This window comes from Neisseria sp. Dent CA1/247 (assembly GCF_022870825.1).
Taxonomy (GTDB): domain Bacteria; phylum Pseudomonadota; class Gammaproteobacteria; order Burkholderiales; family Neisseriaceae; genus Neisseria; species Neisseria zoodegmatis.
In genome coordinates this window covers 346,029-1,268,774 of sequence record NZ_CP091522.1, presented here as the reverse complement: position 1 = coordinate 1,268,774, position 922,746 = coordinate 346,029, and the positions used below count along the sequence as shown (strand labels likewise).

At 50.5% G+C, this 922,746-nt stretch carries 915 protein-coding genes, 17 tRNA genes, 3 rRNA genes, 20 pseudogenes and 1 riboswitch (2 of these 956 running past the window's edge); of the genes and pseudogenes, 437 read left to right on the top strand and 518 right to left on the bottom strand.

Annotated elements, in window-relative coordinates:
* Together LVJ85_RS06325 and LVJ85_RS06320 are read right to left on the bottom strand one after the other, a co-directional pair.
* On the bottom strand, positions 1–427 hold the 5' end (the start) of the coding sequence (locus LVJ85_RS06325) for a DUF3883 domain-containing protein (protein ID WP_244742662.1). 554 nt of this gene lie to the left of the window's left edge; the window shows 427 of its 981 coding nt (coding positions 1–427); its start codon is at positions 425–427; its stop codon lies beyond the left edge, outside the window.
* A 16-nt stretch (positions 428–443) separates the two neighbouring features.
* On the bottom strand, positions 444–1,979 hold the full coding sequence (locus tag LVJ85_RS06320) for a Re/Si-specific NAD(P)(+) transhydrogenase subunit alpha (RefSeq protein WP_244742659.1): 1,536 nt from the start codon (positions 1,977–1,979) through the stop codon (positions 444–446).
* A 268-nt stretch (positions 1,980–2,247) separates the two neighbouring features.
* Between LVJ85_RS06320 and gloA the strand changes: the two genes are divergently transcribed.
* Positions 2,248–2,661, top strand: a complete 414-nt coding sequence (gloA, locus tag LVJ85_RS06315; RefSeq protein WP_244742656.1) for a lactoylglutathione lyase — start codon at positions 2,248–2,250, stop codon at positions 2,659–2,661.
* 68 nt (positions 2,662–2,729) lie between these two features.
* Here the strand turns inward: gloA and LVJ85_RS06310 are convergent, their stop codons facing one another.
* The 6 genes from LVJ85_RS06310 to LVJ85_RS06285 all read right to left on the bottom strand — a co-directional run bounded on the left by LVJ85_RS06310 (position 2,730) and on the right by LVJ85_RS06285 (position 11,534).
* Positions 2,730–3,317: a metallophosphoesterase gene (locus tag LVJ85_RS06310; protein WP_244742653.1), complete on the bottom strand. Its 588-nt coding sequence runs from the start codon at positions 3,315–3,317 to the stop codon at positions 2,730–2,732.
* A 90-nt stretch (positions 3,318–3,407) separates the two neighbouring features.
* The gene (locus tag LVJ85_RS06305; protein ID WP_244742649.1) at positions 3,408–4,907 is read right to left on the bottom strand and encodes an RNA ligase; all 1,500 of its coding nucleotides are present in this window, start codon (positions 4,905–4,907) and stop codon (positions 3,408–3,410) included.
* 318 nt (positions 4,908–5,225) lie between these two features.
* Positions 5,226–5,783 carry a single-stranded DNA-binding protein gene (locus LVJ85_RS06300; RefSeq protein WP_244742646.1) on the bottom strand — a complete coding sequence of 186 codons (558 nt, stop codon included), beginning with the start codon at positions 5,781–5,783 and terminating at the stop codon, positions 5,226–5,228.
* Positions 5,767–7,167, bottom strand: a complete 1,401-nt coding sequence (locus LVJ85_RS06295) for an MFS transporter (RefSeq protein WP_244742643.1) — start codon at positions 7,165–7,167, stop codon at positions 5,767–5,769. The genes LVJ85_RS06300 and LVJ85_RS06295 overlap by 17 nt, the downstream gene beginning before the upstream one ends.
* Positions 7,168–7,418: 251 nt before the next feature.
* The gene (locus LVJ85_RS06290) at positions 7,419–8,051 is read right to left on the bottom strand and encodes a lytic transglycosylase domain-containing protein (protein ID WP_085363750.1); all 633 of its coding nucleotides are present in this window, start codon (positions 8,049–8,051) and stop codon (positions 7,419–7,421) included.
* A 126-nt stretch (positions 8,052–8,177) separates the two neighbouring features.
* Positions 8,178–11,534 (bottom strand): DNA translocase FtsK, encoded by a 3,357-nt coding sequence (locus tag LVJ85_RS06285; RefSeq protein ID WP_304653907.1) that lies wholly within the window; start codon positions 11,532–11,534, stop codon positions 8,178–8,180.
* Positions 11,535–11,878: 344 nt separating this feature from the next.
* On the opposite strand from LVJ85_RS06285, the gene LVJ85_RS06280 reads away from it, so the two are divergent.
* Positions 11,879–13,261 carry a phosphomannomutase/phosphoglucomutase gene (locus tag LVJ85_RS06280; RefSeq protein ID WP_244742640.1) on the top strand — a complete coding sequence of 461 codons (1,383 nt, stop codon included), beginning with the start codon at positions 11,879–11,881 and terminating at the stop codon, positions 13,259–13,261.
* 291 nt (positions 13,262–13,552) lie between these two features.
* A complete protein-coding gene (gene metF, locus LVJ85_RS06275) occupies positions 13,553–14,401 on the top strand; it encodes a methylenetetrahydrofolate reductase [NAD(P)H] (protein WP_244742637.1) in 849 nt (282 codons plus the stop codon).
* Positions 14,402–14,489: 88 nt separating this feature from the next.
* Here the strand turns inward: metF and LVJ85_RS06270 are convergent.
* From LVJ85_RS06270 to leuB, 4 genes and pseudogenes are all read right to left on the bottom strand, one after another.
* Positions 14,490–14,630: pseudogene (locus tag LVJ85_RS06270) on the bottom strand (lipoprotein signal peptidase); the annotation flags it as partial.
* A gap of 11 nt (positions 14,631–14,641) precedes the next feature.
* Positions 14,642–15,205 carry a YceI family protein gene (locus LVJ85_RS06265; RefSeq protein WP_244742634.1) on the bottom strand — a complete coding sequence of 188 codons (564 nt, stop codon included), beginning with the start codon at positions 15,203–15,205 and terminating at the stop codon, positions 14,642–14,644.
* A gap of 164 nt (positions 15,206–15,369) precedes the next feature.
* Positions 15,370–15,936: a peptidylprolyl isomerase gene (locus LVJ85_RS06260; protein ID WP_115133448.1), complete on the bottom strand. Its 567-nt coding sequence runs from the start codon at positions 15,934–15,936 to the stop codon at positions 15,370–15,372.
* Between the two features lie 173 nt (positions 15,937–16,109).
* Positions 16,110–17,180, bottom strand: a complete 1,071-nt coding sequence (gene leuB / locus LVJ85_RS06255; RefSeq protein WP_115133449.1) for a 3-isopropylmalate dehydrogenase — start codon at positions 17,178–17,180, stop codon at positions 16,110–16,112.
* A 126-nt stretch (positions 17,181–17,306) separates the two neighbouring features.
* Here leuB and LVJ85_RS06250 point away from each other — a divergent pair, with 126 nt between their 5' ends.
* The 3 genes from LVJ85_RS06250 to pgeF are packed head-to-tail and all read left to right on the top strand — an operon-like array spanning position 17,307 to position 19,619.
* Entirely contained in the window at positions 17,307–18,095 is a 789-nt protein-coding gene (locus tag LVJ85_RS06250; RefSeq protein WP_244742631.1) for an RNA methyltransferase, read from the top strand.
* Between the two features lie 54 nt (positions 18,096–18,149).
* Positions 18,150–18,803, top strand: coding sequence for a YecA family protein (locus tag LVJ85_RS06245; RefSeq protein ID WP_244742628.1), 654 nt, complete (start codon positions 18,150–18,152; stop codon positions 18,801–18,803).
* Between the two features lie 30 nt (positions 18,804–18,833).
* On the top strand, positions 18,834–19,619 hold the full coding sequence (pgeF, locus tag LVJ85_RS06240) for a peptidoglycan editing factor PgeF (RefSeq protein WP_244742625.1): 786 nt from the start codon (positions 18,834–18,836) through the stop codon (positions 19,617–19,619).
* Positions 19,620–20,097: 478 nt separating this feature from the next.
* Here the strand turns inward: pgeF and LVJ85_RS06235 are convergent, their stop codons facing one another.
* Together LVJ85_RS06235 and LVJ85_RS06230 are read right to left on the bottom strand one after the other, a co-directional pair.
* Positions 20,098–22,377 (bottom strand): NADP-dependent malic enzyme, encoded by a 2,280-nt coding sequence (locus LVJ85_RS06235; RefSeq protein WP_244742623.1) that lies wholly within the window; start codon positions 22,375–22,377, stop codon positions 20,098–20,100.
* A 255-nt stretch (positions 22,378–22,632) separates the two neighbouring features.
* Positions 22,633–24,039 carry a DASS family sodium-coupled anion symporter gene (locus LVJ85_RS06230; protein WP_370686938.1) on the bottom strand — a complete coding sequence of 469 codons (1,407 nt, stop codon included), beginning with the start codon at positions 24,037–24,039 and terminating at the stop codon, positions 22,633–22,635.
* A 481-nt stretch (positions 24,040–24,520) separates the two neighbouring features.
* On the opposite strand from LVJ85_RS06230, the gene LVJ85_RS06225 reads away from it, so the two are divergent.
* Both LVJ85_RS06225 and rtcR read left to right on the top strand, forming a co-directional pair.
* Positions 24,521–25,750 carry an MFS transporter gene (locus tag LVJ85_RS06225; RefSeq protein WP_244742617.1) on the top strand — a complete coding sequence of 410 codons (1,230 nt, stop codon included), beginning with the start codon at positions 24,521–24,523 and terminating at the stop codon, positions 25,748–25,750.
* A gap of 69 nt (positions 25,751–25,819) precedes the next feature.
* Positions 25,820–27,451, top strand: a complete 1,632-nt coding sequence (rtcR, locus tag LVJ85_RS06220; RefSeq protein WP_244742614.1) for an RNA repair transcriptional activator RtcR — start codon at positions 25,820–25,822, stop codon at positions 27,449–27,451.
* Positions 27,452–27,573: 122 nt separating this feature from the next.
* Here the strand turns inward: rtcR and LVJ85_RS06215 are convergent, their stop codons facing one another.
* Together LVJ85_RS06215 and LVJ85_RS06210 are read right to left on the bottom strand one after the other, a co-directional pair.
* Positions 27,574–28,377: an MOSC domain-containing protein gene (locus LVJ85_RS06215; RefSeq protein ID WP_244742611.1), complete on the bottom strand. Its 804-nt coding sequence runs from the start codon at positions 28,375–28,377 to the stop codon at positions 27,574–27,576.
* Complete coding sequence (locus LVJ85_RS06210; protein ID WP_244742608.1) at positions 28,367–29,026, bottom strand: cytochrome b/b6 domain-containing protein; 660 nt, start codon at positions 29,024–29,026, stop codon at positions 28,367–28,369. Before LVJ85_RS06210 ends, LVJ85_RS06215 begins: the two co-directional genes overlap by 11 nt.
* 96 nt (positions 29,027–29,122) lie before the next feature.
* Here LVJ85_RS06210 and LVJ85_RS06205 point away from each other — a divergent pair, with 96 nt between their 5' ends.
* The 3 genes from LVJ85_RS06205 to LVJ85_RS06195 all read left to right on the top strand — a co-directional run bounded on the left by LVJ85_RS06205 (position 29,123) and on the right by LVJ85_RS06195 (position 31,959).
* Complete coding sequence (locus tag LVJ85_RS06205) at positions 29,123–30,016, top strand: NAD(P)H-hydrate dehydratase (RefSeq protein WP_244743089.1); 894 nt, start codon at positions 29,123–29,125, stop codon at positions 30,014–30,016.
* A 329-nt stretch (positions 30,017–30,345) separates the two neighbouring features.
* Complete coding sequence (locus LVJ85_RS06200; RefSeq protein WP_244742605.1) at positions 30,346–30,873, top strand: lectin; 528 nt, start codon at positions 30,346–30,348, stop codon at positions 30,871–30,873.
* Between the two features lie 207 nt (positions 30,874–31,080).
* Complete coding sequence (locus LVJ85_RS06195) at positions 31,081–31,959, top strand: cupin-like domain-containing protein (protein WP_244742602.1); 879 nt, start codon at positions 31,081–31,083, stop codon at positions 31,957–31,959.
* 62 nt (positions 31,960–32,021) lie between these two features.
* Here the strand turns inward: LVJ85_RS06195 and LVJ85_RS06190 are convergent, their stop codons facing one another.
* The 14 genes from LVJ85_RS06190 to cmk all read right to left on the bottom strand — a co-directional run bounded on the left by LVJ85_RS06190 (position 32,022) and on the right by cmk (position 46,336).
* A complete protein-coding gene (locus LVJ85_RS06190) occupies positions 32,022–33,002 on the bottom strand; it encodes a calcium/sodium antiporter (RefSeq protein WP_244742598.1) in 981 nt (326 codons plus the stop codon).
* Between the two features lie 151 nt (positions 33,003–33,153).
* On the bottom strand, positions 33,154–34,611 hold the full coding sequence (der, locus tag LVJ85_RS06185; RefSeq protein ID WP_244742596.1) for a ribosome biogenesis GTPase Der: 1,458 nt from the start codon (positions 34,609–34,611) through the stop codon (positions 33,154–33,156).
* Positions 34,612–34,935: 324 nt separating this feature from the next.
* A complete protein-coding gene (locus LVJ85_RS06180; RefSeq protein WP_244742593.1) occupies positions 34,936–35,565 on the bottom strand; it encodes a tetratricopeptide repeat protein in 630 nt (209 codons plus the stop codon).
* Positions 35,566–36,861, bottom strand: a complete 1,296-nt coding sequence (gene hisS / locus LVJ85_RS06175; RefSeq protein ID WP_244742590.1) for a histidine--tRNA ligase — start codon at positions 36,859–36,861, stop codon at positions 35,566–35,568.
* Between the two features lie 99 nt (positions 36,862–36,960).
* Complete coding sequence (locus tag LVJ85_RS06170) at positions 36,961–37,359, bottom strand: hypothetical protein (protein WP_369695602.1); 399 nt, start codon at positions 37,357–37,359, stop codon at positions 36,961–36,963.
* 75 nt (positions 37,360–37,434) lie between these two features.
* Positions 37,435–38,706, bottom strand: a complete 1,272-nt coding sequence (gene ispG, locus LVJ85_RS06165; RefSeq protein WP_085363774.1) for a flavodoxin-dependent (E)-4-hydroxy-3-methylbut-2-enyl-diphosphate synthase — start codon at positions 38,704–38,706, stop codon at positions 37,435–37,437.
* Positions 38,706–39,641: a helix-turn-helix domain-containing protein gene (locus tag LVJ85_RS06160; RefSeq protein ID WP_244742586.1), complete on the bottom strand. Its 936-nt coding sequence runs from the start codon at positions 39,639–39,641 to the stop codon at positions 38,706–38,708. Before LVJ85_RS06160 ends, ispG begins: the two co-directional genes overlap by 1 nt.
* Positions 39,641–40,405: a type IV pilus biogenesis/stability protein PilW gene (pilW, locus tag LVJ85_RS06155; RefSeq protein WP_244742583.1), complete on the bottom strand. Its 765-nt coding sequence runs from the start codon at positions 40,403–40,405 to the stop codon at positions 39,641–39,643. Before pilW ends, LVJ85_RS06160 begins: the two co-directional genes overlap by 1 nt.
* 1 nt (position 40,406) lies before the next feature.
* Positions 40,407–41,501, bottom strand: a complete 1,095-nt coding sequence (gene rlmN / locus LVJ85_RS06150) for a 23S rRNA (adenine(2503)-C(2))-methyltransferase RlmN (RefSeq protein ID WP_244742580.1) — start codon at positions 41,499–41,501, stop codon at positions 40,407–40,409.
* Positions 41,502–41,627: 126 nt separating this feature from the next.
* A complete protein-coding gene (gene ndk, locus LVJ85_RS06145) occupies positions 41,628–42,053 on the bottom strand; it encodes a nucleoside-diphosphate kinase (protein ID WP_085363778.1) in 426 nt (141 codons plus the stop codon).
* Between the two features lie 78 nt (positions 42,054–42,131).
* Positions 42,132–43,292, bottom strand: a complete 1,161-nt coding sequence (gene zapE / locus LVJ85_RS06140) for a cell division protein ZapE (protein ID WP_244743083.1) — start codon at positions 43,290–43,292, stop codon at positions 42,132–42,134.
* Positions 43,293–43,512: 220 nt separating this feature from the next.
* Positions 43,513–43,821, bottom strand: a complete 309-nt coding sequence (locus LVJ85_RS06135) for an integration host factor subunit beta (RefSeq protein WP_054598636.1) — start codon at positions 43,819–43,821, stop codon at positions 43,513–43,515.
* Positions 43,822–43,830: 9 nt separating this feature from the next.
* The gene (gene rpsA, locus LVJ85_RS06130) at positions 43,831–45,516 is read right to left on the bottom strand and encodes a 30S ribosomal protein S1 (protein WP_115133467.1); all 1,686 of its coding nucleotides are present in this window, start codon (positions 45,514–45,516) and stop codon (positions 43,831–43,833) included.
* Positions 45,517–45,676: 160 nt separating this feature from the next.
* Positions 45,677–46,336, bottom strand: a complete 660-nt coding sequence (gene cmk, locus LVJ85_RS06125; protein WP_244742576.1) for a (d)CMP kinase — start codon at positions 46,334–46,336, stop codon at positions 45,677–45,679.
* 299 nt (positions 46,337–46,635) lie between these two features.
* Between cmk and LVJ85_RS06120 the strand changes: the two genes are divergently transcribed.
* Both LVJ85_RS06120 and LVJ85_RS06115 read left to right on the top strand, forming a co-directional pair.
* Positions 46,636–47,868 (top strand): uracil-xanthine permease family protein, encoded by a 1,233-nt coding sequence (locus LVJ85_RS06120; protein WP_244742574.1) that lies wholly within the window; start codon positions 46,636–46,638, stop codon positions 47,866–47,868.
* Between the two features lie 176 nt (positions 47,869–48,044).
* Positions 48,045–48,320 carry a helix-turn-helix domain-containing protein gene (locus tag LVJ85_RS06115; RefSeq protein ID WP_085363782.1) on the top strand — a complete coding sequence of 92 codons (276 nt, stop codon included), beginning with the start codon at positions 48,045–48,047 and terminating at the stop codon, positions 48,318–48,320.
* A gap of 104 nt (positions 48,321–48,424) precedes the next feature.
* Here LVJ85_RS06115 and LVJ85_RS06110 read toward each other — a convergent pair whose 3' ends face one another.
* The 11 genes from LVJ85_RS06110 to LVJ85_RS06060 form a co-directional block, all read right to left on the bottom strand.
* Positions 48,425–49,636 carry a beta-ketoacyl-ACP synthase gene (locus tag LVJ85_RS06110; protein ID WP_244742571.1) on the bottom strand — a complete coding sequence of 404 codons (1,212 nt, stop codon included), beginning with the start codon at positions 49,634–49,636 and terminating at the stop codon, positions 48,425–48,427.
* Positions 49,637–49,660: 24 nt separating this feature from the next.
* A complete protein-coding gene (locus tag LVJ85_RS06105; protein ID WP_244742568.1) occupies positions 49,661–50,161 on the bottom strand; it encodes a lipoprotein in 501 nt (166 codons plus the stop codon).
* Between the two features lie 229 nt (positions 50,162–50,390).
* On the bottom strand, positions 50,391–50,720 hold the full coding sequence (locus tag LVJ85_RS06100; protein WP_244742564.1) for a YegP family protein: 330 nt from the start codon (positions 50,718–50,720) through the stop codon (positions 50,391–50,393).
* Positions 50,721–50,918: 198 nt separating this feature from the next.
* On the bottom strand, positions 50,919–51,842 hold the full coding sequence (locus tag LVJ85_RS06095) for a GTP-binding protein (protein WP_244742561.1): 924 nt from the start codon (positions 51,840–51,842) through the stop codon (positions 50,919–50,921).
* The gene (locus tag LVJ85_RS06090) at positions 51,833–52,300 is read right to left on the bottom strand and encodes a Fur family transcriptional regulator (RefSeq protein ID WP_244742558.1); all 468 of its coding nucleotides are present in this window, start codon (positions 52,298–52,300) and stop codon (positions 51,833–51,835) included. Before LVJ85_RS06090 ends, LVJ85_RS06095 begins: the two co-directional genes overlap by 10 nt.
* 129 nt (positions 52,301–52,429) lie before the next feature.
* The gene (infB, locus tag LVJ85_RS06085) at positions 52,430–55,228 is read right to left on the bottom strand and encodes a translation initiation factor IF-2 (protein WP_244742554.1); all 2,799 of its coding nucleotides are present in this window, start codon (positions 55,226–55,228) and stop codon (positions 52,430–52,432) included.
* Between the two features lie 12 nt (positions 55,229–55,240).
* Positions 55,241–56,737, bottom strand: a complete 1,497-nt coding sequence (gene nusA, locus LVJ85_RS06080; protein ID WP_244742551.1) for a transcription termination factor NusA — start codon at positions 56,735–56,737, stop codon at positions 55,241–55,243.
* A 40-nt stretch (positions 56,738–56,777) separates the two neighbouring features.
* Positions 56,778–57,209 carry a ribosome maturation factor RimP gene (gene rimP / locus LVJ85_RS06075; RefSeq protein ID WP_115133476.1) on the bottom strand — a complete coding sequence of 144 codons (432 nt, stop codon included), beginning with the start codon at positions 57,207–57,209 and terminating at the stop codon, positions 56,778–56,780.
* 169 nt (positions 57,210–57,378) lie between these two features.
* A complete protein-coding gene (locus tag LVJ85_RS06070) occupies positions 57,379–57,903 on the bottom strand; it encodes a hypothetical protein (protein WP_244742548.1) in 525 nt (174 codons plus the stop codon).
* 414 nt (positions 57,904–58,317) lie between these two features.
* On the bottom strand, positions 58,318–58,482 hold the full coding sequence (locus LVJ85_RS06065; RefSeq protein WP_157739154.1) for a hypothetical protein: 165 nt from the start codon (positions 58,480–58,482) through the stop codon (positions 58,318–58,320).
* Between the two features lie 43 nt (positions 58,483–58,525).
* Positions 58,526–60,457 carry an ATP-binding cassette domain-containing protein gene (locus tag LVJ85_RS06060; protein WP_244742545.1) on the bottom strand — a complete coding sequence of 644 codons (1,932 nt, stop codon included), beginning with the start codon at positions 60,455–60,457 and terminating at the stop codon, positions 58,526–58,528.
* A 305-nt stretch (positions 60,458–60,762) separates the two neighbouring features.
* Here LVJ85_RS06060 and trpB (LVJ85_RS06055) point away from each other — a divergent pair, with 305 nt between their 5' ends.
* Positions 60,763–61,968: a tryptophan synthase subunit beta gene (trpB, locus tag LVJ85_RS06055; RefSeq protein ID WP_244742541.1), complete on the top strand. Its 1,206-nt coding sequence runs from the start codon at positions 60,763–60,765 to the stop codon at positions 61,966–61,968.
* A 103-nt stretch (positions 61,969–62,071) separates the two neighbouring features.
* Here the strand turns inward: trpB (LVJ85_RS06055) and LVJ85_RS06050 are convergent, their stop codons facing one another.
* From LVJ85_RS06050 to hfq, 5 genes are all read right to left on the bottom strand, one after another.
* Complete coding sequence (locus LVJ85_RS06050; RefSeq protein ID WP_085363795.1) at positions 62,072–62,719, bottom strand: deoxynucleoside kinase; 648 nt, start codon at positions 62,717–62,719, stop codon at positions 62,072–62,074.
* A 102-nt stretch (positions 62,720–62,821) separates the two neighbouring features.
* Entirely contained in the window at positions 62,822–63,316 is a 495-nt protein-coding gene (gene folK / locus LVJ85_RS06045) for a 2-amino-4-hydroxy-6-hydroxymethyldihydropteridine diphosphokinase (protein ID WP_244742539.1), read from the bottom strand.
* Positions 63,317–63,328: 12 nt separating this feature from the next.
* Positions 63,329–63,700 (bottom strand): SirB2 family protein, encoded by a 372-nt coding sequence (locus LVJ85_RS06040; RefSeq protein ID WP_244742536.1) that lies wholly within the window; start codon positions 63,698–63,700, stop codon positions 63,329–63,331.
* 60 nt (positions 63,701–63,760) lie between these two features.
* Positions 63,761–64,324 carry a class I SAM-dependent methyltransferase gene (locus tag LVJ85_RS06035; protein WP_244742533.1) on the bottom strand — a complete coding sequence of 188 codons (564 nt, stop codon included), beginning with the start codon at positions 64,322–64,324 and terminating at the stop codon, positions 63,761–63,763.
* 71 nt (positions 64,325–64,395) lie between these two features.
* Positions 64,396–64,677 carry an RNA chaperone Hfq gene (hfq, locus tag LVJ85_RS06030; protein ID WP_085363799.1) on the bottom strand — a complete coding sequence of 94 codons (282 nt, stop codon included), beginning with the start codon at positions 64,675–64,677 and terminating at the stop codon, positions 64,396–64,398.
* A gap of 366 nt (positions 64,678–65,043) precedes the next feature.
* Between hfq and LVJ85_RS06025 the strand changes: the two genes are divergently transcribed.
* A complete protein-coding gene (locus tag LVJ85_RS06025; RefSeq protein WP_244742530.1) occupies positions 65,044–65,250 on the top strand; it encodes a hypothetical protein in 207 nt (68 codons plus the stop codon).
* 89 nt (positions 65,251–65,339) lie between these two features.
* Positions 65,340–65,819 carry a DUF4124 domain-containing protein gene (locus LVJ85_RS06020; RefSeq protein ID WP_244742527.1) on the top strand — a complete coding sequence of 160 codons (480 nt, stop codon included), beginning with the start codon at positions 65,340–65,342 and terminating at the stop codon, positions 65,817–65,819.
* A gap of 145 nt (positions 65,820–65,964) precedes the next feature.
* Here the strand turns inward: LVJ85_RS06020 and pyrC are convergent, their stop codons facing one another.
* The 4 genes from pyrC to LVJ85_RS06000 all read right to left on the bottom strand — a co-directional run bounded on the left by pyrC (position 65,965) and on the right by LVJ85_RS06000 (position 69,053).
* Positions 65,965–67,002, bottom strand: coding sequence for a dihydroorotase (gene pyrC, locus LVJ85_RS06015; RefSeq protein ID WP_244742524.1), 1,038 nt, complete (start codon positions 67,000–67,002; stop codon positions 65,965–65,967).
* An 82-nt stretch (positions 67,003–67,084) separates the two neighbouring features.
* Positions 67,085–67,672, bottom strand: a complete 588-nt coding sequence (locus LVJ85_RS06010) for a hypothetical protein (RefSeq protein WP_244742520.1) — start codon at positions 67,670–67,672, stop codon at positions 67,085–67,087.
* 11 nt (positions 67,673–67,683) lie between these two features.
* Positions 67,684–67,902 (bottom strand): sulfurtransferase TusA family protein, encoded by a 219-nt coding sequence (locus LVJ85_RS06005; RefSeq protein WP_085363804.1) that lies wholly within the window; start codon positions 67,900–67,902, stop codon positions 67,684–67,686.
* Between the two features lie 341 nt (positions 67,903–68,243).
* Positions 68,244–69,053 carry a tetratricopeptide repeat protein gene (locus LVJ85_RS06000; RefSeq protein ID WP_158087794.1) on the bottom strand — a complete coding sequence of 270 codons (810 nt, stop codon included), beginning with the start codon at positions 69,051–69,053 and terminating at the stop codon, positions 68,244–68,246.
* Positions 69,054–69,290: 237 nt separating this feature from the next.
* Between LVJ85_RS06000 and radA the strand changes: the two genes are divergently transcribed.
* Entirely contained in the window at positions 69,291–70,670 is a 1,380-nt protein-coding gene (radA, locus tag LVJ85_RS05995) for a DNA repair protein RadA (RefSeq protein WP_244742517.1), read from the top strand.
* On the top strand, positions 70,667–71,185 hold the full coding sequence (locus LVJ85_RS05990; protein ID WP_244742514.1) for a hypothetical protein: 519 nt from the start codon (positions 70,667–70,669) through the stop codon (positions 71,183–71,185). Before radA ends, LVJ85_RS05990 begins: the two co-directional genes overlap by 4 nt.
* 177 nt (positions 71,186–71,362) lie before the next feature.
* On the opposite strand, the gene LVJ85_RS05985 is transcribed toward LVJ85_RS05990, so the two are convergent.
* The 14 genes from LVJ85_RS05985 to LVJ85_RS05920 all read right to left on the bottom strand — a co-directional run bounded on the left by LVJ85_RS05985 (position 71,363) and on the right by LVJ85_RS05920 (position 80,873).
* Positions 71,363–72,325, bottom strand: coding sequence for an IS110 family transposase (locus LVJ85_RS05985; RefSeq protein ID WP_244743010.1), 963 nt, complete (start codon positions 72,323–72,325; stop codon positions 71,363–71,365).
* A 446-nt stretch (positions 72,326–72,771) separates the two neighbouring features.
* Positions 72,772–73,848 (bottom strand): zonular occludens toxin family protein, encoded by a 1,077-nt coding sequence (locus tag LVJ85_RS05980; protein ID WP_244741629.1) that lies wholly within the window; start codon positions 73,846–73,848, stop codon positions 72,772–72,774.
* Positions 73,845–74,141, bottom strand: coding sequence for a DUF2523 domain-containing protein (locus LVJ85_RS05975; RefSeq protein ID WP_244740057.1), 297 nt, complete (start codon positions 74,139–74,141; stop codon positions 73,845–73,847). The genes LVJ85_RS05980 and LVJ85_RS05975 overlap by 4 nt, the downstream gene beginning before the upstream one ends.
* A 2-nt stretch (positions 74,142–74,143) precedes the next feature.
* On the bottom strand, positions 74,144–75,529 hold the full coding sequence (locus LVJ85_RS05970) for an IgG-binding virulence factor TspB family protein (RefSeq protein ID WP_244742510.1): 1,386 nt from the start codon (positions 75,527–75,529) through the stop codon (positions 74,144–74,146).
* A gap of 94 nt (positions 75,530–75,623) precedes the next feature.
* Positions 75,624–75,932: a hypothetical protein gene (locus LVJ85_RS05965; protein WP_244742507.1), complete on the bottom strand. Its 309-nt coding sequence runs from the start codon at positions 75,930–75,932 to the stop codon at positions 75,624–75,626.
* A gap of 128 nt (positions 75,933–76,060) precedes the next feature.
* On the bottom strand, positions 76,061–76,360 hold the full coding sequence (locus LVJ85_RS05960) for a hypothetical protein (protein ID WP_244740061.1): 300 nt from the start codon (positions 76,358–76,360) through the stop codon (positions 76,061–76,063).
* Positions 76,342–76,728, bottom strand: a complete 387-nt coding sequence (locus LVJ85_RS05955) for a hypothetical protein (protein WP_244740062.1) — start codon at positions 76,726–76,728, stop codon at positions 76,342–76,344. The genes LVJ85_RS05960 and LVJ85_RS05955 overlap by 19 nt, the downstream gene beginning before the upstream one ends.
* 55 nt (positions 76,729–76,783) lie before the next feature.
* Positions 76,784–77,002 carry a major capsid protein gene (locus tag LVJ85_RS05950; RefSeq protein WP_244740064.1) on the bottom strand — a complete coding sequence of 73 codons (219 nt, stop codon included), beginning with the start codon at positions 77,000–77,002 and terminating at the stop codon, positions 76,784–76,786.
* 86 nt (positions 77,003–77,088) lie between these two features.
* A complete protein-coding gene (locus tag LVJ85_RS05945) occupies positions 77,089–77,295 on the bottom strand; it encodes a hypothetical protein (protein WP_244740065.1) in 207 nt (68 codons plus the stop codon).
* Positions 77,296–77,298: 3 nt separating this feature from the next.
* Entirely contained in the window at positions 77,299–77,616 is a 318-nt protein-coding gene (locus tag LVJ85_RS05940) for a hypothetical protein (protein ID WP_244740067.1), read from the bottom strand.
* Positions 77,609–79,021, bottom strand: coding sequence for a replication initiation factor domain-containing protein (locus LVJ85_RS05935; RefSeq protein WP_370686950.1), 1,413 nt, complete (start codon positions 79,019–79,021; stop codon positions 77,609–77,611). Before LVJ85_RS05935 ends, LVJ85_RS05940 begins: the two co-directional genes overlap by 8 nt.
* 473 nt (positions 79,022–79,494) lie before the next feature.
* On the bottom strand, positions 79,495–79,824 hold the full coding sequence (locus LVJ85_RS05930; protein ID WP_255733876.1) for a multidrug efflux SMR transporter: 330 nt from the start codon (positions 79,822–79,824) through the stop codon (positions 79,495–79,497).
* A gap of 42 nt (positions 79,825–79,866) precedes the next feature.
* Entirely contained in the window at positions 79,867–80,166 is a 300-nt protein-coding gene (locus LVJ85_RS05925; protein ID WP_244742500.1) for an AzlD family protein, read from the bottom strand.
* Positions 80,163–80,873, bottom strand: coding sequence for an AzlC family ABC transporter permease (locus LVJ85_RS05920; protein ID WP_244742497.1), 711 nt, complete (start codon positions 80,871–80,873; stop codon positions 80,163–80,165). The genes LVJ85_RS05925 and LVJ85_RS05920 overlap by 4 nt, the downstream gene beginning before the upstream one ends.
* A gap of 164 nt (positions 80,874–81,037) precedes the next feature.
* On the opposite strand from LVJ85_RS05920, the gene trpE reads away from it, so the two are divergent.
* Both trpE and LVJ85_RS05910 read left to right on the top strand, forming a co-directional pair.
* Complete coding sequence (gene trpE / locus LVJ85_RS05915; RefSeq protein WP_244742494.1) at positions 81,038–82,513, top strand: anthranilate synthase component I; 1,476 nt, start codon at positions 81,038–81,040, stop codon at positions 82,511–82,513.
* An 85-nt stretch (positions 82,514–82,598) separates the two neighbouring features.
* Positions 82,599–83,435, top strand: a complete 837-nt coding sequence (locus LVJ85_RS05910) for an abortive infection system antitoxin AbiGi family protein (RefSeq protein WP_244742491.1) — start codon at positions 82,599–82,601, stop codon at positions 83,433–83,435.
* 139 nt (positions 83,436–83,574) lie between these two features.
* On the opposite strand, the gene LVJ85_RS05905 is transcribed toward LVJ85_RS05910, so the two are convergent.
* The gene (locus LVJ85_RS05905) at positions 83,575–83,961 is read right to left on the bottom strand and encodes an MliC family protein (protein ID WP_115133492.1); all 387 of its coding nucleotides are present in this window, start codon (positions 83,959–83,961) and stop codon (positions 83,575–83,577) included.
* Positions 83,962–84,069: 108 nt separating this feature from the next.
* Here LVJ85_RS05905 and LVJ85_RS05900 point away from each other — a divergent pair, with 108 nt between their 5' ends.
* Positions 84,070–84,963 carry a pirin family protein gene (locus tag LVJ85_RS05900; protein WP_244742487.1) on the top strand — a complete coding sequence of 298 codons (894 nt, stop codon included), beginning with the start codon at positions 84,070–84,072 and terminating at the stop codon, positions 84,961–84,963.
* Between the two features lie 78 nt (positions 84,964–85,041).
* On the opposite strand, the gene leuD is transcribed toward LVJ85_RS05900, so the two are convergent.
* From leuD to leuC, 3 genes are all read right to left on the bottom strand, one after another.
* Positions 85,042–85,683, bottom strand: a complete 642-nt coding sequence (gene leuD, locus LVJ85_RS05895; protein ID WP_244742485.1) for a 3-isopropylmalate dehydratase small subunit — start codon at positions 85,681–85,683, stop codon at positions 85,042–85,044.
* A gap of 72 nt (positions 85,684–85,755) precedes the next feature.
* Positions 85,756–85,890, bottom strand: a complete 135-nt coding sequence (locus LVJ85_RS05890; RefSeq protein WP_085363832.1) for an entericidin A/B family lipoprotein — start codon at positions 85,888–85,890, stop codon at positions 85,756–85,758.
* Positions 85,891–86,018: 128 nt separating this feature from the next.
* Positions 86,019–87,425, bottom strand: a complete 1,407-nt coding sequence (leuC, locus tag LVJ85_RS05885) for a 3-isopropylmalate dehydratase large subunit (protein ID WP_085363815.1) — start codon at positions 87,423–87,425, stop codon at positions 86,019–86,021.
* Between the two features lie 304 nt (positions 87,426–87,729).
* Here leuC and gshA point away from each other — a divergent pair, with 304 nt between their 5' ends.
* Entirely contained in the window at positions 87,730–89,070 is a 1,341-nt protein-coding gene (gshA, locus tag LVJ85_RS05880) for a glutamate--cysteine ligase (RefSeq protein WP_244742483.1), read from the top strand.
* A gap of 735 nt (positions 89,071–89,805) precedes the next feature.
* Here the strand turns inward: gshA and rplI are convergent.
* From rplI to rpsF, 4 genes are read right to left on the bottom strand one after another with little or no spacing between them, the layout of a single operon-like run.
* Positions 89,806–90,258 (bottom strand): 50S ribosomal protein L9, encoded by a 453-nt coding sequence (gene rplI, locus LVJ85_RS05875; RefSeq protein WP_244742481.1) that lies wholly within the window; start codon positions 90,256–90,258, stop codon positions 89,806–89,808.
* 18 nt (positions 90,259–90,276) lie between these two features.
* A complete protein-coding gene (gene rpsR / locus LVJ85_RS05870; protein WP_054599043.1) occupies positions 90,277–90,507 on the bottom strand; it encodes a 30S ribosomal protein S18 in 231 nt (76 codons plus the stop codon).
* A gap of 6 nt (positions 90,508–90,513) precedes the next feature.
* Positions 90,514–90,816 carry a primosomal replication protein N gene (priB, locus tag LVJ85_RS05865; RefSeq protein ID WP_370686937.1) on the bottom strand — a complete coding sequence of 101 codons (303 nt, stop codon included), beginning with the start codon at positions 90,814–90,816 and terminating at the stop codon, positions 90,514–90,516.
* A complete protein-coding gene (gene rpsF / locus LVJ85_RS05860; RefSeq protein ID WP_085363818.1) occupies positions 90,817–91,194 on the bottom strand; it encodes a 30S ribosomal protein S6 in 378 nt (125 codons plus the stop codon). It abuts the gene before it with no gap.
* A 184-nt stretch (positions 91,195–91,378) separates the two neighbouring features.
* Here rpsF and dinB point away from each other — a divergent pair, with 184 nt between their 5' ends.
* On the top strand, positions 91,379–92,437 hold the full coding sequence (dinB, locus tag LVJ85_RS05855; protein ID WP_244742479.1) for a DNA polymerase IV: 1,059 nt from the start codon (positions 91,379–91,381) through the stop codon (positions 92,435–92,437).
* Between the two features lie 4 nt (positions 92,438–92,441).
* Here dinB and LVJ85_RS05850 read toward each other — a convergent pair whose 3' ends face one another.
* The gene (locus tag LVJ85_RS05850; RefSeq protein WP_244743072.1) at positions 92,442–92,636 is read right to left on the bottom strand and encodes a lipoprotein signal peptidase; all 195 of its coding nucleotides are present in this window, start codon (positions 92,634–92,636) and stop codon (positions 92,442–92,444) included.
* A gap of 53 nt (positions 92,637–92,689) precedes the next feature.
* Positions 92,690–92,941, bottom strand: coding sequence for a hypothetical protein (locus tag LVJ85_RS05845; protein WP_085363820.1), 252 nt, complete (start codon positions 92,939–92,941; stop codon positions 92,690–92,692).
* Between the two features lie 162 nt (positions 92,942–93,103).
* On the opposite strand from LVJ85_RS05845, the gene LVJ85_RS05840 reads away from it, so the two are divergent.
* From LVJ85_RS05840 to LVJ85_RS05830, 3 genes are all read left to right on the top strand, one after another.
* On the top strand, positions 93,104–93,916 hold the full coding sequence (locus LVJ85_RS05840) for a hypothetical protein (RefSeq protein WP_244742478.1): 813 nt from the start codon (positions 93,104–93,106) through the stop codon (positions 93,914–93,916).
* A 138-nt stretch (positions 93,917–94,054) separates the two neighbouring features.
* On the top strand, positions 94,055–94,525 hold the full coding sequence (locus LVJ85_RS05835) for a DUF3465 domain-containing protein (protein WP_244742476.1): 471 nt from the start codon (positions 94,055–94,057) through the stop codon (positions 94,523–94,525).
* A gap of 70 nt (positions 94,526–94,595) precedes the next feature.
* Positions 94,596–95,588: an asparaginase gene (locus LVJ85_RS05830; RefSeq protein ID WP_244742474.1), complete on the top strand. Its 993-nt coding sequence runs from the start codon at positions 94,596–94,598 to the stop codon at positions 95,586–95,588.
* A gap of 485 nt (positions 95,589–96,073) precedes the next feature.
* Here LVJ85_RS05830 and rep read toward each other — a convergent pair whose 3' ends face one another.
* On the bottom strand, positions 96,074–98,083 hold the full coding sequence (rep, locus tag LVJ85_RS05825) for a DNA helicase Rep (protein ID WP_244742472.1): 2,010 nt from the start codon (positions 98,081–98,083) through the stop codon (positions 96,074–96,076).
* 220 nt (positions 98,084–98,303) lie between these two features.
* On the opposite strand from rep, the pseudogene LVJ85_RS05820 reads away from it, so the two are divergent.
* Positions 98,304–98,387: pseudogene (locus LVJ85_RS05820) on the top strand (IS1595 family transposase); the annotation flags it as partial.
* Here LVJ85_RS05820 and LVJ85_RS13450 read toward each other — a convergent pair.
* Positions 98,354–98,485, bottom strand: a pseudogene (locus LVJ85_RS13450) (IS1595 family transposase); the annotation flags it as partial. The pseudogenes LVJ85_RS05820 and LVJ85_RS13450 overlap by 34 nt on opposite strands.
* 149 nt (positions 98,486–98,634) lie before the next feature.
* Here LVJ85_RS13450 and LVJ85_RS05810 point away from each other — a divergent pair.
* Together LVJ85_RS05810 and LVJ85_RS05805 are read left to right on the top strand one after the other, a co-directional pair.
* Positions 98,635–98,958 (top strand): hypothetical protein, encoded by a 324-nt coding sequence (locus LVJ85_RS05810; RefSeq protein ID WP_244742470.1) that lies wholly within the window; start codon positions 98,635–98,637, stop codon positions 98,956–98,958.
* A 318-nt stretch (positions 98,959–99,276) separates the two neighbouring features.
* The gene (locus LVJ85_RS05805; protein WP_244742468.1) at positions 99,277–99,834 is read left to right on the top strand and encodes a hypothetical protein; all 558 of its coding nucleotides are present in this window, start codon (positions 99,277–99,279) and stop codon (positions 99,832–99,834) included.
* 189 nt (positions 99,835–100,023) lie between these two features.
* Here the strand turns inward: LVJ85_RS05805 and LVJ85_RS05800 are convergent, their stop codons facing one another.
* The 19 genes from LVJ85_RS05800 to LVJ85_RS05710 all read right to left on the bottom strand — a co-directional run bounded on the left by LVJ85_RS05800 (position 100,024) and on the right by LVJ85_RS05710 (position 116,660).
* The gene (locus LVJ85_RS05800) at positions 100,024–101,031 is read right to left on the bottom strand and encodes an IS5 family transposase (RefSeq protein WP_244742466.1); all 1,008 of its coding nucleotides are present in this window, start codon (positions 101,029–101,031) and stop codon (positions 100,024–100,026) included.
* Between the two features lie 125 nt (positions 101,032–101,156).
* The gene (locus LVJ85_RS05795) at positions 101,157–102,401 is read right to left on the bottom strand and encodes a type VI immunity family protein (RefSeq protein WP_244742464.1); all 1,245 of its coding nucleotides are present in this window, start codon (positions 102,399–102,401) and stop codon (positions 101,157–101,159) included.
* A 12-nt stretch (positions 102,402–102,413) separates the two neighbouring features.
* A complete protein-coding gene (locus LVJ85_RS05790; RefSeq protein WP_244742461.1) occupies positions 102,414–103,661 on the bottom strand; it encodes a type VI immunity family protein in 1,248 nt (415 codons plus the stop codon).
* 3 nt (positions 103,662–103,664) lie between these two features.
* Positions 103,665–105,119, bottom strand: coding sequence for a hypothetical protein (locus LVJ85_RS05785; protein WP_244742457.1), 1,455 nt, complete (start codon positions 105,117–105,119; stop codon positions 103,665–103,667).
* Between the two features lie 5 nt (positions 105,120–105,124).
* A complete protein-coding gene (locus LVJ85_RS05780; protein WP_244742454.1) occupies positions 105,125–107,701 on the bottom strand; it encodes a type VI secretion system Vgr family protein in 2,577 nt (858 codons plus the stop codon).
* Between the two features lie 617 nt (positions 107,702–108,318).
* On the bottom strand, positions 108,319–108,531 hold the full coding sequence (locus LVJ85_RS05775; RefSeq protein ID WP_244742451.1) for an AlpA family transcriptional regulator: 213 nt from the start codon (positions 108,529–108,531) through the stop codon (positions 108,319–108,321).
* Positions 108,532–108,624: 93 nt separating this feature from the next.
* Positions 108,625–109,521: a hypothetical protein gene (locus LVJ85_RS05770; protein ID WP_244742447.1), complete on the bottom strand. Its 897-nt coding sequence runs from the start codon at positions 109,519–109,521 to the stop codon at positions 108,625–108,627.
* 2 nt (positions 109,522–109,523) lie between these two features.
* Positions 109,524–109,778, bottom strand: a complete 255-nt coding sequence (locus tag LVJ85_RS05765; RefSeq protein ID WP_244742445.1) for a hypothetical protein — start codon at positions 109,776–109,778, stop codon at positions 109,524–109,526.
* Between the two features lie 223 nt (positions 109,779–110,001).
* Positions 110,002–110,328: a DUF551 domain-containing protein gene (locus LVJ85_RS05760; RefSeq protein ID WP_244742442.1), complete on the bottom strand. Its 327-nt coding sequence runs from the start codon at positions 110,326–110,328 to the stop codon at positions 110,002–110,004.
* A gap of 249 nt (positions 110,329–110,577) precedes the next feature.
* Positions 110,578–110,847 carry a hypothetical protein gene (locus tag LVJ85_RS05755; RefSeq protein WP_244742438.1) on the bottom strand — a complete coding sequence of 90 codons (270 nt, stop codon included), beginning with the start codon at positions 110,845–110,847 and terminating at the stop codon, positions 110,578–110,580.
* A 21-nt stretch (positions 110,848–110,868) separates the two neighbouring features.
* The gene (locus LVJ85_RS05750; RefSeq protein ID WP_244742435.1) at positions 110,869–111,534 is read right to left on the bottom strand and encodes a translocation protein TolB precursor; all 666 of its coding nucleotides are present in this window, start codon (positions 111,532–111,534) and stop codon (positions 110,869–110,871) included.
* Positions 111,534–112,412, bottom strand: coding sequence for a recombinase RecT (locus tag LVJ85_RS05745; RefSeq protein ID WP_244742432.1), 879 nt, complete (start codon positions 112,410–112,412; stop codon positions 111,534–111,536). Before LVJ85_RS05745 ends, LVJ85_RS05750 begins: the two co-directional genes overlap by 1 nt.
* Before the next feature lie 54 nt (positions 112,413–112,466).
* Positions 112,467–112,637, bottom strand: coding sequence for a hypothetical protein (locus tag LVJ85_RS05740; protein WP_244742429.1), 171 nt, complete (start codon positions 112,635–112,637; stop codon positions 112,467–112,469).
* 23 nt (positions 112,638–112,660) lie between these two features.
* Positions 112,661–113,263 (bottom strand): hypothetical protein, encoded by a 603-nt coding sequence (locus LVJ85_RS05735; protein ID WP_244742427.1) that lies wholly within the window; start codon positions 113,261–113,263, stop codon positions 112,661–112,663.
* Complete coding sequence (locus LVJ85_RS05730; RefSeq protein ID WP_244742424.1) at positions 113,260–113,526, bottom strand: hypothetical protein; 267 nt, start codon at positions 113,524–113,526, stop codon at positions 113,260–113,262. Before LVJ85_RS05730 ends, LVJ85_RS05735 begins: the two co-directional genes overlap by 4 nt.
* 29 nt (positions 113,527–113,555) lie before the next feature.
* Positions 113,556–114,641, bottom strand: a complete 1,086-nt coding sequence (locus LVJ85_RS05725) for a DNA cytosine methyltransferase (protein ID WP_244742422.1) — start codon at positions 114,639–114,641, stop codon at positions 113,556–113,558.
* A gap of 347 nt (positions 114,642–114,988) precedes the next feature.
* Positions 114,989–115,138, bottom strand: coding sequence for a hypothetical protein (locus LVJ85_RS05720; RefSeq protein WP_244742419.1), 150 nt, complete (start codon positions 115,136–115,138; stop codon positions 114,989–114,991).
* 30 nt (positions 115,139–115,168) lie between these two features.
* Positions 115,169–115,537 (bottom strand): hypothetical protein, encoded by a 369-nt coding sequence (locus tag LVJ85_RS05715; protein WP_244742416.1) that lies wholly within the window; start codon positions 115,535–115,537, stop codon positions 115,169–115,171.
* A 28-nt stretch (positions 115,538–115,565) separates the two neighbouring features.
* Positions 115,566–116,660, bottom strand: coding sequence for a hypothetical protein (locus LVJ85_RS05710; RefSeq protein ID WP_244742413.1), 1,095 nt, complete (start codon positions 116,658–116,660; stop codon positions 115,566–115,568).
* Between the two features lie 837 nt (positions 116,661–117,497).
* Here LVJ85_RS05710 and LVJ85_RS05705 point away from each other — a divergent pair.
* Positions 117,498–117,815 (top strand): hypothetical protein, encoded by a 318-nt coding sequence (locus LVJ85_RS05705; RefSeq protein WP_244742410.1) that lies wholly within the window; start codon positions 117,498–117,500, stop codon positions 117,813–117,815.
* Between the two features lie 9 nt (positions 117,816–117,824).
* On the opposite strand, the gene LVJ85_RS05700 is transcribed toward LVJ85_RS05705, so the two are convergent.
* The 4 genes and pseudogenes from LVJ85_RS05700 to LVJ85_RS13445 all read right to left on the bottom strand — a co-directional run.
* Positions 117,825–118,112, bottom strand: a complete 288-nt coding sequence (locus tag LVJ85_RS05700; RefSeq protein WP_244742407.1) for an STAS-like domain-containing protein — start codon at positions 118,110–118,112, stop codon at positions 117,825–117,827.
* Positions 118,103–119,026, bottom strand: coding sequence for a hypothetical protein (locus tag LVJ85_RS05695; RefSeq protein ID WP_244742404.1), 924 nt, complete (start codon positions 119,024–119,026; stop codon positions 118,103–118,105). Before LVJ85_RS05695 ends, LVJ85_RS05700 begins: the two co-directional genes overlap by 10 nt.
* Before the next feature lie 54 nt (positions 119,027–119,080).
* Positions 119,081–119,554 carry a S24 family peptidase gene (locus tag LVJ85_RS05690; RefSeq protein ID WP_244742401.1) on the bottom strand — a complete coding sequence of 158 codons (474 nt, stop codon included), beginning with the start codon at positions 119,552–119,554 and terminating at the stop codon, positions 119,081–119,083.
* Positions 119,555–119,569: 15 nt separating this feature from the next.
* Positions 119,570–119,752: pseudogene (locus tag LVJ85_RS13445) on the bottom strand (helix-turn-helix transcriptional regulator); the annotation flags it as partial.
* 105 nt (positions 119,753–119,857) lie between these two features.
* On the opposite strand from LVJ85_RS13445, the gene LVJ85_RS05685 reads away from it, so the two are divergent.
* A complete protein-coding gene (locus tag LVJ85_RS05685) occupies positions 119,858–120,040 on the top strand; it encodes a helix-turn-helix domain-containing protein (protein WP_244742398.1) in 183 nt (60 codons plus the stop codon).
* Positions 120,037–120,186 (top strand): hypothetical protein, encoded by a 150-nt coding sequence (locus tag LVJ85_RS05680; RefSeq protein WP_244742395.1) that lies wholly within the window; start codon positions 120,037–120,039, stop codon positions 120,184–120,186. The genes LVJ85_RS05685 and LVJ85_RS05680 overlap by 4 nt, the downstream gene beginning before the upstream one ends.
* On the opposite strand, the gene LVJ85_RS05675 is transcribed toward LVJ85_RS05680, so the two are convergent.
* Positions 120,183–120,365, bottom strand: a complete 183-nt coding sequence (locus tag LVJ85_RS05675; protein WP_244742392.1) for a hypothetical protein — start codon at positions 120,363–120,365, stop codon at positions 120,183–120,185. The genes LVJ85_RS05680 and LVJ85_RS05675 overlap by 4 nt on opposite strands.
* Positions 120,366–120,514: 149 nt before the next feature.
* Between LVJ85_RS05675 and LVJ85_RS05670 the strand changes: the two genes are divergently transcribed.
* The 43 genes from LVJ85_RS05670 (at position 120,515) to LVJ85_RS05460 (ending at position 150,043) form a co-directional block, all read left to right on the top strand.
* The gene (locus LVJ85_RS05670) at positions 120,515–120,730 is read left to right on the top strand and encodes a helix-turn-helix domain-containing protein (protein ID WP_244742389.1); all 216 of its coding nucleotides are present in this window, start codon (positions 120,515–120,517) and stop codon (positions 120,728–120,730) included.
* Positions 120,727–121,611: a helix-turn-helix domain-containing protein gene (locus tag LVJ85_RS05665; protein WP_244742386.1), complete on the top strand. Its 885-nt coding sequence runs from the start codon at positions 120,727–120,729 to the stop codon at positions 121,609–121,611. Before LVJ85_RS05670 ends, LVJ85_RS05665 begins: the two co-directional genes overlap by 4 nt.
* The gene (locus LVJ85_RS05660; RefSeq protein WP_244742383.1) at positions 121,608–122,093 is read left to right on the top strand and encodes a hypothetical protein; all 486 of its coding nucleotides are present in this window, start codon (positions 121,608–121,610) and stop codon (positions 122,091–122,093) included. Before LVJ85_RS05665 ends, LVJ85_RS05660 begins: the two co-directional genes overlap by 4 nt.
* Positions 122,090–122,311 (top strand): hypothetical protein, encoded by a 222-nt coding sequence (locus LVJ85_RS05655; protein ID WP_244742380.1) that lies wholly within the window; start codon positions 122,090–122,092, stop codon positions 122,309–122,311. Before LVJ85_RS05660 ends, LVJ85_RS05655 begins: the two co-directional genes overlap by 4 nt.
* A gap of 57 nt (positions 122,312–122,368) precedes the next feature.
* Positions 122,369–122,878 carry a RusA family crossover junction endodeoxyribonuclease gene (locus LVJ85_RS05650; protein ID WP_244742377.1) on the top strand — a complete coding sequence of 170 codons (510 nt, stop codon included), beginning with the start codon at positions 122,369–122,371 and terminating at the stop codon, positions 122,876–122,878.
* Positions 122,879–122,957: 79 nt separating this feature from the next.
* The gene (locus LVJ85_RS05645; RefSeq protein ID WP_244742374.1) at positions 122,958–123,257 is read left to right on the top strand and encodes a recombination protein NinB; all 300 of its coding nucleotides are present in this window, start codon (positions 122,958–122,960) and stop codon (positions 123,255–123,257) included.
* Entirely contained in the window at positions 123,257–123,394 is a 138-nt protein-coding gene (locus tag LVJ85_RS05640) for a hypothetical protein (RefSeq protein WP_244742371.1), read from the top strand. Before LVJ85_RS05645 ends, LVJ85_RS05640 begins: the two co-directional genes overlap by 1 nt.
* Complete coding sequence (locus LVJ85_RS05635; protein ID WP_244742369.1) at positions 123,391–123,702, top strand: hypothetical protein; 312 nt, start codon at positions 123,391–123,393, stop codon at positions 123,700–123,702. The genes LVJ85_RS05640 and LVJ85_RS05635 overlap by 4 nt, the downstream gene beginning before the upstream one ends.
* Positions 123,703–123,704: 2 nt before the next feature.
* A complete protein-coding gene (locus LVJ85_RS05630) occupies positions 123,705–124,223 on the top strand; it encodes a hypothetical protein (RefSeq protein ID WP_244742366.1) in 519 nt (172 codons plus the stop codon).
* A 219-nt stretch (positions 124,224–124,442) separates the two neighbouring features.
* Positions 124,443–124,613, top strand: a complete 171-nt coding sequence (locus LVJ85_RS05625) for a hypothetical protein (RefSeq protein WP_244742362.1) — start codon at positions 124,443–124,445, stop codon at positions 124,611–124,613.
* Positions 124,614–124,633: 20 nt separating this feature from the next.
* Complete coding sequence (locus tag LVJ85_RS05620) at positions 124,634–125,047, top strand: hypothetical protein (RefSeq protein WP_244742359.1); 414 nt, start codon at positions 124,634–124,636, stop codon at positions 125,045–125,047.
* Positions 125,048–125,053: 6 nt separating this feature from the next.
* Entirely contained in the window at positions 125,054–126,403 is a 1,350-nt protein-coding gene (locus tag LVJ85_RS05615) for a PBSX family phage terminase large subunit (RefSeq protein ID WP_244742356.1), read from the top strand.
* Positions 126,400–127,866, top strand: a complete 1,467-nt coding sequence (locus tag LVJ85_RS05610) for a DUF1073 domain-containing protein (RefSeq protein ID WP_244742353.1) — start codon at positions 126,400–126,402, stop codon at positions 127,864–127,866. The genes LVJ85_RS05615 and LVJ85_RS05610 overlap by 4 nt, the downstream gene beginning before the upstream one ends.
* The gene (locus tag LVJ85_RS05605) at positions 127,808–128,587 is read left to right on the top strand and encodes a phage minor head protein (protein WP_244742350.1); all 780 of its coding nucleotides are present in this window, start codon (positions 127,808–127,810) and stop codon (positions 128,585–128,587) included. The genes LVJ85_RS05610 and LVJ85_RS05605 overlap by 59 nt, the downstream gene beginning before the upstream one ends.
* Complete coding sequence (locus LVJ85_RS05600; RefSeq protein ID WP_244742347.1) at positions 128,584–129,906, top strand: DUF5710 domain-containing protein; 1,323 nt, start codon at positions 128,584–128,586, stop codon at positions 129,904–129,906. Before LVJ85_RS05605 ends, LVJ85_RS05600 begins: the two co-directional genes overlap by 4 nt.
* Before the next feature lie 2 nt (positions 129,907–129,908).
* Positions 129,909–131,135 carry a DUF2213 domain-containing protein gene (locus LVJ85_RS05595; protein ID WP_244742344.1) on the top strand — a complete coding sequence of 409 codons (1,227 nt, stop codon included), beginning with the start codon at positions 129,909–129,911 and terminating at the stop codon, positions 131,133–131,135.
* Between the two features lie 2 nt (positions 131,136–131,137).
* Positions 131,138–131,617 carry a hypothetical protein gene (locus tag LVJ85_RS05590; RefSeq protein WP_244742313.1) on the top strand — a complete coding sequence of 160 codons (480 nt, stop codon included), beginning with the start codon at positions 131,138–131,140 and terminating at the stop codon, positions 131,615–131,617.
* 3 nt (positions 131,618–131,620) lie between these two features.
* Complete coding sequence (locus LVJ85_RS05585) at positions 131,621–132,622, top strand: major capsid family protein (RefSeq protein WP_244742310.1); 1,002 nt, start codon at positions 131,621–131,623, stop codon at positions 132,620–132,622.
* A 51-nt stretch (positions 132,623–132,673) separates the two neighbouring features.
* The gene (locus tag LVJ85_RS05580) at positions 132,674–133,018 is read left to right on the top strand and encodes a hypothetical protein (RefSeq protein WP_244742307.1); all 345 of its coding nucleotides are present in this window, start codon (positions 132,674–132,676) and stop codon (positions 133,016–133,018) included.
* Positions 133,019–133,023: 5 nt separating this feature from the next.
* Positions 133,024–133,428, top strand: coding sequence for a DUF4054 domain-containing protein (locus LVJ85_RS05575; RefSeq protein ID WP_244742304.1), 405 nt, complete (start codon positions 133,024–133,026; stop codon positions 133,426–133,428).
* The gene (locus tag LVJ85_RS05570) at positions 133,412–133,840 is read left to right on the top strand and encodes a hypothetical protein (protein ID WP_244742300.1); all 429 of its coding nucleotides are present in this window, start codon (positions 133,412–133,414) and stop codon (positions 133,838–133,840) included. Before LVJ85_RS05575 ends, LVJ85_RS05570 begins: the two co-directional genes overlap by 17 nt.
* Positions 133,837–134,217: a hypothetical protein gene (locus tag LVJ85_RS05565; protein ID WP_244742297.1), complete on the top strand. Its 381-nt coding sequence runs from the start codon at positions 133,837–133,839 to the stop codon at positions 134,215–134,217. The genes LVJ85_RS05570 and LVJ85_RS05565 overlap by 4 nt, the downstream gene beginning before the upstream one ends.
* Positions 134,202–134,696, top strand: coding sequence for a hypothetical protein (locus LVJ85_RS05560; RefSeq protein WP_244742295.1), 495 nt, complete (start codon positions 134,202–134,204; stop codon positions 134,694–134,696). The genes LVJ85_RS05565 and LVJ85_RS05560 overlap by 16 nt, the downstream gene beginning before the upstream one ends.
* An 8-nt stretch (positions 134,697–134,704) precedes the next feature.
* A complete protein-coding gene (locus LVJ85_RS05555) occupies positions 134,705–136,183 on the top strand; it encodes a DUF3383 domain-containing protein (protein ID WP_244742293.1) in 1,479 nt (492 codons plus the stop codon).
* A 51-nt stretch (positions 136,184–136,234) separates the two neighbouring features.
* Positions 136,235–136,678, top strand: a complete 444-nt coding sequence (locus tag LVJ85_RS05550) for a hypothetical protein (protein WP_244742290.1) — start codon at positions 136,235–136,237, stop codon at positions 136,676–136,678.
* Positions 136,678–137,079 carry a hypothetical protein gene (locus LVJ85_RS05545; RefSeq protein ID WP_244742287.1) on the top strand — a complete coding sequence of 134 codons (402 nt, stop codon included), beginning with the start codon at positions 136,678–136,680 and terminating at the stop codon, positions 137,077–137,079. Before LVJ85_RS05550 ends, LVJ85_RS05545 begins: the two co-directional genes overlap by 1 nt.
* Positions 137,080–137,102: 23 nt before the next feature.
* Positions 137,103–137,273 carry a hypothetical protein gene (locus LVJ85_RS05540; protein ID WP_244742284.1) on the top strand — a complete coding sequence of 57 codons (171 nt, stop codon included), beginning with the start codon at positions 137,103–137,105 and terminating at the stop codon, positions 137,271–137,273.
* Positions 137,274–137,432: 159 nt separating this feature from the next.
* Entirely contained in the window at positions 137,433–139,751 is a 2,319-nt protein-coding gene (locus LVJ85_RS05535) for a hypothetical protein (protein WP_244742281.1), read from the top strand.
* Between the two features lie 75 nt (positions 139,752–139,826).
* Positions 139,827–140,135 carry a DUF4282 domain-containing protein gene (locus LVJ85_RS05530; protein ID WP_244742278.1) on the top strand — a complete coding sequence of 103 codons (309 nt, stop codon included), beginning with the start codon at positions 139,827–139,829 and terminating at the stop codon, positions 140,133–140,135.
* Between the two features lie 55 nt (positions 140,136–140,190).
* Positions 140,191–140,844: a phage baseplate protein gene (locus LVJ85_RS05525; protein WP_244742275.1), complete on the top strand. Its 654-nt coding sequence runs from the start codon at positions 140,191–140,193 to the stop codon at positions 140,842–140,844.
* A complete protein-coding gene (locus tag LVJ85_RS05520) occupies positions 140,841–141,137 on the top strand; it encodes a hypothetical protein (RefSeq protein ID WP_244742273.1) in 297 nt (98 codons plus the stop codon). Before LVJ85_RS05525 ends, LVJ85_RS05520 begins: the two co-directional genes overlap by 4 nt.
* Positions 141,134–142,027, top strand: a complete 894-nt coding sequence (locus LVJ85_RS05515; RefSeq protein WP_244742271.1) for a hypothetical protein — start codon at positions 141,134–141,136, stop codon at positions 142,025–142,027. The genes LVJ85_RS05520 and LVJ85_RS05515 overlap by 4 nt, the downstream gene beginning before the upstream one ends.
* Positions 142,014–142,748: a Gp138 family membrane-puncturing spike protein gene (locus tag LVJ85_RS05510; RefSeq protein WP_244742267.1), complete on the top strand. Its 735-nt coding sequence runs from the start codon at positions 142,014–142,016 to the stop codon at positions 142,746–142,748. The genes LVJ85_RS05515 and LVJ85_RS05510 overlap by 14 nt, the downstream gene beginning before the upstream one ends.
* Before the next feature lie 10 nt (positions 142,749–142,758).
* The gene (locus LVJ85_RS05505) at positions 142,759–143,109 is read left to right on the top strand and encodes a hypothetical protein (protein ID WP_244742265.1); all 351 of its coding nucleotides are present in this window, start codon (positions 142,759–142,761) and stop codon (positions 143,107–143,109) included.
* Positions 143,106–144,287 carry a baseplate J/gp47 family protein gene (locus LVJ85_RS05500; protein ID WP_244742262.1) on the top strand — a complete coding sequence of 394 codons (1,182 nt, stop codon included), beginning with the start codon at positions 143,106–143,108 and terminating at the stop codon, positions 144,285–144,287. Before LVJ85_RS05505 ends, LVJ85_RS05500 begins: the two co-directional genes overlap by 4 nt.
* Entirely contained in the window at positions 144,284–144,916 is a 633-nt protein-coding gene (locus LVJ85_RS05495; RefSeq protein WP_244742260.1) for a DUF2612 domain-containing protein, read from the top strand. Before LVJ85_RS05500 ends, LVJ85_RS05495 begins: the two co-directional genes overlap by 4 nt.
* Positions 144,917–144,919: 3 nt before the next feature.
* Positions 144,920–146,467, top strand: coding sequence for a tail fiber protein (locus LVJ85_RS05490; RefSeq protein ID WP_244742256.1), 1,548 nt, complete (start codon positions 144,920–144,922; stop codon positions 146,465–146,467).
* Positions 146,468–146,538: 71 nt separating this feature from the next.
* Positions 146,539–147,309, top strand: a complete 771-nt coding sequence (locus LVJ85_RS05485) for a tail fiber assembly protein (RefSeq protein WP_244742253.1) — start codon at positions 146,539–146,541, stop codon at positions 147,307–147,309.
* Positions 147,302–147,802: a hypothetical protein gene (locus LVJ85_RS05480; protein ID WP_244742250.1), complete on the top strand. Its 501-nt coding sequence runs from the start codon at positions 147,302–147,304 to the stop codon at positions 147,800–147,802. The genes LVJ85_RS05485 and LVJ85_RS05480 overlap by 8 nt, the downstream gene beginning before the upstream one ends.
* Entirely contained in the window at positions 147,774–148,841 is a 1,068-nt protein-coding gene (locus tag LVJ85_RS05475; RefSeq protein ID WP_244742247.1) for a hypothetical protein, read from the top strand. Before LVJ85_RS05480 ends, LVJ85_RS05475 begins: the two co-directional genes overlap by 29 nt.
* Positions 148,842–148,888: 47 nt before the next feature.
* Positions 148,889–149,155 (top strand): holin, encoded by a 267-nt coding sequence (locus tag LVJ85_RS05470; RefSeq protein WP_244742244.1) that lies wholly within the window; start codon positions 148,889–148,891, stop codon positions 149,153–149,155.
* Positions 149,145–149,651, top strand: a complete 507-nt coding sequence (locus LVJ85_RS05465; RefSeq protein ID WP_244742240.1) for a lysozyme — start codon at positions 149,145–149,147, stop codon at positions 149,649–149,651. Before LVJ85_RS05470 ends, LVJ85_RS05465 begins: the two co-directional genes overlap by 11 nt.
* Positions 149,648–150,043 (top strand): hypothetical protein, encoded by a 396-nt coding sequence (locus LVJ85_RS05460; protein WP_244742238.1) that lies wholly within the window; start codon positions 149,648–149,650, stop codon positions 150,041–150,043. Before LVJ85_RS05465 ends, LVJ85_RS05460 begins: the two co-directional genes overlap by 4 nt.
* 179 nt (positions 150,044–150,222) lie before the next feature.
* Here the strand turns inward: LVJ85_RS05460 and LVJ85_RS05455 are convergent, their stop codons facing one another.
* The 6 genes from LVJ85_RS05455 to LVJ85_RS05430 all read right to left on the bottom strand — a co-directional run bounded on the left by LVJ85_RS05455 (position 150,223) and on the right by LVJ85_RS05430 (position 153,867).
* Positions 150,223–150,843 (bottom strand): hypothetical protein, encoded by a 621-nt coding sequence (locus LVJ85_RS05455; RefSeq protein ID WP_244742235.1) that lies wholly within the window; start codon positions 150,841–150,843, stop codon positions 150,223–150,225.
* A complete protein-coding gene (locus LVJ85_RS05450; RefSeq protein WP_244742232.1) occupies positions 150,803–151,498 on the bottom strand; it encodes a hypothetical protein in 696 nt (231 codons plus the stop codon). Before LVJ85_RS05450 ends, LVJ85_RS05455 begins: the two co-directional genes overlap by 41 nt.
* A gap of 12 nt (positions 151,499–151,510) precedes the next feature.
* Entirely contained in the window at positions 151,511–151,885 is a 375-nt protein-coding gene (locus LVJ85_RS05445; RefSeq protein ID WP_244742229.1) for a hypothetical protein, read from the bottom strand.
* Between the two features lie 44 nt (positions 151,886–151,929).
* The gene (locus LVJ85_RS05440; protein ID WP_244742226.1) at positions 151,930–152,232 is read right to left on the bottom strand and encodes a hypothetical protein; all 303 of its coding nucleotides are present in this window, start codon (positions 152,230–152,232) and stop codon (positions 151,930–151,932) included.
* Positions 152,233–152,397: 165 nt separating this feature from the next.
* The gene (locus tag LVJ85_RS05435) at positions 152,398–153,600 is read right to left on the bottom strand and encodes an integrase arm-type DNA-binding domain-containing protein (RefSeq protein ID WP_244742223.1); all 1,203 of its coding nucleotides are present in this window, start codon (positions 153,598–153,600) and stop codon (positions 152,398–152,400) included.
* A 176-nt stretch (positions 153,601–153,776) separates the two neighbouring features.
* A tRNA-Ser gene (locus LVJ85_RS05430) sits at positions 153,777–153,867 on the bottom strand.
* A gap of 263 nt (positions 153,868–154,130) precedes the next feature.
* On the opposite strand from LVJ85_RS05430, the gene LVJ85_RS05425 reads away from it, so the two are divergent.
* The 4 genes from LVJ85_RS05425 (at position 154,131) to panC (ending at position 157,855) form a co-directional block, all read left to right on the top strand.
* Complete coding sequence (locus LVJ85_RS05425) at positions 154,131–155,819, top strand: glutamine--tRNA ligase/YqeY domain fusion protein (RefSeq protein ID WP_244743068.1); 1,689 nt, start codon at positions 154,131–154,133, stop codon at positions 155,817–155,819.
* A gap of 151 nt (positions 155,820–155,970) precedes the next feature.
* Positions 155,971–156,046, top strand: a tRNA-Thr gene (locus LVJ85_RS05420).
* A gap of 123 nt (positions 156,047–156,169) precedes the next feature.
* The gene (gene panB / locus LVJ85_RS05415) at positions 156,170–156,958 is read left to right on the top strand and encodes a 3-methyl-2-oxobutanoate hydroxymethyltransferase (RefSeq protein WP_244742219.1); all 789 of its coding nucleotides are present in this window, start codon (positions 156,170–156,172) and stop codon (positions 156,956–156,958) included.
* Between the two features lie 63 nt (positions 156,959–157,021).
* Positions 157,022–157,855 carry a pantoate--beta-alanine ligase gene (gene panC / locus LVJ85_RS05410; RefSeq protein WP_244742216.1) on the top strand — a complete coding sequence of 278 codons (834 nt, stop codon included), beginning with the start codon at positions 157,022–157,024 and terminating at the stop codon, positions 157,853–157,855.
* Positions 157,856–157,918: 63 nt separating this feature from the next.
* Here panC and LVJ85_RS05405 read toward each other — a convergent pair whose 3' ends face one another.
* The 26 genes from LVJ85_RS05405 to LVJ85_RS05280 form a co-directional block, all read right to left on the bottom strand.
* A complete protein-coding gene (locus LVJ85_RS05405; protein ID WP_244742213.1) occupies positions 157,919–159,298 on the bottom strand; it encodes a cell wall metabolism sensor histidine kinase WalK in 1,380 nt (459 codons plus the stop codon).
* 20 nt (positions 159,299–159,318) lie between these two features.
* The gene (gene misR / locus LVJ85_RS05400) at positions 159,319–159,996 is read right to left on the bottom strand and encodes a two-component system response regulator MisR (RefSeq protein ID WP_085363268.1); all 678 of its coding nucleotides are present in this window, start codon (positions 159,994–159,996) and stop codon (positions 159,319–159,321) included.
* Positions 159,997–160,394: 398 nt separating this feature from the next.
* Positions 160,395–162,749 carry an MMPL family transporter gene (locus tag LVJ85_RS05395; RefSeq protein WP_244742210.1) on the bottom strand — a complete coding sequence of 785 codons (2,355 nt, stop codon included), beginning with the start codon at positions 162,747–162,749 and terminating at the stop codon, positions 160,395–160,397.
* Between the two features lie 51 nt (positions 162,750–162,800).
* Entirely contained in the window at positions 162,801–163,445 is a 645-nt protein-coding gene (locus LVJ85_RS05390; protein WP_370686936.1) for a hypothetical protein, read from the bottom strand.
* Complete coding sequence (locus LVJ85_RS05385; protein WP_244742204.1) at positions 163,433–164,476, bottom strand: beta-ketoacyl synthase N-terminal-like domain-containing protein; 1,044 nt, start codon at positions 164,474–164,476, stop codon at positions 163,433–163,435. The genes LVJ85_RS05390 and LVJ85_RS05385 overlap by 13 nt, the downstream gene beginning before the upstream one ends.
* Positions 164,473–164,763, bottom strand: a complete 291-nt coding sequence (locus LVJ85_RS05380; RefSeq protein WP_244742201.1) for an acyl carrier protein — start codon at positions 164,761–164,763, stop codon at positions 164,473–164,475. Before LVJ85_RS05380 ends, LVJ85_RS05385 begins: the two co-directional genes overlap by 4 nt.
* 92 nt (positions 164,764–164,855) lie before the next feature.
* Positions 164,856–166,109, bottom strand: coding sequence for an ABC transporter permease (locus LVJ85_RS05375; protein WP_244742198.1), 1,254 nt, complete (start codon positions 166,107–166,109; stop codon positions 164,856–164,858).
* On the bottom strand, positions 166,106–166,996 hold the full coding sequence (locus LVJ85_RS05370) for an ABC transporter ATP-binding protein (protein ID WP_244742195.1): 891 nt from the start codon (positions 166,994–166,996) through the stop codon (positions 166,106–166,108). Before LVJ85_RS05370 ends, LVJ85_RS05375 begins: the two co-directional genes overlap by 4 nt.
* A gap of 29 nt (positions 166,997–167,025) precedes the next feature.
* Positions 167,026–168,015, bottom strand: a complete 990-nt coding sequence (locus LVJ85_RS05365) for a BtrH N-terminal domain-containing protein (RefSeq protein ID WP_085363260.1) — start codon at positions 168,013–168,015, stop codon at positions 167,026–167,028.
* Between the two features lie 92 nt (positions 168,016–168,107).
* Positions 168,108–168,530 carry a hypothetical protein gene (locus tag LVJ85_RS05360; RefSeq protein WP_244742191.1) on the bottom strand — a complete coding sequence of 141 codons (423 nt, stop codon included), beginning with the start codon at positions 168,528–168,530 and terminating at the stop codon, positions 168,108–168,110.
* Positions 168,531–168,532: 2 nt separating this feature from the next.
* Positions 168,533–169,702, bottom strand: a complete 1,170-nt coding sequence (locus LVJ85_RS05355; protein ID WP_244742189.1) for a beta-ketoacyl-ACP synthase III — start codon at positions 169,700–169,702, stop codon at positions 168,533–168,535.
* A gap of 36 nt (positions 169,703–169,738) precedes the next feature.
* Positions 169,739–170,650 carry a dialkylrecorsinol condensing enzyme gene (locus LVJ85_RS05350; protein WP_244742186.1) on the bottom strand — a complete coding sequence of 304 codons (912 nt, stop codon included), beginning with the start codon at positions 170,648–170,650 and terminating at the stop codon, positions 169,739–169,741.
* A 252-nt stretch (positions 170,651–170,902) separates the two neighbouring features.
* Positions 170,903–171,496, bottom strand: a complete 594-nt coding sequence (locus LVJ85_RS05345; RefSeq protein WP_085363257.1) for an outer membrane lipoprotein carrier protein LolA — start codon at positions 171,494–171,496, stop codon at positions 170,903–170,905.
* Between the two features lie 15 nt (positions 171,497–171,511).
* A complete protein-coding gene (locus tag LVJ85_RS05340; RefSeq protein ID WP_244742184.1) occupies positions 171,512–172,240 on the bottom strand; it encodes a nitroreductase family protein in 729 nt (242 codons plus the stop codon).
* A gap of 43 nt (positions 172,241–172,283) precedes the next feature.
* Positions 172,284–172,721, bottom strand: a complete 438-nt coding sequence (locus LVJ85_RS05335; RefSeq protein ID WP_085363255.1) for a thioesterase family protein — start codon at positions 172,719–172,721, stop codon at positions 172,284–172,286.
* Complete coding sequence (locus LVJ85_RS05330) at positions 172,714–173,658, bottom strand: glycosyl transferase family 2 (protein WP_244742182.1); 945 nt, start codon at positions 173,656–173,658, stop codon at positions 172,714–172,716. Before LVJ85_RS05330 ends, LVJ85_RS05335 begins: the two co-directional genes overlap by 8 nt.
* Positions 173,659–173,674: 16 nt before the next feature.
* The gene (locus tag LVJ85_RS05325) at positions 173,675–174,391 is read right to left on the bottom strand and encodes a glycosyltransferase family 2 protein (RefSeq protein ID WP_244742179.1); all 717 of its coding nucleotides are present in this window, start codon (positions 174,389–174,391) and stop codon (positions 173,675–173,677) included.
* A 30-nt stretch (positions 174,392–174,421) separates the two neighbouring features.
* The gene (locus LVJ85_RS05320; RefSeq protein ID WP_244742177.1) at positions 174,422–174,724 is read right to left on the bottom strand and encodes an excalibur calcium-binding domain-containing protein; all 303 of its coding nucleotides are present in this window, start codon (positions 174,722–174,724) and stop codon (positions 174,422–174,424) included.
* A 248-nt stretch (positions 174,725–174,972) separates the two neighbouring features.
* Positions 174,973–176,688 carry an AMP-binding protein gene (locus LVJ85_RS05315; protein WP_244742173.1) on the bottom strand — a complete coding sequence of 572 codons (1,716 nt, stop codon included), beginning with the start codon at positions 176,686–176,688 and terminating at the stop codon, positions 174,973–174,975.
* 12 nt (positions 176,689–176,700) lie between these two features.
* A complete protein-coding gene (locus LVJ85_RS05310; RefSeq protein WP_054619215.1) occupies positions 176,701–177,183 on the bottom strand; it encodes an SHOCT domain-containing protein in 483 nt (160 codons plus the stop codon).
* 81 nt (positions 177,184–177,264) lie between these two features.
* Positions 177,265–178,251, bottom strand: coding sequence for a Fic family protein (locus LVJ85_RS05305; protein ID WP_244742170.1), 987 nt, complete (start codon positions 178,249–178,251; stop codon positions 177,265–177,267).
* A gap of 179 nt (positions 178,252–178,430) precedes the next feature.
* Positions 178,431–178,970: a septation protein IspZ gene (locus LVJ85_RS05300; RefSeq protein WP_244742167.1), complete on the bottom strand. Its 540-nt coding sequence runs from the start codon at positions 178,968–178,970 to the stop codon at positions 178,431–178,433.
* Between the two features lie 153 nt (positions 178,971–179,123).
* Complete coding sequence (locus LVJ85_RS05295) at positions 179,124–179,369, bottom strand: acyl carrier protein (protein ID WP_244743065.1); 246 nt, start codon at positions 179,367–179,369, stop codon at positions 179,124–179,126.
* A 10-nt stretch (positions 179,370–179,379) separates the two neighbouring features.
* Positions 179,380–179,637 (bottom strand): phosphopantetheine-binding protein, encoded by a 258-nt coding sequence (locus tag LVJ85_RS05290; RefSeq protein WP_054619218.1) that lies wholly within the window; start codon positions 179,635–179,637, stop codon positions 179,380–179,382.
* Positions 179,634–180,392, bottom strand: a complete 759-nt coding sequence (locus tag LVJ85_RS05285) for a 1-acyl-sn-glycerol-3-phosphate acyltransferase (protein WP_244742164.1) — start codon at positions 180,390–180,392, stop codon at positions 179,634–179,636. The genes LVJ85_RS05290 and LVJ85_RS05285 overlap by 4 nt, the downstream gene beginning before the upstream one ends.
* Positions 180,392–181,135 (bottom strand): beta-ketoacyl synthase chain length factor, encoded by a 744-nt coding sequence (locus LVJ85_RS05280; RefSeq protein ID WP_244742161.1) that lies wholly within the window; start codon positions 181,133–181,135, stop codon positions 180,392–180,394. Before LVJ85_RS05280 ends, LVJ85_RS05285 begins: the two co-directional genes overlap by 1 nt.
* Positions 181,136–181,318: 183 nt before the next feature.
* Here LVJ85_RS05280 and LVJ85_RS05275 point away from each other — a divergent pair, with 183 nt between their 5' ends.
* Positions 181,319–181,813: a thioester dehydrase gene (locus LVJ85_RS05275; RefSeq protein WP_244742158.1), complete on the top strand. Its 495-nt coding sequence runs from the start codon at positions 181,319–181,321 to the stop codon at positions 181,811–181,813.
* A gap of 111 nt (positions 181,814–181,924) precedes the next feature.
* On the opposite strand, the gene LVJ85_RS05270 is transcribed toward LVJ85_RS05275, so the two are convergent.
* Both LVJ85_RS05270 and LVJ85_RS05265 read right to left on the bottom strand, forming a co-directional pair.
* Complete coding sequence (locus LVJ85_RS05270) at positions 181,925–182,506, bottom strand: superoxide dismutase (protein ID WP_244742156.1); 582 nt, start codon at positions 182,504–182,506, stop codon at positions 181,925–181,927.
* Between the two features lie 198 nt (positions 182,507–182,704).
* Positions 182,705–183,193, bottom strand: a complete 489-nt coding sequence (locus LVJ85_RS05265) for a DUF456 domain-containing protein (protein ID WP_085363244.1) — start codon at positions 183,191–183,193, stop codon at positions 182,705–182,707.
* Between the two features lie 286 nt (positions 183,194–183,479).
* Here LVJ85_RS05265 and LVJ85_RS05260 point away from each other — a divergent pair, with 286 nt between their 5' ends.
* The 4 genes from LVJ85_RS05260 (at position 183,480) to LVJ85_RS05245 (ending at position 189,588) form a co-directional block, all read left to right on the top strand.
* Positions 183,480–184,454, top strand: coding sequence for a class 1 fructose-bisphosphatase (locus LVJ85_RS05260; RefSeq protein WP_244742153.1), 975 nt, complete (start codon positions 183,480–183,482; stop codon positions 184,452–184,454).
* 236 nt (positions 184,455–184,690) lie between these two features.
* Positions 184,691–186,403, top strand: a complete 1,713-nt coding sequence (locus LVJ85_RS05255) for a proline--tRNA ligase (RefSeq protein WP_244742149.1) — start codon at positions 184,691–184,693, stop codon at positions 186,401–186,403.
* A gap of 163 nt (positions 186,404–186,566) precedes the next feature.
* Positions 186,567–188,618 carry a DNA methyltransferase gene (locus LVJ85_RS13440; RefSeq protein ID WP_370686935.1) on the top strand — a complete coding sequence of 684 codons (2,052 nt, stop codon included), beginning with the start codon at positions 186,567–186,569 and terminating at the stop codon, positions 188,616–188,618.
* 94 nt (positions 188,619–188,712) lie between these two features.
* Complete coding sequence (locus LVJ85_RS05245; protein ID WP_370686952.1) at positions 188,713–189,588, top strand: type IIL restriction-modification enzyme MmeI; 876 nt, start codon at positions 188,713–188,715, stop codon at positions 189,586–189,588.
* A 124-nt stretch (positions 189,589–189,712) separates the two neighbouring features.
* Here LVJ85_RS05245 and LVJ85_RS05240 read toward each other — a convergent pair whose 3' ends face one another.
* From LVJ85_RS05240 to LVJ85_RS05230, 3 genes are all read right to left on the bottom strand, one after another.
* Positions 189,713–190,369 (bottom strand): YceI family protein, encoded by a 657-nt coding sequence (locus tag LVJ85_RS05240; protein WP_244742146.1) that lies wholly within the window; start codon positions 190,367–190,369, stop codon positions 189,713–189,715.
* 276 nt (positions 190,370–190,645) lie between these two features.
* Entirely contained in the window at positions 190,646–191,509 is an 864-nt protein-coding gene (locus LVJ85_RS05235; RefSeq protein ID WP_244742143.1) for an ATP-binding protein, read from the bottom strand.
* A gap of 25 nt (positions 191,510–191,534) precedes the next feature.
* Positions 191,535–192,185 (bottom strand): fumarylacetoacetate hydrolase family protein, encoded by a 651-nt coding sequence (locus LVJ85_RS05230; RefSeq protein ID WP_244742141.1) that lies wholly within the window; start codon positions 192,183–192,185, stop codon positions 191,535–191,537.
* A 221-nt stretch (positions 192,186–192,406) separates the two neighbouring features.
* Here LVJ85_RS05230 and glnD point away from each other — a divergent pair, with 221 nt between their 5' ends.
* A complete protein-coding gene (gene glnD, locus LVJ85_RS05225; RefSeq protein ID WP_244742137.1) occupies positions 192,407–194,974 on the top strand; it encodes a [protein-PII] uridylyltransferase in 2,568 nt (855 codons plus the stop codon).
* Between the two features lie 176 nt (positions 194,975–195,150).
* Here glnD and yfaE read toward each other — a convergent pair whose 3' ends face one another.
* The 6 genes from yfaE to lolA all read right to left on the bottom strand — a co-directional run bounded on the left by yfaE (position 195,151) and on the right by lolA (position 203,691).
* Positions 195,151–195,447, bottom strand: coding sequence for a class I ribonucleotide reductase maintenance protein YfaE (gene yfaE, locus LVJ85_RS05220; RefSeq protein WP_244743060.1), 297 nt, complete (start codon positions 195,445–195,447; stop codon positions 195,151–195,153).
* Positions 195,448–195,828: 381 nt separating this feature from the next.
* Positions 195,829–196,962 carry a class Ia ribonucleoside-diphosphate reductase subunit beta gene (nrdB, locus tag LVJ85_RS05215; RefSeq protein WP_244742135.1) on the bottom strand — a complete coding sequence of 378 codons (1,134 nt, stop codon included), beginning with the start codon at positions 196,960–196,962 and terminating at the stop codon, positions 195,829–195,831.
* Positions 196,963–197,365: 403 nt separating this feature from the next.
* On the bottom strand, positions 197,366–199,645 hold the full coding sequence (gene nrdA, locus LVJ85_RS05210; RefSeq protein WP_244742132.1) for a class 1a ribonucleoside-diphosphate reductase subunit alpha: 2,280 nt from the start codon (positions 199,643–199,645) through the stop codon (positions 197,366–197,368).
* Positions 199,646–200,093: 448 nt separating this feature from the next.
* Positions 200,094–201,581 (bottom strand): cardiolipin synthase, encoded by a 1,488-nt coding sequence (gene cls / locus LVJ85_RS05205; RefSeq protein WP_244742129.1) that lies wholly within the window; start codon positions 201,579–201,581, stop codon positions 200,094–200,096.
* A gap of 104 nt (positions 201,582–201,685) precedes the next feature.
* Positions 201,686–202,687, bottom strand: coding sequence for a branched-chain-amino-acid transaminase (gene ilvE, locus LVJ85_RS05200; RefSeq protein WP_244742127.1), 1,002 nt, complete (start codon positions 202,685–202,687; stop codon positions 201,686–201,688).
* A 383-nt stretch (positions 202,688–203,070) separates the two neighbouring features.
* Entirely contained in the window at positions 203,071–203,691 is a 621-nt protein-coding gene (gene lolA / locus LVJ85_RS05195; protein WP_244742123.1) for an outer membrane lipoprotein chaperone LolA, read from the bottom strand.
* Between the two features lie 221 nt (positions 203,692–203,912).
* On the opposite strand from lolA, the gene LVJ85_RS05190 reads away from it, so the two are divergent.
* Positions 203,913–204,737: a ferritin-like domain-containing protein gene (locus LVJ85_RS05190; protein ID WP_244742120.1), complete on the top strand. Its 825-nt coding sequence runs from the start codon at positions 203,913–203,915 to the stop codon at positions 204,735–204,737.
* Between the two features lie 350 nt (positions 204,738–205,087).
* Here the strand turns inward: LVJ85_RS05190 and LVJ85_RS05185 are convergent, their stop codons facing one another.
* From LVJ85_RS05185 to sdhC, 13 genes are all read right to left on the bottom strand, one after another.
* Entirely contained in the window at positions 205,088–205,621 is a 534-nt protein-coding gene (locus tag LVJ85_RS05185) for an NUDIX hydrolase (RefSeq protein ID WP_244742118.1), read from the bottom strand.
* A gap of 15 nt (positions 205,622–205,636) precedes the next feature.
* A complete protein-coding gene (gene bioA / locus LVJ85_RS05180; protein WP_244742114.1) occupies positions 205,637–206,926 on the bottom strand; it encodes an adenosylmethionine--8-amino-7-oxononanoate transaminase in 1,290 nt (429 codons plus the stop codon).
* 70 nt (positions 206,927–206,996) lie between these two features.
* Positions 206,997–207,680 carry a DNA repair protein RadC gene (radC, locus tag LVJ85_RS05175; RefSeq protein ID WP_244742111.1) on the bottom strand — a complete coding sequence of 228 codons (684 nt, stop codon included), beginning with the start codon at positions 207,678–207,680 and terminating at the stop codon, positions 206,997–206,999.
* Between the two features lie 170 nt (positions 207,681–207,850).
* Positions 207,851–209,281: a dihydrolipoyl dehydrogenase gene (gene lpdA / locus LVJ85_RS05170; RefSeq protein WP_244742108.1), complete on the bottom strand. Its 1,431-nt coding sequence runs from the start codon at positions 209,279–209,281 to the stop codon at positions 207,851–207,853.
* A gap of 72 nt (positions 209,282–209,353) precedes the next feature.
* Positions 209,354–209,608, bottom strand: coding sequence for a hypothetical protein (locus LVJ85_RS05165; protein WP_244742105.1), 255 nt, complete (start codon positions 209,606–209,608; stop codon positions 209,354–209,356).
* Positions 209,609–209,757: 149 nt separating this feature from the next.
* The gene (gene odhB / locus LVJ85_RS05160; RefSeq protein ID WP_115133546.1) at positions 209,758–210,948 is read right to left on the bottom strand and encodes a 2-oxoglutarate dehydrogenase complex dihydrolipoyllysine-residue succinyltransferase; all 1,191 of its coding nucleotides are present in this window, start codon (positions 210,946–210,948) and stop codon (positions 209,758–209,760) included.
* Between the two features lie 63 nt (positions 210,949–211,011).
* Positions 211,012–213,846 carry a 2-oxoglutarate dehydrogenase E1 component gene (locus tag LVJ85_RS05155; protein ID WP_244742102.1) on the bottom strand — a complete coding sequence of 945 codons (2,835 nt, stop codon included), beginning with the start codon at positions 213,844–213,846 and terminating at the stop codon, positions 211,012–211,014.
* A gap of 218 nt (positions 213,847–214,064) precedes the next feature.
* Entirely contained in the window at positions 214,065–215,348 is a 1,284-nt protein-coding gene (gene gltA, locus LVJ85_RS05150) for a citrate synthase (protein ID WP_244742099.1), read from the bottom strand.
* 91 nt (positions 215,349–215,439) lie between these two features.
* On the bottom strand, positions 215,440–215,688 hold the full coding sequence (locus LVJ85_RS05145; protein WP_085363225.1) for a succinate dehydrogenase assembly factor 2: 249 nt from the start codon (positions 215,686–215,688) through the stop codon (positions 215,440–215,442).
* Between the two features lie 2 nt (positions 215,689–215,690).
* On the bottom strand, positions 215,691–216,395 hold the full coding sequence (locus tag LVJ85_RS05140; RefSeq protein WP_244742097.1) for a succinate dehydrogenase iron-sulfur subunit: 705 nt from the start codon (positions 216,393–216,395) through the stop codon (positions 215,691–215,693).
* A gap of 20 nt (positions 216,396–216,415) precedes the next feature.
* A complete protein-coding gene (gene sdhA, locus LVJ85_RS05135) occupies positions 216,416–218,179 on the bottom strand; it encodes a succinate dehydrogenase flavoprotein subunit (protein WP_244742094.1) in 1,764 nt (587 codons plus the stop codon).
* Entirely contained in the window at positions 218,176–218,523 is a 348-nt protein-coding gene (gene sdhD, locus LVJ85_RS05130; protein ID WP_085363222.1) for a succinate dehydrogenase, hydrophobic membrane anchor protein, read from the bottom strand. Before sdhD ends, sdhA begins: the two co-directional genes overlap by 4 nt.
* Complete coding sequence (gene sdhC / locus LVJ85_RS05125) at positions 218,517–218,894, bottom strand: succinate dehydrogenase, cytochrome b556 subunit (RefSeq protein WP_085363221.1); 378 nt, start codon at positions 218,892–218,894, stop codon at positions 218,517–218,519. The genes sdhD and sdhC overlap by 7 nt, the downstream gene beginning before the upstream one ends.
* A gap of 610 nt (positions 218,895–219,504) precedes the next feature.
* Here sdhC and LVJ85_RS05120 point away from each other — a divergent pair.
* Together LVJ85_RS05120 and LVJ85_RS05115 are read left to right on the top strand one after the other, a co-directional pair.
* Positions 219,505–220,485, top strand: coding sequence for a malate dehydrogenase (locus LVJ85_RS05120; RefSeq protein WP_085363220.1), 981 nt, complete (start codon positions 219,505–219,507; stop codon positions 220,483–220,485).
* A 264-nt stretch (positions 220,486–220,749) separates the two neighbouring features.
* Positions 220,750–222,060, top strand: a complete 1,311-nt coding sequence (locus LVJ85_RS05115; protein WP_244742091.1) for a sulfate adenylyltransferase subunit 1 — start codon at positions 220,750–220,752, stop codon at positions 222,058–222,060.
* A gap of 88 nt (positions 222,061–222,148) precedes the next feature.
* Here the strand turns inward: LVJ85_RS05115 and LVJ85_RS05110 are convergent, their stop codons facing one another.
* The 4 genes from LVJ85_RS05110 to LVJ85_RS05095 all read right to left on the bottom strand — a co-directional run bounded on the left by LVJ85_RS05110 (position 222,149) and on the right by LVJ85_RS05095 (position 226,895).
* On the bottom strand, positions 222,149–222,925 hold the full coding sequence (locus LVJ85_RS05110) for a ferredoxin--NADP reductase (RefSeq protein WP_085363218.1): 777 nt from the start codon (positions 222,923–222,925) through the stop codon (positions 222,149–222,151).
* Positions 222,926–223,007: 82 nt separating this feature from the next.
* On the bottom strand, positions 223,008–224,798 hold the full coding sequence (gene msbA / locus LVJ85_RS05105) for a lipid A export permease/ATP-binding protein MsbA (protein ID WP_244742088.1): 1,791 nt from the start codon (positions 224,796–224,798) through the stop codon (positions 223,008–223,010).
* A 222-nt stretch (positions 224,799–225,020) separates the two neighbouring features.
* Positions 225,021–226,433, bottom strand: a complete 1,413-nt coding sequence (gene thrC, locus LVJ85_RS05100) for a threonine synthase (RefSeq protein WP_244742084.1) — start codon at positions 226,431–226,433, stop codon at positions 225,021–225,023.
* 117 nt (positions 226,434–226,550) lie between these two features.
* A complete protein-coding gene (locus LVJ85_RS05095) occupies positions 226,551–226,895 on the bottom strand; it encodes a hypothetical protein (RefSeq protein WP_085363216.1) in 345 nt (114 codons plus the stop codon).
* 191 nt (positions 226,896–227,086) lie between these two features.
* On the opposite strand from LVJ85_RS05095, the gene LVJ85_RS05090 reads away from it, so the two are divergent.
* The 5 genes from LVJ85_RS05090 to iscX all read left to right on the top strand — a co-directional run bounded on the left by LVJ85_RS05090 (position 227,087) and on the right by iscX (position 231,988).
* Complete coding sequence (locus LVJ85_RS05090; protein ID WP_244742081.1) at positions 227,087–228,394, top strand: replication-associated recombination protein A; 1,308 nt, start codon at positions 227,087–227,089, stop codon at positions 228,392–228,394.
* A 216-nt stretch (positions 228,395–228,610) separates the two neighbouring features.
* On the top strand, positions 228,611–230,473 hold the full coding sequence (hscA, locus tag LVJ85_RS05085) for a Fe-S protein assembly chaperone HscA (RefSeq protein WP_244742077.1): 1,863 nt from the start codon (positions 228,611–228,613) through the stop codon (positions 230,471–230,473).
* A 137-nt stretch (positions 230,474–230,610) separates the two neighbouring features.
* Positions 230,611–231,186 (top strand): manganese efflux pump MntP family protein, encoded by a 576-nt coding sequence (locus tag LVJ85_RS05080; RefSeq protein WP_244742074.1) that lies wholly within the window; start codon positions 230,611–230,613, stop codon positions 231,184–231,186.
* 156 nt (positions 231,187–231,342) lie between these two features.
* The gene (gene fdx / locus LVJ85_RS05075) at positions 231,343–231,684 is read left to right on the top strand and encodes an ISC system 2Fe-2S type ferredoxin (protein ID WP_244742071.1); all 342 of its coding nucleotides are present in this window, start codon (positions 231,343–231,345) and stop codon (positions 231,682–231,684) included.
* Positions 231,685–231,793: 109 nt separating this feature from the next.
* Entirely contained in the window at positions 231,794–231,988 is a 195-nt protein-coding gene (gene iscX / locus LVJ85_RS05070) for a Fe-S cluster assembly protein IscX (protein WP_244742068.1), read from the top strand.
* A gap of 83 nt (positions 231,989–232,071) precedes the next feature.
* Here iscX and bioC read toward each other — a convergent pair whose 3' ends face one another.
* Both bioC and bioF read right to left on the bottom strand, forming a co-directional pair.
* Positions 232,072–232,851, bottom strand: coding sequence for a malonyl-ACP O-methyltransferase BioC (bioC, locus tag LVJ85_RS05065; RefSeq protein ID WP_244742065.1), 780 nt, complete (start codon positions 232,849–232,851; stop codon positions 232,072–232,074).
* Entirely contained in the window at positions 232,841–234,001 is a 1,161-nt protein-coding gene (gene bioF / locus LVJ85_RS05060) for an 8-amino-7-oxononanoate synthase (protein ID WP_244742062.1), read from the bottom strand. The genes bioC and bioF overlap by 11 nt, the downstream gene beginning before the upstream one ends.
* 168 nt (positions 234,002–234,169) lie before the next feature.
* Here bioF and LVJ85_RS05055 point away from each other — a divergent pair, with 168 nt between their 5' ends.
* The 5 genes from LVJ85_RS05055 (at position 234,170) to LVJ85_RS05035 (ending at position 238,478) form a co-directional block, all read left to right on the top strand.
* Entirely contained in the window at positions 234,170–234,634 is a 465-nt protein-coding gene (locus LVJ85_RS05055) for a hypothetical protein (RefSeq protein WP_244742060.1), read from the top strand.
* 75 nt (positions 234,635–234,709) lie between these two features.
* Entirely contained in the window at positions 234,710–236,089 is a 1,380-nt protein-coding gene (locus tag LVJ85_RS05050; protein WP_244742057.1) for an MATE family efflux transporter, read from the top strand.
* Positions 236,089–237,126, top strand: a complete 1,038-nt coding sequence (gene murB / locus LVJ85_RS05045) for a UDP-N-acetylmuramate dehydrogenase (RefSeq protein WP_244742053.1) — start codon at positions 236,089–236,091, stop codon at positions 237,124–237,126. The genes LVJ85_RS05050 and murB overlap by 1 nt, the downstream gene beginning before the upstream one ends.
* Positions 237,127–237,221: 95 nt before the next feature.
* Positions 237,222–237,902: a TetR/AcrR family transcriptional regulator gene (locus tag LVJ85_RS05040; protein WP_255733857.1), complete on the top strand. Its 681-nt coding sequence runs from the start codon at positions 237,222–237,224 to the stop codon at positions 237,900–237,902.
* Between the two features lie 213 nt (positions 237,903–238,115).
* Positions 238,116–238,478 (top strand): YkvA family protein, encoded by a 363-nt coding sequence (locus LVJ85_RS05035; protein WP_244742050.1) that lies wholly within the window; start codon positions 238,116–238,118, stop codon positions 238,476–238,478.
* Positions 238,479–238,593: 115 nt separating this feature from the next.
* Here LVJ85_RS05035 and LVJ85_RS05030 read toward each other — a convergent pair whose 3' ends face one another.
* The 4 genes and pseudogenes from LVJ85_RS05030 to fur all read right to left on the bottom strand — a co-directional run bounded on the left by LVJ85_RS05030 (position 238,594) and on the right by fur (position 241,770).
* A complete protein-coding gene (locus tag LVJ85_RS05030; protein WP_085363204.1) occupies positions 238,594–239,091 on the bottom strand; it encodes a prokaryotic membrane lipolipid attachment site family protein in 498 nt (165 codons plus the stop codon).
* Positions 239,092–239,314: 223 nt separating this feature from the next.
* Entirely contained in the window at positions 239,315–240,133 is an 819-nt protein-coding gene (gene dapD, locus LVJ85_RS05025; RefSeq protein WP_085363203.1) for a 2,3,4,5-tetrahydropyridine-2,6-dicarboxylate N-succinyltransferase, read from the bottom strand.
* A 325-nt stretch (positions 240,134–240,458) separates the two neighbouring features.
* Positions 240,459–241,187 carry a leucyl/phenylalanyl-tRNA--protein transferase gene (gene aat / locus LVJ85_RS05020; RefSeq protein WP_244742047.1) on the bottom strand — a complete coding sequence of 243 codons (729 nt, stop codon included), beginning with the start codon at positions 241,185–241,187 and terminating at the stop codon, positions 240,459–240,461.
* An 81-nt stretch (positions 241,188–241,268) separates the two neighbouring features.
* Positions 241,269–241,770 (bottom strand): annotated as a pseudogene (gene fur / locus LVJ85_RS05015) (ferric iron uptake transcriptional regulator).
* Positions 241,771–241,861: 91 nt separating this feature from the next.
* Between fur and LVJ85_RS05010 the strand changes: the two are divergent.
* The 4 genes from LVJ85_RS05010 (at position 241,862) to LVJ85_RS04995 (ending at position 245,973) form a co-directional block, all read left to right on the top strand.
* Positions 241,862–242,293 (top strand): outer membrane protein assembly factor BamE, encoded by a 432-nt coding sequence (locus tag LVJ85_RS05010; RefSeq protein ID WP_244743052.1) that lies wholly within the window; start codon positions 241,862–241,864, stop codon positions 242,291–242,293.
* A gap of 21 nt (positions 242,294–242,314) precedes the next feature.
* A complete protein-coding gene (gene dapB / locus LVJ85_RS05005) occupies positions 242,315–243,127 on the top strand; it encodes a 4-hydroxy-tetrahydrodipicolinate reductase (RefSeq protein WP_085363199.1) in 813 nt (270 codons plus the stop codon).
* A 309-nt stretch (positions 243,128–243,436) separates the two neighbouring features.
* Positions 243,437–244,918: a TolC family protein gene (locus LVJ85_RS05000; protein WP_244742044.1), complete on the top strand. Its 1,482-nt coding sequence runs from the start codon at positions 243,437–243,439 to the stop codon at positions 244,916–244,918.
* Positions 244,919–244,971: 53 nt separating this feature from the next.
* Entirely contained in the window at positions 244,972–245,973 is a 1,002-nt protein-coding gene (locus tag LVJ85_RS04995; protein ID WP_244742041.1) for an HlyD family secretion protein, read from the top strand.
* A gap of 175 nt (positions 245,974–246,148) precedes the next feature.
* Here the strand turns inward: LVJ85_RS04995 and lolD are convergent, their stop codons facing one another.
* Together lolD and LVJ85_RS04985 are read right to left on the bottom strand one after the other, a co-directional pair.
* Positions 246,149–246,838, bottom strand: coding sequence for a lipoprotein-releasing ABC transporter ATP-binding protein LolD (gene lolD / locus LVJ85_RS04990; RefSeq protein ID WP_244742039.1), 690 nt, complete (start codon positions 246,836–246,838; stop codon positions 246,149–246,151).
* Complete coding sequence (locus tag LVJ85_RS04985; protein WP_244742036.1) at positions 246,831–248,081, bottom strand: lipoprotein-releasing ABC transporter permease subunit; 1,251 nt, start codon at positions 248,079–248,081, stop codon at positions 246,831–246,833. Before LVJ85_RS04985 ends, lolD begins: the two co-directional genes overlap by 8 nt.
* Positions 248,082–248,345: 264 nt before the next feature.
* On the opposite strand from LVJ85_RS04985, the gene LVJ85_RS04980 reads away from it, so the two are divergent.
* Positions 248,346–249,284: a bile acid:sodium symporter family protein gene (locus tag LVJ85_RS04980; protein WP_244742033.1), complete on the top strand. Its 939-nt coding sequence runs from the start codon at positions 248,346–248,348 to the stop codon at positions 249,282–249,284.
* Positions 249,285–249,413: 129 nt separating this feature from the next.
* On the opposite strand, the gene LVJ85_RS04975 is transcribed toward LVJ85_RS04980, so the two are convergent.
* Positions 249,414–249,821 (bottom strand): Spy/CpxP family protein refolding chaperone, encoded by a 408-nt coding sequence (locus LVJ85_RS04975; protein ID WP_244742031.1) that lies wholly within the window; start codon positions 249,819–249,821, stop codon positions 249,414–249,416.
* 226 nt (positions 249,822–250,047) lie between these two features.
* Here LVJ85_RS04975 and rpe point away from each other — a divergent pair, with 226 nt between their 5' ends.
* Positions 250,048–250,731, top strand: coding sequence for a ribulose-phosphate 3-epimerase (rpe, locus tag LVJ85_RS04970; protein WP_244742028.1), 684 nt, complete (start codon positions 250,048–250,050; stop codon positions 250,729–250,731).
* A 128-nt stretch (positions 250,732–250,859) separates the two neighbouring features.
* Here rpe and LVJ85_RS04965 read toward each other — a convergent pair whose 3' ends face one another.
* Positions 250,860–251,288: a hypothetical protein gene (locus LVJ85_RS04965; protein WP_244742025.1), complete on the bottom strand. Its 429-nt coding sequence runs from the start codon at positions 251,286–251,288 to the stop codon at positions 250,860–250,862.
* Positions 251,272–252,588, bottom strand: a complete 1,317-nt coding sequence (locus LVJ85_RS04960) for a homoserine dehydrogenase (protein WP_085363190.1) — start codon at positions 252,586–252,588, stop codon at positions 251,272–251,274. The genes LVJ85_RS04965 and LVJ85_RS04960 overlap by 17 nt, the downstream gene beginning before the upstream one ends.
* Before the next feature lie 141 nt (positions 252,589–252,729).
* Here LVJ85_RS04960 and LVJ85_RS04955 point away from each other — a divergent pair, with 141 nt between their 5' ends.
* Complete coding sequence (locus LVJ85_RS04955; protein WP_244742022.1) at positions 252,730–253,101, top strand: Mth938-like domain-containing protein; 372 nt, start codon at positions 252,730–252,732, stop codon at positions 253,099–253,101.
* Positions 253,102–253,519: 418 nt separating this feature from the next.
* On the opposite strand, the gene LVJ85_RS04950 is transcribed toward LVJ85_RS04955, so the two are convergent.
* From LVJ85_RS04950 to LVJ85_RS04940, 3 genes are all read right to left on the bottom strand, one after another.
* Positions 253,520–254,203, bottom strand: a complete 684-nt coding sequence (locus LVJ85_RS04950; protein WP_244742019.1) for a pseudouridine synthase — start codon at positions 254,201–254,203, stop codon at positions 253,520–253,522.
* 150 nt (positions 254,204–254,353) lie between these two features.
* A complete protein-coding gene (locus LVJ85_RS04945) occupies positions 254,354–256,015 on the bottom strand; it encodes an electron transfer flavoprotein-ubiquinone oxidoreductase (protein ID WP_244742016.1) in 1,662 nt (553 codons plus the stop codon).
* Between the two features lie 300 nt (positions 256,016–256,315).
* Positions 256,316–258,067, bottom strand: coding sequence for an alkaline phosphatase family protein (locus LVJ85_RS04940; RefSeq protein ID WP_244742013.1), 1,752 nt, complete (start codon positions 258,065–258,067; stop codon positions 256,316–256,318).
* 335 nt (positions 258,068–258,402) lie between these two features.
* Between LVJ85_RS04940 and lysM the strand changes: the two genes are divergently transcribed.
* Entirely contained in the window at positions 258,403–258,879 is a 477-nt protein-coding gene (lysM, locus tag LVJ85_RS04935) for a peptidoglycan-binding protein LysM (RefSeq protein WP_115133622.1), read from the top strand.
* A 124-nt stretch (positions 258,880–259,003) separates the two neighbouring features.
* Here lysM and LVJ85_RS04930 read toward each other — a convergent pair whose 3' ends face one another.
* From LVJ85_RS04930 to LVJ85_RS04905, 6 genes are all read right to left on the bottom strand, one after another.
* Positions 259,004–259,957 carry a nucleoside hydrolase gene (locus LVJ85_RS04930; protein ID WP_244742010.1) on the bottom strand — a complete coding sequence of 318 codons (954 nt, stop codon included), beginning with the start codon at positions 259,955–259,957 and terminating at the stop codon, positions 259,004–259,006.
* Between the two features lie 156 nt (positions 259,958–260,113).
* The gene (locus tag LVJ85_RS04925; RefSeq protein ID WP_085363184.1) at positions 260,114–260,788 is read right to left on the bottom strand and encodes a hypothetical protein; all 675 of its coding nucleotides are present in this window, start codon (positions 260,786–260,788) and stop codon (positions 260,114–260,116) included.
* 141 nt (positions 260,789–260,929) lie between these two features.
* Positions 260,930–261,433, bottom strand: coding sequence for a Fe-S protein assembly co-chaperone HscB (hscB, locus tag LVJ85_RS04920; RefSeq protein WP_244742006.1), 504 nt, complete (start codon positions 261,431–261,433; stop codon positions 260,930–260,932).
* Between the two features lie 85 nt (positions 261,434–261,518).
* Positions 261,519–261,968: a dihydroneopterin triphosphate diphosphatase gene (gene nudB / locus LVJ85_RS04915; RefSeq protein WP_244742003.1), complete on the bottom strand. Its 450-nt coding sequence runs from the start codon at positions 261,966–261,968 to the stop codon at positions 261,519–261,521.
* 7 nt (positions 261,969–261,975) lie between these two features.
* Positions 261,976–263,394, bottom strand: a complete 1,419-nt coding sequence (locus tag LVJ85_RS04910) for a mechanosensitive ion channel family protein (RefSeq protein WP_244742000.1) — start codon at positions 263,392–263,394, stop codon at positions 261,976–261,978.
* Between the two features lie 180 nt (positions 263,395–263,574).
* Positions 263,575–264,093 (bottom strand): RDD family protein, encoded by a 519-nt coding sequence (locus LVJ85_RS04905; RefSeq protein ID WP_244741997.1) that lies wholly within the window; start codon positions 264,091–264,093, stop codon positions 263,575–263,577.
* A gap of 109 nt (positions 264,094–264,202) precedes the next feature.
* Between LVJ85_RS04905 and LVJ85_RS04900 the strand changes: the two genes are divergently transcribed.
* Together LVJ85_RS04900 and serC are read left to right on the top strand one after the other, a co-directional pair.
* A complete protein-coding gene (locus tag LVJ85_RS04900; RefSeq protein WP_244743049.1) occupies positions 264,203–264,973 on the top strand; it encodes a TatD family hydrolase in 771 nt (256 codons plus the stop codon).
* Positions 264,974–265,283: 310 nt separating this feature from the next.
* Positions 265,284–266,390 carry a phosphoserine transaminase gene (gene serC / locus LVJ85_RS04895; protein ID WP_244741994.1) on the top strand — a complete coding sequence of 369 codons (1,107 nt, stop codon included), beginning with the start codon at positions 265,284–265,286 and terminating at the stop codon, positions 266,388–266,390.
* Positions 266,391–266,486: 96 nt separating this feature from the next.
* Here serC and recX read toward each other — a convergent pair whose 3' ends face one another.
* From recX to LVJ85_RS04880, 3 genes are all read right to left on the bottom strand, one after another.
* The gene (gene recX / locus LVJ85_RS04890; RefSeq protein WP_244743046.1) at positions 266,487–266,936 is read right to left on the bottom strand and encodes a recombination regulator RecX; all 450 of its coding nucleotides are present in this window, start codon (positions 266,934–266,936) and stop codon (positions 266,487–266,489) included.
* Between the two features lie 106 nt (positions 266,937–267,042).
* The gene (locus LVJ85_RS04885) at positions 267,043–267,756 is read right to left on the bottom strand and encodes a phosphoglycolate phosphatase (RefSeq protein WP_244741991.1); all 714 of its coding nucleotides are present in this window, start codon (positions 267,754–267,756) and stop codon (positions 267,043–267,045) included.
* Between the two features lie 182 nt (positions 267,757–267,938).
* Positions 267,939–268,745 (bottom strand): outer membrane protein assembly factor BamD, encoded by an 807-nt coding sequence (locus LVJ85_RS04880; protein WP_244741987.1) that lies wholly within the window; start codon positions 268,743–268,745, stop codon positions 267,939–267,941.
* On the opposite strand from LVJ85_RS04880, the gene rluD reads away from it, so the two are divergent.
* Positions 268,744–269,871, top strand: coding sequence for a 23S rRNA pseudouridine(1911/1915/1917) synthase RluD (gene rluD, locus LVJ85_RS04875; protein ID WP_244741984.1), 1,128 nt, complete (start codon positions 268,744–268,746; stop codon positions 269,869–269,871). The two genes, LVJ85_RS04880 and rluD, sit on opposite strands and share 2 nt — an antisense overlap.
* A 92-nt stretch (positions 269,872–269,963) precedes the next feature.
* Here the strand turns inward: rluD and LVJ85_RS04870 are convergent, their stop codons facing one another.
* The 5 genes from LVJ85_RS04870 to LVJ85_RS04850 all read right to left on the bottom strand — a co-directional run bounded on the left by LVJ85_RS04870 (position 269,964) and on the right by LVJ85_RS04850 (position 275,931).
* Positions 269,964–270,416, bottom strand: a complete 453-nt coding sequence (locus LVJ85_RS04870) for an isoprenylcysteine carboxylmethyltransferase family protein (RefSeq protein WP_244741981.1) — start codon at positions 270,414–270,416, stop codon at positions 269,964–269,966.
* A 35-nt stretch (positions 270,417–270,451) separates the two neighbouring features.
* Positions 270,452–273,574: an ABC transporter ATP-binding protein/permease gene (locus LVJ85_RS04865; protein ID WP_244741978.1), complete on the bottom strand. Its 3,123-nt coding sequence runs from the start codon at positions 273,572–273,574 to the stop codon at positions 270,452–270,454.
* A gap of 111 nt (positions 273,575–273,685) precedes the next feature.
* Positions 273,686–274,048: a hypothetical protein gene (locus LVJ85_RS04860; protein ID WP_244741975.1), complete on the bottom strand. Its 363-nt coding sequence runs from the start codon at positions 274,046–274,048 to the stop codon at positions 273,686–273,688.
* 115 nt (positions 274,049–274,163) lie between these two features.
* Positions 274,164–275,015 carry a CPBP family intramembrane glutamic endopeptidase gene (locus LVJ85_RS04855; protein ID WP_244741972.1) on the bottom strand — a complete coding sequence of 284 codons (852 nt, stop codon included), beginning with the start codon at positions 275,013–275,015 and terminating at the stop codon, positions 274,164–274,166.
* Between the two features lie 79 nt (positions 275,016–275,094).
* Positions 275,095–275,931 carry a CPBP family intramembrane glutamic endopeptidase gene (locus LVJ85_RS04850; protein ID WP_244741969.1) on the bottom strand — a complete coding sequence of 279 codons (837 nt, stop codon included), beginning with the start codon at positions 275,929–275,931 and terminating at the stop codon, positions 275,095–275,097.
* A gap of 57 nt (positions 275,932–275,988) precedes the next feature.
* Here LVJ85_RS04850 and LVJ85_RS04845 point away from each other — a divergent pair, with 57 nt between their 5' ends.
* Positions 275,989–276,555: a hypothetical protein gene (locus tag LVJ85_RS04845; RefSeq protein ID WP_244741966.1), complete on the top strand. Its 567-nt coding sequence runs from the start codon at positions 275,989–275,991 to the stop codon at positions 276,553–276,555.
* 105 nt (positions 276,556–276,660) lie between these two features.
* Positions 276,661–276,912: a hypothetical protein gene (locus LVJ85_RS04840; protein WP_085363173.1), complete on the top strand. Its 252-nt coding sequence runs from the start codon at positions 276,661–276,663 to the stop codon at positions 276,910–276,912.
* Positions 276,913–277,051: 139 nt separating this feature from the next.
* Here the strand turns inward: LVJ85_RS04840 and LVJ85_RS04835 are convergent, their stop codons facing one another.
* From LVJ85_RS04835 to LVJ85_RS04805, 7 genes are all read right to left on the bottom strand, one after another.
* Entirely contained in the window at positions 277,052–277,717 is a 666-nt protein-coding gene (locus tag LVJ85_RS04835) for a glutathione S-transferase (RefSeq protein WP_244741963.1), read from the bottom strand.
* A gap of 33 nt (positions 277,718–277,750) precedes the next feature.
* Complete coding sequence (locus LVJ85_RS04830) at positions 277,751–278,071, bottom strand: TfoX/Sxy family protein (protein ID WP_040666773.1); 321 nt, start codon at positions 278,069–278,071, stop codon at positions 277,751–277,753.
* A 172-nt stretch (positions 278,072–278,243) separates the two neighbouring features.
* Positions 278,244–279,110: an ABC transporter six-transmembrane domain-containing protein gene (locus LVJ85_RS04825; protein ID WP_009115523.1), complete on the bottom strand. Its 867-nt coding sequence runs from the start codon at positions 279,108–279,110 to the stop codon at positions 278,244–278,246.
* A gap of 116 nt (positions 279,111–279,226) precedes the next feature.
* Complete coding sequence (locus LVJ85_RS04820; RefSeq protein ID WP_244741959.1) at positions 279,227–280,993, bottom strand: ABC transporter ATP-binding protein/permease; 1,767 nt, start codon at positions 280,991–280,993, stop codon at positions 279,227–279,229.
* A 150-nt stretch (positions 280,994–281,143) separates the two neighbouring features.
* Positions 281,144–283,363 carry a TonB-dependent siderophore receptor gene (locus tag LVJ85_RS04815; protein WP_244741956.1) on the bottom strand — a complete coding sequence of 740 codons (2,220 nt, stop codon included), beginning with the start codon at positions 283,361–283,363 and terminating at the stop codon, positions 281,144–281,146.
* Positions 283,364–283,679: 316 nt separating this feature from the next.
* The gene (locus LVJ85_RS04810) at positions 283,680–284,078 is read right to left on the bottom strand and encodes a DUF4298 domain-containing protein (protein ID WP_244741954.1); all 399 of its coding nucleotides are present in this window, start codon (positions 284,076–284,078) and stop codon (positions 283,680–283,682) included.
* Positions 284,079–284,132: 54 nt separating this feature from the next.
* Positions 284,133–285,104: an HlyD family secretion protein gene (locus LVJ85_RS04805; RefSeq protein WP_244741951.1), complete on the bottom strand. Its 972-nt coding sequence runs from the start codon at positions 285,102–285,104 to the stop codon at positions 284,133–284,135.
* A gap of 141 nt (positions 285,105–285,245) precedes the next feature.
* Here LVJ85_RS04805 and LVJ85_RS13435 point away from each other — a divergent pair, with 141 nt between their 5' ends.
* The 4 genes from LVJ85_RS13435 (at position 285,246) to LVJ85_RS04790 (ending at position 288,465) form a co-directional block, all read left to right on the top strand.
* Complete coding sequence (locus tag LVJ85_RS13435) at positions 285,246–285,377, top strand: lipoprotein signal peptidase (RefSeq protein WP_370686951.1); 132 nt, start codon at positions 285,246–285,248, stop codon at positions 285,375–285,377.
* Between the two features lie 172 nt (positions 285,378–285,549).
* Complete coding sequence (gene cysT / locus LVJ85_RS04800) at positions 285,550–286,386, top strand: sulfate ABC transporter permease subunit CysT (protein ID WP_244741949.1); 837 nt, start codon at positions 285,550–285,552, stop codon at positions 286,384–286,386.
* A gap of 148 nt (positions 286,387–286,534) precedes the next feature.
* Positions 286,535–287,395 (top strand): sulfate ABC transporter permease subunit CysW, encoded by an 861-nt coding sequence (gene cysW / locus LVJ85_RS04795; protein WP_244741945.1) that lies wholly within the window; start codon positions 286,535–286,537, stop codon positions 287,393–287,395.
* Positions 287,392–288,465: a sulfate/molybdate ABC transporter ATP-binding protein gene (locus LVJ85_RS04790; protein ID WP_244741942.1), complete on the top strand. Its 1,074-nt coding sequence runs from the start codon at positions 287,392–287,394 to the stop codon at positions 288,463–288,465. The genes cysW and LVJ85_RS04790 overlap by 4 nt, the downstream gene beginning before the upstream one ends.
* Positions 288,466–288,736: 271 nt before the next feature.
* Here the strand turns inward: LVJ85_RS04790 and LVJ85_RS04785 are convergent, their stop codons facing one another.
* Together LVJ85_RS04785 and LVJ85_RS04780 are read right to left on the bottom strand one after the other, a co-directional pair.
* Positions 288,737–289,312 (bottom strand): SCP2 domain-containing protein, encoded by a 576-nt coding sequence (locus LVJ85_RS04785; protein ID WP_244741939.1) that lies wholly within the window; start codon positions 289,310–289,312, stop codon positions 288,737–288,739.
* Between the two features lie 86 nt (positions 289,313–289,398).
* On the bottom strand, positions 289,399–290,175 hold the full coding sequence (locus tag LVJ85_RS04780) for an SDR family NAD(P)-dependent oxidoreductase (protein ID WP_244741936.1): 777 nt from the start codon (positions 290,173–290,175) through the stop codon (positions 289,399–289,401).
* A gap of 56 nt (positions 290,176–290,231) precedes the next feature.
* Between LVJ85_RS04780 and LVJ85_RS04775 the strand changes: the two are divergent.
* A pseudogene (locus LVJ85_RS04775) lies at positions 290,232–290,373 on the top strand (lipoprotein signal peptidase); the annotation flags it as partial.
* Between the two features lie 135 nt (positions 290,374–290,508).
* On the opposite strand, the gene bfr (LVJ85_RS04770) reads toward LVJ85_RS04775, so the two are convergent.
* Together bfr (LVJ85_RS04770) and bfr (LVJ85_RS04765) are read right to left on the bottom strand one after the other, a co-directional pair.
* Positions 290,509–290,982, bottom strand: coding sequence for a bacterioferritin (bfr, locus tag LVJ85_RS04770; protein ID WP_085363158.1), 474 nt, complete (start codon positions 290,980–290,982; stop codon positions 290,509–290,511).
* 39 nt (positions 290,983–291,021) lie between these two features.
* Entirely contained in the window at positions 291,022–291,486 is a 465-nt protein-coding gene (gene bfr / locus LVJ85_RS04765; protein ID WP_085363157.1) for a bacterioferritin, read from the bottom strand.
* 460 nt (positions 291,487–291,946) lie between these two features.
* Here bfr (LVJ85_RS04765) and typA point away from each other — a divergent pair, with 460 nt between their 5' ends.
* Positions 291,947–293,758 carry a translational GTPase TypA gene (gene typA, locus LVJ85_RS04760; RefSeq protein WP_244741934.1) on the top strand — a complete coding sequence of 604 codons (1,812 nt, stop codon included), beginning with the start codon at positions 291,947–291,949 and terminating at the stop codon, positions 293,756–293,758.
* A 48-nt stretch (positions 293,759–293,806) separates the two neighbouring features.
* On the opposite strand, the pseudogene LVJ85_RS04755 reads toward typA, so the two are convergent.
* Positions 293,807–293,952, bottom strand: a pseudogene (locus LVJ85_RS04755) (lipoprotein signal peptidase).
* Positions 293,953–294,469: 517 nt separating this feature from the next.
* On the opposite strand from LVJ85_RS04755, the gene LVJ85_RS04750 reads away from it, so the two are divergent.
* On the top strand, positions 294,470–295,789 hold the full coding sequence (locus LVJ85_RS04750; protein WP_085363155.1) for a DUF445 domain-containing protein: 1,320 nt from the start codon (positions 294,470–294,472) through the stop codon (positions 295,787–295,789).
* A 73-nt stretch (positions 295,790–295,862) separates the two neighbouring features.
* Here the strand turns inward: LVJ85_RS04750 and murI are convergent, their stop codons facing one another.
* Positions 295,863–296,672 (bottom strand): glutamate racemase, encoded by an 810-nt coding sequence (murI, locus tag LVJ85_RS04745; RefSeq protein ID WP_244743043.1) that lies wholly within the window; start codon positions 296,670–296,672, stop codon positions 295,863–295,865.
* A gap of 417 nt (positions 296,673–297,089) precedes the next feature.
* Here murI and tsaE point away from each other — a divergent pair, with 417 nt between their 5' ends.
* Positions 297,090–297,560, top strand: a complete 471-nt coding sequence (gene tsaE, locus LVJ85_RS04740; RefSeq protein ID WP_244741930.1) for a tRNA (adenosine(37)-N6)-threonylcarbamoyltransferase complex ATPase subunit type 1 TsaE — start codon at positions 297,090–297,092, stop codon at positions 297,558–297,560.
* The gene (locus LVJ85_RS04735; RefSeq protein ID WP_244741927.1) at positions 297,548–298,843 is read left to right on the top strand and encodes an N-acetylmuramoyl-L-alanine amidase; all 1,296 of its coding nucleotides are present in this window, start codon (positions 297,548–297,550) and stop codon (positions 298,841–298,843) included. The genes tsaE and LVJ85_RS04735 overlap by 13 nt, the downstream gene beginning before the upstream one ends.
* A 68-nt stretch (positions 298,844–298,911) precedes the next feature.
* Here the strand turns inward: LVJ85_RS04735 and LVJ85_RS04730 are convergent, their stop codons facing one another.
* From LVJ85_RS04730 to LVJ85_RS04715, 4 genes are all read right to left on the bottom strand, one after another.
* Positions 298,912–299,538, bottom strand: coding sequence for a hemolysin III family protein (locus LVJ85_RS04730; RefSeq protein WP_244741924.1), 627 nt, complete (start codon positions 299,536–299,538; stop codon positions 298,912–298,914).
* A gap of 265 nt (positions 299,539–299,803) precedes the next feature.
* Positions 299,804–300,241 carry a large conductance mechanosensitive channel protein MscL gene (gene mscL, locus LVJ85_RS04725; protein WP_244741921.1) on the bottom strand — a complete coding sequence of 146 codons (438 nt, stop codon included), beginning with the start codon at positions 300,239–300,241 and terminating at the stop codon, positions 299,804–299,806.
* A 316-nt stretch (positions 300,242–300,557) separates the two neighbouring features.
* Positions 300,558–301,046, bottom strand: coding sequence for a disulfide bond formation protein B (locus tag LVJ85_RS04720; RefSeq protein WP_244741918.1), 489 nt, complete (start codon positions 301,044–301,046; stop codon positions 300,558–300,560).
* Positions 301,047–301,245: 199 nt separating this feature from the next.
* A complete protein-coding gene (locus LVJ85_RS04715; RefSeq protein WP_370686934.1) occupies positions 301,246–302,127 on the bottom strand; it encodes a prephenate dehydrogenase in 882 nt (293 codons plus the stop codon).
* A 279-nt stretch (positions 302,128–302,406) separates the two neighbouring features.
* Here LVJ85_RS04715 and LVJ85_RS04710 point away from each other — a divergent pair, with 279 nt between their 5' ends.
* Positions 302,407–304,197 (top strand): transferrin-binding protein-like solute binding protein, encoded by a 1,791-nt coding sequence (locus LVJ85_RS04710; RefSeq protein WP_244741915.1) that lies wholly within the window; start codon positions 302,407–302,409, stop codon positions 304,195–304,197.
* Positions 304,198–304,438: 241 nt separating this feature from the next.
* On the opposite strand, the gene prpF is transcribed toward LVJ85_RS04710, so the two are convergent.
* Positions 304,439–305,620, bottom strand: coding sequence for a 2-methylaconitate cis-trans isomerase PrpF (gene prpF, locus LVJ85_RS04705; protein WP_244741912.1), 1,182 nt, complete (start codon positions 305,618–305,620; stop codon positions 304,439–304,441).
* A gap of 375 nt (positions 305,621–305,995) precedes the next feature.
* Here prpF and LVJ85_RS04700 point away from each other — a divergent pair, with 375 nt between their 5' ends.
* The gene (locus tag LVJ85_RS04700) at positions 305,996–306,556 is read left to right on the top strand and encodes a hypothetical protein (RefSeq protein ID WP_244741910.1); all 561 of its coding nucleotides are present in this window, start codon (positions 305,996–305,998) and stop codon (positions 306,554–306,556) included.
* Between the two features lie 93 nt (positions 306,557–306,649).
* Here the strand turns inward: LVJ85_RS04700 and folE2 are convergent, their stop codons facing one another.
* Positions 306,650–307,423 (bottom strand): GTP cyclohydrolase FolE2, encoded by a 774-nt coding sequence (gene folE2 / locus LVJ85_RS04695; RefSeq protein ID WP_244741907.1) that lies wholly within the window; start codon positions 307,421–307,423, stop codon positions 306,650–306,652.
* Between the two features lie 329 nt (positions 307,424–307,752).
* Here folE2 and LVJ85_RS04690 point away from each other — a divergent pair, with 329 nt between their 5' ends.
* From LVJ85_RS04690 to LVJ85_RS04685, 3 genes and pseudogenes are all read left to right on the top strand, one after another.
* A complete protein-coding gene (locus LVJ85_RS04690) occupies positions 307,753–308,910 on the top strand; it encodes a PLP-dependent aspartate aminotransferase family protein (RefSeq protein WP_244741905.1) in 1,158 nt (385 codons plus the stop codon).
* 53 nt (positions 308,911–308,963) lie between these two features.
* Positions 308,964–309,170: pseudogene (locus LVJ85_RS13430) on the top strand (DNA helicase UvrA); the annotation flags it as partial.
* A gap of 12 nt (positions 309,171–309,182) precedes the next feature.
* The gene (locus LVJ85_RS04685) at positions 309,183–310,772 is read left to right on the top strand and encodes a P-loop ATPase, Sll1717 family (protein WP_244741902.1); all 1,590 of its coding nucleotides are present in this window, start codon (positions 309,183–309,185) and stop codon (positions 310,770–310,772) included.
* Positions 310,773–310,913: 141 nt separating this feature from the next.
* Here LVJ85_RS04685 and LVJ85_RS04680 read toward each other — a convergent pair whose 3' ends face one another.
* From LVJ85_RS04680 to LVJ85_RS04665, 4 genes are all read right to left on the bottom strand, one after another.
* Positions 310,914–311,561 (bottom strand): ABC transporter ATP-binding protein, encoded by a 648-nt coding sequence (locus LVJ85_RS04680; RefSeq protein WP_244743036.1) that lies wholly within the window; start codon positions 311,559–311,561, stop codon positions 310,914–310,916.
* Positions 311,561–312,235 (bottom strand): molybdate ABC transporter permease subunit, encoded by a 675-nt coding sequence (gene modB, locus LVJ85_RS04675; protein ID WP_244741899.1) that lies wholly within the window; start codon positions 312,233–312,235, stop codon positions 311,561–311,563. The genes LVJ85_RS04680 and modB overlap by 1 nt, the downstream gene beginning before the upstream one ends.
* 108 nt (positions 312,236–312,343) lie before the next feature.
* A complete protein-coding gene (gene modA, locus LVJ85_RS04670) occupies positions 312,344–313,093 on the bottom strand; it encodes a molybdate ABC transporter substrate-binding protein (RefSeq protein WP_244741896.1) in 750 nt (249 codons plus the stop codon).
* Positions 313,094–313,230: 137 nt separating this feature from the next.
* Entirely contained in the window at positions 313,231–313,533 is a 303-nt protein-coding gene (locus LVJ85_RS04665; protein WP_244741893.1) for a DUF2288 domain-containing protein, read from the bottom strand.
* A gap of 309 nt (positions 313,534–313,842) precedes the next feature.
* On the opposite strand from LVJ85_RS04665, the gene LVJ85_RS04660 reads away from it, so the two are divergent.
* The 4 genes from LVJ85_RS04660 (at position 313,843) to LVJ85_RS04645 (ending at position 317,643) form a co-directional block, all read left to right on the top strand.
* On the top strand, positions 313,843–314,571 hold the full coding sequence (locus tag LVJ85_RS04660; protein WP_244741890.1) for a metal ABC transporter ATP-binding protein: 729 nt from the start codon (positions 313,843–313,845) through the stop codon (positions 314,569–314,571).
* A gap of 121 nt (positions 314,572–314,692) precedes the next feature.
* Entirely contained in the window at positions 314,693–315,568 is an 876-nt protein-coding gene (locus LVJ85_RS04655; RefSeq protein ID WP_244741887.1) for a metal ABC transporter permease, read from the top strand.
* 99 nt (positions 315,569–315,667) lie between these two features.
* Entirely contained in the window at positions 315,668–316,579 is a 912-nt protein-coding gene (locus tag LVJ85_RS04650; RefSeq protein ID WP_244741883.1) for a metal ABC transporter solute-binding protein, Zn/Mn family, read from the top strand.
* A gap of 197 nt (positions 316,580–316,776) precedes the next feature.
* Positions 316,777–317,643: a phosphoribosylaminoimidazolesuccinocarboxamide synthase gene (locus LVJ85_RS04645; RefSeq protein ID WP_244741880.1), complete on the top strand. Its 867-nt coding sequence runs from the start codon at positions 316,777–316,779 to the stop codon at positions 317,641–317,643.
* 76 nt (positions 317,644–317,719) lie between these two features.
* Here the strand turns inward: LVJ85_RS04645 and LVJ85_RS04640 are convergent, their stop codons facing one another.
* The 3 genes from LVJ85_RS04640 to LVJ85_RS13340 all read right to left on the bottom strand — a co-directional run bounded on the left by LVJ85_RS04640 (position 317,720) and on the right by LVJ85_RS13340 (position 318,998).
* A complete protein-coding gene (locus LVJ85_RS04640) occupies positions 317,720–317,923 on the bottom strand; it encodes a hypothetical protein (protein ID WP_244741877.1) in 204 nt (67 codons plus the stop codon).
* 82 nt (positions 317,924–318,005) lie between these two features.
* Positions 318,006–318,767, bottom strand: a complete 762-nt coding sequence (locus LVJ85_RS04635; protein ID WP_244741875.1) for a DsbC family protein — start codon at positions 318,765–318,767, stop codon at positions 318,006–318,008.
* Positions 318,768–318,869: 102 nt separating this feature from the next.
* The gene (locus LVJ85_RS13340) at positions 318,870–318,998 is read right to left on the bottom strand and encodes a hypothetical protein (protein WP_255733850.1); all 129 of its coding nucleotides are present in this window, start codon (positions 318,996–318,998) and stop codon (positions 318,870–318,872) included.
* 17 nt (positions 318,999–319,015) lie between these two features.
* On the opposite strand from LVJ85_RS13340, the gene LVJ85_RS04630 reads away from it, so the two are divergent.
* Positions 319,016–319,810: a 3'-5' exonuclease gene (locus LVJ85_RS04630; RefSeq protein WP_244741873.1), complete on the top strand. Its 795-nt coding sequence runs from the start codon at positions 319,016–319,018 to the stop codon at positions 319,808–319,810.
* A 143-nt stretch (positions 319,811–319,953) separates the two neighbouring features.
* On the opposite strand, the gene LVJ85_RS04625 is transcribed toward LVJ85_RS04630, so the two are convergent.
* Positions 319,954–321,027: a sulfate ABC transporter substrate-binding protein gene (locus tag LVJ85_RS04625; protein ID WP_244743033.1), complete on the bottom strand. Its 1,074-nt coding sequence runs from the start codon at positions 321,025–321,027 to the stop codon at positions 319,954–319,956.
* A gap of 246 nt (positions 321,028–321,273) precedes the next feature.
* On the opposite strand from LVJ85_RS04625, the gene LVJ85_RS04620 reads away from it, so the two are divergent.
* On the top strand, positions 321,274–321,834 hold the full coding sequence (locus tag LVJ85_RS04620; protein WP_244741870.1) for a pseudouridine synthase: 561 nt from the start codon (positions 321,274–321,276) through the stop codon (positions 321,832–321,834).
* A gap of 36 nt (positions 321,835–321,870) precedes the next feature.
* On the opposite strand, the gene LVJ85_RS04615 is transcribed toward LVJ85_RS04620, so the two are convergent.
* Entirely contained in the window at positions 321,871–322,500 is a 630-nt protein-coding gene (locus tag LVJ85_RS04615) for a LysE/ArgO family amino acid transporter (protein ID WP_244741868.1), read from the bottom strand.
* A 630-nt stretch (positions 322,501–323,130) separates the two neighbouring features.
* Here LVJ85_RS04615 and LVJ85_RS04610 point away from each other — a divergent pair.
* The 3 genes from LVJ85_RS04610 to LVJ85_RS04600 all read left to right on the top strand — a co-directional run bounded on the left by LVJ85_RS04610 (position 323,131) and on the right by LVJ85_RS04600 (position 325,833).
* Entirely contained in the window at positions 323,131–323,394 is a 264-nt protein-coding gene (locus LVJ85_RS04610; RefSeq protein WP_085363132.1) for a DUF4212 domain-containing protein, read from the top strand.
* A 4-nt stretch (positions 323,395–323,398) separates the two neighbouring features.
* Positions 323,399–325,168, top strand: coding sequence for a sodium:solute symporter family protein (locus LVJ85_RS04605; protein ID WP_115133669.1), 1,770 nt, complete (start codon positions 323,399–323,401; stop codon positions 325,166–325,168).
* Positions 325,169–325,332: 164 nt separating this feature from the next.
* Entirely contained in the window at positions 325,333–325,833 is a 501-nt protein-coding gene (locus tag LVJ85_RS04600; RefSeq protein WP_244741865.1) for a hypothetical protein, read from the top strand.
* Positions 325,834–326,043: 210 nt separating this feature from the next.
* On the opposite strand, the gene ilvD is transcribed toward LVJ85_RS04600, so the two are convergent.
* Entirely contained in the window at positions 326,044–327,906 is a 1,863-nt protein-coding gene (gene ilvD, locus LVJ85_RS04595) for a dihydroxy-acid dehydratase (RefSeq protein ID WP_244741863.1), read from the bottom strand.
* A 392-nt stretch (positions 327,907–328,298) separates the two neighbouring features.
* Here ilvD and LVJ85_RS04590 point away from each other — a divergent pair, with 392 nt between their 5' ends.
* Entirely contained in the window at positions 328,299–330,341 is a 2,043-nt protein-coding gene (locus LVJ85_RS04590; RefSeq protein WP_115133672.1) for an OPT family oligopeptide transporter, read from the top strand.
* Positions 330,342–330,646: 305 nt separating this feature from the next.
* A complete protein-coding gene (locus tag LVJ85_RS04585) occupies positions 330,647–331,381 on the top strand; it encodes an ankyrin repeat domain-containing protein (protein WP_244741860.1) in 735 nt (244 codons plus the stop codon).
* Between the two features lie 248 nt (positions 331,382–331,629).
* Here LVJ85_RS04585 and LVJ85_RS04580 read toward each other — a convergent pair whose 3' ends face one another.
* On the bottom strand, positions 331,630–333,855 hold the full coding sequence (locus LVJ85_RS04580; protein WP_244743030.1) for a DNA internalization-related competence protein ComEC/Rec2: 2,226 nt from the start codon (positions 333,853–333,855) through the stop codon (positions 331,630–331,632).
* A 169-nt stretch (positions 333,856–334,024) separates the two neighbouring features.
* The gene (locus LVJ85_RS04575) at positions 334,025–334,900 is read right to left on the bottom strand and encodes a cation diffusion facilitator family transporter (RefSeq protein WP_244741857.1); all 876 of its coding nucleotides are present in this window, start codon (positions 334,898–334,900) and stop codon (positions 334,025–334,027) included.
* 65 nt (positions 334,901–334,965) lie between these two features.
* Here LVJ85_RS04575 and LVJ85_RS04570 point away from each other — a divergent pair.
* Positions 334,966–335,135, top strand: a pseudogene (locus LVJ85_RS04570) (lipoprotein signal peptidase).
* Between the two features lie 64 nt (positions 335,136–335,199).
* On the opposite strand, the gene LVJ85_RS04565 reads toward LVJ85_RS04570, so the two are convergent.
* A complete protein-coding gene (locus tag LVJ85_RS04565; protein WP_244741855.1) occupies positions 335,200–335,901 on the bottom strand; it encodes a hypothetical protein in 702 nt (233 codons plus the stop codon).
* A gap of 417 nt (positions 335,902–336,318) precedes the next feature.
* On the opposite strand from LVJ85_RS04565, the gene ubiB reads away from it, so the two are divergent.
* On the top strand, positions 336,319–337,830 hold the full coding sequence (gene ubiB, locus LVJ85_RS04560) for a ubiquinone biosynthesis regulatory protein kinase UbiB (RefSeq protein WP_244743026.1): 1,512 nt from the start codon (positions 336,319–336,321) through the stop codon (positions 337,828–337,830).
* Between the two features lie 105 nt (positions 337,831–337,935).
* Here ubiB and pheA read toward each other — a convergent pair whose 3' ends face one another.
* The 6 genes from pheA to LVJ85_RS04530 form a co-directional block, all read right to left on the bottom strand.
* Positions 337,936–339,018, bottom strand: a complete 1,083-nt coding sequence (gene pheA / locus LVJ85_RS04555; protein ID WP_181792175.1) for a prephenate dehydratase — start codon at positions 339,016–339,018, stop codon at positions 337,936–337,938.
* 121 nt (positions 339,019–339,139) lie between these two features.
* Positions 339,140–340,369 (bottom strand): multidrug effflux MFS transporter, encoded by a 1,230-nt coding sequence (locus LVJ85_RS04550; RefSeq protein ID WP_244741853.1) that lies wholly within the window; start codon positions 340,367–340,369, stop codon positions 339,140–339,142.
* 247 nt (positions 340,370–340,616) lie between these two features.
* Positions 340,617–340,820, bottom strand: a complete 204-nt coding sequence (locus LVJ85_RS04545; protein ID WP_244741852.1) for a hypothetical protein — start codon at positions 340,818–340,820, stop codon at positions 340,617–340,619.
* A 369-nt stretch (positions 340,821–341,189) separates the two neighbouring features.
* Entirely contained in the window at positions 341,190–341,510 is a 321-nt protein-coding gene (locus LVJ85_RS04540; RefSeq protein WP_244741850.1) for a rhodanese-like domain-containing protein, read from the bottom strand.
* A gap of 100 nt (positions 341,511–341,610) precedes the next feature.
* Positions 341,611–342,270: a protein-L-isoaspartate O-methyltransferase gene (locus tag LVJ85_RS04535; RefSeq protein ID WP_244741849.1), complete on the bottom strand. Its 660-nt coding sequence runs from the start codon at positions 342,268–342,270 to the stop codon at positions 341,611–341,613.
* A 158-nt stretch (positions 342,271–342,428) separates the two neighbouring features.
* Positions 342,429–342,917 (bottom strand): GAF domain-containing protein, encoded by a 489-nt coding sequence (locus tag LVJ85_RS04530; RefSeq protein ID WP_244743023.1) that lies wholly within the window; start codon positions 342,915–342,917, stop codon positions 342,429–342,431.
* A 283-nt stretch (positions 342,918–343,200) separates the two neighbouring features.
* Between LVJ85_RS04530 and tpiA the strand changes: the two genes are divergently transcribed.
* The 14 genes from tpiA (at position 343,201) to LVJ85_RS04460 (ending at position 354,236) form a co-directional block, all read left to right on the top strand.
* Positions 343,201–343,956, top strand: a complete 756-nt coding sequence (gene tpiA, locus LVJ85_RS04525) for a triose-phosphate isomerase (protein WP_244741847.1) — start codon at positions 343,201–343,203, stop codon at positions 343,954–343,956.
* Positions 343,957–343,961: 5 nt separating this feature from the next.
* Complete coding sequence (secG, locus tag LVJ85_RS04520; protein ID WP_244741845.1) at positions 343,962–344,315, top strand: preprotein translocase subunit SecG; 354 nt, start codon at positions 343,962–343,964, stop codon at positions 344,313–344,315.
* Positions 344,316–344,345: 30 nt separating this feature from the next.
* Positions 344,346–344,431, top strand: a tRNA-Leu gene (locus LVJ85_RS04515).
* A 220-nt stretch (positions 344,432–344,651) separates the two neighbouring features.
* A complete protein-coding gene (locus LVJ85_RS04510; protein WP_244741844.1) occupies positions 344,652–345,869 on the top strand; it encodes an integrase arm-type DNA-binding domain-containing protein in 1,218 nt (405 codons plus the stop codon).
* A gap of 113 nt (positions 345,870–345,982) precedes the next feature.
* Complete coding sequence (locus LVJ85_RS04505) at positions 345,983–346,789, top strand: hypothetical protein (protein WP_244741842.1); 807 nt, start codon at positions 345,983–345,985, stop codon at positions 346,787–346,789.
* A gap of 99 nt (positions 346,790–346,888) precedes the next feature.
* The gene (locus LVJ85_RS04500) at positions 346,889–347,095 is read left to right on the top strand and encodes an AlpA family transcriptional regulator (protein WP_244741840.1); all 207 of its coding nucleotides are present in this window, start codon (positions 346,889–346,891) and stop codon (positions 347,093–347,095) included.
* A gap of 11 nt (positions 347,096–347,106) precedes the next feature.
* The gene (locus tag LVJ85_RS04495; RefSeq protein WP_244741838.1) at positions 347,107–347,400 is read left to right on the top strand and encodes a helix-turn-helix domain-containing protein; all 294 of its coding nucleotides are present in this window, start codon (positions 347,107–347,109) and stop codon (positions 347,398–347,400) included.
* Between the two features lie 15 nt (positions 347,401–347,415).
* Positions 347,416–348,114, top strand: a complete 699-nt coding sequence (locus LVJ85_RS04490; protein ID WP_244741836.1) for a hypothetical protein — start codon at positions 347,416–347,418, stop codon at positions 348,112–348,114.
* Positions 348,115–348,200: 86 nt separating this feature from the next.
* Positions 348,201–348,761, top strand: coding sequence for a terminase small subunit (locus tag LVJ85_RS04485; protein ID WP_244741834.1), 561 nt, complete (start codon positions 348,201–348,203; stop codon positions 348,759–348,761).
* 335 nt (positions 348,762–349,096) lie between these two features.
* On the top strand, positions 349,097–349,309 hold the full coding sequence (locus LVJ85_RS04480) for a hypothetical protein (RefSeq protein ID WP_244741831.1): 213 nt from the start codon (positions 349,097–349,099) through the stop codon (positions 349,307–349,309).
* A gap of 109 nt (positions 349,310–349,418) precedes the next feature.
* Positions 349,419–351,896 carry a TOPRIM and DUF927 domain-containing protein gene (locus LVJ85_RS04475; RefSeq protein ID WP_244741827.1) on the top strand — a complete coding sequence of 826 codons (2,478 nt, stop codon included), beginning with the start codon at positions 349,419–349,421 and terminating at the stop codon, positions 351,894–351,896.
* Positions 351,897–352,577: 681 nt separating this feature from the next.
* Positions 352,578–352,850, top strand: coding sequence for a type II toxin-antitoxin system prevent-host-death family antitoxin (locus tag LVJ85_RS04470; protein ID WP_244741824.1), 273 nt, complete (start codon positions 352,578–352,580; stop codon positions 352,848–352,850).
* Between the two features lie 2 nt (positions 352,851–352,852).
* Positions 352,853–353,269: a type II toxin-antitoxin system VapC family toxin gene (locus LVJ85_RS04465; RefSeq protein ID WP_107875214.1), complete on the top strand. Its 417-nt coding sequence runs from the start codon at positions 352,853–352,855 to the stop codon at positions 353,267–353,269.
* A 421-nt stretch (positions 353,270–353,690) separates the two neighbouring features.
* Positions 353,691–354,236 carry a DNA-3-methyladenine glycosylase I gene (locus LVJ85_RS04460; protein WP_244741821.1) on the top strand — a complete coding sequence of 182 codons (546 nt, stop codon included), beginning with the start codon at positions 353,691–353,693 and terminating at the stop codon, positions 354,234–354,236.
* Positions 354,237–354,315: 79 nt separating this feature from the next.
* Here the strand turns inward: LVJ85_RS04460 and LVJ85_RS04455 are convergent, their stop codons facing one another.
* Positions 354,316–354,627: a PepSY domain-containing protein gene (locus LVJ85_RS04455; protein WP_085363839.1), complete on the bottom strand. Its 312-nt coding sequence runs from the start codon at positions 354,625–354,627 to the stop codon at positions 354,316–354,318.
* A 157-nt stretch (positions 354,628–354,784) separates the two neighbouring features.
* Here LVJ85_RS04455 and LVJ85_RS04450 point away from each other — a divergent pair, with 157 nt between their 5' ends.
* The 3 genes from LVJ85_RS04450 to greB all read left to right on the top strand — a co-directional run bounded on the left by LVJ85_RS04450 (position 354,785) and on the right by greB (position 357,334).
* Positions 354,785–355,942: an MFS transporter gene (locus tag LVJ85_RS04450; RefSeq protein WP_244741819.1), complete on the top strand. Its 1,158-nt coding sequence runs from the start codon at positions 354,785–354,787 to the stop codon at positions 355,940–355,942.
* A gap of 221 nt (positions 355,943–356,163) precedes the next feature.
* A complete protein-coding gene (locus LVJ85_RS04445; protein ID WP_244741815.1) occupies positions 356,164–356,742 on the top strand; it encodes a DUF4126 domain-containing protein in 579 nt (192 codons plus the stop codon).
* 97 nt (positions 356,743–356,839) lie between these two features.
* Positions 356,840–357,334 (top strand): transcription elongation factor GreB, encoded by a 495-nt coding sequence (gene greB, locus LVJ85_RS04440; RefSeq protein WP_085363842.1) that lies wholly within the window; start codon positions 356,840–356,842, stop codon positions 357,332–357,334.
* Between the two features lie 194 nt (positions 357,335–357,528).
* On the opposite strand, the gene LVJ85_RS04435 is transcribed toward greB, so the two are convergent.
* The 4 genes from LVJ85_RS04435 to LVJ85_RS04420 form a co-directional block, all read right to left on the bottom strand.
* A complete protein-coding gene (locus LVJ85_RS04435; RefSeq protein WP_244741812.1) occupies positions 357,529–359,109 on the bottom strand; it encodes an L-lactate permease in 1,581 nt (526 codons plus the stop codon).
* Positions 359,110–359,341: 232 nt separating this feature from the next.
* A complete protein-coding gene (locus LVJ85_RS04430) occupies positions 359,342–360,790 on the bottom strand; it encodes a LutB/LldF family L-lactate oxidation iron-sulfur protein (RefSeq protein WP_244741809.1) in 1,449 nt (482 codons plus the stop codon).
* Between the two features lie 54 nt (positions 360,791–360,844).
* Positions 360,845–361,540, bottom strand: a complete 696-nt coding sequence (locus tag LVJ85_RS04425) for a lactate utilization protein C (RefSeq protein WP_244741807.1) — start codon at positions 361,538–361,540, stop codon at positions 360,845–360,847.
* The gene (locus tag LVJ85_RS04420; protein ID WP_244741803.1) at positions 361,537–362,313 is read right to left on the bottom strand and encodes a (Fe-S)-binding protein; all 777 of its coding nucleotides are present in this window, start codon (positions 362,311–362,313) and stop codon (positions 361,537–361,539) included. The genes LVJ85_RS04425 and LVJ85_RS04420 overlap by 4 nt, the downstream gene beginning before the upstream one ends.
* A 300-nt stretch (positions 362,314–362,613) precedes the next feature.
* Between LVJ85_RS04420 and LVJ85_RS04415 the strand changes: the two genes are divergently transcribed.
* The 6 genes from LVJ85_RS04415 to LVJ85_RS04390 all read left to right on the top strand — a co-directional run bounded on the left by LVJ85_RS04415 (position 362,614) and on the right by LVJ85_RS04390 (position 368,866).
* Positions 362,614–363,402, top strand: a complete 789-nt coding sequence (locus LVJ85_RS04415) for a FadR/GntR family transcriptional regulator (protein ID WP_244741800.1) — start codon at positions 362,614–362,616, stop codon at positions 363,400–363,402.
* 239 nt (positions 363,403–363,641) lie between these two features.
* Complete coding sequence (locus tag LVJ85_RS04410) at positions 363,642–365,474, top strand: lytic transglycosylase domain-containing protein (protein WP_244741797.1); 1,833 nt, start codon at positions 363,642–363,644, stop codon at positions 365,472–365,474.
* Between the two features lie 126 nt (positions 365,475–365,600).
* Positions 365,601–366,371, top strand: coding sequence for an ADP-ribosylglycohydrolase family protein (locus tag LVJ85_RS04405; protein WP_244741794.1), 771 nt, complete (start codon positions 365,601–365,603; stop codon positions 366,369–366,371).
* Between the two features lie 87 nt (positions 366,372–366,458).
* A complete protein-coding gene (locus LVJ85_RS04400) occupies positions 366,459–367,562 on the top strand; it encodes a conjugal transfer protein (protein ID WP_244741791.1) in 1,104 nt (367 codons plus the stop codon).
* Positions 367,559–368,026, top strand: coding sequence for a low molecular weight protein-tyrosine-phosphatase (locus tag LVJ85_RS04395; protein WP_244741788.1), 468 nt, complete (start codon positions 367,559–367,561; stop codon positions 368,024–368,026). The genes LVJ85_RS04400 and LVJ85_RS04395 overlap by 4 nt, the downstream gene beginning before the upstream one ends.
* Positions 368,027–368,389: 363 nt before the next feature.
* The gene (locus tag LVJ85_RS04390) at positions 368,390–368,866 is read left to right on the top strand and encodes a hypothetical protein (RefSeq protein ID WP_085363850.1); all 477 of its coding nucleotides are present in this window, start codon (positions 368,390–368,392) and stop codon (positions 368,864–368,866) included.
* Positions 368,867–369,007: 141 nt separating this feature from the next.
* On the opposite strand, the gene rnhA is transcribed toward LVJ85_RS04390, so the two are convergent.
* From rnhA to LVJ85_RS04365, 5 genes are all read right to left on the bottom strand, one after another.
* Positions 369,008–369,445 (bottom strand): ribonuclease HI, encoded by a 438-nt coding sequence (rnhA, locus tag LVJ85_RS04385; RefSeq protein WP_244741786.1) that lies wholly within the window; start codon positions 369,443–369,445, stop codon positions 369,008–369,010.
* A gap of 78 nt (positions 369,446–369,523) precedes the next feature.
* Positions 369,524–369,898: a VanZ family protein gene (locus LVJ85_RS04380; RefSeq protein ID WP_370686933.1), complete on the bottom strand. Its 375-nt coding sequence runs from the start codon at positions 369,896–369,898 to the stop codon at positions 369,524–369,526.
* A complete protein-coding gene (locus LVJ85_RS04375) occupies positions 369,898–370,101 on the bottom strand; it encodes a dioxygenase (protein ID WP_085363852.1) in 204 nt (67 codons plus the stop codon). The genes LVJ85_RS04380 and LVJ85_RS04375 overlap by 1 nt, the downstream gene beginning before the upstream one ends.
* A gap of 933 nt (positions 370,102–371,034) precedes the next feature.
* Positions 371,035–372,363 carry a DUF3482 domain-containing protein gene (locus LVJ85_RS04370; protein WP_244741783.1) on the bottom strand — a complete coding sequence of 443 codons (1,329 nt, stop codon included), beginning with the start codon at positions 372,361–372,363 and terminating at the stop codon, positions 371,035–371,037.
* A gap of 189 nt (positions 372,364–372,552) precedes the next feature.
* On the bottom strand, positions 372,553–372,807 hold the full coding sequence (locus LVJ85_RS04365) for a helix-turn-helix domain-containing protein (RefSeq protein WP_004282923.1): 255 nt from the start codon (positions 372,805–372,807) through the stop codon (positions 372,553–372,555).
* A 291-nt stretch (positions 372,808–373,098) separates the two neighbouring features.
* Between LVJ85_RS04365 and LVJ85_RS04360 the strand changes: the two genes are divergently transcribed.
* Entirely contained in the window at positions 373,099–373,350 is a 252-nt protein-coding gene (locus tag LVJ85_RS04360) for a hypothetical protein (protein ID WP_244741780.1), read from the top strand.
* A gap of 59 nt (positions 373,351–373,409) precedes the next feature.
* Here the strand turns inward: LVJ85_RS04360 and LVJ85_RS04355 are convergent, their stop codons facing one another.
* On the bottom strand, positions 373,410–374,756 hold the full coding sequence (locus LVJ85_RS04355) for a DUF2868 domain-containing protein (RefSeq protein WP_244741777.1): 1,347 nt from the start codon (positions 374,754–374,756) through the stop codon (positions 373,410–373,412).
* Between the two features lie 188 nt (positions 374,757–374,944).
* On the opposite strand from LVJ85_RS04355, the gene LVJ85_RS04350 reads away from it, so the two are divergent.
* The gene (locus tag LVJ85_RS04350; RefSeq protein ID WP_244741773.1) at positions 374,945–375,139 is read left to right on the top strand and encodes a hypothetical protein; all 195 of its coding nucleotides are present in this window, start codon (positions 374,945–374,947) and stop codon (positions 375,137–375,139) included.
* Positions 375,140–375,178: 39 nt separating this feature from the next.
* The gene (locus LVJ85_RS04345; RefSeq protein WP_244741769.1) at positions 375,179–376,252 is read left to right on the top strand and encodes a hypothetical protein; all 1,074 of its coding nucleotides are present in this window, start codon (positions 375,179–375,181) and stop codon (positions 376,250–376,252) included.
* Between the two features lie 289 nt (positions 376,253–376,541).
* Here the strand turns inward: LVJ85_RS04345 and rpsO are convergent, their stop codons facing one another.
* The 5 genes from rpsO to LVJ85_RS04320 all read right to left on the bottom strand — a co-directional run bounded on the left by rpsO (position 376,542) and on the right by LVJ85_RS04320 (position 380,413).
* On the bottom strand, positions 376,542–376,811 hold the full coding sequence (gene rpsO / locus LVJ85_RS04340; protein ID WP_244741766.1) for a 30S ribosomal protein S15: 270 nt from the start codon (positions 376,809–376,811) through the stop codon (positions 376,542–376,544).
* 223 nt (positions 376,812–377,034) lie between these two features.
* Complete coding sequence (locus LVJ85_RS04335; RefSeq protein ID WP_244741764.1) at positions 377,035–378,276, bottom strand: aromatic amino acid transporter; 1,242 nt, start codon at positions 378,274–378,276, stop codon at positions 377,035–377,037.
* Between the two features lie 194 nt (positions 378,277–378,470).
* Positions 378,471–378,851 carry a hypothetical protein gene (locus LVJ85_RS04330; protein ID WP_244741761.1) on the bottom strand — a complete coding sequence of 127 codons (381 nt, stop codon included), beginning with the start codon at positions 378,849–378,851 and terminating at the stop codon, positions 378,471–378,473.
* Between the two features lie 124 nt (positions 378,852–378,975).
* Entirely contained in the window at positions 378,976–379,593 is a 618-nt protein-coding gene (locus tag LVJ85_RS04325) for a Smr/MutS family protein (RefSeq protein ID WP_244741759.1), read from the bottom strand.
* An 82-nt stretch (positions 379,594–379,675) separates the two neighbouring features.
* Positions 379,676–380,413, bottom strand: a complete 738-nt coding sequence (locus LVJ85_RS04320; protein ID WP_244741756.1) for an SDR family NAD(P)-dependent oxidoreductase — start codon at positions 380,411–380,413, stop codon at positions 379,676–379,678.
* 215 nt (positions 380,414–380,628) lie between these two features.
* On the opposite strand from LVJ85_RS04320, the gene LVJ85_RS04315 reads away from it, so the two are divergent.
* Positions 380,629–381,042, top strand: coding sequence for a hypothetical protein (locus LVJ85_RS04315; RefSeq protein ID WP_244741754.1), 414 nt, complete (start codon positions 380,629–380,631; stop codon positions 381,040–381,042).
* Positions 381,043–381,272: 230 nt separating this feature from the next.
* On the opposite strand, the gene LVJ85_RS04305 is transcribed toward LVJ85_RS04315, so the two are convergent.
* Positions 381,273–382,343, bottom strand: a complete 1,071-nt coding sequence (locus LVJ85_RS04305; protein ID WP_244741751.1) for an AI-2E family transporter — start codon at positions 382,341–382,343, stop codon at positions 381,273–381,275.
* A 239-nt stretch (positions 382,344–382,582) separates the two neighbouring features.
* Between LVJ85_RS04305 and purM the strand changes: the two genes are divergently transcribed.
* Together purM and LVJ85_RS04295 are read left to right on the top strand one after the other, a co-directional pair.
* On the top strand, positions 382,583–383,617 hold the full coding sequence (purM, locus tag LVJ85_RS04300) for a phosphoribosylformylglycinamidine cyclo-ligase (protein WP_244741749.1): 1,035 nt from the start codon (positions 382,583–382,585) through the stop codon (positions 383,615–383,617).
* A 213-nt stretch (positions 383,618–383,830) separates the two neighbouring features.
* A complete protein-coding gene (locus LVJ85_RS04295) occupies positions 383,831–384,067 on the top strand; it encodes a hypothetical protein (protein ID WP_085362885.1) in 237 nt (78 codons plus the stop codon).
* A gap of 63 nt (positions 384,068–384,130) precedes the next feature.
* Here LVJ85_RS04295 and LVJ85_RS04290 read toward each other — a convergent pair whose 3' ends face one another.
* Complete coding sequence (locus LVJ85_RS04290) at positions 384,131–384,970, bottom strand: class I SAM-dependent methyltransferase (RefSeq protein WP_244741747.1); 840 nt, start codon at positions 384,968–384,970, stop codon at positions 384,131–384,133.
* A 227-nt stretch (positions 384,971–385,197) separates the two neighbouring features.
* Here LVJ85_RS04290 and gcvP point away from each other — a divergent pair, with 227 nt between their 5' ends.
* Positions 385,198–388,044, top strand: a complete 2,847-nt coding sequence (gene gcvP, locus LVJ85_RS04285) for an aminomethyl-transferring glycine dehydrogenase (protein WP_244741744.1) — start codon at positions 385,198–385,200, stop codon at positions 388,042–388,044.
* A 423-nt stretch (positions 388,045–388,467) separates the two neighbouring features.
* Here the strand turns inward: gcvP and LVJ85_RS13335 are convergent, their stop codons facing one another.
* The gene (locus LVJ85_RS13335) at positions 388,468–388,590 is read right to left on the bottom strand and encodes a hypothetical protein (RefSeq protein ID WP_255733835.1); all 123 of its coding nucleotides are present in this window, start codon (positions 388,588–388,590) and stop codon (positions 388,468–388,470) included.
* A 137-nt stretch (positions 388,591–388,727) separates the two neighbouring features.
* Between LVJ85_RS13335 and LVJ85_RS04280 the strand changes: the two genes are divergently transcribed.
* Positions 388,728–389,420, top strand: coding sequence for an endonuclease/exonuclease/phosphatase family protein (locus LVJ85_RS04280; protein ID WP_244741742.1), 693 nt, complete (start codon positions 388,728–388,730; stop codon positions 389,418–389,420).
* A 193-nt stretch (positions 389,421–389,613) separates the two neighbouring features.
* Here LVJ85_RS04280 and LVJ85_RS04275 read toward each other — a convergent pair whose 3' ends face one another.
* The 5 genes from LVJ85_RS04275 to LVJ85_RS04255 all read right to left on the bottom strand — a co-directional run bounded on the left by LVJ85_RS04275 (position 389,614) and on the right by LVJ85_RS04255 (position 395,276).
* Entirely contained in the window at positions 389,614–390,477 is an 864-nt protein-coding gene (locus LVJ85_RS04275) for a hypothetical protein (RefSeq protein WP_244741740.1), read from the bottom strand.
* A 182-nt stretch (positions 390,478–390,659) separates the two neighbouring features.
* Complete coding sequence (locus LVJ85_RS04270; RefSeq protein WP_244741738.1) at positions 390,660–391,592, bottom strand: hypothetical protein; 933 nt, start codon at positions 391,590–391,592, stop codon at positions 390,660–390,662.
* 114 nt (positions 391,593–391,706) lie between these two features.
* On the bottom strand, positions 391,707–392,648 hold the full coding sequence (locus tag LVJ85_RS04265; RefSeq protein ID WP_244741736.1) for a hypothetical protein: 942 nt from the start codon (positions 392,646–392,648) through the stop codon (positions 391,707–391,709).
* Positions 392,641–393,807: a hypothetical protein gene (locus LVJ85_RS04260; RefSeq protein ID WP_244741733.1), complete on the bottom strand. Its 1,167-nt coding sequence runs from the start codon at positions 393,805–393,807 to the stop codon at positions 392,641–392,643. The genes LVJ85_RS04265 and LVJ85_RS04260 overlap by 8 nt, the downstream gene beginning before the upstream one ends.
* Positions 393,808–394,013: 206 nt before the next feature.
* Entirely contained in the window at positions 394,014–395,276 is a 1,263-nt protein-coding gene (locus LVJ85_RS04255; RefSeq protein ID WP_244741731.1) for a D-amino acid dehydrogenase, read from the bottom strand.
* A gap of 166 nt (positions 395,277–395,442) precedes the next feature.
* Here LVJ85_RS04255 and LVJ85_RS04250 point away from each other — a divergent pair, with 166 nt between their 5' ends.
* Entirely contained in the window at positions 395,443–395,907 is a 465-nt protein-coding gene (locus LVJ85_RS04250) for a winged helix-turn-helix transcriptional regulator (RefSeq protein WP_085362919.1), read from the top strand.
* Positions 395,908–396,081: 174 nt separating this feature from the next.
* On the opposite strand, the gene LVJ85_RS04245 is transcribed toward LVJ85_RS04250, so the two are convergent.
* Positions 396,082–396,807: a 16S rRNA (uracil(1498)-N(3))-methyltransferase gene (locus tag LVJ85_RS04245; RefSeq protein ID WP_244741728.1), complete on the bottom strand. Its 726-nt coding sequence runs from the start codon at positions 396,805–396,807 to the stop codon at positions 396,082–396,084.
* Between the two features lie 81 nt (positions 396,808–396,888).
* On the opposite strand from LVJ85_RS04245, the gene LVJ85_RS04240 reads away from it, so the two are divergent.
* Positions 396,889–397,677 (top strand): inositol monophosphatase family protein, encoded by a 789-nt coding sequence (locus tag LVJ85_RS04240; RefSeq protein ID WP_244741726.1) that lies wholly within the window; start codon positions 396,889–396,891, stop codon positions 397,675–397,677.
* 447 nt (positions 397,678–398,124) lie between these two features.
* On the opposite strand, the gene ppc is transcribed toward LVJ85_RS04240, so the two are convergent.
* Complete coding sequence (gene ppc, locus LVJ85_RS04235; protein WP_244741723.1) at positions 398,125–400,827, bottom strand: phosphoenolpyruvate carboxylase; 2,703 nt, start codon at positions 400,825–400,827, stop codon at positions 398,125–398,127.
* Between the two features lie 404 nt (positions 400,828–401,231).
* Between ppc and moaC the strand changes: the two genes are divergently transcribed.
* From moaC to LVJ85_RS04215, 4 genes are all read left to right on the top strand, one after another.
* Positions 401,232–401,732: a cyclic pyranopterin monophosphate synthase MoaC gene (moaC, locus tag LVJ85_RS04230; protein ID WP_085362879.1), complete on the top strand. Its 501-nt coding sequence runs from the start codon at positions 401,232–401,234 to the stop codon at positions 401,730–401,732.
* 6 nt (positions 401,733–401,738) lie between these two features.
* Positions 401,739–402,506, top strand: coding sequence for a HesA/MoeB/ThiF family protein (locus LVJ85_RS04225; RefSeq protein WP_244741720.1), 768 nt, complete (start codon positions 401,739–401,741; stop codon positions 402,504–402,506).
* Positions 402,507–402,582: 76 nt separating this feature from the next.
* Positions 402,583–403,587, top strand: a complete 1,005-nt coding sequence (locus LVJ85_RS04220) for an IS5 family transposase (RefSeq protein ID WP_244741717.1) — start codon at positions 402,583–402,585, stop codon at positions 403,585–403,587.
* Positions 403,588–403,630: 43 nt separating this feature from the next.
* On the top strand, positions 403,631–404,437 hold the full coding sequence (locus LVJ85_RS04215) for an integrase core domain-containing protein (protein ID WP_244741714.1): 807 nt from the start codon (positions 403,631–403,633) through the stop codon (positions 404,435–404,437).
* 109 nt (positions 404,438–404,546) lie between these two features.
* On the opposite strand, the gene LVJ85_RS04210 is transcribed toward LVJ85_RS04215, so the two are convergent.
* Positions 404,547–405,209 (bottom strand): OmpA family protein, encoded by a 663-nt coding sequence (locus LVJ85_RS04210; RefSeq protein WP_244741712.1) that lies wholly within the window; start codon positions 405,207–405,209, stop codon positions 404,547–404,549.
* A gap of 265 nt (positions 405,210–405,474) precedes the next feature.
* Between LVJ85_RS04210 and glyQ the strand changes: the two genes are divergently transcribed.
* The 5 genes from glyQ (at position 405,475) to dcd (ending at position 410,144) form a co-directional block, all read left to right on the top strand.
* Entirely contained in the window at positions 405,475–406,380 is a 906-nt protein-coding gene (gene glyQ / locus LVJ85_RS04205; RefSeq protein ID WP_244741710.1) for a glycine--tRNA ligase subunit alpha, read from the top strand.
* Between the two features lie 105 nt (positions 406,381–406,485).
* A complete protein-coding gene (locus LVJ85_RS04200) occupies positions 406,486–406,731 on the top strand; it encodes a 50S ribosome-binding protein YggL (RefSeq protein ID WP_244741708.1) in 246 nt (81 codons plus the stop codon).
* A 7-nt stretch (positions 406,732–406,738) separates the two neighbouring features.
* Positions 406,739–407,248, top strand: coding sequence for a DUF2937 family protein (locus LVJ85_RS04195; protein WP_244741706.1), 510 nt, complete (start codon positions 406,739–406,741; stop codon positions 407,246–407,248).
* Between the two features lie 7 nt (positions 407,249–407,255).
* Positions 407,256–409,316: a glycine--tRNA ligase subunit beta gene (gene glyS / locus LVJ85_RS04190; protein WP_244741704.1), complete on the top strand. Its 2,061-nt coding sequence runs from the start codon at positions 407,256–407,258 to the stop codon at positions 409,314–409,316.
* A 261-nt stretch (positions 409,317–409,577) separates the two neighbouring features.
* A complete protein-coding gene (gene dcd / locus LVJ85_RS04185; RefSeq protein WP_085362872.1) occupies positions 409,578–410,144 on the top strand; it encodes a dCTP deaminase in 567 nt (188 codons plus the stop codon).
* An 80-nt stretch (positions 410,145–410,224) separates the two neighbouring features.
* Here dcd and LVJ85_RS04180 read toward each other — a convergent pair whose 3' ends face one another.
* Positions 410,225–410,425, bottom strand: a complete 201-nt coding sequence (locus LVJ85_RS04180) for a hypothetical protein (RefSeq protein ID WP_115133729.1) — start codon at positions 410,423–410,425, stop codon at positions 410,225–410,227.
* 396 nt (positions 410,426–410,821) lie between these two features.
* On the opposite strand from LVJ85_RS04180, the gene LVJ85_RS04175 reads away from it, so the two are divergent.
* Positions 410,822–410,953 (top strand): DUF3149 domain-containing protein, encoded by a 132-nt coding sequence (locus tag LVJ85_RS04175; protein ID WP_085362918.1) that lies wholly within the window; start codon positions 410,822–410,824, stop codon positions 410,951–410,953.
* Between the two features lie 249 nt (positions 410,954–411,202).
* Here the strand turns inward: LVJ85_RS04175 and mpl are convergent, their stop codons facing one another.
* A complete protein-coding gene (gene mpl, locus LVJ85_RS04170) occupies positions 411,203–412,582 on the bottom strand; it encodes a UDP-N-acetylmuramate:L-alanyl-gamma-D-glutamyl-meso-diaminopimelate ligase (RefSeq protein WP_244741702.1) in 1,380 nt (459 codons plus the stop codon).
* Positions 412,583–413,027: 445 nt separating this feature from the next.
* Here mpl and LVJ85_RS04165 point away from each other — a divergent pair, with 445 nt between their 5' ends.
* Positions 413,028–414,551 (top strand): sodium-dependent transporter, encoded by a 1,524-nt coding sequence (locus tag LVJ85_RS04165; protein WP_244741700.1) that lies wholly within the window; start codon positions 413,028–413,030, stop codon positions 414,549–414,551.
* Complete coding sequence (locus LVJ85_RS04160; protein WP_085362867.1) at positions 414,548–414,640, top strand: methionine/alanine import family NSS transporter small subunit; 93 nt, start codon at positions 414,548–414,550, stop codon at positions 414,638–414,640. The genes LVJ85_RS04165 and LVJ85_RS04160 overlap by 4 nt, the downstream gene beginning before the upstream one ends.
* A gap of 84 nt (positions 414,641–414,724) precedes the next feature.
* On the opposite strand, the gene dut is transcribed toward LVJ85_RS04160, so the two are convergent.
* The 4 genes from dut to LVJ85_RS04140 all read right to left on the bottom strand — a co-directional run bounded on the left by dut (position 414,725) and on the right by LVJ85_RS04140 (position 419,175).
* A complete protein-coding gene (dut, locus tag LVJ85_RS04155) occupies positions 414,725–415,177 on the bottom strand; it encodes a dUTP diphosphatase (RefSeq protein ID WP_085362866.1) in 453 nt (150 codons plus the stop codon).
* Between the two features lie 89 nt (positions 415,178–415,266).
* Positions 415,267–416,565: an adenylosuccinate synthase gene (locus LVJ85_RS04150; protein ID WP_244741697.1), complete on the bottom strand. Its 1,299-nt coding sequence runs from the start codon at positions 416,563–416,565 to the stop codon at positions 415,267–415,269.
* Between the two features lie 13 nt (positions 416,566–416,578).
* Positions 416,579–417,736, bottom strand: coding sequence for an ATP phosphoribosyltransferase regulatory subunit (locus tag LVJ85_RS04145; protein ID WP_244741695.1), 1,158 nt, complete (start codon positions 417,734–417,736; stop codon positions 416,579–416,581).
* 266 nt (positions 417,737–418,002) lie between these two features.
* Positions 418,003–419,175, bottom strand: coding sequence for an alpha-hydroxy acid oxidase (locus LVJ85_RS04140; protein ID WP_244741693.1), 1,173 nt, complete (start codon positions 419,173–419,175; stop codon positions 418,003–418,005).
* A gap of 286 nt (positions 419,176–419,461) precedes the next feature.
* On the opposite strand from LVJ85_RS04140, the gene iscR reads away from it, so the two are divergent.
* From iscR to LVJ85_RS04090, 10 genes are all read left to right on the top strand, one after another.
* Positions 419,462–419,905 (top strand): Fe-S cluster assembly transcriptional regulator IscR, encoded by a 444-nt coding sequence (gene iscR, locus LVJ85_RS04135; RefSeq protein WP_244741690.1) that lies wholly within the window; start codon positions 419,462–419,464, stop codon positions 419,903–419,905.
* 33 nt (positions 419,906–419,938) lie between these two features.
* Positions 419,939–421,153 carry an IscS subfamily cysteine desulfurase gene (locus LVJ85_RS04130; RefSeq protein ID WP_244741688.1) on the top strand — a complete coding sequence of 405 codons (1,215 nt, stop codon included), beginning with the start codon at positions 419,939–419,941 and terminating at the stop codon, positions 421,151–421,153.
* Positions 421,154–421,260: 107 nt separating this feature from the next.
* Positions 421,261–421,971: a hypothetical protein gene (locus tag LVJ85_RS04125; protein ID WP_231990485.1), complete on the top strand. Its 711-nt coding sequence runs from the start codon at positions 421,261–421,263 to the stop codon at positions 421,969–421,971.
* A gap of 187 nt (positions 421,972–422,158) precedes the next feature.
* On the top strand, positions 422,159–422,545 hold the full coding sequence (iscU, locus tag LVJ85_RS04120) for a Fe-S cluster assembly scaffold IscU (RefSeq protein WP_085362860.1): 387 nt from the start codon (positions 422,159–422,161) through the stop codon (positions 422,543–422,545).
* Positions 422,546–422,556: 11 nt separating this feature from the next.
* Positions 422,557–422,823: a DksA/TraR family C4-type zinc finger protein gene (locus tag LVJ85_RS04115; RefSeq protein ID WP_244741685.1), complete on the top strand. Its 267-nt coding sequence runs from the start codon at positions 422,557–422,559 to the stop codon at positions 422,821–422,823.
* A gap of 43 nt (positions 422,824–422,866) precedes the next feature.
* Entirely contained in the window at positions 422,867–423,103 is a 237-nt protein-coding gene (locus tag LVJ85_RS04110) for a recombinase RecA (protein ID WP_244741683.1), read from the top strand.
* Positions 423,104–423,299: 196 nt separating this feature from the next.
* Positions 423,300–423,620 carry an iron-sulfur cluster assembly protein IscA gene (iscA, locus tag LVJ85_RS04105; protein ID WP_244741680.1) on the top strand — a complete coding sequence of 107 codons (321 nt, stop codon included), beginning with the start codon at positions 423,300–423,302 and terminating at the stop codon, positions 423,618–423,620.
* Between the two features lie 131 nt (positions 423,621–423,751).
* A complete protein-coding gene (locus tag LVJ85_RS04100; protein ID WP_115133738.1) occupies positions 423,752–424,288 on the top strand; it encodes an inorganic diphosphatase in 537 nt (178 codons plus the stop codon).
* A gap of 139 nt (positions 424,289–424,427) precedes the next feature.
* Positions 424,428–426,641 (top strand): bifunctional (p)ppGpp synthetase/guanosine-3',5'-bis(diphosphate) 3'-pyrophosphohydrolase, encoded by a 2,214-nt coding sequence (locus LVJ85_RS04095; protein ID WP_244741678.1) that lies wholly within the window; start codon positions 424,428–424,430, stop codon positions 426,639–426,641.
* 148 nt (positions 426,642–426,789) lie between these two features.
* Entirely contained in the window at positions 426,790–427,227 is a 438-nt protein-coding gene (locus LVJ85_RS04090) for a hypothetical protein (protein ID WP_244741676.1), read from the top strand.
* 142 nt (positions 427,228–427,369) lie between these two features.
* On the opposite strand, the gene LVJ85_RS04085 is transcribed toward LVJ85_RS04090, so the two are convergent.
* From LVJ85_RS04085 to LVJ85_RS04060, 6 genes are all read right to left on the bottom strand, one after another.
* Positions 427,370–428,164 (bottom strand): ABC transporter ATP-binding protein, encoded by a 795-nt coding sequence (locus LVJ85_RS04085; protein WP_004286190.1) that lies wholly within the window; start codon positions 428,162–428,164, stop codon positions 427,370–427,372.
* A complete protein-coding gene (locus LVJ85_RS04080) occupies positions 428,161–429,066 on the bottom strand; it encodes an ABC transporter permease (protein ID WP_004283928.1) in 906 nt (301 codons plus the stop codon). The genes LVJ85_RS04085 and LVJ85_RS04080 overlap by 4 nt, the downstream gene beginning before the upstream one ends.
* A 232-nt stretch (positions 429,067–429,298) precedes the next feature.
* On the bottom strand, positions 429,299–430,315 hold the full coding sequence (locus LVJ85_RS04075) for an ABC transporter substrate-binding protein (RefSeq protein WP_244741673.1): 1,017 nt from the start codon (positions 430,313–430,315) through the stop codon (positions 429,299–429,301).
* Between the two features lie 391 nt (positions 430,316–430,706).
* Positions 430,707–432,101 carry a TolC family protein gene (locus LVJ85_RS04070; protein ID WP_244741671.1) on the bottom strand — a complete coding sequence of 465 codons (1,395 nt, stop codon included), beginning with the start codon at positions 432,099–432,101 and terminating at the stop codon, positions 430,707–430,709.
* A 65-nt stretch (positions 432,102–432,166) separates the two neighbouring features.
* Complete coding sequence (locus LVJ85_RS04065) at positions 432,167–434,104, bottom strand: MacB family efflux pump subunit (protein ID WP_244741669.1); 1,938 nt, start codon at positions 434,102–434,104, stop codon at positions 432,167–432,169.
* Between the two features lie 12 nt (positions 434,105–434,116).
* Positions 434,117–435,289: an efflux RND transporter periplasmic adaptor subunit gene (locus LVJ85_RS04060; protein ID WP_244741667.1), complete on the bottom strand. Its 1,173-nt coding sequence runs from the start codon at positions 435,287–435,289 to the stop codon at positions 434,117–434,119.
* Positions 435,290–435,838: 549 nt separating this feature from the next.
* On the opposite strand from LVJ85_RS04060, the gene LVJ85_RS04055 reads away from it, so the two are divergent.
* Together LVJ85_RS04055 and LVJ85_RS04050 are read left to right on the top strand one after the other, a co-directional pair.
* A complete protein-coding gene (locus LVJ85_RS04055) occupies positions 435,839–436,258 on the top strand; it encodes a type IV pilin protein (protein ID WP_244741665.1) in 420 nt (139 codons plus the stop codon).
* A gap of 100 nt (positions 436,259–436,358) precedes the next feature.
* Positions 436,359–436,832: a type IV pilin protein gene (locus LVJ85_RS04050; RefSeq protein ID WP_244741662.1), complete on the top strand. Its 474-nt coding sequence runs from the start codon at positions 436,359–436,361 to the stop codon at positions 436,830–436,832.
* Between the two features lie 139 nt (positions 436,833–436,971).
* On the opposite strand, the gene LVJ85_RS04045 is transcribed toward LVJ85_RS04050, so the two are convergent.
* Positions 436,972–437,047 (bottom strand) — tRNA-Glu (locus tag LVJ85_RS04045).
* 124 nt (positions 437,048–437,171) lie between these two features.
* Between LVJ85_RS04045 and LVJ85_RS04040 the strand changes: the two genes are divergently transcribed.
* Positions 437,172–438,074, top strand: coding sequence for a recombination-associated protein RdgC (locus LVJ85_RS04040; RefSeq protein WP_244741660.1), 903 nt, complete (start codon positions 437,172–437,174; stop codon positions 438,072–438,074).
* A gap of 155 nt (positions 438,075–438,229) precedes the next feature.
* Here the strand turns inward: LVJ85_RS04040 and LVJ85_RS04035 are convergent, their stop codons facing one another.
* Positions 438,230–439,132 carry a Dyp-type peroxidase gene (locus tag LVJ85_RS04035; RefSeq protein WP_244741657.1) on the bottom strand — a complete coding sequence of 301 codons (903 nt, stop codon included), beginning with the start codon at positions 439,130–439,132 and terminating at the stop codon, positions 438,230–438,232.
* 209 nt (positions 439,133–439,341) lie between these two features.
* Between LVJ85_RS04035 and LVJ85_RS04030 the strand changes: the two genes are divergently transcribed.
* Positions 439,342–440,445, top strand: coding sequence for a metallophosphoesterase (locus LVJ85_RS04030; protein ID WP_244741655.1), 1,104 nt, complete (start codon positions 439,342–439,344; stop codon positions 440,443–440,445).
* Positions 440,446–440,531: 86 nt separating this feature from the next.
* Here the strand turns inward: LVJ85_RS04030 and LVJ85_RS04025 are convergent, their stop codons facing one another.
* Positions 440,532–441,851, bottom strand: coding sequence for an MFS transporter (locus LVJ85_RS04025; RefSeq protein WP_244741653.1), 1,320 nt, complete (start codon positions 441,849–441,851; stop codon positions 440,532–440,534).
* 319 nt (positions 441,852–442,170) lie between these two features.
* On the opposite strand from LVJ85_RS04025, the gene recB reads away from it, so the two are divergent.
* The 5 genes from recB to rpoD all read left to right on the top strand — a co-directional run bounded on the left by recB (position 442,171) and on the right by rpoD (position 451,032).
* Entirely contained in the window at positions 442,171–445,788 is a 3,618-nt protein-coding gene (gene recB, locus LVJ85_RS04020) for an exodeoxyribonuclease V subunit beta (RefSeq protein WP_244741650.1), read from the top strand.
* 324 nt (positions 445,789–446,112) lie between these two features.
* Complete coding sequence (gene rpsU / locus LVJ85_RS04015; protein WP_054600191.1) at positions 446,113–446,325, top strand: 30S ribosomal protein S21; 213 nt, start codon at positions 446,113–446,115, stop codon at positions 446,323–446,325.
* A 330-nt stretch (positions 446,326–446,655) separates the two neighbouring features.
* Positions 446,656–447,102, top strand: coding sequence for a GatB/YqeY domain-containing protein (locus LVJ85_RS04010; RefSeq protein WP_244741648.1), 447 nt, complete (start codon positions 446,656–446,658; stop codon positions 447,100–447,102).
* Between the two features lie 69 nt (positions 447,103–447,171).
* On the top strand, positions 447,172–448,947 hold the full coding sequence (gene dnaG / locus LVJ85_RS04005; protein ID WP_244741646.1) for a DNA primase: 1,776 nt from the start codon (positions 447,172–447,174) through the stop codon (positions 448,945–448,947).
* Between the two features lie 126 nt (positions 448,948–449,073).
* Positions 449,074–451,032 carry an RNA polymerase sigma factor RpoD gene (gene rpoD / locus LVJ85_RS04000; protein ID WP_244741644.1) on the top strand — a complete coding sequence of 653 codons (1,959 nt, stop codon included), beginning with the start codon at positions 449,074–449,076 and terminating at the stop codon, positions 451,030–451,032.
* A gap of 69 nt (positions 451,033–451,101) precedes the next feature.
* On the opposite strand, the gene LVJ85_RS03995 is transcribed toward rpoD, so the two are convergent.
* On the bottom strand, positions 451,102–451,740 hold the full coding sequence (locus tag LVJ85_RS03995) for a tetratricopeptide repeat protein (protein ID WP_244741642.1): 639 nt from the start codon (positions 451,738–451,740) through the stop codon (positions 451,102–451,104).
* Between the two features lie 173 nt (positions 451,741–451,913).
* Between LVJ85_RS03995 and LVJ85_RS03990 the strand changes: the two genes are divergently transcribed.
* Positions 451,914–453,605 carry a choline/carnitine O-acyltransferase gene (locus LVJ85_RS03990; RefSeq protein ID WP_244741639.1) on the top strand — a complete coding sequence of 564 codons (1,692 nt, stop codon included), beginning with the start codon at positions 451,914–451,916 and terminating at the stop codon, positions 453,603–453,605.
* Positions 453,606–453,777: 172 nt separating this feature from the next.
* On the opposite strand, the gene LVJ85_RS03985 is transcribed toward LVJ85_RS03990, so the two are convergent.
* Both LVJ85_RS03985 and upp read right to left on the bottom strand, forming a co-directional pair.
* Entirely contained in the window at positions 453,778–454,092 is a 315-nt protein-coding gene (locus LVJ85_RS03985; RefSeq protein WP_244741637.1) for a DUF2322 family protein, read from the bottom strand.
* Between the two features lie 154 nt (positions 454,093–454,246).
* Positions 454,247–454,873 carry a uracil phosphoribosyltransferase gene (upp, locus tag LVJ85_RS03980; RefSeq protein ID WP_054600184.1) on the bottom strand — a complete coding sequence of 209 codons (627 nt, stop codon included), beginning with the start codon at positions 454,871–454,873 and terminating at the stop codon, positions 454,247–454,249.
* Positions 454,874–455,114: 241 nt separating this feature from the next.
* On the opposite strand from upp, the gene cysD reads away from it, so the two are divergent.
* From cysD to LVJ85_RS03920, 12 genes are all read left to right on the top strand, one after another.
* On the top strand, positions 455,115–456,029 hold the full coding sequence (cysD, locus tag LVJ85_RS03975; RefSeq protein ID WP_244741634.1) for a sulfate adenylyltransferase subunit CysD: 915 nt from the start codon (positions 455,115–455,117) through the stop codon (positions 456,027–456,029).
* Between the two features lie 490 nt (positions 456,030–456,519).
* Positions 456,520–457,932: a replication initiation factor domain-containing protein gene (locus LVJ85_RS03970; RefSeq protein ID WP_370686950.1), complete on the top strand. Its 1,413-nt coding sequence runs from the start codon at positions 456,520–456,522 to the stop codon at positions 457,930–457,932.
* Complete coding sequence (locus tag LVJ85_RS03965) at positions 457,925–458,242, top strand: hypothetical protein (RefSeq protein WP_244740067.1); 318 nt, start codon at positions 457,925–457,927, stop codon at positions 458,240–458,242. Before LVJ85_RS03970 ends, LVJ85_RS03965 begins: the two co-directional genes overlap by 8 nt.
* Positions 458,243–458,245: 3 nt before the next feature.
* Complete coding sequence (locus tag LVJ85_RS03960; RefSeq protein ID WP_244740065.1) at positions 458,246–458,452, top strand: hypothetical protein; 207 nt, start codon at positions 458,246–458,248, stop codon at positions 458,450–458,452.
* 86 nt (positions 458,453–458,538) lie between these two features.
* Positions 458,539–458,757 carry a major capsid protein gene (locus tag LVJ85_RS03955; RefSeq protein WP_244740064.1) on the top strand — a complete coding sequence of 73 codons (219 nt, stop codon included), beginning with the start codon at positions 458,539–458,541 and terminating at the stop codon, positions 458,755–458,757.
* A 55-nt stretch (positions 458,758–458,812) separates the two neighbouring features.
* Entirely contained in the window at positions 458,813–459,199 is a 387-nt protein-coding gene (locus LVJ85_RS03950; protein WP_244740062.1) for a hypothetical protein, read from the top strand.
* The gene (locus LVJ85_RS03945) at positions 459,181–459,480 is read left to right on the top strand and encodes a hypothetical protein (RefSeq protein WP_244740061.1); all 300 of its coding nucleotides are present in this window, start codon (positions 459,181–459,183) and stop codon (positions 459,478–459,480) included. Before LVJ85_RS03950 ends, LVJ85_RS03945 begins: the two co-directional genes overlap by 19 nt.
* 127 nt (positions 459,481–459,607) lie before the next feature.
* Positions 459,608–459,931 carry a hypothetical protein gene (locus LVJ85_RS03940; RefSeq protein ID WP_244741631.1) on the top strand — a complete coding sequence of 108 codons (324 nt, stop codon included), beginning with the start codon at positions 459,608–459,610 and terminating at the stop codon, positions 459,929–459,931.
* Positions 459,849–461,459, top strand: a complete 1,611-nt coding sequence (locus LVJ85_RS03935; RefSeq protein WP_370686931.1) for an IgG-binding virulence factor TspB family protein — start codon at positions 459,849–459,851, stop codon at positions 461,457–461,459. Before LVJ85_RS03940 ends, LVJ85_RS03935 begins: the two co-directional genes overlap by 83 nt.
* A 2-nt stretch (positions 461,460–461,461) precedes the next feature.
* Positions 461,462–461,758: a DUF2523 domain-containing protein gene (locus LVJ85_RS03930; protein ID WP_244740057.1), complete on the top strand. Its 297-nt coding sequence runs from the start codon at positions 461,462–461,464 to the stop codon at positions 461,756–461,758.
* Positions 461,755–462,831, top strand: coding sequence for a zonular occludens toxin family protein (locus LVJ85_RS03925; RefSeq protein WP_244741629.1), 1,077 nt, complete (start codon positions 461,755–461,757; stop codon positions 462,829–462,831). Before LVJ85_RS03930 ends, LVJ85_RS03925 begins: the two co-directional genes overlap by 4 nt.
* A gap of 446 nt (positions 462,832–463,277) precedes the next feature.
* The gene (locus LVJ85_RS03920; RefSeq protein ID WP_244743010.1) at positions 463,278–464,240 is read left to right on the top strand and encodes an IS110 family transposase; all 963 of its coding nucleotides are present in this window, start codon (positions 463,278–463,280) and stop codon (positions 464,238–464,240) included.
* Positions 464,241–464,418: 178 nt separating this feature from the next.
* On the opposite strand, the gene LVJ85_RS03915 is transcribed toward LVJ85_RS03920, so the two are convergent.
* Positions 464,419–464,862 carry a DUF4149 domain-containing protein gene (locus tag LVJ85_RS03915; RefSeq protein ID WP_244741627.1) on the bottom strand — a complete coding sequence of 148 codons (444 nt, stop codon included), beginning with the start codon at positions 464,860–464,862 and terminating at the stop codon, positions 464,419–464,421.
* A 142-nt stretch (positions 464,863–465,004) separates the two neighbouring features.
* Here LVJ85_RS03915 and LVJ85_RS03910 point away from each other — a divergent pair, with 142 nt between their 5' ends.
* From LVJ85_RS03910 to kdsB, 5 genes are all read left to right on the top strand, one after another.
* Complete coding sequence (locus LVJ85_RS03910) at positions 465,005–466,576, top strand: YdgA family protein (RefSeq protein WP_244741624.1); 1,572 nt, start codon at positions 465,005–465,007, stop codon at positions 466,574–466,576.
* Positions 466,577–466,752: 176 nt separating this feature from the next.
* A complete protein-coding gene (lpxK, locus tag LVJ85_RS03905; RefSeq protein WP_244741622.1) occupies positions 466,753–467,793 on the top strand; it encodes a tetraacyldisaccharide 4'-kinase in 1,041 nt (346 codons plus the stop codon).
* Positions 467,790–468,350, top strand: a complete 561-nt coding sequence (locus LVJ85_RS03900) for a DUF2059 domain-containing protein (RefSeq protein WP_244741620.1) — start codon at positions 467,790–467,792, stop codon at positions 468,348–468,350. The genes lpxK and LVJ85_RS03900 overlap by 4 nt, the downstream gene beginning before the upstream one ends.
* Before the next feature lie 12 nt (positions 468,351–468,362).
* Positions 468,363–468,545: a Trm112 family protein gene (locus LVJ85_RS03895; protein ID WP_115133761.1), complete on the top strand. Its 183-nt coding sequence runs from the start codon at positions 468,363–468,365 to the stop codon at positions 468,543–468,545.
* A complete protein-coding gene (kdsB, locus tag LVJ85_RS03890; protein ID WP_244741617.1) occupies positions 468,542–469,300 on the top strand; it encodes a 3-deoxy-manno-octulosonate cytidylyltransferase in 759 nt (252 codons plus the stop codon). Before LVJ85_RS03895 ends, kdsB begins: the two co-directional genes overlap by 4 nt.
* A 191-nt stretch (positions 469,301–469,491) precedes the next feature.
* Here the strand turns inward: kdsB and LVJ85_RS03885 are convergent, their stop codons facing one another.
* The 4 genes from LVJ85_RS03885 to nirK form a co-directional block, all read right to left on the bottom strand.
* Positions 469,492–470,427, bottom strand: a complete 936-nt coding sequence (locus LVJ85_RS03885) for a YheT family hydrolase (protein WP_244741615.1) — start codon at positions 470,425–470,427, stop codon at positions 469,492–469,494.
* The gene (locus tag LVJ85_RS03880; protein WP_244741613.1) at positions 470,424–471,074 is read right to left on the bottom strand and encodes a phosphatase PAP2 family protein; all 651 of its coding nucleotides are present in this window, start codon (positions 471,072–471,074) and stop codon (positions 470,424–470,426) included. The genes LVJ85_RS03885 and LVJ85_RS03880 overlap by 4 nt, the downstream gene beginning before the upstream one ends.
* 561 nt (positions 471,075–471,635) lie before the next feature.
* Entirely contained in the window at positions 471,636–472,358 is a 723-nt protein-coding gene (locus tag LVJ85_RS03875) for a formylglycine-generating enzyme family protein (RefSeq protein WP_085362911.1), read from the bottom strand.
* Positions 472,359–472,524: 166 nt separating this feature from the next.
* The gene (gene nirK / locus LVJ85_RS03870) at positions 472,525–474,018 is read right to left on the bottom strand and encodes a copper-containing nitrite reductase (protein WP_085362831.1); all 1,494 of its coding nucleotides are present in this window, start codon (positions 474,016–474,018) and stop codon (positions 472,525–472,527) included.
* A 404-nt stretch (positions 474,019–474,422) separates the two neighbouring features.
* On the opposite strand from nirK, the gene LVJ85_RS03865 reads away from it, so the two are divergent.
* Positions 474,423–476,660 carry a nitric-oxide reductase large subunit gene (locus LVJ85_RS03865; RefSeq protein ID WP_244741611.1) on the top strand — a complete coding sequence of 746 codons (2,238 nt, stop codon included), beginning with the start codon at positions 474,423–474,425 and terminating at the stop codon, positions 476,658–476,660.
* A gap of 233 nt (positions 476,661–476,893) precedes the next feature.
* On the opposite strand, the pseudogene LVJ85_RS03860 reads toward LVJ85_RS03865, so the two are convergent.
* From LVJ85_RS03860 to LVJ85_RS03810, 11 genes and pseudogenes are all read right to left on the bottom strand, one after another.
* Positions 476,894–477,406: pseudogene (locus LVJ85_RS03860) on the bottom strand (YchJ family protein).
* Between the two features lie 290 nt (positions 477,407–477,696).
* Positions 477,697–478,926, bottom strand: coding sequence for an HlyD family type I secretion periplasmic adaptor subunit (locus LVJ85_RS03855; protein WP_085362829.1), 1,230 nt, complete (start codon positions 478,924–478,926; stop codon positions 477,697–477,699).
* A gap of 94 nt (positions 478,927–479,020) precedes the next feature.
* On the bottom strand, positions 479,021–481,171 hold the full coding sequence (locus LVJ85_RS03850) for a type I secretion system permease/ATPase (protein WP_085362828.1): 2,151 nt from the start codon (positions 481,169–481,171) through the stop codon (positions 479,021–479,023).
* Positions 481,172–481,209: 38 nt separating this feature from the next.
* Positions 481,210–482,415 carry a TolC family protein gene (locus LVJ85_RS03845; RefSeq protein WP_244743007.1) on the bottom strand — a complete coding sequence of 402 codons (1,206 nt, stop codon included), beginning with the start codon at positions 482,413–482,415 and terminating at the stop codon, positions 481,210–481,212.
* A 366-nt stretch (positions 482,416–482,781) separates the two neighbouring features.
* The gene (locus LVJ85_RS03840; RefSeq protein WP_085356045.1) at positions 482,782–483,354 is read right to left on the bottom strand and encodes a 50S ribosomal protein L25/general stress protein Ctc; all 573 of its coding nucleotides are present in this window, start codon (positions 483,352–483,354) and stop codon (positions 482,782–482,784) included.
* 67 nt (positions 483,355–483,421) lie between these two features.
* Positions 483,422–484,408, bottom strand: a complete 987-nt coding sequence (locus tag LVJ85_RS03835; protein ID WP_244743004.1) for a ribose-phosphate pyrophosphokinase — start codon at positions 484,406–484,408, stop codon at positions 483,422–483,424.
* Positions 484,409–484,619: 211 nt separating this feature from the next.
* Positions 484,620–484,695: transfer RNA gene (locus LVJ85_RS03830), tRNA-Gln, on the bottom strand.
* Positions 484,696–484,704: 9 nt separating this feature from the next.
* Positions 484,705–484,780 (bottom strand) — tRNA-Gln (locus LVJ85_RS03825).
* A gap of 9 nt (positions 484,781–484,789) precedes the next feature.
* Complete coding sequence (gene ispE, locus LVJ85_RS03820; protein WP_244741608.1) at positions 484,790–485,650, bottom strand: 4-(cytidine 5'-diphospho)-2-C-methyl-D-erythritol kinase; 861 nt, start codon at positions 485,648–485,650, stop codon at positions 484,790–484,792.
* Between the two features lie 21 nt (positions 485,651–485,671).
* Complete coding sequence (lolB, locus tag LVJ85_RS03815; RefSeq protein WP_244741606.1) at positions 485,672–486,262, bottom strand: lipoprotein insertase outer membrane protein LolB; 591 nt, start codon at positions 486,260–486,262, stop codon at positions 485,672–485,674.
* A gap of 104 nt (positions 486,263–486,366) precedes the next feature.
* Positions 486,367–488,214 carry a hypothetical protein gene (locus tag LVJ85_RS03810; protein ID WP_244741604.1) on the bottom strand — a complete coding sequence of 616 codons (1,848 nt, stop codon included), beginning with the start codon at positions 488,212–488,214 and terminating at the stop codon, positions 486,367–486,369.
* A gap of 186 nt (positions 488,215–488,400) precedes the next feature.
* Between LVJ85_RS03810 and LVJ85_RS03805 the strand changes: the two genes are divergently transcribed.
* The gene (locus LVJ85_RS03805; protein WP_244741601.1) at positions 488,401–489,024 is read left to right on the top strand and encodes a CoA pyrophosphatase; all 624 of its coding nucleotides are present in this window, start codon (positions 488,401–488,403) and stop codon (positions 489,022–489,024) included.
* A 105-nt stretch (positions 489,025–489,129) separates the two neighbouring features.
* Here the strand turns inward: LVJ85_RS03805 and prmB are convergent, their stop codons facing one another.
* The 9 genes from prmB to LVJ85_RS03760 all read right to left on the bottom strand — a co-directional run bounded on the left by prmB (position 489,130) and on the right by LVJ85_RS03760 (position 500,485).
* Complete coding sequence (prmB, locus tag LVJ85_RS03800) at positions 489,130–490,029, bottom strand: 50S ribosomal protein L3 N(5)-glutamine methyltransferase (protein ID WP_244743001.1); 900 nt, start codon at positions 490,027–490,029, stop codon at positions 489,130–489,132.
* A 97-nt stretch (positions 490,030–490,126) separates the two neighbouring features.
* Positions 490,127–491,329, bottom strand: coding sequence for a tryptophan synthase subunit beta (gene trpB, locus LVJ85_RS03795; RefSeq protein ID WP_244741598.1), 1,203 nt, complete (start codon positions 491,327–491,329; stop codon positions 490,127–490,129).
* Positions 491,330–491,522: 193 nt separating this feature from the next.
* Positions 491,523–492,140, bottom strand: coding sequence for a phosphoribosylanthranilate isomerase (locus tag LVJ85_RS03790; RefSeq protein ID WP_244742997.1), 618 nt, complete (start codon positions 492,138–492,140; stop codon positions 491,523–491,525).
* 154 nt (positions 492,141–492,294) lie between these two features.
* Positions 492,295–493,698 carry a Trk system potassium transporter TrkA gene (gene trkA, locus LVJ85_RS03785; protein ID WP_244741596.1) on the bottom strand — a complete coding sequence of 468 codons (1,404 nt, stop codon included), beginning with the start codon at positions 493,696–493,698 and terminating at the stop codon, positions 492,295–492,297.
* A 256-nt stretch (positions 493,699–493,954) separates the two neighbouring features.
* Positions 493,955–495,745: a M48 family metalloprotease gene (locus LVJ85_RS03780; protein WP_244741594.1), complete on the bottom strand. Its 1,791-nt coding sequence runs from the start codon at positions 495,743–495,745 to the stop codon at positions 493,955–493,957.
* Between the two features lie 11 nt (positions 495,746–495,756).
* Complete coding sequence (locus LVJ85_RS03775) at positions 495,757–496,359, bottom strand: LemA family protein (RefSeq protein ID WP_244741592.1); 603 nt, start codon at positions 496,357–496,359, stop codon at positions 495,757–495,759.
* A gap of 222 nt (positions 496,360–496,581) precedes the next feature.
* A complete protein-coding gene (locus tag LVJ85_RS03770) occupies positions 496,582–497,628 on the bottom strand; it encodes a hypothetical protein (protein WP_244741589.1) in 1,047 nt (348 codons plus the stop codon).
* 140 nt (positions 497,629–497,768) lie between these two features.
* Positions 497,769–499,490 (bottom strand): arginine--tRNA ligase, encoded by a 1,722-nt coding sequence (argS, locus tag LVJ85_RS03765; RefSeq protein WP_244741587.1) that lies wholly within the window; start codon positions 499,488–499,490, stop codon positions 497,769–497,771.
* 233 nt (positions 499,491–499,723) lie between these two features.
* Positions 499,724–500,485 (bottom strand): excalibur calcium-binding domain-containing protein, encoded by a 762-nt coding sequence (locus tag LVJ85_RS03760; RefSeq protein WP_244741584.1) that lies wholly within the window; start codon positions 500,483–500,485, stop codon positions 499,724–499,726.
* 179 nt (positions 500,486–500,664) lie between these two features.
* On the opposite strand from LVJ85_RS03760, the gene pxpB reads away from it, so the two are divergent.
* The 5 genes and pseudogenes from pxpB to LVJ85_RS13425 form a co-directional block, all read left to right on the top strand.
* Entirely contained in the window at positions 500,665–501,315 is a 651-nt protein-coding gene (pxpB, locus tag LVJ85_RS03755; RefSeq protein WP_244741582.1) for a 5-oxoprolinase subunit PxpB, read from the top strand.
* Positions 501,312–502,241: a biotin-dependent carboxyltransferase family protein gene (locus LVJ85_RS03750; protein WP_244741579.1), complete on the top strand. Its 930-nt coding sequence runs from the start codon at positions 501,312–501,314 to the stop codon at positions 502,239–502,241. The genes pxpB and LVJ85_RS03750 overlap by 4 nt, the downstream gene beginning before the upstream one ends.
* Positions 502,231–502,968 (top strand): 5-oxoprolinase subunit PxpA, encoded by a 738-nt coding sequence (pxpA, locus tag LVJ85_RS03745; RefSeq protein ID WP_244741577.1) that lies wholly within the window; start codon positions 502,231–502,233, stop codon positions 502,966–502,968. Before LVJ85_RS03750 ends, pxpA begins: the two co-directional genes overlap by 11 nt.
* Before the next feature lie 221 nt (positions 502,969–503,189).
* A complete protein-coding gene (locus tag LVJ85_RS03740) occupies positions 503,190–504,380 on the top strand; it encodes an NRAMP family divalent metal transporter (protein ID WP_244741574.1) in 1,191 nt (396 codons plus the stop codon).
* 67 nt (positions 504,381–504,447) lie between these two features.
* A pseudogene (locus LVJ85_RS13425) lies at positions 504,448–504,627 on the top strand (signal peptidase); the annotation flags it as partial.
* A gap of 62 nt (positions 504,628–504,689) precedes the next feature.
* Here the strand turns inward: LVJ85_RS13425 and LVJ85_RS03735 are convergent.
* The 3 genes from LVJ85_RS03735 to LVJ85_RS03725 form a co-directional block, all read right to left on the bottom strand.
* Positions 504,690–505,181, bottom strand: a complete 492-nt coding sequence (locus tag LVJ85_RS03735) for a DUF4375 domain-containing protein (RefSeq protein ID WP_244741572.1) — start codon at positions 505,179–505,181, stop codon at positions 504,690–504,692.
* 74 nt (positions 505,182–505,255) lie between these two features.
* Complete coding sequence (gene lapB, locus LVJ85_RS03730) at positions 505,256–506,425, bottom strand: lipopolysaccharide assembly protein LapB (protein WP_244741570.1); 1,170 nt, start codon at positions 506,423–506,425, stop codon at positions 505,256–505,258.
* Positions 506,426–506,431: 6 nt separating this feature from the next.
* Complete coding sequence (locus LVJ85_RS03725; protein ID WP_244741568.1) at positions 506,432–506,794, bottom strand: lipopolysaccharide assembly LapA domain-containing protein; 363 nt, start codon at positions 506,792–506,794, stop codon at positions 506,432–506,434.
* Between the two features lie 392 nt (positions 506,795–507,186).
* Between LVJ85_RS03725 and LVJ85_RS03720 the strand changes: the two genes are divergently transcribed.
* On the top strand, positions 507,187–507,375 hold the full coding sequence (locus LVJ85_RS03720) for a zinc-finger domain-containing protein (protein WP_085362806.1): 189 nt from the start codon (positions 507,187–507,189) through the stop codon (positions 507,373–507,375).
* 185 nt (positions 507,376–507,560) lie between these two features.
* Positions 507,561–507,908: a hypothetical protein gene (locus LVJ85_RS03715; protein ID WP_115133786.1), complete on the top strand. Its 348-nt coding sequence runs from the start codon at positions 507,561–507,563 to the stop codon at positions 507,906–507,908.
* A gap of 14 nt (positions 507,909–507,922) precedes the next feature.
* Here LVJ85_RS03715 and LVJ85_RS03710 read toward each other — a convergent pair whose 3' ends face one another.
* The 3 genes from LVJ85_RS03710 to LVJ85_RS03700 form a co-directional block, all read right to left on the bottom strand.
* A complete protein-coding gene (locus tag LVJ85_RS03710) occupies positions 507,923–508,384 on the bottom strand; it encodes a hypothetical protein (RefSeq protein ID WP_244741566.1) in 462 nt (153 codons plus the stop codon).
* Positions 508,384–509,688, bottom strand: a complete 1,305-nt coding sequence (locus tag LVJ85_RS03705) for a phosphatase PAP2/dual specificity phosphatase family protein (RefSeq protein ID WP_244741563.1) — start codon at positions 509,686–509,688, stop codon at positions 508,384–508,386. The genes LVJ85_RS03710 and LVJ85_RS03705 overlap by 1 nt, the downstream gene beginning before the upstream one ends.
* Positions 509,689–509,884: 196 nt before the next feature.
* Complete coding sequence (locus LVJ85_RS03700; RefSeq protein WP_244741561.1) at positions 509,885–510,634, bottom strand: amino acid ABC transporter permease; 750 nt, start codon at positions 510,632–510,634, stop codon at positions 509,885–509,887.
* A gap of 390 nt (positions 510,635–511,024) precedes the next feature.
* Here LVJ85_RS03700 and yegQ point away from each other — a divergent pair, with 390 nt between their 5' ends.
* From yegQ to LVJ85_RS03685, 3 genes are all read left to right on the top strand, one after another.
* Positions 511,025–512,380, top strand: a complete 1,356-nt coding sequence (yegQ, locus tag LVJ85_RS03695; protein WP_244741559.1) for a tRNA 5-hydroxyuridine modification protein YegQ — start codon at positions 511,025–511,027, stop codon at positions 512,378–512,380.
* Positions 512,381–512,392: 12 nt separating this feature from the next.
* The gene (gene dtd, locus LVJ85_RS03690; RefSeq protein WP_244741556.1) at positions 512,393–512,854 is read left to right on the top strand and encodes a D-aminoacyl-tRNA deacylase; all 462 of its coding nucleotides are present in this window, start codon (positions 512,393–512,395) and stop codon (positions 512,852–512,854) included.
* A gap of 64 nt (positions 512,855–512,918) precedes the next feature.
* Positions 512,919–513,497, top strand: coding sequence for a hypothetical protein (locus LVJ85_RS03685; RefSeq protein ID WP_244741554.1), 579 nt, complete (start codon positions 512,919–512,921; stop codon positions 513,495–513,497).
* Positions 513,498–513,575: 78 nt separating this feature from the next.
* Here LVJ85_RS03685 and msrAB read toward each other — a convergent pair whose 3' ends face one another.
* The 9 genes and pseudogenes from msrAB to rlmD all read right to left on the bottom strand — a co-directional run bounded on the left by msrAB (position 513,576) and on the right by rlmD (position 522,097).
* Positions 513,576–515,153 (bottom strand): bifunctional peptide-methionine (S)-S-oxide reductase MsrA/peptide-methionine (R)-S-oxide reductase MsrB, encoded by a 1,578-nt coding sequence (gene msrAB / locus LVJ85_RS03680; protein ID WP_244741552.1) that lies wholly within the window; start codon positions 515,151–515,153, stop codon positions 513,576–513,578.
* 243 nt (positions 515,154–515,396) lie between these two features.
* Positions 515,397–516,038, bottom strand: a pseudogene (locus LVJ85_RS03675) (IS1595 family transposase).
* 137 nt (positions 516,039–516,175) lie between these two features.
* Positions 516,176–516,251 (bottom strand) — tRNA-Asn (locus LVJ85_RS03670).
* Positions 516,252–516,369: 118 nt separating this feature from the next.
* Positions 516,370–516,732 (bottom strand): roadblock/LC7 domain-containing protein, encoded by a 363-nt coding sequence (locus tag LVJ85_RS03665; protein WP_085362801.1) that lies wholly within the window; start codon positions 516,730–516,732, stop codon positions 516,370–516,372.
* A gap of 75 nt (positions 516,733–516,807) precedes the next feature.
* Positions 516,808–517,449, bottom strand: a complete 642-nt coding sequence (locus LVJ85_RS03660) for a peptidase M23 (protein WP_085362800.1) — start codon at positions 517,447–517,449, stop codon at positions 516,808–516,810.
* 1 nt (position 517,450) lies between these two features.
* Positions 517,451–517,987, bottom strand: coding sequence for an ATP/GTP-binding protein (locus LVJ85_RS03655; protein WP_085362799.1), 537 nt, complete (start codon positions 517,985–517,987; stop codon positions 517,451–517,453).
* A gap of 21 nt (positions 517,988–518,008) precedes the next feature.
* Positions 518,009–519,103 carry a response regulator gene (locus LVJ85_RS03650; protein WP_244741550.1) on the bottom strand — a complete coding sequence of 365 codons (1,095 nt, stop codon included), beginning with the start codon at positions 519,101–519,103 and terminating at the stop codon, positions 518,009–518,011.
* A gap of 26 nt (positions 519,104–519,129) precedes the next feature.
* On the bottom strand, positions 519,130–520,590 hold the full coding sequence (locus LVJ85_RS03645) for a 23S rRNA methyltransferase (RefSeq protein ID WP_244741548.1): 1,461 nt from the start codon (positions 520,588–520,590) through the stop codon (positions 519,130–519,132).
* Positions 520,591–520,765: 175 nt separating this feature from the next.
* Positions 520,766–522,097 (bottom strand): 23S rRNA (uracil(1939)-C(5))-methyltransferase RlmD, encoded by a 1,332-nt coding sequence (rlmD, locus tag LVJ85_RS03640; RefSeq protein WP_244741545.1) that lies wholly within the window; start codon positions 522,095–522,097, stop codon positions 520,766–520,768.
* 142 nt (positions 522,098–522,239) lie between these two features.
* Here rlmD and LVJ85_RS03635 point away from each other — a divergent pair, with 142 nt between their 5' ends.
* Positions 522,240–523,265 (top strand): L,D-transpeptidase family protein, encoded by a 1,026-nt coding sequence (locus tag LVJ85_RS03635; protein ID WP_244742994.1) that lies wholly within the window; start codon positions 522,240–522,242, stop codon positions 523,263–523,265.
* A 225-nt stretch (positions 523,266–523,490) separates the two neighbouring features.
* Here LVJ85_RS03635 and LVJ85_RS03630 read toward each other — a convergent pair.
* A tRNA-Glu gene (locus LVJ85_RS03630) sits at positions 523,491–523,565 on the bottom strand.
* Between the two features lie 14 nt (positions 523,566–523,579).
* A tRNA-Arg gene (locus LVJ85_RS03625) sits at positions 523,580–523,656 on the bottom strand.
* Between the two features lie 164 nt (positions 523,657–523,820).
* Between LVJ85_RS03625 and LVJ85_RS03620 the strand changes: the two genes are divergently transcribed.
* The 4 genes from LVJ85_RS03620 (at position 523,821) to LVJ85_RS03605 (ending at position 527,852) form a co-directional block, all read left to right on the top strand.
* Complete coding sequence (locus tag LVJ85_RS03620; RefSeq protein WP_244741543.1) at positions 523,821–525,158, top strand: 3'-5' exonuclease; 1,338 nt, start codon at positions 523,821–523,823, stop codon at positions 525,156–525,158.
* 142 nt (positions 525,159–525,300) lie between these two features.
* Positions 525,301–526,095, top strand: a complete 795-nt coding sequence (locus tag LVJ85_RS03615; protein WP_244741541.1) for a Cof-type HAD-IIB family hydrolase — start codon at positions 525,301–525,303, stop codon at positions 526,093–526,095.
* Between the two features lie 245 nt (positions 526,096–526,340).
* Positions 526,341–527,384 carry an alcohol dehydrogenase AdhP gene (gene adhP / locus LVJ85_RS03610; RefSeq protein WP_004282692.1) on the top strand — a complete coding sequence of 348 codons (1,044 nt, stop codon included), beginning with the start codon at positions 526,341–526,343 and terminating at the stop codon, positions 527,382–527,384.
* A 144-nt stretch (positions 527,385–527,528) separates the two neighbouring features.
* Positions 527,529–527,852, top strand: a complete 324-nt coding sequence (locus LVJ85_RS03605) for a cupin domain-containing protein (protein WP_244741539.1) — start codon at positions 527,529–527,531, stop codon at positions 527,850–527,852.
* A 30-nt stretch (positions 527,853–527,882) separates the two neighbouring features.
* Here the strand turns inward: LVJ85_RS03605 and LVJ85_RS03600 are convergent, their stop codons facing one another.
* The 12 genes from LVJ85_RS03600 to LVJ85_RS03545 all read right to left on the bottom strand — a co-directional run bounded on the left by LVJ85_RS03600 (position 527,883) and on the right by LVJ85_RS03545 (position 541,735).
* Positions 527,883–528,191 carry a type II toxin-antitoxin system RnlB family antitoxin gene (locus tag LVJ85_RS03600; protein ID WP_244741537.1) on the bottom strand — a complete coding sequence of 103 codons (309 nt, stop codon included), beginning with the start codon at positions 528,189–528,191 and terminating at the stop codon, positions 527,883–527,885.
* 1 nt (position 528,192) lies between these two features.
* Positions 528,193–529,260 (bottom strand): type II toxin-antitoxin system RnlA family toxin, encoded by a 1,068-nt coding sequence (locus LVJ85_RS03595; protein ID WP_244741535.1) that lies wholly within the window; start codon positions 529,258–529,260, stop codon positions 528,193–528,195.
* Positions 529,261–529,508: 248 nt separating this feature from the next.
* Entirely contained in the window at positions 529,509–532,115 is a 2,607-nt protein-coding gene (gene acnD / locus LVJ85_RS03590) for a Fe/S-dependent 2-methylisocitrate dehydratase AcnD (RefSeq protein WP_244741532.1), read from the bottom strand.
* A gap of 94 nt (positions 532,116–532,209) precedes the next feature.
* Positions 532,210–533,091 carry an EamA family transporter gene (locus tag LVJ85_RS03585; RefSeq protein ID WP_244741530.1) on the bottom strand — a complete coding sequence of 294 codons (882 nt, stop codon included), beginning with the start codon at positions 533,089–533,091 and terminating at the stop codon, positions 532,210–532,212.
* A gap of 365 nt (positions 533,092–533,456) precedes the next feature.
* Complete coding sequence (gene prpC / locus LVJ85_RS03580; RefSeq protein WP_244741528.1) at positions 533,457–534,608, bottom strand: 2-methylcitrate synthase; 1,152 nt, start codon at positions 534,606–534,608, stop codon at positions 533,457–533,459.
* Positions 534,609–534,760: 152 nt separating this feature from the next.
* Positions 534,761–535,642, bottom strand: coding sequence for a methylisocitrate lyase (gene prpB, locus LVJ85_RS03575; RefSeq protein ID WP_244741526.1), 882 nt, complete (start codon positions 535,640–535,642; stop codon positions 534,761–534,763).
* A 509-nt stretch (positions 535,643–536,151) separates the two neighbouring features.
* The gene (locus tag LVJ85_RS03570; RefSeq protein ID WP_244741524.1) at positions 536,152–536,820 is read right to left on the bottom strand and encodes an isochorismatase family protein; all 669 of its coding nucleotides are present in this window, start codon (positions 536,818–536,820) and stop codon (positions 536,152–536,154) included.
* A gap of 680 nt (positions 536,821–537,500) precedes the next feature.
* Complete coding sequence (gene ilvC / locus LVJ85_RS03565) at positions 537,501–538,514, bottom strand: ketol-acid reductoisomerase (RefSeq protein WP_115133802.1); 1,014 nt, start codon at positions 538,512–538,514, stop codon at positions 537,501–537,503.
* A gap of 47 nt (positions 538,515–538,561) precedes the next feature.
* Entirely contained in the window at positions 538,562–538,867 is a 306-nt protein-coding gene (locus tag LVJ85_RS03560; RefSeq protein ID WP_244741521.1) for a putative quinol monooxygenase, read from the bottom strand.
* A gap of 72 nt (positions 538,868–538,939) precedes the next feature.
* Positions 538,940–539,431, bottom strand: coding sequence for an acetolactate synthase small subunit (gene ilvN / locus LVJ85_RS03555; RefSeq protein ID WP_085362783.1), 492 nt, complete (start codon positions 539,429–539,431; stop codon positions 538,940–538,942).
* The gene (gene ilvB / locus LVJ85_RS03550; protein WP_244741519.1) at positions 539,431–541,209 is read right to left on the bottom strand and encodes a biosynthetic-type acetolactate synthase large subunit; all 1,779 of its coding nucleotides are present in this window, start codon (positions 541,207–541,209) and stop codon (positions 539,431–539,433) included. The genes ilvN and ilvB overlap by 1 nt, the downstream gene beginning before the upstream one ends.
* 450 nt (positions 541,210–541,659) lie before the next feature.
* Positions 541,660–541,735: transfer RNA gene (locus LVJ85_RS03545), tRNA-Arg, on the bottom strand.
* 274 nt (positions 541,736–542,009) lie between these two features.
* On the opposite strand from LVJ85_RS03545, the gene LVJ85_RS03540 reads away from it, so the two are divergent.
* Complete coding sequence (locus LVJ85_RS03540; RefSeq protein ID WP_115133804.1) at positions 542,010–542,843, top strand: cytochrome c5 family protein; 834 nt, start codon at positions 542,010–542,012, stop codon at positions 542,841–542,843.
* Between the two features lie 542 nt (positions 542,844–543,385).
* On the opposite strand, the gene LVJ85_RS03535 is transcribed toward LVJ85_RS03540, so the two are convergent.
* Positions 543,386–544,819 carry an NAD-dependent succinate-semialdehyde dehydrogenase gene (locus LVJ85_RS03535; RefSeq protein WP_244742992.1) on the bottom strand — a complete coding sequence of 478 codons (1,434 nt, stop codon included), beginning with the start codon at positions 544,817–544,819 and terminating at the stop codon, positions 543,386–543,388.
* Between the two features lie 204 nt (positions 544,820–545,023).
* Between LVJ85_RS03535 and LVJ85_RS03530 the strand changes: the two genes are divergently transcribed.
* Positions 545,024–546,829: a DUF294 nucleotidyltransferase-like domain-containing protein gene (locus tag LVJ85_RS03530; RefSeq protein WP_244741517.1), complete on the top strand. Its 1,806-nt coding sequence runs from the start codon at positions 545,024–545,026 to the stop codon at positions 546,827–546,829.
* A gap of 13 nt (positions 546,830–546,842) precedes the next feature.
* On the top strand, positions 546,843–547,451 hold the full coding sequence (locus tag LVJ85_RS03525; protein WP_244741514.1) for a 3'-5' exonuclease: 609 nt from the start codon (positions 546,843–546,845) through the stop codon (positions 547,449–547,451).
* A gap of 408 nt (positions 547,452–547,859) precedes the next feature.
* Here the strand turns inward: LVJ85_RS03525 and LVJ85_RS03520 are convergent.
* Positions 547,860–547,944: transfer RNA gene (locus tag LVJ85_RS03520), tRNA-Leu, on the bottom strand.
* A gap of 357 nt (positions 547,945–548,301) precedes the next feature.
* Between LVJ85_RS03520 and LVJ85_RS03515 the strand changes: the two genes are divergently transcribed.
* The 3 genes from LVJ85_RS03515 to LVJ85_RS03505 all read left to right on the top strand — a co-directional run bounded on the left by LVJ85_RS03515 (position 548,302) and on the right by LVJ85_RS03505 (position 550,973).
* Positions 548,302–548,961, top strand: coding sequence for an SCO family protein (locus LVJ85_RS03515; RefSeq protein ID WP_244741512.1), 660 nt, complete (start codon positions 548,302–548,304; stop codon positions 548,959–548,961).
* Between the two features lie 64 nt (positions 548,962–549,025).
* Positions 549,026–549,679, top strand: a complete 654-nt coding sequence (gene hisG, locus LVJ85_RS03510; protein WP_244741510.1) for an ATP phosphoribosyltransferase — start codon at positions 549,026–549,028, stop codon at positions 549,677–549,679.
* Positions 549,680–549,734: 55 nt separating this feature from the next.
* Positions 549,735–550,973, top strand: coding sequence for an NYN domain-containing protein (locus LVJ85_RS03505; protein WP_244741508.1), 1,239 nt, complete (start codon positions 549,735–549,737; stop codon positions 550,971–550,973).
* A gap of 97 nt (positions 550,974–551,070) precedes the next feature.
* Here LVJ85_RS03505 and LVJ85_RS03500 read toward each other — a convergent pair whose 3' ends face one another.
* Positions 551,071–551,409: a YkvA family protein gene (locus LVJ85_RS03500; RefSeq protein WP_244741506.1), complete on the bottom strand. Its 339-nt coding sequence runs from the start codon at positions 551,407–551,409 to the stop codon at positions 551,071–551,073.
* A 151-nt stretch (positions 551,410–551,560) separates the two neighbouring features.
* Here LVJ85_RS03500 and LVJ85_RS03495 point away from each other — a divergent pair, with 151 nt between their 5' ends.
* The 3 genes from LVJ85_RS03495 (at position 551,561) to LVJ85_RS03485 (ending at position 553,716) form a co-directional block, all read left to right on the top strand.
* Complete coding sequence (locus LVJ85_RS03495; protein ID WP_054599619.1) at positions 551,561–551,953, top strand: helix-turn-helix domain-containing protein; 393 nt, start codon at positions 551,561–551,563, stop codon at positions 551,951–551,953.
* 24 nt (positions 551,954–551,977) lie between these two features.
* Entirely contained in the window at positions 551,978–553,273 is a 1,296-nt protein-coding gene (gene hisD / locus LVJ85_RS03490) for a histidinol dehydrogenase (RefSeq protein ID WP_244741503.1), read from the top strand.
* 68 nt (positions 553,274–553,341) lie between these two features.
* Positions 553,342–553,716 (top strand): hypothetical protein, encoded by a 375-nt coding sequence (locus LVJ85_RS03485; RefSeq protein ID WP_244741501.1) that lies wholly within the window; start codon positions 553,342–553,344, stop codon positions 553,714–553,716.
* 75 nt (positions 553,717–553,791) lie between these two features.
* On the opposite strand, the gene LVJ85_RS03480 is transcribed toward LVJ85_RS03485, so the two are convergent.
* The 5 genes from LVJ85_RS03480 to yjgA all read right to left on the bottom strand — a co-directional run bounded on the left by LVJ85_RS03480 (position 553,792) and on the right by yjgA (position 559,128).
* Positions 553,792–554,895 (bottom strand): nitronate monooxygenase family protein, encoded by a 1,104-nt coding sequence (locus LVJ85_RS03480; RefSeq protein WP_244741499.1) that lies wholly within the window; start codon positions 554,893–554,895, stop codon positions 553,792–553,794.
* 294 nt (positions 554,896–555,189) lie between these two features.
* The gene (locus tag LVJ85_RS03470) at positions 555,190–556,080 is read right to left on the bottom strand and encodes an ABC transporter permease subunit (protein WP_085418667.1); all 891 of its coding nucleotides are present in this window, start codon (positions 556,078–556,080) and stop codon (positions 555,190–555,192) included.
* Entirely contained in the window at positions 556,080–557,057 is a 978-nt protein-coding gene (locus tag LVJ85_RS03465; RefSeq protein WP_244741497.1) for an ABC transporter permease subunit, read from the bottom strand. The genes LVJ85_RS03470 and LVJ85_RS03465 overlap by 1 nt, the downstream gene beginning before the upstream one ends.
* An 18-nt stretch (positions 557,058–557,075) precedes the next feature.
* Positions 557,076–558,200 (bottom strand): ABC transporter ATP-binding protein, encoded by a 1,125-nt coding sequence (locus tag LVJ85_RS03460; protein ID WP_244741495.1) that lies wholly within the window; start codon positions 558,198–558,200, stop codon positions 557,076–557,078.
* A gap of 391 nt (positions 558,201–558,591) precedes the next feature.
* Positions 558,592–559,128 (bottom strand): ribosome biogenesis factor YjgA, encoded by a 537-nt coding sequence (gene yjgA / locus LVJ85_RS03455; protein WP_244741493.1) that lies wholly within the window; start codon positions 559,126–559,128, stop codon positions 558,592–558,594.
* A gap of 130 nt (positions 559,129–559,258) precedes the next feature.
* Here yjgA and pmbA point away from each other — a divergent pair, with 130 nt between their 5' ends.
* Complete coding sequence (pmbA, locus tag LVJ85_RS03450) at positions 559,259–560,587, top strand: metalloprotease PmbA (protein WP_244741491.1); 1,329 nt, start codon at positions 559,259–559,261, stop codon at positions 560,585–560,587.
* Positions 560,588–560,761: 174 nt separating this feature from the next.
* On the opposite strand, the gene LVJ85_RS03445 is transcribed toward pmbA, so the two are convergent.
* Positions 560,762–561,196, bottom strand: a complete 435-nt coding sequence (locus tag LVJ85_RS03445) for a DUF4124 domain-containing protein (RefSeq protein WP_244741489.1) — start codon at positions 561,194–561,196, stop codon at positions 560,762–560,764.
* A gap of 257 nt (positions 561,197–561,453) precedes the next feature.
* Between LVJ85_RS03445 and guaB the strand changes: the two genes are divergently transcribed.
* The 13 genes from guaB to tgt all read left to right on the top strand — a co-directional run bounded on the left by guaB (position 561,454) and on the right by tgt (position 573,572).
* Entirely contained in the window at positions 561,454–562,917 is a 1,464-nt protein-coding gene (gene guaB / locus LVJ85_RS03440) for an IMP dehydrogenase (protein WP_244741487.1), read from the top strand.
* Between the two features lie 62 nt (positions 562,918–562,979).
* Positions 562,980–563,291 carry a hypothetical protein gene (locus LVJ85_RS03435; protein WP_244741484.1) on the top strand — a complete coding sequence of 104 codons (312 nt, stop codon included), beginning with the start codon at positions 562,980–562,982 and terminating at the stop codon, positions 563,289–563,291.
* 243 nt (positions 563,292–563,534) lie between these two features.
* A complete protein-coding gene (eno, locus tag LVJ85_RS03430) occupies positions 563,535–564,821 on the top strand; it encodes a phosphopyruvate hydratase (protein WP_244741482.1) in 1,287 nt (428 codons plus the stop codon).
* A 15-nt stretch (positions 564,822–564,836) separates the two neighbouring features.
* Entirely contained in the window at positions 564,837–565,112 is a 276-nt protein-coding gene (ftsB, locus tag LVJ85_RS03425) for a cell division protein FtsB (RefSeq protein WP_085362767.1), read from the top strand.
* Between the two features lie 218 nt (positions 565,113–565,330).
* The gene (gene ptsN, locus LVJ85_RS03420; RefSeq protein ID WP_085362766.1) at positions 565,331–565,780 is read left to right on the top strand and encodes a PTS IIA-like nitrogen regulatory protein PtsN; all 450 of its coding nucleotides are present in this window, start codon (positions 565,331–565,333) and stop codon (positions 565,778–565,780) included.
* Positions 565,781–565,783: 3 nt separating this feature from the next.
* A complete protein-coding gene (gene hprK, locus LVJ85_RS03415) occupies positions 565,784–566,746 on the top strand; it encodes an HPr(Ser) kinase/phosphatase (protein ID WP_244741480.1) in 963 nt (320 codons plus the stop codon).
* Positions 566,727–567,581, top strand: a complete 855-nt coding sequence (rapZ, locus tag LVJ85_RS03410) for an RNase adapter RapZ (RefSeq protein ID WP_244741478.1) — start codon at positions 566,727–566,729, stop codon at positions 567,579–567,581. The genes hprK and rapZ overlap by 20 nt, the downstream gene beginning before the upstream one ends.
* Before the next feature lie 242 nt (positions 567,582–567,823).
* Entirely contained in the window at positions 567,824–568,768 is a 945-nt protein-coding gene (ylqF, locus tag LVJ85_RS03405) for a ribosome biogenesis GTPase YlqF (RefSeq protein WP_244741476.1), read from the top strand.
* Positions 568,769–568,901: 133 nt separating this feature from the next.
* Positions 568,902–569,243 (top strand): hypothetical protein, encoded by a 342-nt coding sequence (locus tag LVJ85_RS03400; protein WP_244741474.1) that lies wholly within the window; start codon positions 568,902–568,904, stop codon positions 569,241–569,243.
* A 72-nt stretch (positions 569,244–569,315) separates the two neighbouring features.
* Positions 569,316–570,281: a GIY-YIG nuclease family protein gene (locus tag LVJ85_RS03395; protein ID WP_244741471.1), complete on the top strand. Its 966-nt coding sequence runs from the start codon at positions 569,316–569,318 to the stop codon at positions 570,279–570,281.
* Between the two features lie 68 nt (positions 570,282–570,349).
* Positions 570,350–570,970, top strand: coding sequence for an SMC-Scp complex subunit ScpB (locus tag LVJ85_RS03390; RefSeq protein ID WP_244741468.1), 621 nt, complete (start codon positions 570,350–570,352; stop codon positions 570,968–570,970).
* A 386-nt stretch (positions 570,971–571,356) separates the two neighbouring features.
* On the top strand, positions 571,357–572,376 hold the full coding sequence (locus LVJ85_RS03385) for a pseudouridine synthase (RefSeq protein WP_244741465.1): 1,020 nt from the start codon (positions 571,357–571,359) through the stop codon (positions 572,374–572,376).
* Positions 572,377–572,456: 80 nt separating this feature from the next.
* Positions 572,457–573,572, top strand: coding sequence for a tRNA guanosine(34) transglycosylase Tgt (gene tgt / locus LVJ85_RS03380; RefSeq protein WP_244741463.1), 1,116 nt, complete (start codon positions 572,457–572,459; stop codon positions 573,570–573,572).
* A 285-nt stretch (positions 573,573–573,857) separates the two neighbouring features.
* Here the strand turns inward: tgt and LVJ85_RS03375 are convergent, their stop codons facing one another.
* The 9 genes and pseudogenes from LVJ85_RS03375 to LVJ85_RS03335 all read right to left on the bottom strand — a co-directional run bounded on the left by LVJ85_RS03375 (position 573,858) and on the right by LVJ85_RS03335 (position 583,025).
* Positions 573,858–575,207: a deoxyguanosinetriphosphate triphosphohydrolase gene (locus LVJ85_RS03375; protein WP_244742986.1), complete on the bottom strand. Its 1,350-nt coding sequence runs from the start codon at positions 575,205–575,207 to the stop codon at positions 573,858–573,860.
* A gap of 212 nt (positions 575,208–575,419) precedes the next feature.
* Entirely contained in the window at positions 575,420–576,262 is an 843-nt protein-coding gene (locus LVJ85_RS03370; RefSeq protein WP_244741461.1) for a RimK family alpha-L-glutamate ligase, read from the bottom strand.
* 69 nt (positions 576,263–576,331) lie between these two features.
* The gene (locus LVJ85_RS03365) at positions 576,332–576,760 is read right to left on the bottom strand and encodes a pseudoazurin (protein ID WP_244741459.1); all 429 of its coding nucleotides are present in this window, start codon (positions 576,758–576,760) and stop codon (positions 576,332–576,334) included.
* Between the two features lie 71 nt (positions 576,761–576,831).
* Entirely contained in the window at positions 576,832–577,599 is a 768-nt protein-coding gene (locus LVJ85_RS03360) for an ABC transporter ATP-binding protein (RefSeq protein WP_085362759.1), read from the bottom strand.
* A 12-nt stretch (positions 577,600–577,611) separates the two neighbouring features.
* Positions 577,612–578,843: pseudogene (locus tag LVJ85_RS03355) on the bottom strand (ABC transporter substrate-binding protein).
* A gap of 11 nt (positions 578,844–578,854) precedes the next feature.
* Positions 578,855–579,928, bottom strand: a complete 1,074-nt coding sequence (locus LVJ85_RS03350) for an iron ABC transporter permease (RefSeq protein ID WP_004285444.1) — start codon at positions 579,926–579,928, stop codon at positions 578,855–578,857.
* 123 nt (positions 579,929–580,051) lie between these two features.
* Positions 580,052–581,176 (bottom strand): ABC transporter substrate-binding protein, encoded by a 1,125-nt coding sequence (locus LVJ85_RS03345; protein WP_004284127.1) that lies wholly within the window; start codon positions 581,174–581,176, stop codon positions 580,052–580,054.
* Positions 581,177–581,460: 284 nt separating this feature from the next.
* A complete protein-coding gene (gene rho, locus LVJ85_RS03340) occupies positions 581,461–582,720 on the bottom strand; it encodes a transcription termination factor Rho (protein ID WP_085362756.1) in 1,260 nt (419 codons plus the stop codon).
* Positions 582,721–582,725: 5 nt separating this feature from the next.
* Positions 582,726–583,025 carry a hypothetical protein gene (locus LVJ85_RS03335; protein ID WP_244741457.1) on the bottom strand — a complete coding sequence of 100 codons (300 nt, stop codon included), beginning with the start codon at positions 583,023–583,025 and terminating at the stop codon, positions 582,726–582,728.
* A 165-nt stretch (positions 583,026–583,190) separates the two neighbouring features.
* Here LVJ85_RS03335 and LVJ85_RS03330 point away from each other — a divergent pair, with 165 nt between their 5' ends.
* The 10 genes from LVJ85_RS03330 to LVJ85_RS03285 all read left to right on the top strand — a co-directional run bounded on the left by LVJ85_RS03330 (position 583,191) and on the right by LVJ85_RS03285 (position 593,685).
* On the top strand, positions 583,191–585,182 hold the full coding sequence (locus LVJ85_RS03330) for a cation:proton antiporter (RefSeq protein WP_244741455.1): 1,992 nt from the start codon (positions 583,191–583,193) through the stop codon (positions 585,180–585,182).
* A 56-nt stretch (positions 585,183–585,238) separates the two neighbouring features.
* Positions 585,239–585,314: transfer RNA gene (locus LVJ85_RS03325), tRNA-Val, on the top strand.
* A 12-nt stretch (positions 585,315–585,326) separates the two neighbouring features.
* A tRNA-Asp gene (locus LVJ85_RS03320) sits at positions 585,327–585,403 on the top strand.
* A gap of 398 nt (positions 585,404–585,801) precedes the next feature.
* Positions 585,802–586,053, top strand: a complete 252-nt coding sequence (locus LVJ85_RS03315; RefSeq protein WP_085362754.1) for an NGO_0222 family membrane protein — start codon at positions 585,802–585,804, stop codon at positions 586,051–586,053.
* The gene (rdgB, locus tag LVJ85_RS03310) at positions 586,046–586,654 is read left to right on the top strand and encodes an RdgB/HAM1 family non-canonical purine NTP pyrophosphatase (protein ID WP_244741452.1); all 609 of its coding nucleotides are present in this window, start codon (positions 586,046–586,048) and stop codon (positions 586,652–586,654) included. Before LVJ85_RS03315 ends, rdgB begins: the two co-directional genes overlap by 8 nt.
* 32 nt (positions 586,655–586,686) lie before the next feature.
* On the top strand, positions 586,687–587,187 hold the full coding sequence (locus tag LVJ85_RS03305; protein WP_244741450.1) for a hypothetical protein: 501 nt from the start codon (positions 586,687–586,689) through the stop codon (positions 587,185–587,187).
* A 96-nt stretch (positions 587,188–587,283) separates the two neighbouring features.
* Positions 587,284–587,775, top strand: a complete 492-nt coding sequence (locus tag LVJ85_RS03300) for a hypothetical protein (protein WP_244741447.1) — start codon at positions 587,284–587,286, stop codon at positions 587,773–587,775.
* A 6-nt stretch (positions 587,776–587,781) separates the two neighbouring features.
* Positions 587,782–588,957: a radical SAM family heme chaperone HemW gene (gene hemW, locus LVJ85_RS03295; RefSeq protein ID WP_244741445.1), complete on the top strand. Its 1,176-nt coding sequence runs from the start codon at positions 587,782–587,784 to the stop codon at positions 588,955–588,957.
* A gap of 259 nt (positions 588,958–589,216) precedes the next feature.
* Complete coding sequence (locus LVJ85_RS03290; RefSeq protein ID WP_244741443.1) at positions 589,217–592,471, top strand: DUF2339 domain-containing protein; 3,255 nt, start codon at positions 589,217–589,219, stop codon at positions 592,469–592,471.
* Positions 592,472–592,677: 206 nt separating this feature from the next.
* Positions 592,678–593,685, top strand: a complete 1,008-nt coding sequence (locus tag LVJ85_RS03285; protein ID WP_244741440.1) for an IS5 family transposase — start codon at positions 592,678–592,680, stop codon at positions 593,683–593,685.
* A 312-nt stretch (positions 593,686–593,997) separates the two neighbouring features.
* Here LVJ85_RS03285 and LVJ85_RS03280 read toward each other — a convergent pair whose 3' ends face one another.
* The 10 genes and pseudogenes from LVJ85_RS03280 to LVJ85_RS03235 form a co-directional block, all read right to left on the bottom strand.
* Positions 593,998–594,183 carry a zf-HC2 domain-containing protein gene (locus tag LVJ85_RS03280; RefSeq protein ID WP_085362748.1) on the bottom strand — a complete coding sequence of 62 codons (186 nt, stop codon included), beginning with the start codon at positions 594,181–594,183 and terminating at the stop codon, positions 593,998–594,000.
* A 28-nt stretch (positions 594,184–594,211) separates the two neighbouring features.
* On the bottom strand, positions 594,212–594,784 hold the full coding sequence (locus LVJ85_RS03275; protein ID WP_085362901.1) for a sigma-70 family RNA polymerase sigma factor: 573 nt from the start codon (positions 594,782–594,784) through the stop codon (positions 594,212–594,214).
* A gap of 101 nt (positions 594,785–594,885) precedes the next feature.
* Positions 594,886–595,626 carry a DUF2063 domain-containing protein gene (locus tag LVJ85_RS03270; protein ID WP_244741438.1) on the bottom strand — a complete coding sequence of 247 codons (741 nt, stop codon included), beginning with the start codon at positions 595,624–595,626 and terminating at the stop codon, positions 594,886–594,888.
* Positions 595,616–596,464 (bottom strand): DUF692 domain-containing protein, encoded by an 849-nt coding sequence (locus tag LVJ85_RS03265; protein ID WP_244741435.1) that lies wholly within the window; start codon positions 596,462–596,464, stop codon positions 595,616–595,618. Before LVJ85_RS03265 ends, LVJ85_RS03270 begins: the two co-directional genes overlap by 11 nt.
* Before the next feature lie 233 nt (positions 596,465–596,697).
* Positions 596,698–596,973, bottom strand: a pseudogene (locus LVJ85_RS03260) (hypothetical protein); the annotation flags it as partial.
* A gap of 112 nt (positions 596,974–597,085) precedes the next feature.
* Positions 597,086–597,430 carry a hypothetical protein gene (locus LVJ85_RS03255; protein WP_244741433.1) on the bottom strand — a complete coding sequence of 115 codons (345 nt, stop codon included), beginning with the start codon at positions 597,428–597,430 and terminating at the stop codon, positions 597,086–597,088.
* 78 nt (positions 597,431–597,508) lie between these two features.
* Positions 597,509–597,970, bottom strand: a complete 462-nt coding sequence (locus tag LVJ85_RS03250; protein ID WP_244741431.1) for a DoxX family protein — start codon at positions 597,968–597,970, stop codon at positions 597,509–597,511.
* A 287-nt stretch (positions 597,971–598,257) separates the two neighbouring features.
* Positions 598,258–599,691, bottom strand: coding sequence for an efflux transporter outer membrane subunit (locus LVJ85_RS03245; RefSeq protein ID WP_244741428.1), 1,434 nt, complete (start codon positions 599,689–599,691; stop codon positions 598,258–598,260).
* Positions 599,692–599,694: 3 nt separating this feature from the next.
* Positions 599,695–602,964: an efflux RND transporter permease subunit gene (locus LVJ85_RS03240; protein ID WP_244741426.1), complete on the bottom strand. Its 3,270-nt coding sequence runs from the start codon at positions 602,962–602,964 to the stop codon at positions 599,695–599,697.
* A 9-nt stretch (positions 602,965–602,973) separates the two neighbouring features.
* A complete protein-coding gene (locus LVJ85_RS03235; protein WP_244741423.1) occupies positions 602,974–604,233 on the bottom strand; it encodes an efflux RND transporter periplasmic adaptor subunit in 1,260 nt (419 codons plus the stop codon).
* A 234-nt stretch (positions 604,234–604,467) separates the two neighbouring features.
* Between LVJ85_RS03235 and LVJ85_RS13410 the strand changes: the two genes are divergently transcribed.
* Positions 604,468–605,106: a TetR family transcriptional regulator gene (locus LVJ85_RS13410; protein WP_085362740.1), complete on the top strand. Its 639-nt coding sequence runs from the start codon at positions 604,468–604,470 to the stop codon at positions 605,104–605,106.
* Between the two features lie 109 nt (positions 605,107–605,215).
* Here LVJ85_RS13410 and LVJ85_RS03225 read toward each other — a convergent pair whose 3' ends face one another.
* Together LVJ85_RS03225 and fba are read right to left on the bottom strand one after the other, a co-directional pair.
* Positions 605,216–605,635 carry an RDD family protein gene (locus LVJ85_RS03225; protein WP_244741420.1) on the bottom strand — a complete coding sequence of 140 codons (420 nt, stop codon included), beginning with the start codon at positions 605,633–605,635 and terminating at the stop codon, positions 605,216–605,218.
* 106 nt (positions 605,636–605,741) lie between these two features.
* Complete coding sequence (gene fba / locus LVJ85_RS03220) at positions 605,742–606,806, bottom strand: class II fructose-bisphosphate aldolase (protein ID WP_244741418.1); 1,065 nt, start codon at positions 606,804–606,806, stop codon at positions 605,742–605,744.
* Between the two features lie 189 nt (positions 606,807–606,995).
* Between fba and LVJ85_RS03215 the strand changes: the two genes are divergently transcribed.
* A complete protein-coding gene (locus tag LVJ85_RS03215; RefSeq protein ID WP_244741416.1) occupies positions 606,996–607,424 on the top strand; it encodes a thioesterase family protein in 429 nt (142 codons plus the stop codon).
* A 72-nt stretch (positions 607,425–607,496) separates the two neighbouring features.
* Here the strand turns inward: LVJ85_RS03215 and LVJ85_RS03210 are convergent, their stop codons facing one another.
* Together LVJ85_RS03210 and LVJ85_RS03205 are read right to left on the bottom strand one after the other, a co-directional pair.
* Positions 607,497–608,423 carry a LysR family transcriptional regulator gene (locus LVJ85_RS03210; protein ID WP_244742982.1) on the bottom strand — a complete coding sequence of 309 codons (927 nt, stop codon included), beginning with the start codon at positions 608,421–608,423 and terminating at the stop codon, positions 607,497–607,499.
* 102 nt (positions 608,424–608,525) lie between these two features.
* A pseudogene (locus LVJ85_RS03205) lies at positions 608,526–608,671 on the bottom strand (lipoprotein signal peptidase).
* A gap of 72 nt (positions 608,672–608,743) precedes the next feature.
* On the opposite strand from LVJ85_RS03205, the gene LVJ85_RS03200 reads away from it, so the two are divergent.
* Positions 608,744–609,061, top strand: a complete 318-nt coding sequence (locus tag LVJ85_RS03200; RefSeq protein WP_244741414.1) for a GIY-YIG nuclease family protein — start codon at positions 608,744–608,746, stop codon at positions 609,059–609,061.
* 49 nt (positions 609,062–609,110) lie between these two features.
* Positions 609,111–609,827, top strand: a complete 717-nt coding sequence (ubiG, locus tag LVJ85_RS03195) for a bifunctional 2-polyprenyl-6-hydroxyphenol methylase/3-demethylubiquinol 3-O-methyltransferase UbiG (RefSeq protein ID WP_244741412.1) — start codon at positions 609,111–609,113, stop codon at positions 609,825–609,827.
* Positions 609,828–609,977: 150 nt separating this feature from the next.
* Here the strand turns inward: ubiG and LVJ85_RS03190 are convergent, their stop codons facing one another.
* Together LVJ85_RS03190 and LVJ85_RS03185 are read right to left on the bottom strand one after the other, a co-directional pair.
* A complete protein-coding gene (locus LVJ85_RS03190; RefSeq protein WP_244741410.1) occupies positions 609,978–610,223 on the bottom strand; it encodes a GlsB/YeaQ/YmgE family stress response membrane protein in 246 nt (81 codons plus the stop codon).
* Positions 610,224–610,530: 307 nt separating this feature from the next.
* Positions 610,531–611,517, bottom strand: a complete 987-nt coding sequence (locus LVJ85_RS03185) for an RluA family pseudouridine synthase (protein WP_244741408.1) — start codon at positions 611,515–611,517, stop codon at positions 610,531–610,533.
* Between the two features lie 582 nt (positions 611,518–612,099).
* Between LVJ85_RS03185 and LVJ85_RS03180 the strand changes: the two genes are divergently transcribed.
* The 4 genes from LVJ85_RS03180 (at position 612,100) to rbsK (ending at position 617,436) form a co-directional block, all read left to right on the top strand.
* A complete protein-coding gene (locus LVJ85_RS03180; RefSeq protein WP_370686930.1) occupies positions 612,100–615,009 on the top strand; it encodes an Rne/Rng family ribonuclease in 2,910 nt (969 codons plus the stop codon).
* A gap of 280 nt (positions 615,010–615,289) precedes the next feature.
* On the top strand, positions 615,290–616,093 hold the full coding sequence (locus LVJ85_RS03175) for a hypothetical protein (RefSeq protein ID WP_244741406.1): 804 nt from the start codon (positions 615,290–615,292) through the stop codon (positions 616,091–616,093).
* A 135-nt stretch (positions 616,094–616,228) separates the two neighbouring features.
* Positions 616,229–616,480 carry a GNAT family N-acetyltransferase gene (locus LVJ85_RS03170; protein ID WP_244741403.1) on the top strand — a complete coding sequence of 84 codons (252 nt, stop codon included), beginning with the start codon at positions 616,229–616,231 and terminating at the stop codon, positions 616,478–616,480.
* Positions 616,481–616,533: 53 nt separating this feature from the next.
* Positions 616,534–617,436: a ribokinase gene (gene rbsK, locus LVJ85_RS03165; RefSeq protein WP_244741401.1), complete on the top strand. Its 903-nt coding sequence runs from the start codon at positions 616,534–616,536 to the stop codon at positions 617,434–617,436.
* 99 nt (positions 617,437–617,535) lie between these two features.
* Here rbsK and LVJ85_RS03160 read toward each other — a convergent pair whose 3' ends face one another.
* From LVJ85_RS03160 to LVJ85_RS03130, 7 genes are all read right to left on the bottom strand, one after another.
* On the bottom strand, positions 617,536–619,326 hold the full coding sequence (locus tag LVJ85_RS03160; protein ID WP_085362727.1) for a 2-isopropylmalate synthase: 1,791 nt from the start codon (positions 619,324–619,326) through the stop codon (positions 617,536–617,538).
* 266 nt (positions 619,327–619,592) lie between these two features.
* On the bottom strand, positions 619,593–620,435 hold the full coding sequence (locus tag LVJ85_RS03155) for a crotonase/enoyl-CoA hydratase family protein (protein ID WP_244741398.1): 843 nt from the start codon (positions 620,433–620,435) through the stop codon (positions 619,593–619,595).
* Positions 620,436–620,599: 164 nt separating this feature from the next.
* Positions 620,600–620,956 (bottom strand): 50S ribosomal protein L20, encoded by a 357-nt coding sequence (gene rplT / locus LVJ85_RS03150; protein ID WP_054599972.1) that lies wholly within the window; start codon positions 620,954–620,956, stop codon positions 620,600–620,602.
* Between the two features lie 12 nt (positions 620,957–620,968).
* Positions 620,969–621,166 (bottom strand): 50S ribosomal protein L35, encoded by a 198-nt coding sequence (rpmI, locus tag LVJ85_RS03145; protein ID WP_004284178.1) that lies wholly within the window; start codon positions 621,164–621,166, stop codon positions 620,969–620,971.
* Between the two features lie 150 nt (positions 621,167–621,316).
* Complete coding sequence (gene infC, locus LVJ85_RS03140) at positions 621,317–621,838, bottom strand: translation initiation factor IF-3 (RefSeq protein ID WP_085362725.1); 522 nt, start codon at positions 621,836–621,838, stop codon at positions 621,317–621,319.
* 171 nt (positions 621,839–622,009) lie between these two features.
* Positions 622,010–623,914 carry a threonine--tRNA ligase gene (thrS, locus tag LVJ85_RS03135; protein ID WP_244741396.1) on the bottom strand — a complete coding sequence of 635 codons (1,905 nt, stop codon included), beginning with the start codon at positions 623,912–623,914 and terminating at the stop codon, positions 622,010–622,012.
* 87 nt (positions 623,915–624,001) lie between these two features.
* Positions 624,002–624,078 (bottom strand) — tRNA-Val (locus tag LVJ85_RS03130).
* Between the two features lie 256 nt (positions 624,079–624,334).
* Here LVJ85_RS03130 and grxB point away from each other — a divergent pair.
* The gene (grxB, locus tag LVJ85_RS03125) at positions 624,335–624,982 is read left to right on the top strand and encodes a glutaredoxin 2 (protein WP_244741393.1); all 648 of its coding nucleotides are present in this window, start codon (positions 624,335–624,337) and stop codon (positions 624,980–624,982) included.
* 84 nt (positions 624,983–625,066) lie between these two features.
* Here the strand turns inward: grxB and ccoP are convergent, their stop codons facing one another.
* Genes ccoP through ccoN form a run of 4 tightly spaced genes read right to left on the bottom strand, consistent with a single transcriptional unit; the run spans position 625,067 to position 628,702 of the window.
* Entirely contained in the window at positions 625,067–626,425 is a 1,359-nt protein-coding gene (gene ccoP / locus LVJ85_RS03120; protein WP_244741391.1) for a cytochrome-c oxidase, cbb3-type subunit III, read from the bottom strand.
* A 30-nt stretch (positions 626,426–626,455) separates the two neighbouring features.
* Positions 626,456–626,623, bottom strand: coding sequence for a CcoQ/FixQ family Cbb3-type cytochrome c oxidase assembly chaperone (locus LVJ85_RS03115; protein ID WP_115133867.1), 168 nt, complete (start codon positions 626,621–626,623; stop codon positions 626,456–626,458).
* Between the two features lie 4 nt (positions 626,624–626,627).
* Positions 626,628–627,239: a cytochrome-c oxidase, cbb3-type subunit II gene (gene ccoO, locus LVJ85_RS03110; protein WP_054599977.1), complete on the bottom strand. Its 612-nt coding sequence runs from the start codon at positions 627,237–627,239 to the stop codon at positions 626,628–626,630.
* Positions 627,240–627,265: 26 nt separating this feature from the next.
* On the bottom strand, positions 627,266–628,702 hold the full coding sequence (gene ccoN / locus LVJ85_RS03105) for a cytochrome-c oxidase, cbb3-type subunit I (protein WP_244741389.1): 1,437 nt from the start codon (positions 628,700–628,702) through the stop codon (positions 627,266–627,268).
* A 323-nt stretch (positions 628,703–629,025) separates the two neighbouring features.
* Here ccoN and LVJ85_RS03100 point away from each other — a divergent pair, with 323 nt between their 5' ends.
* Together LVJ85_RS03100 and LVJ85_RS03095 are read left to right on the top strand one after the other, a co-directional pair.
* Positions 629,026–630,780: a M61 family metallopeptidase gene (locus tag LVJ85_RS03100; RefSeq protein WP_244741387.1), complete on the top strand. Its 1,755-nt coding sequence runs from the start codon at positions 629,026–629,028 to the stop codon at positions 630,778–630,780.
* A gap of 61 nt (positions 630,781–630,841) precedes the next feature.
* Complete coding sequence (locus LVJ85_RS03095; protein ID WP_244741385.1) at positions 630,842–631,273, top strand: TIGR01244 family sulfur transferase; 432 nt, start codon at positions 630,842–630,844, stop codon at positions 631,271–631,273.
* Positions 631,274–631,464: 191 nt separating this feature from the next.
* On the opposite strand, the gene LVJ85_RS03090 is transcribed toward LVJ85_RS03095, so the two are convergent.
* Positions 631,465–633,036, bottom strand: a complete 1,572-nt coding sequence (locus tag LVJ85_RS03090) for an inorganic phosphate transporter (protein WP_244741383.1) — start codon at positions 633,034–633,036, stop codon at positions 631,465–631,467.
* Positions 633,037–633,261: 225 nt separating this feature from the next.
* Here LVJ85_RS03090 and LVJ85_RS03085 point away from each other — a divergent pair, with 225 nt between their 5' ends.
* A complete protein-coding gene (locus LVJ85_RS03085; protein ID WP_244741381.1) occupies positions 633,262–634,365 on the top strand; it encodes an anhydro-N-acetylmuramic acid kinase in 1,104 nt (367 codons plus the stop codon).
* 17 nt (positions 634,366–634,382) lie between these two features.
* On the opposite strand, the gene LVJ85_RS03080 is transcribed toward LVJ85_RS03085, so the two are convergent.
* The 4 genes from LVJ85_RS03080 to LVJ85_RS03065 form a co-directional block, all read right to left on the bottom strand.
* A complete protein-coding gene (locus LVJ85_RS03080; RefSeq protein WP_244741379.1) occupies positions 634,383–635,000 on the bottom strand; it encodes a nucleoside triphosphate pyrophosphatase in 618 nt (205 codons plus the stop codon).
* Positions 634,997–635,839 carry an SDR family NAD(P)-dependent oxidoreductase gene (locus tag LVJ85_RS03075; protein ID WP_244741376.1) on the bottom strand — a complete coding sequence of 281 codons (843 nt, stop codon included), beginning with the start codon at positions 635,837–635,839 and terminating at the stop codon, positions 634,997–634,999. Before LVJ85_RS03075 ends, LVJ85_RS03080 begins: the two co-directional genes overlap by 4 nt.
* A gap of 267 nt (positions 635,840–636,106) precedes the next feature.
* Positions 636,107–636,553: a hypothetical protein gene (locus LVJ85_RS03070; RefSeq protein ID WP_244741374.1), complete on the bottom strand. Its 447-nt coding sequence runs from the start codon at positions 636,551–636,553 to the stop codon at positions 636,107–636,109.
* Entirely contained in the window at positions 636,546–636,923 is a 378-nt protein-coding gene (locus LVJ85_RS03065; protein WP_085362713.1) for a hypothetical protein, read from the bottom strand. The genes LVJ85_RS03070 and LVJ85_RS03065 overlap by 8 nt, the downstream gene beginning before the upstream one ends.
* A gap of 598 nt (positions 636,924–637,521) precedes the next feature.
* On the opposite strand from LVJ85_RS03065, the gene LVJ85_RS03060 reads away from it, so the two are divergent.
* From LVJ85_RS03060 to LVJ85_RS03045, 4 genes are all read left to right on the top strand, one after another.
* Complete coding sequence (locus tag LVJ85_RS03060; RefSeq protein ID WP_244741372.1) at positions 637,522–637,932, top strand: YqaA family protein; 411 nt, start codon at positions 637,522–637,524, stop codon at positions 637,930–637,932.
* Between the two features lie 224 nt (positions 637,933–638,156).
* Positions 638,157–639,170, top strand: a complete 1,014-nt coding sequence (hemH, locus tag LVJ85_RS03055) for a ferrochelatase (RefSeq protein ID WP_244741370.1) — start codon at positions 638,157–638,159, stop codon at positions 639,168–639,170.
* A 146-nt stretch (positions 639,171–639,316) separates the two neighbouring features.
* Positions 639,317–639,655 carry an iron-sulfur cluster insertion protein ErpA gene (gene erpA / locus LVJ85_RS03050; RefSeq protein WP_244741368.1) on the top strand — a complete coding sequence of 113 codons (339 nt, stop codon included), beginning with the start codon at positions 639,317–639,319 and terminating at the stop codon, positions 639,653–639,655.
* A gap of 430 nt (positions 639,656–640,085) precedes the next feature.
* On the top strand, positions 640,086–640,751 hold the full coding sequence (locus LVJ85_RS03045) for a hypothetical protein (protein ID WP_370686929.1): 666 nt from the start codon (positions 640,086–640,088) through the stop codon (positions 640,749–640,751).
* Between the two features lie 370 nt (positions 640,752–641,121).
* Here the strand turns inward: LVJ85_RS03045 and LVJ85_RS03040 are convergent, their stop codons facing one another.
* On the bottom strand, positions 641,122–643,563 hold the full coding sequence (locus LVJ85_RS03040) for a FimV/HubP family polar landmark protein (protein ID WP_244741366.1): 2,442 nt from the start codon (positions 643,561–643,563) through the stop codon (positions 641,122–641,124).
* Positions 643,564–643,799: 236 nt separating this feature from the next.
* Between LVJ85_RS03040 and LVJ85_RS03035 the strand changes: the two genes are divergently transcribed.
* The 5 genes from LVJ85_RS03035 to LVJ85_RS03015 are packed head-to-tail and all read left to right on the top strand — an operon-like array spanning position 643,800 to position 646,614.
* A complete protein-coding gene (locus LVJ85_RS03035) occupies positions 643,800–644,333 on the top strand; it encodes a septation protein A (protein WP_244741363.1) in 534 nt (177 codons plus the stop codon).
* A gap of 4 nt (positions 644,334–644,337) precedes the next feature.
* On the top strand, positions 644,338–644,628 hold the full coding sequence (locus LVJ85_RS03030; protein WP_085362706.1) for a YciI family protein: 291 nt from the start codon (positions 644,338–644,340) through the stop codon (positions 644,626–644,628).
* Positions 644,628–644,900 carry a BolA family transcriptional regulator gene (locus LVJ85_RS03025; RefSeq protein WP_244741361.1) on the top strand — a complete coding sequence of 91 codons (273 nt, stop codon included), beginning with the start codon at positions 644,628–644,630 and terminating at the stop codon, positions 644,898–644,900. Before LVJ85_RS03030 ends, LVJ85_RS03025 begins: the two co-directional genes overlap by 1 nt.
* A gap of 48 nt (positions 644,901–644,948) precedes the next feature.
* Positions 644,949–645,824, top strand: coding sequence for a peptidyl-prolyl cis-trans isomerase (locus tag LVJ85_RS03020; RefSeq protein ID WP_244741359.1), 876 nt, complete (start codon positions 644,949–644,951; stop codon positions 645,822–645,824).
* Positions 645,825–645,846: 22 nt separating this feature from the next.
* The gene (locus tag LVJ85_RS03015; protein ID WP_244741357.1) at positions 645,847–646,614 is read left to right on the top strand and encodes a peptidyl-prolyl cis-trans isomerase; all 768 of its coding nucleotides are present in this window, start codon (positions 645,847–645,849) and stop codon (positions 646,612–646,614) included.
* Positions 646,615–646,790: 176 nt separating this feature from the next.
* Here the strand turns inward: LVJ85_RS03015 and LVJ85_RS03010 are convergent, their stop codons facing one another.
* The 7 genes from LVJ85_RS03010 to pyrF form a co-directional block, all read right to left on the bottom strand.
* Complete coding sequence (locus tag LVJ85_RS03010) at positions 646,791–647,498, bottom strand: GntR family transcriptional regulator (protein ID WP_244741355.1); 708 nt, start codon at positions 647,496–647,498, stop codon at positions 646,791–646,793.
* 197 nt (positions 647,499–647,695) lie between these two features.
* Complete coding sequence (locus LVJ85_RS03005) at positions 647,696–648,115, bottom strand: OsmC family protein (protein ID WP_244741353.1); 420 nt, start codon at positions 648,113–648,115, stop codon at positions 647,696–647,698.
* 6 nt (positions 648,116–648,121) lie between these two features.
* Positions 648,122–648,616 carry a ribonuclease E activity regulator RraA gene (rraA, locus tag LVJ85_RS03000; protein ID WP_244741350.1) on the bottom strand — a complete coding sequence of 165 codons (495 nt, stop codon included), beginning with the start codon at positions 648,614–648,616 and terminating at the stop codon, positions 648,122–648,124.
* 132 nt (positions 648,617–648,748) lie between these two features.
* Positions 648,749–649,750 (bottom strand): ADP-glyceromanno-heptose 6-epimerase, encoded by a 1,002-nt coding sequence (rfaD, locus tag LVJ85_RS02995; RefSeq protein ID WP_244741348.1) that lies wholly within the window; start codon positions 649,748–649,750, stop codon positions 648,749–648,751.
* 154 nt (positions 649,751–649,904) lie between these two features.
* A complete protein-coding gene (locus LVJ85_RS02990; protein ID WP_244741346.1) occupies positions 649,905–650,687 on the bottom strand; it encodes a DUF4328 domain-containing protein in 783 nt (260 codons plus the stop codon).
* A 179-nt stretch (positions 650,688–650,866) separates the two neighbouring features.
* On the bottom strand, positions 650,867–651,850 hold the full coding sequence (gene rfaE1, locus LVJ85_RS02985; RefSeq protein WP_304653906.1) for a D-glycero-beta-D-manno-heptose-7-phosphate kinase: 984 nt from the start codon (positions 651,848–651,850) through the stop codon (positions 650,867–650,869).
* A 56-nt stretch (positions 651,851–651,906) separates the two neighbouring features.
* Positions 651,907–652,647 (bottom strand): orotidine-5'-phosphate decarboxylase, encoded by a 741-nt coding sequence (gene pyrF, locus LVJ85_RS02980; RefSeq protein WP_244741343.1) that lies wholly within the window; start codon positions 652,645–652,647, stop codon positions 651,907–651,909.
* Positions 652,648–652,853: 206 nt separating this feature from the next.
* On the opposite strand from pyrF, the gene mnmC reads away from it, so the two are divergent.
* Both mnmC and LVJ85_RS02970 read left to right on the top strand, forming a co-directional pair.
* A complete protein-coding gene (mnmC, locus tag LVJ85_RS02975) occupies positions 652,854–654,551 on the top strand; it encodes an FAD-dependent 5-carboxymethylaminomethyl-2-thiouridine(34) oxidoreductase MnmC (protein WP_244741341.1) in 1,698 nt (565 codons plus the stop codon).
* A gap of 1 nt (position 654,552) precedes the next feature.
* Entirely contained in the window at positions 654,553–654,738 is a 186-nt protein-coding gene (locus tag LVJ85_RS02970) for a hypothetical protein (protein WP_244741339.1), read from the top strand.
* A 399-nt stretch (positions 654,739–655,137) separates the two neighbouring features.
* On the opposite strand, the gene LVJ85_RS02965 is transcribed toward LVJ85_RS02970, so the two are convergent.
* The gene (locus LVJ85_RS02965) at positions 655,138–656,181 is read right to left on the bottom strand and encodes a DUF2157 domain-containing protein (RefSeq protein WP_244741337.1); all 1,044 of its coding nucleotides are present in this window, start codon (positions 656,179–656,181) and stop codon (positions 655,138–655,140) included.
* 336 nt (positions 656,182–656,517) lie between these two features.
* On the opposite strand from LVJ85_RS02965, the pseudogene LVJ85_RS02960 reads away from it, so the two are divergent.
* Together LVJ85_RS02960 and LVJ85_RS02955 are read left to right on the top strand one after the other, a co-directional pair.
* Positions 656,518–658,850, top strand: a pseudogene (locus LVJ85_RS02960) (TonB-dependent hemoglobin/transferrin/lactoferrin family receptor).
* Between the two features lie 66 nt (positions 658,851–658,916).
* Positions 658,917–659,522, top strand: coding sequence for a biliverdin-producing heme oxygenase (locus LVJ85_RS02955; RefSeq protein ID WP_244741335.1), 606 nt, complete (start codon positions 658,917–658,919; stop codon positions 659,520–659,522).
* 238 nt (positions 659,523–659,760) lie between these two features.
* On the opposite strand, the gene LVJ85_RS02950 is transcribed toward LVJ85_RS02955, so the two are convergent.
* The 5 genes from LVJ85_RS02950 to LVJ85_RS02930 all read right to left on the bottom strand — a co-directional run bounded on the left by LVJ85_RS02950 (position 659,761) and on the right by LVJ85_RS02930 (position 666,107).
* Positions 659,761–660,657 (bottom strand): DUF1853 family protein, encoded by an 897-nt coding sequence (locus LVJ85_RS02950; protein WP_244741333.1) that lies wholly within the window; start codon positions 660,655–660,657, stop codon positions 659,761–659,763.
* 97 nt (positions 660,658–660,754) lie between these two features.
* Positions 660,755–662,545 carry an aminopeptidase P family protein gene (locus LVJ85_RS02945; protein ID WP_244741331.1) on the bottom strand — a complete coding sequence of 597 codons (1,791 nt, stop codon included), beginning with the start codon at positions 662,543–662,545 and terminating at the stop codon, positions 660,755–660,757.
* Between the two features lie 24 nt (positions 662,546–662,569).
* Entirely contained in the window at positions 662,570–664,021 is a 1,452-nt protein-coding gene (locus tag LVJ85_RS02940) for an oligopeptide:H+ symporter (RefSeq protein WP_244741328.1), read from the bottom strand.
* A 437-nt stretch (positions 664,022–664,458) separates the two neighbouring features.
* Positions 664,459–665,142: a hypothetical protein gene (locus LVJ85_RS02935; RefSeq protein ID WP_244741326.1), complete on the bottom strand. Its 684-nt coding sequence runs from the start codon at positions 665,140–665,142 to the stop codon at positions 664,459–664,461.
* Positions 665,143–665,297: 155 nt separating this feature from the next.
* Positions 665,298–666,107: an RNA methyltransferase gene (locus LVJ85_RS02930; RefSeq protein ID WP_244741324.1), complete on the bottom strand. Its 810-nt coding sequence runs from the start codon at positions 666,105–666,107 to the stop codon at positions 665,298–665,300.
* Between the two features lie 149 nt (positions 666,108–666,256).
* Between LVJ85_RS02930 and LVJ85_RS02925 the strand changes: the two genes are divergently transcribed.
* Together LVJ85_RS02925 and LVJ85_RS02920 are read left to right on the top strand one after the other, a co-directional pair.
* Entirely contained in the window at positions 666,257–667,045 is a 789-nt protein-coding gene (locus LVJ85_RS02925; RefSeq protein ID WP_244741321.1) for an inositol monophosphatase family protein, read from the top strand.
* A 125-nt stretch (positions 667,046–667,170) separates the two neighbouring features.
* A complete protein-coding gene (locus tag LVJ85_RS02920; protein WP_304653908.1) occupies positions 667,171–668,019 on the top strand; it encodes an RnfABCDGE type electron transport complex subunit B in 849 nt (282 codons plus the stop codon).
* A 314-nt stretch (positions 668,020–668,333) separates the two neighbouring features.
* On the opposite strand, the gene LVJ85_RS02915 is transcribed toward LVJ85_RS02920, so the two are convergent.
* Positions 668,334–668,813 (bottom strand): peptidylprolyl isomerase, encoded by a 480-nt coding sequence (locus tag LVJ85_RS02915; RefSeq protein WP_085357505.1) that lies wholly within the window; start codon positions 668,811–668,813, stop codon positions 668,334–668,336.
* 469 nt (positions 668,814–669,282) lie between these two features.
* On the opposite strand from LVJ85_RS02915, the gene LVJ85_RS02910 reads away from it, so the two are divergent.
* The 3 genes from LVJ85_RS02910 to LVJ85_RS02900 all read left to right on the top strand — a co-directional run bounded on the left by LVJ85_RS02910 (position 669,283) and on the right by LVJ85_RS02900 (position 671,918).
* Complete coding sequence (locus LVJ85_RS02910) at positions 669,283–669,588, top strand: hypothetical protein (RefSeq protein WP_244741317.1); 306 nt, start codon at positions 669,283–669,285, stop codon at positions 669,586–669,588.
* Between the two features lie 205 nt (positions 669,589–669,793).
* Positions 669,794–671,167 carry an FAD-binding oxidoreductase gene (locus LVJ85_RS02905; RefSeq protein WP_244741315.1) on the top strand — a complete coding sequence of 458 codons (1,374 nt, stop codon included), beginning with the start codon at positions 669,794–669,796 and terminating at the stop codon, positions 671,165–671,167.
* A gap of 121 nt (positions 671,168–671,288) precedes the next feature.
* The gene (locus tag LVJ85_RS02900; protein ID WP_244741313.1) at positions 671,289–671,918 is read left to right on the top strand and encodes a glucose-6-phosphate 1-dehydrogenase family protein; all 630 of its coding nucleotides are present in this window, start codon (positions 671,289–671,291) and stop codon (positions 671,916–671,918) included.
* A gap of 238 nt (positions 671,919–672,156) precedes the next feature.
* Here the strand turns inward: LVJ85_RS02900 and LVJ85_RS02895 are convergent, their stop codons facing one another.
* The 4 genes from LVJ85_RS02895 to LVJ85_RS02880 form a co-directional block, all read right to left on the bottom strand.
* A complete protein-coding gene (locus LVJ85_RS02895; RefSeq protein ID WP_244741311.1) occupies positions 672,157–672,846 on the bottom strand; it encodes an LrgB family protein in 690 nt (229 codons plus the stop codon).
* Positions 672,846–673,184 (bottom strand): CidA/LrgA family protein, encoded by a 339-nt coding sequence (locus LVJ85_RS02890; protein ID WP_244741309.1) that lies wholly within the window; start codon positions 673,182–673,184, stop codon positions 672,846–672,848. The genes LVJ85_RS02895 and LVJ85_RS02890 overlap by 1 nt, the downstream gene beginning before the upstream one ends.
* 248 nt (positions 673,185–673,432) lie before the next feature.
* A complete protein-coding gene (locus LVJ85_RS02885) occupies positions 673,433–673,645 on the bottom strand; it encodes a hypothetical protein (protein ID WP_244741306.1) in 213 nt (70 codons plus the stop codon).
* A gap of 11 nt (positions 673,646–673,656) precedes the next feature.
* Positions 673,657–674,241: a C40 family peptidase gene (locus tag LVJ85_RS02880; protein ID WP_244741304.1), complete on the bottom strand. Its 585-nt coding sequence runs from the start codon at positions 674,239–674,241 to the stop codon at positions 673,657–673,659.
* Between the two features lie 188 nt (positions 674,242–674,429).
* On the opposite strand from LVJ85_RS02880, the gene LVJ85_RS02875 reads away from it, so the two are divergent.
* Positions 674,430–676,076, top strand: coding sequence for an AarF/ABC1/UbiB kinase family protein (locus LVJ85_RS02875; RefSeq protein ID WP_244741302.1), 1,647 nt, complete (start codon positions 674,430–674,432; stop codon positions 676,074–676,076).
* A gap of 103 nt (positions 676,077–676,179) precedes the next feature.
* Here the strand turns inward: LVJ85_RS02875 and pepN are convergent, their stop codons facing one another.
* From pepN to LVJ85_RS02860, 3 genes are all read right to left on the bottom strand, one after another.
* Positions 676,180–678,810: an aminopeptidase N gene (pepN, locus tag LVJ85_RS02870; RefSeq protein WP_244741299.1), complete on the bottom strand. Its 2,631-nt coding sequence runs from the start codon at positions 678,808–678,810 to the stop codon at positions 676,180–676,182.
* Between the two features lie 239 nt (positions 678,811–679,049).
* Positions 679,050–679,808 (bottom strand): factor H binding family protein, encoded by a 759-nt coding sequence (locus LVJ85_RS02865; RefSeq protein WP_244741297.1) that lies wholly within the window; start codon positions 679,806–679,808, stop codon positions 679,050–679,052.
* Between the two features lie 531 nt (positions 679,809–680,339).
* Positions 680,340–681,527 carry a family 20 glycosylhydrolase gene (locus LVJ85_RS02860; RefSeq protein WP_244741295.1) on the bottom strand — a complete coding sequence of 396 codons (1,188 nt, stop codon included), beginning with the start codon at positions 681,525–681,527 and terminating at the stop codon, positions 680,340–680,342.
* A 310-nt stretch (positions 681,528–681,837) separates the two neighbouring features.
* Between LVJ85_RS02860 and LVJ85_RS02855 the strand changes: the two genes are divergently transcribed.
* Positions 681,838–682,443: a glutathione S-transferase N-terminal domain-containing protein gene (locus LVJ85_RS02855; protein WP_244741293.1), complete on the top strand. Its 606-nt coding sequence runs from the start codon at positions 681,838–681,840 to the stop codon at positions 682,441–682,443.
* 47 nt (positions 682,444–682,490) lie between these two features.
* Complete coding sequence (locus LVJ85_RS02850) at positions 682,491–682,946, top strand: ClpXP protease specificity-enhancing factor (protein ID WP_244741290.1); 456 nt, start codon at positions 682,491–682,493, stop codon at positions 682,944–682,946.
* Positions 682,947–683,062: 116 nt separating this feature from the next.
* Here LVJ85_RS02850 and LVJ85_RS02845 read toward each other — a convergent pair whose 3' ends face one another.
* Positions 683,063–683,905: a class II glutamine amidotransferase gene (locus LVJ85_RS02845; RefSeq protein WP_244741288.1), complete on the bottom strand. Its 843-nt coding sequence runs from the start codon at positions 683,903–683,905 to the stop codon at positions 683,063–683,065.
* A gap of 260 nt (positions 683,906–684,165) precedes the next feature.
* On the opposite strand from LVJ85_RS02845, the gene obgE reads away from it, so the two are divergent.
* From obgE to LVJ85_RS02830, 3 genes are all read left to right on the top strand, one after another.
* Positions 684,166–685,320 carry a GTPase ObgE gene (gene obgE / locus LVJ85_RS02840; RefSeq protein ID WP_244742969.1) on the top strand — a complete coding sequence of 385 codons (1,155 nt, stop codon included), beginning with the start codon at positions 684,166–684,168 and terminating at the stop codon, positions 685,318–685,320.
* A 137-nt stretch (positions 685,321–685,457) separates the two neighbouring features.
* Positions 685,458–686,177, top strand: coding sequence for a type VI secretion system amidase effector protein Tae4 (locus LVJ85_RS02835; RefSeq protein ID WP_244741286.1), 720 nt, complete (start codon positions 685,458–685,460; stop codon positions 686,175–686,177).
* Complete coding sequence (locus LVJ85_RS02830) at positions 686,177–686,563, top strand: hypothetical protein (RefSeq protein WP_244741284.1); 387 nt, start codon at positions 686,177–686,179, stop codon at positions 686,561–686,563. Before LVJ85_RS02835 ends, LVJ85_RS02830 begins: the two co-directional genes overlap by 1 nt.
* Before the next feature lie 44 nt (positions 686,564–686,607).
* Here LVJ85_RS02830 and LVJ85_RS02825 read toward each other — a convergent pair whose 3' ends face one another.
* From LVJ85_RS02825 to LVJ85_RS02790, 8 genes are all read right to left on the bottom strand, one after another.
* Positions 686,608–687,852 carry a type VI immunity family protein gene (locus tag LVJ85_RS02825; RefSeq protein WP_244741282.1) on the bottom strand — a complete coding sequence of 415 codons (1,245 nt, stop codon included), beginning with the start codon at positions 687,850–687,852 and terminating at the stop codon, positions 686,608–686,610.
* Between the two features lie 3 nt (positions 687,853–687,855).
* The gene (locus tag LVJ85_RS02820) at positions 687,856–689,310 is read right to left on the bottom strand and encodes a VRR-NUC domain-containing protein (protein WP_244741279.1); all 1,455 of its coding nucleotides are present in this window, start codon (positions 689,308–689,310) and stop codon (positions 687,856–687,858) included.
* A 5-nt stretch (positions 689,311–689,315) separates the two neighbouring features.
* A complete protein-coding gene (locus tag LVJ85_RS02815; RefSeq protein ID WP_244741277.1) occupies positions 689,316–690,896 on the bottom strand; it encodes a type VI secretion system Vgr family protein in 1,581 nt (526 codons plus the stop codon).
* Positions 690,897–690,974: 78 nt separating this feature from the next.
* Positions 690,975–691,373 carry a hypothetical protein gene (locus LVJ85_RS02810; RefSeq protein ID WP_244741275.1) on the bottom strand — a complete coding sequence of 133 codons (399 nt, stop codon included), beginning with the start codon at positions 691,371–691,373 and terminating at the stop codon, positions 690,975–690,977.
* Positions 691,370–692,992 (bottom strand): LysM peptidoglycan-binding domain-containing protein, encoded by a 1,623-nt coding sequence (locus tag LVJ85_RS02805; RefSeq protein ID WP_244741273.1) that lies wholly within the window; start codon positions 692,990–692,992, stop codon positions 691,370–691,372. The genes LVJ85_RS02810 and LVJ85_RS02805 overlap by 4 nt, the downstream gene beginning before the upstream one ends.
* 325 nt (positions 692,993–693,317) lie before the next feature.
* Complete coding sequence (locus tag LVJ85_RS02800; RefSeq protein WP_244741271.1) at positions 693,318–694,877, bottom strand: TerC family protein; 1,560 nt, start codon at positions 694,875–694,877, stop codon at positions 693,318–693,320.
* Positions 694,878–695,126: 249 nt separating this feature from the next.
* A complete protein-coding gene (gene queA / locus LVJ85_RS02795) occupies positions 695,127–696,179 on the bottom strand; it encodes a tRNA preQ1(34) S-adenosylmethionine ribosyltransferase-isomerase QueA (protein ID WP_244741269.1) in 1,053 nt (350 codons plus the stop codon).
* A 140-nt stretch (positions 696,180–696,319) separates the two neighbouring features.
* Complete coding sequence (locus LVJ85_RS02790) at positions 696,320–698,470, bottom strand: right-handed parallel beta-helix repeat-containing protein (protein WP_244741267.1); 2,151 nt, start codon at positions 698,468–698,470, stop codon at positions 696,320–696,322.
* Positions 698,471–698,910: 440 nt separating this feature from the next.
* Here LVJ85_RS02790 and LVJ85_RS02785 point away from each other — a divergent pair, with 440 nt between their 5' ends.
* Positions 698,911–699,537: an alpha-ketoglutarate-dependent dioxygenase AlkB gene (locus LVJ85_RS02785; RefSeq protein ID WP_244741265.1), complete on the top strand. Its 627-nt coding sequence runs from the start codon at positions 698,911–698,913 to the stop codon at positions 699,535–699,537.
* A gap of 80 nt (positions 699,538–699,617) precedes the next feature.
* Here LVJ85_RS02785 and LVJ85_RS02780 read toward each other — a convergent pair whose 3' ends face one another.
* Entirely contained in the window at positions 699,618–700,655 is a 1,038-nt protein-coding gene (locus tag LVJ85_RS02780) for an ABC transporter ATP-binding protein (protein WP_244741263.1), read from the bottom strand.
* Positions 700,652–702,265, bottom strand: a complete 1,614-nt coding sequence (locus LVJ85_RS02775; protein ID WP_244741261.1) for an iron ABC transporter permease — start codon at positions 702,263–702,265, stop codon at positions 700,652–700,654. Before LVJ85_RS02775 ends, LVJ85_RS02780 begins: the two co-directional genes overlap by 4 nt.
* Positions 702,266–702,537: 272 nt before the next feature.
* Between LVJ85_RS02775 and LVJ85_RS02770 the strand changes: the two genes are divergently transcribed.
* The gene (locus LVJ85_RS02770; protein WP_370686949.1) at positions 702,538–703,527 is read left to right on the top strand and encodes a Fe(3+) ABC transporter substrate-binding protein; all 990 of its coding nucleotides are present in this window, start codon (positions 702,538–702,540) and stop codon (positions 703,525–703,527) included.
* A gap of 179 nt (positions 703,528–703,706) precedes the next feature.
* A complete protein-coding gene (locus LVJ85_RS13405; protein ID WP_304653905.1) occupies positions 703,707–705,440 on the top strand; it encodes a hypothetical protein in 1,734 nt (577 codons plus the stop codon).
* A gap of 95 nt (positions 705,441–705,535) precedes the next feature.
* On the opposite strand, the gene LVJ85_RS02760 is transcribed toward LVJ85_RS13405, so the two are convergent.
* Together LVJ85_RS02760 and LVJ85_RS02755 are read right to left on the bottom strand one after the other, a co-directional pair.
* Entirely contained in the window at positions 705,536–706,282 is a 747-nt protein-coding gene (locus tag LVJ85_RS02760) for a 1-acyl-sn-glycerol-3-phosphate acyltransferase (protein ID WP_244741257.1), read from the bottom strand.
* Between the two features lie 121 nt (positions 706,283–706,403).
* A complete protein-coding gene (locus LVJ85_RS02755) occupies positions 706,404–707,156 on the bottom strand; it encodes a GNAT family N-acetyltransferase (RefSeq protein WP_244741255.1) in 753 nt (250 codons plus the stop codon).
* A 458-nt stretch (positions 707,157–707,614) separates the two neighbouring features.
* Between LVJ85_RS02755 and LVJ85_RS02750 the strand changes: the two genes are divergently transcribed.
* Complete coding sequence (locus LVJ85_RS02750; RefSeq protein WP_244741253.1) at positions 707,615–709,006, top strand: chloride channel protein; 1,392 nt, start codon at positions 707,615–707,617, stop codon at positions 709,004–709,006.
* Positions 709,007–710,227, top strand: coding sequence for a bifunctional glutamate N-acetyltransferase/amino-acid acetyltransferase ArgJ (argJ, locus tag LVJ85_RS02745; protein WP_244741251.1), 1,221 nt, complete (start codon positions 709,007–709,009; stop codon positions 710,225–710,227).
* 92 nt (positions 710,228–710,319) lie between these two features.
* Here argJ and fnr read toward each other — a convergent pair whose 3' ends face one another.
* Positions 710,320–711,054, bottom strand: coding sequence for a fumarate/nitrate reduction transcriptional regulator Fnr (gene fnr / locus LVJ85_RS02740; protein WP_244741249.1), 735 nt, complete (start codon positions 711,052–711,054; stop codon positions 710,320–710,322).
* A gap of 207 nt (positions 711,055–711,261) precedes the next feature.
* On the opposite strand from fnr, the gene hemN reads away from it, so the two are divergent.
* Positions 711,262–712,671, top strand: coding sequence for an oxygen-independent coproporphyrinogen III oxidase (hemN, locus tag LVJ85_RS02735; RefSeq protein ID WP_244741246.1), 1,410 nt, complete (start codon positions 711,262–711,264; stop codon positions 712,669–712,671).
* A gap of 78 nt (positions 712,672–712,749) precedes the next feature.
* Here the strand turns inward: hemN and LVJ85_RS13320 are convergent, their stop codons facing one another.
* Complete coding sequence (locus LVJ85_RS13320) at positions 712,750–712,884, bottom strand: hypothetical protein (RefSeq protein ID WP_255733832.1); 135 nt, start codon at positions 712,882–712,884, stop codon at positions 712,750–712,752.
* 105 nt (positions 712,885–712,989) lie between these two features.
* On the opposite strand from LVJ85_RS13320, the gene LVJ85_RS02730 reads away from it, so the two are divergent.
* On the top strand, positions 712,990–713,235 hold the full coding sequence (locus LVJ85_RS02730; protein ID WP_085364373.1) for a DUF1289 domain-containing protein: 246 nt from the start codon (positions 712,990–712,992) through the stop codon (positions 713,233–713,235).
* Between the two features lie 162 nt (positions 713,236–713,397).
* Here LVJ85_RS02730 and LVJ85_RS02725 read toward each other — a convergent pair whose 3' ends face one another.
* On the bottom strand, positions 713,398–714,240 hold the full coding sequence (locus tag LVJ85_RS02725; protein WP_244741244.1) for an OmpA family protein: 843 nt from the start codon (positions 714,238–714,240) through the stop codon (positions 713,398–713,400).
* 58 nt (positions 714,241–714,298) lie between these two features.
* Positions 714,299–725,317: a YadA-like family protein gene (locus LVJ85_RS02720; protein ID WP_244741241.1), complete on the bottom strand. Its 11,019-nt coding sequence runs from the start codon at positions 725,315–725,317 to the stop codon at positions 714,299–714,301.
* Positions 725,318–725,872: 555 nt separating this feature from the next.
* Between LVJ85_RS02720 and thiE the strand changes: the two genes are divergently transcribed.
* The 12 genes from thiE to LVJ85_RS02660 all read left to right on the top strand — a co-directional run bounded on the left by thiE (position 725,873) and on the right by LVJ85_RS02660 (position 734,621).
* Positions 725,873–726,529 (top strand): thiamine phosphate synthase, encoded by a 657-nt coding sequence (gene thiE, locus LVJ85_RS02715; protein WP_244741239.1) that lies wholly within the window; start codon positions 725,873–725,875, stop codon positions 726,527–726,529.
* Positions 726,530–726,623: 94 nt separating this feature from the next.
* Positions 726,624–727,301, top strand: coding sequence for a tRNA (adenosine(37)-N6)-threonylcarbamoyltransferase complex dimerization subunit type 1 TsaB (tsaB, locus tag LVJ85_RS02710; RefSeq protein WP_244741237.1), 678 nt, complete (start codon positions 726,624–726,626; stop codon positions 727,299–727,301).
* Positions 727,298–727,738, top strand: a complete 441-nt coding sequence (rimI, locus tag LVJ85_RS02705; RefSeq protein ID WP_244741234.1) for a ribosomal protein S18-alanine N-acetyltransferase — start codon at positions 727,298–727,300, stop codon at positions 727,736–727,738. The genes tsaB and rimI overlap by 4 nt, the downstream gene beginning before the upstream one ends.
* Positions 727,732–728,508: a uracil-DNA glycosylase family protein gene (locus LVJ85_RS02700; protein WP_244741231.1), complete on the top strand. Its 777-nt coding sequence runs from the start codon at positions 727,732–727,734 to the stop codon at positions 728,506–728,508. Before rimI ends, LVJ85_RS02700 begins: the two co-directional genes overlap by 7 nt.
* Before the next feature lie 99 nt (positions 728,509–728,607).
* The gene (locus LVJ85_RS02695; RefSeq protein ID WP_115133926.1) at positions 728,608–728,754 is read left to right on the top strand and encodes a lipoprotein signal peptidase; all 147 of its coding nucleotides are present in this window, start codon (positions 728,608–728,610) and stop codon (positions 728,752–728,754) included.
* 133 nt (positions 728,755–728,887) lie between these two features.
* Positions 728,888–731,155 (top strand): bifunctional acetate--CoA ligase family protein/GNAT family N-acetyltransferase, encoded by a 2,268-nt coding sequence (locus LVJ85_RS02690; RefSeq protein WP_244741227.1) that lies wholly within the window; start codon positions 728,888–728,890, stop codon positions 731,153–731,155.
* A 56-nt stretch (positions 731,156–731,211) separates the two neighbouring features.
* Positions 731,212–731,460, top strand: coding sequence for a 30S ribosomal protein S16 (gene rpsP / locus LVJ85_RS02685; protein ID WP_085364364.1), 249 nt, complete (start codon positions 731,212–731,214; stop codon positions 731,458–731,460).
* An 18-nt stretch (positions 731,461–731,478) separates the two neighbouring features.
* Positions 731,479–731,988 (top strand): ribosome maturation factor RimM, encoded by a 510-nt coding sequence (gene rimM, locus LVJ85_RS02680; RefSeq protein WP_244741225.1) that lies wholly within the window; start codon positions 731,479–731,481, stop codon positions 731,986–731,988.
* A complete protein-coding gene (gene trmD, locus LVJ85_RS02675) occupies positions 731,988–732,740 on the top strand; it encodes a tRNA (guanosine(37)-N1)-methyltransferase TrmD (protein ID WP_244741223.1) in 753 nt (250 codons plus the stop codon). The genes rimM and trmD overlap by 1 nt, the downstream gene beginning before the upstream one ends.
* Positions 732,741–732,756: 16 nt before the next feature.
* Positions 732,757–733,122 carry a 50S ribosomal protein L19 gene (gene rplS / locus LVJ85_RS02670; protein ID WP_244741221.1) on the top strand — a complete coding sequence of 122 codons (366 nt, stop codon included), beginning with the start codon at positions 732,757–732,759 and terminating at the stop codon, positions 733,120–733,122.
* A 120-nt stretch (positions 733,123–733,242) separates the two neighbouring features.
* Positions 733,243–734,250, top strand: a complete 1,008-nt coding sequence (locus LVJ85_RS02665) for an IS5 family transposase (RefSeq protein WP_244742966.1) — start codon at positions 733,243–733,245, stop codon at positions 734,248–734,250.
* A 185-nt stretch (positions 734,251–734,435) separates the two neighbouring features.
* Positions 734,436–734,621 (top strand): hypothetical protein, encoded by a 186-nt coding sequence (locus tag LVJ85_RS02660; RefSeq protein WP_244741218.1) that lies wholly within the window; start codon positions 734,436–734,438, stop codon positions 734,619–734,621.
* Between the two features lie 430 nt (positions 734,622–735,051).
* Here the strand turns inward: LVJ85_RS02660 and LVJ85_RS02655 are convergent, their stop codons facing one another.
* The 6 genes from LVJ85_RS02655 to LVJ85_RS02630 all read right to left on the bottom strand — a co-directional run bounded on the left by LVJ85_RS02655 (position 735,052) and on the right by LVJ85_RS02630 (position 741,119).
* Positions 735,052–735,363 (bottom strand): helix-hairpin-helix domain-containing protein, encoded by a 312-nt coding sequence (locus LVJ85_RS02655; RefSeq protein ID WP_095197808.1) that lies wholly within the window; start codon positions 735,361–735,363, stop codon positions 735,052–735,054.
* A gap of 377 nt (positions 735,364–735,740) precedes the next feature.
* Positions 735,741–735,853, bottom strand: a 5S ribosomal RNA gene (gene rrf / locus LVJ85_RS02650).
* Between the two features lie 138 nt (positions 735,854–735,991).
* Positions 735,992–738,878: ribosomal RNA gene (locus tag LVJ85_RS02645) — 23S ribosomal RNA — on the bottom strand.
* A 327-nt stretch (positions 738,879–739,205) separates the two neighbouring features.
* A tRNA-Ala gene (locus LVJ85_RS02640) sits at positions 739,206–739,281 on the bottom strand.
* 49 nt (positions 739,282–739,330) lie between these two features.
* Positions 739,331–739,407, bottom strand: a tRNA-Ile gene (locus tag LVJ85_RS02635).
* 171 nt (positions 739,408–739,578) lie between these two features.
* Positions 739,579–741,119 (bottom strand): 16S ribosomal RNA (locus LVJ85_RS02630).
* The 16S, 23S and 5S rRNA genes sit together here with 2 tRNA genes alongside, the layout of an rRNA operon.
* A gap of 389 nt (positions 741,120–741,508) precedes the next feature.
* Here LVJ85_RS02630 and thrB point away from each other — a divergent pair.
* The gene (thrB, locus tag LVJ85_RS02625; protein WP_244741216.1) at positions 741,509–742,432 is read left to right on the top strand and encodes a homoserine kinase; all 924 of its coding nucleotides are present in this window, start codon (positions 741,509–741,511) and stop codon (positions 742,430–742,432) included.
* Between the two features lie 175 nt (positions 742,433–742,607).
* Here the strand turns inward: thrB and LVJ85_RS02620 are convergent, their stop codons facing one another.
* Positions 742,608–743,336, bottom strand: coding sequence for a YebC/PmpR family DNA-binding transcriptional regulator (locus LVJ85_RS02620; RefSeq protein ID WP_115135045.1), 729 nt, complete (start codon positions 743,334–743,336; stop codon positions 742,608–742,610).
* 216 nt (positions 743,337–743,552) lie between these two features.
* On the opposite strand from LVJ85_RS02620, the gene hslO reads away from it, so the two are divergent.
* Complete coding sequence (hslO, locus tag LVJ85_RS02615) at positions 743,553–744,479, top strand: Hsp33 family molecular chaperone HslO (RefSeq protein ID WP_244741214.1); 927 nt, start codon at positions 743,553–743,555, stop codon at positions 744,477–744,479.
* Between the two features lie 108 nt (positions 744,480–744,587).
* On the opposite strand, the gene LVJ85_RS02610 is transcribed toward hslO, so the two are convergent.
* Entirely contained in the window at positions 744,588–746,045 is a 1,458-nt protein-coding gene (locus tag LVJ85_RS02610; RefSeq protein WP_244741212.1) for a TrkH family potassium uptake protein, read from the bottom strand.
* 151 nt (positions 746,046–746,196) lie between these two features.
* Positions 746,197–746,850 carry a ribosome biogenesis GTP-binding protein YihA/YsxC gene (yihA, locus tag LVJ85_RS02605; RefSeq protein WP_244741209.1) on the bottom strand — a complete coding sequence of 218 codons (654 nt, stop codon included), beginning with the start codon at positions 746,848–746,850 and terminating at the stop codon, positions 746,197–746,199.
* Positions 746,851–746,994: 144 nt separating this feature from the next.
* On the opposite strand from yihA, the gene LVJ85_RS02600 reads away from it, so the two are divergent.
* The 6 genes from LVJ85_RS02600 to secB all read left to right on the top strand — a co-directional run bounded on the left by LVJ85_RS02600 (position 746,995) and on the right by secB (position 754,036).
* Positions 746,995–747,618 (top strand): cytochrome c, encoded by a 624-nt coding sequence (locus LVJ85_RS02600; RefSeq protein WP_244741207.1) that lies wholly within the window; start codon positions 746,995–746,997, stop codon positions 747,616–747,618.
* A 166-nt stretch (positions 747,619–747,784) separates the two neighbouring features.
* Entirely contained in the window at positions 747,785–749,803 is a 2,019-nt protein-coding gene (locus tag LVJ85_RS02595) for a cytochrome c biogenesis protein ResB (protein WP_244741205.1), read from the top strand.
* 70 nt (positions 749,804–749,873) lie between these two features.
* Positions 749,874–751,073: a c-type cytochrome biogenesis protein CcsB gene (gene ccsB, locus LVJ85_RS02590; RefSeq protein ID WP_244741202.1), complete on the top strand. Its 1,200-nt coding sequence runs from the start codon at positions 749,874–749,876 to the stop codon at positions 751,071–751,073.
* A gap of 302 nt (positions 751,074–751,375) precedes the next feature.
* Positions 751,376–753,091 (top strand): single-stranded-DNA-specific exonuclease RecJ, encoded by a 1,716-nt coding sequence (recJ, locus tag LVJ85_RS02585; RefSeq protein WP_244741200.1) that lies wholly within the window; start codon positions 751,376–751,378, stop codon positions 753,089–753,091.
* A 189-nt stretch (positions 753,092–753,280) separates the two neighbouring features.
* Positions 753,281–753,547, top strand: a complete 267-nt coding sequence (gene grxC / locus LVJ85_RS02580) for a glutaredoxin 3 (protein WP_244741198.1) — start codon at positions 753,281–753,283, stop codon at positions 753,545–753,547.
* Between the two features lie 54 nt (positions 753,548–753,601).
* Positions 753,602–754,036 carry a protein-export chaperone SecB gene (secB, locus tag LVJ85_RS02575; protein WP_085356032.1) on the top strand — a complete coding sequence of 145 codons (435 nt, stop codon included), beginning with the start codon at positions 753,602–753,604 and terminating at the stop codon, positions 754,034–754,036.
* 268 nt (positions 754,037–754,304) lie between these two features.
* Here secB and LVJ85_RS02570 read toward each other — a convergent pair whose 3' ends face one another.
* The 8 genes from LVJ85_RS02570 to LVJ85_RS02535 all read right to left on the bottom strand — a co-directional run bounded on the left by LVJ85_RS02570 (position 754,305) and on the right by LVJ85_RS02535 (position 762,866).
* Positions 754,305–757,130 (bottom strand): valine--tRNA ligase, encoded by a 2,826-nt coding sequence (locus LVJ85_RS02570; protein WP_244741195.1) that lies wholly within the window; start codon positions 757,128–757,130, stop codon positions 754,305–754,307.
* Between the two features lie 105 nt (positions 757,131–757,235).
* A complete protein-coding gene (locus tag LVJ85_RS02565; protein ID WP_244741193.1) occupies positions 757,236–758,912 on the bottom strand; it encodes a formate--tetrahydrofolate ligase in 1,677 nt (558 codons plus the stop codon).
* Positions 758,913–759,042: 130 nt separating this feature from the next.
* Complete coding sequence (locus LVJ85_RS02560; RefSeq protein WP_054599660.1) at positions 759,043–759,339, bottom strand: DNA-binding transcriptional regulator; 297 nt, start codon at positions 759,337–759,339, stop codon at positions 759,043–759,045.
* A 261-nt stretch (positions 759,340–759,600) separates the two neighbouring features.
* Positions 759,601–760,425: a type I methionyl aminopeptidase gene (gene map / locus LVJ85_RS02555; protein WP_255733900.1), complete on the bottom strand. Its 825-nt coding sequence runs from the start codon at positions 760,423–760,425 to the stop codon at positions 759,601–759,603.
* Between the two features lie 59 nt (positions 760,426–760,484).
* Positions 760,485–761,117 (bottom strand): hypothetical protein, encoded by a 633-nt coding sequence (locus tag LVJ85_RS02550; RefSeq protein WP_244741191.1) that lies wholly within the window; start codon positions 761,115–761,117, stop codon positions 760,485–760,487.
* A 106-nt stretch (positions 761,118–761,223) separates the two neighbouring features.
* Positions 761,224–761,829: a BON domain-containing protein gene (locus LVJ85_RS02545; protein WP_115135067.1), complete on the bottom strand. Its 606-nt coding sequence runs from the start codon at positions 761,827–761,829 to the stop codon at positions 761,224–761,226.
* Between the two features lie 92 nt (positions 761,830–761,921).
* Entirely contained in the window at positions 761,922–762,515 is a 594-nt protein-coding gene (locus LVJ85_RS02540) for a phosphoheptose isomerase (protein WP_244741189.1), read from the bottom strand.
* A 3-nt stretch (positions 762,516–762,518) separates the two neighbouring features.
* Positions 762,519–762,866: a YraN family protein gene (locus LVJ85_RS02535; RefSeq protein ID WP_085363548.1), complete on the bottom strand. Its 348-nt coding sequence runs from the start codon at positions 762,864–762,866 to the stop codon at positions 762,519–762,521.
* Positions 762,867–762,917: 51 nt separating this feature from the next.
* On the opposite strand from LVJ85_RS02535, the gene rsmI reads away from it, so the two are divergent.
* Complete coding sequence (gene rsmI / locus LVJ85_RS02530; RefSeq protein WP_244742963.1) at positions 762,918–763,787, top strand: 16S rRNA (cytidine(1402)-2'-O)-methyltransferase; 870 nt, start codon at positions 762,918–762,920, stop codon at positions 763,785–763,787.
* A 64-nt stretch (positions 763,788–763,851) separates the two neighbouring features.
* On the opposite strand, the gene LVJ85_RS02525 is transcribed toward rsmI, so the two are convergent.
* From LVJ85_RS02525 to LVJ85_RS02515, 3 genes are read right to left on the bottom strand one after another with little or no spacing between them, the layout of a single operon-like run.
* The gene (locus LVJ85_RS02525) at positions 763,852–763,998 is read right to left on the bottom strand and encodes a lipoprotein signal peptidase (RefSeq protein ID WP_244742960.1); all 147 of its coding nucleotides are present in this window, start codon (positions 763,996–763,998) and stop codon (positions 763,852–763,854) included.
* A gap of 59 nt (positions 763,999–764,057) precedes the next feature.
* Positions 764,058–765,473, bottom strand: coding sequence for an efflux transporter outer membrane subunit (locus LVJ85_RS02520; protein WP_244741187.1), 1,416 nt, complete (start codon positions 765,471–765,473; stop codon positions 764,058–764,060).
* A 58-nt stretch (positions 765,474–765,531) separates the two neighbouring features.
* Positions 765,532–766,023, bottom strand: a complete 492-nt coding sequence (locus tag LVJ85_RS02515; protein ID WP_054599653.1) for a MarR family winged helix-turn-helix transcriptional regulator — start codon at positions 766,021–766,023, stop codon at positions 765,532–765,534.
* Between the two features lie 858 nt (positions 766,024–766,881).
* Positions 766,882–766,926, top strand: a riboswitch (PreQ1 riboswitch).
* A 3-nt stretch (positions 766,927–766,929) separates the two neighbouring features.
* Between LVJ85_RS02515 and queF the strand changes: the two genes are divergently transcribed.
* Both queF and LVJ85_RS02505 read left to right on the top strand, forming a co-directional pair.
* Positions 766,930–767,406: a preQ(1) synthase gene (gene queF / locus LVJ85_RS02510; RefSeq protein WP_115135075.1), complete on the top strand. Its 477-nt coding sequence runs from the start codon at positions 766,930–766,932 to the stop codon at positions 767,404–767,406.
* A gap of 127 nt (positions 767,407–767,533) precedes the next feature.
* Positions 767,534–768,214, top strand: coding sequence for a 7-cyano-7-deazaguanine/7-aminomethyl-7-deazaguanine transporter (locus LVJ85_RS02505; RefSeq protein WP_244741185.1), 681 nt, complete (start codon positions 767,534–767,536; stop codon positions 768,212–768,214).
* Positions 768,215–768,259: 45 nt separating this feature from the next.
* Here the strand turns inward: LVJ85_RS02505 and LVJ85_RS02500 are convergent.
* Together LVJ85_RS02500 and LVJ85_RS02495 are read right to left on the bottom strand one after the other, a co-directional pair.
* Positions 768,260–768,334: transfer RNA gene (locus tag LVJ85_RS02500), tRNA-Arg, on the bottom strand.
* Positions 768,335–768,347: 13 nt separating this feature from the next.
* Positions 768,348–769,322, bottom strand: coding sequence for a polyprenyl synthetase family protein (locus LVJ85_RS02495; RefSeq protein ID WP_115135079.1), 975 nt, complete (start codon positions 769,320–769,322; stop codon positions 768,348–768,350).
* A 224-nt stretch (positions 769,323–769,546) separates the two neighbouring features.
* Here LVJ85_RS02495 and rplU point away from each other — a divergent pair, with 224 nt between their 5' ends.
* From rplU to ubiM, 3 genes are all read left to right on the top strand, one after another.
* The gene (gene rplU, locus LVJ85_RS02490; RefSeq protein WP_095197892.1) at positions 769,547–769,855 is read left to right on the top strand and encodes a 50S ribosomal protein L21; all 309 of its coding nucleotides are present in this window, start codon (positions 769,547–769,549) and stop codon (positions 769,853–769,855) included.
* 19 nt (positions 769,856–769,874) lie between these two features.
* Positions 769,875–770,147, top strand: a complete 273-nt coding sequence (gene rpmA, locus LVJ85_RS02485; protein ID WP_004284028.1) for a 50S ribosomal protein L27 — start codon at positions 769,875–769,877, stop codon at positions 770,145–770,147.
* A 307-nt stretch (positions 770,148–770,454) separates the two neighbouring features.
* Positions 770,455–771,639 carry a 5-demethoxyubiquinol-8 5-hydroxylase UbiM gene (gene ubiM, locus LVJ85_RS02480; RefSeq protein ID WP_244741183.1) on the top strand — a complete coding sequence of 395 codons (1,185 nt, stop codon included), beginning with the start codon at positions 770,455–770,457 and terminating at the stop codon, positions 771,637–771,639.
* A gap of 211 nt (positions 771,640–771,850) precedes the next feature.
* Here ubiM and LVJ85_RS02475 read toward each other — a convergent pair whose 3' ends face one another.
* The 4 genes and pseudogenes from LVJ85_RS02475 to LVJ85_RS02460 all read right to left on the bottom strand — a co-directional run.
* Positions 771,851–772,678: an undecaprenyl-diphosphate phosphatase gene (locus LVJ85_RS02475; protein WP_244741181.1), complete on the bottom strand. Its 828-nt coding sequence runs from the start codon at positions 772,676–772,678 to the stop codon at positions 771,851–771,853.
* Between the two features lie 70 nt (positions 772,679–772,748).
* Positions 772,749–773,465: a thiol:disulfide interchange protein DsbA/DsbL gene (locus LVJ85_RS02470; RefSeq protein WP_244741178.1), complete on the bottom strand. Its 717-nt coding sequence runs from the start codon at positions 773,463–773,465 to the stop codon at positions 772,749–772,751.
* A 16-nt stretch (positions 773,466–773,481) separates the two neighbouring features.
* Entirely contained in the window at positions 773,482–774,315 is an 834-nt protein-coding gene (locus LVJ85_RS02465; RefSeq protein WP_244741176.1) for an SPOR domain-containing protein, read from the bottom strand.
* Between the two features lie 111 nt (positions 774,316–774,426).
* A pseudogene (locus LVJ85_RS02460) lies at positions 774,427–775,074 on the bottom strand (ATP-binding protein); the annotation flags it as partial.
* A 235-nt stretch (positions 775,075–775,309) separates the two neighbouring features.
* On the opposite strand from LVJ85_RS02460, the gene LVJ85_RS02455 reads away from it, so the two are divergent.
* The 7 genes and pseudogenes from LVJ85_RS02455 (at position 775,310) to LVJ85_RS02425 (ending at position 782,082) form a co-directional block, all read left to right on the top strand.
* Positions 775,310–775,966, top strand: a complete 657-nt coding sequence (locus LVJ85_RS02455; protein WP_244741174.1) for a TnsA endonuclease N-terminal domain-containing protein — start codon at positions 775,310–775,312, stop codon at positions 775,964–775,966.
* On the top strand, positions 775,953–777,857 hold the full coding sequence (locus LVJ85_RS02450; RefSeq protein ID WP_244741172.1) for a Mu transposase C-terminal domain-containing protein: 1,905 nt from the start codon (positions 775,953–775,955) through the stop codon (positions 777,855–777,857). The genes LVJ85_RS02455 and LVJ85_RS02450 overlap by 14 nt, the downstream gene beginning before the upstream one ends.
* 15 nt (positions 777,858–777,872) lie before the next feature.
* Complete coding sequence (locus LVJ85_RS02445; protein WP_244741170.1) at positions 777,873–778,757, top strand: TniB family NTP-binding protein; 885 nt, start codon at positions 777,873–777,875, stop codon at positions 778,755–778,757.
* Complete coding sequence (locus tag LVJ85_RS02440) at positions 778,754–779,833, top strand: TniQ family protein (RefSeq protein ID WP_244741168.1); 1,080 nt, start codon at positions 778,754–778,756, stop codon at positions 779,831–779,833. Before LVJ85_RS02445 ends, LVJ85_RS02440 begins: the two co-directional genes overlap by 4 nt.
* 27 nt (positions 779,834–779,860) lie before the next feature.
* Complete coding sequence (locus tag LVJ85_RS02435) at positions 779,861–780,181, top strand: hypothetical protein (RefSeq protein ID WP_244741166.1); 321 nt, start codon at positions 779,861–779,863, stop codon at positions 780,179–780,181.
* Positions 780,182–780,333: 152 nt separating this feature from the next.
* On the top strand, positions 780,334–781,224 hold the full coding sequence (locus LVJ85_RS02430) for a hypothetical protein (RefSeq protein ID WP_244741164.1): 891 nt from the start codon (positions 780,334–780,336) through the stop codon (positions 781,222–781,224).
* 273 nt (positions 781,225–781,497) lie between these two features.
* A pseudogene (locus LVJ85_RS02425) lies at positions 781,498–782,082 on the top strand (IS1595 family transposase).
* Here LVJ85_RS02425 and LVJ85_RS02420 read toward each other — a convergent pair.
* Complete coding sequence (locus LVJ85_RS02420) at positions 781,993–782,181, bottom strand: hypothetical protein (RefSeq protein WP_244743258.1); 189 nt, start codon at positions 782,179–782,181, stop codon at positions 781,993–781,995. The pseudogene LVJ85_RS02425 and the gene LVJ85_RS02420 overlap by 90 nt on opposite strands.
* 155 nt (positions 782,182–782,336) lie before the next feature.
* Between LVJ85_RS02420 and LVJ85_RS02415 the strand changes: the two genes are divergently transcribed.
* From LVJ85_RS02415 to LVJ85_RS02400, 4 genes are read left to right on the top strand one after another with little or no spacing between them, the layout of a single operon-like run.
* Complete coding sequence (locus LVJ85_RS02415) at positions 782,337–782,525, top strand: hypothetical protein (protein ID WP_244741160.1); 189 nt, start codon at positions 782,337–782,339, stop codon at positions 782,523–782,525.
* Between the two features lie 50 nt (positions 782,526–782,575).
* Positions 782,576–783,718: a ThiF family adenylyltransferase gene (locus LVJ85_RS02410; RefSeq protein ID WP_244741158.1), complete on the top strand. Its 1,143-nt coding sequence runs from the start codon at positions 782,576–782,578 to the stop codon at positions 783,716–783,718.
* Positions 783,711–784,790, top strand: a complete 1,080-nt coding sequence (locus LVJ85_RS02405) for a ThiF family adenylyltransferase (protein WP_244741156.1) — start codon at positions 783,711–783,713, stop codon at positions 784,788–784,790. Before LVJ85_RS02410 ends, LVJ85_RS02405 begins: the two co-directional genes overlap by 8 nt.
* Positions 784,780–786,894, top strand: coding sequence for an ATP-binding cassette domain-containing protein (locus LVJ85_RS02400; RefSeq protein WP_244741153.1), 2,115 nt, complete (start codon positions 784,780–784,782; stop codon positions 786,892–786,894). The genes LVJ85_RS02405 and LVJ85_RS02400 overlap by 11 nt, the downstream gene beginning before the upstream one ends.
* A 230-nt stretch (positions 786,895–787,124) precedes the next feature.
* Here LVJ85_RS02400 and LVJ85_RS02395 read toward each other — a convergent pair whose 3' ends face one another.
* The 4 genes from LVJ85_RS02395 to LVJ85_RS02380 all read right to left on the bottom strand — a co-directional run bounded on the left by LVJ85_RS02395 (position 787,125) and on the right by LVJ85_RS02380 (position 792,832).
* Positions 787,125–788,219, bottom strand: a complete 1,095-nt coding sequence (locus LVJ85_RS02395) for a PoNe immunity protein domain-containing protein (protein ID WP_244741151.1) — start codon at positions 788,217–788,219, stop codon at positions 787,125–787,127.
* Between the two features lie 17 nt (positions 788,220–788,236).
* Positions 788,237–789,658, bottom strand: a complete 1,422-nt coding sequence (locus tag LVJ85_RS02390; protein ID WP_244741149.1) for a hypothetical protein — start codon at positions 789,656–789,658, stop codon at positions 788,237–788,239.
* A 1-nt stretch (position 789,659) separates the two neighbouring features.
* On the bottom strand, positions 789,660–792,272 hold the full coding sequence (locus tag LVJ85_RS02385) for a type VI secretion system Vgr family protein (RefSeq protein WP_244741147.1): 2,613 nt from the start codon (positions 792,270–792,272) through the stop codon (positions 789,660–789,662).
* A 146-nt stretch (positions 792,273–792,418) separates the two neighbouring features.
* A complete protein-coding gene (locus LVJ85_RS02380; protein ID WP_082403087.1) occupies positions 792,419–792,832 on the bottom strand; it encodes a helix-turn-helix domain-containing protein in 414 nt (137 codons plus the stop codon).
* Positions 792,833–793,072: 240 nt separating this feature from the next.
* Here LVJ85_RS02380 and LVJ85_RS02375 point away from each other — a divergent pair, with 240 nt between their 5' ends.
* Together LVJ85_RS02375 and LVJ85_RS02370 are read left to right on the top strand one after the other, a co-directional pair.
* On the top strand, positions 793,073–793,438 hold the full coding sequence (locus LVJ85_RS02375; RefSeq protein WP_244741145.1) for a hypothetical protein: 366 nt from the start codon (positions 793,073–793,075) through the stop codon (positions 793,436–793,438).
* 153 nt (positions 793,439–793,591) lie between these two features.
* Positions 793,592–794,164: a hypothetical protein gene (locus tag LVJ85_RS02370; RefSeq protein WP_244741143.1), complete on the top strand. Its 573-nt coding sequence runs from the start codon at positions 793,592–793,594 to the stop codon at positions 794,162–794,164.
* A 292-nt stretch (positions 794,165–794,456) separates the two neighbouring features.
* Here the strand turns inward: LVJ85_RS02370 and LVJ85_RS13315 are convergent, their stop codons facing one another.
* From LVJ85_RS13315 to LVJ85_RS02320, 11 genes and pseudogenes are all read right to left on the bottom strand, one after another.
* Positions 794,457–794,585 (bottom strand): hypothetical protein, encoded by a 129-nt coding sequence (locus LVJ85_RS13315; RefSeq protein WP_255733831.1) that lies wholly within the window; start codon positions 794,583–794,585, stop codon positions 794,457–794,459.
* A gap of 25 nt (positions 794,586–794,610) precedes the next feature.
* Entirely contained in the window at positions 794,611–795,003 is a 393-nt protein-coding gene (locus tag LVJ85_RS02365; RefSeq protein WP_244741141.1) for a hypothetical protein, read from the bottom strand.
* Between the two features lie 222 nt (positions 795,004–795,225).
* Positions 795,226–795,447, bottom strand: a complete 222-nt coding sequence (locus LVJ85_RS02360; RefSeq protein WP_244741139.1) for a hypothetical protein — start codon at positions 795,445–795,447, stop codon at positions 795,226–795,228.
* A complete protein-coding gene (locus tag LVJ85_RS02355; RefSeq protein WP_244741137.1) occupies positions 795,444–797,135 on the bottom strand; it encodes a hypothetical protein in 1,692 nt (563 codons plus the stop codon). Before LVJ85_RS02355 ends, LVJ85_RS02360 begins: the two co-directional genes overlap by 4 nt.
* A gap of 48 nt (positions 797,136–797,183) precedes the next feature.
* A pseudogene (locus LVJ85_RS02350) lies at positions 797,184–798,029 on the bottom strand (YifB family Mg chelatase-like AAA ATPase); the annotation flags it as partial.
* A 15-nt stretch (positions 798,030–798,044) separates the two neighbouring features.
* Complete coding sequence (locus LVJ85_RS02345; RefSeq protein ID WP_085363537.1) at positions 798,045–798,326, bottom strand: accessory factor UbiK family protein; 282 nt, start codon at positions 798,324–798,326, stop codon at positions 798,045–798,047.
* A 116-nt stretch (positions 798,327–798,442) separates the two neighbouring features.
* Complete coding sequence (locus LVJ85_RS02340) at positions 798,443–799,855, bottom strand: amino acid permease (RefSeq protein WP_244742957.1); 1,413 nt, start codon at positions 799,853–799,855, stop codon at positions 798,443–798,445.
* 239 nt (positions 799,856–800,094) lie between these two features.
* Entirely contained in the window at positions 800,095–801,837 is a 1,743-nt protein-coding gene (locus LVJ85_RS02335) for a bifunctional alpha/beta hydrolase/class I SAM-dependent methyltransferase (RefSeq protein WP_244741135.1), read from the bottom strand.
* Between the two features lie 71 nt (positions 801,838–801,908).
* Positions 801,909–802,529, bottom strand: coding sequence for a DUF2238 domain-containing protein (locus LVJ85_RS02330; protein WP_244741133.1), 621 nt, complete (start codon positions 802,527–802,529; stop codon positions 801,909–801,911).
* A 109-nt stretch (positions 802,530–802,638) separates the two neighbouring features.
* Positions 802,639–803,241, bottom strand: coding sequence for a CDP-alcohol phosphatidyltransferase family protein (locus LVJ85_RS02325; protein WP_244741130.1), 603 nt, complete (start codon positions 803,239–803,241; stop codon positions 802,639–802,641).
* Between the two features lie 268 nt (positions 803,242–803,509).
* Positions 803,510–804,826 (bottom strand): M23 family metallopeptidase, encoded by a 1,317-nt coding sequence (locus tag LVJ85_RS02320; protein WP_244742953.1) that lies wholly within the window; start codon positions 804,824–804,826, stop codon positions 803,510–803,512.
* A 1,101-nt stretch (positions 804,827–805,927) separates the two neighbouring features.
* Here LVJ85_RS02320 and LVJ85_RS02315 point away from each other — a divergent pair.
* Positions 805,928–806,914: a hypothetical protein gene (locus LVJ85_RS02315; protein ID WP_244741128.1), complete on the top strand. Its 987-nt coding sequence runs from the start codon at positions 805,928–805,930 to the stop codon at positions 806,912–806,914.
* A 293-nt stretch (positions 806,915–807,207) separates the two neighbouring features.
* Here LVJ85_RS02315 and LVJ85_RS02310 read toward each other — a convergent pair whose 3' ends face one another.
* Positions 807,208–807,924 carry a helix-turn-helix transcriptional regulator gene (locus tag LVJ85_RS02310; protein ID WP_244741126.1) on the bottom strand — a complete coding sequence of 239 codons (717 nt, stop codon included), beginning with the start codon at positions 807,922–807,924 and terminating at the stop codon, positions 807,208–807,210.
* A gap of 234 nt (positions 807,925–808,158) precedes the next feature.
* Here LVJ85_RS02310 and LVJ85_RS02305 point away from each other — a divergent pair, with 234 nt between their 5' ends.
* The 24 genes from LVJ85_RS02305 to LVJ85_RS02195 all read left to right on the top strand — a co-directional run bounded on the left by LVJ85_RS02305 (position 808,159) and on the right by LVJ85_RS02195 (position 819,046).
* Complete coding sequence (locus LVJ85_RS02305) at positions 808,159–808,401, top strand: helix-turn-helix transcriptional regulator (RefSeq protein WP_244741123.1); 243 nt, start codon at positions 808,159–808,161, stop codon at positions 808,399–808,401.
* Between the two features lie 39 nt (positions 808,402–808,440).
* Entirely contained in the window at positions 808,441–810,474 is a 2,034-nt protein-coding gene (locus tag LVJ85_RS02300; RefSeq protein WP_244741121.1) for a Mu transposase C-terminal domain-containing protein, read from the top strand.
* Between the two features lie 27 nt (positions 810,475–810,501).
* Positions 810,502–811,392: an AAA family ATPase gene (locus LVJ85_RS02295; protein WP_244741119.1), complete on the top strand. Its 891-nt coding sequence runs from the start codon at positions 810,502–810,504 to the stop codon at positions 811,390–811,392.
* A gap of 93 nt (positions 811,393–811,485) precedes the next feature.
* Positions 811,486–811,725, top strand: coding sequence for a hypothetical protein (locus tag LVJ85_RS02290; RefSeq protein ID WP_244741116.1), 240 nt, complete (start codon positions 811,486–811,488; stop codon positions 811,723–811,725).
* A 167-nt stretch (positions 811,726–811,892) separates the two neighbouring features.
* Entirely contained in the window at positions 811,893–812,024 is a 132-nt protein-coding gene (locus LVJ85_RS13310; protein ID WP_255733829.1) for a hypothetical protein, read from the top strand.
* Between the two features lie 52 nt (positions 812,025–812,076).
* The gene (locus tag LVJ85_RS02285) at positions 812,077–812,541 is read left to right on the top strand and encodes a hypothetical protein (RefSeq protein WP_244741114.1); all 465 of its coding nucleotides are present in this window, start codon (positions 812,077–812,079) and stop codon (positions 812,539–812,541) included.
* A gap of 14 nt (positions 812,542–812,555) precedes the next feature.
* Positions 812,556–812,873, top strand: a complete 318-nt coding sequence (locus LVJ85_RS02280; protein ID WP_244741112.1) for a hypothetical protein — start codon at positions 812,556–812,558, stop codon at positions 812,871–812,873.
* A 19-nt stretch (positions 812,874–812,892) separates the two neighbouring features.
* Positions 812,893–813,063 (top strand): hypothetical protein, encoded by a 171-nt coding sequence (locus LVJ85_RS02275; protein ID WP_244741110.1) that lies wholly within the window; start codon positions 812,893–812,895, stop codon positions 813,061–813,063.
* Positions 813,060–813,878, top strand: coding sequence for a hypothetical protein (locus LVJ85_RS02270; RefSeq protein WP_244741108.1), 819 nt, complete (start codon positions 813,060–813,062; stop codon positions 813,876–813,878). Before LVJ85_RS02275 ends, LVJ85_RS02270 begins: the two co-directional genes overlap by 4 nt.
* A 15-nt stretch (positions 813,879–813,893) precedes the next feature.
* Positions 813,894–814,292 (top strand): hypothetical protein, encoded by a 399-nt coding sequence (locus LVJ85_RS02265; protein ID WP_244741106.1) that lies wholly within the window; start codon positions 813,894–813,896, stop codon positions 814,290–814,292.
* A 136-nt stretch (positions 814,293–814,428) separates the two neighbouring features.
* Positions 814,429–814,596: a hypothetical protein gene (locus LVJ85_RS02260; protein ID WP_244741104.1), complete on the top strand. Its 168-nt coding sequence runs from the start codon at positions 814,429–814,431 to the stop codon at positions 814,594–814,596.
* A complete protein-coding gene (locus tag LVJ85_RS02255) occupies positions 814,589–814,804 on the top strand; it encodes a hypothetical protein (RefSeq protein WP_244741102.1) in 216 nt (71 codons plus the stop codon). Before LVJ85_RS02260 ends, LVJ85_RS02255 begins: the two co-directional genes overlap by 8 nt.
* 13 nt (positions 814,805–814,817) lie before the next feature.
* Positions 814,818–815,345, top strand: coding sequence for a host-nuclease inhibitor Gam family protein (locus LVJ85_RS02250; RefSeq protein ID WP_244741099.1), 528 nt, complete (start codon positions 814,818–814,820; stop codon positions 815,343–815,345).
* Positions 815,345–815,524 carry a hypothetical protein gene (locus LVJ85_RS02245; RefSeq protein ID WP_244741097.1) on the top strand — a complete coding sequence of 60 codons (180 nt, stop codon included), beginning with the start codon at positions 815,345–815,347 and terminating at the stop codon, positions 815,522–815,524. Before LVJ85_RS02250 ends, LVJ85_RS02245 begins: the two co-directional genes overlap by 1 nt.
* Positions 815,525–815,574: 50 nt before the next feature.
* Positions 815,575–815,868 (top strand): hypothetical protein, encoded by a 294-nt coding sequence (locus tag LVJ85_RS02240; RefSeq protein ID WP_244741094.1) that lies wholly within the window; start codon positions 815,575–815,577, stop codon positions 815,866–815,868.
* A gap of 6 nt (positions 815,869–815,874) precedes the next feature.
* On the top strand, positions 815,875–816,081 hold the full coding sequence (locus tag LVJ85_RS02235) for a hypothetical protein (RefSeq protein ID WP_244741092.1): 207 nt from the start codon (positions 815,875–815,877) through the stop codon (positions 816,079–816,081).
* A gap of 12 nt (positions 816,082–816,093) precedes the next feature.
* The gene (locus LVJ85_RS02230) at positions 816,094–816,306 is read left to right on the top strand and encodes a hypothetical protein (RefSeq protein WP_054599802.1); all 213 of its coding nucleotides are present in this window, start codon (positions 816,094–816,096) and stop codon (positions 816,304–816,306) included.
* A 131-nt stretch (positions 816,307–816,437) separates the two neighbouring features.
* Complete coding sequence (locus tag LVJ85_RS02225; RefSeq protein WP_244741090.1) at positions 816,438–816,860, top strand: gp16 family protein; 423 nt, start codon at positions 816,438–816,440, stop codon at positions 816,858–816,860.
* Complete coding sequence (locus tag LVJ85_RS02220; protein WP_244741087.1) at positions 816,850–817,278, top strand: Mor transcription activator family protein; 429 nt, start codon at positions 816,850–816,852, stop codon at positions 817,276–817,278. Before LVJ85_RS02225 ends, LVJ85_RS02220 begins: the two co-directional genes overlap by 11 nt.
* Before the next feature lie 175 nt (positions 817,279–817,453).
* A complete protein-coding gene (locus tag LVJ85_RS02215; protein WP_244741084.1) occupies positions 817,454–818,002 on the top strand; it encodes an N-acetylmuramoyl-L-alanine amidase in 549 nt (182 codons plus the stop codon).
* Positions 818,002–818,220, top strand: a complete 219-nt coding sequence (locus LVJ85_RS02210) for a hypothetical protein (RefSeq protein WP_244741082.1) — start codon at positions 818,002–818,004, stop codon at positions 818,218–818,220. Before LVJ85_RS02215 ends, LVJ85_RS02210 begins: the two co-directional genes overlap by 1 nt.
* On the top strand, positions 818,220–818,453 hold the full coding sequence (locus LVJ85_RS02205; protein ID WP_244742950.1) for a hypothetical protein: 234 nt from the start codon (positions 818,220–818,222) through the stop codon (positions 818,451–818,453). Before LVJ85_RS02210 ends, LVJ85_RS02205 begins: the two co-directional genes overlap by 1 nt.
* Positions 818,434–818,844 (top strand): class A beta-lactamase-related serine hydrolase, encoded by a 411-nt coding sequence (locus LVJ85_RS02200; protein ID WP_244741079.1) that lies wholly within the window; start codon positions 818,434–818,436, stop codon positions 818,842–818,844. The genes LVJ85_RS02205 and LVJ85_RS02200 overlap by 20 nt, the downstream gene beginning before the upstream one ends.
* Positions 818,845–818,863: 19 nt before the next feature.
* Entirely contained in the window at positions 818,864–819,046 is a 183-nt protein-coding gene (locus LVJ85_RS02195; RefSeq protein ID WP_244741077.1) for a hypothetical protein, read from the top strand.
* Positions 819,047–819,094: 48 nt separating this feature from the next.
* Here LVJ85_RS02195 and LVJ85_RS02190 read toward each other — a convergent pair whose 3' ends face one another.
* Positions 819,095–819,274 (bottom strand): YegP family protein, encoded by a 180-nt coding sequence (locus LVJ85_RS02190; protein ID WP_244741075.1) that lies wholly within the window; start codon positions 819,272–819,274, stop codon positions 819,095–819,097.
* 12 nt (positions 819,275–819,286) lie between these two features.
* Between LVJ85_RS02190 and LVJ85_RS02185 the strand changes: the two genes are divergently transcribed.
* From LVJ85_RS02185 to LVJ85_RS02165, 5 genes are read left to right on the top strand one after another with little or no spacing between them, the layout of a single operon-like run.
* Entirely contained in the window at positions 819,287–819,505 is a 219-nt protein-coding gene (locus LVJ85_RS02185; protein WP_244741073.1) for a hypothetical protein, read from the top strand.
* Entirely contained in the window at positions 819,502–819,849 is a 348-nt protein-coding gene (locus LVJ85_RS02180; protein ID WP_244741071.1) for a hypothetical protein, read from the top strand. The genes LVJ85_RS02185 and LVJ85_RS02180 overlap by 4 nt, the downstream gene beginning before the upstream one ends.
* 5 nt (positions 819,850–819,854) lie before the next feature.
* Entirely contained in the window at positions 819,855–820,109 is a 255-nt protein-coding gene (locus LVJ85_RS02175) for a hypothetical protein (protein ID WP_370686948.1), read from the top strand.
* A 5-nt stretch (positions 820,110–820,114) separates the two neighbouring features.
* Positions 820,115–820,330: a hypothetical protein gene (locus LVJ85_RS02170; RefSeq protein WP_054599793.1), complete on the top strand. Its 216-nt coding sequence runs from the start codon at positions 820,115–820,117 to the stop codon at positions 820,328–820,330.
* A 3-nt stretch (positions 820,331–820,333) separates the two neighbouring features.
* Complete coding sequence (locus tag LVJ85_RS02165) at positions 820,334–820,843, top strand: DUF1804 family protein (RefSeq protein ID WP_244741067.1); 510 nt, start codon at positions 820,334–820,336, stop codon at positions 820,841–820,843.
* Here LVJ85_RS02165 and LVJ85_RS02160 read toward each other — a convergent pair.
* Complete coding sequence (locus LVJ85_RS02160; RefSeq protein WP_244741064.1) at positions 820,837–821,028, bottom strand: hypothetical protein; 192 nt, start codon at positions 821,026–821,028, stop codon at positions 820,837–820,839. The two genes, LVJ85_RS02165 and LVJ85_RS02160, sit on opposite strands and share 7 nt — an antisense overlap.
* A gap of 11 nt (positions 821,029–821,039) precedes the next feature.
* On the opposite strand from LVJ85_RS02160, the gene terL reads away from it, so the two are divergent.
* The 26 genes from terL to LVJ85_RS02030 all read left to right on the top strand — a co-directional run bounded on the left by terL (position 821,040) and on the right by LVJ85_RS02030 (position 844,469).
* Positions 821,040–822,689 (top strand): phage terminase large subunit, encoded by a 1,650-nt coding sequence (terL, locus tag LVJ85_RS02155; RefSeq protein WP_244741061.1) that lies wholly within the window; start codon positions 821,040–821,042, stop codon positions 822,687–822,689.
* Positions 822,689–824,257, top strand: a complete 1,569-nt coding sequence (locus LVJ85_RS02150) for a DUF935 domain-containing protein (protein ID WP_244741059.1) — start codon at positions 822,689–822,691, stop codon at positions 824,255–824,257. Before terL ends, LVJ85_RS02150 begins: the two co-directional genes overlap by 1 nt.
* On the top strand, positions 824,244–825,563 hold the full coding sequence (locus LVJ85_RS02145; RefSeq protein ID WP_244741057.1) for a phage minor head protein: 1,320 nt from the start codon (positions 824,244–824,246) through the stop codon (positions 825,561–825,563). Before LVJ85_RS02150 ends, LVJ85_RS02145 begins: the two co-directional genes overlap by 14 nt.
* 132 nt (positions 825,564–825,695) lie before the next feature.
* Positions 825,696–826,112 (top strand): phage virion morphogenesis protein, encoded by a 417-nt coding sequence (locus LVJ85_RS02140; protein WP_244741055.1) that lies wholly within the window; start codon positions 825,696–825,698, stop codon positions 826,110–826,112.
* Positions 826,113–826,322: 210 nt separating this feature from the next.
* A complete protein-coding gene (locus tag LVJ85_RS02135) occupies positions 826,323–827,381 on the top strand; it encodes a phage protease (protein WP_244741053.1) in 1,059 nt (352 codons plus the stop codon).
* A gap of 2 nt (positions 827,382–827,383) precedes the next feature.
* Positions 827,384–828,292, top strand: coding sequence for a Mu-like prophage major head subunit gpT family protein (locus LVJ85_RS02130; RefSeq protein ID WP_244741050.1), 909 nt, complete (start codon positions 827,384–827,386; stop codon positions 828,290–828,292).
* Between the two features lie 66 nt (positions 828,293–828,358).
* Positions 828,359–828,739 carry a hypothetical protein gene (locus LVJ85_RS02125; protein ID WP_244741048.1) on the top strand — a complete coding sequence of 127 codons (381 nt, stop codon included), beginning with the start codon at positions 828,359–828,361 and terminating at the stop codon, positions 828,737–828,739.
* A 3-nt stretch (positions 828,740–828,742) separates the two neighbouring features.
* Positions 828,743–829,165: a gp436 family protein gene (locus tag LVJ85_RS02120; protein WP_244741046.1), complete on the top strand. Its 423-nt coding sequence runs from the start codon at positions 828,743–828,745 to the stop codon at positions 829,163–829,165.
* Positions 829,155–829,805: a DUF1834 family protein gene (locus LVJ85_RS02115; protein ID WP_244741044.1), complete on the top strand. Its 651-nt coding sequence runs from the start codon at positions 829,155–829,157 to the stop codon at positions 829,803–829,805. Before LVJ85_RS02120 ends, LVJ85_RS02115 begins: the two co-directional genes overlap by 11 nt.
* Positions 829,802–829,999, top strand: coding sequence for a DUF2635 domain-containing protein (locus LVJ85_RS02110; protein ID WP_244741042.1), 198 nt, complete (start codon positions 829,802–829,804; stop codon positions 829,997–829,999). Before LVJ85_RS02115 ends, LVJ85_RS02110 begins: the two co-directional genes overlap by 4 nt.
* Before the next feature lie 2 nt (positions 830,000–830,001).
* Positions 830,002–831,411 (top strand): phage tail sheath subtilisin-like domain-containing protein, encoded by a 1,410-nt coding sequence (locus tag LVJ85_RS02105; RefSeq protein WP_244742947.1) that lies wholly within the window; start codon positions 830,002–830,004, stop codon positions 831,409–831,411.
* A gap of 63 nt (positions 831,412–831,474) precedes the next feature.
* On the top strand, positions 831,475–831,852 hold the full coding sequence (locus LVJ85_RS02100; RefSeq protein ID WP_244741040.1) for a phage tail protein: 378 nt from the start codon (positions 831,475–831,477) through the stop codon (positions 831,850–831,852).
* A gap of 6 nt (positions 831,853–831,858) precedes the next feature.
* Entirely contained in the window at positions 831,859–832,284 is a 426-nt protein-coding gene (locus LVJ85_RS02095) for a hypothetical protein (RefSeq protein ID WP_244741038.1), read from the top strand.
* A gap of 257 nt (positions 832,285–832,541) precedes the next feature.
* Positions 832,542–833,168 (top strand): hypothetical protein, encoded by a 627-nt coding sequence (locus LVJ85_RS02090; protein WP_244741036.1) that lies wholly within the window; start codon positions 832,542–832,544, stop codon positions 833,166–833,168.
* Between the two features lie 79 nt (positions 833,169–833,247).
* Positions 833,248–835,410: a PRTRC system protein F gene (locus LVJ85_RS02085; RefSeq protein ID WP_244741034.1), complete on the top strand. Its 2,163-nt coding sequence runs from the start codon at positions 833,248–833,250 to the stop codon at positions 835,408–835,410.
* Entirely contained in the window at positions 835,410–836,741 is a 1,332-nt protein-coding gene (locus LVJ85_RS02080; protein WP_244741032.1) for a DNA circularization protein, read from the top strand. Before LVJ85_RS02085 ends, LVJ85_RS02080 begins: the two co-directional genes overlap by 1 nt.
* Positions 836,731–837,876 carry a phage baseplate assembly protein gene (locus LVJ85_RS02075; RefSeq protein WP_244741030.1) on the top strand — a complete coding sequence of 382 codons (1,146 nt, stop codon included), beginning with the start codon at positions 836,731–836,733 and terminating at the stop codon, positions 837,874–837,876. The genes LVJ85_RS02080 and LVJ85_RS02075 overlap by 11 nt, the downstream gene beginning before the upstream one ends.
* Entirely contained in the window at positions 837,873–838,541 is a 669-nt protein-coding gene (locus LVJ85_RS02070; protein ID WP_244741028.1) for a phage baseplate assembly protein V, read from the top strand. The genes LVJ85_RS02075 and LVJ85_RS02070 overlap by 4 nt, the downstream gene beginning before the upstream one ends.
* A gap of 100 nt (positions 838,542–838,641) precedes the next feature.
* Complete coding sequence (locus tag LVJ85_RS02065; protein WP_002217228.1) at positions 838,642–838,989, top strand: phage GP46 family protein; 348 nt, start codon at positions 838,642–838,644, stop codon at positions 838,987–838,989.
* Positions 838,990–839,014: 25 nt separating this feature from the next.
* Complete coding sequence (locus LVJ85_RS02060) at positions 839,015–840,070, top strand: baseplate J/gp47 family protein (protein WP_244741026.1); 1,056 nt, start codon at positions 839,015–839,017, stop codon at positions 840,068–840,070.
* Entirely contained in the window at positions 840,067–840,630 is a 564-nt protein-coding gene (locus tag LVJ85_RS02055) for a YmfQ family protein (protein ID WP_244741023.1), read from the top strand. The genes LVJ85_RS02060 and LVJ85_RS02055 overlap by 4 nt, the downstream gene beginning before the upstream one ends.
* Before the next feature lie 3 nt (positions 840,631–840,633).
* The gene (locus LVJ85_RS02050; RefSeq protein ID WP_244741021.1) at positions 840,634–841,992 is read left to right on the top strand and encodes a tail fiber protein; all 1,359 of its coding nucleotides are present in this window, start codon (positions 840,634–840,636) and stop codon (positions 841,990–841,992) included.
* Positions 841,993–842,062: 70 nt separating this feature from the next.
* Positions 842,063–842,833, top strand: a complete 771-nt coding sequence (locus tag LVJ85_RS02045) for a tail fiber assembly protein (RefSeq protein ID WP_244741019.1) — start codon at positions 842,063–842,065, stop codon at positions 842,831–842,833.
* Positions 842,826–843,287, top strand: a complete 462-nt coding sequence (locus tag LVJ85_RS02040; protein ID WP_244741016.1) for a hypothetical protein — start codon at positions 842,826–842,828, stop codon at positions 843,285–843,287. The genes LVJ85_RS02045 and LVJ85_RS02040 overlap by 8 nt, the downstream gene beginning before the upstream one ends.
* Before the next feature lie 151 nt (positions 843,288–843,438).
* Positions 843,439–843,555 (top strand): Com family DNA-binding transcriptional regulator, encoded by a 117-nt coding sequence (locus LVJ85_RS02035; RefSeq protein WP_082403005.1) that lies wholly within the window; start codon positions 843,439–843,441, stop codon positions 843,553–843,555.
* Positions 843,556–843,632: 77 nt separating this feature from the next.
* A complete protein-coding gene (locus LVJ85_RS02030) occupies positions 843,633–844,469 on the top strand; it encodes a hypothetical protein (RefSeq protein ID WP_244741014.1) in 837 nt (278 codons plus the stop codon).
* Between the two features lie 98 nt (positions 844,470–844,567).
* On the opposite strand, the gene orn is transcribed toward LVJ85_RS02030, so the two are convergent.
* From orn to LVJ85_RS02010, 4 genes are all read right to left on the bottom strand, one after another.
* Entirely contained in the window at positions 844,568–845,143 is a 576-nt protein-coding gene (orn, locus tag LVJ85_RS02025) for an oligoribonuclease (RefSeq protein ID WP_244741012.1), read from the bottom strand.
* Positions 845,144–845,243: 100 nt separating this feature from the next.
* Entirely contained in the window at positions 845,244–845,420 is a 177-nt protein-coding gene (locus tag LVJ85_RS02020) for a hypothetical protein (protein WP_244741007.1), read from the bottom strand.
* Positions 845,410–845,979 (bottom strand): hypothetical protein, encoded by a 570-nt coding sequence (locus LVJ85_RS02015; RefSeq protein WP_244741005.1) that lies wholly within the window; start codon positions 845,977–845,979, stop codon positions 845,410–845,412. The genes LVJ85_RS02020 and LVJ85_RS02015 overlap by 11 nt, the downstream gene beginning before the upstream one ends.
* A gap of 375 nt (positions 845,980–846,354) precedes the next feature.
* The gene (locus LVJ85_RS02010) at positions 846,355–847,230 is read right to left on the bottom strand and encodes a Slam-dependent surface lipoprotein (protein ID WP_244741002.1); all 876 of its coding nucleotides are present in this window, start codon (positions 847,228–847,230) and stop codon (positions 846,355–846,357) included.
* Positions 847,231–847,535: 305 nt separating this feature from the next.
* On the opposite strand from LVJ85_RS02010, the gene cysE reads away from it, so the two are divergent.
* Positions 847,536–848,339 (top strand): serine O-acetyltransferase, encoded by an 804-nt coding sequence (gene cysE, locus LVJ85_RS02005; protein WP_085363528.1) that lies wholly within the window; start codon positions 847,536–847,538, stop codon positions 848,337–848,339.
* Positions 848,340–848,390: 51 nt separating this feature from the next.
* Here the strand turns inward: cysE and LVJ85_RS02000 are convergent, their stop codons facing one another.
* Positions 848,391–848,546, bottom strand: a complete 156-nt coding sequence (locus LVJ85_RS02000) for a lipoprotein signal peptidase (protein WP_244742944.1) — start codon at positions 848,544–848,546, stop codon at positions 848,391–848,393.
* Positions 848,547–848,827: 281 nt separating this feature from the next.
* Between LVJ85_RS02000 and LVJ85_RS01995 the strand changes: the two genes are divergently transcribed.
* Positions 848,828–850,351 (top strand): fumarate hydratase, encoded by a 1,524-nt coding sequence (locus LVJ85_RS01995; protein ID WP_244741000.1) that lies wholly within the window; start codon positions 848,828–848,830, stop codon positions 850,349–850,351.
* 94 nt (positions 850,352–850,445) lie between these two features.
* On the opposite strand, the pseudogene LVJ85_RS01990 reads toward LVJ85_RS01995, so the two are convergent.
* Positions 850,446–850,585 (bottom strand): annotated as a pseudogene (locus LVJ85_RS01990) (lipoprotein signal peptidase); the annotation flags it as partial.
* 50 nt (positions 850,586–850,635) lie between these two features.
* Between LVJ85_RS01990 and LVJ85_RS01985 the strand changes: the two are divergent.
* Positions 850,636–851,463 carry a DUF695 domain-containing protein gene (locus tag LVJ85_RS01985; RefSeq protein ID WP_244740997.1) on the top strand — a complete coding sequence of 276 codons (828 nt, stop codon included), beginning with the start codon at positions 850,636–850,638 and terminating at the stop codon, positions 851,461–851,463.
* A 190-nt stretch (positions 851,464–851,653) separates the two neighbouring features.
* Positions 851,654–852,049, top strand: coding sequence for a rhodanese-like domain-containing protein (locus LVJ85_RS01980; protein ID WP_244740995.1), 396 nt, complete (start codon positions 851,654–851,656; stop codon positions 852,047–852,049).
* A 100-nt stretch (positions 852,050–852,149) separates the two neighbouring features.
* On the opposite strand, the gene fumC is transcribed toward LVJ85_RS01980, so the two are convergent.
* The 30 genes from fumC to rplC all read right to left on the bottom strand — a co-directional run bounded on the left by fumC (position 852,150) and on the right by rplC (position 869,120).
* The gene (gene fumC / locus LVJ85_RS01975) at positions 852,150–853,538 is read right to left on the bottom strand and encodes a class II fumarate hydratase (RefSeq protein ID WP_244740993.1); all 1,389 of its coding nucleotides are present in this window, start codon (positions 853,536–853,538) and stop codon (positions 852,150–852,152) included.
* A gap of 181 nt (positions 853,539–853,719) precedes the next feature.
* Entirely contained in the window at positions 853,720–855,132 is a 1,413-nt protein-coding gene (gene cysS / locus LVJ85_RS01970) for a cysteine--tRNA ligase (protein ID WP_244740991.1), read from the bottom strand.
* Between the two features lie 538 nt (positions 855,133–855,670).
* Entirely contained in the window at positions 855,671–856,045 is a 375-nt protein-coding gene (rplQ, locus tag LVJ85_RS01965) for a 50S ribosomal protein L17 (RefSeq protein ID WP_085363520.1), read from the bottom strand.
* 24 nt (positions 856,046–856,069) lie between these two features.
* Positions 856,070–857,056: a DNA-directed RNA polymerase subunit alpha gene (rpoA, locus tag LVJ85_RS01960; protein ID WP_115135159.1), complete on the bottom strand. Its 987-nt coding sequence runs from the start codon at positions 857,054–857,056 to the stop codon at positions 856,070–856,072.
* Positions 857,057–857,081: 25 nt separating this feature from the next.
* Positions 857,082–857,702 (bottom strand): 30S ribosomal protein S4, encoded by a 621-nt coding sequence (gene rpsD / locus LVJ85_RS01955; protein WP_115135161.1) that lies wholly within the window; start codon positions 857,700–857,702, stop codon positions 857,082–857,084.
* An 18-nt stretch (positions 857,703–857,720) separates the two neighbouring features.
* Positions 857,721–858,116 (bottom strand): 30S ribosomal protein S11, encoded by a 396-nt coding sequence (gene rpsK / locus LVJ85_RS01950; RefSeq protein ID WP_054599895.1) that lies wholly within the window; start codon positions 858,114–858,116, stop codon positions 857,721–857,723.
* 19 nt (positions 858,117–858,135) lie between these two features.
* The gene (gene rpsM, locus LVJ85_RS01945; protein ID WP_054599894.1) at positions 858,136–858,498 is read right to left on the bottom strand and encodes a 30S ribosomal protein S13; all 363 of its coding nucleotides are present in this window, start codon (positions 858,496–858,498) and stop codon (positions 858,136–858,138) included.
* Between the two features lie 63 nt (positions 858,499–858,561).
* Positions 858,562–858,675 carry a 50S ribosomal protein L36 gene (gene rpmJ, locus LVJ85_RS01940; protein ID WP_003697674.1) on the bottom strand — a complete coding sequence of 38 codons (114 nt, stop codon included), beginning with the start codon at positions 858,673–858,675 and terminating at the stop codon, positions 858,562–858,564.
* A 14-nt stretch (positions 858,676–858,689) separates the two neighbouring features.
* Positions 858,690–858,908 (bottom strand): translation initiation factor IF-1, encoded by a 219-nt coding sequence (infA, locus tag LVJ85_RS01935; RefSeq protein ID WP_003684714.1) that lies wholly within the window; start codon positions 858,906–858,908, stop codon positions 858,690–858,692.
* An 11-nt stretch (positions 858,909–858,919) separates the two neighbouring features.
* Positions 858,920–860,233 (bottom strand): preprotein translocase subunit SecY, encoded by a 1,314-nt coding sequence (gene secY, locus LVJ85_RS01930; RefSeq protein WP_115135165.1) that lies wholly within the window; start codon positions 860,231–860,233, stop codon positions 858,920–858,922.
* 13 nt (positions 860,234–860,246) lie between these two features.
* Complete coding sequence (gene rplO / locus LVJ85_RS01925; RefSeq protein ID WP_085363569.1) at positions 860,247–860,681, bottom strand: 50S ribosomal protein L15; 435 nt, start codon at positions 860,679–860,681, stop codon at positions 860,247–860,249.
* A 2-nt stretch (positions 860,682–860,683) separates the two neighbouring features.
* A complete protein-coding gene (gene rpmD / locus LVJ85_RS01920; RefSeq protein ID WP_085363516.1) occupies positions 860,684–860,869 on the bottom strand; it encodes a 50S ribosomal protein L30 in 186 nt (61 codons plus the stop codon).
* Positions 860,862–861,383 carry a 30S ribosomal protein S5 gene (gene rpsE / locus LVJ85_RS01915; RefSeq protein ID WP_085363515.1) on the bottom strand — a complete coding sequence of 174 codons (522 nt, stop codon included), beginning with the start codon at positions 861,381–861,383 and terminating at the stop codon, positions 860,862–860,864. The genes rpmD and rpsE overlap by 8 nt, the downstream gene beginning before the upstream one ends.
* 18 nt (positions 861,384–861,401) lie before the next feature.
* Positions 861,402–861,755 carry a 50S ribosomal protein L18 gene (gene rplR, locus LVJ85_RS01910; protein ID WP_085363514.1) on the bottom strand — a complete coding sequence of 118 codons (354 nt, stop codon included), beginning with the start codon at positions 861,753–861,755 and terminating at the stop codon, positions 861,402–861,404.
* A 14-nt stretch (positions 861,756–861,769) separates the two neighbouring features.
* Positions 861,770–862,303: a 50S ribosomal protein L6 gene (gene rplF / locus LVJ85_RS01905; protein WP_244740988.1), complete on the bottom strand. Its 534-nt coding sequence runs from the start codon at positions 862,301–862,303 to the stop codon at positions 861,770–861,772.
* Between the two features lie 16 nt (positions 862,304–862,319).
* The gene (rpsH, locus tag LVJ85_RS01900; RefSeq protein ID WP_085363512.1) at positions 862,320–862,712 is read right to left on the bottom strand and encodes a 30S ribosomal protein S8; all 393 of its coding nucleotides are present in this window, start codon (positions 862,710–862,712) and stop codon (positions 862,320–862,322) included.
* 14 nt (positions 862,713–862,726) lie between these two features.
* On the bottom strand, positions 862,727–863,032 hold the full coding sequence (gene rpsN, locus LVJ85_RS01895) for a 30S ribosomal protein S14 (protein ID WP_054599887.1): 306 nt from the start codon (positions 863,030–863,032) through the stop codon (positions 862,727–862,729).
* A gap of 3 nt (positions 863,033–863,035) precedes the next feature.
* Positions 863,036–863,575: a 50S ribosomal protein L5 gene (gene rplE, locus LVJ85_RS01890; protein WP_085363510.1), complete on the bottom strand. Its 540-nt coding sequence runs from the start codon at positions 863,573–863,575 to the stop codon at positions 863,036–863,038.
* 9 nt (positions 863,576–863,584) lie between these two features.
* Positions 863,585–863,908, bottom strand: a complete 324-nt coding sequence (gene rplX / locus LVJ85_RS01885; RefSeq protein WP_085363509.1) for a 50S ribosomal protein L24 — start codon at positions 863,906–863,908, stop codon at positions 863,585–863,587.
* A gap of 12 nt (positions 863,909–863,920) precedes the next feature.
* A complete protein-coding gene (rplN, locus tag LVJ85_RS01880; RefSeq protein ID WP_054599884.1) occupies positions 863,921–864,289 on the bottom strand; it encodes a 50S ribosomal protein L14 in 369 nt (122 codons plus the stop codon).
* Between the two features lie 229 nt (positions 864,290–864,518).
* The gene (gene rpsQ / locus LVJ85_RS01875) at positions 864,519–864,782 is read right to left on the bottom strand and encodes a 30S ribosomal protein S17 (protein WP_085363508.1); all 264 of its coding nucleotides are present in this window, start codon (positions 864,780–864,782) and stop codon (positions 864,519–864,521) included.
* A complete protein-coding gene (gene rpmC, locus LVJ85_RS01870) occupies positions 864,782–864,973 on the bottom strand; it encodes a 50S ribosomal protein L29 (RefSeq protein WP_085363507.1) in 192 nt (63 codons plus the stop codon). The genes rpsQ and rpmC overlap by 1 nt, the downstream gene beginning before the upstream one ends.
* The gene (rplP, locus tag LVJ85_RS01865) at positions 864,973–865,389 is read right to left on the bottom strand and encodes a 50S ribosomal protein L16 (RefSeq protein WP_054599881.1); all 417 of its coding nucleotides are present in this window, start codon (positions 865,387–865,389) and stop codon (positions 864,973–864,975) included. The genes rpmC and rplP overlap by 1 nt, the downstream gene beginning before the upstream one ends.
* Positions 865,373–866,074 (bottom strand): 30S ribosomal protein S3, encoded by a 702-nt coding sequence (gene rpsC, locus LVJ85_RS01860; RefSeq protein WP_054599880.1) that lies wholly within the window; start codon positions 866,072–866,074, stop codon positions 865,373–865,375. Before rpsC ends, rplP begins: the two co-directional genes overlap by 17 nt.
* 9 nt (positions 866,075–866,083) lie before the next feature.
* A complete protein-coding gene (gene rplV, locus LVJ85_RS01855; RefSeq protein ID WP_244740986.1) occupies positions 866,084–866,413 on the bottom strand; it encodes a 50S ribosomal protein L22 in 330 nt (109 codons plus the stop codon).
* 8 nt (positions 866,414–866,421) lie between these two features.
* Positions 866,422–866,700 (bottom strand): 30S ribosomal protein S19, encoded by a 279-nt coding sequence (gene rpsS / locus LVJ85_RS01850; protein ID WP_002215422.1) that lies wholly within the window; start codon positions 866,698–866,700, stop codon positions 866,422–866,424.
* A gap of 5 nt (positions 866,701–866,705) precedes the next feature.
* Positions 866,706–867,539 carry a 50S ribosomal protein L2 gene (gene rplB, locus LVJ85_RS01845; RefSeq protein WP_085356006.1) on the bottom strand — a complete coding sequence of 278 codons (834 nt, stop codon included), beginning with the start codon at positions 867,537–867,539 and terminating at the stop codon, positions 866,706–866,708.
* Between the two features lie 5 nt (positions 867,540–867,544).
* Complete coding sequence (gene rplW, locus LVJ85_RS01840) at positions 867,545–867,859, bottom strand: 50S ribosomal protein L23 (RefSeq protein ID WP_197697455.1); 315 nt, start codon at positions 867,857–867,859, stop codon at positions 867,545–867,547.
* Entirely contained in the window at positions 867,856–868,476 is a 621-nt protein-coding gene (gene rplD, locus LVJ85_RS01835; protein ID WP_244740983.1) for a 50S ribosomal protein L4, read from the bottom strand. Before rplD ends, rplW begins: the two co-directional genes overlap by 4 nt.
* Positions 868,476–869,120: a 50S ribosomal protein L3 gene (rplC, locus tag LVJ85_RS01830; RefSeq protein WP_115135179.1), complete on the bottom strand. Its 645-nt coding sequence runs from the start codon at positions 869,118–869,120 to the stop codon at positions 868,476–868,478. The genes rplD and rplC overlap by 1 nt, the downstream gene beginning before the upstream one ends.
* A 439-nt stretch (positions 869,121–869,559) precedes the next feature.
* Between rplC and LVJ85_RS01825 the strand changes: the two genes are divergently transcribed.
* Together LVJ85_RS01825 and LVJ85_RS01820 are read left to right on the top strand one after the other, a co-directional pair.
* Positions 869,560–870,945 (top strand): GntP family permease, encoded by a 1,386-nt coding sequence (locus LVJ85_RS01825; protein WP_244740981.1) that lies wholly within the window; start codon positions 869,560–869,562, stop codon positions 870,943–870,945.
* An 18-nt stretch (positions 870,946–870,963) separates the two neighbouring features.
* Positions 870,964–871,485, top strand: a complete 522-nt coding sequence (locus LVJ85_RS01820; RefSeq protein WP_244740978.1) for a gluconokinase — start codon at positions 870,964–870,966, stop codon at positions 871,483–871,485.
* 53 nt (positions 871,486–871,538) lie between these two features.
* Here the strand turns inward: LVJ85_RS01820 and LVJ85_RS01815 are convergent, their stop codons facing one another.
* The 8 genes from LVJ85_RS01815 to LVJ85_RS01780 form a co-directional block, all read right to left on the bottom strand.
* Positions 871,539–872,189 (bottom strand): site-2 protease family protein, encoded by a 651-nt coding sequence (locus LVJ85_RS01815; protein ID WP_244740976.1) that lies wholly within the window; start codon positions 872,187–872,189, stop codon positions 871,539–871,541.
* A 37-nt stretch (positions 872,190–872,226) separates the two neighbouring features.
* Entirely contained in the window at positions 872,227–872,841 is a 615-nt protein-coding gene (locus tag LVJ85_RS01810; RefSeq protein ID WP_244740972.1) for a Type 1 glutamine amidotransferase-like domain-containing protein, read from the bottom strand.
* Positions 872,842–872,880: 39 nt separating this feature from the next.
* Positions 872,881–873,501, bottom strand: a complete 621-nt coding sequence (locus tag LVJ85_RS01805; RefSeq protein ID WP_004285494.1) for an L-threonylcarbamoyladenylate synthase — start codon at positions 873,499–873,501, stop codon at positions 872,881–872,883.
* A 195-nt stretch (positions 873,502–873,696) separates the two neighbouring features.
* Positions 873,697–874,068 carry an adhesin gene (locus LVJ85_RS01800; RefSeq protein ID WP_244740970.1) on the bottom strand — a complete coding sequence of 124 codons (372 nt, stop codon included), beginning with the start codon at positions 874,066–874,068 and terminating at the stop codon, positions 873,697–873,699.
* Positions 874,069–874,344: 276 nt separating this feature from the next.
* Positions 874,345–875,181 (bottom strand): PHP domain-containing protein, encoded by an 837-nt coding sequence (locus LVJ85_RS01795; protein ID WP_244740968.1) that lies wholly within the window; start codon positions 875,179–875,181, stop codon positions 874,345–874,347.
* A gap of 57 nt (positions 875,182–875,238) precedes the next feature.
* Positions 875,239–875,454 carry a transposase gene (locus tag LVJ85_RS01790; RefSeq protein ID WP_244740966.1) on the bottom strand — a complete coding sequence of 72 codons (216 nt, stop codon included), beginning with the start codon at positions 875,452–875,454 and terminating at the stop codon, positions 875,239–875,241.
* A 2-nt stretch (positions 875,455–875,456) separates the two neighbouring features.
* Positions 875,457–875,753 carry a transposase gene (locus LVJ85_RS01785; RefSeq protein WP_244740962.1) on the bottom strand — a complete coding sequence of 99 codons (297 nt, stop codon included), beginning with the start codon at positions 875,751–875,753 and terminating at the stop codon, positions 875,457–875,459.
* Between the two features lie 252 nt (positions 875,754–876,005).
* A complete protein-coding gene (locus tag LVJ85_RS01780) occupies positions 876,006–877,535 on the bottom strand; it encodes a catalase (protein WP_244740960.1) in 1,530 nt (509 codons plus the stop codon).
* A 294-nt stretch (positions 877,536–877,829) separates the two neighbouring features.
* Between LVJ85_RS01780 and LVJ85_RS01775 the strand changes: the two genes are divergently transcribed.
* The 8 genes from LVJ85_RS01775 to LVJ85_RS01740 all read left to right on the top strand — a co-directional run bounded on the left by LVJ85_RS01775 (position 877,830) and on the right by LVJ85_RS01740 (position 885,858).
* Positions 877,830–878,063: an RNA-binding S4 domain-containing protein gene (locus LVJ85_RS01775; RefSeq protein ID WP_244740958.1), complete on the top strand. Its 234-nt coding sequence runs from the start codon at positions 877,830–877,832 to the stop codon at positions 878,061–878,063.
* On the top strand, positions 878,047–878,238 hold the full coding sequence (locus tag LVJ85_RS01770) for a hypothetical protein (protein ID WP_085363496.1): 192 nt from the start codon (positions 878,047–878,049) through the stop codon (positions 878,236–878,238). Before LVJ85_RS01775 ends, LVJ85_RS01770 begins: the two co-directional genes overlap by 17 nt.
* A 200-nt stretch (positions 878,239–878,438) precedes the next feature.
* Positions 878,439–879,002 carry a hypothetical protein gene (locus tag LVJ85_RS01765; protein ID WP_244740955.1) on the top strand — a complete coding sequence of 188 codons (564 nt, stop codon included), beginning with the start codon at positions 878,439–878,441 and terminating at the stop codon, positions 879,000–879,002.
* Positions 879,003–879,277: 275 nt separating this feature from the next.
* Positions 879,278–880,054, top strand: a complete 777-nt coding sequence (locus LVJ85_RS01760; RefSeq protein ID WP_244740953.1) for an exodeoxyribonuclease III — start codon at positions 879,278–879,280, stop codon at positions 880,052–880,054.
* A gap of 83 nt (positions 880,055–880,137) precedes the next feature.
* Positions 880,138–880,818 (top strand): 1-acyl-sn-glycerol-3-phosphate acyltransferase, encoded by a 681-nt coding sequence (locus LVJ85_RS01755; RefSeq protein ID WP_244740950.1) that lies wholly within the window; start codon positions 880,138–880,140, stop codon positions 880,816–880,818.
* Positions 880,815–881,786, top strand: a complete 972-nt coding sequence (locus tag LVJ85_RS01750) for a phosphatidate cytidylyltransferase (RefSeq protein ID WP_244740948.1) — start codon at positions 880,815–880,817, stop codon at positions 881,784–881,786. The genes LVJ85_RS01755 and LVJ85_RS01750 overlap by 4 nt, the downstream gene beginning before the upstream one ends.
* A 137-nt stretch (positions 881,787–881,923) precedes the next feature.
* A complete protein-coding gene (locus LVJ85_RS01745; RefSeq protein WP_244740945.1) occupies positions 881,924–883,552 on the top strand; it encodes an ABC transporter substrate-binding protein in 1,629 nt (542 codons plus the stop codon).
* 374 nt (positions 883,553–883,926) lie between these two features.
* The gene (locus LVJ85_RS01740) at positions 883,927–885,858 is read left to right on the top strand and encodes a sigma-54-dependent Fis family transcriptional regulator (protein WP_244740942.1); all 1,932 of its coding nucleotides are present in this window, start codon (positions 883,927–883,929) and stop codon (positions 885,856–885,858) included.
* Positions 885,859–886,022: 164 nt separating this feature from the next.
* Here the strand turns inward: LVJ85_RS01740 and LVJ85_RS01735 are convergent, their stop codons facing one another.
* On the bottom strand, positions 886,023–886,898 hold the full coding sequence (locus tag LVJ85_RS01735) for a chorismate mutase (RefSeq protein WP_244742942.1): 876 nt from the start codon (positions 886,896–886,898) through the stop codon (positions 886,023–886,025).
* A gap of 224 nt (positions 886,899–887,122) precedes the next feature.
* Here LVJ85_RS01735 and LVJ85_RS01730 point away from each other — a divergent pair, with 224 nt between their 5' ends.
* Both LVJ85_RS01730 and LVJ85_RS01725 read left to right on the top strand, forming a co-directional pair.
* Positions 887,123–889,276: an AsmA family protein gene (locus LVJ85_RS01730; protein ID WP_244740939.1), complete on the top strand. Its 2,154-nt coding sequence runs from the start codon at positions 887,123–887,125 to the stop codon at positions 889,274–889,276.
* A gap of 398 nt (positions 889,277–889,674) precedes the next feature.
* Positions 889,675–890,841: a nitronate monooxygenase family protein gene (locus LVJ85_RS01725; RefSeq protein ID WP_244740937.1), complete on the top strand. Its 1,167-nt coding sequence runs from the start codon at positions 889,675–889,677 to the stop codon at positions 890,839–890,841.
* Between the two features lie 98 nt (positions 890,842–890,939).
* Here the strand turns inward: LVJ85_RS01725 and LVJ85_RS01720 are convergent, their stop codons facing one another.
* From LVJ85_RS01720 to LVJ85_RS01705, 4 genes are read right to left on the bottom strand one after another with little or no spacing between them, the layout of a single operon-like run.
* Complete coding sequence (locus LVJ85_RS01720; RefSeq protein ID WP_244740935.1) at positions 890,940–891,590, bottom strand: ABC transporter ATP-binding protein; 651 nt, start codon at positions 891,588–891,590, stop codon at positions 890,940–890,942.
* Positions 891,587–892,384, bottom strand: a complete 798-nt coding sequence (locus LVJ85_RS01715) for an ABC transporter permease (RefSeq protein ID WP_244740932.1) — start codon at positions 892,382–892,384, stop codon at positions 891,587–891,589. The genes LVJ85_RS01720 and LVJ85_RS01715 overlap by 4 nt, the downstream gene beginning before the upstream one ends.
* A complete protein-coding gene (locus LVJ85_RS01710) occupies positions 892,384–893,592 on the bottom strand; it encodes a capsule biosynthesis protein (protein ID WP_244740930.1) in 1,209 nt (402 codons plus the stop codon). Before LVJ85_RS01710 ends, LVJ85_RS01715 begins: the two co-directional genes overlap by 1 nt.
* A 16-nt stretch (positions 893,593–893,608) precedes the next feature.
* Positions 893,609–894,790, bottom strand: a complete 1,182-nt coding sequence (locus LVJ85_RS01705) for a polysaccharide biosynthesis/export family protein (protein WP_370686947.1) — start codon at positions 894,788–894,790, stop codon at positions 893,609–893,611.
* A 410-nt stretch (positions 894,791–895,200) separates the two neighbouring features.
* On the opposite strand from LVJ85_RS01705, the gene LVJ85_RS01700 reads away from it, so the two are divergent.
* From LVJ85_RS01700 to LVJ85_RS01665, 8 genes are all read left to right on the top strand, one after another.
* Entirely contained in the window at positions 895,201–896,838 is a 1,638-nt protein-coding gene (locus LVJ85_RS01700; protein WP_244740927.1) for a hypothetical protein, read from the top strand.
* 82 nt (positions 896,839–896,920) lie between these two features.
* On the top strand, positions 896,921–898,519 hold the full coding sequence (locus LVJ85_RS01695; protein WP_244740924.1) for a glycosyltransferase family A protein: 1,599 nt from the start codon (positions 896,921–896,923) through the stop codon (positions 898,517–898,519).
* 5 nt (positions 898,520–898,524) lie between these two features.
* Entirely contained in the window at positions 898,525–899,244 is a 720-nt protein-coding gene (locus tag LVJ85_RS01690; protein ID WP_244740921.1) for a hypothetical protein, read from the top strand.
* Between the two features lie 160 nt (positions 899,245–899,404).
* Positions 899,405–900,574 carry a nucleotide sugar dehydrogenase gene (locus tag LVJ85_RS01685; protein ID WP_244740918.1) on the top strand — a complete coding sequence of 390 codons (1,170 nt, stop codon included), beginning with the start codon at positions 899,405–899,407 and terminating at the stop codon, positions 900,572–900,574.
* 162 nt (positions 900,575–900,736) lie between these two features.
* A complete protein-coding gene (locus tag LVJ85_RS01680; protein WP_244740916.1) occupies positions 900,737–902,062 on the top strand; it encodes a glycosyltransferase family 2 protein in 1,326 nt (441 codons plus the stop codon).
* 169 nt (positions 902,063–902,231) lie between these two features.
* Entirely contained in the window at positions 902,232–904,304 is a 2,073-nt protein-coding gene (locus tag LVJ85_RS01675) for a capsular polysaccharide biosynthesis protein (RefSeq protein WP_244740913.1), read from the top strand.
* A 51-nt stretch (positions 904,305–904,355) separates the two neighbouring features.
* On the top strand, positions 904,356–905,768 hold the full coding sequence (locus LVJ85_RS01670) for a capsule biosynthesis protein (protein WP_244740909.1): 1,413 nt from the start codon (positions 904,356–904,358) through the stop codon (positions 905,766–905,768).
* 102 nt (positions 905,769–905,870) lie between these two features.
* On the top strand, positions 905,871–906,875 hold the full coding sequence (locus tag LVJ85_RS01665) for a S49 family peptidase (protein ID WP_244740906.1): 1,005 nt from the start codon (positions 905,871–905,873) through the stop codon (positions 906,873–906,875).
* 81 nt (positions 906,876–906,956) lie between these two features.
* On the opposite strand, the gene LVJ85_RS01660 is transcribed toward LVJ85_RS01665, so the two are convergent.
* Together LVJ85_RS01660 and LVJ85_RS01655 are read right to left on the bottom strand one after the other, a co-directional pair.
* Positions 906,957–907,772 (bottom strand): M48 family metallopeptidase, encoded by an 816-nt coding sequence (locus LVJ85_RS01660; RefSeq protein ID WP_085363476.1) that lies wholly within the window; start codon positions 907,770–907,772, stop codon positions 906,957–906,959.
* A gap of 110 nt (positions 907,773–907,882) precedes the next feature.
* Positions 907,883–908,581 (bottom strand): SIMPL domain-containing protein, encoded by a 699-nt coding sequence (locus LVJ85_RS01655; RefSeq protein WP_244740904.1) that lies wholly within the window; start codon positions 908,579–908,581, stop codon positions 907,883–907,885.
* A gap of 568 nt (positions 908,582–909,149) precedes the next feature.
* Between LVJ85_RS01655 and nhaC the strand changes: the two genes are divergently transcribed.
* Positions 909,150–910,532, top strand: a complete 1,383-nt coding sequence (gene nhaC, locus LVJ85_RS01650) for a Na+/H+ antiporter NhaC (RefSeq protein WP_244740902.1) — start codon at positions 909,150–909,152, stop codon at positions 910,530–910,532.
* A 151-nt stretch (positions 910,533–910,683) separates the two neighbouring features.
* Here nhaC and pyrE read toward each other — a convergent pair whose 3' ends face one another.
* Entirely contained in the window at positions 910,684–911,325 is a 642-nt protein-coding gene (gene pyrE / locus LVJ85_RS01645; protein ID WP_244740899.1) for an orotate phosphoribosyltransferase, read from the bottom strand.
* A gap of 151 nt (positions 911,326–911,476) precedes the next feature.
* On the opposite strand from pyrE, the gene chrA reads away from it, so the two are divergent.
* Complete coding sequence (gene chrA, locus LVJ85_RS01640; RefSeq protein ID WP_370686946.1) at positions 911,477–912,655, top strand: chromate efflux transporter; 1,179 nt, start codon at positions 911,477–911,479, stop codon at positions 912,653–912,655.
* Positions 912,656–912,708: 53 nt separating this feature from the next.
* On the opposite strand, the gene LVJ85_RS01635 is transcribed toward chrA, so the two are convergent.
* From LVJ85_RS01635 to LVJ85_RS01605, 7 genes are all read right to left on the bottom strand, one after another.
* The gene (locus tag LVJ85_RS01635) at positions 912,709–913,365 is read right to left on the bottom strand and encodes a hypothetical protein (RefSeq protein ID WP_244740893.1); all 657 of its coding nucleotides are present in this window, start codon (positions 913,363–913,365) and stop codon (positions 912,709–912,711) included.
* Positions 913,366–913,542: 177 nt separating this feature from the next.
* Positions 913,543–915,936, bottom strand: a complete 2,394-nt coding sequence (gene gyrB / locus LVJ85_RS01630) for a DNA topoisomerase (ATP-hydrolyzing) subunit B (RefSeq protein WP_244740891.1) — start codon at positions 915,934–915,936, stop codon at positions 913,543–913,545.
* Between the two features lie 239 nt (positions 915,937–916,175).
* Positions 916,176–917,825: a membrane protein insertase YidC gene (yidC, locus tag LVJ85_RS01625; protein ID WP_085363469.1), complete on the bottom strand. Its 1,650-nt coding sequence runs from the start codon at positions 917,823–917,825 to the stop codon at positions 916,176–916,178.
* A gap of 166 nt (positions 917,826–917,991) precedes the next feature.
* Positions 917,992–918,222: a membrane protein insertion efficiency factor YidD gene (gene yidD, locus LVJ85_RS01620; protein WP_054599452.1), complete on the bottom strand. Its 231-nt coding sequence runs from the start codon at positions 918,220–918,222 to the stop codon at positions 917,992–917,994.
* Positions 918,216–918,554, bottom strand: a complete 339-nt coding sequence (rnpA, locus tag LVJ85_RS01615; RefSeq protein ID WP_244740889.1) for a ribonuclease P protein component — start codon at positions 918,552–918,554, stop codon at positions 918,216–918,218. Before rnpA ends, yidD begins: the two co-directional genes overlap by 7 nt.
* 1 nt (position 918,555) lies before the next feature.
* On the bottom strand, positions 918,556–918,690 hold the full coding sequence (gene rpmH / locus LVJ85_RS01610) for a 50S ribosomal protein L34 (RefSeq protein WP_004283944.1): 135 nt from the start codon (positions 918,688–918,690) through the stop codon (positions 918,556–918,558).
* 67 nt (positions 918,691–918,757) lie between these two features.
* Positions 918,758–918,907: a hypothetical protein gene (locus LVJ85_RS01605; protein WP_244740886.1), complete on the bottom strand. Its 150-nt coding sequence runs from the start codon at positions 918,905–918,907 to the stop codon at positions 918,758–918,760.
* Positions 918,908–918,965: 58 nt separating this feature from the next.
* On the opposite strand from LVJ85_RS01605, the gene dnaA reads away from it, so the two are divergent.
* The 3 genes from dnaA to LVJ85_RS01590 all read left to right on the top strand — a co-directional run.
* Positions 918,966–920,513, top strand: coding sequence for a chromosomal replication initiator protein DnaA (gene dnaA, locus LVJ85_RS01600; RefSeq protein ID WP_244740884.1), 1,548 nt, complete (start codon positions 918,966–918,968; stop codon positions 920,511–920,513).
* Between the two features lie 19 nt (positions 920,514–920,532).
* Positions 920,533–921,636 carry a DNA polymerase III subunit beta gene (dnaN, locus tag LVJ85_RS01595; RefSeq protein ID WP_244740880.1) on the top strand — a complete coding sequence of 368 codons (1,104 nt, stop codon included), beginning with the start codon at positions 920,533–920,535 and terminating at the stop codon, positions 921,634–921,636.
* 152 nt (positions 921,637–921,788) lie between these two features.
* A protein-coding gene (locus tag LVJ85_RS01590; protein ID WP_244740877.1) for a hypothetical protein crosses the window boundary here: on the top strand, positions 921,789–922,746 show its 5' portion. The gene runs 836 nt beyond the window's last position; the window shows 958 of its 1,794 coding nt (coding positions 1–958); the start codon lies at positions 921,789–921,791; its stop codon lies off the right edge, out of view.

Sequence of the window (922,746 nt, the reverse complement as noted above, 5' to 3'; positions counted from 1 at the left end):
CATCTATAGGCAATAAAGTTACATTTTCTTCTAAAGCTTTTATTAAATAACGAGAAATCCCGTTTTTTTGATGGTCAATTGAACAGGAAACAAATTGCTGGAACTCATGGTAAACGGTTGCATTTTTATACCAACCCACAACAGTAGTACCACCTCCTAATTTTTTAGGGCGAGTTGCAGTCCAAATAACCAATACATCGTTAAGGAAGTCAGTATTTGCTTTTTTATCAATTCGAGTTAAATCAATGCTGCGGTTATTTACAGGTTGAACATAACCATATACCCAGTTATCGGCAGACAAGAAATTACAGACTTCATGCCCTGTTCCCTCTTCTTTAACATAGGCACCCCCACCACTAATCTGATCAGATGAATTAATTCCTTGATATTTTTCCATCCAACCAATATTACAAAATAAGATTCTCATCGTATGTTCACTCCACTTAACCTTTACGGAACATATTCAACATGCGGCGGGTAACGTAGAAGCCGCCGAAGATATTGATGCTGGCAATCAGCACGGCAATAAAGGCGAGGAACGACACCACGCCGTTGCCCTGCCCGATTTGCAGCAGCGCACCCACTACGATAATGCCGGAAATGGCATTGGTTACCGACATCAGCGGCGTGTGCAGCGAATGGCTCACGTTCCACACCACGTAATAGCCGATCACGCAGGCCAGCACAAATACGATAAAGTGGTTTAAGAATTCGGCCGGAGCTACGGCACCCATCCACAATACCAACACCGCACCAATCACTGCCGGAGCCAGTTTTTTCCATGTCGGAACAGGTTTCGGTTCGGGTTTCGCCATAGGTGCGGCTTGCGCTTGCTGTTGCGGCGCGGCGGACACTTGAATCGCAGGCGGCGGGAAAGTGATTTCGCCGTCGCGTGTAACGGTCATGTTGCGGATAATCACATCTTCAAAATCAAGTGCAATTTCGCCGTCTTTATTCGGGCTTAACAGCTTGCTCAGGTTCACAAGGTTGGTGGCGTAAAGCTGTGAAGACTGTCCGGCCAAACGGTTGGCCATATCGGTATAGCCGATGATTTTCACGCCGTTATCGGTCACGAACAGCTCGCCCGGTTTGGTTAATTCGCAGTTGCCGCCGGTAGCCGCCGCCAAATCGACAATCACCGAACCCGGCTTCATGCTTTCCACCATTTCTTTGGTAATCAGTTTCGGTGCAGGTTTGCCCGGAATGGCCGCAGTCGTGATGATGATGTCCACTTGTTGGGCTTGCTCGGCAAACAGTTTCATTTCCGCCGCGATAAACTCTTCGCTCATCACTTTGGCGTAACCGTCGCCGCTGCCGCCTGCTTCTTGTGGGAAATCGAGCTTCAGGAATTGGCCGCCCATTGATTCGATTTGTTCGGCCACTTCCAAACGGGTATCGAACGCTTTAACCACCGCGCCCAACGAGTTTGCCGTACCAATCGCCGCCAAACCGGCCACGCCCGCACCAATCACCAGCACTTGCGCCGGCGGCACTTTGCCCGCTGCGGTAATCTGGCCGGTAAAGAAACGGCCGAACGCATTCGCCGCTTCAATTACAGCACGGTAGCCGCTGATGTTCGCCATAGACGACAGCGCATCCAATGCCTGCGCACGTGAAATACGCGGCACCATATCCATCGCCAGCACGTTCACTTTTTGATCAGTGAGCTTTTGTACCAACTCGGGATTTTGTGCGGGCCATAAGAAGCTCACCAGCGTTTGACCCGCATTCAGACGGCCTACTTCGCTTTCAGAAGGTGCGTTGACTTTATAAATCAGCGGGCTAGACCATACTTCCGCTGCATCCGCCACAAGCGCACCGGCAGCTTCATATGCCGCATCATCCAAACTCGCCGCCAAACCGGCGCCGCGTTCCACCACAACTTCAAAACCCAGTTTTTGCAGCTGGGTTACGGTTGCAGGGGTACACGCCACACGGGTTTCACCGGGCAGAGATTCCTTCGGAATACCAATCCTCATCTCATTTTCCTCATAAACACGTTAGTCACATTAAAAATACGATTAAATATAAATTAACAGTCTCTTTATAACGAATTTCAAGCACAAAGACAACCAAAGAATGTTAACAATCTTTCATGGCCGCAATATGCGTTTATCAATAAGGCCGTCTGAAAAAACGCTCTTTCAATACGCATCAAACCTTTGCCGCCAGCAGGATAAAACAGGCTTATGTTAAAATAGACATTCCCACCGCATCTGCGGTTTCCATCTACACCAAGGAACCACCATGAGAATGCTCCATACCATGCTCCGCGTCGGCAACCTCGATAAATCGTTAGCATTTTATCAAGACGTTTTAGGCATGAAACTCTTACGAAAAAAAGACTATCCCGACGGTAAATTTACCTTGGCCTTTGTGGGCTACGGCGAAGAATCCGATACCACCGTGCTTGAGCTTACCCACAACTGGGATACGGAAAGCTACGATTTAGGCAATGCCTACGGCCATATCGCCATCGAAGTGGACGACGCCTATGCCTCTTGTGATGCGGTGCGTGCCAAAGGCGGAAAAGTTGTCCGCGAAGCTGGCCCGATGAAGCACGGCACGACGGTGATTGCTTTTGTTGAAGATCCCGACGGCTATAAGATTGAGTTCATTCAAAAAAATACGGGCAGCGATTCGGTGCAATATCAATCTTAATATTTTGCGGTAACAAAAATGCCGTCCCCCATTATTGGCGGAACGGCATTTTTAATCATTAGCGGCTTCTATTTTTGGTTTTCAAAATAAACCATTTCAGGTAAATCTTTCAGCAAAGCGTCTATGTCGGCAGGCGTGAGAAAACGCCCGTGCAAATCCCATCCTACATTCAACAATCTGCCCGGCACCGGCGCAGTACGGTTGTGCAGATGGCCGTAGAGGTGATACCAACCTTTGTGGCAGCCGTCCCATTCATGAATGGGATAATGAAACAGAATCAATATATTGCTGATTTCCGGCAACTTGAGTTTCAAGTAATGCTGCGCGGACGACAGCAAAGGATTTCCGTCATGCTTGCAAGTTGTCAAAAAATGGCGTCTGTGCCGCTCGATCAAAGTATCGTGATTGCCGAAAATCAGATGATGTTTGCCGTTCAGACGGCCTAATGTGTTTTCGATTTTGCCGATATTGTGTGCAAACGATACGTCGCCTAAATTGTAAACCGTATCTTCCGGCGACACGGTGTTGTTCCATGCCTCAATCATGTATTCGTCCAACTCGTCGATACAATCGGTAGCCGGACGGAACTCGGGGCAAAGTTTGGCAATGTTTTTGTGCGAAAAATGCAGGTCGGAAGTGAAGAATATTTTGCTCATGATGATGCTTCGTATAATCGGTTTTCCATTTTTTCAGACGGCCTCCATGCGTGATTACGGCTTTGATGCCTGAGGCCGTCTGAAAATCTTTCAAATGCTGTTTCTAATAAATTCTTGAATAAAGGCAATTTTATCCAGTTCACCCAAACGATTGAACACAGCCTGATGCTCCCGAATATGATCCACCAACGGGTAATATTCCTCATCGACATGACGTTTATCCAGCTTGCGCCCGATATTGCCTTCGTTGCTGCGTCCGAAAAACTTGGAAACCAGATAATACGGCGATTTCAGCTTAAACAATAATTCCTGCGTTTCAGCATCAAACACCATAAACCCTTCATGCTCCACCGTTTTCAGGATTTCTTTCAGACGGCCAAACGTCAGTTTTTCCTGCATTTCAGGGCGTTTTATCTGTACATCGTTTTCAGCATTAAACCGCTCCGCCACAGCATTTAACTCACGCTCGCTAAACTGGCGCCCGGTTCGCACATCAATCATGCCGATCAGAGTTTCGCCAAAATGCTCGTTGATGATATGAACGTCGTTTTCATCGGTGATTTCAAACAAAAAAGTGTGGTTGGGATATTGTTTGAACAGCTTTTCATACTGGGTGCAATGTTCGCGCGTCATCTTCGCAAAATCGCTATCCAGCGAACCTGTGGTGGAATAAATCACCTTCCGGTCAAACGCCGTACCAAAGCTGGGATGCTGCTCGGGCAATTCCACATAAGTGCAGCAGCCGAGAAATCCGTTTACCTTTACCACCGCATCAACCAAATGGCCGTCTGAAATATCAATCGGATAACGGCTGTTTTTTCCGATACGCTCCGAATAGTTAAACACCTTTTTAAAAGGCCGCACAATAATATGGTTGTGCTTATCCATTACCAAACCGCGCATTTCCAGCAGCGCATCATCAAAGCGGTTTTCATAAAACACCTTGCGCGCATATTTAAACACCCGCAATTCCGGATACAGCTTGGCTTGCTTCACCGTAAAATTGCTGCGGCCAAACATTAGATACTCTTCAGTTACAAACGTCTGCCTATCTTCATCAAAAACAGGCCGCTGCTTACCGAAAGATTCCAATTTACCGATATTGGCTTTCACCGCCTCGCTCATAGGCTGCACCGCCTCCACATGGATTTCATCGCGCAAGCGGTTGTTATTCAAGCGCACATAAGCTGCCAGCACATCGCTTTCTTTAACGTCGTGTACATTGCGATAAAAATTGTGCATACGGTAAATTTCCGTTTCAAAACCATGTTTTCGCGCAAGCTGCAACAGCTGGATGCAAGCAGACGATTTTTGATTAGTATTGGAATTCACCACCAAAATATCTGCCTGAAGATTGCTCTGGCCGGTTTTAAACGCCGATTTCATTACCGCCAAACCTTTAGCCTGCGCCTTAGCCAATGCCTCACTCGAGAAACGGTAAATGCCGTCTGAATCGGTCATTTCCATATCGTTTTCAATATGAAAAATCTGGGCATCAGGATATTGATGCCTAAACTCGGCCATCTTTTTATCTGCAAAAGTGGATTTTCCCGAACCTTGATGCCCGCGGATAAGAATAAATTTCTGCATAATCGATTAAATACGTGAACTGTTGTAGATATTGCATATAAAGCAATACATGTGCCAAAAGATATTTTTTAATAAAATATAAACTACCACTTTGATTTTATAGAAAATTTTTATATTCTCAAATTTAAAAGAGACATGTGCATTTTATATTAAATAGTATTAAAGATAGTTTTTAATACTCAAAAGATAAAAATAGATACAAAGCAAAACCGGATACAAAAATAGCCGCTACACAAAATTGTGTGGCGGCTATTTTTGTATGCTCTTCAAACTTCAAGCATGTGCTTAAGCAACATACTGGTGTTTGATTTAATAAGGCTAGAACGGAATATCGTCGTCGATATCATCCACAGGTGCAGCCGGCGCAACGGGAGCTTGACGGCGCGGTGCGGCCGGCGCAACGGGAGCTTGACGGCGCGGTGCGGCGGGCGGTGCGCTTGGCGCTTCTTGTTGGTAAGCAGGAGGCGCACTTTGGTAGTTTTGTTGCGGCGCAGATTGCTGGTAACCTCCTTGTCCGCCGTCATATTCGGCAGAGCCTCCACTGCGCGAACCCAGCATCTTCATTTCGCTGGCGATGATGTCGTAAGCGGTGCGCTCGATGCCGTCTTTGCCTGTGTATTTGCGGCTTTGGATGCGGCCTTCGATATATACCGAGCTGCCTTTGCGCAGGTATTGGCCGGCAACTTCTGCCAAGCGGCGGTAAAGCGTGATGTTGTGCCATTCGGTGCGTTCTTGGCGTTGGCCGCTGTTGCGGTCGTTCCAAACTTCGCTGGTGGCAATGCTGAAATTACACACCGCTTCGCCGTTGGGCATATAGCGCACTTCGGGATCCCGTCCCAAATTACCGATTAAGATCACTTTATTCAATGATGACATTTTCTACTCCTGAACTGATGGCTTCAGCGGCTTTAGGGTCGAAACCTTTTTGCAACGCTTTAATGTAAACGGTTTTTTTGTCCTGACTAAACTGTATTTCTTCTACTGCCTGCAAATTTTTCAATGCCGCGTAAAGGTCTTTTTCCCTGCCTTGCCATGTTTCGCCTACTGTATAACCCATGTTTTTTACCGGGCGGGGTGCAGGCGCAGTAGCGGCAATCAGCAACCATATCAACGTTAGAGCACTGCAAAATATAAAAACACCCGGAAAACCGTAATGTTTCAACAAATAGCCGCCGCAAGCACTGCCGACCACCAAACCGACGGATTGCAAAGTGTTATATACGCCCATTGCCGTACCTTTGAGGTCGGACGGTGCGATTTTAGACACCATGGAAGGCAGGCTCGCTTCCAATATATTGAAACCGATGAAATAAACAATCATACAGATTGTAATCACGGCGATTGAGTTCAAACTGAACATTAAAGCCATTTGAGCGGCAATCACGCATAAAATTCCGCCGATAAACACTTGTTTCAATTTATTGCGCGTTTCACCGATGATAATCAGAGGCACCATCGCAATCAAACCGATTACCGTAGCGGGAAGATACACTTTCCAATGGCGGTTGTCGGCCAAACCTAAATCCGCCAATGCAAAAGGCAGTGAGGTAAACAAAGCCATCAAAGCAGCATGTAGGGCAAATATACCGAAATCCAAACGCAGCAACTGTTTGTTTTTCAATACTTCTCCCAAGCGGGAAGGCAAAGCTTGGGTATCCTCGTGCAAACGCGATTCTTTGGGATCGGGCGTTATCCACGCTACCACGCCGATACTGATTAAAGTGAGCACACCCATCATCGCAAACAGCCCCGGCACGCCAAGCCAACCTACTAACACCGGCGACAATACCAAGCTGACGGAAAAAGTGAGGCCGATGGTCAAACCGATCATCGACATGGCGCGGGTACGCACTTCATCGCGGGTTAAATCGGCAACCAATGCCGTTACTGCCGCACTGATGGCTCCGGCTCCCTGCACGATTCGGGCGGCAACCAACATACCCCAGCTTTCGGCAAAGGCAGCCATAAAACAGCCTATGGCAAACACCACCAATCCGGCGTAAATCACTTTTTTGCGGCCGAACTTATCCGAGGCCAAGCCCAAAGGAATTTGCAGCAGCGCTTGCGTCAAACCGTATGCACCGATGGCCAAGCCGACCATTTGTTTGTCACCGTTTACGCCTTCGAGCGAAGCGGTATATAAAGCCAACACGGGCAAAACCAAAAACATGCCCAGCATGCGCAGTGCGTACACACTGGCTAAAGATGTACTGGCGCGCCATTCTTCAGGAAACATCTGTGTGCGGTTGTTTCTTGCCATAATATTTTTGCCCGACCGAGAAGGAAGTACGGTCAATTGAAATGATAAAAATGCAAACGATTATACACGATTTGACTTGCGTTTCAGACGGCATCCAATGTTCATATCATGTTGCCGAATTTCAAAAACTTATTAGAGCTGCTTGCTACTTGGAAGGCTTTGTTTACGCAACTCGCACAGCTCATTTTCAGACGGCCTTGAGCTTTTCAAGCCTGCCTAAGCTTATCTATGAGGCCGTCTGAAAAAGTGCCTTAACCGTTCCATTGCCAGCGGTTGCGCCACGCTCCGAGCACGGCGTTCGGATATTTATTACTGCCTAAGCTGCCGTTGAAACGCGCCAAAGCACGAACCAAGTTGCCGCGTTCTACATTATTGTAATGGCGCAATATTGTGCAGCCGTAACGCAGATTGGTGCGGATATCAAACAGATTGTGGGAAGGCTGGCCGATATAGTTTTTCCAAAACGGCATTACCTGCATCAAACCACGCGCGCCCACATTACTGATGGCGTATTGCCTGAACGCGCTCTCTACTTCGATCAATCCCAAAACCACTTGCGTATTCAAACCGGCGCGGCTGGATTCATATTGGATGTTAATCAGCAAACGGCGGCGCTCGGCCTCATCGGGAACATAACGGCTCAAGCGTTGCGACATCTCGTTCAGCCAACGCTCGCCTTCTTCCGGCCGGTCAAACACCAAGCGGGCGGGATTCACGTTATTGACCGAACTGCGCATCACGGATGCCACATCGTCCGACAGCGTTTCTTCCCGTTGTGCGCCGGCCAAAAGCAATCGCGGAAAACATAAAAGCGCACCGCCGCCGACCAACAAAAGCCGCCGTTCGGGCGATGCGGGTAAATGAGTCAATGTGTTACGTTTCATACTAATGTGTGTGATATTTTTATTGCTTTTACATTCAAACATTGGGCTTCATTTAGATAAGAAGCCTTGGATGTTTTCAGACGGCCTCTTCAATCTTTCAGGCCGTCTGAAAATATGGTTGGTCAATTAATCCAAATGTTCGCTGCTTTGCGCCAAAACGGTTCGATTGCCGTTGGCTTCAGGTGCCGAAACAATACCGTCTGCCTCCATTTGGTCAATCAGACGCGCGGCACGGTTGTAGCCGATGCGCAGGTAACGCTGCACCGAAGAAATGGTTGCTTTGCGGGTTTTAATCACGCAGGCAACGGCATCGTCGTACATGGGGTCCAGTTCTTCGTCGCCGTTGCGTTGGCCGTTGGCATTGCTGAACATATCGTCGCTGCCTACGCCGGCAGTCAGAATGTCGTCTATATAATCCGGCTCACCGAACTGCTTGAGATACTCAACCACGCGGTGCACTTCATCATCCGCCACAAAAGCCCCGTGAACACGTTTCGGATAGCCTGTGCCGGGCGGTAAGAACAGCATATCACCCTGACCCAGCAGGTTTTCCGCACCCATTTGATCGAGAATAGTACGGCTGTCCACCTTGCTCGACACTTGGAATGCAATCCGGGTCGGAATATTGGCCTTAATCAAACCGGTAATCACGTCCACGCTGGGGCGCTGCGTCGCCAGAATCAAATGGATGCCTGCCGCACGCGCTTTTTGTGCCAAACGTGCGATCAGCTCTTCGATTTTTTTGCCTGCCGTCATCATTAAGTCGGCAAACTCGTCAACCACCACCACGATAAACGGCAATTTGGTCAGCGGCTCGGGTTCTTCAGGTGTTAAGCTGAAAGGATTGGCCAGCGTTTGGCCGCGCGCTGCCGCTTCGGCTATTTTCTGGTTGAAGCCCGCTACATTACGCACGCCCATATGGCTCATCAAACGGTAGCGTTTTTCCATTTCGTTCACGCACCATGTCAAAGCATTGGCTGCCAACTTCATGTCTGTTACCACAGGCGCGAGCAGATGCGGAATGCCTTCATAAATGGAAAGCTCCAGCATTTTCGGGTCGATCATAATCATGCGCACTTCTTCGGGCGAGGCTTTGAACAGCATGGATAAAATCATGGCGTTCACGCCCACCGATTTACCCGAGCCAGTAGTACCCGCCACTAATAGATGCGGTGCTTTGCCTAAGTCGGTAACCACCGGTTCGCCGGTAATGTCTTGACCCAGCGCCAGCGTCAACTTGGATTTGGACTCTTGAAATGCGGTCGAATTGAAAATTTCACTCAACCGTATCATCTGTCGCTTGGGATTGGGAAGCTCCAGCCCCATGCAGGTTTTGCCCGGTATCGTTTCCACCACCCTGATGGAAGACACGCCCAGCGAGCGGGCAAGGTCTTTTTCAAGGTTCATCACCGCATTGCCGCGCACGCCTACATCCGGTTCGATTTCATAACGGGTAATCACCGGCCCTGCGTAGGCATCCATTACTTTCACTTTTACCTTAAATTCGGCCAGTTTCTCTTCGATAGTAATGCTGTTTTCCAGTAGGGCTTCTTCGGTTTGGGTTGCGCTCTGGTCGAATTGCGGCGGCTGGAGTAATGCAACCGTCGGCAATGAAATGTTTGAAGTTTCGGTGTTTACGGTAACCAACGGCCGCAAAGGTGTGTTTGCAGGCATGCCCGAATGTTCAGACGGCCTATCTGCCTGAACTGCTGAAGCTTGTGCGACAGGCTGCTCAAAAACAGCAGCGGGCGTTTCGCTTGAATTTATGGCTTCATGATGGTTTGAGGCCGTCTGAAACTGAGTTGTGCGAATTTCACCAAAACGGCTTTGCTCATGCTCAGGTGCGGATTCCTGCAACAAACGGTCATTAATACTCCAGCCGGGACGGGTGACGACATGTGCCTCTGCATTTTCAGAATACTCGTTAGCAGCAAGCGCACGCGTAATCGGTGTCTTCAACGTATTAATCGACACGGCGGGCTGTGCATCATGAAATACCGGCGGTTCGGGAATATCGATAACTTGACGCTCCACCTCCGGTACGGGTGGCGGCTCCATCACCATTTTTTCCGTTTCAGGCATGGCCGAATACGGCGTAAAACGGGTGGAAATAGGTTGAAGAGCCGACACAGGTTTTGCGGTGGGCTGCAACTGCACTGCATGGCTCTGCTCCACACGCGCCGCATCGGGAATGACGCTTTCACGCATGGCCGTATTGACGCGGCGTATCCGTTGGCGGTTTACGGGCGAATCGGTACGGGCGAGATTGGCAAACACTTCCCCCTCGGGAATGATTTGCGGCTGTGCCGTCTGAACAGGGGCTTGCGCCGATATTTGACGCCGCCGCGCCATGCGCTGTCTTAATAGGTTGGAACGGATGTCGTCTTCGCCTATCGTCTCCGGATTACCCGCTACTTGCTGAACAGATTGGGCAATTTCAGTACGAGGAACGGCATGGGAAAGCTGGCGCACTTCCGACAATACACGCTCGCGGGTGCGCATAACGGCCGGGTCGTCCAAATCAATGGTTTTCAGCTCGACCACGGGCGCAGGCGGCGAGGCTTCTTCTAAAGCCGGTTTGAATTTCCAATTGATTTCCACCACTTCCATATCGGGAGAAGGATTGGAAAAAGGTTTAACAGGCTGTATATCGGTTTCTTTGTCGTGCCATTCCGACAAATGGGTTTCCTGTAAGGCGCGTGTGGCTTCTTCCAGCGTAATCACCGGCAAAGAAGCATCTACCGGCTTGTGTGTGCGGTATTCGTCCTCATCGAAAGCTACATACGGCGCCGGGGCAATGGCCTTACCAGTTACCGAAGTGCGCTTGCGTTCTGTTTTTTGTTCAGACGGCTGCAATACCGCGCCAAACATAGGAATATCGGTTGTCTCTACTTCAGCTTCAACCGATTCGGAAGACGCCGTATCAGCAACGGAACGCTCAACCGGTTCGGCTTTTGCTGCTGCTTGCTCACGGGAAAGGGGCTGCGCTTTTAAGGCGCGAATAGGCGCATCTTGTTCTTCTGTCGATTCAACAGCTTCTGCTCCATCTCCGACTTCCTGAAACTCTTCTTCAGCAGCAACATCGGCTTTTAAAGCCGCTTTGGGAGCGGAAGCAAAAATCGGTAATTCATTGATGGATTCATCGTCTTCAAGCTGCTCTTTTCTTGTACCCGAAGTAGCATCCAATTTACGGCTGTGTTTAGGCGAAAGCGCACGGAATTTTTCGACGGTTTTGTCGTAAACTGCCTTCGCTTCTTCCGCAGCACGATGACTCTGACGGGTGTTTTTCAGATTAGGATCCACACCTCTCAGCACTTTAGCCGGCTTGGTATTTTCCAATCCTTGCGATGAAGATGCTTCTCCGGCTTCATGACGGCTCAGATAAGTCAGCTCGCGCAGCCACTCTTGCTCCTGAGTGTGGCGAACCCACAGCATACCCGCAATCGCGCACAGTAAAACAATCAGTAAAAATGTCCACAACATGAATACAAACAGCCCAGATTTGATTTTGGCAAAGTGCTTATTCTAGCCTGTTTCGCCCTCGAAAAGAACCATTTTCATCTTTGTTGGTAGCTTTTTGTGACAAAGGGTTTGCCCGCACGGCATCAATTATTTGCCATTTAAGGGCTGTACCTGACGTAAGCATGTTCAAACTTCCACCCTAGCCATAACAAGATAAACTTTGGCAACACAAGCCTACTTGCGCCCTATTCTACTTTTCCCGATATTGGTCAGGCCGTCTGAACGGTTTCAGACGGCCTGTTTTGACTATGCTACAATTCCAGCGCAAAGTTTCCGTTCATTCACTTAACTTCAAAGGAATGCTTATGACAACCATCGCCCATGATATTTTCAAAGCCTACGACATCCGCGGCATCGTCGGCAAAACCCTTACCAACGAAGCAGCCTACTTAATCGGCAAAGCCATTGCTGCCAAATCCGCAGAAAAAGGCATCAAAAAAATTGCTTTGGGGCGCGATGGCCGTTTAAGCGGCCCCGAACTGATGGAAAGCATTTCAAAAGGCTTAACCGAAAGCGGCGTAGATGTATTGAACGTCGGCATGGTTGCCACACCCATGCTCTATTTTGCCGCCATCCGCGAATGCGAAGGCAGCGGCGTAATGATTACCGGCAGCCACAACCCGCCCGACTATAACGGCTTCAAAATGATGCTCGGCGGCGACACGCTGGCAGGCGAAGCCATTCAAGAACTGCTGGCCATCATTGAAAACAAGCGCTTTGTTTCAGACGGCCTCGAAGGAAAAGTTACCGAAAAAGACATCTCCGCCGAATACCGTAACCATATCGTCGGCCACATTAAACTCAAACGCCCGATGAACATTGTGATTGATGCCGGCAACGGCGTGGCCGGAGCATATGCAGGCGATTTATACCGCGCCCTCGGCTGTACCGTAACAGAACTTTTCTGCGATGTGGACGGGACTTTCCCCAACCACCATCCCGACCCTGCCAAGCCGAAAAACCTGCAAGATGTGATTAACGAACTGAAAACCGGCGACGCGGAAGTCGGCATTGCTTTCGACGGCGACGGCGACCGATTGGGCGTGGTTACCAAAGAAGGCAACATCATTTATCCCGACCGCCAACTGATGCTGTTTGCCCAAGACGTATTAAGCCGCAATCCCGGCGCGAAAGTGATTTTCGACGTGAAATCCACCCGCCTGCTGACCCCGTGGGTAAAAGAACACGGCGGCGAACCGATTATGGAAAAAACCGGCCACAGCTTCATCAAATCATCCATGAAGAAAAACGGCGCACTGCTGGCCGGCGAAATGAGCGGACACACATTCTTTAAAGAACGCTGGTTCGGCTTCGACGACGGCCTCTACGCCGGTTGCCGCCTGTTGGAAATCCTTTCCGCCGGCAACAACCCTTCCGCCGTATTGAATGCCTTACCACAAAGCATTTCCACGCCCGAGCTGAATATTGATTTGCCCGAAGGCAGCAACGGCCACAAAGTGATTGAAGAATTGGCGCAAACCGCCTGCTTCGATGGCGCGGAAAACATCATCACCATCGACGGCCTGCGCGTAGAATTCCCCGACGGCTTCGGCCTGATGCGCGCCTCCAATACCACGCCGGTATTGGTGTTGCGCTTTGAAGCCGACAGCGAAGAAGCCATCACACGGATTCAAAACCAATTTAAAGCAGTGATTGAAAGCAATCCCGACCTTCACTGGCCTTTGTAATTTCTGTTTTCAATAGTTGAACATATCGTCTGCCATGCCTCATCGGAAGCATTTTTCCGTGCATGGCAGACATCTTTATTTCCCTAAAAATTCAAATCTTTCCCAACAAAATCAATACATAAAAAAATAATTCATATCCAAGCAAATATTTTTCAACTCTTCTTGCCGCTCTTGGTTTTGATTTCAATTTATTTGCGTGCATAATCCCGCTTAAACATTTAATGACCAACCCGATAACACCTCTCCAACAGCCAATCATCGGGATAAACCCGCAAGCCAAAGATTACTATTATGACTTTACATAACCAACAAAGAAAAAAACTCAGCTTTGAATTTTTCCCCACGCGCACGCCCGAAGGCCGTGTCAAACAAGTCATCACCCGAAAACAACTGAGCCAGTTTCACCCCGAATTTTTCTCGTGCACATCCGGTGCGGGCGGCTCGACCCGAGACGGCACCATGCAGGCCATTCAAGACATCTTGAGCGAAGGCATCGCCGCTGCCCCCCACCTGCCCTGCGTCGGCATGCACGCGCAAGAAATTATTGATTTGCTCAACGAATACAAAGCATTGGGCGTTCGCCACATCGTCGCCCTGCGCGGAGACATTCCTTCCGGTATGGGTGCAGGTTCAGACGGCCTGCGCTATGCCAACGAATTGGTTTCTTTGATTAAAACCGAATTCAACAACGACTTCCATATCGAAGTGGCCGCCTACCCCGAATACCATCCCCAATCGCGTAGTGCGGAAGACGACATCAACAACTTCGTGCGCAAAGTCAAAGCCGGAGCCGATTCCGCCATCACCCAATATTTCTATAATGCCGACGCCTATTTCCGCTTTGTGGACGACGTACGCGGCCGCGGCGTGGATATCCCGATTATTCCGGGCATTATGCCGATTGCCAGTTTTTCCAAGTTGTCGCGCTTCTCGGATACCTGCGGTGCCGAAATTCCCCGCTGGCTGCGCCTGAAACTGCAATCTTACGCCGACGACACCGCCTCGATTAAGGCGCTGGCTTTAGATGTGGTAACCGAAATGTGCGAACGCTTACTGCGCGAAGGCGCGCCCAGCCTGCATTTCTATACCCTGAACCAAGCCGGATTGGTATCTACCATTTGTCAGCGTTTGGGTTATTGATAGTAGAAGGCACTTTACTTGCTCTCGCTAAAAGTAAACGGCAAATAGTTTGAGGCCGTCTGAAAATTTCAGACGGCCTCAAATTCATTGGCTGAGACCTTTGCAAAGCCCTCAGATGTGGATGCAGTTCAAGGCGTAGCAGCATAGCGAGTGCAGACATATCATATAGATAGGCAAACGAGCGAGCAGCGCACAACGCAGAAATGCGCCGCAGATGAGGGCTTTGCAAAGGTCTCTGGCTTACTGCTTAGCAGCTTCTATCCGAATATCGACTTTAACCTTTTTCGACATTCCCGTAGTTGCCAGTGAATCAATGCCCCAGCGGGTGCGGTCTATCTCGGTTTTAAAGTCCCCTCTACACACTTCTTTTTTCAGCGCAACGTGTTGATAGCATTTGAATTGCGTTGCTTTCAAAGTAACCGGCGCGGTTTTGCCCCGCATGGTCAAACTGCCGGAAACCGCATCTAGCCTGCTGCCTTCGAAATGAAAACGTGTGGAGCGAAAACGGATTTGGGGATATCGGGCAGCATGAAACAGCTCGGCACTTTTCAGATAATCATTGACTTTCTCACTACCCGAGCGGACGGTATCGACAGGGATGACGATGTCGGCAAAACCGGTTTTGCTTTGCGGATTAAACTGCATGTTACCGCTCAAATGGTAAAAGCCTGCGCTTTGCTCACCGGTAGCGAAATGATCCACACTTAAGCGCGCGTGGGTATGTTTGCTGTTGATGGTATAAGTGGCTGCACCCACCGTAGAAACAGCCAAGCTGATGGCGGCAGCAAACAGATGTTTTTTCATTATTTTCCAATCAACATGTTGCGGCTTTAACGGCATTAAGCGGCATTTTTCAGACGGCCTCACTCACCGCTTAAAGTAAAAATGTTCTTGTGTTTATTGTTGCAACACAAAAACGCCTCAAAGGCGTTTTTGTGTGATTAGGCATTTTAAAGTGAAATCAACCGTTATTTGATGATGCTCACTTTTTGAATCACGATCGGCTTCACAGGAATATTTTGGTGATAGGCCTGATCGGTGGTTTGCACTTTGGCGATTTTATTAACCACGTCCATGCCGGCGGTCACTTTACCGAATACGGCATAGCCGTAACCTTGTACGGTTTTGTTTTTAAAGTTTAAAAAGTCGTTATTGGCGACATTGATAAAGAACTGGCTGGTGGCGGAATTCGGATTGGCCGTGCGCGCCATGGCGATGGTGCCGACGGTATTTTTCAAGCCGTTGTCGGCTTCGTTCACAATCGCTTTATCGGTGGCTTTTTGCGTCATATCCGCCGTGAAGCCGCCGCCTTGCACCATGAAACCGTCGATCACGCGGTGGAAAATCGTGCCGTTGTAAAAGCCTTTTTGTGCATAGTGAACAAAATTGGCTACGGTTTTCGGGGCTTTTTTCTCGTCCAGCAACAGTTCGATTTTGCCCATATTGGTATCAATCACGGCACGGGTGTCTGCCTGCGCGGCAAAAGCCGGCAACAAAACCAAGCCGGCCAAAATCAGTTTTGCGGTGTTTTTCATCTTTGTTTCCAAATAGCTTTGTTTGTGAAATGGCTGAATTATCGTGTCTTTTGAGATAAGTTGGCGTAAACGGATTGTAAAAAGGCCGTCTGAAAAGATTAAACAGTTTCAGACGGCCTCTTGCGGCCTTTTTATGTTGCTTTTATGCAAAAATCATTCAGGTTTGCTGCCGGTTACAGCGCAGCCAAAACGGCATTGCCCATTTCGGAGCAGGAAACGAGTTTGCAGCCTTCTTCAAAAATATCGCCGGTGCGGAAGCCTTGCTCCAATACGGTTTGAACGGCGTTTTCGATGCGTTTGGCTCCGGCTTCGTCGTTCAGGCTGTAACGCACGAGCATTGCCAGCGAAAGAATGGTTGCCAGCGGGTTGGCTTTGTCTTGGCCTGCAATATCGGGGGCGGAACCGTGCGAAGGTTCGTACAAACCTTTGCCGGTTTCGTTCAAAGACGCAGACGGCAGCATGCCGATGGAGCCGGTCAGCATCGATGCCTGATCACTCAAAATGTCACCGAAAATATTGCCGGTGGCAATCACGTCAAACTGTTTCGGCGCGCGCACAAGCTGCATGGCGGCGTTGTCGACATACATATGCGAAAGCTCGACATCGGGATAATCTTTTGCCGTTTCGGTAAAGATTTCTTTCCACAGTTCGGTGGTTTCCAGTACGTTGGCTTTGTCAACCGAGCACAATTTTTTATTGCGTTTCTGTGCAGCTTCAAACGACACTTTGGCGATGCGGCGGATTTCGCTTTCACTGTATTTCATGGTGTTGAAGCCTTCGCGCTCGCCGTTTTCCAGCGTGCGGATGCCGCGCGGTTCGCCGAAATAAATATCGCCGGTAAGTTCGCGCACAATCAGAATATCCAAGCCGGAAACCACTTCGGGTTTGAGTGTGGAAGCGTTGGCCAATTCTTTATACAGAATGGCGGGGCGCAGGTTGGCAAACAGATTTAAATCTTTGCGGATGGCCAGCAAACCGCGTTCGGGGCGGAGCGGACGGTCGAGGTTGTCGTATTGCGGGCCGCCGACTGCGCCGAGCAACACGGCATCGGCTTCGCGGCAGAGCTTTTGCGTAAATTCGGGATAAGGATGGCCGTATTCGTCGTAAGCGGCACCACCGAGCGGGGCGTATTGATATTCGACATCGAGGCCGTCTGAAATCAATTTGTCTAACACGCGCACGGCTTGGGCGATAATTTCGGGGCCGATACCGTCGCCGGGAAGAATGGCAATTTGTTTGGTCATTTAGGATTCCTCTATATTTTCTTGATCAAACCGGGAATGGTTTATTGGACTTGAAACAGACGGATATTAGCACAAACCACCCTATCCATCAGGCAAGGCCGTCTGAAAAACATTATAATGCCGCCCATGAAACTGATTACCTCCGCCCGCAACGAACAACTCAAGCATCTGTCGAAGCTGCTTTCCCAAGCCAAAGCCCGCCGCCAACACGGGCAAACGGTGCTGGAAGGCATACATCTTTTGCAGTCTTACCTGCAAAGCAGCAGGCAACCCGTGCAGGTTTATATTCCCGAAGCCAAAAAAGATTTGCCCGAAATCAGTGCTGCGGTAAAACATCTGCCGTCGCAAAGTCTGACTCTGGCGGCAGACGGCGTGCTGTCTAAAATCTCCGGCCTAGCCGAAGCCGAAGACCTCATTACGCTGATTGATATTCCCGTTCAGACGGCCTTACCCACAAAAGGCGACTGCGTTGTTTTGGAGCGCGTGCAAGACCCCGGCAATGTCGGCACCATCATGCGCAGTGCCGCGGCGGCCGGAGTGAAGCAATTGATTTTAAGCCACGACTGCGCCGACGTATGGGCACCGAAAGTATTGCGGGCCGGCATGGGCGCGCATTTTTTACTGGACATCCACGACCGCGCCGACCTGCCCGAGTGGAGCCGACTCTACACCGGCAATATTTGGGCAACCGCCTTATCCGAAACCGACAACCACAACCTCTACGACATGCGCCTGACCGAGCCTGCCGCATGGGTGTTCGGCAACGAAGGCAGCGGCATCAGCCCCGAAATACGCCGACATGTGTACGGCTGCGTCAAAATCCCCATGCTCGGGCAAACCGAATCATTAAACGTCGCGATGGCGGCAACCGTATGTTTATTTGAACAAATGCGCCAAAGGCTGTACGCCGCCTAAGCGCAACCACCCTATTTTTCAGACGGCCTCAAGCCGCACCCACAAGGAACCACCATGTTTGACGACTCTTCCCGACAAAGACTTTCCGAGCTTTTGGATACCAAAGCAGAAACCCACGCCACCATGCGTTGCGACGAAGTGCAGGCCTATATGATGGCGCTGCTCACCGGCCCGGACGCGCTCAACACGGGCGAATGGCTGCCGGAAGTGATGGGTGACGAAAACCTGTTCACGCCCAACGAACAAAAAGAAATCGAGTCGCTGGTTCTCGCTTTGGTGATGGACATGCACACCAAGCTGGAAGAAAAAATGCTGCCCGATTTGTGGCTGTATGACGACGAAGCCGAAAACCCCGACTTCCACACTTGGTGCAACGCCTATCTTTATGCCTTGGATGTGGTGCCTACCGATTGGTTTGAAGCCGTCAACAACGAAGAATTTGAAGACCTGTTCTACCCCATCATGGCTCTAGGCGGCATTTATGATGAAGACGACAACGGCGAAGTGCTGCTGCATCTGACCGATAAAGAATTAACCCAGCTCGAATCCGAGCTGCCGCATGTACTGCTCGATATCTATTACTACTGGCGCAGCCTCAAAAACAAACCCAAAACCGTACGCAATCCCGGTGCAAAAGTCGGCCGCAACGACCCCTGCCCCTGCGGCAGCGGCAAAAAATACAAAAACTGCTGCGGCAAAGAGCACTAAACCGCAGAGGCCGTCTGAAAGGTCAACACGATGAACAATCCCTTTGATTTAAACGCCGCCATCGGTTTGCATCCCGATCAAAACGCGCCTTTCTTCCATGCCGACTGGCCGGCTCCCGCCAATGTTAAAACGCTGATTACCACCCGCAACGGCGGCATCAGCGAAGGCGTTTACCGAAGCCTCAACCTCGGCAGTCATGTCGGCGACCGCTCCGAGCATGTGGAGCACAACCGGCAGACCGTTCAAGCGCACATCAGTGCACCCGTGGTGTATCTCAACCAGATTCACAGCACCACCGTTGTGCGGGCGGCGGAATATATCGGCCAATCTCCCGATGCCGATGCCGTCGTCGACAACACCGCCACCGCAGCCTGCGCCGCCATGACTGCCGACTGTCTGCCCGTGCTGTTCTGCGACAAAGCAGGCACCGTAGTTGCCGCCGCACACGCAGGCTGGCGCGGTTTGGCCGCAGGCATCCTGCAAAACACCATAGCCGCCATGAATGTGCCTCCGATTGAAATCATGGCCTATCTCGGCCCCGCTATCGGCCCCGATGCGTTTGAAGTAGGCCAAGACGTTTACGACGCGTTCTGCGCCCAATCCCATCAGGCCGAGCAGGCTTTCGAGCCGATAGGTTCAGGCAAATATCTGGCCGACATTTATGCACTTGCCCGATTAACCTTACAGCGGGAAGGCGTGAGCATGATTTACGGCGGCACCCACTGCACCGTGCTTGAGCGCGATACTTTTTTCTCGTACCGCCGCGAAAAGCAAACCGGCCGCATGGCGAGCATTATTTGGTTGGATAATCGGTAAAGATTCTAGATGTTACTGTTTTAATCAAACCGCAGCGGCGGATTGCCCACCCTCCGCTGCGGTTGACTGCATAGAAACCTTATTTCGTATCCATTGTTGATTAACATATAGCCGGAAAATCAAATTATTACTAAAAACGCCAACTGGCGGATATACAATCCGCCCCCACGAAAGTGGTTAGCAATTCAAAAAAGTGTGAGTAAAACCCGCTTTGGAAAAACTCGCGTTACTCGTTTTGACGAAGCCCGCGTAGCGGGTTTTCAGACGGCCTCAAGATTTTTTTAAGCTCCGTTTGGGCTTTTATCTGAATGGTACAAAGGTCTCAGGCTTCAGCATAAAAAATCCGGCATGGTATCAACCATGCCGGATTTTTTTACAACAGCTTCAGTATTTGCTCATCACGACTTTTACCGTTCGGCACACCTTTCAACATGGTGTGCCACAGCAAAAAAGTTACGCAAACACGGTAAACCCAACCTTATTGACGCTGCGCATCTACCGCCGTCAGCGCGATCATATTCACGATACGGCGCACGGTAGAAATCGGGGTAACGATGTGTACCGGTTTGTTCATGCCCATCAGAATCGGGCCGACGGTAATGCCGTTGGTCGCATTCACGCGCAACAGGTTGTAGCTGATGTTGGCGGCTTCCACGTTCGGCATCACCAGCAGGTTGGCCGAGCCGGTAAGCGTGGTTTCTGGAAAAATGCTCTTACGCATCTCTTCATCCATCGCCACATCGGCCTGCATTTCGCCGTCGATTTCCAAATCCGGGTCGATTTCACGGATCATCTCCAGCGCTTGTTGCATTTTGATGGCATCTTTATCGCTACGCGAACCGTAATTGGAGTTGGACACCAACGCCACTTTCGGTTTGATACCGAAGCGTTTCATTTCTTTGGCGCACATCAACGTACCTTTGGCCAATTGATCGGCATCCGGGTCTTCATTGATGTAGGTATCGGCGATGAAGAAGTTGCCTTTGTTGGAAATCAGCGCGTTCATGGCAAAAGCGTGGTTTTCCGGGTTGTTGTAGCCGATGACTTCTTCAAAGATGTTGAAGTGGTCGTAAAAACGGCCCATCGTGCCGCACAGCATACCGTCTGCATGGCCGAGACGTACCATCAAGGCGCCGATCAATGTGCTGTTGGCGCGCAGGCGGCGGCGTGCCATTTCTTCGGTTACGCCCTTGCGTTTGCGCAGTTGGTAATATTCTTTCCAGCTTTCTTCAAAATGCGGATTGCAGTTGATGTCGATCAGCTCGAAGTCTTTGCTGGGCTGAATGGTCAAACCTTGCGACTGCAAGCGTTCTTCGATGGTTTTTTTGTCGCCTACCAAAATCGGGAACGCCAGTTTTTGCGACACTACTTGCTGGGCGGCATGCAATACGCGCTCGTCTTCGCCTTCCGTCAACACAATGCGCTTGATTTGCTTACGTGCCTGATTAAATACAGGGCGCATAAACAAGCTGGTTTTGTACACAAACTGGTTCAGCTTTTCTACATAAACGTCCATATCGTGGATAGGACGGGTTGCCACGCCGGAATCCATTGCCGCTTGGGCAACGGCGGGCGCGATTTTGGCAATCAGCCGCGGGTCGAACGGCTTGGGAATCAGATATTCCGGGCCGAAGGTTAAATCGGCATCTTCATAGGCACCGGCCACCTCTGCACTGGATTCGGCCATCGCCAAATCGGCAATGGCGCGCACGCAGGCGAGTTTCATTTCTTCGTTGATGGTGGTTGCGCCTACGTCTAATGCGCCGCGGAAGATAAACGGGAAGCACAATACGTTGTTGACTTGGTTGGGGAAGTCCGAACGGCCCGTGCCGATAATCACGTCGGGGCGCGCTTCTTTGGCTTCAGGCGGCCAAATTTCGGGCGTAGGGTTGGCCAGTGCAAACACGATGGGGCTGGCGTTCATGGTTTTGAGCATATCCGTGCTCAACACATTGGGGCCGGACAAGCCCAAGAAAATATCTTTGCCGTTTACCGTGTCGGCCAATACGCGCTGGCCGTTGTCTTGAACGGCGTAGCGCACTTTGCTCTCGTCCATGCGTTCGCGGTCTTCGCGGGTGGTGTAAATCACGCCTTTGGAATCGCATACGGTGATGTTTTCGCGCTTCATGCCCAAGGCTACCAGCAAATCCAAGCAGGCAATGGCGGCCGCGCCCGCACCGGAACACACCAGCGATACGTTTTCAATCGCTTTGCCGGTAACGCGCAAGGCATTCAAAACGGCAGCGGCGGTAATAATAGCCGTGCCGTGTTGGTCGTCGTGGAATACGGGAATATTGCAACGCTCGCGCAGTTTTTGCTCGATATAGAAGCACTCGGGCGCTTTGATGTCTTCAAGATTGATACCGCCGAACGTCGGCTCTAAAGAGGCGATGATTTCAACCAGTTTGTCGGGGTCGGTTTCGTTGACTTCGATGTCGAATACGTCGATACCGGCGAATTTTTTAAACAGAACGCCCTTACCTTCCATCACGGGTTTGCCGGCCAAAGCGCCGATGTTACCCAAGCCCAATACGGCGGTACCGTTAGAAATCACGGCAACCAGATTGCCGCGGGCGGTATATTTGTAAGAAGCCAGCGGATCGTTATAAATCTCCATACACGGAGCGGCCACCCCCGGCGAATAAGCCAGCGAAAGGTCGTATTGCGTCGCCAAAGGCTTGGTGGGGGCTACTTGGATTTTGCCCGGATTGGGATATTCGTGAAAATGGAGGGCGGCTTCTTTGATTAATTCATCCATAAATGTATCCTGACTTATCGGCTTGAGGCCGTCTGAAAAAACCTATTCATGCTTTTCAGACGGCATGTGTGTAGAAAGCGTAATGTTATCATGTGTGATAAACGGCGCATACCGTTATGTGCTGCATCTTTAAGAGAAGTAACGCACTATCTGTTAAAACTTGGCCGTATATACCAAAGGCCGTCTGAAAACATTTTCGCGAAACCCGCAAAGTTTGTTTTCAGACGGCCTTTATTCATATCGGCTGATACTCAATCAAGCGTAAAACGCATACGCCCATGCGGCCACCAATACGATACACAGAATATTCAGCAGCACACCCGTGCGCATCATTTCCTTCTGCCTGATCAGCCCCGTGCCGAACACGATGGCATTGGGCGGCGTTGCCACCGGCAGCATAAACGCACACGAAGCGCCGATACCGATCACAAACACCAGCACTTCTTTAGGCAGCCCCATCTGCGTGGCAATAGTGGCGAAAATCGGCACGAGCAAAGCGGCGGAAGCGGTATTGCTGGTAAATTCGGTGAGGAAAATAATGAATGCGGCCACGGCAAAAATCACCACCAAAGGATGCGCCACCACAAACGCCGTCGCCAGCTGTTGGCCGAGCGCGAGAGACGCGCCGGAAACTTTCAGCAGATTGCTCAATGCAATACCGCCGCCAAACAGCATCAACACGCCCCAGTCGGTATTGCGTGCAACTTCTTTCCAACGCGCCACGCCAAACACCACCACGGCCACGGCGGCGGTCAGAGCGATAACGGTATCGGGATTGGCAATGCCGAACGATGCTTTAAGTTTGGAGCTGAACACCCAAGCCATGGCGGCGGCGATGAAAATCAACATCGCAATCACGCGGTGCAGCGTCCACGGAATATGCTCGGCTTTCACTTCCACGCGCTCGCTCAAGTTCGGACGCAGGATAATATACAGCGCAAACAGCATCAGCGGCAGAATCAGCAACATGACAGGCAAGCCCATTTTCATCCAGCCGGCAAAATCCAAATCTAACGCTTTTGCGGCAATCGCATTCGGAGGAGAGCCCACTATCGTACCCAAACCGCCTACGCTCGCACAGTAGGCAATGCCCAGCAATACAAACACGTAGGTATTACGCTCTTTTTCTTTATCCAAATGATCCATCATACCCATAGCCAGAGGCAACATCATGGCGGCGGTTGCAGTATTGCTGATCCACATAGACAAAAATGCGGTTACTGCAAACAGCATCAGCACTGCGGCTTTCATGTTCCCGCCGGACAAAGACAGCAGCCACACGGCAATCTTACGGTCGAGACGCTGCATGTGAAGCGCCGCAGCCAGCGCAAAGCCGCCGAAGAAAATATAAATAATCGGGTCGGCAAAGCTGCTCATGGCTTTTTTGATGTCCATTTCGGGGAAACCGAGTACCACGGCCAGTATCGGCACCATTAATGCGGTTACGGTAATGTGCACGGCTTCGGTAAACCATAAAATAGCCACAAACAGCAATACGGCAATGCCTTTATTGGCGGTGGCTTCATAAGGCAGAATATGATAAATACCGAAACAGATTACCGCAGCAATGATGGTCGTAATCAGGCCGCGGAAATCGGTAATCGGCGCTTGCGCGCTGAGCAGCTCGATATTTTCCGGGCGCTGTTGTTTGTCGGGAGCCATATTTTTATCCTGTGAAACGTTGTCAAAAATCATTCTACACAAGCAATCCGCGCCTCTTTCAAGACGCATAACTGCCAATCCAGTATAAGTGTAATTCCGTGTAGTTGTAAAGAATGTGTAAACGAGCGGTTAAGCAGCGGATTAAAAGAATTCATGCTAAAAAACTAAATTCATTTAAAACAATATGCTGCACATCAAAACATTCACTTCACAATTCTGCCATAACATTTAAGCGGATAACTCCGGGCGTTTCCCTGCTTACTATGCCCAACATCAATCCCGGCAAACCGGTTTCGTTGGATTACACCGTCTGTTTATGCCGCAAAGCATCTGCGCGCCACCCATCACTTCCCGCTTATCCGCTTGTTTTTTCAGACGGCCTGCTATATAAATGCCTACGGTTTGCAGACTATATTTCATTCAAACAAACCGCTGCTATCGTTAAAAAACACAGAAAACCATTAGAAGAAAAATTCAAGTGATGCACCATCGTTCCGACAATCTGCGGATGGCGTGGCTGGTTATCTTATGCGCGGCATCCGTATTAATGATTACTTCCGGCATCAGGATGTCGCTGGGGCTGTTTGTTCAGCCTATGGTCAAAGATACCGCACTCAGTATTGCCGACATCAGCTTTGCCCTCGCCGTTACCCAACTGATGTGGGGCGTTTCCCAACCGCTTACCGGCGCATTGGCCGACCGCTTCGGTGCGTGGCCGGTGCTGTGGTGGGGAACTTTACTGCTTGTGGCGGGCTGTATCATGGTTCCTTGGTTGAGCGGGGCTTGGGGATTGGCATTCACGATGGGCGTGATGATTGCCTTCGGTTCGGGCGCAGGCGGGTTTTCGATTTTGATGAGCCAAGTTGCCAACAAAGTACCTGCACGAATGCGCGGCACGGCTTCCGGCATCGTGAATGCGGGCGGATCGTTCGGGCAGTTTTTATTTGCACCGCTGATTCAAGGGCTGATTTTTCTGCCCGCCGCAGGTTGGCGCGGCACCATGTATGTATTGGCAGCCATCAGCGTGATCATCATCCCCCTCTCCCGCCTGCTTACCCGCGGCGACAACACACCCAAACCGCAACAAGCCGCAAGCCCAGACAGCGGCAGCCAAACACTCAAGCAGGCTTTGGCTCAAGCCTTTAAAGACCGCAGCTATATCCTGCTGCACTTGGGCTTTTTTACCTGCGGTTTCCACATTGCTTTTTTAGTGACCCATCTGCCCACCGAAGTAGCCTTGTGCGGATTGCCGCCCGCTGTGGCTTCGTGGTCGTTGGCAATTATCGGCTTATCCAACGTCGTAGGCAGCCTTGCGGCGGGCTGGGCGGTCGGCCGTTTCCGCAGCAAATACATTTTATTTTGGATGTACGGCTCGCGCGCCGCTTTGATTGCCGTTTACTTAATGCTGCCGCGCACCGATACCGTGTTTTACCTTTTTGCCGCCGGGCTGGGGCTGACTTGGCTGGCTACCGTGCCGCCCACCGCCGCAATTGTCGGCAAACGTTTCGGCGTACGCTATCTCGCCACGCTGTTCGGCTTAACCTTGCTGTCGCACCAAATCGGCGCGTTTTTCGGTGCTTATCTCGGCGGCAAAGCCATCACGGCTTTCGGCGATTACGGCTGGATGTGGTATGCCGACATGGTGCTTGCCGCCGCCGCAGCCCTGCTTAACCTGCCGATTAAAGAAGATAAAATCGGCCGTGATGCTTAATCTTTCATCAAATAAGGCCGTCTGAAATTTTCAGACGGCCTCAAGCCAACCTACAACCTGTTGACACATATGAACAAGAAAAACATCGTTATCAGCTTTCTCGGCACCCAACTCGACAGCGGGCTGGGGCAAGGACGCTGGTCGAAATGGCGCCCCAATGTCGCCATCAGCCAGCAAAAAGACCTGCACGTCGACCGCATAGAGCTTTTCTACGCCGAACACTACCGCGAGTTGGCCGACACCGTAAAAGCCGACATCGAAAGCAGCGCACCGCACACCAGCGTGCGCCTCGTACCGATGGAATTAAGCAACCCGTGGGATTTCAGCGAAGTCTATACCAAGCTGCACGATTGGGCCGAGCACTATCCGTTTGATACCGAAGCAGAAAACTACCTCACCCACATCACCACCGGCACACACGTCGCCCAAATCTGCCTGTTTTTGCTGGTTGAAAGCCGACGCATCCCCAGCGTGCTGCTGCAAACTTCGCCGCCCAAGAAGCAAAGGCGCAACATGCCTATCGGGGAAGTCGGCAGCTACGAACTGATTGATTTGGATTTGGCGCGCTACGATGTTTTGGCCGAACGCCTCGCCGCCGTGCGCCACGATGCCGTGCGCTACCTCAAAAGCGGCATTGCCACCCGCAACCCCGCGTTCAACCGCATGATTGCCGAAATCGAGCAAGTCGCCCTCCATTCCCCCTCGCCTATCCTGCTCAGCGGCCCCACCGGTGCGGGCAAATCCATGCTGGCGCGGCGTATTTACGAGCTGAAAAAAGCACGGCACCTCATTTCCGGCAAGTTTGTCGATGTAAACTGCGCCACCCTCCGGGGTGACGGCGCCGCCTCCGCCCTGTTCGGCCATAAAAAAGGCGCGTTTACCGGCGCCGCCGACAAACGCGAAGGCTATTTGAAAACCGCCGACAAAGGCGTGCTGTTTCTCGACGAAATCGGCGAATTGGGGCTGGACGAACAAGCCATGCTGCTCAAAGCCATTGAAGAAAAACACTTTTATCCCATCGGCAGCGACAGCGAAGTGCACAGCGATTTCCAACTCATCGCCGGCACCAACCGCGATTTACGCCGCGAAGTGCGCTTGGGGCGTTTCCGAGAAGACCTGTTCGCCCGCATCAACATCTGGCAATACACCCTGCCCGCGCTGGCCGAGCGGCGCGAAGACATCGAACCCAACATCGAACACCAGCTTGCCGTCGTTTCCCAAGAATTGGGGCGCACCACCCGCTTCAACAAAGAAGCCCATGCCGCCTACCTTAATTTCGCCCTGTCGCCGCAAGCCTTGTGGCGCGGCAACTTCCGCGACCTCGCCGCCAGCATCATGCGCTTGGCCACGCTCGCACCACAGGGAAGGATTCAGACCGAAGCGGTGGAAGCCGAAACAGGCCGTCTGAAATGGCTGTGGGCAGACGATGCCGATACCGCCCTCCACAGGCCGTCTGAAAACGATTGGCGCCTGATTCTGAAAGCCAAAGGTATCGACGCCGACAGCTTGGATTTGTTTGACCAAATGCAGCTCGAAAACGTGATTACCGAATGCCGCCACCACAAAAACATGGCCGAAGCCGGCCGGGCGCTGTTTCATGTTTCGCGCGCTCAAAAAGCCAACCCCAACGACAGCGACCGTTTGCGCAAATATTTGGCAAGATTCGGGCTGACTTGGGCCGATATTTCGTCAACAGACTAAACCCGTAGCAAGCCGCTCAATATTGCACAGCTCATTTTCAGACGGCCCGAAACCTTTACACAGATTTCGGGCCGTCTGAAAAACCACATGTGAAACCGGCAAGCAGTCTCAACATTGAAGCATTATTTATACGACAACACTTCCACTTCGTCCCCCGCTTTAACCACGCCTTGATTCAACGCCACCAAATGCACACCGAAGATGGCTTTGCGCGCAATCGCCAAAGTGCTGAGCGGTTCTTGAAACGGGTCTTTTTTGGCGGTTTTCAAATCCACCGTTGTCATCACGCAGCGGGTGCAGGGTTTGAAATGCTCGAACTCCACTTCGCCTATGCGGATGCGGTGCCACGTTTCTTCTTCATATGCTTCTTTGCCGGACACAACGAAATTGGCACGGAAACGCTCCATTTCCACGGGCGTATCGAGCATCGCGTTCAAATCGTCCAAAGAAGCCGTGTTCGTGAGCAAAAACGGTGCGCTGTCTGCAAAAGAAAGCGGCGTTTGCGAATAAGCCAATACGCGCTTGCTGTGTCCGCCGAGCCAATACAGGCGTGCATCGGTGCCGAGCCGCTCCGAAAGCCACGCATCCGTTTCAGCACTGCCGTGATAAGCCGGAAAACAGTCTTTCCACACCGTAACATCGGCGGTATGAACCATCTCGTTGGTGTAAACGGCGCGGCTGCTGCCGTCGGGCGCGGTCAGCGTGAGGCGGTCGGGCGCGGCATCGGTTTGCCACAACAGCATCTGCGGAAACTTCCGCGCCGTGATAAAACCGCCCTGCGGCGTCGCCACCAGCCATTCGCGGTCGTGCGGCAAGCCGACGGGCGTTACCGCGCTTTCCGCCAATACATTTCCGCCCATTGATTTCACAGGATAGCGGGCAATCGAAGTCAGCTTCATTTTCAGACGGCCTCTCTTACCCGGCAAACCATACGGCGCACACCACGCCCGCTGCTACCGCCAACGCCGCCAATACTTTGCCCGTTCCGGCAAATTTCAGCACGGGCAGTTTGCCTTCCAGATATTTGTAGCCGGTAATCATCGGCGTAATCAGGTTGTGCTTTTTCACAAACTTATAAACTAGAATGGTCAGCACATGCACGCCGATCAAAACCAACAGCAAATTGAAGAAGCTCACATGAATCTTGTGAATCAGATTGCCCGTATCTTCACTCACCCAGCCGTTTAAAAAGCCGTTGTTAACAAAGGCATTGTTATCAGGCGTAAACAAACCCGTGGTCACTTGAAACGCCACCGCGCCCAATAGAGCCAGCACCATCAGCGCACCGAGCGGATTATGGCCGGGCTGCTCGTTTTCAGTAATTTCGCCTTTGATATAGCGTTTAATCTGCGCTGGGCCGCGCACAAAGCTGCTGAAACGGGCGGTATCGCTGCCCCACAAGCCCCAGCAAAGGCGGAACACAATCAGCCCCAAGATCAGCAGCCCCACCCGCAAATGCCATACCATCAGGTTGCCGCCGGTTTCGGCGCTGTACCACATAAAGGCAATCGCGATGACCAAAGTCCAATGGAAAAGCCGTGTGGAAAGATCCCAAACTTTCAATTTCTGCTTCATAAAATGCTTTCATTCTTATATGATGGTTTGTGCCGTTTCAGACGGCCTCGATGCCGTCTGAACAACATTGTAATGGATTTACACACGGGTATCATCATGTTTTCAAGCCACTACACCAGCCACCGTCTCGACACGCAGATTCAGGCCGCCGCGCAGTTCGGGCAAGTTTTCGCACCGCGCGACCCGCAAAGCCACAAAGGCACACACGGCACGCTGGCCGTTATCGGCGGTGCGGCAGGCATGAGCGGCGCCGTTATTCTGGCCGCCACCGCCGCCATTTACAACGGCTGCGGCAAGGTGTGGGCAGGCTTCAACCAGCCCGCCCTGCCGCTGCCCGTGATTCCCGAACGCCCCGAAATCATGCTTTCCACCGCCGCCGCCTTGCAACTGCGCAACGACATTACCGCTTGGGCAATCGGTTGCGGCATGGGGCTGTGTCATGAAGCACTTGCCTTACTCTACACGCAGCTGACCTCGGCAAACCGCGAAAGCCCCGTGCTGCTCGACGCCGACGCCGTTACCCTGCTTTCCCGCCACGCCGATTTGGCAGCATCGGCACGCGATTACCCGACATTGGTGCTTACCCCCCACCCCGCCGAAGCCGCCCGCCTGCTCGGCGTTTCCACCGCAGAAGTGCAGGCCGACCGCGCAGCCGCGGTAACACAAATCAGCAGCATGTTTCATGCTTACACCGTCCTCAAAGGCCACCATACATTAGTGTGCAGCCCCGACGGCAGCCTCTACACCAACTTAAGCGGCAATGCAGGCTTGGCAACGGCGGGCAGCGGCGATGTGTTGAGCGGCATCATCGGCAGCCTGCTGGCACAAGGCATCGATACCGAACAAGCCGTGCACGGCGGCGTGTGGCTGCACGGAGCCGCGGCCGATGTGCTGAAAGATTCGGCCATCGGCGAAATCGGTATGCTGTCGGGAGAAATCGCCCCGGCCGCCCGCTGGCTGCGCAACCGCATTATTGAGGCGCAACGCTAAACATCATACATTCCATTTTCAGACGGCCTCATCGAGCAAAAACCATCTCTTCTTTTATCCGACTCATAGCAGGCCGTCTGAAAAATATTCCCTACACCAACCGTTCACATCTTTACATTCCGGCCGCATCTGCAACAAAACATTCAAAAGCCAATCCTTGCGCTGACCGTTTTTAACTCAAAGCATAAAATTTCATACGGTTTGGAAGAGTAATATGCGCATCGAACGGTTTGGCCTGTGCACGGCTTACCCAAGCCCGCTCTCTATCCAAACCGATCATACTCAACATACTAAAATGAACTTTCCAACCTGAAAAAAGGATTGATAACATGAAAACGAAAGCCGCTTTACTCCTTCTTCCCCTGTTAGCCAGCGGTTGTATCTATATAGAACCGCCCACCAATTTCCCCGAATTTCCCGATGTGAGCGACGACGGCCGCATCAAAACGCCGCGACACGACCGCGAATCTCACCACCGTTTCCCGTCTGGCGATTCACACGCCCGCCTGATCCGCAGTTCAGACGGCCAATGCTTAGACCATAGCCGCTCCGGCTACAAAGGCATGATCACTTATTCCTGCCACGGCGAGCGCAACCAGCAGTTTACGTTCTCCCGCAACAGAATCATGGTGGACGGCCTCTGCCTTGACGTAGCAGGCGCTAAAACGGAAGACGGCGCCCCGGTTATCGCCTACGCCTGCCACGGCGACAAAAACCAACAATGGTATCGCGACGGCCGCACCATCCGCAGCGCGCTCAACAACAAATGCTTGGATGTGGGCAAACACGGCAACCAAGCCCGTATGTACCGTTGCGACGGCAGCAGCGGCCAACGCTTCGATATTTCCCGTTACTAAACATCAGCGTTTCTGCTGACGCCACAACCTAAAACACGCCGGCCTGATACACATTTCAGGCCGGCGTGTTTCTTAATAATCAGAAGAAAAACCCACTTATCTGCATCAATAGCCCGCATTGGATTTTTTTGCTGCAAAACAGTTTTCCCGCCGCAAAAATTTAATTAAAATCCATGTTTTATATCCAATCAACGAAAAATAACCGATATGGGTTTCAAACTAACACCGATTGATGTAGTAGAAGACATCAGCCGCGAAGATTTTCGCCAACATTACCTCAAACCGCGCCGCCCCGTAGTCATCAAAAACATGAGCAAAAAATGGCCGGCGTATGAAAAATGGTCGTTGGATTACATGAAAGAAGCCATCGGCGACATCACCGTACCGCTTTACGACAGTAGCAAAGCCGACCCCGCCGCGCCGATTAATGCCGCCAGCACCGAAATGAAATTCGGCGACTACATCGATTTAATCAAACGAGAGCCGACCGACTTGCGCATTTTCCTGTTCGACCCCATCAAGCACGCCCCTTCGCTGTTGCAAGATTATGTGTTCCCCAAAGATTTGATGGGCGGCTTTTTAGACAAATACCCCACCATGTTTTTCGGCGGCATCGGCTCCGAGACCTTCCTGCATTACGATATAGACATGGCGCACATCTTCCACACCCATTTCGGGCGCAAACACATTATTTTGTTTGACTACAAATGGAAAGAGCGCCTCTACCGCATTCCCTATGCCACTTATGCACTGGAAGATTACAGCGTCGAACACCCCGATACCGAGCGTTTCCCCGCCCTCGAAGGCGTGGAAGGCGTCGAATGCTATTTGGAACACGGCGACACTCTGTTCATGCCGACCGGCTGGTGGCATTGGATGAAATACCTCGACGGTTCGTTTTCCTTATCCCTGCGCGCATGGGACGAAAGCTTGGCCGTTAAAGCACACAGCTTGTGGAATCTGACCGTACAACGCAAATTCGACAATATGATGAAAGCACGTTACCGCCAACGCTACATGAGCTGGAAAGAAGAACTGGCAGTCAAAAGAGCCAATAAAGCTCTGGCAAAAGGCTTGCCGCACTAATCTCCAAAATAAAACAAGGCGGGTAATAACATACCCGCCTTGTTTTTATGTAGTTTTCCGATTTATGCGCCGGCAGATGAGCCAAACGAACCCATTACCAAATAAACCGTGTAAGCAATGTAAACCAACAACAGACCCAATCCGACCACACGATTCAGACGGCCTTTCAACAGCCAGCACAATCCAAACACAACCACCGTCAACGCAGACATAATGGCCACGTCACGGTTCAACACTTCAGCACCCGGCTGCATCGGCGACACCAAAGCCGCCAAGCCGACTACCGCAAGCGTATTAAACAGGTTCGAGCCGATCACGTTACCCATTGCAATATCGTGCTGGCCTTTGCGTGCGGCAATTACCGATGAAGCCAACTCGGGCAACGAAGTGCCTACCGCCACCACGGTTAAGCCGATAACCAAATCCGACACGCCGAAACCTTGCGCAATCGTTACCGCACCCCACACCAACAGACGCGAACTGAGCACCAGCACGATCAAGCCCAACACCAACACCACCAAAGCGCGACGAAGCGACATGCGGCTTTCTTCACTTTCAAACTCGGTAGCAATATCTTCCACTATATTGTCGCCGCCTCTCAAAGCCTTAAATACAGTCGGTAAAAATACCGCCGCCAACGCTGCCATCAAAACCACACCGTCAAACCGCGATAATTCGCCATCCAGCAGCAAAACCACTGTCAGTGCAGTTACCGCCAACAATACCGGAAACTCACGCACAATGATGCGGCGTTGCACAAAAATCGGGGCAATCAGCGCCGTAATACCGAGAATCAAAGCCATATTGGTAATGTTGGAACCATAAGCATTACCCAAAGCAATACCGGGGTTTCCCTGCATCGCCGACAATAAAGACACCACCATTTCCGGCGCCGACGTGCCGAAACCCACAATCACCATGCCGATAAACAACGGTGACATGCCGAAATGGCGGGCGGTTTCTGCCGCACCTTCAATAAAGCGGTCGGCACTGAGCGTCAATAACACTAAACCGAAAATCAAACCCAAACAGGCCAATAACATTATTTTTCCTAAACATTCAAAAGCGCGTATTTTACTCGAAGTGATGTTTGCGGTTTACGAAAATTCAATATCCAAACCTTACAGGCCGGTTGATTTTTCAGGTAAATCTTCAACCGCATACCCGCATTCAAGATCAATTACATTAATCGGATTATTTATTGTGCAGCTTCTTCACGCTCACTTTGTTTTTCTTTTTGATGCGGCTTTTCTCTTCTTTACGCCCTTCCCGTTTTTCAATCCTGTTACTCAACGCCACCCTGCGCAACGGCTTCTTCTTCGGTTTGTCTTCGGCTTCTTCGTAAGGATTTTCGGAAACGTTATATTGGATGCGCAGCGGAGTACCTTGCAGATTGAATGCCTTACGGAAAGTTTGCGTGAGGTAACGGGTATAACTGTCTGAAATCGCATGTAAAGAGTTGCCGTGAATCACAATCACGGGAGGATTCATGCCGCCCTGATGGGCATAACGCATTTTCGGGCGCACCAAACCTGCACGCGGCGGAGCCTGGCGCTCAATAGCGGATTGAAGCACGCGGGTGATTTTCGGCGTCGGCATTTTAATCATAGCCGCATCATAGGCCGTCTGAATACTGTCAAACAAACCGTCTATACCGCGCTCTTTCAATGCGGAAATATAGTGGAATTTGGCAAAATCCAAAAAATACAGCTTGCGGGCAATATCGCGTTTTACCTGCTCGCGGCGTTCTTCGCTGATACCGTCCCATTTGTTCACGGCTACAACCAAAGCTCTGCCCGCTTCTAAGGCAAATCCGGCGATGGTGGCATCTTGGTCGGCGATATCCTGCTGTGCGTCGAGCACCAATACCGCTACATTCGCAGCCTCAATCGCCTGCATGGCTTTAATCACCGAGAATTTTTCAACGGCCTCTTCCACTTTACCGCGACGGCGCACGCCCGCCGTGTCGATAATCGTAAATGGCTTGCCTTCGCGCTCAAAATCGATGTGGATGCTGTCGCGGGTTGTACCTGCCATATCAAATGCAATCACCCGCTCTTCACCCAAAATGGCATTCACTAAAGTGGACTTACCCACATTGGGGCGGCCAATCACGGCAAACACGGGATGCTTGGGCTCCTCCACCTCTTCTTCGGCATCGGGGAAATGCTCGAGAATTTCTTCCATCAGGTAATACACGCCGTCACCGTGCGCACCGGAAATCACGTGCGGTTCGCCTAAGGCCAGCTCGTAAAACTCCGCCGCCAATACGGCTCGGTTGCCACCCTCGCCTTTATTCACTGCCAAATAAACAGGGCGCGGGCTTTGGCGCAAACGGTCGGCGATAATCTTATCCTGCGGAGTCAAACCGGTACGGCCGTCCACCAAAAATACCACCGCATCCGCTTCATCAATCGCCTGCAAAGTATGTTTGGCCATTTCGTGCAAAATACCGCTGTCTACCACCGGTTCAAAACCACCGGTATCAACCACTAAATAAGGCTTGCTGCCGATTTTGCCGTGGCCGTAATGGCGGTCGCGGGTAAGCCCCGGCATGTCTGCCACCAGCGCGTCTTTGGTGCGGGTAAGGCGGTTGAATAAAGTAGATTTGCCTACATTCGGGCGGCCGACAAGGGCAATTGTGGGTTTCATAATTATGCTTTCTTGGCCGTTATTTCAGACGGCCTTAAATATCGTCATTCGTATTGTATCAACAGCGATTGCCGTCTCGGCTTTACCGGCTTCTGTGCCGATATATCAAGATATTGGGAAATGCTGTAAGTCGCTGCCGGCTATAGTGCCGGAAGCCATTTTTACCGGTCGAAATCCAACCGGTGCTCAATAAAATATCTAAAACTGCCGTTTTGCTATCATACGCAGCAAAATATTCAAAAATATGGAAATCTCTACCGGCTCTGAAACAGACAAGGGCTTGCCAAGCACAAAACTTGGCAAGCCTCGCTGTTTCAGACGGCCTTAACGCAACTGATCTGCTTTAAATTGCACGGCGTCCCGGTTGGGCGAATCTTTGGCGAGTTTCAACAAAGTTTGTTCGTACATTTGCAACGCTTCTTTGTTTTTTCCTTGTGCTGCATATACGTCGCCTTTGGTTTCCGTCATCAGCGGCTCGAATGCTCCGTCAACAGTTGTATTCAGTGTCGCCAAAGCTTCGTCATATTTACCCTGCTGCAACTGCACCACGGCCAAACGCTGTGCTGCCAATGCTTGAACGGGTGCAGATTTTTGGTGTTTCAAAACCCAATTCAGATGGCCTGTAGCCACATCGTAATTGCCTTTTTCAAATGCCGATGCTGCCGCCATCAAGGTAGCTTGGGCTGCGGCAAGGCTGTCTGAATAATTTTGCTGTAAATTTTGCAAATCGGCTTGAGCTTCTTTACTGTCCGCGCCGGATTGTTCTTTTTCGGCTATCTTGATCAGAATGCCGGCTGCTTCCTGACGTTTATCCAGCTGATGCCCCTGATACAGGATATAGGCAAGATAAGCCAACGCCGCAAGCACTAAAGCGCCAAACAGCCAACGCCCCCAGCTTTTCCAAAAATATTTGAAATTCTCGAGTTCTTCTTGATCTTGAATATGTCCGGCCATTTAAGCATTCTTCCATTGTTGTAAAGTAGTGGTCAGCAAAGCGGCATCAACCGTGGTCTGTTCATGCTTGCCCTGCATATCTTTAAGGGTTACCGTGCCGTCTGAAAGCTCGTTTTGCGCCACGATCAAAGCAAAACGCGCTCCGCTGCCATCCGCTTTTTTCATCTGCGCTTTCAAACTTTGGCTGCCTGAATGCTGAAGCACATCGAAACCGGCAGCACGTAGTTGCTGTGCATATTTCATCACCTGCAAATCGGCACCTTCGCCTTGATGCACGGCATAAACATCGGCCGCAGTGCGATAAGTAAGCGAACCGTATTCATGTACCAACAGCAGCAGCCGTTCAATACCCATGCCAAAGCCGATAGAAGGCGCAGGTTTACCACCCAATTCTTCGATAAGCCCGTCGTAACGTCCGCCGCCGCACACGGTTGCCTGTGCACCGAGTTTGTCGGTTGTCCACTCGAACACCGTTTGATTGTAGTAATCCAAACCACGAACCAAACGCGGGTTTTCGACATAAGCAATGTTCAAACCATCCAACATAGTTTTCAAGCGTTCATAGTGTACGAGAGATTCCTCGCCTAAATATTCGGTCAAGCGCGGAGCTGCATTGCAGATTTCCTGCAAATCAGGATTCTTGGTGTCGAGCACGCGCAAAGGATTGGTATGTAAGCGACGCTTGCTGTCCTCATCGAGCTTGGCCTCATGGCTGCTCAAATAAGCTACCAAGGCCTCACGATGCGCGGCGCGTTCCTCACGATTACCTAAACAGTTTATTTCCAAAGTAACGTAATCGCTAATGCCTAATTCCTTCCACAAATCGGCCGACATAGCGATGATTTCCGCATCCACATCCGGGCCTGCAAATCCCAATGCTTCGATGCCTACTTGATGGAATTGGCGGTAGCGCCCTTTTTGAGGACGCTCACGGCGGAACATCGGCCCCATGTACCATAATTTTTGCGGGCCGTTATAAAGTAAATTGTGTTCGACAACGGCACGCAAGCAAGAAGCCGTACCTTCTGGGCGCAAGCTCAGGCTCAATTTATCGTTGGAATCAGAGAAGGTGTACATTTCCTTGCCGACTACATCGGTTTCTTCTCCGATAGAACGGACAAACAAACCTGTTTGCTCAACAATCGGTGTGCGGATTTGCTGATAACCAAAACGTCTTGCCCAACGTGCCACGGTTTCTTCAAAAGCCTGCCATAACGGAGCAGTCAATTGGAAATCTTTCTGCTCTACCGGCAGTAAATCATTCATGCCTTTAACGGCTTGGATTTTTTGTCCCATATTTATAATCTGTTGTTTTTATCTGTATTGTTTTTTCAGACGGCATCAAGTATTCAGAAAACACCATTCGGCCATCTATTAAACTAAGCTGATGTGATTTTATATGATTCCGCTGTCGGTAAACTGGCGCAGCATGCTCTTGGTTAAACCGACAAACTGCTTATATTTATCCGATTCGGCAATACTTTCTTTATCCAAATCAATCGATACCAACACACCATTTTTATTGCCGTACAACATGATATTTTCGACTTCCCACTGCGGCTGGTTTCGCGGCGAATCGGTCGGCACGATAAAAGCCTGAATCATCTCGCCCGAAGGAAGATTTTGTAAAATAACGCTCTTCTTAACATTCTCAAGTAATTCGGCACTTACAAACTGAAACGGATTAACCGCCATATCGCTCACACCTTGGTAAGTGTAAATAAACACCTGATGCTCAACTTGCGGATTGTTAATCAGATACAGTCTTAATAGTAACTCTCGTAAGTCTGCCATGATGATTTGCCTTAACTAATAAAGTTTGAGTTGGTATCTGCAAATGAGCAAAACCGGGAAAAATCTCACTCAATACTAAGCAGATTTAATGGGAATAATGCGGTTTTCATTACGCTTTTTCCCACCTTCACCGTAATTGGTTTCCACATAGTCCTGAACAATCGCCAAAAATTCGGCAGCCATATTATCGCCTTTCAGCGTAACCTTACGTTCGCCATCAACATATACCGGCGCAACCGGCGTTTCGCCAGTACCCGGCAAGCTGATACCGATATCTGCCAATTTACTCTCACCCGGCCCATTAACTACGCATCCCATTACCGCAACGTTGAGCGATTCAACGCCGGGATATTGAGTGCGCCAAACAGCCATTTGATCACGCAGATAATGCTGGATGTCTCTTGCCAACTCTTGGAAAACCGTACTGGTAGTGCGACCACAGCCCGGACAGGCTGTTACCATGGGGGTAAATGAGCGCAAACCCATAGTCTGTAAAATTTCTTGGGCAACCACCACCTCTTGGGTGCGCGGGCTACCCGGCTCGGGCGTTAAAGAGATCCGAATAGTGTCGCCGATACCTTCCTGCAATAACACGGCCAAAGCGGCAGTAGAAGCCACAATACCTTTACTGCCCATGCCTGCTTCTGTAAGACCCAAGTGCAAAGGGTAACGGCAACTGTCGCCCAATTTACGATAGACTTGAATCAAATCTTGTACCGCGCTTACCTTACAAGACAAAATAATCTTGTCTTCCGGCAATCCCAAATCCACTGCTTTTTGCGCGGATTCCAAAGCCGATACGATCAAAGCCTCCTTCATCACTTCTTCCGGAGGCAGCGGCGTAGAAGATGCCAAATTTGCATCCATCATACGCTTGGCAAGACTTTGATCCAATGACCCCCAGTTAACGCCGATACGAACAGCTTTATTATGTTCGGCAGCGGTACGGATCATATAAGCAAATTTTTCATCTCCCTTTGCTCCTTTACCGACATTGCCCGGATTGATACGGTATTTTGACAATGCCTTGGCACAATCAGGAAATTCCTGCAACAAACGCTCTCCGTTAAAATGAAAATCGCCCACCAAAGGCGTTTGGCATCCCATATCATTCAGACGGCTTCTAATCTCTGCTACTTTAGAGGCAGCTTCGGGGCTGTTTACCGTAATCCGCACCATCTCCGAGCCGGCATCGCTCAATTCTTTCACTTGTTGTGCCGTACCGATAGCATCGGCCGTATCGGTATTGGTCATAGACTGCACCACCACGGGAGCGTCGGAACCAACGGTCAGATGGTCAATGTTTACCTGATAAGTTTCTCTGCGTTTAATAGGAGAATGACTCATTACTGCCCCGCGATGAATGATGAAGTCGTTTTACCGACCATATGCTTACGAACAGCGATTTCTTGACCGCCATAATTTACGGTAGCACCGGGCGCATAGCCGATCCAAACATTGTAAGGTGCACTGCCTTTGAAACGGTGCTCACTTCCAGCCGGTACAATTTCATTAATCACAAACTGATCATTCTTATCTTTGATGACCAGTTTAGAACGGTAATGAACCTTAACTACAAGCTCATCAGCTGCAACGGGCATTTCCCCACTTGCCGCCGCAACCATATCTTTCGCTGCTTCGGAAGCAGTCGTAACACTAGATGCAGTAATTACAGGCTCTGAAGCAATTTTTACCTCCGAAGCGGTGGATGAAGGGTTAAGAATAGCAGAGGCAACCGCGTCGCTCCCCATCGCTACCACGGAAACATTATCTGCATTCAGGCCGCTAGCCCCTGCATTGTCTAATTCAGGAGGAACAACGCTGTCATTTTGCTTGGCGTATTCTGATTGTGATTTACTTTGCCACACATAAACACCGCCTCCAATCAAAGCCAGAAGCACTAATCCTAAAATCCATTTGGGAAATGATTTACCGACTTCTGTTTGCTGATAATTGAGCAACGAACCGCTGTTTCTTTCTACTGCATAAATATTGCTGCGGCTCTGCGGCATAATGCGGTCTAAATAAGCAGACACTTCTTGTTCATCTAAACCTAAAAAACGCGCGTAAGTGCGCAAAAAACCTCGCACAAACACCAATTCGGGCATACCTTCGTAGTTGCCACTTTCAAGCCCTTCAATCTGGCGTGCGGAAAGCTTCAACCGTTCGGCCACTTCTCCAATAGAATAGCCTTTTTGTTCCCTAGCCTGACGCAGCTTCATGCCCAATTCTGCGGCAACGCCACCGGTAGAATATTGTTCGGTATTTTGATGATCAGTCATTACAAACGTCCTGTTGTAATTGTTTGCAGCTCTTCAGAATAAGGATAATTTGCCCTCAATTGCGCTTCATATTCATAAGCAGCTTGGGTATCGCCCAAACTCTTGTAGATTTTCCAACCTAACAATAAATCATCAGCGCTCAAAACATCAATTTGGCTTTGGTACTGTCGGAAATAATAATCCGCATCGCTTAAATTGCCCGCCAGCATTTTCGTGCGCGCCATTTCTTTCAATACAGGGAAAAACTGCGGTGCAGCAGCTAAAGCACGTTCAAAATAAGCTTCCGACAAAGAATATTGGCCCATTTTGGCGCTACATATACCTTTATTTAAATTGGCAATATGTGGTGAAGGATAAGTCGGATCGGCCAATGCTTTATCAAAATAAGCAATAGATTCATTCGCGCGGTTTTGTGTACTGCACAAGAACCAGCCGTAGTTGTTGTTGATTTCAGCGCTGTTAGGTTTGATAGACAATGCTTTTTGGAAACTCTCTTGAGCTTTATCCGTAACCTTCAAATATTGATAAATTTGCGCACGTATCAGCCACGCATTTTCATTCTTACCATTAGCTGCAAGCGCTTCATCAATGCTTGCGACAGCTTGGCGGTAATCTTGCGCACGCATGTATTCCAACGCCAGTTGCGTTTTAATATTAGATACCTGATGAGCACGCTCGCGTGCACTAGGCTGTTTGTTGGCATTTCCAGCGCATGCAGTCATGCCCAACATCAATAAACAAATCCAACCGGCTTTGAATTTCATATCAACCTCTTTGTTCCAGCAAAACTTGCTGCCATTTTTGCTGCCTGCGTGTTTTATCTTTCACCTGACCGGCAAGCTGCCCGCAAGCAGCGTCAATATCGTCACCACGGGTTTTTCTTACCGTTACCACGAATCCGGCTTGCTGCAAAATATCCCGGAATACTTGGATATTGGCATTGCTCGAACGGTTGTAGCCTGAATTCGGAAATGCATTGAAAGGTATCAAGTTGAATTTACACGGCACATCACGCACAAGCTGGATCAACTCCTTCGCATGTTGTACCTGATCATTCACGCCGTCCAGCATCACATATTCAAAGGTAACAAAATCTCTCGGCGCCTTTTCCAAATAACGTCTGCATGCCGACATTAATTCTTTCAATGGATATTTTTTGTTTAACGGCACAATCTGGTCACGTACTGCGTCATTGGAAGCATGTAATGAAACAGCCAAAGCCACCGGCATGACTTCTTTCAATCTGTCCATTTGCGGAATCATACCGGAGGTGGAAACAGTCACGCGGCGGCGTGACAAACCATAACCATGATCGTCCAACATGATGCTTAAGGCAGTAACTACGTTATCAAAATTTGCCAGCGGCTCGCCCATCCCCATCATCACAACATTGGAAATGATCCGCTCGTTTTTCGGCGTAACACCTAAAGCTTTATTTGCCCACCACAATTGACCGATAATTTCGGCCGTACTCAAATTCCGATTAAAGCCCTGGCGGCCTGTCGAACAAAATGTGCACTCCAATGCACAACCTATTTGAGACGAAATACACAAAGTTCCGCGTTCTGCTTCGGGAATAAAAACGGTTTCCACACCATTTCCGGTGCCGACATCCAACAACCACTTGCGTGTGCCGTCTGAAGATTCTTGAGCAGCCATTAACTGGGGTACTTCCACTACCGCATGCTCATGCAGCTTCGCCCGTAAGGATTTCGCCAAGTCAGTCATTTCATCAAAATCAGACACACCCGATTGATGCATCCAGTGCATGACTTGTTTGGCTCGGAAAGGTTTTTCTCCCATTTGGGCAAAGTACTGGGTCAAACCGTTTAAATCAAAATTCAGCAGATTGGTTTTCATGTTCAACTTTAAGCTTTTAAATGAAAGCTTTATATATAGATCCAGCTTAATATTTTAAAGCTGCCATTTAAAAACCTTCAGGCCGTCTGAAAAAATCAGACAGCCCGAAGAATAACAAATCTTTGTTTAGCGGGCGCAGAGTTCGCTTTCGCTGAAGAAATAAGCAATCTCTTTAGCGGCATTTTCCAAGCTGTCAGAACCGTGAACAGCGTTTGCATCAATAGATTCTGCAAAGTCGGCACGGATAGTACCGGCAGCTGCTTCTTTAGGATTGGTAGCACCCATCAATTCACGGTTTTTGGCTACTGCATTTTCGCCTTCCAAAACTTGAATCATTACCGGGCCGCTGGTCATGAAAGATACCAAGTCGGCAAAGAAAGGACGCTCTTTATGAACAGCATAAAAATCTTGAGCTTCTTTTGTGCTCAGATGTTTCATTTTAGCGGCAACAATGCGCAAACCGTTGCTTTCAAAACGAGTATAAATTTGACCGATAACATCTTTAGCTACTGCATCAGGCTTGATAATAGAAATGGTACGCTCGATAGCCATGAAGAAAGTTCCTTTATATTGTTATTAACTTAAATAAAAAGCCAAGAATGTATTTTAGCAAACTCCACCCGTATTATGTTAAACATCAGCGTTTTTTTTGTTTTTGACGCCCAATGTCAAATGCGGCTGAGCCAAATACTCTTCTGATTGCATTTCCACCATCCTACTTACCGTGCGGACAAATTCATGCGCAAAATCACCTTGTACATAAATTTCTTCCGCCGGCACTTGGCTGGTGGCACAGAATTTAACCCGGAAGTCGTAAAGCACGTCTATTAACCATGTCAAACGGCGGGCTTCTGCCTTTTCACTCTCATTCAGCTTTTCGATTCCCGATACGAAAACCATTTCAAAGTTTTCAGCCAAATAAAGATAATCCGCCTGAGAACGAGGGCCAAAACACAAAGCACGAAAATCAAACCAAATCGCTTTATCGTCTCGAGCATTACACATCAACTCCCGACCATGTATTGTGATAGCTTGGGGCGACTTGGTTTTACCGTGTGCAACTTGAGCAAACAAAGCAGCGAGCTTTTCTTCATTTTCCTGATTATCCGGCACATAGAATACTTCAGCCGGCTTTAAAGTACGCAAGCGGTAGTCTTCGCCACCATCCACATTCAAAACAGTCAGCTTATTTTCAATCAAAGCAATGGTAGGCAAAAAACTACTGCGATTTTGACCCTGCGGATACAGTTCCGAAGGTGCATAATTTGATGTGGCCACCAAAACCACTCCGTTTTCAAACAGGTTTTCCAAAAGCCTGCCCAAAATCATTGCATCTGCAATATCGCTTACATGAAATTCATCGAAACACAATACCCGTGTTTCTTTAGCAATTTCAGCAGCGACAGCCTTCAAAGGATTCGCCTCACTTTTCAAAACCTTCATGCGTTTGTGTACTTCAGCCATAAAAGCATGGAAATGTACACGGCGTTTGCGGCGATAAGGCAAGCAACCGTAAAACACATCCATCAGAAAACTTTTACCTCTACCCACTCCGCCGTAAAAATACAGCCCCTTCGGCAGTTGCGGCGAGCGCAAACTTCGGCCTAAAAAGCGGTTGCGTTTACGCTTAAACATCATCAACTCCGTCCACAAACGGTCGAGATATTCGATGGCCTTGGTTTGTGCTTCATCGCGGATAAATGCCGGCTGCTCGGAAGCAGCCTGATACCAAGTAAGCGGACTGTGATTGCTGAAATCAGGTGCTACAAACCGATTTTCTTTATTATTCATCATTATTATTTAAAGCAGATAAACAGGCTTGCCATTATAAATGATTTCAGACGGCCTCCAAGCGTTTATTGCCGAATGAGGTTCGGTTTGTTTCATTATTCTTTAAATAGAATAACTTCTGACATTAAAGTGCTTGCCCACAAATACTATCTAAGCAAACTTACATGCCAAATCTACAAAAGAAAAACGCTGCATTTCTGCAGCGTTTGTTTTGTATTGCTTATTTGTCTGACATCGCTTGGTCGACGCGCTCGCGCAACTCTTTACCCGGCTTGAAGTGGGGCACGAATTTTTCGGGCACTTCCACACGCTCACCGGTTTTAGGGTTACGGCCGATACGGGCCGGACGGCGGTTCAGATCGAAGCTGCCGAAACCTCGGATTTCAATACGTTGACCTTTAGCCAGTGAACGAGTCATGGTATCTACCAAAACTTTTACACTGTACTCTACATCTTTGGCCACTAATTGAGTACCGTTTTTCTCAGCGAATACTTCTGCCAGACGAACCATTAATTCAGACTTGGTCATGTCTGCACCTTACTCCTGATCGCCAGACAGTTTAGCTTTCAGCAAATCGCCCAAGCTGGTCGTACCGGCACTTGCAGTTGATGCAGCATTAACTGAATTCAAGGCATCGCGGTTTTCTTTAGCGTCTTTTGCTTTAACAGACAGTTTGATGCTGCGGTTTTTGCGGTCAACGGTAGAAATAACGGCTTCTACTTCTTCGCCTTCTTTCAATACGTTACGCAAATCTTCAACGCGCTCGCTAGACCACTCGGAAGCAGGCAGGTAAGCTTCAACTTCGTCAGACAATGCGATAACGGCACCTTTGGCATCTACTGATTTGGCAGTACCTTTTACCAAAGAACCTTTGTCGTTTACGCTGATGAAGTTACCGAAGGGGTCGCCTTCCAATTGCTTGATACCCAAAGAGATGCGCTCTTTTTCAACATCGATAGCCAATACAACGGCTTCCACTTCTTCGCCTTTTTTGTATTTGCGTACGGCTTCTTCGCCCGCTTCAGTCCAAGACAGGTCAGACAGGTGAACCAAGCCGTCGATGCCGCCGGGCAAGCCAACGAATACGCCGAAGTCGGTGATAGATTTAACCGCGCCAGACAATTTGTCGCCTTTGTTGTGGTTGGCGGCAAACTCTTCCCACGGATTAGCTTGGCATTGTTTCATGCCCAAGCTGATGCGGCGGCGGTCTTCGTCGATTTCCAGAATCATTACTTCTACTTCGTCACCCAGCTGAACAACTTTGCTCGGATGTACGTTTTTGTTGGTCCAATCCATTTCGGAAACGTGTACCAAACCTTCGATGCCTTGTTCGATTTCCACGAATGCACCGTAGTCGGTCAGGTTAGACACTTTACCGAACAGACGGGTACCTTGCGGATAACGACGGGTCAGGCCGCTCCAAGGATCTTCGCCCAATTGTTTCATACCCAGAGAAACGCGTTGTTTGTCTTGGTCGAATTTCAATACTTTAGCTTCAACTTCTTGACCGACTTCCAGCACTTCGCTCGGATGTTTCACGCGGCGCCATGCCAAGTCGGTGATGTGCAACAGGCCGTCGATACCGCCCAAGTCAACGAATGCACCGTAGTCGGTAATGTTTTTAACGATACCTTTAACCACTGAGCCTTCTTGCAGGTTTTCCAGCAGTGCTTTGCGCTCTTCGCCCAAAGTAACTTCCAGAACTGCGCGGCGTGATACCACAACGTTGTTGCGTTTTTTGTCGAGTTTGATCACTTTGAATTCTACTTCTTTGCCTTCAAAGTGTGAGGTGTCTTTTACGGGACGTACGTCAACCAGCGAACCCGGCAGGAAGGCACGGATGCTGTTGATCATAACGGTCAGGCCGCCTTTTACTTTGCCGTTGATTACGCCGGACAGGATGTCGCCGTTTTCCATGGCTTCTTCCAAGGCAATCCAATCGGCAGCGCGTTTGGCTTTTTCGCGAGACAATTTTGTTTCACCGAAACCGTTTTCAACTGATTCGATGGTTACGGTAACGAAATCGCCAACTTTTACTTCAATCTCGCCCTGTGCGTTTTTGAATTCGTTTACATCGATCAGAGATTCTGATTTCAAACCGGCATTTACGGTAACGAAGTTGTTGTCGATTGCCACTACTTCAGCGGTAATCACTTCACCGGGGTTCATCTCTTGAAGGGTAAAGCTTTCTTCCAACAGCTGGGCAAAATTTTCCATAGTCATATATAACTCTTTTCAATACACCGCCAAGGGGTGCGGGTTTGGTTTTTAAAAAGCCTGATGCCCTTGGCGCAACAAGCTTATGTAATCAAAAATGTTTTTCAGACGGCCTCAACATATTGCGAGGCCGTCTGAAAAACAATGCGGCATTATACAGCACTAATTAGATTTCTGCATACCAATCAAGCACTTTTTTTACTGCTTCATCAATGGTCATTTCACTTGTATCCAGCAAGTGCGCATCGGGCAGTTGTTTGAGCGGGGCAACCGGTCTTCTACGGTCGGCCTCGTCGCGCGTTTCGATATCGGACAATATTCTTTCAAAAGCCACGCCGTTAAGCGGTTCGCCTATCTGCTTGGCTCTGCGCTCGGCTCTGATTCGGGCGGAGGCGGTTAAAAATATTTTCAAAGCGGCGTTTGGGAAAATGACCGAGCCCATATCGCGCCCGTCTCCGACCAAGCCTTTTTCAGTCAGAAAATCGCGCTGCCGCTGCAACAATGCTTCGCGCACTTTCGGCAGCCCGGCAACGGCGGATGCGCCCATACCTATGGCTTCGGTACGGATGGCATCTGATACGTCTTTGCCGTCTAATAAGATGGTTTTTCCGACAAACTCGACCGGCAGGTTTTGCGCCAGCTTCGCCAATGATTCTTCGTCATTCCATTGAACGCCTTGCTGTTGGGCATAAAGAGCGGTGAGCCTGTAAAGCGCACCGGAATCGAGATAATTGAAACCTAGAGCAGAGGCGACCAATGAGGCGACTGTGCCTTTACCTGACGCGCTGGGGCCGTCGATGACGATTATTTTTCGGTTTAAATCCATTGTCTTGTCTTCTTCAGTAGGAAGCTTTTGAAAAAATAGGATAACAGATTGTTAACTTCAAATCTGTTTGAATATTTTCAGACGGCCTGATTCATTCCATCTGACTGACAGGCCGTCTGAAAACAAATACCAAGGCGGATTATATCGGCACACTCTGTTTCTGCAAGTGATTTTGTTTGAACGGTAAAACGGAAGCTGGCTATCGAGGCCGTCTGAAACCGCGCAAACAGGTAAACACAACATGCTTTGGCGGCGCTATAATTGCGACCGTTTGATTTCAATAGCTAACGGAACTTAACATGCAACAACTTAAACTTGCCGTTTCCGGTGCACAGATTTTATTTGTGGCATTCGGTGCAATGGTACTCGTGCCCCTGTTGACCGGGCTGAACCCCGCCTTGGCGCTTTTGGGCGCAGGTATCGGCACGCTGCTTTTTCAAGCCGTAACCAAATTCAAAGTGCCAGTGTTTCTCGGCTCTTCTTTTGCCTTTATCGCGCCGATTATCTACTCCATCAGCGAATGGGGATTGCCTTCCACGATGTTCGGCCTGTTTGCCGCAGGCTTTATGTATTTTGTTTTTGCGGCGCTGATTAAATGGCGCGGACTGGCAACGGTAAACCGCTTGTTGCCGCCGGTGGTGATTGGCCCCGTGATTATGGTTATCGGCCTATCGGTTGCCGTCGTTGCCAGCCAAATGGCGATGGGTCAGGCCGACGGCAAACAAGTGGTGGACTATACCCAATCTTTGATGCTTTCCGGTTTTACGTTTGCGGTAACTGTAGTAGTGGCCGTGTTCGGCAGCAAAATGATGAAGCTTATCCCCATCCTGATCGGCGTGGCGGCAGGCTACATTGCGGCATGGGTTTTGGGATTGGTTAACACCGCTCCGATTGCCGATGCGCCTTGGTTTGCCGTGCCTCAATTTGTTACGCCGCAAATCAACTGGCAGGCCGCACTGTTTATGCTTCCCGTTGCCATTGCACCCGCCATCGAACACATCGGCGGTGTGATGGCTATCGGCAAAGTAACCGGCAACAATTACGCCAAAGACCCCGGTTTGGATAAAACGCTCGCCGGCGACGGCTTAGGCGTGTGCGTGGCCGGTTTGATCGGCGGCCCGCCCGTAACCACTTATGGCGAAGTAACCGGCGCGGTGATGATTACCAAAAACAGCAACCCCTACATCATGACTTGGGCGGCCATATTTGCCATCTGTATGGCGTTTTTCGGTAAATTCAATGCGTTTTTGGCATCTATTCCTTTACCTGTGATGGGCGGCATCATGATTTTGCTGTTCGGCACCATCGCTTCACTCGGCTTGAAAACCTTGATTGATGCTCAAGTAGATTTGATGCGGCCCAAAAATCTGGTCATCGTCAGCTCCGTGCTGACTACCGGCGTAGGCGGCATGGTGATTAAATTCGGCACCGTCAGCTTTGCCGGCGTGGGTTTGTGCGCCATTCTCGCCATTATACTCAACTGGTTGATTCCAGATGAAAAACCTGTTGAAACACTGAATGAAGAAATCTAAACCCTGTTTGTAACACCGCAATATCTCGGCGAAGAAACCAATCAAGCAAGTCAAAGGCTTGGCATTATCGGTTTCTTCGCCGATTTTTTTATAGCCGTAAACCGATTGATCCGCCGTATTTCCTTCTTACTCAATGTGAAGTAAAATCCGTTAAAGCAAATTCATAAGGAAACATCATGAGCAACAAACTGACCGCCCCCGCCGAGCTGCCCGACGAATCGGATTTACGCGCGGTGTTGGCCTACAATATGCGCCTGTTCCGCGTGAACAAAGGCTGGTCGCAAGAAGAACTCGCCCGCCAATGCGGGCTTGACCGTACCTACGTTTCCGCCGTGGAGCGCAAACGCTGGAATATCGCGCTGTCAAATATTGAAAAAATGGCCTTAGCTTTGGGCGTACCGGCTTACCAGTTGCTGCTTCCGCCGCAAGCACGTTTGGAAATGATGGGCTGAGTTTGAGCGATTAACGATGCACTTGGAAACATTGCAAATACGTTTAAGCCTTTACATACATTTGAGGCCGTCTGAAATTTTCAGACGGCCTCAAATGTATTTACTTAAACCGATTCTCCAATAATCAACACGGCATTACTGCCACCGAAAGCGAACGACGAACTGGCGCCCACTCTTCGCCGCTGCGGCCAACAGCTGTCTTTATCGGTTAAACCTATTTCCGGCAACGCTTGGTCTTGCACACCGTCCCACGACTGTGGCGGCAGTTTTCCTTCGGGATTAACATGGCGGCTGACCATGCCCCACAAAAATGCCGCTTCAACTGCGCCGGCCGCACCGAGCGTATGGCCTGTGTACGGTTTGGTGGAAGTGCAAGGCGTATCGGTGCCGAATACTTCCGCCACGGCAATACTCTCCATGCTGTCATTATGCAGCGTGCCGGTGCCGTGCAGATTAATCCAACCGATATCATGGGCATCAATGCTTGCATGCTTTAAGGCCGTCTGAAAAGCTTTTATCGCACCCAAGCCGTCCGGACGGGGCGACGACATATGATAAGCATCGCTGCTCGAACCATAGCCCAACAACGGCAGGCTGTCTTCAAACACAGCTTCGCGCGTCATCACAAAAACGGCCGCACCTTCGCCGATATTGATGCCGTTGCGGTTGGCTGAAAACGGCGTAGCCAAGCCTGAAGACAACACTTCCAGCGAAGCGAAACCATTGATGGTTAAGGGAGAAAGCGTGTCCACGCCTCCGCAAACCACCGCATCACACAAGCCCGCACGCAACAAGCGGGCGGCGCTGATTAACGCTCTCACACCCGATGTGCAAGCGGTAGATACAACGTAATTCAGGTTTTTCAAACCATACATTTCGGCCACAAATTCCGCCGGCGCATACATCAACTGCTGAGCCTGTTTAAACGGCACGCTCTGCCAATCTCCGCCTTGAGCGACATGTTCAAACATTCCGATATTTTCATCCACCCCGCTGGTTGACGTACCGATCACGACGCCAATGCGTTCCGCACCAAAGCGGGATACTGCCTGCTCGATTTGCGGTTCGATCTGTGCCAAAGCATGCCAAAGCAACTGATTGTTTCTGCTTCGGAATGCTTCGGAAAGAGATTCGGGAAACGGTCTTAAGGTTTCCCCAACCGCGCCGAAAGCATATCGTTTCCCTTTCACCCATTGGTCAGAAAAAGTCAGCGGAGAATCGCCGCCGGGATGCAGCAAGGCGTTAATATGGTTTTGCAGACCGCTTCCCATCGCGCTGACCAAAGCAGGTGCTGATAAATAAACAGAATCGCTCATTTCTTGATGTATTCCTGAGATGATTTACTCTTGAATCGGCGTTACCGCCCATGTTGTCTGATCGGGGAAAGTAACCTGCCAGCGCCCCATCGCGCCTAACACACACCACAGTTCGCGCCCGCGTTGATGGTAACACTCGCCTTTTTCGGTGGTCATTCGGCGTTCCAAATCGGGATAAACACTGGCGGAATCTTCTGCCAAAACCGGCAACATGGCGCCAAACAAACGGCGCGCCGCAGCATTGGGCATCACAAACCCGTCGTTGCTCCAACCTTTTTGCGTAAGCACTTGGCGGGACAAAGGCGCACCTAAAGCATCGGTTTGGACAAACCGCACCGAATCTTTGTTTTGCTCGACGGCCAACAAGCTGTTTTGAATCACATTTCCGCCCGCATCGTACTGCGTGAGCTGAAACCAGTTTCCAGCCGTTTGCCCGAGAGCGGGCACGGTTCGGGGTTTCGGCACGCCCGATGTACAAGCGGCAAGCACTAATGCGGCCGATAAAGCGGTAACTATTTTCTTCATTGTTCCTACCTAAATTGTGTTCGTTTCCTGCCTGAAACAGCAGACTGCGTAGGCAGAGGCCAGCGTAAAAGGCGGATAATACGCTTAATTGATTACCTGAGAAACCTGTATTTTAACCAAGCAAATCTTCTGAAATGGAAGATAAAAGCACCATCAAATACCCCCGGATTTATGCTGAAACCCGGGGGTAAGATCATACTCATTGCTGGCAGTAATCAAACTCAAAGATTTAATAGTCTTCCACTACACCGGCCTGCGGCGCACCGTTTTTCACCTGTGCGATAGCCGCTTCGCGCTCGGCTTCACCGGCATACATCATACTGGTGCCGACAACCTGCCCGTTGGCGGCTTTCACATTAAAATAAAATTTGCCTGAACTGCTGGTTTTCAATTCATAGCGGCTATCGTTACCGGCATTGCTGCGTACCGATTCGATACCGTTTTGCGCGGAAGCTTTGCTGCTGTATTGCTCGCTGCGCAGAATGGTTTTGTCTTCTTCGCCAATGAAGTTGAAATGAAACTCACCGCCTTCGCTTTTCTTCAGTTCAAATGTTGCCATTGCTGACTCCTTCAGTAAAATCTGCATGCAAAAAAAACATCAAAAAAATCATATTCAAACAGGCATTTCGACGAACACTATAATGACCCTGCTTCGAGCTTGTCAATACTCGCACCGCTCATGCAAAGGCCGTCTGAAAACTTCGGCATCGACAAATTGCGATGAAATGTTTTCAGACGGCCTCAACCGGTTTGGGCATTATTCCAATGCTGCTTTGAGTTTTTGCTCGATTAAATCCGCATCAAATGCTTTGGCAATCAGCTCGAAACGGCTGTCGCGCCGCCATGAAACTTGGTTCGCGCCCCATTTGCCGTCCACCCAGTTGAGCCATACCCACGTACCCATTACCTGAAACACGCCTTTGGCGCGCACCAGACCTTCGGTAAATTTCGGCAGATCGTTGAAAAAATTGGTAAGACGTTCGCCGTCGAAATCTTGCCCGGCCGGGAAGGTAAAGCCTTGCGATTGATAGCCCATGGTATTGTCGGGCAAGGCTTTCAAGCGGTAGCGGGATTTTTCCACCACGGGGATTTCCAGCCATGCGATATCCACTTGGGCGTTATCCACTTCCACCACTTTGGCTTTGGGCGGGAAGAGCTTGGCGGCTTTTTCGCGGAATTCCGCCAATACTTCGGGCGTGCACAAATCGGTTTTGCTGGCCACCAACACATCACACACGCCGATCTGGTCTTTATACAAAGCCTGTTGTGCATAATTGGGATCGACGAACTGACGCGGGTCGACTACAGTAAACACAGCGGCGATTTCAAGCTGTTCGTCGAGCGGTTTGACTTTCAATTCGTCAATCACGCTGGCGGCATGTGCCAAACCGCTGGCTTCAATCATCAGGCGGTCGGGCTGGGCATCGCGCAACATTTTCTGCACGGTAGCGCCCAATTGCGGGCCGGCGGTACAACACAGGCAGCCGCCGGCAATTTCGGCAACGGGAATGCCGTTGTTGCTCAACACGGCACCGTCGATGCCGATTTCGCCAAATTCGTTCACGATAATGACCCATTTTTCATTCGGGTCTTTTTGTTCCATCAAACTTTTCAGAGCAGTCGTTTTACCCGTACCGAGAAAGCCCGAAATCAAGTGGACTTTGGTTTTTTTTACCGACATTTTTTGCACACTCCTGTTAATACGACATGTTCTTCTTTCAAAACAAAACCGCTTGCCGCCACACCTGCGCGCAACGCCGACCACTCTTTGCTGAGGGTTTGTTCGTCAACCTCTCCGCATTCGGTACACACGAGAATAAACGCGCTGTGATGTGCGGCTTCACCATGCTCATGACAATGCGTATCGCATTCGTGCTGAGCATGACTGCACAACACATAGCCGTTGACGGCAGCCACTTTATGCAGCACGCCCTGCTCCGCCCAAAAGTCCAACGCCCGATACGCAGTCGGCGGAGCCACTACGCCTTCACTCTGCTGCTGCATTTGCGACAGCACGTTATAGGCTTTAATCACGCCGGTTTGCTGCAATACGATGTCCAAAACCTGTTCGCGCAAGGCGGTAACCTGCACCCCGTCTTTCTTGGCTTGGGCGAGGATTTTTTCTTTAATAGTAGTCATGGCTTTTCAGACGGCCTGTTTCTGATTGAGGAATACTTATTATAACGAGGTTGACCTCGATATGCGAAAGGCCGTCTGAAAGTTTCGAAAAAACTTTTCAGACGGCCTGTTGTTACCGTTCGGGCACCATTACAACGAACGTGCCACTTCTACGATTTCAAATACTTCCAGCTGGTCGCCTTCCATAATTTCATTGAAGTTTTTCAGCATCAGGCCGCATTCATAGCCCATGCGCACTTCTTTAACGTCGTCTTTGTAACGCTTCAGCGAGGCCAGCTCGCCGGTATGGATAACCACATTGTTGCGGATGAGGCGGATGTGCGAATCGCGCTTCACGATACCGTCGGTAACCATACAGCCGGCGATATTGCCTACTTTCGATACGCTGATAACCTGACGGATTTCCACCGTACCGATCACTTGCTCTTTCTCTTCCGGTGCCAACATACCGCTCATGGCCGCTTTCACATCGTCGATGGCATCATAGATGATGTTGTAGTAGCGGATTTCGACATCTTCGCTCTCGGCCAGCTTGCGTGCAGAACCGTCGGCACGCACGTTAAAGCCGATAATAAATGCGCCGGACGCAATCGCAAGGTTAACGTCAGACTCGGTAATACCGCCCACGCCGCTGTGCAGCACGTTGACTTTCACTTCGTCGGTAGACAGTTTTTTCAGACTGCCCGAAAGTGCTTCGTACGAACCTTGAACGTCGGCTTTGATGATAACCGACAGCGATTGCGCCTGCTCGCCCATGTTGCTGAACATGTTTTCCAACTTGGCCGCCTGTTGTTTGGCCAAACGCACGTCGCGGAATTTGCCTTGGCGGAACAACGCGATTTCACGGGCTTTTTTCTCATCCGCCAATACCATAGCGTCTTCACCCGCATTAGGCACGTCGGACAAGCCGAGGATTTCAACCGGAATCGACGGGCCGGCTTCTTCAATCTGCTTGCCGTTTTCATCGGTCATCGCGCGGATCTTACCGAACGCGGTACCGGCCAACAGCATATCGCCTTTTTTCAGCGTACCGCTTTGAACCAGCAAGGTTGCCACCGCGCCGCGTCCTTTATCCAAGCGCGCTTCAACGATGATACCTTTGGCAGGCGTATCAACCGGAGCAGTCAGCTCCAACACTTCGGCTTCCAACAACACGGCTTCCAGCAGCGCATCAATATTCAAACCTTGTTTGGCCGATACATTGACAAACTGCACATCGCCGCCCCACTCGTCCGGCACAACTTCATGCGCCGTCAACTCTTGGCGGATACGCTCGGGGTTGGCTGCCTCTTTATCGATTTTGTTCACTGCCACCACAATCGGCACGCCCGCCGCTTTCGCGTGGGCAATGGCTTCGATGGTTTGCGGCATCACGCCGTCATCGGCGGCCACTACCAGAATCACAATGTCGGTGGCTTTGGCACCGCGGGCACGCATGGCGGTAAACGCTTCGTGACCCGGAGTATCCAAGAACGTAATCACACCGCGCGGGGTTTCCACGTGATAAGCGCCGATGTGCTGGGTAATGCCGCCCGCTTCGCCTTGCACCACTTTGGCGCGACGGATGTAGTCGAGCAACGAGGTTTTACCATGGTCAACGTGACCCATTACGGTAACAACCGGCGGACGCGGGAATTGCTCTGCCGTTGCAGCGGTTTCGGCATCATCGCTCAAGAAGGCTTCGGGATCGTCGGCAGCGGCAGGCTTACCGATGTGGCCTAATTCTTCTACTACAATCAATGCGGTATCTTGGTCGATGGACTGGTTGATGGTAACCATCATGCCCATTTTCATCAGCGCCTTAACCACTTCTACGCCTTTAACGGCCATTTTGTGCGCCAAATCGGCCACGGTAATGGTTTCGGGCACCAACACTTCATGCACCACCGGCTCGGTCGGTGCTTGGAAAGCATGTTGGTTCGGCTCCAGCTTGAGTTTTTTGCCTTTTTTGCCGCCGCGCACGCGCTCTTCCTGATTGGCATTTTGATTGCGGCCTTTGCCTTTATCTTTGCCACCGCGCGGACGGCTTTCCATCTCATCGCGGTTGTGGCGGTCTTCTTTCTTGGCACGCGCAGGCGCACCGGCTTTGCCCGAAGTAGAAGCCAAAGGCGCTTTTTCGCTCGGCTTGGCGGAACGCTGTTCGGCCGCTTTGCCTTCTTTGGCTGCTTTCGCTTCCTGTTGCGCCTGAAGTTTCACGGCTTCACGGCGTGCTTGACGCTCTTGCTTCTCTTTCAACAATGCTTCCTGATGCGCACGCATAGCAGCGGCACGGCGGGCTTCTTCATCACGCTGTGCTTGCTCTTCCGCGCTTACTACCGGCTGGATAACCGCAGGAGCGGCTTGTTTTTTCGGCTCTTTGTGTTTTCCTTGCTTGGCCGGCTTCTCTGCTTTGGCCGTCTGAACAGCTTCTTGGGCTTTCTCTTCCGCGGCTTTCTTTTCAACTGCTTTTTCTTCGGCAGCCTGCTCGGTGCGTGCCTGAGTTGCTTTTAATTTGGCCGCTTCTTCTTCGGCTTTGGCTTTTTCGGCAGCCGCACGTTCGGCATCTGCTTTGGCGGCCGCTTCGCGCTCCGCCTGTGCAGCAGCTTCGGCTGCTTTACGCGCTTCTTCCTGCTCAGCTGCGGCCTTAGCTTTAGCCTCGGCAGCCAATTCGTCGGCAGAAGGTACAATCACTTTTCGGCTGCGGCGGCGGGTTTCCACCTGTACGCCGCTAACAGTGCTGACTTCGGCTTTTTTGCGGCTGATGCTGATGGTACCGCCCTCGCTGCCGTGCGATTTTTTCAGATATGCCAGCAAGAGCTGTTTATCGTCAGATGTGATGCTGTCTCTGCCGCTGTTTTTATGCACACCGGCACTTTTTAATTGTTTCAATAAATCGTCGACGGGTTTTTTAAGTTCGGCGGCAAATTGTTCTACTGTAGTGTTACTCATACTATTACCCCCTTAGTTTTCTTCGGTGAACCAATGTTCGCGGGCTGCCAAAATTACTTTCTTGGCTTCTTCCTCGCTTACTCCGGTAATTTCAATCAATTCGTCTACCGCCAGTTCAGCCAGATCGTCGCGCGTGGTAATGCCGGCCTGAGCCAGATCACGCAACATGTCTTGATCGATACCGTCGAGATTACGCATATCTTCTTCTACATCTTCCAGTTTTTCTTCAGATGCAATGGCCAACGTCAGAATCGCGTCGCGCGCACGGTTACGCAAGGTTTCTACGATGTTTTCGTCAAAACCTTCAATTTCCAGCAATTCGGCAGCAGGCACATAGGCTACTTCTTCCAAAGTGGCAAAACCTTCTTGCAAAAGAATGTCGGCCGTTTCTTCGTCCACATTCAAATGCTCGACAAACAGATTGCGGATGGCCGCATCTTCGGCAGCGTTGCGTTCTTCGGCTTCAGCAACCGTCATAATGTTCAACTGCCAACCGGTCAAGTCAGCCGCCAAGCGCACGTTTTGTCCGCCGCGACCGATGGCCAGCGCCAATTGGTCTTCGGCAACCACGACATCTACCGCATGCTTGTCTTCGTCAATCAGAATGCGGGTTACTTCGGCGGGTGATAATGCATTAATCACAAACTGGGCGGTTTCGGGAGACCACAACACAACGTCGATGCGCTCGCCTGAAAGCTCGTTGGTTACCGCGTTCACACGGGAACCGCGCACGCCGATACAGGTACCTTGCGGGTCGATACGTTGGTCATTTGCTTTAACGGCAATTTTGGCACGGTGGCCGGGATCGCGGGCGGCTTCTTTAATTTCCAACAAGCCGTCTTCGATTTCAGGCACTTCCATGGCAAACAATTTCACCAGAAAATCACGCGAAGTACGGCTCAAAATCACTTGTTTGCGGCCTGAAGCACCGATTTCGTCTACCCGCAAAAACAAAGCGCGCACGCGGTCGCCGTTGCGGAAATTCTCGCGCGGAATCATTTGGTCGCGCGGCAACAAAGCATCCAGCTTACCGATTTCGATGATGGCACCGTGACGCTCGACACGCTTTACCGTGCCCATAACGATATCTTCTTTACGGGCCAAAAATTCGTCCAAAATTTGTTCGCGCTCCGCATCACGAATTCGTTGCAGAATAATTTGTTTGGCAGTTTGGGCGGCTTGGCGGCCAAAACCTTCGTTTTCCATCGGCTCTTCATAATATTCGCCGATTTGAATGGTAGTACCCGGAATTTCTTCTTGGATTTCTTCGATGGTTTTTTCTACGTCCGGATAGGTGTAGTCTTCGTCGGCCACAATCAACCAGCGGCGGAATGTTTTATATTCGCCGGTATCGCGGTCAACTTCCACGCGCACATCCATATTCTCGCGGCCGCTCTTCTTTTTGGCGGCAGTGCTCAATGCAAACTCCAATGCACTGAATACCACTTCTGGATCAACATTTTTCTCGCTGGCTAAGGCTTCTGCCAGTAACAGCATCTCACGACTCATTTATTATTCTCCGTTAATTCAAATATCTTAAAAATTTATCTTAAAAATTAAACTCGGGGCGCAAACGGGCACGGTCAATGTTTTCCAGCTCAATCTCGGCTGTTTTACCGTCAAACTCAATGCGCACAATATTATTTTCACAACTCTCGATACGGCCGATAAAGTTTTTCTGCCCGTCAATCGGCAGGCGCGTTTTGATTTTGGCCTGCTGGCCGGCAAAACGTACAAAATCAGCAGCCTTTTTCAAAGGACGATCCAAGCCCGGGCTGGAAATCTCAAGGCGCTTGTAGTCAATGTCTTCCACCATAAACAAACGGCTTAAATGATTGCTGACAGTTGCGCAGTCTTCTACGGTAATACCGCCTTCTTTATCGATGAACACACGCAAGTCGCCTTGCGCGGTCAATTCAAAATCCACGAGCTCATATCCCAAGCCCGGCAGGGTTTTATCGAGAATGGTTTGAATATCCATAACACTCCAAAAACAAAAAAATGGCCCTGTGGCCATTTTTCGTGAAAATTGAAAAATTTACTGATTATAACGCGTTTACTTATAAAAGAAAAGCAAACAAATGCCTCTTGTTATGTTTACGGCAAGCCAGTCTAGCTGCACCATCATGCGGTTTCAGACGGCCTCACCATCACATACGCCCCAATTCCCGCTGCAATGCTTGGATATTTTGCTGGCGGTCGAGTACGCTGCCTTGAAGTTGGGTAATTTGCTGCTGATCAATATTGCCGTTTTTTGCCGCGCGCGCAGATGCTAACGATTGCTGCGCTTCTGTTAAAGCTTTGCGTTCATTGGCTAATTCTTGCTCCAAGATAGAACGGCGGCTGTTATTACCAGGCGATTTAGGTGCCACAGGCGGCGGAGAAGCCTTGGCTTGCACCGGCGCGGCTTTGGCTTGGTTTTTAGAGGATGGCGTTTTTTCTGCCAGCTGCTTTTTAGGTTCCGCAGCCTGACTCTGCACATATTGGGGTTGGTCATAACGGGTGCTGCTATATCGACCGATAGACGGCAAATCTGCGGCTTGGCAATTGCCGATGCGTTTGGAAGTATAGGTAATCTGACCATTCACTACACAGGTATAAATTTTGGCAGAGGCCGTCTGAATTCCTGACAGCCCCAACAGTAAAAACGTACCAATCCCGATTAATTTTTTCATATTATTCAAATATCTTTAATACAGAAACCAAGCTTTCAACGCAAAATTTAAGCAAAGCCAAACCTTGCTTAATCACATTCGTGCTTGAGCTTGGCATGTAAAGCTTCTTTCAGACGGCCTTTGTACAAACCAATAAACAGCCGATCTGTTGTTCTCCGATATGAAATCAGCCGCACAAAGAAAAAAGAAAATTGGAAACATCAAAGCTGCTTCACCTGACGTTGCACCAACATAAAGCTGTATGACAAGCCAAATAAGAGCAGCTTTCTTTTATCTATCCATTATCCGTATTCTTTTGCATAATGTTCTTTAACAATACTGCGCAAAACAGACACAGAAAAAGTTATTTAAACGCTTACGGCTAAACGGCCAAAAGCATAATCCATCTGCATGGATACTGCAATCCGGATTCAATTAAATTCTATCGCTTGCCGCATAGAGAGAGGAAGGCTGTGCATCTGCCACCAGCTCCGGCTCCAATGCAACTTTAATAGGCTCGCCCGCTTCTGATTTTTGCGACAAAAGCACTTCGCTGGCTGCCAACAATAAAATAGCCTGTTTGAATGATGTATAAGACATAATAAAACCCCGTAATTTAATGGTTATTCATGGTTATTTAAGATCAACTTGATGGGGCAGCTGAAAATTGTGTTTCAATCTCGTTTTCAATTTGTTCCAGCTCTTCCTGCCAACCTAACCAACTCTCCTCAAGTTTACCCAATTTTACCTTAACATCAGCCAAATTAGCGAGGGTTTGCTGAAGCTTTACTTTATTCTCTTCCAAATAAGCGTCTTCTTGTGACAAAAATGTTTCACATGCCGTCTGAATCCCGCTTAATTCGGCCATTTCCTTTTCAGCTTTGTCGATTTTTTGCTGCACGGGCTTGGTGCGTTTGGCTTTTTCCTGCCGAATTTGCGCTTCGAGGCGTTTGGTGTCTTTGCGGCTTTGGGTTTGTGTCGAAGCGGCGGGCGCTACGGCGGCATTTTCCTGTGCCAAACGCCATTGGCGGTAATCGTTTAAATCGCCGTCGAAGTTTTTCAGACGGCCTTTGTCGATTAACAGAAAGCTGTCGGTGGTGGCTTCGAGCAGGCTGCGGTCGTGCGACACCACGATCAATGCACCCTGAAAACTCTGCAAAGCCACGGTAAGCGCGTGGCGCATATCCAAATCGAGGTGGTTGGTCGGTTCGTCGAGCAGCAGCAAATTAGGCTTTTGCCACACAATCATCGCCAATGCCAACCGCGCTTTTTCGCCGCCGGAAAAAGGTCCGATTTTCTGTAAAGCCATATCGCCGACAAAGTTGAAGCCGCCGAGAAAATTGCGGATTTCCTGCTCGCGCACATCGGGAGAAAGCTGCTGGATGTGCCAAACGGGGCTTTGGTCGTCGCGCAGGGTGTCAAGCTGGTGCTGGGCAAAATAGCCGATGTTGAGCTTTTCGGATTTCACCATCTGGCCGGACAATAAAGCCAATTCTCCGGCCAAGGCTTTGATAAAGGTAGATTTTCCGCTGCCGTTCACACCCAGCAATCCGTAGCGCGCGCCGCTTTCCAGCGATAAGGTGATGTCGTGCAGCACGACCGTACTGCCGTAACCCAAATCGGCTTTGTCCATTTTCAGCAAAGGGTTGGGCAAATGTGCCGGCGTTTCGAATTCAAATGAAAATTCGCTGTCGAGATGCGCGGGGGCGATGCGCTCCAGCTTGGCCAACGCTTTCATGCGGCTTTGCGCCTGCGTGGCTTTGGTGGCTTTAGCTTTAAAGCGGTCGATAAACGATTGCAAATGCTTGATCTGCGTTTGCTGCTTCACATACGCGGCCTGCTGTTGCGTCAAACGCTGGGCGCGTTCGGTTTGGTAAAAATCGTAGTTGCCGCCGTATTGGGTGAGCTTCTGATTCGATAATTCAACGGTTTGCTTGGTAGTGGCATTCAGAAAATCGCGGTCGTGCGAAATGATGATTTGGGTACACGGCAGGTTGGCGAGATGGTTTTCCAACCACAGCACGGTTTCCAAGTCCAAGTGGTTGGTCGGTTCGTCGAGCAGCAATAAATCGGCGCGGCACATCAAGGCTTGGGCGAGGTTCAAACGCATACGCCAACCGCCGGAAAAGGCTTTCACGGGCTTGCCGTGTTCTTCCTGAGCGAAACCCAATCCGCTTAACAGTTTGGCGGCGCGGGCGGGTGCGGTGTATGCGTCGATTTCTTCGAGCTTGGCGTGCCACTCGGCGATTTTGATACCGTCGTTTTGTGCTTCGGCTGCCGCTAAGGCCGTCTGAAACTGTTGCAGCTCGGCATCGCCCTGCAAAACATAATCTAAAGCCGAAATATCCAACGCAGGCGTTTCCTGCGCTACCGCCGCCGTTTTCCAATGTTTGGGAATCAGCACATCGCCCGCATCATGTGTGATTTCCCCTTTGATTAAAGCAAACAGGCTCGATTTGCCGGTGCCGTTTTTACCGATTAAGCCGACGCGCTGGTTGGGGTTGACGGTGAGATTGGCTTGGTTGAGCAACACTTTCAGGCCGCGCTGGAGGGTGAGGTTTTTGAGTTCGATCATGGGAAAACGGGGCGGAGTACAAAAAGCGGCTATTTTAACTGAAATAGGGTTTGCTTTCTTTGATATATTGCCCCAAGCATTTTTCAGCTATAAAAGTATAAGAGCAAACATGCAGCTTTAAACCTTGAAGATAAATAGGCTCCGACTGACTTATACAGGCCGTCTGAAACGGTCTGCAATCTGATTCATCTTGGCCGGAAAATTTTTCAGACGGCCTTGTTATCTCTACTATTTACCGCATGAACTCATCAATGCGATACTCATACTTATTTATTTTGACCGATCCTATTCATAAAGGAAGTTTCATGGCAAGCGAACAACTGAATCCCCTTATCCTCCCCGATAACGACGGCAATTTCGGCAAGCACGGCGGCAAAATCGGCCATCCTGAATTGGCCAAAGCACTGGCGGAAATCGAACAAGGCTTTCGTGCCATTATCCGTGATGATGAGTTTATCAATGAAATGAAACGCTTGCAGGCCACTTATGTCGGCCGTCCCAGCCCTATTTACCACGCCCGCACTTTATCCGAACGCGGTGCGCAGATTTATCTGAAGCGCGAAGACCTCAACCACACGGGCGCACACAAAATCAACCATTGCTTGGGCGAAGTCTTGCTGGCGAAAAAACTGGGCAAGAAAAAAGTGATTGCGGAAACCGGTGCCGGCCAGCACGGCGTAGCCTTGGCCACTGCGTCTGCCTTGTTGGGTATTGAGTGTGAAATCCACATGGGCGTTGTCGATATCGCCAAAGAGCATCCCAACGTGTCGCGCATGAAAATTCTCGGCGCGAAAATCGTTCCCGTGTCGGCCGGTGCGGGCACTTTGAAAGAAGCGGTGGACAGCGCGTTTGATGCTTACATCAAAGCACCCGCCGACAGCATGTTTGCCATCGGTTCGGTAGTCGGCCCTGCCCCCTACCCTGAAATGGTGGCCTATTTCCAATCGATTATCGGACACGAAGCCCGCGATCAGTTCCAACAGCAATACGGCGGACTGCCCGACGAAGTGATTGCCTGCGTGGGCGGCGGCTCCAACGCCATCGGTCTGTTTAACGCCTTTCTTGATGATAAAGAAGTAGCCTTGGTCGGCGTAGAACCCGCCGGAGAAGGTTTGGACAAACCCGGACGCCACGCCGCTACCATGACTTTGGGCAAATTCGGCAATATTCAGGGCTTCAACTGCTACTATTTGCAGGAAGAAGACGGCACGCCCGCCGCCGTGCATTCCATTGCATCGGGTTTGGATTACCCGGGCGTCGGCCCGCAGCACTGCCGTCTGAAAGACATTGGACGCGGCCGTTATGAAACGGCCACCGATGCCGAATGTTTGGAAGCATTTATGGCTTTGTCGCGCGAAGAAGGCATTATTCCCGCTCTCGAATCCTCCCACGCCATCGCCTATGCCTTGCGCCGCGCAGCGGAGCTAGGCAGCGATAAGAGGCTGTTGGTCAACTTATCCGGCCGCGGCGATAAAGATATTGATTATGTATTGGATAAAATCGGTTTGTAATCACCGCTCTTCAAAAGCATATCCAAACGAAAACGGTGCTTCAAATAGTTGAAGCACCGTTTTATTTATGCCAAAGTCTGTTGCTGTTTGCGTTATCAGATTTTTACACTTCGCTCAGATTCAAATAATGGCGGCTGCCCTGCATATCGCTCATCGCGCGCAACAGCATTTCAAAATGTTCATCGTTATTGATGAAGTCCAACTCGTCGGCGTTGGCAATCAACAGCGGCGCATTTTGATACAGATGGAAGAAGCGGCGGTATTCGTCTTGAATCTGTTTCAAATAACCGGCAGGGAAAAGATTAAGCGTGCCGCTATTGCGTTTCTGCAAGCGTTTTTGTGCGTTTTCATCAGAAGTTTGGAGATAAATCACCAAATCGGGCACGGGATATTCGGGCATGATTTTGCGCTTCATCTGCCAAAACAGCGTTTGCTCGTTGGCCGGGTCGTTGCCTTTGAGCAGCACGGGCACAAAAATCTGGTCTTTTTCAAGCAGAAAGTCGGCAATGATCAGCTCGTTTTTTTCTTCTTCTTCATTAATCACTTCCACCGCTTCCGCACGGCGCATCAGAAAAAACAGTTCGGTCGCCAAGCCGTGATTGGCTGCATTCAGGTAAAACTGTTCTAAAAAAGGATTGCGCTCGGGGCTTTCGGTTAAGTGTAAGGCATTGAAATACTCTGCCAAACGGCGGCTTAATTCGGATTTGCCGCTACCGATAGAACCTTCCACCACAATGTAACGATGATGCATTTGAATAATCTTTCTTTCAATTGAAACTGTCTGTTTGAATATTGAATACGTTGATGAGGCCGTCTGAAATTTATATTGAGGGCAGCCTTTCTCATCACGGCATTATGTTTTTAAGCGGATACCTTCGCTGCCGAGTTTTGCAGCCAAATCCGCAGCGCAGCCGTGCTTGCCGATCACATAATCCGGCGCGATTTCCGCCAATGGACGCATCACAAAACTGCGCTCGTGCGCGCGGGGGTGCGGCAAAGTGAGGTGCGTATCGTCGCTAAACTCGCCGTTGAAATCGATAATGTCCAAATCCAAAGTGCGCGGCGCATTGCGGAAACTGCGCTCGCGGCCGAAATCGTGCTCGATACGGTTTAAAACGGCGAGTAAGGCTTTACCGTCTAAAGCCGTGTTTACGATACATACTGCGTTTACAAAATCGGGCTGGTCGGCATAACCTACCGGTGCGGTAATATAGAGTGAAGATACGCTTTTCAGTTCAATTTCAGGATGGGCGGAAATCGCGTTCAGCGCAGAAATAACCTGCTGTTCGGGCTGATCGAGATTACTTCCCAAAGCAATAACGGCAATATGCGGAAAAGATGACGGCATTTTCAGACGGCCTTAAAAGGGTTTGAACCAGGCAAGATAAACAATCGCCGCCACGCAAGCCATAGAAACGGCATAGCCCAGCCAAAATTTTGCAGTATGCGGACGGGCGCGCACGGTAACCATGCCCATGCCGATATAAGCCAGCAACAGCAAGAGTTTCACGCCAAGCCAATCGGCATTACCGAAAGGCATGAAACGGGTAATGTGCATCAGCCACAAGCCGGTAAACAGCAGCAGGGTGTCGTTGAAATGGGGAATGATTTTTAAGATTTTCGGCAGCGGTTTTTCGGGGTTGGCGCAGCGCATCCAAAAGCGCAGGTTAAACAGCAAAACAGTAATCACCACAAAAGTCATGTGGCTGTGTTTGACAATCAGGTATTGCATATGGAAATTCCCAAGCGGTGTTTTCAGACGGCCTATTGTAACCGAAACATGCCGGATAAGTTACGACAGCTTTTCTATTGCCAGAAGATAAGGCGGGCGGTTTTGCCGGTTGATAAAACCGTATTTCAAAACAGCATACTGCTTCTGCGGCAAAGTTTGCGCCCAGCGTTCGATGGCCGAAGCCTCGTGCGCACCGGCTTCGTGGCCGGGATAAACCACAGCGGCCAGCAAGCCGCCTTTTTTCAACAAGGTTAAAGCGGCATTTAATGCGCAGATGCTGGTATCCGCTTGAGTGGTAATGCTTTTATCGCCGCCGGGCAGCCAGCCGAAATTGAATACGGCAGCGGCCAGCGGTTCACGCACATAATCTGCCAGCGTTTCATGCCCGGCGTGCACATATTCCACGTTTGCCTGCACGGCTTCATCCTGCACGCGTTTCGCCGTTGCAGCTAATGCCTGCTCCTGAACGTCAAACACCCAAACCTTGCCGCCCTCACCCACGCATTGTGCCAACAAAAGCGTATCGTGGCCGTTGCCTGCCGTACCGTCGAGCACGGTATCGCCGGCGCGGATATGGGCGCGCAGCAAATCATGGGTAAAAGGCAGAATGTTTTGCAGCAGCATCACAGGCCGTCTGAAAGTATGAGAAAAAATACCTTACCCCTGAAGGTAAGGTATTTTAACTACCCTCCCGCTTAGGCGGAAGGCTGAGTGGTTTCAACTTGAACTGGCGCAGCGGCAGGCTGTTTGTTTTCATGCTGCAAGCTCACGGCACGAGCCGGAACGATAGTGGAAATCGCATGTTTGTAAACCATCTGCGTAACAGATGTATTACGCAGCAATACAACATACTGGTCAAACGATTCAACTTGCCCCTGCAGCTTGATGCCGTTTACCAAGTAGATGGAAACAGGCACATGCTCTTTACGCAAAGCGTTCAAAAAAGGATCTTGTAACATTTGTCCTTTAGCGGTCATTTTTTTCAACTCCGTTATTATTTATGGTTTTAAAGTATTTCGGGAAAAACACGTGCCGATTTTAGCCTTGAATGCATTTTTTTACCAATATTTTTCGGTAAGAATATGCAAACATTACCTGCATCATCCGAAAAGGTTTCCGTAGTGAGATGGTTTGGCGCCTGTAAAGTTCTGCGCAAATAAGTACAAGCATGAAAAATGCACATGCCTTACACAATTTACATATATCCGCCCACCCTCTGCCCGATATGGCCATACTTCAGACTTTCACACATCAAGCAGCCATCCGAAACCTCAATCTCTATAAATAGCGAATTCCTATATAATGATTTTTAAAACAAATTCTTAAAAAGTAAAAGGTGGGTAATGGAACGTGAAAAAATTTATTATGCGGTGGTAATTTTGATATCGGCTATCTCGATTTTGCTCAGCCCGTTTTTCTATGTGAGCCGCGGCAAGCGTTTACTCAAACCTGCCGATTCGCGAAGCTGGCGCAAGATCATTGCCGGCAATATTTTAATGGCTCTGATTTTGCTGGCGGTGTGGTGGTTTTGGTTGCGCGGGAGCTTTTGAACCCCATTATTCACACCAACGGTTGCCTGCCGCTTTTTCAGACGGCATACTTTTGATTGTTTTGACCAAACCGATATTGAAAGCCTTACATGAAAAACACATTACTTTTGGGAACAGCCGCATTGATCTTGGCTACATTGCCTGCCTCGGCTGACACAATTTACGCCTGTAAAGACAGCAGCGGTCGCACCGTTTATTCTCAAAACGCCGGCAAGCATTGCCAAAAAACCGAAATCGGTAAAATAGGTATTTACTCAAACAGCCCGGCACAAAGCAGCGGCCAGCTTGCAAACACTTCCACCGCGCCCAAAGAGCCAACCCATCCTCAAGGCTCGCAAGGTTCACAGGAAGACCAAGCCAAACTTAAAGCTGCACAACAAGAACTTGATGCGGCCAAGAAAGCTTTGGCCGAAGGCAGGCAGATTCGTTACGGCCATGAACGGAACTATGTGCGCTATCAAGAGCGTATTCAAAAGCTGGAAGATGCCGTGCAAAAAGCACAAAACAAGCTCAATGGGTTAAACGGTGCTTCCGAGGGGCATTCATCTGCTCGACCTCCCCAATATTAAGATTGAGGCCGTCTGAAAAATTCAGCTTTGCGTCTGAACATGATGGATGCTTTCTCGATTCACCCATAAATAAAGAGGCAGACGGATGCACCGTCTGCCTGCTTGTTTTCAGATACCTATTTTAATATCTGTCCGATATCAACTATTAATATTGAACAGTCCAGCCGACACTTTCACCCGCACGCATCGGCACTAAGACTTCATTGCCGCCGAACGGCACGGCCGAGGCAACCTGCTGGCTTTGTTTCACCAAGGTAATCGTGCGGGGGTTTTCGGGCAAGCCGTAAAAACGCGCACCGTTTTTCGAAGCAAATGCTTCGAGTTTGTCTAAAGCACCGGCTTGCTCGAATACTTCGGCATACAGTTCGATAGCCGTAACGGCGCTGAACATGCCCGCGCAACCGCAAGCGTTTTCTTTGGCCGATTGCGCGTGCGGGGCGCTGTCTGTACCCAAAAAGAATTTATGCGATTTTTCACCGGTAACCGCTTCAACCAAGGCTTTGCGGTGAATCTCGCGCTTCAATACCGGCAGACAGTAATGATGCGGGCGAACACCGCCGACCAGCAAATCATTGCGGTTCAGCAAAAGGTGTTGCGGCGTTACGCTTGCCGCCACATTGTCGCCTGCTTCCATTACCAAACGGGCGGCATCGGCGGTAGTAATGTGTTCAAACACCACTTTCAAAGCAGGCACTTTTTCCAACACCGGCTTCAACACGCGCTCGATAAATACGGCCTCGCGGTCGAAAATATCGATTTCGGGATCAGTCACTTCTCCGTGCACCAAAAACAGCATGTTTTGTTTGGCCATTTCTTCCAACACGGGAATCAGCTTAAACAAATCGGTTACACCCGAATCGGAGTTGGTGGTCGCGCCTGCGGGATAAAGCTTGAAGGCCACAATACCGGCGGCTTTGGCTTCGCGCACCAATTCGGGTGTGGATTTATCGGTCAGGTATAACGTCATCAAAGGCTCAAACGTGCTGCCTTCGGGCAAAGCTGCCAAGATGCGTTCTTTATAGGCTTGGGCATCGGCCACGCTGACTACGGGCGGCTTGAGATTGGGCATAATCACCGCGCGCCCCATCTGGCGGGCGGTAAACGGCAGCACCGCTTTCAAGGCCTCGCCGTCGCGCAGGTGCAGGTGCATGTCATCAGGTTGGATTATGGTCAGGGTTTGCATGGTATTCCTTTGTTTCATCTATCAATATTTGCGGTAAGGCCGTCTGAAAATCCAGATGCTTTTCAGACGGCCTGATGTCTGTTTATTGAGTGCTGATTACCTTCATGCCCAGCGGCTGGCGGGTGAGATAAAGGGCAAGCTGCGCCGGCACATGCTCGGACGGAGAGGTGTTGGCCGTTAGCAATATTTCTTCGTCGGCACCGTTTTCATGCCAGCCGTACACCAGCTGATTGAACGGAAACGGCGAAGATACGCCGTTGTCGGCTCTGAGCATAGCGGTAGCGCCTGCTCTGCCTTTTTCTGCTAAGGCGACAAAATATTGACGCGCCGCTTGATGGTCGGCACGGGGCGTTTTAACGCTGCACGAACCGGGCGCGGTGCTGATATAAAAGGTTGCGCCGTCTTTCTCAACTGTCCAAACTGCTTGCGCGTCCAATTCCATCATTCCTAAAGGCAGATTTTTCACAGCCGCCTCGTCGAGCATGGGCAATTGCTGTTGCGACGCCCAAGCCGCAACATTCTGCGGGTTGCCGTTGTTTCCGACGCAAACTTCTTCAAACAACTGCACCGCTTGGGCAGCATGACTTTCCAGCCGCTCTGGCGGAATGTTTTCCCCGCACGAAGCAGTAAATAATACAGCAGGCAGCAGAAAGAACATGCTTTTCAACATTTCAGACGGCCTCACTTGTGGCGAACCACCAATTTAAATACGCCATCTGCTTCGGAAGATTCAAGCAATACATGCCCTGTTTGGCGGCAAAAAGCGGCGAAATCATCAGGAGCGCCGTGGTCGGTGGCCAATACGGTCAATACTTCTTCGGCCTGCATCTGCGCCAATGCTTTTTTTGCGCGCAAAATCGGCAGCGGGCATTTCAATCCGGTTACGTCTAAAGTCTGCATAGGTTTGTGTGTTATTTAGGAATATTAAATTGGATATTATACCCTTCGGCGTCACTATCTTACAGAACGATTTTCAACCACCCCAAACATAAATATCGGCACAAGAAGCACTTACCGACATTTCACTTTCGACAGATAAAAAAATACCTGGCAACCGTGATTGCCAAGTATTAAAGGGAGATTTCGTAAACTTTTACACCAGCCCGTCCGCAATCATGATTGGCACGGGATGAGACCTTAGATAAACAAGCGTACAAGCAGCACACAACGCAGAAATGCGCCGCAGATGGGAGTTTTGCAAATATTTCAGGCTGTTCGCTGTCATTTTTGCTCAAGACCGATTAATGGCCTTGCTGATCCCGCATAAATTTGCAGGCATCTTCGTCGCCGCCTTTGCAAGCCTGACCCAGCAGTATGTAGGCCTTATCAATGTTTTTAACTACGCCGCGGCCAATCAGATACATATTGCCCAGATTGTATTGGGCAACAGTATTGCCTTGGTCGGCGGCTTGCGTGTACCACAAAGCGGCTTTTACCGGATCGGCTTCCACCCCTTCGCCGGAGTCATACATAAAACCGATTTCCGCTTGGGCTTCCACCAAGCCTTGTTGGGCGGCTTTTTCATACCACACGGCGGCCTGCTTCATGTTTTTTTCCACGCCGGTGCCGTTCGCATACATATAAGCCAGATTTTTTTGTGCGGTGTTTTCACCTTTATCCGCAGCCTGCTTGAACCACTCAAACGCCTGCTGATAATCCTGCCCTACGCCGAAACCGTAAAAATACAGACGGCCTAAGTTGTTTTGAGCATGCGTGCTGCCTTGCGCCGCTGCTTTGCGGTACCAAGACAAAGCCGTTTTCATGTTGGTTTTCACACCACGGCCTTCCTGATACATTGCGCCTAAATTGGCTTGCGCTTCCGCGTGGCCTTGTTTTGCTGCGCGACGGTACATCTTGAAGGCTTTTTCCAAATCGCTTTCTACGCCGTCTCCGTTTTCATACGCCAATCCCAGCTCGTACTGAGCTTGTTTGTCGCCGCGCTCGGCCAGTTTCGTGCGCTCTTGTAACTCTGCCGCGTTATGTGCAGAGGCTGTAAAAGTCAAACCGAGCATCAATACGGCTGCTGCTAAGCGGGTGTTTATTCGCTTCATTTTCATCTATTCCCGTTTAATCTACTCGATTTGAATAATAACAAATAAATATTTCCCTATATCAAAAGACTGACATGCGGACATTTTTACCGCCTCAATGTTACATTGGTAACTAATGTTATATTTATTGTTACCAAGCGGCCGATTCCCGTTTGCACTGCGCCCCATACCGAATCGGCGTTACAATAGCGCTTTTCAGACGGCCTCATTCCCATACCCTTACCCGCAGGAACCCTCATGGCAAAAGCACCGAAAACCGTTTACCAATGCAGCGAATGCGGCGGCACTACCCCGAAATGGCAAGGCAAATGCCCGCATTGCGGCGAATGGAACACCTTGCAGGAAAGCCTTGCCGCACCCGAACCGAAAAACATGCGCTTCCAATCGTGGGCGGCGGACACCGCACAAGTGCAGGAGCTTTCCAAAGTAACCGCCACCGAAGTGCCGCGCGAACCCACCGGCATGGGCGAACTCGACCGCGTGTTGGGCGGCGGTTTGGTGAGCGGCGCGGTAATTCTGCTTGGCGGCGACCCCGGTATCGGCAAATCGACGCTGCTTCTGCAAACCGTAGCGATGATGGCGAAAAACCGCAAAGTGCTGTATGTATCCGGCGAGGAATCCGCCCAACAAGTCGCCTTGCGGGCACAACGCTTGGGGTTGCAAAGCGAAGGCGTAAACCTGCTGGCGGAAATCCGCATGGAAGCGATTCAGGCCGTCTTAAAACAACACGAACCCGCCGTGGTAGTGATCGACTCGATTCAAACCATGTATTCCGACCAAATCACTTCCGCGCCCGGCTCCGTATCGCAAGTGCGCGAGTGTGCCGCCCAGCTCACCCGCATGGCCAAGCAGATGGGCATTGCCATGATTTTGGTCGGCCACGTTACCAAAGACGGTGCCATCGCCGGCCCGCGCGTGCTTGAGCACATGGTCGATACCGTACTCTATTTCGAGGGCGACCAGCATTCCAACTACCGCATGATACGCGCCATCAAAAACCGTTTCGGCGCGGCCAACGAGCTGGGCGTTTTCGCCATGACCGAACACGGCTTGAAAGGCGTATCCAACCCTTCGGCGATTTTCCTTGCCAGCTACCGCGACGACGTACCCGGCTCATGCGTATTGGTCACTCAAGAAGGCAGCCGCCCGCTATTGGTGGAAATTCAGGCATTGGTTGACGACGCGCACGGCTTTACCCCCAAGCGCCTCACCGTCGGCCTCGAACAAAACCGCCTCGCCATGCTGTTGGCCGTCTTAAACCGCCATGCCGGCATCGCCTGCTTCGACCAAGACGTGTTCCTGAACGCCGTGGGCGGCGTAAAAATCAACGAACCCGCCGCCGACCTCGCCATCATCCTTGCCATGCTCTCCAGCTTCCGCAACCGCCCGCTGCCCGAAAAAATGGTGGCCTTCGGCGAAATCGGCTTGAGCGGCGAAGTCCGCCCCGTAGCGCGCGGGCAGGAACGCTTGAAAGAAGCGGAAAAACTCGGCTTCAAACGCGCCATCATCCCCAAAGCCAACCTGCCGCGAAATCCTAAAGATTTTCCCGGCTTGCAGATTTACGGTGTGAGCAGTTTGCAGGAAGCAGTGGATGTGTGCAGGAATAGTGAAGAGTGAAAATTAAACGATATATAAAGCAGCATAAGCATTGGTTAGAGATAGGCGCCATCCTCTTAGCATTGTTCCTTATGGTGTACATTTCTTGGCAACCGATTCAGTTAAGAAACGGTCTTTTCAAATGGCTAGTCATCACAAGCACTATCGCCTTTTTGCCCGTATTTTTATCAAACAGAAAAAACCTTAAGCCTCCAACCAAATTTTTGCCTAAATGTTGGTATCTACTGCAAGGCATAGCCAAAACATGGTTCTATATCTTCGCTTGCCTATTTTTCACGCTAAATATTATGCTTTGGACAAGCCTAATGTTTGTAGAAGAACATTCTATGCAAGCAAAAATTACCGATTTTGGCAGCCGCCGCAGAGGATGCGATCCATGGATACTTACTCTACAAACCGGTGTTCGAGTTTCAGTGTGTCCGCAAAATAACAGCGGAGCAATCAACGACATCATCACCGTCAAAGTACGGGAAAACTTTCTAGGCTACGAAGTACGCAAAGTTACCGACGAATAAACGGATTCATCATACTTGAGATGCTACTTTAATATTCAACAGGTATTTTTACGCAATTTTATAAGTTCCTAATCTTATTGATTATTTTGTTGTGTCATTTTTAATGGACGTAACTATTTTGAACGGGTTTTGCTTGACTTTCAGGCAATACCCGTTTTGTTATTTTGCGTTACGTTTTCAGACGGCCTTATAACGTTCCGGCTGATAGGTTGTTTTATTTTTGTAAAGATTAAAGGCGATGACCGCCAGTTTCCGCATGATGGCCGTGATGATGACTTTTGTTTTTTTCTTCTTTTGTTTCAGCCGCTTTGTGAATTCGGGAAAGTATCCGCGGGCATAGGCGACCATGGCGGGCATGAATAATGCGGCTCGCAAGCGTCTGTTGCCGAAACGGGTTATGCCGCCTTTGGCGTTGACGCTGGTTCCTGATTGTCTTTGATGCGGGCTTAATCCGGCAAAGGCGACAAATTGACCGGCATTTTTAAATGTGCCGGATAAGAGATGGTTGGTTAGAATGGCGGCGGTTAATTTGCCAATCGAAGGTATGGTTTGAAGGCCGTCTGAAACGTCTTTCAGCTCGGGATTCTGCATGATTTTTTCAATTTCAGCTTTCACTAGGGAAAGCTGTTTTTGGATATGGGCGATGTTTTCGTGATGGATCTGCTTAACGAATTCATCTTTGGCCGCTGAAAGTCTGTTCTTTTCCGCCGTCTGACTTTCGATAAGCTGTTCCTGTAATGCCAATACGCGCTTTAAACGGTAATGGGCTTTTGATACAGGTTGCCTTAGCGGTAGGTCTTTCGTTAAAGCGGTGCTGCAATATTCGGCTATCAGTTTTGCGTCTTGTTTATCGGTTTTGGTTCGGGAAAAGCGGCTTTTGGCATAGTCGCTTATTTTAAGGGGATTAATGACCGACACTTTGTAATCTTTGCCCATGTAATCGGCTACATCTTCAAAGTAGTTTCCTGTTGCTTCCATGCAGATATGAATATCGGAGTGGCTAAACGTGCTTAACCAGTCTTTCAGTTTCTGAAATCCTTTTATGCCGTTTTCAAATTTTGCTGTTTTGATAACACCATCTATCAGCAATGCGGCATCAAAGGTTTTATGCGATATATCCAATCCCAATGCGTTTCTCATCATTACCCTTACTATTCAGATTCATACTTTCGTATGTTCTTTGATGCTACCCAATCTTTATAAACAAGAAATCCCCCGCTTCAATCTCAAGTACAAGCTATGTTGCTTTGGCCGTTGTCGAAGTCGGGGGATACGGTTTGAATTACGTCTAATCCAAACCTTTAAGCCGTCTTTTCGTAAAACGGCTTAAAGCTTTGAATTAGCATTTTATTGCTTTACATTGTTGGTTTTGCTTAAAAATTAAGCTATTTTTAGGGTTTGGCCGAGATCGAGGTAGAACGCCGGAAGAAATAAAATTGCTGAAATTCAAACAGGCGGGAGTTCCCGCACCCCATAGACCATTTTTTTATTGCCGAACTCTCCAATAACATACCGTGTTACCCATACATGCGCTAGGAGAGTTCAACAATAAAAAAACGGCCTTGAATATTACGCTACCTAAGAAATCAAATTGTATACTTACTTTCACCATCCAAGACAGTAACAGAACCACCTTGAGATGCAGGGCTTACAGACGATTCAGACGGGGCGTTTTGAGCATTTGCAGGTTCCTTATACGGATTAAACGGCAGGCCGTTTTTTACATAGTCTTTGCACATTTCGGCGGTTATTTCTTTCAGCGGCGTGGCTTGGTCTGAATAGCAGGTACAGCCGCTATTCCCCCCTGAAATACAGGCGGCGATGCGCTCAAAGGTTTTTACTTGACGGACATTGTCGTACAGGGGTTTGGATTCAGGCTTTTCTGCCAGCACGGGTACATATAAATCGGGTGTCAGGCTTTTGCCCTGCACGGCAGAAGGCGGGGCTGCATAGCCGCCCGCATGGCCGTCTGAAACGGCCGATGCCGTTTCTTCGCTTGAGTAGCGTTTTTTCATATTCAAAAAGGTATAGGCGGTAAAGGCGATTAACAGCGGCAGAAAGATAATCATGAATATCAGGCTTTTGGGTATGCGCCGCTTGGGCTTGGTATGTACTTCAGCCGATTTGTATTGACCGAAGGCTTTTTTGGGCAGTACAAAGCTTCTTTCAATCGCTTTGGCGATATTGGACGCGTTATCCGGCTGGTCGATGCATTCATTCCATTCATACAGTTTTCTGCCAACGGGCTTGATGCTGATGTGCATATGACGCTGGACGAGTCTGCGGACGAAAGAATCAAGAAAGCTGGGGTGCTGGGTAATCAGCACAATATCCAAGCCGTGATGGCGGTGCAGGGCGAGTTTTTCTATATGTTCCGGTACTTTGACGGCGGCGGAACGCATACCCATTAATCTTTGTGCTTCGTCTATGATGACGAGCGAACCATAGGGCAGGAAGTCTTGCAATCCCTGTTCTTTGATTTGCTGGTCTGAAAGTTCTTCATGTTCTATTTGCAATTCGGGAATGCCGTTAACAAACAGCGGGCGTTTTTTCTTTTGGCCGTCTTTATCGGTAAAGTGGGTATAGGATTCATCGGACATCAGCATATTGACGACTGATGCCGTTTTGCCCGAACCGGGAACGCCTGTTTGCAGAATAATCATTTACCACCCCCATTCGGCATAAATGAAAGTTTGGTAATGCTGGCCATTGTGATATTGAATACATATGCGCCGAAGATGATGCCGAGCGCATAGCCGAAGCCTGCGAGCATGATAAGCTGGAATACGGCAGACGGCATATTGTTGAAATTATTAACTATGTACTCTTTCAGCCAATTCAGGCCGACCATATAGCCGCCGAAGGTTACGAAGGTAAGCCCTAAAGCGATAATCAATTTTGCCGCTAAAAAAGTCAGCAGTTTTTGCAGAGCGGGAATCAGGAAACCGGCAGCCATTTTTAATCCTTTTTAAGACCTGAAAACATGATATACGCGGCGGATACGCCCGCTATGCCGATGATTAGAAACCTTATCATTTCGGCAAAGCGGCACAGCCAATCGTAGGAAAAACTGTATTGCCTGCCCATTACGGACACCGATTGGGGCGCGGGGCATTGGCCGTTATCGGGCAGGAAGAAATCGGGCTTAAATGCGGTTTCGTCTGTTATATGCGGAATCTGAAAGGGGTCATCTTCTTTCACTTCCCCCATTTCGGCACAGGCGAGAATGTTAGGGAAAATGTTGCACAGCAAACCGCCGTCTTTCGGCTTTTCTTCTTCCTTTTTATCGGGTTCGGCATCTGTTTTTGGGTTGCTCTGGCTGTTCGTTTGGCCGTCTGTTTGCGCGCCCGTTTGGCTTCCTGTCTGACTGCCTGTTTGGCCGCTGGTTTGCGGGGCGGTTTGGCCGCTGGAATCGGGCGAGCCTGACGGGCTGGATTGACCGCCCGTGTTCGGCGACGCCGACGGGGCGGACGGGCTGTTCGGGCTTAAATCGGGACGGGGCGTTGTATTGACGCTTACGGTTGTTTCTCCGTTTTTTGTAGTAAATGTTACTGTTACTTGCTTTGGTTGACCGTCTGAATCGGTGTACGGACCTATGGTTACTACGGTGCCATCAGGTACGGTTACGTTCGGGCTGACGGTTACACCGGGTACGGTGCCGTCGTCTTTGGCGGTTGCGTTGACGTAAAGGGTAGGATTTTTATCGGCAGAAGGGCCGACAATATCATCAAATTCTGATTGGGTAATGGGCTGTTTTTTGTTGGGAATAACCTGCCAACCGCCTCTTGAGCTTTCCCCCCAATATGTTATCGCATTACAGCCGCCATTTTCATCAGAACCCAAGTCTTTTAATGTTTTATGCGATTCATGCCCTTTTTTTATCAAATAATCATCACCGGCTTTGGCAACTTTTGAACACAAGCCGTCTAACGTAGATTTATAACTTTGATAGCCGTATTCAAAAGATCGTCGAGAAAGGCCAATGCGGTAAACGGCTACTGGTTTGCCGTTTTCGCCGTCAACATTAGACTTAACTTCGATAATGTAGTCTGCCGTGGTTACGAAATTGCCGATTTCGTTATCCCAAACGTAGTCATGACCTTTTAAAAGGGGGGCGACAAGTTCATAAGTGGCCGCCGCGGTCAATGCCCAGCCGACGGGACCGCTGCCGAGACCGGCGGCAATGCGGCCACCGGCTACGGCTTTGGTTAGGAGGTTTTTTAGGACGGTTTGGCGGGCGACGGATAATTTAACACCGCCTGATATGGATTGTGCCGATACGGCACCTGACGGAGTATGACGGACTTTGCCGGAGAGGGATTGAGTGGATTCATAATCTGGCACATTGATTTTACCAACCCACCAATCAGCATTTTTAACAGAAGGTTTTACAGGATTAGAATACTTAACCTTATTTCCATTTACATCAAAATATCCATCATTTGACGCCATGCCCAAAGAAGGCAACAGCATCATCAAAAACATGAATTTTAATTGTTTCAGATTCATAATTTTCAAAAGCCAAAATAGAACCATCTACAAAATAAAAATTCCAAAACTTCCCTTGCCTTTGGTTTCTAAAGTTTGACATCTGATAAAAAAAATCATGCCTATGAACATCAGAAGCAAACAAATCCATTACAATTTTGGCGCAAGACATTCCGAAATATTTACTTTTAGAATCAAATTTTCTAAACAGAATCTTTTCTTCATCATTTAAAAACGAATTAAGAATCTCATAAGACATAAATCCCACTTTCTAACTATCGTTACTGTTTTTGCGAAAGCAGGAATTTAACATACCTTTGCATTATTTGAACAGCAGCCACGCCACCATCAACGGAATGGCCGCACCCAAGTAAAAATAAAAATCCATCATAAGCGCAGCCTGTCCTTCATCAATTTAACCGCCCATACCGCCGCCAATATGGAGAACACCGACCAGCCGATTAATTGGCCGTCTTTGAAGCTGTCTATGACGTTGCATTCGGGCAAATACGCTTGTACGGTTTGGCCTTTGAACTGCCAGCCTAAGGGCGTCCATTGGAGTTGGTGAAATTCGCCCGTCTGAACGCTTGGGGGAACAAGGCTGAAATAGGCGTTTTCGGCTTCGGCTTTGGTTGCGTAACAGGTGTTTCCGACTTGATAGCCCATGCTTAAAACCCCATGCCGCATTCTTGGGCATCCATTTCAGCCAAGATGGCGTTAATTTCTTCTTCCAAGTCGAACTCTTCAGCAGCAAGCTGTTGTACTTCTTCGTCTGATTCGGGTTCTTCTTCTTTTTGTGCGGCCGCCCATATGGCTTCTTCTTTGGCCAATTTGATTTCAGCCAGTCTTAAGCGTATTTCGGCCAGTTTGAGATTTATTTCTTCTTTACGCTCTTTGGCTTCCTGCGATTCGCGTTTTTTCTTTAAATCAAAAATGCTTTTGATAATGGCAATGGCAAACAGGGATACATAGGCGGCAACAACCAAATAGCCTATTTCTTTAATATCCGCCATGTTTACGCCCAATTGCGATGTAATAAGCTCTACTGCCGACATGGTTTTTATTCCGTTATGGTTGTTAAAAAGCGGGTTGCCCCGCTTTCTTTACCGCTTAGCGCAATACTTTGCGGATAATCATTAGACCGAAGATGGCCACGATGATACCCAGTACGACACCGCCGACAGAAATGGCATCGGTTTTGGCCGTTGCCAGTTCGGTCGTTACTGCTTCAGGTACGGCAGCCCATGCCTGAGTGGCCAGAGCCAGCGGGGCAGATACGACAATGGCGGCTTTTGCGCCGTATTTTTTAGCAATATTCATTGCTTTCATGATGTTTCCTTTTTTAAGTGAGTTAATGGAATAGATGCGGGCTGTGTGAAAGGTTTTTCAGACCGCCCGCCGAGCCTGAATTTTGCTTATTCGGTTTTTTGGTAAAAGGCGAATATTTGGAAATCGCCGCCTATTTCGTCCATTCCTGCCTGTAATGCGTCTTCGTAGTGTTCGTACTGCCCCGCGGCTTTCAGGTTTGGTGTAAAACCAATATCGCCGAACGGGTCGGGATAAAGAAACTCGTGATTTTCCAAATCCTGAACAATAAAACGCTGTTCATATTTTTTTGTCATGGTTTAGCCTTTCGGCGGGTTTTGCGGCTGCACTTGGAAATCACGCAGAACGGCCACCATGCCTTTGCCGGTTGATGTCATTTCGATGGTTGCAATCACGGCAATCGGGAATTTCAGGTTTTCCAGCCGTTTGAAATTGTGTGATTCGCCGAATTTCATATTTGCGGCGGTAAAGCCTACGGCATTGCCTGATTGACTCGGCATAGGCGTGGCGACTAAAACGGTACAGGTATCCAACTTATTGCCGTCTATTTCGCCTTTGAATTTTTTTGCGCCCAGCAATGTGGCTTGGATTTGGGTGATTTGGCTTTGCTCAAACATGGTTTTTCCTTTCGGGTAGGGTTTCACAGTTAAAAGATTTGATGGTATTTACGGCTTTTGGCCGATGGTTGATGAAATAGGCCAATGAAAACTTATAGGGCGAGTTTGCTATCTGTATGCGGCGGCTTAGGGCTTTGCCTTCTTTTTCGGCTATCTCCAGTTTTTTGGATTCTGACAAACCGTTATAAAGCTGTTTGGAAAGCCATTTCTCATACTCTTCGTCTTCTTTTCGGCGCTGGGCTTCTCCCCTATATCCGGCCAAGCCGAACAGTGATTCATAAGGGTCGTACCCTCCCGATACTTTCCATTGGAGAAATTCATCGGTTTCCCGCGACAATTCGGCTTCGGGCGAGTTATGGATAAATCCCCACTTTTGCGCTTCCAACAGTTCGTTAACGTCATAGCGGGCAGGTTCCAAGCCTTTCGGGTATCTGCCGTCTTCCGCTATCAGCATTTCCACGATTTGGCCGTCTTCCATGCCGACATCACGCATAAAGCGGACTAACGCGCCTACGGCGTTTTTACCGTGTTTGACCTTATGCTCAAACGTCATGTTTAAGGTTTTTTCCCGAACGGCAATCCGTTTGGCTTCAGGCATATTTTTAAAGGTTTGGCAGATGGGGAACGCCCCTGAAAAATACGCCCCGGAGTCCTGCAATATTTCAAACGGTATCTCTATATCGCCGTGATTGAACTGAATCTCAAAGCGCACCCACGGGCTGCTTTTATCGCCGAGCTGACGGCCTTTCTCGTATATCCGCACATAACGGGCGTTTTTGACTCTGCCGATGTACAGGGTTTTGCCCGTTTGGTCTTCTTTCTGCCACGCAGTACCGCGACACTCACGTTTGGGCTGCATATTGTGGTTGTTGAAAAAGCCGTTATCATGGTCCAGCAAGGCTTGTTCGGGCGTGTATTCCCCGTTGAAAAAATCCAAAGCCAAATCACAGCGGGTAATGCGGCAGCGTATGGCGGTTTTCATAAAGCGGTAAAGGCGCGTTTCCCAGCCCGCCGAAGCCAAGTTGCAACCCAATCCTTTCAGTTCCACCAACACCGTATCCCTTTGGCCGCCGAAATGCACCGCGCCGTATTCGGCATCTTCAGAACCGAGCAGATACATACTTTCGTAAAACTTATTGCCTTTGGACTTGGCTTTGCGGGTAATGCCGAAGCCTAAAATTTCTTCCAGCTTTTCACTCAACACCCACATAAATTCTTTGTCGCTCACGAGCGGGTGGCCTGCACATCTGATTAGCGTGTCTTGGTGGAAAGTAAAGGTTAACCAATCACAGAAAACGCCGTTTACCGCACCGCGCCTTTGGGGAACTTCGATTAAACGCCCCTTACCATCTGTTAAGAAGTGGGAAAAGTATTCAATCGGGTTTGGGCTTTGCTCCCCACTCATGGAATCGGGTTTTGGTTGCTCCCCCCCTGTTAGTCTAGGGAGGCAGCCTTCGGCGGGTTCCGCCGCGCCGCGTGCGTCAAAGCCGCCCGCTGCCGCAGCGGCCACCGCCACGGCCTTTTTGTTTTGCCCAACCGTCATCTCAACATTTCCGCATCAATGATTTTGGATACTTCCGCCCGCCCGCATTTATCGGCCATGCGGTAGGTTCTTTGCGGGAAATGCGGGTTTGAAATGGGAAAGTTGACGGTTCTTACTAGATTGTCGTTTTTGTAGATACGCAGCAGATAGGATTTGCTGTTAAAGAACCTGTCTAAATCTACAGAGTAGTAAGCAATACACACGATTAAGCCCCTTTCACTTGGCTGGAGTTAAAGGGGCTTAACGTTTGTAAAATATGCCCCTGATATGGGGCGCAATATATAAGGCCGTCTGAAAAACTTTTCAGACGGCCTCACCATTTATCTGCCACACATTCAATGTCGAACCATGCCCGACAAAGTATTCAAAATCACCACGCCCGCCAAAATAAACCCGATGCCCACAATCCCAGCGATATCCGCCTTCTGCCCGAAAAACACCATGCTCACCAAGCACGTCAGCACCAGCCCCACGCCTGCCCATACCGCGTATGCCGTACCAAGCGGAATACTTTTCAAAGACAGCGACAAGAAATAAAACGAGCATACGAAAGCCACCGCCATCGCCGCAGTAGGCCACGGTTTGGTAAAGCCCTCACTAAGCTTAAGCATGGAAGAACCAAACACCTCGCTCAGAATCGCCAACGATAAGAAAAACCAATGCACAACCCACTCCTTCCATCAAATCCCACACAACAGGCAAAACGCCTAATTCATCCAACGCCCCAATATCGCCGCAGAAGCAACGGCAATCAACACCGTAGGCAGCATCCCCCAACGGCTCGCCGCCAATATCGTAACGGCCAAAGCCACCAGTTCATGCGGTTTGCCGGAAGCAAAATACGGCGCGATCACTGCAATCAACACGCACCCCGGCGCAGCATCCATCACCGCCGCGGCGCGCGGGCTTAGCGTGCGGTTGCGCAGCATAAAAAAACCGATTAAACGGGTCGAATAAGTTGCCGCCAACATACCCATCACCACAGTAAACGATGCCCACGAAATCATTTGCCGCGCCCTCCCCAATAAGCGGCCAGCAAGCCCGCCAAAGCCCCGGCAGGCACATACCAAGCGCCGTTGATACCCAGATAAACCGACACCGCCACCACCAAGCTCACCAACCACGGCACGGCCGCCTTAAACCCTTTCCACAAGCCGCGCAACAACACCAAAAACACGGCGGGAAACGCCATGCCGAAGCCCCAAGCCGCCACGTCGCCAAACACCGGCCCCGCAGCCGCGCCCATACCCGTTACCGCCACCCACACCACATAAAGCGTCAACGCCGTACCCATATAATACGACAGGCTAAACGCAGGCAAGCCCAGCTGCTTGCGCCGGTGGATATCGGCCATACTCAAAGCCCAGCTCTCGTCAGTCATAAAAAACAAAGCAGGCAGCGCTTTTTTCATCGGCACATCTTTCAGATACGGCGTCAAAGCCGCGCCCATCAAAATATGGCGGGTGTTGATCATAAACGTTACCGTAACAATCAGCAGCACCGGCAGCGGATCCGCCCACAACCCCACCGCCGCAAACTCAGAGCCGCCGGCGAAATTCAGCCCCGTCATCATCGACATTTCCAGCGGGCTCATCCCTTTCTGCCCGCCCTGCACACCCAAAATCAGCGCAAACGGCAACATCCCGATAATCACAGGCAGACAGTCTTTAGCCCCGCGCCAAAACTCGGATTGCGGAGAAACAGCCGTATTCATAACGAATCCCGAAAAACAAAAAGCGGATTATAGCAAGAGGCCGTCTGAAAGCGAACTTGAGGGCTTCGCCAAAACCTTTTCAGACGGCCTCTTCCCTATCAATCCGGCCTATAAAACTGCTATACTCATCCGCATTTTCCACCCCGCTTCAGGCCGTCTGAAACATGATTACCAAACAAGAATACCAAGCCCAAGCCGCCGCAGGTTACAACCGCATTCCGCTGGTTCAAGAGCTGCTGGCCGACCTCGACACCCCGCTTTCCCTCTACCTCAAACTCGCCAACCGGCCCTACACCTACCTGCTCGAATCCGTGGTCGGCGGCGAACGCTTCGGGCGCTATTCCTTCATCGGCCTGCCCTGCCGCACCTATCTGAAAGCGTCGGGCAAACACGTCGATGTGTACCAAGACGGCCAAATCATCGAACAATACGAAGGCAACCCGCTGCATTTCATCGAAGCCTTCCACCAACGTTTCAAAACACCCGAAATCCCCGGCCTGCCCCGCTTCACCGGCGGTTTGGTCGGCTACTTCGGCTACGAAACCATCTACCATTTCGAGCACTTCGCCCACCGCTTCCAAAACAGCAACAAACCCGACACCATCGGCACGCCCGACATCCTGCTGATGCTCTCGCAAGAACTCGCCGTCGTCGACAACCTCAGCGGCAAAATCTACCTCATCGTCTATGCCGACCCCGCCGTTTCAGACGGCTACGAACAAGCCCGCGAACGGCTGGAAGACCTACGCACCCGCCTGCGCCAAAGCTGCGCCATTCCCCTTTCCCTCGGCAGCCCCAAAACCGAACCGGAACACGAAACCGGCGAAGCGCGCTACAAAGAATACGTGCGCAAAATCCGCGAATACATTCTCGACGGCGACTGCATGCAAGTCGTGCCCAGCCAGCGCATGAAGCAGAAATTTACCGACAACCCGCTCAGCCTCTACCGCGCCCTGCGCACGCTCAACCCCTCGCCGTACATGTTTTACTACGACTTCGGCGACTTCCACGTTGTCGGCTCGTCTCCCGAAATCCTCGTGCGCCGCGAACGCGACAACATCATCGTCCGCCCCATCGCCGGCACCCGCCTGCGCGGCAAGACCCCTGCCGAAGATTTGGCCAACGAACAAGATTTGCTGGGCGACGCCAAAGAAATCGCCGAACATGTGATGCTGATTGATTTAGGCAGAAACGATGTCGGCCGCGTCAGCGAAACCGGCGAAGTCAAAGTTACCGACAAAATGATCATCGAACGCTATTCGCACGTGATGCACATCGTTTCCAACGTAGAAGGCCGTCTGAAAAACAACATCGACAACATGCAGATACTCGCCGCCACCTTCCCCGCCGGCACCCTGTCCGGCGCTCCCAAAGTGCGTGCGCTCGAAATTATCGAAGAACTCGAACCCAACAAACGCTGCATCTACGGCGGTGCCGTCGGCTGCTGGAGCTTCAACAACGACATGGACTTAGCCATCGCCATCCGCACCGCCGTGATTAAAGACCAAACCCTGTATGTACAAAGCGGCGGCGGCATCGTGGCCGATTCCGACGAAGAAGCCGAATGGCAGGAAACCCAAAACAAAGCCCGCGCGGTATTGCGGGCGGCACAGATGGTGCAGGAAGGGTTGGATAGATAAGGCCGTCTGAAAAACTGCGATTTTTCAAACTAATATGTAAACCTACCTTTTAAATCATAAATTAATTATTTTTACTCCAACAGTTATGGCTATCAAATCTAATACGTTATTTCACTTTACTCCTAAGGAGGAATATTTATTTGATATTTTGGAATCTGGTTTTTGGCCTAGATATTGTTTAGAGGATATCAAGTGGCTTGTCAGCAAAGAAATTCAACACGAGCTTACCTATAGTGATGGCAACATTTTAAGCGATCTTATAAAAAATATAATTAAAGGAAATATTTCATCTCTTGCATATCCAATGGTTTGCTTTTGCGATATTCCATTAGCTCAGATCACATCACATACAGATTTTTATGGAAAATTTGGCATCGGCATGTCAAAAGATTGGGGAATTAAAAATGGTTTGAATCCTATTTTTTATATATCAGATGAAAGCATGATACCTGATGCAATTAGAAAAAGTATTTTCGATTTCCTTATGATTTTTATTCCCAAATTAATAATCACAAAAAATATTACCATGCCCGCACCTGTTAAATTACTCCAATTTATCAAGCCCTTAAAAGGAATTATGAAAAATAAAATGGGACAAATGGTGGAGAAGAATTTTGATGAGGAGTGTGAATGGAGATATATTCCCAATCCTAAAAATCAACTTTTTTCAGACTTCTTACCTAAGCTTATCTTCAAAGATAATAAAGAGCTTGAAAATGCTAATAATGCTACAAAGTGGGATGCTTCTCTTACTTTTGAACCCAATGATATTAGATATATTTTTGTACCTGAAGATAAAGATATCCCCAATGTAATTCAGCAGATACACATTATTTTTGAAAACAAGGGTTACACAAATGATGAAATTTATTTGCTCTCATCCAAAGTTATTTCCTTAGATACCATAATGAAAGATATTTGATAGATATAAATCTGGTTCTCCTACTTTTTACAATTAATCCTGACAACTGTATCAATAACTTTCTGTCAAAAAATAATAGTAAAAAAATCAGGCTGCACGGAAACCGTTTCCGTGCAGCCTAAACATTAACGCCAACCGATTAACGGGGGCGGCAAACCGTATCCCAAAGTTTTTTGGTCGTGCGGTATTGGCTGTCAGGATAAGTCAGCACCGCCGTACCGCCTTGCTCATGCCATCTTAACGTATTGGCATCGTTCACAAAATAGTTACCCGAAGCGGAAGGCGCTCGGTAGGTTTGAACGATAAACGTATCTTTGCCGTTGTTGAAGCTAACCACAGCGTGATTCTCAGATTTATAGTTCACCAACACTTTATAGCCGTTGTCGCAACGGAACTTGCCGATATTGCTTGAAGAACCGCTCGAAGCGCCATTATCCAGCCCGCCGATTTCAACACCCTCAAGGCTTACGCAGGCGCTTGCCAGCAAAACCAAAGCCATAGGAGCCAACTTTTTGAAAATGCTCATAGAAAATCCTTAAATCAGGTATATTTTAAATATGCTTCACAGCGAAACCATTATAAGAGATGATTTTGTCAGCAACAATCCGCACCACGAAAACAAGGAACACACAGCATGAACCCTCAAAAATTAAGTGCCAAAACCAAAGACGTCGGCGGCATTCCCGTTGCCCGCCTGATACCGCAGGCAAACCGCCGCACCATCGGCGCATGGTGTTTTCTCGACCATGCAGGCCCGGCCGAATTTAACGCTTTTTCAGACGGCCTCCAAATCGGTTCGCATCCGCATACCAACCTGCAAACCTTCACTTGGATGCTTGAAGGCGAATTATGGCACCAAGACAGCTTGGGCCACCGCCAGCTTATCCGCCCCAAACAAGTCAATTTGATGACGGCCGGCACGGGCGACACACACGGCATTGCCCATACCGAACAAACGCCCGAAGGCGTAAAAAATCTGCACGCCGTACAGCTGTGGATTGCCTTGCCGATGAATCAAGACATCAAGCCCGATTTCCAACATTATCCCGAGCTGCCCGAATGGGAAGACAACGGCGTGCGCTACATCCTCACCACCGGCCGCTATCAAGGCCGCACCGCGCCCACCGCCCAACACAGCCCCTTGCTCGGTGTGGACATCCAATGCCCGAACGCCGCAAAACTCGATATTCCGGCAAACCCGTCTTGGGAATACGGCGTGTTGGTAATTGCAGGCAAAGTCCGCATCAACGGCGAAACATTCGGCGCGGACGAACTGGCCTTCATCGCCGCCGGCCAAGCCGAATCGTTTTCTTTGCAAGCCGAAGCGGGCAGCCACTTTATGCTGCTGGGCGGCGAACCGCTGCCACATCCCACTTTGATTTGGTGGAACTTCGTCGCCGACAGCCGCGAAGCCCTACGCCGCGCTATCGAAGATTGGAACAACGGCAGCGCGCGTTTCGGCTCCGAAATCGATTTAAAGGGCACCCGCCTCACACGCCTCCCTGCTCCTGAAATGCCGGGCAAATAGCTAAACAGGCCATCTGAAAACATTTTCAGACGGCCTGTTCTAAAATCTAACCATTGATATCTAATCTACACCGCCCTATCAGGCATTAAACAACCACGGCTGTTCGGCTTTGCGTTTTTCTTCAAATGCTTTGATTTCATCAGCATGTTGAAGGGTCAGGCCGATTTCGTCCAAGCCGTTGAGCAGGCAGTGTTTGCGGTGCTCGGTGATGTCGAAAGAAAAGGTCTGACCGCCCGGAGTGGTCAAGGTTTGTTTTTCCAAATCAATCGACAAACGATAGCCTTCAGTAGCTTCCACTTCTTTAAACAGCTGATCGACTTGGTCTTCCGTCAACACAATCGGCAATAAGCCGTTTTTGTAGCAGTTGTTGAAGAAAATATCGGCAAAAGAAGGCGCGATGATGGCGCGGAAACCGTAGTCTTCCAAAGCCCACGGCGCATGTTCGCGCGAAGAACCGCAGCCGAAATTTTTGCGGGTCAGCAGGATTTCCGCACCTTGGTAGCGCGGTTGATTTAATGAAAAATCGGGGTTCAACGGACGTTTGCTGTTGTCCATGCCCGGCTCGCCGTGATCAAGATAACGCCATTCGTCAAAAGCGTTGGGGCCGAAGCCGCTGCGTTTGATGGACTTGAGAAATTGTTTGGGAATGATGGCATCGGTATCAACATTAACGCGGTCAAGCGGCGCCACCAGCGCAGTAATAGGGGTAAACGGTTTCATGATTGTACTTTCGGTTAAAAATGCCCCCGCGTTGATGCGGTGCGGGGGCGGGTTTTATCTGTTCAGATAAATTTAGTGTGCATGGCGGTCTGCGGATTGCTCAAGTTTGTCGCCGGCTTTAGATACGTCTTTGCCGAAACCTGAAACGGTATTGCATGCAGACAATAAGGTCATGGCGGTTAAAGCGGCTAATACTAATTTTTTCATGTTGGACTCCTTGATTTTTTGAAAGTACAGTTTCATGTTACTGCACTCCGCATCATGCCAAAAATTTTTCTGAATTACAATTCAATATCTTGCGCTATCTGAAAACTTTTCAGACGGCCTGCATATCTTTACAGAGTGCGCACATCGGTAAAGTGTCCCGCCACGGCAGCGGCCGCCGCCATAGCCGGGCTAACCAAATGCGTACGCCCGCCGTTACCTTGCCGGCCTTCAAAGTTGCGGTTTGATGTTGAAGCGCATCGCTCTTGCGGGGCAAGGCGGTCTGCGTTCATCGCCAAACACATCGAGCAGCCGGGTTCGCGCCATTCGAAGCCTGCATCGGTGAAGATTTTGTCCAAGCCTTCTTTTTCGGCCTGCTCTTTCACCAAACCGGAGCCGGGCACAACCAGCACCCGCTTCACACTTTCCGCTTTCTTGCGTCCGCGCGCCACGGCTGCCGCTTCGCGCAAATCTTCGATGCGGCTGTTGGTGCATGAACCGATAAACACCACGTCCACAGGAATTTCGTTCAAAGGCGTACCGGCCACCAAACCCATATACTCCAACGCGCGCTCCATGCCGCTGCGCTTCACGGGGTCTTGCTCTTCAGAAGGATTGGGTACTTTGCCGCCCACATCCAACACCATTTCGGGCGACGTACCCCATGTTACTTGAGGCTCGATATTGCTTGCTTCAAACTCGAAAACTTTGTCGAATTGGGCGCCTTCGTCCGAAACCAAAGTCTGCCAATAAGCAACGGCTTTCTCCCAATCGCTGCCTTTGGGCGCAAAAGGTTTGCCTTTGATGTAATCAATAGTGGTTTGGTCCACCGCAACAATGCCGGAACGTGCACCTGCCTCAATCGCCATATTGCACAAAGTCATACGGCCTTCCATGCTGAGCGAACGGATGGCTTCGCCGCCGAACTCGATTGCATAGCCTGTGCCGCCTGCCGTGCCGATTTGGCCGATGATATACAAAGCCACGTCTTTGGCGGTAACGCCCGGTTTCAGACGGCCATTAACCTTAATCAGCATGGATTTGGATTTTTTGGCAGTAATACATTGGGTGGCCATGGTGTGTTCGACTTCGGAAGTGCCGATGCCGTGCGCCAACGCACCAAATGCGCCGTGGGTGGAAGTATGCGAATCGCCGCACACTACGGTCATGCCCGGCAAAGTCGCGCCTTGTTCCGGCCCCATAACGTGTACGATGCCCTGTCCTTTGTCTTTAAACGGAAAATAAGCCAGTGCGCCGAATTCTTTGATGTTGCTGTCCAAAGTATCGACTTGCAGCTTGGAAATCGGGTCTTGAATGCCTTTATCCCAATTGTCGGTAGGCGTATTGTGGTCGGCAGTGGAAACCACGCTGTCAACGCGCCACAATTTGCGCCCTGCCAACTTCAAGCCCTCAAAGGCTTGCGGGCTGGTCACTTCATGCACCAAGTGGCGGTCGATATAAAGCAAAACGGTACCGTCTTCTTCTTCGCGGACGATGTGGCTGTTCCAAAGTTTGTCGTAGAGGGTTTGTGCGCTCATAATTTTTCTTTGTAGTTCGGTTAAGTTATTTAGAAATTAAATGATTTTGCCGGTTGGGCTGCATAATTCCAAGGGCAATATTAGGCTTTTCAGACGGCCATTGCAACCCTTTTTGTCTAATTTTTTATAATTAATTAGATGGTACGATAACAATGGCAAAATATTTGTACAAATTGTCTAATTTTGAATATCAGCCACGCTGTAAGAAAAATCTTATCAGGCCGTCTGAAATGAAGAACGCTTGTATCTCAAAGCTAAAAAACCTATTATTCCGCATTATTCACAATTACTCGAAGGAGCCTTCATGAACCTGCCTGTAATGTCTCCCGCCTATCTGCCGCAATTGCAAGAATTCGAACGTAAAATTCTGGCCAATCAAACCAAAATCGAAGCATGGTTCCGCCGCCAATGGTCGGAACACAAGCCGCCGTTTTACGGATCTGTCGACATCCGCAATGCCGGTTACAAAATGGCCTCCATTGACATGAACCTCTTCCCCGGAGGGTTCAACAATCTCAATCCCAACTTTATCCAGCTGGCCGCCCATGCCGCCCAAGACGCGGTCGAACGCTCCTGCCCGCAAGCCAAGTCTGTGCTGATTGTACCCGAAAACCACACGCGCAATACCTTCTATCTGCAAAACGTGTTTGCGCTCAGCAATATCCTGCGCTCCGCCGGTTTTGAAGTGCGCTTGGGCAGCTTGAACCCCGAAATTACCGAACCTACCGAATTTGAAACCGCATTGGGCGAAAAAATCCTACTCGAACCCCTCTTGCGTACTCGAGGCCGGGTTCACCTTTCAGACGGCTTCTCCCCTTGTCTGATTCTATTAAATAACGACTTATCCGGCGGCACGCCCGATATTTTAAAAGACATCGCCCAAACCGTATTACCGCCGCTTCACGGAGGTTGGACGACCCGCAGAAAGACCGCACATTTTGCAGCTTACGACGAAGTTGCCGAAGAATTCGCACAATTAATCGATATCGACCCTTGGCACATTAATCCCTATTTCGAACAAATCAGCGGTTTGGATTTTCAAGAGCGCGAAGGAGAAGATGCCCTGGCCGAGGCGGTTGAGCGGATGCTGGCTAAAATTCAAGCCAAATACGATGAAAAAGGTATCCAAGATACGCCTTTTGTGATTGTCAAAGCTGATGCAGGCACCTACGGCATGGGCGTTATGAGCGTTAAATCAGCGGAAGAAATACGCGGCCTCAACCGCAAAAACCGCAATAAAATGGCCAAAATAAAAGAAGGGCTTGAAGTCAACGAAGTTATCGTGCAAGAAGGTATTTACACCTACGAAACACTCAACGATGCCGTATCCGAACCCGTAGTGTATATGATAGACCGCTTTGTGGTTGGTGGCTTCTTTCGAGTCCATGAAGGCCGTGGTACCGATGAAAACCTGAACGCAACCGGCATGTCTTTCGTGCAGTTGAACCAAGCCATCCCCGTGGCCGGCGCAGAAGACGGCAACGAAGAACGCTGCAAACGGGTTTTTGCCCAATGGGATTCACTCGGCGTACCACAAACAAACAGCGCAAACCCTGATTGCGAATGCAACCGCCTGTATGTTTACGGCGTCATGGCCCGTCTTTCCCTTCTCGCGGCATCTAAAGAACTGGAAAAAACTGCATAAACTGCTCTTCCCAAGCAGCTTTTTAGTTCTCTTTTAACATTTCAGTTAAACACCCGGCGGCAGAAATAACTTCTGCTGCTGTTTTTTGAGGGTTGAAGTGCCGGCCAATAAAATTATTTTGCCAATTGCCAAACCACACAAAACACAAAACCCTGCTTAAATGCAGGGTTCAGTTTCATCATCAATCTTAAATTTATTTATTGAAATTTCTAAACTCAGATTGATCTTTATCCTAAAGCAATAAACAGTCGGATAAATTACATCACTTTTTGATGCGTACGAGGTTGGCTGTTCACAGGTTTGCGTGCATTAAAAGCACGTTTTGATGCCTGAAAAATAGCCTGGCGTCTGCGATGTTGCATAATATCTCCTTTCTTTTTTGTTGTCGTCATATGAGATATGGGCAATATAATGCCTTTGTATATTTATTACAATACCATTTTTGATAAACAATGTTTATTATTGATAAATAAGTTATGAAAAACAAATCCCCGGTATAGCAATGTAAAATTTCATGTAACTGACGTATTAATAATATAGTGATAATAAATGCTTATTGATTAATTAAAAAATCCCAAAAGTAAATTTTGAAATTAATTTTTATAAACCGCCCATGATAGATAATCAATTAAATATGAAGTCTTCAATTAAACACAGTAACCTTTAATAGCAATGAGGCCGTCTGAAATTTTCAGACGGCCTGTCTTCAAATCAAAACTTCTTTAAGAAGAAATATTACTCAGCAGCGGCAACCACAGCAACTTTGATAGCTGCCACAACATCAGTATGCAAAGCTACTTCTAAGTCGTACTCACCAACCGCTTTCAGCGGGCCGTTAGGCAGGCGGACGTTTGATTTTGCAACTTCAACACCTGATTCAACGATAGCAGCAGCGATATCAGCGTTGGTAACAGAACCGAACAAGCGACCATCAACACCTGCTTTTTGAGCCACAGTGATGGTTTGACCGTCCAATTTTTCTTGGCGGGCTTTTGCATCAGCCAGAATTTCAGCTTGCTTGGCTTCTAACTCAGCACGACGAGCTTCAAATTCTTTCATATTGGCTTCAGTAGCACGTTTGGCTTTGCCTGAAGGAATCAGGAAGTTGCGGGCATAACCGTTTTTTACGGTTACGATGTCGCCCAAGTTACCCAAGCCACCGATTTTTTCTAACAGAATAATTTGCATAGTCAGAATCTCCGTAAATTATTTATGTTGGTCGGTGTAAGGCAACAAAGCCAGGAAACGAGCACGTTTTACGGCAACAGCCAATTGACGTTGGTAATGTGCTTTGGTACCGGTAATGCGTGCCGGAATGATTTTACCGTTTTCAGAAATGAAGTCTTTCAACAAGTCTACTTGTTTGTAATCAACTTCTTGGATTTTTTCAGCCGTGAAACGGCAGAATTTTCTACGTTTGAATGATTGACGAGCCATTGTCGTTTAACCTTTATATTCTTTAATGTTTTGTATGCGCAACACAGGTTTGGGATAGCGTTGGCTTTTTTGTGCCAGAAAACCGTTTACTGTAACTACGGTTTCAACCCTGTGTTGCCAATTAAGCGCATCCTTACCGAGAATTTTGGCGGGTAGTTCAAATTTGACCAAACATTTCTGCCCGTTTTCCTCTTGCCAAGATTCATGTTTCAAGATGATATCCAAAACCGGTATTCCGGCCGGCGTATATCTCAATTCTCCGCAATGGGAAATTTGGGCGGTAAGGCTGAAAAGATTTTCAATCTTCAATTACGCTTCGGCAGTTTCTTCTTTAGCCGCAGAGTTGCTGTCGAGCAGATTTTTAGACTTTTCGTCTTTCAGCATCGGAGAAGCTTCGGTAACGGCATGTTTGGTTTTGATGGTCAGATGACGCAATACGGCATCGTTGAAGCGGAAAGCGGTTTCCAGCTCTTCAACCACTTCGGGAGTGGTTTCGATGTTCATCAAAACATAGTGTGCTTTGTGGATTTTGTTAATCGGGTAAGCCAGTTGGCGGCGGCCCCAATCTTCCAAGCGGTGGATTTTACCGCCTGCTTCGTTAATCATGGTTTTGTAACGTTCAACCATAGCGGGCACTTGCTCGCTTTGATCCGGATGAACGATAAACACGATCTCATAATGACGCATGTTATCTCCTTACGGCTATTAAATCCTTTTACCATGCGAAAGTAAAAGGCAAGGTTGGAAAACGCGAAATTATAACGGCTTTATTTTTATAAAGCAATATCATGGTATTGTGAATAGCCCGATTCAAGCCGCAAAGTATTACAATAATGTTTTTCAGACGGCCTCATTTACAAAAATACCAACCATGCAAACGCGCAAAATCATCCACATTGATATGGACGCATTCTATGCCTCGGTAGAGTTGCGCGAGCAACCGCATCTGCGCGGTAAACCTTTGGTGGTTGCATGGGACGGGCCTCGCTCGGTGATTTGCGCCGCATCTTATGAAGCCCGACAGTTTGGCCTGCATTCGGCTATGTCTGTTGCAACAGCCAAAAGGCTCTGCCCTCAAGCAGTATATATCCAACCCCATTTTGGTTTATATAGGGAAGTATCGCGCGAGATTCATTCTATTTTTGCGAGATATACCAAGTTGGTTGAGCCTTTATCACTGGATGAAGCTTATTTGGACGTTACCCGCAATCTTCAAAATATTCCCTATGCGGGTGAAATTGCTCAAAAAATACGCCAAGAAATCAAACAGAAAACGGGGCTGACGGCTTCTGCGGGAGTTGCACCCAATAAATTTCTGGCCAAAATTGCTTCAGACTGGCGCAAACCAGACGGACAGTTTGTACTGCATCCTCAAAAGGTAGAAGCGTTTTTGGAACGTTTGCCGCTGGGGAAAATTCCGGGTGTCGGCAAAGTGACGTTGCAAAAGATGAAAACCCTCGGCATGGAAACCGCCGGTGATTTGCGCCGCTTTGAACGCGGTCAGCTGCTGCACCACTTCGGGCGCTACGGCTACCGCTTATACGATTTGGCGCGCGGCATTGATGAACGGGAAGTCAAACCGAACCGTGAGCGGTTGCAGATTTCCACTGAAATTACCTTGCCCGAAGACCTGCCTTTAAACGAAATTTCAACTCATTTATCTGTTTTAACTGCCGATTTGTGGGAACAGATGGTTCGTAAAAAAGTGCAGGCCCGCAGCGTAACGTTGAAATTGAAAACCGCTGATTTCCATATCATCACCCGTTCGCTTACCTATTCTTCTTTCCTGTCGAACCATGCTGCCTTGTTGCAAGCCGCCGAAGCTCTGATTCTGCGTATTCCTGCGCAAAACTATACTTTCCGGTTAATCGGTGTCGGCGTAAGCCATCTGATACCCGAGGGTACGCAGCAATCGTTATGGGATATATGATTTTTCAGACGGCCTGAGACCTTTGCAAAACCCTCAAATGTGGATGCAGTTCAGGGCGTAGCAGCACAGCGAGTGCAGACATATCATATAGATAGGCAAACGAGCGAGCAGCGCACAACGCAGAAATGCGCCGCAGATGAGGGGTTTGCAAAGGTCTCAGCCTGGATGCTTGTTTCCACTCAAAGAATGCGGTTGATATTCAAAACAAAGTAAATAAACCGGCTTATTCCGTTTACTTTTACACTTTTAATCTTAACGTTCTTTTTCTCTAAAGAAAGCGTAAGTCACATCATGGAATAAATCCACGTGCGGACTGTCTTCATAATTCAATTCGGCTAAAGCGTCTTCAAAAGCCAATTGCACCGATTCCACCACGTCTTGTGCGATATCTGCAGGCAGAGCGCGTACCATGCCTTTGAATGCGGTGGAAAGCACATGATTTTGCATACGTAAAACATCGTATGCCTCTTCAAGGTATTCTAAACGTTGTTCTATGCCGCTCATGATTTTTCCTTCTATAAATTCTGCTAAAATAAAACATTATATAGGAATTAAACAAATACCGCGGTTTGGCGGTTGATTGCATCTGCAACCGCCGCCAAACGGCTTCAAACATTAAGGCAGGCCGATTTCTGCCGCATTTCGAATGAAAGTGAATAATTAATAATGAATAATCCACGTTACAATCCGAAATCCGAGCCTCAAAACGGAGAAGATGAATTCGACTGGGAAAGCGGCTTGGAAAAGCTGCGCCAGCAGCGCAATACGGGGCGTGAAAATCCTGCTCCGGCACGCCCTGCCCCGCAACCTGCCGCGCCCGCTTACCAGCCTGCTTCTTCCAAACCGACCGAAGCCCAACTGAGCGCGAGGGCTGCGGAAAAAATGTTGCGCGAGTATTTGCAGCAATGGCAGGAAGAGCATAACGAGCTGTTTACGGAAAACATTACTGCCGAAACGGATACAACCGTTTTGCTGCAAGAAGACTGGGTTGCCGCTCAAACCGCTCTGCAAACTGCCCGGGTTGACGATAAAAATATTGAAAGCACACGCACCGTGTGGCTCAACCCTAAGCGCCAAACCGTGTCATTCAACGAGCCGGAAAACCTGCGCCAAACCGGCCGTTCCGATGACAATGCTGACGAACAGTCTGACAATGCTTTCGAATCCGTTGTACCGCACGAAGATTGGCTGCCGGTTACCGTTAAGGTTATCAACCCGCAGGTTGATCCGAGAAAGCCTGTGATGTGTCTTTCGGAACAGGAATTATTGGAGCGTTTGAGCCGCCGTTTGCGTCCGCATTTAACCGATGCGGTGGCCGGTATGGTGCGTGTGGCAGTGCAAAAGCAAACCGCCGCCCTGACTTATCAACTCCAACAGCTTTTAAACGAACAAACGCCCGCGCTTGTGGATGAAATTTTGGATTACAATCTCAAAGCGGCTATGTCTGAAATCAAATACAGCTTAAAATACAAGCGTTAACGGCCTATGCGCCAGAAAGGCCGTCTGAAAAAATCCCCGGCCGCCGTGCAATACCGACACGGCGGCCGGGTGTTTAGCTGCTATATGTCCCATCAATTTTGATTGAACCTTACACGATAAACGTCGGAATCTGAACCAATGAACAAAAATTGGATTTTGCCTGCCATTGTTGCCGTCGCGCTGTTTGGCTACCAGTATGTGTACAAACAGACCCAACCTTCGCTGCCCCACACAGAAACTTCGTCTCCGGCCTCACCCACAATCAACCAACAATCCGCCGACGATATTCTTCAGACGGCCTTTGAGCGCCGCCAAAGCAATATCCAAATAGCGGGCAGCGGCACGGTGAGCAAAACCCTGCCCGACGACAACAAAGGCTCCCGCCATCAGCGCTTTATCTTGAAACTCAACAGCGGACAAAGCCTTTTGGTGGCGCACAATATTGATTTAGCGCCCAAAATCAAAGGGCTGAAAAAAGGGGATACGGTCGCTTTTTACGGCGAATACGAATGGTCGGAAAAAGGCGGCGTTATCCACTGGACACACCACGATCCGCAAGGCAAACACCCCGACGGCTGGTTGAAACACAACGGCGTAATTTATCAATAGAGAAAAGGCCGTCTGAATTTTTCAGACGGCCTGAAACCTTTGCTCCATACATTTCATTCAAATCAAACACATGATTCCGCGTAAAAAAATCTTTGTACTCTACACCGGCGGCACCATCGGCATGAGCCACAGTCAGCAAGGGCTGGCTCCCGATACCGCGCTTGTCGAAAAAGCCCTCACTCCGTTTGCAGATGCCTATTCATTCGACTGGCACATCTGCGAACCCCTAATCGACTCTTCCGCCGTCACCCTCACCGATTGGCACAACTGGCTGCTGTTGTTGCGTGAAAAATCAGCCGCTTACGACGGCATATTGGTTCTTCACGGCACCGACACCCTCGCCTACACCGCCAACCTGTTTGCCCTCGCCCTGCCCGACTTAAACCTGCCCATCGTGATGACCGGCTCGCAATGGCCTTATGATGCCGAACACAGCGACGCCCCTTTAAACTTGGCAACGGCCGTAGCTGCATTCGAACTCAATCTGCCGGAGACAACCATCGCTTTTAACGGCAAGCTGTTTCCTGCCGTGGGCAGCAGCAAAACCAGCACCGAACACGCCGACGGTTTCGACAATCCGCATTTCGGCGCACTCGGAAAATGGTCTTCCCAACAAGGCTGGCACGATTTAAACCTGAGGCCGTCTGAAAAAACGCGCACGTCTTTACACAAACAGCCTTTAAACACACAAGCCAAAGTCGTCTGCCACACCCTCGTTCCCGGATTTTCCGCAGAAACGTTTTCAGACGGCCTATACCACACCGCAGCCGACGCCGTGATTTTACAAAGCTACGGCCACGGCAATGCGCCGTCTCACCCCACTTTCATCCAAGCCGTGCGGGATTTCACGGCCAGCGGCAGATTGGTGCTGAATATCAGTCAGGTAAAACAGGGAAATGCGGCAGCCGTGTACGCGCAAGGCAGTGCGTTGCGCCAAGCCGGAGTAGTAAACGGAGGCAAAGCCAATTTAGAAACCGCGCTGGTATTGCTCACGCTGGCGGTTAGCAATGGTTTGAGCAGCAATCAATTGCAAGCAGAATTGGCTGCATTGCGGTTGCTGTAATCGTCAAACTGAAACGAGATGGCAAGCGGGGTGTAGCCGTCAAAAGCTGATGAAATGAAGCATCTCTTATTTAAGAGAACCAGAACTCGGAATGTGGTTTTAGCAAAACCCGCATAACGAGTTTTGGCAAAACTCACCAAGTTCGCTTTCAGACGGCCTCGAGCTTTTACAAAACTCTAGTAAAGGCTAAAGCAAGTTTGAGGCCGTCTGAAAGCAAACTTTGTAACTTTTACCACAGTATCTTCACAACAAGCGGCTTTCGTAAGGGCAGATTGCATATCCGCCCGACACTTGGAAACACGCAAATTGTGTTCAACGCCAATCAAACCTTCTTTTAAAATCAAATCAAAATCGCAAAACAATTGTCCGATTTTTCATTACTGAACTCCAGTTACAGGCGGATATACAATCCGGCCCGCACACCGCTTGCTTTGAACACGAAAGTTTAAAATCGTTGCTGATTCGTAAAGTTTTCAGCCCTGCTCTCAGCCATCGCCTTTATTGATCTGCGCATCCAACATAGCCTTCAAAGCATCCAGATTTCTCTTACCTTCTTCTTTGCTCACAATCGGTTCGCCGCCTTTTCTGCCGAGGATTTTCAAATCTTCCTGCGGCATTTCGTCGATAAAGCGGCTGGGGTCGGGAAACTGCCATGTACCCTGCCGTTTGCGCTTCACGCAGTGGGTGAGCGTGAGCTGGCGTTTGGCTCTGGTAATGCCCACATACATCAGCCGACGTTCTTCTTCGACGTTGCTCTCTTCGATACTGTCGGCGTGGGGCAGCATGCCTTCTTCGCAACCTACGAGAAACACATACGGATATTCCAAACCTTTGGAGGCGTGTAGGGTGGAAAGTTTGACCGCATCTGTTTCTTCTTCATTTTTGCCTTCGAGCAAGGTCATCAAGGCGATGGTTTGGGCGATTTCGACGATGTTTTTGCCGTCCTGCTCGCCTTTGCGCGCCAGCCAGTCGGTGAGGTCGGTAACGTTGCGCCATTTGATTTCGCCGGCTTTACCTTCTTCGCTGCCGAGCAGATGGGCTTCGTAGGCGATGTCGGCCAGCAGGTTGTTGACGAGTTCGCCCGCGTCGTCGTGTTCGGCACGGGCGCGGTAATCTTCCATCAAGGCCATGAATTGTTGCAGGTGCTCGCGGTTTTGCGTATTTAAGACGGCCTGTGCTTCGGGGTTTAACGCCGCTTCATACAGGCTGCATTCGTGGCTGTGGGCGTAGGCGTTGAGTTTGCCGAGGGTGGCTTCGCCGATGCCGCGTTTGGGTGTGGTAACGGCGCGTAAAAAGGCGGGGTCGTCGTTAGGGTTGGCAAGCAGGCGGATGTAGGACAATATGTCTTTAATTTCGGCCTTATCAAAAAAACTCTGGCCGCCTGAAAGCTGGTAAGGCACGCGCGCACTGCGCAAGGCTTCTTCAAACACCCGCGCCTGATGGTTGCCGCGGTAGAGGACGGCGAAATCGGCGTATTGGGTTTTGTCGCCGCCCACCAGTTTCTGTTTCACAATCTGGCTTACCACCCATTCGGCTTCGTGCTGTTCGTGCTGACAGGCGACGATTTTGATGTGTTCGCCCATGCCGAACTGCGACCACAAGGTTTTTTTAAACAGCTTGGGGTTGTTTTCAATCACCTTGTTGGCCACTTTCAATATCCGCGCGGTGGAGCGGTAGTTTTGCTCCAGCTTGATCACTTTCATCTGCGGATAGTCTTCCTGCATTTGGCGCAGGTTTTCCATGTTTGCGCCGCGCCATGCGTAGATGGATTGGTCGTCGTCTCCCACGGCGGTAAACATGCCTTCCGCGCCGGTGAGCAGCTTCATCAAAGTGTATTGGCAGGCGTTGGTGTCTTGGCATTCGTCCACCAGCAGATAGCGCAGGCGGAGCTGCCATTTGTGGCGCACGTCGCTGTTTTGCTGCAACAATATGGCGGGCAGGCGGATTAAGTCGTCGAAATCGACGGCCTGATAGCTTTCCAGCGTAGCCTGATAACCGGCATACACTTTCGCCATTTGGCTTTCCCACTCATTAGAGGCCGTCTGAAGAATCTCTTCGGGCGTTTTCAAATCGTTTTTCCACAAAGAAATCTGATGCTGGGCTTTGAACACGGCTTCTTTGCCGGTGCTGCCGAGCAGCTCGTTGACGATTTTTGCGCTGTCGGTGCCGTCGAGAATAGAAAAATTTTTCTTGTAGCCGATGTTGACGGCTTCTTCGCGCAAAATGCGCATACCGAGCGAGTGGAAAGTACAGATGGTCAGGCCTCGCGTTTGGTTTTTCGGCAGCATTTTGCCCACGCGCTCCTGCATTTCTTTGGCGGCTTTATTGGTAAACGTGATCGCGGCGATGTGGTGGGCGGGATAGCCGACTTTGGTAATCAGGTGTTTGATTTTCTGAGTAATCACGCCGGTTTTGCCGCTGCCCGCGCCCGCCAAAACGAGCAGCGGGCCGCCGAGGTATTGCACGGCTTGTTGTTGCTGGGGATTGAGTTTCATGAGCCGGATCGAACCATAATAAAAAGCGGATACCAAACAGCATCCGCTTTTCTCAATAAAATTAACAACCTGCCCTATCGTTTCATAGCAAATTGCTTAAATATTTTGGCAGAGAGGAAGTCTGCGGTGCATGTTAACATGTTGTTATTTTATATTTCAATAGCAGTCTTTAAAGAACTAGGAGACTGACGTAGATTAGCAGTCATGATAGGCTGTTGAAATAAAGATAACCGACTGTAAGTTAAAGAAGAAGAGTATCCAAAGAAAACTGCTTGAATTATTTGTAATTGAAGGAACTGCACGTTGTAGCTTTAAGTACAGGCTGTTGATGTTTCTGACACTAATCCCTGTCAGTTTGGCGGTGTCGGAAGCGGTCAGATTCAAGGAGAAAAGCCGCAGGATTTAACGGAATTTTGGCTCGGTAATTTTGCTGAACTTTTGATACTTGTTTTTTAATTCCATTTCAGAAGCTTATTACTGCATTTGGTGATTTTGCTTCCTAAGCCCCTAAGTTAATTATGAGAATTAACAACTTTTTTCAGAGTTTAAAAATGAATACCTATAACAATAGCATTTTAATAAAAAATATTATCAGATCGGAGATTATGGTTACAGGAAACAAAAATTTATATAATTTTTTAGTTGGAAAATATATAGATTTGAAATCAGTTTTCTGCCTCAGTATGATCCCAGAACAGGGAGAGGATATTTATACATTAATGATTAATAAAAATAAGGTTATTATGGTAGATGTATCTAGATTAGATTCATCAATAATCGAAACAGAAGGGCTGTCTGCAACAGATTATTTACACCAACTAAAAAATAAACAAGAGAAAGATTTCTTACTAGCTATCCTAAAACAGCAGGAGTAGGCCAAGTTAAAAACCAGTATCTAAAAGCTATTTGAAAACAATTTCAAATGTTTTCAGACGGCCTTAGATTCGAATTTCAAGTGCAACACTCAGGCAGTAGATGAATTTCTTTTAGCGAATATACATATTTAGAAGGAAAATTGCTTACTCTTGAGGTCGATAGATTAGATGTTTCTATTATTTCTAAGCTAGATTGATATAAAGAAAATCAATAAAATTATGAAGAATATACTGTATAAATACAAACCATACACAACAAGTCTCTGTTTTTTCAAAATTAATTTTGAAGAATTGATTAGCTTGTATCAAAAACGCTGTATGGAGTTAGCACGGATTTGGGAACAGACGGTAAAAATAACACCGCTTTGTGAACATATTGATTTTTTAGAAAAAATAGATCATTTAAATCCGCGTTTAGTTGGAATTCCAAATAAATATTTATTGTCAGAGACACAATCCGATTGGTGTCTTTATATGGATAATCGATTTTCGGGGACAGATATAACCAGCCAACCTCCATTTTTAGCAGGTCAATGGGGGGTACAATTGATTAACCTATATCTTGAGCCCGATTATGGAAAAGATCAATATGGTTCAGTCATGTTTCATTGGATGGACGGTGCTAAACCAGTTTCTGATTATGAGTTTCAACATAGAACTATTATGGTTCATAAAGAAGGAAATCGTGTCGATTTTGAGCAAAGTGGAGTGCCTTTCCCGTTTGAAAATACAGCCAACTACGAAAAAAGATTGAAGAAAGACCGGTTGACTGTTGAAATGGTAGAAGAATATTGCGGTCATTTCGGCATTCATCTTTTCGATTTGGATTTTTACAAAGGTAAGTCAGTAATTTTCAATGTTGAAAGAAATATTTGAACATCCGGAAAAGTTGAGCGGAGGGAAATCAACTAAACGATCGCTCGGCTAGGTATTGCGGAGACTTTTACAAAATAGCCCCCTTTACCCAACAGCTGGGGCCAAAACACAGGGTTTCGGCTGTTTTTCTATTTCAATGCTCTCTTTATTCTCCTCAAATACCCGATAATCGGGTATCTGAACTGCCTTTCAGACGGCAACAGGCGCACGTAGCCTGTTGGCTGCTTTCAACAGGTTCAAACACATCGCCTTCAGGTGGCTTTGCGCACTCACTTTGCTCAGACCAAAATAGGCTGCCCGGGCATGGCGGAATTTACGGTGCAGCGTACCAAAGCTTTGTTCGACCACATAACGGGTTTTCGATAAATGTCGGTTACGTTTGATTTGTGCTTCCGTCAGCGGCCGGTTGCGGTGGGATTTGCACATGATGCCGTCCCGCAGCTGATGTTCTTCCAGATGTTGCCGGTTTTCCATACTGTCGTAGCCTTTATCGGCATAGACAGTCGTGCCTTTGGCTAGGCCTTCCAACAAAGGCAGCAGGTGTTTGCACTCATGGGCATTGGCGGCAGTGATGTGCAGTTTCTCAATGTAGCCTTCCGCATCGGTACGGGTATGTTGTTTGTAGCCCAGTCTGTATCGGCCGTCTTTCTTCACCCAACGGGCATCGCTGTCTTTACTCGGTGTGGTTTGGCTATTGACTTGCCCTTCGGCATCCACTTCTATGGCCTGACGTTGTTTGCCGCCGGCCGTCTGAATAATGGTGGCGTCAACGATGGCGGCGGATGCTTTCTCTACTTTTAGGCCCTGGTCAGTCAGTTGGCGGTTAATCAGCTCCGGTAGTTCGGCCAGGGTGTTGTCTTGTGCCGGCCGGTTGCGGTAGCGGCATAAGGTGCTGTGATCGGGGATGCTCAGTTCGTCAAAACGGCAAAACAGATGGAAATCGATGCGGGTAATGAGGCTGTGTTCGAGTTCTGGATCGGAAAGGCTGTGCCATTGGCCGAGTAAAACGGCTTTGAACATGGACAGCAGGGGATAAGCTGGACGGCCGTGGTGGTCTCGAAGGTAACGGGTTCTTTGATGGTTGAGGTAATGCTCGATCGGTTGCCAATCAATCACCTGCTCCAGCTTCAACAGGGGGAAGCGGTCGATGTGTTTGGCAATCATGGCTTGTGCGGTTTGCTGAAAGAAGGTGCTCATGAAAAATCCCCTAAATGTCTTGGTAGGGAATTTAGGGGATTGTGGGGAATTTTGCAAAGGTCTCTGCCTCCTTAAAAACATGAGGCCGTCTGAAAACATTTTTAGACAGCCGCAGTTTTTACTCTTTAAAATTCAGACGGCACCTCTACCGGGTCTCCATCATCGCGTTTAACCAAACGCCAAACGGCATCATCTTTAGTTCGATGACGTTCTCCATTGGGCAAGACCCAAATATGCTCGCCTTCCATCGGAAAAACTTCTCCTGTTTTAAAATGCTCTTCAATCCCTTCAGAAAGGTTATCAGGCACCCACATACCGCTGAAAGGCACTTCATACGGTTTCTGGCGGTACACCGGCATCAGCTCGGCTTTATCCCCTTCAGGGTTGAAAATACCCTGTTCGAAATTAGCGTTATCCCAACGCCGCAGCCAATAATAACCCTGCGAGGCCGAATAGCGGGTTTTGCCATTGCCATAAGCGGTATGCATCGCATCTTTCAGCTTTTCCACCCGAACCGGACGCAGCAGGTTGTTGACTACTAAATAGGGAACCGGCAAGGGCTTGTTGCGGTCGCCGGTTGACGGGAAACTCCCCGCTTTGAATATCATCGTGTCGTTACAGGTTTGCAGGGTAATGTCGGGATAGTGGTTTAACACATTGTCCACCTCCTGCTTTTTCAGACGGCCTTGCAGTTTTTTACCGACAAAGGTGTACCAGTTGATAGATTTCAGGCCGATCTCCCAGTTGGTGTCATATGGAGTGAAATCAGGTGTTATCCCCCAGTAACGTTTGGTGGTGCTATGCTCGTAAAACTGATATTCAAACCCATCATAAGGTAATGAAACCGTCAATCCGGCATAACCGTGAAATATGGAAAACTGCTTACAAAGATATGTTATCCACTCTTCAAACTCCTGTTTGCCTTGAGATGTTTTTAAAAGGGAAACCGGCAAATTAATTTGAAGATAGGATAATTCTTCATTCTGCTCGGTATTAGGTTTTGAAGTCAATGTATGAATAGCATAGTCAGGAGAAAAATCACCTGATTCATCAGAACATAAGTAACCAAATAATGGTTGTCCCTGCTCCGCCGCCTCAATCATTTTATGCTGTTTTTTAGTAAAAGCTGCCTGGTTCAATTTGGCAAAACGAGACATATCTTCCCAAAAATGGGATTTCAAATAGGGATGGTAATGCATATAGAAGCGGTCAAACACTTCCAAAACCTTGCGCTGCCCTGCCACCGAGCCACCGTCGTGAAAGTAAATCAGAATAACCAACCCCAGTTGTGCCAGTATCTTGCGCTCTTCGTCGTGCAGCAGAATATCGCGGTATTCCTGCTCCAAGGCGTCGTATTGTTTAAACATCATATATTTGTTTTCCTAAAATTCAGACGGCACTTCTACCGGGCCTCCGTCATCGCGTTTAACCAAACGCCAAACAACATATAATGCATTGGTAACTTGCTTATTTCCATCAGGCAATGTCCAAATATACTCGCCGTCATTTGGAAAAATTTCTCCCTGCTCCAAATGCTTTTCGATTCCTTCTGGAACATTATCCGGCACCCACATACCGCCGAAAGGCACTTCATACGGTTTCTGGCGGTACACCGGCATCAGCTCGGCTTTATCCCCTTCAGGGTTGAAAATGCCCTGTTCGAAATTAGCGTTATCCCAACGCCGCAGCCAATAATAACCTTGCGAGGCGGAATAGCGGGTTTTGCCGTTGCCGTAAGCAGTATGTATCGCATCTTTCAACTTTTCCACCCGAGCCGGACGCAGCAGGTTGTTGACCACCAAATAGGGAACCGGCAAGGGCTTGTTGCGGTCGCCGGTTGACGGGAAACTCCCCGCTTTGAATATCATCGTGTCGTTACAGGTTTGCAGGGTAATGTCGGGATAGTGGTTTAACACATTGTCCACTTCCTGCTTTTTCAGACGGCCTTGCAGTTTTTTGCCGACAAAGGTGTACCAGTTGACAGACTTCAAGCCGGTTCTCCAGTTGGTGCCATATGGAGCGAAATCAGGTGTTATTCCCCAATAATGTTTGGTGGTGCTGTGCTCGTAAAACTGGTATTCAAACCCGTCATAAGGTAATGAAACCGTCAATCCGGCATAACCGTGAAATATGGAAAACTGTTTACAAAGATAAGCCACCCACTCTTCAAACTCCTGTTTACCTTGAGATGTTTTCAAAAGGGAAATCGGCAGATTAATTTGAATAAAGGATGGTTTTTCATTCGGTTCTATATCGGGTCTTGCAGTCAGTGTACTTATTGCATAGTCAGGCGAATAGTCGCCCCATTCATCACTACTTAAATAGCCGAATAAGGCCTCCCCTTGCTCAGCTGCTGCAATCATTTTCTGCTGTTTTTTGACAAAGGCCGTCTGATTCAGTTTAGCAAAGCGACGCATCCCTTTCCAAAAATGGGATTTCAAATAGGGATGGTAATGCATATAGAAGCGGTCAAACACTTCCAAAACCTTGCGCTGCCCGGCTACCGAGCCACCGTCGTGAAAGTAAATCAGAATAACCAACCCCAGTTGTGCCAGTATCTTGTGCTCTTCGTCGTGCAGCAGAATATCGCGGTATTCCTGCTCCAAGGCTTCGTATTGTTTTGATAGCATGTTTTATTTCCTATGTCGGTTATCAAATTCTCGAACTTTTTCTTCCCAACCCTCCAAATGGCTGGTATCCGAATTTTCACCGCATTCCTGCCATGGCAGGTAACGGATAATTTCATATTCATTGCGTTTATATGTTTGACCTTTCGGTTTCCTCTCAACAAGGTAGCGATAGGCATAACAATTGCTGCGCTCTTCAAAACGTTCATCCGCCGCCCATACCTTTGCCGATACACCTAATGCAGGGGCAAATCTAGCAAGCCTCAATAAAAACGTTCCGGCGCCCAGTAGTGCGGCGGGGGCGAAATAAGCCGCTGCTGCAACAACGGCGACTGTCAGCACAACGATTGCGATGATTTCTTCTTTGTTGTCTTTAACAAACTTCAACGCCAAAGCCAGCGTATCGTCACCGGACATTACCACCTCTGCCTCCTGAATATAAGGCAGATGGTCACGCGGAATATCTTCATATTGTTCCAGATAGTCGGCAGCTTGCTGCAATTCAATATCGCTATATTCAACAACTTTACCGTTTTCGCCTACCCAGCGTATGCCGTCTGAAGTACGTTCGAAATTGCCGAAACTGTCAAACCAAGGCGAATTGCGGCTCAACATTTCTACGGTTTCTGGGCGGTAAGCCGCTTCCAAATCTTGCTTGTTAACCAATTCGCCGGACAGGATGTTGACAGGTTTGCCCGATGGAGGTGTTAGCCACGGCTCAAGACGAATTTTAGGCAACAGTTCTTCTTGTTTAAAACCAAACGCAGGCACCAAATCGGGTGAAAATTCATAAATATGCCGTGTGTCGTCTTTGTTATCATCTTGCCAGATTTTTAATACGGCAAAGCGTTCAGGAGTGGCGATTTGCTGATAGGCTTCTCGCTGTTCAAAATCTAAACCATCTTTCCCATACTTCATCTCCACCAATCGTTTGAGATTATCGCCATAATTTTCTCCTGTAGGCGGATAGGCGGCATTACGTCCCGGCCAACGGGTTTTGTAATCGTTAACGATAATCAAATCGGGTCGCTTGACAGTAGCACCAGCTATAATGGCCGGCGAACCCTTCCAACGTGTATGCCTGCGGTTTTTTCCTTCGGTAGTCGGGTCGGTTAAGCTGATTTTTTCACCGATTTTTTCGATATAGTGTTCATTTTCCTGCTGCTCTTTTTTCCCTGCCTGCCTGTTTCTAGTCAAATGAGGCACAGGCGTTCCTTCTCCTTGGGGAACACTGAAACTGACTTCAGGTTTATAAGGCCAATAGTAGCTGGTCATTTTTTCCGTTAAGTTGACAACATGATCAAAGCCATTTTGCTTTTTATCCTGCGTTTTCTTCCCCATCTGAAGTTTGGGTTTGTAGTATCTGAGAACGTAATCCCATACCAAATAAAGATAACCTAAATCAGACAATTCAATATCGGCATATTTTCTATCAACTTCCAGTCGTGTAATCATCGTCATGGTATTTACTCGTCGTCGTAAATTTCAAAATGCAGATTAATTGTGCCTCCGCCTGCAATATGTAAAAGATGCGGTGCTTTCTTGGGCTTATCTTCCCGAACAAATTCTACTTTTTGAGGAGAGGAAGTCGTAACCAACAAGGTTTCTCCTTTGTGGTTAGTTATCCCTTCTACTTGACTACCGTCCTCTAAAGTCAAAGTGTATGGGCGGTTAACCAATACATTTTGCGTTTTTTTATCCCTCAAAATATAACGCCCGGAATATAAAGGCTCGAATTTTGGCAAGTTACTTGCTATCGCATGAGGATTGATGACCTGAAACCCCGCACACTTCACCCACACCATCTTCGGGCAACCCAACTCGATATTGCCGTCTTTAATCTTGATGTACGCCCCGCCGCTGGTCAGCAGGATTTCGTCTTTGGCGGCCACGGTTACTTTGCCGGCGCTGCTGGTAATGGTGGCGTCTTTCAGCGCATTAATCTGCATCTCGTCGTTCTGCGCCTGTATCTCCACCTTGCCCTGATTGGCCTGCAGTTTCGCGCCGCTGCTTTGGGCAAACAGGTTGACGCTCTCTACCGCATGGGCGGTGAAGTTTTGGCCGGCGCTGATGTCGGTGTCGCCGCCGCTAATGTGGTGGATGTGTTGGCCGGCGGTGTGCAGTTGGCTTTGCGGGGTGGCGGTAGCGATGCCGTCGGGGGCGGATTGGATGATGCCCGCGCGTTGCAGCTGTATGAGGCTGTCTTTCAGACGGCCTGCCTGTTCTTCGGCCTCGGTGGCTTCGTTTTTGGCGGTATGGGCGGCTTTGTTGAGGCTTTTGGCTAAGGAGATTGCCTGCTCGAGTTGGGCAATGGCGGCATCCATATCCAACACCTGACCCGCAGCCTGATTCTGGGCATCGGCACTGATGAATAAACCCTTACCCGCCCGTAATGCGCCCCAACTGTCGGTACGCAGCTCGAAGCCTTCGCCGTTGTCGCCGCGTTTCTGTCTCTGGCCGTCGACGATATGGCCGAGGTTGAGTTGGGTTTTGCCGTATTCGGTCGCCAGTTTGATGTGTTCCTGACCCTGTTTGTCTTCCATCCGCAGTTTGTTATTTGCCCAGGTGCGGATAACGTTGCGGGTGTTCCAATCGGCGGGAACGTGGTCGGGGTGGGAGCTGTCGTGCATCACCCCGCTGATGTAGGGTCTGTCGGGATTACCCTGTACAAACGACAGCATCACTTCGGTGCCTTCGTGTAGCGGGAAGTGCTGGCCGTAGTCGGGGCCGGCATAGGGTTTGGCTAAGCGGATGGGACGGCTTTCTCCGCCCGGGCTCCATTCGTCGAGGTCGAACGGCAGTTTGACGCGGTAACGGCCCATATTGTCGATATAGGCATAGGTGTAGTTGCCGGGGCTGGTGATTCTGGCGGGAAGGCTGCCCTGAATCTTGGGCAACGGGGTGATGCGTTCGGGGCGGAAGATGCTGTCGGCGGGAATGGCGGTAAAAGTATGGCTGTACGCTTGGTCGCGGCTGCCGCTGTGGGTAAGCGACACTACCAACCAGCCGTTGGGTGCTTCGCTGAAGCTTGGGGCCGTCTGAAACACTTGGCCGGGGCTAAGCGCGGTGATGTTGCCGCTGCCGGAAGCAACAATACGGCGGCTGTGGTCGAGCTGTTGCAGTAAGGCCGTCTGAAGTTGGGCTTCTTCGGGTGTCTTGTGATGCAAACCCCAATGGCTGTCACTGCCGAGTAAGACGCTGCCGTCGGTCTCCGTACCCTTGGCCGTTACTGTGGACGATAAGTCGGTATCGGCATCGCGGTAGTTGTAGTCGCCGACGCGGATGGATTCGAGAATGGGATTGTGTTTTACCTGTAAGGCGAACACCGCTTCCTTGCCGACGCTCTCCAATCTGCCGTGGGGGCGGTAGGGATACGGCAGACGGTTGTCACGAAAATAATGGGCGGCATCGTCGCCGAATACCGCCACCTCGCCATATTGGGCGTTCTGCTCGAAGGCGTACCAGATGCCTTCTTCTTCACACAGCCGGTTGATAAAGGCGAAGTCGCTTTCCTGATACTGGGTCACATACTCGCGCACACCGTATTCGCGGGAAGTGTTAAAGCGGAAATCGACGCCGGAGAAGCCGTGGTGTTTCAGCAGCGATGAAATAATGTCGGGAACGTTTTGGTTTTGAAACAGCCGTGAAGTGCGGTGGTGCTTCAATGCGGCGATGCGCGGTTCCAATACCATACGGTAACGGGTTTCGTCCGCCGATACCGACAGCTTCTCGCAGGAAGTGATGATACCGCTCCATTCCTTCAACGCTTGGGGGGCGATCATTCCCTCAATCAATCCCAACGCATCAGAGCTTACCGGCGTTACCGTAAACTTGGCCGCCTGGTTGATGTACGACGACAGCGGCAAATCGGCATCGGCGCAGGTCAGTTCGATGTCGAGACGGTAGGCCGTATTCAATGCTTCGGTGGCGGTGAAGGAGACGACGGAGAGGGAGGGGCTGAAACGGGAGAAGGTGAGGTGGTAGGATTGGGTTTGGGTCATCGCGGGCGTTCCAAAGCGGTGTGTCAGAGTATCGGGATTCAAGATATATTCTTTGGCAATATAGCAGAATGGACATCTTTGCCCAATATGGGTATGACAAAAGGCCGCCTGAAATTTCAGACGGCCTTGGGGTGCTAAGATTTATCTATAATATCAACCAGATTATAGAAACAACAGGCTTTGAGTATGACAAGCCAGATTCATCGGCAAACTACCAAGGTGAGCCTTGAATAGTATCAATTATGTTTCATTCATGAACATTTTGCCTATTCGCAAAAGGCAAATAGTTGGTCATGATGACACTTATTTTTACTAATATTGGTAAAGTGTTGGTGCGTTACGAATACAGCCCTCTCCAGAAAATTTCTAGACAACCGGACCGAGGTAAGAATGGGATTTGATTTACCAAGGCGGCCGTACCGAAGTGACTGACATATTGATAGGTGAATAACTACACATGAGAAAAGCCGGTAATTTTCACCGGCTTTTTATTGGGTACACAATATGGTACATAAAATAAATATAACCTAAAATTATCTAATTCAATCATAAGGTTATAATAAAATATGGCAGAGAGGAAGGGATTCGTATATTTTTTAATATAATGATTATAAATAATTTATTTTATGGTAAGGGTTTGCTTACCATAAAAATAACCATCATTGAGATAAGCCAAGCATCTCAATGCACTCTTTTTTATTCCACACGGCCGCGCCGGTTGGCGTCTGAATCTGTTTGGGGAAGATGCCTTTTTTGACCCATGCGTAAACTGTTTTGCGAGACACCGGCTTATCTTTGCCAAGTGAGTATGCTATCAGATTTGCGGCGTTATTAATATCTATACGCTCGCCCATTTTGCTAATTTCGATCATTTCCTGCTCCTTCTAAAAACTCAAGCCGCTATCTTTTCCGGATAACGGCCTGATATACGTTTAATCTTCGTCTGTGCTGGTTATTGGTGCGTTTCATCGCTGTACGCCAGCCTTTTCAATTTTTACAAGCTGCTGTCTGAAATCGTTGTAATCAATCAGGGTAAGCCCTGTTGCGGTTTCAAACGGTATCAGCCATGTTTGCACGACTGCCTTAATCTTGCGGGAAAGGCTTTCAGGGTTGCCGAAATCCAACCATTCAGGCCGTCTAAGGTCGGGAATATTGTTCGGCTCTTCGATTTCCACAAAGCACTCGGCCATACGGTACAGGTTCCACGCTGCCGACAAGATGTAATCACGCATCAACGGCTCTTTGATGCCGTATTTCTTGGCTTGGCTGCGCAAACTTTCGCCACGAATAACGGCATTCATGGCCTCTATATGTTCGATTGGGCGGTCGTATAAACTTGTCGAATACAAGCACACTTGTACGGCTGAACAGTATTTGGCGATTGCGTCTGTTGTTTTGGCCGGAACAATCTCGCCGTATTGAGCGGCCATACTGGATAAGATAACCAGCGGTCGCAACATAATGCGGCGTTCGTTCGGGCTGCTGTCGTCATGCTTCAGACGGCCTATTGCTTCTTCCGCCGCCTTGCAGATGCCGCGCAGCTTGGTGTCTTGGTAGATGGCCGACACAAGGCGCATGGCGCGTATCAGCTTTTCAAACACCATCACGGATTGGATGTTGTACTCATACACCAATGTGCCGTAGTGCATCAGGTTACGGATTTCGTCCGTTACGTTGATGTCTTGGTCGCACGGTTCGCCGTCTTTCAGACTGCGCAAAAAAGCAGCCTGTTGATACTTGTAGGCTGCTGTCTTGTTTCTATCCCCGCTTTTGTTGCCGATTTGCTGTTTGGCCTTGCGGTTAATCTCTTGGTTTCGTTTGGCCTGTCGTTTTGTGGCCATCATCGCGCTTGCTGTTTGCATATCTATTCCTTTGCTGCGGGATATTCGCGCAGGGATTCTTCCCAGTTACAGTCTTCGTTTGATACGAGTGTTAACTCCTTGCAATCATCGTACATTGCATCGCCCGGATACCAGTAGCCTAAATCTGCATCTTGTTTGGGTTCACAGGCGTATGAAAACACTTCGCCGCTGTTATCTGTCGCCACAAAGTTGTGGCCGGCAGGGATTTCAATATCAACGCCGTAGTATTCCACAACCCGCGTTTCGATTTTTTTCATTGTTTAATCCTTAAAGGAAATTTAACATTACACCTTTTGATGGAATAAAAATAACCCCGGCCATGGAAATAACCCAAACAATAACAACAATTCGTTTGGGCTTGAATGTTTTGGCTTTACCTATGCATAATCCGGTTAAAAATAGGAATGTGAGAAACCAAAACACCACGTTGCACAGGACATCAATGTTTTGTATGACTTCTATAATCCAGTATTTCATCATCTACTCCTTTTCAGGTGGCGCGGGAAGCGGTTTCCAGTAAAGCACTTCTGCGTCAACTGTAAATTCCCACTCTAACTCTTCAGTATCATCAATACGCCAATCAGAGTATATATACCCGTTTGACGTAAATACGATTACAGTTTGGAACGTTTCTGGCAATTCTGTTTTTATGTCAATCCATCGGTTTTGTTCTGCCGCTTGCTCTTTTGCACCAAGCCAAGCGAGCTGCATTAAAAGGCGCAATGGTTCGGATTTGTTTTCGCACTCTAAACTGCCAAACCATTCATTAAATAGTGCAATCTCTTCGTGTACTTGGTCTTGTGTCATTTCCTGCTCCGTTTCTTGCGTTGATGTTTAGGCCGTGTGAATTTTTGCGCAGGGCGTTTTAAGGCCGCCTGCCGGATTTCGGCCTTTACCTCTGGTGTATTACCCGGCCTCGTTTCCCGATTGATGGAAGCGAAAAACGACAATATGCCTGTAATTAACTTTTTAAAATCCATTTAAACCGTCTCCCTGCTATACGCTCTATAAGCATCAGCATGATTAATAATGTGAGTTTGATAATTGGCGGTGTTTTCATATATCCACCTTTTGCTTAAAAGACTTGCGGACACCGTTCACATCACGGCAATAGGCCAGCCAGTAATACCGGCCATCACTACCGCGTGATATACTCATTTTCTCGATACGGTATTCCGTGCCGTCTGTTTCTATGGTGCCGCCTTTTACCCATCGGCAACCGTGAGCGGGCGGGTCTTGCAACATCTTTAATGCAATGTCCCGCACTAACTCATCGGCGTGCTTCAGGGCTTGGACGGCCTTTTTAAAATCATTGAGTGATTGCATGGTTAAAATAAAAGCCGCTTGTCAGGCGGCCGGTTTGGGTTGGTTTCTCTCGGATAAAAGCTCGTCGTAATACTTCCTGCAGGCAATTACCCGCTCTTTGATGCGCTCGATTTTGGATTCATCGCGCTTGATGGTTACTGTGGTTAGGCGTTGGTGTAGCGGTAAGGCTTCGATTGCCGTTATCAACTTATCCACGTCTCCGTAGCCCAATAGGTTTTCGGGGCATGGGAACAGCCAAAAATCAACCTCCGCCACTTCGCACTCAAACAGCCACATATAACCCTGCATCTGCCAATCATAGCCTGTGGACTTTACCTTTGCCTCGGCTTCGCACTTAAACCACGGGTGTGTGTAAATATCCCAACTGCACTTGGTATCTACAATCAGACGGCGTGCCGGATAATAAATATCGCACTCGCCGCTGATATACCCGTTTTCTTTTCGCTCTTGGTTTTTCTCAAAGTGCAAAGCCCGCATTAGGCCGCTTGCTTCGATTGCATACGGTTCCAGTGCGTTACCCTTTTCCGTTTCCCTGCTGCCATCGAAATTGGCAAAGCCTACAATTTCCTGCTTTGCCAGTTCAATAACGTGGGATTTGGCGGTTTGCGATAACTTGCCCGCGTCTTTATCTGCTTTGAGTTTCGGATCGCCGACAATCTTATGGATACTTGAGCATCGGATAAGCATCACATACCCGCCAATTCTGCCCGCTGCTCTTCGGTAAGCTGATACTTTCCGTCTAGCACTTCCATTTTGCTGATTTGCCCTGTGCTGATATTTTCTTTCAGGGCTTCAAACAGGGTATCGTCAACGGTTACAGCAATTTCGGGCGGTGTCGGTTGGTTGTCGATATACTCAAACTCCTGCGCTGTTACGTCTTTGACAACGGCTTGGTCGGCTAAGACGGCCTGTTGCATCTCAATGGATAGCGGTGCTTGCTGGGACAACAGCAGCTTGATAACGGTTTTGCGTGCCATTGCCTCGAAATTGTCCGCCCATACTCCGTAACCGCGTTTGTAGGTTTGGCTGTATTGTTTGGCGTGTGCTTCCAGCTCGTCCATGCTCATAGTCAGGTTTGCTTCATAGCCGTTCAAAAGCTGGAAATAGGCGATATAGCCAATCACACGGCCTTGCGGTTTGGCCGGAATCAGCGAAGTTAAACGCTTGTGTACATCTTCTTCTGTGTCTTGTTCATACACGGCACACGCATTAATGCGTTTGAATTGGCCGCTGCGCTGGGCAAGCTGGATAAAGCCTTTGTAGCCAAGCTGGAATTGCGCTTCGGTCGTTCCTGCCTTGCGGTTGTTAAACGGAACAATATAGGCAAAGCCCAAGTTGTTGTTGATGGGAAGGTTAAGCGTTGCCGCCATACACGCTGCATTGAAAATGCTTTGCGGCGTGGCCTTTTGCAAAAGCTCGTTGCTGTTGACAATCTGCATTACGCTGGTTGCAAAGCTGGCCGCGTTTTTACCCATCAACTCCTGCATCTTTTTCATGGCTGCTTCGCCGTTGATGTAGTTTTTGATGGCAAGTTGGTTTTGTTTTGCTGCATCTACCTGTGTCATTTTTTACTCCAATAAAAAACCGCCTGCTGGCGGGTGGTTACGGGTTTTAAAACTTCAAATTTCATGATCATTTCCTTTCATTTTCTGTAACAATTTTCGGGTAACGGTTGCGCCTGCAAGGCCGTATTGTTTCGCCAGTTCTTCAAATTCAAGACGGTGCTTTTCCAAAAAATCCGCCAACAGGGTTTTTTCAAAATCGTCCAAATAAACACGCTTGTTATTCACATCTCTTACCTTTTATTTCAATTTCATTTATTGCCGCATGGCATAATTAATACTTCAAACGCTCCGAAGAGTGTATGGAATTTCGCATAGGTCGCTTTGATGCCGTTTGTGATTAACTTCACGCGTCTTCGCTTAATGCCAAGCTCTTTTTGCATTTTGGCTAAATCAGCCAAATAGTCGGGATTGAGCATAGCGGGTTCTGATTTTGATTCGTCTGTATTTACTTCATTAAACACTTTCGTGACATCTACATATTTGCAGCCTTCACGTAAAAAGTTAGTGCTTGCAATCACTTCACCGTTTTTATCGGTGTACTGGAAAGAACATTCATGGTTTTCGTGATTGTGAGTGAGATACAGTTTATTTTCAGACTTTCTCCCGCTGCTTTTGAAAAATGAAATGGCCGCCTCAACCGCTTTTCTCGGCATGATTATTTCCAGTTGCTTAAAGCTTTCCGATTCCGTAGGGAACTTCCATCTTGCAGCCCTGTGGCTGTCTGTTGATACTAAAAAGCCGTCTTTAATGGCAATGCTGTTGATATACCAGCGCAGGTCGTCTTTGCCTGCCGTAATCAGCAATGCTTTTAAAACTTCTATTTCAAGCTCTATTTTGTTGTTTTCAATCATTTCTCTGCCTCCGTCGGGTATGCCTCTGCATCTCCGTTAAAAAACTGATAATCCATGTGTTCGTACTGTTTCTCGGCCTGAATTACATCGACAATCGCGCGGGATTCCGCTGCTGAAATTAAAGCGGCCGTATCGTTTTGCTGATAGGCCGTCCGAATCTCTTGGTGCGCGTCATGTGCGCAAGATTTGCCCATGATGACTGCCATGCCGAAAAACATCACGGCGATATACAGGCATAAGGCCGTCTGAAATCTCTGTTTCATTTTCTCTCTCCGAAATAAAAAAAGTGCCGTTAATCCGGCACGTTTGATAATATTTCCGACACTTGCTTGATTCTTTCGCCAATCCATCGCATAACGGGAACGGCCATACTGTTTCCGCACGCTTTGTAGCGCGGTGCATCGGGGCATTCTTCGGCTGGTTTTCCCCGCCACGGTATGCGGGTGTGGTTGTCGGGGAAGCCCTGCAACCGCTCGCATTCAAGCGGAGTAAAACGCCTAACCCTCATACCGTTAATGGCGCAATTGCCGTTGAAAATCTGCTCGTGGTCTAATCCCCTACCGCCGAAGCCTGTTGAGAGTGTGGCAGCTATCGGTAGCAACACTACATTTGTGCCTCCGTCGGTATCTAGCGGCTGCGCAATATTTGATGTGATTGGATCTTGGCGGCCATTAACCACTATCAGGCTTTCGCTTCCGCCACCCAATGCCCCGCCGCTTTCTTTCACGGTTCCGCAATCTGCGTCTGCTTCTCGGTAGTCGCCAAAGCCTGATTCTGCAAAGCATTGCGGAGTATCGGCGGCAATGTGCGGCCGCGAACTTCTGCCCGTCTCAATACGCCCGCGCAAGCTGTTGAACTCAAATAATACCGCTGCGGCAGGTTGCCAGTTTCCAAGATGTCCGACAACAAACACTCTTCTGCGCCGCTGTGGCACTCCGAAGTATTGAGCGTCAAGAACCCGGTAGGCGACCCCATACCCGAGTTGCCCCAAGCCTGTGATAAAGGCTGCAAAATCCCTGCCTCCGTTACTCGACAAAACGCCGGGGACGTTTTCCCAAACCACCCATGCGGGGCGGTATTTGTCAGCAATGGCAAGATAGGTAAGCATAAGGTTGCCACGCGGGTCATCCAATCCTTTTCGCAATCCCGCGATGCTGAATGATTGGCAGGGGGTTCCGCCAACGAGAATATCGATAACTGCATTCGGCCACTCCTTGAATTTAGTCATGTCGCCCAAGTTTGGCACTTGTGGCCACCGGTGTTTCAAAACTGCACTTGGGAATTTTTCGATCTCCGAAAAGAAAACCGGCTTGAATCCCAAAGGCTCCCAAGCAAGGCTTGCGGCTTCCACGCCGCTACATACGCTTCCGTATTTCATATGGAATCCCACAAACACACATACGGATAACCGCCTATACAGCCATGCGTATATCTGCTTCGCTTATTCGGCAAGTTCAGACAACCTACACCCACCCATTCAGGTATAGGCCGCCTGAAAATACCTAGCTTGTTTCTTCGTCCAAGCTGCGCCACGCGTCGAAAGGAGAAACACAAAGGATTATTTCCGCTGCGCATTGTCGGGGTTACTCATACCGCCACTCTCCGACTTGGCGGCCTACTCACTTGCTGGATTATTCCGTTATGGCCGTTACCGCTAAAATTGCGACAGATAAAACGACTTGTGCGATGATGGCGTAAGTAATCAGGGTAATCATGATTGGCTCCTTATCTGTATAAATTAAATGCCGCCTGAAATGCTTTCCAAGCGGCTTGTGTTTTCTGTATGTTGTAGTTTCCGTTGGTGTTTCGGATCAGGATTAATCCGTTTGCCCGTGCATAGCTTTCAAAAGCTGGTCTTAATTGTTCGTTGTCCATTTTTTCCCCTAAAAATTAAGGCCGTCTGAATCAGGCGGCCTGTTGTTTGACTTGAGTTAATACCCAAACATAATCGGTAAAGTCTTCGCACTCTTGCTGGCAGATGAGCAGCATGGACGCGTGTAGGTCGTTGTCGCCATATTCCCGCTTGCCTTGCTCGGCCGCTTCGCACAACAGCCAATCATGCCAACACTCGTTATCCGTTTCGGCCAAAAACTCGGCATCTGTGGTTGCGCCGTCGGCAAACCGAAATTCATGGGCGATGCTTTCAGCAATCTTGCGGCAATCGGCCAAGTGCATTCGCACAAGCCGGCACTCCTCATCTTCACGGCGTTGCTCGGCATCTTCACTGCCATACCAACCACCCATGCCCCAATCGGGGCTGCTGTAGCCAATCATGTTTACTCCTCCCCGATAAAAAACCGCCTTATTCGGCGGTTTTGTCATCGCTAACTATATGCTTTTCAATTCTCAATTTGGCAAAATCAATCAAAAGTTTGTACTCTTGATGGGTTTTGTCGTCGTGATACTTTCTTGACTTTGCCAAAAACTCTTCAATCGTTCCAGTAAAGCAGCCGCGTGTAACGACAAGGCCGTGCTTGCCGGTTGTTACGGTAAGCGTTCCGTTTTCGGTGCCTACATTAGTTGTAGATATAATACATTTATGATCGAACACCCGTGCATCGCCGCACACCCGTGCATTGCCGTACACCCGTGCATTGCCGTACACCCGTGCATCGCCGAACACCTCGGCATCGCCGAACACCCGTGCGTCGCCGCACACCCATGCGTCGCCGTACACCCGTGCATTGCCGAACACCCGTGCGTCGCCGCACACCCATGCGTCGCCGTACACCCATGCGTCGCCGTACACCCGTGCATTGCCGTACACCCGTGCATCGCCGCACACCTCGGCATCGCCGCACACCTCGGCATCGCCGAACACCTCGGCATCGCCGAACACCCGTGCGTCGCCGAACACCCATGCGTCGCCGTACACCCGTGCATTGCCGTACACCCATGCGTCGCCGAACACCTCGGCATCGCCGAACACCTCGGCATCGCCGAACACCCGTGCGTCGCCGAACACCCATGCGTCGCCGTACACCCGTGCATTGCCGTACACCCATGCGTCGCCGAACACCTCGGCATCGCCGTACACCTCGGCATCGCCGAACACCTCGGCATCGCCGAACACCCGTGCGTCGCCGAACACCCGTGCGTCGCCGCACACCTCGGCATCGCCGCACACCTCGGCATCGCCGAACACCTCGGCATCGCCGCACACCTCGGCATCGCCGAACACCCGTGCGTCGCCGAACACCTCGGCATCGCCGTACACCCGTGCATTGCCGCACACCCATGCGTCGCCGGACATGCTTAAATTGCTTTCTTTTTCTATATACCCGCCCATATCGCCCGCCGCAACAGATGACCCGATTGCAACAAGTGCCTTTATTCGGTACAGCGTTTTACCATTGACGGTAATTGTGTCGTCTTTGAGTAATTCGTACTTTTTCATTTCTGCATCCTTTTCAAAACAAACCCGCAATCAATGCGGGGGCGAACATTACCAATCCTAAAATCAAGCCTTTAATCATTTTCTCTCTCCAAAAAAGCTTACTAAATCAGCCTGATAGCGATTGCCGTTTCCGCGTTGCCGTTGCGTTGGCGGTTAGCCTTGTCAAGCTGATTGAGTAAGCCGCCTGTTGCCAAGCGGTTTGATGTGCGGGCATCTCACCCGCCGTCTGTTTTGAGATACCAAACAGATAAAGATACACACATGTCCGGCCTGTTTAACGTGCTTCAGATTACTGTGTGACTTGCTGTCCCGACACGCGCTGTCGTCGGCCTTAATAAATTAAGACTACACCGCCTCAGCGAACCAAGCGGCCTAAATAATCTTTCTCTACTGCGGGCTGAATTAAAGGCATCCAGCCCTCAACATTCGCTATCAACTTATGTAAGCGCGGCAACCTAGCCTGTGTTTCTCTTGCTTACCTTTCCGCAACTCTGTTTCATGCTGCGGTCGTCGGTGTCTGTGTTTTGCTTTGATGGGTGTATAGTACTATTGTACTTACTAAATATCAAGAACAATCGTACTTAAAATAACTTAAAAATAAGTATGTAAATGATTCTAAAAAGAAAAAAGTTTGTGAAATTTTGGGGAAAAGAGAGAAATCAGGAGAAATGAAGGGGAATTAAGAGATTGAATGTATAAGTTGTAAGTTATATACTTCGCTTATAGCTGTGGCGATATTCGCAGCTATTGCATACATCCGGCCTTTGGCGGCCCTATCCACTATCAGGATTTTGGCGACCCTTAGGCCATTTTCTTATTTTCAAGATATGGATTTTTATGAAAAGACGAGTTGCCGTTTTTGTTGATGCAGGGTTTTTTACGAGAATTTTTACAAAGAAAGTCGACCCTGATATGAAAATGAATCCTGAACAGTTGGCTAAATTAATGTGGCGGTATTGGATCAGCCATGTTGATCGAAGAAACGGAGAGCAAATTTATCGGATTTATTTTTATGATTGCCCGCCATTGAGAAACAAGGCGCAGCATCCGATAAGTAAAGAAAATATAAGCATCTGCACGAATAAATTCAGACGGCCTTTGCGGCCGTTTTTTTATGGGCGTGGAAAAGCCCGCTCGGGGCGGGCTTGGTTGTGATTTATTTGGTTAAGAAGATGCCAAAGTGAATTTTCTCTTAATCATATTGTTGATTGAGTTTGTCGAGTTGGATATTTTCACATTTTTTTTAATGTTTTCAATACCTATATCATCTATTAACTTTGAAAAACAGCCGTTAATAAATGAAGATGGAACTGCCAAAATAGAATCAAAAGACAAATTTACAGTATCGCCTTTATCTATTGCGTTCTTCATTGCCTTATAGATTTTAAATCCATCTTCATAGGTGCTGAACTGTTTTGTTTTGTCTGCAATTTTAATTTCTGTCAGTCCCATGAAAAATCCTCCGTTGTTGCCTGAAGCAAGTCAAGTTTATCTTGATAAAGTGTGATTTCAAAAGCCGTTCCGTCAATGTGCGAAAAACCATCCTCTATTTCAATAGACGGGAGGCCGTCTGTTCCGCGAAATACGGTAGCGGATATTTCGCCTGTTCTTAGAATGAATTTCCCTCCATTATTGCATACCGTACAAGCCAGTGTAAACAAGCCCATTCCTGCATTTCTGTGTGATGATTGGGTTGTAAATCCCTCTTGTATGGCATGGCATATACAATCAAAAGCAGTAAAGGAAGGGTGGGTTTTTTGGATCTTTTTTACAAGCCCTATGCCCAAATCTGAAACACAGATTTTTATCTCGCCATTTCCCTTTTGCGGAAAGTGCTGTACTAAAGCTGTCGAGACTTTTACTCCGGAATGGTCTTTTGTATTGTTAAAAAGTTCCTCCAAGCATATTTTAATTTCAGCCAGACTTTCTTTTTCGGCTCCAAGCCGTGAAGCCAGCCATTTGATAGACGTGTTTTCAAGCCACATTAATGTTTGGTTCGGGGCGAGGCTTTTTATCGGTAAAGTGGTTATTCTGCACATGGATTTATCGGATAGATATTTTCCGGATGCTTGCAAGAAAAACTCAGAATCATCCATGTATCTCACAGCTGCCGACAAATTGCCGTCTTTAGTGTGGTTTGTGATAAACACTTTGAATCCATAGGTTTTTAAAAAAACCACTTGGTCGAATAAAATAACCAAAGCCAAGGGTTCGATAAAACAAAGATTTCCAACATCGAAATAGATTTCCATATTCAGCTTGTTTGCGCTGTTGGCAATCTGCTTTATCTCTTGGCTTATATCCCCTATATTGATTTTATTTAAGTTGCGTGGAAAGATGACTGTATTATTTTTGCCTTTGGCCATAAATTCTATTCCTTTGCTTCAATCCATCACACTACACCGGAAAACGCGGCCGCATTAAAACACACTCAACGACCACGCACCCTTGACTTTGCCGCAGATGATGATGTTGCCTACATCTTCCGCCGATACCTGCTCGTCGTGGTAATTGGGATTGTCGCTGATAACGAGCAGCCCACCAGTTACGGTGCGTTGCAGGCGTTTTGCGCGCAGGCCGTCGGGCATATGCAGGACATAGATGCCATCTCCGTCGAAATACTGAATACCCGAATCCACAAACAAAACATCTCCTTCTTTAATCGTTTCGCTCATGGAATCGCCCTTGGTGGAGATGACTTGCACCCTCCTGTAACACGCGCCCAAGTTCTGCCTCGCCCATGCTTCGGCTACGGTAACGGTATCCACTATCTCGATATTTTCGGGGTTGATGCAGCCGTCTCCGAGTTTGGCCGTAATGTTTAATACGTCGTAGCGGATATAGCCTTCGGGAGAATCTTCTTTTAAATCAAAATCAAATATATTTGATGTCATATCTCCTTTTCCTGTTTCAAGCCAAACCGCATCAACACCAAGCACCTTTGCGATTGACGCAATATTGGTTGTTGATTGGTTTCTCCCTGACTCAAGAGCGGCAATAGTTCCTTGAGACTTCCCGATAGCTTTCGCTAATTCTTCTTGAGACAACCCTTTTTTTGCCCTTGCTGTTTTCAATCTGTTTTTTAAAGTCATAAAAGCTCCTTTGTAACTATTGTACTTTCTAAATTAAGAATTTTGGTACTTGATTATTAGAACAATAGTACTTATAATTAAAAAATATTTTTAATGGAAGTTACTATGACACCTAGAAAAATTATTAACGAATTAAAAGCAAATGGGGTATCGACTGCTGAAATAGCTCAAGCCGCCAATTGCACGGTCCACTACATCAACAAAATAGCAAGCGGCAAACGGTTGAGCCCAAGTTATCAAATAGTTGATAAATTGAGAGATTTTTATAAAACAAAGGAACGCCGATGAACAAGAGCAAGAAAAACCGCTTATCGAAGAAAGACAAGCGGATGATTAAGAAAGCCGTTTTTGCGGCAGCCAAAAAATCAGACTTAACGCCTAGTGATTTAACGGCACTGCTGATCGATTCAATCAAGTATGTCAACGGGCTTTAAAAATTCTCATTGAATTTGTCGGATGCACTATCTATCCGTTCGGCCAATGTTTCAATGAAATCTGCAAGCCTGTTTGCGGTTTCTTTTACCTCGCTGTGATACCTAATAATCATATCAGGTTGGGTTTCCAAAATTGATTTAGTCAGTTCTTTTGCGGCGGTTAATGAATCACGTTTCATAAATTACTCCGTTAATAGTTGTTTGTGGAAATTCAATTTTAACGGAGTGCCGACAAAGCGGAAAGACGCTTGACTGCCCGGACAGACGGGCAACGGACAAAAGGAAAGCCCGCACGGGGCGGGCAGAAGTACAGATTAGTGGAGGCATTATGTCTGAAAACTTATCCCAATGCAAGATGGTTTTGAGCCATTTTAAAAACGGCGGCAGCTTAACGAGCTACGAAGCCTATGCGAAGTTCGGCATTACGCAGTTTGCTGCACGCATCAAAGACCTTGAAGGGCAAGGCCATGTGATTAACCGCGTTTGGGAGACAAACGCAAAAAACAAACGCTATAAGCGTTATTTCTTGGGGGTGGCGGCATGAGCATGACGTTAACAGCAAAGGCCATGCAGTTAAAAGTTGGCAGTCCTGTTCGAAAGTTGATTTTGCTGAAACTTGCAGACCAAGCGAACGACAAGGGCGAGTGCTGGCCTAGCTATGACACCATAGCCGAAGCAGCAGAATGCACAAGACGTGCGGTTATGGACAATATCAACACACTGCAAAAAATGGGTTTTTTACAGGTTGCAAAACGCCAAAAATCCAACGGCGAAAATATGACCAATATTTACCATTTGACGCTCGATAATGGCAATTATAGCGATAAAAAAGGTAGTGAATCAGGTTCACTAGGTAGTGAATCAGGTTCACTAGGTAGTGAATCAGGTTCACTAGGTAGTGAATCAGGTTCACTAGGGGGTAGTGAATCAGGTTCACCCAAACCAATCAATTACAACCAATCAATTAACCAATCAATTAACCATAGTAGCGCGGACGCTGACGCGCCGCCATGTGTTCCGTCTGAAAATCGGGATGATTGCAAGCCTGAAAAACCAAAACGAACAAAACGGGACGACGAAGACTTGGCTTTGCTCGCAAGGTACGGCATTTGCGGACAGCTTGCTGAAGACCATTTGCAAATCCGCAAGGCAAAACGCCAACCGCTCACGGAAACGGCTATGCGCCTGCTGGAAAAAGAAGCTGTAAAGTGCGGTATGACTGCCTGCCAAGCCGTTGAGTATGCAACAGGCAACGGATGGGCGAGTTTTCGGGCGGAGTATCTGCAAAACAAAACATTCCAGCATGCTGCGCCAGCAATCGTGCCGCAACAGCACAAGCCAAGCGCAACGTTTCAGACTGCCGCCGTGTTGGAAGCGGAGAAACAGCGGATTTTGCACATGATTGAAAACGGAGAGCTGCAATGAGTGAATACAAACCAAAATTGCCCGCTAGGCTTTACGTCTGCCTGTATGACGGCTTGCAAATGCTGCTTGCGTTGCGCCTGAAAGGCTGCCCATCGATTGACACGATAAACGCCACAGTTCAGGCGTGGGATACGGCTTTAGCGCACGGCAAGAAATTGGATTCCGAAGCCGATATGAAACGGTTTCAGGACTGCTTTGCCATATTGGCCGCTGAAATTAATACATGGCCCACCCCAGCCGATTTTCTCGCGAAACTTCCCAAACGTGAAGAACCTGAGATGTTGAGACTTGATTACAGCTTCGCGCCAACCGAACAAGAGCGAGCTAAGGCAAAGGAAGAAATTTCAAAGTTGAATAAGTTGCTTGAAAATGCTCCGTGCATGAATCGAAGCTGGATCCACGGAACGAAAGGTCGAAGCGTTGAAGAGTGTATCGCTATTTACAATCAAAAACGGCGTAAAGAGAGCGGAAAAGTTTTATGACCAAATGTTACCAATGCACCCACGCCGATTTTAAAACACCGATAAGCAAACAGATGGGCGGTTTCTGCCATTGCAATATCAAGCGGGAGCCGTGGAAGTATCTGCCGAGTTGCCAAGTGTGTGAGACGGGTAAATTTCAGACGGCCTCAAGCGAGGTTATCGAGCGGCGGAAACGGTTTTTTGAGCAAAACGGGAAGGATGTAAGGGGGTTGGAATGACGGTATTGATTGTGATGTTTTACTTGTTTTTGGGTGTTTGCGCTTGGTCTGTAAAGGATGGTTGGGATGACAACGAATAGCTTACTGTTTCGCATTGATGGTATGCCGCAAGGAAAAGGACGGCATAGAACCGCAAATATTAACGGCCAAGTGCGGGCATATACGCCGAAAAAAACACGGGAATACGAGAAGGCCGTAGGCGATGCGGCGAAACATGCGGCCATGCTGAAAGGCTGGGTTAAGTCTGACGATCCGATACGCTTAAATATTTGCGCTTGGTTTCCCGTGCCGACAAGCTGGCCAAAGAAAAAGCGTGAGGCGGCGCAGCGTGGGGATATATACCCTACCGTTAAACCTGATGCAGACAATATCGGTAAAGCAATTTCAGACGGCCTGAATGATATTGTCTATAACGATGATAAGCAGGTGGTGGAGTGCATTGTGAAGAAACGATATTGCCCCGCTGATAAATATCCGCATGTGGTTGTTTTTGTTGAGCCGATGATGGGATTTACAGAAATGCAGGCAAAACATTTGGGGTTGGCAAATGAATCAGTTAACGTTTAGATGCCAAGTGTCCAACGCAAATGCCCTGTTGAATCACATCTCAAGCAATGTAAACGGGTGGCTGCAAGGCTGCCCGGACTTGGAAATCGTAATCAGGCCACATAAAAGCAAGCGCAGTATCGAGCAGAATAAGCGGCTGTGGAAAATATACCAAGAGATTGCCGAAAACGTTTGGGTGGAGGGAAGAAGATACGACGCTGAAACATGGCATGAATATTTCAAGGGCAAGTTGATTGGATATAACGAGCGTTTACTACCCAACGGCGACACGCTAAAAACACCTATATCGACAACGACATTAAACACCGCTGAAATGACCGAGTATCAGAACAAGATACAGGCATGGGGCGCACGAAGAGGCATTATTTGGGAGTTTTGATGCTGGAAAATACAGATGATTTTGAGCTTGCGGAATTAGACGATGCGCTGGCTGCATTTGACGGCGTAGATGCGCCTGACGGCGTGGACGCAGAAATGGACGATAACGCTTGTCAGGGTGGAGCGTGCAAGATATGAGAGACGATAATTATCAAGCATGGGTCAGAAAACAGCCGTCTTGCATTAGTGGTAGATACAGCGAGTGGGTAAACGGCGAGGGTAGATGTGAATATGCCCATGTGCGCCGTGCAAAAGACAGTGGAACCGGCTACAAGCCATTATTCAGCGGCGTGCCTTTAACGCATGAAGAACACGCCATGCAGCATCAAAAGGGCGAAGCCTGCACGCTGGCCGCGTACGGAATCATTACGGAAGATGCTAAGGCGTGGTTCGAGCAAAAGGCCGAAGAATATTTAAACCAGTATGAAGAATTGATTAAGGGGTAAACATGTATCAATCAGTAGATGCAGCACTACAAGACGCTTACCGCTTCGGGTGTTTGCGGATCGAACCACAAAACAACACGGCGCAAGTTATGGCGTGGTGTGAGAATAAAGGGGTTGTTGGAAACGGCGCAGTCGGCCTGACGCAGGCGGAATGGCACGCAAACGCCGCCATGATACAGGCCAAAGTAGAATCGGTATTGAATCGCTACGAACTGGCCGCCGTGGAAATGCAGTACAGCGGCGGATTGAAGCAAGACGGGATTATTGATTTAACGGCGTATATTGAGCAGCAAAACAACGGCGTGAATCTGCTGGTGTGTGATGCCATTATCGCCAATATCTTTACGGGCAAGCCAAAGCAGACGGCCATCATGGACAAGTACGACATGAGCAAGGGGGCGTATTGGAGACAGCATAAAAAAATCAAAGGTGTTGTCGCCGCCCTGCACAACAGCGCGATATGCAAACTGGAGTGCGTGTTTATAGAGGCCGGAATCATGCAAGCTGTTGATGCCGCTTGACTAAAAGCGGGGAGTTTTGTACAATTTTTGCTAATGTGGCGATTCGTGTAAATGAACCGCCGATAAATCCCGCTAAGACATGGCGGGATTTTTGCATTTTTAGCATAAAGTGTTATTCAAGCGTATAGCTTAGATAGCATAAACAATAATAATTTACCCGAAACATTGAAACAAAATGCCGTCATCTAACAAATGGCGGTTTTTTAATGGGTTGCAATTATGGAACGTCTTGCATTAAGCCTAAAAGTAGGCCAACACGTTATCTTACCAAGTGGCAATGCCGCCGAAGTGGTAGAGATTGGAAAAGACACCGTGAGATTTAAATATCTATGCGGTGGCGGTGTGGTGGAGTTATCCCGCGCCCTGTGTTGTAAATATTGGGGCGCATGAATACTTAAACGGAGCGCGACATGAGCGAAGAAAAGAAACGCCCAGTCGGGCGGCCATCAAAGTTCGATGAAAAAGTAGTAGAAAAAATTCTCTCTATGCTGGCAGAAGGCGCTAGTTTGGAATCTATTTGTCTAATGGAAGATATGCCGTCTGCGCGTACTGTTTACCGCTGGCTAGATGAGAATGAGGGATTTTGTCAGAGATACGCGCGTGCGCGCGAGATGCAGGCCGATTTATACGCAGATCAGATTATCAAGATAGCCGACGATTGCCAGCCGGAAGCGGCGGCAGTTGCCAAAGCAAGATTGCAGATTGATTCCCGCAAATGGAAAGCATCAAAACTTGCCCCAAAAAAATACGGCGATAAGTTAGATGTCTCGGCTGATATGCGTGTGCAAGTGGAAAGTAAAACGCTGGAAGATATTTTCAAGTAAAAGACTATGGCAAACCCGTATTTCAAACCGCTGATAAACAAGGCGCGGTACAAAGTGCTTTATGGCGGGCGTGGAAGTGGTAAGTCATATTTCCTTGCTGAGTTAGCGGTTGAAGTATCCCGCAGGATTGATACGGTTATTTTGTGCGCCCGCGAGTTTCAAGGTTCTCTTGATGATTCGGTTTATCAGTTACTTATAGAGACAATAGACCGATTAGGCTACACGGAAGAGTTTGAGATTCTGAAGTCAACCATCACGCATTTGGGAACAGGTACAAAATTTGTCTTTTACGGAATCAAGAACAACGTAACCAAGATTAAATCTATTCAGGGCGTGGGTATCTGTTGGGTGGAAGAAGCCGAAGCGGTAACTAAAAACTCATGGGACGTTTTAATTCCGTCTATCCGTGGCGATAAGAACGCGGAAATTTGGATCAGCTTCAACCCTAAGAACATACTAGACGACACTTATCAGCGGTTTATCGTAAACCCGCCTAAAGACAGCATTATTTTAAAGGCTAATTACGATATAAACCCGCACTTTGAAAACACCCCCTTGCTGGCAGATATGCTGGAATGCAAGGAGCGTGATTACGACCTGTACCGCCATATATGGCTTGGCGAGCCTGTCGCAGATAGCGAGATGGCGATTATTAAGCCCAGTTGGATTGAAGCCGCTATTGATGCGCATATCAAGCTGGGTTTTGAAGCGGCCGGTCAGCGCATATTGGGCTTTGACGTTGCGGACGAAGGCGAAGACGCGAACGCCACGATATTACGGCATGGTTCGGTTGTATTGGATATGGACGAATGGCGCGGGCATGATGTGATTTATTCTGCTGATAAAGCGTACATGTTCAGCCAAGATAAGCGCGTGGATAAAATCGTTTACGACAGTATAGGTGTTGGTGCTGGGGTTAAAGCACAATTTCGGCGCAAGACAGGCAAGGTTCAAACGGTGGGATTCAATGCGGGTGCAGCGGTATACAAGCCTGATGCCAAGTACACCGACGACAAAAAGAATAAGGATATGTTTTCCAACATCAAGGCTCAGGCGTGGTGGGCAGTTCGAGACCGCTTTTACAAAACATGGCGTGCTGTCGAATATGGCGACAAATATCCCGTTGAAGAATTAATCAGCCTTTCGCAGGATATTAAAGACCTTGAGTATCTGAAAGCGGAATTGAGCCGCCCGTGGGTGGATTACGATCATAACGGCCGCGTGAAAGTCGAGAGTAAAAAGGATATGAAAAAGCGCGGCATTCCAAGCCCAAATAGAGCGGATGCGCTGATTATGGCATTTGCGCCGATTCAAGGTGGCTTGAATATCAACCCGAATATATTGAGCGGAATATGAAAAAGAAAAAGCAAAAACGATTGGATGCAAAGGCGATGCGCCGTGCTATCCAACAAATGCCCGAAAAGGCCGTTCAAGTTTACGGATTGGGAATGCCTGAATTACCACAAGGTGTAAAGCCTGAAAACAGTATTGCAATGGATAGCTGCCCCGCTGGAAACTTCGGGGCAGATTTCTTTTTCGGAACGGGCTTTGTCGGCTATCCAAGATTGGCGGAGTTGGCGCAGATTTCTGAATACCGCAGCGTGGTAGAAACCACGGCTAATGAAATGACGCGCCAATGGATAGAAATTAAATCTGTTGGAGAAGACGATAATAGCGAAGTCATCAAGCAGATTAACGAATGCTACGAGCGTTTGAACGTTCGGGATGTGTTCCGCCGCGCGATTGAAACAGATGGATTCTTTGGGCGCGGTCAGATTCTTGTGCAGATTAAAGGTCATGATGATAAACAGGCCAATCCCCTGTTATTGACGGATAAGACGATAGAAAAGGGTAGCCTGAAAGCGTTGGTCAATATCGAGCCGATGTGGACGACACCAGCCGTATATAACGCGGTTGACCCAACAGCGGGCGATTTCTACAAGCCTAAGTCGTGGTATGTCATGGGGCAGGAAATCCACGCAAGCCGAATGTTTACGCTGGTGGCGCGGCCTGTTCCCGATTTACTAAAGCCCGCCTATAACTTCGGCGGTGTCAGTATGTCCCAGTTGATGATGCCGTATGTTGACCGCTGGTTGCGTACTGTTGATTCAATCAGCGATTTATTACACAGCTTTTCGTTATCGGGAATTAAAACCGATATGTCGGGGATTCTTTCCGGTGGCTGTGATAGTGGTGCGGATTTAACGCTGCGCGCAGAGCTGTATAACCGAACAAGAGACAACCGCGGCCTGATGCTGCTTGATAAAGACGCGGAAGAGTTCTTCCAGTTCAATACACCTTTATCTGGCCTTGATGCGCTACTGGCTCAAGCGCAAGAACAAATGGCCGCTCCGAGCCATACGCCATTGGTTAAGCTGTTGGGAATTACGCCAAGCGGCCTGAACGCCAGCACAGAGGGTGAGATTGCCGTTTATTACGACTACATAAAGTCCATGCAAGAAAACCTGTTGCGCGACCCGTTGGACAAGCTGTTGAAACTGGTTCAATTGCACCTGTTCGGCAAGGTTGATGACGACATTACATTTGACTTCGTTCCGCTTGAGCAAATGAGTGAAATGGACTTGGCGAATATCCGCAAGATTAATTCCGATGTCGATAACGGTTATATTCAGTCGGGGGTTTTGTCGGCTGAAGAGACGCGCGAGCGGTTGGCGGCTGATCCAAATAGCGGTTACAACGGCATTGATGTAGAAGATGTGCCGGAAATGTCGGAAGAAGATTTGTTTGGCGGATTAGGCGATGAAGAAACAAACCAACGAAGTAATCCTGAAGCCGATACACCCGAATCTAGGGGTTGAAGCGGCGTACCGGAAAAGCCTAAAGAAGCTGTTGCGTGAAATCAAGCAGGATGTAAATAGCCTGCTTGATAACCACTACCCGAAAGGACTGGCGCAGGACACACTTTCAGACGGCCTTAGTTTGGCTTTATCGCGCCTATTGAAGCGTTGGCTGGATAGATTAGACGTGCTAGCCCCGCAAATAGCCGAGAAGTTTCTCAATCAGTTGATGAAGCACACAGATAAGGCTTTTGAAGTTGCATTAAGGCAAGCGGGCTTTACTGTTAATTTCAGACACACCCATGCAACGAGAAACGCATTTCAGGCCGCATTTGGTGGAAATGTCGGCTTGATACGTTCTATCGCCCAGCAGTATTTAGGGCGCGTAGAAAGTACGGTTTGGCGTTCGATTAATGCCGGTTACGACATGAGCAAGCTAACTAAAGAGCTGCGTAAGGATTTTGGTATCAGCGAACGTAGAGCCGCATTTATCGCGCGAGACCAAACCAATAAAGCAAAAGCCGTGATTGAAAAAGCAAGACGTCAGGAATTGGGTATCACGGAAGCAATATGGATGCACTCCCATGCCGGCAAAGAGCCGAGACCAAGTCATGTGGCTGCCAACGGTAGGCGGTTCAACGTAGCTAAAGGCATGTATCTCGATGGAAAGTGGGTTCAACCCGGAGAAGAAATCAACTGCCGATGCACCAGTAGGGCTGTGATTAAAGGATTTAACTCATGAATCAGAAACAACAGGCTATTTTAGCGGAGGCAAAACGCCTGCTTGCAATGGATAACCGCTGGATTACAGTAAAGCCAAATGGCGCGGAAAACAAAGGCACTCCGGTAGAAATTGACGATTCAGGCCGTATCACAAAAGGCATGGGCGGCAAGCATAAGGGCGAAAAGATTAACGAGATTCGTAAGGATTTTGTTGGTGCTAAATCGCCAAGCAAAGAATTGCAGTCAATCCGTCTGAAAGAGATTGTTTCTAATAATCCTGATAGATATAAAAGTGCTGAAACATCAAAAACAGAGGCAAATCCACCGTCAAAAACCAATATCGGCCATATCGTAAAAGAAACCGAAAAATCCGTTATGGTTAATGCCTATTGCGAGGTTGGTGGGCATGAAAGACCTGTAAAAGTAGGCGTTTGGTTTCCGAAATCAAGATTAGATGAAAATGGCAATGCCCCGCCTGATCTGTTGAGGCAAAGAGAGAAAGAGCTTCAGGATAAGTTTAGAGGAGGCATGAAAAGTTTTGAGCTTGATGGAGGCGCATCTTTTCTTGAGATAATGGGTTTATCAGGAAAAACAGAGCAAGAAGAAAAGCAGGCTATGATTGAGCGGGGTAAGGCTATGACTTCCGCCCCTGAAATCCCGTCTTGGTATGCTGAAATCAGAAGTAAACACAGCAACCCATATTGGAATGGGAAATTCTATGACGGCAAGAAATCAGGCACGCACCGTATTTACGTTTCCAATAAAGAGTACACGATCACAAGCGAACAGAAATCAGAGCTTGAACAGCACCGTAAAGACTGGCAGGCGTTTAAAGCGGGCGAACAGGCAAGCGGCACATATCTGAATGTTCCGTATGAGCAACGCGAACTTGCTAAAAAGCACGGCGCCAAGTGGAATCCTGATAAAAAGAAATGGTATCTGCCTGCCGGTGTAGATTTGGCAGATGAAATCAAGCATTTCAGCCCTGATTACAAAGCGCCGGTTCAGCAGCCATCTTCTTCGTCCGGTGGAAATGCCACTAATCCCAAACCGCGCGTAGATATTAACCAGTTATCCAAAGAAGATTTGAAGTCTCACATTAACGATTTGGAAAAAGCGCGCAAGCGATACCAAAACGTGATGAATGAGGGCGGAGAGGGTTTTAATCCGTATGATTGGGCTATTTCCGAGGCGAACGCGCTATATAGGCGTAAATACAATCCTGAGCTTCAATCTGTTTTAGATAAGATTGATGAAAGCAGAAGAAAAGAGCATGAGCAAATGAAGCGCGATCTGCAGGAAAAAATCGATAGAAACGGAGGCTGGTATCCAGATTGATTATGGATTATTTAGACGAAACCTACGCAATGGATTGTGATAATCCGAAACACTACCGGAAAGAGATAACTTTAGCTCAAGACCGCAGCGCCCGTTCTTACGACAAAGACGGGCGTTTGCATGTTGCGGTATCCAATATCAGCAAGGCTGTGGTCAATCCTTACTACGGCTCAGAGATTCCGAACTTTGAGCGATTGGGGCTTGATGCAAAAAAGGTTTATTACCTGTTGCGAGACCCTAAGGAATTGGAAAAAGCAGCCCCCACATTCCGCAATCTGCCGCTGTTGAACAAACATATTCCCGTATCAGCTAAAGACCCGCAAAAAGACATTGTGGTCGGCAGCACGGGTTCCGATGTGGTGTTTTCAGACGGCTATCTGAAATGCTCGTTGTCTGTTTGGGATGATGAGGCGATAGCCGGAATCGAGAGCGGCGAACAGATGGAACTATCCAGCGCGTATCACTACACGCCCGATATGACAGCGGGAGAGTATCAAGGCCGCCACTATGATGGCGTGATGCGGGATATTGTCGGTAATCATGTTGCCCTTGTCGATGTGGGTCGGGCGGGGCGTGATGTTGTTGTAAGCGATGCAGACCCATTTTATGAAAGGAAAGCTATGAAGCTGAAACAAGGCGCACAAGAGCGCATTAAGGCAGCCTTGAAGCCGTTACTGGCGCAAGATGCCGAATTAAGCCCCGACGAGCTTTTGGAGGTTATCGGGTCGCTGACTAAGGAAGTTCAGACTGCTGAAGATGACGGCAAAGAAATGCCGCCCGAAGAAGTCGGCACTGATGATGATAATCCTGCCGAGAGCGAAGCTGAAACCGAAGATGACGATACCGCAGAGGACGAAGCAGACCCCGACGCGCCCGACGCACCTGAAAACGGCGCACCCAAGCCCGCGCAAGACGCAGCTATTACCAAAGTGGCTATGGACGCAGCAATTAAGGCGGCTGTTGCGCAAGAGCGTAAACGTGCTCAAGCGTTGGCAACGGCGCAACGTGAAGTTGCTCCGTTTGTCGGCGAAGTGGCAATGGATAGCGCGGAAGACGTTTACAAGTTTGCGTTAGAGCAAAGCGGTGTAGATGTTTCAGGTGTACATCCGTCAGCCTACCGCGCAATGGTCGGTATGTTGGGTAAATCAAAAACTGTGGCAATGGATTCTGCGGGCGGCAAGGGTGCTACCACGCAATTTAAAGGCCTTGAACGAATCAGAAAGGGTTAATTATGCCATTTCAAAAAGCAGTAAAACCATATCAAGCCCCCGCCGTTGCGGGGGATTTTGCTTCTGTCAACCCTAATGCTTCTATGTTGGTAGGCGAAGGCGCATTAGTTGCAGGGGAAAGCGGCGTAACCGTTGGCGTATTTGCATGGGCTGATGCTGACGGTAAAGTAAGCAATAAAAAAGGTTCAGGTGGTCGCATCGGCTTTGTGCATCGTGAAATGCAGGCAAGTATTACCGAGTTTTTGGCAGAAAGCGGAAACAAGGTTTTGCCCGGTCAAGCAATCACTTTGGCAACAGGCGGCGACTTTTGGGCGCACTTCCCTGCCGGTGCCGAAATCGGCCAAAACGTGTTTGCCAAAGATGCAGACGGCACGTTGAAGGCGTCGGCGCAAACAACTGAATCAGGTCATACCCTGACCCGCTTTAAAGTAGCATCAAAAGCCGGCGCGGGCGAACTGGCTAAAATCACAACATGGGAGTAACGAATGAATCGAACATTTAACCAACTGGAACGCGATGCCGGTATCGTGTTTATGGGTGGTGGAAAAAAGTTGATGGATGATGCCGTATTGTCGTCTTTGGCAATGGACGCGCAACCAGCTTTGACTACCGTAGGCAATAGCGGTATCCCGGCATGGATGCTGAACTACGTTGATCCGAAACTGATTGAAGTTGTTTTGCAGCCGATGAAAGCCGCCGAAATCTTTGGCGAAGTGAAAAAGGGCGACTGGACGACAGAAACCGCAACATTCATGACTGTTGAGCCTACTGGCGAAGTGTCGAGCTACGGCGACTACAACAACAACGGCGTGAGCGGTGTAAACGTAAACTTCCCGCAACGCCAAAGCTACCATTACCAAGTGTTTACCCGTTGGGGTGAACGTGAGGTTGCGCGTGCAGGCGAAGCCAAGATTGATTACGTTAACCGCGTAAATCAGGCAAGTGTAAACGCCTTGAACCGTTTCCAAAACAAAACCTATTTGTTTGGTGTTAAAGGCTTACAGAATTACGGCATCTTGAACGACCCTGCCCTGCCCTCCGCTACGGTTGCCAGCAAAACATGGGCGGCTTCTACCGGGGAGGAAGTGTACGAATCAATCCGCAAGTTATTCCAAACGCTGTTAAAGCAAACAGGCGGGAAAATCGACATGAACACACCTATGTTGTTGGTGTGTAGTCCGACCGCAAGCGTTGAGCTGACCAAGACCAACCAATACAACGTGAATGTTGCAGACCAAGTGAAGAAAAACTTCCCAAATCTGCGCATCGAAACCGTGCCGGAGTATTCGGCGGCCAGCGGCGAAACCGTGCAATTGATTGTGGAAGAGCTGGATGGACAACGCACGTTGGAGTGCGGTTTTACCGAAAAACTGCGCGCGCACAATATGGTTTTGGAAGCATCAAGCATTAAGCAGAAAAAGTCTCAAGGCACATGGGGTGCGATTATCTACCGCCCATTCTGTATTGCCACAATGACCACCAGCTAACCCTAAAGGCCGTCTGAAACATGACGGCTTTTTTCTTTAAGGAAAAAGACAATGGCTAAAGCAAAAGATACCAAGTCAGCAACTGTAATTGTTGGCTGCAAACTGCCAAACGGCGTGATTTTGGAATTGGGCAGCCAATCGGTAGAAATTAACGGCGCAAACAGCTCTCATGTAATTGGCGGCCACGGCATCACTCATGATGTTGATGCTGAGTTTTTCAACGCATGGATGGAAGCACACGCCGACCGCGACATGGTTAAAAACGGTTTTATCTTTGCGCATGACAAAGCGGCTGACGTTAAAGCGCAATCCAAAGAGCAATCCGACAACAATACCGGCTTGGAAGCTGTCGACCCTTCAGATCCTGCAAACGGTGTGCAAAAAGCTGAGGAGTAATCGTCATGGCGGTAGTGGTTTTAGACATCTGCCGCTTTCGTGAACTTTATCCCGAACTGCCTGAAACTACCCCTGATGTGAAAATCGAGTTTTGGTTTTCACAAGCGCAAACCATTATCAATAATTCGGATTGCAGCATTGTTAAAGACTTGAAAGAGCGTGAAATGCTGCTGTTTTTATTGATGCGCCATTTTGCTGCATTGGAAGAACGCGCGTCTCAAGGCGGATTGGTGGGGCGCATTTCTTCAGCAACCGAGGGCAGCGTTTCAGTTAGCGCAGACATGGGCGGAGTAAGTGGTAATGCTGCATGGTTTATGCAAACGCCGTGGGGCGCAAACTACTGGCAAATGACCGCCAAATATCGCGGTTTCCGTTATATCCCCGGTGGTTGTTATGCGCGGCGGCGATAAGTTCAAGGATGCGCTTAGAACGGCGGTTGAGAAAGCAGCAAGCGGTAAGGTTCGGGTCGGCATCATCCAGCAATCGACGTATGAAGACGGTCAGAGTGTGGCACAAGTGGCCTACTGGAACGAGTATGGCACGGCGCATATCCCGCCGAGACCGTTTTTCAGGCAGACAATTGCCGAGCATAAGGACGAATGGTCAGATAAAGCCGCCGCTATCCTACGGGAAACTGATGGCGATACTCAGGCGACACTTGCCATGATGGGCGAAGGCGTAAAGGGTCAGGTTGTGGAAACCATACAGAACTTTCGTGATCCGCCCAATGCGCCATCTACGGAGCGGAAAAAAGGCTTTAATAAGCCCTTGATAGACACAGGCACGTTATGGCGCAGCATTGATTATGAGATGGAAGAATGAACCTTAGAGCAATCGCAAACGGTATAACCCGTTCGGTCAATCCGAATATGGAAGCGCAATTACTGCTGAATATGGGTTACAGAACCGATGAGGCAGGAAAGCGGGAGCCGTATTTTGAGCAGCATAACGTAACCATTCAGACGCAGAGCTTGAGCAGCACGGAGCGGCAGGAATTTGACGGCTTGATGCAAAACGGGTGCATGTTGTCCGTGTATGTAACAGGCCAATTTGCCGTTCTTCGACGTATCGAGGGAAAAGGCGCGGATAAGCTGGTGTTTGCGCCATACGGCGAAACAGAGCCTACGGAGTGGCTGATTAAACAGGTGTCAGAATCGTGGCCTGATTGGTGCAAGGTGGTGGTATGGCGGCAACATTAAACACAACCCATACCGACATCTATATCGATGTAAGACGGTATCTGTTATCCATGTTTCCCGATAATGAAGTCGTGCAGGGTTACAGCAACAATGTTCCCTTGCCAAACGCCCCGTTTATTTTGATGAATATCATCACGGAAACCGACCTGAACGCCCAAATAAACGAGTTTTCAGGCGGCGGTAAGGCAACGTCAGCCCGAAGCGTAGAAATGGCTATGCAGCTTGATTTCTACGGCCAAGAATCAGGAGAGCGGGCGCGGGTGTTCCAAAACCTTTGGCGCGATTACTACGCCTGCGAAAACTTGGAAAAGTGTCAGCCGTTGTACAGCGACAACCTGCGCTATATCCCTTTAACCAACGAAGAGCAGAACTATGAGGAACGGTGGAGCGTAACCGCTTACCTGACCTATAACCCGACAATCACGCATGATCAGGATTATGTGAACAGCGTGGATGTTTCCATTCAACAGATAGATTGAGGAATTGTATGTTTAAGTCTATTCCAGCATCACAGATTGTGAGCGTTAATCCTGCCGTGTTAAGTTCGGGCGGTTCGCCCTTGGCTTTGAACGGCGTATTTTTAAGTAAGCACGAGAATATCCCTAACGGCCAAGCCCTGCTGTTTGCCACGGCTGATTCTGTGGGCGAGTATTTCGGTATAACCTCAGACGAATATAAAGCCGCTCAGGTGTACTTCAAGGGCTTTGACGGCTCTACCAAGAAGCCGGGCCGTCTATATTTCTATGCTGTAAATACCACGGCGGAAAACGGTTATCTGCTTGGTGCAAGTGTTAAGTCGATGAGCTTGGCAGAGTTGAAGAAAATCAGCGGCAATCTGACGGTTCACGTTGATGGTCAGGCAAAAACAGCGGCCAGCCTTAACCTTTCCAATGCAACCAGTTTTTCCGATGCGGCCAGCAAAATCGGTACGGCCTTGTCCGGTGTTGCCGTTCAATTTAACGAACAATTGCAGTCTTTCAAGATTGTTTCCGGTACTACGGGTAAAAATTCCAAAGTGTCCTTTGCTACCGGCACAACCGCCGATGTTTTGGGCTTGAGTGAAGCGGCTGGCGCGCGCATTTCCAACGGCACGGTAAAGGAAAGCGTTGATGAAATGATGCACGGCCTGACTTCATCTACACTGAATTTTGCGACATTCACAACTGTTTATGAGCCGAGCATTGATGAGAAATTAGAGCTGGCTAAGTGGTCTAATCTGCAAAATGAACGGTTCTTGTATGTCGGCTGGGGTAAAGAAGCTACGGCTATTCAACAAGGCAATACAACCTGTTTCGGTGCCAAGCTGAAAGCTGCTGATTATTCGGGCGTTTGCGCGGTTTATGGCGGCTTAGATAAAGCCGCATTCTTGTGTGGTGCTGTTGCTTCTATCGACTTCTCCGAGCGTGAAGGCCGCATCACGATGGCGTTTAAAGGTCAAGCAGGGTTGGAAGTCGAAGTGAATGACGCAACCGAAGCGCAAATCCTGAAAGAGAACGGCTATAACTACTACGGCGCTTGGGCAACGGCAAATGACCGCTTCCTGTTTCTGTATCCCGGCCAATTGCCCGGCAAATGGAAATGGATTGACACCTACATCAACCAAATCCGCCTGAACAGCCAGTTACAGCTTGCTTTGATGACGTTGCTTACTTCGGCCAAATCCGTTCCGTATAACGCCGTAGGCCGTGCATTACAGCGCGCAGCCTGTCAAGATGCCATCAATGAAGCGGTAAACTTCGGTTCTATCCGCGCAGGCGTTGATTTGTCGGAGCAGCAACGCGCAATTGTGAACAACGAGGCTGGTGTTGATGCTGCATCTCAAATCGAGGGGCGCGGCTATTATCTGCATGTCGGCAAGGCTAGCGCGCAGACACGCGGCAACCGTGAATCCATGCCGATGAAGTTATGGTACACGGACGGTGGTAGTGTACATGCCGTCAATATGGCATCAATCAATATCCTGTAATCAATATAGGCCGTCTGAATTTCAGACGGCCTTTTCCTTTGGAATGAAGATATGGTAAATATTGCAGAAAAAACCCTAACATCCGCCAATAGCGTATTGCTGTGGAAAGCAAAAGGTTATAGCGATCAATTTTCAAAGGCCGAGGGCTATAAAACAGATTCGGCATTTGATTTTTCAGATGTAACCATTGGCGAAACCGTAATGGGTGTGGATGGCATCCAATCAGGTGCCTATATCCAGCACGAACACCAGCTTACCATTACATTTGAGGCTAACTCCCCTACCCGTGCGCATTTTGCCCGTATGTATGAGCGCATGACGCAGGGCATGGAAACATTCCCGTTTGAGTTCCAAGTTGATATTCCATCTTTGGGAATCCGTCGTATTGCCAGCGGTTTTATGGTGCAAATGGCAGGCTTCGGTGCTAAAAAGCGCATGGATGCCGGCAGCTTTGTATTTAACCTAGGCAAGGTTGAAGAAGAGGAAATCGCATAATGGCACTCAAAACTAAAACCATCACCATTGAAAATGGTCGTGATGCGGGCAAACAGTTCATTATTACCGAGATGCCGGCCGCCAAGATTGACAACTGGGCAATGCGTGTCTTGTTGGCATTGGCAGGGGCGGGTATTGATGTGGCCGAGGCTAATCAAGGCATGATGGGTTTGGCCCGTGTGGCGTTTGCGGCGTTGGGCAAAATCCCGCATGACGTAGCCTTGCCGTTGCTTGATGAATTGCTTGATTGCGTGCAGATTATCCCGCAGGGCGGCAGACCCCGCCCGTTGGACTTGGTTTCTCTGAATGATGTGGAAGATTTTGCCAATCTTTGGATGTTCCGAAAGGAGGTATTCAATCTGCACATTGATTTTTTGCAACAAGGCAATGGCCTGAATTAGGTGTGACTGCCGGTGGTGCCGACATGGAATACATCAACTTGTCGGCCATTATCGGCGGTTTGGTTTCCAGCCGGATATGCACGCTTTACGAGCTTCAAAGCGTTTATAGTCTTGAGGATGCACTGAATCTTTGGGAAGTATTAAGCATAGACGGCTATAACCAACATCAGGCTCAAAAAAGACAGGCCGTCTGAATGGCGTCGCAATCAGGACTACATACGCGCAATCGCAGCTAAACACAGTTTTTTAAATACCCCGAAAACGGGGGGTTTAAAAACACCATTCAACCCTGCCGACTACCCCGAATTGATACAGGCTAAACGCGGGCGGTATCACTTTTAAAGGTTTGAACTATGGCAACAGTAATTGACACCCTATTTCTTGAGCTTGGCATTGATGCGTCTAAGTTTTCAGGCGAGGTGTCCAAAGCGGAAAAGCAGCAAGAGAAGCTGGAACAGGCCATAGCCAAAACCGAAGATGCCGAAAAGAACGCCACGAAAGCGGCCAATGAAAACGCCGTAGCCCGCAAAAAGAACGCAGCCGAGCAGAAAAAGGCTGGCGAACAATTGCAGCAGCTTGGCAAGGATATTGCCGTTGTTGCGCGCGGATTTATGGCATTTACAGGCATGCTTTTAGGCGCAAGCGGATTATCCAAGCTGGCGGCAGATGCAGCAAAGGCAAACGTAGAACTGGATAACACCGCTAAAAACCTGAATATGAGCCGTAAAGAGCTATCCGCGTGGAAAGGCGCGGCAGATATGGCAGGCGGCAGCGCGGGCGGCATGGCCGGTTATATGCAGACGCTTTCAGGCGACATCATGAGCCTTGTTATGATGGGGGATACTTCGGTATTGCCCTATTTCAATGCGCTTGGCGTGTCGTTACTGGACAGCAGCGGCAAAGCCCGTGCGCTTGATGATGTGATGCTAGACCTTGCCGACCGCATGAGCGGCATGGACAGACAGCAGGCATACAACCTTGCCCGCCAAATGGGTATGGACGACGGCACGGCCAACGCATTGATACGCGGACGGCAAGAGATGGAAAGAATGCTTGCTATTCAGCGGGATATGTATAAATCCAATGAGGCAGACATTGAAAACTCTCGTAAGTTAACAGAAGCCCGCGCCGTGCTGAATGCCCAATGGGAAAGCCTGAAATTAATGATCGGCAATGCCCTGATTCCCGTTGTAACCTACCTGACGGAGAAAGTGAGCGCGTTTGTTGATTATCTTGTGAAAAACGAGCATCTAACTAAAGGCGTGTTTCTTGGTATCGCAACGGCAATCAGCCTTTTCCTAATTCCGATGCTTATTGCTGGTACTGCCGCTGTATTGGCCTTTATCGCCCCATTTACCCCGCTCATTGCTGCTGTAACCGCATTAGGCGCGGCGTTCGGCCTGTTATACGATGATTACAAGACGTGGGCGGAAGGCGGTAAATCCCTGTTCGATTGGGGTAAATTTACGCAGTACATCAACACTTCGGAGCTTTCGACAGAGAATCTTGGTAAGGCGTTTACCTACCTTTTAACCGGCTATACCGATTGGAGCACCGCAGCAAACAGCCTGCTGGATTGGTTGAAATTGAAAGGGTTTATCGACGCTAACGGCGTGTCGGTCAATTCATTGATTACCGGCTTCAAAAACCTTGCGTCTGAAATTTCAGACGGCCTGATGCCCTACTTACAAGATATTGTTGATATTTTCACGAAACTGAAAGATGGCGACTTGTCGGGAGCGGGCGCGGCGTTGGAAGTGGCAGTAAAGCGCAGATGGGAGTTGGCCAAGAAGATTGGCGGGGCTGTATGGGATAGAGTAACCGGAACTGCCGATATTGCCACCGGCCATGAAGTCGGAACGCTTGGCAATTCGATGCCATCAAGAGAGCAGTATGGTAAAGGCATCAATCTTTCCGGCGGTGTCATGAAGCTGACCCAGCGTGATATAGACGATATTTTGCGGGTTACTGCAACAGAAGCGGTAGGTTCTTTGCAGGGCAAGGCATTTACAGACCAAGTAGGCGGTATCGTTGACACGGTGTTAAACAGAGGTTCGATGCACAAAGGCGGCATTCGCGGCGCAATTAACCAGCGGTGGGCATTCAGCGATATTAATGCACCGAGAAAAACAGCTTACGGAGCAGTTGAAAACGTGCCGTGGAGCAGAGTTACGCCGAAATTGCGGGCAGCCGTAATGGAGCATCTGCAAGCGCGGGCAAACGGCAAAGCATCTACCGTTGACGGCAACACCCATTACGCCAATCCGTATTATCTGCATGAAGCATCTGCATCAACTAAGAAATGGGTTAGAGAAGCACACGATCAGGCTAAACGAACAGGACAGATTTACGGCGCAGGTAAAGCAATACATGTTCACGGAACACCAACGGGCGAACGTAGAGCACCTAAATTTTCCATTAGATTGCCAAGTTCGCTTGCCAGCCAGCCCATAGGCGGAGCGGCGGCGGCCAACATTTCCACTAACACGCGCCGTATTGAAGCGCAGAAACAGGCGGCACAATCGGCAGGTCAAACGGTAAACAGGCATACTCAAGTTTCCGTGAATAACGTAACCATTCAGACGACCGCAAGCAACATGAGCGGTGCCGGTTCGGACTTCGGTAATGCGTTGGCGCAAAGGTTAGATCAATACAACCACGCAATGTCATAAATTCTTGTTGAATGGTTAGGTTTGTGTATTTATAATCGCAAAACCTAACTATTCTGTAATTTACAAAGGGAATTTATGAAAAGTATTTTATTTTTGGATTCTGTGTTATCCACGAAAATTATTACATTGATTTATTGGCTGTTGTTGTTTCTTAATAACATCGGCGCCGTGTTGTTTTTGATTATGGGTTTCTCTGAAAGTGCATCAACCCGTTCTATGGGCGGCAGCGGAATTGCTGTTTTGGCGGGATTGGCTGCTTTGATTTTCGGAAACCTTATTATCCGTCTATGGGCTGAATTTACTGTTGTGATATTCAAAATACAGCAGAATACATATAAGGCATCTGAAAATACAAGAATGATCCTAGAACAGCAGAGAGATTAAAATGAGAAGAAGCCCGCCTTATGGCGGGTTTTTATTGCCGACTGAAAGGTAAATCATGCAATGGAACAGTATAGGCATTCCGAATGTGCCGAAAATACCGAAAAACATCGGCAATGCCTTAATCAGCTTTGCCGGAGCGCAACTGATTAACCGCATATTCGGCGAAAAGTGGGGCATATTCAATCAACGCGGCATACCGTTGCTTTTGGCCGATAATGTTGCATCGGTTCGGTTTGAGAATAAATCAAACGTATCAAGCGTGCCGGTAGAGAATGGTGCATTTGCCAGTTATAACAAGGTGGCAGACCCTTACAAGGCATCTGTAATGATGACTAAGGCCAGCGGCGGCGTGATGCAGCGCGGCGCGTTTTTATCCTTATTAGACACATTCGCCAACTCTACTGATTTGCACATGATTATCACGCCGGAGGCCGTTTATCCGAACTGTGTCATCACGGGGTATGACTATATCCGCGAATCAGGAAATGGGGCGCGTATGATTAAAGTAAACGTCCACTTCCAAGAAGTTCGTTTGGTTCAGGTGGAATACAAAAAAACCAAGTCTGAAGCGGGAAAACAGGTTGACGGCGGGAAGGTTCAGGCCAAAGAAGCGCCGACCGCACAACCGAAAGAATCGGTGCTATCCCGTATCGAGCGCGGGTACCGTGATGGCGGGATTAAAGGCGCACTCAAGGGGCTGTCATCATGAAAATGTACACTATCCCTATCCTTAACGAACCGTCGCAAACGCTGACTGTAAGACTTGGTAATCAAACGGTAGATATTGCCCTGACAATGCGTCTCGGTAACTTATACGCAGATGTACGGGTAAACGGTAAAAATGTGGTAAGCGGCCGCGTATGTTTGAATCATGAGCCGATTATCAAGGAATCTTTTAGACCGTTTATCGGAGAGCTTTATTTTGAAGATTTGCAGGGGAATGAAAATCCTGTTTACGGCGGCTTAGGCCGCCGTTTTGTTTTGCGGTGGATTGAGCCATGAATTTGCCGAGTCTGAAAGAGAAGAAGATTAAGGCGACGGTACTGCTTGGCAGTCAAGATAAAGTTTTTGACCAAAAGGGTAACAATACGCTGGTGTTTGACGGCTTACGGACGGAATGCCGTATTAATTACGGAAACGGGTCAGTAATGCCTTCCGCTCAAATCCGTATTTACGGATTAAGGCTGGAAAACATGTTGTCTTTGCTTCGCGTGAAATGGAATACCACGGAATCCTTGCAAAATCTGATACAGATTGAAGCAGGAGATGCCGACAAAATGGCGGTAGTTTATAAGGGTAATATCACATTTGCCCGTACGGACTTTACCACCGCTCCCAATGCGTCTCTGATTATTGAAAGCAATACGGCCATCTACCACAACCTTGCGCCGACCCCGCCCCGAAGTTTCGAGGGAGAAATAGACGTTGCCCAAGCCATAGAAATGTTGGCTAAAGACATGGGTATGATGTTTGAAAACAATGGCGTGAATGTGAAGTTGCAAAATCAATACCTGCCTGATACTGCCTTAAAAAAGGTACAGGCTTTGGCGAAGAATGCCGGTTGTGATTTATACATTGACAACGACACCATTGCCATTGCGCCGAAAGATGCTCCGCGCATGATTGATGTTCCGGTTATCAGTCCCTCAACAGGGTTGATCGGTTATCCGGTTCCCGATTTAATCGGCGTGAATTTTTCATGTTTATACGATTCGTCTTTACGTTTCGGCGGATTGGTTGAAATCGAGAATAGCTTAATAACCCAGTGCAATGGAAGATGGCGCATTTTCGGCATGGCGATTACGCTTGAATCATTGACACCGAACGGCAAATGGGAAGTGTTTATCAAGGCGGCCAGCGCAGAAAGCGATGTGAAACATGTCTCAAAATAAAGCAGGATATGAAGAAGCAGGCCAGCGCGGCGGCACGGGCGAAGTGGCCTTTATTGTAGAAAGCATCTTGACGCGGATTCAGACGGTAACGCTGGTGCGTGTGGTAAAGGTTAAAGGGGGTGGACTTGCACCTGTCGGCATGGTTGATGTTCAGCCGTTGGTGTCTCAAGTAGACGCATCGGGCGGCGTGATTCCGCACGGCGTAATTTACAACGTACCGTATATGCGGCTTCAAGGTGGTAGCAATGCGGTAATTATTGACCCGCAGCCCGGCGACATCGGCATGTGCGGGTTTTGCAGTCGAGATATAAGCAACGTTAAAGCGTTTAAAAAACCAGCCGCTCCGCACAGTAAGCGTAAGTTTGATTTTTCAGACGGCCTGTATTTCGGCGGTTTTTTGAATGGTACGCCCGAACAATACATTATGTTTTCAGATGGCGGCATCAAGATGTTTTCCCCTAAAGAAATCCAACTGGAAGCCCCGAAAACCTTAATCAAGTCGCCTGATGTGAAGATAGACGGCGCACAGATGACGATTAAGGCCAACACCACACAGAACGGCAGCTTTTCCCAAACAGGCGGTGGTGCTGCTTCATTTTCGGGTAATGTAGCGGTTCGCGGGAATGCTAATGTGTCAGAGAAAGTGGAAGCCGGCATTGATGTTATCGGCGGCGGGAAGTCGCTTAAATCCCATACCAACGGCGGTTTGGCTGTTGATTAGAAAGGTTGATATGCACACTTTGTATTTAGACCCTGAAACATGGGATTTGACGCTTGATAGCGGTGGGAATATCGCTTATGCCAAAGACCCGTACAGCAAGGCTCAAGACGTAGCAAGCGCAATCAGGCTGTTTGACGGAGAACTGTATTACGACACGGGTAAAGGTATCCCCTACTTTGACGAGATACTGGGCAAGCCTCATTCATACGCCCTGTATAAGTATCGAATGGAGCAGGCGGCCTTAAGCGTTCCCGATGTCGTTAAGGCCGAAGTAACGGTAAATGTTGAGAATAACCGCGCAATATCAGGCGCGGTTGTTTTTTGGGATAAAGACAATCAGAGCTACACGGTGGGCTTATGAAAACAAACGTACCAAATATTGTGATTGATGATACAGGTGTAAAGATACCGTCTGAAACAGAAATCCTTGATGGTGTATTAGCGGACTTTAACGAAGCCTTCGGCGGCAATCTAAACTTGAATTTGGAAACGCCACAGGGTCAGTTAGCAAGTTCGCTCGCTGCCATCATTAACGACAAAAACAACGCCATAGCGCAGATTATCAATCAAGTACACCCTGATTTTGCTGCTGGTGTAATGCAGGACGCAGTGGCGAAAATCTATTTTCTTGAGCGTAAGCCTGAAACGGATTCTGTTGTTGAATGTGAATTTACCGGGCTTGTCGGAACGGTTATTCCGAAAGGCTTTATTGCCAAAGACGAAGCGGGCAACCGCTGGACTTTGCAGAATCAGGCCGTGATTGAAGAATCGGGAACGGTTACCGCCGTGCTGACGTCGCAATCAGGAACAGAGGCAAGAGCGGGAACGGTTACGCAGATAGAGCAATACATTTCGGGGCTTGATCGTGTAACCAATAAGCAAGATGCGGTGGCGGGTCGGAAAACCGAGAGCCGCGAAGACTTTCGTGAGCGCAGAAAGAACAGCGTTGCCATCAATGCGCACGGCACGCCCGCATCTGTTTACGCGAACGTGTTTGCCCTTGATGGCGTGTCTGATGTGTATGTCGTGGACAACCCTAAGCACACCGCCGATACTATTGGCGGGGTAAGTTTAAAACCGCACAGCCTGTATGTTGCTGTTGTCGGTGGAAATGATGACGAGATTGCACGAAAAATATGGAAGTTCGCGGGAAGCGGTTGCGACTTTACCGGGAACACCACAGTAACCGTGCTTGACGAAAGCTATGCACACCCTAAGCCATCTTACAGTATTTCGTTTACGCGCCCCAGTAACGCACCTATCTATTTTCGCGTGAAAGTTCAATCCGGCGGCGATCTTGGTTACGAAAAAATCATGAAAGATGCACTGATTGACGCTTTCCGAAGACGCGGGAAAAACAAAATCGGAGCAACCATCTATGCGGTGGACTTTGTAGCCCCGCTGTCAGGAATGAGTGGCGTTAATTTGGTGTCTGTGGAAGTCGGATTGTCCAACAGTAATTATGCAAGCCATGTTGTGGCGAATATCGACAAAATCCCCGTGCTATCGCCGGAGAATATTCAGGTGGTAACGGTATGATTAACGTAAAAGATACTGTAATCAGCCAGTATGCCCACAGCCCGATTATGCTTGAAATTATAAAGGATATGAACAAGAGCATAGACCCGCGCCACGACATTAAAGCGTTTTACGATGATGTGTGGAATATAGCTACCGCCAAAGGCTACGGCCTTGATGTTTGGGGTGCGATTGTCGGCATAAACAGGCGTGTGAAGGTAACGGCTGAAGATGTGAATATAGGCTTTGCCGAGGGCTTTACGCCGTTTAATGATGGTGTGTGGAGTATCGGCGCAAACGGCTCTAACATCTACCGCCTTGATGACGAAGCATACCGAAACATCATCATGATTAAGGCTGCTGGTAACATCATCTACGCCACGGCATACCATATCAACAAGCTGCTTACTAAGCTGTTTGAGAATCGCGGGCGGGCGTATTTTGTGAAAAGCGGCACGATGGCCGCGCGATATGTGTTTGAGTTTTACTTAAATCCCATCGAACGATCCATTATCCGGCAATCAGATATTCTGCCCCGCCCGTCCGGTGTATTGCTTGATTTTTACGAACCGCAGCCGAGCGATTATTTCGGCTTTACTGAAGCCAACCTAGCACCCTTCGGACAGGGTGTTTTTTATTTGGAGAATTAACCCATGCCCAATCCAAAATTAATGCCAGAGGCGTTTTGCAATGACGGCCTGAAGAACGATATCCCCGAAACAAGGGCATCGGGAGTAGCTGAGAATGCCATTACCTATGCCGACGGCTTCCCACAAATCACAATGACCCCAGTTGCCGCAGGCGGTAAGCCGCCAAGTGGTAAGGACATGAACGGCATTCTGCATGAAATAAGCCAACATATCGTCCATTTGAATAAAGGTAACATGTATCAATTTGATACTGCATTTGCCAATAAGATTGGCGGCTATCCAAAGGGATCGGTGCTGATATCAGACAAATTGGACGCATTATTTTTAAGCTTGGTAAACAACAACAAGACCAATTTCAACACGGCAAGCTACACAGGCAAGTGGTTAAAATTCGCGAGCCCAGTTGTCAATAACCTGACTACGGACGATGCCGAAAGTACGTTGTCGGCGGCAATGGGCAAGAAACTGCAAGACGAAAAGCTGGGTAAAGAAGGCAGTCAGGAAATCAGCGGTAGCACGTTTACCGTGGGCAACCGCAACTATACCGGGTATCGATTGTGGAGCGCATCGGGTAACGAAGGCTTGATTATTGAAAGCTCGGGCATCAATACAGGCCATAAATTTATTGTCCGCCGCCACAACAACGGCACTTTCGAGAGCGGCAATGTCCGCAGCTTTTCACTGCCTGCCATCGACGGCGACTACACCCTTGCTCCCGCAGGTTTACTGACCAATCAAGATTTGAACACCCTTACCGTGCCGGGCTTATACGGCCAAAACAGCAATTCAAACGCCCAAACCGCCCGCAACTATCCCGTGGTAAAAGCGGGGTCGCTGCTGGTAATGCCCTCCGCCTACGGCGTGCAGCAGATTTATTCCGTGTTTGATGCCACCGATATTTACGCCCGCAACCAAAACAGCGGCGGATGGACGGCATGGCAAAAAACCAACGTCAGCCCCGCCGAAATGCAGGCCGCGATTGCCGCCATTCAGCCTAACAAGAGCGACGAGATAAATCTCGACGATACAACCAAACTGGCCACGGCCAAAGCCGTTAAAACGCTGAACGACAAAATAGACCGTGCCACGCCTGCGGGCGAAATCGCCTTTTTTGCCGGCAGCGCACCGCCATACGGCTGGCTGAAAGCCAACGGCGCGGCCGTATCCCGCACCGCCTACCGCGCCCTGTTTGCCGCCATCGGCACAACTTACGGCGCGGGCGACGGACGCAGCACGTTCAATCTGCCCGATTTGCGCGGCGAATTTGTGCGCGGTTTCGACGACGGCCGCAATCTCGACCGTGGCCGTGCGTTGGGTAGCAGGCAGGCAGATGAAATCAAAGCGCACAACCACATGATGCCGGCAGGCGAGCCGGGCAGCCCGTCTTCTTGGCACTTGGCTGTATACGGTGTGGCGGACGGCCAACCCTACACGCATGTGGAAGACTTTACCTCGGCGACGCAAAGCAGCGTGAGGCATTTGGTATCAAGTACCGGTGGCAGCGAAACCCGCCCGCGCAATATCGCCTTACTCGCCTGCATCAAAGTTTAAGGCCGTCTGAAACCGTAGGGCGGGCATCCTTGCCCGCCGCCCAAACATAAATCCCAAACAAGGAAACAGAAATGACCCAAGACATCCAATGGACAAAACCCGTCTGCCAGCTAGATTCAGACGGCCTGTATCTCGGCCAAACAGAAGCCGAGTTAGACGTTTACGCCCGCGACGGCAGCTACCTCATCCCCGGCGGCTGCATCGAAGCCGACCCGCCCGAAGCCCGCAAAGGACAAGCCGCCCGCTGGACTGGAGAGGTGTGGGAGTACATACCTGACTACCGGGGCAAAACCGCTTATCAAACCGCCGACGGCCAAGCCGTAACCATCGATACGGTGGGCGAGCTTTCAGACGGCCTCACGTTGGATGCGCCGCCGTCGCCGTGGCATACATGGGGCGGCAAAAAATGGGTGGTAAGCAAAGAGGCTAAAGCCGAACAGTTGGCGCAGGCTCAAGCCGCCAAGCTGGCTGAAATCAACCAAGCCGCCCAAGCCTGTATCGACCAAGCGGCAGGGCTAAACAGAGTGCCCGAGTTTGAGGTCGCAACGTGGACAATCCAAGCCCTAGAGGCAAAGGCATGGTACGCCGACAACGCCGCCGCCACGCCTACGCTGGATGCGATTGCGGACGCTCGCGGTATTCCAGCGGAAGTGCTTAAGCAAAAAGCTTATGAAAAGGCGGTTAAGTTTGAGATGTTGACCGCCCATATAGCCGGTTTGCGCCAAGCCGCGGAAGACAAAATCTACGCAGCTAAAACCCCAGAAGATGTTGCCGCCGTGCAATGCGATTTTTGCACCACGCCGCCATCACAAACTACAACGACCGAGGTGGCAGATGAGTAATCGCAAGGTGTATTTAGCTCTGTATAAGGGCAAAAAAGACGGTCGCGGCATTAATCCTTTCCTGATACGCTTGAGAGACGGCTTTGTGCGTAAAATAACAAGGGGAAAATACAGCCATTGCGAAATCGCCATAGAAACGGAAAACAGCGGGGAATACCGCTGTTTTTCTTCATCCATCCGAGATGGTGGAGTAAGAATGAAAGTTATACCCTTGCCGTCTGAAAAATGGGATTTAATCCCCGTTCCGAGCCATGTCGCCATGTGCGCCACAAGGCTGTTCAATCAAACTAAAGGGCGAAAATACGATTATATGGGCGCAATCGGCCTGTATTTGGGTATTTCTCACGAAAAGAAACGCTGGTTTTGTTCGGAATGGTGCGGCGCCGCATTGAATATAAACGAAGCGTGGCGTTTCGATCCGAATGGACTTGCCACAATTGTCAATCAAAAACACAACGGAGTGCATGATGGGCATAGCAGTCAAAAACCTTAACCTGTATCAGGGAGATACCCATATTTTCAAGGTATCGCTTTTTTCAGACGGCTTGCCCCTAAATCTTTCAGGTTCAAATATCGTTATGCAGATAAAGCCCGACAACGGATCGGAATTTATCAGCCCGAAGATAACGCTAAACGGGGAGGTGGCGGTTATACACTTCCCTTCCCTGTTGACGCATGATGTTTCATGGCGCAACGGCAGTTACGACATCCGCCAAATAAACGGCAGTATCGTAAAAACCCTTTTACGCGGCCGCGTGATAATTGAACCGTCCGTAACGCCCGTTAAAGAATCAATCGGGCAAGGCGGATCCGTTCGGGAAGAGCGCATAGAAGTAGAAGTTTCAGGACAAGCCGTGATTGTGCGAAATGGCGGAGCAAATGCGGACGCCAACGCTCTACGCTTAGAAATACAAGAATTGCGCCAAACAATCGCTTCTATTCCTGCAGGCGAAAAGGGCGCAGACGGAATGCCCGGAGAGCGTGGCTTGGACGGCAGGGCGGCAACAGTTGAAATCGGCACGGTTTCTGTCGGCCAAGAAGCAAGTGTAACCAATTCAGGCAATCAATCAGCCGCCGTTTTGAATTTCGTTATTCCAAAAGGCGAACAGGGCTTACCCGGCCAAGCAGGAACAGACGGCCGCCCGGGGGAAAAAGGAGAAAACGGCCTTTCCGCCTACGATATTGCCGTGAAAAACGGTTTTCAAGGCAGCGAACAAGAATGGCTGCAATCGCTTAAAAAACCGGCAGGAAATGAAGCCTACGCCCTTTTGCAAGAAGGCTATTACGGCCGCGAAGACTTGCAGCGTTTTAACGGTGATTCACCGATAGCGAACGGTAAATTTATTACGGTTCCGTGGCCTAAACCTTTTTCAGAGCGGCCATTTGTGCAAATAACCGCTGACGTCGTATCAAAGTCAACACGGATTGTGTATGTGCAGAACATTACTGAAACCGGCTTTGATTTAGCATGCAATTATGCTACCGACCTAAAAGGTGTGTGGTATCGGGCGTATATAAAATCAATCAATTGAATTTCAACTCCCCGCATTGCTGCGGGGATTTTTTTATGGAGTGAAACGTGATTAAACAAGTTGCAGGACATACGGTAGGTGGTCAAACGGGCAGCGGAATCAGCGTAACCGGCGCACTCACAACCTTTGCCGGATTTTTGGCTGATATTCCGTGGGTAACGGTTGTTGGTATGGCGGTGGCGGTGTTTGGCTTTTTGGTCAACGCCTACTTTGGTTGGCGAAAAGACCGACGGGAACAGGAAAAGGCAGACCTTGAGAAACAGGTTCTGTTATCTCAAATCGAGCATCTGAAAGGAGGTAAGAATGCAAAATAAAAAGATGTGGGTTGTAGGCATGACTGCTTCGGCTGCCTTTTTTGTCGGGTTGATTCAGCATGAAGGATTCCGCAGCAAGCCCTACCGTGATTCCGTGGGTGTGCCTACTATCGGTATCGGCAGCACGGTTTACCCTGATGGAAGCAAGGTTAAGATGACTGACCCCGCCATCACGAAAAAGCAGGCAATCGAGCATGCCAAACATCATGTCAGCAAAGATGAGCGGCGGTTCCAAAAATTGATGCCGGACGTGATGTTGAGCCAAACAGAATATGATCTGTATTTGGACTTCGCATACCAATACGGCACGCACACCTTTGCCAAATCATCAATGTTGCGGAATCTGAAACGCGGCGATTATAAGGCCGCCTGCCGTTCGTTGCTGAAATACAAGTTTGCAGGCGGGCGGGATTGCAGCATACGCAAAAACAACTGTATCGGCGTGTGGAAGCGCCAGCTTGACCGCTATAACAAGTGCATGGAGGCTAACCGATGACTTTTTTTACAGCCGCGTGGCCATGGCTGATTGGCGCATTGCCTACGATAAAAAAATACTGGCAGACGATCGCCGTTTTGATTGTCGTGGCTTTATTGGCGTGGTTTTGGTTCGACGGCAACCAATCCGCGTATCAGCGGGGCTATAACGATGCAACGGCTAAAATCAGCCTTGATATTGCCGAAAGTGTGAAGAAAAACGCTGAAAAGGCGCATGAATCCAGCGCGGAGTATCAAGACACCCGCGCCGAACAAGTGGAAAAAGAAAGGGTAAGATATGTCAAAGTCAAAGAAATTATCAAGCAGCCTGTGTATGTTAACCGCTGTTTTGATGATGACGGCGTGCAAGTCATCAACGATTCCGCCGATGAATACCAACCCGCCGCCCGCTGATATAGCGCAGCCCTGCCCGAAAATGCCGCGTCTTTCAGGCGGCACGGGCGCGGATATACTGCCCTATATATTGGAATTGCACGGCCAATACAAGGACTGCGCAGCGCGGCACAAGGCATTAGTTAAGGCGTGGCCGAAGTGATGAAAGGCCGTCTGAAATTTCAGACGGTCTGTTTTGATTAAATCTTACCGCTACCCTTAAGCAACTCAATAATGTGGTCTATGGATATACCGTGTTTACCGGCTACAACCAAATTGCCACCCTCTATCTTAACGTTAGATGTCATGCGGTAGGTGCGTTTTGGTTTGGCTTTGGCTTTATGGCTATCCCTAACCAGCAGCATTTGATATTGCTCATCAGGTTTTTTGATATAGCCGTCGCCAATTGCCTGATACACTTGCGCGGCAGTCAGTTGGCTTAACTCAACGCTGCGGACAAGTTGCTGCTTGTCGTCCGACAACTCTACAATGTCGATACTGCCTTTCTCAATCAATTGCTGCTGCCGCTCAATCGGCAGCGATGCCAACGATGCAATCAAGGTTTTTTGGCCGGCATAATTAACCACAACGCGGGCATCCAGCCTTTTGTTGGCAATCATCGGTATATAGGCCATCAGCCCGTGTCTAAGGCTGCTCATATCTTCGCCGCGTTTTTCCAGCTCCTGCCATACGGCAGCGATATAGGTTAGGTATTCGGCGGTAATGCTGACCGCCGCCGCGAGCCGCTCTTTAAGTTCCGCTGTCGATAGCTCTGATACATTAATCGCCATCTCGTTTTGGTTTGTTTTGCTCGGCCACATTTAATAACTCCTGCGTTTGCTTCATTAGTTTAGCAAGTTCTTGGTTTTGTTTATATTTTTGGCGGGCTGCATGTTGATAGGCTTGGTATTTTTCCCATTCTTCAGGGTTTTTCTGCAAACGCTCTCTTTCTGCCTGCCGCCAAACCCGCCCGCGCTCACGGGCGAGGATACGTCGTTTTTCTTTCTCTTCTTCAGGCAACGCCGCCCAAAAATCCGCCCGCTGCTGATTAATCTCATCGCGATTTTGGATATATCGGCTTGCCTGATATTCCGCTCTTTTCAGACGGTATTCGGGGTCTCTCAGCCTGCGTTTGCTCCGTTCGGCCTCTTTTTGCTTGTGCGCCCGCATTTTTTCGGGGTCGCTTAGCCGCTTTTCTTTTCGGGCAGCGTGGTTACGCTTATTTAATTCAGGGTCTTCGGTTATTCTTTTCGCATAAAACCGATTTTGGATCCCGCGCACCTTATCTTGCTCGCATTGAGTGCAACAGGTGTTTTTTCTGCCGCGCTCTATCGGTATTTTTTTCCCGCACACCACGCAATCGGGTTGGCGGCAATGTTCGCAAAGCTCAAACACCCGCCCGCTCGCCCGCCGCCACTCATACACCCGCCCGCATACAGGGCAAGGTCTGCTGATGGGCTTGTTTTTGGCTGCCATTTCAGACGGCCTTTACTGTGCCGCCCAATACAGCCGCACGGCATCTAAGATGGCAAACTGCTGGGCTTGGCTCATCTTAACCAGCCTCTCGACAAGCGGCTGGCAATGCTCGGGTAGTTGACTGGTAATTGTTGCGCCGTAGTGCGTCATCAGGTCAGCGGCAATATTGATGGGCAAGCAAATTTTGCTTAACTCACTACCTGCGTATATATTTTGGATTTCCGCCCACTCTTCGCCCGACAATTCCGGCTTTTCGGCTTTAGCTAAATGCGCCAAAAGCTCAAAAGCCGAATTGATTGTACCTGACCAATTAGGCTGATCTGCAACGGTGCGCTCGATAATATATTGCTCGGTTCCATCGGAAAGATGGATATTTTTTCTTGGCATGTTTTTTTCCTTTTTAAAAAGCCGCCCAAAGGCGGCTTTGTGAATTAATAATTAAATGATTTGACCCAATTATTTAAGTCTTCTTCCGAGAACCAAGAGTTATCAAAATCCCAATCGCTATCGCTTGTATCAACATCATAAGTTGATCCTGTTTCTTCATTCATTTCTGTCCAGCCGACATAGATGGGATTGCCATTGGTTTCTACCCATAAAACTAAAGCGCTAGGGTAGCCGCCATTATCTTCTAGGCTGATGTTTAATTTTTCCAGTTTGTCACCAAACTCGCCATTGTTCTCAATTGTTTTTGTTGAGCTAGAAATAATTTTTAAGGTGTTGGTAATGTACATTTTTTAATCTCCTGCGCCTCATTCGGCGTCTTGGTTGGTTAATCTGTTATGGCCTTGTTGTCTTGCCATGTGTGTATATTAAATGTATTAATGTGTATTGTCAATATAAAATATAGTACATTTTTATTTATTTATACACACATTTGATTTTAAAAGAAAAATAATTTATTTATTTTTTACCAGCCCTAAAATAACCGCGCTCCACTTTGTAAGCGCATCTCTTCTTTCGGCCAGTAACTCTGATCGGTTATAGGCCGTCTGCGTCTTGGTGCCTAATGAGTGCGCGAGCAACTTTTCGGCGACATCATCCGCTATCTTTAACTCTTCCCGCAGGTAGGTTCGGGCAAGGCTGCGCAGGCCGTGGGCGGTTGTATCAAGCCTTGCCCTTTGCATTGCCATGCGCGGGCTTTCCTTATTCAGATGGCCGCGGAAATTATAGCTTTCAAAGAGATATTTACCGTTGATATTGATTTCTTTGGCCTGTTGCAATACCCATTTCAGGCCGTCTGAAAGCGGTACTACATGCTCCCTGCGCTCTTTTTTGCGCGCGGCCGGAACAATCCACAATCCTGCCTGCTCGTCTATCTCCGACCACTCGGCAAGACACGTCTCTTGCACGCGGGTCATGCTCAATAGCAGCCAGTAGATTGCAAGACGTGTAGTCGCATTGATTTTCAGGCGGTTCGTTGGGTTGGCAAACTCCCCGCGCTGCTCCAAAAAATCAATCAGGCGCGGCAATTCGGACGGTGGTAATGCGGCCATGTTTGCCGTTTTGGCTTTAGCAAATACCCGGCTCCCGATTTGAGTTACAGGGTTGTACTCAATAATGCCCGCTGCCACGGCATAGCCAAATACCAACCCTAAGCTGTTTTTGGTTTTCCGCAGCGTATCGGCAATGCCCCGCGCTTCCATCACGCGGAGACACGAAACAATATCCGCCGTCTTGATGTCTTTTATATCCCGATCGCCAAGCATCGGGAAAACCCAACGCTCAAACATGCTCCAAACCTGTTTATGGTATTTTTCAGCCATGTCTTGATGCCATCGCTCATACCACATTTCAGACACGTTTTTTAGCAAATGGGATTCTTCAATTTTTGGTTTGATGACCTGTTCGCCGTGCGCCCGTTTGCGCCGTATATCTTCCCGCCATTCCCGCGCTTCGGCCAGCGAGAAATCAGGATACTGCCCAAGTGCTATCGTCTGCTGCTTTCCCCTATCGTCTTTAAACGATATTTTCCACGACTTCGCACCCGTAGGATAAACCCAAAGGGCAAGGCCGCCGCCGTCCGATAACTTGTACATTTTAACGGCAGGCTTGGCATTTTTGACTTGTGATATGGATAGCGGTTTAACGAGTTTCGGCATTTTTTATGGTAATCCTTGACGGCAAGATGGTAAGTGCGCATAAATTACCATAATAATGCGGTTATAGATAGGGCATTAAAGGTTATAGATAGTTACTAAAATACCTACAAAATCCAGTAAAAATAATGGTTTAGGTAATAAAAAATCCCAAGCCGAAACAGCTTGGGATTGGTATATGGCAGAGAGGAAGGGATTCGAACCCTCGATACGCTATTCACGTATACACGCTTTCCAGGCGTGCGACTTCAACCACTCATCCACCTCTCTGTGGAAAAACGGGATTATACGGATTTTGAAGAGTGATGGCAATAATATTAAACAAGTATTTACCGAACAAAGTTCGCCCTTCCTGCAAAACAATGACATATTTTCCGCTATCCTCTCACCGAAATCAAAAACCGAAACCTTTGGATATGAAACGCAGGCAGCAATTTAATGTACAATACGCAGCATCTTCCAAACCTTTTCAGACGGCCTTTCAACGCATAGGCCGTCTGAACATTATCCACATCACAAAACGACTTATCCCTATGATGAACAAAGACCAATTTGCCGATAACCACTTTATCCGCACCATCATCGACGAAGACCTCAAAAGCAGCAAACACACCGCTATCCAAACCCGTTTCCCGCCCGAGCCGAACGGCTATCTGCATATCGGCCACGCCAAATCCATCTGCCTGAATTTCGGCTTGGCCTATATTTACGACGGCCTGTGCAATCTGCGTTTCGACGACACCAACCCCGAAAAAGAAAATCAGGAATACGTTGATTCGATTAAAGAAGACGTGCAATGGTTAGGTTTCAAATGGGCGGGCGAGCCGCGTTATGCTTCCGACTATTTCGACCAACTGTTCGATTACGCCGTCGGCCTGATTAAAGACGGCAAAGCCTATGTGGACGACTTAAGCGCCGAAGAAATGCGCGAATACCGCGGCACGCTCACCGAGCCGGGCAAAAACAGCCCCTACCGCGACCGCAGCATCGAAGAAAACCTCGATTTGTTCATGCGCATGAAAAACGGCGAATTCCCCGACGGCAGCAAAACCCTGCGCCTGAAAATCGACATGGCCGCGGGCAACGTAAACCTGCGCGATCCGGTGATTTACCGCATCCGCCGCGCGCATCACCACAACACCGGCGACAAGTGGTGCATCTACCCCATGTATGACTACACCCACGCCATTTCCGATGCCATCGAAAAAATCACCCACTCGCTGTGTACGCTCGAATTTGAAGCCCACCGCCCGCTGTATGATTGGGTGCTCGACAATATCCCGATCGACAACCATCCGCGCCAATACGAGTTTTCACGCTTGGAGCTGCTGTATTCCATCACATCCAAACGCAAACTGAGCCAGTTGGTTTCAGACGGCCACGTTACAGGTTGGAACGACCCGCGTATGCCCACCATCTCCGGCATGCGCCGCCGCGGTTATACGCCTGAAGGCTTGCGCCTGTTTGCCAAGCGCGTCGGCATTTCCAAGTCTGAAAATGTGGTGGACATGAGTGTACTCGAAGGCGCGATTCGCGAAGAGTTGGAAAATTCCGCCCCGCGCATGATGGCCGTGTTAAACCCGATTAAAGTGACGCTCACCAATTTTGAAGCCGGCAAAACCCAAAGCCGCAGTGCGCCTTACCACCTGCACCACGAAGAAATGGGCGAACGCGAAGTGCCCATCAGCCAAACCCTGTATATCGAAGCCGACGATTTCAGCGAAAACCCGCCAGCCGGCTGGCAGCGTCTGACTTTGGGCGGTGAAGTGCGCTTGCGTTACAGCTATGTGATTAAGTGCGACGAAGTGGTGAAAGACGAAAACGGCAACGTGGTCGAACTCAAATGCAGCATCGACCACGATACCTTAGGTAAAAAGCCCGAAGGCCGCAAAGTAAAAGGCGTGATCCATTGGCTTTCCGCCGAACACGCCGTGCCGGTGCAAGTGCGCCTGTACGACCGCCTGTTTACCGAACCGCGCCCCGATGCCGTTCGCGGCGAAGACGGCGAATACCTGCCGTTTACCGATTTCCTGAACCCCGAATCCATGAAAGAAATCACCGCTTACGCCGAACCCGTGGCCAAAACTTTGGAGCCGGAAAGCCGCTGGCAGTTTGAGCGTTTGGGCTATTTCGTGACCGACCGCTACGACCACAGCAAAGAAAAGCCGGTGTTTAACCGCACGGTTACGTTGAAAGATACTTGGCAGGCCAAGGGGCAATAAGGATACGTTTTCAAGGTTGCCCTTTTCAAAGCCCATCGAGGCCGTCTGAAAATAATTTACCGAGAAAACAATACCTTAAAAAATTTTTAAAATTTTCTGCGCAAACTGCTTGCCAAACCGCATCAAGATGGGCATAATGCGCACTTCTTCAGCCGGTATAGCTCAGTTGGTAGAGCAGCTGACTTGTAATCAGAAGGTCCCGAGTTCGACTCTTGGTGCCGGCACCATAAAATAAAAACAGCCTGATCCCAGCGGTCAGGCTGTTTTGCTTTGGTTGAAATTTCACCTTCAGCCTCCATTATTAACCGCGTTTAAACTTAAGGCCGTCTGAAAAGAATCGGAATATTGTGATGATTACAGTCAACACACTGCAAAAAATGAAAGCAGAAGGCGAAAAAATCGCCATGCTCACCGCCTACGAAGCCAGCTTTGCCGCATTGATGGACAATGCCGGCGTAGATGTTTTGCTGGTAGGCGATTCGCTCGGCATGACCGTACAGGGGCAAGCCTCCACCCTGCCCGTTTCCCTGCGCGATATGTGCTATCACACCGCAGCCGTCGCCCGCGGCACGAAAAACGCCATGATCGTGAGCGACCTGCCCTTCGGCGCATACCAGCAAAGCAAAGAGCAGGCGTTTGCCGCCGCTGCCGAACTGATGGCCGCCGGCGCGCATATGGTCAAGCTGGAAGGCGGCGTATGGATGGCGGAAACCACCGAATTCCTGCAACTGCGCGGCATTCCCGTTTGCGCCCATATCGGCCTCACGCCGCAATCGGTGCATGCTTTCGGCGGCTATAAAGTGCAAGGCAAAGGCGACAAAGCGCAAGCGTTGCTGAACGATGCCAAAGCGCACGACGAAGCCGGTGCCGCTATCATCTTGATGGAATGCGTACCCGCCGCCCTCGGCAAACAAGTTACCGAAACCGTGAACAGCCCCACCATCGGCATCGGCGCGGGTGTGGATTGCGACGGGCAAGTATTGGTGATGCACGACATGCTGGGCGTATTCCCCGGCAAAACCGCCAAATTCGTCAAAAACTTTATGGAAGGCCAAACCAGCATACAGGCTGCCGTAGCCGCTTATGTTGCCGCAGTCAAAAACAAAACCTTCCCTGCCGCCGAACATACTTTTTCATAATGTGAACAGGCCGTCTGAAACGTGTTTTCAGACGGCCTTATTCAGTTGAAGGACCAATCCTCCATGAAAATCATCCATACCATCAAAGAATTACGCGAATGGCGCAAAACCGCAGGCCGTGTGGCGTTTGTGCCTACCATGGGCAACCTTCACGAAGGCCATCTGGCTTTGGTGCGCGAAGCCCGTAAGCGTGCCGATCATGTCGTGGTCAGTATCTTCGTCAACCGCCTGCAATTCGGCCAAGGCGAGGACTTCGACAAATATCCGCGCACTTTGCAGCAAGATGCCGACAAGCTGAAAAACGAAGGCGTGGCGGTTGTTTTCGCTCCCGATGAAAAAGAGCTGTATCCGAACGTGGAACAACGCTACAACGTCGAGCCGCCCCATCTGCAAAACGAGCTGTGCGGCAAATTCCGCCCCGGCCATTTCCGCGGCGTGGCTACCGTTGTCTGCAAGCTCTTCAACATCGTCGAACCCGATGCAGCCTGCTTCGGCAAAAAAGACTACCAGCAGCTTGCCATCATCAAAGGGCTGGTTGAAGACTTAAACATCAACGTGGAAATCGTGCCCGTCGATACCGGCCGCGCTTCAGACGGCCTCGCCCTCTCCAGCCGCAACCAATACCTGAACGGACAAGAACGCGCCGAAGCACCGCGCCTCTACCGCGAGCTTTGCGCCATTGCCGAAGCCGTGCGCAACGGCAATTTGGCCTATGCCGAATTGGAAAACGCCGCTATACAGCGCTTAACCGACGCGGGCTGGTCGGTTGACTATGTTGAAGTCCGCCATGCCGGCAGCCTTGAAGTCGCCCATGCCGGCGATAAAAATCTGGTGGTTTTGGCCGCCGCGCGCTTAGGTTCTACACGCCTGATCGACAATATCGAAATTCATCTGTAAACCGACACAAAAGGCCGTCTGAAAAGATATAAAAAAACGGAGCCTCAAGGCTCCGTTTTTGTGTTAGCAATTGCTCTTCTTAGGCAGAATAAAGCGCATTTTCAAACCGTTGGGCTTAACGTTTTCCGCAATAATCTTACCATTGTGCTGATTCACAATATGTTTGGTAATTGCCAATCCCAAACCCGTACCCGGCTTGCTGGCACTACTGTCCGCCCGGTAAAAGGCCGTAAAAATATGCGGCAACTGCATTTCATCGACACCCGGGCCGTTGTCGATAACGTCAATCACCCAATTTTTAGTATCCTGACATAACTTGACCTTAATCGTGCTGCCTTCCGGGCTGTATGCCATAGCATTGCGTATTACATTGTCGAAAGCACGGTAGAGGAAGCCTTCGTTAGCCATAATAACTGCGCTGTCGGTAACTTTTTCCACCTCCAAGCTCACAGTTTGATGGTTTTGCAGTGCAACGGCCTGGCTGTCTTCAACCAATTGTTTGAAAAACGGCAACATCGCCAAATTGTCTTTTTCCAAAGGCATGTTAGACGTTTCCAAACGCGACAAGGTCAGCAATTCGCCCACCAGCGTATCCATACGTGTCAGCTCGCCTTCAAGACGTTTGAGGTATTGTTCCTGCTTTTGCGGCTGCGATTGAATCAACCCCACAATCGCCTGCATCCGCGCCAACGGGGAACGCATCTCATGCGAAACGTGATGCAACAAGTGGCGCTCTTTCGCTACAAGCTGCTCCAACTGCACCGCCATTTTGTCGAACAATACCGCCAGTTGCGACAATTCATCATCACGATCATCCATCTGCTGGGAAATGCGGGTATCCAAATCGCCCGAAGCCAAGCGGTTCATACCGAAACCGAGAATGCGGATGGGTTTGGTAATGTTGTTGGTCAGGATATAAGCCAACAGCAAACCGACCAAAATAATGAACGACAAGATGATAAATTCGTGCCAAATCGGGGCAAGCTCCAATCCGGGGATAAACAGCGGGCTGGGTAAACGCTGGACTTGCTGATTGTCCCAATTGCGGATGAAAAACAGGTATTCCTCACCCCAGCGGTCATACTCTATGCGGGCGAGATCCGAATTGGGGTTCGATATGGCAAATTTGCGCGCATTGGCTATCATTTCCGAGTCAATCGGACGCTCCAAAATATCCTGTTCGTCGTCACCCGTAATCACAAGCACATTATGCGCAACCGGATTGTCTTTCCATTCGGTCAGAATTTCATTGGCACCCTGCTCGCCCCTCGCTCTGAATGCAGAAACAATGCTGTTCATCAGCGTGGTTTCTATCGTGCGCCGCTGCTGGAACTGGTTTTCGGCAATGGTATTTTGCACCAACCAGAAAGAAAAACTCGCCACGAATATTGCGCAGATAATCACTGCGCAAAACGTGGCGAATATGCGTTGAAACAGTTTCATTTAGCTGTTTTATCTTTTCATCAGTTTTTCACAAACAAATAACCCAAACCGCGTACAGTCTGAATCAGAGAAGCATCGCCCAATTTGTGACGGATGCTGGAAATATGTACGTCAATACTGCGGTCGAATTTGGCAAGTTTGCGGTCAAGCGCTTCTACCGACAAGGTTTCTTTGCTCACCACCTGACCGGCATGACGCATCAGCACTTCCAATAAGTTGAACTCGGTACTGGTCAGCTCCAGAGGCACATCTTTGATGGTGGCTTGGCGTTTGGCCGGATACAGCACCACATCGCTCACCGAAATACTGTTGGGGCTGGCGCTTTGCTCGCCGGATTGTTGGGCACGGCGCAGAATGGCATTGATACGGGCCAGCAACTCGCGCGGCGTGCAAGGCTTCGGCACATAGTCGTCGGCGCCCATTTCCAAACCGATAATGCGGTCGATATCGTCGCCTTTGGCGGTGAGCATGATAATCGGCACGGTGCTTTGGTTGCGCACGTTTTTCAATACATCCAAGCCGTTCATTTTCGGCATCATCGAATCCAGTACGACTACATCGTACTGGCCGGATAAGATTTCCTGCACGCCGGCTTCGCCGTCGGGCACGCTGTGTACATTTAAACCCTCTGCCGTTAGGTATTCGGTTAACAGCTCGGTTAACAGAGCATCATCATCTACCAATAATACGCGACTCATGGTTGGTCCTTTATACGGTTATAGTGGGTGGCTGCGCTTTTGCAGATTATGCAGCCTCAATGGATGAATCTTAACATGCAAATCTAATCCGTTATAGCACTTGCTTCTATGCTTTTGCGCTTTTTTGCAATGGCAACAACGGTCTTTACAATTCGTTTTGCATACCGGTTGAGTTTTGAAAACGGTATGTTTTTGGAACTTATGTTAAGAATGAAAGATGGTTTGTTTAATTCAGGCCGTCTGAAAATTTTTTCACTTACAAAGGCATATTGCATTCTGTCTTTCATATCGGTTGCAACTCAGGGAAATATTTTCAGACGGCCTTTTTATTCAAGATGGTTCTTTTTGCCAAACTTTCAAGCCATGCGGGCGTGTTTACATTTCAAACGCATGAAAACTCAGCTGACTTTGTGTTCTTCCAGCAGCCACGCCGACAGCCACAGGTTCAACACCACGCCCACGGCCACGGTTAATCCGAAAGCGGCGACGGCGGGCGTGCCGCTCATGCCGAGCAAAACAAAAGAAATGCCGGTGGTAAGCGCAGCCAAAAGCATGCCGCCCAAGCGTGCAGGTGCGGAATGTTTGGCGGCAACGGCATAAACGGCGTAATCGACGCCGATGGCGGAAACCAACAGCAAACCGAACATGGCAAACAGGCTTACCGGTACGCCCAACCAGCCCAACACGGCTACAGAGCCGACCGCCGCCGCCAAAGGCACGGCAAGAATTTTGATACCGCGCTTAGTACCGAACATGCGCCACAGCAACAGCCACGCCAGCGCGTACGAAGCGAGTTTCAGCCAAGCCGCCTGATTGCGGGTGGCGTGAAACAATTCGTTTAAGTGCGCACGTTTGTCCACCCAATGCACGCCCTTTATGCCCTGTGTGGCCGTCTGAACCGCAACCGGATCACTCAAGCCGTTTAAACGGACAACCGAAGCAAACCGCCCTTGCTCCGCTTCGCCGAGATACAAAGGCCGCCAAGCCTCCGCCAGATCGGGCTTGAGGCCGTCTGAAAGCGTGAGTGCGGGCATTTGCGCAGCTTGGTTTAAGGCTTGGCGCATAGTGTTGCGCGGCACGCCGATGTCGTGCATGGCCTGCCACGCATCGGGCAATCTGGCCAATTCGCGCAAACGGTTTTGCAGTTTTTGCTGCTCGGCCACGGGCAGCAGCCATTGGTCGAGCGACTGCACGCCACCCAATTTTTGCTGTGCAATAAGCGGCTGCAATGCGCGGCGGACTTCGGCGTTTTTCTGTAAAAGCGCATCTTCGCTTTCGGCTTCGACCACCAAATATTGACCGCTGAAATCGGTGCCGGACAACACGCCGATTTGCCGCGCTTCGGCCAGCATTTCAGACGGCATGTTGACCCATTGGCGGATATCGTCGCGCCAGTCGCTGCGCCACAATCCCACCGCGAGAAAAATACTGCCCACAATCCACCAGCCGCGGCGGTGCAGGCGTTTTTTGACCCGTGCCGACACCTCGCCCAGCTTTTCCACCCAGCCGGCAAAGGGAACGTCTTTCACGGGATAACGTGCAAACAAAACGGGCAGCCACAACACGGTTGCGCCAAATGCGCCCAGCAGCGCAAAGCCTGAAAACACGGCGGTTTGTCGCAACACCGGCAGCGGCGTGAACCATAAAAACGCATAGCCTGTTACCGTGATAAACAGGCTCACCGCAAAAGTCGGCATCACATGGCGCATGGCGGAAGCAGGCTGCCACGAGCCGTCTGAAAGCGCGTGGTATTCGCTTTCCGAACGGCGGAACACCGACGGCGCCAGCCAATGCAGCGGGAAATCGACCAGCATCCCCACCAAGCTCGTGCCGATCACAATCGTGAGGATGTGCACTTCGCCGAACACCAACAACGCCGCCGCCAGCCCCGTCAACATGCCTGCCGCCAGCGGCACCGTCAGCCAAAACACGCGCGCACTGCGGAACACCCACAGCAGCAGCGCAAAAGTGAGCAGCAAGCCGGCAGCGCTCATCAGTTTACTTTCACGCTGGGCTTGCGCTTTGGCGGCAGCAGCAAACACCGCACCGCCCGCACTTAAAGTATCAACCTTGCGCTCCGCCGCCAGCTTTCGGCTCGTTTCCAACAGCGGCAGCAATCCTTCGCTGGCGTTGGCAACATGATTGGCCTCGGGCAATCTGCCGCGCAGCACTACCCACGTTTTTCCCTGTTCGTCTTCGGTAAACAGCATGCCGTTGTCGGCATTCCACTGCAAACGGCTCTGCGGGCGGGCGCGTTCGGTTACAAAACGGCCGAAGCCCAGCCAATCTTGCTCCAGCGATAAAGGAGAAGGCGCGGCAAAGGGGTTTACCGCCGCCTCTGCACGCGCCTGAAAATAGTGTTTGGGCTGCTCAAACAGCAAACGCTGCTGTTCAGACGGCATCACCGCCAGCCCCAGCTTTTGGATATCCGCACGCACCTGCGCCAAATCGGGCGTGATGCTGCTGTCCACTTCGGCAAACACGCCGCTTTGCCGCCACTGCCCGGCAATATCCGAGGCCGTCTGAAACGCCGTTTCCGCATCGCTGCTTCCGGCCAACATCACCACTTGCGAATTAAGCTGCTTTTCGTTGGCCGCATCCGCCGCCAGCAACAGCGCGTCGGGCTGCTCTTCCTGCGGCAGCAGCGCGGTCAAATCGGTTTGCAGCCAAGACGTTGCGGCGAAGCTGTACAGCAGAAAACCGAGCAGTAAAACCATCAGCGCGGTGTAAGTGCGTCGGATTGAAGCGAGCATGGAAACTCCTTATGGCTGTGGAAATGGATATTTTATGGGGCGGCAAATCGTTTAGAGTACGTTCAAACGGTTTAACCAATCGGCAACACCCTGCCAATAATAGCAGTTTTCAGACGGCCTGCTGATGCCGTCTGAAACGCCAAGCGTCAGCTCCGCGCCGTTTTGCCCTCCGCGCTCCAGCAATATCCAAATGCTGCCTTCCTGAAGCTGCTCCGATTGCGGCGGCTGCTCGTAACACCAGCCGACGGCAATCTGCTGCCCTACATTCAGGCTGTTGGCGGCCAGTTGCACGATTTGGTGCCATGACTCGGGGCGGTTGTCGGCGGCAATCACCAGTGATGCGCCGCCAGTGCCGAGCGCCTGCGCGGTGTGGAATGCGGGGGCGTTGTGCAGATTGGCGATAAAATCAAACGGCATGGCCACATGGTGATTAAGCACGTTGTCGGCCATTTTCTCAAACAGCGACGGCGAAAAAAACGGTGTGGCCGCATAAACGGCGCAATCGGGTTTGATTTCCGCCCGTTCGCGCAGCAGGCAGCCGCCGAGCGCGGCGATCAGGCTGAGGCGGCTGAGGCGGCGGGCGTCGATGCCGGTTTGCGTTTGCAGCTGCTGTTTGAGTGTTTTGAGCGCGACCGTCGCTTCGGTGTCGAAACGCACGGCAGCAGTGATGTTTACAGAGGGATTTATTTTGTCCATTGCCATACCATCGCGGTGTTGCTGCCGCCGAAGCCGAAGTGGTTGCTCAAATAATGGCCGTCTGAAAAAGCGACGGGATTGCCGTTAAGGTCTTGCCCGCCGCCTTGCTGCAAAGCTTCGGCCAGCAGCGCAGTTTCCAATGCCGTGCTGGCGCCGAGGGTGTGACCGATGCGCGGTTTAAATGCCAACAGCGGCGGCAATGTGCCGAACAGTTGCTGCAAGGCTTGAAGCTCGGCGGCATCGCTGTCTTGCGTGCCGATGCCGTGCGTTTTCACCGCGCAGATGTGTTCGGGGGAAATCTGTGCGGCAGCCAAAGCGCGGTGGATGACTTCAGCTTGGGCAAGGCTGTCGCTTTGGACGGCGCTGGCGGTGGCTGTGTTGGCGGCATGTGCGACCAAATGCAAAGCCGATGCGCTTTGAGGTACAGACGAACACGCCAGCGCGGCAATGCCTTCGCCCAACATCAGGCCGTTGCCGCCGAAAGGCCGGTAATCGTCGGTAAACAAGCCCAAGCTGTGAAAATGCAGCAGCGTCAGGCGGTTGAGGCTTTCCAGCCCGAGCACAAACGCGCACGGATGCAAGCCGCTGCGCAACCAGTTGTCAGCCTGAATCAAAGCGTGGGCAGATGATGTGCAGGCTGTGGCGAAGCTGAAAATGTTCGGATTGCCGCTGCGTTTTTGCAGGTCGCGGGCGAGAAGAAGCAGGGAATATGTGTCTTCGTTGTGCCCGTTTTGGTCGGGGTGGCGGTTTTCGTATTCTGACATCAAATAAGAACTCGAGCCGATAAACACGGGCATTTCGTGCCAACTTTCAGACGGCCACCCTGCCCGTTCGGCGGCTTGGCGCAAATGCTGTTCGGCCAGTGCCACCATTTCGGCGCGGCTCAGGCTGTCGTTGGAAAATGCGCGGAAATACTTGGCCTGCTGCGCTTGCTGCAAAAAGGTAAAACCAACCGTTGCGGGTTGGTTGGTGCTGCATCCGGCTTGCGGCTGCTGTGCGGAAGTGGCCGCCAGCCCGCACACATACATCATGCGCCGTGCTCCGCGCGCACGAAGGCCGCCAAATCGCGCACGGTCATCATGTGTTTGCGCACCATGCGGTCGCCTTGCAAGCGCACTTGGAAATGCTGTTGCAAAGCGACGGTGATTTGCAGCGCGTCGAGCGAATCCAAATCAACATTGCTCTGCCCGCCGAACAGCACGGCATCGTCGGCAAAATCGGCCAAATCAATGCTGTCGGCTTTGTCGGATTCTTGCAGAATCAGTTTTTTCAGCTCGGCTTCGAGCGCGCCCGGTGCCAGAGTAAAAGTGTAAGACATGGTGTTCTTTCGGTATTCGGTATGTGTTTCAGGCCGTCTGAAACGTTTTGGCAAAACTCGCAAAGCTCGGTTTCAGACGGCCTCGCTATCGGTTAAAACCGCACTTGCGTTTGCAGCTGCCTTCTGTACAGCAACACCGCCAGCACAAGCGTAACAGCGGCAAAAGCGGCCAATAATTGCAGATAAAGCGTGATGCCGTCCAAACCGCTGCGGTTGAGCAGCAATTCTTGAAAGGCTTTCAGCCCCCACGACATCGGCGACACCCAAGCGGCCTGCTGCATGGCTTCGGGCATCACATGGGCGGGCACCATAATGCCGCCGATGGCCGCCATCAGAATCACGCCGCCGCCGCCCAACACCACCGCGTGTTCGGTCGATTTCGCCACCACGCTCACCAGCAGCGCATAACCCAAAGCCGCCGCGCTCACCGCCGCCGACAGCAAAACATAAGGCCACAGGCTGCCGTTCAACATCAAAGCGGGCACGCCGATTTGCGGCAGCAGATAGCGGCCGAGCAGCAGCATACCGGCAAACTGCAACTGGTTAATCAGAAAATACGGCACCAACTTGGCGGCAATCAGCCCCGCCGCTCCTGCGCGGGCAAGGCGCAGGCGGGTGATGGTGTTGGTTTGGCGCTCCAAAGCCATCACGTTCGACAACGGTATCATAATGAAAAACATACCGAAAATCAGCCATGCCGGTACGCTGTGCTGCACGGCGTTCGGCTTGGACACCGCACCGCCCTGCACGGTCAGATAATGTTCTTTAAGCATGGGCTGCTTCAGAAAATCGCTGACAACGGCAAACTGCTCGGCGTTTTTTTCATCCACTTTTTTCTGAATGCTGTCGCGGATTTTTTTCGGCAACTGCTTGTTATCCACGGTGATGCCGGTGCCGCCGTCGAAATAAGCATTCAGGCGCGTTTCGGTGTAGTGCTGCTGTAAAACGCCTTTCACCGCCGCCAGCCAAGAAGGCTCGGTGTCGGGCGGCACATAAATATCCAGCGCACGGCTGTCGGCAAGCGCGTCGGAAGCGGCGTTGGGATTGTGCAGCACCAGTTGGAAACGCTTGTCGTGCAAACCTTGCTGCGCGTCTTTGAGTTTTTCAGACGGCATCAGGCTCACCTGCATGTTTTCCTTCTGCAAAGCGGCGGCAAAAGCAGTGTTGACTTTATCTTCTGCCACGCCCACCAAAGCAATGCGGCTGTCGGTATGCGGGTCTTCGTCGCGGCTCAGGGCCAGCGACATAATCAGCATAAACGCCACGGGCATCACAAACAGCACGGCCAAACCGTGCAGATCGCGGCTTAAGAGTTTGAGTTCTTTGATTAAAGAGGCGGCAATCATGCGGCTTCTCCGCGCAGAAAATCAAGGTAAAACGCCTCCAGCGAACCGTGCCCCTGCTGGAAATAACGGATATCCGTGCCGCTTTGCTGCAAGATTTCATACACCTCGGCCGGCGCGCGCGCGGTTTCCATCATCCCGCGACCGTCAACAGCTTCGGCTTGCAGCAATACCAGCGTTTCAGACGGCAGCGGCGGTTCGGTAATAAAACGTACCCGTTGCGCCTGCGCCGCCAATAGCTCGTCCAACGCTCCCTGATAAACCAAGCGGCCTTGCTGCAACAGCGCGATTTTGCTGCACAACTGCTCGATTTCGGGCAGATAGTGGGACGTATAAACAACAGTTACGCCGTTGCGCGTCAGTTCCGCCACGCTGTCGAGAATAAAGCGGCGCGACTGCGGGTCGATGCCGACGGTGATTTCGTCCAAAAACACCAGTTCGGGCGCATTAATCAGGCCGATGGCGAAATTCAAACGGCGTTTGAGGCCGCCCGAAAGATGCTTCGCCGCCTTGTTTTTGTGCTCGGTAAGGCCGGTTTGCTCCAGCAGCGTTTTCAGACGGCCTTTGTCGCGCATTTTATATAGAGATGCGAAAAACAGCAGGTTGTCCCACACCGAAAGCTGCGGATAAAACGCAAAATCCTGCGGCACCAGCCCGATTTTCTGCCGCTCCGCCCGGCTCAAACGGCGGATGGGTTTGCCGTTAAACAAAATCTCGCCGCGCTGCACGTCTTGCAACCCGGCCAGCAGCGACATCAGCGTGGTTTTGCCCGCGCCGTTGTGCCCGAGCAAACCCCAACATTCGCCCGCAGCAATATCAAGCGAAACATCCGCCAACGCGTCGGCATCGGCGGCAGGATAGCGGTGTGAAAGAGATTGGATGTGGATCATAAGTATCGGATTTTCAGACGGCCTGTTGGTTAAGATTTCAAACTACGCCACAAGGCTTCTTCCTTATCGGCAATCCCGCGCAGAAAGTCGGCAATCTCGCGGCATCCGTTTTCAGACGGCTTCTTACACTGCTTCACGCACTTGGCGGCAAACATTCGCCAGTCGTCGCCGATGGCGGTGAGCTGCTCGGAGGCCGTCTGAAAACGGGATTCGCCGCAAACTTCGGCGGCCTGCTCGAGAAAATAGGCGTAAATGTAGCGGAAGCCTGCGCCGCCTGTGCCGATTTCTTCCTGCATGCGCACGAGATGGCCGAGAAAGAGCTGTTGGTATTTGGCAGATTGTTTGCGCGGCAGGGATTCTATTTTTTTCGCCACGGTGCGTATGCCTTTCACGCCGGCGAAAAATACCGGGGCGAGCATGTGTTTGGCGTTTTTGCGGATAGCAGTACGAATCAGCGCGGGCAGTTCGGCCTGAGCGTTTTCAGACGGCCTATTGTGCAGGGTGTACATCATGCCTTTGGCCGCCAATGCGCCTTTGGCAAAACGGGCGCGCTGCAAGTCTTCGGCAGCGCAGCGCTGCACGGTTTCAAACACGGGGTCGCTGATGAGATAGTCGCCGCCCTCTTTGCCGTACACCAACAAATTGTGCGCGTTGAAATGAAAACGCATATGCGGCGGAAAGTAAGGCAGCCAGAATACGGAAGTCTGCAAACCGGCCAAACGGCCTTGCGACAACGCTTCATCCAACGCTGCCTGCCCTTCCTGCTCGCTCGAAAACTTGCGGATATCCAGCTTGAGATTCAACGCTTTGCAGGTGTTTTTGATGATACTGCGCGGCACGGTGCGGTAGGATACGAGCGGCATGCCCGCCAGTTTCACAACCGGCAGATACACAAAAGAAAGCCCGTGCGCCAAGCCGAAAACCATGGCTTCGTTGAGCGGCAGGCCGTGGTAGTTCAGCAGCGTGGACATGACGCCGCTTTCGCAATGGGCGGTATGTTGGTGGGGAAAATCGGTCATAGGGTTTTGGGGTTGAGGCCGTCTGAAATTGAGCATTGCGGGTTTCTCAAAAGCTGTTTCAGACGGCATGTCATGGTCAATACGTTAGATCATTAAGTTGGGGCTTTGTGTATCGGCGAACCGGCCTCGGCACTTTTCAACTCTTCAATGCCAATACACAAAGCATCGGCGTACTTGCGCAAGGTTTTCTCCGGCAATTTGGCAAACACCTCGGGGCGCAAGTGGCGGCGCAACTGCCATTTCCACACGCCCGCCGCCATCGCCAAACTGGTTTCGTCGTGGCGGAAGCGGAACATATGGTAATACAGCGGCGAATATGCGCCTTGTGCCACAGCTTCGCGCGCGGCTTCGGTTTGCTGTTCCAACTCCAACACCGCCATTTCGGTGGCGTAGGATTCTTCCTGCCAGCCGGTGCTGGTGGCGGCTTCGTAGTGGCCGTTGCGCGTGCCGTAAATGATTTTGCGCTGGCCGTGATACGACTTGCTGTTGTCTTGCGGAATATCTTCAACTTCCATTTTCAGACGGCCTTTACTGCTTCCAAGAGCATGAAACAAGTGGAAAAACGCCCGCTTTCGGGAATATAGCACAAGATTTTCTGGCCGTTTTCCAGCGGGAAAGTACGCATAAATTCTTCCAGAATAATGTAAATCGACGCCGAGCCGGTGTTGCCTTTGCTGTGCAGGTTGGTAAACCATTTTTCCTGCGGAATGGCAAAGCCGATGTTTTCCAGCCCTGCCGCCACTTTGTAGCGGAAAAAGCCTGAAGAATAATGCGGCAGAAACCAATCGATCTCTTCCGCCGTCAGCTTGCGTTTGGCGGCAATCTGCGCCAAAGGCTTTTCAACGGTGTAGCGGATAATGTTTTCATTGAGCAGCTTCACATCCTGCTTAACCGCCATCAGGCTGTTTTGGCGGCAGTAGTTTTGGTCGAACGCTTTCCAGCCTTGAAAGAGGCCGTCTGAAATTTCTGCGCCCGCATACATGCAGGCGGGCATTTCGTTTGCGTAGGAAAGCAGCTCTATCCAATGGATTTTAAAGCTTAATCCCGACGGGTTCGGGCGGTTGCTCACATGCACGGCACCGGCGCCGTCCGACAGCATCCAGCGCAAAAAGTCTTTTTCAAAGCCGATTTCAGGCTTGGCGTTTTCCAGCTTTTTGTAATCGGTTTCGCTTTGGAACACTTCGCCGCGCATGATGGCGGAAGCGGCTTCGGAAGCGGCGGCCACGGCATCGCTATGCTCGCCCGTGCGCACGGCGTTGTAAGCGTGTTTCATCGCCGTCATACCCGCCACACACACGCCGGAAGTGGTCAGCACTTCGCAGGCGGGAATCTCAGGCAGCAGGCCGTGCACCATCACGCCGTGGCCGGGCATCACTTGGTCGGGATAGGAAGTCGCGCACACCAAGCTGCCGATGTTTTCGGGTTCGACACCTTGCGCAAACAGCTGCTTCACCGCTTCCGCCGCGAGTTCGGCATTGGTATGCGTTGCCGCGCGCGTTGCCGGGTCGATGGCGTAATGGCGCGTTTCGATGGCGTTGGAACGCAAAATCATTTTCCGCACGCGCGAAGGCAGCCCGCCCGCCATGCCGAGCACGGCTTCCATGTCGTCATTGCCGACTGCTTCATTGGGCAAAAAAGCGGCAATGCGGTTGATGTAAACGTCGTTGAGAGTGTGGTTTGGGTTCATATAGCGATATTAACTCATCAATATTTTCAGACGGCCTCATTCTCCCGAAGGCAGGCTGTAATAATGTTTTTGCCTTTCCAGCCACGGGCGCAGCAACGGCCTGAGCAGCTGCTTCAGCAAAGCGGTAATCGGCACCACGGTCAAAATCAGGGTAATCAGAAAAACGATGTACACGCCGAGCAGCACGCGGCGCACAAGCGGCGATACTCGCCCTGCCGCCATCAGCAGCTTGCCCCACAGATAAAAACTGCGGGAAGCGGCTTTTTCGCTGAAAATCAGTTTTTCGTTTACTTTTACCGCGTTCATGCCGTGAAAAATACCGCTGTCTAAAGGCCGGTTTTCCATCAAAACATCACGCAGTTTTGCGCCGAAACGCGCACCGTCGGCCAACTGTTCGGGCGCGATACCGGCAGCAGGCAGCGAACGGAAATACTGCCTGTCGCCCGTGAGCATCCACGCCGGTGTGGTAATGAAACTGGCGGCGCTGCTGCACGCATCAATTTTTACGATGTTCCCGATCAGCTTCGCGCCGTTGCGCGCCAACAGCATTTTCATTTTTTCCTGCGCCGCCAACCACATATTGCGGCAGCCGATAAGCGTAATCACGGGTTTGTCGCGCAACAGCCGCTGCGTTTCGGGGCGCTGCAAAAATGCGGTAATCGGTTGGGCGGGCGACAAAAACCACACCGTATAGGCAATCACAACCGCATCGTAATCGGTGTGCGGGATATCGGGCTGCTCAATCGGGGCGGGCTTTAAGTGGACGGTTTCGGGAAAGGTATCGAAAAACCGCCAAAACGGCCACGGAAACGGATAAGGCTGCTGAGGCCGGATATTGACGCAATCCACGTGAATACTGCCGCTTTGTTGCAGCGGCTCGATAAAATGTTGCGCCAACCGGCTCAGCTGGCCGGTTTGCGAGTAATACACCAGCAAAACTTTTTTCACATCAGATGCCATTTTCAACGATACACAAGGCTTATTCTTAAAATTTAACTACATATTTTAACCGAATTAACGCCTGAGCTTACGGTTATTTTTCCCCTGCCTGATTTTTTCTGATGAAATATGTCGTGAATATATAGGGAGATAGCTCCACAAGGCTGTGTGCATCGGCACTAGAGCAGTATCTCTACAAACTTAATGATGCCGTCTGAAAACCTGTTCAGACGGCATCATCATAAGCAAGCCGGGTTTGGTTTACAGCGCCTGCTTGGCAAAAGCATCCAATTCTTTGCCGGTTTGAATCTGGTTAAACTGCATCACCGTGCGGTCGCCCTGCTTTTCGTGCAGTTCGATACGGCGCACAACAGTATCGCCGCTGATGTCGATGTGGTTGAAAATCTGCTTCATCAGCGCGGTTTTCGGGTCTAAACGCAGCGTCCATTTCTGTTGGGTGCCGGAAAGTTTGAGCGTAAACTGTTTTTCCAGCCCTTGCGCATTGCCGCCGAGCAAATCGAGAAACAGGCGGATTTGCTGTGCCTGACCGCTCATTTTGCTCGGATTGGCTGCCGCCCAGCTTTTGCCGTTCCACTGCATGATGCCGTCTGAACGCACGCGCAGGCGGTTGTCAAACGGCTTTTGCATGTGCCACAGCAAACCGCGCTTGGGAATCAACACGAATTGGCCTTGGGTTGTCATCGGTTTGTTGAGCGATTTGAGGTAACGCTGCTGCGTAAACGCGCCTTGCACGTTGTCGGGCTTTTGCAGGGTTTGGGAAAGCTCTGCGGTCGAAAACGCCCAGAGCAGCGGGCTGCACACGGTTAATGCGGCAGCAAGTATCAGTTTTTTCATCAGTTTCTTTCTATCTTAAATTTCACGGTAAACGCTTTCAAACGGCAGGCGGAAGCGTTCGCCCCAAATGCCGCGGCCTTCTTTGCGTATGCCGCAGGAAACAATCATGTTGATTTCCGCGCCGCGCGGCAAATTGAGGATGCGCTTCACCATGTGGCTGTCCAGCCCTTCCAGCGGGCAAGTGTCGTAGCCTTGCTCGGCCATGGCCAGCATAAAGGTTTGCGCCGCCAAGCCGCAGCTTTTGTGCACAACAGTACGCACATCGGCTTCGGATACGTCTACCACAATCGGGCGGAACAGGCCGGCGCTGCGGGCAATGATTTGGCGCAACAAGCCAACCAAGCCGAAAAAGCGTGCATAGATAAACGGCATCAGTTTGCCATAATAAAACTCAGTGTTTTTCAGACGGCCTGCCACTTTTTCGGGCGGGCTTGTGCGGCTGATGTTGCCGCGCTGGAACGCCAACACGGCACGCGCACGCTCGCGGTACAAATCTTGGCGAACCGCAAACACCACCATCTGCGGCGCCGTACTTGCCGCGCCCTGCCCCAAACAGGCTTCCGAAAGCTGCTTCAATACGGCTTGGTCGGTGATGTGGTAAAACTCGTAAAGCTGCATATTGGAGCTGCTCGGCGCAAGCTGCGCCAGCTTGAGGCATTCGCGCACTTTATCGCTATCCAGTGCTTTGTTTTCATCATAGTGGCGCACCGCACGGCGGTGATGAAGCATATCGGAAAGTGTCATGATGTTGCCCTCCTGTCTTGGCAAAGCACCGCCCGCTAAGGTTTCAGACGGCCTCAAACGTAGGATGCCGCTTCACGGCCTGCAACCAGCTTTCAGGCGTTTCAAACTGCATTTCGCCGCTCTCGAGCGACACCGCCGCCTGAGTCGTACTCGCTTTGTTGAGTTTTACGCCGCTTTCGGCATCGACAATCGTGTAATCAATGCGCAGGCAGCTTTCGATTTCCACCACCGCCAAATCCACGCGGATTTTTTGGCCGAAGCGGGCAGGCTTCACATATTTCAAGTTCATCTGCACAATCGGCCAGCTGAAACCCTGCCGGGCCATTTCGTTGTAATCGTAGCCGATTTCGCTGAGAAACGCACAACGCGCCACCTCGAGATATTTCACATAATGCCCGTGCCACACAATGTGCATGGCATCGACATCGAAAAACGGCACTTCCATTTCCGTGCTGTGGCGGCAATAAACATGTTTAGCCATGCGTTTCGTCTTTCCAAAAATCGTAAAAATTAAACCATTGCAAAGGGTTTTGCGCACATTCCCGCGCCAGCGCATCGGCAAACTGCTGCGCCGCCGCAGCAACCTCTTCATTTCGTTTGCCGCGTTTCCAATCCGCCGTGTCCAAAAAGCGGCGCAGCTTCAAATGATAACGCCCGTTTTGCTTCACACAAAAAAGCGTGTTTACCCGCGTTTTCAACAAAGCCGCCAGCAGCCACGCACCTTGCGGCATATCGGCTTTCTCGCCTAAAAAATCCGCCGCCACCGTTTTTTCACCGCGCACCGGCACACGGTCTGCCGCAATCGCCAGCCATTCGCCCGCATCAATACGTTTATTCAGCTCCATCATCAGCGAAGCATCCAAATCCGTTACCTGAATCAGCTGGATTTTATCCGCACCCGCCTTATTCAAAGCCTCGTTAAACGCCTGAGCATGGCGGCTGTGTACCAACACATTGAGGCGGAAACCTTTGTGATGCGACACCAGCGCGCGGCACACTTCTACATTGCCGAAATGCGAACACACAAAAATCTGCCCGCGCTCACCGCGCTGGTCCACCACAGCCGAAATACCGTCGGGGTCTTCCACCACCAAATCTTCATAACGGATTTTGCGCTGCCACACCGCAAAACGGTCGCACACCGCCTCGCCAAACGCCACAAACTGCCTAAACACCGGCATCTTTTCAGGCAGGCGCGTATCGGGAAAGGCCGTCTGAAGCCGCTGCTGGTAGCGCGTAATATTGCGCCGCTGCTTGGGCGAAGTGATGTAGAAATACAGCACCACAAACCAAATGCACGGGTTCATCAGAAACGCAGGCAGATATTTCACCATCAGCGTGGTAATGCCCAAAAACAGGCGGTTGCCGCGTTCGCTTTGAGCGGCCCAATGTCCGTTTGCTTTCGTATCCTTATTCATATTTTCAGACGGCCTCTCACAGCTTCCCATTCAAACGCCGCCACACCATCTCGCAAAACAATCTTGCGTGCATTTTGCTGATCAGCACATTATCGTCAAACGCGCGGAAATGCGACACGCCGCCGACTTCGTATTTCACCGGCGTTTTAATCCACACCGGTTTCACGCCGCGCCAATAGAGGCGGATAAGGATTTCCGTGTCGAAATCCATGCGGTCGCCCACCCGTTCTTCACGCACCACGGTCAGCGCGGGCGCAAGCGGATAAAGGCGGAAGCCGCACATGCCGTCTTTTATATCGGTCGAAAACGTATGCACCATATTCCAAAAATCGGTGATTTTACGCCCGTAAAGCCGCGATTTCGGCGCATCGCTGCCGTATTGCGGCCAGCCGCACACCACCGCTTCGGGGTTTGCCTGCGCCGCTTCCAACATCTTGGCCGTGTCATCCAAACAATGCTGCGCGTCGGCATCCACCTGCAAAACATGGGTATAGCCCTGCTCTTCGGCGTATTTCAACCCGGCTTTCACCGCCGCGCCTTTACCGCCGTTGACCAAGCGGTACACAACATCAATGCCGTCCTGCTCCGCCAAAGCGTCCAATACCGGTTTGCAGTCCGCCCGCGAACCGTCGTCCACAATCAGCACATCCAAGCCAAACCCGCGCATGGCTTGGGCAACTTGAGTGATGGTGGCCGGGTGATTGTAGTGGGGGATTAGGGCTAGGGTTGTCATGGATAACATTCAGGAAATAGGAAATAAAACTTAACGGCACCACTGGCTCTCGCACGGCACGCCGTCGTGGTTTCCGTCCATTTTGGTGTTGGGGCAATTCTGTAAGAAAAACTTGGCCTCTTCGCAGGAAGTCATTTGCGAACAACGCGTTCTGCCGTCGCAAGTAAATCCGCTTTTTTCTTTACGAGCTTGCTGCGATGGCAATTTTAAAGGCAGCTGTTTAGTAATGTTCGACAATACTTCCGGTTTGTTTTGCCATTGGTTATAGGCATCCTTTCCCCACAGTTGCCAAAAGCCGCCGGCAACAGCAAGCAGCAGAATGAGTTTACGCATACGCCAATCCTTTCACGTATTTTATTAATGTTAAATTATTTATATACAACAATATAATAACAACTCCAATATTGAGATGTAGAGGCGGATTACATATCCGCCCTATACTTGGCAAGACTGGAATGTTATTTATCCGACTACACGTGAAGCCGCTGTTGAATCTCAATGCCTATTGTTGAAATTCACATAGCGGGCGGATATGTAATCCGCCCCTACAAATAGCCCGGCGTAGTCGGCAAAGCATTTTTTCAGACGGCCTCAAACGCCCCAAACACAATCCGCCCCGAAGCGCACACCGCTTCATGGTTTTCCAGCTTGAACGTCAATTTGTTTTTATCCGCATCGTATTTCAACTCTGCAAACACTTCATGATGCGGGCGCAGGAATTGCTGGTATTTCAGGTTTTCCACGCGCACGACGCTTTGCCGCCCCCAGTCGAAACGTTCGGCCAAATCGCGCACCCATTGCAGCTCGATCACGCCGGGCACCAGCGGGAAATGGACGAAGTGTCCGCCGAAATACACCAAATCCAGCGGCACCCGGCCTTGAAAGCGGTGGGCTTCTGCATTTTCAGACAGGCATGGCTGCCATTGCGGAGCGGTTTGCGCTTCGGTAAAGGCCGTCTGAAAATCGGCGGCGGTGATTTTGGATTGGGCATTGCGCGGCAAAGCGTCGGTGAAACGCCAGTAGCGCGGCAAAGCCACTGTGTCTTGCGTGGCAGCAAGGTGTTTTTTCAACACCGCCGCCACCGCCGCCCGCCCCTGTTCCTGCAAGGCTTGGATGCCGTCTGAATTCAACGCCGCCCACACGGCGGGGCGTTTGTGCTGCGGGTGCTGGGCGCAATAGGCATCGGCAATCCATTCATGCGCCAACAGGTCATGTTCGATTTGGTTTAATGACACGCGTTTGTCCTCAAATTTAATAATCCGGTCTTTCCGGCCGAGCAATAAAAAGCCTTCGGGCTGCATTTCCACCATATCGGCGGTTTGGAAGCGGCCGTTTGTCCACGGTGATTGCGCCCACAATGCACCGTCTTCGTCCTGCCCGATTTCCACGGCGGCAAAGGGCTGCCATTCGCTACGGTGCCGGCGCGACGCAATCACGCCGGTTTCGGTGCTGCCGTAAATCTCAAAAGGCCGCACGGCATGTTTTTCGAGCAAATCGGCTGTCGCCTCCGGCAACGCGCCGCCCGCCGACACAATCCCCGCCACTTTGCCGCCCACCGCCTGCCAGTTGCGCGCTTCGCCCAAGCGGTTCAACACCGCCGGGCTGGCAATCCATACCGATTGCGCGTGCGCCGCAGTGGCGGCCAGCAAGGTTTCGGGATACACATTTTGCAGGCGGTCCATCGTCCAACCCATCGTGAGCGCGAGCGCGAAACGGAAGGTAAAACCATACATGTGCTGCGGGCTGACGCTGCCGATTACGGTTAAACCCTCCTGCCGAAACGGCACGACTTCCGCCAATGCCAAAGCCTCCGCTTCCATCTGCGCCGCCGTTTTTACCACCACCTGCGCGCCGCCGGTCGAGCCGGACGTTTTCAGACAGGCCTCGGCATCTGCGGGAATCAGCAGATTATCGGGCATCACAATTTCAGACGGCATATCGCTTAACACAGCGGGAATATTGTAAACCTTACCTGCACAAAGGCCGTCTGAAAACGCTTTTTCATGCGGCGCATCCGTCAGCCACACATCCGCCGCATTACCCCAATCCACATTATCCTGCGCCAAATTCGGCGGCAACAACACCCGCACCCCCGCATGCCACGCCGCCAGCACCGCACAGGCAAAAAACGCGGCATCTTCAAACCACAAAGCGGCAGTTTGCACGTTTTGCATTTTCAGACGGCCTGAGAGGTAAATAACGGCGCGGTTGAAATCGGCGCGCGTCCAATCGGGGTTGGTGGCGATTAGGGTGGTTTGCGGGAGGGTTGAGGATAGTGTCTGGGTAAGATTATTCATAATATTATTTTGTTAATGACCTAATATTTTTGCTTTTTCTTTATTAAATTCCTGCTCAGAAAGCACACCTTGATCTAATAATTGTTTCAAATTTATCAATTTTTTATATTTGCCATCATCAAAATTATCATTATCTATCGATTTTTCTACACATATAAAAATAATTTCAATTCTAGGCCAATTGCCAAACATATGAGGAGGTACAGAAGTTCGCTCTCTTATGGCCTTCATTTGCTTATTTTCCTTGTTACAAAACTCATTCGCTCTTCTTTCTGCACTACTTCGTATCGCAGAAGAAGGGGTCGCTCCTGTCGCTCCTTGATGGAAAATTCTATATTCTTGGGCATTATTCTCATTGATACCAACAATACTTTCTTTACCTTTATATATCAGTGCCGTATCAAATCTAGAAACGCCTGTTTCAACAGGCTGAATTGCAGATACAGTTGTGCAACCGGCCAAAATAAAAACTAATAACATATTAAGTTTGTACATAATTTTTTCCCATTTGTGTTTTATTACAGCTAAAAAATAACATCTAATTAACGATTAGCGAAGAAAGTTTCCAAGTAATTTTTACTTCAAAGGCTTTGCCAAACGGTAAACCCTACCTTTGCCCGTTCCCACCGCTTCCAGCAACCCGGCTTCGGTCAATTCCGCCAAATATTTTCTGACGGTCGCCGCTGATTTTCCGGTCAGTTGCTGCGCCCTGCTGTTGGAAATTTCAGCGTTTTCCTCAAGGTAGCGGCGTATCGGCAGATAGGCTTGGCGGGCTTTTTCGCTGATTTTGGCGTTTGCAACATCATTCGTTGCATCAAGTGCGTAAGCTTTCAAGGTTTGAAGCACCATATCGAGCATAAACTCAACAAATACGGTTGAATTGTTGGCTTTATCAGCCTCGGCCAAAACACGGTAATAGCCCTGCTGATTGCCGTACACCATCGTTTCTACGGGTATCCACGCAAATAAGGGATTCCAGCTGCTCAACATCACGCTCTGCCACAATCTGCCCATGCGGCCGTTACCGTCTTCAAACGGGTGGATCATTTCGATTTCATAATGCACGACGGCACTTTTTACCAACATGGGCGTATCGTCGGTTTCTGCCCATGCAAACAGTTTTTCCATCAAATCGGGTACAAACTGCGGTCGCGCGCCCATGTGCAGCAATGTGCCGTCGGCAGCAAAAATACCGACATCTTTATGGCGGAAACCACCGGCCCGGCGAACAATGCCTTCGGTTAACAAACCGTGTGCTTTAAGAAAATCGCCGATGCTGTATGGGTTGAAATTCAGGATTTCTTCATACGCATCGTAGGCATTTTTCACTTCTTGAATTTCTTTCGGATTACCCAACACCCGCTTGCCGTTGATGATGTCGGTTACTTGTTCTATGGTTAAAGAATTGTTTTCAATGGCTAAAGACGATTGAATCGAGCGGATGCGGTTTTCTTTACGCAAATGCAGGTTGCGTTCGTATTGAAATTGCAAGCGGCCTATGATGTGTGAAATTTCTACGATCAGGTTAAGAATGTGGTTGGTAATACTGAAAGGCGGCTTCATTGCGGTGTTTCCTGAATGTTCAGACGGCACAAATTGGAATATTGAATTATACCGCTTATTTTATCGCTCTTTATATCGCTTATTTTATCGCTTATCTCTTCCTATTTGCCCTCATCGCAAGAGGCCGTCTGAAAAGCCGGCCTGTTTGTTGGCGCGTACTTTTGAATTTTCAGACGGCCTCAAACCTTCAACACCACTTTCCGGTAAATCCACTCTCCCGCAAACAACGTGCCCATCAACACATAAGAAATAATCCCCGTATAAAGCGCCCACCAATCATGCCTGTCTGAAAAAGCCAGCAGCGCGGAGGTGGCGGCGTTGAAGATAAAAAAGCCGCACCAGATTTGGGTTATCCGGCGGGTATAGCGTACGCCTTCGGGCGGGAGGTCGGGGTCTTGCAGGCGGGCGAGGCGTTCGATCAGGGTTTGTTTGGCAAACAGGCTGGTGCCGAACACAGCGAGCATCAGCAAGTTCACGGCCACGGGATACCAATACATGGAATCAGGCCGTCTGAAAAGAATGACTGCGGCGAAAAAAGCGGCGAGCATTAGTGAAACGGCTTGTTGTGCGCGGGTTTTCTGTATCGCGGCGCGTATCAGCCATAAAGCGCACATGGCGGCAGCAAGCCAGAAAAAAGCGCCGTGTTCGTGGCCGTAATACCACAGTAAGGGATAGGCGATGCTGAGTATGACGAGCAAAACTTGGCCGATGATTTTCATAATGGCTTTGGAATGAATATTGTTGAACGGTATGGGCAAAACAAGTTTTCAAACGGCCTCTTTCCTTCAAGGCCGTCTGAAAATTAATCCGAACATAGCAAAACGGCGGGCAAGCATGCCCGCCCTTCGGCTCAAGGATAGATTCAATGTTGCTTATTCGGCATCAATTTTTAAGACGGCCTGCACCACATCATCTACGGTGCGCACGTTGCGGAAGTCTTCGGCTTTGAGCTTGCGGCCGGTTTCGCGCTTGATGTGGTCGATTAAGTCGATGGCGTCGATGCTGTCGATTTCCAAATCTTCATAAAGATTGGTTTCCGGCTTGATGCGCTCGGGTTCGATTTCAAACAGATTCACCAAAGCATCAGTCAGAATCCGGCGGATTTCTTGTTCGGTCATCATTCACTCCTTATGCTTGGCGGCTGCGGATGAAGTCGGCCAATGTGGCTACGCTGGCAAAGTGATCGCGCAGATTGTCTTTTTCGCCGTCGAGCTGGAAGCCGAAGGTTTTTTGTACGGCCAAGCCCAATTCCAAGGCATCTACCGAATCCAAGCCCAAGCCTTCGTCGCCAAACAGCGGGGCATCGGTTTCGATATCTTCGACGGTGATGTCTTCCAAACCCAAGCTGTCGATGATCATTTGTTTGATTTGTGTTTCTAAGTTCATGTTGTTTCCCGTGTGAAATAGTCTTGCAAATAAGTGTTTAAACGTCGGGCGGCGATGGGTAGCGGCTTCTCAGCCAACCAATCTTGCGGATTAATGTCTTCGCCGACCGTAATTTCGTAATGTATGGTGCGGGGTGGGATTTTATACCATGGCTGGCCTTTTTTGAAATTCGGCGGATTCATTTTGATGCACACGGGCGTAATCACTTCGGCACTTCTCAAACCGATGGATACCGCGCCGCGGTGCAGCTTGATTTGCCCGTCCCAACCCGTACGTGTTCCTTCTGGGAAAATCAGCAGGCTTTGCCCGCTTTTAAACACGGCATCCACTTCTTCCATCATTTCCAGCGATTCGTCGTTGGGAATATAACCCGTGGCGAGAATCTGACTTTTCATGGAGGGATTGTTCAGCAAATCTTTTTTGACGATGCAGTTCATCTGCGGCACATGGCTGACCAGTAATACCACATCTAGCAGCGACGGGTGATTGGCCAACACCAACTGCCCCGGGCGACCAAGTTTTTCCGCACCCTTGAATGTCACGCGCAACACACCCGACCACTCAAGGTAGCCGATAAACCATTTCCATACCCTGCCGATTAAACGCCGCGCAGCTATTTGGCGGGGAATATCGCCTTTGGTGCTTTTCAAGGTGTAAGGCAAAAGAACGATTTTGAGCAATACGCCCACCACGCCGAATAAGACGAATCCGAATAAAGTGGCAAGGAAACTGCGGCAACGGTTCAACATCTTCATCAGCTTTTCTGCCACAACCAGCGGTAATGGCGGTAATTACGGGTATGTTCGGACCGGTCGGAAAGCATGAAGCGTATCCAATCCAAAGCCCCCCAATAAGACGCCTGCTCTTCCGCACCTTGGTCTGCGGAACACATAGACAAAGTATATTGTCCGCCGGGTTTCAGCACCATTGCCAGCGCATAAGCCATCGGAGCACGCTCGGCGGCGACGGCATATTCTTGAAGCATGGGATCGTCGGCAATCACCACCAACACTTGTTCCGCCCCCTCCCGCATGATGGCGTAAGCCTCGGCCAAAGCGGTTTCCAAACCGTCTCGGCCAACCGCCAATGCCGTGTTTTCGCCCATGTCTTTACGCAACATAGACCATTGGCCAACTTGCGCATTATGCACCGACAAGCCAAACGAGGTCGGCGAAACGGTATCTGTTTTCATCAATTCAAGCCACAGCTCGAAACTGCGGTTCAATTCGCCGTCGTGCGAAGCGAATACCAACGGGCTGTCGGGATAACGTTCGGCCAAATCCCACGCAGCATCGCACACCAGCCGCGCCGCCGCGCTCAAGCGACGCCGCTGCATGGCAGGCAAAAAAGACAAAGCAGGTTTGTAATCAGGCAGGGTGTCGGCAAAACCGGCATCCGCTGCCCATTGCTGCCAAGCTTCCAAGCCTGATACACGGCTTGATGAAGCCTGCCAGGCTGCAATATCGAAGGAAAAGCGGCAATGACGGGAAGAATTCATGGCGTTTCCGGTATGAAAGAAGGCGTTTATTTTAACCTAAGGTTTTAACAAAAAACAGCAATGCAATATAATCGCTTAGTTGCGGTGTCGCATGAATGGTTGTTTTACCGCTCGGCACATATCAGGCTTACCGCAACCTTTTTTTATACGCCATATCAGCCCAATTTACTCACATTACATGTTATGAATACCCCGCTTACCTGCCCGATTACTTCCGTTGCCCCTCTGCTGCCGCACAGCGGTCACATGGTACTGCTGGACTGCATTACCGATTACGGCAACGGCCATCTTACGGCAACCGCCACCGTTAAAGACAACCACATTTTGTTGCACAACGGCCGCCTTCCCTGCTTGGCCGGCCTTGAAATCATGGCGCAAGGCATCGGTGCGCTGGTGGGCTGCCATGCCGTTAATTCAGGAGAAGCGGTCAAACTGGGTTTTTTGCTGGGCACGCGCAAGCTGAACCTTTTTGCCGACAGTGTGCCCGTAGGCACGGAGCTGCTGATCAAGGTAAAAGAATCCATGCGCGATGCCGGCGGTTTCGGCGTGTTTGATTGCTCGCTTCATTGGACGGACGCTCCCGAACACGAAAAGCATTTGCTGCCTTCAGACGGCCTCTTGGTACAAGCCTCTCTGAATGTTTACAGCCCGAACGAAACCGAAGCCGAAACGCTTTAAACATATTCGGCACAAGTATTCATCTCTCAAAGTATCTCAAAGCACAAGTAAACCGAAAGGCCGTCTGAAAATATTCAGACGGCCTTTCATATCAACCGACGTTAACGGCGGTTAAGCGGCAAAGCGTTTGGCTACTTCGCCCCAGTTTACGATTTCCCAAAAGCCTTTCAGGTAGTTGGGGCGGCTGTTGCGGTAATCGATGTAGTAAGCGTGTTCCCACACGTCGCAAGTCAGCAAGGGGGTGTTTTCAGTGGCCAACGGCGTGGCTGCGTTGGAAGTAGAAACCAAGTCCAATTCGCCTGCCGGTGTTTTCACCAACCATGCCCAGCCCGCACCGAAAGTGCCTGCGGCACAAGCGTTAAACGCTTCTTGGAACTTCTCGAAGCTGCCCCATTTCGCATCGATGGCGGCGGCCAGTTCGCCGGAGGGCTTGCCCTCGCCTTTAGGCGTGAAACCCAACCAATAGAAAGTGTGGTTCCAAGTTTGCGCTGCGTTGTTGAACACGCCGCCGGAAGATTTTTTCACGATTTCTTCCAAGGGTGCGTTTTCAAACTCTGTGCCTTTGATTTGGTTGTTCAGGTTAGTGATGTAGGTTTGGTGGTGTTTGCCGTAGTGGTATTCCAAAGTTTCTTTAGAAAGATGGGGTTCCAAAGCATCTAAAGCATACGGAAGTTCTGGTAATTTGTGTTCCATTTCGTATTCCTGTGGTGGTTGTTGTCGATATCGGTTTTGGTTGTGGTGCCGCCTTTTTACCGGCGGTCTGCGCTGATTTTACCCTGTTCGTTTTCAAAGGCCAATAAAACTTATTCATGTGGCTGTTTTAAAAGCCGATAAAAAAGCAGATAGGCAGGGTTGCCCATCTGCTTGAAAAGAATGTTTAGCCTGTATCGGTTACACCAAGCTGACGACGCCCATCACAATCAAGGTGAGCAAAATCGTCAACGCGCACCCTACTTTGGCCACCACGCCGATGATGAAGCCGATAAACGTGCCGATGCTGACTTTACCTGCCGCCCATAAATCCTTACGCGCCCAAAGTTCGCCCGCGCCCGCGCCAACCAACGGCCCGAGCAGCAAGCCCGGCAATGAGAAAAACGCGCCGACCAAGCCGCCGATTAACGCGCCCCATATCGCCTGCTTGCTGGCGCCGGTAAATTTCGCGCCCAACATTCCCGCCACATAATCGGTGGCCGTTCCCAAGACTGTCACAACTGCCAGAAAAATCAGCGTATTGGTGGTAATCACCTGATAATCGCCCGCATAACCGATCAGCCATGCGCCGGCAAACATCAATCCCAAACCGGGAATGGCAGGATAAACCGTGCCGAGCAAGCCGATCAGCAGTGAAATCAGGCCGAGAATAATCAAAATAGTGGTCATGCGGTGTCCTCAAAAAAATCAGTTCGACAAAATATCATCCGCACATCTGCACAGGCCGTCTGAAAAATGCAGCCGGTGCCGATGCCGGATTTTCGGTATTGTAATCACTAATATGCAGACAAAGTTGCTTTATTACAAGATTTAAAAATGCGCCCGCCCAACCCGGATTTCTGCAGCCTGCTTGAAAGCGCAACGCTCCGGCCTCTTTAGCCAAACAGGCAAAATAAAATATAATGTCTTTTTCGCCATGCGGCCGTCTGAAAACCCATCAGCAAAGTGAGAAAATATGACCACCTTATCGCAATTCCTTCCCCAGCATCTGCAAACCAACCACATTCCCGCCGCTTTGGGCAGCGTGTTGGAATCTGTCGTCGCCGCGTGCGCGCAAATCAACGGCAAAGTGCGCCAAGGTGCGCTGGCCGGTATTTTGGGTGAAGCCGGCACGGGCAATGTGCAGGGCGAAGACCAGAAAAAACTGGACGTTATCGCCAACGATATACTGGTTCACGTTTTAACCGCCAACCCCAACGTAGCGGGCTTGGCCAGCGAAGAAGAAGACACTTTTGTCGCCTGCAATGAAAACGGCGGCTATTTGGTGCTGTTCGACCCGCTCGACGGCTCTTCCAATATCGACGTCAATATTTCCGTCGGCACCATTTTCTCCATTCTCGCCAAACCCGAAGGCGCGCTGGCTACCGAATCGTTCCTGCAAAAAGGCCGCGAACAAGTCGGCAGCGGTTATGTGCTGTACGGCCCGCAAACCCAGCTGGTGTTTACCTTGAAACACGGCGTGTTTGTGTTCACGCTCGATTCAGACGGCCAATTCGTGCAAACGCAAACTAATCCGAGCGTACCCGCGCAAACCAAAGAATTCGCCATCAATATGTCGAACCAGCGCCATTGGTTCCCGCCCATGCAGCAATACATTGCTGAACTCTTGGCGGGCGACACCGGCGTGCGCGGCAAAAACTACAATATGCGCTGGGTGGCCTCGATGGTGGCCGAAATCCACCGCATTCTGATGCGCGGCGGCGTATTCATGTATCCGCAAGACACGCGCGATCCGGGCAAACCCGGCAAACTGCGCCTGATGTACGAAGCCAACCCCTTGAGCCTGATTTTGGAACAGGCGGGCGGCGCGAGCAGCAACACCGTTCAAAACATGCTCGACATCCAACCCGAAGGCCTGCACCAGCGCGTATCGGTGGTGATGGGCAGCCGCGAAGAAGTCGAATACGTTAACAAGCTGCACCAACAATAACAACGCCCGCATCAATCCCAAGCATTGAGCGCATCGGCTATCGAGGCCGTCTGAAAACACTTTTAAGGTTTTTCAGACGGCCTTTATTCAACAGCCATACTCCCCTACTTCATACCCGAAATTTCCATTCCTTTTCCCTTCCCGCCATTCCGCCTGCCAATCCGCGCTCAAACTCCTGCCGAAAAGTCCGCATTGCGTTAGAATAGCGGTTTTTATTTTTCACGCGAAACCACATCATGAAAGCCAGTCAATTTTTCATTTCCACCTTAAAAGAAGCCCCTGCCGAAGCCTCCCTCGTCAGCCACAAACTAATGCTTCGCGCAGGCCTGATCAAAGCCAATGCTTCGGGTTTGTACACATGGATGCCGATGGGTTTGCGCGTGCTGCGCAAAGTGGAAAACATCGTGCGCGAAGAGATGAACCGCGCCGGTGCGGTGGAGCTGCTGATGCCCGTAGTCCAGCCCGCCGAGCTGTGGCAGGAAAGCGGCCGCTGGGAGTTTTACGGCAAAGAACTGCTGCGCCTGAAAGACCGCCACGAACGCGATTTCTGCATGGCGCCGACGTGCGAAGAAGTGATTACCGACATCGTGCGCAAAGAAATCACCAGCTATAAACAGCTGCCGAAAAACTTCTACCACATCCAAACCAAATTCCGCGACGAAGTCCGCCCCCGTTTCGGCGTAATGCGTGCACGCGAGTTTGTGATGAAAGACGCTTATTCCTTCCACGCCGATTACGAATCGCTGGTAGAAGGCTACAACGCCATGTACGACGCTTATTGCCGCATTTTCAACCGCTTGGGCTTAAACTACCGCCCCGTCGCCGCCGACACCGGCAGCATCGGCGGCACCGGTTCGCATGAATTCCAAGTGTTGGCCGAAAGCGGCGAAGACGTAATCGCATACAGCGACGAATCCGATTTCGCCGCCAACGTCGAGCTGGCACCGACCCTGCCGCAACAAGGCGAACGTGCCGCCGCCACCGCAACCTTAAGCAAAGTCCACACGCCTAATGTGAAAACCATTGCCGACTTGGTGGCGTTTTTGAATGTGCCGATTGAAAAAACGCTCAAATCCATCGTGGTGGAAGGCGAAGAAGAAGGCGAATTGGTATTGCTGCTGTTGCGCGGCGATCACGAATTCAACGACATCAAAGCCGAAAAACTCGCCGGCGTAAAATCACCTTTGGCCATGGCTACCCCAGCCGCCATTCAGACGGCCTTCGGCGCCGGCGGCGGCTCACTCGGCCCCGTCGGCTTCACAGGCAAAGTGTATGCCGATTTTGCGGTTGAAAAACTGGCCGACACCGTGATCGGTGCCAACGAAGACGACCACCACTACACCGGTTTCAACTTCGGTCGCGATTGCCCCGAGCCTGAGTTTGTCGATTTGCGCAACGTCATCGCAGGCGACCCCAGCCCAGACGGTAAAGGCCGTCTGAAATTGGCACGCGGCATCGAAGTCGGCCATGTGTTCCAACTGCGCGACAAATACTCCAAAGCCTTAAATGCCGGCTTCTTGGACAACAACGGTAAAGCGCAAATCATGGAAATGGGCTGCTACGGCATCGGCATCAGCCGCATCGTGGCCGCCGCCATCGAACAAAACAACGACGAACGCGGCATCATCTGGACAGATGCAATGGCGCCGTTTGAAGTGGTAATTGTGCCGATGAACTACAAAAAATCCGACACCGTGCGCGAAGCAGCCGACAAACTCTACGCCGAATTGCAGGCAAAAGGCGCGGATGTACTGCTCGACGACCGCGACGAACGCGCCGGCGTGTTGCTGAACGATTCCGAGCTTTTGGGCATTCCGCACCGCATCGTCATCGGCGACCGCGCTTTGAAAGAAGGCAATGTCGAATACGCCAAGCGTACTGACAACGAAGCGCAAAGCGTGGCTGTTGATGAAGTAGTCGGCAAAGTGTTGAGTGCTTTGGGTAAATAAAAGGCACAAGAACAAGGCCGTCTGAAAACGAGCTGTGCGGGTTTCGCTAAAAGTTGTTTTCAGACGGCCTCATTTCAATCCAGCCACTTCATCTTAAATAACCACAGCAGCCCGCGTGTTGCGATATCCGCAAAAAAACAATCAAATACAAGAGAAATAAAAAATGAATGCCTACACATACGAGCATAAATACCGTCTTGCCCAAGCATTTGCCAAACGCTGGAAAAACGAAACCCGCGAGCGCGCAGAGAAAGACACCTTTTGGAACGAATTTTTCGCCATTTTCAATCTCGACCGCTACCGCACCGCCACAATGGAATACCAAATCAAACACCGCAAAGGCAGTACCAAGTTTGCCGACGTATTTTGGGCGGGCAGATTATTGTGCGAACACAAAAGTGCCGACAAAGACTTAACCGCCGCTTTCGAACAGGCCATGGGCTATGTTGAAGAAATCCGCCACCACAACAGCAACGACGTACCGCGCTATGTGATCATCAGCGATTTCGCCCATATCCACCTTTACGACCTACACCAAAGCACGCCCGAGCCGCTGGCATTTGCCCTTTCCGAATTGCCCGAACAGATTCAAAACCGCAATTTCGATTTTATGGACGGCATCGAACGCGAGCTGAAAGCCGCCGAAGAGCTGGCCAATATCGAAGCGGCGGCATCAGTAGGCAACCTCTATACCGCCTTTAAAAAAGACGGCCACTACCCCGAGCACGACTTAAAACAATTCATCATCCGGCTTTTATTCTGCTTCTTCGCCGACGACACCCTGATTTTTACCAAAGACCAGTTTGCCGATTATTTGGCCAAATACAGCCGGGCCGACGGCGAAGATTTAGGCGGCACCATCAACCGCATTTTCAAAGTGCTCAACACGCCGCCCGAAAAACGCCCCGGCGGCATGAACGCCGAATTGAAAGCCTTTCCCTATGTAAACGGCAAACTGTTTGAAGAAGACCTGTGCGAATTTTATTTCAACAGCGAGCAGCGCGAACACCTCTTTGAATGCGCCGGCCGCGACTGGGCCAAAATCAGCCCCGAAATCTTCGGCAGCCTCTTTCAAAGCGTGATGGACAGCGTAGAACGGCGCGAGCTGGGCGCACACTACACCGAAGAAGCCAATATTTTAAAAGTCATCGACAGCCTGTTTATGGACGGGTTGCGCCGCCGCTTTGCCGAAGCCCGAAAAGCACCGAAAACCAAACGCCGCGAAGTCATTCACGCCTTCCATCAAGAAATAGGCCGTCTGAAATTTCTCGACCCCGCCTGCGGCTGCGGCAATTTCCTCGTCGTTGCCTACCGCGAACTGCGCAAGCTCGAAGACGACATCATCGCCGAATTGTTTGCCGAAGGCCAACTGCTCGACATTTCCACCATGCAGCAATGCCATATCGGCCAATTTTACGGCATCGAAATCGACGAATACCCCGCCCAAATCGCCAAAGTGGCCATGTGGCTGACCGACCACCAATGCAACCGGCGCACCTCCGACCGCTTCGGCGATACCCGCCCCAGTATTCCGCTGACCGACAGCGCCGAAATCATCAACGCCAACGCTTTACAGACAGAATGGCCCGAGGCCGATTATATTTTCGGCAATCCGCCGTTTATCGGTTCGAGTTTGCAGAATAAAGAGCAAAAAGCCGACACCCAAAGTATTTGCGGCGCATTTAAAGGCTGCGGTGTGTTGGATTATGTGTGCAACTGGTATGTCAAAGCAGCCGCCATCATGCAGGCGGCACCGAATGTTCAGACGGCCTTTGTATCTACCAATTCCATCTGCCAAGGAGAACAAGTAGAAGTGCTGTGGGGCAACCTGATCAAACAGGGCATGCAGATCAATTTTGCCCACCGCACTTTCCAATGGACATCGGCAGTGGCAGGCAAAGCTGCCGTACATTGCGTTATCGTCGGCTTTTCAGCTGATTTGAGCGAGCGGAGCGAAGCTCAAATCAGCTGCAACAGCGAGCTGCAACAGCGAGCTGCAACAGCGAGCTGCAACAGCGAGCTGCAACAGCGAGCTGCAACAGCGAGCTGCAACAGCGAGCTGCAACAGCGAGCTGCAACAGCGAGCTGCAACAGCGAGCTGCAACAGCGAGCTGCAACAGCGAGCTGCAACAGCGAGCTGCAACAGCGAGCTGCAACAGCGAGCTGCAACAGCGAAATATCTGTTCAACTATACGGATATCAAAGGGCAGCCTGAAAAGCAGCAGGTACACAACATCAGCCCGTATCTGATTGATGCCGCCAACATTATTTTTAAAAAACAGAAAGTGGTTTTGTCGGGCGAAGCCGAAATGGTTTACGGAAACAAACCGGCTGACGGCGGTCATTTGTTACTCTGCACTGGAGAAAAAGAGCAACTCGTCCGCAGCGAACCCTTGGCAAAAAACTACCTCCGCCCGTTTTTAGGCGCAGACGAATTCATCAACGGCAAACAGCGTTGGTGTTTGTGGTTTCACCAAGTCAGCGATACACGGCGCAACCATGATTTGAAACACATGCCCCAAGTTTCGCAACGAATCGCAGCGGTTAAGGCCATGAGGCAGGCAAGCACTAAGGCGGCAACCCAAAAACAGGCTGAAATACCGCACTTGTTTACTGAAATCCGCCAACCCGAAAGTGGCAATTATTTGATTATTCCTAGAGTTTCGTCAGAAACACGCAGGTTTATACCCATTGGCTTTATGGGGGCAGACACTATTAACAGTGATGCTAACTTCAGCCTCCCCAACGCCACCCTCTACCATTTCGGCATATTATGCAGCACCATGCACAATGCCTTTATGCGTACCGTAGCAGGCCGTCTGAAAAGCGATTACCGCTATTCCAACACTTTGGTGTATAACAATTTTCCGTTTCCATTTATCCGAAAGAAAAGAGAAGAACCCGATTCATCTGTGAAGAAGCACCTGCAAACCATTGAAAAAGCCGCACAGCAGATTCTGGACGCACGCGCCGCTTATGCAGCCGAGGCCCGCGCCGAAGGCTTGCCCGAACCCAGCTTGGCCGATTTATACCGCGCCGATGCCGGCTACACCCGTCTGGACAAGGCTCACGCAGCATTAGATAAAGCCGTAGATGCTGCTTACGGTTACCAAGGTAAAAATGATGATGCGGAGCGGGTGGCCTTTTTATTTGACTTGTACGAAAAAGCGGTAAGCGGTTTGTAGTTTGTAGGTCGGATTCTCGAGTCCGACAAAACAACACCAAACCACAAGGCCGTCTGAAAAATATTTTTCAGACGGCCTTGTGGTCGATGAAAGGGAATATATGAAATCGGGTCGGATTGCCTGATTATTCTTTGCGGGTAAATTCAGCGTTGAAAGACACGGGAACTTGTTCAACGATGGAGCTCAAGCCCATGACTTCAACCAGTTTGGCTACGCCGCCGACCATGTCCATGGCTTTCACGTCGAGCAAAACGGGGTTTAACGTGCTGACCATGATTTTGTCTGCGCTGATGCGTTGTACGGTCAGGTCGGCTTCAAGATTCAGTTGTTTGCCGTGAATGTCCAACACCAAAGGCTGTTTCAGGTTAACGGCTTCGCCTACGGCCAGTTTGCTCACGGCATCTACATCTACGGTACCGGTTACGTTGGCTTTGGCGAATTTAGCGGTTTCGAAAACCCAGTCTTTCAAACGTTGGTCGCGGATTTCGATGCCGGTGTTTACGCTGCTCAAATCCACTTCCATTTTGAACTCGCCGTCTTTATCCAACACGGCTTGGCTGGCGGTGAAGCGCGATTGCTCGGTAACGCTGTTCAACTGCTTGTTGATTTTGCTGCTCAGGAAGGTAATGGCAGCATCGGATACTTCCCAATCGGCGGGCGTTTGCGGAACGGCTTGCACCGCTTCTGCAACGGGTTGTTCGGTTTGTGCGCTTTCGTTTGAAGGGGAGCAGGCCGCCAGAGCGAATAATGAAGCGGCAACGATCAATGATTGTTTAAACATTCGGGTTTCCTTTCAGTAAAAAAAATAAGATACGCACGGCTACGCTTTATATGCTTGGTATGCGGTAAAACATGCCGTTATTCAAAAAGTCATGCCTAACAGACGGCGAGCTCTTCGGTTTCTTACAGAAAAATGACATTATTTTTTTACAAAGATTATCGATTTTCCGCTAATGTTTGTTTTTAAAAGTAAAAAAATATACGTTTTATGGCAAAAAAATAACAGCGGAAATCCCCTTCTCATGCCCGTTCAATCATTAATCCGGCAGCCGCGCCTTTATACGCGGCGCTCTTCAGACGGCCTGCCCGCCCAATCGCATACAAACTGCCATGCGGTACGGCCGGAACGGTTGCCGCGTGTGAACGACCAATCGAGCGCGGCTTTGCGGGCGGCTTCGTCGAACGGCAGGCCGAAATCTTCCAGCCAGTTTTCGACTGCTTTCAGATAGTCGTTTTGGTCGAACGGGTAAAAGCTCAGCCATAAGCCGAAGCGGTCGGAAAGCGACACTTTTTCTTCTATGGCTTCTTTGGGGTGAACTTCGCCGCGTTCGCCGGTAAAGGCTTGGTTTTCATCCATGTATTCAGGCATCAGGTGGCGGCGGTTGGAGGTGGCGTACACCAGCACGTTGCCGCACCGCTGCGACAAGCCGCCGTCCAGCGCGGTTTTGAGGGCTTTGTAGGTTTCGTCGCCGCTTTCAAACGATAAGTCGTCGCAAAACACGATGTATTTTTCAGGGCGCGGCTCGAGCATGGTAAGCAAGGCGGGCAAGGTAAGCAAATCGGTTTTATCAACTTCGATGAGACGCAGGCCGCGGTCGGCGTATTCGTGCAGCAAGGCTTTCACCAGCGACGACTTGCCTGTGCCGCGCGCGCCGGTCATCAACACATTATTGGCAGGCCGTCCGTTTAAAAACTGCTCGGTATTGCGTATCAATCTTTGCATTTGGTTATCGACCGCCGCCAAACGTTTGAGCGGAAAGGTGTGCGGATTGGGCAGGCTTTCGAGCAGACCTTTTCTGCCTATGCTCTGCCAACGGTAGGCCAGCGCGCGCCAATCCGGCTCGGAGCTTTCGGGCGGCAGCAGCATATCCAAACGCCGCAACACGGAAGCGGCCAATGTGAAGAAGGTTTTGGGCTTCATCTTGTTTCCTTTTTTTCAGACGGCCTCAAGCCACATCAAAACGCGCCTGCACCACGCCGGCCAAATCCAATTCCAGTTTGTCGCCGGAATGCAGTTCGCCCACGCCCGCCGGTGTGCCGGTAAACACCACGTCGCCCGCTTTCAAACCATAGCTTTCGGCCAGCTCGCGCAAAATGGCGGCGATGGGATAAATCATGTGGGAAGTGTGCCCTTTTTGGCGCAACTCGCCGTTCACGGTCAAGGTAAACGCACAATCCTGCGCTTGCGGCAGCGTGGCGGCATCGACAAAATCCGACACACAGGCCGCGCCGCGGAAACCTTTAGCTTTCGTCCACGGCAATCCTTTTTCTTTCAGACGGCCTTGTACGTCGCGGGCGGTCAAATCCAAGCCGACACCGAACCCGGCAATGATGCCGCACAAATCTTCATCACTGAGGCCGTCTGAATCGCGACCAATCAGCAACACCAGCTCGCATTCGTAATGCACCGATTGGCTGTACGGCGGCAGGATAATGGTGCTGCCGTCGTTGAGAATGCTGTTGTTCGGCTTCATAAACACCACCGGCTCGGTGGGCGTTTCGTTTTTCAATTCGGCAATATGGTCAACATAATTGCGGCCGATGCAGTAGATATTGTTCACACGGGCGGTTTGGTTGTTCAGGCGGATTTGGGTCATGGCGTTTTTCCTTACTTGGGTAAATCGGCAGAATCCGCCACATTATAACGGGATTCGCCCCGCCCGAAACGCCTGCCGCCGCAACGATATGCAGGTCTTGTAAGCACCGCGCTTCGGTCGGATAATCGGGCTTACAGCCTCATCAGGCCGTCTGAACATTCAGACGGCCGGAGTTCCCCCATTCCCAACCTCCACCGACCCGCACCCGACACGAGATACCTATGCTCCCCAACTTGATTCCCGCCGCAGAAACGTTGAAACAACGCAAGCAAGAAGCCGTCGAAGCCTACCGCACCCAACGCAGCCCTTTGGTATTTTTCGAGCAATACACCCAAGCCATCGACGACATGCTGGCCGTATTGTGGCAAGCGCTGTTCGCCGGACACGACAACCTGTGCCTGCTGGCCACCGGCGGCTTCGGGCGCGGGGAAATGTATCCGTATTCCGACGTCGATTTGGCGTTGGTGTCGGCCGAACCGCTCACAGCCGAAGAGCAGGAAAAAACCGCCGCCTTCGTGCAGGCATTGTGGGACATGCAACTTACCCCCGCCCTAAAAGCCGGCAGCCTCGAAGAATTATGCGAAAGTGCCCGCGAAGACATCACCGGCGACACCGCCTTTCTCGAAGCCCGCTTTCTGCACGGCAACCGCGAGCTGTGCGGCGAACTGCTCAAACGCATCAACCTCCGGCGCGACACCGTTTCCTTTATAGAAGCCAAATTGCTCGAAATGCAGCAGCGCCACGCCAAATCGCAAGGCACGGGCGCGGTACTCGAGCCGAACATCAAAACCTGCCCCGGCGGCCTGCGCGACATCCACACCATGCTGTGGCTGGCCAAAGCGCAAGGCTTGGACGCACCGCTCGGCACCCTGATTGCCCAAGGCATTCTCACCCGCACCGAAGCCGCCATGCTGTTCGACAGCCACATCCGGCTGGCCACCATCCGCATCGAGCTGCATCTGGCCGCCGGACGCAACGAAGACCGGCTGATTTTCGACCTGCAAGCCCAAGTAGCGGAAAACATGGGCTGGCAAGACGAAAGCCTGCGCGTCAGAAGCGAAAAACTGATGCGCACGTTTTACCGAGCCAGCAAAACCCTTATCCAACTCGGCGGCATCCTGCTGCCCATGCTGCGCGGTCGGGTGTATTCGTTGGTGCGGCGCGTCGTCCACCGCATCGACGACCACTACTACCAACTCGACAACCAAGTGGCGGTGTACGACAAAAAACTCTTCGCCCGCCACCCCGAGCACCTGTTTAAAATCATCGAAATCCTGCAAACCCGCAACGATATTTCCAGCATCGCCCCCAAAACCCTGCACGCATGGTGGGCGGCCACCCGCAAAATCAACCGCAGTTTTTATCTAAACCCCGAAAACCGCCGCCGCTTTATCGGATTTTTCCGGCAAGGCGAAGGGCTGACCCATGTAATGCGCTTCCTCAACCTCTACGGCGTATTGGAACGCTATCTGCCCGCATGGGGCAAAATCGTCGGCCTGCTCCAGCACGACCTCTTCCACATCTACCCTGTGGACGACCATATTCTCACCGTACTCCACCACATGCGCCGTCTCGCCATGGATTCGCGCAGCCATGAACTGCCTTTCGCCTCCGCGCTGATGCACGCTTTCGAGAAAAAACACATCCTCTATCTCGCCGCCTTTTTTCACGACATCGCCAAAGGCCGCGGCGGCGACCACTCCATAGAAGGCATTGCCGACGCCCGCCGCTTCGCCGCCGACCACTTCCTCGACGAAGAAGAAAGCGCGCTGCTGTGCTGGCTAGTGGAAGACCACCTGCTCATGTCGGCCGTTGCCCAAAAAGAAGACATCCAAGACCCCGACGTGATCAGCCATTTCTGCGAACGCGTCCAAACCCAAGAGCGCTTGTCCGCCCTTTATCTGCTTACCGTTTCCGACATCCGCGGCACCAACCCCAAATTATGGAACAGCTGGAAAGCCGGCCTGCTCGAAAGCCTGTTTCACGCCGCCGCCCGCCGTTTTGCGGGAGAAAGCGGCAGCCGCCACCTGCTGGTCAGCCGCCGCCAACAAAGTGCCGTCGACCAACTCAACCGCGCCGGCACGCCCGAAAAACAGCAAAAACAGCTTTGGCAGGCACTCGGCTCGGCCTATTTCGTGCGCCACGAACTGCAAGAAATCCTCTGGCACACCGCAAACCTCGTCCACCAAACCGAATCCCCGCAAGTACGCAGCCGCCTGCTCGACAGCGCCACCCTGCAAGTGATGGTGTTCATGCCCAACGCCCCGCGCCTGTTTGCCCGCCTGTGCCGCATCTTCAGCCATCAAGGTTTCGACATCCTCGCCGCCCGCGCTTTCGTTACCGAACACAACTACATTCTCGACACCTTCATCGTACAGATGCCCGAAAAATACAACCGCAGCGAATACCCCAATGTACAAAGCGCTTTAGAGGCCGAAATCAACAACTTCATCCACGGCTGCGACACCACCCGAACCCACGGCCCGCAAAGCACCGCCGCCCGCAGCCGCCGCAGCCGCCACCTGCCGATTGCTCCCGTCGTGCAACTGATACCCGAAAGCGACTACCCCGGCTGGTACACGCTGGAAATCATCGCCGTCAACCGCCCTTACCTGCTGGCCAATATCGCCGAAGTCCTGTCCGACCAAGACATCAGCCTGCGCTACGCCAAAATCGCCACCCTCGACGAGCGCGCCGAAGACAGCTTCGTCCTCTTCAGCCCCCAGCTGGATAACTCCAAAAACCAACTGGCGCTAACCAGAGCTTTGCTGGAGCAACTATCCGCATAACGGCTGCAATATACTTTGAGGCCGTCTGAAAGCGAACTTTAGCGAGCTTTGCTAAAACGAGCTGTGCGAGTTTCGCTAAAGCGAACTTTAGCGAGCTTCGCTAAAACCTTTTCAGACGGCCTCAAACACAAAACAACCGGCAACAAAAAAGCTGCGTTTTCACACGCAGCTTTCAACTATTCCTCAAACAAATCCACATCAAACAAATCCGGCTCTTCAATACGCAGCCTGCAATCAAGCTCCACCGCTTCGGTAACCCGACAACAACACGGCAAAACCTCATTCGGGCCGACAAACGCCAGCGGAAAATTGTCGTATTCCACCCTGCCCGACACGATTTTCAGACGGCATGAACCGCAATACCCGCTGCGGCATTGGTATTCGACTTCATGGCCGGTACGCTCCAACCCTTCCAGCAGCGTTTCACCGTCTTGAAGCTCGAAAATTTTGTCTCGTGTGGTAATCAAAGGCATATATAAAGACATTCCACTTGTGTGCGACGGTTTGCATTTCGCTGCCCCCCCTGCATCACTCATTTTAGCGAAACCCAGTTAGAGGATTTTCGTGAAGATCGCAAAGTTCGCTTTAGCGAAACTCGCACAGCTCGTTTTAGCAAAGCTCGCTAAAGTTCGCTTTCAGACGGCCTCAAACAGCCGTGAAACTTGAGGCCGTCTGAAATTCCGGTTTGAAACGGAAGCTTTCAGACGGCCTGATATTCAGATTCAAAACGCTCTGCCACTATTCACAACTACGCACAAAAGCAGATTATCTATCTGCCCGTGCATCCACCACAGAAGCATTTGAAACGTCAGAACCATTGTTGGTAAAAGCCACGACCATCTTTTCAGACGGCCTTAAAGCTCGAAATCCCCCAAATCATCGGCGCTCACTTCGGCATCAATTTGGCCGATTAAGTAAGAGCTGATTTCCACTTCCTGCGGCGCTACCTGAACATTATCAGACGACAACCACGCATTGATCCACGGAATCGGGTTTTGGCTCGCTCCTTCAAAAGCAGGTTTCAAACCGACCGCTGCCATACGCAGATTGGTAATATATTCAACGTACTGACTGAGAATTTCCTTATTCAGGCCGATCATCGAACCGTCTTTAAACAGATACTCCGCCCACTCTTTTTCCTGCGTGGCCGCCGTTTTAAACAACTCGAAACATTCCTGCTCCAACTCGGCGGCAATCTGCGCCATTTCAGGATCATCCACACCGCTGCGCATCAAGTTCAACATATGCTGCGTACTAGTCAGGTGCAACGCCTCATCACGCGCAATCAGCTTGATGATTTTCGCATTGCCTTCCATTAACTCGCGCTCGGCAAAAGCAAACGAGCAGGCAAACGACACATAAAAACGGATTGCCTCAAGCACATTTACGCACATCAAACACAGATACAGTTTCTTTTTCAGCTCGCGCTTGTTAACCGTAACCACCTTACCGTTCACATGATGCTCACCTTCACCCAACAGATTGTAATATTGGGTATATTCAATCAAATCATCGTAATAGCAGGCGATATCTTCCGCGCGGGCAATAATGTATTCGTTATCGACAATATCATCGAACACCACCGAAGGATCGTTCACGATATTACGGATAATGTGCGTGTAGCTGCGCGAGTGAATGGTTTCCGAAAACGACCACGTTTCAATCCACGTTTCCAACTCCGGAATCGACACCAACGGCAGCAAAGCCACATTCGGACTGCGCCCCTGAATCGAATCCAACAGCGTTTGGTATTTCAGATTGCTGATGAAAATATGCTTTTCATGCTCGGGCAGATTCTGGTAATCGATACGGTCGCGCGACACGTCGATTTCTTCCGGTCGCCAAAAGAAAGACAGTTGTTTTTCAATCAGTTTTTCAAAAATTTCATATTTTTGCTGGTCATAACGGGCAACATTCACCGGCTGGCCGAAAAACATCGGCTCCAGCAAAGCATCATTCTTTGCTTTGCTGAATGTGCTGTATGACATGACTAGGTGTTCGCAGGACATTCAATTTAAAACCTTTTCCAAGAAGCTAAAGTAAGTCAGCTTTTCAAGCCGACTTACTTTTTACAATTTAATTAGCGTCTCGGTAGTGAACGCACATGTGCACAGACAAATTCACTTTTACCCAATCTAAATCGGATATAAGAACGAACGTGTACTATCTTTTGTTGCATAGTAACCTCCCTCCTAAAAATAAATTAGGCGCAAATTGGCTACCACTACCTCGAATTCTGATATAATCCACGTGAGTTCCTCAACAAGAACTTCATGAGATAGTGCTGTTAGGTTTTGCACTCACAACCTAAACAGAACAACGTATTGCAGTACGTTGAATCTCTTCTAAATAGCTTGGTACATTGCAGTGTACCAAGCTATTATTTTGTCTTTATATCTTACAAGCTCCCCCCGCGCAGCCGTCGTCCTGCAAGTCAGTCTGCGTATCGTCCGCACCGTCGCGGGTGTTGTGGTAATACAGGGTTTTCAAGCCGAATTTATAGGCTGTGAGCAAATCTTTCAGCAGTTGCTTCATCGGTACGCGGCCGCCTTCGAAGCGTTGCGGGTCGTAGCTGGTATTGGCGGAAATGGCTTGGTCGACAAACTTCTGCATAATGCCGACAAGTTTCAAATAACCGTCGTTGGAAGGCATTTGCCACAGCAGTTCGTATTGGTTTTTCAGACGGCCGAATTCAGGCACCACTTGTTTTAGAATACCGTCTTTCGAGGCTTTTACAGACACCAAACCGCGCGGCGGTTCGATACCGTTGGTGGCGTTGGCAATCTGCGAGCTGGTTTCAGACGGCATCAAGGCGGTTAAGGTTGAATTGCGCAGGCCGTGCTTCACGATGTCGGCGCGCAGGCTTTCCCAATCGAGATGCAATGGCTCTTGGCAGATGGCATCCAAATCTTTTTTGTAGGTATCAATCGGCAGTTTACCTTGCGCATAGGTGGTTTCGTTGAACAGCGGGCAGGCACCGAATTCTTTGGCAAGTTCTACCGAGGCTTTGAGCAAGTAATATTGAATGGCTTCAAAGGTACGGTGGGTCAAAGGAATAGCGGAATCATCGCTGTATTTCACACCGTTTTTCGCCAAATAGTAGGCGTAGTTAATCACGCCGATGCCGAGGGTGCGGCGGTTCATGGTGGCGATTTCGGCCGCTTTAACAGGGTAATCTTGATAATCTAACAAAGCATCCAATGCGCGGACGGCGAGATCGGCCAAGCCTTCGAGCTCATCCAAACTTTCCAACGCGCCCAAGTTGAACGCCGACAGGGTACACAATGCTATTTCGCCGTTCGGATCGTTGATGTCGTTTAACGGCTTGGTCGGCAAGGCGATTTCCAAGCACAGGTTGGATTGGCGCACGGGCGCGACTTTGGGATCAAACGGGCTGTGCGTGTTGCAATGATCGACGTTTTGAATGTAGATGCGGCCGGTGCCGGCGCGCTCCTGCATCATTAATGAAAACAGTTCGGTCGCAGGCAACGCACGTTTGCGGATATTCGGATCCTGCTCGTATTGCGTATACAAACGCTCGAATTCGTCTTGATCGGCAAAAAACGCTTCGTACAAGCCGGGCACTTCATTGGGCGAGAACAAAGTAATGTTGCCGCCTTTAATCAGGCGGGTATAAAGCAGACGGTTGATTTGCACGCCGTAGTCGAGATGGCGCACACGGTTGTCTTCCACGCCGCGGTTGTTTTTCAGCACCAACAAGCTTTCCACTTCGATGTGCCACAGGGGGTAAAACAGAGTGGCCGCACCGCCGCGCACGCCGCCTTGCGAACAAGACTTAACCGCAGCTTGGAACATTTTGAAAAACGGAATACAGCCGGTGTGTTGCGCTTCGCCGCCGCGGATTTCACTACCCAAGCCGCGGATACGGCCTGCGTTGATGCCGATACCCGCACGTTGCGAAACGTATTTCACAATCGCGCTGGTGGTGGCGTTGATACTGTCGAGGCTGTCGTCGCACTCAATCAACACGCAGCTTGAGAATTGGCGCGTCGGCGTGCGCACGCCCGACATAATCGGCGTAGGCAGGGAAATTTTGAAGGTGGAAACGGCATCGTAAAAGCGTTTCACATAATCCAAACGGGTGGCTTTCGGATATTTGGCAAACAGACACATGGCCACCAAAATATACAGAAACTGCGGCGTTTCGTAGATTTGGCGGGTAACGCGGTTTTGCACCAGATATTTGCCTTCAAGCTGCTTGACCGCGCCGTAAGAGAAAGTCATATCGCGCTCGTGATCGATATAATCGTTCAGTTCTTCAAACTCTTCGCGGCTGTAATCGGCCAAAATGTGGCGGTCGTATTTGCCTGCTTCGGTGAGCTTGGAAACGTGATCGAACAAATGCGGCGGTTCGAATTCGCCGTAAGCGATTTTGCGCAAATGGAAAATCGCCAAACGCGCGGCAAGATATTGGTAATCGGGCGTATCTTGGGAAATTAAGTCGGCAGCGGCTTTGATGATGGTTTCGTGAATATCCTCGGTGCGGATGCCGTTGTAGAACTGGATGTGCGATTTCAGCTCGACCTGAGAAACGGAAACATTGTCCAAACCTTCCGCCGCCCAGTTGATAACGCGGTGGATTTTATAAAGGTCCAAAGGCTCCAAACGACCGTCTCTTTTGGTTACTTTCAGGTTGCTCGCTGCATTCATCTCTATCATCCCGGAATTTATAAAAACACAAGATACAGTAGTACCCCGATAATCGGAACACAATATACTGTAATTCTAAAAGGCACACCAGTCTTGACAAGCCAAATCAAATTCGGTTCGGCGGCAACTGCAAACCGCATGTGCGGCAAACTTATACGTTTATCGGTTTGGGCTTGAAAGGCCGTCTGAAACAGATTGCAGACGCAAAACAAGGGTTTGCTTAAAGATAAGAATGCCTCGCAACAACTGCGGCGGCGGCGCACAGGCTGACATGCCGAATTTCCCCGCCCGACTAAAAACGGCGCAAACCCGCATGATGCCTAATACTTGATGCTTTTGCTGACCAAAGTGTAAATAAATGTTAATTTACACATTCGTTATACCAATTTTGCATATCGGTTAGAGGCCGTCTGAATATTTTCAGACGGCCTCTATTGATAAAACCGCATCACAACAACGGACTCATCAAACGCACGGCGTTTTCAACCAAGCCCCACCATTTTGCCCGCTGCTGCCAATTTTTAATACTCACATAGCTGCTGCCGGCCAAATACTGCTTTTGCAGGTTCCACACTTGCCGTGTGATGCCTTTATCGTACACGGCCAAGCTGATTTCCAGATTCAGGAAGAAGCTGCGCATATCCATGTTTACCGTGCCGAAAAGCGTGTAGCCGTCGTCCACCGTCATGGTTTTGGCATGCAGCAGGCCGCCGTCGAAAAGCGCGATTTTCACGCCCGAGCGCAACAGCATCGGGTAATAAGCCTGCGAAGCGTAACGCACCATGACCGAATCGACTTTTGCCGGCAGAATCAGGGTAACATCTACGCCGCGCTTTGCCGCGTTGGTCAGCGCCATCAGCAAAGAATCGTCCGGCACGAAATAAGGCGTGCTAATCACCAGCTTGCGGGTTGCCGCGTAAACTGCGCTGATGATGGTTTCGTAAATCACCCGGTCGTTTTGGCTGGGACTGGACGGTATCACTTGCGCCACCACCTGCCCGGCCTGCATTTTCTCAGGCATCATCGCCGGAATAATCTCTACATAGCCGCTCAAATATTTTTGAATTTCCACCAAATTTTGATCATTTTCGACGGCGATGTCGGCATAAAAAACGGCGGTCATTTCCAGCACCATCGGGCCGATGCAGCGCATCATCACGTCCACCCATTCGCCCACGCCCGAGCTTTTTTTGAAAAAGTGCGGGTCAACCAGATTATAGCTGCCGGTATAACCGATTTTTTTGTCGATAATCAGCAACTTGCGGTGGTTTCTCAAATCACTGCGGGTAAACAGCGTGCGCAACGGCCCTACCGGTAAAGCGGCATGAACTTCCACACCGGCATTTTGCAGTTTTTCCACCCACGCGCTGTTGAAAAAGCTGCGGCTGCCCACCGCATCGGCCAAAATCACACAGTCCACACCGCGTTCGGCGGCTTCGATTACGGTATCCAGCAGCTCTTCAATCCTTCCTTGCGGGTCGATAATGTAAAACGCCAGCAGGCAGGATTGCGTGGCGGCTTCGATATCGGCCTTCATGGCTGCTAGGATTTCATCGGTGGTGGACAGCAAAGAAATGGCGTTATTTTTCGTTACGCCCAAACCGGTCGGGTCTGCCGCCACTTTGGCAATCCCCCGATAACGCGGGCTGACTTCATCGGTAGTGTCCAAATCCATATCGGCCAGATAACGCTCGGCAAACTCGCTGTAAAAGCGGTTCATTTCTTCCGCCCGTTTGGCGCGCGCGATGCCCAAACGCGGCTCGCCCAGCATCAAATACGCCGCCACGCCGAGCAACGGAAACAGAAACAACATAATCAACCAAGCAAACGCCGTGCCGGTGTTGCGCTGTTTGTACAACACGCGCACCATAAAGCCCAACGCGACGGCAGTATGCAGGTAAATCAGCATCTGCCCCCAAGTAATCTCAATATTCATCGTCTTCGGTTTAGAAGGTTAGCGAAAGTCGTCCTATCCCAGACAAAACAGGCCGTCTGAAAGTTTAATCTTTTTTCAGACGGCCTGTTAAAGCTACAAAATCATCAAACGTTTACTTTAACCAACCAGCCGTGGCGGTCTTCTGCCAAACCGTATTGGATATCGGTAATCGCTTTGCGGATGGCCGCGCCGCGCGCTTGGCTTTTCACTTCGATTTCTTTGCCTTCGATCACAAAAGAAGTTACCGGAGAAATCACCGCAGCCGTACCGGTTAGAATCGCTTCGGCACCGTTTTCAACCGCTTCTTTCAGTTCGCTTACCGTGAAATTGCGTTCGCTCACTTGATAACCCATATCGCGGGCGATTTTCAGCACCGAATCGCGGGTCACGCCGTGCAGAAATTCGTCGGTAAGCGGCTTGGTGATGATTTCGTCGCCTTTAATCAGGGCGAAGTTAGACGCGCCGGTTTCTTGAACATCGCCATTGGGGCAGAACAACACTTGATGCGCACCGTGTTCTTCGCGGGCTTTGGTCACCCACGGCAAGGCAGACGCATAGTTACCCCCGCACTTCACGCGCCCCATGTGCGGCGCACAGCGCATATGCTCGGTTTCAACCAAAAGCTTCATCGGCGCACCGGCCTTGAAATAGTCGCCCACGGGCGAGGCTAAAATATACAGCAAGGCATCGGATGAACCGACACCGGCTTTACCGATTACGGGATCGGTGCCGATTAAGGTCGGGCGCAAATACAAAGCGGCCGGAGCATCGGGAATCTCTTCTTCTGCGCGTGCCACCAGTTCCAACAACGCGGCACGAAACGCCTCGGTTTCCGGCACTGGCAAACCCAACAGTTTGGCACTTTGCTGCATACGCGCGATGTTGGCATCGGGGCGGAACAGCACGATGTCGCCGTTTTTTTGGCGGAACGCTTTCAAACCTTCAAAACACTCGCTGCCGTAATGCAGACAATGCGCACCCGGAGCAAGCGTCATCCCGTCTGATTTCTGCCAGCGCACTTCCTGCCACGAACCGTTTTCAAAAGCCAAGACGGGCATGTCTTGATGAAAAACACTGCCGAATACGGCGGGTACTTCTCTTGCCATGATTATTTTCCAAGTGGATGTGTTAAAAATGATGAAAATACTCTTTGCCTGCCCGGATTGCAAGTGTCTCTGCGCATAATCATTATTCCGATTGACAGGCAGAGACCTTTGCAAAACCCTCGGATGCGGATGCAGTTCCAGGCGTAGCAGCGCAGCGAGTGCAGACATATCATATAGATAGGCAAACGAGCGGGCAGCACACAACGCAGAAATGCGCCGCAAATGAGAGTTTTGCAAAGGTCTCCGGCGGGCTGTTTTAACAAGATTTGAGGCCGTCTGAAAAACCGCACAGCCAAACAAAACACCCGCTGCCGTATCAACCGGCAACGGGTGTATCCGTAGATTTCAGACGGCCGTCTGAAACGGCCTATCCTTGCTCATGCTTAATTGCTCAACACATCCACACCTTTAGGCGGCGTGAATTTAAACGTGCCGCGGGAAAGATTCGGTTTCATATTCAAATTGCTGAAGCGGATGGTAGTTTCATTTCCGAAGCTGTCTTTCAGCTGCATCGCGGCCAATGCATCGCCTTTGAAACCGATGCGGATGTATTGATAGCCCGCATTGTTTTTCTTCGGCATCGCGCGCACATAATCAATGCCTTCGGCCGAGCCGTCTTCTTTCAAAGAATAGCTGCTGTCGAGAGCGGATTTGTTCGACAAAATCGCAGCAGGGCTGTCGCCGATGGTTTGGTTTTGCGCAGATTTGGTCACTTGCGCCAAATCGACATCGTAGAGCCAAATGGTTTTACCGTCGCCGACTATCGTTTGTTTGTAGGGAGAAGTGTATTGCCATTTAAACAGACCGGGGCGCAGTATTTGGAACGAGCCGTTAGTCGTTTGGGTTTTCTTTTTGCTTTTCACGGTTTGGGTGAAGCTGCCGCTGATGCCGTCGGCGTCTTCGTTGAATTTTTTCAGCGCATCAATCGCGCCTGCATGTGCGCTGCCCATGCCCAAGGCAAATACGGTGGCAAGCGCAGTAAGCATTTGTTTTTTCTGAATCATCTCAGGTGTTCCTTTCGGGAAAATCAATCAATCGGCTCCCAGCAGATTGCTAGGGCGTATATTAAGCCTTTTTCTCGGAAATTCAACACTTTGAGCCGAAGCGCACACATGCCCTGCTTTCTTGTAAAGGCGGCTCTGCGCACTAACTGCTTATGAATTAAGGGCAAAATCCTGATGCTTTTAACCTGAATTTAAACCCCGTTTACCGTATAATCCGCCGCATGAATACAACACAATCCGTTTATCCCCGGCTTTTATCTGCGTTAAACGAGTCTGATCCGGAAGCAAAATGCCGTCTTACCGATGACATTTTTGCAGGGTTTACTCAAGGTATTTTGGACAACAGGCCGTCTGAACCGCCGGTCGATTTCCGCTTTGCCGGCCGCCCGGCCAAACCCGAGCTTGTGCCTTCCACCGCTGTCCGCGCCCGCAAAATGGGTACGCCCGAAGGCTACGCGGCCATGCTTCATGCGATTTGCCACATTGAATTCAACGCCATCAACTTGGCACTCGATGCCGCCTACCGTTTCCGCAACCTACCCTCCGACTTTACTGCCGACTGGCTCGGCGTTGCCCGTGAAGAAGCCTTCCACTTCCGGCTGATGCGCGCACGTTTGCAGGCGCACGGCTATGATTACGGCGACTTTGAGGCGCACAATCATCTGTGGGACATGGCCTACAAAACCGCTTACGATCCGCTTGTGCGTATGGCGCTGGTGCCACGCGTACTCGAAGCGCGCGGCTTGGACGTTACCCCTGCCATACGCGCTAAAGTGGCGCAAAAAGGCGACATGGAAACCTGTTCGGTGCTCGACATTATCTACCGCGACGAGGTCGGCCATGTGCAAATCGGTAACCGTTGGTATCAATATTTATGCGCAGAACGCGACTTGGAGCCGATTGCACTCTTCCGCACTTTGATTTCACGCTACGATTTGTTTATTTTCCGCGGCTACGTCAACATCGAAGCACGCGAGCGCGCGGGCTTCAGCCGTTTCGAGCTGGATATGCTGGAAGACTTCGAGCAAAGTTTGAAAGCGGGCTGATGACGGGTGAACCAGCCTGAGACTTTTGCAAAACCCTCAGATGTGGATGCAGTTCAAGGCGTAGCAGCACAGCGAATGCACACATATCATATGCACAACACAGAAATGCGACGCAGATGGGGGTTGCAAAGGTCTCGGCCTTGCTTTGATGATATTGCAATAAGAACTTATTTATTTTATTTATGCTATCAATCTTTCGAGGCCGTCTGAAATTTTTTCAGACGGCCTCATCATTATGTGCGCGAAAACTACGGCCATTCAAAAGGTTTGACGATGCTCCGCCCTGCCCGCCTGCAATCTTTACAGCTATTGCTAACGCAGCAGCCAAAGCATTCTCAATCCAAACAGGCTTAACTATTCAACAACCAATATTGCAAACCGGCCAAGGTTTTGCCGTCTGAAACTTGGTTGTTTTTCAACGCCGCCTTCACTTCTTCGCGGCTCATCAGCACGGTTTCGGTAAATTCGTCTTCGTCGTTTTGCAGCATGCTGCCCTCGCGCACGCCTTCGGCTTGGTAGAGGTACATCAATTCGTCGCAGAAACCGGGCGCGGTGTAGAAAGTGTGCAACAGTTTGACACTGTCGGCGGTGTAAGGCGTTTCTTCGGCCAGTTCGCGCAGGGCGCAGACGGCGGGGTCTTCGCCGGCATCGAGTTTGCCTGCGGGCAATTCCAGCAGGGCTTGGTCGCAGGCGTAGCGCCATTGACGTACCAGCACCACTTCGTCATTGTCGGTTACGGCCAGCACGCAGGCGGCACCGGGGTGGCGGATCACCACGCGCATGCTTTCGTTGCCGTTGGGCAGGCGGATGGTGTCGCGGGCGATGTTGATGAACGTGCCTTGAAAAATCGGCTCGGAATTGAGTCGGGTTTCTTTCAAATCCATGATGATTCCTTGTTGTTATTGAAACAATTCTGTTTTTTGAACGGCCGCGCCTACGGCATCGGTAAGCCGTTGCAATTCGTGCGGGCGGATAATATAAGGCGGCATCAGGTAAACCAGCTTGCCAAACGGCCGAATCCACACGCCTTGCTGCACGAAAAACTGCTGCATGGCGGCCATGTTGACGGGGCGGCGGGTTTCTACCACGCCGACGGCACCGATAATGCGCACGTCGGCCACGTTTTCATGAGCGGCAAGCGGCGTTAAGGCCGTCTGAAAATGTGCTTCGATGGCGGCGACTTGCGCCTGCCATTCGTTGCGCTTGAGTATCTGCATGTTGGCTTCGGCCACGACGCAGGCCAGCGGGTTGCCCATAAAAGTGGGGCCGTGCATGAATACGCCCGCTTCGCCGCCGCACACGGTTTCGGCGACGTGGCGGGTGGCGGCAGTGGCGGAGAGTGTCATCATACCGCCGGTAAGGGCTTTGCCGATGCACATAATATCGGGTTGGATGGCGGCGTGTTCGCAGGCAAACAGCTTGCCCGTGCGTCCGAAGCCGGTGGCGATTTCGTCCAGAATCAATAAGATGCCGTATTCGTCGCACAAGGCGCGCACCTGCCGCAAATATTCGGGATGATACACGCGCATGCCGCCCGCGCCTTGCACCACAGGTTCGAGAATTACGGCGGCGATATCGTTGCGGTGTTGCGATAAGGCCGTCTGAAAAGCGGCGATATCGCTTGGCTGCCATTCGCCGTCGAAGCGGCTTTGCGGGGCTGGCACGAAGATGTGCTCGGGCAGAAAACGACGGTAAAGATTGTGCATGGAGTTCACGGGGTCGCACACGCTCATGGCACCGAAAGTATCGCCGTGATAACCGCGCTCGATGGTGAGAAATTTACTGCGCGCTTCGCCCCGCGCATGCCAATATTGCAGAGCCATTTTCAGGGAAACTTCCACCGCTACCGAACCGGAATCCGCCAGAAAAATGCAGTCGAGATTTTCGGGCAGCATGGTTTTCAGGCTTTGGCACAGACGGATGGCGGGTTCGTGGGTAATGCCGCCGAACATGATGTGCGGCATGGTGTCGAGCTGCTTGTGGGCGGCGGCAAGCAGCTCGGGATGATTGTAGCCGTGTTGCGCGCACCACCACGACGACATGCCGTCCACCAGCTTGCGGCCGTCTGAAAGCTCTATGTACACGCCTTCGGTGCGGGCGACGGGATAGACGGGCAGCGGATCGATCACCGAGGTGTAGGGGTGCCAGATATGGCGGCGGTCGAAGTCTAAATCGGCGGAAGAAAGCATGAAGGGAAGAGGCCGTCTGAAAAAAGAATGGCGGAATTATAACGCTTTTCAGACGGCCTTGAATGTGTCTCTACACCGCGTGCATCAAGCCGCGCTCCTGCAAAGACGTTACTTGGCGGGCGGTTACGATGAAATGGTCTAAAAGCGTGATATCCACCAAATCCAAAGCCTGTGCCAGTTTGTGCGTGAATGCGATGTCGGCATCGGAAGGCTCGGGCGAACCGCCGGGGTGGTTGTGGGCAATGATGATACTGCTGGCGTATTCGTCGAGCGCGAGTTTGACGATTTCGCGGGTGTAAACAGTGTTTTCCGCCACCGTACCGCGCGCCAATTCGTGCATGGCAATCAACTGGTTTTGCCGGTTCAGCAGCAGCGCAAGGCTTACTTCCACACGTTGGTGTGCCAGATGCAGGCGCAGAAAGTCGGCAACCTCGCGCGGATTGTTCAACACGGCGGTTTCGCGCAACTCTTCGCCCAATATCCGCCGCCCGATTTCGCGCACCACGGCAAACTGCGTATAGCTCGCCAGCCCCATGCCTTTATGCGCCGACAATTCTTTCATCTCCGCACTCATCAGCCGGCCCAAGCTGCCGAACTCGTTGAGCAGATGGCGCGCCAAATCCACCGCACTCATGCCGCGCGTGCCCACCCGCAGCAACACCGCCAGCAGTTCGGCATCGCTCAACGCACCCGCACCGCGCTCCAACAGCTTTTCGCGCGGGCGTTCGCCTTCCGGCCATTGTTTGATACTCATGTAAGGTTTTCCGTTTTATTATGAAATAATCATATCATTGATAGTTTTAAAATAACACAAGAGGCCGTCTGAAAAACCTTATTCGGCTTGATAAGAAGGTTTTTTGTCGCATAAATAAAACTGCTCCGGCTAAAAACCGGAGCAGTTTCAAACATCAGGTCAATGGTCAATTAACCGTGCAGGGCGCGTTTGTCTGCCGCCAAAGCTGCTTCGTGCAACACTTCCGACAAGGTCGGGTGTGCGTGAACGATACGGGCGATGTCTTCGCTGCTGGCGCTGAACTCCATGCTCATCACGCCTTCGGCTACCAGCTCGGAAACCATCGGGCCGATCATGTGAACGCCCAATACGCGGTCAGTTTTGGCACAGGCCAACACTTTTACCGTACCTTTAGCTTTGCCCAAACCCAAAGCGCGACCGTTGGCAGCAAAGCCGGAAGTACCTTTTTTGTATTCCACGCCTTCGGCTTTCAGTTGCTCTTCGGTTTTACCTACCCATGCGATTTCGGGGTCGGTGTAAATCACAAACGGGATGGTGTTGAAATCCAAATGCGGTTTTTGACCGGCAATACGCTCGGCTACGGCAACGCCTTCGTCGCTGGCTTTGTGCGCCAACATCGGGCCGCGTACCACGTCGCCGATTGCCCATACGTTAGGCAGATTGGTGCGGCATTCGCCGTCCACTTTAATGAAACCGCGCTCGTCTTTTTCCAAGCCCACGCCTTCGGCATTCAAGCCTTCCGTGTTCGGAATACGGCCGATAGACACGATCAGTTTGTCGAAGGTTTCGGTTTTCGCCGCACCGCCGACTTCGTAAGATACGGTTACACCGTTCTTATCGTTTTTGATTTCATTGAGCTTCACGCCCAATTCAATTACCAAGCCTTGTTCTTTCGTGAATACTTTGAAGGCCTCTTTGGCAATTTGCTGGTCTGCGGCAGCCAAGAAAGTCGGCATGGCTTCAAGAATGGTTACTTCAGAACCCACACGCTTCCACACTGAACCCATTTCCAAACCGATTACGCCTGAACCGATTACGCCCAGTTTTTTCGGCACTTCGGTCAGGTTTAATGCACCTTCGTTATCCAGCACGTTAACATTGTCGATTTCAATCAACGGCAACGGACGGGACACCGAACCGGTAGCCACAATCACATGCTTGGCTTCCACTACGGATTTTTCGCCTTTATTCTCAACTTCAACCTGCCATAAATCGCCGTTGCGGCCTTTCAATGATCCTTTGCCAAACAGGCTTTCCACTTTGTTTTTTTGGAACAGGAATTTGATACCGCCGGTCAGCTTGGTCACGATGCCGTCTTTACGCTCGATCATTTTGGCAGCATCAAATTTCACATCGCCCACGGTAATGCCGTGCTCGGCAAAGTCGTGTTGCGCTGCATGAAAATGCTCAGAAGACTGCAACAAGGCTTTGGAAGGGATACAACCTACATTCAAACAGGTGCCGCCCAGCGCGGGCGCGTCGCCTGCTTTGTTAACGCCTGCATCGATACAGGCAGTTTTGAAACCGAGTTGTGCGGCACGGATGGCGGCGATATAACCGCCGGGGCCTGCACCAATAACTACTACGTCGAATTGAGACATAATCAAATCCTTTTTCTCTTTTCCATGTTTAAGCCGTCTGAAACACAGCTTTTTCAGACGGCCTGATCATTCCTAACGACATGAATACGGTTGAAAATCTTTAGCCAACTGTTTGCTTGTTTTTTCGTGTACGCGGATAACGGCTTTAGGATAAACCCCGCATAAAGTATCACGTACCAAAGGAATACCTGCTTTGTTGCTGCCCAACTCTACACGTTTGGTCAGCAGACGCCCTTTGCCGTCGTAAGCAGATACCAGATATTGTTCGTTGTTTGTCGAAGCGCATGCAGAGAGAAAACACACGGCGCAAAACAAAAAATATCTCATAAGCCCCCTTGAAATTTAAAAACATTCAAGCGAATGCCTGATTAATTTGTATTTATTTTATGACGTTTATTGTGATGGTATATGCACGTTTCAGACGGCCTGCCTACCTAACCGCAGGCCGTCTGAAACCGTGTATATGAGCTTACTGCTTACAGGTCAAGCAGCAAACGTGCCGGGTCTTCCAGCAAATCTTTAATGGTTACCAAAGTCAATACGGCTTCGCGGCCATCAATGATGCGGTGGTCGTAAGACAAGGCCAGATACATCATCGGGCGCACCACTACTTGACCGTTTTCAACCACGGCACGTTCTTTAGTGGCGTGCATACCCAAAATAGCAGATTGAGGCGGGTTGATAATCGGGGTAGACATCATAGAACCGAAAGTACCGCCGTTGGTAATACTGAAAGTACCGCCGGTTAAGTCTTCCAGAGCGATTTTGCCGTCTTTGGCTTTTACAGCGTAATCTACAATGGCTTTTTCAATATCGGCAATGCTCATTTGGTCTGCATCGCGCAGAATCGGTACAACCAAACCACGCGGGCTGCCAATAGCGATACCGATATCGAAGTAACCGTGGTAAACGATGTCGTTGCCGTCAACAGAGGCATTAACTACCGGGAATTTTTTCAGTGCAGCAACAGCAGCTTTGACAAAGAACGACATAAAGCCCAGCTTCACGCCATGCTCTTTTTCGAATTTTTCTTTGTATTTGGCACGCAAATCCATAACCGGCTTCATGTTGACTTCGTTAAACGTAGTCAAAATCGCGTTTTCTTGTTGAGAAGCCAACAAACGCTCGGCTACACGCGCACGCAAACGGCTCATCGGCACACGTTGCTCAGGACGAACACCGGCAGGAACAGGCGCAGCGGCAGAAGCAGCAGCTTTAGGCGCAGCAGAAGCATTTTGAACATCTTCTTTCAATACGCGGCCGTCTCTTCCGGAACCTTGAACACCGGCAATATCCACGCCTTTTTCCGCAGCCAATTTGGCAGCGGCAGGCATCGCCACACCGGCTTGAGCATTAGACGCTGCGGGAGCGGCAGCGGGAGCTTCGGCAGGTTTGGCTTCGGCGGCAGGCTCAGAAGCTTCTGCTTTGGCTTCAGTATCAATCTTGGCCAGCAGCTGTTCAGCTACTACGGTTTCGCCGTCTTGTGCAATGATTTCAACCAACACACCTGCTTGCGGCGAGGGAACTTCCAAAACGACTTTGTCGGTTTCAACGTCAATCAAAATCTCATCACGTTCTACGTATTCACCAACTTTTTTGTGCCAAGACATCAAGGTACCTTCAGACACACTTTCAGATAAAACAGGTACTTTTACTTCAACAATCATTTTATTCTCCGGTAGTGTAAGGCCGTCTGAATTACGCAAACCGTTTTCAGACGGCCAAAATGGTTAGTTCAGATTCATTGCGTCTTCAACAAGCTGTTTCAGTTGAGCGATATGTTTGCTCATATAACCCACAGCAGGAGAAGCGCTGGCAGGACGGCCTGCATAGCTCAGTTTTTGGTCTTTGCCCAAGATTCTTTCGATGCGGTGACGCAATTGATGGAAAGCACCTTGGTTGCGCGGCTCTTCTTGCGCCCAAACTACATCTTTCGCATTCGGGAATTTGTCGAGCTCGGCTTTAACTTCATCGTATGGGAACGGATAAAGCTGTTCTACGCGAACGATGGCAATATCGTCTTCCAACTTACGCTCTGCACGGCCTGCTGCCAAGTCGTAATAAACTTGACCCGCACACAAAATCACGCGTTTCACGCTGCCGTTGTCAGCACGTTTTACCGTATCGCCGATAACCGGGCGGAAAGTAGAACCTTCCACGAAGTTTTCCAACGGGCTCATAGAGTCTTTGAAACGCAGCAAACGCTTAGACATAAAGATAACCAACGGTTTACGGTATGAACGCAATGCTTGGCGGCGCAAGATATGGAACATCTGAGAGGCTTCAGACGGCATCACGATTTGCATATTTTCTTCAGAACACAGTTGCAACCAGCGCTCCAAACGTGCCGAAGAGTGTTCCGGACCTTGACCGTCGTAACCGTGCGGCAGAATAGTCGTCAAGCCGCACAAACGACCCCATTTGGTTTCGCCTGAAGAAATAAATTGGTCGATTACTACTTGGGCACCGTTGGCAAAGTCACCGAATTGAGCTTCCCAAATCGTCAACTTATCAGGCGCCGAGCAGGCAAAGCCATACTCGTAAGCCATCACAGCTTCTTCATTCAAAATAGAATCGATAACCAAGAATGGGGCTTGTCCTTCAGACATGTTTCTCAGAGGGATATATGCGCCATCTTCGCTTTTCTCACGTTTTTGGTCATGCAATACGGCATGACGGTGTGAGAACGTACCGCGGCCTGAGTCTTCGCCTGAAATACGGACACCCGTGCCATTGGTTACCAAAGCGGCATAGGCTAAGGTTTCGGCCATACCCCAGTCGATCGGTTGTTCACCCACTGACATGCCTTTACGTGCTTCCAATACACGCTTGGCGGTATTGTGCAAGGCAAAGCCTTCAGGCACTTCGGTAAACTTATCGGCCAACCGCTTGATATCAGAAGCAGACAAACCGCTTTCAACTTCTTCACGCCAATCTTGGCCTTGATATTTAGACCAATCTACGCGGTGTTTGCTTTCATAATCGGTCAAACGGGTTTGCTCTACATGCTCGCCTTTATCCAAAGCGTCACGATAAGCCTGAATCAAACCTTCCGCTTCGTTGGCTTGAATCACTTTTTCCGCAACCAACTTGTCAGCATACAATGAGCGCACACCGGGATGTTGGGCTACTTTTTTATACATCATCGGCTGAGTCAAAGTCGGGTCATCACCTTCATTGTGACCAAGCTTGCGATAACATACCAAATCAATCACAACATCTTTGTGGAATTTTTTGCGGTAATCCAAAGCAGCTTGCACAACAAAACACACTGCTTCAGGATCGTCTCCGTTAACATGGAATACCGGTGCCTCTACCATTTTGGCGATATCGGTACAGTAAACTGTTGAACGTACATCTCGCGTATCTGATGTGGTGAAACCGATTTGGTTGTTGATTACCAAATGAATCGTACCGCCGGTGGTATAACCGCGTGTTTTAGACAAGTTGAAAGTAGCTTGGTTAACGCCCAAGCCAATAAATGCAGAGTCGCCATGAATCAATACAGGTAAAACTTGACCTTGACCGTTTTCTCCGCGACGGCGCTGCTTGGCACGAGTAGAGCCTTGCACTACCGGATTGACAATCTCAAGATGTGAGGGGTTAAACGCCAAAGTAACGTGGACCGCACCATGAGCTGTGGCGATATCCGAACTGAAACCCATGTGGTATTTTACGTCGCCACTCGGGAGAGTGGCCGCTGCACGGCCTTCAAATTCAGCAAATAAATCGCTGGGCTTTTTGCCTAAAGTGTTAACCAACACATTCAGACGGCCACGGTGAGCCATGCCGATAATCACTTCTTCTACGCCATCTTTTGCGACGTTCTGAACCAGATAATTCAAACCTGCAATAGCACTTTCGCCACCCTCAACAGAGAATCGCTTCTGACCAACGTATTTGGTGTGCAGATAACGCTCCAATGTTTCTGCGGCAGTCAGTTGTTTTAAAATATAGCGTTTTTCATCTGCATTAAATTTAGGCGTAGACAAAGCTGATTCAAAGTAATTGCGAATCCAGTGGCGCTCTTCGGTATTTTCGATATACATATATTCGATACCGATATGACCGCAGTAAGTTTGTTTCAACTTACTAACGATATCTGACAAAACCATTTTGTCGCTACCGGCAAAATCACCCTTACCTACACTGAATTGAACAGCCATATCCGAGGCATCCAACCCATGAAATTTGGGATCCAAAGCATCAAGATTGCGGGGAGGCATACGCTTCAACGGATCGAGACTCGCTGCACCCACTCCTTGAATGCGGTAAGCAGAAATCATGCGTAACACGCCGACCTGCTTTTTCATCATGTTTTCATCTAAAGTTCCTGCAATAGCAGCAGTCGCTCGTTTTTTTGCTAAATTGGCAAATGATTCTTGAATAGGACGATGGGCAACATCCCGTTCTACACCCCCCGGCTGGGCAGCCAAATCAGTAAAATATTGCTTCCATTTTTCATCCACAGACTCGGGATCATTTAAGAAATTTTCATATAATTCTTCTATATAGGGTGCGTTAGAGCCAAATAAATAAGAAAAATTCAGCTTGTCTTCCATCATGAGTGTTGCCCTTTAATTAATAAAAAATTAGAGAGTAGAATTTTTATTTTCATGACATATACCACATGCCGGCTGAAAACATTCCTATTCTACTCTCTACGTTTTAACTTAGCTAATATTTTCTACATTGTTTTTAAAGGTAATTTAATTACATTTAATAAATAAATGGACTCTATACAAAATACCTTTGCAAACTATGAGTTTACAACAATCAAATATTAGCGTTTATTGATTGATACATAATCGCGACGCGGTGATCCGGTGTACAGCTGACGCGGACGACCGATTTTTTGGTTAGGATCGCTAATCATTTCATGCCAATGAGAGATCCAGCCAACGGTACGCGCCAATGCGAAGATAACGGTAAACATAGACACAGGAATACCTAATGCAGACAATACGATACCTGAGTAGAAGTCTACGTTCGGATACAGTTTGCGCTCAACAAAGTAAGGATCGTTCAATGCAATTTGTTCCAATTCCATTGCCAATTTGAATTGAGGATCATCTTCCAAGCCCAATTCTTTCAATACTTCGTAGCAGGTTTCACGCATGATGTTTGCACGCGGATCCATGTTGCGATATACGCGGTGTCCGAAGCCCATCAAGCGGTATTTACGTTCTTTAACGCCTTCCATAAAGGCTGCAACATTGGAAACATCACCGATTTCATCAAGCATCTTCAACACGGCTTCATTCGCACCACCGTGGGCAGGACCCCACAAGCTGGCAATACCGGCTGCAATACATGCAAACGGATTCGCACCGGAAGAACCGGCCAGACGAACAGTAGATGTAGAAGCATTTTGCTCATGGTCTGCATGAAGGATGAAAATGCGGTCAAGCGCACGCACCAAAACAGGATTCGGCTCATAATCTTCGCAAGGAGTGGCAAACATCATATGCATAAAGTTAGCGGTATAAGACAAATCATTGCGAGGATAGTTAAACGGCAAGCCGTTGGAATAACGGTAGCACATTGCAGCAATCGTCGGAATTTTTGAAATCAAACGATAAATAGCAATCTTGCGATGTTCAGGATCAGAGATCTCCAAGCTGTCTTGATAGAAAGCAGACAGTGCACCTACAACACCAACCATCATTGCCATAGGATGCGCATCACGACGGAAGCCGCGGAAGAACCAAGTCAGCTGTTCGTGAATCATGGTGTGGCGAGAAACAGTATGCTCGAATTTTGCCTTTTGCTCGGCAGTAGGCAATTCACCATAAATCAACAAGTAACATGTTTCGAGATAATCACTATTTTCTGCCAGCTGCTCAATAGGATAACCGCGATAGTACAACTGGCCTTTATCACCATCAATAAAGGTTATTTTTGATTCGCAACTTGCAGTAGATACAAAGCCGGGATCAAATGTAAACATACCGGTTCCCTTGGTAAAAGTCCGGATGTCTACAACATCCGGGCCTAAAGTACCTTCTAAAACCGGCAATTCCAATGACTCTTTACCATCGGCTTGTAACTTAATTGTTTTGGACATCTCTTACTCCTTTATTTTTCTGTTCAAGTTAGACTCAGCGCATTACCCTTTATGATGATGCGGCTATGCTGCTTTTCAGACGGCGCTTTAATCAAGCGCGCCTTATTTTCTCCAGAAGAGGAAGAAAACGGGTGTCTTCTGTATGCTCTTTTTGATTTACTAAAGCAAGAAATTGCTGATCAGGCAAATCTAAAATTTCTACAAAAACAGCCAATTCTTCGTCATTGAGATTCTGGAATTCTTTTTCCATAAACTTCCCGAGCAGGATATCCAGCTCGAGAAGTCCACGGCGTGTTTGATAATGTATTCTGCGTTTCGCAGCTTCATCAAAAACAGGCATATTTAAATTGCTCGTTTCAACATGATTTCTTTAATCTTACCGATAGCGCGGGTCGGATTCAAGTGTTTCGGACACACATCAACACAGTTCATAATGGTATGGCAACGGAACAACCGATAAGGGTCGTTCAGATTATCCAACCGCTCGTTCGTAATAGTATCACGACTATCGGCAATGAAGCGATATGCATTTAGCAAACCAGACGGACCTACGAACTTATCAGGATTCCACCAGAATGAAGGGCAAGCGGTAGAACAGCATGCGCACAAAATACATTCATAAAGACCATCAAGCTCTTTACGCTCCTCTTGGGTTTGCAAACGCTCACGATCAGGCGCAGGAGTATCGTTTACCACATAAGGCTTAATAGAATGGTATTGCTTAAAGAATTGAGTCATATCAACAATTAAATCGCGCACTACCGGTAAGCCCGGCAATGGGCGCAGTTTAATCGGCTGTTTCAAACTACGAATATCGGTCAAACAAGCCAAGCCGTTTTTACCGTTGATATTCATGCCGTCTGAACCGCAAATACCTTCCCGGCAAGAGCGGCGGAAAGACAAGCTGTCATCCATGGCTTTTAACTTAACAAGAGCATCCAGCAGTTTCACGTCTGTAGGCTCAATTTCAAGCTCATAGTCCTGCATATAAGGTTTGGCATCTACGTCAGGATTATAGCGATACACCTGAAAACATACTTTTTCCATGTGTTGTGTTCCTTTTATTTTTAGTAAACGCGCTTGGCCGGTTCAATATAATCAACGGTCAATGGTTTAGTGTGAACCGGTTTGTAAGACAAGCTGTTGTCGGCAGTGTAGAAAAGGGTGTGTTTCATCCAGTTTCCATCATCACGCTCAGGATGGTCGTCTGAAGCATGCGCACCGCGGGATTCTTTACGGGCTTCGGCAGAAACCAAGGTAGCCTTAGCCACTTCCATCAGGTTATCCAGCTCCAAAGCTTCGATTCGTGCTGTATTCCATACTTGGCTCTTGTCTTTAATTTCCGTATGTTTAACACGTTCGGCAAGTTTCAATACTTTTTCCACGCCCTCTTTTAAGATGGCATCGGTACGGAACACACCTGCATGCAACTGAACGGTACGTTGCAGTTCACGACGCAACTCATCTACATTTTCACCGCCGGTTTGGTTATTCAAACGATCCAAACGTTGCTTGGTGAGCTCGCCAGCATTGCCGGGTAACTCTTTCCAGCCGTCTTGCTTGTTGATGTATTCAATCATGCTGTCGCCGGCAGATTTACCGAATACAACCAAGTCTAACAGGGAGTTTGTGCCCAAACGGTTAGCACCATGTACAGAAGCACAAGCACACTCGCCGGCAGCATATAAACCGTTCACCACAGCTTCGGGATTATCGCCTTGAGGCACAACCACTTCGCCCAAATAATTGGTAGGAATACCGCCCATCATGTAGTGGGTGGTCGGCACAACCGGAATCGGATCTTTAATCGGATCGATACCGGCAAACTGAATGGAAATCTCGCGGATACCCGGCAGTTTTTCCATAATCTTTTCTGCACCGATATGGTCGATTTTCAGCAATACATGGTCTTTATTTTTACCACAGCCGCGGCCTTCATAAATTTCCATCGCCATAGCACGCGAAACTACGTCGCGAGAAGCCAAGTCTTTTACGGTTGGCGCATAGCGTTCCATGAAACGTTCACCGTCGCAGTTCAGCAGAATACCGCCTTCACCGCGTACACCTTCGGTAATCAATACACCGGCTCCGGCCACACCGGTCGGGTGGAATTGCCAGAATTCCATATCTTCCAACGGAATACCCGCACGAGCACAAATGCCCAAACCGTCGCCGGTATTCATAAAGGCATTGGTTGATGAAGCATAAATACGGCCCGCGCCGCCGGTAGCAAACAATACGGCTTTAGCGTGGAAAATGTAAATATCTCCAGTTTCCATTTCCATAGCGGTTACGCCGACAACATCGCCATTGTCATCACGAATCAAGTCCAGTGCAGTCCACTCCACAAAAAATTGCGTGTTTGCACGCACGTTTTGTTGATACAGCGTATGCAACATAGCGTGGCCTGTACGGTCTGCTACCGCACAAGCACGTTCTACGGCGCGTTTACCGTGTTCGGCAGTGTGACCGCCGAAAGGACGTTGATAAATTTTGCCGCTCTCTACGCGGTCGAAAGGCATACCCATGTGTTCCAGCTCGATAACGGCCTCAGGAGCACGACGACACATAAATTCGATGGCATCTTGGTCGCCCAACCAATCCGAACCTTTTACGGTATCGTACATGTGCCAGTCCCAACGGTCTTCCTGTACGTTACCCAAAGAAGCGGAAATACCGCCCTGAGCAGCTACGGTGTGAGAGCGAGTAGGGAAAACTTTAGACAATACGGCTGTGTTTAAACCGGATTTAGATAATTGCAACGCAGCACGCAAACCTGCACCGCCGCCACCAACAATTACAGCATCAAACTTACGAACAGGAAAATTCATACAATACCCCAAATTACTTTAACCGAATAAACCAAGCATCCCACCAACCAAATAATAGTGGCTACTTGTAAAAACAATCGCAAACCGAAAGGCTTGATGTAGTCCATCCATAAGTCACGGATACCTACCCAAGCATGCAGAAACAATGCGATGAAAGTAACTTGGGTAAATACTTTAACCCATGTTTGCGCAAAAAATGCCTGCCATGAATCGTAATCGCCAGGCAAGGCAAGCAAGAAGATAATGAAAGCAACTGTGTAAACCAACATGATAACTGCTGTCGCACGTTGCATTGCCCAATCACGCAAGCCGTAATGGGCACCGGCCAATTTACGGTCTACCATAACCATGCTCCTAATACTACGGTTAACACCAATGCTGCAACAAATACCAATTTGGCAGTTGCACGGGCAGTTTGCAATTCCAGTCCTTTATGGGCATCCAACAACAAGAAACGGATACCGGCTAAAGAATGGTGCAGATAAGCCCATAGAAGACCTATCAAAGCGAGCTTCACAAACGGATTGGAGACAACGGAACGGTAAGTTTCAAATGCAGCCTCACGGCTCAACGTACCGGCAAGGAAACACAGCAAAAGGGGCAGGCTTACAAATAAAATAACCCCGCTGATGCGGTGCAGAATAGAAACAATCCCGGGTATCGGTAATCTGATATTGGGGATTTCAAGGAATACAGGGCGCTGCTTCGTCTGCATTTCAATATCCTCTTTACACAGTATTTTTCTCAAAAAACTCAAACCAAAAAGTAGGTTTATGCACCTCCGCCTAAAGCGGGCTACATAAAACTACGTTAAGACGTAATTTACATGTTTTGCAACTGCTTGACCAGTCTTTTGTTACAGTTTTTTATGAATTTTACGGCTTCCTTAACAAACAATAGATTTTTATATTGGTTTTAAGCACATAAAATTTCAATTTATCCGTATTTTTCATCAATCCGTGGCTCACAAACGTCCTATTCCAGCCACATAAATTTCCTGCTTGAAGCTAAATTCCACCGGATTGCTTTTCCATACAAAATAAAACCGCTCCCCATCGGTTTCATGCGATTACAAAATTCTATTGCCCCGTTGTGTAAATTTGGTATGATACAGCGTTGCAAAAACGGTTTTGATGGCTTCAAATGGCATACCATCCGTTTGCACACAGCCGCAAAACGGCTTGAAGGTCTTTTGCGCTAAATGCTTTAAGTTATATAAATATAAATGCTTCATTCACTTCGCATCATCGAAAATATTTGATGAGGCCGTCTGAATCATTATATTTGTTTATCACAATCACAAATTCACCCAGGAGAGTTTTGGTATGAAATCACCCGTTCGCGTTGCGGTAACCGGTGCCGCCGGTCAAATTGGTTATGCTTTATTGTTCCGTATTGCCAGTGGCGAAATGTTAGGTAAAGACCAGCCTGTTATCCTTCAATTGTTAGATTTGCCCCAAGCGCAAAATGCCGTGAAAGGCGTGATGATGGAGCTTCAGGATTGTGCCTTCCCTCTGCTGGCCGATATGTTCACCACCGACGACCCTGAAGTGGCTTTCAAAGACGCACAAATTGCCATTTTGGTAGGTTCTCGTCCGCGCAGCAAAGGTATGGAACGTGCCGATTTGCTGCTGGCCAATGCCGAAATCTTCACCAAACAAGGTGCTGCATTGAACAAAGTTGCCGACCGCAATGTGAAAGTTTTGGTTGTGGGCAACCCTGCCAACACCAACGCTTACATTGCCATGAAATCCGCACCTGATCTGCCTGCGAAAAACTTCACTGCGATGCTGCGTCTCGACCACAACCGCGCGTTGAGCCAAATCGCAGAGAAAACCGGCAAAGCCGTAGCAGACATTGAAAAACTGTGCGTATGGGGCAACCACTCTCCCACCATGTATGCAGATTACCGCTTTGCCACCATCAACGGCGAAAGCGTGAAAGACATGATCAACGATCAAGAGTGGAACGCCAATGTGTTCCTGCCGACCGTGGGCAAACGCGGTGCTGCCATTATTGAAGCGCGCGGCCTGTCTTCTGCTGCTTCTGCCGCCAACGCCGCCATCGACCACATCCGTGACTGGGTGCTGGGCACCAACGGCAAATGGGTAACCATGGGTATTCCTTCTGACGGCTCTTACGGCATTCCCGAAGGCACTATGTTCGGCTTCCCGGTAACTTGCGAAAACGGCGAATACAAACTGGTTGAAGGTTTGGAAATCGACGAATTCAGCCAAGAGCGCATCAATGTGACTCTGAAAGAGCTGGAAGAAGAAAAAGCAGGCGTGGCTCACTTGTTGTCTTAATTGAGGCCGTCTGAAATCAGACGTTTAGTTTGAAGCAATCCCCTGATTGGTGCTGTTTTACAGCTCGCAATCAGGGGATTTTGTTTGCCGTTAAATCCGCGAGTACTTCCATTATTTTCGGACGGCCACCCCATGGGTCTCAAACATTTTCAACACCAATATAACAAAATCATCTTAAATTAAAACGAACCATTCTTTCCTTTTTTCAGACGGCCTGTTTACAGTAGTCATCAAATAACAGGCCATCTGAAAAAAGGATTTTGTATGAACGCACCCACCGCCCCTCTGCTTCGCTTTATTACTGCCGGCAGCGTAGATGACGGCAAGTCCACCCTTATCGGCCGCTTGCTTTACGACAGCAAAGCCCTGCTCGCCGACCAAGCCGCCAAACTCGACCAAACAGCTCAAAACGGCCAAGTGCCCGACTTCGCCAGCCTGACCGACGGCTTGGCCGCCGAGCGCGAACAAGGCATTACCATTGACGTTGCCTACCGTTATTTCTCCACGCCCAAGCGCAAATTTATCATCGCCGACACGCCCGGCCATGAACAGTACACGCGCAATATGGTTACGGGCGCATCCACCGCGGATGCCGCAATTATTTTGGTTGATGCCACCCGCGTTGATTTCAGCAGCAACGAACCTGTATTACTGCCCCAAACCAAACGCCACAGCGCCATTTTGAAGCTGCTCGGCTGCCCGAACATCATTGTGGCCGTCAACAAACTTGATCTCTTAGGCTTTGACGAACACAAATATCTCGCCATCACTCAAGCCTATCAAAAACTGGCCCAGCACATCGGCTTGGAAGCCGATATCCATTTCCTACCCATCAGCGCTTTAAACGGCGACAACATTGTCGATATCAGCCCCAATACACCTTGGTACACAGGGCTGGCGTTGCTGCCGCTTTTGGAAAGCCTGCCGGCAGCCCGCAGAAACACCGACCACCAACTCGCTTACTTTTCCGTGCAGCGTGTGGCTCGACAAGACGGCAGCAGCAGCGATGATTTCCGCGGCTATCAAGGGCGTTTGGAAGCAGGCCGTCTGAAAACGGGAGACGAAGTCAGAATCCTGCCCAATAACAAAACCGCGCGCATTGCGGAAATCTACCAGCCGAACGGCAAAAGCGACTCTGCCCAAGCCGGCGATGTACTAACCTTAACGCTCGACAGCGACATAGACGTTTCACGCGGTGACAGCATTGTTTCCGCCGACAATCCGCTGATACCGCAACAAAATTTTCAGGCGGCCTTATGCTGGTTTGACGAAACGCCGCTTAATCTGCGGCGGAAATACCTGCTCAAACAAGGCGCAAAAACCACCGGCGTGAAAATCAGCGAAATCGCTTATGTGTGGGATGTGCACACCCTCAGCCACGTTCAATCGGCGCAGCAGCTTAACCTGAACGACATCGGCAATGTCAGCCTGAAAACACAGCAGCCGCTCAACGCAACGGCCTACACAGAAAACCCAGCCACAGGCGCTTTTATCTTGATAGACGAAGCAACCAACCACACGGTTGCCGCCGGCATGATACGCGGCGCAAACCATGAAAGTACGTTTGAAATCTAATTCTGCCTGCCAATAAACAGAGGCCGTCTGAAAGTTTATTTCAGACGGCCTCTGTATGCACACCAAGCTATTCGGCAAATTACCCTGCTTATTGATCCACAAACGCGCGTTCAATCAAGTAATCGCCGCGCTGACCCATTTTCGGCGACACTTTCAAACCGAATTCGTTTAACACCTCGCTGGTATCTTTGAGCATGGCCGGGCTTCCGCACAGCATGGCGCGGTCGTGCTCGGGGTTCATCATCGGCAAGCCGATGTCTTCAAACAATTTACCGCTGCGCATCAAATCGGTAATGTGGCCGCGGTGCGGAAATTCTTCGCGCGACACCACCGGATAATAAATCAGCTTCTCTTTCACGAGGTCGCCCAGATACTCGTGTTCGGGCAATTCTTTGGTAAAGCGGTCGTAATAAGCCAAATCTTTTTTGTAGCGCACACCGTGTACCAAAATCACTTTTTCAAACTGTTCATACACTTCGGGGTCTTTCGTGATGCTCAAAAACGGTGCGATGCCGGTGCCGGTTGAGAGCAGATAAAGATGCTTACCGGGATTCAAATCACCGCAAATCAGCGTGCCGGTAGGCTTTTTGCTGATCAGCACTTCGTCGCCCACTTTCAAATGCTGCAAACGGCTGGTTAACGGGCCGTCTTGCACTTTGATACTGAAAAACTCGAGATGCTCTTCCCAGTTGGCGCTGGCCACGCTGTATGCGCGCATCAAGGGTTTGCCGTCCACCATTAAGCCGACCATCACGAATTGGCCGTTTTCAAAACGCAGCGACTCGTCGCGCGTGCAGGTGAAAGTGAAATAAGCGTCTGTCCAGTGATGTACTGATAAAACTTTTTGGGTATTGAATGCTGCCATTTAAGCTTCCTTAATCAATAATAGAAATAGCAAAAAATTACCGGTTTCAGACGGCATGTATATGAGGCCGTCTGAAAATGAATTAATCTGCGGCTTGGCTTAGGCCGTCTGAAATTTCGCCGTGCTTATCGAATTGCAGGCTGTGCAAATCGGCATAGCGGCCGCCCTTAGCCAGCAATTCGGTATGCGTACCCTGCTCGACCACCCTGCCTTCGTGCATCACCACGATATTGTCGGCTTTTTCAATCGTGGATAAGCGGTGGGCGATCACAATCGTGGTGCGGTTTTGCATCAAGGTTTCCAACGCCGCCTGCACCAAGCGCTCGGACTCATTATCCAGCGCGCTGGTGGCTTCGTCTAAAATCAAAATCGGTGCGTCTTTCAGAATGGCGCGCGCAATCGCCAAACGCTGCCGCTGACCGCCCGAAAGTTTCAAACCGTTCTCGCCGATTTCGGTCTGCAAACCGTGCGGCATGGCTTTGATAAACTCCCAAGCATTGGCGGCTTTGGCTGCCTGAATAATATCGGCTTCACTCACTTTATTCAGACGGCCGTAAGCGATATTGGCCGCTACCGAGCCGTTGAAGAGCACGACATCTTGGCTCACAAACGCCATATTGGCGCGCAGGCTTTCGAGCGTAAACTCGCGCAAATCAATGCCGCCGATGCGGATCTCGCCTTCGGTCGGATCGAAAAAGCGCGGCAGCATGTTGGCCAAAGTGGTTTTGCCGCAGCCCGACGCGCCGACCAATGCAACTACTTTGCCTTGCGGCACCAAAAGATTGATGCCGTTCAAACTGTTGCGCTCGGCTTCGGGATAGCGGTGCACGACATTACAAAATTCGATATTGCCCGGTTTGGTGCTCAATACCAAACTGCCGCCGTCGCTTTCTTCGGGCGCATCCAAAAAGCCGAATACGCTTTCCGCTGCCGCCAAGCCGCGTTGAAGGGACTGCACCACACCGGTCATGCGTTTGATCGGGTCAAACATCATGATCATGCTCGACAAAAACGCCATAAAGTCGCCGGCGCTGAAATCCGAAGAATTGGCCTGACCTGCCGCCACATACACAATCACGGCCAAAGCCACCGATGCCATCAGCTGGGTAAAACCCGTGCCGAAAGAGCTGGCGGAAACCTGCTTGATATTGTTGCGGCGCACATGGTCAGACACATGCTCGAAGCGTGCCGTTTCATATTTTTGACCGCCGTAAACCTTAATCACGCGCGCGCCTTCGATGCTTTCATTCAGCACCTGCATCATTTGGCCGAGATAAGTTTGGTTGACCTGCGACAGATTGCGCAAACGGCGGCTCACCAAACGGATGCTGATGGCCACCACCGGCAAAATGCCGAAGGTAATCAGCGTGAGTTTCCAGTCTAGATAAAACAGCAAACACAGCAGACCAACCACGCTGACGCCGTCTTTGGCGATGACCGTAATCACGTTGAAACCGGCGTCGGTAATCTGGCCGGCATCGCTCAAAATGCGCGACATAATCCGGCCGCTGCTGTTGTTGCCGAAATAGCCCGACGGCAGGCGCATCATTTTTTCAAACATTTCGCCGCGCACCTTTTGTACCAAATGGCTCGAAAGGTAGGTGGTGCAATATTCGTTGAGAAAATTGAACAGGCCGCGAATCAGAAACAGACCCACAATCGCCAGCGGCAGCCAGGTCATTTTCTGCATGTTTTTATCGACGAAGCCTTCGTTAATCAACGGCTTCAACAGATAGCCAAACGCAGGCATGGTCGCCGCCACCACCAGCATCGAAAAAACAGCAAAGGAAAAAATCTTCCAATAGTTTTTCAGATACCCCAGTAAGCGCGTGTATAAAACCAGATTTGGCCGCTCTTTCATTTGGTTTGGCATAATTTCCCGTAAATTGAGCGCAAACATGTCATTCTAAACAAAAACATTTTTCATCACAATGTTTGCAGATAGCACGAAACAGCCGCAGAGGGCTGTACCGATATCCGGTTGGCGAACCGTTGTTCCGTTTATCTCAAAGGCCGTCTGAAAGCGAACTTTGCGCGCTTCGCCAAAACGAGCTGTGCGAGTTTCGCTAAAACGTTTCAGACGGCCTGAACACCTTTATTTTTCTAAAGTTTCACGAATGATGGCTTTAACGATGTCCGCATTGTTCGGCACGACTTGAACGCGTTGCGGCAGTTTTTCTAAGCCTTCCAAACCGGTGGGGCGCGGGATTTGCACGTCGCCCACGGCTTCGCGGATGGTGTCTTCAAACTTGGCCGCCAATGCGGTTTCCAAACAAACGATGGTTTCGCCCGCTTCGCGCACTTCGCGCGCCACTTTCACACCGTCGGCGGTATGCGGGTCGATGAGTTCGCCGTCGGCTTGGTACACTTCGGCGATGATGCGCAAACGGTCTTTGTGCAGGCTTTTGCCGGATACGAAACCGTAGCGTTGATGCACTTTTTCCAGCAGCCAATTCAGGTCAAAGCCTTTGCCTGCGCCCACTTCCGCCCACAAGGCTTCCACTTGTGCGGCATCGCGCTCAACCAAATCGAAAATAAAACGCTCGAAGTTGGAGGCTTTGGAAATATCCATAGACGGGCTGGAAGTTACCATAGTGTGGTCGGCGGTACGCGGGCGGTATTCGCCGGTTTTGAAAAACTCGTCCAACACGTCGTTTTCATTCGTCGCCACAATCAGGCGATGGATGGGCAGACCCATCTGGCGGGCAATGTGGCCGGCGCACACGTTGCCGAAGTTGCCGCTGGGCACGCAGAAGCTGACTTTTTGCTCATTGCTGTGGGTTGCGTTGAAATAGCCGGCAAAGTAATACACCACTTGGGCAACGATGCGCCCCCAGTTAATGGAGTTGACCGTGCCGATATGGTATTGCTCTTTGAAAGAAGCGTCATTTTGCACGGCTTTGACTATATCTTGGCAGTCGTCAAACATACCTTTTACGGCGATATTGTGGATATTCTCGTCTTGCAGGCTGAACATCTGTGCGCGTTGGAAAGCACTCATTTTGCCTTCGGGCGACAGCATGAATACATGAATGCCTTTTTTGCCGCGCAGCGCGTATTCGGCTGCCGAACCGGTATCGCCGCTGGTGGCGCCGAGGATATTGAGCTGTTTGCCTTCTTTGTTCAGCACATATTCAAACGCGTTGCCGAGAAACTGCATGGCCATGTCTTTAAACGCCAGCGTCGGGCCGTTGGAGAGGGCTTGGATTTTGATGCCGTCTGAAAGCGTGCGCACCGGCGTGATTTCTGCCGTGCCGAAAGCTTCGGCGGTGTACGTGCGGTTGATGATGTCGCGCAGGTCGTCGGCGGGAATATCGGTCACAAACAGGCTCATGATTTCAAAAGCCAATTCGGGATAGCTCAAGCCGCGCCATTTTTCCAGAGTTTGCCCGTCAACCTGCGGATAGCTTTCGGGCATCATCAGGCCGCCGTCGGGGGCGAGACCCATCAATAAAACTTCGCTGAATGCTTTATGTGCGGTTTGGCCGCGGGTGCTGATATATTTCATGATTTCTTCTTGTATTTCGTGAGATGGTTTGAAAAATTTCATGCCCGAAAGCGGGCTTATATCTTATTTTATTTTCAGACGGCCTGCCTTGCGACAGAGGCCGTCTGAAAAACAGGTTTAGCGTATCAAGCGTTTCACGCAGGCGGTAACGGTTTTCGCGGTTACCGAAGCTGCGGCTTCCACACGGGTATCGGGGTTGGCAATCTTAATCAATTCGTCGGTCGTCACATGATTGAATACTTCTTCGCCGGCACAGCCGCAGATTTTGTCTTCCCATTCGCGCTGCTGTTGAGCCGTCATTACCAACGATGCCAATTTCCATTCGCTGCGTTTGTTCAACTCTATACGGCATTGGTTATCAACCACCGATTTCACAATCGAATTACTTGACAACATACCGTTTGCGCCGCCGGCACAGGCACCGAGCAACAACATTCCCACCAATCCTGCTGTTTTCTTCATACATTTTCTTTCTAAAAACAAACGGCTCGCCAATCGAGAGGCCGTCTGAAACCCACCAAGGCGGTATTGTACAACATCGTGCTGCCGCTTACACGGTTATGGCGACGAAACTTCATCTTGCTGCAAGCCGGCCGACATCACTCTGCACTTTCTCCGCTATAATAAAGGCCGTCTGAACAGAAAACCGCGCCATGACCGACCTCTTTTCCCGCCAACCCGACGCTCCCTTAGCCGAACGCCTGCGCCCGCACTCGCTTGACGAAGTGATCGGGCAACAGCACCTTATCGGCGAAGGCAAACCTTTGCGCGTGGCGATTGAAGGCGGCAAACCGCATTCCATGCTGCTGTGGGGGCCGCCCGGCGTCGGCAAAACCACCTTGGCGCGGATTTTGGCGCAAAGCTTCAACGCCCAGTTTCTGCCCGTGTCGGCAGTATTTTCAGGCGTGAAAGACATCCGCGAAGCCATCGACAAAGCAGAAATCTCCTTACAGCAAGGCCGCGCGACTATTTTGTTTGTCGATGAAGTCCACCGTTTCAACAAAGCCCAGCAAGACGCCTTTTTGCCGCACGTCGAAAGCGGCCTGTTAACCTTCATCGGCGCCACCACCGAAAACCCCTCTTTCGAAGTCAACCCCGCCCTACTCAGCCGCGCGCAAGTATATGTATTGCAACCGTTAACTGCGCAAGACATGCAGCAGCTTATCGACAAAGTGCTGGCACTGCCCGAATACACCGCCTTCACCATCACCGATGAAGCCCGCGAACTGCTCGCCGACACTTCCGACGGCGACGCCCGCCGCCTGCTCAATCTTTTGGAACAACTGCTGCGTGCCGCCGATACACGCCGTCTGAAAACGCTCGATGCCGCCTTCCTCACCGAAAGCCTCGGCACACAAATCCGCCGCTTCGACAAAGGCGGGGAAAGCTTCTACAACCAAATTTCCGCCCTGCACAAATCCGTGCGCGGCTCCCACCCCAACGCCGCCCTTTACTGGTTTTGCCGCATGCTCGACGGCGGCGCCGACCCGCGCTACCTCGCCCGCCGCATCGTGCGCATGGCTTGGGAAGACATCGGTTTAGCCGACCCGCGCGCCATGCAGATTGCCAACGAAGCCGCCGCCACTTACGAGCGTTTAGGCTCTCCCGAAGGCGAACTCGCCCTCGCCCAAGCCGTGCTTTACCTAGCCGCAGCCGCCAAATCCAATGCAGGCTACAAGGCTTACAACAAAATGCGGGAATTTATCAAACAGAATGCCAGCGACGAAGTACCCGTCCACCTGCGCAACGCCCCGACCAAATTGATGAAAGAACTCGGCTACGGGCGCGAATACCGCTATGCCCACGACGAACCGAACGCCTACGCCGCCGGCGAAACCTATATGCCCGACGGTCTGGCCGAACCGGACTTCTACCAACCCGTACCGCGCGGGCTGGAAATCAAAATCGGCGAAAAGCTGGCGTGGCTGAAAAGCTTGGACGACGAAGCCGGTTTGCCTTAAAACGCTTTGCACTCGGCAAGCCCTTCTGACGAGCAAACCGTGTTGCCGATTTGCATAACAACACCGCCCTCTCAAACCGCAAACCCGCTTCATTTCCAAGCCCTGCCATATTTTCAGACGGCCTTATCCCTATTCCCGACAAAACTACTCAACTACCCGCGTCAAATCTGCTAAAATACGCGCCGACAAAAATAACACTTTAAAAGGCACACAAACATGGCTCTTCTGCAAATTTCCGAACCCGGCATGTCTGCCGCTCCGCACCAACACCGCTTGGCCGTCGGTATCGACTTGGGCACCACCAACAGCCTCGTCGCCTCCGTTAAAAGCGGCAGCGCCGTTTGCCTGCCCGACGAAAAAGGCCGCGTTACCCTGCCTTCGGTTGTGCGTTATTGCGGCCAAGACGATATCGAAGTCGGCTACGACGCGCTCAAGGCTCAGAAAATCGACCCCGTGAACACCATCAGCTCCGCCAAACGTTTGATCGGGCGCACTTTGGAAGATGTTCAGCAAGAAGCCCGCTATCTGCCTTACCGCTTCGGCAGCAACGAACGCATTATCGAGTTGCACACTCGCGCGGGCGACAAAACGCCGATCGACGTGTCCGCCGAAATCCTCCGCACTTTGAAACAGCGCGCCGAAGAAAACCTCGGCGGCGAGCTTGTCGGTGCCGTGATTACCGTGCCCGCCTATTTCGACGATGCCCAACGCCAAGCCACCAAAGATGCCGCGCGTTTGGCCGGATTAAATGTTTTGCGCCTGCTCAACGAGCCGACCGCCGCCGCGATTGCCTACGGTTTGGACAACCGCTCGGAAGGCACGTTTGTGGTGTACGACCTCGGCGGCGGCACGCTCGACGTATCCGTGTTGCAGCTCACCAAAGGCCTGTTTGAAGTGAAAGCCACCAACGGCAACAGCGCGCTCGGTGGCGACGACTTCGACCACCGCCTGTTCTGCTGGTTGCTGGAGCAAAACAAACTCTCGCAGCTCAACGAGCAAGACAGCCAACTACTGCTCAGCCTTGCCCGCGCTGCCAAAGAAACACTCACTACCGACACCGGCGCCACCGTGCAAACCGTGCTTTCAGACGGCCGCACGGTCGATACCGCCATCACCCGCCAAGAATTCCACAACCTCACTCAACATCTGGTGGCCAAAACCATCGAACCGGTGAAGCAAGCCTTGAAAGATGCAGGCGTGGGCAAGGCCGACGTGAAAGGCGTGATTATGGTAGGCGGCTCCACCCGCATGCTGCACGTTCAGCAAGCCGTGGCTACCTTTTTCGGCCAAACGCCGCTCAACAACCTCAACCCCGACCAAGTGGTTGCACTCGGCGCGGCGATGCAGGCTAATGTGCTGGCGGGCAATAAAAACGAAGACGAATGGCTGCTGCTCGACGTAACGCCCCTGTCGCTCGGCCTCGAAACCTACGGCGGGCTGTCGGAAAAAATCATCCCGCGCAACAGCACCTTGCCCACTGCCCGCGCCCAAGAGTTCACCACCTTTAAAGACGGCCAAACCGCGATGACCATCCATGTCGTGCAGGGCGAGCGCGAACTCGTGTCCGACTGCCGCAGCCTCGCCAAATTCACCTTGCGCGGTATTCCACCGATGGTGGCCGGTGCCGCCCGCATCCGCGTAACCTTCCAAGTGGACGCAGACGGCCTGCTTTCCGTGTCCGCCCGCGAACAATCCACCGGCGTGCAGGCGCAAATCGAAGTGAAACCTTCCTATGGTCTCGATGACGAAACCATCACCAACATGCTGAAAGAGAGCATGTCGAACGCCTCCGACGACATGGCCGCCCGTGCCCGCGCCGAAGCCGTTGTGGAAGCCGAAGGTCTAACCGCCGCCGTAGAAACCGCGTTGGAAATGGACGGCGATTTGCTCAACGAAACCGAACTTGCTGCCATCCGCGACAGCATCGCCGCTTTGCACAATCTCGCTCAGACAGGCAATGCCGACGAAATCCGCAACGCCGTATCCGCGCTAGGGCACGCCACCGACGACTTCGCCGGCCGACGCATGAACCGCAATATCCAACGCGCCCTAGCCGGACAAAATGTAAACGATATTTAAATTTCAGACGGCCTCCCAACTTGAGGCCGTCTGAAAATAACACAATCCATAACAGCACCCTAAAGCCGCCAAGCACTTGCCCAAACGGCTGAATAAAAAAATAAAGCGTTGCCCAAACAACGCCATTAAACACAACCATGAACCTCTACACCCTAAGCATTCTGGCCTTTGCCATGTCTGTTGACGCCTTTGCCGCCTCGATAGCCAAAGGCGCCGCCTGCAACTGCAATTGCCTGACCTTGCGGCGCGTCGGCCGTACGGCACTGATTTTCGGTATCGTTGAAACCATTACACCGTTAATCGGCTGGCTGGGCGGCTCGGTTGCCAAGCCTTTGATTGCCGAGTGGGATCACTGGGTTGCCTTTATCCTGCTGCTGGGTTTGGGCGGCAAAATGATTTACGGCTCACTGTCCGGCAAAGAAGAAGATGATCCCGATACGGCAAAAAACGGCTTTTGGCTGACGGTGGTTACCGCCGTTGCCACCAGCATCGATTCGATGATTGTGGGTGTCGGCCTCGCTTTTGTAGAAGTCAACATCTGGCTGGCGGCCTTTATGATCGGCACAACCACCACAATCATGTCTGCCGTCGGCATGGTTTTGGGGCGGTCGTTTGGCAAAGCCGCAGGCAAACGCGCCGAGGTATTGGGCGGCATCGTGCTGATTGCGATCGGTTCTTCGATTCTGATCGAACATTTGGCACTGCTTGCCTGAAAACCCAAACCGTTTGCCCAACCGGACAAGCGGCGGAAATATCAAGCAGCTCTTTCCGCCCCATTTAAAACATTAATAGCAAACCGGCAGCACCGACCGCCGTATCGGGTAAAATAACGCCCGACCATAACTTTATTTCATTTTAAGAGAACACACATGCCGAAAGTAACCATATTGCCGCACGCCGAACTCTGCCCCGAGGGAAAAATCATCGACAACGCCCCCGAAGGCCAAACCATTTGCGATTTGCTGCTCGACAACGACATCGAAATCGACCACGCCTGCGAAAAATCCTGCGCCTGCACCACCTGCCATGTGATTGTGCGCCAAGGTTTCGACAGCTTGGAAGAGCCGTCTGAAATCGAAGAAGACCTGCTCGATCAGGCATGGGGTTTGGAAGCCGAATCCCGCTTGAGCTGCCAAGCCAAAGTAGCCGAGGAAGATTTGGTGGTTGAAATCCCCAAATACACCATCAACCACGCGCGCGAGCATCATTAATCACAAAGGCCGTCTGAACAATCATTTTCAGACGGCCTGAGACCTTTGCGAAACCGACAATACTTTTTTCCGACGAATCCCGTCTTAAAAATCACAAAGGAGCACACCCATGAAATGGACCGACACCCAACGCATCGCCGAAGAGCTTTACGACACCCACGGCGATATTGATCCGAAAACCATCCGCTTTACCCACTTGCGCGAGCTGATTCTCGCCCTGCCCTATTTCGACGACGACCCTGCCCGCTGCGGCGAAAAGATCCTCGAAGCCGTGCAGCAGGCTTGGATTGACGAAGCGGAATAAGGCAACTGATCTTTTGGTATTTGGATATAAACAAACCGAGGCCGTCTGAAAAGTTTTTCAGACGGCCTCGGTTTATCAAAAAATCACCAAGCCACAACATAAGTGATGCGGTAATCCAGCGGCAGCATACCGTTCGGCGCGCGCATGTTTTCGTAGGCCGTCTGAAAACGCTGCCAACGCCGTTTGCCTGTTAAGCCTTTGTTTTCACGCGAGATCACATGGTTGGCGCCGATGTTTTTCAGGCTGTGCAGCAGGGATTGGAGGGTGGGGAAATATTGGGTGTGCGTTTCGGTGTGTATCCGTAGGTTGGAAAAGCAGTTAAAGGCCGTCTGAATTTCGCTTTCGGTGAGGAAGCGGTTGACGTGTACGGCTTCATCGGCGGCCTGCCATGCCTGTTTGAGCTGTTGCAGGCTGCCTGCGCCGATGGTGGCGACGGCCGCGCAGCCGCCGGGCCGGATCACGCGCTGCATTTCGGCGGCGGCTTGTTCGAGGTCGCACCATTGCAGGGCGAGGCTGCTGAAGCAGGCGTTGACGCTGTGGTCGGCGAGCGGCAGGGATTCGGCATCGGCGAGCAGGCAGCAGTCGGCGCGGCGGTGGCGGGCGATGTGTTGCAACATGCCTTCGGCCAAATCAAGGGCGAGTACATTTGCGCCGCGACTGCGTATTTTTTCGCTGACCCAGCCGCTGCCCGCGCCGATGTCGGCAACGGTTTTGCGGTTGAGGCCGTCTGAAAAACGGCTTTCCAGCAGTTGCAGCAAACGCAGCCCGGCCTGCTGTTGAACGTCGGCATAGGCATCGTAACCGGCGGCGGCTTGGCTGAATGCGCGGGCGATGAGGTGTTTGGACGGTTTTTCAGACGGCATCTTGCAAACCTTTGATTAGTGTTTCGATATGCGTCGGTTCGTGGGCGGCGGTGAGGGTAATCCGCAGCCTCGCCTGCCCGACGGGTACGGTGGGCGGGCGGATGGCGGGTACATACAGGCCGTGCTCGCGCAGTATGGCGGATGCGGATAAAGCGGCTTCGTTGCTGCCGCAGAGAAAGGGCTGGATGGACGTTTCAGACGGCATCAGGCGTTCCCGCAGCCCGCATTCGGATAAGGCCGTCTGAAAAAAGCGGATATTGCCGCGCAGTTTGCCGCGCAAATCATCGGCACTGCGGATGCGGGTGAAGGCGGCGGAAAGGGCGGCGGCTTGGGCGGGCGGAAAGGCGGTGCTGTAAATCAGGTGGCGGGCGAACTGGGTGAGGTATTCGGCAACGGTACGGCTGCACAATACCGCCGCGCCCATCAGCCCGACTGCTTTGCCGAAGGTAACAATCAATATGTCGGGTTGTACGCCCGCTGCTGCCGCGCTGCCGCGGCCTTCGCTGCCGAGGATGCCGATGCCGTGTGCGTCGTCGAGCAGCAGCCATGCGCCGTATCGTTCGCACAGGGTTTTCAGACGGCCTAAATCGGCGGTGTCGCCGTCCATACTGAACACGCCTTCGCTGGCCACCAAGATTCTTTTTCCTTGATGTTCAATCAGTTGCTTTTCCAAAACATCGTATTGCCGATGGGCGAACCGCTTAAACTGCGCGGGGCCGAGGGCGGCGGCCTCCTGCATGGAAGCGTGGCAGAGTTTGTCGGCCAGCAGCACGTCGTCTTTGCCCAATAAACCGAGCAACACGGCTTGGTTGGCGGCGTAACCGCTGGGAAACAGAATCGCACGTTCGTAACCGAGCCAATCGGCCAAACGGTTTTCCAGCGTTTCGTGCGCGTCGGTGTGGCCGCTGACCAAAGGCGAACCGCCGCTGCCGGTGCCGTATTGCGCCAAAGCCTGCTGCCATGCGGCGATGATGCCCGGGTCGCGGCTGAGGCCGAGGTAGTCGTTGCCGGCGAAATTGAGATAGCGTTTGCCGCCGCTTTCGAGATAAGGCGGCGCGGTGTCGGCGCGGCGGGCGGTGCGGCGGCGGTAGGCTTGCTTGGCCGCTTGGCTGTCGAGCGCGGCTTGCAGGTGGTCGTTCCAGTTCATCATGGCTGCGGCAGAGTGGAAAGCGGCAGAGTGTGTATGGTTTCAGACGGCCTGTCAAATGCAAAACCGCCCGAGCAAGGGCTTTTTTTGTTACACTACGCCGTTGCATTTTTCAAGCTTGTCTGCCGGCTTGAGGCCGTCTGAAAAACAGAAAACAACGCGAAAACCGCCATGCGTAGTATCTGCCTGCACACTTTTTTGCCCTGCTCCGCCGAAGAAGCGGCTGCGCACCTGAAAAAGCCGTCGTTGCTGCTGTATGTGGCGCGTCCGTTGGTTGTTTTCAGCCCGTGCCGCAACGAAACGCTTCCCGAAACATGGCAACCCGCCGCCTACCGGCTCAACATGTACCTTTTCGGCCTTGTGCCGCTGGGCTGGCAGATCGTGGATATTTCCTATCCGGCGGCAAACTGCTTCACCATGCTCGACAACGGCCGCGGCGTGCTGATACGCCGCTGGCGGCATACGATTACCGTCAAACCGCAAAACGGCGGCTGCCTGTATCGCGACCATGTGGAAATAGACGCAGGTATGCTGACTGCACCGATGGCAACCGCCGCCCGCCTCTTTTTCCGCCACCGCCAGCGGCGTTTGCGGCATTTGGCGGCAAACGGCTTTCGGGATGTAAAGGCCGTCTGAAAAAACACAGCTATCTACAACACACACTATCCGTAAGAGGCCGTCTGAAACAGGCCGTCTGAACTTGGAAACTTTATGCTTTTCGATCTAAACCGTTATTCCTTCCCCGTTTTCCATAAAGAAGGCAAAAAACTCGTGCTGCTCGCCCTGCCGATGCTGCTTGCCCAAGTGGCGCAAGTGGGCGTGGGTTTTGTAGATACGGTAATGGCGGGCGGCGCGGGTAAAGACGATTTGGCCGCCATCGCCCTCGGCAGCAGCGCGTTTGTGATGGTGTACATCACTTTTCTCGGCGTGATGACGGCGCTGAACCCGATGATCGCCCAGCTTTACGGCGCGGGCAAATACGACGAAGTGGGCGAAACGGGGCGGCAGAGCATGTGGTTCGGCCTGATGATGGGCGTGATAGGCATGCTGCTGATATGGCTGGCCATTGTTCCGTTTCAAAAGCTGCTGAACTTGAGTGAAAACGTCGAAAGCATGATGGCGCAATATATGCTGTTCACCGGCTTGGCCATGCCCGCGGCGATGATACACCGCGCCCTGCATGCCTATGCCTCAAGCCTGAACCGGCCGCGCGTGATTATGATTGTGAGTTTTTTGGCGTTTTTTCTGAACGTGCCGCTCAATTATGCGTTTGTGTACGGTAAATTCGGCATGCCTGCGCTGGGCGGTGCGGGTTGCGGTGTGGCGACTACGCTGGTGTTTTGGTTCAACGCCGCCGCGCTGTGGCTGTATGTGGTGAAGCAGAAATATTTCAGGCAGTTCAAGCTGACCGAGCGATTCAGCAAGCCCGATATGAAGGTGTTCAAACAAATCTGGAAATTGGGTGCGCCGATCGGTTTGTCGTTTTTTCTGGAAGTGAGCCTGTTTTCGTGCATCGTGTTTTTGGTGGCGCGGCAAGGCGAGGATTATGTGGCGGCGCAGCAAGTGGTGATCAGCTTAACCAGCGTGATTTATATGATTCCGCAAAGCATCGGCTCGGCGGGTACGGTGCGGGTGGGCTACACCATCGGCCGCAGGGAATATACGCGGGCGCGTTATATTTCGGGCGTTTCATTGGTTTTGGGCGTGGTGATGGCGGTGTTTACCGCTTTGCTGCTGGTATTTTTGCGCTACCCGCTGGCAGGCATGTACACCGACGATGCGGCGGTATTGGCGATTGCGGCAACGGTACTGCTGTTTGCGGCGGTGTTTCAGTTGGGCGACGCCACCCAATGCGTCGCTTCTTATGCCCTGCGCGGTTATAAAGTGACCAAAATCCCGATGCTGATTCACGCCGTAGCCTTTTGGGGCTTCGGTTTGGTGCCGGGCTATCTGCTGGCTTATTCGGCAGACATGGGCATTTACGGTTTTTGGACGGCGCTGGTGATTTCGCTCACCGTAGCCGCCGTTTTACTGGTTTGGTATTTGGAAATATGCAGCCGCTCGGTGGCTGAACGTAAAAGGATGTTGTGATGCAGTTGTTGCACGATGTGGATTTAACGCCGCTCAACACATTCGGCTTGAAAGCCGCGGCGCGTGATTTTGCCGTGTTGGAAAACGAAGCGGATTTGCCGGAATTGGTGAAGCTGCCCCAGTTTGACCGCCATACCGTTTTGTGGCTCGGCGGCGGCAGCAATATCCTGCTGATGCGCGACTATGACGGGCTGGTCGTCCACATGCAAAATAAAGGCATACGCGAACTTTTCCGTTCAGACGGCCTCGTTTATATAGAAGCGCAGGCCGGCGAAGTGTGGCACGACTTCGTGTTGAAAACGCTGGATATGGGCTTGAGCGGTTTGGAAAACCTCAGCCTGATTCCGGGCACGGTGGGCGCGTCGCCGGTACAGAACATCGGCGCATACGGCGTGGAAGTGAAAGACATCATCCACAGCGTGCGCTGCTTTGATTTGGACACCTTAAGCTTTGTCGAATTAAGCAATGCCGACTGCTGCTTTTCCTACCGTGAAAGCCTGTTCAAACAGCAAGGAAAAGGGCGCTATGTGATTGTTTCGGTTGCGTTCGCCTTAAAAGAACAATTCACCGCCAACGCCCGCTACGGCGATTTGGCTGCCGTATTGGCGGAAAAATGTGCAGGCCGTGCGGCAACGGCGAAAGACGTATCCGAAGCCGTGTGCAGCATCCGCGCCAGCAAACTGCCCGACCCGAAAGCGCTGGGCAATGTCGGCAGTTTTTTCAAAAACCCGATTGTCGATAACGAAACCGCACACAAACTGCTGGCACAATATCCCGAAATGCCGCATTACCCGCAAGCCGACGGCAGCGTCAAACTGGCGGCGGGCTGGTTGATCGACCAATGCCGTCTGAAAGGCTACGGCATAGGCGGCGCGGCGGTGCACGACAAACAGGCTTTGGTGCTGGTTAACAAACGGCAGGCCACAGCGCAAGACGTTTACCGCCTCGCGCAACACATCTGCCAAACCGTGCAGGAACGCTTCGGTGTGGCATTGCATGCGGAACCGAACTGGCTTCCGGCATCTTTTTCATTGTGATTGCAGTCAAAACAAAGCAGCTTGGTTATAATCAACCGCTTGTTAAAAGCATAAATTGAAACGGGCGGCAACGCGCCGCCCTAAGGAGTAGCAAAGTGGCAAAAGAAATAAAAATAAATACTTACACCAGAATCATCGATGCGGGTCTGATGCTGTTCAACGAAGAAGGCGAACGCAACATCAGCACCAACCACATTGCCGCCCATTTGGGCATCAGCCCGGGCAACCTCTATTACCATTTCCGCAATAAAGACGAAATCATCGTCCAACTGTTCAAACGTTACAGCGACGATTTGCTCAACTATCTGCACAACGCCCAACTGCCCGCAGGCGTATGCGATGCCATCAGCTACATGTCGGGCATTTACGACGTGATGTGGCGCTACCGTTTCCTCTTCAGCGACGTGAACACCTTGCTGGCAAGAAGCGCGGAGCTGTTGGGCGAACACAATAATTTCACCCAAGCCAAAGTGTCGCCGCTGCTGGTGAACCTGCTCACCCGCCTGAACGGCTTGGGCATCATCAAAGCCGACGAAACCGCCATGAACGATTTGGCTTTGAACATGTGGATGGTAACCAAATACTGGTTCGATTTCGACGGCTCGCTGCGCGGTCGCGCCAAGCTGACCGAAGATTCCAAAGTACGCGGCATCCAACGCACCCTCAGCCTGCTTCGCCCTTATCTTTTGCCGGAATATCTGGCCGAGTTCGACAAAACCATGAAAGATTTATCGCTCGAATCCGAGTGCGTGAAAAAAAGCGTTATCCCGTCATAAAGGCTTGGAAATATCGGATAGGCCGTCTGAAAAAACAAACCGCACAATTTATCCAAAACGTGCGGGTTGTTTTTTTTCAGACGGCCTTATCACTTTCCCGCCCAATTAAATTTGCCGCTCCATCTTGCAATTACCTCCAAATGCACCATATAAGTTCGGCCAAGCTTTTGAAATCTTTGGCTTTGATACCGACACATCAAAAGGAACGACACCATGAACAGACCTTCTCCTGAAGAATTTATCCCTAAATTCCGCAGAAGAAAATTAGACGAACCGGGCTTTCTGCGAAAAGTAGGCCGCGTAGCCGGCAAACTAGGCGCACCCGCCATCAGACAGCTGTACAGTCTGTATTTTCTGTTTAAAGACCCTCAAACGCCCAGCCGCACCAAAATCATCATTCTCGGTGCGTTGGTGTATTTTTTCAGCCCCATCGACAGCATCCCCGACCTGCTCGGCCCGCTCGGCTTTACCGACGACATCGCCGTGATCGCTTTAGTCTATACCCAGATGAAAAGCCATCTTACCGACGAAATCCGCGACAAAGCACGCCGGGCTACCGAAAAGCTCTTCGGTTGATTTCCATGCAAAAAACTGCCGTCTGAAAATGTTCAGACGGCAGTTTTTTCATTTCTGAATACCGGTCGTGCTTAAAATGGTCTATCAAGCACTCCGGTAAAGTTGTACATCATCGTTATTGCAAAGGACGCATCGACATCACTTCCATCAGGAAGTTGGTAAACGCAGGATTTGAAGGTTTGTTTCTCATATTCGGCCAGCGTTGGTGCCAACCTCTGAGCGCGTTTTGGATATACAGTTTCGACTGCTCCGTCGTAATCGCGCCGCGTTGGCTGTCCACCGCAGAACGCAGATACACTTCATACATGCTGTCGTCGATGGAGTTGCGGCCTACTTGTTGGATACGGAATTTGTTCAGATATTGCGCGGCCTGAACTTTCGTGATCTTGCCTTCACTTACCTGATAGCTCAAACGGGTTGCTTCGTCCCGGATTTTAGAAACGTCTGTCCAATGATTTTCAGCCAAACGGTAAGGAGCGCGGGCGGTAGGTTTCGCCGGCTCGGTTTTGACATTGGTGGGGCGTACAGGCACTTCTTTCAGGGTCGGAAGATAAATGGTCTCACAACCCGCCAGTGCAACCAAAGTAACGAGGAATGGGATATGTTTTTTCATGGCTCGCATTATAATCAGGTTTATATAGATAATCCAACAATGAATTACAAACGGTCTCTATTCAGGTTTAAATATATAGAATTTCAAAGATTAAATCCAGCCTTGCAAGCATTTGATAACTTAGATAAAAATAAACCAATTTCTCATTTATCACACCGGCTCTTTCGCAAAGAGGCCGTCTGAATCGGATTCAGACGGCCTCTGCTTATTCATGCTGAATAAATTACACGCCGCGCAGCAGTTCGTTTACGCTGGTTTTGGCGCGGGTTTGCGCATCCACTTTCTTCACGATTACCGCGCAATACAGGCTGTGGCTGCCGTCTTTGCTCGGCAGGCTGCCCGATACCACCACCGAACCGGCAGGCACGCGGCCGTAGTGGATTTCGCCGGTTTCGCGGTCGTAAATTTTGGTGGATTGGCCGATGTACACGCCCATTGAAATCACGCTGCCTTCTTCCACAATCACGCCTTCAACGATTTCGGAACGTGCGCCGATGAAGCAATTGTCTTCAATAATGGTCGGGCTGGCCTGCAACGGCTCCAACACGCCGCCGATGCCCACGCCGCCGCTCAAATGCACGTTTTTACCGATTTGCGCACACGAGCCGACAGTCGCCCAAGTGTCCACCATCGTGCCTTCGTCCACATACGCGCCGATGTTCACATAAGAAGGCATCAGCACCACGTTTTTCGCCACAAAGCTGCCGCGGCGCGCTACCGCACCGGGCACGGCACGGAAACCGGCGGCTTTAAATTCTTCTTCGCTCCAATCGGCAAATTTGGTCGGCACTTTATCGAAATACTTGTTTACACCGTCGTTTTGCACTTCGTTGTCTTGAATGCGGAACGACAACAGCACGGCTTTTTTCGCCCATTCGTTCACCACCCACTTGCCGTCTTTTTTCTCGGCAACGCGCAAAGTGCCGGCATCCAGCTGTTTCAACGTTTCTTCAACCGCTGCTTTCACTTCTTCGGTAACGGTAGCCGGCGTAATGTCGGCGCGGTTTTCAAATGCTGTTTCGATGATGTTTTGTAATGACATGTTCTTTTCCTAAATGGAATCAATTGAAAGTAAAGATATGAGGCCGTCTGAAACCAACGCCTTGCTCTCGGCTGAATTTAGGCTCAGACGGCAGTTATAAAAAAGCATCAAGCTTTCAGACGGCCTTGAATGCTTAAAACGCAGGTATTTTACCTTAAAAAATTTTGGTGGCCACTTCTGTTGCCGATTCAGCTCTCACCAACACAAGAAAATTTTTGAATATCAATCAGATAAAATCCAAAAACCTTCTTTTAAAAAAACTATCGTCCGTAATGCGCTACTTTGCTTTCAGCGATTGCAGACAACCATCTTGAAAAGCATATATCTACGGAATATGCTTCACAGCTACCGTTCCGCATCCGATTTCCTGCGCCAACGGAAGCGCCGAACACCGTGTCAACATCGCGCTAAAATCAGCGAAATCGATTTGCTCCGAGCCAAACCGCGCCAAATGGTGCGTATTCTGCTGGCAGTCGATCAACTCTACCCCGCATTGCGCCAAATACGGCACGGCACAGGCAAAAGCGATTTTGGAGGCATCGGGTTGCACGGCAAACATGGATTCGCCGAAAAACACCCGCCCGATCTGCACGCCGTACAAGCCGCCCGCGAGTTTCAGACGGCCTGATTCATCGGGATACCAGCATTCAAACGAATGGGCATGCCCCATTTCGTGCAAACGGATATACGCCTGCTGCATGCTGTCGGTAATCCATGTGCCGTCTTGCCCCGCCCTCGACACTTGTGCGCACGCCTGAATCACGAGCGGGAAACATTGGTTTACCGTAACCGCGTAAGGCTTGTTGCGTAAAGTTTTCTGCAGCGAACGGCCGATGTGGATTTTTTCGGGATACAGCACGGTGCGCGGCGACAACGCCCACCAGCACACGGGCTGGCCTTCGGAAAACCACGGGAAAATGCCCTGCCGATAAGCGGTCAACAGCCTTTCCGGGCTTAAATCGCCGCCTACGGCAACCAAACCGTCGCGTTCGGCAATGGCCTGATTCACATCGGGGAAGGTTTTGCTTTTAGGGTGTAAAAAAGGAATATCCATGCTCAACCGGCTTTGATAAAAATTTCAGACGGCCTCAGTTTATACCGAGGCCGTCTGAAAAAATTTGACACCAACACCGCCTTAACGCTTGCGTTTTTGCTGGCAGTCTTCGCACACGCCATACATATACAGCGCATGATCAACCACTTTATAGCCGTTTTCTTCGGCGATTTTTTCTTGCAGGTTTTCGATTTCTTCGTTGTGGAATTCGGTTACTTTGCCGCATTTTACGCACACGATATGGTCGTGGTGGTCGCCTTTGTTCAGCTCGTAAACCGCTTTACCGGTTTCAAAGTGGTGGCGCAGCAAAATGCCGGCCTGCTCAAACTGGGTCAACACACGGTAAATGGTGGCGACACCGATTTCAATACCTTCATCCAACAAAATGCGGTAAACATCTTCCGCACTCAAATGTTCTTCAGCGTGAGTTTCAAATAAATCCAATATTTTCAAACGCGGGCCGGTAACCTTCAAGCCGTTGTCTTTCAACTGGGCAATATTGCTGAAATTGTTTTCCATAATACTCTCATACCGTTGTGGTGTAATTGCCGTTATAATACGCACTTTTAGCGGCTTTGCCCACTATAAGATGATAAAGGTTTCCAATGGCCTGAACCTTTCAGGCACACCGGCGCCTAAAGCCTGCTACGACTGAATCCATGAAAGGTAAACCCGTGAATAAAACCTTATGCCTCGCCATCGCCGCCCTGCTCGGACTGGGCGCGTGTTCCGCCGAACGCGTATCGAATTTTCCTTCTTACAAACTGAAAGTCATCCAAGGCAACCAGCTTGACGCCCGCGCCGTTGCCTCCCTACAACCCGGCATGAGCCGCGACCAAGTACAACTGATGTTGGGCACGCCGCTCTTGCGCGATCCTTTCCACAACAACCGTTGGGACTACACATTTAATATCTCCCGCAACGGCGTAATCAAAGAACAACGCACCCTGACCCTGTATTTCGATAACGACCGCTTGGCACGCGCCGAAGGTAATGCCATCGAATACGCCATCCAACAACTTCAGGCAGAAGGCTTGATCGAACAGCAAGCCCGACAGCCGCAACAAGCCGCTCCCCAACCCGTTTTCCAACCGGAAGGCAACTAAAATCCGATAAGGACAGCATCAATGACTGCATTAAAGATTGCCATTGCCGGCGCAGACGGCCGCATGGGGCGCGTGTTGGTTGAAGCCGTCAACCAACATCCCGATACCGTATTGAGCGGCGCATTAGAACATTCCGGCTCAGACGCTTTGGGCTTGGACGCAGGCTATGCCGTCGGCCTGAAAACCGGCGTACCCATCACCGACAATATCGACGAAGTGCTGGCCGCCAGCGATATCCTGATCGACTTCACCCGCCCCGAACCCAGCCTCGTGTACATCGAAAAATGCGCGGCGGCGGGCGTGGGCATGATTATCGGCACCACCGGTTTCGACGACGCAGGCAAAGCCGCCATTCAGACGGCCTCTGAAAAAACCGGTATCGTATTCGCCGCCAATTACAGCGTCGGCGTCAACTTAACCTTCCATATCCTCGACACCGTAGCCCGCGTGTTGAACGAAGGCTACGACATCGAAATCATCGAAGCCCACCACCGCCACAAAGTCGATGCCCCCAGCGGCACCGCGTTGCGCATGGGCGAAGTGATTGCCGATGCGCTCGGCCGCAACCTGAAAGAATGCGCCGTTTACGGCCGCGAAGGACACACCGGCGCGCGCGACCCGAACACCATCGGCTTTGCCACCGTGCGCGGCGGCGACGTTGTCGGCGACCACACTGCCCTTTTCGCCACCGACGGCGAACGCGTGGAAATCACCCACAAAGCCAGCAGCCGCATGACGTTTGCCGCCGGGGCCGTGCGTGCGGCCGTATGGTTGGGCAAACGCAAGAGCGGTCTGTTTGATATGCAAGACGTTTTGGGCTTAAAAAACCGATAAGCCCTATCAAGCCTACACAGGCCGTCTGAAAACAAGATTTGCGGGTTTCGCTAAAGCTTATTTTCAGACGGCCTGTATATTTCTCAAACTTCACCTTTACCCTGCTTTTGAAACGAACCGTTTTCAAAACGCCGCCGGCCTTACTTCTACGCTTTTAACATTACATTTACCTGTTCTAACCTCCATAAGGCCGTCTGAAACCCGCCGCCAGCTTGAATAAGCATCTCAGCAAACCTATAATCCAAAACAGCATTTTCATAAAACACCATGTGCATTTTATCCGAGCCACACACTGCCCGGCGATTAATCATGAACAAGCTTTTCCTACCGCTCGTCTGTATCCCGTTATCCGCCGCCCTGCCCTCATACGCCGAAACGGCGGTCGGCACACATACCGGCGAACCTGCGCAAACAGTTTCCTTGAGTTTCCAACAGGCTCGCGACGAACTGATGCAAAACTCCCCCAAACTGGCCGCCGCCCACGCTTTTGAATCGGCTAAACAGCTGCAAAGCGAAGCCGCAAAAGGGCTTGGCGGCCCCAGCCTGATTCTGAACGGCACCGCAGCCCGATACCGCGTACGCGGCGAAGTGGATGTTACCGACATCAAACAACGCGCCCTCAGCCATCCGTCCGGCAGTCAGACTTCCCTGCAAGGCATAGACCCCGCCCTCGCCGGCCTGCTCAATCAAGCGTCCCAGCGCATTGCCGCCCGCATCCCCAATGAATTTACCTACGATCACCGCGGCAACACACACCATGCCACCGTGGCCGGTTTTTGGCCGGTTTTTGACGGCGGCACCACCAAAGCCGCCAAAAACCTGATTAAAGCCCGCGCCGAAGAAGCCGGTGCCGACACGGGCTTAACGAGCAACGAATTAAACAACACTTTGGCCGAACGCTATTTCGGCGCCCAACTCGCCCGCATGGCGGCGGGCCTGCACGACCAATCCGTGCGCACCATCGCCCGCTACGACCACACCGCCAAACGCGCACTGGAAGAGGGATTGATTGCGCGGGTTGACCGGCTTGAAGCCCAAGCCATGTTTGAAAACGCCAAACGCGACGCCGAAAAAGCACACAACGATGCCGCACTCGCCGAAACCGCATTAAGCCGCCTGCTCGGCATCCCCGTTACCGTCAAACCTTCCACGCCGATTTTTTTACTGAGCAAACCCATTGAACCGCTGGAGTATTTTCAAAATCTCGCCCTGCAAAACCATCCCGGCTTTAAAAAAGTCCACGCGAAAAAGCAGCAGGCCGAAGCCTTGCACGAAGCCGGAAAAGCGCGCTATTTGCCGAACGTCAACCTCTTCGGCGCATACGATATGGGCAAAAAACCCAGCTGGATTGCCGGCGTCAACATGACTTGGACGCTATACAGCCAAATCGACCGCCGCACCATGAACCGCGCCTCGGCACAGCAAATCATTCAGGCGGAAAAAAGCGATGAAGAGCTGCGCGACAACATTCTGCTGCTGGTAGAAAAAAACTGGCGCAGCGTAGAAAACGCCCGCGCCGACTACATCCGCCGCGGCAGCAACATCAAGCTGGCCAAAGAAGTGCTGCATTTGAAACAAGCCGGCCTGCGCGAAGGCGTCAATACCGTAGCCGAACTGATGAAAGCCGAAACCGAGTTTGCCAAAGCCAAAACCGAACGCGCCAAATCCGCCAACGATTATGTGCAGTCGCTGGCCAAACTGCTCGAAAGCAGCGGCGTGCCCGAAAAGCTCTCCGACTACGAAAGCAAAGCCGACGTGAAGCTTTTCATGAAAAACGGCATCGTCCAATAAGCGAAAAAAACGGGCTTGTCTGATACAGGCCGTCTGAAAATAAGAAAGACAATATGAACACCAAAAGCAAAAACAAATCCCGTTCCGCCGCACTGATTATCGCACTGCTGATTCTAATCGCCGCCGTTGCATACGGCGTATGGCTGTCGGCCAAACCCGAACCCGTCGTTTTGCAGGGCCGGCTTGAAGCACAAGAAACCGACATCGCAGCCAAAGTGCCCGGCCGCGTGAGCAAAATCTTCGTGCGCGAAGGTGAAGACATCCAAGCAGGCACCCAGCTGATAGAAATGGACAGCCCCGAAATCACCGCCAAAATCAAGCAGGCACAAGCCGCCCAAGAAGCTGCCGAAGCCGTGGCCCGCAAAGCCGAACACGGCGCACGCCCCCAAGAAATCGAAATGGCGCGCGCGCAATGGAAACGCGCACAAGCCGCTGCCGAATTGGCCGAAGTTTCCTACCGCCGCATCCAAAACCTCGCCAACGAAGGTTTGATGTCGCGCCAAAAACGCGACGAAGCCTACACCAACCACATCGCCAGCCGCGAGCAGGCTGCCGCAGCCAAAGCCCAATACGATATGGCACGCACCGGCGCGCGTTCTGAAGACAAAGAAGCCGCGGAAGCACAGGCCAAGCAAGTGGCGGCCAAAGTGGAAGAAGCCCAAGTGGCCCAAGAAGAAGCCAACCTCAAAAGCCCGATTAACGGCCAAGTTGCCGACATCATGGTGGAAGAAGGCGAAATCGTTCCGCAGGGCGTGCCCGTAGTCACTTTGGTTGACAACCAAAACCAATGGGTTGTTTTAAACGTGCGCGAAGACCATCTGAAAGCGTTTGCACCGGGCAACGAGTTTGAAGCCACCATGCCCGCTCTGAGCGACAAACCCATACGCTTCAAAGTGTTCGCCAGCAAAGTGCTGGCCGACTACGCCACTTGGCGCGCCACCCGCAATAACGACGGCTTCGACATGCGCACCTTTGAAATCAAAGCCCGCCCGATCAAACCTTTAAACGACGCCCGCCCCGGCATGAGCGTGCTGGTAACCGTGGTGCCTGAATAAATATCCGGTTTCACAGGTTTAGGGCGTGTCGTCAGAAAACTTCAAATAACAAAAGGGCAGATGTTGGTCTGCCCTTTATGCTTTTAAATAAAAATGAAACACAAACATAGATCGCCCTTAAACACTGAGGCCGTCTGAAAAGTTTTCAGACGGCCTCATCATTGAAACACCTTAATCAACTGCTTTCTTTGTCCCACAAAGTACCATCGCTCATGCTCATCACACGGTCGAAACGGGATGCCAGCTCGTCGTCATGCGTCACCACAATCAAACTCGTGCCCAACTCGTTTTTCAAATCCAGCATCATGTCGAGCACGTTTTGGGCGTTTTTACGGTCGAGATTGCCCGTCGGCTCGTCGGCCAGCAGACATTTCGGGCGCGTTACCAAAGCGCGGGCAATCGCCGCACGCTGGCGTTCGCCGCCGGAAAGTTCGCTCGGGCGGTGCAGCATACGCTGTTTCAAACCCACCTTTTCCAACATCGCCGCCGCCTGAGCTTCCGCTTCCGCTTTCGGTTTCTTACCGATCAGCAGCGGCATCATCACGTTTTCCAACGCCGAAAATTCAGGCAACAGATGGTGAAACTGATAAACAAAACCCAGATACTGATTACGCAAATCGCCGAGCTGCTTCTGGTTCATCTTGCCCAACTCATGACCCATCAGCTTGATGGTGCCCGAAGTCGGCATATCCAAACCGCCGAGGATGTGCAACAAGGTTGATTTGCCGCTGCCTGACGCGCCGATGATGCTCACGCTTTGGCTTTGATAGACTTCCAGACTGAGATTATTCAGCACATGGACGCTCAAATTGCCATCGTTATAACTCTTGCAGACTTGTTCGCATTTCAAAACAACATTATTCATAACGCAAAGCCTCCGCAGGTTGGGTTTTCGCTGCACGCCAGCTCGGATAGAGTGTGGCCAAGAAAGCCAACACCAGCGATATGGTTACAATCACGGCAACATCGCGCATATTCACATCGCTGGGCAGGTAATCAATAAAATAAATTTGAGAATTAATCAGATGTACTCCGAAAAGCTTTTCAAAGAACGCAACAATCTTGCCGACATTCCAGCCCAGCAACACACCGCAAACCACACCGACCAACGTGCCGAAAAAGCCTGCAAATGCGCCTTGAACCATAAAAATCTTCATCACTCCGGCGGGCGCTAAGCCAAGCGTACGCAAAATAGCAATATCGGCCTGTTTCTCCGTAACCGCCATCACCAAAGACGACACCAAATTGAAAGCCGCTACGGCAATAATCAGCGTGAGAATGATGAACATCATGCGTTTTTCAAGCTCGACGGCTTCAAAATAACTGCGGTTTGAGAACGTCCAATCGCGCGCCCATATGTTGTTCTGCTGGGCTTTCGGAATAAGATTGCGGGTAAAATCCGGCGCGTTTTGAGGGTCTGCCAACTTCAAGCGCAAACCGCCGACCCCGTCTCCCAAGCGGTAAAGCACTTGGGCATCTTTGATATGGGTCATTGCCAGCGAGTTGTCCACTTCATAAACGCCCGTTTTGACAATACCTACCACATTAAACTGCTTCAAACGGGGCACGACACCGGCCGGAGTCACATTACCCTCGGGCGTGATCACGGTAACCTTACCGCCTTTTTCCGTACCCAAAGCTTCGGCCAAGCCCTCTCCGAGAATAATGTCAAACTCGCCCGGCCTCAAATCATCAAAACTACCGACGGGCATGTTGTTGCCGTAATCCACGACATTTTTTTCTTCCTCTGGCAACACGCCGCGAATCTGCACGCCGCGCACTTCTCCCGCATTCGCCAACAATGCCTGATCTGCAATATAAGGGGCGCTGGCCAGCACTTCTTTTTTATCTTTGATATAACTGCGCAGGCTCTGCCACGATTCGCCGTTGCCGATATCGTAATACCCGATTTCGGCATGAGGCGCCACATTAAGCAGCTGCCCGCGTATTTCTTTTTGAAAGCCGTTCATTACCGACAACACCACAATCAATGCCGTTACACCCAATGCAATGCCGGCTATCGAAATCATGGTAATAAACGACATGAATCCGTTACGTTTTTTCGCCCGCAAGTAGCGCAGGCCGATCCAAGTTTCTAAAGATGCCATTTGTTCAGGCCGCCTTTTATTCAGTAAAAATAAACGCGCATTGTACCGTATTTCAAGCTAAACCGCTTTAAGACAGGTACAGCCTCTGCTAAAAAACGCTAAACGAATAAAGGCTTAAAACCCGCACATCAAAAGCAGCCGTTTTATCGCCTTGGCTGTTTTTTCAGACGGCCTCAATAAAACTTCACACGCAATCCGCCCTATTAGCTTTTGCCACCGCACAAATTCGCGTATTCTTCGCCTTTTTACACATATGGATAAACAATGGAAGCGTTAGCAAAATTCAGCCGTTTAATCGGTCAAACTTTCGCATTGTGGGCGGCATTATTTGCTGCGATTGCATTTGTTGCGCCCGATACCTTCAAATGGGTGCTGCCGTATATTCCCGTATTGCTCGGCATTATTATGTTCGGCATGGGCTTAACGCTGGCTCCGGCCGATTTCAAGATTTTAGGGGAACACCCCAAAGCCGTGCTCATCGGCGTGATTGCCCAATTTGTGATTATGCCGTTCACCGCTTATGCCTTAGCGGTAGGATTTAACCTGCCACCTGAAATCGCAGTCGGTGTGATTTTGGTAGGCTCTTGCCCCGGCGGTACGGCATCTAATGTGATTACTTATCTGGCACGCGGCAACGTAGCGCTTTCCGTAGCGGTAACGTCTATTTCCACCTTGCTCGCGCCCATTTTGACGCCGGCCGTTTTCTATCTGCTGGCCAACCAATGGCTGGATATTTCCGCCGCTGCCATGTTTGTGTCGATTTTGAAAATCGTGCTGTTGCCGATTGTTTTGGGCGTTATCGCGCATACTTTATTCAAAAAGCAAACCGAAGCTGCCGTGGGCATATTGCCTTTGATATCGGTGATCGCCATTGTGCTGATCATCGGTTCGGTAGTCGGCGCCAGCAAACCGAAAATCCTTGAAAGCGGCATGTTGATTTTGGGCGTGGTGATACTGCACAACGCCATCGGCTATTTACTCGGTTTTGTGACTGCCAAACTGTTTAAACTGCCTTTCGACGTACAAAAAACCTTGTCCATCGAAGTCGGTATGCAGAATTCCGGCTTGGGCGCCGCGCTTGCAGCAGCTTATTTCACGCCTTTGGCTGCCGTTCCCAGCGCTATTTTCAGTGTGTGGCACAATATTTCAGGCTCGCTCTTGGCTTCTTATTGGGCTTCAAAGGCAGATAAAAGAAAAAAATAAATCGGCAAACTCATAAAACTGATATCGTTATATATCCGTTTAAGAATCCGATTAAAGATGAAAGGCCGTCTGAAAATTTTTCAGACGGCCTTTCTCAATCAACTTAAGCGGGTGTGTTCGTATTATTTATTATTTTAAGCAAATGTTCAGCCAGTGCTGCCTTTGCGTGGGGCTGAGCAACTTGTAGAAACGGTGCTGGATCGACAATTCATCCACCGCGAAATCCATACTGGAAATATAGCGTTTTTCTACATAATCACGGGCATCGTCTTGGTTGAATCTGTCGCTGGACAAAATTTTAATAACGTCACGACGGCGGTTTTTAAGAATGCGGTCGTCTTTGCGGATAGATTTATCCAAGGCTTTTTTATAATCTTTACGGATAGTGCGCAATTCGTTATTCTGCTCGCGGGTCAAGCCCAGCGAGCGGATATCGCAATTGGGATGGAAATCATCAAGCGAAGCAGCCAACGGCCCTGCATGTGCAGAACTTAATCCGTTTAAAATTATCCAACCGCTGATTGTTATGATCGGCACAACGCGGCTGAACCCTGTGAATGCAAGCATATATTGTTTTCCCAAATTTCAATATTGTTAAAATATAGCGGATATGTGTGTGAAACGCAGTATAATCGTCGTTAACTTTCGTTAATGACAAAAAATTATTTTTAAAAATTTTCTTTACATCATATTGTTATCATTAATCAGACAGTAAATTTATATATAATTCCTTGTAGGAAAATAAAACAAAAAGGATACATTTGTGCAAAAATTCCGCATTGCGCCCAGTATTCTCTCCGCCGATTTTGCCCGCTTGGGCGAAGAAGTCAGCAAAGTGATTGAGGCCGGAGCAGATTTAATCCATTTTGACGTCATGGACAACCATTACGTACCCAACCTGACATTCGGCCCTATGGTATGCGCGGCGTTGAAGCCCTATGCCACAGTACCCATAGACGTGCATCTGATGGTAGAGCCTGTGGACGACCTGATTCAGTCGTTTTCCAAAGCCGGTGCAAACATTATCACTTTCCATCCCGAAGCCAGCCGGCATGTGGACCGCAGCTTGAGTCTGATTAAAGATGCCGGTTGTCAGGCGGGGCTGGTGCTGAACCCTGCCACACCGGTTTACCTGCTGGAAAATGTGCTGGACAAGCTGGATATGGTATTGCTGATGTCGGTTAACCCCGGGTTCGGCGGGCAAAGCTTTATCCCGCAAACGCTGGTAAAAATCCGGCAAGTGCGTGATTTGCTAAACATGTATGAAGCGGAAAGCGGGCGCAAAATTGCTTTAGAAGTGGACGGCGGTATTAAAACCGACAACATCTCCGAAGTGGCTCGTGCCGGCGCCGATACTTTTGTGGCCGGTTCGGCCATCTTCGGCCAAGCCGACTACGCTGCAGTAATCAATAAAATGCGGCAGGAATTGGCTTCGTTGGAAGCTTAATTCTTCGAAACCATCAGTAAACGCTGTTAATGATTGTTTTAGATTAACTGCCTATACATACATAAAAGTATAAAAGCTGTGAGGCCGTCTGAAATATTTTCAGACGGCCTCACAATCTTGATTTAACCCTATTTAGCGCTTAACGATGCAATACACTGTTTGTCGCGTGCTTCGAATGCTTCAACGCCGCCGAGCAAATTAAGCTGCTCTTCGGGAGACATGGAACTGAGCGACTGAATCTGCTTTTCGGTAAGCTTTTCAAGCGGTTCGTCCCACATACAGATGCAGTAATCGTTGATCACCTTTTCGGATTGACCTTCCAATCCCGCAGCCTTCAAATCCGCCTGCCATTTGTCGGAAAACGGCACGTTTTTCACACACGAATCCACAATCGCCTGCTTGGCTTTAGGTTTGGAAAGCGCACAATTGGACAGCAACCCGAATACCGCCAACAAACTCAACACGATAAACGCCCAAATGCGGATGGTGCGTATTTTCGCGCGGGCTTTACGGCGTTCTTCTTCAGGCGTTAAAACCTGATTATCCTTGTTGTCCATGCAGGCTCTCCATGCGGATCATCACCACAGGTTTTTGAACGACTTCCAACGCTTCAATGGCGGCGATGGCGGTTTTGATGTTTTTCTCTACCGTGCTGTGGGTCAGAATCACGATTTCAGCCGAGCCGCCGTCAATCACGCCTTTTTGAATCAACGCTTCGATAGACACGTTTTCTTTCGCCAGCAGATTGGCGATTTGCCCCAACACACCCGGCTCGTCTTTCGCCTGAACGCGCAGATAATAGCTGCTGGTAATCTCATCCATGGTGAGCATAGGCTGGGTTTTCACTTGAGCGGGTTGGAAAGCCAAGTGCGGTACGCGGTTATCGGTATCGGCAGTAATCAAACGGCAAATATCAACGATGTCTGCCACCACCGCACTGGCTGTCGGCAATGCGCCGGCGCCGGCACCGTAATAAAGGGTTTCGCCCACCATATCGGCATCAACCCGCACGGCATTCATCACGCCGTTCACATTCGCCAGCAAACGGCACTCGGGAATCAGGGTCGGATGCACACGCAATTCAATACCTTTGTCGGTTTTACGGGTAATGCCCAATAATTTGATGCGGTAGCCCAACTCTTCGGCATATTTAATATCGCGGCTTTCCAGTTTGCTGATGCCTTCGAGATAACAAGCATTGAAGTTTACCGGCGTACCGAATGCCAGCGAACTCATAATAGTAATTTTATGACCCGCATCATGGCCTTCAATATCAAAAGTCGGGTCTGCTTCGGCATAACCCAGCTCCTGCGCCTGCTTCAACACATCGGCAAACGCACTGCCTTTTTCACGCATTTCTGTCAAAATGAAATTGCTGGTGCCGTTGATGATGCCTGCGATCGAACGGATTTTGTTGGCAGACAAACCTTCGCGTAGCGCTTTAATAATCGGAATACCGCCGGCAACAGCAGCTTCAAACTGCACCATCACATTTTTTTGCTCAGCCAACGGGAAAATTTCGTTACCGTACTCAGCCAAAAGCTTTTTGTTGGCCGTAACGATGTGTTTACCGTTTTCAATGGCCTTCAACACAGCTTCTTTTGCCGCGCCCGTGCCGCCAAACAGTTCGACAACGATATCGACATCATCACGCTGAACCAACTCAAACGGATCTTTAACGAAGACTGCATTGGGGCAAAGCGTGCGGACTTTTTCCTCGCTGGAATCGCAAACCGCTGAAATGTACACATCGCGCCCCAAACGGCGGCTGATTTCTGCGGCATTGTCCTGCAACACTCGGGCAGTGCCGCTGCCGACAGTGCCCAAACCCAAAATTCCGATATAAACAGGCTTCATTATGTCTCCTTAAGCCGTTGTATGTTAGTATTCTGCAAGCAAAACTGCTTGAACGCAAAGGCCATAATCCTACCTGAAATTGCCTGTTTCTGCATCTGAATTTCAGGCAGAGAGCCACTATAAGATATCGAGAGGAAGTGTATGTTGATCGAAGAAAATACTTTCGGCGGAGAAGAAGCCGCCATCACAGCCTATTCGCCCGGCCGCCTAGAAATCAACGGTCAAGTTTATACCGAAGCCGTTATTTTAAAAGAAAATACAATTGAGCATCCCGCTAAAGCCACGCCGGCCGAAATGACTGCCGAAGATTTTTTTCAGACGGCCTCAAACAGCCAACCCGAAGTGATTTTGGTCGGTACGGGAGAAAAACAGATATTTCTGCATCCGAAAATTGCCGCAGCGCTGGCCGCAAAAGGCATAGGCTTAGAATCTATGTCCACCGCTGCCGCTTGCCGCACGTTTATGATTTTACAAAGCGAAGGACGTAAAGTTTGGGCTTGGTTGTGGCCTTAATTCATTCAAAACTTTGGCCGTATTTTGCCGTATTTTATTGAATGGAAGTTAGAAAATCCGCGCAAACCGCACTTTCACTACGATGAAACAAAATAACCCCGATCGTTCGTCGGGGTATTTTTATGGCAGCTGAAACCCGTTAAATAAATAAAAATATTATAAAGGGATTAACTAAAATTTTTCAGATAAAAAAAACCATCTATACTAAGGGGAAAAGTATAGATGGCCAAACACATTACGGGGAAAACGTCTTACTCACTTACTCACTCCTTTCGGAGCAAGTGTTACTCAGACACCTGAATTATATATTAGTTCATGAATTTTAGTATTAAGTTATGTAAATAAAAAAGATTTGAAATTATCCCATTGTTTTTAAATGGAAACTTACTTTTAAAACAGCTTATTTCTTTCCATTTCTTTACAAATATATAAACCGCCAATTCCCGATTGGCATATTATCAGCCGTCCAATCGCCAAATTTCGTGCGGTGAAGTTGCTCTACACGGTTGCCTGCGGCGGCGATCATGCGCTTCACTTGGTGGTATTTGCCTTCGGTAATGGTCAGCATCAAGATGTGCGGCGACGCCAAAACCGCATCGGCAGCGGCAACGGTTTCATTGTCATCGTGAAGCAATACGCCTTGTTTCAGCGTTTCGCACAAGGTTTCGTCGGCTGGATGTTTTAATGTCACGCGGTAAACTTTCGCCACTTTATGCTTGGGTGAAGTTTGCCTGTGGTTGAAGCCGCCGTCGTTGGTAATCAGCAGGATACCGGTTGTGTCGGCATCCAAACGCCCTACTGCCTGCATGTCGATATTGCGCATATGGTCGGGGAACAGGCTGAACACGCTCGGATATTGCTGGGGCTTATGGGAAGTTTCGTAGCCTGCCGGTTTGTTGAGCACGATATAAAAATACGGCATGGGTACGACGGTGTATGCCTTGCCGTCAATTTCCAAGTTTTGCACTTCTTCCGGCTGAACCGTGCTGCGCGGTGAATCCTGAATCACTCCGTTAACCGCAACGCAGCCGTTTTCAATCAGCCACATACATTCTTTGCGGCTGCCGATTCCTTGGGATTGAAGATATTTGAAGAGTTGCATGGTCAATAAAATAGATGATGAATATTCAAACTCAATCGGCACATGTCAATGCGGGAGCAAAAGTTTTCAGACGGCCTGATGGTGTTTGAGGCCGTCTGAAAACTGATTGCCAATGATCACGCGCTGCTTATTTTCAGACGGCCTTTATGTTTACATGGCGCCGTAATTGGGGCCGCTTGCCCCTTCGGGGCAAATCCAAACGATATTCTGGGTCGGGTCTTTGATATCGCAGGTTTTGCAATGTACGCAGTTTTGGGCGTTGATTTGCAGTTGCGGTTTGCCGCCCTCTTCCACGATTTCATACACACCCGCCGGGCAATAGCGGGTTTCGGGGCTGGCGTATTCCTGCAAGTTCACATCGAGCATGGTTTGCGGATTTTTCAACGTGAGGTGCGACGGCTGGTTTTCTTCATGGCTGATGTTGGCTAAAAACACGCTGCTGAGGCGGTCGAACGTCAGTTTGTTATCAGGTTTCGGATAATCGATCGGACGGCAGGACGCGGCTTTTTTCAGCGAACCGTGGTCGGTGCCGTGGTGTTTGATCGTCCACGGTGTTCTGCCCTTGAAGACATATTGTTCCAAACCGGTATAAGCCATCGCGGGGAACAAGCCCCATTTGAACGACGGGCGGATATTGCGTGCGGCGTAAAGCTCGCGGTAGGCCCAGCTTTGTTTGAACAAATCTTCATAAGCAACGGCTTCTTTGCCGTGTTCAAACGATTCGACCTCTTCTAAATTTTCCAAAATCGGGAACACGGCCTCGGCAGCCAGCATCGCCGATTTAATGGCGGTGTGGATGCCTTTGATGCGCGGCACGTTCAAGAAGCCTGCCGCATCACCCACCAGCACGCCGCCTTTAAACGAGAGCTTGGGCAGGCTTTGCAGACCGCCCTCGCTGAGCGCACGCGCGCCGTAAGCGATGCGGCGGCCGCCTTCAAAAGTTTTGCGGATTTCGGGGTGGGTTTTGAAACGTTGGAATTCTTCAAACGGCGAAAGATAGGGATTTTGATAATCCAAACCGACCACGAAGCCGACGGCCACCTGATTATTGTCCAGATGGTAGATAAACGAACCGCCGTAGGTTTTGCTATCCAGCGGCCAACCGGTGCTGTGCACCACCAATCCGGGTTGGCAGCGGCCTTCGGGCACTTCCCAGATTTCTTTGATGCCGATGCCGTAGGTTTGCGGCTGGCAATCGCGGTCGAGCGCGTATTTTTGGATGAGTTGTCGGGTAAGCGAGCCGCGGCAGCCTTCGGCGAAAATGGTTTGCTGCGCCCACAATTCCATGCCGGGCTGGAAATTGTCGGTCGGTTCGCCGTCTTTGCCCACGCCCATATTGCCGGTGGCGATGCCTTTCACCGAGCCGTCGGGATGGTACAGCACTTCCGATGCGGCAAAGCCCGGATAGATTTCCACGCCGAGGTTCTCCGCCTGCTCCGCCAGCCAGCGGCACAACGCACCGAGGCTGATGATGTAGTTGCCGTGGTTGTCGAAATTGGGGGTAACGGGCAACTTAATGGCTTTGTTTTGGGTGAGGAACAGCACTTGGTCGGCGGTCACGCTGCGGGTGAGCGGTGCGCCCTGCTCTTTCCAATCGGGCAGCAGCTCCGATAAAGCGCGGGGGTCGATCACCGCGCCGGACAAAATATGTGCGCCCACTTCCGAACCTTTTTCCACCACGCAGACGCTGATTTCGCGGCCTGCCTGTTCTGCAAGCTGTTTGAGCCGGATGGCGGCAGACAAACCCGAGGGGCCGGCGCCGACAATCACAACATCGTATTGCATACTGTCGCGTTCAATGGTTTCGGTCATGGTTGATGTTCCTAATATAATGATTATCGGCCGGAAATTTTTCAGACGGCCTTGTTATGAAAAACTTCAGATTATACGACATCTTTCCATAGGATAGTCAGCCGGATACGATCCGCTTAAACCGCCATGCTCTGTTTCACTTACTTATCTGCATGAATCTTTTCAGACGGCCTCAAGCTCATGCTCCGCCATAGCCCAAGCCGATTGCTGTAAAACTGTGATGTTCGTGCTTTAAGCATCAGGCCGTCTGAAAATTTATTTTTCAGACGGCCTATACAGTGCTTCAAATAGGATTGGGCATCATGAACGCCGCAACGGCTCTATTGCCAGCAAATGGTTGGTAAAGTCGTCTTTGGTTTCGCAGCGCCAGCTGGCCCACAATTTATTACCGCCGCGGCTACCCTCATCCAGCTCCAATGCGAGCCAGTTGCGCGCGGGCATGACATAGCGGTTGGAAGACGGAAACAGCATCATTTCCGCTTCGAGGTTCACGTCCAGCTTCTGCTTCTTCTTCGCCAACGAGTTCAACACTTGGCAGAACAGCCGCTCCATCACCGAAACCAATGACGGGTGCACAACCGCACTCGAAGTCAGCTGCTGGATTTGCGTTGAGCAGTTGGCATAATCCGAATCGGTGCGGTACACCACGCCCCAAGCGGCCACATGCACGTCGCCCGAAAGCACGGTAACGCGCAAATGATGGTCTTCGGCGGTTCTAAACAAAGTTTCAATCAAGCGCTTGCGTTCGCCTTCGTGATCGTCGTTGGTCCAGTGGTCTTTCAAGTCGTCGGCGCTGCTGTCGAGCACATGGTCGTAACCCAAATTCTCCATCAGCAATTCCGCCAGCGAAAGTTTGGGGTGCATCACCGGCACCGACGATACAAACAGCAAATGCCGTTCCGTTTCGCATGTGGGAACGCCGTCGCACAACCACCGCTGCATAGCTCGCCAAGTGGAAGGCCCCATAATCTGCTCGTGCGAACGCTCGGTACGCAAGTCCGCCACCAAAAGGCTGATCGGGCCGACGTTGTGCGCAAACGAAAAGCCGGGCTGGTCATCAAAAAGCGGCAAGGCAAGCGGGTCGGACTCTAAAATCTGCGACCATTTGATCGGCTCGAAAATCGGGTCGTCGATGCGCATATTGATGTCGGTGCGCAAGGTCAGTTCAGGCAATTGGTCTGCCGCCTGCTGCATCTGGAAAACCCAAAAAGCCCGGCGGGCATGGTAAAACATGCGCTGAAACACGGGGCTGCGCTGCATCTCGGCACTATGCGAACCCCAGCCGTCGAAAATATCATGGTCGTCCCACATCATCACGGTAGGAATGCGCGCCATGCCGTGCGCCGAATCCAATGTTTTATTGGCCGAACCCCACGGTGCATGGTTGCGCGGCAGCCAGCGGCTGAGATAGAAATTGATGTAGTAATCTTCAATCGCTTTCTCCAAAGATGCACTGACTTTATATTTCAACTGCTCTCTGCGCGGCAGGCCGATCCATTTTTTCAATAACTTAATGTCTTCCCAAATCGGGTCGAAATAAATTTGGTCGCCGCCCATTACCATCAGGTGAAAACGCTGCAAGCCCTGCTCATGCGTGCGGGTTTCGTGCCAAAGCTGTTCTTTATCGATTTGATAACCGGGCGGGCGCACGGATTTGTCGTGGTTGCACAAAATGTCTTCCCACACCGCATTTTCGCCTTTAATCAGCTTACGGATACCGTTTGCATCGGAAAAGCCGTTACAAGACACATAAATCATGCGCGGCGCCTGACCTTTTGCCGGCACGGTAAAATGCCAAACCTCGTCGATGCCGTCGATGCGGTATTCCACTTTTCTCTCTTCCGCCTGCTGGCAGGTAGATAAGTCGTAACGCAAATAAGCCTTACCGCCGTGCTCAAGCAAAATCTTGGGGGCGCGGGTCGCTTTGCCGTCAACCCGCATCACCGGAAACTGCTCTCTGTTCGACACTGCAATCAACGCGCTGACTTTCCATTCTCCACACTCCGCCCCGCCGCGATACGACAGCACAGGGCCGATATAAAGCTTGGTCATCTTATTTCTCCTTTGTTTTTCAGTATGCTCTAAAACCTGCACAGCTTGCTTCCGCCGCCATGCGGAAACGAGCGAAAGCCGTTTTAGGCAAGATTACAGACATTCAAATCGGTTGCAGGCCGCTTTTCAATAAATGCAATAACTCGGCCTATGTAGTTTTTGTTATGACAACACTATGTTTCGTATGGTTATTGTATCCATATTCCCGCAGAAGCTGCTTTAATGTAAAACAAAGTAATGTTATTGATTCCTCTGCTTGCCAAAAATATTTTTGCCTATAATTCCTATCAGGCCGGTATGCCGGATTATCATCAACACACTAAAAGGAATGAAAAATGGGTTTGTTTAGCTTTATCAAAAATGCAGGTGAAAAACTGTTTGGCAAAGACGAAAAAGAAGTTGCCGCTGCTGCCGCCGCCAACGTAGAAGACTTAAACAGCAAAGCTTCTGCCGCCATCCAAACGTACATCGAAAAACAAAATCTGGGCTTAACCGGCTTGAGCGTGTCTTTCGACGGTGCCAGCGGTAAAGTTACCTTGAATGGTTCGGCACCTTCTCAAGAAGCTGCCGAGAAAGCCGTTTTGGCTGCCGGCAACGTTACCGGCGTTTCCGATGTTGAAAACAAACTCTCGTTCCCCGCCGCCGTAGAAGCCAAATATCACGACGTAGTCAGCGGCGACACTTTGTCTGCCATTGCTAAAAAATACTACGGCGATGCCAACCAATACATGAAAATTTTTGAAGCCAACAAACCGATGTTGAGCGACCCCAACAAAATCTATCCCGGACAAAAACTGCGTATTCCTGAATAATCCATAAGCCGGATAAACGATGAGGCCGTCTGAAAAATTTTTTCAGACGGCCTCATGATTGATAGTGCAGCAAATACAAAAGAACATCACTTGCTCAAAAACCAATCATCCAATTCAGGCAAATTTATGGCAGCACTTCAATCGACTTAGCCAACTCTGCGAACATCTTATCGGCGTCCACCTCGGTAATCCAGTTCACATTCGCAGGCTTGCCGGTTGTTCCCCACCAATCGACTACGCACGCGCCCATCGTCAACTCGCTTTGGGTTTCAACCGCCACATGGCAGTTTTTGCCTTTAAACAATTCCGGAAACACCGCACAAGCAATGGCACACGGATCGTGCAGCGGGCCGCCCTCTAAACCGAATTTTTGCGTATCGAAACGCTCGTAGCTTTGCAAAATATTGGCAAGCCGCTTGCCGTTGGTATTGTTTTGTTTACGGAAAACGTCCATGCGCGGCGTGGTGATACATGCCTTGTGCGTTACATCCAGCGGTAAAACGGTAATCGGCGCGCCGCTTTGCAATACAATTTGTGCCGCATGCGGGTCAACATAAAAATTGAATTCGGCAGCAGGCCTGACATTACCGGCTTCAAAATAATTGCCGCCCATCAAAACGATGTTTTTGATAGCCCTAACAATATCCGGCGCCAATGTTATCGCTTGTGCAATGTTGGTCAACGGCCCTATCGGGCAAATCGTTATGCTCGCATCGTCGGCTTTTCGCAAAGTATCGATCAAATACGGCACGGCATGTACCGGCTGCAACGGACATTCAGGCTGGTGCAGCTCGACACCGTCCAAACCCGTTTTACCGTGCACTTCTTCCGCCGTTACCAAAGAACGGAGCAAGGGTTTGGCGGCGCCTGCATAAACCGGAAACGCTTTCTCACCGGCCCAATCGCAAATAATACGCGCATTGTTGGCCGTGTGATGCAGCCCGACATTGCCGGCGACGACTGTCAAAGCCATAAAATCAACAAGACCGCGTTTGGCGAGACCGTGCGCCATCAAAATAGCGGCGGCATCGTCCTGACCGGGGTCGGTATCAATAATCAAACGGATTTTGTCAGTCATACAAACCTTTCTTGCCAATAGTAATAACAAAAAAACCAAACAATCATGTTGGGCATGCTTGCCGAAGGTACTACACTCAGTACGACAACGCAAGCCACGCCATGATTATTTGGTTATTTCGTTCAGAAGAATAATGGGGATGCGGATTAAAGTGAGTTACTTAAAAGGATTCGCTGTTTTTTCCGCATCGTATTTTTGCTGCTCTTCTTCGGTAAATCCGTTTGCATTCAGCGCATTGACCTTATTGAGTGCGGATTGGTATTCGCTTTTGGAAAGTTTGCTGCGGCTTATCATCCAGTATGTATAACCTTTTTCTTTAGTCGGTTTCGCCGTCCACAAACCTTCTTTGTGATAATGCCCCAATACTGCTTGAGCCAAAACTTTCATATCCGCTTCAGGATTATCTGCGCCGATGGTTCTTCCTATACGGTTATTTCTCAAATCAACAGCCTGATCTGCTGCCAAGCGGCTGAAATACTTGTTTTTTCTTTCTCGAATAGAAGAATCGTCTTCATTGGCATCGCCAACCTTTTTAGCAATATCCGTACCGAAGCGCGAAGCCACCGCAGCCTGCCATAAAGCATGCCGGACAGCATTCACCTGAGTACCTCTGCCTTCTCCGTTGGCTTTATTGTCCAACCCGGTCTTCTCCGCAATGCGGCTGGCGTTGCTGGTAATATTAACCGAGTCTTCACCTTTCAAACCGATGGCTTTAGCTGCAACAGGATGGCTGGCAGCGAAATGCAAAAGTTTGTTCCGTCGGCTCTCATCGGTATGGATATGGCAGGCACTGAGTAAAAGCGCAGCAAAAAGCAAAGTAATGTGTTTCATATTTTTCACTGTATTTTAGTTAACGTGCTCAAAAAATTGATATTTCTCAATATCTTTAACCGCCCTTTTATTTAAGTGAAGCAACTGCCGATACATTTAAGGGCTGTTATCTCAAACAACAAAGTATTTTCATCGCATCAACTAGGGCATCGCAGCCTGTATTTCTTGCATAATCTTGTCTAAAAAACGGCCTTGCCTTACCTGCATGGCAGCGTGCTCATAAGCATTGGCTGCAAAATCATCTTTGAGCTGCAGATAAAGCTGCTTTTGCTCTGCAACGATTTCTTTTTTAAGCTCATCCAGTGCCGAATCATCTTTTTCTGCCCGCGCTTCTGCCAAAGTTTCCCGCCACTCCATTTGCTGCATCAAAAACTCAGGAGGAAAAGCGGTATACTCCGGAGCATCGGCATCTATTCCGTGCTGTTGGAGCAAATAGGCTGCGCGGTCGATAGGATTTTTGAGCACGCGGTAAGCTTCGTTTACCGTTGACGCCATCATCACCGCCTGCTTTTGCTCAAATACGGATGCCGCTGCAAATTTATCAGGATGAAATTGGGCGGCAAGTACACGGTAAGTGCGCTCGAGAATTTCGGAATCAATATCGAAACCGGCAGGCAGATTAAATAAGGCGAAGTATTGGCTCATAGTTTTATCCGATGCAGTCAGGCCTCTTTCACAACAAGTCGATACCTTACTTTACATTACTTTAAATTATCCTACAAATTCAAAATTAAAACAAATGCTTATGCAGGTTCAAAATAGCCTCTTTATTTGAGGGGGAAAATACTTTTTCTGCGGCCTCCGTCAACGGCAGCCACTCGAATGCAGTATGTTCGGAATCACAGAGTTTAATAGGTGTTGCGCGGTCTATCCGTGCTGAAAATATGTGTTCGGTATTGTGCGTTACGCCTTGCGGATAGCGGTGGCGCCAATGGGCATAAATTTCATACACATTACTTTCATGCCAGTTTATAAGCTGGCCGTCTGAAAGATAAATACCTGTTTCTTCAAAAACTTCTCTTAAAGCAGCCGCTTCCGGCTCTTCTCCGGGTTCGATGCTTCCCGTTACAGACTGCCAAAAATTTTTTCGGTCGGCGCGCTCAATCAGCAGCACGTTATTGTTGCCGTCGTGCAACACCACCAAAACCGAAACCGGCTGCTTAAGAGGTTTTACAAACATATCATCCTCATGCGTGATGTTCGGCTGTTGACTCTGCTCCGTTGGCATTTGCGACTTTGCCTGCGGCCATAGCCAAGCTTTCCGGTATTAAACCTTCATTAAGGATACGCACTTCACGTTGCGGGAAAGGAAATTCAATTCCTTCCGCGTTAAACCGCTCCCAAATAGAATAAAAAATATTTGAGAACAAAACCACAAAGCCGTTTTCGGGATCTTTCACCCAAAAACCGATCGACAAATCAATACCGTTATCTCCGAATCCGGTAATAACCGCCTTAGGCGGAGGAGACGCATCTACACGCTCTTGTGCTGCCGCCACTTCCTCCAAAATACTCAAAGCCTTACTCAAATCGGTATCATAGGCCACCTGAATATTCAGACTTTGGCGCAAAGAAGCAGTGGTGTAGGATTCATTAATAACGGTGGACGTAACAAATGTTTCGTTAGGTATAAGTGCTTCCGCGCCAGAAGCGTTCGACAATACAACAAAACGGGACGTGATTTTGGTTACATAACCGGTGAAATCGTTTACCGTCAAACGGTCGCCCGGGCGGATAGATCTATCCCCTAAAATAATAAAACCGGATATGTAGTTGCTGGCGACTTTTTGCAGGCCGAAACCGATACCCACGCCCAATGCACCGCCGAATACCGAAAGCACGGTCAAATCTATGCCGACCAAAGGCAATGCGATCAATACCGACAAAGCCACCATTACCGTTTTAACTACCTTCGACAAAACGATACGCAGGTTTAGGTCAAGACGTGAGCTGGACATCAAACGGTTGTCGATAAAGCGGGCCAACCACAAGGCGAAAAGCATTAAAACGACAACCCACAAGAGGCCGGTTACGACGGTAAACAGGTTGAGCTTGACGGAGCCTATCGGAAACTCGAGCGACTTCATGCCGTTAATAATAATGTCGTCTATACCCGACACCCACAGCACAAAAGCAAACCACAGAAAGCCGGAAAGAAAGCGCTCCAACCAATCGGTAAATTTGCTCGTCGGCAATGCGGCATGAACCACAGCCAATGAAAAGCGGATAAGAATCATCCAGCGCGATGCCATTGCCAAAAGCTGGAGCCACAAAGCGTTATTGTCGTTCAGATTCCAGAAATACAAGGCCACTACGGCAGAAATCAGCATCAGAATAGGCCACAGAATGCGCTGTGTAATATGCCGGGCGAAACCCCAACGGTTTGTTTCCTGAACCGGATGCTTTTTAATCCAATAAGACGACAGCCAAAACGTTACCGCCATGATTGCGGCCACCACGCCCAATTCCAGCCATCCTTCCGGATTGTTGAAACTACGCTCCAATAATTGTGAAGCAAACTGCTGGCGGGCAAACAAGCCCGAGAAGAAATCAGCGATACCGGTACTTTCGAGTAACTGGTTGCCGGTAGAAGATAAATTAGACATGGTGTGTAAAAAATATAATGCGTTAAAAAAAAATGGAAATGGATTATAACCTAAAATTAATTAGGCACTTTTTAGTTTGCCGTGCAGACTATTCTGCCTGCGCATATGAAAAACGGTTCAAACCAACGGCAATCTAAAATGAGGCCGTCTGAAAATTCATAGCGGCATCGGTGTGTTTGTTTAAGATGCTTTTTTATTGACATCTACCAATCTCGTTCCGGCAAGGAAATCATATAAAAACTGACGGTCGGGATTCAGAAACGCAAAGCCCCACGGCAAAATCCACCAGATCAGGGCAACGCCGAAGGCAGGCTTAGGCGGAATGCCGTTCAGATGGCGTAAAGCCGCATAAGCCAGCATCGGCACAAAAACGATAAAAACGCATGCCCACATAAAGCGCAAACGCAATTGGGGCAACGGCGGCCGCTCGCCTGCGGCATTAACCAAACCGATTTTCCATACGCGCATCGGCAGCGTTTGGCCTTTTTTATACCAGTTGGCCTTGAAATACAGCCACCAAACCGCCAGCAGAATGAGCGTCGCGGTTAAGCTCGATAATAAATTAGATACGGGATTCAGCAGCATCGCCGCCATACCGGCCAGCAAAGCTGCGCCCATGCTGACTGCGCCGACAAGCAAAGCTTCGTAGAGCAAGGCTGCGAAGCGGCGTTTGAAAGAAACAGTAGGAAAATGGTGCATAATGTATGCGCCTCAAAACGGATAACGCCGCATTATAACGAAAGAAAAAGGTCAAGCCTATTGCCTTATCCGCCAAGCTTTCCGCGCTACTTGAAAGACGTTTGACATGATTTCACTCACCGACACCCATTGCCATCTTGCCGATGCCGCATTCCGCCATTGCTTGCCTGACGTGATCACAGCAGCGGCAACGGCCGGTGTGCGCCGCTTTATCGTGCCCGCCACACAACGTGCTGATTTTCAAGATGTACTGGCTTTAGAACGTGCCGAAACCATACACATCGGGCTGGGCATTCATCCGTGGTTTGCCGAATCGGCAGCCGAAGAGGATTTTGCCGAACTCGAAACCCTACTTCTCCAACATCCGCGCGCTTGGGTAGGTGAAATCGGCTTGGATTTTTACGATAAAAACCAAACCGAAGCCCAAAAACACATCCAAAAAACCTGTTTTCTCCGCCAACTCGCCTTGGCAGAAAAACTCCGCCGCCCCGTGATTATCCACAATCTTAAAGCGACCGCCGCCGTGGTTGAGGCCGTCAAACAATCCCGCTTTACCCAAGGCGGTATTGCCCACGCCTTTTCAGGAAGTTTGGAAGAAGCGCACATGCTGATTCGGGCAGGCTTCAGCATCGGCATCGGCTCGTTGCTGTTAAATCCCACTGCAAGAAAAGCCCGTGAAGCCGCCGCCAAGCTGCCTTTGGAAAGCATCGTTTTGGAAACCGACAGCCCGTTCATGCTGAAAAACGCCGTCAACACACCGGTCAATGTGCGTGAAATCGCCGAAATCACTGCAAGACTGCGCGACATCAGCGTGGAAGAAGTCGCAAGGCAAACCGAGGAAAACGTCAACCGCCTGCTGGCCAAGTTAAGATATTCATGAATTTCAAAGTTAACAAGGGTGTATTTTTGCCGGAAACCCCAACATGGGGAAAACATGGCCATCTGAAACAAATTAGGATATTTCACTAAATTAGATTAAAAATTTAGATATAAAACCTTTTAATCAACATAAAATCAACTTTTATTAAAAACATCCACTATCAGGCCGTCTGAAAAATATGCTCAAAAATATGCTTTTCCACCTTGCGGAAAGCATGTACCGGGTCTAGAATCCAGCGTTAACTTATGTATGTTTTTCAAACAACACCGCCCTTCAACAGGGTTTGTTTCGATTTAAAGGCACAACCACCATGCTACCCACACCGATTTACAATTTCTCAGCCGGCCCCGCCATCCTGCCCGAATCCGTATTGCGCACCGCTCAAAGCGAGATGTTCGACTACAACGGAACGGGCTTTTCTGTCATGACCATGAGCCACCGCTCCGACGTATTCATGAGCATTCTTTATCATGCCGAGCAGGATTTGCGTCAGCTGATGGACATTCCGGATAACTACAAGGTACTGTTTTTACAAGGCGGTGCAAGCTCGCAATTCAATATGGTGGTCATGAACTTTGCCAACGGCTTCAAACGCGTCGATTCCGTGGTAACCGGCAACTGGTCGGCAATTGCCCACTCCCAAATGGGCAAACTTTCCGACGCTAAAATCCATTTGGCGGCCGACGGCGGCAAGCTCTTCAACTACACCAACCTGCCCCCGGTTAATTCTTGGGACATCGATAAAAATTCCGCCTTTGTACACTTTGTAATCAACGAAACCGTGCACGGCCTGCAATACCGCGAAGTGCCGAAGCTGGATGACGGCATGCCGCCTTTGATTTGCGATATGTCGAGCGAGATTTTGTCGCGCAAAATCAATGTCAGCGATTTCGGCGTGATTTATGCGGGTGCGCAAAAAAATATCGGCCCTTCCGGCGCCACCATCGTGATTATCCGCGAAGACCTGCTGGAACGTTGCTCCGACCGCATTCCCGATGTGTGGAACTACAAATCGCACATTGAAAAACAAGGTATGTACAACACGCCGGCCACTTATCCGATTTACATTTCCGGCTTGGTGTTCCGCTGGCTGCAATCGCAAGGCGGCGTTGCGCAAATGGAAACCATCAATACATTGAAAGCCAAAACGCTGTATGAAGCGATTGATAACAGCGGCGGCTTCTACATCAACAACGTCCACCCCGGCGCGCGCTCTAAGATGAACGTGATTTTCACCACTGGCGATAAGTATTTGGACGAACTCTTCGCGCAAGAATCCACCACCCGCGGCCTGCAACTGCTGCGCGGCTACAAATCCATGGGCGGTATGCGCGCCAGCATCTACAACGCCATGACCCTGCAAGGCGTGGAAGCGCTGATTGACTTTATGAAAGAATTTCAACGCCGCTACGGTTAACGGAAATAAAAAGCCTGTTTCCCCGCTTTTCTTTCAAGCAGGGAAACAGGCATCAAAACCTTTGCGCAACTCTATCTCGGGTTGGCAAAGGTTTTTTTATTCATCATCGTAACGGCAGTTTTTTAAGGCCGTCTGAATCGTATCCATATCAAAACCCCGATAAGCGAGGAAACGGATCTGCTTTTGTTTGTCTTTCATATCCGCGGCGGGCTGCTTAAACTTTTTCTTCAATACCGCCATAGCCGTTTCCAATTCGCTCTCCCGCGAAGGCAGATATTCACGCACGGTTTCTTCATCCACACCTTTGGCCTGCAACGCCTGTTTCAAACGCAGTGTGCCGTGTTGCCTGCTTTTGCTGTGGATATAGGCTTCGGCAAAGCGATCGTCGGATTGCCAATGGCGCTCGGCAAATTCATCCAACAGCTTGTCCAATTCCTCTTCATCCTCGGCATGCGGCGCGAGCTTGCGCTTGAGTTCGGCACGGCTGATTTCCTGCCGGGCGAGGATGTCTAAGGCTCGGGCGCGTAAGGATTTTTGCGGCTTCATCGGCATCGGGTTTCATCAGAAAAGAAAATATACGGATGAGGCCGTCTGAAAGCGGGCTTTACGGGCTTCACGAGTTTCGCTAAAACTTTTCAGACGACCTCAAGCTTTATGCTTCTTCTTGCTCTTTCTGCGGTTGCAGGTTCTCAAAGATTTCGGGCAGCGAGCCGATAATCCAGTCGGGCTTGGTGGCAGCGTCTTGCGAAAGCATGGTCATGTCGCCGTAGCCGAACGTTACGCCCACACTCAAGCATCCCGCGGCTTTGGCCGCCAGAATATCGTTTTGCGAATCGCCCACCATCATCATATTGGCCGGATCGATATTCAGCACTTCGGCGGCATGCAGCAAAGGCATGGGGCTGGGTTTTTTCTCGGGCAGGCTGTCGCCGCCCAAGATCAGGCTGAAATAATCGGCGAGGCCGAGCTGTTTCAGCAACTCTGCCGCCAAAATTTCATTTTTATTGGTCACCACCACCAAAGGGATGCCCAATGTTTTCAGCAAACCCAAACCGGCTTCGGTTTCGGGATAGGCGCGGGTGTGGTCGCTGAGGTGGTCGCGGTAATAGCGGATGTAAAAGGTAAATGCTTTTTCCCACTCGCCCTGCTCCGCTACGCCGTCGCGGCTGTCGGTCAGCACGCGGTGAACCAGATTGGCCAAGCCGTCGCCTACATAGCTTTCCACCACTTCAACAGGTAGCGGCGGCAAACCCATGTGTTCGCGGGTGGCATTGGCTGCGGCGGCAAGGTCGGGTACGGAATCGCAAAGTGTACCGTCCAAATCAAAAGCAATGGCTTGAACGTGTTCGATAACAGATGTAGTCATGATATTTACAAGTGCCGAGAGGAAAAGATAAGGTGGTTATTGTATAGCAAAGCGGCATGTGCCGAAATGCTTTGAGGCCGTCTGAAAAACCATAGGGCAAGCGGATACGGAAAGGCCGTCTGAAATCATCTCTCTGATTTTTTCAGACGGCCTCTTCATATCCTAAGCATTAAATGGAAAACTTACTTCCAATAGCGCCACCACGGAATGTTGTTATCCGACCATGATTTGTTCAGATAAGGGCTGTTGGGGAAGTTTTGCGCCAAAATGCGGCGGGTGTCGTCGGCAAGTTGCGGTTTGTCCATTTTGCGGTAAGAAGATTCCATAATGGCCAAGGCTTCTTCCACGAAACGGGTATTTTGATAGCGTTCGACGATTTTTTGGGCGCGGTTGGCCGCAGCCAAATAAGCGCCGCGTTTCATGTAGTAACGCGCAACGGCGATTTCATTGCCGCCCAAAGCATCTACCAGCTTGGCCATGCGTTCGCTGGCATCGGCGGCGTATTTGCTGCCGGGATAGCGTTCGATCAGCTGGGAAAACGCTTGGTAAGCATCGCGGTTTGCTTTGGGGTCGCGGTCTGACCAGTCTTGCGAAGCCAGTTTGTTTAAAAACGACTGGTCTTCGTTAAACAGAACCAAGCCTTTGAGATATAAGGCATAGTCCATATTCGGATGTTGGGGGTGGTTGCGTTGGAAGCGTTCGATAGCGGCTAAAGCTTTTTCGGGTTCGTCGTCTTTATAGTGAGCATAGGCCGTGTCTAGTTGGGATTGTTGGGCGTAGCGGCCGTTGGGGAAACGCGATTCCAAAATTTCGTATAACTTAATCGCTCGCGTATAATTGCTGCTGTTTAACTCGTCGTGAGCCTCAGCATACAGTTTTTCAACCGACCAATCCTGAGTGATTTGCGCGTCTTTATCAATCGTGCCTTTGGTGCCGGCACAGCCGCCCAAAGCCAAACCCAATGAAATAACTAAAAGAATTTTTTTCATGCAGAACACTTCCTTTGAAAATGAAGCCGATTATAACGATGATTTGGAATTTACGGCAGCCCCTGATGCAGAAACTTGCATTAATTTAACCGTTCCCCTCGATTTGGCGGGCACGCGGCTGGATGCCGTATTGGCCAAGATGCTGCCCGATTATTCACGCAGCCGTCTGACTTCTTGGATAAAAGAAGGAGCGGTTACGGTAAACGAAAAAACCGCGCAGCCCAAAGATAAAATGATAGGCGGCGAATATATTGCGGTAACGGTGAGGCCGAGTGAAGAAAACCTCGCTTTCACGCCCGAAGCGATGGATCTCGACATCATTTATGAAGACGACACGGTGATCGTTCTCAACAAACCCGCCGGCTTGGTGGTTCACCCCGCAGCAGGCAACTGGACGGGTACGCTGCTCAACGGCCTGCTTGCGCACTGCCCAGAATTGAGCCAAATCCCGCGCGCGGGCATTGTGCACCGTTTGGACAAAGACACCAGCGGCTTGATGGTCGTTGCCAAAACCCTGCCCGCACAGAATGCTTTGGTTCAACAGCTGCAAGCGCGCACCGTAAGCCGGATCTACCGCGCCGTGGCCAACGGCATCGTACCTTTCGACGGCAAAATCGACGCCTTAATCGGGCGCGACCCGCACAACCGCTTGAAAATGGCCGTGGTGAAGTTCGGCGGCAAACCTGCCGTAACCCACGTTAAAGTGCTGGAGCGTTATCTCAACCACAGCTACATCGAATGCAAACTCGAAACCGGCCGCACCCATCAAATCCGCGTCCACATGCGCGAAGCCAACCACCCTTTGGCCGGCGATCCCGTGTACGGCAACCCGCGCCACCCCTGTTCGGATGCCGTGAAAGAAGCCGTAAAAGGGCTGGGGCGGCAAGCACTTCATGCCTACCGTTTGAGCTTCGAACACCCTGTAAGCGGCGAAACCGTATCATTCGAAGCGCCGATACCCGAAGATATGTACCATTTGCTGTCGGTGCTGCGATTGGAAGCGGGTTTGGATTCCTCTTTGAGCCATGAGGAAGAATGGCTGGAGCGCGTCGGCAAAGACAAAGACGACGATGATGATTGGGATGATGACGACTACGACGTAGAAGTCGTTTATGTGCGCGATTAATCTGCCGAAACCTCTGCTTTCAGATGCAGAGGTTTCATTTTTTTTTCAGACTGCCTGATACGGCCAACAGCTTTCTCTCAATATATTTTCCCTCACACCCAACGCCGAACCCTACGGCAATAAGCCAGATAAGGCGCACCGAATTTTTGCGCCAGCACGCGCTCTTCGTGGCGGATTTGAAAGCGGTTCATGCCGGCGACAAACAGCGGCAGCCCAAGCCAAGACAGAACGTGCCCCAGCCACAGCGCCCAAGCCGCCAGCATCAGCAATAAGCCCAAATACATCGGGTTGCGGGTAAAACGGTAAACGCCGCTGCTCACCAAACGGGAGGCTTTGTCGAGATGAACCGGGTTCATCGTGGTTTGCGCCTGCCTTAACGCCACCACGCCCGCCGTGCCGACAGCCAAACCTGCCGCTGCGGGCAGCAAGGCCCAAACTCCGGCAGACAGCCATTGCAAAGCCGCCACCGGCGCGCCCGCCAACAGCCGCATCAATACAGCGCAGGCAATCAATTGCAGCACCGGCGGGATTTTCAGGTTGTCCATATCGCTTCCTTTTGCCCGATACGTTCAGACAGGCATTATTTTTCCTGCTTCTTCAAAATCCAGCAGGCCGAAGTGAAATACACCACATAAAACGCCAGCAGCACCAGCATTTCGCGGCTCAGGTCGTGCCCGCCCAAGCCTTTGGTGAAGCTGCCGATGCTGATGTTGAGATACCACGACGCGGGCATCAGCTTGCCCATCCAGTATGCCCCGCCTTCCATCGACGAGAGCGGGTGCAGAAAGCCGGAATAGTTGAAGGTCGGGATCATAATCACAATCGCGGTGAGGCTGATGGCCGCCATTTGCGAGCGCACAACCGTGGAAGCCAGCAAACCCAGCGCGGTGGACACAAACAGCAGAATCAGCGTGCCCGCCGTCAGCACCAGCAGCGAACCTTTCACCGGCACGCCGAAGCCGAACACCATCATCGCCGTGAGCACCACATAATTCACCATGCCCACCGCAATATACGGCAGCTGCTTGCCGAGCAGAAACTGCGGCACGGTGGCGGGCGAGGTGTAGAAATTGGAAATCGAACCGATTTCGCGTTCACGCACCACCCCGACCACCGACATCATTGCCGGAATCAGCATCAGCACCAACATCAACACGCCCGGCGCGATGGCGAAAATGCTTTCAAAATCCTGATTATACATAAACCGCTGCTCGATTTTGGCCGCGGGCGGCGGCAGCGTCAGCCCCGTTTCGCGCGCCAAATCCTGCCCGTACAGTGCAAAAATGCCGCCGATATAGCCTTGGATGTTGCTGGCGTTGAACGGCATCGCGCCGTCGACATAAAACGCCGCCTCCGGCCGCCTGCCCGCCAGCATATCGCGCCCGAAGCCTTCGGGAATCTCAATTACCAAGCGCGTTTGCGCCGACTGCAAGGCGGTGTCGATATCGCTTGGCGACGAGAGCGGCGGCTGTTCATGAAAATAGCGCGAACCGGAAAAATATTCGGTGAGGCGGCGGCTTTCGGTGGTTTGGTCGCGGTCGAGCACGGTAAACGTGAGGTCTTTCACGTCGAACGACACGCTCCACGATAGGGAAATCATCAGAATCACCGGCCCCGCCAAGGCGAAAAACAGCCGCACCTTGTCGCGCAGCAATTCTTTGGTTTCGCGCAAAGCAAACGTGCGCACGCTGGCCAGCCAGTATTTCAAGGTGTCGGTCGGCGGTGTGTTTTCAGACGGCCCGTTGCCTGCTTGCACATCCGAATCCTGTTTTTCCTGCACGCTCTTTGCTGCAACCTGAGCCACGCTTTCGGTTTCAGGTAGCCTGTCTGAAACATCGGCGGCCTGTTCCCTTTCTGTCATCTTGCCGGTTTCTGAACGCGGTTCGGCTGGAGCGGAAGAAATCGGGGTTTCCGGCGAAACAACCGTTTGCTCTTCCTCCGCTTGCAAGGAAGCAAGGCTGCTGTCGGAACAGACATTTTCAGACGGCCTTATCCCTGCCCGCACATCCAAATCCTGATCCGACCGAACAATCCTCGCCGCCAGTTGGGCCACGCTTTCGGTTTCAGACGGCCTCTCCGAATCGTCGGCAACCTGTTGCGGCGGCATGGCGGCATTATTTGTTTGCGCGGAAACCGCCGTTCCAGACGGCCTTTCAGACAGGCCTTCGCCCTCTTTGTCGTCCAACAAATACTGCACAAACGCCTCTTCCAGATTCGGCGCGGCCTGCCGTGCGGTCAGCTCCGCCGGTGTACCCACCGCCAGCACGCGGCCTTTGTGCATGAAGGAAATGCGGTCGCAGCGTTCGGCCTCGTTCATAAAGTGGGTCGACACAAATATGGTGATTTTGTCTTCGCGCGAGAGTTTGAGCAGATGCCGCCAGAACATGTCGCGGGCGGCGGGATCGACGCCGGAGGTCGGTTCGTCGAGAATCAGCACTTCGGGTTTGTGCAGGCAGGCCGCCGCCAGTTGCAGCCGTTGACGGATGCCCAACGGCAGCGAGGCGGGTTTGGCGTCGGCGGCATCGCTGAGGTCGAACTGCACCAACGCATCGGCCACCGCCTGTTCGCCGGCCGCACCCATCTGGTAGAGGCGGGCATGCAGTTTGAGGTTGTCGATCACGCTCAATTCTTCATACAGCGAGAACGCTTGCGACATATAGCCTACGCGCATCCGCGTTTGGATATTGCCCGCTTCGATCGGCCGCCCCAAGAGTTCGGCCGAACCGTCGCTGGCTTCCAGCAGGCCGGTGAGCATTTTCATGGTGGTGGATTTGCCGCAGCCGTTGGAGCCGAGAAAGCCGAAGATTTCGCCTTGTGCGATTTTAAAACTCACCCGATCGACCGCGGTAAAGCTGCCGAAACGCTTGGTCAATCCGTGTGCTTCGATGGCGGGCGGGGCATCGGGATCGGCGACAAACGGGGTCATCGCCAACCCGCCCGAGCCTTGCTGTTTTTCAGACGGCAGCATCTGCACATAGGCGGCTTCCAGTGTGGCGGCACCGCTGTCGCGCATCACCTCGCGGGTGGGCTTGTTGACCAGCAGTTTGCCGTCGTCCATCGCCAGCAGATGGCCGAAACGTTCCGCCTCTTCGATGTAGGCGGTGGCCACGATTACCGTCATGCCCGCACTTTCGGCTTGAAGTTCGTCCACCAACGCCCAAAACTGGCGGCGCGACAGCGGATCGACACCGGTGGTCGGTTCGTCGAGAATCAGCAAGTCGGGCGAATGCACCAGTGCGCAGCATAAACTCAGCTTCTGCTTCATCCCGCCCGAGAGCTTGCCCGCCGCACGGTCGGGGAATGGCGCCAAACCGGTGGCTTCGAGCAGCCGGCTGATGCGCGCTTGGCGTTCCGCGGCATTCAGGCCGAACAGCCGCGCATGGAAATCGACGTTTTCATACACGCTCAAAGTGGGATACAGATTGCGCCCCAAACCCTGCGGCATAAAGGCGATACGGTGCGACAACGCCTGCTGCGCCGCTTTGCCGGCCATGTCGTGCCCGAACACCTCCACCGTGCCGCTCTGAATGATTTTAACGCCGGCAATCAGCGACAACAGCGTCGATTTGCCCACGCCGTCGGGGCCGATTAAGCCGACGGTTACTCCGCACGGAATGGTCAGCGACACGTCGTCCAACGCCGTTACGGTTTTGCCGTAGCGGTGAGAAACGGAGCGGAGGGAGACGGCGGGGTTGTTCATCATGGGTTACTCTGTTTTCAGACAGGCATTGTGGGATTTAAACGGCCTAAGCAACCATGTCGGATTCAAGAATCCGACCTACACCGGCTTATCCTTCGTAAGCATGCGGTTCCGTTACGGTGATGAAATAACCGTCGGGATCACGGAAAGAAAATTCCTGCTTATGGGAATTGGGGTTTTGATGAATGTCTTCTTCAATCGCCCAACCGATTTTTCAAGATTATTCCTGATTTGCTGCCAGTCAGCCGTTCTGAAATAAAGCAGCAATCCGTTTCCTACCGTAATATTCGGATTGGTCATGGTCGGATGGCCGTCCAACTCCCAAGCATGCAGACAAAGAACAATTTCGTTTTCTTGAGTGGTTAACACCGCAAAATATTTATCGACATGAACGTTGTTGAATCCAAAGATGTCGCGATACCAAGTTGCACTAGCTTCAGCATCTTTGACTGCAATAATCGGGTCAAGTTTTGTCATATCGTTATCTCCTCTTAGATGGCTGCGTAGGTGAGAATCCAATATTTGGGCGTTCAGCGACCATGTCGCTTGCAAGAATCCGAACTACGCTCGTTTAGATCAATATTATTTTAAGTCAACCAAAGTTTTTTTCAGACGGCCTTATTCTTAACCGCTGTTTTCTCAAATAAAGCCCGGTAAGCAGATAAAGTGTAAGTGGAATCACGCCGAATGTGGGCGAAACAATCAGGGTTTTGTCTGCCTGTACGGTAACAAATTGCTCCGAAATAAGTGGATTAAGTGCATCTTCGACCGAATGCAGTATCACAACCACCCATAAAGATCGGGTTAATAAGAACAGTTCGGTAAACATAATCGTCCAAACACAAATAACCAAGACCGCATATAACGCCACAGCATATCTGCCATATGGAAAAAACATGGCTAAATAGTGTTCATCCAGAAACACCAGATAATAAGGCAGATGCCACAAGCCCCAAACCAAACCGACGATTACATAAATCAACCATTCATTTCGGGTTATCCGATCAAGCTTTGCCGTGAGATAGCCGCGCCACACTGATTCTTCAAAGATGTTTTTAATCCACTCAAACCCGATTACGCTCCAAAAAACCGGCATATAAGCAGCAAGATTGAAACAGGCCGTATCGACCCAATTCATTGTTTTACCGATAAATAGCGCAATGCTGATAACCACAGGAAACACCAGCGCGGCAAAACCATACCATTTGAGATTTTTACTGAAGCCGGGTTTCAGCCCGCTATCGCTCCAGCCGTCACCTGCAAACGTTCTGAGCAACAATACTGTTATCAAAGGTATTGCTATCCAAATACCTGCTCCAATAGAATCCATTAATGACTCTTGATTGGGAACAAACGTGTTTACCCATACGCCAAGAAAACCGCAAGTTAAGGCTACAAATATAAAAACAGCGAGATTTATCAAAGTTCTTCTATCTGCATCCATAGAGTTTCTCCTCTGTATAACCAAACGGCTACATCCATTTTGACAATCAAGCGCGTTTTCAGACGGCCTTTCAGCCAGTCTATCCGCTCTGAGGCCGTCTGAAAAACAAAGTTCGCTCTTTCCACAGCACCCATGCAGTCAACAACAGCAGAATGCCTGTCTGAATCACTTTGCTGTCGGGGTGGGTTTGGAATATCTCGTTGCCGAGATTGGCAGCCAAATGAAACAGCAGCGCCACCATAATACTGCGCCCGCTTTTCAGATACAGCCAGTTCATCAGCAGCACAAACACCACCATGCTGGCGACAAAATTGGCGGTGTAAAGCCAGCCTTGCGCCACCAGTTCGCTGTGGTAATAGCCTTTCACCAAACCCAGCGGCACATGCCACAGCGCCCAGTACACGGTAAAAACCAGCGACGCGGCAAACAGGCTGAAGCGCGACAGCAGCGCGTCCGTGCCGTACGAGTGCCACGCCAGCTCTTCCAGCACCGCCCCGAGCACCAAAGCCAGCCACGGCGAAATCAGCGCCGAAGTAAACGAAGGGCTGCCTGAAATATGGAACTGCCCAACAGGATAGCCGAACAGCAGCGACATGCCCTGCGCCAATACCAGCGACAACGGCGGCAACAGCACCGCCGCCAGCAAATACCGTTTGGGCGCGCCGGACAAACGCAAGCGCGACAAGGCATCCGCCCGCAGCGAGGGCTGCCGCCACAACAAACCCGCCGCCAAACACACCGGCGCGAGCAAACCGGCCAACAGCAAGATTGTGAGTAAACCTTTGTGCCCGCCATCGTGCTGGTGGCTGAGATAAGCCGCAGCAAACCACAACGCCCACGGCAGCAGCAGCGACCAAGCGAAGAAGAACACGGGCCGGTAAACTGCGGAGTTGACAGTGTGTTGGGGTGGGTTCATCGGTAGTTCCTTGTTGTTCGAGCAGGCATGTTTTTTCAAACGGCCTGATTTAAATCATTGCAGATTCGTGCCGTTGCTTCCATCGCATCATGCCTGCCGTCGGGCATCACAATCAACAATCCCCGTAGGGCGGGCATCCTTGCCCGCCGTATGATTCAAACTTGCGAGGCTGAATGGCGGGCAGGGATGCCCGCCCTACGCATGGAAATTTTCAGTCAGGCATTTTTTTCAGACGGCCTGATTCAAATAATCGCAAATCCGTGCCGCTACATTCGTCGCATCAGTCTGCCGTCGGGTATCACAACCAACACCCCCCGTAGGGTGGGCATCCTTGCCCTCCGTGTGATTCACGCATGCAAGTCTGAATGGCGGGCAGGGATGCCCGCCTTACACATGATAATTTTCAAGCAGGCATTTTTTCAGATGGCCTTATTCAAATCATCGCGAATCCGTGCCGCTACTGCCGTCGCATCATGCCCGCCGTCGGATGCCACAACCAGCAATCCCCGTAGGGCGGGCATCCTTGCCCGCCGTATTATGATTCAAACTTGCGCGGCCGAGTGGCGGGCAGGGATGCCCGCCCTACCCATTAAGTTTTTCTGCACGACAGATTTGCTTTTCTGATTACCTCCAGAAAAAATGCCGATAGGTATGATGAAAAACAATGTGTTAGATTATCGGCAACTGTTTCTGTTCCTTTTTCACTCTGTCAACGGAAAGGAGCACGCCATGCGCCGTTTGCATATCGGTTCTATCATTATTTTAATCTGCGGGCTGTCTGCCATTATTCCCGGGCTGATGACTTTGCTGGGCATGGGTGGTTGGGTACACGAGCTGCTCAATCAGCCGCTTGGTGCCATTGCCCTGCTGGTTATCGGCGGTTCTTGCGTGCTGGCGGCTTTGTTTCCTGTGTTCACCACTTACCTGACGCGCAAGGAGATGGGCAAAACGCCGTTTGAGGAAGATGAAACCGGCGATTGAGGTTTTCAGACAGGCATTTTTCAGACGGCCTCTTCAAATAATTGCGCATCCTTGCCCGCCGTGTGATTCAGACAAACCAATCTGAATGGCGGGCAGGGATGCCCGCCCTACGCACAAAAATTTTCAAACAGGCACGGCATCACAGCAATTCCAGTTTCCCGATACGCTCTTGCGCCCGTTGGTAGGCGGGGTCGTTTTCAATGCGGCGCACATAGGCGGCGATATTCGGCAGGTTCAGCGATGTGCGCGACACGGCGGCCTGCAAGGGAAAGCTCATCATGATGTCGGCACCGCTGATTTCTTCGCCCAGCAGCCAAGTGCGGCCGGCCAGCTTGCTTTCGACAAATTCCAGATGCAGTTTGAGCTGCGGGTTCAAAAACGATGCGCGCACGCCGTCGGTAATCTTGCGGGCAACGGGTTTGGCGAAAAACGGCATTTTGCGCGTTTCAATTTTGCGGAACACCAGCGACATTACCAGCAGCGGCATCAGCGAACCTTCCGCATAATGCAGCCAAAACAGATATTCGGGATAAGCCGCGCTGTTTTCAGACGGCCTCAATCCCGTTTCCTGCCCGTAGCGGGTAATCAGGTATTCGACAATCGCGCCGCTTTCGGCCAGCACCAAGCCGTTGTCGTCTATCAGGGGCGATTTGCCCAGCGGGTGAATACGGCGCAGGCTGTCGGGCGCAAGCGAGGTTTCGGCATCGCGCGCGATCACTTCCGCGCGGTATTCCAAGCCGAGCAACTCGAGCAGCCATGCGATACGGTAGGCGCGCGATTGTTTGAGTGCGTAAAGGGTAATCATAGGGGACTTCCTTTTCATTGCTGATTGTACGGTTTACTTCTTTTTCTTAGGCTTGGCTTCGGGCAATTCATCATACATGGCCTCAAACAGCCCTGTTAAAAACGCCTTGTCATCCACCTCGCTCACCAGCAGCATTGCTTTTGCGCCTTCGTAAGGCAACTCATAGGCCGCATTCGGCATATAGTCGATTGCCGACTGAACGGGCTTAACCAGCAACCGGTCGTCATAGATGCCGCCGACGATTTTCTGCTTATAGTAAAGAATATACTCGCCCATCATGGCTCGATAAGTGATGTCGTCTAAGCCGGATAATTGTTCCAAAATAAAATCCAAATATGCTTTGCCGGATGCCATATGCGCCTCTTTTTCTCATGTGTAACCAAATAACTTTAGTAGTAAACGTACCGCCATACTCGGGCTTGACCCGAGTATCTTGAATTCCAACCACTTCGGGAGATACTCGGGTCAAGCCCGAGTATGACGGACGTGCTGTTTTTTTAAAATGCTTTTTTCAGACAGGCATTTTTCAGACGGCCTGCTTGGAATGAATGTTTTCCACTTCCACGCGACGGGCAATGTCTTTCAGATTGGAATAACTTTCTACCAGCCTCGGCACATCGTCCAAACTCATGGCAAACATCCATAAATAAGTGGTGAGCGAATAGATATGTCCTGCGCTGCCGTAGCCGTTTAAGGTTATCCACACAAAAGTAAAGCCGAACAACAAGGCCATTGCTATGCCGACGCACAGATAGCCCGATGCTTCGCGGTTGGAAATCAAAATGCGTAGGCGGGCAACCAAGCCGAAATGCTTATGCAGCGTGGCTTCGGGAGCGGATTGAATCATGTCCACATCACGCTCCAAGCGGTTGTTGAGTTTGAAATACAGCTTTTCACTCACGCGGGAAAAGCCCGGCAGCAATATCAAAAATACCGCCAAAACCAAGAGGCTCAACACGCCGGCCCAAAATTCCAGTATCAAAAGCATGAAAGCTGCGCCGAATACCGACACCAGCGACGTGATCGCCGTAGGCAGATGCATTTCAAAAAAATCGACAAATTCCCTCGACAACGCTACACGAGCTGCAATTTCAGACGGCGTCTGCCCCTGTATACGCTGCTTCACAATCACAGGTACGGCGATTTCGCTGTAAATGCGGGCAAACACACGCGTATCTGCGCTGCGCCGTGCCGCGCCCACCAGCCACATCAACAACACCAAAAGCGCGTAAGTCAGCGCCTGCCATACCTTGCCCTGCATGACCGCGTTGACGGCAAAACCGCCGAACACGGGGTAAATCAGAAACAGCAGGTTTTCCAAAGCCACGATGCTGAACGTGAGCAGCAGCTTTTTGCGGTGTGCGGTGCCGATATTTTTTAAAGTATTCCACATGGTTAAATTTCATTTCCCATCATCGGTGCAGTCATACCGTTTATAAAAAATTCAACTGCGTTGCCGTTATGGTGTATTTGCCGCATCTGCGGCATGCCGCCAAGAGGTTTCACTTTTCAAACGGCCATCGATCCGCTTATCTGCATGGTTTTGTTATGGAATGCATAGAGCGTATTGCGGTGGCCGATACTGACGATGATGCTGTCGGGCAGCTTTTGGCGGATAAGCATGTAAAGTGCTGCTTCGGTGCTTTCGTCTAGTGCGGAGGTGGCTTCGTCAAGCAAAATCAATTTGGGCCGTGCCAGCAGAATACGGGTGAAAGCGATACGTTGCAGCTCTCCCGGAGAAAGGCGGTGCTGCCAGTCGTCGGTTTTGTCTAAACATCCGGCGAGATAATGCAAGCGGCAGTCTGCCAATACCAGCCGCAGTTCTTCGGGCGAAGGGTTGAGATCAGGATAGCATATGGCTTCGTAAAGCGTGCCTTGCGGCACATAAGGGCGCTGCGGTACAAACAGGGTTTCGTGATGAGGCAGCCTTCTTACCGTACCGCTGCTGCCGAATGGCCACAGTCCGGCCAAAACACGCATCAATGTAGTCTTGCCACAGCCGCTCGGGCCTTGAATCAGCAAAGCGTCTCCGCATTCCGCTTTTAAAGCGACATGATTGAGCAATACCGTGCCATCGGTGCGGTAAACGGCAACATTCTCCAATTCAAGCCTGTCTGAAACAACGTCAATGCCGTTTGAGCCGTAGTCGGCGTTTTGCAAGTTGGAAAGAAAACCGCTTAAACGCTCCAAGCGGGCGCGGTAGGCGGTGAAAGATTCATAAAAATTACGGAAAAACGACAAGGCGCGTTGCAGGCGGTTGAATGCCTGCACGGTTTGGTGAATATCGCCGATTTTGATTTGTCCGGCAAAAAAGCGCGGGGCTTGCAGCATCAAAGGCAGCAATTGGACGCTTTGGGTCAAGAGGTCGTTGAATCCGCCCAAGACTACGCTTTGCCGGGTGATTTTCCAGCGGTTGCGGATGACGGCGCGGAAACGGTCGCTCAGCTGCTGCTGCTCTTTCCATTCGCCCCGGTAAAAGGCAATGCTTTCGGCGTGATCCCGGATGCGGATAAGAGAATAACGGTAGTCGCCGTTGAGCTTTTCATTGTCGTAATGGTAACGGATGAGCGGCTTACCTATCCACATCGCTGCGGCAGTGGAAAGCAGCACAAAAATAAATACGAAAAACACAATGCCGCGCGGAATGTTCAGGCCGAATAAGGATAAAACGCCGGACAACCCCCATAGCACGACGGTAAATTCAATGGCCGACAAAACGGAATTGAGCATCCCGCGTATAAATTCGATGGTATTGGCGATAAATTCCTGCGCATCTTGCTGGATGCGTTGGTCTATATTATCTGGTTCATGGCGCAGCATATGCAGCCGGTAATAATTTTTATCGGCAAACCAGCGTGAAACCAGCACACCGTTCAGTTTTTCAGACCATTTAATTGCAAGAGACTGGTCTAAAAAGTCGTTAACAATACCGTTGAGCGTGCGCATAATCACCACGCCGGCATTGATTAAAGCGAAAAACCAGAAAGCCGCTGCTTTTTTGTCTTGCAATGCGCTGTATAAGCCGTTGTAAAAAAATGTGTTCAAAACATTCAGGCGGATTTCGGTCAGCAGCAGCATTACCATAGCGGCCAGCAACAGCAGAATTTTCAGACGGCCTGCTTTATCCAAGCACGGTGAAAGGATTTGCCGGAACTGTCTGCCGAAACGGGTTTTGCCGATAATATAAACTATTGCAACAAGAGAAACAGATACGCCTATAAAAGTCTGTAAAAACCAGAGCGGCGTGGCATTTAATTCGATTTGCCATTTTTCCATAATGAGCAGTAATAGGATGCCTGTCTGAAAAAATTCAGACAGGCATAGGGTAAACAAAATGAACAATAATGATGTTGCCGCCTAAAACGGGCAAACCCAAATAGGGGGATGCCTTCTTGAAAAAACAGATGCAAAGGCAGCGGCAAGGTATCAGAAGCTTAATTTGGCGCCCAAAGTTACCGTGCGCGGCTCACCGATAGACAAATGCTCCATGGTGGCGGTAGTGTGCGACACAAAGTATTGCTTGTTGCCCAGATTTTTACCGGTCAGACGCACATTCAACGGTTTGCCGCCGACTTTTGTGTCATAAGAAACAAATGCGCTGTATGTGGTTGCCGAAGGCAGTTTGAACCATTGGGCTTGGTTGTTCCGCACATAATTAAAGCCCCATGTGCCGCGGTAGTCCAAACCCGCCCCTGCGCGCCAGTTGCCGCCCGCTGCCCGGCCGAAGTCGTAAAACAGCGTCAGGCCGGCGGTGTGTTTGGGAATGCTTCCGAATTGCGTGCCTTCGTTGAGCGGCTCGTTTTTATCTTCAATCACTTTTGTGTCTGTGAAAGTGTAATTGGCGGAAATACCCAATTTGTCGGTAATTTTGCCGTTGACATCCACTTCCATACCCTGCGAGCGGTTTTTTTCGATAACGCGCGTTTCCACTTCACCGTTGTCCAAAGTTACGGGGCGTGCAACATTGCTTTTTTTGATATGGAATAACGCCAGATTCGCGCTAAGGTTTTCCCCGTTGTATTTGCTGCCGACCTCAAACTGGCGGCTTTTTTCCAGCGGGATTTTTTTGCCGCCGTAGTCGATGTTGCGCGAAGCATTAGGTTTGGCCGATGTGCCGAAATTGCCGTAAACCGACCATCTCGGGTTAATCAAGTAAACCGCGCCGATTTGCGGCAGAAGGTCGAAACCGCTGCTGCGGTTGCGGAAGCGTGCCGGACGGCCTTGCCCGGATTCTATTTTGTGCCACTGTCCGCGCACGCCGCCGGAAACAATCCAACGCTCGCCGATATAGGCGGAATCTTGCAACAGCAAAGCGGCGGTTTTGTAATGCTCGAGCGTATCGCTGGTACGCGCGTCTGCCGTCGGATTGGTCGATTCAATCCAGTTTTGCCCGTAAACAGGATTGTCCACGCTCATGGTATGGCGGGCGGAACTGCGGCGCAAATCGCCCAATTTCAGTTTGTAGTCCTGCAATTGCACAGATGCCCGCAATTTATGCGTAATGTTTTCGCCTTGGTCTATCAGACCGTTGGCAGAGAGGTTGAGGCTGTGCGTGCTTACATCGGAAGGTCTGGTGCCGTCGATGCGGCGGCTCACTTCCCGCTTGGCAGCGTTGTAAGCCATTACCCTTGCCTGCCAATCGTTGTAATGGTTTTTACTGAACCCATAATCCGCCTGCAATCTCCAATCGGCATTCAGCTTGTGTTCGCCGTTGAGCTGGAAAGTATGCGAGTAACCTTTGGTTACGTTAATCGGGTCGTCCAAACGGCGTTTTAGGGGAATATCCAACACTTTGCCGTAATTGGGATTATTGGCAGCCGTGCCGCTAACGTCCAAAAAAGTACCGCGGTCGAGCACGCCTTCGTAATTCTGATATTCGTAACCTGCCGAAACCTTGGTTTTATCGTTTTTCCAAGAAAGAGAAGGAGCTATGACGTATTCGGTATTGCTGCCGAAATTCCGCCAATAATTCTTGGTTTGGTAGTCGGCAACAAAACGGTAGGCAATGCCGCTGTTGCCGATAGGCCCGGTGGTATCGACACCGATATTCCTTGCCGCACGGCTGCCGTATCCTGCATTGACGGTCGTGCTGCTTTTCACGTGGTCAGGCTTTTTGGTTACCACATTAATCACGCCGCCGGGATTCTGCATTCCGTAGAGCATTGACGCCGGGCCTTTCAATACTTCCACTCTTTCTACATTGGCCGTGAAATTGCGCGCCATCGAGCTGGCCAAACCGTTGCGCATAATCGAGCCGTCGCGGTTGCTTCCGTAACCTCTGCGCATAACCGTATCCAAGGTACCCGCTAAATTGTTGCCTTGCGTAAGGCCGCTGATGCCTTTTACCGACTCTTCCAAAGTTTGCGGCTGTTTATCCTGCAACTGCTCTTGAGTGACCACATCAATGCTGTAAGGCGTGTCAAGAATGGATGTGTTGACACCGGTAATGTTGCTGCGTTCGGCTTTATAACCTTTTTCCATGGTAATGCGTTTACCGCGCACGGTTACCGTATCTATTTCAACCTCTTGCAGCGGCGGGGATTGCTGTGCCGAATCCGACAACGGAGGCTCAGTTTCCGCCCATGCCGGCGCTCCGGCTCCCATTGCCGTTACGGTTAGAACCACTGAAGTGAAACATGTTTTCATCTCAAAATATCCTGTTACCTGTAAAAATAATATTGGTTCAAAAATTTTATTATATTAATACATTTAAAAATTATTATCATTTATATTTCAAAATATTTTTATGTTGTCTATAGTTAATCAAATTAATTTTTAATACAAGTCAGCAAGCTGCAGACAGTACAGATAGTACGGCAAGGCGCAGCAACGCCGTAGTAAAAGTTAAGTTGATTAAGTATTTGTGATGGTTCACAGCGTAAAAATACCTGCCTGAAACAGCTTTCAGACAGGCATGGTGTGTTCAGACGGCCTTTTCAGGCAGGCATTTTTTCAGACGGCCTCAATCGCCGCCATCCCTATCCAACACCGCCACGGCCGAACGCAGCCGCTGCCAAGCGAGGCTTTGCTGTTCGGTGAAGGCGTTCCACAGCGCGTCTTCGCTCATGATGCTGTATTCGCCTTGCGTGTGCAGGTTCACATCCAGCGCGTCTTCGCTCATGATGCTGTATTCGCCTTGCGTGTGCAGGTTCACATCCAGCCCGTCTTCGAGGGCTTGGTGGTAGCGGCTGTATTCGCCTTCAAAGTAAAACTGCGCCAGCTCGCGCATGATGGCTTCGCCGCGCAACCAGTCTTGATGGGCGGCTTCGAGTTTGGGGAGCAACTGGGTCCATTCGCGGTAGAGTTTCTGAATATGGTCGATGCGCGCCTGTGCTTCGGCTTGCGGCGGGAGGTCGTTCATGGGGTTTCCTTTCGGTGTTTGCGTTGGATTGATTGGCTGTTTTCAGACGGCCTGCTAATGCGGCAGCTTCACCGCCAGTTCGGACGGCCATGTCTGCCCTGCATCGGTGCGCACATAGCCGTTGCCCGTCATGCCGCCTTTGAGCAGGCGGTTGTAGCGGGAAGCGGTTTCGGGTGCGAGTTTCAGTTTGACTTTAAACACCAGCTTTTCACGCTCGTTGGCGGTTTCCACCGATTTGGGCGTGAACTGGGCTTCGGTGGCGATAAAGCTGATTTTGGCGGGGAACACGGCATCCACGCTGTCGAGCACAATCCGCGCCTCGTCACCCACTTTCAGACGGCCTGCCTGAGCGTTGGGCAGAAAAATGTTCATCGATACATCCGTCGGATCAAGCAGGCTCACCACTTTGCTGCCCGCGGCAATCACGCTGCCCACTTCGGCGATTTTGTATTCCACCCGCCCCGTTTTCGGGCTGCGGATGGTCATGTCGTCATTGGCCGAAGCCGCTTGGTTAATCTGCGCCTGAGCCGCCGCCACCGCCGCCACCGCTTCGGCACGGGCGGCACGGGCGGCGCGCACGGAAGCCGCCGCACCGTCGCGCGCGGCCAGCCGTTTGGTTACTTCCGCCGACGACACCAATTCGTCACGTTTCAAATTCTGCGCATTGCCCAATTCCATTTGCGCCACTTTCTGCTGCTGCTCGTAAGCCCTGATTTCGGCATCCGCCCGCGCCACCGCTTCCTGCGCGCGCTGTTTCTGGGCTTTGGCGGCTTCAAGCTGGCTGGTGCTGGTTACGGAAGAAAGCTCGACCAGCGCGTCTCCCTCTTTCACTTCGCTGCCTTCGTCCACCAACACCGCCTGCACACGCCCCGGATACAGGCTGGCAATGTCAAAGCGGTTCAGCTCCAAACGGCCGTTGGATTGGGCGAAACCTTCGGGCAGGCCGCTTTGGCTTTGCTGGTTATACGCATACCATCCGCCCGCGGCCAGCGCGGCAATCAACAAGGCAACGATCAGTTTTTTCATGGTTTTTCCTGAAATCGGTGGAAACAAACGCCGAGGCGCCAAACTTGCGCCGGCACAATGATTTGAACTTAATCCAATTATCGGCGCAGGGCAAGGGGTAACCCGAATATGCAAAGGCCGAGACCTTTGTAAAACCCCCATCTGCGGCGCATTTCTGCGTTGTGCGCTGCTCGCTCGTTTGCCTATCTATATGATATGTCTGCTCTCGCTGCGCTGCTACGCCTTGAACTGCATCCACATCTGGGGGTTTTACAAAGGTCTCAGGCCGTCTGAAACGTTTTGTCGAAACTCGCACAGTTCACTTTAGCGAAACTCGCATAGCTCGTTTTCAGACGGCCTTTTCTTCTTTTATAACAAAATCATCTTTAATTAAAACCAACCATTCTTTCCCTTTTTCAGACGGCCTCGATACAGTTGCATACAACGAATTTGAAGAGCCTCTGCCATGTTATTACTGAAAACCCCCAGCGTTTTACCCGGCTTCAAAATCAGCCTCGGCCTCACGGTGTTGTGCCTGTCGCTGCTGGTGGTGCTGCCGTTTACCATGATGGCGGTGAAAGCGGGCGAAATCGGTTGGGCGGCGTTTTGGCAGACCATTTCCGAGCCGAACGTATTGGCGGCGGTGTGGCTCACGTTGCGAATGTCGTTTTACGCCATGCTCACCAATATCGTGTTCGGCACTTTGGTGGCGTGGGTGCTGGTGCGCTATGAGTTTCCCGGCAAAAGCATCGCCAATGCGCTGGTGGACTTGCCGTTTGCGCTGCCGACGGCGGTAACCGGCATTGCGCTGGCCACGCTGTATGCGCCCAACGGCTGGCTGGGGCGGTGGTTTGAACCGCCGGGCATCAAAATCGCGTTTACACCCATCGGCATTTGGATTGCGCTGGTGGTGGTGAGCCTGCCGTTTATCGTGCGGGCGGTGCAGCCGGTGCTGGAAGAATTGTCGGGCGAATACGAAGAAGCGGCGGCGACTTTGGGTGCAAACCGCTTCACCACTTTCCGCCGCGTGCTGCTGCCCGAAATCGCCCCCGCCCTGCTTACCGGCGCGGGCATGATGTTTGCGCGGGCAACGGGCGAATACGGCTCGGTGATTTTTATCGCGGGCAATATCCCGATGGTTTCCGAAATTCTGCCGCTGGTGATTACCGGCAAGCTGGAGCAGTTTGACGTGCAGGGAGCATCGGCCGTGGCTTTGTTTATGCTGATGATTTCGTTTGCGATTCTGTTTTTGCTGAATGTCGGCCAATGGGCTTTGAGCAAACAGGCGGGCGCGAAAGTTTGAGGATTGAGGCCGTCTGAAAAGTTTTAGCGAAACCCGTAAAGCTCGCTTTAGCGAAGCGCACAAAGTTCGCTTTGGCGAAACTCGCACAGCTCGTTTTCAGACGGCCTCTCACAGTAAACACATCAAAAAGACCAAACCTAAAAAAACCATGAAAACCAATCCACCCAATCCCAACCTTACCGAACCGCGCTGGCTGCGACTGACGCTGATTGCCGTTGCGCTGGCGTTTCTGCTGCTGATGCTGGTAGTGCCGCTGGCCGCCGTGTTCTACGAAGCCTTGAAAGGCGGCTGGACTCTGTATCTGCAATCCATTACCGACCCCGAAGCGTGGTCTGCCATCAAGCTCACGCTAGTTACCGCTGCGGTGGTGGTGCCGGTGAATGCCGTGCTGGGCGTGGCGATGGCTTGGCTGCTTACCCGCTTCGACTTCCGCGGCAAACAGTTGCTCACCACCCTGCTCGATTTGCCGTTTTCCGTATCGCCCGTGGTGGCCGGTTTGATGTTTGTGCTGCTGTTCGGCGCGCACACCGCCTTCGGCGGCTGGCTCGAAGCACAAGGCATTCAAATTATTTTCGCCATTCCCGGCATTATTCTTGCCACGCTGTTCGTTACCTTTCCGTTTGTCGCCCGCGAACTGATTCCGCTGATGCAGGCGCAGGGCGACAGCGAAGAACAGGCCGCCCTCATTCTCGGCGCAAGCGGCTGGCAGATGTTTTGGCGCGTAACCCTGCCCAACATCAAATGGGCGCTGCTCTACGGCGTCATCCTCACCAACGCCCGCGCGATGGGCGAGTTCGGCGCGGTGAGCGTGGTTTCGGGGCACATCCGCGGCGAAACCAACACCATTCCGCTGCTGGTGGAAATTTTCTACAACGAATACAACTTTACCGGCGCATTCGCCCTCTCCGGCGTGCTGGCCCTGCTCGCACTGGCCACCCTCGCCCTGCAAAACATCATCACCCGTATTCAAGAACGCAAACTCGCCGCTGCCGAAAGGAACGCCGCATGAGCATCACCATTCAAAAACTCAACAAACACTTCGGCCCATTCCACGCCCTCAAAAACATCAACCTCAACGTGCCCACCGGCAAACTGGTGTCGCTGCTCGGCCCGTCCGGCTGCGGCAAAACCACCCTGCTGCGCATCATCGCCGGTTTGGAAAACGCCGACAGCGGCAATATTCTGTTTGACGGCCAAGACGTTACCCGCAAGCATGTGCGCGAGCGCAAAGTCGGCTTCGTATTCCAGCATTATGCCCTGTTCCGCCACATGAACGTGTTTGACAACATCGCCTTCGGCCTTACCGTATTGCCCAAATCCGAACGCCCGAGCAAAGAACGTATCCGCGCCAAAGTGGAAGAATTATTGCAACTGGTGCAGCTTTCGCACTTAGCCAAAGCCTATCCGCACCAGCTTTCAGGCGGCCAACGCCAACGCATCGCCCTCGCCCGCGCATTAGCCGTCGAACCCAAGCTGCTGCTGCTCGACGAACCCTTCGGCGCGCTCGATGCCAAAGTACGCAAAGAGCTGCGCAAATGGCTGCGCGACATCCATCACGAACTCGGCGTAACCAGCATCCTCGTTACCCACGACCAAGAAGAAGCCCTTGAAGTATCGGACGAAATTGTCGTCATGAACCACGGCAGAATCGAGCAGACCGGCACGGCGGAAAGCCTCTACCGCCAGCCCGAAAACGCCTTCGTTACCGAATTTCTCGGCGAAACCGATGCCTTTGAAGGCCGCATCGAAAAAGGCGCATGGCGCTACAACGGTTTCAGACGGCCTCTCGACCTTTCCGGCGCATGGCAGGAACAAACCGCCACCGCCTACGTGCGCCCGCACGAATGGACGGTTGCCGACGGCAACGAAACGCCGATGATCAACGGCCGCATCCACACCATCCGCTCCGCCGGCGCACTCACCCATCTGACCGTAGCGGAAAACAGCCGCGACATACACATCACCTTTGCCGACAGCGACGCCGTCCGCCTCGGGCTGGCAGTCGGACAAAATATCGCGCTGGTGCCGAAGCAGATTTATGTGTTCTCACAAAACGAGTTGATTGATTTTGCGATTTAAACCGTTGAGTTGATTGGTAAACTAAAGCTGTTGCAAATCCAGATACAAAACCAAGACTAAAAAACCTTGAGGCCGTCTGAAAAACAAAAAACTTTTCAGACGGCCTCAAGGTTTTAATCGAGAGCTCTTGTGTTTCACAGCAGTATGTAAAGGCATGGATTACCTATCCGCCCGCGCACAATCTTCAACAAAGCAGCAGTCAAAAAAAACAGGCTTCGCAATCTCGTCCACAGATTCCGAAGCCTGCATCAATATGAAACAGAAACCCGCCCTATTCCACCGATTTCTGACGGTTTTCCAACCTTTCCAGCCGCGCGGCCAACCTTTCCGTATCGTCGCGCAACGCATCCACTTCACGCGACCATGCCGCCAATGTTTCGCGGTCGGCAACCGGCGATTCCGGTTCTCTGGCAAACTCGCCCAGCTGCTCCAGCACGCTCAAGCCCATCTTTTTCAACAGATTGCCCGCCTGCTCTGCGCGCGTGCTGATGCCGCCCGCCAACGCATCGCCAAACAAGCGGCTCAAATCATCGTGGGCGTAATAACGCAGGCTGCCGATCAACGGCAGCAAAGCCATGCCTAAATCGGTGTCGCCGCTGATTTCCACATCCCCCACTCCGGGCGTCTGCCCCTGCAATACTTTTTGCACGGCCGTTTGGCGGAAGCTGATTTCGGTAGCGGCTTCGGCGTTGCTGTGCTTCAAAAAACCCTGTTCGTCAAACGTACCCTGCATGTGCAAGCCCGCCATGCGCAAACTGAGCGTGCTGCCCGCAAACGCTGCAAGCGCGGCTTGGGTTTCGCGGTTTTGCTGGATAAGGTGGTTGATAATCGGAAGGAAGGCTGTCATGTTTTTCTTTCACTGTCGAGGCCGTCTGAAACCGCTTTTCGATTTTTCAGACGGCCTTAAGGTCTTCTATCAATTGATAAACTGCATCACGCAAATACTGCGGCAAAATCATCATACGCGGTGTTGACTATCTTGCCGCTGCCAAGCCCGGCGCTTTCACAATCAGGCGCAGGCAAACCCAGTTTTGCCGCTTCTTCGCCATAAAAATCCCGTTTCGACGGATGGCGCGGCTCGACGATATTGCGTATGCGCACTCCATCGGGCGTGCAAACAGCCAAATGCAAAGCGGCCACGGCAAAATCTTTATGCACAATGTTCACAGGCTGGCCGCCGTTTTTGATGCCGCCGCGTCTCAGCAAACTGTTTAAAGGATGGCGGTCAACGGAATACAGCCCGCCGAAACGCAAAATGTCGATATTGGGAATGCCGCTGTTCAAAAACACCTGCTCGGCTGCCAACACTTTTTTGGCGCTGTCGGTTTGCGGATCAAGCGTACTGTGTTCATCGCAAACCCGCGCCGCATCGCCGTACACGCTGGTGCTGCTGGAATAAATCACATGCTTCACGCCATACTGCGCGGCCAAAGCCAGCCATTTTTCCAGCATTTCGGCGTAATGCACCACCGACGAAGGCGGCAGCAGGCAAATCCACACCGGCTTATCCGCCCACATTGTCCATAAGGCCGTCTGAAAAACGGCTTCATCATTCAAATCAACGGTATTCAGGCTCACGGGCAGATTGATGTCGTCGGAAGTGAGCGTTTTTTTCACCGCCGACACACTGCTGCCCTGCTCAAACAGTTTTTCTGCCAACGCTTTGCCTAAATAGCCCATGCCGAGTATGGCGCAATCGGGTGTGTTCATGATTCAGACGGCCTCTTACGGTGAATATCGGTTAAAAACAACAAGTGCCGAGACCTTTGCAAAACCCCTATCTGCGGCGCATTTCTGCGTTGTGCGCTGCCCGCTCGTTTGCCTATCGTGTGATATGTCTGCACTCGCTGCGCTGCTACGCCTTGAACTGCATCCACATCTAGAGCTTTGCAAAGGTCTCGTGCCTTATTGTATCAGCTTCAAGCCCAAAAGCCGTGTAGAAAACATCCCGGCCGGCAAAAGAAAAACGGCATACATAAAAAATGTATGCCGTTTGCTTTCCGGTATTCAAAAAGACTGCTGTATTTGGCAGTGGTTTGTGTTTTAGTCCTCTTGCGCCCCGGTTTGCAGATAGTTTGCCAAGCCCATGCCGGCAATCAATTCCTGCTGCGTTTCAAGCCAGTCGATATGCTCTTCGTTGATATCTTTCAGTTTTTCCAACAGCTGGCGTGAAACATAATCCTGCTTCTCTTCGCACAAAGCAATCGCTTCAATCAAAGCAGTATGTTTTTCCTGCTCTTTTTTCAAATCGCAGGCCAAAATTTCTTCGGGCGTTTCGCCGATTAAGAGTTTGCCCAAATCTTGCAGGTTCGGCAAACCTTCGAGCAGCAAAACACGTTCGATAATGTCGTCTGCCGCTTTCATTTCCACAATAGACTGCTTGTAGAAATGCCCGCCCAATTCTTCCAAACCCCAGTTTTTCAAAATACGGGCGTGCAGGAAATATTGGTTGATGGTTACCAGCAGCAAACCCAGATTTTTATTCAAATTCTGGATAACTAAACGATCGCCTTTCATCATCAGTTCCTTTATATTCGGTTTAACGGCAGGCCGCGTTTACAGTTGGCTTTGCAGATAGTTTTGCATGCCCAAAAGCTCAATCAGGCGCAATTGCTGTTCCAACCAATGAGCGTGGTCTTCTTCCGTGTCTTTCAGCTGAGCCACCAACAGATCGCGGGTCACATAATCCTGCTTCTCTTCGCACAGTTTCACGCCTTTTTTCAGCGCAGCCTGTACTTCCAATTCGGTGTTCAAATCGGCTTTCAACATTTCTACCACATCGGCGCCCACATTGATTTTGGCCGGAATCATGTTCGGCGTACCGCCCAGCATCAAAATACGGCGGATAAACGCTTCCGCATGAAGGGTTTCGTCTTCCATTTCATGGCCGATGCGGTCAAACAGTTTGGTGTAGCCCCATTCGGCATACATGCGTGAGTGGATAAAATACTGGTCGCGCGCAGCCAGCTCGCCCGCCAATAATTCGTTCATATAATCGATAACAGCTTTGTCGCCTTGCATGGTGTGTCCTTTCTTGTTTCATCAATCCGGCAAACCCCTCGATTTCAGGCGCCGTGCGTTTAATCGAATTGTATGTAATAACAAGCCCCTGCACAAATTTTCTATTTAAAATACAAATAATTATCAAAAAGCTATAGAGCCGGAAAATCGCATCGAAAAATTTACTTAATTGTTTATATTCAAGTTTTGTTGCTGATAATATTGATAAGCTGTTGCAACAAAAATATTTATTTTCTATTTTTAACTTATATTAACAAATCAAAAAAGCATCATTTGAAGCTTTTATTCCAATATCAAACCAAGTTCCGATTTTTCTTTTAATTTCATCAATCTTAGAGATTGATAAATTTTTCGATTTTCATCTTTTTTGCTTGATTTCCACCGTCAAATTATCACGAGAAATCCGATAAGCGTGCTACAATACACGGTTATTTTTTAGTGATAAGACGTAAATCAACCCATGAAACAAATCAGAAATATCGCCATCATCGCACACGTCGACCACGGCAAAACCACGCTGGTAGACCAGCTTCTGCGCCAATCCGGCACCTTCCGCGCCAATCAGCAGGTTGACGAACGCGTGATGGACAGCAACGACATCGAAAAAGAACGCGGCATTACCATTCTTGCCAAAAATACCGCTATCGAATACGAAGGCTACCACATCAATATCGTCGATACACCCGGACACGCCGACTTCGGCGGCGAAGTGGAACGCGTATTGGGCATGGTCGATTGCGTGGTTTTGCTGGTGGACGCTCAAGAAGGCCCGATGCCGCAAACCCGTTTCGTTACCAAAAAAGCCTTGGCATTAGGCCTGCGCCCGATTGTGGTGATCAACAAAATCGACAAACCGAGCGCGCGCCCGAGCTGGGTGATCGACCAAACCTTCGAGCTGTTCGACAGCCTCGGCGCCACCGATGAGCAATTGGACTTTCCCATCGTTTACGCTTCGGGCTTGAGCGGTTTTGCCAAGCTGGAAGAAGACGACGAAAGCCAAGACATGCGCCCGTTGTTCGACACCATCCTCAAACACACCCCGCCCCCCAGCGGCAGCGCAGACGAAACCCTGCAACTGCAAATTTCCCAACTCGACTACGACAACTACACCGGCCGCTTAGGCATCGGCCGCATCTTGAACGGCCGCATCAAACCCGGCCAAGTGGTTGCCGTAATGAATCACGAAAAACAAGTCGCACAAGGCCGTATCAACCAGCTTTTAGGCTTCAAAGGCTTGGAGCGCGTGCCGTTGGAAGAAGCGGAAGCCGGCGATATCGTGATTATTTCCGGTATTGAAGACATCGGCATCGGCGTCACCATCACCGACAAAGACAACCCTAAAGGCCTGCCCATGTTGAGCGTGGACGAGCCGACCTTAACCATGGACTTCATGGTGAACACCTCTCCGTTGGCCGGCACCGAAGGCAAATTCGTTACCTCGCGCCAAATCCGCGACCGTCTGCAAAAAGAATTGCTGACCAACGTCGCCCTGCGCGTGGAAGACACCGAAGATGCCGACATCTTCCGCGTATCCGGTCGCGGCGAGCTGCACTTGACCATTCTGTTGGAAAACATGCGCCGCGAAGGCTACGAATTGGCGGTAGGCAAACCGCGCGTGGTTTACCGCGAAATCGACGGTCAAAAATGCGAGCCGTATGAAAACCTCACCGTTGACGTGCCCGACGACAACCAAGGCGCGGTAATGGAAGAGCTTGGCCGCCGCCGCGGCGAGCTTACCAATATGGAAAGCGACGGCAACGGCCGCACCCGTTTGGAGTACCACATCCCCGCCCGCGGCCTGATCGGTTTCCAAGGCGAGTTTATGACTTTAACCCGCGGTGTCGGCTTGATGAGCCACGTTTTCGACGATTACGCACCGGTGAAACCCGATATGCCTGGCCGCCACAACGGCGTGTTGATTTCCCAAGAGCAAGGCGAAGCGGTGGCTTACGCATTGTGGAACTTGGAAGACCGCGGCCGTATGTTCGTATCGCCCGGCGAAAAACTCTACGAAGGCATGATTATCGGCATCCACAGCCGCGACAACGATTTGGTGGTTAACCCATTAAAAGGTAAAAAACTCACCAACGTACGCGCCAGCGGCACCGACGAAGCCGTGCGCCTGACTACTCCGATCAAGCTGACTTTGGAAAGCGCGGTTGAGTTTATCGACGACGACGAGCTGGTTGAAATCACGCCGCAATCCATCCGCTTGCGCAAGCGTTACCTGCAAGAGCATGAACGCCGCAAACACTTCAAAAAGCAGGATTGATTGGGTTATCCATTGAAGTAGCAATCGAAGGCCGTCTGAAAAATATTTTCAGACGGCCTGAGACCTTTGAAAAACCCTCAGATGTGGATGCAGTTCAAGGCGTAGCAGCACAGCGAGTGCAGACATATCACACGATAGGCAAACGAGCGAGCAGCGCACAACGCAGAAATGCGCCGCAGATGAGGGGTTTGCAAAGGTCTCGGCCTTTTCATTTGTACCTATTCCCAAGCATTACATTCCGCGCTCTTTATCCCTTGACAACTTATCCGCAATATTCCCTGAATCTGCCCATAAAATTGTGCGTATTCTGTGGATAAATCAATATTCTATTTGAAACATAAAGACATTTTTAAACTGATTAAAAATTAAGCACAAACTCCGAAAAGCCCACAGTCAATGTTTATTCCTATGTGCATGGTTTGTGGATAAATCGGTTAACTTCATTATTTCACACCAAAAAATTAAAATGCTTAAAAATTAGGCAATTCAAGCAACTTCTGAAACGGTATAATAAAAAACAGAGCAGAAATTTCATGATAACCACGGCATCCATTTGAGGCCGTCTGAAAAGAGCGGTTTTAACTGTCCTACAATATAAAAAGCGTTAACCACACCACGGCAACACAACCCCGCAGCCGTTAAAACGCTTACGGCCAATACTCCGCCATCATGGATTTCACACGCGACACAACAAACCACAAGGAAGCCGCCATGCATACTCTGTCTGCCGAAACGAGGGCGCAAGCTGCACGCGCCCGTTTGAAAAAAAGCCGCCGCTGGGCTACGGGTCTGCTGTTGGCTGCGGGTGTGTTGTTTGTGGTTTCCTCGCTGTATGTGCCGCAATATCCCGCGCTCGGCTATGTGAAAGCCTTTGCCGAAGCCGCGATGGTGGGCGCGCTGGCCGACTGGTTTGCCGTTACGGCTTTATTCAGACGGCCTCTCGGCCTGCCCATTCCCCATACTGCTATTTTGCCACGCAACCAGCACCGCATTGCCGACGAATTGGGCAGGTTTATCGAAAACAACTTTTTACAGAGCAAACCTATCGCCCTGCGCGTGTATCAGGCGGCGCCGAGTGAAAAACTGCTGGCACGGCTGGCCGACCAACGCACGCGCGATTATTGGCTGCCGTGGCTGGCGAAGCAGATTCCGCCGCTTTTGGATATTGCCAAGCCCGAACAAGTGTCGCGCTTTTTAAGCCGTTTACTGGCAGAGCAATACAGCGGCGAGCGCATCGGCAAAACTTTTTCAGACGGCCTGAAAGCCTTAAAAGCCCAAGGCATGCACGAAACGCTGTTTGTGGCCGTACTCAAACAAACACGCCGCTGGCTGCAAGATCCTGAGACCCGCGGGCTGCTCGAACGCAATCTGCGCGAATGGGCGGCACGCATCGAAAGCGACGCACCTACCACTTGGGAAAAACTGAAAGCCTCGCTCAAAGGCACTTTGGTGGACAAAGTGGACGGCTGGGTATCGGAAAAAGCGCTGGATTGGGCCGACGGCTACCTCGCCGCCGCACTCGCCGATCCCGACCACCGTATCCGCGCCGCATTCGATGAACAATACGACCGCGTTACCGATGCTTTGAGCCGTTCGCGCTTATGGCACAAGCGTTTGGAGCAAGGCAAAATGAAGCTGGCCGACTCGCCTGCCGTCCAAGAAATGCTGATGAAAAGCTGGCAAGGGCTGCAAAAATGGGCGGCGGATGATGTGGAAAAATCCGAATCATTGTGTTTGGTGCAGCTCAACAAACTGCTTGACCACATGCTGTCGCAAGCGCAGAAGCATCCGCAATTTATGCGCCGTGCGGATGTGCGGATTTCGCTGTTGGTACGCGATTTTGTGATGCGCTACAAAGACAAAGCGGCGCTGTTTGTGTCGGACAAAGTCAAAGCTTGGGACAGCACGCAGATGGTGGAAAAACTCGAATTGAGCGTCGGCCGCGATTTGCAGTTTATCCGCATCAATGGCACATTGGTCGGCGGCCTAGTGGGCTTGGTGATTTACAGCGTGTCGAAGTGGCTGTTTTAAAGCCTGTTCACAATGAATCAGGCCGTCTGAAAAGATTTTTCAGACGGCCTGATGCTATTCCAAGCAGATTGAATCAACCCAAACTAACCATTTCGATTTGATCCATACTGCGCCCCAAAAAGCGTTCGCCGATGGTACGGAAGCGCAAAGGAATATCGCTCACATAAAAACGGTAATCCGGCTGGGCGTTATCAGTGTTCAGCAAACCGGCTTCCGTCAAGGCCTTGGCCGTTGCTTCTGCGGTCGTTAGAGCGGAATCAACCAAAGTCACTCCCGGCGCTTCTTCACGCAGCAAGGGCTTGAGCAGCGGATAATGCGTACAGCCCAAAACCAACGTATCAATGTCGTCGGCCAGCAGCGGTTTCAGATATTCGCGCACCGTTAATCTGGTCACTTCATGGTCGAGCCAGCCCTCTTCCACCAGCGGCACCAACAACGGGCAGGCTTGCGATTGCACGCGGGCTTGGGGGTTGCGGCTGTGTATGGCGCGGGCGTAGGCATTGCTGTTGACGGTGGTGCTGGTGGCGATAATGCCGATATGGTTGTTGCGGGTGGTGTGCAAAGCCGCTTCTGCACCGGCGGTAATCACGTCCAAAACAGGCATATTGCCGGCCATAGCGCGCACTTTCTGCCCCGCCACCGCCGCAATCGTATTGCAGGCAATTACCAAGGCTTTTACTTCATGTTGCAGAAGAAAATCAACGATTTGGGCGGTAAACGTTTCAATTGTGGCGCGGGACTTCACGCCATAGGGAACGCGGGCGGTGTCGCCGAAATACACGATATTTTCCATCGGCAGGCGCTCCATCAGCGCACGCACGTTGGTCAAGCCGCCGACACCTGAATCAAATACCCCGATGGGGCGTTGGTTGGTATTGTTCATCATATTCTATAAGGCCGTCTGAAAAAGAGCTTTAGAGGCTTCGCTAAAAGTTTTAGCCAAGCTCACAACCATTCGCTTTCAGACGGCCTCTTACCATTACTTTAACGATGGTGCGGATTGTACACCTTTTCAAACGACGGGGCATATCGGCAAAACATGCGCCGCATAAAAGCAGAGCAAGCAATCAGGCCGTACAAGATGCCCGCCGTTTTGCAATAAAATGCGCGCGGCAGAAACGCATATTAGCCGGCTACGCCCTATTTCCGCCTTCTTTCCATCAAATTATGCTGAAAAGCCTGCCGTTTACGCCGTTTTAATTCAATTTATCGGTTTATAAGGTTCCCAATCCCATTGAATTAACGCATAATTAAACCTTAATCTTAGTTATTCATATTCACATCAAGCGAGATGCCTTTTATGGAGTCGGCAAAAATTACCCGCTTCTTGGCCGATGAAGAAGCCACGCTGAAACTCGGTGAAAGCTGGGCGGCCAGCGTGATGCCGCCGTTGGTGGTTTATCTTCAGGGCGATTTGGGGGCGGGTAAAACCACATTCACCCGCGGCCTGCTGCGCGGCACAGGTTATCAAGGCGCAGTGAAAAGCCCCACATACACCATTGTGGAATCTTACACGCTGCCGCAATCTGCCTCTTTGCACCATTTCGACCTCTACCGCTTTGCCACGCCGGAAGAATGGGAAGATGCGGGTTTGGACGATCTGTTTGCCGACGACTGCATCTGCCTGATCGAATGGCCGCAACAAGGCGGTTCTTTTGTGCCGCCCGCCGATCTCACCGTTACACTCGAAAATCATGAATCAGGCCGCAAGTGCACGCTTGAAGCCCATACCGACAAAGGTAAGAAAAGTTTAGAAACATGGTTAAATTAACACGTCGTCAAATGGTTAGCCGCACCGCTGCGGGTTTGTTGTTTACGCTCACCCCCATCGGAGCCTTGGCTAAAGCTGCCGCACCGCAGTTTGTCGCAGTCCGCATCTGGCCGGCCCGCGCTTATACCCGCATCACGCTGGAATCTTCCCAAGCCATCAAATACAAGCACTTCTCGCTGGATAACCCCGCCCGTTTGGTGGTGGATATCGAAGGCGCGACGCTGAACAACGTGCTGCAAAGCATGTCGGCCAAAGTCCAGAAAAACGACCCTTATATCCAAAACATCCGCGTCGGCCAAAACACCGCCACCACCGTGCGCGTGGTTATTGATTTGAAACAGGCCGCCAATCCTCAGGTGTTTACGCTGGCGCCGATTGCCAACTTCCGCAACCGTTTGGTGGTCGATCTGTATCCTTCCGCCGCCACTGCGCTGGCCGCCGAAGCCAACGATCCGCTGATGGCGCTCTTGAACGACTATTCCCAAGGCAAAATCCGCAGCGACGGCACAGGCACGGGACACACGCCGCCGGTGCGCGACCGCCAACCCGCCATTATCGACACCCCGCCGCCGAGCACCCCCGGCCGCGGCAAACGCCGTCCGATTATCGTGTTAGACCCCGGCCACGGCGGCGAAGACCCCGGTGCCATCAGCAAAGGCGGTTTGCGGGAAAAAGATGTGGTGCTCTCCATCGCTCGTGAAACCAAAAAACGCCTCGAAGCAATGGGTTATAAAACCTACATGACCCGCAACGAAGACGTATTTATCCCGCTCGGCGTGCGCGTGGCCAAAGCCCGCCAGTTGAAAGCCGATGTGTTCGTGTCGATTCATGCCGACTCATTCACCAGCCCCACTGCCCGCGGCACCGGCGTTTACGCTTTGAGCACGCGCGGCGCTACCAGTGCCGCCGCCAAATTTCTGGCGCAAACCCAAAACAGTGCCGACTTAATCGGCGGTGTACAGAAAATGGGCAACCGCAGCGTGGATAACGCCATTTTAGACATGACGCAAACCGTAACCATCAAAGACAGCATGGTGCTCGGCCGTTATGTTTTAAACGAACTGGGCAAACACAACAAACTGCACAAAGGCCATGTAGATCAGGCCAATTTTGCCGTATTGCGCGCGCCGGATATTCCGTCTATTTTGGTAGAAACCGCTTTCCTGTCGAACCCCACCGAAGAAAAACTTCTGGCCAGCCATTCTTTCCGCCAAAAAAGTGCCGAAGCAATCGCCGGCGGCATCAAAACTTACCTCAGCAAAGCCGTTTTGGCGCGCCGATAATATTTCAGACGGCCTAAAGAGTTCTTCAGGCCGTCTGAAAATATAAATCTTACTTGTCTAAATAAATCTTAAATCACATACCAATACACACAGATAAATTGCGCCAAACTTCCCGCCAGCACAAACAAATGCCAAATGCCGTGGGCGTGTTTGATTTTATGGTCGTTCACAAACCAGTAAATGCCCGCGCTGTACAGCAACCCGCCCAACACCAGCCAAAACAAACCTTCCGCCGACAAGCTCTTGGTCAGCGGATAAATCGCCACCAAAACCAACCAGCCCATCAACACATATAAAAACATGGAAAGCCGCCGCTTTTCGCTTTTGCGGCTGATGGTAAGTTCTTGAATAATGCCGAAAAGCGCCAGCCCCCACGACACACCGAACAGCGACCAACCCCACACACCATGAAGCGTTATCAATGTAAAAGGCGTGTAACTACCCGCAATCAACAAATAGATGGCGCAGTGGTCGATTTTCTGCAATACCGCCTTGACTTTAGGCTGTGAAACACTATGATAAACCGTTGAACCTGCGTAGAGAATAATCAGGCATACACCATAAGCCGCCGCGCTGACGATTTTGTAAAAATCCAGCGTTCCCGCCGCTTTAATCAGCATAAACACCAAGCCGGTTACGGCCAAACATGCGCCAACCAAGTGGCTGTACGCATTAAACCGTTCGCCTATATACATAATTAATAATCGTTCTTATTTTATAAAGATAGGAAGTTTACCGCATTTCACCATCGAGAAGCAGCCTGAAGAGCTTAAATAAATTTAAGGGCTTTAATAAAATGACGAAATTAAAGCAAAGAAATTTTTGGAAACCGATTATCCCAAACATATCCGTGATTATTGGCGGATAAAAAACGCATCCTGCCTATCGCCCTGCCCTTTCCGTTAAAACTTCAGGCCGTCTGAAAAACATCTTTTCAGACGGCCTGTATTCTACGGACGATTATTTTTTATTCAAAGAATCGCGGATTTCACGCAACAGCAGAATTTCTTCAGAAGGTTCGGCCGGAGCTTCTTCAGCAGGTGCTTCGCGTTTCAGTTTGTTGATCATTTTGATCACCACAAAAATAGCGGCAGCAATGATCAGGAAGCTGATAACGGTGTTGATAAACAGACCCACATTCAAAGTAACCGCACCCGCAGCTTGAGCGGCAGCCAAAGTAGGATAACCGCCTTCGGGAGCGGCCGCGCCGTCTTTCAAAGTAATAAACAGGTTTGAAAAGTCCACGCCCCCGATCAAAATACCGATGGGAGGCATAATTACATCATCTACCAAGGATTTGACAATACCGCTGAACGCAGTACCGATAACCATACCGACCGCCAGATCGATAACGTTACCGCGCATGATAAACTCTTTAAATTCTTTTGCTAAAGACATCTTTTTTCCTTTCCTAAAAATATTAAATATAGATGTATGAACTTATTCAAACTACTGCTTGTTTAAAGACCGCGCATACTACTTGATTTATTGTAAAAATATGTATCGCATAGTTATAGTTTGTGTTTTTGATAGAAAATGCCCGGTTTAGTTCCCGTTCAAGACAAAAAAGTGCCGTTCGAAAGAATATGTAGTTTTTTTACAAAAGAACAAACGCATATTCAAAAGAAAAAGATTTTTGAAACAAAAAAGCTGCACATCTATCCCGAAGTCAAACGCACAATCGAGTCAGACCATGCAGCCGTATCGATTAACCTCAGATTCGGCTTCTACACCGACCCAGCCACACCAGCAGCAACACGAAACCAAAATACAAAGCACTCCATATCGGCAGCGGAACGCCCAAAACATAATCAGGCACAGCGCAATCACCGAAACCGCGGATCACAGGTTCGTACCAATCAAACAAAGGCCAATCGCGCAGACGGAAAGTCCACGGCGCACCGCAAGCCGGAGCGGCTCCCGGCGGCAGGCTTTGAATATACAGCTGATAAACCGCCACACCCGCCCCATAAACCGCAGGAATGCTCACCAATACCGCGCTGACGGTGCGCATACCTCTGCTCTTTTGAGCAAAAACAGCACACACCAAAGCCACCACACCCACCGCTATCACGGCCAAACGCTGCAAAATGCACAACACGCAGGGGTTCAACCCCATTACATATTGCGAATAAAAAGAACCGAAAACAGTACACGCGGATAAAAATACAATAAACCACAACGCCTTACGAAACGCGTTCATAACACTCCATTCAACAAATAATCTTCACTGCCCACCGCGAGGCAGCCTATTTCACAACGTCTCTTTGATAGATGCAACAAGAAAAGTTCAACTTCACAATATCTTTATAGATAGATTGAAGCAGCTTGCGTTCAAGCCTTGCCCGCTACTCTTTAAGGCCGTCTGAATCACTTTTTCAGACGGCCTCATATTCATCAATTTATTGCGATGCCACCCAATCATCCCGCGCATCTTTAGCCTGCTCAAAATAACGGTACAAAGCCGCAACATCTCCACTTTCCAGCATAGCAACCAAAGCAGCAAGCTGTTGCTGCTGACCGCTTAACAAAGCCAGCAGGCTGTCTTTATTCGCCACACAGATGTCCGCCCAAATCGCAGGATGGCTGGAGGCAATACGGGTAAAGTCCCGAAAACCCGAAGCCGCAAAATCCAAATAAGTGCGGCCGTCCGAATGCGTGGCAATCTGATGAACATAGGCATAAGCCAAAAGATGGGGAAGATGGGAAACGGCAGCAAAAACAGCATCATGTTCCGCCGCACTCATCCGAAAAATACGCGCCCCGACCGCCTGCCAAAGCGACTCCACCATCAATAGGCCGTCTGAATCCTCTTCTCCGTGCGGACAAATCACTAGCTTTTTGTTTTGAAACAGCCCGAACTGCGCCGCCAACGCACCGCTGCGGTCCGAACCCGCAATAGGATGCGCAGCAATACAGCGCGCCAACTGTTCGGGCAGATAGCGGCGGAAAGCATCAATCGCCGACTGCTTGGTGCTGCCGACATCCGTAACCCAAGTACGTCCGCCCAACAAAGGCGACAAGCGGCGGCACACTTCCGGCAACGTAGCAACCGGCGTTGCAATCACCACCAAATCGGCGTCTTCCAGTGCTTGCACACAAATAGTATCAAAAGCCGCATCAATAACCCTGCGCTCCAGCGCACGCTCCAGATTACTGCGGTTAAGGTCGACACCCACCACCCTGCCGACCAACCCTTTGTGTTTCAAATCAAGCACAAAAGAACCGCCTATCAGGCCGACGCCGATAAGCGTAATCTGTTTGAGCGGAACCATAGCAGTCATGTCGGATACGGAAATGATGGATATCGAAGACGCAAGTTTACCCCAACAGCCTTCCGCTTAACAGGGGATAAAGCATCCGCTTGATTTGCCGACGACATTGATAACGAGCAAAAGTCATATGTTGCAAAATAGAAGTATCCCAAATCATCGGAAGGCATTATTTGTTAATGACATTTGTTTTTAACTCAACATTGATTTACAATTTCTCATATTTGTTATGAACTGTAAGTTCAGACGGCCACTATTAAGCCGTTTTCCATCAATAAACAAGGGGATATTATGTCTAAGAGAATGCCTGTAAAACACATCGCGCTTACTGTAATCTGCTCTGCCGTACTGGCGGCATGCGGAGGCGGCGGCTCACCCGAGACCAAATTGGTCGACAATGCGGTAGCGGCGCGTAAAGTTATCGAGTTAATCGAAGCATTGGATACGGTTGAAAAAATCGATGCGGGAGACGAAGCCAGCATCAAAGCGGCACAAAAAGCCTTCAACAATTTAAGTAACGACCAAAAAATCTTGGTAGGTAAAACGTCTATCGAAAAATTGGAAGCCGCATTAAACGCCTTGGCGGGATTAAACGCAAACAGCAGCAACCCCGATGCACCCGCAACCGACAATACCACCCCCAATGGCAATAACAACAGCGCAGAAATTAAAGACGATAAAAGCTTAGAGCCTTTAAACAAACCGGCTCCCGTGCATACTTCTTTCATTTCATCTTCAGAAGCCCAGCAGCACAATCCCCACCTCCAATTGAGACAGGTTGACGGCAAACCTGCTTTTGTGGACAACCAAATCGGCCTGATCCGCAATTTAGATTTGAAGAAAAACGACACAGTCGTACTGGACGGCGCAGTGCTGACCAACTCTGCGGAAAACAACCCCGCCGTTCAAGTCAATTATCTGACACCCGAGTCATCGATTACCAAATACACTTCTGCCGGCCCGACAAAAGAAAATATTGCCTCTTTGTTCGGCAAGAAGGACGGCATCTATTCGGAAGTGAAAACTTCGTTGGATGATGAGATTAAAGCTCAATATGATGAGATGACAAAAGCTTGGGAAACCATCAAAGACAGCAAGGCAGACCCTAAAGCCGTTGCCGAAGCCAAGAAAAAAGTCCAAGAAGCCCTGCCCCTTCATGCAGAAGATTTCAACTACGATGATTTTGTGAAAATCGCCAGAAATCATCAGGAAGCCTTCTCAGAAGAAGGCATGAAGGAGATGGTAAGAAACATCAGCCACGACCTGATTAATAAATACAGCTCCGCAGCACAAATTGCAGAAGCATGGCAGAAAATCCACCAAGGCGACGAACAAGGCTGGGAAACACTCAAACAATTTGAGCCGAAATTTACCTCGAAACTTTTATGGCGCGTTGCCTTAGACGCCAACAGCAACAATGCCATTGACGGTATGGAAGGCTCTACACCCAAAATTGCCGACGTTCTGCACGGCATCGCCTATGTTCATAAAGACAAAAACAAGCTGGCTTTCGACAAAGAGTTTGACGGCGTGTATGTGATCAAATTTGCCAACGGCGTGCGCGTTACCCTGCATGATCCGGCTGCCGCAGGTTGGACAGAACAAACTTTCGCACATTACGTTGACCTGAATAACCTGGTTAACCACGGTTATCAAAGCCTCGGCAATGAAACTCCGATTGCTTCGGTTCCGACTGAAGGCACAGCAACTTACAGAGGCTTGACCACATCTTATCTGACCGAAACCGGCAAACCTACCCGCCAATTGACAGCAAATGTGGTAGCAGTGGCTGATTTTGCGAAGAAAGGTTTGAGCTTCAAAACCACCAACCCCACATTCCATATCTTGGAAAACGGTGTAAGGGTTTCTACTCCGGTTGCCGGTTATGAAATGTCGGGTTCGGCTAGCTGGCAGGCAAACAGCAACAGCTTTAAAGGACAAGTGGCTACGAAAGAGCACGGTTTCAAAGGTGATTTGAACGGTAAATTCTACGGCAGCCAAGTGGATGAAATCGGCGGCACTTACGGTTTATCCAATGCCACCCAGCAGCTGATCGGCGGTTATGGTGCGAAACGCCAATAATCCCTCCGTATCATGTAACTTCGCTACATAATCAAATGCCGTCTGAAATATGTTCAGACGGCATTTTCTTTATTATTAATGCGTGAACATGCCACTAAAACCAGCCAAATCACACATTCTATTCAAGCAAGATATCAATCTGAGGCTTTTTTAATATTTAAAGATTCGCTTTGTTCTGCATCCGTCAAAGATGCCGTATCTGCCAAAGCCTCAGACTGATTCACACTGCTTAATGGTAATCTTAAAAACAATCGCCCGGCACTCTTACCCAGCCTTCCATAATCACGCGGGCGCTGCGGCTCATGACGGCTTTGGTTGCCGTCCACTTGGCGTCAACCTGTTCGGCTGCTGCGCCGACGCGTAAGGTGCCGGAAGGGTGGCCGAAGCGTACTTCGTTACGTTCCCCACCGCCTGCTGCCAAATTGACCAATGTGCCGGGAATGGCTGCTGCGGTCGCTATCGCCACGGAGGCCGTGCCCATCATGGCATGGTGGAGCTTGCCCATGCTCATGGCGCGTACCAATACGTCGATATCGGCTGCGCGAACGGCTTTGCCGCTTGATGAAACATAATCTTTCGGCGCAGACACCCAAGCGATTTTTGGGGTGTGTTGGCGCGTGGCGGCTTCGGAAAGGTTGCTGATCAAGCCCATTTTCAAGGCGCCGTGTGCGCGGATGGTTTCGAGTTTTTCCAGTGCTGCGGCGTCATTGTTCACGTCGTCTTGCAGTTCGGTGCCTGTGTAGCCGATGTCTTCGGCATTGACGAAAATGGTGGGAATGCCCGAATTGATGAGCGTGGCTTTCAGACGGCCTATGCCGGGCACATCCAATTCGTCCACCAAATTGCCTGTGGGGAACATATCGCCTTCGCCGTCGGCAGGGTCGAGAAATTCGATCTGCACTTCGGCTGCGGGAAAGGTTACGCCGTCGAGTTCGAAATCGCCGGTTTCCTGCACTTCGCCGTTGCTTACCGGCACATGGGCGACGATGGTTTTGCTGATGTTTTTCTGCCAAATGCGTACGGTGCAGATGCCGTTTTCGGGAATTTTTTCGGCGTCAATCAAGCCGTTGGAAATGGCGAACGCGCCCACGGCGGCGGTCAGGTTGCCGCAGTTACCGCTCCAATCGACAAAAGGTTTGTCGATGGAGACCTGCCCGAACAGGTAATCGACATCATGGTCGGGGCGGGTGCTTTTATCGAGAATTACGGCTTTGCTGGTTGAAGAGCTGGCATTGCCCAAGCCGTCGATTTGTTTGCCGTAGGGGTCGGGGCTGCCCAGCACGCGCAAGAGGATTTTGTCGCGCGCCTCCCCTGCTTCTTGAGCGGCGGCGGGTAAGTCGCTGCGTTTGAAAAATACGCCTTTTGAAGTGCCGCCACGGTAGTAAACGGCGGGGATTTTTATCTGTGCGGGAAAAGCGGTCATGCGGTGGTTCTCCTTTTTCTTGTCTGTTTTTCGTATCTGTATTGAAAGGCGGGCTTATATTCACGGCTTGCTTGCGGTCTGCGTTTTCAGACGGCCTAACAGCCTTCTGCTCCGCCGGTTTCGGCATTACACCAAAAAGCCTTCTGCCCTGCAAGGTGCGGTATGCAATCCGGCATGTTTTCTTACTTTTTTAATTTTCAGACGGCATCGGTTTGAATCATGGTTTTACCGGCATACGAAGCGGCGGGGTGATTCATATTATGATTGAATTTATCTATGTACTTGCGCGCACCGCCGGCGGTTTATTGATTTTCAGACGGCCTCATGTGCTTTTTTCCGCTACAATGCCGTTTTTTCTTCACACAGTTTCTGCTTATGCTTTATCAATTTGTGCGCGACATGTGGGATGTTTTGCGCTTGCGTTATAAAAACCCCGAAGAATACCGCTACTCTCTGCCTGTGAATCTGGCAGTGCTGCTGCTGATCGGTATCGTCAACGCCGCCGCTTCCGTGCCTTTGCTCGGTAAAAGCACGCCGTTGATTGTGTTTGCGGTTTTGCTCACGGTGCTCAAATGTGTCATCCTCAGCCGTACCATGAGCGCTGCGTTGCGCCATCAAAATGAGACCCGCCAACCGTTTTGGGGATTTGTGTTGGTAACGGAAAGCTTGGCCATTCCTTTATTGCTGCTGTTTTATGTTCCTTCTCTGGCTTCTATCGGCGTGTTTTGGCAGATTTGGATTTTCTGGGTGCAGATTATCGGCTTCATGAACATCAGCAAACAAAGAGGCGGCAAGGTGGTTTTGGGTTATCTGATGTACGCTCTGATTACCCTCATCGCCGGCACTTTGCTGATTACGGTGTTTGCACAAGCGGGCTGGCTGGACTTGCAAGAGCTGTCGCAGCAGTTTGAAAACGTGATGAACTCAAATCGCTGATTCCCATCACACGCAAAAATACAAACAGGCCGTCTGAATTTTCAGACGGCCTGTTTACCTATCAAGATAACTTAACCAAAAGCCCAAACTGTTTTACGGATAAGCAATATAAGCATAAGCCGAGTGGTTGTGGATAGACTCGAAGTTTTCGCTTTCCACCACAAAACCGCACACGCGGCCGTCGGCGATCAGGCGGGTGGCGACATCGCGCACCATATCTTCCACAAATTTCGGGTTTTCATACGCCTGCTCGGTAACATATTTCTCGTCGGGGCGTTTGAGCAAACCGTAAAGCTGGCAGGAAGCCTGCGATTCCACACAGTCGATTACCTCTTCGATGCCGACTTCGCTGCTGCATGTGAGCGTTACCGTAACGTGCGAGCGTTGGTTGTGCGCGCCGTATTGGGAAATTTCTTTAGAACACGGGCAAAGGCTGGTTACCGGCACCAGCACTTTCAAAGTATGGCTGTATTCGCCGTCTTTCACTTCGCCGGTGATCGTTACATCATAATCGAGCAGCGATTGGATGCCGGAAATCGGCGCAGTTTTTTTGCGGAAAAAAGGAAACGACACGCTGATTTTGCCCGAATGCGAATCCAACAGCGACACCATTTCTTCAACCAGCTGCTTCAAACGGTCGAAACTCAACGCTTCGGTTTGACGCTCCATCAACGCCACAAAGCGCGACATATGCGTGCCTTTTTGGTCGGCGGGCAGATAGACCGTCATGGTCAGGCGGGCAACGGTGGCCTGCGTGCCTTCGGCGGTGTTGAGGGTAATGGGGAAACGTAAGTCTTTGATACCGACTTGGTTAATCGGCAGATTGCGTAAATCTCGGGTGGACTGCACGTCTGCAATAGCGTTCATGCTGTTAAATTCCTTACATGCTAATCGGGCTGGGAAGCCCTATGTGTGTGCTGCGGCTCAAAATACAAGGCCGCTACTTTTATAAAATCCAACTGCTTCAAACTGATGCCTGAAGCTGCGGGCGGCGTGGCCGAACGCCATACACAGGCCGTCTGAAACCGTTTTTTCAGACGGCCTTCACAGCCTTTCGGCTGGCAAACCGTCTGTTGAAAATGCGAGATTATATCACTTAGCCCCCTGCCGGGCATTGATTGTTTCTATTTTTCGGATAGTGATAAAATTCCCCATCTTTTTATCTGCTTACCCAACACCATCCGAAAGAGCCAACCATGAAATTCGCCACCGAAGCCATCCACAGCAGCTACGATCCCGACGACCACAACCGCGCGATTATGCCGCCGATTTATCAAAACAGTATGTTTCAGATGAAAGAAATCGGCGAACAAATCCCCTTCCGTTATGCCCGCTTGAGCAACCCCACCCGCGAAGTGCTGGAAAACACCGTGGCCGCGCTAGAACACGGCGCGGCGGGCTTCGCATTCGGCAGCGGCATGGCCGGCATCGACTGCGTGTACCGCACTTTTCTGCGCCCGGGCGACACCATCGTAGCCGTCAGCGATATTTACGGCGGCAGCTACGACCTGCTGACGGAAGTGTATGCCGAATGGGGCGTGAACGTCGTGTTTGCAGACTTGGCCGACCCCGCCAACCTCGACCGCGCGCTGGCCGAACACGCCAACGTCAAAATGGTATGGCTGGAAACCCCGTCCAACCCCCTGCTGCGCTTGGTGGATATTCAAACTCTGGCCACAAAAGCCAAAGCCGCCGGAGCCTTGCTCGGCATCGACAACACCTTTGCCACGCCCTATCTGCAAAATCCGCTCGATATGGGCTGCGACATCGTGTTCCACTCCGCCACCAAATACCTGTGCGGCCATTCAGACGTATTAATGGGCGTGGTGGTGGTTAAAACCGAAGAATTGGCACGGCTGATGCGTAAAACCATGGTCAACACCGGCGGCGTGGCGGGGCCGATGGATTGCGCGCTGGTGCTGCGCGGCATCAAAACGCTGGCACTGCGTATGCGCCAACATTGCGAAAACGCTTTGGAGCTGGCCAAACGGCTGGAACAACACCCCGCCATCGAAAAAGTGTTTTACCCCGGCCTGTCCTCCCACGAACATCACGAACTGGCGAAAAAACAGATGCGCGGCTTCGGCGGCGTGGTTACGGTTTGGCTGAAAAACGACAGCAAAGAAGCCGCCAACAGCGTGATTAAAAACATGAAACTGGTTCAGATGGCCTCCAGCCTCGGCGGCGTGGAAAGCTTGGTAAACCACTGCTATTCGCAATCGCACAGCGGCGTGCCACACGACATCAAAACCGCCGCCGGCATCAAAATCGGCCTGTTGCGCTTCTCCGTGGGTGTAGAAGATATCGACGATATTTGGGCAGACATCTCCGCCGCGTTGGATACCACGGTTTAATAACCTGCCGATCTGTATAAAACTTCGCATATACATATACATGTAAAGATTGAGGCCGTCTGAAAGGCAAAGGCAACTCGATTGTAATTACCGAGTATAATCTTGAAGTTATAAAAACCGCTGATTATATTGTCGACTTGGGACTGGGAGGAGGCAATGGCGGGGAGAGAATTATTGCCAAGGGTAGTCCGGAGGAAGTGATTGAAGTTGAGGTGAGTTATACGGGGAAGTATTTGGAAGATGTTTTGAAATTAAGTTAAGGATATTTTGATATGAAAAAAATCCAACAATTACAAACTGGCTATATTGATGCTAAAAATTATAGCCAACGAGATCATAAAGAGTTTTTTAATCAAATTTTTGTCAAAGGAGACTTATTAGATAGTTTATGCAAATCAAATGTATCTTTTTTAATTGGGGAAAAAGGAACAGGAAAAACAGCTTATGCAACTTACTTGAGCAATAATGAATATAAAAATATTCGAGCTACTACAAAATTTATTAAAGCTACAGACTATTCTAAGTTTCTGAAATTAAAACAAGATAAACATTTACAATTGTCAAATTTTGAAGACATTTGGAAAGTTATTATTTATCTTTTAATTTCTCGTCAAATTAGAGATATTGAAAAGTCTATGTTTAATTCTTATAAATTTAAAACATTGAATGAATGCATAGACAAATATTATTTAGATGCTTTTAAACCTGAAATATTACAAGCAATTAATGTAGTAGAGGATTCAAAAGGTTTTGCTGAATTAATGTGCAAAGATTATGCTAAAGCTGGAATAGAATCTTCTAAAGAACTATCTTTTACTGAACAAAAATTCAACTTAAATTTAAACTACATACAAAGAAAATTTGAAGAAGCTCTTAGCCAGTTAAAATTAGATAAAAACCATATCCTTTTTATTGATGGAGTTGATATACGTCCAGATGAAATTCCCTTTATTGAATATCAAGAATGCATTAAAGGTTTGGCTAATGCAATTTGGTGGCTAAATACTGAGTTTTTTTCAAATATCAGAGATAGTAAAGGAAGGATTAGAGTTGTATTATTAATTCGCCCTGATATTTTTAACTCATTACGTTTACATAATGCAAATGCAAAATTATCTGATAATTCAGTATTTTTAGATTGGAGAACTGATTATAAAGATTTTCGAACTTCACGAATTTTCTCAATCTTCGATCATTTTCTTCGTGTGCAGCAATCAACAGATAAAGATCTGAGCATGGGGCAATCATGGGATTATTATTTTCAATGGCAAGCAAATAATTTACATGATCCAACTTTGTATCAGCAGAATACATCATTTATTTCTTTTTTAAGGAATTCATATTATCGTCCTAGAGATATATTAAAAATGATAGGACTATTGAAAGGAAACAGTACTAGCATTGATTTTTTTCAAGAGAGTGATTTTTTGGATTCTAGGTTTCAAAGAAATTATTCTAATTACCTACTTGGAGAAATTAAAGATCATTTATTATTTTATTATAGCGAAGATGACTATAATAATTTCTTAAAATTCTTTGAGTTTTTAAATGGAAGTACTGAGTTTTCTTATGATAATTATGAAAAATCCTTCAATAAATTAATAGAATATTTAGAATCTACTTCTATTCAAAAACCACAATTTATGACTAGCTCTAATGAGTTCTTGCAATTTTTGTTTGATTTAAATGTTATTTCCTATATTGAAGAAACATCTGACCAAAAAAAGCATATACATTGGTGTTTTAAAGATAGAGAGTATGCAAATATTTCACCCAAAGTGAAAACGGGGTTAACTTATCAAGTTTTCTATGGATTAACAAAAGCTTTAAATTTGGGAAAAACTTTTAAAGATAATCGATAACAACAGCAAGCCGTAGCCTGCATAAAATCTAAACCCCATGTGTAGAGTGTGTGCGGTACGCACGCACGCGTTGTTCAGGCTTCTGCTCCCATGCCGTCTGAAACGGGCATAGCGGTTCAAACAAAGCCTAAATCCGAATCCTTATTCCTTCGCCAAACGGCCATTCTCCATACGCCAAATTTCATCGGCGAGGCTGTCGGCATCGGCTTGGTCGTGGGTAATCAAAATCATGGGTACGCCGCTTTTTTGCTGCAATTGCAGCAGTTCGGTGCGGGTGTGCCGGCGCAAACCGGTGTCGAGCGCGGAAAAGGGTTCGTCGAGCAGCAGCAGTTTGGGGCGGGTAATCAAGGTGCGTGCCAATGCGGTGCGCTGTTTTTGGCCGCCTGAAATATGGTGCGGATAATGATAGGCAACGGCTTCAAGTTGCAATAGCTCCAGCCAATACTGTACGTTTTCAGACGGCCTTTTCGGCGGATTTAACCATCCGCGCTTCAAACCGAACGCGATGTTTTGCGCCACCGTCAGATGCGGAAACAGCGCGTAATCCTGAAACATCAACCCTGCCCTGCGTTCGCGCGCGGGCGTATAAACGCGGTTGTCGAACCACGTTTCGCCGTTTACCCTGATATGGCCTGCATCGGGCTTGAGCAAACCGGCAATCATTTGAAGGGTAAGGCTTTTTCCCGAACCCGACGCGCCGATTAACACCAGCTTTTGTGCATCCGATTGCAAGCGCACGTCCAAGTCAAACGACGGTAGTTTTTTGCGGATTTCGATGTCAAACAGCATCATTTCCTCCCGTCGCGCGCGCGGGCGAGATGGCCGACACTCAGCAAAATCACGATGCACACCGCCGAAATCAAAACCACCAAGCTGTTTGCCAGCGCATCGTCTCCGGCCTGAACGGCTTCATACACGGCAATCGACAGCGTTTGCGTTTGGCCGGGAATGCTGCCCGCAATCATCAACGTGGCACCGAATTCGCCCAAAGCGCGGGCAAACGCCAGCAGCACGCCGGCGAGAATCCCGCGCCACGCCAAAGGCAGGCTCACGCGGAAAAACACAGCGGCACCATGCAAACCCGAAATCCGCGCGGCCTGCTCAAGCTGCGGGTTCACGCTTTCAAACGCAGCGCGCGCGGGCTTGAACACCAAAGGAAACGTAACCACCGTCGCGGCAATCACCGCCCCCTGCCAAGTGAAAATCAGATTAATGTTGAACGTGTCTTTCAGCCAGCCGCCCAACGCGCTATTCCGCCCCAGCAGCACCAGCAGGTAGTAGCCCAACACGGTCGGCGGCATCACCATCGGCAGGGTCAGCACGGTATCGAGCAGGTTGCGCCCGATAAAACGGCTGTGCGCCAAAGCATAGCCCATGGCAGTGCCGAGGACGATGTTCAGCAAAGTGGCCAGCCCGGCTACTTTTAGAGACAGCAATAAGGTTACGGATACGGCTTCAGGCATGATTGGCGGAGTTCCTTTGGTGTGTCGCCGGAGTATTCAAACAGATGTAACACAACACAATATCAAGGCCGTCTGAAAAACTTTTCAGACGGCCTTTGGCATTTCGACTTAAGGTTTCTTAAAGCCGTAACGGTTCAACACCGCTTGGCCTTGCGCCGACAACACATATTGCACGAAACGCTTGGCTTCGGCCTGCGCCGCGCTTTGTTTGGCGACGGCAATCGGATAAGACACGGGTTTGTCGGTCGGCACTTGTTTCAAGACTTTCACTTTGTCTTTCATTAAAACCGCATCGGTGTTGTACACAAAACCGACGTCCACTTCGCCGCGCGCTACATAATCGAGCGACTGGCGCACATGTTGGGTGTTGATAATCTTAGGTTGCAGCGTTTGCCATACGCCGGCCTTTTCCAACGCGGCTTTGGAGTAACGCCCTACCGGCACGCTGGCGGGATTGCTGACGGCAATGCGCTCGAAGCGGCTGTGGGTGAGATCTTTCAGGCTGTTCACGCTTAATTTGCCGGCAACAGGCGCGGCGATGACCAAAGAATTTTTGGCAAAATTGCGGCGGGAACTCACGTCGATTACGCCTTCTTTATCGGCTTTATCCATAGTTTCCTGATCGGCAAAGGCCAACACGTCCACCGGCGCGCCCTGCAACACCTGCTGGAGCAGCGTGCCCGAACCGGCGGTGTTCAGTTTGATTTTGCTTTGCGGATATTGCTTTTCATATTGTGCGGCAATGTCTTTAAACGCATTGCTCAGGCTGGCGGCGGCGGAAACGGTGATTTCTTCGGCCGAAGCGAAAGGGGCGGCAACTGCCAACGAAGCGGCAATCAGGCAATGGTGCAGTTTCATTAATTTCTCACTTTCTTGTGTGTTTGCAAACTTAATCGTCAGAACGGCTTATCCATTCCGTATATCGCGGCATTATAATCCATTCCGCTTACCACAACGCCTGCTTATTTAGTATTAATTATGTCGGATTAATGCCGTCAGTTTTCCTGCGTACAAGGCTGCACCAATACCCACGGCGCCACCACGACGGCCCACATTTCCTGATTGTCGGCAAGGAAGCGGCGCGCCTGCTCTTCGGTTACCAAACCGAACAAGCCGTTTTGCATCAATTTGCCTAATACTTCGGCATTATCGTCGGCCATCATGCGGGCGGTGCCGATGAGGTCGAGTTCGGCACTCACATACACCGCTGCGCCGCGGGCAAAATGCGGTTGGAGTTCCTGCCATGAAATGCGGGCGGTTTCGAGATTGAGTTTGTCGTTGAGCAAATGGTCGGACATCTTCTGTTTTCCATCAAGATAATGAAGGCGGTATTGTAGCCGATGGCAGCCCGGGCGGGCAGACTGCCCTGCCTTTTTCAGACGGCCCCGCGCATCTCACTGTTTTACAATAATAATGTTATACAGTATCATGCAACGTTTTTCAGTTTTTCAGACGGCCTCGTTGGGCTTTTGCAAGGCTTAAGGCCGTCTGAACCATTTGGCACAACACATGAATTCGATTTTACTGACCGGCCTCTTTCAGCGCCTGCTGCTTGCCCTCGCGGCACTTGCGCTGTTGTGGGGCGTTTATTTTTGGGCCACGGCAGCATGAGTATCGAGCTAAACAACCTAACCGTAAGCTACCGCCGCCGCCCTGCCGTGCACCATCTCGACGCCGAGTTTGCCGACGGCTGCATGTGCGCGGTTTTCGGCCCCAACGGTGCGGGCAAATCCACGCTGCTCAAGGCTGTGATGGGGCTGCTCAAAACCGACACCGGCACGATACGCATGCACGGTTTGGAACGAAAAGACATCGCCTATCTGCCGCAGCAGTCCGACGTTGACCGCAGCCAGCCCATCAGCGTTTTCGAGCTGACAGCCATGGGCTTGTGGTATGAAATCGGCTTTTTCGGGCGCGTGAACGCACAGCAGCGCGAGCGGGTGATGCAGGCTTTGGAACGTGTGGACATGGCCGGTTTCGCCCACCGCCAGATTGCCGCTTTGTCCAACGGCCAGTTCCAGCGCGTATTGTTTGCGCGCATGTTGGCTCAAAATGCGAAATTTTTGCTGCTCGATGAGCCGTTTAACGCCGTGGATGCGAAAACCACTTACGCCCTGCTCGACGTTTTGCGCGGCTGCCACGGCGACGGCCAGTCGATTGTGGCGGTGCTGCACGATTACGAGCAAGTGCGGGCGTATTTTCCCGAAACGCTGCTGGTTGCCCGCCGCAAAATCATGCAGGGCGCAACCGAAACGGTACTTACCGACGCTTACCTGCAAGAAGCCAACGCCGCCATGCAGCAGCACGAATCGGAAGAATGGTGCGAAAGTGTGTAAGGGCTTAAACGCCCCTCTGCGCCTTATGATTCAGACGGCCTGATGATTGAGGCCGTCTGAAAAAACGCCCTGTCCTGTTTATCTGCCGTTTGAAACTTTCAGACGGCCTCCAAGTAGAAACATGAATATTTACGAACTGTTAATCGCCCCCTTTGCCGAGTTTGACTTTATGCGCTACGCCCTCGCCTCGGTCGTCTGCCTTGCCTTGAGCGCCGCGCCAGTGGGCGTGTTTTTGGTGATGCGCCGCATGAGCCTGATCGGCGACGCCCTCAGCCACGCGGTTTTGCCCGGCGCCGCCGTCGGCTATATGCTGGCCGGCCTCAGTATGCCCGCCATGAGTGCGGGCGGTTTTGCCGCCGGTATGCTGATGGCGCTGCTGGCGGGGCTGGTGAGCCGTTTTACCAGCCTGAAAGAAGACGCCAACTTCGCCGCGTTTTACCTCAGCAGCTTGGCCATCGGCGTGATATTGGTCAGCAAAAACGGCAGCAGCGTCGATTTGCTGCACTTGCTGTTCGGCTCCGTGCTCGCCGTGGACTTGCCCGCGCTGCAACTGATTGCCGCGTCCGCCAGCCTTACCATCGTCGCGCTGGCCGTGATTTACCGCCCGTTGGTTTTAGAAAGCATAGACCCGCTGTTTTTGCAGGCCGTCAACGGCAAAGGCGGCTTTTGGCATATTTTGTTTTTGGTGCTGGTGGTGATGAATTTGGTGGCCGGTTTTCAGGCATTGGGTACGCTGATGTCGGTAGGTTTGATGATGCTGCCGGCGATTTCCGCCCGCCTGTGGGCGAAAAACATGGGCATGCTGCTTCTGCTCTCTGTGTTGGCCGCGCTGGCCTGCGGCTTCGGCGGGCTGTTGTTTTCCTATCACGTCGAAATCCCGTCCGGCCCTGCGATTATTTTGTGGTGCGGCGCGCTGTATGTGTTTTCCGTCGTGTTCGGCTGGGAAGGCGGCATCCTGCCCAAGTGGCTGCGTCACAAAAAACACCGCCGCGCTTGATATCGGAACTTTTCAGACGGCCTCTTTTCCAAATACCCGGCCGTCTGAAAAAATTTTTTTATTTCGTCAGAATTGTTACGTTATAGCAAAGGAATCATTATGAAACATTGGAAAACCGGCATCATCGCCGCACTCGTTTCCGGCAGCCTCTACGCCGCCCCCCTGCCCGTTGTGACCAGCTTCAGCATTTTGGGCGACGTCACCAAACAAGTCGGCGGCGAGCGCGTGAGCGTACAGAATTTAGTGGGCGCCAACCAAGATTCCCACGCCTACCACATGACCAGCGGCGACATCAAAAAAATCCGCGATGCCAAACTGGTGCTGCTCAACGGCCTCGGCTTGGAAGGCGGTGACGTACAACGCGCCGTCAAACAAAGCAAAGTACCCTACGCCGAAGCCACCGCCGGCATCAAACCCCTGAAAGCTCCCGAAGGCGGACACCATCATCACGACCACGGCCATGATCACGGCCATCACCACCACGACCACGGCGAATTCGACCCGCACGTCTGGACTGACCCCGTGCTGATGCAAACCTACGCCCAAAACGTCGCCAATGCCCTGATTAAAGCCGACCCGCAAGGCAAAGCCTACTATCAGCAGCGTTTGAACGCCTATCAAAACGAGCTGAAAAAACTCCACGCCGACGCGCAAAAATCGTTCGCCGCCATCCCGCAGGCGCAGCGTAAAGTGCTGACCGGCCACGACGCATTTTCCTACATGGGCAAACGCTACAACATCCAATTCACCGCCCCGCAAGGCGTAAGCACCTCGGCCGAACCGTCCGCCAAACAAGTTGCCTCCATCATCCGCCAAATCAAGCGCGAAGGCATTAAAGCCGTGTTTGCCGAAAACATCAAAGACGACCGCATGGTTGAGCGCATTGCCAAAGAAACCGGCGTGAAAGTGAGCGGCAAACTGTATTCCGACGCCTTGGGCAACGCACCCGCCAACACCTACATCGGCATGTACCGCTACAACGTGCGCGTGTTGACCGATGCCATGAAATAAAGCGTTTCCTTAAACACACACCGATACGGGGCCGTCTGAAAACCAGCAAAGCTGGTTTTCAGACGGCCCCGAACCATCATAAAAGTTCCTTTGCACCACCGGCGGCAAACAACCCAAATTGCCAACAATCCGCCCCTTTCGACAGCAATTTGAGCTAAAATACCGTTCCCCGAATTTCTGACCCGAAGGAACTCCCCATGTCCGCCATCAGCCTGAAAAAAATCTATTCCGGCAAAGTACGCGATCTTTATGAAATCGACGACAAACGCATGCTTATGGTCGCCTCCGACCGCCTCTCCGCCTTCGACGTAATCCTCGACGACCCCATTCCCGGCAAGGGCGAAATCCTAACCCGCATTTCCAATTTCTGGTTCGACAAACTCGCCCACATCATGCCCAACCACTTCACCGGCGATACCGTGTACGACGTATTGCCCGAAGCCGAAGCCAAAGCCTTGGAAAAACGCGCCGTCGTCGCCAAAAAGCTGACACCCGTTAAAGTCGAAGCCATCGTGCGCGGCTATCTGGCCGGCAGCGGCTGGAAGGATTATCAGAAAACCGGCACGGTATGCGGCATCAAACTGCCCGAAGGTTTGCAAGAAGCACAGCAACTGCCCGAAGTGATTTTTACCCCGTCCACCAAAGCAGCCGTCGGCGACCACGACGAAAACATCAGCTTTGAAGAGTGCGAAAACATCATCGGCAAAGAACTCGCCGCCGAAGTGCGCAGCAAAGCCATCCGGCTTTATACCGAAGCCGCCGAATACGCCAAAACCCGCGGCATCATCATTTGCGACACCAAATTCGAGTTCGGCTTGGATGAAAACGGCACACTGACCCTGATGGACGAAGTGCTGACCCCCGACTCAAGCCGCTTCTGGCCTGCCGACCAATACCAAGTCGGCACCAACCCGCCCTCTTTCGACAAACAGTTTGTGCGCGACTGGCTGGAGCAAAGCGGCTGGAACAAACAAGCCCCCGCCCCCAAAGTGCCTGCCGACGTGATCGAAAAAACGGTTGCAAAATATCAGGAAGCGTTGGATTTGCTGACGGCGGAAAAATAAACCGTAACGGCTGCCGCGAATGAGTGAGGCCGTCTGAAAGCAAACCCGTGAGCTTCGCCAAAACCTCTATACAAGTTTAGGAAAACGAACCGCACCAGTTCCGCAAAACACCTTCAGACGGCCTGCCTGATTCGCAGGGGCGGATTGCATATCCGCCCGTGTGCGGCTTACGGGAATGTGTGGGGAAAACCGCAACTGCTGCCGATAAAACGTGAGGCCGTCTGAAAAATTTTTCAGACGGCCTCACGTTTTTCAATCCGACAACGGCGCATATCATCACGGTTTTGCCGGAGCCACATTTATTCAAACGATTGATAAGGCTCGGCGCAGACCGCGATATTACCGTCTGCACCTTATCCGTATTACTGGTTCTGCTTAATCGCTTCTTCAAGCTGCGGCATCGGGCTGTAACCGTTTTGGCTCTTGCCGTTCGGGAACACAATCGCCGGCGTGCCGTGGAAGCCCAATTGCTCGCCTAAAGAGGTGGTTTCTTCCACCGGGTTGTCGCACACCTTCACTTGCGGCGGCATCTTGCCTTCGCGCATCCAAGCCGTCCACGCGGCGGTGCGGTTGGGTTGGCACCAAATCTGCTCGGCTTTACGCGCAGCGTCGGGGTGCAGGCTCGCCAGCGGCATCATGAAGCTGTAAATGGTTACATTGTCCATCTTGGCAAACTCGCGCTCCAAGCGTTTGCAGAACGGGCAGTCGGGGTCGGAAAAAACCGCCACTTTGAGTTTGCCGTTACCGCGCACTTCTTTAATCGCTTTGTCGAGCGGCAGGGAAGCGAAATCAACCGTATGCAGTGCGGCCATGCGCTCTTCGGTCAAATCGCGGCGCGCTTCCACATCCAGCAGGCTGCCTTGCAGAATGTATTTCGCCTTGCCGTCGGTATAGATAATCTGGTTGCCCGATACCACCACTTCATACAGGCCGTTGATCGGGGTGTTGTTGACGCTTTGTACTTTCAGCTTTTGGGAAGCGTAAGCTTTTTCAAGGTTGGTCTTGATTTCCGAAGCGGCGTTCTGGGGCGCAGGCTCGCTTTTTTCCGCAGCAGAAGGCGTCTGCCCGCAGGCCGCCAGCGGCAGCATAAACGGCAGCATCATATATATCAGCTTTTTTTTCATAGTCTTTCCGTATGTCTTCAAGCGGCCGTCTGAATATTTCAGACGGCCTGTTGGGTGATGGAAGCGGGCATTGTACCAAACTCTCGTTTCAATACCGTTAAATCATGTTTTCGCACCGAAAGAATGATTGTTTTGCACGATAAAGTGATATTTTTGCACCATACCTGCGGTGGGCGTTGGCGGTTTTGCCACACTTGGCGCACCGCCTGCTTCATGCCACAATGCAGCCATCTCCGAGGAGCCTCATCATGACCCCTATTCTCGCTTTCGATATTGAAACCGTGCCCGACGTAAAAGGCATACGCACGCTTTACGATATGCCTGCCGACGTATCCGATGCCGATGTGGTAACGTTTGCCCAACAAAAACGCCGCGCCCAAACCGGCAGCGACTTTATGCAGCACCACCTGCATCAGGTCGTGGCCATTTCATGCTGCATGCGCTGGGGGCAAGACAAAATCCACGTCGGCACCATAGGCGAAGTCAGCGGCGACGAAGAAACCATGATCGCCAAATTTTTCGACCTTATCGAAACCCACACGCCGCAATTGGTCAGCTGGAACGGCGGCGGCTTCGACCTGCCCGTGCTGCACTACCGCGCCCTCATCCACGGTATCCCCGCCGCCCGCTATTGGGACACCGGCGAAGGCGATTTCGGCGACAGCCGCGATTTCAAATGGAACAACTACATCAGCCGCTACCACAGCCGCCACTGCGACCTGATGGATCTGCTCGCCCTCTACCAACCCCGCGCCAGCGTACCGCTCGACGACATGGCCAAGCTGTGCGGCTTCCCCGGCAAACTGGGCATGGACGGCAGCAAAGTGTGGGAAGCCTACCATTCAGGCCGTCTGAAAGACATCCGCGACTATTGCGAAACCGATGCCGCCAACACCTATTTAATGTATCTGCGCTTCCGCATGATGAGCGGCGCACTGGATGCAGACGAATACGAAATGGAAATCAAACGCCTGCACAACTACTTAAAATCACAAGCCGCAGAAAAAGCGCACTGGTCGGAATTTTGCGCGGCTTGGAAATAAATCGTGCCGTATGCGGATTTAATTAAACATGCGGGAAGAAACAGCCGGCAATGTAAGCATCATCTAACTGCTGCTTAGCCGTATCAAAACCGGAGGCCGTCTGAATATATTTTCAGACGGCCTCCAATGCTTCAATCTGCCGTTTACTGCTTTTGAGCCAACCGGTCAAACAATCCGCCGTCGGCAAAATATTTCTTCATAATCTCTTCCCAAGAGCCGAACACTTGGTTGGGGCTGAAGGTTTCCATTTCGGGAAATTCCGACTTGTGTTTTGCCAACACAGCGGGATTGCTCGGCCGCATATAGAATTTGGCGGCAAGCTCTTGGGCGGGTTCGCTCCACAAGTATTTCAGATACTCTTCGGCGGCAGCCTGCGAGCCTTTTTTGCCCGCCACGCTGTCCACCACGGCCACGGGGCTTTCCGAGAGAATGGTGTAGCTCGGATACACGATTTCAAATTGGCCGGGTGCGAGGTTGCGGCTGACGTGGTTGGCTTCGTTTTCAAAAGTGACCAACACATCGCCGATATTGCGCTGGGTAAAGGTTGTGGTTGCCGCTCTGCCGCCGTTTTCTAAAACAGGCGTGTTTTTGAGCAGCTTGCCGGTAAATTCTTTGGCTTTGGCTTCATCACCGTTGTTTGTTTTCAAGGCATAACCGAACGCGCCGAGAAAGGCGTAGCGGCCGTTACCGCTGGTTTTCGGATTGGCCAACACGATTTGCAGATTGTCTTTGGCTAAATCCGCCCAATCGCGAATCTGCTTGGGATTGCCTTTGCGCACGAGAAACACGGTCGTGCCGGTAAAAGGCACGGCGTTATCAGGCAAACGGGTGCGCCACTCGGCTTTAACCAAACCTTTTTTCTCCAGCAGTTCGATGTCGGATGTCTGGTTCATGGTCGCCACATCGGCCTGCAAACCGTTCGCTACTGCCAACGCCTGTTTGCTGGAGCCGCCGTGCGACTGCTGGATGCTGATTTCCGCGCCCGGATTTTGGGCCTGATACGCCTTGATAAATAACGGGTTGTATTCTTTATAGAAATCGCGTGCCACGTCATAAGACACGTTCAAAAGCTTGATGCTTCCCGAACTTACAGCAGCACTGCCGTCTGAAGACGCGGCAACCTGTGTGCTTTGTTCTTCGGCTTTGGGCGAGCACGCCGACAAAGCCAATACTGCGCCGAACAAAGCGGCAAACGATAAAGGGCGTTGTGCAATCATCATCCATTCCTCACATAGATAAATAAGAATGGCCCCACTCTACACAGGCCGTCTGAAAAAGTGAAAGAATGCTTGGTTTTATCGTCATAACGGTTTGGTTATATAGCGAAACACCGCACCAGCCCGCACAAGATGTTTATCCGCTTGAAGCCACGGCTTTTGGGCTTAGCCACCGTATGGCGTACAATACGCAAGCGCGCATACGATGCGGCATCCTGCCATCTTTACAGAAACGCGGTAAACCCAATGAATGACCTGATTGTGTTCAACAAACCCTACGGGGTAATCTGCCAGTTTTCGGCGCACGAAAAACACACCGGCTTGAAAGACTATATAGAAGCACCCGCATTTTATCCGGCGGGGCGGCTGGACACCGACAGCGAAGGGCTGCTCCTGCTCACCAACGACGGCCGTCTGCAAGCCCAAATCGCCGAGCCCAAGCACGGCAAAAAGAAAACCTACTGGGCGCAAGTCGAAGGCAGCCCCGACGAAGCAAAATTAAACCTGTTGCGCAACGGCGTGGACTTGGGCGACTTCGTTACCCGCCCCGCCCAAGTGCGCGTGTTGGACGCCGGCGAAACCGACCGCTTGTGGCCGCGCAACCCGCCCATCAGAGAGCGCAAAACCGTGCCCGATTTTTGGTTGGAAATCACCATCAGCGAAGGCAAAAACCGCCAAGTGCGCCGAATGACGGCCAAAGCAGGCTATCCCTGCCTGCGTTTGGTGCGGATTGCGGTAGGCCGTCTGAATATCTTTTCGCTTGATTTGGCGCCCGGCGAATGGCGTTTCAGCGCTAGCAAGCCTTAAAGAAGCCTTAAAGATTAGTTCAGGCCGTCTGAAAAATCACCACAACACTTCAGCGGCCTGTTTCAGCAATCCATAAGCCAGATAAAACATCATCAGCGCAATCAGGCTCTCCAATATCTGCCAAACACGCTCGCGCCTAAACAAAGGAATCAGCAGCCGCGCCCCATAGCCCAAGCTCACAAACCACACGGCAGACACCGTTAACGCACCGATTAAAAACCATACCTTATCATGATGGTTGAGCGAAGCCGCGCTGCCGCCGATCAACATCACCGTATCAATATAAACGTGCGGATTCAGCAAAGTCAGTGCCAGCGTAGCAGCCGCCACTTTGAGCGCAGAACGATTGCCGTCCGGCTCCGCACTCACCGAAAGATGCCCGCCGCCCTGCCACGCCCGTTTGGCATTCATCATCCCGTAACACAACAAAAACACCCCGCCCGCCAAAGCCAGCCACGCGGCACCCGCGGAATGCCCCGACAGCAGCGCGGAAATACCGAATACACCGCAGCTCATCAACACCACATCACACAGCCAGCACAAAAACACCACAACGCCGATATGCCGTTTCAACAGCCCCTGCTTCAACACAAAAGCATTCTGCGCACCAATGGCAATAATCAGGCCGCCCGTGATCATCAGCCCGTTGAAAAAAGCATTCATCATGTTAAGAAATCCACCCAAAAAGGAAAAACGATTATCGCGTACATACTCTGGTTTTGCCACGCAAGATTTTTCAGACGGCCTCTACCGGCTTAAACATACATCCCGTCATTTTTAAGCTGCCCAAGCTTCATTTCCAAACAAACCGGGCAGACAGTGTTGTGGATTTACCCCACCCTAAAACTTTCGTTTTCATACCAACCGTCGTACCAATCGACCGCACATTCTCCGCCCGTCTTCACATACAGCACCGATGCCACCGTTTGCATCGAGAAAACCGAAAAAACGAATAAAAAATAAAGGCAAACAAAACAAAGCATTAAAACAAAACCATCAGCATATGTTTTTACGCCGATAATTTTTATTTATGTCAATTTTGAACAATCATTACTTAATTAATGAATTTTAATAAATTATTTTCTTTTAAATCATAAAGTTAATTAAACAACACCCCACATTGTAAAGTAATGTATTGCAATAGATTTAATCTATGCTATTCTGCCCCCAGTGCTGCATATTGATCAAACATATTGCGGTTCACTTTACACACTTCAGGATATAAAAAAGCAGCCTTCTGTTTGATATATCCGATTTTTCAAAGAAGAAACTTAAAATTGCAAGGAGGGAACAATCATGTCCAATGAAAAGCATGACGCTACGGGCTATTGGAAAGCGAACGTCCGACTCATTTTCACTTGTCTGATTGTTTGGGCTATCTGTTCATACGGCTTTGCTATCTGGCTCCGGCCGTTGCTCGCCAGCATTCAAGTAGGCGGTTCCGATTTGGGCTTCTGGTTTGCCCAACAAGGTTCCATTTTGACCTTCATCGCCATCATTTTCTTTTATTCGTGGAGAATGAATAAGATCGATGCAGAGTTTGGCGTTCACGAGGAGTAAGACTATGAGCCAATTTGTCATTAACCTGATTTTCGTGGGCGCATCATTTGCCCTGTATTTCGGTATCGCCATTTGGGCGCGTGCCGGCTCCACGAAAGAATTCTATGTAGCAGGCGGCGGCGTGCATCCCGTACTCAACGGCATGGCAACCGCGGCAGACTGGATGAGTGCCGCATCATTCATCTCTATGGCCGGCCTGCTGGCCATGAACGGATACGGCGCCTCCGCCTACCTGATGGGCTGGACCGGCGGCTATGTATTGCTGGCTTTGCTGCTTGCCCCCTATCTGCGCAAATTCGGTAAATTTACCGTGCCCGACTTCATCGGCGACCGCTTTTACAGCCGCACGGCCCGTTTGGTTGCCGTAGCGTGTTTGATCATCGCATCAACCACTTACGTTATCGGCCAAATGACCGGCGCCGGTGTAGCCTTCTCCCGCTTCTTGGAAGTAAGCAACACCACCGGCCTGCTGATCGCCGCAGTCGTGGTACTCTTCTACGCCGTATTGGGCGGCATGAAAGGTATTACCTACACCCAAGTGGCGCAATATGTGGTGCTGATTATTGCCTACACCATTCCGGCCGTATTCATTTCGTTTAACCTGACCGGCAACCCGATTCCCGCCATCGGCCTCTTCGGCACCGATACGGCTTCAGGTATGCCGCTGCTGCAAAAACTGGATATGCTGGTTACCGACTTGGGCTTTAAAGCGTACACCGCCGACGTGCCCAACAAGCTGAACATGTTCCTGTTTACCTTGTCGTTGATGATCGGTACCGCCGGCCTGCCGCACGTCATCATCCGCTTCTTTACCGTACCCAAAGTATCTGATGCACGTTCTTCTGCAGGTTGGGCTTTGGTGTTCATCGCGCTGCTGTACACCACCGCACCCGCAGTAGGTTCGATGGCCCGCATCAACCTGATCAACACCGTGTATCCGAACGGCTCCGAGCAACAGGCTTTGAACTACGAAGCCCGCCCGGAATGGATGAAAAACTGGGAAACCACCGGCTTGCTGAAGTTTGAAGACAAAAACGGCGACGGCAACATCCAATACTACAACGACAAGTCTAAAGAATTTGAAGCCACCGCTGCCGAACGCGGCTGGAAAGGCAACGAGCTGACGGTAAACAACGACATTCTGGTACTGGCCAACCCTGAAATTGCCAACCTGCCAAGCTGGGTAATCGGCTTGATCGCAGCAGGCGGTTTGGCGGCAGCCCTCTCTACCGCAGCAGGTTTGTTGTTGGCCATCTCTTCAGCCGTATCGCACGACTTGATTAAGAAAACATTGAAACCCGATATTTCCGAAAAAGGCGAATTGATGGCAGCCCGTGTATCCATGACTTTGGCTATCGTTGTCGCTACTTGGTTGGGCATCAACCCTCCCGGATTCGCAGCACAAGTTGTAGCACTCGCATTCGGTATCGCCGCCGCTTCCATCTTCCCCGCTTTGATGATGGGTATCTTCTCCAAACGCATCAACAGCGCAGGCGCGACGGCAGGTATGTTGGCAGGTTTGATTTCCACCTGTGTGTACATCTTCCTGTACATGGGCTGGTTCTTCATCCCCGGCACCAACACCTTCGAGAATGTTGAAGCCAACTGGTTGTTCGGTATTTCACCCTTATCATTCGGTGCGGTAGGCGCGATGATCAACTTCGCAGTAGCCTTCATTGTCTCTGCCGCAGGTAAGGCTCCGCCGCAAGATGTACAGGATTTGGTAGAAAGCGTGCGTTATCCGCGCGGCGCCGGCCAAGCAGTTGACCACTAAATCTTGTTGAATTTGGGCTTCCTTCGGGAAGCCCGAAATTTTACAATACCCGCCTTGTTTACCCGACAACAATACGGTAACAAACCTTAGCCGCAGAAGCATCCTATTCACGACTTAACGGCGGCTATGCGGGCTGTATCACCATCACTTCAGAGGAACACGCCATGATTTGGGAATGGATCGCCACTTTATTTGCCGGGCTGGGCGCAGCAGGCATCGTACTCGGCTTGAAATTGATCTTTAAAAAAATGCCGAAATGGGCGGTTCCCGCCAGCGCAGGCTTAGGCATGATATTGTTTCAGGTGTATAGCGAATACACTTGGTACAACCACACCCGCTCCCTGCTTCCCGCAGGAACGGAAGTTGTAGCCGAAATTGCGGATACCGCTTTTTACAAGCCGTGGAGTTATATCAAACCCCAAGTATTGAAATTCGTTGCCGTGGATACCGCCAAAACCCTGCCCGTGAACGGCGACAACCGAATCATTCAGGCCAACCTATATTTCTTCGAACGGCGCATGAGTGCCAACACTTGGCCGGTACTGATAGACTGCGATAAAAAATTGCAGGCCAACGTGAAAAACACAGAAAACGGCATCCCCCAGCCCGACAGCTGGAACAAAACGCCTTATACGGAAAACATTGCCGCAGCGGTGTGCAAATAACGCACGATAGCCCGAACGGGCAGAAAAACAAGCCGTAGAAACCGCGAAACAGAAGAGCAAATCTTTCAATAAACCCGAAAAGTTTTCTCTTCTGTTTCGTTTTATTTTGGATTCGGATTGAGAAAGCAAACTTCAACTTCAATTGCCTTCCCTCAAATCAAGAGGCCGTCTGAAAACCTGTTTTCAGACGGCCTCTTGATCATTCGACGCTTATTTGCGCTCAACTTGGCTCACATCGCGCACCGCGCCGGTGTCCGCGGAAGTGGTCATGGCCGCGTAAGCACGCAAGGCGGCGGAAACGTGGCGGTCGCGGTTTTCGGGCTTCCACGCTTTGGCTCCGCGCGCTTCCATTTCGCTGCGACGCGCGGCCAATTCTTCATCGGAAACGGCCAAACGGATGCTGCGGTTGGGGATGTCGATTTCGATGGTGTCGCCCTCTTTCACCAAACCGATGGCACCGCCTTCTGCCGCTTCGGGCGAAACGTGGCCGATGCTCAAGCCGGAGGTGCCGCCTGAAAAACGGCCGTCGGTGAGCAAGGCGCATGCTTTGCCCAAACCTTTGGATTTCAGGTAGCTGGTGGGATACAGCATTTCCTGCATGCCCGGGCCGCCTTTCGGGCCTTCGTAGCGGATAATCACAATATCGCCGGCGACGATTTGGTTATCCAAAATACCCGCCACCGCGGAATCTTGGCTTTCAAACACGCGCGCGCGGCCGGTGAATTTGAGAATGCTGTCGTCCACACCGGCGGTTTTCACCACGCAACCGCGCTCGGCGATGTTGCCGAACAGCACCGCCAAGCCGCCGTCTTGCGAATAAGCGTGCGCTTTGCTGCGGATACAGCCGTTTTCGCGGTCGAGGTCGAGCGAAGGCCATTGTCGGTTTTGCGAAAAGGCTTCGGTAGTGCGCACGCCGCCCGGTGCGGCTTTATAACGCTGATGTGCGGTTTCGTTGGCGGGGTTGGTGATGTCCCATTTCGCCAGCGCATCTTTCAAGGTTTTTTCGTGAACGGTGGAAACATCGGTTTTCAGGCAGCCGGCGCGGTCGAGTTCGGCCAGAATGCCCATCACGCCGCCTGCGCGGTGTACATCTTCCATGTGGTATTTCTGCGTGGCGGGCGCGACTTTACACAAACACGGCACTTGGCGGCTGATGCGGTCGATGTCGGCCATTTTGAAATCCACTTGCGCTTCGCTGGCGGCGGCCAACAGATGCAGCACGGTGTTGGTGGAGCCGCCCATCGCCACGTCCAAACTCATGGCGTTTTCAAACGCAGCTTTGGTGGCGATGCTGCGCGGCAATACGCTCTCGTCGTCTTGCTCGTAATAGCGTTTGGTGATTTCCACAATCAGACGGCCTGCTTCCAAAAACAGTTCTTTACGGCCTGCGTGAGTGGCCAGCAGAGAGCCGTTGCCCGGCAGCGACAAGCCCAAGGCTTCGGTGAGGCAGTTCATCGAGTTGGCGGTAAACATGCCGGAGCAGGAACCGCAGGTCGGGCAGGCGGAGCGTTCTACCGCCGCTACTTCTTCGTCGGAGACTTCATCGTTGGCGGCATCCACCATTGCGTCCACCAAATCCAGCTTGCGGGTATCGGTGATGTTGGCCACGCCGATGACTTTGCCCGCTTCCATCGGGCCGCCTGAAACAAATACGGTGGGAATGTTCAGGCGCATGGCGGCCATCAGCATGCCCGGGGTGATTTTGTCGCAGTTGGAAATGCACACCAGCGCGTCGGCGCAATGCGCGTTGACCATGTATTCCACCGAATCGGCAATCAAATCGCGGCTGGGCAGGCTGTACAGCATACCGCTGTGGCCCATGGCAATGCCGTCGTCCACCGCGATGGTGTTGAATTCTTTGGCCAAACCGCCTGCTTTTTCGATTTCGCGCGCCACGAGTTGACCCATATTGTGCAGATGCACATGGCCGGGTACGAACTGGGTGAACGAGTTGGCAATGGCGATAATCGGTTTGCCGAAATCTTCGTCGGCCACGCCGGTGGCACGCCATAAAGCGCGCGCACCGGCCATATTGCGGCCGTGGGTGGAGGTTTTGGAGCGGTAAGCTGGCATGGTGTGTTCCTTTGTATGGAATATTCGGGAAGTTTGTGTATCGTCGGCCGTCTGAATGTTTCAGACGGCCTCAATCTTTATTCATGAAGCTGCGGCAGGCTTGAAACGCGCTTGATTCCGAAACGGGCGCACGCTCGTTCAAAGCAAATTTGCCGTATAAAAACAGGCGCGTATTTTATACCAGTTAAGGCCGTCTGAACACGCTGCGGCTGCATTTCCAAACGCTGCCGCCGGTCTCTTTTGCCCAAAGCCTGCGCCGCCCGTTTTTAGCGTTTTCAGACGGCCTCAACTAGATAACACTTTAACATTCATTCTTTCCAAATGTATAACATTTCTTGACATATCCTAAATTACCAAACAATATTAACGGTTTCCAATACGGAGAACACAATATGTCGCAACAATCACATCATCATGACCCCTATGCGGGATACCGCGAGCTAACCCTTCGCGGTATGGTTTTAGGCGCGTTGATTACGGTGATTTTTACCGCATCCAACGTTTATCTCGGCTTGAAAGTCGGCCTCACTTTTGCTTCCTCGATTCCTGCCGCCGTGATTTCCATGGCGATTTTGAAATTCGCCAAAGGCAGCAACATCTTGGAAAACAATATGGTGCAGACCCAAGCGTCTGCCGCGGGCACGCTTTCCACCATCATCTTCGTGCTGCCCGGCTTACTGATGGCGGGCTACTGGAACGGCTTTCCCTTTTGGCAAACGTCGCTGCTGTGCATGGCGGGCGGTATTTTGGGCGTGATTTTCACGATTCCGCTGCGTTACGCCATGGTAGTGAAAAGCGATCTGCCCTATCCCGAAGGCGTGGCGGCGGCTGAAATTTTGAAAGTCGGCAGCAGCGAGCATGACGGCCAAAAAGAAAACGGCAACAAAGACAGCGGCATCGGCGAAATTGCCGCCGGCGGCGTTTTGGCCGGGCTGTTGAGCTTCGCCAGCAACGGCTTGCGCGTAACGGCCGACCACGCCAGCTACTGGTTTAAATCGGGCAACGCCATCTTCCAACTGCCGATGGGCTTTTCACTGGCCTTGCTGGGCGCAGGCTATTTGGTCGGCATCACCGGCGGTATCGCCATTCTGGTGGGCATTTTCATCGCGTGGGGCGTGGCCGTACCTTATTTCTCGTCTGCCGTTCCCCAACCCGCCGATATGGAAATGGCGGCCTACGGTATGCAGCTTTGGAAAGAAAAAGTGCGCTTTATCGGCGCAGGCACCATCGGTATTGCAGCGATTTGGACGCTGATTACCCTGTTCAAACCGATGATGGAAGGCATGCGTTTATCGTTCCGTGCGTTTAGCGGCAAAGCCGAAGTTTCCACCCAACGCATCGAACAGGATTTATCGCCCAAGTCGATGATTTTGTGGACTTTAGGCATGATGGCGATTTTGGCGTTCAGCTTTTACCACTTTATCGAAGCCGCCAACATTCCCGCCGGTTTGGGCTGGCTGCTGGTTATCGTGTGCACCCTGCTCACGTCCGTCATCGGCTTCTTGGTGGCCGCCGCCTGCGGTTATATGGCCGGCTTGGTGGGTTCTTCCTCCAGCCCCATTTCCGGCATCGGCATCATTTCCATTCTGACCATTTCCATCGTTTTGCTGCTGATCGGCGAATCTTCAGGGCTGTTTGCCGATGAAGGCACGCGTCAGTTTATGCTGGCCTTAACGCTGTTCTGCGGCTCGGCCGTGATTTCGGTAGCGTCGATTTCCAACGACAACCTGCAAGATTTGAAAACCGGCTATCTGGTGCAGGCGACGCCGTGGCGTCAGCAAGTGGCGCTGATTATCGGTTGTATCGTCGGCGCGGTAGTGATTGCTCCCGTTTTGGAAATCCTCTATCAGGCTTACGGCTTTACCGGTGCGATGCCGCGCGAAGGCATGGACGCTTCGCAAGCCCTCGCCGCTCCGCAGGCAACCTTGATGACCACCATCGCACAAGGTATTTTCGCCCACAACCTGCAATGGACCTACATCTTCACCGGCGTGGCCATCGGCGTGGCGCTGATTATCGTGGATTTGGTGCTGAAGAAAAGCTCGGCCTCCAAACTCAGCCTGCCGGTATTGGCCGTGGGCATGGGCATTTACCTGCCGCCTTCCATCAACATGCCCATCATCATCGGCGCCGTGTTGGCGGCGGTATTGAAAAACATCGTCCGCAAACGCTATCCGAACGACACGGAAAGCCGCCTGAAAAAAACCGAACGCGCCGGCACGCTGTTTGCCGCCGGTTTGATTGTCGGCGAAAGCCTGATCGGCGTAATTATGGCCTTTATCATTGCCGCCTCCGTAACCGGCGGCGGCTCGGACGCCCCGCTCGCGCTCAACCTCGACAACTGGAGCGGCATCGCCTCATGGCTGGGCTTGGCCGCCTTTATCACGGGCATGCTGATTTTCGCCAAACGGGTTTTAAAATCAGTCCGCAATTAAGCATCACAGCTTAAACTTGCGCTATTTAAACAGGCCGTCTGAAAACGGGTTATGCGGGTTTCGCTAAAACTGTTTTTCAGACGGCCTTTGTATGGCAAACAACAGTGAAGCAAATACCGTGATAAAAAATACAGCTTCAACTAATAAGCCAAAGAAAAAACGATATTGCTGAAAGAAACGCCCTTTTCCTCCGTCTAACGTAAACTTTACAAGGCCGTCTGAAACTGCGGGTAAAGTTTCAGACGGCCTCTTATTTTTCGCCCTACAATATTTCATTTCCACACCGCTTTTTCAAAGGAAACTTTATGTCCATTCAAAAATTTATCCCCGCCGCCTTGCTTGCGGCCGCCTTCGTTTTGCCCGTAGCCGCTTCGGCCGCGCCCGCTGCCAAAGGCAAATTCCGTTACAGCATGGCCGAAATGCAGGATATCGCCAATCCGAAAAAACTTTCATGGCGCATTTTCTACGACAAACCTTCAGAAGGCCCCGATGCCGAATGGTTTGATGCCGTGAAGCAAGGCAACTTGGCCAAAGTGAAAAAAATGGTGGCCAAAGGCCAAAACCTCGAAGCCAAAGACGAAGCCGGTTTGGGTCAAACCGCGCTCGGTTGGGCGGCGTTTATCGGCTATGAAGACATGGTGGATTACCTGATTGCCCAAGGTGCCGATTTGAACGCCACCGACCGCGGCGACGTGTACAACGTGCTCAAATCCGCCGTATTGGGCAAAAACACCAAAATCGTGCGCAAGGTGTATGCCAAACTGAAAGACAAAACCGATTTGAACGACCAAACCGTAGAAAGCGACGGCGAAACGCTGCTGATGGTGGCCGCCAGCAACAACCGCATCGAAACGGTGAAATACCTGCTTTCACTCGGCGCAAATCCGAACTTGGTAACCACCCAAACCAACAAATCCGCCGGCTCGTACAACCAAAGCGCACTCTCTTACGCCTGCACCCGCGGGCATAAGGAAATGCAGGCTTTGCTGATTTCCAAAGGTGCCATCAACCACCGCACCGGCAAATCGAGCTGCGAATAACATCTTTGCCAGGCCGTCTGAAAAAATGGTTTCAGACGGCCTTTTTGCGAATGCGGCAAACCTTGAGTTTCAAAACCGTTTTGTAGGGGGCAGATCGCATATCCTCCCCTACAAACGACACGTCATACTCGGGCTTGACCCGAGTATGACGCACCGTGGCAAACCGTAATAAGGCAAGGTTATTGAACACCATTAGCGTTTTATCAGGGCAGCTCCCTACTCTGTAAAGTAAGATTCAATACCCGCCATCATTCAAACGGCTTCCTCTGCCAATAAGGTTTATCCGTTTTCAGACGGCCTACCTGCACCTCTTCCCCCGCGCCGAATTCAAACACCAAGCCGCCCGACAAATCGGTACGCAGCAGCGTAATGCCGTGCGCTTTCACGCGGTTTTGCACCGCAGCGGCGGGGTGTTTGTAAGCATTGGCATAGCCGCTCGAAGCCACGGCGTATTGCGGAGAAACGGCATTCAGAAAGCCGCCTGCCGACGAAGTGTCGCTGCCGTGATGTCCCAGCACCAGCACTTGGCTGTACAAGCCTTCGCCGTATTTTTCCACCAACGCCAGCTCGCCGCGTTTGCCCAAATCGCCCGTTACCAGCAGCGACTGACCGCCCGCCAGCACGCGCAAAACGCAGCTTTGCTCGTTGTCGTCGGCCGTTTTCGAGTTTTCAGACGGCCTCAAAAACTCAAACACCACGCCGTTCCATTGCCATTGCCGCTCCCTGCAAAACCGCGCGCCCTGATAAAACTCAGGCTGCCCAGCCCGGATTTCGCGCGGCTGTTTGGCTTGGCGGATTTCAGTGAAACCGCCGTCGTGGTCGGTATCGTGGTGCGACAGCACCAGCACGTCCAAACCGCGCACACCCGCAGCATTCAGGCCGGGCAGAATCTGCGCGTTGGCGATGTGCTCCGTGCCAGTGTCGAACAACAGATTATGCTCTTTCGTCTGCATCAACACCGACAAACCCTGCCCCGCGTCCCATACCGTTACTTTCAGACGGCCTTCCGCAAGCGGCGGCGGGCGGTACAGCACAAAGCCCGCCAACACCAACCATGCCAGCGGTTTCCAGCCCGTGCCGCGCGGCAGCAGCGCAATCATCGCTGCCGCCACCGCCAACGGCAGCAAATAAGGCGGAGCGGCGGCAACCGCATATTCGGGCGCAACTTGTGCCGTGAGCACCAGCAGCCGCATCGTGTATTCGCCCGCCGCAGCCGCCAGCCATTGCAGCCAACCAAACGGCAACAACGAAGCCAGCAGAGCCAGCGGCACCAATACCCACGAAAACCACGGAATCGCCAACGCATTCACCAACGGGCTGATTAAAGGCAGCGAAGCGAACATACTGCCCAACGCCACCACCGACAACAGCGACACCGCCCATTGCCCGCGCACCGCCAACAGCCAGCCGCGTTCGTTCAGACGGCCTGCCGACACCCACAGCAAAGCGCCGACCAAGCCGAACGACAGCCAAAACCCCGCGCTCAATACCGCCAACGGGTCGAACAACAGCACCACCGCCAGCGCCTGCCACCAACCCGTCCACACCGACGCACCGCTGCCGCGCCGCCAAGCCCATGCCAGAGCAAGCAGCATCAACACGCTGCGCTGCGTCGGCACCGAAAAGCCCGCCAAGCCCGCATAAAACAACGCCGCCGCCAAACCCGCCGCCAGCATCCACGCCCGCGGCCGTTTCGGTACGCGCGGGAGCAGGCGCAGCAACTGCTTCGTCAGCCACCCTGCCAGCACCGCCACCATGCTCACATGCAGGCCGGAAATACTCACCAGATGGTTCAAACCCAAAGGCCGAAACGCCTGCCACGCCTGCGCGCTCAAAGCCGATTGCTCGCCGATGCTCAACGCCCGCATCAAACCGAGGCCGTCTGAAAAATCGCGCCCGCGGGTGTCGGTTTGCTGCCAACGCAGGCTGACCGTTTCGCGCCAAGCCGATAAACCGCCGGCACGGTTTTGCGCCGCAGCCTGCCGCTCTTTGCCGATGCTGCCCACGCCGCCGATGCCGTTGGCCAACGCCCACGCCTCACGGTTGAAACCGCGCAGATTCGCCTCGCCCACCGGCGGCCTTACCCGCGCCTGCACCCGCCATTCGCTGCCGACCGGCCAATCGCGCAAACGGTAGTCGGACAGCAGCAAACGGTATTCCCGCCCCGCATCATCGCGCGCAACAGCCGTAAAACGCACCCGTTTATCGTCGCGCTGCGGCAAATCCGCCACTTTTACCGTAAGCGGCACAGAGGCCGTCTGAACCGCAGGCCATTGTTTTTCCAAAGCAGCTTGCGTACGCCCAATGCCGTATAACGCGCCGGAAAAACATATCAGCAGCCACGCCGCCGTCCGAAACCGCCACGCCGCCGCAAACAGGCACAGCCATACCGCCGCCAGCGCCGTCCAAGACGGCACGGCGGGCAGCGCAAACGAAACAACAACGCCGCTTACCCAAAGCGGCAGCCAAAACATCGGCATGAATATGGTTTCTTTTAAAACAATCAAGAAAGAGATGATAAAGAAAAATCAGAATACCGTCAGAACGGTATAGGAGAATCAGGCGATAACGCCGCTTGAATTGTTGTATCCGCGCAGGAAGGTTCGCTTATCCATTAAAAAGCGAACCCGCCGCATTCATGCTTCACACGGGATCGGTATGCACCAGCACATCGGCGTCCGCAAACAAACTTCTCACCTCGGCCGCCGCCGCTTTCGCCACTTGGTGCGAAGCCTCCAGCGTCATGGCTGCGTCCAAACCAATATGCAGCTGCACAAACACCGTGCCGCCCGAACGGCGGGTTTTCAGATCATGCACGCCTTGCACTTCGGGCAAAGCCGATACCGCGCTGCGGACAGCATCAACTTCTTGCGGCGGCAGCGATTGGTCCATCAGCGTGCGAACCGCATCGCGGCCGATATCGAACACGCTTTTTCCAATCCACAACGACAGCAGCAAAGCCAGCCAAGCATCGGCTTGATGCCAGCCGTAAGCAGCCATCACCAGCGCTGCCAACACCACCGAATTCGACAGTAAATCCGTTACATAATGCAGTTTATCCGCCGCCACCGCTTGCGAAGCCTGCTGCTTCAACACATAACGCTGAAACAGCACCAAAGCCGCCGTCATCACCACCGACACCACCATCACGGCAATGCCCCAGCCCGTATGCTGCACAGGCTCGGGATCCATCAGCCGGTTGAGCGCGTTCAGCAGCAAAAACAACGCCGAACCGCCGATAAACGCAGATTGCGCCAATGCCGACAAACCTTCCGCCTTGCCGTACCCGAAAGCATGGTCGGCATCGGCAGGCCGCAACGCCAAGCGCACGGCAAAGAGATTAAACACGCTCGCCGCCAAATCGGTGAGAGAATCGGCCAAGCTCGCCAAAATGCTCACCGAACCGCTAAACAGCCACGCCGCCGCCTTCAAGCCCACGAGTAAAAGCGCGGTGGACGTGGAGGCGTAAGTGGCGAGCTTCAACAAACGCGCGCGTGAATCGGGATGAGTGGTGGTCATGGCGTGGGTTCCTGTGAATATAAAGCGGCATAAGTTGTGTTTACAGCTTCTTCAGGCTGAGACCTATGCAAAACCCCCATCTGCGGCGCATTTCTGCGTAGTGCGTTTATGCCCTAGGGGTACTGCTCGCTCGTTTGCCTATCTGTATGATATGTCTGCACTCGCTGCGCTGCTGCGCCTTGAACTGCATCCACATCTGAGGGTTTTGCAAAGGTCTCAGGCTGTTGAAAAATGAGGCCGTCTGAATATTCAGACGGCCATCTGTGCCGCCGGTTTCCTACGCGGCGGTTTTCAAGCGCTTAGTTGATCTTATCAATCTGATAAACGACTTTATCGATTCTGCCGGTTCTGTTGTTCGTTACCACCAGCGTGCGCGGAATGAAGATTTGAGCGCCGGGCAGATAATAGCCCTCAAAATCCTGCGACATATTGAGCGTGCCCGCTTCGTTGTTCAAGGTCATTTTGCATTGCGCCTGCTGCACGGCACCTTTGAGCTTGCTGTGAAGCTGTTGCGCGTCTTGCTGTGCGCCCAAGCGGCATTGTTCTTTTAAGAAAATCCGGCCGTTTTTGTCGACCAGCACGGCAGAGCTTTGGAAGTCGCCGCCCTGCTTGCTCCATTGCGCCGGCGGCGGAGAAATGTGCAGGTTTTGGGTGGTAAACGCACCTTCGTCCATCTTCCAACGCAGCTCCCAATGGTTGAGCAGAATCAGGCTTTTCGCGTTCGGGCGGCCTTTCACGGATGTGGTTTTGTTTTTAACGTGGCTGTTGGCCGAGGAAAACATGCTCACGTTGGAGAATTTCTCAACCTGTTGATTGATTTGAATTTGGTTGTCTTGATTGTTTTGCTCGGCAATGCTGTATGTGATTTTCTTGATGCGTTGCTCGGGCTTGCCGATTTCGTAGTTTCCTGCCATCGCGAGCAGTTGTTTGTCGATATTATCGGCGGCCGATGCAGCAAACGGCAAACCCGATACCAGTAAAGCAAGAATAATTTTACGCATGTGAATCATCCTGAAGAAATTGTCTGTATAACATGCAGGCCGTCTGAAACCACTTTTTCAGACGGCCTAAACACTGTCCGATAAGCTGAAACGTGTACATGCCCGTCATCAGCAGGCATGCCGCTCAAGACGCAACGGCTGCGGGCGGGGAGCGGTGTGAAAACGGCTCAAGCCGTCAAAGCTTACAGCCCTTCAACCTCTCGCCCGAATGTGGCCGCCGATAGGGAATATACCGTAAGTGCCGACGGTTTTTCAATTAGATAGGCTGAACGGGCGGACAGCGCACAACGCAGAAACGCGCCGCAGACGAGGGTTTTGCAAAGCCCGCAGCCTGAATTTATTCTTATGCACGACCATGTAAACCCGAGCCTTCATGCTTTATAATCCCCTTTTTTCCATGCCGTCTGAAAAACCATGATGAAATGGCTTAAACGCACCAAAACCATCGTCCAAACCGTTTACCGCTTCGGCCTCGCCGAGCTTGTTTCCGGCCATATCCGCCAAAACTGGCTGCGTGCCGCGCTTCAAAAAATTCCGCAATCCGCCGAAGCCGCCGACGAACCGCTTCCCGTGCGTTTACGCTTGGCCTTGGAACACTTGGGGCCGATTTTCGTGAAATTCGGGCAAGTGCTTTCCACCCGCCCCGATTTGATTCCGCCCGCCTACGCGCAAGAGCTGGCCAAGCTGCAAGACCGCGTGCCGCCTTTCGACGCCGATCTTTCGCGCCGCCAAATCGAAGCCTCCCTCGGGCAGCCCATCTCCGCACTTTATGCCGCATTTGAAACCCGTCCCGTTGCCAGCGCGTCGATCGCGCAAGTACACAAAGCGCGTTTGCACAGCGGCGAACAGGTGGCCGTAAAAGTATTGCGCCCCAATCTCTTGCCGGTAATCGAGCAGGACTTGGCTTTGCTGCGCTTCGGCGCGGGCTGGGCGGAGCGTCTTTTCGCCGACGGCAAACGCCTGAAACCGCGCGAAGTGGTGGCGGAGTTCGACAAATACCTGCACGACGAACTCGACCTCATGCGCGAAGCGGCCAACGCCAGCCAACTGGGGCGCAACTTTCAAAACAGCGACATGCTGATTGTGCCGAAAGTGTTTTACGACTATTGCAGCCGCGACGTGCTCACCATCGAATGGATGGACGGCACGCCCGTTGCCGACATTGCCGCGCTGAAAGCCAAAGGCATCGACTTGAAACAGCTCGCCCGCTACGGCGTGGAAATTTTCTTCACCCAAGTGTTCCGCAACGGCTTTTTCCATGCCGATATGCACCCGGGCAATATTCTCGTTGCCGACGACGGCCGCTACATCGCACTGGATTTCGGCATCGTCGGCAGCCTTACCGACTACGACAAACGCTATCTCGCCATCAATTTTTTGGCCTTCTTCAACCGCGATTACCACCGCGTCGCCACCGCCCACATCGAATCGGGCTGGGTGCCCGCCGATACCCGCGCCGAAGAGCTGGAATCCGCCGTGCGCGCGGTGTGCGAACCGATTTTCAACAAACCGCTGTCGCAAATTTCTTTCGGCTTGGTGTTGATGCGTCTGTTTGAAACCAGCCGCCGCTTCAATGTAGAAATCCAGCCCCAGCTTGTGCTGCTGCAAAAAACCCTGTTAAACATCGAAGGCTTGGGTCGCCAGCTCGACCCCGATTTGGATTTGTGGGCCACCGCCAAACCGTTTCTCACCCAATGGATGAGCGAGCAGGTCGGGCCGAAAGCCTTTTTCAACAACCTGAAAAACGAAGCCCCTGATTGGGCGCAAATCCTGCCCGCCCTGCCGCGCAAACTGAATATGCTGGTGGACGAAAACCGCCAGCAGGAAATGCGTGATGCCTACATCCATCTGGTGAAAATCCAGCAACGGCAAACCCTGTGGCTGGCGGTCATGGCTATCGCTTTGGTTTTGATTTTATTATTCAAATAACGCAAAGCCCGCGCTAAAAAGCAAAAAGAAACCTAATCATCGTGTCGGCATTCCCTGCCTTGATGATTAGGTTTCTTTTTGTTCGGATAAACCGCTTACGGATGGTTACATCACTGCCAGCGGATAAGAGCCGATCACTTTCACAAACGAAGCCCGCTCCGCCAATTGAGTTAAGGCCGTCTGAACGTTGGGGTCGTCTTTATGGCCTTCGATGTCGATAAAAAACAGATAATCCCACAATCCCGAACGGCTGGGACGGCTCTCGAATTTGGTCATGGAAATGCCCAGCTCGGTAAAAGGCTTGAGCAGCGCATTAACCGCACCGGCTTTGTTGGGCGTAGAAACCACCAAAGAGGTTTTGTCGCGGCCGGTGGGCGAAGTATTTTGATGCCCCAACACCAAAAAGCGGGTGGTATTGTTCGGCTCGTCTTCGATGCTGTCGGCAATCTTGTTCAGCTGATAGATTTCAGCAGCGGTTTGCCCCGCAATTGCCGCCACGCCCGCCTCTTCCGCCTCGGCAGCCAAACGGGCGGCCTCAGCATTGCTGGACACGGAAATCCTTACCGCATCGGGAAGATGGCGGCTCAACCATTCATGACATTGCGCCAATGCCTGAGCATGGGCATAAACTCGGGTAATGCCGTTCAAACCATCGCCGTTTTTGCGCAGCAAATGGTGGTGAATCCGCAAAACCACTTCTCCGCAAGCTTTTAGCGGCGTGACGGAAAGCAGATCCAACGCCCGCCCTACGCTGCCTTCGGTAGAGTTTTCCACCGGCGTAACCGCATAATCGGCCTGACGCGCTTCCACCAAGCGGAAACATTCGTCAATCGTCGTGCACGATTGCGTGTGCGCAGCGTGGCCGAAATGCTTGACGGCAGCCTGCTGGGTAAATGTGCCCGCGGGGCCGAGATAAGTGATGGTTAACGGCCGCTCCACCGCCAAACATTCGCTCATCACCTCGCGAAACAGGCGCGTTACCGCCTCATCGGGCAGCGGGCCTTGGTTTAAATCCTGAATGCGGCGCAACACGGCCGCTTCTCTCTCCGGGCGGTACACCACGCCCGTGCCTTTCAGTTCGCCGATGGCGCGGGCGTGTCCGGCGCGCTCGTTCAACAGGCGCAGAATGGTGGCATCTATTTCGTCAATTGCATTGCGGTGCGGCAACAGTTTATCGTCGGTCGTCATTATTATTGTCCGTATCGGTAAAAGGATAGGAAGCCGATTTTAACATCAATCGCATACTAAGAGGCCGTCTGAAAACACTCCCGTTATGTTTTCAGACGGCCTCAAAGCTCACCCCGCCTGCTTAATCCATTTCTCTGCCGCGGTTTTCCAGCCAAGCATCGCGCGAACACCACCACAGCAAAATAATGCCGACCATCGTACACACCAGCATCATGCCGCTCATTACCAGCGCCGTACCGTTGTGCAGCCAAGTGGCCAGCATACCCATCGACGCGCCGATTACCGACTGGCACACCCCCAACACCGCATTGGCACTGCCGCCCTCTTTCTTAAAATATTCCATAAAACAGGCCTGCGTGTTGGCCGTAACCAAACCCTGCGTGCCGACCGACACCACCACACACCCGACCAGCCACCACATCGGCGGCAGCTTCAACCACAATACCGACACAAACATCAGCGCATTAGCCGCCAGCTGAACCGCAATGCCCCACTTCAAAATATCCTGCGCATGAGTGCCGTTTTTCAAGCGCATCGCCGTGATGCGGTTAAACACCGCCATAGTCAGAATATTCATGCCGAACACCCACGCATACGCATGTGCCGAAACATGATACAGCTCCATATACACAAACGACGATTCGGTCAGAAACACAAACATCGAAGAAAAGCTGAACGCCTGAAAAAAGAGATAACCCAAAGCGGGTTTCGTGCTCAAAACCCGTTTATAGCGGCCGGCCACCACCGAAAAAATGCTGCTGTCTATCTTGCCCGTCTGCTTCGGCTTGGCCAAACACACATAAATCAAACCCCAAACGGCCACGGCATAAACACCCAAGAAAACGAAAATCGCCCGCCAGCCGCCCAAGCTTTTCAACACCGCGCCCAGCATCGGCGCCAGCAAGGGCGCGGCCATCATGATAATCCCGATTAAAGCGAACATTTGCGCTGCTTTACGGCCTTGATAATGATCGCGCACCGTCGCCCCCACCACCACAACGGCCATGCCCGCACCAAATGCCTGCACCAGCCTCAGCAGCAGCAGCTGTTCAACCGTTTGAGCAGCCGCCAAACCCGCCACGCTGGCGGTGTATATCACCAAGCCCACCAACGCAATGATGCGCCGCCCTTTAATATCCGACAGCGACCCGCCCACAATCTGCCCGGCCGCCACGCCAAACAGAAACGCACTCAAACTCTGCTCGATACGGTGGATATCCGCCCCCAAACTTTTCGCCATATCGGGAATCGCGGGCAGATAAGTATCCACAGACAGCGGCATCAAAGCCACCAGCAAAGCCAGCAGAAAAGCCATCTGCTTTTCACTGAGCATAGAAGAAGTCGGGCGCATAACCATCTTTCGGGCAGGAAAACAATACAATAAACCAAGCCCACCTTGAAGGCGGCTTGGCTCTCGCATTATATAACAGCGCCATGCCCGCATCACACCGTCTTTAGGAAAAGCTGCACCAACCCATAAGAAACAAAAAACCTGCCGGATTCCGGCAGGTCGGATAGATTAGGCAAAGAGGCTAAGGACAAACGGCACCTCAAACATCGTTCGAACCGTTATTCCGAAGCCCCCTTCGGCCTAGCAGTTACTTAACGACACCGCTCGCAGCGTTCACGCCGGAAGCGTCCATCGGGGTAGCAGTAGTGCCTTTGGTTTTAGCGGCTTTATTGGCTGCTTTAGAAGAAGACACTTTAGCCTCTTCCGGCTTTTTAGCTGTTTTTTCAGCAGGAGCAGCCATCACAGCGGCAGACATCGCTGCCATAGATACGAGTAAAGCAAACTTTTTCATCTGTATATCCTTTATAAAATCTATGAAAGTCATGTCCGAGACATGTGCTTGTGAGAAAGGATGAAAAAAGAAAAGTTCATCTGCCCGATTGTCATCAAGTTAAAGAATATTAATTTGATTCAATGATATCAAAATAAAAAATGCCGGCCCGACCGCAAGCCGCCCCACGCCTGTTTCCCATATAGCGTTTTTCAGACGGCCTCATCTTTCGCACTCAACATCACTGCGGCATACACAAAAAACCGCAAACCGTTTCAACATTAAACATCTATTCAAAAAAGCTTCACAGAACTTTGCACGGCAAAATACCTGCGCCCAAAAGAAAACGGCCTCAAGAGGCCGTCTGAATTTCGATTTAATAAAGTTCCATCAATAGCGCGGCACTTGCGAATCGACCAACACCGACCAAGCATCAATGCCGCCCTGCAAGTTATAAAGCTGCTCAAAACCGGCGTCCGCCAAATACATGGCCGTGTGCAGACTGCGCAAACCGTGATGGCAATACACCACAATCGGCATATCATCCGGCAGCTCATTGTGGCGCATCGGAATCATGTTCATAGGAATATGGGTATGATTGGGCAGCGAACACAACGCCAGCTCTTCATCCGTACGCACATCCAGCAAAACAAACTCCATGCCGTCTGCCATCCACTGTTTCAATTCAATAGGCGTAATTTGCGGAATCATCGTCTTCTACTTTCCTTACCGACTATTGCGTCGGTGTTTATTCTGTTATCAATAGAATGAGGCCGTCTGAAAAATATTTCAGACGGCCTCACCATCAAATTTAGAAATTAAATTTAGCTGTCGGCGATAAGGTCGGCGTTTTCAATTGCGGAATATAAGTATCAAACAACACTTGCTCGGCAAACGCATCACCGTTGCGGGTAATCAGTAAAGCACGTTGAACAGGCGCTTCACCCACCACCACAACCATACGGCCGCCATTGTTGCTCAACTGGTTTTTCAACGCTTCCGGCACAACCGGCACCGCGCCGCCGATATATACCGCATCAAAAGGCGCACCGCCCAACGCACCCGCCAAGCCGTCGCCAACCTCATAAATGATCTTGTTAAAACCGAGCTTGTCCAACACCGCTTTAGCGCGCTGCTGCTGCTCAGCATCCACATCTACTGTTACCACATTAGCGCTGAGTTTGCTCAGCAAAGCTGCCGCATAACCCGAGCCGGTGCCCACTTCCAGCACCTTGTCGTCCGCTTTCAAAGCCAAGCCCTGAATCAAACGCGCCACAATCTTCGGCTCCAACATACTGCCGCCGTTGGGCAACGGCAAAGTTTTATCTGCATAAGCATAAGCCTGCTGCGACTCAGCCACAAAATATTCGCGCGGAACTTCACTCAACGCATCTAAAACATCAAAATCCAACACATCCCAAGGGCGGATTTGTTGCTCTACCATATTGAAACGCGCTTGTTCAAAATTCATTCCGTGCTCCGTGATTACTTTTGGGGTGGTTTGACCGCTCCCTCCTCCGCTCGGCAGGAGAAAACATGATTATTATTCAAGAGATAAACCGCTACATCAAATACAACGTATGATTATAATGGTTTTCACAGCGGTGTAACAGTATTTTTCAGACGGCCTCACGCTTGATTCGCCGCAATCATTTCAGCCAACTTGTTCAAATAATATTCATCCGTACCGTCATAGCAAGCCGTTGTTTCCGCATCCGCATCCAATACCGCAATCAGCTGCCCCGAACGATTGCGCACGGGCACCACAATTTCAGACTGAGATAACGACGAACAAGCAATGTGGTCGGGATGCAGGTTAACATCTTCAACTACTATCGTCTCTTCTCGCGCCCAAGCCTGTCCACACACCCCTCTGCCGAAAGGAATCCGCGTACAAGCCAACGGCCCCTGAAACGGCCCCAGCACCAATTCGCGTTTTTCAGCATCAACCAAGTAAAAACCCACCCACAACCAACTGAATGCCGCTTTCAATACCGCAGCAATATTGGCTAAATTCGCGATCAAATCCGTTTCATCCTGAATCAAACATTCAATCTGCGGCAGGATTTCCTTATAAATTTCAGCCTTGTCCGTACTCTCTACATGAAGCTCGTGCATACTCATTTCATTCCGTTTAAATTTTCTAAAACAGGCAGTATTGTCGCGGCAAGCCGTTTATACGGTCAAGCCAATTACCACACAACACCTTCCATCAATCCATACACCCAACACCAAAGCTTCAATCGCAGCCTCCCCACACTGCCTTCAAATCAAATAAAATTTTTATAAAATTCAACAAAAAAGCATATCCACTTCCCATTCCCAGCCCACGAAACCGCCACACAGCACGGCAATGTGCGTTAAAATCCGAATATTCTGCAAGTAAACAAAGGAACCAATCATGTGGGATAAAAAATGGGTTATCGGCAACTGGAAAATGAACGGCCGCCTGCAAAGCAACAACGCTCTGATGCACCGTTTCCGCATCATGCCCACCGCAGACCGAGTCCTCATCGGCTTGGCCGCCCCCACCGTTTACCTGCTCCAACTGCACAACGCCATGCAGATTGTGCTCAACAACCGCATTCTCACCTGCGCCCAAGACGTCAGCCGCTTTCCCAATAACGGAGCCTACACCGGCGAAGTATCCGCCGAAATGATGGCCGACATCGGCGTCGATATCGTCTTAATCGGACACTCCGAACGCAGCCTGTATTTCGGTGAAAAAAACGAAATACAACGCCAGAAAATGGTCAACGTATTAAATGTCGGCCTCACTCCCTTATTGTGCGTCGGCGAAAGCCTTGAAGAACGCGAAGCCGGCAAAGAACAAGAAATCATTGCCCACCAACTCTCCATTTTAGAAGGCCTCAATACCAAAGATATCGCCGTTGCCTACGAGCCGGTATGGGCCATCGGCACCGGCAAAGTTGCCACAACCGACCAAATCGCAGAAATGCACGCTTTTATTCACAAACAAATCTTGTCATTGTGCGGCAACGATGTTAATATTCGCATTCTTTACGGCGGAAGCGTCAATGCCAACAATGCAGCAGACATTTTTGCCGTGCCGTATGTAGACGGCACTTTAGTAGGCGGAGCCTCTTTGTCTTACGACTCCTTTACCGCCATTATCGATGCCGCACAAGATTCGTAAAGATTATGGAAGCCTTTAAAACCGTTATTTGGATTATCAACATCTTCTCCGCCTTAGCAGTTATCGTGCTGGTTTTGATGCAGCATGGCAAAGGCGCAGATGCCGGCGCCACATTCGGCTCCGGAAGCGGTAGCGCCCAAGGTGTATTCGGTTCGGCTGGCAACGCCAACTTCTTAAGCCGCAGCACCGCCATCGCAGCAACCATCTTCTTTGCAACCTGCATGGCTATGGTGTACATCAGCACTCATACCCACAAACACGGTTTGGATTTCAGCACCGTACAACAAACTACACCGGCGCAAACACAAAGCGCTCCGGCTCAAAATACCCAACAAACGCCTGCTGCACCTACCAAATAAAGCACGCGTTAATACAATTTAAAGTTTATTGCCGACATGGTGGAATTGGTAGACACGCTATCTTGAGGGGGTAGTGACCCTAGGTCGTTCGAGTTCAAGTCTCGATGTCGGCACCATCAAAAGAAAACAGCCCAATTTTCGGGCTGTTTTTTTACGTCTGATACCGTCTAACGCCATAAACCAAGATTCAAGCATAGCAAGGCTTTCAGCCCGATTAAGGGTGTTTTCAGACGGCCTTAATTATCCAATACAGTAAAATCCCGTCTAATTGAATAAACCAAAAAACGGGGGTATATTTAGGGGTATCTGAAAAACACCCCTAAAAAATACCCCCAAATGCCGCTAAATGACCGCCAAATAAGGAATGCCAAGCCCGCCGCCAAACCATACAAACTAGCAGATGGCAAGGGTATGTTTTTACAGGTTACACCAGCGGGCGGGAAGTTATGGCGGCTGAAATACCGCATAGACGGCAAAGAAAAATTACTTTCAATCGGCAAATATCCCGCCGTTTCTTTGAGCGAAGCCCGAGAAGCCGCCGAAAATGCCCGCCGCCTGATTGCAACAGGGCAAGACCCCAGCGCAGCCAAGCAACAGGCCAAGCAAGAGCGGCAGGCAGCCCTACTCAATACCTTTGAAGCAATAACGCGCCGATGGCATAGCGAGAACCTGCACCGCTGGAAGCCCGACAATGCCGCCCGCATTCTCAATCACTTTTCAAAAGACGTTTTCCCGTATATCGGCGGGCAACAGATAGACGGTATAGCCGTAGCAGACGTGAAAGCCATAATCGAGCGCATAGCCGCCCGCAATGCAACAGCCACCGCTGAAAAAATCAGGCAATGGATAGCCGCCGTATATGGCTATGCCGCCATGCTTGAGATAACCGACCGTAACCCCGCCGCCCCATTACGCGGCTTTTTAGCCAAAGCGGAAACCCGCCATTTACCCGCCTTGCCCCGTGAAGAACTGGCCGAGTTTTACCGCCGCTTGATATTGGCCGATATTGATCCACAAAACCGCATAGCCGTAATGCTGGTTATGCTGGTGTTCGTAAGAAGCACCGAATTACGCGGCGGCCAATGGCATGAAATAGACTGGCAGGCGAAAACATGGACTATCCCCGCCGAGCGAATGAAGCTACCCCGCGCCCATGTGATCCCGCTTTCAGATTGGACGCTGGAATTACTGCAAGAGCTACACAGCCACACAGGACAAACGCCTTATTTATTCCCCAGCCGCACAAAAACGGCAGGATTTATAAGCGAAGCCACCCTAAACCGAATTATCGAGCGACTAGGATATAAAGGCACGGCCACTCCGCACGGATTCCGCAGCTTGGCCAGTAGCGTATTAAACGAACAGGACTTTAACCCCGATGCCATAGAACGGCAGCTTGCCCATGTGCCGAAAGACAAAATCCGCGCCGCTTACAATCGGGCGGAATACTGGCCGCATAGAGTAGAAATGATGCAATGGTATTCAGATTATTTGCGGGAACGGTATAACCAAGCCCGCGAGATGATCGGGAGTGAAACAGGCAGCCGAGAATAGGCCGTCTGAAAAGTTTACAGCCACACCTAGCCCGCGATTAGCTACCAAAGGCGAAAACAGGGCAATCCCTAGCCTTGCTGGTGTGGTTTTCTATTTTGCAGGGAATTGACGTTTTGGGAGCGTTTGAAATGGCTTGGAGAGCATATTACACCCTTAAAGATGCGGCCGATGAATTAAGTAGAGAATTTAATGACACATATACACCGGCAGATCTAGTACATTATGGAGCAGTTGGCATAACTGATTTATGCTTAAATGTATTTTCAGAAAATGAAAATATTGCGCATATAGCAACAGCCCCTATATCAAACAATATCGAGGGAGGAAACGCACAGCGTTTTATTACTTCTATCATGCCCGATGGTTTCTTGTTAATACCTAAATGTTTATTAAAAAGATTGGAGTGCGAAGAACAGGTTTCTATTAGTTCGTTTGAATATTTGAAAAATGAAGATGGAGAAAATATTTCCCCCGAAAAATATCTTTTGGATTTTTATTGGCAAGAATTATCAGAAATTGAGAAGAAAACAGTATTTTTCAGGCTAATCAAAACCAATGTTCACTTTCAGAATGTTTCAAATACAGGTGGAGAAATTTTACCACCTGATAGCAGCGGCTACATGGATAGCAAAATAATATTTTCTTACAAAGACTTATATATAACGCGTGTCGATTTTGACAGATTGAAAAATTTATTAAGAGAAAAAATAACAGAAAAAAAAGCAAAACAAACTGATGACAGGAAATCGTTATTCAACATCATATTAGCCCTGAGAGATATGCTGATTGATAAAGGAATCTACAAGAACCAAGCCGAAATCATTGAATATCTGGCAAACGAAGCAGAAGGCCACGGATTGTCGGGATCCAATCTGAGAGACAAGTTTGCAGAAGCAAACAAACTGAAAAAATCTAATTAGACTTCAAAAAATCTAATTGTACTGAAACCGCCCGCAATGGGCGGTATATTTTTGCCATACTTTTCAACCACGCCCCCACGGGCAGAAAGCGATTGACTTATGGCAACCATCTTACGACAACACGAAGTAACCAAACGCTTAGGCATTTCATCAAGCACGCTTTGGTATCGTCTAGACCCCAAAAACCGCCGCCACGATCCCGATATGCCCCGCCCGTTTAAGTTATCCGGCAGCGGTAATGCTATCGGCTGGCTGGAAAGCGAAATAGACGAATATATCGCCAAACAAGCGGCAAACCGTATCTAAGGGGCCAAATCATGAAAAACGAAACCGCCCAAAACACCAGCAACGGCATTTCAGACGGCATCAACAAAGCAAGCCGGAACTATACCCCCTTTTCCCCTGAATCACAATGCGGCGAAATCCTAGCCATCTTGCAGAGCGGGCAAAGCCTAACCAGCTATCAGGCCGCGCAGATGGGCATTATGGGATTTAACGCCCGTGTCATGGATTTACGGCGTGCCGGTTATCCCGTTATCTGCACCATGCAGCCACATATCAACAAACGCGGCAAAACCGTTAAACGCGGTATCTACACGCTGGCAAACTAAAAAGGAAAGTAAAAAATGGATTTTCAATATACAAAACAAACACTTGAAACAAGAAAAGAATTATTTGCACAAGCACAAAAGCAGATGGGGGAACTGGATGCCCAAATAGCAGCAACAGAAACAGGCGCGGCGGCAGCAAAAGAAACCGTTGCCGAGGCCGAGCATTTACGCAGCGAGCGGAAAAGCCTTTTTGCCCGCCTGCTTTCAATAGGCAAGACCGATTTTGAAAACAGCGAAGTGAAAGAGCTTGACGCGGCCATTGCCGCCAAGAGAGACCAAGCCGACCGGGCGGCCGATATTTTGGCAGCCCAATCCGAGCTTTTGGAGCGTCTGTATGCCGAGCGTTTGGAACTGGTAAACCGCACTGAAGAATTGCGCCGTTTATTGCTTGGATCGCAATATGAAATGTTTATCACTGAAATCGAGCATGAACATATCCCCGAATATTTGAAAGCGGCGGAAGCATTTGCACAGGCCGCCGCCAAGTTGGCCGGATATGGTAAAGCCGCCGCCATGATGCGTGATAAGCTGATTGAAAACGGTATCAGGGCAACCGCCCCCGCTTACGGGCAACACATACCCGCCCGTGCCGTTGATTTACGCATTGACGGCTTTAATTTACAGCAGCGGCAAGACGGCAGCCATAACGGTGTTTTCGATGTTTCCGGCCAAGTAGAGCAATACTGCCAAGAAGCGATGAAAAACGCGCAGTAAGACATTGCCCATACCCGACACCATACGCAGGCCGCGCAAACGCCCTATAACGCGCACGATGGCGGCTTGCTGAAAGGATATATACCATGACACCGAAACAGGAACACTTTGCCCGTCTGTTTGTGGAAACAGGCAATGCAAGCGAAGCATACCGGCAAGCATACAACGCCGAAAACATGAAGCCCGAAACGATAACCAACGAAGCCTATAAACTGCTTCAAGACCCCGATATTACCGCGATGATTGACGGCTTAAAGGCGGAACACAGGGCAAGACACGCGGTAACCGTGGACGACGTAATCGCAGAGCTTGAACAGGCACGGCAGAAAGCATTAAACGCACCGACACCGCAATCAGGGGCCGCCGTTTCCGCATCAATGGGCAAAGCAAAGATTTTGGGCTTAATTGTGGACAAATCAGAGATAAAGGCCGAAGTGAAAGAAGCCGCACCGCCAAAGGAAAAGGCGGAGATTACAGGGGAACAGATTGGAGCAATTAACGAGCTTTACCGCGAAAAGAAACTTAATGCCACGATGGCCGATATTATCGAGATTGTAGGAAAAGACCCTGAGACACAAGAGCTTCACAGCGAAATTTTTATACAGGCCGTGCTTTTGGTTTATGCGCAATCCATTATTTCAGCATAAACCCCTTTGTTTTCCGGTGTTTTATCCACTCATGCGCTGATAGATGTGTAACCAAATACAACACTAACCAACGGCAGCAACAAAAACCATTGACAGCTTGAGCATTGAGAATTAAATTACAGATTCTCTCTAAATCATAAACCCCAAATCAGCAGGGTAAACGCTGATTTTTTCACGCCAAAATTTCACATTGAGCGGCCATTTTTCAGACGGCCTATCAAGTCAAGTTATGGCGGTGTCTGCCAACCGTAAGGCGCAGGCTGTTTGTTTATGACAGAGAGAGCACCGCCCCCTAATGGGTTTCTTAATCTCAAAACATAAACGGAGCATTCAAAATGCAAAACATTCAAACCGCGCAGCAAGCGCAAAATCCCCAAACCGTACAATTCATTGCCCGCATTGCCGTTCCCGTTGCCCGCTATCCCGAACTGGACGCTACCGGCTGCAAATGGCTTTCACTTGGTACATTTGCCGACAGACAGGCCGCAGAGCAGGCCGTTAAAGCCTATTCCAAGCCTTACGATGCCTACCTGATTCAACAGGCATAACCCCCTTTTGTTATTCCCCCAGCTTTGCCCCGCGCGGGCAAGGCGGGGTAAGTGCAACCTTTTTTCAGGCGGGTATCGAGATAAGGCCGTCTGAAACGGAGCAGACATCATGAATAACCGCCGTTACGACCTATCCGACCTGAAAGCCGCCGCCGCTGGCCGCTGGCCTGAAATCCATGCCGCGCTTGGCATTCCCCGTGAATACCTTAACCCCCGCAAACATTGCCCCTGCCCCTATTGCGGCGGCAAAGACCGTTACCGCTATACCGACTATCAAGGCACGGGCGCGTTTATCTGCAACCAATGCACCCCCGACGGCGGCAGCGGATTTGACTTGCTTATGCTGGTATTTGGTTACGACTTTGCCACCGCAGCAAAAGAAACCGCCGCTTTATTGGGTTTTTCAGACGGCCAAGCAGGGCAACACCACCCCCACACAGGCGAGCTACTGCCCGCCAAAAAGATGCAGAGCCGTTTACCCGATGCCCTGAAAGGCGCAGCGGTACACCTTTTCCAACCCGACGCACAAGGCCGCCTGATTGTTGCCGAAGGCATAGAAACCGCCTTTGCCGCCCGCGCTCTTTTCGGCCTGCCCGCCGTTGCCGCCTTATCCGCTTACGGCATGGCTTCGTTTATATGGCCGTCTGAAACGCAGGAACTGTTTATTTGCGCCGACAACGACGACAAACGCACGGGCATGAAAGCCGCCCACAGCTTGGCAGTAAGAGCCATCAAGGCAGGCATCAAGGCGCGGATATGGCAGCCCAAAACAGGAAAAATCAGGAATACCATCATGAAAAACGAAACCATACACGACAACACCGCCGACACCAGCCCCGAAACCATTCAGGCCGCCGCCCTTGCCGAGTTTGAACAAGCAGAATTGCGCCCGCATTTCCAATGCACCAAAAACGGCGTTTTTTACATTGCCGTAGAAACCGACAAGCACGGCGAAGTTCACGAAAAGCCCCCGCTGAAACTGGCCGACCCAATCGAGCTTATTGGGCGCGGCACCGACGAAACGGGCAGCCATTACCGCATTATCCGCTGGCGCGATGCCGTAACCCGCCAAGCCCGCATAGAAGCCCTGCCGATGGCCGAAATCGGCGTAAACTGGCAACGCCTGCAATCACACGGCATTACAGTCATGGCAAGCCGCAGAAAACGCGAATTGCTGGCCGATTATCTGCAAACCGACGGCAGCAACGAACGCTACACCGTAACCAACCGTGCGGGCTGGTGTGCCGACAATACAGCCTATATCCTGCCCAACGGCGAAGCCATAACCGCCAAAAAACAGCCCGCCAAAGTGATTTACAACGGCGACAAATCACAGGCCGACAGCTACACCGAAAGCGGCAGCCTTGAAGATTGGCAGCAAGGCATAGCCCGCTATATGGCAGGCAACAGCCGCCTATGCTTGGCAATCGGCACCGCCCTAGCCGCCCCGCTTGCCCGCCTGCTGAATATCGAAGCGGGGGGATTCCACCTTTTCGGCGATTCACGCGACGGCAAATCAACCGCCGCCAAAGCCGCATTATCCGTATGGGGCAACCCTGAAACGCTTATGCTGACATGGACAGGCACAGGCTTAGGCTTTACCAACACCGCCGCCGCCCGCAATGACGGCTTACTGGTATTAGACGAAATCGGCCAAGCCAACGCAAAAGCCGTAGCACAAACCGCCTATTCCGTGATTAACGGCGTTTCCAAAGTACAGGGCGCAAAAGACGGCGGCAACCGAGAATTAAGCCGCTGGCGCATTTTCATGCTTTCCACAGGCGAAAAGCCCCTAAACAGCTTTCTGAAAACGGCAGGCGTAGAATGGAACGCAGGCCAAGCCGCCCGCCTGCCCGATATTCCCAGCGATGCCGGTAAAGGCTTCGGCATTTACGACACCCTGCACGGCCACGAAAAAGGCGCAGCCTTGAGCGAAGCCATTACGGATCATGCCGCCCAATACCACGGCACCGCAGGCCGCGCCCTTATCCGCCTGCTATTGGAAGGCCCTAAAGCTATCGACGAAGCCCGTGCCATAATGGCCGACTTTATGGCCATGCTGCCCGATACCGACGGCCAAAGCCGCACCGTTGCCTTACGCTTTGCCATAACTGCCGCCGCTTTGGAACTGGCCGCCAAACACGGCATTACAGGCTTAGGCGCGGGGGTAGGCATGACAGGCATCAAGCAATGTTTCGACGCATGGCACAGCCGCACAGGCACAGGCAAATATGAAGACAACCAAATCATCAAACAGGCCATAGACTTTATGCAGATTTACGCGGGTTCCATGCGCTTTACGGATTGGAACAGTGAATTTACCAACCACGACCACGCAGGCTACCGCCGCCGCGCCGAGCAAGAGAATGACGATGAATTTTGGATAATCCCCGCCGTATTTGAAAGTGAAATATCGAAAGGTTTTGAGCCGAACAAAGCTTGTAATGTACTTCACGCTATCCAATGGCTGAAACGCAACGAAAAGGGCAACCGCTGGAAGTTTCAACGCAGCGGGAAAGGGCGTTTTTATGTACTGATAGGCATAGAGCCGCCAAGCCAAGACAGCGGCAACCAAGCAGAACAATAGGCCGTCTGAAAACAGTTTGAGACATTAACATTTACTAGCAACACCAGCCCGCGCCGCTGGTGTTTTTTATGCCTGAAACCCGCCAAGCGTTTCAACGTTTCCTATCAGGAAACAATAGCCATCAAAAATGCTTTATTGTTTCATGAAAAAATTTTCGCTATAGGGAATAACCAAAAAATAGCGGTTACAGCGGTTATTACAATTAAAAACAGCCTGAAATCCTTTATTTATAAGCGTTTCAGAAGTAACCGCTAACATAAATTAACGCGGTTACAAGCGGTTACTAGCGGTTACTCGTTTAGAATCATGGGCTTATAGTGTTAAGAAGCAAGAAATAACCGCTGATACCCAGTCTATTTTCATGCAGCGGTTACAATTTATCCTTGTAATATCAATGTGTTAATCTACTTGTAACCGCGTAACCGCTGTAACCGCTATGTTTTGCATATATAGCAATGTTTTTTTAGGGCGTTTAAACAGCCGCCCGCAGGCCAAAACCCGCGAAACTTTGGCCGAAGTGTATAACTGCCACCCCGACCAACTGGCAGGCTTATAAGGCCGTCTGAAAACACAAAACACCAGCCCCGCCGCTGGTGTTTTTTATCCGTAATACGCTATTGGATTGTTTCAGGCAATATAAAGTAGTAACATAGATACAAGCCCAAAAGAAAGGAGCGCATCATGGCAGCCATCATGACGAGCAGGGAATTTAACCAACACACAGGCCGCGCCATGCGTGAAGCAGACAATGCCCCGTTAACGATAACCAACAGGGGTAAGCCCACATTGGTTTTATTGAGTTACGCCGAATATCAAAAGCTGGCAGGGAAGCCCCGAAATGCCCTAGAAGCATTAACGCCTTCCCCTGAGCTATCGGCAGAATTAGAAAAAATAGATTTTGAAATACCGCCGCGCAGCAAAGTACAACGGCGGGCAGTGGATTTTGGGGAGTAGCCGTGTATTTACTGGATACCAACATAATCAGCGAAACACGCCGCCCCAATAGAGTAAACAGCGGAGTAAAAGCATGGCTGGGGTCAACAGATGCCGCGATGCTTTACACCAGCGCAATAAACATCATGGAGCTTGAACGGGGCGTATTACGCATGGAACGCAAAGACCAAGCACAAGGGAAAGTATTGAGGGCATGGCTTGAGCAAACCGTGAAGCCCACGTTTGAAAACCGCATTTTGCCGATAGATGAAACTACCGCCGCCATTTGCGCCCGATTGCACACCCCTGACCCCACCCCCGAGAACGACGCGTGGATAGCAGCGGCGGCCATACAGCACCGCTTGATATTGGTAACGCGCAATACCGCCGACTTTACCCATACTGGCGCAAGGTTGTTTAATCCCTTTGATGCCGTCTGAAGTATCGGCAGCCTGATTCAACCCCCAAAGACCGCCCAAACAAGGGAGGCCGCGTGAATTTTTTGACCCGTAAAAGAACCAACAACCCCGCTTTGATACCATTGCCAAAGTGTTACACGCATTAGGGGTACAAATGACGTTTACGGCCAAACCACCGCAAACGGCAGAAAACCACAAAATCAGCCCAAAAACGCTTTGACTTTTGCAAGATGGGGGTACATTTGGGGGTATTTATCAAATATTAAAATAAAATATATAATCAAAACAATAAGTTAAATCTATAATTCAAGTCTCGATGTCATCTAAATATTGATGTTAAAAATACCAGCTTTCGGCTTGCCGGTTTTCTCCCCTCCAAACATCAAACCGTCACAACCCGCTACAATTCAAGCATCTCCCTCCAATCAAGGTCGTCTGAATCATGAGTTATTGCGATTTTGCCAATGCACTGCCGCTTGATACGGATAATCCGAACAAGCATTACCACGACTATGCTTACGGTTTTCCTATTATTGGCGACAATGAGCTGTTTGAACGGCTGATATTGGAAATCAACCAAGCCGGGTTGAGTTGGACGTTGATACTGAAAAAGCAGAAAGCTTTTCAGACGGCCTATTCGGGTTTTGATATTGCCACGGTTGCTGCTTATACCGAAGCCGATGTCGAGCGTTTGTTGAACGATGCGGGCATTATCCGCAACCGCTTGAAAATTCGTGCGGCGGTTTATAATGCCGGGCAGATTATGTTGTTGCAAAACGAATACGGTTCGTTTAAAAACTGGCTCGATGTGCATCACCCGCTCTGTTTGCCCGAATGGGTAAAGCTTTTCAAAAAGCATTTTAAATTTGTCGGCGGCGAAATCGTGAACGAGTTTTTGATGAGCACGGGTTATTTGAAAGGGGCGCATGCGGAACATTGCCCGATTTATGAAAAAGTATTGGCTGCCAAGCCGAAATGGGCGGAATAATTAGCTAAAAAGCGGCCTGAAAGCGCGTTATGCTTTCAGGCCGTTGTTCTAAAGTGTAAAACGAGGGAGTAAAATTAAATTAATAGTCAATGCGTGATGACAAGACGCGGCCGTTTTTGGCGTCCACAATCACGTCGTATTCTTGACCGCCTTTGGTGATTAATTCGACATCATAGTGCGCGCCGCCATGACGGCTGATATCGAAATCTACGTCTTTGATAAACGCGCCGGGAAATTTTTTCAGCGCAGCATTGGCTGCGGTTTCGTGGGTAATGTATTTACCCGGATTTTGCTGCAAGTGGTAATCGTCTTTGTCGGCCATCGCGGGTGCGGCGGCGAAAACAAAGGTAGAGGCCAATAAAGCGGCGATGGTTTTATTTCGTTTCAACATAGCAGGCATCCTTTCCAAGTGGTTGAACACACAGGGAATCCGGTTCCCTATGTTGTGTATTGTAGGCGGTGTCTGTTAGGCAAAAATTAGCCGGATAAAAAAGACGGGGTGTTGCATGATTCAGAATCGGTGTCGAAAAGCGGCGTCGGAACAAAATGTGTCGCTGCTTTTGCGATTGGCGGTCATGCTTGTCGGCCTCTCTGCTTTCCTGCAGGTTTATTCCGTGCAGGCCATCTTGCCGCTGCTGGTGCAGGATTTGGCGGCAACGGAGGTTCAGGCCGGGCTTTCGGTTGGGGCGACGGTATTGGGTGTGGCGCTGATCTCGCCGTTTATGGGTATGTTGTCGGATGCAATCGGGCGCAAAGTCTTTATTGTCAGCTCGCTCTTGTTTTTGGCGGTGCCTACTGCCCTTTTAGCCGATGCGCAGACGATTGAGCAGATGATGCTGTGGCGTTTTTTGCAGGGTGTGGCTGTGCCGGGCATTACAGTAGTGCTGATTGCCTATATCGGCGAGGAATTTGACGCTAAAACGATGACGCGGCTGATGTCGCTTTATGTAACGGGCACGGTGCTGGGCGGTTTTCTCGGGCGGTTTATTCTCGGCCATTTGAGCGAAATCATGGGCTGGCGGCAGGCGTTTTATGTGATGGCTTGTTTGACTGTTGTGAGTGCGTTTTTTGTGTGGAAGCAGCTGCCCGCATCACAACGCTTTGTGGCCAAACCGCATTTTCAGACGGCCTTACGCACTTTATCAGGCCATCTGAAAAACCGCTATGTGGTGGCGGCCTGCCTGCTTGGTGCGTGTTTGTTGTGTTCGCTGGTGGGCTGTTTTACCTATATCAATCTGCATCTCGCCGAAGAACCGTACTCGCTCGACAGCGGCAGCTTGGCCAACCTGTTTACGGTTTACTTAATCGGTATGGTGATCACGCCTTTATCGGCAAGGTTGATCAACCGCTTCGGCAGCGCGCCCACCATCATCCTCGCGGTGGCCTTGTCGGCAGCGGGCGTTATCGGCACTTTGGCCGCCCCTCTCCCTGCCGTGATCGCCGCTTTGGCCTTGATGTCGTCGGGCGTATTCATTACGCAGGCGGCGACCATCAGCTATATTGCGGCCAATGTGAAAGAAGGCCGCTCATTGGCATCGGGTCTGTATTACATGGCTTACTACGGCGGCGGCACTCTCGGCGCGTGGCTGTGCGGCTTGGCTTATCGGCATTACGGCTGGCCGGGCGTGGCCGGAGTTTTACTTTCCGTACAGGCATTCGCCTTGCTGATTACCGTGAAAGGCATGTTGAGGCCGTCTGAAAAGTAGCGGTGGCATGTTTCAGACGGCCTTAAACACAATTTGCGCCTAAGCTTTGAACTGTATATTTTCCAAACACTCTTATCTGCACCCTCCCCGCTTCTTCAGCATCACAACACGCTAACAACATTTGCTGCCGTGCACTCAAGATAACCGCCCCACTCTCTTTCTTTCGCGGGGCTTTATTCTCATGTACAGTAGCGCTGTTGTTTAAAAGACTGGTTAACATCATGAATTTCGACACTATTCTCAGCATCGCACTCGGCATCGGCTTGGCAGCCAGCGCAGGGTTCCGCGTATTTTTACCTCTGTTTGCCCTGAGCGTATCCGCCTATTTCGGCGTGTGGCCGCTAAACGAAAACTGGCAATGGCTGGCCAGCACCAACGCTTTGATTATTTTAGGCATTGCCGCCGTTACCGAATCATTAAGCTATTTAATTCCCTACATCGACAACCTGCTCGACACCATCGCCGTACCGCTTGCCGGACTGGCAGGCACCGCTGTGATGGCTTCGACCGCTGCCGATTTAAGCCCGGCGGTTACGTGGACTTTAGCCATCATTGCAGGCGGAGGCGCCGCAGCGGCCATCAAAGGCACCAACGCCGTTACCCGTGCCGCCAGCACAGCCACTACCGGCGGTTTGGCCAACCCTGTGTTTTCGATTATCGAAACCGGCATCGCCGTAATCATGAGCCTCTTGAGCCTGTTTCTGCCCATCTTGGCTGTGTTTGTCGTTTTGATGGTGGCATTTTGGCTGTATCGGAAATACACACGCTACCAACGCAGTCGGGAGCACATTGCCGGTTGATACGCGGCAGCCGATAAAAAGAATGCAAAAGGCCGTCTGAAAAAACTTTCTGATGAGTTAAAATAATGCTTTCAGATTGTTCAGACGGCCTTAAACAATGAGTACAGACACTCAGAAAAACTACATCACGCCCACAGGTTGGCAAGCTTTGAAAGACGAACTGTACAACCTCGTCAACAAAGAACGCCCCGAAATCGTGCAGATCGTGAACTGGGCAGCCGGCAACGGCGACCGCAGCGAAAACGGCGACTATCTTTACGGCAAACGCCGCATGCGCGAAATAGACCGCCGCATCCGCTTTCTGACCAAGCGCTTGGAAGCCGCCCAAGTGGTTGACCCCGAAACCCGCGAAGCAACGGATCAGGTGTTTTTCGGCGCCACTGTCGAACTGCTGCGCGGAGACGGCAGCGAACAAATCGTCAAAATTGTCGGCATTGATGAAATCGACACGGCCAAAAACAAAATCTCATGGATTTCCCCGCTGGCCCGCTGCCTGATCAAAGCTCGAGAAGGCGATGAAGTGGTACTAAACGGCCCCGAAGGCCGCGAAGTGATTGAGATTCTTTCCGTTGAATATGTACGGATCGAATAAACGGCAAAGCTGCATAATCTTAATAAACGCCATACCAAAGGCCGTCTGAAAATTTTCAGACGGCCTTTGGTATATGTAATACGAAATAATCAAACCAAGCGTCGTACTACGCTTGATTGCCGGAAACCCAACTGATTTGCTCTTTCAACTTAACGCTCAATACAGCCGGGTTTCCAACGGTTTGCCGCAAAGATTTACAGTAAGAAAATCAGCGCCACCGTTACGGCGATAATGCCGTAGATAAACATCGGAATCACAGTTTTCTTAATAATTTCACCTTCTTTGTTTTGCACGTTCAATACCGTACACACGGCGATGATGTTGTTGATACACACCATGTTACCCATCGCACCGCCCACGGATTGAAGCGCCAAAATCAGGGTTACGGACAATCCGGTATCCAAAGCGATTTGCTGCTGAATCGGGCCGAATGTCAGGTTGGATACCGTGTTGGAACCGGAGAAGAACGCACCGATTGCACCCAAGTAAGGCGCAAAATAGACCCAATGCTCGCCGGCCATTGCTGCAAATTCCGTACCGATGGTTTTCACCATAGATGAATCGCCGCCGACCATCATCAATTTCACCATCACCAGCGCGCCCATCAAAGCGAGCAAAGGTTTTTTGGTTTGATTGAAAGTCGCCACATAGAATGCTTTGGCATCGGCAAATTTAATGCGGTAGAACCAAATAGCGATCAAGACTGTAATCACAAACGGAATCCACGCCGGAACATACAGGGTTTGGTAACGGTCGTTTACCGCTTCGCCCAAAATGTTTTTAAACACCAAAGTCAGAGAACGGGTTAACTCGAAGTCGAAAATACCCATCGGAATGTTGAACAGCGGTCTGGTATCGGTCAGCAAACCTTTAATACCCAATTGCTTGATACGGGTAATCACCAAGAAGCCGATCAGCATGCCCAAAGGCGCCAACGCTTTCGCCACAACGGCGATAGGCAGTTTTTCAGCATTCGGGTCTTTCGGATAATCTTTGCTCAAACCGATGCCTTTGTTGGCCACAGCCACAGAAATCAGCAAGCCGATGGCACCGCCTACCAATGCGGGGAATTCTTCATTAACCGCCGCCAGCAACACATAAGGAATGGTACACGACATCACGCTGATGGCGATAAACACGAAGTTTTTACGGATTTCCTGCCAAGAAGTGATGAAGCTCAAACCAATTAAAGGAATGATGAAAGCGGCGAAGAAGTGGATCAAGCCGGTTTGACGGCCGATAGACATAATGTCTGCATGCTCCAGATTCAGCGGCGCGAAACCAAACCAAGTCGGCGTACCTACCGCACCGAACGATACCGGCACGGAGTTCATCACCAAAGTGAAAATAGCCACACGCAGCGGGTTGAAGCCCAAACTCATCAAAATCGGCGCGGCAATCGCAGCCGGCGTACCAAAGCCGCTGGCGCCCTCAATCATAAATGCAAACGCCCAACCGATAATCATCAACTGAGCCACCGGATTCGGGTTGATATTGCCCAACCACTTGCGGATCACTTCGATACAGCCCGCGGTTTCCATCATGCGGTTAAACATAATCGCACCGAAAATCACGGTAATCGGCGTCAATGTAGAAATCAGACCTGAAATCACATTGGCGTTCAACAGCATAAAGCTGTTGTTGAAGTAGGTAATCTGTAAAACGTAAATCAGCGCGGCAGTTAACGGTAATGCAATATAAGACGGCATACCGTTTTTCTTAACCATCAGCCAAATCAGCAATACGATAGGGAAAATGCTGAGAAATAAAGCCATTTTTTCCATCCTCTGAGGCGAAATTTATTTTAGTGTCGTATACCGGATGAACCCGATACATTAAAAGAACCGGCAAAGCTGCCAATGCAGGCTTTATCGCGGTTCATAAAGGGCAGTACAAAAACGTCTGCCCGGTTTTCTCACCATCTGATTCAGACGGCCTTATCAAGCATCTTTGTTTTCACAACACAGGTCTTGCTAAAGCCGCTGTTTCAAATCGCTTGAATAGTTGCTATTTGCTGTTCTGACGGCGCTCGGCCACCATTTCATGCAGCGTTTTCGCGGCGGGTTTGAGCGGAATGCGGTTTTGCGTCCAACCGAACTGATTGCTCGGCGTGAGCGAACGGAATTTCGTCGCCGCCCAACCGAATGCACGATAAACCTTGTTGCCGCTGAAAATGCCGTTAAACGTACGCCATGCAATCTGTTCGCCCAAATTGTGCGAAGCGCCTTGCCCCTTAATCGGGTTCGGTACTTTCTCGTTGGGCGAGCGTTGCGCTTCGGTTCTCAAGCGCATCAGCAACTCGGGAATCGGAATGCGCACGGGGCATACTTCGGCACACGCACCGCACAAAGAAGATGCCGTGGGCAAATCTTTGGTGGATTCCAAGCCCAGCAAGTGCGGTGAAATGATTTCACCGATGGGGCCGGGATAAGTGGTGCCGTAAGCGGCACCGCCGATGCGGGTATATACCGGACAGTGGTTCATACACGCACCGCAACGGATACATTGCAGGGTTTTGCGCATCTGTTCGTCGGCATACGCTTGGCTGCGGCCGTTATCCAACAACACCAAGTGCATTTCCTGCGGACCGTCCAACTCGGCGCTGCGGCGCGGGCCGGTGATCATGTTGAAATAAGTGGTGATGTTCTGGCCGATGGCGCTGCGCGGCAACAGGCTGTACAACGGCGGAATGTCCGACAGTTTGGCCACGACTTTTTCAATGCCGGTAATGGCAATGTGCACAGGCGGCACGGTGGTGGTCAAACGACCGTTACCTTCGTTTTCTACCAAGCACAGCGTACCGGTTTCGGCAACGGCGAAGTTCACGCCGCTCAAGCCTACGTCGGCGGTACGGTAAATATCACGCAAGGCGCGGCGGGCAATGCCCGTGAGTTCGTCCACATCGTCGGTAAGCGGGGTGTTCAGGTTATTGTGGAACAGTTCGCTTACCTGTTCTTTGGTTTTGTGAATCGCCGGCATCACAATATGGGTGGGCTTTTCACCGGCCATCTGAACGATATATTCGCCCAAATCGCTTTCCACGGCGCGCATGCCGTGGTCTTCCAAATAATGGTTCAGCTCGATTTCTTCGCTGACCATAGATTTGCCTTTGACCATCAAGCTGCCGTTTTTCGCGGCAATAATGCCGTGAATGATTTGGCACGCTTCGTCGGGCGTTTCGGCCCAATGCACTTTCACACCCAGCTCGGTGAGTTTGCGCTCCAGCTGCTCCAACAATTCGGGCAAGCGCGACAGAGAGCGTTGGCGGATATGTTCGGACAATGTACGCAGCGCTTGCAGCTCGTATTCGTCGGACAATACGTTTTTACGTTTTGTCATCAACATATCCATGGCCGTACGCAGGCTTTTACGCAACGGGGCATCCGCCAGCGCGCCGACGGCATTCTGCTTGAAAGTTTCCGGTTTCGGATGGAAATGTATGGTTTGTGTGTTCATAGTGGTTTTGTTTTTCTATGCCCGTTTCAGACGGCCTGAAACGGGCGTATTGTGTTACTCGTCCAAATCAGACGGATCAATGTGTTCGGGCAATACGGCCAACACCACCATATCGCGCGGGCCGTGGGCGCCGTATGCCAAGGTAAGCTGGATATCGGCGGTTTTAGACGGGCCGGAAACCAGCACCACATTGGTCGGCATACCTTCGGCCATCCGCTCGCCCTGCATTGCACTGTAAAAATCGTTATACATTTTGGTCGTGTCAAACAGGCAGATATGCACGGGCGGCACCAAACTTTGGCTGCGCGGCTGTTCTTCAGACGGCCACAGCATCAATGTGCCGGTTTGGGCGATACCGCAGCGGACATCGGTAAAGCCGGCATCAATATTGTTGAAAAAGCTGTCTTTCCAATCTTCAATCGGGCGGTCGAACGCTTTGACCTCGATACCGGCCGTCTGAACGGCTTGTGCGGCTTCTTGGCCGTGCTCAGTCTTCAAAGGCAGCAAAATATTGCGCAAGCCTTTTTCTGCTGCCACTTTAAGCAAAGTTTGCACCCAATCGTGACGGCGCACCCAATAAATCTCAGTTTTGACCGCGCGCATGGTTTTCGCCCAATGTTTCAGACGGCCTTCTTCGCTGTCCCAATGCGGCGACATTTCTTCGTAATAAGCCTCGGTATCAGGCTCCTGCATCGGCGTGGCGGCGGCTTTGCGCAGCTTGGCTAAAATATTGTCGCGTGCGTTGCTCATACTTTGCCTCCCGTGCGCTCAAGCAAAAACGTTGCGATATGCTTGGGCTTGGGCATGCCCGGCTCGTCTTTGGCGATTTTGCCGCCGATGTTCAACATACAGCCCGCATCGGCGCTGATGATTTCCACGGCTTCGGTTTCTTTAAGAGCGGCCACTTTATCGCTGACCATCGCACCCGAAATATCAGGATGCTTCACGGAGAACGTACCGCCGAAACCGCAGCATTCGCTTTCATGCCCGTGCACAACGCGCTCGACATTGGCCAATTTATCCACCAACGCCCAGCCGGACACATGCACATTCATTTCACGACGTGCGGAGCAGGAAGTATGCACCGCTACTTTGGCGGGTTCGCCTTTATCTTGCGGTTCATAACCTATAGACAGCAGAAAATGGGTAAATTCCACCACCCTGCCGGCAATCTCGTTGGCCTGACGCTCGTAAATGCTACCCTTAAACAAAGTAGGCCAATGGTGTTTCATCATGCCGCCGCAAGAGCCGGAAGGCACAACCACCGGCCACGGTTTAGGGAAGAGGTTAAGCTGCGCTTTCGCCACTTCGAAAGAATCTTTCGGATGGCCGGAAGAAAAAGCAGGTTGTCCGCAGCAGCTTTGCTCCATCGGGAAATGAACGCGGATGCCTTGCTGTTCGATCAAGGTAATCGCATCCATGCCTGCTTCGGGCATAAAAATATCCAGCAAACAGGTGCCGAAAAAGTAAATATCGGTTGGTTTACCGCCTGAAACGGCGGTTGAGGTAGTGTTGTGGTTCATTTTGATTTTGATATTTTTGGTATTTTGGTTAATTGGTCTGACCAATTTGTGAATTTTGTTCTACTTTACGTAATGCTGTGTAGGCGGTCAAGTAGCAATAAAAAAATAAATGAACTGCATTGCTTGGAAATTTCCATCGCCAATAAAAGGTTTACGGTACAATGCTTCGGCAGCCTATGCGGCACTATTTCAGCCGCCCAACAATTCAATAATAAATAAATGTTTTGGATAACATTCGAAAATACATAGCTTTCACAGCCGTCTTGATTCAACCACCCAAAAAATAATTCAGGTATGAATATGCAGCCGAATACCAGCGCTACGGTCAGACTACCCGGAATAGGCGCACAGATTGCTTCTATTTTGGAGGAACGGATTTTACAAAACGTGTATCCAATTGGCAGCAAATTACCCCCCGAACGCGTGCTGGCGGAAGAGTTCGGCGTATCGCGCCAATCGTTGCGTTCGGCGTTGCGCATTTTATCGGTTCGCGGCATGCTGCAAACCCGGCAGGGCGACGGGCATTATGTTTCCGGCCGCATCGAAAAAAACTTCCAATACGGCTGGGAAGACTTAATCGATAAAAACGAAAGCATGGAAAGCGAAGTACTGGATTTTCGCCGCAATATCGAAGGTATGTTGGCCGCTTTGGCTGCACAGCGCCGCACCGAAGCGGATTTGGCACGGATGCGCAGCTGGCTCGACAAACTGCGAGAAGCCTATGCCCAAAACAATCTCGACCTTCAATCCGCCGCCGATGTCGGTTTCCATCAAGCCGTAGCCGAAGCTGCGCATAATATTATGTTCACGCGCCTTTCAGACGGCCTGCTGCGCCTGCTGACCGGGCAAACCAAGCGCAACCTCGCCAATATGTTCGGCGTGCCGGATATCCACAGGCAGTTGACGGCGCAGCACGAAGCCATCTTCAAAGCCATCAAACAACAAAACGCCGCTGAAGCCATGCAGGCCGCGCACCGGCATTTGGATTATGTGCAAAACAGCTTGAACTTCCGCCGCGAACAGCAACTGCGCGAAAGCGTTTCCCTTGCCCAAGCCGCCGGCGATGCCCGCAAACCCGGTTTTAAATAGTTTGAAGATTGGCGGAATGCTTTTAAGAAGCGCGGGTAACATACCGGCCATATTCTTATAAACGATGTGCTAAACGATTCGAGGCCGTCTGAAATTTCCCTCATGATTTCAGACGGCCTCGAATCATTTATATCAACACGCTAATGTCATGTAATGTAAATATCGCTTTTCTGTTTCAAACTCCCGCCCGAATCGTTTAAAATCAAACCTTTTCTCCACACACCAAGAAAGACTGCCCTATGACCTTCCAGCGCACGCTTACCCTGACGCTTACTGCCATTACCGCAGCCGTTCTGACCGCCTGTTCGTCGCAAGAGCAGCCCGTAGAGCCTATTCGTGACGGAGCGCGTCCGTCTGCACGCGCCGCTGAAACGCCGACGAAAATCTTGGCCGACTACCAGTTGTACCAAAGCGCACTGGATGCCGCTAAAAAAGATGACGACTTTCTGCCCGAACAGTTTCTGAATCAGGTGTCCGCCCACAGCGCGATGGCCGAAGAAGTGCGTAACGAATGGTTGAAGAGCTTGGGCAAGCGCGGTGCGTGGCAGCAATTCAACCAACAATATGCCAAGCTCGACAAAGCCGGACGCTCTCAAGAAGCGCAATGTTATTCCGAATTGAGCAGCAGCCAATTCAACGGTTTGGCAGTCGAATTGGTTAAAGAAATCAAACGTCTGCCGCAAGGATGTACCCGCTTGGTGGAAAGTGCCGCCTCGGCAGGCCGTCTGAATAATCAAGAAGCTTGGCGGCGTGTGCGCGGTTTGATCAGCAACAATCAGATTACCGACGCCCGCAACCTTGCCGCCGCACTCGGCAGCCCGTTTGACGGCGGCGGACAAGGTGCACAAGAAGCCCTTTTAGTCGGCATCATCGGCAACACCGCCCAAAAAAATCCTGCTTCGGCTTCCCTGCTCGAAAGCATGTCGGGCAGTCTCACCCGCGAACAAAGCGGCTACGCTTGGGGCGTGCTTGGCCACGTTCAGGCACTGCGCCAAAACATGTCCACCGCCCTCAACTATTTCAACCGCGCCGACCGCAGCCAATTGAGCAACGAGCAGTTTGAATGGTACGCACGCGCCGCCCTGCGTCTGCAACGCTGGAGCGAACTGGCGAACATCATCGAAGCCATGCCCGCCAAGCTGCAACAAGACCCGACTTGGCAGTACTGGCTTGCCCGCAGTTATGCCGCACAAGGCGACCGTTCGCGCGCCAACAATCTGTATGAAAAAGCCGCCGCATCGGGCCGCAACTTCTATGCCGTATTGTCGGGCGAAGAACTCGGCCGCCGCGTCAGCACGCGCAACAATGTCGGCGAGGCTTCCAAAAGCGACGTTAAACAACTTGCCCGCGACGGCGCCATCGACCGCGCTTTAACGCTGTTCAAAGCCAGCCAAAGCAGCGGCGATTGGAAAATGCGCCGCCAAGCACAGGCGGAATGGCGTTTCGCCACACGCGGTGCGGATGAAAATCTGTTGCTCACGGCAGCCCAGCTGGCGTTTGACCATCAGTTTTACGAAATGGCCATCAACAGCGCAGACCGCACCAACACCAAACTGAACTACAACCTGCGCTACATTTCGCCGTTTAAAGACATCACCACCCGCTATGCGTCGGAAGTCGGCATCGATCCCGCTTGGGTGTACGGCCTTATCCGCCAAGAAAGCCGGTTTATGCTCGGCGCGCAATCCAGCGTCGGCGCACAAGGTTTGATGCAGGTGATGCCCGCTACCGCCCGCGAAATTGCCGGCAAAATCGGTATGAGCAGCAGCGAGCTGTACACCATGAACGGCAATATCCGCATGGGCACTTGGTACATGGCCGATGCCAAGCGCCGCCTTCAAAACAATGAAGTGATGGCCACGGCAGGCTACAACGCCGGCCCCGGCCGCGCGCGCAACTGGCAATCGTCTTCCCCGCTCGAAGGCGCGATTTACGCCGAGACGATTCCGTTCAACGAAACCCGCGATTATGTGAAAAAAGTCATGACCAACGCCACCTACTACGCCAGCCTGTTCAACGAACCGCACACTTCGCTGAAACAGCGCATGGGTACGGTGCCGGGGCGTCAGTAAGCCTGTTTGTTGCAAACTGATTGACTGACTATCGCATCCATAAAGATAGAGGCCGTCTGAAAAACAGTTTTCAGACGGCCTCAAATCCAAACCAACCCGCTTCAAGCAGATAATAGAAAGAATATCATGCTAGGTGCAGCTACCGGCGACATTGTCGGCTCCCGTTTCGAGTTCGACAATCACAAACACACCGACTTCGAACTCTTCACGCCCGACTGCGGTTTTACCGACGATACGGTCTGCACGGCCGTCGTGGCAGATTGGGTGCTGGGCGGATGCCGTGCCGACCTAGCGGCGCTGATGCAGCAATGGTGCCGCCGCTATCCCACACCCCGCGGCGCTTACGGCACATCGTTTCAACGCTGGATTCACCAAAACCCGCCCGAGCCTTACGGAAGCTGGGGAAACGGCTCCGCCATGCGCGTTTCGGCTGTCGGCTGGGCATTCGATACCTTAGAAGAAACCCTCGCCCATGCACGCGCTTCCGCCGCGATTACGCATAACCACCCCGAAGGCATCAAAGGCGCCGAAGCTGTGGCCGCCGCGATTTTTTGGAGCCGCAACGGTTACGACAAAGCATTCATCAAACAAAACATCAGCCGGATGTTTGGCTACTCCCTGAATTTGAACTGCGACAACATCCGCCCCAACTACACGTTTGATTCAAGCTGCGCCGGTTCGGTGCCGCAAGCCTTAACCGCTTTTTTCGACAGCAGCAGCTTCGAACACGCCGTGCGCCTCGCCGTATCTTTAGGCGGCGACAGCGATACTTTGGCGGCGATTGCCGGCAGCATTGCCGAAGCATACTACCGCGATATCCCGCCTTTTATCCATGAACAGGCTCTCAGCCGGCTACCGCCCGATATTGCCGAAGTATTATTAAGCGTGCCGACGTGAAATACCGCCCAAACTTATTCAGTTTCACGGCGATAAGCTATAATGCACGCCGTTTCCCATTGACACATTAAGTTCAAAGTTACCGCCATGAAGCCCTTTATCCTACCCGACACCCGCCCCTACCCCACCGATCCGGTAAAAAACAGCCTGCTTACTTACGCCGCCCAAATCGCCGGCAGCACATCACCCGCCCAACGCAAACTCTCTGCCGAATCCCTGCAAGCCGAAATCTATATGATGTTGCAGCAAAACCATTATCTCGGCCTGTCTGTTGCCATGAGCATGGCCCCCGACACGGAAAGCTACCGTGCGCTGTTCAACAGTTTGGACGACACCCTGCAAGCCAAATCCGATGATGAAATCCAATGGTTTGCCTTGCCGGTGGTATTGGTTGCCGGCTGCAACCAAGCCCAAACGCTGCCTCTCGACACGCCGGCGGTAGAACTGTGCGCCTGCTTGGCCGATTATCCCCACCTGCGCGAACTGATCCATGCCACTTGGCTGCCCAAGCTCGTGCGTTCTTCCGACTTGGCCGCCATCAACGCGGGCAAATGGTTTGCCGCCAAGCAAAACGAAGCCGCCGCCCAAGCACTTGCCGCACAACTGCCCCAAGCCGATTTAGACATTCCGCAAAACCAATCGGTACACGTCGTTTTCGCCTTGGGTTACGGCAAAAAAAGTCTTCAGACGGCCTTAAACCCCAATCTGGGCGATGCCGCCCTACCCTTGATGCAGGTATGGCAAACCAGCCTGACACGCCCCGGCCTGACCCTGTTTGCCAATCCTTTGGCTCCCGCCTCCCCGCTACAAGCCCTAACCGAAGGCACCCACATGCGTACACGCATGGCGATGGACGTGTTCGCCGCCAACGCCATCCGCGCCATCCGCCTGCAAAGCCCGCGCGTGGGCGTTGTTATGGCCGCACAGCAAGGCGGAAAAATCCTGTTCGGTTTCAACGCCACCGACAGCGCGTTCGAACTGGCCAACCAAGTTTTTACCTGGCCGCTTTCTCCCGCCGACCGCATCGCAATCATTCAGCAAAACTTTTTAGACCTGATGGTAGAGTGCCAAGTAGAAAACATCCGCCTGCTGCACGAAGCCCTGCCGGAAGATGCCGAACTGCCCACCTACGCCCAAGCATTGAACCTGCCGGGGCATAACCCCTTATTTACCGAACAGACTTCATCATGAGCACCTACCGCATCCTGTTCGTCTGCCTCGGCAACATCTGCCGCTCGCCCATGGCCGAATACGTTTTCCGCCATCAAGCCCGCGAAGCAGGCGTTGCCAAACGCATCATCACCTCCAGCTCCGGCACGTCCGGCTGGCACAACGGCGAAAACATGCACGCAGGCACGTTGAAAAAACTCAAGCAGCAAGGCATAGATCCGTCGGGTTTTACCAGCAGCCAAGTCGCCCCAAGCGATGCCGAACATTACGATTTCATCATCGCCATGGACGACAACAATCTCGCCGAGCTAACCCGGCTGTTCGGCACACGTCCCGAACAAATATTCAAACTCACCGACCTCATCCCCGAAAGCGGATACAACCATGTGCCCGATCCGTGGTACACCGGCGATTTTGACGAAACCTTCCGCTTAGTCTCTTTAGGTAGCCAAGCCCTGCTGAAAAAACTCAATCTCATTGCTTGAAGCGATTCAACTTTGATCAAGCCGCCGTATAAAGAATAGGCCGTCTGAAAATGTGTTTCAGACGGCCTCCATTCATAAAATAACGGTAAACGCCTGCTTTTCATATCTCAATCCGCATCTGCATAAACCTGCCCCACGCCACCGTACCGCCTATCCATCTTCAATATAAAAACCAACATTTTCAATCATTAAGCATAAAACCAAGTATTTCACTCAACAATATTAAAAATTAATTCACAATAAAAACATAGTGTTAAAAAATATATCACTAATAATAACAATTATCATTTGCAAAAGAAGTTTTTTTCCGTATAATGCACATCAACGGTTCAGCACACCAACCGATACAGAAAGCAGAAAAAAATGCCTGAAAGTATTTTTAAGCAGATTTCTCTCGACCTTCTGAGACTGCATCAAAAAGCCGTGCACTCGCTACTGGCCACACAATGCAGCGGTTGCCCTGAAATCCACAACGCGGTGTTTATCACACTCAACGGCAGATATTACCTTTGGCTTGATCACAACCCGCAAAACGAACCGGATACAGGTATTTTGCTGATAGAAACCGAAGATGCGTCCACACGCCTCAGCTGGGTAGCCTCGGCAAGAACCGTGAAACAAAAAGACAGTTTGCACCAACGCGTTACCGCCGCATTGCAAAGACGCCTCAGCGCAACCAAAGATACATTTATTCAAGCTGCAAACAACTGCCTGCTAGAGCTGACTCCTCAACAAGGCCGCCTCACCACAGCAGACAATCGAGATTTTACGCTTTCGCCTTCCGATCTGATGAAGGCTTTATATCCGGCAAAACGAACAATAGAAGAGTTTGCCGTGTAACAAGTTTTGGTAGTGGTTTGTGTTCCTTTTGCGCCCCCTAGTGGGGCGGTTTTTTTGGCTGTTTAAACCTGATTTCCCATAACCGCCGGCCTCTTTGATACCGGCTTTCAAGATCAGCCCAATTATTTTCAGACGGCCTCATCAAGAAAACTGCTCTACCCCACGATTGGCCAACCCGTCGGCCCGCTCATTTTCCGCATGGCCCGCATGCCCTTTAACCCAAGTCCAATGAACATCATGTTGGTTCACCAGCCTATCCAGCTCGCGCCATAAATCCTCATTTTTTACCGGCTGCTTCGAGGCCGTTTTCCAGCCGTTTTTTTTCCAGCCGTGGATCCAATTTTCCATCCCGTTTTTCACATATTGCGAATCGGTACAAATCTGCACGCGGCAACGGCGTTTCAATGCTTTCAAGCCCTCTATCACGGCGGTCAGCTCCATACGGTTGTTGGTCGTCTCTTTCTCGCCGCCGAACAACTCCTTTTCGTGCCCGCCATAACGCATCAACACACCCCAGCCGCCCACACCGGGATTGCCCTTACACGCACCGTCGGTATAAAGATAAACCGTTTTTTCCATAACCATCCGCTTCATTTACCATGAGGCCGTCTGAAAACTTTTCAGACGGCCTGCTACCATCAAAACACAACACGCTGCTTAGCGCTGCGACAGCTTAGCTTCTCTCACCTTTGCTGCCAACCACAAGGCCGCCACCACGCCGCAAACATCGGCCGACACATCGGCCAAACTACCCTCCCGCGTAGTTGTCCATACCGCTTGCGCCACTTCGCTGCCCACGGCAAAAAACAAAGCAAAAGCCAACAGCGTTTTATAAGGAATCGGCTTGTTTGCCACAATAAAAGCTTTGGCACACAACCAAGTTTGGGCAAAAAAGAGGCCGAAATGCGCCACCTTGTCGAAATGGCGAAACGGCGGAGCGCCTCCCGCGTCGCGCAACAGTAAAAAATAGATACCGGCCAAAAACCACAACACGGCAAACATCGTATAACGATTGGCAGGCAGCTTAATCATCAGCACTCCTCATCCAGCCAAGTTTGACATTGCGCGGCCAAACGGGCAAACTTACCGCCGCGTTTCTGCAAAACATCGCGCCAAGCCTCAACCTCCTCCTTGCCCGGCGCCTCATCAAGGCTGCATTCGTACAAAAAGAAATCCAAAGTTTCCGCAACCGCAGCCGGCGTTTCCGTGCTTATCCATTCCAAAAGTGGCGACATGATTCACAATCAATATTCAAAAAAGGGGATTTTAATCGGTTTAAACGGAATTTTGCAGCCTCGCTTTCAAGAAAGCGGCCGGCTTATTGTGCCGTTTTTCGCTTTATGTTCGATTAAGAACAAAACAACACACAAACAAACCGTTTCATGATAACCCGTTTCAATACGACTGAAACAATACAACGAAAAATAGATAAAAAAATGCACACAATCTTGCGATTGTGTGCCAAGTCTACAAAGGAGAAATAGAGGAGAAACTATCAGCTGACTACTCAAATCAGCCAACGGGGCGAATTATGCCCAAGGCTTCCTGCCGCGTCAATATTTTTATGTATATTATTTACCTATCCGGTTATTAAAATAATTTATGAAGCTTTGTTTCAGCCATAGCATCTTTTTTCGCAATGGCTACGCATTTCATTTTGAACAAAAAATTATTCGTGTGATTTCGTGTTCGCAAAAGAAACAAAAAGGCGCTCAATCCAAATCGAGCTTATCGGCATCTTAAACGGCAAACACAACAGATAAAAAAAACCACATCAATGCCGCAGTGCCCTACTCTACCGAACAGTTATTTTTGCCAACACAACTTTTCCGCTTCGATGCCGTTCACATAAAAATTAAAGTAAGTGTTTATTTTCCCAAAATAAAATATAAGAAAAACCAGATATAAAAAGCATTAAAGCAAAAAAAATGCGCATATCCGTGAGGGTATGCGCCAAGTCTACAAAGGAGAAATAGAGGAGAAAACATCAAGCTGCTCAAAGCAACCTGATGGTTCGCATTATGCCCAGCTCCATAATTGAAGTCAAACATATTTTCAAAATATGGTTCTTTGTGGGCTAAAAAACAACAAATATGATTCGTTTCATGTTCGATTATGTTCTTTTATTCCCAATATTATTCCCAATGTATTCTTCAACAAGCCCAAGCTCACAGCCGTTTTGCCAACTGCCCCGCCGCTTCCGCCCGCTCGCGCCGGCTTTGCTCCGGCAAATGCGTATTCAAGGAAGACCACTTCGGCTGGCTTCTGGCTTTATTCAATTCAGACGGCAGTTTGGAAGGCTGCCACGGCGTTTTGCCGCTCAGCATCTGAATCTGGGCTTGTGCCGCATGGCCGCGTTTTTGCAGCGCGTTCAGCAAATCCAAAGCGCGGGCGGCCAATAATGTGATGGTTTCGGGGTCGATATGCAGCGTTTGGATACCGGATAATTTGTCGCTGATGGTTTGCATATTCGGCAGCACACCGCCGAGCACGCCGCCGATGGCCGTGCCCAAACCGAGCGAACCGCCCAGCGTTACCATGTCCACGCCCAAGCCGATTAACGCGCCCGTGGCCGCGCCCGTGCCGGTGCGGATGCCGTATTCTTTGAGCAAATCCGCGTCAAACGGGTCTTGGCGGAATTCTTTCAACGCCCATTCGTCCGTGTCGATTTCGCTGTGGTAAAAACGGTAGGTTTGGAACAACTGCTGCTGAAGCTGGCGCTCCAACTGGCGCACGGCGGCCTGCATGGTTTGCAATACCGGCTCGGGATTGTCGTCTTCGTCGATTTCCTGTTTATACGCAGCAACATCAAGCAGAAAATGGGCGATATCGTGTTTGGCATCGCTGTCGAGCTTCTGCCATTCGCGGCGGCGCATCCCCATCAGGCGGTCGAGCGTATCGCGTTCGGGCAACATGGTGGCAAGGTTGTCCCACAAGCGGATTTCGCCTTCAAAATCAAAGGCAACGGTATCGAACCCGCTGTAAACATGCAGCCCGCGCCGTGCCAGCATGGTTGTCCATTCGCTTAAATCCTGCCCTTCGATAAAGTTGAATACGGGCATCACGGGTTTGGCGCACCACGAAAGCACGGTCAGCTCGTCTTTATATTTGTTCAACACCGGCTCGCGCACATCCACCACATACAAAGCCATATCGCTCTGCAAAAGCTGGCGCAGCACTTTGGCTTCCTGATTGAAATCGCCCGCCGCTTCGGGGCTGTCGAGAAACTGCTGCAAACGCTCGATGCCGTCTGAACGGCCGGAAGTATTGGCTTCCAACCAATCCAACACACCGCCCGCATCTTCCAAACCGGGCGTGTCGTAGAGGTAAACCAGCGTATTGCTGCCGTCGCTAATCGCCGCCTCTTCCACATGGCGCGTGGTGGCTGGCGCGTTTTTAACTTCGCCGAACTGACTGTCGCGCAGCAAGGTACGCAGCAGAGAGGTTTTACCGGTGTTGGTGTGGCCGACAACGGCTAGGGATAGGGGATTTTGCATGACAAGCTTACATTGAATTAACAGCCCGCATTTTAGGCTGCACGCGTTGTACCGACAAGGCATTCACATCAATGTGAAAGTATGAATGCCGGTCCACATGGGATTGACGGCTGTTTTTTGAATATTTTTAGATTTATACAATCCCATCAAATATATTCATAAAATTAGGCCGTCTAAAATAAATCCTGCTTATTTCAGACGGCCTAATTTTGCCAAATCGCGCTGTAACAATTCTTCTAAAGGCAATTCCAGCGCATCCGCAATCCGCCCCATGATATCAATCGACACCGCTCTGCTGCCCCGTTCTATTTCGCAAATATAGGTTTTGCTGATTCCTGCTTCAAATGCCAATTCTTCTTGGGAGATTTCCCTCAAGCGGCGGACTTGGCGCATGTTTTGTGCAAAAACCAAGCGGTACGGGTGTGGGTTGTTCTGTTTTTCCATTTAACAGAGTATGGAAAAACCCGACTGCCCAAACAATTAATTATAATGGTATATTTTTCAACTATAATTGAATTTTATTAAATTTTAATTTATATTTATTTTTCCTTTTCAGGAGATTATTCAACCCAATAATTAATATTAAGGAGACGATGAATGTACGCAAATAACGGTAACAATCCCAACTGGCCGAGCAAAACAGGTAATCCTTCGGGTGGCGGCAGAGGAAATAATCCGCCTTCCGGCCAAGGCGGTTCTAACAAAAAGTAATATCTTTCTTTCAATTAAATTGCGATGAAAACCATGAAAATTATTCTTTCTTGTTGTGTCTTAGCTGTCTTAGTTTCAGCGTGCGGTTCTCCCCGACAATTACAACCATACCGTTATTGGTTTAAAGAAGGGGTATCCCAAGAAGCAACCGCAGATCAAATAGGTCATTGCCGCCATGAGGTTAGAGCCAGCGATTTATCCCGCGAACAGGCTGCCAAATTAATTGGATACTGTATGCGCGCTAAAGGTTATATTGTTATGACAGGCTACCGTTAACCTATTCGCCAATCAAACAATAAGCCGTCTGAAAATGAATATCAGACGGCTTTTATTTTTCAGACGGCCTCCCGCTCCAACCGCTCCCGCTGGCTAACCCCAGCAGGATCCAACCACGGCAAACTGCGTTCGGTTAGGGCTGCGTGCCATTGGCTTAAATAGTCTTCGAGGCCGTCTGAAAAGTCTTTTTCCACCAGCAACTGCACCACTGCTCCGCCTTGTGCGGCTTCGGCCAGAGCAGTGATTTGGCGCAGGATGCCGCGGTCGGGCACGCTGCGGGCGCGGATGCCGATCAGCAGTTGTGCGGGCTGTGTCTGCAATTCGTTTTTTAAGACGGCCACGGCATCGCGGCTGTCGGCGGTGCCTTTGTCGAGCCAGTCTTGGCCTAAGATGTGTTTGAACCATGTTTTGTCGGGCCATTCGGCATCGAGCATCACGGCCCATTTGGGGGATTGGTTGAGGCTGATTTTGGGGGCGACGGCGGTAACGGTTTCGCTTTGGGTGTCGGCATCGACGACGCGCTGCTGCCATTGTTGGATGATTTGTTGGTAATAGGGTTTTTCAAGCGGCAGCGGGCTTTGGGTGCGGCGGGAAAGGATTTTGCACACGAGCCATGCGGCGAAGCGCGGCAGCAGACCGTAGCAGATGATGCTGCCGATTAAGAGGCCGCCCCATTGTCGGGAGGCGGTGATGTCGTTGTTCAGACGGCTGTTTAAGACGGCCTCGGTATCGGGCACGGGAAAGCCGAGTTTGGCGGGCAGCCATGATAAAACCTGCACGGCTTTGACGAAGGTGCCGTCGCTCAACAGGGTGCTTTCCCAATTGAAGGTGTATTGGCGCACGGTGAGCAGCAGCACGACGGCGGAGAGCATGCCGAGCAGGGTCGCCAGCCACAAGCGGTGGGTGGTTTGGCCGATCAGCCAGCGGGTGGCGGGTTTGCTCCATTCATCGCTATACAGGCGCAGGATGGCTTGGTTGACAGGGTCTTTGCCGCGTATCCACATGGCGGGATTGGCGAAAAAGCCGTTGGGTTTGAAGCGCATGCCTACGGCGGCAAGCCACACCAGCAGCATCAGGGTGTGCAAACCGAGTACGCCTGCCAATACGAAAAAGAAGTTCAGCCCCGATTGCTGCATCAGGGTAACGGTACCGGCAAATCCGCTCACCAGCCAAAACACGGTAGCCGCCAGCAGCAGCCATGCAAACAGGCTGCGGACGCGGGCGAGGCTGTCTTGCAGCTTGTGGTCGCTGTCGATCATTTCGGCGCGGCGGTTGAGTTTGGTTTCGGGATTGCCGTCGGCGTGGCGCAGGGCTTCGGTGATGGGTTGCGGGTCGGCAGGGAAAATATAGCTGCGTTCCTGAAGCAGGCGCACGAGTTCGGTAAGCTGGCGGTGTGGGTTGAGCATTATCGGGATGAGGCCGTCTGAAAATAAAACGTTATTCTAACATAGGCTTGTTTTCAGACGGCCTCGGCAGCTTTGGGGAAAGAGGATGAAAAGGCAAAGGCGGTTTTTCTAGACCAACAAACCATTCGGGCCGTTGCGTTAACAAAATCGGCAACTATTCTTAAGTATTCGCGCCGACAATCAACCCATTGAGGCCGTCTGAAAATGTTTTAGCGAAACCCGCCAAGTTCGTTTTAGCCAAACCCGCCAAGCTCGTTTTAGCGAAACCCGCCAAGCTCGTTTTAGCGAAACCCGCCAAGCTCGTTTTAGCGAAACCCGCAAAGCTCGTTTTAGCGAAGCTCACAAGTTCGCTTTCAGACGGCCTTATGGTCAATGCCGTATAAATTTAGTATGCTGTCAGGCAATTTTAAGGAGCACAGACCATGAAAACCATCCGTCACCTCTCCCTCGGCCTGTTGGTGGGCACGGCATCATTCACCGCTTGGGCAGACAACGCGCCGCAAGCGGAAACGCCCGCCGAACCGGTTGCCGCAGAAAAGCAAACCATAGTTGCAGAGCCGGCCGATTATGTACCCATCGCACAACCTGCGCCCGAACCCGAAGCAGAAGCGGAACAGCACAATACTTGGGTTGACAGACGGCACAAAGATATCCGCTCCACCATACGCGGCTGGGCGCACCGCATGGACGATTGGTTCGGCGACCCCGATCCCGATAATCCCGCCACCGCCAACCTGCGCGTGATGGTTGATACTTCTTGGAACAAATACGACGATTTTTCAGTAAAACCGCGTGTGCGCGGCAAAGTGAAGCTGCCCGTGCTGCAAAAACGCCTGAATGTGGTGTTTGGTGACGACTCATTAGACAGCGAACCGCAACAAACCGGCCACTTATACGACGAATCCGCCCAAAATAACAAAACTTTCAGCAAAACCGAAACCCGCGAGAGCAACTCATCTCTTGCCCTGCGCTGGTCAGACATCGGCAAATACACCGGCATTGATACCGATGCCGATATCGGTATCCGCTCCGGCGACGATTTATATGTGCGCCTGAAAGGCAGCAAAGATTGGGATTTGGGCAACGATTTCAGCACGCGCGCCGAACAGGTTTACCGCTACGGCCTCAAGAGCGAGCACCATGTCCGCACCACTTGGGAAGTGCGCCACGGAAAAGCCGGCAAACCGTTTATCGCCAACCATCTGAGCGTTGAGTACAACCATAAAGACAACGACGAGAATTGGACTTGGAGCAACAGCCTCTACCGCCAGCACGATTTCCCCAACCACAAACGCCTCAACTACGGCATTTATGCCGGCGGCGACATCAAAAACAAAAAGGCCAAGCTCAACAGCTACGGCCCGTTTGCAGGCTGGCGGCAACCGGTTTGGCGCGAATGGCTGTTTGTACAACCCGAAATCAACTATCTCAACAACCGCAAAGAAAACCGCAAACACCATATCGGCGCCTTGCTGCGGGTGGAAGCGTTATTCTAACGGGAACTTGGCCGGCTTATCGGATAAGGGTTTTAAACCGATTTACCATCGTTTAAAGCCCGAAACTTTCGCACGATTCAGATAAAAGCCAAGAGCAAACCTTAAAAAGTTTGAGGCCGTCTGAAAAACTGCCAAGCTCGTTTTAGCGAAACTTGCCAAGCCTTTTTCAGACGGCCTCAACGGCTTTCATAGGGGCGGACACACAATCTGCCCCTACTGTTTTGCTTGGCATTCGGCCGCACAATAAAAAACGCCGCTAGAGATAAACGGCGTTTGAACACATAAAAGATTATTTACGCAAGCCCAGACGGGTAATCAGACTACGGTAAGTATCGGGCTGAGTGCGGCGCAAGTAGGCCAGCAAACGGCGGCGTTGGCTTACCATTTTCAACAGACCGCGACGGCTGTGGTGGTCTTTGGGGTTGGCTTTGAAGTGGGGCGTCAGATCGTTGATACGGAAAGTCAACAATGCAACTTGTACTTCAGAAGAGCCGGTATCGCCTTCTTTGCGTTGGAAATCTTTAACGATTTGGGCTTTTTGTTCTACGCTTAATGCCATGATGGATAAACTCCGAAAATAATCAAGAACCTTGCGGTTCAGACAAGTTTGCCAAGCCTAAACCTGCACAAACTCCTGAAATTCCGTTTGATCAATCTGTAAACGGACTGGCGATTATGCCACAAGCCGAAACGGTTTGCACGATTTTATCGGCCCCTGCCGTGCGCGTGTTGCAATACGGCACGAAGGTTCAAAGCGTTTTTTCAGACGGCCTCAACATGCTTCAGCCTTTGAATACCGGCACCACTTCCCATTCATGCAAAATTTTCGCGGCGATATTGATTACGCCGAATCCAAACACCCACACAATCAGCCACATGCCGCCGTAAACCCGATAGCCTTTGTTTTCTGTGAATTTTTGGCGCGAACGGTAAAGCAGCATGGCCGGAATCAAAGCCGTCCACACCGTTGCCGCAAGGCCGACATAGCCGATGACCTTCACAAAACCGGTCGGGAACAGCAAGCAGCACACCAGCGGCGGCAGAAAGGTAAGCGCGGCGGTTTTGGTGCGGCCTGCCAAGCTGTTGTCCCATTTGAACATATCGGCCAGATAGTCAAACAAACCCAGTGTCACGCCCAAAAAAGAAGTGGCAATCGCCAAATAGGCGAAAAACGACAACACCGCGGCCATGCTGCCGGTGGGTACGAACTGCGACAAGGTTTCAATCAGCACCGACACCTGCCCGTTCACTTCAATCACCGGGCCGAAGGCATTGCGCGGCAGATTGCCTTGAATCGCCAGCTGCCACAGCACATAAATCACCAGCGCCATCAGCGTGCCGCCCTGCAAAGCGCGCGCCACTTTGGACGCGTCGCCGTTGAAGTATTTCAGCAGGCTCGACACGTTGCCGTGAAAGCCGAAAGATGCCAAGCACACCGGCAGCGCGGCGGCAACATAAATCCAATATTGCGTATCCGGCGCTGCATTACTGTCGAACAACACCGGCAGTTTCACGCTTGTCAGCAAGCCGCCCGTTGCCCAGAAAAAGGCGATCACCATACCGGCAATGAGAATACTGGTCAGCCGGTCAACCCAGCGGGTAGATGCCCACACGCAGAATGCCAGCACGAAGAAAAACACCAACTGCCCCGCAGGAAGCCCTACTTCGCCGCCCAACAAACTGCCCAAACCTTTGGCGGTCAAATCGCCGCCCACAAAGATATAAGCGTAAGTGAGCAGATACAGCACAAACGCCACGGCGATGCCGTTCACCACGTTCCAGCCCTGACCGAGCAAATCTTTTACCATCGTATCGAAGCTGGCGCCGTGCGGATAATGGGTGTTGACTTCCAGCAGCATCAATCCGCTGGAAAGCATGGAAAACCAAGTGTAGAGCAGCACCAGCAGCGAGCCGGTAAACCAGATGCCCGACGTGGCGGTAGGGTTGGCCAGCATACCGGCGCCGATTACCGTACCTGCGATGATTAACGCGCCGCCCAGCAGCGACGGATTTTTTACAGACATAATCTATTCCTTATTAACAGCGCTGAGGCCGCAGCGGAGCAAGCTTTTGCTTTTATTGAGAACACGGCGGATACCTCCCGTCTTCCGCATCCTCAACCCGCAGCCCGAAATGCGGCGCATATTATGCCTGATTGCGCCCGTTTCCCCCTACAAAAAAATTTCAGACGGCCTATCAAGGCCGTCTGAAAAAAAACTTACCAGCAGTAATAGCAAAAGCGTCGGAACGGATAAAAATCAGCCCAATCATCGTAATAGCGCAGCCGCTCCAATTCTTGACGCGCAATATAGTTTTGCCACGCCATTTTATAGCACGCCTGAAACATCGGGTCGGCAACCTTATCGACATAACGCAAACGGAACGCTTTTTGCTCTTTGTCGCTGCGCGGCGGCGCATCGAACTGCTCACGCATCAATTGGGCGGTTTCTTTGTCGCATTGGGCGGCCAGCGACACCTGCAAATCCTGTTCGTATTTTCTCTGCGCCGCTTCCCTTGCCGCCCGTTGTTCGGGCGTTACGGCACAGGCGGCCAGCGATAAGGCGGCACTTAAAACGGCGGCAATTTGCAACATTTTCATAACACGCTCCTTTGGCAGGCGGGAAACGGATGGCGGAAAGCCAGCGGCTGTTCCTTTCTTAAATGTACGCCTTTTTCGCCCATGCTGCACAAGGTTTACATATCGGTAGACCCTAAGCCGGATGCTATTCCGTTTCCCAAGTTTTATTGCGTTTGAGCAGAATCCGCACCGCGCCGTCGTTGCCTTTGTGCGGCTCCACATAGGCCAGCACGTCGGGATGCGCCATCAGCCAGCGGCGCACGAGGGTTTTGAGCACGGGCTTGTAGCCGGACGAACCCAAACCGCTGCCGTGCACAATCTCGCCGCACACGCCGCGTTTTTTGGTGAACTCGATAAATTCGTTCAACACTTCCTGCGCCTGCTCCTGCGTGTAGCCGTGCAAATCCACGTCGGCCACCACCGGCCAATGCCCGTTTTGCAGGCGGCGGATGTCGTTTTTGCCCTGCCCGTTTTTGCTGAACGAAGCGGGTGGTTCGTCGAAGCCGCCGTCGCCTACATAAAAATAGTCTTCCGCCGCCAAGGCCGCCGCATCGGTTTTACGCGGTTTCATGGGGCTTTTGTCACGCGGCGGGGCGTAACGGTTGCTGTTTTTCAGCGGCACCACGCCGCCCATTTCTTTAGCAAAGTCCACTTCCTCGGCAGCTTGTTTGCGCGCGCGTTCTTCGGCTTCGGCACGCGCCTGTGCCTGCTGTTTGGCTTGTTTGCCCAGCGCTTTGAGAGTGGATTGGAAATCGTTGCTCATGTGTTTGGCCTTTATACGGATAAAGTCTTTTTCAGACGGCCTTTAAGCTTTAATCATGATGAGGCCGTCTGAAAATAATAAATCATTGTTGGCTAAGGCTTCGGCGCACATCATCTAAAGTTTCGCTTCCGAAGTTTGAATCTTCAATCATGGCGGCGATGCGGGCGGCGGTATCGGCAGGGCTGCTTAATCCGCCTTGTTCTTTCAAATCGTGAAACCGCTGCCGTATCGGAAACACTCCGGCATCGGTGGTACGGATTTCCGCCTGCATGTCGGTATCAACCACGCCCGGGGCGATGGCGGCAATGGCAACGCCGGCATGTTGTTCGGCGGCAATGCAGCGGGCGTGATGGTCGAGTGCGGCTTTGGTGGTGCCGTACACGCTCCAACCCGGATAGGCATTGCGCCCTGCCCCGCTGCTGATGTGGACGATTTTCAGGATGCTGCCCGCGGGTTTGCAGGCGATCACATGATTGGTGAGCAGCAGCGGCGCGGCGACGTTCAGCGACACGGCAGCGGCGATTTCGCCTGCGTCTTGCCTGCCTGCAACGGCATTGGGCGTTACAACGGCGGCGTTGTTGATGAATACTATTTCGTCGGCGTCTGCAATAAAACCGTCAATCAGGCCGTCTGAAAGCAAGGCGGACACGGCTTGAGTGCAGCTTAAGTCCACGCTGTGCTGAATCAGTTTTTCAGACGGCCTCAAAGCCGCCTGCCGCCGCGCCAGCCCCAATACGCTGCATCCCTGCTGCAAGTAGTGTTCGGCCAATGCCAAGCCAAGCCCGCTGCTGTGGCCGGTGATGATGATTTTGCTGTTCATGATGGTTCCGCCGCTGAATGGTTTTTAAAGGTTTCGAGACCGCTGCCAACAGCCCCGGCGGCTTTATTTTAGCGGCTTTTCCAAGCACCCGAAACCCGCGCTTCCGCAGCCTGCCGTATCCAGCGCTTTTATTTTGCGGTATATTAAGCGCCTGTTTATCTGCCGTTTTCAGACGGCCTCCACCGAAACGCTGCCGCAACATAAAGGATTTCTGCATGTTCAAACGACCGGAAGAACTCATCTTAGCCACCCTTGCCGCCTTGTGGGTAGTCCTCACTTATCTGATTGCCAACTACTTCGGTGCGCCGATGCAAACCAAGCTGCTGATTACCGCGCTGACGCTGATTTGCTCGGTGGTGTGTTTCGTATTGTGGCAGCGCAATTTGAGCCGCAATATTTGGCCGTTTTTCCTCGGCCTGCTCACCGCCTGCTGGTGGCCGTATCTCGACTGGGTGGCCGTGCGCGATATTCTCGTTTCAGGCGGCACGATTTCGGCCGACACCATCGTGATTGCCAAACCGTGGTACGCCACTTGGACGTTCAAATGGATTCTCGCCCTCGCCCCCGTGCTGCTGGGCTACGGCGTGAAATGGAAACTGCACAACGGCAGACAAAAAACCATTGATTAAGCGTTGATTCCAAAACCATCCTCCCAACAACAAAGGCCGTCTGAAAAACTTTTCAGACGGCCTGAGACCTTTGTAAAACCCTCAGATGTGGATGCAGTTCAAGGCGTAGCAGCACAGCGAGTGCAGACATATCATACACAAGGCTAAACGAGCGAGCAGCGCACAACGCAGAAATGCGCCGCAGATGAGGGTTTGGCAAAGGTCTCGGCCTTTCAGGTCGGCACTGCCCTTTACTTATGCTTGTAAAACAGGCTCTTGAAGTAAACGTCCGCCCCTTCGCGTAGTAGCACCAGCGTAACCGCCGCCAGCGGCAGGCCGATCAACATGCCCACAAACCCCATCAATTGACCGAACGCCATCAACGAGAAAATCACCCAGAAAGGCGAAAGGCCGATGCGGTCGCCCACGATTTTCGGCGTGATGAAGAAGCTCTCCAAAAACTGGCCGACACCGAACACTGCCCACACCATCAGCAAACCCTGCCACGAACCGAATTGCAGCAAGGCCGCCAGCGTAGCCAGCAGCAGGCCGGTAAACGCGCCCAAATACGGCACAAACACCAAAATGCCGGCGATCATACCGATGGCAAAGCCCGAATCCAAGCCGGTGAGCATCAGCCCCACGCCGTAAATCACGCCCATAATCAGCATGACCAGCAGCTGACCGCGCAAAAACTCGCCCAACACCTTGTCCATATTGCCCGTGATGCGCGTGTAAGTGTCGATAAAGCGTCTCGGAATCAAAGCCTTAATCCCGTGCGACCAACGCTGCCAGTCGAGCAGGAAATAATAAAGCAGAAACGGCAACAGCATCAGATTGGTCAAGCCCACCGCCACATTGCTGCTCTGGCGCATCAAGGTCGGCGCAATCCGGCGCAAGGCGTTGTTCAACTCGCCCGTGTGCGATTGAATCCACACAGCAATACTCTGCACATTAATCGTCGCATGTTTGCCCGCCAGCTTATCCAGCCACGGCAACAGTTTGCCCTGCACAAAAGCCACAATCTGCGGCACGCGGTCGATCATATTGTTAAACTGGCTGATCAGCATCGGCACAATAATCAGCATCAACGCCAGCAGTATCAGCAGTGCAAAAATCATCACCAGCATCGACGCCGGGCCGCGCTTCACACCTTTATTACGCAGCTTTTCCACCAACGGGTTCAAAATATACGCCAGCACCGCCGCCACAATAAACGGCGTCAAAATATTGCCCAGCGCATACAGCAGCCACACCAGCAGCAACAGCACCACCGTCATCACAATCCACGGCTTCGCACCGCGCGTTTTTTTACGATACATAATCTTTCCTGTGTGCAAATCCACGCACTTTTCCCGTGCGTTTCAAAAACGGAGTGAAGCATACCAGTTTAGACCGCGCCGCGCATCAAGCAGCCGACAATCGGCACATGAAGCGGATTCGCATCTATTAATAGCAAATAGCCCGGAGGCCGTCTGAAATTATTTGCCTGCCGCAAACCATGATTCTGCAAATTCAGGTAAAATAGCGGCGATTTTTACCCTTACAGAAAGCCCGAAACATGAGCGATTCATTGAGCTACCGCGACGCAGGCGTAGATATCGACGCAGGCGACCAACTCGTTGAAAACATCAAACCTTTTGCCAAACGCACCATGCGCCCCGAAGTATTGGGCGATTTGGGCGGCTTCGGCGCACTGGTGGAAATCGGCAAAAAATACCAAAACCCCGTACTCGTTTCCGGCACCGACGGCGTAGGCACCAAACTGAAACTGGCTTTCGACTGGGACAAACACGACACCGTCGGCATCGACCTCGTGGCCATGAGCGTGAACGACATTCTGGTACAAGGCGCAGAGCCGTTGTTTTTCCTCGACTACTTCGCCTGCGGCAAACTCGATGTCGCCCGCGCCACCGACGTGATTAAAGGCATCGCCCAAGGCTGCGAAGAATCAGGCTGCGCCCTCATCGGCGGCGAAACCGCCGAAATGCCCGGCATGTACCCCGAAGGCGAATACGACTTGGCCGGCTTCGCCGTAGGCGTGGTGGAAAAAGACCAAGTCATCAACGGCCGCAGCATCGTGCCCGGCGACATCGTGCTGGGCTTGGCTTCCAACGGCGCACATTCCAACGGCTATTCATTAGTACGCAAAATCATCAAGCGCGACCAGCCCGATTTGGACGCACCGTTCGACGGTAACAAAACCCTGCGCCAAGCCATCATCGCGCCGACCCGTCTGTATGTAAAACCGATTCTCGCCGCATTGAAACAGTTCACCATCAAAGGCATGGCGCACATCACCGGCGGCGGCATCACCGAAAACGTACCGCGCGTGCTGCCCGAAAACACCGTCGCCCAAATCGACGCCAAAGCATGGGAAATGCCCAAGCTGTTCCAATGGCTGCAACAAGCCGGCAACGTGGCGCAACAAGAAATGTACCGCACCTTCAACTGCGGCATCGGCATGGTCGTCATCATCGCCAAAGAAGATGCCGATACAGTGCAAACATTCTTGGCCGAACAAGGCGAAACCGTTTACCGCTTGGGTGAAATCCGCGCGCGCAACGGCGACGAGCACCAAACCCAAGTGGCCTAACATCAGGCTTACTTCAGTCAATCATAGTGAATCAACTTAAAAATAGTACGCTCGTCATACTCGGGCTTGACCCGAGTATCTCCTAAAGTTGCTGGAACTCTAGATACTCGGGTCAAGCCCGAGTATGACGGTATTGTTATTAAAATGATATAAAGGCCGTCTGAAAACACATTTTCAGACGGCCTTCCCTTCAAATCAAAGCCATTCAACCCCATGAACATCATCGAAAAACAAGCCTTAAAATTCATCCTCAAACACACGCAGGAAACGCATCAGCAGGAAATGTCCGACTACGTTCAAACCCATTGGGCACGCTACCGCGCAGGCGAAATCAATCTGCAGGAAGCCAAAACGCTGGCCAAACAAGCCCGCCCGATGCTGAAGCCCGAAAGCGTGGCCGAGCTGACCGAGTTCGCAAAAAAATGGGGAAAACGCTTAAATCTCAAATAGCCTCTATCTGATGCCGTCTGAAAGCGGGCTTTGCGGGTTCCGCTGAAACCCCGCATCAGCTTTTCAGACGGCCTCTCCCAACGCAATACGCACAATCCGTTGGTCTAAGTTCCGCTTACCCCAACGGGTACGGTAAAACAAACGGGCAATCCACGGATAACGGTGGCCGCAGCAATCGCTCAAATAAGCCACATGTTCTACGCGCAAGCCGGGCTGCCACTGCTCCATCTCGCCCGCATCCGCCACCGACCACTTAAATTCAGGGCGTTCTTTGCCTTTGTCCATTTTGCCCAACGCATCGTGATGCTTCGCCCGGCCTACGGCAATAGGCGGCACGATATCGAATACCATGTTCACGCCCGGCAACTTGCGTGTGAGTTTGGCAAAAAGTGCCTGCACTTCCGCCGCATCGAAATACATCAACACCCCTTCCAACACCAGCAAAACGGGTTTGCCGTGCGCCGCTACCGTATCCATCCAGCCTTCATCAAACATCGACGCCGCCAGATAATGATTGCCGTCTTCGGGCAGCAGTTGCCGGCGCAGCTCAATCACTTCGGGCAAATCCAAATCATACCAAGCGGTAACGGCGGGCTTGCCCAAACGCTCGAAACGCGCATCTAACCCCGCACCAAGCTGCACAACCACCGCATCGGGGTGTTTCGCCAAAAAGCCTTTGATTTCATGATCCATCAAAGCAGCCCGCCCGCAGCAGCCGGGTTGCGACATCTTCGCTCCGGCAAACGCGCTGAAGTCGTAGTCGATCTGTTTCATCATGCGGGCGGCCGCCTCGTCCCTCAGCAGCGCATCGGGGCGGTCGTTTTCCACCGCCTTCGCCCACAGCGTAATCAGCATAGTTTCCGATAATATGCCGACATGTTCGGGGGAAATTTTGGTATCCATCTGCATGCACCTCCACTCCAATAGGAATTATTCTCAATAGTAACACATACCCGTTTCAGACGGCCTCACACATTCCCGCCGTATCTCCCACACCTTTGGGCAATCTTTAATATGCCTGCCTCACAGAAAACCCGCCCCCGCCGCCCGAAAAAGCGTTTACAATAGCCTGCGTTTGGGCGGCACTGCGCCGGATTCCGCCGCCTTGCTCTAAATACAAAGGAAAAATCATGAATTTCAAAGATTTGTTTAATCAAAACGAATTTGCATCACGCCACATCAGTTTCAAAGACGAAGCGGCTCTATTGAAAGCACTCGGCGAAAGCAGCATGGCCGGTTTTATCGACAACACCGTGCCGCAAAGCATCCGTATGCCGTCCGAGCTCAATCTGCCAGAAGCCTTGAGCGAGGCCGATGCGTTGGCGAAGCTCAAAGGTGTGGCGGCGAAAAACAAGGTAAACAAAAGCTATATCGGCTTGGGCTATTATCCGACCCGCCTGCCGAATGTGATTTTGCGCAATGTGCTGGAAAATCCGGGCTGGTACACGGCTTATACGCCTTATCAGTCGGAAGTGGCGCAGGGGCGTTTGCAGGCTTTGCTGAACTTCCAGCAAATGTGTATCGACCTCACCGGCTTTGAAGTGGCGGGCGCGTCATTGTTGGACGAGGCAACGGCGGCGGCCGAGGCGATGGCAATGGCCAAGCGTGTGAGTAAATCTAAATCAAATCAGTTTTTTGTGGACGAGCGCGTGTATCCGCAAACGCTCGACGTGATGAAAACCCGCGCCAAATATTTCGGCTTTGAGCTGGTGGTAGGCGATTTTCAGACGGCATCCGAAGGCGATTTCTTCGGCGCGCTGTTCCAATATGTCGGCAAAGACGGTGATGTGCTTGATTTGGAAGCCGTGATAGGCCGTCTGAAAGAAAAAGGCGTGATTGTGGCGGTGGCGGCCGACGTGATGAGCTTGGTGTTGCTGAAATCGCCTGCTTCTTTGGGCGCGGACATTGCTTTGGGCAACACCCAGCGTTTCGGCGTGCCGATGGGCTTCGGCGGCCCGCACGCGGCTTATTTTGCGTTTAAAGACGAATTCAAACGCTCGTCGCCCGGCCGCATTATCGGCGTATCGAAAGACGCTTCGGGCAAACCCGCGCTGCGCATGGCTTTATCGACCCGCGAGCAGCACATCCGCCGCGAAAAGGCGACTTCCAACATCTGTACCGCGCAGGCTCTGCTGGCCAACTTGGCGGGCATGTACGCGGTTTACCACGGCCCAGAAGGTGTGAAACGCATTGCCAACCGCATTCACGCGCTGGCTGCTGCGTTTGCCGACGCGGTGGTTTCAGACGGCCTCAAAGTGGTGCATGAAGTGTTCTTCGACACCGTGGCCGTGGATTGCGGCGCGAAAGCCAAAGAGATTTATCAGGCCGCCTTAAACGTGGGCTATAACCTGCGCCAAGTAAATGAAAACGTGTTGGCCGTGGCGTTCCACGAAGAAACGTCCGCCGCCGATTTTGCCAAGTTGGTGGAACTCTTCACCGGCAAAGCACAATGCCTGTCTGAAAAAGCCTCCGGCAAACTTTCAGACGGCCTGTTGAGAAAAGACGCCATCTTGCAGCACCCCGTGTTCAACAGCTACCACACCGAACACGAAATGCTGCGCTACCTGAAAAAGCTGGAAGAGCGCGACTTGGCGATGAACCGCAGCATGATTTCGCTCGGCAGCTGCACCATGAAGCTGAACGCCACCAGCGAAATGCTGCCGATTACATGGCCCGAGTTCAGCAGCATCCACCCGTTCGCCCCGCGCGACCAAGTGGCGGGCTACATGCAGATGCTTACCGATTTGCAAGATCAGCTCAAAGCCATCACCGGATTTGACGCGATTTCCATCCAGCCGAACTCCGGCGCACAAGGCGAATACACCGGCTTGCTGTCTATCCGCCGCTATCACGAAGCCAACGGCCAGCCTAACCGCGACGTGTGCCTGATTCCCCAATCCGCACACGGCACCAACCCCGCCACCGCGCAAATGCTGGGCATGAAAGTGGTGGTCGTGAAAACCGACGAAAAAGGCAACGTCGATATCGAAGACTTGAAAGCCAAAGCCGCCGAGCATCAACAAAACTTGGGCGCGCTGATGATTACCTATCCGTCCACCCACGGCGTGTACGAAGAAGGCATCCGCGACATCTGCACAATCATCCACGACCACGGCGGCCAAGTGTATATGGACGGCGCAAACATGAACGCCCAAATCGGCATCATGCAACCCGCCGAAGTGGGCGCAGACGTGTTGCACATGAACCTGCACAAAACCTTCTGCATCCCGCACGGCGGCGGCGGCCCCGGCATGGGCCCCATCGGCTTGAAAGCCCATCTCGCCCCGTTCGCCCCAAGCCACACCGTATCGCCCGTGGAAGGCACAACCAACGGCATGAGCGCCGTATCCGCCGCGCCCTACGGCTCCGCCAGCATCCTGCCGATTACTTGGATGTACATCACCATGATGGGCAAAACCGGCATGGAGCAGGCCACCCAATGGGCATTGCTGAGCGCCAACTATGTCGCCAAAGAATTGAGCGCGGATTACCCGATTCTCTACACCGGCAAAAACGGCCGCGTCGCGCACGAATGTATCGTCGATTTGCGTCCGCTCAAAGCCGAAAGCGGCATCACCGAAACCGACATCGCCAAACGCCTGATGGACTACGGCTTCCACGCCCCCACCGTGTCGTTCCCCGTGGCCGGTACGCTGATGATCGAACCGACCGAAAGCGAAAGCAAAGCCGAACTCGACCGCTTCATCGCCGCGCTGAAGTCCATTAAACAGGAAGTGCTGAACGTGCAAAACGGCGTATGGCCGAAAGACGACAACCCGCTGGTAAACGCCCCGCATACCGCCGCCAACGTAACCGACGGCGAATGGAAGCATCCCTACACCCGCGAAGAAGCCGTGTTCCCGCTGCCGTATGTGCGCGAAAACAAATTCTGGCCGAGCGTGAACAGGGTGGACGATGTGTACGGCGACCGAAATTTGGTTTGCACCTGCCCGCCGATGAGCGCGTATGAAGATTAAGTAACGGAACCCCGTTCACACAAATGTTTTCAGCACAGGCCAGAGACCTTTGCCAACCAACCTGAAGCCGCGCGGCCGAAGGTTGCGCTGCAAAGGTCTCTGGCCGTCTGAATAACCGATATGCCGTAAACCGCATTTTGCGCCATAAGCCGATCTGCTCAGACAGCCTCAAAACAGCACACTGATTTGCAGCATCACAAGGCTTTCGTTAATATCCACCCGATATACCGTTCCCTTATCCCGCCGCTTGCCCTTATGTTTCTATTTACTTTTACCGACTGGCTGCTGTTTGCCCTATTAATGCTGCCCATTTTGGCCACCCTGCTGCCGCTGATTAACCACAGCCATTGGACGTTCCGCATTTTCGATTTCCCCCGTCCGCAGATTGCCGCCATGAGCCTGCTGTGCGTCGTGTTGAACGCCTTATGGCAGCAGCACGAACATCCGCTCTTCATCGCCTTTGAAATCCTCAATCTGGCCTGCTTCGCCTACCAGCTCAAAGAAATCGCCGCCTACACCCGCCTGAGCAAACCCGAAGTGCTGCAATATAAAGGCGACGACAACAAACGCACCATCTCACTGATTACCGGCAACGTACTTACCCCCAACCGCCGCGCCGACCTGCTGCTCAACCAAGTTCGCCAATACCGGCCCGACGTCGTACTCACTTTAGAAAGCGACGAATGGTGTGGGAACAACAACTCGCCCCGCTCGAACACGAACTCGACTACACCTACACCGTTAAAATCCCGCTCGACAACCTCTACGGCATGCACCTATACAGCCGCCTGCCCCTGCAAAACGTCGAAATCCGCCATTGGGTTGCCGAAGACATCCCCTCGATTGCCGCCGAACTGCAACTGCGCTCCGGCGAATGGATACGCATCTACTGCCTGCACCCCATGCCGCCCAGCCCCACCGAAGCCGACACCTCCACCGACCGCGATGCCGAACTGCTGCTCGTCGGCAAAGAAATCGCCAAAAACAACCATTCCGTGCTCGTGTTCGGCGACCTAAACGACGTAGCATGGTCGCGTACCTCGCGGCTGTTCCAACAAATCAGCGGCCTGCTCGACCCCCGCAAAGGCCGCGGCATGTACAGCACCTTCCACGCCGGCTACCCACTCCTGCGCTGGCCGCTCGACCACATTTTCCACAGCAGCGACTTCATGATGAGCCGCATCGAAGTGCTGCCCGCCATCGGCTCCGACCATTTCCCCGTATACGGCAAATTCCAATTCGCCCCCGCCGCCGAAGCCGTGCAGGAAAAAGAAGCCCCGGATAGGGAAGAAAAACAAGAAGCACGCGAGAAAATCGCCGAAGCGGAACCGATTAAAGAAGTGGTTGCCGAGAAATATACGGAAAACGGTAAATAACCGACCTATGAACAAATACGGTGCATATGTAAATAACAAGTAAGTAATCGACGTAATTACAATAACGATACGGTTATACTCGTACTTCACCCGAGCATAGCGGATATGCTATTTTTTAATTCATTCACCATAACATTCAACAAGAGGCCGTCTGAAAATATACTCAGAATCTTTTCAGACGGCCTTACTGTATTTAACGCGATCCGTCGCGCGGCAACTCAATCAACGGCGGAATCGGCGGGTCTTGATAGCCTTCGTCGATTTCAAACCCTTGCGCCCGGGCTTTATCTTCTTCTAATTTCCTAATCATTGCGTAGGTTTGGTATTTCTTTTTTACGGCATCATTAAAAGCAGGCTTGCCGAACTCCTCCTGTGCATTCAAACGAACTCGGTTCCAATGAGCTTCAATCGTTACCACGAGTGCGTATTGACCGTTTCCGTATTTATCGCGGTATTGCTCGTCCTTGTCTTTACCCAATAGAAAACTCACTACCACACCGTCTGCATACAAAGTGCCGATATCCGACAAATTGGACAATTGTTTCCACTCGTCCGGGGTAAGTTCAATCGTAGTTGGAATGCCGGTAATTGTTTTTACCCTAAAATAGCCGTCTTCCATCCCAAAAAAAGCAGCGGCATTTTTACGGTTCATCTTGATTCTTGGTGCCGTGGTAGAAATCAAATCTCTCCACCCCGCCTGATGCATCTGCCTGATCAGACTGTAAAAGTTTTGCCTAGCTTCTTCATCGCTGACGTTGCTGGCTTTGCCTAGATCGGTATAAATGATTAATTTATGTATGCCCAAAAAAGGTTCTTGATTATATTCATAAGCCGTAACCGAACCTACATAAGGCAACTTGAATGAATACTTACCGTGTTCAAATAAAACCGTTTTTTCAGGTGAGAACGTAGCGGAATAACGGGTTAAAGAATACGGTTCTCCCGGAGATTCGTCATCGATATAACCGGTAAAACGGTTGGCAAAATGTTGAGCAGATTCGGGCAGGGTTATCGATACTGTTTCAGGCAAGTTATCTTTTTGGGGTTCTTGCTGCATAGGTTTGCACGCTCCCAGCAAAGCTACCGTCATCGTTAACAAACAAATCAATATCTTTTTAAACATGGTCGTGTAAGTTGGCATTTATCTGCCGGCTGATATTTGAAAGCAAAGAAACAGATAAGATTTAACAAGAGGCCGTCTGGAACTGTTCAATCTTTTTTCAGACGGCCTGATTGCATTTAACGCGATCCGTCGCGCGGCAACTCAATCAACGGCGGAATCGGCGGATCTTGATAGCTTTCGTCGATTTCAAACCCTTGCGCACGGGCTTTATCTTCTTCCATTTTTCGGTATATGGCATGGCTTTTAAATTCTTTTTGTAAAGCATCATGATATGTTGGCTTACCGAATTCTTCCTGTGCATTCAAACGAACTCGGTTCCAATGAGCTTCAATCGTTACCACGAGTGCATATTGACCGTTTCCATATTTATCGCGGTATTGCTCGTCATTATCTTTACCTAATACAAAACTTACCACCACACCGTCTGCATACAAAGTTCCGATGTCTGCCAAATTGGGCAATTGTTTCCACTCGTCCGGAGTAAGCTCAATCGCAGTTGGAATGCCGGTAATTGGTTTTATCCTAAAATAACCGTCTTCCATCCCGAAAAAAGCAGCGGCATTTTTACGGTTCATCTTGATTCTTGGTGCCGAGGTAGAAATCAAATCTCTCCACCCTGCCTGATGCATCTGCCTGACCAAACGGTAAAAGTTTTGTCTGGCTTCTTCATCGCTAATGTTGCTGGTTTTACCTAAGCCCGCAAATATTTTAAATTCGTCAATACCTAAAAAAGGCTGCTGCTTACCATCCTCATAAAGCTTAATGATTGCTACATAAGGAAGTCTAAAAGAATGCACACCATGTTCAAATAAAACCGTTTTTTCAGATGCAAACGTAGCAGAATAATTGGTTAAAGAATATGGTTCTCCCGGAGATTTATCGTCCACATAACCGATAAAACGGTTGGCAAAATGTTGGGCAGATTCCGGCAGGGTTATCGACACGGTTTCAGGCAGGGTATCTTTTTGCGGTTCTTGCTGCATAGGTTTGCACGCTCCCAGCAAACCTACCGTCATCGTTAACAAACAAATCAATATCTTTTTAAACATGGTCGTGTGCATTGGCATTTATCTGCCGGCTGATATTTGAAAGCAAGGAAACAGATAAGATTTAACAAGAGGCCGTCTGAAACCGTTTAATCTTTTCAGACGGCCTTACTGTATTTAGCGCGATCCGTCGCGCGGCAACTCAATCAACGGCGGAATCGGCGGATCTTGATAGCTTTCATCGATTTCAAACCCTTGCGCCCGGGCTTTATCTTCTTCTAATTTCCTAATCATCGCGTAGGTTTGGTATTTCTTTTTTACGGCATCATTAAAAGTAGGCTTACCGAATTCTTCCTGTGCATCCATACGGACTTGATTCCAATAAGCTTCAATCGTTACCATAAGTGCGTATTGACCGTTGCCGTATTTATCGCGGTATTGCTCGTCCTTGTCTTTGCCCAATCGAAAACTCACCACCACACCGTCTGCATACAAAGTGCCGATATTCGACAAATGAGATAATTGTTTCCACTCGTCCGGAGTCAGTTCGATAGCAGTCGGAATACCGGTAATTGTTTTTACCCTAAAATAGCCGTCTTCCATCCCAAAAAACGCAGCGGCATTTTTACGGTTCATCTTGATTCTTGGTGCCGTGGTAGAAATCAAATCTCTCCACCCTGCCCGATGCATCTGCCTGATCAGACTGTAAAAGTTTTGCCTAGCTTCTTCATCGCTGACGTTGCTGGCTTTGCCTAAATCAGCAAATATCGTAAATTGGTTGACCCCCAAAAAAGGTTGTTGTCCACTATCTTCATATGCCCTGATTATTCCTACATAAGGTAGCTTGAAAGTATGTTTGCCATGTTCAAAGAGAACGGTTTTTTCGCTATTAAAATATACCGGATGAACATTGACATTAAAAAACTCAGCATCTGCAGGTGGCCCTTGATAATTTTCAATGAATCTTTGAGAAAAATGTTGTGCGGATTCCGGCAAGGTTATTGACACGGTTTCAGGCAAGTTATCTTTTTGGGGTTGTTGCTGCATAGGTTTGCACGCTCCTAATAAAAAAATAGCTGTCGTGATTGATAAGGCCAAATAAAAAAAATGTTTAAGCATGCTCTTTTCCATCTGCTTTTTTACCATTAGCCAAAATACGCAATTGCTCCTCTAGAAATTGTTTATCAACAGATTTGCTCATGCGTTGATGGTATAAATCTGCCGCATTTATAATCCAATCCATCCTCTGTTTCAAATTCTCCAACACAATCCCTTTCGGCGCGGCGGACAAAAAACGCTCCTGTCCCCGCTTAATCTTGCAACTTGCTACCAAATGCAGTTCATTTTGCGGCATCTCGCGGTAAAGGTCGGGGTGATTTTTTTCCAAATAACGTGAAACTTCCAAATATTTTTTAAAAACAAAGCTGTTATACATGATTTTTTGCAAAATGATTTCCTGTTCGTGGTAGGCCAAAAGCATTAAATGTTCCAGTTTTGCAGCAGCTATATCTTGAGCGCGATTTTTCTTAAGTGCATCATCCAAAGCCTGAAATGATTCTAAAATATACTGTTTTACGGAGTCAGAAAAATCCATTGATTTATTGCCGACGGTTTCCTCAAAACCGTCCACTCTTTCCAAATCTTCCCGCATCACCTCCGGCAACTTCGCATATGCCCTTTCCGCCCTGCACAGTTTGAAGGTTTCTTTATCTTGGGCATAAACATAATGCCAAGGCATCACGTCTAAAAACAGCCAAATATTGCCTTTGCCCAGCATCTTGTCCATTGAGGAGAATACTTCAACCAAAGTCGGTACGGATAAAGTAGCCATATTTACGGGAGTAGGTAATGGAACTTTGGATTTATATTTCAGCGTGTCTATATGCCGCTTTACTTGTTTTCCGGGATCTTTTACCCACGGATTCTCCAAAGAACATCCCACCGTTTTACTAGCAAAGGCGGCAAGCCCCATCCAATAAAACAGGCCGGGATGTTTTTTCAGCAACGGAAACTGTTGAAACTCGCCTGCGCCCAAATACATCTTGGCATATACAGCAGCAATATCGTAAGCACGTTGTGCATAATGGCTTTTAATTTTGTAGCGTCCTTGGCGTTTCACCACCCCTTGAGGGGAAAACCAAACCAAATAAGTTTCCCTTTCGGCACTTTTCATTCTGTTGAGTGCTTCAAACTGTGCCTCGGTCCATGCATTTTGGCATCCGAAACATAATTTTTGCTGCGATTGCGGCGTGGTATTTGTTTTATAACATTGCGACATAATCGTTAATCCTCTGCGCTGTGATTTTTATTGCCGACCGATATTTGAAAGAATGCAAACATGCCATATACAGTTAAATTACTTAATTTAAATAACAGTTTTGTCATATTCAGGTTTGACCCAAGCATCTCCTAAAGTTAGCGGAACTTAATATGCTCGGGACAAGATCGGTTATGACAAACATACTATTTTTTTAAGTTTATTCACTATATTAATTTGCGGTAACGGCTTAAACCCAAATCATCACTGCGCACTTCGGTAGCTTTGCCGCACACCAAATCGGCGGCGATTTTTGCCGAGCCGAGCGACATCGTCCAGCCCAGCGTGCCGTGGCCGGTGTTGGTAAATAGATTGCCGAAACGGGTGGCGCCGACAATCGGTGTGCTGTCGGGTGTCATCGGGCGCAAGCCGCTCCAGAACGTTGCTTTGTTCAAATCACCGCCGTGCGGGTATAAATCTTTCACCACGAGTTCCAAAGTTTCGCGGCGTTCGGGATTTAAATGGATGGCGTAGCCCGACAATTCGGCCATGCCGCCGACGCGGATGCGTTGGTCGAAACGGGTAATCGCTACTTTGTAGGTTTCGTCGATAATGGTGGAAACAGGCGCGGCGTCGCTGTCGGTGATGGGAATGGTGAGCGAATAGCCTTTGACGGGATAAATCGGCAAATCCAGCCCCAATTCCGTTAATGCGGGGCGGCTGAAGCTGCCGAGGGCGCACACATAGCGGTCGGCTTCAAAACGCTGCCCTCCTGCGTGAACAGCCTTGATGAGGCCGTCTGAATGTTCGATGCGCTCAATGGTGTGGTTAAACTTAAACTCCACGCCTTTTTCGGCGCACATGGCGGCGAGCGTGCGGGTAAAGAGGTGGCAGTCGCCGGTGGCGTCGTTCGGCAGATGCAGCGCGCCGGCGATTTTGTGCAGCGCGCCTTTCAAAGCAGGCTCGTATTGCAGACACTCTTCGGCTTTGATCCTTTGGTAAGGCACACTGTATGCTTCGAGCACTTCGATGTCTTTGGCGGCGGCTTCTACTTCGTGCTGGCTGCGGAAAATCTGCAATGTGCCTTTGCTCCGCCCTTCAAAACCGATGCCGGTTTGGGCTTCCAAGCAGCGGAACATTTCGCGGCTGTATTCTGAAATCCGCACCATGCGCTCTTTATTGATGTGGTAGCTGGCCGCATTACAGTTCGCCAGCATCTGCCGCAGCCATTGCAGTTGAAACAGGCTGCCGTCGGGTTTGAAAATCAGCGGCGAATGCTTTTTAAACAGCCATTTCGCTGCTTTTGCGGGAATGCCCGGTGCCGCCCACGGCGTGGTGTAGCCGTAAGAAAGTTGGCCGGCATTGCCAAAGCTGGTTTCCATCGCGGCTCCGTCTGCCCGGTCGATGACGGTTACTTTGCAACCTGCTTCGGCGAGATACCAAGCGGTGCTCACGCCTGCCACGCCCGCACCCAATACAATCACATTCATGTTTTTCCTCTTTTCATTTCGACGCAGCGCACAACTGCTGAAACACTTTGCTTATTCATAGTGTATTTTCAAGTCTAAACAATTCATGCCAGTTTTTTTCACTTTATTTCAAGCATAAAAAAGAATATTATATGGAATCTTTCAATATATACAGTGAATAAATCAAATGAAAGAGCTGGACAAAACCGACCGCAAAATTTTAAAAATCCTGCAACAAAACGCCCGCATTCCGATGACCGAGCTGGCCGAAAAAGTCGGCCTTTCCACCACGCCCGTTACCGAGCGTGTACGCCGTTTGGAGCGGGAAAATATCATCACCGGCTACCACGCCCACCTCAACCCGCACGCTTTGGGGCAAAGCCTGCTGGTGTTTGTGGAACTCAAACTGCGCTCGAAGTCCGGCAATATTTTTGAAGACTTCCGCCGCGAAGTGTCGATGATTCCGCAAATTCTGGAATGCCATTTGGTATCAGGCGAATACGATTATTTAATCAAAGTGCGCCTGCCCGATATGTCGGCCTACCGCGATATGCTCGGCAACATTCTGCTGCAACTGCCCGCCGCCGCCGAAAGCCGCAGCTATGTAGTGATGGAAGAAGTGAAAGAAGATGTGTTGCTGGCTTTGGATTGAGTTTTCAGACGGCCTCAAGCCGATATGCGGCCACAAAACAGCCGCACATGTCCGCACCAAATTTTCCGTTGCATTTCATGCTTAACCGCCCTGCACTAACCTGAGGCCGTCTGAAAAAATACTTTCAGACGGCCTCATTCATTTCGGCAGTTTCATTCATTCACAAACGCAGCATCAGGCAAAATCACCCCACAACGCCTGCATGGCCGCAATCGCAGCCAACGAAGCCGTTTCCGTGCGCAACACCCTTGGCCCCAATGTAATCGAACGGAACCCCGCATCAAAAGCCTGCTGCTCTTCCGCCGCCGTCCAACCGCCTTCGGGGCCGATCATCAGCACCACATGGCGCGGAGGCGGCGCAATATCTTTCAATGCCGAGGCGCGGTTCAGGCTCATCAATAAACGCGTGCCGTCGTCGGGCAGTGACGCCAGCGCATCGCGGTAATTTTGCAGCGGCAGCACTTGCGGCACCTTGTTCCTGCCGCTTTGTTCGCAAGCCGAAACCACAATATCCTGCCAACGGGCGGCGCGCTTGTCGGCACGCTCGCCGCTCAAACGCACCACGCAGCGCTCACTCAGCACCGGACGGATTTCCGCCACGCCCAATTCCACGCTTTTCTGCAAAGTAAAATCCATGCGCTCGCCGCTTGAAACCGCCTGCACCAGCGTAATCCGCAGCGGAGATTCATTGTCGACACCCTCTTCGCGTAAAATTTCCGCCTCGGCACGGCGCTTTTCCAAAACCGTCAAACGCGCAGGATAAGCCTTGCCGTCGCCGTTAAACAAAACAATCTCTTCATGCAAACGCGTCCGCAGCACATTCAGATGGCGTACCACATTATCGGGCAAATCAAGGAGTTGGCCGGGATTCAAGGCCGAGGGAACGTAAAAGCGCGGCATACGGGGTTGGTGTCGGTGGTAGAAAAAAGTTAATATTGTCGTTTTCAGGCCGAAATAGCAAGTATTTAAGGACGATTCATTGTGTTAGACCAACTGCATGCGCTGGTTCGCAAAGTAGCACGCACCGAAGTAATGCCCCGCTTTTTAGATGTGAGCATCAGCCGCAAATCCGACGGGTCACTGCTTACGGAAGCTGATTTGGCCGCTCAGGCAGCTTTCGCGGAAAAACTGCCCGACATTATCGACTGCCCCATGCTCGGCGAAGAAATGACCTCGCAACGCCAGCAAGAGCTGTGGCAGCACAACCGCGGCGGCTTGTGGGTGGTTGACCCCATCGACGGCACCAACAATTTCATCAACGGCCTGCCCCACTTCGCCCTTTCCTGCGCCTACATCCAAAACGGCCGCGCCCAACTCGGCGTGGTGTACAACCCTGTCAGCGACGAATGTTTTTACGCAGAACACAAAAAAGGCGCGTATCTCAACGGCCGCCCCCTGCCCTTGCGCCGCGTTGACAAGCAGCTGCACGAAGCGATTGCGGGCGTGGAAATCAAATACCTGCGCTCCGGCAAGCTCTCCAGCCGCATGAACACTCTCGCTCCGTTCGGCAGCCTGCGCAGCATGGGCAGCAGCACGCTTGATTGGTGTTATCTCGCTGCCGGGCGCTACGATATTTATGTTCACGGCGGTCAAAAATTGTGGGATTACGCCGCAGGTGCGTTAATTTTTGAAGAAGCGGGCGGCAGCTTGGCCACGCTGGAAGGCGATGATTTTTGGAGCGGCGAGCATGTGTTCAAACGCTCGGTTATCGCCGGCCTGCAAACGGATTTGTTTGAAAAATGGCTGAAATGGATACGCGAAAACCAATAATCGTATGGAATTTTTATATGCCATTTGCAAACAAACAACACTGAACGCAAAAAATGAAAATAATTGCACAGATTAACCCCATTTAAAGCTAACTGGGTTTACAATGCGAAGCACTGGCAGCGGTTGTCTTTTCTCCCTTGAGGCAACCGAAGACAGTAAGACGTTTTCCCGCAATGTATTGACCATTCATACTTCTCCCTTGGTATGAATGGTTTTTTTTTGTCTCAATTTTTCGTCTTTTATGCTTCAAAAGAACAACTCTCTAATTATGCCTATATTCTACAAATATCTTATCAACATAAAAATATTACATGCCCTATTTATAAATCCAATAAAAAACAGCCGACATGCTTCTGCATACCGGCTGTTTTAAAAATGAAATCAAAGGTCGTCTGAAAGTGAGCTTTGCGAACTTCGCTAAAAATATTTTCAGACGGCCTTTTAAGTTTAGCCCGTATTACGCAAACCTTGTGCCACGCCATTGATGGTCAAATGCACCATTTGCAGCAGATGGGCATTGTCCGGCTCTTGGCGCAGGCGTTTGAGTAAGGCTATCTGCAAGCCGCCCAGTGCGTTGAGATAGGGAATCCTCAAGGCCAGCGAGCGGGCGAGGCTGCGGTTGTCGCTGAGCAGCTCTTCGGTTTGCAGAATATCCATCAGTGCTTGGCGGCTCTTGAGGTATTCTTGTTTGATCATGGCGAAAATCTCGGCGGCGCGTTCGGGCGATTGGCTCAAACCTGCGTAGTTTTCGGCCAGCGTCAAATCGGTTTTCGCCATCACCTGCTCCATGTTCGACAACATGGTTTGGAAAAACGGATTGTTTTGCGCGTGCTGCTGCAAGTCTTTCAGACGGCCTGAATCGGCTTGGCACAATTCTTCCACCGCACTGCCGAAGCCGTACCAAGCCGGGAGCATCAGGCGGTTTTGCGTCCATGAAAACACCCACGGAATCGCGCGCAAATCTTGTATCCGCGCGAGTGTTTTGCGGCTGGCGGGGCGGCTGCCCAAGTTGAGGGTGGCAATCTCTTGAATCGGGCTGGTTTGCAGGAAGTAGTCGATAAAGCCTTCGCAGGTAATCAGGGCGCGGTAGTGCTTGAAGGCGCTGTCTGACAAGGCCTGCATCAGTGCGCTGTCGGGGTCTTGATGTTGCGGCAACAGGCTGGCTTCAAGCGTGGCGGCAACCAGTGTTTCCAAGTTGCGGTGCGCGTTGCCGGCGTCGGCGTATTTGGCGGTAATCACTTCGCCCTGCTCGGTAATGCGGATTTGTCCGGCCACGCTGCCTTCGGGCTGCGCCAATATGGCTTGGTAAGACGGGCCGCCGCCACGGCCGACGCTGCCGCCGCGACCGTGGAACAGGCGCATTCTGATGCCATGCCGTCTGAAAAGTTCTACCAAGCCTTGTTCGGCCTGATATAAGCCCCACGAGCTGGTTACATAACCGCCGTCTTTATTGCTGTCGGAATAGCCGAGCATGATTTCCTGCGTGTTGTCGCGGCTGGCGAGCAAATCGCGGTACCACGGCAGGTTAAAAAGAGTGTCCATCACGGAACAGGCGTTTTCGAGCGCTTCGATGGTTTCAAACAGCGGCACGATATTGATGCGGCTCACGGGTTTGCCGTTTTCCAACACCAGCAACCCGCTTTCTTGCAGCAGCAACGCCAACGTCAGCAAATCGCTGGGGTGTTCGCAGTTGGAAATGATGCTTTGGTTGATGGCTTTTTCGCCCAGCTCGTCTTTCACTTTACGCGCTTCGTGGAAAATCGCCAGCTCGTGCTGCGTGTGTTCGCTGTAATCAATATAAGGGTTGTACAGCGGGCGCTGGTTGCTCAGTTCGCGCAGCAAAACGGCCTGTTTTTCCTTCTCCGTCAGGCTGTCGTAATCTTCCAAACCTGCATGGCGGAAAAGTTCTGCCACCACTTCGGCATGCTTGGCGGCATGTTGGCGCAAATCGAGCGGCATCATGTAAAAGCCGAACACGGAAGCGGCGCGGATGATGTCGGCCAAACGCGCATCGGCCAGCATGGCGCTGCCGTTATCGCGCAAAGACCGCTGCATGGCTTTCAAGTCGGCAATAAATGCTTCGGCATTTGGATAAGGCTCGCCCAAGCCGAATTTGCAACCCAAAGTCAGGCCGATTTCATGTCCGCGGGCAATCAGGCGCGACATGATGTAGGCAATGGCGCGGCGGTAAGGCTCTTCTTCGCGGGCGATTTCGGTATCGGGCGATACGGCGGCCAGCGCCAGCACTTCTTCGTTCACGTTCACACGCCGTGTCGACAGCGGCAAATCGTGATACAGCTCGGCCAACTGGCGGCGGTAATAGTGGAATACGGTGTCGGCATGCTGCCTAAACGCATGGCGCAAGGTTTCGGCGGATACGAAAGGATTGCCGTCGCGGTCGCCGCCAATCCAACCGCCGATCTGCAGAATATCGGGAATGCGGATATCGGGATAGGCCGTCTGAAATTCTTTTTCCATGCTGCGGTAGAGTTTCGGCAACGCGTGGAAAAAGCTCAGCGGAAAAATAGATACGCCGTTGTTGATTTCGTTTTTAACGGTTACTTTGAAATGGCGGGTTTCGCTGGTTTGCCATAAAGCCAGCAAGGTCGCATCTACTTCTCTTTGCAACTCTTCCAGCTCTTCCGCACTGTTGCAACGTTCGTAGCGGGGCAAAAGCGTGCGGATGCGGCGGTGAAAGTTTAAGGTGGCCTGACGCTGTACTTCGGTCGGATGTGCTGTCAATACGGCAGCGATGTGGGTTTGGTCGAGCTGCTTTTGCAAGGCTTCGCTGCTGATCTGATGCGCTTTCAGTTTGCGCACCGTATCGGCCACGCTGCCGGAAGCGGCGCTGCTGCCCGCATGTTCGTGCGCCAAACGGCGGCGTTCGTGATGCACATCTTCGGCAATATTCAGCATTTGGGAAAACAGCCCGCACGCCAAAATCAGGTTTTGGGTTTGGCGTTCGCTAAGTTTGGGCAGCACTTCTTCGATAATTGCGCTGCTGTCGTCGGACTCGGCCAATTGCTTAACCGTGTTTAAAACGATTTCGGTGGTTTCGTTATGCAGCAGTTTAAACAGCGATTGCGTTAAAAACTCCGCATCGGCCGCCAACGGTTCGTCTTTGGGATTGCTCAGAATGTCAAGCCGCATGGTGTTTCTCTCTCGATATTTAAAGGTGCGGGAATTTTATAGCAAGGTTCGGAAAGAAACCATAATTGTTAGCAATCCAGTAAAAAGTAACTGGATTAGAAGCATGTTGCCAACCAGCTTGAAATGCCCACTGCATATAAAAATGAGTTAAATGTTTGTCAAAGCTTCTTGCAACCGCTTTTTTAAATATATCGGAACCTTAGTTTTGCCAATGCCTCATATTGTTGTTTCATTGAACATATTGATACATCAATATATTGTTCACCATAGTCGGCTTTGTAAAAATCACTTAAAATAGCAGGCATGCCGGCGTGTTTTTCAGACGGCCCCACCGGCACAGGACAACACGCCCGAGATGCAACAGAGCCTGTATTTTTTACCTTCAGCACATTCAGGAAACGATCATGATCGACTTAACCCACTTCAACGAAAACAACGAAGCCCACATGGTGGACATCGGCGAAAAAGCCCCTACCAAACGCGTTGCCAAAGCCAGCGGCTACATCAACATGAGCCGCGAAGCCATCCAGCTGATTGCCAACGGCGCCGCCAACAAAGGCGACGTTTTGGGCATCGCCCGCGTAGCAGGCATACAGGCTTCCAAACAAACCGGCTTTCTGATTCCTTTGTGCCATCCCGTCGCCCTGACCCATGTGCGCATCGACTTCGATGTCGACCTCCAACTTGCCCGCGTTAAAACCACCGTAACCGCCAGCACCGAAGGCAAAACCGGCGTGGAAATGGAAGCTCTTACCGCCGTCAATATTTCCCTGCTCACCATTTACGACATGCTCAAAGCCGTAGATAAAAGCATGGTTATTTCACAAATTCATTTAGAAGAAAAAGCCGGCGGCAAGAGCGGTAATTTCGTTTTCGACAACAACCTCGAAAACCTCAATTACTAAACCGATATGGACGACCGCGACCTACTGCGTTACAGCCGCCACATCCTGCTCGACGAAATCGGCATCGAAGGCCAGCAAAAACTGCTGGATGCCTCGGCATTGGTGGTCGGCTGCGGCGGCTTGGGTGCGGCCGTTTTACCTTATTTGGCCGCAGCCGGTGTCGGGCACTTAATGATTGCCGATCACGACACCATCGACAGCACCAACCTCCAACGCCAAATCACCTTCACCGAAGCCGACATCGGTTTAAGCAAAGCCGAAGTGATGGCAGGCCGTCTGAAAAATATCAACAGCCGCACCCGCATCAGCATATTCAACGAACGGCTTACCGAAGAACGCCTCATCGAGCTGATGACCGCCGCTTCTATCGTTATCGACTGCTGCGACAACTTCGCCACCAGACAAGCCGTCAACCGTGCATCCGTCGCCACCCGCACCCCGCTGGTTTCCGGCGCGGCCGTGCGTTTCGAAGGCCAGCTTGCCGTGTACCGCCCCGACCTTTCCGATTCGCCCTGCTACGCCTGCCTGTTTGACGGCAGCCACGCCGACGACGGCGCTTGCGCCCTATTCGGCGTATTCTCGCCGCTGGTCGGCATCATCGGCACTACACAAGCCGGCGAAGCGCTGAAAATCTTGGCAGGCATCGGCAAGCAAAGCCACGGCACGCTTTCCGTCTATGACGCTCTGCAAAACGAATGGCAGCAGTTTGAACTGGAAAAAAATCCGCACTGCCGCGTCTGCGCTTCAAATCAACCATCTCAACAACAGCTTTGAATCCATCAGGCCGAGACCTTTGCAAAATTCCCCACAATCCCCTAAATTCCCTCCCAAGACATTTAGGGGATTTTTCATGAGCACCTTCTTTCAGCAAACCGCACAAGCCATGATTGCCAAACACATCGACCGCTTCCCCCTATTGAAGCTGGAGCAGGTGATTGATTGGCAACCGATCGAGCATTACCTCAACCATCAAAGAACCCGTTACCTTCGAGACCACCGCGGTCGTCCCGCCTATCCCCTGCTATCCATGTTCAAAGCCGTTCTACTCGGCCAATGGCACAGCCTTTCCGATTCCGAACTCGAACACAGCCTCATTACCCGCATCGATTTCCATCTGTTTTGCCGTTTTGACGAACTGAGCATCCCCGATCACAGCACCTTATGCCGTTACCGCAACTGGCTGGCGCAAGACAACACCTTGGCCGAATTACTGGATCTGATTAACCGCCAACTGACTGACAAGGGTTTAAAAGTAGAGAAAGCATCCGCCGCCATCGTTGACGCTACCATTATTCAGACGGCCGGCGGCAAACAGCGTCAGGCCATAGAAGTGGATAACGAAGGGCGGGTCAACAGCCAAACCACACCGAGTAAAGACAGCGATGCCCGTTGGGTAAAGAAAGACGGCCGCTTCCATCTGGGTTACAAACAACATACCCGTACCGATGCGGAAGGCTATATTGAGAAACTGCACATCACTGCCGCCAATGCCCATGAGTGCAAACACCTGCTGCCTTTGTTGGAAGGCCTAGCCAAAGGCACGACTGTCTATGCCGATAAAGGCTACGACAGTATGGAAAACCGGCAACATCTGGAAGAACATCAGTTGCGGGACGGCATCATGTGCAAATCCCACCGCAACCGGCCGCTGACGGAAGCGCAAACCAAACGTAACCGACATTTATCAAAAACCCGTTATGTGGTCGAACAAAGCTTTGGTACGCTGCACCGTAAATTCTGCCATGCCCGGGCAACTTATTTTGGCCTGAGCAAAGTGAGTGCGCAAAGCCATCTGAAGGCGATGTGTTTGAACCTGCTGAAAGCAGCCAACAGGCTACGTGCGCTTGTTGTGTAAGAAACTCTAGCGTTGTTTACAGTATTTGAAAGACAATACTGCCATGAACATCCATAAAAACACCCGCCTTACCCCGCACCAACGCCAAGCCGTTTGGCGCGCCTATACGCAAGATAAAATCACCGTTACCTCACTGGCCCGGCAATACCAAGTCAGCAGGGTTACCATTTACCGCATCCTAAAGGCCGCACGGCTGCAGCTGCTCACACCACAAAACAGCACCAACAACCGTTTCAAACAGGCCAAATACGGAATGAAGCGTTTGGCAAAAGTGGAAAAAAACATCGAGGAAAAGCTCAAGAAACAGGCCAAACGCTACAACAAATCCTATCCCGGCGAAATGGTGCATTTCGACACCAAACGACTGCCTTTGTTGCAAAACCAAAAAGCAACCGCCTCGAGAGATTACCTGTTTGTCGCCATTGACGACTATTCCCGCGAGCTGTATGCGGCCATTTTGCCCGACCGTACAGCGGCCAGTGCAGCCAAGTTCCTTTTGCGTGATGTGATTGACTGTTGTCCTTATACCATCGAATGCGCCTATTCGGACAACGGCATGGAATACCGTGGCAATGCGTCGCATCCGTTTGCGATTGCCTGTGTGCAGAACAACATCAATCAGAAGTTTACCCGTATTGCCCGACCGCAGACCAACGGTAAGGCAGAACGGGTAATCCGCACCCTGATGGAAATGTGGCATGACAAAGTTCCGTTTAAGGATTCGGAACACAGGCAGAAGGAATTGTGCCGTTTTGTGAATTTTTATAATACGGTTAAGCCGCATAAGGGCTTGAAGGGTGATGCGCCTTTTGAGGTTTTACAGGCTTATTTTTCTCAATCTGTTGTGTAAACAACGCTGGGATTTCTTACATCTCAGGCCGTCTGAAAACAACAAAGCCCGGAAATATATTCCGGGCTTTGCCTATTCATGCTGAAACATCAACATTTATCAGCCTATATTATTCCAATACCACTTCCACACGGCGGGCTTCGGCATTGTTGCCGCTGCCGGTTGCATTTTCAGGCTTGCGCAATTCGATTTGCGCTTCGGGTACGCCCAAATGCAGCAGAGCATCACGCACCGCAAACGCACGTTTTTTCGACAGCTCTTCATTCAGATTTTTGTTGCCGGTCACATCATGGAAGCCCGAAATCACGGCCTTCTTGCCCTCTTTCGCACCGGCCAACACATCTTTCAAAGTTTCCTCGGCATTGGCCGCCAAATCAGCCTTGCCCGTAGCAAAATAGAATTTCACCACACCGTTTTCCACCACGGCACTTGCACCGTCCTGCACCGCCGCAGCCGTATCGGAAGCAGTCAAAATCTGTTCCGCCGCCGAAACTTGAGTCACAGCCGAAGCCGCCTCAACAGGCTCGGAAACTGCTGCCATAGGCGCAGCGTCAACAGCAGAGGCCGTCTGAACTGCATCAGAAACCGCAACCGCATCTTTGGCGACAACCTCCTCCGAAGCCGCCACGCCATAACCCGGAGATCCCTCTATTTTGCCGTTCTCCCAACCCCAAACGGCATAAAAAAGAATAGACAACACCGCCAAAGCAGAAGCACCGCCTGCAATCCACAAACCAATGCGCTGTTCTTTGTGATCATCGTTATCCGACATTTTTATTTTCCTTTGAGTAGATGAAATACGGACGGATTATACTCAAAAAACCGCCCCAAGAAACCACTCACGCTACACAAAATAAAATTTAACACACAGAATTATCAGAACTTTTTACCCAAAATAAATATAAAGCCACTTCCATACCCCATCATCACACCGCCACCGGCATGCCCGCAACAAAGCCATCCAAGCCTACCCAAAATCCCCCCGAAACAGTAAAATGCACACTTTTATATTTCCACACAATTATCAGAAGTCCACCATGCTGACCTTCCAACAAATCATCTTCAAACTGCAAAATTTCTGGGCCGAACGCGGCTGCACCGTTTTACAACCCTTCGATATGGAAGTCGGCGCCGGCACCAGCCACCCCGCCACCTGCCTGCGCGCATTAGGCCCCGAGCCGTGGTATGCCGCTTACGTACAACCCAGCCGCCGCCCCAAAGACGGCCGCTACGGCGACAACCCCAACCGCCTGCAACACTATTACCAATTTCAGGTGGCCTTAAAACCCGCCCCTGCCGACATTCAAGAACAATACCTTGATTCACTGCGCGAACTGGGCATCGACCCGCAAGTTCACGATATCCGCTTTGTCGAAGACGACTGGGAAAACCCCACCCTCGGCGCTTGGGGTTTGGGCTGGGAAGTATGGCTCAACGGCATGGAAGTGACCCAATTTACCTATTTCCAACAAGTCGGCGGCATCGACTGCACACCCGTTTTAGGCGAAATCACCTACGGCATCGAACGCCTCGCCATGTATCTGCAAGGCGTGGAAAACGTATATGACTTGGTTTGGTCCAAAACTCCCGACGGCCAAACCATCACTTACGGCGACGTTTACCACCAAAACGAAGTGGAACAATCCACCTACAATTTTGAATACGCCAACGTCGAACTCCTGCTGCAAAACTTCAACAACTTCGAAGCCGAAGCCAAGCGTTTGCTCGAAGTGGAAGACACCTTGCTGGCACTGCCCGCCTACGAAATGGTACTCAAAGCCGGCCACACCTTTAACCTGCTCGATGCCCGCGGTGCCATTTCCGTAACCGAACGCGCCACCTACATCGGCCGTATCCGCGCTTTGAGCCGGATTGTGGCACAAAAGTTTGTGGAGAGCAGAGAGAAATTGGGTTTTCCGTTGATTAAAAACATATCTGCTTAATTTCAGACGGCCTGCTTCTTTTCTTCAGATAGGCCGTCTGAAAACATCTGTGGGAAACTCATGCCGCATTACCACCGCACACCCGGCCGACGGAAAATCCGTAAGATGAATGCCCGCCAACGCAAAAAATTTTATGTGGGCGAGTATCAAAACTTGGTTTTCAGCGTGTGTGGCAGCCTGATGCCGGAATATCGAACTGCTGCATGTTTTGAACAATTTATTGATGACGTAATAGATTGGGTGTACGCAAACTCAATGTGCTTGGTAAGCGGAGGAACGACGGAAAACTTTTCCTATCGACAATGTGAAGATGCAAACCTAATCTCCAAAACCAATATAAATTCAATCTAAAACATATATGGAACTTATACTATCAGTCCTAGCTTTAATAGCATCCATTGTCATTCCCATAGTAATTTATCGACAATGGAAAAATCAATTTTTATATCAACAGTCTCAGATTGCACTTGCCACTTATAAAGCCACCGCAGCAAGGTTTTTTGGAGACTTACAAAAAGTATATAAAGAAAATGGCATAAAATGGGATAGGGAAAATCTAGGAGCTGATAACAATAAAATCATCGAATATATCTCCAACTCTTATTGGAATTTGGTCAGCAGTTACCAACCCGTAAAAATTTTTCTATCTCAATTCAACAAAGACCAATTAAAAGAAATTGATCAGCTATATCTAAATGTTATGGAAAAATTTAATGAAGCAATCAATGGCGGAAGTATTCAAGATCTTAGAGACTCCGTTAATAATATTTATAAAGTAGATGAAGATGAAACTGTATTCACACTACTTCATAATACTAAAATTTATAAATTTAACCGAATTACCATTTCGATAGAACTTAAAAAGTAAAGTAAAAATGACCCAAACCCTGTTAATCGAACTCCTCACCGAAGAGCTCCCCCCCAAAGCCCTCAACAACTTGGGCAACAGCCTTGCCGCTTCCATTGTCGAAGGCTTGGAAAAAGAACAATTAATCGAAGGTGCGCCCGAATACACCGCCTACGCCTCGCCCCGCCGCTTGGCCGTGCAAGTGAAAAACGTTAAAGCTGCACAGGCCGACCGCTTGGTGGTGAAAAAAGGCCCGAGCGTTGCCGCCGGCATGAAAGACGGTGTGCCGACCAAAGCGTTGGAAGGCTTCGCCCGCTCTTGCGGTACCGATATTGCCGGCCTGAAAATCGACAACGACGGCAAACAAGATGTGTATGCCTACGAATTCACCCAACAAGGCCAGCCTTTGGCAGCCTTGATCAGCGACATTTTGGCGCAAGCCGTGAAAAAGCTGCCGATTCCCAAAGTGATGCGCTGGGGCAGCAGCACACATACCTTTGTGCGTCCGGTACACGGCTTGGTGGTTATGCACGGCGCAGACACCGTACCGGCTTCGGTATTGGGTTTGGACAGCCTCAGCCACACCCTCGGCCACCGCTTCTTGAGCAGCGGCGACATCGTATTCCCGAATGCCGACAGCTATGCCGAAAAAATGCGCCATGAAGGCAAAGTGATTCCTTCATTTGCCGAACGCAAAGCCGCCATTCAGACGGCCTTAAACAAACAAGCAGGCCGTCTGAATGCCACAGTCGCCGCCGACGAAGCCCTGCTCGACGAAGTAACCGCACTGGTGGAATGGCCGGTGGTATTGGAAGCGCAGTTTGAAGAACACTTCCTCGCCGTGCCGCAGGAATGCCTGATTCTTACCATGCAGCAAAACCAAAAATACTTCCCGCTGCTCGATCAAAACGGCAAGCTGATGAACCGCTTCCTGCTCGTTTCCAACCTGCAGGCCGAAGACCCGAGCCACATTATTCACGGCAACGAACGCGTATTGCGCGCCCGTCTCGCCGATGCCGAATTCTTCTACAAGCAAGACCAAAAAGCCACTTTGGAAAGCCGCCTGCCCAAACTGGAAAATGTGGTGTACCACAACAAACTGGGCAACCAAGCCGAGCGCATCAGCCGCCTGATGAGCATCAGCGGCCACATCGCCAAAGCATTGGGGGCCGACGTTGCCGTTACCGAACGCGCCGCCCGCTTGGCCAAAGCCGACCTCGTTACCGAAATGGTCGGCGAATTCCCCGAACTGCAAGGCACTATGGGCAAATACTACGCCCGCTTGGACGGCGAAAGCGAAGAAATCGCACAAGCCATCGAAGCGCATTACCAACCCCGTTTCGCCGGCGACGACTTGCCGCAAAGCACAACCGCCACCGCCGTGGCGCTGGCCGACAAACTGGAGACCCTCGTTGGCATTTGGGGTATCGGCCTGATTCCCACCGGCGACAAAGACCCCTACGCCCTGCGCCGTTCCGCACTGGGCATCTTGCGCATGTTGATGCAGCACGATTTGGACATCAACGACCTGCTTCAGACGGCCTACAACAGCTTCCCGCAAGGCAAACTCGCCGACAACACCGTTGCCGAAGTCGCCGAATTCATGCAGGCGCGTTTGGCTGTGCTGCTGCAAAACGACCATCCGCAAGACATCGTCGCCGCCGTATTGGCCAAACAGCCCAGCCGCCTGAACGATCTTTCCGCCAAACTGCAAGCCGTGGCCGCGTTCAAACAACTGCCCGAAGCCGCCGCCCTTGCGGCCGCCAACAAGCGCGTGCAAAACCTGCTCAAAAAGGCCGATGCCGAATTGGGCGCGGTAAACGAAAGCCTGTTGCAGCAAGACGAAGAGAAAGCCCTGTTCACCGCCGCACAAGCTCTGCAACCGAAAATCGAAGCTGCATTGGCCGCCCAAGATTTTCAGACGGCCTTATCCGCCTTGGCTTCGGTGAAGCCGCAAGTGGATGCCTTCTTCGACAATGTGATGGTCATGGCCGACGATGCCGCCGTAAAACAAAACCGCCTGAATCTGTTGAAACAACTGGCGGATTTGATGAACGCCGTGGCAGATATTACCAAGCTGGGTGAATAAACCAAGCCAATGATTCGGTGCTAACGTGCCGTGAGACTTTACGCAAGCCAATTTTCGTCATACCTCGGCCTTTACTGGGTATGACGAAATGTTTTATCAATGCCGTCTGAAAATCATGCAGCCAAGAAACCCGGCACGAAAATAAATCCCATTCATTATGTAGCGGTGAACCTGGTACAATCCCACCATCTGAGCAACGGCCAAACCTTGCCCTGCCCCATCACGAGCTATTGAAAACACCAGCTGATCAAAAGGAAAAACATGAGCATTAAATCGGACAAATGGATACGCCGTATGAGCGAACAACACGGGATGATTGAGCCGTTTGAGCCGAATCAGATTAAAGAAATCGACGGTAAAAAAATCATTTCCTACGGCACCTCAAGCTACGGCTACGATATCCGTTGCGCCAATGAATTTAAAATTTTTACCAACATCAACAGCACGATAGTCGATCCCAAAAATTTTGACCCCCGAAACTTCGTTACCGTTGAAGACGATTTCTGCATTATCCCGCCCAATTCTTTTGCCTTGGCGCGCACGGTTGAATATTTCCGCATCCCGAGAAATGTGCTGACCGTATGCTTGGGCAAATCCACCTACGCCCGCTGCGGCATCATCGTGAACGTAACGCCTTTCGAGCCTGAATGGGAAGGCTATGTTACGTTGGAATTTTCCAATACCACTCCTCTTCCGGCCAAAATCTACGCCGGAGAAGGTGTGGCTCAAGTTTTGTTTTTTGAGAGCGATGAAGTGTGCGAAACGTCCTATAAAGACCGTAACGGCAAATACATGGGCCAAACCGGCGTGACTTTGCCTAAAACTTAAGAGCAAACAAACAGCTTGGACGAAACTCTTTCGCCATCCAAACAATAAGGCCGTCTGAATATTTTCAGACGGCCTTATTGTTATGATTTGGAATCCGGATAAAACAATGAAGATTTGTTTCTTTCATATTCTTTTTGTTTTTCAGGGTCTTTAAATTTCACTTCCAGCAGATTTTCACGGCTGAACGTGTGTTTAATCTTCTGCTTAATTTGGGGGCTTTCCTGAACATAGTAGATACCGCCCAACAAGGCAGCCGCCACTACAAAAACAGTAATACGCATGATTCCCTCCTTTTTGAAGTTTTACATCCACTTTTCATCTATACGACAGGAAGGATAAATCGAATGACATAACTGCAAGCTAATTATCACTCAGGCGGTTCGGATTGCACACAGGCGGAAAGAAATCAACGTAAGTAATTATTTTAATGATAAATATTTTATCTATCCAAGCACAAACTTCCCTATGCAGACATTCTTAACACTTGCAAATGGATTGAATAAAGCTATTGTTTTTCACTCACTTGGCCGATTGGCTATGTTTCCGCACTCATACCGAACACTTTAATTTTTGAAACGCAGTAACTTCATAGAAGGTTGACCTGCATCAAATACCGATAATGATTTTTATCTATAATGTGCCTTAAATCTAATAACGAATATTACTGGGAACACATTATGGAACTACTCAACGAATTATTTGAATCGCCGGTAGGCATCATGTCTTTACTGACGATTGTGTTTGTTATCGTAATTGCAACTGTTTTATTCTTCTGGGTTAAAAAGCAAGCTGATAAATCCGGAAACTAATTTTTTTCATCTCTTTCCTCTTGATGTGTGTGTGTTTGGGTGTGGCGGTCTGCCACCCCTTTTTTTTGGCTTTTTGACCGCTTACACACTATTTTTCCGCTTGCTGATTCCTTCAAACATCAAGATGCTCAAACATACCTATTAATAGATTCAGGCCGTCTGAAAATTCAGACGGCCTGATAGGTTAATGCGTTTAAATGAGAAACCAATACACATAATTTAAAGCGATGGAGGAAAGGTTCCCGAAAATTATTTGGCCAATGCCGACAGCAATTTGTCGTGAATACCGCCGAAACCGCCGTTGCTCATTACCAAGATGTGATCACCACTTTGCGAATGGCGGATAATCTCCGCCACGAAAGCGTCGAAATCACGGTTTACATACAATTTGCTTCCCAACGGAGCAAGTGCTTCGGCCACATCCCAATCCAGCCCGCCGGCGTAGCAGAATACATGATCCGCTTCTTTCAGACTTTCCGGCAAAGCGTCTTTCATCGTGCCGAGCTTCATGGTGTTCGAACGCGGCTCCAACACGGCCAAGATGCGCCCGCTGCCTACCTTTTGGCGCAAACCGGCAACGGTTGTGGCAATCGCGGTGGGGTGGTGGGCAAAATCATCATAGACGCTTACGCCGTTCACCACGCCTTTGGTTTCCATGCGCCGTTTCACATTTTTAAATTGGCTTAGTGCTTCACAGGCCGTCTGAATGTCCACGCCGGCGTGACGGGCGGCTGCAATAACGGCCAAAGCATTCATGCGGTTGTGTTCGCCTATGATTTGCCAAGCGACACGGCCTGCTTTTTTACCTTCAAACAACACATCGAACGAGCCGTCTGAATCGACTTCGCCGATTTGCCAGTTGTTTTCGCCACCGAAAAACTCCACCGGCGTCCAACAGCCTTTCGCCAAGGTATCGCGCAAACTTTGTTCCGTGCCGTTACATGCAATCAAGCCTTCAGACGGCACGGTACGCACCAAATGATGGAACTGGGTTTGAATGGCGGCCAAATCGGCAAAAATATCGGCGTGATCGAACTCCAGATTGTTCAAAATACAAGTGCGCGGGCGGTAGTGGACAAATTTGGAGCGCTTGTCGAAAAACGCCGTATCGTATTCATCAGCCTCCACCACAAAGAAAGGCGATTTGCTGTGCGGATCCTGCTTGGGCGTTTGCGGCAAACGGGCGGACACGCTGAAATTTTGAGGTACGCCGCCAATCAGGAAACCGGGCGCCAAGCCTGCGTATTCCAACACCCAAGCCAGCATGGAAGCCGTGGTGGTTTTACCGTGCGTTCCCGCCACGGCCAGCACCCAATGATGGTGCAATACGTTTTCAGCCAGCCATTGCGGGCCGGAGATATAAGGCAGCCCTCGGTTTAATACCGCCTCTATCACATCCATGCCGCGCTTGGCCACATTACCTATCACATACACATCCGCTTGAAACGTATCCAACTGGGCGACATCGAAACCTTCATGCACATCAATGCCGAGTGCTTCAAGCTGGGTGCTCATCGGCGGATACATCTTGGCATCGCAGCCGGTTACTTTAAATCCTGCCTCTTTGGCTATCGCCGCCACGCCGCCCATAAAAGTGCCGCCGATGCCGATAATGTGTATGTGTTTCATGATAAGGGTTCTTAACAAAAAGGCTTATTATATAGTGAATCGCTGCCCTGCCGATATATGCGTCTGACAAAGAAGCGGATTACCCGCCCATTTTTTATTCCGAAAGCGGATACTTGATTTTCAGACGGCCTGCACAACGCAGCCGGCACACAACTGCCAAACGGTCGAAAAAACTTCTATTCGCATCATGCTTGCCGGTTTATTTGAAAAACACACCGCCGCTTTAAATTTTTCTCGCACAACTTTACATAAATCAGTATGATACCGTACATGTTGATATTTTATTGACTGCAAATAACCTGCTTCGATACGTTTTTTAAACAAAAGTCGTTTCACAGCCGATTTCTTTTTAAAAGCCGAATCAAGCAGCCGTGCGCCGGAACAGGCAAATGCCCGTCAAACCATCCGGCAGTAAAACACATTTTATTCTTCACGAGGTACGATTGTGTCTGATTCAAATCAATCCAAGCGCGAAACCTTCTCAAGCCGACGGGCATTTATGTTTGCCGCCATCGGTTCGGCGGTAGGTTTGGGCAACATCTGGCGTTTCCCTTATGTTACTTATGAAAACGGCGGCGGCGCGTTCATCATCCCCTACTTGGTCGCCTTGCTGACTGCGGGTATTCCCCTGCTGTTTTTAGACTACGCCTTAGGCCACCGCAACCGCGGTTCCGCACCTTTGGCTTTCCGCCGCGTCAATAAAGCCTTCGAACCTTTCGGCTGGTGGAACGTGCTGACCAACGTCATCATCTGTATCTACTACGCCGTCATCATCGGCTGGGCAGCCAGCTATACCTATTACTCGCTAATCGGTGCATGGGGCGCAGACCCGCAGGCATTCTTCTTTAAAGACTATCTGCAAATGGCCGACGGTGCGTCTTTGGGCTTGGACTTCGTTGCCAAAGTAGCCGGCCCCTTGGTAGGCGTGTGGGTTTTCACTCTGCTGATTTTGGCTTTGGGCGTACAAAAAGGCGTGGCACGCTCTTCCAGCTTCTTCATGCCTTTGTTGATCGTGATGTTTTTAATCATGGTCGGTATTTCGCTCACTTTGCCGGGCGCAGAAAAAGGTTTGAACGCGCTCTTTACGCCGGATTGGTCTAAACTTTCCGAGCCGAGCGTATGGGTAGCGGCATACGGCCAGATCTTCTTCTCGCTGTCTATCTGCTTCGGCATTATGATTACTTACTCTTCTTACCTGAAGAAAAAATCCGACCTCACCGGCACAGGCTTGGTGGTAGGCTTTGCCAACAGTAGTTTTGAAGTATTGGCCGGTATCGGCGTATTTGCCGCATTGGGCTTCATGGCTGCTGCCAACGGTAAAGAAGTGAGCGAAGTAGCCTCTTCCGGTATCGGTTTGGCCTTTATCGCTTTCCCCACCATCATCAACCAAGCGCCTTTCGGCTCTTTGATCGGCGTGTTGTTCTTCAGCTCGCTGGTATTCGCCGGTATTACCTCTATGATTTCCATCGTAGAAGTGATCATCGCTGCCGTGCAAGATAAGATGAAACTGGGTCGCGTAACTGCTACGTTTGCCGTATGCGTACCCATGATGGTAATTTCCACCCTCCTCTTCGGCACCACCACAGGCTTGCCGGTATTGGATGTGATGGACAAATTCGTGAACACCTACGGTATCGTTGCCGCCGGGTTCCTGTATGTATTGGCGATTGCCGCCAGCAAAAATCTGCCGGTTTTGCGCGACCATATCAACTCCGTTTCATCGTTCAAAGTCGGCCCGATTTGGTATGCCTGCATCGGCGTAACCATCATCATCTTGGGTTACATGCTGTTTAAAGACACCTCTGCATTGCTGGAAAAAAACTACGAAGGCTACCCGGATTGGTTCTTAAACGTGTTCGGCTGGGGTATGTCGCTGGCGCTTATCGTATTGGCCATCGTGTTGTCGTTGATGCCGTGGAGAAAAGAAGAGCCTTTTAATCCTGATAACAACCAAGGAGACAAAGAATGAGCAGCACCGCCATCATGATGCTTGTGATAACGCTGGCTATTATTTGGGGTGGATTCATCATTTCGGTAATCCGTTTACCTAAAGAATAAAGCGTTTGTTTGATGTAGCAAAGGCCGTCTGAAAAAATTCAGACGGCCTTTTTATTTAGAATGCTTGAGACAAATCAGAATAAATTACGCTTTACCCGTACTACCGAAACCGCCTTCTCCGCGCTCGCTGGCGGCAAATTCATCCACCACTTTAAACGAGGCTTGAATCACCGGCACGATAACCATTTGAGCAATCCGCTCGAACGGCTGAATGGTAAACGCTTCCTTACCGCGGTTCCACACCGACACTTTCAGTTCACCCTGATAATCCGAATCAATCAAACCCACCAAATTACCCAACACAATGCCGTGCTTGTGGCCTAAGCCCGAACGCGGCAGCAGCATAGCCGCATAAGCAGGATTGCTTAAGTGAATCGCCAAACCTGTCGGCACCAAAAAGGTTTCGCCGGGTTGCAACTCCACCGCCTCATCAATGCAGGCACGCAAATCCAAGCCGGCAGAACCGGGGGTTGCATACGCCGGCAACTGCTCGGCCATTTTGGGGTTTAAGATTTTCAATTCCACTTCTGTTTGCATGATATATCCGTTGCGAAAGTCAAAACGGGGTCATTATACACAAAGGCCGTCTGAAATTTTCAGACGGCCTCCAAGATACCAACCTTCAATCAAGCAAATGGATGCTGCAATACGATGGTTTCTTCACGGTCGGGGCCGGTGGAAACGATTGCTACCGGCGCGCCGCACACTTCTTCAATGCGCTTCAAATACGCTTTGGCATTGGCAGGCAGTTTGTCGAATTCTTTCACGCCGAAAGTCGATTCCGTCCAACCCGGCATGGTTTCGTAAATCGGTGTGCAGCCTTCCACCGCATCTGCACCGAAAGGCAGGATGTCGGTTTTGCTGCCGTCGGGCAGTTGGTAGCCGGTACAGATTTTGATCTCTTCAATGCCGTCCATCACGTCAAGTTTGGTGATGCACATGCCGGAAATGCCGTTCACTTGAATGGAACGTTTCAAGGCGGCGGCATCAAACCAACCGCAACGGCGGGCGCGACCGGTTACCGAACCGAATTCATGTCCGCGTTTGGCCAAGCCTGCGCCGATGTCGTCAAACAATTCGGTGGGAAACGGGCCGGAACCTACACGCGTGGTGTAGGCTTTCACGATACCCAACACATAATTCAACATTTGCGGCGGCACACCGGCTCCGGCGGAAGCGGCTCCGGCCAAGCAGTTGGAAGAAGTGACGAAAGGATATGTGCCGTAGTCAATGTCCAGCAAAGTACCTTGTGCGCCTTCAAACAGCAGCTTTTCACCTTTTTGGTTTTTCTCATAAAGCGTGCGCGACACATCGCTGATCATCGGCTTGATGCGGCCTGCGAATTTTTCCACCACAGCCAACACGTCTTCAAATTTAACCGGTTCGGCTTTGTGCAGGTGTTGCAACTGAACATTGTAGTATTCGATATTCGACTGCAATTTGGCTTTCAGTTGTTCAATGTCAAACAGGTCAACCATGCGGATGGCGCGGCGGGCAACTTTGTCTTCATAAGCCGGGCCGATGCCGCGTCCGGTCGTGCCGATTTTACCACTGCCGCGCGAGGCTTCACGGGCTTGGTCGAGGGCGATGTGGTAAGGCAGAATCAAAGTAGCGGTAGGGGCGATTTTCAGACGGCCTTCTACGTTTTTCACGCCGGCTGCATTCAATTCGTCAATCTCGCCCAACAAGGCTTCGGGGCTGACCACCACGCCTGAGCCGATAAAGCATTCCAGTTTTTCGTGCAGAATGCCGCTCGGAATCAAGCGCAGAATGGTTTTTTTACCGCCGACAACCAGCGTATGACCCGCATTGTGGCCGCCTTGGAAGCGCACCACACCGGCGGTTTCTTCCGCCAGCCAGTCCACGATTTTGCCTTTGCCTTCGTCGCCCCACTGTGCGCCGATTACTACTACATTTTTAGCCATAATATCTAACCTGTTAAATTTCTGTTTCAATAATCTGCCAATCGCCGCCCTGCTTTTTCAGACGGCGTTTCGTCTGCTTCGTGCCGTTGTGTTCGACACCATAATCTATCACAACGCAATGTCCTTCGGCACGAAGCCGTTCAATCGCTTCCTGCGCCGCCGCCACATCTTGATGCGCCACGGCAATAAAAGAGGTTTGTTCGCTGTGCGGCAAACTCCCGATAAACATACGCAAATCGAAGCTGAAGCCGGTTGCGGGGCGGGCACGGCCGAAATATTTACCCAAACCGTCGTAACGTCCGCCGCGCGCCACCGCATCGTGGCAATCGCTGCCGTAAGCCGCATACAGCAAGCCGGTGTGGTAGTTGTCCACGCGCAATTCGGATAAATCGATATGGATGCTTCTTTGCGGGAAGGCATCGCAAACCGCTTGCAGTTCGTCTAATGCTTTGCCGACTGCAAACAAATCGGGCAAACGGTTACGCGCTTCTTGCAGCACTTCGCGACCGCCGTACAAAGTCGGCAGCAAGGCAAACGCTTTCGCCCACATGCCGTCAAGCTGCCATGCTTCGACTTGGTTGCGAACCGCCGCCGCGTCTTTATCCTGCATCAAGGCCAACAATTGCTCCGCCTGCGCTTCATTCAAACCGGCTGCATCGGCCAATGCACGGAATACGCCGATGTGCCCCAACGACAGCAAAATATCGCCGAATTCGGCAATGCTTACGCTTTTCAGCATCAAATCAATCAGCTCGATATCTGCCGCTATGTCTGCAAAGCCGTAAAGCTCCGCCCCCACCTGCAAAGGCTCGCGGGTATTCAGAAAACCGTCCGGACGGGCGTGCAGCACCGAGCCTGCATAACACAAGCGGTTGATGCCGTTGTTGGCCGACAAAAGATGAGCATCAATGCGCGCCACCTGCGGCGTGATATCGGCACGGATACCGAGCTGCCTGCCGCTGAGTTGATCGACGACGCGGATGGTTTTCAGCGACAAACCCGCGTCAATGCGGGTAAGCAGAGAGTGGCTGTATTCCATCAGCGGTGGATGCACCAATTCATATCCGTGTACACGGAATAAAGCCAACAGCTTTTCCCGCGCACTCTCAAGCTGGCGCGCGGTAGAAGGCAAGATGTCGGCAATGTGTTCGGGTAGCTGCCAAGACTGCATGAAACTCTTTCCGTAAACATGATGAAGGCTGTTTAAGCTTAAAATCGGGCAGAATCTCTGTGCGTATCACAGCATTTCTGCTTTTATTACCTGATTTTAAATTCAAACAGCCTTTTTTCCGGCAGTCCAAACTGCCGCGTGGTTAAAATCAGACTTTAACATAAAACAACAATTCATGCAGTCTGTTTTTGCCTTTCCCACACGCGCCACAGGCCGTCTGAAAATATTTTCAGACGGCCTGTTTAAACATTATCTTCCATTCAACTTCAGTATCCGGCTTCAGGATAAGTGCCTTGCACCAAAATATCTTCGGTAACATTCTGAATATCGCGGTGACCGGTAAACGCCATGGAGATATCCATTTCCTTATACAGAATTTCAAGCGCGCGGGTAACACCCTCTTCGCCATACGCACCCAAGCCGTACAGGAATGCACGACCAATCATCGTGCCGCGCGCACCCAACGCCCATGCTTTCAAAATATCCTGCCCGCTGCGGATACCGCTGTCGAGCCACACTTCGATATCGCTGCCCACCGCGCTGACTACATCCGGCAAAGCTTTGATGGAGGAAATCGTATCGTCGAGCTGACGGCCACCGTGGTTCGACACCACAATCGCGTCCGCACCGCTCTTCACGGCCAGCTCGGCATCTTCCGGCTCCATAATGCCTTTGATAATCAGCTTGCCGCCCCACAAATCTTTGATGCGGGCAACGTCGTCCCAGCTCAAGCGCGGGTCGAACTGCTCCGAAGTCCAAGAAGACAATGAAGACAAATCGCCCACGTTTTTCGCATGACCGACAATATTGCGGAACGTGCGGCGCTCGGTGTTCAGCATTTTCATGCACCATTCGGGCTTGGTTGCCAAGTTAAGCAAATTGGCCAGCGTCGGTTTGGGCGGCGCAGACAAGCCGTTTTTAATATCCTTGTGGCGCTGGCCCAAAACCTGTAAATCGGCAGTCAAAATCAGCGCCGAACACTTCGCCGCCTGAGCACGCTTAATCAGGTTTTCCATAAACTCGCGGTCGCGCATCACATAAAGCTGAAACCAAAACGGCGCACTGGTATTCTCCGCCACATCTTCAATCGAACAAATCGACATGGTAGAAAGTGAAAACGGAATACCGAATTTTTCCGCCGCACGCGCCGCCAAAATTTCACCGTCGGCATGCTGCATGCCCGTAAAACCGGTCGGCGCAATGGCTACCGGCATTTTCACATCATGGCCGATCATCTTCGTTGCCAAGCTGCGGCCTTCCATGTTTACCAACACCCGCTGGCGGAATTTAATCTTTTGAAAATCAGTAGTATTTTCACGATAAGTCGTTTCAGTCCACGACCCGGAATCGGCATAATCGTAAAACATCTTCGGCACTTTGCGCTGCGCAACACGGCGCAAATCTTCGATACAGGTCATCTTGCTCAAATCGCGTTTCATACTGAATCCACCTTCAAAAATAGAGTTGGCAACAAACATTTTTCAGACGGCCTCCACGCGGCTATCTGATAATCCTTATCAATCTATACCAAGCCCCTGTTTATTGCAAACGCTTTTATGCTCTTTTCCATCATTCTTTTGTTCTAAAAGCCGCTTTTAAAGGCCGTCTGAAAAATTTTATAGCTTCGATAAACCCAAACAATTCCCGCAGCAACATACTTGACCAAAACACTCAGATATTAGACAATCCCCCACCATACCAATACAACACAAACCACAATACATCATGCGACTAACCACCAAAGGACGATTTGCCGTTACCGCCATGATAGATTTGGCCATGAATGCGCAAAACGGCGCCGTCAAACTCAGCGCCATCAGCGAGCGGCAGAATATTTCCCTTTCCTATTTGGAACAACTGTTCAGCAAACTGCGCCGCGCCCGGTTGGTAGAAAGCCTGCGCGGCCCCGGCGGCGGCTACATCCTTGCCGCACCGGCCGGAGAAATCAACATCGCCCAAATTATCGCCGCCGCCGAAGACAAACTCGACGCCACACAATGCAGCAGCAAAGCCAACTGCCACAACGGCACCGCCTGCCTGACCCACGAATTGTGGGAAAGCCTGAACAAAACCATTCACGACTACTTAAGCAGCGTTACCCTGCAAAACATCGTCGACCAGAAAAACGAAAGCAACGGCAAAGTCGTTACCTTCACCCACATCCACTAAATACCGAAATATAAAAACGAAAGAGACCGAACCATGACCGTTAAAACCCCGATTTACCTTGATTACGCCGCCACTACCCCCGTTGACCCGCGCGTAGCCGAAAAAATGATTCCCTACCTGACCGAGCTTTTCGGCAACCCCGCTTCCAACAGCCACAGCTTCGGCTGGACGGCGGAAGAAGCAGTAGAAAACGCCCGCAACGAAATCGCCCGACTGATTAACGCCGATTCCAAAGAAATCGTGTTCACCAGCGGCGCCACCGAATCCAACAACCTCGCCATCAAAGGCGCGGCGCACTTCTACAAAACCAAAGGCAAACACCTCATCACCGTGAAAACCGAGCACAAAGCCGTTTTGGACACCATGCGCGAACTCGAACGCCAAGGCTTTGAAGTAACCTATCTCGGCGTGCAAGAAAACGGCCTGATTGATTTGGAAGAACTCAAAGCCACCATCCGCCCCGATACCATCCTCATTTCCGTGATGTGGGTTAACAACGAAATCGGCGTGATTCAAGACATTCCCGCCATCGGCGAAATCTGCCGAGAAAACAAAATCATCTTCCACGTAGATGCCGCCCAAGCCTGCGGCAAAACCCCTGTGGACGTAGAAGCCGCCAAAGTCGACCTGCTTTCCATGTCCGCCCACAAAATCTACGGCCCCAAAGGCATCGGCGCGCTGTATGTACGCCGCAAACCCCGCGTACGCCTCGAAGCCCAAATCCACGGCGGCGGCCACGAACGCGGCTTCCGCTCCGGCACCCTGCCCACCCACCAAATCGTCGGCATGGGCGAAGCCTTCCGCTTGGCACGTTTGGAATTGGAACAAGACATCGCCCACGCCCTCAAGCTGCGCGAAATCTTCCTCAAAGGCATCGAAGGCATTGAAGAAGTGTATATCAACGGCGATTTGGAACACCGCGTCGCCACCAACCTCAATGTGAGCTTCAACTTCGTCGAAGGCGAAAGCCTGATCATGGCCGTAAAAGAACTCGCCGTATCCAGCGGCTCCGCCTGTACCTCCGCCTCGCTGGAACCCAGCTACGTTTTGCGCGCCCTTGGCCGCAACGACGAGTTGGCACACTCTTCCCTGCGCATTACCTTCGGCCGCATGACCACCGAAGAAGAAGTGGCTTTCGCCGCCGAGTTGATTAAATCGAAAATCGGCAAACTGCGTGAACTTTCACCGCTGTGGGAAATGTTTAAAGAAGGGATTGATTTGAATACGGTTGAGTGGGCGGAGCATTAATTACTCTACATGCTGTTTGAAAAACCGTAGTTAAGCGCTTAAATCAAAATCTAGTTGAAATATTGTTTATTACTATCGAATAAAATACAGAAACAAGGTTAAATATTATGTCCAATAAAACATGTTTTGTTGTTATGGCAATAGGAGATCAGCACCATAATGGACAAGCCGTTACAGCTGAAGATCTAAAGTCAAGGTATGATAATTTAATTAAGGAAGCCATCTTAAAAGCACGCCCCAATATTGAAGTTACACGCGCAGATGAAGTTTCAGCGATGGGAACAATCACAACTGATATAGTACAAAGAATAATGTATTCTGATTACATCATTGCAGATGTCAGCTATCCTAATCCCAATGTATTTTATGAACTTGGATTACGACACGCATGTAGGCCAGGAACTATTATTATTAAAGATAAAGATGCAAAAGTTCCTTTTGATATTGCATCTTTAAGATATATTGAATATGAAAATTCAACGCAAGGGCTAAAAGATCTATCTAGTAAGCTTTTGCAAACCTTTGACAGCCTTGACAAAGATAATAGTAGACCAGATAACCATTTCTTAGAAGTTGCAAAATTAACTTCTTTTAAATTTCCCGAATTCTCTAAAGAAGAACCATTAGAGCTACAAATTATGATGTCATTACTTCAATCTCCAGAATTGATTGATTTATTTTCAAAACAACAACGTGGAGAAGCAACCGATCCCATTGAAGTAATTCGAGCATTATCAACTCATCCGCATATTTTAGAACCATTTTTAAAATTAATGTTGCAATCTGGAGAGCTGAATCTATTACCTAGTAAACCATAGCAAGTGTAGGTGCGGTTGTTAAACTCAACAAGCTCGTAAAAGCTTTTTGAAATATTGAGCTTAACAGTCTAACTTGCTAAATATTTAACACCCCGAGCTACCCTTGATACCCTCTCCTCCTTGAATTCTTTTTCAGACGGCCTTAAATAAACCGAACAACCCAATATATACACAAGGAACCCACATCATGGCATACAGCGATAAAGTGATTGATCATTACGAAAACCCCCGCAACGTCGGCTCGTTCGACAAAAACGACGAATCGGTCGGCACCGGCATGGTCGGTGCGCCTGCCTGCGGCGACGTGATGAAACTGCAAATCAAAGTGAACGACCAAGGCGTGATTGAAGATGCCAAGTTCAAAACCTACGGCTGCGGCTCGGCCATCGCCTCTTCTTCACTGATTACCGAATGGGTAAAAGGCAAAAGCCTTGACGAAGCCTTGGCGATTAAAAACAGCGAAATCGCCGAAGAATTGGAATTGCCGCCGGTAAAAGTGCACTGCTCGATTTTGGCGGAAGACGCGATTAAAGCCGCAGTTTCCGACTACAAAAAGAAACACGGCGCGGAATAAGGCTAAACAACATGGCGGGCGGCTGGGCGCCGGACGGCGCGGAGCAAGAGCAAATCGAAGCCTCGCTGGAAGATGCGCTGGCTTTGGTTCGGCAGCACCTTCCCGCAGGTGAAAGTGCGCACGAATGTGTCGAATGCGGCGAACCGATTCCCGAAGCCCGCCGCCAAGCTTTACCGGGCGTGCAGTTATGTATTGCCTGCCAAGAAGAAGCCGACAAACAACAGGCTTTTCAGACGGCCTATAACCGCCGCGGCAGCAAAGACAGCCAATTAAAATAGGCCGTCTGAAAACACAAACGCATTTAAAAACAAGGTGATCGCCATGCCCTTCACTCCCGAACAACAGCAATCCCTGCTGGCACAAAAAGGCGTAGGCAAAACCATTTTGCGACGCTTGCAGCAAATGGGCTTGGACGACACCGCCAAACTCGCTGCGGCAGATGTGGACGATATTTTGCAGCAAGGCGCGGCGTTAACCGGCTCGACCTGCTGGAAAAACAGCCCGCAAGCCAGAGCGGCCATTGTCGCAGCGGTAGAATGGGCCAAGGCGCAAAATTGATTTTCAGACGGCCTCAAAGCTCATAAAGGCCGTCTGAAAAACCGTAGGGCGGGCATCTCTGCCCGCTGCTTGGGGAAATGAATAATTTTTACTGTATAACATTTTGCTCGTTATGCAACGGCGGGCAGAGATGCCCGCCCTACAACAAATACCCGCAGCAAAGAAATACCCGCACATAAGCGTAAAGGATAAGACGATGATTACATTAACCGAAAAAGCCGCCGACCATATCCAAAAATTCCTCACCAAACGCGGCAAAGGCGAAGGCATCCGCTTGGGCGTAAAAACCAGCGGCTGCTCCGGCATGGCCTACACGCTTGAATTTGTAGATGAAATCCAGCCCGAAGATTTGGTATTCGAAGGCCACGGAGTGAAAGTGTTTGTCGATCCGAAAAGCCATGTTTACCTCGACGGCACACAGCTCGACTACACCAAAGAAGGCTTGCAGGAAGGCTTCAAGTTCCAAAACCCGAACGTAAAAGACGAATGCGGTTGCGGCGAGAGCTTCCACGTTTGATTGCAAGATACCCGAGACCGTCTGAAAGTGAGTTTTGCGAACTTCGCGAAACTCACTTTCAGACGGCCTCTCAATGCAGCTTATGTTATACTCGCACCCGTTTAAAAACCACCTCGAAACAAGGATTCATCATGGCTGATTTTAATCAGATTCTTACCCCCGGCGACGTTGACGGCGGCATCATCAACGTAGTAAACGAAATTCCCGCAGGCAGCAATCACAAAATCGAATGGAACCGCAAACTGGCCGCGTTCCAACTCGACCGCGTAGAGCCTGCCATTTTCGCCAAACCGACCAACTACGGTTTCATCCCGCAAACCCTCGACGAAGACGGCGACGAACTCGACGTATTGCTGATTACCGAACAGCCTTTGGCTACCGGTGTTTTCTTGGAAGCCAAAATTATCGGCGTGATGAAATTTGTTGACGACGGCGAAGTGGACGACAAAATCGTGTGCGTACCCGCCGACGACCGCAGCAACGGCAACGCCTACAACAGCCTGCAAGACCTGCCGCAGCAATTAATCAAACAAATCGAATTCCACTTCAACAACTACAAAGCCCTGAAAAAACCGGGCTGCACCAAAGTGGAAAGCTGGGGCGACGTAGCCGAAGCCAAAGCCGTGATTAAAGAATCTATCGAGCGCTGGAACGCCGAAGCCAAGTAATTCTACATTAAAGAACAACAGGCCGTCTGAAACCTTTCAGACGGCCTGTTTTTTGCCCCCTTTCTAACTGCCGCCGATTGGTTTTCACCAAATTTAACTATACAATAGCCCTTCCATATCGGACTTATCGGGGAAAGCAATGACACACATCGTACAGGCACCCAGCAGCATCGCACCGGATCTCAACAACTACTATAAATGGTTCAACGAATACGTTGCCACACTCAACGAACGCGATGCCCAACTGCTGCTCAACGCCCGCAAACTGGCGGAAGAACATTATCCCGTGGACGGCCTGACCTCCAACGGCGAACCCTTAATGAGCAATTTCCTAGGCGCGGCGCAAATGGTTGCCGACATGGACTTGCTGCCCGAAGCCGTGGCCGCCACCATACTCACCGAAATATCCTCGTATTGCCCCAACTGGCAGGAAGCCGTTGCCGAAAAATGCAATGCAACCGTCGCCAATCTGGTCAAAGGCATAGACGAAGTACAGAAACTTACCCACTTCGCCCGCGTCGACAGCCTTGCCACGCCCGAAGAGCGCGCCCAGCAGGCCGAAACCATGCGCAAAATGCTGTTGGCGATGGTCAGCGATATCCGCGTCGTGCTAATCAAACTCGCCCTGCGCACCCGCACCATGCAGTTTATCGGCGTGCTGCCCGACAGCGAAGAAAAACGCGCGTTGGCAAAAGAAACGCTGGATATTTTCGCCCCGCTCGCCAATCGTTTGGGCGTATGGCAGCTCAAATGGCAGCTCGAAGACTTGGGCTTCCGCCATCAAAACCCCGAACAATACAAAGAAATCGCCCGTCTGCTCGATGAAAAACGCACCGAGCGGCTGGAATATATCGAGCACTTCCTGCAAGACCTGCGCACGGAATTAGACAAATACAATATTCACTACGATGTGGCCGGCCGCCCGAAACACATCTATTCGATTTACCGCAAAATGTCGAAGAAAAAAATCGGCTTCGACGGTTTGTACGACATCCGCGCCGTCCGCATTTTGGTCGATACCATTCCCGAATGCTATACCACGCTGGGGATTGTACACAGCCTGTGGCAGCCGATTCCGGGGGAGTTCGACGACTACATCGCCCAGCCCAAAGGCAACGGCTACAAAAGCCTGCACACCGTGGTTGTCGGCCCCGAAGACAAAGGTATCGAAGTGCAGATACGCACCTTCGATATGCACCAGTTTAACGAATTCGGTGTCGCCGCCCACTGGCGTTATAAAGAAGGCGGCCAAGGCGACAACGCCTACGAGCAAAAAATCGCTTGGTTGCGCCAACTGCTCGACTGGCGCGAAAACATGGCCGACCACGACCGCGAAGACTTGGCCGGAGCCTTCCGCACCGAGCTGTTTAACGACACCATTTATGTGCTGACCCCGCACGGCAAAGTGCTTTCATTGCCCACCGGCTCCACCCCCATCGACTTTGCCTACGCCCTGCACAGCAGCATCGGCGACCGCTGCCGCGGCGCGAAAGTGGAAGGCCAAATCGTGCCGCTTTCCACACCGCTCGAAAACGGCCAGCGGGTAGAAATCATTACTGCCAAAGAAGGCAACCCTTCCGTCAACTGGCTGTATGAAGGCTGGGTGAAGTCCAACAAAGCCATCAGTAAAATCCGTGCGTTCATCCGCCAGCAAAACGCCGACGCCGTGCGCGAAAACGGCCGCAACCAGCTTGAAAAACAGCTCGCCAAAGTATCCTGCAAACCCAATCTGCAAGACTTGGCCGAAAAACTCGGCTTCAAAAAAATCGACGATTTATACACCGCCGTCGGCCAAGGCGAAGTTTCCCCGCGCGCAGTACAAAAAGCCTGCGGTACATTGGTCGAACCGCCTCCTCCGCCGTTAAACGAAACCACCATCGTCAAACAGTCGAAAATCAAAAAAGGCGGCAAAAACGGCGTGCTGATCGATGGCGAAGACGGCCTGATGACCACTTTGGCAAAATGCTGCAAACCCGCCCCGCCCGATGAGATTGTCGGCTTCGTAACCCGTGAGCGCGGCATTTCGGTACACCGCCGCACCTGCCCGTCGTTCCAACACCTTGCCGAACAAGCCCCCGACAAAGTATTGAGCGCAAGCTGGGCGCAAACCCAAGAAGGGCAAGTATTTGCCGTAGATGTCGAAATCCGCGCACAAGACCGAGGCGGCCTGCTGCGCGACGTATCCGACACCTTCGCCCGCCACAAACTCAATGTTACCGCCGTGCAAACCCAAAGCCGCGACTTGGAAGCCAGCATGCGCTTTACGCTGGAAGTGCGACAAGTCAACGACTTACCGCGCGTATTGGCCAGCCTCTCCGAAGTAAAAGGCGTGTTGAGTGTGACCCGGTTGTAAACGGCTTTGTGTGCCAAAGTCGGATAGATTGCACTTCAATCAAGGAAGAGGCCGTCTGAAAAGATGTTTTCAGACGGCCTTGTTATAGCCAACCCTTGAATGACCGAACTCTCACATCGTTTTATCTTTTAATACAGAAAGACCAACCATGAAAACCGCCTTATATACCCTGTTACTCTCTGCTGTATTCATTCCTTTAAACGTTCATGCAGCACCTGCGGATGATGAAGCACTAAAACAGCTTGCTACCGTATTCCACAACGCCCGAGCCACAGGAAACGCCAAAAGTTTTGCCGATGCTGCCTACATTTCTCCCGAATACTGCACTTCGGTACAAAGTTTGGAAGAATGCCGCACCTCAATGGCAGAATATCTGGCACTCGGATGGGAAAACCCCAACGACCGCTGGAAGAAAAATTTTACTGTTCAGCGTATTGAATACGGTAATAAAAAAAATCAAGCTGTTATACACACCACAACTACCTCCGTTAACGGCCAACCGCTCATCGTGCGTTGGAAAGCCATTAAAATCGACGGCAAATGGTTAAGCGACAACTTAGGCGTAGAGGTAGATGATGCTCCGTAAACATCGCTAAACACACCCAACCTTTTTCAAGCAGACATTGTTGAATCTCTTTTTTCACAAGCATTACTGAATAAAGCGAAATATAAGTGAAGGCCGTCTGAAAAACTTTTCAGACGGCCTCACACATATCTACCGCTTCTATTTAATCCAACAGCAAAGCATCGTCCGATACTTTTTCGCCGCGGGTTTGTTCGAATAAATCCAGCAAATCGGGCACGTCCATGCCTTTACGTTGTTCGCCGGATACGTCCAACACCACCTTGCCTTGATGCAGCATCACCGTGCGGTTGCCGTGGTCGAGTGCTTGGCGCATGGAGTGGGTTACCATCATGGCGGTGAGTTTGTTTTCTTCGATGATTTTGTCGGTCAGCTCCAGCACAAACGCGGCAGTTTTGGGGTCGAGTGCGGCGGTGTGCTCGTCGAGCAGCAGGATTTTGCTCGGCTGCAAACTGGCCATCAGCAGGCTCACGGCTTGGCGTTGGCCGCCGGAAAGCAGGCCGATGCGGTCGGTGAGGCGGTTTTCTAGGCCGAGTTTTAAAATCGCCAGCTTTTCGCGGAACAGCTCGCGGTTTTCTTTATTCAGTGCAAAACCCAAACCGCGCTTGCCGCCGCGCGAATAGGCCAGCGCCATGTTTTCTTCGATGCTGAGGGCTTCGCAAGTGCCGGCCAGCGGGTCTTGGAAAACGCGGGCGACCAGATGGGCGCGTTTGTGGGCGGGAAGGCGGGTCACGTCTTGGCCGTCGATGTGGATGCTGCCGCTGTCCACCATCAAATCGCCGCTGATGGCGTTGAGGAAAGTGGATTTGCCCGCGCCGTTACTGCCGATCACGGTTACAAATTCGCCGTCTTGGATATGCAGGCTCATGCCGCGCATGGCGGGGTTTTCAATCGGTGTGCCGGCGTTGAAGGTGATTTTTAAATTGTCGGCGCGCATCATGATGTCTGTTTCCTTTTAAAAGCGCGTTTCATCATCGGCAAACGCAGGGCAAGCACAACGAGGATGGCAGTAATCAGGTTCAGGTCGGTCGGGCGCACGCCCAAGCCTTGCAGGAATTGGTTGCCGAGCGCAAACGCAATCAGCAAACGGTAAACCAATGCGCCCAAAATGGCAGCTAAGGTAATGAAAATAATACGTTTGCTGCCCAATAAGTTCTCGCCGATGATCACCGCCGCCAAGCCGATCACAATCGTGCCGATACCGCTGGCCAAATCGGCGCTGCCGGTGGTTTGGGCAAAGAGCGCTCCGCCCAAAGCAATCAAGGCGTTGGAAATCGCCATGCCCAACACAATCATTTTAGAAGTAGCCACGCCTTGCGCTTTGGCCATGCGGGCGTTAACGCCGGTGGCGCGCATCGCCAAGCCGGTTTTGGTGTTGAAAAACCAATCCAGCAGCAATTTGGCCAGCACGACGAAGCCTAAAATAATCAGCGGCTGCACCCAAAATTGGTTGCTGTAATCTTCGGCCACAAACGGGGAAAACACGCTGGGCGCACCAATCAGCGGAAGGTTCGGCGTGCCGCCTGTAATACGCAGATTCACCGAATACAAAGCCACCATTACCAAAATACTGGCCAGCAGCGGCAGTATTTTCAGCGATACGTTCAACCACGCCGTAACCATACCGGCACACGCACCGGCGGCGGCACCGGCCAAACACGCCAGCCACGGGTTCATGCCCGAGCCGACGCAAACGGCAAATACCACTGCGCCCAAGGGAAAGCTGCCGTCGGCAGTCAAATCGGGAAAATCAAGAATGCGGAACGAAATCAGCACGCCCAACGCCACCAAAGCGTAAATCAGGCCAGCTTCGATACCGCCGAAAAAAGCAATCAAGCTCATCTTATGGGAAACTTCCTAAACAATATTTAAAACTGACAAACAAATGTGTTTGCGAAACCCGCAAAGCCCGTTTTCAGACGGCCTGAGCGGTTATGGAAAGTTTATCCGCTGAAACACGTTACCTCACCGGCTTGGATAAACCGTTTAACTGCCGAAACATCAATGAGGCCGTCTGAAAAATAGTCAGCCAACCGAATCGGCTGGCTGGCATAATTTATTAATAATCAATTAGTTACTCAGAAACCTGCTTCGCTTGCTTGAGCAATTCTTCCGACAAGGTTACGCCTTGTGCGGCCGCATTTTTCTTACTCAAATACAAATCCAGCGTTTCCATGCGGGCGGAAGGAATTTCTCCGGCTTTTTTGCCTGCCAAAATTTGGGCTGTTACATCGCCTGCTTTTTTACCCAAATCGTAGTAGTTCACGCCCAAAGCGGCTACGGCTCCGCGTGCTACCGAATCGGTATCCGAAGCGACGAGCGGTTTTTTCATTTCTACCGCTGCTTTGCCCATAGATTCGTAAGATGAAACCACGTTGTTATCCAACGAGGTGTAAATCAAATCGATTTTACCGTTCAGGCTGCGGGCGGCGGTCAGCACGTCGGAAGAACGTTGTGCAGGCGCGGTTACCAAATTGATGCCTTGCGGCTCGAGTTTGGCTTTAAGCTGATCCAATACGGTGGTGGAATTGACTTCGCCGGGGCTGTACACATAACCGACGTTTTTCACGGTCGGCACGATTTTCTTCATCAGATCAATCTGCGGCTCCAGCGGCAGCTCGTCGGAAACACCGGTTACGTTGGTGTTGGATGCTTCCCAACCCGGCACCAGTTTGGCGGCTACGGGATCGGTTACTGCGGCATAAACGATGGGAATGGTTTTGGTGGCGGCAACCATAGATTGCGCGCTGGGTGTGGCGATGGCTACCACCACATCGGGATTATCGCCGACAAATTTTTTGGCAATTTGCGCTGCGTTGGCGGTGCTGCCTTGCGCGCTTTGGAAATCAATGGTCAGGTTTTTACCCTCTTCGTAGCCTTTGGCTTTCAGTTCGTCGATCACGCCTTTGCGCACGGCATCCAAAGCGGGATGCTCGACAATGGCGGTAATGGCGATTTTTTTATTGGCGGCCGGTTCTGCCGCGGGGGAAGATGCGGCGGTATTGCCGTTTTGCTCTGCGGGAGAACATGCAGCCAGTAACACGGCTGCAATGGTGCTTAATACATATTGCGAAGTGGTTTTCTGATTCATCTGCATTCCTCTCGGGTCAGTAGGATTGAATTTTTGTAATAATATTTTAATTTTTTTAAAAAATCATCGCATTTAAACGTATAAAAATCCGATATTGATATTTTTATACCAATTTAAATGCCAATTTTGCCCGAATATTTAGCGTTTTCCTTCCATATAAACAGGTTGGCCGACACAAACCCTGCGCGGGCGGCGTTGATTTCGGATAAAAATGGTTATCTTCAAGGGCCATCATGGAAACAGCCGCTGAAAAGGCTACATGGAATTTCAATGTGCGCTTGTATAGCGGGAAAAGCGCAAACTGTGGTTTGCTTATATGGATGAGGCCGTCTGAAAACGTATAACATGTTTTCAGACGGCCTCATCAATGTTCCAACGCAATAAGAAACCTTTATTGCCCGGCTTTAGCGGTGTAACGCCCCGCCATCGATTTGTAAACCATGCTTTCGTATTTCAAGGTTTCATAACGCCGGTTCAGCATATTTTGTGCCGAGGCGTATTCGGTATTTAAGGCTTCCAACCAGTCTTTCAATTCGTTTTTGCCGTATTGGTAGCGCACTTGATAGTAGCGGCTGTTTTTCCGGTCGAGCGCATATTGTTTACGGGCATTGTCCAAAGCCTGCGCGGCATGGCCGTATTTCTGATAGTTGCCCAGCACTTCGTTTAAGGCGGCGGTAAGCGTCTGCTCGAAATGCAGGCGGGCCTGTTCAAAATCGGCTTCGGCGGTTTTGTCTTGCCATTTCAAGGTGTTCCAATCCAAAAACGGCAGGTTGAGCTTAACCGAACCGCCCAAAAACGGCACGTCGAACAAGGCGCGCGCTTTGTCGGAGGAAGTGCTGACGGCAGCACCGACGGTGATGGCGGGATACCAGCTTCGTTTTTGCGCATCGACATTTTTTACGGCGGACTGCAGGCGGTATTCGGCCGCACGCAAATCGGGGCGGTTGGCCAGTGCGGACACCGGTACGTTCAAATCGATGCCGCGTGCGGTATGCAGACGGAAATCGGCGGAAGCGGCGGCGGCAGGCTCTCCGGGCTTGAGGTTGAGCAGATTGCGCAGGGTTTCTTCGGCAGCCTCGCGGTTGTTGCGGAACTGAATCAGGTTGTTTTGCGCGGAAAGTAAGGATTGCTCCGCACGGCGCGGTTGTGAAGCATCTGCTTTACCGTGTTTGTATTTGGCGGCGGCAATGCGGGCAATGTCTTGGTATTGTTTGACGGTTTTTTCGGTTAAAGCGATGGCTTCGTTCAAATAAGCAATATTGAAATAGGCATCAACCACATTATTAATCAGGGTCAGGCGGGCGGCGGCCAAATCTTGCTGCGTGGCTTGGTGTTCCCACACTTGGGCATCTGCTTTGGCGTTCAGCCGCTGCCATAAGTCGATTTCATAACTCAATCCGAGCTGGCTGCTGAACGAACGGGTGCTGCCGCCGTCTTTGAGGTTTTTGTTGGCAGACACGCCTACCGAAACGTTAAACGCGGGCACCAAACCCGCTCCGAGAATATTGGCCTGATACAGGGCTTTGTTGACGTTAACAGCGGCTTTTTTCAAATCGATATTGTTGGCCAATGCTTGCTCAACCAAGGCATCGAGGCGGTTGTCGGCATAGATACGCCACCAATTTTCGGTAATGTGGTAACGGCGGGCGGCTTCTGCTGCGGGCACGATCACGCCGCCGGCTTCAAGCGTCAAATCGGGGCGGGCGGTATGGTTGACGGCACAACCGCCGAGTGCCAAAGCGATGCTCAGGCTTAAGGCCGTCTGAAATAATCGGGTCGGTTTCATGGGTGTTGTCCTTATGGTTTCAGACGGCCTCGAGGGTTGCCAAGCAGTTAGGCCGTCTGAAAACGTTAATCATGTGCCAGCGCATCAATCGGGTTGAGTTTCGATGCCCTTTTCGCCGGCATAAAGCCGAACACGACGCCGATGACGGTGGAACAGGTAACGGCTGCCACAATGGAAAGTGTGGAAAACGTCATGGCAAAGTCTTTCACGAAGTAGTTGAACACCAAACTGATGCCCACGGAAAACAATACGCCGGTCAGGCCGCCGATCAGGCAAATCAGCACGGCTTCAATCAGAAACTGCTGCAAGATATTCGACTGCCGCGCACCGATTGCCATACGCACGCCGATTTCTTTGGTGCGCTCGGTTACGGATACCAGCATGATGTTCATCACACCGATACCGCCTACTACCAATGAAATCAAAGCGATACACGAAATCAACAGCGTCATGGTACTGGTGGCGCTTTCCACCGTCTGCTTGATACTGTCGCTGTTTTGCATGAAGTAATCTTGAACGCCGTGGCGCGAAAGCAGCAGCTCGTCCAAACCCTTTTCGGCGGCTTGGGAATTGACATTGTCTTTCACTTTGACGGTAATCGAGTTGATATAACGCCGGCCGCTGATTTGGTTGATTACCGTTGTGTAAGGCACCCATATTTGCAGGTTGTCGGAGCTGCCGAAAGGACTGGTGTCTTTTTCGGTAACGCCGATGATTCTCAAGGGGCGTTTTTTAAACAGAATCACTTTGCCCAAGGGGTCGATGCCGTCTGAAAACAGTTTGTTGCGGGTGTTGTCGTCGATCACCGCCACTTGGTTGTTGTATTTCACATCATCGGCATCATAAAACCGCCCTTGCGCCAATTTGATGCCGCGTACGTCGAAATACTGTTCGCCCGCGCCGAAAAGCTGGGCGCCCACGTCGATATTGCGGAAAGTAACCGTGCCGCCCGCAGCCACCATGGGCGTTACGCTGTCCACATAGCTTTGCTTGGCAATCGCTTCCGCATCGGCAATCGTGAGCGTTCGGATCCGCGAAGACTGCCGGTCGCCGAAGCCCTTGCCCGGCCGGATGCTGATGGTGTTGGTGCCGATAGCGCTGATCTCTTTCAGAATTTTTTCCTGCGAACCTTTGCCCAACGCTACCACGGAAACCACAGATGCAATGCCGATAATGATGCCGAGCATGGTCAGCAGCGAGCGCATCTTATGCGACAAAATCGCCTGCACCGACATGCGGAACGATTCGATAAGTTGGTCTTTGAAAAACAGCCACGAAGTATTTTCTTCAATGCTGCTTACATTGCCGGCATTGACCTCGGTATTTTTACTGGTATCGGAAATCACTTTGCCGTCGCGCAGTTCGATCACACGGTTGGCATTAGCGGCGATACCGGGATCGTGCGTCACCAAAATTACCGTATGCCCTTGGGCGTGCAAGGAATGGATGATTTCCATCACATTCTCGCCCGATTCGGTATCCAATGCCCCGGTAGGCTCGTCGGCCAAAATAATTTCGCCGCCGTTCATCAAAGCGCGGGCAATGCTCACACGTTGCTGCTGTCCTCCCGAAAGCTCGCTGGGCTTGTTGTTTTCCTTGCCTTCCAAACCCAAATCATGCAGCAGCTTTTCGGCGCGCCGGTTGCGCTCGTTTTTTTCCATACCGGCATATACAGACGGCAAGGCCACATTGTCCCGCGCATTGAGTGCACTGAGCAGGTTGTAACGTTGGAAAATAAAGCCGAAACGCTTACGGCGCAGCCCCGCCAATTCGTCTGCCGTCATCTGCGCGGTTTCCACGCCGTCGATGGTGTAAGAACCGGAACTGGCCGTATCCAAACACCCCAAAATATTCATCAGCGTTGATTTTCCTGAGCCGGATTGGCCGATGATGGCAACGAAATCGCCTTTTTCTATGCTGAGGTTGATGTCTTTTAAAACGTGTACGCGGCTGTTACCGCTGCCGAAGTAACGGTTGATGCCCCTGCATTCGATTAAACTCATGCTCCGCTCCGCTTACATCGGCCCCATCGGGCCTCCACGGTTATTCTTCTTAGCGTCTTCCGCGCCGGATTCGGAAATAATCACTTTCTCGCCTTCCTTCACGCCTTCAATTACCTGCATATTGGTACCGTCGCTCAAACCGGTTTTGACTACCCGCTCTTCCACTTTGTCTTTATCGCCCAGTACCCGCACCACTTTTTTACCTTCTTTAGTTTTTACCGCCAAATTGGGCACGGCCAACACTTGCTGCGCACGGTTAATCACAATCGTGTTCTCAGTCGTCATGCCGATATGCAGCGAACCGTCTTCGTTCGGTACCAAAGCGCGGGCATAGTAATAGACCGCCGTATCCGTAGTATCTGTGCTGGTGGTGTAAGAACCTTGCGACATTTTGGTCAAACCGGGGTCAACCGTATCGATAACGGCATCACGCGCATTTTCAGGCTGCGACAAAATGGTAAACGTGAGGCTCTGCCCTGCTTTGACTTTGCCCGCATCGCCCTCGGCAATCTGCATTTTGTTCAACATTTTGCTCAGATCGGCCAGCTGCACAATCGTCGGCGTACTTTGGTTGGCATTGACGGTTTGGCCTTCTTCCACCGGAATCGACACCACCGTTCCGTCCATCGTCGCCACAATGCGCGTATAACCCAAATCCGCTTCCGCCGTATTAATCGCAATCTGGGTTTGCTTAATCTGCGATTTCAGTTCCGCAACCGACGCACCGGCGGCAGAAAGCGCATCTTCGGCATCTTCCAACTCGGCTTTAGAAGTGGCATTCTCCGTCCACAAAGCCTGCTCGCGCTTATATTTTTTTCTCGCCGTTTTTTGTTTGATCTCCGCCGACACCAATTGAGCGCGGAAAGTCTCCAGTTTGGCCTTGTTGATATTCAGGGTATTGATTTGCGACGTCGCATCGATTTCCGCAATCAATTCCCCTTTTTTTACCTGCTGGCCGATTTTAACGTAGAGCTTTTTAATCTGCCCCGACGCCTGCGAACCCACCGTAACCAGCTGCGCGGCAGAAATCTCACCCGTGGCGCTTACCGTTTGGTCGATATCCATCTTCGCCACCGGCTGGGTCAGATAATTGATTTTTTCCTCGGGCTGCCAATAAGACCAAGCCAGCAGAGCCAATACCGCAACAACCGCCAAGGCCGCAATCCATTTAAGCTTTTTAGTCATAATGCCTCGATTTTGAATGTGAAGTAGGTTTACCCGTTCAGATAAATAAAATGACGCCCGAACTTTGGGCATGAACGAATACAAACCGGACTAAGTGTACTGGAAAAAAGACTGAGCCTCCAACCGTACATTCGGGTGTGCGCAAGAATAAGCCATCAATACTTTAAGAAATTTATAAATATAGAAATAAAACCTTACAGAACAACTTGAGGCCGTCTGAAAATGACAAATACTGCGTTACATGCCGATCAGTTTGTCCAGACCTGCAAAACAGCACCGAACTCCCGTATTCGGCTCCATTTGAAGCGAAAAAAGATTGTTCTTCGTCCGTTATCAGACTCAAATTTAATGATTCACACCGCAAAACATCTTTATGATTACTGTTTTTTTACATACTGTTAGTCCGCTTAGCATCTTTAGACTACCACATATCAATTATCAAAACCGCCCAATCCATATTCATTTATAATTTTCGGATAAACAACAATAATTTAATCATGTTTATATTACACATTTACGTCTAACTGATTACTTTCTTGACTTGCCAAAATGACCAAAAACAGACAACAAGGTTTTACCTTAATTGAATTAATGATTGTGGTACTGACATTAGCCATACTCGCCACCATCGCCTATCCTTCTTACGAAACCTACGTCCGGCAGACCCGCTTGGAAAATGTGCGCGCCGACTTGCTTGTGAGCGCTCAATCGTTGGAACGCCAATACGCACAGCAACACCACTTTCCCGCTTCCGTAGCTGCCGGTGCGCTTGAATCCAACCAATATTTCGACATCCGTTACAAAGCGGCAAGCGGCGATGACTTCACATTAATCGCCGAACCCAACGAAAACAATCCCAACGAAAAACGCCATATGCAGCTCAACGGCAGCGGCATCATCACCGTTTGCGAAGGCAGAACGGCCGCAACCACATCTTCCCCCGATGTAAACTGCTATGTGTACAAATAAATACACGGCTTAATGAAAGTGTAAAATTTACTTTACACAATAAACAAATCTTTACAAAATACCCCTTGTTATTATTTTTATCTGTATCAAGGAGATTATTTTGAACAAACAACACGGGTTCACACTCATCGAGCTGCTTTTTATCATAGCCATTCTTGCGATTTTAGCCGCTATCGCTATTCCCCCTTACCAGCAATACATCAAAGATTCACGCCTGCGCGAGGCGCATACGCTTCTGCTCAAAAACGCGCATATTATGGAGCAGTTTTACCAGCAAAACCGTTCGTTCAAACAAACCTCCACAACCTGGCCTCAATTGCCTGAAACCTCTACCCGGCACTTCTGCATCCGCCCGCAAGGCAATGCGCGCGGGGCATTGAACGATAAGTTCACGCTCAAAGCCGTAGCCATCAACAAAAACTACGAACCGCGCGTATTAAAAATCAACGAATCTCTGATTACTACGATATGTGAATCCAGCACCAACAGTTGTGACGAGGAAGGTGATTTTTTCCTGAGCAAAGATTCAGAAGATAAAAGCCCGACAGATAAAAACTGCACGATATACCAATAACTACAAACAGTTTTTCTTCCTAAACAACCTTTCTCCGACAACACTTTTCAGACGGCCTCCATAACCTACCCAAGCTGATATGAACAGACATACAAAAAGAAAAATCCGCCTGAAAACTCAAGCGGATTTTTCTAAAAACTGGCACGCCCACGGGGATTCGAACCCCGGTTGCCGCCGTGAAAGGGCAGTGTCCTAGGCCTCTAGACGATGGGCGCGTAAACAACCGAAACGCGCACTATACAGACACACAAAACGCTTGTCAATAAAACAATTGCATAACGCCTTTCAGACGGCCTCCCGCTACGGTATAATGCCGCGGTTTAACATGAAAGAAATGCTATGTGGTTCAAACAAATCAGCTTCTATCCTCTCAATAAAGACAAGCTCCCCGATCTCGAAACATTGGCCGAAAAGCTGACCCAAGCGGAATTTACGCCGTGCATGGGTTTGGACTGGTTTAGCGAAGGATTTGCCGCGCCCGTTTCTTTCTCGCCTGAAACAGTTTTCCCGGCCGATTACACTTGGCGCGTAGCCTTGAAGAAAGAAGAAAAAGTTTTACCCGCTGGCGTTATCCGCGATATTTTGGACGAGCGCGTGATCGAAATACAGAACGCAGAAGCGCGCAATGTCGGCCGCAAAGAAAAACAAGAATTAAAAGAACAGATTACCGACGACCTACTCCCCCGCGCGTTTACCCGCAGCAGCCGCACACAAGCTATTTTCGACACCAAGCACGGTTATCTTTTGATTAATAACGCTTCCGCCACCAAAGCCGAAGGCATGCTGACCAAGCTGCGCGAAGCCTTGGGCGGCCTTGAAGTCCGCCTGCCCAACACCAAGCAATCGCCCGGCAGTCTGATGACCGAATGGCTCTTGCGCGGCGCAGCCGAAGGCGGCTTCGAGTTGGACAGCGATTGCGAGCTGAAAGGCACGGGAGACGTGGCGCCGGTGGTTAAAGTGTCCAAGCAGGATTTAACCGCCGATGAAGTGATCCAGCATGTGAAAAACGGCAAAACCGTTACCCAGCTCGGCCTTGTATGGCGCGAACAGATTGCGTTTATTCTGACCCAAGACTTCACGCTCAAACGCATCCAATATTTGGACGTGCTGCAAGAAGAAGCCGAAGGCCACGGCGATGATGCCGCCAGCCTGACGTTTGCTTCGCAAATTCTGATGACCGAAGCGTTGAGCAACATGCTGGAAGAACTGGTCGGCTATTTGGGCGGCTGGCAGGAATCGTAACAGCCCGGCTGTTGGTTCAATCTTATTTTTATCTCAACAGGGGCGGATAAAGCATCCGCCTCTGTTTATTTTTGAGTTGGCGTTCCATCAATGCAGATAAGGCCGTCTGAAAATAGATTTTCAGACGGCCTTATCTGCATCTTGCCCGGTTCGGATTACAGATTCTGCAAGCGTTCCACCGATGGGGCGTAGTAATAAGCGCCGGTTACGGCGGTGGTAACGTGTTTCAGCAGCAGGTCGGTTTTGCCGTCGGTGTGGCCGAACATGCTCAAGAGTTGCGCTTCGATATTGTGCAGCGTGCCGCAGTAGGCGATAAACACCAAGCCGTGCTCGCCCGAAGCGGTGCCGTAGGGCAGGCTGCGGCGGACGATTTCGAGGCCGACGCCGTTTTCTTTGATGTTGACGCGGCCTAAGTGTGAATCGGGCAGGCGCACGTCTTTGCTGAATTCTTCGTTGGTTTCTTTGGTGCGGCCGATGGCGGATTCTTGTTCGGCAACCGGCACTTTGTTCCATTTTTTCAGGTCGTGGCGGTATTTTTGCAGCAATACATAGCTGCCGCCTGCATCGGGTTTGCCTTCGGGTACGGTACCGACGGCGCGGATATTGTCGGCGCCGCTCGGATTTTCCGTGCCGTCGACAAAGCCGTCCAAGCCGCGGTCTTCGATCCAGCGGAAGCCGTGGGTTTCGTCTTTTACTTCAATGCTGTCGCCAAAGGCATCGAGTACGGCCATCGCCAGCGAGAAGTTCACGTCGGGGCGCACGGATTGAATGTGGAACATGATGTCGTGCTGCGTGGCCGGTGCCAAGCCGTTGCCCAATGGAGTGAAGGGCTTGATTTCGCTGCCTTCGCCGTTGTGGTTCAGACTTTGCCAAAATGCGCTGCCGAAACCGATGGTCAGGCCGAGCATGGCGTCGGGAAATTGTTGTTGCAGCTTGGCAAGGGCTTCGAGGCTTTGGCGGGCGGCGGCTTGAATTTGCGCACGGTCGCCGCGGATATCGGCTTCGATAAAGACGGCGGCTTTGCTGCCTTCGGGAATGATGGCGGTTTGCGGAGTCATAGTATTCCTTCAAAATGGAAATTCGGTTGTGTTCGGGTGAAATTATAGCCCATGCTTGAGGGTATTTTAAGGCCGTCTGAAACAATCGAACCGATTGGTTTTCAGACGGCCTTCTGTCGATAGGGCGGAACGGCGTTTGCTGCGCCCTGCCAGCAAGGGCTTGCAGCGGTTTGTGTTAGAATTTGCGCTCGTTTTAAACAGGAAACATCATGCGTATTGCCCTTTTTGTTTTGGTATTGCTGTTGCTTCAGGCGTTTACTTTCGGCTTGGGGCGATCCCTGCAATGGCTGTTTGCGCCCTATATCGGCGCGCGCGGCAGACGCTGGTTGATGGGCGCGGCGTTTTTCATTACCAATGCGCTGATTGCGGGGCTGCTGTTGCAGCTGGGGCATGCGGTGTTCCGCTGGATGGCGTTTTGGATGGTGTTGCTGCTGTTTGTGATGTATGCGGCTTTGGCTACCTTTGTGCTGTATCTGTTGCTGTGCCGCTTCATGGCGCAAAAACCGATGTCGCGCAGCTTGAGGCTGTTTGCGCCTTTGTTTGTGGTCGGGCTACTAGGTGTGGCGGTGTACAACGCCTACACGCCGGTGGTGCATCATGCCGACATCACCATCAATAAGCCGCTGGAGAAACCGCTGCGTATCGGCATGGCCAGCGATACGCATTTGGGCGTGCTGTTCGGCGCGCGCCAGCTGGACAAACTCGCCGACATCATGAACCGCGAAAAAGTCGATATCATCCTGCTGCCCGGCGACTTGATGGACGACAACGTCGATGCCTACCGCGCCGAAAACATGCAGCCGCATTTGGAAAAACTGCGCGCGCCGCTGGGCGTGTATGCCACTTTGGGCAACCACGATTTGTTCGGCCACGAGCGCGAGATTTATGAAGAGCTGACCAAAGCGGGCATTAAAGTGCTCGCCAATGAGAGCACGGTGGTGGACGGCCGCTTGCTGGTAGTGGGCCGCAATGATGATTTGGACAGAGCGCGCCCGAGCACGGAAACGCTGTTGAGCAATCAAAACACCGCCCTGCCCGTGCTACTAATGGATCACCGCCCTACCGATATTGAAGTCCACAGCAAGCTGCCGATAGACGTACAGGTGTCCGGCCATGTGCATAACGGTCAAGTGGCGCCGGCCAATTTAATCGTCCGCTTTCTCAACCGCCTGCATTACGGCTACGAACGCATCGGCAACGGCCACTTTTTCGTTACATCAGGATACGGCTTTTGGGGCGTGCCGCTGCGTTTGGGTTCGCAGTCGGAAGTGTGGATTATTCATGTGAAAGGCAGTCAAACGCATCAACATTGATTCTGTTTGAACCGCATAATGATTGAGGCCGTCTGAAAATATTTATCCAAAACATTTTCAGACGGCCTCAACTGATATTCCGCGGCTTACTTACTGATATCTTCCAAACTGCGGCCTTTGGTTTCCTCACCCAACACCACAATCACGGCAACCACCGCCATCAGCACCGCCGTAAACATCACGAAAATCCGCCCGAAGCCGCCGTCGCCGCCGATCATCGCCGCCACCGCCATCGGTGCTACAATGCCGCCGATACGGCCGATAGCGCCGGCCCAGCCCGAACCGAAGGCACGGAAACGCACCGGATACAGCTCGGGCGTGTAAGTGTAGAGCACGCCCCACGCGCCCAAGTTGAAAAACGACATCCAGCAGCCCCAAAACATAATCATCGTCACCGAATCGCTGTGGCCGAAGAAATACGCGCACACGGCACAGGCAAACAGAAAACCCGCCAGCGTGGCCTTGCGGCCGATTTTTTCCACCAGCACCGCCGCCGCAAAATAGCCCGGCAGTTGCGCCAAAATCATCACCAGCACATATTCAAAGGTTTTCACCACCGTATGCCCCTGCTCCACCAGCAGCTTCGGCAGCCAAGTGAAAATGCCGTAATACGAAAACACGATGCCGAACCAAATCAGCCACAGCATCAACGTGCGCTTGGCAAACGGCGCCTGCCACAGCTGGGCAAAACGCGGCGGTTCGGCCGAAGCCTGCTCCGCTACCTCGGCCGTCGCCGTTACCGGCACACCGGCTTCTGCTTCCAGCTTGCACACAATCTCGTGCGCTTCCTGCACCCGTCCTTTATTAATCAGGTAAGGCACGGATTCCGGCAGCAATTTCCACACGAAAACCGCGTAAAACACCGGCAGCGCGCCAATCAGAAACGCACTCTGCCAGCCGTATTGCGGAATAAAGAAATACGATACCAGTGCCGCCGCCAGCCAGCCCAAGCCCCAAAAACTTTCCAGTAGCACGATAAAACGCCCGCGCACTTTCGGCGGCGCATACTCGCTCACCAGCGACACCGCCACCGGCAGCTGTCCGCCCAAGCCGAAGCCGACCCAAAAGCGGAAAAACAGCAGGCTTTCGTAGTTCCAAGCGAAAGCGCACAAGCCCGTGGCGATGCTGTACACCACCATCGTGGCGATAAACACGCCCTTGCGCCCGATGCGGTCGGCCATTCTGCCGCTCAACACCGCGCCCAAAGCCATACCCACAAAGCCGATGCTGACAATCCAGCCCAATTGCGCGGGCGCGAGATTCCATTCTTTGCCCAGCGTAGCCAACACAAACGACACCATGCCGGTATCCATTGCATCAAACAGCCAGCCCAAGCCGATTAATATCAACAACTTGTAATGAAACTTACCCACTGGCAAGTTATGTAAGCGAGTGATGATGTCCATCGTCTGATTCCTTAACACCGGTGATTTAAATACGGAAATTGTTAACAATCAGCAAGGATTGTGGCCTTTTTACGGCAAAAGGGCAAGCAAGAATATGAAAACCGGCTTGATTCGCGCCGAAGATACGCAGCGGTAACGGCGGCGCTGGCTGTTTTCCTGCAAACCCTTTACACTTCGGCCTATGCTTGCGCCGCCACCGTATATATGTAAGTAAAGGCCGTCTGAAACCGATACGCAGACAGCCCGCCCAAGCACCGTCATCCCCCTGTTTACCCCTAGCCGGATATTTTTCAGACGGCCTCATACCGCCCACAACGCCATGCCAGCACAACCGTTCAACCCGCTCACCATTCCCATTTCAGGCACCAACCTCATCGAAGCCTCTGCCGGCACGGGCAAAACTTACGGCATCGCCGCCTTGTTTACCCGCCTGATTGTGCTGGAAAAAATGTCGGTAGAAAGCGTGCTGGTCGTTACCTTTACCAAAGCCGCTACCGCCGAGCTGAAAACCCGTCTGCGGGCGCGTTTGGACGAAGTTTTGTCGGTATTGGAAAAAGTACCCGACGCCGCACAAAATTCAGACGGCCTCGAAGCCTATTGCGCCGAACACTACGAAGGCGACGTCTTTTTGCCCGGCCTGCTCGAAACCGCCTTGCAGCAAGAAAGCCAAGAGCGCCTGATTGTGCGCCTTAAAGCCGCCATCAGCCGTTTCGACAACGCCGCCATCTACACCATCCACGGCTTCTGCCAACGCCTGCTGCGCGATTACGCCTTTTTCTGCCAAGCCCCTTTCGATGTGGAGCTAACCGAAGACACGCGCGAACGCCTGCTCGAACCCACCCAAGATTTCTGGCGCGAAAACGTGTCGCACAATCCCTTATTGGCCAGGCTGGTGTTCAAGCACGGCTACACGCCGCAAGACATGCTGTCCCAAATCAAAAGCTTTATCAGCCGCCCGTATCTTACTTTCAGACGGCCTGAAAGCGATGTGGAAGCCGCAGAAAAAGCATTGGCGGAATGCTGGGAAAAAGTGCGCGCCCGATTGCCAGAGTTGGCGCAAACCTTTTGGGCTGTCCACCCCGCTTTAAACGGCACCAAATACCGCAAAGCTACCTTCCAAAACGTCTTTGCCCTGCTGGAAGCCGCGGCAGAAAACAACACCCTGCCCCCCAACCACGAAAAACTGCCCCTGTTTGCCGCCACAGCTTTGGAAGCCGCCACCAAAAAAGGTAACACGCCCGATGCCGCAGCCTATGCCCGCTTAGCGATACTCGCCCGCCTCGGACAATACTTCGACGACTTAGCCGAAGCCGAAGAAAACACCTTGATACGGCTGCAAACCGACATGCTCGAATACATCGGCAACGCGTTGGAAACACGCAAAAAATCCCGCCGCGAACGCGGTTTCGACGACTTGCTGCTAGACGTTTACCGCGCCCTAATTGAAAGCCCGCACCGCGAACTGCTGGCACAAACCGTCGCCGCCACTTGGAAAGCCGCACTCATCGACGAATTTCAAGACACCGACCCGCTGCAATACGCCATTTTCGAACGGCTGTTTATCCGCCAAGGCAACCCGCTGTTTCTCGTCGGCGACCCCAAGCAGGCCATTTACAGCTTTCGCGGTGCCGACATCTACGCCTACATGCAGGCCGCCGAGCAAGCCGACGCGCACTACACGCTCGCCACCAACTTCCGCAGCCACGCCAAGCTGATCAACGGCATCGGCGCACTGTTCAAAGAAAAAAACCGCCCCTTCGTGCTCGACAGCATCGACTATGCCGACGTCGGCGCCGCCCGCGACACAGGCCGTCTGAATCCGCCCCAAAACGCCATTGTCGTGCGTTGGCTGAACAACGGCGACGACGAAGGCAGCAACAAAGACTTATTGCGCAGCCGTGCCGCCGATTATTGCGCCGACGAAATCGCCACGGCACTCAACGATGCCGCAGCAGGCCGTCTGAAATACAAAAAAAACAGCAATAGCCCTGCCGCACCGCTGCAATCGGGGCAAATCGCCGTACTCGTACGCACCCACAACGAAGGGCAAATGATTGCCAAAGCCCTAAAACAGCGCAACATCCAAAGCGTGCTGCTGCAACGTGAATCCGTGTTTGCCTCCGAAGAAGCCGAAGCCCTTGCCGCACTCATCGGCTTTTGGCTGCAACCGCAACGCACCGAAATGCTGCGCTTCGTGCTCGGCGGCGTTTTGTTCCGACATACCGCCGCCATGATCCACGAACTCAACCACAACGAATCCGCCCTGCTCTCGTGGATAAACTCAGCCCAAACCGCCGCCGAAACTTGGCAGCGGCACGGCATCTACGCCGCCATGCAGCACTTTGCCGCCGAACACGGCATCGAAAGCCGCCTGCTCTCGCGCGGCAGTACGCGCAGCCTGACCAACTACCACCAGCTTGTCGAAAGGCTGGCCGAAGAAGACGAACAAAGCCGCTCGCCCGCCGCACTCCGGCAATGGTTCGAAAGCCAAATTCAGACGGCACAAGATGCCGGCCAACCCAACGGAGAAAACAACCTCTTGCGTCTGGAAAGCGATGAAAACCTGGTTAAAATCGTGACCATGCACGCCGCCAAAGGTTTACAGTATCCGCTCGTGTATTGCCCGTTTGTGTGGGATGCCAAAAAAAACGACCTCAAAGGCTGGCAGATACTCCACCGCCCGCACCAAACCACCGAACTGCTGCACGAAAAACAACTCGACGACACCGACCGCAACCAGCTCGCCGATGAAAACCTGAGCGAAAACCTGCGCCTGCTTTACGTTGCCCTCACCCGTGCCGAAGAGCATCTGGTTATCTATGCCGCCTATTGCAGCAACACGCCCGACAACACCTTCGCCTACCTGCTCGAAGGCACTGCCGACAGCCGCCGCGCCGATATCGCCGCCGCTTACGCTGCCGAAAAAAAAGAAGCCGCCGCCATGCTGAAAAACAACTGGCAGCGGTTCATCGGCAACGCCCCCGCCGATACAGACTTCAGCTTTACCGACACCGCGCCCGAACCGGCGGTTTACCGATTGCCGCCCGTTTCAGACGGCCTCTACCAAGCTGCCGACATCCCTTCGCGCCCGTTTGAATTTATCCGCCACACCAGCTTTACCGGCCTGAGCCGCCACACCCGCAGCCACGACGAACACACCCGCGAAGAGCTGCAACCGGCAATAGATACCGCAGAAACCGCCGCCGACACACCGCCGCCCATGCCGTCTGAAAATACCGACACCCGCAGCATCCACACCTTCCCGCGCGGTGCAGGCGCAGGCGTATGCCTGCACGAAATTCTGGAAACCTTCGATTTCAGCACACCCGCCGCCGCGCAAAGCGAAGCCGTGGCCGCCACATTGGAACACTACGGTTTCGAAGCCGACCGGCTGCCCGCCGTTACCGCCATGCTCGACCACACCCGCCTTGCCCCGCTCGACGGCCAAACCGCTCTGGCCGACATCCCCGCCGACCGCCGCCTTGCCGAAATGGGCTTCACCCTGTTTATGCACGACTTCAAGCTCGAACGCCTGCAACAATGGTTCGCCCGAGCAGACCACGGCCTGCCCGCCGAATGCGCGGCCGCCGCCAAACTGCTGGATTTCAGCGACGTAAAAGGCTTCCTCAACGGTTTCATCGACATGGTATGCCAATATTCAGACGGCCTCGTAACCGTTATCGACTACAAATCCAACCACTTGGGTTACACCGCCGAAGACTATACACCGGCGGCCATGAACGAAGCCGTCGCCCACCACCACTATTACCTGCAAGCCCTGATTTACGCCATCGCTACCGCCCGCCATTTCGCCTCCCGCAACCGGCCGCTGCATACCGTTGCCGTGCGCTATCTCTTTCTGCGCGGCTTAGACGGCAGCAGCAACGGCATCTGGTCGTGGAACATTCCCACCGCACTTTTGCAGGAATGGCTGTAACAAACCAATCTACCCTGCGCAACACCCTCCATACTCGGGCTTGTCAAAATGCCGTTCCCGTTTGCAACAACGCCTATCCTGCCGCCCCTTATTTTCTTGACAACACACACAAAGAATAAGATAATCCGCCAATTATTTTGCAGCCGTTTGATACGGCTCACTATTTTTTCCGGCACACCCCATCCCGTGCCGCCTGTTAGGAGGTGATGTTTACATCACGGCGCGTATCCCGCCAAGCCCGAGGGCCGATAGCGATACAACAAAACCCTATTCACAGGCCGTCTGAAAAACAAGAAGGCCGAAACCAAATTTTAAGGAAATAAAATGCCTGCTATTCGTGTAAAAGAAAACGAACCTTTTGAAGTTGCCATGCGCCGTTTCAAACGCGCTGTTGAAAAAACCGGTCTGCTGACCGAACTGCGTGCCCGTGAAGCTTACGAAAAACCGACTACCGAGCGCAAACGCAAAAAAGCCGCTGCGGTTAAACGTCTGCAAAAACGCCTGCGCAGCCAACAACTGCCTCCGAAACTCTACTAATCACACCTTTTTAACAATGTGATTAAGCAATACACCGTAAGGCCTTGTGCCTTGCGGTGTTTTGGCTTCTATATATTCCACAAACACAACCCCGCGAAACCTTTTTACGCTTCTCCACACCAAGAAGCAGCAGCGTCAAACGGATTCATTCAAAACCGCCGCCCCGGTTCAACACCCGGTTGCAGTTTTAAATGGATTCGGCAGCACCAACCGCCGCACACACAAACAGCCGTTTGCCCTAACCTTTACACCCGAAACGCGCAAACAGCTTGTTTTTAAACAAAACAACACCATTGAAGAGTTTGAACACACAAACAAAGTGAGCCAGCCATGAGCCTGAAAGCGCAACTTTCCGAAGACATGAAAACCGCCATGCGCGCCAAAGACAGCGTAACCCTGTCCACCGTGCGCCTCATCAACGCCGCCATCAAGCAGTTTGAAGTGGACGAGCGCACGGAAGCCGACGACGCCAAAGTGATTGCCATCATTACCAAAATGGTGAAACAGCGCAACGACAGCGCCAAAATCTACACCGACGCCGGCCGCACCGATTTGGCGGAGAAAGAAAACGCCGAAACCGAAGTGCTCAAACGCTACCTGCCGCAAATGATGTCGCCCGAAGAAATCCGCAACGCAGTAGAAGCCGCCGTAGCCGAAACAGGCGCATCAAGCATGGGCGATATGGGCAAAGTGATGGGCGTATTGAAAACCAAGCTGGCGGGCAAAGCCGATATGGGCGAAGTGAACAAAGTGCTGAAATCCGTACTCGCCGGCTAACCCCAAACAGGCCGTCTGAAAAAACAATACCGCATCAACCGTTTTTTTCAGACGGCCAAACCCAACACCATGATACCCAGTGAATTTATCGACGAGCTGCTGGCCAAAGTCGATATCGTAGATATTATCGACGAGCATGTGCCGCTGAAAAAAGGCGGCGCCAACTACATGGCCTGCTGCCCGTTTCACAAAGAAAAATCGCCGTCGTTTTCCGTCAGCCCGCAGAAACAGTTTTACCACTGCTTCGGTTGCGGCGCGCACGGTTCTGCCATCGGGTTCATCATGGAATATCAAGGCTTGAGTTTTACCGAAGCCGTGCAGTATTTGGCCGACCGCGTCGGCATGACCGTACCGCGCACCCGCGGTCAGCAGGAAAACCCCGAGCAGCGCGCGCAACGCAAGAAAAAGCAGCAAACGCTGGAAGAAACCACCGAAGCCGCCGCCGCTTTTTATACAGGCCGTCTGAAACAAGACACCCGTGCGCAGCAATATCTCAGCGGGCGCGGTTTGAGTGCCGAAATCATCGAGCATTACGGATTGGGTTACGCGCCCGACAGTTGGCAGCCGCTGGCGCAGATTTTCCAGCCCTACCCCAACACGCCGCTCGTAGAAAGCGGCATGGTTATCGAAAAAGACGGCAAATATTACGACCGCTTCCACGACCGCATCATGTTCCCCATCCGCAACCAGCGCGGACAAGTGATCGGCTTCGGCGGGCGGATACTCGACAAGGGAGAGCCGAAATACCTCAACTCCCCCGAAACGCCGCTGTTCGATAAAGGCCGCAACCTCTACGGCCTGCACGAAGGCCGCGCCGCCATCAAAGACGCAGGGCGCATTTTGGTGGTGGAAGGCTATATGGACGTGGTCGCTTTGGCGCAGTTCGGCATCGGTTACAGCGTCGCCGCGCTGGGTACCGCCACCACCGCCGACCACATCAAACTGCTGATGCGCCAAACCGACAGCATTTATTTCTGCTTCGACGGCGACCGCGCAGGCCGCAAAGCCGCGTGGCGGGCTTTGGAAAACGCCTTACCTCAGCTAAAAGACGACAAATCTCTGCATTTCCTGTTTTTGCCGGAAGAGCACGACCCCGACAGCTACATCCGCGCTTACGGCAAAACACAGTTTGAAGATGCCCTGCTCAACCAAAGCAAGCCCTTGTCGGAATATTTTTGGGAACACCTTTCAGACGGCCTCAACCTAAGCACGCAGGAAGGCAAAGCCGAACTCGTCAAAACCAGCTCGCCCCTGCTGGCACAAATTACCGCGCCCGCTTTAGGCTTTCTGCTGAAACAGCGCTTGAGCAGCTTGGTCGGCATCGATTCCGACGATCTCGCCCGACTGCTGGGCGAAGAAGCCCCCAAACGGCAAGCACGGCAGAAAAATTACAAGCTGCCGAAAGAAACCTTTAAACAACCGCAAATGTCTACATTGGCGGAACGTCAGATACGCAGCCTCTTGATAAATCCCGCATGGGCTTCATATATAGACCTGCCCGAATATCTGACCCTAACCGGCGATTTTGCCTGCCTGGCCAATCTCGCCGAGCTGATCAACAGCCAGCCGGAGCCGCCCACAGGCGCGCGTATTTTGGAGCACATGCGTGGAAGCCCTTATGAAGCCACGATAAACCGGATTTTCCAAAACGCGCTCAACGACCCGGAAGCACTGGAAGGCAACAGCGAAGAAGATTGCGAAAGTTTCCAACTCGGCATGACCAAACTCCTGAACGAGTTGAAAAACGCCCAAATCGAGGCATTGAAAGAAAAAAACCGGCAAACCGGTTTAAACGAAAGTGAAAAAAAACTGCTGCTGGCCTTATTAACGCCGAGCGCACGATAAAACCCGAGGCCGTCTGAAAAACATATACCCCGCTGCAACCGAGTCGTCTTGTACCTACCGCAGAATACCCTAATCATTTGTTTCAGACGGCCGCCAATCCGTTAAACCATTCATCGAGAACATTCTATGTCCACCGAACACAGCAATACACACGACAGCGAATACGAAGAACAAGACGACAACCGTCCGCTCACCCTTGAAGAGCAGCGGGCACGGTTACGCCAGCTCATTATCATGGGTAAAGAGCGAGGCTACATCACCTACTCCGAAATCAACGACGCCCTGCCCGATGATATGTCGGATGCAGAGCAAATCGACAACATCGTCAGCATGATTTCAGGCTTGGGCATCCAAGTGACCGAGCAGGCGCCCGATGCCGAAGAAATGCTGATGAGCGACAACACCGCCGCTATCACCGACGACGACGCCGTAGCCGAAGCCGAAGCCGCCCTGTCCAGCGTTGACAGCGAATTCGGCCGCACCACCGACCCCGTGCGTATGTACATGCGCGAAATGGGTCAGGTCGATCTGCTGACCCGCGAAGACGAAATCATCATCGCCAAAAAAATCGAAAACGCCCTGAAAAACATGGTGCAGGCCATTTCCGCCTGCCCCGGTTCGATTACCGAAATTTTGGAGCTGATCGGGCGCATCCGTGCCGATGAAATCAAAGTCGACGAAGTTGTAGAAGCCATTATTGACCCCAACGAAGTATTGCTCAACGAACTGGGCTTAGGCCATCTGGAAACTGCCGCACCGGCCGACAACAGCGATACCGACGACAGCGACGACAGCGACAACGACAGCGAAGATGACGAAGACGAAAGCAGCCCCGAAGCCATCGCCGCCACCAACTTGGAAGAGCTGAAGCAAAAAGTGCTCGAACATTTTGAACGCATCCAAGAAGATTACGACAAAATGATCGCCGCGCTGACCAAGTACGACAGCCGCCATGAAACCTATTTGGAACACCGCGACGCCATCGCTTCCAAACTGCTCGAAGTACGTTTCGCCACCCGTCAGATTGAAGCCTTGAGCAGCAACTTGCGCGAACGCGTGGAAAACATCCGCAGACTCGAACGCGAAATCCGCGACATCTGCTTGGATCGCGTTCATATGGACAGAGACTATTTCATCAACTACTTCCTGCCCGAAATCACACGCTTGGATTGGGTTGAAGAAGAAGTGGCCAAAGGCAAAGTTTGGAGCAACGCGCTCGACCGCTTCCGCCATGCCATTATCGAGAAACAAACCGCGCTGGCCGACATGGAAACCGAAACCCGCATTTCCATCGAAGAGCTGAAAGAAATCAATAAAAACATGGTGATCAGCGAAAAAGAAACCGCTGCCGCCAAGCAGGAAATGATTCAGGCCAACTTGCGTTTGGTGATTTCGATTGCTAAAAAATACACCAACCGCGGCTTGCAGTTCCTTGATTTGATTCAGGAAGGCAATATCGGTTTGATGAAAGCCGTGGATAAATTCGAATACCGCCGCGGTTATAAATTCTCTACCTATGCTACTTGGTGGATCCGCCAAGCCATTACCCGCTCGATTGCCGACCAAGCGCGCACCATCCGTATTCCGGTTCACATGATTGAAACCATCAACAAAATGAACCGCATTTCGCGCCAATATCTGCAAGAAACCGGCGAAGAACCTGATTCCGCCAAACTGGCCGAACTGATGGAAATGCCCGAAGACAAAATCCGCAAAATCATGAAAATCGCCAAAGAGCCGATTTCCATGGAAACGCCGATCGGTGACGACGACGATTCGCATCTGGGCGATTTCATCGAAGACGTGAACAATGTCGCTCCGGCAGACGCGGCCATGTATTCGAGTCTGCACGAAGTTACCAAAGAAGTGCTGGAAAGCCTGACTCCGCGCGAAGCAAAAGTATTGCGTATGCGCTTCGGTATCGACATGAACACCGACCACACGCTGGAAGAAGTGGGCAAACAGTTCGACGTAACCCGCGAACGTATCCGCCAAATCGAAGCCAAAGCATTGCGCAAACTGCGTCACCCGACCCGCAGCGACCGCTTGAGAAGCTTCTTGGACAGCGAAGAGAACAAGCAGTAAGGTTCGTCATCAAGACTTCTGTATATAAGTTAAAAGGCCGTCTGAATATTTCAGACGGCCTTTTCTTCATTACATTCTTTTCTTTTTCAATACCGATGCGGCTTTAACATCGCCTTGCTCGGCAGCTTTGCTCAACCAATGCTTGGCTTTTGCTTGGTTGCGTTTCACGCCCGTGCCGTTCAAATACATCATGCCGATTTTGAATTGGCTTTCGACTTCGCCTTTTTCTGCGGCTTGTTCGTACCACTCGGCGGCTTTACGATGGTTGCGTTTCACACCTTTTCCGGATTCATATAACGCAGCGAGATTTACCATAGCATTCACTTGGCCGAGTTCCGCAGCTTTTGTATACCACTCAACCGCCATAGCGTAATCGGGGCGCACACCCCAGCCGTTTTCATACAATAAACCCAAATGATAAATGGCGTTCACATGGTTTTGTGCGGCGGCCTTTTCCCACCACTGTTTGGCTTGGGCGTAGTCTGAAGGTCGGCTGATGCCGTCTGAAAACATCATGCCCAATTGGTTTTGCGCATTGGCATCGCCTTGCTCGGCAAGGGCTTTCATGATTTTGTGGGCTTCTTCATATTGGCCTTTGCTGTATGCTTCTTTGGCCTGTTGGTAGGTGCCCGGCTGTACGTTTGCACAGGCGGATAATGCCAGAAAAATTGCGCACGAAGGCGCTGCAAGCCAACGTAAAACTTTCATTATTCTTCCTTTCTAAAGTGAGTGCACGCTGAAAAATGACATTATACTAATAACCATCTACACAACCGTCACTTAATAAACAAACGGCATATTATTCTTACCATAGGTTACTTCAAACGGGTTTTTCCGCTACAATCTACTAAATATCATAAACTTAACAAAAGGAGAGAAGCATGACCCAGCAACCACGCTTGCCGGTGCCCGATCTTGTAGAAACCTGTGCCCGCTACCTCAAACAGGTGCGTCCGCTGCTGAGTGATGAAGAATATAAAAAAACCACGGCTTCCGTGCGCCATTTCCAAAGCCGGATAGGGAAAACATTACAAACACAACTGGAAACATCCGCCGAAAAAGCCGACACCAGCTGGCTACTGGATGCTTGGCTGAAAAGCTATCTCGACGTGCGCACGCCTCTGCCTCTGGCGAGCAATGTAGGCTTTGCCATCCGCACGCACGGTAAAAGTTTGAGCGAATGGGCGGCTGCCATCGCCGCCGTGTGCGCCGACTTCCACCACAACCGCATTCCCGTGCCGCACACTCCGCAAGGCACGCCCGTGTGTATGCAGCAATGGCAGATTTTGCGCGGCGCGGCGCGTACCCCGAAAACCGGCAGCGACGGCTACCGCATCGCCGAAACCACCAGCCGCCACATCGGGGTTTTGCACAACGGCTTCTATTACAGAATCACCGCGCTTGACGATCATTTCGAAGCCTACCACCCCGACACCTTCCAACAGGCGTTCGAGCAGATTTTGGCCGACCACACCGAAAACCCCTACCCTGTCGCCATTCCCTCTTATTTGGGCGGCAACGCCACGGCTCAGGTTTATCGTGCCCTCAACACCAAAGACGACAATGCCGAGCTGATCAACCATCTCGAAACCGATTTGTTTCACATCAGCCTCGACCACATGCCGCTGGCTGCCGACGACGACCTTGCCCGCGCCACGTTTGTGCCGCATCAAAACGTGTGGTGCTACAAGCCGATGACTTTCTGCTACAACAGCGCAACGCAAAGGCTGTTTCTACATTGCGAACACACTTGGGAAGACGGCGGCGCATTAAAAGGCATCGTGGCGCTTGCCGCAGAAAAACTCCATGCCCACCACGGCAAAAAAACGGCACCGGCCATCAGCCGCCACCAATGGACGCTCACGCCCACCCAAAAGAAAAATTGGCCGCAATGGCAGCAACAATACGCCCAACAAGCCGCCAAAATGCGCGTAACCAGCGTAGCCATTCCCTTCAACGGCAACAGCATTCCGAAAGGTGTCAGCCACGACGCCCTGATGCAGTTTTTGCTTCAATACGCCCTGCTCACCACCTACGGCGAAGTGAGAAACACCTATGAAGCGGTGGACGTCAGCCATTTCCGCAACGGCCGCACCGAATGCGTGCGCCCGATTTCGGATGAATCGCTCGCCTTTGTCGGCACGCTGCTGCAAGACCAGCCCGACCAAAGCCTGCTCGATGCCGCCCTTGCCGAACACAAAGCCCGCATCAAAGCCGCCAAGCTGGGGCAAGGCGCCAACCGCCACTTGCTTGGTTTGAAGCTGATGGCGCGGCAAAACGGCAGCCGCCGCGTTCCCGCTGTGTTTAAAGACAAGGCTTATGAAGTTTTCTCGACCGATTTCCTGTCCACTTCCACTTTGGGCGACGACAGCGCCGTCATTAATTTTGCCTTCGCGCCCACTTCCGCCGGAGGTTTGGGCATCAACTACACCTTAACCCAAGACGGCTGGCTCTTCACCGCCAGCTATGTTGAGCAACAAAAACACGAAGTGGCGATTTTCCTCGAAGCCTTAAAACAAGGCGCGGAACGCTTGCTGCCTTTCTTCAACCCGAAAGCCAAAGACAGCCAATAAAGCGTTTTCTTGCCCTTAGAACAGCTTGAGGCCGTCTGAAAAAACCGAACCTTGCTATGAAACACAAGGTTCGGTTTTTTCAGACGGCCTTTATTCATTGTGCGGCCAAGCAAAGAAACGAAAGCGGCTCTAGTCGTTCCGCCATATCCAAATGCCGAAACGGCAACGCCCTTTAATTCGTCAACGCTTTCAGCTGCAAATTCAAGTTTTCAGCTTTCACTTTAAACAGCAAATCAATATTGGGATGCTTGCCGGGGTTGGCTTCGGCATCGGCCACATGTTCGGCAAACAAAGCCAAACCGTGTTCGGCGGCTTCGCGGTTCAACACACCGTTAAATTCCTGTGCCAGCGCGTGATAAAGCTTGAGCGAACCGAGCTTGCCGGGCGCGGCGGGAATGTGGTGGATGGTTTCGCCGTTGCTCAACACATCCAAACCGCTCAGATGGTCGATAGAAGGCAAGGTGGCGAGGTTGTCTTGAAAACTCATGGCAATTCTTTCTTCAAAATACAAAACGGCAAAACACACTTGCCGGATAGGAAACAGGCCGTGCCAGCCTGCCGATAAACCAATGCCGTCTGAAACACTTTTAGCGAAGCCCGCCAAGCCCACTTTCAGACGGCATCAAACGATCTCAACGCAATCAGCGCGTACCGAAAATCTTATCCCCCGCATCGCCCAAGCCGGGGATGATGTAGCCGTGTTCGTTGAGATGGCTGTCGAGCGCGGCGGTGTAAATGGTTACGTCGGGGTGGGCTTCGTTTACCAGCTTCACGCCTTCGGGCGCGGCCACCAGCACTAAGGCTTTGATATTGCGGCAGCCTTTCTGTTTCAGCAAATCAATGGTCGCCACCATAGAGCCGCCGGTTGCCAGCATGGGGTCGATAATCAATGCCGGACGCGAATCCATGCTATCAACAAATTTTTCAAAATAAGAAACCGGCTTGAGCGTTTCCTCATCGCGTTGCAGGCCGACCACGCTGATTTTGGCGGTGGGAATCAAATCCAGCACGCCGTCGAGCATGCCCAATCCGGCGCGCAGAATCGGCACAACCGTCAGCGTTTTGCCTTTGATGCGCTCGCCTTCGATCTGGCCGCACCAGCCGTCGATAATATAGTTTTCCGTCGCAAAATCGCGGGTGGCTTCATAAGCCATCAAACGCGCCAACTCGGTGGTCAGCGTGCGGAATTTAAACGTGCTGCACTCGGCTTCGCGCATCAAGGTGAGTTTGTGTTTGACCAGCGGGTGGTCGATAACGGTAATGTTCATGGTGGCGCTTTCTGCTGTGTCGTTATAGTACGGCGGCTATTATACGGCTTTTCAGAAACGTATTGAAAGAGCGGCCTGCACGCCGCAAAGCCCGCTTCGCCAACGCCCGCCCTTGCCCCAAAAGCGAAAAACCGCAGGTTTTATAACAAAATCATCTTAAATTAAAACCAACCATTCTTTCCCTTTTTCAGACGGCCTCATTAAAGTAAAGCGCATCGAGGCCATCTGAAAAGAACACATCATGTCTATCCAAAACCACCACCTCAACTGGCTTGAAGCCGAATCCGTCTACATCATCCGCGAAGTGATTGCCGAAGCGAAAAACCCCGCGCTGCTGTTTTCCGGCGGCAAAGATTCCGTGGTACTGCTCGCGCTGGCCGTGAAAGCCTTCCAAATCGAAGGCCGGCCGCTCAAGCTGCCGTTCAAACTGCTGCACGTCGATACCGGCCACAATTACCCCGAAGTGATTGCGTTCCGCGACCAAACCGTCGCCCGTACCGGCGTGGAGCTGGTAGTGGGCAGCGTGGAAGATTCCATCAAACGCGGCACGGTGGTTTTGCGCCGCGAAAACGACTCGCGCAACGCCGCCCAAGCCGTTACTCTCGTCGAAACCATTGAAGAACAAGGCTTCGACGCGCTGATGGGCGGCGCGCGGCGCGACGAAGAAAAAGCCCGCGCCAAAGAGCGCATTTTTTCCTTCCGCGACGAATTCGGCCAATGGGATCCGAAAAACCAACGCCCCGAACTCTGGAGCCTCTACAACACCCGCCTCTTCCCCGGCGAAAACATGCGCGTGTTCCCCATTTCCAACTGGACGGAGCTCGACATCTGGCAATACATCGCCCGCGAAAACCTCGCCCTGCCGCCGATTTACTACGCCCACGAGCGCGAAGTGGTGGAACGCGGCGGCCTGCTCGTGCCCGTTACCCCGCTCACACCCAAGCGCGACGGCGAAACCACACAAGTGCGCAGCGTGCGCTTCCGCACCGTCGGCGACATTTCCTGCACCTGCCCCGTAGCCAGCACCGCCGCCACACCGGAAGACATCATCGCCGAAACCGCCGCCGCCACCCTTTCCGAACGCAGCGCCACCCGCATGGACGACCGCGTTTCCGAAGCGGCCATGGAAGAGCGCAAAAAAGCAGGCTATTTCTAAAACGCAGATAACAAGGCCGTCTGAAAACAGTTTTAGCGCAACCCGCATCACTCGTTTTCAGACGGCCTTATATATTGCGCCCCATATCAGGGGCATATTTTACAAACGTTAAGCCCCTTTAACTCCAGCCAAGTGAAAGGGGCTTAATCGTGTGTATTGCTTACTACTCTGTAGATTTAGACAGGTTCTTTAACAGCAAATCCTATCTGCTGCGTATCTACAAAAACGACAATCTAGTAAGAACCGTCAACTTTCCCATTTCAAACCCGCATTTCCCGCAAAGAACCTACCGCATGGCCGATAAATGCGGGCGGGCGGAAGTATCCAAAATCATTGATGCGGAAATGTTGAGATGACGGTTGGGCAAAACAAAAAGGCCGTGGCGGTGGCCGCTGCGGCAGCGGGCGGCTTTGACGCACGCGGCGCGGCGGAACCCGCCGAAGGCTGCCCCCCTAGACTAACAGGGGGGGAGCAACCAAAACCCGATTCCATGAGTGGGGAGCAAAGCCCAAACCCGATTGAATACTTTTCCCACTTCTTAACAGATGGTAAGGGGCGTTTAATCGAAGTTCCCCAAAGGCGCGGTGCGGTAAACGGCGTTTTCTGTGATTGGTTAACCTTTACTTTCCACCAAGACACGCTAATCAGATGTGCAGGCCACCCGCTCGTGAGCGACAAAGAATTTATGTGGGTGTTGAGTGAAAAGCTGGAAGAAATTTTAGGCTTCGGCATTACCCGCAAAGCCAAGTCCAAAGGCAATAAGTTTTACGAAAGTATGTATCTGCTCGGTTCTGAAGATGCCGAATACGGCGCGGTGCATTTCGGCGGCCAAAGGGATACGGTGTTGGTGGAACTGAAAGGATTGGGTTGCAACTTGGCTTCGGCGGGCTGGGAAACGCGCCTTTACCGCTTTATGAAAACCGCCATACGCTGCCGCATTACCCGCTGTGATTTGGCTTTGGATTTTTTCAACGGGGAATACACGCCCGAACAAGCCTTGCTGGACCATGATAACGGCTTTTTCAACAACCACAATATGCAGCCCAAACGTGAGTGTCGCGGTACTGCGTGGCAGAAAGAAGACCAAACGGGCAAAACCCTGTACATCGGCAGAGTCAAAAACGCCCGTTATGTGCGGATATACGAGAAAGGCCGTCAGCTCGGCGATAAAAGCAGCCCGTGGGTGCGCTTTGAGATTCAGTTCAATCACGGCGATATAGAGATACCGTTTGAAATATTGCAGGACTCCGGGGCGTATTTTTCAGGGGCGTTCCCCATCTGCCAAACCTTTAAAAATATGCCTGAAGCCAAACGGATTGCCGTTCGGGAAAAAACCTTAAACATGACGTTTGAGCATAAGGTCAAACACGGTAAAAACGCCGTAGGCGCGTTAGTCCGCTTTATGCGTGATGTCGGCATGGAAGACGGCCAAATCGTGGAAATGCTGATAGCGGAAGACGGCAGATACCCGAAAGGCTTGGAACCTGCCCGCTATGACGTTAACGAACTGTTGGAAGCGCAAAAGTGGGGATTTATCCATAACTCGCCCGAAGCCGAATTGTCGCGGGAAACCGATGAATTTCTCCAATGGAAAGTATCGGGAGGGTACGACCCTTATGAATCACTGTTCGGCTTGGCCGGATATAGGGGAGAAGCCCAGCGCCGAAAAGAAGACGAAGAGTATGAGAAATGGCTTTCCAAACAGCTTTATAACGGTTTGTCAGAATCCAAAAAACTGGAGATAGCCGAAAAAGAAGGCAAAGCCCTAAGCCGCCGCATACAGATAGCAAACTCGCCCTATAAGTTTTCATTGGCCTATTTCATCAACCATCGGCCAAAAGCCGTAAATACCATCAAATCTTTTAACTGTGAAACCCTACCCGAAAGGAAAAACCATGTTTGAGCAAAGCCAAATCACCCAAATCCAAGCCACATTGCTGGGCGCAAAAAAATTCAAAGGCGAAATAGACGGCAATAAGTTGGATACCTGTACCGTTTTAGTCGCCACGCCTATGCCGAGTCAATCAGGCAATGCCGTAGGCTTTACCGCCGCAAATATGAAATTCGGCGAATCACACAATTTCAAACGGCTGGAAAACCTGAAATTCCCGATTGCCGTGATTGCAACCATCGAAATGACATCAACCGGCAAAGGCATGGTGGCCGTTCTGCGTGATTTCCAAGTGCAGCCGCAAAACCCGCCGAAAGGCTAAACCATGACAAAAAAATATGAACAGCGTTTTATTGTTCAGGATTTGGAAAATCACGAGTTTCTTTATCCCGACCCGTTCGGCGATATTGGTTTTACACCAAACCTGAAAGCCGCGGGGCAGTACGAACACTACGAAGACGCATTACAGGCAGGAATGGACGAAATAGGCGGCGATTTCCAAATATTCGCCTTTTACCAAAAAACCGAATAAGCAAAATTCAGGCTCGGCGGGCGGTCTGAAAAACCTTTCACACAGCCCGCATCTATTCCATTAACTCACTTAAAAAAGGAAACATCATGAAAGCAATGAATATTGCTAAAAAATACGGCGCAAAAGCCGCCATTGTCGTATCTGCCCCGCTGGCTCTGGCCACTCAGGCATGGGCTGCCGTACCTGAAGCAGTAACGACCGAACTGGCAACGGCCAAAACCGATGCCATTTCTGTCGGCGGTGTCGTACTGGGTATCATCGTGGCCATCTTCGGTCTAATGATTATCCGCAAAGTATTGCGCTAAGCGGTAAAGAAAGCGGGGCAACCCGCTTTTTAACAACCATAACGGAATAAAAACCATGTCGGCAGTAGAGCTTATTACATCGCAATTGGGCGTAAACATGGCGGATATTAAAGAAATAGGCTATTTGGTTGTTGCCGCCTATGTATCCCTGTTTGCCATTGCCATTATCAAAAGCATTTTTGATTTAAAGAAAAAACGCGAATCGCAGGAAGCCAAAGAGCGTAAAGAAGAAATAAATCTCAAACTGGCCGAAATACGCTTAAGACTGGCTGAAATCAAATTGGCCAAAGAAGAAGCCATATGGGCGGCCGCACAAAAAGAAGAAGAACCCGAATCAGACGAAGAAGTACAACAGCTTGCTGCTGAAGAGTTCGACTTGGAAGAAGAAATTAACGCCATCTTGGCTGAAATGGATGCCCAAGAATGCGGCATGGGGTTTTAAGCATGGGCTATCAAGTCGGAAACACCTGTTACGCAACCAAAGCCGAAGCCGAAAACGCCTATTTCAGCCTTGTTCCCCCAAGCGTTCAGACGGGCGAATTTCACCAACTCCAATGGACGCCCTTAGGCTGGCAGTTCAAAGGCCAAACCGTACAAGCGTATTTGCCCGAATGCAACGTCATAGACAGCTTCAAAGACGGCCAATTAATCGGCTGGTCGGTGTTCTCCATATTGGCGGCGGTATGGGCGGTTAAATTGATGAAGGACAGGCTGCGCTTATGATGGATTTTTATTTTTACTTGGGAGCGGCGATCCCGTTGATGGTGGCGTGGCTGCTGTTCAAGTAATGCAAAGGTATGTTAAATTTCTGCTTTCGCAACTGTAACTATGGTTAGAAAGTAGGATTTAAATGTTTTATATATCTGAAGAAGAATTAAGATTCAAAAAAGATACAAATCCTGAGTATTTTAATGAAAAATTGTGCCGTGTTTTTTTAGTTGAGCTTTTTAAATTAAAAGAACTTTATCCGATTGATGATTTTAAATCGGTTGTCAAAAGTGCATCTCAGTTTTATTTAAATAGAACATATTTAAATGATGTTGTAGTATTTTTTGAAGATTCTTCAATTCTAAAATTTCAGTTTTCTGATAATGGATTTGAATGTGAAGAACATTATGATGGGGAAATTTCAACATCTTTTTATTACGGGCGTTATTCTATTAGGCTTTTCTAATGAAACTGTAGCAAAAATAATTGAGAAAAGTTCAGATCATTTATTAGTTCAAAACAGTGGCGGAAAAGTCATTTATCAAGATATTACTCGTATTGACGGTAAAGAATTTCGTTCAGTTAATTGGGCTAAAACCGAAGAGGCCGAAGCTCGGTATCTTGCAAAGAAAATTAATGAAGTACGTGTCAAACATGCCCCTACTGCGGCAATGTCTTCTGCTAGGGTTCCTGCTGCTATTGTCGGTAGTGTTTCCCGCCAAACCGTCCTAAAAAACCTGCTAACCAAAGCCGTCGCCGGTGGCCGCATTGCCGCCGGTCTCGGCAGCGGTCCCGTCGGCTGGGCATTGACCGCGGCGGCCACTTATGAACTTGTCGCCCCCCTTTTAAAAGGTCATGACTACGTTTGGGATAACGAAATCGGCAATTTCGTAACCACGGCAGACTACATTATCGAAGTTAAGTCTAATGTTGACGGCGAAAACGGCAAACCAGTAGCCGTTTACCGTATCGGCCTTTCGCGCCGCTCTTTTGAATACGGCTATCAAAGTTATAAATCTACATTGGATGCCTTATGCGCCAAAGTTGCCAAAGCCGGTGATGATTATTTGATAAAAAAAGGTCATGAATCGCATAAAACATTAAAAGACTTGGGTTCTGACCAAAACGGCGGCTGCAATGCGATAACACATTGGGGGGAAAGCTCAAGAGGCGGTTGGCAGGTTATTCCCAACAAAAAACAGCCCATTACCCAATCAGAATTTGATGATATTGTCGGCCCTTCTGCCGATAAAAATCCTACCCTTTACGTCAACGCAACCGCCAAAGACGACGGCACCGTACCCGGTGTAACCGTCAGCCCGAACGTAACCGTACCTGATGGCACCGTAGTAACCATAGGTCCGTACACCGATTCAGACGGTCAACCAAAGCAAGTAACAGTAACATTTACTACAAAAAACGGAGAAACAACCGTAAGCGTCAATACAACGCCCCGTCCCGATTTAAGCCCGAACAGCCCGTCCGCCCCGTCGGCGTCGCCGAACACGGGCGGTCAATCCAGCCCGTCAGGCTCGCCCGATTCCAGCGGCCAAACCGCCCCGCAAACCAGCGGCCAAACAGGCAGTCAGACAGGAAGCCAAACGGGCGCGCAAACAGACGGCCAAACGAACAGCCAGAGCAACCCAAAAACAGATGCCGAACCCGATAAAAAGGAAGAAGAAAAGCCGAAAGACGGCGGTTTGCTGTGCAACATTTTCCCTAACATTCTCGCCTGTGCCGAAATGGGGGAAGTGAAAGAAGATGACCCCTTTCAGATTCCGCATATAACAGACGAAACCGCATTTAAGCCCGATTTCTTCCTGCCCGATAACGGCCAATGCCCCGCGCCCCAATCGGTGTCCGTAATGGGCAGGCAATACAGTTTTTCCTACGATTGGCTGTGCCGCTTTGCCGAAATGATAAGGTTTCTAATCATCGGCATAGCGGGCGTATCCGCCGCGTATATCATGTTTTCAGGTCTTAAAAAGGATTAAAAATGGCTGCCGGTTTCCTGATTCCCGCTCTGCAAAAACTGCTGACTTTTTTAGCGGCAAAATTGATTATCGCTTTAGGGCTTACCTTCGTAACCTTCGGCGGCTATATGGTCGGCCTGAATTGGCTGAAAGAGTACATAGTTAATAATTTCAACAATATGCCGTCTGCCGTATTCCAGCTTATCATGCTCGCAGGCTTCGGCTATGCGCTCGGCATCATCTTCGGCGCATATGTATTCAATATCACAATGGCCAGCATTACCAAACTTTCATTTATGCCGAATGGGGGTGGTAAATGATTATTCTGCAAACAGGCGTTCCCGGTTCGGGCAAAACGGCATCAGTCGTCAATATGCTGATGTCCGATGAATCCTATACCCACTTTACCGATAAAGACGGCCAAAAGAAAAAACGCCCGCTGTTTGTTAACGGCATTCCCGAATTGCAAATAGAACATGAAGAACTTTCAGACCAGCAAATCAAAGAACAGGGATTGCAAGACTTCCTGCCCTATGGTTCGCTCGTCATCATAGACGAAGCACAAAGATTAATGGGTATGCGTTCCGCCGCCGTCAAAGTACCGGAACATATAGAAAAACTCGCCCTGCACCGCCATCACGGCTTGGATATTGTGCTGATTACCCAGCACCCCAGCTTTCTTGATTCTTTCGTCCGCAGACTCGTCCAGCGTCATATGCACATCAGCATCAAGCCCGTTGGCAGAAAACTGTATGAATGGAATGAATGCATCGACCAGCCGGATAACGCGTCCAATATCGCCAAAGCGATTGAAAGAAGCTTTGTACTGCCCAAAAAAGCCTTCGGTCAATACAAATCGGCTGAAGTACATACCAAGCCCAAGCGGCGCATACCCAAAAGCCTGATATTCATGATTATCTTTCTGCCGCTGTTAATCGCCTTTACCGCCTATACCTTTTTGAATATGAAAAAACGCTACTCAAGCGAAGAAACGGCATCGGCCGTTTCAGACGGCCATGCGGGCGGCTATGCAGCCCCGCCTTCTGCCGTGCAGGGCAAAAGCCTGACACCCGATTTATATGTACCCGTGCTGGCAGAAAAGCCTGAATCCAAACCCCTGTACGACAATGTCCGTCAAGTAAAAACCTTTGAGCGCATCGCCGCCTGTATTTCAGGGGGGAATAGCGGCTGTACCTGCTATTCAGACCAAGCCACGCCGCTGAAAGAAATAACCGCCGAAATGTGCAAAGACTATGTAAAAAACGGCCTGCCGTTTAATCCGTATAAGGAACCTGCAAATGCTCAAAACGCCCCGTCTGAATCGTCTGTAAGCCCTGCATCTCAAGGTGGTTCTGTTACTGTCTTGGATGGTGAAAGTAAGTATACAATTTGATTTCTTAGGTAGCGTAATATTCAAGGCCGTTTTTTTATTGTTGAACTCTCCTAGCGCATGTATGGGTAACACGGTATGTTATTGGAGAGTTCGGCAATAAAAAAATGGTCTATGGGGTGCGGGAACTCCCGCCTGTTTGAATTTCAGCAATTTTATTTCTTCCGGCGTTCTACCTCGATCTCGGCCAAACCCTAAAAATAGCTTAATTTTTAAGCAAAACCAACAATGTAAAGCAATAAAATGCTAATTCAAAGCTTTAAGCCGTTTTACGAAAAGACGGCTTAAAGGTTTGGATTAGACGTAATTCAAACCGTATCCCCCGACTTCGACAACGGCCAAAGCAACATAGCTTGTACTTGAGATTGAAGCGGGGGATTTCTTGTTTATAAAGATTGGGTAGCATCAAAGAACATACGAAAGTATGAATCTGAATAGTAAGGGTAATGATGAGAAACGCATTGGGATTGGATATATCGCATAAAACCTTTGATGCCGCATTGCTGATAGATGGTGTTATCAAAACAGCAAAATTTGAAAACGGCATAAAAGGATTTCAGAAACTGAAAGACTGGTTAAGCACGTTTAGCCACTCCGATATTCATATCTGCATGGAAGCAACAGGAAACTACTTTGAAGATGTAGCCGATTACATGGGCAAAGATTACAAAGTGTCGGTCATTAATCCCCTTAAAATAAGCGACTATGCCAAAAGCCGCTTTTCCCGAACCAAAACCGATAAACAAGACGCAAAACTGATAGCCGAATATTGCAGCACCGCTTTAACGAAAGACCTACCGCTAAGGCAACCTGTATCAAAAGCCCATTACCGTTTAAAGCGCGTATTGGCATTACAGGAACAGCTTATCGAAAGTCAGACGGCGGAAAAGAACAGACTTTCAGCGGCCAAAGATGAATTCGTTAAGCAGATCCATCACGAAAACATCGCCCATATCCAAAAACAGCTTTCCCTAGTGAAAGCTGAAATTGAAAAAATCATGCAGAATCCCGAGCTGAAAGACGTTTCAGACGGCCTTCAAACCATACCTTCGATTGGCAAATTAACCGCCGCCATTCTAACCAACCATCTCTTATCCGGCACATTTAAAAATGCCGGTCAATTTGTCGCCTTTGCCGGATTAAGCCCGCATCAAAGACAATCAGGAACCAGCGTCAACGCCAAAGGCGGCATAACCCGTTTCGGCAACAGACGCTTGCGAGCCGCATTATTCATGCCCGCCATGGTCGCCTATGCCCGCGGATACTTTCCCGAATTCACAAAGCGGCTGAAACAAAAGAAGAAAAAAACAAAAGTCATCATCACGGCCATCATGCGGAAACTGGCGGTCATCGCCTTTAATCTTTACAAAAATAAAACAACCTATCAGCCGGAACGTTATAAGGCCGTCTGAAAACGTAACGCAAAATAACAAAACGGGTATTGCCTGAAAGTCAAGCAAAACCCGTTCAAAATAGTTACGTCCATTAAAAATGACACAACAAAATAATCAATAAGATTAGGAACTTATAAAATTGCGTAAAAATACCTGTTGAATATTAAAGTAGCATCTCAAGTAATCCCGAATCAAATCAGTGCGTATCCAGCTTCAACAAACGGAACACCAGCCCCAAACCGATCACACTGCACACCATATACACAATGCTCGACACACCGTGCCATTGCCCGAAAGAGCCGCCGATCAAACCCAACAACCAATTGGATTCGCCCGCTTTATGCGCCTCAATCACCGGCGTAATCAAAAACTGGTTCACCGCCATCAATACCAGCAGCAGCACAATCCATTTCGGCGTGTAAGAACGGGTATAGCCGCGCTCGGCGTGCATCTTATACACCGCATACACCAACAGCCAAACCGCCAAGCCGAAATAAGCCACCACATTAAATAAAACGCCGGCCAGCTCGCCCGCCTGCATTCTTTGCAGATTTTGAAACAGCAGCGGCGCCGCCACATAACCCATTCCAAGCTGCAAACCCAGCCACACTCCGGCCAACACAGCCGCCAGTTTTTTCATGAAGCACACTCCAGTCTGATTGATACACAACAAAGCACATGATACTGCCGAATCCGCCCGTTTTACAACGCTCGCGGGCGCTGCAAAGACAAACGGGGCAAATAATGCTATCCTGCACGCTTTCTGTTTGAAATTTGATGCAATGAAAAAATTTCTGATTTCCGTATTGTTCGTCGGCATTTGCGCCTTAGCAGCCCTGCCTTACTACTTGGGCATCAAAGCCGAAGAAAGTATGGCCGCCCAACAAAAACTGCTGTCGGAATCCAGCTTTCTGACCGTAGAGTCGCACCAATACGAGCGCGGTTGGTTCAGCGCCACCGAAACCACCGTCATACGGTTGAAACCCTCTTTGCTCCACAACACCCAAAAATACCTGCCCGACAACCTCAAAACCGTGCTGAAAGAGCCGATTACCGTTGTCAACCACATCAAACACGGCCCGTTTGCCGGCGGCCTCGCGCCCGTTCGCGCCAAAGTGGACACCGAGTTCAAATACCACCCCGACGTAGCCAAAGTGCTGGCGCGCTTTTTCGGCGAAAACACCCCCGTCAGCATGACCAACACCGTCTATCTCGGCGGCAGCGGCAAATTGGATATCAACGTACCCGCCTTTGATTACGAAGAACTTTCCGGCATCAAACTCAACTGGAAAGGCTTGAGCGGCACCACCGATTACCAATCGGACTTCTCCGCCTACACCCACGACTACACCGCCCCTTCCATGCAGATCAAACTTGCCGATAAAGGCGACATCGCTTTGGAAAACCTACACGTCCGCACCGAAACTACCGAAGGCGGCAGCAAACTGGCGTTAGGCAACAGCAGCTTCAAGCTCGACAAATTCTCCCTGCAATGGAAAGAAGGCTTCGACTACAACGTCAAAATCAACGAATTGGTCAACATCGTTACCGATTTACAGATCGGCGCCTTCATCAACCCCACAGGCACGATTGCACCGTCTAAAATCGTTGTCGACAAACTCCAATTCGACACCCAAACCGGCGAGAGCGGCGAATGGATCAACAGCGAAGGCCGCTTCCGTTTCCAAACCCTCACTTACGGCGACGACCGCTACGGCCCGCTCGACATCAACATCGCCGGCGAACACCTCGACGCCAAGAGCCTGCTGGCAGTGAGAACCAAACTGGCCGAGCTGTCTTCCAAAGAAATGAGCGAAGAGCAGATTCAGGCCGAAATCATCAAAACCGTTAAAAACGACGCTTCGGGGCTGTTTACCCAAAACCCCGTGCTGAAAATCAAAACCTTCCATTTCACCATGCCCGAAGGCATTGTAGACGTGAAAGGCGAAATGCGCTTCACCGGCCTGCTGCAAAACGACCTCAACGACTTGAGCGCGATGCTGAAAAAAACCACCGCCCATTTCGACATGCAAGTACCGCAAAAACTGCTTGAGCAACTTGCCATCAATCAGGCCCGCAACATTTTCAGCGTGAACGCCGAAGACTTGGCCGAAGGCCGCGCCGGCATCGACGACATCAACGAAACCCTGCGCCTGATGGTCGACAGCACCGTCAACTCCATGGCCGGAGAGCAATACCTGACCGTTGAAGAAGGCAACATCAAAACCCGTATCGAATTGGCCGACAACCAATTGAAACTCAACGGCAAAGCGTTCCAAGCCGAACCCGAACCCGAGTTTGACGAAAGCGATATGCTGCCCGAAAGCCCCGCCGCTTCCGCGCCTGACCGTTAGGTTTCGACTTATTTATTTATTGATGATGCTTTTTCAGACGGCCTGTTATCCACCGATACAGGCCGTCTGAATATTTCCCTCAAGCAATGCACCCGCAAGCTCAACGCCAAAATTAATTTTGCAAAAATCCGCCCAAGCCACCACAATGGCGGCAATGTTTCCCAAAGGCCGTCTGAATGCCCAAACTCCATGAAATAATCGAACAACATTGGCAACGCCCCCGCCCTTTGCTCGGCGCGGTGTTATGGCCTTTGTCGCGGCTGTTTCAAGCCGTATCGTTTGTGCGCCGCGCTTTGTATCAATCAGGCCGTCTGAAAAGCCGCAAACTGCCCGTGCCGGTGGTGGTGGTGGGCAATATCCATGCGGGCGGCGCGGGTAAAACCCCTGTGGTTGCCGCTTTGGTGTCGGGCTTGCAGGCGCGGGGCATCCGTGCGGGAGTTATCAGCCGCGGCTACGGGCGCAGTTCAAGCGGCACACATGTATTGAATGAAAACAGCACCGCCGCAGAGGCCGGAGACGAGCCTTTATTGCTTTACCGCCAAACCCTCGCGCCGACAGCGGTCGGCAGCGACCGTGCCGACGCAGGTCAAGCGCTGTTGGCGGCGCATCCCGACATTCAAGTGATTGTGACCGACGACGGCCTGCAACATTATGCTTTACAGCGCGACATGGAAATCGTGGTGTTTCCCGTTGCCGATACAGGCCGTCTGAATTTGGATTTACTGCCCAACGGCGGTTTGCGCGAACCGCTTGCCCGCTTGCAGAAAGTTGATGCCGTGGTGGTTAGCGGCTGCACCGAAGCGCATCAAACCGCGTTCGGCCTGCACCGAAACGAATTTCACAGCCGCCTCGGCATCGGCAATATTTACCGCCTGCACCACCCCGACGAGTTTCTCGACACAGGCCGTCTGAACGGCTTGCGCGTGGCCGCCGTGGCCGGCATTGCCAAGCCCGAACGTTTTTTTAATACCTTGCGCGCCATGGGCATCACACCGGCAGAAACCCGCGCCCTGCCCGATCACGCCGCGCTGACTGCGGCGGACTTGCCGCAAGCCGACATCGTGATCATTACCGAAAAAGACGCAGTCAAACTTTCAGACGGCCTGCCGCATTCTGTGTGGGTGCTGCCCGTTTGTGCGATAATCGAGCCTGACTTGGCGGCGTTTGTCGCAGGCCGTCTGAACATTGAATCGAATATCGGAAAAGGAGCAAGATGATGAACACTAAAAAGTATGTATGGGCAGCCGTATTGTGCATGGCGGCAGGTTTAACTCAAGCCGCACCGGCCAGCAAAGCGTCGGTAGAAAAACTGTTTGAAGTACAAGACTTCGACAAAATGATGGACGATATATTTGACCGCACTTCTACTGTTATTTTAAAAAGCGAGAAATTAAATCAGGATTTAGCCACCGTTCCTCCCTCTAAACGAGAAAAAATAAGAGAAATCGTTACCCGCTACCTAACCGAAGATATCCAGCGGCTTAATGCCCCTGAGCTTCGCGCACAAGTACGTAACATATCGGTTGAATCCATGCAAAAAATCTACACCCAAGAAGAAGTCGATGCGATGGTCAACTTTTACGGGTCTCCCATCGGCCGCTCCATCAACGCTAAAATGCCGCAATATTTCCAAGCAGTAATGACGCCGCTCGCCAATATAATGACAGAACGTATGCAAGAGTCGAATCAAAAATACCGCCCCAATATGGTGCGGGAAATCAATCAGGTTCTTTGTGGCAAGAATGTCTGCAAACAACCTGCCAAATCTAAATAAGAAAGCAAAACCATGGAAAAGAAATTTTTAGACATCCTCGTCTGCCCGGTCAGCAAAGGCAAACTGGAATACCATCCCGACAAGCAAGAGCTGTGGTGCCGCCAAAGCAAACTGGCCTACCCCATCCGCGACGGCATTCCCTATATGCTTGAAACCGAAGCACGCGAATTGAGCGAAGAAGAGTTGCACGCATGAGCGCCTTTACCGTTTTGATTCCCGCCCGGCTCTCTTCCTCGCGCCTGCCGGGTAAAGCGCTGGCCGACATCCACGGCAAACCCATGGTGGTGCGCGTAGCCGAACAAGCCGCCAAAAGCAAAGCGGCGCGCGTCATCGTTGCCACCGACCACGCCGACATTCAGACGGCCTGCCAAGCGCACGGCATCGAAACCGTGATGACGGCCGACACGCACGAGAGCGGCACCACCCGCCTGGCCGAAGCCGCCGCCACGCTGGGCTTGTCCGACGACACCGTGATTGTGAACGTTCAGGGCGACGAACCTTTAATCGACCCCGAACTGATCAACCGCACCGCCGCCCTGCTGGTTGCCAACCAAGTGCCGATGGCCACCGCCGCGCACGCTATCGACAATTTGGCCGAATTTCTCAATCCGAACTGCGTGAAAGTGGTGCTCAACACCCACGGCAACGCCCTGTATTTCAGCCGTGCGCCGATTCCCTACCCACGCGATGCGATGGCTGCCGGCACAGACAAACTGCCCGAAGGCTTAAACCCGCTGCGCCACATCGGCATTTACGCCTACCGCGCCGGCTTTTTGCAGCAATACGCCCAAATGAGCGCTTCCGTGCATGAAACCGCCGAATCGCTGGAGCAGCTGCGTGTGCTGTGGCACGGCTACCCGATTGCCGTCGAAGTGACCGACACCGCCCCCGCCGCAGGCGTGGATACGCCGGAAGATTTGGAAAGAGTTCGCGCTGTCTTTAAGGGATAACGCGCCCAAGCAGCAGATAATATTTGCCCGTTGGTAACAGGCCGTCTGAAAACATCTCCGGCCGCCAACGGGCAAATATTATCTACTAAATGTGTTTGAAACCGATTCATCGCCAGACAAACGGCTTTATTGCCATTCGTCATACCCAAGTTTGGCTCAATCACGGCGTGTGCTGCTTGCGCTGGTTTACGCTAAACCTGTTCAAAATAAGACAAAACCGTTTGCGGCAGCCAATTCAGATGGCCTCTGCCCGCTCCGCTCACAAAACCGACATGCCCGCCGTAGGCCGGTTGCAGCAAGGTAACGGCAGACGAAACCTCCGCCGCAGTCGGCAGCGCTTCCGGCGGCAGAAACGGATCGTTCAAAGCGTTCAGCAGCAAAGTCGGCACCGCAATATCACCCAGCAAAGGCTTGCACGACGAGCGGCGGTAATAATCGTGGCGGTCGGCAAAACCGTGCAACGGCGCGGTAAATCTGTCGTCGAAATCGCCCAGAGTTTTACAGCTCACCAGCGTTTCTTTGCCGTAGCCTACCGCTTCGGCTTTCGGCAGCAGCGATTGCAGGAAATAGCGCGTGTAAAGCATGCGGGTCACGCCGCGGTCGAAGCGCGTACCGGCTGCGGCCAAATCCACCGGCGCAGACACCACAGCCGCAGCCTGCGGCACCGCCGCGCTTCCCTCTTCTCCCAAATACTTCGCCAACACATTTCCGCCAAGCGACACGCCTGCCGCGTAAATCACCGGAAACCGCTCCGCCAGCTTAGCCAGCATATACGCCACTTCACGGGTATCGCCGGAATGGTAAAACACCGGCGCGGTATTCGGCACGCCGCCGCAGCTTCGGAAATGCGCCACCACGCCGTTCCACCCCCGCGCCTGCACCGCCCGCATCAAGGCCACGGCGTAATGGCTGCGGCTGCTGCCTTCCAAACCGTGAAACAGCACCACAAGCGGCGCGTTTTTATGCGGGCTGTCGATAAAATCGTAAGCCACCATCGTGCTGCCCGTGCTGTCGGGCAGCAGTTCGCGACGGTATTGCGGCGCGGCTTCCTGCAATGTTTTGGCGTAAATGGTTTCAAAGTTGCCGTTTCTCAACCAAAACGGCGTGTTTAAAGGTGTAAGCATCATGATTTTGCTCCGGGAAGCCTGCGGAACAACACGAGATACAGCCCTACCGACATACTCATGCCCGTAATCCAGCCGACCAGCACATCCGTCGGATAATGAACGCCCAGCACAATGCGCGAAAAGCCCATCATCACAGCAAATGCGGCTGCCGCAGCGATAATCCGTTTTCTGTACGGCGACGGCCAATAAATCAGCACAACCATCGTAGCGAGTGCCGCAGCAAACGTGCTGTGCCCACTGGGAAACGACGCGCTGGTTTCATGCACCACCCGCGGCCACAATTCCGGCCGCATCCGTCCGAAAAACTGTTTGGCCACAGACATCACCATCGTCGGCAGCAATGCCGCCAGCAATACGAATACCGCATACCCGCGCTGTTTGCGCAGATAAAACCATGTGGCAAACACCACCGTAATCGGCGTGGCAACGGAAGCTTTGCCGATATGGTGAAGCACAACGGCGGGAGCGGTCAGCACACCGCCCCAATGCTGATGCACCCACAGCATCAACGGTTCTTCGAAATGGAATCGGTCTTTATCCCAAATATCTTCGGCAATAAATCCCGCCACAATCAGTGGCAGAATGATACTGAAAAACAACAATATCACGAGGGGAATGCTGGGTATAAACGCGCGTAGAGACAACATAAAAAATGAAGCGGCAAATAAAAAACAAGACGGCATTTTATAGAAGAGCCACGGTTTATAACAGGCTGCGGCAGTAAAAGCGCCTTGTTTTAACAAGAATTCATTATTTGATTTTCATAACTTAACAGGTTGTGATTATTTTTATTATTTACAGATGATAACCATTGCAATTTTCACAATGGAAAGTTAAGTAAAGGTAAAGAATTGTTTAGAAATTGTTGGTATGATGGCTTTCAAGTTGTTTATAAAAACAAAAATGTGCTGTTGCCCGCAACAGCAAGGTTCACATAAATACGGAGGTTTATCATGTCTGTTTTGCTATTGGAAGCGATCATTTTCGTTAACTGGGCATCTTTGCTGACCATCTTGGGCTTTTGGGTAACGGAATATATTCTTTAAACCAAAACAGCCGCTATTCAATGAAAGGCCGTCTGAAAATATGTTTTCAGACGGCCTTATCTTTTGTACTCCATTACCGCAAATAAAAAAACGGTACGCTGTTACCAACGTACCAAAAGGTTGCCTTGTTTTGATGGAACACAGTAAAAAAGATACCCGATATTACTTCACACACCGGAAACCTAAATTGTTCAACACAAACTTGGCCTGCAAACTGGTGCGGATGCCGTAGCGCATAAAAGCGGCGTAATCGCTGGGGTCGGCCGAGCCTGCCGATGCGCCGCTGCAAAACATATTATTGCCCGCCGCCGCGTTGGAACTGAGCAGGCTGCTGTTGAAATCTTCCGTCCATTCCCAAATCAGACCGTGCATATCGTGAATGCCCCAATAGTTCGCCTTGCCTTTGCCCACATCGCGCAGCCCTTTGCGGCTGCCTTCGGCATACCAGTCGAGAATGGTGCGGTTGTAGCCTTCTTCCGCCGTGCCGTTGATTTTGGTGGCGGATGCCTGCCCGGCAAACTCCCACTCATCAATGGTCGGCAGGCGTTTGCCTTGTGCGGCGCAGTAAGCGTGCGCGGCGAACCACGATACGTTGGTAACCGGTTTGTTTAGGTCTTCTGCTGCCGGCGCGAAAGCGTTCGAACCGGTTTGCGTCCAATGGCGCAGATAGCCCGATTCGGCTTTTTTGCTGTCCACCTTGCCGCGCTGCCATTGCGGGTATTTTTTCACAAACGCGTCAAACTGGGCGTTGGTTACGGGCAGCTTGTCCATATGAAACGCTTTAACCTGAATCATAGGCGTTTCTTTTTTGAGGTAAAGCGGGCGGTAACTGCCGCCTTTGACCGCAGCCATATCCGAAGCGGCTGCGATGCCCGCCGTACACATCAGCAAAGCGGCAAACAGTTTGGTAGCGGTATTCACGGCTTTTCCTCCATGCTGGTTTTTCAGACGGCCTTAACAACATTACCGATATTTAGTTAGATAAGGCCGTCTGAAAACAGTTCGCGCTTGTTTTGCCAACCGTTTTTCAGACGGCCTCCAATTGCCCTACTTATTTGGCTGCACGCTCTTTGGCTACGTCGGCTGCGGAGATTTGTCCGCCGCCGTTGTCGAAGCTGTTGAGGATGTAGGTCAGCACGTTGGCGGTATCTTCGTCGTTTAAGGCCATAGCAGGCATTACGCTGTTGTATTCTTTGCCGTTGACGGTGATTTTACCGCTCACGCCTTTTAAGACGGCATGGATACCGCGTTTGTGGTCGGCTTTCAGGTAATCGGAATTAGCCAGCGGAGGGAACGCACCTTCCACGCCTTTGCCTTCCGCGCCGTGGCAGGCCATACAGTTGGCGTTGTACACGGCTTTACCGAGCTTGATTTGGTCTTCCTTGCCGGCCGCTTTTTCGGGGCCTGCGGCCACTTGTGCAGCTTCGCTGGCAGTTAAGGGTACGGTTTGGATGGTGCCGCCTTCAGGCTGGTAAACGGTATCGCTCATTTTGCCCGAATAAATTTCTTTGTTGGCAGGGCCTTCTACCACCAGTTGACCCAATGCGCCTTTGTTAAACGCACGGAAAATAGAGTGGTCAACCAATGTGAAGCTGCCGGGAACATCAAGTTTGAAGTCAACGATGGCTGCACCGCCGGCAGGCACCAAAGTGGTTTGGATGTTTTCGTTAATCAGTTTGCCGCCTTCCACATAAACTTTATCGAAGATTTCGCCGATCACGTGGAAAGAAGACACTAAGTTGGGGCCGCCGTTACCCACATAAATCCGCACGCTTTCGCCTACCTTGGCTTTCAGAGCGTTGTCGCCGGCAATCGAACCGACGTGGCCGTTGAAGACCACATAATCGGGCTGTTCTTTAATGGCTTTTTCCATATCGAAAGGTTGCAGGCCGCGTTCGCCGTATTTGCCTTTGGTATAGAAGTCGCCCTGTACCACATAGAATTCTTTGTCCACTTTCGGCAAGCCTTCTTTAGGCTCGACCAAAATCAGGCCGTACATACCGTTGGCGATGTGCATGCCCACGGGGGCAGTGGCGCAGTGGTAGATATACAGGCCGGGCTGCAAAGCTTTGAAGCTGAAGGTAGAAGTGTGGCCGGGGGCGGTAAAGGTGGCTTCCGCACCGCCGCCGGGGCCGGTTACGGCGTGGAAGTCGACGTTATGCGGTACGGTAGAGCTGGGGTGGTTGGAGAACTGCACTTCCACTTGGTCGCCTTCGCGCACACGGATGAATTGACCCGGCACTTGGCCGCCGAATGTCCAATATTTGTAGTCCACGCCGTCGGCCATTTTCATGACTTTTTCAATCACTTCCATTTTCACAACCACTTTGGCGGGGTAGTCGCGGTTAACGGGCGGAGGCACTTCGGGAGCGTGTGTCATCACGGCATCAATCACCGGCAGATCGCCTTGCGGTGCTTGTGCATCGGCTTTTTGCTCGGCAGATGCCGGGGCTGCGGTGTCGGCAGGTTTCTCGGCTGCTTTTTGACCGCAGGCGGAAAGTGCGAAAGCAGAGGCAATCAAGGCGGCAAGAATGTGATGTTTCATGGCAGTTTCCTTTTTTGTTGTTCCTCTTACCGAAGTAAGCGGGTTTTATCGAAAAACGGTTTTTTACTATTTTTCACAGATTATGTACGAGCGCGGAAACCGATATGTTGATTTAAATCAATTCAGTCATAAAATATGAATCTTTAATACCCGAATAATACTTTGGAACTAGCTTTCAGACGGCCTGACTAATCCTTTCCACCTACCCTTCAACTTATTGTTATCGAAAGATTAATTTTTGACATACATCAGAAAATCTGAAGAAAACAACCAAGATTCAACATCCTGCATCAATTTAACCTGCATACCATACCTTTTTTGATTTTCTCATGCTACAATCTTTAACATTCATATTTTATGAATTTTTTAAACCACCCAAAACAACACAAACACAGGAGCGTAAAATGGGACAGTATAAAAAGCTCTGGTACTCGCTGATTGCGGTACTGACCATTACTTTCTCCATCCTCGGCTATTTAGGTGTCGAGGTTTACCGGCAAGTGCCGCCGATTCCCCAAGCCTATGTTTCTGCTTCGGGCGAAACGGTCATGACCGAACAGGATATTCTGGCCGGCCAATCCGCATGGCAAAGCACCGGCGGTATGGAGCTGGGTTCGATTCTCGGCCACGGCGCGTATCAAGCCCCCGACTGGACGGCCGACTGGCTGCACCGCGAGGCCGAAGCATGGCTGGATATCACCGCAGGCAAAGAGTTCGGCAAGAAATACGCCGAATTGGATAAAGCGGCGCAAGCGAATATTCAAGCGCGTTTGGCCGATGAATACCGCAACGGCAGCCGTGTCAACGATCAAGGCAAGGTGGTGTTGTCCGACACCCGTATCGAAGCGATCAATCAGGTTGCGCCTTATTACATAACGCTTTACGGCGACGATCCTTCGATGATTAAAACCCGCGAAGCGTTTGCCATGAAAAACGGCACGCTGCCGAGCGAAGAGGCTCGCCAAAAGCTGACCAACTTCTTCTTCTGGACTTCGTGGGCATCTTCCACCAACCGTCCCGACCATGATGCGACCTACACCAACAACTGGCCGCACGAGCCTTTGGTGAACAACGTGCCGACCACCGAAAACTACATGTGGTCTTTCGCCAGTATCGTGTTCCTGCTGCTGGGCATCGGCTTGCTGGTATGGGGCTTCTCGTTCCTGAAGAAACACGACGAAGAGCCGAAAGCGCCGGCTGAAGATCCTTTATCGAAAATTACACTCACGCCGTCTCAAAAAGCATTGGGCAAATACGTTTTCCTGACCGTTGCTTTGTTTGTGGCGCAAGTGTTGCTCGGCGGCGTTACCGCGCACTACACCGTGGAAGGCCAGCATTTTTACGGCATCGACATTTCACAATGGTTTCCGTATGCCCTAGTGCGTACATGGCACATTCAGTCTGCGATTTTCTGGATTGCCACTGGCTTCCTGACCGCGGGCTTGTTCCTCGCCCCCATCATCAACGGCGGTCAAGACCCGAAATTCCAACGTGCAGGCGTGAATTTCCTGTATATCGCCCTGTTTATCGTGGTGCTGGGTTCTTACGGCGGCAACTTCTTGGCCTTGAGCCACGCCATTCCTGCCGATTTGAACTTCTGGTTCGGCCATCAAGGCTACGAGTATCTTGATTTGGGTCGCTTCTGGCAGATTCTGCTGATGGTAGGCTTGCTGTTGTGGCTGTTCCTGATGCTGCGCTGCACCGTGAATGCGTTCAAACAAAAAACCGACAAAAACATGCTCGCCATTTTCGTCGCTTCTATGGCAGGTGTCGGCTTGTTCTACGCGCCCGGCCTGTTCTACGGCGAACACACCAGCCTGACGATTATGGAATACTGGCGTTGGTGGGTGGTACACCTGTGGGTGGAAGGCTTCTTCGAAGTATTCGCCACCGCTGCCTTGGCCTTTATCTTCTTCAACATGGGTTTGGTATCGCAACGTACCGCCACCGTAACCGCTTTGGTTTCCGCCAGCCTGTTTATGGTCGGCGGCGTGCCCGGCACGTTCCACCACCTGTATTTTTCAGGAACCACCACACCCGTGATGGCGGTGGGTGCATCGTTCTCCGCTTTGGAAGTGGTACCGCTGATTCTGCTGGGTCGCGAAGCTTATGAACATTGGTCTTACCAACACGCATCTCCGTGGGCAAAACGCCTGCGCTGGCCGCTGATGTGCTTCGTAGCCGTGGCATTCTGGAACATGGTCGGTGCCGGTGTGTTCGGCTTCCTGATTAACCCGCCGATTTCCCTCTATTATCTGCAAGGCTTAAACACTACTGCGGTGCATGCTCATGCCGCCTTGTTCGGTGTGTACGGTTTCTTGGCACTGGGCTTCGTGCTGCTGGTTGCCCGTTATATCAAACCGAATATCGAATTCAGCGAAAGCCTGATGACATGGGGATTCTGGCTGCTCAACGGCGGCTTGACGCTGATGATCATTACCAGCCTGCTGCCCATCGGTGTGATTCAGTCTTATGCCAGCATCACCCAAGGTTTGTGGTATGCCCGCAGCGAAGGCTTTATGCAGCAAGAGTTGCTCGATACTTTGCGCTGGATTCGCACCGTTGCCGACTTAATCTTCATCGGCGGTGCGTGCTGCGTAGCATGGCAGGCAACCAAAATGGTGTTCAGCCGCGATAAGTAAGGCGTTGCTTTCACCAATATCTTGATGTTGTAACAAGGCCGTCTGAAAAAAGTTTTAGCGAAGTTCGCAAAACTCACTTTCAGACGGCCTTTATCCGTTCAAACACTTAACAAGTCCAACCATATATTGATCAATAATCTGGAACCTCTTATTTCTCTTCAACGCTTACCGCCAGCAAACTCATCGTAAACCCAACGAGGCCGTCTGAAAAAAGCTGTTTTCCATCCTTACATTTAAGACGTAAAAAACTGCCCGCAACACAATTTGAACTTCTTGCCCGACCCACACAAACAGGGCTGTTTCATCGTCGGCAGCGGCACGGTCGGATCAATAAAATACCACCGCCCGTCAATATGAACAAAAGCCGACAGCTCATGATGTTGATGCCTCTACCCGTTTGCATCTTGCCAATGTGCCGTAAACTCCACCTGCGCATGCTTTTTGCCGACTAAGCGATGGAAATGCACATCCAACCCCAGCCAATGGGTTTCGCTGCTCCATTGCCCAATTTCAACTTTGTTGAGTAACGACTGCTTTGCCGGAACGGTCGTCTCCACAATATAATCCACCAAATGAAGCACATACGCACTATAACGCGAGCGCATCAAAGCTTCTGCCGTAGCAGGAAAGCGCTGGTGGGCATGATAAGGTTTGCAGCAATCTTGATAAGCAAGTTTTGATTGGCAGCAACAAAGCTCTTCCCGTGCCTCACTTGGCTCAAACTCTTTCTGTTCGTTTTGTTTCATTGACTGTCTCTTTTTAAATTGGTTACCGCATCAAAATCATTATTTTAATTATGCAAATTTTGATTCTGATCTCTATCAAACCGTCTCACAAAAACTCTGCAATCTCTAGGATTTTCTACAACTTAACTGCTCAAGACTTTCACCAGCTTTTCATCCGACATGAGGCCGTCTGAAAAATACTTCTACCATTTGATAACTTATAGCTACGATTTTCATATCATTCCCCATGTTCATCAAATAAAAACCAAAACGCCGTCTGAACTTTTCAGACGGCGTTTCAAACGGTTTCATTAACGCTCGCGGAGCGCTTGTTTCATACGGGTAATCGGTTTGATAAGGTATTGGAAAACAGTTTTTTCACCGGTTTTCACATCTACGGTTGCCACCATACCCGGAATAATCGGCAGCTCTTTACCGTTTCGGTCTTTCAAACTGTTGCTGTCTGTTTGCACCAAAATGCGGTAATACACCTGATTGGGGTCGAGTTTCAAATCATTCGCACGAGCCTGATTGCTGCTGCTTACCGTATCAGGGCTGATCAAAGTTACCTTGCCGTCCAAACCGCCATAAATCGCGTAATCATAAGCACTCACTTTCACCACGGCAGGCAAACCCGGGCGCATAAAAGCAACGTCTTGCGGACGGATATAGGCTTCCACAAGCAATTTGTCGTCCAAAGGTACGATCTGCAAAATGTCTTGGCCAACGTTTACCACGCCACCCACGGTATTGATCTGAATATTCTTCACGATACCGCGCATGGGCGAACGGATTTGCGAACGTTCAACAGGGTCTGCACGCATCGCCATATTTTCTTTGGCTTGAGCCAACTCTGATTCTGCCTGTACCAATTCGTTATTGGCATCAGCCATATAACGGTTTTTACGCTCGGCAATCTGCAAGGCCAAATCACTCGACTCCCTGCGCATTCTCAACAATTCCACTTCCGACACTACACCTTGGGCAACCATCGGTGCAGTGATGCTGATTTCCTTATCAAGCGTTGCTTTGCTGATGCTCAGATTGTGAATCGCTTCAGTCACGGAACGGCGGCGCGCCATAAATGCAGCATGTTCGCGCTGTTTCAATTCGTCGCTGATTCCCTGTGGAAAGTTCAAATTGGTGCCGTAAGCTTCCGCCTTCAATCTGGCAATCATGGCTTCCAAGTTTTGAACTTTGGCTTCGCTTTCACGCAAAATAGCGGAGCTGCGGGTATCGTCGAGCTTCAGCAATACCTGATCTTTCTCAACGATATCGCCTTCTTTTACCAGCATTTCCGTAATGATCCCCGGATCAAGGCTTTGCACTACTTGCTCGCGGCTGCTGGGAATCACATTACCTTGCCCGCGGGTCACTTCTTCAATCGGGCTGTTATAAGCCCAAATGACAAAAACTACCAAAAATACGAAAAACAGAATGATGACCCAAAACTGCCCACTGTGTTTTTCTTTCTGCAAAGCGGCATTTAAGTCATTTACCAATGCCAAGTCTTTGGATTTAATATTGTTTTCGCTACTCATAATGAAAGTTACACCTTTACGGTTTGTTATAGGCCGTCTGAAACAGACCGGCATTATTTATCATATTTAATCTTTATCAAATCAACAGCTTCAATTAAGCCGCAGATTCAAGCTGTTTGTCGGTTTTGTTTTCACTCTGCATCAGCTTCTGTAATACCAAATCTCGCGGGCCGTCCATAACGATTTTACCGTTATCCATCACGATAATGCGGTTTACAATCTGTAATACTTGAGGACGGTGGGTAACCACAATCATCGTGCGGTCTTTACCCCATTGTGCAACCGCATTTAAAGCCATGCGCTCAGTAGCCTGATCCAAACCGGTAGTCGGTTCATCCAACAACACGACTCTCGGGTTTCTTAAAGTCATACGCGCCAAAGCAATAATTTGTTTTTGACCTCCCGACAATCCCAAACCGTCTTCGCCCAAAGGCATATCCAGGCCTCTAGGATGGCTGCGGATAATGCGGTCTAATCCAAAGCGTTTCAAAGCAATCAACAAATCCTGATCGCTCGAATAGCCGTCGGTTCGAGCCAAGTCCATATTTTCACGCAACGTACCCAAGAACAAACGGGGAGATTGGCTCAACAATACAACCTGATTACGCAGAAAATTCGGATCAAGCTGGCGCATATCTACGCCATCCAGCATCACGCTGCCCTTCTCGGTATCGTACAAGCCGCTGGCCAATTTCAGCATGGTACTTTTACCGCTGCCGATACGGCCGAGAATACCCACTTTCTCACCCGGTCTGATGTTGAGGCGCAAATCAGTTACCGCTGCATTACCTTCTTGCTGGTATTTGAAAGAAACATTCTCAAAAGTGATATTACCTTGCACATGATCCAAAGTAATGTACTGGCGCTCGGGGCTGCGCTCAATCGGGCGCTCCACGATATTATTCACACCTTCCAAAGCAAGTTTGGCTTGCTGGAAACGGGTAGCCAACCCTGCAATCTGAGCCAAAGGCGCCAATGCACGACCCGACAAGATAACCGATGCAATCAAAGCACCCATCGTAATCCGTTCGGAAGGATTATCGGCATGTATCAAATAGGTTCCCAGCAAAACCAAAAACACTGTGTTCAACTGTTGCATACCGGTTGCAAAGTTAATCATGAAATTGCTGGTATCTTTTACCTTGATAGAAGAAGCCGATGTTTTGGCCGTGTACTCATCCCAACGCTGTTGCGCCCAAGAAGTAGCATTGTTGGTTTTCAGTGTTTCAATACCTTCAATAGCCTCAACCGCCAAACCGGAGCGCTGAGAAGATTCTTTCATGGACTCATTGATGTGACGTGAAAGGGGACGCTGTACCAATAAACCGACGATAACCACGATAGGAATAATGGTTAACGGCACCAAAGCCAGTTTTCCACCTACTATTCCGATCACCGTAATAAACAGCAATAAAAACGGCAAATCCACAAGGGTCAACAAGCTCGCACTCGTCATGAATTCCCGAACAGATTCAAACTCGCGCAGATTATTGGCATAAGAACCCGACGAAGCAGGACGATCTGCCAAACGCAACGCCATAACCCGTCTGAACAATGCTGAGCTAATAATCAAATCGGCTTTTTTACCTGCAATATCAGTCAAATGACCACGAATCATTTTAGCGGCAAATTCAAACGTAATCGCCAAGACAACGCCGATACTCAACACCCACAATGTTTCATAAGCTTGGTTCGGAATAACGCGGTCATAAACATTCATCACGTAAAGGGAGCTGACCAAAGCTAAAAAATTGATGATGAACGTTGCCAAAATAACTTGGTAATAATAGCTTCTAAAACGCCAAATAACTTTCCAAAACCATGATTTCGGCAAATGATATTCCGGCAGATCAGAACGCATGTCCGAAACCATTTTAGGCTTGATAAACCAACAATAGCCTAAATAGAGAATCGCAAGCTGTTCATGATCCAATACTTGAGCCAAACCATCAGATTGACGGACATGGTATTTTCTGTCTTTTCCTGCGCCTTCAATTTGCGTTACTACTGCCGCTTCTTCATTATGAAGAATAAGCACTACGGGTACAGCCAAAGAAGGAATCTCTTCCAAACTACGTTTTGAGAGCGTATTCTCAAAACCGTGGCTTCTCAGCACCTCAGAAAGAGAATGAAAATTGACATTAAGTTTTTTATCCCTCACCACTTCTGCAGAAAGTGCCGCTTCAGAAACAGGCACGCCCAACAGACGGGTAGCCAAAGCAATGTGTTCGATAATGGATTTCATGGTAATGTTTTCACGTAAATGATTTATTAACTTTTAATTTAACGGCTTATACCTGCCCAATTGGCAACTTGCGATTGAGAAACCAAATATTCCAAGGCTGCATCTCTAAAATCGTTGCGGGCATTCACATTTTCCTGCTCAATATTTGCCAGCTCATTATATGCACCCAAAACATCTGTTAATGTGCGCCGCGCTATCTTAAACTGCAGCTCATACGACTTCACAACTTCCTTTTGCGCCTCAATGTGCTGAGCAGTAATATCCGCCCTTTGTTCACTTTGAGCCATATCAATCTCTGCCGTACGGGCTTTTTCTGTTACTTCTCTTAATATCTGCTCTGATTTAGATTCTGCGGCAATCAAAGCTTGGGCATTTTTTTCTACATTATGTCTGGAAGCCATATCTAAAACGTTCCAAGACAAGTTCAGATACAGCTCTTTAGTATCTTGCGTTGCCGTACCTTCAAGATTAATAGCCGGCAATCGGGCTGCTTTAGTTACGTCCAGCTCGGCTTTTACACTTTCACGTTCAGCTTGCTGCGCCAAGTAGGAAGGATTTAATCCTTTGTCTTGGCTATTAAATTTCTTAACCAATGTAACAGCAGAATCATTTAGAAAAGGATCTTTCAAATCTTTTGGTGATATAGGCGCAGAAGTATATTTAGCCAGTCTGCTTAGAGCTATTTCCATAGTTCTTTGCAGTTGGGACATTGAAGTTTGCACTTGAAGTTGGCGGGATCGCGCTTCTACCAGCTCGGATCTGCGCCCCCCGTCATATTGAACAATAACACTGAGATCTTTTAAGAGATTGTTATGCCTGTTTAAACTTTTGCGGTTTACTTCCAAAGACTCTTTTGCACGTAACGCAGTAAGGTATAGTTTGCCGATTTCACTACCCAACTGCTCCTGAGTCTCGAAATATTTATGACCATAATAAATTTCTTTATTTTTATCGCGTCTAACCGCAGCTTGTATTCCTCCCCAAGAATAAATATTCAGCGAACCTCTAACACCTAACCCACTGTCTCGGTCATTGCTGCTGTGCTTGTGTTTTTGTTTAATCATCTGAGTACCCGTAAGTGCCAAAACAGGATAATGCCCGGCACGGGTAGCTTTAGTTATACTTTGAGCTGCACGCTCGTTGGCCTTCGCTTCCAACAGGGCGGGATCTGAAACTAATGACTTCTTCAAAATAGTTTTCAGCCCCTCTGCAGAAGCAGGTTGCAGAGCGAAAAACATTAACATTGGAATAACTGACAAAACCGTCAGTTTTTGAGGCAAGAGTAGCGAAGGCTTATTATTTTTCATTTTTTAAATCATCGTAATGTCTGAGCATTTACTGCATTTAAGCAAATAAAATCATTCCAATTTCGGAACTAATACTAACTTCGTTAGCATAACACCATATTTAACATTTCTCAGCAACTCTAAGATAAAAGGTAGGTAAAGAACACCCAAAGTACACAATATTTGAAATATTAACTTTATTTATAATAAAATTTAGCAACAAAAGATAACAGCATTTCTAATCTCTTTTTTTGCAGCCCTACTTTCTTAGCTATAAAAAATCCCACAGCAAACCAACTGTGGGATTTTTTATTATCATTATTCTCAGCGTTTTTTACCGGTAACGGTAGCAACTGCCAAGTTAGCATTACGTTTCAAGGCAACGCTTTCAACGCCTTCAGGAAGCTTGATGTCAGACAGATGGAGAATATCACCCGCTACTACATTACCGCAATCCAATTCCAATGCAGCAGGAATATCTTTAGGCAAGGCAATAACTTCTACGGTAGTGTTGAGCAATGAAACTCGACCACCTTGTAATTTAACAGCTTGTGAAGTCTCTGCATTTACTACGTGCAAAGGTACACGGATACGCAAAGGTTTAGCAGCATCAACTACTTGGAAGTCAATGTGTTGAACTTCTTGACGGAACGGGTGAATTTGGAAATCGCGTACGATCACGTCTTGAGTTTTACCATCAAGGGTCAATTTGATTAAAGCAGTGTGGAAAGATTCTTTTTCCAAAGCATAGAACACGGTTTTGTGATCAACTGCAATGGCAACCGGCTCTTGATTTTCACCGTACAATACAGCGGGGGTTTTACCTTCGCGACGCAGGCGGCGGCTCGCACCAGTGCCCTGTGCTTCGCGAACGGTAGCTTGAATTTCGTATGACATAATTTAAAACTCCAAAATAAATAAAATTAACTGCGCTCAGCCGCGACCAGCTTACTAGCAGCTCACATTAAGGCAGAAATACACTGCCGGTAGTTAACACATCTTCATTGAAAAGATATGAAACAGATTCTTCATTACTGATGCGTCGAACAGTTTCCGCCAACAATCCGGCGATAGTCACCTGACGGATACGTTCGCATTTTTGTGCAGACTCCGATAAAGGAATCGTATCAGTAACAACCACTTGGTCTATATCGGAAGAGTCGATACGGGACACCGCTTCACCTGAGAATACAGGATGAGTTGCATAAGCCAACACTCTTGACGCACCTCTCTCTTTCAGAGCAGACGCAGCTTTGCACAAGGTATTGGCGGTATCAATCATATCGTCAACAATCAGACAAGTTCGGTCTTGAATGTCCCCGATAATATTCATCACTTCAGCCACATTGGCTTTTGGACGACGCTTATCGATAATAGCCAAATCGGCATTCAAGACTTTAGCCACAGCTCGGGCACGCACTACACCGCCGATATCGGGGCTTACCACAGTCAGATTATCAATACGCTGACGTTGAATATCATTAATCAAAATCGGCGTCGCATAGATATTATCTACGGGAATATCAAAAAAACCTTGGATTTGGTCGGCGTGCAAATCAACCGTCAATACGCGGTCGATACCTGCCGAGTAAAGCATATTCGCCACCAATTTGGCAGAAATCGGAACGCGTACCGAACGGGGGCGTCGGTCTTGACGGGCATAACCGAAATAAGGGATAGCTGCTGTAATACGACCGGCTGATGCACGTTTCAAAGCATCGGCCATGGTCAGAATTTCCATCAAATTATCGTTGGTAGGCGCACAGGTAGGCTGAAGGATAAATACGTCTCTGCCGCGCACATTTTCCAGAAGTTCTATGGCTACTTCTCCGTCTGAAAACTTGCTGACGGAGGCATTTCCCAAGGAAATATCTAGATGTTTAACCACTTTTTGAGCCAATTCCGGATTGGCATTACCGGTAAAAACCATCAAACTGTCATATGCAGCCATATCTTCATCACCTGGATTTATATTGGGGTTGTGCTCGGAAAACATCATTGCTTCCTTCTGCCGTTGGCCTAAAGACCGGAGCCGCCATTATACGCTCCAACCGCCAACCATCAAAGCCCCTTCTTCACTTAATTGATTATCTTTCAGACGGCCTCTTTAAGACCTTCTGACAACGTAAAAAGCGTGCAAGTAAACTCACACGCTTTTTAACTGGCTGGGGAGGAAGGATTCGAACCTTCGCATGCTGGAATCAAAATCCAGTGTCTTAACCACTTGACGACTCCCCAATAAGGGCTTGGCTGGGGAGGAAGGATTCGAACCTTCGCATGCTGGAATCAAAATCCAGTGTCTTAACCACTTGACGACTCCCCAACACTTCAATCAACTTTTAGCTACAAATAATGGGTGAATATCGAGACTTCTCACGCAATATGATTCGTAGCATTTTGGAATTTCCTGCAAAGCGGCCAATGCTTCTTTCTTATTATTGAAAGCCATAAACAAACAAGCTCCGGAACCAGTCATTAAGGGCTTGCCTATTTTTTCAAGCATTTTATAAGCTTTGCTTACTTCGGGATATTCCTGAAGTACAACCGCTTGCATATCGTTTCTGAAAGGCCGCAGCGATTGGAAAGTCGGCATTATGCTGGGTTCGGAATCACGTGTCAAGTGCTCGTTTGAAAAAATCACAACCGTGCTGACATGCACGGGCGGCTTCACTACAACAAACCATTGTTGCGGAATATCAATTTGCGTCAGCTGCTCGCCTATGCCTTTTGCAAACGCATTGCGTCCGAAAATAAAAAACGGTACATCCGCCCCAAGTTTAACGCCTATGTCGATTAATTCCTGAGTAGATAAGCCGCAATGCCACAACCGGTTTAATGCAATCAAGACGGTAGCCGCATCGGAACTTCCGCCGCCTAAACCGCCGCCCATCGGAATGCGTTTTTCCAACCAGATTTCGACACCTTGAAGGCCGTCTGAAAAAGGCTGCAATGCGGCGGCGGCACGATAGGTCAAATCTGCTTCGGGCGGTACATCCGGCAAGGGGGTATGTAAAATGATTTGCCTGTCGTTGCGCGGGGCGAGATAAACCGTGTCCTGCAAATCAATTAAACAGAAAATGGTTTCCAGATTGTGATATCCGTCTTCCCTACGCCCGGTAATACGCAAATCCAAATTCAGTTTGGCTGGCGCAGGATATGCTTGGGCATGATCCAGAATGGCTGTTTGGCTCATGTTATTCCTTCACTGCCTGAATTATCTTGCTGCGCATTGGTTGGCGGCATGAGTGTCGCGCGTAAGCGTCATTTGGTCGAACACCAGCCTTAAGGTCAGCTTGGAACTTTCCAGCAACAGGATTTTCGGCGTGCCGTCTGAATTTAGCGAACGGGTAATCGTCCATTCGAATTGTTGCAAACGGCCGTCTGAAAGCAGTTGGTATGGTGCGTTTTTAACCCATTGTCCATTGGCCCACACATGAAGATATTGCACCGGCAAGGCAAAGCCCAGCAGTTGCTGGCTTAATTCCTGCGGGGTATCGGCCTGATATTTTTTGCCTTTGCTGTCCACTGCCAATACGCCTTGGCTGTCTTGGCAGAGCTGGCCGATGGTGTTGCCGAGAGGTGTGTTTACATCAATGGTTTGCACTTGGTTTTGATAAGTCCAGTCAAAATTGGCATAGGAGCCTTTTTCATTCATTTTGACGGCCAAGCGCCCGTCGGCGGCAAAATCGGGAATGTCGGACTGGGCACGCCAGCTGTCTTTGCCGGCCATTTGGTACTGTGCACATGAGGCCAAGATAAGCGAGGCTGCGAAGGGTAATATCGATTTGAAACGGGTGTATTTCATAAGATACCTATGGGTTTGGAAATTCAGACGGCCTGTATAGAACATGCCGCCAATGATCTGACATGAAGGCCGTCTGAAACACCGGTTTCAGACGGCCTCTTGCATTATTTTTTCTTGGCTTTGACAGGCAGTTTCACACCCAGTCTTTGCAGGGTTTTTTTCAAAACGCTATTGGTGTTGTCTTTACTCAAACCTTGCGACCAAACCGTTTTGGCTTTTTCCTGCTGGCCGAGCTTCCAAAATACTTCGCCCAAATGCGCGGCCACTTCGGGGTCGGGGAACTGCTCGAAGGCGTATTCGAGATAAGGCAACGCGGCTTGCGCATCGCCTTTCAAATAATATGCCCAGCCCAAGCTGTCGTTGATGGCTGCCGATTCAGGCTCTTGCTGGTAGGCTGCCTGAATGAGTTTAAACGCCTCTTCCAAGTCGTATTGCGGCAGGGAAAACATGGTATAGCCGAGTGCATTCATACCTGCTGCGCTGTCGGGGTTTAATTCCAAATAACGGCGCAAATCGGCCACGGCTTTTTCCGGGCGGTTGAGCTTATCCGCATACAGCATGGCGCGCTGGTAAAGGATGTCGGACAAACGCTCTTTGCCGTCGGGCTGCTTTTCGGCATCAGCGGCCAGAGCGTTCAGCTCCGCTATCGCTTCCTGCGGGCTGTTGTGCTTGCTCAAGGCAAACAGATAAACACGTTGGATATCGCTCATACCGAAAAAACGCCCTTGTTTTTCAGGCAGTTTTTGTGCGCGGCGGGCTTCCGCCAAAGCGGTTCGGCCGTTGCCCTGTTCGGCTTCGATAGAGGCTTTCAAAACGGCTTTATCGAAATTGAACTCGGGAGAAGTAATGCGCTCCACCCATGCTTTGGCTTGCTTGAAATCTTTGATGTCGGCATAACGCATGGCACCGATCACCGCCGCCCTGCTCTTCTGCTCGCTGGTGCCGATACGGTAGGCTTTGTCGAGATAATTGCCGACCACCGAGATATCGTCTTCACGCGTAATCGACAAAATGGCCGCCTGAATATACAAATCGGCATTAGGGCTTTCGTTCAACAAAGTTTGCAGGCGCTGATAGGCTTTGTCGTGTTTACCGTCGGCAATCAGGCCGCTGATTTCCAACTCCTGCCATACCGGCGAAAGTTTGCCGGTATCGGTTTCGGCAAAAAAACGCTGCAACACTTTGGGGCTGTGTTGCGCTACCAAACGCAAAGTAATTTCGGTGGGCGGCAGGATATTGGTATCCAACTTGGCCAATTTCTGCAACGCCTGAACGGCATCGCGCTCGCGGCCTCGTTGGGCACTTAAAATCAGATCGGCAATCGCCGCTTCGGGCATAGACGCATATTTTTGGGCGGCTTTGTGGATTTCTTTACCGGCTTTGTCGGCCAATCCCGACTGTTGCAGACTCATTTGCGCCAAGAGCAAGAAGATGCGGCGGGCCTGCTCTTCGTTGGCACGCTCAAGCACGCTTCCCAAACCTTTGGCAACGGCTTCCGATTTGCCGTTGATTAAGTCGAGCGTCCAAGCCATGCGTTTTTGGGCGTCGCTCGGCACGGGTTCGATTTCGCGCCATTTTTGATAAATCTGCCCTGCCTGCTGGTAGGCGCGCAAGGAAACGGCCATTTCTACCGCACGTTCGGCCACAACAGGATCTTTGGTGCGGTTGAGCATCACGATATAAGTCGCCAATGCCGTGCCCGGATCGCCTTTCTGAACCGCCATCTCGCCGCCCAGCAGCGTAAACAGATTGTTGGCGCGTTCAACGATACCGGAGCGGCGTTCGTATTCCAAAGCACGCTCTTCAGGCGTATATTGGCTTTTGCTCGCCACCACAGATTTCACCGAATGTTTCGGCTGCTTCGCCGCCTCGGTCTGTGCATAAGCCTGACCGGCAAACACAGCCATCACGGCAAGTGCAGCAAAACGTATGCGGTTTTTTCCCAAAAACATAAAACTTTCCTTCGATATGTGCAGGAGCAGGCGCATTATTTTCAGACGGCCTGTATCCTGAAAAACAGATGTGCGATACTTTATCACAAGCATGAAGCTTTGTTGATATTGCATAAATCATCATTACATATGTAAAGCTTTCGGCTTGGCACATAGGCCGTCTGAACACAATAAGCAGGTACACACATGACCTATACCGAACTTGCCGGTTTTTTACAACAAGCCGCACGCTATCCCGCCGATGCGGCCAAGAGGCGCAATGCCCTGTTCGCGCCGACCGCCACCCGCGAAGCCGCCGTTTTGCTGGGTATGGTATGCCGCGACAGCCAATGGCAGATTCTGCTTACCCGCCGCAATGCCGCCCTGCCCGAACATGCGGGGCAAATTGCGCTGGCCGGCGGCAGAAAAGACGCAACCGACACCAGCCTGACCCACACGGCGCTGCGCGAAACGGCGGAAGAAACCGGCATCGGCGCCGAGCATTGGCAAACCTTTCCGCAATTCCAACCTTACTACACGCCTTCCGGCTATGTGGTGTCGCCCGTACCTGCGCTTTGTACCGGCAATCCGCCCACTTTTCCGAACGCTGCGGAAGTAGAAGAAATTTTCTACCTGCCGCTGCCCGTCGCTTTAGACACACGTTCTTATCAAAACCGCACACTTACGCACAACGGCCGCCGCATCGACACCCCCGCCCTGCCTCATCTGCATTACGACATTTGGGGGCTGACCGCGATGATTCTGTATGATTTGGCTGACCGCTACCGTCAATACCGGCAGGCGTCGGGCGCTTCCGGCTTGTCGTTTTAAAGCGTGAAACGGGTTCATAGCATAAGGCCGTCTGAAAACTCGCATAACTCGTTTTCAGACGGCCTCTTTTTACATCATATTAATAGTGCCAACCAAACATCAAAATCACTCTTCGCCCAACAGCTGTTCACGCGTCAGCAAGAACACGAAGCCGTCGCCGCCGCTGGTTTCCAGCCAAGTGAACAGCAGTTCGGGATACGCCGCTTCCAGCACGTCGCGGTTGTGACCGATTTCCACCAGCAGCACACCCTTCGGATTCAAAAACTTCGCAGCGTTAAGAATAATCTCGCGGGTTGCATCCAGGCCGTCTGAACCGCTGCCCAACGCCAACTCCGGCTCGTGCAGGTATTCTTCGGGCAGCGCTCCCACCGATTCGGCATCGACATAAGGCGGGTTCGACACGATTAAATCGTAAGTGCCTTCCAAGCCTTCAAACAAATCGGTGTGAATCAGGTTGATACGCTCTTCCAAGCCGTAGTCTTCCACGTTGATGGCAGCGACTTCCAAAGCGTCCAAACTCAAATCCACCGCGTCGATTTCGGCATCGGGGTAATGGTAGGCCATCTGAATTGCCAAGCAGCCGCTGCCCGTGCACAAATCCAAAGCGCGGTGAACCAGCTCGTCGTGCTCGATCCACGGTGCCAACGGTTCGCCCAGCAGTTCGTAAATAAAGGAACGCGGCACAATCACGCGCTCGTCCACATAAAAATCAAAATCGCCCTGCCAAGCCTGATTGGTCAGATAGGCCACAGGCAAACGCTCGACAACGCGCTTTTCAATCAAGCCCAACACTTCTTCTTTTTCGCTTTCGAGCAGCTTGGCATCGAGATACGGGTCGAGAATGTTGAGCGGCAGGTTCAAGGTGTGCAGAATCAGATAGGCCGCTTCGTCGTGGGCATTGTCGCTGCCGTGCCCGAAATGCAGGCCGGCTTCGTTAAAACGGCTGACAGCAAAGCGCAAAATATCGCGCACGGTAGATAATTGTTCGGCGGCTTGGGAAAATATCATGTCGTTATACTCAATATAAAAATCATCATGGATTCGGGCGGGCTGCGAACCGTTTTCAGACGGCATGTTCAGACGGCCTCAACCCGCTTTTAAATTACAACTCAATACTTTTCAACTTCGCTACGGTATTGATGTCTTTGTCGCCGCGGCCGGACAAATTCACCAGAATCACTTGGTCTTTGCCCATTTTCGGCGCTTCGGCCACCGCCCACGCCAGTGCGTGGCTGCTTTCCAGCGCGGGGATGATGCCTTCGTACCGGCACAGCAAATCAAAGGCTTCCAGCGCGGCATTGTCGTTGGCGGCATGGTATTCGACGCGGCCGAGGTCGGCCAAGTGGCTGTGCTCGGGGCCGATGCCGGGGTAGTCCAAGCCGGCGGAGACGGAATGGGTGCCGACCACTTGGCCGTGTTCGTCCTGCATCAGATAGCTGCGGAAACCGTGCAATACGCCGATCGGGGCCTTACCGGTAATCGGCGCGGCATGTTCGTCCGTATCCACGCCTTTACCGCCCGCTTCCACGCCGACCAAGCGTACGTTTTCTTCGCCGATATAGGGATAAAACAAGCCGATGGCATTGGAGCCGCCGCCCACGCAGGCCACGGCCACGTCGGGCTGGCGGCCGATGGCCTCCAGCATCTGCTCTTTGGCCTCGTTGCCGATCACGGATTGGAAGTCGCGCACTATTTCGGGGTAAGGCGCAGGGCCGGCGGCGGTGCCGATGATGTAGAAGGTGTCGTCCACCCGCGCCACCCACTCGCGCATGGCTTCGTTCATGGCATCTTTCAAAGTGCGGCTGCCGCTGTCCACGCCCACCACATTAGCGCCCAGCAACTTCATGCGGAATACGTTCGGCGCTTGGCGTTGGATGTCGTCCGCGCCCATGTAAACGTGGCATTCCATACCGAAACGCGCGGCCACCGTGGCACTCGCCACACCGTGCTGGCCGGCGCCGGTTTCGGCAATCACGCGTTTTTTGCCCATGCGCTTGGCCAGCAAGGCTTGACCAATGGTGTTGTTTACTTTATGCGCACCGGTGTGGTTGAGGTCTTCGCGCTTGAGCCAGATTTGCGCGCCGCCGAGTTTTTCACTCAAACGCGCGGCATGGTAAACCGGGCTGGGGCGGCCGACGTAATGTTTTAAATCGTGGCGGAATGCTTCCCAAAAGGCCGGATCGTTTTTGGCTTCGCGGTAGGCTTCGGCCAATTCTTGCAAGGCGGGAATCAGGGTTTCGGAAACGTACACGCCGCCGTGTTCGCCGAAAAAGCCTTGTTCGTTGGGAAATGAGTAGTTTTGCATAAAGATTCCTAAAAAATGGCGCTTGGGTTGTTTGCCAAGCTATGCGGCACAATCTGCACCGCAAACTGTGGCTCTGTGCCTGCATCTGTAAAAATCTAAAATCAAGCAGCCTGCAATATGAGGCCGTCTGAAAAACTGCAAAACCGCTTTCAGACGGCCTCACAGAGTAACCTATTTAAAAACGCGATGCCTGTTACGACCGGGCCGCCGCCACAAAAGCGGCGATTTTGGCACTGTCTTTAATGCCGCCCGAAACTTCCACGCCGCCGGACACATCCACCGCCGCCGCGCCGCTGATACGCACGGCTTCGGCTACATTCTCCGGCGTGAGTCCGCCTGCCAAAACCCACGGTTTATCGAGCTGTTTCGGCAGCAGCGTCCAATCAAACTGCTGCCCCGTGCCGCCGTATTCGGTCGGATGATACGCATCAAACAGCAAGGCGCGGGCGTTGGGAAACTGCGTGCAGGCCGTCTGAATATCTTCCGCGCTCTGCACACGCACGGCTTTCAGGTAAGGCCGTCTGAACTGCACGCAAAAGGCATCGTCTTCATCGCCGTGAAACTGAATCACGTCCACCGGCACCTGCCCCAAAATATCGTGGATACGCGCGGCCTCTTCGTTGACAAACAAGGCCACCACGCTCACAAACGGCGGCAGCACGCGCACGATTTCGCGGGCTTGAGCCACCGTAACGCAGCGTTTGCTCTTGCCGTAAAACACCAAACCGATAGCATCTGCACCGGCTTGCGCGGCGGCGAGTGCGTCTTCGGGTCGGGTAATGCCGCAGATTTTGACGCGGATAGGGTTCATCATCGGCCTCTTGAGTGTTGGTACTTTTATTGATATTGACGCGATACGGAATGCGCCGCTGCATACACTTGCATATTATTGAGGCCGTCTGAAAAAATGTTCACAACTCACGGCCAAAGTTTTCAGACGGCCTCATGCGGCAACCGCGTTACCGTCAGCCGAAGAAGCCCATTTTCACTTCAATCAGCTTTTCCAACTCGCGCAATACGCGGCGGCGGGATACGAAGAAAATAATGTGGTCGCCGTCGGCCATCATTGCATCTTCTTTGTGTCCCATAATCACTTCGTCGTCGCGCACCAAAGCGGCGAAATGGCAGCCCGGCGGCCATTTCACTTCGGAAACGCGGCGGCCTACCAGCGCGGAAGTGTGTTTGTCGCCGTGCACCACCACTTCGATGGCTTCGGCCGTACCGCGCCGCAACGGATGCACCGCCACCACATCGCCGCGACGGATGTGCGCCAAAATCGAGCCGATGGTAATCAGGTGCGGCGACACGACAATGTCGATCTTGTTGCCTTCGAGCAAGTCCACATAGCTGGAGCGGTTCACAATCGTGATCACGCGCTTGGCACCGAGGTTTTTGGCGAGCAGGCTCGACATGATGTTGTTTTCGTCGTCGTTGGTCAGCGCGCAAAATACGTCGATTTCGTCGATATATTCGGCTTCGAGCAGCGTTTCGTCGGAAGCGGAACCTTGCAGCACTAAGGTATTGTCGAGATGTTCGGCCAGCCATTCGGCGCGGTGCTGGTTGAATTCGATGATTTTGATGTCGTATTGGGTTTCAAGCTGCTTGGCCAAACGGTAGCCGATGTTGCCGCCGCCGGCAATCATGATGCGGCGGTTTTGCTGCTCTTTCGGCCGCAGCTCGCGCATGATGGCGGCCACGTCTTCGGTTGCCGCCACGAAAAATACTTCGTCGCCTTCAATAATCACGGTTTTGGCAGACGGCACGATGAGATGGTTGTTGCGGTAGATGGCGCAGATTTGGCAGTCCACGCCTTCGGGAAGATGCCGGTTGATTTGGGAAATTTCTTTATTTACCAGCAAACCGCCTTTGCGCGCCTGCACAATCACCATGCGCGCTTTGTCGTCAGCAAAACGCAGCACCTGCAAGGCACTGGTGTAGCTGATTAATCCGACCAAACGCTCGGTTACCAGCTGCTCGGGGCTGATGGATTCGGTAATGTCGAATATAGACAGGCTGTTGCCTTCTTCTTCGTCGCCGGGCGCGCCGTATTCCAAATAGTCGGTAGAGCGCACGCGGGCGATGCGGCCGGGAATATTAAACAGGTCGGCGGCCAATTTGCAGGCGACGATATTGGTTTCGTCGCTGCGGGTCAGCGCCAGCATCAAATCGGCGTCGGCAGCTCCGGCGCGCTTCAACACCAAAGGCGAGGCGCCGTTGCCGAGCATGGTTTGAACGTCCAAACGGCTGCCGATGTTGTGCAGGGCATTTTCGTCTATATCGATAATGGTGACATCGTTGCCGGGCATGGAAGCAAGATTTTGGGCGACGGTAGAACCTACCTGCCCGCTGCCGAGTATCAGTATTTTCACGTTACGGGTATCGGTTGAAACAAAGTCTGTATTCTAAACCAAAGGCGGAAGCGGCTAAAGGCCGTCTGAAATTTATACGGCGATATATCAGGCAAAAACCATCATGTGCATATTCGGCAATTGTTTTCAGACGGCCTGATGTGTTTTTAAAACAATCTGATGCGACATCAGCACATGAATAACTTTCCACCCGAACGGGTCAGGCGTACCAAAGAGAAAGCCGCTGCTTGTCGGCAAAATCAAAAAACGCACCGAGTCAACGGCAATATATCTTCACCACAGCCCACGCCTGCTCAGACCAATCTGCCGCACCGTTTTCAGCCAAGATACGGCGGCAATGTTCGCCAATCTGCGAGCGTTCGCGGCGTTCCAAGCCCGCTATCCTGTGCAAGGTTTGCGGCAGTTCGCGGGCAGCCAAATGATTCAGACGGCCTCCCTCTGCCGCCCACGCCTTCAAGGCTTGTGTGGCTGCGGTGTGAATGTTGTAGTCGTTTTCATGCTCCGGCCGCTTAAACCATTCCAGCCATGCGGCAGCTTCCAGCCATAACAGCGCGGCAGACGGTTGCAGCGTTTCGTTTTGAACGAGGCTGTATAAGTCGTTTTTCAGGCTCTGCCTTTCCGGTTCGGTTAAGGTAGCAGCCGAGGGCAGCAGATACTCGAGCAAAGCGCGGTGCAGCGGCTGAGGCAGCGGATGTTGGCGCAAGCGCCGATAAAACGCCGCGCGCAACGGAAACGCCGTTTCCCAAATTTGGGCAATCCGCTCTACGGCCTGCGGCAGAAACAAAGCGGTTAAGACAACAAACAGGCGTTCGCCGTCGCCTTCTGCGCTCAACCAATGCCTCGGTGCAATGCGCAACAACTCTGCCACCCGCCCTGCTGCTTCAAGGTCGTATGCGCGGATGTCATCGGCAGTTTGCCGGTTGAGGCGCGCTTGATCATATTCCGCCTCCGCAGCCGAAAAATCGGTTTGGCCGTCTGAAAAAGAAGCAAAAGAAGAAGTAACGTAAAAGAAATCGGTGCTGACGGATTGCGCTTCGCGGATTTCACTTTTCCAACGCCGCGCTTTAAACGGACTCAGCCGCTCAATCCGCAGATAAATATCGGGATGCGTCGCCGCCAGCTTGTCGAAAATATCGGCTTCATGCACGCCTTCAAACATAAAGTGCGCGTATTCGGCCGCAAAGGGAGAGCTAAACCGTCTGTTCGGCGCCACCGCCACCTTATATAGTGCGGAAGCCAAACCGTCGCTTTGACGGGTAAATTGAACGGCGGAAGCATCGGCCAAAAACTCGCGCTGCCTGCTGATGGCCGCCTGAATCCAGCCTGCCGCCAACGAGCCGATAAACCCGATGCACAGCAAAACCAAGCCTAGAAAAAAGGTCGGTAAACCGCGGCGGTCAACGCTTCTCAACCAGCCTTCGGTATCGCCGTGCACAAAAAAACGGCCGAGGCTCGTAATCATCTGCAAACCGTATAAGCAACCGCAAAGCTGCATGTTGCGGCGCATATCGCCGTTGAGAATATGGCTGAATTCGTGCGCCACCACCGCCTGCAATTCATCGCGGTTAAACGCCTGAACCGCACCGCGCGTGATGCCGATAACCGCATCACGTTCGCTCATGCCCGCAGCAAAAGCATTCAGGTTCCACTCCGGCAAAATGTACACCTTAGGCATACGCACGCCCAAAGCAATCGCCATTTCCTCCACCACATTCAGCAAACGGCGCTCCGACAGCCCTGCCGAAGTGCGGGTAATGCGCACGCCGCCGAGTGCCTGCGCCACCACATGCCCGCCTTCCGAAAGCTGGCGCAAACGTATCCAGCCCGCCCCCGCAATCACGGCAATCATCAGCGCAAACACCGTCCAAAAAACCGTAGGATGATGCGCAATGCCCGTTCCTTCACTTGGCGGAACGATATAAAGCGAAGAAAGAAAGGCCGTGATATAAGCCGTAATACCGGCTACGAAAACCACGGCCAACACATACAACCACAAAAGCCTGCCGCTGATACGGCGGGCTTCTTGCTGATATTTACGGAAACGCATGATGCGACGGCTTAACGGCGGAAATCGACTTGCGGCGCATGGCGGATAACCGCATGGTCGTCAAACTGCAACATCGCCGCATTTTGTTTGTGCCCGAAGAAATCGGCCAACAGAGAAGCCGGAAACGTTTCGCGGGCGTTGTTATAGGCCAACACCGCATCGTTGTATGCCTGACGCGCAAACGCCACGCGGTTTTCCGCCCCGGCCAGCTCTTCGGTTAAAGCCTGCACCGAATGATTGGCCTTCAATTCGGGGTATGCCTCCACGGTAACGCTCAAATTGCGCAACGCCACGCTCAACTGATGCTCGCCTGCCGCCAAAGAAATAATATCGGCAGCATTGTCGCCCACCGAACTCGAAGCCGCCGACTCCAACAGCCCCGCCGCATGATTGCGCGCCTGAATCACGGCTTCAAGCGTTTGGCTTTCATGCTCCAAATAAGCCCGCGTGCTTTCCACCAAATTCGGAATCAAATCATGCCTGCGCTTGAGCTGAACCTGAATTTGCGCAAACGCATTCCGATATTCGTTGCGCGCCCGCACCAAACGGTTGTAAATCACAATCGGCAACACCACCAAAACGCCGACCAAGAATAATAAAACCAGCCAAGTCACTGCCCACTCCTTAATGTCATATTATTTCATCATCTTAACAGGATATTACCCTCAAGAATGACAGAAAGGAAAGCACGCTGCACAATCCCGCGTTTCATTCCTTTCCGCCAGGTTTTTAAATCCTGCCCGCACCCTGTTATTTCCACATACAAACAGGCCGTCTGAAAATATTTTCAGACGGCCTGTTAAGCCAATATCATTTAGTCAAACATGAAAGCCGGCTTATTTCGCAGGCACGGCGGTAGCACCGATCACACCTTTCCAGCCATTGTCTCTGTCTTCAGACTGCGCATCACCGATCAGTACACTGCCGTTTTTGCCATAAAAGCCTCCGGTAAATGTACCGTCAGGTCTGAATTTATCGTCTGCATTCCCGCGAAAAGCCAAATTACCGCCTACGATACCGTTTGAAAACACAAAAACCGATGTATTAGGATTTGATACGTTTTTACCTTCCTGCAGCCTCCATTGACCGTCTTTACCGGATATAGTCATGCTCAATCTTTGATTTTTGCCTGAATATTTTGCCGACACCACAGCCTCTTCTGCAGGGTTGGGATTTTTGTTGTATTGGTAAAACATCTTACCTGTGTAAGTTATATCACCCGAGCCGGCCGGAAGCTGCCGTTGACTTAAATCAGCAGACCGGAGGAAGAAGTGGCGGTTGGTAGAAAATATTTTTTCATCATCTGCTCTCTCTTCACCTCTTTTCTGCTCGCTGACAAGGGCGTAACCATAGTAGCCGACCAGCTTACCGTCCAAGTCTCTCAATGTTTCCACTTTGGGATCACCGATAAAAGCATGCGGCTGCATAATCCCTAGGTCTATTTTGCCGGTTCCTTCCTTCAATACCAGATGGAAAAGGTTTTCCACACTCACACCGCTTTCTTCGGTTTCCACCCTGAGTTTGTTGAAAACTTCTGCGTCTGTTTTACTCACTTCAGGCCGCTGCGGTTGATTATCCCGTTTCGGTGTATCAGGCTTTCTCTCGGGAGCTTGGGGTGCGGAAGGAGCAACTTCGGGCTTCTGCGGTTTGTTATCCTGTTTCGGTGCTTCAGGATTTTTCTCAGGAGCTTTGGGAGCGGGAGGCGCAACTTCAGGTGCTTTTTCGTTGCCTTGCTCTTTGCCTTTTTCCGGTGTTTTTTCTTGCTCCAGTTTAGGGGCAGGTGCAGGCATGGTTTCGGGGGCTTTGCCGCCGCCGCTTCCGCAAGCGGTCAGAAAAGAGGCGGTGGCTAAAGTGAGCAGTGTTAACGTGTTTTTTGATTTCATTGTTATCAATCCAATTTCGTTTATGAAGTTTTAGAATAAAAAAATCCACTCTAAAAGCGGAATAAATAAAAGCGGCATTATTATACCGCTTTTGCATATCGTATCCAATAATACATTAATATCCGACGGCACGGCAACGCTTACATCACTTCCAGCGTTTCGATTCCGAGCAGTTCCAAGCCTTTTTGCAGGGTAGCTCCGGTGAGATTGGCCAGTTGCAGCCGCGTATTACGCGTTTCGCCTTCCGCTTTCAAAATCGGGCAGGCTTCGTAAAAACGGCTGAACAGGGTGGCAACTTGGTAGAGATAGCCCGCCAGATAATGCGGATAAGACGTATCGGCGGCAGATTGCAACACGTCTTCAAATTTCAGCAGTTCAACGGCAAGCTGTTTTTCCAGCGGCTCGGTCAATACGGGCGCGGCGGTTTCGTCCCACTCCGCTGCTTTGCGGAACACGCTTTGTACGCGGGTGTAGGCGTATTGCAGGTAAGGCGCGGTATTGCCTTCGAAACTGAGCATATTGTCCCAATCGAACACATAATCGCCGGCGCGGTTTTTGCTTAAATCGGCGTATTTGACTGCACCGATACCGACGGCGCGGGCAATGCCGGCCGCTTCATCTGTGTTTAAATCGGCATTTTTGCTTGTTACCAAAGCGATAGCACGCTCGACTGCTTCATTCAACAAATCCACCAGCTTCACAGTATCGCCGCTGCGGGTTTTGAACGGCTTGCCGTCTTTGCCCATCATGGTGCCGAAGCCGATAAATTCGGCCTGTACGTTTTCGGGCAGATAGCCGGCTTTGCGCGAAGTGGCAAAAAGCTGCTCGAAATGCAGTTTTTGGCGGTGGTCAACCACATACAGTAAACGGTCTGCTTTCAGACGGCCTACACGGTAACGCATACAGGCCAAATCGGTGCTGGCATAGAGAAAGCCGCCGCCTTGTTTTTGAACGATAAAGGCAGCCGGATCGCCGTCTTGGTTTTTAAATTCGTCTAGAAACACTACTTTCGCGCCGTCGTCGTCCACGGCCAAACCTTTGGCAGTCAAGTCATCGACTACGGTTTGCAAATCGTCGTTGTAAATGGATTCTCCGGCCACATCATCGGGCGTGAGCAGCAAGCCCAGCATGTCGTACACATTCTGTGCGTGCTTCAGCGAAATCTCGACAAACTGCTTCCACAACGCCAAAACGTGCTCATCTCCGCCTTGCAGCTTTACCACATATTCGCGGGCGGTGTCGGCAAAGGCGGCGTCTTCGTCGAAGCGCACTTTGGCATTGCGGTAAAACTGCTCCAAATCGGCCAGTTCGAACTCTGCGTTGTCTTTCTGCTGCTCCACCATATAGGCGACCAACATGCCGAATTGTGTGCCCCAGTCGCCGACGTGGTTTTGGCGGATAACTTTGTGACCTAAAAAGCCGAGAACGCGGGCGATGCTGTCGCCGATAATGCTGGAGCGCAAATGGCCGACGTGCATTTCTTTGGCCAAGTTGGGCGAAGAATAATCAATGACGACGGTTTGCTTGTGCTCCGCTTCGTCCACGCCCAAACGCGCCGTGTCGGCCAAAGCTTTTTTCAGGCCGTCTGAAAGAAAGGCGGGGGCAAGGCGCAGGTTGATAAAGCCGGGGCCGGCCACTTCGGCGCTTTCAATCACGCTGCTGCCGGATAAAGCGGCGGCAACTTGCTGCGCCAACTCGCGCGGATTTTTTTTGGCCTGTTTGGCGGCACCCATCACGCCGTTGATTTGAAAATCGCCGAAATCGGCATTTTTGGCGGGCTGCAAAACCACGGGCGCGCCGGAGATTCCGGCGGCGGCAAAGGCCTGTTCTGCTTCACGGGCAACGGTTTGATGTAGATTCATGTAAATGCTCTGCTGATTGGATATAGATAGAAAGTGTAAAGGCCGTATAAAACGGCCCTGATTCGGAATGGCGTTATTTTAAAAGAAATCGGCCGTCCGAAACACCTTTTTCTTTCACAAACTGCCCGACGGGATATTGGGCTCTTCCGACCATTGCATACCATCGAGGAAGGCCGTCTGAAAAAGTTTTCAGACGGCCTCGTGCTTATTGCGATTTCACAACTAATGATGCTTTATTTTTTCTTATTGCGGTTGTCGCCGTCAGACCAAATGCCGCCGCTGCGGCTTTCTTTGGTTTCGTCGCTGCCGTTAAACATTCCGGCCAGCTTGGCGCCTATGCTGTCGTCGTTACGCTTGTCCATGCCTGCCTGCTTGATTTCCGAAGCGAACTCTTCTTCACACGGAATGCCGTCGTTATCGCCGTCCATTTTCACATCGGGGCATTTTTGCAGGAAATATTGTGCTTCGGCAAAAGACTTCATTTGCGAGCAGTATGTCCGCCCGTCGCACTGAAACGGAGAAGCATCGCGTTTGCGGCCTGACGACTCTACCGCGCGTTTCCATGCTTCGCGTTCGGCCATCATTTTGTCGGCCACTTCATCAACAATCACTTCAGTAGCGCGGCTGTGGGTTTGCTGATCCTGCCAATAGCTTAGGCCGTAGTAACCTGCCGCGCCCAACAAGGGAATACCCACCAAGGCCGCTACCATGCCTTTGAGCCATAGCGACAGGTTTTTCGGCGAATCTTCTTCTGCTTCCCACTCAACCTCAACCGGCTTGCGGCGGCGGTTGGTATATTCGATGTTTTTGGCTTCTTCCGTACCGTGGCTGTTGCTGACGATATCAAAGGATACGGTTTCGCCGTCGCGCGGGGGCGGGTTTTCGGTTTCAAATTCGCCGATGTGGGCGAAAATTTCAGATTTAGTTTGTTCTTCTTTGATGAATCCGAAGCCGAGCTCGTAGTCCCAGCGCATAATGGTTCCGTAATAGCGCATGCTTTCCCTTTTTAATTTTGTCTTTATGCAATCGCTATATTTTAAAAGAAACCGGTGCCAAACACACCTTATTTTTTCTGTTTGGCGGGCTTCAAAACGGCTTTTTCAGACGGCCTTGACAAACCCATTGAAAAGATTAAGATAAAATCACTACATAAAATAACAAAACGCTACAAATCATGTCTGCAATCGAGATTACCCCCATCAGCGAATCCGCATTGGTATGCACGCTTCCGCCGCCTACTGTGTTGGAAAAGCAACAGCGGCTGTGGGCATTTGCCGATGCCGTTCAGGAAATGCCACAAACCGCCGAAGCCGTTACCGGCATGAACAACCTTACCGTGTTTCTGCACAGCGATGCAGACTTGGCCGAATGCACGCAGGCACTGTATGCGTTGTGGCCGACCGTTTCCGTTCGCCGCAAACAAGGTCGGCATGTTGAAATCCCTGTGGTTTACGGAGGTGAATACGGGGAGGACTTAAGCGGGGTTGCCCGCTTTCATTCCACGACACCGCAGGAAATCGTGCGCCGCCACACCGAGCCTGTGTACACCGTATTTATGATGGGTTTCCAGCCCGGCTTTCCTTATCTGGGCGGTTTGCCCGAATACCTCCACACCCCACGCCGCGCCGTGCCGCGCACCGAAGTACCCGCCGGTTCGGTGGGCATCGGCGGCAGCCAAACCGGCGTGTATCCGTTTGCCTCTCCCGGGGGCTGGCAGATTATCGGGCGCACCGAAATACCTTTGTTTCAGACGGCCTCTTACCCGCCTACCCTGCTCCAAGCGGGCGATACGGTGCGTTTTGTAGCGGAAAGGATCTGCTTATGATGCACGTTATCCAAGCTCCCGCCCTTGCGCATATCCAAGATTTGGGGCGTTTCGGTTTGCGCCGTTTCGGTGTCGGACATGCCGGAGCGATGGACACGCTTTCCCTGCGCGCGGGCAATCTGCTGTTGTGCAATCCCGAAAACGCGGCGGCGGTGGAAATCGCGCTGGGCGGGTTGACCGTATCGTTTGAGCACGATACGCCGTTTTGCATTACCGGTGCGGTGTACGAGGCAGAACTCGACGGCGAACCGGTTTATTCCTATTGGCGTTACACCGCGCGGCGCGGCCAAACGCTCAAGCTTATCCGCGCCGTACAGGGCATGTACGGCTATCTGTGTGTTTACGGTGGTTTCGACGTACCGGAAGTATTCGGATCGCGCAGCACCGATTTGAAGGCAGCTTTCGGCGGTTTTCAAGGGCGCAGGCTTCAGGAAGGCGACTGTATTCCGCTCAACATACACGGCGCCGAAGCCAAGCGCGTCGGCATCGCCCCGCCCGCGCCGTCGCACCGCATCCGCGCCGTTCCCTCTTCCGAATACCATGCGTTTACGCCACGCTCGCATTCTCTGCTGTGGCAAAACGCGTGGACGCTGCAAAGCAGCAGCAACCGTATGGGCTACCGTTTTGAAGGCGCGGAACTTTCCACCGCCGAGCCGTTGGAAATGCTTTCCCACGCCGTCCAATTCGGCACCATACAAGTACCGCCGAGCGGCAAACCGATTATCTTGATGGCCGACGCACAAACCACCGGCGGTTATCCCAAAATCGCCTCGGTTGTTACCGCAGACTTAGGGCGTTTGGCTCAAATCCGCTTCGGCAGCAAAATCTTTTTTCAGACGGCCTCCATACAAGACGCCGCCAACCTACTCAAACAAAACCAAATTTATCTCAACCAAATCAAAAGGATTGCGGAAAATGCACGTTGATTTAAACGCCGACTTAGCCGAAGGCTGCGGCAACGACCACGCCTTGATGCAGCGCATTTCATCAGCCAACATCGCCTGCGCCCTCCATGCCGGCAGTGCGGCGGAAATACAAAAAGCGCTGGCATGGGCCAAACAATACGGCGTGCGGGTGGGCGCACATCCGGGCTATCCCGACCGCGAAAACTTCGGCCGTACCAACATGACACTGCCCGAACAGGAATTGCGCGCTTATCTCCAATACCAGCTCGGCGCGTTGCAGGCTTTGTGCGATGCGGCAGGCGTTCAGATGGCCTATGTCAAACCGCACGGCGCTTTGTATAACCAAGCCGCCGCCGATGCCGGGCTGGCCGAAATCGTGGCCGACACCGTGCGCTGCTTCAACCCCGAACTGAAACTGATGGCACTCTCCGGCAGCCTGTTGCTCGAAGCCGGACAAGCCGCCGGGCTGGGCGTGATTTCCGAAGTCTTCGCCGACCGCCGCTACCTGCCCGACGGCAAACTCGTGCCCCGCTCGCAAGCCAACGCCCAAGTGGACAGCGACGAAGAAGCCATCGCCCAAGTCTTGCAGATGGTTAAAGAAGGCACGGTTACCGCCATTGACGGCAGTACGGTCAACGTGCGCGCCGACAGCATCTGCCTGCACGGAGACGGCGCCCATGCACTCGAATTTGCCGACAAAATCAGCCGCGCACTCCAAGCCCGACAGATTGCCATACAGGCCGTCTGAAAATATCCCGTTTTACATTGAACCAATCATAACAACGGCTGTCTTGTTTAAACATTCTTGTCTTTTTTGACATTTCATAACAAACCATAAGGGCGCGCTAACACTTCACAGCCCATTGATAAACACACACCATCAGACTGAAAAGCATCAAAAAATAAAAACACATTGCCGTCATCGCTCACGGCAATTTTGCGGGAACGACAACAACAAAGGAGAATTCTATGTCAAACACCAACCGCCGCAATGCCCTTATCGGTGCCGCTTTTCTGATGGCCACATCGGCAGTCGGACCGGGCTTTCTTACTCAAACGGCCACGTTCACACAAAGCCTGCTCGCCAGTTTCGGCTTTGTGATTTTGGTGTCGATACTGCTCAACATCGGCGCGCAGCTCAATATTTGGCGCATCATCGCCGTATCCGAACAACGCGCCCAAGACATCGCCAACCGCGTCTTCCCCGGCGCAGGCTATTTTTTGGCTCTGCTGATTGTGATGGGCGGTTTGGCTTTCAACATCGGCAACGTCGGCGGCGCAGGTTTGGGCATCAATATCCTGACCGGCCTTTCCCCCGAAATGGGCGCGATCATCAGCGGCGCGGTTGCCGTGGGTATTTTCCTGTTTAGGGAGGCGGGAAAGGCGATGGACAGATTCGCCCAAGTGATGGGCTTTATCATGATCGGCTTGACGGTTTATGTGGCGTGGCGCGCTTCTCCGCCGTTGGGCGAAGCGGCTTTGCGCACTTTTGTGCCGGTAAAACTGGATGCGGTGGCGATTGTAACTTTGGTCGGCGGCACGGTGGGCGGCTACATTACCTTTGCCGGCGCGCACCGCCTGCTCGACGCGGGCGTGAAAGGCAAAGAATCGCTGCCCGAAGTGAACCGCAGCTCGGTTTCGGCCATTCTGATTGCTTCCATCATGCGGGTTGTGCTGTTTCTTGCCGTGCTGGGCGTGGTGTCGCAAGGCGTTCAGCTTGACCCGAAAAATCCGGCGGCCACTCCGTTTGAACACGTTGCCGGTCATGCCGGCCTGCTGATTTTCGGCGTGGTGATTTGGGCGGCTTCGATTACGTCGGTAATCGGCGCGGCCTACACTTCGGTGTCGTTTATTTCGGGTTTCAGCCCCAATATCGAGAAACACCGCAACGCTTGGATTATCGGATTCATCATGGTTTCCACCATTGTGTTGGCGACCATCGGCCGCCCGGCGCAGGTGTTGGTGTTCGTCGGTACGCTCAACGGCCTGATTCTGCCGATTTCGCTCGGCCTGACTCTGCTGGCGGCCTACCGCTCGGATATCGTCGGCGACTACAAACACCCGAAATGGATGACGGTGTGCGGTTTAATCGTGGTGGTCGCCATGGCGGTATTAAGCGGCATGACCTTAATCAAATACATCGGCTCGCTGGCGGGTTAACGTTTATCTTTAAAAGCCGCGTATATGAAACAGGCCGTCTGAAAAAATTTTCAGACGGCCTTAAAGATTGGGGAAAGGCGGGATTCAGCAGCAAAACAAACTGAGACCTTTGCAAAACCCCCATCTGCGGCGCATTTCTGCGTTGTGCGCTGCTCGCTCGTTTGCCTATCTATATGATATGTCTGCACTCGCTGCGCTGCTACGCCTTGAACTGCATCCACATCTGAGGGTTTTGCAAAGGTCTCAAACTTACAACACAAAGCTGTTATTTAAATCCCTCAACATTACCACTATTTTTTTCAGACGGCCTCATTCCTGCCCGATTACCATAAACTTATCCCGATTCGCCAACACATACAAAGCGGCGGCGGCCAAGTCCTCATCGGCGGCTTCGTAGTAATCGCCGTCCAACTCTTCAAACATGCCGAACTGCGCGCGGATATCGTCCAGCGGCACTTCTTCGTCGGCCATCTGCTCAATCGCTGCACCGTGTTCCGCATACAGGGCTTTGGCTTTATCCATGATTTTCGGCGTCGGCTTAATCCGCCAGCGGCGCAAGCTGTCGGCCAGCGGGTTCATAAAAACATATTCGCCGTAACCGCCCGCAATCAGTTGGAGAAAACCGCCTTCCTGCACTTGGCTGTCGAGATAGCAATACGCCAGCAGCGTGTGCTGTTCGTCGTTGAGCGCCTCCATGCCGTGAGACTCGCTGTATTCGAGATACGCATCCGACAAAGCGTATAAAAAGCCGGCCGGATCTTCGGGATTGAAATCATCGAGATGGATAATGTGTTGGGACATAGCGGTATTTCGTGAAAAAGCTGATAAACAAAATTCAGACGGCCTGACTGCATACTGTCGAGGCCGTCTGAAAATTACACTTCAATGCGGTTGGGCGTGAAGGTTTCCCATTTGTTGCAAGCCGGGCAATGCCAGAAAAACGCTTGCGATTTGAAATGGCAGTTGCGGCAACGGTACATCACGGCTTTTTGCAGCTGACGGCCGACGACCGCGCGCATCATGTCGGCATCGGCTTTCCATGCCGGATTCAAGTTGCTCAACTGCAAGCCCAGCAAACGGTACACGCCGTTTAAATCGGGCTTTTGGCGCACCAGCTCAACCGCCGTTTGCGCAGCTTCGCTCTCGCCGTTGAGCAGCAGTGATTTTTCGTAAATCACGTTAATCAGGTCGAGCTGCGGGAAAGTCTGCATATAGCCGATGAGCACGTTCAAACCTTCTTGCGCACGCTCGAGCGCATCGTAAGCATCATAAAGACGCTCGCCCACCATGCTCAAATAGGCGTGGTTTTGCTTTTCAATCGCGGTATAGGCTTCGATGGCGGCTTCAAAACGCCCCTGCTTTTGCTCGATGTCGCCCAAAATCATGTTGGCACGGGTACATTTTTTATTGGCGTCCAACGCTTTTTCCACATATTGCAAAGCTGTGGCGTAATCGGATTTAAACAGCGCGGCTTGGGCAAGTTCGCAATAAAATTGGGCAATTTCAAACTGATAGGTCTGCTCGTCATGGCTCAACAATTGCGCCATTTCGATGGCCTTTTCCCAGTCGCGGTCTTGCTGGTAAATACTCAGCAACACCTGCCGCGCTTCTTTGGCCATATTACCGTTTTGCAAACCGAGGAAAATCTGTTCGGCACGATCCACCAAGCCTGCGCTTTGGTAGTTTTGTCCCAGTTCAAACAACACGCGGTCGCGCTTTTCGCCCACGGTATCCGGCGATTCGAGCAGCGCTTGGTGCATGCTGATGGCTTTGTCGTTCTCACCGCGCTGGCGGTACAGCTTGCCCAAAGTAAGGTTCAAATCATAAGACTGCGGTTGCTGGTCGATCACTTCCGCCAGTTCGCGCGCGGCTTTACCGCTGTTGCGGTCCACCAGCGCATCCAGGCTTTTGTAAAAACCGCCCGGCACGGTTTTGGCCTGCTTCAATACGGTTTTCATGTCCACGCGGGCGGCAAACCAACCCATCGCGAAAAACACCGGCAGCAGGATAATCGGCAGCAGCAGAATCCAAAGTTCGTTTTCCATGCCGGATTATTCCTTGCGTTCAGACGGCAGAGCAGATGCAGGTACGGAGGGCGCGGCAGGCGCTACGGGTGCAGTGGGCGCTGCGGGCGCAGCAGGCACAATCAAATCCTGCTCGGTGATACGGGCGGATTTTTTCACTTCGCTGCGCAGGCGGTTGTTTTCACTGCGCAAAGTCATCAAGCGGCCAAACAAAGCAAAAAGGCCGAATACCGCACCGATTACGAATGCACCGAAAAGCACCACAATCAAAGGCAACTCAAGCGGTTGTGCGGGCAGATAGAAAAATTGAACGGTTTGGGTGTTGCTTAAAGCGAGTACTAAAAATACCAATAAAATAAGTATTTTAATAATGCCGGAAATGATTTTCATCACATGCTCCGTATTCTGATTATTCTTGAGGTAGAAAACAGCAGGCCGTCTGAAGCGGCGGTTGCAGATTTAACAGTTTAAACGATTTGCCGCGTTTATAGCAAAGAAAGCGCGAAGCCGCGTGCATAACCATGCGCCCTTTCCTGCCGCCATCCCTGTTTTCAGACGGCCTGAAACAGGCTCGGCCATATCAGCCTAAGTTCGCCGATATACCGATATTTTGAAACGCTTTGGCAGTAAAACGCTCTGTTCAAGGTTATAATCCGCTTCCGACACTTTAAAATTAAGCAGGCATGGCGTACCATGTCGGCTATTGATTCAACAGCGGAAATCCAACTGCCCGCCGGCATCGGCGGCTGCCGGCCACACCAAATGATAAAAAAGGAAACCCTATGAGCAACCAAAACGCCACTATCGTTATCACCCCTCACGACCTGCCCCTGCACTGCTCCGGCCCGAAAAACGAATCTTGGAACGGCCATCCGCGTGTTTTCCTGCCGATTCAATCCAACGGCACCGTCGAATGCCCTTACTGCGGCACGGTTTACCGTTTGGAAGGCGAAATCAAAGGCCATCACTAATCCGAACATCAAACCGCCGCTCTTTGCAGCGGTAATATGAACGCTGCGGTTCCAAAATGAAAGAGACGCTCCCGGCCACGAAGCGTCTCTTTTTATTCATTTATTTCAGCTTTTTCACAACACAGGGAAAATGTAGCGGGCATTTCGTTTATAATGCCGATATTATTCTTATCGCTTACAACGCCATGATAAAAAAATATTTTCTGATTTTACCGATTTTATTCTGCGCTGCCTGCGGTACGCAAAAAGCCGTCCGCCCCGACGCACCGGCTCCCGTGGTGGCCGAATCCCAATCCCAAACCATCCACTACAAATCGTATAAAGGCAAACTGCTCACCGCCGTTTACTACAACAACCACAGCCCGCTGACGGTCGAGCTGCGCGAAGGCAACACCACCGAAACGCTCAAGCAAATCCAATCATGGGCCAAAGGTGTCGAATACAGCAACGCCTCAACCCGCTGGCACGTTCAGGAAGACCGGGCCACGCTGAAACGCAAAGGCAAAGTAACGGTTTACCGCGAAGTGGATTAACTTCAGCGTTTTCATCACAATACAAGGCGGATTCGTTCCGCCTTTGTGTTCTTTATTTTCAGACGGCCAGAGACCTTTAAAGCATCAACGGGTTTTAAAACACACACCACCGCCAACCACACGCCCTGCACGGCGGTCAGCATCAATAAGCGTTTCCACAATCCCACCGCACCATGGCAGCGGCTTGGCATGTTTCTTTCTGCCATTGGTTTGCGCAAAGACAAATCAAACAATGCCTTGTCCAGCTCCTCCGGCATCAGCAGGCCGTCTGAAAAATGACGGAACAGCTTCGCGTCAAAAGCAATGCGGACATGCCAATAAGCAGCCAACAGCGCCAACAACAACCACAGCACCACCGGCCATCCCCGCATCAGCCAACATCCCACGGCGGCAAACAGCAGGTTAAACGGCAAACACACTTTCGCCGAATCCAACAACGCAGCCGTTACACGTGCTGCCGTTCTATCGTTCTCCATTATCCGCCCCTGTGTTGAACCGCCTGCAACACCGCCGCCTCGGTTTCAGACGGCAGCACCATCTTCGGCCTGGCCTGCTTCACAACGGCTAACGCACTTTCCAAATCGGCGCAACCGCCGTATTTCAGCAGCCAAGTCAGCACCACCGCCGCACTGCGCCCGTAGCCCAGCGCGCAACACACCAGCACCGGCGCACAGTTCCGTTCAATCAGCTTGTTCAGCACATCCGCCGCTCGAGCCAAATCCACGGCGGGCGGCGGCACCATATCCAGCATGGGCAGGAAAACATAGTTTTCAGACGGCCTCTTAACAGGCAATTCGGCGCACACATCCAAGGCCGTCTGAAAATTATCGAGCGCAAGCATGCTGCCGATATGCACTGTGCCCCGCACCACTTCCGCGCTTAACGGCTGCCCGCGCAACCACAGCCGCATGTTCAGATAAGCGCCGACACGGTGCGGCAACAGCAGCAAGGCCGCCGCCAAAGTATGCTTGCCGTTTTCCTGCTTCTGCATGGCAGCCGCGCCGAAACGTGCATAAGCAGCAGCCACCAACAGGCAGGACGCGGCAGGCCAAAGCAGCCACAGCCACGCGCCGCCGAATGCCGACAACGCCGCAAAAACAAGGGCGAGCAACAGATAAAATCCCGTCCACAAACGATGCCGTCTGAAAACACGGATACGCGCACACAAAGGCGATTCGGCCGCTTCGTTCTCCCGCCACGGCAAAGCCCACAACACCAGCGCACCGGCCAGCAAACCGGTGGGCACGTCGATGAAATGATGCTGCCATGTGGTTAACACCGATACGGCGATTAACGCAAACCATGCCGCCCAAATTACCCTAAAACGCCTCGATAGGCGGTACCAATAAAACCGCCCCACAATCAGCACCAAAATAATATGCAGCGACGGTGCTTGGTTATACGGCTGGTCAAACGCCGCCAACGAAGCGAACAGGCCGCCTGAAAGCCCGTCCGTCGGCGGTTTCGGCCAAGCAAACTGCAAGGGAAACAGCAGAAAGCACGTTACTGCCAATGCCTGCGCCGCCAGCAGTTGCGCGATATAGCGGTTTTGCCGGCGCGTATCGGCGCACAGAAAAAACGCCAGCGCATACAGCACATTGAGCGACCAATACGGCACGATGGTCCACGCCCAAAACGGGATGCCGTGCTCCCAAGCAAAAGCGATTTCAGGCACGCCGCTGCGTTGTGCGGCGAACCAGTTGGTAAAACCGTAGGTGGTGTAAAACAGCACCCCTACGGCCAACAGTTTGATTAAAGTGGTTTTAAACGCGGGCTTCATATTTTCAGACGGCCTGTTGTGTTTTCCAAACCTTCATACATAAAACACCCCCGAAACGCAGCAACATCCGGCTTCGGGGGCATGTTCATTTATAAACTGACAACTCACTTCGTGTTCTAAAGCAGGCAAATTCAAACCTTAGCCTACCCTGCTTTTCAGACGGCCTCAGCCTTCATTTGTTGCGCCGCAATGCTGCTTAGCGGTGTCCGGCAGTGTTGTAGCGTTTTTCCAAAGTTGCAAACAGCCAGCTCAAACACATGGTCAACATCAAGTAAATCAACGCAACCGTATAAAGCGGCGTATCGTAAATCGAATAGCGGCCGGAAATGGTTGATTGCACATAAGCCAATTCGGTAACCGCAATCGCCGACAACAGCGAGCTGTCTTTCAACAGCGTAATAAATTCGTTTGCCAACGGCGGCAGCATACGGCGCAGAGCCTGCGGCAAAATCACATAACGCATCGCCTGCGGATAAGTCAGACCGAGCGAGCGCGCCGCCTCAATTTGGCCGCGGTCGATGGATTGGATGCCGGCACGGAAAATTTCCGTGATATACGCACCCGCGTTCACCGTTAAAGCCAAGGCACCCGCAATCAGCGCACCGTAATTGCGGCGCAGATCAACGGCCAAATCTCCGCGGATCAACCAACCGTCGGTCGGATGAATCAACGCCACAGACCACACAAAATACCAAATAAAAATCTGTACATATAACGGCGTACCGCGGAACAGCGTCACATACACCAGCGATGCTGTACGTAAAAGCCAAGCAAACGCGCGGGCAAACACATTGCCTTTTTCAAAACGCATCAACCGCGCCAAAGCACCGAACAGACCCAAAACCGTGCCGCCCAATGTGGCTGCAATCGTCAATCCCAGCGTGGTCAACGTACCGTAAATGAACATCTCGCGATATTCAAGGATAATGTCGAAACGAAAATTCATGCGCCCGCTCTAAATATATTCAAGGGAAAGAGAAAACCGGCATCACGCAAACGCCGGACGAAGCCAAGTATTTTACAAGAAAATACACATCTTGAAATGATTTATTTCAGACGGCCTCTTCCGCCGCTTCTCCATCAAGACATATAACGATTACGCTCAAACCCCAAAAAAATACAAAATTCCCGCCCTACCACTCAAACAAAAAACCGTAAAAGCTTTTCAGACGGCCTCATGCAAGGAATGGGAACAGGCCGTCTGAAAAGCCCGGGCAGCCTAGTTCAAAATTGACCTACAGAAGGAAAAAGCGGATAATCCCGCACCTTGTCCATTTCATGTTTCAGACGGCCTAACTGTTTGAAACATTTTATTTTTAAAAGCAAACAACACATCATGAAATCACCCGAACTCCTCCTTCCCGCCGGCGGTCTCGAACGCATGCGCGCCGCCTACGATTTCGGCGCCGATGCCGTTTATGCCGGCAGCCCTCGCTACTCCCTGCGCGCCCGCAACAACGAATTCGCCAAACTGCCGGTGCTGGAACAAGGTATCCGCGAAGCACACGAACGCGGCAAAAAATTCTTCCTTACCGTCAACACCTTGCCGCACAACTCCAAACTGAAAACCTTTATGGCCGACATGGAGCCGCTGATTGCCATGAAGCCCGACGCGCTGATTATGGCCGACCCCGGCTTGATTATGCAGGTGCGCGAAAAATGGCCGGAAATGCCGATTCACCTTTCCGTGCAGGCCAACACCACCAACTATTGGGGAGTGAAATTCTGGCAAAAAATCGGCGTGGAGCGGATTATCCTCTCGCGCGAATTGAGCATGGAAGAAATCGCCGAAATCCGCCAAGAGTGCCCTGATATCGAACTAGAAGTGTTCGTACACGGCGCATTGTGCATCGCCTACTCCGGCCGCTGCCTGCTTTCCGGCTACTTCAACCACCGCGATCCCAACCAAGGCACCTGCACCAACGCCTGCCGCTGGGACTACAAAGTACACGATACCGAAACCGACGAAATGGGCGATGCCAAATTGTTACAAGGCTTCAATTTCAACCAAGCGCAGGAAGAAGCCAATTCCGCGTTTGAAGGCATCAACGGCCAAGTCCGCCATCCCGAAGCCAACAAAGTGTTCCTGATTGAAGAAGCCAACCGCCCGGGCGAGCTGATGCCGATTATGGAAGACGAGCACGGCACCTATATCATGAACTCCAAAGACTTACGCGCCATCGAGCAAATCGCCAAGCTGACCGAAATCGGCGTGGACAGCCTCAAAGTGGAAGGCCGCACCAAATCGGTTTACTACGTTGCCCGCGTCGCCCAAGCCTACCGCAAAGCGATTGATGATGCCGTAGCCGGAAAACCCTTTGATTACAGCCTGTTGGCCGAACTCGAAGGCTTGGCCAACCGCGGCTACACTTCGGGCTTTTTGGAGCGTCATCAAACGCAGGAATACCAAAACTACCTGCACGGTCATTCGCTGGCCAAACAAAGTCAGTTTGTCGGTCAAATTACCGAAATCGACGCCGACGGCTGGGCGACGGTGGAAGTGAAAAACCGTTTTGCCGTGGGCGACACCATTGAAATCATCCACCCGCAAGGCAACCAAACGCTGGTGCTGGAAGCCATGACCCGCAAAGGCGAAGCGGTGGATGCCGCGCCCGGCAACGGTATTCAGGTGAAGATTCCGAACATGCAGGGTAAAGATAAGGCCTTGATTGCGCGGATTATGAATCCTTAAAACAGGTGCATCATGAGGGCTGTGATTCAAAAAGTAACCCGCGCTCAGGTAAAAGTGATTGAAGCCGACAGTAGCGACATTACAGGGTCTATCAACCACGGCTTTATGGTGTTGCTGGGCGTCGGCGAAGGCGACACCGAAGCCGATGCGCAATATATTGCCGACAAAATTGCCAACCTGCGTATTTTTGAAGACGAAGCAGGCAAATTAAATCTGTCTTTAAAAGATACGGGGGGAGCGATTTTGCTGGTTTCCCAATTCACTTTGTATGCCGATGCCAGAAACGGTCGCAGACCTTCGTTTTCCAATGCCGCCAAACCCGAATCCGCCAACCGTCTGTATGAATATGCAACGGATTTACTCAGAAAACACGGCATTACAGTCGAAACCGGCCGTTTCCAAACGCACATGCAGATAGATTTGTGCAACGACGGGCCGGTAACGCTGTTGCTGGATTCTAAGAAACTATTTTGAGCGTTAAACGATAAAACTTTCGGTTTATGTGTTCCCAAACCTTCAAAGAAAGCGGAGTCAATACATGAATAAATTATGGTTACCGGCTTTGGTATTTTTCTTGTCGGCATGCTCTTTTACTCCCAAACCTTATATTTCCGATGGATATCAGAAATACAAAACCAGCGATTTAAAAGTACCTGAACGTCCTCATGCTTTAAAACTGGAAACCGAATTTACCAGAAACGGCAAACCCTTACCGCCTGCAAGACTGGAGCTGACCCAAGCAGTCAATCAAGCACTGAATGAAACCAAAGTCGCCGTTTCCGCTCCCCAATCAGAAGCAACATTGAAGATTCACGCAAATAACATCGTTAATATGAAAAACGCTATCGAAAACGGCATCGGAACCGGTATAACTTTTGGACTGGCAGGAAACACGGTTCGTGACGACTACACATTTATATGCAGCTACGCGCACGGCAATCAGGAATTAAGCAAGGCCGAATTCGACCATGCCATCGTATCGAATATCGGTGCCAGAGCCGCCCCTATCGGCATGATTCCGCAAAAGAATTTACAGCACGCTTTTTTTGCCGTTACAAAAGATGTTGTAGTCAATTGCTTGGGCGATTTGCAGAAAAAAGGTTATCTCCTCCCATAATGTAAGCGTAAGGGCATTGAATATAAATACAGGCCGTCTGAAAATTTTCAGACGGCCTGTTACTCGTTTAAAAGCGTATTAACGATTCACGCTTGATTTCAGATGACCATAGCCTTCGGCATCCATTTTATCCAACGGAATGAAACGCAGGCTGGCACCGTTGATGCAGTAGCGCAAACCGCCTTTGTCTTTCGGGCCGTCGGGGAACACGTGGCCTAAGTGTGAATCGGCGGCACGGCTGCGCACTTCGATGCGGCGCATGTTGTAGCTGAAATCGTCGTGTTCGGTAACGGCTGCTTGTTCAATCGGGCGGGTGAAGCTCGGCCAGCCGCAGTGGGAGTTGTATTTGTCGGCAGAGCTGAACAGGGGCTCGCCGCTAACGACATCCACATAAATACCCGGGTCGAACAGATGGTCGTATTCGTGGCTGAAGGCATACTCGGTGCCGCTTTGTTGGGTAACGCGGTATTGCTCGTCGGTCAATGTACGTCTCAGTTCCTCGTCGCTCGGTTTGCGGTAAGTGGCGGCATTAAAACCTTTTTCGGTTTTCGGCGCGCTTTTGCCGGGGAGCGGCTCGTCGGCTTTGCGGATGTCAATGTGGCAGTAGCCGTTGGGGTTTTTGATCAGGTAATCCTGATGGTATTCCTCTGCTTCATAGAAATGTTTCAGAGGCAGGTTTTCTACCACCAGCGGCAGTTTGTATTTGGTTTGCTCTTTTTTCAAGGCGGCTTCTACAACAGCTTTTTCGGCAGGATTGGTGTGGTAAACGCCGGTGCGGTATTGCGTGCCGCGGTCGTTGCCTTGTTTGTTGAGGCTGGTGGGGTCGATTACGCGGAAATAGTATTGCAGGATATCGTCGAGGCTGAGCTTGTCGGCATCGTAGCTTACTTTCACGGTTTCGGCATGGCCGGTATCGCGGTAGACCACGTCTTCATAAGAGGGATGATCGGTTTTGCCGTTGGCATATCCGGATACGGCGTCTACAACGCCGGGAATGCGTTGGAAGTAGGCTTCCAAGCCCCAGAAGCAGCCTCCGGCCAGATAAATGGTTTTGGTGTTTATCACAGCAGATTCCTTTTTCTTGTCGCTCGGTTTGTAAAACTGGGTTTTCAGACGGCCTATGTCGGCATCGGGGTTGTCTATCAATGCCAATGCCTGCGCTTCGTTGATGCTGCCTTTAACGATGCGGGCGACTTCGCCTTTTTTGTTGAGCACCGCCCATGAAGGGTAAACGCTGATATTCAGGCTTTTGGCGATTGTACCACCCTCATCCGCAATCACCGGCAGCTTAGGATAGTTGAGGCCGGCATACCATTGCTGGAATTCGCCCGGTTTTTTCTCGCCGAGAAAGCCCGGAGAGGCCACGGTAATCAGATTGGCCGTCTGAAAACGGCTGTCTTTTACCCATGCCTCGGTGTGCCCCAGCTCGGACAAACACAGCGGACACCAGCTTGCCCAGAATTTAATCAGCGTGGGTTTGTCTTTTTTCAGATAGTTTCCGGCGGGTTTACCGTGAGTGTCGTGCAGCTTTTGCAGTACTTGCGGCACGGGCGCAGCGGCCGCGGATTGTGTTTGCGGCAATAAAACAGATGCACCGGCGCCAATGACGGCGATTAGGGCAAAAATTTTCCAGCCCCCATGCTTTTTGGTTTTCATCACTTCCTCCTGTTGATAGGGATTTTATAAAGAAGACGAACAAGGAGGGAAATTCTTACACGGTAGATTTTAAGAAATGTTTTAGTTTGAAAATTTTAAAAAGTGACAATACGTTATTTTTATATACTTCTGTGAATCTCCAAGCAAACTGCTAAAAACACATACTAAGTTGTATCAAATAACTATAGCGAAGAAATTACTAAATAGCTTAGAGAATGAAGCCGATTGGCTCAAAACATCACACTAAAGCCGCAGGATTTTTAACTGCTGCTTTGATATTCCACAATTAAAACGAAACTCACATTCTTGCAAGAACAGAGAAAAAGACTTCCGGTTAATCCCGCTGTATTTGCATAAGATACGTTTCGCCTGATTCCAAAAATTCTCAATGTCGTTGATGTGGTTTTGTCGTTCAGCAAATGACTTATTGTGATTTATCCGGTGGTAGCAAAAAACGCTGATATCCGGTACGTCGCAACTGCTTAAACAATCCATGCAACCTACGCTGTCAGGCATGATTTTCTCTGAAATAACAGGAAATATACTTTCTTTTTTAGCGTTGTTCACTACGACCGTAAAACTTTACCCCCACATTTGAGGACACCGAAAACCACTACCTTACCCGCTACACCCCTACCGCGATTTACTTCACGCTTACCACCGAAATAGCTCCCATCTAACTCTACATCTCACTCAAAAACCTGATCTGCTTCCAAAGCTAAATGATGGCTATAACGAGACGGATTTTGCAACCAAAGAGAATGGTTGTATTGGGCTGAATACCCAAAATATCGGCAGCCAAATGTGCAATTATTTCGAATACAAAATATTCAAGAATTTTATTTGTTTCTTGTTACGGTAAGTTTTGCAGTGGGTTATTCTCATTTTGACAGCCTATCATGACTACTAGTCTATGACAGCTAATTTTTATTAACGTTGAATTTATTAACATTGAAAACGTTTACCAAACGTCTAAAAACAAAACAAGCCGCAATTTCTTGCGGCTTGTTTCTTGATTTATTTGGCTCCCCGACCTGGGCTCGAACCAGGGACCTGCGGATTAACAGTCCGTCGCTCTACCGACTGAGCTATCGGGGAATAGCTATAAATTATATTAGTAAATTAAATTCTTGTCAAATAAAAATCCAACTATCGTCACCTTATAATTTACAAATAAGCTATTTACAAAGTGACAATTAAATTTTATTTAAATCGATTATAAAATATCTGCAATATGTTTTGCAGCACGTTTAGCGTCTAATAAGATTAGCCCTAATTTACCACTCTCACGTGCCATCAGTGCAAGAACTGCACTATTTCCAGCTTGGCTCAGCAAAACATATCCATGCGTTCCTTTTACCATCACCTGATCTAATTCACCACACGCCAATTCATGCACTGCTCTATTACCTAACGCCAACAGCGTGGCAGACATTGCGCCTACGCGATCAGCATTAAGATTATTGGGCAACAAGGTTGCAATTGGCAAACCATCCGTAGAAATAACAGCTGATGCTGTAATATCGGTTGACGTATTATTTAAATCGCTTAATACTGAAATTAATAACTGTTCACGCATGTTCTTATTCCATTAATATAATATCAATATACTTATAATAAACGCAAAGTAAAAAATCTCTTGGCTTTTTAATTCTTAATATTTGCCATAGCGGTTATGTAATACCTTTACTAAGGTAACAAATTCTTCCTTATTTAAATCAGGAACTCCACCAATAACCAAGATCAGTTTACTCATGCCAATATATAGAGGGAAAAAAGTTAATTCACTCTGGCCAGATGGATCACAAATGCCCCACGCACTATGATGGATATGAAGATTATTCTTGATCAATAATTGATGTCTATCAACTACTTCTGCAATTTCTCCCGCAAGAATACCTACTTCTTCTGCAGCTTCATGATGAAAACCAGCATTAGCGAAATACAAACCGTTTTCGTCGGCCAACAATGCTTTGCCCGAATTAGACAACTTAGCCAATAATTCAGGGAGCTGCTCATCAGACAGATTTAAATCTTCATTGCCAACACTTTCATCACCATACAAAAATTCAAGACGTTGTAATCTGTAAAGTAAATTAAGTGCGCTCTCAAAGTCATTTGTTTCGGCCCATTTCATCAGCTTATCACTACTGATGGTTTCGTTTGGGTCTGCACGTAAAAGACCATAAAGGAGGGTTCGGCTCGCGCTGGCTGTATCACCTGAAACTGCATAATACGCACCAGCCGGAGTAATTTTAGGGTACAAATTCGATTGTAAAGAAAGTGTAGATTCCATCTTATACCTCTAATCCCGGGTCAATTGAGAAGAGCATCGCAGTAACCAATTGTTTAACATCATCCTCTCTACGTGCATCAATTTCAAAGACCGGTACATTAAAATTATTCTGAGCTAAATATTTTTGATATACATCAACTCCGGGTAATGAACGGATATCCATTTTGGTCACCCCTACCACTAAGGGAGCAGTTTTTAGCAATTCACGGAAAGCATCTAAGAAAAATTGCAAATCTTTTAATGGATTTGTTCTCGTATTATCCAACAACAGTATCAAACCCATACTGCCTTGACTTAAAATTTCCCACATAAAATTAAAGCGTTCCTGCCCGGGAGTTCCATACAAATGAACTTTAGTCTCTTCATCCAAGCGAATAACACCATAATCCATGGCAACAGTCGTATATCCCTTCCTAACCAGAGTCATATCAGATGCATCCGCATCTGTCTGCACAGGTGGTTCATCAGATAAGGCTGAAATAGCCGTTGTTTTGCCTACGCCTACAGGACCGGTAAAAATAATTTTATTTTCCTTCATTTTGTCATTACCTCTTATATATTATTTCTTACCGATTAACTTACGCATCAATCTCTGTAGCAAGCTTCGCGGTTGTTCTGCTGAAGGACTAACAGCTTTTTCTGCATCTCTTGTCATCTGATTATCGGGTACATCACCGCCAACATTAACTTTTTCCCCTGTAACGTTAGCATGCTTGCTTTCATCTGAAAATTCAGTGTCAACAGCCAAAAAACCAGTTACATGAGTAGCAGCTAAATAGTTAAGAATATCTGGCATTTCTAATGGCATAACCTTATAAAGAATATTGAGATTAACTGAAGTTTTAGTCAGAAATGCAGAAAGACGCATAGATTCAGGCACAGGCGCCAAACGGGTTAAGTTAGGCCAACGCTTCAAAGTAAAAATTGTTTGAGGTGTCATTGGATAAATTAACCGACCTTGAGCAGTCCAAATAGCCATTTGCCATAAACAAGACATTATCGTAACTTTAGCTTTTTCTTTCCATTGGGGATTATCAGGCACTGCCTTACACACCACTGCCAAATTATCATCCTTGCTTAGCTTTTCAAGCTCCGAAGCACTTACTGTAAGCAATACTCTTTGAATACTGGGGAAAACAATAATAACTGGTTTTCCTTCATGTAAAACAGCTATATCTTGGTGCCCTTGGCTTGCAAATTTCAAAGCACCAAGCAAACCTCTTTGTGGATTGAAACGGCGAACAGTCGCCTTTCTTGACCCGTTTGATTGCGAATTATCCTCTTCAGCTTCAGTCTTTTCCTTTGCTTCAAAGATATTACCGCCTTGGGAAAGGCTTCTTAAGATGGGAAATAACGTATCAAACTTAATAGGTTTAGCAAGATATGGAGTAGTAACTTTTGGCTCTTTAGTTGAGAACATTACAACAGGAATCTTGTCGTATGTTTCCTTTAACTTTTCCCAATTCGCAACCCCTTGCTCTGTATCGGTATCAACCAAAACCAAATCCGGCTGTTCCCCTGAATCCGACTGTACTATTTCATAATTGGTAGTATTGTGCATTTTGAATGCCATACGGAATACCGCCTCCTGCTGCGCCCCCATATCCTGCAGCAGAATCCGCACTGTTTTTACTTTAGGTAATAAATTATCCATTATTAGAGTGCTCTTAAAAAATATTGTTATTTAGAATGTTGATTTACACGACGCAAAAGTTGACTCATAGCCAATACTACCTCTTCTGGCAAGCTTGCTACCCTTTCTCTGAGCAAACGTAAGAATTGCTCCAATCTAGACCAATCTTCTGCACGTTCATACAAATCAAACAACATCACATACAGTTGAGATTCTTGCGGATATTGCAAAACAGCTTGCTCCAACGTGCCAATGGCTTGTTCCAATTGTCCATACATCAGTAGAGACTCAACCTCTTTAATTGCTTCTTCCGCAGGAGAAGAATTTTCACTGATGAGCGAAGAGTTTTTTTGGACTAAGTCACGATATTTAGACTTCAACTGTAGTGAAGTTGGTTCTAAATAACCACGTTCCAAGCCTATTTCACGAACTTTTTGTTCAGACGGCCCCTTTTCTAAATCGTCGAATACTTCGTGATAGCCCAGACTATAACCCCAGCCCAACATTCTTTCTTTCACTTGACGACCATACTGTCCCAAAGAGTAGTAAAGCTTCCACAAATGTTTGGCAAATTGGTTTACTTCTTCGTGCTGATAGTCAAGTTTGAGAGCGTCAATGATTAAACTTGCAGGCTTAGAAGATTTTTGAATAGCTTTATTATATTGGTGCAGTGCAGTTTGGTAATCCACTTTTCCTTTCAAGATTCTTGCACTTTTCTCCGGCTTAACAAAGCCTATCACCGCTCCCATTTCTTCACTGCTAACCTTGTCCAAATCTTTATTTCCAGTAACCAAAGGATTACGAGAAAGTACACTTGAATTACCATGAGCTTGGGCATTAACAGTATTAATCGTTAAAGATGGCGCAGTTGAATCAGATTGAATATCTTCAAAACCTGTTTTCTCACCGATGATACGTGAGACCTCCTGCATTCCCCATCCCAAACGGCTCTCAGCCATAACCCTAAGAGGAAGATGAGTAGGATTGGCCGTTAAACCTGCTTTAACATACTCAGCTAAATTTTCTTCGGTTAAAATACTGCCGTACTTATCCAGCGCATCGAATAACAAGTCAATATCATTAGTACGCAAGCTGAGCCCTATCAACTCATGCACTAATTTCTCGGGCGCTCCATCTTTTAAGTTATTTAAATAACTTGCCAAAGATGCAGCAGCCTTAGTTTCGTAGCCAAACTGCTTATAAACTTGGTATTCAGTGAGAGGATCGACTTCTTGCGCGGAAACTGCTGCAGTTGCCGCTTCTGAGGCTGCGCCTCCATCCCATCCCCAATCTTGATTATCACTTTCTGACACAGATTGGCTGACCTGATCCATCCAGTCGCCGCCAGATGATGGTGATTGTTCTGACTTATCAACATGCCGTCTCTGTCCGCTTGAACGCGTATTTTTGTGCTTTGAGGATTTTTTCCCAGCGCTTTGTTTATAGCGTACAAACAATAAGATGAGCAACGCAGATAGCAGTAATATAATAAAATGTGAATAATCCAAAGGATATCTCCCGATGCGTCTAATATATCTTGACAGCTTACTATAGTTTATCTGAATTAAATAAATTCAAGCTTAAAGCATAATTAAGCCATACTGCCCCCTTAAGGGCTTCATGATAACATGATTTAACCGATTATTACATCAACAACCTATTTTATCATCATTGCCAATTGCATTAATGCAACTCAAACCACGCCATAGCTTCAACGTGTGCTGTTTGGGCAAACATATTCATAACACCGGCTGATTTAAAATGATAACCTTTACCGACCAACACAGCCGCATCCCTCGCAAGCGTTGATGGATTGCATGAAACATACACTATTCTTTTTGGTAAATATGGATTATGCAAAGATTTCACCAGTGCATAAGCTCCACTTCTAGGCGGATCGAGCAGCATTTTGTCAAACCTTCCCCAACTCGCAACAGTAGCCTGATCCGTTTTAAATAAATCTGCCTGTTTAAAAATAATATTATTACACTTATTTAGACAAGCATTTTTGGAAGCTCTACGAACAAGATAATCAGCTCCTTCAATACCAACCACCTGCGCACCACTTTTTGCCATAGGAAGCGTAAAGTTACCCAATCCGCAAAATAAATCAACTACCCGCTCATTTTTCTGAACATCCATTAAAACCAACGCTCGATTGATCATTAAGGCATTCATCTGCATATTAACCTGAGTAAAATCTCCAGGAAGGAAAGGCATAGTAATGCCATATTCAGGTAAACCGTAACTAAGTATTGGAGCCGAATCCGGATAAAAAGGGAAGGCTGCTTCTTTATTAATTTGCACCCAAAGCTGCCAAAAACAATTACTCGATTGATTAAGGCCGTCTGAAAAATCTTTTAACAGCTCTTTTGTCTCTCTCTTCAACGCTTCCTGCATACAGACATTCAAAACTGTTACGCGTTCCCCAACAAAACATTCTATATAGTTAATTTTTCCATTTATCTTAACTATTTTTTGCAATACTGCCTTCAGTCTAGGCAAAATATCTGAAACCGACTTGGGCAAAATTGAGCAGCTTTCAATATCAATGACATTATGACTGTGCTTAGCTTTAAAGCCCATTATCAAAGAATTTCGATCATCGGTCGAAATACTGAAACGCACCCGATTTCGATAAGCCCATTCCAAACCATAAATAGGCGGCATAAACTCATCCGGTTTCACGCCACCTATTTTTTCCAGCTGTTCCTCTAAAATTCTCTGCTTAAATGCAACCTGTGATTTTGCTGATGCATGTTGCAGCACACATCCTCCACATGTATCAAAATAACTACACTTAGGCTGAACCCGCTCGACGGAAGGACGCAGGACATTAACTACTCTTGCTTCGCTGAAATGCTTTTTTTCTCGCTTGATTACCAAGGATACCCGCTCGGTTGGTAATGCGCCTTCAATAAAAACCGTCTTACCATTTATCTTTGCAACACCACGCCCTTCGTAATCTAAAGCAAAAACCTCTGCTATGTGTTCCAATTCAGTAGTATTATCCATAACTTTAAAAAATTCAGAAATATAAATCCATACAGAATAATACTCTAGAAAAATTTCTAGATATTACACTCGTTTCCCATTTGGAATTACCGATAACAGTATGGTTTATCCCTGCTACCGAATAACTCCACAAGTAATTTTAATGAAAAGAATCAACTTCAGCCTTATTTGCACCATATTCTGCGCAACAGCCGCAGCCAATACACCTATACCCGATGCCTCCCCTGTAGCCAGCGGTCAGCACGTCATTATCAATATTCCGCAACAACGCCTGTTTCTTTTTAACGACGGTAAATTGGTAAAAGCATATCCGGTTGCAGTAGGGAAAGCAGCCACCCAAACCACTTTGGGCGAACATAAAATTGGAGCAAAAGCCTTCAATCCGACGTGGCACATCCCTAAAAGCATTCAAAAAGAACGCGGCGATGGCGTTAAAACCGTTCCTCCCGGACCTCAGAATCCCTTAGGGCCTGTTTTTGTGCGCATGGGTGATCCCAAACTCGGTCTAGGCATTCACGGCACCAACGCTCCTGCCAGCGTACCCGGAGTGCGTAGTCACGGCTGTGTACGCATGAAATCGCCCGACGCCCTCGAGTTTGCAAAAACCATCCATAGCGGCTCACCCGTTTCAGTGGTTTATCAGATGGCCACGTTAAATGTGGATGCAAATAACCACCTATGGCTCGCAGTATATCGCGACCCCTATAACCAAAAAAATCTAGATGCCGAAGTCTTACGTAAAAGCATCAATGCGTGGGTTAAAGCGCACGGTAAATCTGTTAATCCCAAGCGGGTTGCAGCCATTCTTAAAAACCGAACCGGTTCGCCCAACTGCCTAACCTGCAAACAAAGTGTAAAAATGAAAGCACCTTTGAAATCGATAGCATGGACAACAGGCTCTGCGCTACCCACCAAACCAAAAGCTATTCCGGTAGAACCACCGAAGCCTAAAGACGAAATACTTCCTCCGGGTACTGAAATTGAAGTGGATGCCGAAAGCACCACTCCATCACAAACACCTAAAAATGATCAGCCATCTACACAACCGGCTCAAAACGCAAAGAAAGATTTACCTGAGAAAGTAACAAATGGCCAATCTCCACAACCCTTAACTCCTAAAAACGGAGTTAGACAAGATTTTACAGAGCCGACCGACACTTTGTTTTGATACTTTGGATTTAACAGCGTTACCAATGCTTTAAATCACTCAATGAATGGCTTTTGAAAATTCTGTCTGTTGTACCAATAAAAAAAGAGGGATTGTTTATCCCTCTTTTTTATTATTTTGCTCATAGTGCTTCCCACTAAAATTTAGTGGAACAACAGCATCACAAAGATCTAACAACAAAACAAATATGGCTCTTGCCAAAATTAGCAAGAGCCATATCAAATCTGGCACGCCCACGGGGAATCGAACCCCGGTTACCGCCGTGAAAGGGCGATGTCCTAACCGCTAGACGATGGGCGCGGAAAAGTGTTTTCTGGCGCACCCGGAGCGATTCGAACGCCCGACCCTCTGGTTCGTAGCCAGATACTCTATCCAACTGAGCTACGGGTGCGAGAAAGATTTGAATTATATTTAGGCGGCCATTTACTGTCAAGCATTTTGAAACAAAAAAGTGTAGAATATTGCTTTATTTTTGAATTTACTCGAAAAGTAATGATGGATCTAGCTTCACGCTGGCCGCAATTAGCGGCATATTTTTCCGATTTCAAGATACCCGTGGCTATTGTTGACCTTGAATCCACGGGCGGGAATTTATATGCAGACCGTGTTACTGAAATTGCCGTGCTGCGTTTTGAAAACGGAATGATTCAGCGTTACGAATGGCTGGTAAACCCCAAACAGTCGATTTCCCAATTTATCACCGCGCTTACCGGCATTGATAACGCTATGGTTGCCGATGCGCCTGCTTTTGCTGATTTATCCGATACATTATTGCCTTTGTTGCGCGGCACTTTATTAATCGCCCACAACAGCCGCTTTGATTACACTTTCCTCCGCCACGAGTTCCAAAGAATCGGTGTGAGTTTTGCCGCGCCAACTTTGTGCACCGTGCAACTTTCCCGCCGTCTCTACCCTCAATTTCACAAACACAACCTCGACAGCATTATTCAGCGATTCGATATTGATGCGGCACAACGGCATCGGGCGATGACCGACGTTATGGCGTTGGCTGATTTTTTGGAAAAAAGCCTAGCGCAAAAAGGAACGGAAGAATGGGAACGCCACTTCCATTCCCTCATCCAACCCAAAATATTGCCTGCATGGCTCCCTGCCGCGCTTTCCCAACAAATTTACGCTCTGCCGGACAGCTATGGCGTTTCAATATGGCGCGACAAAAAAGGCAACACGGCAAGCATGCATGTGCATGAAAAAGCTTTTTCCGAAATCGCCGCTTCTTTGCAAAACCAAGAAAGCGTGCCGTTCATACGCGAAATCAGCGATATACAATTCATCCCCGCTTTGGGCAAACTGCATGCTCTGTATCAAAAAGCGCAATTGGCAACAGAACATGCCTCGAGGCCGTCTGAAAAAAGCAGTCATTATCTAACCGTGCAATTCACGACCGACGAATGCTCGCGCTTGCAAGCCAAGATTGTTTCTTTAAGCAACGGCTGCATGACTCATCCGCCTACCGGACTGTTTCTTCACAAGAAATCCGCCAAACGGGCATTAACGGCGTGGGCAAACGAATACGGGCTTTGCCCCTCTTCACTCAATATTTTGCCGACCACGCACGCACACAATGTTCCCTGCCCTGTTCAGGAAATCGGCCGTTGCAGCGGACATTGCCACACTGAAAACGGCATCGAAACCCAAAACCGCAAAATCCTTGAACACGCACCTTCTTTACCCGTAGCCGACTGGGGAAAAGCCCGAAAAGTGGAGGTTGTAGAATCAGACGCCCTTTCTGGCCGAGAAATTGTTTTGAACTGCGAAGGCGGCGCGTTGGAACTGCCTGACGGCCGCTGGTATTTCGACCATACCTTGCCCGCACTGCTCAAAGAAAAATTCAAATCAGGCAAAAACACAGTTCACATCATAAAGGCCGTCTGAAAACGAACTCGTGAACTTTGCCAAAACCATTTAGCGAAGCCCACAAGTTCGTTTTCAGACGGCCTATAAGACATACCAAACCTTAAAAACCCAAGCATTCCCGTTTTAGCCGCCCCATTAAATATCCGGCCGAAAGATAACCATGAACAACCCCAAAATCATCTTTTTCGACATAGACGACACCTTATACCGCAAATATACCGACACCCTCAGACCTTCCGTACAACAAGTCGTGGCAGCCCTCAAACAACGCGGTATTCTTACCGCCATAGCCACAGGCCGCCCCTACGCCGCCATTCCTGCCAAAGTGCGTGCGCTTGCAGAAGATGCCGGCATGGATTTGCTGCTAACCATCAACGGCCAGTTTATCCGCTACCGCGGCGAAGTCATCGACAAGTGCCCTTTGGATAGCGCAGTTATTGAAACCCTATGCAACTACTTAGACGGGCAAAATATCGCCTATGCTTTTGTATCCAACGACAATATCGCCGTATCCGCCCTCACCCCGCTGGTGGAAGAAACACTCAAACACATCTTTCCCGAACCGCTTGTCGATAAAGCATTTTTCCAAAAAAACGAAGTGTTTCAAATGCTGGCTTTTTATGATGCAACACGCGAACAGGAAATCGCGGATATCGCCACCCGCTACGGCTATAAAACCGTGCGTTGGCACGAGCAGGCCGTCGATATTCTCAACGCCGAAGGCTCGAAAGCGCGCGGGATTACCAAAGCCGTACAAAAATTAGGCATCGATATGCAAGACGTTATGGCTTTCGGCGACGGTTTGAACGACATCGAAATGATGAAAGCTGTAGGATTCGGCGTTGCGATGGGCAACGGCCATCCCGATTTGAAAGCCGTTGCCGACTACATTTGCCCGACAGTAGAAGAAGACGGCATATACAAAGGCTTGAAAGCATTAGGCGTGATTGAATAAGGCTTACTCATTGTCTACTTACGTCAAAACACCCTTCAAACCGGCCAACCCAACACTCTCCATAATTGTTATAACATAACATTTTTATTTTAATTTCAACAACTTAAGAATGAAAATCATTTGACTTCCACTCAAAATCAGGCGCATACTTCTTTCATATGCTATCAATCAAGACGAGGCCGGTTTCACGTCTGACATCAAACCGGCGCGTCTTTCATCCGTCCACCCCAATCAGGAGAAGCATCATGAAAATGAAAGCAGCAGTGGTCACCCCCGACAGCAACGGTAACGTAGAAATTATCGAACGCGAAATCCGCCCTCTTGAAAACGGCGAAGCATTGGTAGAAGTAGAATATTGCGGCGTGTGCCATACCGACTTGCACGTTGCCGCCGGCGATTACGGCCAAAAACCCGGCCGCGTACTCGGCCACGAAGGTATCGGTATCGTAACCGAAACCGCTCCCGGCGTAACCCGTCTCAAAAAAGGCGACCGCGTCAGCATCGCTTGGCTGTATAAAAGCTGCGGTTCGTGCGAATACTGCAATACCGGTCGCGAAACCCTTTGCCGCACCGTATTGAACGCCGGCTATACTGCCGACGGCGGCATGGCCACGCACTGTATCGTAGATGCCGATTATGCCGTTAAAGTACCCGACGGCTTAGACCCTGCCCAAGCCAGCAGCATTACCTGCGCAGGCGTAACCACTTATAAAGGCATCAAAGTTTCCGGCGTCCGCCCCGGACAATGGATTGCCGTTTACGGCGCCGGCGGTTTGGGCAATTTGGGTGTGCAATACGCTAAAAAAGTGTTCGGCGCACATGTGATCGCCATCGACATCAACGACGACAAACTGGCTTTGGCGAAAGAAGTGGGCGCAGACATCGTGATTAACGCCGCCAAAGAAGACGCAGCCAAAGTGATACAGGAAAAAGTCGGCGGCGCACATGCCGCAGTCGTTACCGCCGTTTCCCGTGCGGCCTTCAACTCTTCCGTAGACTGCGTGCGGGCAGGCGGACGCGTCGTAGCCATCGGCTTGCCGCCCGAAACCATGGATTTATCCATCCCCCGCATCGTGTTGGACGGCATCGAAATCGTCGGCTCGCTGGTAGGCACGCGTAAAGACTTGGAAGAAGCATTCCAATTCGGCGCGGAAGGCATTGTCGTTCCTGTCGTACAAACCCGTACGCTCGACGAAACCAACGACATTTTCCAAGAAATGCGCGACGGTAAAATCCAAGGCCGTATGGTTATCGACATGAAGAAAAGCTGCGGCTGCACGCATCACTAAACAAACGTTTCCCCCACATCTTTAACACACCATGCCTGCCTGAATCTATTTTCAAGCAGGCATTGTTTCTTTTCAGCAACTTGTTTTGCCAATCGAACGAAATCCCCACACAATCATCAGGCCGTCTGAAAACAGGAAGCCTCCATGAACAAGCACAATATCTTCCACCCGCTGCCCGAACGCACCGATATAGAAACCTTTGAAGACATCTTGCGCACGCCTAATATCCGCGTCGAGCGCATCGTTTCATATGGACAATCCTCGCCCGAAGAAGGTTGGTACGACCAAGATGAAGCCGAATGGGTGGTTTTATTGCAAGGAAGCGCGGTGTTGGGTTTTGAAAACGGCAAAGAAATCAGCCTGCAAGCCGGGGATTATGTGCATATTCCGGCGCATTGTAAGCATAGGGTGATGATGACGGATCAAGAGGAAGCAACAGTTTGGTTGGCGGTGTTTTATATAAAATAGTTTACATAAAATAGATTGTTAAATACGTTGCTAGGCATAATATTGCATAACTTTTTCTTGATGCTTTAGTAGCTCACGATCTAAATTTTGCTGGGGGATAATTGTAAATGTACTTCGAATAAAATTACTCCCATCGAATCGAATTTTAACAAAACGGTTCGACCCATTGCCATTGGTCTGGTATAGGTCAAAGAGAACATCAACAGGAGGGATAAAAGAAGATTGCAACAATTCTTCCTTGATCTCTTTTAATAGAGAAAAAGGATTTACATAATCTATTCCTGAGCAAACAACCCAATCATGTCCAGACTGAGTTGTTATTTTTTCAATAGTAAACATTTCATTCAAATATATTTTCAATTAGTTCATATACTTTATTACAAATATTAATAGCTTCTTGGAGGGACTCAATCTTTGCACTAGCTTCTACCATCTCGTCCATATGAAAAATCGAATGTCGTCTTTTTTTGTAATAAGTATATGCAGCTTCAATTGCTGGTAAATTTGAACCATTAAAACGTTCAATTTCACTTGATTTTAATATGCATTTATTTGGATTGTGCATTTCGTCAAAAAGTTCACCAATAAACCTTGGTAGGGGTGAAAAACCTTGTCTAGATAATTGCTCTTTAATGATACCTTCTAATGCTCGTAATTCTGCATAAGTAAGTAAAGAATATTCAGGTAATTGGGGTGAGGCAAATCTAACACAATAACTAGATACTAATAAATCACTTATTGCTGTAGGCAATTTAGCAAATGATTTTGGCAATACGTTCCTTAGGTATTCTTTTGCTACTTCAGGCCTTGCAATAATTGCATCTGCATCGTCTTTTTTATATAAAATTTTACCAAGTGTATCTGTATCTAAAGCATAGGAGAGTGCATATGCCACTACTTTATAACAAGATAGAGGTTTTCCCTGAATTAATAATTTACATGATTCTGCATAATAACTTAAATTTAGTCTATCTTGATATTGTTGAGAATGCAGTTGATACAAGATTCCCCCATTAATAGCTGATGATTGAATGCAAATATCATTGGATTCACTGAGTTTTGAAATTTCCTCATAAATTGCACTAAAGCATTCTTGATTAATTCCTGCGATTGCTAAATTCAAAGACTTGACAGCTTCATTACATAACTTACTTTTAACGTATTGGGCAACTTGCAAACTCAATTCAGGATTTTTTCCTTGATTATGTTGAATAGTTGTTGTGCCATCGTTTCTGAAGAAGAAAATAATAGTAGCAAGTTCCTGCCCGGGCTTTGAAATTTCAAACCGTGATTGATTACCTGAATTGGGTAGCTCTTTATAAGACATATTATGTTGGCTGCAAAATTCAGATAGACAATTTTCAATGCCAGATTGATCTAGGTTTAATTTAGTAAACTCGTTACTCATATATTCTTTACCCCTTGAAATAAATTTAAAATTATAGTGAAAATTGTAAATTCACCTAAACTATCACAATTTTACTTCTGTAAATTATAACAAATAAACTTATTTTTGATACAAAGCAACAAGTCGAAGATTGTACAAATAACATAGCAAGATACAGCATCATTAGACATTCAAAATTTCAGACGGCCTCGAATCCCTTCGAGGCCGTCTGAATTTTTCTAGCTTAAACGTTCAAACTACTCAAACACTCAAGCCGCGTTGCCTTCCAAGAAGTCCTGCGCGAAGCGTTGCAGCACGCCGCCGGCTTCGTAGATCAGCACTTCTTCGGCGGTGTCCAAACGGCAGGTTACGGGCACTTCAACCGTTTTGCCGTTTTTGCGGTGGATAACCAGCGTTAAGTCGCAGCGCGGTTCGCGTTTGCCGATAACGTCGTAGGTTTCGGTGCCGTCCAATTCTAAGGTATGGCGGTTAACGCCTTCTTTGAATTGCAACGGCAGCACGCCCATGCCGATGAGGTTGGTGCGGTGGATGCGCTCGAAACCTTCGGCCACAATGGCTTCCACGCCGGCGAGGCGCACGCCTTTGGCGGCCCAGTCGCGGCTGGAGCCTTGGCCGTAGTCGGCACCGGCCACGATAATCAGCGGCTGTTTGCGGTTCATATAGGTTTCAATCGCTTCCCACATGCGCATCACTTGGCCTTCGGGCTCTACGCGGGCGAGTGAGCCTTGCTTGGTGGTGCCGTCTTCGTTTTTCACCATCTCGTTGAAGAGTTTGGGGTTGGCGAAGGTGGCACGTTGGGCGGTCAAGTGGTCGCCGCGGTGGGTGGCGTAAGAGTTGAAGTCCTCTTCAGGCAGGCCCATTTTGGCGAGGTATTCGCCTGCCGCGCTGGTGGGCAGAATGGCGTTGGAGGGCGACAAGTGGTCGGTGGTGATGTTGTCGGGCAGAATCGCCAGCGGGCGCATACCTTTTAAGGTGCGCTCGCCTGCCAACGCGCCTTCCCAGTACGGCGGACGGCGGATGTAGGTGGACATGGGGCGCCAGTCGTACAGCGGGCTGGGCGCTTTTTCGGCGGTGCCGGTGTCGAACATGGGGATGTACACGTCGCGGAATTGCTGCGGTTTTACATGTTTGGCAACGATTTCGTCGATTTCTTCGTCGGTCGGCCAAATGTCTTTCAGGCGGATTTCTTTGCCGTCTGAAACGCCCAATACGTCGTTTTCAATATCGAAACGGATGCTGCCTGCAATGGCGTAGGCTACGACCAGCGGCGGCGAAGCGAGGAAGGCTTGTTTGGCGTAGGGGTGGATGCGGCCGTCGAAATTGCGGTTGCCGGACAACACGGCAGTGGCATACAAATCGCGGTCGATGATTTCCTGTTGGATTTTCGGATCGAGTGCGCCGGACATGCCGTTACACGTGGTGCAGGCAAAGGCAACGATACCGAAGCCGAGTTGCTCCAATTCGGGCAACAGGCCGGCTTCTTTCAGATAGATTTCCGCTACTTTGGAGCCGGGTGCAAACGAAGATTTCACCCACGGTTTGCGGGTTAAGCCCAGTTTGTTGGCATTGCGTGCCAACAGGGCGGCGGCCACGACGTTGCGCGGGTTGGAGGTGTTGGTGCACGACGTAATCGCCGCGATGATGACTGCACCGTCGGGCATTTTGCCGTCTGAGGGCACTTCGTAAGGCGCGGCGATGCCTTTGGCGGCCAAATCGGTGGTCGAGAAACGGGCGTGCGGGTTGGACGGGCCGGCCATGTTGCGGGTAACGGTGGATAAGTCGAACTTCAACACGCGCGGATATTCGGCTTTGGCCAAAGCATCCGACCACAGACCTGCGGTTTTGGCGTAGTTTTCCACCAATTTCACTTGCTCGTCGTCACGGCCGGTGAGTTTCAGATAATCAATGGTTTGTTCGTCAATCGAGAACATCGCGGCGGTGGCGCCGAATTCGGGCGTCATGTTGGAAATGGTGGCACGGTCGCCAATCGACAGGCTGCGCGCGCCTTCGCCGAAGAACTCAACAAATGCGCCAACCACACGCTCTTTACGCAAAAATTCAGTCAAAGCCAACACGATATCGGTAGCAGTGATGCCGGGCTGGCGTTTGCCGGTCAGCTCCACGCCCACAATATCGGGCAGGCGCATCATTGAAGCGCGGCCGAGCATCACGGTTTCGGCTTCCAAGCCGCCCACGCCTACGGAAATCACACCCAGCGCGTCCACATGCGGCGTGTGGCTGTCGGTGCCGACGCAGGTGTCGGGGAAGGCCACGCCGTTTCTCACTTGAATCACGGGCGACATTTTTTCCAAGTTGATTTGGTGCATGATGCCGTTGCCCGCGGGGATAACGTCCACATTTTCAAAGGCGGTTTTCGTCCAGTTGATGAAGTGGAAACGGTCTTCGTTGCGGCGGTCTTCGATTTCGCGGTTTTTGCGGAAAGCGTCGGGGTCATAGCCGCCGCATTCCACGGCAAGCGAGTGGTCGACAATCAGCTGGGTTTGCACGACGGGGTTGACTTTGGAAGGATCGCCGCCTTTTTCGGCAATCGCATCACGCAAACCGGCCAAATCCACCAGCGCGGTCTGCCCCAAAATATCATGGCACACAACGCGCGCGGGGAACCACGGAAAGTCGATTTCCTGCTTGCGTTCAATCAGTTGGCGCAACCAGCTTTGCAGCGTGGGCAAGTCGACATTATCAGCGCGGTTGACCAAGTTTTCAGCCAAAATGCGCGAGGTGTACGGCAGCGTATCGTAAGAACCGGGCTTGATGTCTTCGCAAGCCGCGCGTGCATCGTAGTATTCGAGATCGGTACCCGGAAGGGGTTTGCGGTAAATTTGGTTGGTTTTCATGGTTAAGTCCTTTTGTCGTGTTTTTCTTTTGGTATGTTTTTTCAGACGGCATCAGGCCGTCTGAAAATAAATCTGCATCAATTTTTTATAGGTTTCAAATATCAGGCACTACCCTGCGCCATCGGTTGCCGAACACATGCAGCGTCAAGCCGCACATCACAATGATAATACCGAGCCAATGCCACAAGGCCAAGCGTTCGTCTAAAACCAAATAGCCTGCCAATAAAGCAATTACCGGCACCAATAAAGCAAACGGCGTTACCTTGCCGGCCGGATGCTTGGCCAGCAACGCACCCCAGCCGGTATAGCCGACCAAGCTCGCCACATACGCCAAAAACAAAATGCCGCCAACGCCTTTCCAAGTCAGGTTGGACATATGTTGTGTCAAACCGTCCGCACCATAAAGCATCAGCGAAACCAGCACAAATGCGCAAAATGCCGGAATACCGCCCCAAACGACCAATGACAGCGCGTTCACAGAGCCGATACGTTTCACAATAATATTGCCGCACGCCCAAGAAGCCGCCGCACCGAATACCGGCAACATCGCGCTCACCGGCAAGTTGCCTTGATAATGCCCGATGCCGATAAATACCAGCCCCACCGCCGCCGTACACATACCCAATAGATGATGGGCAAGCACGGGTTCGCGCAATAAGATGCCCGCAATCAATACGGTAAAGAACACCTGCACTTGCAGCATTAACGCCGCCAAGCCGGTAGGCAGCCCCCAATCCAAAGCGGTAAACATCAAGGCGAATTGGCCGAAGCTGATGGTCAATCCGTAGGCAATCAATAAATGCCACGGCACCGCCGGACGTTTGAGTAAAAACACCGCCGGAAACACCACACAGAAAAAACGCAGCATACCCAACACCATCGGCGGTATTTCATTCAGGGCAAACTTCATAAACAGGAAATTCACGCCCCATACGCTGATGACCAGCAATATCAGCAGATAATCTCTCACGTTCATGATCGGCTGCCTTGTTTCTTTTGTGTGCGGGTTGGCCGCCCGAATATTTTCAGACGGCCTCTATCTGCTTTCAGGCTTGATGTACATTCTCAAGCAACATTTGGCATGGCTTTTTATCTGCCATAACTGCGAAAGTTAACATTTCATACTGTGCACAAAACTTCATCCGTGCACACCAAAAGATTAGTACTACATAATCAGCCGCTAAACCGGCTTGTATAAAACATTAAGTTTCGTAGCTATTTGTAGTGAAGGAAGTTTTAGCGAAGCTCTCAAGTTCGCTTTCAGACGGCCTCGTTAAACCGACCTCCCTGAAAACCAAAAAAGGTACAGTAGGCTTGCGCCCGCCGTACCTTGATCATGTTTTAACGCTCTTCCATCGGCACGAAAGCCAAATCATCCGGGCCGGTGTAGTTCGCGCTCGGGCGGATAATCTTGCCGTCTTGGCGTTGCTCAAGCACGTGGGCAGACCAGCCGGTAGTACGCGAAATCACAAACAGCGGTGTGAACATGGCGGTGGGCACGCCCAGTTTTTGGTAAGAAACGGCGGAGAACCAGTCAAGATTCGGGAACATTTTTTTCTCATTCCACATCAGGGTTTCCAACCGCTCGGCAATATCAAACAAACGCATATCCCCTGCTTCGGCGCTCAAATCGCGGGCAACTTCTTTAATCACCACGTTACGCGGGTCTGAAACGGTGTACACGGGATGGCCGAAACCGATCACGATTTCTTTGCGGCCGATGCGCTCACGGATGTCGGCTTCGGCTTCATCGGCATTGCGGTAGCGTTTTTGGATGTCGTAAGCCACTTCGTTGGCACCGCCGTGTTTCGGGCCTTTCAGCGCACCGATGGCACCGGTAATGCAGGAATAAATGTCGGAACCTGTACCGGCAATCACGCGCGAAGTGAACGTAGAAGCGTTGAATTCATGCTCTGCATACAGAATCAGCGAAATGTGCATGGCTTTGATTTGCGACTTGGTGGGGCGCTTGCCGTGCAGCATGTGCAGGAAATGGCCGCCGATGCTGTCTTCTTTGCTTTCTACTTTGATGCGTTTGCCGTTGTGCGAGTATTGATACCAGTAAAGCAGCATGCTGCCCAAGCAGGCGATCAGTTTGTCGGCAATATCGCGCGCTTCGCTGGCCGGTTGGCTTTCACGCTCGGGATGAACGCAGCCGAGCATGGAAACGCCGGTACGCAATACATCCATCGGGTGAGTGTGCGCAGGCAGGCTTTCCAACACTTGAATCACGCGGATAGGCAAACCGCGCAGTGATTGGAGTTTTTTCTTGTATGCAGCCAGCTCGAATTTGTTCGGCAGATGGCCGTGAATCAGCAAGTGTGCCACTTCTTCAAATTCGCAATGTTTGGCCAAGTCGAGAATATCGTAGCCGCGGTAGCTCAAATCATTGCCGCTGCGGCCTACGGTGCACAAAGCGGTATTGCCGGCAGGCACGCCTGAGAGGGCAACGGATTTTTTGGGTTTCGGGGTAACTGGGGTTTCGGTAGTCATTACGAGTTTCTCCTGTGTAGATCAAGTGTTATTTTTCAGACGGCCTCTCCAACTCACAGGCCGTCTGAAAATGGTTTGCAGCCGTTTGGCGCGCTCACCCTGCATATACGGCATTTTCTGCACGCCATGCGGCTGATTGTTATTGTTTAATCTTATTTGCTTGAGCTGAACAGCTTGTCCAGCTTCTGCTCGAAGTCGTGATAGTTGAGATGCTCGTACAGTTCGGCACGGGTCTGCATGGTGTCAACCACATTGGCCTGAGTGCCGTCGCGCATAATCGCTTCATACACATTCAACGCAGCTTTGCTCGCAGCACGGAAAGTTGAGAGCGGATACAGCACCAGTTTTACACCGTTGTCGGCCAGCTCTTTTTGCGTGTACAAGGGCGTTGCACCAAACTCGGTGATATTCGCCAACACAGGCACTTTCACTGCTTCGGCAAACTGTTTATACATGCCAAGCTCGGTCATTGCTTCGGGGAAAATCATATCGGCACCGGCTTCGACACACGCTTGCGCACGCTCGATGGCTGCGTTCAAACCTTCTACGGCCAACGCATCGGTACGCGCCATAATGACGAAATTTTCATCCACGCGCGCATCAACCGCCGCTTTGATACGGTCAACCATTTCGACTTGAGACACGATGGCTTTGTTCGGACGGTGTCCGCAGCGCTTCTGCGCCACTTGGTCTTCAATATGCACCGCCGCCACGCCCGCACGCTCAAAATTGCGGATGGTACGGGCGATGTTGAACGCCCCGCCCCAACCCACATCGATATCCACCAGCAAAGGCGTATCGACATTATCGGTAATGCGGCGCGCATCGATCAGCACGTCTTCCATGGTTGTGATGCCCAAGTCCGGGATACCGCACGAACAGGCCGCCACGCCGCCACCGGAAAGATAAATCGCTTTGAAACCGCTGTGGGTAGCCAAACGGGCAAAATAAGCATTGATACAGCCGACTACGGCTAAGGGATTGGATTCTTGAACAGCCTGACGGAACCGCAGGCCGGCAGAGTGAATACTCATGTAATGCTCCTTTATTCATTTCATGTTTTTCTTGTGTCGTCGAATGTAGTAATTTTTAAAATTACTGTAAAACTGTAAATTTTGATGGAATCCATCAAGATTTTTGATGGATAAAACATAAGTCTTTGCTGTATATGGTTTACCTCCCCGCCATTGACTTTCTACGGCTTTCGAGAATTTGATAATATATATTTAATCTATTTATCTCCCAATTAAATACTCTTTAAAATCAAAAAATTTTAAACTGATTATATGAAAATAAATCTTTTCAATCCAGAAAGGATACAAAAAGAGGCCATCTGAAATTTCAGACGGCCTTTGAAGTGCTCTTACAGATGGGAGTGTCTGCTAAGAGATTCTGAAACAATAAATAGAGAAGCAAAACAGTTGGAGGCTTTTGCAAAACCACTCCCCAGCATTGCTGCCCGTGCATCATGATTCCGATGCAGTTCGTGCTTATATGCGCGCAGTAGTTTGCAAAAACCTCGATATCCGACTTTATTTTTATTTTACGAAACTTTTTCCATCAATCGGCTAGGGCCTGCCTCAATCGCAGCAGCCAACTCGTTAGAAGAAGCAACTACCGTAATACCTGCTTGGCGCAAGGCATAAACAGCCTTCAAGGTACCTTCCGGCGTGTAACCGCTGCAAGCCGCGAGATTGACGATGATGTGCCAATTATCGTTATACCATCCCAAGTGGGCAGCCGTTTCCAGTACGGCTTGCTCCATCGCCAAACCGCCGATAATAATGGTGTGGGTATTTTGTGCATGCAGCCATTCGATCAAGCCTGTGCTGCGGGTTTCTTTCGTATCGTGGAAGCAGGCACTGGCAGATTCGTCGCCCTCCACTTCTACGGCATGATCATAATCCGCAGGATTAGGCAAACCTTTCAACAAATGGGCACCGCGGCAAGACTCGGCACGGATGGCAAATTGGCTTTCGCGGCTGAAAGTAAAAATGTTGTGCATTTTATTTTCTGCGCCGCCGCACAAACTGGCACACAAAGTTTTTTTATTATTTGAGACGTTTTCAACTAATAAGCGCTTTTGGGCAAAACGAGCCTGACGATTCAACTCCGGCACAATGTTTTCCGGCTGATGGACACACTGTTGATCATTTGCCGCAAAGCAAGAAAAACGGCATTGAGGTTGGAGATCAATAGCAATAATGGTCATGGTGTTTGCCCCTTAATGTGGTTCCGAAATAAAATAAACGGAACTTTTATTAGATAATTGGTATGTCTTGATGAGCGGTATATTATCAAGATAAACGTATTTTCTCTAGTTATTATTTTAAAACATATAACCAATTTAATTAGTATATAGCTATCAAAGAGCAAAAAAATATACCGGATATTCGGTATTTAAACAGAACGAGTAAAATAATATATTGATTAATCTGAAATATTTTAAAAAGACAAATTATTGATATAAACAATTAACATATTAATCAACCTCATCTGTCACACAGCACATTTTGTCCCCACACCTTTCAATATCAACTTAGAATAAAAATTACAATTTAAAATCAACATGTAACAAAAAAACACACTATTATTAAAATGATACAACCAGCAACATTACGAATAGATGATCGCTATTTTCAAAACATACCCTACTGAGGCCGTCTGAAAAATACTGCTACGTCTTGCACATCCACTTAGCTTCACACTATGGCTGGTTGCCGCCATCTAAATTTCCCTGCTCTATACTAATAAAATAACCGAGACCTTAATCAGCAATGGTCTCGGTTAGGTTAGAAGTCGGCTTTTACTGCTTCACAAAAAATAGCTGCGCTCCCCGCGGCTAACCAGCAAAGTGATTTGAGCAAAAGGAACGCAGCATTTCACAGCAACTTAGTTTTTGTCTAAATCAACCAGTTTGTTTTTAGAAATCCACGGCATCATGCTGCGTAATTGCGCGCCGACTTTTTCGATTTGGTGGTCGGCATTCAAACGGCGGCGGGCAGTCATGCTGGCGTAGTTTGTATTACCCTCTTGGATAAACATTTTCGCGTATTCGCCTGATTGAATACGGTACAAGGCTTTTTTCATGGCTTCTTTGGTTGCCGGAGTAATCACTTCAGGGCCGGTAACGTATTCGCCGTATTCGGCATTGTTGGAAATTGAGTAGTTCATGTTGGCAATACCGCCTTCGTACATCAAGTCCACAATCAGCTTCAATTCGTGCAGACACTCGAAGTAAGCCATTTCGGGTGCGTAACCGGCTTCTACCAATGTTTCAAAACCGCATTTCACCAGCTCTACCGCACCGCCGCACAATACGGCTTGCTCACCGAACAAGTCGGTTTCGGTTTCTTCGCGGAAGTTGGTTTCAATCACACCGCCTTTGGTACCGCCGTTTGCAGCAGCATAAGACAAGGCGATATCGCGGGCTTTACCTGAATTGTCTTGGTAAACAGCAATCAGAGTCGGCACACCGCCGCCTTTGAGGTATTCACTGCGTACGGTGTGGCCGGGGCCTTTAGGCGCAACCATAATAACGTCAACGTTTTTAGCCGGTACGATTTGGTTGTAATGCACGTTAAAGCCGTGCGCAAATGCCAATACGGCACCGTCTTTCAGGTTGCTGTGGATTTCGGCATTGTAAACGGCAGGCGCGGTTTCATCAGGCAACAGAATCATTACCACATCGGCAGCTTTGGTGGCTTCGGCTACGGAGCGCACGTCGTGGCCGGCGGCTACGGCTTTGTTCCAAGAACCGCCTTGGCGCAAACCGATAACTACGTTTACGCCGGAATCTTTCAAGTTGGCCGCGTGGGCATGGCCTTGTGAGCCGTAACCGATGATGGCCACGGTTTTACCTTTGATCAATGACAGGTCTGCGTCTTTATCGTAAAAAACTTGCATGTTTTCTTTCCTTTGCGAATTAAATCAATCAATATCGGTTAAATGGGTTATTGTGCTGCGTTTTCGGAGAGGTCGCGCATGGTCACGATTTCCACACTTTCGGTTTTACCTTCAATAGCTTTTAAAAAGGCTTGAAAGTGCGGGGAAGCGGCATGCTCTTCAACAGCTGCCTGCGATTTCCAGATTTCAAAAAACACCACGCGGTTGGGATTTTCCAAATCTTGATGCAGATCGTAACGTATATTGCCTGCTTCTCTGCGGCTGGCGGAGACTAATTGCAGGAACTCGTCAACAAGCTCTTGGCGGTATTCGGGTTTCACAACAATCGTCGCAACAATTTTTACGTTTTGCATAGCATCATCTCCACATCCGTATTTTCAGACGGCCTTAATACAAAAACTAAGCAGGCCGTCTGAAAAAAGTGTTCAGATTCTTAATATACGTTCGCCGCGACCGATGCCGGCAGCACCGGTGCGTACGGTTTCGAGAATCTGGGTACGGCCTACGGTTTCCAAGAACGAATCCAATTTATCGCTGGAGCCGGTAATTTCAACGGTGTAGGTTTTATCGGTTACATCCACTACACTGCCGCGGTAAATTTCGGTAAGACGTAAAAACTCGTCACGGTCTTTTCCGACGGCACGCAGTTTCACGAGCATTAACTCCCGCTCGACAAAACGGCTTTCGTTCAAGTCCACCACTTTGATCACTTCAACCAACTTGTTGAGCTGCTTGGTAATCTGCTCTACCACGGTATCGTCACCATGAGTAACAATGGTCATGCGGGAGAGTGTTTTGTCTTCGGTAGCGGCAACCGCCAAAGAATCAATATTGTAATCACGAGCCGAGAACAAGCCTACCACGCGGCTCATCGCGCCTGATTCGTTTTCCATCAGGATAGATAATATGTGTCGCATTATGGCACGCTCCTTGTGTCGTAATCACGGTCTTTAACGTCGTTAACGTCGGAATCCATCGGTGTTTCACGCATGTGCGGCGGCAATACCATTTCATCCAAGCCTTTGCCGTTGCCGACCATCGGGAATACGTTTTGTTTTTTGTCGGTAATAAAGTCCAAAAACACCAAACGGTCTTTTTGTTTGATGGATTCCAGCAATGCGCCTTCCACATCCGACTTTTTATCGACACGAATACCGACATGACCGTAAGCCTCTGCCAACTTCACAAAATCAGGCAGCGAGTCGAAGTAAGTTTCCGATTCGCGGTTACTGTAATACAGTTCCTGCCATTGGCGTACCATACCCAAATAACCGTTATTTAAGGTCACGATATTAATAGGAATACGGTATTGGAAACAGGTGGAAAGCTCTTGGATATTCATCTGAATGGAGCCTTCGCCGGTAATACAGAACACTTCTTGGTCAGGTGCGGCAAGTTTTGCACCCATTGCGTAAGGCAAACCCACGCCCATCGTACCGAGGCCGCCTGAATTCAACCACTGGCGCGGCCGTTCAAACGGATAATATTGTGCGGCAAACATTTGGTGCTGCCCTACATCTGAGGTGATGATGGCTGAGTTTTGCGTGACTTCGGCCAGTTTTTTCACCACATATTGAGGTTTGATGATCTCGCCTTCGTAGTCCACCCACAAGCAATCACGGCTGCGCCATGCTTCGATGCTGTGCCACCATTTTTCCAATGCGGCCGGTGTAATAATCAGCTCCTGCTTTTTCCAAAGGCAGGCCATTTCCGACAATACATTTTTCACATCGCCCACAATCGGCACGTCAACCTTCACGCGCTTGGCAATGCTAGACGGGTCGATATCGATATGAATGATTTTTTTGGGTTTTTCCAAAAATTTAGACGGCACGGAAACAACGCGGTCGTCAAAGCGCGCACCTACGGCCAACACCACATCGGCATTCTGCATCGCCAAATTGGCTTCATAAGTGCCGTGCATGCCCAACATGCCCAAATACTGGCGGTCGCTGGAAGGGAATGCACCCAAACCCATAAGCGTACCGGTACAAGGCACTCCGGTTAAACGCACAAAATCAATCAATTCCTGATGCGCGTTACCCAACACTACACCGCCGCCGAAATACACGAGCGGGCGTTTTGCCGAAGCCAGCATTTGCACGGCTTTTTTGATTTGGCCGGTATGCCCTTGGGTAACCGGCTGGTAAGACCTGATAAAAATGTCTTCTTGCGGATAGCTGAATTTCGCCATCGCCTGCGTAACATCTTTAGGTATGTCCACCACCACCGGGCCGGGGCGGCCGGTTGAGGCAATCTGAAATGCTTTTTTAATGGTGGTTGCCAACTCATTAATATCGGTAACCAAGAAATTGTGTTTCACACACGGGCGGGTAATGCCCACTGTATCCACTTCTTGGAAAGCATCCGAACCGATTGCAGGCGTACCTACCTGTCCGGTGATAACGACAATCGGAATCGAATCGGAATACGCCGTGGCGATACCGGTAAGCGCATTGGTGGCGCCCGGGCCGGATGTTACCAAAGCCACGCCGACTTTGCCGCTGGTACGCGAATAAGCGTCTGCGGCGTGCACGGCGGCCTGCTCGTGCCGCACCAGAATATGTTTGAATTTATTGAGTTGGAAAAGCGCGTCGTAGATTTCGAGAACCGCGCCGCCGGGATAACCGAAAACGTATTCCACGCCCTCGGCTTTAAGACTCTGCACGAGTATTTGTGCACCTGATAATTGCATGTCTGCCTCTATTTTCTGCGTGTAAACCAATAGGAGCAACCGGCTTCGCCACAGCACCTGTAATGCATTTTCTGCAAGCAGCGGTTTAGGGTACGCGCACAGCAGAAAAACGGCGACAACCAAGCTGCCCAATCAATTGAATCAGACGCTTGAGCGTTCATCAAAATAAAAAAGAGTTTGAACGATACCCCAAACTCCCCAATCCAAGCAAGACAAAAACTTTCATTTGCCCGCACAAAATTTTCATAAAGCCTTTACCATTTGATTTTCATCAAGATAAATTAAAACAACATCCGACTACAATGCCGTAGTTAAGCGGACGTAAACATAAAGGCCGTCTGAAAATTTTCAGACGGCCTTTATAGCAAACAGCATCAAAATAGAATTTTTAAGGCAGGTACTGCAAATACCGAACGTGTTGAGATTTACGAGCATAGTGCCGAAACATATTGGCGCACCCAACAGGGATCGAACCTGTGACCTCCAGCTTCGGAAACTGACGCTCTTCCAACTGAGCTATGGGTGCGAAGGGCGTAAGATTAGCGCAAAACCACCCTTTTGGCAAAATTATTTGCCTCCGCAAACCGCCCGATAAAAGATTAACGGCCTGACGGCGGCGCTTCTCAAAATACGCCCGTTGCCAACCCGGTATTTTTGAAACAAGTTAAACTTAAAGATTGGAAAGACGGCGTGAATTCAGTATAATCCAGCAAAATATTGTTAATCCGAATTAACACATTTCAAAAATTACAAGCTAATTAATTTCGTCACAAACTACCAAAACGGCGAGGCCATCCCAAATGAATCAATTGAGCAATCACAAAGCCCGAGGTTCTGCACTAACCACTCTTGTGGGCGGTATCGTAATCCTGCTTGCAGTTCTGTTTTTTCTGGTCAAACTGGCCAACAGCGGCTACTTCAGCAACGTAGAAGAAACCACCACATCCGCCACCGAAACCCGCATCATGCCGGCCGGCACCCTTGCCATGGGCGACGGTACACCGATCGGCGAACGTACCGGCGAACAAATTTTCAACAAAGTCTGCCTGCAATGCCACGCTGCCGACGGCAACGTTCCCAACGCACCGCGCATTACCAACAACGGCGAATGGGCGCCCCGTATCGCCAAAGGCTTCGACACACTGTTTAACAACGCACTCAACGGCTTCAACGCCATGCCCGCAAAAGGCGGCCAATCAGACTTGACCGACGACGAACTCAAACGCGTTATCGCTTATATGGCCAACCAATCGGGCGGTAATTTCGAAGCACCTGCCGTAGGTGCCGCGCCTGCGGACGCAGCCGCATCAGGCGAAGCTGCTCCGGCAGCCGCCGAACAAGCCGCAGCACCCGCAGCTTCTACCGCCGACGGTAAACAGATTTTCGAAAGCACTTGCGTAGCTTGCCACGGTGCCACTTCGGCCATCCCCAACTCACCCAAAATCACCAAAAACGACGAATGGGCTTCACGCATCAAAAAAGGCAAAGAAGCATTGTTTAAAAATGCCATCGAAGGCTTTACCGGCCCCGGCGGCGGCTTCATGCCTGCCAAGGGCGGCAACACCAACCTGAGCGATGACGAGGTGAAAGCAGCCGTAACCTACATGGTAAACGAATCAGGCGGCAAGTTTTAATTAACGTAACCTTGATTAAAAAAGCACACTTTATTCACTAAAGTGTGCTTTTTATTTATTTATGCCCTTAATATGCTCTCAATAAGCTGAAAGCACCTTATTAAAGAATTCAAGATAAATGCTCCGGCAAGCCTTTATAGTGCTTGAAGGCCGTCTGAAAGCGGACTTGATAAGCTGCAACAAGGCGAACTTTGAGGATTTTGCCGAAACAATCCGTTCAAGCTTCTCCCGACCGTCTAAAGGGTTTCTCTACAACGGGCTTTACAGCTTTCACCCAAAACATCTGCTTACCAATCACCAACAGCTTTCGTAAGGGCGGATGGTATATCCGCCCGTGCGCGATATTCGGAATGGGATATTTGACCGGATGAGTATTTACGCTTTTCAAAAATAGATGAAAAGGATATGAAATGACATTTTTATGCTCCCCAACATTTAGGGCGGATATACCATCCGCCCTCACAGTTTGACTTTGAAAAAAGATTGGACATTTCAGAACCCTTACCGATTTGGCAGGCTTTCTTTACCGCCCTGCGGCCGCATCAAGCCAAATCCAAACACAGATATTTCAGTTCCAAATATTCGTCCATTCCATATTTACTGCCTTCCCTACCCAAACCGCTGGTTTTGATTCCGCCAAACGGTGCCACTTCATTGCTGATTAAACCCGTATTGATGCCGACCATGCCGTATTCCAAGGCTTCCGATACACGCCATTGGCGCGCGGTATCTTGCGTGAATAAATAAGCCGCCAAGCCCGATTCGGTATCATTGGCCTGTCTGATCACATCTTCTTCGGTTTCAAACTTAAAAATGGGGCAAAGCGGCCCGAAGGTTTCTTCTTTCGCCACCAACATGGCTTCCGTTACGCCGCTCAACACCGTAGGCTCGAAAAACGTACCGCCCAAGCTGCTGCGCTGACCGCCGGTTAAACATTCCGCGCCCTTTTCCAGCGCATCACGGATATGCTCTTCCACCTTGGTTACCGCCTGCCCGTCAATCAATGGGCCTTGTTGAACACCGTCATCCAAGCCGTTACCCAATTTCAGACGGCCTGCTTCGCGAGCGATGCGGCGGCAGAGTTCTTCATACACGCCCGACTGCACATAAATACGGTTGCTGCACACGCAAGTCTGACCGCTGTTGCGGAACTTGCTGAGCAAAACGCCCTGCACCGCCTTATCCAAATCGGCATCGTCAAACACAATCAAAGGCGCATTTCCGCCCAATTCCAAACTGAGTTTTTTAATATGCTCGGCACTTTGGCGGAAAATTTTGATGCCGGTTTGCGTAGAACCGGTAAAACTGATTTTGCGCACGACAGGGCTTTGTGCAAACACTGCACTGATGTCGGCAGCCTTACCGTTTACCACCGCCAGCAAATCCTCCGGAACGCCTGCTTCGTAAGCCAACGATGCCTGCGCATAAGCACTCAAGGGCGTTTGGCTGGCGGACTTCACAATCATAGCGCATCCCGCTGCCAGCGCAGGGGCCACTTTGCGCGTAATCATGGCAGCGGGAAAATTCCACGGCGTGATGGCAGCGGCAACACCGACCGGCTGCTTAATGACCATCAGCTTTTGGTTTTGCTTCACACTCGTGAGAATATCGCCCTCCACCCTGCGCGCCTCTTCGGCAAACCAGCGTATAAAGCCGGCCGCATAATCGATTTCCCCCAACGATTCGGCGAGGCTTTTACCCTGCTCCATCGTCATGATGCGTGCCAAGCTTTCTTTGTTGGCTTTGACCAAACGATACCAGTTCCACAAAACATCGGCACGTTCCAAAGCGGTTTTCGCCGCCCATACCTTCTGCGCCGCCTGTGCTTTGTCAATCAGCTTTTCCAAACGTTCCGGCGACGTAGTGCGCACATAAGCAATGGTATCGCCGGTAGCCGGATTCTTCACCGGCAGGCCGTCTGAAAAAAATTCAAACCGAACATCGGCATGTTTCAGCAATTGTAAAATGGTTTTCATCGTGCAACCCTCGGAAAATGGCAACAAGCGCGACTGCCCGATATTCAACATCAGGCCGTCTGAAAATAAAAGCATCTCAACATCCATGCCCTTATCAAACACAAATCAAAGTATAAATTATTTCAGACGGCCTCACAGCATACCCCGCCACGCGAAAGCATGGCATAATTAACTGACAATAAAACAAAAAACAAAGGAAGAATCATGGAACGGTTTGACTTCGGCTACGCCCCATTCAACTACCTGAGCAACCCCGAGCGCGTTGCCCTGCAAAAATCAGTCAACATCTCGTTTTTTCACGATCACGAAACCATCATCCGCCCCAACGAACCGATTGAATTTTTATACGTCGTCATCAAAGGGCTGGTTAAAGAAATCGGTGCCGACGGCGACGTCGTCTCACTCTACCACCCCCGCGACACCTTTGAAGCCCGCGGCCTGATCGAAGGCGTCAGCCACCATCAGTTCATCGTAGAAGAAGAAGCACTGGTTTACACCATCCCCAAAGCCGTCATCCTTGAAATTATCGATTCCAACCCGCGTTTCGGTGCCTATTGCTACACCAGCGTTGCCGATAAATTCGCCAGCCTCTCCAACACCAAAAACGAAAGCGAATTCGAGAGCCTGTTTACTGCCAAAGTGCGCGATGCCTACCGCAACAAGCCCGTTTGGCTCGAGGGCAGCGACACCATTTTCCATGCCGCCGAAGTATTGAAAGAACGCAAAACCAAATCCGCTCTGGTGCGGCACGAAGGCAAAATCGGCGTGTTTACCGAATCCGCCTTCCGCGACATCGTGATTGCAGGCGCCCCTTCCAACGAAGCCCTGCACAAATGGACGGTGTTCAACCTGATTTCATCCGATATAGACGATTTCGTATTCAACGCCTTATTGCGCATGATGCGCTACCAAATTCAGCGCGTCGTAGTAGAAGAAAACGGCGTTCCCATCGGCACACTCGAACAAATCGACGTATTGGCCTACCTCTCCAACCACAGCCATTTGGTGGCACAGCGTTTGGAACGCGCCAAAACCATAGACGAGTTGGTCGATATCGCCGGCCAAATGACCGATTCCATCAGGCTCTTACGCAACAACGGCGTACGTGCGCCGCAGCTGGCCGAACTCATGCAGGTACTCAACAGCAGCCTGTTTGAAAAAGCATGGCGCATCCTCGCGCCGGCCGAACTCTACGACAAATCCTGCCTGATCGTGATGGGTTCCGAAGGCCGTGGCGAGCAGATTCTGAAAACCGACCAAGACAACGCCCTCATTCTGCACGAAAGCATCGACCCTGCATTCGCCGCCGAAACAGCCGAGCAGTTCTCCCAAACCCTCGCCCGCCTCGGCTACCCGCCCTGCCCCGGAAATATCATGGTCAACAACCCCGAATGGCGCAAACCCCTGCCCGAATTCAAAAAAATGGTCAGCAACTGGTGCCACAATGCCAGCGGCGAAAACATGATGAACCTCGCTATTTTTATCGACGCCAAAGCCGTTGCCGGCGACACCTCCATGCTTGCAGAAGTCAAAGAACACCTGCAAAAAGTGATGGTCAACGACGTCGGCATGCTGATGGCGTTTGCCCGCGCCGTCGATCAGTTTGAAAGCCAAAGCAAAGGCTTCTTCTCACAACTGCTCAACCGCGGCCAAACAGAAAAAATGGACATCAAAAAAATGGGGCAATTCCCCGTAGTACACGGCATCCGCGCCCTCAGCCTGGAAGCACGCATCGAAGAAACCAACACTTTCGAACGCATCCACCGCCTAGTCCAACTCAACGTCATCGACGAAGCCTTAGGCAAAGACGTTGCCGAAGCACTCAGCTACATCATGGACTTACGCCTGAGTGCCAACCTCGCCATCTTGCACAACGGCGGCTCCGGCACACCCAACCAGCTCGACTTCGGCAACCTTTCCACACTAGAACGCGACCTGCTCAAAGACGCCCTGCAAGTCGTGAAACGCTTCAAAAACGTCATCCGACACCACTTCCACATCACCGCGTAACCAGGAGCAGCTTATGTTTGAACGATTCTTACGCGGCAGAGAACGCAAAAAACTTACCGACCCGCATTACAGCTTCCTTTTCGACGAACATCCCGACGAATGGGTCAGCTTCGACTGCGAAACCACCGGACTCGATGTCAAAGAAGCCGAAATCCTCTCCATCGGCGCCGTCAAAATCCGCAAAAACCAAGTATTAGTAAGCGAATCGTTTTATGTGCTGGTCAAACCCGAAAACCCGATGAAAGCCGCCAACATCAGCGTACACGGTTTGAGGCCGAAAGACCTTTCAGACGGCATCCCCGTGCAAGAAGCCATCAAACAGCTGCTCGAATTCATCGGCGGCCGCGGCTTGGTGGGCTACTACTTGGAATACGACGTCGCCATGATCAATAAATTTCTCAAGCCCATGCTAGGTATCAAACTGCCCAACCCGCAAACCGACGTCTCTTCACTGTTTCACCGTTGGCAGCAAAAACAAAACATCCACGATGGCTATGTGGATTTGCGCATGGACACCATGCTGAAAAAACTCAAACTCACCGGCCTGCCCCGCCACGACGCGCTCAACGATTCCATCAGTGTCGCATTGATGTATCTGCTGTTGAAACAAAGGCTACGCTAAAACAGCCATCGAAACCGGTTTGCTTCCCCGGTATTTAGAACAACCTGTTCAAAATATCGGGGGCAAGTCGGTTTTGTTTGATTAATCTAGAAAACAAAGGAAAAGAAAAGATTGAGGCCGTCTGAAAAACTGATGGCTCTAAAGTACAAAACATAAGCCGTTCATTGCATCCGCTCGGCGTGGCCATCAGATTCAAAACAGTTGGAAATTTAAGATATTGAGGTTTGGCGCTTCGGTAGAAATCGAGCCTTCCAAGCACCGCAGACATTTTCAGACGGCCTGAAGTGTTTTTTAACGCATTCATAAACCGACGATGCTTAATCCATTAAACGCACATCCAGTTGAAGAGCACACTCGGCCGCACGTTTTCAGCAGGCAAAAAAATAACCGCTTGAGAGCGGTTTTTTGTGGTGCCCAGGGTCGGACTCGAACCGACACACCTTTCGGCGGGGGATTTTGAGTCCCCTGCGTCTACCAATTTCGCCACCTGGGCAGGTGAGAAGAGTTCGCTATTATAGAGATAAAAAAATTCCTGTAAACCCCCAAAACACAATTAAATCGCCTGTTTTTCTTAGCCCATTGAAAATAAATAAAATTAAAATAACCATCATACAAACGTAGCATGAAAAGACCTCAAACACTCGGCAAAATTTCCAAGCAGAATATTCAGTCTGCCTGCATTTATGTAGGAAACTTCCCGCTTTCCAATCTGATAAAATCAAATCACGCCCGAAAATCCTCTTTCGGCGCAGCTATTTTGCCCGGCAACACATTTTCTTTAACATCTACATAAACAAACACGTTAAGATTAGGCCTGAATTTCCCACCTTCCTTTTTGGAGTGAGACCACATGAAACCGACTACCCGAGCCATTTTGTTTTCTGCGTTTGCAATATCCGCGTTAACAGCCTGTTCGCCGCAAGAAAGCGCACCGGCGGCATCACAACCCGCACCCGAACAAGCATCCGCACCCGCCCGCGCCGCCGCACCTGCCGGCCTGCACGGCACGGACATGAGCAAGGAAGACATCGGCGGCGACTTCGCCCTAACCGACGGCGACGGCAAACTGTTCCACATCAAAGACTTAAAAGGCAAAGCCGTTATCCTGTCGTTCGGTTACACGCACTGCCCCGACGTATGCCCCACCGAGCTGCTGACTTACAGCGACACGCTCAAGCAGCTGGGTGATGAAGCCAAAGATGTGGCCGTGGTATTCGTGAGCGTCGATCCCGAGCGCGACACGCCCGAATTAATCGGCAAATACGTCAAACAGTTCAACCCTTCGTTTATCGGACTCACCGCTACCGAAGGCCAAGATTTGCCGCTGATCAAACAGCAATACCGCGTCGTATCGGCCAAAGCGCAGCAGCAATCGGAAAAAGTTTATCTGGTTGACCACTCCGCCGGCGCCTATCTGCTTGATAAAAACGGCGAAGTGGCCGTGTTCGAACCATACGGAAGCACGGCACAACAGATTGCAGACGATATCCGCATCTTGCTAAAATCATAACCCGTCCTAAGAGGCCGTCTGAAACATTTTCAGACGGCCTGAAACCATCATTTTTCTATACACCATGCAAGAAAACCAACTGACCATCGCCCTTTCCAAAGGCCGTATTTTTGATGAAACCCTGCCGCTGCTGGCAGCCGCCGGCATTGTGCCGCTCGAAGAACCGGGCAGCTCGCGCAAACTGATTATCGGCACCAACCTGCCCAACGTGCGCTTGGTGATTGTGCGCGCCAGCGACGTGCCCACTTATGTGCAATACGGCGCGGCGGATTTCGGCATCGCCGGCAAAGACGTATTGATCGAACACGGCGGCGACGGCCTGTATCAGCCGCTGGATTTGCAGATTGCCAAATGCCGCATGATGGTTGCCGTGCGCAAAGGTTTCGATTATGCCGCCGCATCGCAGCCGGGCAACCGTTTGCGCGTCGCCACCAAATACCCCGACATCGCCGCCGAACACTTCGCCGGCAAAGGCGTGCATGTGGACATCATCAAACTCTACGGCTCGATGGAGCTTGCACCGCTGGTCGGCTTGAGCGACGCGATTGTCGATTTAGTTTCCACCGGCGGTACGTTGAAAGCCAATAATCTGGAAGCCGTGGAGCATATCGTGGATATTTCCAGCCGTTTGGTGGTCAACAAAGCAGCGTTGAAAGTCAAACACGCACTTATCCAGCCGATTATCAATGCGTTTGCCGAAGCGGTAGAAAAACCGTAAAGAGGCCGTCTGAAAAGCCGCTGTTACACGTTTTACTTTAAATTAGACATATCCCATGAACATCACCTCAGATAAAAAACTGGCCGTCTTAATCGATGCCGACAACGCCCCCGCCGACATCATCGACCGCCTGCTGGCCGAGATTGCCAAATACGGCATCGCCAGCGTCAAACGGATTTACGGCGACTGGAGCCACGGCCTTTCCAAATGGAAAGCCGCCCTGCTGCCGCACGCCATCATTCCCGTGCAGCAGTTTGCCTACACCAAAGGCAAAAACGCCACCGACATGGCATTAGTAATCGACGCGATGGACTTGCTGTACAGCGGCAATTTCGACGGCTTCTGCATCGTTTCCAGCGACAGCGACTTCACCCGCCTCGCCAGCCGTCTGCGCGAAAGCGGCCTTACCGTTTACGGCTTCGGCGAAAAGAAAACCCCCGAAGCCTTCCGCAAAGCCTGCGACAAATTCATCTACACCGAAATCTTCCGACCCGAAAAACGCGCGCCGGAGAAAAACAAAAACAGCGGCAAAGCCAAAACACAGAGCGAACCTGCCGAAACCTCTGCCCAGCAAACCGACGTATCCAAGCTGCTGATCCGCGCCGTAAAAGAAAATGCCGACGACCTCGGCTGGGCCAACCTCGGCCCCATCGGCAGCTACATCAACAAAACCAACCCCGATTTCGACCCGCGCCTCTACGGCTTCGGCAAACTTTCCGACCTGATCAAATCACTCGATTTGTTTGAATACCGCACCGACAACAATCAAATCCAAGTGCGCAGACACCAAAACCCTGCCGATAAAAACAGCAGGCCGTCTGAAAATAAAGACAGCAAAGAAAAACAAGTTGCCGAAGCAGCCGCACCGCAAGTACCTGCCGCCGAAGCCGACAGCAGCAAACCCGCCGGCAAACGCGGCAAAAAACGCCAGCAACAAGAGCGCAAACAATCCGAAGCGGAACCAACCGCCGTACAGCCCGCACTAACGGCTGAAGCCGCCGAAAATGCGAAACCCGAACAGCCGGACGCGCCCAAGCCCAAAAACGGCAAGGCCAAATTCACCAAACTGATTCCGCTGGTGCAGCAAGCCGTTGACAACACCGCCGACCCGCAAGGCTGGGCGCGCCTGAGCGACGTATTGAAACAGCTTGCCCCCACGGTGAACCCGCACGATTACGGCTTCGACACCGACCGCGCCCTGATTCACGCCATTTACAGCGACTGGCTGGAAATCAAAAAAGCCGGCCGCGGCGAACGCGTGCGTGTGAATAAGCGGTTTGTGAGCAAGGATTGAATATTCAATAAAAAAATCATTCCTGTTTTCGGATCATTGAAACCGCAGGAATGATTTTGAAATATTGATGAATGTAAATACCGTTTGAGCTTTTAGTTTAAGAAAACCATTGTTTTAATGTTTCTTTGGCTTTGTCAGTATGCTCTTGTTTGATATAGGCGGCAACGGTAGCTAAGGCAACTGCAAGTACCCCACCATCATCCGCATATCCACCTATTGGAGCTAAATCTGGAATTGCATCAAGAGGTAATATGAGATAACCAAGAGCTGCATATATTGCTGCTTTTGCCCAAGCAGGAGTATCTGGATCTTGTGCAGCATAGTACATTTTGAGCGCAGTTTCTAAAACACTTTCTCCTATTGTTTTGGCGTATTTTTTAATTTTTTCCCAAAAGCCCTTATCAGAATAAGCATTCTTATATTGATTATTTGACATACTTTTTACTTTCTGTAAATTTGAATAAGTTAGATTTGGAGTTACTTGCTAATTCTGTCTAAAATACTAAACAGACTCAGGTAATTATAAATTTCTTGAGCAGATTAACCAGCAACGAAAAGTTGTACTCATTAACTGAAAAGTGCGATTTATGAAAGTACACGAAAAAATCCGAACCATGCGTGAATCACGGCAATTCACGCAAGAAGATATGGCGAACTGGCTGAATCTATCTGTAAACGGTTATGCCAAAATCGAAAGGGGAGAAACACGTTTAAGTGTTCCCCGCTTAGAGCAAATTGCTGAAATTTTTGAAACCGATGTAGTTGAATTAATCCAGCCTGAAACAGGCAATTGGAGCTACCACATGGGGGATAACAACCGAGATATTTCTTTCTATGTAACATCTGCACATGACTTAGCTGCTGAGGTAGAAAAATTAAGGCTAACCCTTCGTCATAAAGATGAACTATTGGCCAAACAAAATGAAGAATTGCAAACATTAAAAGAAGTAATTACATTACTAAAACAAAATCTAAAATAAATATTTTTCTTAGGTAGCTAAAATATGAAACACCTTTCCACCCAATCCCCCGATTTCCAAGCTGAGCTGAAAGCGTTGCTGGCTTTTGAAACCGCGCAAGACCCGAAAATCGACCAAATCGTCGCCGACATCTGTGCCGACGTGCAAAAGCGCGGCGATGCGGCGGTTATCGAATACACCAACCGTTTTGACGGCACCGCAGCACAAAGCATGGGCGATTTGATGCTTACCCAAGCCGATTTGCAGGCCGCTTTCAAACGCCTGCCCGAACACGTTCAGACGGCCTTGAAAACCGCCGCCGCCCGCGTGGAAAGCTATCACAAACACCAGAAAATGGAATCTTGGAGCTACACCGACGAAAACGGCACCTTGCTCGGCCAACAAATCACCCCGCTCGACCGCGTAGGCATTTATGTGCCCGGCGGCAAAGCGGCTTATCCCAGCTCGGTGATTATGAACGCCATGCCCGCGCATGTGGCCGGCGTGCCCGAAATCATCATGGTGGTGCCCACGCCCCAAGGCGAGCGCAACGATATTGTGTTGGCGGCGGCATTTGTGGCCGGCGTAACCAAAGTGTTTACCGTCGGCGGCGCGCAGGCGGTGGCTGCGCTGGCTTACGGCACCGAAACCGTGCCGCAGGTCGATAAAATCACCGGCCCCGGCAATGCGTTTGTGGCCGCCGCCAAACGCCGAGTGTTCGGCGTGGTGGGCATTGATATGGTGGCGGGGCCGTCTGAAATTCTGGTGATTGCCGACGGCACCACGCCTGCCGATTGGGTGGCGATGGATTTGTTCAGCCAAGCCGAACACGACGAAATCGCCCAAGCCATTCTGATTGCCACCTCGCAGCAATATCTGGACGAAGTTCAGACGGCCATGAACAAGTTGATCGAAGACATGCCGCGCCGCGCGATTATCGAAGCCTCGCTGGGCAACCGCGGTGCGATGATTCTGGCCAAAGATTTGGACGAAGCCTGCGAAGTCGCCAACTATATTGCGCCGGAACACTTGGAATTGTCGGTGGAAAACCCGCAGGAATGGGCATCAAAAATCCGCCACGCCGGTGCGATTTTCATGGGCAAATACACCAGCGAGAGTTTGGGCGACTATTGCGCCGGCCCCAACCATGTGCTGCCCACCAGCCGCACGGCGCGTTTCTCTTCGCCGCTGGGCACTTACGATTTCCAAAAACGCAGCAGCCTGATTCAGGTTTCCGAACGGGGGGCGCAGTATCTCGGCGAAACCGCCAGCGTATTGGCCCACGGCGAGCGGCTGACGGCACACGCAAGGGCGGCGGAATTGCGTTTGAAAAAGCGTTGATTTGATATAGGTTGATATGTCGAAAGAGGCCGTCTGAAAATTTCAGACGGCCTCATATTTGAATCATTATGGAAATTGTATTTGAGCTGCTCGCCGAGCTGGTTTTGGAGATTGCGGCCGAAATTCTGGTCGAACTGGGTATTCATTCCGCCGAACATAAGCGAAAACCGCGCCCGTGGCTGACGCTCATCGGCTACGGCATCATTGGCGCGCTTATCGGCGGCGTCAGTCTGCTGATTTTCCCCGAACATTTCATCCGCAGCGAAGGCCTGCAAATCCTCAACTTGGTGCTGACACCGATACTGGCAGGCGGCATGATATGCCTGCTCGACCGCCAACGCAGGCGGCACACATCTTCTTCGTGGCATTTCCGCTTCCTGTGCGGGTTTGTCTTTGCGTTCAGCATGGCGCTGGTGCGGATGTGGGCACAAACACCGGTTTAAGCCGCATAATCCTTTCTTTCCCCCGCAGCCACATAGCGGCAAACCAAACATCAGCGACTGATTTCAATCCGGTTTTCAGGCCATCTGAATGCTGATGCCTACCCTGCCCTCGTTAAAACTTGTTCCGCCGTCAAAGCCTTGCGCTATCCTCCGGATAATATCCGCCGCGCTGCCTTCACAAGCCAGCGGCGCATTCTGCCCTGCCCATAAAGACGAAAACTCATCCGAACCTTGCGCTTCCGCCGCCGCTTTCAACGGCGCTGAAGCAGATTGCGCAAGCGGGAAAGGCGGTGCGGCATCGCTGATAGGGCCTGCTTCGCAGATAAAGCGGTTCACGATACCGCGGGCAAAACCGCCGCTAAAGAGATTGGTTAACACGGTATCGGCCGCCCGTTCGCTTTGCAGGGCTTTGCGGTGAAGTGCCGAGGTGTCGGCCTCTTCCGCCAACATCAAAGCCGTGCCGATTTGGATACCGGCTGCGCCCAAAGCACGCGCCGCCCGTGCGGTGGCTGCATCGCTGATTCCGCCGGCTGCTATCACCGGCACATCCACAGCCGCACAAATTTGCGGCAGCAGGCTGAATAAGCCTTGCTGGCGGTTCAAATCGCGGCTGAGAAACATGCCCCGATGCCCGCCGGCCTCCAAGCCTTGCGCGATGATGATGTCTGCCCCGTGCGCTTCCAACCAACGGGCTTCTTCAACGGTGGTGGCGCTCGACATCACTACGGCGCCGCTGCTTTTTACTTTGTCCAACAAGGCTTGCTCCGGCAAGCCGAAATGGAAGCTGACCACAGGCGGGCGGTATTGCATCACAATTTCGGCTTGCTCTTCGCCAAACGGCTGCCTGCCTCCGCCTTGCTGCATATCTTGTTCCGTTAAACCGAATTCACGATAAAACGGCGCGAGCGCATCCAGCCACTTTGCCTGTTGCGCCGCATCTGCCTCGGGCTGGCGGTGGGCGAAAAAGTTGACGTTGAACGGCTGGTCGGTGTGCCGGCGTATGGTTTCGATTTCGGCGCACAGTTTTTCAGACGGCAACATAGCAGCAGGCAGCGAACCCAAAGCACCCGCTTGGCAGGCGGCAATCGCCAGCTTGCTGCTTTGAACTCCCGCCATCGGCGCTTGGACAACCGGCAGGCGGGTATGAATAAGGCTGAGAAGGTCGGAAATGCGGCTCATGGTTTCTCCTTTGTTGTAATTGGCTGTTGAGGCCGTCTGAAAATGTTTTCAGACGGCCTTAGACCTTTGCCAAACCCTCAGATGTGGATGCAGTTCAAGGCGTAGCAGCACAGCGAGTGCAGACATACACACGATAGGCAAACGAGCGGGCAGTACCCCTAGGGCATAAACGCGCAACGCAGAAATGCGCCGCAGATGAGGTTTTTGTAAAGGTCTCGACCATAAATTTGCCTCATCGTACCACACGGTAAAAAAAAACAGGCTGCCGTTCAACGGGCAGCCTGTGCAGTAAGCTTATTTGTTGGCATTCTCCAAAGCCAGTTTTTCCTGACGATACGCTTCGGCGGCTTCGCGTTCGCGCTTTGTGGTTTGCCGCATCATGTAATAATTGATGCCGATAACCAGTGTGCCGACGATGGCAATCATAATGGTCGCCAACACATTCATCTGCGGGTCCAAGCCGAGTTTGATTTTCGAGAAAATCACTTGCGGCAAAGTGGAAGAACCCGGGCCGGACAAGAACGACGTAATCACCAAATCATCCAGCGACAGCGTAATGCCCAGCAGGAATCCCGAAGCAATCGCAGGCGCAATCAGCGGTAAGGTAATCACAAAAAAGATTTTCAGCGGGCGCGCACCCAAATCCATGGCGGCCTCTTCCAGCGACTGATCCAACTCAACCAAACGCGAGCGGATAATCACGGTGATATAGGCCATACACAATGTGGTGTGCCCCAAGAAAATGGTGAAGAAGCCGCGGTCGAAGTAAAGCCAGCTTAAGAGTTCGCTGCTTTGCAGGAACATTTGCACCTGAATAATCAGCAGCAGCATCGACAAACCGGTAATCACATCGGGCATCACCATCGGCGCGGACACCATGCCGGCAAACAGCGTGCTGCCGCGGAAACGCTTGATACGCGCCAGCGCATAGCCTGCCAAAGTGCCGAGCACCACCGCTGCGAGCGACGATACGGCGGCGATACGCAGCGACAGCCATGCCGCTTCCAAAATCGTGCTGTTGCCCGCCAGCGCGCTGTACCATTTGGTCGAGAAACCGCCCCAAACCGTAACCAGCTTGGATTCGTTAAACGAATAAATCACCAAAATCACCAGCGGGATATACAGAAACGCCAGCCCCAACGCCAACATCAGCTTGAGAAACCAAGACAATTTGTATTTAGACATTATTTGGCTCCTTCTTCGATTTCACGGTTTTCATAGCGGTGGAACAACACAATCGGAATCACCAGCAGAATCACCATCACTACGGCAACGGCAGAAGCCAGCGGCCAGTTGTTCTGATCGAAGAACGCCTGCCACAACACTTTACCGATCATCAGGTTTTCGGAGCCGCCCACCAATTCGGGAATCACATACTCACCTACCGCAGGTACAAACACCAGCATGGAGCCTGCCACGATGCCGGTTTTCGACAAAGGCAAAGTAATGGAGAAAAACGATTTCACCGGCCCCGCGCCCAAATCGGAAGCGGCTTCAAGCAATCTGCCGTCCAGTTTCACCAATTGGGTGTAAAGCGGCAGAATCATAAACGGCAGATAGGCGTACACCATCACCAGATTCAACGAAAACGCGTTGTAAAACATATTCAACGGCTCTCGAATGATTTCATGTTTCAACAGGAAATTGTTGATAATGCCGTTATGGCCGAGCAAGCCCATCCACGCATACACGCGCAGCAGAAACGATGTCCAGAAAGGCAGCATAATCGCCAGCAGCAAACCGTTGCGGTAGGCAGGATTGGCACGCGAAATGGCGTAGGCAATCGGATAGCCCAGCAGCAGACAAATCAGAGTGGTGGTAAGCGCCGTTTTAATCGACAGCCAATAAGTCAGCAGATAGATATTGCTGCCGTTGCCGTCTGAAAACGGGTTCAGCATCTGCCCTAAACTGCTCCAAAAGTTTTGGAAAATATCGGCGTAGTTTTGATAGTTCAACGCGATATTCAGACGGCCGAAATCGGGATCGGTCGTAATCAGCGGCGAATACGGCGGAATAGCCAGCTCTTGTTCGGCAAAACTGATTTTCAGCACAATCGCAAACGGAATCAGAAACAGCACCAGCAGCCAAAGATAAGGCACGCCGATTACTGCGCGCTGACCCGGGCGGCGCAACAGCTTGCGTTTGAGGGTTTTCAATTTCATGGCGGATGTCCTTACTGCTTAGCTAAACAACGGAGTGGGCTGGTTTTCCGGCCAGCTCACATACACGGTTTCTTCCCAAGTGGGCGGTGCGATATTGCGCACATGCCAGTAAGGTGCGGGAACTTGGCTCTTAATCACGCGGCCGTTAGCCAATTCCACATGATAAATGGCGAAGCTGCCCAGATAGGCAATCTCTTTCACCACGCCTTTTTCCCAGTTGTATTCGCCCAAGTGTTCGGGCTTTTCTTTGTATAAATCAATGTCTTCGGGGCGGATGCTGATCCACAGGTTTTGTTCGGCACGGCCGCCCAAACCGTGGTCGATACGGATTTTGTTTTCCAACTCAGGCAGTTGGATAATCGCGTAATCGGCGTGGTCTTCCAGCACGGTGCCTTCAAAAATATTGGTTTCGCCAATAAATTCGGCGGTAAAGCGGCTGTTGGGGAAGTCGTACACGTCGCTCGGCGTGCCAACCTGCTGCAATTTGCCTTCAGACATAATCGCCACGCGGGTTGCCATTGTCATGGCTTCTTCTTGGTCGTGCGTTACCATGATGCAGGTTACACCCACCTGCTCCAGCGTGTTCACCAATTCGAGTTGGGTTTGCTGGCGCAGTTTTTTGTCGAGTGCGCCCAAAGGTTCGTCGAGCAAGAGGATTTTCGGACGTTTAGCCAAGCTGCGTGCCAAGGCAACGCGTTGTTGCTGGCCGCCTGAAAGCTGGTGCGGCTTGCGTTTGGCGAATTTGGTCATTTGCACGAGACGCAGCATTTCCTCCACTCGGGCGGCGATTTCGTCTTTGGGCATTTTGTCTTGTTTGAGACCGAAAGCGATGTTTTGCTCCACGGTCATGTGCGGGAACAGCGCATAGCTTTGGAACATCATATTGATGGGGCGCTCATAGGGAGCAAGACGGGTAATGTCTTGTCCGTCGAGGATGATTTTCCCCTGGTTGGGGGTTTCCATGCCGGCCAGCATGCGCAGCAGCGTGGATTTACCGCTGCCCGAACTGCCCAAAAGGGCAAAAATTTCATGTTTTTCAATATCTAAGTCGATGTGATCGACAGCGTAATTGTCACCAAACTTTTTTACCAAGCCTTGTATTTGCAGATAGGGTTGGATGGCAGACGCAGGGGTTGCGTTCATAATGGCAATACTCCAAATTCATAACGAGTACCGGCAAAACGGATTTTCGTGGGGTGATAAAAAGCTGTTTGATTGCTGGTTTAAAGAGCGCACGGGCAGCATGAAAAATTTCTAAGGGCTGTGAGAAACCGGTAAAGGTTACTGACAGCCCCGTTTTGTAAACACGCAATTATATGAGTCTATCCCTTTGCGGGGCAATACAAAATTAAACTTTTCAGCAGTTTGTGTAAATCGCAGGCAATTTATGTACGGTAGGGGCAACACATCTGCACGCCATGACATCACAATAAAACCGTTTAATATCAAACGAGGCCGTCTGAAAATGTGTTTCAGACGGCCTCGTTTCGATGACTAAATCATCAATGCACTTCGAGCGGCAGAATAGCATCGTTTACTCGAAATCCTCTTCTTGTACGCCGTCATCCGCATCGGTATGGCCGCCGTCCATCACGGCTTTGATTTCTTGGAATAAAGCGCGGAAGTTTTTCGGCGGCTTGTTCGATTCCTGCTCTTTACGGGTATTGCGGATCAACGTGCGCAGCTTGCCCGCGTCGGCATGCGGATAGTCGGCAATAAACGCCGTGAGCGCGTCGTCGCCCGCTATCAAACGGTCGCGCGCCTGCTCGACACGCTGCAAGAACGCATTATGCGCCGCATTTTCGCCGCGCAGTTTGGCCAGATAACGCTCAATCGGTTCGGGATCGGTGTCGCGCATCAAACGGCCGATGTATTGCGCCTGCCGTTTCAATGCGCCGTTGGACGTGATTTTTTTATACGTTACCACTGCTTCGTATAAATCTTCCGACAAGCCGATTTTTTTCAGCGTATCGGCAGAAAGCTTGGTCAGCTGCATACCGAGGTCTTGCAGGCTGTCCATCTGTTTTTTCATTTGGGTTTTGCTTACCCATTCCTGTTCATTGTTGCTCATAGCACTATCCGTATTCGGTAACCGCAGCATTCTAACACAGCCGCCCCACCCTATCTTTCCCATAGCGACAATTTTGCCGCGGCCGTCTGAAAACAGTTAAAATGACACCGATTTTTTCATCGGATTACCCATGTTCAACCACAGCAAAAACGAACTGCTCGACCTTTGCGGGCAGGTGCTTTCCCTCGCCCGCGAATACGGAGCCACAGCCGCCGAAGCCGACTTGAGCGAATCGCTCGGTCAAAGCGTGAGTGTGCGCTTGGGCGAAATCGAACAAATCGAATACCAGCAAGACAAATCGCTCGATATCACCGTCTATGTCGGCCGGCGCAAAGGCCGCGCCAGCACCGCCGACTTTTCCCGACAAGCCTTGCGCGACACCGTGCAGGCCGCCGTCGATATTGCCAAATACACCGCCGAAGACGATTGCGCGGGCTTGGCCGATGCCGATTTAATGGCGCGTGAAATCGGCGATTTAGACAAATACCACGAATGGGATTTATCCGCCGAAGCCGCCGTTGCCCTTGCCAAGCAATGCGAACAAGCCGCAATGGATACCGACGCGCGCATCTCCAACTCCGACGGCGCAGGCGTACAAACCGGGCATTACCAATATGTTTACGGCAATTCGCACGGCTTTGCCGCCCACCAGCAAGGCACGCGCCACAGCATTTCCTGCAGCGTGGTCGCCGCCGATTCAGACGGCATGCAGCGCGATTATTGGTACGACACCTCATGCCGCCATCTCGATTTGGAATCGCCCGAAAGCATAGGCCGCACCGCCGCCGAACGCACCGTGCGCCGTTTGGGCGGACGCAGCATCCCTACCGGCAGCTATCCCGTGTTGTTTGACGCCACCGTTTCAGGCGGCCTGATCGGGCATCTCGTCGGTGCATTAAGCGGCGGCGCTTTGTACCGCCAAAGCAGTTTTCTGATCGACAGTCTCGGCAAACCGCTGCTGCCCGAATTTCTCAGCCTGCGTGAAGAGCCGCACATTCCCCAATCGTTCGGCAGCACCTATTTCGATGCCGAAGGTGTGGCAACCCGTCCGCGCTTCGTGATTGAAAACGGCATCATACAAGGCTATTTCTTAAGCAGTTACAGCGCACGCAAACTCGGTATGCAAACCACGGCCAATGCGGGCGGCGCACACAATCTTTATCTGAACCACACCCATGCCGCCCAATCCGATTTACTGAAAGAAATGGGCACCGGCCTGCTCGTTACCGAACTGATGGGGCAAGGCGTAAACATGCTCACGGGCGACTATTCGCGCGGCGCGGCGGGTTTCTGGGTGGAAAACGGCGTGATTGCCTACCCCGTGGAAGAAATCACCATCGCCGGACATTTACAGGATATGTATCTGAATATCGTCGGCGTGTCGGGCGACGCATTGAAACGCTCAACCAACAAAATCGGCTCGGTGCTGATCAGCGAAATGACCGTAGCAGGCAGTTAAAATGATCCATCTATTGAAACAGCCCGCTTAAACGACCAAGGCCGTCTGAAAAGTTTTCAGACGGCCTCTCTTTACAACCCAATCCAACCGAATGCACTACGGCAATCAACCTATTTTGAATACAAAGCAGAGCAACGCCGTAGTCAAAGTTAAGCCGATTGCCTATAAACCTCATCAATTACAGAATTTCGCCACATCCGCGTCATAACGCTTCACAAATTCATCACGGTTGGCGATACGCGCGGTTTCGGCAAACTGGCGGTTCATGCGCGCAATTTTGCAGTTGCTTTCTTTTTGCAGGCGGTTTTCTTCTTCAACCTTTTTATTCTGCTCTTCGATTTTCTTGTTTTCCGCAGCAACGGCGTCGTTCAAATCCTTTTGCTTGTCGGCCAGCGTGCCCTCTTCGGCTTTCGGCGCAGGCGGCGGAGTTACGGTTTGGGTGCGGATATTAACCGTGCCGGATTGCGAAATTTTCAGGTTTTGTGGCACATCCGAATAGCTGTTGCCGCCGCCTTTGTTTTTCCATGTGTAAACCTCGGCAACGGAAACGCTGCCGGAAACCAGCATCCCGGAAATGAAGAGTAATCGGGCAAAACGGGTAATGTGCATGGTCTTTTTCTTTCAGTTATGTTTCAGACGGCCTTCATTGTACTGTTAAATTAAGTAAGTGTCATGATGCAGACGGCTTTTCCTGCAAGACAATGGTTACTTTTGGTATCGTTACAACGAAACGCATCATCAAAGCGTGCACGGCTTATGTAATTTTCTTAAATTTTACGGTCCGAATCTGCCGGAAACGGGTATCAAGCGCAGGCCAAATTTGATACAATGCCGTGCATCTTGCACAAACTGAAAGCCCGAGCATCATGCGTATCGTAGAGAAAGCCTATACTTTTGACGATGTTTTACTGGTTCCCGCACATTCCCAAGTACTGCCGCGAGACGTCAAACTCCAAACCCCGCTCACCCGCAACATCACCATCAATCTTCCCCTTCTTTCTGCTGCTATGGATACGGTTACCGAAGCCAAGCTGGCCATTTCAATGGCTCAGGAAGGCGGCATCGGCATTATCCATAAAAACATGACCATCGAGCGTCAGGCAGAAGCCGTGGCGAAGGTGAAGCGCCATGAGAGCGGTATCGTGAAAGATCCCGTAACCATTCCGCCCGAAATGCCGATTCGCGACTTGGTGGAAATGCTTTCCCGCCGCAAACGTAAGATGTCGGGTCTGCCCGTGGTGGAAAACGGCAAAGTGGTGGGCTTGGTTACCAACCGCGACCTGCGTTTTGAAAAACGCCTCAACCAGCCGGTTTCATCGATTATGACGCCGCGCGACCGTTTGGTTACCGTTTCCGAAGGCACCAGCATTGAAGATGCACGCGACGTCATGCACGACCATAAAGTAGAACGCGTATTGGTTGTGAACGCAGCGTGGGAACTCAAAGGCCTGATTACGGTTAAAGATATTCTGAAAACCACCGAATTCCCGAATGCCAACAAAGATTCAGACGGCCGCCTGCGTGTAGGCGCGGCGGTTGGCGTCGGCGCAGATACCGACGAGCGCGTAAAAGCATTGGTTGCAGCGGGCGTGGACGTATTGGTGGTGGACACTGCCCACGGCCACAGCCAAGGCGTACTCGACCGCGTGCGCTGGGTAAAACAAAACTTCCCGCAAGTACAAGTCATCGGCGGCAACATCGCCACCGCCCAAGCCGCCCGCGATTTGGTTGCGGCAGGTGCGGACGCGGTTAAAGTCGGCATCGGCCCCGGTTCTATCTGTACCACCCGCATCGTGGCCGGTGTGGGCGTACCGCAATTGACTGCGATTCACAATGTTTCCGAAGCCTTGAAAGGCACCGGTATTCCGCTGATTGCCGACGGCGGCATCCGCTTCTCCGGCGACATCGCCAAAGCGTTGGCAGCAGGCGCCAGCACCGTGATGCTCGGCGGTATGTTTGCCGGCACCGAAGAAGCACCGGGCGAAATCGAACTGTATCAAGGCCGTTCGTACAAATCCTACCGCGGCATGGGTTCTTTGGGCGCCATGAGCCAAGGCTCTTCCGACCGCTACTTCCAAGACAAGCAGGACAGCACGGATAAATATGTACCCGAAGGCATCGAAGGCCGCGTGCCGTACAAAGGCCCGATTGTGCAAATCATCCACCAACTGATGGGCGGCTTGCGCTCCAGCATGGGCTACTTGGGCTGCGCCAGCATCGCCGAAATGCACGAAAAAGCGGAATTTGTGGAAATCACGTCCGCCGGTATGAGCGAATCACACGTTCACGATGTGCAAATTACCAAAGAGGCGCCGAACTACCATCGCTGATGGTGTTCCAATAGAGGCCGTCTGAAAAATATTTTTCAGACGGCCTTACTCAAAAACCAAGTATGGGAGAGAGAAAAATGGAGCAACCCGGCAAGCATAATGAAATCGACAACCGGCCTTTGAAAGAAACGCTTGCGGATACCGCCCTTTCATTGCTGGCTCAAGGCGAAGACTATACAGACCTCGCCGATACATCATGCGAATTCGGGTATCTGTTTGGATTTGACGGTCACGGCTTGGAAGCCTTATTCAAAATCACGACCGATCGCGGCGAACACTACTTTGCCGCCCAAGGCCAATCTCTCAAACAGCTTAATATTGATGATGCCGCATTCCGGGAAATCAGCCGCAAATTTCTCGAACTGCACGGATGATCGCCCGCCAAACCGAGCGGAAACTTTTACCCCGTCCGGCGCATCGGATGCCTGTTCACTTTTTCAGACGGCCTGTCGGTAAACATTCCTTTCAGACGGCCTGAATCGGTATAATCGGCATCTTTATAAAATACCTGTCATTTTCAGGTCGTCTGAAACCAAGCCATAACAAGACGCCTGAAAATATTTATCCACTTTAAGTTTGATGTGTTCACTTTAAATTGAACGATTCAGGAGAATTCCATGAGTACGATTATTGATATTTTTGCCCGCGAAATTCTGGATTCGCGCGGCAACCCCACCGTTGAATGCGACGTATTGCTCGAGTCCGGCGTAATGGGGCGTGCCGCCGTGCCTTCAGGCGCATCAACCGGCCAAAAAGAAGCTTTGGAACTGCGCGACGGCGACGAATCCCGCTATTTGGGCAAAGGCGTATTGAAAGCAGTAGAACACGTTAATAACGAAATCGCCCAAGCTCTGATCGGCCTCGACGCTTCCGAGCAAAGCTATATCGACCAAATCATGATCGAACTGGACGGCACCGAAAACAAAGGCCGCCTCGGCGCCAACGCCACCTTGGCCGTATCCATGGCCGTTGCCCGTGCCGCAGCCGAAGATGCCGGCCTGCCCTTATACCGCTACTTGGGCGGCGCAGGCCCGATGGCTATGCCCGTACCGATGATGAATGTCATCAACGGCGGCGCACACGCCAACAACAGCTTGGACATTCAAGAATTTATGATTATGCCCGTGGGCGCAAAAAGCTTCCGCGACGCCCTGCGCTGCGGTGCCGAAATTTTCCACGCCCTGAAAAAATTGTGCGACGGCAAAGGCTTCCCCACCACCGTGGGTGACGAAGGCGGCTTCGCTCCCAACCTAAACAGCCACGAAGAAGCCCTGCAACTGATGCAGGAAGCTGTTACCGCTGCCGGATATGTAGCGGGCGAAGACGTGCTGTTTGCCTTGGATTGCGCCTCCAGCGAATTCTACAAAGACGGCAAATACCACCTGAGCGCAGAAGGCTTGGCGCTGACCAGCGAAGAGTTTGCCGACTACTTGGCCAAATTGGTTGACACCTACCCCATCGTTTCCATCGAAGACGGCATGGACGAAAACGACCGTGCCGGCTGGAAACATCTGACCGAAAAACTCGGCAAAAAAGTACAGCTGGTCGGCGACGACTTATTCGTTACCAACCCGAAAATCCTGGCCGAAGGCATCGAGCAAGGCATCGCCAACGCCCTTTTAGTTAAAGTCAACCAAATCGGCACCTTGAGCGAAACCCTCAAAGCTGTCGAGCTGGCCAAACGCAACCGCTACACCAGCGTGATGAGCCACCGTTCGGGCGAAACCGAAGACAGCACCATCGCCGACTTGGCCGTTGCCACCAACTGCATGCAGATCAAAACCGGCTCCCTGAGCCGTTCAGACCGCATGGCCAAATACAACCAATTGCTGCGTATCGAAGAAGAATTGGCCGAAGCCGCCTACTACCCCGGCAAAGCCGCCTTCTACCAATTAGGCAAATAATTAAAGGTATCGGTTATGAAATGGGTTACCCTGGTTTTAATTACCGCGCTGGCATGGTTCCAATACAGCCTTTGGCTCTCCAAAGGCGGTTGGCGCGATATGTGGCGCCTGCAAGACCAAGTTGCCGAACAGGAAGAAAAAAACCAGGCATTAACCTTGCGCAATAATGCTCTGGAAGCCGAAGTAAACGATTTGGAAGAAGGCCAAGACGCCATCGCCGAAATCGCACGGGTGGATTTAGGCTACATCCAAAACGGCGAAACCTACTACCGTTTGGTTTACCGCCGCTAAGCATCCGAAGCACTATCGAGGCCGTCTGAAAATACTTTCAGACGGCCTCTTTCTTTTACTCCCCACCGTTAACCATAAAATTTTAACCCATTGAATTATCTAAACATAAACAAAACCAAAACACCCCAGTACAGTGTAAATCAGCCTTGAAAATTTGAGATTTACACCAACTGTCGGTACAATCCCACCCTGTTTTGCTTACTTAAAAAGAGAAAGATATGAGCCTGATCAGCGAAATCTTGCCCTTATCACATATTGTGCTGGATTTAGAAGTCAGCAGTAAAAAACGCATCTTCGAGCAGGCCGGGCTGCTGCTTGAAAACGAAGCCGGGCTGGCGCGCGCCGATGTGTTCGACTGCCTGTTTGCCCGCGAAAAGCTCGGCACTACCGGCTTAGGTCAAGGCGTAGCCATTCCGCACGGCCGCCACGCTTCCGTGAAAAAAGCAGTCGGCGCATTCATCCGCACCAAAGAGCCGGTTGCTTTCGACGCCCCCGACGGCAAACCCGTTTCGCTGATTTTCGTACTGCTCGTGCCGGAAAACGCTACCGGCGAACATCTGGAAGTTTTATCGAAACTGGCCGGCCGATTCTCCCAAAAATCAGTACGCGAAGCATTGATGGCAGCCACTTCTGCCGAAGAAGTACAGCAGCTTTTAAAAGAAGAGTAAACAATGCCCAGCATTTCAGTACGCCGCCTGTATCAAGACAACCAGCACAAGCTGCAACTGGCGTGGGCGGCAGGTACGGCGGGAGCCGATAACCGTATCGGCGTAGAGGCCGACAAGCCCGTTTTGGCGCTGGTCGGCCATTTGAATTTTATCCATCCCAACCAAGTGCAGGTTTTGGGCGTGGCAGAAGTCGAATACCTCCAGCGCATGGAAGCCGGAGAAACCGCCGCCGGTTTTAACGAGCTTTTCGACCTGCCCATGTCGCTGGTTATCGTGGCGAACGACCTCCCCGTGCCGCCCGTGCTGCGCGACTACTGCCACACCAACAACGTACCGCTACTGATGTCCAAACGGGAAAGCCCGTATCTGATGGACGTTTTGCGGATTTACCTGCAACGCGTATTGGCTGTTTCCACCATCAAACACGGCGTATTTCTCGATGTGTTTGAAATCGGCGTATTGATTACCGGCCAGTCGGGCTTAGGTAAGAGCGAGCTGGCCTTGGAGCTGATTTCTCGCGGCCACAGCCTGATTGCCGACGATGCGGTCGAACTCTACCGCACCGGCCCCGAAACCCTCGACGGCCGCTGCCCGCCGATGCTGCGGGATTTTCTCGAAGTGCGCGGATTGGGCGTACTCAATATCCGCCACATTTTCGGCGAAACTTCCATCCGCCCCAAAAAAATCCTTCAATTAATCATCAATCTGGTACCGGCCGACGATGAATACATGAAACGCCTCGACCGCCTGAGCATCCGTTCCGAAACCGAATCCATTTTAGATGTCAACGTGCGCTCGGTAACGCTGCCCGTGGCCATCGGCCGCAACTTGGCCGTTTTGGTCGAAGCCGCCGTCCGCAATTACATTTTGCAATTGCGCGGCAAAGACAGCACGCGGGAATTTCTCGAGCGCCATCAAACCATGTTGAAAGAAAACGAATCCGATCATGAAAATAGTGCTGATTAGCGGCCTTTCCGGTTCGGGCAAATCAGTTGCCCTCAAGCTGCTGGAAGACTTGGGCTATTATTGCGTCGACAACCTGCCGATGAAGCTGCTGCCCGGCCTGATCCAATATCATCTCGACAACAGCGAAATCACCCAGCTCGGCATCAGCGTCGACATCCGTTCGCGTATCGACATCAACGAGGCTGAAGAGCAAATCAAACTCCTGCGCCAACAAGGCTACGATGTAGAAGTATTGTTTTTAGAAGCCGACGAAGCCGTGCTGATACGCCGTTTTTCCGAAACGCGCCGCAGCCATCCTCTGTCCGGCCAAACACTTACCTTGCTCGAAGGCCTGCAACAAGAGCGGGCGTGGCTTTCCCCGCTGCGCGAATTAGCTTATTGTATCGACACCTCGAAAATGAACGCCCAGCAACTCCGTTACAGCGTGCAGCAATGGCTGAAACACGAGCGCAAAGGTTTATTGGTGATTTTAGAATCGTTCGGCTTCAAATACGGCGTGCCGACCAACGTCGATTTCCTGTTTGACATGCGCAGCCTACCCAATCCTTATTACGATACCGAACTGCGCCCATTCAACGGCCTCGACAAACCGATTCAGGATTACCTGAACCGACAACCCGCCGTACAAGAAATGATCAACGACATCAGCACCTTCATCAACCGCTGGCTGCCGCAAATGCAGGTAGAAAGCCGCAGCTACGTTACCATCGGCATCGGTTGCACCGGCGGGCAACACCGCTCCGTATATGTTGTCGAGCAGTTGGCAGAGCGGTTGAAAGGACATTACGAACTGCTCGTGCGCCACCGTCAATTGTCCGTATTGGCAGAACGTTAACCCCATTTTCAGACGGCCTCTTGCATCAGAGGCCGTCTGAAAGCTTAAAGCAAAACAATATGCTATAATTGCCGCACTCATTCAGGCAGCCTTTGTCGGGCTGCCTGATTACGTTATCCGGCCGATTACGGGCAATAAACCGACCCGAAATAAAGCAGCACTATTTTCAGACGGCCTCCCCATAAAACAAATACCCATAGCAAACCCATTTGCTATCCATATCGATAAAAGAGCAAAACATTATGGCAATCCAATGGTTCCCCGGACACATGAACAAGGCGAAAAAAGCCATCGCCGAGCGCATCAAAAGCGTCGATATGGTGATTGAAATGCTCGATGCCCGCCTGCCCGCCTCCAGCGAAAACCCCCTGCTGGCACAACTTTCGCACGGCAAACCCAAGCTCAAAATCCTCAACAAACAAGACCTTGCCGACCCCGAACGCACCGCCGTCTGGCTCGATTACTACAACAGCCGGCCCGACACCCAAGCCATCGCCCTCGACTCTTCCGAGCAAGGCGCAACCGCCAAAATCACCCGCGCCTGCCGCAACATGATGCCCAACCGCGGCGGTATCGACAAGCCCCTGCGCGTCTTGATCTGCGGCATCCCCAACGTCGGCAAATCCACCCTGATAAACGGCATGATCGGCAAAAAATCCGCCAAAACCGGCAACGAACCCGGCATCACCAAAGCCGAACAACGCCTGTTTCTCGCCGACGACTTCTGGCTCTACGACACCCCCGGCATGCTGTGGCCGAAAATCATCGTAGAAGAAAGCGGCTACAACCTCGCCGCCAGCGGTGCCGTAGGCCGCAACGCACTCGACGAAGAAGAAGTCGCCCTCGAACTGCTCGACTACCTGCGCCGCCACTACCTGCCCCTGTTGCAGGCACGCTACCAAGCCGACAAAGACCCCAGCAGCCATTGGAACGACACCGACTGGCTCGAATGGATTGCCAAAAAACGCGGAGCCGTATTAAGCGGCGGCCGCATCAACTACCAAAAAGCCGCCGAAAACACCCTCACCGATTTCCGCGACGGCCACATCGGCAGAATCACGCTTGAAACACCGAACCAATGGGAAACATGGCTCAAAAAAGCCAAACAGAAAGAAGCCGAATTGAAAGCCGCCCGCGAAGCCAGAAAAGCCGAGCGTAAAGGACAAAGGCCGTCTGAAAAAGATTGAAACAGTAGGGCGGGCATCCCCGCCTGCCGCTTCCGATCAATGTTTGCCTTGCCTTAAAATGGAAACCGACAGCGGGCAGGGATGCCCGCCCTACGCAGCCCGACCGCAATCCGACTTACCGAAGGAGCGCCTTATGAAAACCATTTCCCTCACCGCTTTATTGACCGGCATTTTATCGCTGACCGCCTGCGCCCACCCCAACCATGCCGACGGAGCAAACAGCCGATATATCCAAGTCTATAAACACGACGGCTCGCAACAATGCTACGCAGTCAGAGGCATCAGCCCTGAAAAAATGGCAGACGAACTGCAAGGCATCCGCATATATGCCGCAGGCAAACACGTACTAACAGGCGTGATGTTTCCCGCCGTATGCGGCGGCGTAACCGGCAGCGTCAATGTTTACACGATTGATGCCAAAGACCGGAGCAAAGCCGCACAGCGCGGATTTTATGTATTAGAGAAGAAAGATTAATCTTATGTGATTGTTTCAGACGGCCTGTCTGAAAAAAACTGTTTATTTTACGAAAATATTAAACTGCCTATCATGTCTAAACCACGTTCCCAAACCATTAGGATTTTTCTGCCTTCAGGAAACCCGCGCGGAATCCGTAAAGTTGAACGTACCAGTAACAGTAATATTCGCCTGATTGAAATCCCTCGTACCGACTTACATCTTTTTTACGAGATGAAAGAAGCGGGGGATATGGGTATTTATTTTCTGGTTGGAGGTAATCAACTTTATGTTGGCCAAACGATGGATTTAAGTACCCGTATTAAACAACATGACAAAACTAAAGCGTTTTGGCAGCGTGCTTTTATTGTCGTATTAAACAATGATTTTCGAACCCTCGATCATTTATATTGCTTGGAAAAAACGGCTATCGAACATGCTCAAGCCGCAGGCAGATTTTCGTTAGAAAATGGTACGGCCGGTAACACCCACCGCCATTTACATGATTCCATTCGTTCCGATTGCGAAAATATTTTTGATGAAATCGACACACTTCTGGCGGTATTGAATCAGGATTTTTTCACTGAAAAACAGGAGCCTAGTATTGAAGTAGAGACACTACTTAAAGCAACAGCCCAACTTGAAATTCCTCCTGCCCAAGAAAACTCGTCTAAAGACAATATAAACGAATATTCAATCCCTAATACGTGGACAGGTCGGACTATTACGGTATTCTGCCGAAGTAGAGATAAAATCTTACGCGGGAAGGGTCTGTTTAATGTGGAAACAGAGCAAATTTTATTGCTTGAGGACACGATGATTTATCAAAAGATTTCTGAAACATTGTCCCCGGGCTGGAGGGAAATTTACCAACAATGGCTCGCAAGCAACTTTTTGGCAGATAGTAAAGATCCCGATTATTATGTTTTGCAGTCGGCACAATTATGCGCCAGCCCGAGTATGGCCGCAGCATTGGTGCTGGGCAACAATCGTAACGGTTGGCAATATTGGCGCACAGAACGTGGCTTAACTTTAGATGAAGTCTATCGTAAAAAGTAAGCATAACTAACCGCACTAAACCATACTACTTAACACCATATCAGGCCGTCTGAAAAACCAATAAAACCATGACCGACAAACTCCCCCCCGACGCGCTTATCGAAGCCGCGCTGCTTACCCAAACCGAACCGCTCAGCGAAAAGACCATGCGCGAGCTGTTTGTGCCGCCGTTGTCGCCCGACAAGCTGATTGATGTGCTGGCAAACTTGAAAACCCGCTGGCAAAACCGTGCTTTACAGTTGGTGCATACGCATGAAGGCTGGCGTTTTCAGATTGCCCAAGCCGCATTCGAGCGGTTGGGCAGTTTGCAGGAACAGCGTGCGCCGCGCTATTCGCGTGCGGTGATGGAAACGCTGGCGATTATCGCCTACCAGCAGCCGGTTACGCGCGGCGATATCGAAGGCATACGCGGCGTGGCGGTGTCGCAAAACGTAATGCAGACGCTGCAAGACCGCGGCTGGATTGAGGTGATCGGCCACCGCGATTCCATCGGCCGCCCTGCTTTATGGGCGACGACCAATGTGTTTTTAAGCGATTTGCAGTTGGAAAGTTTGGAAGAACTGCCGCCGCTCACCGAATTGGGCGAGTTGGTATTGCCCGATTTAGTCGAGCCTGCCGAAAGCGGCGAGGAAGAAACAGAACAAACCGAGTCAGCCGAAACGCTTTCTGAACCGCCCGTACTGAATTGATTTCGGTCGGTAGGTCGGATTCTCGAATCCGACAAAATCGCCGGCATACCATTGTTTGTCGGATACAAGTATCCGACCTACGGCTGAATTGTTTTCAGACGGCCTCATGGATACAGAGGCCGTCTGAAAACCCATCCTTATCTATTTTTAACAACCCATCCTGCCGCAAAAGCCGCAGTAGGTCGGATTCTCGAATCCGACAAAATCGCCGAATACCATTGTTTGTCGGATACAAGTATCCGGCAAACGGCTGAATTAATTTCAGACGGCCTCACCGATACACAGGCCGTCTGAAACCCATCCTTATCTATTTTTAACAACCCATCCTGCCGCAAAAGCCGCAGAAGAACCGTTTTCCTTTCAGGAAAATGCGTTAGGAGACCCTAGTGAACACCAAAAAAATCTCAAGCAAACGTGAATTGCGCGACGGCGCACTGGCCAAGAAAACGGCTGCCCGCAAAAACACAGGCAAGTTTTCAGACGGCCTCAAGAATAAAACGGGCGTAAAAGAAGCCGCAGGCAAACCCGCCGCGCCGAAAACGCAGGCTTCCCGCGCCAAAAAGCTGGTGGTGCGCAACCCCAATCAAAAAATCATGGAACGCGCCCGCGATTTGAAAGAAAAACGTGTCGATTTAGACAGCTTCGAGCCGGTGCGCCTGCAAAAAGCCCTTGCCGCATCAGGCGTGGGTTCGCGCCGTGAAATGGAAGACTGGATTACGCAGGGCTTGGTTACCGTCAACGGCAAAACCGCCCAGCTTGGCGACAAAGTTTCGCCGGAAGACCAAGTTACCGTTAAAGGCAACGTTATCAAGCTCAAATGGCCCGACCGCCTGCCGCGCATCATTCTCTATTACAAGCAAGAAGGCGAAATCGTATCGCGCGACGACCCGCAAGGCCGCGTGAGCATTTTCGACCGCCTGCCGCAAGCCGCCAGCAGCCGCTGGGTCGCCATCGGCCGTTTGGACATCAACACCAGCGGCCTGTTGATCCTTACCACATCGGGCGAACTGGTCAACCGCTTTGCCCACCCCAGCTTTGAAGTCGAGCGCGAATACGCCGTGCGCGTGTTGGGCGAGCTTTCCACCGAACAGATGAAAATGCTCACGGAAGAAGGCGTGATGCTGGAAGACGGTTTGGCCAAAGTCGAACGCATCTATGAGCAGGGCGGCGAGGGTGCCAACAAATGGTATAACGTGGTAATCAAAGAAGGCCGCAACCGCGAAGTGCGCCGTATTTTCGAGAGCCAAGGCTTAACCGTAAGCCGTTTGGTGCGCGTCGGCTTCGGCCCCATCGGCCTGCCGAACCGCTTGAAACGCGGCCAGTTTTACGAGCTGAATCCGGCCGAAGTCGCCAATATTATGAAATGGGCAGGCATGTCGTTGCCGGGAAACCGCCGCCGCAAATAACCGCACCCTGCCCTCTCCGCCGTCTTGCCCGCAAGGCATGATCTTCTACTTTGATATATTGACTTTTTACATCCAACATCATGTTGAAATTTACTTTACATAAAACCGACGGCCACGCCCGCCGCGGTACACTCGAACTCAACCACGGCACCATCGAAACGCCTGTGTTTATGCCCGTCGGCACATACGGCTCGGTCAAAGCCATGACGCCCGCCAACCTGCACGACATCAAAGCGCAAATCATTTTGGGCAACACCTATCACTTGTGGCTGCGCCCCGGCTTGGAAGTGATCGAACAATTCGGCGGTCTGCATCAATTTATCGGTTGGGACAAGCCGATTCTCACCGATTCAGGCGGTTTCCAAGTGTTTTCGCTGTCCGACATGCGCAAGCTCACCGAAGAAGGCTGCACGTTCAAAAGCCCGATCAACGGCGACAAGCTCTTTCTATCGCCCGAAATCTCCATGAAGATTCAAACCGTGCTCAATTCCGACATCGCCATGCAGCTCGACGAATGCACGCCCGGCGAAGCCACCCACGAACAGGCGCGTCAATCGCTGCAAATGAGCCTGCGCTGGGCAGAGCGCTCTAAAAAGGCGTTTGAAGATTTGAAAAACCCGAATGCGCTGTTCGGCATCGTGCAAGGCGCGATGTATGAAGACTTGCGTGAAGAGTCGTTGAAAGGCTTGGAAGCATTCGACTTCCCCGGCTTGGCCATCGGCGGCCTTTCGGTAGGCGAACCGAAGCCCGAAATGTACCGCATGCTGCGCGCAGTCGGCCCGATGCTGCCCGCCCACAAACCGCACTACCTGATGGGCGTCGGCACGCCTGAAGATTTGGTGTACGGCGTGGCGCACGGCGTGGATATGTTCGACTGCGTGATGCCCACCCGCAACGCCCGCAACGGCTGGCTGTTTACCCGCTTCGGCGACATCAAAATCAAAAACGCCAAGCACAAGCACGACACCCGCCCGCTGGACGAAAGCTGCACCTGCTACGCCTGCCAAAACTTCAGCCGCGCTTATCTCTACCATCTGCATAAAGCCGGCGAAATCTTGGGCGCGCAATTAAACACCATCCATAATCTCCACTTCTATCAAGTGATTATGGCGGAAATGCGCGAAGCCATCGAACAAGGCAAGTTTGCCGAATGGCAGGCGCAGTTCCACGAAAACCGCGCGTGGGGTACGGATTAAACGCCCGCGGACAAGCTGCTTGTGTCGATATGTAAACAGGCCGTCTGAAAATTATTTTTCAGACGGCCTATTCATGTGTAGGGCGGGCATCCCTGCCCGCCGTTTTGTATATTTTCAGTTGTATGTATGGTTTAAGAAATAGGCGGGCAAGGATGCCCGCCCTACTATATTTCTGAAACACAAGGCATATCTTAAGCCCTGTAAAACTCCCAATCTACCTACACCTATGTTTCAGACGGCCTCCAACCTTGTTGAGGCCGTCTGAAAAACAATACCGTACATCCATCACACCATGCCGATGCCCGATACTTCCCTTGCCATCCGCGCGGCGGCGTTATCGGTCATGCCGCCGACAAAGTCCAAAATCTTCATATAAGCCTGATAAAGACTGTCTTCGGCGGTGATCGGGTCGTCGTTTTTCAGCAACTCCAAAGCAAGCGACTGGCGCACGCTTACCTCGCCCTTCGTGATCAGCGCATACGCCGCCGGCACGAGCAGATCGAGAATCGAGCCGACGCACGGGAAGGCGGCAATTTCAGTAATCAGCTTGCTTTGGTGGCGGAAAATCCTCGTCCGCGCCAGCTCTTTGGCTTTCTCCAAAGTGTTTTGCACTTCGGGGCTGCACAAAGCCAATAAATCCCGACCTTGAAAACTGCCGTTGAGCAAGTCTTGCTGATGTTTCATAAAAGTTTGCGCCACATCGTCAATTGCCCGTCCGATGGCCATGCCGCGCAGCATAGCGCAACGCTGGCGGCTGTTGCGCGCCTGCCATGCGCCGGCGGCTTCGACAAACGTGAGTTCGACCAAAATGCTTTCGACTTCGGCATCGCCCAACAAGCCGATTTCCACCGCGTCTTCCAAGTCGAGCAAGGCATAGCAAATGTCGTCGGCGGCTTCCATCAGGTAAGACAAGGGATGTCGCGCCCAGCGGTCGGTACCTTGTTCGATGAGTCCCAATTCGTCGGCAATGCGGCGGATAAACGGCAGCTCGGTTTGGTAGATATTGAATTTTTTGCGGCCGTTCGGATCGAGCGTCGTCCACGGATATTTCAGCAAGGCGCCGATGGTAGCGGCAGTTAAACGCATACCGCCTTTGTTGCGGTACATTTCGAGGTTGGCCAGAATCCTCAGGCTGTGGGCATTGCCTTCGTAAGTCTGTACATCGTTGCGCTCGCCTTCGCTCAAGGTTTGCAGATAAATGCTGTGTGCGGGATTGCGGAACCAGTCGCGCAGCGCATCTTCGCCGGTGTGCCCGAACGGCGGGTTGCCCAAATCATGCGCCAAACAGGCCACCTGAACCACTGCGCCGATGTCGCTCGGCGTATTGCCCTGCGGCAGAAAACCGCCCGCCTGCATCATCACGCCGACGCGGTTGCCCAAGCTGCGCCCCACGCTGGCGACTTCCACGCTGTGGGTTAGGCGGTTGTGGGTATGGTCGTGTTCGGCAAACGGGTGAACCTGCGTTTTGCGCCCCAAGCGTCGGAACGCGCCGGAAAACACCACGCGGTCGTAGTCGATGTGGAAATCGGTACGCAAAGCATCCGCGCCTTCTTGGGTGGACGGTGTTACCGTCGGCACGATTTCGCCGTCTTTCATGCGGAAGCGTTGGGTGGAAAGCAATTGCTGCCAATTCATTTTCGGCATAATGTTCACTTTTGATAAGGGTTGGAAGGAAGCCGCTTTTATCCGGCCGGGGCTTGCCATGATACTGCCAAACCGGTTGGCAGGCCATGTTTGCAGGCAAGATAATCGATATTCGGGCCGTCGGAACGGTATGGTTCAGACGGCCTGACAGATGCCCTATCACGGCACACGTTATGCAGGCGGGCATTTGGCTCTTGCGCGGTTCAGGCCGTGCCGGCATTCAGGCATACGGCGGCAAGTACATCGGCAAAATGCGCTACGGCTTCGGGGCGGGTGTCGAGATACAGGGCAGGTTCGATGAGTTCTAATTCGTTCAACAGGAAGCGTTCGGGCAGCAATGTACCGTCCACTCGTGCGTAAACCGGCATTTGGGGCAGGCTTGCCAATACGCGGGCGGCGGCGGTTACGGCAAACGGCGGCGGTTCGGCAGGCAGGATGCGGACGCCGTAGGCGGAGTTAGCGCGCCATTCGCCCGCAGGCGGCCGGCGGTGCACTGCGTGGCTGAAGCGGCCGTTGAAAAAGATTAAAGCGGTTTCGCCCGCCGTTTCAATGTCGGCAATAAACGGCTGTACGATTACGCCTTCGCGGTAGGGCAGCCAGTCTCTGATTTCGCTGCTGCTGCGGATTCTGACCACATATTTGCCGCTTTGGCCGACGGCGGGTTTCAATACGGCTTCATGCCAGCCGTGCCGCTGCATGATACGGGTTACGGCTCCGGCATCCGACGCGGCGGTTTCGGTCGGGATAACGTCTGCGCCGGCGGCGGCCAAGTCGCACAAATAATGTTTGTTCATATTCCAAAGCATCAGCTCCGGCGGATTGACAAACCGGCTGCCCGAGCTTTGCGCCTGTTGCAGCCATCGGCGGAACCGCTGCGGCTCGGCGGCATAGTCCCATGCGCACAAAGGCAGTAAAAACGGACTGTCGGGCCGGTTTTGCCAGGAGTCGAAATGGGCGGATACGCCGCGTCCGCGCAGCTCGGGTATGAGTTTGAGAAGGCTCTCAGGCGGTTGGGGATAGCTGCGGCAGGTGGTAATAACGAGCATATATTCAGACGGCCCCGGCTAAAAAGTATCGGAGGGTGTGCGGCACGGCGGTTGCCGTGCGGTACGGGTTTATTTTACTTGCTGCATATATTTTTTCAGACGGCCTTTGTTTTGCATGGAGCGCCGTTCCATTTCGTCTACCATGGCCTGCGCCTCGGCTTTGTTGGCGGCTTTGCCCACTTGGATGATGCCGTTCATGTTCATGGTGCGGTGGGGCGGGCAGGTATAGACATATACGCCTTCTTTATCAAGTTTGACGGTAAATTCTTTATCCTCGGCGGATAAAAATTCTTTCGCTCCTTTGGGAAGGGCTTTGCTTTGCACCCAATGTCCCTTATTGGTGGGTTTGAAGGTTACGGTGTCGCCGGGCTGTACTTTTAAGAAGCCCGGCTCGAACACCATGCTGCCGTCTGCGCCGTTATCCAGCATTTTGACTTCATGATTGGCAGCAAATGCGCTGCCGGCGGCAAAGAATAAGAGAAAGAGGTATTTTTTCATGGTGAATCCTTTCGGTATGTTTTCGGGATGTTTGCCGGGGCAATTCAGAATCCGGTTGGCGTAAAGGCTTTTCAGACGGCCTTCCGCATCGGCCGGATAACCGGAGCGCCCCGGCTGTCGTAAAGCAGTTCGACATCAACGCGGTAAAGGCGGCTGAGGATATCCGCCCGCAAAACGTCGGCCGGCCCGCCTTGTCCTTGCACTTTGCCTTCGCCCAATAAGATCAGGCCGTCTGAAAACTGGGCGGCCAAACTCAAATCGTGCAAAACCATCAATGTAACCAAGCCCTTGTTGCGCGTGTGGCCGCATACGTGTTCGAGCAGGTTGAGCTGGTGGTGCATATCCAGCGCGCTGACCGGCTCGTCAAGCATCAGGATTTCCGGATTGCGCATCAATACTTGGGCAAACATCACCAGCTGCCGTTGGCCGCCGCTGAGCAGCATCACGTCGCGGTGGGCCAAATGGGCAATGCCGAGCTGCTGCATCATGGCGGCGGCTTCGGCGAGCAAATCGTCGCCGATGTGCATATGCAGGGCGTCCATGCGCCCGAGCAAAACGACTTCCAAAGCCGTCAGCGAGGCTTCTACGGCTGTGTCCTGCGGCATATAGCCGATGCGCTTGCGCCAATTGAGTACGTGGGTTTTGCTTAAAGTATCGTTTTTATAACGGATACTTCCGCTGTAAGGTATATCGCCGAACACGGTTTTGATGAGCGACGATTTACCCGCGCCGTTGGGACCCAGCACGGTATAAACTTTGCCCTGTTCCAAATTCAGGCTGATATGGTCGGCTACGGTAAGACTGCCGCGCCTAATGGTCAGATTTTCCAGTTGCAGCATTTCAGACGGCCTTTAAAACAATCCGAGAAACCACGCTTTGATGCGGGCAAAAAATGATTGCGGTTTGTTTGCAGAAGAATCCGCCGGCTCCGCGCCATCGGCACCTTTACCGCCCTCATCCGCACAACTGTCGGGCGTTGCACAACCCAAGCGGACGAAAAACGTGCCTTCCGGCGTTACCGGCAGATATTTACGGTGGAAATCCAGATAGGTTTGCTCGGGGCGGATGTCGGCAAACGCTTCCGGATAGAGTGTTTTAGCGATGAATTGTGCGGATGCCAAGTCGGAGAGGGAACGTGAGGCGGTATGGTAAATGCCGTACACGCGCCGGTTTTGCACGGCGGGAAGGTCTCCCCATCCTGCACGCCGGGTAAAGCCGGCAAGCCTCTGCAAAGCATCTTCCGCTTTGATGCCGATACCCATAGCCATGGCATCCGGCTGCCCCAAGCCTACTTCCGTGCCGGAAATCACCACCACTTCGGGTTTGGCCACCAAAAGCTGTTCGGGGTTGATCGGCCCCCAGTCTTTCACAAACGGTGCGCTCACATTATCGCCCCGGCAATATCGGCAATCGCGCCCCACATATTTTTTCCGAAAGTGTAGCTGTGTTCTTTCGGACCTTTGTCGCCGAATTCTATATAAATCTTCGGCTTAGGCTGCCCGGCTTCGCTGATTCTGCGCCGAATGTCGGCGATTCCCGCCGCATACTCGCCGGCCACACGTTGCGCACGCTCCGGCGTATCGGCAATCGCACCGAAAACTTTTGCACTTTCCACGTGTTTTTCAACGGTTTGCGCATTAAAGTCCACCACAACCACGGGAATGCCCGCCTGCTCGAAACGGGGAATTTCATTGGCAAGCGCTTCATATTGCCAATCGGCCAACACCACTACATCGGGTTTCAATGCCAGCGTTTTTTCAAAAGAAAACGTGCCGGTGCTCACATTGCCTATATCGCCGATGTTTTTCAACTCCGGCATCTTACTACTGTACAGCGCCCAGCTTCCGGGGTTGAACTTCTCCCAAAATTCACGGGAAATACCGACCACGTTGGCGAAATTTTCCGCACCCGTTACAGCAATATAATCAGGGTAATAAAAACCCAAAACCACGCGCTTGGCCGGCACATCGACTTTCACTTCGCGCCCGCGCACATCGGTAATGGTCTGCACTTGCGCCTGTGCGGCAAAAGAAGCGCACAGCAGCAAACCCGCCAATAAAGGTTTCAAAAACAATTTGTTCATATTCAGACGGCCTATCGTTTCGTTAATACAATCCAAAAGAAAAACGGCACACCTACAAAAGAAGTAACAATGCCGACCGGAAACAGCGCTCCGGGAATAATGACTTTCGACAGCACGGAGGCAATCGACAAAAACGCCGCTCCGACCAACATGGCGCCGGGCAGGAAAAACCGTTGGTCTTCGCCCAACAACAGCCGCGCCACATGAGGCGCCACCAAGCCGATAAAGCCGATGATGCCCACAAAACTGATGGCGGTTGCCGTCATCACCGCAACCAACACCAAAGTTTGGATACGCAGGCGTTGCAGGTTGATGCCCAAACTGGCCGCCCGCTCTTCGCCCAAACGCAAAGCGGTCAGCTTCCACACATCTTTGGCAAGCAAAGCCACACATACCGCCGTAACCAACACCGTTACGGCAAGGTTTTCCCAAGTCGCCTTCGTCAGACTGCCAAACAGCCAAAACAGGATTTGCTGCGAAATCTCCGGCGCCGCGATGTATTGGATCAGCGAAAGCACCGACTGGAATAAAAACAGCAAAGCAATCCCGACCAACACCAACATGGCGGAATTGAAACGGCGCATAGACGCAAACAGAAACAATATCGTTGCTGCCAACATAGTCATCGCAAAAGCACCTATCGGCACGGCCACCGACGAAGGCAGGCCGAAACTGCCGAAAGCGATGACCAGCGATGCTCCCAAGCCGGCCGCAGCGGCCAAGCCCAAGGTATAAGGGCTGGCCATCGGATTGTTGAGCAGGGTTTGTATTTCCGCACCGCCGACACCCAATGCCGCCCCCACGACCAATGCCATCAAAGCCATCGGCAGGCGCAGGTCGTACACAATGACTTTACTCATTTCGTCCGCGCTTTCCATATTCAGCAAAGATTTGACCACTTCGCCGACCGGCAGCATGGAAGGCCCCGTGGCAATATCGAGAACCAAACCGATAAGGCCGACGGTTAAAAAAGCCAATATCGCCAACCAGCGCCTGCGCTCCAAGGCACGCTGGTTTCTCACAATATCGGCAACCGTACCGGCATCGGCACGGGAAGGATTTGTAGAAGGTATTTCTCCGGTCATGATGAAAACCGTTTATGTATATTGTTGTTTGAAGATAAATTTACCCCCTTCCTCATGCACCCGCAGGCGCACCGGAAGGGGAGGCAAACCGTTTGGTTTGAAACTGTCGTTTTTCAGACGGCCTTATTTTGCTTTGGGATAAAGATAAAACGTCCCGGTCGGCACCACCGGCAGATTATTGCGGTAGAAATCCATATAGGTCTTGTCCGGATTCAAATCGGCAAAAAGCTGCGGGTAAACCGCTTTGGCCATAAACTGAAGGGAAGCGCCGTCTGAAAGCGTTCTCGAATTGGCATGGTAAGCACCGTATACCCGGTTGTTTTTGACTGCCGGGAGGCTGGCCCAGCCCGCGCGTTTTTCAAAACCTTTCAAACGGCGTTCCGCCTCGGCTTTCGGAATATTCCACCCCAACACAAACGCATCTTTGTTTTTGTTCAGTTCGGTTTCCCGTCCGGTAATCACAATGACGTCGGGCTTGGCCGCCAATACCTTTTCAGGATTGATAGGCGCATAAAAATCCACCGCCGAAGCAGAAATATTGTTCCCCCCGACCAAAGTAATCATCGGCCCCCACATAGCCTTGCCAAACGTAAAACTGTGTTCGGCCGGGCCTTTGTTGCCAAACTCGACATACACTTTCGGCTTGGGCAGATTGGCTTTTTTCACTCTTGCCTGAATATTGTCGGCAATAGCTTTATAGTCGGCCGCCAGCTTTTTCGCTTTCGCCTGCTGCCCTGTAATCGTGCCGATGATTTCCGTTGATTTGATATGCTTGGCAACCGATTGGGCGTTGTAGTCAATTACCACAATCGGAATGCCCGCCTTCTTGATTTTGTCTAAATCCGAACCCAAGCCTTGATATTGCCAGTCGGCCAAAATCAGCAAATCCGGCTTCAGCGACAGCACTTTCTCCACCGAAAAAGTACCCACTTCCACTTCGCCCACATCGGCCAGCTGTTTCAACTTAGGCACAGCCTTACTGAATGCCGCCCAGCTCGGAGGCGCCCAATCAGACCACACCGCCTTGGAAAAACCCACCACATTATCTAAAGCATTCTTGCCGCCCACAGCCATATAGTCTTGGTAATAAAAACCCAGCACGATGCGCTTGGCCGGCAAATCAAGCTTCACCTTACGCCCTGCCGTATCGGTGATTTCGACAGGCTTTGCACTGGCGGCCAACGGAGAAAACATCAAAGCCGACGCACAGGCCAGCATACCGATTTGAGGTATAAAATTAAATTTCATTTAATAATCCTTATATATAAATTTTAATGATTTTAATTATCATATTTAGAGTGCTATAAAGGCCGTCTGAAAAGTTTCAGACGGCCTGAATCTTTTGTTGATGGCTCAGACAGGATGGCCTTTTTAAAAGTTCCGCAACATCAGACTACAAACACAAAATCTCATCAAATGTTTGTTTAGACAAGGTATTTTGCTCTTCACATCTTACACCGGCTCAGGTTTGTAACGGCCAAACAAAAGCTGCCCGAAAACCTTCGGGCAGCTTTTCCACATAAAACTACTGATCATTTACCGCGCATCAACTCAAAGAAATCGTTGTTGTCTTTGGAAGCTTTGAGCTTGCCCACCAAAAACTCGGTGGCTTCGATTTCGTCCATCGGATGCAGGAATTTGCGCAGCAGCCACATACGTTGGAGCTGGTCGTTCGGTACCAGCAGCTCTTCACGGCGCGTGCCGGATTTGTTGATATTAATCGCCGGGAACAGGCGTTTTTCAGACATACGGCGGTCGAGGTGCAGTTCCATATTGCCGGTACCTTTAAATTCTTCGTAAATCACATCGTCCATACGGCTGCCGGTTTCCACCAACGCAGTAGCGATAATCGTTAAAGATCCGCCCTCTTCCACATTACGCGCGGCACCGAAAAAGCGTTTCGGACGGTGCAGCGCATTGGCATCGACACCGCCGGTCAGGATTTTGCCTGAAGCCGGCACCACGGTATTGTAGGCGCGCGCCAAGCGGGTGATCGAATCGAGCAGAATCACCACGTCTTTTTTATGCTCGACCATGCGTTTGGCTTTTTCCAACACCATTTCAGCCACTTGCACATGGCGGGTGGCCGGCTCGTCAAACGTGGACGACACCACTTCGCCGCGCACGCTGCGCGACATTTCGGTTACTTCTTCGGGACGTTCGTCAATCAGCAAAACAATCAGTTCAACTTCGGGATAATTGGCGGTAATGGCGTGGGCGATGTTTTGCAGCATCACGGTTTTACCGGTTTTCGGCGGAGCGACAAGCAAGGCGCGCTGACCGCGGCCGATAGGGGAAACGAGATCGATGGCGCGGCTGGTAATGTTTTCTTCGGCTTTGATGTCGCGCTCGAGTTTGAGTTGTTTGGTGGGAAAAAGCGGGGTTAAGTTTTCAAAGAGGATTTTGTGTTTGCAGACTTCGGGTTTGTCGCCGTTGATGCTGTCCAAACGCACCAGAGCGAAATAGCGTTCGTTATCTTTGGGTACGCGCACGCTGCCTTCGATGGTGTCGCCGGTGTGCAGGTTAAAGCGGCGGATTTGGCTGGGTGAAACGTAAATATCGTCGGGGCCTGCCAGATAAGAAGTGTCGGCACTGCGTAAGAAGCCGAAGCCGTCGGGCAGGATTTCCAAAGTGCCGGAGCAGGTAAAGGATTCGCCCTGCTTCATCAGTTGGCGCACGATGGCGAAGACTAGGTCTTGTTTGCGCAGGCGGTTGGCATTTTCAATGCCGTGTTGTTCTGCCATTTCCAAAAGTTTGGAAATGTGCTGGGTTTGTAGTTCAGAAACGTGCATGATAATTAATTTTTAATTAAATGATTGAGATAGGTAGTATTGATTGCGACGGCAAAGTGCCGAAAGGCCGTCTGAAATTCAAGATATGTCGGAGATTCGATTGCCGGAACGGCAGAATAGAACGACAAGGTGCTTGTCGGGGTTGAATTGTAGGGAGTTAGATTGTAGGTGTCAAATGGATTTATGGCGGGAAAGCTTGGGTTTCGGGCATGGGTGAGGCCGTCTGAAACTGAAACGGGCAACCTGCCTTCACCATTCCTACCCGGCATACATTTGCCGCCGCCATAAACATAAGGCATATCCATGCCTGAAAATCTTTGTCGGCATTTTTCAGACGGCCTCTGCATTTTTTGATGTTTATTCCCGACAGCATGCACCGATACGGCTATAATAACTGCTAGTTATCATTAAAATATTCTGCCGCTTCCATATGAGCAGTCAGCCCAACGTTTTACTTCATCGCGACCATCATGCACCATATTTCCCTCGCCCCCATCGTTATCGTATTACTCGTTGCCGTGATTGCGGTGATTTTCTGCCGCAAGTACAACATTCCTTCTATGTTGGGCTATCTGCTGGCCGGCTTTTTGGCCGGCCCCGGCGTGCTGCATCTGATTCCGAAAAACGAAGCCACCGATTATTTGGGCGAAATCGGCATCGTGTTTTTGATGTTCAGCATCGGTTTGGAGTTTTCGCTTTCCAAACTGAAAGCCATGCGTCGTTTGGTATTCGGGCTGGGCGGTATGCAAATCGTGCTGACCATCGCCGCTGTGATGGTAATTTTGATGGCCACAGGCACCACGTTTAACTGGGCCTTTGCCGTGGCCGGTGCGCTGGCTATGTCGTCCACCGCCATCGTCAGCCGCATCTTGGCCGAAAAAACCGAATTGGGGCAAACCCACGGCCAAATGGCAATGGGCGTGTTGCTGATGCAGGATATTGCCGTTGTGCCGCTGATGATTCTGCTGCCTGCACTGGCCGGCGGCAACAGCGGTAATTTATGGCTGGAATTGGTGCTGGCCGCGCTGAAAATGGTTGTGACTTTAGGCGTGCTGTTTTTCGTAGGCAGCCGCATCATGACGCCGTGGTTCCGCCTTGTCGCCAAACGCAAATCGTCCGAACTCTTCATGATCAACGTGCTGCTGGTCACGCTCGGCGTAGCGTACTTAACCGAGCTGGAAGGCTTGTCGCTGGCTTTGGGCGCATTTGTGGCAGGTATGCTGCTCTCCGAAACCGAATACCGCTTTCAGGTTGAAGACGACATCCGCCCGTTCCGCGACATTCTGCTCGGCTTCTTCTTCATCACCGTCGGCATGAAGCTCGACATCCAAGCCTTAATCAACAGCTGGCCTTTGGTGCTGACGCTGCTCGGCTTGCTGATTGTCTTAAAAGCACTTATCGTTTTCATCATCGCCTTCCGCATGAAACACTCTACCGCCGACAGCCTCAAAGCCGCTTTATATCTGGCTCAAGGCGGGGAATTCGGTTTCGTGATCTTAGCCATTTCCAGCAAAATCAACATGGTTTCGCTTGAATTGGAACAAGCCGCCACCGCCGCCGTGCTGCTTTCGATGGTCATCGCCCCCTTTATCTTAAACAGCAGCGACAAATTGGTCGGCAGATGGGTGAAATCAAGTTGGGATATGAAAGCCGTCGATCTGCAAAACATGCTGATTGCCGCCATGAACCAATCCAACCACGCCCTCATCATCGGCTACGGCCGCGGCGGCCAAACCATCGGCCGTATCTTGGCGGCGGAAAACATCCCCTATTACGCACTTGACCTCGATGCCGAGCGCGTACGCGTTGCCCGCAGCGCCGGCGAACCCGTTTCTTTCGGCGATGCCAAGCGGCGCGAAGTGCTCGAAGCCGCCGGCCTGAGCCGAGCCAGTATGGTTATCATTACCCTCAACAACATGCACGAAACCCAGCATGTGCTCAACAACATTATGAGTGCGCGCCCCACCATGCCGGTATATGTGCGCGCCATCAGCGATGATTATCTGCAAAAATTTACCCAAATCGGCGCCGAAGAAGTGGTGTCAGACACCAAAGAAACCAGCCTTGCCTTGGCTTCGTACGCACTTTTGCAATTCGGCCTGCCCTATCAGAAAGTTTCCCAAATTATTTTGAACATCCGCCGCAGCCGCTATGCCATGGTGTCGGATTTATTCAGCGGCAGCGATGATTCCGAAAACGTCGACGATGAAAACAGCCACATCGTCCGCCATGCGTTTGCCCTGACAAACGAAGCCTATATCGTCGGCAAACATACCGATGCCCTGCCCCTGCATCAATTGAATATCAAATTACTGTTTGTACGCCGGCACACGCACCGCATTCAAGATTTTGAAGAAGATTTCCTGTTTGAACCCAACGACATCTTGATTGTTGCCGGACACAAAGAAAAAATAATTTCTTTTGAAAACTGGTGCCTACAAGGAAACTCGACATTTCCTTAAAAAAACACTTGCACCACAGACTGAGATTTGGTTTAATCACGTTCTCGCAACGACACGGGTGATTAGCTCAGTTGGTAGAGCGTCTGCCTTACAAGCAGAATGTCGGCGGTTCGACTCCGTCATCACCCACCAAGTTTCTTGTGCGGAGTGGTAGTTCAGTTGGTTAGAATACCGGCCTGTCACGCCGGGGGTCGCGGGTTCGAGCCCCGTCCACTCCGCCAAATATTTAACAAAACAGCACAGATTTTTCTGTGCTGTTTTGTTTTTTAGCCTCATTTCAGACATGGGCAATTGCCGCTTTCTAACATTTAGCCGACTGCTTCGACAAATATTTAAATCGTGAACAGATATTTAAATCGTGCGTATTAACTCACTTGACCGTTTGCCTACATCATAAAAATGAGGCCGTCTGAAAAACTATTTTCAGACGGCCTCAATCCTTAAGCTCTATCAACACCGCAAATAAGCTATTCTTCACAGCATATTAATATGAGTGCTCTATAAAATTTCATCTATCACATCATATTTCTATTGAACAATCCCACCGCACATCAAAAGCATACCTTCCCTCCCTTCATCCGCTATAATGCCCGCTTTCTATAAACCATCTCCAACGCTTATGAACGCCCGCAAAACCTATCTGCTCGGCATTGCCTTTTTTACCTTGCTATTCATGGCTCTAGTGCTGCTGGGAAGCTGGCTGCTCTCGATTGAAAGCAAACAGTTTGCCGTCGCCAGCTTTTTATTCGCGTTTGCCGCCGTCTTCGGTCAGATTGCCTGTCTCGCTCTCTATATCCGCCAAGTTGCGCGGAACAAAGCCATCCAAGCCGCGCGTATGCAGGCGGAACAACAGGAAAACAAACATGTTTAAGCAAATCGTTTTGGCCAGCGGCAATGCCGGCAAGCTCAAAGAATTTACCCGCTGGTTTGCAGGCCGCCATATCGAAGTGCTGCCGCAATCTGCATTCAACGTGCCCGAATGCCCCGAACCGCACGTTACCTTTATCGAAAACGCCATCGCCAAAGCGCGCCATGCCTGCAAACACAGCGGCAAACCGGCATTGGCCGACGACAGCGGTATCTGCGTGCCCGCTTTGGACGGTGCGCCCGGTATTTATTCGGCACGCTTTGCCGGCGAACACCCGAAATCTGATGCCGCCAACAATGCCAAATTGTCTGCCGAACTGGCCGACAAGGCCGATCAAAGCTGCTATTACGTTTGCGTGCTGGTTTTGGTGCGCCATGAAAACGATCCGCAGCCGATTATTGCCGAAGGCATCTGGCGCGGCGTTTGGCGGCAGCAGGCGGTGGGGGAAAACGGCTTCGGCTACGACCCGCATTTTTATCTGCCTGAATTAGGCTGCACCGCGGCCGAACTTGACCCCGATACCAAAAACCGCATCAGCCACCGCGGATTGGCGTTGATTGAATTGAAAAAGAAAATCCATTTACTGTATCCCGACAATCCATAAAACTATAAAAACAGGCCGTCTGAAAACTTATTATGACTCCGAAGCAAATTACTACTATCGTTATCCGTTTACTGATTTTTTATTCGTTTTTGCGCTTTGTAGGCGTTTCTTTTTCTTCAATATTAGCGCATGTAGAAATTATTTTACGGGAGGAAGATGCCGTTTATCTGCTCTTGCTGGAAATAGTGCTTTTCTTTGTTTGGATTGCCGTATGGGGACTATTGTGGAAATTTGCACCGCGCATTGCCGAAAAAGTTTTGCCCGTACACAGCGAAGAGAAAGTAAACGTACTTCAAAACCCTGCCCTGTGGTTAAACACCGGTTTGGTTTTGATGGGGATATGGATGGCCGTTCCGGCTCTAGCCAATTTGAGCATCGATCTTTACTATGCCTTTGTGGCTACGGACTCAATCGGCACAAGCATCGTTTCTTCACGAGCCATTATGTACAACGGCATAACCATGATTTGCGGGCTGGCCTTATGTCTAAAACCGACTTTATTTAGTAAGCTCATTCGAAAAGTGGCTTCGTAATATTTTTAATGAGGCCGTCTGAAAACCCCATATTCACTTTTCAGACGGCCTCCAAGCACTTACTCGTTTTTCAAATAAATATTCAGAAAATTTGCTATGTCTCCCAAACAAATATTGATTGTTGCCATCCGTCTTTTTGTTATCGTGTGGTGTATCCATACCATCAATTCAGGATTTGTCGGTATGAATGCTTTTGATGGAAACTTCTCACCTTGGCAAATGGTTCCTCTTTATCTCGTCTATGCGGTCTGCTGGCTGGTGCTGTGTTTTTTTCCGGCTACGATTGCCAATATTCTGCTGCCCCAAGTCCAACAGGAACAACAAATCATGCCCAAACACCCTGCACCGTGGCTGACGACAGGCATTATCCTGATCGGTATTTGGACATTGTCTAACGCATTGAGAGACGGCATTTATTGGTTCAGCCTTTACCAAGCGTTTACCAATACTTATCAAACAGATGTATGGAAGATGCTTTCTGCCGATCAATCGTCGGCCATTATCATGACGGCGGCTGAACTCGTTATCGGCCTCATATTGGTTTTCCGCGCACCACAAATCAACCGCCTGATTCAAAAAGCTTTATAAAAATTCATGTCTCAAATCACTTTTTCCCAACCCGGCCACCTTACCGCCCTGCCCCCCTTATCGCTCTACATCCACATACCGTGGTGCGTGCGCAAGTGCCCGTATTGCGACTTCAACTCGCATCAAGCCAAAAGCGACTTGGCCGAACAAGCCTACGTTGATGCGCTGCTGGCCGACTTGCAAACCGAACTGCCCAACGTGTGGGGGCGGCCCGTCGAAACGATTTTTATCGGCGGCGGCACGCCCAGCCTGTTTCAGGCGGCCTCGATAGACCGTCTGCTCAGCGGCATCCGTTCGCTTGTCAAGCTGCAACCGCAAGCCGAAATCACGCTCGAAGTGAATCCCGGCACGTTTGAAAAAGAGAAATTTCAAGGGTTTAAAGACGCAGGCATCACGCGGCTTTCCATCGGCGTACAGAGTTTCAACGATGCCGCACTCGGCGCATTGGGGCGCATCCACAACCGCAGCGAAGCCCTGAATGCCATCGAAACCGCCCTCGGCCTGTTTGAAAAAGTGAACGTCGATATCATGTATGCGCTGCCGAACCAAACCGTTCAGACGGCCTTATCCGACATCCAAACCGCCATCGCCACCGGCGCAAGCCACATCAGCGCCTACCATTTGACGATGGAACCGAACACGCCCTTCGGCCATACGCCGCCGAAAGGCCTGCCGCAAGACGAAACGGCGCAAGATATCGAAGATGCCGTTCACGCCGAGCTTTTAAGCGCAGGTTTCGAGCATTACGAAACTTCCGCCTTCGCCCGCCACGGACAACAATGCCGCCACAACCTCAATTATTGGCAGTTCGGCGACTACATCGGCATCGGTGCGGGTGCGCACGGCAAGATTTCCTACCCCACCCGCATCGAACGCACCACCCGCAAACGCCACCCCAACGATTATCTCGCCGCCATGAAGAGCAGCCCGACCGATGCCATCGAACGCAAAACTGTGGCCGCCGAAGATTTGCCGTTCGAATTCATGATGAACGCCCTGCGCCTCACCGACGGCGTGCCCGCCGCGTGGCTGCAAGAGCGCACCGGCATCTCGCCCGCGCACATCGCCGCACAAATCCGTACCGCGCAAAAGCAAGGGCTGCTGGACACCGACCCGCAATTTTTCAGGCCGACCGAACTGGGGCGGCGGTTTCTCAACGACTTGCTGCAATGTTTTTTGTAAAAGCGCTTGGTGAAGCTGAAGTGAAACGAGGCCGTCTGAAAAAATCAAACGGCCTTAACGCAAGCACATCGTTGATATATAAAGTGTAAGCAGAATAACGGTCTGCTTACACTTCACTTTTATTTGCCGCCATATCAAGCACGCCGAAATATTCCCAAGCATAACGATTAATTTAAAAACAAACCGATTAACATCCGGCCGACAAGGCAAACTGCGGCTCTCTTTATAATGTCGTCAACATATTTATGAAAGTTAAACCATGATGCAGTATTTAGGTTTTTTGATACCGGTTTTACTCGCTTATTTCTTCGGCGATATTTGGCAAGGCATCGTGCTCGGTTCGATGTGTTGGTTTGTTGTCGGAGCAATCAAAAAAAGTACCGAAAGACAACAGCGAGAAGACTGGGAAGCCCGGCTCGCTCGAGTCGAAGCCGAGCTGGCGGCTTTAAAACAACAACTGCCGCAGGCTGTGCGCGACGGTGTTTTATCCGAAGCCCAGCCCCAACCCGCTCCGTCGTTGAGGCCGTCTGAAACAGCAGCACCCGCTCAAAACAGCGTGATGGCACAGGTAGCACAGCCCGCTCAAAAAACTTTTCAGACGGCCTCTCCTGCTGCTGAAATTACCAAGCGCGACAAACCCGCCGTTGTGCTTGAGAAAAAAGACGTGGTCGAACCGGCAAATGCACAGCCGACCACATCCTTCCAACGCGCAACGGCCATCAAGCCAAGCTCTCCCGTTTCCACTGAAACTTTTGCCGAAAAAACAGCGGCAACCACAACACCCGATACGCCTGAGACGCCAGAACAACCGGCCAAAGAGCATCCGATACAGGCATGGTTTATGCGCGGCAATCCTTTGCTGAAAACCGGTATCGTGGTGCTGTTCCTCGGCTTGGCCTTCCTGCTGCGCTTGGCTTCCGAATACATCTACATCCCCATCGGCGCGCGTTATGCCGCAGTCGGTGCGGCGGGTTTGGTAGCCACGTTGGCAGGCTGGAAACTGCAAAAACGCAAGCGTGATTACGGTTTGATTTTGCAGGGCTTCGGCGTTGCGGTTATGTATCTAACGTCGCTGGCCGCTTTGAAACTGCACCCGTTACTGCCCGCACCGGTCGTCTTCGCCGTGATGGTGGCGCTGGTGGTATTGATGGCGGCATTGGCTGTGCGACAAAACGCTTTGGTATTGGCACAAGTAGCCTTAATCGGCGGCATGGCGGCACCGTTGCTGGTTTCAGACGGCAGCGGCCGCTATCTGGTGCTGTTCTCTTATTTGGCTTTACTGAACACCGGCGTGGCAGGCATCGCTTGGTTTAAGGCTTGGCGTTCGCTTAACCTGACCGGTTTTATCGGCACGTTTACCATCGGCGCATTGTGGGGCGCGCAGGCTTATACGCCGCAACACTTTGCCACTACCGAGCCGTTCCTGATTTACCACTGGCTGCTGTACACGCTGATTGCATGTCTGTTTGCCCGCAAGGTATTGCAGGAAAAACGCCATGAACAACAAGCCGAACTGCCCGCCGACAATGCTTCGTTGGAACAAATTTTCAAAAATATCATCACCCACGGCGCGCATATCAATGTGTTGGACAGCGCCTTGCTGTTTGGCACGGCTTTTGTGGCTTACGGCCTGCAATACCGAATGGTAGCCGCATGGGAAAACGCCGCCGCGTGGTCGGCATTGGGTTTTGCTACCGTTTATGCGCTGTTTGCTTTGCGCTTTGCCCGTGCCGGTGCGGAAATGTTGGTGATGAAACAGGCGTTCGCCTTGCTGGCTTTCCTGTTTGCGACGCTGGCCGTACCGCTGGCTTTCGACCAACAATGGACGGCTGCGACATGGACGCTTGAAGCGGCTTTGGTCTATACCTTCGGTATCCGCCAGCAGCAACCTTCCGCCCGCCTCGGCGCCGTCGGCGTGTATATATTGGCGGCGCTGACGCAGCTCTCCACCTACCGCGCGGGCGCAGAAACCATGCTGTCAGGCTCGCTGCTCGGCACCTTGCTAGTCGCTGCGGGCGGCGGCTGGATGTATTTCCAACACATCAAACGGCAAAACGCCGCGGCTGAATGGGAAAACAATGCACAAAACGCGGTGTTGACTTTGGTTTTGCTGCACGTTTCCTTAGTGCCCTTATTGCTGTGGGGCAAAACCGGCAGCATGATTGCCTTCGCCGTATTGGCGGCTGTTTGCTCGCTCATCCAACGCAAACGGCAGCAAATCATCTTTACCGTGTTTACATTGCTGTACGGCGCGTATGTGCTTGCAGTCAGCTCCACGCTGATTCAAGACGAACACTCGGCCTCGGCACCGTGGCTCATCCTCTGCGCCTTGCTGCTCGGCACGGCGGCTTACGGCTTCCATACGCCTAAATACCGACCCGCTTATCCATCTTTGCACGACACCCATTCTCTCGGCGGCTGGGCAATGATGGCCGTTTCATTGTGGCTGGGCTGGCACGGCTTGTCTGAAGGCATGGAGTTGCTGGACTACGACCTGTGGATGTGGATGCGCTGGATACCGATTATCCTGTTCGCCCCGTTTGCCTTTACCGCCCGCAAACTGGATTGGCAGCAGGCAAAAACCGCCTCATTGGCGTTCGGCATCATCTTCGGCCTGCAAACGCTTTCAGACTTCCTCTCCCACTTACACCAACCGCTTTCAGACGGCCTCTTGTTATTGCTCGGCACGGCTTTGTACGTTTATATTCTGAACATGCAAACCCTGCATCCGTCTATCAATGCGATGTATCAACGCGCAGGCTTGCTGATCTTCGGCGCATGTTGGACATGGCTGGTCAGCAGCAGCGTTTTTCTCCATTTCAACGGCGTGTGGGTACAACTTGCATGGCTGGCCGTACCGCTGGCCTCATGGCTGTATTTCCAGTCGTCCAAAACCATCGGGCCGGTTAAACGCCATCCTCAGATTTACCGGCATTTCGGCAGCCAAATCTGCGCGCTGTACGCCGCCGGCTGGCTGCTGTGGGTGAATTTCTCCACGCCTCACGCCCCTGCGCCCCTGCCCTACTTGCCTGCCATCAATCCGCTGGAGCTTTCCATCATCGCCTTAATCTGGCAATACCTGCGCCAACCGTACACATGGGTACCGCAGGAATGGTCTGCCGAAGCCAAGCGCCAAATTTTGGCGGCACCCGTATTGCTGGCCTTTATCTCGCTCAGCGCCGGCGTGATGCGCGCGTGGCACTTCTTCGGCAATGTGGCTTGGGATTTCGAAACCCTTACCGCTTCATTCGGCCTGCAAGCCAGCCTCTCCATCGTTTGGTCGGCAGCGGCAATCACGCTGATGGTGAACGGCCATCAAAAAGGCCGCCGCATCCGCTGGTTTACCGGCGCGGCATTGATGGGTTTGGTCGTAGCCAAGCTGTTTTTGGTCGAACTCGGCAACAGCGGCGGCATCGCGCGCATCGTCTCGTTCATCGGCGTAGGCCTGCTGCTCTTGTTAGTGGGCTGGTTTGCTCCCGTTCCGCCTAAAGACGAAACCGATCCGCAATCCTAAAGCAACATAAGCAAAGGCCGAGACCTTTGCAAAACCCTCATCTGTGGCGCATTTCTGCGTTGTGCGCTGCTCGCTCGTTTGCCTATCTATATGATATGTCTGCACTCGCTGTGCTGCTACGCCTTGAACTGCATCCACATCTGAGACCTTTGCAAAATTCCCCACAATCCCCTAAATTCCCTCCCAAGACATTTAGGGGATTTTTCATGAGCACCTTCTTTCAGCAAACCGCACAAGCCATGATTGCCAAACACATCGACCGCTTCCCCCTGTTGAAGCTGGAGCAGGTGATTGATTGGCAACCGATCGAGCATTACCTCAACCATCAAAGAACCCGTTACCTTCGAAACCACCGCGGCCGTCCCGCCTATCCCCTGCTGTCCATGTTCAAAGCCGTTCTACTCGGCCAATGGCACAGCCTTTCCGATCCCGAACTCGAACACAGCCTCATTACCCGCATCGATTTCCATCTGTTTTGCCGTTTTGACGAACTGAGCATCCCCGATCACAGCACCTTATGCCGTTACCGCAACTGGCTGGCGCAAGACAACACCTTGGCCGAATTACTGGATCTGATTAACCGCCAACTGACTGACAAGGGTTTAAAAGTAGAGAAAGCATCCGCCGCCATCGTTGACGCTACCATTATTCAGACGGCCGGCGGCAAACAGCGTCAGGCCATAGAAGTGGATGACGAAGGGCGGGTCAACAGCCAAACCACACCGAGTAAAGACAGCGATGCCCGTTGGGTAAAGAAAGACGGCCGCTTCCATCTGGGTTACAAACAACATACCCGTACCGATGCGGAAGGCTATATTGAGAAACTGCACATCACTGCCGCCAATGCCCATGAGTGCAAACACCTGCTGCCTTTGTTGGAAGGCCTAGCCAAAGGCACGACTGTCTATGCCGATAAAGGCTACGACAGTATGGAAAACCGGCAACATCTGGAAGAACATCAGTTGCGGGACGGCATCATGTGCAAATCCCACCGCAACCGGCCGCTGACGGAAGCGCAAACCAAACGTAACCGACATTTATCAAAAACCCGTTATGTGGTCGAACAAAGCTTTGGTACGCTGCACCGTAAATTCTGCCATGCCCGGGCAACTTATTTTGGTCTGAGCAAAGTGAGTGTACAAAGCCACCTGAAAGCGATGTGTTTGAACCTGTTGAAAGCAGCCAATAGGCTACGTGCGCCTGTTGCCGTCTGAAAGGCAGCTCAGATACCCGATTATCGGGTATTTGAGGGGAATGAAGGGATATTTAGAACGGAAAACAGCCGAAATCCTGTGTTTGGGTTTCGGCTGTTGGGTAAAGGGGCTATTTTGCAAAGGTCTCAGGCCGTCTGAAAACGAACTTTGCGGGTTCCGCAAAAACATTTTCAGACGGCCTTTATTATTCAATTCAATCAGGAAACCCTACAACTTCGGTTTCACACTACTACGCTTTTCTTCGCTCCCGCATCAATTCAAAGCACAGACGCTTCAATGTACAAGAGGCGGATGCAAAGTGTATCCGCCTTCTTATTCCTGATCTCTTTTACGCTGCCAGTTGCCGATATTCTGTCGGATAAACAGCATCTGTTTGCGGTAGCGGCGGCAATGAGCGCACAAGGCCAAATGCAGATACAGTTTACCACGTTCTGCTATGGTCAATTTACGGTCAAGGCTCTCCGAATACAATGCGCAAGCTTGTTTGCAATTTAACATAGGGTGTTTTCTTCTCTATTCCAACCGTTCAGTTCAAATCAAACCACCTGTGTTGCAGGCAGTCTCTCAGGCCGTTGCGGGCGCGGTGCAGGATAACGTAGCAATTGTCTTTAGTTATATTGAAGCTGCCGCATATTTCGTCGATATCCATGCCCATGATTTCCCGAAGATAAAAGATTCTTGCGGTATCTTCCGGCAAACCCTTGAGGCAGTTTTCCAATGTGCGGAAAAAAGCTTTTTGGTTTGCCGCATCTTCGGGGGCTGCATTCCATTGACGCGGGCTGGCCGATTGCAGCCAATGCCCTTCGTCATTGAAACATTCTTCGTAGCCGTTGTCGATAGCCGCGTTTTCTTCTTGGAGTGCTTCGAGGCTGACGGTGTGTTTGGCGCTGCGGAAATAATCGGTGATTTTGTTTTTGAGGATGGTCATCACCCAGGTTTTTACCCCTGCATCACCGCGAAATTGGCTGTGTTTGTCGATGGCGGTTGCCAATGTTTCCTGCACGATATCTTCGGCAAGGTATTCGTCGCGCAACTGGATTTTGGCAAAACGCAGAATATCCGGTCTGAGCGACGCCAAAAGTTTCTTAAAATTTTCCATATCGGATTGCTGTGATGAAAGCCGCATATTGTAAAGCTTTTAGAGCTAAAATTCAGCTTTTTTTAGCATAAAATCTCTACGATATAGCCACGCTCCGTTTTTTACTGTTTTTGCGGGTTTTTTTCTACCAACAGCACACCGGCTTCCACCCAGCCGCCCAAGTTATCGCGCAGCCAAGTTTCCACATCCTGCCCGGCAAGGATACTGTTCAAACTGTTCAGCACATTTTCAAAAGTATCCGACTGCTGGCTGAAATGCTCCAGCAAAAACAAATCGGCACCTTCTACTTGGCGGTAATACACTTCGTTGTCGCGGTTGCGCCAAGTGAGCACAATGCTGGGTTCGTCTTCGATAGACGCCAAATCGCTGGCGACAAAATTGCAGTTGTAATGCGCCAATCTTGCTGCGGGCGCCCAAGAAATAACGGAGGTTTCATTCCACAGGCCGTCTGAAACGGGCTGAACGGCGGTTTCGGCATGCAGCAGTGCAGTTTCAAAATCCATCATTTCCAGCACGTTTTCGGGCAGGCGTTCCGCTCCTTCTTTGCTGTGTGCATAGTTGAGAAACTGTGCGGGAATGTCGTTGAAAAACGGCGACTCGGGGCGGGCCTCTATCAAGAAACGGTGTTGCAAGTCCTGCCATAAACCGGTATCGGCAAAACGGCTGCTGTCGCTGAAACATAAATCGAGAAAACTGCGCAGATTATTGCGTACCAAGCGTGTATAAACAGCGAGGCGTTCCGGTTCGATGCCTTCGGGTGCGGGTTTGGAAGGGTCGCGCACATGGTCGGCCAGTTGCGCCTGAAATTCAGCACTGCTTACAGCAGTAGGATTATGCAGCATGGCGGGTTTCCTCGGCTTGTTGCTGTATGGCGGCAATGCGGGCGACCTCTGCTTCCAGTTCGGCAAAAGGCGGGAAGTTGCTGTCGCGCTCCAGCAGCGTGGGCACGCTGTGCGGCAGAATGCGGCAGGTGTAGTCATACAAATCCCACACATCGGCGCACACGGGCTGGCCGTGGGTGTCGATCAGCAGGTTTTCGCTTTCTTCGTCATGTCCTGCCATGTGCATGTAGGTAACTCGCGAAGTATCCACGCGTTTGATGTAGTCTTGCGGCTGAACGATACCGTGGTTAACGGCGTTTACATACACATTGTTTACGTCAAGATGAATATCGCAATCGGCCTCGCGTGCCACGGCATTGAGGAAATCGACTTCGTCCATCTCCGCAATCGGGCTGTGGGCGTAATAAGACGTGTTTTCCACGGCGATACGCTGCTCGAGAATATCCTGAACCTGACGGATGCGTGCGGCTGTATGGCGCACCGATTCTGCGGTGAACGGCAGCGGCAGCAAATCGTAAACGTGACCGAAATGGCTGCAATAGCTCAAATGCTCGGAAAAGAAGCTGATACGGTATTGGCGCAAAAACGCTTTAACTTGTTTTAAAAACTCCACCTGCAAAGGATCCTGACCGCCTAAAGAAAGAGACAAACCGTGGCAGGCAACGGGGAAGCGTTCGGCAACCGCATCAAATTTTTTGCGTGCCGCGCCGCCCATTTTCAACCAGTTTTCCGGAGCGATTTCAATGAAGCGGATGGGGCTGTTTTCACGGTCTAAATTCAAAAAGTCATCGGCCAAACTGCGTTTGTAGCCTAAACCTGCACCATACAGAGTGTTCATTTTTTGTTCCTCGGTCAAATTAGGTATATCTGTATCAGAATGCTTCTTCCAAACACATACAAACATACTGATAGAAAGATACCTGAAAAAAGGAAAGGCCGTCTGAAAGGATACGACGGCCTTCCGTCAATTTAAGGGTATTTAAAAAGGATCAACACATCAAGGGATTAGCCGCCGCACTTACCTTCGCCGCATTTACCCTCGCCGGCTTTAACCGGTTTTTTCTTGCCGTGAGCGCCGCATTTGCCCTCACCGCATTTGCCTTCGCCGGCTTTGGCAGATTTTTTACCGTGTGCGCCGCATTTGCCTTCGCCGCATTTACCTTCGCCGGCTTTGGCAGATTTTTTACCGTGTGCGCCGCATTTGCCTTCGCCGCAAGCACCTTCATTGGCTTTTTTCTCGGCAGATACAGGCGGTTTAACAGCGGTTTTACCGTGAGCCACGGCCGCTTGGCTGCCCAACAGAGCCAGCGCGCCGGCCAATGCGATTAAAGATGATGTCTTTTTCATGTTCAAACTCCTTCAATGATTTTAACAACCGACAAAAAATAATTTGATTGGTCAGGCCGCCTGAAAAAGTGTCGGCAATAGGTTTTCAGACGGCCTCAAAGCTCGGAAAAGCTTATTTGCTGCCGCATTTACCTTCGCCGCATTTGCCTTCTTCGGCTTTGCTGCCGGCTTGAGAAGCGGCGCCGCATTTGCCTTCGCCACATTTGCCTTCTTCAGCTTTGCTGCCGGCTTGAGAAGCGGCGCCGCATTTGCCTTCGCCACATTTGCCTTCTTCGGCTTTGCTACCGGCTTGAGAAGCGGCACCGCATTTGCCTTCGCCACATTTGCCTTCGTCGGCTTTAGATGATGAAGCCGCACTTGCCGCAGCAGCAGTCGGAGCAGACTGTTTGTTGTCGTCCTGACAACCGGCCAAAGCCAACAAACCTGCCAAAGCAATTAAAGAGGAAGTGGTTTTCATGTTTCAATACTCCTGAATTTACTGTTTAAAATGGATACTTAATAAAAGGAAAATACTACTTGTCTATCTCAAACGAACTTATACGGGAATGTTTTTGCCTTTTTGCTTGAAAAGCGCGTAATCCAGCGATAAACGTCCCATGCCTTGCAACACCAGCGGCAGCAGAGCCACCAGATAAATCAATGCCATTTTGTAGCCGTTGTCGCACACGTTGTAACCGTTGCCGCCGTGTACGGCAATCCACGCTACGGCGGTAACCACCATCAATGCCAGCGAACCCCAGCGGCCGAATAATCCGAGCACCAGCAGCACGGGCACGACCAGCTCCGCGCCCATCGCCGCCGCCCAGCTGAAATCAACGGGAAGTAAATTGAAAGGAAACGGAAAATCTTGTTGGATACCGGCAAACCAGTTGGTGCCGTTCCATTTTTCTACGCCGGCTTCCCAAAATTCATAGGCGACAAACAGACGCAAACCCAATAAAGCAATGTCTTTGCCCCATGTTTCCGAAAAGCGGTTCAAACAGTTTGTTTTACTCATGATATTTAATCTGTAACGGTTAATCTGTGATTCATGCTCGAATAGACGCGGCCTCTGCCGATTTCTTACACGCCCGACACATTTTTCTGACCAAACAATCATAAACACATGATTTAAATATGAATTAAATATCTATTAAATCAGATACAGATATGAAAAATACAAAAAACGTTTCTACAAACAGACTCAGGCCGTCTGAAAACCGGCAGCATCGCGGCGGAGTAGCCGGATTTAAGGATGCTGTTTCGAATTTTCAGACGGCCTGATGGTGATATGCCGAAGCAGGCTTAATGTGAAGTATCGTTTTCGGTGTAGCGTTTCAAACCGCCGCCCAAGGCTTTATACAAATCAGCCAGATTTTCCAATCGGGTTCTTTCGATACTGAGTAACGCGGTATCTGCGCCATAGCTGCTGCGCTCGGCGTCCAACAAATCCAGAGCGCTGGAGACGCCGTGTTTGTAACGCAGGCGAACCAAGCGTAAGTAGTCGGCATAAGACTTGCCTTGTTTCGCGGCGGCGGCATAGCGTTTGTCCAGTTGCTCCCGTGCCACCAAAGCATTGGAAACATCGCGGAAGGCATTTTGGACGGCAGCTTCGTAGTTCACCACCTGAATCTGCTTGCGGATTTTGGCCGCATCCAAATTGGCCTTATTGCTGCCCCAGTTGAAAATCGGCAGGTTGATTGACGGAGCAAACGCCCAAGTGCTGTTGCCGCCTTGAAACAAGCCGCTCAGCTCGGTCGAACCCGTGCCGACGGTGCCGGTCAGCCTGATACTGGGAAAAAACGCCGCGCGCGCCGCGCCGATATTGGCATCGGCCTGCTTGAGCGCATATTCGGCAGCACGGATATCGGGACGGTTGAGCAACACATCGGCGGTCAAACCCGCAGGCAGCTTGCTGATTTTATATTGCTTGCTTAACGGCAAGCCTTCAGGTAAATCATCGGGAAGCTGACGGTTGAGCAACACGGCCAACGCATTGCGGGCTTGCTCTCTGCTTTGTACCGCTGCTTCATAATCAGCCTGAGCCGCCGCAATCAATGCCTCCTGCTGGCGTACGTCTACGGCGGAAATCACGCCGGCTTTGTGTTTCAGCTGGGTCAGCTTATAGGTTTGCTCGCGCGTTTTGAGCACGTTTTGCGCCAGCTTCATGCTCTCTTCCGCATAACGCTCGTTGAAATAGGCTTTGGCCACCGCAGCAATCAGGCTCAAATGTGCTGAATCGCGTGCCGCCGCACTATTGAAATAACCTTGTTTGGCGGCTTCCGCCGTGCTGCGCACTTTGCCGAACAAGTCGATTTCATAAGCCGTAATCCCCAGCCCGACTGTATAAGACGAAGCCACCATCGAACGGCCCGTCGCGCTCAAATCTTCGGCCACCCGCGCCCGCGAACCTGTGCCGGAAGCGTTGATGCCGGGCAGTTGGTCGGCGCGGGCAATCATATATTGTTTGCGCACCGCTTCGGCATTGAGTGCCGCCGCACGCAAATCGGTGTTGCGCGCGAGCGCAATCTCAATCAAACGGTGCAGACGCGGGTCGGCAAAATAATCCTGCCAGCCCAACGAGGCCGCCTGAATTCCGGTTTCGGGGTTTTGGTCGTATTTGAAAGTTTCCGGCACGCTCACTTGCGGCTGCTCGTACTTGGGTATCATGGTACAGGCCGACAAGGCAAAAACCACGGCAGCCGCACCCAAAGCGGGTTTGAAATGAAATATCGTCATGTTTTAATCCTTGTCTTCGTGCAGCATACGCTTTTCTTCTTCGGTCAACTCGGCGCCTGCTTCGGCATCGGCCACATATTTATCCACCAGTTCCGGCGTCATGCCGGCACCGGCGGCATGCAGTTTGGCACGCTCCATTTGGCGCGGGCTGTCTTTAAACAGCTTGCGCACCACCACAAAGAACAGCGGCACAAAAAACACCGACAACAGCGTACCGATCAACATGCCCCAAAAAACGGTCGTACCGATGGCGCGTTGGCTGGCCGAGCTGGCTCCGGATGCGATATACAGCGGCACCACACCCAAAATAAAGGCGAACGACGTCATGATAATCGGACGGAAACGCAGATGTGCCGCCGCCAATGCCGATTCCAACGCACTCTTGCCCTGCGCCTGCAAATCTTTGGCAAACTCGATAATCAGAATAGCGTTTTTCGCACTCAAACCAATCACGGTAATCAAACCGACTTGGAAATAAATGTCGTTGAGGTAAGACGGCGGCGCACCGAACAGGCCGTTAAACAAGTTGCGCCCGCTCACGCCCAGCACAACGCCTAAGAAACCCAAAGGCACCACCAAAATCACCGCCAGCGGAATCGACCAGCTCTCGTAAAGCGCGGCCAACACCAAGAACACGGCGATAATCGCAAACGCATACAGCATAGCCGTTTGCGCACCGCCTTTAACCTCTTCGCGGGATTGGCCGTCCCACTCGAGGCTGTAACCCTGCATTTCATCCACCATGCGTTGCACTTCGGCCATCACTTCGCCCGATGAATAACCGCTTGCCGCCGCACCGCTGATTTTCATCGCAGGATAGCCGTTAAAGCGCACACTCTGCTCCATACCGGTTTGCCATGACACGCTGGCGACGGTAGAAAGCGGCACGGCCACGCCCTGACTGTTCGGCACGGTCAAAGCCAGAATATCCGCAGGCTGCATACGCGCAGACGCATCTGCCTGCACAATCACGCGCTGCAAACGGCCGTTGTTCGGGAAATCATTCACATAAGAAGAACCGATGGCCGTGGCCAATACCGAACGGATGGCGGAGAAATTCACGCCTTGTGCGGCAGCGGCCTGACGGTCGATTTCGATACGCAACTGCGGCGCATCTTCCAAACCGGAGGCGCGGATGTTGGCAGCGTCAAACATAGGATTTTGGCGCATTTTGCCGATTAACTCGTTGCGTTTGGCCAACAATGCCTGATGGCCTGCATTGTTACGGTCTTGCAGATACATCTCAAAACCGGAGCTGGTACCCAATTCCATAATGGCAGGCGGATTCATCACCAAAGCGAAGCCGTCGCGCACGCTGCCCATCAGCGCGCCGGTAATCTTACCGGCTACTGCCGAAGCACCGCTGCCGGGATCGGTACGCTCTTTCCAGTCTTTCAAGGTCACAAAACCAAAACCCATGTTTTGACCGGAACCGGCAAAGCTGAAGCCCGACACACCGATGAAGTTTTCCACTTCCGGCATAGACGTAATCACTTGGTTCGCCACAGCCAGCGTAGCATCGGTACGCTCTTTCGTCGCACCCGAAGGCAGCTGCACCATCATCATCAAACTGCCCTGATCTTCAGTCGGCAAAAACGAGGTAGGAATACGCGTAAACACCCATGCAGCCACGCCCGCCAGCGCCAAATACACCACCATCATGCGCACTGATCGGCGCAACAATTTGGCAACCCAGCTTTCGTAACGGTGGGTGCCGTCTGAAAACTTACGGTTAAACCAGCCGAAGAAGCCTTTCTTCTCAGCATGATGGCCTTTGGGAATCTGCTTGAGCAAAGTGGCGCATAAAGCCGGCGTCAGCGTTAGGGCGAAAAATGCCGAGAACGCAATCGCAATCGCCATCGTAACGGCAAACTGGCGGTAAATATTACCGGTAGCGCCGCTAAACATCGCCAACGGCACAAACACCGACACCAATACCGCCGTAATACCGATTACCGCTCCCGAAATTTGGCTCATGGCTTTTTTGGTGGCCTCAACCGGCGGCAGTCCTTCTTCGGCCATAATCCGCTCGACGTTTTCCACCACCACGATGGCGTCATCGACCACGATACCGATCACCAACACCATCGCAAACATGGTCAGCACGTTGATCGACATACCCAAATACCAAATCGAGGCAAACGCGCCCAATAGGGAAATCGGCACCACGATGGTCGGAATCAAGGTATAGCGGATGTTTTGCAGGAACAAGAACATCACCACAAACACCAGCAGCATGGCCTCCAACAATGTGTGTACCACTTTCTCAATAGAAATGCCGACGAATTTTGACGTGTCGTAAGGAGCCGACCACTTCATATCATTGGGGAAATAGCGTTGCAGCTGCTCCATTTTTTCGCGCACCGCCGTCGCTGTGGCCATAGCGTTACCGCTGTTGGAAAGCATCACCGCCATACCCACGGAAGGCTGCCCGTTCAAACGGGTGGACGTGCCGTAGCTTTGGCTGCCCAATTCGATACGGGCAACATCTTTCAGATAAACATTGGCACCGCCGGTGGTCGAGCGCAGAATAATGTTGCCGAACTCTTCAGGCGTACTCAATTGCCCTTGCGCCGTAATCGTAGCCGTAATGGTCTGCCCCTGCGGCGCGGGCAAATCGCCCATCGTGCCGACGGAAAGCTGTGCGTTTTGACTGCTGATGGCAGACGACACATCGGCAAAAGAAAGGTTGAAGTTTTGCAGCTTTTTCGGGTCAACCCACACGCGCATGGCTCGTTGCGAACCAAACAAGCGGGCTTCGCCTACGCCTTCCACACGCTGGATTTCCGGCCTGATGTTGCGCTCCACATAATCGGCAATATCTTCCGTGCTCATGGTTTCAGACGACATCATCAATACCATCAGGAAGTTGGCTTGCGATTTGGAAACGGTAACACCGTTTTGCTGCACGGCGGCCGGCAAAAGTGCCGTGATTTCGGAGAGTTTGTTTTGCACTTCTACCTGTGCCAAATCCTCATCGGTTTCCGGCGTAAAAACCAAGCTGACCGAACCGCCGCCGCTGGATGTGGCATTGGTGGTCATGTAGTCCAAACCTTCCACGCCGTTCATGCTGCGTTCGATAACGGCCAACACGCTGTCTTCCATCACTTGTGCGGAAGCGCCGGGGTAAACGGCCGACAAAGTAATCTTCGGCGCACCCACGGAAGGATATTGCGACACCGGCAAACTTCTGATGCCGATCACACCGGCAATAATCACAAATATCGCAATCACCCATGCAAAAATCGGGCGGTCAATAAAAAATTTAGCCATTGCCGCTCCTTATTTCGCCGCAGAAGCCGGTTTGGCTTGAGAGGCCGTCTGAACGCCTGAAGCGGCGGCAGGTTCTTGCGCGTCAGGCTGAGTCCATTCTTTCGGCGTCACTTTTTTGGCCTGCATCATGCCGGCAATCGATGTGCCGTCCACAATCACTTGATCACCCGCCTTAAGGCCGTCTGAAATAATCCAGTTGCTGCCCTGCTGCTGTTCAACCTTCACCACACGCGGTTCCATACCGCCCTGTGCGTTAACGATCATCACGGTATCTTTTTCGCCGCGCGTTACCGCCTGTTGGGGCACGACAAACACGTTATCCATATCCGCCAACGGCAGGCTCACGCGCACATACAGGCCGGAAAGCAGGATATTGTCGGGATTCGGCACTTCGGCACGCAAAGTAACCTGCCCGGTGGTTTCATTCACCGTCGGATCGGCAAACAGCAAGCGGCCTTTGTGGCCGTACACCTTGCCGTTTTCAAGCTTGATATCAACAGCCACCGCGCCGTTTACCGCTTTCATATTGCCGTCTGCAATATTCTGGCGCAGCTGCATGATGTCGGTGGCAGATTGGGTAACATTCACATACATCGGATTGGTTTGGCGGATGGTTGCCAACTTCACGCCGCCGCTCGGGCTGACTAAAGTTCCCTCCGAAACAAACGATTGGCTGATAAAGCCGGAGATGGGTGCAGTAATGCGGGAATAGTTCACATTAATCTGTGCGGAACGGATGGCCGCCTTAGCCGATTTCACGCCTGCTTCGGCAGAGCGTTTCGCCGCCAGTGCCGCATCGTATTCCTGCTTGCTGATGGCATCGGCCTGTACCAACGGTTTATAGCGCGTGATGTCGGCATCGGCCTTCGCCAAAGATGCTTGTGCGGATGCCAGCTGCGCCCGCGCACTTTCCAAAGATGCGGCATACACCGCGTCGTCCAACTGATAAAGCGGCTGTCCGGCACGCACATAGCTGCCCTCTTGGAACAACCGCTTTTTAATGATGCCGCCTACTTGGGGCATAATGTCCGCAGAACGGTGCGATTCCAACCGCCCCGGCAGCTCCGTGGCAATCGTTACCTGCTGAGGCTGCACCGTCACCACGCCCACCACCGGCGGGGGCGCTTCTTTTTGAGCCGCAGCCGCAGGTTTGCCCGCTGCCGCCTTTTCCTCTTTGCCTTTGCCGCCGCATGCCGACAAGGCCAATGCCGTTGCCGCAGCCAAAGCGGCCAGCCGTATTGTTTTTATTTTATAAGCATGATTAACCATTATTATCCTGTCTTTCCGGTATTGAATATGATGTTTTTCATCAAGAAAATCTGTTGCCGAATTCCGCCGTCATCTTTAGATGGTAACGTGCGGTTACAGTCTTTTTCCGCACAGAAAAAGGCACAATATCAGCATATTAACAACTGGCGAAATTATACATACACTGTTGCATGTTAAAAAGTTCTTTCTTATAATCACCCAAAAAATTTACAAAAAATAACTTCCTTCACTGCCATGAGAAAAACCAAAACCGAAGCCTTGAAAACGCGCGAACATTTGATGCTCGCCGCCTTAGATACCTTCTACGAAAAAGGCGTTTCGCGCGCCTCTCTTAACGAAATCGCCCAAAACGCCGGCGTAACCCGCGGTGCGCTGTATTGGCATTTCAAAAACAAAGAAGACCTTTTCGATGCCCTGTTCCATCGCTTATTCGACGAAGCCCGCTCGCATCTCGAAAAAGACCTGAACAACGACGCCGCCAATATGCGCGAGAGCATGCACACCAGCCTGCTCAATATGTTTCAACGCATGGAAAACGATCCCGTCCACCACAAGTTTTGCAACATCCTTTTTCTTAAGTGCGAACACACCGAGCAAAACCAAACCATCGTAGCCGTTATCCACAAATACCAAAGCATGTGGAACGAGTTGCTCAGCGCCGTGCTGGCACAGTGCATCAAACAAAAATCGCTGCCTGAAAATCTCGACATCCAAGCAGCCGTGATTTACTTTAAAGCCGCGATCGACGGCCTGCTGTACCAATGGCTGCTCAACCCGCAACGGCTGGATTTACAAACCATCGGCCCGCGTTTTGCCGAAACCATCTTCGGCGCGCTCGAACACTGTACGACTTTGCATCAAACGCCGGCTTAAGCTGAAACATACTTTCTCTTAGCACAGAACCAAAGCCATGAAAAAGGCCGTCTGAAAACGCTACACACGCTTTTTCAGACGGCCTTTAAGTTCTAATCAATGTTGTCAATCAACGGGTATGCACCACAACCGTACCGGCCATTTTATCGTGCCAACCCTGCTTCTCAATATCCAATGCGACCCAGATATAGCCAAGCATCAATACCATTCCTGAAACAATGTAGCCGACATAGCGGATAAACGACTGCCCGAGGCTAATACCTTCGCCCGTTTTCGCATCTACGATTTTCAGGCCGAGCAGCATTTTTCCCGGCGTGGCAGACCTTTTTACCCAAAAACCAATGGTAAACAGCAACGGAAAAATATAGTTCAAAACAATATCCGCCGTACCCAAAGGTGCTATTGTTTCAGTGATGAAATATTCTTCGCCGTAAATCAGATACAGCAAAGGCAGAATAATTGCTAATAGAATCAAGGCATCGATCAAGCTGGCTGCCACACGAATCCAAAATCCGGCGTATTTCATCATTGCTTCCTTTCTCTTCTCTCATATCGGCGCATTGCCGCTGTTTATTTGTCCAAAGGCCGTCTGAAAAGTTTTCAGACGGCCTCTTTTAGTAAAATATCAGATTGATTTATCTTACAATTTGATTCAATTCGCCTTTGGCATAGCGGGTAGCCATTTTTTCCAGCGATACCGGTTTGATTTTAGAAGCCTGACCTTCGCAGCCGAACGCCACATAGCGGTCGATACAAATTTGCTTCATGGCTTCTACGGTTTTGGCCAAATATTTGCGCGGGTCGAACTCTGCGGGGTTTTCCGCCATAAATTTGCGGATGGCACCGGTGGATGCCAAGCGCAGGTCGGTGTCGATATTCACTTTACGCACGCCGTGCTTGATGCCTTCTACGATTTCTTCCACCGGCACGCCGTAGGTTTCGCCGATGGCGCCGCCGTGTTCGTTAATGATTTTCAGCCATTCTTGCGGAACAGAGCTGGAGCCGTGCATCACGATATGGGTGTTGGGCAGAGCTTCGTGGATTTCTTTGATGCGGTCAATACGCAACACGTCGCCTGTGGGCGGACGGGTGAATTTGTACGCACCGTGGCTGGTGCCGATGGCAATCGCCAATGCGTCCACGCCGGTATCGCGCACGAAACGGGTGGCATCTTCCACGCTGGTGAGCATTTGGTCGTGGGTCAGTTTGCCGACTGCGCCCACGCCGTCTTCTTCGCCGGCTTCACCGGTTTCCAAGTTGCCCAATACGCCGATTTCGCCTTCTACGGAAACGCCGCAGGCATGGGAGAACTCAACTACTTTACAGGTTACTTCCACATTGTATTCATAGGTAGACGGAGTTTTGCCGTCTTCCAGCAGCGAGCCGTCCATCATCACAGACGAAAAACCGAGCTGGATGGAGCGTTGGCACACGTCGGGCGATGCGCCGTGGTCTTGGTGCATCACCACGGGGATATGGGGAAATTCTTCCACGGCGGCCAAAATCAGATGGCGTAAAAAAGGTGCGCCTGCATATTTGCGCGCACCTGCGCTGGCCTGAACGATGACAGGCGCGTTAACTTGGTCGGCGGCTTCCATAATGGCGCGCATTTGTTCGAGATTGTTCACGTTGAAAGCGGGCAAGCCGTAGCTGTTTTCTGCGGCGTGGTCGAGCAGTTGGCGCATGGATACAAGTGCCATATAGAATCCTCCGGGTTGAAAAGTAAATGAATGACTAAAGCGTAATTATACCAGCTTCACTATTGATAAAACTACACGCGGCAACATAAATAAACAGGCGCTTCACACAGCCGGCAAGCAGGCATCGCGCCGGCTTCGGCAATTCGGCTACAATATCCGTCTGTTTAATAAGTCAGCAATGGAACGAGTATGCCCCGTATCAGCATTCCCCGCCCTGAAAAAGCAGTGTTCCGCACCTCAGTTACGGTACAGATCGGCGACATCAATTACGGCAACCACCTCGCCAACGATGCGGTGCTACGTATCTGCCACGAATGCCGCATCCGTTGGCTGGCGCAGCACGGTTTTACCGAACTCGATGCGGGCGGCACCGGGCTGATTATGGCCGACGCCGCCGTGCAGTATCTGGCGCAGGCACATCACCGCGATATGCTGGACGTTATCATGGATGTGACCGATATAACCCGCAGTGGGTTCACTTTGCTCTACGACATCCGCCGCGCCGACGACCAACGCGCCATCGCCGCCGCGCAAACGGGCATGGTGTGTTTCGATTACGGCACGCAAAAAATAAGCCGCCTGCCGGAAAGCCTGCGGGCGGTGTGTGAGGCCGTCTGAAAAATTTTCAGACGGCCTATTCATTCAATCAACATATGTAAACCTTTGGGCGTGCCAAACCGCTACACGCCGCTACATCTCCAGCACGCTCAATCCGGGCAAATCGGCGAAGCTGCGGTCGCGCACGATTTGACAGAAGTTTTCCAAATACGTCTTGCCCGTATCTTCCGCCCGCATGGCGGCATAAAGCTCGCTTTGCAGGCCGTCTGAAGTAATCTGGCGGGAAATCACATAACCTTTTTCCAAATACGGCATCACCGTCCAATACGGCAGCGCGGCAATACCGCGGCGGCTGGCGACCAATTGGATAATGGCGATGGTCAGCTCGCTGTGCCGGCGCGCCGGATTAACGCCTTTGGGCAGCAGGATTTTGCGCAACAAATCCAGCATATCGTCGGGCACGGGATAAGTAATCAGCGTTTCATCGGCAAAATCTTCCGCTTCCCACACCGCTTTGGCAGCAAGCGGATGGTCTTTCGCGCAAATACCGACCATGCCGTAAGCAAATAAAGGCTGGTATGCAATGCCCTGCTGCGGCGTCGCTTCCGAAACAATCGCCAAGTCGGCACGGTGTTGCAGCAGTAGTCCGACCGGGTCGGCCTGAAAGCCCGACACGATATCCAGCTCCACCTGCGGCCACAATGGGCGGAATTCGCCCATCGCCGGCATCAGCCAATCGAAACAGGTATGGCATTCCACCGCCAGCCGCAATTCACCCGCCTCACCTTCGATAATCTGCGCCATATCGCGCTCGGCAGCCGCCACTTGCGGCAGCAGATCGTGCGCCAGTTGCAGCAGCCGCTCGCCCGCCGGTGTAAAACGCAGCGGCGCGGATTTGCGTTCAAACAAAGGCGTATCGTAATAATTTTCCAATGCGCGGATTTGATGCGACAAAGCAGATTGCGTGAGGAACACGCGCTTGGCAGCCAACGATACGCTGCCCGTTTCTTCAAGCGCCAGCAAGGTTTTCAAATGGCGCAGTTCGATGATGGAATCCATGTTTTCAGACGGCCTGACAGATAATTGCTTCAAGACGCGCATATTAAAATAATTCATATTGAAGCGCAAATTGATGAATACAACACCGCACCCCAAGTCCCGTTAGTCAGCCTGAGACCTTTGCAACCCCTCCAGATGTGGAGGCAGTTCAAGGCGTAGCAGCACAGCGAGTGCAGACATATCACATGATAGGCAAACGAGCGAGCAGCGCACAACACAGAAATGCACCGCAGATGGGGGTTTTGCAAAGGTCTCGGCCTGTAAGCCCTCCCGCTTTACGCTACAATAACAGCTTTACACTTAAGGCCGTCTGAAACCCCATGCTCGCCGCCGAACCGCTCGCCCTCTTCTCCCTCCCCGCGCCCGAATCCGGCGGCAGCTGGAGCGTTTACCTCATTCTCTGCGACAACCAATCGCTCTACTGCGGCATCAGCAACCGCCCCGAAGCCCGCTTCGCCGCCCATCTTTCCGGCAAAGGCGCGCGCTATACCCGCATCCGCAAACCCCTATCCATGCGACTGGTGTATCACGAGCTTTCCCACGAACACGCCCTGCGCGCAGAAATCCGCATCAAGCAGCTTACAGCGGTACAAAAGCAGCAGCTCTGGCAGCTGCTTCCCAATTTTCAGACGGCCTGAGTTTGGTATAAAATCCCTCCACCTTCCAACCTATATAAAGAAGAGAACGATGACTGCCGAAACACCGCACAACGTTGATCACAGCGAAATCGACAAATTCAGCCAGCTTGCCGACAAATGGTGGGATAAAATAGGCGAATTCAAACCCCTGCACGACATCAATCCTCTTCGCTTAGGCTACATCAACCTGCACGGCAACATCGCCGGCAAAACCGTGCTCGATGTCGGCTGCGGCGGCGGCATTCTCACCGAAAGCATGGCCAAACTCGGTGCTACCCATGTAACCGGCATCGACATGGCCGAAAAATCGCTGCAAGTAGCCGAACGCCATGCCGCCGAACAAAACATAACCAATATCGCCTACCGCTGCGTGCGCGTAGAAGACCTCGCCGCCGAACGCCCGCACAGCTTCGACGTGGTTACCTGCATGGAAATGATGGAACACGTTCCCGACCCCGCCGCCATCGTCAAAGCCTGCGCGCAACTGGTCAAACCCGACGGCGTAGTGTTTTTCTCCACCATCAACCGCAACCGCAAATCCTATCTGCACGCCATCATCGGTGCCGAATACATCCTAAACCTCGTACCGCGCGGCACGCACGATTGGGACAAATTCATCACCCCCGCCGAACTCGCCCGCATGTGCCGCAACGCAGATTTGGACTTAATCGACAGCAAAGGCATGGGCTACAACCTGCTCACCAAGGTTTACTCGCTCAACAACGACACCGGCGTCAACTACATGATCGCCTGCAAACCCGCCTGATACTGCTGTAAATCTTCAAACGCGGGCGTATCAACCCAAAACACCGCCCGCTTAACTTTCCCCTTATCGTTTTCAGACGGCCTCAAGCCGCCCGAACATAAAAAACAGGCCGCTTAGGATAAGCGGCCTGTTTGATTTCGGTCTAAACCGTTACTTCTTAATCACACGGGTGTAAATCGCCAAAATAATCACGGCAAAAATGGTAGAAGCGATCCAACCCGCAGGCTGACCCACTTGATACCAACCGGCTTGCTGACCGACAAAGCCCGCCAACAGCGAACCGCCGATACCCAGCAGCGTGGTCATGATGAAGCCCAAATTGTCTTTACCGGGATGCAGAAACTTCGCCAGCACGCCCACAATAAAGCCCACAATAATCGTTACAATCCAACCCATAACATTTCCTCTCGTATTTATTCGGTTACATTTATCAAAACGATGCCTGCGCAATCCGAAATGTCGAATCTTATTCCGACTGCAAACATCATTACGCCGGCCATCATACACAGCCGCACCGCCCGCACCGCCCACTCTTGCATTTCTTTTCAAAAAAATAAGAAACTTTGGACTCCGGCCGCCGATTCGATACCTGTTTACAACAAAACCGCCGTTTTCAGTACACCGCAACAACCGTGCTTTGAATAACTTGAGGCCGTCTGAAAATCTTTTCAGACGGCCTCAAGTTATTTTCTACACCACTACATCATTCCGCTTTCTGCTGATGCGCCAACACCGTAACCAACTGCGCCAACTCTTGCGGCAACGGGGCAACCAGTTTCAGCGGTTCTCCCGTCAGCGGGTGCAGCAAGTGCAACTCCGCCGCGTGCAGAAACATCCGTTTCAAACCCAGCTTCTGCAAGCGTTTATTGGCCTGATAATCGCCGTAGCGTTCGTCGCCCGCAATCGGGCATTGCTGCGACTGCATGTGCACGCGGATTTGATGGGTGCGGCCGGTTTTTAAGGTGGCCTCTACAAAAGTCAGATCGGAAAGGCCGACCTGATGCAGCAGGCCGCCTGAAAAACGCTTCAGCACGCGCAGCACCGTGTGCGCATGCTGGCCGTTTTCACTCACGCGCACCATCTTTTCGCCTTGCGCACCCGTGTATTTGAACAGCGGCAGTTTCACATTCAGCTTATCCTGCGCCAGCCTGCCCACGCCCAACGCCAGATAAACTTTTTTCGGGTGGTCGTTGCGGATGGCTTCGTGCAGCTTCACCAGCGCACTGCGTTTCTTAGCCACCATCAGCAGCCCGCTGGTATCTTTGTCCAGCCGGTGCACCAACTCGAGATAACGCGCTTCGGGACGGGCGCGGCGCAATTGCTCGATCACGCCGAAACTCACGCCGCTGCCGCCGTGCACCGCCACACCGCTGGGCTTGTTTACTACCAGCATGGCATCGTCTTCGTAAACGATTTCAAAATTGCGGGCAGGCACGGGCATGTTTTCAGACGGCCTCTGCTTTTCGGCAATGCGCACCGGCGGAATACGCAAAACATCGCCCGCTCCGATGCGGTCGGTCGGCTTGCAGCGTTTTTTGTTCAACCGCACCTCTCCCGCGCGGATGATGCGCTGGATATGGCTTTTGGGTACGCCTTTTAAAATTTTGATTAAAAAATTATCCAGCCGCTGCCCCGCATCTTCGTCGGAAATGCTGATATGGTTAACCAAGTCTTTGCTAATTGTCGGCATTTTCTCTATAATCCGCTTACGTTTTCAGGCGTTGCCGCCCGAATAATCGGGCCGTCTGAAAACTTATTGTAAACTGGAATTTTATACTAAAAAGCACGCCACAAAGCATTTCCTTTACCTGCCGCCAAGCCGGGCAGGTAAAGACGTAATTAAGTTTAACCTTTTCCGGCAGGCCTTCCGACAGGCATAAGACGCACCCGAACAAACATGTGCGCAGCCCTCGGCAGTACAACCGCCGGACAGTAATGAAGAAGACGGCTCAGATTTTTCGTGTTTCGCGCAGCATAGAAACCAAAGCGGAACCACAGGCATTGCCGATACGCTGTTTACACCCTTCCGCCGCCGCTTGCCGGTGCAGTTACATGCGGATGCAATCAGAAATACCGCCGTACATTTTTACACAATAAAAGGCACAAACCCTGTAAACACAAGCAGTTATTTCAAAGCGATGCCCATTGCTCTTTATACTCCTTCTCGTTCGGATAACGCCCCACACGCCGTTTCAGACGGCCTGAACATTGGCGGCTTATAAGCGTTAAAAACTGATTACACGCCTCGTGGGTGCTCGAAAACGAGGTAGTCATGAAACGTATGCTATTTAATGCCACGCAAGCCGAAGAGCTGCGCGTGGCGATTGTTGATGGACAGACCCTTTTGGATCTGGACATCGAAACGCTGGGCAAAGAACAGCGCAAAGGCAATATCTACAAGGGTATCATCACCCGCATCGAACCGTCGCTGGAAGCGTGCTTCGTCGATTACGGCACCGACCGCCACGGTTTCCTCCCCTTCAAAGAAGTTTCCCGTTCCTATTTCCAAGACTACGAAGGCGGTCGCGCCCGCATCCAAGACGTGCTGAAAGAAGGCATGGAAGTCATCGTGCAAGTCGAAAAAGACGAGCGCGGCAACAAAGGCGCGGCTCTTACCACCTTTATCAGCTTGGCCGGCCGTTATCTCGTGCTGATGCCGAACAACCCCCGCGGCGGCGGCGTATCGCGCCGTATCGAAGGCGAAGAACGCCAAGAACTGAAAGCGGCCATGGCCGAATTGGACGTACCGCGCGGCATGAGCCTGATCGCACGCACCGCCGGCATCGGCCGCAGCGTGGAAGAGCTGCAATGGGACTTCAACTACCTGCAACAACTGTGGCAGGCCATCGAAGAAGCCGGCAAAGCGCACAACGAGCCTTACCTGCTGTTTATGGAAAGCTCGCTGCTTATCCGCGCCATCCGCGACTACTTCCGCCCCGACATCGGCGAAATTCTGGTCGACAACCAAGAAGTGTACGACCAGATTTCCGAATTTATGTCGTATGTGATGCCCAATAACGTAGGCCGTCTGAAACTTTATAAAGACCACACGCCGCTGTTTTCGCGCTTCCAAATCGAACACCAAATCGAAAGCGCATTCTCACGCAGCGTCAGCCTGCCCTCCGGCGGCGCGATTGTGATCGACCACACCGAAGCGCTGGTTTCCATCGACGTTAACTCCGCCCGCGCCACCCGCGGGGCCGACATCGAAGACACCGCCTTCAAAACCAATATGGAAGCCGCCGAAGAAGTCGCCCGCCAAATGCGTTTGCGCGACTTGGGCGGCTTGGTGGTAATCGACTTCATCGACATGGAAAACGCCAAGCATCAGCGCGACGTAGAAAACGTCTTGCGCGATGCCCTCAAAAAAGACCGCGCCCGCGTGCAAATGGGCAAATTGAGCCGCTTCGGCCTGCTCGAGCTTTCCCGCCAACGCCTGAAACCCGCATTGGGCGAAAGCAGCCATATCGCCTGCCCACGCTGCGCCGGCACCGGCGTCATCCGCAGCATCGAATCCACCGCCCTGCACGTGTTGCGCATCATTCAGGAAGAAGCCATGAAAGACAACACCGGCGAAGTGCACGCACAAGTGCCGGTTGATGTGGCCACGTTCCTGCTCAACGAAAAACGCGCCGAGCTTTTCGGCATGGAAGAGCGTTTGGACGTATCCGTTTTCCTGATTCCCAACATCCACCTCGAAAACCCGCACTACGAAATCACCCGCGTGCGTACCGATGATGTGGACGACAACGCCGAGCCGAGCTACAAGCGCGTAGCCGCACCGGAAGAAGATGAAAACGCCAAACCTTTCGGCGGCGAAAAAGCCAAAGCCGCCCGCCCCGAACCGGCGGTAAAAGGGGTGAAACACACCCAACCCGCGCCGATTGTTGTCGAAACTCCGCCCTCTTCTTCATGGTGGTCAGGCTTCAAATCATGGCTGGGCAAAGTGTTCAGCGGTGACAAGAAAGAACCCGAAAAAGCGCCCGAAGCCGAGAAATCGGAAAAGCGCAACGGCAACCGTTCCGGCAACCGCCGTCCGTCTAACCGCCGCCAGCATCCGCGCCGCAACCAGCAGCTGAAACGCCAAGACGAAAACGTTAAAGAAGAAGCTCCGGTTATCGAAGCGGACACCAAAGAAAGCGTAAAAGAAAGCGCCCGCGAGCCGCGCGGCAACCGTCGCGGTCAAAACGACAACCGCGAACGCAGCCGTCAAAGCCAAGCCGCTTCGGAAAGCCGTCAAAACGAAAGCGAAGCCAAACCGGCCGCAAAAGAAAACGGCAACAACGAGCAACGCCAAGACAACCGCCGCCGCAACCGTGCTGAAAAGCCTGCAACGCCGGCCGCAACTCCAGCCGTGAACGCGCTTGCTGCCACTGCAGACAATGCACCGGAAACCGTTGCGGTTGCCCCTGCCGAACCCGTGCGCACCGAAAAAGCAGACGGCAAAGAAAGGGAAAGCCGTTCTTCCCGCCAAGAGCGCGGCCGCAACCGTGACCGTGACCAACGCGACCGCCGCAACAGCAGCAAAAAACGTAACATTCCGTCTGCCGCCAAAATCGAGCAGTATTTAAGCATTGCGGAAGCTGCCGACAAAGTTCGCTTTGCCGTTGCGCATGTATTCGGAGAAGCCGAAGAAACGCCGCTGGCCGTTGCTGTGTCCGCGCCGTTGGCAGAAGCCAATGCGGCCGTTGCCGCCGAAGCAGACAACCGCCCGCTGGTGGTAGTGGTGCCTGAAATCGAAACCGATACTGCCGAAGCCGCACCTGCGCCTGCACTGTTTGCCGTCGAAAGCGCTGCCCCAACCGCCCCCGCCGCAGCCGTAGAAGCTGTTACCGCTTCCGAACAAAGCATCATCGAAACGGCCGTAGCCAATGTGGAAGAAGCATTAAGCAAAGTCATCGGTATCACGCATATCGAAGAAACGCCTGAAGCTGAATCCGGCGCAGCCGCTCCAGCCGCCGAGCCTTTGGCGAAACCCGCTGAAACTGCCGCAGCAAGCGTTTCAGACGGCCTCGACTTAGGCGGTTTGGTGTTGGTACAAACCCGCGCCGATGCTTTGGAAGCCGCTGCCGAAGGGTCGCAGCCGGAAACCGCAAGCGGCTTAAGACGCGCCGACATGCCCAAGGCAGTAGAAACTTCTGTCAGCGATGCTCCGCTGGTGCAAGTGGAAACCCAAAAGTAACAGGCATTCTTGTCCTACCCAGCCCGACTGCCAACGCGGTCGGGCTTTTATCATCAGACAATAAACGTGAGGCCGTCTGAAAATATTTCAGACGGCCTCTCTTCATCAAATTGCATTTTTGCCTGCCGTTTACATTCGGCACATTTCGGCTATGTCAAAGAATCTTTTATAAAATTTGCTTTTCCGCTTTGTCTTTCAGTATGATAAGCGCAGCTGCAAACGCAGGATTTTGCGCTGTTTTCCACTTCCGGGCTACCGTTTATCTTAAAAAGGAATGGCCATGAAAAAATATCAAAAATGGTTGGGTTTAACCCTGATTGCGCTGCTGTCGGCGTGCGCGGGACAACAAGCGCCCGTCGAATCTCCATCTTCATCTTCTACCCAATCTATCGACACTGCGCCTCAAGCTACCGCGCAGAGTATGAGCATGCCCAAACTGTCGTACGAAAGTGCGGCGGCAAACCGTTCCGTGCGCTCGTCCGAACGCTTGGGCACGCAATGGGGCGATGAAGTCAGCTCGCATGTTACCCAAGTGGATTTACGCCGCACCAGCGAAACCCCGATTGCGGAAACCGCCGTCCGCTACGCTGACAAGCATTACAGAGGCCGCAGCATCAATGAAATCTCACTGGCGGCTGGAAAAATCGGCTTTTTCGTCGAAGGCGACAGCCGCCGACGCCTGCCCATCTTCCGCACCGAAGGACAATATTTCCTGCAAGGAAAAGCCGGCCAAGCCTACCGTTTGGTGTACCGCAACCATACCGACAAAACGTATGAAATCGTGGCTTCGGTTGACGGCATCGACGTGATCAGCGGCAAAGCGGCCAGCCGTTATCATGCCGGCTATGTGTTGAAACCCAAAGGCACTTTGGCGATTGAAGGCTTCCGCAAGAGTGATTCGGTAGTGGCTTCGTTTATTTTCAGCAAGCCAGCGGATGCTTACGCCGCCAACACGCCCTCCGGTTCGATTGCCAACACCGGCATCATCGGCACGGTGGTTTACGAGCTGTACGACCCCAACCGCCGCATCGGAGAGCCACAACCCTTCCCTGCCGACAACGGCTATGCTCCGCCGCCGCGTTGATGTTTTCAGACGGCCATTGTTTAGGCAATGGCCGTTATGCCTGCGCCAAGCAGCATCGGCAGCTTAACGGTATAATCCTGCACATCCATCAAATGCCCGCCGCCGTCTGCACACCTCACCCAATAAGGAATTGCCATGAACACCGTACAGCACCTCCCAGAGCAGCAAACCTTTATCTTATTGAAAGACAATGAAGAAGCAGGCCATCTGAAATACGATGTTTCAGACGGCCTGTGGAACATCACCCATACCGTCGTCAATCCCGCCTTCCGCGGGCAAGGCTTGGCCCGTATTTTGGTGGACGCCGCCATCGCCGAAGCCGAAAAACGCAACATCCGCCTGAAAGCCGATTGCGATTACGCCGCAGCGGTGTTGGCCAAACGCTAGGCTTGAGGCCGTCTGAAAATTCCGCCCCGTTCCACATAAAGGAAACCCAACACATGCAAACCCCTAAAATCACCGTTATCGGCAGCATCAATATCGACTTGGTTACCGGCTCCCCGCGCTTTCCCCAACCCGGCGAAACGCTGTTGGGCACATCGTTCGACCGCTTCATGGGCGGCAAAGGCGCCAACCAAGCCGTAGCCGCCGCCCGCTTGGGTGCGGAAGTGTGCATGATTGGTGCCGTAGGCGACGACGGTTTCGGCCGCGAAGCGCTCGCCCATCTCCAAGCGGAAGGCATCAATACAGACCGCATCAAAACCCTGCCCGACCAACCTACGGGCATGGCCAACATTACCGTGGCCGAAGGCGACAACCACATCATCGTGGTTTCCGGCGCCAATTTCGGCATCACACCCGCCGACATTGAAGCCTGCGAAGCGCGTATTGCCGAATCGGACGTTATCCTCAGCCAGCTGGAAATCCCGATGGATTGCGTGATTGCCGCCGCCAAACTCGCCCGCAAACACAACAAACCTTTTGTGCTCAATCCCGCCCCTGCGCAAAAACTGCCCGCAGAGTTGCTGGGATTAGTTACCCTGCTGACACCAAACGCATACGAATTGGCCATCAGCTTAGGGCTTCCCGAAAACACGCCGGTGGAAGAATTAATCAAGCAGGCAGGCGTACCCGTATTGATGACGAGAGGCAGCGAAGGCGTTCTCTATAACGATGAAAACGGCACCCTGCACACCCAGCCCAGCTTTAAAGTAACGCCCGTCGATACGACCGGAGCTGGCGACACATTCAACGGCGCATTTGCCGTCTTCCGCCACTTGAGCATGAAAGAAGCCACCCGCAAAGCCAATGCCGCCGCAGCTTTGTCGGTAACCAAAGCCGGAGCGCAAAGCGGCATGCCCGCCGCGGCCGAGTTGGAAGACTTCTTAGCCAAACAAGCGTAAGCGGATTCACAGGTTTGCTGCATATACAGCGACTTATGCTTTAAATACAAAAACAGAGGCCGTCTGAAATTTCAGACGGCCTCTTGGTTAAACGACGGCTTAGATATCGCCTTGAGCCTTCATTTTTTCCGCACCGAATTCCAAACGGCTCAATGCAGACAGATAAGCTTTGGCAGTAGCCACCAAAACATCGGTATCCGCGCCTTGCCCGTTCACAATGCGGTTGCCGCGAGCCAAGCGTACGGCGGTTTCGCCTTGACTTTCAGTACCTTCCGTTACCGCGTTCACAGAGTAAAGCAGCAAAGTCGCGCCACTTTTCACCACGCTCTCAATGGCTTTGAAAATCGCATCCACAGGGCCGGATCCTGTTGCCGAGGCTTTGTGCTCGACGCCGTTCACAGTAAAGACCACTTCCGCAGTAGGCTGCTCGCCCGTTTCGGTCGTGATTTTTTGCGAAACCAGCTTATAGTTGTCTTGCGACAAATTCACCATCTCGTCAGACACCAAAGCGTGCAGGTCTTCATCGAAAATCTCGCGCTTCTTGTCGGCCAGTTCTTTAAAGCGTGCAAACGCGGCATTCAAGGCTTCTTCGCTGCCCAACTCGATACCCAGATCAGAAAGCTTGGTTTTAAAAGCATTGCGGCCGGAGAGTTTGCCCAAAGTCAAACGGTTGGTCGCCCAGCCCACCGACTCTGCCGACATAATCTCGTAAGTTTCACGATGCTTCAGCACGCCGTCTTGGTGGATACCCGATTCATGGGCAAACGCATTCGCACCCACCACAGCTTTGTTGGGCTGCACGGGATAGCCGGTTACCGTAGAAACCAGCTTCGATGCTGGAACAATCTGCGTCGTATCAATGCCCGTTTCCAGCCCGAACACATCATGGCGCACTTTCAGCGCCATCACGATTTCTTCAATCGACGCATTACCCGCGCGCTCGCCCAAGCCGTTAACCGTACATTCGACCTGACGCGCACCGCCGCGCAACGCTGCCAAAGAGTTGGCCACCGCCAAACCTAAATCGTTGTGACAGTGCGCCGACCATACCACTTTGTCGCTGTTCGGCGTTTTGGCAATCAGTTCACGGAAAAAAGCCTCTGTGCGGTGCGGAATCGAATAGCCGACAGTGTCGGGAATATTGATGGTCGTCGCACCGGCTTCAATCACCGCACCACAGATTTCCGCCAAGAAATCAACTTCGGAGCGTAAAGCGTCTTCGCAAGAAAACTCCACATCATCGGTATATTCTTTTGCAATTTTGACCGCTTTCACAGCCGCTTCAACCACTTGCTTGGGCTTCATTTTCAGCTTGTGTTCCATATGGATGGGGCTGGTGGCAATGAAAGTGTGAATACGGCGGTTCGGCGCGGGTTTCACAGCCTCGCCGGCGGCGCGGATATCGCGCTCAACCGCACGGGCAAGCGAACAAACCGTGGCTCGGGTTAAGTTTTTGGCAATTTCATTCACCGCTTCAAAATCGCCCGGGCTGGCTGCGGCAAACCCCGCTTCAATCACGTCCACGCCGAGTTTTTCAAGCTGGCGGGCAATACGGATTTTTTCCTCTTTTGTCATGGCCGCGCCCGGCGACTGCTCACCGTCTCGCAGCGTGGTGTCAAAAATAATAACGCGGTTGTTATCCTGTGGCATGGCTTGCTTCTCCAATGAAGTTTGTTGTTTTAAAAAGGCATTTAAATCCAAAGGCCGCCCCTGCGACTCAGCCAAAGCCGTCAGCTTCTGCAACTGGGCCAACGGAAGCGAACCACGGATGCGCCATTTATAAATAGCCGCGGTACTCGCCGCATTTTCAGGGTCGTGTTCTTTCAATGCTTCGGCCAACGCATTCACGCCGCCAAAGTAAGCGATTAAACGATCAATGTCTAATTGCATAATAAACCTTGTCTAATCATGATTTTTCAGTGTAAGGATGGTGCAGATTATACACAAATAAGACAAAATGGAAATAAATTATTTAAACAAATCTGAAAAATCATCATTTTTTAAAATTATTTATACATTTTGTCTAAATTAATTGATGATGTTTCTGACTGCTTAAAAAGCATGGCAGGCCGAAACACGAATGCACACTAGCCGATAAAAGACTTGAGGCCGTCTGAAATATTTTCAGACGGCCTCAAGTCTTATTGAAAACACCATCATTGCCTTGGCATCGCATTCATAAACCTACTGGCCTGCCGATGCACCAGATGCGACATCACCTGCAAATCACGTTCCGTCAATTTAAGTGCTGCATCCACCCAAATCGTCGTAATATCCATCAGCTCTTTATAAGACACAGGGTTGCAATAATCTTTCACCTTGCGCATGGCCCGATAGCTGTTCGGCGTTTTTTCCGCCCGCTCGATATAGCGGATTACCTCATCGCGGCCACACCCTTTTTCCGCCAAAATGTCCACCACACCCATCTCAAACATCTGTTCGGCGGTATAAATTTTGCCGCTCATAATGATTTGCTCAGCCGTTCCCGACCCTACTTTGCGCGACAGCATCGAATAAGCCCCCATACCCGGAAAAAGATTAAACATCACTTCGGGCAAGCCCATGCGGGCACCTTTTTCCGCCACCAACACATTCCCGGCCAAAGCGCCTTCAAAGCCGCCCCCTAACGCATCTCCCTGAACCAAATTGATGGTGGTCAGCTCACATTCCAAATGTGTCATCACCGCATAAAGCACATCAATACAATCCGTCGCATAGCCCATCAAGGTATCGCGATTACCTTCTCTGATGGCTTGGGAAAAAAGCTGCAAATCTCCTCCGAGGTTATAAACGCCGGCAAGAGAAGATGTCCCTATAATGTATCGGTATTTTTCTCCATCGCTTTGTTTCATCTCAGAACGCACATCATCAAAATAAGCCAACAAACTTTTTAATAATGTTCGCGTAAAACACGGCAACGGCTCCGCAGCCATGCTCACCCAACTTGCTTTATATGCCTCATCATATGTTACATACATATGTTGGTAATGATTACTCACTTAAACCCTCTCCGCTCAATGTAAACCATTAACCATACAAGAGGCTTACCCATAGGTAAAAGTTCCCAAAGCAATTCCCAATCAGCATAAAACTATAAAAACGCAATAAAAAAAGGAAACCGAAGTTTCCTTTTTAAAAAACTCTAACAAGTAGTAAGCTTGTATTAAGCCAAAGCTGCTTTTGCTTTTTCTACCAAACCGGCAAACGCCGCTTTGTCAAATACAGCCAAGTCAGCCAATACTTTGCGGTCAATCTCAATAGCAGCACGTTTCAGACCGTTCATGAATTTGCTGTAAGACAAACCATTTTCACGGGCACCTGCGTTAATACGCACGATCCACAATTGACGGAATTGACGTTTGCGTTGACGACGGTCACGGTAAGCGTATTGACCGGCTTTCATTACAGCCTGTTTGGCAACACGATAGACGTTTTTACGACGACCGCGATAACCTTTGGCTAAGGCTATTACTTTTTTGTGACGAGCACGAGCGGTAACACCGCGTTTTACGCGTGGCATATTTCAAACTCCTTAAGCGTAGGGTAACATTTTAGCAACAGAAGCCAAATCGCGTTCGTTTACCATAGAGGTACCACGCAATTGACGTTTGTTTTTAGTGGTTTTTTTGGTCAAGATGTGACGTTTGAACGCATGAGCGCGCTTCACACCGCCATTACCCAGTACTTTAAAGCGTTTTTTAGCGCCCGACTTGGTTTTCATTTTAGGCATGGGATAACTACTCCATATCATTTTATTAGATAAGGCATAAGGGGTTTTAAAGCTGTGTTTAAAAACTTGAAACCCTGATACCACGGTTTTTGCCGTAAATAAAACAGGCTTACTTCGCACGGCAACGAAAGCAAGCCGCGAATTATAGCTTTATTTCTTTTTCGGCGCAATCATCATAACCATTTGACGGCCTTCCATTTTGGGAAACTGTTCAACAGTCCCTACTTCCGCCAATTCTTCTTTTACCCGTTCGAGTAATTGGGCACCTAATTGCTGATGCGCCATCTCGCGACCACGGAAGCGCAAGGTAACTTTTACCTTATCGCCATCCGCCAAGAAGCGGTTAATATTGCGCATTTTGATTTGGTAATCGCCTTCATCCGTACCCGGACGGAATTTGATTTCTTTAATTTGTACCTGCTTTTGGTTTTTCTTGGCTTCGTCGCGTTTTTTAGCCTGTTGGTATTTATATTTACCAAAGTCCATGAGTTTACAAACAGGCGGTTTGGCCGTTGGTGAAATTTCTACCAAATCCACATCCTGCTCTTCTGCCATAGCCAAAGCTTCTTTTACAGAAACCACGCCAAGCTGCTCGCCTGTGCCACTGATTAAACGCACTTCTTTAGCGGTAATTTCGCCGTTGATTCGTGCTTCGCGTTCTTGTGCGATGATACTTCTCCTATTAAGATTAATTCAGAAATGCACTTATTCATACATATACAGTGCATGACGATTTTAAAAATTTCCTGATTTCAGACGGCCTCTCTCAAGCCTTCTTACATTCAAACTCAACTTATAAGCTCTTCAATTCTAACTATACATTATCAAAGAGCATAGCAAACTTTAAAAATCTGCTTTCAATTCTTCTTGAAGACGTGCAATAAACTCTTCAACTCCCATGCTGCCTAAATCTTCAGCCTTACGGCGCACGGCCACTTTGCCGTCTTCTTTTTCTTTTTCGCCTACCACAATTTGATAGGGGTAACGGTATTGGCTGTTATCGCGAATTTTGTAGCCGATTTTTTCATTACGCAAATCCAACTCTGCACGGAAACCCGCTTTACGCAATTTTTCCACGACTTCCCGACAGTAATCGGCTTGTTTCTCGGTAATATTCATGACCACCATTTGCACCGGAGCCAACCAAAGCGGGAAAGATCCGGCATGGTTTTCAATCAAAATGCCGATAAACCGTTCCATTGAACCGAGAATCGCACGATGCAGCATAACCGGTCTTGCCCGACCGTTATCTTCGGTTACATATTCCGCACCTAAACGCTCCGGCAGTACAAAATCCAGCTGGATAGTACCGCATTGCCATGAACGACCGATTGCATCTTTGATATGGTACTCAACTTTAGGGCCGTAGAATGCGCCCTCGCCTGGCAGCTCTTCCCATTCTATATTACAGGCTGTCAAAGCATCTCTCAGGCCTTGTTCTGCCTTGTCCCAAGTTTCGTCCGAGCCGGCACGTTTCTCAGGTCTTAAAGAAAGTTTCACGCTCACATTATCAAAACCGAATTGCTTATAAACTTTCATAACCAATTCGTTAAATGCTTTGGCTTCTTGTGTAATTTGCTCTTCTGTACAGAAAATGTGTGCGTCATCTTGAACAAAGCCGCGCACCCGCATCAGACCATGCAAAGCGCCGGAAGGTTCATTGCGGTGACAAGAACCAAATTCAGCCAACCGCATAGGCAAATCGCGATAAGAGCGCAAACCATGGTTAAAAATCTGTACATGACCGGGACAATTCATTGGTTTTACAGCATATTCACGTTTTTCCGATGCTGTTAAAAACATATTGTCTTTGTAATTATCCCAATGACCGGATTTCTCCCAGAAGGATTTATCCATAATCTGCGGGGTTTTCACTTCTCGATAACCAGCCGCCTCCAGCTCGTTGCGCATATGCTGTTCGATAATTTGCCAAAGCGTCCAACCGCGTGGATGCCAAAAAACCATTCCCGGCGCTTCATCTTGAAGATGGAAAAGATCAAGCTGTTTACCCAATTTACGGTGATCACGCTTCTCAGCCTCTTCCATGCGGTTAATATAGGCTTTTAAATCTTCTTTACTTGCCCAAGCCGTACCGTAAATACGTTGCAGCATTTCATTGTTGCTGTCACCGCGCCAATAAGCTCCGGCCAACTTGGTCAATTTGAAATTTTTCAGAAAACGGGTATTCGGCACGTGAGGGCCACGGCACATATCTACATATTCTTGATGATGATACAAGCCCATCGCATCTACTTCGGGCATATCGTCAATCAAACGTAATTTGTATTCTTCTCCGCGCTCTTCGAATGTTCTAATCGTTTCTGCGCGAGGTGTCATCACTTTAATCACGTCATAATCTTGAGCAATCAACTCTTTCATGCGTGCTTCTATTTTGGCGACATCTTCCGGCGTGAACGGTTTATCGGTAGCAATATCGTAATAAAAGCCGTCTTCAATTACCGGCCCGATAACCATTTTAGCATCGGGATAAAGCTGTTTAACTGCATGCCCAACCAAATGTGCACAGGAGTGGCGGATAATTTCCACACCCTCTTCGTCTTTTGGCGTGATAATCTGCAACTGCGCATCTGCATTGATTTTGTCTGACGCATCTACTAACACGCCATTTACTTTGCCTGCTACCGTGGCTTTTGCCAAACCCGCGCCTATTGATGCAGCCACATCAGCCACGCTTACGGGTTGTTCAAACTGGCGGACTGAACCGTCAGGCAAAGTAATATTGATCATCAAGTGCTCCAAAACCGATAACAAGCCTTTTCAGACGGCCTGATAAAATAATGAACAACAAACGATACAAGTTTGTTGTTATGAAACTGGTAGGCACGATTGGATTCGAACCAACGACCCCCACCATGTCAAGGTGGTGCTCTAACCAACTGAGCTACGTGCCTATATATAAAGGTGTAAATTATATTGTTGTTTGCATGCTTTTACAAGTTTGGGCATAGGGTGGATTTCTCCTTGCAAAAGCGATGTTGTATATAGCTTCTTCACCTTTACAAACAAGCTGTCCAATGCAAGTAAAGGCAAGATCTCCACTCCTACTCTTTCATATTTATAATGCCGTATAACTACGAGGCCTGCCGCAAACTACCCCTTAAGTTATAATGTGCACACGATTATCTATATCTATAAAGGAATAAAGTGATGAAACTCTACATTTACGACCACTGCCCTTACTGCGTCCGTGCACGCATGATCTTAGGCTTACGAAAAATAGATGTCGAACAAGTAATATTACAAAATGATGATGAAGCAACGCCGATCAGCATGATCGGTGCCAAGCAAGTTCCTATTTTGCAAAAAGAAGATGGTTCATATATGGGCGAAAGTTTAAACATTGTCCGCTATTTAGACGAATTATCCGGTCAAGGTCGTCTGAAAGAAGAAATCAGACCGGAAATACAAATATGGCTCGACAAAGTTAATACATACTCTTCCAAACTAATCCAACCCCGAGATGTTTTGATTGACTTGCCGGAATTCTCCACACAAAGTGCTATTAATTATTTCGTTCATAAGAAAGAAAAAAATATCGGCAGCTTCAAAACCAACCTAGAAAAGACGGATGAATATTTACAGGTGCTTCACGCAGATTTGGATGAATTAGCCAACCTGATTAAATCAAACAATGCTTTGAACGGGGAACTCGGAATGGAAGATATCCATGTATTTCCCATATTACGGAATCTTACGATTGTCAAAAATATAGCCTTTCCCGAAAAGGTAGAAGCCTATATAAACAATATGAGTCAGCTGACCAATATCGACTTATATACTGATAGGGCCGTTTGAAAAAGTTTTATCAACTTTAAAGGTACCATCAAAAATTAAAAAGCCACCCTTCTGGAAAGGGTGGCTTTTATCCAAATGCAGAAATTAATTTTCTACTTTTACTTCTACACGGCGGCCTGCGGCATCACTCCCTTGGGCAGCTGTCGTATTTTCAGGTTTACGCAACTCAATATTTTTTGCATCAATACCTTGTTTAGTCAAAAAAGCTTCTACGGCTTGAGCGCGTTTTTTAGAAAGTTCAGCATTCGCTGCAGCATTACCAGTGCTATCGGTATATCCGCTGATAACCAGCTTCTTACCTTCTTTACCTGCTTTGATTAAATCAGGCAAGATCTTATCCGCATTGTCGGCAACATCGCTCTTGCCGGTAGCAAAATAAAATGTAGCAACGGCTTGGCCTGCTTGAGTGTCATAAACTACATCGGCTTTATCTTCAGCAGGAACCACTTGAGCTGCTGCTGGAGCTGAAACTTCTGATGCCTTAGTATCAGCTTTCTTCTGCGGAGCAGCTTTGCCGTCTTTGTTGGATAAGCCCCAAACATAAGCAGTCATAATATGAAGCTTATCTTTATCCAAGAAATTATCCCAGGCAGGCATTTGGTTGTGGCGACCGTTTGTAATGGTTTCGATAATGGCTTTTTGAGTTCCACCCCACAACCATACATCATCGGTCAGATTAGGACCTAAACCTTGCACACCTTGTCCTTTATCACCATGACAAGTAAAACAGTTGGCTGGCCCACCATGGAACAAAGCTTTACCACGCTCGGCGCGGGCTTCATCGTACTTATCTGTGGTCTTAGCTGACAAAGACATAACGTAGTTTGCAACATCTTTAACCCGCTCTTCGCCCAAGGTCGGACCCCAAGCAGCCATGATACCTACGCGGCCTTTTTTAATGGTTTCCTGAATCTGAGCAGGTTCTCCGCCCCACAACCAATCATGGTCTGTCAAATTCGGGAAACCTTTAGAACCTTTGGCGTCAGAACCGTGGCACTGAATACAGTAAGTATCAAAAAGGTTTTTACCGATACTGCGCGCTTGAGGATCTTTTGCAACTTCTTCGACGGGCATTTTGGCAAATTTAGCATACAGCTTGCCATATTGTTCATCGGCTTTTTTAACTTCTTTTTCATACTGGTTTGTACTCGTCCAATTCAAGTAACCTTTATAGTCACCCAAACCGGGGTACAGGAATAAATATACCGCACCAAAAACCCATGTGCCCACATAAAGCCAAAACCACCAGCGCGGCAAAGGGTTATTATACTCCTCAATGCCGTCCCATGAGTGCCCCATGGTTTTCACATCTTCTCCTTTCGGAGGAGCTTTCACTTTATTTTGAGATAAAAGCAGCCAAGCCAAACCGATAAAGCTGAGTAAAACGATAACGGCAATATAAATATTCCAGAAATTACTGGTAAATTGTGAAGTTGTGTTCATTATTTGCTCCGTTGTCACGGGGTAACCGGGTTAATGCCCGCTTTTATCATTATCGGGGGTATCGTTATCTTGCATGATGCTGTTGGCAGCATCGTCGTAATTACGTTTATTGCGCTTGCTCAGCACTATGTAAAGAACCAAAACAAAACTAATAAATACCCAAACGGTAAACAGCGAGCGAACCCAGTTGATGTCCATGATGTTACCTTACATTTTTCAGTGCCAAGCCCAAGCCTTGCAGATAAGCAATCACAGCATCAAGCTCTGATTTGTTTTCCAACTCTTGGGGAGCTTTTTCAATTTCTTCATCGCTGTAAGGTGTTCCGACTGCACGCAGTGCTTTCATATTGCTAACAGTTGCTTCCACATTAACTTTATTGCGAGCCAGCCACGGGAATGCAGGCATGTTAGATTCCGGCACAACATCACGGGGATTGAGCAGGTGGATACGGTGCCATTCATCTGAATAGCGACCGCCTACACGAGCCAAGTCTGGACCTGTACGCTTGGAACCCCATTGGAACGGACGGTCATAAACCGACTCACCACCCACAGAATAGTGTCCGTAACGCTCGGTTTCCGCGCGGAAAGGACGAATCATTTGAGAGTGGCAGTTGTAACAACCTTCACGCACATAAATGTCTCGCCCCGCCACTTGCAAAGCAGAATACGGTTTCACACCCTTAATCGGCTCGGTAACCGACTTGGTAAAGAACAACGGTACAATTTCGATCAAAAGTCCGAAGCTGATAACCAAGAAAGTGAATACAATCAATACTCCGACTTTTTCTTCGACTAATTGTTGCAATTTCATTTTGGTAGCCTGTCTTTCTTGTATTATTAGTAGTGTTGTGCTTGTGAAACGGCAGGAATTTCAGCATCAACCGGTTTGCCGCCGATAACGGTACGGTAAACGTTGTATGCCATAATCAGCATGCCGCTGAGATACAGTACGCCACCGGCAAAGCGGATCATGTAGAAAGGCATACTGCGTTTTACAGACTCAACAAAAGAATAGGTCAATGTGCCGTCATCATTCAACGCACCCCACATCAAGCCTTGCATCACGCCTGAAATCCACATAGAGGAGATATACAAAACAACACCGATGGTCGCAATCCAGAAGTGCGCTTCGATCAATTTGATGCTGTGCATTTCTTTGCGGCCGAACAAACGGGGGATCAAATAATAAATCGCACCGATGGTAACAAAACCTACCCAACCCAAGGCACCTGAGTGTACGTGACCAACAGTCCAGTCGGTATAGTGGCTCAAGGCGTTAACGGTTTTGATAGACATCATCGGACCTTCAAAGGTAGACATACCGTAGAAGGACAGAGAAACAACCAAAAACTTCAAGATAGGATCGGTGCGCAGTTTATGCCATGCACCTGAAAGCGTCATAATACCGTTGATCATACCGCCCCAAGAAGGTGCAAAAAGAATCAACGACAGAACCATACCCAAAGACTGGGTCCAGTCGGGCAATGCAGTGTAGTGCAGGTGGTGAGGGCCTGCCCACATATAGGTAAAAATCAAAGCCCAGAAGTGAACTACTGACAAACGGTAAGAATAAACCGGACGACCTGCTTGCTTAGGCACAAAGTAATACATCATACCCAAGAAGGCAGCGGTCAAGAAAAAGCCCACCGCATTGTGTCCGTACCACCATTGAACCATGGCATCAATCGCACCGGAATAAACCGGATAAGATTTCATCATGCCTGAAGGAATGCTGATGTTGTTCACGATGTGCAGCAGTGCCACGGCCAAAATAAACGCACCGTAGAACCAGTTGGCAACGTAAATATGCTTGATTTTACGTGTGGCGATGGTACCGAAAAACACAACGGCATAGGCAACCCATACCAATGCAATCAGGATATCAATCGGCCATTCCAACTCTGCATACTCTTTACCTTGGGTATAACCCAAAGGCAAGGTGATTGCTGCGAGCACAATAACCAGCTGCCAGCCCCAAAACGTAAAGGCAGGCAGAAATTTGCCGCCGAACAAACGCACGTTACACGTACGTTGAACAACGTAATAAGACGTAGCAAACAAGCCGCAGCCGCCGAAAGCGAAAATCACGGCATTGGTATGCAGAGGACGGATACGGCCGAAGTGGAACCACGAGCCGACATCAGAGAGGTTAAGCACAGGAGCAAACAATTGGGCGGCTGCGATAACGCCGACCAACATACCCACAATGCCCCAAACTACAGTCATGATGGCAAATTGGCGCACCACCTTGTAGTTATAAGTTTGCGTTTCCATAAGGGTCTCCATTAAACATGGCAGTTAACACTTATCGGTTTGCTCCGGCTTGCTTAAACACACCAAAGATACACCCGATTTTTCTTAATTTAACACCGCTCGGTATTTATTGAGCATACTTCACGGCAATTTAACTTGCACATTTTAAATCAAAACCTGTACGACACCAAGTTTAATCGGTAGAAAAGCCGATTTCTCAGTATAAATGCAGGTTGCTTTCCATCATATTTTGTTAGATTATAGATTCCCTAAATTGTCTTTCTTGATTCAGGTCAAATACTTTCCAATCAAAAATACAAAACTTAACAATCAAAGGCAGGCGCATGCTTCGATATACTATCCGCCCGAAAACCTTGTCACACGAGTGGCAGGTTTTCTTGAGCTTCGAACAAAAAGATAACAATCCTTTACAAATCAATCTTCCAAACTGGGTACCGGGCAGTTATCTCATTCGGGATTTCTCCCGTCATATTGTCAGTATAGAAGCATCTTGCGACGGGCAACCCCGCAGCCTGACGCAATTATCGAAAAACTGCTGGCAAACCGAATCCATGAGTGGAAAGTGGGAAATCCGCTACACCGTATATGGATTCGATTTGTCTGTACGCGGTTCGTTCCTTAATCAAGAGCGCGGTTTTTTTGACGGCGCGTGTTTATTGCTGAACGTATCGGGTTTAGAGCATCTGCCGCACCAAATCACATTTCAAGACTTGCCAAACTCTTGGGAAATAGCCACCACTTTGCCTCAAATCCGCAAAGGTGTTTTTCAGACGGCCTCTTATGCCGAACTGATCGACCACCCCGTAGAGCTTGGCCGCTTTGAAACTTTGGCATTTGAAGCCGGCGGCATTCCGCACCGCATTGTTTTGAGCGGCGTTTACCGCGATTTCGACCGCGCAAGATTAACCGGCGATATACAAAAAATTTGCTCCGCCCAGCTGAATATGTTCCCCTACCCTGCCCCGTTTGAAGAGTATCTGTTTCTACTTCATGTAGGCGACGACCTCTACGGCGGATTGGAACACATCAGCAGCACCGCCCTGCTTGCAGACAGAAACAGCCTGCCGCCCTGCAATATGGTTGAACCCAACGAACAATATATCCAACTGCTGGGGCTGTTCAGCCACGAATACTTCCACGCATGGAACGTGAAATCCATCAAACCCGAAACCTTCGTACCTTACGACCTCAATCAAGAAAACTACACCGAGCAGCTGTGGGCATTTGAAGGCATCACCTCTTACTACGACGATTTGTTTTTGGTGCGCAGCGGCGTGATTACGCCGGAAGCCTATTTGAAACTGTTGGCCGCAAACATCACGCGCGTGCAGCAAAACAGAGGCCGTCTGAAACAAACACTGGCTCAATCCAGCTTTACGGCGTGGAATAAATTTTACAAACAAGACGAAAACAGCCCCAACGCTATCGTCAGCTATTACCAAAAAGGCGCTTTGGCTGCCTTGTGTCTGGACTTACTGATCCGCCAAAAAAGCGGTGAGCAAAAAAGCCTCGACAGCGTGATGCAGCACCTGTACCGCCAATGGCGCGAAAACGGCCGCGGCATTGCCGAACAACAATGGCAAGAGCTTTGCCAAGAAATCACCGGCCTTGATTTGCAGGCATTTTTTCAGACGGCCTTATACTCAACCCGCGATCTGCCGCTGGAAGCCTGCTTAAAATACGGTGGCGTATCATTAAACTGGCGCGCTGCTCCGCGCAATCACGGCGGCGGCCTGCTGAGCGATGCACCCCAAGCAGACAGCTTACCCGCCACCGACTTAGGCGCCCGCTTCAAACAAACTTCAGACGGCATCACGCTTACCCATGTTTTAAACGGCGGCAGCGCGGAGCAAGCGGGATTGTGCCCGCAAGACAAAATCATCGCGCTCAACGGCTTTGCCTGCACCGCCTTTGAAAAACAATGGCCGCAATTCCAAGCCGGCGAACAAGTCCGCGTGCATTACTTCCGACAAGGCGTGTTGCGCGAAACGCTTTTAACCGTACAGGCCATCGAAGCGGATACCGCGTTTCTACACACTGCCGACCCTGTTTTGCTCGACCGCTGGCTGAAACATTAAATCTCTGTTTTCAGACGGCCTCCAACCAAAGCTCAAGATTTCTATATAGAAAGGATTCATCATGGCGATCAAACAACTTGCAAACCAACTGTATGTTTCCCCTCAGTTGACTCAAGCAAACATACAGGAAGCTGCGGCACTCGGCATCAAAAGCATCGTGTGCAACCGCCCCGACGGAGAAGAAGAAAGCCAACCCGGCTTTGAACAAATCAAACAATGGTGTGACGAAGCAGGTATCAAACACATTGTTCACCAGCCTGTTGTCGCCCCTGCTATCACCCGCCAAGATGCAGACCGCTTTCAAGCATTGATCGCCGATGCCGAGCAACCTGTATTGGCCTTCTGCCGCACCGGCACACGCAGCTGCCTGCTGTGGGCTTATCATCAAGTGGCAAACGGCCTGCCGGTTGCCGAAGCCATTTCAGCAGCCAAAGAGGCCGGTATTGATTTAACGGCTTTTGAAGCGCATTTGCAGGAAAACGCCGTCGGTTAAATTGAAGATGATAAAAAACGCGGAACCTTCAATCAGGTTCCGCGTTTTTAGTTAGCTACTGTTCAGATATCTGCCTTATCTTTATCCCCAACAATCTCTTCAACACGATTATTGAGAAAACTTTTATCCAAATTTGATGCAATATTTTTCAGACGGCCTCAAGGTATTTCTCCCTTCAGGCCGTCTGAACATTATCCGAATACGGTGCGTAAAACCAAGAAACACACCACAGACAATACGGCCGCTGCCGGCAAAGTAATTACCCAAGCCAAACCGATGGGTTTCATCAATGCCCAGTTGGCGTTGCGGTTAACCAAACCGATACCCAAAACGGCACCAACCAAAATATGCGTACTCGACACCGGCAAGCCCATCAGAGAAGCCAACATCACCACCGATGCCGCTGCCAATTCAGCAGCAAAACCGGAAGAAGGATGCATTTCCGCCAAGCTGGTACCTACGGTTTGAATTACTTCTTTACCGATAAACCACAGGCCGACGATCAAAGCGATACCGAAAGTCAGCATGGCCACGGGCGGAACGGGAGCTTGTGCACCGACATCACCGGTACGCAATACATCCATAATGGCGGCAAACGGGCCGATGGCGTTGGCAATATCGTTGGCACCATGGCTGAAGGCAAAACCGGCAGCAGTAAATACCTGCATCCAGCTGAACATCAAGAAAGTAGATTTCGCCAAGTCTTTGCGCTTGAGCGTTTTGGCATAGATAAAGGTTGCCATCCAAATCGCCGCACCAATCATGAAGATGGTCAGGAAACTACCCACATTGCTCATGCCTAATTCCAGATTTTTCAAGCCTTTGAAAATAAGCATGGCCGCAATCATCATCCCGCCTAACGAGGCAATAATCGGCACCCATGAATGCAGGGCTTTGTAGGCATCGATGCTGTTTTTGCGGTTATCGATTTCATACAGGCCTTTGTAGTATGAAGACTCAAGCTCGTTCGGATCCAAATCAGACTCGCCGTAAATCTGCGCATCACGCGCCATAGCGGTGGCACATTCGATTTTTGCAGCTTCGTCCAAGCCTTCGAAATACAAACGGTGTTGAGTTTTATAAGCTTTTTTCTCTTGCTTGATGGATTTCAGATTTTCTTCGGCTTCGGTGTTGTAATCCAAAACGTGTTTTTTAATTTGGGAAAATAAAACGTATGAAACCAAGCCGCCAAGCACCGGTGAAAGTACCCACGAAATCGCAATTTCGGCGATATTGTCCCATTGAACCAGCGCAAACGAGCTTGTTCCGCCGCTGCTGACCACGCCCAAACACAATGCGCTGCCGACAATACCGCCGATGATGGCGTGGGTTGTTGATACCGGCAGGCCTTTTTTCGTAGCAAACAGCAGCCACAAAGCGGCAGCCAACAGAGCCGACATCATAATGTACACGAACTGCATCGGCTCCAAATTCATCTGATTCAGATCGATAATGCCTTTACGGATGGTATCCGTTACCTGTCCGCCGGCAATCACCGCCCCGCTCACTTCAAAAATCGCAGCAATAATCAACGCTTGGGGAATCGTCAACGTACCCGCGCCCACGCTGGTGCCGAACGAGTTCGCCACATCGTTACCGCCGATGTTGAACGCCATAAACACACCAAAAAAAGTGGCCAACAGAAACAGCATGGTATGGTTTTGGTTGGTATAGCCCAAACCCCAGAAAATAAAATAGCCGACCATGCCCAACAGCAAGGCGGCAAATGCAAGGTTGATTTTCTGTATAGATGGTGAGTTCATGAAATGGTGAACCTCGTTGTTTACATTAAAAATGAACGGGATAATAACCGCTGTAAATAACTTTCGCCTGCGTACCACACGGACACGCCCGCAACATTTTTTACACTACTATTATAAAGATATTGCCGCATGCCGTCATGCAAATACTTTATTGGAATTTCTATCGGCCTCATTATCTATTTAACAAAATAACGCTACAATAAGATTTTTTCAGACGGCCTCATCATGGATTCCCAACTTTATATCGGTTTAATGTCCGGCACCAGCATGGATGGCGCCGATGCCGTATTGATACGCATGGACGGCACCCGCTGGCTGGCAGCCGAAGCACATGCTTTTACGCCCTACTCAGGCCGTCTGAAAAAAGATTTGCTGGCACTTCAAAACACTGGCCACAACGAATTACACACCAGCATGATGCTGGCACAAGAATTAAGCAGGCTGTATGCCGAAACCGTGCACAAACTGCTGGACTCATGCCGTCTGAACCCTAAACAGATTACCGCGATCGGCTGCCACGGCCAAACCGTGCGCCACGCTCCCGAATCGGGATACAGCATCCAACTGGCCAACCTGCCCCTTCTGGCCGAACTGACCGACATCATGACCATCGGCGACTTCCGCAGCCGCGACATCGCCGCCGGCGGGCAAGGCGCTCCGTTGGTTCCCGCCTTTCATCAGGCCTTATTTCAAAGCGATACCGAAACCCGCGTTGTGTTGAACATAGGCGGCATTGCCAACATCAGCGTGCTCCCGCCGCACCAACCCGCCTTCGGATTCGACACCGGCCCCGGCAATATGCTGATGGACGCTTGGGTTCAGCATATATGGCAGCAGCCTTATGATGAAAACGGCAGCAAAGCTTCTCAAGGCCAAGTGCTGTCGTCGCTTTTGGAAGAGTTACTCGACCATCCCTACTTTTCGCAACCTTATCCCAAAAGTACAGGGCGCGAACTGTTTTCCCTGCCATGGCTGCTGCCGCGGCTTTCAGACGGCCTCAACCCTCACGATGTGCTGAAAACCCTGCTCGAATACACATCGCAAAGCATTTTCGATGCCGTTTCCTATGCCGCGCCTCAAGCAAGTCATATTTTTGTGTGCGGCGGCGGCATACAAAACTCAGCCTTAATGACCAGCCTTGAGCAGCGCTTCTCCAACACCCCAATCAATCTTCACAGCAGCCATGCCTTGAATTTACACCCTCAATGGATGGAAGCCGCCGCATTCGGCTGGCTCGCCGCCTGCTGGGTCAACCGCGTTCCCAGCAACCCTTACCACGCCACGGGAGCGGGCAAGCCCTGTATTTTGGGTGCCGGTTATTATCCTTAACACAACACGCAGGCTTTTCAATCCAAGCTTGAGGCCGTCTGAAAAGGCGGCACGGCCAAACCCAATGTTTTCAGCAATTCCACCGTTTCAAACACAGGCAATCCCATCACGCCGGTAAAGCTGCCGGAAAGATTTTGTACAAACATTCCGCCCAGCCCCTGAATACCATAGGCACCTGCTTTGTCCATCGGTTCCCCGCTGGCAATGTAAGCGCGGATTTCTTCGTCTTCCAAAGGCTTAAACACCACATCGCTCTGCTGCATCAGCGCATGGGTTTTGCCTTGCCAATAAACGCACACCGCCGTCAGCACTTGATGCGTCGTGCCGGACAAACTCTTCAACATCGCAAAAGCATCCTCAGCCGATTCGGGTTTGCCCAAAATATGATTGTGCAAGGCCACCGTCGTATCCGCACTCAAAAGCGGATATTCGGGCGCAAACGGATATTGCCCCTGCCAATGAGCAACGGCCGCAGCGTTTTTTTCAAAAGCCATACGCGCCACATAAGCCGCCGCCGACTCATGCAAATACGGCGTTTCGTCAATTTCAGCAGGCAAACGGGCAATGCGGTAGCCTAAGTTCTCCAAAATTTCGCGGCGGCGCGGGCTTCCCGAAGCCAAATAAAGCGTGTTCATTTCCCCTGCCCTTCTACCGCCCCGCGTTGCAAGCGGTCCAGCAATCTTGTCGGCAACAAACGTTTCAAATACCAAAACAACACCGTAGGGAAAGTCACCAAATAGCGTGCTTTGGGATTAGTGGCAGTCAACGCCTTCACGCAAATCGCTGCGCAGTCCGCCGACGACATCGTAAAAGGCGCGGCATTACCTTCTTTTTCAAGGCGGTTTAACTGATAGCGGTAGTTTTCAGCATGCACGCTAGCGGCAATATCAATGTGTTCATGCAGTTTCTTCAAAGCATTTTGGCGGAACTTAGTGGCAATCGGCCCCGGCTCAACCAAGCTGATAAAAATACCGCTGCCGTGCGTTTCATGGCGCAAGGTATCGCACATACCTTCCAAGGCGAATTTCGTACTGTTATAAGCTCCGCGCCACGGCATGGCGGCAAAGCCCAAAATACTGCTGTTCACCAAAATCCGCCCATGCCCCTGACGGCGGAATACCTTCATCGCCAGCGTAATGCACTCCCAAGCGCCAAATATATTGGTTTCAAACTGTTCCCGCAACGCTTCACGCGGCACGTCCTCCACCGCTCCCACCTGCCCGTAACCGGCATTGCAAAACAGCGCATCCAAAGCACCGCCCGTTTGCCGCATCACCGTATCGAAAGCCGAACGGATGCTTGCACTATCGGCCACATCAAGTTGAAGCGCATCCGCCAGCCCTTCGGCGCGCAACCGCTCCACATCATGAAGGCTTCGGCAAGACGCAAACACCCTCCAGCCGGCTCGATGCAGTTGTTTGGCCGTATCGTAGCCGATGCCGCTGGAACACCCCGTTATCAAAATCGTTTTCATCAATCTTCTCTTATCAGTCTAAGTTGCAACATTCCAAACACGCGCCAGTATATCGCAATGTTTCAAAATAAAAAGGCGGCCTCCTCATTGCGTGCATATCCAAACCAATGTATCGGTACACAATCATGCCACATTTTCACACGGTTTAATCTTGCATTATTCTTGCTTCTATCCTCAACCGTATCTATACAAAACCTTCATCCGCATACAATGAGGCCGTCTGAAAATCTCTTTTCAGACGGCCTCATCAAAACCGATACTACAAAATTACAAACGTTGCACCCTTTGTTTAAGGACGGCAATTTTCTCTTTTAAATGAGTCACCCGGGCATGCCACAACATCAATCCGGCCGAAACAATTAAATATATAGTCAACACAATACCGCCGGTTTGGTAATCACCGAAATCTTTCAACGACACCACGTTACCCGCTCCCGCAATCAGGGAGATGTTCGGCGCGATGAGAATAGCAAAAATCACACCACACACAACCAAGCAGGCAACCAGCAACAACATACCTACACGGAAACGCCAGTTTTTAAAACGCGCCAACGCCAAGCCTATTCCAAACAGCACCGCTCCGACCACAGAAAACGCCAGCAATGCCGACCATTTATCTACCACCGTCTGCGTTGAAATAAACGACGTCAAACCAAACATATAAAAACAAAATAATGCACCAGAGTAAAATATCACACTTAAAAAACTACGCATTACCTATCCCACCGGAAGTTTGAAAATAAAAATGTGTTCGGGAGCGGAATAAAAAATAAACGATACAGATAAACAATACCGAGCCGTAGAGCAACATCGGCTGCTCGGGAGACACCGTCAAATTAAACACTATTCCTGCCACACCGCACAATACATATAACCACCGCCCCCAATTCAGAGCCTGAAGCATGGCCACGCCTACCACGATATTAATAACAGCCCCCCAACCGTCGGCAACATTGATCCCAACCAACAAAGGCATATGGCGAATCACTTCCTGTACATCGGGATGACTGCGGCTTACCGTCATAACCAAAACTGACAATAGCGACATAATAATCAAAAAATAGGCAAAAACCGTTACAAACATCGGCCGTTTCATAATTGAACTTATCCAAATCAATACATAATTTAACAAATGTAATTATGCCAAATAAATCACATGCGTGACTATATTTATGATGAACGGTTAAATTAACAGACCGAAATTCACTTTACCTATATTCGAGCAATATTTTTCAGACGGCCCCGCATAGCCGGCAAAAAATCTAAAATTATAAATTATTTTATATAAAACAATATATTATATTCATAATTAACTGTCTTATAAAATTTATAGTTTCAAATCGAAACACGGAAAACACTTTTTACACTAAAAATGGCGCTTTCCATTCTTGCAACAAATTTGCAACACGCATTATGTTTACAATGAGATTTACAGAAAATTTTACTGTCTAAAATCGAAACAAAATTTACTTAAATTTAACGTAAATATACTAAATCAAAGATTTTACGATTCGAAAAACAGGAAATTTTGGCTATTTTTACAAATCCATCATTTTGGTCAAGCCCTGCCATACAGATGGGCAAGGAAACAGCTTAACGGTACAAATCTTGATAGCCGCCATCTCGCGCGACACCCACACACTCAGCTAAAATACCAAGTTTGCCATCCTCTCCAACCGCCAATGGAATTATTCTGGCCTTATCTTGCCCTCGCCTCTTCCTCGTTCACATCCGCCACCATCTTACCCGGCACCTCAGAGGCCGCTTTTATTTTATTTGTCACCAACCATCCTTCAGCACAAATAGAAGCACTCTTCATCGCCGGTCTGTTTAACGGTTTAGGCAGCGTTGTCTCTTATTTTATGGGGCGATACATACCGCTCCGTAAAAGGCCGTCTGAAAAAATATCCAATCTACTTCAACGCTACGGTATTTGGAGCCTACTCTTTGCATGGCTGCCCATATTGGGAGACGGACTGCCGATTGCTGCCGGCTGGTTAAGACTGAATGCCTGGAAATGCAGCATGATTTTAGTCGCCGGCAAATTCATACGTTACGCCATGTTGCTTGCAGGATTGAAGTTTTGGATATAAATCCATCTATCCTCTAAAACCAATCTCAGCATATTTCAAAAGGCCACTCCTTCAACCCTCTCTATCCAACACAAACCCATAAACTTATTCCGTCGATAGAAATGGCCAATTTATCTTACTGTTAGACAAAATCAATCTTAATCTAACCACACCTATCTTCAGGTTTTCTCTGTCGGGAAAATACCGTAAGATGCCGTCTGAAAATACACTCTCAGGATACCTACATGCCACGCTTCCTTCCCGAACCCCCAAAACCTTATTCCCAACAACAAAAAACCGCTGTACTGCTACTCAACTTAGGAACACCCGAAGCACCAACCGCCGAAGCCGTCCGCCCGTATTTGCGCGACTTTCTCTCAGACAAACGCGTGGTAGAACTTCCCGGACTGCTGTGGCAGCCGATATTGCGCGGGTTGGTACTGACCTTGCGCCCGCAAAAAAGTGCCCACGGTTATCAAAAGGCATGGCTGCCTGAAGGTTCGCCCTTGGCCGTTTACACCCAAAAACAAGCAGAATTGCTAGCCGAAAATCTGCCTAATGTTATCGTACGCCACGTCATGACCTACGGCTCTCCCGGTGCAAATGAAGTTTTAAGCGAATTAAAAGCACAAGGTGTAACCCAAGTGTTGGCCATACCCCTATATCCGCAATATGCCGCCTCCAGCACGGGTGCCGCCTTGGACAAAATATTTGAAGTGCTGCTTAAACAGAGAAATCAAATCAGCCTCCGTACCGTTTCCCGTTTTTATGACGACACATACTATATCGATGCCATGAAACAGCAGGTAGAAGCCTTTTGGTTGCATCACGGCCGCGGAGAAAAGCTGATGCTGAGTTTTCACGGCATTCCGCAAAAAAACCATGATCAAGGCGATCCCTATCAGCACGAATGTTATCGAACCGCCGAATTATTAGCCGCCGCCTTGTCACTTACCAAAAGTGATTACATCGTGTCCTTCCAAAGCCAATTCGGCAAAGCAAAATGGATAGGTCCAAGTACACAAAGCCTATTCGACGAACTCCCCAAACAAGGTATCACCAAACTAGACGTATTCTGCCCCGGCTTTGTCAGCGATTGCTTGGAAACCATGGAAGAAATCGCCATTGCAGGACGGGAACAATTCCACGCAGCCGGCGGCATACAATATCAATACATACCTTGTTTAAATACCCACCCCGCTTGGATTAACGCTTTAACCAACATAGCCCAAAAAAATATCCAAGGCTGGAACCATTAGATTTTCTTTCAGACGGCCTCAATAGCATCTTTCTGTTTTCAAAGACCCCTATTGAATTTATACTAAACAGCCTAAATTTAAATCAGCAATACAGCCCGTCGGGCAGCAAAACACACCATCGCAAGTATTTGTAAAGGAATAGAATCATGTCAGAAGAAACCCCGATTATCTTCACAGAAAGCTGCTGTGCAAAAGTAGCCGATTTGATCGCAGAAGAAAACAACCCCGATTTAAAACTGCGCGTCTTCGTTAACGGAGGAGGATGCTCAGGTTTTCAATACGGCTTTACATTCGACGAAATCAAAAACGACGACGACTTTGAAATTGAAAAAAACGGCCTGACTTTCTTGGTGGATCCGATGAGCTATCAATACTTGATAGGCGCAGAAATCGACTACACCGAAAGTTTGCAAGGCTCGCAATTCGTCATCCGCAACCCCAACGCCACCACAACCTGCGGATGCGGTTCTTCTTTTTCAGTCTAAGCAGCTGCAAACGCTCAAAAAACAGCAGGTGGATCTGATACAAACAGACCACCTGCTTATTTTAGACTTTAAAAGTAATCAAACAAGAAAACCTGAGTAAACCACTGTTCGCAAACAGACCGGTACGCCTTTAAATCCGGCTACAAATAAAAATTTTACATCTTGATAAAGACATAATTTATAATCATGCCCACCTTTTCAAAAATTATAAAGTTTCCAACTTTTTAGTTTAAATACCCGTTTGTATGTAAGTTATCGTAAATTTCTACCGTTTAGATACATTGAACTGACAAAAATCAGTTAATAGCATACCCTTATTTTTCGATACACAAATAAGATTTTAACCGAAGAAACCATCTTTGGTAATTTGGCAGTTACACGATATGAACAACAAATCCGAAACCCCACAGCAAGACTTTACGGAGGAATAATGCAGAATCAAAAATTATATGATGTCTACGTATCTTATCCTCCCTGCGTAGACAAAGAAAGAATCAATGCTTGCCTTCTCGATAATTTACCCGAGGCCGAGGCCAACGACTTAATTCAAGCATTAGCCGAACGCCCGCAAGCTATCATCGCAGAAAACTGCACCAAAGAAGAGCGTGAAAATGCACAGCATTATTTCAGCTATTTAGGGTTGGATGTAATTATCCGCCATTCGCTTCAATTATTGCCGGACGAAGATCAGGATGAAGAAGTAAAAACAATCGTTGACCAATGTCCGGTTTGCCGAACCATGATAGAAAATCCGGAAGATACCACCGAATGCCCTACCTGTCGCTTACACTTCTCTTCTGCAACCGAAGCAGTGATACAGCGTAAACGAATAGAATGGGAAGAAAAAGTAGCTTTCCAACATAAAAAACAACAGGAAATCGCTTTAAAACTCCACCTTGAACAGCAAGCAGAAGAGAAACGCTTGCGTAAACAAATTAGAGCGGAGCTGGAAGAAAAACTTGAACGGGAACTCGGCCGACCAAGCTGGAAATCTTTTTTAAAAGGACGTAAAGCTTTATTGTTAGTTGTATTTATTTTGCTTATCGGACTTATTTTAATTGGCGCCGGCTACTTTCTTGCACGCTTTATGAAATAAATTACGAAATCAAACAAAAAAGCTCTAAACTTCAATAGAATCAATCTATTAGTTTAGAGCTTTTTATATACTGAAAATTAGTTATGCCGCACATAAATTTTGTTTCGCTATGGAGTTACCCGCCTTAGATCGAAGAGATCGACTTTATAAGCCACTGAATTGATTAATCTTACACGCTTTCTCGACCACTTTTACTTGTTTGCGACCATATCACAAATAAACTCATCCGCCTTATCCCATACGATGCACAAACAAATAGATATGAGATAGATTATGAGTTCTAAAAACAAAAAGCTGAATCCTAATAGCTCAAGGATTCAGCTTTTCATGTCGTTTATAAAACTATTGCATATTGAATAAACAAATAAACTTACTTGTCTAACTCTGCAAGCATATTTTTTGTTTTTTCCAAGATGCTTCCGCTTGCCTCTTCAAGTAACTCTTGAAGCGTTTCTTTTGCTGCGTCTGGATCGCCGATCTCCACATACATTTGAGCCAGCTCATACTTAGCTTCAAGCGGAGCAGTCATGCCTACTGATTCGGAGATAAAGCCGGTTTCAGCATGCTCACTATCACCTTCAACCTCTATGCTTTCCCATTCAATAGTTTCGCCACTATCGGAAACACTAACATCAACAGGACTTCCAAGCTCTTCATCTTGGAAAGCGATATTGTTGTCAGACTCCGGGGCTACCCATTCTTGGTTAATTTCACTTTCTACAGCTTGTTCTACAAAGAAAGAGGTGTCTTGTGTTTCTGTTTGATCAATATTCTCAACTACTTCTTCCGACTCAACGGTAATGGCTTCTGCTTCAACTACGGTAGAGGAATCAATTGAAGACGTATCTTCTACCGATTTTTGTAACTCTTCAGAAGCAGATGAATCAAACTCAAGCGGTTCAAACTCTACTGCCTTAATTTCATCAGCAGTTTCCTCTGCTGAAACAAAAGAAGATGTTTCAAATGCAGAAACTTCTTGAACAGCTTGCTTCTCTTCCTGTGAATCAGCTTCTAATTGAATGCTTTCTACATCTACATCAAAATCATTACGCTCGTTTTGATGTTCATCCACAGAAATATCGGCTACATCTGCAACATCAGAGATTTCGGCAGTGTCAGCCACAGGAGAGAATTCAACTGCAACATGCTGATATTCGTTTTCAGGCTCCGGCTCATATACACTTTCGGTAGACTCGATAGTGTCCCAATTGGCGTTTTGGCGCTTTTGAGTTTCCTCATCTTGAGTAAGGGCACCGGATACGATACCGTTTTGAGCACGATCAATTGAACCTAAATCTAAGCTGAAATTATTTTCAGGTTTGTCTGCCGGAATGGTTTCGGTTTCAGTAAAGAAAATTTCATCATCAAAATCATCTTCAACATCCAAACCTTCTTCCGTAGCTTTAGCTTGAGTAGCAGTTCCTGCAGCAATTGTTGCTCCTGCAGCAACGCCAGAACGCGTAAAAGAAGAATCTGCTGTTTTGCTTGAAGATACGGAGCTCACGCCCGATGTAGCATGAAGATCTTGAGCTTGAAGTTTGCTTTCTTCCGTAGCTTCTTTCAAGACAAAGTGATCGTTTTCATCAGCTTTTTCAACGTGGACTTTTTTCTTGGAGGCCGCTTTCGCAATCAACCATAAAGCAATCGCACCTAAACCGGCAAACAGCAGCCAACGCCACCAACCGCTGCTTTCACCTTCTTCCGTTGCAGGTGCCTGTGCTGAAGAAGCAGTTGTTTCAGGTTTATCAGTTACTTCAGATTTAGCAACTTCTTTCTGGCTGACGGCTGCTGAAGCTTGTTCATCTTTTGCAGCAGTTACTACAGGCTCAGACGAAGCTGAAGTCCCTACACCTGCAGTTTCAGGTGTTTTTTCAGTAACTACAGGCTTTTCAGCAACTACGTCGGGCTGAGAAGCTTGGGCAGGTTGCTGAGTTTCAACAGAAGTCGTTTCTGCCGGCTTAACTGCTGCTGCACCACCTTGCTTAAGAATATCTTTAAGCGCTGATGCAGAAGGAATACTTAATGTGCTGCCAGCAATAACGATATCGGGATTATTGTCCGGGAAGACTTTGGGGTTTGCCAAAACTAAAGCATTAATAGTTTCGTTCAAAGTCAAACCTTGAGGACGAATTCTCTCAGCAATGAAAGTCAGTGTTTCGCCATGACGAACTTTGTAGTCGCCTTCAAGAGGAATTTGAGGCTTCTGCTCGACAGGGGCTACATCGCGGCTTTTTTCGACTTTTGCATGAGCAGCAGATTTTTTATTTTCTTTTTTCGCTCTTGTCTGCTCTTGAGCCTGCTTAGCATTAGGTTTGACGTGGGTAGAACGCTGAGACGCAGAAGGTTGGCGCGCCGCCTGTTCTACGGAAGCAGATTTGGTTTCGCTTTGAGCTTCTGATCCGCTACCGGCAGCGTAATCCGCCGGATCGATAATCGCGGTATATTGACGAGATTGGGAACCGACGCCAACTTGGAAAACCAAAACAGGGTCGTTTATCGGGGTATTCGAGCGGATATTGATAACGGCTTTGTCGCCTGATTTTCTAACGCTCGTACGCAAATTGCTGTCTGAAAGTGATGCATTGCCGCCATTGAGCAGAACTTTGGCTTCTTCCCCTGTAACCGTTACCGTGCCGGAGAACGGCTCGCCCAAGTTGGATTGAACATTCAAGCCACCTAAGCCGCCAACGGCAGATAATGATGTTGTTAAGGCCAAAGAAGCAGCAATCAGTTTGATTCTATGATTGTTTTTCAAATTATTATCCCCTGTTCGAGTTGGCAGCCTTACTGCCTGATTGTATATAATCAGCATGATATATGCTGACTGCCTACTCTGCCAAGTAATTTGCTAATTTATGTAAACGATAAGCTGGCAATTGCAACTTTATAACCACTCTTTAATTTACTTTAAAGTAAATTCGACAATCGGCCTTTTTTTCAGACGGCCTGAAGTGCCTTGTTAGCATTGACATAAGTAATGCAAAAGAGTTCATCTACCTGTATGATTGTGAAATTCTGATGATTTGATTTACTTTACTCAGCATAAAAATGAAGATTTTAAGCGATTTTATTGCGATTATTCTGTTTTTTATTATTTACACCACAACCAAGAATATTATTTGGGCTACGGCCGTCGCCTTGATAGTCGGCATTATTCAGGCTGCTTTAACATGGATGAAGCATAAAAAGCTTGATACGATGCAGAAAGTGAACTTGGGATTAATCGTTGTTTTTGGCGGAGCCACTATTTTATTGCGCGATGCCCGTTTCATTATGTGGAAACCTACGTTGCTGTTTTGGTTTGGCGCGCTGGCTTTAGGCATCAGCCAAATCATGAATAAAAACGGCTTGAAAGCAATGATGGGCAAGGAATTGAAACTGGACGACAGCATCTGGAACAAATTAACTACCGCTTGGGTAGTATTCTTGATTTTTATGGGTGCAGCCAATCTTATCGTTGCTTACAACTTTTCCGAACAGCAATGGGTCAACTATAAACTGTTCGGCACGCTTGGCTTTATGATCGTTTTTGCATTGGCGCAAGGTATGTACTTGAGCAAGCATTTACCTAAAGAGGGTTGATAATATGGAATATTTTATGTTGTTGGCAACTGATGCCGAAGGCGCTCACGAAGCCCGTTTGGAAGCGCGCCCTGCGCATTTGAAGCGTTTGGAAGCGCTTCAATCCGAAGGCAGACTGCTCACCGCCGGGCCGAATCCGCTGCCTGACAATCCCGATCAAGTTTCCGGCAGTTTGATTATCGCCCAATTTGCTTCACTGGACGACGCCCAAACTTGGGCGGAGCAAGATCCCTACGTTGATGCGGGCGTTTACGAAGAAATTTTGATCAAGCCTTTTAAAGCGGTGTTTAAATAATGCCTACGATGCAGGAAACGATTGAAGGCCGTCTGAAAATCTTGCAGCCGCAGGTGTTTGAGTTTCACGACGAGAGCCATCTTCACGCAGGGCACGCGGGAAACCGTGGCGGCGGGCATTACGCCGTATTGCTGGTCAGCGAAGTATTTGACGGGGTGAGCCGTTTAAACCGGCAACGCATGGTTAAAGATTTGCTTCAGGATCTTTTTTCAGACGGCCTGATACATGCTTTGAGTGTAAAAGCCGTTACCCCTGAAGAGTATTTCCATTAAGCTCGTCCCATTACCTAAATTTTTATTTGAGAAAAGCAGAGAATCGATATGAAAAAATCTTATTTTGCTTCGGCACTGATGTTGGCTTTGATTTCCGGAAGCCTGTGGGCGCAAACCATCGTAACCGTTAACGGCAGCAAAATCGACAGCAAAGAAATCGATGCGCAAGTTAAGATGCTGCAAAGCCAAAATCCCCAAATTCCCGACACTCCTGCTTTGCGCCGTGATTTAACCGAGCGCCGCGTAACCGCCATCCTCATTGCTCAAGAAGCAAAACGCTTAAAGCTCGACCAATCGGCCGAATATAAAAAAGTGATTGAGCAGGCACGCACCGACGCCAAAAAACAAGGCGCCGATAAAAAACCGGGTTTCCAAGAGCAATGGGCTGCTTTTGAAAACGACATGCTCAACCAAGCCTATTTCGTTTATCTGCTGAGAAACAACCCCATCAGCGAAAACGATTTGAAAACGGCTTACAGCGAATTCAGCAAATTTTATCAAGGCAGCCACGAAGTACAGCTGGGCGAAATCTTGACCAACAACGCCGCAGACGCCCAAAAAGCCATTGCCGACTTGAAAGCCAAAAAAGATTTCAAAGCCGTAGCCTCTCAATACACGGTTGATCCGGTCGGGAAAGCCAACAGCGGTTTGAACGCAGGTTACGTCAACCTCAAAGACTTGGAGCAAGGCGCACCTCAAGTGTATGCAGCCGTTAAAAATCTGAACAAAGGCGGATATACCGCCACACCGCTGCAAGACGGCAACGGCATGTTTGGCGTGTTTTACATCAACGACAAGCGCGCGGCTTCTATCCCGACATATGAAACCGCCAAAAACGGCATTGCCCAAGAGCTTCAAGCCGCACGCATCGACAGCGCAATCGAAGCCCTTTACCGCAAAGCCAATATCCAAACAGCCAAATAACTTTGAAAAAGCTTAAATAACAATGATGAAACCAAATCAATTCGCATTCTTGGCCGCCTCTGTTTTGGCAGCCGGAATCGCTATCGGGAAAGCACCGGAAATCGAACGCAGCCGCATCGACACGGCGGTTGCCGAAGAATTGGAAAGAGCGTCTTTCAGCCATCAAGGGCAGCTGCCCGATGCCGACAAACTGCGTAAAAGCGTTACCCTTCAACTGCAAACGGTTGAAATTTTGAAAAACGAAGTATTGAAATTAGGCTTGGACAAAAATCCGGAAGTTCAAGCCCGTTTCAAAAATGCCGAGGCGCAATTTTATGCCACGCAATATGCTTTGCATCTTGAGCAGGAAACCAAAGTGGATGAAGCGGAAATACGCGCCGCTTACGACCGCCAAACCCGCGCGGTAAAAATCCAGCAGGTCAACTTTGCCAGCCCAGAAGAAGTGCTTCAAGCACAACAGCTGCTGTTGAAAGGCTTGTCTTTCGACCAATTGATGCAACGCTATCCCAGCCCCGATCAAGTTAGCGGTTTTATTTCTCCCGATCATCTGCCGCCCGAATTGGCTAAAGTGATCAGTCAGATGTCGCGCGGCCAAGTAACCCGCGAACCTGTGCAGCTCAACGGCAGATTCTATCTGTTTAAGCTGGCGGCGTCGGAGCGCAATCCCGATGCGCCTCCTTTCGAGCAAGTTAAAGATATTCTGATCCGTCAGGCCAAGCAGTACAAAATGCAGCAACAGATCGACGAGCTGCTGCAAAAGCACGGCATGCCGAAACTGGGCAATCTATAACTTTGACTGTTTGCTTGTAAAACAGATATCGCAATAAAACTTTGAGGCCGTCTGAAAAGTTATTTTCAGACGGCCTCTAGTTTTGATTGGCTTTCTACTCGGCGGCATAGCTACACCACCAAACGGCTTAACTGCAAAATCTCCCCTAAACGTGGAACAATAAACAAAACGCCACCCTACGCTTCCGCTTCAAATTTTCTCAACAACCTCGCCTGACATTGCCCCAGATGGCGCCTCATCATCTTACAAGCTCTGGCTTTTTTGCCTTCCACCAACAAATCGAGGATTTCGCGGTGTTCGCAGTAAGTGTGGCGCAAACGGTCTTTCGGTGCGTCGAACACGGCGATAATCAAAGACGAGCGGGCGCACAGGGTATTCACAATTTCCAACAGCACATCATTATTCAGCAGACGCGCCAGCTCGACATGAAAAGCGTTGGACAAGCGGTTCCAGCTTACCCTATCGCCGCGGTTGAAAGCCGCTTCTTCCTGATTAATCAAATCATAAAGAGGCTTGGCTTTTTCTGCTAAATTTTCTTCTTCCAAAAGCATATTGATGATGGTTTCTTCCAAAGCAATACGCATTTTGAACACATCTTGCGTTTCTTTCGCATCGGGCACATGCACGAATGCGCCGCGGTTGGGCAGCAGGTCAACGATTTTATCGTGTGCCAGCAATGAAAGCGCACTGCGCACGGTGCTGCGTGAGCAAGTCATTTGACGGCATAAATCGGATTCGGTCAGCTTGTTGCCCGGGCGCAGGTTGTGGTCGGTGATGCCGTCTAAAATGCGGGAATACACGCGGAAAAGCTCGGCATCGTGGCGCTCTTCCAATAAAGATGAAGTTGCGGGTGCTTGAGGAAAATTCTGTTCGTTTTCTGTCATACCGATTCTCCTGCCCGAATCAGGCAGTTTGAAGAATGTAAGTGCTTGAAACCGTTTAAAGCCGGAGCGTTTTTCCGGCCGTCTGTATTTTGGGCAAGTGCTTGGTAAGCCGTTGCCGTGTCGGTAAGAGGCCGTCTGAAAGCGAACTTGGCGGGTTTCGCTAAAACATATTTTCAGACGGCCTGCCTTTTACTGCATCAGGCTGTTTCGACAACCTCGAAGCTGTGCGTCACTTTGGCCGCTTTGCCCAACATAATCGAAGCGGAGCAATATTTTTCGGCAGACATCTGCACGGCTTTTTCAATCGCACTTTCTTTCAGGTTGCGCCCCAGCACTTCAAAATGGATGTGGATTTCGGTAAACACGCGCGGCGTATCGTCGGCGCGCTTGGCGGTAACGATTGCCCGGCAATCCACGATATCCTGACGCTGCTTTTCGGCAATCATCACCACATCAATGCTGGAACAGCCCGCCACGCCCAGCAGCAGCATTTCCATCGGGCTGGGGCCGCGCTTGGCCTGCCCTTCCTGTGCCGAACCTTCCATCACGACGCTGTGCCCTGCTTCGGTTGTGCCGACAAAGCACATGCCGTCTATCCATTTTGACCTTACTTTCATATCTGTTTATTCCTCGTGCAGCGGCTGCTCCGACACCAAGATGCCGTCTGAATCGCTGTATAAATAATATCCGGGCACAAACGTAATGCCGCCGAAAGTGACCGGCACATCCACTTCGCCCGCACCGTCTTTCGCACTCTTGCGCGGGTTGGTACCCAAGGCTTTTACGCCGAACTGCATGGCGTTGATGGCTTCGTTGTCGCGGATGGGGCCGAAAATCACTGCACCGGCCCAGCCGTTGGCTGCGCCCGCACCGGCAATCATGTCGCCCATCAATGCGCTGTATAAATCGCCGCCGCCGTCCACCACCAGCACTTCTCCGTCGGAATGCGTGTTCATCAGTTTTTTAACCAAGCCGTTGTCGCGGCTGCATTTCACCGTGCGGATTCTGCCGCAGAAACGGGCATGGCGCCCGAAATGACGGAACTGGACTTCGCAGGAAGGGGTGTCCGGTGCGATGTCGATTAAATCGGCGGTTGCAAAATCATTTTTTCCGCTCATGGTTTTCTCCTTTGCTTGTATTGTGTGCGGTTCGCTTTTCCGCTTGAGGCAGCCCGAAAACACCGCAGGCCGTCTGAAAAGCATTATAAAGTATTTTTGCCTTTCAGACGGCCTGCCGTGAGCTTGCGTGGTTTAAAGGTTTTCCATCATCCAATGCACATAACGGCTCACACCTTCGTTCACGTCTAAAAACGCTTCTTCATAGCCGGCTTCGCGCAAACGGGAAATATCGGCCTCGGTAAAACTTTGGTATTTGCCTTTGAGCGAATCGGGGAACGGGATATAGCGGATCAGCTCTTCTTTCACCAACTCCTGCAAACTCATGGCCGGTTTGCCTTCGGCTACGCGGCACGAGTTTACGGTGGCCGCGGCCAAATCGTTAAACGGCTGGCTGCGGCCGGTGCCCAAGTTGAAAATGCCTGATTTTTCAGGGTTGTCGAAGAAGAACAGGTTTACTTTCACCACGTCTTCCACACTCACGAAATCGCGGGTTTGCTCGCCGTTGCCGTAGCCTTCGTTCGCGCCGAACAAGTTTACATAGCCCTGCTCGCGGTATTGGTTGAAATGGTGGAACGCCACCGAAGCCATGCGGCCTTTGTGCTGCTCGTGCGGGCCGTACACATTGAAATAGCGGAAACCGGCCACTTGCGCGGTCAAACCCTCTTCCATGCGACAGCGCACCACTTGGTCGAACAGGAATTTGGAATAGCCATACACATTGAGCGGTTTTTCCAATTCGCGCTCTTCACGGAAAATCTCGCCTTTGCCGTACACCGCCGCACTGGAGGCGTACAAAAACGGAATGCGCTCGTCTTGGCACCAATCGAGCAGATCGAGGCTGTATTGATAGTTGTTGTCCATCATATACAGGCCGTTGTGCTCCATGGTGTCGGAACACGCGCCGTCGTGGAACACGGCTTCGATATCGTCGAACGGCAACAGATGCTCGCGCACTTGGCGGATGAACTCGTGTTTGTCGAGATAATGGGCGATTTCGCACTCGGCCAGATTTTTGAATTTCTCGCCGCGGGTCAGGTTGTCGACGGCAATGATATCGGTAATGCCGCGTTCGTTCAGGGCCTTGACGATGTTGCTGCCGATAAAGCCGGCGGCACCGGTTACGATGATGGTCATAATCTTTTCCTTTGATTTCCTACTCATAATGTTATTGGCCGCGGTCAACGGCAACCGCCGGAACAAAAAAGGTTTCATCGCATCACACGGTCAGTCCTGAAACCCGTCTGCCTGCGCCCCTGCACTACGGAGCGCGAACAGACTTTCTGTTATTTTACCGCTCCGCTTCCGGCTCGGCATTTACTGCGGGAGGCAGCGCGCTTTGTTCCTGCGCTTGATTAACGGTATAAATGATTTTCAACAACGCCAACGCGCTGATAATAGTCAAAACATTGTAAAGCAGGCCGACATAGCCGCTTGAGAGATAAGAAGACAAGGCCGTCTGAAACGCTTCTTCAGTTTGCGCCGCCTCCATAGCTTCCCAAGCCCGATCACCCACTCTAGTCGTCAAACGGCCGAGTATATTACCGACAATCCACGAACCCCACCAAACATACAGCATGGTTTGAGGCGAGGGCTTGCCTGCTGCGCGCATACTGCCGTTCCAAATTTGCGTCACACCGCGCAAAGGCATGAAAAGATTCATAATCGGCACGAAAAACCAACCCACCGACCATCCCGGAGTCATTTCCACTTCCGTTGTACCCAAAGCACGGGCATTCTTATTGGCCTGCATGATCCATTTGGCCGTCAGCACCGCCGTAACCACAAATACCAGAACTGCGGTAAGGTACAAATAAAAAACCATATTCTGGGACGACAATACTGCTTCATAAGCAGACGATTCGATGCCTTCCTCAGTAATGGATGCAGCTGCCTGTTTAATCGTATTCAGCGCATACATCTCGCCGAAGCCGGACAACACATTCAATACAATATAAATGATGAACGTAATCAACAACCAACGTGTCCGCTTATCTTGGTTTTGATAAGTATATACGGCAGATTCCTGCTTCACGATAATTTCTCCTGACGGTTTTTCAAAATGCTCTTTCAAAGCCCGCTATCCTGCGTAAATAAGCAAGCAGTTGGAGAGCAGGAAAAAGCCTTCTCTCCCGAAATGGCGTTTCATACCTATTTTAATTGCAGCGTATGTATAGACTATATTTTTCAGACGGCCTCATTACTGCAACCGTGTAACACCACCGAGGCCGTCTGAAAGTGGCCTGAACGCTTTCAGACGGCCTGTTGTTCCTTCAAAGCCGTACTGAGTTCGTCAAACGAACACACCGCCGTACCCAGTTTCGCCACCACCACACCGGCGGCGGTGTTGGCAATGTGCATGGCTTCGGGCAGACTGAAACCGGCGGCTATGCCCAAGCCCATGCTGGCAATCACGGTGTCGCCTGCGCCGGATACGTCGTACACCTCTTGGGCGCGGGTGGGCTGGTGGTCGATCTGGCTGCTGCGGAACAGCGTCATGCCCTCTTCGCTGCGGGTCAGCAGCAGGGCTTCCAAATCCAAATTACGGCGCAGGTTTTGGGCTTTTTCGGTCAATTCCGCTTCATTGCGCCAACTGCCCACCACTTCTTTCAGTTCGGCGCGGTTGGGCGTGAGCAAGGTGGCGCCGGCGTATTTTTCGTAATCGTCGCCTTTCGGGTCGATCAAGACGGGCTTGCCTGCCAAGCGCGCCCATTCGATCATGGAAGCAACGTGCAGCAGGCCGCCTTTGCCGTAGTCGGACAGCACCACGACATCGTATTCCGGCAGCAAGGCGCGGTATTGCTCTTTGACCGAATCGAGAATCTCGCGGTGCGGCATTTCTTCAAAATCGAGGCGGATAAGCTGCTGGTTGCGGGCGACGACGCGCAGTTTGACGGTGGTGGAAATTTCTTTGTCGCGCATCAGATACGAAGCCACGCCGTCTTGCTTCATCAATTTTTCCAGCGCATCAGCGGCTTCGTCTTTACCGGTAACCGACAGCAGCGCCGCTTTGCCGCCCAACGAGGCGATGTTGCGGGCCACGTTGGCGGCGCCGCCCGCGCGTTGGTCGGTTTTGGCGATTTTGGCAATCGGCACGGGTGCTTCGGGTGAAATGCGGGCAACGTCGCCGAACCAGTAACGGTCGAGCATCACGTCGCCCACCACTAAAACTCGTGCGCCGCTCAAACGGGATTGCAATTGTTGTATTTCGGTGTTGAGTACCATAGGAATATCCATTGTTAGCTACATTTTCAGACGGCCTCTTCATGCTGCGAGAGGCCGTCTGAACATATTTAAATCGAAATCTGATTGGCTGCCGCATTCACTTCGCGCAACACGGCCACGGGGTCGGCTGCCTGCGTAATCGGCCGCCCCATCACCAAGTAGGTGGAACCCGCCGCCAACGCTTGCGCGGGGGTCATGATGCGGCGTTGGTCGTCGCTGTTGCCGGCGGTATCCAAGCGGATGCCGGGCGTAACCAGCACAAATTCTCCGCCCAACTCGCGGCGCAGCGGTGCGGCTTCGTGGGCGGAACAGACTACGCCGTCCAAACCGGAACTTTGCGCCAGCTTCGCCCAACGCAACACCAATTCTTCTATGGGTTGGTTGAGGCCGATTTCGGCAAGGTCGCTCTGTTCCATGCTGGTCAGCACGGTAACGCCGATCAGCAGCGGTTTTTGCGCATGGTTGGCCACGGCTTCGGCGGCGGCTTCCATCATGCGGCGGCCGCCAGAAGCGTGCATGTCCACCATCCACACGCCCATATCGGCGGCTACTTTGCAGGCGTGGGCTACGGTGTTGGGAATGTCGTGGTATTTCAAATCGAGAAACAGTTTGAAGCCTTGGTTGATCAGGCTTTCGGCAAGGTTGCGGCCGGTGGCGGTAAACAGTTCTTTGCCGATTTTCAGACGGCATAGGGAGGGATCGAGACGGCGCACAAAGGCAAGCGTGTCGTGTTCGTTGGCAAAGTCCAAAGCCACAATCACGGGCGTGCGGGCGGTTTCGGTTTGGAAGTCGGCGATTAATGGGTTCATAACGGGTTCCGTGGAATATTTTCAGACGGCCTTCGGCAGCGGTTTCACATCAAATACCAGCCGCAAACCGACATCTTTGCATGGCTTGCCGCCGCAGGCCGTCTGAAATCATAAAATCGCACAAATTTTAGCAGCTTTCCAACCTGTTTGTCCGCCGTTTGCTCGTGATAAACTGGCCGCCCACACTATTTTCAGACGGCCTCATCATGAATTGTCTTGCTTGGAACCACCCGCCCGCGCTCAGCTGTTTGGCCGATGCCGTCCGCAGCCATGCCAAACCGCTGTATCTGATCGTGTGCCTGCCCGACCGCCGCATCCCCGAATTCAGGCCGTCTGAAACCCCATGCGTGGAAGAAAGCGCGCTGCGGCAAGCCATAGCGGGCAAACTCGGCTGCATCCAATTCAACGGAGCCAATGTGCTGGAGAACATTTTGCCCGGCGTGCATTTATGGCTGATGCCGTCTGAAAACGCCGCACGGCTGGGCGAGCATTTTCCGCAGCCCGTGCAATGGCAGACCGAAGCCGTGCCGCAACTGCCGCCGCAACCGGTCAAACCGTGGTTCAGGCCGTCTGAACACCGCGACACACCCAATCGTGCCGTTATCGTCGGCGCGGGCATTGCCGGAGCAGCCACCGCCCGCGCACTGGCGGAACACGGCCTGCCCGTTACCGTGCTGGAAGCCGCCGAACCTGCCAACGCCGCGTCCGGCAACCGCCAAGGGCTGCTGTATGCCAAGATTTCGCCGCACAATACCGAGCAGACCGAACTGCTGCTGTGCGGCTACGGCTACACCCGCCGCCTGCTCGAAACCCTGCTGCCGAACCGCGAAAGCTGGGGCGGCGACGGCGTGCTCCACCTCAACCACGATGCCGAAGAAACCCGCCGCAATCAGGCTTTGGGCGCGCACAGCCACCACGCCCACCTTTACCGCCCCGTCGATGCCGACGAAGCCGCGCAGCTTGCCGGCATCGAAACCGCACAAAGCGGCCTGTATTGGCCGCAGGGCGTGTGGCTGAACCCGCCCGCGCTCGTCCGCGCCCTGCTCGACCATCCGCTGATTGAACTGCACACCCTCACGCCCGTGCTTGCCGCCGAACATGACGGCAACGAATGGCAAGTCCGCACACCTGCGCACACCTTCAGCGGCAGCCATTTGATTTACTGCACCGGCGCACACAGCCCGCAAGCCGCCGACCCCAACGTCTCCGCCCTGCCTTACCGCTTGGTGCGCGGGCAAACCGACCTCGCCGCCGCCGTGCCGTATTCAGAACAACTGCGCTGCGCCCTTTCCGGCGCCAGCTACATCAGCCCCGCATGGCAAGGCTTGCATTGCTACGGCGCAACCTTCGTCCAGCACGACACCGGCACCGACTGGCGCGAAACCGACCGCCAAACCAACCGCGCCAACCTGCACGAGTTAAACGCACAACTGGCCGCGCAACTGCTTTGGCGAAACTCGCAAAGCTCGTTTTGGCGAAGCTCACCAAGTTCGCTTTCAGACGGCCTTGACGGTTCTCATCAACACCAAAGGCCGTCTGAAACCCGTTCAGACGGCCTTACCCTGCAAGGCCACGCCGCCCTGCGCTGCGACAGCCCCGACCACCTGCCCATCGTCGGCGCACTCGGCGACATCGCCGCCATGCAAAGCGTGTACGCCAAACTCGCCCTCGACAAAAACTACCGCCTCAACGCCCCCTGCCCCTACCTGCCGAACGCCTACATCAACACCGCCCACGGCAGCCGCGGCCTTGCCACCGCCCCCATTTGCGCCGCCGCCATCGCCGCCGACATCCTCGGCCTACCCAACCCGCTGTCGCCAAGAATCCGCCACGCCCTCGCCCCCAACCGCACCGTTATCCGCGCCATCGTGCGGCAGCAGCCGTTGTTGGGAAAGGCCGTCTGAAATGGTTTTAGGTTTTCAGACGGCCTCAATGACATCCCCCACCCCAAACCTTACCGACCATATTCCGCAAGGGCGGTTAAATATCCGCCCGTTACCGCCACACCTGCCACCGCAATACCAACCGAATCCGCCGACATCCCATGATAAAAACACAACCGCCCAATGCCGCCGACTTTCCCGCGCATAACCTCGATACACACGCGGGCGGATATTGAATCCGCCCCTACAAAGCACCATGAAACAAAATGACCTTGCTACAAAACCCAAAGGCCGTCTGAAATGGTTTTAGGTTTTCAGACGGCCTCAATAACATTCCCCTCCAAACCTTACCGACCTTCTCCCGTAGGGGCGGATTCAATATCCGCCCGTTGCCGCAATACCACCGCAATACTTCCTAACTTCCCCGACGTTTTCACGATAAAAAAACACAACCGCCCAATGCCGCCTACTTTCCCGAGCATAACCTCAATACACACGCGGGCGGATATTCAATCCGCCCCCACAAACCGCCGTGAAACAAAATGATCTGCCCGTCCAAAACCAAAGGCCGTCTGAAATCATTTTCAGACGGCCTCCGTTATCCCTACTATTCAAATTTACGCTGTAAAAAACGGCGCACCGCTTGCGGCATTTTGTTTTGCAGTTTCTGCGTATAAACCGCATCGTTCTTCTGCCACCACACGCCGATGCACACAATCAGCAAACCGATCAGCGTGAGCGAAATCGGGAAAAACCAGCTGTCTTTGAAAATCTTATCGGCCAGATGCCAGCAATAGCCGAACATGCCTAACGCGCCGAACACGGTAAACACGCGGCGGCGGATTAATACGCCGGTAAACACCATGCCCACGTTCAACAAGAAGTAAATAAACTTGTTCCACTCGCTGTCGGATTCCATAAAGCTCAGGCCGCCCCAAAACGTAATCACGCCGAAGAGATACAGCCAAAACGGATAATCACGTTCGCTTCGGTTGCGGAAATCCACCCAAAACGCCAGCAGAATCATCACCGCGCCAAACAAAGCCGAAACCTGCTGCTTGAGCGTCCAATCGTAAACCCCGCCGTGGCCGTAGAAAATCCAATCGGCAACGTCCATCGACATATACCACAGCGTTACCGCCACCGGCATTACCAAAAACGGATAGCGGTAACGCCACAGCATCACGGCAGCGGCGGCCAGCGTGGCCAGCTCCATCATCAGCCAGCGCCAGTCGATCCAGCGGTGGTAATCACGGTAAACCATTTCATTATCCGGCCAAAAACCCAATGCCTGCTGCAAGCCGTACACCGCCAGCGGCACCAGCACCACCACAAAAGTAGCGCAAATGCCCGCCGGAATGTGCAGACTACGTTTGCGGAAATATTCGGTCAGCGCCACGCCTGCCGTGCCGTACACCAAACACAGCACCACAATCGCCGCCCCGCCGAACGTTTCCCAACCGAGGGTCATAAACAGCGACATCGCGCCGATGGCCAGCAGCCCGCCGAGATAATACAAAACATGGGTAAAGCCAAACTGCGGCACATGGCTGGTTTGCTGCCTCCAAAACGCCCACAACTCATCGGCCTGCTGCGGATTGATAATGTGCCGCTCTACTGCCTGTTGTAAGTGGTGTTTGCGGATATCCATATTTTGAGCCCTGTTTAAACTGTCTAAAACTTAACACACAAATAAAATTCTAAACAATCATTAATATAAACAAAATCTAACACTCTCCCAACAAACAACTCGTTCAAAAATAAAAACGATTCACATTAAAGTAAAATTTTGATATATACTAACTTAAATACATAATCATTAAATAAATTTTGTTATTATTTTTTAACACATTATTCAATCTACAACTTAGAAAACTATTCCCTCACTTGCAAATAACTGAAAAACCTGAAGTGTTTTTCTATTTTTTCCAAACTTCCCTGCTACCCAAGCAGGCACATAACATCATTTTTGGGAGTTATTTTCGTTATGAAATCTCATCAATTATTGCCCTTAGCTGCATTTATCAGTTGTATTTTCAGCCATTCTGCCTACGCAGACACGGCTGTTTCAGAAAACGCCAACGAAGAGAAAACAGCGGTTGAACTCAAACAAGTTACAGTCAAAGGGAAAAGACACGCCCCTACACATATAGACAGAAAAAATACAGAACAAATCCAAGAAGAAATGATTCGGGATACCCGTGATTTGGTGCGTTACTCAACCGACGTCGGTGTTGCTGATAACGGTCGGCACCTAAAAGGCTTTGCCATGCGCGGAGTGGAAGGCAATCGTGTTGATGTAAGCATTGATGGCGTTTCTTTGCCCGATTTTGAAGAGAACTCTTTGTACAACCGTTACGGTAACTTCAATAATTCAAGGCTTTCTATTGACCCCGAATTGGTTCGCAGCATCGATATCGTTAAAGTTTCAGACTCTGTTAATGCCGGAAGCGGTTCTTTGGGCGGCGGAGTAAATTACCGTACGCTGGGCGCACAAGATATTGTACAAGCTGATAAAGAGTTTGGCGGCATCCTGCGGAGCGGTCATGCAACGAAAAACCGTGAATGGGTAAACACTTTGGGATTCGGCGTGGTAAAAAGCCAATTTGATGCAGCACTTTTATACTCGCACCGCCGAGGTCATGAAATCAAAGTAAAGGCAGCGGCCCCAATATTTGGGGAAGCAGCAGCCAAAACCCCGATCCGGCGCAACATCGTTTCCACAGCTATTTAGGTAAGTTTAATTGGCGCTTCCATCCCGACCATAAATTAGGCTTCTCTATAACCGGCCAAGACGGCAGCCGTTATACGGACGAGCGTTCCTATCAACTACTTGATTCGATGTGGCGTGAAGCTGAGGACGACAGCAAGCGGATGAATATTAACGCCCATCATGAGTGGACGCCCGAATCACGCTACTTATCCTTGCTGAGAAGTGATTTTGACTATCAGAAAACCGACTTGGCTGCAGTAAACTATAAAGGTTCTCGTCCCTTCAACTTTATTACCAATACCTATGGTGAAAAAAAGCTTGATGAAATTTACGACCGCCGTATGCAAACCAATTACAAGCGCTTCTCTTTGCTTTTAGAAGGCCAACCGTTCCGCTTGGGTGGTGAACATACCCTTTCATTCAAAACTTTCGCAGCCGATAAAACTTTCCAAAATATCAACTACGACACGATAGGCATAGGTACAAATTATCAAACCAATACGCGATATGCTATCCAATATCCTGTAAAAACCCGCCAATACGGTTTTTTACTCAAAGACAGAACCGTTTGGAACCCCACACTCTCAAGCCAAATCGGTGTGCGATATGATTACGAGCAATTAAAACCGAAAGACCTTAATGCTCCTTGTAGCTCAGCATGCAAAGCCGAAGGCAAGCCCAATAAAAACACATTCGTCAACTGGAACGGATTTGCAGGGTTGGATGCAAACATTAACCCGACTTGGAAAACCGGCTACCTGTTCAGCACCGGACACCGCGTACCAACTGCCTCCGAAATGTATTTCACTTTCGACAGCCCTTATGGTAAATGGCAATCCAACCCTGACCTGAAAGCAGAACGCAGTTTCAGCCACAGTTTATCTTTACAAGGCAGAAATGAAAAAGGTTTACTCGACTTCACACTTTACCAAACCCGCTATAAAAATTTCTTGGCTGAACAAGAAAATATTATTACCACCCCCAATCCCTACTACGACCAATGTGCTTTGTATGGGTGTGAACGTTATTTCCAAACACCCAAACAACAAATGGTCAACCTTGATAAAGGACGTATCCAAGGCATAGAAATCAAAGGCCATCTGAATGCACACCATTTCCTGCCTATCTCCGAGGGCTGGAAGCTGCATGGTGCTTTAGGTTACAGCAAAGGTAAAATTTCCGGTGACAACAGCCTGCTTTCTATCCAACCTTTAAAAATCATCACTGGCTTGGATTATGAAAGACCCGACGGCAAATGGGGGATATTCTCGCGGATGACCTACTTGGGTAAGAAAAAAGCTTCGGATGCCAAAGTAACCCAAATTACCGGCACTAGCTCAAACTTGAAAAAAGAAGTCATCACTTACCCATACCTGAATAGCTCGGCAACCGTGTTTGACATTTTCGGTTATTACCGTCCGTTTAAAAACTTTACTGCCCGCGCAGGTGTATATAATATATTCGACCGCAAATACCAAACTTGGGATGCTTTGAGAGGCATCAATGCCAACAGCACCACCAACACCGTGGATCGCGACGGCGTAGGCTTGGAGCGCTTCCACGCTCCGGGACGCAACTTTGCCTTCTCGCTTGAATATAAATTTTAAAGCACCATGTTTCAGACGGCCCCAAGGCCGTCTGAATACCGATTATCAATAGAAAAGGAAAACGAAATGACCAACGAAACCCCCACTTTCGCCCAGCGACTGAAAGAAGAAAACCGCACCACCCACGACAGCGTAGACAATTTGGTGATGTCGGTTGAACCGTTCGTCAGCAATGAAAACTATACTAAGTTTTTGAAACTGCAATCGGTATTTCACAAAATCGTCGACAGCATCTACAAAGACGAAGCCTTAAACAAAGCGATTCCCCAGCTGGCGGATATGGCGCGTTACGATGCCGTGGTTCAGGATTTGAAAGATTTGGGCAGCGAGCCGTATCAATTCTCCGGCGAATTGCCCAGGCCCGAAGGCAATAAGGCTATCGGCTGGTTGTATTGCGCCGAAGGTTCCAACTTGGGTGCGGCATTTTTGTTTAAAGATGCGCAAAAATTGAGCTTCAATGCCGATCACGGCGCGCGCCATCTGGCTCCGCATCCCGACGGCCGCGGCCAACACTGGCGCGAGTTTGTGGTGTATTTGAACAATCTGGGCTTGGACAAAGCCGCTCAAGACGAAGCCATTCAAGGCGCGAAAGATGCGTTTGCATTCTATAAAGTGATTCTGCGCGAAATCTTCGGCCTGCCCGAAGGTGCGGAAGCACCTGTTAAGGCTTAAGCCCACACGGAAATAGCGGTTTTAAAACCATCAGGCCGTCTGAAAATTTTCAGACGGCCTTTGTTTTGCAAGCCTCGGTTAGGTTTGCGTTTGAAGAATCTGCATACCTTAAAAAGCTTGAGGCCGTCTGAAAGCGGGCTTGGTGAGCTTCGCTAAAACGAGCTTTGTGGGCTTCGCTAAAACAACTCCCGAACAGTAAGGCGGATATTCAATCCGCCCTGCAACAGCCCATGCCTGCTTACCCGCCCCGCTCTACCTTCATTATCCGTTGAACTTCATGCCACAAGCCGTCGGGGCGTTGTTCGAGTGCGGCGACGATGCCGCTGCGCACGGCGCGTGTTTCAGCAGCGTCGAGGGTGTCTTCCAAGCGCAATCTTGCCGGTGCGGGCCATGACAGGCGCGGGAGGCGGGCGTAGCGGCGTTCGAGGCCGTCTGAAAGCGAGGTGTGCGTGTTTCGCAAAAAACCGTATTCCGACCAATCTTCAATATAAACGCCGTGCCAGCCGTAGGAATTGAGCGGTGCTTCGCGGCCTGCTTGCGGCTGTGCTGAAAACCCGACGCCGCGCACGATGGAAACGGGGCGCACTTGCTGCGGATCAAGTTTGAACCTTGCCAATATCTTCCGGCCTTCTTCGCTGTCGAGCAGCTTCAGTTGGCGCTGCAGCTTATCGGCTTTATGCAGCAAGGTATCCTGCGTATCGAAACCTACCATTTCAGACGGCCTCCCTGAGCGGCAGCCGTAATATTTGCAGGTTAATTCGATGTGGTAGGGTTGGCCGTTGAGTGTGGCGATGAAGTCGGCCGCGCCGCCGGTCTGCCCTGCTGCGTTTTTCAGCACGACATTGCGGCCGAGCAGCGAGGCGTGAGGGGCGGTTTCGAGCCAAAACGCCAGCAGGTGTTCGGCATAGAATCCGAGGCGGCTGGCGAAAGGTTGGTTGTGCTTCACCATCTCGTGAAGTTGCTGCGGATGGTCGTTAAGATCGAGCAGGTAGCGGAAGCCGGTATCGCCCAACAGCTCGGTTACGGGCAGTTCGCAGCCGGTCTGCCACAGCGACGGAGCGGTAAGTATGGCGGCCAGATCGCGCACATGGGGGGCGGTCAGCCGCCACCAGATAGCATCGAGTGCGTAGTTCATATCAGAATTGATGGTTGGGAAGATTAAAGGTGTTTGAGGCCGTCTGAAAAGCTGTTTTCTGTTTTCAGACGGCCTTTCCGTCAAGGGCTGCCAGGCATCAAACCGCTTGGGTGCGCTCTTGCAGCCATGCTTTTGCCGCGCCGTCAACCAAAGGCAGCAGTTTTGCGCGCACGTCGGCGTGATAGTTGTTGACCCATTCGATTTCGTCTGCCGACATCATGGCAACGTCCATCAGGCGGGTGTCTATCGGGCAGAGGGTAACGGTTTCAAAGCACAGGAATTTGCCGAACGCGGTTTCCTGCGCTTGGGCAACGGGGCGGTTGATCACCAGATTTTCAATGCGGATACCCCACGCGCCGGGGCGGTAGAGGCCGGGTTCGTTTGAGGTGAACATGCCGGCTTTCATGGCGTGGTTGGGGTTGGCGGCGGCGTGATAGGAAATCACTTGCGGCCCTTCGTGCACATTGAGGAAGTAGCCGACGCCGTGGCCGGTGCCGTGGCCGTAGTCGCATTGGGCTTTCCACATAGGTGCGCGGCAGACGGCGTCTATCATCGGTGCGGCGATGTTTTCGGGGAACACGGCTTCGGCCAGCGCGATATGGGCTTTCAACACCAGCGTAAAGTCGCGTTTTTGCGCGGCGGTCGGCGTGCCGATGGGAATCACGCGGGTGATGTCGGTGGTGCCGTTTTCATACTGGCCGCCCGAATCAATCAGCAGCAGGCCGTTGCCTTCAATCAGGCTGTACGCTTCGGGCGTGGCGCTGTAATGCGGCAGCGCGCCGTTGGCGTTGTAGCCGGCAATCGTGCCGAAGCTGTGCGAGATGAAGTGCGGACGGCGGCTGCGGTGCGCCAGCAGCATGGTGTCGATATCCAGCTCGGACACGGTTTCGCCGTCGGCCAGTTTTTGCTCCAACTCGGCAAAGAAGCCGCACAACGCTGCGCCGTCCTGCCGCATGGCTTCGCGGATGTGGGCGATGTCGGCGTCGGACTTGATGGATTTAAACAAAGTGCTCGGGTTGATGCTTTCCACCGGTTTCACACTGTCGGGCAGCTTCTGCACGGTGCTGACGGCGGTTTTGGCCGGATCAATCAGCAGCTTGCCCGACACGGCGGCCAAAGCATCGGCGGTAGTGTGGTAGTCGGCGGTGCCGATGCCTGCCGCTTTCAGGCATTGGGCGGACTCTTCGCTCAAGCCGTTTTGATTCACAAACAGCGTGGCAGTGTCCGCGCCGATCAACAGATAAGACAGAAACACGGGGTTATAAGACACATCGCTGCCGCGCAGATTGGTCAGCCACGCGATATCGTCGAGCGAAGAAATCAGGTGGTAATCCGCACCTTTTTCTTTCACAGCCGCCCGCACGCGCGCCAGTTTTTGTGCGGCGGTTTCGCTCACAAATTCGGCCTTGTGCGGATAAATCTCGCTCGACGGCAACGCGGGGCGGCCTGCCCACAAACCGCCCAACAAATCGCTTTGATGGTTCAGGCGGATATTTTTTGATGCAAAGGCCGTCTGAAGCTGGCGTTGCGCGGCCAGCGACAACATATCGGCCGCCACGCCCACCTGTGCATTTTCCGGCAGGGTTTCCGCCAAATCTTCAACATGCGTTTTGCCGAAACCGAGTTTTTTCAATTCGATGCCGCTGCCCGCAAGCTGCTTTTCCGCCTGCTCCCAATAACGGCTGTCGGCCCACAAATCAGCACTGTCGGCTTTCACCACCAAAGTGCCCACCGAGCCGGTAAAGCCCGAAACATACGCCCTGACCTGCCAATGTTCGGGCAGGTATTCGGATAGGTGCGGATCGGCCGAAGGGATAATCCAAGCGTCGAATCCGTGTTCGCGCATACTGTCGCGCAGCGCGGCCAAACGTTGTGAAGGAGTATTCATGATAGGTTTTCCTTATGCAAAAACTTAATCCACGCCCTTGAGCAGGCGGTTCAACACCGGCACGAGCGCGAGCAGCACCACGCCCGTTATCAAACCCGTCGTACCGATCAAGCGATAAAAACCTGCGGCGTTTTCAGCAATAAAATATTGTTTGAATATCAGGCCGCCCAGAGTAAATCCGAGCGACAAGCCCAAAAAGTTCAGCGCAACCATTTGCGTTTTAAAGTGCGACGGTGCGATTTTGGTGGCCAGCGACAATGAAATCGGCGAAAGCAGCAGCTCGGCGATGGTAATGCCCAAAATTACCAGCGCAAACACCATCAAAGGCATCACCGTACCGGAATTCAGAAACGGAACGAAACACCAATAAGAAGCACCCAGCGTAATCACGGCCAAAGCGAATTTCAACGGCGTTTTGGGCTGCTTTTCACCCATTTTCGTCCACATTGCCGCCATCAAACCCGAAAACACCACCACCCAAAAGCTTTGCAGCGAATCTTTCCACGATACGGGAATCGTAAAGCCGCCGACCGTGCGGTTGATGGTTTCGTCAAAATACACCGTTACCGAAGTAAACACTTGGAACCACAGCGCCCAAAAAATGCAGATAACCAAAAACAGGGGCACATAAGCCGTGATGTAGCGTTTGCTTTGCGCTTCAACCGACGGGCTGAGCAACAAACGCGCAAAATACACCACCGTAGCTGCGATTACCGTAGCCAGCAGCACCTTGGAAAAATTGTCCAGATTCAGCCAACCCAGCGCCACCGATACCGCAATCGCTCCGGCAAACACCGCCGCCGCCAAACCCGCCGTCTTGCCCTGCCCCTGCGGCAAAGGAAAAGGCGCGGGTGTGTGCGGCAAAAACTTCCTGCCGCGCGCGTATTGCCACAAACCGAACGCCATACCCACCGCCGCCGCGCCAAAGCCGTAATGGAAACCGATATTGTTTTGCAGCAGGCCGGTAATCAGCGGGCCTAAAAAACCGCCTATATTGATCGAAATATAAAAAATCGAGAAACCGGCATCACGCAGCGGGCGCAGTTCTTCACTTTCATAGAGAGAGCCGACCATCGAGCTGGCCGACGCCTTCACGCCGCCGCTGCCCAAAGCAATCATTACCAAACCGCACAGCAACCCCGCAAAACCGGGAATCACCGCCAACGCGATATGACCGCACATTACTAAAATGCCGGAATAAAACAGCGTCCGCTCCGCGCCCCACAGGCGGTCGGCCAACCAACCGCCCAAAATCGTCGAAAGATACACGCTGCCGCCATACGCGCCGACAATGCCGCCGGCCACCGATTTATCCATACCCAAGCCGCCTTGAGTGGTTTGGTAATACAGATAAATCAGCAGGATGCCCTGCATTCCGTAAAACGAAAACCGCTCCCACAGTTCGATATGGAATAAGGTCGAAAGCTGCCACGGGTGGCCGAAGAATTTTTTATCTGCTGCAACCTGTTTTTTCATGATTTTCTCCTCTCAAAACCATCATGCACGGCATATTCTTGGCAGAAACCGTTGGATACGGATATTTTTCTTTTTATATCATGCCCCCGTTTTAACACTTTCACCCACGGCCTGCAATACACAGCAGGCTGCGAACCGCCGCGTAGCAACCCCAACCGCCTGCTTTTTAAATGCCCGCTTCAACGTGTGGATATATTAAAAGAGGCCGTCTGAAAACATTTTCAGACGGCCTGAGACCTTTGCAAAACCCTCAGATGTGGATGCAGTTCAAGGCGTAGCAGCACAGCGAGTGCAGACATATCATATGTTAGATAGGCAAACGAGCGAGCAGCACACAACACAGAAATGCGCCGCAGATGGGGGGTTTTGCAAAGGTCTCGGCCTTTCAGCTTAAATCTAACCCAAAGAGCTATTTATTTTCGGCAACACCAAACACATCACCGTATTACCTTCAAGCCGCCGCTTGCCTTAATGCCGAGCAAGGCCGCCGGATATACCGTTACCGCGCCCACCGCATCGGCAGCCACAGCCGCAGGTGTCAGCAACACTTTGCCGATGGTGCGCGCCACACCGCCGCTCGGGCGGCGTTCCAATTTGAACAGTTCTACCGGCACGGCTTCCTCGAAGCGGTAATCCACGGCAACCTGCTTCGGGCTGCGGTAAAGATAACCTTGCACCACAAAACAACGCTCATACTCGCCCCCTTTGCGCTGATAAAACTCCAGCGCTTCCAGCTTGTCTTTCGCCGCCGCATCCGCCGGATACCGGAGGCAAAAATCGCTGCTGAATTCGTTGTCGTCCAAACCTCGCACCATCACGCGCAGGGCGGAAATTTCTTTGCCGTCGCTGTCAAACGTGTGAAAACGCGCAGGCAGGCCGGCGTTAAGCACCGCACGCAAATCTTCGGCTTTCGTGCCGGAAACCACATACCAGTATTGCTCACCCATCATCGCCAGATCGCCCGGGCTCAACTGCCCGCGCGCCGTCTCGTTCGCCACACCGAAAGCATGAATGCGGTCCGTGCCTACCGCCTGCTGAACCGCCTTGCTGTCATCGCCCCACAGCATAGCCGTGCAACCCGACAACCACAACGCCAACCCTATTAACAACGCTCGTTTCATATCTCTACTCCGATTGCAAAACATTTTGTGAACAGCGCTTCCCTACCGCATTGCCCATGCACATCAGCCGCACAGCAAAGGCATGGATAAACCCTACCTAATAATAGACATTGATATTGAGGCCGTCTGAATACTTTTTCAGACGGCCTCAACGATTAATCTTTCAAATTGCGTTTCACGGTATTCAAAAAGCCGCGCAGGATATCGATGTCTTCGGTTTGCGTATCCGCCCGCATAAACAGATTCTGCATGCGGCGCATCAGGCGTTCGCTGTTGCGGCGGTTGAAAAAGCCGATGTCGTTCATCACGCTTTCCATATGCCCGACCATGCCGGCAATCTGTTCGTGGGTGGCCGGTCGGGTGTCCTGCTGCAAATGCGTCATCGGCATATCGGTTTGGCTGAACAGCTCGTAACACACCACCTGCACGGCTTGCGCGAGATTGAGCGAGAAATAGTCGGGATTGCCGTTGATGGTCATCAGGCGGTTGCAGTTTTGCACTTCTTCGATGCTCAGGCCGAAGGTTTCGTTGCCGAACACCAGCGCAACCTGTTGGCCGTCTGAAGCGGCTTGCAGCAATTCGGGCACGAGTTGGCGCGGGGTTTGCAGCGGCGCGGTCAACTCGCGTTTGCGGCTGGTTAAGGCGCAGCTCAGGGTGGTGTGCGCCAACGCTTCGTCAAGCGTGGCCACGATGCGGGCGTTTTCCAACACGTCCGCCGCGCCGGATGCCAGCACGAAGCTCTCTTCGGGCAGTTTGAAATCCTGCGGCTCGGCGGCATCGAACACCGGCGGCTTTTCGGTCATCGGTGTGGCGATAAGCTGCGGCGCAACCAAAGTCAAACGGTGCAGCCCCATGGTTTTCATGGCACGGGCGGCGGAACCGATATTGGCGGGGTGGCTGGTGCGGGCGAGGACGATATGGATGTTGTCGAGATAGGCGGGTACAGCGGGTTTGGGATTCATCATGTTTTATTTTCGGAACGGGGGTATAATGTGCGCCTGAATATTTTTTCAGACGGCCTCAAGGCCGTCTGAATGTTCTTTAAAAACATTGGAAACAGCGTAAACGCAGCGTTTTACGTTTTGCCTTATTGTACCCGATTAGGAAGAATGCCATGAACCCGATTTTAAACACCGCCCTCAAAGCCGCACGCAAAGCGGGCGATATGATGATCCGCGCATCGCGCAACCTCGATGCCGTTAAAACCGACAGCAAAGCGTTTAACGATTTTGTTTCCGATGTTGACCGCACCGCCGAAGCCATTTTGGTCGACGCACTCAAAGAAGCCTACCCCCATCACAAAATCACCGCCGAAGAAAGCGGCTCGCAAGGTAAAGCCGCCGCCGAATACGAGTGGATTATTGACCCGCTCGACGGCACCACCAACTATCTGCACGGCCATCCACAATACGCCATCTCTATGGCGCTGCTGCACAAAGGCGTGTTGCAGGAAGCGTTGGTATACGCGCCCGAACGCAACGATTTATACATGGCTTCGCGCGGCAAAGGCGCATTGCTGAACGACCGCCGTATCCGCGTCTCTTCCCGCATCGAACTCAACCGCTGCTTAATCGGTACCGGCTTTCCGGTTGTCGACCAAAGCATGATGGACACCTACCTCGCCATTCTGAAAGACTTTCTCGCCAAAACCGCCGGCGGCCGCCGCGAAGGTTCCGCCGCGCTCGACCTATGCGCCGTGGCCTGCGGACGTTTGGACGGCTTTTTCGAGTTCAACCTCAAACCGTGGGACATCGCCGCCGGTGCATTGCTGGTGCAAGAAGCGGGCGGCATCGTAACCGACATGCAGGGCAACGAAAGCTGGCTGGAAAGCGGCGACATCGTGGCCGGCAACCCGAAAGTGTTGGGCCAAATGCTGCAAATCATTGCACCGCATGTGAAGTAAGACAGCCCCGAACATCAGGCCGTCTGAAAATATGGGTTCAGACGGCCTGATACATTCAACAAGCAGAGCCTGCAAAAACCAAATAGACCGATTAATATCAAACATATAAAACAAACCATCCGAAGCTGACCGCCATGAACCTCGTCCACCGCCTCGACCAAATCCTGCCGCAAACCCAATGCAGAGAATGCGGCTACCAAGGCTGCCTGCCCTACGCAGAAGCATTGGCCGACGGTTCCGCAAACATCAACCTGTGCGCCCCCGGCGGCGAAACCGTGATGCTCGACATTTCCGCCCTGCTCGGCAAACCGCCCGTCGCACCGTCCAAAATCCAAGAAAAAGCACTCGCTTGGATAGACGAATCCGTGTGCATAGGCTGCACCGCCTGCATCCGCGCCTGCCCTGTCGACGCCATCATGGGCGCCTCCAAACAAATGCACACCGTCATCAGCAGCGAATGCACCGGCTGCGGCCTCTGCGTCGCCCCCTGCCCCGTCGACTGCATCTACATGCAGCCCGTAGAAGCCGACCATCTGCCCCAAGCCCGTTTCCTGAGCAGCCACAGCGAAGCCCGCTTTGCCGCCGCCGAACACGCCCGCGAGCGTTACCATTGGCACGAAACCCGCAAAACACGCGACCAAGAAGAAAAACGCGCCTATCTCGCCGAACGTGAAGCCGCCGTCAAAAAAGCGCAGCAGCAAACCCAAGCCCCCGCCGCAGCCAAACCCTCCATCAACCCCGCCGACCTGATCGCCCAAGCCATGGCACGCGCCCAAGCACAACAAGCCCAGCGCGTTGTCCCCACCAACCGCGAAGCCTATCAAGCCCGACAGCTTGCCGAAGCCCAAGAACGCGCCACCTACCGCCGCGCACAAAGAGACCTGCAATACGGCACCGAAGAAGAAAAAGCAGCCGCGTTGACCTACCTGCGGAAATACAAAGCAGAACAAGAAGCAAAAGCCCAGAAAACCTAATCACCGTTTGGCTAACCATTTCCACGCACCACAGCAATAAAGCTTTTCAGACGGCCAAAAGCGTTTCCAACGCCAAAACTACTAAGCCTTAAAATCTCTTGCAGTAAACACACCATTTATATAGCAAACATTCACTACATAACTTGAAAAACAAACAGGCCGTCTGAAAAACATTTTTCAGACGGCCTGATACCTTAACGCCTTGCCAAGATTACCCGCTTTCAACATGCCGCTCTTGCTGCAACGGCAAGCCATAAAAAATCCCCGACCTCCAAAGAGATCAGGGATTTCTCTATTTATTTCATCAATACAGCTTAGTGATGATGGCCGTGTTCGCCATGCACATGGCCGTGTTCGATTTCTTCCTGTTCCGCATCGCGCACGCTTTCAACCGTGGCTTTGAAACGGATTTTCATGCCGGCCAACGGGTGGTTGCCATCCACCACAGCTTTACCGTCGGCAACATCGGTCACACGGTAAACCCACACATCGCCGGTTTCAGGATCGTCGGCTTCAAACATCATGCCCACTTCCACGTCAACCGGGAAAACGCTCACATCTTCAATGCGCACCAGCTCGGGATCTTGTTCGCCGAAAGCATCATCGGGAGAAAGAACGACATCCACGACATCGCCCACCTCTTTACCGTGCAACGCTTCTTCAACCAAAGGGAAAATACCGTCGTAACCGCCGTGCAGATAAACAATCGGCTGTTCGGTTTTATCAAGAAGTTGGTCGTTCGCGTCAAACATTTCATAATGAAGCGAAACAACAGAATTTTTTTGGATGGCCATGCCGTGAAGTCCTTGTAGTTTAAAAAATGTGAATGGATTTTAACACAGTAACGCCCATTCCGATTCAGCACAAGTAGGCTATTTTAAATAAAAAATCAATCAAACAACGCTTTTTATTCCATATACATGTTGCTTTTTTACTACTCACCAATAAAAATAGCAAAAAATGCGCAATATCACTGTAAATAGTTTTTATTGTTACAAAATGGATTAAAATTTTGAAATTTCAATGCAAAATTAAATTTTCTTACACAAATCAAGCAAAAAATTGCAACTGCGATTGAACTAATACGCACACTCAGATGACTAAGCATCCATATTCTTGCCGAACATTATAGCCGGTTACATTGCATTGGCTTTGAGGGTCGGGCATAATTGGCAAAATTCAGCAATGAATTTCTAAAATCAAAAATGGGTTTGAACCCATATTGAATGATTATTTTTTAAGTCGATTTAAAAGGTATTTAAAATGAAAAAATCTCTGTTTGCCGCTGCTTTGATGTCTTTGTTCCTGGCTGCTTGCGGTGGTGCTAACGACAAAGCCCAAGACGCTGCTGCCAAAGCTTCTGAAGCCGTATCTGAAGCTGCAACTGCTGCTACCGAAGCTGCCTCTGAAGCCAAAGAAGCTGCTGTTGAAGCTGCTTCTGATGCTAAAGAAGCTGTTGCCGAAGGCGCTAAAGACGCTTCTGAAGCTGTTGCCGAAGCCGCTTCTGCTGCTCAAGCTGCTGAAACCGCTTCTGCCGCTGCCTCAGCTGCTGCTTCTGCCGCTAAATAATTCTATTTGCAGAATAGATAACAAAAAGCAGGATACATCCGTATCCTGCTTTTTGCATTTTCATTTTACTGTCTGTATTTACTGTTTTCCTTATCACGTCTCGTTGCTTTTTCTCAAAAACCAAATAGCTTCAGCTTCTTTACTATCCTTACGATTCCTTTTAGCATAAACGTCCGACACTTTTTCAGACGGCCTCTTCCCCATCATGACACCCCAAGCCATCAAACAAGCTCTTCTTTCCGTACTTTCTCCAGCCGAAATCGTGGAAGACGGCACGGCATTGCTGACCGACCAACGCCGCCGCTATACCGGCTCTGCCGATATTATCGTCCAGCCCGCCAGCGTTACCTCAGTTCAGGCCGTGATGCGCTTTTGCTTCGAACATCACATTCCCGTCACCCCACAAGGCGGGAATACGGGCTTGTGCGGCGCGGCGGTGCCTGACGGGGGCGTATTGCTGAATCTTTCCAAGCTTAACCGTATCCGCCATATCGAGTTGGCCGACAATGCGATCACGGTAGATGCCGGCGTGGTTTTGCAACACGTTCAAGAAGCGGCGGCGGCGGCGGGCAGATTGTTCCCCCTGAGCTTGGCCAGCGAAGGTTCTTGCCAGATAGGCGGCAATATCGCCTGCAATGCGGGCGGACTGAATGTTTTGCGCTACGGCACGATGCGCGATTTGGTATTGGGCTTGGAGGTGGTATTGCCCAACGGCGAGTTGGTATCGCATCTGCACCCTTTGCACAAAAACACCACCGGTTACGATTTGCGCCATTTGTTTATCGGCAGCGAAGGCACTTTGGGCATCATCACCGGCGCCACGCTCAAGCTGTTTGCGCAAGCTGAAACCGTCGAAACTGCTTGGGTGGGCGTGGAATCGATTGAACAGGCTGTGGCATTGCTAACCGCCGTTCAAGGCAGATTTGCCGAACGCCTGTGCAGTTTTGAGTTGGTTAGCGGCTATGCTTTGAATTTATCTTCCGAGTTCAGCCGCCTCGGCAAGCCGGTCGAAGCGCCGTGGCATGTTTTGCTGGAGCTCACCGATTCCGTCCGCCACGACGGTTTGATTGATTTACTGGCAGAATTTCTGATGGAACAAGGCTTTGAAAACGCCGTGATTGCCCATTCGGAAAGCGAGCGCAACGAACTGTGGACGCTGCGTGAAAACATTTCCGCCTCCCAGCGCAACTTGGGCGCGAGCATCAAGCACGATATTGCGGTGCCGATTGCGCACGTTGCCGATTTCGTATCGCGCTGCGGTCAAGCACTTCAGACGGCCTTTGCCGATATTCAAATTGTGGTGTTCGGGCATTTGGGCGACGGCAGCCTGCATTACAACACCTTCCTGCCGCAAGTGTTGAGCAATGAAGTGTACGAATACGAAGATGCCGTGAACACCATCGTGTACGAAAACGTGTTGGCCTGCCACGGCACGATTGCGGCGGAGCACGGCATCGGACAAGTTAAAAACCATTGGCTGCCGAGCGTGCGCAGCAGCGCCGAAATCGCCCTGATGCGCGCCATCAAAGCCGAACTCGACCCCCACGGCATCATGAACCCCGGCAAACTGCTGCCTTAGTTTCGCCCAAACCCTAACCAAACGCTTATCCCGCAACGATTGAAACCGACACGGCGGCTTACCTACCCTTCGCAAGAGGCCGTCTGAAAAACCGCATTCCGCCAACTCCAACACTTTCATCATGCTGACCGCCCGACATTGCGACCTATTCAACCTACCCTTTTTCCAATTCGCCCAGCTTAAAAAGTATCAGCCCGAAACCATCCCGCAGATTAAAGCAGACTACAAAGCGGCATGGCAGGATTGGCAGCACATGATACTTAGCGTGGCCGAGCAACTCGGCGAACCGTTTGCCCCGCCGCACATCGAACGCTGGTGCAACGGCTGGCAGGTGCGCGCCCACTTTTTCGCCTATTTCAAATACGCCGCGTATCAAGACTCCGCTGCGATACTGTCGGTACTGCTCAACCGCCGCCGCTTGAGCGTGAGCCTTGATTGGCATTGCTACAAAGCCGGTTCTTCGTCCATCCGCCTCAGCGATTACAACCGCTGGCTCGCTACCCTTGATATCCAAACCTTTGCCGATTTCGACCTGTGGCACGGCTCCGAAAGCGAATATGCCGACTACGCCACCGTTGCCCAACGTGCTGCACAAGGGCAATTGCAACTGGAATCGCCCGACGATTTTTTCTGTATCGGGCGGCACATCGAGCGCGACCATTTGGACGGCATCGACAGCGTGCAATGGATTACCCGGCAAATACGCGCATTGCAGCCGCTCTATGAAGCGTGTTTCGATAGGGCAGTTTAAAGTCCGAGTAAGGTACGGCAAATAAATATTGCACATAAACTTATTTTTTGCCATGTTTTCGTCATGCTCGGGCTTGACCCGAGCACCTCGTAAACTTAATGGAACTCAAGATACTCGGGGCAAGCCCGAGTATGACGGGTGTGCTGATTTTTAAGCTTATTTACCATATTGAGGCCGTCTGAAAATCCATTTTCAGACGGCCTCAATATTCCTTACCACAAGCTATATACCATAATGCTTAAACCAATATCGGTATCAAAATCGGCACCAACGCAGCTGTCAGCACGCCGTTGAAAATCAAACCCAAGCTGGCGTAAGCGGCCAACTTGCGGCTGCGCTCCAACGATGCGGCGATGCCCATTGCGTGTGAAGCGGCTCCCATCGACATCCCTTGCGAAGTCGGCATGCGTATGGTGCTGGCGCTCATCAGTTTGAAACCGATCATCTGCCCCATCATGCCCGCCATAATCACCGTAGCGGCGGTAATGGCCGGAATGCCGCCGATGGTGCGGGTAATTTCAATTGCAATCGGGTTGGTGACGGACTTCGCCGCCAGCGACAACACCACGTCGTGCCCTGCCCCCATCCACTTCGCAATATAAACGCCGGTAACGATACCCGTTACGCTGCCTGCGGCTTGAGACACCACAATCGGCAACCATTGGCTGCTGATTTTCTTCCAGTTGATATACAGCGGTACCGCCAGCGACACCACGGCCGGTTTCAGCCAAAAATCAATAAATTCAGCGGCATCGTGATAAGTGGCATAATCGATACCGAATGTTTTCAGATACAGAATCACCACAATCGTGCTCAACACCACCGGATTGCACAAAAAACTGCCGGTACGCGCGCGCAATACGTTGGCAATCCAATACACCGTAACCGTGATAAAGAGCATTAAAACGGGATGCGACAATATTTCCATTACCAAAACCTCCGCATCAGTTCGTGCACTTTGCCGGTTACAAACATCACTAAAAACGTGCTGACCACAGTAGCGGTAACGATAGACAGCAAATCGCGTCCGACAATATCCAGATAGCTCATCACGGCCACGCAGGGCGGCACCAGAAACAGCGAAAGATTGCCCATCAACACATCAACCATCTGCTGCAACCATGATGTTTTTACCCAGCCCAGATGCAGCGCGCCAAACAGCAGTCCCATGCCGATGATGCTGCCGGGCAGTTTGATGCCGCTGAAATAAATGATGGCTTCGCCCAAGGCCAAAAATCCGAAAATAATGCTCAACGCTCTGATCATGATGTATGTGTTCTCCTGAAAATTCCCATGATGGTTCTATTTAAGGCAGCTTGAGTCATGAGGCCGTCTGAAAGCGTCGGCACAGCATCAAACGCAATAGACTCCGCCCGTTTATTAAGTTGTTAATCTGTGTAAATCATAACCCTACACAGGCCGTCTGAAAAGGAAAAACGGGCGAAAAGGCAAAAGAAAAACGGAATCAGGTAAGATTCCGTATCCATTAAAACAATTATTGCGCGCTTTCCGTTTTATTTATACGGATTTTCCACACCGTCCACCAAACGGTGCAGATACTCGCGCAGCTGCGCTTCGCCGCAACCCATCAGCAGCGCATCTTCAAACGCATCTTGTGCGGCCTGATAAAGCTCGGTCATGTTTTCCGTCATCACTTTGATTTTTTCGGTGCAGGAAACGATTTCGCCGTTGTCGCTGTACCACTTCGGCATTTCGGGCATACTCATATCCGCTCACCCTAGTTCAAAAAACGCGACGGATCGTTTTTCTTAACCCGGCGGCCAAACGCGTATTTGGCATTCCAATATTTGTTGCTCAGGCTGGTGATTTCAATGCGCTTGCCCGAACGCGGCGCATGGATAAAGCGGTTGTTGCCGATATACAGCCCCACATGCGAAATACGCCCGCGTCCCATGGTTCGGAAAAAGACCATATCGCCCGGCTGGAGGTTGGCACGGTTCACATGCACACCCATTCTCGCCTGTTCTGCCGACGTGCGCGGCAGGCTGATCTGCATGCTGCGTTTGAAAATATGCTGCATAAAGCCACTGCAATCAAAGCCGGTGCCTGCCGAAGTGCCGCCGTAGCGGTAAGCCACGCCCAACAATCCCATGGCACTGCCGATTAAATCGTCGGCATCACGGCGGTTGATAGGCACGCTCTTTTCATCGTTTACCACTTCAATCGCTTTATATTGCGTACTCGGCTGCCCCTGAAGGCGCAGCAGATTCTCAATCTCATCGGCTTGCGCCGCGCCCGTACCCGCCAACATCAGGCAGGCGGCGGCAAAAACTGCGCTACACCATTGTTTCCATTGGTTCATTTATTCATTATTCCGTAAATTTCTTTTCAGACGGCCTGAAGCGTCTTTTATGTTATTCTGTGTATAGCCGTTTGACGATCAACTTCTGCATCGTCATACTCGCTGTCGAAGCATAACGGAATGTACATCAATTTTTCGTGAAAATAACTATAGATTCTGAAATCAGCCGCTAAGATACAGCAAAAGCCATGATGATTCCAACTTTACTTGCCATGCGCGACTTCTCCCGTATGCGCGAGATTATCGCCATTCTGACCAAATACGGCTTGGGCGAATTTGTGCAGCGCATCAAACTCTCTTATCAGGGCGCAGATGCCGAACAAGAGCCGGCCAGCCGCTATATGAGTACGCCGCGCCGGTTTCGCATGGCGTTTGAAGAGTTGGGGCCGACTTTTGTCAAACTCGGCCAAGTACTGTCGACCCGCGTGGACATTTTCAGCGCCGAATGGATTGAAGAATTCGAGCGCCTGCAAAGCAATGTCGCGCCGATTCCCACTGCCGACATCCGTTCGCTCATCGAATCGCACTTGGGGCAACCGCTTGAAGGCGTGTTCAAACACATCGACCCGAAGCCCATCGGCAGCGCGTCGATTGCGCAAGTACACCGCGCCGAGCTGACCAACGGCGACACCGTGGCCGTCAAAATCAAACGCCCCGACATCGAGCCGACCATTCAGGCCGACCTGCGTATTTTAACCCATCTGGCCAATCTAATCGAATCCGAAATACCCGAAAGCCGCCGCTACCAGCCCGTGCAGATGGTGCAGTATTTCGCCCGCAGCCTCGACAAAGAAACCGACTTATCCATCGAACTGCGCTACATGCAGCGGTTTGAAACCACTTTCCAAAACCACCCGTTTATCCACATTCCCAAGGTTTATCAAGAATATTCCAACCGCCACATTCTCGTGCAGGAATACGTTTCAGACACTTTACTGAAAGACATGCCGTCTGAAAGCATAGACCTCGACACCCGCCGCACGCTGGCCGGCCGCATCACCGACACCCTCTTCATCATGATACTCAAGCAGGGTTTCTTCCACGCCGACCCGCATCCGGGCAACATCTTTCTCAACAGCGAAGGCCGCATCACGCTGATTGATTTCGGCTTGGTCGGCCATCTCAGCAGCACCCGCCGCCGCGAAATCATCGACCTCATCAACGCCCTCACCCACCGCGACCAATTCACCATGCAGTATGTGTTGAGCAACTGGGCGCAAGGCGAGCTGCCCGATGAAAACCTGCTCGGCGCCGACGTTTTGGAAATGCTGCTCAACTACGAACACACGCCCATACGTGATTTGCGCATCAGCCAAGTGATCAACGACATCACCCAAATCATGCGCCGCCACGGACTGACCCTGCCCGGCGACTTGGTGATGCTGTTCAAAACCCTGATTACCCTCGAAGGCGTGGTCAAACGGCTCGACGGCAGCACCGAGCTGCTTGAGCAGGCCAAACCGATTGTGGCCGAAGTATTCCGCGAACGCGCTTCGCCCGAACACATTCTGCGCAAAAGCAAAATGCACGCCCAAACCATCGTGCAGGCATTGGACGAGCTGCCGCAAAACCTCTTCCGCCTCAGCCGCCGTCTGCAAAAAGGCCAAGTCGGGCTGAATATCGACTTCAAACACTTCGACCAACTCAGCCACCAGATCGACCGCGCCACCAACCGCCTGACCATGGGCATCGTAACCGCCGCGCTGATTATCGGTTCCTCCATCGTGATGAGTATAGAAACCGGCCCGAAATTCGTCGGCTTTATCGGCTACCTGCTTGCTTTTGCCAACAGTATCTGGATTATTTGGTCGATTTGGCGGTCGGGCAAACATTAAAGTTCTTATCGGCGCATATATAAGCCGGTATCTTTAATCTTTAATATGAACAGCAAGAGGCCGTCTGAAAAACTGTTTTCAGACGGCCTCTTGCCCTCTATCGTCAAGCCAGAATCTTGCCGACGATTTCGGATACGTCTTTCGACAAACCGCTCTGCTGCTGAATCTGCTGCAACTGCTCCGTCATCAGCTTTCTGCGTGCCGGCTCCAACTTATTGCAGATGTTGAACGCCTGCACCAGGCGGGCGGCAACTTGCGGGTTGAAGCGGTCGATTTCCATCACTTTGGCGGCAATAAACGCATAACCCGAACCGTCTTGCGCGTGGAAATGCGGCACGTTGCGGCTGAACGCACCCAACAGCGCACGGGCTTTGTTGGGGTTTTCCAAGCTGAATTTGGGATGGCTTAAGGCCGTCTGAATCTGTTCGGGCGTATCGGCGCGGCGGCTGCCGGCTATCAAAGCAAAATATTTGTCCATCACCAGCGCGTCTTCGCTGAATTTTTCGGCAAAGGCGGCCAGCAATTCGTTGCGCTTGGCGTTCGGGTTATGGTTCACGGCAGACAAAATTCCCCATTCGTGGGTCATGTTTTTGGCCATGGCGGCATAGCGTTCGGCCACGGTATGGATGTGGTCGGGGTCGGCGCGCAACACAAAAGCGCGGCAAATGTTGCGCAGGCTGCGCCATCCGGCCAACTCGGGGCTGTATTCGTAGCGCACGGCTTCGTCTGCCGCCTGCTCTTTGGCCGCTGCCTGTTCGTTTAAGGCCATAAAATGCTGCTTAAACTGAACGGCCAGCTTGTCGAGCAAGGCTTCGCGGGCGCGGTGAACCAGCAGAGGGTCGATGTTTTCGGCATCCGCCCACAATTCACCTTCGGGCGGAACTTGCAACAACATGGCTTTGAAGCCTGCGCTGATGTCGGCATCCAACACATATTCAAACGCTTTCAGCAACGTGGTGTGTTCCGGCAGCGGCCGGCCTTCGCGCAGCGCGGCTTCATTGGCGGCAATCGCACGGCGGTACAGGGTTTGCCCTGCTTCCCAGCGCGCAAACGGATCGGTATCGACGGAAAGCAACACGCTCAATTCTTCGTCGCTGTAATCGTAGTTCAAATGCACGGGGGCGGAAAAACCGCGCAACAGCGAAGGCACGACAGGCACGCCGACGCCGTGCAACACAAACTCTTGCTCGGCTTGCGTTACCGCCAACACCGCTTCGGTTTGCGCCGTATCGCTTTCAGGCCGTCTGAATGCGACGGGGCGGCCGGTTTCGGCATCAAATAAGGCAATTTTCAGCGGCAGCAGCATCGGTTGTTTTTCGGCCATATCGGGCGTGGGCGGCACGGTTTGCTTAACGTTCAACACATAATCGCCGTTTTCTTTCAGACGGCCTGCTACATCCAGCACGGGCGTACCGGCTTGGCTGTACCACAGGGCGAACCGGTCGAAATCAAAACCGTTGGCATCGGCCATGGCGGCGCGGAAATCGTCGCAGGTTACGGCTTGGCCGTCATGGCGTTCAAAATAAAGCTTCATGCCTTTTTGGAAGCCCGCTTCGCCCAAGAAGGTATGGTACATGCGCACCACTTCGGCGCCTTTTTCATACACGGTCATGGTGTAGAAATTGTTCATCTCTTCATAAGACGCGGGGCGGACGGGATGGGCGGTCGGCCCAGCGTCTTCGGGAAACTGGTGCTGGCGCAGCATGGCCACGTTGTCGATGCGGCAGGTGCCGTGATTGATACGGTCGGCGGAAAACTCTTGGTCGCGGAATACCGTCAGCCCTTCTTTCAGCGACAGTTGGAACCAGTCACGACAGGTCACGCGGTTGCCCGTCCAGTTGTGGAAATATTCGTGGGCGATCACGCTTTCGATACCGGCAAAATCGGCATCGGTGGCGGTGCGGCTGTCGGCCAATACATATTTGGTATTGAAAATGTTCAGCCCCTTGTTTTCCATTGCGCCCATGTTGAAGTCGCCGACGGCCACAACCATGTAGATATCAAGGTCGTATTCGAGGCCGAAACGGGTTTCGTCCCACTTCATCGCATGTTTGAGCGACTGCACGGCAAAATCCACTTTGCCCGCATCTTCGGCGCGGGTGTAAAACTCAATTGCCACTTCGCGCCCGCTCATGGTGGTAAACGTATCGCGCGTGAGGCTCAAATCGCCCGCCACCAATGCAAACAGATAACTGGGCTTGGCAAATGGGTCTGCCCATTTTACCCAATGGCGGCCGTCTGAAAGCGTGCCGCCGTCCACTTTATTGCCGTTCGACAACATCACGGGATAGCGCGCGGCATCAGCGGTAATCGTCGTTGTAAATACCGACATCACATCGGGGCGGTCGGGATAAAACGTGATTTTACGGAACCCTTCCGGCTCGCATTGAGTAAACAGATTGCCGCCGGAAGCATACAGCCCCATCAACGATTTGTTTTCAGACGGCCTAATCAGCGTTTCCACCGACAACGTAAAAGGCTCCGACGGCACTTGCGCCAACACCAGCTTTTCATCTGCCAGCGTGTAATCTTCAACCTCCGTACCATTGATGCTGACTGACAGCAATTCCGCCGAACCGTCCAACACCAGCGGCGCACCGGGCTGCTGCGGTTGAATATGCAAATCCGCCCGCACCACCGTGTGCCGGTCGTGAATATCAAAATAGAGGTCGGTATTGGCCACAGAATAAGCAGGCGCTTGATAATCTTTCAGATAATGTACGGTTTGGGTCATAAAATTCTCTTTTGTCGAAAAGCTGACGGAATGAAAAATAAGTGGGAAATTATATAGCGAAGCAGGCACGTGATGATACCCGCCACCCAAACGGGGTTGATAAAAACAGTATGCAGTTGTTCCATATTTCATCAGTTTCATTCATTAACTAAATGAAACGCAAGCCAAAGGCCGTCTGAAATATTTCAGACGGCCTTTGGCTTGTCTTGATAGGAAAGGAATGTATTAGCAATCAAATATTAGCGCTGACCGGCGATACCGATTGAACCTTTCTTTTGCATAACCTTACCGGCAACTTCCTCTGCATTGTTTCCGAAGAAGTGCAGATTGTAATCGCCACGACCCAGTTTTTCAGACATAGTTTCACCGCGAACACCGTGGGCGCGAACTTGAGTGCCGTCTAAAGCATTCGTGATTGCAGTGTGAACAATACCGGCTTCTTTCAACTCGATAGTACCGGTTTCGTTCAAGCCGGTTACAGTACCGCTACCTACTCGTTTTTCAAAGTCAACATTGTAAGTCAAACTACCTGTTTCATTGCGACCGAATGCCGCACCTTTATAAGTATATTTACCTTCGGTTGGCAGCTTTTGGGTTGCTTCACCGTTAATCAACGCCACTTCCATCGGCATGTCGATAGTGTCGGCTACTTTACCGCCTTCATCGGCAATAGGAAACAAGTCAAACTTACCGGCAACGACAGAATATGCTTGGCGATAAGCGCGAACATTATTGTTGCCGTCTTTCCAATTAACGACTTCACCCTTTTTCATGTCGGCCACTTTGTGGGTAGTTTCGCCCAACTTAATGGTGTACTCATTTACCTTGAAAACGGTTTTACCGGCTGAGCCTGCATTGGCCACCTGCTCAATTTTAGCCGGTTGAATAGCTGCATTAGGCGTTGCAGCTGCAGAAGGGCCGTCACTACCGCCGCTACCGCAAGCAGCCAAACCCAAAGCGATAAAAGTAGCCAATCCGATTTTTTTGTGAATAGACATTTCCGTAATCCTCATGTTTGTTTTAATAAAATTGAACGTGATTCACTGTCACGGGTGCATATTATCAATTCACAACATATCTTTACAAGATGCAAACAGGTAAAAATGCAAAATAATTACGATATTTACATTTCAATATTTGTAAATATTACAATTGATTATTAAATTATTTATTTATATTATTTAATTTGATTAAATTTATTTATAATTTGCTGTTTTTAATAAATTTAAATTTTTTAAAGTATTTTTCAAAAAATTATAAACAGCAAACAACAATCTTGTCACTTAATCGCAACATTAATAATTTCTTAAATTATTATATTTTTAATTGCAAATATTTATTTACATTTCTTTTCCATTCTATTATGAAAATCCCCTGTTCGTTTAACAAAAAAACGGAAAAGCAAAAACTGCTTTTCCGTTGTTTCCGTTTCGTTTCGGTATTGTTTCATCTGACAAAAGGGTCGTACTTCCGAATCTTTCGTCAAGATACACCTACAAAATTCAATCTAAGTCAGCAAACACCTCAAACTATCTGCCGGCTTCATGTGTTTTACGGATCACGGTAGCCAAAGGTTTGGCGGCACGTCTGCGGATGGTATTGATATCAAGTTTACCGCTGTTTTCACCCCAAATAGCCAACGCCGCGCCTAAGATCTTATCGGTGTTTGCAATCTTATTAGCACGGTTTTCGCCGTCCCATACGCCTAAATCCCAGCGTTTTTCAATATCGGCTCGGGCAAAATCTACATCGTGCTTGAAGTTTTTACGGTCGCTTGGCACCAGATACAGATAATAAGAATTGTAGTTCAACACCGAAAAGCCTTTATCCATCAGATCAGGCATGCTCATGCGGATTTCGCGGCGTCTTTGGGCCGTATCGCGGTTATCGGGATCGCCGTCGTAACTCCAATAGGTAATTTGAATATTGCGGTTCAGGTTATCTACCGTTCCTTTGATCAAACCGTCGTTCCACATGCGGGTGGTCAATTTTCTTGCGGCCAAATGGTCGGCCAACATATTGGCGTAGCGGATAAATTCATGGTTGCTTTCGGAGCTGTATCCGAATTCATCACCGCCGATATGGAAATGCTTGCTGTTTTTACCGAAGGCATCGGCCACTTCATTGATCAGCGTTTTGACGAATTCAACGCTTTTGGGATTGTTGACATTGATTTCGTCCGAATCTTGAGGAGATTTCAAAGCGTTCACATAAGCCTTGCCGTGTTTAAGCTCAAGCAGCGTGAAAATACCGGTCATGTGGTTGGGGCTGCCGACTTCGGGAATCACTTCCACTTTCCTTTCCGCCGCATAGCGCACGATATCGTTTACCTGTTCGAAACTCAAAAACGGCTTGCCGTTTTTAGGGTTGATATAGATGCCGTCTTTACCGCGGATGGCATCTTTCGCCCTTTGCCCCAAAAGGGGGCTTTCTAAGGCATAGTTTTCATGGTCGGAAAAGTGCAGGTGCAGAAAAGTGCCGCCGGATTTCGCCAAATCATCAATAAAATCTTTGATGGTGCGCACGGGGTAAAACCTTCTGGCGGTATCCAGCATCAAACCGCCCTGCTTGTATTTGCCGTGGCTGTGCATGCCTGCCGCGAGAGAGTCTTGCCGCCCCGTGGGCGCCAATGAACATAATACTGAGAACGCGCCGAACAACAGATACAAAGAAGATTGTTTCAGGATTTTGGATAAAGCGTGAAATTTATGATTCATAAATATTTGAAATGTATGCGTTATTTGGGTTTAAATTGTTATTTTAGCCTAATTTTCAACCATTTTTATAATAATTCTCCGGCAAGGCGTTCAAAACGGCTCTTATTTTTCCTTCTTTTACGTCATCTGCACATTTATTTTTCGAAGTTCAAGCACATTCTAAAAACCTAAAAAAAATCATTTTAAAACATGACGTTGAAACGGTTTTCTAGCTTAAAAAATCCGAATCATTTATAATTGCACCATTTTCACCCTCTAAAAAATCAAACAGGCCGTCTGAAAAAGACGGCCTTCAGCAGGAGTATCCGCCATGATGACACTTTACTCAGGCATCACTTGCCCGTTTAGCCAGCGTTGCCGTTTTGTCTTGTTTGAGAAAGGCATGGATTTTGAAATCAAAGATGTCGACGTGTTCAACAAACCTGAAGATTTAGCCGTTATGAACCCGTACAACCAAGTGCCGGTATTGGTTGAGCGCGATTTGATTCTGCACGAATCCAACATTATCAACGAATATATCGACGAGCGTTTTCCCCACCCCCAACTGATGCCGGGCGACCCCGTGATGCGCGGCCGCGGCCGTTTGGTGTTGTTCCGTATGGAAAAAGAGCTGTTCAGCCATGTGCAAGTGTTGGAAAATCCCGAATCCAGCAGCAAAGAGCAGTCCAAAGCGCGTGAAGCGATTTCACAAGGCTTGACCATGCTTGCCCCTGCGTTTTCCAAAACCAAATACATTATGGGCGACGACTTCTCCATGATCGACGTGGCCTTGTCTCCGCTGCTGTGGCGTTTGGATCATTACGACATCAAGCTCGGCAAATCCGCCGCACCGATTCTGAAATACGCCGAACGTATTTTCCAGCGCGAAGCCTTTATCGAAGCCCTAACGCCGGCAGAAAAAGCCATGCGCCGCTAATGATAGAGGCCGTCTGAAAACGCCTGCACCCGTGAAGGAATACCATAATGACTGCCAGCACCAAACCCTATCTGCTCCGGGCACTCTACGAATGGTGTCTCGACAATCATCAAACGCCGCACATCGTGGCATGGGTCAACGAGCACACCCGCGTGCCCATGCAGTATGTGCGCGACAACGAAATCGTACTCAATATCGGCACAACCGCCAGCCATAATCTGACGATAGACAACGATTGGGTGCATTTCTCCGCCCGCTTTGCCGGCGTATCTCATGAAATTTGGATTCCTGTCGGCCACATCATCAGCATTTTTTCACGCGAAAGCGGCGAAGGCATGGGCTTTGAAGTTGAACCTTATCAAACCGAGAGCGAGAAAAAAGGGCAAGACCCGCTGCATCTGCTTGAAAAAGATTTAGAAAACAGTCTTACCGAATCTCCTGAACACACACCGGACGATGGCGGCAGCAAGCCCAAAAAAGGCGGCTTAAAGCTGGTAAAGTAAAACCTTTTGCTGCTTCCGCAAACCAGTTTTGTTTGTATCCCCTCATTCAAACCATAAGGCCGTCTGAAAAATCGTTTCAGACGGCCTCATGGCTGTTAACGCATATTATGCTCGAACTACACGCTCACTCCCGCCGCCCGCGCAATCGCCAAGCCCTCTTCCACACTCATATAAACCGGATGCTCCGGCGTATCCCTACGCACAATATCTCCGTCACAAAACATCACCAATTCGTTTACCGCCAGTTGCGACCACGTTTCATTACCCGTCAGCGGCAGCGTCGCAATCACCGCCACTTTATCGTTGGGCGTTGTTACCGCAGCAAAATCCACTTTCACATCATCGTCCAACAAATGCGCTTCGCCAAACGGTGCCTTACGCACAATATAATGAAGCAGCGTGCTGGCATGCGCAAACAAACAATCTCCGTTGGACATCATAAAATTGAACAGCCCGTATGCACGGATTTCAGCCGTCAACTCAGTCACCACCGCAAACAAAGTATCGGCATCGGGTTTGTGCGTAAAACGGCGGCGCAACTGCTCCAAAATATAGCAAAACGCCCGCTCCGAATCCGTATTGCCCACCGCCTGATAAAACTCTCCGGCCGGCGGAAAATAATTTTTCAGATGGCCGTTATGCGCAAACAGCCAATATTCGCCCCACATCTCCCGCATAAACGGATGGGTGTTCGCCAACGAAGTCTGCCCCTGCGTGGCTTTGCGGATATGCGCAATCACGTTTTCCGACTTAATCTGATAAGCACGGATCAAATCCGCCACCGGCGAATGCGCGCTCGGTTTGTCGTCGTGAAACAGGCGCACACCCTTCCCCTCGAAAAAGCCGATGCCGAAACCGTCGGCATGATGGTCGGTCAGCCCGCCGCGGCGGCGGAAACCTTCAAACGAAAAAACAATGTCAGTGGGCGTGTTGCAATTCATGCCGAGAAGCTGGCACATAAGTATCCTGCCTTTGGTGTTCGTAATGATGTTTAAAGATGCCGTATTGTGCGTGAAAACCGCCGTTTTTAAAAGCCCGCCGATGTACGCCATCCGCCGCCTGCGCAGCAGCCCTACCCCGCTTTCGGGTCTCTCAGATTTTATTCAGACGGCCTCTGATATATCCTTTATAATATCAAACCATTAAATTCCTTTTCAGACGGCACAGAGTTTTGAGCAACAAAACATCAGGCCGTCTGAAACTATCTTTAGAGAGCACCATGAAATTTATTGATGAAGCAAAAATCGAAGTAGTTGCCGGCAAAGGCGGTAACGGAGCCGTCAGCTTCCGCCGCGAAAAATTCGTACCGCGCGGCGGGCCCGACGGCGGCGACGGCGGCAAAGGCGGCAGCGTGTTCGCCGTGGCCGACGAAAACATCAACACCCTTGTCGAATACCGTTTCGTCAAACGCTACCAAGCCAAAAACGGCGAAAAAGGCCACGGTTCCGACCGCTACGGCAAAGGCGCGGACGACATCGAACTGCACATGCCCGTCGGCACCCTGATCCGCGACATCGACACCGACGAAATCATCGCCGACCTTACCCACCACGGCCAAAAAGTATGCCTCGCCCGCGGCGGCAAAGGTGGTTTGGGCAACATCCACTTCAAATCATCGGTCAACCGCGCCCCCAAACAAGCCACCCCCGGCGAAGAAGGCGAAGCCCGCAGCTTGCAGCTCGAGCTAAAAGTATTGGCCGACGTGGGTCTGCTCGGCATGCCGAACGCCGGCAAATCCACCCTGATTTCCGCCGTTTCCGCCGCGCGCCCCAAAATCGCCAACTACCCGTTTACCACCCTGCACCCCAATCTGGGCGTGGTGCGCATGGACGAAAACAACAGCTTCGTCATGGCCGACATTCCCGGCCTGATCGAAGGTGCCGCCGAAGGCGCAGGCTTGGGACACCGCTTCCTGAAACACCTCTCCCGCACCGGCCTGCTGCTGCATGTGGTGGACTTGGCACCGTTTGACGACAGCGTCAACCCCGCCGAAGAAGCCTTGGCGATTGTGGAAGAACTGCGCAAATACGACGAAGAACTCTACGACAAACCACGCTGGCTGGTGCTCAACAAACTCGACATGTTGAGCGAAGAAGAAGCCGAAGAGCGCGCCGCCGAATTTTTAAAACAAATCGGCTGGAACCACCCTGCCCCCGACGACCGCTTCGGCTTCGACATGAACACCCCGCGCCTGTTTAAAATCAGCGCATTGTCCCGTCAAGGCACGCAGGATTTGGTGTATCAAATCAACACCTACCTCACCGAGAAAAAACGTTTGGCAGCCGAAGCCGAAGAAGCGGCCAAGCAAAACGAAACGGCCGAGACGGTCAAAGACCAACCTCAAACCGATACCTCGGTGTTTCAGGCGGAATAAAACACAACAAGGCCGTCTGAAATCCCTTAAAACAACGATTGCAATGTGATTTGGTTTCGATTTTTCAAGCCGGGGAGGCCGTCTGAAACGGCAGACTTCCTCGCCGCCGCATTATCTGACTACAAAGGAGAAAGAAAATGGCAAAAACGACACCGGCCAAAGCAACATCGGCGAAACCCACCAAACCCGTCAAACCGGTCAAGCCCGCCAAACCCAAACCCCCAACCGGCAGCAACGCGCGCCCCCGCGTCAGCTTCAAAAAACCGGCTTGGGCGGATATGGTTGAGCACTACAAAACCATTCCCAGCCACGAGTTTTATCCGCTCATTTCCAAACGCTGGGCAGAGTTGGCAGAGCGCGAACCGACCGTTTGGGAAAACACCTGCGCCGCACGCATGTCTTACGCGCTAAACCACAGCGGCATCCGCCTGCCCGCCAACCGCGCCGGCGCGTTTATCGGCGACAAAGACAAAAAGAACCACTGGTTCAGAGTGCGCGAACTCGGCGAATTTCTCAAAAAACAATTCGGCAAAGGCACCGTCGAATACCGCCCGCCGCGCTTGAAATCGGATGACGACGCCGACTTCGATTCGGCCGCATTCCAAGAAAGAATTGCCGCCGTCAAACAAAACGTGTTGGCAAAAATCAAAGGCAAAACCGGCATCGTGATGTTTGAAGTCGAAGGCTGGGGCAACGCCAGCGGCCACTTTACCTTGTGGGACGGCAGCAAAATGCTCTACGCCCGCGGCCACGAAAGCGACGACGACAGCGAATATTATTTCTGGTTCGCCAGACTGTCGCCCAATCCCAACCGCCCGATACAGACCGTTAAAGTGATTTTTTGGGAACTGACTTAATGTTGGTCAAAAGCATTATATTGATTGCCACCTCCGCCCTGCTGCTTCCGGCAGCCGTTTCCGCCGCCGACACGGGCGGAGTGCCGCATCTCGATTTCCGCGATTTCGCCCTGCAAGAATGCTTGAACGGCAACTATGAAAAAGCAGGCCTCTACCAACGCCGCAGCCTGCAAGACTATTCCTGCCCGAAACCGCGTTATTCGCCTTCAGACTGGCTGAAACTGATTGATTTTGTGGAAAACAAAACCGGCGATTTCCATCGAGAGCGCATCAGCATACACAGCGAAGAATCGGGCGACACCGAGATGAACACGATTTTCGCCCGCTGTATGGCGTTTTACCATTCCGAAGAATTGGCAGATTTTTTGAAAAAGAACAGATATTGAGCAAGAGGCCGTCTGAAAACATTTTCAGACGGCCTCGTTGCTCTTTAAAATTCAGACGGCATCTCTACCGGGCCTCCATCATCGCGTTTAACCAAACGCCAAACGGCATCATCTTTAGTTCGATGACGTTCTCCATTGGGCAAGACCCAAATATGCTCGCCTTCCATCGGAAAAATTTCTCCTTTTTCAAAATGTTGTTCAATCCCTTCAGAAAGGTTATCCGGCACCCACATACCGCTGAAAGGCACTTCATACGGTTTCTGGCGGTACACCGGCATCAGCTCGGCTTTATCCCCTTCAGGGTTGAAAATGCCCTGTTCGAAATTAGCGTTATCCCAACGCCGCAGCCAATAATAACCCTGCGAGGCGGAATAGCGGGTTTTGCCGTTGCCGTAAGCAGTATGTATCGCATCTTTCAACTTTTCCACCCGAGCCGGACGCAGCAGGTTGTTGACCACCAAATAGGGAACCGGCAAGGGCTTGTTGCGGTCGCCGGTTGACGGGAAACTCCCCGCTTTGAATATCATCGTGTCGTTGCAGGTTTGCAGGGTAATGTCGGGATAGTGGTTTAACACATTGTCTACCTCCTGCTTGTTCAGACGGCCTTGCAGTTTTTTACCGACAAAGGTGTACCAGTTGACAGACTTCAGGCCGGTTTTCCAGTTTTTGGCAAACACCCTGAAATCAGGCGTTATTCCCCAATAACGTTTGGTGGTGCTGTGCTCGTAAAACTGATATTCATGGCCGCTATAAGGTAATGCAAGAGTCAATCCTGCATAACCATGAAAGATAGAAAACTGTTTGCATAAGTAAGCTATCCATTCTTCAAACTCCTGAATGCCTTGAACTGTTCTCAGCACCGTAAGAGGAAAATTCAAATGTAAAAAAGAAAGTTCTTTATTTTGATCATCGCTGGGAGCTGAAGTCAGTGCTCCTATCGCGTAATCAGGCGAATATTCGCCCCACTCATCACTACTTAAATAACCGAATAAAGCCTCCCCTTGCTCAGCTGCTGCAATCATTTTCTGCTGTTTTTTGACAAAGGCCGTCTGATTCAATTTAGCAAATCGACGCATCCCATCCCAAAAATGGGATTTCAAATAGGGATGGTAATGCATATAGAAGCGGTCAAACACTTCCAAAACCTTGCGCTGTCCTGCCACCGAGCCACCGTCGTGAAAGTAAATCAGAATAACCAACCCCAGTTGAGCCAATATCTTGTGCTCTTCGTCGTGCAGAAGAATATCGCGGTATTCCTGCTCCAAGGCTTCGTATTGTTTTGATAGCATGTTTTATTTCCTATGTCGGTTATCAAATTCTCGAACTTTTTCTTCCCAACCTTCCAAATGGCTGGTATCCGAATTTTCACCGCATTCCTGCCACGGCAGGTAACGGATAATTTCATATTCATTGCGTTTATATGTTTGACCTTTCGGTTTTCTCTCAACAAGATAGCGATACTCATAACAATTGCTGCGCTCTTCAAAACGTTCATCTGCCGCCCATACCTTTGCCGATACACCTAATGCAGGGGCAAATCTAGCAAGCCTCAATAAAAACGTTCCGGCGCCCAGTAGTGCGGCGGGGGCGAAATAAGCCGCTGCTGCAACAACGGCGACTGTCAGCACAACGATTGCGATGATTTCTTCTTTGTTGTCTTTAACAAACTTCAACGCCAAAGCCAGCGTATCGTCACCGGACATTACCACCTCTGCCTCCTGAATATAAGGCAGATGGTCACGCGGGATATCTTCATATTGTTCCAGATAGTCGGCAGCTTGCTGCAATTCAATATCGCTATATTCAACAACTTTACCGTTTTCGCCTACCCAGCGTATGCCGTCTGAAGTACGTTCGAAATTGCCGAAACTGTCAAACCAAGGCGAATTGCGGCTCAACATTTCTACGGTTTCCGGACGGTAAGCCGCTTCCAAATCTTGCTTGTTAACCAATTCGCCGGACAGGATGTTGACAGGTTTGCCCGATGGAGGCGTTAGCCACGGCTCAAGACGGATTCTAGGCAGCAGTTCGTCTTGTTTAAAACCAAACGCAGGCACCAAATCGGGTGAAAATTCATAAATATGCCGTGTGTCGTCTTTGTTATCATCTTGCCAGATTTTTAATACGGCAAAGCGCTCCCAAGTTGCAATATTTATATAAGCTTGTTCCTGTTTATAAGCCAAACTATCTTTCCCATACTTCATTTCCACCAATCGCTTGAGATTGTGACCATAGCTTTCTCCTGTAGGCGGATATACGGCATTACGTCCCGGCCAACGGATTTTATGATCTTTGACGATAATCAAATCAGGCCGCTTGACAGTAGCACCAGTCACAATAGCCGGTGAACCCTTCCAACGTGTATGTCTGCGGTTTTTTCCTTCGGTAGTCGGATCGGTTAAGCCGATTTTTTCACCGATTTTTTCGATATAGTTTTCATTTTCCTGCTGCTCTTTTTTCCCTGCCTGCCTGTTTCTAGTCAAATGAGGCACAGGTGTTCCTTCTCCTTGGGGAACGCTGAAACTGACTTCAGGTTTGTAAGGCCAATAGTAGCCGGTCATTTTTTCCGTTAAGTTGACGACATGATCAAAGCCATTTTGCTTTTTATCCTGCGTTTTCTTACCCATCCGAAGTTTGGGTTTGTAGTATCTGAGAACGTAATCCCATACCAAATAAAGATAACCTAAATCAGACAATTCAATATCGGCATATTTTCTATCAACTTCCAGTCGTGTAATCATCGTCATGGTATTTACTCGTCGTCGTAAATTTCAAAATGCAGATTAATTGTGCCTCCGCCTGCAATATGTAAAAGATGCGGTGCTTTCTTGGGCTTATCTTCCCGAACAAATTCTACTTTTTGAGGAGAGGAAGTCGTAACCAACAAGGTTTCTCCTTTGTGGTTAGTTATCCCTTCTACTTGACTACCGTCCTCTAAAGTCAAAGTGTATGGGCGGTTAACCAATACATTTTGCGTTTTTTTATCCCTCAAAATATAACGTCCGGAATATAAAGGCTCGAATTTTGGCAAGTTACTTGCTATCGCATGAGGATTGATGACCTGAAACCCCGCACACTTCACCCACACCATCTTCGGACAGCCCAGCTCGATATTGCCGTCTTTAATCTTGATGTACGCCCCGCCGCTGGTCAGCAGGATTTCGTCTTTGGCCGCGATGGTTACTTTGCCCGCGCTGCTGGTAATGGTGGCATCTTTGAGGGCATTGATCTGCATCTCGTCGTTCTGAGCCTGTATCTCCACCTTGCCCTGATTGGCCTGTAACTTCGCCCCTTTGCTCTGGGCAAACAAGTTGACGCTTTCGACTGCATGGGCGGTGAAGTTGCTGCCGGCACTGATGTCGGTGTCGCCGCCGCTGATGTGGTGGATATGTTGGCCGGCGGTGTGCAGTTGGCTTTGCGGGGTGGCGGTGGCAATGCCGTCGGGGGCGGATTGGATGATGCCGGAGCGTTGCAGCTGTTTGAGGCTGTCTTTCAGACGGCCTGCCTGTTCTTCGGCTGCGGTGGCTTCGTTTTTGGCGGTATGGGCGGCTTTGTTGAGGCTTTTGGCCAAACTGAGTGCCTGTTCCATTTGGGCGATGGCGGCATCCATATCCAACACCTGACCCGCAGCCTGATTTTGGGCATCGGCACTGATAAACAAACCCTTACCCGCTCTCAACGCACCCCAGCTGTCGGTACGCAGCTCGAAGCCTTCGCCGTTGTCGCCGCGTTTCTGTCTCTGGCCGTCGACGATATGGCCGAGGTTGAGTTGGGTTTTGCCGTATTCGGTCGCCAGTTTGATGTGTTCCTGACCCTGTTTGTCTTCCATCCGCAGTTTGTTATTCGCCCAAGTACGGATGACGTTACGGGTGTTCCAGTCGGCAGGGACGTGGTCGGGGTGGGAGCTGTCGTGCATCACGCCGCTGATGTAGGGTCTGTCGGGATTACCCTGTACGAACGACAGCATCACTTCGGTGCCTTCGTGCAGCGGGAAGTGTTGGCCGTAGTCGGGGCCGGCATAGGGTTTGGCCAGACGGATGGGACGGCTTTCTCCGCCCGGGCTCCATTCGTCGAGGTCAAACGGCAGTTTGACGCGGTAACGGCCCATATTGTCGATATAGGCATAGGTGTAGTTGCCGGGGCTGGTGATTCTGGCGGGAAGGCTGCCTTGGATCTTCGGCAACGGGGTGATGCGTTCGGGGCGGAAGATACTGTCGGCGGGGATGGCGGTGAAAGTATGGCTATATGCGCTGTCGCGGCTGCCGCTGTGGGTGAGCGATACCACCAACCAGCCGTTGGGTGCTTCGCTGAAGCTTGGGGCCGTCTGAAACACTTGGCCGGGGCTGAGGGCGGTAATGTTGCCGCTGCCTGAGGCAACAATACGGCGGCTGTGGTTTAAACAATTCGTTTGTTAGATACATTTATCAGGTAGGTTTTGTTCTTCCCTTGTTACTAGAAAGTAATTAATATCTTTTCTTTTTTTGTTTTTTTTATAAGAACCAGAATAGATTAAATACCCTTGAATGTTAAATACATATTCTCCAGTTACTTTATTATTTATAATTTCTTTATATGTAAGGGAGTAAAATGGTTTGCTTTCTTCATCAGAAGAATCTAATACAGATTTTTTAATTAATTTTGATAACTTAATCTTCTTGTTATATGGGGCGTACATAACATGACTAAAATCTGATGACACCATTAAAAAATTAGATGACATAGGATTTTTCAAACAAAAATATTCATTTGCATGAATAAAGCTGGAATAAGAAAAAAAGATAAAAAATAATAAAATCTTTTTTATTTTCATAATTCTGAAATCCTTTTTTTAGCAAAACTTACAGCAGATGTGCCTTTGTAGCCATATCGTTTTTTTTCTTCGCGTTTTTTGTTATTAAATCCAAAAGGATATTGTCTTTCTGAAGAAAGTTCTAGAAATCTTTGATATCCAGCTTTTGCTAATACTTTATTTTTTTCAGTTCCCCTCTGTCTAGTTTGAGGATCATGCCATAGCCCCCAACCAAAAACCTCACCAATCATATGATTATAAACATGACTTTTTTCAAATACTTTATAATTATTCAACGTTGCAATGACCGTTTTATCAATATTTTTACAGTAGTGTACTTTAAATGCTTGAATAGCTTTTCTATAGTATCGTTCTCTATCTTTAAAACCATTAAATCCGCCATTTACAATTGCACTAATCGCAATAAAATCGTTTTTAAGTGCATATTTACTCAATAACCGGTATTTCCAAAACCATATACCAGACCCTACCGCATGCTCTTTTTCTCGAGCAATGCGATATTTCCCTTGATTCAGAAAAGCTTTTTCATTTCCTAATGCTGCTTTTCCATATAGTCTATAATTATCTTCCCATGTTAATTGCATCAAGCCTCGCCCTTTATATCCTTTGTAACTAATAATTTCTTGCTGTTCATTTACACCTCCTTCTTCTAATAGTGTATATTGAGCAGTCTCATGCAATGTATGAGCAATAAAATATGCTTTTTCTATACAAGTATTAATTTCAAATCGTTTGAATTCTTGATTTAATATTTCTAAATATGACAACGCTTTTAGGTTCGATGTAACCTGCTTAAATTCACTAATATTAATGTTTCTATTGCAACAGCACACAAGCTTCTCACTAGAAGTAGCTTTCATCTCAGGCTTTCCATTCTCAGCACTTCTCTGTTGTTCCGTCTTTGGTTTGTTTTCTTCTATTTTTTTCTCTGCAACTTTATTAAGTTTACGCTCTTCATTTGGGGGTTCTACATCAAGATCAGTTTTTTCTAGTTTAGAAATGGTGGATATTTCTTTTGTGGTATCCTGTAACGCAGTTTTTTCTGATTCCGTATTTCCTGCTTCCGTCATTAAATTATTTGCTTTTTCTACAGTTTTTGTATTTTCATCTTTTATCCCTTCTCTCTGCTTCGATGGACGTTTTGCTTCTCTAGGCAGCAGTAGGATTAGACCTTTTTGCAGGACAGAGTCGTCATCAGATAGTTCGTTTATAAATTTAATTAATGAAACGTTGGTTTCACATTCTCGTGCAATTTTTTCCCATGTATCGCCTGACTGTACTTCATAATATGCTTGCCGATACTCTGCTTTTTCGCCATCTTTATTTTCTGTCTCTCTTAATGGCATTTCATAAATAACAGGGGCTTTTACCGGCTGAGTGACGATATTTTCAACCCAGCTGAAATCAATGGACTCAAAAGCTGCATCCTTAGGCTGACCTTTAGCCCAAAAACGCACCCGAATTTTTCTGTTATTGACCAATTCTGAATCAAACGATGCAATTCCTTTAGAGTCCGCCTGTCCTGACTTCAACTCTTTGGCTCCCCACATAATCTGATAATTACAACCTGCCAATGGAGTGTCGTTGGCAGCTAAAAATTCAAATTGGTATTTTGTCATTTCTCTTCCTTATCTATTTTGCTTATTTGTAGTCATAAATTATCTAGACATACTCTGACTATTACTGCTTTATTCGCATGAGCTGTCAAAACAGAAAATTAAAGCGCTGAAGCGGGAGAAGGTGAGGCGGTAGGATTGGGTTTGGGTCATCGCGGGCGTTCCAAAGCGGTGTGTCAGAGTATCGGGATTGAAGGTGTATGCTTTGGCAATATAGCAGAATGGTTATCTTTGCCCAATATGGGTATGACGAAAGGCCGTCTGAAATTTCAGACGGCCTTGAGTATAAATTGGTGTATAGGTGTATCAAGGAGACCTAGTCTTAAGATTAACCTTCTTCCGGCAGCTTGGTAATCTTTACCCGTTCGATGCGTTGGCCTTCTTTTTCCATCACTTCGAAACGCCAGCCGTGGAAGTCGGCAAAATCGCCGGCGTCGGGAATGCTTTGCAACTCTTCCATGATTAAGCCGGCAACGGTGTGGAAGTCGGCGTCTTCTTCTTGCGGCGGTAAGTTGAGCTGCGGCGCCAATTCGACGTATTCCAATGAGCCGTCCACCGTCAGGCTTTCGTCTGCGTGTGCTTGCAGTGTCGGTTCTTCTTCGCGCTCGAATTCTTCGGGGAACTCGCCGGCGATGGTTTCGAGCAGGTCTTTCATGGTAACCATACCCAACACGGCGCCGAACTCGTCTACAACGAGTGCGTAATCGGCGCTTTTTTTGCGGAACAGTTCGATAGCGGCCAGTGCGGTTGTGCTGTCGGGCAAAATCAGCGGTTGTTTTAAGGCCGTCTGAATATTGATTGTGCCTTCGTCAAGCAGTTGGGCGAGCAGGTCTTTTTTGTTGATATAGCCCAGCGGCTCGTCCACACCCGCTTTGCCGACCACGAGCAGGCGGCTGTATGGTGTGTTTTGCAGCTGGGCGTGCTGCTCTTCTTTGCTTTGCGAAATGTCCAAGCGTTCGATGTCGCGGCGGGGAATCATCACACCGAGAATGGGACGCTCCGCCAGCGTGAGCACGCTGCGTATCATGGATTTTTCGTTTTCTTCAAAGTGGGAAACGTCTTCGGCTTTGTTGCCGGACTGTGCCAAAACGGTTTCGCGGATACCCATCATGCCCAGCACGTTATCGGCGGTGCGTTTGCGCCACGAGCTGCTGATGTAGTCGTTTTTGCGGGCGTTGCGCTGCGAAACTTGGTTGAACACTTCGATAAGGATGGAAAAACCGATCGCGGCATACAGATAGCCTTTGGGAATCTGGAAGTGGAAGGCTTCGGCAATCAGGCTGAAACCGATCATCAGCAGGAAGCCCAAACACAGCATCACGACGGTAGGATGTTTGGCTACAAACTCGGTGAGCGGTTTGCTGGCCATGATCATGATGGTCATGGCAACAACAACGGCGGCCATCGCTACGACAATGTGGTCAACCATGGCGACGGCGGTAATCACGGCATCGATGGAGAACACGGCGTCCAACACCAAAATTTGCAGCACCACGCCCCAAAACGGCGAATGTTTTTTATGGGTGTCGGCAATGGCAAACTGGTTGTGGCCTTCAATCCGCTCGTGCAGTTCGGTGGTGGCTTTGTACAGCAGGAACAAACCGCCGATGAGCATAATCAGGTCTTTGCCCGACACGCTCATATCGTTTATTTCAAACAGCGGTTTGGTCAGCGTGATGATGTGCGCCATAAAGCCGAGCATGACCAAGCGCATCAATACGGCCAGTGCCAAGCCGGTGATGCGGGCTTTATCACGCAGGGCGGGCTTGACTTTATTGGCCAAAATCGCCACGAAAACGAGGTTGTCGATGCCGAGCACGACTTCGAGAACCAGCAGCGTTGCAAAGCCCAACCAGGTGTTCGGTTCGGCTAACCAACTGAAATCCATAATGCTTATTGTCCTTTTTTAATCATAACAAAAGGCAACCCGACAAAAGTCAGGCTGCCTGAATGGGGCGCATACACGAAGGGCGTGGGGTCGTACTGCTCTGCTCCGCGTCTTTCATAATGGTGTGTATGCCTCAAGTTAAATGGAATCAGCAGTTTATCATTTTCATGTGGATAAGGCAAAGCAGGCCGTCTGAAAGGTTTCAGACGGCCTGCTTGAATGGAGAAATCGGCAGCGTTGCGCCACAAGTTAATCTTGAGTTTCGTGCCGCGATGAATCTGTGCGCTCGAGTATCATGGCATCGCCGTAGCTGAAAAAGCGGTATTGCTGCCCGACAGCATGGCGGTAAATGTTGCGGATGTGTTCTGTGCCTGAAAATGCGCTTACCAGCATCATCAGGGTTGATTTGGGCAGGTGGAAATTGGTAATCAGGCGGTCTGCCACATGGAAACGGTAGCCCGGCGTGATGAAAATATCGGTGTCGCCGGTGCCCGCTTTCAGACGGCCTGTTTCCCTTGCGGCGGACTCAAGCGCGCGCATGGAGGTCGTGCCCACTGCCCACACTTTATTACCGCGCTGTTGTGCGGCTTCAATCGCGGCCACGGTTTCAGACGGCACTTCAAACCATTCGCTGTGCATGGTGTGTTCGGCAATGTTTTCTACCCGCACGGGCTGGAACGTACCCGCGCCCACATGCAGCGTGACTTCTGCGGTATGCACGCCTTTGGCGCGGATGGCCTCAAGCAGGCCGTCGGTAAAGTGCAAACCGGCGGTCGGCGCGGCAACCGCACCTTGATGCTTGGCGTAAACCGTTTGATAGCGAGCATCATCATCGTCATCGGCGGCGCGTTCGATGTAAGGCGGCAAAGGCAGCTTGCCGCTGTGTTCGAGAATTTCATACACGCTGCGGCTGTCTTCAAAACGCAAGCGGAACAACTCGCCCGCACGCTCTTCCATCACGGCGCGTATATCGCCTTCAAAAATCAATTCCGTGCCGGGTTTGGGTGATTTGGACGACCGTACATGCGCCAAAGCGGTGTGCGCGTCCAACACGCGCTCGATCAAGGCTTCGATTTTGCCGCCGCTGGCTTTGGCGCCGAACAGCCGCGCTTTCATCACTTTGGTATTGTTAAACACCAGCACGTCGCCCGCTTCGAGATAATCGGGCAAGGCAGAAAATACGGTGTCGGTAACGGGTGCATCAGGCAGAGCGACCAAAAGGCGGCTGGCACCGCGTTCGGCCGGAGGATGTTGGGCGATCAGAGCTTCCGGAAGCTCGAAATCAAAATCGGAAATATGCATAAAGTGTGGGATACAGTCTGAAAAGGCTTGAAAATAAGGGCGCTATTATATAGTGCGGGTTATAAAGTACGCAAAATGCCGTTTCGGATTCGAGAAACGAATTCTCCCACCGAAACGGCATGTTTGATGAACAGATGCTGTTACGCCAGCACGGTAGTGTTTTCCTCGGGCATACCGGAAACGGCAGCAGCCGCATGAATGGCGGGATAAGCCTCCGGAGCATGTTCCGGCCAAGATTCGGTACGCTCGGTCAAACCGATGCCGCCTAAATCCAGCGTTTTGCCGTTATCAAGCAACTCATCTGCCGGTGTTGTCTTGTGTGCAGGCTCGGCTGATTCCTTTTCTGCCGTGGACAAAGCCGCAGGATGCACGCGGATGTTTTCGGCAGCCGTGTTGTTGAAAGTGGTTTGTCCGATATCAGGCAGCGCAGCTCTTCCGGCTGAAGGCATGTTGTCGGCATCTTGATGGCCGTTGTCAAAGTCTTCGGGAACCATACCGGCAGAAGGCATTTTGGCGGAATAACTCGTTTTGGCTTTCTCCGCCTGTGCTTTCAGTTTGTGCGCCGTGAGAATATCCTGAACCGTGGTGCCGTTGTTGCCCAAAATACCGACGGCTTTGTTGTGTTGGTTGCTGTGGATTTTGGTGCCGGTATTTTCGATTTTCAGCCAGTCGCCGTTTTCAAAGGCTTTTTCACCGTCTGTCTCGAATTTATTGCCCGCCACATTCAACTGGAGTTTATGACGGCCGACGCCTTTGGTGCGCACAACCGGTCTGTCGATCAAGCCGCCTAAATTAAACGTATTTTGGTTTAAGGTCAGCCAGCGGGCATTGCTTTCTACCGAGATGCCTTCGGTGGCGGCATCGGATTGTTTCACGTTGAGTTTGTTTGCTTCGATCCTGATACTGCCGTGCGCCTGCCCGTTGGTATTGCGCTCCTCTATCATAATCGGCGCGCTGAGAGTTCGGGTCACGTCCATCGTATTATTAACGATGCGGATATTCCCCGACCCCGGCCCTCTTTCGATATACGGCGTTTCGGGATTGTCGGGATTGCCGAACACGCTGATTAGGCTGTCGGACGAATTGCCTTTAATGGTATTGTTGGAAATGCTCAAAGAATAAGTAACATCTTTTTCATTGTTGCGCATCTCAATCCCGCGCGTAATGCCTTGATAGTCGGTTAACCCTTCAATCGTGTTGTTGGTAATCACAAAAGCACCGGGCTTAGGATTGATAAACTGCTGCCAAACTTGAGCCTTGTTTTCCAGTTTGATACCGCGGAAGCCGGCATAGTCGCTGGCAGGATGCGGCACCCCCGAGTCGTCGTCTCTCAGCAAACGGAACGACTTATCTTGGGTAATCTTGTTGTTGTGCACAGTTACCCGATCCATGCTGAACTGGCGGTTTTCCACCGCAATACCAAACATCCGGTCGCCGTTGAGTACATTATCTTTGATGGTGATATTGTTGCCGTCGTGTGCATCGATGCCTTTGCGGTAATTGTGGTCGGTTTTGTTGTTGGCAATGGTTACGCCATTGTTGTAACTGCCGGCCACCAGTGCAATACCGTAACCCGTGCCGCCGTCATCTTTGTGGCCGTTCCACGCCAAGGTATTGCCTTCCGCCTTAAAACCTTTTTGATAAGAAACTAAAATACCTGCAACTCGGTTGTGGTGCAGGTAGCTGTCGATAACCTTATTGTTGTCGCCGGTCGGAAGCTGGTTTGCGGAAATTTTGCCATTGATCAGCGAATACTTGGCTCCGGATGAAATCGCGTCGATAGAAGTAAACAAAACGCCCGCCCGGTTTGCGCCGGACACTTCTACTTTACTGATAAGAGTTTGGTCGGAATCATTCACTACAATACCGTTTACCTTACCGAAATAGCTTTGCCCGAAACGGTAAAAATCGCTCGGCTTGGTGTGTTTGTACTCTATGGAAAGGTCGCTGATAAATTTGCCGTTTTGTTTGTTGATCCAAATACCGGCTTTTTCGGGAACAGTGCTGTTGCTGTCGGGATTGTGCACACCTGTTTGCGTGTGCGTGAACAGAATTTTGGTTTTGCCCATCCCGTCTCCGAAAATACCGGTGACGTTTTTGGTGTCGGCGTTGATTTCAATGACTTTACTAATTGTGATGGTACCGTTTAGATAAAGAGCAGCCTTTTCTTTATGCGCAGCAGCAAGTGCTTCTTTAACGGCATCATCGTAAGTATTTTTATTGTTTTTAAAGTCTCTAATGTCTATATATTTTCCATGAGTGGCGTGTGTGCGAACTACATAACGTGACATTTATTTCTTACCTCCTGTGTAAATCTTTAATTCCCAAAAGATAACGGGAGCGCGAGTATAATAGATTTTCTTCACACAATCAGGAACAGATCGTTTCAATCTATTTTTTTATCCTTTTATCATTATTCAAATTTAATTAATTTTTTAAATGTTATTTTAAGTTAAATTAAATTAATGACAAAAATATTTATTTTGTCAACAATTTTAAGAAATAAAATAATCTGGCTGATATATCATGAAAAATGAAAGAAAAAAATTAATGAAAAACAACAAAAGTTAAATTAAGTTAAAATTTAAAAGCAGACGCATAAATCTTATTTGAAAATATTATTTATTTCATAGAGCCGATATACAAACTCATTTATTATTTATCGATACGAATTATAGATGCAGACGTTGAAATGTCATAAAAAAGCATATGCAAACCGGAAAAAACCAACATGACATTAAACTTATTTCCCAATCATAATCAGCCCGATGCCAATCTGCTTCCTTACGACGGAATTGTTAACAATTACGGCATCATCATCCCTCCGCCCGAGGCTGGCGGTTATTTCGACGTGCTGATGAAAGAGATAAATTGGCAGCATGACGAGGTATTGATATACGGCAAGCGGATCATTACTGCCCGCCAAACCGCTTGGTACGGCGACAAGCCGTTTGCCTACACTTATTCGGGCATCACCCGACGCGCTTTGCCGTGGCATCCGGCCTTGTTGGCGATTAAAGAAACGGTGGAACAACGCATCCGCCCGTACAGCCCTGTCGTTTTCAATACATGCTTGCTCAATCTTTATTCAGACGGCCGCGAGGGTATGGCTTGGCACAGCGACGATGAGCGCGAACTGGGCAAGCAGGCGGTTATTGCGTCAGTCAGCTTTGGTGCAACCCGAACATTTGCGTTCAAACACAAGCACACGCAGGAAAAACGGGAAATGATGCTGCAACACGGGCAGTTGATTGTGATGCGCGGCGACACCCAAACTTATTGGCGGCACGCCGTAATGAAGAGCGCAGCTGTTCACGAGCCGAGAATCAGCCTTACTTTTAGAACGATTCTGGATTGATGCCTATCGAACATATACTTGAGGCCGTCTGAAAATGTTTTCAGACGGCCTCCTTATTTAAACCGATATCCTCAAAACGCTCACGCCCCAAACGCAATCAAATGTTCCAAATCCATGCGGATACCGATGCGGCTGCCGACGGGATGGTCGTGGTGGGCGGGCACTTGTGCGGCAACAGTTTCGCCGCTGTCGAGCTTGAGCGTGTAGATGAAATAGCTGCCTTTGAAATCCTTATCCAGCACTTCGGCGGTAATCGGGCTGCGGTCGTCGTGCACAATATCGTCAGGGCGGATGAGCACATCCACTTCGCTGCAACATTGGCAGGCAAACGGCACGGTGCCGCAGAATTCGCCGACGGCCAGTTGCACGCAGGTGGGGCTTTTGACTTTGCCGCGCAGCATCACGCCGGTACCGATAAAGCGGGCGGTATAGGTGTCGGCAGGCTCATGATAGAGCTTGTAGGGCGTATCCCACTGTTTCAGACGGCCTTCGTGCATGATGCCGATTTTGTCGGCCATCGCAAACGCTTCCTGCTGGTCGTGCGTGACCAAAATCGCGCTGGTGTTTTCCTGTTTCAGCAGTTGGCGCACTTCTTTCGACAAGCGTGCGCGCAAATCGGCATCGAGGTTGGAAAACGGCTCGTCGAGCAAAATCAGCTCGGGCTTGGGTGCAAGGGCGCGCGCAAGAGCCACGCGCTGTTGTTGGCCGCCTGACAGCTGGTGCGGATAACGGCTGCCGTAGTCGGGCAAGCCGATTAATTCGAGCAGCTCGTTGACCCGCGCATGGCGTTCGACGGCGGGCTGTTTGCTGATGCCGAACGCGATATTCTGGGCGACGGTAAGATGCGGAAACAGCGCGTAATCCTGAAACACCATACCGATGCGGCGCAGGTGCGGCGGCATAGACGTGAGGCCGTCTGAAAGCGTGGTGCCGCTCAACACAATCTTGCCGCTTTCGGGCTGTTCAAACCCTGCAATCGAACGCAGCGCGGTGGTTTTGCCGCAACCCGAATGCCCGAGCAGGCAGGCGATTTCGCCTTTTTCCAATGCAAAACCGAAATCTTGCAGCACGGGCTTGCGGTCGAATGAAAGGTTGATGTGCGAAACTTCTAAAATCATGGGTTTTGCTCCGTGCGCGAAAACAGGATAACGGGCAGCAGGCCGGTCAATACGATGAATAAGGCTGGCAGCGCGGCATTGGCAAACTGCCCTTCGATGGTAAAAGCGTAAACACGCACGGCGAGCGTATCCCAATCATACGGGCGCGTCATCAGCGTAATCGGCATTTCTTTCATCACATCCACAAACACCATCAGCACCGCCGTGCCGATTGCGCCTTTCAACAGCGGCAGATACACGCGCCGCAACACGCCGCCGCCGGTGCAGCCGAGCGAACGCGCCGCTTCGGATTGCGACGGGCTGATGCGCTCCAACCCCGCCTCCAGCGAAGCATAGCCTACCGCCAGAAAACGGATTAAGTAAGCCGCCAACATCACGCCCAACGTGCCTTTCAGAATGCCGGTAGTGCCTTCGGGCAGGTTCAGATGCTCAATCAGGATATTGTCGAACCACGCTACCGGCACGAATACGCCCACCGCCAGCACCGTGCCCGGAATGCCGTAACCAAGTGTGGCGATACGCGCGGCAACGGCGGCGAAACGGCTTTTATCCACCCGTTTCGACAAGGCTAAAAGCAACGCCACTGCCGCCACCAGCACGGCCGCGGCAAAGCTGGCTGCAAACGAATGCCACGCGTGCAGCCACAGCGAAGTGTTGAAACCGTCGTTCCAAGTATCGTGCGCCCACACGATCAGTTGTATCAGTGGAATAAAAAACGCAAACAGCAGAATCAGGCCGCAATAAGCCGCCGCCGCCCACTTGAGGCCGTCTGAAAGCGGTTTGCGGCGGTGCTGCTGCGCCTTGCCGGATTGGTTGAAACGGCGGTTGCCGCGGCTGAGCTGTTCCAAAGCCAGCAACACAAACACCAGCGTAATCAGCAAAGCGGCAAGCTGTTTGGCCGTTTCCAGCGAATAAAAATCAAACCACGCCTGATAAATCGCCGTGGTAAACGTATCAAAGCCGAACACCGAAACCGTGCCGAAATCCGCCAGCACTTCCATCAAAGCCAAAATCACCCCGCCGCCGATCCACGGCCGCGCCATCGGCAAAGCCAGCTTGAAAAACGCCCGCCGCGGCGACAAACCCAACGACGCGCCCGCCTCCAACGCCCGCTGCCCCATGCTGGAAAACGCATTGCGCGCGAGCAGGTAAACATACGGATAAAACGTCAGGCTCATCACTACCGCCAGCCCGAAACCGTTGCGCACATCGGGGAAAAACTGCGCTATGCCGTAGCGTTCGCGCATCAGCGTATTCAGCGGGCCGGTGTAGTCGAACAAACCGAGCTGGGTAAACGCCAACACATACGCCGGCACCGCCAACGGCAACATCAACGCCCAAAAGAAAAACCGCCGCAACGGAAAATCATACATCGCCGTCAGCCACGCGCAGGAAGTACCCAGCACCGCCACACCCGCACCTACGGCCAACACCAAAAACAAGGTGTTTTTCAACAATTGGGGCAACTGGTATTCCAGCAGAAACGACCAGATTTCCGCATCGAACTCCCCCAATGCCGCCACAATCACCGCAAGCGGAATCAGAATCAGCACGATACAGGCACTCAGCCACAAGCGCGGCAATAACAGTTTGGATACAGGCGGTTGCATAAATTTTCAGACGGCCTCAAAGTTGGAACAGAACATATATTGCCTATTATCGTTTTAGTGATTAAAGAATGCAAACCCAATAACGCTGATTTTGATATAAATGATAATTTATATTGTTCTTAATACGATACTTGATTACAATGCTGTTCCGTATGGCAATTTTTATTCCGATTGAACTATTTATCTACTTAATCGTTCCAATTTGCTGAGTAGTGATTTGTCCCTACATCAATTTAAATTCAATGGTAATTTTTGAGAGGATTAGAAACATGATGAAAAAAACGCTGGCCGTTTCCTTAACCCTGATGGCAACCGCTCCCGCATTTGCCGAAGAACTGGTCGTTTACTCTTCACGCGCCGACAACCTGCTGCGCCCTGTTGTCGAAGCCTACCAAAAGAAAACCGGCGTTACCGTAAAACTGGTTAACGACAAAGCCGGCCCCCTGATGGAAAAACTCAAGGCCGAAGGCAGCAACAGCCCGGCCGACGTATTCATTACCGTTGACGGCGGCAACCTGTGGCAGGCTACCCAAATGGGCTTGCTGCGTCCGATTAACTCCGCCACATTGAAAACCAACATCCCCGCCAACCTGCGCGACCCGAAAAACCAATGGTTCGGCCTTTCCGTACGCGCCCGCACCATTTTCTACAACACTCAAAAAGTAAAACCGTCAGACCTTTCCACTTACGCGGATCTGGCTGATCCGAAATGGAAAGGCCGCCTGTGCCTGCGTACGTCCAACAACGTGTACAACCAATCTTTAGTCGGCACCATGATTGCCAACCAAGGCCAAGCCAAAACCGCCCAAACCGTTAAAGGTTGGGTAAACAACTTGGCTACCGAACCCTTTGCCAACGACACCGCCATGCTTGAAGCCATCGGCGCAGGCCGTTGTGATGTGGGTATCGCCAACACCTACTACTACGGCCGCTTGATGGACAAACAACCCACCCTGCCCGTAGGCGTATTCTTCGCCGATCAAAAAGGCAAAGGTACGCATGTTAACGTATCCGGCGCCGGTGTTACCAAACACACCAAAAAAGCCGCCCAAGCCCAAAAATTCATCGAATGGCTGAGCGGCAGCGAAGCGCAAAACCTGTTTGCCGACCTCAACCACGAATACCCCGCCAACCCGAAAATCAATCCCGATCCGAAAGTGGCCAAATGGGGCAAATTCAAACAAGACGTGATCAACGTATCGGTAGCCGGCAGCAACCAGAAAAAAGCCGTGATGCTGATGAAACAAGCCGGTTATAAATAAACAATAATCGGTAATCGCAAAAAGGCCGTCTGAAAATGTTTTCAGACGGCCTCTGCCTTTCTATCCAAGCAAATTCCGGCAAGCCGGCAAACCGTAGAACTTTTACCCGCCTCCGCACTCTTTAATCTATCTACATGATTCATATCAAACAAATATTGATTCACATAATGGAGATGATGATGAGTACAAAACAATGGTTAGGTATCAACGGCGCCGAAAGCCGCAACGCCGATAACAACACATTCGACACAAGCGACGGGCTGCTTAAACTTACCGGCCAAGTTGCCGAACAGACCGACAGAATCGAAATCCATATCTACTACTCCGACACGACCAAAAACAACCAAATCATCGAACGGCACTTACAAAAAAGCTTCATCCCCATCAATCAAGACGGCACGTTTACAGCAGAGATGAGCATTCCGCCATCCTTTAGCGGCGATATCCTGGCCGAATTAAAAGCCTTCGGCAAACAAGGCAACGTTACCACCACCCAAATGAACGGTCATTTAGATGGCAACGAACAGAAAATCGACATTGTTTCCGACAGCGGCGTCATCAAAGACAACGAATACGCGTGGCACAGCTATTCCAACAATCTGGAAATCAAAGGCAAAGTGGAGGCCGGCAGCCAATCGGTTCTCATCAGCGACGGCTATGAAAAACCAAACCACAACATGAAACACATCACCCATTTAATCGACGAAGAAGGCAATTTTTCCTACAAACTCGATAACCTCTCGCACGGCAACCACGTTATCAGCGTCGCCTCGATTGATGCCGACGGCAATTTCGCCTCGAATCTGTTTCACATCAGCGTCGGCCGCAAACCCGGCGGAGTGATCATGATTGACGGCGATGAAAATGTTTGGACCACCAAAGGCAAAGAAATCAGCGGTTCGCTGTTCGACAACCTGCACCCCGATTCCCGCGCCGCCTCGCCGCAAGTCATCTCTTTTTCCGTCGACGGCCAATACGTCCGAGCCGGCGAATCAATTGATATCGACGACGTAGGCACTATTAAAATCGAAAACAACCGCTACACGTTTACCCCGCTTGCCGACTTTACCGGACGCGTTCCCGACATCACCTACCACTCCTCCACCCACCTGATACCCGGTATCCGCAGCACCTTCCCCCGCAAACCCGATTACGATGATTCCGTGTTGTCCATCCGCGTCAACGACACCGCCGACAATCCCTACGAATACCGCTTGGAAGCAGGCGACAACACCCGCGGCAAAAACGCCGAGCTGCAAGGCAATATGGGTAAAGACGTTTTGATCGGCGATACGCGCAACAGCGCCGAATTGGATGTCAACGGCGAAAAAATCACCTACACCGTCAAAGCAACCCACGACACCCTCGAAGGCAACAACGGCAACGATATTTTGTTCGGCGACAACATCAGCACCGCAGACTTGGATTTCACCGCCGAAGACGGCAGCGATGCCTTCCACGCTTTGCAAGCCTACGTCGGCGAACACCTCGGCAGCACAAGCAACCCAGCCGTGCGCCACTTCATCGAAGAAAACTGGGCGCAACTGCTTGACCGCAGCGACAACGGCGGCAACGACACCCTGCGCGGCGAAGCGGGCAACGACATCTTAATCGGCGGCGCCGGCGATGACTATTTATTCGGCGGCACAGGCAAAGACAGCTATGTGTTCGTAACCAATAGCGACAGCGGCCACGATACCATCGTCAACTTCGATTTCGACCAAGACAAATTGGTGTTCACCGAGCTGCTGGATTTTGACCAACACTTCCTAGAATGGGATCAGCAAAAGCATGTTTTATCTTTCCGCGGCGAGGAAGACGGCCATACTTATCAGAATTCGATAACTTTCAAAGGCATCAAATCTGATATGACTTTAGACGATATTTTGAAAGTTCAGGAAATATTGGGCTGATCGGCATCGACGTTACCGCTTCACAGTGCCCATGACAAGAATAAGGCCGTCTGAAAATATTTTCAGACGGCCTTATAGTCTCTTGTTGCTAAGCCTTAGCCCAATTCGCGCTGCTTCTCACTCAACAATTGATGAATATGGCGGGCAATTTCCTGCCTGTCCGCGCCCGACGGCACGGGGTCGAGGAAATAAAGCTCTGCCGTACCGCCCGGCTGCGAAGCAATCATGCGGATGGATTCCACCAAACTGATGTCGCCGTAGTACGCCATGGCCGGATTGGGGCTGCTGCCGTCCGGATTGGGATAGCGGCACAACACCGGAATAAACGGCACGCCCGCTTCATTGGCCGCCTGAAAAAAGCTGGTTTTAAACGGCAGAATTTCACGGCCTTCGCTGCTCGTGCCTTCGGGGAACAGAGTAACCGTATCGCCGTTTTTCAGCGCCTCGGTAACATGGCGGATTTTCTGACTGTTGCCTTCCGTACCTTTGTTGCGCGTCACATAAACGGTTTGCGCCTGCGTGGCGAGATAACCCACCACCGGCCATTTCGCCACATCGTCTTTAGCCACAAAACGGCCGGGGAACGCGGCATTAATCGCCATAATGTCCAGCCATGAAATGTGGTTGCAGATCATCATCTGCCCCTGCCCTTCTTTCGGCAGGTTACCGTAGGTTTTGAGCTTCAGCCCGCAAGAGGCGAGCACGCGCAGCGACCACAATTGTATGGCGCGCAGTTTGCGTTGCTTGCTGTAAAAAGGAAACAGGAAAAACATTTCCAGCATGCCGTAAAGCAAACAGCCGGCGATGCAGAACAGTCGGAAAACAGTGCGTAAGGTTTTCATATTATTGAAGTGTGTGTGTGCAATACATCAGCAGGCCGTCTGAATAAGTTTTAGCGAAGCTTGCATCGTTCGCTTTAGCGAATCCCTCCAGCGGGTTTTCAGACGGCCTGATCGATTTATTTTAAAGTCGCGGGGCAAAACGTTGGAGATAGCGGTCGTTTAAGCGGTTGATATCCATCAGAATCAACACATCGGCACAGTTGAATGCTTCATCGACGCACGGTTCGCCGCAAAACCAGGCACCGGCGTTCAAATAGCCTTTAATCAACGACGGGCAAGGGGGATTTTCAACGGGATTCAGTTCGTCCCATTTGAGGGGATTGAGCGGACGCACGCACCATTGTTCAGGCGCCAAATGCTTTTCTTTTAAAGCGTGATACAGGCCGGCCGCTTCGTGGCCGCCATCGACAGTGCTGATGCTGCCGCAGCCGATCATAAAACGCAGGTTTTCATCGCGCATGAACTTCACCAAACCCGACCACAAAAGCATAATCAAGCCGCCGTTGCGGTAATCGGGGTGGATACACGCTCTGCCCAGCTCAACGGTTTGCGGCAGAATGTCTTTCAAAGGAGAGAGGTCGAATTCGTGTTCGCTGTACCACGAGCCGACGGCTTGTGCGCCTTCTTCGGTAATCAGACGGTAGCAGCCGATCACTTCGCCGGTGGCATCGTCAAAGGCTAACAAGTGGTGGCAATGTCGGTCGTATTCATCAACATCCAAACCGTCGCTGCTTTGGATGTCGGCGCCTAATTCTTCGGCAAATACTTGATAACGCAAGCGTTGTGCGGCTTCGATTTCTTGTTGGTTTTCCGCCAGTCGCACAGTCAGGCCGATTTTCGGGCCTGTGGTGTTGAAACGGCTTTTATGGGGCATATAAGCTCTCGTCGTCAGTAAGTAAGCCCGCTAGTATAACAGAGTGCTTTTGCATTTTTCCATACATAATACTGACAGTTACCGTTACTGAGGCCGTCTGAAAACATCTTTTTCAGACGGCCTCAACCACCTCGCTGGCACCAACTTTGCCCTACCTTACCCAACCGACACAGCCGCAACAATCAACCGGCCAAACCGCTCACAACCCTTTATATACAGAAAAAATCTGCTCATAATAACGGTTTTGCACCACCGCTGCACACCCGATGATTCCGCCGTGCTTTACCTATCGTTTTACACACCCAAACAGCTCGGCAGCCTTCAATAAGGCAGCGGAAAACGGCTTCGGTTCACTTTCTTTACCGGTGCGGATTTGTTGTTTTTCCGTCCACATTGTCCTGCTCACCGAGGCCGTCTGAAACCGATTACCGCACATTACCAGACTGGGCTGTCTTCTCATGAAAACATTTCTTACCACTCGCTACCGGATACTCAAGAAAAAAATCATCCACAAACTCAATCAAACCCAAAGGCTGTCGCGCAAAACGCTGGCTTTCGGCTTTCTGCTCGCCGGCGCGGCGCTGGTGGCACTGGTATCGCTGGCGTTTGCCAAAATGGCAGACTGGGCGCTCGAAGAAAACGCGCGGCTGGTCGGCGAATATCCGTGGTTTGCGTGGGTGGCGCTGCCGCTCGGCCTGCCTTTGATTGTTTGGCTGACGCGCCGTTTCGCGCCTTACACCGCAGGCAGCGGCATTCCGCAGGTGTTGGCCTCGCTGTCGCTGCCTTACGGAGCACAAAAAACCCGGCTGATTTCGCTGTGGCAAACCATGTTGAAAATCCCGCTTACCTTCTTGGGTATGCTCGCGGGCGCGTCTATCGGGCGTGAAGGGCCTTCGGTGCAAGTCGGTGCCGCCGTGATGTCGGCTTGGGGCGCATGGTGCAAAAAACACAATATCGCCTTCAAAGGCATGCAGGAAAACGATTTGATTGCCGCTGGCGCGGCAGGCGGTTTGGCCGCCGCTTTTAACGCTCCGCTGGCCGGCGTGGTGTTTGCCATCGAAGAGTTGGGGCGCGGCATACTGTTGCGCTGGGAACGGCAGATTTTCATCGGCGTCTTGGCGGCCGGTTTCATTCAGGTGGCCATTCAGGGCAACAACCCCTATTTCTCAGGCTTTCACGGCACCGAGTTGGACGACATGCTGATTTGGGTATTGCTGAGCGCACTGGTGTGCGGCGTGGCCGGCGGCCTGTTTGCCCGCATGCTGTATAAAGGTGCGGCGGCCTTTTCGCCCGAAAAATACCGCGGCTGGATACGCCGCCATCCCATTATGTTGGCCGGCGTTATCGGTGTGCTGCTGGCCGCGCTCGGTACGATTTATCAAGGGCAGACATTCGGCACCGGCTATCACGAAGCTTCCGATGCTTTACGCCGCATGTATGACGCACCCTTCGGTGTGGCCGCAGCAAAATGGCTTGCCACCGTGTTGTCTTACTGGGCGGGCATCCCCGGCGGTATTTTCACACCCTCGCTTACCGTCGGCGCCATGATCGGCCAACACATCGCCCAATTTGCCGACCTGCAAACCGGCGTCAATGTTTTGGTGTTAATCTGCATGACCGCCTTTTTAGCCGCCGCCACGCAATCACCGCTCACCTCCAGCGTTGTCGTGATGGAAATGACGGGCGGACAGAATCTGTTGTTTTGGCTGTTAATTGGTGCTATTTTTGCATCTCAAGTGTCGCGCCAGTTTTCACCCAAGCCGTTTTACCATGCGGCAGGCGCACGTTTCCGGCAGCGTGTTCAGGAAGAACATGCCGCCAAACAGGTCGATATTAAGGAGAACCGATAAATGGCAGTGAATCTAAAAGAAAAATACGCAGCAGAATTACTTACCGTAGACGGCGCACAGGTTTTTATCGGGCAGGCCGGCGTAAAGAAAGCTGCCCACGATGATTTAACGCTGATTGTGTTAAACACCGACAATACCGTCGGCGCGGTATTCACGCAAAACCGCTTCTGCGCCGCCCCCGTGCACATTGCCAAAGAACATCTGTCCAACGAAAACGGCATCCGCGCTTTGGTTATCAACACCGGCAATGCCAACGCCGGCACCGGCCTCAAAGGCCGCGAAGACGCCCTAACCGTTTGCCGAGCCGTCGCCAAGCAAATCGGCTGCGAACCGGAACAGGTGCTGCCCTTCTCCACCGGAGTGATTCTCGAGCCGCTGCCCGCCGCCAAAATCGTCTCCGCACTGCCCAACGTAAAACCCGCACATTGGAACGATGCCGCACGCGCCATCATGACCACCGATACCGTGCCGAAATCCGCCAGCCGCGAAGGCAGAATCGGCAACAACCACACCGTGCGCGCCACCGGCATTGCCAAAGGCGCAGGCATGATTTGCCCCAACATGGCCACCATGCTCGGCTTTATCGTGTGCGACGCCAACGTATCCCAGCCCGTGCTGCAAATGCTCACACAAGAAATCGCCGACCTCTCGTTCAACGCCATTACCGTTGACGGCGACACCAGCACCAACGACAGCTTCGTCATCGTAGCCACCGGCAAATGCGGCCAAAACGAAATCGACAATATCGCCGACCCGCGTTACGACCAACTGAAAGAGCTGCTCGGCAGCCTCGCACTCGAATTGGCGCAAGCCATTGTGCGCGACGGCGAAGGCGCCACCAAATTCATTACCATTCATGTGGAAAACGCCGCCAGCCGCGAAGAAGCGCGCAAAGTTGCCTATTCCATCGCCCATTCGCCTTTGGTAAAAACCGCGTTTTTCGCCTCCGACCCCAATCTCGGCCGCCTGCTTGCCGCCATCGGCTATTCCGGTTTGGAAAACTTCGATACCGACAAAGTACGCTTGTGGTTAGGTTCTGCTTTGGTTGCGGAACACGGCGGCAGAGCCGAGAGCTACACCGAAGAAGCCGGGCAGATGATCATGAACCAAGACGAAATTACCGTGCGCGTCGATCTGCAACGCGGCGGCGAACAGGCCACGGTTTATACCTGCGACTTATCGCATGATTATGTGTCGATTAATGCTGACTACCGCAGCTAATTAAACACAAGTGTTTTGAAATAACATGAGGCCGTCTGAAAAAATTCAGACGGCCTCATGTTATTTCATTGCTTCGTTCGATTACTTAAACATCACAAAGCATGTGCGCAACCCGACACCATTTGTTTCAAGGCATCAGGCTGGAGGATGCGGATATGCTTGTGCTCCACCAAAATCAAACCTTCCTGATGAAATTTCGACAATGTACGGCTTACCGTTTCCAGTTTCAGCCCCAAATAACTGCCGATTTCTTCACGAGACATACGCAAAATAAAATCGTTTGCCGCAAATCCGCGGGAATGCAGACGGTTCGACAAGTTCAGCAGAAAAGCCGCCAAACGCTCTTCCGCACGCATATTGCCCAACAGCAGCATCACACCCTGATCACGCACGATTTCACGGCTCATCAAACGGAAAAAATGGGTTTGCAGTCTGGGAATTTTCTGCCCCAACTCTTCCATGTGCGAAAAAGGCAGCTCGCACACTTCGCCGTCTTCCAACGCCACCGCATCACAACTGTGCGTATGGGCGCAGATACCGTCCATACCGATCAACTCGCCCGACATAAAAAAGCCCGTTACCTGATCGCGCCCGTCTTGGCTGGCAATGGTCGTTTTAAAAAAACCCGTGCGTATCGCAAAAAGAGAATTGAAAGGATCGCCGGCCCGAAACAGGCATTCGCCTTTTTTCAAGCGGCGGCTTTGGCGGATCACGGCATCAAGTTGGGCAAACTCGGCCGGCATCAGACCTACGGGGAGACACAACTCACGCAGAGAGCATGTCGAACACAATGTTTTCATCTGGTTTGGTACAGTATGTGCTGGCATACCCGGTTAACCTTTATTCATAAGCAGCGTGTGATATTACCCCGACTAATCAAATATTGACTCGCATCAAGGCACGTTGTCGATAACTTGCTTATTCTAGCAAAATACCCTTACTTTGCCTATGGATTAAAAATAACGGCTAAAGCTTCACTTAACCGCGCCTACACCGTACAACAGACAGGCTTTAAACAACACACGAAACCACACATGAATACCATCAATATCGCCATCGCCGGCCAATCGCCCGAATTCGACCGTAACCTGATCGCATCGCTGCCTTCCAGCGGCCCGCGTTACACTTCCTACCCCACCGCCGACCGCTTTCACAGCGGCTTTGATGCGCAAGAATACATTCATTCGCTGGATATGCGCCAAGCGGGCAGCCCAAACCAACCGCTGTCGCTGTATATCCATATTCCCTTCTGCAACACCATCTGCTACTACTGCGGCTGCAACAAAATCATCACCAAAGACACATCCCGCGCCGATGCCTATATCGAATATCTGGAAAAAGAACTCAACCTGCTGGCACCGCACTTAAACGGCCGCCATCCGCTGATACAGCTGCATTTCGGCGGCGGCACGCCCACTTTTTTGAACGACGGACAACTTGAGCGCGTTTTCGGCATGATACGCCGCCATTTTGACCTACTGCCCGACGGCGAATACTCGATTGAAATCGACCCCCGCAAAGTCAGCCGCGAGACCGTGCTGCATTTGGGCAGGCTCGGCTTTAACCGCATGAGCATCGGTATTCAGGATTTCGACCCCGAAGTACAAAAAGCCGTCAACCGCATTCAAACCGTCGAAGAAACCGGAGAAGTGATCGAAGCTGCCCGAGAAGCCGGGTTCAAATCGGTAAGCGTAGATTTGATTTACGGCCTGCCGCATCAAACGCCCGCAAGCATCAAACCCACCATCGACACCGTACTCTCGCTCAATCCCGACCGTTTGGCACTCTACCACTATGCCCACCTGCCCCACATTTTCAAACCGCAACGGCGCATCGACACCGCCGCCGTACCCGGCAGCGAAGCAAAGCTCGACATCCTGCAATATGCGGTGCAAACGCTGACAGCGCGCGGCTATGTATTTATCGGCATGGATCATTTCGCCAAGCCCGAAGACGAGTTGTGCATCGCCCTGAAAGAAGGCCGTCTGCAACGCAACTTCCAAGGCTATTCGACTTATGCCGACTGCGACCTCATCGCCATCGGCGTTTCTTCCATCGGCAAAATCGGTAATGCCTACGTTCAAAACGAACGCGACATCGACGCCTATTACGCCGCCATCGACGCAGGCCGCCTGCCGGTGATGCGCGGCTACCGTCTCAACAGCGACGACTTATTGCGCCGCGACATCATTCAAGATTTGATGTGCCGCTTTGCGCTCGAATTTGAAACCTACGAACGCGCGTTCGGTATTTCGTTTGCAGATTATTTCCGCGAAGAACGGGGCGATTTGCAGCATTTGGCCGAACTCGGTTTGTTGCAGCTGCGCGCCGACGGGCTGACGGTTACACCGAAAGGCCGGTTTCTCATCCGCAACATCGCCATGGTGTTTGACTACCATCTGCGGCATAAAGAAACCACGGCACAATACTCGAAGACGGTTTAGCGTCCCTGCCCGTTGAGGCCGTCTGAAAAAGCCGCAGACCGGGCATAATCGGCAACGGTTCCCACGATCCGTACGTATTCAACGCCAATCCCCCAGCGCAAGCCGTTTGCTGTTTGGCCGATATTTAAACGAACCTGCTTGGCGGGTTTCAGCGAAGCCTGCCTCTCCGCTTTCAGACGGCCTCAAACTTTTGAGGCCGTCTGAATTGTGCAAGGCTTCCGGTGCCGTCTGAAAAGGCCGTCTGAAAACGCGGAAAACAGCGATTGATTGAAAAGACGGTGTTTTTCGAGCAGAATGTTTCTTTTTTCCGCATGATTTATGGAACAACTCGAGTTCTTCGCCATCCCCAGCCCCTGCATCGGCGTTTGTGAAGCCAACAGCAAAGGCTATTGCAAAGGCTGCCTGCGCAGTCGGGAAGAGCGGCTGTATTGGCAGAAGATGACAGACACGCAAAAGCACCAAGTCATGCGCTTGATTGCCATGCGCCGCAGCAAATTGCAAAAGGCGGCGGGAGACAAGCATACGGAAGTTGAATTACCCGATCAGATGGGTTTTGATTTTTAAGGCTTTCACATCACAAAGCTATCCCGGCTTGGCGAAACATAACCGTTGATGCCCAATCCTAATCTATCGAACCCGGCTCCCAATACTAAAGGCCGTCTGAAAACTTTTCAGACGGCCTTCTTCATCGTTATCGAATCAATCAAACAAAATATGTAATCTCGATTAATTCCGTTCTTCGGCAATCGAACCATCCACCTCGATTTCCACGCGGCGGTTGGCTTGCAGGCAGCTGATGAGTACTTCGCGGCTGCTGTTTTCCGCGCACTGCTTTACCGGCTCGGTTTCGCCTGCGCCGGAAGCATGCACCACTTTGGCGGCCACGCCGTTTTTAACCAGATATTGGCGCACAGTTTCGGCGCGGCGGGCGGATAAAGCCAGATTGTAATCGTCGGCACCCAAGTAATCGGTGTGCCCTACTACGCGCACGCTGCGCAGCTGAGCTTTTTTCAGCTTCTTCACCAGTTTGTCCAACTCGGCACGGCCTTCAGGCTGCATATTGTCCAAATCGCTTTTGTCGAAAGCAAACAGCGCATCCGTCGATACGGTGTAACGTGCGGCTTGTTTGCCTGTGTCACCGGTCAGCACCGGGCAGACGGCGTTTTCAGGGTCAACCGCTTTCCAATGGAAGCTGCGGGCGTATTTGTGTTTATCGTAAAGGATTTTGAACTGGCACGTCGTTACCCCGTCGGTGCCTTGGCCGGGCGTGTGGAAGTGAAACACATAATCCCACTCGCGCACGCCGAACATGCCTTCGTTGAAATGCGGCCGGCCCAACAGCTTGTAAAACTGGTCTTTGGTCATGCCGGGTTTGATTTGCGCCAGCTCGTCGGCAGTCGGGAACGTTCCTTTGTTATGCTTAAACGATGGGGAAACTTTTTCCACGGCGGGGAAAACGGGGGTGTCGGTTGTGCCGTCTTTGCTCACGCGGCTTTTGGTTGCACATGCGGATAATGCGGCAGCCATCATCAGGCACGCGCCTGCTTGAAACATTGTTTTTACTTTCATGTCGATTTCCTTGTTGTTTCAGACGGCCTCTTGTTATCGAGGCCGTCTGAAAACCTGATTACCACTGATAGCCTACACCTGCGGTTGCACCGTAGTGACCGCGCGAATTGCCGGTGGCCGTACCTTTGATTACCCAGTTGCCGTTGTCGGAGATGCTGGAGAAGCCTACGGCATAACCGCTCTCGCCTCTGTAAGTGCTGCCTGAAACAGCCATCATGCTCTTGCCGGGCAGGTAGGCTTGGGGCAGACCGGCCACTGCCATGGCGGCAGCCGTACCGGCATTCGATTGCGCTTCAACGTCTTCAATGCGTTGGTTGAGGTAGTTGCCTACGTTCACCACTTGATTGCCGACTTGGTTGATGGCTTCGTTGGTGTGATACAGCTGGCTGCCGTTAATCGCATCGGTAGATGCGGGCGATACCACGCCTGCCGCCACATTCTGAATCTGGCGGGTTTGGCCTTCTTTACCTACACTGACTACGCCGACAACATCATTCACGCCGGACACATTGGCATCATTTGCACCTGCGTAGGTGTAATGCCCGCCCGCTGCCGTCGTATGTACCGCTTTGGCCGCAGCTTCATTACCCAATACCACGGAATTATTGATGGTTTCGGTTACGCTGTTACCCAATACGAATGTATTGCTGCTGTTGACGGTATTGTTGTTACCTACGGAATAAGTGTTGTCTCCGTTGATAACCGACGGGTCGCCGATTGCGCCGGCATTCTTGCCGTTTACGATATTGCCGGTACCGATGGCAATGGTATTTTCATTGTTGGCCTGCGATCCCGTACCGATGGCCACGGCATTTTTACCGGATGCCTGAGTGCGTTGCTGCTTGGCTTTACCGTCGCTACCTTGAACCTTGTTCCCGTCCTTGTCCACAACGGTATATGTGTTACCGAGTGCAACGGCACCTTGGCCGCTGGCCGATGTTTGGTAACCGATGGCAGTTGCATAAGCACCTGAAGCGCTGGAGTCTTCTTGGTTGCTGCCTTGTGCTACCGGTTTCACTTCGCCGTCGTTGGTATGGAAGAACTTGATACCCTGTTCGTTCATCTTGCCGATGGCTTGAATCACGTCGTTGGTTACATAAGTATTCTGGCCTTCCACATTGTATGTGGTGAGGGTGTATTGCTTACCGCCTTTATCGGTCGATACCGCCACTTTCTGGTTGGTTTCGACCGTGGTGGTTTTCGTGCCGTCGGGGTTGGTTACTATGGTGGTTACGGTGCCGGCAGGTGTTGTATTTCCTTCGTTGTTCGTGTTGGCAGGCGCATCCTTCATATTGATGGAGGTGTTGTTGCCGCCCAATACCTGATAAGCCTGATACAGCTGGCTGCCGTTGACCGCTTCTTTGCTGGTGGCGGAAATTTCGCCGTCGGCTACGTTGGTCAGTTTTTTGCCTGCGGCATCCAAACCGCCTACGGTCAGGCTCGGGCCGTTGGCAATGCTGATGCCGTTGCCGTCAACCGTGGTATTGCCGCCTACGGCTACGCTGTCCACCTTCAGATCTTTGGCGGTGGAAACTTTGTAGGTCGTGCTGCCGTCGGGATTGGCGGCGTTCTCTACCACAATATTGTCGCCTTGCACCACGGCCACTTTGCTGACGGTAACTGCGCGGTTAACCGCTTTAATCGCATCGTTCAGATTGTTTGCACCCGTGCCGCCGATATTGGTCATGCTGATGCCGCCGTCGTTGGTAACGCTCGCATCGCCGCCGAACAGATTGGCTACGGATGCCACAGTATGGTGCAGCTGGCTGCCGTTTACGGCATCGGTGCTGTCGGCGGTAATGCTGCCTTTGCCGACATTGGCCACTTTTTTACCGTTGGCATTGATGCCTTGGGCAGTCAGGTAAGTATTGCCGCCGACGTTTACGCCTTTGCTGTCGAGTACGACTTGGTTGTCGCCTTTGCCTGAGGTAACGCTGTTGAAGTTCACATCGTCTGCGGTGGTCAGCGTGTAGGTGGTGCTGCCGTCGTCGTTGGCTTCTTCTTTCACGGTCAAATTGCCTTGTGCGGCCACTTTATTGCTGGAAGCGGCTTTTACTGCGTCGAGCTGGGCTTTGTTGACGGCATCGGTAGCTTCTTCGCCTGCTTTCACGCCGGTGATCCGCTTGCCACCGGCATCAATGCCTGCGTAAGTAATGTTTACCTCGCCTGCTTTGAGGCCGTCTGAAGTCAGGGCTACGTTGCCGCCCACAGACACGCCGGCATTGTTCACAACGGTTTTGCCTGTTGTTACGCTGCCGTTTTCGCCCAAGTTCACTTGTTCGGCCAATTGGATCAACAAGCTGTTGTCTTCGGTGCTGCCGGTTACGCCGATATTGTTTTCGGTCAGCGTGCCGTTTGCGCCGCCCTTCACTTTCAATTCGGTATCCAAATTGCGGACAACTTTAACCTCTTGATTGTCGCCTGCAAAAGTCAACGGCTTGTTGATTTCGGCATTGAGCAGATTCAAAGCGTCACCCACAGTGTTAACGGTCTCGCGGCCGCCGTTGTTGCGTGTAATGGTGTACACAGGGTCTTTGATGCTGCCGTCGGCACTCACTTCCGCGCCGCCGCCCAAGGCTTTCACGGCGTTTTTCAGCTGGCCGATGTTCGCCGCATCGTTGTCTTTCTTACCGTCTGCGATGTTGCCGACGACAGTCGGAACAGCAGTTTGCGGATCAAGCGGGTTCAAAGACGAAATCGTGATGTCTTTTTCAGTATATTCCGAACCGTCTGCCACTTTGATAAAGCGTTCTTTACCTTTTTCATCCACTTGGCGTGCCAATACTTCGCCTTTTGAATTGACATAAGAGAAGGGTGAGTTGGCCTGCACCAAAGATTGGTGGGTAATGGTTTGGTTATCCAATGCGCGTTGCAATTGGGAAACGTTCACGGCATCACCTGCTTCTTCTCCATCTTTCACATTGGTGATTTTCTGGCCGCCCGCATCCAAACCTTGAGCCGTCAGCTTGCCTTTGAATACGGGGGCATCGGCCAACATGATTTGAATATTGCCGGTGCTGTCGGCCACGGTGCGGATATTGGTATCGGAAGCCGCTGCGGTATTCTCCAACCCGCCTTTGATCGTGGTGCGTTCGCCCAAGCGGCGGTTGAAATTGCCGCTGTTGCCGGCAAAATCCAGACCGCGGTTCAGGGCGGCGGTGTTGTCGGCAACCTTTTTATCCACGGCGAAGAGCTGGTCGCCCGTTACTGCTTCTTGGCTGCCTTCGGCCACAGAGCCGTTCGCCAAGCCGGTAATCACATTGCCGCCGTTATTCAAGCCGGCAGAAGTGAGGCTGACTTTTTTGCCGCTGGCCGGGTTGCTGACTTGGAGGCCGTCTGAAGTCAGCGCCACATTGTCGGCAACGGCCACGCCGTTATCGTCCACTTTGGTTGCGCCGGTTTGTACGGCTTCTACTTTCAGGGTTTTGGCCAAATCGAAGCTTACGCGGTCTTCTGCATCTGCTTTGGCAACGACGATATTGCCGTCGGTGTTGCGCAGGTCAACGGTTTCGCCGGGCTGCACGTTGCTGCTGTTTTTGCCTTGGGCAGTGAGGTTCCAACCGGTGTTGGCAGTGTTTTTCACAGCTGCGATGGCGTCGCTGATGGTGCTTTCGCCCGTACCGCCGATATCGCCGTTGGCATAGCTGCCGGTGGCCGGGTTGTAAACGGTATTACCGCCGACCAGAGCTTCCACGCCTTTACCTTGGGCATGCAGTTGGCCGCCGTTGACAGCTTCTTTGCTGCCTTCAGCCACATTGCCGGATTCGATACCGGTGATCTTGCCGCCGTCGTTCACGGTTACTTTGCCGAATTTCGGGCTTTCCGCCAGCTCGATGGTCATCGTGCCGTTTTCTACTTTGGTGCGGATGTTGCGATCGGCTGCTTGGGCGTCGTCGGCCAACGAGCCTTTAATCGCCAGCGTTTCATCCAGCTTGCGCTCAACCGTGCCGGTGTTGCCCGCAAAGCGGATAGGCTTGCGGATTTCGGTGCCGATATGGTCAATTGCGCCTTGGATGGTGTTGACTGCGGGATAAGTGCTGCCGTCGGTGCGCGGTACGGTAAAGGCCGGTGCGCCGAAGTTGCCGCTTGCCGCGTCGAAAGCCATGCCCAAAGCCGAAGCCAGCGGTGTCAGCTGCGATACGTTGACGGCATCGTTGCTGTTTTTACCTGCGGCGATATTGGTGATGGCGTTTCCGCCGTTGTTGAGGCCGTCTGAATTCAGCACAACAGGGGCTTTGCCGTTTTTCGCATTGCCGATGGTGAGGCCGTCTGAAGTTAACGCAGCGGTTTCGCCGACTTTCACACCGGTATTGTTCACCACGGTGTCTCCGGTGGTCACGCTGTTTGCGGTCACTTCATCGGCCAAGTCGAAGGTAACTTTGTCGCTGTCGGCCGCTTTGCTGATGACGATGTTTTTATCGGCGCTTACCAAATCAACGGTTTCTCCGGCACCTACGTTGCTGCTGTTGTTGCCTTCGGCCGTCAGGTTCCAACCCGCACCGGCGGTATTGCGTACCGATTCGATGGCTTCGTGGATGTTGCTCTTGCCTGTGCCGCCGATGTCGGTATTGGCATAAGTACCGTCTGCGGGGTTGTAAACGGTCGAGCCGCCCAACACTTTCTCAATGCCTTTGCCTTGGGCATGCAGCTGGCCGCCGTTAACGGCGTCTTTGCTGCCGGCTGCCACTTCGCCGGCCGCAACGTTGCGGATAACGGTATCGGCGGCATCCAAGCCGTTTTTGGTTACGCTCGGGCCGTTTTGAATGGTGAGGCCGTCTGAAGACAACACGCTGTCGCCTGCGGTAACGCTTTGGATAGTCAGGTTTTCAGCCAGATTGAAGGTTACGTCATGGCTGTCGGCTGTTTTGCTGATCACGATGTTTTTATCGGTGTTTTTCAAATCAACCGATTGCTCAGGCGCAACCTTGCTCAGGCCGATGCCGTTGGCAGTCAAGCCCCAGCCGGCGTTCATTCTGGTTTCCACCGCATCGAGCTGTGATTTGTTCACCGCATCGGTTGCCGCTTCGCCATTGGCCACGCCGGTAATGCGGGCATTGCGGGCATCGAAACCGTTGGCCGTCACTTTGCCTGCGAAGGTCGGCGCATCGGCAAACTGGATTTCGACTTTGCCGTCGGTTACAACGGTGCGGACATTGGCGGCAGACGAAGTGCCTTCAACCAAACCGCCTTCGATTGCCAGTTTGGAACCCAGCGTTTGATCCGAGCCGCCATTCACGACTTTGCTTGATCCGTTGTTGGTATTGCCGCTGATGGTAATCGGGTCTTTCAACACATCGTTCAGATGGCCTAATGCCTCGCTGACGGTATTAACGGTGCCTGCGGTTGTGCCGTTGGCACGGGTGATGGTGTAAACGGGTTTGACCGTCTCGCCTTGCTCATTGAGGCCGCCGCCCAAAGCAGTCAACACGTCTTTCAACTGCGCCGTATTAACGGCGTCGGTGTCTTGAATACCTTTCGCTACATTGGTTACGCGGGTGGCGACGGTGGTTTGCAGGTTGGTCGGACTTAATGCGCTCACAACGATATCGTTGCCGTCATAGCGGGTTGTGCCGTCTTCGGCCTTCACGAAATAAGGTTGGCCTTTTGTGTCTACCTTACGGATCAGCTTGTCGCCGGCCGCATTGATATAGGCGAAAGGCGAATCGGCTTCTACCAAAGACTGGTTTTCAACGGTGATGTCTTTCATGGCTTGTTTCAGCTGATCGACGTTAACCGCATCGGTTCCCAGCGTACCTTGCGCCACGCCGGTAATCTGCTGGCCGCCCGCATCCAAACCTTGTGCTTTAACCTTGCCTTTAAACACCGGATTGTCGGCCAATTTGATCGTAATCGCGCCGTTGCCGTCGTTTTCAGTTACCAGATTGTCGGCCGATGCCGCGCCTGCATAATTGCCCGCTTTGATGCTGAGGGTAGAACCCAACTTGCGAGTGCTGTCTGCACCTGTGTCGGCGGCGAAAGTCAGGGGTTTTTCAATTTCTTGATTGAGGCTGTTGAGTGCGTCCTGAACCGTATGTACGGCAGGTTTGGCCGCACCTTCTGTGGTTCTCAGGGTGTAGCTCGGCTGGGTATAGCTGTCGGTAGCCGCATCATAAGTGCCGCCCAAAGCCGCCATATTGCCTTTGGCGATGTTGTCGCTGTCTTTCAATTGCGACATATTCACCGCATCATCATCGGCTTGGCCCGCTGCCACTTTGGTAATCTTCTTACCTGCGGCATCTATTCCGGCTTTGGTTACACTCGGGCCGCCTTCGATGGTGAGGCCGTCTGAATTCAATCGGCTGCTGCCGGTTCTCAAAGAAGTCAGGGAAACATCCGGATTCAACTCAACTTGAAGACCGTTTGTATTGGCAGTGGTTGTGATGTTGGCATCGCCGCTAATGGTGAAGCTCTCGTCCAATTTCTTCACAGATGAAGAGCCGCCTTTGCCGTCGGCCAGTTTCAAACCCTTGCTGTCCACAGCATCTTTGGCCGCCGCGCCTTTGCGGATGTCTTCTTTGGCGGTGTCGGTCAGATCAACGGTGTACAGAGTAATGTCGTCGGTACCTTTATTGCCGGCAACAACAGACACGCTGCCCGCACCCTCTACCGTGGTTTTTTCGGCATGAACGGTATAAGTGGTGTGGTTGCCTTGAACGCTGTTGGTTACACGGGTGTTGTTGCCTTGAACAACAGAAGAAGTTTTCTCTGCATCGTTAATGGCTTTGGCCACATCGGCTGCCGTCGCGAATACGTCGCCGGTTTGCACTGCGCTAACCGTGCCGTCGGCAACCGTGAAGCCGGTTTTGTTTACGGAGAATTTAACGGTAGATAAATTTTCAGCCGTGGTTTCCACAACCGCAGTCGTGCCTTCGCCGTTAGCAAAGTCCACCACATCGTTGTGCTTAACCAGATCTTTTTGTTGGGCATTGTTGCGCAGATTCCAGCCACCGTCGGCAACTTTGTCCAACTGGCGTTTGGTTACCGCATCACTGTCATTTTGGCCGTCGGCAATATTGCGGATGACATTGCCGCCGTTGTCGAGGCCGTCTGAAGACAGGCGCACGACATTGCTGCCGGCAGGCGCAGAAGCAGCCGGAGTAATGGTAATGCCGTCATCCGTTACTTTGGTTTTGCCGGTTGTGATGCTGCCGTCGATGCCCAAATCCAATGTTTTGGCAAGCTTGATAGAAATCGTACCGTTATCGGCGGTTGTGCTGATGTTGGTATCGGCACCTTTCACGGCAACGGTCTCCCCCAATTCGCGCTTGAACGCAGTACCTTTATTGCCCTCGAAATTCAAGCCTTTTGCAATCTCAGCGGCATTGCTCTCAATAGCTGTCGTATTCTGCTCAATTTTCTTTTCGTTTTCAGCAGCCTTAGTAGCAGCTTCTTCGGATTTGGCTTTATTGGCAGAAATCTGAAGAGTATTGGTTTGAATCGAGGCTGCGTTTTGGGTAATTTTCTCCGCATTTTCGATAGACTTGGCTTTATTGGCTTCAATCTGATTTTTCACTTCATCTGCCAACTTAAAGGTTACGCTGCCATTCGCGGCTTCGGTAACGATTTCACCATCTTTGCCGTTGAACTGAATGCGTTCGCTTAATGCGCTAGTGCCTTGAGTACCATTATTACCACCATATTGGAAGTTCAAATTGGTACCGTCAGTTTTTGCCAATACAGACGTATCTACCGATAAATCATATACATTGGCACCGCCTTCTTCAGTTTTCACAATCTTAACGGTGTTGTTTGCAGATTTAACTTGAGTGCGGCCGCCATCAACATACGCCTTGTTTGCAGCATGGTCATCAGCAGTAGGGGTAGCAACACCTGCAATCACTTTATTACCTGAATTGATACCGGCATTGTCGATACGGACACCATCAACAGCAACGCTGTTGAACACTACATCATCTTTGGTAGCTACGCTTACTTTGCCACCTGTTTGTGTCAACTTGATGTTTTTACCCGCATCAAGGGTAAGCTTTTGACCATTTTGCAATTTTTCAGGTGTTACAGTAGCAGCCTCACCTTCTGAAGCTGACGTCTCCACTTGAATACCTGCGGCCTTCAATTGGGCAACGTTCACAGCATCGGTATCTTGGGTACCGGCTGCCACGCCGGTGATTTGGCGGGTAATCGGGCTGGCGACACCTTCTTGGGTTACATGATTGACATTACCCACAGCTACCGCAGCGGTTGTAGCCGTCCATGTACTGTTGTTTTTATCTGCGGCTGCTGCCAGCGGATCCGCACCCACCGCACCGTGGCGTACATTCGCCACACTGCCCGAACCTAGAGCCACCCCGTTTGCAAGCTCCGCACGGGCTTCACGGCCGACAGCCACCGAGCTACCCGCATTCTCACCGGTAAAGGCAGATGCACCCAAAGCCACAGATTGATAACCGTTTGCATTGGTTTTATAACCTACCGCTACGGCCTGTGCTTTTGTAGTTTGCGCCGTAGAACCGAGCGCAACAGAACTTGCACCTGTTGTCGATGCTCTGTAGCCGATGGCGGTGGTATCTTTTTGGTTGGCAACTGCTTCAAAACCGATGGCAATCGCGCTGGAGCTGTCAACGCTTGCTTCTGTTTTGGCTCGCGTACCAATCACAATCGCAGCCGAAGAATTGGTGTTTGCCGCATCGCCGATGGCAATATTGGCCGTCTTCGCACCTATCGCCTGCGCGCCATCACCAATGGCGATACCTTTTGTGGAATCCGTTTGAGCGTTTTGGCCGACTGCTACACCGCTGCCTCCGACTACAGTTACATTGGCACTCTTACCCACAGCAACCGCATTGGTTCCCTGAGCCTGTGCACCATGACCCAAAGCCAAAGACGACACGCCGGTTGCACGGGTGCCGACCGAGCCTACCGCCACGGCAAAATTCGCCGTAGCCTGAGTATTGTTCGTGGTATTTTGTGCCGAACCAATGGCAATGGAAGAAGTACCGTCGGCTTTGGCAGAATAACCCTGCGCTATAGAATAATTGCCTCTGGCTTCCGCGCTGGCACCAACAGCGGTTGAAATCATACCGAGTGCTTTTGAACGGGCACCGACACCAACCGACGAACTTTTATAGGCCACCGCTCTGTCGCCGATGGCAACGGTATTGCTTGCTTCCACTTTGTCTTTGGCGGTAATACCGTCGATATTCGACAAAGCTGTAGGCGCATTGGCATAAGTACCGATCACTACATTGAAATTGCCTTTCGATAAGGCTGCCGCATCCGTACCGAGCGCGGTATTGTTGTTGGGGGCGTCCGCTTCTCTTAATGCACCGTCGCCGATAGCGATGTTGCGGCCTTCCTGTGCCACATTCCGAGTGTCCTTACCCGCACGGCGGCCGATGGAAATATCCCAGTCGGCATTGGCTTTGGCTTCTTGCCCAATAGCGATGGCTTGATTATCTAAGGCTTCTGCACGGTCGCCCAAGGCAACGGAAGATCCTCCGTTGGATTTACTTTGATTACCGATGGCTACGGTAGAGTCCGAAAGTGTCTGTGCGTTTGTGCCGATAGCAACAGTGTGGAGGGTGCGTACCGCTCCGACGATGCGGTTGCTCGCCTGCTTGCCGATAGCGATATTGCCTTCGCCGAGTGTGTTTTGACCTGCCTGATAGCCCATTGCTACGTTGAATGTGCCGTTTACGCCTTTACCTGCATCCCAACCGACGGCTACATGGCCTTCATTACTGATTGCGTTGCGACCTGCTTCCGTACCGACAAATACGGTGTTGTTGCCTACTGCGCCTGTTACGGCAGCTTCATTGTTGCCCGCATTCGTACCGATGGAAACACCTCCTGCACCGCGTGCAGAGGCTTTATTGCCCACAGCCACACCGTTGTCTTGACGAGTGTTGCTGTTATTGCCCACGGCTACGGCACTACCGCCCGCCGCGCTGCTGGTAACACCCACAGCCACAGCTGCCGTGCCTGTGGCTGCCGCACCTTTACCTACGGCAACCGTGCCGGCGGAAGTGGTGGCGCGTGCGCCCGTACCTACGGCAATCGCGTCTTCAGCGGTTGCGCTTGCATCTACGCCCGCCGCAATGGCTTTGGCGGCAGTTGCACCGTCATTGTTGTAGTTGCCTTTGCTTTGCGGGTCGGTAACGCCGTTGGTGCTTACGCTGTAGAAGTGGATTTGTTCTCCCTGCAAAGTGGTTACGTTTCTGTCTACATCGGTCAGTTTTTTCGCCACGGCGTATAGCTGGCTGCCGTTGATGCCGTCGGTACTGGTTTCAGAGACCACACCCGGCGCCACATTACGGAGCTGGCGTTCAAATCCGGTCGTACCGAACGATACTTGGTCACCCTGGCGCAAATTGCTGCCGCCGTTGAAGTTGAAGGTTACGCCGTTGATTTCAACGCTGCGGGGTGCGGTGGCATCGCCTGCGGTGGTAGAGCCAGCACCGATGGCCACGGCATTTTCTTTATCGGCATGGGAACCCACGCCCAGAGAAAGGGAAACATCGCCTTGCGCATGAGCACGTGCTCCGAAAGCAGTTGCTAACTTACCTGCTCGTGCAGAAACACCCACAGCCGTTCCTCCGTCTCCCGTTTGTGTTTTCGGATATTTGTTTGATTGGTCAACCAAAGGATTTCCAGTGAGTTGTTGGTACTTAGTTTTCAAGTCTTGGGGCATAACGGTCAAGTCATCACCGCCTATGGCCACGGAAGATGCACCGTCAGCAGCCGCATTTGCACCCAATGCCACCGCCTGCCTGCCGTTTGCCGTAGTCAGCATGCCGATGGCGACACTTTCATCAATATTGGCTCTTGCATTTTTACCACAGGTAATACTATGACTGTAGCCACCGGGCTGCCCGTCGGGGTTCGCAGTGGGGCTTTCCCACTTACAATTCAACGTACCGGAAGCAGCATAAACCTGAGAAATGCCGGCAAACGCCAACACCAGCACCAACGTCCTCAAACCCGTATTCCATACCGATGCGGGCGCAACCGCTCTCTCAACCTTACTACCGGCCGGTTTACCCTTGGCCTTCTCGATTTCAGAAACGGCAACCCACGCCCCCAATGCGTCATTCCAAATACTGCGATAGTTTTTATTCATCATTTTTCCTTTAGGTTATGCTGCCCTACCGGCTTGCGATTGCAGCGCTGACATTTTTCCCATGAATCAAACTGACATTTCCTGTCACTTATCATCAAAATATGACTATTCAATCTATACCTAAATTTATAGTGCTATAGATTATAAAAATTCTGTTTATTATATAAAACAGCTTTTTATCTGAATATCATTGGTAAAAAATAATATTTGTTAACACTAGTTAATTTAAACATACAGTAATCATGCAATTTCCATGCCAATTAAAACATTTAGTATAATTATTTAAAAAACTATTTTAAACAAAGAGAACGTGCTTTGTCGAAATGAAATCAATCAGAGAAACAATCACATAATCTGTTTCGACAAACACGCAACTTTTGTTCAAACCCGTGCATAGCCCAACCCAAAGCCCCCGCATTCAATAAAGGCCGTCTGAAAACGCTTTTTCAGACGGCCTGCTGATATGGGATAATCGGTTTGTTTTCTGTTAGCGAGGCTGGCGCTGTTTTCAGACGGCCTCTTCTATCTCTTTAGAACCATTTTCAAGGATCACTCATGATTGATGTCCGCCACGCTTTAAACCTTTATCTGGTTGCCGGCACTCAAGACTGCAATCATCTTAACGATACGCCCGAACGCAATTTGCTGGGCGTACTCGAGCAGGCTTTGCAGCACGGCATTACTTGCTATCAGTTGCGTGAAAAAGGCAACGGATCGCTGCAAGACGGGCAGCGTATCTTTCGGCTGGCAGAAGAATGCCGCGATTTGTGCCGGCGGTATGAAGTGCCGTTTTTTATCGACGACGATATTCAGACGGCCTTGGCAGTCGGGGCAGACGGTGTTCATTTGGGGCAGTCCGATATGCCCGTAGCCGAAGCTGCTGCGCTGTGCGAAGGCAGGCTGTTAATCGGTTTGTCGCACAATACCTTGGCGGAAATCGAAGCCGGCCGCCACAATGCTGCTTTAGACTATTGCGCCATCGGCCCTATTTTTCCGACACAATCGAAAGAGAAACCCAACCCTACCGTGGGCATCGAGCGTATCCGCCAAATCCGTGTTCAGGGCTTCGACCGGCCTTTGGTAGCCATCGGCGGCATCACTGCCGGTACGGCTGCGGAAGTGCGTGCGGCGGGGGCGGACGGCATTGCGGTTATCTCCGCCATCACGCGGGCGGGCAATGTGGGGCAGGCAGTTAAAGATTTGCTGGCTTAACTTAATATCTATCTATTTTTTCAGACGGCCTCTCGTCTCTTAAACCCGACCCGATACTATATAATGCCGTCTGAAAAACTTTTTTGGCTACATCATGCACATTGATTTGAATCAGGCTGTTTTGGCCATTGATACCAGCACATCGTTTTTATCGCTGGCTTTGCACGCAAACGGCCGCACCCTTACCCGCCATATGGAAGCAGGCAACAAACAATCCGAGCTGATTTTGCCGCTCATCGGCGAGCTGTTTGAAGAAGCGGGCATCACGGCGGCCGATTTGGCGGCCATCGTTTATGCGCAAGGCCCGGGGGCGTTTACCGGCCTGCGCATCGGTGCCGGCGTAGCCCAAGGCTTGGCGGCTCCCTTCGATACGCCGCTTATCGGCATACCCTGTTTGGATGCCGTGGCTTTCCAAATCAGCGCGCCTTGCGTACTGGCCGCCACAGACGCCCGCATGGGTGAAGTGTTTTATGCGTGGTTCGACACCGCAAATGCCTGCCGCTTGAGCGATTATCAGGTAGGCAAAGCGGCTGAAATTACCGTTCCTGAAAACGCCGCCGCTCCGCAAGGCATCGGCAATGCGTTTGCGCTGGAAGACAAGCCGCCCTTCAACGGCTCGCCCGACATGCCGACAGCCGAAACTTATCTGAACTTGGCCGCAAGCGGGCGCTATCCCGCCACCGATGCAGCACGCGCCGAACTGCTATATGTGCGCGACAAAATCGCCTTAACCGCCAAAGAGCAGGCCGAACGCAAAGGCGGCAAAGTATGATCCGCGATGCCGTTGCCGAAGATTGCGGCGCACTGGCCGGGCTAGACAGGCAATGCAACCCCGCGCCATGGTCGGCACAACAATTTCAGACGGCCTTAAACAGCCGTTTCGATACGGTAAAGATATTGGAACACCAAGCCGCCACCGCAGGTTTTGCCGTTTGGCAGACAATATGCGGCGAATCCGAGCTGCACCTGATCGGCGTAGATCCCGCCGCGCGCCGCAACGGGCTGGCTTCGCAATTGATGAATGCTTGGTTTCAGACGGCCTCGTCCGAACCGGTAGAACGATGGTTTTTAGAAGTGCGCGCGTCCAACCATGCCGCCCGCGCTTTGTATGAAAAATACGGCTTTCGTGAATACGGCCGCCGCAAAGATTACTACCCGCTGCCAAACGGCGGGCGTGAAGACGCTGTTTTGATGGAGAAAAAATGTTAAGCAGCCGTTATCTGCATTTGCACGAAGCATTAGGCTTGGGGCCTATGTGGCTGAAACAGAGCGCCAAAGTGCTGCCTGCTCAGGCCGCCACTGCTGCGCCCTCTTCGCCTGCGCCAGCTACTGCCGAAACCGCTGCGCCTGCCGCCAAGCCCGTTGCAACGCGCGCTTCTGCCGATGCCCGCTTAAGCGCAATGGCCTCCGTCAACACAGCCCGTTCCGTTTCAGACGGCATCGAAGCTTCTGCCCAAAGGCCGTCTGAAAAAAGCCTGTCGACGCCTGCCGACGCCGAACCGTCAACACAGCCCGCCCACACTGTCGCCCCCGTTATCACCGCCGACATCCAACCCGCGCGCGTGATGGTGGTCAGCATCTGCCCCGCCCTCGAAGACAGCGCGGCCGGGCAGTTGTTTAGCGGCGATGCAGGCATTCTGCTCGACAATATGCTCGCCGCCATCAACCTCAAACCCACCGACGCCCACAAAACCGCCTGGGTAAAAACCGCTGCCGTTTTCACGCCCACGCCCTCCGCCGAACAGATAGCCGACGCCCTGCCGCAACTCCAAGCCGAGCTTGCCGCCGCGCAAGCCCAAGCAGTGCTGTTTTTGGGGCAGATTTTCGAGCAGCCCCACCATGCCGGCATCATCCGCGAATTATGCGGAAACCTCCCGCATTTCATCATCCCGCATCCCGCCCGCCTGCTGCGCCAACCGCAGCTCAAAAGAAACGCGTGGACGGAGCTGAAAAAACTCAAGCAAATCTTGTCCGGCTAACGCCATCCACCGCATTCACACCAAAACACCTGAACCATCAGGCGTTTTTCATATCCCATAGGTTTGCGCTTGCTTATTAAATAGTTGAGGCCGAGACCTTTGCAAAACCCGCATCTGCGGCGCATTTCTGCGTTGTGCGCTGCTAGCTCGTTTACCTATCTATATGATATGTCTGCACTCGCTGCGCTGCTGCGCCTTGAACTGCATCCACATCTGCGGGTTTTGCAAAGGTCTCAGGCCGTCTGAAAAACAAAATCCCGCAGCACAAATTAGACAAGCCAACATCATGCCCGGCCATCGTGTCTAACACATTGTTTCGCTATATAATCCCTTATGTTGTTTGAAAAAACACCCTAAACACCCGGATTCAGGAGCCACCATGCACAGCCAGCCGCCTTCCACCCTGTTTTCCTTAAACCGCCTGATTGTTGTCGGCGCCAGCGAACGCCGCCACAGCTTGGGCGAGCGTTTGCTGACCTCGCTGCTGCGCACGCCTTTCAATGGCCAAATCACGCCCGTTAACCTGCGCCACAAAACTGTCGGCGGCTTAAAAGCCTACACCAACATCGGGCGCATACCCGAATCCGCCGATGCCGTTTTGGCGACCACCCCGCCCGAAAGCTACGAAGCCATACTCAAAGCCTGTCGCAAACAAAACATTCCCTACGCAGTGTTGATACAGGATTGGGAGAATCAACCCGAAGACGCGCCCGACAAAACCAAAGCCGTCGTATCAAAAGCCCGCAAGATGAACGTACAGGCCATTGTGTGCCACCCCGGCGGCATCCATATTCCCGCGCTCGGGTTAAACGCCGGCATCGGCCGCGACGCCCCCGCAGGCAATATCGGCTTAATCAGCGGCCACCCCACCGAAAGCGCCGAAGCCATATCCCTCGTCAAACAAGCAGGCTTGGGCATTTCCTGCCATATCGGCCTGCATTTCCCGCTCAGCCCCACCTCGTCCGCCGACGTCATGGCGCTGCTGAGCAACGACCCCAACACCCACATCATCGTCAGCGCCTACAACCGCCACGAACACCCGCGCACCCTGTTCAGCATCATCCGCCGTACAGCCCGCCGCAAGCCTGTGATTCTGTGGGTTTCATCGTATGCCGACCAAGAAGAGCAAGCTATCCTCAAAGCCCTTGCCCTGCGCACCGGCGCCATAGTCGCCTTTTCCAGCGAAGAAGTGGCCGCGGCCTTGCACACCCTATCCGCCCGCAAAAAAACCGCCCGCAAGCTGCACTTGATTTCCGGCGAACCCTGCGGACGCCTGCAAAGAGAAGCCGAAACACTCGGCATCCGCCTGCAACTGCCCGCTGAAAGCCACAGGCCGTCTGAAAATCCATACGGCTATATCGGTTCAAACCCCACACCCACGCATTACCGTTCACTCGTCGAAAGCCTCCTCCACCATCACCAAACCGAGGCACTCCTCGCTGTCGTTGCGGGCACAGACCCTTATGCCGAAGACACTACGCGCATTTTGATCCATCTGCAAAAACAGTCCGACAAACCACTTTATATCGTCAGCCCCTTTTCAGACGGCCTCCTCCGCTTCGCCCACGCCTCGCAAGCATTGGAAGCCTTCCGTTTTCAAGCCGACCGTGCCGACTTCGCAGCAAAACTGCTCCAAACCGCCAAGCCGCTGCCCGCATACGTCAAAACACCCGACGCACAAGCCGCCGCACGAATAACCGACCAGCCCCAACAGCTCGCCGAAGCCCTGTTTTTGCCCGAATACGGCAGCGCCGAAGCCCCCGTACTCGCCACGCTCTCATTCAGACGGCATCCCCATTACGGCGCCGTCCTCTATACCGAAACACACGGCCAAACCCACGCCTACCTCCCGCCATTCAGCACCTTAGATGCCGAACGGCTCATCCAACAAGCCGACCTCAAACGCCACCAAAAAACCGTGCACCAACTTTTACACAGCCTGAACACCGTTTCAGACGGCCTGCCGCACATCCGCGAGATAACCGTAACCATCAGCGCCAACAACGCCGGCACAGAAATCACGCTCGGAGAAACCGAGCAACCCGCAGCCAATGTCCAAGCCCCCTACCCCGCCAAACCCGCGCATATCTTTACCTTAAGAAACGGCCAAACCGCACACATCAGAGTGCTTCGTCCAGAAGACGCCGAAGCCAAGCAAGAATTTGTGCGCCAACTATCCGATCACAGCCGTTACACACGCTACATGGCCCACCTCAAAGAGCTTACCCCCATCATGCTTGCCCAAGCCTGCAACCTCGATTACCACTACGAAGCCGCCGTCGTCGCCGAAGCAGAAGACGGCACTTGGCTGGGCGTATCCCGCTTCAGCAGCACCGGCATCCCCGAACGGTGCGAATTCGGCATCAGCATCGCCGAAACCGCGCAAGGACAAGGGCTGGCCGTACACTTGATGGAACAAATCCTGCAACTCGCCAAACAGCAAGGCTATCAAGAAATGAGCGCCGAAATCCTCAACACCAACCCCGCCATGCAGAAACTCGCAGAAAAACTCGGCTTCAGCGCACACCCCTCGCCCCATGACAACCGGCTGACCGAAGTCATATACAACCTGAATCCCGAAGAAGATACGCCCGTAAACAACATCAAGCGCAATTTAAAACAACAAATACTTGCACTAAGATCGTAATTTATTCTAAAATTAGCGGTTTTCTATACATCCGATTTTTATCAAAGGAATCACTCATGGTAGTTATCCGTTTAGCCCGCAGCGGCTCAAAACACCGCCCGTTCTACAACGTAGTAGTAACCGACTCACGCAACCGCCGCGACGGCCGTTTCATTGAGCGCGTAGGCTTCTACAACCCCGTTGCCAACGAAAAACAAGAACGCGTACGCCTGAACGCCGACCGCCTGAACCACTGGATCAGCCAAGGCGCACAAGTAAGCGATGCCGTTGCCAAACTGGTTAAAGAGCAAAAAGCTGCTGCTTAATCCAAGACACATACTGCCATGACCGACACTCATCAAAGGGTAGCCATGGGCTACATCAAAGGCGTATTCGGCATCAAAGGCTGGCTCAAAATCGCCGCCGACACCGAATACACCGACAGCCTGCTGGACTACCCCGAGTGGCAGCTTGTCAAAGACGGTCAATCCCTGAACGTAAGCCTTGAAGCCGGCAAAGTCGTCAACGGCGAACTTCAGGTAAAATTTGCAGGAATCAACGATCGCGACCAAGCATTTGCTTTACGCGGTTACACCATCGAAATCCCCCGTTCGGAATTCGCTCCCGCAGAGGAAGGCGAATACTACTGGGCCGATTTAGTGGGCATGACTGTTACCAACACAGAAAACATGACGTTGGGTACAGTAAAAAACCTGATGGAAACCGGCGCACACGACGTGTTGGTAGTAGATGGAGAATACGGACAAAAGCTGATCCCCTTCGTCTCCCAATTTATCGTCAACGTCGATACCGAAAAAAGAATCATCACTGCCGATTGGGGTCAAGACTACTGATGCTGATTCAAGCCATTACCCTCTTTCCGGAAATGTTTGACAGCATTACCCGATACGGCGTAACCGGGCGGGCATTGAAACAAAACCTGTGGCAGTTTAGCGCCATCAATCCCCGACGTTTCGCCGACAACAAACTCGGCTATATCGACGACCGCCCCTTCGGAGGCGGTCCCGGCATGATTATGATGGCACCGCCTTTGCAGGCCGCCATCGAAGAAGCCAAACAAAACCAACATTCCGGCAGCGGCAGAGTAATCTATCTCAGCCCCCAAGGAACACCGCTGACTCATTCAAAAGTTACAGAGTTAGCCACGCTGGACAACCTCATTCTGCTATGCGGCCGTTACGAAGGCATAGACGAACGACTATTACAAACCAGCGTAGATGAAGAAATCAGCATCGGAGATTTTGTCGTTTCCGGAGGCGAATTACCCGCCATGATGTTGATGGATGCCGTATTAAGATTGATACCCGGTGTACTGGGCGATGCACAGTCCGCACAACAAGATTCGTTTTCAGACAGCCTCTTGGATTGCCCCCACTACACCAAACCCATAGAATTTCAGGGCATGGCAGTTCCCGAAGTATTACGCACGGGAAACCACGGCCTGATAGCGGAATGGCGGTTAAAAGAATCGCTGCGCCGCACCTTAGAGCGCCGCCCCGACTTACTGGCCAAGCGCAGTTTAATCCCAAAGGAGTCCCGCCTCTTGGAAGCAATCAAACAAGAGCAACAGGATATCCAATCATAATTTAGGAAATAAACAAATGAACCTGATTCAACAATTAGAGCAAGAAGAAATTGCTCGTTTGAACAAAAACATCCCGGAATTCGCACCCGGTGACACCGTTGTCGTATCCGTACGCGTAGTAGAAGGCAACCGCAGCCGTCTGCAAGCTTACGAAGGCGTTGTTATCGCACGCCGTAACCGCGGTTTGAACAGCAACTTCATCGTACGCAAAATTTCAAGCGGCGAAGGCGTTGAGCGTACTTTCCAACTGTACTCTCCCAATGTAGAAAAAATCGAAGTTAAACGCCGTGGTGACGTACGTCGTGCCAAACTGTACTACCTGCGCGGCCTCACCGGTAAAGCTGCACGCATTAAAGAAAAATTACCTGCCCGCAAAGGTTAATTTTTCACGAATCCAAAACCCGCTATTTACAGCGGGTTTTTTTACATACTAAAGATCCTTCTACAATTAATTACCTAAAACTACTTCAGATTTTTCACTAAAATATTCAGCAAATTTCTCATAAATACCTTCTTTCAGCAAACCGCACAAGCCATGATTGCCAAACACATCGACCGCTTCCCCCTGTTGAAGCTGGAGCAGGTGATTGATTGGCAACCGATCGAGCATTACCTCAACCATCAAAGAACCCGTTACCTTCGAAACCACCGCGGCCGTCCCGCCTATCCCCTGCTGTCCATGTTCAAAGCCGTTCTACTCGGCCAATGGCACAGCCTTTCCGATCCCGAACTCGAACACAGCCTCATTACCCGCATCGATTTCCATCTGTTTTGCCGTTTTGACGAACTGAGCATCCCCGATCACAGCACCTTATGCCGTTACCGCAACTGGCTGGCGCAAGACAACACCTTGGCCGAATTACTGGATCTGATTAACCGCCAACTGACTGACAAGGGTTTAAAAGTAGAGAAAGCATCCGCCGCCATCGTTGACGCTACCATTATTCAGACGGCCGGCGGCAAACAGCGTCAGGCCATAGAAGTGGATGACGAAGGGCGGGTCAACAGCCAAACCACACCGAGTAAAGACAGCGATGCCCGTTGGGTAAAGAAAGACGGCCGCTTCCATCTGGGTTACAAACAACATACCCGTACCGATGCGGAAGGCTATATTGAGAAACTGCACATCACTGCCGCCAATGCCCATGAGTGCAAACACCTGCTGCCTTTGTTGGAAGGCCTAGCCAAAGGCACGACTGTCTATGCCGATAAAGGCTACGACAGTATGGAAAACCGGCAACATCTGGAAGAACATCAGTTGCGGGACGGCATCATGTGCAAATCCCACCGCAACCGGCCGCTGACGGAAGCGCAAACCAAACGTAACCGACATTTATCAAAAACCCGTTATGTGGTCGAACAAAGCTTTGGTACGCTGCACCGTAAATTCTGCCATGCCCGGGCAACTTATTTTGGCCTGAGCAAAGTGAGTGCGCAAAGCCATCTGAAGGCGATGTGTTTGAACCTGCTGAAAGCAGCCAACAGGCTACGTGCGCTTGTTGCCATCTGAAAGGCAGCTCAGATACCCGATTATCGGGTATTTGAGGAGAATAAAGAGAGCATTGAAATAGAAAAACAGCCGAAACCCTGTGTTTTGGCCCCAGCTGTTGGGTAAAGGCCAATTTTTACAAAAGTCCCGAGCTTCACCGCGTCCACCGTCTTTCCGCCGCCTCTAAAATCTACGCCCGCGACTCTATGACCTCCCAAGCGTCGCTGCTGGGCACGCTGGAAACCCGCGGTTTCAGCTACCACGACGAGACAGCCATCCGCCGCCGTTTGCAGCAGGTAAATGCCGCCGAGGTGCAGGCCGCCGCCAAACTGCTCACGCCCGAACGCTCCAGCGTGGTGGTGGTGCGCCCCGAAGCGGCAGCTGCTAAGTAGGTAATCAAGGATAAACGCAACCATAACGCGTTGAGGTATCTGCAAAGTGCGGTCATTCCTTCTGCCGTTACCGTTTTCCTTTCCCGCCGGTAGGAGATTGAATATTGGTAACGTCAGCAAGGATGAAATAAAGCCTCCTTCCCTTACAGCCACTATTGAACTACTTTGCCGGTTATGGATGGCATCAGCCACAGCGTTCCGGGTTTCAGACGGCCTCCCGCTTTCCCGTCTTCGCTTCAAGCGCCTTCCCCAGCACTGTCGTCCTTCTGCCGTTACTTTTTATAACGCATTAGAACCGACACCCGCTTTCTTTTCCCGCCCCAAACGAAGCGGCCGGACACTCCCGCATCCGGCCGCTCTCTATACTATGCCCACTGCCAACCAAACAACACCAATCTGCCAATTCAGTCGATAGCAAACCTAGGCTCTATCAGCGCTTCTCTTTAGCCTTCTCCTTCAGCGCCGGCACCGCCGCTTTGGCCGGCTTCTTACCGCCACCAACCGTCGCCTCATCGCGCAACTTCGCTAAAATACCCTCGCCGATACCCTTCACATTCTTCAAATCGTCAACACTCTTAAACTGACCGTTGTGCTGACGGTACTCCACAATCGCCGCCGCCTTCGACGGACCGATACCCGGCAACGCCTTCAATTCCTCCGCCGTCGCCGTATTGATATTCACCGCCGCCAGCGATACCGCCGACCACAACAGAGCCAGCGCACCCGCTAAATATTTCTTCATCTTCTAAATCCTTCTTGATGGTTTTCCGTAATGTGTCATACCTGAGGCCTCTACCAACAGGCAATATACCTCACACTGCCCGCACAGGCAGTCCGAACCATCATAAACAGATTCCCAACACCCTTCAAATACTTTTAACTCTGGTTACTATATACATAGAGAACATTGTCGCTCCCCAACAACACGCTGTCTTTCCATTACCACTCCGCCCCCCTTTGATCCGCCATATACCGGCCTTCTCGGCTTCTGTGCCTATTGCGCACAAGCCTGCCGGCAAACTAACCTTATGAGCCGTCATCCGAACCCAATAAATTTTCCTGTCCACGACCGCAATACTAAAACCCCCGATACACAAGTATCGGGGGTTCGGAATAAGTGTCTGGCAGTGACCTACTTTCACATGGGTATCCACACTATCATCGGCGCTGAGTCGTTTCACGGTCCTGTTCGGGATGGGAAGGCGTGGGACCAACTCGCTATGGCCGCCAGACGTAAACTGTACAAATCGGTAAGCCGTTATGGAAGCTCGCTTCCACTTATTTATTCTTTAATCAACGGTGATGTGTATCAGTCTCACAAGACTGATGCAAGCTTATTCAAAGAAACTATCCAAAGTCCTTCAAATGATAGAGTCAAGCCTCACGAGCAATTAGTATCGGTTAGCTCCACGCATTACTGCGCTTCCACACCCGACCTATCAACGTCCTGGTCTCGAACGACTCTTTAGTGCGGTTAAACCGCAAGGGAAGTCTCATCTTCAGGCGAGTTTCGCGCTTAGATGCTTTCAGCGCTTATCTCTTCCGAACTTAGCTACCCGGCGATGCGACTGGCGTCACAACCGGTACACCAGAGGTTCGTCCACTCCGGTCCTCTCGTACTAGGAGCAGCCCCCGTCAAACTTCCAACGCCCACTGCAGATAGGGACCAAACTGTCTCACGACGTTTTAAACCCAGCTCACGTACCACTTTAAATGGCGAACAGCCATACCCTTGGGACCGACTACAGCCCCAGGATGTGATGAGCCGACATCGAGGTGCCAAACTCCGCCGTCGATATGAACTCTTGGGCGGAATCAGCCTGTTATCCCCGGAGTACCTTTTATCCGTTGAGCGATGGCCCTTCCATTCAGAACCACCGGATCACTATGTCCTGCTTTCGCACCTGCTCGACTTGTCGGTCTCGCAGTTAAGCTACCTTTTGCCATTGCACTATCAGTCCGATTTCCGACCGGACCTAGGTAACCTTCGAACTCCTCCGTTACTCTTTGGGAGGAGACCGCCCCAGTCAAACTGCCTACCATGCACGGTCCCCGATCCGGATCACGGACCTGGGTTAGAACCTCAAAGCCACCAGGGTGGTATTTCAAGGACGGCTCCACAGAAACTGGCGTCTCTGCTTCTAAGCCTCCCACCTATCCTACACAAGTGACTTCAAAGTCCAATGCAAAGCTACAGTAAAGGTTCACGGGGTCTTTCCGTCTAGCAGCGGGGAGATTGCATCTTCACAACCATTTCAACTTCGCTGAGTCTCGGGAGGAGACAGTGTGGCCATCGTTACGCCATTCGTGCGGGTCGGAACTTACCCGACAAGGAATTTCGCTACCTTAGGACCGTTATAGTTACGGCCGCCGTTTACTGGGGCTTCGATCCGATGCTTGCACATCTTCAATTAACCTTCCAGCACCGGGCAGGCGTCACACCCTATACGTCCACTTTCGTGTTAGCAGAGTGCTGTGTTTTTAATAAACAGTCGCAGCCACCGATTCTCTGCGACCCTCCAATGCTTACAGAGCAAGTCTTTCACATCAAAGGGCATACCTTCTCCCGAAGTTACGGTATCAATTTGCCGAGTTCCTTCTCCCGAGTTCTCTCAAGCGCCTTAGAATTCTCATCCTGCCCACCTGTGTCGGTTTGCGGTACGGTTCAATTCAAACTGAAGCTTAGTGGCTTTTCCTGGAAGCGTGGTATCGGTTACTTCATGTCCGTAGACACTCGTCATCACTTCTCGGTGTTAAGAAGACCCGGATTTGCCTAAGTCTTCCACCTACCGGCTTAAACAAGCTATTCCAACAGCTTGCTAACCTAACCTTCTCCGTCCCCACATCGCATTTGAATCAAGTACGGGAATATTAACCCGTTTCCCATCGACTACGCATTTCTGCCTCGCCTTAGGGGCCGACTCACCCTACGCCGATGAACGTTGCGTAGGAAACCTTGGGCTTTCGGCGAGCGGGCTTTTCACCCGCTTTATCGCTACTCATGTCAACATTCGCACTTCTGATACCTCCAGCAACCTTCTCAAGTCACCTTCATCGGCCTACAGAACGCTCCCCTACCATGCACTAGGTGCATCCGCAGCTTCGGTTACAGATTTGAGCCCCGTTACATCTTCCGCGCAGGACGACTCGACCAGTGAGCTATTACGCTTTCTTTAAATGATGGCTGCTTCTAAGCCAACATCCTGGCTGTCTGGGCCTTCCCACTTCGTTTACCACTTAATCTGTCATTTGGGACCTTAGCTGGCGGTCTGGGTTGTTTCCCTCTCGACAACGGACGTTAGCACCCGCTGTCTGTCTCCCATGATTGCACTTTCCGGTATTCTTAGTTTGCCATGGGTTGGTAAGTCGCAATGACCCCCTAGCCATAACAGTGCTTTACCCCCGGAAGTGATACATGAGGCACTACCTAAATAGTTTTCGGGGAGAACCAGCTATCTCCGAGTTTGTTTAGCCTTTCACCCCTATCCACAGCTCATCCCCGCATTTTGCAACATGCGTGGGTTCGGACCTCCAGTACCTGTTACGGCACCTTCATCCTGGCCATGGATAGATCACTCGGTTTCGGGTCTACACCCAGCAACTCATCGCCCTATTAAGACTCGGTTTCCCTACGCCTCCCCTATCCGGTTAAGCTCGCTACTGAATGTAAGTCGTTGACCCATTATACAAAAGGTACGCAGTCACCCAATTAATAGGCTCCCACTGTTTGTATGCATCAGGTTTCAGGTTCTATTTCACTCCCCTCCCGGGGTTCTTTTCGCCTTTCCCTCACGGTACTGGTTCACTATCGGTCAATGATGAGTATTTAGCCTTGGAGGATGGTCCCCCCATATTCAGACAGGATTCCACGTGTCCCGCCCTACTTGTCGTATACCTAGTACCACTGATGAAATTTCGAATACGGGGCTATCACCCACTATGGCCAAGCTTCCCAGCTTGTTCTTCTATCTCAACAGCTATCATATACAGGCTCCTCCGCGTTCGCTCGCCACTACTTACGGAATCTCGGTTGATTTCTTTTCCTCCGGGTACTTAGATGGTTCAGTTCTCCGGGTTCGCTTCGCTTATCCTATGTATTCAGATAAGGATACCGTACAAAATACGGTGGGTTTCCCCATTCGGACATCACCGGATCATAGCTTTATTGCCAGCTCCCCGATGCTTTTCGCAGGCTTACACGTCCTTCGTCGCCTATCATCGCCAAGGCATCCACCTGATGCACTTATTCACTTGACTCTATCATTTCAAGAACCTCTCTGACTTCGTTGCTTCGGCGTTGACTACCTACGCAACTTGAAGACTCTACTTTGACAAAGCTTACTGCTTGTTGTGTACCGAACTGTGCCTTTTGTGTTTCACAATCCGGTCAATACAATCATCACCCAAATACTGCGGCTTACCTGTTACAGTAAGCCGACATTGTCTTTGTTTGTTGATTTCGGCTTTCCAATTTGTTAAAGATCAATGCGTTTATATGAAACAAACTTTTGTCTCAAACTTCGCAAATTAAAATGAGCTGCGCATTGTAGCAGCTAACTTTAATTTGTAAAGTCTTTAAATGTTTGGTGGAGGCAAACGGGATCGAACCGATGACCCCCTGCTTGCAAAGCAGGTGCTCTACCAACTGAGCTATGCCCCCATACTCTTACTCAAGTATCGATACTGCTTACTCTTGCTTTGAGAATGTCTGGTGGGTCTGGGAGGACTTGAACCTCCGACCCCACGCTTATCAAGCGTGTGCTCTAACCAGCTGAGCTACAAACCCAAGGTCTCTTTGCTTTCCAATATGCCAACAACCATCCTTCTTAATCCGAATAACCTTTTCGGTCATGCTCGGCTTAAAAGTAATTCATGCAGCACATCTTCAAGCTTAAACGCATCTTTAATATCACAGTTTACCGATAAGTGTGAGTGCCTCTCAGCCTCTTTTCTCTAGAAAGGAGGTGATCCAGCCGCAGGTTCCCCTACGGCTACCTTGTTACGACTTCACCCCAGTCATGAAGCATACCGTGGTAAGCGGGCTCCTTGCGGTTACCCTACCTACTTCTGGTATCCCCCACTCCCATGGTGTGACGGGCGGTGTGTACAAGACCCGGGAACGTATTCACCGCAGTATGCTGACCTGCGATTACTAGCGATTCCGACTTCATGCACTCGAGTTGCAGAGTGCAATCCGGACTACGATCGGTTTTGTGGGATTGGCTCCACCTCGCGGCTTGGCTACCCTCTGTACCGACCATTGTATGACGTGTGAAGCCCTGGTCATAAGGGCCATGAGGACTTGACGTCATCCCCACCTTCCTCCGGCTTGTCACCGGCAGTCTCATTAGAGTGCCCAACCAAATGATGGCAACTAATGACAAGGGTTGCGCTCGTTGCGGGACTTAACCCAACATCTCACGACACGAGCTGACGACAGCCATGCAGCACCTGTGTTACGGCTCCCGAAGGCACTCCTCCGTCTCTGGAGGATTCCGTACATGTCAAGACCAGGTAAGGTTCTTCGCGTTGCATCGAATTAATCCACATCATCCACCGCTTGTGCGGGTCCCCGTCAATTCCTTTGAGTTTTAATCTTGCGACCGTACTCCCCAGGCGGTCAATTTCACGCGTTAGCTACGCTACTAAGCAATCAAGTTGCCCAACAGCTAATTGACATCGTTTAGGGCGTGGACTACCAGGGTATCTAATCCTGTTTGCTACCCACGCTTTCGGGCATGAACGTCAGTATTATCCCAGGGGGCTGCCTTCGCCATTGGTATTCCTCCACATCTCTACGCATTTCACTGCTACACGTGGAATTCTACCCCCCTCTGACATACTCTAGTCACCCAGTTTCAAACGCAGTTCCCAGGTTGAGCCCGGGGATTTCACATCTGACTTAAGTAACCGCCTGCGCCCGCTTTACGCCCAGTAATTCCGATTAACGCTCGCACCCTACGTATTACCGCGGCTGCTGGCACGTAGTTAGCCGGTGCTTATTCTTCAGGTACCGTCATCAGTCATGGGTATTAACCACAACCTTTTCTTCCCTGACAAAAGTCCTTTACAACCCGAAGGCCTTCTTCAGACACGCGGCATGGCTGGATCAGGCTTGCGCCCATTGTCCAAAATTCCCCACTGCTGCCTCCCGTAGGAGTCTGGGCCGTGTCTCAGTCCCAGTGTGGCGGATCATCCTCTCAGACCCGCTACTGATCGTCGCCTTGGTAGGCCTTTACCCCACCAACCAGCTAATCAGACATCGGCCGCTCGAATAGCGCAAGGTCCGAAGAGCCCCTGCTTTCCTTCTCAAAGCGTATGCGGTATTAGCCATCCTTTCGGACAGTTATCCCCCACTACTCGGTACGTTCCGATGCATTACTCACCCGTTCGCCACTCGCCACCCAAGAAGCAAGCTTCTCTGTGCTGCCGTCCGACTTGCATGTGTAAAGCATGCCGCCAGCGTTCAATCTGAGCCAGGATCAAACTCTTATGTTCAATCTCTAACTTTTTAACTTCTGGTCTGCTTCAAAGTAACTGACAGACAATGTATAATCTTGTCTCTCTGTTTTTGTCGCAGTGTGAGGCCTAAAGACACTCACACTTATCGGTAATCTGTGTTGTTAAAGAACGGTTGCCGCTGTGTCAGCAGCGAAGAAACCGAACTATACACACCCGCCCGCACCTCCGTCAACAACCACAACGCAAAAAATCACAACGGAAATCACATATCGCTGTTTATTATGGGAATTATTTTTTGAAAATTTCATCCAGACATTTTTCTAACCAATTCATACAACACTTTTCCTCTCCGCCCCAGCTGCGAAACTCATTCACCTTATGTTTTTTTTGATATGATATGAAGTTCATTTTTATGGGGTTTGTGTATGTCTGTTTATACCAGCGTTTCAGATGATGAAATGCGTGAATTCTTAAATGATTACAACTTAGGCGATTTTATTTCCCTGCAAGGGATTGCTCAGGGGATTACAAACAGTAATTATTTTTTAACTACTACTAAAGGGCGCTTCGTTTTAACTGTGTTTGAAACTTTACAGCAACGCGAGCTACCTTTCTTTTTGGAACTCAAACAACATCTCAGCAAAAATGGGGTTGCCTGCCCTGCGCCTGTTATGCGCAAAGACGGAAAATTCGATTCTATTTTGGTTGGCAAACCTGCATGTTTAGTAACTTGTTTAAGAGGCTCCGATACGAGTTGGCCGACCGCGAACCAATGTTTTCACACCGGAGCTATGCTGGCCAAAATGCATTGGGCCGGACAAAGTTTTCCTTCCAAGATGGCTAATCCTCGTTATAGGGATTGGTGGCGCAATGCCTATACCCAGCTTTTTCCTTTATTAAATGCTGAAGATGCTGCATTATTAAAAAGTGAAATTGATTATTTAGATAAAAACAACGGCGAATCTTTACCTTCCGGCATTATTCATGCTGACCTTTTTAAAGATAATGTTTTGCTCGACGGCGAAGAAGTGGCCGGATTTATCGATTTTTACTATGCCTGCAACGGCAACTTCATGTATGACTTGGCGATTGCGGTAAACGACTGGGCACGCACAGCCAGTAATCATTTGGACAAAGAACTGGAAAAAGCTTTCATCGAAGGCTACGAAAGTGTCCGCCCGCTTAGCGACGAAGAACGGGCTTATTTTCCTACCGCGCAACGTGCAGGCTGTATTCGTTTTTGGGTGTCCCGTCTTTTAGACTTTTATTTCCCGCAAGAAGGTGAAATGACTTTCATCAAAGACCCGAATGCGTTCCGCGACTTATTAATCAGCTTGCGGGAAAACTAACGCTTAGCATTGCAGCTATTAAGATTAAAGGCCGTCTGAAATTTTCAGACGGCTTTCATCATTCTTCCTCGACTGATTTCAACTTCAATTAATTTCCAAGCTTCACATGATAAAAAAAGCAGATGAAGTACATCTGCTTTTTTATGACTCAATTCAGATTGAGGCCGTCTGAAAACTATTCAAAGTTCAATACCGCGGAAGTATAAACGTCTTGAACATCATCCAAATCTTCAAGAGCATCAATCAACTTTTGCATTTTTTCGGCATCTTCGCCGCTTAATTCGGTTTCATTTTGCGCGCGCATGGTAACGTCGCCGTCCTCAGATTGGAAACCTGCCGCTTCCAGAGCAGCTTTTACACCAGCCCAATCATTAGGCGCAGTGATCACTTCCAACGAACCGTCTTCATGAGTGACCACATCTTCTGCACCGGCTTCCAAAGCGGCTTCCATAAGCGCATCTTCATCCACGCCCGGAGCAAATACCAGATAACCCTGATGGACGAAATTGAAGGCCACGCAGCCGTCTGTGCCCAAATTGCCGCCGTTTTTGTTAAACGCATGGCGCACATCTGCAACGGTACGGGTTTTATTGTCTGTCAAACAATCCACCATCAGCGCCGCGCCGCCGATGCCGTAGCCTTCGTAGCGCAGTTCGACGTATTCGACACCTTCCAGATTGCCGGTACCTTTATCAATCGCACGTTGGATATTGTCTTTAGGCATGTTGTTGCTAACAGCCTTATCCATTGCCAACCGCAAACGCGGGTTGGAAGAAGGGTCGCCGCCGCCCATTTTGGCTGCAACGGTAATCTCTTTGATCAAACGGGTAAAAATTTTACCGCGCTTGGCATCTTGACGTTCTTTTTTATGACGGATATTCGCCCACTTACTGTGGCCTGCCATATTGCTTCCTTTCTATGCCCGCCCCACTGAATTCATGAGGCCGACTGTACATACAAAATTTTAAAGGCGCGTATTTTATCATAAAAGCTTAAAACATGAGATGTTGAATCTATTCAGGTTTATCAACATTTACGCTCAGTTTTCAGCCTGCACTTGATTTCAGACGGCCTGTAACCATATTCAGGCCATCTGAAAATTATTATGTAGGCAAAAACCATGACCAACACTAAAAACAACACTCCTGCCGCAGCGGTAAATCATGCCGACTGCCGAACCCGTTTCATTTTCGACGATATGCCCGTACGCGGCCAACATGTGCGGCTTGAGAAAGTATGGCAACACATTGTCGAGCAAAAACATTATCCTGCCGCCATCCAACGCGCTTTGGGCGAATTACTGGCAGCCGGTGCATTATTGTCGAGCAATTTGAAGATTGAAGGCACGTTAATTGTTCAAGTTCAGGGGAAAGGCAAACTGAAAATGCTGGTCGTCGAAGCCACTTCATCCGACACCTGCCGCGCCACCGCACGTTGGGATGAGCACGCTCAAATCGGAGAAAACGAAAGTCTGCGCGAATTATTGGGCGACAGCGGTGTATTCGTGATTACCCTGCAACCGCAAGACGGAGAACCGTGGCAAGGCGTGGTACCGCTTGAAGGCGACAGCATTTCAGAAATGCTGGTCAACTATATGAAGCGTTCCGAGCAATTAGATACCCACATCACCCTCACCGCCTCGGATAAAGTGTGCAGCGGCCTGTTGGTACAACGCCTGCCCGAATCCACTCCCGACGCAGAAGCATGGGAACATATAGTCACACTTGCCCAAACCGTAACAGCCGACGAATTGGCGACTTTAGACGCGCACCATATCCTCTACCGCTTGTTCCACGAAACTCCGCCGCGTGTATTCGAGCAGGAAGCGATTGAATTTGCCTGCACATGTTCACGAGGCAAGGTAAGTGATATGTTATTGATGCTGGGTGGTGAAGAAGTAGGCTCGGTACTGCTGGAACAAGGCAGCGTGGAAATTGATTGCGATTTCTGCAATGCAAAATATGTGTTTGACGAGACCGACATTAATGCATTGTTTGGCATGGACGTGGCTCAGGCGGTTAGCGAGGAAAAACTCAGGCTTCAATAAACCTGATTGACAACCCATTGATTGGTAAATAATTCATCTCCGCTCTTATCATGTTGAATGACGGCAATTTAACCAAGCCCTCATTCAACATGTTTTTTACCTACTCTCTTATTTTTTCCAATAAGGCGGCGTAAACAGAATCAACACCGTGAAAATTTCCAAACGACCCAACAACATCACGGCGGTACACAACCATTTCTGAACATCTGCCAACGCAGAATAATTATGCGCCGGCCCGACCACGCCCAAACCCGGGCCTGCATTGGTAATGCAGGCAATCACGGCGCTAAAGGCCGAAATAAAATCCAAGCCCGTGGCCATCATCAGAAAAGTGAACAGCACGACGGTCATGAAATACACAAAGATAAACGCCATCACGGTCAAAGCCGTGCGCTCGGGAATGGTGCGTCCGTTTACCTTAACGTTGCGCACCGCATTAGGATGAAGCAGCAGCAACATTTCGCGCAAACTGAATTTGGCAAGCACGATGGCACGCGCATTCTTAATACCTCCGCCCATAGAGCCGGAGCTGGCCAGAACGTTTGCCAGAAAAAACATCCATAAAGAGGTGATTAGCGGCCATTGACCGAAGTCGGCATTGGCAAATCCGCTGGAAAGCCCGATAGATACGAAGTTAAACGATGTGTAACGGAGCGATTCCTCAAAAGTCGGATAGTATTGATTGTGCCATAAATAAACGCTGACCGCGGTAATGCTGACCACCAGCATACTCACCATGATGCGGAACTCTTCATCCCGCCAATAGCGTTGCGGTGTGCGTGCGCCGACCACGGAAAGATGGGTCACAAAACTGATGGCGCCAAACAACGTGATGGCCATCACAATCATTTCGATAGAAGGGGAATTGAAGTAAGCGATGCTGTCGTCGTGGGTAGAAAAACCGCCGAGGGAAATCGTCGATAAAGCATGGCAAACCGCATCAAACCAACTCATGCCTGCCCAATACAGCGCCAAACAGGCAACAACGGTGCTTATGGCATAAGTAAGCCACAGCTTTTTCGCCACTTGGGAAATACGCGGGGCAATTTTATTGTCTTTATCAAGGCCGGGGATTTCCGCTTTAAACAACTGCGTGCCGCCCACGCCGAGCATAGGCAGAATCGCCACCGCCAACACGATAATCCCCATACCGCCGAGCCAATTGAGCATGTGCCGCCAGAAATTAATCGAAGGGGCAAGCGTGTCCAAACTGGTAATCACCGTAGCACCCGTGGTAGTCAGCCCCGACATCGCTTCAAACAGCGCATCGGTGTAGCTCATTTGGGGAAAGTAAAGATAAAACGGCATCGCCGCCACCACGGCAAAACCCACCCACAACATAAACACCAGCGTAAAACCGTCGCGCACACGCAGTTCGCGCTGATAGCGGCGTGTCAGCAGCCATATGGCAACCGAACTGATGATGGTCACCAGCGCCGTAGAGCCGAATGCACGCAAGGCATCGTCCAAATAAATATACGACACCATGGTAGGAACCAGCAGAAGTATCGAAAACAATACCCCGAGCTTCGATAAAATATGGATGGTAGGGATGATTTTATACATAACTATCTGTTTTCAGACGGCCTGAATGAAAACGCCGGCTATTTTATCAAAAATCCATATAGATTAAGAATCCGAAGAGCCGTCTGAAAAATCTTGCCGGCGGTTTGTACTAAAGTTTGATTGAAGCGCACCTTCTAAAAAAACAAGCTGCTTACTCCGGCTGCCCGGCAACTTCATCTCCGACATTGCCACCATTTACCGGCACCTGACGGTCGGCAAACCATTTGCCCACCACCGCATTCACTTCTTCGATACCCTGCTTCTTCAAGCTGGAAAAAAGTTGCACGCTGATCTGCTGCCGTTCCGCATACGGCTTCAGCGATTTTTTAACCGCCGCCAACGTTTTTATCTGATCGTTTTTAGACAATTTATCGGCTTTGGAAAGCAATATATGTACAGGGCGGCCGGTGATATGAAAAAAATCGAGCATTCTCAGGTCCAACTCTTTAAGCGGATGGCGCACATCCATAATCAGCACCAAACCGATAAGCTGCTGTCGTTTCTGGAGATAATCACCCAGCAATTTGACCCAGTGTGTGCGCACCGCTTCGGGAACCTGTGCATAACCGTAACCGGGCAAATCCACCATAAAACCACCGCCCGCCAGTTCAAAGAAATTAATGTGCTGGGTGCGTCCCGGCGTTTTAGACACATAAGCCAAACGCACATGATTGGTCAGCGTATTGATGGCACTCGATTTGCCCGCATTACTGCGCCCCACAAAGGCGATTTCGGCAGGCGTATCGGGCAAATCTTTCAGATGATTGACCGTAGTAAAGAATTTTGCATTTTGAAATAAGTTCATAAGTGGTAAAATTGTGTGAATTTGGTATAGAATACCACGATTATAAAGTTATCGGTTTAGTCGGGCCGCTACCAGCCCGTGTTGAGTATAGTAAAGGGCATTGCGAAACCATATCGTAATGCTGTAATTCAGGAGCACACTTCCATGAAACGTTTTACCCTGTTGGGTCTGGCTTTAGCTGTTACCGCCGTAGCAGCCGCGCCTAAAGCGAACATAGCCAAAGGCAAAGAAATTGCAACCACCATTTGCGCATCATGCCACGCTGCCGACGGTAACAGCGGTATTGCAATGTATCCCAAACTATCTGCCCAACATGCCCAATATATTTTTGCCCAAACCAAAGAAATCAAAGAAGGCAAACGTACCACCGGTGCAGCGGCGGCCATGGCACCGCTGGTTGCCTCTCTTTCCGATCAGGATATGCGCAATGTAGCCGCTTTCTACGCCACCCAATTCCCCAAACCCGGCGAAACCAATCCGAAAGAAAATCCCGAATTAGGCGCGAAAATCTACCGCGGCGGTTTGGCCGACAAGAAAATCCCTGCCTGTATGTCTTGCCACGGCCCCAATGGTGCCGGTATTCCCGCAGGCGGCACCGACATTTTGGCCTACCCGCGTTTGGGCGGCCAGCACAAAGCTTATATTGTCGACCAAATGAAAGCATACCAATCCGGCCAACGCAAAAACAATATCATGAACGATATCGCAAGCCGCATGACCGACGAAGAGTTGAATGCTGTTGCCAACTTTATTCAAGGGCTGCATTAATATATTGCCGTCGAGTGTTTTTGCGGAGGCCGTCTGAAAGAACATGTTTTCAGACGGCCTTCGGCTGCCATGTCGCTTCATTATCTTTACATAGTTCATTTGCTTGAGTTTTCTTTTCAAAATAACGCTTTTATCCGCTTCACTGACTGATCACCGGTAAAACCTTATGGCCCAACCCAAAACTTCCGTTCCGTTTATACGCCGCCCATGGTTTGCATTTCTCAGCTCCATGCGCTTTGCCGTGGCTCTGCTCAGCCTGCTGGGTATCGCATCGATTATCGGCACGGTGCTCCAGCAAAACCAGCCGCCCGTCAATTATGTAGTGAAATTCGGCCCGTTTTGGACGGAAATTTTCGGTTTCTTAGGCTTGTTTGATGTTTACGCTTCCGGTTGGTTTGTGCTGATTATGCTGTTTCTGGTGCTGTCCACCGGCTTGTGCTTGTGGCGCAACATTCCGCCGTTTGTGCGCGAAATGAAGTCTTTCCGGTTGAACGCCACCAAAAAATCTTTGTCTTCAATGAAGCACACCACCATGCTCGAAGGCCGCATTTCCCCCGAAATCACCGCTCGCTATTTGGAAGTACAGGGATTCAGCAGCAAAACGGTTGAGCGTGAAGACGGTTCGGTACTGGTTGCCGCGAAAAAAGGGGCGATGAACAAATGGGGCTACATTTTTGCCCATGCCGCCATTATCGTGATTTGCTTGGGCGGCCTGATCGACAGCAACCTGCTGCTGAAAGCCGGCATGCTCACCGGCAAAATCGTCCCCGATAACGAATCGGTGTTCGCCAAAGATTTCAAACCCGAAAGCACGCTGGGCAGCGGCAATATCTCGTTTCGCGGCAACGTCAACATTACCGAAGGCCAACAAGCCGACGTGGTTTTTCTGAATGCCGACAAAGGCGTGCTGATACAGGATTTGCCGTTTACCGTACACCTGAAAAAATTTCATATCGACTTTTACAATACCGGCATGCCTAAAGATTTCGCCAGCGATTTAGTGGTTACCGACAAAGCCACCGGCGAAGTGATTGAGAAAACCATCCGCGTCAACCACCCGCTTACGGTGGACGGCATTACCATCTATCAGGCCAGCTTTGCCGACGGCGGCTCCGACTTAAAACTGAAAGCTTGGAATCTGGCAGGCAAAAACCGCCAACCGGCCATGATGGATGCCGTTTCGATGCGTGAATTTCCATTAGACCTAGACGGCAAGCAATACCGGCTGGAATTCGACCAGTTTACCGCCATGAACGTCGAAGACATGAGCGCCGCACCCGCAAAAGACAAAACAGGTTTTCAGACGGCCATTAACGACGTACGCAGCGTTAAGCAAGACAAAAAGTTCACCAACATCGGCCCATCCATCGTTTACCGCATCCGCGACAAAGCCGGACAAGCCGTTGAATACAAAAACTATATGTTGCCCGTCAAACAAGAAGAAGACTATTTCTTCATCACCGGCACCCGTGCAGGGCTGGATCAGCAATACCGCTGGCTGCGCCTGCCTGCCGACAAAGAAGGCAGCATCGACACCTTTATGGCTTGGCGCGAACTGCTGAACGACCCTGCCGTGCGCAAACGCGTGATTGAAGCGTCTGCCCAAGCCGCGCCCGAAAACGTGCGTTCGGGATTCAGCTTGGCCGTAGAAAACACGCTTGCCCTGTTTGCACAAGGAGGCTATTTAGCACTGAACGACTACATCGAACAAAAAGTGCCCGAAGCCGAACGCGACAAAATGCAGGATTTCTTCTACCGCATTTTATACGGCGCGCTCAATTCGATCTTGGATGAAACCATTACCACCCACAAACTGCCCGAGTGGAAACAGGGCGTGGAACGAAACCGCTTCCTGCTGCACAGCATGGACGCCTACACCGGCCTGACCGAATACCCCTCTCCGGTATTGCTCCAGCTTAACGGCTATAAAGAAGTACGCTCTTCCGGCCTGCAAATGACCCGCTCTCCGGGTGCATCGTTGGTGTATTTGGGCTCGGTGCTGCTGGTTTTGGGCACAGTATTTATGTTTTACATCCGCGAGAAACGCGCATGGCTGCTGTTTGACCGAGACGGCGTGCGTTTTTCCATGTCGTCTTCGCGCAATGAACGTGATTTACAAAAAGAATTTCCCAAACATACAGAGGATTTGGCAACATTGTCATCAGATTTGGACAAAAACATCTAGCAGCCGGTGTAAGAACTTTTTCAGACGGCCGTCTGAAAACAAACAGGCTGAATTATGAAGGAACATACGCATGAACCACACCATACGCGGTGCGGATAAATTACCACACCAACACACCTTGCTGACCCACAAGTCGTTTTTGCGCCGTCTCAACGGCTGGGATTGGCTGTTTGCCTTACTCATCACCATGACCGCCGTCTTCGCGCAATTCCATATCGGCCACCGCATGGACATTTACGAAATCGTGATTTTGTGGGGCAGTGCCGCCGGTGCCATCCTTTTGGGCTGGTTTTTCAAACCCCTGCGCGGCTTTACCGTTGCTTCCGTGCTGCTGGCTTACGGCGCAGTCCAACTCTACGCGGGCGACATTGCCCACGCAGACCGCTTTTTGCTGAAATACTTTCTCAGCAGCCAGTCTGCCATCATGTGGCAATGCGCAACCGTATTCTTCGCCCTCTTCTGCTACATTGCAGGCGCACTGATTGCCCGCAAACAAAACGCACCCACCAACACCCTGCTGGGCATGGGCAGCGTGTTGACATGGGTTTCCGCGCTTGCCGGCCTTACCGGCCTGCTCGTACGCTGGCATGAAAGCTATCTGCTCCGCCCCGATGCCGGCCACATCCCCGTATCCAACCTGTACGAAGTCTTCATTCTCTTCTTGGTAATCACCGCTCTGATGTATCTGTATTACGAAGCCAAATTCGCCATGCAGAAGCTCGGCGGGTTCGTGCTGTCGTTTATGTCCGTCGTGGTTGTGTTCGTGTTGTGGTACAGCGTATCGCGCGAAGCCCATGCCATTCAGCCGCTGATTCCCGCCCTGCAATCGTGGTGGATGAAAATCCATGTACCGGCCAACTTTATCGGTTACGGCGCATTCTGTATTTCCGCCATGTTGGGCGTGGCCGAACTGCTGGCCATCCGCAACGAAAATGCCGGTAAGAAATCTTGGCTGCCCGAATCGCAAGCCATTGAAGAAGTGATGTACAAATCGATTGCCGTCGGCTTCCTGTTTTTCACCATCGCCACCATTCTCGGCGCACTGTGGGCAGCAGACGCGTGGGGCCGCTACTGGAGCTGGGACCCGAAAGAAACTTGGGCATTTATCGTATGGCTGAACTACGCCGTGTGGCTGCACTTGCGCCTTGTAGCCGGTTGGCGCGGCAAAGTCTTGGCATGGTGGGCGATTATCGGCCTGTTTATTACCGCTTTTGCCTTTATCGGTGTAAACATGTTCTTGAGCGGCCTGCACTCTTACGGAACGCTCTAACATCATTGAAAGCCGGGCAACATGGCAGCGGGACACGGTTTCATCAACCGCACCTTTCTGCACCATAGCCCGGCTTTTTTCAAAGCAATCGGACGAAGCGGCACACTATCCTGCCTGCCAACATATTGCCTAAATTTTGGGCAGAATATAGAGGCCGTCTGAAATGCTGTTCCTGCCGAAACACAAAATTAAAAAACACAAAATAGCAACCCTGACCAAACCGCCGCAAGCAAACACGGTCTCAACCCTACACCACAGCGGTTTATCAAGGCTGCTCATGACTTCACACGGTTATCATCTTCATGGCTGTTAAAATCCAAACCCGCACGATTAATCCCGACATCTGCCGCACTCTCATCGAGGCCGGCACCGACCCGTTGCTCGCCCGCCTGTGCGCCGCCCGCGACGTAGCCTCCCCTGCCGAGTTGGACGACAAACTCACCGCCCTGCTGCCCTACCAAAGCCTCACCCGCTGCACCGAAGCCGCCGTGCGCTTGGCCGATGCGATACAACGGCAGGAAAACATTTTAATCGTGGCCGACTACGATGCCGACGGCGCAACCGCCTGTACGGTCGGCATCAAAGGGCTGTCGGCCATGGGCGCGGCAGTAGACTTTTTGGTGCCCAACCGCTTCGAGCACGGCTACGGTTTAACGCCCGAATTGGCGGAACTGGCTGCCGCGCAAAAAGTAAAACTGCTGGTAACGGTCGATAACGGCATCGCCAGCTTGGCGGGCGTGGCGCGCGCGCAAGAATTGGGGTTGGACGTCATCGTTACCGACCACCACCTGCCTGCCGAAACCGTGCCCGACTGCATCATCGTCAACCCCAACCAACGCGGCTGCAACTTTGCCAGCAAAAGTCTCGCGGGTGTGGGCGTGATTTTTTATGTGCTGATGGCTTTACGCGCCGAACTGCGGCAGCGCGGCTGGTTCAGGCCGTCTGAAAACCCGCTTTCAGACGGCCTCAATGAACCGAATCTGGCCGAACTCTTGGATTTAGTGGCACTCGGCACCGTTGCCGACGTCGTGCCGCTCGACCACAACAACCGCATTCTCGTTTCGCAAGGCTTGAAACGGATGCGTACAGGCAAAATGCGCCCCGGCATCCGCGCCTTATTTGAAGTGGCGCGGCGCGACTGGCGCAAAGCGCAGCCGTTCGACATGGGTTTCGCGCTCGGCCCGCGCATCAACGCCGCCGGTCGGCTCGACGATATGTCGGTCGGCATTGCCTGTCTGCTGGCCGACAACGAAGCCGAAGCGCAAAGCCTCGCCGCCCAACTCAACGATTTGAACATCGAGCGGCGCGAAATCGAGCAATCCATGCTGCAAGACGCGCTCAACGCCTTCCCCGATTCCCTCCCCGACGGACAAACCACGCTGGTGGCCTACCGCGACGACTTCCATCAAGGCGTGGTTGGCATCGTGGCCAGCCGTCTGAAAGACCGCTTCTACCGCCCCGCCATCGTGTTCGCCCCCGCAGACAACGGCGAAGTGCGCGGTTCCGGCCGTTCCATTCCCGGCCTGCACCTGCGCGATGCATTGGATTTGGTGAGCAAACGCCATCCCGACATGATTCTGAAATTCGGCGGACACGCCATGGCCGCAGGCTTGAGCATACGCGAAGAAAACATCGCCGCGTTTCAGACGGCCTTCGAACACACCGTGCGCGAACTGATCCACGCCGACGACTTGGCGCAAACCTACATCACCGACGGCAGCCTGCCCGCCGCCGACATCACGCTCACGCAGGCGCAAAACCTCGCCCGCCAAGTGTGGGGACAAGGCTTCGCGCCGCCGAGTTTTACCGACGAATTTGCCGTCATCCGCCAGCAAGCCATGGGTGTGAACCACAAAAAAGTGTGGCTGCGCAAAGAAGGCCATGAATTTGAAGCGATGTTTTGGCGCTGCACCGAAGAAATCCCCGCACGCATCCGCACCGTGTACCGCCCCGTGGCCAACGAATGGCGCAACCAGATCGAATTGCAGCTTTATATCGACTATTGGGAAGCCGCATAAGATCAGGCCGTCTGAAAACGAGCCTGCGAGTTTCGCTAAAACGAGCCTGCGGGTTTCGCCAAAGCAAACTATGCGAGTTTCACTAAAACTTTTCAGACGGCCTCAGTATCAAGCCACACCCTTGTAAAAACACCTTGCCGCCCATATAGTTCGGAAGATACACGCCAAACACATCGAGGAACACAAACCATGCAGCCCGTTACCATGTACACCGGCCCTTACTGCCCCTACTGCACCATGGCCAAACAGTTTTTGAAATCGCAAGGCATCACCGAAATTACAGAAATCCGCGTCGACAAAAACCCCGCCGATTTTGCAGAAATGCAGCAAATCACCGGCCAGCGCAGTGTGCCGCAGATTTTCATCGGCGACACCCATGTAGGCGGCTTCACCGATTTATACGCCATGCACCAGCGCGGCGAACTGAAAGCGTTGCTGCACGGCGGCGACGAATAAACTTCCCTTCCCGCTGCGCCCCGCGCGGCATAACTTTTAAAAGAAAGAACCACCATGAGCGAAGAACTGCAACCCGTATTCAGCATCGAAAAACTGTATGTGAAAGACATGTCTTTGGAAGTGCCGAACGCGCCTCAAGTATTCTTGGAGCAAGGCGAGCCTGAAGTCGATATGCGCGTTTCCACCGAAAGCGCCAAACTGGAAGAAGGCTTCCACGAAGTTACCGTTACCGTTACCGTTACCGCCAAGCTGGAAAACGACCGCGTGATGTTCCTCAACGAAGTATCTCAAAGCGGTATCTTCCGTTTGGAAAACATCCCTGAAGAAGACGTTAAACTGCTGCTGGCCGTTGCTTGCCCGAACATCCTGTTCCCATACGCCCGCGAAGCCGTTTCCAGCACCATCACCCGCGCAGGCTTCCCGCCCGTACTGCTGGCTCCGATCAACTTCGAAGCGATGTACCAACAAGCACAAGAAGGTAACGCGTAATCCGCAACTTGTCGCTGATATAACAAGAGGCCGTCTGAAAAATTTTCAGACGGCCTCTTGTTATATCGGATAGCTGACGGCAAACAGTTATTTGCTTTATTTGCTATATCGAGCAGCCAATTCAACGGCCTACCAAAACAAATCGTTAATCTTTAAGCAAGGCTGAGACCTTGGCACAACTCGGATAAAACAGCCCCTGCCAAAAACAAGAGGCCGTCTGAAAACCCGCTGGCGGTTTTTCAGACGGCCTCTTACTAAACACCGGCTTTTATTTCAACTTAGCCAGTTGCGCTTGTACTTTCGCCATTTTGTCTTCCAAATCGGCCAGCTCCGCGCGGTCTTTTTCGACCAGATGCGCAGGGGCTTTGTCGGTGTAGCCGGGTTTGCTGAGCTTGGCGTTGAGTTTGTCCAACGCTTTTTGCAGCTTCTCGGCTTCTTTGTTCAGACGGGCGGTTTCGGCGGCTTTGTCGATTTCCACTTTCAACATCAGGCGCGCATTTTGGCAAACGGCCACCGGCGCGTCTTCACTTTCGGGCAGTTTGTCGACCAGCTTGGCTTCGGTCAAACGCGCCATCATCGGCACGTATTTCAGCAAGGCCTCCAAGTCTTTGCCGCCTTCGACAAACAACGGTGCTTTCACGCTCGGCGCCAAACCCATTTCGCCGCGCAGATTGCGCACCGCGCCGATTAAGTCTTGCAGTGCGGCCATTTTTTCAAACGCGGCGGGCACGATTTTTTCGTTGTCGGCAACCGGCCAAGCAGCCAGCATGATGCTGTCGGTTTTCTTGGCGTTCGCCAGCGGCGCAACGGCCTGCCACAGCTCTTCGGTAATGAACGGCATAATCGGGTGCATCAGGCGCAGCACCACTTCCAACACGCGCACCAAAGTTCGGCGGGTGGCGCGCTGGGTGGATTCGCAGCCGGTTTGCAGCTGCACTTTCGCCAGCTCGATATACCAGTCGCAATATTCGTTCCACACGAATTCATACAGCGTTTGCGCCGCTAAATCAAAGCGGTAGGTATCGAACGCTTCGGCAACGGCGGCTTCGGTTTGTTGCAGACGGCCGATAATCCACTGATCGACGAAGCTGTACGCCAACGGTAGAGTTTCGTCTTGGCCACAGTCTTTCTCTTCGGTGTTCATCAACACGAAATTGGTGGCGTTCCACAGCTTGTTGCAGAAATTGCGGTAGCCTTCGGCGCGTTTGAAATCGAAGTTGATACTGCGGCCGAGGCTGGCATAGCTCGCCATGGTAAAGCGCAGCGCATCGGTGCCGAATACGGGAATGCCTTCGGGGAACAGCTTTTCGGTGGCTTTTTTCACTTGCGGCGCTTTTTCGGGGCGGCGCAGGCCGGTGGTGCGTTTCACCAGCAGGCTTTCGAGGTCAATGCCGTCGATTAAGTCCACAGGATCAATCACGTTGCCTTCGGACTTCGACATTTTCTTGCCTTCGTGATCGCGCACCATGCCGTGGATATACACGTCTTTAAACGGTACTTTTCCGGTGAAGTGGGTGGTCATCATAATCATGCGCGCCACCCAGAAGAAGATGATTTCATAGCCGGTTACCAATACGTTGCTCGGCAAAAAGGCTTTCAATTCTTCGGTTTCAGACGGCCAGCCCAAAGTGGAGAACGGCACCAGCGCAGACGAAAACCAAGTATCCAACACGTCTTCATCGCGGGTTAAACCGCTTTTGCCTGCCAGTTTTTCCGCCTCTTCCTGATTGCGGGCAACGTAAACGCGGCCGTCTGAATCGTACCAAGCGGGAATCTGATGGCCCCACCACAGTTGGCGCGAAATACACCAATCTTGGATATTGTTCATCCATTGATTGTAAGTGTTGACCCAGTTTTCGGGGATAAACTTCACTTGGCCGGAATCTACGGCGTGTTTGGCTTTTTCGGCCAAGCTCATACCGGCAAACTTGCCAGCCGGTTCGCCGCCGCTGGGCTTCGCGCTCATCGCCACAAACCATTGGCTGGTCAGCATCGGCTCGATCACGCTGCCGGTGCGGTCGCCTTTCGGGGTCATCAAGGTGTGCGGTTTCACTTCCACCAACAAACCTTGCGCTTCCAAATCGGCTACGATTTGCTTGCGGGCGGCGAAGCGGTCCAAACCTGCATAGGCTTCGGGCAAAGCAATGCCTGTCTGAACCTCGCCTTTGTAGTTGAATACTTCGGCTTGGCTTAAAACTTTCGCTTCCAAATCAAACACATTGATTAAAGCCGTATCGTGGCGTTTGCCGACTTCGTAGTCATTGAAATCATGCGCGGGCGTAATCTTCACGCAGCCGGTGCCGAAATCTTTTTCCACATATTCGTCGGCAATCACGGGAATGGTGCGGCCGGTAAGCGGCAACACCAGTTCTTTACCGATTAAATGGCGGTAACGCTCATCTTCGGGATGAACCGCCACCGCTACGTCGCCCAACATGGTTTCGGGGCGGGTGGTGGCCACAATCACGCTTTCAGACGGCCTCTCCGCCAACGGATAGCGGATGTGCCACATGCTGCCCTGCTCTTCCACGCTTTCCACTTCAAGGTCGGAAACAGCGGTGCCGAGCACGGGATCCCAGTTCACCAAACGCTTGCCGCGGTAAATCAAGCCCTGCTCAAACAGGCGCACGAACACTTCGGTAACCACTTCGGCGCGGGTGTCGTCCATCGTGAAATATTCGCGGCTCCAGTCGGCCGAACAACCCATGCGGCGCATTTGTTCGGTGATTGTGCCGCCGGACATATTTTTCCATTCCCACACTTTTTCAAGGAAGGCTTCGCGTCCCAAATCATGACGGGAAACGCCTTTTTCGGCCAACTGGCGCTCCACCACAATCTGCGTGGCGATACCGGCGTGGTCGGTGCCGGGAATCCAGCAGGTATTGCGGCCTTTCATGCGGTAATAGCGCGTGAGGCCGTCCATAATCGTTTGGTTGAAAGCATGCCCCATGTGCAGAGTGCCGGTAACGTTGGGCGGTGGAAGCTGGATGGAGAACGATTCTGCTGCGGCCATATCCGGCTGGAAATAGCCTTGAGACTGCCAGTTTTGATAATGTTTGGCTTCGATTTCGGCGGGATTATATTTGTCTAGCATGATGTTTTTCGTATTGGCTAAAATAAATGTTTAATCGGCGGATTATAACGCAAACGGCCGTCTGAATAACATCTTTCAGACGGCCTCATATACTAAAACTCAATATCAGAACAACCCGTGAATCACGCCGTTTTCATCCACGTCAATCTTCTCGGCGGCCGGCACTTTCGGCAGGCCGGGCATTTTCATCATGTTGCCGCACAGGGCGACGATAAAGCCTGCGCCGGCGGACACGGTGATGCCGCGCACGGTAATGCGGAAATCTTTCGGGCAGCCCAGCAGCTTGGCGTTGTCGCTTAGTGAATATTGGGTTTTCGCCATGCACACGGGCAGTTTGTCCAAGCCCAATTTTTCCAATGAGGCGATTTCGGCAAGGACTTCGGTGCTGAAATCGACATCTGCCGCGCCGTAGATTTTTTGGGCGATGGTGCGGATTTTGTCTTGCACGCCCAAATCGGTGTCGTAGGCGAATGTGAAGTTGTTGGGCTGGGTTTCGATGGCGTTGACGACTTTATGCGCCAAGTCGGCACCGCCCGCGCCGCCTTTGCCCCATACTTCGGTGAGGGCGACTTCTACACCTTGCTCGGCACAGGCCGTCTGAATCATTTGCAGCTCGGCATCGGTATCGGAAACAAAGCGGTTCAGTGCGACCACCACCGGCAGGCCGAACACGTTTTTCAGGTTGCTGATGTGTTTCAGCAGGTTGGGCAGGCCGTTTTTCAATGCTTGCAGATTTTCTTCGCCTAAGTTCGCCCGCTCTACGCCGCCGTTGTATTTCAAGGCGCGTACGGTGGCAACGACAACTGCGGCATCGGGTTTGATGTCTGCCAAGCGGCATTTGATGTCACAGAATTTTTCCGCACCCAAGTCTGCGCCGAAACCGGCTTCGGTAACGGCGTAATCGCCCAGATGACGGGCCAAGCGGGTGGCAATCACGGAGTTGCAGCCGTGGGCGATGTTGGCAAACGGGCCACCGTGCACAAACGCGGGCGTGCCGTCGATGGTTTGAACGAGGTTGGGCTTAACCGCATCTTTCAGCAAGGCGGCCATTGCACCGTGCGCTTTGATGTCTCGGGCGTAAACGGGGCTGCCGTCTTTGGCATAGGCAATCAGGATATTGCCCAAGCGTTCTTTCAAATCTGCCAAATCTTTGGCCAAGCAGAACACAGCCATCACTTCGGAGGCAACGGTGATGTCAAAACCGTCGGGGCGCATCACGCCGTCGGTAGGCTTGCCCATGCCGTCGATGATGTTGCGCAACTGGCGGTCGTTCATATCAACCACGCGCCGCCACAGCACGCGTTTGGGGTCGATATTCAATTCGTTGCCTTGGTAAATATGGTTGTCGAGCATGGCGGCCAGCAGGTTGTTGGCCGCGCCGATGGCATGGAAATCGCCGGTGAAATGCAGGTTGATGTCTTCCATCGGCAGCACTTGGGCATAACCGCCACCCGCTGCGCCTCCTTTCACACCGAACACAGGGCCGAGAGAAGGTTCGCGCAGAGCAATTACCGCGTCTTTACCGATATGGCGTAAGGCATCGGCCAAACCGATGGTAACGGTGGTTTTGCCTTCGCCCGCCGGTGTGGGATTGATGGCCGTTACCAAAATCAGACGGCCTTGTTTTTTGGGCAGGGCGAATGCGTCGGCCGGATTGATTTTGGCTTTGTATTTGCCGTAAGGCTCGTATTGGTCTGCGTTCAAGCCGAGTTTGGCGGCAATCTCGCCTATCGGTCGTATTGCGGCGGCTTGGGCGATTTCGGCATCGGTTTTATAGCTCATAACGGTTTCCTGTGGATAGGTTGGTAACGGCGGTATTATAACGGATAAAGCAGGCATGCTATCAGCGTTTCAGACGGCCGAAATAAAGGCTGCCCGTTAGCATTCTAACGGGCAGCCGTTCGGTCTCTACTCATTTGTTTTTCGCTTCGGCTTTGGCTTCTTTTTTCAAAGATGCGTATAAATCCGGCTGGCGGCTTTTCAGGAGCGAAGCAATGGCGAGATCATCACGGTTTACTTTTGCCAAATCGATTTTTTCGATATGCACCAAACGCAACAATTCACGCACAGGTTTAGGCATGTTGCGGCCTGACTCGTAGCGTGAACCACCTGATTGGGTTACACCGATACGGCTCCAAAAATCCATTTGGTTTAAACCGAGTTTCTTGCGGATATCGCGGATGTTTTCGATTTTCTCGAACGACTTCATGAAATTCCCTTCTTTAGTTGTAAAGCTCAATCTGGCAACTCACTTATCCCGTCATAATATCCGGCATGAGAATATTATATTCAGATAAGTATAAACGCTTAGACAGCAATTTCAGGATAAGTTTAATTTCATTTTTCATCAAGCGGTCGAAAAAAACGATAAACGTAACACCTAATTAATCAAACCTTTTAAAAACAATAAGTTATTTTTTAAAGTAAACATTCTAATACCAAATAATTTACAAAAAAAAACGTAACGAAATCAAGGTTTACCTGTTTTGGGGCTGATAGTCAGTATTTCGTAGCCTGTTTCGGTCACTAAAACCTCATGTTCCCACTGTGCGGAAAGCGAACGGTCTTTGGTAACAACCGTCCAACCGTCGGCCAAAATACGCAAATGGCGTTTGCCTTGGTTGATCATCGGCTCGATCGTAAAAATCATGCCCGGCTTCAATACAGGCCCCTGCCCTTTTTTACCGTAGTGCAGCACTTGCGGCTCTTCGTGAAAGCCTCTGCCGATACCGTGGCCGCAAAACTCTTGAACAACGGAATAACCCGCATTTTCAGCCACTTGCTGACAGGCATAACCGATATCGCCCAAGGTTGCACCGGGCTTCACGGCTTCGATACCGGCCATCATGCTGGCATGCGTTACGTCAATCAGGCGTTGCGCCTGCGGGCTGATTTGGCCGACGGCAAACATACGGCTGGAGTCGCCATGAAAACCGTCTTTTTTGATGGTCACGTCTATATTGATAATGTCACCGTTTTTCAAAGGTTTATCATCGGGAATACCGTGACAGATCACATGATTGACCGAGGTGCAGCAGGATTTTGGATAAGGAGGGTTGCCATAATGTAGCGGCGCAGGATACCCGCCCTGCACTTCAATATGGTAATCGTGAACCAGCTTGTCCAGCTCATTGGTCGTTACCCCGGGTTTGACAAATTGACCGATATAATCCAAGGCTTCGGCGGCCAAGCGGCCAAGCTCGCGCATTTTTTCGATTTCTTCGGCTGTTTTGATGATAATCGCCATCGGCTTTCCTTTTTTCTGTGTCTGAATTTCAGACGGCCTTTCGGTCAACACTCGAAAGGCCGTCTGAAAATATGCTGCATTATTTTACAACTCACGCTGCTGTTTGATTAAAACAAATTGTCGGTGACGACTGCTTTAGGCGGTTCGCGCGGCGGCTCTTTCGCCACTACCGGCTCTTCCGGTGCCGGTTGCGGCTTGGGTTGCGGTGCGGCAGGCGCTTCATCCGCAGCTTTTGCCGAGGTTACGGCAGTTTCAGGGGCTTTGGCTTGAGGCGGAGCCGCAGGCGTTTCTGCCGGAGCGGCAGCTTGGGTTTCGGCTTCGTTCACTTTTTTCTGCACGGTTTTCTTACGCTGTACACGGTTTGAAGCTGTTTTTTGAGGCTTTTCTGCCGTTGCGGGGCTGCTGGCCGCCGCGATTTCGGCTTGTGCATCAGGTTCCGACGCTTGTGCGGCTTCTTCCATTTTTTGCTGTTCTGCCGTTTCAACGGGAGCTTGCTGCACCGGCTCTGTTGCTACCGCCGGTGCCGATGCGCCGCGTGGCGCCCATACTTCAACTGTTCCGTCTTTAGCGGCCGATGCTGCCGCGCGGGCGTTTGCATCGGAATGCACTGAAGTCTGCATCAGTCCGATCACGGCACCGCATACTGCACCCACCGCCACGGCAAACAAGGTAACCAAAAGGGGCTTGGATTTCAGGCCGGAGCTTTTTTTGCTTCGCGAGGTGGATTTTTGATTGTTCATTGGCTTCTCTTTGATACTTCATACACAGGCCGTCTGAACCGTTCAGACGGCCTTTAAAACGATAACTAAATGCCGCTATAAAATGCGGTCACAGCGGCTTAGCTTATCATTTATTGTAATTTTGATAAAGAGTTACCACTTTTTTCACGCCAACGGTAGTGCTGACGCGTTCGGTTACGGCTTCTTGTTCGGGAGGTGTCAAAATGCCCATCACATAAGTTACGCCGTCGTAAGTGACGATTTTTACGCGGCTGGGGATTACGCCCTGAATGCCGAGCAGTGTAGTGCGTACTTTCGACGTACTCCATGTATCATCGGTAATTGCGCCGAATGTTCTGGGCTGTGGAGATACAGTGATGTAGTTATAAATTTGCTGGGCAGACGGCTCCGCGCGCGCTACTTGTTCGACAAACGCTTTTTCTTCTTCGGTGGCAACATGACCCAAAAGTAAGATGTGGCGGTTGTAGCTGACTACCGACAGTTTCGGATGGAAGTTGGCGTTTTTATTGTTGGAGCGCAGATAAGTCATCGCTGTGTTTTTAATCCGCACTTCCATCACGTTGTCGTCGGCTTGCGTGCCGACGGTACGGCGGTCAACTGCCGCCGCGCCGCCCACGGCTGCTCCGCCTAAAACAACGCCCACGCAGCCGCTCAATACGGTTGCGGTAACGGAAGCGGCAATCAGGGTTTTGGCGTATCGTTTGATACTCATCGTTAAGCATCCTTTCTTGATAGGTTTCAGACGGCCTTTTCAGCTTTGAGGCCGTCTGAAAAACAACAGTCTGAAATGTCGGTAAAGCTTGATTACATACCGTCGAGCAAGGCACTGTCGATACAGTCGCACAGGGCATGAATCAGCAGAATGTGGATTTCTTGAATGCGCGCAGTACGCTGATGGGACACGTTCAACAGAATATCGCTGTCTTTCAACATACCGGCTATTTTTCCGCCGTCTCTGCCGGTAAAGGCAATCACGTGCATATCGCGCTCATGCGCGGCTTTAATGGCTTCGATAACGTTGGCCGAATTGCCGGAGGTTGAAATGCCGATCAACACATCGCCTGCACGGCCGAGCGCACGCACTTGTTTGCTGAACACATGGTCAAAGCCGTAATCGTTGCCGATAGCGGTTAAGGCCGACGTATCCGTAGTCAGCGCTACTGCGGCCAGCTCCATGCGTTCACGCTCAAAGCGGCCGGTCATTTCTGCTGCGAAGTGCTGGGCATCTGCGGCGGAACCGCCGTTGCCGCACGCTAAAATTTTGCCGTCGTTCATCAGGCATTGGAGCATCAATTCCGCCGCTTGGGCAGTAGGCTCGTTCAAAATATCGGCAGCTTGCTGTTTGGCTTCGATACTTTGGGCGAAATGGGCGGCAACGCGTTCTTGTAAAGCAGTCATAGGTTAACCTGTAATATTGTGGATCCACTGCGGCTCATCGTTTCCCTGAATCAAAACAGCATCCAAACGGCATGGCGCATGGCTCAGACCGTGCTGTTGCAGGTAATGTTCCGCACTTTTTCGTAATTTCAAAACTTTGGACGGCGTGATACTGTATGCCGCACCGCCAAAACCTTGTCCTGCGCGGTATTTTACTTCAACAAACAGAATCATGTTACCGTTTTTGACTATCAAATCAATTTCGCCAAACGGACAGTGCCAATTGCGTGCTATCAGCCGGCAGCCGTGCTGTTGCAGAAAACGAAGAGCGATATCTTCACCCCTCGCCCCTTCTTTATGGTTTAAGCGCATATTGTGTATCCCCGTTATAATGCTCATCTTTTCAGACGGCCGTTTATTATGATGATGCAAAAACACTATCAAAAAGCCCTCGACAGCATTTCCGCCGGAACATTATACGTTGTGGCCACGCCCATCGGCAATTTGGCCGACATTACCCTGCGCGCCCTCGCCGTTTTGCAGCGAGCCGACCTTATCTGCGCCGAAGATACGCGGGTTACCGCGCAATTGCTCAGCGCTTACGGCATACAGTCCAAATTATTAAGCGTGCGGGAACACAACGAGCAACACATGGCGGGCAAAGTGATTGAAGCGCTTTCAGACGGCCTGATTGTCGCCCAAGTATCGGATGCCGGCACTCCAGCGGTTTGCGACCCCGGTGCCAAGCTGGTCGAGCGGGTGCGTGATGCGGGTTTCAAAGTTGTACCCGTCTTGGGGGCAAGCGCAGTGATGGGCGCGTTGAGCGTGGCAGGTGTGGTTGAAGCCGATTTTTATTTCAATGGTTTCCTGCCCTCCAAAGCAGGCGAACGCCGGAAACTGCTGGCCTCATGGTCGGATGTGGATTTTCCCGTCGTGATGTTTGAAACGCCGCACCGTATTGCCGCCACTTTAGACGACATGGCCGCACTGTTTCCCAACCGCAAAATCATGCTGGCACGGGAAATTTCCAAAACTTTCGAAACCTTCTTGAGCGGAACCGTACTCGATATTCAGACGGCCTTAAACAACGATGCCAACCAAAGCCGCGGAGAAATGGTGATTGTGCTGCACCCCGATGCACAAGAAAAAAGTAGTGATCTATCGGAAAACGCACAGAACATTATGAAAATTTTAGCCGCCGAACTCCCCACCAAACAGGCTTCGGATTTAGCGGCCAAAATTACCGGTGAAAGCAAAAAAGCCTTATATGATTTGGCATTGACTTGGAAGTAAATCCATTTTTTTCAGACGGCCTCAAATCTTAAGAGGCCATCTGAAAATACAACTATAAAGCGGTTTATACAATCGGAGACCTTTGCAAAACCCTCAGATGTGGCTGCAGTTCAAGGCGTAGCAGCACAGCGAGTGCAGACATATCATATAGATAGGCAAACGAGCGAGCAGCGCACAACGCAGAAATACGCCGCAGATGGGGGTTTTGCAAAGGTCTCAATCGCTCTCTTTGAAGCGAAACGCTGCAATACCTCAGCAGAAACTCAAAGCTTATTTGCTATATTCAGATTGCCGGCTAAACCCGCCGCCCAATTGCGCATGAACATTGCTCCATGCCGTCAACCATTCGGCCTGATGTTGAGCCAACTGTATTTTCAAACGCAAGGTTTCGTCCTGCTTTGCCAAATGCGTAAGACCGTTTTCCAACCCCGCACGCACCCGACGCGCCGCAGCGGCCTCAGCCTTGCCTGAAATCTCAACCATCCTTTGCTGCAATACACCCTGCTTGGTCAAGTTTTGGTAATCCGCCACCGCATCCGCAGCAGAACGCATCGCATTCAAAACCGTTTGATCGTATAGCGCAACCTGTTCGTTGAATTGGGTATGACGTCCTGCCAGTTTTGACTGCAACGCGCCTGAAGTAAACAACGGCAAATTCAATGCCGGCAACACACCGAGCATCGCCGAACTTTTGCCTTTCACAACATTAAAAGCATCCACATGCGCCAAACCTGCCAGCAATTTCAATTCAATATTCGGATAAAACTCTGCTTTCGCTTCACGAACATCTTCGCCGCGCGCCTCAAGTAATGCACGTTGTGCAGCAATATCGGGGCGTTTCCCCAACAGGTCAGCCTTAATCTGATTGACGGCCAATGCCGGAACTGCTGTCATTGGAGACGGCGTCCAGCCGTCCAAAGCATTCGGCGCTTTGCCGACAGACACCGCCAAACTATGCCGGATATTGCTGATGTTTTTTTCCAGCTTCAACAGTTCCAATTGCAATTGGTTCTTCGCCAATTCCGCCTGATACAGTGATGATGCGGGAAGGATTTTCGCCTGCACACGGCTGTTCAGCAGCTTTTCAGAAGATTCCGCAACGGACACTCTGTTTTCAATCAGATTTTTCTGAGCCTCCAACGCCTGCCAAGCAAAATATTGAGCAGCCACCGCATGGGCAATCTCCAAGCGCGTTTGAGCAGCTTCATAAGCCACAGCTTGGCGCCGACCTAAAGCAGAACGGATACGCGCCTGATTTTTACCCCAAAAATCAAATGCCCAGCTGCCTTGAAGTGCCGTATTGGCCAAAAGCAGCGTGCGGTCGGTATCCAACCGGCTCGAAGACGGTTTGGGTGTAACATAAGCACCGATTCCCTGAGCAGTAATGCCCAACTGAAACTGATCCGCCGCCTGCTTCACACCCAGCTCTGCTTGGGCTTGGGCAAAACGGGCTTTAGCAACCTTAAGGCGGGGAGAATGTTCAATTGCCAAAGAAACCAAAGTATCCAATTTAGGATCACGAAGCTGAGTCCACCAAGCATCTCGCGCCTCTTTGGTGGAGCTTCCTTGAGATAACGAATACGCCGTTGGTTGTTCCAACGGCGCTTGTTTACCTAATGGCGCGCAGGCTGCAATGACCAATAAGCCACAAACAGCCAAACTACGCGCAATAATAGTCGAATTCATATTTTGTCCGCTTTGCTTGCCACTACGCAACTACCATGCCAAGCAGCCAACTTATTGATTAACCCAGTTTGGTTAACAGCTTGCCTAACAGGTGTTGCAGCTGGGCATAGTCTTCATTGGTAAAGTCTTCCCAAGCTTCGCCGCTTCTGCTGGAGATTTGCGGCCAAATCTTTTGGATGAACGCCTCGCCTTCGGCCGTCAATTTTAACACGATTTGACGACGATCTTGCTGATTGATGTGGCGCTCTACCCAACCGCGCTCCACCATTTCGTCAGACAAACGGGTAGCGCTTGTACGGGTCAAATCCATCAAATCACTCAAGCGTGAAGGCAAAATTTCGCTATTGGGGCTGACATACACTGCCATCATGGCAAACCACAAGTTTTCGTTGATGCCAAACTCTTTCAGGCTGTCATTCAAATGGCTGCTCAAACGCTCGGTAACTACACGCAACAAACGGCCGGATTGGGTTTGTTGCTCGGAAAATTCTGGCAAACGCCCTGACAATAAACGTAAGGCATTAACCAATTCGGCTTGTGAAAAACTCATTTACATTCTCTTCTTCGGTGATGTTATTCAAGCAGCATCATATTTTAGAAGTTATATGAAGCCATCTTCTTTTAAAATACGGCAAAAGCTGTATTCTTCGCTGAACGTATCAATACATCTTGTATCAAGGTATTTTTATTTTAATCCAGCTGTATATAATTTCTTAAAAAATTGACAATCGGTTTAACCATTCAACAAACGGATTGCATTTGGCATAAAAATAAACTGAAAAACCATTTAAAATAAAAGCCCATATGCAAGCTGCCCGAAGCCGTAATCCGATATTGCTTTTGTGTTTATCAAAAAAGCAAAACAGTTTGAAATTAAATGAACTTACACTTTGCTCAGATTCCAGCAATCGAGCGATTAGAGTGCAACCTCTATGCAATAGTTCGCAAAAAAACATTTCTTTACGCATAATGCATGGACGGCCGAATCTGTAAAATATTTACAGCATGCGCTAAATCCCGTGCATTGCTTATGTATCAAGGTCATGTAAAGTTAAACAGCATCAAACAGGACTCATCCGCAAAACCCTATCAAAGAGCGCATAAATAAGCCAAATACACTGTGAATAAAGGCTTTGCGAAGATCTCAATTTTTTTAAACGAAGCCTCTAGCGCCCCACCAACACTTTGACGCAAACAACAACTTGTTTAAAAAAACATTTTCTTTAGGATGTTGTTTATTTGCATTCGATTACATGCCGCCAAGACATTAGCTCACTAGGCTTGAATGCCACCATATATCCGTCTCCCATCTCTTTTCTTTTGTGCACGATTCGCCCAATAACCCTAAGCAAAGTGCAAATAAAGCATACAATTTTGATTTAATGTATTAAAATCCAGCCCCTGATCTTTCCCTGTGGTTCGAAAACCTCCCACATTAAAAAACTAAGGAATATTCATGACCAGAAATACCGAAGAATTGCACGGCATTACTTTGCTGGGCAATCAAAACGTATCTTATAAAACAGAATACGCCCCCGAAGTGCTTGAAGCATTCGACAACAAACATCCCGGCAACGATTACTTCGTCAAATTCATCTGCCCCGAATTTACCAGCCTGTGTCCCATGACCGGCCAGCCTGATTTCGCCACCATCTACATCCGCTATATCCCGGATATCAAAATGGTGGAAAGCAAGTCACTGAAACTTTATCTGTTCAGCTTCCGCAACCACGGCGACTTCCATGAAGATTGCGTCAACATCATCATGAAAGACCTGATCAAACTGATGCAGCCGAAATACATAGAAGTATTCGGAGAATTTACTCCGCGGGGCGGCATTGCCATTCACCCCTTTGCCAACTACGGCAAACCTAACACTGAGTTTGAGCAACTGGCGAAAAAACGCCTGTTCTCTCACGACTCTTCTCTATAAGAACCTGAAATATTAAAAAGCCTTACTGAAACGTCGCTTTGAATCCCTTGACGATTCAAAGCGCGTCTTCAGAGGCCGTCTGAATACTGCATATTTGTTTTTGCACAAGCAACGAAAGAATGACCGAATGTACTCATTTAGCTCCGCACAATTACAGAAAGCCTTGGTTTGGCTTTCGCTGTTTCACATCACCATCATTGCCGCCAGCAACTATCTGGTGCAGTTCCCCTTTGAAATTTTCGGATTCCATACCACATGGGGCGCGTTTACCTTCCCATTTATCTTCTTGGCAACCGACCTTACCGTCAGGATTTTCGGACAGCGCCTCGCCAGAAGAATCATTTTTTGGGTCATGTTGCCTGCGCTGGCTTTATCTTATTTATTCTCCGTACTCTTTCAAGACGGAACATGGACAGGCTGGGCTTCACTCGCTTCGTTCAACAGCTTTGTCGGCCGTATCGCATTGGCCAGCTTCTCCGCCTATGCTGTCGGCCAGCTAATAGATATATTTGTATTCAACAAATTGCGCAAACTGAAATCTTGGTGGATAGCACCCACCGCTTCCACATTCTTAGGCAACGCAATCGATACCGTCGTGTTTTTCAGCATTGCTTTTTACGCCAGCAGCGATGCCTTTATGGCTGCCAACTGGCCTGAAATTGCGTTTGTCGATTACCTGTTCAAACTGGTCATCTGCACCCTGTTTTTCCTACCGGCTTACGGCGTGCTTTTAAACATATTGACCAAAAAACTGACTACATTAAACGAACAACAAACCACCCAGCGCTTAGCCTCACAAAAACCATAAATACAAAAAGGCCGTCTGAAAAATTTCAGACGGCCTTTCTCATCATGGCCCCGCCGACAGGAATCGAACCTGTATTTTACGCTTAGGAGGCATACGTTCTATCCATTAAACTACAGCGGGTTTACAGAAACAATCAATACACCCTTGCCAGCGACTGCTCGGCCAGCGCCCGCATTGCTTGAGTTACCTCATTATCCGGCAACACATCTAAACAAGCGACAGCCTTCTTCACTGCCTTAGCTGCCTCTTCCGCAGCATAAGACAAAGCCTGCGATGCAACAACGTGACGGTAAATTTTATCGAAAGAACCCCGATCGGCATTTTGCAGGGCTTCTCTCACATCTTGCGCCACCTGCTCACTTCCCTGCCTCATCAGATAAATCAGCGGCAACGTCGGCTTACCCTCCGCCAAATCATCGCCTACATTCTTACCGATTTCATCGGCATTGCCCGAATAATCCAAAACATCATCAATAATTTGGAAAGCCGTGCCGACATACATACCGTAATCTTTCAACGCCTTTTCTTGCTCAGGCGTAGCACCAGCCAATATCGCGCCAACTTGAGCAGCCGCTTCAAACAACTTAGCCGTTTTATATTGGATAACCTGCACATATTCAGCTTCAGTAATATCGGTATTGCCGATATTCATCAGCTGCATCACCTCTCCTTCAGCAATAATATTAGTGGCGTCGGCCATCACTTCCAAAATCTTCATACTGCCGGAGCCGACCATCAACTGAAATGCACGGGTATATAAGAAGTCGCCTACCAAGACAGCAGCTGCATTACCAAACAGATTATTCGCCGTTTGCCGGCCGCGTCTTAACTCACTCTCATCCACCACATCATCATGTAGCAAAGTCGATGTATGGATAAACTCCACCATCGCAGCCAAAGAATACAGTTTAGGATCGTCATAACCCAAAGCCTTGCCTGCCAAAATCGTGATAATCGGCCTCAAGCGCTTCCCGCCGGCACTGATAATATAAGTACCGATTTGGGAAATTAACGCAACTTCAGACTGCACAGCCTGATTAACGACTACATTGACTTTAGCAAGATCATCGTTCAGATGGCGTTGGAAATAAGGCAGATTATCTAACATGATATTAAATGGCTTTGAGTGTAAAACTTTGAGAAAAGACTGCGAAATATTACGACGCGCGATTATAGCAGCAAAGGCCGGACGCTGCACCGACATTCCACTTCCAATCAGCCCAGCACAACCGCACCAAACAAATAAACTTTGACAAAACAGCAAAATATACTTAATATACGCAGTTCTGCGCATGGTGCGCGGATGTTTTATAAACCCTTATGGAGTTGAGTATGTACGCGGTCGTAAAAACCGGCGGTAAACAATACAAAGTTACCGTTGGCCAAAAATTGAAAGTAGAACAGATACCTGCCGAACTCGACAGCCAAATCGAACTGAACGAAGTTTTGATGATTGCTGACGGCGAATCTGTAAAAGTGGGCGCACCCTTCATCGAAGGTGCAAAAGTGACAGCCAAAGTGGTTGCTCACGGTCGTGGCGAAAAAGTGCGTATCTTCAAAATGCGCCGTCGCAAACACTACCAAAAACGCCAAGGTCACCGCCAAAATTTCACCCAAATCGAAATCGTGGCAATCGCTTAATTAATCAGGAGTAAAGAAAATGGCAACCAAAAAAGCTGGTGGTAGCTCTAAAAACGGTCGCGATTCAGAAGCCAAACGCTTGGGTGTAAAAGCTTACGGCAATGAACTGATTCCTGCCGGTTCTATCATTGTCCGCCAACGCGGCACCAAATTCCACGCCGGTGAAAACGTAGGTATGGGTAAAGACCACACCTTATTCGCCAAAGTAGACGGTTATGTAGAATTCAAAACCAAAGGTGCTTTGAACCGCAAAACCGTGAGCGTTCGTCCTTATACCGGCGCTGACGAATAACCTGTCAATATAATTGACCATAATTAAAACCGCACATTAAGCATTCAATTGCTTAATATGCGGTTTTTTAATGATTCATGATATCGCCGCTTTAAAAAGCCCCACTATCAGCACCCCACTTCCCATAATCATTTTCAGCATACCGCAAATCAAACCGTTTATCCGCTATAATCCGCATAAGGCCGTCTGAAAATTAACACGAACACTTACTTAGAAACAAAACATACACAGTTCTGTACGCAACCGCTCAACTTTCAGCCATCCTTATTTTTCATTTATTGACTGCTTTCATTCAAAGGAAATCGCCATGACCACTAATCGCGATATTATCATCGTCGGCGCCGGCCCAGCCGGGCTGAGTTTCGCCCGCGCACTTGCCGACAGCGGATTGAGCATCACCCTTATCGAAAAAAGCACACTGGAAACACTGCAAAATCCGCCCTACGACGGTCGTGAAATCGCACTTACCCACCTGTCCAGAGAAATCATGCAGCGATTGGGCACATGGCAACGTATTCCTGAAAGCGAAATTTACCCCTTGCGTGATGCCAAAGTATTGAACGGTCATTCCGAATATCAACTTCATTTTCCCCAACCCTCACATGCCAGAGGCGAACCGACCGACCGCTTAGGTTATCTGATTTCCAACCACAACATCCGCAAAGCATCATACGAAGCCGTCGCAGAAGCGGAAAATATTGAATTCATCTGCGGAATGGGTGTAAAAGAAGTCAGAACATCAACAGAGCAAGCAGAGGTTGTTTTGGAAAACGGCAGCATACTCACTTCAAAACTGCTCATTGCTGCGGATAGCCGGTTTTCACAAACACGCCGCCAACTCGGCATTGCCTCCGATATGTACGATTACGGTCGCACTATGTTTCTGTGCCGCATGAAGCATACTATATCCAACCACCACACGGCTTTTGAGTGCTTCCATTACGGCAGAACGATTGCCCTGCTGCCTTTGGAAGAACATCTAACCAATACCGTTATCACCGTAGACAGCGACAGAGTTTCCTCCATACAAAGCCTCTCCCCTGAAGAGCTGGCCGCCAGCGTCAAGCAACAATTAGGCGGCCGCTTGGGAGACATGGAACTGGTCAGCTCCATTCACTCCTACCCCTTAGTAGGCATGCTGGCAGAACGGTTTTACGGAACACGCAGTGCTTTGATTGGCGATGCTGCCGTGGGTATGCACCCCGTTACCGCACATGGTTTCAACCTAGGCTTGTCTAGTGCCGATATCTTGGCTACTTTGATTATTGAAGCGGTTCAGCAAGGCCGTGATTTTGCTTCGCCTACTTTATTGTCGCGCTATGACAGCAAACATTCTCTCCACGCCCGACCGCTGTATTACGGTACCAATATGCTATTGAAACTATTCACCAACGAAACTCCACCAGCCAAACTGCTGCGTGGATTGGTGCTGCGCGTCAGCAATAACCTTCCACCGCTGAAAAAGCTGATTACTCAGCAATTGACCGGCTAAGGATCAGTCTGGCGGACAATAGGCCGTCTGAAAAAAGGCTTTCTTGAAACAAACATTTCAAGAAAGCCTTTTTCACAAGAAGTCTTTACCAAAACTTTAACTTAAACCAATTTCTGTTGTGTCAGCCCTAAGCGATTTCCTTAAAACCAAACCTTTAAGATTCCCAAAGCTCTGCTTTCAGACGGCCTCCCACTCAACAGAACAATCCTTTTTACATCTCAGTCCAGCTTACCCAACCCATTTTCCAAGTCAGCAAAATCAAACCGCCGAAAATGATGCGGTAGTAGGCAAAAGGTACATAATTCTTGGTAGCCACAAATTTCAACAATGCCTTGACTGCCAGCAAACCGGCAGCAAAAGCGGATACAAAACCTATCACAATCAAACCGATATCTTGAGCGCTAAAGAGTTTGTAGTGCTTTAAAACATCATAAGTTGTGGCGGCAATCATCACCGGCACAGCGAGGAAAAAAGAAAATTCGGTCGCCACTTTACGTTCCAAACCCCACAACATCCCGCCCATGATAGTACTTCCTGAACGTGATGTACCGGGCACCAGCGCACAAATCTGTGCCAAGCCTACCACCAAAGCATCGCGCATTCGCATGTCTTCGACACTGTTCACTTTAGGCTTGGCAACCCTTTGCCTGCGCTCCACCCACAAAATAATAAAGCCACCGATTACCAAAGCAGTTGCCACGGTAATCGGATTGAACAAAAACGTTTTAATATGTTTGCTGAAAATCAATCCCACCACTGCGGCAGGAATAAAAGCCACTCCGAGATTCACAACAAAGCGGTTAACCGCCTGATCGCGTCCGATATGGGTAATAACATGGGTAAAGCGTTGGCGGTATTCAAAAATCACGGCCAAAACTGCGCCCAATTGAATAGCGATCTCAAAAACTTTGCCATTACTGCGGAAATTAATCAAATCCCCCACCACAATCAAATGCCCGGTGCTCGAAATCGGCAGGAATTCGGTCAACCCTTCGATAATGCCCAAAATCAGGGCTTTCAACAGCAATAAGATATCCATAATTTTTTCAGACGGCCTTTGAAACAGTTAAGGCAGCCCGTGTAGAGCTGCCCGAATTGATATTCAGTATTTATTTGTTTGCGGCTTTGGCTATCATTGCGCCTTTGCTTTTCAAAGCAGAAGAGGCTGCCGCCGCAGTTTTTGCTTTTGCCGAAGGTGCTTTCATACCGCGCTCGCTACGCACTTTGGCTACCAGCTCATCAATGGTTTTCATGCCGGCATTCCAATCACCGGTAAATTTCACTTGGTATTTACCGCCTACGATCACCGTCGGCGTGCCGCTGATTTGGTAGGTATTGGTCAACTCTTCCATTTTCTTGGCTTGTGCCGGATTGCTGAAAGAATCATAAGCGGCAATCAATTTTTTACCGTCAAAACTTTTTTGGCTTTCCGCCCATTGTTTGAAAGTATTGGTATCCGCCAAATTAATACGCTGTTCGTAAACTGCTTTAAACACTTCCGGATTGGCCTGATATTTCAAACCGGAGCTGTTCACCGCGGCAGCAACGCGGGCAAAGCCTAAATGCTCGGGTTGCCATACCACATGCTCGGTACGCAGGTAAGTATCCGCGGGGAAAGTTTTGCTGTGTTTGAGCAAAACGGGATCGAGATGGTGGCAGTGTACGCAAAAATAGCCGAAAAATTCCAACACTTCGATTTTATCGTCCTGAAGCTGGGGAATCTGCTTCGGCAGAACAACGTAATCTGTGCCTTCTGTTGCTGAATAAGCGTTTGCAGCCAAGGTCATTGAGGCAATAGCAGTCAGTAATACGGTTTTCAGTTTCATGTGCATTCCTAATATTTCATTTAACAGTACGGGCGAAGCTATCTACACCGTTTTGTTTCAGGGTTTGTTGGGTACGGTTAGCGGCTTCTTTGTTCATTTTGCCGCTTTGAACGCGGTAAACGCGCTTGCCGTTGGCTTCTGCTTCAATCACATTGCCTGATACACCCATCATGGCAAGTTTAGCGCGGTGCGACTCGGCACTTTCACGATTGTTGAAAGAACCCATTTGCAATACGATACGGCCGCCTTCACTGCTGCCTGATTGACGGGCTTCCGCTTTTTGGGAAGCCTCTTTTTTAGCCGATTCCGCACGCGCTTTTTCACGGGCTTTTTCAATGCTGCCGCTTTCCAAAATTTGCTCGGGAGAAGGCTTGGCCGCTTTTTTGGGTTCTTCTTTTTTCACTTTTTCAGGCTGCTTCGCTTCAGGCTTTTTCTGAGGCTGCTTTTTCGCTTCCGGCGCAGGTTTTTGCTCGGCTTTCGGTTTAACCGGAGCGACTGTTTGAGATTTCGGCTCTTCTTTTACCGGCGCTTCAGGCTGCTCGGTTGTAACGGTAGATGCTTCTTTCTCTTCAGGAGCAGATGCCTCTTGCTCTTGAGAAGCTACCGTGCCTACAGGTTCGGAAACTTGGGTAATAGGTTCGCTACTGGTTTGCACAGGCGGTGCAACAGGTTCGCTGCTTTTAGGTGTGAGGATTTCAGGCTTAGGCAACTCTTTAGGTGTTTCTTTTTTAAACGCCTTTTCGTTGCTTTTGTTGATGAAGAATACAATACCCGCAATAACGGCGGTTGCCAGCAACAAGCCCAAGATAAAACCTGAAAGGCCTTTACCGTATGGTTTCTGTATATTCATAAAACACCTAAATACCTTATCTTTATTCTTTCATGATGCCGTCTGAAAGGGATAGAAGCCTGTTTTTCAGACGGCGCATTTTAGCAACATATTATGTTTGAAGCAAAAAGCTTACAAAGCCCGACGAAAACTTACTGCGCGTAACACATGCTGTTTGGTCACGGTTTCATCGCCGTTTAAGTCTGCCAAAGTGCGTGCCACGCGCATGATGCGGTGATAACTGCGAGCAGACAGCGACAACTTTTCCAATAAACTCCCTAAAGTTTCCGCAGCCTCCTTAGAGACCATTGCCGCGTTGTCCAGTTCCGTAACGCTTAACGCCGCATTAATCTTACCCTGCCGTTGATATTGGCACTCTCTTGCGGCTTCCACCCGTCGGCGCACTTCTGCGCTGCTTTCGCCCGGCTCCTGCTGCATCAATTCGGCGGAAGAAAGTGCCGGCACTTCAATGGTTAAATCAATGCGGTCGAGCAAAGGCCCTGAGATTTTTCCACGGTAACGAGCAATACTTTCCGGCGTGCATCGGCACGGTTTGGAAGGATGGCCGAGATACCCGCACGGACATGGGTTCATAGCGGCGACCAATTGGAATTTGGCAGGGTACACCGCTTTATGCGAGGCCCGTGAAATATGGATTTCGCCATTTTCGAGAGGCTCCCGCAATACCTCTAAAACCTTGCGGTCAAACTCGGGAAGTTCATCTAAAAATAAAATTCCGTTGTGTGCCAACGAGATTTCGCCGGGCCCCGAATTTCCGCCTATGTGAGATTCAGAATACGTTGAGACAAAACGCCTTTCTAACCCCCATTTTACTGTTCAATTTACCAGAATACGCTGATACAAAATTCAGAATACGTTGAGACATTCTTGGAAAATTTCACAATACACTGAGACACTCTTTCAAATTGCCACAATACGTTGAGACAGAGTAAAACTTACCAGAATACCTTGAGACAGTATTATACTTTAATCAAACAAAACAAAGGGTTCTGCTATGTATCAGTCAGTAAGAAAAATTCGTCCTACTTATCGTAGCGTATCCGGCCATTATCCTTTCCGAGGAAATGAGTCGCTGCCTTATGAATCATCATTAGAACGCGATTTTATCATGTTGCAGGAGTTTAATGCCTTAGTGGTACGAATTATACCTCAACCGGTTCAGATACCATTTTATTTGGGAGTGCGCCAATATAAGTATACTCCGGATTTTTTGGTTTTATATGAAGGCGGTTCAGGAAAAGGAATGTTGGTCGAGATAAAACCTAAGTGTAAGTGGAAGAAACACTGGAGGAAATGGTTGACTAAATGGAAAGCTGCCTACCGGTGGTCAAAAGAGCGTGGTTTCACTTTCCACATTTATGATGAAGACCGTATTCGTGGAGTAGCTTTAGACAATATAAAAAGACTGATGCCTTTTAAGCGCGTCTTGATCACACCATCAGAATCCGATACTGCAAACCGCCTTATCGCACGAAGAGGCGGGATAACAGTGTCGGATTTTTTATTGGAATTTCCGCTAAGCGAACAAGCTAGATGGAAGCAATTACTTTGGCATTTACTGGCGAATAGGAAAATAAAAACCGATTTAAACACACCTATCGGCAATGACAGTATTTTGTTTGTTATGGATGAATATCATGGACAGCAATAAAGAAAATAACGTTTCCGGCAGTCGTGGAAAAATTGATTTGTCTGTTAATTCTATTGTCGTTCACATTCCAACGAATACCCTATACAAAATTAAGCGGCAAATTGATTTCCAGTTTATCGAAGCTCAAAACGAAAACGGTCATAGTCGGGTTTTACCGATACAAGAATTGGGGCCGGCAACCGAGGCAGATTTCAATACCGATTTAATCGGTATTGATGATGACTTATGGCTGCAAGCAGAAAAAAGATACGCCCTGATTGAGCCAATCATATCAGGAGAAATCAAAGGTCGAGCAGCCATCAACCAGTATGCAAAAGATATTTCAGTCAGTAGCCCTACACTTTATCGTTGGGTTAAAAAATATGAGGCTACAGGCAGCCTGACATCTCTATTAGCTCAAAAAGATGGCTGGACAACAGGCAAGTCAAGACTTTCCCAAGAACAGGAAAACATTATCAAAGAGGTAATTGAAACTTTCTACCTTACCCCGCAACGCTTGTCTCAAACAAAAATTATTCAGCAAGTACGCAATACCTGTTATCGACACCAAATTCCTGTGCCTGCTGATAACAGCATACGTAAGCGGATGAACGAATTATCAGAGAAAGTAATTTTAAGTAGAAGAGGACAACGCGAACGTGCAGCAAACAAATTTCAACCGAAGCCCAAGCACTTCCCAAACGTATCCTATCCCTTGGATGTGATCCAAATAGACCACACTCAAGTCGATCTCATTCTGGTTGACGACAAAACCCGCCAACCTATAGGCAGACCGTGGCTGACATTGGCCATTGACGTTTACAGCCGCATGATCTGCGGTTACTACCTTTCGCTGGATGCTCCTTCTGAGACTTCGGTGGGTTTGTGCGTTTCCTATGCCGTATTGCCAAAAGAAAGCTGGTTGGAAGCAAAAAAGATTGGCGGTAAATGGGAAGTATGGGGACTACCCAACAAAATCCATGTAGATAACGGCTCCGACTTCCGTTCAAACACATTTAGAAGAGCCTGTGCCGAATACGGCATCAATTTGGAGTTTCGTCCTGTCAGAACGCCTCATTACGGCGGACACATTGAGCGGCTGATAGGCACTATGATGGAAGAAGTCCATCAATTACCCGGCACCACCTTCTCCAACGTTAAACACAAAGACAATTATGATTCCGAAAAAAATGCTTGCCTGACTATTGATGAATTTGAAACGTGGCTGTTAAAGCAGATCGTCCATGTCTACCACAAAAAAATCCATTCTGCTTTGGGAATGTCGCCGGAAACGAAATGGGAAGAAGGCATCTTCGGTACAGATGAAGCAATCGGGCGCGGTCTGCCTCCCATCCCATCCTCCCCTGAAACCCTCATGTTGGATTTCATGCCTTATGCAGAGCGAACCATACAAAACACCGGAGTGACATGGGATGGTCTGCGCTATTTCGATTTTGTACTCTTACCCTACATCGGACTAACCGACAACGGTAAAGCCCGCAAGTTTATTTTCCGGCGGGATCCTCGTGATGTTTCGAAGATTTATTTCTATCAACCCGATTCCAAACAGTATATACCCATTCATACTGCCGATCAGAGTTTCCCACACATGACACTATGGGAGTTGAAAAACGCCAAACAACGCCTGCGTGATCGCGGCAGAAAGAACTACAACGAGTATCAAGTTTTGGACACCATCAAAGAAATGCAGCAACACTTGGAAACTGCACAAGCCAAAACTAAGAAAGCACGACGCCTTCAACAGCGCAAAACACTTCATCAACGTAACACAACACCTGTAGAACCGGCTATTTCACCTCCAATAGACAATACTCAGCCGATTGAACAACCTCTCATCTCAGAAAAACCGGACGATATTGTGAAGCCCTTAAGCGGTGACGACATTGAATAAAAAAGGATGTGCGTTATGGAAAAATACGAACATATTAATCCGAAATTCAGGCATATCGTGGCTGCATCCTCCGATTCGGAAAGAATCAATTTCGCCAGAACTCCCCGCTGGATAGCTCATGCACAGGCTAAAGCCATCTTGCAGCAACTTGAGGATTTATTGACTTTCCCCAAGCGTCCAAGAATGCCCAATCTGCTTTTAGTCGGCGAACCCAACAATGGCAAAACGACATTGATCAATAAGTTTTGCAGTATTCACGGGGAACCATACGAAACGGAAGATATGGATTTGGTTATTCCGATTGTGAAAATTGAAGCTCCCAGCACTGCAAGTGAAAAAGCTTTGTACATAGCCATTTTGGAAAAGATGGTGGCTCCTTATCGGGATAGCGCTACTGCCGAAGTCTTATACACCCAGTGCCTTCATTTAATGCGCACCTATGCCGTCAAAATGCTGGTTATTGATGAATTTCATTCTATGTTCAGTGGTTCGGCTAGAAAACAGCGGGAAATGATGAATGCCCTCAAACGGCTTTGCAACGAGTTACAAATTCCGATTGTGGGTGTCGGAACACCGAGTGCCAGTGACATACTTTATACCGATTCGCAATTCAGAAGCCGTTTCGACATCATCCATTTGGAGCTATGGGAAAACAATGATGAATTCCGCGAAATTGTCGCAACATTCGAAAGCTGTTTACCGCTAAAAAAACCTTCCAAGCTTTCGCAAAAAGCATTGAGTTCCCAAATTCATCGGATGACAAAAGGTAATTTGGGCAACCTGAGCAATTTGTTGAGCGCTTGTGCTGTTGAGGCCATCAGAAATCATCAGGAAACCATTACGGCAGAAATGCTGGCCAACCAAGAACGCTATATTTCGACAGAAAGGCGGATACGATGATGAAAAAACCGCTTCTGCGAACTCCTGCCATTTTGCCTGACGAAACATTGTCCTCTTGGCTAATACGGACTGCACTACATCACGGCTGCGATACATTGACCCTGATCCGATATATCGGGTGGCCTATGCGGAAGTGGGCACGGGATATTGACCGTTATCTGCCTACAGAATTCTTGGGAAGGCTTTCGGAACGGACAGGTATTCCAATAAATATATTGGATGAGATGCAGTTATTCCACTTGAGCCGGATCCATACCAATGCGGATCTGAATCCCAAAAAAATCAATTGGAATTGGTTTACACCATCTAATGTGACTAGGATGAGTGACGGGGTTAGGCTGAGTTTTTGTCCGCATTGTTTTGCGGAAGGGACACCTTACCTTCGGCGCCATTGGCGTATGTCTTGGGCGACAGCTTGTACGCATCACGGCATCAAGATGCACCATAGCTGCCCTGAATGCGGTATGTACTTCATACCTAGCAAACTTATCGGCCTAGAGAAGTTTATATCTGTCTGCCGTCATTGCGGTTATGACTTAAAAGATATGGAAGGAATTCCCGTTGATACGGACTTTCAAAAAACAGCCGAATCTATTTTGATAAACAATGAAGCCGTTTTTGACGGTAAAAAAGTCACTCCCCAAGAATGGTTTGAAACTGCCCGTTATTTTGTTTCCGTTATCCGGGACGCAACAAATTTCCCAAACGGTACGCTCACACATTTTTTGAGTGACTTCGGTATCCACCCCGTTTCTACCCGATGCGGTGGCTACTTCGAGCATTTATTTCCGGATGAACGACATGAACTGTTAAGAAGCTGCGCGATTTTGATGCGGCAATCCACTGAGGACTTGTTGCGGGTATCTACGCGTTATGGACTTTCTTATAACACAATTTATTCAGCGGCCGGTCGCTCTTCTACCGCCTTACTCCAACCTTGGCTAAGTCATTTGGCAATAAATTCCGTGAATCACTGCAGTCCCAACAAGTGTCCTAGCAAACCCACCTCTGAAAGCGTCGTCCGACGGAAATGGGCACGATTGCAACGCAAGATGGAAAGGCAAATATTGTCATGATCGAATGTAGTCAGTGCGGTAAGAAAATTGCTCACTTTCATCGGGTTTACAGAGGTGAAGGCTATTGCCAAACTTGCTACCAACGTGAGTTTAAGCATAAACCATGCGCCCAATGCGGCAATATACACCGTCTTCCCCGAAGACAACCGGATGCCATCTGTGATCGGTGTCGGGTTGATAAACCCTGCATTAGGTGCGGTAAAGAAAAATATAAATTGGGTAAAATTACCCAATATGGCCCCGTTTGTAACTGTTGTGCCATATATTTCAGAGAAAAAAGAGCCTGTGAAAGTTGTGGCCAATTATCAAACAAACTCTCCCACACCAACAAAAACGGCCTTGGTTTGAGTTTATGTCCCAGTTGCTACTCAACAGCCAAAGGCTATCAAAGCTGTCCCAGTTGCGGCAGATACCGTCCATTGCAAGAAACCGAGAACGGGTTGATGTGCAAAAAGTGCGCAGAACTAGGGAATATTCCATGCTCTCGATGCGGGCAAGATATGCCGGCCGGCTTCGGTAAAATCTGCCAAGACTGTTATTGGATAGGGAAGCTCGCGCGACGCTTAAATATTTTGAAGATTGACATACGCGGTAAAGTTTGGCAGAAGCAATTCGAAATATTTGCAGAATGGCTGGCCCAAGATATCGGCAATGATAAAGCGGCCATGACATTAGTACGCTACTTGCCTTTTTTCGTTGAGGCGTCCGAACGATGGACGGAGATACCGGCTTATTCTGAGATTATGTTGCACTTCAAACCGAAAAAGATGCGCCAATATCTAAAAGTGAAACAATGGATGGAAGCCAATTGGCACAATGATGTAGACGATTCAGTCAGAGTTGATTTGGCCGAACAAGACAGAATCAAAGCATTTGAAGCTAGGTTGAAAGACCTTCCAAAAGCAAAAGCTTTATTTGTAAGCTATCAAAACGTCCTGATGAAAAAATGTGAAAGCGGTAAAACCAAGTTGAAGTCTGTACGTTTGGCGTTGCAACCCGCAGTCGGATTATTGGAAAAAACAGGTAGATTACCCACGCAAACAGACGTGGATGCCTACTTGAAAGAGAAACCCGGACAAAGGGCGGCCATTACCGGCTTTCTCAACCATTTAAATAAAGAGTATGGTCTGAACCTAAAAGCGATAGCAGTGGTGAATAAAAGGCAGCAGCAAGGCCGACAGAAAGCCGCTATGGAACGCAAACTCATCGCGTACATGATTAAATGCCGAGAAAAACCCAGTGCCTTCAAACAACGGATATGGCTCAAAATGGCTATGCCTTATTTTCACAAATGTGCATTGGAGAGTAGAAGCCGTATCACTCAGGTAGGAGATATGTACCGGATTGAGCAGAGTGGGCAGGTTTATAGTGTATCAATCATAACCGATTGAAATTAATAAGGATAGTTTTATGTAAGCAGATTTAGATGATGTATTTATGATGATGTATTTATTATGTATTGGAAAAGCACTGCTTTTGTTTTCTGCTGAAATGATTGTTTTCTGATGTTTAGGTATTCTCATGAATAACACGGTTTTACCGAACCTTCTGCATTCTTGATGACTTTTAAAAAATAAAAAAGCCTCAAAAGTTAAAAGTTTAAAAAATAACAAGAGGTTTGGGAAGCAAAATTACCAAATACAGTGATAGGCTTCTGAAATGTAATTAAAAAAAACAAGTATCAAAAGTTTAGAAAAATTACCGAACCCAAATTCCGCCAGATCCTGCGACTTTTCGCCTTGGGTCTGACCGTTTCCAGTACCGCCAAACTGAGAGGAATTAATGTTATAAGCAGTCTATACCTGAAATTGCGTCTGCGTTTGGCTGACGAATGTGAGCGGCAGACACTTTTGTGCGGCATAGTGAAATTGGACGAATCCTATTTTGGTGCCAAACCTATCTGCGGCAAACGCGGGCGAGGTGCAGGCGGTAAAACGATTGTTTTCGGCATACTCAAACGAGGTGACAAGGTTTATACCTAAATTATTTCGGATGCTTCAAAAGCAACGTTACAAAAGGTTATCAGGGGACATATCTCTGTTGAGAGCGTCATCCATACTGATGGATGGCGTGGTTATTATGGGTTGGTCGATATGGGCTTAGCGAAGCATCGCTTGGTACAGTTTAACGGTGTACTTAAGCATACGTTTTACCTGCATTTAAAAGAAACCGAGTTCCGCTTCAATCACTGGCATGGCGATTTGTACAAAGTGCTGCTGGGAATGTTGCGGAAAGATCCTTTCAAATGAGCTTTGTTTCCTAAGCCTTTGTAAAAAAATGTTCCCTGTTTCTCTTAGGTTTCCTATCATCAAAATGTTCACATCATCTACAAATGAATAATCACTCATGATTTTTCTCAATTCTGATTATAAATTACTTTCCAGTTAACATGTATTTTTGAAATTGATATCTACATCATTTTCTATGGTACTATTACAATAGTATAGTTTATTTAGAAATTATACATGTTTGATGTTTCAATTTTATCATTAAGGATAAGAAAATGAATTTAGATCTTTCTTTTGAAGTAGTAAATCAACAGGCAGCAACAATGGCTCGATACTCTGATGGTTGTTCTGGACAGCGTAGTGATTGCTGTACAAGAGTATGTACAAGAATCAACGATGAAGCATCATCAACAGATGCTTGGGATATGTACCTTGAAGTTAATGCGGGTGTATTGCAATACTAATCAACTTTCTATTCGCCCTGTTGTAAGCAGGGCTTTTTTATAAAATTATTATGCTCAATAAAAAATTCAAATTACAAGATACTTTAGATGTTTATATATCCGAAGTGGAAAATGACAAAGTTGTAGTTACTTTTAGTCGAATGACTACGCGAGAGCGTTTAGAAATCATAGCTCATCGTAATGTAGCCACACTTTTGGCTTGTTTAAATGGAAAACAAACAGTATCAGAACTATTAACTACTTTAGGACATTTTGATACTAAACAAGCACTGAAATTATTAGATTTTTTGCAATCTAAGCACCTTATCTATGAAACAGATAATAAAGTAACTGAAAACTCTCGATATTCTCGTCAAATTGCTTATTTTGATGATATGGTATTGAATCAATCAGGGAATGAATCACAACAAAAATTGCAGACCAAACATATTGTGATTATTGGTTGTGGGGCTGTTACTGGTGCAATAGCAGAAATTTTGGCTCGGGCGGGGGTAGAAAAGTTTACACTCATCGATGATAAAAAAGTACGCCAATCTGATCTCCTTCGTCATTTATTTTGTCGTTTGAACCATATTGGTACTTATAAAACCGATGTATTAGCAAATTATTTAAAGAAAATAAATTACAAAGTTGAAACAAAAGTTTTTCGTGAAAAATTATTGCCAAAAACTGATTTAAATCACTGGATCACAGCTGATGTTGACTTAGTCATCAACGGTTGTGATGAACCTTATATTGGGCATACTTCTTTAAAAATCGGACGTTTTTTACAAACGAAAAATATTCCAATGTATATAATGGGCGGTTTTGATGCTCATTTAATGAGTTCGGGAGAGTTAGTTTTTCCGCCACAGACACCTTGTATTGATTGTTGCCAACAGACCTTTCAAAAAGCATTGGCTGACTGGAAACCAATTTATTCTGAAGTAGAAAAGCCTGATATGTTAGTAAAAGAAATAAACAATACCTCAATTAGCCATGAGCAGCTTTTTGATATTGGAGGGTCAGGTGGATTGTCAGCGATGTCACTTTTCTCTGCCAACTTAAGTTGTCTGAGAATCATTCAGTTCTTAATCGGCGATACGACATTTAATTATAAAACAGAGCGTTATGAATATCTTATCAATAAGGGCGAAATGACATCATTTGAAATGATCAAGCAAATTAATTTTTGTGGGGTATGTAATGGATAAGTTACGTTTACGCCGTTCGATAGGTGTTGTTACTACAGAACAACATATTGATTTTTTCAAATCAAATACACGTGAAAGCATTGTGCTAAAAATGAACAATCCTCAAATTGTTATGCTGTTACAATGCTTTGATGGTAACACGACTATAGAGCAGGTGTGTGAAAAATATCAAATCAGTGATGTAGCACAGTTAGAAAAATTATTGGCTTATTTACACCAAAAGCATATTTTGATTTATCAAGATGTACCATATCCGTTAGATCTTGTTGCAAATAAAATTCGTTTGTTAAATTTGCTGGAAGATTATTGCCATTCAACAAGTGAGGTGATAACCAAAGTAAAAGAGTTATCTAATAAAACTGTAATGATTATTGGCTTAGGTGCAGTAGGCAGTTTCGTTGCAATGCAATTAGTACAATTTGGTGTTTCTAACTTGATTTTTGTAGATAAAGATTATGTTGATGAGAGCAATTTACATCGGCAGTATTATTTTGAAGAACAAATTGGTAAGCCGAAATCTCAAGTTTTACAGCAAGAAATTTTAGCTGTGAATCCTAATTGTCATATTAAGATTATTGAAGATTTTCTGACTGAAGACTTCTTTGAAAAGCACGAAATACCCACATATTTAGATCTTATTATCAACTGTGCAGATGAGCCAAATGTAGATACAACTAGTCGTATTGTTGCGGAATATGCTATGAAAAAGCGTATTTCTCATATCGTTGGAGGTGGTTATAACTTACATTTAACTCTAATCGGCCAAACAATCATTCCATTTCAAACAGCTTGTTTTGAATGCTTTAATCTATTTTTGAAAAATTTAAATGATGCGAGTTTGAAAAATGTAAAAAAACTACATCGAGAAAATCGAAAATTAGGTTCATTTGCACCATTATCAGGTATTGCATCTAATCTAGCTGCATTAGATGCATTTAAGTTGTTAATTGGTAGAGCTGATAAACTGCAACAAGCTAACAAGAGAATAGAATTTAATTCTGCTTTGCATAATTTTTCTGTCATGCAAGTAAACCGTTCAGAAAACTGTAAATGGTGTGGCAATGAGCAATAATATTGAGCTTTATCAAGTACGAACACATAATCTGAAAAACATTTCTGTATCGATTCCTAAAAATCAAATTACAGCAATTTATGGGCGTTCTGGAGCGGGGAAAAGTTCGTTAGCCTTTTCTACACTACATCAACTTTGTGCTGATGAATTTGAAGCAATGGAGAATGGTTTTAATGATAACGAGGATTATCAACTTGATGGCTATACTGGTATTATTCCCAGCATTGCGATTAACCAAACCAATAAAAACAATAATCCACGTTCTACGCTTTATTCGTTTTTGAATATGGCACAGATTATTTCGGCAGCTAAGCAAGATAATCCAATGCCATATACACTACTTAAGCTTAATAAACCACAAAATGAATGTAAGCATTGCAACGGTTTAGGTGAAATAGCAGAAGTTGCGGATACTGATTTAATTGATAAGCAGAAAACACTTGAAGAAAATCCATTTAAAATATGGCAAAAAGGATATTTATCCGAATTGTATTACAAATTGATGATTGCCTTTTGTAGAACGGAATCTATCTCAATGAGTACGCCATATCATTTGCTTTCGGAAAGTGATAAAAATAAATTACTTTATGCAACAAGCAAAGAAAAGTTAGTTGTACGTTTTAAGCATAATGGTAAATATAAGCAAAGAAGAATATCTTATCGAGGTGTAATGCTTTGTGCAGAATCCAAATTGAATTCAAATGCAACAATCGACTTTACGCAAATGAGAATCTGTCCTCATTGCTTCGGAAGTAAAGTAGATAGAGCGGTTTATCAGCATCAAAAAGTAGCAAATATTGATTTTGTCGATTTCTTACGCTTACCTATTAGTGAGCTAAAAAATAACTTGAAACATCAAACTGCGTTCTCTTATCTGTACCGTGTACTAGCTGGTATTTGTGAAATGGGATTAGGTTATTTGAATCTGTCTCGTGCCATTCCGTCTTTATCTGGTGGTGAATTGCAAAAACTAAAATTTAGCCGTATCTTAAATTCAGAGATTTCGGGAGTGTTGATTGTGATTGATGAAATTTCATCACAATTAAGCGATGAGTCATACCCGATCATTTGGCGCAAACTAAAACAACTTGCAGAAAAAAATACGGTGGTGTTAGTGGAGCATAATCGCTACTTTATTGAAAAAGCGGATTATCAGATTCATATTGGGCGATTTGCAGGTAGCCAAGGTGGTTATCTTTGTGAAAAAGAGAACATTTGTGCTTCTGATAATCCTGTTCAACATCGCAAGACTAAAGACTTTTTCAAATTTACTGGAATTAATAAGCACAATTTGCACAATCAAGTGGTAAATATCCCCAAGAAATCTATTACTGCGTTTACAGGTGTATCGGGAAGTGGCAAATCTAGCTTAGCAAAATGGATTGAAACTAATCAAAAAGCGATTTACATCACACAAAAGAATAGCCATTTCTCTGCACGTTCAGTGTTAGCTTCTACCTTGAAGGTTAACAAAATAATTGCAGAATATTTTACTAAACAGACTGGCTTGCATGAAGATGAGTTCCTCTTGCATAAAAATGCAGGTTGTAAAGTTTGTCATGGTATTGGCGTCATTAAATACGAAAGGGGATTTGATAAAGATTTATATCTTAACTGTCATCAGTGTAATGGAAATTTGTTTGATGAAGAAAACTTAGTGATTCATCAAAAAGTGGATGGATTATCTATTTTGGATTTTTATCAAACTGAGATTGGCGAGCTTGTATCTTTGTTACCCAAATCATTGAAAAGTTTTACACAAATACTAGCTACAGCAAATGAGTTAGGCTTAGGACATTTAGCACTTGCTCGCAAAACGCAGACTTTATCAGGTGGAGAAATTCGCCGTTTGAAATTATGCGGATACCTTGCTCGGCAGAAAGAAACAAAGAAAATTTTGATTATTGATGAGCCAGCTGCAGGTTTAGATCCAGAAACAGCAGATAAGGTCGCAGCTTTCATTCGCAAACAATCGGATTTATTCTCTGCTGTTATCTTAATTGAACATCGTTCTGAGGTTATTCGCTATGCGGATTATGAGATAAAATTAGGACCTTCTGCAGGAATTGAAGGGGGAAAGATTATTTTACAACGATTCTTGTAATGTTTTATATAATCAATTGATTTTAAATATAATTAAACCATAATGCTCGATGGAATTTTGAGAAATTTTTTCTTTAGGTATTTTGCCAACGGCAACAAGCATCGATTTTCTATCGTGTGGCAACTTTGGCTACATTACCGACTAAGTCTTACAAACTCTATGGCTACAAAGAAATTATTAATTATCAAAAAAAATGGGGCTGATCTACTTCAGCCCCTTACCTTATTCCGTTACTGTTTTTGCAAACGTTTTAACTCTTCTTCGCTAAACCGAACATTGCCTCCATCTTCCCGTTGCAACAGCCGCCATACCGTATCTTCACGGTATAACGGTTCACCATTTTCATCATATTGCGCGCTTACACGTCCGGCTGGCAAACGCTCGCCTTGTTCAACCATGATTTCATGGCCGATAAAGTTATCTATTCCGTATTTCCCTGCAAACGGGGCGGTAGCCCCCTTCGGAAGCAACAGAGGCAAACGGTTATCCCGCTCTCCGCTTTGTTTGATTCCGCGTTGCTCTCTGGCCCAATCGACCATATCTTTGGGATAGTAGAGATATTGGCGCAATTCGGTATCGTCGATGTCTTTCAAATAAGCCACCGCAGCGGATTCAAAGCTCCAGTAACCGTAATATCCTCCCCACTCAGGGTCTTGGTCGAGATGGGTATCAACATTGTTACCGATTTTGCGGTTGCCTTCATACCATCCGGCAAGATAGGCATTGAGATGTTTTAGCGTTTCTTCTTTGCTCTCAGCCATAATTGCCTGCAACAATGGCTTTCGGAAATTGAAGCCGCCTTTCGGGAATTTCTGCTTAGGATCGAATTCAGTAGGTATAACCATATTGATCAGCGCACTAAATGCGGGGTCGTCCCAATCGGCAATCAGGTAGCACTCTCTGACGATATTCAACCAGTCGATACGGTCGAACAAGATGCACAGACCGATAGCGTTAGGCAGGTTTTCCGTTAAAGAGATACCATTTCCCCAAACAGACATTGTCCATCCTTCTTCAATCAGTTCAGGATCATCGACAGGATGTTTTGCATTGATGTCCAGACACAGCTGGCTGTATTCTATGGCCTGTGCGAATCGTTGTTTGACGGCTTTGATGGGGAAGCCTGCGGTGTATTCAATCATTGCAACTAGATAGATTTCGGCAGGTAATGCATCAGGTGAATCAAGTGGTTCTTCATTCTCCGTTTCATTTATCCATTTGTTCATCAACCATAGATTGTCTGAATATAACTTTTTAAAAAATACTTCTTCAAACAGACCTTGTCTATCTTTATCACGGTCATATTCAATTTCATTATTATTCATTTTCTTTTCCTTTATGTTTATTTAGTTTTGCCTTTGGCCTTATGCCGTCTTTCCTCAGCTTCCGCATTATTCCTTGCGGTACGTATTAGGGCATAGATTTCGCGTTCATTATTGATATGTTTGGTCGGTTGGTGGCTTCGGTGCTTGCTTTCACTATGTCCGTCTAACAGGGCTTCGGCATGCTTCCAGCCGTCGGTCTCGGGCACTTGCAAAGTAGTGAAGATAACATGTCTACGGTATAGCGTTTTCCAATTTTTTGTTTTTCTCCCAAAGTCAGCTTTTATACTTGCCGGCATTTCTCCCATCAGTTTTTCCAACCGCTGAGTAATCCATGCATGATCCATTTGCACTACATGCTTTCCGTTCACTTTAGTCGATAACACCCCCATCATCTTCGCCAAATTCGACTGTTGTCCCATATGCGACATCGAAGCCTTTGCTTCCACTACTGCATACGGTTTTCCGCCGTTAGTTGCAGGATTAGCCTTCCAAAAACCGTCTATACCTATATCGTTACCTATCGGCTGCAACTTCTTCAATTTGCCTCTGTCATTCAATTTTCTTGCGTCGGCACCTGCTTTCCATTTGCCGTTAGTGTATTCATCATGGCGTACCCAGCTACCTTTACCCCAACCCAAAGTTTCAAGACAGTAGTAGTCGGCGATATGTTCACCGACACCACCACCAAAAGAATTGGCGAGTTTGGGATAAGCTGTTTGAATCCGCTCTTTCATTTTCCCCGCGCTGACCGTTTTGGTTGGCCGATCCTGACCGCTTTTCTCTTGAACTTTGGGCGTGTTTTGTTGAGCTTTTGGTGTGTTTTTATCAGGTATTCGGTGCATGGCTGAATTATTGACACGTGCCTTACTTTTTGTGATGGCACCTAAAACATGCGGTCGCAATAGTTGAATACAGCTGATTAGATTCCCCTCTAAAAAATCAAAACAAGTATTGATTGTACCCGACACGTCAAACCATCTGCCGAATACACTATCTTTAGCCGATTTCAATGCGGCTTGCCTGCCTTGTTCGAGATAGCTTTTCAGACGGCCTGTATCAACCATTTGGTTCAATAGTGCTTCAGGGTTGAATGCAATAGGTTGTATGCCGTTCTTTTTGAGTTGTACATTCGCTTTTTCAATAATCAACGTGATGATTTCAAACATCAACGGTGCATAAACATCGGGATTACGTATCAGCTGTTTAAACGTTGTTCGAACAGGAGCCCCAGCACCCGGTATCAAGCAAATAATACCTAATATCAATTCGACTTTAAGCGCGTTTTCCTCTTCTTTGTTCTTATAGTTTTTACGATACAAATCCCAGCCTACCGAAGTAATGTCTTTAATACCCATAGCAATATTTAAGGGTGGAACAACGGCAACTATATCCACCAACAGCGATTGGATAGTTTTTTGTTCTTTTTCTGTCAACGCCATCTTATTTCTCCGTGTAATCCAAATCCGTGTCCAGAAAAGCTGAAAGTATTGCGTCCAAATCCGAGCCGGGTATATCCGCATCCATTTCTGCCAACTGTTGCCTGATGCCTTCTTCAGAATAATCCAGCCCAACATCAATTTCTGGTAGTTTCACCTCATCTTCCGAATAGCCGAAATACACTTCTGCTTCGCTGGCGTTGATATTTTTCAAAACTGCCTTGCCATCTTTATCCAGTTTTCCGCTATATTCCTGTCCGTTTGCCAATACAATCCTGTATGACGCATTGCCTATCGGCATGAGGTTTGCATCATGGTAAAACAGCTCAAAATCATTTTTGTGCATGGAAAATTTAGCCATATCCATCGTCCATGAACTCGGCCCCATCACCTGAAACCCCGCACACTTCACCCACACCATCTTCGGGCAGCCCAGTTCGATGTTTCCGTCTTTAATCTTGATGTATGCCCCGCCGCTGGTCAGCAGGATTTCGTCTTTCGCCGCCACCGTCACTTTGCCGGCACTGCTGGTGATGGTGGCGTCTTTCAGCGCATTAATCTGCATCTCGTCGTTCTGTGCCTGAATCTCCACTTTGCCCTGATTGGCCTGTAATTTCGCTCCTTTGCTCTGCGCGAACAGGTTGACACTTCCGACCGCATGGGCGGTGAAGTTGCGGCCGGCGCTGATGTCGGTGTCGCCGCCGCTGATGTGGTGGATGTGTTGGCCGGCGGTATGCAATTGGCTTTGCGGGGTGGCGGTAGCGATGCCGTCGGGGGCGGATTGGATGATGCCGGAGCGTTGCAGTTGTTTGAAGCTGTCGTTCAGACGGCCTGCCTGTGCTTCGGCTTCGGTGGCTTCGTTTTTTGCAGTGTGGGCGGCTTTATTGAGGCTTTTGGCTAGGGAGATTGCTTGTTCGAGCTGGGCGATGGCGGCATCCATATCCAATACCTGTCCCGAAGCCTGATTTTGGGCGTCGGTACTGATGAACAAGCCTTTCCCTGCCCTAACCGCACCCCAACTGTCGGTACGCAGCTCGAAGCCTTCGCCGTTGTCACCACGTTTTTGTCGTTCACTATCGACGATATGGCCGAGGTTGAGTTGGGTTTTGCCGTATTCGGTCGCCAGTTTGATGTGTTCCTGCCCCTGTTTGTCTTCCATGTGCAGTTTGTTGTTGGCCCAAGTGCGGATGACGTTGCGGGTGTTCCAGTCGGCGGGAACGTGGTCGGGGTGGGAACTGTCGTGCATCACGCCGCTGATGTAGGGTCTGTCGGGATTGCCCTGTACGAACGACAGCATCACTTCGGTGCCTTCGTGGAGCGGGAAGTGTTGGCCGTAGTCGGGGCCGGCATAGGGTTTGGCCAGACGGATGGGGCGGCTTTCTCCGCCCGGGCTCCATTCGTCGAGATCAAACGGCAGTTTGACGCGGTAGCGCCCCATGTTGTCGATATAGGCGTAGGTGTAGTTGCCGGGGCTGGTGACCCGTGCGGGTAGGCTGCCCTGTATCTTCGGCAGCGGGGTGGTGCGTTCGGGGCGGAAGATGCTGTCGGCGGGGATGGCGCTAAAGCGGTGGCTGTATGCTTGGTCGCGGCTGCCGCTATGGGTGAGCGACACCACCAACCAGCCGTTGGGCGCTTCGCTGAAGCTCGGGGCGGTCTGAAACACTTGGCCGGGGCTGAGGGCGGTGATGTTGCCGCTGCCGGATGCAACAATACGGCGGCTGTGGTCGAGCTGTTGCAGTAAGGCCGTCTGAAGTTGCGCTTCTGCGGGTGTCTTGTGATGCAAACCCCAATGGCTGTCGCTGCCGAGTAAGACGCTGCTGTCGGTTTCCGTACCCTTGGCCGTTACTGCAGACGATAAGTCGGTATCGGCATCGCGGTAGTTGTAGTCACCGACGCGGATGGATTCGAGGATGGGATTGTGTTTTACCTGTAAGGCAAACACCGCTTCCCGTCCGACGCTCTCCAATCCGCCGTGGGGGCGGTAGGGATAGGGAGAGGTATTACCGCGAAAATAATGGGCGGCATCGTCACCGAATACCGCCACATCGCCATACTGGGCGTTCTGCTCGAAGGCATACCAAATGCCTTCTTCTTCGCACAGCCGGTTGAGAAAGGCGAAGTCGGATTCCTGATACTGGGTCACATACTCGCGCACACCGTATTCGCGTGAAGTGTTGAAACGGAAATCGACGCCGGCAAAACCGTGGTGTTTCAACAGTGCGGCAATAATGTCGGGCACGTTTTGGTTTTGAAACAGACGCGAAGTGCGGTGGTGCTTCAATGCGGCGATGCGCGGTTCCAATACCATACGGTAACGGGTCTCGTCGGCCGATACCGACAGCTTCTCACACGAAGTGATGATGCCGCTCCATTCCTTCAACGCTTGGGGTGCGATCATCCCTTCGATCAGTCCCAACGCATCAGAGCTTACCGGCGTCACCGTAAACTTGGCCGCTTGGTTGATATACGACGACAGCGGCAGGTCGGCATCGACTGAGGTGAGCTCGATGTCGAGACGGTAGGCCGTATTCAATGCTTCGGTGGCGGTGAAGGAGACGACGGAGAGGGAGGGAGCGAAGCGGGAAAAGCTCAGATGGTAGGATTGGGTTTGGGTCATCGCGGGCGTTCCAGAGCGGTGTGTATAAAGGAGATTATGCTTTGGAAATATAGCAGAACGGATATTTATTTTCCATTTACATATGACAAAAGGCCGTCTGAAATTTCAGACGGCCTCATCATCTCGACTCTTAGCGGAAAGATTTATCAACTGTTTTTCTTGAGCAAATCCAACATCTCTTGCTGCATTTCCACACGTGATTTTAGTTGCTCAATCATCAATTCTTTTTCAGCCAATAAACTGCTTGCATGTTGCAATTGCAATTGGAGTTTTTCTATTTCCATCACCAAGCCATGATTTCCATTATAGAAATTATGGCCTTGTTTCAAATCGCCTTCGTTAATTAGGCAAATCATGTTGTTATCATCGTCCGGCATCAAGTCAAACAGATCAATTCCCAAAACATCGGCAATACTTTTTAAACGCTGTACGTTCGGTTGAGATTTACCCTGTTCGATTTTGGCATAGCCGCTGGGTGATAAGCCTAATTTTTCAGCCATCTCTTCTTGCGTCCAGTTCTTGCTTTCTCTGAAGAAACGTAATTTTTCATGTAATCCCATATGTATATCAATCACTTTCAGTCCAGCTGCTGCACTTTTAGTCGCTGGCAGCTAGGGATTTAAGTAAATACACTTTAGTTCGTAATTTTATAAATTACGAAACATTCTAAGTAATGGAACCCCAATTGTCCACGTTATATTGAGTTTGTTATGCCGATCCAGACAAAAGCAATTTCATCAAAGAACTGATTAAAGAAAGGATGTTCAAGGAACAGGCTCACACGATAAAGGAATGTAAAAATGACTGATCTGTACGATAACCATACTTTTTCCGACGTCAAAAACGAGATCATCGAAACCGATCCCTACCCTAGAGACGATCCGCTTTATGCCTCTTTAGACCCAATGAATGTATGGCATAACGATGAGGCAGGTGAAAGAATACTGAATCAATCGGATGAATTGCTTAAGCGCGAGCATGAAGAATCTATGAAACGGTTGAGACAGGATCTTTCAGACAAATTCAGACAAAGTCTGTATGAAACCCGCAAAGCCCACAGCTATCCGGGCGAAGGCTTGAGCGAAGGCACCATTGCCATCTTGTTGTTCGTGTTAATCAACGGCTTGACTTTCGGGGTCTACCGTTTATGGAAACATTTCTTTTAATCAAGAAACCGCTCCCATCCGAAATCGCGTGGAATCAGAAAAGCTGAAAGGGAAAAAGTAGCAAAATTAAATAACTAATAATAACTGATGGGTAGGAACCCCACATAATTCTCTAATGAAATATACAGTTATCCATGACAAGGAAAGAAAAATATGAAATCTAAGGTATTAATACTGTCGGCCTGTTTGTCTATGATGTTAACCGGTTGCATGGATTTAGAATCTCAAAGGATGCGACTGGGTTCTCTTTCTGTGCCAAAAAATTTTGAAAAGTTAAAAACAATAGCAGACAAAGGGGATCCTACTGCTCAATTATTGGTTGGCCATGCTTATTTTCAAGGCGATATCGTCAGAAGAGATTACGATTTAGCTAAGAAATATTACACCCTTGCAGTAAACAATAATCATAACAGCCGTTGGCAACAAGAGGGCTACAAAGAAACTGCAAGGCATCAGTTAAGAGAAATTGCCAACTTATGTGACCCGGTTTATCAACGCCGTTTGGCACAAAAACGCCAAGAAGAAGCAGAAGAAAGACATAGACAGGCTCAAGCGAAAGCACGAAGAGATGCTGTCTTGATGAAAAAAATAGGCACAAGAATCTGCACGGAAGACTTGCGCGCCGGTTTTATAGAAGGATTTACGGATCAGAAAATTAAAATCAGGCTATATGGTAATCAAATTATTTATGATTACCCTTCAAGATGGTATGTCTGTGAAAAATAAAAAGTCAGAGGCAGATTAGTCTTCAATATCACGCCAAAGCTACGGTTTTTAACTGCTGCTTTGGCATCCCGAAGTTACAACGAAACGCCGTATTCTTTCGGGAACAGGTGAAAGATTACGTTCTATTCCGTTGCATTCGCGTAAGACAAATTTTATCTGATCCCCAATTCCCAATGCCGTTGATGAGGTTTTACTAATCTAGATCTGCCCTTTAAAAAACGACACGGCCTAAAAAAGCGACCCAAATCTTTAATTTCAGGTCGCTTTTTAATAATTAACAATGTATAGAAAATCAAGCAGCTTTTTGGATTTGCTGGTTGTTAATTATTTCAACAATTTGGATAATTTTCTCTTGTAAATCTGACGTCAAATTATCTAATTCTTGGGCTAGTTTTAGCATTTTGAAATCATTTATATTCATAGCTCGCTCCTGACTGGACTGAAAATCAAACATAAGATTGTTTTGTAAGCATTTCTTGTAGTCTACTACATTCTTCAATATCACCACTTTGCATAGAAAGCATTATTCTTTCCATATGTAGGACTGTTTGCTTAGAATTTAAGAGTACACGCTCAAAATCATAGCGTTGATCCTGAGTGGCACCTGAATGAGGTAAAATTACTTCAAATGCACTAAATACTTCATTAGCCTTTTTCAATATATCAATAACTTCGCCAATGGTTGGATTGACGGATGTATTTACACTATTGTAATCATAACCATTTTGATTAATTGCACATAAGATCAATTTGGCGCTGCTGAATACTTTTGACCAATTTTCTTCTAATTTTTCCAAAACTACTTGGATAATTTGTTTTTGTTCATTCGTTATTTCCATTTATTTTAAACCATTTCTCAATAACAAGGTAAATAAAATTTTTTATAAATTCAACTAAATATGTTTATTGCGTTTTAAATATCATCGTCTTCCCTTTTTAATTTATAAGGACTGATATTTACATTCTTTGATACTTTTACTAAAATTATTAGTTTAGCAAATAGAATTATTGGAGTCAATTTCAAGAAACTATTATTATTCAATAGAATAACCAAGCCACTTTCATTCGTAACTTTCAAACTCAAACCCCACCAACCCATCTCCATCCGGCACTACCACTTCGGCCCCTAAGAAACGCAAATCTCCGCCATTCCAATCACTGTGCAATTCATGCTGTATCGCTTGAAAAACCGCTTGTGAGCATCTTAAAACCGTTGGCTCGTAGCCATGAGTATCGGTATATTCTTTATATGCGGCCTGCACTTCTTCCAATATGGTTTTCATTCCAACCCCTTTAATACCCTTTCCAATGTCGTATGCTCCTCATCCCCGTGCTTATACACTTTGTAATGGGCATAGACACTCTTCTTGATAAACTTGTTGAACACCCCACGATGCTTCGACACTTCGTGCAGAACCCAACGAACCCAAACAAAAAAAGGTTTGTCCGGAGTAATCTCCGCCAACAAACCTGTAAAAATTTCCCGTCCGGAACGACCGGCCAACTCGATGCAGCCGAATTCGCGCCCATCGGATAAAGTCAGCTTCATCACAAAAGCCCGCCCGACAAAAGGCGCTTTACCGTTCTTGCTTTCCAACTCGATACATTCTAACGGCAAAGTTGAATGGAATTTTTTCCCGTCATACCACTGAACTTGGCTTAAAACACCTTTGACGAGCAAGTCACTCGCCTCTTGCCACATCAACTCGAAACGGGGAGGCTTTTCTGCTACCACTTTAGCAACTATCCCGCCTACGCCGTGACCGCTACTTTTAGGCGGCGCTGAAGAGTAAGAATCGACCTGCTGTCCCATCGTTGTGGTTTTTGTTGAATCAGTGTCTTGCCCCTTGAATGTAGTTACCGTACGTTGATTGCCAACGGTTTGTGCATCAATACGCAATACCGCTTCCTCGCCGTCCCAAGCAGGCGAGAATGTCGAAGCCACTTTGAGAGGCGAAGGCGATACTTGGCGGGTGATAACAACATGATCATCAGCTTTAGATAAACGCTTCGCATTACCAACGGCATTCTTATACAGCCATGTCACGTCCTGCCCGTGGGGATCCGAAATTCCCAAGATATTCAACCCGAGAAAACTTTTGTCGTTATCAAAAGGAATACCTTGAACCCGGATGGTCACATCCGTATCGGTATGCCACGGTTCGACTGCAAGAAAAGAGTAGCCGCCACCGGAGTAGCGTGAGGTATTGAGAAAACCTTTGACGACCTGATTGGACAGTTTTTTGACGACCCTCTGCGTATGTGCGTCGTATTTCAAATGAGCCAAAAACACAGCATCATGTTTGGCAATTTTCCGGGAAGGAGCCAATACTTCCCATCCCTGAGTTACCGGCCCGTTCGGCACATCCGGCACCAGCAGGCTGACAATACTTTCCTGATTAGAAGCAGAACAATTGTAAGGATAAGTGGTCAGTATGCGTTTCAGTTCGACAGAATGGCCGTAAGCAGCGCGGAAGAAATCCATGCTGTTTAATACCAATTTCCCGCCGCTATCCAAATCAAATTCGAGTAACGGACTGAGATCACAATCTTCATAGGGGAGCGGATACAGATCTACGGCATAAGGATCGTTCGGGATATGGGATTTATACTGTGCATTAAAACTTTTATGGCGCCAATGACCTTCGGCAAAAGATATCTTGAACTCTTGAACGGGATAATGGATTGCTTCGACAGATCTGCCATCCTGCCAAATGGATCCGATGCGGTAAGCGGACAAAAGAGGAAGAGGGAGATGTTCCTTCTTAAAGGCACCTAATTCCAAGCCTTTATCTGTTTGATTGAGGATTTCCCTGAAAACAACTTGAAGATGATGTTCGAGCGGATTGCTGCTTTTGACTGCTGCTCCATACCACCAAAGTAAATAGGGCTTTCCTGACAGCAGCCTTCTGAATGAAAAAGACTGATTATTTTTGACTTTGACTTTATCAGAATAGGTGAATAGCAGCATTTTGTCTCACCGTATTCTGATTTGTCTCAACGTATTCTGAATTTCACAGCCTACGATGGCTACTTGGCTGGAAGTATGGTGGGGCGTTTGCACGGGAACGCCATAGCCTAATTCCTGCCTGTGGTTCGGCAGCAGCGAACGCAACGACCACACTTCAATCAATTCTTCATCTGTCAGCGGCGGCAAAATACCGGGCAAGCGTTGGGCGAGCATGGATTTACCTGTACCGGGCGGCCCCATCATCAGCAGGCTGTGCCCGCCGGCAGCGGCAATTTCCAAAGCCAAACGTGCGGTATGTTGGCCTTTCACGTCTTTCAAATCAGGCACATGACGATTTTCAGACGGCCTTTGGCTGATATCGTAAACAGTTTGGGCGAGCGGCTCAACGCCGTTCAGATGGGCGGCAACCTTGCACAGATTTTCGGCGCCGTAAACGGTGATGTTTTTCATCACCGCTGCTTGTCGGGCGTTTTCACCCGGTAAAACAAATGCCCTGCCGGACTGCATACCCTGCCACGCCATAGCCAATGCGCCACGAACGGGGCGCAAAGCGCCGGACAGCGCCAATTCGCCGGCAAACTCGTATTGGTTAAGTTTATCGGGTGCAATTTGGCCGGAAGCAGCAAGAATGCCGAGCGCGATCGGCAGGTCGAAACGGCCGGATTCTTTGGGTAAATCGGCAGGGGCGAGATTGACGGTAATTTTTTTGGCGGGAAATTCGAATCCGCTTTGGATGATGGCGGCGCGGACGCGGTCGCGGCTTTCTTTAACTTCGGTATCGGGCAAGCCGACGATATTAAAAGCAGGCAAGCCGTTGGCAAGGTGGGCTTCCACCTCGACCAACGGCGCATTCATACCATTTAGCGCACGGCTGTAAACAAGGGCGAGCGACATCTGTTTCAGACGGCCTTATTCGACTTGTTCCGGCACTTCGGCTGTGGTTTCTACTTGCTGGAGCGGTTGCTCTCCTTCCAGCTTGGCGAGACGGGCTTCCAAGTCGGCCAGTTTGGTGCGGGTTTTAATCAGCACTTGCTGCTGGATGTCGAACTCTTCACGCGTTACCAAATCCATGCGGTTAAACGCGCTGCCCAACAGGGCTTTAACGTTTTTCTCAACGTCTTTGGCGGGGCTATTGGCGATGGTTTCGCTCAATTTGGCAGACACTTCTTCAAACAGTTTTTTGCCGATCATTTTGCTGCTCCTTAATGTATGGGGTTTATAGGCATTGTATAGTGAATCAGGCCGTCTGAAAACTGCTTCGGACAGCGTTTCAGACGGCCTGTGATGGTTATGCGGGTATAGGCGGGTTAATGAGCGTCTTGACTCAAATCCACTTCTTTCAGCGGCACTTTGCGGGTTTTATAACGCAGCTTGTGGTAGAAGTAAAAACCCAAAAATACCGGCAAACCCATGTAGGTAATGATGAGGCGGTCCCAATCCAAACTGCCTTTCAAAACGAGTTCCGTATCTTGACCGATAATCACCAGCACACACAAAGCGAGTGCGAGCAAGGGGCCGAAGGGGAACCATTTGGCTCGATATACCAAGGCGTCCAGATCTTTACCTTGTGCAATGTAGGCACGGCGGAAACGGTAGTGGCTCACGGCAATGCCCAACCAAGCGATAAAGCCGGTTAAGCCTGAAGCGGCAAGAATATATTGGTAGGTTTTGTCGCTGGTGAGCTGCAATAAAAACACGGCCAGCACAACGGCACCGGTTGCCAACAGCGACAATACCGGCACGCCGCTGACATTGGTTCTGGCGAAGGCTTTATAAGCCAAACCGTCTTTAGCCATGGCGTACAGCATGCGCGTAGAGGCATACATGCCTGAGTTGCCCGCCGACAGAATCGAAGTCAGGATGACGGCATTCATCACGGCGGCGGCAAACGCTAGGCCTGCACGCTCGAATACAAGCGTGAACGGCGATTTGGCGATTTCGTTCACATCCGCGCCCAACAGCTGCGGGCTGGTATAAGGAATCAGCAGGCCGATAACCAAAATAGCCAAAATGTAAAAAATCAGAATACGCCAAAACACTTGTTTCACGGCTTTGGGAATGCTCTCTTCCGGATTTTCGGATTCGCCCGCAGTAATACCGATCAACTCGGTTCCTTGGAACGAAAAGCCTGCAATCAGGAACACGCCGAGCATGGTCAGGAATTGGCCGGCCACGCCGTCGCCTAAGAACGGTGCATCGCCTACGGTCATATTGCTCAAGCCGACAAACTCTCCGCCGAGGATGCCGAGAATGGTAAGCAGACCAACGGCCAGAAACACGATAACGGTTACGACTTTAATCAGGGCAAACCAATACTCCGATTCGCCGTAAGCGCGCACGGAAAGGGTGTTCAGCAGGAAAATCACGATAAAAAACAGCAAGCTCCACGCCCACGGCTCCATGAAGCGCATCGGCTCCCAATAAGTAATTACCACCGCTGCAATCACCACGTCGGCGGCGACGGTAATCACCCAGTTAAACCAATAGTTCCAGCCGAGCGCGAAACCCAGCGACGGATCGACAAAGCGGGTGGCGTAGGTGCTGAACGAGCCGGAAGTGGGCAGATAAGTGGCCATTTCTCCCAGCGAGGTCATCAAAAAATACACCATCAAGCCGATAGCGGCGTAAGCGATGAGCGCACCGCCCGGCCCGGCGGAGCTGATGGCGGTACCGCTGGCCATGAACAATCCCGTACCGATGCAGCCTCCAATGGCAATCATCGATAAATGCCGCGTTTTCAGACGGCGTTTTACCTGAGTATTGTGTTGAGTGTCTGACATAATGTTAATCCGGTTTATAAAGCCGCAATAAAGAGTAAAAAAACGGTAAAAATCGCATCATACAGAAAAACCGTTTTTCCGTGTGCGGATTGTTGGCATTCTGTTTGGAATTTGCACCGGTTTCTTGAAAAGCTTGTGCGTATTGCCGTCAACTCCGGCGGCGGTTTTCAGACGGCCTCTTACACTTTCACGGCCAAACTCACGGTAAAGATGCCGTCTTCGTCAATCCATTGGTGGATTTTCGTAAAGCCCGCCTGCTCCACCAATTGATCCATTTCCTGCTGGCTGCGGCGGCGCATCACCCAGTTGGGGCTGCCTTCTTTGTGGCTGGTCAGCGCGCGGGCAATCATTTCGAGCTGCGGATGCCACGGCTGGCCGGTGTAGATGAGGTAGCCGCCGTATTCGAGTGCGTCGCAGAAGCCTTTGAGCGAGCGCATGATTAAGTCGTTGTCGGAAAACAGTTCGTGCAGGCCGGAGACGATGCCGAGCGTGGGGCGTGGGTTGAGATTTTGGTAGTTGGCACGGTCGTAGGCGTTCGCTTCTTCAAAAGTAACGATGTCTTGTAGCTTTCGTTCGGCAATCAGTTTGCGCCCTGCTTCCACGTTGACGGGGCTGTAATCGCGCAGGCGCACGCCGTCGGGCAGGCTTTCGGCGGTGAGTGCGTCGAGCACATAACGCCCGTGGCCGGAAGCGATGTCGAGCACATGCACGGGTTTGCCGTGTTCGCGCAGTTCGGCAAAGGCCGTCTGAATGGCTTTGCCGATGTTTTCTTTGCGTTGGCGGATGCCGCGCCAGCCGATGGCGTTGAGATAATATTTATCGACTGCTTCGCCGAATTTGTTGGTGCCCTGCGGTTGGTTGCGGTACACATAATCGAGGGTGCTGCCGGAATCGAAACCGGTTTCTTTGCCGATTTTCAAGCCTTCGCTCCAGTTTGCGCCGAGGCCGATCAGCCGGCGTTGCGCCGCCCAGTATGCGCCGCGCGGGGTGAACGGCGACAGCGGCGTGGCCAGTTCGTCGGCTTCGCGGCGGCTGTCGCTGTGGATATGGGCGCGGGTAACGTCGACGGTTTGCAACGGTTCGCCGAAACGCTCGCGGATAAAGCGGCGCATTTCGACAAACGCGAGTTCGCGCTTTTCTTCGCCGAGGGTGTCGTGATAAAAGCCGCTGAAAATGTGGCGTTCTTTAATGTGGCTGCCGAGGCGGTTGTAGAAATCGTGCTGCGGTTTGTGATGCACCACCCAATCGCTGCCGGACACCAACAACTGTATCGGCGTGGTGATGGCTTGGGCATCGGCCACCACGCGCTCGGCGGCATCGTACAAACCCAACAGGATACGCACGGAAATGGCGCGGGCGATCAGCGGATCGTTGTCGTAGCCGGTTTGGCGTTCTTTGTTGTGGGTCAGGTAGTGTGATTTAACGTAGCTGTTCACAAAGAAATTGCCGCGCCATTTCTGCATCAGTTTCAAGCCGGTGCGGGCAAACGGCACATACAGTTTCACTTTGAACGCGGGCGAGGCTAACACGGCGCAGCGGATTTTCGGGGCGTAGTCGTGCAGCCATGCCGACACCAGCACGGCACCGACGCTTTGGGCGATAACGGCGATGTTTTCCGGTTTAATGCCGTATTCGCGCCCGATGTGCTGCACGAAATCCTGAATGTCGGCCACCGACGTGCCCAAGCTGGGGCTGTCGCCGCGCTCGCCGGGGCTGTGGCCGTGGCCGCGTGCGTCCCAAGCGAAATAGGCGAAATCGTCGAAGCCGAGTTCGTCGGCCACAAACATCATGCGGCCGGAGTGCTCGTGCCCGCGGTGGAACAAGATGATGGCTTTATCGTTGCTGCCGTCCGGTGCGGGGCGGTAGCGATAGAAAAGTTTGGTGCCGTCGGCGGTAGCAAATGTTTTTTGTTGTTCTTGCATGATGTTTCCTTGCTTGAGGGAATAAGTTTTTCAGACGGCCTCTTATCTCCCCGAGGCCGTCTGAACACAATTCAAGAAGCCTGAATGCGCTTGTCTGGGCGGGCAAACAGGTAAACCGCCAGCGCTGTTAACGCGCCCAGCGTATCGGCCAGCATGTCTTTCTGCGCGTCCCAAATATCGCCTTGCGAACCGAGAAACTCGATGCCCGCGCTGCCGCCTTCGATAACGGCATACTGCCACTCGATGATTTCATAAGCCGCCGCCACGCCCATGATAAAAAACAGCGAAAAGAAAAACGCCAGCTTCATGCTGCACATGCGGCGGCGCATCAGCCATTCGGCCATCGGGAAAGCGTAGAAGCCGATGATGTAATGCCCCACGCGGTCGAAATGGTTGCGCCCCTCGCCCAGCAGCGGCGCGAGCATGCGGTTGGCCCAGTCAAACGGCACATCGGCAAACGTATAATGCGCGCCGACGGTGTGCATCAGCAGCCAAAAGCTCATCAACAGATAAGCCAGATTGCTGAAACGGAACTTGTGAAACGTAAACACCAAGCCCAAAAAAACGGCCACAATCGGCAGGATCTCCGCCCACCACACGGCGCGGTTGACGGGATTGATGCCCGACCAAATGATCACGATAAACAACACAAAAGCGAGCAGCAGAGGAAAAAAACGGCGGCGTTGAGACATAACATCCCTTTATCAAATCATCACTGTCGCAAATAAACTTTATTCCCGCTGCGGCGTTACTGCCTTGCATCGGAAATAAGTTTATTTGCCATATCAAGCAAACATCTTTTCAGACGGCCTCTTGCAAGCCGTTGCGGATACGCCGCACGCAGGTGTAAACCAGCAATGCAGCCAACAGCCACATACCCCATTCCAACCATTGCGGCAGGCCGTCTGAAAGCGCATACCACAAACCCAAAGCGCCGAACACAAATGCGCGGTCGCTTTTGCCCACCGGCCCGTCGTAACGGCGGCCGTTGCCATGCACCTGACCGAGCACGCCGCACAATTCGCTCATTGCCGCCAGCCAGATAAACAAGCCGATCTGCACACCGCCAAACGGAGCGATAAATGCAAACGGCAGATACAGCGCGGCATCGGCGGCCACATCGGTAACTTCGTTCAGATAACCGCCCAATTTCGACTGCTGGTCGAACTCTCGCGCCAGCATGCCATCGACCGCATTCAAAGCCATGCGTACAAACAGCCACACCGGCAACAGCCAAAACCATGCCGGCGTATCGGCAAAAATACTCAGCCACACGCCGAGCGCAATCGAAACCGCACAGGCAAACAGCGTTACCTGATTGGCGGTAACACCCCGCGCATACAGGCGGCGCACCAGCGGGCGCAACAGATTTTGAAATTTGGGTTTGAGGGCGTAGATGCTCATAGAAAAATGAAGAGGTTAAGAGTTAAGAGGCCGTCTGAAAACGCGGATTATAGTTTATCGAACAGGTAAAAAATGCCCCGCACGATAATCGGCGGTGAAATCTGCGCAACGGATTGTCATATCAGATTTTGCGGTGTGCGGGCAAGGTTATGCGCTCATTGTTTACTCCGTTTTTTAAAAATCCGAAATTTAACCGTCTGATCGCCAAGAAAAAACACCCGCACGATACTTATCGTTTGGGTGTTTGGATACTGCAATGAAATCGTATTTAGTCGAGCTGCGTGACCGCTACCGGCAGATTGCGTACCGCTGCCAGCGTAGCAGAATGCGCTTCCTGCTGTTTGCGGAATTCGGCCATATTGGTCGGCGTCAGCTTCGGCGTCGGCAAGGCGATGGCGGTCGGGTTCATGTGCTGGCCGTTCTTGCGCACTTCATAGTGCAAGTGCGGGCCGGTAGAGCGTCCGGTGCTGCCCACATATCCGATCACTTCGCCAGCTTTCACTTTACCCTCAGCCGGAGAGAAAGCACTCATATGCGCATACAGAGTTTCGATGCCGTTGCTGTGCGTCAGCACCACCGTATTACCGTAACCGCCTTTCCAGCCTTTGAAAGTCAGCGTACCGTCGGCAGTCGCGCGGATAGGCGTACCCGTGGCGGCAGCATAGTCGATACCGGTGTGCATCTTAACCGTGTGCAATACAGGGTGAACGCGCATACCGTAAGGCGAAGAAATCCGCGTGTATTCAACCGGTTTCACATTGAAACCATCGGTTGAGTGCAACGCTTTACCGTGTTGGTCGTAGTAGCTGCCGCTTTCCTCGTCGCCCTTGCCTTGGCTGTAATAATAAGCCTGATAGGTTTTGCCGTCTTTAACCACTTCGGCGGCCAAAATATCGCCCGTAGCCATTTCCTGACCGCGGAAATACATGCTGTTGTAAAGCAGACGGATGGAATCGCCTTCGCCCAACTCTTCAACATTAACCACATCAGTGAAAATCTCGCTCAACGATTCGCGGATTTCCACCGGCACACCGGCCTGAGCCAACGCACCGCGCGCCGAAGTACGCACTTGTACCGAACGCAGGGTAGGCATGGTTTCCATATCAATGGCGGAAGTGGAAGTGTCCCATTTACCGTTCACTTTCTCAATCGCCACCAAATCGCGGAAACCGTTGTCGTCATCGTTGAAGAACTGCACATCGGTTACATCACCCGAGGCATCAAAGCGCACGTTAACCGACTGCCCCGCGCGAAGTTGGATCAAGTCACGGTCAATCGAGCTGTGCACCAGCACTTGGCGGATGTTCTCTTCCGACACGCCGATACGAAACAATACATCGGTGAGCGAATCGCCCGGCTGTACCGCTTCCTGCGCCCAATAGCTGCCGTTTACGATACCGCTTTCCACATAAACGGGCGGCAACTCTTCCATCACGCGCTCGGCGCGGTAAAGGTCTTTCTCAGGCTGCGGCTCGTTAACCGCATAAGCGGCCACCATGCCTGAAACAGGCAGCAACACGCCCAAAATCGACCAGCGGACAGGTTTGTTTTGCCAAAAACGTCCCGCAGCAGCCACGGCAGGCAGCGCAGGTAAGGCGGAAATGGCTGCCCGTATCGGTTTAACGGCCGATTTAAACACCGCCGCTTTTCCTTTCGCCCGCGCACTTGCAGGCACGGCAGCAGGTGCCGTTACAACCGTTTCAGGATTAAAGGCAGGCTTGTGTTGCGTGCTAACCGCAGCAGCAACCTGTACGGCAGGCGCTTCGGTTTTTTCAATAGCTTTAACTTCAGCTTCAACAGCAGCTTCTACAACCGTTTCAGACGGCCGCTCAACTGCTTCTTCCACCGCCACTTTTGCTGCGGCAGTTTCTGATGCTTCAACTTCAATCTCAACCGGTTGTTCGGCCGTCTGAATCGCAATAGGCGCGGTTTCCGGTTCAGCTTGTTTTACCTGTTGTACTACAGGTTCGATTACCGGTTCGTTAGCCACAGGTTCTGCGGCTTTGGCCACCGGTATTTCTACGGTCTTTTCTTGCGGCATGAAGGCGGAAGGTTTGACGTTCATTGCCGGTTTGAAACCGGTTGCCAATGATTTTACTGCTGCAACTTTGGCTCTTGCCACAATGTGGGTCACAGGCGCGGAAGGTTCGGCAATCTCTTGCACTTCTTCGGCTTCAACCGCTACCGGCGCTTCAACCTGCTCGGCTGCCGCGGCAACTGGTTTTGCTGCATCAAAATGGATCAGCTCCGGTCTAACCACCACAGGCTCTACCGGCACGGACTTCACCTCCAACGGAGTGGTCATCATCGGTTCGGCACACAGTACCGCAGCATCTGCGGCAATGTATTCGGTTTCGGTATGTACGATGCTGTTGTCAGCGGTGTGTGCTTCGCTTTCCGCGGTAACAACCGGCAAACTGCCGTCGTTATTTTGGGCGGGCGCCTTTAAAAAATTACTCAAGGGCTTTTTCATATCAGGCCTCTTAAATGCTTATCTAGTTATGCGGATAAATCCGGCTTTATATTGCTATTACTTTGATTTTCACAAGTATTTTATGCACTTCTTTTCATATTGAAGTTTACCATAAAAGCACCTTCCCTGCTTTAAGCGGGTGTTTTGCTGCGTGAAAAATATGCGTAATAGCGTAAAATATGTGCGGTTTTATTGCCTACACATATTACTCCCATGTACTTAACCTTAGCCCTACCCGCTTTAAATTTCAACAGTTCGGAACAGATTCCGACACTCTGTTTGCCCTCTCTCAATAAAATGCTGCGTTTCGGTCGTTATATTGCAACACCGTCGAGGCCGTCTGAATTTTACGGCCGTTTACTGTGGAACGGCAGCCTGCTCGAGCAAGCCAAGCGGCATTTACACATAGCCCGCGAACAAGCGGCGGTGTTTGCCAGCCCCGTATGGCAACAGATGGGCATGCACCATATGGACATGCTCGGCGGCACGGATATTCAGGTTCAAGCGCAAGAAGCCGCCGAATTGTGCGACGGCTTGAATGCTTTTTTGGAAGACGACGGCTGGCGTTTTTATACTCTGCGCCCCGACTTGTGGCTGGTTACGCTGCCCTCTCCCCCGCTGTGGCAGGCGGAACCGGTGTTGGACGTGCTCGGCCAAATAGACGGTACGGTACGCGCAGAAGGTGCAGGCAGCGGCGCTTGGCTTCAAAAGCAAACCGAAATTCAAATGTGGCTGCACACCCATCCGATCAACGCGGCGCGTGTTGCCGCCAAAACACCGGCCATCAACGGAGTATGGCTGTGGCAAGACATCGAAGGCCGCCAAACCAACCCGCCCTTACTGGCTTGCGACAGCCTGTGGGCGCAGTTTTATCCGGGCAAAACCGTAGATGCACCCTACGACTTCGCGGCTTGGGAAAGCATGAGACAGGAAATCGGCTCTATGGTTTCAGACGGCCTGATATTTTTAGACGACTTGCTGGTTACGCGCCACACCGCCGACGTGTGGGCTTATAAAGAAATACTGGAAAAATGGGAGCACTGCTGGTTTGAGCCGCTGTGGCAGGCTTTGCAAGAAGGCCGTCTGAAAGAATTAAACATCATCACCGACGGCGAGCATGGAGGCCGTCTGAACATCAAATCCAAAGCAGGACGGGCGTTTTGGAAAAGGAAAAAAACATTTGCCGGACAGCTCAAATAGCCTGATGAGGCCGTCTGAAAAAAGCCGGCACCTCCAACCCAATAAACAAGCGGCCCGCAGGCCGCTGTTTGATTTTGCCTTACGGCTGTGGGGGGGTGATTGGTTTTGCACCAAAAGGGAAAAAGAGAAAACGGCGGAAAAATCTTAAAACACAAGGGTTTTGGCCGTTTTGGTTATGAAAACCGAGAAAAAATCTTTTGCTCAAAAATATTCAGAATCTGAACAGCTTTTGCACAAAATTGATGAAAAAATGAAGTTGTTTAAACTATTTTTAATCAGGCTTTAAAAGCCTTTCAATTTATGGTTCTCCCGAACCATTCCACCCTGCCTATGATTGCCACGTCTTGCTGTTCGTGGTTAAGGTTTATTTCAAAGGGTTCGTATTCGGGATTTGCTGATTTAACCAGTAATCTGCCGGGCAAGGCTTGAACCCTTTTTACAATCAAATCGTTGTTTACCCTTAAAACATACAAGCCGTCGCGCGGGTTGGTGTCGGCGTGGTTTACCAGTATGTTGTCGCCGTGGTTGAGCACGCCTTCCATCGAATCGCCTTTTACTGTGATCACCGATAGCTTTTCAATTTGGGTAGTAACGTAATTCTCTATCCAATACCGCCTGAAAGCCATACAAAACAAGGGGTTTTCGGTGTCTATCGGAAACCCGTTGCCTGCCGAGGCGTTGATATCGTATCTGGGTATAAATACAAATTCTTCTAAGTTTACAGGGTTTCCAAGCGTGTCTAGCACGATAGGATTGTCAGGTTCTTTGGTTGGCGTCTTGCTTACGCCTGCCCGCTCTTTTTCATAAGGCTCTCCTTTGCCTGTCAGTAACCAATTTAGATTACAGCCTGTTGATTCTTGAATTTTGATAAGAGTTTCTGTGTTCGGTAGACCATCGTTATACCAAATACGGCTGAATCCGGGTGTGCTCATTCCTATGTCGCGAGCAATTATTGTTGGCTTGGGGTTATCTCTCCATAGGTAAATTAATCTGTCTTTAAAACTATCCATACCGTCCTTTCTTATGCAGTTGCATAGACTTTTTGTTTTATGCAACTTCTTATGCAACTAATTATATTCAGTTGCATAAATATTTATGCAAATAAAACAAAAGCATATTAAGAATAGTGCCTTTTTACCCATTATTTCTTTATGCAACCGCTTTATATGTATTTGGTTGCATATTATTATTCGTTTCACTTAGTAACAATTCTAAGCGAAACAACTTAGCAAAAGGATAATTAAATGGTTAATCGAATAGATAATGCAAACGGGGATTGGCATCGTGCCGAAATTGTTGCCGCCGTCAAAAAACGGGGAAAAACAATCTCTCAATTATCGGTGGATGCTGGCCTTAGCAAGCATACGCTCAAAAGTGCGCTGCAATTCCACTATCCTAAAGGAGAGCGAATCATCGCGGATTTTTTGGGCTTGAAGCCTGAACAAATATGGCCAACCCGATATGCGAACAAAAGTTTAACTGCTTAGCAATTAATATGCAAATGCTAAGAGATAAAGGGCATTTATATGATTGTGAACAGTATGCAAGCTAGTGTGATTGCGGAAATTCTGGGGAAATCACGACAAGCAATTGAGAAAAGCGCCAAACGGGATGGATGGCCGTTTGAAGAAATAGCCGGTCAAGCCCGTGGCGGAAAACTTAAAAAGTATTTGATAAACGGCCTGCCGGTGGAAATTCAGACGGCCATTAAGCAAAAACAGGCGGCGGAATTGTTGGCATCGGCGCAACCGGCGCAGCTGCCGAGCGTGGTTAAAAAGGCGAATACGCCGGCGCGGCGCAAGCTGGAGCAGCTGGGGTTGCCGATTAACGAATATGCCGACGATCTGACCGACAAACAACGCGACTGCGCTCATGCGCGGATGGCAATTGTGGCCGAAGTGCTGAAAATGCACGAGGTGGCGGGGCTGAAAATTACCGAGGCGGTGGTTTATGTGGCGCAACAGATAGAACAAGGGCTTTTGCCCGAGCCGCTGGCGGGTTTTGTGTCGGTGGCCAATGCACGGGCGAACAGCAAACGGGGTATCAGCGTGCGCACTTTGAAAGAATGGGTGTCGTTATACCGAGGTGCGGGCAGCCCGACGGAGCGGTTGGCGGCGTTGGCTCCGAACAAGACTAAGAAAACGCGGTCGCTACATGAAATCGCATGGCTGGAGGATTGGCTTGCGGTGTGGTGCAACCCGAACAAGTGGCCTGTGCCGATGGCTTATAAGGCGTTTGCTACGGCCTATATTGCCAAACACGGTGTGGATGCCTGCCCGAGTATCAGCCAAGTGGAATATGTGCAAGGCCAGCTGCCGGAAGTGATTAAGCAGCGCGGCAGAATGACGGGCAGCGCGTATAAATCGCTGATGCCTTATGTGAAGCGCGACTGGCTGATGTTTAATCCGAACGATATTTGGGTGGGCGACGGCCACGGCTTTAAGGCTAAGGTGGCGCACCCCGACCACGGGCAGCCGTTTCAGCCGGAGATTACGGTGATTATCGATGCGGCGACGCGGTATGTGGTGGGCTGGAGCGTGAGTTTGAGCGAATCGACGATTGCCCATGCTGATGCGCTGCGCCATGCGATGACTTACCACGAGCCTGCGCTGATGTATTACACGGATAACGGTGCGGGGCCTACGGGCAAGATGCTGGATGCGGATATTACGGGTATTTTGCCGCGCTACGGCATTGAGCATGCAACGGGTTTGCCGGGCAACCCGCAAGGCCGCGGCATTATCGAGCGGTTTTGGGAAACGGTAACGATTCCGCTGGCGAAAACCTATGAAACTTATGTGGGCAAAGATGCCGACAGCAGCGTGAAAACGCTGACTATCCGTAAATTGAACAGCGCGATGAATGCGGAGCGGCAAGGCAAGGAATTGAGCACGGAGCAGCAGCGATACCGGCGCAAGATGCCGAGCTGGCGGCAGTTTTTGGCGGATTTAGACGCTGCCATCCGCGATTACAATCTGAACCACGAGCATGCGGAGCTGGCGAGAGCCAGCGGCGGAGAATACTGCACACCTGCCGATTACCGCGCTTACCGTTTGGCGGCGTTGGACAAAACGGAGCAACCGTTAACGGATGTGGAGCTGGATTATATGTTTCGCCCGGAAAAAATCTGCACGGTACGCCGCGGCACGGTACAGCTGCACAACAATGTGTATGCGGGCAGCGTGCTGACGATGCACCACGGAGAAAAGGTGCGGGTGGGCTACGACTGGCACGATGCTTCGCAAGTGATCGTGAAAACGATGGGCGGCGGGATTATCGGCAAAGTGAAGCTGGACGGCCATGTGAAACCGGGCATGCCTGTAAACCGCATCGAACAGCTGCGCGAGAAGCGGGTAAAAGACGCGGTGAAACGGCAAGAGGAAAAGATTGCGATTGCGAAAGCGGAGCTTACACCCGCCATCGAAAACGCCCCCGATTTCGGCAGCCTGATGTTTGGCAACGGCGCAGTTATCGAGGGCAGCTATGAAGTAGTCACACCGGAACAACCGCTCAAAGAAGTGAAGAAATACAGCATGTTTGAGAGCGATTTGGAAGATTGATTTAAAACACATTAAAAGGGTTTGAAAATGACTTTAAAACAACGTCTGCAATTATTTTTAAGCGAAAGCGGCAAGCCGCAAACTTATGTGGCCAAAGCCATCGGTATGAGCAATGGGGTTATCAGCAGCTATTTGGGCGGCGGGTATCGCGGCGACACCGGAAAACTGGAAGAGAAGCTGGCGGCGTTTTTAACGCTGGAAGAAAACCGCAGAGCCGACCGTAAATTAAGCATCAATTATGTGCGCACACAAAGCGGCAAACGCGCGGGCGATATTTTGAGCTTGGCGCATGTTGACGGGCAAGCGGTGGTGATTATCGGGCAGGCGGGCTTGGGTAAAACGAGTGCATTGCGCGATTACGCAGGCCGCAACCCCGATGTGATCCTGATTGAGGCCGACCCGACCTATACCGCCAAAGTGCTGCTGAAAACCATTGCTGAAAAGGTGGGCAGCGAAAGCAAAGGCACGCTGAACGATATGCTCAACGGTATTGTGGACAAGCTGACCCATTCAGGCCGCCTGATTGCGGTGGACGAAGCGGAAAGCCTGCCCTACCGCGCGCTGGAATGCCTGCGCCGTATCCACGACCGCGCCGAAGTGGGACTGGCTTTGGTGGGTATGCCGCGCCTGCTGGTTAACCTGCGCGGCAGAAACGGCGAACTCAAGCAGCTATACAGCCGTATCGGCTTTAAGCTCGATTTGGGCGACGAGCTGGATGGCGCGGAACTGGGACAGATTGCCACGGCCAACCTGCCGAATGCGGCCGAGGAAGTGGTTGAAGAGCTGGTGGATTCGGCAAAGGGAAATACGCGGCGGCTGGTCAAAATGCTGCACGGTGTAAACAGGCTCTCGAAGCTGCATAAAGAACCGGTAAACGTGGAGATGGTGCGGCAGTTTAAAGAGATGCTGATTCATTAATCAGGCTGTCTGAAACGGCAAGCCATTGATAGGGCTATATATTTTTTTACCTTGTGAAATGTATAACCTGTTGAAAATAAAGGAAAACATAAAATGAAAAACTTGAGAATGCGCCACTTGCTCGCTCCCGTTTTGATTGTGATGCTGGTAACGGCATGCGCCAACCGCTGCACAGAGCCGCAGCCTGTACGCAGTTATTTTAAAGACGAAACACCGGCGCAACGGCTGATGCGCGAAAAGCAGGATTTGGCGGATTTTGCAGCACTACAAGCGGAAAAGGCGTATGAGCGCATGAGCGACGAAGAAAGAATGCGCGGGGTGGTATATGAATAGCCACCGACGGCGCAACCAAGACTGGCAGGCATACGGGCAGCACCGGCGGCGGCAGCGGATATATCACAATCTGTACAGCCCGCACACCAAACACGGGCGGCTGCAAGCGGCAATCAGGCAAATCAAACAAATCTACGGCGATGACGCCATTATCACGGGAGCGGAGTATGAGCAAAAAAATTCAGACGGCCTTATGGCTGATTAAGTGGTGGCTGCTGCTGGTGGCAGGCTTTTGGAGTGCGGCGTTTGCCGGGTCGTATCTCGGTGTGCAGATGGCTAACCGATTGATGGGGCAATAATTTTTTTGCCTTGTGAAATTTATAAGTTATTGAAATATAAGGAAACATAAAAATGAACAGATTAACAGACGATCTGATTCGGGCGGCGGAAGATACGCAAACGCCGGTGCATTTAAACCTGCTGTTAAACGAAGCGGCCTTGTGCATTCTGCGCTTGGAAACCCGCGATTTATACGACCAAAAACGCCTTGAGTGGCTGGAAGATTTGGGCAGCTTTGCGATTGACAAGAGCGATGGGGAACACCCTACCGTAACCGTGCAGATGTGCGAAAAAGCTTACTTTGTTGCGACCGCGCCGACAGTGCGCGAAGCCATCGACTTGGCGTTTGAAGAATGCAGCGGGGTAAGCGTATGCGGCCACGACCCCGAAGCGTCAGAGCGGGCGAAGTTTGAAGCGTGGATGTGCCGATTGAACAACGGCGACCGCCTCGCCCGCAATCCTGACGGCGGCTATGAAGACGTGAGCATGGATTATGCGTGGCTCGCATGGTTGGAACGGGCTAAGGAAACTATTTGAAAAGGAAATATGAAATGAACATTGCAAAACCTGAAAAAGAAGATTTTGAGGCAGTTTGGGAATTTATCCGAATGCTCAACACGGTATCTTACGGACTCGACCCCTTAAAGCCGCTCAATGACGACGGCGATTACCAAGAGTTGGAAGACGGCGACAAAGGTAAGGTGCTTGATGCCATTGTCGAAGCCTATGACGACAGCGGCGTGGAATGGATGATGACGGCACTCGAAACGCTGATGTCCCCTGAAAACAGAATCATCAATCAGGAATCGGACATTCTGGAATGGTCGGATGACCTGAAAGCCCTTATGGCAAGAAACGAATCGAAATAAAAAGAAAGCGAGATAAAAAATGCTTGAGTTGATTTTAGGAATGGCACACGCCGCCTTATTTGGCGCATTTATCCGAAGTGCTTTGTACCAGCGCGACAAACAGGAGTTAATCTATTTGATTTTATATGCCATTTTTTCGTTTTTAATGATGATTTATTGCGTAGTTACAGTAGCGGGGAAGATGACGTGAACACCAAATGCCCCAATTGCGGCGCAGTCCACAGCCTTGACAGCCTGATCGGCAACGACGGTGCGGCGGATTTGATTAAGGCGGTGTTGGAGTTTGACGCGGCCATCGGTAAAGCGGCGGTGCGCTATGTGGGCTTGTTTCGACCGGCCAAAAGCCAACTGACCTTTGCCCGCACGGCCAAACTGCTCGGCGAGCTGCTGCCGGGCATCCAAGCTGGGCAAATCAGCCGCGACGGGGTGGTTTACCCCGCCCCGCCCGAGGCTTGGATTTACGGTTTTCAGACGGCCATTGATGCCCGTGATGCAGGCCGTCTGAAACTGCCGCTTAAGAGCCACGGCTATTTATACGAGATTATCAGCAGCTGGCGGCCGTCTGAAACGGCGGTGATGCCTGCAACGCGGCAACCGTCTATGGGCGATGCGGCGGTAAGCACCAAGCTGCGGCAAGGTGTGACCGCGTTGAGTCGATGGGCGGGCGACGATTGGCTTAAACAGGAAATTGCCGCAGGTTTTGCCGTGTTGTCGGCCATGAATCTCAAAGGCCGTCCTGCCGCGCCTGATTTGGCAGTAGTGGCCGAATTATGGGTGCAGCGGTTGCGGGGAAGAGACGAGAAACCGGTAGAACAGTTTGACCGTGTTCGGTTTCAGACGGCCTTTAAGGCGCTGCAAGATGCAGCCGAATGGCCGAATGTGGCCGACCTGATACGTAATCTGCCGCCCCGCATGATACCGCGGGCGATGTTGGAAGAGCCCAAACCCGACCGGGCGAAAGGTCGGGAAGAGTTGGAAAAAGTGAAGAAGATTTTTAACAAGTAGAAAGGTAAAAAAATCATGAAAGTTGAAGTTTTAAAACCCGTTGAAATTGAAGTTTACGCCGTGCGTATCAATGCCGCACTTGATGAAGAATCCGCAGAAACCGTACCCGATTTTTTGCTGCAAGACGGCGGAGATTTGGAAATCTTGATTGAGATTGATACAGGCCGCGTTGTTGGGTGGCAGGGTAATGTGCCCGTCCGCATTGCCGATAAGTTAAGCGACAGCGGCACATATACCCTACTCGACAAAGATATGAACGATATAGCACAGCTTCAATATGAATATGTGCCGAACCGCTTAATCCCCGGGGAGTACGGCGACTATATCGATCTGAAAATCAATGCCGAAGGCTATGTGAAAAACTGGCCAAAACAGCCGGATGTGAGCGAATTTTTTGAACAAGACTATGAATAAAAGAAGTGGTGGCGGCCATGAAAAGCAAGCTGCACGCAGCACCCTGTTTTCAGACAGGCTGGATACACGGGCCGCGCAGCCGGTCGGTGGATGAATGTAAGCGTATTTATGCCGAAAGGCAGAAAGGTAAAGAGATGTGAATAACAATCGTGTTTATTTGGAAGATTTTGAAAAAATCCTGTTAGCAGAGTTTTTGGAAAAGCACCGTCTTGAATTTGAAGAACTGGCGAAACAATACGGCCTTGCAGGCGTAACCGTTACCCGAAAACTGTTACAGAAAATTAAAGGAAATGATCATGGCTGAATACCAAATCATTATTTCGGAAACCGAGAGTGGAAAACTGCAAGTCAAAATACCCTTGGTATCAGTTACCCCGGAATCAAGTATATCCGAATTGGTGGCGGCCTACTTGGCTCAAGTGGCAGAAAGCATCGAAGAGGATGAAAACGAAGACCCGAACGGGATTAAGAAACGTATTTATCAGCAGCTTATGATTAACGCATTAACTTAAAAAGGAAAACGAAATGGTAAGAAAAAAACGATATAACACACCCGCCTTCACGGTGGGTATCCAAACCCGCGACGAAGCGGTTGAACACATCAAACGCTATGGCGATTTAAGCCGCGAGGCAACGCGCATGGTAGCCGACCACAACGACACCGTGGCCGAAATGCAGGAAAAGCTCGACGCGCAAATCGCACCGCTTACCGCAGAGATGCAGGCCATTGAAGCAGGGGTGCTGGCATGGGCGACGGCCAACCGCGATATGCTGACCGATAACGGCAAAGTCAAATACTGCAACCTGACTACCGGCACCATCCGCTGGCGTTTCGACCCGCCTAAATGCCAAGTACGCGGCGTGGATGCCGTAATAGCCCTGATGCAGTCGGACGAAAAGTACGCCCGCTTTGTACGCACCAAGCATGAAATAAACAAAGATGCCGTGTTGAATGAAGCTGATTTTTTCGTGGCCAACCCCGTAGCGGGCTTGAGCATCGTGCAAGGGGCTGAAAAATTTGCCATTGAAGTCAACGAGCAGGAGGTGGGCTGATGGCAAAAATCATCTTGGAAATTGAAGATACGCCCGACGGTCGTGTCGAGATTGTAGGTAAATCCAGCAGACCGCTGCCCCAAGACTATCGGGATATGACCGGAGCCGAAACCATTGCCGGGCGGTTGCTTGTATTTATGCGCGAAGAACTGGACTGTTATCCGCCGAGATTAAATTAACCAACGGCGGGCATTGCCCGCCTTTTAACCTTTTAAAAAGGAAAAACATCATGTTGAAATACTTATCGCTATGTCTTGCTATGCTGCTGACAGCTTGCTTGGAGCCATACCCGATTGAGGTTCAGCGCGAGGAAAGCGCAAAACTCGGCATCGTAACCGATAACCGTTTTGAGGTTAAACGTATCGCTATTATTGCTGATGAATTGGCTTATAGAGGAGAAAGAGGCGTTTATTTAATTACTGACAGCAAAACTGGTAAAGAATACGTTGGTTTATCAGGGATTGGAATTTCTGAAATAGGTAGTCATTCGAGTGGCAAAACACGTCGTGAAGATGAAAGGTAAACGGTTATGGCTAAAGTAGTGATTACCATTGAAGATACAGGCAGCGGCCTGTTTGAGATTGACTTACAAGGCTTGGATGTGCAACAAGACCCGACCCCGGCAATCATTGCAGGACATTCCGCAGCCGGGGTGCTCCGAGATGCACAAAAACAGGTGCATGCAGAGCTAGTCAAAAAAATTGCAGCAGAGTTTGCAGATTGCCTCAATCAATAGAGGCCGTCTGAAATGGATTACATCCGCAACGCCTACAAAATGCCGTTTTTACGCCCGGGAACAGAAGTTGAATACCTCGGCAGGCGCGGGGTGATTACAGGGGCAAAAGGCGGTTATCTGTTGGTAGATTTTGGCGACGGCAAGCCAACCGCCCAACACCCCGAATACAATGTAGCCTATTTTGTGGACGGCGAGCTTGTTAAGGATTTCAGACAGGCTGATTAAACAACCCCAATCCCCGCTTTAAAAGCGGGGATTTTTTTGCATATAAAAATGATACATAAAATACAATATGTGGTAGATTTTTATTAATAAAATGATAAAATACTACAACATATTGTATTTAGAGATGAAGCATGCCCCCACCGACCCGAAACGGATTAATCGCCAAAATCAAGATTGCCCAAAAGCAGCTTGATATGGCCGATGACGTATATCGCGCCATGCTGGTGCGGGTAACGGGTAAGGATTCGTGCGCCAAGATGGGCGCACCGGAACTGGAAAAAGTGGCAGAAGAGATGAAGCGCATGGGCTTTGTGCCGCTTGCGAAAAGCCACGGCACGCGCCCGCGCCGCCGCAGCTCGGCCGACCCGATGATGCGCAAAATCGAAGCCTTGCTGGCATCGATGGCGCTGCATTGGAATTATGCGCATGCTTTGGCCAAGCGCATGTATGGGGTGGCGCGGGTGGAGTGGCTTACCGACGAGCATATGCGCGGTGTGATTGCAGCACTGACAAAAAAACAGCAAAAAATAAAGGGGGAAGGAAATGGAGCTTAAAAAGGTACGACACCTGCTGCCCGAAACCATGCAGGATATTGTCGAGGTTATCGGATTACAGGCCGCCGAACAGCTGGTAAAAGCCATCGGCGGCGCGCGGTTTAAGTTTGGCAAGGGCAAAGAAGATACGCCGCGCCTGCATATTCTGTTTTCAGCTATCGGTGAGGCAAAAACCTACGAGCTGTTGCGCGTCTATGGCGGCGAAGAATTATATGTACCGCGCTGTGAAAACGCTCTGCGCGAGCTGCGCAACGAACGTTTTAGAAACGAATTTTTAAATCTGACCGAAGTCGAGGGCAAAAGCGGCCTGATGGCAATGACGGAACTGTGCCCGAAATACGGCATTTCCGAGCGCACGGGCTACACGATTATGCGCTCGGGCTGTGAACCGGTATCGCAGCAAAATACCCTGTTTTAACGCTGTTTCAATTCTCCTCTTTTATCCGCCTTCGGGCGGATTTTTTTTGGCCTATTTCAGACGGCCTTTAGGGTTTGAAAGGCATACCGTGCGGGGATGCGCGTAAAGGCCGATAGCATAAAGGCTCTCAAAAATGGGTTTAAAAACCGCTTAAAACGATTTTGAAAGGGCTTATATGGGCAAGATTATTGTGTTGACCGCAGGGCATTCCAACACAGACCCGGGCGCGGTCAACGGCAGCGACCGCGAGGCGGATTTGGCGCAGGATATGCGCAATATCACGGCATCTATTCTGCGCAACGACTACGGCTTGACGGTACATACAGACGGCGAGGGCAAAGGCAATCTGCCGCTGCGCGAGGCGGTTAAGCTGATTAAAGGTGCAACGGTGGCGGTGGAGTTTCACACCAACGCGACCGCTAAACCGAAGCCGGGGCAACAGCCGGCAACGGGTATCGAAGCCTTGAGCACGGCCAAAAACAAACGCTGGTGTCAGATTTTGAGCAAGGCAGTAGCTGATGTGACCGGTTGGCGTTTGCGCGGCGACGGCGGTTATAAGCCCGACAATGCCGGCCAGCACAGCCGCTTGGCGTATGCCCAGCATGGCGGCATTGTGTTTGAGCCGTTTTTTATCAGCAATGATAAAGACTTGGCTCAATTTAAAGCCAATAAATGGGCTATCTGCCGCGCCATCGCCAATGCGATTGCGAAGGAGCTGGGCTGATGTTTGGCAAGATTAAGCAATATGCGCTGGCGGCGTTGGCATGGGCATTGGGTAACAAGCCGTCTGAAACCGATGTAAAAGCCTTGCCAGTATTGGATACGCCGCGTTTTCTGCGCCACATCGGCAAAGGCCGCAATAAGCAGCCGCACCGCTTTTCGGGTGTGGCATCGGCCAAGCGTGCGGCACGCAAGGCACGCAACCGCAGAAAGGCGAAATGATGGCCTTGCTAGATATCCTTAAAAATCCGGCCACGGGCAAGGTGTCGCACAGCAAGCTGTGGGCCAACGTGGCCTGCGCCGCCGGAACATATAAATTTGTGGTGCTGCCCGACCCGTCGCCCGAAATATGGGCGGTGTATTTGGGCATCGTGGGCGGTTATGCCGTGGCGCGGGCGTTTGTAAGCGTGAAGCGGCAGGAAGTGGAGGCCGACAATGCCGATAAAGTGGATTAAATACCTGCCGCATCTCGCCGCGGTGCTGCTACTCGGTGCGGCTTTATGGCTGGCCTACCGTAACGGTTTTCAGACGGCCTATAACGAGCAGCAGCTTGTAATCAAGCAAGCGCAAAAAGACCATACGGCCGCACTGCTGGCATCCGCCGAGGCATATACCGCGGAACTCAAAAAGGCGCAGCAGGCGCAAGACGAGCAGGCGGCCAAAACACAGGCAGTCGGCGTGCGGCTGGCGCAGGCGCAAGCGGATGTACGCCGTCTGAAACAACAACACAAAACTGGGATTAAACATGCAATCGAGCAAGATAAAACTGCTGCCGGTATGTGTATTGACGGGCTTGGGCCTAACAGCCTGCGGCAGTACAACCGTGCCCTCGGCTACACCAATTAAAACCATTGAGGTGCCGGTAATGCCCGCGCCGCCTGCGGCGTTGATGGTGCCGCCGGTGCGCCCCGCCCCGCCGGAAAACGGCACCGTGCAGGCGTTGTTGGAGCATGCGGTCGAGTTTGGCGGATATGTGGCTGAACTGGAAAACCAAAACACGGCTTGGCGCGAATGGGCGGCGAGTGGTCAACTTAAAGTTGACAACTAATAACAAAAAAGCCCGCGTGGGGTGCGGGCTTAAGACGAAAATCGGTTTTTAAACCGTAGTTAAGTCGTTAACAGTCGTTGTCGAATCGGTGCTTTTAACCAAATTGACCGCGTGCAGGCAGTTTTGTTTGGTGGTGTAGCCCTCGCTTTGAGCGATGATTTCATGATTGGCAGCCTTCAAACGCCAACGGTATTCGTTTTTTGCGTCTTTATAAACTTCAAAATACATAAGGTTTCTCCTATGAAAGAGTATACGTTTTCCTACCGTTTTAACGGTAAGTCCTGGTCATTGAGCATTTGGGCGGACAGTCCGGAAGAAGCCAAAGCCAAATTTCGGGCAGCCCGAGAAAATGCACAGTATGACGGGGAAGTTTTAGCAAAAATTTATGCCCCTGTAAATATTTCTTGGTTTAGAAATTTATACAATCGGTTAAGAAAAATGATAGGCGGCAAAAAATGAGCACCTATCAGGATTTGGTTGCACGCGTATTGGCGGTTAAATTTGCCGGCTTTGAAATGGGGTTAGCCAAGGCGCGTGAGCAACAGCCGTTTATCGAGCAGGTATCACGCAAACTGGATGCAACCAGCTGGGATTACGTTGCCGGCATGGATAAGGATTTTGGCGTTACCTTCCACGTTGATCGCGGTATTGTGGACTTTAAGAACCAATATCAGGCAATAAAACAGGCGTTGGAGCAACAGTTTGATGTTGAGTTTACGGTGTCGACGGCATCGCCGGCGTTGGATGTTGCCTGCCGTCGCAGCGGATGTAGTTGCCGCTTGGTTTTTAAGGAGCTGTCATGACACCGATTGACTTTGAGTTTGGCTTTAAAACCTTGTGGGGGCTCGCGACCGCCGCGGGCTGGTTTTGGGTTAACGGCATCGCCAGCCGTTTGAAAGATGCTGAAAAAGACCGTGCCGAATTGCGCCGCGAACTCCACGACGTGAAGCTGGATTACTCCACCAAGGCGGAGGCGCGGGCCGACCGCGAAACCATCAACCGTCAGCTTAACCGCATCGAAGACAAATTGGACAAACTCGCCGACAGAAAGGCGGACAAGTAAACATCATGGAAAACAAAGACCCCATCTTGGCGGCACTCGCCCGCATTGAGGCAAAAACCGACCAAACGCTTAAAAACCAAGCCGAAATGAGTGCGGAAATCGCTCAAATCCATAAAGACACCAAACGTACTGCTGCCGTGGTAGGCGGCGTATCCGGTGCGGCCACGGGCGGCATTGTATCTATCGGCGTGTCGCTTATCCGCGCAAAGCTAGGATTCTGACCGATGGCACACCCCCAAGAAATACGAGACAAGCTAAGACAGCTATACGTTAGTGGCCAGCAAACGCTTGAGACGGCGGCCATGATGTGCCAAATCCCTTTTGCCACGGCGCGCAATTGGAAAAAATCGGCCAAAGACAAAGGCGACGATTGGGACAAGCTGCGGGCGGCCTACACATTGGCGGGCGGCGGCATTGAGGATTTGAGCCGCGCCATGCTGGTGGGATTTTTGACGCAGTACAACAGCACCATGACGATGCTGCAAGATGCAACGGTGGAGGACTTGCCGCCGTCGACCCGCGCCAAACTGCTGGCGAGCTTGGCCGACGCGTTTACCAAAACGGTGGCCGCCAACGCCCGCGTGATGCCGGAAACCAGCAAACTGGCAACGGCGCTGGAATTGATTGAAATGCTGATGGCGTTTGCACAAGAGAAACACCCCAAACATTTGGCTGCCTTTGTGGAGGTGCTGGAGCCGTTTGGGGCGGAGGTGGAGAAAAGGTTTGGTCAATAAAGCCGTGAGGTAAATGTGCCGTTTTCGTCTTTGCTTACTCTGCCGAGGGCGATCTGCATATTTAAATAGTTGGTTAATTTGTGCAAGTCAATTTTGTAACCCCGATCCTGCAAAAAATCATGTATTTCAGACGGCGTATATTTGCCTTCTGCCAAGATTTTAGATATTTCAAAGTCAATATTCATTTTATATCCCAATGAAAACAAAAGAATTTTTAAAGTCGCTCTCCGTGCTTGCCGCCAACCTGCGCCAAATCATTGAAGCAGAGGTTGATGGCTTTGATGCCTCTCCCCGTGCCGTGGCGGAGCGACGCGCTAAGGTGTTTGACCCTGTAAGCGGTTACGAATACTTTATAAACACCTATTTCCCGCATTATATCCGCTCCGCCGAAAAATCAGACTTGCATAAATATCTATTTAAGCGCCTACCCGAAATCATCCTTTCGCCGCAGGGCGAAAATGAGGGAGTGGGCGCTCCGCGCGGCGAGGGTAAATCGACGCAGGTAACGCAACTGTTTAGTTTGTGGTGCATCGTTACCGGCCAAAAACATTACATTGTTATCGTCATGGATAGTATCGATCAGGCATATCCTATGCTTGAGGCGATTAAGGCCGAGCTGGAGTTTAACCCGCGTTTAAAAACCGATTTTCCCGAGGCGGCGGGTGCGGGTCGGGTTTGGCAGGCGGGCACGATTGTTACCGCCAACGATATCAAGGTGCAGGTGGCAGGCTCGGGCAAAAAGCTGCGCGGTTTGCGCCACGGCCCTTACCGCCCCGACCTCACGATTTTAGATGATATCGAGAATGACGAGCAGGTACGCAATCCCGAGCAACGCGACAAGCTCAATGCGTGGCTGACCAAAACCGTGTTGCCGCTGGGCGGTGTCGGTCAAAAGTATGATGTGATTTATATCGGCACGATTTTGCACTACGACAGCGTATTAAACCGAACCTTAAGCAATCCATTTTGGAAAGGCATCAAGTTTAAGGCGATGTTGAGCTGGCCCGACCGCATGGATTTATGGGACAGATGGGAGGAGCTTTACCGCAACGACGGCGAGCTGGTGGCCGATGCGTTTTACCAAACCCATAAAGAGGAGATGGAGCGCGGCGCGAAAACGAGTTGGAAAGCCCGCGGCGTGCTGGATTTAATGAAAATCCGCGCCCGTGACGGCCATGCCACGTTTGACTCGGAGTATCAAAACGACCCGGTCAGCGGCGATGCGGCACCGTTTGCGTCTGCACTCAAATACTGGACGGAGTTGCCGGGCGATTTAATTTATTTCGGCGCGCTCGACCCGTCGTTGGGTAAGGCCGGTGCAAGCCGTGACCCGAGTGCGATTATTGTCGGCGGCTACCACCGCAGCACCGGCAAGCTGTATATCGTGGAGGCGCAAATCAAAAAACGCCTGCCCGATCTGATTATCGAGGATGTGATCCGCCTGCATCAAAAATACCGCTGCAAATTGTGGTTTGTCGAAACGGTGCAGTTTCAAGAATTTTTGAAAGACGAGCTGGTCAAGCGCAGCGCGGCGCGGGGTTTTCCGGTGCCGGCGCGGGCGGTTAAGCCGATTACCGACAAGCTGCTGCGCATTGAGACCTTGCAGCCGCACATGGCCAACGGGCTGATTTTGCTGCATGCTGGGCAAACCACGCTGGAGCAGCAATTTAGGCATTTCCCGATGGCCGACCATGACGACGGCCCCGATGCGGTACAGATGCTGTGGGCGGGCGCGTTGGCCAACTCCGCGCCGATTGAGTGGCAAAGCGTGAGGCCGTCTGAAACACACGATGATTTTGACGACGACCTTGATGATGACAACACCAAAAGCATGTGGGCTAGATAATGACTAAAAAAGACAAAAAAATCAAACCGCAAAAGCCTGAAAACGGCTTGCAGACCGATTTGGCGCAAATTACCGCCGCCGGGCGCGTGATTGCGGAGCATCCGTCCAACTTTATCACGCCGGCCAAAATGCGCGCACTGTTTGAAGAGGCGGAATCGGGCGACATTACCGCCCAGCACGAGCTGTTTGCCGATATTGAGGAGCGCGACAGCGACATCGGCGCCAATATGGGCACGCGCAAGCGGGCGCTGCTGACGCTGGATTGGCGCGTTACCCCGCCGCGCAATGCCACGCCCGCCGAGGAGCAGTTGGCCGAGGTGGCCTTTGAGCTGATAGACGGCCTGACGCAGTTTGAGGACTTGGTTATCGACCTGATGGACGCGGTCGGCCACGGATTCGCCGCGCTGGAAATCGAGTGGATGTTTTCAGACGGCCACTATGCCCCCGCCCGCTTTGTACACCGCCCGCAAAGCTGGTTTAAATGGAGCCATCAAGACGAGCTGATGCTCAAATCGCAAGACAATCAAGACGGCGAGCCGCTGTGGCCGCTGGGCTGGATTGTGCACAGCCATAAATCGCGCAGCGTGCAGCAGGCGCGTAACGGCTTATTCCGCACGCTGGCATGGCTGTATATGTTTAAGCATTACGCCGTGCATGATTTTGCCGAGTTTTTGGAGCTTTACGGCATGCCTATCCGTATCGGCAAATACGGCGCGGGGGCAACGGAGGCAGAAAAACGCACGCTGTTGCGCGCGGTTGCCGAAATCGGCCACAACGCGGCGGGCATCATGCCCGAAGGCATGGAAGTCGAGCTGCATCAAGCGGCCAGCGGCACGACTGCCACCAGCAACCCGTTTTTGCAGATGGCCGACTGGTGCGAAAAATCCGCCGCGCGCCTGATTTTGGGGCAAACGCTCACCAGCGGAGCCGATGGCAAAAGCAGCACCAATGCGCTGGGCAAAGTGCACAACGAGGTGCGCCGTGATTTGCTGGTGTCGGATGCCAAGCAAGTGGCACAGACCATTACCCAACAGATTATCTTGCCCTACCTGCAAATCAACCACCCGAATACCGACCCGAACCGCATACCCAAATTTGAGTTTGATACGCGCGAGGCGGAGGACATTGCGGTAATGGCCGAAGCCATCCCTAAGCTGGTGGACGTGGGCGTACAAATCCCGGAGAGCTGGGTACGCGACAAGCTGGTAATCCCCGAGCCTGCCGAGGGCGAGCGCGTGTTAGCGCGTGTGGTGCCGGATAATCCCGTGAACCAAACCGCGCTGGCGGCATTGTCCGCACGCATACCGGCAGGCCGCCCCGCCGCCCGCGAGCAGCAGGTATTGGACGGTGCATTGGACGAGGCGTTGGAGATGCCCGACTTTAACGCGCAGCTCAATCCGATTATCAAACAGGCGGTGGCCGCGCTGGCGGCGTGCGAAAGCTACGAAGAGGCAGATGCCGCCTTGACCGCACTCTACCCGCAGCTGGATAACCAAACCCTGCGGGGCTATATGCAAAATGCGCTGTTTTTGAGCGATCTGTTGGGGCAAGCCAATGCCAAGCATTAAGTTTGCCCTCGGCCTCAAACCTGCAAAAGCGATTGAGTGGCTGCAAGCCAAAGGCGTGACCGCCGAAAGCTACCGCAACCTGACGGCCTCGGAAATCGCCAAAGTGTACACCATCGCCCGCATAACCGATTTGGATATGCTCAACGACATCAAGCAATCTATGATTAAGGCGGCAGACAGCGGGCAAGCGTTTGCCGATTGGCGCAAAGACATCTTGCAGCACTTGCAAAACAAGGGCTGGCTGCACCCCAACGGCCACAACGGGCAAGACATCATCGATCCGAAAACGGGCGAGGTGTTCGGCACGCCGCGCCGTTTGGATACCATCTACCGCACCAACATGCAGTCGGCTTACAGCGCCGGGCAGTATCAAGGCTATATGGACAATATCGACCACCGCCCCTACTGGATGTATGACGCGGTGGCCGACCACCGCACACGCCCTGCCCATGCGGCGATGGATGGGCTGGTTTACCGCTATAACGACCCGTTTTGGACAACCTTTTATCCGCCCAACGGCTACAACTGCCGCTGCACGGTGGTGGCTTTGGCCGAGCGCGATATTGAGCGCAGCGGGCGTATCGTGGGCAAATCCACGCCGGAAAACTTTGTAGAGACGCACAAAATCTACAACAAAAAAGGCGACAGTTACCCGACGATGGCCTACAAAGCTCCCGACGGCAGCCTGCATACCACCGACCGCGGATTTGAGTACAACGCAGGCCGCATGAATTACCGCCCCGACCTTGACCGCTACGACAGAGGTTTGGCACACCAGTTTGCCCGGGCGGAAATGACGGGGCCTGATTTTAAAGCGTCGTTTAAACAGCTTGAAAAAGAGTTTTATGAGATTAAAGGCCGTCTGAACATCAGCGGGAAACCCACCGGCGAGCAAAAAACACAAATCCGCAGGATGTTGTCCAAACAGCTTAAATTTGCGGCCGGTGTTTTGGGCAAAGAAGCGCAGGAAGTATCCGGTATTAAACGGGCTACGGTGTGGTTATCGGACGATACATTGGTTAAGCAGGTAGATAGCCGTGAGGGGCAGTCTTTCGGCATAGACATGTATGAGTTGCTACCGGATTTGATCGAGCAGCCGGAATATATTTTTTACGACAACAGCCGTGGAAAAGAAAGCTATGTGTTATTGGGTAAACCGCTCGCAGGAAACGAAAAGTATAGATTGATGGCAGTGCTGAAATATCTGCCGCAGTATGACGCGGTTTTTTTGGATTCTTTCCGCAGGGCGGACGAAAAAGAAATCGTGAAAAGCAAAAAACGCTATGAAATGAAAAAAGGCTACTAAGCCGGACTGCAACCCCGGCACACGCTCAACCCCGTAACGGTCATGTAAGACCCAGCTTTGCAGCTGCGGAGAGGCCGCGAAGGGCAGACAAATTCATCGCTTTTTTAGTAGCCTTATGCTGCCAATAATACCATGATTGAAATCAAAATAGACAATATTTTCGTGGTGCAAAACCAAATCGAGCGGCTGCAAGACGGTGTGGAAAACCGTTACCGGCTGATGGAGCGGTTGGCGGGCACCATGCACTACGCCGTGCATATGAATTTCCGCGCCGGCGGCCGACCGAAATGGCTGGGGCTGAAATACCGCAACGGCAGGCCGCTGATTGATACCGAGGGCTTGCGCGAAAGCATCACCAAAATGGCCGACAACGATACCGCCCTTGTCGGTACCAATATGGTGTATGCCGCCATCCACAACTTCGGCGGCATGGCCGGACGCGGCCGCAAAGTGAACATACCGCAGCGGGAATTTTTAACGCTGACCGACCAAGACAAACAAGACTTGATGGACGATGTACAGGATTATTTTGCCAACCTGATTAAATGATTTTTCAGACGGCCTTTAAAACGCGCTTTTTAGCGCGTTTTTTATTTGGGTAATAGGTTGGCATAGGCCGATAGGCTAAAACCAATCTGACGCGATTTTAAAAGGGGTTTAAACGGGGTTTGAAATGCGGCGCGGGGTTTGAAATGCGTCCACTCTTTTCGGCGCGGTTGTTGCGGCGAAAATGACAGCATCGCAAAAAGGATGTGCAACATGCCCCAAAACAGATTAACGCTTGCCGCATGCAGTTTCGAGGTGCAGCCGCGCGACGGCCGCATCCAGTTGCTGCCTTACGGTGAGTTTAGAGCGATTGACGGCCGCCCCCACGATGTGCCCGCTTGGTATCTAACGGAAGAAAACGGCCGCGACGTGGTGGAGCTGGCCAATGCCTCGCGCAATCAACTGGTGGTCGATTACGAGCACCAAACCCTGCACAAAGAAAAAAACGGCCAGCCCGCACCCGCCGCCGGTTGGATGCGCTGGCTGGAGTTTACCCCCAAAGGCTTGTTTGCCGATGTGGAGTGGACGGACAAGGCCGCGGCGGCCATTGCCGCCAAAGAATACCGTTATATCTCGGCGGTGTTTAGCTACGACACCAAGGGCTATGTGCGCAAGATTTACCACGCCGCCCTGACCAATTACCCCGCGTTGGACGGCATGGATGAGGTGTTGGCGGCAGCGTCGGCACAGTTTTTTAACCTCGAAACGGAGCAAAACCCGATGAAAGAGTTGTTGCAACAACTGCTTGGCCTGCCGCAGGCAAGCGACGAGCAGATTACGGCGGCGTTAACCGCAATCTTGGCGGCCAAACCGCAAAACGTTGCCTTATCTGCCGACCTGTTTAAGGAGCTGGCCGACAAAGACAGCAAAATCGCCGCCTTGTCCGCCCAGCCGGCAGGCCAACCCGACTTGACCCGATACGCGCCGGTGTCGGTGGTGCAGGATTTGCAAAGCCAAATCGCCGCGCTGACCGCCGAGCGCAACGCCGATAAAGGCAACGAGCTGATTACTGCCGCATTGGCCGCAGGCAAGCTGCTGCCCGCGCAGAAGGCATGGGCGGAGGGCGTGCTGAAACAAGAAGGTGGCTTGGCCTTTTTAACCGGCTTTATTGAAAACGCGCAGCCGGTAGCGGCTTTGGCCGGCACGCAAACCGCAGGCAAAGAGCCGGGCGAAAATGTAGTTGCCTTAACCGCAGAAGAGCAGGCGGCCGCCAAGATGCTCGGTATGAGCCATGCCGAGTATGCCGAACAAGTTAAACAACAGGAAGGCTAAAAATGAATAAAACCGCAGTATTAACGGCGCTCACCGCCGCATTCCGCAAGGAATTTCAAAACGGCTTGGAATCGGTTAAGCCGTCTTATACGGCCATTGCCATGACGGTGCCGTCGAATACGGCCACCAATACTTACGCGTGGCTGGGCAAATTCCCGCAAATGCGCGAATGGGTAGGCCAACGCCAAATCCAAAAAATGAGCAAAGAGGCCATGAGCCTGACCAACAAAAAGTTTGAAGCGACGGTTGCCGTGGAGCGCACCGACATTGAGGACGATCAGGTGGGTATGTACCGCCCGATGATGGCCGCAATGGGCGAATCTGCCGCAGCCCTGCCCGACACTTTGGTATGGGGCCTGCTCAAAAAAGGCAAAACCACCGAATGTTATGACGGCCAATACTTTTTTGATACGGATCATCCGGTATTCGAAAAAGCCGACGGCACCGGCCAAAACACGCCTGCCAAAAACATTACCACCGGCACCGACAATGATGTGCCGACATGGTATGTGATTGACGACACCAAAACGCTCAAGCCGTTGGTATTCCAAAGCCGCACCGAACCGGAATTTGAAAACAAGTTTGACCCTGCTAAATCGGACAAGGTGTTTATGGAGGATCAATACCTCTACGGCTCCCGCCGCCGCTGTGTGGCCGGTTTCGGTTTGTGGCAGTTGGCGCACATGGCAGAAAAACTGACTTTAAACAAGGCCAATTTGCAAAAAATCCTTGTGGCCATGCGCAAAGTCAAGGCCAACGGCGGTTATAACCTCAACATTACACCGAGCCTGCTGGTGGTGCCGCCCGAGCTGGAAGAGACCGCCCGCGAGCTGTTGGAAGCCGAAAAAATCAACGGTACGACCAACACCTTTAAAGGCCGTCTGAAACTGCACGTATCGGTGCACCTGTAAACCAACCTTGATTTTTCAGACGGCGTTTAAACCTGTTTTAAAGGCCGTCTGAACGGAGACCTGACTATGGCAAATCCAAAAAAAGACACCCTCGTCGAATCTGTAACCCAACCAAACCCGCAGGACTTAACCGTTGAGGCGGCGCTCAAGCAAGAGCTGGATAAAGTGCAGGCCGAACTATCCGCTTTAAAAGAGCAATTGGTCGCCGAATCCGCAAAAGCCAAAGCCGCTGAACGCGAATTGGACGCATTGCGCAAGCAGGTCGACAAGCCTGCTAAGTCCGGCAATCCAAATAAGAGACTGGTGCGCACGGCATCGGGTCGCGAGTTTTGGCGCGCCGGCGAGAAGTTTGACGGCGAGTGGCGCGAAATCGACCGCACCGTGATTGGCGATGAAGCGTGGCAGCGCATTATCGACGAGCCGGCCCTGCAAACCAAAGAGGCATAAATCATGGCTTATGCGGTGACGGCGGATATGGTGGCGCGTTTCGGCGAGCTGGAGGTTATTCAGTTGACCGACCGCAACCAAGACGGCTTGATTGACGAGGATGTGGCGGCAGTGGCACTGGCCGATGCCACCGCAGAAATAGACGCTTATCTGGGTCGGTTTAAACGTCCGTTTACCGATGTGCCGCCCATCCTCAAGCGCTTGTGTTGCGATATCGCCCGCTACCGCCTCACCGCCGCCAACGGTGTGCTGATTACGGAAGAAATCCGCAACCGCTACAAAATCGACGTACTCGACCTGCTGCGTGCTATGGCCAAAGGCGAAGTGCAGCTGGGCGTGGATGAAAGCGGCGAAGAAGTGGCCGCGGGCGAAGACGGTATTGTGTTTGTAAACGGTAAAAACAAGGTGTTCAGGCGTGATCACTGATATTGAGAAAGCGATAACAGACCGTCTGAAGCGGGGCTTGGGTCGCATGGTGCGCACGGTTAAAAGCTACAACGGCGAAGCCGAGGACTTGGCAGGGCAAATCCATACGCTGCCTGCGGTTTGGGTAACGTATGGCGGCAGCAAAGTTGAACCTGCCAGCACCGGCGGCGTATGCGGACGTTATCAGGATACTGCGGAATTTGTGGTGATGGTGGCAGCCCGCAATCTGCGCAACGAGCAGGCACAGCGGCAAGGCGGCATTGATAGCCGCGAAATCGGCAGCAACGATTTAATCCGCGCTGTTCGCCGCCTGCTTGACGGCCAGCGGCTCGGTTTTGCCGATAGCCGCGGCTTGGTGCCCAAAGCGGTGCGAACGATTGTTAATCATGTGCTGGTGCAAAACACCGCAGTAAGCATATATGCGGTTGAGTACGCCATCCGCTTTAACACCTGTGGCTTAGAAAATGACCGCTACCCCGAACGCACCGACAATCCCGACGACCCCGACCATATCTTTACCAAGTATCAGGGCACATTGAGCGAGCCGTGGCCTGATTTCGAGGGATTGGACGGCAGAATTTACGACCCGCAATCCACCGGTGAAATCCCTGTAAACCTAACCCTTAAGGATAAGCAATGAGCAAAATCAAAGTAACGGCGGCAGACGGCCTGCGTGTGCCGGCCGAGCACAACCCGCACGAGTATATCGGCCAAGAGCCGGTGGAAGTGGACGGCAACAGCCTGTATTACCGCCGCATGATTGATGACGGCGATTTGGTGGTGGTTGAGGATGCCGCCCCAAATACCAAAACCCGCAATACTAAGGGAGAGTAATGATGCCCCATATTGATTTTGACACGATTCCGGGCAGCATCCGCGTGCCCGGGCAGTACATTGAATTTAACACCCGCAATGCCGTGCAAGGTTTGCCGCAAAATCCGCAAAAGGTATTGATGGTTGCCCCCATGCTGACCGCGGGCAGACAGCCCGCCTTAGAGCCGGTGCAACTGTTTAGCGATGCCGAGGCGGCCGATTTGTTCGGACAAGGCTCGCTCGCGCATTTGATGGTGCGCCAAGCGTTTGCCAACAACCCTTATTTGGATTTGACCGTTATCGGCATTGCCGACCACAGCGCAGGCGTGCAGGCAACCGCAACCGTTACCCTTTCCGGCACGGCCACCGCGCCGGGCGTGGTGGAAATCACGATTGGCGGCAAGCAGGTAAGCACGTCCGTTAACACCGGCGAGACCGCCGCCACAGTGGCAGGCCGTCTGAAAACCGCCATCACTGCCGCCGATGTAACCGTTACCGCATCCGGCAGCGGCGCAGCCGTGACGTTGACAGCCAAACACAAAGGCGAGATCGGCAACGAGAGCGGCTTAACCGTGAGTACCGGCAATACCGGCCTGACTTATCAAGCCAATGCCTTTACCGGCGGCGCCAAAAATGCGGACATTGCCACGGCCTTGGCCAAAGTGGCGGGCAAGCATTATCACATTATTTGCAGCCCGTTTAGCGATGACGCCAACGCCAAAGCCTTGAGCAACCATATTACCAACGTATCCAATGCCATCGAGCAGCGCGGCTGTATCGGCGTATTGGGTATGAGTGCGACCTTGAGCGCGGCCACCACCGCTACCGGCAAAATCAACGACGGCCGCATTACCTGCGCTTGGTACAAAGGCGCGGTAGAGCCAAACGGCATCATTGCCGCAGGTTATGCGGCGGTGTTGGCCTTTGAAGAAGACCCTGCCAAGCCGCTGAATACGTTGGAAATCAAAGGGCTGGCCGTTACACCTGATGCGCAATGGCCGCTGTTTGCCGAGTGCAACAATGCGCTGTACAACGGCTTGACCCCGCTGACTGTGGTCAACAACCGCGTGCAGATTATGCGTGCCGTATCCACCTATACCAAATCGGCCAACAACACCGACGACCCGGCACTACTCGACATTACCACCATCCGCACGCTGGATTATGTGCGCCGCAGCGTTAAAGAGCGCATTGCCCTGCGTTTCCCGCGCGACAAATTGAGCGACCGCCTGCTGCCCAAGGTTAAGAGCGAGATTTTGGACGTATTAATCAAGCTCGATCAGGCCGAAATCATCGAAAACGCCGAAGCCAACAAAGGCAAGCTGGTAGTGGCGCGTGCGCAAAACGACCCCAACCGAGTGAATGCCATCATCCCCGCCGACGTGGTCAACGGCCTGCATGTGTTTGCCGGGCGCATTGATTTGATTTTGTAACCCTTTCAGACGGCGTTTAAACCTGTTTTAAAGGCCGTCTGAAACCTTAAAAAAGGATAAAACATGAGCGATGCAACTTATGCCGGTACGGTGATCATGGAGGTTAACGGCCGCGACATCGAAATTGTGAGCATCAAGCCGCAAACTACCACCGGCCGCAAGCCGGTCAAAACCATGAACCGCAACGGCCGAGTCAACGGTTATTGCGACGGCGTAACCGAACACAAATTAAGCGTGACTGCCGCCATTCCGCTCGACGGACGCGCCGTGGATTGGGACAACATCACCAAAGCCAAAATTACCATCTACCCCATCAATCAAGAAGACAAACGCACCTCTTATCTCGACTGCTTTACCGTGGAAACCAGCGAGCAATACGAGACCGACAACGAGGCGCGTATCGATATCGAGATGGTGGCGCTGCACAAAATCACGGAGTAACGCCGCATGAAACACGAGTTTGATTTGGTGTGGGGCCTGCCCTTGCCGGGCGGCGGGGTGGCCAAACGTGCCGCACTACGGCCGCTGACTATCGGCGGCGAACTGCGCGCGCAGGCTGCGTTGGAAGATATGGATTGGGGCGAGGCACAAAGCGAAAGCGGCAAAGCCCGCGCCCTGATGACTGAAACCTTGGCTTATTGGGCGCAGCAGCTGACCGTTGAGGGCATTACCCCCGAACAGCTAACCGCCGAATACCTAGCGGAAAACCTGACCGGCGAAGACTACGGCATCATCTTGGCCGCACAGGACGACCTGCGGGCAAAATACACCGCCGCTGGGGAAAACCCCGGGAACACCACGGCGGCCGCCGAAAGACCGAGTCCCGAAACTACCGAAACTGCCACCGCAATTACCGACAATCCGTCATCTTGATGGCCAAAGCGGGTATATCCGCCGATGCCGTGGCCGGTATGTGCCACGCCGAGCTGGTGGCTTGGTTTGGAGACATCTTGGACAGCTTAGGCGTTAAAAAGCCCACGGATGACGGAGTGATTATCTCGAGGCGGTTGCCTAAACCGAAGGGATAATCTAAATACCGTCTGAAACTTAGATTTCAGGCGGTATTGCTATTTACACACATTGTAATTAACATATTTTCCCTTTCTATATATAAAAAGGGGAATATTTTGGTGTGGTTAATGTTAATTTGGTTTGTATTCTTTTTTGGCGTGGTAGCTATAATCAAACAGGTGCAAAGAAATAAAAAAACAGCATTTGAAAAAGAAAGACAAGCATTAATTGAACAGCATCGACAGCAAGAAAAAGAAAGACTGGAGAGAATAAGGCAAAGAAAAATTGAAGAAGAGAAGCGGCTGCATACACTTAAGGGGTTTATGCGAGAAGTGCATGATTGTCATCAATACGCGAAAACGACAGCAGGTGATTACTTTAAAAAAAGCCAATCAAGCAGGTTATCTATAGATGACAGAAACAGAATGATCTTATGGGAATCTTTGGAAATATGCTTGATTAGTGATAACCCTAAAACCATTCAATCAAGATCAAGCGTAATGAATGACATTTTAAAGGATATGAAATATCCACACATTCCGATTGGTGATAAAGAAATTAGGTTGGTAAATACAAGGCATTACATGGTTTATATAGAGCATTTAAATTTTAAAATAACCACCTATAAAACCGATAGGTCAAAAGAAAAAGCTAGAAATGAAATCCAACAGGTAATTAAAGATGCCTTGAATGATGAGTTTATTTATCAAGGTGCATTTAAAGAATTTTTAAACAATCAGGCTTGAAGCCTCTTAAATCCCGATTCAAACAGCCTTTAAACCATAATTAACCGTGAGTTAATGTGAGTTTAAAGGCTGTTTTTTTATGGCAAACGGATTGATGAAATTGGTGTTGTCGCTGACCGGACGCGATGACGGCGCAAAGCGGCTTTTGGCCGAAACCGAGCGGCAATTGCAGCGCACGGCCACATCGCGTATGAAAATGGCTCGGGCGCATAAACCTTATGAAATAACAGGTATCCGCTCTGAAAAGGCGATACAGCGTGAAATCAAACTGACCGAGGCGGCATACAACCGCCTTAAACGCAGCGGCACGGCTACACAAAACGATTTGGCGCGTGCGACGAAAGCACATAAACAACGCATTGCTGAATTAAATGCAGAGTTGGGTAAAAGCTCGAAACTGCAAAAAGGTATGGCTATCGGCGGCACCGCACTTGCTGCGGGTACGGCAGCCTATGCCGCGCTTAAGCCTGCAATGGATAGCGCCAAGCAGATGGATGCCAATATCGGGCAAGTTGCGCGTAACGCATTTATCGCCGACTCGGATAAATCTGCCGAATGGATTGCCACATCGGGTAAGGCTCAAGTGCGGTCGCTTATCGACGAGTGGGTAAGCAAGTACGGGGGCAATGCCGATGCGGCGGCGCAATTTATAAATGCGCAAATGGCACAAGGTTTATCGTTTGAGCAAATCAAAAACGACCAAGGCCGAGGATATCTAACCATGACCGCGACGTCGCAAAACGGCCATTACGACTATAACGGGGTGGCATCGCTCTATAAGACGTTTACCGATCAAGGACTAACCGGCGACAAGCTAGCCCGCGCCGTTGAAAAAACCATTCAATCAGGCTTGGACGGTAAATTTGAAATTGATGACGTGGTGCGTGAGGCTCCCGGTTTGTTTGCAAGCATGGGTAAAGCAGGTATGACCGCCGACAAAGATATCGACTACATGCTGGCATGGATGCAGTCCGGTGCCAATAAGGCGGCAACAACCAGCGAAGCGGCCAACAATATTAATAATGCTTTGGCCAAAGTGGTGTCGTCTCAAACCGGCAAAAACGTCCAAAAACATTTGGGGCTGGATTGGCGTAAAGAGGTTTTGGCAGGCCAAGGCAAAGGCGAAAACTCGATAGAAGTGTTGGCGAGACTGATTAATACGCATTTGGACAAAAACAAAGAGTATCAAAGCTATTTAAGTAAAGCCAAAGCGGGGGATGCTAATGCTGCGGTGCAGGCCGAAACGATCCGCCGTGAATTGGTTGCAGAAATATTTCCCGACTTGCAGGCGCAAAGCGGGTTGATTGCGGCAATGGACTTTAAACAAATGCAGGATTACCAAGCCAAAACACGGGCAACCGATGATGGTAAGGTCGATAAGCTCAATCAGGCGCGTATGTTGGATGCTGCTGCCCAACAAGAGCAGGCCGATTCTCTTAAAGTGTTACGCCAAGACCCTCAAAAATTCATCGAGGCCGAAACGGCATTCAAACAACTGACTGCTGAATTTCCCAGCGCAACCTTAGCCCTGCAAACGCTTGCTGCTGCCGCAATGGCTGCGGCGGCGGCTCAAGGCTTAATGGGTGTGTTGGGTGGTGGCGGTTTGGGCGGCGGTGCGGCGGCGGTTGGCACAGCCGCACGCTTCGGCCTTGTTGGTATCGGTGCTGCTGCGGGCGGTTTGGGTTTATGGGATGCCAACAGCCGCATCAACCGCAATGAGGGTAAGGGATTTACAGAGGGCGGCCTAAACAGCCGCGCGGCGGGATATGCCGAGTCTGCTTTAAGCGGCGCGGCTTTGGGTGCGGCCGTCGGCTCGATTATCCCCGGTATCGGCACGGCCATCGGTGCCGCAATTGGGGCGGGCGGCGGCTTGTTGACAGCGGCCATTACCGATGCGTGGAAAGAAAACCCACCGCCCAAACCTGCGGGCATGGCTGCCGAACCCTTGCAACCATTGCGCCCGCTCGAACCCCTTAAACCCGCCGAGCCGCTTGTGCCCGTCATTACCCAGCAAACCGCCGCTTACCAAGCTGCGATTATCGAGCAGACGGCGCAATATCAAGCCGCGCTGAATGAGGATACGGCGGCGGTAACGGGCGGGCTGAATCAAATTAACAGCACGCTGGCGGCGGCCAACCAAACCATCAACAACAATATGACGGTAACGCTCGACGGGCGCGTGATCGCCCAAGAGGTGTCGCGTTATCAAGTGGCCATGTTCGGCCGTGGAGCGGGTCAATAATGAGCGGATGGCATACCTTATTGCAGGACGCATCTTACAAGGGCGTCGGCTTTGATATTGAGGCGGTGGACGAGAGCAACGGCAAGGCATTGGCCGAGCATGCGCGGCCGTTTGTGCAGGGTATCGACCTCGAAGACATGGGCACGACCGGGCGGCAGGTGCAGATTAAGGCGGTGTTTTGGGGCAAGGACTATGCAGGCCGTCTGAAAAAGCTGCTGGATGCGCTGGAGCAGCCGGGCGGCGGCGTGCTGGTGCACCCTGTTTGGGGGCGGATGCACAACATGATTGCGGCATCGTGGAGCTACCGCCATGAGGCTGATTATGTGGATTATGCCGGCATCGATATTACTTTCCGAGAGGCGGCCGAGGCGCAGGAAATCTTTGTATTTGAAAACGCCTTTTTGGTCGAGCTTGAGGCGTTGATTGCCGATATCGACACCTACCGCGAGGCGGCTATCGGCTTTATTGATGCGGTGTTGGCGGTGGATGCGGGCGTATCGGCTTTATGGGGCAGCGCGCTGGGCATTTGGAGTGCGGCATCGGGTACGTTTGGCGCGGTGCGCCGTTTGTTTGATTTGGACAAAATCGCCTTTCCCGACCGCGGTGGATACAGCGCAGCAGCGTTTAAAAGCGGCTCGGCCAAGCTGTTTGCGGATATGGCGGTCATGGTAGATACCGGCATACGCCGTGAGGCGGGTTTGGCTGATAATGCCATGCACCATGCCGGTTGGTCGCCGCGACAGCGGTTTGACGGGGCTGCGGCTGTTGCTGACCGTGCCGCCGCTATCCCTGATAATTTGCTTACCGGCCGCTTTTCAGACGGCCTGCAAAGCCGCTTGAACCGTTTAACCGCCAAACAAGTGCAGCCGGTGGCGCAGGCGGTGCGCCTGTTATCCACGTCATCGCTGTTGTCGGTGGCAACGGCATTAATCGAGGCGCACGGCGAAGAGATGACCGCGCCTGATTTGATTGAGGTTAACCGCGTCATTCGCCGCCGTATGCAGGCCGAGATTGCCGCCTTGCGGGCGGTGCAGACGGCTGCTGCCGAGTCGGGCACTCTGACGGCCAACGCCGTGTATACCGAGGCTTACCAAACCGCAGAATCCCTGCGCGCGGCGGCAGGCCGTCTGAATGCGTTGGTTGCGGCGGCCATCAACCAAAAGCCGCCGCTGATTGTGCGCCAAGCTCCAATCGACGGCACGATACACCAAATCGCCCACGAGTTTTACGGCGATATCGGCCGCGCAGCAGAGCTGGTACGGCTCAATCCCCATATCCACCACCCCGCGTTTATCAAGCGCGGCACTTTGGTCAACAGCTATGCAAAATAATTCATACGGTTATGCCGTGTCGGTGCGCGTGGGCGGTAAAGAGCACCGCCACTGGGAGCGCTACGACATCGACAGCGACTTTTTAATCCCTGCCGACAGCTTCGATTTTGCCATCGGCAGGTCGGGGCCGGAGGCGGCCATACCCGATTTAAGCGGCGAAACCTGCGAAGTGGTGATAGACGGCCAAACCGTGATGACGGGCATTATCGGCAGCCAGCGCCACGGCAAAAGCAAGGGCAGCCGCGAGTTGAGCTTAAGCGGGCGTGATTTGGCCGGTTTTTTGGTGGATTGCTCCGCACCGCAGCTCAATGTAAAGGGCATGACGGTATTGGACGCAGCCAAAAAGCTGGCCGCACCGTGGCCGCAGATTAAGACGGTAAAACTCAAAGCGGAAAACAACCCCGCTTTGGACAAAATCGACATCGAGCCGGGCGAAACCGTATGGCAGGCATTAACCCATATTGCCAACTCGGTGGGGCTGCATCCGTGGCTGGAGCCGGACGGCACGTTGGTTGTCGGCGGCGCGGATTACAGCAGCCCGCCGGTGGCGACATTATGCTGGAGCCGCACCGACAGCCGCCGCAATATCGAGCGCATGGACATTGAGTGGGATACCGACAACCGCTTTTCCGAGGTTACTTTTTTGGCGCAATCGCACGGCCGCAGCGGCGACAGCGCCAAACACGATTTAAAGTGGGTGTACAAAGACCCGACCATGACGCTGCACCGCCCCAAAACGGTGGTGGTGTCCGATGCCGACAATTTGGCCGCGCTGCAAAAGCAGGCTAAAAAGCAGCTGGCCGACTGGCGGCTGGAGGGATTTACACTCACGATAACCGTGGGCGGCCATAAAACCCGCGACGGCGTATTGTGGCAACCCGGCCAGCGTGTGCATGTGATCGACGACGAGCACGGTATCGATGCGGTGTTTTTTCTGATGGGGCGGCGGTTTATGTTGTCGCGCATGGACGGCACGCAAACCGAGCTGCGGCTCAAAGAGGACGGCATTTGGACACCCGATGCCTACCCCAAAAAAGCCGAGGCGGCGCGCAAGCGCAAAGGCAAGCGCAAAGGTGTGAGCCACAAGGGCAAAAAAGGCGGCAAAAAACAAGCAGAAACGGCGGTGTTTGAATGAGTTTGAGTAAATTGGCGAAAAAAACGGCACAAACTGCTAAAAACATCGGCGAAACCCTGCGCGCCGCCTTCCGCGGCAAAATCACGCTGGTGGTGTCGTCCGAGCCGATACAGCGCGTGCAGTTGAGCGGCTTGGCTGACGAAACCCTGCAAGACCTTGAGCATTTGCAAGAATACGGCTTTGCCAGCCACCCGCCCGACGGCAGCGAGGCGGTAGTGATACCGCTGGGCGGTAATACGTCGCACGGTGTGATTGTGTGCAGCCAGCACGGCAGCTACCGCATCAAAAACCTTAAACCCGGCGAGACGGCGATTTTTAATCATGAGGGTGCAAAAATCGTGATTAAGCAAGGCAAAATCATTGAGGCCGATTGCGACGTGTATCGGGTTAACTGCAAACAATACGAGGTTAATGCGGCCACGGATGCCAAATTTAACGCGCCGTTGGTGGAGACCAGTGCGGTGTTGACGGCGCAAGGCCAAATCAACGGCAACGGCGGCATGGCCGTCGAGGGCGGCGACGGCGCCACCTTTAGCGGCGATGTTAACCAAACGGGCGGCAGCTTTAACACCGACGGCGACGTGGTGGCCGGCGATATATCGTTGCGCCGGCACCCGCATACCGACAGCATCGGCGGTAAAACCTCACCGGCGGAGCCGGCATAGACAAGCAGACCTTTGGCAGCCTTCGGGCTGCTTTTTTTTTGCGTGCGGGATTGAAGCCCGTGTACTCCGTGAGGCCGTCTGAAAACGGCAAAATGCCAACATGGACAAAGAGCTAAACCCCGGCACCGGCGACTATACCGGCCGCACCGTCGATACGCTGCAAAATGCCGTGTACATCCGCCTGATGACACCGTTGGGCAGCTGGTGGGCGGATAAAACGCTCGGCTCGCTGCTGCATTTGTTGCAGCGCGAAAAAGACCTGCAACGGGTAAGCCTGTTGGCCGAGCAATATGCCGATGAGGCACTGCAACCGATTGTTAAGAGCGGGCGTGCCGACAAGATTACCGTGCGCGCAGAGCAGCCGCACGACGGCCGCCTGATCCTGCATATCCGGGTGGATACGGCGGCAGGCGGTTTTGACTACCGCCACGAAGTGCCCGTGATTTAAAGAGGTTTTAAAAGAGGTTTTAAACGTGTTTGAAACGCCGACATTTGAGCAAATCCGCGAGCGTATCCTGCGCGATACCAAAAGCCTGTGGCCGGATGCCGATATCAGCCCCGACAGCGACCATTATGTGCACGCCAGCCGTTTGGCCAGCTGCGCCGAAGGGCAATATGCGCATCAAAGCTGGATTGTGCGGCAGATTTTCCCGGATACGGCCGACCGCGAGTATTTGGAGCGGCATGCCTCCATGCGCGGCTTGCGCCGCCGCAATCCGACCACGGCCAGCGGCACGCTGACCGTAAGCGGCATTGCCCAATCCGTGCTTTCAGACGGCCTGCAAGTGCGTATCGGCCAGCGTTTTTACCGCACTACCGCCCGCGCCGTTATCGGCAGCGGCGGCACGGCGGAAATACCGGCAATCGCCGAAGAGCCGGGCGCAGCCGCCAATGTGCGCGACGGCGAGGCGCAACTGATGGCCGCCTCCGCCGGCGTGGCCACCGAATGCCGCCTTACCGTGCAGGGCGGCACCGACCGCGAAAGCGATGCCTCGCTGCTGGCGCGGCTGTTGGAAATCATCCGCCGACCGCCCGCCGGCGGCAACCGTTACGACTATAAAAACTGGGCGTTGAGTGTTGACGGCGTAACCAGCGCATATGTTTATCCGCTGCGCCGCGGCTTGGGCACGGTGGATATTGCCATTACCTCCGCCGACGGTGTGCCGTCGGAAGAAACCGTGCGCCGCGTGCAGGCTTATATCGACGAGATGCGCCCGGTAACGGCAAAAAATGCGCTGGTACTCAAGCCGACCGTAACGGCGGTGCCTGTTACCGTGCAAGTCAAGCTCGACGGCATCGACTTGGACGAGGCCAAACGCCGCATACAGACGGCTCTAAACGAATATTTCGACACCTTGATCCCCGGCGACGGCCTGACCGTGTCGCAAATCGAGGCGGCTATCAGCAATGTGGAAGGTGTGATCGACCGCCGTCTGACTACGCCGACGGCCAGCCGCGCCGCCGATACGGTTAACCGCATCGAGTGGTTTAAAGCGGGCGCGATTAATGTAACGGAGATGCCGTCATGAGCTATCAAGACATCTTGCGCGGACTGTTGCCCCCCGTGTCGTATGCCCGCAATGCCCCGCGTGTGCGGGCGCAGGCAGAAATAGACGGCGCAGCGCTGGATGCGGTGGCGGAATCGGCTCAAAGCGTTGCCGATGCCATCGACCCGCGCAGCGCCGGCCAAATGCTGGCTGATTGGGAGCGTGTATTAGGTTTGGACGGTACGGGTAAAAACCGCCAGCGCCGTGTGTTGGCCGTCATGGCCAAGCTAAACGAAACAGGCGGCTTGAGTATTCCTTATTTTGTGCGTTTGGCCGAGGCGGCGGGCTATCAAATCGAAATTAAAGAACCGCAGCCGTTCCGCGCCGGTGTCAACCGTGCGGGCGACCGCCTCGCGCCGCAGGAAATCATGTGGGTGTGGCACGTTAATGTGCGCGGCGGCAACAACCGCATTACCCGATTCCGCGCCGGTATCTCGGCAGCGGGCGACAGGTTGACCGATTACGGCGATGCCGTGATCGAGACCGTTATCCAAGATTTAAAACCCGCACATACCGCAGTGCGATTTACTTATGAGGCATAGACAATGCACGCTATCGATACCCCCGATAAACAGTTTAAAGACGGCAACGGTACCAGTGAACTGGGTACCATCCTGCCCGCGTGGTGGCTCAATCAGATTCAGGCCGAGCTGTTGGCTGTGCTGAGTGAGGCCAAAATCCAGCCCAATAAGGCTAAAACCAACCAGCTTGCGGATGCAATCAAACAGATATTCAGCGGCGCAGTGATAAACAACCTGACATCCGACGATACCAATAAGGCTTTGTCGGCGGCGATGGGCAAAAAATTGAATGAAGAGAAAGTGTCGAAAACCGGAGACGAAGAAATCGGCGGTGCAAAGACCTTCACATCCCTGTTAACCGCCGGACGTGCCGAGCATTGGGGGAAGATACGCATGCCCGTGCAGGGCGGCGGACATTGGTTTATCGAGGCGAATCCGCAATCAAATTTTACCGCCGGCAGTACGCTCAAAATAAACATTAAATATGAGCAGACTAGCGGACAAGTTCGTTATATTCATTTTCCAGAGCTCGGCAATATTAACCGGACGGTTGCGTATCAAGATTGGGTGAGAACTGAAATCAATAGTGCTACAAGCGACGCCGTTAAAACTGCGGGCGATCAAACCATCAACGGCAAAAAAACCTTTGCCGCCGTGGCCGATTTTTCTCGAGGCTTACGCGTATCGGGCGGCAATGAAGACTATTGGGCAGAGCTGGGCTATGCCGCCAGCACCATATATTTAAAAAACCCAGTCAGCAATAAATCGCTGCAATTGAACAACGACGGCTCCATCAAGTATCAAGGCGACAAAATTATGCTTGCTAGTGATAAAACCGATGCCGTCAATCTCGATGACAGCAACAAAATCGCCACGGCCAAAGCCGTTAAAACGCTAAACGACAAAATAGACAATGCCGTGCCGTCGGGTACGGTGGCCTATTTTGCGGGGCGAAATGCCCCCGCAGGCTGGCTTAAAGCCAACGGCGCAGCCGTATCCCGCACTACCTATGCCGATCTGTTTGCTGCCATCGGCACAACCTACGGCGCGGGCGACGGACGTACTACCTTTAACCTGCCCGACCTGCGCGGCGAGTTTGTACGCGGTTTTGATGATGGCCGCAACATCGACCGTGGCCGTGCATTGGGCAGCAGGCAGGCAGATGAAATCAAAGCGCACAACCACATGATGCCGGCAGGCGAGCCGGGCAGCCCGTCTTCTTGGCATTTGGCCGTTTACGGTACAGCGAGCGACCAACCCTACACGCATGTGGAAGACTTTACCTCGGCGACGCAAAGCAGCGTGAGGCATTTGGTATCAAGTACCGGTGGCAGCGAAACCCGCCCGCGCAACGTCGCGTTACTGGCCTGCATCAAAATTTAAGGCCGTCTGAAACCGTAGGGCGGGCATCCTTGCCCGCCGCCTAAACATAAATCCTAACAAGGAAAAATAAATGACCCAAAACATTCAATGGACAAAACCAGTCTGCCAACTCGATTCAAACGGCCTATATATCGGACAAACCGATGCCGATTTAGACGTTTATGCCCGCGACGGCAGCTACATTATCCCCGGCGGTTGCATCGACGTGGAGCCGCCCGAAAACCGAGACGGCCATGCCGCCCGTTGGACAGGCAGCGGCTGGGAGTACATCACAGACCACCGAGGAAAAACCGCTTATCAAACCGCCGATGGTCAAGCCGTGATTATCGATACTGTGGGCGAGATTTCAGACGGCCTCACGTTGGATGCGCCGCCGTCGGAGTGGCACACATGGAGCGGTAAAAAATGGGTAGTGAGCAAAGAGGCTAAGGCGCAGCAATTGGCGCAGGCTCAAGCCGCCAAGCTGGCCGAAGTCAACCGCGCCGCCCAAGCCTGTATCGACCAAGCGGCAGGGCTAAACAGAGTGCCCGAGTTTGAGGTCGCAACGTGGACAATCCAAGCCCTAGAAGCAAAGGCATGGCACGCCGATAACGCCGCCGCCACGCCTACGCTGGATGTTATTGCCGCCGCTCGTGGCGTGCCGGCAGACGTACTCAAACAAAAAGCCTACGAAAAGGCGGTTAAGTTTGAGATGTTGACCGCCCATATAGCCGGTTTGCGACAAGCCGCCGAAGACAAAATCTACGCTGCCAAAACTCCCGAAGATATTGCCGCCGTGCAATGCGATTTTTGCACCACGCCGCCATCACAAACTACAACGACCGAGGTGGCAGATGAGTAATCGCAAGATATATTTAGCTCTGTATAAGGGCAAAAAAGAGGGCCGCGGCCTCAAAGTAAGATGGGCGCGGTTTAGAGACTGGCTTGTGCGTACCGTAACCCGCAGTCCATACAGCCATTGCGAGATAGCCGTAACAGTCCATCCGCAAACACTTTACACATGCTACTCCGCCAGCGCCCGCGATGGCGGCGTGCGCTGCAAAGTGATGGCGCTGCCGGCCGAAAAATGGGATTTAATCCCCTTGCCGGAAAGTTGTATCCAGTCCGCCGTCAGTTTATATGCCCGCACACAAGGCGCACGTTATGACTGGTCGGGCGCAATCGGTACGGTACTCAAAACCCCGCCCAGCAAAGGCCGCTGGTTTTGCAGCGAATGGTGCGCTCAAGCATTCGGCCTTATCAAGCCGTGGCGGTATTCCCCGCAAAAATTAGCGATGGCAGTAAAAGGAGATTGATGCAGATTTAAACAAAGATGATTCGAGGGACGGCGACGTTACGGTGCTGTAACACCGTAACGCCAGCCAAGCAGACCTAACCTGCATTGACTTCAAGGCCGCCTTGCTTGTACAAGCGGCGGAATTTTAACCTAAACGGAGTAAATGCAATATGGTTAATTACCGGGAGCTGCGCTGCTCACATTGCCACAAGCTGTTGGCCAAAGGCAGCGGTAGCGTACAAATCAAATGCAGCAGATGCAAAACAATCAATACATTCAGTAAGTAATCATTTTATAATGCATGCGAGCATCATTTTTATTGACTATTTCAGAGCGCCGAAAGAGTGCCGGAGAGCAAGTAAATATGATGCAAAAATACTACTCTAAGGCACCGCTTCCATTCGCAGGGCAAAAGCGCAATTTCATCAAGCACTATCTCAACGTGCTGGATAATATACCCGGCAACGGCCAAGGTTGGACGATTGTCGATGTATTCGGAGGCAGTGGTTTACTGGCTCATGTAGCCAAGCGCGTCAAGCCCGCCGCCCGTGTCATATATAACGATTACGACCGCTACGCCGCCCGAGTAAAAGCCATCCCCGATATTAACCGCCTGCGCCGCCTGATTGCGCAACATCTTGATGGCTTCGGCAAAAACCAACGCATACCCGATGATCTTAAGCAAATCATTATCCAAGATATAGAGCGCTTCGACGGTTTCACATGCCATGTGGTCGTTTCGTCTTGGTTCTTGTTTAGCGGCCGCCAAGCCGCAAGCTGGCAGCAGCTATATAAGGCCGAGTGGTATTACAAATTACCGTTGTCTGATTACCCTGTTACTGACGACTACTTAGACGGCTTGGAGATAACGCGGCAGTCTTATATAGACCTAATCCCGCAATTTTCAGACAACCCGCAGGCGTTACTTGTGCTCGACCCGCCGTATTTATCCACCACGCAGGCCGCCTACGCACAAGCCAACCGCTTCGGCTTGGTAGACTATCTCAAGCTGGTAAGCCTAACCCGCCCGCCGTACCTGTTTTTCAGTTCGACCCGCTCCGAGTTTATCGACTACATCAACACAATCGTATCAATGCGGCTGGATAATTGGCAGGCATTCGACCAAGCCACACGCCTAACCGTGCAGGCCAAGTTAAGCAAGGATGCCGCCTATGAGGATAACTTGGTGTACAAGTTTTAAATAAGATTAAACCCCGCTTAAATAACCTTTAAACGGGGTGCATTTAGTGCAAAAGCTGTTAAGATTGCCAAATACGGCGTGGTGCAAAAGCTGGTAAGTTACTGTGCAAAAGCCGCCGCCGCTTTACACGGCATCTTGATAAAAGTATCGCGGTAATAACGCATCTCTTCGATGCTTTCCAAAATATCGTCCAAAGCCTGATGCGAACCTTTCTTCACCACACCTTTATACACGGCCGGATTCCAGCGGCGCGCCAGCTCTTTCAGCGTGGACACGTCTAAATTGCGGTAATGGAAATAGGCTTCCAATTTGGGCATATAGCGCACCATAAAACGGCGGTCTTGATGAATGGTGTTGCCGCACATCGGCGTGGTTTTCTCGGGAATCCACCGCGCCATAAAATCCAATAATTTCCGCTCCACTTCCGCTTCGGTGTATTGCGATTCGCGGACGCGCTGGGTCAAACCGGTGCGGGCGTGGGTGGCGGTGTTCCACTCGTCCATATTGTTCAAAATATCATCGCTTTGATGAACGGCATACACTTCCGACTGAGCCAGCACGTTTAAATCTTGGTCGGTGATAATCATCGCCACTTCGATGATTTTGTCGGTTTCGGGGTTCAGCCCGGTCATTTCCATATCGAGCCAGCACAGATGGTTTGCGTTTTGGGTCATTTTTCAGACGGCCTTTACATTAAAAATTTCAAACAGCAGCCATTATAAAGGATTTCAAACCGGCAAGGCCGTCTGAAAAACAGCAGGCTTACCGAGCCGTTTATAAATCGAAATCGTTGGAAAAATATTTCGGCATCTCCACCACATCAATTTTGTAACCCTTCAAGGTTTGGTGGTTGAAAAATACAAACTCATGGTTATCGCGGATTTTTTCGCCCATGATGTACACGTCGCTGCTGCTGGCCAAAATGTAGTAAGGCTTGTTTTCAAACACCATTTTGTCGTAGGTAGTACGGAAATAAGGCCTTGTGTATCCGATACAGAAAGCAAGTGCGGTGAAATAAAGAAAAAATAAAGGCGGTAAAAAACGGAGAATATTGTTCTTCGCTGCGTATCAGCGACATATCCATTTGAAAACGGTTGCCGATGCGGTGAAAAACAGCTGAAAACAATAAAGAAACGCCCAAGTAAGCCAATAAAATTTTCAAAGGCATATACCCGAGCAACAGATAACACTCCACCGCAATCGGGAAAAACAGCACATTGAGCAATACAAAAATTCTTAAGAAACCGATATGCTCAAACCAACTGCTTTTCTTCACCGCCCTCAGCAGCAGGTAGCCGATACCGTAACCCACGGCCAATACCAGCGACGTAATGCACACATAAGCCAAGCTGCGGGCAACATTATCCGGCCCTTTGGATACATGCCACCACGGATAACCATGAAAAAGCGCCTGCCCCCAGCCGTAGCAATATGCAGTTGCCCAACTGGTTATCCCCACGAAAGCCATTGAAACAGACGAATTGATGATTTTGTTTAAGCTGCGAATCATTCTGCAATAGCGATAAATCGGAAAATAGTTTTATGTAATATTATTACAATCCAAACAAATGCTCAAATCTTACTTACGATTTTTTGGATAAATATTGATATAAATCTAATTTGAGTAGAAAGCTTATACAGGCTGAGACCTTTGCAACACCCTCAGATGTGGATGCAGTTCAAGGCGTAGCAGCGCAGCGAGTGCAGACATATCATATGCGGGCAGCGCACAACGCAGAAATGTGCCGCAGATGGGGGGGGTTGCAAAGGTCTCAGGCTAATAATCCGACCGGGCAATATCCACCCGATAACACAAACGGCAGAACGCTGTTAGAGCATTCTGCCGTTTTACTAATCAAAGGCTTCGTCAGGTAGAAACTAGAGGTTATTTTCTCGAACCGCCTACACCCACTTCACCGCCCGGATGGTAAACCACACCGCCGATTTCCTCGGCATTCGGGCCGAAGAAGGTTAAGCTGTAATCACCGCGACCTTTTTTCTGAGTATCCGCCACACCTTCGATACCTTTACCGATAACGCGGCTGCCGTCTAAGGCATTGTGATGTACCACGTTTTTAATATCGGCTTCTTTCAACGTAATCGCACCGGTTTCAGCAATGCCGGTAACGCTGCCGCTACCCTTGCGGCTGTTGAAGTCAACCTCATAATTCAGACGGCCTACACTCGTATCGCTAAACGCTTGGCCGCTGTAAGTAAACTTACCTGAATCAGGTAAAGTTTGCGTAATATCGCCTTTGATCAGGCCGACTTTCATCGGGTCTTGTATGGTCACTTCCTTACCATCATTATCTTTTGCGATAACACGTTTGGGGCCTAAATAACCTGCAATAATGGAATGTTTTTGGCGGTAGGCACGCACGGATCCGTTGTTGGCTGTCGGAATATTGCTGAACGCAGACATGGCAAAGTCATCCAACACAATTTTTTTACCACCTGCATGGGTATGGCCGTTGATGGTCACGGTATAGGGTGGCTGAACAGGAGCCGCGGCAGCAGAACGGAAGGCTGTGGGTTGTGCAGCAGTATTTGCTTGCGTACCTTTTACTGCAATAGGCTGGGCATCTGATTGGGACGATGATTCCATCGTTACCGTATTAGAAGTTGTGGTGGAAGTAGATTCGACCGAAGGTTTGTCGCCTCCGCCGCCACATGCGGAAAGTGCCAGTAAAACTAAAGCTGAAAGTGCAATATTTGCTTGTTTGTTATTGATTTTTTTTCCTCTGAATGTGAAGTCCTTCATGTACATATAAACCTTTATAGTGATGACAAGGGTTCGCATCATATAGGCTCGCAAAGCAGTTTTCAACCGTCTGTATAAAAAAACAACCGAATATCTTTAAGTTTTGTTTAGCCGCTCATCATAAAAAAGCGCAGCACCGAAAAGCCGAGATGCCGCGAAAAGCTTACTTATACAGATACTACCACTTGTTTTACTATTTTTTATGTTTCATTACTCACCTTAAAAAGCATCGCTAACAAACTTGCCAAAAACGCCACACTTATAATATAACAACCGTCTGATCCTATTTTTCAGACGGCCCATCTATGAAAAAAGACCACCTCAACACCCCCGATTTCGATTTATGGCAGGCCATCCGTTTGGAAACGGAAGAAGCCGTTGAAGCCGAACCGCTGCTGGCAAGCTTTCTGCACCAAACCGTTCTGCGCCATTCCTCGCTGGACTCCGTGCTGGCCTACCATCTGTCGAGCAAACTTTCCAGCCCGATTATGGATGCCCGCGCTCTGTTTGAAATGTATCAGCAGGCTCTGTGCTGCGATACCGACATCATCGAAGCGGTGAAACTCGACCTGCTTGCCTGCTACGAGCGCGACCCGGCCTGCGACGAATATTCGCTGCCGCTGCTCTATTTCAAAGGCTTTCACGCTATACAGGCGCACCGCATCAATCATTGGCTGTATGAACACGGCCGTAAAACGCTGGCGTATTTCCTACAAAACCGCTCTTCGGAAGTGTTCGGCGTCGATATCCACCCCGCCGCGCGTTTCGGCCACGGCCTGATGCTCGACCACGCCACCGGCTTTGTTGCCGGTGAAACTGCCGTACTCGGCAACAATATTTCCATTTTGCACGGCGTAACGCTCGGCGGTTCGGGTAAGGAAAGCGGCGACCGCCATCCGAAAGTGGGCGACGGCGTGATGATCGGTGCCAATGCTTCGATTTTGGGCAATATCCGTATCGGCGAAAACGCCAAAGTCGGCGCGGGCAGCGTGGTGGTAGCCGATGTGCCGCCGCACACCACCGTGGTAGGCGTGCCCGCTAAGCAAACAGGCAAGGCAGTCAAGAATCCTGCCGGCGAAATGGATCAAAGCATGGGATTTATGATTTAACGCGCTTTGCTTTGTTGATTCATATTCTATTTCTATCCCCAAAATTTCAAATCAGATAGGCTGAGACCTTTGCAAAACCCTCAGATGTGGATGCAGTTCAAGGCGTAGCAGCGCAGCGAGTGCAGACATATCATATGGATAGGCAAACGAGCGAGCAGCGCACAACGCAGAAATGCGCCGCAGATGGGGGTTTTGCAAAGGTCTCAGGCTGCTGTCGGCAACACAATCCGGCGCAGCCTATCTTTTTTAGGGCCTTTCCGCCTTTCTTCTCCGACATCTTTTTAATTAACACAAATTAACAATTTAACCCTGTATTCTTTACCCAAAGGCCGTCTGAAAAAGGCCGGTACAACAACACAAACCGAAATCTTGCGAAATATCGGCGGTACACATCGCGCGCGGCATCAGCCGTGTTCGGAATGAAATACCCTAACCCGCTGTTTCCAAAAGATTCATCAACCATAAAACCACTCCAAAGGACACCTTCCATGACCGTTATCAAACAAGAAGACTTTATCCAAAGTATTGCCGATGCTTTCCAATTCATCAGCTACTACCACCCCGTCGATTACATCCAAGCCTTATATAAAGCGTGGCAAAAAGAGGAAAACCCCGCCGCTAAAGACGCGATGACGCAGATTCTGGTCAACAGCCGCATGTGTGCCGAAGGCCGCCGCCCCATCTGCCAAGATACCGGCATTGCCACCGTGTTTTTAAAAGTGGGCATGAACGTGCAATGGGACGCACAAATGAGCGTGCAGGAAATGGTCAACGAAGGCGTGCGCCGCGCCTACACCCACCCCGACAACACTTTGCGCGCTTCGGTTTTGGCCGACCCTGCCGGCAAACGCCAAAACACCAAAGACAACACGCCGGCGGTGATCCACATGGAAATCGTAGCGGGCGATAAAGTGGAAATAACCTGCGCGGCCAAAGGCGGCGGTTCGGAGAACAAATCCAAACTCGCCATGCTCAATCCTTCCGATTCGATTGTCGATTGGGTGCTGAAAACCATCCCCACAATGGGCGCAGGTTGGTGTCCGCCCGGCATCTTGGGCATCGGCATCGGCGGCACGCCCGAAAAAGCGGCTTTATTGGCGAAAGAATCGCTGATGAGCCACGTCGATATTCACGAATTGCAGGAAAAAGCCGCTTCGAGCGCGGAACTCTCCACCACCGAAGCCCTGCGTTTGGAGCTGTTTGAAAAAGTGAACGCGTTGGGCATCGGCGCACAAGGCTTGGGCGGCCTGACTACCGTTCTCGACGTCAAAATCTTGGATTACCCCACCCACGCCGCGTCCAAACCCGTGGCCATGATTCCGAACTGCGCCGCCACCCGCCACGTTGAGTTTGAATTGGACGGCTCCGGCCCTGTGAAACTCGACCCGCCTTCATTGGAAGACTGGCCGGACATCACTTACAGCCCCGACAACGGCAAGCGCGTAGATGTAAACAAGCTCACCAAAGAAGAAGTTGCCACTTGGAAAATGGGCGATGTACTGCTCTTGAACGGCAAAATCTACACCGGCCGCGATGCCGCCCACAAACGCATGGTCGATATGCTCAACAAAGGCGAAAAACTGCCGGTCGATTTCACCGACAAACTGATTTACTACGTCGGCCCGGTTGACCCCGTGCGCGACGAAGTAGTCGGCCCCGCCGGCCCCACCACCGCCACCCGCATGGACAAATTCACCCGCCAAATGCTGGAGCAAACCGGCTTGCTCGGCATGATCGGCAAATCCGAACGCGGTGCCGCCGCCTGCGAAGCCATTGCCGACAACAAAGCGGTTTACCTGATGGCGGTAGGCGGTTCGGCCTACTTGGTGGCCAAAGCCATTAAAGAAGCCAAAGTGGTGGCTTTTGAAGACTTGGGCATGGAAGCGATTTACGAGTTTGAAGTGAAAGACATGCCCGTAACCGTGGCGGTGGACAGCAGCGGCCAATCCGTGCACGCCATCGCACCGAAGCAATGGCAGGCGAAAATCGGCATTATTCCGGTTGAAGCCTAATCGCAGCCCAACTTAAAAATACAGGCCGTCTGAAACTTTTCAGACGGCCTGTTTTCTTATTACACGAAGTCCTCAGAAACTTTCCAATTAAAACGGCATGAGACCTTTGCAAAACCCTCAGATGTGGATGCAGTTCAAGGCGTAGCAGCACAGCGGGTGCAGACACATCACACGATAGGCAAACGGGCGGGCAGCGCACAACGCATAAATGCGCCGCAGATGAGGGTTTTGCAAAGGTCTCGGCATACCTAAAAACAGCCGCCCCCTACACAAGGAGTAACACAATGATTATGAAATGGTTTAAACAATTACTATCCGACACTTCCACGCCCGCCCGTTCCGTACCCAAGCTGCCGGAAGATTGGGGTTCTTATCTCTATCAAACCGATGACAATCTGCCCGCCAGCAACCGCCTGAATTTGGCCTTGCACGACCTTGCTCCTCTGGCCGGAATGGATCAACGCACTTGGATTACGCTCAAACTCCGCCAGCCCAACGAACACGGCTTAACCGCACCGGAAGAATACCCCGCCATCTGCAAAATCGAAGACGACATCACCGACGCCTTGGCAGCGCGGGGCGCAGTTATGGTCGGCTCCGTAACCGGCCACGGCCAATTCAGCCTGATTTTCTACTCCCCCGACACACAAGACTACGACAAAGTTATCGACGGCGTGATGAAGTCATACGGCGGCTACGAATACAGCTGCCACAGCGAGGCAGACCCCGAATGGGAAGCCTACTTACGCTTTCTCTATCCCGATGCCTACGAATACCAATTCATCGTCAACAGAAAAATCTGGACGCAACTCGAGCAGCAAGGCAACCTCCACGAAGTCGAGCGCGCCGTTGACCATTGGCTCCACTTCCCCACCGCCGACGATGCAAAAGCGGCTGCTTCCGAGGCTGAAGGTCTCGGCTACACCATGCTTGCCCTCGAGCATGTTTCAGACGGCGGCGAATATCCCCACCAACTCAACATCAGCCGTCACAACAACACCCTGCCCGACGAAATTGACGAATACGTGCACGAGCTGATGGTATTGGCCGAGAAAAACAACGGCTGCTACGACGGCTGGGGCTGCGTGCTGGTCACTCAAAAACCGCATTGAGCCTAGCCACATTCAGGCCGTCTGAAAACGGAATGTCCCAAGATAAACACGCTACGGTTTTCTGTTGCGCCGATATCCCTTAGACTGCATTTATCAAGCCGTCGCGCACCGTTCGCTGTCCGTGTCGTAAACGGGCAACGTTCCGTTTCAGACGGCCTGATGTGATGGAGACACTACACAGGAGAAAATCATGCCGATTACAAAAGGATTCAAAGCGCTGGTTAACGAAGCCATGAGCCAAATCACCACGCACAGCGTTGAAGAGGCGCGCCACCGTGCCGAATCGGGAAAAGCCGCCTTAATCGACATCCGCGACATCCGCGAACTCGAACACAGCGGCAGAGTACCCAATGCGTTTCATGCGCCGCGCGGGATGCTCGAATTTTGGGTTGACCCCGAATCGCCCTACCACAAACCGATTTTTGCCAACGAAGATACCGAGTTCATCTTATTTTGCGGTGCCGGCTGGCGCAGCGCCTTAGCCACCAAAACCCTGCAAGATATGGGCATGACCAACGTTTCCCACATCGACGGCGGTTTTGCGGCGTGGAAAGAACACAACGCGCCTATCGAGAAAAACGCTTGATCATCAAGATGCTTTAAAAGCCATGAGGCCGTCTGAAAAAATTCAGACGGCCTCAATAGTGAATCGGCTACATCTTGCCAGCTTCACACACTTTTAAACCTTAACGCGGTGTCACCATATCTTCCGGCTTCACCAGCTCGTCAAACTCTTCTCCACTGAGCAAACCCAAATCAATCGCGGTTTCACGCAAGGACTTGTCGTTTTTATAAGCCGTTTTCGCCACTTTCGCCGCATTTTCATAACCGATTTTGCGGTTCAGCGCCGTTACCAGCATCAAAGAGTGATGCAGGAAATAATCGATTTTTTCCGGCACGGGTTCGATACCGACGGCGCAATGTTCGTTGAAACTGTTGCAGGCATCGCCGAGCAGGCGCACCGATTGCAGCAGGTTGTAACCGATCACCGGCATGTAAACGTTTAATTCAAAATTACCCGACGCCCCCGCCATGCCGACCGCCACATCGTTGCCGAACACTTGGCAGCACACCATCGTCATCGCCTCGCACTGGGTAGGATTGACCTTGCCCGGCATAATGGACGAACCCGGCTCGTTTTCGGGAATCTTAATCTCGCCCAAACCGCAGCGCGGGCCGCTTGCCAGCCAGCGGATGTCGTTGGCTATTTTGTTCAGGCTCGCCGCCAGCGTTTTCAACGCGCCGGAAGCGTACACACAGGCATCGCGCCCGGCCAGCGCTTCAAACTTGTTCGGCGCGGTCACAAACGGCAAGCCGGAAAGTTCGGCCAGCTTTTCCGCTGCTTTCACCGCATAATCGGGATGGCTGTTCAAACCCGTGCCCACCGCCGTGCCGCCCAAGGGCAGTTCGTACAAACCTTTCAAAGCATCATTCAGACGGCCTAAACCGTGATCCAGCTGGCTGACGTAGCCGGAAAACTCCTGCCCCAATGTCAACGGCGTCGCATCCTGCAAATGGGTTCGGCCAATCTTAACGATAGATGCAAACGCCTTGGCTTTCGCGTCCAAAGTATCGCGCAGCGCTTTAACCGCCGGAATCAGCAAGCGGTTGATTTCAATCGCCGCCGCAACGTGAATCGCCGTGGGAAATGAATCGTTGGTCGATTGCGCATGGTTCACATGATCGTTGGGGTGTACGGGCTGATATGCAGCCAATCCCGTGCCGGCGATTTCATTGGCGCGGTTGGCCAGCACTTCGTTCATGTTCATATTGGACTGCGTACCCGAACCGGTTTGCCACACCACCAAAGGAAACTGCCCTGCCAGCTTGCCTGCCAACACATCATCCGCCGCCTTTACAATCAAATCGGCCTGCTCCTGCTGAATGCGACCGAGTGAGGCGTTGGTGTAAGCCGCCGCCTTTTTCACGAGCGCCATCGCGTTGATTAAAGGCTCGGGCAAGGTTTCGCCACCTATTTTGAAATTGTCGCGGCTGCGCTGGGTCTGCGCGCCCCAATAGGCCTCGGCAGGCACTTCCACATTGCCCATGGTGTCGTGTTCGGTACGGGTAGTCATCACTTTTCTCCTTTGTTGACGTGCTTACTTCGGAAACAATAAGCGCATTATCGCACACAAAGAAACAAATGATAATCACAATCAATTTATTCAATGAAGCAGATAAAAATCAGGCCGTCTGAACATTTCAGACGGCCTTTCAGCTTCAATCAGTTAATGATTAAAAAACTCTGTGTTTCAATCAACCACGCCGCCAAGTCGTGCCTCCCGCGCCGTCTTCAAGAATGATGTTTTCGGCGTTGAGCAAATCGCGGATGCGGTCGGATTCCGCCCAGTTTTTCTCGGCACGCGCTTGTTTGCGCTGTGCAATCAGACTTTCGATTTCTTCGTTGGAGAGGCCGTCTGAAACACTGCCGCCCTGCAAAAATTCCTGCGGATCGCGTTGCAGCAAACCGATGATGCCGCCGAGCGCTTTCAGGCAGCCGGCCAGCTCGGCACTGTTGGTTTTGTTGACTTCGTTGGCCAATTCAAACAATACGGCCATCGCTTCTACAGTGCCGAAATCGTCGTTCATGGTGGCGAAGAAACGGCGGGTGTAGTCGTTGGCGTTTTCGCTGACTGCAAACTCAGCAGGCGGCGTGTTTTTCAAAGCAGTGTACAAACGGGTAAGCGCGCCTTTGGCATCGTCTAAATGGGCATCGGAATAGTTCAGCGGGCTGCGGTAGTGCGCACGCAAAATAAAGAAGCGCACCACTTCGGCATCGTATTTTTCCAACACTTCGCGGATGGTAAAGAAGTTGCCCAGCGATTTGGACATTTTTTCGTTATCGACGCGGATAAAACCATTGTGCAGCCAATATTTCACATGACTTTCAATCGCTTTGCCGCCCGAACGGTTGTGGCCGCAACTACCGCCGTGCGCGCCGCAGCTTTGGGCGATTTCGTTTTCATGATGCGGGAATTGCAAGTCTGCACCGCCGCCGTGAATATCGAAAGTGTCGCCGAACAACTCTTCGCTCATGGCCGAGCATTCGATATGCCAACCCGGGCGGCCCTGCCCCCACGGGCTTTCCCACGCCGGTTCGCCGGGCTTGGCGGCTTTCCATAATACGAAGTCCAACGGGTCGCGTTTGAAACCGTCCACTTCCACGCGCTCGCCCGCACGCAAATCGTCCAGCGACTTGCCGGAAAGCTGGCCGTATGCGGCAAATTCGCGCACGGCGTAGTAAACGTCGCCGTTATCGGCGGCATAAGCCTTGCCGTTGTCGATCAGGCGTTGAATCATGCCCAACATCTGTTGCACATGCTCGGTAGCTTTCGGCTCCACATCGGGGCGGATTACGCCTAAAGCCGCCGCATCTTCATTCATGGCTCGGATAAAACGTTCGGTCAGCTCGCCGATGGTTTCGCCGTTTTCCGCAGCGCGGGCAATGATTTTGTCGTCGATGTCGGTAATATTACGCACATAAGTCAACGGATAGCCCTGTGCGCGCAACCAACGGGCAATCATGTCGAACACCACCATCACGCGGGCGTGTCCCAAGTGACAGTAGTCGTAAACGGTCATACCGCAGACGTACATGCGCACGTTTTTCGGGTTGATAGGAATGAATTCTTCTTTTTGGCGGGTGAGGGTGTTGTAAACGGTTAGCATGATTGTTCTTTAATATTGAGTTATGGAGACGCAAATAAGTGCTTCTTGCACAAGAAATGTGATTCTGCCCGATTTTCCCTATTAAGAAAATAGGCTTAAGGTTTAGATGCTATTTTTGAGGATAGCAATATTATGTTGCCAATTAGCAAGAGGGAGGGTTAGGAAATAAAGTTGTGCGTAAGCGAAAAGAATCATTTCAGACGGCCTATATGCTATTCAGGCCGTCTGAAAACGGTATTGGCCATCGCAAAACTCCCATTGATACCCTTCCCTAATAAATTGTATAGCTCGGGCCATCTTCATCCAAAATATTATTCAGCAGAACAAACTCTGGCCAGCAACGCGCTTATTACTATTGATTTTGTTTGAAGCTGAAGTAGATTACACCCTTATAAAGATGGATTAATAATAAAGATGGATTAATATAATCAATTAAAAAAGCCGTCTGAAATTAATTTCAAACGGCTTTTTAACTAAACCCATACTCAACAAAGTATGGGTTAGATAATTCCAATTAAAGCAGAATCAGTTTATTAAATTATTCAGCTGAAACTTCAGCTTTTTCAACCAACTCTACCAAAGCTAATGGAGCATTATCACCTTTGCGGAAGCCATACTTCAAAATGCGCACATAACCACCGTTACGATTAGCAAAACGAGGACCCAGATCATCAAACAACTTAACAACTACATCACGATCGCGAGTACGGTTAAAAGCTAAACGGCGATTAGCCAATGAAGGTTTTTTTCCCAAAGTAATCAATGGCTCTACCACACGGCGTAGTTCTTTAGCCTTAGGTAAAGTCGTTACAATAGTCTCATGGCTCAACAGAGAATTTGCCATGTTACGTAACATTGCAGCACGATGGCTGCTAGTACGATTTAATTTACGGTTGCCATTACGATGACGCATGTCATAATCCTTTAATATTCAAACTTACGGCTTTTCCAAACCCACCGGCGGCCAAGCTTCTAATTTAGAACCCAAAGTTAAACCCTTGGAAGCTAGTACTTCTTTAATTTCATTTAAAGACTTACGACCTAAATTAGGCGTTTTGAGAAGCTCGGTTTCAGTACGCTGAATCAAATCACCAATATAATAAATATCTTCAGCTTTCAGGCAGTTAGCTGAGCGTACAGTTAATTCCAAATCATCTACTGGGCGCAGCAATACAGGATCGATCGGAGGAGCTTTTTCTTCTACTTCTTCGACAGGTGTTCCTTGCAAATCTGCAAAAATAGACATTTGATCAATTAAAATACGTGCCGCACTGCGTACAGCCTCTTCGGGATCAATAGAACCATCGGTTTCAATATCCAAAACCAAACGATCTAAATCCGTACGCTGCTCTACGCGCGCGGGTTCAACTTCAAAGCTAACACGACTGATGGGCGAAAAGCTCGCATCCAATTGAATTGCACCAATCTGCTTACTCTCATCACGTACTGTACGACGACCGGAAACAGATTGATAACCACGTCCCTGCTCAACTTTGATTTCCATTTCAATCTGACCATTATCAGACAAATGACAAATCACATGCTCAGGGTTAATGATTTCAACATCATGAGGCAAGCTAATATCACTTGCCAGCACGACTCCAGCACCAGACTTTTTCAGAGACAACTGAACAGAGTTTCTTCCGTGCAATTTGAATACTACACCTTTCAGGTTCAAGAGGATGTCAACAACATCCTCTTGAACACCGTCCACAGTGGAGTACTCGTGTAACACACCCGAAATAACTACTTCAGTAGGTGCAAAACCATTCATGGATGACAGTAAGATACGACGCAAAGCATTACCAAGAGTGTGACCGAAACCACGCTCAAATGGCTGCATAGATACCTTAGCGCGGGTTGCAGATAAAGTATCAACATCAATTTGACGAGGTTTCAAAAATTCGGAAGTGCTATTTTGCATTTAACTGTCCCTCACTGAGCTAGCATTATTTAGAATAGAATTCTACCACCAGCTGTTCATTAATATCGCCAGTCAATTCTGAGCGATCAGGCATATTTTTAAATACACCTTCCATTTTATTCACATCAACCGAAACCCAACTTGGCAAGCCAATTTGAGTGGCTAAGCCCAAAGCTTCTTGGATACGGACTTGCTTTTTAGCTTTTTCACGGATGCTGACAACATCACCAGCCTTAACTTGATAAGACGGAATATTAACAACTTGACCATTCACTACGATTGCTTTGTGAGAAACGAGTTGGCGGGCTTCTGCGCGAGTAGAGCCAAAACCCATTCTATATACAACATTATCCAAACGAGACTCTAAAAGTTGCAGAAGCAATTCACCTGTAGAACCTTTGCGTCGTGCAGCTTCCGCAAAATAACGACGGAATTGACGCTCCAATACACCATAGATTCGACGGATTTTTTGCTTTTCACGCAATTGCAAACCGTAATCTGACAAGCGAGGCTTCTTTGCACCATGCTGACCAGGAGCAGAATCCATTTTACATTTAGATTCTAAAGAACGTCTTGCGCTTTTCAAGAATAAATCTGTGCCTTCTCTGCGCGCCAATTTACATTTAGGGCCAATATAACGTGCCATATTTCAATCACTCCAATCTTAAATACGACGTTTTTTAGGTGGACGGCAACCGTTATGAGGCAACGGGGTAACGTCAGTAATACTAGTAATTTTAAAACCAAGAGCGTTGAGCGCACGAACTGAAGATTCACGACCCGGGCCAGGACCTTTAATACGAACCTCTAAATTTTTAACGCCATACTCTTGGGCAACTTTACCAGCGGCCTCTGCTGCCACTTGAGCAGCAAAAGGTGTACTTTTACGTGAACCTTTAAAACCCGCACCGCCAGAGGTAGCCCAAGATAATGCATTTCCTTGACGGTCAGTAATAGTAATGATGGTATTGTTAAAAGATGCATGTACATGCACAATACCTTCACTTACGGTTTTACGTATTTTTTTACGTACACGTGAAGCTGTGTTTGCTTTAGCCATTAATTAAAATCCTCAAAAATTATTTTTTACCGGCAATTGCTTTACGCGGACCTTTACGGGTACGGGCATTTGTACGAGTACGCTGCCCACGACAAGGCAAACCACGACGATGTCTGAAGCCACGGTAGCAGCCCATGTCCATCAAGCGCTTAATACTCATTGTCACTTCACGACGCAAATCGCCTTCAACTTCAAACTTAGAAACTTGCTCACGCAATGCTTCTAATTGCGACTCATCTAAATCTTTTACTTTGGTGCTAGGTGTAATGTTAGCAGCTTCGCAAATCAATTTAGCACGAGTAGAACCAATACCGTAAATAGCCTGAAGGCCAATTACGATATGGGCATGGTTAGGGATATTCACCCCTGCAATACGAGCCATATCATTTCCTTTAAGGGCAAAATTTTGTCACTATACCACAAAATCATTTTCAAGTAAAAATACTCAACCTTGACGTTGCTTGTGACGGGGATCAGTACAAATTACACGCACTACACGATTACGACGAATAATTTTGCAGTTACGGCAAATTTTCTTTACAGAAGGTTGTACACGCATTTTATTTCCTTTCTTTATCTAGCTCGAAACACTATACGTGCACGAGTCAAATCATATGGAGTAAGCTCAACAGTAACTTTATCACCAGGAGAAATACGAATATAGTGCATTCGCATTTTTCCAGAGATATGTCCTAGAACAACATGATCATTCTCAAGCTTTACTTTAAAAGTTGCATTAGGCAAAGTTTCCAATATCTCACCTTGCATTTGTATAGTGTCTTCTTTAGCCATATTTCTTTTATTTAGTGACGTGATAGTGATTTTATATCAGTTTTTTGAATCAGATGTTCATATTGATGAGTCATTCTATACGAAGCAATCTGGGTATTAAAATCCATTGTAACAACAACCAAAATCAACAATGAAGTTCCACCTAAATAAAAAGGTACGTTTAAAGCTGTTGTTAAAAACTCAGGAATTAAACAAATAATAGTAATATACAAGGCACCAAAAAAAGTTAAACGCAATACAACTTTCTCCAGATATCTTGAAGTTTGCTCGCCAGGCCTAATACCAGGTACAAAAGCACCGCTCTTTTTTAAATTCTCAGCCATCTCTTTTGGACTAAATACCAAAGCCGTATAAAAATAACAAAAGAATATTATAGTGCTTGCAAACAAAACAATATAAATAGGCTGACCATGTTGTAACAAAGTAGCTAATTTACTTAACCAACCACTTGAGTCTGCTGAGCCGAACCAACCCACTAAAGTTGCAGGGAACAATATAATACTCGAAGCAAAAATAGGAGGAATTACTCCAGCCATATTTAATTTAAAAGGCATATGAGTACTCTGCCCTTGCACAATCCTATTCCCAAACTGGCGTTTAGCATAATGAATTGGTATTTTTCGCTGTGCGCTTTCAAAATATACGACAGCATAAATTAATATTAGTGAGCCAAGCACAATAGAAATTGCCATTAGCACACTCATTGACCCCTGGTTAGTCAAGGTCAGTAATTGTGCTATACCAGATGGAATACCAGATACTATACCAGCGGTAATAATTAGAGAAATCCCATTACCTATACCTCGCTCAGTCATCTGCTCCCCTAACCACATTAAGAACATAGTTCCGGTTACCAAGCAAATAACAGTTGAAACATAAAACTCAAATTGGGAAGTAACTACAACATTTTGCTGATAAACAAAAGTGGCCACGCCAAAACTTTGAAGCAATGCTAAAATTACCGTACCATAACGAGTGTATTTAGTAATGATTTTTCTTCCTGACTCACCTTCCTTTTTAAGAGCCTTCAACGAAGGAAGGATTTCAGACGCCAATTGAACAATAATTGACGCAGAAATATAAGGCATAATCCCAATAGCAAAAATACTAAAGCGCTCCAGCGAACCTCCTGAGAACATATTTAACATACCCAAGATGCCGCTGCTTGCGCTTTCGTATAGCTTAGCTAAAGCAACTGCATCAACACCTGGTACGGGTATATGAGCACCAATACGAAATACAATTAATGCTCCAAGCAAAAATAATAATCGCTGCTTAAGATCACCGTACTTTTTCAGCACTAATGAAGATAGTTGATTAGCCACTTAAATCCAAGCCTTATTCTTCAATTTTTCCACCAGCAGCTTCAATCGCTGCTTTCGCACCTGCCGTAACCTTAACACCTTTTAAAACAATTGCTTTTTGAATCTCGCCAGAAGCAATCACTTTAACATTTTGGGCGCGTGAATCAACCAAGCCAGCCTGTTTTAAAGTTAGCAAATCAATTACATCAACTGCAATCAATGACAACTCATTCAAACTAACTTCTGCATTTTTGGCAGTTGATAAAGATTTAAAACCACGCTTAGGCAGGCGGCGTTGCAATGGCATTTGTCCACCTTCAAAACCTACTTTATGGAAGCCACCCGAACGGCTTTTTTGGCCCTTGTGACCACGCCCGCCAGTTTTGCCTAAACCACTACCAATACCACGACCCACACGTCGTTTAGAATGAGTTGAGCCTTCAGCAGGTTGAATAGTATTTAAAAACATCATTAAGACTCCACTTTTAATAGATAGCTGATCTTATTAATCATGCCACGATTTTCAGGAGTGTCCAAAACCTCAACGGTATGTTCACGATGACGTAAGCCTAACCCACGCGCACAAGCTCGATGAGACTGGATAGTACCAATTAAACTTTTTGCCAAAGTTACTTTAATTTTCTTTTGCTCAGTCATTACTATTGGCTCCCAAAATATCTTCAACAGTCAAACCACGTTTAGCAGCAATATCAGCAGGAGTGTATAATTTTGATAGGCCGTCTAAAGTAGCACGTACAATATTGTAAGGGTTTGTAGAACCGTGTACTTTTGCAGAAATGTTATGAATACCCATTGCGTCAAATACTAAGCGCATCGGACCACCAGCTTTAACACCGCTACCCTCTTTAGCAGGCTGCATAAATACACGAGTAGCGCCATGCTTTCCGATTACTTCATGATGAATTGTGCCATTTTTCAATGGTATCTTAATCATTGAACGACGAGCTTGATCCATCGCTTTTTGCACAGCCACAGGAACTTCTTTTGATTTTCCCTTGCCCATACCAATACGGCCATCTCCATCACCAACCACAGTTAAAGCTGAAAAAGCCATGATGCGGCCACCTTTAACTACTTTTGTTACACGATTTACAGCTACCATTTTTTCAATTAAGCCGTCGCCGCGCTCTTCAATTTCATGTTTTGCCATTTGAAATCTCCAAATCTTTTAAAAGCTTAAGCCATTTTCACGTGCAGCTTCAGCCAAAGCCTTCACGCGGCCATGATATTGAAAACCAGAACGATCAAAAGCAACTTTATCAACACCAACAGCTTTAGCTTTTTCAGCAATTCGCTTACCTACAATTGCAGCTGCTTCAATATTACCGCCTGATTTCAGGTCATTGCGCACTTCTGCCTCTAAAGTTGAAGCTTGAGCCAAAACTTTATCACCTTCAGCACTAATAACTTGTGCATAAATATGGCTGTTTGAACGGAATACGCACAATCTAACCATTTTTAAATCTGCGATACGAGCACGTGTTTTACGAGCACGACGCAGTCGGGTTACATGTTTATTCATTAGGAAAACCTCAATTATTTTTTCTTGGCTTCTTTCATTACTACTGCTTCCCCAACATAGCGAACACCTTTACCTTTATAAGGCTCAGGCGAGCGATATGCACGAATTTCCGCAGCAACTTGGCCAACAACTTGTTTATCCGCACCTGTCAAAATAATCTCTGTTTGACTTGGCGTTTGCACTGAAACACCTTCAGGCATTTCATGAACAACAGGATGAGAAAAACCTAAAGAAAGATTTAATACCTTGCCTTGAGCTTGAGCGCGATAACCTACACCAATAAGCTGTAATTTTTTCTCAAAGCCTTCAGAAACACCTTTAACCATATTATTAACTAAAGCGCGAACGGTACCAGACATGGCATTCGCCTGCTTACTGTCGTTCTTTGCAGCAAAAGTCAATTGACCATCGGTCAATTCAATTGCAACATCAGCAGACAAAGGCAAGGATAACTCACCGTTTTTACCCTTAACTATAATGGAATCTGTTCCAAATTTCACTTCAACCCCAGCAGGAACAGTCACTGGATTTTTAGCTACGCGTGACATCTTAAAAATCTCCTACTTAGGCAACAATACACAACAACTCACCACCAACACCTTCGGAGCGAGCTTTACGATCTGTCATTACACCCTTAGAAGTGCTTACAATAGCAACACCCAAGCCATTCATTACGCTAGGTATTTCATTTGAGGCTTTATAAATACGCAAACCAGGACGTGATACACGCTTAATCTGCTCAATAACAGGGCGGCCTGCATAATATTTTAATTGAATTTCCAAAACAGGTTTCAAGTCATTTGAAACTGTAAAATCTTCAATATACCCTTCTTCTTTTAATACTTTAGCAATGGCGCATTTCAATTTAGAAGAAGGCATAGAAACGGCAACTTTGTTTGCACGCTGTGCATTTCGGATACGAGTCAACATATCGGAAATAGGATCATGCATACTCATAGTTATTACTCCTATTACCAGCTAGCTTTAACAACACCCGGAATCTCGCCACGCATAGCAATTTCACGGATTTTAATACGACCCAAACCGAACTTACGGAAGGTCCCACGAGGACGACCTGTAAGAGCACAGCGACGACGCTGACGCACAGGCGCAGCATTACGAGGAATTGCTTGAAGTTTCAAACGAGCCTCAAAGCGCTCTTCATCCGAAGCATTTGAATCATTAATAATAGCAAAAATAGCCTCACGCTTAGCGGCATATTTTTTCGCCAGAGCAACGCGTTTTAATTCGCGATTGATAAGTGCTTTTTTAGCCATGAATTATCCTTTAAACGGAAACTTAAACAATGATAACAAAGCTTTTGCTTCCTCATCAGTCTTAGCGGTTGTTGTGATAGTAATATTCAAACCACGCAAAGCATCAATTTTGTCATATTCAATTTCCGGGAAAATGATTTGCTCACGCACACCCATATTGTAGTTACCGCTACCATCAAAAGATTTACCACTAACGCCCCGAAAATCACGTACACGAGGCAAAGCAATAGTAACCAAACGATCCAAAAATTCAAACATTTGATCACGACGCAAAGTAACTTTACAACCCACTGGATAGTTATCACGAATCTTAAAACCAGCAATTGACTTACGGGCAACAGTAACTACCGGCTTTTGACCAGCAATTTTTTCCAAATCAGCAACAGCATGTTCCATCACTTTTTTATCAGCAACAGCTTCGCCAACACCCATATTCAACGTAATTTTCTCAATACGAGGCACTTCCATAATTGATTTATAACCAAATTGCTTCATCAATTCCGGAACCACAGTACTGTTATAAAACTCTCTCAAACGAGCCATGTTATCTCCTTATGCCCCAATGATAGAGCCATTAGACTTGAAGAAGCGGACACGCTTTACCCTGCCATCGCTCTCAACCAATTTGACGCCAACACGATCAGCTTTATTTGTTTCAGGATTGAAAACAGCAACATTAGAAATAGCCAAAGGCATATTTTTCACAACGATGCCACCCTCAATACCACGCATAGGATTCGGCTTTTGATGACGCTTAACAACGTTAACACCTTCAACAACAACCTTATCACCCAAAACCTTTACAACCTGACCTTGCTTGCCTTTATCTTTACCAGCAATCACAATTACTTGGTCACCTTTAATAATTTTATTCATCGCCGTTATTCCTTATAATACCTCAGGTGCCAATGAAACAATTTTCATAAATCGCTCCGTACGCAGCTCACGAGTAACCGGACCAAAAATACGGGTACCTAAAGGCTCAAGCTTATTATTCAACAAAACGGCCGCATTATTATCAAATTTAATCAGTGCACCATCAGGACGACGTACGCCTTTTGCAGTACGAACCACAACAGCATTAAATACATCACCCTTTTTCACACGACCACGCGGAGCCGCATCCTTAACTGCAACTTTAATAATGTCGCCAACCGAAGCATAACGACGTTTAGATCCGCCTAAAACCTTGATACACATTACACGACGCGCACCAGAGTTATCAGCCACATCTAAAATGGTCTGCATTTGAATCATTTTATTACCTTTTAAAAAACCAACTTAATCTACCTCTTTCAGCCAGTCCACACAATATTAGATTTTGTGCCTACCAAACTGAAACCTACATAGGTTCTAGTAAACCAGTCTTGGATCCCGAAGGGAAGAAGCTCTCAAAGAGAAACTGAAAGATAAGAAACGAAGTTTACATGCAAATTTCCATCGATGCAAGACTTCGTTTCTTTTTTAAGCATTACTGTATTAAATTTTAAACAGAGCGTGCTTTTTCCACCAACTCTTTAACAACCCAAGATTTAGTTTTTGACAGAGGACGAGTTTCTTCAATCACAACCACATCTCCAATGCCATATTGATTTTGCTCGTCATGAGCATGAATTTTGGTCGAGCGGCGGATAATTTTACCATACAAGGGGTGCTTTACTTTACGCTCCACCAAAACGGTTACTGTCTTATCCATTTTGTCGCTAACCACTTTGCCTTGCAAAGTACGAACATTTTTTGATTCGCTCATTACTTAGCACCTTTTTCAGTTAAAATGGTTTTAATACGGGCAATTTCGCGACGTACTCGTTTTAATTCACTCGGTTTACCTAATTGACCAGTAGCATTTTGCATACGCAGGCCAAACTGGGTTTTTAGCAAATCAAGCAAATCTGCGTTTAATTGCTCAACCGATTTGTCTTTTAATTCATTCGCTTTCATTATTGACCTACCTGTCTTACTACGAATACTGTCGGAATCGGCAGTTTAGCAGAAGCAAGCTCAAATGCTTCACGAGCCAAGGCCTCTGGAACTCCATCCATTTCATACAACATTTTACCCGGTTGGATTTCGGCAACGTAATACTCAGGAGAACCTTTACCGCCACCCATACGAACTTCTGCAGGTTTAGATGTAATCGGTTTATCAGGAAACACTCGAATCCAAATTCGACCACCGCGCTTAATGTGACGGGTCATTGTACGACGGGCAGCCTCAATTTGGCGCGCAGTCAGACGACCACGACCAACCGCTTTTAAGCCAAACTCACCAAAGCTTACTTTGTTTCCTCGAGTAGCAATACCGGTGTTACGGCCTTTATGCTGTTTTCGATATTTAAGTCTAGTTGGCTGCAGCATGACGGCCTCCTACCTTTCTTTGTCTTTTTTCTTGCTCAGGTTTAGCTTGAGAAACTTTTTCGTTACCTTCGCCTGTATAAACCCAAACTTTCAAACCCAACACACCATAGGTTGTATGAGCTTCACTGGTAGCATAATCAACATTTGCACGTAAAGTATGCAAAGGCACACGGCCTTCACGATACCATTCGCTACGAGCAATATCGGCACCATTCAGACGGCCAGAGGTCATAATTTTGATACCTTTAGCTCCAACACGCATGGCATTTTGCATTGCACGCTTCATAGCACGGCGAAATTGAACACGCTTTTCAAGCTGTTGTGCAATACCATCAGCAATAATTTGAGCATCCAATTCAGGTTTACGAATTTCTTCAATATTTACATGAACCGGCACACCCATCAATTTTTGCAAATCACGTTTCAGAACTTCGATATCTTCGCCCTTTCTGCCGATCACAACGCCAGGACGAGCTGAGTGAATGGTAATGCGGGCAGATTTTGCAGGACGCTCAATCACTACACGACCTACTGAGGCATTCGCCAAACGCTTACGTAAATACTCACGAACATCAATATCTTGCTTCAAAACAGTAGGGAAATCGCTACTTTTAGCAAACCATTTTGAAGACCAGTCTTTAGTTACCGCCAAGCGAAAGCCGGTAGGATTAATCTTTTGTCCCATAGCTTTTCCTTAATTACCTACTGTCACATTAATGTGACAAGTTTGTTTTTCAATGCGGTTACCACGACCTTTGGCACGAGCTTGAAAACGTTTCAAACTCGGACCTTTGTCAACAAAAATGGTTACCACTTTTAACTCGTCAATATCAGCACCTTCGTTATGCTCTGCATTTGCAATTGCAGATTCCAGCACTTTCTTAACAAGCTCAGCGCCTTTTTTAGGGCTAAATGCCAAGATATTTAAAGCTTGGGCAACGTCTTTACCACGAATTAAATCTGCGACCAAACGAGCCTTTTGTGCAGAGATACGGGCATTTTTATATTGTGCACTTACTCTCATGATTCACCTTATTTCTTTTTAGCCTTTTTATCAGCCAAATGGCCTTTAAAGGTACGGGTCAATGAGAACTCACCCAATTTATGACCAACCATATTATCACTGATAAATACAGGGACATGAGTACGTCCGTTATGCACAGCGATGGTTAAACCGATAAAATCAGGCAAAATAGTAGAACGACGCGACCAAGTTTTGATCGGGCGCTTATCATTGCTTGCACGAGCCGCATCTACTTTTTTCAGCAAATGCAGGTCTACATATGGACCTTTTTTCAATGAACGAGCCATATTAATTAACCTTTATTTGAGTAACGGCGGCGAACAATCATATTGTCCGTGCGTTTATTGTTACGAGTACGGTAGCCTTTAGAAGGTGTACCCCATGGGCTAACAGGTTCGCGAGCTTCACCAGTGCGTCCTTCACCACCACCATGCGGGTGATCTACAGGGTTCATTACAACACCTCGAACAGTCGGACGAATACCGCGCCAGCGGTTTGCACCAGCTTTACCGATTTTCTTCAGGCTTTGCTCTTCATTGCCAACTTCACCAATAGTAGCACGGCAATCTACATGAATCTTGCGAACTTCACCTGAACGCAAACGTACTTGAGCATAGATTCCTTCTTTGGCCAACAGTACGGCAGATGCACCGGCAGAACGTGCAATTTGCGCACCTTTACCTGGCTTCATCTCAATACAGTGAATTGTGGTACCAACGGGAATATTACGAATAGGAAGAGTATTACCTACTTTAATCGCGGATTCAGCACCAGAAACCAATACCGCACCAGCTTTAATGCCACGCGGAGCAATAATGTAACGACGCTCACCATCTGCATAGCATAACAAGGCGATATGCGCAGTACGGTTTGGATCGTATTCGATTCGCTCTACTTTGGCAGGGATGCCGTCTTTATTACGCTTGAAGTCTACGATACGATAATGGTGTTTATGCCCACCGCCTTTGTGACGGGTAGTAATATGACCATTATTATTGCGACCAGCAGTAGAGTTTTTCTTTTCCAGCAGTGCAGCGTATGGAGCACCTTTATGCAAACCTTCAGTGGTTACACGAACCATGCCGCGGCGACCAGCAGAGGTTGGCTTCATTTTTACAATAGCCATGTCACTTATTCCTTATCTGCAGCTGCAGCAGCGGCTTCCAAATCTAATTCCTGCCCGGCAGCCAAGCTTACATAAGCTTTTTTAACATCACTGCGGCGACCGATGGTACGACCGAAGCGTTTGGTTTTACCTTTAGTGGTAACAGTAGTCACAGAAGCAACTTCTACACCAAACAAAAACTCCACAGCAGCCTTAATTTCCTGTTTAGTTGCATTAGGCAATACTTTGAAAGTCATCTGATTGCGTTTTTCTGCCAACAGGTTACTTTTCTCAGAAACAACAGGAGCCAAAATCACTTGTGTTAAACGTTGTTGATTCATACCCATTGCTCCTCTAACTGCGCTACTGCTTCTTTAGTGATGACTACTTTTTTGTAACGCAGCAAGCTATACGGATCAATTTGCTGAGCTTCCAAAACCAGCACATTAGGCAGGTTGCGCGAAGCCAAATAAACATTTTCATCCAACTGCTTAGTTACAAACAAAACTTGCTCCAGACCCAAGCTTTTCACTTGCTCAGCAAATTCTTTGGTCTTAGGCGTTTGTGCGTTAAGCGTCTCAATAACAAACAAACGTTCGTCACGAACCAACTGAGACAAAATGGTTGCCATGCCGGCACGGTACATTTTGCGGTTTACTTTTTGAGTAAAGTTCTCATCCGGTTTGTTAGGGAACGCGCGGCCACCTTTTCTCCACAGCGGAGAAGAAGTCATACCTGAACGGGCACGGCCTGTACCTTTTTGACGCCATGGTTTTTTGGTTGAGTGGTTAACTTCTGCACGTGTTTTTTGAGCACGGTTGCCTGAACGGGCATTAGCCAAAAATGCAGTAACCAACTGATGAACCAAAGGTTCATTGTATTCACGAGCAAACAATGCATCAGAAGCAGCCAAGCTGCCCGACACTTGCCCTTTAGCATCAATTACTTTTAATTCCATTACGCACCTACTTTCACGCTAGGACGCACCACAACATCACTGTTTACCGCACCGGGAACAGCACCCTTAACCAGCAGCAGCTGACGCTCAACATCTACACGCACCACTTCCAAGTTTTGAACAGTAGATTTGGTGTTACCATATTGACCGGCCATGCGTTTACCAGGGAATACGCGACCGGGATCTTGAGCCATACCGATAGAACCGGGAACGCGGTGTGAACGCGAGTTACCATGAGAAGTACGTTGCGCACCAAAATTGTGGCGTTTGATCGTACCAGAAAAACCTTTACCTTTTGAGGTACCGGTTACATCTACCAGCTGACCAGCTTCAAACATATCAACAGCGATTTGATCGCCGGCTTTCAGCTCGCCCAGCTTTTCTTCAGTTAAAGCAAATTCAATCAAACCGCGACCTGCCTCAACACCTGCTTTTGCAAAGTGACCGGCTTCGGCTTTATTGATGCGATTTGCTTTTTTCTGACCAAAGGTAACCTGTACTGCTGTATAGCCGTCGGTATCTTTGGATTTCACTTGAGTGACGCGGTTAGCAGACATATCCAACACGGTTACCGGAACAGAAGCACCCTGTTCGTTAAACACGCGGGTCATACCCACTTTGCGCCCAACCAGACCTAAAGTCATGATTATTTTCCTTTTTTAAATTAAAGGGGCCAATTACGATTGATTGGCCTTGCACAAAATACAAACTTGGCAAATGCCAAGCTCTGCACTATACCATAGTTTTTTCAAAAAACTCAAGAAAATCTTTATTTAAGTGCAACTACTTAAGCTGCCAAAAAGGAAACAATATATTTACATATCAACCGAACTTATCCACCTGTTTTTTCTCTTACCACTATGGCATCGCTACTGCATAATGAATGATGAACACAGACCTAAAGCGTTTGCATTAACGATCAGCTTCATGAAATTTTTCATTATGGCTTTTCAGACGGCCTCAAACCTTCTGACGGAGGATATGCAGCCTTTTAAATAAATACTATTCAAAATTGCCTTCAAATCAATATTTACATCCCAATATTTAACAATTTAACGCTTCAATGACAAAAGGATTCAAACAATGGAAAACTGGACCCAAACTTTAGGCACGGGCGAGTTGCTCGGCATTGCGGCAGGGGCGATTCTGCTGATTTTGGTGCTTATCATCAAATTCCGCGTACACGCCCTGCTGACCTTGATGATCGTCAGCCTGCTTACCGCAATCGCCACCGGCCTGCCGATGGGCAATATTGTGGGCGACGTACTGGTGAAAAGCTTCGGCGGCACGCTCGGCAATGTAGCCTTGCTGGTGGGTTTGGGCGCGATGCTCGGCCGTTTGGTGGAAACGTCGGGCGGGGCGCAATCGCTGGCCGATGCTTTGGTGCGGGCGTTCGGCGAGAAACGCGCGCCTTTCGCCTTAGGCGTGGCTTCGCTGATTTTCGGTTTTCCGATTTTCTTTGATGCCGGTTTGGTGGTGATGCTGCCGATTGTGTTTGCCACCGCCCGCCGCATGAAAGCACCGGTTCTGCCCTACGGCTTGGCTTCCATCGGCGCGTTTTCGGTGATGCACGTGTTTCTGCCGCCGCATCCGGGCCCGATTGCCGCATCCGAATTTTACGGTGCCAGCATCGGCCACGTGCTGCTGCTCGGTTTGCCGCTGGCTTTCATCACTTGGTATTTCAGCGGCTATCTGCTGGGTCAGTTTCTCGGCCGCCGCATTCATGTGCCGGTGCCGGACTTGCTCAGCGGCGGCAAACAGGATGGCGACGAACCCAAAACGCCCGCCCGAGCCGGCACGGTTATCGGCATTATGCTGATTCCGATGTTGCTGATTTTCCTCAACACCGGCTTGGCCACGTTGATTGCCGAAAAAATGGTCGACGGCAACGCCGAATGGGTGAAAACCCTGCGTATGATCGGTTCGACACCGGTTGCACTGCTGATTTCGGTATTGGTTGCGATGTTCGTGCTGGGGCGTAAGCGCGGCGAAAAAGCGTCGGCACTCGAAAAAACCATCGACGGCGCACTCGGCCCCGTTTGCTCGGTGATTCTGATTACCGGTGCGGGCGGCATGTTCGGCGGCGTGCTGCGTGCTTCCGGCATCGGTCAGGCTTTGGCCGACAGCATGGGGCAACTGGGTATTCCCGTATTGCTGGGCTGCTTCTTGGTGGCATTGGCTCTGCGTATCGCGCAAGGTTCGGCAACCGTGGCTTTAACCACCGCCGCCGCGCTGATGGCTCCCGCCGTTGCCGCCGCCGGCTTCAGCGACTGGCAGCTTGCCGCAATCGTATTGGCTACTGCCGCCGGTTCGGTGGGCGTGAGCCACTTCAACGATTCCGGCTTCTGGCTGGTGGGCCGCCTGCTGGATATGGATGTGCCCACCACGCTGAAAACGTGGACGGTCAACCAAACCCTGATTGCCATTATCGGCTTTGCTTTGTCGGCTTTGGCATTCAGCGTGTTGTAACGATAAAGGAGCGTCGAAATGAACAAACCGACCGTGCATTTCGTGGTAATGGGCGTGAGCGGCTGCGGCAAAACCACCGCGGCGGTTGCCCTGCAACAACATTACCGATGCTCTTATGCCGAGGGCGACGATTTCCATTCGCAAGCCAACCGCGACAAAATGGGGTCGGGCATTCCGCTTACCGATGAAGACCGCTATCCGTGGCTGCGCAATCTGCGCGATTGGATGAGTGAACAGGCGCGCAACGGCGAAACCGTCAGCGTGGTAACGTGTTCGGCCTTGAAACGCCAATATCGCGATATTCTGCGCGAAGCCGAAGGCAAAGTGGTGTTCCTCCACCTCGCCCCGCCGCACGATGTGAACTTGGAACGGATGATGGCGCGCAAAGGCCACTATATGAAAGCGGATATGCTGGCTTCGCAGCTTGAAATTTTGGAAGACCTGCAAGCCGATGAAAACGGCGTGCGTATCTGCAATGCCGGCAACGCGGAAGATGTTCAGGCCGAAATCATGGCTTGGATTGAAGCGCAGCACTTCTGATCAAACAAAGGCCGTCTGAAACTTTTCAGACGGCCTTCTTCATCATTCCACATCTAAACAAACACACCCACCACAGAGCCGACCAACGCCATAATGCCGAAAACGAACGGCGTCATGATTTTCCCCAGCAGCCCCGTCATCAACAAAATCAAAATAATCCAAGTGCCGTAAGGTTCGATTTTACGAAACTGCATCGAAGCGCGCGCAGGCAGGAAACTATCCACAAAACGGCCGCCGTCCAAAGGCAGAATCGGAATCATGTTCAGCACAAACAACACCGCATTAATCATCACGCCGTATTTCGACATCTCCGACAAGGGGTATTGAAACGATTCCGGCACATAAGCCGCCAAAGCAAAGCCCAAGCCCCAGCCGAATGCCATCACCAAATTCGACAGCGGCCCGGCAATCGCCACCATCCGCAGCCCCATGCGCATATTGCGGAAATTGCGCGGCACAATCGGCACGGGTTTTGCCCAACCAAACAAAAAAGGCGTAAACATAAACATCAGCAGCGGCACCAGAATCGTTCCGACCGGATCAATATGCGCAACCGGGTTCAGCGTCAACCGCCCCAACTGCTCGGCCGTGCGGTCGCCCCAGTAACGCGCCGCATAGCCGTGCGCCGCCTCATGCACGGTAATCGCCAGCAGCACCGGCAGCAATGCCAGTAAAAATACGCCTAAATCAAAATTTTGAAACATGCTTTTCCTTTTTCAGTGTGTGGGCCGTCTGAAATTTTCAGACGGCCTGAATGTTCATTTCAGGCTCGCTGCCTTGTATCAATAATGCTTGGGAATTGGTGAGCGGGCGCAACGGCAAATGCGTATATTTTTCCTTGATGGTTCGCGTGATTTCCGCAAAAGGCACTTCCCCATCGTGCGGCAACGGGCAAACATTCAATATGCCCAAACCGCGTTGCGTGTCGTATTCGGCTTGGGTAACTTCGTCCATTTCATGCACATAAGACAAATCGCCTGCCAAAATCATGCTGCCCGCCGATTCGCCGATATAAGGTTTGCCGGCAGCAATCAAATCCGCCAACACCGTATCCGCCTGCTTCGCGCGAAGCTGTGCCAACAGATAAAAAGTGTTGCCGCCGCTGACATAAATGTAGTCGTTATCACGCAATTTGCGCGCAATATTTTCCGCATCCAACGCAGCCACATCCACTTCATCTATTTTCACACCCCAAGCCTGCCAAACTTGGCGGGCTTCTTCCACATAAAAATCGACGGTTTCCACATCGGCTGCCGTTGAAATAAAGCTGACTGTTTTTCCCTGCATCGGTTCGTTGAGAAACGGCGGCAGCAGGGAAAAGGTTTGTGCAAAATAAGAGCTTAGAAACAATTTCATCGTCGGCTTTTCTCAATAATGGATTTTCAGACGGCCTCGTTACAATCCAAACAAAGCCACATCGCCCTTGCCTTCGCGGATCAACTCCACACCGTCGGTCATGTCAATCACAGTAGTCGGTTCCATACCACACCAGCCGCCGTCGATGACCAAATCTACGGAATGCTCCAAACGGTCGCGGATTTCGTACGGATCGGTCAGCGGCTCTTCATCTTCCGGCAGCATCAACGTACAGCTCAACAGCGGTTCGCCCAATTCGGCCAGCAAAGCCAAAGCGATTTTATTGTCGGGCACGCGCAGGCCGATGGTTTTGCGTTTGGGGTGCAAAGTGCGGTTCGGCACTTCTTTGGTGGCCTGCAAAATAAACGTGTAGCTGCCCGGCGTGGCGGCTTTCAGCTGGCGGAACTGGCTGTTGTCCACTTTGGCGTAAGTGCCCAGTTCGCTCAAATCGGCGCACATCAAAGTCAGATGATGCTTTAAATCAATTTGGCGGATGCGCAAAATGCGTTCCATCGCATCTTTATCGCCCAAATGGCAGCCGAGCGCATAGCAGGAATCGGTGGGGTAAGCCACCACACCGCCTTTTCTGATGATTTCCACCGCCTGCTTGATTAGGCGCTCCTGCGGATTATCGGGATGGATGGCGAAAAACTGTGCCATATTGATTGTGTTCCTCACGTGATTTCAAATATAACGAAAGCCGGCAAAAGCACGGCATCATGCTTTCCGTGGCAGTTATTTGGATGATTTTGATTTATCACGGCAAGCCTTCAAAGGAAGGATTATAACAAGCAAGAAGGCTGCCTGATACATCAGACAGCCTTCAATAATACAAAACAGTTTCGACGCGGATTCTTAACGGCGCGGTCTGCAACCTTTGAAAACAATTTCCTGACCGGGAGAAGTAATCATGATCGATTTAGCACGGTGGTTAGAACGGGTCATATAATCGGTACTCAATTTAAAATTGTCTTCATCACCGAAAATAGTGTCCACTCTGTCCGAACGGTTCAAATTAATCGGCATGTAACGTCTTTTACCATTTACATAAGCCGAAGCATATACGGGCAGGTTTTGCTTGTTGAAGCCGTAAGTTACTTTAACTTTTTTACCTTGCTGGCAAGAGTAGCTTACTGAAGATTTTTTTACCGCCTGACCGGCATCCGCATGAGCAACACCGGCAACCAATGTAGCAGCCACCAATAAAGCAGTAGATAAGATTTTCATATATATTTTCTTTCATCAAGTTGAGGTATGAAGCACACGCTTCCGCACAACAAAGCAGTCAACGCATGCACGAAGCGGATTATAGGGGTGTTCGTTTTTAGGAAAAGACAACCTAATGTAATATTAAGGTAATATTAGGTAAGAATGAAAATAAGATATTGATATGTATAGATATATTTAAAAATCCGAATCAATTTCAGCCGGTTTTTATGTTGCATACAGCCATCATAACAACCGTTTTATCTCTAAAAGCCTTACAAAAACACCGCAAAACGGCTACACCGGTTTGAATTGCAACCACACCGGCTTACAGATTTCCGGCAACTCGGGGCATGCACCCAATATCCCGCCGCTGAAATCGTTTGGTCGGTGGAAATCGCTGCCCGCACTCGCCAGCAAGCCGTAGCGTTGCGCCAGCAACGCATAATTCAAACGGTCGTTTTTATCGCAATTGCCGCTGTGCACTTCAATGCCCTGCCCGCCCAACGCTTTAAATTCCTCAAACAAGTTGCGCTTGGCCGTGGCCGAAAAACCATAGCGCATCGGGTGGGCAATCACCGCGACACCGCCTGCGCCGTTAATCATGTTCACACAATCCGCCAACTCCGCCCACTCATGCGGCACGGAGGCAGGTTTGCCGTCGCCCAGATACTTGGTAAACGCCTGCTGCTTGTTGCGTACATGGCCTTCGTTAATCAGAAATTCGGCAATATGCGTGCGGCTGACCATTTCGGGATTCGCCGCCAAAGCCAACGCACCTTCATACGCGCCGCTTATGCCCTTCTTTTCAAGCTTCGCAGCAATCGCCTCCAAGCGTTTCAGACGGCCTTTGCGCACTTCCGCCAGCAGTTTTTGCAGTGGTTCGTTGTGTTCATCGAAATCCAGCCCGACGATATGTATCGTGCGTTTGCGCCATGTAACGGAAACTTCCACACCATTAATAAAACGCATGCCGAACTTTTCCGCTTCGACACGTGCTTCGGCCAGCCCGCCGGTGTGATCGTGGTCGGTCAACGCCAACATCGTGCAGCCGTTGGCATGCGCCAAACGCGCAACTTCGGCGGGGCTTAACAGGCCGTCTGAAATATTAGAATGGCAATGGAGGTCTATCATTGTGTGAAGTCAGCAGGATGAACATTGCCGCGCATCTTAGCATAGATGTTTGCGGAATCAATTTTCGCGATATAGCGTATCCAAATGCCATTGCAGCGGATTATTAGCGATGTATTCCGCAATACGGAAATAATCAGCCTCATTGCGGATTACATGATCATGAAAACCACGCTGCCAAAGCTTGCCTTCAAACGCAGGCCACCCGCTTTCTTTTACTCCTCGTATATAACGGTTGGTACTGACTATTTTCAACCATTGCACAACGTTAGACAAATTCACTCCGCCGCAGCAGACAAATTCACTCCGCCGCAGCGGTTTACCCAAATAAAATGAACATGGTTAGGCATCACCACATATCGATCTAAATACCCGCCTTCAAAATGCCCGTTCAATTCACACAAAACATCCTGCACCATTTCGCCCGCACTGTTCAGCAGCATCACACCATTTTCCACCCTGCCGAAAACATTATGGCGGCCATGAATGCACAGCGTTACAAAATAGCCGCCTACCGCAGCATAATCATAATCAGGCAAGCGCATTCTGCGTCTGGTAGGCAAAAGTTCTGCCATTTACAAATCCCCTTTTGATTGATGAAATGTTTAAAAAAGATTGATAAACACGCCAGCCCTTACTGAAGCATCAATATACGCCCCATCCCTGAAGATTCCCGATTGCTCTCACATATTTCCGTGAACCGCACACGGGCGGATATGTAATCCGCTCCTACGGGATTGCTATTGCAAAACCAAAGGCCGTCTGAACATTTCAGACGGCCTTTCCAATCAACCTTAACTCAATAAGGTTTCAAACTATGCAACGGCTTATGCTTTGTAGTCGCTGAAGTCGAGCAAACCGGGTTGGCCCATGGCCGGGTCGGTTTTGTAGGCAGCCATCGCGTCGGCCACAGTCATGCCCAGAGCTTTGGCAACGCCTTCGCCGTAAGCCGGGTCGCAAGCGTAGCAGTTGCGGATGTGGCGGTATTTGATGAAGTCCAGCGCATCGCCCATGCCGGCGGCGGTGTTTTTGAACAAGGTTTCTTTTTGTTCGCAGCTCATCAGGTTGAACAGCGCGCGCGGTTGGCTGAAGTAGTCTGCATCGTCTTCGCGGTAGTTCCAATGTGCCGCATCACCGTTGATTTTCAAAGGCGGTTCGGCGTATTGGGCTTGCTCTTGCCATTGACCGAAGCTGTTCGGCTCGTAGTGCAGGGTGCTGCCGTAGTTGCCGTCAACGCGGCCGTAACCGTCGCGGGCGTTGCTGTGTACGGGGCAGCGCGGTGCGTTTACCGGAATTTGGTTGTGGTTTACGCCCAAGCGGTAGCGTTGTGCATCGGCATAGTTGAACAAGCGGGCTTGCAGCATGCGGTCGGGCGATACGCTGATGCCGGGAACCAAGTTGCTCGGTGCGAAGGCAGACTGCTCGACATCGGCGAAGAAGTTTTCAGGGTTGCGGTTCAACTCGAACTCGCCCACTTCGATCAGCGGATAGTCTTTTTTCGGCCATACTTTGGTCAGGTCAAACGGATGGTAAGGCACTTTTTCGGCATCGGCTTCGGGCATGATTTGTACGTACATAGTCCATTTCGGGAAATCGCCTTTCTCGATAGACTCATAGAGGTCGCGCTGATGGCTTTCGCGGTCGTCGGCAATAATGGCGGCGGCTTCTTCGTTGCTCAGGTTTTTAATGCCTTGTTGGGTGCGGAAGTGGAATTTCACCCAAAAACGCTCGCCCGCTTCGTTCCAGAAGCTGTAAGTGTGCGAACCGAAACCGTGCATGTGGCGGTAAGTTGCGGGGATGCCGCGGTCGCTCATCACGATGGTCACTTGGTGGAAGGCTTCGGGCAGCAGCGTCCAGAAATCCCAGTTGTTGGTGGCAGAACGCATATTGGTGCGCGGGTCGCGTTTTACCGCTTTGTTCAAATCGGGGAATTTACGCGGGTCGCGCAGGAAGAATACCGGCGTGTTGTTACCCACCATATCCCAGTTGCCTTCTTCGGTGTAGAACTTCAAGGCGAAACCGCGGATGTCGCGCTCGGCATCGGCCGCGCCGCGCTCACCGGCTACGGTAGTGAAGCGGGCAAACATTTCGGTTTTTTTGCCGACTTTGCTGAAAATGGCCGCGCGGGTGTATTTTGTGATGTCGTTGGTTACGGTGAACGTACCGAACGCGCCGGAACCTTTGGCGTGCATACGGCGCTCAGGAATCACTTCGCGCACGAAGTTCGCCAGTTTTTCGTTCAGCCACAAATCTTGAGCCAACAAGGGGCCGCGCGGGCCGGCGGTGAGGCTGTTTTGGTTGTCGACAACGGGCGCGCCGTTGTTCATGGTTAAATGGGTTACGGGACATTTGGACATGGTTTGTGCTCCTTAAGTAATGTCGGTAGTGATTGAAAAATGATGTGCGTGTGTTTGTTAGCGTAAAACAGCAAATTTAGGATCAGGCTCATAGTGCGGCAACCTGCTCTTCACGTTTGCTTTAATCTATGGAGCGCACTATACATTAAGATTTTCACTATTAAAACTATGATTCCGATTTATTTTAGTTATTTTATATTGGAAAATAAATTTCAATAGCTTATTTTTAAATGATTTAGAACATCTTGTTTTAGCGTAAAATACGCATTCTGTTCCCACCATAACACAAAAACCATGCAAGCAACTGTTTATTTGGAAGATAACGAATACATCGCCTTGTGCGACCTCTTGAAACTCGCCGGCCTTACCGACAGCGGCGGGCAGGCGAAAATGGCTATTGCCGCAGGCGAAGTATTGCGCAACGGCGCCACCGAAACCCGCAAAACGGCCAAAATCCGCGGCGGCGACATCATCGAATTCAACGGCGCCATTCTCGAAGTGGTAGACGGCTATGACCCAGAAGCTTAAACCGGAAGACCTGCTCCCCGAGCCGGTGCGCCCCGAATCATGGGAATGCTGCGGCAGCGATTGTGGCGATGCCTGCATCCAAACCATTTATTGGAATGAAAAAGCCAAGTACGACGAGCAGCAGAAAATCTGGCGCGAGCAGCAAGCCGCCGAAGAAAACGACCCACAAGAATAAAGTTTTATCTTACAAACCCCGGGTTCCTACTTTGGAAGGTCATCATGAATCGGTTATTGAAGAGCATCCCTGTTTTATGTTTGGCACTATCGGCTGCGGCGAAAGCTGACGTATGTTTCCTTTCATCCGCCATTACTTATCCTTATTTTGTTGATTTAAAAGAAGATAAAAATTATTCCTGGCGTTTAACGAAAAATGATGTGAGCACGGAAGCAAGCCGTAAAAAGTATCAAGTCGAATATGCCGATAAAGTCTATTTCTTCGGCAGGTATATTTCAGGAAAAGAGGCCGCTGCGGGCAGCCGCGTTTACGGCGGCGATTATCTCTATCTTGATTTACCGAAAGGCGCCCGTTCGGTATACGGCAAAAAACTGATCATCGCCCAAAGCGATGTAGCATCCGATCAAGCTGCGCGGGAGCATTTCCAACGCGACATCATACCGCTCAACGGCAGAGCCTCAACCATACAGGGCAAATTGGTTTACGACAGCCCGAACGTACACCGAAAGTTTTTACATAACTGCTCGCGCGAACCCGATGCGGAAATCCGCCGCAAACGCTGGTTTATCAAGCCGGTGCATCAGCCTTTTTATACCGTTTTACCGAAAAGCGGTAAGGGCGAGGTGCATAAACAGCTGATGTTGCCCGACAGCCCTCATTGGAAAAAAGGGCAAACGGTAACGCTCACAGGCAAAGCGGCAGCACACGAAATAGAAAACGACTATTTTTACATCAACGAAATTTTATTTACGCCGGAGCGTTAGCCGGCAAGCTTTCATGCTCACCAATATTCAACAATCGGTTTGACAGCATGATGTTTGTGCACAATTCAAACAAAAGCCGATACTGTCTCAACACTTTAAGGCCGTCTGAAAAACTTTTAGCGAAACCCGCAAGCCCGTTTTCAGACGGCCTTACTACTGCATCTTCATTGAAATATTACCGATTGTAGGTAAATCAACCCAACCTATCCCAAAGGCCGAAACTGTAAAAAATAATTCAGGTACAATGCGCCTTTTCTTTATCATACTGAAACATTATGTTGAAAATCATCTCCGCCAATGTGAACGGCATCCGTTCCGCTTATAAAAAGGGCTTCCACGAATACATCGCCGCGTCGGGCGCCGACATCGTTTGCGTGCAGGAATTGAAAGCGCAAGAACCGGATTTGTCGGACGATATGAAAAATCCGCACGGCATGTATGGCGTATGGCATTGCGCCGAAAAACGCGGTTACAGCGGCGTGGCGATATACAGCAAGCAACGCCCGGATAATGTGCAAATCGGCATGGGCATTGAAGAATTCGACAGCGAGGGCCGTTTCGTGCGTGCCGATTTCGGCAAGTTGAGCGTGATTTCGCTTTATCTGCCCAGCGGCACCAGCGCGCCGGAGCGGCAGGAATTGAAATACCGCTTTTTGGATGCGTTTTATCCCATGTTGGCCGAGATGAAAGCGGAAGGCCGCGATATCGTGGTGTGCGGCGATTGGAACATCGCCCATCAAAACATCGACTTGAAAAACTGGAAAGGCAATCAGAAAAATTCGGGCTTTCTGCCGGAAGAACGCGCGTGGATAGGCAAAGTGATTGCCGACTTGGGCTGGGTGGACATGTGGCGCAAACTGTATCCCGAAGTGCCCGGCTACACTTGGTGGAGCAACCGCGGGCAGGCGTATGCGAAGGATGTGGGGTGGCGTATCGACTACCACATGGTTACGCCCGAGCTGGCGGCCAAAGCGGTGGAAGCGCATGTGTATAAAGAAGAAAAATTTTCCGACCATGCGCCTTTGGTTGTCGCATACGATTATTCGGTCTGACAAAAACTTCTCCGGGCAATGATTCGCGATAAGCCTTGAGGCCGTCTGAAAACATCATTGCCCGCACGGATACGGAAAACATCATGAAAGCATTTCTCGCCAAACATGCCGCTTGGCTTACCGACCAAGCCTTGTGCCTGTTTGTATCGTTTATTACCGGCGTGCGCCCTAAAGCGCCCCGCAGCCTGTCGTTTACGCCCGCTAAAAAAGTGTATTACGCCAACCACGGCAGCCACGGTGATTTTGTGCTGGTGTGGATTTCGCTGCCGCGCTTATGGCGGATGTGCGTGCGCCCCGTGGCGGGAGCCGATTACTGGCTGGGCAATAAAATCAAGCGTTTTATCATCAATAATGTTTTCAATGCGCTCTTGATCGACCGCGACGGCAGCGACCCGCAGCAAGTGGTCGCGCAAATGAGCGAGGCGCTGCAAAACGGCGATTCTTTGATTATTTTCCCCGAAGGCACGCGCAATGTGGATGACGACTTGGTGCTGCTGCCGTTTAAAAGCGGCATCTATCATCTCGCCTGCGTCAATCCCGATGTGAGCTTTATTCCGATGTGGATCAACAACATCAATCATGTGCTGCCCAAAGGCAAAATCCTGCCCGTGCCTTTATTGTGCGACGTCAACATAGGCGAAGAAATCCGCTTGGCGGGCAACGAAAGCAAAGAAGCGTTTCTACTGCGCGCACGCCATGCCCTGCTTGCACTGGCGCCGTCTGAAAAACAGCAACAAGCCGCCCGACAGGAGGATATCGTATGAACCTCTTCGCAACCCAGCCCCACGCTTCTGCCATACCTTTGCAGGCAGGCTATATTTTTATCGGAGTGTTTGCCGTATTGCTGGCGGCGAGTTTTGTCGGGCAATGGCTCAAGCGCAAAAAAGGCCGCAACAATCCGACGATTTCCAACCTCAACGCCCGCGTGTACGCTTGGTGGGTGATGACTTTGGTGCTGTTGTTGGCTTTTTGGTTCGGCAAAGTCGGCACCGTGATTCTGTTTCTGCTGATTTCGTTTGCCGCCCTGCGCGAGTTTCTCACGCTGGTTTACCAGCGCAGCAGCGATTACAACGTGATGGTGGCGTGCTTCTATTTACTGCTTCCCATCCAATATTATTTTGTGCTGACCGAATGGTACGGCATGTTTTCGATTTTCATCCCGGTGTACGGCTTCCTGCTGCTGCCGATTATTGCCAGCTTGAGCGGCCGAACCGAGCACTTTTTAGAGCGCACGGCCAAAACTCAATGGGCGGCAATGGTATCGATATTCTGTTTATCGCATGTTCCCGCCTTGCTAAACCTGCACCTGGACGGCTTTCCCCACGGTCAAAACGTACTCTTGCTGATCTTTATGATCGCCGTGGTGCAATCAAGCGACGTGCTGCAATATGTATGGGGCAAAACTTTGGGCAAACGCAAAATCATGCCCACGCTTTCCCCGTCTAAAACCGTGGCCGGCACGGTAGGCGGCATTGCCTCGGCCACCCTGATTGCCGTGCTGCTCTCGCCGATTACGCCGTTTTCTCCCCTTCAAGCCGGGCTGATCGGGCTGGTGGTGTGTTTGATGGGCTTTTTCGGCGGACTGGTGATGTCGGCCATCAAACGCGATTACGGCGTGAAAGACTGGGGCAACATGATTCAAGGGCACGGCGGTATGCTCGACCGCGTCGATTCGATTTGCTTTGCCGCACCGGTGTTTTTCCACATCGTTCGCTATTTCTGGCACGGTTAAAACCACTGCCGCAGCTGCTTGAGGCCGTCTGAAACCTTTCAGACGGCCTTTCATCTGATTTCAGTTTCATCACAAAATAATTTCCGTTATATTCGGGGCTTTACTGGTTACACCTTCCACAACAAGAGGAGAAAAACATGTCTGCCGTTCCCTTCCGCTTTTCCGCTTTGGCACTTGCCGCCTTTTTGCTCGCCGCCTGCGGAAACCAAGAAAGCAGCGCACCGCAAACTGCCGCTCCCGCCGCAGAAAGTACCGTGACGCGCAATAATGTGACCGAACCGCAGTCGCTCGACCCGCATCAAATTACCGGCGTGCCCGAAATCAACATCGTGCGCGACCTGCTGGAAGGCTTGGTAGAAACCGATGAAAAAGGTGCAGTTACCCCCGCCGCAGCTGAATCGTGGAGCAGCAGCGACAACAAAGTATGGGTTTTCAAACTGCGCCAAGATGCAAAATGGAGCAACGGCGATGCCGTAACCGCAGAAGATTTCGTGTACAGCTGGCAGCGTTTGGTCGATCCCAAAACCGCCTCGCAATACGCCTCTTACCTGCAAGCCGCCAAAGTAGCCAATATCGACGACATCCTCGCCGGTAAAAAATCCCCCGACACCTTAGGCGTAAAAGCCCTTGACCCGCATACTCTGGAAGTAACCCTCACCGCCGCCGTGCCCTACTTCCCGCAAATGCTCTACCACGCCGCCACCAAACCGGTGCACCGCGCCACCGTGGAAAAACACGGCATCAAATGGACTCAGCCCGAACACTTCGTCGGCAACGGCGCCTATGTGATGAAAAAATGGGTGGTTAACGAGCGCATCGAATTAGAGAAAAACCCCCAATACCGCGATGCAGCCAACGTCAAAATCAACAAAGTCGTTTTCCTGCCCATCGGCTCGCAAACCGATGACGTTGCCCGCTACGAAGCCGGAGAAGTCGATATCACCGACGCCCTGCCGCCCGAAATGTACAGCAAGCTGCAAGAAAAATACCCCAACGAACTCAAACGCAGCCCGTATCTGTGTACCTACTATTTTGAAATCAACAACCAAAAAGCCCCGTTTAACGACGTGCGCGTCCGTAAAGCATTGTCATTGGCCTTAGACCGCGACACCATCGCCGCCAAAGTGCTGGGCCGCGGCGAAGAACCCGCCTACAACCTGACCCGCGTCGGCACCGCAGGCTTCACCCCGCACCAGCCCGAATGGACCAAACTCGACTACCCCGCCCGCGTGGAAGAAGCCAAAAAGCTGCTGACCGAAGCCGGATACAGCGCAGCCAAACCGCTGACCTTCACCTTCCTCTACAACACCTCCGAGCAACATAAAAAAATCGCCGTAGCCGCCGCTGCCATGTGGCAGGAAGCACTGGGCAATGTGAAAGTGAACCTCGAAAACCAAGAATGGAAAACCTATCTCGACAGCCGCCGCAACGGCAACTACCAAATCGCCCGCGCATCATGGTGCGGCGATTACAACGAGCCTTCCACATTCTTGAACACCCTGCAATCGGCCAACAGCAGCAACCGCGCCTTCTATAAAAACGCCGACTACGACGCCCTGCTTGCGAAAACCCTCAACGCCGGCATCAACGATCAAGAGCGCACCCGCCTCTACACGCAAGCCGAAGCGCAAATCGATAAAGACACCGCCGTGATTCCCGTTTACGGCTACGTCAACTCACGTTTGGTAAAAGAACGCATCGGCGGCTATTCAAGCGAAGACGTATTGAACGAACTGCCCAGCAAGCGTTTGTTTATCAAGAAATAAGCTGGTTGATATACAAAGGCCGTCTGAAAACGAGCTAGCGAGTTTCGCTAAAAGTTTTCAGACGGCCTTTGGTGTCGTTAAAGCCCAAGATACGCTGCTCCAAACATAAAAGTCATCACATTTACTTAACCGAGGCCGTCTGAAACCTTTCCGGCTATATCCGGCACACACTCTTCCCTTTCAGTGCTTTGATATCTTTGCATATCTTTCACATCTATGTACCGACCCTTACTTACTTTCCTCCTAAGATACGGCAAAGCACTAAAAATATCCTGAATAAGCAACAAATTACGCCTATTACACCCAATCCACACACATAAAGCCCGCACCTGTATTTTCAAACAATCGACACATACATAAGGAGCGCAAGCCATATGTTGGCCAAACAAACCCGACACATCCGCGATGTGCTGGCACTTGTCTATGGCGACGGATTGTCCCATTCCCATATCGACCCGGGCATCGCCGCCTCGTGGCAACGCTGCGTGCACCGGCACGGCCTTGATCCCGAACAACTGTGCGAAGCCATCATCCTGCCCCATCATGATTTAGTCGAACATCTGGATGCCATGGACAACCTGACGGCTGTTGCCCGCCACGGCATGCAGGTGTTGTGGCAGCAAATCTGCGACATGGGTTATGTGGTTTTGCTGGCAGACGAACACGGTGTGGTGGTGGAGGCCTTCGGATTCGACCGGCAAAAAACCGAGCTTACCCGCGCAGGATTGCATTTGGGTGCACTTTGGCGCGAACACACCAACGGCACCAGCGCCGTCGGCATGGTATTGGCCACGGGCGACGCCTCAATTGTCCACCGTGCCGACCACTTCGACGCCACCCATATCGGCCTTACCTGCACTGCCGCGCCCGTGTTTGATTCACACAACCGCCTGCGTGCCGTATTGGATGTGTCTGCACTGACACCGCCTTCTGCCAAACAAAGCCAACAATGGGTTTTGCAGCTGGTGCGCCATTTCGCCGGACTGGTGGAAACTGCCGCCCTGTTGCAGGCGCACCGCCGCCATTGGATTGTGCGGCTCGGCCACGCTGCCGAATTTCTGAATGTTTCGCCTGAATTTCTGATTGCCGTTGATGACGACGGAAAAATCAGCGGTGCCAACCATGCCTTCCATGAATGGGCGGCAGCGCATTTGGATATTCCTGTCGGACAGCTTATCGGCCGGCTGTTCGATTTACTCTCCGACACCTGCCTGACTGCCGTTTACTCCGCTTCAGGCGGCCATACTTCCTTGATGCTTGGCAGCAACCGCCTGTTTGCCGCAGCCTCCGCACCAACCTGCCGTCCTGTTCCCGCTTCTCCGCGCGAGCCGGAACTGCCCGCCGCACTGGCTGCCCTGTACGGCCCGCAAAGCCGTTACCGCCGAAGTTTGCAGCGTATTGCCGCTTTGGCAGACACGCCCGTGCCGATACTGATTAACGGCGAAACCGGTTCGGGCAAAGAATTTCTCGCCCGAGCCATCCACCGCTCAAGCAGCCGCGCCGACAAGCCTTTTATCGCGGTCAACTGCGCGGCGATTCCTGAAAACTTGATTGAAAGCGAGCTTTACGGGTACGCACCGCACAGTTTTTCAGGCGCCGACCGCAAAGGCAAAATCGGTTTGATTCAGGCGGCCGACGGCGGCACGCTGTTTCTCGACGAAATCGGCGACATGCCGCTTTACCTGCAATCGCGCCTGTTGCGCGTGTTGTCCGAACGGGAAGTGATGCCGGTGGGCAGCGTGCGTGCCGTCAAAGTGGATATCCGCGTGATTTCGGCAACCCATGCCGATTTGCAGGAACGGATTGCCTGCGGCAAATTCCGCGAAGATTTGTATTACCGCCTCAACAGCACCCACGTGCAGCTGCCGCGCTTACGCGAACGCGATGATTTCGATTACATCATGCGCATGATTTTGGAACGTGCCGCCGAAAAAACCAACCGACCGCCCAAAGCGCTGTCTGCCCGTGCGCTCGACACCCTCCGCGCCTACGACTGGCCCGGCAACCTGCGCCAACTGGCCGGCGTACTCGAAGTAGCCTTACTCACTTCGCCCGGCACGCGCATCGAATACAACGACCTGCCCGACTACATCAAAACCGCTGCCCGCCCTTTTTTTCACGAACCTTCAAACCCCGCCACCGCTGCGGAAGACACATCGATGGAAAAATCGGTTTTAACCTGCGCCAAAAGCCTGCAAGCTGCGTTGCTGGCACATCAAGGCAATGTCTCCGCTTTGGCCAAACACATCGGTGTCAGCCGTATGACGGTGTACCGCTACTTGAAAAAATACGGCTTGGATCGCTGATGGTTGTTAGCGCGTAAGACTTGATAAAGGCCATCTGAAAAAACGTCTGCAATACTGCATATATATTGGCGATGCCGTCTGAAAAAATATCCGCATCTTCGTAGGGATGACACATATCCACCCGCGTGCCGTTCACACGAATCTGCGGAAGAAATACCTCAACCTTACAAGCTGTTTACGATGCCGTCGGCACCTGCGGCTTCGGCGAGTTTGTACAGAATATCTTGCGGCATATCGCCATGCCAGAGGCGGGTGATGTTGGCGATAACGGGCAGATGGGTTACACGGCGCACGCGTACGATGGCATCGACGTCTAAACGGTACGGGTGCTCCGACTCGAAGCTGAGTGTGCCTGCTTCACCGAGAATGAGATGGTGGTTACCGCGAAGGGCGATGTGTTCGGCAGCTACCAGCCATTCATCGGCGCGGTGGTGTTTGTCTTTGCATAAAACGACGGGTGTATTCAGACGGCCTACTTCGTCTTGGAGGGCGCGGTTGCTCATGAGTTCGCCGCCAAGATAAAGCACGTCGACTTCGGCTTCTAAAGCGGGGGCGAGCTGGCGGACGTCGCGGATGCGTACAATTACGGGTTTGCCGGCCGCGTGATGCTTGACCACTTCGGTCTGCATGGTGCGGATCTGCTCTTGTTCGTTGTGGAATGAATGATCGCTATAAGGGCGCGATGGTAAGTAGAAGGGGTCGGCAAATATCATGTCGGCTGAATCGGAGCGTTCGCCGAGTGCTGTGATGTTGAGCATTTTGCCGCTGCCGATTGATACGCCGCGCACGGTAATCACAGTATTTTCGAGGCTGGTTTCGCGGCTGATGATTTTCCATTCGTTCAACACTCTGATGGCGCGCTCAACGCCGTTTAGACGTTCCAATTCATTGGGATGGAACACGCGCTCGTCGCCGACTGCGCCGATAATGGTGCGCTCTTCTCCGCGCGAAACGTGTTCTTGCAAACCTCTGCTGCGGATAAATTCGATCACGCGCTCAACTGCTTCCGGCGCTGCCTGTTTCTGCATAACAATAATCATCATTCGCTCCGTGATTGCCGGCGGGGAAATTCAAAGTGTGGCTGTCTATACTATATACAGCGTGCTGTCGATTTGAAACCCAGTCGACGCAAGGCGGTAAACCTGTTTGTTCTCAATAATAATGCGTGGCCGAATGGTAGCAATATTCAATGATATGCGCTACCGACTGATGTTTCAGACGGCCTCTATGCTATACTGCAAATGTTTCTTTTTATTCTTTTATCATGGTTAGTCTGTTCCGTTCCGGCAAATTCTGGCTGCGTTTCGCCTTCTACGGCCTGATTGCTTTCGTTTCTGCTTTACTGATCGCGCAATCTCTGCTGCATTATTTGTTCAGCAGCCAACGTATTCAGGCTTTTGCAGACGAGATTGTGCGCGGAAGTGGTCGCACGGTGCGTTTCAGCGGCGATATCAACCGCTCATGGCTGCCCCGCCCTACCGTCACGTTGCACAATGTGATGGTTAGTAAGCCAAACAGCACGGCTTCGGCTCTGCATGCGAAAGAAATGCGCATCGGTTTGGCATGGAGCAATCTGTGGAGCGATACGCCGACTATTGAAAAATGGGTAATTAAAGAAGCCGATGCTGAAGCAACCCGCCAGCCCGACGGTTCTTGGAGCGTTCGGGATTTATCGAAAACATCCGGCCGACCGGTGCAAATCAACAGGGTTATCATTGAAAACAGCCGTCTGAATATAGGCACGCCCGAAGCGCATTACCATACGGAAAGTCTGAACCTAAATCTCAGCGGCGAATCGGAAGCGGTGCGTGAATTTGTTTTGAGCGGAACAACACGTCTCAACAACCAATCTACTTTCAAATGGAACAGCACAGGCCGTCTGAATATGAATAACGGACAAGAGTGGCTGCTCCCTGCCCTGCATGTGGATGCTACATTGCCGTTCAAAAAAGAAAACGCTTCGATTTCCGCCGATGCCGACGTAACTTGGCAACCTCAAAACGATACTTTACAAGCGCGCAATTTACGCCTCCGCGCCGACAGCTCTTTCCACAAATTACACCTTACCGCACAAAGCCCTGCTCTGTTGTGGAAAAAGAAACATATCAGCCTAAGCGACATCCGCGCGGTGTTTACCGCCGGCTCTTCAGAAGAAAGCAGCTGGGACGGCTCCTTGTCGCTCTCCCGCGTCAGCCTGCGCCCGAGCGTTGCCACCATCAGCGAGTTTGAATTCAACGGCAGCCACAAAAACCACGGTAAACAAACTACATTCAATATCGCCGGACCGCTGACCTGGCAGAAAGATACGCTGCTCAAGTCTGAAAAATTCGTTCTAAGCACACATCAAGACAGCTTGAAAGCTGCGCCACGCTCACGGCTGATCAGCCAAATGGAAGGCCGTTTTGCATTATCCGGCAACAAAGATTGGACGCTGTCGTTAAAAGGTTTGTTTGACCGACAAAATGCCGAAGTTTCCGCCCAATATACCGCAGCGCACGAAGATAATCCCGCCAAACTCAACACCACAGTGGGCATACAGAAGCTGTCCCTTCATCCCTATTGGAGCGATTTCCAAGCCAAAAGCGGCAATCTTTTCCCAGCCTTTCTGACCCAATCTGCCCAAACCCAAGTTCATGCCGACATCAACATCGGCAGCCTAAACATGCCCGGCCTGCAGATGGACGATTTACACACCAGCCTCTATGCCGACAACCAACGCATCACGCTTACCAACTTCCGCGCCGGCTTATACGGAGGCCAAACCGAAGGCGGCATCAGTATCGCCAACACCAATCCGCCTTCGTATCACTTACAGCAAAACGCCCGCGGCGTACAAATCCGCCCGCTCATGCAAGACTTACTCGGCTACCACCGTATCGGCGGCATCGGCGACGCCGTGATCGACTTAACGGCCAAAGGCAACGACAGAGCCGGCCTGACTAAAACGCTCAACGGTTCTTTGCAGCTCAACGTCACCCAAGGGGCATGGCTGGGCTTGGATATTTCTAATGTACTGCAAAGTTTGGGCAACAATACTGCCATCAACAGCAAACAGCGCGATGTGCAAACCCCTTTCCGCTCTTTTTCACTCACCAGCGAAATACGCGACGGCATCGGCACTCACGAAAATGCCGAATTGAAATCGGATATTTTCGACATCACCAGCAGCGGTCAAACAGACCTCAATGCCCAAACCATGTCTGAAAACATGTTGATCCGCAATATAAAAAACATCCATGCCAAGCCTATCCCCATCAAAATCACCGGCCCGGCAGCCAACCCCTCCGTTACGCTTGACTACAACAAACTGACTTCGGGCTTGGAAACACCGCAAGAAAAACAACGGGCGCTGGCAGAAACATTGAAGGAACAATGGCAATGGTTGAACACACCACCTAAAGCAGCATCGACGCCTTGAGAATATTGCTTAGTCTGAATTTCAGACGGCCTGATATCAAATAATAATTCGGCTGTGCATCTTTTACATGTTTTATAAATCTCAACAATTGCCCCAACTGCCCCATCCTGTCATCTAAAATCTCTCCAGACCTTTGCGATTTGCTCGTTATTAATTGCTTAATTGATTACTCATGCCGGTCAAACACTACGTTATTCCGCACCCCATAGCTTAAATAAAACATATTTACATCACGCTCAAATAAAATAACTATAGTTCTACTCTAATTTTTACTTATATTAGAGTATAATGCCTAAATCTTAAAAATCTCAGCTGTTTTGAGATTTAAAAAACTTCCAAAACAGCCGCTTACCAATACTCTCAATACAAGCGTCCCTCTCTATAAAGGAAAAATCAACATGCAACACAGCTTCGACCCCTTGTTTATCCGTGGCAAATCTTTGATTCCGATTGTGCAGGGAGGCATGGGCGTAGGTGTCTCCGCATCCAAATTATCCAGTGCAGTCGCCCGCGAAAACGGCGTCGGTACCATCGCCAGCGTGGACTTGCGCCATCTGCATGAAGACCTGTTAGCCGAATCCAAAATCAACCCCACCGAAGAAAAATACTGCAAACTCAACCACATCGCGCTCGACAGGGAAATCCGCAAAGCAAAAGCAGATGCCGAGGGCAAAGGTATTATTGCGGTTAACGTGATGAAAGCCGTTAAAGACCATCAAGCATTGGTGCGTCAGGCTTGCGAATCGGGTGCGGATGCGATTGTAATGGGAGCCGGCTTGCCGCTTGACCTTCCCGAAATGACTGAGGGATACCATAAAGACGTGGCATTGCTGCCTATTCTTTCCGAATCACGCGGCATCAATATCGTTCTCAAACGCTGGATGAAAAAAGGTGTTCTTCCCGATGCGATTGTGATCGAACACCCTGCTCACGCTGCCGGGCATTTAGGTGCAATGACCGTAGACGGCCTAAATGACGAAAAATTCGAGTTTAAGCGCGTTATCGAAGAAACCTGCGAAGTTTTTAAAAAACTCGGGCTGGAAAGTGAAAAAATTCCTTTGATATTGGCTGGCGGCATGGCGAACTTTGACAAAATCTGTACCGCACTAAAATCGTGGGGCGCTTCCGCCGTACAAATCGGTACTGCATTCGCCGTTACCCAAGAAGGCGACGCACATTTGAATTTCAAGAAAACGCTGGCCGGCGCGCCTGTTGAGCAAGTCGTTGAATTTATGTCGGTAGCCGGCTTACCTGCCCGCGGTGTACGTACTAAATTTCTAGAAAGCTACATCAAACGCGAAGCAAAACTGCAAGCCAATGCCAAAGCAGACCCACGCCGCTGCACCCAAGGTCTCAATTGTCTATCCGTATGCGGCCTGCGCGACGGCCTAGACAAAGTAGGCCAATTCTGTATCGACATCCAACTGGCCGCAGCATGGCGCGGCGAAGTAGATAAAGGACTGTTTTTCCGCGGTAAAGACCCCCTACCCTTCGGCAATACCATTAAGAGTGTACGGGAAACGATTCAATATCTTTTGCAGGGTTCTCTCCCTGAGAAAGCATAAAAATATACAAAAATAACCGTCGTGGTTTACACAAACCACGACGTTATTTTTATAACGGCTGAGGCCGTCTGAAAATGAATCACTGCCGATATTGATATTTAAATGCGGCTATTGTAATATTGGTATGCTGCATCCATATTATCAAACTGATGCAGTCTTCCGGCCTCCAACACCATGGCATTATCACAATACTGCTTCATCGCACTCGGGCTGTGCGACACCAAAATTATCGAGCGGTCTTTACGCTTTTCAAACAACTCATAGCGGCATTTCTCAGAAAAACGCGAATCGCCTACCGCAATCACTTCATCAATCAGATAACAGTCAAACTCCACCGCAAGCGACAATGCAAAAGCCAATCGTGCTTTCATACCTGAAGAATAGCGTTTTACCGGTTCATACAGATATTGCCCCAGCTCGGAAAACTCTTCCGTAAACGCTTTCACATAATCGATATCGACGTTATAAATCCGACAGATAAAACGCAAATTATCCATACCGGTAAGACTGCCTTGAAACGCCCCGCTGAACGCCAGCGGCCAAGAGATGCTCATCGTGCGTTTAATCTCGCCTTCGGTAGGTGGCTCGACACCGCTGAGCAAGCGTATCAGCGTGGATTTACCTGCACCGTTTCTGCCTAAAATACCGATTTTTTCACCCTTTTCCAGTTTGAAATCAATATCTTCAAGCACCATGCGCCAACCCTGGCTGGTTTGATATTTCTTATATACATGCTCAACGGAAATCATTGCGGCTCCACCCCTTTGCTAAACTTAGCCACCATCGCCAAGCCGATAAATAGCATGACTAAATTACACAACAATAGATACCATGGGTTTTCCAAAGTATTGGCAGTGCGGCCGAAATAACCATGCCGGAACATTTCCGTACCGTGAACCATCGGAATCCATAGAAAGTAAGACTGAACTTGATAGGGCAGGGAAGAAACGAAAAAGAACGCACCAGAAATGGGCAGCATAATGAAACTCAACGTGCTCCAAAGTTTACCGAATGCTTCGAATTTAAACGCTACCGAGCACACGATCAAACCTAAGCCGAGCGCAAATACAGCCATAAGCACCCAAGCCAATAGCATATAAAAAACATCATGCGGCACAGCCACCCATTTCAATGCGACCAATGCGGTCATAATGGCAATCTGCGCAACCGTAGCACCTGCCACTTCCAGCAGTACGCGAGAAAATATCGTATCCAACACCTTTACATTACGGTGATAAAGCAACGTTGCATTAGCCGAAATAGCACCGATAGACCGGCTCGAAGCATTACGCCACATCATTGCCATAGGATAACCGGTCAACACGAAAGCTACGATATTCAAAGACGATAAATGGTCGGCTTTCAAAAACTTCCAAGCAAGCACGATCAGCAGGGTCATCAACAAAGGCTCCACAAACAACCACAAAAAGCCGATATTGTTGCGCCCGTAACGGGTAATAATCTCGCGCATCAAGAGTGCGCCTATCACCCTTGATTGAATCTCTAATGATTCTTTGAATGATGTTTCATGAAGTGCTTTCATCAGTTTTTATGCTCCCTCACGCTTGCAGCAAGCAAACTGATAATCCCGTAAAGTATCAAACCGATAAAAAAGGTTGCCATGATGTTATAAAGGCGGTGAGGTCTTTCCGCCATATCCGGCCGGCTCGGCTGGGAAACAATTTCCAAATACAGCTGCTTGCGCTCGGCCTCGGCTTTAGCGTTTTCCAAAGAAACGATAGCAGCCGCCAGCTGTTTCTCCGCCAACTCGTTTTCAAGAAACAAACGCTGATAGGCCGCCGCTTTTGCCGTGATGGAAGTATCCGAACCGCCCAAAATTGTCTGCATCTGCTGTTTGATTTCACGCTTCAGGCTTTTTTCGCGCGCCTGCAAGCCTGAAATTTGCGGGTTTTCCGGTGTAATGGCCTTAACTTGGTCCAATTGCGTCTGAATAACGATCAATTCATCCTGAAGTTTCGATACCAAACCCATTTGTGCTTCAGATTGCGATTTCAAATCGAAAATGCCGTTTTCAATACGGTAAACCGCGATTTCTTCCGCCGCCTTTTTTACCCGCTCTTCCGCTGTCGTTACATTGTGTTGTGCCTGTTCAATAGTATCTTTACGGGCGCGCGTATTAAGTTTGTTGATCAGCTCTTCCCCTTTGCTCAACAAAGCAGCGTTAATCTGTTGGGATTCTTTGGCATCAAAAGATTCAACATTCAATACGGAAATGCCTGAAATAGGATCAAAATCGATCTTAACTTTATCTTTGAAGTATTGATAAAACGCTTCCTTCTCCCCCCATAAGCCGAACCCGTTGAAACGGCTGAAAATATCGCCTTTCCCCTCGTAATAGGTTCGAACAGAAATGGTTTTGCCCAACTCATCCAACGCCGAACGAGACCCCATATACTCCCTTACCGTATAGGTATCATCTTGTGAACGGCTGAAGCCCGCTCCTTGCAGCAACGCCCCGAGACCCGATACCGAAGCCTGATTATGCGGTGCGCGCACAACAAAACTGGATTCCGAAACGTATCTGTCCGAAGCCCAAACCGAAAAGTACACTGTAGCGCAGACCGTCGGCACAATCACCGTCGCCCAAAAAAGTTTGCCGAACTTTTTTTTCAGCCATCGTTTTTTCTTTTTGGGTTTACTCTCGGCTTTACCCGGTGGCTGCAACGCTGCTGATTTCACGGTTTCCGATTGTCCGTTTTGGGGCAGATCTGTTTTTTCTTGTTCAAGCATTTTGTATGTTTCCCGATTAATTACCTAAATTACTAATACTGCCAACACCGCTAACCACCGGTGAAAATACAAATTGTAAAAACTTCTGCATTTCCGCCAACGGTGCATTTGCCACATACAAAATATCTTTGTCTTGCATAGGGAATTTCTGAATCCAAAACAATGATTGGGCATCAGACAAATCCACGCGGTACACAACCGGTATCTCCGATTCCAAACCGTATCCTTTTGCAACCCACTTATCTTGCTCAGACGGTGCCAACAACGATAAAGGCTGATAACGGAATACAAACACACCCTGTGCAGCTGCTCTGCGGTCTGAAGCTCCACCGGCCAACCCCAAAGCTTCGGCCAAGCTCAAACCCTTTGCAGAAAACCGGAACTGCTGCACTTTCCCTACTGCCCCCAATGTAGTAAAACTGAGCGGTTTCGAGTGCAAAGCCACAATATCTCCCGCCTCCAGCAAAACATTCTCCGAAGGCTTTTCAATCAACGTTTCGAATGCCAATGTTTTCACCACCCCTTTACGCGTCAATTGCACCGACACATCCCGCACATTATCAGCCACTCCGCCGGCCGCAGCCACGGCATCCAAAACACGCTCTCCATGGGCGGTCAACGGCATACGGATAGTATTTCCTGCCTTGACAACCAACACATTAGTAGAATTATTCTTAACCAAACGCACCATAACCTGAGGCTGGTTGGCCATTTTTTTCAGACGGCCTGCAATATCAGACTGAATAGCTGCCGGCGTTTTCCCTTTCACATACACCGAGCCTAAAAACGGCACACTGATTTTGCCGTCGCCGCCAACCATCTGTTCGGGCAATTTCGTCACATGAGCATTTCCCGAGCCTTGGGAAGTCAACACCCCGCCGAACAAGAGAGCCGGCGGCGCTTCCCAAATGGCGATATCCAAAACATCTCCCTCACCTACCCTGCCGACAAACCCGTCTGCACGCTGGGGCAAACTTCTAAATGATTGTCTTCCCGCAGCATTACTCAAACTCCCAATAATTGGATCCGACACATCTATCCACTCAACAGCAGGAACAGACTGATGGCTTGCAGCTTCTTTTAAAGCAACGGTATTACGGTAACCAGGCCCCGAAGCCGGCAGTGCGCCACATGAAGAAAGCAGGGCAGCAACACTGCCACCCCACAAAAAAATTGAGAAAATATTTTTATTTATCATAAACATGCCATAGAGCACCCGACAAAGCTCAAGCTTTTTTCGCAAAATCAGGTAATTAAATAAAACTAAGATAAAAATGTATTCAAAAAATAAAAATTTAATAATATTAATTATTAAAAATAATATTTTAAGACACTATACCAAAAAAGATTTTTTTAATATAATATCGAAAAAAAACATCAAGGGAAAGAAAAATAAGGTTAACAAATGTATGCAAAATGAGAATTTATTCATACATTAACCATGTTGTTTGATTTTTAAACCCCAAAAACATATTAAAAATCAAACAATAAAAATTTAAAACAAAAATACCCTCAGCCGATTGACATATAAAAGTTAAGAAAATTTAACACTTCACCCTTCTCCAGTTTTGATTCAACCAACACCACCACCAAAGGGGATAAGTAAAAATGGCAAAAATTATTATCGTTGGACATCCGGACTCTAATCATCAAGCCGTAGAAACACTTTTGCATCAACACGGTATGAATCAAGCATTCCCATCCAAACGTGACGGCTTGGCTCCCGCCGAAATCAACAGACTGCTCCTACAGTCTGCCAAATCGACACGGCCGTCTGAAAACATCCCGTTTTCAGCAAAAAAAATCACGCAACGCCAAATCAGCGGCGTGTGGAATACCTTGGCAATGGATTTACTCCTGAGCAATATGGAACAAGCCTTATGGGGCTGGTCTGACCCGGAAGCACTCGAATTACTGGAATACTGGCGTGATGTCGACACCTCCATACATTTTGTTTTGGTGTACGACACGCCGCACAGCATTTTGGTACGCAACCCACAACAAACAATAAGCAGTCAAACTCTGGAAAAGAAACTCCAAGAATGGTCGGCGTACAACGAAAGCCTGCTGGATTTTTACGCCGGCAACAAAAACCGCTGCTTATTGATCCATAGCGAACAAGCACAGCGCACAACCAAAAAATACTTAAAGCAGATTTCCCGGCACATCGAAGCACCTTGGCAGATTAAGAAAAACAAATCGGCCAAACTGCTTGCGCAGCCAACCGAATCTCACGGCACCATCATAAACAACACATCGCATCACAATCTTCAAACCGGCTTGGCTGCTTTCCTGGCAGATCTCTTGATTGACGGAAACAGTGAAGCAATGAATTTGTACGAAACACTGCAACAGAATGCCACCCTGCCGCTTAAACCCGCTCCCGATAGCGCAAATTCCACCCGTGAAAAAACTTTATGGGCGTGGCAGGCCATGCTTCATCAGCAGCAAGAGCAACTGCAGCTGATTAGCAATAACCTGACAGGCAAAAACAATATCGAAACACTTTCAGAGCAATTACAACAAACAGAGAAACAGCTTGAAGCTGTCCGCGCATCTCACGGACAAGTCGAACAAAAATTAAAAGACACAGAGACGCTTGCTTCTGAATACAAACAAAAAACAGAAGCTGCGTTACAGACACAAGCACAATTGGAAAAAGAAAAATCCAGCTTACAAGAAAAACAAACACAATTGGAAAGAGAAACATCCAATTTGAAAGAAAAAGTCGATTCCTTTACCGCCAAAGCCGATGCGGCACAAAAAGATATCGCCCGCCTACAAAACACCCAATCTACGTTAGAAGAAGAAAACGCCCTATTGCTCGAGCAACTTCATCTTGTGCAAGAAAAGCTGGAAGAAACACATTTGGAAAAACAGCGTTTGGCAGCACGACCTGTTTATTACGGTGCCGCAGAGCGCGTAAAAAACGAACTGCCTTACCAGCTGGGAGCAACTATGATTTACTGCAGCAAGAGTATCGGCGGCTGCTTCAAAATGCCTTTTGCCTTGATTAAAACGACCAAGTTGACGGCCAAACGACAAAAAGAACAAGCGCAAGAGCTGCCTCCGGTTCATTTCTACAATGATGCTGCCGATATTAACCGTGTCCACAAACACCTTTCATACCAACTCGGCCAAAGTTTTTTAGTGTGTGCACGCAACCCCCTAAAATGGATTTTGACACCTTTCGTTTTGGCTAATACCACCATTAAATTTAAAAAACAAAAAAAAGCCGCTCTATAAAAGCAAATAACAATTTGAATTTAAAAATGATCGTGGAAACTTTAATAATTAATCATTCGTTGAAATACATTACGGTAGAATTATGTCAGAAAATTACTTAAATAAATTAATATCACGTCGAAGCGAATTAGGTGGAAGTCTTGGAGCAATTGATTTTCTTATTGATTTTCACAGTAAGAAAATAGGCAGTCCCATGACTGCCACCAATTCTCAACCGTTATTAAACAAAAATACTGAAAATATAAACAAAACAGTTACAGTTAAGAGTGCCGGCAAATACAACCGTATTCACTCTCTTTCAAAAGAAATTTCCAACAAAAAAACCTCTGAAGAATTTGATTTTTTATTGGAGTATGCAGCAGAAATCCGCAAATTGGAAATGTCAGAAACATATATTGCTTTAATAAAATATTTACTATTGCAATATAAAAATCTAAATGAAAAAAATCAAAGGTTGCTGATGCTTCACGTGAGCAATGTACTGAGACTTTCTAAAGATTCAGAATTAATAAACATACTCTTTGCAGATTTTCCGGAAAAAATCTTAGAGCTACATCTGTCTCCAAAACAGATAGATGAGTTGTTTTTAACAAACCTGCAAGCAAAGTATGAATATGACAAAAATAATTTTAAGTACTTGTCTTTTGATTTACATACCGAAGCGTCTGATGCAGTTTCTATTTTTCTTAAATCGAAAAATATTTCAGCACTATTGGCTACAAACCCTGAGTACAACTGTTTGTTTTGCAACGCTGCTTTAAACAAGAATGAAGAAATTTATAAAAGCTTTTTTAATCGTTATCTGTCAAGCAAAGGACTACCTCAAGTTACCAAGCTGGCTTTTAGCGAGAGAAAAAATATTCTAACCAACCTTGAGTTTGAGAAAATCACAAATGTTATGCAAACTCCTTTAGTGTCTATCATTATGTCAGCCTTCAATGCTGAAGATACTATTGAATATGCAATTAAATCTCTTATCAATCAGAGTTACAAAAATATCGAAATTCTGATTTGCGATGACGGCTCATCCGATAATACTGCTGCGATTATTAAAAACATTGCACAAACGGATCCACGAATAAAAATATATCGTTCCAAAAAAAATCAAGGTACATATAACATTAGAAATGAAATGATAAAAAAAGCTCAAGGGGAGTTTATTACATTTCAAGATTCCGATGATTTCGCATTGCCAAACAGAATCTCAGAGCAAGTTGCTGCTTTATCGGCAAGCGGAAAGCTCATGTGCGCCACTCAATGGGTACGAATAGCGCCCAGTGGTGAGTTTGTTTATTTTTATGACGACAAACTGAGTAGATTTTGTGTTGTATCAACCATGATTAAAGCTGAAGTTTTTAAACAAATAGGCTTTTTTAGGGAATCATTGGTGGCAGCCGATACAGAATTTTATGAAAAAGCCATCTCCGTATACGGTGATTCTGTAATAGAAAGAATAGAAAAGCCCTTAATTCTGGGTTTATGGGGAACCTCATCACTGACAAAAATACCTGATCTTACAGCAGAAAATAATGGGTTTGTCGCTAAAAAACGTAGAGCTTATTCGGATATCACTGCCAGACAACGCATATTGGGTAAAGAAATTATTTCTGATGATTCTGTGTTGGAAGTTTTAAAAAATAATGCAATTTACAGACATTGCGCAGGTGTAGAAAGGTATTAATATTTATGATAATCGCAAATATGGCTACATTTCCTGCCAGATTTCAGACTTCGTTACAAGTTATTGAGTCCATCCATGCCCAAGTTGACCAAATAAATTTATGTTGCAATGAATTTAACAATATTCCGAAAGAATATTCAAAATATTCAAAGCTAAACCCAATTATCCCAAAAACCGATTACAAAGATGTAGGGAAATTTATACACAATGTAGCAAGTAATGACGAAATCATTTTGATTGATGACGACATTATTTATCCTAAAGACTATGTGGCAACGTTACGGGATTATTATCATCAATATGAACACCTAAACATTGTAGTTGGTGTTCACGGTGTGATTTACCTCGATTTATATGACGGTTCCATTTCTGCAAGAAAAGTTTTTGCTTTCAAGCACGCACTTAACAGACCGAGAATAGTTAATCAACTTGGAACAGGTACTGTTTATTTGAAAGGCCACCAACTGCCGGGCTTGAAATATATGGACTGCTCTCAAAGCTTTGTAGATGTACGATTCAGCAAATATATGATTGAAAATGGAATCGGCATGGTTTGCATACCCCGTTCAGCAGCTTGGATGCACGAAATCCAACAAGAAGTCTCCATATTTAACAATTTCACAAACCAGTGGCCTCTTCATGTTATACGCGAAGTACAGGCAATAGCCGGATACTCTAAGCTCCCATTGAATCTCGTTAAAAATATAGAGTTCGGAAAAGGCTAAAAATTGATTTAAGCTAGTCATCCTAATAAATCAAGAAGAATTTGAATTAAAAAGATTTTTTAACTTCCATATACCTTAATCCATAAGGAAACTCCTAACTTAATTTTCAGACGGCCTAAAGGTTTTAGTAAGTGCCTCTGCTTTATATAAAGGGAAAACAATGAAAATAACTATCGTCGGTTCGGGATACGTCGGATTATCTAATGCAGTTCTTTTGGCACAACATAACGAAGTGGTCGCCTTAGACGTCAATGAAGAAAAAGTCGGCCTGCTCAACCGTAAAATATCTCCTATTGTCGATGCCGAAATCGAGCATTATTTGGCCGAAAAACCTTTAAATTTCCGTGCCACAACAGATAAAGAACAAGCTTATTCCGGGGCTGATTACATCATCATTTCCACCCCTACAGATTACGACCCTGTCAGCAATTATTTCAATACCGCGTCAGTGGAATCGGTAGCGTGCGACGCTGTTTCCATGAATCCGGATGCTGTCATCATCATAAAATCTACCGTACCGGTCGGATTTACAGAGCGGTTAAAACAAGAATTAAATGTGGAAAACATTATTTTTTCACCCGAATTCTTAAGGGAAGGCAAAGCCCTATACGACAACCTTCATCCGAGCCGGATTATTGTGGGAGAACATTCTGAAAAAGCAAAAAAATTCGCCGAACTGCTGCGTGATGCTTCATTGAAACCGGATGCGCCCATACTGTTAACCAACAGCACAGAAGCAGAGGCCATTAAATTGTTTGCCAACACCTATCTGGCCATGCGCGTTGCTTACTTCAATGAATTGGATACTTACGCGGCAATACACGGCTTGGATACCCGGCAAATCATTGACGGCGTATGCTTGGATTCCCGTATCGGCAAACATTACAACAATCCGAGTTTCGGCTACGGAGGTTACTGCCTGCCCAAAGATACCAAGCAACTGCTCGCCAACTATCAAAATGTGCCTCAAAACATGATTCAGGCGATTGTTGCAGCCAACAGTACGCGCAAAGACTTTATCGCAGAAGACATTCTGCGCAGAAAACCTCAAACGGTCGGCATCTACCGCTTGGTGATGAAAGCCGGATCCGATAATTTCCGTGCATCTTCGATTCAAGGCATCATGAAACGCTTAAAAGCCAAAGGTATCCATGTCATTGTTTACGAACCCGTACTGCAAGAGAGCCATTTCTTCCATTCTCCGGTCATGAACGATTTAGCGCAATTCAAGCAACAGGCCGATGTCATTGTCGCCAATCGGATCACCGACGATCTGAATGACGTTTTAGATAAAGTGTACAGCCGCGATTTATCGGGCACAGATGCTTGAAGCACCATACAAACTGGCAAGGTAAAAGCAATGCTGAATGGTTTGCTGTACATTTATTTGCGATATTTAATTCAGACAAAAGATTTTCTGAAAATATCGTCACACGCAGAGCGGTATAAACACCAACCGGAATGGTTGTGTTACGTGCATCACAAGCTGGGCATGCACCGACACGCAACCCGACAGCCGTATCCGGTTAAAAACCGTTTGGCACAAGCCGCTTACATTGCTTCGATGGTCGGGTGCGGCCGTATTAAAGAGGCGGAAGAATTGGCTCAAGTTTTCATCAACCAAAGCAATTCCGGCACAAAAAGCAGCCATATTTATGCCGGTATTTTCGCTCCTTTCCTGCCCGCCCATGCTTTGACCCTCTTGGAGCGGACCGGCAATCCTTCGGCATCAAAATTATACCCGTACCTGCTTGCCCGTATCGGCAAACACGAGCGGGCTGAGAAATTTACTTCCGCAGCTATCCAAGAAGGACAAGCAGCCCATCATCCCGAGCTGTATCTGCTGGCAGCCAACACAGCCGCAACAACGCAAAAACAATTGACCGATACAAACCAATACCTGAACCATTACAGTTTAGAGCCCGTATACCTAAAGAATGACAACATTCCTCCAAACGTAATGAATCTGGATTGCCCCTGCCAGCACACGGCAACCGGCCCGCTGGTCAGCATTTTGGTAACCGCCTACCAAAGCGAGAAAAGAATCAATGCAGCTATAGAATCCTTATTGAAACAAACCTACCGGAATTTGGAGATTATTGTCATTGACGACGCAAGCAGCGATGCGACAAGCGAAGTCATCATCGGCTGGATGCAGAAAGATTCGCGTGTACGCTATCTCAAACTGCCTCTCAACATCGGCACGTTTGCCGCAAAAAACATTGGCCTTCAATATGCCGAAGGCGAGTTTGTTACCTGCCAAGATTCCGACGACTGGGCTCATCCGCGAAAAATTGAGTATCAAATACAGCCCCTACTGGACAATCCGAATCTGGTCTGCACCACCTCCCGCTGGGTACGCATTCAGGATGACGGCCGTTATTATGCAAGACTCATCTACCCTTTAACCCGTCTCAATCCGGCCTCACCGCTTTTCCGCAAAGAAGCCGTCATTTCCCGCATAGGTTCATGGGATTGGGTGCGCACTGGAGCGGACAGTGAATTTTTAGAGCGCATCAAACTGGCTTTCGGGAAACGCGCCGTATTGTCGGTCAACAAACCATTAACATTCGGCGCACACCGCTCCGATTCGCTGATGACCGCTCCGGATACCGGCTACAACGCCCAAGGCATATCGGCAGGCCGTCTGAATTATTGGGAATCATGGAGAAGCTGGCATTTGGAATGTATACAAAACAAGCTTATTCCTTATGTTTCGAATCAATACAGCGGTGCTCGGCAATTTACTGCGCCACAAAGCTTAACGGTTAACCCCGAAGATGTTTTGTACTGCAAAAACAAACTTACCGAATATTAAAAAATTATTTGCCGAATAATCATCTTGTAACTGTTCCACCGAAGTCTGGGAAGCAAAAAACATTTACCGTTAATTGGTAACCAGATTTTCAAAACATCAGAAACAAGCAATCCCTCAACCCCAACGGCTATGAATAATTTTGATCAGCGTTTCAAACGGATATTGCAAAGTGAACACAGCGTTTATTTTCACTAAAGGCATCCGCGCCCAAGGCGTGCGCAAGCTGCCCTATCTTACAGCCTTTTTGCCCGAACTTGCCGTCACCAAAGACAAGGCGAAGGCAGAGTCCATAGTGGATTGGGGCTTGCTGCCCACCAACAAAAAAGCCCGCGACTACGCCGCCAAACACCACCTTCCTTTTATCGCTTTGGAAGACGGCTTTCTGCGTTCACTGGGCTTGGGCGTAGAAGGCTGGCCGCCCTATTCCGTAGTCTTCGACGATACCGGTATTTATTACGACACCACCCGCCCTTCGCGTTTGGAACAGCTGATTCTCAATGCAGATACCATGCCGTCTGAAATATTGGACGATGCAGAAAAAGCCATCAAGCTTATTCTTGACAACAAACTGTCCAAATACAACCACGCACCAGAATATCCCGCCAATCCGAATCCCCGAAGGCCGTCTGAAAAAAAGACCGTCTTGGTGATTGATCAAACCGCTGGCGATATGGCCGTCAAATACGGCAGTGCCGATGAAAACACCTTCAAGCATATGTTTCAGACGGCCTTATCCGAAAACCCCGATGCGGAAATCTGGGTAAAAACCCACCCCGACGTACTAAGCGGTAAAAAGCGCGGTTATTTAACCGATATTTCCCTGCAGGCCGGCAACGTCCGTGTGCTGGCGGAAGACATCAATCCCATTTCATTATTAGAGCAGGCAGACAAAGTTTATTGCGTAACCTCGCAAATGGGTTTTGAAGCCATGATGATGGAAAAACCCGTCGTAACCTTCGGCCTGCCCTGGTATGCTGGCTGGGGCATTTCCGACGACCGCCATCCCGCCGTACACGAACTGTATGCGCAAAACCGGCGGGCAAACCGCAACATGATCCGGCTTTTTGCCGCCGCCTATTTCCAATACAGCCGCTATGTCAATCCGAATACCGGCGATACCGGTACATTGTTCGACGTTATCGACTATCTAGCTTCGGCCCGCCGCCTAAACGAGAAACTCCGCGGCAATCTTTACTGCCTCGGCATGACTTTTTGGAAACGTGCGGTAGTCAAACCCTTTTTAAACGTACCCTCCTGCCGACCGCATTTCATTTCATCGTTCGGCAAACTCAAATCACTCACATTGCCCGCCGATGCGAAAATTTTGGCATGGGGTGTAGACAATGAAGATGTGGCCGCTTTCGCCCGCCAACACAACCTGCCCCTGCTGCGTATGGAAGACGGCTTTGTCCGTTCCGTCGGTTTAGGCTCCAATCTCGTGCCGCCCCTGTCGCTGGTTACCGACGATATGGGTATCTATTTCAACCCGAACACCCTTTCGCGTTTGGAACATATCCTGCAAAATCAAACCTTTTCCCAAAAAGATTTTCAGACGGCCTCCTATCTGCAACGTGCATTAACCGAGTCTGAAATCAGCAAATATAACGTCGGTAAAGGCCGGCTCAACATTCCCGACACTTCCCGCAAAGTGCTGCTGGTTCCCGGTCAGGTAGAAGACGATGCTTCCATCCGCTACGGCTCACCCGAAATCCGCACTAACTTGGGTTTATTGAAAAAAGTACGCGGGCTGAATCCCGATGCCTACATCATCTACAAACCCCACCCCGATGTTGTGAGCGGCAACCGTGTCGGCGCCATTCCGCCGGAAGAAGCATCACGCTATGCCGACCAAACCGTTACCGATTGCGACATCATCACTTGCTTAAAGTATGCCGGCGAAGTGCATACCATGACTTCCCTGTCCGGATTCGAGGCCTTATTGCGCGGTAAAACCGTACATTGCTACGGCCTGCCGTTTTATGCCGGCTGGGGGCTGACTCACGATCATCTCAACCTTCCGCGCCGCACACGGAAGTTGGCATTGTGGGAATTGGTTGCCGGTACGTTGATACACTACCCCGACTACGTCGACCCAGAAACCAAACACCGCACCGACGTCACAACCGCCATCAGCATTTTGAGTATGCAGAAAACAAAGTTACAACACCGTAATTTGCTGCCCCAACATCTTCTTAGCAAACAATGGGGGAAATTCAAGCAAATTTATTCACTATTTAAATAAAACAAGTGTTATAGTTATATATATTTTATAAAAAATGAATAAACTATCATTATGGGAATCATCGACACCAAAAGCAATTTGGAAAATTTGATTTTCCAAAACCAGCGAATTTTATTATTGCAAGGTCCCATCGGCCCTTTCTTTAAAAACTTTGGGGATTGGCTGCGTTTGGCTCACCGTAAAACCGTGTTTAAACTCAATTTTAATCACGGCGACGAAGTTTATTACCCACAAAATATCCACAATACCTTTGCCTACCGCGATACTTATCAAGCATTCCCCGGCTTTTTAGCCGGCTTTGCCGCCGAAAACCAAATCGATGCCGTAGTATGTTTTGGCGATACGCGCCCTTACCATGTCGCCGCCAAACAAGTGGCGGAGAAGCTCGGACTCAGCTTTTGGGTTTTTGAAGAAGGCTATTTCCGCCCTTTTTACGTTACTTTAGAGCAAAACGGCGTCAATGCTTTCTCGCCCCTGCCCCGGGAAGCGTCTTTCTTCGAAAGCAAATTACCTACTCTCGCCCAACAAACTTACCGGTCGCCACCTGCTGTAAAAGGCGGCTTTATGCCTATGGCCAAATGCGCCGTCCGCTATTACTGGGCCTCGGGAACCAAGCGCAAATTCTACCCCCACTACATCCACCACCGCTCCAACAGTATCCCGAACTATATCCGTTCATGGATGATTTCCGGTATAAAACGTGCGGCCTATATGTTTAAAGACCGCAAATTCAGCCAAGAAATCAAAGACGGCAAGTACGGCAAATTTTATATTCTGCCGCTGCAAGTATTTAACGACAGCCAGGTACGCGTCCACAGCGACTTTTCTTCGGTTCAAAATTTTTTGCTGCATGTATTGTCTTCTTTCGCCACGCACGCACCCGACGACGTCAACCTGATTGTCAAACATCACCCTATGGACAGGGGATTTACCGATTACCGAAAAACCATTAACCGGTTTATCCGCAGCCATCCCAAGCTGGAAGAGCGTATTTTTTATGTTCATGACGCCCCGTTACCCGTATTTTTGCGCCACGGCATCGGCATGGTCACGCTCAATAGCACCAGCGGCCTTTCGGCACTGATCCACAATATGCCGGTAAAAGTGTTGGGGCGTGCAAACTACGATATTTCGGGCATTACCTTTCAAGGATGCTTGGCCGAGTTTTGGAAAAAGCCGACACCTCCTGATCCTAAGTTGTTTCATGCCTACCGGATGTACCACATCAACACTACGCAGATTAACGGCAGTTTTTACAGCACGGTTAATTTTCCCGAAATTTCAGGCAGCTCCCTTCCGACTATCGACACCGGATCAAAAACGCCGATGTCTCGGCCTGCGCCGGTATACGACGGTTTGCAGACCTTAACCCCTTCTCCGCTCCATAAAGCCTCTTCTCATTACCCGGAGGGCAAAAACCTGCACAGCGTTTCCATCCGCAACATTCACAACGGGTCTAAATAACTTATATTCCAGCAAGCCCCACAGAGGCCGTCTGAAAGCCAAGTTTTCAGACGGCCTCAATTAGCCTAAAATAGCAGCGGTTTATTTTAGAAAGCTTTCAACATGCAATACCGCATTCCTCAAGAAAACCAAACTTCTCCCGACAATCCCCCGCCCCAAAACAATGCTGAAGGAAATTGGGAACGCAATGTGATGCGCGATGCCTTGCTGGCCTCTTACCAAGAGCAGCGGCGTACCCGTTTTTGGCGCAATATTTGGCGTGCCGTTTGGACGTTAATCTTTTTATCGATCGCCGTTCATTCATGCAGCGATTCAGACAATACCGCTCAATTCACCGCCAAATCCGGCGAACACACCGCCCTAATTACGCTCAACGGTGCCATCGGTGTCGATTATGAAGAAGATCAAGTCGGCATGCTGCGCGACAGTCTCGAAGCGGCTTACAGCAACCCCAATGTAAAAGGCATCATCATCAGCGCCAACAGCCCCGGCGGCTCCCCTGTGGTATCCAATATTGCCTTCAACGAAATCCGTCGCTTGAAGTCAGAGCACAAAGACATTCCGCTGTATGTGGTGGCCGGAGACGTATGCGCCTCAGGCTGCTATTACATCGCCTCGGCAGCCGATAAAATTTATGCCGACCCCACCAGCGTAGTCGGCAGCATCGGCGTGATCGGCGGCGGATTCGACCTCACCGGCTTAATGGACAAACTGGGTGTTAAACGCCGTCTGAAAACCGCCGGCAGCAACAAAGGCATGGGCGACCCCTTCACACCGGAAACGCCCGAACAAGCCAAAATTTGGGAGAACATGCTGGCCGACATTCATCAAGAATTTATCAAAGCCGTCAAACTCGGCAGAGGCAGCCGCTTGAAAGACAAAGAAAACCCCGACGTATTCAGCGGCAGAATCTATACCGGCAACGAAGCCAAAAAAATCGGCCTGATTGACGGCCACGGCAGCATCTACAGCGTATCGCGCAATGTGATCAAAGCCCCCGTATTGATCGATTACACTCAGGAAGACAACTTCAGAAAACTGCTCAGCCGCAGCCTGCGTTCGGAAACCTCCGCTCTTTTGGAATCCATTGGCAACCGTATTTGGTAAGGGCATACAAAAGAGGCCGTCTGAATTTTCAGACGGCCTATTTTACATATCAGCAAACAGCCAATTAGACTTGACAAACTATTAGCGGCGGCGTTTGTTGCGCTCGTAAATAGGCATCACTTCCGGCAACATTTTGCGGATAGCTTCCATACGGTCTTTATTGGAAGGGTGGGTAGAAGCCAAAGTCGCCAACGCGCCATGGTTATGACCGCCTTCTTTTTCCATTTTTTCCCATACGGTAATAGCCGCTTGCGGATTGTACCCCGCCTCGGCCATCAAACGCACACCGCCTGCATCAGCCTCTCGCTCTTGGCTGCGCGAGAAAGGCATGTTCACGCCATATTCGCTCAACAAAGCGGAAGACAGATTCACCGTATCGCTGCTCACACCGGTTTTGGCCGCCAATACCGAGCCGCCTACGCCAACCGCAATATTGGTCAGCACTTGTTGACCGATGGCTTTTTTGCTGTGTTCCAATAAAGCATGCGTCATCTCGTGGCCGACTACCGCCGCGATTTCGTCGTCATTTAATTTCAAACGCTCAACCAAGCCGGTGTACATGGCCATTTTACCGCCCGGCATCGCCCAAGCATTCAATTCGTTGGAGCGGATCACGCTCATTTCCCATTTAAACGGCACGCCGGTTTGGTTGGCTTTTTCCGCATGCGGTTTCAAGCGGTTAAACACGGCCTGAACGCGGCGCGCGGTTTTGGAAGACGTATCCAATGCCTTTTGGCTGCGCGCCTCATTCATTACCTGCGCATAGTTTTTAGCCGCACCTTCATTCAAAGTCGCACTGTCGTAACCGGCAAAATCCGCCACCGAAGTACAACCCGAAACCGCCAAAACCGCCGCACACAATAAAGCGCTGCCTCGTAATGCAAATTTTGATTTCATATCTACTCCTAAAAGTGTTGTGTTTATCTCGACTTAAAACTTATTTCAAACTTATTTTCAGACGGCCTTCCTGCCGAATCAGAAAGGCCGTCTGAAATCTTTCAACCGCGTTACATTTGAATCGTACCGCGCACCGTGATGCTGATTTCTTCTGTTCCCGGCGTGGTCTGCTCAGGAACATGCGCCGCTTCGGCATCCATCGCTTTCGCGCGCATCATGGCAGGTGCGGCGCCGACCGAACGGTTGCCGATTTGCCCGAAATCCAAACGCACGATTTTGTAATTGCGGAACCCCATGTTTTTGGTCAGCGACGCGGCACGGTCTCTAAAACGCTTCAACGCAGCCTTGCTCACCTCATCTACCGTATCTTCACGGCTCTGCTTGGATACGCGGAACGTCAGGCTCTCTAAATTGGCTTCACCGCGCGTGTCTGCAACCAGCTTGTTAACGGCTTCGAAGTTTTTACTTTCCACCTGCAACACGGCTTGCTCTTCCCAGCCGGTTTGGGTACGCTTACCTTTATCGGAAAACTCGTAGCGGGGAGAAGCGCTGCGGTGCAGTAATTCGGTTTTAAACTCGTTTGATGTTGCCTTACGGGTAACGTGATTGAGCTTTTTAATAAAGTTCGCACTCACTTCTTCTTGGTTTTTACCTTCTTCATGCACACGCAGGCGGGCGGTTGCAGTGTCACGCAACACTTCGATACTGGCGCTTTCGGAAAATTCGACAACATTGTAATGGAGCGTTTCCGCAGAAACGGGCAATACGGCCGCCGATAAAGCGGTAAACAGTGCGATAGGCTTCAACATTTTGTATTCCCTGTTTAATACATGTTTCAAACATTGTCGGTCTAATTTAGCATAATTTATAGATGTTTTTTGATAAGATATGTGAAGCACATAATATCTAAGCTCGCACATTTTAAAAGTTTTATTAATTTTCTTTAATCTATTCAGCAGCTTTTGCGCTTCTTCACAACAAACTTGCATTCATGCACAAAGCATTTTTTACATAAGATTTCAATTCCGCCTCAAAGCCGATACCGATAACACTTAAATTTCAACCGCCTATCTGATGCAAGTTGGTTCATGCAAAGAAACTTTCCGTGCATCTTCCCTATTTTCGGCACATTTGTTAAATTGTTACCTAAATAATCTTGCCGATATTTTCGTAACCGGTAGCAAAGAAAACTCAAGCTTTCCCAACAAATCGGTACAGTAAAATTTGGCACATTTCCGTTTAAGTTCAGGCTGCCGTCTTTCAATTCGGCATGGTGTTGTCCATCTCATTTGAAGGCCGTCTGAAAAAACGGTTGTGCGCCTCAACCTCATTTTATTCAGAGCCTTAGCCGACAACAGCCCACAGGAGAAAATCTTCATGAAAGAACCTTTATTAACCATCCGGCCGCGCGAAGCCCTACCCGTCTCCGCCCTGGTTGTCGCAACCATGGGCATTACCATGATTGGCTTTGAATGGGTACCGCATCTGTCTGTGATTTTGGTATTGTGCGGACTGTTGGCCATGGGCAAATTGAAAGGGCTGTCGTTTAAAGACATGCAGGAAGGCATGGCTTCGGGCGTGATGTCGGGCATTGGCGCTATTTATCTGTTTTTCTTCATCGGCTTACTGGTATCGGCCATGATGATGTCTGGCTCCATTCCTACCTTGATGTATTACGGCTTTGACCTGATTTCACCCGACATTTTTTATCTTTCCGTATTTGTGCTGACTTCGATTGTCGGCATCTCCATCGGCAGCAGCTTAACCACTTGCGCCACGCTGGGCGTCGCCTTTATCGGCATGGGCAGCGCATTCGGCGCCAATCCCGCCATCGTGGCCGGCGCAGTAGTATCGGGAGCATTTTTCGGCGATAAAATGTCGCCGCTTTCCGACACCACCAGCATCGCCGCTTCTATTGTCGGCATCGACTTATTCGAACACATCCGCAATATGATGTTTACCACCGTGCCCGCATGGGTTCTCACCGCCGCTATTCTGTGGATGCTCTCCGGCGACATCGCCCAAGCGGACTTATCGGGCGTACAAAACTTCCGTACCCAACTTGAAAACACCGGGCTGATTCACGCCTATACCCTGCTGCCCTTCGCCGTTTTACTCGCCTTGGTACTGAAAAAAGTTAACGCCATTTACGCCATCATCACCACCATCATCGTCTCACTGATCATTACCTACATACACAGCAGCCCGAGCATCGGCGAGCTTGGCGGCTATTTCTTCGGCGGCTACAAACCGGCTGAAGGCTTGGATTTGGGCGAAGTGGGCAAACTCGTTTCCCGCGGCGGCATCAACAGCATGTTTTTCACCCAAACCATCGTGATTCTCGCCCTCAGCCTCGGCGGCCTGCTCAACACCTTAGGCATCTTGCCTGCTTTGTTGTCCGGCATCAGTCATTTACTCGTCAATGCCGGCCGCGCCACTTTCTCCGTTGCCGCCACTTCTTTGAGCGTGAACGTCTTAATCGGCGAACAATACCTCAGCCTGCTGCTGGCCGGAAACACATTCAAACCCGTTTACGAACGCCTCGGCTTACACCCGCGCAACATCGCACGCACGGTTGAAGATGCCGGCACAGTGATCAACCCGCTCGTGCCGTGGAGCGTGTGCGGCGTATTTATCAGCAACGTCTTAGGCGTGCCTGTGCTTGATTACCTGCCTTACGCCTTTTTCTGCTACCTGTGTTTACTCCTCACACTGATGTTCGGCTTTACCGGCCTTACCCTGAGTAAAGCTGAAAAATAAGGCCATCTGAATCTGTTTTTCAGACGGCCTCAAGCCAAAATCAACCACAAGGCAACACCATTACAAGCCTTGCCGCTTCACCAAATTTTGATAACCACCATACAAAAAACCGCCGGCAACCATCTGCACCGGCGGTTTTCTTTACACTTTCTTAAGCCACGCCGTAACGCTCGCGGTAAGCGCGCACCGGCTCCAGATAAGCACCAAATTCGGCATTGTTTTCCAGCAGAGCCAGCAAGTCTTTCAGGTTGGCAATCGCCACCACCGGCAGGCCGTATTGCTGCTCCACTTCCTGCACGGCCGACTTTTCGCCCGTGCCTTTTTCCATACGGTCGAGCGCGATGGCAACCGCGGCGGGGGTTGCGCCTTCCGCCTCAATCAGCTTAACCGATTCGCGCACCGACGTGCCGGCCGAAATCACGTCGTCGATAATCAACACGCGGCCTTTGAGCGGCGCGCCCACCAACACGCCGCCCTCGCCGTGGTCTTTCGCTTCTTTGCGGTTATAGGCAAACGGCACGTTCACGCCCTTTTCAGCCAGCATCATGGCAGTGGCCGCCGCCAAAATAATGCCTTTGTAAGCAGGGCCGAACAGCATATCGAATTCGACTTTGCTCTCGATAATCGCCTGCGCATAGAATTTGGCCAACGCCAAAGTGGACGCGCCGTCGTTAAACAAACCGGCATTAAAAAAATAAGGCGACTGACGGCCTGCTTTGGTGGTGAATTCGCCGAACTTCAAAACGTTTTGCGCTAAGGCGAATTTCAGGAAATCTTGACGGAAATCGGACATTTTTACGGTTCTTTCCAGCGGAAAAATAAAGCCGATTATAGCCCAAGGCGGCAAGCTGTAACAGGTTACGCGAAACGAAGCAAAGAGTTCACGGCTCTAGCTATATAATCAATAAGCAGAAAAAGATAAAGACACTGATATGAACCATCAAATCCAAAACAGCTATTCACATAAAACAGCCTACTTCCGGCTTTTTCTGATTTTTCTGTATTTAGGCTGCACATCATTCGGCGGCCCGGCAACGCATTTGGGCTATTTCAGACAGGCATTTGTGGAAAAGCGTGCTTGGTTGAGCGAATCGCAATACGCATCTTTGGTGGCAATGTGTCAATTTATTCCCGGCCCTGCCAGCAGTCAGGTCGGTTTGGCAGTGGGGCTGATACGCGGCGGCTATCTTGGCGCGCTGTTGGCATGGTTAGGCTTCACTTTACCTTCGGCTTTATTGTTAGGCGCATTTGCCTGGGGTTTGCCATATTGGCAGGATGGAGAGGCTCTCAAAGGTATCACACACGACTTGAAAATCGTGGCCGTAGCCGTGGTCGCACAGGCTGTCTGGGGCATGGGCAAGGTATTCTGTAAAAATGTAGTTACCGTTACCCTGATGGCGGTAAGTTGCATCACCGTATTGCTCCTGCCACATATTGCGGCGCAAATCAGCGTGATGTTATTGGCAGGTTTAGTGGGATGGATGACGTTGCAGGAAACTTCCGAACCCCGGCAGCAAACATTGCCTTTTGCTTTAAGTCATCGAGCGGCTTGGTTGTGGTTGTTGGTATTTATTAGTTTATTGGCAGCATCGCTGCTGTTTTCAGACGGCCATTCCCTTTGGGGCTTGGCAACGGCACTGTTCAAAACCGGCTCGCTGGTATTTGGCGGCGGGCATGTCGTGCTGCCGCTATTACAGGCGCAAACCGTGCCGCTTTGGTTAAGCAACGACATGTTTCTTGCCGGTTATGGCGCAGCACAAGCCGTGCCCGGGCCGCTATTTACCTTTGCCGCTTTCCTCGGCACGGCAGCAAACGGCCTGCAAGGCGGCATGGTGGCTTTGGTTTCTATTTTCATTCCTTCTTTTTTACTGGTGTTCGGATTACTGCCTTTTTGGAACAGTTTGAGCAAACAACCAAAATCACGAGCAGCTTTGGCCGGGGTAAATGCCGCAGTAGTGGGCTTGCTGCTGGCTGCTTTGTACCAACCTGTTTGGGTCAGCGCAGTTCATACCCCTATGGATTTTGCTTTGGCCTTGCTTGCTTTTTGCGCATTGATGTTTTGGAAAGTGCCGGTGTGGTTAGTCGTATTACTAGCCGGTTTTGCCGGCATGTATTTGGTTTGAATACTCAAATCAACAACCTCCAATCGAAAAACATCAATATTTCAAACAAGAGGCTACTTACAAGCAGCGCGGTTAAAGCGGGCATGCTTTAACTCCCGCTCATACTCATCGCGATAAATATAAGAAGGCTGAAATTCTTTGTTATCCATATATTCTGTTAATGGCTGCAAAACGCGGCGGCAGGCAGCGGGATTGCCGGCATTTTTATAGCTGACTGCCAAATCGTTACGGGTGCGCATTCTGTCGACAAGGTGCATAAATTCACCGCATTGTTCAAGATAAGTTTGCTTGATACGGATGGCTGATTGAAAATGTTTCTTGCGGTAGGCCGTCTGAAAACGCTGTTCTGTTTGCGCAGCAGCTTGCTTTGTGCAGGCAATGGGCAGCCTGTAATACGTTTTATCGAAAAAAGTATTATGCCCGCAATAAGTTGAGCAGGCGGCTTTTGCTTTTTCGGGAATCGCTATCGATATGCTGTTCCGGGCGGAACGAAAATGTATGCGGCAGCCGTCACCATCCTGCCAAGTATTGTTTTTAATCTGCCCTTCCAAATAACATAAGTTGCCAGACGCACCAACCGTGTCAATTATAAATTCAGGCTGCTTAATGGTAAGCGTTTCACTGGCAAAGGGATTGTGGGTTTGGTAGGTTTGTGCGGATACGGGCAACGCAATAAAGCAAAGTAACAAAACACTTGGATATTTCATCATGCGCTCCTTTATTCACTATATAGCCACTATAAAGGAATGTTGAGTTTTGATACACCTGAGGCCGTCTGAAAAATTTTCAGACGGCCTCAGGTGTTATTTATCAATATCTTACCAATGATTAAGTAGATTTGAGCGGGCAATCTAGTCAATCCGAAAGCCCGACATCAACTTCTATCATTAAGCATCAATATTTTGAGCAACCAACGCATTGTTTTCGATGAATGCGCGGCGCGGTTCTACTTCGTCGCCCATCAGGGTAACGAAAACTTCATCGGCGGCAATCGCATCTTCGATACGCACTTTGAGCAAACGGCGAACAGCAGGATCCATAGTGGTTTCCCACAGTTGCTCGGGATTCATCTCACCCAAGCCTTTATAGCGCTGGATAGACATGCCTTTTTGTACATTCGTCATCAAGATATCCAACGCCTCTTCAAAGCCCGCTACATCGTATTCGTTTTCGCCTTTATACAGCTTGGCTTTTTCACCCACCAATCCCTTGAGTAATTCTGCGGTTTGGGTAAGGGTTTGGTACGACTTGCCGTTAACAAATTTCGGCTCGATATAGCTGACTGCCACATTGCCGTGCAGTTTGCGGGTAATTTTGATGAAGTGGCTGCCTTCAAGGCCGTCCACACGTTCCAATGCAACTTCTTTTTCGTTAAGCAGTGTATTCAATGCCGCAATAGCCGCATCGGTGCTTTCCGCCGAAGACAAGTCCACGGGCTGGGCATGCAACATGGCTTTGAGTACCAAATCGTCTATCACGCGGCTTTCTTGATCGACTACGTTTTTCGCCAACAGGAATTGCTTGGCAACTTTCGCCAACTCTTCGCCTTCGATGGTGCGGCCGTCTGAAACGATTTTGGCTTTATCCAAGGCCAAACCAAGCAGCCATTGGTCTTTTTCAAATTCGTCTTTCAGATAGCGTTCCTGTTTACCGTGTTTGGCTTTGTATAACGGCGGCTGGGCGATATAGATGTAGCCGCACTCCACCAATTCGGGCATTTGGCGGTAGAAGAAAGTCAGCAGCAAAGTGCGGATGTGCGCGCCGTCCACGTCGGCATCGGTCATGATGATGATGCGGTGGTAACGCAGTTTTTCGGGATTGAATTCTTCTTTGCCGATACCTGCGCCCAAAGCGGTTATCAATGTCGCCACTTCTTGGCTGGCCAACATTTTTTCAAAGCGGGCTTTTTCTACGTTGAGGATTTTACCTTTCAACGGCAGGATGGCTTGGAATTTGCGGTCGCGACCTTGTTTGGCCGAACCGCCGGCAGAATCACCCTCGACCAGATACAGCTCGGATAAGGCCGGGTCTTTCTCCTGACAGTCCGCCAGCTTACCGGGCAAGCCCAAGCCGTCCATCACACCTTTGCGGCGTGTGATTTCACGGGCTTTGCGGGCGGCTTCACGGGCGCGGGCGGCATCGACGATTTTGCCGCAAATGGTTTTGGCTTCGTTGGGGTTTTCTTCCAAGAAGTCCGTCAGAGCTTGGCTAATCACTTCATTGACCACGGGGCCGATTTCGCTGGAAACCAGTTTATCTTTGGTTTGGGAAGAGAATTTCGGGTCGGGCAGTTTGACGGACAATACGCAAGTCAAACCTTCGCGCATATCGTCGCCGCTGGTATCAACTTTGGCTTTTTTGGCGATTTCGTTGGATTCGATATAGCTGTTAATCGTGCGCGTCATCACTTGGCGCAAAGCGGTTAAGTGCGTACCGCCGTCGCGCTGAGGAATGTTGTTGGTGAAACACTGTACGGATTCTTGGTAGCTGTCGTTCCACTGCATCGCCACTTCAACGCCCATGCCGTCTTTTTCACCGCTGGCGTAAAACACTTTTTCATGCAGCGGGGTTTTCTTGCGGTTCATGTATTGCACGAAACCGGCCACACCGCCGGAAAAGGCGAAGTCTTCTTCTTTGCCGTCGCGCAGGTCGGTCAGCTTGATGCCGACACCGTTATTCAAGAAGGAAAGCTCGCGGATACGCTTGGCAAGGATATCGAAATGGTATTCAACTTCACCGAAGGTTTCTTCGCTGGCCAAAAACTGCACTTTTGTGCCGGTGCGGCCTTCCGGTGCATCACCCACGACTTTGAGCGGCTCAACCGCCACACCGCGGCGGAACTCTACGAAATGTTCTTTACCTTCACGGTAAATGGTCAAACGCAACCAGTCAGACAAGGCATTCACAACCGATACGCCTACACCGTGCAGGCCGCCTGAAATTTTGTAGCTGTTGTTATCAAACTTACCGCCTGCGTGCAGAATGGTCATAATCACTTCTGCAGCGGAACGGCCTTCTTTGGGGTGGATACCGGTCGGAATACCTCGGCCGTTGTCTTCGATGGTGATGGAATTATCGGCGTTTACGGCTACGGTGATTTTATCGCAATGGCCGGCCAACGCTTCGTCGATGGCGTTATCCAACACTTCAAACACCATGTGGTGCAAACCGGAACCGTCTTGCGTATCGCCGATATACATGCCCGGGCGTTTGCGTACTGCATCCAAACCTTCAAGCACCTGTATGCTCTCGGCACCGTATTCTTCTTGCTGCTGGGTCATAATCGATTCTTTTCTTGCTAGTTTTAGACTGGCTGTACCGCTTGGAACCACTCATTTTCCATAGGCTGTCAAGCGGCAAAATAACTGTCGGATTATACCTGATTTCCTATGTATTTTCAGCGTTTTTAAGCGTTTTTGCATACCCTGAAATTCATTTGCAGGCGGCTTCGGCGAAAACAAAAAAGGCCGTCTGAAAAATCGTTTTCAGACGGCCTCTGCCACATTCGGTTCACACCTGCTTAAGAAACCACTTCACCTGCAGCGCGTTGTTTCTCAATGCTCTTATTGATATACCACTGCTGGAAAATAGTCAGAATATTGTTGACTACCCAGTAAAGCACCAAACCTGCCGGGAAGAAGAAGAACATTACCGAGAAAATAATCGGCATGATTTTCATCATTTTAGCCTGCATCGGATCGGTGGGCGGCGGGTTCAGATAAGTTTGGATAAACATGGTGGCCGCCATAATAATCGGCAGAATAAACCACGGATCGGGGCGGCTCAGGTCGGTAATCCAGCCCATCCACGGTGCTTGACGCAATTCCACAGAAGAGAAAATCGCCCAATACAAACCAATGAACACGGGGATTTGCAGCAACATGGGCAAGCAGCCGCCAAGCGGGTTGATTTTCTCGTCTTTGTACATCTGCATCATCGCCTGCTGCATCGCCATACGGTCGTCGCCATACTTCTCTTTCAAAGCCTGCAAGCGCGGCGCAACGGCACGCATTTTGGCCATTGAGCGGTAAGAAGCGTTGGTGAGCGGGTAGAGAATCGCTTTCACAATAATGGTCAGCAATACAATCGCCCAGCCCCAGTTGCCGACAAAACCGTGCAATTTATCCAGTAGCCAAAACAGCGGCGACGCAAAAATATGCACTTTGCCGTAGTCTTTCGCCAACTGTAAATTGTCGGCCACTTGGCTGATCACGCTGGTGGTTTGCGGGCCGGCATACAGGCCGATGGGGAAATCCAGCTTCGAGCCGCTTTGAACGGCGGGCATCGGTACTCGAACGGAAGCCGAATACAGATTATCGCTGCGGCGTTTCAAATCGATCTGACAAGCACCTGCCGCACAAACGGTTTTACCGTCTTTCGGCTGCAAAATCCAAGTGGACATAAAGTAGTGCTGAATCATGCCCAACCAGCCGCTGTCGGTTTTGCGCACATATTCGGCTTGGTCTTTGCCGGATTGGTAATCGTCGTCCAAGTCATCGAACGGCACTTTTTCAAACTCGCCCGCCGGCGTATAAACCACGGGGCCTGCGTAGGTTTGGTTGAAATAACCTTCGCCTTCGGGTTTGCTGTTGTCTCTCAGCAAGCGGTACACGGCATCCAATTTCACCGGTGCGCCGCTGTTGTTGGTCACGTCGTAACGCACGTCAATCAGGTAGCTGCCTTTGGTAAAGGTGTAGATTTTATTGATGTTCAAGCCGGCGGTTTCCGGTGCGGTCAAACGCACTTCCACTTTATCGCCGTTCAAAGTGTATTGCTTCTGAGGCGCGGTAAACGCTACGTCTTTCAATACATTGTGGCCGTCTGAATTCAGCAATTCAGATTGAGCAACATAAGTGTAGGCTTTGCTGTCGTTAAACAGCACAAAATCTTTGCTTTCATCACTGCTGGCATTGTATTTCAACAAAGTCAGCCCGCGCAGATCGCCGGTTTTCTCATCAATTACCGCTTTAACCGTATCGGTTGTCACGGTAACCGGCACAGACGGCGTCAATGCAGCGGCAGCAGCCGGAACCGCTTGGGTTGGCGCCGCTTGGTTTTGTACGGCCTGTTGCTGGGCAGGATTAGGTTTGGGCGTCGGGAACATCTGCTCCCACCCAAACAAAATCGCCGCAGCAAGGGCGAAAAAAATGACATATCTTTTAGCTTCCATAGAATATTCCTAATGGTACTGTGAGTGTGCGACCCGCAAGCCGCCGCCTGTTTCGAAGTGGTTCGGGTCAAACTTTAAGCCCCGATGCCAAACAAGCACCGTTTGTTTCAGACGGCATTATATAAAAAACCGATAACGGCCGGCCGAACAATATTCCTACTGCAAATCAAGGTACGGGGTCATGCCCGCATCCTCCCCACGGATGGCAGCGTGCAATGCGCTTTAATGCCAGCCAGCCGCCTTTGAATGCCCCGTATTTTTTTACCGCTTCCACCGCATACTGCGAACAGGTCGGCGTATAACGGCAACGCGGCGGAATCAGCGGGCTGACGGCATACTGGTAAAAACGGATTAAAGCCAGCAAAAGCTTGGCCGGGATGTTTTTCAGTTTCAGCATTTCCGAATCAGATAAGCCAGCTGCTGCCGCGCTTCTTGGGCATTGCTGCGGTCAAACCGCTGGCGTACGCGCACCACAAAATCATGCGGCGGCAAAGTTTCTTTATTGCAGCGGAACCATTCGCGTATTACCCGCTTCATATAATTGCGCTCATGTGCACGTTTGGCGTTTTTTTTGCTGACTACCAATCCCAAACGCGCGTGCGGCAAACCGTTTTCAGTCAGGAAAAACACTTGCAGCATAGATGCCGCCCGTTGTTTTTTAAACGCAAAAACGGATGAAAAGTCATCCGTTTTCAATAAGCGGTAACGCTTGGCGAAGCCTTGGCTCAAGTTACACTGCCAAACGTTTGCGGCCTTTGGCACGACGCGCAGCCAAAACGGCGCGGCCGCCACGGGTTTTAGAGCGTACCAAGAAACCGTGGGTGCGTTTGCGGCGGGTAACGGAAGGTTGATAAGTGCGTTTCATGTCTGTTTCCTAAGTTTTTTCAGAAAATTAAACCGCGAATTACACCTTAAATCTCGGGTTTTGTCAATTAATAAAACAGCTTGGCTGCCGAAGCGGCGCATTCGCCGGGGCAGTTGTTGCAGAAATGGCGGTTGTGGATAATTTTCGGTATAATCCGCCGAATCCGCCCGCACACGCAACAGGCCGTCTGAAAAATCAATAATCTATTGTTTAACAAAACTTTTTCACACGCTTCCTGTCGTTACACACAACCGCTACATCAGGCAATTCAAAATATGACGCTTGCAGAATTTTGGCCGCAATGCCTCCGCCGACTTCACGATACCCTCCCGATGCAACAGTTTCAAACCTGGATTGCACCGCTGACCGTGGGCGAAGAAAACGGCGCATGGGTGGTGTACGGTAAAAACCAATTCGCCGTAAACATGCTCAAAAACAGCTTTTCTGCCGCCATCGAAGCCGCGCGCGCAGAGTTGGCGCCCGACATGCCCGCCCTGCTGTTTAAAGCCGGCAGCGGGCAAAGCTATGCCATCGCCCCGCAAGCAGATAAACAAGTTAACGCAACAGCGGCAAAAGTTTCAGACGGCCTCAACAGCCATACTGAAACGCCTACGATGCCGTCTGAAAACAAAACGGCAACAGCAAACAAACCCGCTTCTGCCAAAAGCGCCCAAGATATTTTGGCCGAACGCATGAAGCATTTGCCCGCCGAAGGCAGCCGCACCAAAAAAACCGTTGTAGAAAACAAACCCGCAACCAAACCCAAAAGCGTGCCTGCGCAACCTAAAGAAGACCATTACGCGCAAACCAACCTTTCGTCTGATTACACTTTCGAAACTCTGGTAGAAGGTAAAGGCAACCGCATCGCCGCAGCCGCCGCAAAATCTATTGCCGAAAACCCCGGCCAGGGCTACAACCCCTTTTTCCTTTACGGCAGCACCGGTTTGGGCAAAACCCACTTAGTGCAGGCCATCGGCAACGAACTGCTGAAAAACAAACCAGATGCCAAAGTGCGCTATATGCACTCCGATGATTATGTGCGCAGCTTTATGAATGCCGTGCGCAACAACAGTTATGACGTATTCAAACAACAATACAAACAATACGACCTCTTAATCATCGACGACATCCAATTTATCAAGGGCAAAGACCGTACAATGGAAGAGTTTTTCTATTTGTACAACCATTTCCACAACAAGAAAAAACAGCTCATCCTTACCTGCGACGTATTGCCCACCAAAATCGAAGACATGGACGCCCGCCTGAGATCACGCTTTTCATGGGGGCTGACGCTCGAATTGGAACCGCCCGAGCTGGAAATGCGCGTAGCCATTTTGCAGAAAAAAGCCGAAACCGCCGGCGTCGATTTAAACGAAGATGCCGCCTTTTTCATTGCCAACCTCATCCGCTCCAACGTGCGCGAACTCGAAGGCGCATTCAACCGCGTGAGTGCCAGCAGTCGCTTTTTAAACAAGCCGATCGATATCGACTTAGCCAGAAACGCCCTGCAAGATATCGTTGCCAGCTCGTATAAAGTCATTACCGCCGACCTGATTATCGACGCCACCGCACGATACTACCGCATCAAAATGAGTGATATAGTAGGCAAAAAACGCACACGGAATATCGCCCGCCCGCGCCAGATTGCCATGAGCCTCACCAAAGAGCTGACCAACCTGAGCCTGCCCAGCATAGGCGACGCCTTCGGCGGCCGCGACCACACCACCGTGATGCACGGCGTAAAAGCCATAGCCAAACTGCGCGACGAAGACCCCGAATTGGCGCAGGATTACGAAAAACTGTTAATTATTATCCAAAACTGATTAGCCCGAAGGGATGACCATGTTGATTTTACAAGCCGAACGCGATGCCCTGCTCAAACCCCTGCAAGCCGTAACCGGCATCGTCGAACGCCGCCACACACTGCCGATTCTGTCGAACGTATTGCTCGAAAACATCCACGGGCAAACCAATATTCTGGCTACCGATTTGGAAATCCAAATCAACACCTCCGGCCCCCACAGCGAAGCCGAAGACTTCCGCATCACCACCAATGCCAAAAAGCTGCAAGACATCTTGCGCGCCCTGCCCGACGGCTCGCTCGTCGCACTCGACTGGGCGCAAAACCGCCTTACCCTCAAAGCAGGCAAATCACGCTTCAACCTGCAAACCCTACCCGCAGAAGATTTCCCCCTCATGAGCGTAGGCGAAAACGTGAGCGCCGCCTTCTCACTGCCGCAAGAAGCCTTTAAAAACATGCTTTCCCAAGTGCAGTACAGCATGGCCGTGCAAGACATCCGCTACTACCTCAACGGCCTCTTGATGCAGGTAGAAGGCGACCAACTGCGCCTCGTCGCCACCGACGGCCACCGCCTCGCCTACTCCAGCACCACCATCGACGCCGACCTGCCCAAAGCAGAAGTAATCCTCCCGCGCAAAACCGTGCTCGAACTCTTCAAACTGCTCAACCACCCCGCCGAACCGATTACCGTAGAGCTGCTCAACAACCAAGTACGTTTCCGCTGCAACGATACCGTGATCGTCAGCAAAATCGTCGACGGCAAATTCCCCGACTTCAACCGCGTAATTCCGCTTGACAACGACAAAATCTTTTTGGTTAACCGCACCCAGCTGCTCGGCGCCCTCGAACGCGCCGCCATTCTCGCCAACGAAAAATTCCGCGGCGCCCGCCTGCTGCTGCGCCCCGGCCTGTTGAGCGTCGTGTGTAGCAACAACGAACAGGAAGAAGCCCGCGAAGAATTGGAAATCGCCTATCAAGGCGACGAACTCGAAGTCGGCTTCAACATCGGCTACCTGATGGACGTATTGCGCAACGTACACGCCGACGACATGCAGCTTGCCTTCGGCGACGCCAACCGCTCCACCCTGTTCACCATTCCGAACAACCCCAATTTCAAATACATCGTGATGCCGATGCGCATCTAATCCGTGTCTTAATTCAAGCTGGAAACATGAGGCCGTCTGAAAAACAATTTTCAGACGGCCTCATACTCTTCAATCTCTATCCGCTTCATTCGCAACATACTCTTTTCCGTTTAGCCGTTATAATTACGCGCATCTTGAACGGGATAGTCTTTATGAACAAACGTATTCTTATTTCATCTCTCACCAGCCTGATACTCGGCTTGATGTTTTCCTTTTCAGCAGCAGCGAATACATCGGTTCAGTCCAATCGTACGGCTGCGAACGCTACTGCTACAACAAAAACAACTGAAGCTACAAAGGATGAGCAGCTCAAAATAGACAATCACAATCTAAGTGCCTCGCAAGCTGAAATGTTGCAAGACAATATTTCGGCATTGCGTATGCAGGTTATGGATAACCAGCAGCAAAACATCAACTGGTGGCTTGCAGCAATCGCTCTATTGGGTTTAATTCTCCCCTATATGTTTTACCAAAAAGAGCGAGAAAATATGCTTTCAAAATTTGAAGGTGCTTTAAAAGAAATCAAAGAATATTCAGAAAAAACACAGACTTTAACCAACCAAGCTGAAGAAAATGCCTCAAAAGCGCAAGCACTTTTGGAACAGATTCAAAACACCCGAAATCAAGCAGAGAAAGAACTTACTGAATTAAAACAAAAAACCCATGACTACAACCCAGAAAAACAAAGTAAAGAAGAACAACAAAGCAGTATTAAAGCTGCTGAAAAACTATCAGAACACAGAGATCTTCCCCTTATCGAACAACTACGCGCCCAAGCTATTCTACTATCTGACAAAGCGGATCAGAGCAAAAGTTATCAAGACCATCTTCAAGCATTTTATGCTTGGCAAGCCGTATTGCAACAAAATAGTCAAGACGAGCAGGCCAACTTCAACTCAGGCCTACAAGCTTGTTACTTACACGAAAAAGGCGACCGAGAACAACAAATCCATTGGTTCCCTGAAATAGAAAAATATTATCAAAAGACATTGATTATCAACCCTTATGAGCATGACGCCATCAATAACTGGGGAAATGCTTTAAATAATGAAGCACAAGCCTTAGCCGCACAGGGCAATATCGAAGCAGCATTTAAAACATGGCACAGGG

Coding starts and splice junctions, on each gene's coding strand:
- LVJ85_RS03950 (WP_244740062.1), top strand. CDS start 458,813: ATGTCGGCAGTAGAGCTTATTACATCGCAATTGGGCGTAAACATGGCG.
- LVJ85_RS02505 (WP_244741185.1), top strand. CDS start 767,534: ATGTACTCATTTAGCTCCGCACAATTACAGAAAGCCTTGGTTTGGCTT.
- rplW (WP_197697455.1), bottom strand. CDS start 867,859: ATGAATCAACAACGTTTAACACAAGTGATTTTGGCTCCTGTTGTTTCT.
- LVJ85_RS01670 (WP_244740909.1), top strand. CDS start 904,356: ATGGGAATCATCGACACCAAAAGCAATTTGGAAAATTTGATTTTCCAA.
- LVJ85_RS03255 (WP_244741433.1), bottom strand. CDS start 597,430: ATGAAAACCACTTCCTCTTTAATTGCTTTGGCAGGTTTGTTGGCTTTG.
- LVJ85_RS05665 (WP_244742386.1), top strand. CDS start 120,727: ATGAGCATGACGTTAACAGCAAAGGCCATGCAGTTAAAAGTTGGCAGT.
- LVJ85_RS04585 (WP_244741860.1), top strand. CDS start 330,647: ATGTCCATTCAAAAATTTATCCCCGCCGCCTTGCTTGCGGCCGCCTTC.
- LVJ85_RS04495 (WP_244741838.1), top strand. CDS start 347,107: ATGAAAAACGAAACCGCCCAAAACACCAGCAACGGCATTTCAGACGGC.
- LVJ85_RS05675 (WP_244742392.1), bottom strand. CDS start 120,365: ATGAAACGTGATTCATTAACCGCCGCAAAAGAACTGACTAAATCAATT.
- glyQ (WP_244741710.1), top strand. CDS start 405,475: ATGCTGACCTTCCAACAAATCATCTTCAAACTGCAAAATTTCTGGGCC.
- recB (WP_244741650.1), top strand. CDS start 442,171: ATGCCAGCACAACCGTTCAACCCGCTCACCATTCCCATTTCAGGCACC.
- LVJ85_RS05310 (WP_054619215.1), bottom strand. CDS start 177,183: ATGTACAAACTTAATATGTTATTAGTTTTTATTTTGGCCGGTTGCACA.
- mscL (WP_244741921.1), bottom strand. CDS start 300,241: ATGTCTTTAGCAAAAGAATTTAAAGAGTTTATCATGCGCGGTAACGTT.
- LVJ85_RS01690 (WP_244740921.1), top strand. CDS start 898,525: ATGATAATCGCAAATATGGCTACATTTCCTGCCAGATTTCAGACTTCG.
- LVJ85_RS04090 (WP_244741676.1), top strand. CDS start 426,790: ATGAAAACCGCCTTATATACCCTGTTACTCTCTGCTGTATTCATTCCT.
- LVJ85_RS02565 (WP_244741193.1), bottom strand. CDS start 758,912: ATGAGCTATAAAACCGATGCCGAAATCGCCCAAGCCGCCGCAATACGA.
- rpmJ (WP_003697674.1), bottom strand. CDS start 858,675: ATGCGTGTACAACCTTCTGTAAAGAAAATTTGCCGTAACTGCAAAATT.
- LVJ85_RS04215 (WP_244741714.1), top strand. CDS start 403,631: ATGAACATCCATAAAAACACCCGCCTTACCCCGCACCAACGCCAAGCC.
- LVJ85_RS01815 (WP_244740976.1), bottom strand. CDS start 872,189: ATGTTTCAAAATTTTGATTTAGGCGTATTTTTACTGGCATTGCTGCCG.
- LVJ85_RS04655 (WP_244741887.1), top strand. CDS start 314,693: ATGAATATTTACGAACTGTTAATCGCCCCCTTTGCCGAGTTTGACTTT.
- LVJ85_RS02730 (WP_085364373.1), top strand. CDS start 712,990: ATGGAACAACTCGAGTTCTTCGCCATCCCCAGCCCCTGCATCGGCGTT.
- LVJ85_RS04590 (WP_115133672.1), top strand. CDS start 328,299: ATGTCGCAACAATCACATCATCATGACCCCTATGCGGGATACCGCGAG.
- LVJ85_RS06295 (WP_244742643.1), bottom strand. CDS start 7,167: ATGGCAAGAAACAACCGCACACAGATGTTTCCTGAAGAATGGCGCGCC.
- LVJ85_RS05460 (WP_244742238.1), top strand. CDS start 149,648: ATGACTTTTTTTACAGCCGCGTGGCCATGGCTGATTGGCGCATTGCCT.
- LVJ85_RS03015 (WP_244741357.1), top strand. CDS start 645,847: ATGATGAAACCAAATCAATTCGCATTCTTGGCCGCCTCTGTTTTGGCA.
- LVJ85_RS04275 (WP_244741740.1), bottom strand. CDS start 390,477: ATGCAGCAAGAACCCCAAAAAGATAACTTGCCTGAAACAGTATCGATA.
- LVJ85_RS04250 (WP_085362919.1), top strand. CDS start 395,443: ATGAAAGAGCTGGACAAAACCGACCGCAAAATTTTAAAAATCCTGCAA.
- LVJ85_RS02825 (WP_244741282.1), bottom strand. CDS start 687,852: ATGCTATCAAAACAATACGAAGCCTTGGAGCAGGAATACCGCGATATT.
- LVJ85_RS04995 (WP_244742041.1), top strand. CDS start 244,972: ATGAACACCAAAAGCAAAAACAAATCCCGTTCCGCCGCACTGATTATC.
- LVJ85_RS03885 (WP_244741615.1), bottom strand. CDS start 470,427: ATGATGCTTACACCTTTAAACACGCCGTTTTGGTTGAGAAACGGCAAC.
- sdhC (WP_085363221.1), bottom strand. CDS start 218,894: ATGCAGACGAAGCAGCGCCCTGTATTCCTTGAAATCCCCAATATCAGA.
- LVJ85_RS02390 (WP_244741149.1), bottom strand. CDS start 789,658: ATGGCGTTGACAGAAAAAGAACAAAAAACTATCCAATCGCTGTTGGTG.
- LVJ85_RS04680 (WP_244743036.1), bottom strand. CDS start 311,561: ATGCTGTTTGACATCGAAATCCGCAAAAAACTACCGTCGTTTGACTTG.
- LVJ85_RS03810 (WP_244741604.1), bottom strand. CDS start 488,214: ATGTTTTTGGGAAAAAACCGCATACGTTTTGCTGCACTTGCCGTGATG.
- LVJ85_RS05640 (WP_244742371.1), top strand. CDS start 123,257: ATGCTGGAAAATACAGATGATTTTGAGCTTGCGGAATTAGACGATGCG.
- LVJ85_RS04785 (WP_244741939.1), bottom strand. CDS start 289,312: ATGACAGCCTTCCTTCCGATTATCAACCACCTTATCCAGCAAAACCGC.
- metF (WP_244742637.1), top strand. CDS start 13,553: ATGACTTTACATAACCAACAAAGAAAAAAACTCAGCTTTGAATTTTTC.
- lapB (WP_244741570.1), bottom strand. CDS start 506,425: ATGGAAAACGAACTTTGGATTCTGCTGCTGCCGATTATCCTGCTGCCG.
- rplI (WP_244742481.1), bottom strand. CDS start 90,258: ATGCAAATTATTCTGTTAGAAAAAATCGGTGGCTTGGGTAACTTGGGC.
- LVJ85_RS03280 (WP_085362748.1), bottom strand. CDS start 594,183: ATGTTAAATTGCAAACAAGCTTGCGCATTGTATTCGGAGAGCCTTGAC.
- LVJ85_RS05685 (WP_244742398.1), top strand. CDS start 119,858: ATGACACCTAGAAAAATTATTAACGAATTAAAAGCAAATGGGGTATCG.
- LVJ85_RS05695 (WP_244742404.1), bottom strand. CDS start 119,026: ATGGCCAAAGGCAAAAATAATACAGTCATCTTTCCACGCAACTTAAAT.
- LVJ85_RS06025 (WP_244742530.1), top strand. CDS start 65,044: ATGGAACGTGAAAAAATTTATTATGCGGTGGTAATTTTGATATCGGCT.
- pyrE (WP_244740899.1), bottom strand. CDS start 911,325: ATGTCCGATTTCCGTCAAGATTTCCTGAAATTCGCCTTAGCGCAAAAC.
- LVJ85_RS02570 (WP_244741195.1), bottom strand. CDS start 757,130: ATGCTAGACAAATATAATCCCGCCGAAATCGAAGCCAAACATTATCAA.
- LVJ85_RS03595 (WP_244741535.1), bottom strand. CDS start 529,260: ATGAGTAACGAGTTTACTAAATTAAACCTAGATCAATCTGGCATTGAA.
- LVJ85_RS05080 (WP_244742074.1), top strand. CDS start 230,611: ATGAACCTCTACACCCTAAGCATTCTGGCCTTTGCCATGTCTGTTGAC.
- LVJ85_RS04245 (WP_244741728.1), bottom strand. CDS start 396,807: ATGCCGCGCTTTTACGTTCCCTCGGCCTTGAATCCCGGCCAACTCCTT.
- LVJ85_RS02020 (WP_244741007.1), bottom strand. CDS start 845,420: ATGGTGTTTGAAAACAAGCCTTACTACATTTTGGCCAGCAGCAGCGAC.
- LVJ85_RS05625 (WP_244742362.1), top strand. CDS start 124,443: ATGGAACGTCTTGCATTAAGCCTAAAAGTAGGCCAACACGTTATCTTA.
- trpB (WP_244742541.1), top strand. CDS start 60,763: ATGGCAAGCGAACAACTGAATCCCCTTATCCTCCCCGATAACGACGGC.
- LVJ85_RS13410 (WP_085362740.1), top strand. CDS start 604,468: ATGAGAAAAACCAAAACCGAAGCCTTGAAAACGCGCGAACATTTGATG.
- LVJ85_RS03470 (WP_085418667.1), bottom strand. CDS start 556,080: ATGTCTAAATACAAATTGTCTTGGTTTCTCAAGCTGATGTTGGCGTTG.
- LVJ85_RS04390 (WP_085363850.1), top strand. CDS start 368,390: ATGCCTGAAAGTATTTTTAAGCAGATTTCTCTCGACCTTCTGAGACTG.
- LVJ85_RS02110 (WP_244741042.1), top strand. CDS start 829,802: ATGAGCAAAATCAAAGTAACGGCGGCAGACGGCCTGCGTGTGCCGGCC.
- LVJ85_RS01680 (WP_244740916.1), top strand. CDS start 900,737: ATGCACCGACACGCAACCCGACAGCCGTATCCGGTTAAAAACCGTTTG.
- LVJ85_RS03515 (WP_244741512.1), top strand. CDS start 548,302: ATGAAACCGACTACCCGAGCCATTTTGTTTTCTGCGTTTGCAATATCC.
- LVJ85_RS04510 (WP_244741844.1), top strand. CDS start 344,652: ATGCCGCTAAATGACCGCCAAATAAGGAATGCCAAGCCCGCCGCCAAA.
- rplF (WP_244740988.1), bottom strand. CDS start 862,303: ATGTCACGCGTAGCTAAAAATCCAGTGACTGTTCCTGCTGGGGTTGAA.
- LVJ85_RS02805 (WP_244741273.1), bottom strand. CDS start 692,992: ATGACAAAATACCAATTTGAATTTTTAGCTGCCAACGACACTCCATTG.
- LVJ85_RS01750 (WP_244740948.1), top strand. CDS start 880,815: ATGAACCTCTTCGCAACCCAGCCCCACGCTTCTGCCATACCTTTGCAG.
- LVJ85_RS01820 (WP_244740978.1), top strand. CDS start 870,964: ATGAACAAACCGACCGTGCATTTCGTGGTAATGGGCGTGAGCGGCTGC.
- LVJ85_RS02190 (WP_244741075.1), bottom strand. CDS start 819,274: ATGTATTTTGAAGTTTATAAAGACGCAAAAAACGAATACCGTTGGCGT.
- rpsK (WP_054599895.1), bottom strand. CDS start 858,116: ATGGCTAAAGCAAACACAGCTTCACGTGTACGTAAAAAAATACGTAAA.
- LVJ85_RS02810 (WP_244741275.1), bottom strand. CDS start 691,373: ATGAAAATAAAAAAGATTTTATTATTTTTTATCTTTTTTTCTTATTCC.
- hslO (WP_244741214.1), top strand. CDS start 743,553: ATGACCAACACTAAAAACAACACTCCTGCCGCAGCGGTAAATCATGCC.
- rplQ (WP_085363520.1), bottom strand. CDS start 856,045: ATGCGTCATCGTAATGGCAACCGTAAATTAAATCGTACTAGCAGCCAT.
- LVJ85_RS02775 (WP_244741261.1), bottom strand. CDS start 702,265: ATGCAACCGCCTGTATCCAAACTGTTATTGCCGCGCTTGTGGCTGAGT.
- iscX (WP_244742068.1), top strand. CDS start 231,794: ATGAAATGGACCGACACCCAACGCATCGCCGAAGAGCTTTACGACACC.
- LVJ85_RS06065 (WP_157739154.1), bottom strand. CDS start 58,482: ATGTCTTATACATCATTCAAACAGGCTATTTTATTGTTGGCAGCCAGC.
- LVJ85_RS02755 (WP_244741255.1), bottom strand. CDS start 707,156: ATGCCCCATAAAAGCCGTTTCAACACCACAGGCCCGAAAATCGGCCTG.
- modA (WP_244741896.1), bottom strand. CDS start 313,093: ATGAAACTGCACCATTGCCTGATTGCCGCTTCGTTGGCAGTTGCCGCC.
- LVJ85_RS02790 (WP_244741267.1), bottom strand. CDS start 698,470: ATGTCACGTTATGTAGTTCGCACACACGCCACTCATGGAAAATATATA.
- thrS (WP_244741396.1), bottom strand. CDS start 623,914: ATGATCAATATTACTTTGCCTGACGGTTCAGTCCGCCAGTTTGAACAA.
- LVJ85_RS03345 (WP_004284127.1), bottom strand. CDS start 581,176: ATGAAATTTAATTTTATACCTCAAATCGGTATGCTGGCCTGTGCGTCG.
- LVJ85_RS02770 (WP_370686949.1), top strand. CDS start 702,538: ATGAAAAAAACGCTGGCCGTTTCCTTAACCCTGATGGCAACCGCTCCC.
- LVJ85_RS02355 (WP_244741137.1), bottom strand. CDS start 797,135: ATGCTGCTATTCACCTATTCTGATAAAGTCAAAGTCAAAAATAATCAG.
- LVJ85_RS05750 (WP_244742435.1), bottom strand. CDS start 111,534: ATGCTTATCCGATGCTCAAGTATCCATAAGATTGTCGGCGATCCGAAA.
- LVJ85_RS05140 (WP_244742097.1), bottom strand. CDS start 216,395: ATGGAAAAAGTATGTTTTCAGGTGTATCGCTATAATCCTGACGTAGAT.
- rpsE (WP_085363515.1), bottom strand. CDS start 861,383: ATGGCAAAACATGAAATTGAAGAGCGCGGCGACGGCTTAATTGAAAAA.
- LVJ85_RS04600 (WP_244741865.1), top strand. CDS start 325,333: ATGATTTGGGAATGGATCGCCACTTTATTTGCCGGGCTGGGCGCAGCA.
- LVJ85_RS05110 (WP_085363218.1), bottom strand. CDS start 222,925: ATGGCAGCATTCAATACCCAAAAAGTTTTATCAGTACATCACTGGACA.
- LVJ85_RS02955 (WP_244741335.1), top strand. CDS start 658,917: ATGACCAACGAAACCCCCACTTTCGCCCAGCGACTGAAAGAAGAAAAC.
- LVJ85_RS06070 (WP_244742548.1), bottom strand. CDS start 57,903: ATGAAAAAATTAATCGGGATTGGTACGTTTTTACTGTTGGGGCTGTCA.
- LVJ85_RS06100 (WP_244742564.1), bottom strand. CDS start 50,720: ATGGCAACATTTGAACTGAAGAAAAGCGAAGGCGGTGAGTTTCATTTC.
- LVJ85_RS02210 (WP_244741082.1), top strand. CDS start 818,002: ATGTTTGGCAAGATTAAGCAATATGCGCTGGCGGCGTTGGCATGGGCA.
- LVJ85_RS02385 (WP_244741147.1), bottom strand. CDS start 792,272: ATGACCCAAACCCAATCCTACCATCTGAGCTTTTCCCGCTTCGCTCCC.
- lolA (WP_244742123.1), bottom strand. CDS start 203,691: ATGATTCAGAAAAAACAAATGCTTACTGCGCTTGCCACCGTATTTGCC.
- LVJ85_RS05680 (WP_244742395.1), top strand. CDS start 120,037: ATGAACAAGAGCAAGAAAAACCGCTTATCGAAGAAAGACAAGCGGATG.
- LVJ85_RS03395 (WP_244741471.1), top strand. CDS start 569,316: ATGTCTAAACCACGTTCCCAAACCATTAGGATTTTTCTGCCTTCAGGA.
- nhaC (WP_244740902.1), top strand. CDS start 909,150: ATGAAAGAACCTTTATTAACCATCCGGCCGCGCGAAGCCCTACCCGTC.
- rplX (WP_085363509.1), bottom strand. CDS start 863,908: ATGAATAAAATTATTAAAGGTGACCAAGTAATTGTGATTGCTGGTAAA.
- LVJ85_RS02780 (WP_244741263.1), bottom strand. CDS start 700,655: ATGATTTTAGAAGTTTCGCACATCAACCTTTCATTCGACCGCAAGCCC.
- LVJ85_RS04690 (WP_244741905.1), top strand. CDS start 307,753: ATGAAATTCGCCACCGAAGCCATCCACAGCAGCTACGATCCCGACGAC.
- LVJ85_RS04345 (WP_244741769.1), top strand. CDS start 375,179: ATGAAAACCATCCGTCACCTCTCCCTCGGCCTGTTGGTGGGCACGGCA.
- LVJ85_RS02945 (WP_244741331.1), bottom strand. CDS start 662,545: ATGAATACTCCTTCACAACGTTTGGCCGCGCTGCGCGACAGTATGCGC.
- LVJ85_RS03300 (WP_244741447.1), top strand. CDS start 587,284: ATGTCTCCCAAACAAATATTGATTGTTGCCATCCGTCTTTTTGTTATC.
- LVJ85_RS02915 (WP_085357505.1), bottom strand. CDS start 668,813: ATGGCCATCCAAAAAAATTCTGTTGTTTCGCTTCATTATGAAATGTTT.
- LVJ85_RS06190 (WP_244742598.1), bottom strand. CDS start 33,002: ATGTTATTGGCCTGTTTGGGTTTGATTTTCGGTTTAGTGTTATTGACG.
- LVJ85_RS02970 (WP_244741339.1), top strand. CDS start 654,553: ATGGTTTTAGGTTTTCAGACGGCCTCAATGACATCCCCCACCCCAAAC.
- LVJ85_RS01795 (WP_244740968.1), bottom strand. CDS start 875,181: ATGATAGACCTCCATTGCCATTCTAATATTTCAGACGGCCTGTTAAGC.
- LVJ85_RS01720 (WP_244740935.1), bottom strand. CDS start 891,590: ATGATTTCCGTTGAGCATGTATATAAGAAATATCAAACCAGCCAGGGT.
- eno (WP_244741482.1), top strand. CDS start 563,535: ATGAGTACGATTATTGATATTTTTGCCCGCGAAATTCTGGATTCGCGC.
- mpl (WP_244741702.1), bottom strand. CDS start 412,582: ATGAAACACATACACATTATCGGCATCGGCGGCACTTTTATGGGCGGC.
- rluD (WP_244741984.1), top strand. CDS start 268,744: ATGCAGAACACTTCCTTTGAAAATGAAGCCGATTATAACGATGATTTG.
- LVJ85_RS02540 (WP_244741189.1), bottom strand. CDS start 762,515: ATGACTGCTTTACAAGAACGCGTTGCCGCCCATTTCGCCCAAAGTATC.
- LVJ85_RS03965 (WP_244740067.1), top strand. CDS start 457,925: ATGTTTGAGCAAAGCCAAATCACCCAAATCCAAGCCACATTGCTGGGC.
- LVJ85_RS04660 (WP_244741890.1), top strand. CDS start 313,843: ATGAGTATCGAGCTAAACAACCTAACCGTAAGCTACCGCCGCCGCCCT.
- LVJ85_RS05735 (WP_244742427.1), bottom strand. CDS start 113,263: ATGATTGAAAACAACAAAATAGAGCTTGAAATAGAAGTTTTAAAAGCA.
- LVJ85_RS04095 (WP_244741678.1), top strand. CDS start 424,428: ATGACACACATCGTACAGGCACCCAGCAGCATCGCACCGGATCTCAAC.
- LVJ85_RS04665 (WP_244741893.1), bottom strand. CDS start 313,533: ATGTCCGACCATTTGCTCAACGACAAACTCAATCTCGAAACCGCCCGC.
- LVJ85_RS05600 (WP_244742347.1), top strand. CDS start 128,584: ATGAATCAGAAACAACAGGCTATTTTAGCGGAGGCAAAACGCCTGCTT.
- LVJ85_RS04710 (WP_244741915.1), top strand. CDS start 302,407: ATGTCTAAGAGAATGCCTGTAAAACACATCGCGCTTACTGTAATCTGC.
- LVJ85_RS04550 (WP_244741853.1), bottom strand. CDS start 340,369: ATGCGCCCGACTTCTTCTATGCTCAGTGAAAAGCAGATGGCTTTTCTG.
- LVJ85_RS02130 (WP_244741050.1), top strand. CDS start 827,384: ATGAATAAAACCGCAGTATTAACGGCGCTCACCGCCGCATTCCGCAAG.
- LVJ85_RS03910 (WP_244741624.1), top strand. CDS start 465,005: ATGAAAAAATTTCTGATTTCCGTATTGTTCGTCGGCATTTGCGCCTTA.
- rplP (WP_054599881.1), bottom strand. CDS start 865,389: ATGCTGCAGCCAACTAGACTTAAATATCGAAAACAGCATAAAGGCCGT.
- LVJ85_RS04810 (WP_244741954.1), bottom strand. CDS start 284,078: ATGAACGACCTCCCGCCGCAAGCCGAAGCACAGGCGCGCATCGACCAT.
- rpoD (WP_244741644.1), top strand. CDS start 449,074: ATGTCCACCGAACACAGCAATACACACGACAGCGAATACGAAGAACAA.
- LVJ85_RS01700 (WP_244740927.1), top strand. CDS start 895,201: ATGGCAAAAATTATTATCGTTGGACATCCGGACTCTAATCATCAAGCC.
- LVJ85_RS06120 (WP_244742574.1), top strand. CDS start 46,636: ATGCAACAACTTAAACTTGCCGTTTCCGGTGCACAGATTTTATTTGTG.
- LVJ85_RS04470 (WP_244741824.1), top strand. CDS start 352,578: ATGGCAGCCATCATGACGAGCAGGGAATTTAACCAACACACAGGCCGC.
- recJ (WP_244741200.1), top strand. CDS start 751,376: ATGGCTGTTAAAATCCAAACCCGCACGATTAATCCCGACATCTGCCGC.
- rpoA (WP_115135159.1), bottom strand. CDS start 857,056: ATGCAAAATAGCACTTCCGAATTTTTGAAACCTCGTCAAATTGATGTT.
- rplT (WP_054599972.1), bottom strand. CDS start 620,956: ATGCCACGCGTAAAACGCGGTGTTACCGCTCGTGCTCGTCACAAAAAA.
- LVJ85_RS03095 (WP_244741385.1), top strand. CDS start 630,842: ATGGCGATCAAACAACTTGCAAACCAACTGTATGTTTCCCCTCAGTTG.
- LVJ85_RS04070 (WP_244741671.1), bottom strand. CDS start 432,101: ATGAAACCGACCCGATTATTTCAGACGGCCTTAAGCCTGAGCATCGCT.
- ilvD (WP_244741863.1), bottom strand. CDS start 327,906: ATGCCAGCTTACCGCTCCAAAACCTCCACCCACGGCCGCAATATGGCC.
- LVJ85_RS04750 (WP_085363155.1), top strand. CDS start 294,470: ATGCATACTCTGTCTGCCGAAACGAGGGCGCAAGCTGCACGCGCCCGT.
- LVJ85_RS03845 (WP_244743007.1), bottom strand. CDS start 482,415: ATGTTAATGTTTTTCGCTCTGCAACCTGCTTCTGCAGAGGGGCTGAAA.
- LVJ85_RS05530 (WP_244742278.1), top strand. CDS start 139,827: ATGAAAAGTATTTTATTTTTGGATTCTGTGTTATCCACGAAAATTATT.
- LVJ85_RS05275 (WP_244742158.1), top strand. CDS start 181,319: ATGAATACCCCGCTTACCTGCCCGATTACTTCCGTTGCCCCTCTGCTG.
- nirK (WP_085362831.1), bottom strand. CDS start 474,018: ATGAAACATCACATTCTTGCCGCCTTGATTGCCTCTGCTTTCGCACTT.
- LVJ85_RS03840 (WP_085356045.1), bottom strand. CDS start 483,354: ATGTCATACGAAATTCAAGCTACCGTTCGCGAAGCACAGGGCACTGGT.
- rpmI (WP_004284178.1), bottom strand. CDS start 621,166: ATGCCTAAAATGAAAACCAAGTCGGGCGCTAAAAAACGCTTTAAAGTA.
- cysW (WP_244741945.1), top strand. CDS start 286,535: ATGAAAACCAATCCACCCAATCCCAACCTTACCGAACCGCGCTGGCTG.
- pyrC (WP_244742524.1), bottom strand. CDS start 67,002: ATGCAAACCCTGACCATAATCCAACCTGATGACATGCACCTGCACCTG.
- LVJ85_RS05405 (WP_244742213.1), bottom strand. CDS start 159,298: ATGAAACTGTTTCAACGCATATTCGCCACGTTTTGCGCAGTGATTATC.
- LVJ85_RS03365 (WP_244741459.1), bottom strand. CDS start 576,760: ATGAAAAAATACCTCTTTCTCTTATTCTTTGCCGCCGGCAGCGCATTT.
- secB (WP_085356032.1), top strand. CDS start 753,602: ATGAGCGAAGAACTGCAACCCGTATTCAGCATCGAAAAACTGTATGTG.
- LVJ85_RS03170 (WP_244741403.1), top strand. CDS start 616,229: ATGAACACCGTACAGCACCTCCCAGAGCAGCAAACCTTTATCTTATTG.
- rplC (WP_115135179.1), bottom strand. CDS start 869,120: ATGACTTTAGGTCTGGTTGGGCGCAAAGTGGGTATGACCCGCGTGTTT.
- LVJ85_RS05925 (WP_244742500.1), bottom strand. CDS start 80,166: ATGATTTCGTGGGCATCGTTTACTGTGGTGATGGGTATGTTGGCGGCA.
- adhP (WP_004282692.1), top strand. CDS start 526,341: ATGAAAATGAAAGCAGCAGTGGTCACCCCCGACAGCAACGGTAACGTA.
- LVJ85_RS05255 (WP_244742149.1), top strand. CDS start 184,691: ATGAAAGCCAGTCAATTTTTCATTTCCACCTTAAAAGAAGCCCCTGCC.
- LVJ85_RS05615 (WP_244742356.1), top strand. CDS start 125,054: ATGGCAAACCCGTATTTCAAACCGCTGATAAACAAGGCGCGGTACAAA.
- LVJ85_RS03495 (WP_054599619.1), top strand. CDS start 551,561: ATGAAAGTACACGAAAAAATCCGAACCATGCGTGAATCACGGCAATTC.
- rplS (WP_244741221.1), top strand. CDS start 732,757: ATGAACCTGATTCAACAATTAGAGCAAGAAGAAATTGCTCGTTTGAAC.
- rfaD (WP_244741348.1), bottom strand. CDS start 649,750: ATGACCATCATCGTAACCGGTGCCGCCGGCTTTATCGGCAGCAACATC.
- rpmH (WP_004283944.1), bottom strand. CDS start 918,690: ATGAAACGCACTTATCAACCTTCCGTTACCCGCCGCAAACGCACCCAC.
- LVJ85_RS04960 (WP_085363190.1), bottom strand. CDS start 252,588: ATGAAGCCTGTTTATATCGGAATTTTGGGTTTGGGCACTGTCGGCAGC.
- LVJ85_RS03075 (WP_244741376.1), bottom strand. CDS start 635,839: ATGAAAACGATTTTGATAACGGGGTGTTCCAGCGGCATCGGCTACGAT.
- LVJ85_RS03350 (WP_004285444.1), bottom strand. CDS start 579,928: ATGACCGGAGAAATACCTTCTACAAATCCTTCCCGTGCCGATGCCGGT.
- LVJ85_RS13340 (WP_255733850.1), bottom strand. CDS start 318,998: ATGGCTGCATTGTGGCATGAAGCAGGCGGTGCGCCAAGTGTGGCAAAA.
- LVJ85_RS01740 (WP_244740942.1), top strand. CDS start 883,927: ATGTTGGCCAAACAAACCCGACACATCCGCGATGTGCTGGCACTTGTC.
- LVJ85_RS05965 (WP_244742507.1), bottom strand. CDS start 75,932: ATGTCTTATGAGATTCTTAATTCGTTTTTAAATGATGAAGAAAAGATT.
- LVJ85_RS05320 (WP_244742177.1), bottom strand. CDS start 174,724: ATGCGTAAACTCATTCTGCTGCTTGCTGTTGCCGGCGGCTTTTGGCAA.
- LVJ85_RS05380 (WP_244742201.1), bottom strand. CDS start 164,763: ATGTCTTACACTTTTACTCTGGCACCGGGCGCGCTCGAAGCCGAGCTG.
- LVJ85_RS04290 (WP_244741747.1), bottom strand. CDS start 384,970: ATGGATACCAAAATTTCCCCCGAACATGTCGGCATATTATCGGAAACT.
- LVJ85_RS02050 (WP_244741021.1), top strand. CDS start 840,634: ATGCACGCTATCGATACCCCCGATAAACAGTTTAAAGACGGCAACGGT.
- LVJ85_RS06265 (WP_244742634.1), bottom strand. CDS start 15,205: ATGAAAAAACATCTGTTTGCTGCCGCCATCAGCTTGGCTGTTTCTACG.
- LVJ85_RS04125 (WP_231990485.1), top strand. CDS start 421,261: ATGTCCAATAAAACATGTTTTGTTGTTATGGCAATAGGAGATCAGCAC.
- LVJ85_RS04565 (WP_244741855.1), bottom strand. CDS start 335,901: ATGCGTAAAATTATTCTTGCTTTACTGGTATCGGGTTTGCCGTTTGCT.
- LVJ85_RS03705 (WP_244741563.1), bottom strand. CDS start 509,688: ATGAAGCCCGCGTTTAAAACCACTTTAATCAAACTGTTGGCCGTAGGG.
- LVJ85_RS04480 (WP_244741831.1), top strand. CDS start 349,097: ATGCAAAACATTCAAACCGCGCAGCAAGCGCAAAATCCCCAAACCGTA.
- prpF (WP_244741912.1), bottom strand. CDS start 305,620: ATGACCGCTTTTCCCGCACAGATAAAAATCCCCGCCGTTTACTACCGT.
- LVJ85_RS05890 (WP_085363832.1), bottom strand. CDS start 85,890: ATGAAAAAATTAGTATTAGCCGCTTTAACCGCCATGACCTTATTGTCT.
- LVJ85_RS02820 (WP_244741279.1), bottom strand. CDS start 689,310: ATGACGATGATTACACGACTGGAAGTTGATAGAAAATATGCCGATATT.
- hemH (WP_244741370.1), top strand. CDS start 638,157: ATGCCACGCTTCCTTCCCGAACCCCCAAAACCTTATTCCCAACAACAA.
- rpsF (WP_085363818.1), bottom strand. CDS start 91,194: ATGCGTCATTATGAGATCGTGTTTATCGTTCATCCGGATCAAAGCGAG.
- LVJ85_RS04850 (WP_244741969.1), bottom strand. CDS start 275,931: ATGAACCCACCCCAACACACTGTCAACTCCGCAGTTTACCGGCCCGTG.
- rimI (WP_244741234.1), top strand. CDS start 727,298: ATGATCCGCGATGCCGTTGCCGAAGATTGCGGCGCACTGGCCGGGCTA.
- rdgB (WP_244741452.1), top strand. CDS start 586,046: ATGTTTAAGCAAATCGTTTTGGCCAGCGGCAATGCCGGCAAGCTCAAA.
- LVJ85_RS02360 (WP_244741139.1), bottom strand. CDS start 795,447: ATGAAAACCATATTGGAAGAAGTGCAGGCCGCATATAAAGAATATACC.
- fdx (WP_244742071.1), top strand. CDS start 231,343: ATGCCGAAAGTAACCATATTGCCGCACGCCGAACTCTGCCCCGAGGGA.
- LVJ85_RS04030 (WP_244741655.1), top strand. CDS start 439,342: ATGCGTATTGCCCTTTTTGTTTTGGTATTGCTGTTGCTTCAGGCGTTT.
- LVJ85_RS05235 (WP_244742143.1), bottom strand. CDS start 191,509: ATGAAGCCCAAAACCTTCTTCACATTGGCCGCTTCCGTGTTGCGGCGT.
- LVJ85_RS04615 (WP_244741868.1), bottom strand. CDS start 322,500: ATGATGAATGCTTTTTTCAACGGGCTGATGATCACGGGCGGCCTGATT.
- LVJ85_RS01785 (WP_244740962.1), bottom strand. CDS start 875,753: ATGGCAGAACTTTTGCCTACCAGACGCAGAATGCGCTTGCCTGATTAT.
- nrdB (WP_244742135.1), bottom strand. CDS start 196,962: ATGTCATACAGCACATTCAGCAAAGCAAAGAATGATGCTTTGCTGGAG.
- fnr (WP_244741249.1), bottom strand. CDS start 711,054: ATGCCAGCACATACTGTACCAAACCAGATGAAAACATTGTGTTCGACA.
- rfaE1 (WP_304653906.1), bottom strand. CDS start 651,850: ATGGATATTCCTATGGTACTCAACACCGAAATACAACAATTGCAATCC.
- LVJ85_RS04610 (WP_085363132.1), top strand. CDS start 323,131: ATGTCCAATGAAAAGCATGACGCTACGGGCTATTGGAAAGCGAACGTC.
- LVJ85_RS03390 (WP_244741468.1), top strand. CDS start 570,350: ATGACCGACAAACTCCCCCCCGACGCGCTTATCGAAGCCGCGCTGCTT.
- LVJ85_RS06195 (WP_244742602.1), top strand. CDS start 31,081: ATGGGTTTCAAACTAACACCGATTGATGTAGTAGAAGACATCAGCCGC.
- LVJ85_RS05360 (WP_244742191.1), bottom strand. CDS start 168,530: ATGGAAGTTGAAGATATTCCGCAAGACAACAGCAAGTCGTATCACGGC.
- hscB (WP_244742006.1), bottom strand. CDS start 261,433: ATGAGCCAATACTTCGCCTTATTTAATCTGCCTGCCGGTTTCGATATT.
- LVJ85_RS05490 (WP_244742256.1), top strand. CDS start 144,920: ATGCCCAATCCAAAATTAATGCCAGAGGCGTTTTGCAATGACGGCCTG.
- lolD (WP_244742039.1), bottom strand. CDS start 246,838: ATGAATAATGTTGTTTTGAAATGCGAACAAGTCTGCAAGAGTTATAAC.
- LVJ85_RS02890 (WP_244741309.1), bottom strand. CDS start 673,184: ATGATCAGAGCGTTGAGCATTATTTTCGGATTTTTGGCCTTGGGCGAA.
- trmD (WP_244741223.1), top strand. CDS start 731,988: ATGCTGATTCAAGCCATTACCCTCTTTCCGGAAATGTTTGACAGCATT.
- ccsB (WP_244741202.1), top strand. CDS start 749,874: ATGAACCACACCATACGCGGTGCGGATAAATTACCACACCAACACACC.
- bfr (WP_085363158.1), bottom strand. CDS start 290,982: ATGAAAGGCGATCGTTTAGTTATCCAGAATTTGAATAAAAATCTGGGT.
- LVJ85_RS03285 (WP_244741440.1), top strand. CDS start 592,678: ATGAGCACCTTCTTTCAGCAAACCGCACAAGCCATGATTGCCAAACAC.
- yidC (WP_085363469.1), bottom strand. CDS start 917,825: ATGGAAGCTAAAAGATATGTCATTTTTTTCGCCCTTGCTGCGGCGATT.
- LVJ85_RS04280 (WP_244741742.1), top strand. CDS start 388,728: ATGGTGTGGGAACAACAACTCGCCCCGCTCGAACACGAACTCGACTAC.
- LVJ85_RS02450 (WP_244741172.1), top strand. CDS start 775,953: ATGGACAGCAATAAAGAAAATAACGTTTCCGGCAGTCGTGGAAAAATT.
- LVJ85_RS03635 (WP_244742994.1), top strand. CDS start 522,240: ATGAAAAGAATCAACTTCAGCCTTATTTGCACCATATTCTGCGCAACA.
- LVJ85_RS05720 (WP_244742419.1), bottom strand. CDS start 115,138: ATGGACAACGAACAATTAAGACCAGCTTTTGAAAGCTATGCACGGGCA.
- LVJ85_RS05710 (WP_244742413.1), bottom strand. CDS start 116,660: ATGAAAAAGTACGAATTACTCAAAGACGACACAATTACCGTCAATGGT.
- LVJ85_RS02150 (WP_244741059.1), top strand. CDS start 822,689: ATGACTAAAAAAGACAAAAAAATCAAACCGCAAAAGCCTGAAAACGGC.
- cmk (WP_244742576.1), bottom strand. CDS start 46,336: ATGGATTTAAACCGAAAAATAATCGTCATCGACGGCCCCAGCGCGTCA.
- LVJ85_RS05185 (WP_244742118.1), bottom strand. CDS start 205,621: ATGGATTTGAAAGAAACCCGACTCAATTCCGAGCCGATTTTTCAAGGC.
- LVJ85_RS04840 (WP_085363173.1), top strand. CDS start 276,661: ATGCGCCGTTTGCATATCGGTTCTATCATTATTTTAATCTGCGGGCTG.
- pxpB (WP_244741582.1), top strand. CDS start 500,665: ATGTCTGCAATCGAGATTACCCCCATCAGCGAATCCGCATTGGTATGC.
- LVJ85_RS03715 (WP_115133786.1), top strand. CDS start 507,561: ATGATAAAAAAATATTTTCTGATTTTACCGATTTTATTCTGCGCTGCC.
- gyrB (WP_244740891.1), bottom strand. CDS start 915,936: ATGACCCAGCAGCAAGAAGAATACGGTGCCGAGAGCATACAGGTGCTT.
- nrdA (WP_244742132.1), bottom strand. CDS start 199,645: ATGAATGCAGCGAGCAACCTGAAAGTAACCAAAAGAGACGGTCGTTTG.
- LVJ85_RS04855 (WP_244741972.1), bottom strand. CDS start 275,015: ATGGATGCAGATAGAAGAACTTTGATAAATCTCGCTGTTTTTATATTT.
- folK (WP_244742539.1), bottom strand. CDS start 63,316: ATGCCGTCATCTTTTCCGCATATTGCCGTTATTGCTTTGGGAAGTAAT.
- rlmN (WP_244742580.1), bottom strand. CDS start 41,501: ATGAAAACCAATCTGCTGAATTTTGATTTAAACGGTTTGACCCAGTAC.
- LVJ85_RS04700 (WP_244741910.1), top strand. CDS start 305,996: ATGCTTTATCAATTTGTGCGCGACATGTGGGATGTTTTGCGCTTGCGT.
- LVJ85_RS05950 (WP_244740064.1), bottom strand. CDS start 77,002: ATGAAAGCAATGAATATTGCTAAAAAATACGGCGCAAAAGCCGCCATT.
- yihA (WP_244741209.1), bottom strand. CDS start 746,850: ATGAACTTATTTCAAAATGCAAAATTCTTTACTACGGTCAATCATCTG.
- LVJ85_RS04200 (WP_244741708.1), top strand. CDS start 406,486: ATGAATGCCCGCCAACGCAAAAAATTTTATGTGGGCGAGTATCAAAAC.
- bioF (WP_244742062.1), bottom strand. CDS start 234,001: ATGATGAACTGGAACGACCACCTGCAAGCCGCGCTCGACAGCCAAGCG.
- LVJ85_RS03880 (WP_244741613.1), bottom strand. CDS start 471,074: ATGTTGTCTCTACGCGCGTTTATACCCAGCATTCCCCTCGTGATATTG.
- fumC (WP_244740993.1), bottom strand. CDS start 853,538: ATGACTACCCGTACCGAACACGACACCATGGGCAATGTGGAAGTGCCT.
- rpmC (WP_085363507.1), bottom strand. CDS start 864,973: ATGAAAGCGAATGAATTAAAAGACAAATCGGTTGAGCAATTAAACGCA.
- LVJ85_RS04295 (WP_085362885.1), top strand. CDS start 383,831: ATGAACATCATCGAAAAACAAGCCTTAAAATTCATCCTCAAACACACG.
- LVJ85_RS03805 (WP_244741601.1), top strand. CDS start 488,401: ATGACCTATACCGAACTTGCCGGTTTTTTACAACAAGCCGCACGCTAT.
- LVJ85_RS02220 (WP_244741087.1), top strand. CDS start 816,850: ATGGAGCTTAAAAAGGTACGACACCTGCTGCCCGAAACCATGCAGGAT.
- LVJ85_RS06060 (WP_244742545.1), bottom strand. CDS start 60,457: ATGATCGAACTCAAAAACCTCACCCTCCAGCGCGGCCTGAAAGTGTTG.
- greB (WP_085363842.1), top strand. CDS start 356,840: ATGAGTACAGACACTCAGAAAAACTACATCACGCCCACAGGTTGGCAA.
- LVJ85_RS05540 (WP_244742284.1), top strand. CDS start 137,103: ATGGAATACATCAACTTGTCGGCCATTATCGGCGGTTTGGTTTCCAGC.
- hisD (WP_244741503.1), top strand. CDS start 551,978: ATGAAACACCTTTCCACCCAATCCCCCGATTTCCAAGCTGAGCTGAAA.
- LVJ85_RS02905 (WP_244741315.1), top strand. CDS start 669,794: ATGACACCCCAAGCCATCAAACAAGCTCTTCTTTCCGTACTTTCTCCA.
- hfq (WP_085363799.1), bottom strand. CDS start 64,677: ATGACCGCTAAAGGACAAATGTTACAAGATCCTTTTTTGAACGCTTTG.
- LVJ85_RS03190 (WP_244741410.1), bottom strand. CDS start 610,223: ATGGGTTGGATTGTAACGATTATTGTGGGCTTTATTGTGGGCGTGCTG.
- LVJ85_RS06230 (WP_370686938.1), bottom strand. CDS start 24,039: ATGGCTCCCGACAAACAACAGCGCCCGGAAAATATCGAGCTGCTCAGC.
- LVJ85_RS02830 (WP_244741284.1), top strand. CDS start 686,177: ATGTTGGTCAAAAGCATTATATTGATTGCCACCTCCGCCCTGCTGCTT.
- LVJ85_RS02520 (WP_244741187.1), bottom strand. CDS start 765,473: ATGAATTCGACTATTATTGCGCGTAGTTTGGCTGTTTGTGGCTTATTG.
- rep (WP_244742472.1), bottom strand. CDS start 98,083: ATGAAACTCAATCCCCAGCAACAACAAGCCGTGCAATACCTCGGCGGC.
- moaC (WP_085362879.1), top strand. CDS start 401,232: ATGATCGACTTAACCCACTTCAACGAAAACAACGAAGCCCACATGGTG.
- LVJ85_RS05390 (WP_370686936.1), bottom strand. CDS start 163,445: ATGGACAAAATAAATCCCTCTGTAAACATCACTGCTGCCGTGCGTTTC.
- LVJ85_RS03535 (WP_244742992.1), bottom strand. CDS start 544,819: ATGAAAACCATTTTACAATTGCTGAAACATGCCGATGTTCGGTTTGAA.
- LVJ85_RS03160 (WP_085362727.1), bottom strand. CDS start 619,326: ATGCAATTAGACATTGATCGTTTAATCGCTTACTTTGGCGGCGTGAAT.
- LVJ85_RS04980 (WP_244742033.1), top strand. CDS start 248,346: ATGGAAGCGTTAGCAAAATTCAGCCGTTTAATCGGTCAAACTTTCGCA.
- LVJ85_RS01825 (WP_244740981.1), top strand. CDS start 869,560: ATGGAAAACTGGACCCAAACTTTAGGCACGGGCGAGTTGCTCGGCATT.
- LVJ85_RS02465 (WP_244741176.1), bottom strand. CDS start 774,315: ATGAATATACAGAAACCATACGGTAAAGGCCTTTCAGGTTTTATCTTG.
- upp (WP_054600184.1), bottom strand. CDS start 454,873: ATGAACATTACCGTTATCGACCACCCGCTGGTCAAACACAAACTCACC.
- LVJ85_RS05155 (WP_244742102.1), bottom strand. CDS start 213,846: ATGATGGAAGACAAGCTGAATTTTTCTTATTTATTTGGCTCTAACGCA.
- rplU (WP_095197892.1), top strand. CDS start 769,547: ATGTACGCGGTCGTAAAAACCGGCGGTAAACAATACAAAGTTACCGTT.
- LVJ85_RS02300 (WP_244741121.1), top strand. CDS start 808,441: ATGATTGTGAACAGTATGCAAGCTAGTGTGATTGCGGAAATTCTGGGG.
- LVJ85_RS03070 (WP_244741374.1), bottom strand. CDS start 636,553: ATGCGTAGTTTTTTAAGTGTGATATTTTACTCTGGTGCATTATTTTGT.
- LVJ85_RS02340 (WP_244742957.1), bottom strand. CDS start 799,855: ATGATTGCCATTGGAGGCTGCATCGGTACGGGATTGTTCATGGCCAGC.
- LVJ85_RS05565 (WP_244742297.1), top strand. CDS start 133,837: ATGAACCTTAGAGCAATCGCAAACGGTATAACCCGTTCGGTCAATCCG.
- LVJ85_RS03275 (WP_085362901.1), bottom strand. CDS start 594,784: ATGGAAAATTTTAAGAAACTTTTGGCGTCGCTCAGACCGGATATTCTG.
- LVJ85_RS03940 (WP_244741631.1), top strand. CDS start 459,608: ATGTTTTATATATCTGAAGAAGAATTAAGATTCAAAAAAGATACAAAT.
- guaB (WP_244741487.1), top strand. CDS start 561,454: ATGCGTATCGTAGAGAAAGCCTATACTTTTGACGATGTTTTACTGGTT.
- LVJ85_RS04010 (WP_244741648.1), top strand. CDS start 446,656: ATGAGCCTGAAAGCGCAACTTTCCGAAGACATGAAAACCGCCATGCGC.
- LVJ85_RS06245 (WP_244742628.1), top strand. CDS start 18,150: ATGTTTGACGACTCTTCCCGACAAAGACTTTCCGAGCTTTTGGATACC.
- LVJ85_RS01745 (WP_244740945.1), top strand. CDS start 881,924: ATGTCTGCCGTTCCCTTCCGCTTTTCCGCTTTGGCACTTGCCGCCTTT.
- sdhD (WP_085363222.1), bottom strand. CDS start 218,523: ATGGTAGACCGTAAATTGGCCGGTGCCCATTACGGCTTGCGTGATTGG.
- ubiG (WP_244741412.1), top strand. CDS start 609,111: ATGACTGCCGAAACACCGCACAACGTTGATCACAGCGAAATCGACAAA.
- LVJ85_RS05560 (WP_244742295.1), top strand. CDS start 134,202: ATGGCGGCAACATTAAACACAACCCATACCGACATCTATATCGATGTA.
- pmbA (WP_244741491.1), top strand. CDS start 559,259: ATGTTCAACCACAGCAAAAACGAACTGCTCGACCTTTGCGGGCAGGTG.
- leuC (WP_085363815.1), bottom strand. CDS start 87,425: ATGAGCGCACAAACCCTCTACGACAAACTTTGGAACAGCCACATCGTC.
- LVJ85_RS03200 (WP_244741414.1), top strand. CDS start 608,744: ATGCTCGCCGCCGAACCGCTCGCCCTCTTCTCCCTCCCCGCGCCCGAA.
- LVJ85_RS06290 (WP_085363750.1), bottom strand. CDS start 8,051: ATGAAACGTAACACATTGACTCATTTACCCGCATCGCCCGAACGGCGG.
- LVJ85_RS02835 (WP_244741286.1), top strand. CDS start 685,458: ATGGCAAAAACGACACCGGCCAAAGCAACATCGGCGAAACCCACCAAA.
- LVJ85_RS02720 (WP_244741241.1), bottom strand. CDS start 725,317: ATGAATAAAAACTATCGCAGTATTTGGAATGACGCATTGGGGGCGTGG.
- lpxK (WP_244741622.1), top strand. CDS start 466,753: ATGCCCAAACTCCATGAAATAATCGAACAACATTGGCAACGCCCCCGC.
- ubiB (WP_244743026.1), top strand. CDS start 336,319: ATGAAATGGCTTAAACGCACCAAAACCATCGTCCAAACCGTTTACCGC.
- LVJ85_RS03030 (WP_085362706.1), top strand. CDS start 644,338: ATGGAATATTTTATGTTGTTGGCAACTGATGCCGAAGGCGCTCACGAA.
- LVJ85_RS01695 (WP_244740924.1), top strand. CDS start 896,921: ATGTCAGAAAATTACTTAAATAAATTAATATCACGTCGAAGCGAATTA.
- LVJ85_RS04195 (WP_244741706.1), top strand. CDS start 406,739: ATGGAACTTATACTATCAGTCCTAGCTTTAATAGCATCCATTGTCATT.
- LVJ85_RS03895 (WP_115133761.1), top strand. CDS start 468,363: ATGGAAAAGAAATTTTTAGACATCCTCGTCTGCCCGGTCAGCAAAGGC.
- LVJ85_RS04355 (WP_244741777.1), bottom strand. CDS start 374,756: ATGCTCAACCCACACCGCCAGCTTACCGAACTCGTGCGCCTGCTTCAG.
- LVJ85_RS06135 (WP_054598636.1), bottom strand. CDS start 43,821: ATGACCAAGTCTGAATTAATGGTTCGTCTGGCAGAAGTATTCGCTGAG.
- ccoP (WP_244741391.1), bottom strand. CDS start 626,425: ATGAACACAACTTCACAATTTACCAGTAATTTCTGGAATATTTATATT.
- LVJ85_RS02185 (WP_244741073.1), top strand. CDS start 819,287: ATGAAAGAGTATACGTTTTCCTACCGTTTTAACGGTAAGTCCTGGTCA.
- trpE (WP_244742494.1), top strand. CDS start 81,038: ATGATTACCAAACAAGAATACCAAGCCCAAGCCGCCGCAGGTTACAAC.
- pilW (WP_244742583.1), bottom strand. CDS start 40,405: ATGAAATTCAAAGCCGGTTGGATTTGTTTATTGATGTTGGGCATGACT.
- LVJ85_RS06010 (WP_244742520.1), bottom strand. CDS start 67,672: ATGTTGAAAAGCATGTTCTTTCTGCTGCCTGCTGTATTATTTACTGCT.
- LVJ85_RS01805 (WP_004285494.1), bottom strand. CDS start 873,501: ATGGCACAGTTTTTCGCCATCCATCCCGATAATCCGCAGGAGCGCCTA.
- LVJ85_RS04930 (WP_244742010.1), bottom strand. CDS start 259,957: ATGACTGACAAAATCCGTTTGATTATTGATACCGACCCCGGTCAGGAC.
- terL (WP_244741061.1), top strand. CDS start 821,040: ATGAAAACAAAAGAATTTTTAAAGTCGCTCTCCGTGCTTGCCGCCAAC.
- LVJ85_RS04820 (WP_244741959.1), bottom strand. CDS start 280,993: ATGGAAAAATGGCAAATCGAATTAAATGCCACGCCGCTCTGGTTTTTA.
- LVJ85_RS02275 (WP_244741110.1), top strand. CDS start 812,893: ATGCTTGAGTTGATTTTAGGAATGGCACACGCCGCCTTATTTGGCGCA.
- LVJ85_RS03710 (WP_244741566.1), bottom strand. CDS start 508,384: ATGGAGAACGATAGAACGGCAGCACGTGTAACGGCTGCGTTGTTGGAT.
- LVJ85_RS05485 (WP_244742253.1), top strand. CDS start 146,539: ATGACCCAAGACATCCAATGGACAAAACCCGTCTGCCAGCTAGATTCA.
- LVJ85_RS03005 (WP_244741353.1), bottom strand. CDS start 648,115: ATGAAAGTAAGGTCAAAATGGATAGACGGCATGTGCTTTGTCGGCACA.
- LVJ85_RS03570 (WP_244741524.1), bottom strand. CDS start 536,820: ATGACCATTATTGCTATTGATCTCCAACCTCAATGCCGTTTTTCTTGC.
- LVJ85_RS03525 (WP_244741514.1), top strand. CDS start 546,843: ATGTTTGAACGATTCTTACGCGGCAGAGAACGCAAAAAACTTACCGAC.
- iscU (WP_085362860.1), top strand. CDS start 422,159: ATGGCATACAGCGATAAAGTGATTGATCATTACGAAAACCCCCGCAAC.
- LVJ85_RS02035 (WP_082403005.1), top strand. CDS start 843,439: ATGGTTAATTACCGGGAGCTGCGCTGCTCACATTGCCACAAGCTGTTG.
- LVJ85_RS03780 (WP_244741594.1), bottom strand. CDS start 495,745: ATGCGTTTCCGTAAATATCAGCAAGAAGCCCGCCGTATCAGCGGCAGG.
- LVJ85_RS02925 (WP_244741321.1), top strand. CDS start 666,257: ATGAACCCGATTTTAAACACCGCCCTCAAAGCCGCACGCAAAGCGGGC.
- LVJ85_RS05775 (WP_244742451.1), bottom strand. CDS start 108,531: ATGATCGAAATTAGCAAAATGGGCGAGCGTATAGATATTAATAACGCC.
- LVJ85_RS02545 (WP_115135067.1), bottom strand. CDS start 761,829: ATGAGTATCAAACGATACGCCAAAACCCTGATTGCCGCTTCCGTTACC.
- LVJ85_RS04735 (WP_244741927.1), top strand. CDS start 297,548: ATGGTTAAATTAACACGTCGTCAAATGGTTAGCCGCACCGCTGCGGGT.
- LVJ85_RS05365 (WP_085363260.1), bottom strand. CDS start 168,015: ATGACCGATTTTCCCCACCAACATACCGCCCATTGCGAAAGCGGCGTC.
- LVJ85_RS01655 (WP_244740904.1), bottom strand. CDS start 908,581: ATGTTGAAGCCTATCGCACTGTTTACCGCTTTATCGGCGGCCGTATTG.
- LVJ85_RS05960 (WP_244740061.1), bottom strand. CDS start 76,360: ATGCGGCATGGGGTTTTAAGCATGGGCTATCAAGTCGGAAACACCTGT.
- LVJ85_RS03375 (WP_244742986.1), bottom strand. CDS start 575,207: ATGAATTGGCAGCAATTGCTTTCCACCCAACGCTTCCGCATGAAAGAC.
- LVJ85_RS02940 (WP_244741328.1), bottom strand. CDS start 664,021: ATGAAAAAACAGGTTGCAGCAGATAAAAAATTCTTCGGCCACCCGTGG.
- LVJ85_RS05705 (WP_244742410.1), top strand. CDS start 117,498: ATGAAAAGACGAGTTGCCGTTTTTGTTGATGCAGGGTTTTTTACGAGA.
- LVJ85_RS04780 (WP_244741936.1), bottom strand. CDS start 290,175: ATGAACACACCCGATTGCGCCATACTCGGCATGGGCTATTTAGGCAAA.
- LVJ85_RS05260 (WP_244742153.1), top strand. CDS start 183,480: ATGACCACCTTATCGCAATTCCTTCCCCAGCATCTGCAAACCAACCAC.
- LVJ85_RS13440 (WP_370686935.1), top strand. CDS start 186,567: ATGAATGCCTACACATACGAGCATAAATACCGTCTTGCCCAAGCATTT.
- iscR (WP_244741690.1), top strand. CDS start 419,462: ATGCGACTAACCACCAAAGGACGATTTGCCGTTACCGCCATGATAGAT.
- LVJ85_RS05465 (WP_244742240.1), top strand. CDS start 149,145: ATGCAAAATAAAAAGATGTGGGTTGTAGGCATGACTGCTTCGGCTGCC.
- LVJ85_RS05455 (WP_244742235.1), bottom strand. CDS start 150,843: ATGTGGCCGAGCAAAACAAACCAAAACGAGATGGCGATTAATGTATCA.
- LVJ85_RS02100 (WP_244741040.1), top strand. CDS start 831,475: ATGAGCGATGCAACTTATGCCGGTACGGTGATCATGGAGGTTAACGGC.
- LVJ85_RS04940 (WP_244742013.1), bottom strand. CDS start 258,067: ATGACCAAGCTTTATATCGGCCCTGTGCTGTCGTATCGCGGCGGGGCG.
- LVJ85_RS04685 (WP_244741902.1), top strand. CDS start 309,183: ATGAAAAAAATCCAACAATTACAAACTGGCTATATTGATGCTAAAAAT.
- LVJ85_RS02065 (WP_002217228.1), top strand. CDS start 838,642: ATGGACAAAGAGCTAAACCCCGGCACCGGCGACTATACCGGCCGCACC.
- msrAB (WP_244741552.1), bottom strand. CDS start 515,153: ATGAAAACCAAAAAGCATGGGGGCTGGAAAATTTTTGCCCTAATCGCC.
- LVJ85_RS04835 (WP_244741963.1), bottom strand. CDS start 277,717: ATGATTACCCTTTACGCACTCAAACAATCGCGCGCCTACCGTATCGCA.
- LVJ85_RS03185 (WP_244741408.1), bottom strand. CDS start 611,517: ATGCCGACAATTAGCAAAGACTTGGTTAACCATATCAGCATTTCCGAC.
- LVJ85_RS04540 (WP_244741850.1), bottom strand. CDS start 341,510: ATGATTCCGCAAATTACGCCTATTGAATTGAAACAGTGGATGGCAGAC.
- LVJ85_RS06115 (WP_085363782.1), top strand. CDS start 48,045: ATGAGCAACAAACTGACCGCCCCCGCCGAGCTGCCCGACGAATCGGAT.
- grxB (WP_244741393.1), top strand. CDS start 624,335: ATGAAACTCTACATTTACGACCACTGCCCTTACTGCGTCCGTGCACGC.
- LVJ85_RS04605 (WP_115133669.1), top strand. CDS start 323,399: ATGAGCCAATTTGTCATTAACCTGATTTTCGTGGGCGCATCATTTGCC.
- LVJ85_RS03920 (WP_244743010.1), top strand. CDS start 463,278: ATGAGAAACGCATTGGGATTGGATATATCGCATAAAACCTTTGATGCC.
- LVJ85_RS05230 (WP_244742141.1), bottom strand. CDS start 192,185: ATGACCCAAATCCGCCTGAACAACCAAACCGCCCGTGTGAACAATATC.
- LVJ85_RS02230 (WP_054599802.1), top strand. CDS start 816,094: ATGGATTACATCCGCAACGCCTACAAAATGCCGTTTTTACGCCCGGGA.
- LVJ85_RS02410 (WP_244741158.1), top strand. CDS start 782,576: ATGCTCAATAAAAAATTCAAATTACAAGATACTTTAGATGTTTATATA.
- LVJ85_RS05370 (WP_244742195.1), bottom strand. CDS start 166,996: ATGATCCACATCCAATCTCTTTCACACCGCTATCCTGCCGCCGATGCC.
- LVJ85_RS03660 (WP_085362800.1), bottom strand. CDS start 517,449: ATGGAATCTACACTTTCTTTACAATCGAATTTGTACCCTAAAATTACT.
- LVJ85_RS05000 (WP_244742044.1), top strand. CDS start 243,437: ATGAACAAGCTTTTCCTACCGCTCGTCTGTATCCCGTTATCCGCCGCC.
- LVJ85_RS03360 (WP_085362759.1), bottom strand. CDS start 577,599: ATGCTGCAACTGGAAAATCTGACCATTAGGCGCGGCAGTCTTACCGTA.
- LVJ85_RS04545 (WP_244741852.1), bottom strand. CDS start 340,820: ATGAAAAAGTTTGCTTTACTCGTATCTATGGCAGCGATGTCTGCCGCT.
- LVJ85_RS05630 (WP_244742366.1), top strand. CDS start 123,705: ATGTATCAATCAGTAGATGCAGCACTACAAGACGCTTACCGCTTCGGG.
- LVJ85_RS03045 (WP_370686929.1), top strand. CDS start 640,086: ATGCAGAATCAAAAATTATATGATGTCTACGTATCTTATCCTCCCTGC.
- LVJ85_RS03040 (WP_244741366.1), bottom strand. CDS start 643,563: ATGCTGATTATATACAATCAGGCAGTAAGGCTGCCAACTCGAACAGGG.
- kdsB (WP_244741617.1), top strand. CDS start 468,542: ATGAGCGCCTTTACCGTTTTGATTCCCGCCCGGCTCTCTTCCTCGCGC.
- LVJ85_RS05715 (WP_244742416.1), bottom strand. CDS start 115,537: ATGATTGGCTACAGCAGCCCCGATTGGGGCATGGGTGGTTGGTATGGC.
- LVJ85_RS02445 (WP_244741170.1), top strand. CDS start 777,873: ATGGAAAAATACGAACATATTAATCCGAAATTCAGGCATATCGTGGCT.
- LVJ85_RS05190 (WP_244742120.1), top strand. CDS start 203,913: ATGAATACAACACAATCCGTTTATCCCCGGCTTTTATCTGCGTTAAAC.
- LVJ85_RS03100 (WP_244741387.1), top strand. CDS start 629,026: ATGCTTCGATATACTATCCGCCCGAAAACCTTGTCACACGAGTGGCAG.
- LVJ85_RS05575 (WP_244742304.1), top strand. CDS start 133,024: ATGGCGGTAGTGGTTTTAGACATCTGCCGCTTTCGTGAACTTTATCCC.
- LVJ85_RS04500 (WP_244741840.1), top strand. CDS start 346,889: ATGGCAACCATCTTACGACAACACGAAGTAACCAAACGCTTAGGCATT.
- hisS (WP_244742590.1), bottom strand. CDS start 36,861: ATGGGACAAAAAATCCAAGCCGTTAAAGGCATGAATGATTTACTGCCG.
- LVJ85_RS04530 (WP_244743023.1), bottom strand. CDS start 342,917: ATGCACGAGCTTCATGTAGAGAGTACGGACAAGGCTGAAATTTATAAG.
- queF (WP_115135075.1), top strand. CDS start 766,930: ATGACCAGAAATACCGAAGAATTGCACGGCATTACTTTGCTGGGCAAT.
- LVJ85_RS03370 (WP_244741461.1), bottom strand. CDS start 576,262: ATGCTCGTTATTACCACCTGCCGCAGCTATCCCCAACCGCCTGAGAGC.
- sdhA (WP_244742094.1), bottom strand. CDS start 218,179: ATGAATTTTCCTGTTCGTAAGTTTGATGCTGTAATTGTTGGTGGCGGC.
- murI (WP_244743043.1), bottom strand. CDS start 296,672: ATGAACAATACCAACCAACGCCCCATCGGGGTATTTGATTCAGGTGTC.
- rbsK (WP_244741401.1), top strand. CDS start 616,534: ATGCAAACCCCTAAAATCACCGTTATCGGCAGCATCAATATCGACTTG.
- LVJ85_RS04625 (WP_244743033.1), bottom strand. CDS start 321,027: ATGATTGCACAACGCCCTTTATCGTTTGCCGCTTTGTTCGGCGCAGTA.
- LVJ85_RS06160 (WP_244742586.1), bottom strand. CDS start 39,641: ATGACTGATCATCAAAATACCGAACAATATTCTACCGGTGGCGTTGCC.
- LVJ85_RS05505 (WP_244742265.1), top strand. CDS start 142,759: ATGCACACTTTGTATTTAGACCCTGAAACATGGGATTTGACGCTTGAT.
- LVJ85_RS04315 (WP_244741754.1), top strand. CDS start 380,629: ATGTTCAAACGACCGGAAGAACTCATCTTAGCCACCCTTGCCGCCTTG.
- leuD (WP_244742485.1), bottom strand. CDS start 85,683: ATGAAACCGTTTACCCCTATTACTGCGCTGGTGGCGCCGCTTGACCGC.
- ispE (WP_244741608.1), bottom strand. CDS start 485,650: ATGAGCCAAACAGCCATTCTGGATCATGCCCAAGCATATCCTGCGCCA.
- hemW (WP_244741445.1), top strand. CDS start 587,782: ATGTCTCAAATCACTTTTTCCCAACCCGGCCACCTTACCGCCCTGCCC.
- LVJ85_RS02395 (WP_244741151.1), bottom strand. CDS start 788,219: ATGAATAATAATGAAATTGAATATGACCGTGATAAAGATAGACAAGGT.
- LVJ85_RS04035 (WP_244741657.1), bottom strand. CDS start 439,132: ATGACTCCGCAAACCGCCATCATTCCCGAAGGCAGCAAAGCCGCCGTC.
- serC (WP_244741994.1), top strand. CDS start 265,284: ATGCTACCCACACCGATTTACAATTTCTCAGCCGGCCCCGCCATCCTG.
- LVJ85_RS05790 (WP_244742461.1), bottom strand. CDS start 103,661: ATGCTATCAAAACAATACGAAGCCTTGGAGCAGGAATACCGCGATATT.
- LVJ85_RS02105 (WP_244742947.1), top strand. CDS start 830,002: ATGCCCCATATTGATTTTGACACGATTCCGGGCAGCATCCGCGTGCCC.
- LVJ85_RS05835 (WP_244742476.1), top strand. CDS start 94,055: ATGAACAAAAATTGGATTTTGCCTGCCATTGTTGCCGTCGCGCTGTTT.
- LVJ85_RS03290 (WP_244741443.1), top strand. CDS start 589,217: ATGATGCAGTATTTAGGTTTTTTGATACCGGTTTTACTCGCTTATTTC.
- LVJ85_RS02515 (WP_054599653.1), bottom strand. CDS start 766,023: ATGAGTTTTTCACAAGCCGAATTGGTTAATGCCTTACGTTTATTGTCA.
- LVJ85_RS13310 (WP_255733829.1), top strand. CDS start 811,893: ATGAGCAAAAAAATTCAGACGGCCTTATGGCTGATTAAGTGGTGGCTG.
- LVJ85_RS01995 (WP_244741000.1), top strand. CDS start 848,828: ATGACCGTTATCAAACAAGAAGACTTTATCCAAAGTATTGCCGATGCT.
- LVJ85_RS05810 (WP_244742470.1), top strand. CDS start 98,635: ATGAATACCTATAACAATAGCATTTTAATAAAAAATATTATCAGATCG.
- LVJ85_RS04325 (WP_244741759.1), bottom strand. CDS start 379,593: ATGAGCAACGATTTCCAATCCACTCTCAAAGCGCTGGGCAAACAAGCC.
- LVJ85_RS04225 (WP_244741720.1), top strand. CDS start 401,739: ATGGACGACCGCGACCTACTGCGTTACAGCCGCCACATCCTGCTCGAC.
- LVJ85_RS03790 (WP_244742997.1), bottom strand. CDS start 492,140: ATGAACCCTATCCGCGTCAAAATCTGCGGCATTACCCGACCCGAAGAC.
- LVJ85_RS04375 (WP_085363852.1), bottom strand. CDS start 370,101: ATGTCGCCACTTTTGGAATGGATAAGCACGGAAACGCCGGCTGCGGTT.
- dtd (WP_244741556.1), top strand. CDS start 512,393: ATGAGGGCTGTGATTCAAAAAGTAACCCGCGCTCAGGTAAAAGTGATT.
- LVJ85_RS02405 (WP_244741156.1), top strand. CDS start 783,711: ATGGATAAGTTACGTTTACGCCGTTCGATAGGTGTTGTTACTACAGAA.
- LVJ85_RS01665 (WP_244740906.1), top strand. CDS start 905,871: ATGCAATACCGCATTCCTCAAGAAAACCAAACTTCTCCCGACAATCCC.
- LVJ85_RS06035 (WP_244742533.1), bottom strand. CDS start 64,324: ATGCTGCTGCAAAACATTCTGCCTTTTACCCATGATTTGCTGCGCGCC.
- thiE (WP_244741239.1), top strand. CDS start 725,873: ATGATTGATGTCCGCCACGCTTTAAACCTTTATCTGGTTGCCGGCACT.
- rpsR (WP_054599043.1), bottom strand. CDS start 90,507: ATGGCTCGTCAATCATTCAAACGTAGAAAATTCTGCCGTTTCACGGCT.
- LVJ85_RS04220 (WP_244741717.1), top strand. CDS start 402,583: ATGAGCACCTTCTTTCAGCAAACCGCACAAGCCATGATTGCCAAACAC.
- rlmD (WP_244741545.1), bottom strand. CDS start 522,097: ATGGATAATACTACTGAATTGGAACACATAGCAGAGGTTTTTGCTTTA.
- LVJ85_RS06205 (WP_244743089.1), top strand. CDS start 29,123: ATGTTTTCAAGCCACTACACCAGCCACCGTCTCGACACGCAGATTCAG.
- LVJ85_RS02140 (WP_244741055.1), top strand. CDS start 825,696: ATGATTGAAATCAAAATAGACAATATTTTCGTGGTGCAAAACCAAATC.
- LVJ85_RS02045 (WP_244741019.1), top strand. CDS start 842,063: ATGACCCAAAACATTCAATGGACAAAACCAGTCTGCCAACTCGATTCA.
- ptsN (WP_085362766.1), top strand. CDS start 565,331: ATGAGCCTGATCAGCGAAATCTTGCCCTTATCACATATTGTGCTGGAT.
- LVJ85_RS04420 (WP_244741803.1), bottom strand. CDS start 362,313: ATGAACCACAACACTACCTCAACCGCCGTTTCAGGCGGTAAACCAACC.
- LVJ85_RS05805 (WP_244742468.1), top strand. CDS start 99,277: ATGGAGTTAGCACGGATTTGGGAACAGACGGTAAAAATAACACCGCTT.
- LVJ85_RS04080 (WP_004283928.1), bottom strand. CDS start 429,066: ATGAGCTTGATTGCTTTTTTCGGCGGTATCGAAGCTGGCCTGATTTAC.
- LVJ85_RS03210 (WP_244742982.1), bottom strand. CDS start 608,423: ATGGATTCCATCATCGAACTGCGCCATTTGAAAACCTTGCTGGCGCTT.
- LVJ85_RS02860 (WP_244741295.1), bottom strand. CDS start 681,527: ATGAATCATAAATTTCACGCTTTATCCAAAATCCTGAAACAATCTTCT.
- LVJ85_RS05830 (WP_244742474.1), top strand. CDS start 94,596: ATGATTCCGCGTAAAAAAATCTTTGTACTCTACACCGGCGGCACCATC.
- LVJ85_RS04435 (WP_244741812.1), bottom strand. CDS start 359,109: ATGGCTTTATTTCTCAGCATTTTCCCTATCGTATTGCTGATTTGGCTG.
- dnaG (WP_244741646.1), top strand. CDS start 447,172: ATGATACCCAGTGAATTTATCGACGAGCTGCTGGCCAAAGTCGATATC.
- rplV (WP_244740986.1), bottom strand. CDS start 866,413: ATGAGAGTAAGTGCACAATATAAAAATGCCCGTATCTCTGCACAAAAG.
- LVJ85_RS02205 (WP_244742950.1), top strand. CDS start 818,220: ATGGCCTTGCTAGATATCCTTAAAAATCCGGCCACGGGCAAGGTGTCG.
- rpsN (WP_054599887.1), bottom strand. CDS start 863,032: ATGGCTAAAAAAGCACTTATCAATCGCGAATTAAAACGCGTTGCTCTG.
- LVJ85_RS02800 (WP_244741271.1), bottom strand. CDS start 694,877: ATGGATTTCAGTTGGTTAGCCGAACCGAACACCTGGTTGGGCTTTGCA.
- LVJ85_RS03020 (WP_244741359.1), top strand. CDS start 644,949: ATGAAAAAATCTTATTTTGCTTCGGCACTGATGTTGGCTTTGATTTCC.
- LVJ85_RS02470 (WP_244741178.1), bottom strand. CDS start 773,465: ATGAAACTGAAAACCGTATTACTGACTGCTATTGCCTCAATGACCTTG.
- ylqF (WP_244741476.1), top strand. CDS start 567,824: ATGGCAATCCAATGGTTCCCCGGACACATGAACAAGGCGAAAAAAGCC.
- LVJ85_RS04075 (WP_244741673.1), bottom strand. CDS start 430,315: ATGAATCAGAAAACCACTTCGCAATATGTATTAAGCACCATTGCAGCC.
- LVJ85_RS05670 (WP_244742389.1), top strand. CDS start 120,515: ATGTCTGAAAACTTATCCCAATGCAAGATGGTTTTGAGCCATTTTAAA.
- rplN (WP_054599884.1), bottom strand. CDS start 864,289: ATGATTCAAATGCAGACCATTTTAGATGTGGCTGATAACTCTGGTGCG.
- LVJ85_RS05550 (WP_244742290.1), top strand. CDS start 136,235: ATGGTAAATATTGCAGAAAAAACCCTAACATCCGCCAATAGCGTATTG.
- LVJ85_RS03990 (WP_244741639.1), top strand. CDS start 451,914: ATGACCCAGCAACCACGCTTGCCGGTGCCCGATCTTGTAGAAACCTGT.
- nudB (WP_244742003.1), bottom strand. CDS start 261,968: ATGTTTGTAAAACCTCTTAAGCAGCCGGTTTCGGTTTTGGTGGTGTTG.
- LVJ85_RS04885 (WP_244741991.1), bottom strand. CDS start 267,756: ATGACTACATCTGTTATCGAACACGTTCAAGCCATTGCTTTTGATTTG.
- LVJ85_RS03010 (WP_244741355.1), bottom strand. CDS start 647,498: ATGACAGAAAACGAACAGAATTTTCCTCAAGCACCCGCAACTTCATCT.
- LVJ85_RS03770 (WP_244741589.1), bottom strand. CDS start 497,628: ATGAAATCAAAAAACACGTTAACACTGCTCACTTTAGCCACCGCCTCT.
- LVJ85_RS06180 (WP_244742593.1), bottom strand. CDS start 35,565: ATGGCCGGACATATTCAAGATCAAGAAGAACTCGAGAATTTCAAATAT.
- argS (WP_244741587.1), bottom strand. CDS start 499,490: ATGAATCTACATCAAACCGTTGCCCGTGAAGCAGAACAGGCCTTTGCC.
- LVJ85_RS05280 (WP_244742161.1), bottom strand. CDS start 181,135: ATGAATTCTTCCCGTCATTGCCGCTTTTCCTTCGATATTGCAGCCTGG.
- zapE (WP_244743083.1), bottom strand. CDS start 43,292: ATGAATAATAAAGAAAATCGGTTTGTAGCACCTGATTTCAGCAATCAC.
- LVJ85_RS03915 (WP_244741627.1), bottom strand. CDS start 464,862: ATGAAAAAACTGGCGGCTGTGTTGGCCGGAGTGTGGCTGGGTTTGCAG.
- LVJ85_RS02250 (WP_244741099.1), top strand. CDS start 814,818: ATGGTAAGAAAAAAACGATATAACACACCCGCCTTCACGGTGGGTATC.
- LVJ85_RS04260 (WP_244741733.1), bottom strand. CDS start 393,807: ATGTCGCAATGTTATAAAACAAATACCACGCCGCAATCGCAGCAAAAA.
- LVJ85_RS02725 (WP_244741244.1), bottom strand. CDS start 714,240: ATGAAAGTAAAAACAATGTTTCAAGCAGGCGCGTGCCTGATGATGGCT.
- LVJ85_RS01985 (WP_244740997.1), top strand. CDS start 850,636: ATGATTATGAAATGGTTTAAACAATTACTATCCGACACTTCCACGCCC.
- LVJ85_RS04430 (WP_244741809.1), bottom strand. CDS start 360,790: ATGAACACACAAACCATACATTTCCATCCGAAACCGGAAACTTTCAAG.
- pxpA (WP_244741577.1), top strand. CDS start 502,231: ATGCACGTTGATTTAAACGCCGACTTAGCCGAAGGCTGCGGCAACGAC.
- LVJ85_RS05425 (WP_244743068.1), top strand. CDS start 154,131: ATGATGAACAAAGACCAATTTGCCGATAACCACTTTATCCGCACCATC.
- prpB (WP_244741526.1), bottom strand. CDS start 535,642: ATGAGTATTCACTCTGCCGGCCTGCGGTTCCGTCAGGCTGTTCAAGAA.
- murB (WP_244742053.1), top strand. CDS start 236,089: ATGCAGTTGTTGCACGATGTGGATTTAACGCCGCTCAACACATTCGGC.
- LVJ85_RS03945 (WP_244740061.1), top strand. CDS start 459,181: ATGCGGCATGGGGTTTTAAGCATGGGCTATCAAGTCGGAAACACCTGT.
- LVJ85_RS03180 (WP_370686930.1), top strand. CDS start 612,100: ATGAAACGTATGCTATTTAATGCCACGCAAGCCGAAGAGCTGCGCGTG.
- LVJ85_RS02785 (WP_244741265.1), top strand. CDS start 698,911: ATGACATTAAACTTATTTCCCAATCATAATCAGCCCGATGCCAATCTG.
- LVJ85_RS02160 (WP_244741064.1), bottom strand. CDS start 821,028: ATGAATATTGACTTTGAAATATCTAAAATCTTGGCAGAAGGCAAATAT.
- ccoO (WP_054599977.1), bottom strand. CDS start 627,239: ATGAAATTGCAACAATTAGTCGAAGAAAAAGTCGGAGTATTGATTGTA.
- LVJ85_RS05940 (WP_244740067.1), bottom strand. CDS start 77,616: ATGTTTGAGCAAAGCCAAATCACCCAAATCCAAGCCACATTGCTGGGC.
- ubiM (WP_244741183.1), top strand. CDS start 770,455: ATGACCACTAATCGCGATATTATCATCGTCGGCGCCGGCCCAGCCGGG.
- LVJ85_RS06005 (WP_085363804.1), bottom strand. CDS start 67,902: ATGCAGACTTTAGACGTAACCGGATTGAAATGCCCGCTGCCGATTTTG.
- LVJ85_RS04720 (WP_244741918.1), bottom strand. CDS start 301,046: ATGAACGCGTTTCGTAAGGCGTTGTGGTTTATTGTATTTTTATCCGCG.
- LVJ85_RS02200 (WP_244741079.1), top strand. CDS start 818,434: ATGCCGATAAAGTGGATTAAATACCTGCCGCATCTCGCCGCGGTGCTG.
- rpmD (WP_085363516.1), bottom strand. CDS start 860,869: ATGACTGAGCAAAAGAAAATTAAAGTAACTTTGGCAAAAAGTTTAATT.
- LVJ85_RS05620 (WP_244742359.1), top strand. CDS start 124,634: ATGAGCGAAGAAAAGAAACGCCCAGTCGGGCGGCCATCAAAGTTCGAT.
- fba (WP_244741418.1), bottom strand. CDS start 606,806: ATGGCACTTGTATCCATGCGCCAACTGCTCGACCACGCCGCAGAAAAC.
- rimP (WP_115133476.1), bottom strand. CDS start 57,209: ATGGATATTCAAACCATTCTCGATAAAACCCTGCCGGGCTTGGGATAT.
- rsmI (WP_244742963.1), top strand. CDS start 762,918: ATGATGCAAAAACACTATCAAAAAGCCCTCGACAGCATTTCCGCCGGA.
- LVJ85_RS04265 (WP_244741736.1), bottom strand. CDS start 392,648: ATGCTTAAACATTTTTTTTATTTGGCCTTATCAATCACGACAGCTATT.
- LVJ85_RS02170 (WP_054599793.1), top strand. CDS start 820,115: ATGGAAAACAAAGACCCCATCTTGGCGGCACTCGCCCGCATTGAGGCA.
- LVJ85_RS02305 (WP_244741123.1), top strand. CDS start 808,159: ATGGTTAATCGAATAGATAATGCAAACGGGGATTGGCATCGTGCCGAA.
- LVJ85_RS04110 (WP_244741683.1), top strand. CDS start 422,867: ATGCCCTTCACTCCCGAACAACAGCAATCCCTGCTGGCACAAAAAGGC.
- acnD (WP_244741532.1), bottom strand. CDS start 532,115: ATGAAAACCAACCAAATTTACCGCAAACCCCTTCCGGGTACCGATCTC.
- LVJ85_RS06105 (WP_244742568.1), bottom strand. CDS start 50,161: ATGAAGAAAATAGTTACCGCTTTATCGGCCGCATTAGTGCTTGCCGCT.
- LVJ85_RS02600 (WP_244741207.1), top strand. CDS start 746,995: ATGAAACGTTTTACCCTGTTGGGTCTGGCTTTAGCTGTTACCGCCGTA.
- LVJ85_RS05355 (WP_244742189.1), bottom strand. CDS start 169,702: ATGAACCCAAACCACACTCTCAACGACGTTTACATCAACCGCATTGCC.
- LVJ85_RS03960 (WP_244740065.1), top strand. CDS start 458,246: ATGACAAAAAAATATGAACAGCGTTTTATTGTTCAGGATTTGGAAAAT.
- LVJ85_RS03265 (WP_244741435.1), bottom strand. CDS start 596,464: ATGAACACTCTGTATGGTGCAGGTTTAGGCTACAAACGCAGTTTGGCC.
- LVJ85_RS02655 (WP_095197808.1), bottom strand. CDS start 735,363: ATGAAGAAATATTTAGCGGGTGCGCTGGCTCTGTTGTGGTCGGCGGTA.
- LVJ85_RS06225 (WP_244742617.1), top strand. CDS start 24,521: ATGCACCATCGTTCCGACAATCTGCGGATGGCGTGGCTGGTTATCTTA.
- rpsC (WP_054599880.1), bottom strand. CDS start 866,074: ATGGGACAAAAGATTAATCCTACCGGCTTTCGCTTGGCGGTAACTAAA.
- LVJ85_RS02240 (WP_244741094.1), top strand. CDS start 815,575: ATGTTGAAATACTTATCGCTATGTCTTGCTATGCTGCTGACAGCTTGC.
- LVJ85_RS05515 (WP_244742271.1), top strand. CDS start 141,134: ATGAATTTGCCGAGTCTGAAAGAGAAGAAGATTAAGGCGACGGTACTG.
- LVJ85_RS05910 (WP_244742491.1), top strand. CDS start 82,599: ATGGCTATCAAATCTAATACGTTATTTCACTTTACTCCTAAGGAGGAA.
- LVJ85_RS05270 (WP_244742156.1), bottom strand. CDS start 182,506: ATGGAACACAAATTACCAGAACTTCCGTATGCTTTAGATGCTTTGGAA.
- LVJ85_RS03900 (WP_244741620.1), top strand. CDS start 467,790: ATGATGAACACTAAAAAGTATGTATGGGCAGCCGTATTGTGCATGGCG.
- LVJ85_RS02375 (WP_244741145.1), top strand. CDS start 793,073: ATGACTGATCTGTACGATAACCATACTTTTTCCGACGTCAAAAACGAG.
- LVJ85_RS04145 (WP_244741695.1), bottom strand. CDS start 417,736: ATGCAGTCTTGGCAGCTACCCGAACACATTGCCGACATCTTGCCTTCT.
- yegQ (WP_244741559.1), top strand. CDS start 511,025: ATGAAATCACCCGAACTCCTCCTTCCCGCCGGCGGTCTCGAACGCATG.
- LVJ85_RS05120 (WP_085363220.1), top strand. CDS start 219,505: ATGAAATCACCCGTTCGCGTTGCGGTAACCGGTGCCGCCGGTCAAATT.
- LVJ85_RS02315 (WP_244741128.1), top strand. CDS start 805,928: ATGTACTTAACCTTAGCCCTACCCGCTTTAAATTTCAACAGTTCGGAA.
- LVJ85_RS04130 (WP_244741688.1), top strand. CDS start 419,939: ATGACCGTTAAAACCCCGATTTACCTTGATTACGCCGCCACTACCCCC.
- LVJ85_RS05905 (WP_115133492.1), bottom strand. CDS start 83,961: ATGAGCATTTTCAAAAAGTTGGCTCCTATGGCTTTGGTTTTGCTGGCA.
- LVJ85_RS05795 (WP_244742464.1), bottom strand. CDS start 102,401: ATGATGTTTAAACAATACGACGCCTTGGAGCAGGAATACCGCGATATT.
- rnhA (WP_244741786.1), bottom strand. CDS start 369,445: ATGGAAAAAACGGTTTATCTTTATACCGACGGTGCGTGTAAGGGCAAT.
- LVJ85_RS04115 (WP_244741685.1), top strand. CDS start 422,557: ATGGCGGGCGGCTGGGCGCCGGACGGCGCGGAGCAAGAGCAAATCGAA.
- LVJ85_RS04150 (WP_244741697.1), bottom strand. CDS start 416,565: ATGGCTAAAAATGTAGTAGTAATCGGCGCACAGTGGGGCGACGAAGGC.
- LVJ85_RS03560 (WP_244741521.1), bottom strand. CDS start 538,867: ATGCAAAACGTAAAAATTGTTGCGACGATTGTTGTGAAACCCGAATAC.
- LVJ85_RS04335 (WP_244741764.1), bottom strand. CDS start 378,276: ATGTCTGTAAAAAATCCGTCGCTGCTGGGCGGCGCGTTAATCATCGCA.
- ilvB (WP_244741519.1), bottom strand. CDS start 541,209: ATGCAATTATCAGGTGCACAAATACTCGTGCAGAGTCTTAAAGCCGAG.
- LVJ85_RS05605 (WP_244742350.1), top strand. CDS start 127,808: ATGAAGAAACAAACCAACGAAGTAATCCTGAAGCCGATACACCCGAAT.
- LVJ85_RS06235 (WP_244742623.1), bottom strand. CDS start 22,377: ATGGATGAATTAATCAAAGAAGCCGCCCTCCATTTTCACGAATATCCC.
- LVJ85_RS02535 (WP_085363548.1), bottom strand. CDS start 762,866: ATGCGCTTAAACCATAAAGAAGGGGCGAGGGGTGAAGATATCGCTCTT.
- LVJ85_RS13315 (WP_255733831.1), bottom strand. CDS start 794,585: ATGAATATAAATGATTTCAAAATGCTAAAACTAGCCCAAGAATTAGAT.
- LVJ85_RS04085 (WP_004286190.1), bottom strand. CDS start 428,164: ATGATGCGCGCCGACAATTTAAAAATCACCTTCAACGCCGGCACACCG.
- LVJ85_RS04580 (WP_244743030.1), bottom strand. CDS start 333,855: ATGTTTTGGCTGCCGCTTTGGGTAAGCGGCGTTGTTGTTTCGTTTGCG.
- LVJ85_RS04180 (WP_115133729.1), bottom strand. CDS start 410,425: ATGCGTATTACTGTTTTTGTAGTGGCGGCTGCCTTGTTGGGCGGTATC.
- LVJ85_RS01735 (WP_244742942.1), bottom strand. CDS start 886,898: ATGATTATTGTTATGCAGAAACAGGCAGCGCCGGAAGCAGTTGAGCGC.
- LVJ85_RS03585 (WP_244741530.1), bottom strand. CDS start 533,091: ATGAACGTGAGAGATTATCTGCTGATATTGCTGGTCATCAGCGTATGG.
- LVJ85_RS04955 (WP_244742022.1), top strand. CDS start 252,730: ATGTTGATCGAAGAAAATACTTTCGGCGGAGAAGAAGCCGCCATCACA.
- LVJ85_RS03685 (WP_244741554.1), top strand. CDS start 512,919: ATGAATAAATTATGGTTACCGGCTTTGGTATTTTTCTTGTCGGCATGC.
- LVJ85_RS02265 (WP_244741106.1), top strand. CDS start 813,894: ATGAAAGTTGAAGTTTTAAAACCCGTTGAAATTGAAGTTTACGCCGTG.
- rraA (WP_244741350.1), bottom strand. CDS start 648,616: ATGAGCGGAAAAAATGATTTTGCAACCGCCGATTTAATCGACATCGCA.
- LVJ85_RS05900 (WP_244742487.1), top strand. CDS start 84,070: ATGAACCCTCAAAAATTAAGTGCCAAAACCAAAGACGTCGGCGGCATT.
- dut (WP_085362866.1), bottom strand. CDS start 415,177: ATGCAAACAGAAGTGGAATTGAAAATCTTAAACCCCAAAATGGCCGAG.
- rpsD (WP_115135161.1), bottom strand. CDS start 857,702: ATGGCACGTTATATTGGCCCTAAATGTAAATTGGCGCGCAGAGAAGGC.
- LVJ85_RS05345 (WP_085363257.1), bottom strand. CDS start 171,496: ATGAAAAAACTGATACTTGCTGCCGCATTAACCGTGTGCAGCCCGCTG.
- LVJ85_RS06250 (WP_244742631.1), top strand. CDS start 17,307: ATGAAACTGATTACCTCCGCCCGCAACGAACAACTCAAGCATCTGTCG.
- LVJ85_RS04910 (WP_244742000.1), bottom strand. CDS start 263,394: ATGTCTAATTTATCTTCTACCGGCAACCAGTTACTCGAAAGTACCGGT.
- LVJ85_RS02070 (WP_244741028.1), top strand. CDS start 837,873: ATGAGTTTGAGTAAATTGGCGAAAAAAACGGCACAAACTGCTAAAAAC.
- rimM (WP_244741225.1), top strand. CDS start 731,479: ATGACCGACACTCATCAAAGGGTAGCCATGGGCTACATCAAAGGCGTA.
- LVJ85_RS04620 (WP_244741870.1), top strand. CDS start 321,274: ATGAATGACCTGATTGTGTTCAACAAACCCTACGGGGTAATCTGCCAG.
- dapD (WP_085363203.1), bottom strand. CDS start 240,133: ATGTCATTACAAAACATCATCGAAACAGCATTTGAAAACCGCGCCGAC.
- LVJ85_RS02910 (WP_244741317.1), top strand. CDS start 669,283: ATGAAAAAATCTCTGTTTGCCGCTGCTTTGATGTCTTTGTTCCTGGCT.
- LVJ85_RS03995 (WP_244741642.1), bottom strand. CDS start 451,740: ATGAAAGTTTTACGTTGGCTTGCAGCGCCTTCGTGCGCAATTTTTCTG.
- infA (WP_003684714.1), bottom strand. CDS start 858,908: ATGGCTAAAGAAGACACTATACAAATGCAAGGTGAGATATTGGAAACT.
- LVJ85_RS04950 (WP_244742019.1), bottom strand. CDS start 254,203: ATGCAACTCTTCAAATATCTTCAATCCCAAGGAATCGGCAGCCGCAAA.
- LVJ85_RS03665 (WP_085362801.1), bottom strand. CDS start 516,732: ATGCGTGAACAGTTATTAATTTCAGTATTAAGCGATTTAAATAATACG.
- LVJ85_RS05450 (WP_244742232.1), bottom strand. CDS start 151,498: ATGGCAGCCAAAAACAAGCCCATCAGCAGACCTTGCCCTGTATGCGGG.
- LVJ85_RS02280 (WP_244741112.1), top strand. CDS start 812,556: ATGAACATTGCAAAACCTGAAAAAGAAGATTTTGAGGCAGTTTGGGAA.
- LVJ85_RS04715 (WP_370686934.1), bottom strand. CDS start 302,127: ATGACTGCTATGGTTCCGCTCAAACAGATTACGCTTATCGGCGTCGGC.
- LVJ85_RS02330 (WP_244741133.1), bottom strand. CDS start 802,529: ATGTCTCAACGCCGCCGTTTTTTTCCTCTGCTGCTCGCTTTTGTGTTG.
- bioA (WP_244742114.1), bottom strand. CDS start 206,926: ATGCTTTCTTCCGCCGATTTAGACTTCGACCGCCGCCATATCTGGCAC.
- LVJ85_RS05475 (WP_244742247.1), top strand. CDS start 147,774: ATGATGGGCATAGCAGTCAAAAACCTTAACCTGTATCAGGGAGATACC.
- ispG (WP_085363774.1), bottom strand. CDS start 38,706: ATGAGTCATTCTCCTATTAAACGCAGAGAAACTTATCAGGTAAACATT.
- LVJ85_RS02875 (WP_244741302.1), top strand. CDS start 674,430: ATGATGATTCCAACTTTACTTGCCATGCGCGACTTCTCCCGTATGCGC.
- LVJ85_RS03090 (WP_244741383.1), bottom strand. CDS start 633,036: ATGAACTCACCATCTATACAGAAAATCAACCTTGCATTTGCCGCCTTG.
- LVJ85_RS04575 (WP_244741857.1), bottom strand. CDS start 334,900: ATGACCACCACTCATCCCGATTCACGCGCGCGTTTGTTGAAGCTCGCC.
- LVJ85_RS03175 (WP_244741406.1), top strand. CDS start 615,290: ATGAAAAAATATCAAAAATGGTTGGGTTTAACCCTGATTGCGCTGCTG.
- LVJ85_RS02495 (WP_115135079.1), bottom strand. CDS start 769,322: ATGTTAGATAATCTGCCTTATTTCCAACGCCATCTGAACGATGATCTT.
- LVJ85_RS05285 (WP_244742164.1), bottom strand. CDS start 180,392: ATGAAGATGTTGAACCGTTGCCGCAGTTTCCTTGCCACTTTATTCGGA.
- LVJ85_RS02120 (WP_244741046.1), top strand. CDS start 828,743: ATGGCTTATGCGGTGACGGCGGATATGGTGGCGCGTTTCGGCGAGCTG.
- LVJ85_RS04380 (WP_370686933.1), bottom strand. CDS start 369,898: ATGATTAAGCTGCCTGCCAATCGTTATACGATGTTTGCCGTGTTGTGG.
- LVJ85_RS04175 (WP_085362918.1), top strand. CDS start 410,822: ATGGAACTACTCAACGAATTATTTGAATCGCCGGTAGGCATCATGTCT.
- rpmA (WP_004284028.1), top strand. CDS start 769,875: ATGGCAACCAAAAAAGCTGGTGGTAGCTCTAAAAACGGTCGCGATTCA.
- LVJ85_RS02760 (WP_244741257.1), bottom strand. CDS start 706,282: ATGAAAACCTTACGCACTGTTTTCCGACTGTTCTGCATCGCCGGCTGT.
- LVJ85_RS01810 (WP_244740972.1), bottom strand. CDS start 872,841: ATGAAATTGTTTCTAAGCTCTTATTTTGCACAAACCTTTTCCCTGCTG.
- LVJ85_RS03650 (WP_244741550.1), bottom strand. CDS start 519,103: ATGGATAATTTATTACCTAAAGTAAAAACAGTGCGGATTCTGCTGCAG.
- LVJ85_RS02040 (WP_244741016.1), top strand. CDS start 842,826: ATGAGTAATCGCAAGATATATTTAGCTCTGTATAAGGGCAAAAAAGAG.
- tgt (WP_244741463.1), top strand. CDS start 572,457: ATGTTGAAATTTACTTTACATAAAACCGACGGCCACGCCCGCCGCGGT.
- bfr (WP_085363157.1), bottom strand. CDS start 291,486: ATGCAAGGCGACAAAGCTGTTATCGATTATATGAACGAATTATTGGCG.
- LVJ85_RS03760 (WP_244741584.1), bottom strand. CDS start 500,485: ATGCGCTATTACGGAACCATTATGCGCTGGGACTACGAGCTCGGCTTC.
- LVJ85_RS05635 (WP_244742369.1), top strand. CDS start 123,391: ATGAGAGACGATAATTATCAAGCATGGGTCAGAAAACAGCCGTCTTGC.
- LVJ85_RS04360 (WP_244741780.1), top strand. CDS start 373,099: ATGAAAACCATGAAAATTATTCTTTCTTGTTGTGTCTTAGCTGTCTTA.
- LVJ85_RS05955 (WP_244740062.1), bottom strand. CDS start 76,728: ATGTCGGCAGTAGAGCTTATTACATCGCAATTGGGCGTAAACATGGCG.
- LVJ85_RS02610 (WP_244741212.1), bottom strand. CDS start 746,045: ATGTATAAAATCATCCCTACCATCCATATTTTATCGAAGCTCGGGGTA.
- recX (WP_244743046.1), bottom strand. CDS start 266,936: ATGAAGCCGCAAAAATCCTTACGCGCCCGAGCCTTAGACATCCTCGCC.
- LVJ85_RS02235 (WP_244741092.1), top strand. CDS start 815,875: ATGGCTAAAGTAGTGATTACCATTGAAGATACAGGCAGCGGCCTGTTT.
- LVJ85_RS04860 (WP_244741975.1), bottom strand. CDS start 274,048: ATGACAAAACTTGACCCGATTATTGCAGTCAAAGATGCTGAAGCTAGT.
- LVJ85_RS05495 (WP_244742260.1), top strand. CDS start 144,284: ATGATTAACGTAAAAGATACTGTAATCAGCCAGTATGCCCACAGCCCG.
- LVJ85_RS02365 (WP_244741141.1), bottom strand. CDS start 795,003: ATGGAAATAACGAATGAACAAAAACAAATTATCCAAGTAGTTTTGGAA.
- LVJ85_RS02055 (WP_244741023.1), top strand. CDS start 840,067: ATGAGCTATCAAGACATCTTGCGCGGACTGTTGCCCCCCGTGTCGTAT.
- LVJ85_RS03700 (WP_244741561.1), bottom strand. CDS start 510,634: ATGAATTTTCGTTTCGACATTATCCTTGAATATCGCGAGATGTTCATT.
- LVJ85_RS06020 (WP_244742527.1), top strand. CDS start 65,340: ATGAAAAACACATTACTTTTGGGAACAGCCGCATTGATCTTGGCTACA.
- LVJ85_RS02845 (WP_244741288.1), bottom strand. CDS start 683,905: ATGTGCCAGCTTCTCGGCATGAATTGCAACACGCCCACTGACATTGTT.
- rplO (WP_085363569.1), bottom strand. CDS start 860,681: ATGTTTTTAAATACTATTCAACCTGCTGAAGGCTCAACTCATTCTAAA.
- typA (WP_244741934.1), top strand. CDS start 291,947: ATGAAACAAATCAGAAATATCGCCATCATCGCACACGTCGACCACGGC.
- LVJ85_RS05760 (WP_244742442.1), bottom strand. CDS start 110,328: ATGACACAAGACCAAGTACACGAAGAGATTGCACTATTTAATGAATGG.
- thrC (WP_244742084.1), bottom strand. CDS start 226,433: ATGAAATATATCAGCACCCGCGGCCAAACCGCACATAAAGCATTCAGC.
- LVJ85_RS05730 (WP_244742424.1), bottom strand. CDS start 113,526: ATGAAACAGAGATTTCAGACGGCCTTATGCCTGTATATCGCCGTGATG.
- LVJ85_RS05660 (WP_244742383.1), top strand. CDS start 121,608: ATGAGTGAATACAAACCAAAATTGCCCGCTAGGCTTTACGTCTGCCTG.
- LVJ85_RS05845 (WP_085363820.1), bottom strand. CDS start 92,941: ATGAGCGGCATAGAACAACGTTTAGAATACCTTGAAGAGGCATACGAT.
- LVJ85_RS04730 (WP_244741924.1), bottom strand. CDS start 299,538: ATGTATATAGGCGAACGGTTTAATGCGTACAGCCACTTGGTTGGCGCA.
- LVJ85_RS03955 (WP_244740064.1), top strand. CDS start 458,539: ATGAAAGCAATGAATATTGCTAAAAAATACGGCGCAAAAGCCGCCATT.
- LVJ85_RS02085 (WP_244741034.1), top strand. CDS start 833,248: ATGGCAAACGGATTGATGAAATTGGTGTTGTCGCTGACCGGACGCGAT.
- LVJ85_RS02380 (WP_082403087.1), bottom strand. CDS start 792,832: ATGGGATTACATGAAAAATTACGTTTCTTCAGAGAAAGCAAGAACTGG.
- LVJ85_RS03875 (WP_085362911.1), bottom strand. CDS start 472,358: ATGTGTACGGCGGGCATCGCAGCCGCTTCGGATATGGCTGCGGTCAAA.
- LVJ85_RS03025 (WP_244741361.1), top strand. CDS start 644,628: ATGCCTACGATGCAGGAAACGATTGAAGGCCGTCTGAAAATCTTGCAG.
- panB (WP_244742219.1), top strand. CDS start 156,170: ATGATTACAGTCAACACACTGCAAAAAATGAAAGCAGAAGGCGAAAAA.
- LVJ85_RS03250 (WP_244741431.1), bottom strand. CDS start 597,970: ATGAGTAAAACAAACTGTTTGAACCGCTTTTCGGAAACATGGGGCAAA.
- panC (WP_244742216.1), top strand. CDS start 157,022: ATGAAAATCATCCATACCATCAAAGAATTACGCGAATGGCGCAAAACC.
- LVJ85_RS04635 (WP_244741875.1), bottom strand. CDS start 318,767: ATGAAAAAAAAGCTGATATATATGATGCTGCCGTTTATGCTGCCGCTG.
- LVJ85_RS05115 (WP_244742091.1), top strand. CDS start 220,750: ATGAACGCACCCACCGCCCCTCTGCTTCGCTTTATTACTGCCGGCAGC.
- LVJ85_RS03985 (WP_244741637.1), bottom strand. CDS start 454,092: ATGAGTTTTCAAGACAACCTCGCCACCTTGCCTTCTATCGACCATCTG.
- LVJ85_RS02335 (WP_244741135.1), bottom strand. CDS start 801,837: ATGCAAGAACAACAAAAAACATTTGCTACCGCCGACGGCACCAAACTT.
- LVJ85_RS02180 (WP_244741071.1), top strand. CDS start 819,502: ATGAGCACCTATCAGGATTTGGTTGCACGCGTATTGGCGGTTAAATTT.
- LVJ85_RS04865 (WP_244741978.1), bottom strand. CDS start 273,574: ATGATGAACAACCCCGCCGTCTCCCTCCGCTCCGTTTCTCACCGCTAC.
- LVJ85_RS04060 (WP_244741667.1), bottom strand. CDS start 435,289: ATGACTAAAAAGCTTAAATGGATTGCGGCCTTGGCGGTTGTTGCGGTA.
- LVJ85_RS03540 (WP_115133804.1), top strand. CDS start 542,010: ATGAATCAATTGAGCAATCACAAAGCCCGAGGTTCTGCACTAACCACT.
- LVJ85_RS03215 (WP_244741416.1), top strand. CDS start 606,996: ATGCCCCGTATCAGCATTCCCCGCCCTGAAAAAGCAGTGTTCCGCACC.
- LVJ85_RS04985 (WP_244742036.1), bottom strand. CDS start 248,081: ATGGCATCTTTAGAAACTTGGATCGGCCTGCGCTACTTGCGGGCGAAA.
- LVJ85_RS05570 (WP_244742300.1), top strand. CDS start 133,412: ATGCGCGGCGGCGATAAGTTCAAGGATGCGCTTAGAACGGCGGTTGAG.
- cysD (WP_244741634.1), top strand. CDS start 455,115: ATGTCTATCCAAAACCACCACCTCAACTGGCTTGAAGCCGAATCCGTC.
- LVJ85_RS02075 (WP_244741030.1), top strand. CDS start 836,731: ATGCAAAATAATTCATACGGTTATGCCGTGTCGGTGCGCGTGGGCGGT.
- LVJ85_RS05840 (WP_244742478.1), top strand. CDS start 93,104: ATGAATAATCCACGTTACAATCCGAAATCCGAGCCTCAAAACGGAGAA.
- LVJ85_RS04305 (WP_244741751.1), bottom strand. CDS start 382,343: ATGTATCGTAAAAAAACGCGCGGTGCGAAGCCGTGGATTGTGATGACG.
- LVJ85_RS05295 (WP_244743065.1), bottom strand. CDS start 179,369: ATGACCGAACAAGAAATCCGCCGGATTCTGACTGATGCTTTGGTGAAT.
- LVJ85_RS03305 (WP_244741450.1), top strand. CDS start 586,687: ATGACTCCGAAGCAAATTACTACTATCGTTATCCGTTTACTGATTTTT.
- LVJ85_RS02245 (WP_244741097.1), top strand. CDS start 815,345: ATGGCAAAAATCATCTTGGAAATTGAAGATACGCCCGACGGTCGTGTC.
- LVJ85_RS05145 (WP_085363225.1), bottom strand. CDS start 215,688: ATGCCTGTTTTTGATGAAGCTGCGAAACGCAGAATACATTATCAAACA.
- LVJ85_RS02400 (WP_244741153.1), top strand. CDS start 784,780: ATGAGCAATAATATTGAGCTTTATCAAGTACGAACACATAATCTGAAA.
- LVJ85_RS05755 (WP_244742438.1), bottom strand. CDS start 110,847: ATGCAATCACTCAATGATTTTAAAAAGGCCGTCCAAGCCCTGAAGCAC.
- tpiA (WP_244741847.1), top strand. CDS start 343,201: ATGTGGGATAAAAAATGGGTTATCGGCAACTGGAAAATGAACGGCCGC.
- rplD (WP_244740983.1), bottom strand. CDS start 868,476: ATGGAATTAAAAGTAATTGATGCTAAAGGGCAAGTGTCGGGCAGCTTG.
- ftsB (WP_085362767.1), top strand. CDS start 564,837: ATGAAATGGGTTACCCTGGTTTTAATTACCGCGCTGGCATGGTTCCAA.
- LVJ85_RS03935 (WP_370686931.1), top strand. CDS start 459,849: ATGGATTTGAATGTGAAGAACATTATGATGGGGAAATTTCAACATCTT.
- LVJ85_RS04485 (WP_244741834.1), top strand. CDS start 348,201: ATGACACCGAAACAGGAACACTTTGCCCGTCTGTTTGTGGAAACAGGC.
- secG (WP_244741845.1), top strand. CDS start 343,962: ATGGAAGCCTTTAAAACCGTTATTTGGATTATCAACATCTTCTCCGCC.
- LVJ85_RS02935 (WP_244741326.1), bottom strand. CDS start 665,142: ATGAAACGAGCGTTGTTAATAGGGTTGGCGTTGTGGTTGTCGGGTTGC.
- LVJ85_RS05590 (WP_244742313.1), top strand. CDS start 131,138: ATGCCATTTCAAAAAGCAGTAAAACCATATCAAGCCCCCGCCGTTGCG.
- rpsA (WP_115133467.1), bottom strand. CDS start 45,516: ATGACTATGGAAAATTTTGCCCAGCTGTTGGAAGAAAGCTTTACCCTT.
- LVJ85_RS03245 (WP_244741428.1), bottom strand. CDS start 599,691: ATGACGATATTTCATTTCAAACCCGCTTTGGGTGCGGCTGCCGTGGTT.
- folE2 (WP_244741907.1), bottom strand. CDS start 307,423: ATGAACGCTATTGCAGACGTGCAGTCCACCCGAGATTTACGCAATCTG.
- LVJ85_RS02750 (WP_244741253.1), top strand. CDS start 707,615: ATGAAAACATTTCTTACCACTCGCTACCGGATACTCAAGAAAAAAATC.
- dnaN (WP_244740880.1), top strand. CDS start 920,533: ATGTTGATTTTACAAGCCGAACGCGATGCCCTGCTCAAACCCCTGCAA.
- LVJ85_RS03085 (WP_244741381.1), top strand. CDS start 633,262: ATGGATTCCCAACTTTATATCGGTTTAATGTCCGGCACCAGCATGGAT.
- LVJ85_RS02310 (WP_244741126.1), bottom strand. CDS start 807,924: ATGGATAGTTTTAAAGACAGATTAATTTACCTATGGAGAGATAACCCC.
- LVJ85_RS06000 (WP_158087794.1), bottom strand. CDS start 69,053: ATGAAGCGAATAAACACCCGCTTAGCAGCAGCCGTATTGATGCTCGGT.
- LVJ85_RS05500 (WP_244742262.1), top strand. CDS start 143,106: ATGAAAACAAACGTACCAAATATTGTGATTGATGATACAGGTGTAAAG.
- LVJ85_RS03600 (WP_244741537.1), bottom strand. CDS start 528,191: ATGTTTACTATTGAAAAAATAACAACTCAGTCTGGACATGATTGGGTT.
- leuB (WP_115133449.1), bottom strand. CDS start 17,180: ATGACCAAACAAATTGCCATTCTTCCCGGCGACGGTATCGGCCCCGAA.
- LVJ85_RS04415 (WP_244741800.1), top strand. CDS start 362,614: ATGCAGCCGAATACCAGCGCTACGGTCAGACTACCCGGAATAGGCGCA.
- LVJ85_RS04535 (WP_244741849.1), bottom strand. CDS start 342,270: ATGAATTTTGAACAAGCGCGTTTCAATATGGTAGAGCAACAAATCCGC.
- LVJ85_RS05300 (WP_244742167.1), bottom strand. CDS start 178,970: ATGAAAATCATCGGCCAAGTTTTGCTCGTCATACTCAGCATCGCCTAT.
- LVJ85_RS05745 (WP_244742432.1), bottom strand. CDS start 112,412: ATGACACAGGTAGATGCAGCAAAACAAAACCAACTTGCCATCAAAAAC.
- LVJ85_RS06090 (WP_244742558.1), bottom strand. CDS start 52,300: ATGACTACTATTAAAGAAAAAATCCTCGCCCAAGCCAAGAAAGACGGG.
- cls (WP_244742129.1), bottom strand. CDS start 201,581: ATGAATATTGAGATTACTTGGGGGCAGATGCTGATTTACCTGCATACT.
- LVJ85_RS04330 (WP_244741761.1), bottom strand. CDS start 378,851: ATGAAAATGTTGCAAATTGCCGCCGTTTTAAGTGCCGCCTTATCGCTG.
- LVJ85_RS04425 (WP_244741807.1), bottom strand. CDS start 361,540: ATGAGCAACGCACGCGACAATATTTTAGCCAAGCTGCGCAAAGCCGCC.
- LVJ85_RS05520 (WP_244742273.1), top strand. CDS start 140,841: ATGAAAATGTACACTATCCCTATCCTTAACGAACCGTCGCAAACGCTG.
- LVJ85_RS05315 (WP_244742173.1), bottom strand. CDS start 176,688: ATGAATAATCTTACCCAGACACTATCCTCAACCCTCCCGCAAACCACC.
- LVJ85_RS02440 (WP_244741168.1), top strand. CDS start 778,754: ATGATGAAAAAACCGCTTCTGCGAACTCCTGCCATTTTGCCTGACGAA.
- LVJ85_RS01710 (WP_244740930.1), bottom strand. CDS start 893,592: ATGCTTGAACAAGAAAAAACAGATCTGCCCCAAAACGGACAATCGGAA.
- pyrF (WP_244741343.1), bottom strand. CDS start 652,647: ATGAACCCATTAATCGCCGACTTCCAAACCGAAACCGCCCGCACGCCC.
- LVJ85_RS02165 (WP_244741067.1), top strand. CDS start 820,334: ATGGCACACCCCCAAGAAATACGAGACAAGCTAAGACAGCTATACGTT.
- LVJ85_RS05610 (WP_244742353.1), top strand. CDS start 126,400: ATGAAAAAGAAAAAGCAAAAACGATTGGATGCAAAGGCGATGCGCCGT.
- LVJ85_RS01800 (WP_244740970.1), bottom strand. CDS start 874,068: ATGAAAATCTTATCTACTGCTTTATTGGTGGCTGCTACATTGGTTGCC.
- LVJ85_RS05095 (WP_085363216.1), bottom strand. CDS start 226,895: ATGAAGAAAACAGCAGGATTGGTGGGAATGTTGTTGCTCGGTGCCTGT.
- LVJ85_RS03330 (WP_244741455.1), top strand. CDS start 583,191: ATGCACCATATTTCCCTCGCCCCCATCGTTATCGTATTACTCGTTGCC.
- LVJ85_RS01780 (WP_244740960.1), bottom strand. CDS start 877,535: ATGTCCAAATGTCCCGTAACCCATTTAACCATGAACAACGGCGCGCCC.
- obgE (WP_244742969.1), top strand. CDS start 684,166: ATGAAATTTATTGATGAAGCAAAAATCGAAGTAGTTGCCGGCAAAGGC.
- ccoN (WP_244741389.1), bottom strand. CDS start 628,702: ATGGAAACGCAAACTTATAACTACAAGGTGGTGCGCCAATTTGCCATC.
- gshA (WP_244742483.1), top strand. CDS start 87,730: ATGAACCTGCCTGTAATGTCTCCCGCCTATCTGCCGCAATTGCAAGAA.
- LVJ85_RS02595 (WP_244741205.1), top strand. CDS start 747,785: ATGGCCCAACCCAAAACTTCCGTTCCGTTTATACGCCGCCCATGGTTT.
- LVJ85_RS04830 (WP_040666773.1), bottom strand. CDS start 278,071: ATGGCATCCGGCAAAGCATATTTGGATTTTATTTTGGAACAATTATCC.
- LVJ85_RS13405 (WP_304653905.1), top strand. CDS start 703,707: ATGAGTACAAAACAATGGTTAGGTATCAACGGCGCCGAAAGCCGCAAC.
- LVJ85_RS02125 (WP_244741048.1), top strand. CDS start 828,359: ATGGCAAATCCAAAAAAAGACACCCTCGTCGAATCTGTAACCCAACCA.
- LVJ85_RS04880 (WP_244741987.1), bottom strand. CDS start 268,745: ATGAAAAAAATTCTTTTAGTTATTTCATTGGGTTTGGCTTTGGGCGGC.
- LVJ85_RS02950 (WP_244741333.1), bottom strand. CDS start 660,657: ATGAACTACGCACTCGATGCTATCTGGTGGCGGCTGACCGCCCCCCAT.
- LVJ85_RS03235 (WP_244741423.1), bottom strand. CDS start 604,233: ATGGTTAATCATGCTTATAAAATAAAAACAATACGGCTGGCCGCTTTG.
- LVJ85_RS03930 (WP_244740057.1), top strand. CDS start 461,462: ATGGCTGCCGGTTTCCTGATTCCCGCTCTGCAAAAACTGCTGACTTTT.
- LVJ85_RS01755 (WP_244740950.1), top strand. CDS start 880,138: ATGAAAGCATTTCTCGCCAAACATGCCGCTTGGCTTACCGACCAAGCC.
- grxC (WP_244741198.1), top strand. CDS start 753,281: ATGCAGCCCGTTACCATGTACACCGGCCCTTACTGCCCCTACTGCACC.
- LVJ85_RS02370 (WP_244741143.1), top strand. CDS start 793,592: ATGAAATCTAAGGTATTAATACTGTCGGCCTGTTTGTCTATGATGTTA.
- LVJ85_RS02475 (WP_244741181.1), bottom strand. CDS start 772,678: ATGGATATCTTATTGCTGTTGAAAGCCCTGATTTTGGGCATTATCGAA.
- LVJ85_RS05985 (WP_244743010.1), bottom strand. CDS start 72,325: ATGAGAAACGCATTGGGATTGGATATATCGCATAAAACCTTTGATGCC.
- bioC (WP_244742065.1), bottom strand. CDS start 232,851: ATGCCGTCTGAAAAACCGTCCAAACACCTCATCGCCCGCGCATTCAGC.
- LVJ85_RS03460 (WP_244741495.1), bottom strand. CDS start 558,200: ATGAACGCAACCCCTGCGTCTGCCATCCAACCCTATCTGCAAATACAA.
- LVJ85_RS04650 (WP_244741883.1), top strand. CDS start 315,668: ATGAAACATTGGAAAACCGGCATCATCGCCGCACTCGTTTCCGGCAGC.
- rpsP (WP_085364364.1), top strand. CDS start 731,212: ATGGTAGTTATCCGTTTAGCCCGCAGCGGCTCAAAACACCGCCCGTTC.
- LVJ85_RS05325 (WP_244742179.1), bottom strand. CDS start 174,391: ATGACAACCCTAGCCCTAATCCCCCACTACAATCACCCGGCCACCATC.
- LVJ85_RS05090 (WP_244742081.1), top strand. CDS start 227,087: ATGACCGACCTCTTTTCCCGCCAACCCGACGCTCCCTTAGCCGAACGC.
- LVJ85_RS04270 (WP_244741738.1), bottom strand. CDS start 391,592: ATGTTTAAAAAGATATTGATTTGTTTGTTAACGATGACGGTAGGTTTG.
- LVJ85_RS04870 (WP_244741981.1), bottom strand. CDS start 270,416: ATGGACAACCTGAAAATCCCGCCGGTGCTGCAATTGATTGCCTGCGCT.
- LVJ85_RS05545 (WP_244742287.1), top strand. CDS start 136,678: ATGGCACTCAAAACTAAAACCATCACCATTGAAAATGGTCGTGATGCG.
- LVJ85_RS05375 (WP_244742198.1), bottom strand. CDS start 166,109: ATGATTGCCGCCTCTTTAATCAAAGAACTCAAACTCTTAAGCCGCGAT.
- LVJ85_RS04410 (WP_244741797.1), top strand. CDS start 363,642: ATGACCTTCCAGCGCACGCTTACCCTGACGCTTACTGCCATTACCGCA.
- nusA (WP_244742551.1), bottom strand. CDS start 56,737: ATGAGTCGTGAGATGCTGTTACTGGCAGAAGCCTTAGCCAGCGAGAAA.
- LVJ85_RS05980 (WP_244741629.1), bottom strand. CDS start 73,848: ATGATTATTCTGCAAACAGGCGTTCCCGGTTCGGGCAAAACGGCATCA.
- radA (WP_244742517.1), top strand. CDS start 69,291: ATGGCAAAAGCACCGAAAACCGTTTACCAATGCAGCGAATGCGGCGGC.
- LVJ85_RS02900 (WP_244741313.1), top strand. CDS start 671,289: ATGCTGACCGCCCGACATTGCGACCTATTCAACCTACCCTTTTTCCAA.
- LVJ85_RS02325 (WP_244741130.1), bottom strand. CDS start 803,241: ATGAGCATCTACGCCCTCAAACCCAAATTTCAAAATCTGTTGCGCCCG.
- LVJ85_RS02345 (WP_085363537.1), bottom strand. CDS start 798,326: ATGATCGGCAAAAAACTGTTTGAAGAAGTGTCTGCCAAATTGAGCGAA.
- LVJ85_RS02560 (WP_054599660.1), bottom strand. CDS start 759,339: ATGAAGTCGTTCGAGAAAATCGAAAACATCCGCGATATCCGCAAGAAA.
- LVJ85_RS04320 (WP_244741756.1), bottom strand. CDS start 380,413: ATGAACAGCAAAATCATCATCACCGGCCACAGCAGCGGGCTTGGCTTG.
- LVJ85_RS05975 (WP_244740057.1), bottom strand. CDS start 74,141: ATGGCTGCCGGTTTCCTGATTCCCGCTCTGCAAAAACTGCTGACTTTT.
- LVJ85_RS05445 (WP_244742229.1), bottom strand. CDS start 151,885: ATGCCAAGAAAAAATATCCATCTTTCCGATGGAACCGAGCAATATATT.
- LVJ85_RS05480 (WP_244742250.1), top strand. CDS start 147,302: ATGAGTAATCGCAAGGTGTATTTAGCTCTGTATAAGGGCAAAAAAGAC.
- LVJ85_RS01685 (WP_244740918.1), top strand. CDS start 899,405: ATGAAAATAACTATCGTCGGTTCGGGATACGTCGGATTATCTAATGCA.
- LVJ85_RS06170 (WP_369695602.1), bottom strand. CDS start 37,359: ATGGCAGACTTACGAGAGTTACTATTAAGACTGTATCTGATTAACAAT.
- LVJ85_RS03855 (WP_085362829.1), bottom strand. CDS start 478,926: ATGAGTAGCGAAAACAATATTAAATCCAAAGACTTGGCATTGGTAAAT.
- LVJ85_RS02295 (WP_244741119.1), top strand. CDS start 810,502: ATGACTTTAAAACAACGTCTGCAATTATTTTTAAGCGAAAGCGGCAAG.
- dcd (WP_085362872.1), top strand. CDS start 409,578: ATGAGCATTAAATCGGACAAATGGATACGCCGTATGAGCGAACAACAC.
- LVJ85_RS03720 (WP_085362806.1), top strand. CDS start 507,187: ATGAGCAACCAAAACGCCACTATCGTTATCACCCCTCACGACCTGCCC.
- glnD (WP_244742137.1), top strand. CDS start 192,407: ATGCTCCCCAACTTGATTCCCGCCGCAGAAACGTTGAAACAACGCAAG.
- queA (WP_244741269.1), bottom strand. CDS start 696,179: ATGCATATTTCCGATTTTGATTTCGAGCTTCCGGAAGCTCTGATCGCC.
- iscA (WP_244741680.1), top strand. CDS start 423,300: ATGATTACATTAACCGAAAAAGCCGCCGACCATATCCAAAAATTCCTC.
- LVJ85_RS02010 (WP_244741002.1), bottom strand. CDS start 847,230: ATGAAGGACTTCACATTCAGAGGAAAAAAAATCAATAACAAACAAGCA.
- LVJ85_RS05535 (WP_244742281.1), top strand. CDS start 137,433: ATGGCAACAGTAATTGACACCCTATTTCTTGAGCTTGGCATTGATGCG.
- LVJ85_RS03925 (WP_244741629.1), top strand. CDS start 461,755: ATGATTATTCTGCAAACAGGCGTTCCCGGTTCGGGCAAAACGGCATCA.
- LVJ85_RS05330 (WP_244742182.1), bottom strand. CDS start 173,658: ATGAATAAGGATACGAAAGCAAACGGACATTGGGCCGCTCAAAGCGAA.
- aat (WP_244742047.1), bottom strand. CDS start 241,187: ATGGATATTCCTTTTTTACACCCTAAAAGCAAAACCTTCCCCGATGTG.
- hscA (WP_244742077.1), top strand. CDS start 228,611: ATGGCTCTTCTGCAAATTTCCGAACCCGGCATGTCTGCCGCTCCGCAC.
- rplE (WP_085363510.1), bottom strand. CDS start 863,575: ATGGCTCGTTTGAGAGAGTTTTATAACAGTACTGTGGTTCCGGAATTG.
- LVJ85_RS04825 (WP_009115523.1), bottom strand. CDS start 279,110: ATGTGGAATACTTTAAAAAATATCGGCACCGCACACCGCAAAAAGCTG.
- LVJ85_RS05055 (WP_244742060.1), top strand. CDS start 234,170: ATGCGTAGTATCTGCCTGCACACTTTTTTGCCCTGCTCCGCCGAAGAA.
- LVJ85_RS02455 (WP_244741174.1), top strand. CDS start 775,310: ATGTATCAGTCAGTAAGAAAAATTCGTCCTACTTATCGTAGCGTATCC.
- rpsH (WP_085363512.1), bottom strand. CDS start 862,712: ATGAGTATGCATGATCCTATTTCCGATATGTTGACTCGTATCCGAAAT.
- LVJ85_RS05580 (WP_244742307.1), top strand. CDS start 132,674: ATGGCTAAAGCAAAAGATACCAAGTCAGCAACTGTAATTGTTGGCTGC.
- ppc (WP_244741723.1), bottom strand. CDS start 400,827: ATGCGGCTTGACATTCTGAGCAATCCCAAAGACGAACCGTTGGCGGCC.
- LVJ85_RS06260 (WP_115133448.1), bottom strand. CDS start 15,936: ATGAAAAACACCGCAAAACTGATTTTGGCCGGCTTGGTTTTGTTGCCG.
- LVJ85_RS02135 (WP_244741053.1), top strand. CDS start 826,323: ATGCCCCAAAACAGATTAACGCTTGCCGCATGCAGTTTCGAGGTGCAG.
- LVJ85_RS05800 (WP_244742466.1), bottom strand. CDS start 101,031: ATGAGCACCTTCTTTCAGCAAACCGCACAAGCCATGATTGCCAAACAC.
- rpsS (WP_002215422.1), bottom strand. CDS start 866,700: ATGGCTCGTTCATTGAAAAAAGGTCCATATGTAGACCTGCATTTGCTG.
- LVJ85_RS05245 (WP_370686952.1), top strand. CDS start 188,713: ATGGTTTACGGAAACAAACCGGCTGACGGCGGTCATTTGTTACTCTGC.
- LVJ85_RS01760 (WP_244740953.1), top strand. CDS start 879,278: ATGTTGAAAATCATCTCCGCCAATGTGAACGGCATCCGTTCCGCTTAT.
- LVJ85_RS02700 (WP_244741231.1), top strand. CDS start 727,732: ATGTTAAGCAGCCGTTATCTGCATTTGCACGAAGCATTAGGCTTGGGG.
- orn (WP_244741012.1), bottom strand. CDS start 845,143: ATGACCCAAAACGCAAACCATCTGTGCTGGCTCGATATGGAAATGACC.
- LVJ85_RS03335 (WP_244741457.1), bottom strand. CDS start 583,025: ATGGATATGCCTTATGTTTATGGCGGCGGCAAATGTATGCCGGGTAGG.
- LVJ85_RS02930 (WP_244741324.1), bottom strand. CDS start 666,107: ATGATGAATCCCAAACCCGCTGTACCCGCCTATCTCGACAACATCCAT.
- LVJ85_RS05265 (WP_085363244.1), bottom strand. CDS start 183,193: ATGACCACTATTTTGATTATTCTCGGCCTGATTTCACTGCTGATCGGC.
- LVJ85_RS01635 (WP_244740893.1), bottom strand. CDS start 913,365: ATGATGAAATATCCAAGTGTTTTGTTACTTTGCTTTATTGCGTTGCCC.
- LVJ85_RS02855 (WP_244741293.1), top strand. CDS start 681,838: ATGATGACACTTTACTCAGGCATCACTTGCCCGTTTAGCCAGCGTTGC.
- LVJ85_RS03970 (WP_370686950.1), top strand. CDS start 456,520: ATGAGTGGGGAGCAAAGCCCAAACCCGATTGAATACTTTTCCCACTTC.
- LVJ85_RS04490 (WP_244741836.1), top strand. CDS start 347,416: ATGGATTTTCAATATACAAAACAAACACTTGAAACAAGAAAAGAATTA.
- cysT (WP_244741949.1), top strand. CDS start 285,550: ATGTTATTACTGAAAACCCCCAGCGTTTTACCCGGCTTCAAAATCAGC.
- rho (WP_085362756.1), bottom strand. CDS start 582,720: ATGCACGTTTCTGAACTACAAACCCAGCACATTTCCAAACTTTTGGAA.
- LVJ85_RS03060 (WP_244741372.1), top strand. CDS start 637,522: ATGGAATTATTCTGGCCTTATCTTGCCCTCGCCTCTTCCTCGTTCACA.
- LVJ85_RS05290 (WP_054619218.1), bottom strand. CDS start 179,637: ATGAACTTAGAAACACAAATCAAACAAATGATCATCGACAGCTTGGGT.
- LVJ85_RS05395 (WP_244742210.1), bottom strand. CDS start 162,749: ATGCTCGCTTCAATCCGACGCACTTACACCGCGCTGATGGTTTTACTG.
- LVJ85_RS03485 (WP_244741501.1), top strand. CDS start 553,342: ATGGAAATTGTATTTGAGCTGCTCGCCGAGCTGGTTTTGGAGATTGCG.
- misR (WP_085363268.1), bottom strand. CDS start 159,996: ATGAGTCGCGTATTATTGGTAGATGATGATGCTCTGTTAACCGAGCTG.
- LVJ85_RS02015 (WP_244741005.1), bottom strand. CDS start 845,979: ATGATTCGCAGCTTAAACAAAATCATCAATTCGTCTGTTTCAATGGCT.
- LVJ85_RS05920 (WP_244742497.1), bottom strand. CDS start 80,873: ATGAATACGGCTGTTTCTCCGCAATCCGAGTTTTGGCGCGGGGCTAAA.
- LVJ85_RS05945 (WP_244740065.1), bottom strand. CDS start 77,295: ATGACAAAAAAATATGAACAGCGTTTTATTGTTCAGGATTTGGAAAAT.
- LVJ85_RS02145 (WP_244741057.1), top strand. CDS start 824,244: ATGCCAAGCATTAAGTTTGCCCTCGGCCTCAAACCTGCAAAAGCGATT.
- LVJ85_RS03865 (WP_244741611.1), top strand. CDS start 474,423: ATGGGACAGTATAAAAAGCTCTGGTACTCGCTGATTGCGGTACTGACC.
- LVJ85_RS03735 (WP_244741572.1), bottom strand. CDS start 505,181: ATGTCCCAACACATTATCCATCTCGATGATTTCAATCCCGAAGATCCG.
- LVJ85_RS06200 (WP_244742605.1), top strand. CDS start 30,346: ATGAAAACGAAAGCCGCTTTACTCCTTCTTCCCCTGTTAGCCAGCGGT.
- LVJ85_RS05440 (WP_244742226.1), bottom strand. CDS start 152,232: ATGTACATTACCAACACCTTAAAAATTATTTCTAGCTCAACAAAAACA.
- yidD (WP_054599452.1), bottom strand. CDS start 918,222: ATGCTGAAACTGAAAAACATCCCGGCCAAGCTTTTGCTGGCTTTAATC.
- lpdA (WP_244742108.1), bottom strand. CDS start 209,281: ATGTCTCAATTCGACGTAGTAGTTATTGGTGCAGGCCCCGGCGGTTAT.
- LVJ85_RS03835 (WP_244743004.1), bottom strand. CDS start 484,408: ATGGCTGCATATGACAGTTTGATGGTTTTTACCGGTAATGCCAATCCG.
- infB (WP_244742554.1), bottom strand. CDS start 55,228: ATGAGTAACACTACAGTAGAACAATTTGCCGCCGAACTTAAAAAACCC.
- LVJ85_RS04140 (WP_244741693.1), bottom strand. CDS start 419,175: ATGAAACGCGATTTGAGCAAGATGACCTGTATCGAAGATTTGCGCCGT.
- LVJ85_RS05770 (WP_244742447.1), bottom strand. CDS start 109,521: ATGCAAACAGCAAGCGCGATGATGGCCACAAAACGACAGGCCAAACGA.
- LVJ85_RS03615 (WP_244741541.1), top strand. CDS start 525,301: ATGAACAACCCCAAAATCATCTTTTTCGACATAGACGACACCTTATAC.
- LVJ85_RS02225 (WP_244741090.1), top strand. CDS start 816,438: ATGCCCCCACCGACCCGAAACGGATTAATCGCCAAAATCAAGATTGCC.
- LVJ85_RS02865 (WP_244741297.1), bottom strand. CDS start 679,808: ATGTCTATTCACAAAAAAATCGGATTGGCTACTTTTATCGCTTTGGGT.
- LVJ85_RS04475 (WP_244741827.1), top strand. CDS start 349,419: ATGAATAACCGCCGTTACGACCTATCCGACCTGAAAGCCGCCGCCGCT.
- pgeF (WP_244742625.1), top strand. CDS start 18,834: ATGAACAATCCCTTTGATTTAAACGCCGCCATCGGTTTGCATCCCGAT.
- LVJ85_RS03080 (WP_244741379.1), bottom strand. CDS start 635,000: ATGAACACGCTTTATTTGGCTTCGGGAAGCCCGCGCCGCCGCGAAATT.
- LVJ85_RS04815 (WP_244741956.1), bottom strand. CDS start 283,363: ATGAAAACATGTTTCACTTCAGTGGTTCTAACCGTAACGGCAATGGGA.
- hisG (WP_244741510.1), top strand. CDS start 549,026: ATGCAAGAAAACCAACTGACCATCGCCCTTTCCAAAGGCCGTATTTTT.
- argJ (WP_244741251.1), top strand. CDS start 709,007: ATGGCAGTGAATCTAAAAGAAAAATACGCAGCAGAATTACTTACCGTA.
- LVJ85_RS03505 (WP_244741508.1), top strand. CDS start 549,735: ATGAACATCACCTCAGATAAAAAACTGGCCGTCTTAATCGATGCCGAC.
- thrB (WP_244741216.1), top strand. CDS start 741,509: ATGTCTGTTTATACCAGCGTTTCAGATGATGAAATGCGTGAATTCTTA.
- LVJ85_RS04025 (WP_244741653.1), bottom strand. CDS start 441,851: ATGGACATCATCACTCGCTTACATAACTTGCCAGTGGGTAAGTTTCAT.
- rtcR (WP_244742614.1), top strand. CDS start 25,820: ATGAACAAGAAAAACATCGTTATCAGCTTTCTCGGCACCCAACTCGAC.
- erpA (WP_244741368.1), top strand. CDS start 639,317: ATGTCAGAAGAAACCCCGATTATCTTCACAGAAAGCTGCTGTGCAAAA.
- LVJ85_RS05785 (WP_244742457.1), bottom strand. CDS start 105,119: ATGACGATGATTACACGACTGGAAGTTGATAGAAAATATGCCGATATT.
- LVJ85_RS03850 (WP_085362828.1), bottom strand. CDS start 481,171: ATGAAATCCATTATCGAACACATTGCTTTGGCTACCCGTCTGTTGGGC.
- LVJ85_RS02660 (WP_244741218.1), top strand. CDS start 734,436: ATGACCTCCCAAGCGTCGCTGCTGGGCACGCTGGAAACCCGCGGTTTC.
- LVJ85_RS04040 (WP_244741660.1), top strand. CDS start 437,172: ATGTGGTTCAAACAAATCAGCTTCTATCCTCTCAATAAAGACAAGCTC.
- LVJ85_RS05340 (WP_244742184.1), bottom strand. CDS start 172,240: ATGACACTTTCCGATATGCTTCATCACCGCCGTGCGGTGCGCCACTAT.
- LVJ85_RS04645 (WP_244741880.1), top strand. CDS start 316,777: ATGTCCGCCATCAGCCTGAAAAAAATCTATTCCGGCAAAGTACGCGAT.
- LVJ85_RS04160 (WP_085362867.1), top strand. CDS start 414,548: ATGAGCAGCACCGCCATCATGATGCTTGTGATAACGCTGGCTATTATT.
- LVJ85_RS06095 (WP_244742561.1), bottom strand. CDS start 51,842: ATGTCGGTAAAAAAAACCAAAGTCCACTTGATTTCGGGCTTTCTCGGT.
- LVJ85_RS02420 (WP_244743258.1), bottom strand. CDS start 782,181: ATGAGTGATTATTCATTTGTAGATGATGTGAACATTTTGATGATAGGA.
- LVJ85_RS04370 (WP_244741783.1), bottom strand. CDS start 372,363: ATGCAAAATCCCCTATCCCTAGCCGTTGTCGGCCACACCAACACCGGT.
- LVJ85_RS03750 (WP_244741579.1), top strand. CDS start 501,312: ATGATGCACGTTATCCAAGCTCCCGCCCTTGCGCATATCCAAGATTTG.
- LVJ85_RS05240 (WP_244742146.1), bottom strand. CDS start 190,369: ATGTTTAAACAATCATTGATCGTTGCCGCTTCATTATTCGCTCTGGCG.
- LVJ85_RS06050 (WP_085363795.1), bottom strand. CDS start 62,719: ATGCATCATCGTTACATTGTGGTGGAAGGTTCTATCGGTAGCGGCAAA.
- hemN (WP_244741246.1), top strand. CDS start 711,262: ATGAATACCATCAATATCGCCATCGCCGGCCAATCGCCCGAATTCGAC.
- LVJ85_RS03435 (WP_244741484.1), top strand. CDS start 562,980: ATGGGAGAGAGAAAAATGGAGCAACCCGGCAAGCATAATGAAATCGAC.
- LVJ85_RS02195 (WP_244741077.1), top strand. CDS start 818,864: ATGCCCGCGCCGCCTGCGGCGTTGATGGTGCCGCCGGTGCGCCCCGCC.
- LVJ85_RS03240 (WP_244741426.1), bottom strand. CDS start 602,964: ATGGCTAAATTTTTTATTGACCGCCCGATTTTTGCATGGGTGATTGCG.
- rplR (WP_085363514.1), bottom strand. CDS start 861,755: ATGAATAAACATGTAACCCGACTGCGTCGTGCTCGTAAAACACGTGCT.
- LVJ85_RS03225 (WP_244741420.1), bottom strand. CDS start 605,635: ATGATGAAATACGCCGGATTTTGGATTCGTGTGGCAGCCAGCTTGATC.
- LVJ85_RS01730 (WP_244740939.1), top strand. CDS start 887,123: ATGGTTAGTCTGTTCCGTTCCGGCAAATTCTGGCTGCGTTTCGCCTTC.
- LVJ85_RS06310 (WP_244742653.1), bottom strand. CDS start 3,317: ATGAGCAAAATATTCTTCACTTCCGACCTGCATTTTTCGCACAAAAAC.
- LVJ85_RS01775 (WP_244740958.1), top strand. CDS start 877,830: ATGCAAGCAACTGTTTATTTGGAAGATAACGAATACATCGCCTTGTGC.
- LVJ85_RS01705 (WP_370686947.1), bottom strand. CDS start 894,790: ATGATAAATAAAAATATTTTCTCAATTTTTTTGTGGGGTGGCAGTGTT.
- lolB (WP_244741606.1), bottom strand. CDS start 486,262: ATGAAATACACCCGTTTCAAATCGATATTACCCTTCGCAGCCTCGCTT.
- LVJ85_RS05435 (WP_244742223.1), bottom strand. CDS start 153,600: ATGCCGAAACTCGTTAAACCGCTATCCATATCACAAGTCAAAAATGCC.
- LVJ85_RS05595 (WP_244742344.1), top strand. CDS start 129,909: ATGGATTATTTAGACGAAACCTACGCAATGGATTGTGATAATCCGAAA.
- hprK (WP_244741480.1), top strand. CDS start 565,784: ATGCCCAGCATTTCAGTACGCCGCCTGTATCAAGACAACCAGCACAAG.
- LVJ85_RS02885 (WP_244741306.1), bottom strand. CDS start 673,645: ATGAGTATGCCCGAAATGCCGAAGTGGTACAGCGACAACGGCGAAATC.
- LVJ85_RS02080 (WP_244741032.1), top strand. CDS start 835,410: ATGAGCGGATGGCATACCTTATTGCAGGACGCATCTTACAAGGGCGTC.
- LVJ85_RS03530 (WP_244741517.1), top strand. CDS start 545,024: ATGGAACGGTTTGACTTCGGCTACGCCCCATTCAACTACCTGAGCAAC.
- LVJ85_RS02285 (WP_244741114.1), top strand. CDS start 812,077: ATGAACAGATTAACAGACGATCTGATTCGGGCGGCGGAAGATACGCAA.
- LVJ85_RS03725 (WP_244741568.1), bottom strand. CDS start 506,794: ATGAAAATCATTTCCGGCATTATTAAAATACTTATTTTATTGGTATTT.
- rpsM (WP_054599894.1), bottom strand. CDS start 858,498: ATGGCTCGTATTGCAGGGGTGAATATCCCTAACCATGCCCATATCGTA.
- dapB (WP_085363199.1), top strand. CDS start 242,315: ATGACTGCATTAAAGATTGCCATTGCCGGCGCAGACGGCCGCATGGGG.
- LVJ85_RS05510 (WP_244742267.1), top strand. CDS start 142,014: ATGTCTCAAAATAAAGCAGGATATGAAGAAGCAGGCCAGCGCGGCGGC.
- prpC (WP_244741528.1), bottom strand. CDS start 534,608: ATGACTACCGAAACCCCAGTTACCCCGAAACCCAAAAAATCCGTTGCC.
- radC (WP_244742111.1), bottom strand. CDS start 207,680: ATGAGTATCAAACAATGGCCGGAAGGCGAACGCCCGCGCGAAAAGCTG.
- LVJ85_RS04255 (WP_244741731.1), bottom strand. CDS start 395,276: ATGAATGTGATTGTATTGGGTGCGGGCGTGGCAGGCGTGAGCACCGCT.
- LVJ85_RS04365 (WP_004282923.1), bottom strand. CDS start 372,807: ATGGAAAAACAGAACAACCCACACCCGTACCGCTTGGTTTTTGCACAA.
- yfaE (WP_244743060.1), bottom strand. CDS start 195,447: ATGCCTTTGATTACCACACGAGACAAAATTTTCGAGCTTCAAGACGGT.
- ilvC (WP_115133802.1), bottom strand. CDS start 538,514: ATGCAAGTTTTTTACGATAAAGACGCAGACCTGTCATTGATCAAAGGT.
- tsaE (WP_244741930.1), top strand. CDS start 297,090: ATGGAGTCGGCAAAAATTACCCGCTTCTTGGCCGATGAAGAAGCCACG.
- msbA (WP_244742088.1), bottom strand. CDS start 224,798: ATGCCAAACCAAATGAAAGAGCGGCCAAATCTGGTTTTATACACGCGC.
- LVJ85_RS05035 (WP_244742050.1), top strand. CDS start 238,116: ATGAACAGACCTTCTCCTGAAGAATTTATCCCTAAATTCCGCAGAAGA.
- LVJ85_RS03480 (WP_244741499.1), bottom strand. CDS start 554,895: ATGAGCCGCATTTCCGACCTTCTCAGCCTTATTCATACCCGCCTGCCG.
- LVJ85_RS05765 (WP_244742445.1), bottom strand. CDS start 109,778: ATGAAAAAAATCGAAACGCGGGTTGTGGAATACTACGGCGTTGATATT.
- LVJ85_RS04210 (WP_244741712.1), bottom strand. CDS start 405,209: ATGTCGGATAACGATGATCACAAAGAACAGCGCATTGGTTTGTGGATT.
- LVJ85_RS04405 (WP_244741794.1), top strand. CDS start 365,601: ATGCTAGGTGCAGCTACCGGCGACATTGTCGGCTCCCGTTTCGAGTTC.
- LVJ85_RS05050 (WP_244742057.1), top strand. CDS start 234,710: ATGCTTTTCGATCTAAACCGTTATTCCTTCCCCGTTTTCCATAAAGAA.
- LVJ85_RS02430 (WP_244741164.1), top strand. CDS start 780,334: ATGCCGGCCGGCTTCGGTAAAATCTGCCAAGACTGTTATTGGATAGGG.
- LVJ85_RS06285 (WP_304653907.1), bottom strand. CDS start 11,534: ATGTTGTGGACATTTTTACTGATTGTTTTACTGTGCGCGATTGCGGGT.
- LVJ85_RS06305 (WP_244742649.1), bottom strand. CDS start 4,907: ATGCAGAAATTTATTCTTATCCGCGGGCATCAAGGTTCGGGAAAATCC.
- LVJ85_RS03065 (WP_085362713.1), bottom strand. CDS start 636,923: ATGTTTGTAACGGTTTTTGCCTATTTTTTGATTATTATGTCGCTATTG.
- rpsU (WP_054600191.1), top strand. CDS start 446,113: ATGCCTGCTATTCGTGTAAAAGAAAACGAACCTTTTGAAGTTGCCATG.
- LVJ85_RS04790 (WP_244741942.1), top strand. CDS start 287,392: ATGAGCATCACCATTCAAAAACTCAACAAACACTTCGGCCCATTCCAC.
- LVJ85_RS06040 (WP_244742536.1), bottom strand. CDS start 63,700: ATGCAATACCTGATTGTCAAACACAGCCACATGACTTTTGTGGTGATT.
- LVJ85_RS04805 (WP_244741951.1), bottom strand. CDS start 285,104: ATGAAAAAACTGATCGTTGCCTTGTTGATTGCCGCGCTGGCCGCGGGC.
- LVJ85_RS04630 (WP_244741873.1), top strand. CDS start 319,016: ATGACCCCTATTCTCGCTTTCGATATTGAAACCGTGCCCGACGTAAAA.
- LVJ85_RS05700 (WP_244742407.1), bottom strand. CDS start 118,112: ATGGGACTGACAGAAATTAAAATTGCAGACAAAACAAAACAGTTCAGC.
- cysS (WP_244740991.1), bottom strand. CDS start 855,132: ATGCTAACCGTTTACAACACCCTCACCCGCCAAAAAGAAGAATTCATT.
- LVJ85_RS02880 (WP_244741304.1), bottom strand. CDS start 674,241: ATGAACCAATGGAAACAATGGTGTAGCGCAGTTTTTGCCGCCGCCTGC.
- gltA (WP_244742099.1), bottom strand. CDS start 215,348: ATGTCCAAAACAATTAAGTTACAAGCCGATGGTAAAGAGTCATTGGAA.
- LVJ85_RS04460 (WP_244741821.1), top strand. CDS start 353,691: ATGAGTTATTGCGATTTTGCCAATGCACTGCCGCTTGATACGGATAAT.
- gcvP (WP_244741744.1), top strand. CDS start 385,198: ATGAATTTCAAAGATTTGTTTAATCAAAACGAATTTGCATCACGCCAC.
- LVJ85_RS04965 (WP_244742025.1), bottom strand. CDS start 251,288: ATGGACAACAAGGATAATCAGGTTTTAACGCCTGAAGAAGAACGCCGT.
- LVJ85_RS02550 (WP_244741191.1), bottom strand. CDS start 761,117: ATGAACAATCAAAAATCCACCTCGCGAAGCAAAAAAAGCTCCGGCCTG.
- LVJ85_RS01660 (WP_085363476.1), bottom strand. CDS start 907,772: ATGAAATCAAAATTTGCATTACGAGGCAGCGCTTTATTGTGTGCGGCG.
- LVJ85_RS03465 (WP_244741497.1), bottom strand. CDS start 557,057: ATGAAATTGAAAACCCTCAAACGCAAGCTGTTGCGCCGCCCGGGTCAG.
- LVJ85_RS01715 (WP_244740932.1), bottom strand. CDS start 892,384: ATGAAAGCACTTCATGAAACATCATTCAAAGAATCATTAGAGATTCAA.
- LVJ85_RS01770 (WP_085363496.1), top strand. CDS start 878,047: ATGACCCAGAAGCTTAAACCGGAAGACCTGCTCCCCGAGCCGGTGCGC.
- LVJ85_RS05555 (WP_244742293.1), top strand. CDS start 134,705: ATGTTTAAGTCTATTCCAGCATCACAGATTGTGAGCGTTAATCCTGCC.
- LVJ85_RS06320 (WP_244742659.1), bottom strand. CDS start 1,979: ATGAGGATTGGTATTCCGAAGGAATCTCTGCCCGGTGAAACCCGTGTG.
- LVJ85_RS03400 (WP_244741474.1), top strand. CDS start 568,902: ATGAAAACCATTTCCCTCACCGCTTTATTGACCGGCATTTTATCGCTG.
- LVJ85_RS02415 (WP_244741160.1), top strand. CDS start 782,337: ATGAATTTAGATCTTTCTTTTGAAGTAGTAAATCAACAGGCAGCAACA.
- LVJ85_RS04065 (WP_244741669.1), bottom strand. CDS start 434,104: ATGAGTTTAATCGAATGCAGGGGCATCAACCGTTACTTCGGCAGCGGT.
- LVJ85_RS05585 (WP_244742310.1), top strand. CDS start 131,621: ATGAATCGAACATTTAACCAACTGGAACGCGATGCCGGTATCGTGTTT.
- LVJ85_RS05525 (WP_244742275.1), top strand. CDS start 140,191: ATGCAATGGAACAGTATAGGCATTCCGAATGTGCCGAAAATACCGAAA.
- LVJ85_RS05725 (WP_244742422.1), bottom strand. CDS start 114,641: ATGAAATACGGAAGCGTATGTAGCGGCGTGGAAGCCGCAAGCCTTGCT.
- LVJ85_RS01725 (WP_244740937.1), top strand. CDS start 889,675: ATGCAACACAGCTTCGACCCCTTGTTTATCCGTGGCAAATCTTTGATT.
- purM (WP_244741749.1), top strand. CDS start 382,583: ATGAGCGATTCATTGAGCTACCGCGACGCAGGCGTAGATATCGACGCA.
- LVJ85_RS03500 (WP_244741506.1), bottom strand. CDS start 551,409: ATGTCAAATAATCAATATAAGAATGCTTATTCTGATAAGGGCTTTTGG.
- LVJ85_RS05305 (WP_244742170.1), bottom strand. CDS start 178,251: ATGAAGCCGCCTTTCAGTATTACCAACCACATTCTTAACCTGATCGTA.
- LVJ85_RS04395 (WP_244741788.1), top strand. CDS start 367,559: ATGAGCACCTACCGCATCCTGTTCGTCTGCCTCGGCAACATCTGCCGC.
- rplB (WP_085356006.1), bottom strand. CDS start 867,539: ATGGCTATTGTAAAAATGAAGCCAACCTCTGCTGGTCGCCGCGGCATG.
- LVJ85_RS04100 (WP_115133738.1), top strand. CDS start 423,752: ATGGCTGATTTTAATCAGATTCTTACCCCCGGCGACGTTGACGGCGGC.
- LVJ85_RS02895 (WP_244741311.1), bottom strand. CDS start 672,846: ATGGAAATATTGTCGCATCCCGTTTTAATGCTCTTTATCACGGTTACG.
- ilvE (WP_244742127.1), bottom strand. CDS start 202,687: ATGGCAAGAGAAGTACCCGCCGTATTCGGCAGTGTTTTTCATCAAGAC.
- LVJ85_RS02620 (WP_115135045.1), bottom strand. CDS start 743,336: ATGGCAGGCCACAGTAAGTGGGCGAATATCCGTCATAAAAAAGAACGT.
- LVJ85_RS02850 (WP_244741290.1), top strand. CDS start 682,491: ATGACTGCCAGCACCAAACCCTATCTGCTCCGGGCACTCTACGAATGG.
- LVJ85_RS03315 (WP_085362754.1), top strand. CDS start 585,802: ATGAACGCCCGCAAAACCTATCTGCTCGGCATTGCCTTTTTTACCTTG.
- cysE (WP_085363528.1), top strand. CDS start 847,536: ATGAAAAAAGACCACCTCAACACCCCCGATTTCGATTTATGGCAGGCC.
- LVJ85_RS04445 (WP_244741815.1), top strand. CDS start 356,164: ATGAATTTCGACACTATTCTCAGCATCGCACTCGGCATCGGCTTGGCA.
- LVJ85_RS04400 (WP_244741791.1), top strand. CDS start 366,459: ATGAAGCCCTTTATCCTACCCGACACCCGCCCCTACCCCACCGATCCG.
- LVJ85_RS02255 (WP_244741102.1), top strand. CDS start 814,589: ATGGCTGAATACCAAATCATTATTTCGGAAACCGAGAGTGGAAAACTG.
- LVJ85_RS03445 (WP_244741489.1), bottom strand. CDS start 561,196: ATGCACATTACCCGTTTTGCCCGATTACTCTTCATTTCCGGGATGCTG.
- LVJ85_RS05385 (WP_244742204.1), bottom strand. CDS start 164,476: ATGATGTATGTGTGCGGGCTGGCGGCCACTTCCGCACAGCAGCCGCAA.
- LVJ85_RS03605 (WP_244741539.1), top strand. CDS start 527,529: ATGAACAAGCACAATATCTTCCACCCGCTGCCCGAACGCACCGATATA.
- rpsQ (WP_085363508.1), bottom strand. CDS start 864,782: ATGAGCGAATCAAAAAATGTTCGTACTTTGCAAGGCAAAGTGGTTAGC.
- LVJ85_RS04925 (WP_085363184.1), bottom strand. CDS start 260,788: ATGAAACACATTACTTTGCTTTTTGCTGCGCTTTTACTCAGTGCCTGC.
- odhB (WP_115133546.1), bottom strand. CDS start 210,948: ATGATTGTTGAAGTAAAAGTACCTGTTTTATCTGAAAGTGTGTCTGAA.
- LVJ85_RS04055 (WP_244741665.1), top strand. CDS start 435,839: ATGACCAAAAACAGACAACAAGGTTTTACCTTAATTGAATTAATGATT.
- LVJ85_RS03740 (WP_244741574.1), top strand. CDS start 503,190: ATGTCAAACACCAACCGCCGCAATGCCCTTATCGGTGCCGCTTTTCTG.
- LVJ85_RS03035 (WP_244741363.1), top strand. CDS start 643,800: ATGAAGATTTTAAGCGATTTTATTGCGATTATTCTGTTTTTTATTATT.
- LVJ85_RS06210 (WP_244742608.1), bottom strand. CDS start 29,026: ATGAAGCAGAAATTGAAAGTTTGGGATCTTTCCACACGGCTTTTCCAT.
- mnmC (WP_244741341.1), top strand. CDS start 652,854: ATGAATTGTCTTGCTTGGAACCACCCGCCCGCGCTCAGCTGTTTGGCC.
- ndk (WP_085363778.1), bottom strand. CDS start 42,053: ATGGCTATCGAGCGTACCATTTCTATTATCAAGCCTGATGCAGTAGCT.
- LVJ85_RS04905 (WP_244741997.1), bottom strand. CDS start 264,093: ATGCACCATTTTCCTACTGTTTCTTTCAAACGCCGCTTCGCAGCCTTG.
- LVJ85_RS02095 (WP_244741038.1), top strand. CDS start 831,859: ATGAAACACGAGTTTGATTTGGTGTGGGGCCTGCCCTTGCCGGGCGGC.
- dnaA (WP_244740884.1), top strand. CDS start 918,966: ATGACGCTTGCAGAATTTTGGCCGCAATGCCTCCGCCGACTTCACGAT.
- LVJ85_RS03270 (WP_244741438.1), bottom strand. CDS start 595,626: ATGCTGCATAATCCTACTGCTGTAAGCAGTGCTGAATTTCAGGCGCAA.
- LVJ85_RS06110 (WP_244742571.1), bottom strand. CDS start 49,636: ATGAGCGATTCTGTTTATTTATCAGCACCTGCTTTGGTCAGCGCGATG.
- glyS (WP_244741704.1), top strand. CDS start 407,256: ATGACCCAAACCCTGTTAATCGAACTCCTCACCGAAGAGCTCCCCCCC.
- LVJ85_RS06280 (WP_244742640.1), top strand. CDS start 11,879: ATGACAACCATCGCCCATGATATTTTCAAAGCCTACGACATCCGCGGC.
- yjgA (WP_244741493.1), bottom strand. CDS start 559,128: ATGAGCAACAATGAACAGGAATGGGTAAGCAAAACCCAAATGAAAAAA.
- LVJ85_RS05030 (WP_085363204.1), bottom strand. CDS start 239,091: ATGAAAAAACATATCCCATTCCTCGTTACTTTGGTTGCACTGGCGGGT.
- modB (WP_244741899.1), bottom strand. CDS start 312,235: ATGCCTGAAGCCGTATCCGTAACCTTATTGCTGTCTCTAAAAGTAGCC.
- rapZ (WP_244741478.1), top strand. CDS start 566,727: ATGAAAATAGTGCTGATTAGCGGCCTTTCCGGTTCGGGCAAATCAGTT.
- LVJ85_RS04945 (WP_244742016.1), bottom strand. CDS start 256,015: ATGACCGAAACCATTGAACGCGACAGTATGCAATACGATGTTGTGATT.
- LVJ85_RS02215 (WP_244741084.1), top strand. CDS start 817,454: ATGGGCAAGATTATTGTGTTGACCGCAGGGCATTCCAACACAGACCCG.
- pheA (WP_181792175.1), bottom strand. CDS start 339,018: ATGACGACCGACGATAAACTGTTGCCGCACCGCAATGCAATTGACGAA.
- ilvN (WP_085362783.1), bottom strand. CDS start 539,431: ATGCGACACATATTATCTATCCTGATGGAAAACGAATCAGGCGCGATG.
- LVJ85_RS05690 (WP_244742401.1), bottom strand. CDS start 119,554: ATGACATCAAATATATTTGATTTTGATTTAAAAGAAGATTCTCCCGAA.
- der (WP_244742596.1), bottom strand. CDS start 34,611: ATGAAACCCACAATTGCCCTTGTCGGCCGCCCGAATGTAGGCAAATCT.
- LVJ85_RS03115 (WP_115133867.1), bottom strand. CDS start 626,623: ATGGACATCAACTGGGTTCGCTCGCTGTTTACCGTTTGGGTATTTATT.
- LVJ85_RS05655 (WP_244742380.1), top strand. CDS start 122,090: ATGACCAAATGTTACCAATGCACCCACGCCGATTTTAAAACACCGATA.
- lysM (WP_115133622.1), top strand. CDS start 258,403: ATGGGTTTGTTTAGCTTTATCAAAAATGCAGGTGAAAAACTGTTTGGC.
- LVJ85_RS05935 (WP_370686950.1), bottom strand. CDS start 79,021: ATGAGTGGGGAGCAAAGCCCAAACCCGATTGAATACTTTTCCCACTTC.
- trpB (WP_244741598.1), bottom strand. CDS start 491,329: ATGCAAAACTACTCATTTCCCAACGAACAAGGCTTTTTCGGCGAACAC.
- LVJ85_RS06300 (WP_244742646.1), bottom strand. CDS start 5,783: ATGTCATCATTGAATAAAGTGATCTTAATCGGTAATTTGGGACGGGAT.
- LVJ85_RS02690 (WP_244741227.1), top strand. CDS start 728,888: ATGCACAGCCAGCCGCCTTCCACCCTGTTTTCCTTAAACCGCCTGATT.
- LVJ85_RS05165 (WP_244742105.1), bottom strand. CDS start 209,608: ATGAGATATTTTTTGTTTTGCGCCGTGTGTTTTCTCTCTGCATGCGCT.
- LVJ85_RS04455 (WP_085363839.1), bottom strand. CDS start 354,627: ATGTTGAAACGAAATAAAACCATCGCCGCTTTATTGGCCTCTACCTTT.
- LVJ85_RS05650 (WP_244742377.1), top strand. CDS start 122,369: ATGGTTGGGATGACAACGAATAGCTTACTGTTTCGCATTGATGGTATG.
- rpsO (WP_244741766.1), bottom strand. CDS start 376,811: ATGGCATTAAGCGTAGAACAAAAAGCCCAAATCGTTAAAGATTTCCAA.
- gloA (WP_244742656.1), top strand. CDS start 2,248: ATGAGAATGCTCCATACCATGCTCCGCGTCGGCAACCTCGATAAATCG.
- LVJ85_RS05335 (WP_085363255.1), bottom strand. CDS start 172,721: ATGGCTAAACATGTTTATTGCCGCCACAGCACGGAAATGGAAGTGCCG.
- pepN (WP_244741299.1), bottom strand. CDS start 678,810: ATGACCCAAACCGTACATTATCTGAAAGATTATCAAGCGCCTGCTTAT.
- LVJ85_RS01980 (WP_244740995.1), top strand. CDS start 851,654: ATGCCGATTACAAAAGGATTCAAAGCGCTGGTTAACGAAGCCATGAGC.
- LVJ85_RS02030 (WP_244741014.1), top strand. CDS start 843,633: ATGATGCAAAAATACTACTCTAAGGCACCGCTTCCATTCGCAGGGCAA.
- LVJ85_RS03655 (WP_085362799.1), bottom strand. CDS start 517,987: ATGAAGGAAAATAAAATTATTTTTACCGGTCCTGTAGGCGTAGGCAAA.
- tsaB (WP_244741237.1), top strand. CDS start 726,624: ATGCACATTGATTTGAATCAGGCTGTTTTGGCCATTGATACCAGCACA.
- dinB (WP_244742479.1), top strand. CDS start 91,379: ATGCAAACGCGCAAAATCATCCACATTGATATGGACGCATTCTATGCC.
- LVJ85_RS02290 (WP_244741116.1), top strand. CDS start 811,486: ATGAAAAACTTGAGAATGCGCCACTTGCTCGCTCCCGTTTTGATTGTG.
- LVJ85_RS02965 (WP_244741337.1), bottom strand. CDS start 656,181: ATGGATATCCGCAAACACCACTTACAACAGGCAGTAGAGCGGCACATT.